The 922,746-nt window shown below is 71.0% G+C and carries 764 protein-coding genes, 2 tRNA genes, 3 rRNA genes, 15 pseudogenes and 1 riboswitch (2 of these 785 cut by a window edge); of the genes and pseudogenes, 326 read left to right on the top strand and 458 right to left on the bottom strand.

The genetic code is table 11. From position 1 onward, the window contains the following. Together OG788_RS36230 and OG788_RS36225 are read left to right on the top strand one after the other, a co-directional pair. A protein-coding gene (locus OG788_RS36230; RefSeq protein ID WP_406375251.1) for a hypothetical protein crosses the window boundary here: on the top strand, nt 1-304 show its 3' portion. The gene continues 830 nt to the left of window position 1, outside the view; 304 of the gene's 1,134 nt are visible here — the last part of the coding sequence; the start codon falls outside the window, past its left edge; it ends in the stop codon at nt 302-304. A gap of 4 nt (nt 305-308) precedes the next feature. Continuing rightward, nucleotides 309-2,363: a hypothetical protein gene (locus tag OG788_RS36225; protein ID WP_406375250.1), complete on the top strand. Its 2,055-nt coding sequence runs from the start codon at nt 309-311 to the stop codon at nt 2,361-2,363. 19 nt (nt 2,364-2,382) lie between these two features. Here the strand turns inward: OG788_RS36225 and OG788_RS36220 are convergent, their stop codons facing one another. The 4 genes from OG788_RS36220 to OG788_RS36205 all read right to left on the bottom strand — a co-directional run bounded on the left by OG788_RS36220 (nt 2,383) and on the right by OG788_RS36205 (nt 15,154). Next, entirely contained in the window at nt 2,383-7,209 is a 4,827-nt protein-coding gene (locus OG788_RS36220) for a hypothetical protein (protein ID WP_406375249.1), read from the bottom strand. 23 nt (nt 7,210-7,232) lie between these two features. Further along, nucleotides 7,233-9,068 (bottom strand): hypothetical protein, encoded by a 1,836-nt coding sequence (locus OG788_RS36215; RefSeq protein WP_406375248.1) that lies wholly within the window; start codon nt 9,066-9,068, stop codon nt 7,233-7,235. 40 nt (nt 9,069-9,108) lie between these two features. Continuing rightward, nucleotides 9,109-13,071: a hypothetical protein gene (locus OG788_RS36210; RefSeq protein ID WP_406375247.1), complete on the bottom strand. Its 3,963-nt coding sequence runs from the start codon at nt 13,069-13,071 to the stop codon at nt 9,109-9,111. 118 nt (nt 13,072-13,189) lie between these two features. Then, complete coding sequence (locus tag OG788_RS36205; RefSeq protein WP_406375246.1) at nt 13,190-15,154, bottom strand: CHAT domain-containing protein; 1,965 nt, start codon at nt 15,152-15,154, stop codon at nt 13,190-13,192. A gap of 138 nt (nt 15,155-15,292) precedes the next feature. On the opposite strand from OG788_RS36205, the gene OG788_RS36200 reads away from it, so the two are divergent. Continuing rightward, nucleotides 15,293-16,126 (top strand): hypothetical protein, encoded by an 834-nt coding sequence (locus OG788_RS36200; RefSeq protein ID WP_406375245.1) that lies wholly within the window; start codon nt 15,293-15,295, stop codon nt 16,124-16,126. Nucleotides 16,127-16,170: 44 nt separating this feature from the next. Here OG788_RS36200 and OG788_RS36195 read toward each other — a convergent pair whose 3' ends face one another. Beyond that, entirely contained in the window at nt 16,171-16,590 is a 420-nt protein-coding gene (locus OG788_RS36195) for a DUF3592 domain-containing protein (protein ID WP_406375244.1), read from the bottom strand. Nucleotides 16,591-17,326: 736 nt separating this feature from the next. Here OG788_RS36195 and OG788_RS36190 point away from each other — a divergent pair. The 4 genes from OG788_RS36190 to OG788_RS36175 all read left to right on the top strand — a co-directional run bounded on the left by OG788_RS36190 (nt 17,327) and on the right by OG788_RS36175 (nt 19,537). After that, nucleotides 17,327-18,181 (top strand): slipin family protein, encoded by an 855-nt coding sequence (locus tag OG788_RS36190; RefSeq protein ID WP_406375243.1) that lies wholly within the window; start codon nt 17,327-17,329, stop codon nt 18,179-18,181. Between the two features lie 132 nt (nt 18,182-18,313). Continuing rightward, the gene (locus OG788_RS36185; protein ID WP_406375242.1) at nt 18,314-18,622 is read left to right on the top strand and encodes a transposase; all 309 of its coding nucleotides are present in this window, start codon (nt 18,314-18,316) and stop codon (nt 18,620-18,622) included. Further along, a complete protein-coding gene (locus OG788_RS36180; protein ID WP_406375241.1) occupies nt 18,619-19,257 on the top strand; it encodes an IS3 family transposase in 639 nt (212 codons plus the stop codon). The genes OG788_RS36185 and OG788_RS36180 overlap by 4 nt, the downstream gene beginning before the upstream one ends. 7 nt (nt 19,258-19,264) lie before the next feature. Then, nucleotides 19,265-19,537: an IS3 family transposase gene (locus OG788_RS36175; RefSeq protein WP_406375240.1), complete on the top strand. Its 273-nt coding sequence runs from the start codon at nt 19,265-19,267 to the stop codon at nt 19,535-19,537. Between the two features lie 63 nt (nt 19,538-19,600). Here the strand turns inward: OG788_RS36175 and OG788_RS36170 are convergent, their stop codons facing one another. Next, a complete protein-coding gene (locus OG788_RS36170; RefSeq protein ID WP_406375239.1) occupies nt 19,601-20,422 on the bottom strand; it encodes a hemolysin III family protein in 822 nt (273 codons plus the stop codon). Between the two features lie 218 nt (nt 20,423-20,640). Here OG788_RS36170 and OG788_RS36165 point away from each other — a divergent pair, with 218 nt between their 5' ends. Next, nucleotides 20,641-21,201 carry a hypothetical protein gene (locus OG788_RS36165; RefSeq protein WP_406375238.1) on the top strand — a complete coding sequence of 187 codons (561 nt, stop codon included), beginning with the start codon at nt 20,641-20,643 and terminating at the stop codon, nt 21,199-21,201. 359 nt (nt 21,202-21,560) lie between these two features. On the opposite strand, the pseudogene OG788_RS36160 reads toward OG788_RS36165, so the two are convergent. After that, a pseudogene (locus tag OG788_RS36160) lies at nt 21,561-21,758 on the bottom strand (IS5/IS1182 family transposase); the annotation flags it as partial. A 44-nt stretch (nt 21,759-21,802) separates the two neighbouring features. Between OG788_RS36160 and OG788_RS36155 the strand changes: the two are divergent. Then, the gene (locus tag OG788_RS36155) at nt 21,803-22,159 is read left to right on the top strand and encodes a hypothetical protein (RefSeq protein ID WP_328446067.1); all 357 of its coding nucleotides are present in this window, start codon (nt 21,803-21,805) and stop codon (nt 22,157-22,159) included. A 107-nt stretch (nt 22,160-22,266) separates the two neighbouring features. Here OG788_RS36155 and OG788_RS36150 read toward each other — a convergent pair whose 3' ends face one another. From OG788_RS36150 to OG788_RS36130, 5 genes and pseudogenes are all read right to left on the bottom strand, one after another. Further along, entirely contained in the window at nt 22,267-22,575 is a 309-nt protein-coding gene (locus OG788_RS36150; RefSeq protein ID WP_406375237.1) for an SCO5918 family protein, read from the bottom strand. A gap of 50 nt (nt 22,576-22,625) precedes the next feature. Then, nucleotides 22,626-23,030, bottom strand: a complete 405-nt coding sequence (locus OG788_RS36145; RefSeq protein WP_406375236.1) for a CBS domain-containing protein — start codon at nt 23,028-23,030, stop codon at nt 22,626-22,628. 46 nt (nt 23,031-23,076) lie between these two features. Then, nucleotides 23,077-24,567, bottom strand: coding sequence for a DEAD/DEAH box helicase (locus tag OG788_RS36140; RefSeq protein ID WP_406375235.1), 1,491 nt, complete (start codon nt 24,565-24,567; stop codon nt 23,077-23,079). Nucleotides 24,568-24,908: 341 nt separating this feature from the next. Then, nucleotides 24,909-25,112 (bottom strand): cold-shock protein, encoded by a 204-nt coding sequence (locus OG788_RS36135; RefSeq protein WP_151471173.1) that lies wholly within the window; start codon nt 25,110-25,112, stop codon nt 24,909-24,911. Between the two features lie 672 nt (nt 25,113-25,784). Next, a pseudogene (locus OG788_RS36130) lies at nt 25,785-25,961 on the bottom strand (STAS domain-containing protein); the annotation flags it as partial. 136 nt (nt 25,962-26,097) lie between these two features. Between OG788_RS36130 and OG788_RS36125 the strand changes: the two are divergent. After that, nucleotides 26,098-26,541, top strand: coding sequence for an ATP-binding protein (locus OG788_RS36125; protein ID WP_406375234.1), 444 nt, complete (start codon nt 26,098-26,100; stop codon nt 26,539-26,541). A 305-nt stretch (nt 26,542-26,846) separates the two neighbouring features. On the opposite strand, the gene OG788_RS36120 is transcribed toward OG788_RS36125, so the two are convergent. After that, complete coding sequence (locus tag OG788_RS36120; protein WP_406375233.1) at nt 26,847-27,182, bottom strand: MerR family transcriptional regulator; 336 nt, start codon at nt 27,180-27,182, stop codon at nt 26,847-26,849. 892 nt (nt 27,183-28,074) lie between these two features. On the opposite strand from OG788_RS36120, the gene OG788_RS36115 reads away from it, so the two are divergent. From OG788_RS36115 to OG788_RS36105, 3 genes are all read left to right on the top strand, one after another. Next, nucleotides 28,075-28,338, top strand: coding sequence for an ATP-binding protein (locus OG788_RS36115; RefSeq protein ID WP_406375232.1), 264 nt, complete (start codon nt 28,075-28,077; stop codon nt 28,336-28,338). Further along, a complete protein-coding gene (locus OG788_RS36110; RefSeq protein ID WP_406375231.1) occupies nt 28,320-28,448 on the top strand; it encodes a hypothetical protein in 129 nt (42 codons plus the stop codon). The genes OG788_RS36115 and OG788_RS36110 overlap by 19 nt, the downstream gene beginning before the upstream one ends. Nucleotides 28,449-28,773: 325 nt before the next feature. Then, a complete protein-coding gene (locus OG788_RS36105) occupies nt 28,774-29,613 on the top strand; it encodes an RNA polymerase sigma factor SigF (RefSeq protein WP_406375230.1) in 840 nt (279 codons plus the stop codon). 179 nt (nt 29,614-29,792) lie between these two features. On the opposite strand, the gene OG788_RS36100 is transcribed toward OG788_RS36105, so the two are convergent. Continuing rightward, nucleotides 29,793-30,467, bottom strand: coding sequence for a hypothetical protein (locus OG788_RS36100; protein WP_406375229.1), 675 nt, complete (start codon nt 30,465-30,467; stop codon nt 29,793-29,795). 404 nt (nt 30,468-30,871) lie between these two features. Between OG788_RS36100 and OG788_RS36095 the strand changes: the two genes are divergently transcribed. From OG788_RS36095 to OG788_RS36085, 3 genes are read left to right on the top strand one after another with little or no spacing between them, the layout of a single operon-like run. Next, on the top strand, nt 30,872-31,936 hold the full coding sequence (locus OG788_RS36095) for a Rieske 2Fe-2S domain-containing protein (RefSeq protein WP_406375228.1): 1,065 nt from the start codon (nt 30,872-30,874) through the stop codon (nt 31,934-31,936). Then, nucleotides 31,933-32,229 (top strand): hypothetical protein, encoded by a 297-nt coding sequence (locus OG788_RS36090; RefSeq protein WP_406377042.1) that lies wholly within the window; start codon nt 31,933-31,935, stop codon nt 32,227-32,229. Before OG788_RS36095 ends, OG788_RS36090 begins: the two co-directional genes overlap by 4 nt. Further along, the gene (locus OG788_RS36085) at nt 32,226-33,161 is read left to right on the top strand and encodes a PDR/VanB family oxidoreductase (protein WP_406375227.1); all 936 of its coding nucleotides are present in this window, start codon (nt 32,226-32,228) and stop codon (nt 33,159-33,161) included. The genes OG788_RS36090 and OG788_RS36085 overlap by 4 nt, the downstream gene beginning before the upstream one ends. Here OG788_RS36085 and OG788_RS36080 read toward each other — a convergent pair. Then, nucleotides 33,112-33,927: an IclR family transcriptional regulator C-terminal domain-containing protein gene (locus OG788_RS36080; RefSeq protein ID WP_406375226.1), complete on the bottom strand. Its 816-nt coding sequence runs from the start codon at nt 33,925-33,927 to the stop codon at nt 33,112-33,114. The two genes, OG788_RS36085 and OG788_RS36080, sit on opposite strands and share 50 nt — an antisense overlap. Nucleotides 33,928-34,112: 185 nt before the next feature. On the opposite strand from OG788_RS36080, the gene OG788_RS36075 reads away from it, so the two are divergent. The 4 genes from OG788_RS36075 to OG788_RS36060 are packed head-to-tail and all read left to right on the top strand — an operon-like array spanning nt 34,113 to nt 37,538. Beyond that, entirely contained in the window at nt 34,113-35,084 is a 972-nt protein-coding gene (locus tag OG788_RS36075; RefSeq protein ID WP_406375225.1) for an ABC transporter substrate-binding protein, read from the top strand. Further along, on the top strand, nt 35,081-35,890 hold the full coding sequence (locus OG788_RS36070; protein ID WP_406375224.1) for an ABC transporter permease: 810 nt from the start codon (nt 35,081-35,083) through the stop codon (nt 35,888-35,890). Before OG788_RS36075 ends, OG788_RS36070 begins: the two co-directional genes overlap by 4 nt. 32 nt (nt 35,891-35,922) lie before the next feature. Next, entirely contained in the window at nt 35,923-36,705 is a 783-nt protein-coding gene (locus OG788_RS36065; protein ID WP_406376938.1) for an ABC transporter permease, read from the top strand. A 20-nt stretch (nt 36,706-36,725) separates the two neighbouring features. Further along, a complete protein-coding gene (locus OG788_RS36060; RefSeq protein WP_406375223.1) occupies nt 36,726-37,538 on the top strand; it encodes an ABC transporter ATP-binding protein in 813 nt (270 codons plus the stop codon). A 117-nt stretch (nt 37,539-37,655) separates the two neighbouring features. On the opposite strand, the gene OG788_RS36055 is transcribed toward OG788_RS36060, so the two are convergent. The 11 genes from OG788_RS36055 to OG788_RS36005 all read right to left on the bottom strand — a co-directional run bounded on the left by OG788_RS36055 (nt 37,656) and on the right by OG788_RS36005 (nt 49,557). Next, complete coding sequence (locus OG788_RS36055) at nt 37,656-39,257, bottom strand: glycoside hydrolase family 13 protein (RefSeq protein WP_406375222.1); 1,602 nt, start codon at nt 39,255-39,257, stop codon at nt 37,656-37,658. A 39-nt stretch (nt 39,258-39,296) separates the two neighbouring features. Further along, the gene (locus OG788_RS36050) at nt 39,297-40,172 is read right to left on the bottom strand and encodes a carbohydrate ABC transporter permease (RefSeq protein ID WP_356753956.1); all 876 of its coding nucleotides are present in this window, start codon (nt 40,170-40,172) and stop codon (nt 39,297-39,299) included. Then, nucleotides 40,169-41,140 carry a carbohydrate ABC transporter permease gene (locus tag OG788_RS36045; protein WP_406375221.1) on the bottom strand — a complete coding sequence of 324 codons (972 nt, stop codon included), beginning with the start codon at nt 41,138-41,140 and terminating at the stop codon, nt 40,169-40,171. Before OG788_RS36045 ends, OG788_RS36050 begins: the two co-directional genes overlap by 4 nt. Nucleotides 41,141-41,148: 8 nt before the next feature. Next, nucleotides 41,149-42,498: an extracellular solute-binding protein gene (locus OG788_RS36040; RefSeq protein WP_351546743.1), complete on the bottom strand. Its 1,350-nt coding sequence runs from the start codon at nt 42,496-42,498 to the stop codon at nt 41,149-41,151. A gap of 163 nt (nt 42,499-42,661) precedes the next feature. Then, complete coding sequence (locus OG788_RS36035; RefSeq protein ID WP_406375220.1) at nt 42,662-43,660, bottom strand: LacI family DNA-binding transcriptional regulator; 999 nt, start codon at nt 43,658-43,660, stop codon at nt 42,662-42,664. 77 nt (nt 43,661-43,737) lie between these two features. Next, nucleotides 43,738-44,427, bottom strand: coding sequence for a GntR family transcriptional regulator (locus OG788_RS36030; protein WP_351546805.1), 690 nt, complete (start codon nt 44,425-44,427; stop codon nt 43,738-43,740). A gap of 104 nt (nt 44,428-44,531) precedes the next feature. Continuing rightward, entirely contained in the window at nt 44,532-45,533 is a 1,002-nt protein-coding gene (locus OG788_RS36025) for a proline racemase family protein (protein WP_351546737.1), read from the bottom strand. Between the two features lie 51 nt (nt 45,534-45,584). Then, on the bottom strand, nt 45,585-46,484 hold the full coding sequence (locus tag OG788_RS36020; protein ID WP_406375219.1) for a dihydrodipicolinate synthase family protein: 900 nt from the start codon (nt 46,482-46,484) through the stop codon (nt 45,585-45,587). Between the two features lie 91 nt (nt 46,485-46,575). Further along, nucleotides 46,576-48,117, bottom strand: a complete 1,542-nt coding sequence (locus OG788_RS36015) for an FAD-dependent oxidoreductase (RefSeq protein WP_406375218.1) — start codon at nt 48,115-48,117, stop codon at nt 46,576-46,578. After that, complete coding sequence (locus OG788_RS36010; protein ID WP_351546729.1) at nt 48,110-48,409, bottom strand: (2Fe-2S)-binding protein; 300 nt, start codon at nt 48,407-48,409, stop codon at nt 48,110-48,112. The genes OG788_RS36015 and OG788_RS36010 overlap by 8 nt, the downstream gene beginning before the upstream one ends. Continuing rightward, nucleotides 48,406-49,557, bottom strand: a complete 1,152-nt coding sequence (locus tag OG788_RS36005; protein WP_406375217.1) for an NAD(P)/FAD-dependent oxidoreductase — start codon at nt 49,555-49,557, stop codon at nt 48,406-48,408. Before OG788_RS36005 ends, OG788_RS36010 begins: the two co-directional genes overlap by 4 nt. A 135-nt stretch (nt 49,558-49,692) precedes the next feature. Here OG788_RS36005 and OG788_RS36000 point away from each other — a divergent pair, with 135 nt between their 5' ends. Then, the gene (locus OG788_RS36000) at nt 49,693-51,102 is read left to right on the top strand and encodes an aminopeptidase P family protein (RefSeq protein ID WP_406375216.1); all 1,410 of its coding nucleotides are present in this window, start codon (nt 49,693-49,695) and stop codon (nt 51,100-51,102) included. 122 nt (nt 51,103-51,224) lie between these two features. On the opposite strand, the gene OG788_RS35995 is transcribed toward OG788_RS36000, so the two are convergent. From OG788_RS35995 to OG788_RS35980, 4 genes are read right to left on the bottom strand one after another with little or no spacing between them, the layout of a single operon-like run. Beyond that, a complete protein-coding gene (locus OG788_RS35995; protein WP_385700099.1) occupies nt 51,225-52,040 on the bottom strand; it encodes an ABC transporter permease in 816 nt (271 codons plus the stop codon). A 10-nt stretch (nt 52,041-52,050) separates the two neighbouring features. After that, a complete protein-coding gene (locus OG788_RS35990) occupies nt 52,051-52,941 on the bottom strand; it encodes an ABC transporter permease (protein ID WP_351546717.1) in 891 nt (296 codons plus the stop codon). Nucleotides 52,942-52,948: 7 nt separating this feature from the next. Further along, nucleotides 52,949-54,157, bottom strand: coding sequence for an ABC transporter substrate-binding protein (locus OG788_RS35985; RefSeq protein ID WP_406375215.1), 1,209 nt, complete (start codon nt 54,155-54,157; stop codon nt 52,949-52,951). A gap of 26 nt (nt 54,158-54,183) precedes the next feature. Next, nucleotides 54,184-55,221, bottom strand: a complete 1,038-nt coding sequence (locus OG788_RS35980) for an ABC transporter ATP-binding protein (protein WP_356753981.1) — start codon at nt 55,219-55,221, stop codon at nt 54,184-54,186. A 122-nt stretch (nt 55,222-55,343) separates the two neighbouring features. Here OG788_RS35980 and OG788_RS35975 point away from each other — a divergent pair, with 122 nt between their 5' ends. Both OG788_RS35975 and OG788_RS35970 read left to right on the top strand, forming a co-directional pair. Beyond that, on the top strand, nt 55,344-56,162 hold the full coding sequence (locus tag OG788_RS35975; RefSeq protein ID WP_351546708.1) for a GntR family transcriptional regulator: 819 nt from the start codon (nt 55,344-55,346) through the stop codon (nt 56,160-56,162). Next, nucleotides 56,119-56,898: a cache domain-containing protein gene (locus OG788_RS35970; RefSeq protein ID WP_406375214.1), complete on the top strand. Its 780-nt coding sequence runs from the start codon at nt 56,119-56,121 to the stop codon at nt 56,896-56,898. Before OG788_RS35975 ends, OG788_RS35970 begins: the two co-directional genes overlap by 44 nt. 25 nt (nt 56,899-56,923) lie before the next feature. On the opposite strand, the gene OG788_RS35965 is transcribed toward OG788_RS35970, so the two are convergent. After that, nucleotides 56,924-57,583, bottom strand: a complete 660-nt coding sequence (locus tag OG788_RS35965) for a hypothetical protein (protein WP_351546702.1) — start codon at nt 57,581-57,583, stop codon at nt 56,924-56,926. A 270-nt stretch (nt 57,584-57,853) separates the two neighbouring features. Between OG788_RS35965 and OG788_RS35960 the strand changes: the two genes are divergently transcribed. Genes OG788_RS35960 through OG788_RS35950 form a run of 3 tightly spaced genes read left to right on the top strand, consistent with a single transcriptional unit; the run spans nt 57,854 to nt 60,313 of the window. Next, nucleotides 57,854-58,510, top strand: coding sequence for a helix-turn-helix domain-containing protein (locus OG788_RS35960; RefSeq protein ID WP_406375213.1), 657 nt, complete (start codon nt 57,854-57,856; stop codon nt 58,508-58,510). Nucleotides 58,511-58,542: 32 nt separating this feature from the next. Beyond that, on the top strand, nt 58,543-59,073 hold the full coding sequence (locus OG788_RS35955; protein ID WP_351546802.1) for a toxin-antitoxin system, toxin component: 531 nt from the start codon (nt 58,543-58,545) through the stop codon (nt 59,071-59,073). 13 nt (nt 59,074-59,086) lie between these two features. Next, on the top strand, nt 59,087-60,313 hold the full coding sequence (locus OG788_RS35950; protein WP_406375212.1) for an MAB_1171c family putative transporter: 1,227 nt from the start codon (nt 59,087-59,089) through the stop codon (nt 60,311-60,313). 224 nt (nt 60,314-60,537) lie between these two features. Here the strand turns inward: OG788_RS35950 and OG788_RS35945 are convergent, their stop codons facing one another. Further along, a complete protein-coding gene (locus OG788_RS35945; protein ID WP_406376937.1) occupies nt 60,538-61,539 on the bottom strand; it encodes an alpha/beta fold hydrolase in 1,002 nt (333 codons plus the stop codon). Between the two features lie 295 nt (nt 61,540-61,834). On the opposite strand from OG788_RS35945, the gene OG788_RS35940 reads away from it, so the two are divergent. Continuing rightward, a complete protein-coding gene (locus OG788_RS35940; RefSeq protein WP_406375211.1) occupies nt 61,835-62,071 on the top strand; it encodes a hypothetical protein in 237 nt (78 codons plus the stop codon). A gap of 242 nt (nt 62,072-62,313) precedes the next feature. Here the strand turns inward: OG788_RS35940 and OG788_RS35935 are convergent, their stop codons facing one another. The 4 genes from OG788_RS35935 to OG788_RS35920 form a co-directional block, all read right to left on the bottom strand. After that, entirely contained in the window at nt 62,314-62,613 is a 300-nt protein-coding gene (locus OG788_RS35935) for a hypothetical protein (RefSeq protein WP_351546690.1), read from the bottom strand. Between the two features lie 267 nt (nt 62,614-62,880). Further along, a complete protein-coding gene (locus OG788_RS35930) occupies nt 62,881-63,630 on the bottom strand; it encodes a GNAT family N-acetyltransferase (protein WP_406376936.1) in 750 nt (249 codons plus the stop codon). Nucleotides 63,631-63,729: 99 nt separating this feature from the next. Further along, a complete protein-coding gene (locus OG788_RS35925) occupies nt 63,730-64,443 on the bottom strand; it encodes a 4'-phosphopantetheinyl transferase (protein WP_406375209.1) in 714 nt (237 codons plus the stop codon). Then, nucleotides 64,391-65,299, bottom strand: a complete 909-nt coding sequence (locus tag OG788_RS35920) for a metallophosphoesterase family protein (protein ID WP_406375208.1) — start codon at nt 65,297-65,299, stop codon at nt 64,391-64,393. The genes OG788_RS35925 and OG788_RS35920 overlap by 53 nt, the downstream gene beginning before the upstream one ends. A gap of 256 nt (nt 65,300-65,555) precedes the next feature. Between OG788_RS35920 and OG788_RS35915 the strand changes: the two genes are divergently transcribed. From OG788_RS35915 to OG788_RS35905, 3 genes are all read left to right on the top strand, one after another. Next, on the top strand, nt 65,556-66,761 hold the full coding sequence (locus tag OG788_RS35915; protein WP_406375207.1) for an ATP-grasp domain-containing protein: 1,206 nt from the start codon (nt 65,556-65,558) through the stop codon (nt 66,759-66,761). 146 nt (nt 66,762-66,907) lie between these two features. Beyond that, nucleotides 66,908-68,593 (top strand): carbohydrate binding domain-containing protein, encoded by a 1,686-nt coding sequence (locus tag OG788_RS35910; RefSeq protein WP_406375205.1) that lies wholly within the window; start codon nt 66,908-66,910, stop codon nt 68,591-68,593. Nucleotides 68,594-68,707: 114 nt separating this feature from the next. Beyond that, entirely contained in the window at nt 68,708-69,793 is a 1,086-nt protein-coding gene (locus OG788_RS35905; RefSeq protein WP_406375204.1) for a pyridoxal-phosphate dependent enzyme, read from the top strand. 48 nt (nt 69,794-69,841) lie between these two features. On the opposite strand, the gene OG788_RS35900 is transcribed toward OG788_RS35905, so the two are convergent. Next, nucleotides 69,842-71,179 (bottom strand): 6-phospho-beta-glucosidase, encoded by a 1,338-nt coding sequence (locus OG788_RS35900; protein ID WP_406375203.1) that lies wholly within the window; start codon nt 71,177-71,179, stop codon nt 69,842-69,844. A 481-nt stretch (nt 71,180-71,660) separates the two neighbouring features. Between OG788_RS35900 and OG788_RS35895 the strand changes: the two genes are divergently transcribed. Continuing rightward, nucleotides 71,661-73,328, top strand: coding sequence for a histidinol-phosphatase (locus OG788_RS35895; RefSeq protein WP_406375202.1), 1,668 nt, complete (start codon nt 71,661-71,663; stop codon nt 73,326-73,328). Continuing rightward, nucleotides 73,328-74,176, top strand: a complete 849-nt coding sequence (locus OG788_RS35890; protein ID WP_406375201.1) for a hypothetical protein — start codon at nt 73,328-73,330, stop codon at nt 74,174-74,176. Before OG788_RS35895 ends, OG788_RS35890 begins: the two co-directional genes overlap by 1 nt. Before the next feature lie 40 nt (nt 74,177-74,216). Here OG788_RS35890 and OG788_RS35885 read toward each other — a convergent pair whose 3' ends face one another. From OG788_RS35885 to OG788_RS35870, 4 genes are read right to left on the bottom strand one after another with little or no spacing between them, the layout of a single operon-like run. Continuing rightward, nucleotides 74,217-74,672 (bottom strand): MaoC family dehydratase, encoded by a 456-nt coding sequence (locus tag OG788_RS35885; RefSeq protein ID WP_406375200.1) that lies wholly within the window; start codon nt 74,670-74,672, stop codon nt 74,217-74,219. Then, nucleotides 74,669-76,183: an acyl-CoA synthetase gene (locus tag OG788_RS35880; protein WP_406375199.1), complete on the bottom strand. Its 1,515-nt coding sequence runs from the start codon at nt 76,181-76,183 to the stop codon at nt 74,669-74,671. The genes OG788_RS35885 and OG788_RS35880 overlap by 4 nt, the downstream gene beginning before the upstream one ends. Nucleotides 76,184-76,193: 10 nt before the next feature. After that, complete coding sequence (locus OG788_RS35875) at nt 76,194-77,066, bottom strand: amidohydrolase family protein (protein WP_406376935.1); 873 nt, start codon at nt 77,064-77,066, stop codon at nt 76,194-76,196. A gap of 11 nt (nt 77,067-77,077) precedes the next feature. Then, nucleotides 77,078-77,995, bottom strand: coding sequence for an SDR family oxidoreductase (locus tag OG788_RS35870; RefSeq protein WP_406375198.1), 918 nt, complete (start codon nt 77,993-77,995; stop codon nt 77,078-77,080). Nucleotides 77,996-78,295: 300 nt separating this feature from the next. Here OG788_RS35870 and OG788_RS35865 point away from each other — a divergent pair, with 300 nt between their 5' ends. The 5 genes from OG788_RS35865 (at nt 78,296) to OG788_RS35845 (ending at nt 83,912) form a co-directional block, all read left to right on the top strand. Continuing rightward, nucleotides 78,296-78,724, top strand: a complete 429-nt coding sequence (locus OG788_RS35865) for a MarR family winged helix-turn-helix transcriptional regulator (protein ID WP_406375197.1) — start codon at nt 78,296-78,298, stop codon at nt 78,722-78,724. Then, nucleotides 78,721-79,488, top strand: a complete 768-nt coding sequence (locus OG788_RS35860; RefSeq protein WP_406375196.1) for an IclR family transcriptional regulator — start codon at nt 78,721-78,723, stop codon at nt 79,486-79,488. The genes OG788_RS35865 and OG788_RS35860 overlap by 4 nt, the downstream gene beginning before the upstream one ends. 227 nt (nt 79,489-79,715) lie before the next feature. Next, nucleotides 79,716-80,990 (top strand): sensor histidine kinase, encoded by a 1,275-nt coding sequence (locus tag OG788_RS35855; RefSeq protein WP_406375195.1) that lies wholly within the window; start codon nt 79,716-79,718, stop codon nt 80,988-80,990. Further along, nucleotides 80,987-81,655 carry a response regulator transcription factor gene (locus OG788_RS35850; RefSeq protein ID WP_351546643.1) on the top strand — a complete coding sequence of 223 codons (669 nt, stop codon included), beginning with the start codon at nt 80,987-80,989 and terminating at the stop codon, nt 81,653-81,655. Before OG788_RS35855 ends, OG788_RS35850 begins: the two co-directional genes overlap by 4 nt. A 136-nt stretch (nt 81,656-81,791) precedes the next feature. Then, complete coding sequence (locus OG788_RS35845; protein WP_406375194.1) at nt 81,792-83,912, top strand: MMPL family transporter; 2,121 nt, start codon at nt 81,792-81,794, stop codon at nt 83,910-83,912. Nucleotides 83,913-84,044: 132 nt separating this feature from the next. Here the strand turns inward: OG788_RS35845 and OG788_RS35840 are convergent, their stop codons facing one another. Next, entirely contained in the window at nt 84,045-86,753 is a 2,709-nt protein-coding gene (locus OG788_RS35840; RefSeq protein ID WP_406375193.1) for an FAD/NAD(P)-binding protein, read from the bottom strand. 301 nt (nt 86,754-87,054) lie between these two features. Here OG788_RS35840 and OG788_RS35835 point away from each other — a divergent pair, with 301 nt between their 5' ends. The 3 genes from OG788_RS35835 to OG788_RS35825 all read left to right on the top strand — a co-directional run bounded on the left by OG788_RS35835 (nt 87,055) and on the right by OG788_RS35825 (nt 91,549). Continuing rightward, complete coding sequence (locus tag OG788_RS35835) at nt 87,055-88,350, top strand: Ig-like domain-containing protein (protein ID WP_406375192.1); 1,296 nt, start codon at nt 87,055-87,057, stop codon at nt 88,348-88,350. 244 nt (nt 88,351-88,594) lie between these two features. Next, a complete protein-coding gene (locus OG788_RS35830) occupies nt 88,595-90,001 on the top strand; it encodes a glycoside hydrolase family 16 protein (RefSeq protein ID WP_351546634.1) in 1,407 nt (468 codons plus the stop codon). Between the two features lie 15 nt (nt 90,002-90,016). After that, a complete protein-coding gene (locus tag OG788_RS35825; protein WP_406375191.1) occupies nt 90,017-91,549 on the top strand; it encodes a glycoside hydrolase family 64 protein in 1,533 nt (510 codons plus the stop codon). Nucleotides 91,550-91,600: 51 nt separating this feature from the next. On the opposite strand, the gene OG788_RS35820 is transcribed toward OG788_RS35825, so the two are convergent. Next, nucleotides 91,601-92,509 (bottom strand): helix-turn-helix domain-containing protein, encoded by a 909-nt coding sequence (locus OG788_RS35820; RefSeq protein WP_406375190.1) that lies wholly within the window; start codon nt 92,507-92,509, stop codon nt 91,601-91,603. A 145-nt stretch (nt 92,510-92,654) separates the two neighbouring features. On the opposite strand from OG788_RS35820, the gene tkt reads away from it, so the two are divergent. From tkt to OG788_RS35780, 8 genes are all read left to right on the top strand, one after another. After that, complete coding sequence (gene tkt / locus OG788_RS35815) at nt 92,655-94,730, top strand: transketolase (protein ID WP_406375189.1); 2,076 nt, start codon at nt 92,655-92,657, stop codon at nt 94,728-94,730. A gap of 19 nt (nt 94,731-94,749) precedes the next feature. Then, entirely contained in the window at nt 94,750-95,895 is a 1,146-nt protein-coding gene (tal, locus tag OG788_RS35810) for a transaldolase (RefSeq protein WP_406375188.1), read from the top strand. Further along, nucleotides 95,892-97,550, top strand: a complete 1,659-nt coding sequence (zwf, locus tag OG788_RS35805) for a glucose-6-phosphate dehydrogenase (protein ID WP_406375187.1) — start codon at nt 95,892-95,894, stop codon at nt 97,548-97,550. The genes tal and zwf overlap by 4 nt, the downstream gene beginning before the upstream one ends. Then, the gene (gene opcA / locus OG788_RS35800; protein WP_351546613.1) at nt 97,547-98,482 is read left to right on the top strand and encodes a glucose-6-phosphate dehydrogenase assembly protein OpcA; all 936 of its coding nucleotides are present in this window, start codon (nt 97,547-97,549) and stop codon (nt 98,480-98,482) included. Before zwf ends, opcA begins: the two co-directional genes overlap by 4 nt. Continuing rightward, the gene (gene pgi, locus OG788_RS35795; protein ID WP_406375186.1) at nt 98,475-100,124 is read left to right on the top strand and encodes a glucose-6-phosphate isomerase; all 1,650 of its coding nucleotides are present in this window, start codon (nt 98,475-98,477) and stop codon (nt 100,122-100,124) included. Before opcA ends, pgi begins: the two co-directional genes overlap by 8 nt. 6 nt (nt 100,125-100,130) lie before the next feature. Beyond that, a complete protein-coding gene (gene gnd / locus OG788_RS35790) occupies nt 100,131-101,009 on the top strand; it encodes a phosphogluconate dehydrogenase (NAD(+)-dependent, decarboxylating) (protein ID WP_351545563.1) in 879 nt (292 codons plus the stop codon). An 8-nt stretch (nt 101,010-101,017) separates the two neighbouring features. Further along, entirely contained in the window at nt 101,018-101,629 is a 612-nt protein-coding gene (locus OG788_RS35785) for a histidine phosphatase family protein (protein ID WP_406375185.1), read from the top strand. A gap of 83 nt (nt 101,630-101,712) precedes the next feature. Then, nucleotides 101,713-102,168, top strand: a complete 456-nt coding sequence (locus tag OG788_RS35780) for a TerB family tellurite resistance protein (protein WP_351545569.1) — start codon at nt 101,713-101,715, stop codon at nt 102,166-102,168. 178 nt (nt 102,169-102,346) lie between these two features. Here the strand turns inward: OG788_RS35780 and OG788_RS35775 are convergent, their stop codons facing one another. Then, nucleotides 102,347-104,242, bottom strand: a complete 1,896-nt coding sequence (locus tag OG788_RS35775; RefSeq protein ID WP_406375184.1) for a bifunctional sugar phosphate isomerase/epimerase/4-hydroxyphenylpyruvate dioxygenase family protein — start codon at nt 104,240-104,242, stop codon at nt 102,347-102,349. Between the two features lie 156 nt (nt 104,243-104,398). Next, nucleotides 104,399-105,274: a shikimate dehydrogenase gene (locus OG788_RS35770; protein ID WP_406375183.1), complete on the bottom strand. Its 876-nt coding sequence runs from the start codon at nt 105,272-105,274 to the stop codon at nt 104,399-104,401. Between the two features lie 199 nt (nt 105,275-105,473). On the opposite strand from OG788_RS35770, the gene OG788_RS35765 reads away from it, so the two are divergent. Both OG788_RS35765 and OG788_RS35760 read left to right on the top strand, forming a co-directional pair. Next, complete coding sequence (locus OG788_RS35765; RefSeq protein WP_266763944.1) at nt 105,474-106,139, top strand: TetR family transcriptional regulator; 666 nt, start codon at nt 105,474-105,476, stop codon at nt 106,137-106,139. A gap of 279 nt (nt 106,140-106,418) precedes the next feature. After that, nucleotides 106,419-107,714 carry an MFS transporter gene (locus tag OG788_RS35760; protein ID WP_406376934.1) on the top strand — a complete coding sequence of 432 codons (1,296 nt, stop codon included), beginning with the start codon at nt 106,419-106,421 and terminating at the stop codon, nt 107,712-107,714. Between the two features lie 215 nt (nt 107,715-107,929). Here OG788_RS35760 and OG788_RS35755 read toward each other — a convergent pair whose 3' ends face one another. Further along, the gene (locus OG788_RS35755; RefSeq protein WP_351545580.1) at nt 107,930-108,367 is read right to left on the bottom strand and encodes a PPOX class F420-dependent oxidoreductase; all 438 of its coding nucleotides are present in this window, start codon (nt 108,365-108,367) and stop codon (nt 107,930-107,932) included. Nucleotides 108,368-108,482: 115 nt separating this feature from the next. Between OG788_RS35755 and OG788_RS35750 the strand changes: the two genes are divergently transcribed. Genes OG788_RS35750 through OG788_RS35740 form a run of 3 tightly spaced genes read left to right on the top strand, consistent with a single transcriptional unit; the run spans nt 108,483 to nt 111,776 of the window. After that, nucleotides 108,483-109,064: a TetR/AcrR family transcriptional regulator gene (locus OG788_RS35750; RefSeq protein WP_406375182.1), complete on the top strand. Its 582-nt coding sequence runs from the start codon at nt 108,483-108,485 to the stop codon at nt 109,062-109,064. Continuing rightward, on the top strand, nt 109,061-110,518 hold the full coding sequence (locus OG788_RS35745; RefSeq protein ID WP_406375181.1) for an MFS transporter: 1,458 nt from the start codon (nt 109,061-109,063) through the stop codon (nt 110,516-110,518). The genes OG788_RS35750 and OG788_RS35745 overlap by 4 nt, the downstream gene beginning before the upstream one ends. Nucleotides 110,519-110,549: 31 nt before the next feature. Beyond that, a complete protein-coding gene (locus OG788_RS35740) occupies nt 110,550-111,776 on the top strand; it encodes a serine hydrolase domain-containing protein (RefSeq protein ID WP_406375180.1) in 1,227 nt (408 codons plus the stop codon). Between the two features lie 11 nt (nt 111,777-111,787). Here the strand turns inward: OG788_RS35740 and OG788_RS35735 are convergent, their stop codons facing one another. The 3 genes from OG788_RS35735 to ribA all read right to left on the bottom strand — a co-directional run bounded on the left by OG788_RS35735 (nt 111,788) and on the right by ribA (nt 114,838). Beyond that, nucleotides 111,788-113,023: an MFS transporter gene (locus OG788_RS35735; RefSeq protein WP_406375179.1), complete on the bottom strand. Its 1,236-nt coding sequence runs from the start codon at nt 113,021-113,023 to the stop codon at nt 111,788-111,790. A gap of 124 nt (nt 113,024-113,147) precedes the next feature. Continuing rightward, complete coding sequence (locus tag OG788_RS35730; protein WP_406375178.1) at nt 113,148-114,134, bottom strand: ornithine cyclodeaminase family protein; 987 nt, start codon at nt 114,132-114,134, stop codon at nt 113,148-113,150. Then, nucleotides 114,131-114,838 carry a GTP cyclohydrolase II gene (gene ribA, locus OG788_RS35725; protein ID WP_351545598.1) on the bottom strand — a complete coding sequence of 236 codons (708 nt, stop codon included), beginning with the start codon at nt 114,836-114,838 and terminating at the stop codon, nt 114,131-114,133. The genes OG788_RS35730 and ribA overlap by 4 nt, the downstream gene beginning before the upstream one ends. Before the next feature lie 40 nt (nt 114,839-114,878). Between ribA and OG788_RS35720 the strand changes: the two genes are divergently transcribed. After that, nucleotides 114,879-115,640, top strand: a complete 762-nt coding sequence (locus OG788_RS35720) for a creatininase family protein (protein ID WP_406375177.1) — start codon at nt 114,879-114,881, stop codon at nt 115,638-115,640. Between the two features lie 137 nt (nt 115,641-115,777). Here the strand turns inward: OG788_RS35720 and OG788_RS35715 are convergent. From OG788_RS35715 to OG788_RS35695, 5 genes and pseudogenes are all read right to left on the bottom strand, one after another. Continuing rightward, nucleotides 115,778-116,509: pseudogene (locus tag OG788_RS35715) on the bottom strand (lysylphosphatidylglycerol synthase transmembrane domain-containing protein); the annotation flags it as partial. A 347-nt stretch (nt 116,510-116,856) separates the two neighbouring features. Further along, a complete protein-coding gene (locus OG788_RS35710) occupies nt 116,857-117,795 on the bottom strand; it encodes a class I SAM-dependent methyltransferase (RefSeq protein WP_406375176.1) in 939 nt (312 codons plus the stop codon). After that, nucleotides 117,792-119,015 carry a glycosyltransferase family 4 protein gene (locus OG788_RS35705; RefSeq protein ID WP_406375174.1) on the bottom strand — a complete coding sequence of 408 codons (1,224 nt, stop codon included), beginning with the start codon at nt 119,013-119,015 and terminating at the stop codon, nt 117,792-117,794. The genes OG788_RS35710 and OG788_RS35705 overlap by 4 nt, the downstream gene beginning before the upstream one ends. After that, nucleotides 119,012-119,410, bottom strand: a complete 399-nt coding sequence (locus OG788_RS35700) for a 6-carboxytetrahydropterin synthase (RefSeq protein ID WP_266763935.1) — start codon at nt 119,408-119,410, stop codon at nt 119,012-119,014. The genes OG788_RS35705 and OG788_RS35700 overlap by 4 nt, the downstream gene beginning before the upstream one ends. Nucleotides 119,411-119,547: 137 nt before the next feature. Next, nucleotides 119,548-120,528, bottom strand: coding sequence for a zinc-binding alcohol dehydrogenase (locus tag OG788_RS35695; RefSeq protein WP_406375172.1), 981 nt, complete (start codon nt 120,526-120,528; stop codon nt 119,548-119,550). A 108-nt stretch (nt 120,529-120,636) separates the two neighbouring features. On the opposite strand from OG788_RS35695, the gene OG788_RS35690 reads away from it, so the two are divergent. Next, nucleotides 120,637-121,440: a CDP-alcohol phosphatidyltransferase family protein gene (locus OG788_RS35690; protein WP_406375171.1), complete on the top strand. Its 804-nt coding sequence runs from the start codon at nt 120,637-120,639 to the stop codon at nt 121,438-121,440. Nucleotides 121,441-121,493: 53 nt separating this feature from the next. Here OG788_RS35690 and OG788_RS35685 read toward each other — a convergent pair whose 3' ends face one another. Then, complete coding sequence (locus tag OG788_RS35685) at nt 121,494-125,210, bottom strand: choice-of-anchor D domain-containing protein (protein ID WP_406375170.1); 3,717 nt, start codon at nt 125,208-125,210, stop codon at nt 121,494-121,496. 347 nt (nt 125,211-125,557) lie between these two features. Here OG788_RS35685 and OG788_RS35680 point away from each other — a divergent pair, with 347 nt between their 5' ends. The 4 genes from OG788_RS35680 to OG788_RS35665 all read left to right on the top strand — a co-directional run bounded on the left by OG788_RS35680 (nt 125,558) and on the right by OG788_RS35665 (nt 129,117). Further along, entirely contained in the window at nt 125,558-126,439 is an 882-nt protein-coding gene (locus tag OG788_RS35680) for a DNA-3-methyladenine glycosylase family protein (RefSeq protein ID WP_406375169.1), read from the top strand. Between the two features lie 160 nt (nt 126,440-126,599). Next, nucleotides 126,600-127,739 carry an ABC transporter ATP-binding protein gene (locus OG788_RS35675; RefSeq protein WP_406375168.1) on the top strand — a complete coding sequence of 380 codons (1,140 nt, stop codon included), beginning with the start codon at nt 126,600-126,602 and terminating at the stop codon, nt 127,737-127,739. Beyond that, complete coding sequence (locus OG788_RS35670; protein ID WP_406375166.1) at nt 127,736-128,446, top strand: ABC transporter permease; 711 nt, start codon at nt 127,736-127,738, stop codon at nt 128,444-128,446. The genes OG788_RS35675 and OG788_RS35670 overlap by 4 nt, the downstream gene beginning before the upstream one ends. Further along, on the top strand, nt 128,443-129,117 hold the full coding sequence (locus OG788_RS35665; protein ID WP_406375165.1) for an ABC transporter permease: 675 nt from the start codon (nt 128,443-128,445) through the stop codon (nt 129,115-129,117). Before OG788_RS35670 ends, OG788_RS35665 begins: the two co-directional genes overlap by 4 nt. A 45-nt stretch (nt 129,118-129,162) precedes the next feature. On the opposite strand, the gene OG788_RS35660 is transcribed toward OG788_RS35665, so the two are convergent. Genes OG788_RS35660 through OG788_RS35645 form a run of 4 tightly spaced genes read right to left on the bottom strand, consistent with a single transcriptional unit; the run spans nt 129,163 to nt 133,144 of the window. Next, complete coding sequence (locus tag OG788_RS35660) at nt 129,163-129,774, bottom strand: GTP-binding protein (protein ID WP_406375164.1); 612 nt, start codon at nt 129,772-129,774, stop codon at nt 129,163-129,165. Continuing rightward, nucleotides 129,725-130,156 carry a DUF742 domain-containing protein gene (locus OG788_RS35655; protein WP_351545622.1) on the bottom strand — a complete coding sequence of 144 codons (432 nt, stop codon included), beginning with the start codon at nt 130,154-130,156 and terminating at the stop codon, nt 129,725-129,727. Before OG788_RS35655 ends, OG788_RS35660 begins: the two co-directional genes overlap by 50 nt. A gap of 58 nt (nt 130,157-130,214) precedes the next feature. Beyond that, the gene (locus OG788_RS35650; protein ID WP_351545754.1) at nt 130,215-130,688 is read right to left on the bottom strand and encodes a roadblock/LC7 domain-containing protein; all 474 of its coding nucleotides are present in this window, start codon (nt 130,686-130,688) and stop codon (nt 130,215-130,217) included. Between the two features lie 2 nt (nt 130,689-130,690). After that, nucleotides 130,691-133,144 (bottom strand): ATP-binding protein, encoded by a 2,454-nt coding sequence (locus OG788_RS35645; protein WP_406375162.1) that lies wholly within the window; start codon nt 133,142-133,144, stop codon nt 130,691-130,693. 454 nt (nt 133,145-133,598) lie between these two features. Here OG788_RS35645 and OG788_RS35640 point away from each other — a divergent pair, with 454 nt between their 5' ends. Together OG788_RS35640 and OG788_RS35635 are read left to right on the top strand one after the other, a co-directional pair. Continuing rightward, nucleotides 133,599-134,558, top strand: a complete 960-nt coding sequence (locus tag OG788_RS35640) for a glycine betaine ABC transporter substrate-binding protein (protein ID WP_406375161.1) — start codon at nt 133,599-133,601, stop codon at nt 134,556-134,558. A gap of 141 nt (nt 134,559-134,699) precedes the next feature. Then, nucleotides 134,700-136,376, top strand: coding sequence for an aromatic amino acid ammonia-lyase (locus OG788_RS35635; protein ID WP_406375160.1), 1,677 nt, complete (start codon nt 134,700-134,702; stop codon nt 136,374-136,376). A 70-nt stretch (nt 136,377-136,446) separates the two neighbouring features. Here OG788_RS35635 and OG788_RS35630 read toward each other — a convergent pair whose 3' ends face one another. Beyond that, a complete protein-coding gene (locus OG788_RS35630) occupies nt 136,447-137,934 on the bottom strand; it encodes an MFS transporter (RefSeq protein ID WP_406375159.1) in 1,488 nt (495 codons plus the stop codon). A gap of 311 nt (nt 137,935-138,245) precedes the next feature. Between OG788_RS35630 and OG788_RS35625 the strand changes: the two genes are divergently transcribed. After that, on the top strand, nt 138,246-138,824 hold the full coding sequence (locus OG788_RS35625; RefSeq protein ID WP_406375158.1) for a TetR/AcrR family transcriptional regulator: 579 nt from the start codon (nt 138,246-138,248) through the stop codon (nt 138,822-138,824). A 169-nt stretch (nt 138,825-138,993) separates the two neighbouring features. Next, the gene (locus OG788_RS35620) at nt 138,994-140,694 is read left to right on the top strand and encodes a protein kinase domain-containing protein (RefSeq protein WP_406375157.1); all 1,701 of its coding nucleotides are present in this window, start codon (nt 138,994-138,996) and stop codon (nt 140,692-140,694) included. A gap of 64 nt (nt 140,695-140,758) precedes the next feature. On the opposite strand, the gene OG788_RS35615 is transcribed toward OG788_RS35620, so the two are convergent. Continuing rightward, nucleotides 140,759-141,160 (bottom strand): hypothetical protein, encoded by a 402-nt coding sequence (locus OG788_RS35615; RefSeq protein WP_406375156.1) that lies wholly within the window; start codon nt 141,158-141,160, stop codon nt 140,759-140,761. A 143-nt stretch (nt 141,161-141,303) separates the two neighbouring features. Between OG788_RS35615 and OG788_RS35610 the strand changes: the two genes are divergently transcribed. Beyond that, entirely contained in the window at nt 141,304-141,747 is a 444-nt protein-coding gene (locus OG788_RS35610; protein ID WP_406375155.1) for a PAS domain-containing protein, read from the top strand. A gap of 131 nt (nt 141,748-141,878) precedes the next feature. Here OG788_RS35610 and frc (OG788_RS35605) read toward each other — a convergent pair whose 3' ends face one another. Further along, nucleotides 141,879-143,135, bottom strand: coding sequence for a formyl-CoA transferase (frc, locus tag OG788_RS35605; protein ID WP_406375154.1), 1,257 nt, complete (start codon nt 143,133-143,135; stop codon nt 141,879-141,881). Between the two features lie 65 nt (nt 143,136-143,200). After that, a complete protein-coding gene (gene oxc, locus OG788_RS35600) occupies nt 143,201-144,949 on the bottom strand; it encodes an oxalyl-CoA decarboxylase (RefSeq protein ID WP_406375153.1) in 1,749 nt (582 codons plus the stop codon). A 295-nt stretch (nt 144,950-145,244) separates the two neighbouring features. Between oxc and OG788_RS35595 the strand changes: the two genes are divergently transcribed. Next, entirely contained in the window at nt 145,245-146,834 is a 1,590-nt protein-coding gene (locus OG788_RS35595) for a FadD7 family fatty acid--CoA ligase (protein WP_406375152.1), read from the top strand. A gap of 29 nt (nt 146,835-146,863) precedes the next feature. Here the strand turns inward: OG788_RS35595 and OG788_RS35590 are convergent, their stop codons facing one another. The 5 genes from OG788_RS35590 to OG788_RS35570 form a co-directional block, all read right to left on the bottom strand. Then, nucleotides 146,864-147,796 carry a LysR family transcriptional regulator gene (locus OG788_RS35590; RefSeq protein WP_385695726.1) on the bottom strand — a complete coding sequence of 311 codons (933 nt, stop codon included), beginning with the start codon at nt 147,794-147,796 and terminating at the stop codon, nt 146,864-146,866. Nucleotides 147,797-147,918: 122 nt separating this feature from the next. Beyond that, nucleotides 147,919-148,131 carry a formate dehydrogenase subunit delta gene (locus OG788_RS35585; protein WP_406375151.1) on the bottom strand — a complete coding sequence of 71 codons (213 nt, stop codon included), beginning with the start codon at nt 148,129-148,131 and terminating at the stop codon, nt 147,919-147,921. A 1-nt stretch (nt 148,132) separates the two neighbouring features. Beyond that, nucleotides 148,133-150,979 (bottom strand): formate dehydrogenase subunit alpha, encoded by a 2,847-nt coding sequence (fdhF, locus tag OG788_RS35580; protein WP_406375150.1) that lies wholly within the window; start codon nt 150,977-150,979, stop codon nt 148,133-148,135. Beyond that, nucleotides 150,976-152,589: a formate dehydrogenase beta subunit gene (locus OG788_RS35575; protein ID WP_406375149.1), complete on the bottom strand. Its 1,614-nt coding sequence runs from the start codon at nt 152,587-152,589 to the stop codon at nt 150,976-150,978. Before OG788_RS35575 ends, fdhF begins: the two co-directional genes overlap by 4 nt. Continuing rightward, complete coding sequence (locus tag OG788_RS35570; RefSeq protein WP_351545673.1) at nt 152,586-153,065, bottom strand: NAD(P)H-dependent oxidoreductase subunit E; 480 nt, start codon at nt 153,063-153,065, stop codon at nt 152,586-152,588. Before OG788_RS35570 ends, OG788_RS35575 begins: the two co-directional genes overlap by 4 nt. A gap of 407 nt (nt 153,066-153,472) precedes the next feature. Between OG788_RS35570 and OG788_RS35565 the strand changes: the two genes are divergently transcribed. Next, nucleotides 153,473-154,162: a GntR family transcriptional regulator gene (locus OG788_RS35565; RefSeq protein ID WP_406375148.1), complete on the top strand. Its 690-nt coding sequence runs from the start codon at nt 153,473-153,475 to the stop codon at nt 154,160-154,162. Nucleotides 154,163-154,228: 66 nt separating this feature from the next. Here OG788_RS35565 and OG788_RS35560 read toward each other — a convergent pair whose 3' ends face one another. Next, nucleotides 154,229-155,089 (bottom strand): acyl-CoA dehydrogenase family protein, encoded by an 861-nt coding sequence (locus OG788_RS35560; RefSeq protein WP_406375147.1) that lies wholly within the window; start codon nt 155,087-155,089, stop codon nt 154,229-154,231. Nucleotides 155,090-155,311: 222 nt separating this feature from the next. Between OG788_RS35560 and OG788_RS35555 the strand changes: the two genes are divergently transcribed. Continuing rightward, entirely contained in the window at nt 155,312-156,004 is a 693-nt protein-coding gene (locus tag OG788_RS35555) for a GntR family transcriptional regulator (RefSeq protein ID WP_406375146.1), read from the top strand. A gap of 111 nt (nt 156,005-156,115) precedes the next feature. On the opposite strand, the gene OG788_RS35550 is transcribed toward OG788_RS35555, so the two are convergent. The 3 genes from OG788_RS35550 to OG788_RS35540 form a co-directional block, all read right to left on the bottom strand. Then, nucleotides 156,116-156,667: a beta-class carbonic anhydrase gene (locus tag OG788_RS35550; protein WP_406375145.1), complete on the bottom strand. Its 552-nt coding sequence runs from the start codon at nt 156,665-156,667 to the stop codon at nt 156,116-156,118. Between the two features lie 199 nt (nt 156,668-156,866). Beyond that, entirely contained in the window at nt 156,867-158,459 is a 1,593-nt protein-coding gene (locus OG788_RS35545) for a HupE/UreJ family protein (RefSeq protein ID WP_406375144.1), read from the bottom strand. Next, a complete protein-coding gene (locus OG788_RS35540) occupies nt 158,456-159,631 on the bottom strand; it encodes a DUF3500 domain-containing protein (RefSeq protein ID WP_406375143.1) in 1,176 nt (391 codons plus the stop codon). The genes OG788_RS35545 and OG788_RS35540 overlap by 4 nt, the downstream gene beginning before the upstream one ends. Nucleotides 159,632-160,885: 1,254 nt before the next feature. Here OG788_RS35540 and OG788_RS35535 point away from each other — a divergent pair. Continuing rightward, entirely contained in the window at nt 160,886-162,106 is a 1,221-nt protein-coding gene (locus OG788_RS35535) for an Ig-like domain-containing protein (protein WP_406375142.1), read from the top strand. Nucleotides 162,107-162,298: 192 nt separating this feature from the next. Here the strand turns inward: OG788_RS35535 and OG788_RS35530 are convergent. Further along, nucleotides 162,299-162,386 (bottom strand) — tRNA-Leu (locus OG788_RS35530). A gap of 142 nt (nt 162,387-162,528) precedes the next feature. On the opposite strand from OG788_RS35530, the gene OG788_RS35525 reads away from it, so the two are divergent. Beyond that, nucleotides 162,529-163,860 (top strand): DUF2254 domain-containing protein, encoded by a 1,332-nt coding sequence (locus OG788_RS35525; protein WP_406375141.1) that lies wholly within the window; start codon nt 162,529-162,531, stop codon nt 163,858-163,860. 192 nt (nt 163,861-164,052) lie between these two features. Here the strand turns inward: OG788_RS35525 and OG788_RS35520 are convergent, their stop codons facing one another. The 3 genes from OG788_RS35520 to sucC form a co-directional block, all read right to left on the bottom strand. Next, the gene (locus OG788_RS35520; protein ID WP_406375140.1) at nt 164,053-165,651 is read right to left on the bottom strand and encodes an aldehyde dehydrogenase family protein; all 1,599 of its coding nucleotides are present in this window, start codon (nt 165,649-165,651) and stop codon (nt 164,053-164,055) included. Between the two features lie 143 nt (nt 165,652-165,794). Beyond that, nucleotides 165,795-166,736, bottom strand: coding sequence for a succinate--CoA ligase subunit alpha (sucD, locus tag OG788_RS35515; protein WP_406375139.1), 942 nt, complete (start codon nt 166,734-166,736; stop codon nt 165,795-165,797). 11 nt (nt 166,737-166,747) lie between these two features. Continuing rightward, the gene (gene sucC / locus OG788_RS35510; RefSeq protein ID WP_406375138.1) at nt 166,748-167,878 is read right to left on the bottom strand and encodes an ADP-forming succinate--CoA ligase subunit beta; all 1,131 of its coding nucleotides are present in this window, start codon (nt 167,876-167,878) and stop codon (nt 166,748-166,750) included. Nucleotides 167,879-168,044: 166 nt separating this feature from the next. Here sucC and frc (OG788_RS35505) point away from each other — a divergent pair, with 166 nt between their 5' ends. From frc (OG788_RS35505) to OG788_RS35490, 4 genes are all read left to right on the top strand, one after another. Continuing rightward, nucleotides 168,045-169,277 carry a formyl-CoA transferase gene (gene frc, locus OG788_RS35505; RefSeq protein ID WP_351545714.1) on the top strand — a complete coding sequence of 411 codons (1,233 nt, stop codon included), beginning with the start codon at nt 168,045-168,047 and terminating at the stop codon, nt 169,275-169,277. Between the two features lies 1 nt (nt 169,278). Then, nucleotides 169,279-171,426 (top strand): acetate--CoA ligase family protein, encoded by a 2,148-nt coding sequence (locus OG788_RS35500; protein ID WP_406375137.1) that lies wholly within the window; start codon nt 169,279-169,281, stop codon nt 171,424-171,426. Nucleotides 171,427-171,549: 123 nt separating this feature from the next. Beyond that, nucleotides 171,550-172,938: an OFA family MFS transporter gene (locus OG788_RS35495; protein ID WP_351545717.1), complete on the top strand. Its 1,389-nt coding sequence runs from the start codon at nt 171,550-171,552 to the stop codon at nt 172,936-172,938. After that, a complete protein-coding gene (locus tag OG788_RS35490; protein WP_406375136.1) occupies nt 172,938-174,344 on the top strand; it encodes an OFA family MFS transporter in 1,407 nt (468 codons plus the stop codon). The genes OG788_RS35495 and OG788_RS35490 overlap by 1 nt, the downstream gene beginning before the upstream one ends. Nucleotides 174,345-174,475: 131 nt before the next feature. On the opposite strand, the gene OG788_RS35485 is transcribed toward OG788_RS35490, so the two are convergent. The 6 genes from OG788_RS35485 to OG788_RS35460 all read right to left on the bottom strand — a co-directional run bounded on the left by OG788_RS35485 (nt 174,476) and on the right by OG788_RS35460 (nt 181,810). Further along, nucleotides 174,476-175,486 (bottom strand): sugar phosphate isomerase/epimerase family protein, encoded by a 1,011-nt coding sequence (locus OG788_RS35485; protein WP_406375135.1) that lies wholly within the window; start codon nt 175,484-175,486, stop codon nt 174,476-174,478. Between the two features lie 11 nt (nt 175,487-175,497). Continuing rightward, complete coding sequence (locus OG788_RS35480) at nt 175,498-176,805, bottom strand: Gfo/Idh/MocA family protein (protein WP_406375134.1); 1,308 nt, start codon at nt 176,803-176,805, stop codon at nt 175,498-175,500. 81 nt (nt 176,806-176,886) lie between these two features. Further along, nucleotides 176,887-177,936 carry a substrate-binding domain-containing protein gene (locus tag OG788_RS35475; protein WP_351554583.1) on the bottom strand — a complete coding sequence of 350 codons (1,050 nt, stop codon included), beginning with the start codon at nt 177,934-177,936 and terminating at the stop codon, nt 176,887-176,889. Nucleotides 177,937-177,956: 20 nt separating this feature from the next. After that, nucleotides 177,957-178,976 carry an ABC transporter permease gene (locus tag OG788_RS35470; protein ID WP_351554580.1) on the bottom strand — a complete coding sequence of 340 codons (1,020 nt, stop codon included), beginning with the start codon at nt 178,974-178,976 and terminating at the stop codon, nt 177,957-177,959. Next, entirely contained in the window at nt 178,973-180,511 is a 1,539-nt protein-coding gene (locus tag OG788_RS35465) for a sugar ABC transporter ATP-binding protein (protein WP_406375133.1), read from the bottom strand. The genes OG788_RS35470 and OG788_RS35465 overlap by 4 nt, the downstream gene beginning before the upstream one ends. Nucleotides 180,512-180,628: 117 nt before the next feature. After that, nucleotides 180,629-181,810 carry an ROK family protein gene (locus OG788_RS35460; protein WP_406375132.1) on the bottom strand — a complete coding sequence of 394 codons (1,182 nt, stop codon included), beginning with the start codon at nt 181,808-181,810 and terminating at the stop codon, nt 180,629-180,631. Between the two features lie 240 nt (nt 181,811-182,050). On the opposite strand from OG788_RS35460, the gene OG788_RS35455 reads away from it, so the two are divergent. Continuing rightward, nucleotides 182,051-183,433 carry a low temperature requirement protein A gene (locus tag OG788_RS35455; RefSeq protein ID WP_406375131.1) on the top strand — a complete coding sequence of 461 codons (1,383 nt, stop codon included), beginning with the start codon at nt 182,051-182,053 and terminating at the stop codon, nt 183,431-183,433. Here the strand turns inward: OG788_RS35455 and OG788_RS35450 are convergent, their stop codons facing one another. From OG788_RS35450 to OG788_RS35440, 3 genes are all read right to left on the bottom strand, one after another. Beyond that, nucleotides 183,434-184,108 (bottom strand): GntR family transcriptional regulator, encoded by a 675-nt coding sequence (locus OG788_RS35450; protein WP_351554568.1) that lies wholly within the window; start codon nt 184,106-184,108, stop codon nt 183,434-183,436. Nucleotides 184,109-184,263: 155 nt separating this feature from the next. Continuing rightward, complete coding sequence (locus tag OG788_RS35445; protein ID WP_406375130.1) at nt 184,264-185,211, bottom strand: beta-ketoacyl-ACP synthase III; 948 nt, start codon at nt 185,209-185,211, stop codon at nt 184,264-184,266. Nucleotides 185,212-185,448: 237 nt separating this feature from the next. Continuing rightward, nucleotides 185,449-186,780 carry an OFA family MFS transporter gene (locus tag OG788_RS35440; RefSeq protein ID WP_356751133.1) on the bottom strand — a complete coding sequence of 444 codons (1,332 nt, stop codon included), beginning with the start codon at nt 186,778-186,780 and terminating at the stop codon, nt 185,449-185,451. Nucleotides 186,781-187,047: 267 nt separating this feature from the next. Between OG788_RS35440 and OG788_RS35435 the strand changes: the two genes are divergently transcribed. Both OG788_RS35435 and fdhD read left to right on the top strand, forming a co-directional pair. Next, on the top strand, nt 187,048-188,019 hold the full coding sequence (locus tag OG788_RS35435) for a 2-dehydropantoate 2-reductase (RefSeq protein WP_351554560.1): 972 nt from the start codon (nt 187,048-187,050) through the stop codon (nt 188,017-188,019). Nucleotides 188,020-188,190: 171 nt separating this feature from the next. Then, nucleotides 188,191-189,054, top strand: a complete 864-nt coding sequence (fdhD, locus tag OG788_RS35430; protein ID WP_406375129.1) for a formate dehydrogenase accessory sulfurtransferase FdhD — start codon at nt 188,191-188,193, stop codon at nt 189,052-189,054. A gap of 130 nt (nt 189,055-189,184) precedes the next feature. Here fdhD and OG788_RS35425 read toward each other — a convergent pair whose 3' ends face one another. Continuing rightward, complete coding sequence (locus OG788_RS35425) at nt 189,185-189,727, bottom strand: isochorismatase family protein (protein WP_406375128.1); 543 nt, start codon at nt 189,725-189,727, stop codon at nt 189,185-189,187. A gap of 463 nt (nt 189,728-190,190) precedes the next feature. On the opposite strand from OG788_RS35425, the gene OG788_RS35420 reads away from it, so the two are divergent. Together OG788_RS35420 and OG788_RS35415 are read left to right on the top strand one after the other, a co-directional pair. After that, nucleotides 190,191-192,086, top strand: a complete 1,896-nt coding sequence (locus OG788_RS35420; RefSeq protein WP_406375127.1) for an exo-alpha-sialidase — start codon at nt 190,191-190,193, stop codon at nt 192,084-192,086. A gap of 10 nt (nt 192,087-192,096) precedes the next feature. After that, on the top strand, nt 192,097-193,335 hold the full coding sequence (locus OG788_RS35415) for a DUF4185 domain-containing protein (protein WP_406375126.1): 1,239 nt from the start codon (nt 192,097-192,099) through the stop codon (nt 193,333-193,335). Here the strand turns inward: OG788_RS35415 and OG788_RS35410 are convergent. Next, nucleotides 193,268-194,398: a bile acid:sodium symporter family protein gene (locus OG788_RS35410; RefSeq protein WP_406376933.1), complete on the bottom strand. Its 1,131-nt coding sequence runs from the start codon at nt 194,396-194,398 to the stop codon at nt 193,268-193,270. The two genes, OG788_RS35415 and OG788_RS35410, sit on opposite strands and share 68 nt — an antisense overlap. A 164-nt stretch (nt 194,399-194,562) precedes the next feature. Here OG788_RS35410 and OG788_RS35405 point away from each other — a divergent pair, with 164 nt between their 5' ends. Further along, nucleotides 194,563-195,435: a LysR substrate-binding domain-containing protein gene (locus tag OG788_RS35405; protein WP_406375125.1), complete on the top strand. Its 873-nt coding sequence runs from the start codon at nt 194,563-194,565 to the stop codon at nt 195,433-195,435. 28 nt (nt 195,436-195,463) lie between these two features. Here the strand turns inward: OG788_RS35405 and OG788_RS35400 are convergent, their stop codons facing one another. Further along, nucleotides 195,464-196,441 carry an Lrp/AsnC family transcriptional regulator gene (locus OG788_RS35400; protein ID WP_406375124.1) on the bottom strand — a complete coding sequence of 326 codons (978 nt, stop codon included), beginning with the start codon at nt 196,439-196,441 and terminating at the stop codon, nt 195,464-195,466. Between the two features lie 136 nt (nt 196,442-196,577). Here OG788_RS35400 and OG788_RS35395 point away from each other — a divergent pair, with 136 nt between their 5' ends. The 4 genes from OG788_RS35395 to OG788_RS35380 all read left to right on the top strand — a co-directional run bounded on the left by OG788_RS35395 (nt 196,578) and on the right by OG788_RS35380 (nt 202,227). Beyond that, nucleotides 196,578-198,062 (top strand): MFS transporter, encoded by a 1,485-nt coding sequence (locus OG788_RS35395; protein WP_406375123.1) that lies wholly within the window; start codon nt 196,578-196,580, stop codon nt 198,060-198,062. Between the two features lie 399 nt (nt 198,063-198,461). Then, complete coding sequence (locus OG788_RS35390) at nt 198,462-200,288, top strand: AMP-dependent synthetase/ligase (protein WP_406375122.1); 1,827 nt, start codon at nt 198,462-198,464, stop codon at nt 200,286-200,288. Between the two features lie 273 nt (nt 200,289-200,561). Then, nucleotides 200,562-201,353, top strand: a complete 792-nt coding sequence (locus tag OG788_RS35385) for an aldo/keto reductase (RefSeq protein WP_406376932.1) — start codon at nt 200,562-200,564, stop codon at nt 201,351-201,353. A gap of 178 nt (nt 201,354-201,531) precedes the next feature. Further along, nucleotides 201,532-202,227 carry a glycoside hydrolase family 75 protein gene (locus OG788_RS35380; RefSeq protein WP_406375121.1) on the top strand — a complete coding sequence of 232 codons (696 nt, stop codon included), beginning with the start codon at nt 201,532-201,534 and terminating at the stop codon, nt 202,225-202,227. A gap of 48 nt (nt 202,228-202,275) precedes the next feature. Here the strand turns inward: OG788_RS35380 and OG788_RS35375 are convergent, their stop codons facing one another. Together OG788_RS35375 and OG788_RS35370 are read right to left on the bottom strand one after the other, a co-directional pair. Beyond that, a complete protein-coding gene (locus OG788_RS35375) occupies nt 202,276-202,977 on the bottom strand; it encodes an SDR family oxidoreductase (RefSeq protein WP_351544186.1) in 702 nt (233 codons plus the stop codon). 115 nt (nt 202,978-203,092) lie between these two features. Then, nucleotides 203,093-204,040 (bottom strand): class I SAM-dependent methyltransferase, encoded by a 948-nt coding sequence (locus tag OG788_RS35370; RefSeq protein ID WP_406375120.1) that lies wholly within the window; start codon nt 204,038-204,040, stop codon nt 203,093-203,095. 139 nt (nt 204,041-204,179) lie between these two features. On the opposite strand from OG788_RS35370, the gene OG788_RS35365 reads away from it, so the two are divergent. Next, the gene (locus OG788_RS35365; protein ID WP_406375119.1) at nt 204,180-204,950 is read left to right on the top strand and encodes a phytanoyl-CoA dioxygenase family protein; all 771 of its coding nucleotides are present in this window, start codon (nt 204,180-204,182) and stop codon (nt 204,948-204,950) included. A gap of 29 nt (nt 204,951-204,979) precedes the next feature. Here OG788_RS35365 and OG788_RS35360 read toward each other — a convergent pair whose 3' ends face one another. Then, nucleotides 204,980-206,689, bottom strand: coding sequence for a glycoside hydrolase family 6 protein (locus OG788_RS35360; RefSeq protein ID WP_406375118.1), 1,710 nt, complete (start codon nt 206,687-206,689; stop codon nt 204,980-204,982). An 11-nt stretch (nt 206,690-206,700) separates the two neighbouring features. After that, nucleotides 206,701-208,179, bottom strand: coding sequence for a cellulase family glycosylhydrolase (locus OG788_RS35355; RefSeq protein WP_406375117.1), 1,479 nt, complete (start codon nt 208,177-208,179; stop codon nt 206,701-206,703). Nucleotides 208,180-208,434: 255 nt separating this feature from the next. Here OG788_RS35355 and OG788_RS35350 point away from each other — a divergent pair, with 255 nt between their 5' ends. The 3 genes from OG788_RS35350 (at nt 208,435) to OG788_RS35340 (ending at nt 215,235) form a co-directional block, all read left to right on the top strand. After that, nucleotides 208,435-211,359, top strand: a complete 2,925-nt coding sequence (locus OG788_RS35350) for a glycoside hydrolase family 48 protein (protein ID WP_406375116.1) — start codon at nt 208,435-208,437, stop codon at nt 211,357-211,359. A gap of 215 nt (nt 211,360-211,574) precedes the next feature. After that, nucleotides 211,575-214,232 (top strand): cellulose binding domain-containing protein, encoded by a 2,658-nt coding sequence (locus OG788_RS35345; RefSeq protein ID WP_406375114.1) that lies wholly within the window; start codon nt 211,575-211,577, stop codon nt 214,230-214,232. A gap of 370 nt (nt 214,233-214,602) precedes the next feature. Continuing rightward, the gene (locus tag OG788_RS35340; RefSeq protein WP_406375112.1) at nt 214,603-215,235 is read left to right on the top strand and encodes a hypothetical protein; all 633 of its coding nucleotides are present in this window, start codon (nt 214,603-214,605) and stop codon (nt 215,233-215,235) included. Between the two features lie 110 nt (nt 215,236-215,345). Here the strand turns inward: OG788_RS35340 and OG788_RS35335 are convergent, their stop codons facing one another. The 3 genes from OG788_RS35335 to OG788_RS35325 all read right to left on the bottom strand — a co-directional run bounded on the left by OG788_RS35335 (nt 215,346) and on the right by OG788_RS35325 (nt 219,847). Next, the gene (locus OG788_RS35335; RefSeq protein ID WP_406375111.1) at nt 215,346-216,482 is read right to left on the bottom strand and encodes a pentapeptide repeat-containing protein; all 1,137 of its coding nucleotides are present in this window, start codon (nt 216,480-216,482) and stop codon (nt 215,346-215,348) included. Nucleotides 216,483-216,942: 460 nt separating this feature from the next. Then, nucleotides 216,943-218,766, bottom strand: coding sequence for a rhamnogalacturonan lyase (locus tag OG788_RS35330; protein WP_406376931.1), 1,824 nt, complete (start codon nt 218,764-218,766; stop codon nt 216,943-216,945). A gap of 136 nt (nt 218,767-218,902) precedes the next feature. Further along, on the bottom strand, nt 218,903-219,847 hold the full coding sequence (locus tag OG788_RS35325) for a helix-turn-helix transcriptional regulator (RefSeq protein WP_406375110.1): 945 nt from the start codon (nt 219,845-219,847) through the stop codon (nt 218,903-218,905). 132 nt (nt 219,848-219,979) lie between these two features. Here OG788_RS35325 and OG788_RS35320 point away from each other — a divergent pair, with 132 nt between their 5' ends. Continuing rightward, nucleotides 219,980-220,486: a hypothetical protein gene (locus tag OG788_RS35320; protein ID WP_406376930.1), complete on the top strand. Its 507-nt coding sequence runs from the start codon at nt 219,980-219,982 to the stop codon at nt 220,484-220,486. Then, nucleotides 220,483-220,974 carry a hypothetical protein gene (locus OG788_RS35315; protein WP_406375109.1) on the top strand — a complete coding sequence of 164 codons (492 nt, stop codon included), beginning with the start codon at nt 220,483-220,485 and terminating at the stop codon, nt 220,972-220,974. The genes OG788_RS35320 and OG788_RS35315 overlap by 4 nt, the downstream gene beginning before the upstream one ends. A gap of 134 nt (nt 220,975-221,108) precedes the next feature. On the opposite strand, the gene OG788_RS35310 is transcribed toward OG788_RS35315, so the two are convergent. Continuing rightward, the gene (locus tag OG788_RS35310) at nt 221,109-221,414 is read right to left on the bottom strand and encodes a 4a-hydroxytetrahydrobiopterin dehydratase (protein WP_351544215.1); all 306 of its coding nucleotides are present in this window, start codon (nt 221,412-221,414) and stop codon (nt 221,109-221,111) included. Between the two features lie 101 nt (nt 221,415-221,515). After that, complete coding sequence (locus tag OG788_RS35305) at nt 221,516-222,583, bottom strand: ADP-ribosylglycohydrolase family protein (protein WP_406375108.1); 1,068 nt, start codon at nt 222,581-222,583, stop codon at nt 221,516-221,518. A gap of 27 nt (nt 222,584-222,610) precedes the next feature. On the opposite strand from OG788_RS35305, the gene OG788_RS35300 reads away from it, so the two are divergent. The 3 genes from OG788_RS35300 (at nt 222,611) to OG788_RS35290 (ending at nt 225,367) form a co-directional block, all read left to right on the top strand. Continuing rightward, the gene (locus OG788_RS35300) at nt 222,611-223,447 is read left to right on the top strand and encodes a helix-turn-helix domain-containing protein (RefSeq protein WP_406375107.1); all 837 of its coding nucleotides are present in this window, start codon (nt 222,611-222,613) and stop codon (nt 223,445-223,447) included. A 168-nt stretch (nt 223,448-223,615) separates the two neighbouring features. Continuing rightward, nucleotides 223,616-224,479 carry a helix-turn-helix domain-containing protein gene (locus OG788_RS35295; protein WP_406375106.1) on the top strand — a complete coding sequence of 288 codons (864 nt, stop codon included), beginning with the start codon at nt 223,616-223,618 and terminating at the stop codon, nt 224,477-224,479. 78 nt (nt 224,480-224,557) lie between these two features. After that, nucleotides 224,558-225,367 carry an SAM-dependent methyltransferase gene (locus OG788_RS35290; RefSeq protein WP_406375105.1) on the top strand — a complete coding sequence of 270 codons (810 nt, stop codon included), beginning with the start codon at nt 224,558-224,560 and terminating at the stop codon, nt 225,365-225,367. Nucleotides 225,368-225,541: 174 nt separating this feature from the next. Here OG788_RS35290 and dnaK read toward each other — a convergent pair whose 3' ends face one another. The 6 genes from dnaK to OG788_RS35260 form a co-directional block, all read right to left on the bottom strand. Continuing rightward, nucleotides 225,542-227,416 (bottom strand): molecular chaperone DnaK, encoded by a 1,875-nt coding sequence (gene dnaK / locus OG788_RS35285; protein ID WP_406375104.1) that lies wholly within the window; start codon nt 227,414-227,416, stop codon nt 225,542-225,544. A gap of 164 nt (nt 227,417-227,580) precedes the next feature. Beyond that, nucleotides 227,581-228,006, bottom strand: a complete 426-nt coding sequence (locus OG788_RS35280; RefSeq protein WP_261705012.1) for an OsmC family protein — start codon at nt 228,004-228,006, stop codon at nt 227,581-227,583. Nucleotides 228,007-228,169: 163 nt separating this feature from the next. Next, the gene (locus OG788_RS35275) at nt 228,170-229,975 is read right to left on the bottom strand and encodes a DUF2201 family putative metallopeptidase (protein ID WP_406375103.1); all 1,806 of its coding nucleotides are present in this window, start codon (nt 229,973-229,975) and stop codon (nt 228,170-228,172) included. Between the two features lie 58 nt (nt 229,976-230,033). After that, nucleotides 230,034-231,095, bottom strand: a complete 1,062-nt coding sequence (locus OG788_RS35270) for a MoxR family ATPase (RefSeq protein WP_356751080.1) — start codon at nt 231,093-231,095, stop codon at nt 230,034-230,036. Between the two features lie 298 nt (nt 231,096-231,393). Next, complete coding sequence (locus OG788_RS35265; RefSeq protein WP_406375102.1) at nt 231,394-233,469, bottom strand: alkaline phosphatase family protein; 2,076 nt, start codon at nt 233,467-233,469, stop codon at nt 231,394-231,396. Nucleotides 233,470-233,611: 142 nt separating this feature from the next. After that, nucleotides 233,612-234,091 carry a hypothetical protein gene (locus tag OG788_RS35260; RefSeq protein ID WP_351544247.1) on the bottom strand — a complete coding sequence of 160 codons (480 nt, stop codon included), beginning with the start codon at nt 234,089-234,091 and terminating at the stop codon, nt 233,612-233,614. Between the two features lie 84 nt (nt 234,092-234,175). Here OG788_RS35260 and OG788_RS35255 point away from each other — a divergent pair, with 84 nt between their 5' ends. After that, nucleotides 234,176-234,949 (top strand): MBL fold metallo-hydrolase, encoded by a 774-nt coding sequence (locus OG788_RS35255; RefSeq protein ID WP_406375101.1) that lies wholly within the window; start codon nt 234,176-234,178, stop codon nt 234,947-234,949. A 23-nt stretch (nt 234,950-234,972) separates the two neighbouring features. After that, nucleotides 234,973-235,638, top strand: coding sequence for a DedA family protein (locus OG788_RS35250; protein ID WP_406375100.1), 666 nt, complete (start codon nt 234,973-234,975; stop codon nt 235,636-235,638). 173 nt (nt 235,639-235,811) lie between these two features. Here the strand turns inward: OG788_RS35250 and OG788_RS35245 are convergent, their stop codons facing one another. The 4 genes from OG788_RS35245 to OG788_RS35230 all read right to left on the bottom strand — a co-directional run bounded on the left by OG788_RS35245 (nt 235,812) and on the right by OG788_RS35230 (nt 240,642). After that, the gene (locus tag OG788_RS35245) at nt 235,812-236,882 is read right to left on the bottom strand and encodes an MBL fold metallo-hydrolase (RefSeq protein ID WP_406375099.1); all 1,071 of its coding nucleotides are present in this window, start codon (nt 236,880-236,882) and stop codon (nt 235,812-235,814) included. Continuing rightward, nucleotides 236,879-238,126 carry an aminotransferase class I/II-fold pyridoxal phosphate-dependent enzyme gene (locus tag OG788_RS35240; protein WP_356751069.1) on the bottom strand — a complete coding sequence of 416 codons (1,248 nt, stop codon included), beginning with the start codon at nt 238,124-238,126 and terminating at the stop codon, nt 236,879-236,881. Before OG788_RS35240 ends, OG788_RS35245 begins: the two co-directional genes overlap by 4 nt. 293 nt (nt 238,127-238,419) lie before the next feature. Next, nucleotides 238,420-239,484, bottom strand: coding sequence for a hypothetical protein (locus tag OG788_RS35235; RefSeq protein WP_406375098.1), 1,065 nt, complete (start codon nt 239,482-239,484; stop codon nt 238,420-238,422). A 441-nt stretch (nt 239,485-239,925) separates the two neighbouring features. After that, a complete protein-coding gene (locus tag OG788_RS35230; RefSeq protein ID WP_406375097.1) occupies nt 239,926-240,642 on the bottom strand; it encodes an ANTAR domain-containing response regulator in 717 nt (238 codons plus the stop codon). Nucleotides 240,643-240,801: 159 nt separating this feature from the next. Here OG788_RS35230 and OG788_RS35225 point away from each other — a divergent pair, with 159 nt between their 5' ends. Continuing rightward, a complete protein-coding gene (locus OG788_RS35225) occupies nt 240,802-241,971 on the top strand; it encodes a PAS domain-containing protein (protein WP_406375096.1) in 1,170 nt (389 codons plus the stop codon). Nucleotides 241,972-242,019: 48 nt separating this feature from the next. Here the strand turns inward: OG788_RS35225 and OG788_RS35220 are convergent, their stop codons facing one another. Beyond that, nucleotides 242,020-242,814, bottom strand: coding sequence for an RNA polymerase sigma factor SigF (locus OG788_RS35220; protein ID WP_406375095.1), 795 nt, complete (start codon nt 242,812-242,814; stop codon nt 242,020-242,022). 330 nt (nt 242,815-243,144) lie between these two features. On the opposite strand from OG788_RS35220, the gene OG788_RS35215 reads away from it, so the two are divergent. Beyond that, a complete protein-coding gene (locus OG788_RS35215) occupies nt 243,145-243,528 on the top strand; it encodes a DUF2795 domain-containing protein (protein ID WP_406375094.1) in 384 nt (127 codons plus the stop codon). Nucleotides 243,529-243,717: 189 nt separating this feature from the next. On the opposite strand, the gene OG788_RS35210 is transcribed toward OG788_RS35215, so the two are convergent. The 3 genes from OG788_RS35210 to OG788_RS35200 form a co-directional block, all read right to left on the bottom strand. Then, nucleotides 243,718-244,311, bottom strand: a complete 594-nt coding sequence (locus OG788_RS35210; RefSeq protein WP_351544274.1) for a TIGR03086 family metal-binding protein — start codon at nt 244,309-244,311, stop codon at nt 243,718-243,720. Then, nucleotides 244,308-244,550: a DUF6158 family protein gene (locus OG788_RS35205; protein ID WP_356751057.1), complete on the bottom strand. Its 243-nt coding sequence runs from the start codon at nt 244,548-244,550 to the stop codon at nt 244,308-244,310. The genes OG788_RS35210 and OG788_RS35205 overlap by 4 nt, the downstream gene beginning before the upstream one ends. A gap of 365 nt (nt 244,551-244,915) precedes the next feature. Next, nucleotides 244,916-246,535, bottom strand: a complete 1,620-nt coding sequence (locus tag OG788_RS35200; RefSeq protein WP_351544284.1) for an ATP-binding cassette domain-containing protein — start codon at nt 246,533-246,535, stop codon at nt 244,916-244,918. A 103-nt stretch (nt 246,536-246,638) separates the two neighbouring features. Between OG788_RS35200 and OG788_RS35195 the strand changes: the two genes are divergently transcribed. Beyond that, a complete protein-coding gene (locus OG788_RS35195; protein WP_406375093.1) occupies nt 246,639-248,138 on the top strand; it encodes a bifunctional phosphatase PAP2/diacylglycerol kinase family protein in 1,500 nt (499 codons plus the stop codon). A 223-nt stretch (nt 248,139-248,361) separates the two neighbouring features. Further along, on the top strand, nt 248,362-249,183 hold the full coding sequence (locus tag OG788_RS35190; protein ID WP_406375092.1) for a class I SAM-dependent methyltransferase: 822 nt from the start codon (nt 248,362-248,364) through the stop codon (nt 249,181-249,183). A 160-nt stretch (nt 249,184-249,343) separates the two neighbouring features. Here OG788_RS35190 and OG788_RS35185 read toward each other — a convergent pair whose 3' ends face one another. From OG788_RS35185 to OG788_RS35170, 4 genes are all read right to left on the bottom strand, one after another. After that, nucleotides 249,344-250,069: a GvpL/GvpF family gas vesicle protein gene (locus OG788_RS35185; RefSeq protein WP_406375091.1), complete on the bottom strand. Its 726-nt coding sequence runs from the start codon at nt 250,067-250,069 to the stop codon at nt 249,344-249,346. A gap of 321 nt (nt 250,070-250,390) precedes the next feature. Beyond that, nucleotides 250,391-252,238 (bottom strand): transketolase, encoded by a 1,848-nt coding sequence (locus OG788_RS35180; RefSeq protein WP_406375090.1) that lies wholly within the window; start codon nt 252,236-252,238, stop codon nt 250,391-250,393. Continuing rightward, complete coding sequence (locus tag OG788_RS35175) at nt 252,235-253,764, bottom strand: NAD(P)/FAD-dependent oxidoreductase (RefSeq protein WP_406375089.1); 1,530 nt, start codon at nt 253,762-253,764, stop codon at nt 252,235-252,237. Before OG788_RS35175 ends, OG788_RS35180 begins: the two co-directional genes overlap by 4 nt. A gap of 198 nt (nt 253,765-253,962) precedes the next feature. Next, complete coding sequence (locus OG788_RS35170; RefSeq protein ID WP_406376929.1) at nt 253,963-254,454, bottom strand: phage holin family protein; 492 nt, start codon at nt 254,452-254,454, stop codon at nt 253,963-253,965. Between the two features lie 201 nt (nt 254,455-254,655). On the opposite strand from OG788_RS35170, the gene OG788_RS35165 reads away from it, so the two are divergent. Continuing rightward, nucleotides 254,656-255,003, top strand: coding sequence for a VOC family protein (locus tag OG788_RS35165; protein WP_351544305.1), 348 nt, complete (start codon nt 254,656-254,658; stop codon nt 255,001-255,003). A gap of 85 nt (nt 255,004-255,088) precedes the next feature. Here the strand turns inward: OG788_RS35165 and OG788_RS35160 are convergent, their stop codons facing one another. The 12 genes from OG788_RS35160 to OG788_RS35105 all read right to left on the bottom strand — a co-directional run bounded on the left by OG788_RS35160 (nt 255,089) and on the right by OG788_RS35105 (nt 270,958). Then, nucleotides 255,089-257,065 (bottom strand): DUF5107 domain-containing protein, encoded by a 1,977-nt coding sequence (locus OG788_RS35160; protein WP_406375088.1) that lies wholly within the window; start codon nt 257,063-257,065, stop codon nt 255,089-255,091. 51 nt (nt 257,066-257,116) lie between these two features. Continuing rightward, nucleotides 257,117-258,013: an arginase family protein gene (locus OG788_RS35155; protein WP_351544310.1), complete on the bottom strand. Its 897-nt coding sequence runs from the start codon at nt 258,011-258,013 to the stop codon at nt 257,117-257,119. 104 nt (nt 258,014-258,117) lie between these two features. Further along, nucleotides 258,118-258,666, bottom strand: a complete 549-nt coding sequence (locus OG788_RS35150; protein ID WP_406375086.1) for a GNAT family N-acetyltransferase — start codon at nt 258,664-258,666, stop codon at nt 258,118-258,120. A 23-nt stretch (nt 258,667-258,689) separates the two neighbouring features. After that, the gene (locus tag OG788_RS35145) at nt 258,690-258,941 is read right to left on the bottom strand and encodes a DUF1049 domain-containing protein (RefSeq protein ID WP_351544316.1); all 252 of its coding nucleotides are present in this window, start codon (nt 258,939-258,941) and stop codon (nt 258,690-258,692) included. Nucleotides 258,942-259,132: 191 nt separating this feature from the next. Beyond that, on the bottom strand, nt 259,133-260,059 hold the full coding sequence (locus OG788_RS35140) for an LD-carboxypeptidase (RefSeq protein ID WP_406376928.1): 927 nt from the start codon (nt 260,057-260,059) through the stop codon (nt 259,133-259,135). 121 nt (nt 260,060-260,180) lie between these two features. Beyond that, a complete protein-coding gene (locus OG788_RS35135; protein WP_406375085.1) occupies nt 260,181-262,154 on the bottom strand; it encodes an LpqB family beta-propeller domain-containing protein in 1,974 nt (657 codons plus the stop codon). 10 nt (nt 262,155-262,164) lie between these two features. Further along, nucleotides 262,165-263,469, bottom strand: coding sequence for a M20/M25/M40 family metallo-hydrolase (locus OG788_RS35130; RefSeq protein ID WP_406375084.1), 1,305 nt, complete (start codon nt 263,467-263,469; stop codon nt 262,165-262,167). Continuing rightward, nucleotides 263,462-264,295, bottom strand: a complete 834-nt coding sequence (locus tag OG788_RS35125) for a M55 family metallopeptidase (RefSeq protein WP_406375083.1) — start codon at nt 264,293-264,295, stop codon at nt 263,462-263,464. The genes OG788_RS35130 and OG788_RS35125 overlap by 8 nt, the downstream gene beginning before the upstream one ends. A gap of 75 nt (nt 264,296-264,370) precedes the next feature. Then, nucleotides 264,371-265,096 carry a methyltransferase domain-containing protein gene (locus tag OG788_RS35120; protein ID WP_406375082.1) on the bottom strand — a complete coding sequence of 242 codons (726 nt, stop codon included), beginning with the start codon at nt 265,094-265,096 and terminating at the stop codon, nt 264,371-264,373. Nucleotides 265,097-265,268: 172 nt separating this feature from the next. Beyond that, nucleotides 265,269-267,722, bottom strand: a complete 2,454-nt coding sequence (locus tag OG788_RS35115; RefSeq protein ID WP_406375081.1) for a SpoIIE family protein phosphatase — start codon at nt 267,720-267,722, stop codon at nt 265,269-265,271. Between the two features lie 194 nt (nt 267,723-267,916). Beyond that, the gene (locus tag OG788_RS35110) at nt 267,917-270,307 is read right to left on the bottom strand and encodes an MFS transporter (protein WP_406375080.1); all 2,391 of its coding nucleotides are present in this window, start codon (nt 270,305-270,307) and stop codon (nt 267,917-267,919) included. A gap of 207 nt (nt 270,308-270,514) precedes the next feature. Further along, nucleotides 270,515-270,958, bottom strand: a complete 444-nt coding sequence (locus tag OG788_RS35105) for an SRPBCC family protein (protein WP_351544336.1) — start codon at nt 270,956-270,958, stop codon at nt 270,515-270,517. Nucleotides 270,959-271,141: 183 nt separating this feature from the next. On the opposite strand from OG788_RS35105, the gene OG788_RS35100 reads away from it, so the two are divergent. From OG788_RS35100 to OG788_RS35090, 3 genes are all read left to right on the top strand, one after another. Next, on the top strand, nt 271,142-272,191 hold the full coding sequence (locus OG788_RS35100) for an Rv2578c family radical SAM protein (RefSeq protein ID WP_406375079.1): 1,050 nt from the start codon (nt 271,142-271,144) through the stop codon (nt 272,189-272,191). A gap of 208 nt (nt 272,192-272,399) precedes the next feature. Continuing rightward, nucleotides 272,400-273,983, top strand: coding sequence for an alpha/beta hydrolase (locus OG788_RS35095; RefSeq protein WP_406375078.1), 1,584 nt, complete (start codon nt 272,400-272,402; stop codon nt 273,981-273,983). A 127-nt stretch (nt 273,984-274,110) separates the two neighbouring features. Further along, nucleotides 274,111-274,647 carry a GNAT family N-acetyltransferase gene (locus OG788_RS35090; RefSeq protein WP_351544344.1) on the top strand — a complete coding sequence of 179 codons (537 nt, stop codon included), beginning with the start codon at nt 274,111-274,113 and terminating at the stop codon, nt 274,645-274,647. Between the two features lie 214 nt (nt 274,648-274,861). Here OG788_RS35090 and OG788_RS35085 read toward each other — a convergent pair whose 3' ends face one another. Then, entirely contained in the window at nt 274,862-275,443 is a 582-nt protein-coding gene (locus OG788_RS35085; RefSeq protein WP_406375077.1) for an adenylosuccinate lyase, read from the bottom strand. A gap of 369 nt (nt 275,444-275,812) precedes the next feature. Between OG788_RS35085 and OG788_RS35080 the strand changes: the two genes are divergently transcribed. From OG788_RS35080 to pssA, 9 genes are all read left to right on the top strand, one after another. Beyond that, nucleotides 275,813-277,618: a 3-hydroxyacyl-CoA dehydrogenase family protein gene (locus tag OG788_RS35080; protein ID WP_406375076.1), complete on the top strand. Its 1,806-nt coding sequence runs from the start codon at nt 275,813-275,815 to the stop codon at nt 277,616-277,618. 136 nt (nt 277,619-277,754) lie between these two features. After that, nucleotides 277,755-278,567 carry a TetR family transcriptional regulator gene (locus OG788_RS35075; protein ID WP_351544353.1) on the top strand — a complete coding sequence of 271 codons (813 nt, stop codon included), beginning with the start codon at nt 277,755-277,757 and terminating at the stop codon, nt 278,565-278,567. Between the two features lie 453 nt (nt 278,568-279,020). Continuing rightward, nucleotides 279,021-280,358 carry a crotonyl-CoA carboxylase/reductase gene (ccrA, locus tag OG788_RS35070; RefSeq protein WP_351544356.1) on the top strand — a complete coding sequence of 446 codons (1,338 nt, stop codon included), beginning with the start codon at nt 279,021-279,023 and terminating at the stop codon, nt 280,356-280,358. Nucleotides 280,359-280,367: 9 nt separating this feature from the next. Continuing rightward, nucleotides 280,368-282,416 carry a protein meaA gene (locus OG788_RS35065; RefSeq protein ID WP_406375075.1) on the top strand — a complete coding sequence of 683 codons (2,049 nt, stop codon included), beginning with the start codon at nt 280,368-280,370 and terminating at the stop codon, nt 282,414-282,416. Further along, nucleotides 282,413-283,378 carry a CoA ester lyase gene (locus OG788_RS35060; protein WP_351544365.1) on the top strand — a complete coding sequence of 322 codons (966 nt, stop codon included), beginning with the start codon at nt 282,413-282,415 and terminating at the stop codon, nt 283,376-283,378. The genes OG788_RS35065 and OG788_RS35060 overlap by 4 nt, the downstream gene beginning before the upstream one ends. 5 nt (nt 283,379-283,383) lie before the next feature. After that, nucleotides 283,384-283,911: a MaoC family dehydratase gene (locus OG788_RS35055; RefSeq protein ID WP_010983353.1), complete on the top strand. Its 528-nt coding sequence runs from the start codon at nt 283,384-283,386 to the stop codon at nt 283,909-283,911. Between the two features lie 2 nt (nt 283,912-283,913). Beyond that, on the top strand, nt 283,914-285,119 hold the full coding sequence (locus tag OG788_RS35050) for an acyl-CoA dehydrogenase family protein (protein ID WP_351544368.1): 1,206 nt from the start codon (nt 283,914-283,916) through the stop codon (nt 285,117-285,119). A gap of 170 nt (nt 285,120-285,289) precedes the next feature. After that, nucleotides 285,290-285,937: a phosphatidylserine decarboxylase gene (locus OG788_RS35045; protein ID WP_266763816.1), complete on the top strand. Its 648-nt coding sequence runs from the start codon at nt 285,290-285,292 to the stop codon at nt 285,935-285,937. A gap of 22 nt (nt 285,938-285,959) precedes the next feature. Next, entirely contained in the window at nt 285,960-286,778 is an 819-nt protein-coding gene (gene pssA, locus OG788_RS35040) for a CDP-diacylglycerol--serine O-phosphatidyltransferase (RefSeq protein WP_351544414.1), read from the top strand. A 67-nt stretch (nt 286,779-286,845) separates the two neighbouring features. Here pssA and OG788_RS35035 read toward each other — a convergent pair whose 3' ends face one another. The 5 genes from OG788_RS35035 to OG788_RS35015 all read right to left on the bottom strand — a co-directional run bounded on the left by OG788_RS35035 (nt 286,846) and on the right by OG788_RS35015 (nt 291,795). Next, nucleotides 286,846-288,108 (bottom strand): ABC transporter substrate-binding protein, encoded by a 1,263-nt coding sequence (locus tag OG788_RS35035; RefSeq protein ID WP_406375074.1) that lies wholly within the window; start codon nt 288,106-288,108, stop codon nt 286,846-286,848. Continuing rightward, nucleotides 288,105-289,238: a branched-chain amino acid ABC transporter permease gene (locus OG788_RS35030; RefSeq protein WP_406375073.1), complete on the bottom strand. Its 1,134-nt coding sequence runs from the start codon at nt 289,236-289,238 to the stop codon at nt 288,105-288,107. Before OG788_RS35030 ends, OG788_RS35035 begins: the two co-directional genes overlap by 4 nt. Further along, the gene (locus tag OG788_RS35025) at nt 289,231-290,121 is read right to left on the bottom strand and encodes a branched-chain amino acid ABC transporter permease (RefSeq protein ID WP_351544379.1); all 891 of its coding nucleotides are present in this window, start codon (nt 290,119-290,121) and stop codon (nt 289,231-289,233) included. Before OG788_RS35025 ends, OG788_RS35030 begins: the two co-directional genes overlap by 8 nt. Continuing rightward, nucleotides 290,118-290,903 (bottom strand): ABC transporter ATP-binding protein, encoded by a 786-nt coding sequence (locus tag OG788_RS35020; RefSeq protein WP_351544420.1) that lies wholly within the window; start codon nt 290,901-290,903, stop codon nt 290,118-290,120. The genes OG788_RS35025 and OG788_RS35020 overlap by 4 nt, the downstream gene beginning before the upstream one ends. Before the next feature lie 85 nt (nt 290,904-290,988). Continuing rightward, the gene (locus OG788_RS35015; RefSeq protein ID WP_351544382.1) at nt 290,989-291,795 is read right to left on the bottom strand and encodes an ABC transporter ATP-binding protein; all 807 of its coding nucleotides are present in this window, start codon (nt 291,793-291,795) and stop codon (nt 290,989-290,991) included. Nucleotides 291,796-291,975: 180 nt separating this feature from the next. Here OG788_RS35015 and OG788_RS35010 point away from each other — a divergent pair, with 180 nt between their 5' ends. Further along, nucleotides 291,976-293,241 carry a PucR family transcriptional regulator gene (locus tag OG788_RS35010; protein ID WP_406375072.1) on the top strand — a complete coding sequence of 422 codons (1,266 nt, stop codon included), beginning with the start codon at nt 291,976-291,978 and terminating at the stop codon, nt 293,239-293,241. Between the two features lie 151 nt (nt 293,242-293,392). Here OG788_RS35010 and OG788_RS35005 read toward each other — a convergent pair whose 3' ends face one another. After that, nucleotides 293,393-294,544 (bottom strand): glycerate kinase, encoded by a 1,152-nt coding sequence (locus OG788_RS35005; RefSeq protein WP_351544387.1) that lies wholly within the window; start codon nt 294,542-294,544, stop codon nt 293,393-293,395. Between the two features lie 252 nt (nt 294,545-294,796). Here OG788_RS35005 and OG788_RS35000 point away from each other — a divergent pair, with 252 nt between their 5' ends. Both OG788_RS35000 and OG788_RS34995 read left to right on the top strand, forming a co-directional pair. Beyond that, nucleotides 294,797-295,882: an ADP-ribosylglycohydrolase family protein gene (locus tag OG788_RS35000; RefSeq protein ID WP_406375071.1), complete on the top strand. Its 1,086-nt coding sequence runs from the start codon at nt 294,797-294,799 to the stop codon at nt 295,880-295,882. A gap of 173 nt (nt 295,883-296,055) precedes the next feature. Beyond that, complete coding sequence (locus tag OG788_RS34995) at nt 296,056-296,547, top strand: NUDIX domain-containing protein (RefSeq protein WP_406375070.1); 492 nt, start codon at nt 296,056-296,058, stop codon at nt 296,545-296,547. A 181-nt stretch (nt 296,548-296,728) separates the two neighbouring features. Here the strand turns inward: OG788_RS34995 and OG788_RS34990 are convergent, their stop codons facing one another. Beyond that, a complete protein-coding gene (locus OG788_RS34990; RefSeq protein ID WP_406375069.1) occupies nt 296,729-297,010 on the bottom strand; it encodes an SHOCT domain-containing protein in 282 nt (93 codons plus the stop codon). 249 nt (nt 297,011-297,259) lie between these two features. Between OG788_RS34990 and OG788_RS34985 the strand changes: the two genes are divergently transcribed. Continuing rightward, on the top strand, nt 297,260-297,688 hold the full coding sequence (locus OG788_RS34985; protein ID WP_351544399.1) for a hypothetical protein: 429 nt from the start codon (nt 297,260-297,262) through the stop codon (nt 297,686-297,688). A gap of 345 nt (nt 297,689-298,033) precedes the next feature. Here the strand turns inward: OG788_RS34985 and OG788_RS34980 are convergent, their stop codons facing one another. Further along, nucleotides 298,034-298,453 carry a DUF6325 family protein gene (locus OG788_RS34980; RefSeq protein WP_406376927.1) on the bottom strand — a complete coding sequence of 140 codons (420 nt, stop codon included), beginning with the start codon at nt 298,451-298,453 and terminating at the stop codon, nt 298,034-298,036. Between the two features lie 247 nt (nt 298,454-298,700). Continuing rightward, nucleotides 298,701-299,345, bottom strand: coding sequence for a GAP family protein (locus OG788_RS34975; protein ID WP_351547351.1), 645 nt, complete (start codon nt 299,343-299,345; stop codon nt 298,701-298,703). A 474-nt stretch (nt 299,346-299,819) separates the two neighbouring features. On the opposite strand from OG788_RS34975, the gene OG788_RS34970 reads away from it, so the two are divergent. The 4 genes from OG788_RS34970 to OG788_RS34955 all read left to right on the top strand — a co-directional run bounded on the left by OG788_RS34970 (nt 299,820) and on the right by OG788_RS34955 (nt 305,123). Continuing rightward, the gene (locus OG788_RS34970; RefSeq protein WP_406375068.1) at nt 299,820-300,023 is read left to right on the top strand and encodes a hypothetical protein; all 204 of its coding nucleotides are present in this window, start codon (nt 299,820-299,822) and stop codon (nt 300,021-300,023) included. Between the two features lie 254 nt (nt 300,024-300,277). Beyond that, complete coding sequence (locus tag OG788_RS34965; RefSeq protein WP_406375067.1) at nt 300,278-301,876, top strand: GMC oxidoreductase; 1,599 nt, start codon at nt 300,278-300,280, stop codon at nt 301,874-301,876. Further along, nucleotides 301,873-303,291 (top strand): DUF2252 domain-containing protein, encoded by a 1,419-nt coding sequence (locus tag OG788_RS34960; protein ID WP_406375066.1) that lies wholly within the window; start codon nt 301,873-301,875, stop codon nt 303,289-303,291. The genes OG788_RS34965 and OG788_RS34960 overlap by 4 nt, the downstream gene beginning before the upstream one ends. A 14-nt stretch (nt 303,292-303,305) precedes the next feature. Further along, nucleotides 303,306-305,123 carry a glycoside hydrolase family 15 protein gene (locus OG788_RS34955; RefSeq protein ID WP_406375064.1) on the top strand — a complete coding sequence of 606 codons (1,818 nt, stop codon included), beginning with the start codon at nt 303,306-303,308 and terminating at the stop codon, nt 305,121-305,123. Here OG788_RS34955 and OG788_RS34950 read toward each other — a convergent pair. Then, entirely contained in the window at nt 305,074-305,388 is a 315-nt protein-coding gene (locus tag OG788_RS34950) for a chloride channel protein (protein ID WP_406376926.1), read from the bottom strand. The genes OG788_RS34955 and OG788_RS34950 overlap by 50 nt on opposite strands. Nucleotides 305,389-305,484: 96 nt before the next feature. After that, nucleotides 305,485-306,786, bottom strand: coding sequence for a hypothetical protein (locus OG788_RS34945; RefSeq protein ID WP_406375063.1), 1,302 nt, complete (start codon nt 306,784-306,786; stop codon nt 305,485-305,487). Nucleotides 306,787-306,983: 197 nt separating this feature from the next. On the opposite strand from OG788_RS34945, the gene OG788_RS34940 reads away from it, so the two are divergent. The 5 genes and pseudogenes from OG788_RS34940 (at nt 306,984) to OG788_RS34920 (ending at nt 310,857) form a co-directional block, all read left to right on the top strand. Beyond that, nucleotides 306,984-307,718, top strand: a complete 735-nt coding sequence (locus OG788_RS34940) for an SIR2 family NAD-dependent protein deacylase (protein ID WP_406375062.1) — start codon at nt 306,984-306,986, stop codon at nt 307,716-307,718. Between the two features lie 261 nt (nt 307,719-307,979). Then, on the top strand, nt 307,980-309,407 hold the full coding sequence (locus tag OG788_RS34935) for an alpha/beta hydrolase family protein (RefSeq protein WP_406375061.1): 1,428 nt from the start codon (nt 307,980-307,982) through the stop codon (nt 309,405-309,407). A 177-nt stretch (nt 309,408-309,584) separates the two neighbouring features. Further along, nucleotides 309,585-309,955: pseudogene (locus OG788_RS34930) on the top strand (Sir2 family NAD-dependent protein deacetylase); the annotation flags it as partial. A gap of 181 nt (nt 309,956-310,136) precedes the next feature. Beyond that, nucleotides 310,137-310,317 (top strand): annotated as a pseudogene (locus OG788_RS34925) (IS5/IS1182 family transposase); the annotation flags it as partial. A gap of 30 nt (nt 310,318-310,347) precedes the next feature. Beyond that, nucleotides 310,348-310,857 (top strand): hypothetical protein, encoded by a 510-nt coding sequence (locus OG788_RS34920; RefSeq protein ID WP_406375060.1) that lies wholly within the window; start codon nt 310,348-310,350, stop codon nt 310,855-310,857. Here OG788_RS34920 and OG788_RS34915 read toward each other — a convergent pair. From OG788_RS34915 to OG788_RS34880, 8 genes and pseudogenes are all read right to left on the bottom strand, one after another. Further along, complete coding sequence (locus OG788_RS34915; RefSeq protein WP_406375059.1) at nt 310,854-312,086, bottom strand: cytochrome P450; 1,233 nt, start codon at nt 312,084-312,086, stop codon at nt 310,854-310,856. The genes OG788_RS34920 and OG788_RS34915 overlap by 4 nt on opposite strands. 31 nt (nt 312,087-312,117) lie before the next feature. After that, a complete protein-coding gene (locus OG788_RS34910; RefSeq protein WP_406375058.1) occupies nt 312,118-313,509 on the bottom strand; it encodes an NAD(P)/FAD-dependent oxidoreductase in 1,392 nt (463 codons plus the stop codon). Beyond that, a complete protein-coding gene (locus OG788_RS34905; RefSeq protein ID WP_406375057.1) occupies nt 313,499-313,741 on the bottom strand; it encodes a ferredoxin in 243 nt (80 codons plus the stop codon). The genes OG788_RS34910 and OG788_RS34905 overlap by 11 nt, the downstream gene beginning before the upstream one ends. A 109-nt stretch (nt 313,742-313,850) precedes the next feature. Next, the gene (locus OG788_RS34900; RefSeq protein WP_406375056.1) at nt 313,851-314,489 is read right to left on the bottom strand and encodes a hypothetical protein; all 639 of its coding nucleotides are present in this window, start codon (nt 314,487-314,489) and stop codon (nt 313,851-313,853) included. Nucleotides 314,490-314,767: 278 nt separating this feature from the next. Next, the gene (locus tag OG788_RS34895; protein WP_406375055.1) at nt 314,768-315,250 is read right to left on the bottom strand and encodes a methylated-DNA--[protein]-cysteine S-methyltransferase; all 483 of its coding nucleotides are present in this window, start codon (nt 315,248-315,250) and stop codon (nt 314,768-314,770) included. 92 nt (nt 315,251-315,342) lie between these two features. Then, nucleotides 315,343-316,836 (bottom strand): annotated as a pseudogene (locus OG788_RS34890) (AlkA N-terminal domain-containing protein); the annotation flags it as partial. 239 nt (nt 316,837-317,075) lie between these two features. Continuing rightward, a complete protein-coding gene (locus OG788_RS34885; protein ID WP_406375054.1) occupies nt 317,076-318,005 on the bottom strand; it encodes a M48 family metalloprotease in 930 nt (309 codons plus the stop codon). Beyond that, entirely contained in the window at nt 318,002-318,397 is a 396-nt protein-coding gene (locus OG788_RS34880; RefSeq protein ID WP_406375053.1) for a BlaI/MecI/CopY family transcriptional regulator, read from the bottom strand. Before OG788_RS34880 ends, OG788_RS34885 begins: the two co-directional genes overlap by 4 nt. A 99-nt stretch (nt 318,398-318,496) precedes the next feature. On the opposite strand from OG788_RS34880, the gene OG788_RS34875 reads away from it, so the two are divergent. From OG788_RS34875 to OG788_RS34860, 4 genes are all read left to right on the top strand, one after another. Beyond that, nucleotides 318,497-319,186: a DedA family protein gene (locus tag OG788_RS34875; protein ID WP_406375052.1), complete on the top strand. Its 690-nt coding sequence runs from the start codon at nt 318,497-318,499 to the stop codon at nt 319,184-319,186. Continuing rightward, on the top strand, nt 319,183-319,806 hold the full coding sequence (locus OG788_RS34870; RefSeq protein ID WP_406375051.1) for a phosphatase PAP2 family protein: 624 nt from the start codon (nt 319,183-319,185) through the stop codon (nt 319,804-319,806). Before OG788_RS34875 ends, OG788_RS34870 begins: the two co-directional genes overlap by 4 nt. 9 nt (nt 319,807-319,815) lie before the next feature. Beyond that, nucleotides 319,816-320,478 carry a response regulator transcription factor gene (locus OG788_RS34865; RefSeq protein WP_406375050.1) on the top strand — a complete coding sequence of 221 codons (663 nt, stop codon included), beginning with the start codon at nt 319,816-319,818 and terminating at the stop codon, nt 320,476-320,478. A gap of 220 nt (nt 320,479-320,698) precedes the next feature. Next, nucleotides 320,699-322,063, top strand: a complete 1,365-nt coding sequence (locus OG788_RS34860; protein ID WP_406375049.1) for a sensor histidine kinase — start codon at nt 320,699-320,701, stop codon at nt 322,061-322,063. Between the two features lie 55 nt (nt 322,064-322,118). Here the strand turns inward: OG788_RS34860 and OG788_RS34855 are convergent, their stop codons facing one another. The 3 genes from OG788_RS34855 to OG788_RS34845 all read right to left on the bottom strand — a co-directional run bounded on the left by OG788_RS34855 (nt 322,119) and on the right by OG788_RS34845 (nt 325,638). Then, nucleotides 322,119-322,967: a hypothetical protein gene (locus tag OG788_RS34855; RefSeq protein ID WP_406375048.1), complete on the bottom strand. Its 849-nt coding sequence runs from the start codon at nt 322,965-322,967 to the stop codon at nt 322,119-322,121. A 68-nt stretch (nt 322,968-323,035) separates the two neighbouring features. Continuing rightward, the gene (locus OG788_RS34850) at nt 323,036-323,941 is read right to left on the bottom strand and encodes a lysylphosphatidylglycerol synthase domain-containing protein (protein ID WP_406375047.1); all 906 of its coding nucleotides are present in this window, start codon (nt 323,939-323,941) and stop codon (nt 323,036-323,038) included. Nucleotides 323,942-324,132: 191 nt separating this feature from the next. Further along, the gene (locus OG788_RS34845; RefSeq protein ID WP_406375046.1) at nt 324,133-325,638 is read right to left on the bottom strand and encodes a hypothetical protein; all 1,506 of its coding nucleotides are present in this window, start codon (nt 325,636-325,638) and stop codon (nt 324,133-324,135) included. 226 nt (nt 325,639-325,864) lie between these two features. Here OG788_RS34845 and OG788_RS34840 point away from each other — a divergent pair, with 226 nt between their 5' ends. From OG788_RS34840 to OG788_RS34830, 3 genes are read left to right on the top strand one after another with little or no spacing between them, the layout of a single operon-like run. Beyond that, nucleotides 325,865-326,248: a BlaI/MecI/CopY family transcriptional regulator gene (locus tag OG788_RS34840; RefSeq protein ID WP_351547276.1), complete on the top strand. Its 384-nt coding sequence runs from the start codon at nt 325,865-325,867 to the stop codon at nt 326,246-326,248. After that, a complete protein-coding gene (locus OG788_RS34835; RefSeq protein ID WP_406375045.1) occupies nt 326,245-327,144 on the top strand; it encodes a M48 family metalloprotease in 900 nt (299 codons plus the stop codon). Before OG788_RS34840 ends, OG788_RS34835 begins: the two co-directional genes overlap by 4 nt. A 47-nt stretch (nt 327,145-327,191) precedes the next feature. Continuing rightward, entirely contained in the window at nt 327,192-328,145 is a 954-nt protein-coding gene (locus tag OG788_RS34830) for an endonuclease/exonuclease/phosphatase family protein (protein ID WP_406375044.1), read from the top strand. Between the two features lie 34 nt (nt 328,146-328,179). Here the strand turns inward: OG788_RS34830 and OG788_RS34825 are convergent, their stop codons facing one another. The 7 genes and pseudogenes from OG788_RS34825 to OG788_RS34795 all read right to left on the bottom strand — a co-directional run bounded on the left by OG788_RS34825 (nt 328,180) and on the right by OG788_RS34795 (nt 335,895). Then, entirely contained in the window at nt 328,180-328,689 is a 510-nt protein-coding gene (locus OG788_RS34825) for an O-acetyl-ADP-ribose deacetylase (RefSeq protein WP_406375043.1), read from the bottom strand. Further along, complete coding sequence (locus OG788_RS34820) at nt 328,686-330,095, bottom strand: phytoene desaturase family protein (protein ID WP_406375042.1); 1,410 nt, start codon at nt 330,093-330,095, stop codon at nt 328,686-328,688. Before OG788_RS34820 ends, OG788_RS34825 begins: the two co-directional genes overlap by 4 nt. Nucleotides 330,096-330,261: 166 nt before the next feature. Next, on the bottom strand, nt 330,262-331,128 hold the full coding sequence (locus OG788_RS34815) for an inositol monophosphatase family protein (protein ID WP_351547261.1): 867 nt from the start codon (nt 331,126-331,128) through the stop codon (nt 330,262-330,264). 229 nt (nt 331,129-331,357) lie between these two features. Then, a complete protein-coding gene (locus OG788_RS34810; RefSeq protein WP_406375041.1) occupies nt 331,358-333,178 on the bottom strand; it encodes a gamma-glutamyltransferase family protein in 1,821 nt (606 codons plus the stop codon). A 93-nt stretch (nt 333,179-333,271) separates the two neighbouring features. Further along, nucleotides 333,272-333,673 (bottom strand): annotated as a pseudogene (locus OG788_RS34805) (DUF4232 domain-containing protein); the annotation flags it as partial. A gap of 407 nt (nt 333,674-334,080) precedes the next feature. Beyond that, nucleotides 334,081-334,750, bottom strand: a pseudogene (locus tag OG788_RS34800) (response regulator). 32 nt (nt 334,751-334,782) lie between these two features. Then, nucleotides 334,783-335,895, bottom strand: a complete 1,113-nt coding sequence (locus OG788_RS34795; RefSeq protein ID WP_406375040.1) for a sensor histidine kinase — start codon at nt 335,893-335,895, stop codon at nt 334,783-334,785. A gap of 225 nt (nt 335,896-336,120) precedes the next feature. Here OG788_RS34795 and OG788_RS34790 point away from each other — a divergent pair, with 225 nt between their 5' ends. Both OG788_RS34790 and OG788_RS34785 read left to right on the top strand, forming a co-directional pair. Beyond that, nucleotides 336,121-337,122, top strand: a complete 1,002-nt coding sequence (locus tag OG788_RS34790; RefSeq protein ID WP_406376925.1) for a carboxymuconolactone decarboxylase family protein — start codon at nt 336,121-336,123, stop codon at nt 337,120-337,122. Nucleotides 337,123-337,348: 226 nt separating this feature from the next. Further along, nucleotides 337,349-338,017, top strand: a complete 669-nt coding sequence (locus tag OG788_RS34785) for a hypothetical protein (RefSeq protein ID WP_351547242.1) — start codon at nt 337,349-337,351, stop codon at nt 338,015-338,017. Between the two features lie 19 nt (nt 338,018-338,036). On the opposite strand, the gene OG788_RS34780 is transcribed toward OG788_RS34785, so the two are convergent. The 10 genes from OG788_RS34780 to OG788_RS34735 form a co-directional block, all read right to left on the bottom strand. Beyond that, nucleotides 338,037-339,563 (bottom strand): NCS1 family nucleobase:cation symporter-1, encoded by a 1,527-nt coding sequence (locus OG788_RS34780; protein WP_406375039.1) that lies wholly within the window; start codon nt 339,561-339,563, stop codon nt 338,037-338,039. Nucleotides 339,564-339,684: 121 nt separating this feature from the next. Next, nucleotides 339,685-340,707: a TIGR03842 family LLM class F420-dependent oxidoreductase gene (locus OG788_RS34775; protein WP_351547236.1), complete on the bottom strand. Its 1,023-nt coding sequence runs from the start codon at nt 340,705-340,707 to the stop codon at nt 339,685-339,687. 19 nt (nt 340,708-340,726) lie between these two features. Further along, the gene (gene hydA, locus OG788_RS34770) at nt 340,727-342,127 is read right to left on the bottom strand and encodes a dihydropyrimidinase (RefSeq protein WP_356755996.1); all 1,401 of its coding nucleotides are present in this window, start codon (nt 342,125-342,127) and stop codon (nt 340,727-340,729) included. A 202-nt stretch (nt 342,128-342,329) separates the two neighbouring features. Continuing rightward, nucleotides 342,330-343,172 carry a nitrilase-related carbon-nitrogen hydrolase gene (locus OG788_RS34765; protein ID WP_356755994.1) on the bottom strand — a complete coding sequence of 281 codons (843 nt, stop codon included), beginning with the start codon at nt 343,170-343,172 and terminating at the stop codon, nt 342,330-342,332. Between the two features lie 169 nt (nt 343,173-343,341). Beyond that, the gene (locus OG788_RS34760) at nt 343,342-344,898 is read right to left on the bottom strand and encodes a PucR family transcriptional regulator (protein ID WP_406375038.1); all 1,557 of its coding nucleotides are present in this window, start codon (nt 344,896-344,898) and stop codon (nt 343,342-343,344) included. A gap of 155 nt (nt 344,899-345,053) precedes the next feature. Further along, nucleotides 345,054-346,337, bottom strand: a complete 1,284-nt coding sequence (locus OG788_RS34755) for an aspartate aminotransferase family protein (RefSeq protein WP_351547224.1) — start codon at nt 346,335-346,337, stop codon at nt 345,054-345,056. After that, the gene (locus OG788_RS34750; RefSeq protein ID WP_351547221.1) at nt 346,334-347,176 is read right to left on the bottom strand and encodes a nitrilase-related carbon-nitrogen hydrolase; all 843 of its coding nucleotides are present in this window, start codon (nt 347,174-347,176) and stop codon (nt 346,334-346,336) included. Before OG788_RS34750 ends, OG788_RS34755 begins: the two co-directional genes overlap by 4 nt. 296 nt (nt 347,177-347,472) lie before the next feature. Further along, entirely contained in the window at nt 347,473-349,377 is a 1,905-nt protein-coding gene (locus tag OG788_RS34745; protein WP_406375037.1) for a hypothetical protein, read from the bottom strand. A gap of 334 nt (nt 349,378-349,711) precedes the next feature. After that, a complete protein-coding gene (locus OG788_RS34740) occupies nt 349,712-350,647 on the bottom strand; it encodes an HAD hydrolase family protein (RefSeq protein ID WP_406375036.1) in 936 nt (311 codons plus the stop codon). Nucleotides 350,648-350,819: 172 nt separating this feature from the next. Then, on the bottom strand, nt 350,820-351,074 hold the full coding sequence (locus tag OG788_RS34735; protein ID WP_406375035.1) for a helix-turn-helix domain-containing protein: 255 nt from the start codon (nt 351,072-351,074) through the stop codon (nt 350,820-350,822). A gap of 32 nt (nt 351,075-351,106) precedes the next feature. Here OG788_RS34735 and map point away from each other — a divergent pair, with 32 nt between their 5' ends. Then, nucleotides 351,107-351,874, top strand: coding sequence for a type I methionyl aminopeptidase (gene map / locus OG788_RS34730; protein WP_351547209.1), 768 nt, complete (start codon nt 351,107-351,109; stop codon nt 351,872-351,874). A 62-nt stretch (nt 351,875-351,936) separates the two neighbouring features. Here map and ggt read toward each other — a convergent pair whose 3' ends face one another. Continuing rightward, entirely contained in the window at nt 351,937-353,748 is a 1,812-nt protein-coding gene (gene ggt / locus OG788_RS34725) for a gamma-glutamyltransferase (protein ID WP_406375033.1), read from the bottom strand. A gap of 103 nt (nt 353,749-353,851) precedes the next feature. Here ggt and OG788_RS34720 point away from each other — a divergent pair, with 103 nt between their 5' ends. Together OG788_RS34720 and OG788_RS34715 are read left to right on the top strand one after the other, a co-directional pair. Then, nucleotides 353,852-354,658, top strand: a complete 807-nt coding sequence (locus OG788_RS34720) for a hypothetical protein (RefSeq protein ID WP_406375032.1) — start codon at nt 353,852-353,854, stop codon at nt 354,656-354,658. 170 nt (nt 354,659-354,828) lie between these two features. Further along, entirely contained in the window at nt 354,829-356,403 is a 1,575-nt protein-coding gene (locus OG788_RS34715) for a CocE/NonD family hydrolase (protein WP_406375031.1), read from the top strand. Nucleotides 356,404-356,452: 49 nt separating this feature from the next. On the opposite strand, the pseudogene OG788_RS34710 reads toward OG788_RS34715, so the two are convergent. The 3 genes and pseudogenes from OG788_RS34710 to OG788_RS34700 all read right to left on the bottom strand — a co-directional run. Next, nucleotides 356,453-356,701, bottom strand: a pseudogene (locus OG788_RS34710) (amino acid ABC transporter permease); the annotation flags it as partial. A 351-nt stretch (nt 356,702-357,052) separates the two neighbouring features. After that, nucleotides 357,053-357,796, bottom strand: coding sequence for an amino acid ABC transporter ATP-binding protein (locus tag OG788_RS34705; RefSeq protein WP_406375030.1), 744 nt, complete (start codon nt 357,794-357,796; stop codon nt 357,053-357,055). Between the two features lie 159 nt (nt 357,797-357,955). Then, the gene (locus OG788_RS34700) at nt 357,956-358,396 is read right to left on the bottom strand and encodes a DUF6278 family protein (RefSeq protein WP_406375029.1); all 441 of its coding nucleotides are present in this window, start codon (nt 358,394-358,396) and stop codon (nt 357,956-357,958) included. A 343-nt stretch (nt 358,397-358,739) separates the two neighbouring features. On the opposite strand from OG788_RS34700, the gene OG788_RS34695 reads away from it, so the two are divergent. Beyond that, nucleotides 358,740-359,213: an SAM-dependent methyltransferase gene (locus tag OG788_RS34695; protein ID WP_356755972.1), complete on the top strand. Its 474-nt coding sequence runs from the start codon at nt 358,740-358,742 to the stop codon at nt 359,211-359,213. A gap of 110 nt (nt 359,214-359,323) precedes the next feature. Here the strand turns inward: OG788_RS34695 and OG788_RS34690 are convergent, their stop codons facing one another. The 11 genes from OG788_RS34690 to OG788_RS34640 all read right to left on the bottom strand — a co-directional run bounded on the left by OG788_RS34690 (nt 359,324) and on the right by OG788_RS34640 (nt 374,118). Beyond that, the gene (locus OG788_RS34690) at nt 359,324-360,103 is read right to left on the bottom strand and encodes an exodeoxyribonuclease III (RefSeq protein WP_406375028.1); all 780 of its coding nucleotides are present in this window, start codon (nt 360,101-360,103) and stop codon (nt 359,324-359,326) included. Between the two features lie 100 nt (nt 360,104-360,203). Next, nucleotides 360,204-360,839, bottom strand: coding sequence for an MBL fold metallo-hydrolase (locus OG788_RS34685; protein WP_351547189.1), 636 nt, complete (start codon nt 360,837-360,839; stop codon nt 360,204-360,206). A 58-nt stretch (nt 360,840-360,897) separates the two neighbouring features. Continuing rightward, a complete protein-coding gene (pcaC, locus tag OG788_RS34680) occupies nt 360,898-362,190 on the bottom strand; it encodes a 4-carboxymuconolactone decarboxylase (RefSeq protein ID WP_406375027.1) in 1,293 nt (430 codons plus the stop codon). Between the two features lie 195 nt (nt 362,191-362,385). Beyond that, on the bottom strand, nt 362,386-365,097 hold the full coding sequence (locus OG788_RS34675; protein ID WP_406375026.1) for an SWIM zinc finger family protein: 2,712 nt from the start codon (nt 365,095-365,097) through the stop codon (nt 362,386-362,388). Continuing rightward, a complete protein-coding gene (locus OG788_RS34670; RefSeq protein WP_406375025.1) occupies nt 365,094-368,072 on the bottom strand; it encodes a DEAD/DEAH box helicase in 2,979 nt (992 codons plus the stop codon). The genes OG788_RS34675 and OG788_RS34670 overlap by 4 nt, the downstream gene beginning before the upstream one ends. A gap of 237 nt (nt 368,073-368,309) precedes the next feature. Further along, entirely contained in the window at nt 368,310-368,891 is a 582-nt protein-coding gene (locus OG788_RS34665; RefSeq protein ID WP_351547176.1) for a sugar kinase, read from the bottom strand. Next, on the bottom strand, nt 368,888-370,072 hold the full coding sequence (locus OG788_RS34660; RefSeq protein ID WP_406375024.1) for an ROK family glucokinase: 1,185 nt from the start codon (nt 370,070-370,072) through the stop codon (nt 368,888-368,890). Before OG788_RS34660 ends, OG788_RS34665 begins: the two co-directional genes overlap by 4 nt. A 129-nt stretch (nt 370,073-370,201) precedes the next feature. Beyond that, entirely contained in the window at nt 370,202-371,008 is an 807-nt protein-coding gene (locus tag OG788_RS34655) for an ATP-binding cassette domain-containing protein (RefSeq protein ID WP_351547357.1), read from the bottom strand. 14 nt (nt 371,009-371,022) lie between these two features. After that, the gene (locus tag OG788_RS34650) at nt 371,023-372,078 is read right to left on the bottom strand and encodes an ABC transporter permease (protein WP_356755958.1); all 1,056 of its coding nucleotides are present in this window, start codon (nt 372,076-372,078) and stop codon (nt 371,023-371,025) included. Next, entirely contained in the window at nt 372,075-373,079 is a 1,005-nt protein-coding gene (locus OG788_RS34645) for a sugar ABC transporter substrate-binding protein (RefSeq protein WP_351547167.1), read from the bottom strand. The genes OG788_RS34650 and OG788_RS34645 overlap by 4 nt, the downstream gene beginning before the upstream one ends. Nucleotides 373,080-373,380: 301 nt before the next feature. After that, entirely contained in the window at nt 373,381-374,118 is a 738-nt protein-coding gene (locus OG788_RS34640; RefSeq protein WP_351547354.1) for a GntR family transcriptional regulator, read from the bottom strand. A gap of 128 nt (nt 374,119-374,246) precedes the next feature. Between OG788_RS34640 and OG788_RS34635 the strand changes: the two genes are divergently transcribed. Further along, on the top strand, nt 374,247-375,260 hold the full coding sequence (locus OG788_RS34635) for a Gfo/Idh/MocA family oxidoreductase (protein ID WP_266763756.1): 1,014 nt from the start codon (nt 374,247-374,249) through the stop codon (nt 375,258-375,260). 70 nt (nt 375,261-375,330) lie between these two features. On the opposite strand, the gene OG788_RS34630 is transcribed toward OG788_RS34635, so the two are convergent. From OG788_RS34630 to OG788_RS34615, 4 genes are all read right to left on the bottom strand, one after another. Next, a complete protein-coding gene (locus OG788_RS34630; protein WP_351547164.1) occupies nt 375,331-375,822 on the bottom strand; it encodes a hypothetical protein in 492 nt (163 codons plus the stop codon). Nucleotides 375,823-375,853: 31 nt separating this feature from the next. Further along, nucleotides 375,854-377,029, bottom strand: coding sequence for a cytochrome P450 (locus OG788_RS34625; RefSeq protein WP_406375023.1), 1,176 nt, complete (start codon nt 377,027-377,029; stop codon nt 375,854-375,856). A 43-nt stretch (nt 377,030-377,072) separates the two neighbouring features. After that, nucleotides 377,073-377,744, bottom strand: a complete 672-nt coding sequence (locus tag OG788_RS34620) for a response regulator transcription factor (protein WP_351547158.1) — start codon at nt 377,742-377,744, stop codon at nt 377,073-377,075. A gap of 333 nt (nt 377,745-378,077) precedes the next feature. Beyond that, nucleotides 378,078-379,352, bottom strand: a complete 1,275-nt coding sequence (locus tag OG788_RS34615) for a histidine kinase (protein ID WP_351536378.1) — start codon at nt 379,350-379,352, stop codon at nt 378,078-378,080. Nucleotides 379,353-379,531: 179 nt separating this feature from the next. On the opposite strand from OG788_RS34615, the gene OG788_RS34610 reads away from it, so the two are divergent. Next, the gene (locus OG788_RS34610; protein WP_406375022.1) at nt 379,532-379,738 is read left to right on the top strand and encodes a hypothetical protein; all 207 of its coding nucleotides are present in this window, start codon (nt 379,532-379,534) and stop codon (nt 379,736-379,738) included. A 39-nt stretch (nt 379,739-379,777) separates the two neighbouring features. Here the strand turns inward: OG788_RS34610 and OG788_RS34605 are convergent, their stop codons facing one another. The 3 genes from OG788_RS34605 to OG788_RS34595 form a co-directional block, all read right to left on the bottom strand. Next, a complete protein-coding gene (locus tag OG788_RS34605) occupies nt 379,778-380,170 on the bottom strand; it encodes a ribonuclease (protein ID WP_266763750.1) in 393 nt (130 codons plus the stop codon). A 224-nt stretch (nt 380,171-380,394) separates the two neighbouring features. After that, on the bottom strand, nt 380,395-381,003 hold the full coding sequence (locus tag OG788_RS34600) for a dihydrofolate reductase family protein (protein ID WP_406375021.1): 609 nt from the start codon (nt 381,001-381,003) through the stop codon (nt 380,395-380,397). Nucleotides 381,004-381,223: 220 nt separating this feature from the next. Further along, nucleotides 381,224-382,039, bottom strand: a complete 816-nt coding sequence (locus OG788_RS34595) for an AIM24 family protein (RefSeq protein WP_356755938.1) — start codon at nt 382,037-382,039, stop codon at nt 381,224-381,226. Between the two features lie 152 nt (nt 382,040-382,191). Between OG788_RS34595 and OG788_RS34590 the strand changes: the two genes are divergently transcribed. Continuing rightward, nucleotides 382,192-382,923: a 3-oxoacyl-ACP reductase family protein gene (locus OG788_RS34590; RefSeq protein ID WP_356755936.1), complete on the top strand. Its 732-nt coding sequence runs from the start codon at nt 382,192-382,194 to the stop codon at nt 382,921-382,923. A 192-nt stretch (nt 382,924-383,115) separates the two neighbouring features. On the opposite strand, the gene alc is transcribed toward OG788_RS34590, so the two are convergent. Both alc and allB read right to left on the bottom strand, forming a co-directional pair. Further along, a complete protein-coding gene (gene alc, locus OG788_RS34585; protein ID WP_406375020.1) occupies nt 383,116-384,246 on the bottom strand; it encodes an allantoicase in 1,131 nt (376 codons plus the stop codon). 161 nt (nt 384,247-384,407) lie between these two features. Further along, on the bottom strand, nt 384,408-385,748 hold the full coding sequence (allB, locus tag OG788_RS34580) for an allantoinase AllB (protein WP_406375019.1): 1,341 nt from the start codon (nt 385,746-385,748) through the stop codon (nt 384,408-384,410). A gap of 336 nt (nt 385,749-386,084) precedes the next feature. On the opposite strand from allB, the gene OG788_RS34575 reads away from it, so the two are divergent. Continuing rightward, entirely contained in the window at nt 386,085-386,888 is an 804-nt protein-coding gene (locus tag OG788_RS34575) for an IclR family transcriptional regulator (RefSeq protein ID WP_266763744.1), read from the top strand. A 49-nt stretch (nt 386,889-386,937) separates the two neighbouring features. Here OG788_RS34575 and OG788_RS34570 read toward each other — a convergent pair whose 3' ends face one another. Together OG788_RS34570 and OG788_RS34565 are read right to left on the bottom strand one after the other, a co-directional pair. Further along, nucleotides 386,938-387,624 carry an ABC transporter ATP-binding protein gene (locus OG788_RS34570; protein ID WP_406375018.1) on the bottom strand — a complete coding sequence of 229 codons (687 nt, stop codon included), beginning with the start codon at nt 387,622-387,624 and terminating at the stop codon, nt 386,938-386,940. Between the two features lie 133 nt (nt 387,625-387,757). Then, nucleotides 387,758-388,795, bottom strand: a complete 1,038-nt coding sequence (locus OG788_RS34565) for an ABC transporter permease (protein WP_406375017.1) — start codon at nt 388,793-388,795, stop codon at nt 387,758-387,760. Nucleotides 388,796-389,017: 222 nt separating this feature from the next. Here OG788_RS34565 and OG788_RS34560 point away from each other — a divergent pair, with 222 nt between their 5' ends. Together OG788_RS34560 and OG788_RS34555 are read left to right on the top strand one after the other, a co-directional pair. Beyond that, on the top strand, nt 389,018-390,268 hold the full coding sequence (locus OG788_RS34560; RefSeq protein WP_406375016.1) for a sensor histidine kinase: 1,251 nt from the start codon (nt 389,018-389,020) through the stop codon (nt 390,266-390,268). Beyond that, nucleotides 390,265-390,897 carry a response regulator gene (locus OG788_RS34555; protein ID WP_406375015.1) on the top strand — a complete coding sequence of 211 codons (633 nt, stop codon included), beginning with the start codon at nt 390,265-390,267 and terminating at the stop codon, nt 390,895-390,897. Before OG788_RS34560 ends, OG788_RS34555 begins: the two co-directional genes overlap by 4 nt. A gap of 121 nt (nt 390,898-391,018) precedes the next feature. Here OG788_RS34555 and OG788_RS34550 read toward each other — a convergent pair whose 3' ends face one another. Further along, nucleotides 391,019-391,315, bottom strand: coding sequence for a DUF5955 family protein (locus OG788_RS34550; protein WP_406375014.1), 297 nt, complete (start codon nt 391,313-391,315; stop codon nt 391,019-391,021). Between the two features lie 237 nt (nt 391,316-391,552). Between OG788_RS34550 and OG788_RS34545 the strand changes: the two genes are divergently transcribed. Continuing rightward, nucleotides 391,553-392,152, top strand: a complete 600-nt coding sequence (locus OG788_RS34545) for a nucleotidyltransferase family protein (protein ID WP_351536429.1) — start codon at nt 391,553-391,555, stop codon at nt 392,150-392,152. 247 nt (nt 392,153-392,399) lie between these two features. After that, nucleotides 392,400-394,034, top strand: coding sequence for a malate synthase A (gene aceB / locus OG788_RS34540; RefSeq protein ID WP_406375013.1), 1,635 nt, complete (start codon nt 392,400-392,402; stop codon nt 394,032-394,034). A 7-nt stretch (nt 394,035-394,041) separates the two neighbouring features. Here the strand turns inward: aceB and OG788_RS34535 are convergent, their stop codons facing one another. Genes OG788_RS34535 through OG788_RS34525 form a run of 3 tightly spaced genes read right to left on the bottom strand, consistent with a single transcriptional unit; the run spans nt 394,042 to nt 396,819 of the window. Beyond that, entirely contained in the window at nt 394,042-394,338 is a 297-nt protein-coding gene (locus OG788_RS34535; protein ID WP_351536435.1) for a SelT/SelW/SelH family protein, read from the bottom strand. Further along, nucleotides 394,335-395,249: a HipA family kinase gene (locus OG788_RS34530; RefSeq protein ID WP_406375012.1), complete on the bottom strand. Its 915-nt coding sequence runs from the start codon at nt 395,247-395,249 to the stop codon at nt 394,335-394,337. The genes OG788_RS34535 and OG788_RS34530 overlap by 4 nt, the downstream gene beginning before the upstream one ends. Nucleotides 395,250-395,289: 40 nt before the next feature. After that, nucleotides 395,290-396,819: an IucA/IucC family protein gene (locus OG788_RS34525; RefSeq protein WP_406375011.1), complete on the bottom strand. Its 1,530-nt coding sequence runs from the start codon at nt 396,817-396,819 to the stop codon at nt 395,290-395,292. A gap of 92 nt (nt 396,820-396,911) precedes the next feature. Between OG788_RS34525 and OG788_RS34520 the strand changes: the two genes are divergently transcribed. The 3 genes from OG788_RS34520 to OG788_RS34510 are packed head-to-tail and all read left to right on the top strand — an operon-like array spanning nt 396,912 to nt 400,585. Then, on the top strand, nt 396,912-398,426 hold the full coding sequence (locus OG788_RS34520) for an IucA/IucC family protein (RefSeq protein WP_406375010.1): 1,515 nt from the start codon (nt 396,912-396,914) through the stop codon (nt 398,424-398,426). A 54-nt stretch (nt 398,427-398,480) separates the two neighbouring features. Beyond that, nucleotides 398,481-399,743: a VWA domain-containing protein gene (locus OG788_RS34515; protein ID WP_406375009.1), complete on the top strand. Its 1,263-nt coding sequence runs from the start codon at nt 398,481-398,483 to the stop codon at nt 399,741-399,743. Then, nucleotides 399,743-400,585 carry a hypothetical protein gene (locus OG788_RS34510; protein ID WP_406375008.1) on the top strand — a complete coding sequence of 281 codons (843 nt, stop codon included), beginning with the start codon at nt 399,743-399,745 and terminating at the stop codon, nt 400,583-400,585. The genes OG788_RS34515 and OG788_RS34510 overlap by 1 nt, the downstream gene beginning before the upstream one ends. A 130-nt stretch (nt 400,586-400,715) precedes the next feature. Here the strand turns inward: OG788_RS34510 and OG788_RS34505 are convergent, their stop codons facing one another. Then, nucleotides 400,716-401,354 (bottom strand): winged helix-turn-helix transcriptional regulator, encoded by a 639-nt coding sequence (locus OG788_RS34505; RefSeq protein ID WP_406375007.1) that lies wholly within the window; start codon nt 401,352-401,354, stop codon nt 400,716-400,718. A gap of 84 nt (nt 401,355-401,438) precedes the next feature. Here OG788_RS34505 and OG788_RS34500 point away from each other — a divergent pair, with 84 nt between their 5' ends. From OG788_RS34500 to OG788_RS34485, 4 genes are all read left to right on the top strand, one after another. Beyond that, on the top strand, nt 401,439-402,647 hold the full coding sequence (locus OG788_RS34500; protein ID WP_406375006.1) for a pyridoxal phosphate-dependent aminotransferase: 1,209 nt from the start codon (nt 401,439-401,441) through the stop codon (nt 402,645-402,647). 110 nt (nt 402,648-402,757) lie between these two features. Next, nucleotides 402,758-403,408, top strand: coding sequence for a histidine phosphatase family protein (locus OG788_RS34495; RefSeq protein WP_356755905.1), 651 nt, complete (start codon nt 402,758-402,760; stop codon nt 403,406-403,408). Between the two features lie 54 nt (nt 403,409-403,462). Then, nucleotides 403,463-404,098, top strand: coding sequence for a hypothetical protein (locus OG788_RS34490; RefSeq protein ID WP_406375005.1), 636 nt, complete (start codon nt 403,463-403,465; stop codon nt 404,096-404,098). 266 nt (nt 404,099-404,364) lie between these two features. Continuing rightward, a complete protein-coding gene (locus tag OG788_RS34485) occupies nt 404,365-404,787 on the top strand; it encodes an acyl-CoA thioesterase (protein ID WP_351536462.1) in 423 nt (140 codons plus the stop codon). Nucleotides 404,788-404,821: 34 nt separating this feature from the next. Here the strand turns inward: OG788_RS34485 and OG788_RS34480 are convergent, their stop codons facing one another. Beyond that, nucleotides 404,822-405,223: a helix-turn-helix domain-containing protein gene (locus OG788_RS34480; RefSeq protein ID WP_351536464.1), complete on the bottom strand. Its 402-nt coding sequence runs from the start codon at nt 405,221-405,223 to the stop codon at nt 404,822-404,824. A gap of 211 nt (nt 405,224-405,434) precedes the next feature. On the opposite strand from OG788_RS34480, the gene OG788_RS34475 reads away from it, so the two are divergent. Beyond that, nucleotides 405,435-406,835, top strand: coding sequence for an MFS transporter (locus OG788_RS34475; RefSeq protein WP_406376924.1), 1,401 nt, complete (start codon nt 405,435-405,437; stop codon nt 406,833-406,835). Here the strand turns inward: OG788_RS34475 and OG788_RS34470 are convergent. Continuing rightward, a complete protein-coding gene (locus OG788_RS34470) occupies nt 406,775-407,413 on the bottom strand; it encodes a TMEM175 family protein (RefSeq protein WP_351536466.1) in 639 nt (212 codons plus the stop codon). The genes OG788_RS34475 and OG788_RS34470 overlap by 61 nt on opposite strands. A gap of 220 nt (nt 407,414-407,633) precedes the next feature. Here OG788_RS34470 and OG788_RS34465 point away from each other — a divergent pair, with 220 nt between their 5' ends. Further along, nucleotides 407,634-408,449, top strand: a complete 816-nt coding sequence (locus tag OG788_RS34465; protein WP_406375004.1) for a chitosanase — start codon at nt 407,634-407,636, stop codon at nt 408,447-408,449. Nucleotides 408,450-408,574: 125 nt separating this feature from the next. On the opposite strand, the gene OG788_RS34460 is transcribed toward OG788_RS34465, so the two are convergent. From OG788_RS34460 to OG788_RS34430, 7 genes are all read right to left on the bottom strand, one after another. Next, nucleotides 408,575-409,954 (bottom strand): nucleobase:cation symporter-2 family protein, encoded by a 1,380-nt coding sequence (locus tag OG788_RS34460; RefSeq protein ID WP_351536872.1) that lies wholly within the window; start codon nt 409,952-409,954, stop codon nt 408,575-408,577. Nucleotides 409,955-410,326: 372 nt separating this feature from the next. Continuing rightward, a complete protein-coding gene (locus tag OG788_RS34455) occupies nt 410,327-411,703 on the bottom strand; it encodes an 8-oxoguanine deaminase (protein ID WP_406375003.1) in 1,377 nt (458 codons plus the stop codon). A 182-nt stretch (nt 411,704-411,885) separates the two neighbouring features. Next, nucleotides 411,886-412,833 carry a factor-independent urate hydroxylase gene (gene pucL / locus OG788_RS34450; protein WP_351536479.1) on the bottom strand — a complete coding sequence of 316 codons (948 nt, stop codon included), beginning with the start codon at nt 412,831-412,833 and terminating at the stop codon, nt 411,886-411,888. A gap of 5 nt (nt 412,834-412,838) precedes the next feature. Next, nucleotides 412,839-413,240, bottom strand: coding sequence for a hydroxyisourate hydrolase (gene uraH / locus OG788_RS34445; protein WP_351536481.1), 402 nt, complete (start codon nt 413,238-413,240; stop codon nt 412,839-412,841). Beyond that, nucleotides 413,237-413,752: a 2-oxo-4-hydroxy-4-carboxy-5-ureidoimidazoline decarboxylase gene (gene uraD, locus OG788_RS34440; protein ID WP_406375001.1), complete on the bottom strand. Its 516-nt coding sequence runs from the start codon at nt 413,750-413,752 to the stop codon at nt 413,237-413,239. The genes uraH and uraD overlap by 4 nt, the downstream gene beginning before the upstream one ends. A gap of 174 nt (nt 413,753-413,926) precedes the next feature. After that, entirely contained in the window at nt 413,927-414,295 is a 369-nt protein-coding gene (locus OG788_RS34435; RefSeq protein ID WP_351536487.1) for a helix-turn-helix domain-containing protein, read from the bottom strand. Then, nucleotides 414,292-414,552: a hypothetical protein gene (locus OG788_RS34430; protein ID WP_266763717.1), complete on the bottom strand. Its 261-nt coding sequence runs from the start codon at nt 414,550-414,552 to the stop codon at nt 414,292-414,294. The genes OG788_RS34435 and OG788_RS34430 overlap by 4 nt, the downstream gene beginning before the upstream one ends. 223 nt (nt 414,553-414,775) lie before the next feature. On the opposite strand from OG788_RS34430, the gene OG788_RS34425 reads away from it, so the two are divergent. From OG788_RS34425 to OG788_RS34410, 4 genes are all read left to right on the top strand, one after another. Then, nucleotides 414,776-415,615, top strand: coding sequence for a TIM barrel protein (locus OG788_RS34425; protein ID WP_356758931.1), 840 nt, complete (start codon nt 414,776-414,778; stop codon nt 415,613-415,615). A 44-nt stretch (nt 415,616-415,659) separates the two neighbouring features. Next, nucleotides 415,660-416,556 (top strand): 2-hydroxy-3-oxopropionate reductase, encoded by an 897-nt coding sequence (locus tag OG788_RS34420; protein WP_406375000.1) that lies wholly within the window; start codon nt 415,660-415,662, stop codon nt 416,554-416,556. 341 nt (nt 416,557-416,897) lie between these two features. Then, nucleotides 416,898-418,355: a catalase gene (locus OG788_RS34415; protein WP_406374999.1), complete on the top strand. Its 1,458-nt coding sequence runs from the start codon at nt 416,898-416,900 to the stop codon at nt 418,353-418,355. A 443-nt stretch (nt 418,356-418,798) separates the two neighbouring features. Then, entirely contained in the window at nt 418,799-419,029 is a 231-nt protein-coding gene (locus OG788_RS34410) for a hypothetical protein (protein WP_351536499.1), read from the top strand. A 448-nt stretch (nt 419,030-419,477) separates the two neighbouring features. Here OG788_RS34410 and OG788_RS34405 read toward each other — a convergent pair whose 3' ends face one another. Then, nucleotides 419,478-420,386 carry an alpha/beta fold hydrolase gene (locus OG788_RS34405; protein WP_406374998.1) on the bottom strand — a complete coding sequence of 303 codons (909 nt, stop codon included), beginning with the start codon at nt 420,384-420,386 and terminating at the stop codon, nt 419,478-419,480. A gap of 98 nt (nt 420,387-420,484) precedes the next feature. Then, on the bottom strand, nt 420,485-422,269 hold the full coding sequence (gene gcl, locus OG788_RS34400) for a glyoxylate carboligase (RefSeq protein ID WP_406374997.1): 1,785 nt from the start codon (nt 422,267-422,269) through the stop codon (nt 420,485-420,487). Between the two features lie 455 nt (nt 422,270-422,724). On the opposite strand from gcl, the gene OG788_RS34395 reads away from it, so the two are divergent. Continuing rightward, complete coding sequence (locus tag OG788_RS34395; protein WP_406376923.1) at nt 422,725-423,564, top strand: hypothetical protein; 840 nt, start codon at nt 422,725-422,727, stop codon at nt 423,562-423,564. A 98-nt stretch (nt 423,565-423,662) separates the two neighbouring features. On the opposite strand, the gene OG788_RS34390 is transcribed toward OG788_RS34395, so the two are convergent. Together OG788_RS34390 and OG788_RS34385 are read right to left on the bottom strand one after the other, a co-directional pair. After that, nucleotides 423,663-425,270, bottom strand: a complete 1,608-nt coding sequence (locus OG788_RS34390) for an AMP-binding protein (protein WP_406374996.1) — start codon at nt 425,268-425,270, stop codon at nt 423,663-423,665. Then, on the bottom strand, nt 425,267-426,946 hold the full coding sequence (locus OG788_RS34385) for an AMP-binding protein (RefSeq protein WP_406374995.1): 1,680 nt from the start codon (nt 426,944-426,946) through the stop codon (nt 425,267-425,269). Before OG788_RS34385 ends, OG788_RS34390 begins: the two co-directional genes overlap by 4 nt. A 132-nt stretch (nt 426,947-427,078) precedes the next feature. On the opposite strand from OG788_RS34385, the gene OG788_RS34380 reads away from it, so the two are divergent. From OG788_RS34380 to OG788_RS34370, 3 genes are all read left to right on the top strand, one after another. Further along, the gene (locus OG788_RS34380) at nt 427,079-427,891 is read left to right on the top strand and encodes a response regulator transcription factor (RefSeq protein WP_406376922.1); all 813 of its coding nucleotides are present in this window, start codon (nt 427,079-427,081) and stop codon (nt 427,889-427,891) included. A gap of 151 nt (nt 427,892-428,042) precedes the next feature. Continuing rightward, complete coding sequence (locus tag OG788_RS34375; protein WP_406374994.1) at nt 428,043-430,880, top strand: AAA family ATPase; 2,838 nt, start codon at nt 428,043-428,045, stop codon at nt 430,878-430,880. A 605-nt stretch (nt 430,881-431,485) separates the two neighbouring features. Next, the gene (locus tag OG788_RS34370) at nt 431,486-432,277 is read left to right on the top strand and encodes a trypsin-like serine protease (protein ID WP_266763707.1); all 792 of its coding nucleotides are present in this window, start codon (nt 431,486-431,488) and stop codon (nt 432,275-432,277) included. Between the two features lie 181 nt (nt 432,278-432,458). Here OG788_RS34370 and OG788_RS34365 read toward each other — a convergent pair whose 3' ends face one another. Further along, entirely contained in the window at nt 432,459-433,565 is a 1,107-nt protein-coding gene (locus OG788_RS34365) for a winged helix DNA-binding domain-containing protein (RefSeq protein ID WP_406374993.1), read from the bottom strand. 261 nt (nt 433,566-433,826) lie between these two features. Here OG788_RS34365 and OG788_RS34360 point away from each other — a divergent pair, with 261 nt between their 5' ends. After that, complete coding sequence (locus tag OG788_RS34360) at nt 433,827-434,945, top strand: magnesium and cobalt transport protein CorA (protein WP_406376921.1); 1,119 nt, start codon at nt 433,827-433,829, stop codon at nt 434,943-434,945. Nucleotides 434,946-435,002: 57 nt separating this feature from the next. Here the strand turns inward: OG788_RS34360 and OG788_RS34355 are convergent, their stop codons facing one another. After that, nucleotides 435,003-437,315, bottom strand: coding sequence for an FdhF/YdeP family oxidoreductase (locus tag OG788_RS34355; RefSeq protein ID WP_406374992.1), 2,313 nt, complete (start codon nt 437,313-437,315; stop codon nt 435,003-435,005). A gap of 258 nt (nt 437,316-437,573) precedes the next feature. Between OG788_RS34355 and OG788_RS34350 the strand changes: the two genes are divergently transcribed. Continuing rightward, complete coding sequence (locus tag OG788_RS34350) at nt 437,574-438,056, top strand: GreA/GreB family elongation factor (protein WP_406374991.1); 483 nt, start codon at nt 437,574-437,576, stop codon at nt 438,054-438,056. A gap of 81 nt (nt 438,057-438,137) precedes the next feature. On the opposite strand, the gene OG788_RS34345 is transcribed toward OG788_RS34350, so the two are convergent. The 6 genes from OG788_RS34345 to OG788_RS34320 all read right to left on the bottom strand — a co-directional run bounded on the left by OG788_RS34345 (nt 438,138) and on the right by OG788_RS34320 (nt 444,563). After that, nucleotides 438,138-438,416: a hypothetical protein gene (locus OG788_RS34345; RefSeq protein ID WP_351536529.1), complete on the bottom strand. Its 279-nt coding sequence runs from the start codon at nt 438,414-438,416 to the stop codon at nt 438,138-438,140. Nucleotides 438,417-438,509: 93 nt separating this feature from the next. Continuing rightward, nucleotides 438,510-441,053: an ATP-dependent Clp protease ATP-binding subunit gene (locus OG788_RS34340; protein WP_406374990.1), complete on the bottom strand. Its 2,544-nt coding sequence runs from the start codon at nt 441,051-441,053 to the stop codon at nt 438,510-438,512. Nucleotides 441,054-441,287: 234 nt separating this feature from the next. Continuing rightward, the gene (locus OG788_RS34335) at nt 441,288-442,130 is read right to left on the bottom strand and encodes a family 1 encapsulin nanocompartment shell protein (protein ID WP_406374989.1); all 843 of its coding nucleotides are present in this window, start codon (nt 442,128-442,130) and stop codon (nt 441,288-441,290) included. A 2-nt stretch (nt 442,131-442,132) separates the two neighbouring features. After that, a complete protein-coding gene (locus OG788_RS34330; RefSeq protein ID WP_406374988.1) occupies nt 442,133-443,179 on the bottom strand; it encodes a Dyp-type peroxidase in 1,047 nt (348 codons plus the stop codon). Between the two features lie 119 nt (nt 443,180-443,298). Then, nucleotides 443,299-443,931, bottom strand: coding sequence for a DUF1345 domain-containing protein (locus OG788_RS34325; protein WP_406374987.1), 633 nt, complete (start codon nt 443,929-443,931; stop codon nt 443,299-443,301). A gap of 146 nt (nt 443,932-444,077) precedes the next feature. Beyond that, nucleotides 444,078-444,563 (bottom strand): PaaI family thioesterase, encoded by a 486-nt coding sequence (locus OG788_RS34320; RefSeq protein WP_406374986.1) that lies wholly within the window; start codon nt 444,561-444,563, stop codon nt 444,078-444,080. A 104-nt stretch (nt 444,564-444,667) separates the two neighbouring features. Here OG788_RS34320 and OG788_RS34315 point away from each other — a divergent pair, with 104 nt between their 5' ends. Continuing rightward, entirely contained in the window at nt 444,668-445,147 is a 480-nt protein-coding gene (locus tag OG788_RS34315; protein WP_351536545.1) for a helix-turn-helix domain-containing protein, read from the top strand. Between the two features lie 205 nt (nt 445,148-445,352). Continuing rightward, on the top strand, nt 445,353-446,726 hold the full coding sequence (locus OG788_RS34310; RefSeq protein ID WP_406374985.1) for a diacylglycerol/lipid kinase family protein: 1,374 nt from the start codon (nt 445,353-445,355) through the stop codon (nt 446,724-446,726). Between the two features lie 24 nt (nt 446,727-446,750). On the opposite strand, the gene OG788_RS34305 is transcribed toward OG788_RS34310, so the two are convergent. Both OG788_RS34305 and OG788_RS34300 read right to left on the bottom strand, forming a co-directional pair. Beyond that, a complete protein-coding gene (locus tag OG788_RS34305) occupies nt 446,751-448,256 on the bottom strand; it encodes an ATP-binding protein (RefSeq protein ID WP_406374984.1) in 1,506 nt (501 codons plus the stop codon). Next, the gene (locus tag OG788_RS34300) at nt 448,253-448,951 is read right to left on the bottom strand and encodes a response regulator transcription factor (protein ID WP_351536557.1); all 699 of its coding nucleotides are present in this window, start codon (nt 448,949-448,951) and stop codon (nt 448,253-448,255) included. The genes OG788_RS34305 and OG788_RS34300 overlap by 4 nt, the downstream gene beginning before the upstream one ends. A 151-nt stretch (nt 448,952-449,102) precedes the next feature. On the opposite strand from OG788_RS34300, the gene OG788_RS34295 reads away from it, so the two are divergent. The 5 genes from OG788_RS34295 (at nt 449,103) to OG788_RS34275 (ending at nt 454,752) form a co-directional block, all read left to right on the top strand. Beyond that, entirely contained in the window at nt 449,103-450,440 is a 1,338-nt protein-coding gene (locus OG788_RS34295) for a ferric reductase-like transmembrane domain-containing protein (RefSeq protein ID WP_406374982.1), read from the top strand. A gap of 10 nt (nt 450,441-450,450) precedes the next feature. Further along, entirely contained in the window at nt 450,451-450,900 is a 450-nt protein-coding gene (locus tag OG788_RS34290; protein ID WP_406374981.1) for an FMN-binding protein, read from the top strand. Then, nucleotides 450,901-451,623: an FAD:protein FMN transferase gene (locus OG788_RS34285; protein ID WP_406374980.1), complete on the top strand. Its 723-nt coding sequence runs from the start codon at nt 450,901-450,903 to the stop codon at nt 451,621-451,623. It begins immediately after the preceding gene. A 182-nt stretch (nt 451,624-451,805) separates the two neighbouring features. Next, nucleotides 451,806-453,287, top strand: a complete 1,482-nt coding sequence (locus OG788_RS34280; RefSeq protein ID WP_406374979.1) for a family 43 glycosylhydrolase — start codon at nt 451,806-451,808, stop codon at nt 453,285-453,287. Nucleotides 453,288-453,306: 19 nt separating this feature from the next. After that, nucleotides 453,307-454,752, top strand: coding sequence for a family 43 glycosylhydrolase (locus OG788_RS34275; RefSeq protein WP_406374978.1), 1,446 nt, complete (start codon nt 453,307-453,309; stop codon nt 454,750-454,752). Between the two features lie 106 nt (nt 454,753-454,858). Here the strand turns inward: OG788_RS34275 and OG788_RS34270 are convergent, their stop codons facing one another. Continuing rightward, complete coding sequence (locus OG788_RS34270; RefSeq protein WP_406374977.1) at nt 454,859-456,103, bottom strand: cytochrome P450; 1,245 nt, start codon at nt 456,101-456,103, stop codon at nt 454,859-454,861. 330 nt (nt 456,104-456,433) lie between these two features. On the opposite strand from OG788_RS34270, the gene OG788_RS34265 reads away from it, so the two are divergent. Continuing rightward, on the top strand, nt 456,434-456,910 hold the full coding sequence (locus OG788_RS34265) for an SRPBCC family protein (RefSeq protein WP_406374976.1): 477 nt from the start codon (nt 456,434-456,436) through the stop codon (nt 456,908-456,910). Between the two features lie 39 nt (nt 456,911-456,949). On the opposite strand, the gene OG788_RS34260 is transcribed toward OG788_RS34265, so the two are convergent. From OG788_RS34260 to OG788_RS34235, 6 genes are all read right to left on the bottom strand, one after another. Beyond that, the gene (locus tag OG788_RS34260) at nt 456,950-458,125 is read right to left on the bottom strand and encodes a glycoside hydrolase family 6 protein (RefSeq protein WP_406374975.1); all 1,176 of its coding nucleotides are present in this window, start codon (nt 458,123-458,125) and stop codon (nt 456,950-456,952) included. Between the two features lie 277 nt (nt 458,126-458,402). Next, the gene (locus tag OG788_RS34255) at nt 458,403-459,557 is read right to left on the bottom strand and encodes an XdhC family protein (RefSeq protein ID WP_406374974.1); all 1,155 of its coding nucleotides are present in this window, start codon (nt 459,555-459,557) and stop codon (nt 458,403-458,405) included. A 44-nt stretch (nt 459,558-459,601) separates the two neighbouring features. Then, nucleotides 459,602-461,059 carry an NCS2 family permease gene (locus OG788_RS34250; RefSeq protein ID WP_406374973.1) on the bottom strand — a complete coding sequence of 486 codons (1,458 nt, stop codon included), beginning with the start codon at nt 461,057-461,059 and terminating at the stop codon, nt 459,602-459,604. Between the two features lie 276 nt (nt 461,060-461,335). Further along, a complete protein-coding gene (locus OG788_RS34245; RefSeq protein ID WP_351536590.1) occupies nt 461,336-463,723 on the bottom strand; it encodes a molybdopterin cofactor-binding domain-containing protein in 2,388 nt (795 codons plus the stop codon). A 2-nt stretch (nt 463,724-463,725) separates the two neighbouring features. Next, nucleotides 463,726-464,328, bottom strand: a complete 603-nt coding sequence (locus OG788_RS34240) for a (2Fe-2S)-binding protein (protein ID WP_406374972.1) — start codon at nt 464,326-464,328, stop codon at nt 463,726-463,728. Then, nucleotides 464,328-465,218 carry an FAD binding domain-containing protein gene (locus OG788_RS34235; protein ID WP_406374971.1) on the bottom strand — a complete coding sequence of 297 codons (891 nt, stop codon included), beginning with the start codon at nt 465,216-465,218 and terminating at the stop codon, nt 464,328-464,330. The genes OG788_RS34240 and OG788_RS34235 overlap by 1 nt, the downstream gene beginning before the upstream one ends. A 432-nt stretch (nt 465,219-465,650) precedes the next feature. On the opposite strand from OG788_RS34235, the gene OG788_RS34230 reads away from it, so the two are divergent. After that, nucleotides 465,651-467,324, top strand: a complete 1,674-nt coding sequence (locus tag OG788_RS34230) for a PucR family transcriptional regulator (protein WP_406374969.1) — start codon at nt 465,651-465,653, stop codon at nt 467,322-467,324. Between the two features lie 135 nt (nt 467,325-467,459). After that, nucleotides 467,460-468,233, top strand: coding sequence for a hypothetical protein (locus tag OG788_RS34225; protein WP_351536604.1), 774 nt, complete (start codon nt 467,460-467,462; stop codon nt 468,231-468,233). 109 nt (nt 468,234-468,342) lie between these two features. Here OG788_RS34225 and OG788_RS34220 read toward each other — a convergent pair whose 3' ends face one another. Both OG788_RS34220 and OG788_RS34215 read right to left on the bottom strand, forming a co-directional pair. Continuing rightward, the gene (locus tag OG788_RS34220; RefSeq protein WP_406374968.1) at nt 468,343-469,074 is read right to left on the bottom strand and encodes an alpha/beta fold hydrolase; all 732 of its coding nucleotides are present in this window, start codon (nt 469,072-469,074) and stop codon (nt 468,343-468,345) included. 219 nt (nt 469,075-469,293) lie between these two features. Further along, nucleotides 469,294-470,346: a GntR family transcriptional regulator gene (locus tag OG788_RS34215; RefSeq protein ID WP_406374967.1), complete on the bottom strand. Its 1,053-nt coding sequence runs from the start codon at nt 470,344-470,346 to the stop codon at nt 469,294-469,296. 211 nt (nt 470,347-470,557) lie between these two features. Between OG788_RS34215 and OG788_RS34210 the strand changes: the two genes are divergently transcribed. Both OG788_RS34210 and OG788_RS34205 read left to right on the top strand, forming a co-directional pair. Beyond that, a complete protein-coding gene (locus OG788_RS34210; protein ID WP_406376920.1) occupies nt 470,558-471,394 on the top strand; it encodes a (2Fe-2S)-binding protein in 837 nt (278 codons plus the stop codon). A 311-nt stretch (nt 471,395-471,705) separates the two neighbouring features. Then, nucleotides 471,706-472,746, top strand: coding sequence for a DUF2637 domain-containing protein (locus OG788_RS34205; RefSeq protein ID WP_406374966.1), 1,041 nt, complete (start codon nt 471,706-471,708; stop codon nt 472,744-472,746). A gap of 91 nt (nt 472,747-472,837) precedes the next feature. On the opposite strand, the gene OG788_RS34200 is transcribed toward OG788_RS34205, so the two are convergent. Continuing rightward, nucleotides 472,838-473,290, bottom strand: a complete 453-nt coding sequence (locus OG788_RS34200) for an ATP-binding protein (RefSeq protein WP_351536614.1) — start codon at nt 473,288-473,290, stop codon at nt 472,838-472,840. Nucleotides 473,291-473,504: 214 nt separating this feature from the next. On the opposite strand from OG788_RS34200, the gene OG788_RS34195 reads away from it, so the two are divergent. Continuing rightward, entirely contained in the window at nt 473,505-476,564 is a 3,060-nt protein-coding gene (locus OG788_RS34195) for an alpha-mannosidase (RefSeq protein WP_406374965.1), read from the top strand. Nucleotides 476,565-476,618: 54 nt separating this feature from the next. Here the strand turns inward: OG788_RS34195 and OG788_RS34190 are convergent, their stop codons facing one another. Then, on the bottom strand, nt 476,619-477,122 hold the full coding sequence (locus tag OG788_RS34190) for a hypothetical protein (RefSeq protein WP_406374964.1): 504 nt from the start codon (nt 477,120-477,122) through the stop codon (nt 476,619-476,621). Between the two features lie 202 nt (nt 477,123-477,324). Here OG788_RS34190 and OG788_RS34185 point away from each other — a divergent pair, with 202 nt between their 5' ends. Beyond that, entirely contained in the window at nt 477,325-478,962 is a 1,638-nt protein-coding gene (locus tag OG788_RS34185) for a helix-turn-helix domain-containing protein (RefSeq protein WP_406374963.1), read from the top strand. 28 nt (nt 478,963-478,990) lie between these two features. On the opposite strand, the gene OG788_RS34180 is transcribed toward OG788_RS34185, so the two are convergent. The 3 genes from OG788_RS34180 to OG788_RS34170 form a co-directional block, all read right to left on the bottom strand. Next, complete coding sequence (locus OG788_RS34180) at nt 478,991-480,733, bottom strand: pyruvate dehydrogenase (protein WP_406374962.1); 1,743 nt, start codon at nt 480,731-480,733, stop codon at nt 478,991-478,993. 101 nt (nt 480,734-480,834) lie between these two features. Then, a complete protein-coding gene (locus tag OG788_RS34175; protein ID WP_406374961.1) occupies nt 480,835-482,712 on the bottom strand; it encodes a protein phosphatase 2C domain-containing protein in 1,878 nt (625 codons plus the stop codon). Nucleotides 482,713-482,906: 194 nt separating this feature from the next. Further along, nucleotides 482,907-483,215 (bottom strand): hypothetical protein, encoded by a 309-nt coding sequence (locus OG788_RS34170; RefSeq protein WP_406374960.1) that lies wholly within the window; start codon nt 483,213-483,215, stop codon nt 482,907-482,909. A gap of 260 nt (nt 483,216-483,475) precedes the next feature. Here OG788_RS34170 and OG788_RS34165 point away from each other — a divergent pair, with 260 nt between their 5' ends. Both OG788_RS34165 and OG788_RS34160 read left to right on the top strand, forming a co-directional pair. Beyond that, complete coding sequence (locus OG788_RS34165) at nt 483,476-484,456, top strand: helix-turn-helix transcriptional regulator (RefSeq protein ID WP_356749407.1); 981 nt, start codon at nt 483,476-483,478, stop codon at nt 484,454-484,456. A gap of 36 nt (nt 484,457-484,492) precedes the next feature. Next, the gene (locus OG788_RS34160) at nt 484,493-484,975 is read left to right on the top strand and encodes a DUF456 domain-containing protein (protein ID WP_406374959.1); all 483 of its coding nucleotides are present in this window, start codon (nt 484,493-484,495) and stop codon (nt 484,973-484,975) included. Here OG788_RS34160 and OG788_RS34155 read toward each other — a convergent pair. Further along, nucleotides 484,962-486,263 carry an SGNH/GDSL hydrolase family protein gene (locus tag OG788_RS34155; RefSeq protein WP_406374958.1) on the bottom strand — a complete coding sequence of 434 codons (1,302 nt, stop codon included), beginning with the start codon at nt 486,261-486,263 and terminating at the stop codon, nt 484,962-484,964. The genes OG788_RS34160 and OG788_RS34155 overlap by 14 nt on opposite strands. 166 nt (nt 486,264-486,429) lie before the next feature. Between OG788_RS34155 and OG788_RS34150 the strand changes: the two genes are divergently transcribed. Together OG788_RS34150 and OG788_RS34145 are read left to right on the top strand one after the other, a co-directional pair. Then, nucleotides 486,430-486,798, top strand: coding sequence for a PPOX class F420-dependent oxidoreductase (locus tag OG788_RS34150; protein ID WP_351536641.1), 369 nt, complete (start codon nt 486,430-486,432; stop codon nt 486,796-486,798). Nucleotides 486,799-486,905: 107 nt separating this feature from the next. Further along, nucleotides 486,906-487,646, top strand: coding sequence for a Type 1 glutamine amidotransferase-like domain-containing protein (locus tag OG788_RS34145; protein ID WP_406374957.1), 741 nt, complete (start codon nt 486,906-486,908; stop codon nt 487,644-487,646). A gap of 72 nt (nt 487,647-487,718) precedes the next feature. Here OG788_RS34145 and OG788_RS34140 read toward each other — a convergent pair whose 3' ends face one another. The 5 genes from OG788_RS34140 to OG788_RS34120 all read right to left on the bottom strand — a co-directional run bounded on the left by OG788_RS34140 (nt 487,719) and on the right by OG788_RS34120 (nt 495,225). After that, nucleotides 487,719-489,242: a DNA-3-methyladenine glycosylase 2 family protein gene (locus OG788_RS34140; protein ID WP_406376919.1), complete on the bottom strand. Its 1,524-nt coding sequence runs from the start codon at nt 489,240-489,242 to the stop codon at nt 487,719-487,721. A gap of 170 nt (nt 489,243-489,412) precedes the next feature. Beyond that, nucleotides 489,413-490,528 (bottom strand): ribosome small subunit-dependent GTPase A, encoded by a 1,116-nt coding sequence (gene rsgA / locus OG788_RS34135; RefSeq protein WP_351536646.1) that lies wholly within the window; start codon nt 490,526-490,528, stop codon nt 489,413-489,415. 698 nt (nt 490,529-491,226) lie between these two features. Further along, nucleotides 491,227-492,726 carry a cellulose binding domain-containing protein gene (locus tag OG788_RS34130; RefSeq protein ID WP_406374956.1) on the bottom strand — a complete coding sequence of 500 codons (1,500 nt, stop codon included), beginning with the start codon at nt 492,724-492,726 and terminating at the stop codon, nt 491,227-491,229. Nucleotides 492,727-493,168: 442 nt separating this feature from the next. Next, the gene (locus tag OG788_RS34125) at nt 493,169-494,491 is read right to left on the bottom strand and encodes a radical SAM protein (protein ID WP_406374955.1); all 1,323 of its coding nucleotides are present in this window, start codon (nt 494,489-494,491) and stop codon (nt 493,169-493,171) included. A 71-nt stretch (nt 494,492-494,562) separates the two neighbouring features. Next, nucleotides 494,563-495,225 (bottom strand): pyridoxamine 5'-phosphate oxidase family protein, encoded by a 663-nt coding sequence (locus tag OG788_RS34120; protein ID WP_356749393.1) that lies wholly within the window; start codon nt 495,223-495,225, stop codon nt 494,563-494,565. Nucleotides 495,226-495,552: 327 nt separating this feature from the next. Between OG788_RS34120 and OG788_RS34115 the strand changes: the two genes are divergently transcribed. Beyond that, nucleotides 495,553-496,437 (top strand): alpha/beta fold hydrolase, encoded by an 885-nt coding sequence (locus OG788_RS34115; RefSeq protein ID WP_406374954.1) that lies wholly within the window; start codon nt 495,553-495,555, stop codon nt 496,435-496,437. Nucleotides 496,438-496,458: 21 nt separating this feature from the next. Here OG788_RS34115 and OG788_RS34110 read toward each other — a convergent pair whose 3' ends face one another. After that, the gene (locus tag OG788_RS34110; RefSeq protein ID WP_406374953.1) at nt 496,459-497,466 is read right to left on the bottom strand and encodes a hydroxyacid dehydrogenase; all 1,008 of its coding nucleotides are present in this window, start codon (nt 497,464-497,466) and stop codon (nt 496,459-496,461) included. A 174-nt stretch (nt 497,467-497,640) separates the two neighbouring features. On the opposite strand from OG788_RS34110, the gene OG788_RS34105 reads away from it, so the two are divergent. The 7 genes from OG788_RS34105 (at nt 497,641) to OG788_RS34075 (ending at nt 507,821) form a co-directional block, all read left to right on the top strand. Further along, nucleotides 497,641-498,885 carry an FAD-binding protein gene (locus tag OG788_RS34105; RefSeq protein ID WP_406376917.1) on the top strand — a complete coding sequence of 415 codons (1,245 nt, stop codon included), beginning with the start codon at nt 497,641-497,643 and terminating at the stop codon, nt 498,883-498,885. Between the two features lie 190 nt (nt 498,886-499,075). Beyond that, complete coding sequence (locus OG788_RS34100; RefSeq protein ID WP_406374952.1) at nt 499,076-500,326, top strand: ROK family transcriptional regulator; 1,251 nt, start codon at nt 499,076-499,078, stop codon at nt 500,324-500,326. Nucleotides 500,327-500,565: 239 nt separating this feature from the next. Beyond that, nucleotides 500,566-501,828, top strand: a complete 1,263-nt coding sequence (locus OG788_RS34095) for a sugar ABC transporter substrate-binding protein (RefSeq protein ID WP_351536671.1) — start codon at nt 500,566-500,568, stop codon at nt 501,826-501,828. Nucleotides 501,829-501,848: 20 nt separating this feature from the next. Continuing rightward, on the top strand, nt 501,849-502,814 hold the full coding sequence (locus tag OG788_RS34090; RefSeq protein WP_351536674.1) for a sugar ABC transporter permease: 966 nt from the start codon (nt 501,849-501,851) through the stop codon (nt 502,812-502,814). An 8-nt stretch (nt 502,815-502,822) separates the two neighbouring features. Continuing rightward, nucleotides 502,823-503,701: a carbohydrate ABC transporter permease gene (locus OG788_RS34085; RefSeq protein ID WP_406376916.1), complete on the top strand. Its 879-nt coding sequence runs from the start codon at nt 502,823-502,825 to the stop codon at nt 503,699-503,701. Nucleotides 503,702-503,713: 12 nt separating this feature from the next. Further along, nucleotides 503,714-506,641, top strand: a complete 2,928-nt coding sequence (locus OG788_RS34080; RefSeq protein ID WP_406374951.1) for a glycoside hydrolase family 2 TIM barrel-domain containing protein — start codon at nt 503,714-503,716, stop codon at nt 506,639-506,641. Beyond that, nucleotides 506,634-507,821 (top strand): MFS transporter, encoded by a 1,188-nt coding sequence (locus tag OG788_RS34075; RefSeq protein WP_406374950.1) that lies wholly within the window; start codon nt 506,634-506,636, stop codon nt 507,819-507,821. The genes OG788_RS34080 and OG788_RS34075 overlap by 8 nt, the downstream gene beginning before the upstream one ends. 107 nt (nt 507,822-507,928) lie before the next feature. Here the strand turns inward: OG788_RS34075 and OG788_RS34070 are convergent, their stop codons facing one another. Both OG788_RS34070 and OG788_RS34065 read right to left on the bottom strand, forming a co-directional pair. Then, a complete protein-coding gene (locus tag OG788_RS34070) occupies nt 507,929-508,630 on the bottom strand; it encodes a hypothetical protein (RefSeq protein ID WP_406374949.1) in 702 nt (233 codons plus the stop codon). After that, nucleotides 508,627-510,336 (bottom strand): PHP domain-containing protein, encoded by a 1,710-nt coding sequence (locus OG788_RS34065; RefSeq protein WP_406374948.1) that lies wholly within the window; start codon nt 510,334-510,336, stop codon nt 508,627-508,629. The genes OG788_RS34070 and OG788_RS34065 overlap by 4 nt, the downstream gene beginning before the upstream one ends. Before the next feature lie 247 nt (nt 510,337-510,583). Between OG788_RS34065 and OG788_RS34060 the strand changes: the two are divergent. Next, nucleotides 510,584-511,165 (top strand): annotated as a pseudogene (locus tag OG788_RS34060) (TetR/AcrR family transcriptional regulator); the annotation flags it as partial. A 28-nt stretch (nt 511,166-511,193) separates the two neighbouring features. Here the strand turns inward: OG788_RS34060 and OG788_RS34055 are convergent. Beyond that, nucleotides 511,194-511,664, bottom strand: coding sequence for an Lrp/AsnC family transcriptional regulator (locus OG788_RS34055; protein ID WP_356749501.1), 471 nt, complete (start codon nt 511,662-511,664; stop codon nt 511,194-511,196). Nucleotides 511,665-511,745: 81 nt separating this feature from the next. Here OG788_RS34055 and OG788_RS34050 point away from each other — a divergent pair. Next, nucleotides 511,746-512,990, top strand: a pseudogene (locus OG788_RS34050) (APC family permease); the annotation flags it as partial. Between the two features lie 18 nt (nt 512,991-513,008). Here OG788_RS34050 and OG788_RS34045 read toward each other — a convergent pair. Next, nucleotides 513,009-513,788: an isocitrate lyase/phosphoenolpyruvate mutase family protein gene (locus OG788_RS34045; RefSeq protein ID WP_406374947.1), complete on the bottom strand. Its 780-nt coding sequence runs from the start codon at nt 513,786-513,788 to the stop codon at nt 513,009-513,011. Beyond that, complete coding sequence (locus OG788_RS34040) at nt 513,785-514,243, bottom strand: hypothetical protein (protein WP_406374946.1); 459 nt, start codon at nt 514,241-514,243, stop codon at nt 513,785-513,787. Before OG788_RS34040 ends, OG788_RS34045 begins: the two co-directional genes overlap by 4 nt. 147 nt (nt 514,244-514,390) lie before the next feature. Between OG788_RS34040 and OG788_RS34035 the strand changes: the two genes are divergently transcribed. The 3 genes from OG788_RS34035 to OG788_RS34025 all read left to right on the top strand — a co-directional run bounded on the left by OG788_RS34035 (nt 514,391) and on the right by OG788_RS34025 (nt 516,962). Beyond that, a complete protein-coding gene (locus OG788_RS34035; RefSeq protein ID WP_406374945.1) occupies nt 514,391-514,981 on the top strand; it encodes a hypothetical protein in 591 nt (196 codons plus the stop codon). A gap of 77 nt (nt 514,982-515,058) precedes the next feature. Further along, complete coding sequence (locus OG788_RS34030) at nt 515,059-515,610, top strand: SigE family RNA polymerase sigma factor (protein ID WP_351536703.1); 552 nt, start codon at nt 515,059-515,061, stop codon at nt 515,608-515,610. Beyond that, the gene (locus OG788_RS34025; RefSeq protein WP_406374944.1) at nt 515,607-516,962 is read left to right on the top strand and encodes a PQQ-binding-like beta-propeller repeat protein; all 1,356 of its coding nucleotides are present in this window, start codon (nt 515,607-515,609) and stop codon (nt 516,960-516,962) included. Before OG788_RS34030 ends, OG788_RS34025 begins: the two co-directional genes overlap by 4 nt. Nucleotides 516,963-517,026: 64 nt before the next feature. Here OG788_RS34025 and OG788_RS34020 read toward each other — a convergent pair whose 3' ends face one another. From OG788_RS34020 to OG788_RS33995, 6 genes are all read right to left on the bottom strand, one after another. Next, nucleotides 517,027-517,476 carry a hypothetical protein gene (locus OG788_RS34020; RefSeq protein WP_406374943.1) on the bottom strand — a complete coding sequence of 150 codons (450 nt, stop codon included), beginning with the start codon at nt 517,474-517,476 and terminating at the stop codon, nt 517,027-517,029. Nucleotides 517,477-517,528: 52 nt separating this feature from the next. Continuing rightward, nucleotides 517,529-518,800: a hypothetical protein gene (locus tag OG788_RS34015; protein WP_406376914.1), complete on the bottom strand. Its 1,272-nt coding sequence runs from the start codon at nt 518,798-518,800 to the stop codon at nt 517,529-517,531. A 155-nt stretch (nt 518,801-518,955) separates the two neighbouring features. Then, nucleotides 518,956-519,453: a hypothetical protein gene (locus tag OG788_RS34010; RefSeq protein ID WP_406374942.1), complete on the bottom strand. Its 498-nt coding sequence runs from the start codon at nt 519,451-519,453 to the stop codon at nt 518,956-518,958. A 46-nt stretch (nt 519,454-519,499) separates the two neighbouring features. Continuing rightward, nucleotides 519,500-520,234, bottom strand: a complete 735-nt coding sequence (locus OG788_RS34005) for a rhomboid family intramembrane serine protease (RefSeq protein WP_406374941.1) — start codon at nt 520,232-520,234, stop codon at nt 519,500-519,502. 81 nt (nt 520,235-520,315) lie between these two features. After that, entirely contained in the window at nt 520,316-522,130 is a 1,815-nt protein-coding gene (locus OG788_RS34000) for a DUF2264 domain-containing protein (RefSeq protein WP_406374940.1), read from the bottom strand. Nucleotides 522,131-522,229: 99 nt separating this feature from the next. Continuing rightward, complete coding sequence (locus tag OG788_RS33995) at nt 522,230-523,318, bottom strand: rhamnogalacturonan acetylesterase (RefSeq protein WP_406374939.1); 1,089 nt, start codon at nt 523,316-523,318, stop codon at nt 522,230-522,232. Nucleotides 523,319-523,568: 250 nt separating this feature from the next. On the opposite strand from OG788_RS33995, the gene OG788_RS33990 reads away from it, so the two are divergent. After that, complete coding sequence (locus OG788_RS33990; protein WP_406374938.1) at nt 523,569-525,245, top strand: rhamnogalacturonan lyase B N-terminal domain-containing protein; 1,677 nt, start codon at nt 523,569-523,571, stop codon at nt 525,243-525,245. A 24-nt stretch (nt 525,246-525,269) separates the two neighbouring features. Here OG788_RS33990 and OG788_RS33985 read toward each other — a convergent pair whose 3' ends face one another. After that, complete coding sequence (locus tag OG788_RS33985; RefSeq protein ID WP_406374937.1) at nt 525,270-526,730, bottom strand: RICIN domain-containing protein; 1,461 nt, start codon at nt 526,728-526,730, stop codon at nt 525,270-525,272. A gap of 85 nt (nt 526,731-526,815) precedes the next feature. After that, a complete protein-coding gene (locus tag OG788_RS33980; protein WP_351536732.1) occupies nt 526,816-527,769 on the bottom strand; it encodes a LysR substrate-binding domain-containing protein in 954 nt (317 codons plus the stop codon). Between the two features lie 106 nt (nt 527,770-527,875). Here OG788_RS33980 and OG788_RS33975 point away from each other — a divergent pair, with 106 nt between their 5' ends. Continuing rightward, the gene (locus tag OG788_RS33975) at nt 527,876-528,703 is read left to right on the top strand and encodes an oxidoreductase (protein ID WP_406374936.1); all 828 of its coding nucleotides are present in this window, start codon (nt 527,876-527,878) and stop codon (nt 528,701-528,703) included. 172 nt (nt 528,704-528,875) lie between these two features. On the opposite strand, the gene OG788_RS33970 is transcribed toward OG788_RS33975, so the two are convergent. Continuing rightward, nucleotides 528,876-529,658, bottom strand: a complete 783-nt coding sequence (locus OG788_RS33970) for a class I SAM-dependent methyltransferase (protein WP_406374935.1) — start codon at nt 529,656-529,658, stop codon at nt 528,876-528,878. A 401-nt stretch (nt 529,659-530,059) separates the two neighbouring features. Between OG788_RS33970 and mmuM the strand changes: the two genes are divergently transcribed. Continuing rightward, the gene (gene mmuM / locus OG788_RS33965; protein WP_406374934.1) at nt 530,060-530,986 is read left to right on the top strand and encodes a homocysteine S-methyltransferase; all 927 of its coding nucleotides are present in this window, start codon (nt 530,060-530,062) and stop codon (nt 530,984-530,986) included. Between the two features lie 36 nt (nt 530,987-531,022). On the opposite strand, the gene OG788_RS33960 is transcribed toward mmuM, so the two are convergent. Together OG788_RS33960 and OG788_RS33955 are read right to left on the bottom strand one after the other, a co-directional pair. After that, the gene (locus OG788_RS33960; protein WP_406374933.1) at nt 531,023-532,714 is read right to left on the bottom strand and encodes a carboxylesterase/lipase family protein; all 1,692 of its coding nucleotides are present in this window, start codon (nt 532,712-532,714) and stop codon (nt 531,023-531,025) included. A 100-nt stretch (nt 532,715-532,814) separates the two neighbouring features. Beyond that, nucleotides 532,815-533,516: a ThuA domain-containing protein gene (locus tag OG788_RS33955; RefSeq protein WP_406374932.1), complete on the bottom strand. Its 702-nt coding sequence runs from the start codon at nt 533,514-533,516 to the stop codon at nt 532,815-532,817. Nucleotides 533,517-533,597: 81 nt separating this feature from the next. Here OG788_RS33955 and OG788_RS33950 point away from each other — a divergent pair, with 81 nt between their 5' ends. Then, complete coding sequence (locus OG788_RS33950) at nt 533,598-534,008, top strand: VOC family protein (RefSeq protein ID WP_351536751.1); 411 nt, start codon at nt 533,598-533,600, stop codon at nt 534,006-534,008. A 9-nt stretch (nt 534,009-534,017) separates the two neighbouring features. Here the strand turns inward: OG788_RS33950 and OG788_RS33945 are convergent, their stop codons facing one another. Beyond that, on the bottom strand, nt 534,018-534,890 hold the full coding sequence (locus tag OG788_RS33945; RefSeq protein WP_406374931.1) for a helix-turn-helix domain-containing protein: 873 nt from the start codon (nt 534,888-534,890) through the stop codon (nt 534,018-534,020). A gap of 10 nt (nt 534,891-534,900) precedes the next feature. Further along, the gene (locus OG788_RS33940; protein WP_351536757.1) at nt 534,901-535,872 is read right to left on the bottom strand and encodes an AraC family transcriptional regulator; all 972 of its coding nucleotides are present in this window, start codon (nt 535,870-535,872) and stop codon (nt 534,901-534,903) included. Nucleotides 535,873-535,974: 102 nt separating this feature from the next. On the opposite strand from OG788_RS33940, the gene OG788_RS33935 reads away from it, so the two are divergent. Continuing rightward, a complete protein-coding gene (locus tag OG788_RS33935; protein ID WP_406374930.1) occupies nt 535,975-536,808 on the top strand; it encodes an NAD(P)H-binding protein in 834 nt (277 codons plus the stop codon). A gap of 18 nt (nt 536,809-536,826) precedes the next feature. Here the strand turns inward: OG788_RS33935 and OG788_RS33930 are convergent, their stop codons facing one another. Beyond that, nucleotides 536,827-537,996: a YihY/virulence factor BrkB family protein gene (locus tag OG788_RS33930; protein WP_356749341.1), complete on the bottom strand. Its 1,170-nt coding sequence runs from the start codon at nt 537,994-537,996 to the stop codon at nt 536,827-536,829. Between the two features lie 17 nt (nt 537,997-538,013). Between OG788_RS33930 and OG788_RS33925 the strand changes: the two genes are divergently transcribed. The 15 genes from OG788_RS33925 to OG788_RS33855 all read left to right on the top strand — a co-directional run bounded on the left by OG788_RS33925 (nt 538,014) and on the right by OG788_RS33855 (nt 553,058). Then, nucleotides 538,014-539,648, top strand: coding sequence for an acyl-CoA dehydrogenase family protein (locus OG788_RS33925; protein WP_406374929.1), 1,635 nt, complete (start codon nt 538,014-538,016; stop codon nt 539,646-539,648). 259 nt (nt 539,649-539,907) lie between these two features. Then, nucleotides 539,908-541,203 (top strand): GAF domain-containing protein, encoded by a 1,296-nt coding sequence (locus tag OG788_RS33920; protein WP_406374927.1) that lies wholly within the window; start codon nt 539,908-539,910, stop codon nt 541,201-541,203. Between the two features lie 158 nt (nt 541,204-541,361). Continuing rightward, nucleotides 541,362-542,708, top strand: a complete 1,347-nt coding sequence (locus OG788_RS33915; protein WP_406374926.1) for a hypothetical protein — start codon at nt 541,362-541,364, stop codon at nt 542,706-542,708. 64 nt (nt 542,709-542,772) lie between these two features. Beyond that, nucleotides 542,773-543,345 carry a GNAT family N-acetyltransferase gene (locus OG788_RS33910; protein WP_406374925.1) on the top strand — a complete coding sequence of 191 codons (573 nt, stop codon included), beginning with the start codon at nt 542,773-542,775 and terminating at the stop codon, nt 543,343-543,345. A gap of 164 nt (nt 543,346-543,509) precedes the next feature. Next, the gene (locus tag OG788_RS33905) at nt 543,510-543,593 is read left to right on the top strand and encodes a putative leader peptide (RefSeq protein WP_309486338.1); all 84 of its coding nucleotides are present in this window, start codon (nt 543,510-543,512) and stop codon (nt 543,591-543,593) included. 135 nt (nt 543,594-543,728) lie between these two features. Continuing rightward, nucleotides 543,729-545,423 (top strand): nitrite/sulfite reductase, encoded by a 1,695-nt coding sequence (locus OG788_RS33900; protein WP_406374924.1) that lies wholly within the window; start codon nt 543,729-543,731, stop codon nt 545,421-545,423. Beyond that, complete coding sequence (locus OG788_RS33895; RefSeq protein WP_351536777.1) at nt 545,420-545,599, top strand: hypothetical protein; 180 nt, start codon at nt 545,420-545,422, stop codon at nt 545,597-545,599. Before OG788_RS33900 ends, OG788_RS33895 begins: the two co-directional genes overlap by 4 nt. Beyond that, entirely contained in the window at nt 545,596-546,306 is a 711-nt protein-coding gene (locus tag OG788_RS33890; protein ID WP_406374923.1) for a phosphoadenylyl-sulfate reductase, read from the top strand. The genes OG788_RS33895 and OG788_RS33890 overlap by 4 nt, the downstream gene beginning before the upstream one ends. A 68-nt stretch (nt 546,307-546,374) precedes the next feature. Beyond that, nucleotides 546,375-546,911: an adenylyl-sulfate kinase gene (cysC, locus tag OG788_RS33885; protein WP_406374922.1), complete on the top strand. Its 537-nt coding sequence runs from the start codon at nt 546,375-546,377 to the stop codon at nt 546,909-546,911. Continuing rightward, nucleotides 546,908-547,846, top strand: a complete 939-nt coding sequence (gene cysD / locus OG788_RS33880) for a sulfate adenylyltransferase subunit CysD (protein ID WP_351536784.1) — start codon at nt 546,908-546,910, stop codon at nt 547,844-547,846. Before cysC ends, cysD begins: the two co-directional genes overlap by 4 nt. Nucleotides 547,847-547,848: 2 nt before the next feature. After that, complete coding sequence (locus OG788_RS33875) at nt 547,849-549,204, top strand: GTP-binding protein (RefSeq protein WP_356749331.1); 1,356 nt, start codon at nt 547,849-547,851, stop codon at nt 549,202-549,204. 276 nt (nt 549,205-549,480) lie between these two features. Beyond that, complete coding sequence (locus tag OG788_RS33870) at nt 549,481-550,590, top strand: aliphatic sulfonate ABC transporter substrate-binding protein (RefSeq protein ID WP_351536901.1); 1,110 nt, start codon at nt 549,481-549,483, stop codon at nt 550,588-550,590. Nucleotides 550,591-550,626: 36 nt separating this feature from the next. Beyond that, entirely contained in the window at nt 550,627-551,415 is a 789-nt protein-coding gene (locus OG788_RS33865) for an ABC transporter ATP-binding protein (RefSeq protein ID WP_351536788.1), read from the top strand. Next, complete coding sequence (locus OG788_RS33860; protein WP_351536789.1) at nt 551,402-552,304, top strand: ABC transporter permease; 903 nt, start codon at nt 551,402-551,404, stop codon at nt 552,302-552,304. Before OG788_RS33865 ends, OG788_RS33860 begins: the two co-directional genes overlap by 14 nt. Before the next feature lie 7 nt (nt 552,305-552,311). Continuing rightward, nucleotides 552,312-553,058 (top strand): sirohydrochlorin chelatase, encoded by a 747-nt coding sequence (locus OG788_RS33855; protein ID WP_351536792.1) that lies wholly within the window; start codon nt 552,312-552,314, stop codon nt 553,056-553,058. Between the two features lie 23 nt (nt 553,059-553,081). Here OG788_RS33855 and OG788_RS33850 read toward each other — a convergent pair whose 3' ends face one another. The 5 genes from OG788_RS33850 to OG788_RS33830 form a co-directional block, all read right to left on the bottom strand. Beyond that, nucleotides 553,082-553,699, bottom strand: coding sequence for a DsbA family protein (locus tag OG788_RS33850; RefSeq protein ID WP_356749325.1), 618 nt, complete (start codon nt 553,697-553,699; stop codon nt 553,082-553,084). Nucleotides 553,700-553,810: 111 nt separating this feature from the next. Then, the gene (locus tag OG788_RS33845; RefSeq protein ID WP_406374921.1) at nt 553,811-554,404 is read right to left on the bottom strand and encodes a TIGR03086 family metal-binding protein; all 594 of its coding nucleotides are present in this window, start codon (nt 554,402-554,404) and stop codon (nt 553,811-553,813) included. Nucleotides 554,405-554,414: 10 nt separating this feature from the next. Then, nucleotides 554,415-555,452, bottom strand: coding sequence for a ketopantoate reductase family protein (locus OG788_RS33840; RefSeq protein ID WP_406374920.1), 1,038 nt, complete (start codon nt 555,450-555,452; stop codon nt 554,415-554,417). Nucleotides 555,453-555,500: 48 nt separating this feature from the next. Further along, nucleotides 555,501-555,872, bottom strand: a complete 372-nt coding sequence (locus OG788_RS33835) for a nuclear transport factor 2 family protein (protein WP_351536802.1) — start codon at nt 555,870-555,872, stop codon at nt 555,501-555,503. After that, nucleotides 555,865-556,413 (bottom strand): DUF1697 domain-containing protein, encoded by a 549-nt coding sequence (locus OG788_RS33830; RefSeq protein WP_351536804.1) that lies wholly within the window; start codon nt 556,411-556,413, stop codon nt 555,865-555,867. The genes OG788_RS33835 and OG788_RS33830 overlap by 8 nt, the downstream gene beginning before the upstream one ends. Before the next feature lie 298 nt (nt 556,414-556,711). Between OG788_RS33830 and OG788_RS33825 the strand changes: the two genes are divergently transcribed. Then, a complete protein-coding gene (locus OG788_RS33825) occupies nt 556,712-558,994 on the top strand; it encodes an MMPL family transporter (RefSeq protein ID WP_351536807.1) in 2,283 nt (760 codons plus the stop codon). Nucleotides 558,995-559,110: 116 nt separating this feature from the next. Here OG788_RS33825 and mgt read toward each other — a convergent pair whose 3' ends face one another. Then, a complete protein-coding gene (gene mgt / locus OG788_RS33820) occupies nt 559,111-560,310 on the bottom strand; it encodes a macrolide-inactivating glycosyltransferase (protein ID WP_406374919.1) in 1,200 nt (399 codons plus the stop codon). 121 nt (nt 560,311-560,431) lie between these two features. Here mgt and OG788_RS33815 point away from each other — a divergent pair, with 121 nt between their 5' ends. After that, a complete protein-coding gene (locus OG788_RS33815; protein WP_351536812.1) occupies nt 560,432-561,220 on the top strand; it encodes an MBL fold metallo-hydrolase in 789 nt (262 codons plus the stop codon). An 82-nt stretch (nt 561,221-561,302) separates the two neighbouring features. On the opposite strand, the gene OG788_RS33810 is transcribed toward OG788_RS33815, so the two are convergent. After that, on the bottom strand, nt 561,303-562,277 hold the full coding sequence (locus OG788_RS33810; protein WP_406374918.1) for a CDP-alcohol phosphatidyltransferase family protein: 975 nt from the start codon (nt 562,275-562,277) through the stop codon (nt 561,303-561,305). A 512-nt stretch (nt 562,278-562,789) separates the two neighbouring features. Here OG788_RS33810 and OG788_RS33805 point away from each other — a divergent pair. Next, entirely contained in the window at nt 562,790-563,653 is an 864-nt protein-coding gene (locus OG788_RS33805; protein ID WP_406374917.1) for a phosphotransferase enzyme family protein, read from the top strand. Nucleotides 563,654-563,730: 77 nt separating this feature from the next. On the opposite strand, the gene OG788_RS33800 is transcribed toward OG788_RS33805, so the two are convergent. The 4 genes from OG788_RS33800 to OG788_RS33785 form a co-directional block, all read right to left on the bottom strand. Further along, on the bottom strand, nt 563,731-564,453 hold the full coding sequence (locus OG788_RS33800; protein ID WP_406374916.1) for a 3'-5' exonuclease: 723 nt from the start codon (nt 564,451-564,453) through the stop codon (nt 563,731-563,733). A gap of 105 nt (nt 564,454-564,558) precedes the next feature. Beyond that, nucleotides 564,559-565,797 carry an SAV2148 family HEPN domain-containing protein gene (locus OG788_RS33795; RefSeq protein ID WP_266763601.1) on the bottom strand — a complete coding sequence of 413 codons (1,239 nt, stop codon included), beginning with the start codon at nt 565,795-565,797 and terminating at the stop codon, nt 564,559-564,561. Nucleotides 565,798-565,916: 119 nt separating this feature from the next. Then, complete coding sequence (locus tag OG788_RS33790) at nt 565,917-567,233, bottom strand: copper amine oxidase (protein WP_406374915.1); 1,317 nt, start codon at nt 567,231-567,233, stop codon at nt 565,917-565,919. Between the two features lie 56 nt (nt 567,234-567,289). Further along, nucleotides 567,290-568,105: a Tat pathway signal sequence domain protein gene (locus OG788_RS33785; RefSeq protein ID WP_351536825.1), complete on the bottom strand. Its 816-nt coding sequence runs from the start codon at nt 568,103-568,105 to the stop codon at nt 567,290-567,292. Nucleotides 568,106-568,283: 178 nt separating this feature from the next. On the opposite strand from OG788_RS33785, the gene glgX reads away from it, so the two are divergent. Both glgX and treY read left to right on the top strand, forming a co-directional pair. Continuing rightward, entirely contained in the window at nt 568,284-570,392 is a 2,109-nt protein-coding gene (gene glgX / locus OG788_RS33780) for a glycogen debranching protein GlgX (protein ID WP_406374914.1), read from the top strand. Nucleotides 570,393-570,565: 173 nt separating this feature from the next. Next, a complete protein-coding gene (treY, locus tag OG788_RS33775; RefSeq protein WP_406374913.1) occupies nt 570,566-573,016 on the top strand; it encodes a malto-oligosyltrehalose synthase in 2,451 nt (816 codons plus the stop codon). Here the strand turns inward: treY and OG788_RS33770 are convergent. Continuing rightward, nucleotides 572,976-574,082: a cytochrome P450 gene (locus tag OG788_RS33770; RefSeq protein ID WP_406374912.1), complete on the bottom strand. Its 1,107-nt coding sequence runs from the start codon at nt 574,080-574,082 to the stop codon at nt 572,976-572,978. The genes treY and OG788_RS33770 overlap by 41 nt on opposite strands. 635 nt (nt 574,083-574,717) lie before the next feature. On the opposite strand from OG788_RS33770, the gene OG788_RS33765 reads away from it, so the two are divergent. After that, nucleotides 574,718-575,968: a M14 family zinc carboxypeptidase gene (locus OG788_RS33765; RefSeq protein ID WP_406374911.1), complete on the top strand. Its 1,251-nt coding sequence runs from the start codon at nt 574,718-574,720 to the stop codon at nt 575,966-575,968. 1 nt (nt 575,969) lies between these two features. Here OG788_RS33765 and OG788_RS33760 read toward each other — a convergent pair whose 3' ends face one another. From OG788_RS33760 to OG788_RS33750, 3 genes are all read right to left on the bottom strand, one after another. Continuing rightward, nucleotides 575,970-576,386, bottom strand: coding sequence for a subtilase-type protease inhibitor (locus OG788_RS33760; RefSeq protein WP_406374910.1), 417 nt, complete (start codon nt 576,384-576,386; stop codon nt 575,970-575,972). Further along, nucleotides 576,383-577,708, bottom strand: a complete 1,326-nt coding sequence (locus tag OG788_RS33755; protein WP_406374909.1) for a M14 family zinc carboxypeptidase — start codon at nt 577,706-577,708, stop codon at nt 576,383-576,385. The genes OG788_RS33760 and OG788_RS33755 overlap by 4 nt, the downstream gene beginning before the upstream one ends. 305 nt (nt 577,709-578,013) lie before the next feature. After that, nucleotides 578,014-578,565 carry an FHA domain-containing protein gene (locus OG788_RS33750; RefSeq protein ID WP_406374908.1) on the bottom strand — a complete coding sequence of 184 codons (552 nt, stop codon included), beginning with the start codon at nt 578,563-578,565 and terminating at the stop codon, nt 578,014-578,016. Between the two features lie 194 nt (nt 578,566-578,759). Here OG788_RS33750 and treZ point away from each other — a divergent pair, with 194 nt between their 5' ends. Then, a complete protein-coding gene (gene treZ / locus OG788_RS33745; protein WP_406374907.1) occupies nt 578,760-580,505 on the top strand; it encodes a malto-oligosyltrehalose trehalohydrolase in 1,746 nt (581 codons plus the stop codon). 39 nt (nt 580,506-580,544) lie between these two features. Here treZ and OG788_RS33740 read toward each other — a convergent pair whose 3' ends face one another. From OG788_RS33740 to OG788_RS33720, 5 genes are all read right to left on the bottom strand, one after another. Continuing rightward, nucleotides 580,545-581,483, bottom strand: coding sequence for an aminoglycoside phosphotransferase family protein (locus tag OG788_RS33740; RefSeq protein WP_406374906.1), 939 nt, complete (start codon nt 581,481-581,483; stop codon nt 580,545-580,547). Nucleotides 581,484-581,546: 63 nt separating this feature from the next. Further along, complete coding sequence (locus OG788_RS33735) at nt 581,547-582,671, bottom strand: aminopeptidase P family protein (protein ID WP_406374905.1); 1,125 nt, start codon at nt 582,669-582,671, stop codon at nt 581,547-581,549. A gap of 94 nt (nt 582,672-582,765) precedes the next feature. Further along, nucleotides 582,766-583,386, bottom strand: a complete 621-nt coding sequence (locus OG788_RS33730) for a LysE family translocator (protein ID WP_351536860.1) — start codon at nt 583,384-583,386, stop codon at nt 582,766-582,768. 246 nt (nt 583,387-583,632) lie between these two features. Further along, nucleotides 583,633-584,295, bottom strand: a complete 663-nt coding sequence (locus tag OG788_RS33725) for a PDZ domain-containing protein (protein WP_406374904.1) — start codon at nt 584,293-584,295, stop codon at nt 583,633-583,635. A 104-nt stretch (nt 584,296-584,399) separates the two neighbouring features. Next, the gene (locus OG788_RS33720) at nt 584,400-585,266 is read right to left on the bottom strand and encodes a LysR family transcriptional regulator (protein ID WP_406374903.1); all 867 of its coding nucleotides are present in this window, start codon (nt 585,264-585,266) and stop codon (nt 584,400-584,402) included. A 94-nt stretch (nt 585,267-585,360) separates the two neighbouring features. Between OG788_RS33720 and OG788_RS33715 the strand changes: the two genes are divergently transcribed. Continuing rightward, the gene (locus OG788_RS33715; protein ID WP_406374902.1) at nt 585,361-586,098 is read left to right on the top strand and encodes a glutamine amidotransferase-related protein; all 738 of its coding nucleotides are present in this window, start codon (nt 585,361-585,363) and stop codon (nt 586,096-586,098) included. Nucleotides 586,099-586,195: 97 nt separating this feature from the next. Here OG788_RS33715 and cyc2 read toward each other — a convergent pair whose 3' ends face one another. Further along, nucleotides 586,196-588,373, bottom strand: a complete 2,178-nt coding sequence (gene cyc2 / locus OG788_RS33710; RefSeq protein WP_406374901.1) for a germacradienol/geosmin synthase Cyc2 — start codon at nt 588,371-588,373, stop codon at nt 586,196-586,198. A gap of 235 nt (nt 588,374-588,608) precedes the next feature. Here cyc2 and OG788_RS33705 point away from each other — a divergent pair, with 235 nt between their 5' ends. Further along, complete coding sequence (locus OG788_RS33705; protein WP_406374900.1) at nt 588,609-589,880, top strand: cytochrome P450; 1,272 nt, start codon at nt 588,609-588,611, stop codon at nt 589,878-589,880. A gap of 65 nt (nt 589,881-589,945) precedes the next feature. Here the strand turns inward: OG788_RS33705 and OG788_RS33700 are convergent, their stop codons facing one another. Beyond that, nucleotides 589,946-590,848: a hypothetical protein gene (locus tag OG788_RS33700; RefSeq protein WP_406374899.1), complete on the bottom strand. Its 903-nt coding sequence runs from the start codon at nt 590,846-590,848 to the stop codon at nt 589,946-589,948. 239 nt (nt 590,849-591,087) lie between these two features. Beyond that, nucleotides 591,088-592,284: a damage-control phosphatase ARMT1 family protein gene (locus OG788_RS33695; RefSeq protein ID WP_406374897.1), complete on the bottom strand. Its 1,197-nt coding sequence runs from the start codon at nt 592,282-592,284 to the stop codon at nt 591,088-591,090. A 408-nt stretch (nt 592,285-592,692) separates the two neighbouring features. Between OG788_RS33695 and OG788_RS33690 the strand changes: the two genes are divergently transcribed. Further along, entirely contained in the window at nt 592,693-593,652 is a 960-nt protein-coding gene (locus OG788_RS33690; RefSeq protein ID WP_406374896.1) for a lytic polysaccharide monooxygenase, read from the top strand. 18 nt (nt 593,653-593,670) lie between these two features. On the opposite strand, the gene OG788_RS33685 is transcribed toward OG788_RS33690, so the two are convergent. Then, entirely contained in the window at nt 593,671-594,336 is a 666-nt protein-coding gene (locus tag OG788_RS33685; protein ID WP_351554255.1) for a Tat pathway signal sequence domain protein, read from the bottom strand. A 711-nt stretch (nt 594,337-595,047) separates the two neighbouring features. On the opposite strand from OG788_RS33685, the gene OG788_RS33680 reads away from it, so the two are divergent. From OG788_RS33680 to OG788_RS33670, 3 genes are all read left to right on the top strand, one after another. Then, the gene (locus OG788_RS33680; RefSeq protein WP_266763579.1) at nt 595,048-595,722 is read left to right on the top strand and encodes a DUF6230 family protein; all 675 of its coding nucleotides are present in this window, start codon (nt 595,048-595,050) and stop codon (nt 595,720-595,722) included. Next, on the top strand, nt 595,722-596,135 hold the full coding sequence (locus OG788_RS33675) for a DUF6114 domain-containing protein (protein WP_406374895.1): 414 nt from the start codon (nt 595,722-595,724) through the stop codon (nt 596,133-596,135). Before OG788_RS33680 ends, OG788_RS33675 begins: the two co-directional genes overlap by 1 nt. 167 nt (nt 596,136-596,302) lie before the next feature. After that, a complete protein-coding gene (locus OG788_RS33670) occupies nt 596,303-597,544 on the top strand; it encodes a cytochrome P450 (protein ID WP_351554261.1) in 1,242 nt (413 codons plus the stop codon). 13 nt (nt 597,545-597,557) lie between these two features. On the opposite strand, the gene OG788_RS33665 is transcribed toward OG788_RS33670, so the two are convergent. The 5 genes from OG788_RS33665 to OG788_RS33645 are packed head-to-tail and all read right to left on the bottom strand — an operon-like array spanning nt 597,558 to nt 601,746. Beyond that, entirely contained in the window at nt 597,558-598,901 is a 1,344-nt protein-coding gene (locus OG788_RS33665) for a cytochrome P450 (protein WP_406374894.1), read from the bottom strand. After that, on the bottom strand, nt 598,898-599,500 hold the full coding sequence (locus OG788_RS33660; RefSeq protein WP_351554267.1) for an ATP/GTP-binding protein: 603 nt from the start codon (nt 599,498-599,500) through the stop codon (nt 598,898-598,900). Before OG788_RS33660 ends, OG788_RS33665 begins: the two co-directional genes overlap by 4 nt. Further along, nucleotides 599,478-599,840: a DUF742 domain-containing protein gene (locus OG788_RS33655; protein WP_351554270.1), complete on the bottom strand. Its 363-nt coding sequence runs from the start codon at nt 599,838-599,840 to the stop codon at nt 599,478-599,480. Before OG788_RS33655 ends, OG788_RS33660 begins: the two co-directional genes overlap by 23 nt. Then, complete coding sequence (locus tag OG788_RS33650; protein WP_406374893.1) at nt 599,837-600,250, bottom strand: roadblock/LC7 domain-containing protein; 414 nt, start codon at nt 600,248-600,250, stop codon at nt 599,837-599,839. The genes OG788_RS33655 and OG788_RS33650 overlap by 4 nt, the downstream gene beginning before the upstream one ends. Further along, nucleotides 600,247-601,746, bottom strand: a complete 1,500-nt coding sequence (locus tag OG788_RS33645; RefSeq protein ID WP_406374891.1) for an ATP-binding protein — start codon at nt 601,744-601,746, stop codon at nt 600,247-600,249. Before OG788_RS33645 ends, OG788_RS33650 begins: the two co-directional genes overlap by 4 nt. Before the next feature lie 206 nt (nt 601,747-601,952). Between OG788_RS33645 and OG788_RS33640 the strand changes: the two genes are divergently transcribed. Then, a complete protein-coding gene (locus tag OG788_RS33640) occupies nt 601,953-602,918 on the top strand; it encodes a helix-turn-helix domain-containing protein (RefSeq protein WP_406374890.1) in 966 nt (321 codons plus the stop codon). Nucleotides 602,919-603,076: 158 nt separating this feature from the next. Then, nucleotides 603,077-603,946, top strand: coding sequence for a LysR family transcriptional regulator (locus tag OG788_RS33635; protein ID WP_406374889.1), 870 nt, complete (start codon nt 603,077-603,079; stop codon nt 603,944-603,946). A gap of 79 nt (nt 603,947-604,025) precedes the next feature. On the opposite strand, the gene OG788_RS33630 is transcribed toward OG788_RS33635, so the two are convergent. Further along, on the bottom strand, nt 604,026-605,432 hold the full coding sequence (locus OG788_RS33630; protein ID WP_406374888.1) for a YhgE/Pip domain-containing protein: 1,407 nt from the start codon (nt 605,430-605,432) through the stop codon (nt 604,026-604,028). Between the two features lie 317 nt (nt 605,433-605,749). Here OG788_RS33630 and OG788_RS33625 point away from each other — a divergent pair, with 317 nt between their 5' ends. Beyond that, nucleotides 605,750-606,190, top strand: a complete 441-nt coding sequence (locus OG788_RS33625; protein WP_406374887.1) for a hypothetical protein — start codon at nt 605,750-605,752, stop codon at nt 606,188-606,190. A gap of 96 nt (nt 606,191-606,286) precedes the next feature. Next, on the top strand, nt 606,287-606,943 hold the full coding sequence (locus OG788_RS33620; RefSeq protein WP_406374886.1) for a DUF305 domain-containing protein: 657 nt from the start codon (nt 606,287-606,289) through the stop codon (nt 606,941-606,943). Nucleotides 606,944-607,029: 86 nt separating this feature from the next. Here OG788_RS33620 and msrB read toward each other — a convergent pair whose 3' ends face one another. The 4 genes from msrB to OG788_RS33600 form a co-directional block, all read right to left on the bottom strand. Further along, nucleotides 607,030-607,437, bottom strand: a complete 408-nt coding sequence (gene msrB / locus OG788_RS33615; protein WP_351554282.1) for a peptide-methionine (R)-S-oxide reductase MsrB — start codon at nt 607,435-607,437, stop codon at nt 607,030-607,032. Between the two features lie 46 nt (nt 607,438-607,483). Continuing rightward, nucleotides 607,484-608,872 carry a UDP-N-acetylmuramate--L-alanine ligase gene (gene murC, locus OG788_RS33610; protein ID WP_406374885.1) on the bottom strand — a complete coding sequence of 463 codons (1,389 nt, stop codon included), beginning with the start codon at nt 608,870-608,872 and terminating at the stop codon, nt 607,484-607,486. A 306-nt stretch (nt 608,873-609,178) separates the two neighbouring features. Then, nucleotides 609,179-609,652, bottom strand: coding sequence for an indole-3-glycerol phosphate synthase (locus tag OG788_RS33605; protein ID WP_351554287.1), 474 nt, complete (start codon nt 609,650-609,652; stop codon nt 609,179-609,181). A 115-nt stretch (nt 609,653-609,767) separates the two neighbouring features. Next, nucleotides 609,768-610,577: a pyrimidine reductase family protein gene (locus OG788_RS33600; protein ID WP_406374884.1), complete on the bottom strand. Its 810-nt coding sequence runs from the start codon at nt 610,575-610,577 to the stop codon at nt 609,768-609,770. A 37-nt stretch (nt 610,578-610,614) separates the two neighbouring features. Between OG788_RS33600 and zapE the strand changes: the two genes are divergently transcribed. The 6 genes from zapE (at nt 610,615) to OG788_RS33570 (ending at nt 616,435) form a co-directional block, all read left to right on the top strand. Further along, nucleotides 610,615-611,721 carry a cell division protein ZapE gene (zapE, locus tag OG788_RS33595; protein WP_406374883.1) on the top strand — a complete coding sequence of 369 codons (1,107 nt, stop codon included), beginning with the start codon at nt 610,615-610,617 and terminating at the stop codon, nt 611,719-611,721. Between the two features lie 154 nt (nt 611,722-611,875). After that, complete coding sequence (locus OG788_RS33590; RefSeq protein ID WP_406374882.1) at nt 611,876-612,955, top strand: slipin family protein; 1,080 nt, start codon at nt 611,876-611,878, stop codon at nt 612,953-612,955. 180 nt (nt 612,956-613,135) lie between these two features. Continuing rightward, the gene (thrS, locus tag OG788_RS33585; protein WP_406374881.1) at nt 613,136-614,359 is read left to right on the top strand and encodes a threonine--tRNA ligase; all 1,224 of its coding nucleotides are present in this window, start codon (nt 613,136-613,138) and stop codon (nt 614,357-614,359) included. Between the two features lie 133 nt (nt 614,360-614,492). Further along, entirely contained in the window at nt 614,493-615,404 is a 912-nt protein-coding gene (locus OG788_RS33580; RefSeq protein ID WP_406374880.1) for a polysaccharide deacetylase family protein, read from the top strand. Nucleotides 615,405-615,413: 9 nt separating this feature from the next. Then, on the top strand, nt 615,414-615,620 hold the full coding sequence (locus OG788_RS33575) for a hypothetical protein (RefSeq protein ID WP_406374879.1): 207 nt from the start codon (nt 615,414-615,416) through the stop codon (nt 615,618-615,620). Between the two features lie 65 nt (nt 615,621-615,685). Then, entirely contained in the window at nt 615,686-616,435 is a 750-nt protein-coding gene (locus OG788_RS33570; RefSeq protein ID WP_406374877.1) for a peptidyl-tRNA hydrolase, read from the top strand. Between the two features lie 133 nt (nt 616,436-616,568). Here the strand turns inward: OG788_RS33570 and OG788_RS33565 are convergent, their stop codons facing one another. Next, nucleotides 616,569-617,063 carry a hypothetical protein gene (locus tag OG788_RS33565; protein ID WP_406365123.1) on the bottom strand — a complete coding sequence of 165 codons (495 nt, stop codon included), beginning with the start codon at nt 617,061-617,063 and terminating at the stop codon, nt 616,569-616,571. A 259-nt stretch (nt 617,064-617,322) separates the two neighbouring features. Here OG788_RS33565 and OG788_RS33560 point away from each other — a divergent pair, with 259 nt between their 5' ends. Together OG788_RS33560 and OG788_RS33555 are read left to right on the top strand one after the other, a co-directional pair. After that, nucleotides 617,323-617,553: a DUF397 domain-containing protein gene (locus OG788_RS33560; protein WP_351535873.1), complete on the top strand. Its 231-nt coding sequence runs from the start codon at nt 617,323-617,325 to the stop codon at nt 617,551-617,553. A gap of 128 nt (nt 617,554-617,681) precedes the next feature. Then, a complete protein-coding gene (locus OG788_RS33555) occupies nt 617,682-618,605 on the top strand; it encodes a helix-turn-helix domain-containing protein (RefSeq protein WP_406374876.1) in 924 nt (307 codons plus the stop codon). Nucleotides 618,606-618,632: 27 nt separating this feature from the next. Here the strand turns inward: OG788_RS33555 and OG788_RS33550 are convergent, their stop codons facing one another. Next, nucleotides 618,633-619,451, bottom strand: coding sequence for an SAM-dependent methyltransferase (locus OG788_RS33550; RefSeq protein ID WP_406374875.1), 819 nt, complete (start codon nt 619,449-619,451; stop codon nt 618,633-618,635). Nucleotides 619,452-619,578: 127 nt separating this feature from the next. Beyond that, the gene (locus OG788_RS33545) at nt 619,579-620,157 is read right to left on the bottom strand and encodes a TetR/AcrR family transcriptional regulator (protein ID WP_406374874.1); all 579 of its coding nucleotides are present in this window, start codon (nt 620,155-620,157) and stop codon (nt 619,579-619,581) included. Nucleotides 620,158-620,244: 87 nt separating this feature from the next. Between OG788_RS33545 and OG788_RS33540 the strand changes: the two genes are divergently transcribed. The 8 genes from OG788_RS33540 to OG788_RS33505 all read left to right on the top strand — a co-directional run bounded on the left by OG788_RS33540 (nt 620,245) and on the right by OG788_RS33505 (nt 628,406). Further along, nucleotides 620,245-620,616, top strand: a complete 372-nt coding sequence (locus OG788_RS33540; RefSeq protein WP_351535819.1) for a DUF4267 domain-containing protein — start codon at nt 620,245-620,247, stop codon at nt 620,614-620,616. A 69-nt stretch (nt 620,617-620,685) separates the two neighbouring features. Then, nucleotides 620,686-621,330 carry a TetR/AcrR family transcriptional regulator gene (locus OG788_RS33535; protein WP_406374873.1) on the top strand — a complete coding sequence of 215 codons (645 nt, stop codon included), beginning with the start codon at nt 620,686-620,688 and terminating at the stop codon, nt 621,328-621,330. A gap of 188 nt (nt 621,331-621,518) precedes the next feature. After that, the gene (locus OG788_RS33530) at nt 621,519-622,157 is read left to right on the top strand and encodes a TIGR03086 family metal-binding protein (protein WP_406374872.1); all 639 of its coding nucleotides are present in this window, start codon (nt 621,519-621,521) and stop codon (nt 622,155-622,157) included. Between the two features lie 159 nt (nt 622,158-622,316). Beyond that, nucleotides 622,317-623,105, top strand: a complete 789-nt coding sequence (locus OG788_RS33525; protein ID WP_406374871.1) for a DUF4142 domain-containing protein — start codon at nt 622,317-622,319, stop codon at nt 623,103-623,105. 153 nt (nt 623,106-623,258) lie between these two features. Continuing rightward, on the top strand, nt 623,259-624,587 hold the full coding sequence (locus tag OG788_RS33520; RefSeq protein WP_406374870.1) for a DUF692 domain-containing protein: 1,329 nt from the start codon (nt 623,259-623,261) through the stop codon (nt 624,585-624,587). A 302-nt stretch (nt 624,588-624,889) separates the two neighbouring features. Continuing rightward, a complete protein-coding gene (locus OG788_RS33515; protein WP_406374869.1) occupies nt 624,890-625,663 on the top strand; it encodes a DUF4142 domain-containing protein in 774 nt (257 codons plus the stop codon). 127 nt (nt 625,664-625,790) lie between these two features. Next, a complete protein-coding gene (locus tag OG788_RS33510) occupies nt 625,791-626,600 on the top strand; it encodes a TIGR04222 domain-containing membrane protein (protein WP_406374868.1) in 810 nt (269 codons plus the stop codon). Nucleotides 626,601-626,720: 120 nt separating this feature from the next. Further along, nucleotides 626,721-628,406 carry an alpha/beta hydrolase gene (locus tag OG788_RS33505; RefSeq protein WP_406374867.1) on the top strand — a complete coding sequence of 562 codons (1,686 nt, stop codon included), beginning with the start codon at nt 626,721-626,723 and terminating at the stop codon, nt 628,404-628,406. 64 nt (nt 628,407-628,470) lie between these two features. On the opposite strand, the gene hemQ is transcribed toward OG788_RS33505, so the two are convergent. Then, nucleotides 628,471-629,202, bottom strand: coding sequence for a hydrogen peroxide-dependent heme synthase (gene hemQ / locus OG788_RS33500; protein ID WP_351535801.1), 732 nt, complete (start codon nt 629,200-629,202; stop codon nt 628,471-628,473). Between the two features lie 4 nt (nt 629,203-629,206). Then, on the bottom strand, nt 629,207-630,697 hold the full coding sequence (gene hemG, locus OG788_RS33495; RefSeq protein WP_406374866.1) for a protoporphyrinogen oxidase: 1,491 nt from the start codon (nt 630,695-630,697) through the stop codon (nt 629,207-629,209). A gap of 285 nt (nt 630,698-630,982) precedes the next feature. Between hemG and OG788_RS33490 the strand changes: the two genes are divergently transcribed. Further along, complete coding sequence (locus OG788_RS33490) at nt 630,983-632,008, top strand: DUF4349 domain-containing protein (RefSeq protein ID WP_406374865.1); 1,026 nt, start codon at nt 630,983-630,985, stop codon at nt 632,006-632,008. Between the two features lie 27 nt (nt 632,009-632,035). Then, on the top strand, nt 632,036-633,445 hold the full coding sequence (locus OG788_RS33485) for an FAD-dependent oxidoreductase (protein ID WP_406374864.1): 1,410 nt from the start codon (nt 632,036-632,038) through the stop codon (nt 633,443-633,445). 81 nt (nt 633,446-633,526) lie between these two features. On the opposite strand, the gene OG788_RS33480 is transcribed toward OG788_RS33485, so the two are convergent. Further along, the gene (locus OG788_RS33480; protein WP_266763545.1) at nt 633,527-633,859 is read right to left on the bottom strand and encodes a hypothetical protein; all 333 of its coding nucleotides are present in this window, start codon (nt 633,857-633,859) and stop codon (nt 633,527-633,529) included. 200 nt (nt 633,860-634,059) lie between these two features. Between OG788_RS33480 and OG788_RS33475 the strand changes: the two genes are divergently transcribed. Next, nucleotides 634,060-634,878 (top strand): rhomboid family intramembrane serine protease, encoded by an 819-nt coding sequence (locus OG788_RS33475; RefSeq protein WP_406374863.1) that lies wholly within the window; start codon nt 634,060-634,062, stop codon nt 634,876-634,878. Between the two features lie 50 nt (nt 634,879-634,928). Here OG788_RS33475 and hemE read toward each other — a convergent pair whose 3' ends face one another. Continuing rightward, a complete protein-coding gene (hemE, locus tag OG788_RS33470; RefSeq protein ID WP_406374862.1) occupies nt 634,929-635,996 on the bottom strand; it encodes a uroporphyrinogen decarboxylase in 1,068 nt (355 codons plus the stop codon). A 184-nt stretch (nt 635,997-636,180) separates the two neighbouring features. Between hemE and OG788_RS33465 the strand changes: the two genes are divergently transcribed. The 5 genes from OG788_RS33465 (at nt 636,181) to OG788_RS33445 (ending at nt 643,099) form a co-directional block, all read left to right on the top strand. Further along, nucleotides 636,181-636,849 (top strand): DUF3000 domain-containing protein, encoded by a 669-nt coding sequence (locus tag OG788_RS33465; protein WP_351535776.1) that lies wholly within the window; start codon nt 636,181-636,183, stop codon nt 636,847-636,849. Between the two features lie 281 nt (nt 636,850-637,130). After that, on the top strand, nt 637,131-637,793 hold the full coding sequence (locus tag OG788_RS33460) for a response regulator transcription factor (RefSeq protein WP_019073943.1): 663 nt from the start codon (nt 637,131-637,133) through the stop codon (nt 637,791-637,793). 155 nt (nt 637,794-637,948) lie between these two features. Then, entirely contained in the window at nt 637,949-639,226 is a 1,278-nt protein-coding gene (locus tag OG788_RS33455) for a ribonuclease D (protein WP_406374861.1), read from the top strand. Nucleotides 639,227-639,749: 523 nt separating this feature from the next. Beyond that, nucleotides 639,750-640,976, top strand: coding sequence for an acetyl-CoA C-acyltransferase (locus OG788_RS33450; protein WP_326784967.1), 1,227 nt, complete (start codon nt 639,750-639,752; stop codon nt 640,974-640,976). Beyond that, the gene (locus tag OG788_RS33445; protein WP_406374860.1) at nt 640,973-643,099 is read left to right on the top strand and encodes a 3-hydroxyacyl-CoA dehydrogenase NAD-binding domain-containing protein; all 2,127 of its coding nucleotides are present in this window, start codon (nt 640,973-640,975) and stop codon (nt 643,097-643,099) included. The genes OG788_RS33450 and OG788_RS33445 overlap by 4 nt, the downstream gene beginning before the upstream one ends. A gap of 134 nt (nt 643,100-643,233) precedes the next feature. On the opposite strand, the gene OG788_RS33440 is transcribed toward OG788_RS33445, so the two are convergent. From OG788_RS33440 to OG788_RS33415, 6 genes are all read right to left on the bottom strand, one after another. Further along, nucleotides 643,234-644,250, bottom strand: a complete 1,017-nt coding sequence (locus tag OG788_RS33440; protein ID WP_406374859.1) for a hypothetical protein — start codon at nt 644,248-644,250, stop codon at nt 643,234-643,236. Nucleotides 644,251-644,311: 61 nt separating this feature from the next. Beyond that, nucleotides 644,312-645,370, bottom strand: a complete 1,059-nt coding sequence (locus OG788_RS33435; protein WP_406374858.1) for an NlpC/P60 family protein — start codon at nt 645,368-645,370, stop codon at nt 644,312-644,314. Nucleotides 645,371-645,407: 37 nt separating this feature from the next. Next, nucleotides 645,408-645,890, bottom strand: coding sequence for a poly-gamma-glutamate biosynthesis protein PgsC/CapC (locus OG788_RS33430; protein ID WP_266763537.1), 483 nt, complete (start codon nt 645,888-645,890; stop codon nt 645,408-645,410). Then, a complete protein-coding gene (gene pgsB, locus OG788_RS33425) occupies nt 645,887-647,911 on the bottom strand; it encodes a poly-gamma-glutamate synthase PgsB (RefSeq protein ID WP_406374857.1) in 2,025 nt (674 codons plus the stop codon). The genes OG788_RS33430 and pgsB overlap by 4 nt, the downstream gene beginning before the upstream one ends. 6 nt (nt 647,912-647,917) lie before the next feature. Continuing rightward, nucleotides 647,918-650,179, bottom strand: a complete 2,262-nt coding sequence (locus OG788_RS33420) for a cache and HAMP domain-containing protein (protein WP_406374856.1) — start codon at nt 650,177-650,179, stop codon at nt 647,918-647,920. 432 nt (nt 650,180-650,611) lie between these two features. Beyond that, a complete protein-coding gene (locus OG788_RS33415) occupies nt 650,612-651,838 on the bottom strand; it encodes a CapA family protein (protein ID WP_406374855.1) in 1,227 nt (408 codons plus the stop codon). Between the two features lie 65 nt (nt 651,839-651,903). Here OG788_RS33415 and OG788_RS33410 point away from each other — a divergent pair, with 65 nt between their 5' ends. Next, nucleotides 651,904-652,836: a hypothetical protein gene (locus tag OG788_RS33410; RefSeq protein ID WP_406374854.1), complete on the top strand. Its 933-nt coding sequence runs from the start codon at nt 651,904-651,906 to the stop codon at nt 652,834-652,836. A gap of 4 nt (nt 652,837-652,840) precedes the next feature. Further along, nucleotides 652,841-653,215 carry an NTP pyrophosphohydrolase gene (locus tag OG788_RS33405; RefSeq protein ID WP_406374853.1) on the top strand — a complete coding sequence of 125 codons (375 nt, stop codon included), beginning with the start codon at nt 652,841-652,843 and terminating at the stop codon, nt 653,213-653,215. Nucleotides 653,216-653,383: 168 nt separating this feature from the next. Here OG788_RS33405 and OG788_RS33400 read toward each other — a convergent pair whose 3' ends face one another. The 9 genes from OG788_RS33400 to ngcE all read right to left on the bottom strand — a co-directional run bounded on the left by OG788_RS33400 (nt 653,384) and on the right by ngcE (nt 665,507). After that, nucleotides 653,384-654,907 (bottom strand): amino acid permease, encoded by a 1,524-nt coding sequence (locus OG788_RS33400; RefSeq protein WP_406374852.1) that lies wholly within the window; start codon nt 654,905-654,907, stop codon nt 653,384-653,386. A 147-nt stretch (nt 654,908-655,054) separates the two neighbouring features. Further along, a complete protein-coding gene (gene dxs / locus OG788_RS33395) occupies nt 655,055-656,986 on the bottom strand; it encodes a 1-deoxy-D-xylulose-5-phosphate synthase (protein ID WP_356749188.1) in 1,932 nt (643 codons plus the stop codon). A gap of 194 nt (nt 656,987-657,180) precedes the next feature. Continuing rightward, complete coding sequence (locus OG788_RS33390) at nt 657,181-658,470, bottom strand: sugar ABC transporter permease (RefSeq protein WP_406374851.1); 1,290 nt, start codon at nt 658,468-658,470, stop codon at nt 657,181-657,183. Then, entirely contained in the window at nt 658,467-659,255 is a 789-nt protein-coding gene (locus OG788_RS33385) for an ATP-binding cassette domain-containing protein (protein WP_351535741.1), read from the bottom strand. The genes OG788_RS33390 and OG788_RS33385 overlap by 4 nt, the downstream gene beginning before the upstream one ends. A 179-nt stretch (nt 659,256-659,434) precedes the next feature. Further along, on the bottom strand, nt 659,435-660,535 hold the full coding sequence (locus OG788_RS33380; protein WP_351535870.1) for a substrate-binding domain-containing protein: 1,101 nt from the start codon (nt 660,533-660,535) through the stop codon (nt 659,435-659,437). A 132-nt stretch (nt 660,536-660,667) separates the two neighbouring features. Next, nucleotides 660,668-661,867 carry an ROK family transcriptional regulator gene (locus OG788_RS33375; protein ID WP_266763527.1) on the bottom strand — a complete coding sequence of 400 codons (1,200 nt, stop codon included), beginning with the start codon at nt 661,865-661,867 and terminating at the stop codon, nt 660,668-660,670. A gap of 243 nt (nt 661,868-662,110) precedes the next feature. Continuing rightward, nucleotides 662,111-663,049, bottom strand: coding sequence for a carbohydrate ABC transporter permease (locus tag OG788_RS33370; RefSeq protein ID WP_351535739.1), 939 nt, complete (start codon nt 663,047-663,049; stop codon nt 662,111-662,113). 15 nt (nt 663,050-663,064) lie between these two features. Next, nucleotides 663,065-663,997: a sugar ABC transporter permease gene (locus tag OG788_RS33365; protein WP_351535737.1), complete on the bottom strand. Its 933-nt coding sequence runs from the start codon at nt 663,995-663,997 to the stop codon at nt 663,065-663,067. A 58-nt stretch (nt 663,998-664,055) separates the two neighbouring features. Further along, complete coding sequence (gene ngcE / locus OG788_RS33360; protein ID WP_406374850.1) at nt 664,056-665,507, bottom strand: N-acetylglucosamine/diacetylchitobiose ABC transporter substrate-binding protein; 1,452 nt, start codon at nt 665,505-665,507, stop codon at nt 664,056-664,058. Nucleotides 665,508-665,994: 487 nt separating this feature from the next. Between ngcE and OG788_RS33355 the strand changes: the two genes are divergently transcribed. Continuing rightward, complete coding sequence (locus OG788_RS33355) at nt 665,995-669,819, top strand: GH92 family glycosyl hydrolase (protein WP_406374849.1); 3,825 nt, start codon at nt 665,995-665,997, stop codon at nt 669,817-669,819. A 128-nt stretch (nt 669,820-669,947) separates the two neighbouring features. Here the strand turns inward: OG788_RS33355 and OG788_RS33350 are convergent, their stop codons facing one another. The 5 genes from OG788_RS33350 to acnA all read right to left on the bottom strand — a co-directional run bounded on the left by OG788_RS33350 (nt 669,948) and on the right by acnA (nt 679,689). Further along, complete coding sequence (locus tag OG788_RS33350) at nt 669,948-673,226, bottom strand: GH92 family glycosyl hydrolase (RefSeq protein ID WP_406374848.1); 3,279 nt, start codon at nt 673,224-673,226, stop codon at nt 669,948-669,950. A gap of 375 nt (nt 673,227-673,601) precedes the next feature. After that, complete coding sequence (locus tag OG788_RS33345) at nt 673,602-674,687, bottom strand: lytic polysaccharide monooxygenase (protein WP_406374847.1); 1,086 nt, start codon at nt 674,685-674,687, stop codon at nt 673,602-673,604. A gap of 205 nt (nt 674,688-674,892) precedes the next feature. Beyond that, the gene (locus tag OG788_RS33340; protein WP_406374846.1) at nt 674,893-676,380 is read right to left on the bottom strand and encodes a sensor histidine kinase; all 1,488 of its coding nucleotides are present in this window, start codon (nt 676,378-676,380) and stop codon (nt 674,893-674,895) included. Nucleotides 676,381-676,565: 185 nt separating this feature from the next. Next, nucleotides 676,566-676,808 carry a hypothetical protein gene (locus OG788_RS33335; RefSeq protein ID WP_406374845.1) on the bottom strand — a complete coding sequence of 81 codons (243 nt, stop codon included), beginning with the start codon at nt 676,806-676,808 and terminating at the stop codon, nt 676,566-676,568. Nucleotides 676,809-676,974: 166 nt separating this feature from the next. Further along, nucleotides 676,975-679,689 (bottom strand): aconitate hydratase AcnA, encoded by a 2,715-nt coding sequence (gene acnA, locus OG788_RS33330; protein WP_406374844.1) that lies wholly within the window; start codon nt 679,687-679,689, stop codon nt 676,975-676,977. A 661-nt stretch (nt 679,690-680,350) separates the two neighbouring features. On the opposite strand from acnA, the gene OG788_RS33325 reads away from it, so the two are divergent. The 5 genes and pseudogenes from OG788_RS33325 to OG788_RS33305 form a co-directional block, all read left to right on the top strand. Further along, nucleotides 680,351-680,545: a DUF4236 domain-containing protein gene (locus OG788_RS33325; RefSeq protein WP_351535723.1), complete on the top strand. Its 195-nt coding sequence runs from the start codon at nt 680,351-680,353 to the stop codon at nt 680,543-680,545. A 229-nt stretch (nt 680,546-680,774) separates the two neighbouring features. Next, on the top strand, nt 680,775-682,304 hold the full coding sequence (locus tag OG788_RS33320) for a UDP-N-acetylglucosamine 1-carboxyvinyltransferase (RefSeq protein ID WP_266763517.1): 1,530 nt from the start codon (nt 680,775-680,777) through the stop codon (nt 682,302-682,304). A 505-nt stretch (nt 682,305-682,809) separates the two neighbouring features. Next, a pseudogene (locus OG788_RS33315) lies at nt 682,810-682,926 on the top strand (hypothetical protein); the annotation flags it as partial. A gap of 400 nt (nt 682,927-683,326) precedes the next feature. Further along, a complete protein-coding gene (locus tag OG788_RS33310; protein ID WP_406374843.1) occupies nt 683,327-683,626 on the top strand; it encodes a hypothetical protein in 300 nt (99 codons plus the stop codon). Nucleotides 683,627-683,632: 6 nt separating this feature from the next. Continuing rightward, a pseudogene (locus OG788_RS33305) lies at nt 683,633-684,961 on the top strand (NF041680 family putative transposase); the annotation flags it as partial. 1,287 nt (nt 684,962-686,248) lie between these two features. Here OG788_RS33305 and metG read toward each other — a convergent pair. From metG to OG788_RS33240, 13 genes are all read right to left on the bottom strand, one after another. Beyond that, entirely contained in the window at nt 686,249-687,865 is a 1,617-nt protein-coding gene (gene metG, locus OG788_RS33300; protein ID WP_406374842.1) for a methionine--tRNA ligase, read from the bottom strand. A 135-nt stretch (nt 687,866-688,000) separates the two neighbouring features. Next, nucleotides 688,001-689,272 carry an ATP-grasp domain-containing protein gene (locus OG788_RS33295; protein WP_406374841.1) on the bottom strand — a complete coding sequence of 424 codons (1,272 nt, stop codon included), beginning with the start codon at nt 689,270-689,272 and terminating at the stop codon, nt 688,001-688,003. A gap of 44 nt (nt 689,273-689,316) precedes the next feature. Continuing rightward, nucleotides 689,317-690,459 carry a GNAT family N-acetyltransferase gene (locus tag OG788_RS33290; RefSeq protein WP_406374840.1) on the bottom strand — a complete coding sequence of 381 codons (1,143 nt, stop codon included), beginning with the start codon at nt 690,457-690,459 and terminating at the stop codon, nt 689,317-689,319. Nucleotides 690,460-690,495: 36 nt separating this feature from the next. Then, nucleotides 690,496-691,200 carry a phytanoyl-CoA dioxygenase family protein gene (locus OG788_RS33285; protein WP_406374839.1) on the bottom strand — a complete coding sequence of 235 codons (705 nt, stop codon included), beginning with the start codon at nt 691,198-691,200 and terminating at the stop codon, nt 690,496-690,498. A 148-nt stretch (nt 691,201-691,348) separates the two neighbouring features. After that, entirely contained in the window at nt 691,349-692,152 is an 804-nt protein-coding gene (locus OG788_RS33280) for an ABC transporter permease (RefSeq protein ID WP_406374838.1), read from the bottom strand. A 13-nt stretch (nt 692,153-692,165) separates the two neighbouring features. Further along, nucleotides 692,166-692,951 (bottom strand): ABC transporter permease, encoded by a 786-nt coding sequence (locus OG788_RS33275; RefSeq protein ID WP_406374837.1) that lies wholly within the window; start codon nt 692,949-692,951, stop codon nt 692,166-692,168. 1 nt (nt 692,952) lies between these two features. Then, nucleotides 692,953-693,990 (bottom strand): ABC transporter ATP-binding protein, encoded by a 1,038-nt coding sequence (locus tag OG788_RS33270; protein WP_351121337.1) that lies wholly within the window; start codon nt 693,988-693,990, stop codon nt 692,953-692,955. 70 nt (nt 693,991-694,060) lie between these two features. Then, nucleotides 694,061-694,990: a phytanoyl-CoA dioxygenase family protein gene (locus OG788_RS33265; protein WP_351121339.1), complete on the bottom strand. Its 930-nt coding sequence runs from the start codon at nt 694,988-694,990 to the stop codon at nt 694,061-694,063. Nucleotides 694,991-695,016: 26 nt separating this feature from the next. Then, nucleotides 695,017-696,000, bottom strand: coding sequence for an aldo/keto reductase (locus OG788_RS33260; RefSeq protein WP_406374836.1), 984 nt, complete (start codon nt 695,998-696,000; stop codon nt 695,017-695,019). Continuing rightward, nucleotides 696,000-696,614, bottom strand: coding sequence for a hypothetical protein (locus OG788_RS33255; protein WP_384791151.1), 615 nt, complete (start codon nt 696,612-696,614; stop codon nt 696,000-696,002). The genes OG788_RS33260 and OG788_RS33255 overlap by 1 nt, the downstream gene beginning before the upstream one ends. Further along, on the bottom strand, nt 696,611-698,260 hold the full coding sequence (locus tag OG788_RS33250; protein WP_406374835.1) for a B12-binding domain-containing radical SAM protein: 1,650 nt from the start codon (nt 698,258-698,260) through the stop codon (nt 696,611-696,613). The genes OG788_RS33255 and OG788_RS33250 overlap by 4 nt, the downstream gene beginning before the upstream one ends. An 11-nt stretch (nt 698,261-698,271) precedes the next feature. Further along, complete coding sequence (locus OG788_RS33245) at nt 698,272-700,353, bottom strand: radical SAM protein (protein ID WP_406374834.1); 2,082 nt, start codon at nt 700,351-700,353, stop codon at nt 698,272-698,274. A gap of 268 nt (nt 700,354-700,621) precedes the next feature. Next, the gene (locus tag OG788_RS33240) at nt 700,622-700,816 is read right to left on the bottom strand and encodes a hypothetical protein (RefSeq protein WP_351121347.1); all 195 of its coding nucleotides are present in this window, start codon (nt 700,814-700,816) and stop codon (nt 700,622-700,624) included. A gap of 1,084 nt (nt 700,817-701,900) precedes the next feature. Between OG788_RS33240 and OG788_RS33235 the strand changes: the two are divergent. Continuing rightward, a pseudogene (locus OG788_RS33235) lies at nt 701,901-702,692 on the top strand (IS630 family transposase); the annotation flags it as partial. A 183-nt stretch (nt 702,693-702,875) separates the two neighbouring features. Here OG788_RS33235 and OG788_RS33230 read toward each other — a convergent pair. Continuing rightward, nucleotides 702,876-703,301, bottom strand: coding sequence for a DUF6299 family protein (locus OG788_RS33230; RefSeq protein ID WP_406374833.1), 426 nt, complete (start codon nt 703,299-703,301; stop codon nt 702,876-702,878). Nucleotides 703,302-703,552: 251 nt separating this feature from the next. Here OG788_RS33230 and OG788_RS33225 point away from each other — a divergent pair, with 251 nt between their 5' ends. After that, nucleotides 703,553-703,747, top strand: a complete 195-nt coding sequence (locus OG788_RS33225; protein WP_351535683.1) for a DUF5999 family protein — start codon at nt 703,553-703,555, stop codon at nt 703,745-703,747. Between the two features lie 19 nt (nt 703,748-703,766). Here OG788_RS33225 and OG788_RS33220 read toward each other — a convergent pair whose 3' ends face one another. Together OG788_RS33220 and OG788_RS33215 are read right to left on the bottom strand one after the other, a co-directional pair. Continuing rightward, nucleotides 703,767-704,165, bottom strand: coding sequence for a RidA family protein (locus OG788_RS33220; RefSeq protein ID WP_406374832.1), 399 nt, complete (start codon nt 704,163-704,165; stop codon nt 703,767-703,769). Nucleotides 704,166-704,232: 67 nt separating this feature from the next. Continuing rightward, nucleotides 704,233-705,378, bottom strand: a complete 1,146-nt coding sequence (locus OG788_RS33215) for an acyl-CoA dehydrogenase family protein (protein WP_406374831.1) — start codon at nt 705,376-705,378, stop codon at nt 704,233-704,235. Nucleotides 705,379-705,504: 126 nt separating this feature from the next. Here OG788_RS33215 and OG788_RS33210 point away from each other — a divergent pair, with 126 nt between their 5' ends. Next, entirely contained in the window at nt 705,505-707,199 is a 1,695-nt protein-coding gene (locus OG788_RS33210) for an AMP-binding protein (RefSeq protein WP_406374830.1), read from the top strand. 15 nt (nt 707,200-707,214) lie between these two features. Continuing rightward, nucleotides 707,215-708,066 (top strand): PaaX family transcriptional regulator C-terminal domain-containing protein, encoded by an 852-nt coding sequence (locus OG788_RS33205; RefSeq protein WP_406374829.1) that lies wholly within the window; start codon nt 707,215-707,217, stop codon nt 708,064-708,066. Between the two features lie 130 nt (nt 708,067-708,196). Here OG788_RS33205 and OG788_RS33200 read toward each other — a convergent pair whose 3' ends face one another. Both OG788_RS33200 and OG788_RS33195 read right to left on the bottom strand, forming a co-directional pair. After that, the gene (locus tag OG788_RS33200) at nt 708,197-710,464 is read right to left on the bottom strand and encodes a bifunctional salicylyl-CoA 5-hydroxylase/oxidoreductase (RefSeq protein ID WP_406376913.1); all 2,268 of its coding nucleotides are present in this window, start codon (nt 710,462-710,464) and stop codon (nt 708,197-708,199) included. A gap of 139 nt (nt 710,465-710,603) precedes the next feature. Beyond that, nucleotides 710,604-711,431: an enoyl-CoA hydratase family protein gene (locus tag OG788_RS33195; RefSeq protein WP_266763504.1), complete on the bottom strand. Its 828-nt coding sequence runs from the start codon at nt 711,429-711,431 to the stop codon at nt 710,604-710,606. A 425-nt stretch (nt 711,432-711,856) separates the two neighbouring features. Between OG788_RS33195 and OG788_RS33190 the strand changes: the two genes are divergently transcribed. Beyond that, the gene (locus OG788_RS33190; protein WP_351535668.1) at nt 711,857-712,312 is read left to right on the top strand and encodes an ATP-binding protein; all 456 of its coding nucleotides are present in this window, start codon (nt 711,857-711,859) and stop codon (nt 712,310-712,312) included. Here OG788_RS33190 and OG788_RS33185 read toward each other — a convergent pair. From OG788_RS33185 to OG788_RS33175, 3 genes are all read right to left on the bottom strand, one after another. Next, nucleotides 712,269-713,732, bottom strand: coding sequence for an amino acid permease (locus OG788_RS33185; protein WP_406374828.1), 1,464 nt, complete (start codon nt 713,730-713,732; stop codon nt 712,269-712,271). The genes OG788_RS33190 and OG788_RS33185 overlap by 44 nt on opposite strands. A gap of 141 nt (nt 713,733-713,873) precedes the next feature. Then, a complete protein-coding gene (gene argF / locus OG788_RS33180; RefSeq protein ID WP_406374827.1) occupies nt 713,874-714,881 on the bottom strand; it encodes an ornithine carbamoyltransferase in 1,008 nt (335 codons plus the stop codon). Between the two features lie 226 nt (nt 714,882-715,107). Continuing rightward, nucleotides 715,108-716,331 (bottom strand): arginine deiminase, encoded by a 1,224-nt coding sequence (locus tag OG788_RS33175; protein WP_406374826.1) that lies wholly within the window; start codon nt 716,329-716,331, stop codon nt 715,108-715,110. Nucleotides 716,332-716,493: 162 nt separating this feature from the next. On the opposite strand from OG788_RS33175, the gene OG788_RS33170 reads away from it, so the two are divergent. Both OG788_RS33170 and OG788_RS33165 read left to right on the top strand, forming a co-directional pair. Continuing rightward, nucleotides 716,494-717,573, top strand: a complete 1,080-nt coding sequence (locus OG788_RS33170; RefSeq protein ID WP_351535654.1) for an SPFH domain-containing protein — start codon at nt 716,494-716,496, stop codon at nt 717,571-717,573. Next, the gene (locus OG788_RS33165; protein WP_406374825.1) at nt 717,570-718,463 is read left to right on the top strand and encodes a hypothetical protein; all 894 of its coding nucleotides are present in this window, start codon (nt 717,570-717,572) and stop codon (nt 718,461-718,463) included. The genes OG788_RS33170 and OG788_RS33165 overlap by 4 nt, the downstream gene beginning before the upstream one ends. A gap of 626 nt (nt 718,464-719,089) precedes the next feature. Here OG788_RS33165 and OG788_RS33160 read toward each other — a convergent pair. From OG788_RS33160 to OG788_RS33150, 3 genes are all read right to left on the bottom strand, one after another. Further along, the gene (locus OG788_RS33160; protein ID WP_406374824.1) at nt 719,090-721,633 is read right to left on the bottom strand and encodes a polynucleotide kinase-phosphatase; all 2,544 of its coding nucleotides are present in this window, start codon (nt 721,631-721,633) and stop codon (nt 719,090-719,092) included. Further along, nucleotides 721,630-723,105, bottom strand: a complete 1,476-nt coding sequence (locus OG788_RS33155) for a 3' terminal RNA ribose 2'-O-methyltransferase Hen1 (RefSeq protein WP_406374823.1) — start codon at nt 723,103-723,105, stop codon at nt 721,630-721,632. Before OG788_RS33155 ends, OG788_RS33160 begins: the two co-directional genes overlap by 4 nt. Nucleotides 723,106-723,390: 285 nt before the next feature. Next, nucleotides 723,391-724,014 carry a TetR/AcrR family transcriptional regulator gene (locus OG788_RS33150; protein ID WP_406374822.1) on the bottom strand — a complete coding sequence of 208 codons (624 nt, stop codon included), beginning with the start codon at nt 724,012-724,014 and terminating at the stop codon, nt 723,391-723,393. Nucleotides 724,015-724,102: 88 nt separating this feature from the next. Between OG788_RS33150 and OG788_RS33145 the strand changes: the two genes are divergently transcribed. Together OG788_RS33145 and OG788_RS33140 are read left to right on the top strand one after the other, a co-directional pair. Then, nucleotides 724,103-724,807 (top strand): SDR family oxidoreductase, encoded by a 705-nt coding sequence (locus OG788_RS33145; RefSeq protein ID WP_351535640.1) that lies wholly within the window; start codon nt 724,103-724,105, stop codon nt 724,805-724,807. 134 nt (nt 724,808-724,941) lie between these two features. Continuing rightward, entirely contained in the window at nt 724,942-725,865 is a 924-nt protein-coding gene (locus OG788_RS33140) for an LLM class F420-dependent oxidoreductase (protein WP_356752256.1), read from the top strand. Nucleotides 725,866-726,054: 189 nt separating this feature from the next. Here OG788_RS33140 and OG788_RS33135 read toward each other — a convergent pair whose 3' ends face one another. The 4 genes from OG788_RS33135 to OG788_RS33120 all read right to left on the bottom strand — a co-directional run bounded on the left by OG788_RS33135 (nt 726,055) and on the right by OG788_RS33120 (nt 728,893). After that, nucleotides 726,055-726,534: a DUF6099 family protein gene (locus tag OG788_RS33135; protein ID WP_406374821.1), complete on the bottom strand. Its 480-nt coding sequence runs from the start codon at nt 726,532-726,534 to the stop codon at nt 726,055-726,057. A 193-nt stretch (nt 726,535-726,727) separates the two neighbouring features. Continuing rightward, nucleotides 726,728-727,060, bottom strand: coding sequence for a nucleotide pyrophosphohydrolase (locus OG788_RS33130; protein WP_406374820.1), 333 nt, complete (start codon nt 727,058-727,060; stop codon nt 726,728-726,730). After that, entirely contained in the window at nt 727,057-728,214 is a 1,158-nt protein-coding gene (locus OG788_RS33125) for an AAA family ATPase (RefSeq protein ID WP_406374819.1), read from the bottom strand. Before OG788_RS33125 ends, OG788_RS33130 begins: the two co-directional genes overlap by 4 nt. Before the next feature lie 289 nt (nt 728,215-728,503). Further along, nucleotides 728,504-728,893 carry a cell division protein SepF gene (locus OG788_RS33120; protein WP_266763489.1) on the bottom strand — a complete coding sequence of 130 codons (390 nt, stop codon included), beginning with the start codon at nt 728,891-728,893 and terminating at the stop codon, nt 728,504-728,506. A 176-nt stretch (nt 728,894-729,069) separates the two neighbouring features. Here OG788_RS33120 and OG788_RS33115 point away from each other — a divergent pair, with 176 nt between their 5' ends. From OG788_RS33115 to OG788_RS33105, 3 genes are all read left to right on the top strand, one after another. Further along, the gene (locus tag OG788_RS33115) at nt 729,070-729,489 is read left to right on the top strand and encodes a TOBE domain-containing protein (RefSeq protein ID WP_351535626.1); all 420 of its coding nucleotides are present in this window, start codon (nt 729,070-729,072) and stop codon (nt 729,487-729,489) included. Nucleotides 729,490-729,562: 73 nt separating this feature from the next. Then, the gene (locus OG788_RS33110; RefSeq protein ID WP_406374818.1) at nt 729,563-729,712 is read left to right on the top strand and encodes an acyl-CoA dehydrogenase family protein; all 150 of its coding nucleotides are present in this window, start codon (nt 729,563-729,565) and stop codon (nt 729,710-729,712) included. Next, nucleotides 729,712-730,521, top strand: a complete 810-nt coding sequence (locus tag OG788_RS33105; protein ID WP_406374817.1) for an SDR family NAD(P)-dependent oxidoreductase — start codon at nt 729,712-729,714, stop codon at nt 730,519-730,521. The genes OG788_RS33110 and OG788_RS33105 overlap by 1 nt, the downstream gene beginning before the upstream one ends. 320 nt (nt 730,522-730,841) lie before the next feature. Here OG788_RS33105 and OG788_RS33100 read toward each other — a convergent pair whose 3' ends face one another. The 3 genes from OG788_RS33100 to OG788_RS33090 form a co-directional block, all read right to left on the bottom strand. Beyond that, the gene (locus OG788_RS33100; RefSeq protein ID WP_406374816.1) at nt 730,842-732,101 is read right to left on the bottom strand and encodes a DUF2201 family putative metallopeptidase; all 1,260 of its coding nucleotides are present in this window, start codon (nt 732,099-732,101) and stop codon (nt 730,842-730,844) included. Next, on the bottom strand, nt 732,098-733,291 hold the full coding sequence (locus OG788_RS33095) for an AAA family ATPase (RefSeq protein WP_406376912.1): 1,194 nt from the start codon (nt 733,289-733,291) through the stop codon (nt 732,098-732,100). Before OG788_RS33095 ends, OG788_RS33100 begins: the two co-directional genes overlap by 4 nt. Nucleotides 733,292-733,506: 215 nt before the next feature. Continuing rightward, nucleotides 733,507-734,943, bottom strand: coding sequence for a hypothetical protein (locus tag OG788_RS33090; RefSeq protein ID WP_406374815.1), 1,437 nt, complete (start codon nt 734,941-734,943; stop codon nt 733,507-733,509). Nucleotides 734,944-735,458: 515 nt separating this feature from the next. Here OG788_RS33090 and OG788_RS33085 point away from each other — a divergent pair. Then, nucleotides 735,459-735,782 (top strand): annotated as a pseudogene (locus OG788_RS33085) (response regulator transcription factor); the annotation flags it as partial. Between the two features lie 32 nt (nt 735,783-735,814). Here the strand turns inward: OG788_RS33085 and OG788_RS33080 are convergent. From OG788_RS33080 to OG788_RS33050, 7 genes are all read right to left on the bottom strand, one after another. After that, nucleotides 735,815-737,152 carry a hypothetical protein gene (locus tag OG788_RS33080; protein ID WP_406374814.1) on the bottom strand — a complete coding sequence of 446 codons (1,338 nt, stop codon included), beginning with the start codon at nt 737,150-737,152 and terminating at the stop codon, nt 735,815-735,817. Next, entirely contained in the window at nt 737,149-737,271 is a 123-nt protein-coding gene (locus OG788_RS33075) for a hypothetical protein (protein ID WP_406374813.1), read from the bottom strand. The genes OG788_RS33080 and OG788_RS33075 overlap by 4 nt, the downstream gene beginning before the upstream one ends. Before the next feature lie 176 nt (nt 737,272-737,447). Continuing rightward, nucleotides 737,448-737,981, bottom strand: coding sequence for a hypothetical protein (locus OG788_RS33070; protein WP_406374812.1), 534 nt, complete (start codon nt 737,979-737,981; stop codon nt 737,448-737,450). Nucleotides 737,982-738,223: 242 nt separating this feature from the next. After that, nucleotides 738,224-739,351, bottom strand: coding sequence for an LLM class flavin-dependent oxidoreductase (locus OG788_RS33065; RefSeq protein WP_406374811.1), 1,128 nt, complete (start codon nt 739,349-739,351; stop codon nt 738,224-738,226). Further along, entirely contained in the window at nt 739,351-739,875 is a 525-nt protein-coding gene (locus tag OG788_RS33060) for an SRPBCC family protein (RefSeq protein ID WP_406374810.1), read from the bottom strand. Before OG788_RS33060 ends, OG788_RS33065 begins: the two co-directional genes overlap by 1 nt. A 341-nt stretch (nt 739,876-740,216) precedes the next feature. Next, a complete protein-coding gene (locus tag OG788_RS33055; protein WP_406374809.1) occupies nt 740,217-740,714 on the bottom strand; it encodes a winged helix-turn-helix transcriptional regulator in 498 nt (165 codons plus the stop codon). A gap of 144 nt (nt 740,715-740,858) precedes the next feature. After that, nucleotides 740,859-742,325, bottom strand: a complete 1,467-nt coding sequence (locus OG788_RS33050) for a WGR domain-containing protein (RefSeq protein WP_406374808.1) — start codon at nt 742,323-742,325, stop codon at nt 740,859-740,861. A 497-nt stretch (nt 742,326-742,822) separates the two neighbouring features. Here OG788_RS33050 and OG788_RS33045 point away from each other — a divergent pair, with 497 nt between their 5' ends. The 5 genes from OG788_RS33045 to OG788_RS33025 all read left to right on the top strand — a co-directional run bounded on the left by OG788_RS33045 (nt 742,823) and on the right by OG788_RS33025 (nt 747,304). Continuing rightward, nucleotides 742,823-743,503, top strand: a complete 681-nt coding sequence (locus OG788_RS33045) for an ABC transporter ATP-binding protein (protein WP_406376910.1) — start codon at nt 742,823-742,825, stop codon at nt 743,501-743,503. Beyond that, entirely contained in the window at nt 743,500-745,779 is a 2,280-nt protein-coding gene (locus OG788_RS33040; protein ID WP_406374807.1) for an ABC transporter permease, read from the top strand. The genes OG788_RS33045 and OG788_RS33040 overlap by 4 nt, the downstream gene beginning before the upstream one ends. A gap of 226 nt (nt 745,780-746,005) precedes the next feature. Further along, nucleotides 746,006-746,419 carry a hypothetical protein gene (locus tag OG788_RS33035; protein WP_406374806.1) on the top strand — a complete coding sequence of 138 codons (414 nt, stop codon included), beginning with the start codon at nt 746,006-746,008 and terminating at the stop codon, nt 746,417-746,419. A gap of 46 nt (nt 746,420-746,465) precedes the next feature. After that, nucleotides 746,466-746,720: a hypothetical protein gene (locus OG788_RS33030; protein ID WP_406374805.1), complete on the top strand. Its 255-nt coding sequence runs from the start codon at nt 746,466-746,468 to the stop codon at nt 746,718-746,720. Between the two features lie 164 nt (nt 746,721-746,884). Beyond that, the gene (locus OG788_RS33025) at nt 746,885-747,304 is read left to right on the top strand and encodes a contact-dependent growth inhibition system immunity protein (RefSeq protein WP_406374804.1); all 420 of its coding nucleotides are present in this window, start codon (nt 746,885-746,887) and stop codon (nt 747,302-747,304) included. Between the two features lie 402 nt (nt 747,305-747,706). On the opposite strand, the gene OG788_RS33020 is transcribed toward OG788_RS33025, so the two are convergent. Together OG788_RS33020 and OG788_RS33015 are read right to left on the bottom strand one after the other, a co-directional pair. Next, entirely contained in the window at nt 747,707-749,035 is a 1,329-nt protein-coding gene (locus tag OG788_RS33020) for a class I SAM-dependent RNA methyltransferase (RefSeq protein WP_351535588.1), read from the bottom strand. 85 nt (nt 749,036-749,120) lie between these two features. Beyond that, nucleotides 749,121-751,169 carry an APC family permease gene (locus tag OG788_RS33015; RefSeq protein ID WP_406374803.1) on the bottom strand — a complete coding sequence of 683 codons (2,049 nt, stop codon included), beginning with the start codon at nt 751,167-751,169 and terminating at the stop codon, nt 749,121-749,123. A gap of 424 nt (nt 751,170-751,593) precedes the next feature. On the opposite strand from OG788_RS33015, the gene OG788_RS33010 reads away from it, so the two are divergent. Together OG788_RS33010 and OG788_RS33005 are read left to right on the top strand one after the other, a co-directional pair. Then, entirely contained in the window at nt 751,594-752,265 is a 672-nt protein-coding gene (locus tag OG788_RS33010; protein WP_266763473.1) for a TrkA family potassium uptake protein, read from the top strand. Beyond that, nucleotides 752,265-752,942: a TrkA family potassium uptake protein gene (locus OG788_RS33005; protein WP_351535584.1), complete on the top strand. Its 678-nt coding sequence runs from the start codon at nt 752,265-752,267 to the stop codon at nt 752,940-752,942. The genes OG788_RS33010 and OG788_RS33005 overlap by 1 nt, the downstream gene beginning before the upstream one ends. Before the next feature lie 158 nt (nt 752,943-753,100). On the opposite strand, the gene OG788_RS33000 is transcribed toward OG788_RS33005, so the two are convergent. From OG788_RS33000 to OG788_RS32960, 9 genes are all read right to left on the bottom strand, one after another. Then, nucleotides 753,101-753,859: a DUF3159 domain-containing protein gene (locus tag OG788_RS33000; RefSeq protein ID WP_351535582.1), complete on the bottom strand. Its 759-nt coding sequence runs from the start codon at nt 753,857-753,859 to the stop codon at nt 753,101-753,103. 3 nt (nt 753,860-753,862) lie between these two features. Further along, a complete protein-coding gene (locus OG788_RS32995; protein WP_266763470.1) occupies nt 753,863-754,261 on the bottom strand; it encodes an OB-fold nucleic acid binding domain-containing protein in 399 nt (132 codons plus the stop codon). 211 nt (nt 754,262-754,472) lie between these two features. Then, nucleotides 754,473-755,156, bottom strand: coding sequence for a response regulator (locus tag OG788_RS32990; RefSeq protein ID WP_406374802.1), 684 nt, complete (start codon nt 755,154-755,156; stop codon nt 754,473-754,475). Continuing rightward, nucleotides 755,153-757,696, bottom strand: coding sequence for an ATP-binding protein (locus OG788_RS32985; protein WP_406374801.1), 2,544 nt, complete (start codon nt 757,694-757,696; stop codon nt 755,153-755,155). Before OG788_RS32985 ends, OG788_RS32990 begins: the two co-directional genes overlap by 4 nt. 185 nt (nt 757,697-757,881) lie before the next feature. Then, nucleotides 757,882-758,580 carry an ABC transporter ATP-binding protein gene (locus tag OG788_RS32980; protein WP_351535567.1) on the bottom strand — a complete coding sequence of 233 codons (699 nt, stop codon included), beginning with the start codon at nt 758,578-758,580 and terminating at the stop codon, nt 757,882-757,884. A gap of 100 nt (nt 758,581-758,680) precedes the next feature. Then, nucleotides 758,681-759,901, bottom strand: coding sequence for an alginate lyase family protein (locus OG788_RS32975; protein WP_406374800.1), 1,221 nt, complete (start codon nt 759,899-759,901; stop codon nt 758,681-758,683). 296 nt (nt 759,902-760,197) lie between these two features. Next, nucleotides 760,198-760,956 carry a DUF3710 domain-containing protein gene (locus OG788_RS32970; protein WP_266763465.1) on the bottom strand — a complete coding sequence of 253 codons (759 nt, stop codon included), beginning with the start codon at nt 760,954-760,956 and terminating at the stop codon, nt 760,198-760,200. 1 nt (nt 760,957) lies between these two features. Continuing rightward, complete coding sequence (dut, locus tag OG788_RS32965; protein ID WP_266763464.1) at nt 760,958-761,497, bottom strand: dUTP diphosphatase; 540 nt, start codon at nt 761,495-761,497, stop codon at nt 760,958-760,960. Further along, complete coding sequence (locus tag OG788_RS32960; RefSeq protein ID WP_266763463.1) at nt 761,494-762,078, bottom strand: PaaI family thioesterase; 585 nt, start codon at nt 762,076-762,078, stop codon at nt 761,494-761,496. The genes dut and OG788_RS32960 overlap by 4 nt, the downstream gene beginning before the upstream one ends. Nucleotides 762,079-762,136: 58 nt before the next feature. On the opposite strand from OG788_RS32960, the gene OG788_RS32955 reads away from it, so the two are divergent. Next, nucleotides 762,137-762,613: a DUF3093 domain-containing protein gene (locus OG788_RS32955; protein WP_406374799.1), complete on the top strand. Its 477-nt coding sequence runs from the start codon at nt 762,137-762,139 to the stop codon at nt 762,611-762,613. A 461-nt stretch (nt 762,614-763,074) separates the two neighbouring features. Here OG788_RS32955 and OG788_RS32950 read toward each other — a convergent pair whose 3' ends face one another. From OG788_RS32950 to OG788_RS32935, 4 genes are all read right to left on the bottom strand, one after another. Next, the gene (locus OG788_RS32950) at nt 763,075-763,986 is read right to left on the bottom strand and encodes a hypothetical protein (RefSeq protein ID WP_406374798.1); all 912 of its coding nucleotides are present in this window, start codon (nt 763,984-763,986) and stop codon (nt 763,075-763,077) included. Nucleotides 763,987-763,999: 13 nt separating this feature from the next. Next, a complete protein-coding gene (locus OG788_RS32945; protein ID WP_003997302.1) occupies nt 764,000-764,296 on the bottom strand; it encodes a DUF4193 domain-containing protein in 297 nt (98 codons plus the stop codon). A 394-nt stretch (nt 764,297-764,690) separates the two neighbouring features. After that, nucleotides 764,691-765,920 carry a HAMP domain-containing sensor histidine kinase gene (locus OG788_RS32940; RefSeq protein WP_356752208.1) on the bottom strand — a complete coding sequence of 410 codons (1,230 nt, stop codon included), beginning with the start codon at nt 765,918-765,920 and terminating at the stop codon, nt 764,691-764,693. Between the two features lie 7 nt (nt 765,921-765,927). Next, nucleotides 765,928-766,581, bottom strand: a complete 654-nt coding sequence (locus OG788_RS32935) for a response regulator transcription factor (RefSeq protein ID WP_266763459.1) — start codon at nt 766,579-766,581, stop codon at nt 765,928-765,930. A gap of 413 nt (nt 766,582-766,994) precedes the next feature. Between OG788_RS32935 and OG788_RS32930 the strand changes: the two genes are divergently transcribed. After that, complete coding sequence (locus OG788_RS32930) at nt 766,995-767,168, top strand: hypothetical protein (RefSeq protein WP_167459062.1); 174 nt, start codon at nt 766,995-766,997, stop codon at nt 767,166-767,168. 110 nt (nt 767,169-767,278) lie between these two features. Here OG788_RS32930 and OG788_RS32925 read toward each other — a convergent pair whose 3' ends face one another. Together OG788_RS32925 and OG788_RS32920 are read right to left on the bottom strand one after the other, a co-directional pair. Further along, nucleotides 767,279-768,094, bottom strand: coding sequence for an inositol monophosphatase family protein (locus OG788_RS32925; protein ID WP_406374797.1), 816 nt, complete (start codon nt 768,092-768,094; stop codon nt 767,279-767,281). 8 nt (nt 768,095-768,102) lie between these two features. Further along, the gene (locus OG788_RS32920) at nt 768,103-769,230 is read right to left on the bottom strand and encodes a ferrochelatase (protein ID WP_406374796.1); all 1,128 of its coding nucleotides are present in this window, start codon (nt 769,228-769,230) and stop codon (nt 768,103-768,105) included. Nucleotides 769,231-769,486: 256 nt separating this feature from the next. Between OG788_RS32920 and OG788_RS32915 the strand changes: the two genes are divergently transcribed. Together OG788_RS32915 and OG788_RS32910 are read left to right on the top strand one after the other, a co-directional pair. Next, entirely contained in the window at nt 769,487-770,725 is a 1,239-nt protein-coding gene (locus OG788_RS32915) for an MFS transporter (protein WP_406374795.1), read from the top strand. Beyond that, a complete protein-coding gene (locus OG788_RS32910; protein WP_351535542.1) occupies nt 770,685-772,004 on the top strand; it encodes a D-arabinono-1,4-lactone oxidase in 1,320 nt (439 codons plus the stop codon). Before OG788_RS32915 ends, OG788_RS32910 begins: the two co-directional genes overlap by 41 nt. Here the strand turns inward: OG788_RS32910 and OG788_RS32905 are convergent. Continuing rightward, entirely contained in the window at nt 771,928-772,722 is a 795-nt protein-coding gene (locus OG788_RS32905) for a hypothetical protein (RefSeq protein WP_406374794.1), read from the bottom strand. The genes OG788_RS32910 and OG788_RS32905 overlap by 77 nt on opposite strands. Nucleotides 772,723-773,161: 439 nt before the next feature. Here OG788_RS32905 and sepH point away from each other — a divergent pair, with 439 nt between their 5' ends. Next, entirely contained in the window at nt 773,162-774,244 is a 1,083-nt protein-coding gene (sepH, locus tag OG788_RS32900; RefSeq protein ID WP_406374793.1) for a septation protein SepH, read from the top strand. A gap of 112 nt (nt 774,245-774,356) precedes the next feature. Here the strand turns inward: sepH and OG788_RS32895 are convergent, their stop codons facing one another. Continuing rightward, on the bottom strand, nt 774,357-775,184 hold the full coding sequence (locus OG788_RS32895) for a sulfurtransferase (RefSeq protein ID WP_406374792.1): 828 nt from the start codon (nt 775,182-775,184) through the stop codon (nt 774,357-774,359). Between the two features lie 323 nt (nt 775,185-775,507). Between OG788_RS32895 and OG788_RS32890 the strand changes: the two genes are divergently transcribed. Then, complete coding sequence (locus OG788_RS32890) at nt 775,508-776,311, top strand: VOC family protein (protein WP_406374791.1); 804 nt, start codon at nt 775,508-775,510, stop codon at nt 776,309-776,311. 85 nt (nt 776,312-776,396) lie between these two features. On the opposite strand, the gene OG788_RS32885 is transcribed toward OG788_RS32890, so the two are convergent. The 4 genes from OG788_RS32885 to OG788_RS32870 all read right to left on the bottom strand — a co-directional run bounded on the left by OG788_RS32885 (nt 776,397) and on the right by OG788_RS32870 (nt 782,041). Continuing rightward, on the bottom strand, nt 776,397-777,041 hold the full coding sequence (locus tag OG788_RS32885) for a thymidine kinase (RefSeq protein WP_351535524.1): 645 nt from the start codon (nt 777,039-777,041) through the stop codon (nt 776,397-776,399). A 52-nt stretch (nt 777,042-777,093) separates the two neighbouring features. Then, nucleotides 777,094-778,281 carry an alkaline phosphatase family protein gene (locus OG788_RS32880; RefSeq protein ID WP_406374790.1) on the bottom strand — a complete coding sequence of 396 codons (1,188 nt, stop codon included), beginning with the start codon at nt 778,279-778,281 and terminating at the stop codon, nt 777,094-777,096. Next, entirely contained in the window at nt 778,281-778,868 is a 588-nt protein-coding gene (locus tag OG788_RS32875; RefSeq protein ID WP_266763448.1) for a DUF5998 family protein, read from the bottom strand. Before OG788_RS32875 ends, OG788_RS32880 begins: the two co-directional genes overlap by 1 nt. A gap of 344 nt (nt 778,869-779,212) precedes the next feature. After that, nucleotides 779,213-782,041, bottom strand: coding sequence for a GNAT family N-acetyltransferase (locus tag OG788_RS32870; protein ID WP_406374789.1), 2,829 nt, complete (start codon nt 782,039-782,041; stop codon nt 779,213-779,215). Nucleotides 782,042-782,214: 173 nt separating this feature from the next. Between OG788_RS32870 and OG788_RS32865 the strand changes: the two genes are divergently transcribed. Next, on the top strand, nt 782,215-782,496 hold the full coding sequence (locus OG788_RS32865) for an HPr family phosphocarrier protein (RefSeq protein ID WP_406374788.1): 282 nt from the start codon (nt 782,215-782,217) through the stop codon (nt 782,494-782,496). 226 nt (nt 782,497-782,722) lie between these two features. Here OG788_RS32865 and OG788_RS32860 read toward each other — a convergent pair whose 3' ends face one another. The 4 genes from OG788_RS32860 to OG788_RS32845 form a co-directional block, all read right to left on the bottom strand. Beyond that, nucleotides 782,723-783,418, bottom strand: a complete 696-nt coding sequence (locus OG788_RS32860; protein ID WP_406374787.1) for a GntR family transcriptional regulator — start codon at nt 783,416-783,418, stop codon at nt 782,723-782,725. Between the two features lie 197 nt (nt 783,419-783,615). Next, entirely contained in the window at nt 783,616-784,380 is a 765-nt protein-coding gene (locus OG788_RS32855; protein ID WP_351535512.1) for a M23 family metallopeptidase, read from the bottom strand. A gap of 12 nt (nt 784,381-784,392) precedes the next feature. Next, nucleotides 784,393-784,553, bottom strand: a riboswitch (cyclic di-AMP (ydaO/yuaA leader). A gap of 213 nt (nt 784,554-784,766) precedes the next feature. Beyond that, nucleotides 784,767-786,155 carry a M16 family metallopeptidase gene (locus tag OG788_RS32850; RefSeq protein WP_406374786.1) on the bottom strand — a complete coding sequence of 463 codons (1,389 nt, stop codon included), beginning with the start codon at nt 786,153-786,155 and terminating at the stop codon, nt 784,767-784,769. Further along, a complete protein-coding gene (locus OG788_RS32845) occupies nt 786,152-787,498 on the bottom strand; it encodes a pitrilysin family protein (protein ID WP_351535855.1) in 1,347 nt (448 codons plus the stop codon). The genes OG788_RS32850 and OG788_RS32845 overlap by 4 nt, the downstream gene beginning before the upstream one ends. A gap of 354 nt (nt 787,499-787,852) precedes the next feature. On the opposite strand from OG788_RS32845, the gene OG788_RS32840 reads away from it, so the two are divergent. After that, nucleotides 787,853-790,312, top strand: coding sequence for a DNA topoisomerase IV subunit A (locus OG788_RS32840; protein ID WP_356752185.1), 2,460 nt, complete (start codon nt 787,853-787,855; stop codon nt 790,310-790,312). Between the two features lie 6 nt (nt 790,313-790,318). Here OG788_RS32840 and OG788_RS32835 read toward each other — a convergent pair whose 3' ends face one another. Continuing rightward, the gene (locus OG788_RS32835) at nt 790,319-791,395 is read right to left on the bottom strand and encodes a CobW family GTP-binding protein (RefSeq protein WP_406374785.1); all 1,077 of its coding nucleotides are present in this window, start codon (nt 791,393-791,395) and stop codon (nt 790,319-790,321) included. A 338-nt stretch (nt 791,396-791,733) separates the two neighbouring features. Between OG788_RS32835 and OG788_RS32830 the strand changes: the two genes are divergently transcribed. From OG788_RS32830 to OG788_RS32820, 3 genes are all read left to right on the top strand, one after another. Next, nucleotides 791,734-792,270: a DUF6082 family protein gene (locus tag OG788_RS32830; RefSeq protein ID WP_406374784.1), complete on the top strand. Its 537-nt coding sequence runs from the start codon at nt 791,734-791,736 to the stop codon at nt 792,268-792,270. Nucleotides 792,271-792,580: 310 nt separating this feature from the next. Next, the gene (locus OG788_RS32825; protein WP_356752337.1) at nt 792,581-792,781 is read left to right on the top strand and encodes a hypothetical protein; all 201 of its coding nucleotides are present in this window, start codon (nt 792,581-792,583) and stop codon (nt 792,779-792,781) included. Nucleotides 792,782-792,945: 164 nt separating this feature from the next. Continuing rightward, nucleotides 792,946-793,185 carry a hypothetical protein gene (locus tag OG788_RS32820; protein WP_351535500.1) on the top strand — a complete coding sequence of 80 codons (240 nt, stop codon included), beginning with the start codon at nt 792,946-792,948 and terminating at the stop codon, nt 793,183-793,185. A 74-nt stretch (nt 793,186-793,259) separates the two neighbouring features. Here OG788_RS32820 and OG788_RS32815 read toward each other — a convergent pair whose 3' ends face one another. Next, entirely contained in the window at nt 793,260-794,426 is a 1,167-nt protein-coding gene (locus OG788_RS32815) for a citrate synthase/methylcitrate synthase (protein ID WP_406376909.1), read from the bottom strand. A gap of 97 nt (nt 794,427-794,523) precedes the next feature. On the opposite strand from OG788_RS32815, the gene OG788_RS32810 reads away from it, so the two are divergent. The 4 genes from OG788_RS32810 (at nt 794,524) to OG788_RS32795 (ending at nt 799,617) form a co-directional block, all read left to right on the top strand. After that, nucleotides 794,524-795,783 (top strand): citrate synthase, encoded by a 1,260-nt coding sequence (locus OG788_RS32810; RefSeq protein WP_406374783.1) that lies wholly within the window; start codon nt 794,524-794,526, stop codon nt 795,781-795,783. A 189-nt stretch (nt 795,784-795,972) separates the two neighbouring features. Beyond that, nucleotides 795,973-796,917 (top strand): sucrase ferredoxin, encoded by a 945-nt coding sequence (locus tag OG788_RS32805; RefSeq protein WP_406374782.1) that lies wholly within the window; start codon nt 795,973-795,975, stop codon nt 796,915-796,917. Nucleotides 796,918-797,116: 199 nt separating this feature from the next. Then, complete coding sequence (locus OG788_RS32800; protein ID WP_406374781.1) at nt 797,117-798,940, top strand: ATP-binding protein; 1,824 nt, start codon at nt 797,117-797,119, stop codon at nt 798,938-798,940. Then, complete coding sequence (locus tag OG788_RS32795; protein ID WP_406374780.1) at nt 798,937-799,617, top strand: response regulator; 681 nt, start codon at nt 798,937-798,939, stop codon at nt 799,615-799,617. The genes OG788_RS32800 and OG788_RS32795 overlap by 4 nt, the downstream gene beginning before the upstream one ends. Before the next feature lie 130 nt (nt 799,618-799,747). On the opposite strand, the gene OG788_RS32790 is transcribed toward OG788_RS32795, so the two are convergent. The 3 genes from OG788_RS32790 to OG788_RS32780 all read right to left on the bottom strand — a co-directional run bounded on the left by OG788_RS32790 (nt 799,748) and on the right by OG788_RS32780 (nt 802,694). After that, nucleotides 799,748-800,809, bottom strand: a complete 1,062-nt coding sequence (locus OG788_RS32790; protein WP_351535487.1) for an ABC transporter substrate-binding protein — start codon at nt 800,807-800,809, stop codon at nt 799,748-799,750. Between the two features lie 216 nt (nt 800,810-801,025). After that, entirely contained in the window at nt 801,026-801,889 is an 864-nt protein-coding gene (locus OG788_RS32785) for an ABC transporter permease (protein ID WP_406374779.1), read from the bottom strand. After that, on the bottom strand, nt 801,879-802,694 hold the full coding sequence (locus OG788_RS32780; protein ID WP_351535482.1) for an ABC transporter ATP-binding protein: 816 nt from the start codon (nt 802,692-802,694) through the stop codon (nt 801,879-801,881). Before OG788_RS32780 ends, OG788_RS32785 begins: the two co-directional genes overlap by 11 nt. Nucleotides 802,695-802,856: 162 nt before the next feature. On the opposite strand from OG788_RS32780, the gene OG788_RS32775 reads away from it, so the two are divergent. After that, complete coding sequence (locus tag OG788_RS32775; RefSeq protein WP_351535479.1) at nt 802,857-803,549, top strand: response regulator; 693 nt, start codon at nt 802,857-802,859, stop codon at nt 803,547-803,549. Nucleotides 803,550-803,799: 250 nt separating this feature from the next. Here OG788_RS32775 and OG788_RS32770 read toward each other — a convergent pair whose 3' ends face one another. The 6 genes from OG788_RS32770 to OG788_RS32745 form a co-directional block, all read right to left on the bottom strand. Continuing rightward, nucleotides 803,800-805,392, bottom strand: a complete 1,593-nt coding sequence (locus OG788_RS32770; RefSeq protein WP_406374778.1) for a cation acetate symporter — start codon at nt 805,390-805,392, stop codon at nt 803,800-803,802. Then, on the bottom strand, nt 805,389-805,877 hold the full coding sequence (locus tag OG788_RS32765) for a DUF485 domain-containing protein (RefSeq protein WP_351535474.1): 489 nt from the start codon (nt 805,875-805,877) through the stop codon (nt 805,389-805,391). Before OG788_RS32765 ends, OG788_RS32770 begins: the two co-directional genes overlap by 4 nt. Before the next feature lie 105 nt (nt 805,878-805,982). After that, on the bottom strand, nt 805,983-806,669 hold the full coding sequence (locus tag OG788_RS32760) for a response regulator transcription factor (protein ID WP_351535471.1): 687 nt from the start codon (nt 806,667-806,669) through the stop codon (nt 805,983-805,985). Continuing rightward, a complete protein-coding gene (locus tag OG788_RS32755; RefSeq protein ID WP_406374777.1) occupies nt 806,666-807,817 on the bottom strand; it encodes a sensor histidine kinase in 1,152 nt (383 codons plus the stop codon). The genes OG788_RS32760 and OG788_RS32755 overlap by 4 nt, the downstream gene beginning before the upstream one ends. Continuing rightward, a complete protein-coding gene (locus OG788_RS32750; RefSeq protein ID WP_406374776.1) occupies nt 807,814-808,359 on the bottom strand; it encodes a DUF1453 domain-containing protein in 546 nt (181 codons plus the stop codon). Before OG788_RS32750 ends, OG788_RS32755 begins: the two co-directional genes overlap by 4 nt. Nucleotides 808,360-808,848: 489 nt before the next feature. Then, complete coding sequence (locus tag OG788_RS32745) at nt 808,849-810,972, bottom strand: type IIA DNA topoisomerase subunit B (protein ID WP_406374775.1); 2,124 nt, start codon at nt 810,970-810,972, stop codon at nt 808,849-808,851. Nucleotides 810,973-811,413: 441 nt separating this feature from the next. Between OG788_RS32745 and OG788_RS32740 the strand changes: the two genes are divergently transcribed. Next, nucleotides 811,414-811,644, top strand: coding sequence for a hypothetical protein (locus OG788_RS32740; protein ID WP_266763423.1), 231 nt, complete (start codon nt 811,414-811,416; stop codon nt 811,642-811,644). A gap of 107 nt (nt 811,645-811,751) precedes the next feature. On the opposite strand, the gene OG788_RS32735 is transcribed toward OG788_RS32740, so the two are convergent. The 7 genes from OG788_RS32735 to OG788_RS32705 form a co-directional block, all read right to left on the bottom strand. Then, nucleotides 811,752-812,570 carry a serine protease gene (locus OG788_RS32735; protein WP_356755653.1) on the bottom strand — a complete coding sequence of 273 codons (819 nt, stop codon included), beginning with the start codon at nt 812,568-812,570 and terminating at the stop codon, nt 811,752-811,754. A 131-nt stretch (nt 812,571-812,701) separates the two neighbouring features. Then, nucleotides 812,702-814,234: an RNA polymerase sigma factor gene (locus OG788_RS32730; RefSeq protein WP_351535457.1), complete on the bottom strand. Its 1,533-nt coding sequence runs from the start codon at nt 814,232-814,234 to the stop codon at nt 812,702-812,704. A 408-nt stretch (nt 814,235-814,642) separates the two neighbouring features. Further along, nucleotides 814,643-815,530, bottom strand: coding sequence for a FadR/GntR family transcriptional regulator (locus tag OG788_RS32725; RefSeq protein ID WP_406374774.1), 888 nt, complete (start codon nt 815,528-815,530; stop codon nt 814,643-814,645). Between the two features lie 162 nt (nt 815,531-815,692). Then, the gene (locus tag OG788_RS32720) at nt 815,693-817,450 is read right to left on the bottom strand and encodes an ATP-binding cassette domain-containing protein (protein ID WP_406374773.1); all 1,758 of its coding nucleotides are present in this window, start codon (nt 817,448-817,450) and stop codon (nt 815,693-815,695) included. Nucleotides 817,451-817,574: 124 nt separating this feature from the next. Then, nucleotides 817,575-818,333: an NUDIX hydrolase gene (locus OG788_RS32715; RefSeq protein ID WP_351535450.1), complete on the bottom strand. Its 759-nt coding sequence runs from the start codon at nt 818,331-818,333 to the stop codon at nt 817,575-817,577. Nucleotides 818,334-818,461: 128 nt separating this feature from the next. Further along, complete coding sequence (locus tag OG788_RS32710) at nt 818,462-820,597, bottom strand: glycogen debranching N-terminal domain-containing protein (RefSeq protein ID WP_406374772.1); 2,136 nt, start codon at nt 820,595-820,597, stop codon at nt 818,462-818,464. Between the two features lie 614 nt (nt 820,598-821,211). Further along, a complete protein-coding gene (locus tag OG788_RS32705) occupies nt 821,212-822,540 on the bottom strand; it encodes a DUF4192 domain-containing protein (RefSeq protein WP_406374771.1) in 1,329 nt (442 codons plus the stop codon). Nucleotides 822,541-822,991: 451 nt separating this feature from the next. On the opposite strand from OG788_RS32705, the gene OG788_RS32700 reads away from it, so the two are divergent. Beyond that, nucleotides 822,992-825,190 carry a RecQ family ATP-dependent DNA helicase gene (locus OG788_RS32700; protein WP_406374770.1) on the top strand — a complete coding sequence of 733 codons (2,199 nt, stop codon included), beginning with the start codon at nt 822,992-822,994 and terminating at the stop codon, nt 825,188-825,190. A gap of 224 nt (nt 825,191-825,414) precedes the next feature. After that, complete coding sequence (locus tag OG788_RS32695) at nt 825,415-826,047, top strand: hypothetical protein (RefSeq protein ID WP_266763415.1); 633 nt, start codon at nt 825,415-825,417, stop codon at nt 826,045-826,047. 453 nt (nt 826,048-826,500) lie between these two features. Here OG788_RS32695 and OG788_RS32690 read toward each other — a convergent pair whose 3' ends face one another. The 3 genes from OG788_RS32690 to OG788_RS32680 form a co-directional block, all read right to left on the bottom strand. Beyond that, the gene (locus OG788_RS32690; protein WP_406374769.1) at nt 826,501-827,127 is read right to left on the bottom strand and encodes a hypothetical protein; all 627 of its coding nucleotides are present in this window, start codon (nt 827,125-827,127) and stop codon (nt 826,501-826,503) included. Between the two features lie 68 nt (nt 827,128-827,195). Continuing rightward, nucleotides 827,196-827,897, bottom strand: a complete 702-nt coding sequence (locus OG788_RS32685; protein ID WP_351535433.1) for a ribonuclease HII — start codon at nt 827,895-827,897, stop codon at nt 827,196-827,198. Nucleotides 827,898-827,978: 81 nt separating this feature from the next. Next, nucleotides 827,979-828,602 carry a TetR/AcrR family transcriptional regulator gene (locus OG788_RS32680; protein WP_406374768.1) on the bottom strand — a complete coding sequence of 208 codons (624 nt, stop codon included), beginning with the start codon at nt 828,600-828,602 and terminating at the stop codon, nt 827,979-827,981. A gap of 185 nt (nt 828,603-828,787) precedes the next feature. Here OG788_RS32680 and OG788_RS32675 point away from each other — a divergent pair, with 185 nt between their 5' ends. Then, nucleotides 828,788-830,335, top strand: coding sequence for an MFS transporter (locus tag OG788_RS32675; protein ID WP_351535428.1), 1,548 nt, complete (start codon nt 828,788-828,790; stop codon nt 830,333-830,335). 190 nt (nt 830,336-830,525) lie between these two features. Here OG788_RS32675 and OG788_RS32670 read toward each other — a convergent pair whose 3' ends face one another. The 4 genes from OG788_RS32670 to OG788_RS32655 all read right to left on the bottom strand — a co-directional run bounded on the left by OG788_RS32670 (nt 830,526) and on the right by OG788_RS32655 (nt 835,153). After that, the gene (locus OG788_RS32670) at nt 830,526-832,325 is read right to left on the bottom strand and encodes a DUF4153 domain-containing protein (protein ID WP_406376908.1); all 1,800 of its coding nucleotides are present in this window, start codon (nt 832,323-832,325) and stop codon (nt 830,526-830,528) included. A gap of 512 nt (nt 832,326-832,837) precedes the next feature. Next, nucleotides 832,838-833,767 (bottom strand): ADP-ribosylglycohydrolase family protein, encoded by a 930-nt coding sequence (locus tag OG788_RS32665; RefSeq protein WP_406374767.1) that lies wholly within the window; start codon nt 833,765-833,767, stop codon nt 832,838-832,840. Between the two features lie 12 nt (nt 833,768-833,779). Beyond that, nucleotides 833,780-834,439: a histidine phosphatase family protein gene (locus tag OG788_RS32660; protein ID WP_351535423.1), complete on the bottom strand. Its 660-nt coding sequence runs from the start codon at nt 834,437-834,439 to the stop codon at nt 833,780-833,782. 108 nt (nt 834,440-834,547) lie between these two features. Next, nucleotides 834,548-835,153 carry a YdbC family protein gene (locus tag OG788_RS32655; RefSeq protein ID WP_266763408.1) on the bottom strand — a complete coding sequence of 202 codons (606 nt, stop codon included), beginning with the start codon at nt 835,151-835,153 and terminating at the stop codon, nt 834,548-834,550. A gap of 154 nt (nt 835,154-835,307) precedes the next feature. Here OG788_RS32655 and OG788_RS32650 point away from each other — a divergent pair, with 154 nt between their 5' ends. Further along, nucleotides 835,308-835,841 (top strand): TerD family protein, encoded by a 534-nt coding sequence (locus OG788_RS32650; RefSeq protein ID WP_351535420.1) that lies wholly within the window; start codon nt 835,308-835,310, stop codon nt 835,839-835,841. A gap of 188 nt (nt 835,842-836,029) precedes the next feature. Here OG788_RS32650 and OG788_RS32645 read toward each other — a convergent pair whose 3' ends face one another. From OG788_RS32645 to nrdR, 3 genes are all read right to left on the bottom strand, one after another. Beyond that, nucleotides 836,030-836,716 (bottom strand): DUF6215 domain-containing protein, encoded by a 687-nt coding sequence (locus OG788_RS32645; protein WP_406374766.1) that lies wholly within the window; start codon nt 836,714-836,716, stop codon nt 836,030-836,032. 149 nt (nt 836,717-836,865) lie between these two features. Then, entirely contained in the window at nt 836,866-839,763 is a 2,898-nt protein-coding gene (locus tag OG788_RS32640; protein ID WP_406374765.1) for a vitamin B12-dependent ribonucleotide reductase, read from the bottom strand. Between the two features lie 162 nt (nt 839,764-839,925). Then, nucleotides 839,926-840,477 (bottom strand): transcriptional regulator NrdR, encoded by a 552-nt coding sequence (gene nrdR / locus OG788_RS32635; protein ID WP_356755629.1) that lies wholly within the window; start codon nt 840,475-840,477, stop codon nt 839,926-839,928. Nucleotides 840,478-840,993: 516 nt separating this feature from the next. Between nrdR and lexA the strand changes: the two genes are divergently transcribed. After that, a complete protein-coding gene (lexA, locus tag OG788_RS32630) occupies nt 840,994-841,770 on the top strand; it encodes a transcriptional repressor LexA (RefSeq protein WP_266763403.1) in 777 nt (258 codons plus the stop codon). A gap of 383 nt (nt 841,771-842,153) precedes the next feature. Here lexA and OG788_RS32625 read toward each other — a convergent pair whose 3' ends face one another. From OG788_RS32625 to OG788_RS32605, 5 genes are all read right to left on the bottom strand, one after another. Next, nucleotides 842,154-844,172: an ATP-dependent DNA helicase gene (locus OG788_RS32625; RefSeq protein WP_351556835.1), complete on the bottom strand. Its 2,019-nt coding sequence runs from the start codon at nt 844,170-844,172 to the stop codon at nt 842,154-842,156. Between the two features lie 88 nt (nt 844,173-844,260). Next, entirely contained in the window at nt 844,261-846,276 is a 2,016-nt protein-coding gene (locus OG788_RS32620) for an IucA/IucC family protein (RefSeq protein WP_406376906.1), read from the bottom strand. Nucleotides 846,277-846,396: 120 nt separating this feature from the next. Next, complete coding sequence (locus OG788_RS32615) at nt 846,397-847,188, bottom strand: GNAT family N-acetyltransferase (RefSeq protein WP_406374764.1); 792 nt, start codon at nt 847,186-847,188, stop codon at nt 846,397-846,399. 39 nt (nt 847,189-847,227) lie between these two features. Beyond that, the gene (locus OG788_RS32610) at nt 847,228-849,231 is read right to left on the bottom strand and encodes an IucA/IucC family protein (protein WP_406374763.1); all 2,004 of its coding nucleotides are present in this window, start codon (nt 849,229-849,231) and stop codon (nt 847,228-847,230) included. A gap of 271 nt (nt 849,232-849,502) precedes the next feature. Beyond that, entirely contained in the window at nt 849,503-850,960 is a 1,458-nt protein-coding gene (locus OG788_RS32605; protein ID WP_406374762.1) for a diaminobutyrate--2-oxoglutarate transaminase family protein, read from the bottom strand. Nucleotides 850,961-851,455: 495 nt separating this feature from the next. Here OG788_RS32605 and OG788_RS32600 point away from each other — a divergent pair, with 495 nt between their 5' ends. Together OG788_RS32600 and OG788_RS32595 are read left to right on the top strand one after the other, a co-directional pair. Continuing rightward, nucleotides 851,456-852,685 carry a trypsin-like serine peptidase gene (locus tag OG788_RS32600; protein WP_406374761.1) on the top strand — a complete coding sequence of 410 codons (1,230 nt, stop codon included), beginning with the start codon at nt 851,456-851,458 and terminating at the stop codon, nt 852,683-852,685. Between the two features lie 185 nt (nt 852,686-852,870). Continuing rightward, nucleotides 852,871-853,059, top strand: a complete 189-nt coding sequence (locus OG788_RS32595) for a hypothetical protein (RefSeq protein WP_406377041.1) — start codon at nt 852,871-852,873, stop codon at nt 853,057-853,059. A 217-nt stretch (nt 853,060-853,276) separates the two neighbouring features. Here OG788_RS32595 and hflX read toward each other — a convergent pair whose 3' ends face one another. The 6 genes from hflX to miaA form a co-directional block, all read right to left on the bottom strand. Next, complete coding sequence (hflX, locus tag OG788_RS32590) at nt 853,277-854,773, bottom strand: GTPase HflX (protein ID WP_406374760.1); 1,497 nt, start codon at nt 854,771-854,773, stop codon at nt 853,277-853,279. A gap of 299 nt (nt 854,774-855,072) precedes the next feature. Continuing rightward, on the bottom strand, nt 855,073-856,569 hold the full coding sequence (locus OG788_RS32585) for a M1 family metallopeptidase (protein WP_406374759.1): 1,497 nt from the start codon (nt 856,567-856,569) through the stop codon (nt 855,073-855,075). 122 nt (nt 856,570-856,691) lie between these two features. Further along, complete coding sequence (locus OG788_RS32580; protein ID WP_406374758.1) at nt 856,692-858,887, bottom strand: RelA/SpoT family protein; 2,196 nt, start codon at nt 858,885-858,887, stop codon at nt 856,692-856,694. Between the two features lie 293 nt (nt 858,888-859,180). Beyond that, a complete protein-coding gene (gene dapF / locus OG788_RS32575) occupies nt 859,181-860,050 on the bottom strand; it encodes a diaminopimelate epimerase (protein WP_406374757.1) in 870 nt (289 codons plus the stop codon). Nucleotides 860,051-860,177: 127 nt separating this feature from the next. Then, entirely contained in the window at nt 860,178-860,711 is a 534-nt protein-coding gene (locus OG788_RS32570) for a hypothetical protein (protein WP_406376905.1), read from the bottom strand. Nucleotides 860,712-860,818: 107 nt separating this feature from the next. Beyond that, nucleotides 860,819-861,757, bottom strand: a complete 939-nt coding sequence (gene miaA, locus OG788_RS32565; RefSeq protein WP_406374756.1) for a tRNA (adenosine(37)-N6)-dimethylallyltransferase MiaA — start codon at nt 861,755-861,757, stop codon at nt 860,819-860,821. 245 nt (nt 861,758-862,002) lie between these two features. Here miaA and OG788_RS32560 point away from each other — a divergent pair, with 245 nt between their 5' ends. From OG788_RS32560 to OG788_RS32550, 3 genes are all read left to right on the top strand, one after another. Then, on the top strand, nt 862,003-862,188 hold the full coding sequence (locus tag OG788_RS32560; protein WP_406374755.1) for a gliding motility protein: 186 nt from the start codon (nt 862,003-862,005) through the stop codon (nt 862,186-862,188). A gap of 24 nt (nt 862,189-862,212) precedes the next feature. Next, complete coding sequence (locus OG788_RS32555) at nt 862,213-862,476, top strand: antitoxin (protein ID WP_356755616.1); 264 nt, start codon at nt 862,213-862,215, stop codon at nt 862,474-862,476. Between the two features lie 138 nt (nt 862,477-862,614). Continuing rightward, nucleotides 862,615-862,815, top strand: a complete 201-nt coding sequence (locus OG788_RS32550; protein ID WP_406374754.1) for a hypothetical protein — start codon at nt 862,615-862,617, stop codon at nt 862,813-862,815. Here the strand turns inward: OG788_RS32550 and OG788_RS32545 are convergent. The 4 genes from OG788_RS32545 to OG788_RS32530 form a co-directional block, all read right to left on the bottom strand. Next, nucleotides 862,812-863,540, bottom strand: coding sequence for a class III extradiol dioxygenase subunit B-like domain-containing protein (locus OG788_RS32545; RefSeq protein ID WP_406374753.1), 729 nt, complete (start codon nt 863,538-863,540; stop codon nt 862,812-862,814). The genes OG788_RS32550 and OG788_RS32545 overlap by 4 nt on opposite strands. 182 nt (nt 863,541-863,722) lie before the next feature. Further along, nucleotides 863,723-865,249: a tRNA (N6-isopentenyl adenosine(37)-C2)-methylthiotransferase MiaB gene (gene miaB / locus OG788_RS32540; protein ID WP_406374752.1), complete on the bottom strand. Its 1,527-nt coding sequence runs from the start codon at nt 865,247-865,249 to the stop codon at nt 863,723-863,725. A gap of 114 nt (nt 865,250-865,363) precedes the next feature. Further along, nucleotides 865,364-866,242 (bottom strand): alpha/beta hydrolase, encoded by an 879-nt coding sequence (locus tag OG788_RS32535; RefSeq protein WP_406374751.1) that lies wholly within the window; start codon nt 866,240-866,242, stop codon nt 865,364-865,366. Nucleotides 866,243-866,476: 234 nt separating this feature from the next. Beyond that, on the bottom strand, nt 866,477-866,956 hold the full coding sequence (locus OG788_RS32530) for a MazG nucleotide pyrophosphohydrolase domain-containing protein (protein WP_406374750.1): 480 nt from the start codon (nt 866,954-866,956) through the stop codon (nt 866,477-866,479). A gap of 83 nt (nt 866,957-867,039) precedes the next feature. On the opposite strand from OG788_RS32530, the gene OG788_RS32525 reads away from it, so the two are divergent. Continuing rightward, nucleotides 867,040-868,038 (top strand): TAXI family TRAP transporter solute-binding subunit, encoded by a 999-nt coding sequence (locus tag OG788_RS32525; protein WP_406374749.1) that lies wholly within the window; start codon nt 867,040-867,042, stop codon nt 868,036-868,038. A gap of 99 nt (nt 868,039-868,137) precedes the next feature. Here OG788_RS32525 and OG788_RS32520 read toward each other — a convergent pair whose 3' ends face one another. Both OG788_RS32520 and OG788_RS32515 read right to left on the bottom strand, forming a co-directional pair. Further along, complete coding sequence (locus OG788_RS32520) at nt 868,138-869,544, bottom strand: ATP-binding protein (RefSeq protein WP_406374748.1); 1,407 nt, start codon at nt 869,542-869,544, stop codon at nt 868,138-868,140. Between the two features lie 9 nt (nt 869,545-869,553). After that, nucleotides 869,554-870,240, bottom strand: a complete 687-nt coding sequence (locus tag OG788_RS32515; RefSeq protein WP_266763384.1) for a response regulator transcription factor — start codon at nt 870,238-870,240, stop codon at nt 869,554-869,556. A gap of 285 nt (nt 870,241-870,525) precedes the next feature. Between OG788_RS32515 and OG788_RS32510 the strand changes: the two genes are divergently transcribed. The 8 genes from OG788_RS32510 (at nt 870,526) to OG788_RS32475 (ending at nt 877,073) form a co-directional block, all read left to right on the top strand. Then, the gene (locus OG788_RS32510; protein WP_351549758.1) at nt 870,526-871,302 is read left to right on the top strand and encodes an amino acid ABC transporter ATP-binding protein; all 777 of its coding nucleotides are present in this window, start codon (nt 870,526-870,528) and stop codon (nt 871,300-871,302) included. Nucleotides 871,303-871,407: 105 nt separating this feature from the next. Next, a complete protein-coding gene (locus tag OG788_RS32505) occupies nt 871,408-872,250 on the top strand; it encodes a glutamate ABC transporter substrate-binding protein (RefSeq protein WP_351549761.1) in 843 nt (280 codons plus the stop codon). A 152-nt stretch (nt 872,251-872,402) separates the two neighbouring features. Continuing rightward, nucleotides 872,403-873,071, top strand: coding sequence for an amino acid ABC transporter permease (locus OG788_RS32500; protein WP_351549764.1), 669 nt, complete (start codon nt 872,403-872,405; stop codon nt 873,069-873,071). Beyond that, on the top strand, nt 873,068-873,961 hold the full coding sequence (locus OG788_RS32495; protein WP_351549767.1) for an amino acid ABC transporter permease: 894 nt from the start codon (nt 873,068-873,070) through the stop codon (nt 873,959-873,961). The genes OG788_RS32500 and OG788_RS32495 overlap by 4 nt, the downstream gene beginning before the upstream one ends. A 187-nt stretch (nt 873,962-874,148) precedes the next feature. Further along, on the top strand, nt 874,149-875,831 hold the full coding sequence (locus OG788_RS32490; RefSeq protein WP_406374747.1) for an FAD-dependent monooxygenase: 1,683 nt from the start codon (nt 874,149-874,151) through the stop codon (nt 875,829-875,831). Nucleotides 875,832-875,958: 127 nt separating this feature from the next. Continuing rightward, nucleotides 875,959-876,045 (top strand): putative leader peptide, encoded by an 87-nt coding sequence (locus OG788_RS32485; RefSeq protein WP_318722129.1) that lies wholly within the window; start codon nt 875,959-875,961, stop codon nt 876,043-876,045. Nucleotides 876,046-876,144: 99 nt separating this feature from the next. After that, nucleotides 876,145-876,666 (top strand): cysteine dioxygenase, encoded by a 522-nt coding sequence (locus OG788_RS32480; protein WP_406374746.1) that lies wholly within the window; start codon nt 876,145-876,147, stop codon nt 876,664-876,666. Beyond that, nucleotides 876,663-877,073, top strand: a complete 411-nt coding sequence (locus OG788_RS32475) for a rhodanese-like domain-containing protein (RefSeq protein ID WP_406374745.1) — start codon at nt 876,663-876,665, stop codon at nt 877,071-877,073. Before OG788_RS32480 ends, OG788_RS32475 begins: the two co-directional genes overlap by 4 nt. A 71-nt stretch (nt 877,074-877,144) precedes the next feature. Here OG788_RS32475 and OG788_RS32470 read toward each other — a convergent pair whose 3' ends face one another. From OG788_RS32470 to recA, 4 genes are all read right to left on the bottom strand, one after another. Further along, a complete protein-coding gene (locus OG788_RS32470; protein WP_406374744.1) occupies nt 877,145-879,679 on the bottom strand; it encodes an ABC transporter permease in 2,535 nt (844 codons plus the stop codon). Beyond that, nucleotides 879,676-880,404, bottom strand: coding sequence for an ArsR/SmtB family transcription factor (locus OG788_RS32465; RefSeq protein ID WP_406374743.1), 729 nt, complete (start codon nt 880,402-880,404; stop codon nt 879,676-879,678). Before OG788_RS32465 ends, OG788_RS32470 begins: the two co-directional genes overlap by 4 nt. 249 nt (nt 880,405-880,653) lie before the next feature. Continuing rightward, on the bottom strand, nt 880,654-881,586 hold the full coding sequence (gene recX, locus OG788_RS32460; RefSeq protein ID WP_406374742.1) for a recombination regulator RecX: 933 nt from the start codon (nt 881,584-881,586) through the stop codon (nt 880,654-880,656). A 3-nt stretch (nt 881,587-881,589) separates the two neighbouring features. Further along, nucleotides 881,590-882,717, bottom strand: coding sequence for a recombinase RecA (gene recA, locus OG788_RS32455; RefSeq protein WP_351549786.1), 1,128 nt, complete (start codon nt 882,715-882,717; stop codon nt 881,590-881,592). Nucleotides 882,718-883,146: 429 nt separating this feature from the next. Here recA and OG788_RS32450 point away from each other — a divergent pair, with 429 nt between their 5' ends. Then, nucleotides 883,147-883,899 carry a hypothetical protein gene (locus OG788_RS32450; protein WP_406376904.1) on the top strand — a complete coding sequence of 251 codons (753 nt, stop codon included), beginning with the start codon at nt 883,147-883,149 and terminating at the stop codon, nt 883,897-883,899. Between the two features lie 3 nt (nt 883,900-883,902). Here OG788_RS32450 and OG788_RS32445 read toward each other — a convergent pair whose 3' ends face one another. Beyond that, nucleotides 883,903-885,114: an AI-2E family transporter gene (locus OG788_RS32445; protein ID WP_406374741.1), complete on the bottom strand. Its 1,212-nt coding sequence runs from the start codon at nt 885,112-885,114 to the stop codon at nt 883,903-883,905. A 60-nt stretch (nt 885,115-885,174) separates the two neighbouring features. Continuing rightward, a complete protein-coding gene (locus OG788_RS32440) occupies nt 885,175-885,369 on the bottom strand; it encodes a DUF3046 domain-containing protein (RefSeq protein WP_351549795.1) in 195 nt (64 codons plus the stop codon). A gap of 81 nt (nt 885,370-885,450) precedes the next feature. On the opposite strand from OG788_RS32440, the gene OG788_RS32435 reads away from it, so the two are divergent. Next, complete coding sequence (locus tag OG788_RS32435; RefSeq protein WP_406374740.1) at nt 885,451-886,395, top strand: hypothetical protein; 945 nt, start codon at nt 885,451-885,453, stop codon at nt 886,393-886,395. Between the two features lie 117 nt (nt 886,396-886,512). Here OG788_RS32435 and OG788_RS32430 read toward each other — a convergent pair whose 3' ends face one another. The 3 genes from OG788_RS32430 to OG788_RS32420 are packed head-to-tail and all read right to left on the bottom strand — an operon-like array spanning nt 886,513 to nt 888,502. Next, nucleotides 886,513-886,821 (bottom strand): AzlD domain-containing protein, encoded by a 309-nt coding sequence (locus tag OG788_RS32430; protein WP_266763369.1) that lies wholly within the window; start codon nt 886,819-886,821, stop codon nt 886,513-886,515. Continuing rightward, nucleotides 886,818-887,609 carry an AzlC family ABC transporter permease gene (locus tag OG788_RS32425; RefSeq protein WP_406376903.1) on the bottom strand — a complete coding sequence of 264 codons (792 nt, stop codon included), beginning with the start codon at nt 887,607-887,609 and terminating at the stop codon, nt 886,818-886,820. Before OG788_RS32425 ends, OG788_RS32430 begins: the two co-directional genes overlap by 4 nt. Beyond that, nucleotides 887,510-888,502: an AraC family transcriptional regulator gene (locus OG788_RS32420; protein WP_351549801.1), complete on the bottom strand. Its 993-nt coding sequence runs from the start codon at nt 888,500-888,502 to the stop codon at nt 887,510-887,512. Before OG788_RS32420 ends, OG788_RS32425 begins: the two co-directional genes overlap by 100 nt. 260 nt (nt 888,503-888,762) lie before the next feature. Here OG788_RS32420 and OG788_RS32415 point away from each other — a divergent pair, with 260 nt between their 5' ends. The 3 genes from OG788_RS32415 to OG788_RS32405 all read left to right on the top strand — a co-directional run bounded on the left by OG788_RS32415 (nt 888,763) and on the right by OG788_RS32405 (nt 895,585). Continuing rightward, on the top strand, nt 888,763-893,805 hold the full coding sequence (locus OG788_RS32415) for an ATP-dependent helicase (RefSeq protein ID WP_406374739.1): 5,043 nt from the start codon (nt 888,763-888,765) through the stop codon (nt 893,803-893,805). 61 nt (nt 893,806-893,866) lie between these two features. Continuing rightward, nucleotides 893,867-894,739 (top strand): Fpg/Nei family DNA glycosylase, encoded by an 873-nt coding sequence (locus OG788_RS32410; protein ID WP_406374738.1) that lies wholly within the window; start codon nt 893,867-893,869, stop codon nt 894,737-894,739. A gap of 84 nt (nt 894,740-894,823) precedes the next feature. Further along, nucleotides 894,824-895,585 carry an SDR family NAD(P)-dependent oxidoreductase gene (locus tag OG788_RS32405; RefSeq protein ID WP_406374737.1) on the top strand — a complete coding sequence of 254 codons (762 nt, stop codon included), beginning with the start codon at nt 894,824-894,826 and terminating at the stop codon, nt 895,583-895,585. 143 nt (nt 895,586-895,728) lie between these two features. Here the strand turns inward: OG788_RS32405 and OG788_RS32400 are convergent, their stop codons facing one another. The 10 genes from OG788_RS32400 to OG788_RS32355 all read right to left on the bottom strand — a co-directional run bounded on the left by OG788_RS32400 (nt 895,729) and on the right by OG788_RS32355 (nt 910,733). Next, nucleotides 895,729-895,998: a hypothetical protein gene (locus tag OG788_RS32400; RefSeq protein WP_351549813.1), complete on the bottom strand. Its 270-nt coding sequence runs from the start codon at nt 895,996-895,998 to the stop codon at nt 895,729-895,731. Between the two features lie 101 nt (nt 895,999-896,099). Further along, the gene (locus OG788_RS32395; protein ID WP_351549816.1) at nt 896,100-896,570 is read right to left on the bottom strand and encodes a DNA starvation/stationary phase protection protein; all 471 of its coding nucleotides are present in this window, start codon (nt 896,568-896,570) and stop codon (nt 896,100-896,102) included. A 232-nt stretch (nt 896,571-896,802) separates the two neighbouring features. Further along, nucleotides 896,803-897,180 (bottom strand): helix-turn-helix domain-containing protein, encoded by a 378-nt coding sequence (locus tag OG788_RS32390; RefSeq protein WP_037620346.1) that lies wholly within the window; start codon nt 897,178-897,180, stop codon nt 896,803-896,805. A 109-nt stretch (nt 897,181-897,289) separates the two neighbouring features. Next, a complete protein-coding gene (locus tag OG788_RS32385; protein ID WP_406374736.1) occupies nt 897,290-897,835 on the bottom strand; it encodes a CinA family protein in 546 nt (181 codons plus the stop codon). Next, entirely contained in the window at nt 897,832-898,554 is a 723-nt protein-coding gene (gene pgsA / locus OG788_RS32380) for a CDP-diacylglycerol--glycerol-3-phosphate 3-phosphatidyltransferase (RefSeq protein WP_406374735.1), read from the bottom strand. Before pgsA ends, OG788_RS32385 begins: the two co-directional genes overlap by 4 nt. Continuing rightward, nucleotides 898,551-900,032, bottom strand: coding sequence for a 30S ribosomal protein S12 methylthiotransferase RimO (gene rimO, locus OG788_RS32375; protein ID WP_351549824.1), 1,482 nt, complete (start codon nt 900,030-900,032; stop codon nt 898,551-898,553). The genes pgsA and rimO overlap by 4 nt, the downstream gene beginning before the upstream one ends. Before the next feature lie 91 nt (nt 900,033-900,123). Further along, nucleotides 900,124-900,981 carry a helix-turn-helix domain-containing protein gene (locus OG788_RS32370; protein ID WP_406374734.1) on the bottom strand — a complete coding sequence of 286 codons (858 nt, stop codon included), beginning with the start codon at nt 900,979-900,981 and terminating at the stop codon, nt 900,124-900,126. Nucleotides 900,982-901,316: 335 nt separating this feature from the next. Beyond that, complete coding sequence (locus OG788_RS32365; RefSeq protein WP_406374733.1) at nt 901,317-904,055, bottom strand: DNA translocase FtsK; 2,739 nt, start codon at nt 904,053-904,055, stop codon at nt 901,317-901,319. 174 nt (nt 904,056-904,229) lie between these two features. Then, nucleotides 904,230-904,913, bottom strand: coding sequence for a two-component system response regulator (locus tag OG788_RS32360; protein ID WP_266763357.1), 684 nt, complete (start codon nt 904,911-904,913; stop codon nt 904,230-904,232). Nucleotides 904,914-905,237: 324 nt separating this feature from the next. Beyond that, the gene (locus OG788_RS32355; RefSeq protein WP_406374732.1) at nt 905,238-910,733 is read right to left on the bottom strand and encodes a HAMP domain-containing protein; all 5,496 of its coding nucleotides are present in this window, start codon (nt 910,731-910,733) and stop codon (nt 905,238-905,240) included. Between the two features lie 388 nt (nt 910,734-911,121). On the opposite strand from OG788_RS32355, the gene OG788_RS32350 reads away from it, so the two are divergent. Beyond that, nucleotides 911,122-913,869 carry a SpoIIE family protein phosphatase gene (locus OG788_RS32350; protein WP_351549836.1) on the top strand — a complete coding sequence of 916 codons (2,748 nt, stop codon included), beginning with the start codon at nt 911,122-911,124 and terminating at the stop codon, nt 913,867-913,869. Between the two features lie 61 nt (nt 913,870-913,930). Here OG788_RS32350 and OG788_RS32345 read toward each other — a convergent pair. The 7 genes from OG788_RS32345 to dapA form a co-directional block, all read right to left on the bottom strand. Next, nucleotides 913,931-914,006, bottom strand: a tRNA-Thr gene (locus tag OG788_RS32345). Nucleotides 914,007-914,104: 98 nt separating this feature from the next. Continuing rightward, nucleotides 914,105-914,830: a DegT/DnrJ/EryC1/StrS family aminotransferase gene (locus OG788_RS32340; protein ID WP_351549839.1), complete on the bottom strand. Its 726-nt coding sequence runs from the start codon at nt 914,828-914,830 to the stop codon at nt 914,105-914,107. A gap of 50 nt (nt 914,831-914,880) precedes the next feature. Next, nucleotides 914,881-914,997 (bottom strand): 5S ribosomal RNA (rrf, locus tag OG788_RS32335). A gap of 86 nt (nt 914,998-915,083) precedes the next feature. After that, nucleotides 915,084-918,205, bottom strand: a 23S ribosomal RNA gene (locus tag OG788_RS32330). A gap of 317 nt (nt 918,206-918,522) precedes the next feature. Beyond that, nucleotides 918,523-920,048: ribosomal RNA gene (locus OG788_RS32325) — 16S ribosomal RNA — on the bottom strand. Together the 16S, 23S and 5S rRNA genes form the textbook arrangement of a ribosomal RNA operon. Nucleotides 920,049-920,646: 598 nt before the next feature. Then, entirely contained in the window at nt 920,647-922,332 is a 1,686-nt protein-coding gene (locus tag OG788_RS32320; RefSeq protein WP_406374731.1) for a ribonuclease J, read from the bottom strand. A gap of 136 nt (nt 922,333-922,468) precedes the next feature. Next, nucleotides 922,469-922,746 carry the final stretch of a 4-hydroxy-tetrahydrodipicolinate synthase gene (gene dapA, locus OG788_RS32315; protein ID WP_266763353.1) on the bottom strand. Its footprint extends 622 nt past the window's final position, so only the last 278 of its 900 coding nucleotides appear in the window; the start codon falls outside the window, past its right edge — the gene reads right to left on this strand; the stop codon is at nt 922,469-922,471.

Raw genomic sequence — 922,746 nt, 5'->3', positions numbered from 1 at the left:
CGATCCCGCGCTGGTCTTCCAGGAGAGTCAGGACGTGTACGCCTTCCTGGCACATCATCAGGCCACCCCGTGGCTGCGTCCGTTCATGGAGTGCCGACGCTGCACGCTGCACTTCGTGTCGGCCACCGGCATGTCGCCGGCTGTCATGGGACCGACGGGCGGCGGGTCCGGTTCCCCTGCCGCCCCCAGCGCCTTCGCCGGCGGCATCCGGCCCCGGCGCGTCCTTGGACCGCTGCTGTCCGTCTTCCAGATGTGGGGTCTGCTGGAGCCCTCAGGGCCCGCTCCCCGGCTCAGGGAGGTATGAGAAGGTGCTCGCCCCGAACGACGACGTCGACCAGGTCGTCTGTGCCTACGACCAGGACAACCCTTCGAACAACATGGGTTTCGGTCCCATCGCCACCTCCTCCTCGATGCAGCGGGCCGTCACCCTCTTCAACGACGCGGGCCCTCTTCTGCGACCGGCGGGTCCCCCCGCCGACTCGGTCGCCTACGAGCGGCTGCCGTCCGGGGAAGAACTCATCGTGCGGAGGGTCGTCGTGCTCGACAATCTGCAGCGCGACAACCTGTTCAGCCAGGCGCTGATCGCTCCGGCCGGGCAGTTCGGCGCCGAACTCGCCCTCGGCCTCGACCACGACGACTGGCCCCTGGGCAGCGAGGTCACCCGAGTCCGGCTGCACGAGCGGCTCGACCGCGTGGACGGCTTCTTCCTGGCACGCAGGGGGCAGCAGGGCGCCGACCGGCTCCGGGACATCGGGCGCTCCGCCGACCACTTGGGCATCCTGTGCGACGTGACAGCCTCTCTGCTGGCCGAGCCGTCCCGCAGAGTGTCCCTGACCACGACCCAGGTCGGGGCACACCCGCGAGCCGTGCTGCTCGGACTCGTCGACCTTCTCACTCCCTTGCTCCCCGACCCCTGGTTCTTCTCCACGCTGGAGTCCGCCGAGTCCCGCGCCTATCGCGTCATCGTCCTGCGGAACTGGCCGCACGAGGGCAGTCCCGACTACGGCAGGCTGCGGATGGGCGGACAGCTCGCGCCCACCCCCACAGTGCGGGAGGTGGCCGGCATGCTCGTCGGCCGCTACCAGAAGTACGGTCTGGAAGGGCTCGACCTCCTGAAGGGCCGGCAGGACTGGCACTCGATGCATCCGGACCAACGGATCCAGGCGCTCTGGAGCACGCTGACCGTGGCTTCCGGCATGACTCCGCACAAGGCGTTGCCACCAGGAACACCCCGTGGAACCACCGCGTCCGAGCCCGGCATGAGCGGGGGCGGCGAGGACGCCGGCCGGTCCACGGACGGGGGCGCGGAGGACCGTGCGGCGCTCACCGAGCCGGCCCGGGGGCGCAGCCTCGGTATGTCGGCATCGCTCGTCGGGCAACCGTCGGGCCTGGGCAGGGCGGCGGCGGGGCAGGAGGACGGTGCGCCGGAACAGACAGAGGACGGGGACGGCCCGCACCATCGAGCCGCGTCGCTGCGGACGTCCGGGGGGAGCGCCTCGTCGGCCGCCTCGCCCACCGACGGCGACAAGGCCGGGATGCCGGGCGGGCTCCGCAATCCCCCCGCGCCGACGACGCCTCCGCTGACCCGGGGGTTCACCCACCCGCCGGTGGCCAAGCAGTTGTCGGGCGCCGACCGCGAAGCCAGGATCCGCCGTGTGACCACTCTCGTCGAGCGGGTCTTCGGGGCACAGACGCTTCCGGAACTGCAGAGTCTGGTGGACGACATAGGCCGGCGCGCCGACGGATGGACCGACGAGGAGGCGGACGCGGCCGCCGTGACGGCGATCCATTGCCGGCTCGGACTGCCGAAGCAGCGAGGACGGACGGGCCGTAAGCGGTCGGCGGCGGGAAGACACCTCCCGTACTTCTTCGACCTTCTGGTCCGGCGGGCGCTGTCCCGGCAGCCCGCGGCCTTCGCCTGGGCCGCGTTTCTGCATCAGGAGGCAGCCGCCACGTTCAGCGAACCGCTCCGGTCGGTGGTGGAGCGGATGTACGCCGAGCAGGAGCAGGGTGAACTCGTCCTTCACCAGGTGTTCTTCGTCGCCCTGGGCAAAAGGGCGTTGCTCGACGGGCTGAGCAAGAAGTCGGCGACCGCCCGGCGGACACCCGGCCGGCTCCCGCTCCGGCCCGGTCGGCCACCGGCGGCCCATGGCAAGGGCGGGAACCACGTCTGGCCGCCGCGGGCACCGCGCCCCACCCGGGCCGACGGCCCGCCGGACGGGACATCGGGCAGAGCGGACATCCGCGCAGGGCTGACCGAGGACCTTCTGCGGCTCGGCAAGGCCCTCTTCGGCGTCCTTCTCCTGCTGTCGGCGGGGACCGCCCTGCTGGTGTGGCTGGTGCTGTCGCTCGGCTTGCTCTGACGGGGTCCGTCGGCACCCGTCAGAGCAGCCCGAGCCCGAACATCTCCTCCGCGGGGATGTGCGACAACAGCCGGATCCGGGGCACGGCCGAACCCTCCTGCCCCCGGTTCGTGGCGAACCGCTGGAGCCGCTCGGCGACCTGATGTGCCGTCCGGCCGAAGCCGATCGCCTGGCTCAGCGCGCCCCGCCGCCAGCTGCCGTCCGGATCGGCGGACACGGGTCCGTACACCAGCACCGTCGGAACGTATCCGAGCAGGTACAGCTGGAAGGCGAACAGGTCGCGCAGGTGTGGTTCCCCGCCCTCACCGATCTCCTGCGGCAGCGCGTCCAGCACGAGCAGCGGCGGTGCCTGCCGACGTCGATCACACAGCCGGCGCACGGCGCGGTCCACGTCCTCGGGCAGGATCGACCGCGCGCTGCCGGGCAGACGAAGCGCGGCGCCCTGGCCGTAGGGCCGCATCTCGCCGTGCAGAAGGACCACGTCGACGGCCTGTTGCCCGGCCACATCGGACTCGTCGGGAGCCAGCAGGAAGTCCTCGGTCGCCGGAAAGACGACCGGTCCGCCGGGCTCGCTCGCCGGGGACGGGGGACGAGACCGGCCGTGCCGTGAGGCGCCTCCCGGAAAGCCCTGGACATCGACCTCGACCTGTCTCACCGGGCGTTCCTCGGCAGCCTCCCGTACGGCTTGCCACAGTCGGGAGGGGACACCGCCGCCCGTCTCCCGTTCGAATTCGGCCCATGCCTTGCGCCAGGAATCGTCGGCCTTGCCGCTGGGCAACGGCGTTCCCTCGTAGCGGCCGAGCCGGTACAGGGCGAACTGAAGGTTGCGACGCCGTGCCTCCTCCCACAGCGGAGTGTTCAGCGACTCGGCCAGCAGCTCGGCCGGCATGCCGACTTCGGCTCCGTGCCGTGCGGCGATGAGATGCCAGGCGGTGGGTGGATTTCCCTCCGGGACGAACGGATCCAGCGGTCCGAGCAGCCCGGCCGCCTCCCGTGCGGACTTCAGCGCCTGACGTCGGGGCCGGCCATGAGTGCGGGCCAGCAGGTCGGCGGCGCGCAGCGGCAGCATCTGCTGGCTCGCGTGTGGCTCGGGCTCGGGGAAGACCGCCGCCAGATCGGCGGGCACCAGCCGGTGCAGACGCAGCCAGGCCGCGTGAACCTGCCCGTTGTCCCGGCCCAGTCGCTCGATGGCCGTACGCAGGGCGGCCTTGGCCGCGGGGCTCGGGCCGATCAGCCGGTAGCGCAGCTCGGCGCTCCACAGCGCCCGCAGCCCCGCCGCCCGGGTGTCCTCGTCACGCTCGGTGCGGTGCCGGGCCAGCAGCCGGTCGAAGGCGTCGATGCGGGCACGTTCGGTGAGCAGGGGCGCGTCCGCGACGGGACCGTACAGACGGACCTGGTCGGCGAGCAGCATCAGGCGGCGACCGGGTTCGGGTACCGATTCCAAAGCCCTGGTCAGGGCCGCGACGTGGTCGCGCGTCTCCTCCGGTGGTCCGCACACCAAGGCGTGCACGGCGTGGGCGACCCATTCCGCGGGCGTGGGCGGCGGTCCGTGGAGGCCGGTGTCCTCCCTGCGCCGGGTCAGCTGCTCGGCCCAGCCTCTCAACAGGGCCGCCGCGTCCTCCCTCGACCGTTGCCGGTGCAGCAGGACGCATTCGGCGGCGTTCATGGCCGTACCGGCCTCGCCCCGCGGGCTCTCCCGCAGCGGCGTCGCACGGGAGATCCACTGATGGGCCCGCCCGAGGTCGCCCGCCACGGCCAGGGCCGTCGACGCCCGGAAGGCCAGGACGGAGAGGCGCTCCTCATCGTCGGAGGCACGGCTCAAGGCCCGGTCCGCGCAGATCTCGGCCTGTTGGAGGTCGAGCGTCTGTGCGTGCGCGCGGGCCAGGACCATGAGCGTCTCGAAGGCCAGTTCCGGCGCGACCTGTCCCGACACCGCGGGCAGGGTGACCTCCTCCAGCAACTGCTGTGCGGCGCCGGCATCGCCCATCAGCAGGTGCGACCGGGCCTGCAGCAGGTCAGCGGTGAGCGAGCCCCGGCCGAAGCCCTCATGGTCCGGAAGGCCGCCCGAGACGGGCAGGCCCGACCGGAGTTCCGCGTCCGCCCCGGCCAGGGCCACCCAGTCCTCGGTGCGGTTCGCGACCGTGCCGTACCGCCGTCGCCAGGCCCGCACCAGATCGGGACGGTCCGCCCGTTGCCAGTCGCGCATCGCGTACCGGGCCACCAGCAGAGCCTGCGGGCCTCCGCGCAGGACCGCCGCGTCGAACATCTCGGTGAACACGCGATCGGCTTCGGCGTGGCCGAGGTGGGCGGGCGCCCGGGTACGGCTGATGCGGACCTCACAGCCGGCCAGCAGCAGCCCGGTGTCCGCCAGCCAGATTTCCCGCAGAGCGTCCGAGAAGGTCGCCCGCGCCGCGGTGTCGAGGACCTCCCGCAACAGCCCCTGCGCCTCCCGCACCGTGCCGAGGCCCCGGCGCGCGCCCTCATGGAGCCGGAGTGCGGCTTCGAGAATCCGCATGCGCAGCCTGTCCTCACGGACCGGTGGCCTGCCGGGGACCGTCATGGCGGCCCGGCGCCGAGCCAACGTCAGATAGCGATCGACCTCGTTCCATGTGGGCAGGGAACCGTAGAGCACGGCATGCAGTTGACCGTAGGCGCGTTCGAGCGCGATGTCGTACCACAGCTGCGGCGGCATCACCCGGGAGTCGGGTTCGCCGCGTCCCTCCGCCTCGGGGCCCGCGTTCTCGAAGTCGGCGCTGATCAGCCGATCGGCCAGGTCGATGACCGTGGTGAACGCGCCGCGCCGCCACGCCTCGGCGACCTGGGAGTACCAGGTCGCCGCCACCTCGTCGAGGAAGGCGTCGCGGTCGCCCGGCCGGTCGACGGCGGAATGCAGCTGGTGGTAGACCTGTTCGGCGATCCAGCCGGCGGCCTCGGCGGAACCCTGGGCTCGCCGGGCGAGTTCGTGACAGCTAGCGGCACCGTCTCGGTGGAACCTGTGCCAGACCTGCTCCTCGTCCAGGCGCATGCGCCGGCTCAGTGCTCGCCGTACGTTGACGTGGACGAGCAGGCGGCTCTCGTCGCCCTTGATCCAGGCGGACCGGCGGGCATGCTCGATGAGGCGCCCCCAGAGGATCCGCGGCTCCACGGGACCGTCGGCGCCGATGTTCGGGTCCTGGGACAGCAGGGGTACGAGTACCTTCTCGAAGTAGTCGAAGGTGGGGTGCCTGGCGACGGCGCAGTACTCGAGGGCACGGCTGACCCGGGTGTCTTCGATGTTGCTCAGTTCCCGCTCGACGACGAACAGGTAGAGGGAGTCGCCGCCCCCCGGCAGGTCGTCCGGCAGTTCGTCCGGCAGGTCGGCCAGCAGGGCAAGGACGAGCGGGGTGAAGGCGGGCGAGCCTTCGACGTCCTGGGCGCTCGTCTCGACTATGCGCTTGGCCCGTTCGGGAGCTGTGCCCCGCATCCTGAGGTAGGCGTGTGCCTCCTCGACGGTGAACGGTTTCAGTTCGACGGATCGCCACGGTACGTCGTCGAAGGCGGACCGGAACCCTGCCGTCGTGGTGATGTCCGAACGGCCGGACAGCACCACGCGCAGCGAGGGGACCGCCCTGACCAGCCTGCGGATCAGGCGAATCAGCCGCTCCAGCTCCTCGTCGGGCCGGGTCAGAACCTCGTCCATGGTGTCGAGGCAGAGCAGGACGGGGCCCTGTGCCAGCACATTGAGCGCGTCGGTGAACTGGGTGACGAGAGCTCCCGGAACGGACGCCGTCTCTCTCAGGTCACGCGGCGGCTCACCGGGCATGCCGAACTCGCGGTCGAGTCTGTGGAGATGATCGCGGTGTTCGTGCACGAACCGCGTCATCGGCCCCAGCCGTTCCGCTCCCGGCATCTGGATCCGGGCTCGCTCGACGAGGCGGTCGGCGACCCTCACCAGCAGCAGTTCCGGCCTGTCCAGCAGCAGTTCGGGGACGAGCGTCTGCGCGTCCACGACCGCGGAGAGCACGGGTGGGTTCTGCCTGCTGCCGTACTTGGCCACGAGCCAGGCCAGTTGGGTGCTCTTGCCCATGCCTCCGTGTGCGTGCATATGGATCACCAGGGGTGGTCCCGGCGGCAGGGCGGTCCCCTCCGGGAGGGGAGCGTCCGGGGCCGGAGCCCGGACCGCCGATTCCAGAATGCCCTCGACCTCCTGACGCGCGACGTAGTGCCGGGTCTGCTCCAGGAACTCGTACAGTCCCCTGCCCGACTCCAGTCGTCGTTCCGCCTCGTCACGGCGCCACGACAATCGGGGGTGCAGGAACTCCGGGGCGAAGGGACGGAGGTCGTCGGGGGCGATCGCCTCCGCGAGCCGGTGGCACACGCCCACGTCGGGAAGGTTCTCGAAGACCGGGTAGAGCTTGTCGAACTCCTCGCACGCCTCGTCGTGCCGACCGGCGATGACCAGGAGCCGCAGTCTCTGCGCCAGCGCCGTGCCTCCGTCGGCGTCGGCGAGCCGGCAGGCGAGCCGCGAGGCGAGCCGGGCCATGTCCCGCGGCGGCCCGCCGCGCCTGCCGGAGTTCTGCCCGTCCAGCCACCAGGCGGCCCACGCCCCTTTGCGCACCAGCTCGTTGACCTCGTACCAGCCTGCCTCGCCGGGGTACGCCTCCACGGCGCGGCCGAGCTCGCCGAACGTGAAGTCCAGTCCGTCGGCGGCGGCAGCGAACGTGTCGTGATCGATGCAGGTCAGCAGGCTGCAGTGCTTGAGGACGTGATAGCGCCGTGGGTTGCGGTCCCACGACACGTGGAAGTGCCGGAACGCCTCTTCGTACGCGGCCATCCCGCCCACGGCCCCTCGTGCTCCCTGTTCCATGTGTCCCTCGCCCCCTTTCCCTGTCAACCGAACCGGCTCACTGCCGCGGAGTACACGTCGTTCAGGAACTGCGGGCCGAAGTCGCCCTCGATCATCTCGAGTTGCTCCGTCATGAGCTGACGCCACTCGCCCGGATTGTGCCAGTCATACCCCATTCGTGTGCCGAGTTCGCGGAGAAGCGGGGCTCCACGGTCCTCCTTCCAGCGCTCCAGGAGAACCGTGCAGCGCCGGGCGACGAACGCGTTCAGCCAGTCGGCGGTCTCCGGTCGGGCCGGGTCTCTCGCCGTCACCACGACGCTGACGGCGCTCGCACTGTTGAGAACGACGTCGAAGAGGTCGCGCACCAGGAACGAGGCCCACCCCTGCTGTTTCTCGTCCTCGCCGAAGTGGTCGAGCGCCAGTGCGAGGTGGGTACCGGACGGTGCCAGTTTGACGAGGAGATCGATCGCTCCCCGCACCAGTTCGTCGCGCACCGTCTTCGTACGAGTGCGGTACTCCCCGCGCTCCTTGGCGAGGAGTCGCTCCAGTTCGGCGAGTTCCTCCGGCGCGTCCCAGTCGCCGTGACGCTCCAGTTGGGCCCGGACGCTTTCGACCAGCAAAGACACCGTCTCGGTCACCGCGCTGTCCGAACGGGGCGGTGCGGGGACCCGCAGCTGGGCGTTGCGGGTGCGCCGTCTGAAGTTCAGGTAGAGGGCGCGGCGATCGCTCCGCTCCTCCCAGACCCGCAGCGTGGACAGCATCAGGCATGTGGTCCCTATCGGGGTGTCGGCGTCCCGGCCGGACAGCACGACCACCTCCTTCACGTCGGCCCCGCCCTCGAGATGCTCCAGCGCCGAGAGCCGTTGGGGCACGCGGTCGGTGACCCGGTTCAGGCACGTGTACAGGTCCGGTGCGTCGGAACCACCCCCGCGCGGCACGGCCTTCCGGGTCGGCAGGACCAGTTCGGGACGGCAGTTGACGGTGACGAGGGCGGACACGCGTGCGTCGCTCCGGGTCATCGAGCCCACCGCGGTGTCGAGGCTCTCGCCGGCGATCATCGCCCCGTAGAGCTCGGTGAGCGGAGCACACAGGTCGGGGGCCGGCGTCGACCCGGCGGTCACGGACACCGCGGCCAGCGCCGGGTACGGGGCGTCGGCCTCGATGTACGGCTCGAGCAGTCGGTGTGCTTCGGCGGGCGACTCCTCGCTGGTGGACACGACGAGCCGTACGGAGGACAGGTTGAGCCTGCCCAGGTCGTGCGGGGCGCGCTGGAACAGGGACCGGGCGGCACCGCCCGCCAGATGCAGCACATGAGGCTTGGTCTTGCGCAGTGCCGCGATCAGTTTCTCGTCGTCGACTGGGGCAGGGAGCACTTCGACCTCCCACCGTCCGGCGTGGGGTCCGACCGCGGTGTGCACCGCGACATCCTCGTGCCAGGGCAGGTCGCCTTCCGACTGCGTTCGGACGTCGACCCCTACGACCAGTACCCGTACCGAGAGATCGCGGAACGGCAGCGGTTCCCCCGGCTGGAAGCCTCCGGCGCCCACGCCGGTACGTAACACGCTCACCGGATGCGCCTCACGCCGGGCCGCTTCCTCGCGCGCGAGACGCTCCCATTCGACGTCGCACAACTCCCTCCCCACCGGGCGCAGTATCCACAGTCCAGGCGCATCGGGCCCTTCCCCCATCTCCGCGGCCACCTTGCGGCGCAGTTCTTCCCACAGTTGCTCCGGCCCGGCCGGGTCCGACAATGCCGACCGGGTCGTGATCTCCCATTGGTCCGTGTCGATATCGGCCCCCCGAAAAGCAGTCGACTCGACGGTGTAAGCCACCGGGCGCACATCCCCGGAAGCGATCCTGAGGTGGACGACGTTCGTCATTCACCTACCCCCCATGTTTCGCGCGCTCCCTGAATGGAGCCTATGGATCTCCCAGGAGTCTCCGAAAGCCAGATGCCAACTCTTCTTCGTCATCGACCATTCTTAGAAGGAATTTCTTCGGATCCATTTCGATCGGTACGCTCTCGGGGGCGTCGGGGCGAAACGCCTCGCGGAGACGCTCGCACAAGGCGTCCACGCCGGAAGGCGCACCCGAATCGCCCCGCCATCGCCTGCGGTCCTCCTCCCGCCCGCGCAGCACGTGCGCTTCCGTGAGCTCGCCGAGCAGGGCCGCGTACATGTGGTGCGCCGTGGCCTCCTCTCTCAACCGGGGGACTTCGCACCTGAGCTGGTCGTCGCCCATCCGCTGATGGCAGGCTCCGACGTCCATGGGCGTGCCCTGGGCGTAGAACAGGCCCAGCGCCTTGAGTTCGTAGTCGCGGGCCGCCTTCATCGCCGCGTGCTCCGCCCGCTGGTCGCCGTCGGCCCTCGCGTGGCTCGCGTGAGCCCGTTGGATGCGCGCCCGCGCCGAGTCCGTCATCGCGAGCAGGACGATGTCGCCGCTGAGTTCGACCTCGCGCACATGGGCCACCAGGTCGTTGTCCAGCTTCGTCAGCTCGTTCCGATCGCCCTGCAGCAGCGGCTCCAGTTCCAGCAGGCAGCCTTCGACCATGTGCAGGTGCCGTTTCACGGTGCCCTCGCCGTCCGGACCGAAGCAGTGCTCCAGGCGGATGTGGTCGGCGCGTGCCTGGACCCGGTGGGCGCCTTCGGCGGTGCCGGACGACTCGGCGGCAAGGAGTAGGTGAGCGTCGCGCCGAATGGTGAGGAGCTTCTGCCGCAGGATCCCCCCGTCCGCCCAGTGGGTACCGACAGCGTCACGGAACCGCACATCGGCGAGCGCCTCCACGGCCGCCGGGACGCGGTCCAGAACTTCTTGCAACCGCCCCTCGTCGAGCAGGACACGCAGGAGTTCGACCTCGACGGCGCTGGCGACCAGGCCGATGCGAGCACCGGGGACGAGCCGCTCCAGATAGTCGCCACCGACCTTCTTCGCCGCGGCGAGCCGCCCGGTGTCCCGCAGCCCGCTGAGTATGACGACGCTCATGGCGACCGCGAGCGGGGAGCCGTCCACGTCGGGGTCGCCCTGGCCCGTGCACAGCAGGGCCGACAGACCGGGCTTCCGGCCGCCCCGCTCCAGGGTCTCGAACACCTCGTACAGGCGCTGGGCCATGGTGTAGAGCCCAGGGTCGGAGTCGTGACGGCGGATGCTCCGTGTGATGCGGCCGAGCCGCTGAACCATGTCGCTCAGTCCGCGGTCCCGCCGTGAACGGGTCATGAGGGCGGCGACCAGCAGCAGGTAGGTGGACCAGTCCCCCACCCGCTCCAGGTAGGGCAGCGCCGGAGGGATGAGCCGCAGCGCATCCGCGGTGCCGCCGTGCGTGCGGTGGCGCAGCGCTCGCTTCGCCAGGCCCGCCACGTGCCGGCAGGCGATCCGGTCCACTTCTCCTCGCAGTTCGTCGCCGTCCTCGACACCGGTCCCGAGGCACGGGTCGACGGCGAGGGCGACGGCGGGATGGATGCGTATGCGTACCTCGAAGCCACCCGGCCGTTGCGTACGCGTCACGAGAGCGTCCCGGGCAAGCGCCGTCACCAGCGCGTCGAGCTCCTCGGTCTCCCCGTGCAGGGAACCGGTCTCCTCGTCGCCGGTCCGCTGTTCGGGTGGCAGATCGCGCCGTCTGCGGCGCAGACCGGCCCAGACCACGGCCAGCAGGCCCGGCTCGGTGCCGTCGTCCAGGTGGAGCACAAGGTCCCTGGCGCGCAGCCGGGAGAGGACGAGGAGCAGAAGGTGCCTCGGGTCCTCGTCGGGGATGCACCAGATCGTCTCGCGCGCCCACTCCTCGATCTCGGTCCAGACCGAGGGCGGTTGCTCTCCTCCGCGCGTCTGCCACCCCTCGGTGTCCATGGCGGCGAGACGGCGCAGTCGTGCCCTCCCGTCCGGTTCGCCCGCCACTGTGTCGGCGAAGCTCAGCAGCTTGGGATGGCCCGCGGCCCGGGAGAGTACGTCGTGGATGAGTTTGCGGTCCTTCTCGTCGGACGTGTCGCGGGCCGCATCGGTGATGACGGGGCCGAGGCTGGTCAGACTCTGGGCGTAGAGGAAGGCCTCGGCGGGTGCCAGCAAGGGCATCGGCACGTCGAGGAGCCGGTCCTGGTCGAGCCGCAGTGGGCGGGGACTCGTGATGAGCAGCCGGAACCCGCGGGCGCTCGGAAGGGTCATGGCCCCGATCAAGCGGGCCCAGCGCTGGTCTCGCCAGGGACCGTCGTCCGTCCCCCGCGCGTTCTGCGGGGGCTTGCCGATCAGCTCGCCGACATCGGAGAGGACGACCAGCAGGTACTCGTTGGTGTTCCCCGTGATCCGCTGCTCCACCGCGCGACTCATGCGTTCGAACTCGGCCCGGTCGGCCATCACGGCGTCCAGCCGCTGCTCCAGGCGCGCGGTGTCCGCGTCCAGATACGGGCGCATCGCCGGAAGCTGGAGCAGTTCCCGGAGGAAGCGGCGCAGTACCTCGTCGGATGACTCGCCCTCGCGGGATCTGGGCGCATGGCGCAGGACGTCGCGGTAGCGGTGCTGGTACTGGCTGATCAGTTCATCGACGCAGGTGGCCTTCCCCACACCGGGCATGCCGTGGAGGACGACACCCGCGGGTCCGTCGCCCCCGAGGCGCGCCAGGACCCGGCTCGCCGACCACATGGGGTCGTGGTGCCCGATGAGGCTCGGCGCGGATTCGTAGCTCAAGGCATCCGCCCGCGGCGGCTCCGGAGGACTCACGGTCAGTCCACAGGCTTGCGCGCCGTAGAGGACGGGAGCCGCGATGTCGAGAGGGCTCAGCAGATCACGGCATGCGGCGATCGCCGCCGCCATGGCCCTCGGCAGATTCACGCCCCGGGCGAGGAGGTGGTCGTAGAGGCTCACCATGAGCGCCACCGCCGCCTGATCGGATATCCGGTGCCGAAAGGCGAGGACGGGACAGCCCAGTTCCACGGCCAGATCCACGGCCAGCCCGCCGTGAGGGGGGTCCGAGTCGGCGGGGTCGGGTTCCGGCTCGGCATGGGAGGGTATGCGGAACATCGCCAGCCGGTCGGCGAGCGAGGGGCTGCTGGCCGGTCGGGTGGTCATCACCACCAGCCGCAGCCGCCGGTGGTTGTCGCTGCGACGCAGCATGCCGCTCAGCTCGCGGGCCGTCATCGGGGTGCGCTCGTGCGCGCCGTCGACCACCGACCAGGTGCCGGGTGTTCCCCGGCCGGCCAGATGCAGGATCATCTCCCAGTCGGCCCCCAGCCGGTTGTCACCTCGCCGGGCGTTCCCGAGGTGCTCCCCGACCTGTTCCCGGGTGACGTGGTACGAGAGCGCGCGCTTGGTGATGTCCATCCCGCGGCCGTCGGCGGCCACGTTCTCGATGGTGCCGAGGACCTGGGACTGCTCGGCATGGAGATCGAGCGGTTCGCCGGTCGCGGTCCTGCCGAAGAATCCGACGAAGTGCAAGGGGCGCATCTCCACGGCGCGCGGCGGGGCCAACGGCCGGGATGAACCGGAGACGTCGTACACAAAGGTCACCAGCCGGTCCGCGAGGCTGCCCTCCTCGTCCGCGGCGAGGACGAGCGGGTAGCCGATCATCTCCCTCTCGGGCCCGTTCGGATCCAGCCGGAGCAGCACCGTCGCCGGACCGTCCCGCAGCCGGGCCCACAGCCCCTCGGTGAGGATCGTCCGCCGGAGCCATTCGCTCAGGTCGCGGCCTATCCTCTCCTCCCCCAGCTCGCCGAATCTGCCGTGCCGCATGAAGGCGTGCGGGTCGGTGAGGAACGGGCGGAATCTCCGCGAGCCGGTCGACCCCTCTTCTCGTGCGAGATCCACTTCGTACTCGGTCGAAGTGCCGGCCTTGTCGGTGAGTCGCCAGTGCCAGCTCGGCAGGCCTGTCTCGGCTCCGGCGAAGTCCCTGACTTCCAACAAGGCGTCATAGTGCGCCGCCACGTTCCCCGTCCCCCCAAGACCCCTCGCATATGCCAGTGGAGAGCAGAGTAGACCCGCGACTGCCCCTCATATGCGGAAGAGCGGGAAAGAGGTGACGTCAAATATTCCCTCCCGGAACAGCGGCTTCCTTCCTTCGAATAGGCCTGCGAATTCTCGGCGGGTGCTGACGTATCCACTCTTCGAGTTCCGCCGAAGTGCCCGCGCTGCGCTCGGCGTTCATGAGCTCACCCGGAATACCTCCGGCGCGGCTCAGTATCTGGTGCGCGGGCACACCGGCCGCCATGAGCCGCGGAAGTGAACACAGGATCTGTCGCATCTCGCCGTCGCTCAGCGCCTCCAGCTCGACGCGCAGCAGGCCGGGAGCACGCTTCGGCTGCGCCGTACGGGAGGTGAGCAGCAGCCGGGCCGGCCCTTCCGCGAGCGCGAGTTCGTCGATGAACCGCCCCCAGCCCGCGTCGCGCGCCAGAGCACGGTCGGCGGCGTCCACCACCAGCAGCAGGCGCAACCGGGCGAGCCGGGAGATCAGCTCAGACGAGGACAGGTCGCCCGGGATGCCGCGGAGTTGGGGAATCTCCACCCGCAACTGCTCGAGCAGGCCGTCGACCGGCGTGACGTGGGACGGCGCGGGAGCCCCGTAGCCGGGCGGCTTGGGGTGCCACAGGATGTGGTCGAAGGCCTCGCGGTGATCGTGGGCCAGTTGGACGGCGCACGTCGTCGCACCGAGGCCGGAGGGGCCGTACAGGACCGCGCCGGGCGTGCCGCTGCCGACGGCGAGCGCGGCGCTGGCCGCTGTCATCTTCTGGAGGTGCCCGACGAAGGAATCGGGTCGGGCAGGAAGGATTCCGGCGGCGTCCGCACGACGGCGGCTCCGCGCCATGGGACGCAGGAGGCGGTCGGGCAGGCGCAGGTCGGCGGCGGTTGCGCCGTGAAGCACCGGCGTGGCGGCGAAGGACAGCGGGGTGGCGCCGGCCCCGAACCGGGCGTCCCGAGCGGCATCGGTCAGGGCCGCGTGGAGCGCCAACGGCAGGGGGTGGCCGTACCGGAAGAGATGCGTGTACAAGCTGCCGGCGAGATGCAGGGCGAAGTCGTTGCGCACGGGGAAGCGCATCGCCACGACGGCGCACCCGAGCCGCTCGGCGATGGCCGAGGCCAGCGAGTCCGGCAGGAAGCGGACGGTGCGCCCCGCCTCTCCTCCTCTCTGCGAGGGCACGGCGCCGCCGTTCGTGCTCCTGCCCGCCGACCAGCACACGGCCAGGAACACCAGCCGGGTCCGTCCCCGTGCCCGGTCCAGGAGTGCGAGCAGATCCTCGGCGCCCAGTTGATCCTTCGTGCCGTCCGCCTTCTCCAGGCTGAGGAGACCGGGCAGACCGTGGGCGACCAGGTGGAGCACGTCCCATCCCTCGGGCTCGTCCAGCATCGCGCCAAGGGTCTCGCGGGTCACGCCGAACTGCCGTGTTCGCACGTCGAGCGCCAGGGCAGAGTCGGCTCCGCCGGCAGCCAGGTCACGCATCCGGCTGCGCAGGACGGCGCGGTGGGCACCGAGGTCCAGTGCGGCCGCGGTCCATGGCAGGCTGAACAGGGCCAGCATGCGCAAGTTGGGCGGGAGTTCGTGCGGGGCGGCAGCAGGCCGGACGGCGGTGGACGGCCGCCGGTCACGTACGAACATCACGCCATGGCCTGGCAGGGACTGCCCGTCCACCAAGGCCAGTTCCCAGGGAAGATGTTCGAAGTCGGCCATGTCCGGCGGGAGTTCAAGACGCACGACGATGGGCGCCAACTCCGTCAGCCGACGCGCCATCTCCCCCAGTCCGACGTCGCCGATCCACTCGCCCGCGGCTCGCACGACGTCTTCGACGGCGGCTTCGCCGTCACGCCGTCCGTGCGACTGCTCGACCATGCGCTGGATTTCGTACAGTCCGGTGAGGCCGGCGCGTTGCCGCGACGTCGTGAGCCGCACCTCTTCGAACACCACCGGTCCGCCGCCGGTCACCTCCAGGCTCCAATCCCACCAGTCGGGCAGTCCGTCCGTCGAACGACGCCGCCATTGGCCGATTGAGAGCACGGCTGATCGCATCATGCAGTGTTTTGCCCATCTCTCCCATGGTCCAGCACATTTTGCAGCCATCCATACGAAATGACCGCCGAAATGTCTACGCTACGGCACGAACCACGCGGTACGAGGGGCTGATGGGAGACTCACGTGGCCAAGGCACGACACAGGCAGTACATCCAGAAGGTGCGAGCCGACCTCGGCATGGAACCGGCATGGCCGCCGGCCTCCCACCGGCGACTCGGGGACGTAGGCGTGTTCCGCAAAGGGCAGTTCGAGCGGAAGGGAACCCTCAAGTCGCTGTACGGCATCGACTTCACGCCCCGACCGATCCCTCTGAACCGCGCTTCCTACCACAGCGATTCGAAGGGGAGCGTCCAGATCCAGCTGAACGCGGGCATCGGCGCGGACGCCGGGCTGCTGACCGCCGACGGTTCGGTACTCCTGAAGTTCGCCAGGGCCCGGTCGGTGCTCTTCCACGCGACGGGCTGTCGCACGGAGGAGATCGACGACATCGAGGCGATCGACAGCCGGATGCTGGCGCTGCGTCGAACCGGCGTGTGGCCGGACGACCAGGTCGTGATCACCGAGGTCACGCATGCCGCGTTCACGACGGTCCTCATGAGCAGGAGGCGCGGAGACCGTATCGCGCTCCAGGCCACCGCGGACCCCGGTGTCACCGGTCTGGACATACTGGCGGCCTCGGGCGGCCTGCAGTGGGCGGGCGGCTCCACAGCCGGCCTTCAGGTGCTGTCCGAAGGTGAACTCACCCCCCTGTACCGGGTCCGGGGAGTGATCCCTCACTGGTTCAAGGACGCCGAATCCGGATTCCTCGGCGAGGCGGACGACGAGGTCGAGAAGTGGTCCGTCGACGAGGTGAGCAGCGAGTCCTTCGAGACCGACGACGACGATGAGGACGACGACGAGGAAGAGGACGGCGAGGAAGAGGACGACGGCGGCGGAGAGGACTCCGACGACGACTGACCGGACTGCCCCGGGTCCGCCGAGGAAGTGACGCCCCAGAAGGGTTAGCTGCCGCCCGCGAACAGGGAGAGCACGCCGATCCCGGCACCGGCGATGACGAGGGCGGCGGTGAGGGCGAAGCCGAGGAACACCAGAAGGCATCCGAGTTCTCGCTGGGCTCTGCGGTCACCGGGCAGGGCGACCGTGGCCTTGTCCGGGCGCTCCGGCAGATAGGAGACGGTGAAGACGTCGCCGGGGACGGTGGTGTCCGGAGCGGTGTCCTCGAACCGGACCTGCCGGCCCTCGTGGGTGACGAACTCGAAGAGGTAGTAGCGCCGGAGGGAGGTGGGACGGCCGCCGCCGGAGCGCCGCACCGTCTCCATTCTTATGCACGTGCCCTCGGCGCGTATGCCGTGCCGCTGCGCCCGGGTCCGCCAGCGGACCTTTTTCACCGCCGACACCGCCATGGCGACCGGGGCGAGCACGAAGTTCCTTTGGTGCAGGTGTTGCGAAGGGTGCGGATGGTGCGTGTGACGTCGTGCGTGCGGCAGGCGTTCACCCCCTGACGTGCGGGGCCTTGTACGCCGAGACGGGCACCGGTCCCCTTGCCGAGCTGGACCTGCTCCCGCGACAACCGCCCCAGCCGCCTGCTCGCCTGGACCGCCGGATTCAAGCTGGAACGCGAGTACGTCCACTACACGGCCGGAAGTCCCGCGCGACACGACCGCCTCACCGCATAGCCACCGCACCACCGCACGGCCCCGAACACCCGCGCAGGAAAGAGATCCGAAGTGACCAGGACCCCCTCTTCACCCTGCCGATCCTCGACGGCGGCCGCGAGCTGACGATCCGAAGGCCGAGGGTGCGGAACGACTCCTTCACCATCCGCTGCTCGATCACACCGCCCCTGCCCGACGCCGACAGCACCGCACTCCCCGTTCTGCCCATTCCTGGCCGATCGGCCCTGCCCGGCCGGGCTTCCGGTCTTCCGGTCTTCCGGCCGACGGCGAGAAACGGAATTGGGGACCGGTTGGCCCCTGCCTGCGGCGCGGGCAGCGAGCCATGCTCGAAACACGGCACGAACCGCGGAGCCCAACGGGGCCGCCACTAGGGGCTTTTCAACCCTTCCGGCGCACGAGCCCGGTCCGGCTTACGCGTCCTTCGTGCTCCGGCTGGAGCGTGAAGGGCCATCGGTCTCGTGCCCTATCTGAGGAGCAGCACATGGGAGTACTCGTTTTCCTGATCGTCGTGGTGACCCTGCTGGTCGTCGTGGCGATCGCCATGGCCATCAAGGTCGTCAAGCAGTTCGAGAAGGGGGTGCTGTTCCGGTTCGGCCGACTGGTGGGCTCTCGCTCTCCCGGTCTGCGGTTCATCATTCCGTTGGTCGATGTCCTGCACCGGGTCTCGCTGCGGATCGTCACGATGCCCATCCAGTCGCAGGGGATCATCACGCGCGACAACGTCAGCGTCGACGTGTCGGCGGTGGCGTACTTCCGCGTCGTGGACGCCGTGAAGTCGGTCATCGCGATCGAGAACGTACACGCCGCGATCAACCAGATCGCACAGACCACGCTGCGCAAGGTCGTCGGACAGCACACCCTGGACGAGACACTGTCGGAGACCGACCGCATCAACCTGGACATCCGCGAGATCCTCGATGTCGCCACCGTCGAATGGGGCGTGGAGGTCACCCTGGTCGAGCTCAAGGACATCCAACTGCCCGACAGCATGAAGCGCGCGATGGCCCGTCAGGCCGAGGCCGAGCGGGAGAAGCGGGCGAAGATCATCAATGCCCAGGGCGAGTCCCTGGCCGCCGCGGCCCTCGGGGAGGCGTCGGACATCATGATGGACCACCCCCTGGCCCTCCAACTGCGCAATCTGCAGAGCCTGGTGGAGATCGGCGTCGACAAGAACACCACCGTCGTCTTCCCCGCCCCGCTGATGAGCACCATCGGCGAGCTCGGCTCCTTCCTCACCCGCGAGACCGCCGCCGCGAACGCCGCGACGCCGCCGCCCGCCGACCGCACCACGACCAGCCCGGACCCCGTTGTAAACGGGGCGACCAAGACCGTCTGATCAACCGCGTCACCATGGCGGTGGCCCGGGTGGGGCTACGCTGAGATCAGACGTCGTGCTCATTGAGGTTCCCCCGAGATGCGGAGGAAGTTGACAGCGGGTCAGATGGAACTCATGAGAGGACCTGTGACCATGGCTGCACCCCGGAAATACTCGCTCGAGTTGCGTGAGCGTGCGGTACGGATGTATCGCACCACCGAGCCGAAGCCGCACATCAAGAAGCTGGCCGTCGACCTCGGCGTACACCCCGAGGCCCTGCGCGGCTGGATCCGCCAGGCCGAGGCGGACGCCGGCGAACGCGAAGACCGTCTCACCACCGACGAACGCGCCGAGCTCGCGGCCCTGCGCAAGGAGAACGCCCAGCTCAAGCGGGCAAACGACGTCTTGCGGACGGGCTCGGCCTTTTTCGCGGCGCAACTCGACCCGACCCGGCCCAGGTGACGGCGCTCGTTGACGAGCATCCCCGCCTGGGAGTCGAGTACGTCCTGCGGGAACTGCAAATCCCCTCCTCCACCTACTACCGCTGGCGCACCGCGGAGAAGGAACCGTGCGAACGGCGACGCCGCGACGTCGAACTGGCCGAGCGGATCAAGGAGATCCACGCGGAGTCCGGCGGCAATTACGGCTCGCCGCGCGTGCACGCCGTCCTCAGACGCGAGGGCACACGCGTGGGCCGCAAGCGGGTCGAGCGCCTGATGCGCGAGGCCGACATCGCGGGGATCAGCCCGCGGCGGAAGGGCTTCACGCGCCGCGATCCCAAGGCCGGCCTCGCCCCGGACCTGGTCAACCGAGACTTCACCGCACCGGCGCCGAACCGGTTGTGGGTCACCGACCTCACGATGGTCTCCACCGGCCAGGGACCGCTGTGGCTCTCCGCGATCCGGGACGGATTCTCCAGCCGGGTGGTCGCGTGGGAGACCTCCGCCCGCCCGGACGCGGACCTGGTCCTGACCACGCTGGAGTACGCGCTCGCGTCCCTCGAGGTCGAGCCGGGCAAGCTCATTCACCACGCCGACCACGGCTGTCAGTACACGTCCATCAAGCTCACAACTCAGCTAATTGTGGGCGGGAGTTGAGGCGTCCGTGGGCTCCGTCGGGGACTCGTACGACAACGCCCTGGCGGAGAACCTCTGGATGCTCATCAAAACCGAGGGCCTCCGTGGCCGCACCTTCACCACGAGGGCCGAGGCGAATCTCGCGCTCTTCGAGTACATCGACGGCTTCTATAACTCCCGCCGCATCCAGGAACGGCTCGGCTTCCTCAGCCCGATCAAGTTCGAGGAGAAGTACTACGCCGAGCAGGCGACGGCCGAACCAACGAATCTGAACACCCGTCAACCCCTGCTGACCAGCTGATCAGTGGCTCCCGCATGACGGGGGAACCTCAGACCAGCGGCCCTGGCCAAGACGTTGTCGCGGTCAGTAGACGGCCAGGGAGATGGCGATGTAGTGCGCGGTGAAGGCCGCCACGGTCAGGGCGTGGAACACCTCGTGGAAGCCGAACCAGCGCGGTGAGGGATCGGGGCGCTGAAGGGCGTAGACGACCGCGCCCGCACTGTAAAGAAGACCGCCGGCCACGACCAGGGCGAGCACGGCCACTCCGCCGGTGTGCAGGAAGTCGGGCAGGTAGCGCACCGGTGCCCACCCCAGCGCCAGGTAGCACGGGGTGTACAGCCAGCGCGGAGCTCCCACCCACAAGACCCGGAAGGCGATGCCGACCAGTGCGCCCGCCCACACGATCCACAGCAGCACGGACCGCTGGCCCGGCGGGAGAAGGACCACCGCAAGGGGCGTGCAGGTGCCGGCGATGATCAGGAAGATGTTGGCGTGGTCGAGACGCCGCAGGACCGCCTCGCCGCGCGGCCCCCAGGTGCCACGGTGGTAGACGGCGCTCGTTGCGAACAGCAGCCAGGCGGTGACCGAGTACACGGCGCAGGCCACGGCTGCCTGCGGGGTGCGGGCCAGACAGATGAGCACGATGCCCGCGATCAGTGCGGCGGGGAGCATCCCGGCATGCAGCCAGCCCCGCAGCCTCGGCTTGATCGGTTCGGCCAGATCGGCCGCCCGCTCCACCAGAGCGGCGACCGAGTGCCCGCTCTCCCCACCTTGTGATCCGCAGGGCAGCCCGTCTTCATGGTGTTCTCCACGCGCTGCGGCGGCGTACGTGTATTCGGCTTCAGCGGCGTCGTGCGACACGGCTTCTCGTCCTCCCTCGGACTCCTGGGCATCACCGGCGATCATGCAGCCATGCTAAAAGACCTCGCCCAGACAGTTTTCTGCAAGGCCGGTCTCGAAACAGCCGGGCCCCGTCGCCGGAAATGGGTCACTTCGCCGCCGTGTGAACTCCGGCCCGTTGCCGCTGCCGCCCATGGGGCTCGAAGCGGAATAGATCAGCTGCTCATGGGAACGATCAGAGCTCCCGAGCGGGTATCTCCGCTCCCTGCGCGCAAGGATCGCCGATGCTGCCTGAGGTCCGCCCCCACCTGTCCGACCCCCTCGCCGACCAGTTGGAACACCAACTGGGTCTGGCTCCGCAACGGGAAGCCGGCGATCTCGATGTGCAGCGCGTCGCCGGCATCGCCGTCGTCGCGGCCGCCCACTCCGATGGGTATGCGGCCACCGGTCACCTCCTGGGGCTGCTGGCCGCGCTGCCTGCCCCCGCCAAGGCAGGAGAACGCTTCTGGTCGGAGCTGTGGAGGTCTTCTGGCACCGCGTACCTGCTGCCTGCCAACATCAAGGCTGCGGTGCTGCGTTCCCTGGCGGGAGAAGGAATCGTGCTGGCCCGACAGATCCTGTCGGCTGTCGATGAGATGACCCCGCCCCAGCGCGTCGCAGCCGGGGAGGTGATCGGTCAGGCCCTCGCCGAGTCCGACCATTTTCCCGACCTCAAGACACAGGTCATCGGAGAACTATGGCTCCGTGACCTCGAACTCACCGCCTGGCGCGTCCTGCACGCAGACCGCAGGTCCGACGATCCGACAGGACGCAAAGCATTCCTCGATGCCTGGAGCAGGGTCTGAACTTCAGCGCTTGCTTGTCGTGATGGGTGAACAGTTCCAACAGTGCCCGGACGGGCACGTGTGCGTCCGCAGGATGGCGGACGGTGCCGTCCAGACAGAGGAGGTAGCGCGTGCGCCGTCCGGCCCGCTCCCGGCGCAGGTAGCCGGCCTGTTCAAGATCGTGACGATGTTCTGGGCGGTCCGCCCTGTGACGTGGCAAGCCGCGGCGATCTAGCGAAGGCGGGCGGCAGAGGCGCGGGCGATGACGATCAGCACACGGTTGCGGTTGGTGAGGAAGCTCCACTTCCCGGTCTGTTCGTTCACCATCTGCTCCGTTCTTCGATGTCGCCCAGCTGTGAACACCGCAGGGAATTCGGTTTCATCACCATCACTGGCAGGCCGTGAGTGTCGACCACTCGACCGCGGTGGCGGCCGTCGATCCCTTTTTGCCAGGGTCGGAGCCGTGAGAGTCTTCCCACGGTCGAAGCCGCTTTGCCTGCCTGCGAGGCGCTGACCGTGGCCACCGCCCTGGCTCCTTTGCCCATCTGGCGGCGGATCCGTCCAGTCAGCACCTCCCGCGCACCGGGGGAACCTCAGGGTGGCCAGTAAATATAATCGGCCCATGTCGAAGCCTGACGAGCTGCTCGTTGACGTCGCCGCCCTGGTGGAGTCCGGGCAGAGCAACCAGATGTCCCTGACCGTGGTCACCGGTGGTGCAGTCATCACCGGCCGGCTTGCTCCCGAAGCAGTGTGGCGGCAGAGGGTGTCGGACGTGCTGACGGATTCCGCCCGCCTGGGAGAATTCTCAGCCGTCTTCGACACCCCCGCGAAGAACGGGCCGCCCACGCATCTGCACTTCCATGTCGCCCGGATCCTGCAGGGCACGGTGGGGATCCCGGAGACGGGCGGGATGTATCGCGTGGCGATCGCCGACGTCGGCGCCTGGACCGTGGGCGACTTCAGCTATTCCGACCACTGAGCAACCACTGCGACGGGAACCCGTTGCAAGCAGTGTGGGCCCGGCCGGCGCATGCAGGCCGGGCCCACACTGCTGTTCAGGTGTCGGCTTCGTGCCTGTTTCCCCGGTCAGACGGACACGGGAGTGCCGAGCATCGCGGCAGCGTGCTGGAGCGGGCTGAGGATGCGTACGGGTGCGGCCTCGGGGAGGGTACGGCAGGTGAAGCCGAGCTGCGTCATGGCCCGGAGGACTTCGCCGGCGCTGAAATCACGTCGGTCCTGGCGGGTGATGACCTGGCCGACCTGTTTGACGGGGTAGTGGCGGCGGCCGATGATCACGGATTCGCCGGTACCCAGTTCGGGCTTGATGCCCTTCATCGATTCCAGCACGCCGCTCTTGGTGAGCTCGAAGGGGAAGCGGGCGATGACACAGCGCATGTGACCTCACAGAGAGAAGCGGGAGAACGGTCCGGCCAGGGTGAGACGGTTCAGCGGGAGAGGGCGAGGACGCCCAGAGTGCTGCCTTGCCCATCAACCACCTGCAGGGCACCGAGCGGGCGGGAGCGCATCGCGTGCTCGGCTTCGGCCGTCGTGGCCACGGATGTAGTGAACGACCCGTGGTCGCCGAGGAGGTCGCGCAGGCGGACGCGGTCCGTGTAGGCGGAGCTGTCGCGGACGGCGGTGAGTTCGGTCCGGGTGACCAGGCCGGTCCACTGGCCGTCCTGGTCACAGACGACCAGCCGACCCGTGCGTGCGGCGGCCATGACCGACAGCGCCACCTCGACACTCATGTCGTCACAGACCTGCGGTCCGGCCGCGTCCATGACCTCAGCCACCGCCTTGTGTCCGGGGTTGGCGCTCGCCGGGCGGGGCTGCGTCTGAACCAGCGTCACAAGGTGCCTCCTGCAGAGATGGGTCAGCTTCCTGATCACGAAGGTTCTAGGCCGCCGTGCCGAAGACGGTCTGGCGTACGGGCGCGCGCCGGGTCGTCGAAGAGGGGCGGCGCCGGCCTCGCGAGGTGCTGCGCTTGGAGCGTTCGGCCACCGGTGCGGTGATGACGACCGGGATGCCGGACGGGGCCTGGGCGCCGGTGATCCGGTGCAGGGCCTCGTCGCCCGAGCGGATCTGGGTGGTCTGCGGCCGGATCCCGGCGTCCACCATGAGGCGGACCATGCCGCGGCGCTGGCTCGGTGTGACCAGGGTGACGACGCTGCCGGACTCGCCGGCTCGGGCCGTGCGTCCGCCGCGGTGGAGGTAGTCCTTGTGGTCGGTCGGCGGGTCGACGTTCACGACGAGGTCGAGGTTGTCGACGTGGATGCCGCGCGCCGCGACGTTGGTCGCTACCAGCACGCTGACGTGCCCCGTCTTGAACTGCGCCAGTGTGCGGGTGCGCTGCGGCTGTGACTTGCCGCCGTGCAGCGCGGCGGCCCGTACCCCGCTGTTGAGAAGGTCCTGGGTCAGCCGGTCGACGGCGTGCTTGGTGTCCAGGAACATGATCACGCGGCCTTCGCGGGCGGCGATCTCTGTCGTGGCGGCGTGCTTGTCGGCGCCGTGGACGTGCAGGACGTGGTGCTGCATCGTCGTGACCGCACCGGCCGAGGGGTCGACCGAATGCACAACGGGGTCGGTCAGGTAGCGGCGCACCAGCAGGTCGACATTGCGGTCCAGGGTGGCGGAGAACAGCATCCGCTGCCCCTCCGGACGCACCTGGTCGAGGTGCGCGGTGACCTGCGGCATGAACCCCATGTCGGCCATCTGGTCGGCCTCGTCCAGCACCGTGATGCCCACCTGGTTCAGCCGGCAGTCGCCGCGGTCGATGAGGTCCTTGAGCCGGCCCGGGGTCGCGACGACGACCTCGGCCCCGCCTCGCAGCGCGCCGGCCTGCCTGCCGATCGACATCCCGCCCACCACCGTGGCCAGCCGCAGCCTGACGGACCGGGCGTACGGAGTGAGCGCGTCGGTCACCTGCTGCGCCAGCTCACGCGTCGGTACGAGGATCAGCCCCAGCGGCTGGCGGGGCTCAGCACGCTGTCCGGCGGTACGGGCCAGCAGGGCGAGACCGAAGGCGAGGGTCTTGCCCGAGCCGGTGCGCCCGCGGCCCAGGACGTCACGGCCCGCCAGGGAATTCGGCAGCGTCGCGCCCTGGATCGGGAACGGCGCGGTCACACCCTGCCTGCCGAGTTCGGCCAGCAGCTGCTCGGGCATGGAGAGATCGGCGAAGCTCTCCACGGCAGGCAGCGCGGGGGTGATCGTCGTGGGGAGCGCGAATTCACCCTGCACGGGGGCGGGCCGGCGGCCATGACTAGCTGAACGAGCAGGGCCGCCGGAACGGCGCGGTGCCGGCGAGCCGAAGCGGCTGCCGCCCCTTCCTGCGTCGGCACTGCCGTTACGGGTGCGGGGTGAGTGGTCGTTCGTACGTGTGCGGTTCATGCGGAGCCTTCCTCGATACGGCACATATCAAGGAATTCCCGCAAGCGGTAAGCAGCACGGAATTACAAGTATGGACCGATGTCAAAGCAAATCCGGCCGACGGGAATCCGCGGCGGGCGTAAATGCTGAAATAGGTGACGCAGCAAGGACGTAAAGTCCCGGGCGCCGAGGTGCGGTGTGGCTCTTCAGGATGCGCCTGCATCCTGAAGGAGGAGCAGCGTGTGGTGAGACTGGGGATTTCTCCGAGCCGCCCCGCAGGTGAAACCACTGCGGGAAAATGCGTGTAGCTGGGGCCCGCACCCCGAGGGATGCGGGCCCCAGCTACACAGTGCGCGTCAGCGTCAGGCCGGAACGATGTTCTCGGCCGTCGGGCCCTTCTGGCCCTGCGCGATGTCGAAGGTCACCTTCTGGCCTTCGAGCAGCTCACGGAAGCCCTGGGCGGCGATGTTCGAGAAGTGGGCGAACACGTCAGCGCCGCCACCGTCCTGCTCGATGAAGCCGAAACCCTTGTCCGCGTTGAACCACTTCACGGTACCAGCAGCCATGTCATATCTCCTTTGGGGCAGTACACCGGCATCCGCACTGTGCGAACACCGTGTCGCCGCGATGATTACCCCGCCGGAAAATGACCGGAAATACAAAAGCGCTCTCCTCGACAGAAGCCGGGTGGGAGCACTTGAAGTTCGGGAACCACAACTGCAACTGAGATGGACAGTAGCACGCCGCAACGGCCCGCGTCGGTCAAGTAATTCCACTCCGCGCATTGCGGCAAAAACCCTCACTACACGGTCCAGTAAACTCTCACCTCACGAGCACAGATATTGACTCACTCGCAGTGCAACGTTCCAGAAAAGCGGAGTCGCCGGCCGCGACCAGGGTTGTCGGGGCGCTTTGGCGTGTGCGGCTGTCCGCAGGGTCGCATTGAACAGCGGCCAAAAGCAGCCACCACCATGAGGCGGACCTGCGTTGATCGCCGCGTCCGGAGCAGTGGTCGAGCGTTCGATCCGGTGAGGGGACGTCACCGGGGATCGTGTCGGGCAACCTGCGCCCTCCGGAAGTGCCGTGCGCTCAAAGGCTCGGCTTCACCCGGACATGGCAGCTGACAGCGGGCTGAAACTTTGGTGTTCGTTCGCCGTCTGCCCGACGGGCGCCGCATCCATGACGACCTGTGGGGAGAGTCCGGCCGCTGACCGGGAGCGGAGCGGCTTTGCCTGTCGTCAGGAGGGGAGGCCTTGACGGAGCGTGGGACAGCAGGGAATGACCGTGTCGAGACCAACGATTTCAACGACCCGCTGAACCGCTGCCCGGAAGGCCGCCAGCCGAATCCAGCCGCCGGCGGACGCTTCATCGCGTTGTGCGGCCAGGACGCTGACGGCGTTGGAGTCCATGAAGGCGAGCGCACTGCAGGACGCCGGAAGCGCTACACCTTATAAGGGTGCCACCCCCTTGCACCTGTGCTGCAGGTAACGTTCCAGGCGGGCGCACCAGCCCTGAAAGGGGTAGCGGGCGGGGAGAGGGAAGCGAGGACGGATGGACGAGACAAGAGGGGCCGAAGACGAAACGGCCTCGCTGTTGGAGACATCGTTCGCGCTGGACAGCGACGGCTCCCGCATAGCTCAAGCCCGTCATATGGCCGCGGCTTTCCTGACGAAGGTGAGAGACGACCACGGCATTCCGGTGGTGACCGCCACGGTCGAGATCGTCCAGCTGATCGTCAGCGAACTGGTGACCAACGCCCGAAAGTACGCGCCGGGACCGGCCCTCTTGTACCTGCGGGTCACCAGTGCCGTGGTGCGGGTTGAACTCTGGGACAGCAATCCCGCAGTGCCGGCTGCACAGGCGCTGGATCCGGAACGCATCGGCCAGCACGGCCTGGAGATCGTCAGGGCACTCGCCCAAACCGTCATCGTCGAGCAGATCCCCCTCGGCAAGCGCATCACCGCGGACATCGCCCTCATCCCGGCCACCGCATAGCCGGTCCCGTCTCGCCTGTTCGAGTAGCTCATGGCGCCGGTCGGCCGACGGCCGTGCGTCTCGCGTGACGTGGCCCCGTACCGTCCACATCGAGCACTCCCCCGCAGGCAGGACCCGGAAGCATGAAACCCGGGTATCGAAGCTGCCCGCCAGGGACGCACCGGGCCTGTCGGCCTCTACTGGAGTCGAGGCGGGCCCGGCGCTCATGGAACGCCGCAGGCTCGCTCTGCTGCGGGAAGCAGCCTCAACCACCACACCCGAACGGTGCAGGGAGACTGCGCCCCCGACCTAGCCCCTCACAGCCGCTACCGACCCGTCGGGTTCGACGATCCGGCGGCGCGGCGGTGTTCGGCGTTGATGCGCTGCGCTTCTTCCAGCTGGTCCTCGAGGATGACGATGCGGCAGGCGGCCTCGATGGGGGTGCCCTGGTCGACGAGTTCCCGGGCGCGGGCGGCGATGCGCAGCTGGTAGCGGGAGTAGCGGCGGTGTCCGCCCGCGGAGCGCAGCGGGGTGATGAGGCGGGCTTCGCCGATGGCGCGTAGGAAGCCCTGGGTGGTGCCGAGCAACGCTGCGGCCCGGCCCATGGTGTAGGCGGGGTAGTCGTCGTCATCGAGCCGGTCGAACGAGTCGTCTGCTGTCACTTGCACCTCTCCGAAAAACGCGTGGAGGGGCCCCGGCGCTATTCGCGCCAGGGCCCCGAAGGAACTGCTACACCATCTGCCGACTCTGATACTGCGCCGGCCTTCTGTTTCCGCACGCCCACCCGGGAGAGGGCGGGGAATGCGGGGATCGCGGTTGCTCGACCGGAGACCACCTCACTATCGATGTCCTGCGGTACCCGGGCTCTGCAATTCCGCCCGGGCGATCCTGATGGCGCTCGGCCCCTCCGTTCTTTCCCTCTGGGATCTACTAACTGCCAATACTGCTCTACCGCGTACTGCTGGTGATGCGACCTGCTCGGTGACCTGAGGAAGCGCCACTCTTCGGCAGCCAGCCCCGTCGCCCGTCCTGCGTCTGCTCTGGCTTAGAACCCCACTGCCGAACCTCCCAGTGCGCGCGCCAGCAGCCGACGCCTTCACCGAGGAACCACTTATTGACTTCACTGCTGAGTACCGCTAACTGCACCTACAGGTACTGCCACTGCATCAACTGCGGTCCTGCTCACGGCGGCCCCTGATCACTGCGGGCCGCCCGGTCCGGTCGTCAGCCCCGTCGCCGTCCTGCGACAACCCTGGCTTCGGAGCTCCACCACCGCACCGTCCTGCACATTTCCCACTACATGGACCGCTGCCTGGCAGTTCGTGTCTGCCAGGCCCTGCTGATCTCGGCTACGAGAGAAACCATAGCCAGACGATCTCCCAATGTCTACTTCGGTCAGCATAGATTTTTGCGTGTCTGGCGGAGAGTTAGTCGACCTCGAACAACGACTGCGGAAGGCCTCGGCCGGGTTGGTCGGCTGCACGCCAGGGCACAAGCGCAGCGCACACACCGGACATCGGACTCCACAGAGGCTTGGGGGAACTGATGGTCACGATGAGCGCAGGACGTCGACCCGACCGTTCTGTTGCATCCATCGCCGGCGTACGCGAGAGCGCCCGGGCCCTTCTCAAGGGTCTCGGCCCGATCGCGCAGGACGCCGCCGACACCATGGTCCTGATCGTCTCCGAACTCGTCACCAATGCCCTGCGCCACGGCGGCGGCGCCTACGGCCTGGACCTGGTCGCGCCCCGGACAGCATCGAGGTGGCCGTGCACGACCACTGCTCCCAGGCGCTCCGCATGCGCATCCCCGCCCTGAACAGCACCGGAGGCTTCGGCCGGCCCATGGTCAACCGCCTCGCCCACGCCACCGCCGCCACCCGCCACCCGTTGGGGAGCAAGACGGTGAGCGCCCTCCTGCCGCGGTAGTGACCCGGCGTAAGTGTCAGGCGGCACTCCTGGTCGTTGCTGGGGAAGGCGACCGCAGTGGCAAGTCCTACGTCGCGTTGCCCGTCGTGCCAGCACCAGGGGCTTCGCCGGGACGGCGTCTCGGCGGGGGCGGCCGACCCTACGTCGAAACCCCGCATGCCGAATGGGTTAACCTCGCTTCCGCTTTGACTCCTGAGGCCGGATGGCCGAGCAGCAGATCCACTGCGGAATTGCCTGGCATGCATGCCTCAACTGCGGGTACGCCGTCTCTGGCCGTTCGGGAGCAGGCGGCATATGAGGCTGGATCACGCAGGAGGGGACGAGCATGACAGTGACCGAGACGGCAGGGGCGCGGACCGTTGTGCTGCCGGAGATCAGTGACCCGTCGCAGGTCGCTCCGAAGGACGCCCGCGAGCTGTCGAGGCTGTTCTTCGACCAGCTCGCCGTACTGGAAGAGGGCACGCCCGAGTACCAGTACGCGCGCAACACCCTCATCGAAATGAACATCACCCTCGTCCAGTTCGCGGCCGCGCGCTTCCGCAGCCGCGGACAGGACGAGATGGAGGACATCGTCCAGGTCGGCACGATCGGACTGATCAAGGCCATCGACCGTTTCGAGCTGTCCCGCGAGGTCGAGTTCACCTCCTTCGCCGTCCCCTACATCGTCGGTGAGATCAAGCGCTTTTTCCGTGACACCACGTGGGCCGTCCACGTCCCGCGCCGGCTGCAGGAAGCACGCGTGGCGCTCGCCAAGGCCACCGAGGAGCTCCGCAGCCGGCTCGGCCGCATGCCCACCACACGGGAACTGTCCGAGCTGATGTCCCTGTCGGAGAGGGATGTCATCGAGGCCCGGAAGGCCGCGAACGCCTACAACTCGGCCTCCCTCGACGCCGCCATCACCTCCAGCGAAGACGGTGAAGCCGCCCTCGCCGACTTCATCGGCATCGACGACACCGCCCTCGAACTCGTCGAGGACTTCAACGCGCTCGCCCCTCTGATCTCCCAGCTCGACGAACGTGAACGCCGCATCATCCACATGCGCTTCGTCGACGAACTCACCCAGGCCCAGATCGGCGAACACCTCGGCGTCTCCCAGATGCATGTCTCCCGCCTCCTCAACCGCACCCTCGCCAAGCTCCGCGAAGGCATGCTCACCACCAACTGAGCAAAGCAGCCCACAACACACCGGCGTTGTTCACCTCCCCCATGCGGCGGAAAGGGGACAACGCCGGTACACGCCACGGCGCGTCGGTACGGACGCTCCCCCTGCTCGCGGTGCGGCACTTCGCCAGACAGGACTGCTGCGATCGGTGAGCCCGAATACTGGCTGCACCGGGCTCAGTCTCACAGCGCTGAGGCGTCCGCAGCAGGTAGCCGGAGCGCGGGCTGACCCACCAGTGATCGCTGCAGTCCGGCAAGTCCTCCAGCCGACGAGGACGACCATGCGACAGGCCGCCCCGCGGCTTCGCCCCTTGGCCAACCACCTCGCCCGCACCACCACCGTGACCCCGCTCTGGCGTCGGCAGAACCGTCAGCGACCTCCTCCCCCGGTCGTGCCCGGACTTCTTCCGAGGGCTGGACATGGCGCCGGCCGCCGGTCGGCCGGCGGCCGTGGACTTCGCCGCCACCGTGCAGTTCCTCGATGTCCTGCCGGCGTTTCTCGTTGCGGCAGCCGGGAATGTTGGTGCGCGCGAGTTCGTCGACCAGCGCAACCTTCGGGTGGCGCGCCAGTACGGCGTCGAGGTCCGTCTCGGTGAAGGTCGCCTCCCGGTAGCGCATGGTCTTGCGGGGCACGGTCTCGAGCCCCTGGGCCATCTGCCGGGTCAGCGGACGGCCGTAGTCCTCCACGAAGGCGATGACCACATCGGTGCCCCGCTCCGCGCGGCGCCGTCCCTCGCCGAGCATGTCGTACGTCTTGCCTACCCCGGGGGCTGCCCCGAGGTAGACCCGGAGAGTTCCGTGCGGCGCGTTCCGCTCCTTCCGGGCGCCAGCGGGTCCTCCTCCTTCCTCATAGTCCATCGGATCGCCCGGAAACGGCGGCCGCACAGGGTCGTGGCCATGGCGATCGCAAGGGTCAGGGAGGGGCACGAAAGCGGGGCGGGGCGTGCTGGACTGCGCGGAAACGCCCTGCGGCTGCTGGACGCACTTGTCTGACCCGGCATCAGATTCGCCACAGCACTCGGAAAACGGCCATACGTGCATAACTTATGAGCGAAAACGTGGCTCAAATAGCCACGGGAGATCGAGGTCGGCGCGGCGACCCAGTGGACGAGCATCCCCGACTCCACCGAGGAGGACACTCACGCACCACCCCGCTGACCTGGCATTACATCGGACAACTTCCGTGAGACGGAAGTCGTCTTGCGGCCCAGTGATGTCGGCCCGAACGATGCCATCACCATCAGAGACGGGAGCCAGCCCCCATGCCTCACACAACCGCCTTCGCCAGGAACCAGTGGTACGTCGTCGCCTATACCTACGAAGTCGGGCGCGCGTTGCTCGGACGGACGGTCCTCGGTGAACCGCTCGTCCTCTACCGGGCCGAGGAGGACGGGACGGCCGTCGCCCTGTCCGACCGCTGTGTGCACCGGCGCTTCCCGCTCTCGGAGAGCCGGCTCGACGGTGACCGGATCGTGTGCGGCTACCACGGGTTCACGTACGACACGACGGGCGCCTGCGTGTACGTGCCGGGGCAGAAACGGATCCCGCGCACCGCCCGTGTCGCCTCGTACCCGGTCGTCGAACAGGACCTGTTCGTCTGGGTCTGGATCGGCGACCCGGCTCTCGCCGACCCGGGGGCCGTCCCGCGCGCCCCGCACATGGACTCGCCGGACTGGACGACGGTCAGCGGCATGGAGCCCATCGACGCGGACTACGGACTGCTCGTCGACAATCTCCTCGACCTCTCGCACGAGACGTATCTGCACGGCGGCTACATCGGCACGCCCGAGGTCGCCGAGACGCCGATCGCCACCGAGGTCGACGAGGGCGCGGGGATCGTGCGCGTCTCGCGGCATATGGACGACGCCGAGTGCCCGCCGTTCTACGCCCGTTCGACCGGTATCGAGGGCCGCATCACGCGCTGGCAGGACATCGAGTACCACGCGCCCTGCCTCTATCTGCTGCACAGCAGGATCGCGCCGGCCGGTGTACTGCCGGAGGCGGACGGCAGCGACCCGCACGGATTCCACACCGAGATCACGTACGCGATCACGCCGTCCGGCGACGGCAAGGTCTACGACTTCTGGGCGGTCTCCCGCGACTTCGCCCGCTCGGACGACGAAGTCACCACCTTCCTGCGGGACTTCAACCACACGGTCGTGATGCAGGACGTCGACGCGCTCAACCTCCTCCAGAAGACCCTCGGCACCGAACGCGACGGCTACCAGGAGCTGAGCATCAACATCGACACCGGCGGCCTCGCCGCCCGCCGTATCCTCGCCCGGCTGGTCGAGGAGGGCGCAAAGCCCGTGGAGAGGGTCCTGTGACCGGCCCCACCGGCGAGATCTACCGCGTGGACTGGGTCCCGGGCACCGACGTGCTGCACGGAACCTGTCACTGCGGCGCCGAGCACACCGCCAAGGACCCGATCGCGATGTGGGAGTGGATGCTCGCCCACCCCGAGGGTCACGAAGCACCGGGGAAGGGCGTCGGACCACGGGCGAGCGACGGGGGACCGCGGGGCGGCGGACCCGGACCGCGGGGGAACCGGGGCGGATCGCAGGGAGACCGGGGCGGATCGCGCGAAGGCGGCCCCGCACCACGGAGGGGTGCCTCATGACCGCGCACGAAGCCGAACTCGTCGTCGGGCGGCGGGAGTCCGTCGCCGACGGCGTGCTCGCCCTGACCCTGCGCCATCCGCTCGGCGCGGAACTCCCGCCCTGGGAGCCGGGCGCCCACATCGACGTCGTCCTCGGTCCGGACCTGGAGAGGCAGTACTCCCTGTGCGGTGATCCGACGGACCGCCGGGCCTGGCGGATCGCGGTGCTGCGCGAGCCGGACGGACGAGGCGGATCGGCGCACGTCCACGGGCGGTTGGGAGAGGGGGACACGGTCCGCGTCCGTGGTCCGCGCAATCACTTCGCGCTGGCGCCCGCCCCGCGCTACCGGTTCGTCGCGGGCGGCATCGGCATCACCCCGATCCTGCCGATGCTCGCCGCGGCCGAGGCGGCGGGCGCCGAGTGGTCACTGCTCTACGGCGGGCGGACGCGCGGTTCCATGGCGTTCACCGAGGAGTTGGGGCGATACGGCGCCCGGGTCACCCTCGCTCCGCAGGACGAGACCGGACTGCTGGACCTCGCCCCCGTGCTCGACCGGGTCCCCGAGGGCACCCTCGTCTACTGCTGCGGCCCCGGCCCCCTGCTCGACGCGGTGGAGGAGCGGTGCCCGGCCGCGCTGCTGCACGTGGAGCGGTTCCGGCCGAGGCCCCAGGAGGCGGCCGGGGACACGGAGTTCGAGGTGGCTCTCGACCGGTCGGGGCACACCCTGACCGTCGCCCCCGGCGTCTCCGTCCTCGACACCGTGCGCGCCGCCGGTGTCGAGGTGCTCTTCTCCTGCACCGAGGGCACCTGCGGGACCTGCGAGACCGACGTGCTCGAGGGGACGCCGGACCACCGGGACTCGGTGCTCACGGACGAGGAGCGGGAGGCCGGCGAGACGATGCTCATCTGCGTGTCCCGCTGCCGTGGGAAGAGGCTCGTGCTGGACCTGTGACCGCGAGGTCCCCCTCGATCCGCGCGACCGTCGCCAGCAGGTGGGGAAGCAGGTCGCGGCGGACGGATCCGAGGCTGTTGCGGCTGGCGTGCACGGGGATGTTCGCGGCCGCCACCACGGTGCCGTCCCGGTCCCGCACCGGGGCGGCGACCGAGCGCAGGCCCTCCTCCAGCTCCTGGTCGACGATGGCGTATCCCTGCCGCCGCACCCGGCCGAGCTCCGCCTTCAGGAGGGCCCGCGAGACGATCGTGCGCTCCGTCAGGGACCGCAGATCGGCTCGCTCCAGCAGGGCGTCGATCTCCGCGTCGGCGAGGTGCGCGAGGATCACCCTGCCCACGGAGGTGACGTGGGCGGGGAAGCGGGTGCCGACGGTGATCGTCGCCGTCATGATGCGCCGGGTGGGGACCCGCGCAACGTACACGACGTCGTCGCCGTCGAGGACGCAGAGCGAGCTCGACTCCCCCACCTGTTCGGCGAGTTGCTTCAGGTGCGGCAGGGCGATCTCCGGGAGGGTGAAACCGGAGAGATAGGCGTAGCCGAGTTCCAGCACGCGCGGGGTGAGCCGGAAGACCCGGCCGTCCGTGCGGACGTACCCGAGATCGACCAGGGTCAGCAGGAAGCGGCGTGCCGCGGCGCGGGTCAGGCCGCAGCCGCGGGCGACCTCGCTGAGTGTCAGTTCCGGTCGGTCGGCGCCGAACACACGGATGACGGCGAGTCCGCGTTCGAAGGATCGGACGAAGTGGGGCGCTCGGGCTGCTGCAGGCATCGTCGCCTCCAGAGGGACACACGGAGCGCTCCCGCGGAGACCGAGAGCGCATTTCGGTTACTGTCAACAATATTGTTAGCCAAGGCCATTGACCCGGCACGGACAGGGTTCTACCTTCGCGCTGAGCACCATTGTGCGGTGTGCGCACAACCTGTCGGAACACTTTCGTCTGCACAGGAGGAGCCATGCGTCGTCTGCTCGCCGGTATCGCGGTCGGAGCCTTCCTGGTCGCCGCGTCGGCCTGCGGTTCGTCCGACGGCGGTGGCGCCTCGGACAAGAACTCTTCGTCCGGCGGTACCACCACCGTCAAGGTGGGGATCATCCCCATCGTCGATGTCGCCCCGGTCTATCTGGGCCAGAAGAAGGGCTTCTACAGCAAGCGCGGCCTGAAACTGTCGATGACGGCCGCGCAGGGCGGCGCGGCGATCGTTCCGGGTGTCGTCTCGAGCCAGTTCCAGTTCGGGTTCTCCAACATGACCTCGCTGATGATCGCCCAGTCCAACGGCGTTCCCGTGAAGGCCATCGCCAACGGCGTCGCGTCGACGGGTGTCGCCGGCAAGGACTTCGGCGCCATCACGGTCAAGAAGGGCAGCGCCATCAGCTCGGCGAAGGACCTGGAGGGGAAGAAGGTCGCCGTCAACACCGTGAAGAACATCAACGAGACGGCCGTGCGCGAGTCGGTGACCAAGGCGGGCGGCGACCCGTCCAAGGTGAAGTTCGTCGAGCTCGCCTTCGACCAGATGCCCGCGGCCCTCGACAGCGGCCAGATCGACGCCGCCATGGTGGTCGAGCCCGCGCTCGCGACGGTCAAGAGCCAGGGCGCCACCGAGATCGCCTCGTCCCTGGTCGACGTGGCCGAGGACCTCACGGTCGCCATGTACTTCACCTCGAACCAGTACGCGTCGCAGCACCCCGACGTGGTGAAGAAGTTCCAGGAGGCCACCGCGGAGTCGCTCGCCTACGCCGACGCCCACCCGGACGAGGTCAGGGACATCGTCACCACGTACACGAAGATCCCGGCGGCCGTGCTGGCCGAGGTGACCCTGCCCAAGTGGCCGGCCGAGCCGAACCGGACCTCGATCGAGGCGCTGGAGAAGCTGGGCGAAAAGGACGGCCTCTTCAAGACGGCGCCCGATCTGGACAAGCTGCTGCCGTGAAGCGGAAGCAAGCGCGTGGCAGTGGCTCCGCCGGGTGGGCCGTGAACGCCGCTCTGGGCACCGCCGGGCTCGCGGCCTTCCTCGCCCTCGGCGAGGTGGTGCCGCGGCTCGGCGTGGTCAAGGAGGAGTACTTCCCTCCGACGAGCCGGATCGCCCGGGCCTTCGGCGACGAGATGTCCGACGGCGCCTTCTGGACCGATCTCGGCGACACCCTCACCGGCTGGGCGCTGGGCCTGGCGATCGCGGTCGGTGCGGGCATCGTGGTGGGCGTGGTCGTCTCGGTGGTGCCGTATCTGCGCGAGGTGACCGCCTCGACGATCGAGTTCCTGCGTCCCATCCCCTCCGTGGCCCTGATCCCGCTCGCCGTCCTCCTCTACGGCACCGAGCTGCGGTCGGTGCTCCTGCTCGTCGTCTACGCGTCCTTCTGGCAGGTCCTCGTCCAGGTCATGTACGGCGTGCGGGACGTCGACCCGGTGGCGGAGGAGACGGCGCGCTCGTACGGTCTCGGCACCTGGGCCCGGGTCCGCCATGTGCTGTGGCCGACAGCCCTCCCGTACGTCATGACGGGCGTCCGGCTGGCCGCTTCGGTCGCGCTCATCCTCACCGTCACCGCCGAACTCGTCATCGGCGCACCGGGGTTGGGCGCCCGCATCGCGGTCGCCCAGACCTCGCAGGCCGTGCCGGAGATGTACGCGCTGATCGTGGTCACGGGCCTGCTCGGACTCCTGATCAACGTGGGCGCGCGGTCGGTGGAGCGGCACGCGCTGGCCTGGCACCAGTCGGTGCGCGGGGAGGTGGCGGTGTGACGGCCATCCCGCCCGAACCGACCAGGCCGAGCATGTGGGGAAGCCTCCCCCTGCGGGTGCTGTTCGTGGTCGCGCTCCCGGTGCTGCTGATCGCCGTCTGGTGGCTCGCGTCGGACGGCAGCACCGATGTCTACTGGCCGCCGCTGCGCACGATCCTCAGGACGTTCCCCGACGTCTGGACGCGCGACCGGCTCCGCGCCGACCTGGTGCCCAGCCTGCTGCGGCTGCTCGCCGGCTACGCGTCGGCGGCGGTCGTGGGTGTCGCGCTCGGCACCGTCATCGGCTCGTACCGGAGGGTGCGGGCCGTGTGCGAACCGGTCCTGGAGTTCCTGCGGGCGGTGCCGCCGCCGGTCCTCGTTCCGGTCATCATGCTGTTCGCGGGCATCGGGGACACGATGAAGATCGTCGTGATCGCGAGCGGCTGCGTCTGGCCGGTCCTGCTGAACACGGTCGAGGGAGTGCGCGCCGTCGACTCCGTGATGTCCGAGACGGCCCGCTCGTACGGCATCACCGGACCGGCCCGGATGCGCGCCGTCGTCCTGCCGTCGGCGAGCCCTCAGATCTTCGCGGGCCTGCGCCAGGCGCTGTCCATCGGGATCATCCTGATGGTCATCAGTGAGATGTTCGCGGCCAGCAACGGACTCGGCTTCACCATCGTGCAGTTCCAGCGCGGCTTCGCGATCCCCGACATGTGGACGGGAATCCTCGTCCTCGGCCTGCTCGGCTTCGTCCTCTCGGTCGTCTTCCAGCTGGTCGAGCGCCGGGTGCTCGGCTGGTACCACGGTCTTCGGGACTCCTCCCGGCGGTCCTCGTGACGCTCGCGAAAGGGCGGTCCATGCACGCGTCTTTGGTCGTATCCGGCCTGCGGAAGGTCTACGAGGGGTCAGGGCGCCGGGTGGAGGCGGTCCGGGACCTCACCTTCACGGTGGACGCGGGTGAACTCGTCTGTCTGGTCGGCCCGTCGGGCTGCGGCAAGACCACGCTGCTGAAGTGCATGGGCGGCCTGCTGGCTCCGACGTCGGGCGAGGTTCTGCTCGCGGGCCGGCGGGTGAGCGGCCCGCCGCCCGGCATGGCGTTCGTGTTCCAGGAGTACGGACGCAGCCTGTTTCCCTGGATGCGGGTCGGCGAGAACGTCGAACTGCCGCTGAAGCAGAAGAATCTGAGCAGGACGCGGCGGCGGGAGCTGGTCGCCGACGCGTTGGAGTCCGTCGGCCTGGCCGATGCCGCGGGGGCCTATCCGTGGCAGCTGTCCGGCGGGATGCAGCAGCGGGTCGCCATCGCGCGGGCCCTCGCGTACGAACCCGAGGTCCTGCTCATGGACGAGCCGTTCGCGGCCGTCGACGCGCAGACCCGCGCCGATCTGGAGGACCTGGTGCGCCGGCTGTGGCGGCAGCGCGGCATCACGATCCTGTTCGTGACCCATGACATCGACGAGGCCGTCTATCTGGGCGAGCGGGTGCTGATCCTCTCGGCCTCCCCCACCGTCGTGCAGGAGCAGCTGAAGGTCGATCTCCCCGAGGAGCGGGACCAGTTGCACACCCGGGTCGCCCCGCGCTTCGCCGAGCTGCGGACCCATGTGTACGAGCAGATCCAGGCGGCGAAGCGCGGGGAGGCGGTCACGAAGGCGGATACGCCTCCACCTCACTGAGCTGCCCGGCCGGCCGGCCGGTGTCGGCGGTGACGTTCGGTCGCAGCCGGCGCGGGCCCGTTCCGGCCGGCAGCGCGACAGTGACCGTGGTGCCGTGCGCTGCGTGGATCGGCGGCCTCAGGCGCGCAGCCACACCGCGGTGTCCGGCGGAAGGAAGCCGTCGGCGTCCAACGGGCCGCTGTTGAGCAGGAGTTCGGAGTGCTCCGGCAGTTCGACCGGCCCGTCGGCCAGATTGACGACGCAGCGCAGACCGTCCGTACGGGCGAAGGCGAGGACGCCCTCCGGTGCGGGCAGCCAGCTGAGGGGGCCGTCGCCGAAACCCGGTTCGGTTCGGCGGATGCGGAGCGCGGCACGGTAGAGGCTCAGCATCGAGGCGGGGTCCTCGGCCTGCCGGTCGGCGGCGTGGGCGGGCCAGCCGGCCGGTTGCGGCAGCCAGGGGTCGCCGCCGAATCCGGCGTAGGGCGCATCGGCCGCCCAGGGCAGCGGGACCCGGCAGCCGTCACGGCCCGGGTCCGTGCCGCCGGAGCGGAAGTGCATCGGGTCCTGGATGCTCTCGAGCGGCAACTCGACCTCGGGCAGGCCGAGTTCCTCCCCTTGGTAGACGTACACGGAGCCGGGCAGGGCGAGCGAGAGCAGTGCGGCGGCGCGGGCCCGGCGGGTGCCGAGAGCCAGATCGGTGGGCGTGCCGAAGGCCTTGGCGGTGAAGTCGAAGCCGGTGTCGGTGCGGCCGTAGCGGGTGACCGTACGGGTCACGTCGTGGTTGCACAGCACCCAGGTGGCGGGCGCGCCCACGGGTGCGTGCTCGGCGAGGGTCTCGTCGATCGAGGTACGCAGCCGCGCGGCGTCCCAAGGGCAGGACAGGAAGGAGAAGTTGAACGCGGTGTGCAGTTCGTCGGGGCGCAGATAGCGGGCGAAGCGCTCGGTGTCGGGGAGCCAGACCTCGCCGACGAAGACCCCGTCGTAGGCGTCGGCGACCGCTCGCCAGGAGCGGTAGATGTCGTGGAGTTCGTCGCGGTCGACGTACGGGTTCGGGTCGCGGCCCTCGACGAAGTCGGGCAGGTCCGGGTCCTTGGCGAGCAGCGCGGCCGAGTCGATGCGCACGCCCGCCACCCCCCGCTCGAACCAGAAGCGCAGGATCTCCTCGTGCTCCTGGCGGACGGCCGGGTGGGCCCAGTTGAGGTCGGGCTGCTCGGGGGTGAAGAGGTGGAGATACCAGTCGCCGTCGGGCAGCCGGGTCCACACCGGTTCGGCGGAGCCCGCGAACTGGGACGGCCAGTCGTTGGGCGGGAGTTCACCGTGTTCGCCGCGGCCGGGGCGGAAGTGGAAGAGCTCGCGCTCCGGTCCGCCCGCCAGGGCCGCCCGGAACCACGGGTGCTGGTCGGAGACATGGTTCGGGACGATGTCGACCAGGGTGCGGATGCCCAGTTCCCGGGCCTCGGCGATCAGTTTCTCCGCCTCGGCGAGTGTCCCGAAGGCCGGGTCGATGGCGCGGTAGTCGGCGACGTCGTAGCCGCCGTCGGCCAGAGGTGAGAGATACCAGGGGTTGAACCACAGGGCGTCCACGCCGAGTTCGGCGAGGTAGGGAAGTCTGGCGCGGACGCCCGCGAGGTCGCCTGTGCCGTCACCGTCGCCGTCCGCGAAGCTGCGGACGTACACCTGGTAGATGACGGCGGAACGCCACCACGCGGACTGATTTCGGGCAGGGCGGGGCTGTCCCACGGTGCGTTGCCTTTCGTTCGAGGAGGTCACGTACAGGCGTCAGCCCTTCGTGCTGCCCGCGCTGATCCCGGCGATGATGTGCCGCTGGAACACCAGGAACATCACGACCATGGGGATGCTGGCGATCACCATCGCGGCGATGAGCACGGTCAGTTGGATGTTCTGCGACAGCTGGACGAGCGCCACGCTGATGGGCTGCTTGTCGGTGTCGGAGAAGACCATCAGCGGCCAGAGGAAGTCCTGCCAGACGGCGACCAGGGCGAAGATCGACACTACTCCGAGGACGGGCCGGGACATCGGCAGCACGATCGACCACAGGGTGCGCAGTTTTCCGGCGCCGTCGATCTCGGCGGCCTCCAGGACGTCGCGCGGGATCTGGTCGAAGAAGCGTTTGAGGAGATAGAGGTTGAAGGCGTTGGCGACGGCCGGCAGCCAGATGCCCAGCGGGTCGTTGAGCAGGCTGGTGTGGATGAGGGGGAGGTCGGCGACCGTCAGGTACTTCGGGACGACCAGGGCCTGCGCCGGGACCATCAGGGTGGCGAGGATGCCGCCGAGGATCACCTTGCCGAAGGCCGGCTTGAGCTTGGACAGGGCGTACGCGGCGGCGGTGCAGAGGACGAGCTGGAGGAGCCATGCCCCCGCCGCCTGGACGATCGTGTTCCACAGGTGCGTGGGCAGGTCCATCAGGTCCCACGCGTCGGTGTAGCCGGACAGGTGCCACCGGTCGGGTACGAGGGTCGGCGGCGTGCGCGTCACCTCGTCCGGCGACTTCATGGCGCCGGTGACCATCCAGTAGACGGGGAACAGGAAGGCCAGCGCGAACAGCAGGACGACACCGCAGAAGACGGTCCAGTAGACGGCCTTGCCGCGGGGGCGGGCCAGGGTGAGCGGGGAGACCAGGGTGCGGGTGCTCATGTGTCGTCCCCTTCCGAGCGGGTCAGCCGCAGGTACAGGGCGGAGAAGGCGCTGAGCAGGACGAGCAGCATGACGCTCAGCGCGCAGGCCCCTCCGAAGTCGTTGTAGAGGAAGGCGTACTTGTAGATCAGGTAGAGCACCGTGACGGTCTTGTCCTCAGGGCCGCCGCCGGTGATCACGAACGGCTCCGTGAACACCTGCATGGTGGCGATGATCTGAAGGAGCATCAGCATGAGGATGATGAAGCGGGTCTGCGGGATCGTGACGTGCCGGATCCGCTGCAGGAGGCTCGCGCCGTCCAGTTCGGCCGCCTCGTACAGCTCGCCGGGGATGCTCTGGAGCGCGGCGAGGTAGATGAGGACGGTGCCGCCGAGGTTGGCCCAGGTGGCGACGATGACCAGCGAGACGAGGGCGGTGTCGGCGCCGTTGGACCAGTTCGAGGTCGGCAGGTGCAGGAAGCGCAGCGTCTCGTTGGCAAGGCCCGCTCCAGGATCGTAGAACCACTTCCACAGCAGGGCGCTGACCACCGGCGGGATCATCACCGGCACATAGACCACGACTCTGAAGAACGCCTTCGCGTGCCTCAGTTCATTGAGCACCAGCGCCATCACGAAGGGGACGGCGAAGCCGATGAGCAGGGCGAGGAGCGTGAAGGTGAGGGTGTTGCGCCAGGCGGCCGTGAACTCCGGGTCGTGGAAGACCCGGGTGAAGTTGGCGGTGCCGACCCACTCGCCGCCGCTGCCCGGCGTGTACTTCTGGAAGGCGATCACGACCGCACGGATCGCCGGGTACCAGGAGAACAGCGCGAAGCAGAGGAGGCCGCCGATCAGGAAGGCGTAGGCGCGGGACTGGTCGGCCAGGCGCCGGCGCCAGGGGGGCCCGGGCCGGCGTCCCGCCGGCCGCGGCGCCTCCGGCACGCCGACGGCGGCCGGAGGGAACGCCGCGGGGGGCTTCGATGCGGTCTTCATGAACGGTGTCAGCCTCGGGCCAGAATGGAGTCGATCTTGCCGGAGGCGTCCTTGAGGAGCTGGTCGATGTCGGCGTCCTTCTTGGTGAGGACCGCGGACACGGCGCCGTCGAGAACGGAGTAGATCTGCTGGGCCTGCGGGGGCTCGATCTTCATCTGCAGGCTCTGGTTGCCGTCGAGGAAGGCCTGGTAGTTCTCCACGGGCACGTTCGCGTTGGCCTTCTTGACCTCCTGGTCCTTGGTGTCCGCGGCACCGGTGAACAGGCGGGGCTCGGGCAGGCCGACCGGGGCGTCGTTCTGCTTGGCGCGGGCGTAGTCGCCGAGGAAGCCGTCGCCGGGTGTCAGGAACATGTGCTCCAGCCACTTCAGGCCGGCCTTGATCTGCTCCGGGGTGGCCTTCTTGTTGAACATGTAGCCGTCGCCGCCGATGAGCGTGCCCTTGCCGCCGGGCATGGGCGCGAGAGCGAGGTCCTTGTAGTTCCCGCCCTTCTCCTTGACGAGGATCGGGATGTTGTCGGGCGCGGAGAGGTACATGCCGAGCTTGCCGGAACCCATCATCTGCTGGACGTCGTTGATGACCAGCAGCTGCTTGGTGCCCATGGAGTTGTCGCTCCAGCGCATGTCCTTGAGGTTCTGCAGGACCGCCTTGCCCTCGGGACTGTCGATCGTGGACTTCTTGCCGTCCTCGCCGACGACGTTCCCGCCCTGCGAGTAGAGCTCGGCGGTGAAGTGCCAACCGCCTTGGTTCTGGGCGCTGTAGTCCGCGTAGCCGACGGTGCCCTTGCCGAGCGCGGCTATCTTCTTGGCGTCCGCGCGCAGCTCTTCCCAGGTGGCCGGGGGCTTGTCGGGGTCGAGGCCGGCCTTCTCGAAGAGCGCCTTGTTGTAGATGAGGCCCATCGAGTAGCCGGTTCGGGGGATGCCGTAGATCTTGCCGTCGACGGTGTAGATGTCGCGCAGTTGCTGCTGGATGGTGCTGTAGCTCTTGAGGTCCTTGACGTAACTCGTGATGTCGGCAGCCTGGTTGACGTCGACGACGTGCTTGGCGTCGGTGAAGTACGTGTAGAACACGTCCTCCATCTGGCCGCCGGCCAGCTTGGCGTCGAAGGTCTTGGGGTCCTGACACGGGAACGCGTCGTGGGCGACGACGTCGATGTCCGGGTTGGCCTTCTCGAACGCCTTGATGTCGGCGTCGAAGAACGAGCGGTCGACCTTGGCGCTCTTCGGCGGCTCGCAGTTGACCGTGATGCGGGTCTTTCCGTCGGCCGTGTCGTCGTCGCTCGAACCGCAGGCGGTGGCGGCGAGCGCGAGGGAGGACGCCATGAGCATGACGGCGGTACGGCGGAACCCGGTGCTTCTCATTGGTGGACCCCTTCGGGCAGGAGCGAGGAAGGCCCACGGCGGGCGTGCCGCCGTGTTCTGGCGCCGCACACTCAAGCACCGCCGACATCTGTCCGCAAGATGTCGCGCAGAATCTGTAATTATTTGACAGCAGAAGTGGTCTCTGCGGCGGGTGTTTGCGGCCTCAGTCGCGGGGCGCCTGCGCGGTCGACCCGCGCACCACCAACTCCGGTTCGAACAGGAGCTCTTCGGCGGTCACGCTGCTGCCGCCGATCTGTGCGTTCAGCAGCTCCACCGCGGCGCGGCCCATGGCCTCGATCGGCTGGCGGACCGTGGTCAGCGGGGGTTCGGTGCAGTTCATGAACGCCGAGTCGTCGTACCCGACGACGGAGATCTCGCCCGGGACGCTGAGCCCCTTGCGCCGTGCGGCCCGTACGGCGCCGAGCGCGAGCGGGTCGCTGGCGCAGATGATGCCCGTCACCCCGCGGTCGAGCAGCCGGGTGGCCGCGGCCTGACCGCCCTCCAGCGAGAACATCGCCCGGGCGACGTGCTCGTCGGGCAGGTGCGGCGCGAGGGCGCGGGCCGCCGCGAGCTTGCGGCCCGAGGGCATGTGGTCGCCGGGTCCGAGGACGAGCCCGATCCGCTCGTGACCGAGCGAGTCGAGATGGCGCCAGGCCTGCTCGACGGCCACGGCGTCGTCGCAGGAGACGCAGGGGAAGCCGAGGTGCTCGATGGCCGCGTTGACCAGCACCACCGGAATGTTGCGGTCCGCGAGCTGGCGGTAGTGGTCGTGCGGCGCGTCGGCCTGCGCGTACAGACCGCCGGCGAACACCACGCCGGAGACCTGCTGCTGGAGCAGCAGCTCCACGTAGTCGGCCTCGGAGACGCCGCCCTTGGTCTGGGTGCACAGCACCGGGGTGAGGCCGAGCTGCGCGAGCGCTCCGCCGATCACCTCGGCGAAGGCCGGGAAGATCGGGTTCTGCAGCTCGGGCAGGACTAGCCCGACGAGCCGGGCCCGTTCGCCGCGCAGCTGGGTCGGCCGCTCGTAGCCGAGGACGTCGAGGGCGGAGAGAACCGCCTGCCGGGTGGAGTCGGAGACTCCGGGCTTGCCGTTGAGCACCCGGCTGACCGTGGCCTCACTGACCCCGACCTTCTTCGCCACCTGAGCAAGTCGTCGCGTCATGAGCGCAAGAATAGCGCAAGAAATGCAAGCTGCTTGCGTAGAAGTACGCCCACTTCACCTTCGCGTCGGCGGCCCCGTCAGGGTGCGGCCCACAGACCGCGGACATGGCCCAGGTGGCGCGTCATCACCGCGCGTACGGCATGCTCGTCGCGGTCGAGCAGGGCGTCGAGGAGTTCCAGGTGCTCCTCGGCCGAGGCCTCCAGACGGCCCGCCTCGACCAGGGCGTTGAGCCCGTACAGGCGCGAGCGCTTGCGCAGGTCGCCGACGACCTCGACCAGATGGGCGTTTCCCGCGAGGGCGAGGAGGCCGAGGTGGAAGCGGATGTCCGCCTCCACGTAGGCGATGAGGTCACCGGCCGCCGCCGCGGTCACGATCTCCCGGGCGGCCGGACGCAGCGCCTCCAGCGAGACGGGGTCCGCCGTGGTGGCCAGCTGGACGACGGTGGGGATCTCGATCAGCGAACGGATGTGGGTGTATTCGTCGAGCTGCTTCTCGGAGACCGCCGTGACCCGGAACCCCTTGTTGGGCACCGTGTCGACCAGGCCCTCCTTGGCCAGGTCGAGCATGGCCTCGCGGACCGGTGTCGCGGAGACACCGAAGCGGGCCGCCAGCATGGGCGCCGAGTAGACCTCGCCGGCCCGCAGTTCGCCCGCGATCAGCGCGGCGCGCAGCGCGTCGGCCACGCGCTCGCGATAGCTGCTCTTCTTGCCGCCCAGGGTGGGCAGGTCGGGAGCGGCTGAGGGTGCGCTGCTGCGCTGGGCGGCCATCGGGGTCTCCTCGTACGGGCCGGTGCGTCGTCTCATCGCACCGGCCATGTGCCATATCACGTGTTACTCGAGCTACCAGTATCTACGCTCCGGAGCGGGGCCGCTCACAGGACGAATCCGGCCGGGAACGGGTCCGTGGGGTCGAGCAGATACTGAGCCGTCCCCGTGATCCACGCGCGCCCCGTGAAGCTGGGCAGCACGGCGGGCGTTCCGGCCACCTCGGTGGTGCCGAGCAGCCGGCCGGTGAACTGTGTCCCGATGAAGGACTCGTTCACGAACTCGGTGTGCAGCGGGAGTTCACCACGGGCGTGCAGCTGGGCCATGCGCGCGCTGGTCCCCGTACCGCAGGGCGAACGGTCGAACCAGCCGGGGTGGATCGCCATCGCGTGCCGCGAGAAGCGGGCCGTCGCCCCGGGGGCGTACAGGTGGACGTGGTGGCAGCCGCGGATGGACGGGTCCTCGGGGTGCACGGGCTCGCCCTCGGCGTTGACCGCGTCCATCAGCGCCAGTCCCGCCGCGAGGATCTCGTCCTTGCGGGAGCGGTCGAAGGGGAGGCCGAACTGTTCCAGCGGCAGGATCGCGTAGAAGTTCCCGCCGTAGGCCAGGTCGTACGTCACCGTGCGCCCGTCGGCGAGGGTGGCCTTGCGGTCGAGGCCGACGGCGAAGGACGGCACGTTCTTGAGCGTGACCGCCATGGCCGCGCCGTCCTCCACGGCGACCTCGGCGACGACGAGGCCCGCCGGGGTGTCGAGCCGGATCGTGGTGACGGGCTCGACGACCTCGACCATGCCGGTCTCCACCAGCACGGTCGCCACCCCGATCGTGCCGTGCCCGCACATCGGCAGATAGCCCGACACCTCGATGTAGATCACGCCGTAGTCGCAGTCCGGGCGGGTGGACGGCTGGAGGATGGCGCCGCTCATCGCCGCGTGGCCGCGCGGCTCGTTCATCAGGAGCTGTTTGATGTCGTCGCGGTGCTGACGGAAGTACAGCCGCCGCTCGTTCATGGTCGCGCCCGGGATCGTGCCGATCCCGCCGGTGATCACCCGGGTGGGCATGCCCTCGGTGTGCGAGTCGACGGCGTGCAGGACGAGTTTGCTGCGCATGGCACTCCTTAGTGGTGTCGGCGGGGGCCTGGAGGTCGGAGGTCGGTACGGTCAGGCGAGACCGGCGGCGACAGCCCGCTCCGTCGCCAGGCGCACGGCGGCCTCCTGCTCGGGCAGCAGCGGGACGCGTGGCGGCCGGACCGGACCGCCGTGGCGTCCCACGATGTCCATCGACAGCTTGATGGCCTGGACGAACTCGACCTGGGAGTCCCAGCGCAGCAGCGGGTGCAGCTGTCGGTAGAGCTTGCCCGCCGTGTCGAGGTCACCGGCGACCGCGGCGCGGTAGAGCTCGACGCTCGCCCGGGGCAGCGCGTTCGGGTAGCCGGCCACCCAGCCCTTGGCGCCGGCGAGGGCGAGCTCGAGCAGGACGTCGTCCGCGCCGATCAACAGGTCGAGTTCCGGAGCCAGTTCCGCGATGCGGTAGGCGCGGCGCACATCGCCTGAGAACTCCTTGACCCCCTGGATGGACCCGGCGGCGTGCAGCTCGGCGAGGAGTTCGGGCACGAGGTCGACCTTGGTGTCGATCGGGTTGTTGTACGCGACGACGGGGATGCCCGCCCGGGCGACCTCTTCGTAGTGGGCGAGCACGGAGCGCTCGTCCGCGCGGTAGGCGTTGGGCGGCAGCAGCATCACGGCGCCGCAGCCCGCGTCCCTGGCCTGCTCCGCCCAGCGGCGGGCCTCGGCCGAGCCGTACGCGGCGACGCCGGGCATCACCCGGGCCCCGCCGATCGCGGCGACGGCGGTCTCGACGACCTTGGCGCGCTCTTCGGGCGTGAGCACCTGGTACTCACCGAGCGAGCCGTTCGGTACGACGCCGTCGCAGCCGTTCTCGACGAGCCAGGCACAGTGCTCGGCGTACCGGTCGTGGTTCACGGAGAGGTCGTCGTTCAGCGGGAGCGCGGTGGCGACGAGGACGCCGCGCCAGGGTCGGCTGTCGGGGGTGACGGTCATGAGCTGCTCATCCCTCTCGATACGGTGTGACATTTTACTGAGGTCGACGTCGGGAGCGAGGTCGAGGCGGACGGGGCCGTCGCGGGTCGGCTCACTCCCGGGCAGGGGACGAGTCCCGGCCCGGGGTTCCGCCGTCGCCGTCCGTACCGGCACGGGCGAGCACGCCGAGCGGCACCGGGCGCGCCAACAGCCTTCGTGCGGGCGTCTGTTCGCAGCCGACGAGCCCGGCGACCGCGGGTTCGCACATCCGGCCCTGGCACCACCCCATCCCGGCGCGGGTGAGCAGCTTGACCGTCCGTACGTCGCCCGCGCCGAGGTCGGCGACGGCCTCGCGGACACGGCCGCCGCTGACCTCCTCGCAGCGGCACACCACGGTGTCGTCGGTGACCTGGTCCACCCAGTGCGCGGGCGGCGCGTACACGGTGTCGAGCGCGGCGAAGAAGGTGCGCATCCTCGTACGGGACTTGACCGCTCGGGCCACCGCACGCGGGTCGGGTGCGGCACCGGAGAGCCGGGCGGCGATCGACCGGCCCGCGATGTGCCCCTCGGCCAGGGAGAGCGCGGAGCCGCCGATGCCGGTGGTCTCGCCCGCGGCCCAGACGCCGGGCACGTCGGTGCGCTGCTCCTCGTCCACCTCGACCCTCAGCCCGTCGATGCGGCAGCCGAGCGCCTCGGCGAGATCGGTGTGCGGGATCATGCCGTGTCCGACGGCGAGCGTGTCGCAGGGGATGCGGCGCTCGGTTCCGGTCCTGACCCGCCCGTCGGGGCCGAGCGCGGCGACGGTGACGGCTTCGAGCCGCTCCTCACCATGCGCCTCGACGACGGTGTGCGACGAGACGAACGGCACGCGGTGGCGCACGAGTTGAACGGCGTAACGGGCTCCCTCGACGAGCTTGCCCGGCTGAGCCGCCAGCGCCCCGGCCCTGCGGACGAACGCTCTGGGACCGGCGGACTCCACGAGGGCCGCGATCTCCACTCCGGCGGCCGCCAGCCCGGTCGCCACGGGCAGCAGCAGCGGTCCGGTGCCCGCGACGACCGCGGTCCGCCCCGGCACGACGAGGCCGCCCTTGAGCATGGCCTGCGCGCCGCCCGCGGTCACGACACCGGGCAGGGTCCAGCCCGGGAACGGCAGCACCTTCTCGTATCCACCGGTGGCGAGGAGCACGGCGTCGGCGCGCACGGTGACGGAGCGTTCCTGGAGAGGGCCGAGGAGGGCGTGGACGGTGAATCCCGGTCGGGCGGCGGGGGCGGTGGTGTGCCCGTGCTCGGCGAAGGTGTCGTGGCCTGTGCCCTGGGGCCCGGCACCGGTGATCGTCGCCCCGGCACCAGTGGTCGTCGCCCCGGTTCGTTCGACGAGCCACACATGATGGTCCGTCATGTGCTCGATCGTGCCCGTTTCCAGGTGTGCCGCGAGCCCCTGTTCCAGCCGTTCCCAGGTACGCCACTGGTGGTGCAGCGCACGGGGCCGTCGAGCGCCGAGACCGCTCGCGGGCCGGCGGTAGAACTGCCCGCCCGCCGCCGCGGCCGAGTCGATCAGCGTCACATGGATGCCGCGTGCCGCCGCGGCGAGGGACGCGGCGAGGCCGGCCGGGCCCGCGCCGATCACCGCGAGGCGGTGGCGTCCGTCAGTCATCGTGGCCCGTGCCTTCCTGCGTGCGGATCGTGTCGCCCGGCTCCAGCGGGACCAGACAGGCCCGCTGATTGGGGCGGTCGTTGACGGTGACGAGGCAGTCGAAGCAGACCCCGATGCCGCAGAAGACGCCCCGGGGCCGGCCCGCGTCGCGGGTGGTGCGCCAGGAGGTGACGCCCGCGGCCCACAGTGCGGCGGCGACGGTCCGGCCGGGCAGCACCTCGATGTCCCGGCCGTCGAGGGTGACGGTGAACCCGGGGCCGGGTTCGGCCCGTACGAGGTCCAGGGGGTTCACGCGGCCTCCTCGGGGAAACGGTCGGGCCGGAACGGCTCGAGGTCGAGCTCGGGTGTCTTGCCGGCCAGGACCTGCGCGATGAGCTGTCCGGTGCCGGTGGACAGTCCGATGCCCGCTCCTTCGTGCCCGCAGGCGTGGAAGAGACCGGGCGCCCGGGGGTCGGGGCCGATCGCGGGCAGGTGGTCGGGCAGGTAGGGCCGGAAGCCGAGATAGGTCCGCAGGGCGCGCACCTCCGACAGGAAGGGAAAGAGCCGCGTGGCCCCCGCGGCGAGTTCGCGTACGACGGGCAGCGAGAACGACCGGTCGAAGCCGACCCGTTCCCGGCTCGCGCCGATCAGGATCGGGCCGGCCGCGGTCCCCTCCACCACCGGCGAGGTCTGGAGAGCGGCGGAGTCGCTGGCGACGTCGGCGACGTAGTCCGCGGCGTACACCTTGTGGCGCACCCGGCGCGGCAGGGGTTCGGTGACGAGGACGAAGCCTCGGCGGGGCAGCACGGGAAGGGTGACACCGGCGAGGGAGGCCACCGCCGCGCCCCACGTCCCGGCCGCGTTGACGACGGCCGGCGCGTGCAGATCACCCCGGTCGGTGCGCACGCCGGTGACCGAGCCGTCCCTCGCGCGCAGCACCTCGGTCACGGTGCGCCCGGTCAGCAGCCGCGCGCCCGAAGCCCGGAGAAGATGCGCGGCGGCCAGGGCGGGCATCACCTGGGTGTCCTGCGGATAGCGCACGCCACCCGCGAGTCCGGGCGCCAAGTACGGTTCCAGATCGTGGAGTTGATCGGCGGCGACAGGTTCGGCCAGGACGCCGGCCGTCCGCTGGCCCGCCGCGAAGGCCTCCAGCGCGGCCAGGCCCTCGGGCGTGGAGGCCACGACGACGCCGCCCTTGGCCTCGTACTCGATCGCCTCCGCACGTTCCTGCGCGAGGTCGGCCCACAGGCGCCCCGAGAGCAGCGCGAGATCGAGCTCGGGCCCGGGCCCCTTGTCGGAGACGAGCAGATTTCCCTCCCCCGCGCCGGTCGTGCCGCCGGACACCGGACCGCGGTCCACCACGGCGACGTCGAGGCCCGCGCGAGCCGCGTACAGGGCGCAGGCAGCACCCACCATTCCGGCTCCGACGACCACGACATCGCAGGTAAATGGCTTGCTCACATCAGTACTATGTCACATGCTTCTCTCGCACGGAACAGTCGACGCCCCGCGCGGACGCTCCACCCGGACGTCCCGTCGGGCGCGCCCCGGACGACACGACCTGCGCGACACGACCTACACGAGAAGGTGCCTGACGTGGCCAAGGGCCGAAAGAACGGTCTCTACCGAGGAATCTCCGACGAGCTGTCCGCCCTGATGCGCACGGGCTGGGCCGACACCGAGCAGCACGATCTGCGGCCGGACGAGCAGGCGGCCCACGCGGCCCGCCGCCGCGCCGCGCTCTCCGGCCTCTTCCCGGGCGAGCGGCTGGTCATCCCGTCCGGAGGGCTCAAGACCCGGTCGAACGACACCCATTACCCGTTCCGCCCGTACTCGGGCTACGTCCATCTGACAGGCGACCAGACACGCGACGGCGCTCTCGTGCTGGAGCCGCGCGCGGAGGGCGGTCACGACGCGCACTGCTATCAGCTCCCCCGAGACAGCCGGGACAGCGACGAGTTCTGGACAGGCATGACCGCGGAGCTGTGGATGGGCCGTCGCCGCTCCCTCGCCGAGTCGGAGCGGGTGCTCGGTCTTCCCTGCCGCGACATCCGCGCGATCTCCGAGGACCTGGCGGACTCGGGTGTCCCGACGCGCGTCGTCCGCGGCCACGCCCCCGCGATCGAGGCCGCGCTCGTCACCGATGAGGAGCGGGACGCCGAGCTGGAGGAGGCACTGTCCGGGCTGCGGCTGGTCAAGGACGCGTGGGAGATCGGCGAGCTGCGCCGGGCGGTGGACTCCACCGTGCGCGGATTCACCGATGTCGTCAGGGAGTTGTCGCAGGCGGTCGCCACCTCTGAGCGATGGATCGAGGGCACCTTCTTCCGCCGCGCCCGCGTCGAGGGCAACGACGTCGGCTACGGCTCGATCTGCGCGGCCGGCGAGCACGCCACGATCATGCACTGGGTGGAGAACGACGGACCGGTCCGCCCCGGCGAACTGCTGCTGCTCGACGCGGGCGTGGAGACCCGCACCCTCTACACCGCCGACGTGACCCGCACCCTCCCGATCAGCGGCGCGTTCAGTCCGCTCCAGCGCGAGGTCTACGACGCCGTGTACGAGGCGCAGGAGGCGGGCATGGCGGCGGTGAAGCCGGGTGCCCTGTACCGCGACTTCCATGACGCCGCCCAGTGGTCGATGACCGAGCGGCTGGTGGCGTGGGGCTTCATCGAGGGCCCGGTGGAGCGCGCCTTCGACCTCGGTCTCCAGCGCCGCTTCACCATGGCGGGTACCGGGCACATGCTCGGGCTCGACGTCCACGACTGCGCCCGGGCCCGCAACGAGGACTACGTCGGCGGCGTCCTGGAGCCGGGCATGGTCCTCACCGTGGAGCCGGGCCTCTACTTCCAGCCCGACGACCTGACCGTGCCCGAGGAGTGGCGCGGCATCGGCGTCCGGATCGAGGACGATCTCCTGGTCACGGCGGACGGCTATGAGAACCTCTCGGGCGCCCTCCCTCGCTCGGCGGACGAAGTCGAGGCGTGGATGCGGGAGTTCGCCGGATAGTCCGCACGCCGCCCGGGACCGCGCGCAACGGTCCCGGGGCAGGCCTCGATGGCCGCGGCAGTCCCGATCAGCGGCCGCGGGCCCGCTGACAGCGGCTCCCTGCCGCCCGCTCCCGCAGCCCCTCAGATCCTGCTCTCGGCCGCCGTGTCGGCGGACAGCCGCTGTGCCGCGTAGATCGGGATCACCGAGAGCAGGACGAGCACGGCGGCCACGACGTTCACGACCGGTGCCTGACGGGGCCTGGTCATGTTGTCGAAGATCCAGATCGGCAGGGTCTCGATGCCGGGCCCGGCCGTGAACGTCGTCACGACGATCTCGTCGAAGGACAGGGCGAAGGCGAGCAGTCCGCCGGCCAGCAGCGCCGAGCGCACCAGCGGGAAGGTGACGTCGGCGAAGGCGCGGAAGGTGTCGGCGCCCAGGTCCATCGCGGCTTCCTCGTAGGTGCCGGAGGTACGGCGCAGCCGGGCGACGACGTTGTTGAAGACGACGACGATGCAGAAGGTCGCGTGGCCGACGATCACGGTGAACATGCCGAGTCCGACGCCGAGCGGTTCGAGCACCGTGCTGAACGCCGAGTTGAGCGCGATGCCCGTGACGATCCCGGGCAGCGCGATCGGCAGGACGACCACGAAGGAGATGGCGTCACGGCCGAAGAAGCGGTGCCGGGCGACCGCGAAGGCGATCAGCGTGCCGAGGACCAGCGCGATCGCCGTGGCCCCGAGTCCCGCCTTGACCGAGACCCACAGGGCCGCGCGGGCACCCTCGTTGGCCCAGGCGACCGACCACCAGTGGAAGGTGAGCCCGGTCGGCGGCCAGCTCGCGCTGCGGTCCGGGTTGAAGGAGTTGACCAGGACGAGCGCGAGCGGCACATAGATGATCGCGAAGCCGAGCCCGGCGGCGACGCGCAGCGCGACGCGCGCGGAACGGGAGAGTTGCACAGCGGGCTCCTCAGAGACTGCTCAGGGCGCCCGTGCGGCGCATCGCGAGGAGGTACACCACGATGACCACGACGGGGACCGTGCCGAGTGCGGCGGCCATGGGCAGGTTCAGTTCGATGTTGGAGTAGACGACGTTGCCGATGAGCTGGGTCTTGCCGCCGACGATCTGCACGGTGATGTAGTCGCCGAGACTGAGCGAGAAGGTGAAGACCGAACCGGCGGCCACGGACGGCAGGACCATCGGCAGCACGACCGATCGGAAGGTGCGCCCCGCCCCGGCGCCCAAGTCCGCCGACGCGTCGAGCAGGTTGGCCGGCAGCTGCTCCAGCGCGGTGTGGATCGGCAGGATCATGTACGGCAGCCAGAGGTAGGTGAGCGCGATGATCGCCGCGACCAGTCCGTACCCGGGTCCGCTCAGTCCGAACGGCTTCAACATCCAGTCGGCGAGGCCGCCTTGGGAGAGGATCAGCCGCCAGGCGTACACCTTGACGAGGTAACTGGCCCACAGCGGGGTGAGGATGGCGACGACGAGCAGCGGGCGTCGGGCGGGCCTGGCGATGCGCGCGGTGTAGAAGGCGACCGGGAAGGCGATCACCGCGCACAGGACGGTGACCGCGAGGGCGACGCCGATGCTGCGCAGGATCACCTGCCGGTACACGGGCGTGGTGAACAGCTGGTGGAAGTTGTCGGTCGACCAGACCTTCACGACCTCGGAGGTGAAGGAGTTCGTCGTCCAGAAGGCCGAGACGAACAGCACGGCCAGGGAGCCGAGATAGAGGACCGCGAGCCAGAGCAGCGGTGCGGTCAGGAGCAGGGACAGCCGCAGCCGGGAGTGCCGGTGCAGGGTCCCGGCGAGCCGCCGGACGGGGGAGCGTCCGGCGGCCTGCGCGGTGGTGGTCATCGATCGGTCAGCCCTTGATCTCGGTCCAGGCCTGGACCCACTTCGCGTACGGGACGCACTTGACGTCGGTGCGGCCGTCGAGGCACTGCTCGATGGGCGTGTTCCAGAACGCGATGTTCTTCCAGTAGCTCTCGTCGGTCGCGTGGTAGGTGTCGCAGAAGGTCTTGTCGCTGGTCTCCCCGCACGCCTCGGCGTTGGCCGGCGCCTCACCGAAGTACTCGGCGACCTGGGCGTTCACCTTCGGCGAGATGATCCAGTCCAGCCACTTGTAGGCGCAGTTGGGATGCTTGGCCTTGGCGGAGACCATCCAGGTGTCGGACCAGCCGGTGGAACCCTCCTTGGGCACGAAGGCCTTCACCTTGGCTCCCTCGTCGGCCGTGAGGTTGGCGATGACCTGCCAGGTGGTACCGACGACGGAGTCCCCGCTCTTGAACGCGGAGATCTCCTTGAGGTAGTCGCTCCAGTACTCCCCCACGTTCGCGCTCTGCTTCTTCAGCAGCGCGACGGCCGCGTCGAACTGCTTCTGGTCGAGGGCGTACGGGTCCTTGATCTTCAACTCGGGCCTGGTCGCCTTCAGATACAGCGCCGCGTCGGCGATGTAGATCGGCGAGTCGTACGCGGTGACGTGGCCCTTGTTCGCCGAGGCGTCGTCGAAGACCGCCGACCAGGACGTGGGGGCGGGGGTGACCTTCTCGGTGTTGTACATCAGGAGGTTGGCGCCCCGGCCGTGCGGGATGCCGTACATCTGGCCGTCGACGGAGTTCCAGGCGCCCTTCTTCAGGCCGCTGAAGACGTCCTTGTAGTTCGGTACGAGGGCGGTGTTGACCGGGGCCGCGTCGCCCGAGGCGATGAGCCGGAGGGAGGCGTCTCCGGAGGCGGAGACCGCGTCGTACTGGCCGGTCTTCATCAGCTTGACCATCTCGTCGGAGCTTGCGGCCACCTTGGAGTTGACCTGGCAGCCGGTCTGCTTCTCGAAGTCGCCGACCCAGTCGACCGCGGGGTCGTTGGAACCGTCCTCGACATAGCCGGCCCAGGCGATCAGGTTGACCTGCCCCTCGGTCTTTCCGAGCTTCGACTGCGCCTTGAGGTCGGGCGGGTTGAGGCCGGTGGACGAGGAGGAGCCGGTGTCGGACGATCCGCAGGCGGTGGCCGCGAGGAGCACCGCGACGGCGGTGGCGGCCTTGAGGGTTGGGGTGAGGCGCACGGCGTACTCCATACGTGACGGGGGACTGAGCGTGGGAGTCAGCGGGGGTCGGGGACCTGGAAGGTGTGGCGGCGGTGCCACTGGAGCCGGACCCTGGTGCCGCGCAGGGCGGCGACGTCCTCGGAGGAGGTCTCCAGGTTCTGCTGGAGCGCGGTGAGCCGGCCGCCCGCGTCGAGGTCCACCAGGAAGCGGGTGGAGTCGCCCAGGTAGACGACCTCGGCGACGGTGCCGGTGGCACTGGAGTGCTCCGGCTCGTTCGCCTCGGCGGACTCCTTGAGGACCCGGATCTTCTCGGGCCGGATGCTGTACGTGCCCGGGGCGCCGACGACCTGTTGCGCCGACTGGCCCTCGAGCAGGTTGGACGTGCCGACGAAGCCCGCGACGAACGGGGTTGCGGGGCGTTCGTAGATCTCTGCCGGGGTGCCGACCTGTTCGATGCGGCCCTGGTGGAAGACGGCGATGCGGTCGCTCATCGTCAGGGCCTCCTCCTGGTCGTGGGTGACGAACACGAAGGTGATGCCGACCTCGCGCTGGATCGCCTTGAGTTCGACCTGCATCTGCTCGCGCAGCTTGAGGTCGAGGGCGCCGAGCGGCTCGTCGAGCAGCAGGACGCGGGGGCGGCCGACGAGGGCCCTGGCGAGGGCGACACGCTGGCGCTGGCCTCCCGAGAGCTGGGCCGGACGGCGCCGGCCGAAACCTTCGAGACGTACGTCGGCGAGTGCCTTGCGAGCCCTGACGAGCCGTTCGGCCTTCCGCACTCTGCGGACCTTGAGGCCGTAGGCGACGTTCTGTTCGACGGTCATGTGCGGGAACAGGGCGTAGTCCTGGAAGACCGTGTGCACGTCCCGTTCGAAGGGGGCGAGACCGGTGACCTCCTGGCCGGCCAGCTCGATCCGGCCCTCGGTCGGGCTCTCGAATCCGGCGATCATCCGCAGGACGGTCGTCTTGCCCGAGCCGGACGGGCCGAGCATCGAGAAGAACTCGCCGTCGGCTATCTCCAGATCGACTCCTGCCACGGCGGTCGTGTCACCGAACGCCTTTCGCAGGCCCTGGAGCCGGATCGCCTTTGCCTCCATGGGCGGGGAACCTTTCTGGTGCAGGTGTGCGTTGCAACACTGACCGGAAAGATATGAAGTCATAGTTCAAATCTCAAGACCCCTTTAGAGTAAAGGTTGAGTCAACGCACAAGGTGGTGACCGTGAAGCAACACAGGGGCGACGGCGTCCGCAGAGCCGTCTTCACTCCCGTGGACAACCGCGCTCGCGTCGAGACGGTCGTACACCGGATCGGCGACGCCATCGAGCTCGGGCTGCTCGCCGACGGCGAGCAGCTGCCCGGCGAGATGGAGCTGGCCGGACAGCTCGGCGTGTCCACGGTCACCCTGCGCGAGGCCCTCATGGCCCTGCGGCAGCAGGGCCTGGTCACCACGCGGCGAGGGCGCGGAGGCGGCAGCTTCGTGTCCCTGCCCGAAGTCCCGGGCGAGGACCGGCTGAAGGCCCGGCTGGCCGGCTGGAGCACCGAGGAACTGCGCGACCTGGGCGACCACTGGGCAGCCGTGTCCGGCGCCGCCGCCCGGCTCGCGGCGCAGCGGACGGAACCGGACGACCTCAAGGCGCTCCGCCGCACCCTGGACGACCTGGCGTCCGCCGAGGACGCCGCCGCCCGCAGCCGCGTCTACGGCCGCTTCCACGTCGAGCTCGCCGCGGCGGCGCAGTCCGCCCGGCTGACCCGTGAACAGGTCGTGCTCCAGACGGAGGTGGGGGCGCTGATGTGCCTCGTGCTCGGGGACGACGAATATCGTGAAGAAGTCGCAGACCGTCACCGCTCCGTAATCTCCGCCGTGCAAGATGGGGCCCACGATTCGGCCAGAGCGCTGGCCGAGCGGTGCGTACAGGACTCGACGGCGCGGCTCATCAACCTCCGCCTGGCGATGCCACGCGCCGTGTCCGGTCCCCGTCCGCTGGAGGGCACCCATGAGCAGGAGCCCAGGCCCGGCCGGCGCGACGGCGACGCTTGACGCCACCCCCGAGGCGGCCGTCGCCGCGCAGGTCCGCTCCACGCTCGAGGCCGTCTTCGAAGCGGTCGCCGAGACCCGCGCCGATACGACCGCTCTCCTCACCCGCGTCGCCGCGCAGGGCCGCCGCCCCGCGACGGTGGATCTGGCGGCACTGCGCCCGGGGCTGCATCGGCGGCTCATCCGGCAGGAGTTGGTGTCGGGCGCCGGCTTCGTGGCCGCGCCGGGCCTGCTCGGTGACGTACCGGCGTGGCTGGAGTGGTGGCAGCAGAGCTCCGACGGGGGCGTACGGCCCTTGCTGCTCGACCTCGATCCGGCGCACTCCGCGTACTCCGACTACACGCACTGGGACTGGTTCGCGCTCCCCCGCGACACCGGGCAGCGCGCGGTCGCCGGGCCCTATGTCGACTACCTCTGTTCCGACGAGTACAGCCTGACGCTGTCCGCGCCCGTCCACGTGGAGGGCCGGTTCATAGGGGTCGCCGCGGCCGACGTCTATCTGCGGCACTTCGAGGGCACGGTCGTCCCGCTCCTGCAACGGCTGCCCGGAGCGGCCTACTTGGTGAACGCGCGGGGACGGGTGGCCGCGTCCGCCGACCCGGGCCATCTGGCCGGATCCCTCACCAGGGGACCGGACTTCGCGTCCGTGCTGGCGGCGGCCCGGAGCACTCGCTTCGAGGGAATGCGGCTCGTCCCGTGCGACGGCGTGCCACTCGTCCTCGTGACACCGGCCGGCTGACTTCCACGGCGTACCGGCGCGGGGGTCACACCGCCCGCAGCTCCGCCGCGCCGTTGCGTGTCGTACGGGCCTTGCGCGGCGGACCCGCGACCGGCCGCACGGCCTCGCGCAGCACCAGGGTCATCCGCGTGTAGCCCATGTTCTGAAGGGTCTTGGGGGTGTCGTCGACGATCCGGCAGTCCGTGCGGCCCCAGCGCGGGTCGGGGTGCACCAGCGGGCGGACGGCCCCGTCGTGCTCGACGGCGCCGGGACCGACCGCGCGGATCCAGTGCGGCAGACCGTGCCGGTAGGCGGCATCCATGATCGGGTCCTGGGCGATGTCCCGGCGGATCGACTGGAGTCCGCGGTCCTGGGCGTGCCGCTCCACCGCCGCGGCGAAGTGCGCGAGCATCGGCAGGCACCAGCTCGACTCGTGCTCGCCGAGGATCGACCCCGCGTCCGGATGGAACAGCACGAACCGAAGGAAGTTGTCACCCGGCATGGCGGTCGGATGGGTACCGACGCCGTCGAAAAGTGTCTCGAATGCGGCGTTGGACAGAACGACGTCCCAGCGGTGGTCGAAGACGACGGAGGGGAAGGGGACGGCCTCCAGCAGCGTGGCGTAGTCCTGGAGGTACGCCTGAGCTTCGAGACTCTCGGGGACAGGTCGCGGCTGGGACCGCTGCCTTCCTGCCTGGTACGCCATCGGGAGGTCACCCCTCTTGCCTCTGCGGCCTTCACGCGGCGCCCCGATCCTGATGCCCCGGGCACAGGCGTGTCAACTATCGTGGCATTTGGCGCTTGTTGACGGCTGAATCTCGCCACAGTTGTGGCGAGACCTGGATGTGAGTTCGAGCGAGGGGCTACGCTCCGGATGGTCCCCGGTCTTGGTACCGGGATGGTTTTCCGACCTTCGTGTCCACATGGTTCCCGACCTTCGTGAGAGCCACCTGAGAGAGACGTAGGAGATCTGTCGGTGACGGATGGCTTCGAGGTTCCGGGCGCCACGGCGACGGTTCTGCTGCAGGCCGTCGTGGCCCGGGTCACCGCACTCGCCGACCGGCTCGGCGTGCTGCACGCCGAAGTCTTCGACGTCCAGCGGCTGTCGGCCGGGTCCGGCGTCCCCGAACACGTGGTGAAGGCCCTGCTCACCGGCCGCCGCGCCGGGGAGCCCGACCTGCAGGCAAGGTTCCTGCAACGCCTGGACCTGCTGCGCCGCACCCGGCTCAAGCCCAACGGGCGCCGCTACACCCAGCAGGAGATCGCGGACGGCGCCGGCATGTCGCGCCAGCAGGCGGGCGCCCTCATCAACGGCGACCGGCGCCCCACCATGGAGCACTGCGACGCCATCCAGCGCTTCTTCCGGGTACACGCCGGGTTCCTCACGGCCGAGGACTCCGAGGCGCTCGTGGGTGCCCTGCAGCGCTCGGAACAGGAACTCCTGCAACGGCTCGCCGACCGCGAACGCGCGGCGGCCACCGTCGCCGACGATCCCCTGGGGCGGCTGCTCCTCGACCACGGGGTCCGCGGAATCGCCTGGCGGGCCGCGCAGTTGCCCACCGACCAGCACCGGGACAAGGTCGCGGAGTGGCTGGACATGCTCCTGGAGAGCGTCAAGCGGCCAGAGTCGTGAGCCGGGGGAGATCAGTGGGCATCGGAAGGGAAATGCGCCGCCTGTGCGGCGAGTTGGTCTCGGAGCTCTCGCTCCCGGCGCCGGCGGCACCCGCCGACCTCTACACGGCGCTGTGCTGCGCGATGAGCAGACGCCGCGGCCGTCCCGTCCAGTTCCGTACGGCCGTGTTCCCGCCCGGCACCGCCAGCGGCCTGTGGCTCGACATGGCCGAGCAGGACCTCGTCGTCATCGAGGAACGCACGGCGCCCGACCACCAGTTGGTCATCCTCGGCCATGAGCTGTGGCACATGAAGGCCGGGCACTGCAGCCATCACGTCGGGGGCGCGGCCGTCGCGGCGCGCTTACTCAGCGACACCGCGGACCTTGACGCCACCGTCCTGAGAGTGGCCGCGCGCACCCGCTTCGACCTCGCGGACGAGAAGGAGGCCGAGAGCTTCGGTCTCCTCCTCGCCAGCAAGTGCCGTACCTGGCTGGCCGGTTCCTCGCTGCGCGGCCCGGTGCAACAGCACGGTCTGGCCGGGCGCATCGAGGCCTCCCTCGGCTGCCGCGGGCCACGGGGCTGACGGTCCCGGAACCATGGACGGATCCAGCTACTACATCCCGGCCGTCGCCATGGGCGCCGCCATCAGCTTCAAGGGCCCCGCCCTCCTGCGCGGCTGGCGCGACCCGCTGCTGCGTTCCGTGGGTGTGCTGCTCGCCCTCGCCGGCCTGGTGTTCCTCTTCGCGGCCCCGCCGACCATCGCCGCGGTCAACGACATCACGGGGATACCCAACGTCTCGGCCCCCCTGGTCTACTGCCTGCTCAGTGCCTACAGCGCCTCGTGTCTGGTGCTGATCATCAACTGGCGCGGCGGACCGCCCGAGGTCACCCGACGGCTCTCACGCCGCTGGATCCTCGGCTACACCGTCGTCGGCGTGGCGCTGATCGCGCTGTTCGCCCTCGGGGACGCCTCCGTCGAACGGCTGCGGGACCTCGACACCTACTACGCCAACACGCCCTTCATCCGCGAGATGATCGTGCTCTACCTCGTCTCGCTCACCACCGCGGGTGTCGCGATGAACGTCATGTGCTGGCGCTGGGCCGCCCAGGTGCGCGGCCGGCTGCGCGCCGGGCTGGTGATCATCGCGTTCGGTTCTCTCTGCAACATCCCCTACTCGGCGGCCAAGCTGACCGCCGTGGTGGCCCGCTGGAACGGCGGGAACCTCGACGACCTGAGCACCAACGCGGCGCCCGTGCTGGCCTCGGCGGGGGCCCAGATCACCGCCGTCGGGTTCTGCCTTCCGCTCGCCTGGCAGCGCATCGGGGACAGCTGGAACACCTGGTCGACCTATCGCACCCTCGGGCCGCTGTGGCGCGAACTGAGGCCGGTGTCCGTGCCGGAGGACCGCGCGGTGCGGATCTCCTGGTGGTCGCCCGCCGAACTCCAGGTCACCCAGCGGGAGTCCGACATCCACGACGGCATGCTGAGTCTCTACCCCTACTTCGACTCCACGGTGCGCTCCCGGGCCTACGGCGCCGCGGTCGCGGCGGGCTCCTCCCCCACCGAGGCGCACGCCGAGGCGGACGCCGCCATGGTGACGGTCGCCGTGCGGGCCAGGGCCGCCGATCCGGAGGGCCGGGTCATCAGCTCGGCGGAGGAGGCCTCCGCACCGCCGACGGCCGGATCGACGTTCGCGCACGCCGACGGCCCCCGGGACCTCGTGCGCATGTCCATCGCGCTGCGCCGGTCGCCCGTCGTCGCGGCGGCCCGGGGCCGGACGGCGGCCAAGTCGGCGAGCGACTCCCGCGAACGAACGGGATAGGCCGGCGATCAAGGGGCGGGCGGCCCCCGCGAGCGGGACAGCCCGGCGACCGGATCGGCAGGTGGCTCCCGCGAACGAACGGGATGACCGCTCCGGGCACACCGACGCGTCCGAAGGACCGCTGGTCTCGACGACGGAGTCACGGGTGGTGCCGGGTGCCCGCGCCCGGCACCCGACACGGCAGGCCGCCGGGCGGCGTTCACCCGGACGCCCTCAGAACCGCCTCAGGTCGCGCTGCGTTCGCTCGCCTCGCGCAGGTCCTTCTCCACCGCGCGGTTCTGGACGGTGTCCGGTTGCCCCGCCGCCGTACCCGGGCGTCCACTGCGCAGCAGCCCCCGCCAGCGCTCGCGGCTCCAGTCGGCCGCACTGGTATTGGTCGTGAACTCCTCGACCAGGGCGAGGAAGCGCGCGGGATCGCTGTGGAAGGGGAAGTGACCGGCCCCCTCGAAGATCTCCAGGCGGCTGCCCGGCATGGCCTCGTGCGCCCCGTGGGCGTGCCGCACCGGAACCACGCTGTCCCGGTCGCCCCAGAGCAGCATGGTGGGCATGCCCTCCGTGAGGTAGCAGCGGTCGAGCATGGTGACCGCCTGGCCGCGCCAGTCGACCACGGCCCGCAGGGTCCGGATGAACGCGCTACGGGAGGTCGCGTCGGGCAGCGCGTCCACGAGGTTGACCAACTCCGGCGCGTCCTGGGCGAGATCGGTGTCGAGCATGCGTATCAGACGCAGGAAGAGGGCCACTTGGAGGCGCATACCGGGCAGGCGCAGCGCGGAGAGCATCAGATGGGCACCCGGCAGCGACACGGCGCGCAGGACGGGATTGACCTCGCCCCCGACACCGCCCGCGCTGACCAGGATCAGCCGCTCGGTGCGCTCGGGGAACTGGTACGCGAACTGCATCGCCACTCCCCCGCCCAGCGAATGCCCCACCAGGGTGGCGGACTCGATGTCGAGCGTGGACAGCAGATCACGCACGCCGTTGGCGTAGGCGGCCACCGAGTAGTCGGCGCGCGGCTTGTCCGAGGCGCCGTGGCCGAGCAGGTCGGGCGCGATCACGGTGTGGGTGCGGGCGAGGTCGGGGATCAGCTCCGCCCAGGTCGCGGAGGAGTCGCCTATGCCGTGGATCAGGACGAGCGCCGGGCCCTCACCGGCCATCCGGTAGGCGCGCCGGTAGCCGTGCACGACGCGGTGGTGCAGCCGCAGTTCCCCGTCACCGACGGAACGCAGCCGCGGGGTGCGCCGCGGATGGCTGGACTGTAAGTCGACCACGGGCAGACCTCCCGTTCCCAGGCCGCCGCGAAGGCGGCTCCCGAGCCGCCGGAACGACGGCTCCGGGGCCGTCCGGTAGGCGGCCCCAGCTCTCGTCACCAGCGTAGGGCCCCTGTCCCACAAGGGATTTCCGTGATGTTTCGCCTCCGCTAAGCGGGCGAACCTCCCCGCACCGAAACCGGATTGTCAGTGGTGGACGGCAAGCTGGGGTCAGGACCAGTGTCACGACAAGCCAACCGGGGAGAGCCGTCCGATGCCGACCGCCGTACTGACCGAACACGAACGCGCCGCCGTGCAGGCCTACCTCCGCCTCCTCCAGACGGTACGAGCGGCTTTCGACGGCCCGCCGGACGGGTCCCGACCACCCATGGTGCCGCCCGCCGTACTCGCCGAGGCGGAGCGGGCCCTGGCGGCGGCCGGCCTGGCGGGCAACGAGGAGTCGTTCTTCGAACTGCTGCACTCGTGGTGCCCGGAACCGGGCTGGGTGTGAGACAAGGACGTCCGGGCCCCACCGCCGTGCGGCCGAGGCGGACGAGGCCGACGACCGGGACGCCTCCGTGATCGCGGACACCGCCTGCCGGGCGAGCGGGGGCGGGCGGGCGGACGGGCGGTGGGGACAGCGAAGCCCCCGGGGCGGAGTCACCGGGGGTCTTCGTCGCCGGCCGAGTGGGCGGGGTCGGGCGCGCAGCCGGACGCCTTGTGGCCGCGGGGCCGTGACGGCGTGCCGGGCCCCTACGCGGCACCCTTGACGTCGGGGGCGACGAAGCGCCGGTGGAGTGGGCTGAAACTCGTCTCGGGCTCGCCGGCCATGCCCGCCTTCTGGATCGCGGGGGCGAGCCGTTCGGCGAAGAAGGCCTCGAACGCCTGCTGGGATTCCCAGACGTCGATCACATGCAGGCCCTGGGCGTCGAACCAGGCCACGTGCATCTGGCCACCGGCCGCCGGGACCTGCTCCCAGTCGACCGCGTCCCGCACCGTGTCGTACTGCTCCGGCGTGACTCCCGCCCAGTGCATCGACATCACCATCGCCATGTCCAGCCCCTTACCGTTCGTAGTGGTGTACGCCGTCCTCGGACCAGCCAACATCCACCCGCTGCCGCGCACATCTCCACGGCGGCCAATGGTGTCCCTCCTGCCGGTGCCGGGCATCGGGATCGTTCCACCGCACGAGCGGTGCCGGACAGAGCGTGCGGAGGCACACCGGAGCCCGCGGAATGCTTCGTACGCTCGTCGCGCGGTGTGCCTCTCCGCGCCGGTTTCGTCGTCGCCGACGCCTGTTTTCCGGCGAAGCGGTCCTGATCAGGAGTCTCCCGGTGTCCAGATCCAGGGTGTGGCGGTGGTCGCGGCCCGGAAGCCGAGGCGTCGGAGGGTCGGGGCGCTGTCCTCGGACGCGTCGACGTGCAGATACTCGACTCCCCGGGCCACGGCGAGCCGGGCTCGGGCCGCGATCAGCGCCCGGTAGATTCCGCGGCCTCGCCAGGCGGGCACCGTCGTACCGCCCCGGAGTCCGGCGAAGACGGTTCCGGGACTGAGGACCAGCCACGCGGCGGAGACGACCTGGCCGTCCGCCTCGGCGACCAGGACGGCGATGTCGTCCGGTGCCGCCGCGATCTGCCCGTTCAGGAACCCGTGGAGCCGGCGCCAGTCCATGCCCCACACGCCGGACTCCATCACCGCGATCCGTCGGATGTCGGCGTCCTCGGCGACGCGGCGCAGCGTGACGCCTGCCGGGACCACCGGCTCTCCCGCCGTGTCGGCCGCGTGTCCGATCAGCACGGTCTCCGGCTTCCCCGGGACGAATCCCGCGGCTCGGAGGCGGTCCGTGAGGTCACCCGGCCTGTCATGGGCGCGGGTCTTCCACTCGACCGCCTCGCCCCGTGCGGCGAAGTAGTCGCGCTGCCGGACGATCAGCCGGTCCAGGCCGGCACCGCTCAGCCCGAGGTCGCGCGGGGCGATGACGAAACCGCGGAAGTGTCCGACCACGCGCAGGAGCGGTCCGTCCCTCTCGCATCCGACTCCGGCCGGGAGTGCCGGGAGCACTCCTCGCATCTGCGCGTCGTACGCGGCCAGCAGCGTGTCGATGTCCTCCGTCACGCCATCGAGGGTACGCAGCCGTCAACTCCGCTGCCCCGGTGGCCCGTTCAGGCGTCAGGCCCGGACCGCCGGGCGCGGCCGGGTGTGCGGGACGGTGACCGCCGTCGCGACCAGCCCCCGCTGGACGGTCCAGCGTCCGTCGAATGCCGGGACGGCCGTACCGTCCACCACGGGCCCCGGTACGAGCAGGCGGGCGTGGAAGGTTCCCGAGAGGTCGGGGGCGGCGGGCGTCGGGCCCACGGAGATGTCGATGTCCGCCTCGGAGAAGTCGAGCCACTTGCCGGTGAGCGGGAACCACGCCTTGTAGACCGACTCCTTGGCGCTGAACAGGAGCCGGTCCCAGTGGACGTCCGGTGTCCGGGCACCGAGGCGGTCCAGGCGGCCCGTCTCGCTGGGCAGCGCGACGGCGGCCAGGACGTCCTCCGGGAGCGCCAGGTGGGGTTCGGCGTCGATGCCGAGGGAGGCCAGATCGGTGGGACGGGCGAGCGCGGCGGCGGCGTAGCCTTCGCAGTGCGTCATGCTGCCGATGAGGCCCGCGGGCCACTGCGGGGCTCCGCGCTCGCCCGGCAGCACGGGCCCCGGGGCCACGCCCAGCTTCTCCATGGCGCGCCGGGCGCAGGCACGCACGGTGGCGAACTCGCGGCGCCGCTTCTCCACGGCGCGCGCCACGATCACCCGCTCCTCGGGGTACAGGGTCGCGACCGCGGTCTCGTCGTCACCGTGGCTCTCCACCGTGACGACCGACTCCGGGAGCAGCTCCTCCATCACCGGCTTTGACCTCCATCGGCAGAATGCGGCGCAGCGTTGCGGGCGGCCCCGGTCGCTTACGCCATTCTCGGGGATAGCCCACCGACACCTCTTCGAAGCGGACACCGTCGTGCCAGGTGGTCCGGGGGATGTGCAGATGGCCGTAGACCATGGCCTCGACGCGGAACCTGCGGTGCCAGTCGGCGGTCGCCCGGGTGCCGCACCACATGGCGAACTCGGGGTAGCGAAGGATGTCCGTCGGGTGACGGTCCAGCGGGTAGTGGTTGACCGGGACGGTCGGCAGGTCGTCGGGGATTTCGGCGAGTCTGCGTTCGGTCTCGGCGACCCGGGCCCGGCTCCAGGCCTCGCGGCTCGGGTAGGGGTCGGGGTGGAGCAGATGCTCGTCCGTGCAGACGACGCCGGTGCTGTGCGCATAGGCCAGCCCCTCGTCCTTGGTGGCGCAGCCCTGCGGCAGGAACGAGTAGTCGTAGAGCAGGAAGAGCGGCGCGACGACGACGGGACCGCCCGGTCCGTTCCAGACGGGGTAGGGGTCCTCCGGGGTCGTGACGCCCAACTCCCGGCACAGGGCGACCAGATGCTCGTACCGGGCGACACCGCGCAGTTGGACGGGGTCCTTGGGATGGGTCCACAGCTCGTGGTTGCCGGGCACCCAGACGACCTTGCGGAAGCGGCCGCTGAGCGTCTCCAGGGTCCACCTGATGTCTTCGACGATCTCGCCGATGTCGCCGGCCACCAGAAGCCAGTCGTCGTCCGACTCGGGGCGCATCTTCTCGACCAGCGCGCGGTTCTCGGCATAGCCGATGTGCAGATCACTGATGGCCAGCAGGTTCCCTTCGCCGCCGTCTGTCGGCCGCACGTGCCACCCCCGTAGAAAGCGAATGTCAACACAAGAACACACCCGCCCGGCGCCGGACAAGGAGGCCCTCCGGCCGGTGGATCGGCGAATCCGTAACATGCCTGTAGCAGCACGGGGGTCCCCCGCCCCCTATGATCGCCCCAACACCACCGCCCCGAATCCGCTTTGGCGTACGGCGGCGCTCGGTGCACCTCCCCTACCCCTGGCCGGGCCCGGCCTGCTCCGCCGTGCCCGCGAACCGTGAAAGGTGGCTTGCATGGGCTCTCGCGTACGCGTCTGGCTCAACCGCACGTACGCGGAGAACGTGTTCTTCATGGATCAGCTGCGAAGTAATCCGCAGCATCGCGCGGTCGAGATCCATGCCACCCACGGCGACGCCGACTCTCCCGTACTGGCCGCCGCCGACACCGCCGAGATGGAGCCGGAGGGCCTGTCACCGCGGGCCTATGTCGAGTACGCGCTCGACATGTGCGCCCGGCGTTCCGTGGACGTCTTCGTGCCGGTCCTGCACCAGGCGGCGATCGTCGCGCAGCGCGCCGAGTTCGCGGCACTCGGTACGGCTCTGCTGGCGCCGCCCTCGGAGGCGGTCGCGGTCTTCCACGACAAGGCGACCGCGTACCAGGCCGTCGAGGCCGTGGGTGTTCCGGTACCTCCCTGGTGGCGGGTGCGCACGGAGGAGGAGCTGGTCGCGGCGGTGGAGCTGCTGGAGGCCGCGGGTCAGCGGGCCTGCTTCAAGCCCGCGGCCGGAGCGGGCGGGGTGGGCTTCCGGGTGATCACCCGCACCCCCTTCTCCCTCATGCACCTCAACGGGTTCCCGAGCCCGTACGTGCCTCTGGACCTGGTCGTGGAGGCGCTGCGCGCGGCCGACGAGCCCGTCGACTGGCTGGTCATGCCGCACCTCGGACAGCCGGAGGTGTCGGTGGACTGCCTCACCGGGCCGGACGGCCGGGTCCGCATGGCGATCGGCCGCACCAAGAACGGGCGGCGCCGCGGATTCACCCTCGACCCTGCCTGGATCGAGCCCGCCACGCTGCTCGCGGAGGCGTTCGGGCTGCACTATCTGTCGAACATCCAGTTCCGGATGTACGGCGACGAGCCGGTGCTGATGGACGTGAACACCCGTCCGGCGGGCGGACTGCACCAGCTCTCCCAGTGCGGGGTCAACGCCCCTTGGTCCGCAGTGCAGTTGGCGTTGGGCGAGGAGACGGGCGAGGTGGTCCCGCCGTTCCTCGGGCAGGACTACACGGTGGTCTCCGGGCCGCGTCCGGTGCGTCCGGTGTCGCTGCCTTCGCAGCGGACCGAGCTGCCCGTGCCGACGCTGTCCGAGGTGTCCGTACCGACGCTCCCCGCGGTGCCCGCGCAGGCCACGGAGCCCGCGGCCGCCACCCCGGTGGACGCGACCGCCTCCGCCGCCTCGGCCCAGGCCACCACGCCCGCCTCGGCGGCCATCGCGCCCGCCTGACCCCCGGGCCGCTCTCGCCGCCCCCTCCACCTCTACCGGTCTGGACCAATTCCCGCTCAGCGTCTTGACAGCGGGATTGGTCCATACCAACTTGGTTGCGCACCTCTCTGCACTCCCGAACACCCCCATTTCCCCAGGGAGATCGCGTGCGCATCACACAGCTCAGACGTTCCAGACATCGGTTCCTCGCCCTCCTGGGCACGGCCGCGCTGGCCCTCGCCGGGGCGGTCGCCCTGCCGGGTACGGCCCAGGCGGCGAACATCCTGTCCAACCCCGGGTTCGAGACGGGCAGCCTGTCCCCCTGGTCCTGCTCCGGCAACCTGGGCTCGATCGTCTCCAGCCCCGTACACGGCGGCTCCAAAGCCCTTGCGGGGGCGGTGAGTTCGAGCGACAACGCGCAGTGCACCCAGACCGTCTCGGTCCAGCCGAACACGACGTACAGCCTCTCGGGCTGGGTCCGCGGCAGCTATGTCTACCTCGGCGTGGACGGCGGTGCCTCGACCTGGACGACGTCCCCGTCGGCGTACAGCCGGCTCAGCGTGTCCTTCACCACCGGTGCCTCGCAGACCAGCGCCAAGATCTATGTGCACGGCTGGTACGCGCAGGGCACCTACTACGCCGACGACGTCAGCCTGGACGGACCCGGCGGCGGTGGCTCCGACAGCCAGGCGCCGACCGCGCCCACCAATCTGACCTCCACCGGCAAGACCTCCTCCAGTGTGTCGCTGTCGTGGGGCGCGTCGAGCGACAACGTCGGCGTCACCGGGTACGACGTCTACGCCGGCTCCAACCAGGTGCTGAGCGTGTCGGGCACGAGTGCCACGGTCAGCGGGCTGTCCCCGAGCACCGCCTACTCGTTCACCGTCAAGGCGCGGGACGCGGCCGGGAACACCTCCGCGGCCTCCAACTCCGTGAGCGTCACCACGAGCGCGGGCGGCGGTGGCGGCACCGGCTTCAAGCAGGCCGCTCCCTACCTGTTCGAGGGCTGGGGCGACCCCCCGAACCCGACCACGGTGATGAACGCGACCGGGGTCAAGTGGTTCACGATGGCGTTCGTGCTCGACTCGGGCGGCTGCAACCCCGCCTGGGACGGCAGCCGGGCGCTGACCGGCGGCGTCGACCAGACGGCCATCAACCAGATCCGTTCCGCGGGCGGTGACATCGTCCCGTCGTTCGGTGGCTGGCAGGGCAGCAAGCTCGGCGCCAACTGCTCCTCGGCGAGCGCGCTCGCCGGCGCTCTGCAGAAGGTGATCGACGCCTACAGCCTCAAGGCGATCGACATGGACATCGAGAACACCGACGAGTTCGAGAACGAGGCCGTCCAGGCGAGGATCCTGACCGCGCTGAAGACCGTCAAGGCCAACAACCCCGGCCTGAAGACGATCGTCACCTTCGGCACCTCGACGACCGGCCCGACCTACTACGGCAACCGGCTCATCGAGCAGGCGCAGTCCCTGAACGCCAACATCGACGTCTTCACCATCATGCCGTTCGACTTCGGCGGCGGCTCCGACATGTACGGCAACACGGTCAACGCCACCGAGGGGCTGAAGGCCAAACTGAAGTCGACCTTCGGCTGGGACGACGCCACGGCCTACTCCCACATCGGCATCTCCGGCATGAACGGCCTGTCCGACCAGCAGGAGAACACCACCCCGGCGATCTGGACCCAGATCCGTGACTGGGCGAACGGCCACCACATCGCCCGGCTCGCCTACTGGGCGGTCAACCGCGACCGGCCCTGCCCCGGCGGCGGCGTGGTGAGCAACTGCTCCGGCATCAGCCAGAGCACCTGGCAGTTCACGTCGATCACGGCCGGCTTCACGGGCTGAGACGACGGCGGAACAGCGCGGCGGGCCGTCCACAGGGCGACCCGCCGTCACGCTCCCCGCACGATCCACCGCGCTACGCTCGCCGGACGACCGGCGTCAGCAGAAAGGCCCGCGGTGACCAGCACCCGCTCCGGAGCGACCATCCCGTCCCGCGCCCTTCTGGGCAGTTGGCCCACTCCCCTCGAACCGGCTCCGCGGCTGGCCCGTGCGCTCGGGCTCGGCCCGGACGACCTGTGGATCAAACGCGACGACCTCACGGGCCTGGGCGGCGGCGGCAACAAGATCCGCAAGCTGGAGTGGACCTGCGGCGCGGCGCTGGCGGACGGTGCCACCGTGCTGGTGACGACCGGCGCGCCGCAGAGCAACCACGCCCGTCTGACGGCGGCAGCGGCGGCCCGGCTGGGCCTGAAGGCCGTCCTCGTCCTCGCCGGCGGGCCCGCGGCGCCTGACGCCGGTGAGCCCGGCGCGGACCCTGCCGGGGCACGGCCACCGGGTTCACCCACGAAGGCCCCGCCCGCCTCCGGCAATCTCGCCCTCGACGGCCTCTTCGGGGCCCAGGTCGTCTGGGCGGGCGACCGCCAGTACCTCGACGCGCGGGCGGCGCGCACGGTCGAGGAGCTACGGGCGCGGGGAGAGGTGCCGGCCCTTGTGCCGTTCGGCGGGTCCAGCGCGCTCGGCGCCCGCGGCTACGCAGAGTGTGCCCGTGAACTCCTCGACCAGGCACCGGACTTGGAGAACGTGGTCGTCGCGCTGGGCTCGGGCGGGACGATGGCCGGGCTCGTCGCAGGGCTGGGCGCCGCGCGTGTCCTCGGCGTCCACGTCGGTGCCGTCGCCGATCCCGCCCGCATCGTCGCGGAGCTGTCCTCGGAGCTGTCCGGCACGCCCTGCGACCCGCGCTCGCTGCGCGTGCGCGGCGACCAGGTCGGAGCGGGCTACGCCACGCTCACCGAGCCGGTCATGAGTGCCCTGACCCTCGCCGCGCGTGCCGAGGGCATCGCCCTCGACCCGATCTACACCGGGCGCGCGATGGCCGGCCTGGTCGCGGCCGTCGAGGACGGCGACATCACCCCGGGACAGCGCACCGTCTTCCTGCACACCGGCGGGCTGCCCGGTTTCTTCGGCCACCCCGAGGCGGTCGCCCGCGCGGAGGCCGAACTGCTCGGCCCTCCGGACAGCCCCGTTCCCGCCCCGGCTCCGTGACCCCCTGAATCCCCGGACACGCAGGGCGGACGTCTCCTCGGCCGATGTCTACTCCAGGTACGCCAGTCCGGGGTGCACGGCCGTATAGCCCTCGACCAGGGCGCGCGCCACGTTCACGGAGTCGACGAGCGGGTGGAGCGCGAAGGCCTTCACCGCGGTCGTGCGGGACCCCGACTCGGCGGCGGAGAGCACCTCCCGCTCCACCGCCTTGACCGCGCACACCAGCCCGGCGGCGTGTCCGGACAGCGGGTCGACGGTGACGGGGTGCGCGCCGTTGGCGTCGACCAGGCAGGGCACCTCGATGACGGCCTCGCTGTCGAGGACGCTCAGCGTGCCGCGGTTGCGGACGTTGAGGATGAGGGTGGTGCGTTCGTCGCGGGCGATGGCCCGCATGAGGGCGAGCGCCACCTTCTCGTAGCCACCGGAGAGGTCGTCGGCGTCGCGTTCCCCGGCACCGGCGGCGTCCCGGTTCTCCGCCATGTACGTGGCCTCGCGCTCGGCGCGGGTGCGGTCCCAGGCGGTCAGGGCCGCGGCGTCCGGGCTCTTCATCTCGTCGTAGAACCGCGCCTGTTGGTCGCGCAGGAACGCGCCGCGCGTCTTGTCGGCCTGCTGGTAGGCGCGGACGGTCTCGCGGTTGAAGTAGTAGTAGTGCAGGTACTCGTTCGGGACGGCGCCCAGCGACCGGATCCACTCCGGGCCGAAGAGCTTGCCCTCCTCGAAGGAACCGAGCAGGCCGGGGTCGGCGAGCAGCCGCGGGAGTTCGTCGCGGCCCGCGACGCGCAGCCCCCGTACCCAGCCGAGGTGGTTGAGCCCGACGTAGTCGATCCACGCCTCGCGCGGGTCCGCGCCGAGGACTCTGGCGATCCGGCGCCCGAGGCCGACCGGCGAGTCGCAGATGCCGATCACACGGTCACCGAGGTGGCGGGACATCGCCTCGGTGACCAGGCCCGCCGGGTTCGTGAAATTGATGACCCAGGCGTCCGGCGCGAGCCGGGCCACCCGCCGCGCGATGTCCACGGCGACGGGCACGGTCCGCAGACCGTACGCGATGCCGCCTGCGCCGACCGTCTCCTGGCCGAGGACGCCCTGGTCGAGGGCGACGCGCTCGTCCGCCGCGCGACCCTCCAGGCCGCCGACGCGGATCGCGGAGAACACGAAGTCGGCGCCGCGCAGGGCCTCGTCGAGGTCAGTGGTGACGGTCACCTCCGGCGCTCCGGGGTCCCCCGCCGCCTGCTCGGCCAGGACGCGGGCCACGGCGGAGAGCCGTCCGGCGTCCAGGTCGTGCAGCACGACCTGAGTGACGCGGCCCTCGGCGCGGTCGCCGAGGAGCGCCCCGTACACGAGGGGGACCCGGAATCCGCCGCCGCCCAGAATGGTCAGCCTCACGCAAGTACCACCTTTGCAGTTCGTGCGGGGACGCGGGTCGCGCGGCGAAGGATCACGCCACGGCCACCGGGACGCCCGCGTCGTCCGGGGACCAGCGTGTCACCACGGCCACCGGCTCGTTCGTCACCACCACCACGAGTGTCGGTCCCGCACACCCTCGCCGCCGCTCTCCCTCCCCGCCACCCACGGGAGGGCAACCGCGAGCTCGCCGACCACCAGGCCGCCATCGAGCCGACCCCGGGGCTTCAGGGGGGTTTCATCCGGGGGTTCCGGGACCCCGCCATTCTCCGACGGGTGATCGACGGAGGATCGGCCGGGCACGACGGCGCAGTGCCGTTCGACAGCGGTGGCGCCGCGCCGTGCCACCGCCGGCACACGGCGACGACCGCTCGTCGGGTCGGGCCGTCACCACCCGCCGCGAGACGAACGCGCCTTCCTCGTCACGTCGTTCATGAGCCACTGACCCAGGGACCACACGACCATGACCGAGCAGCACCTGCCCGCCTGGGCCGATCCGTCCGTCTCCCCCGCCGAGCTGGATCCGCAGGGCGTGTCGCGGCGCGGGCTGCTGCGCGGCGCGGGCCTGTTCGGGGCGGCCTTCGCGGTCGGCTCGGTCGCCACGCCCGCGGCGGCTTCCGGCAGAGGACACGGCGGCAGCGACCCCCGCCTCGCGTATCTCGTGGGCGACCATCACGTCCACTCCGTCTACAGCCACGACGCGAAGTACACGTTCTCCCGACTCGCCCGGGCCGGAGCCGCGTACGGGCTCGACTGGATGGTCTTCAACGAGCACTCCAACTTCGGGCACGCCTCCTACGGCGCCCGGCTGGAGCACCAGGAGATCCTGAAGGCGCGCGCCGCGAACCCGCGCCAGCTGATCTTCCAGGGCCTGGAGTGGTACATCCCGGCCGCCGAGCACGCCACGGTCTTCGCCGCCCCGGGCCCGCACGAGGCGGACCTCCTCACCCGGTTCGAGCTCGCCTACGACGGCAAGCTGCTGGGGTACACGGCGGGTTCGCCGGCCGGTCCCGACACGGCCCGCAACGAGGCGCACGCGGTCCGGGCGATCCAGTGGCTGGCCGATCAGCGCCGGACCGGATACGTCGACGACGTGCTGGTCCTCGCCAACCACCCGTCGCGCCTGGGGATCGACTCCCCGCACGAGATGCGCAACTGGCGCGACGCGGCCCCCGAGATCATGATCGGCATGGAGGGGGCGCCCGGCGCGCAGGGCGGCGGCATCCCCGGCTGGGTGGGCTCGGGGCAACAGCGCGGCGAGTACGTCAACAAGCCGTCGGAGAACTCGTTCGCCGGCTATCCGGAGGACGCGTACGTCCTGTACGGCGGCTTCGACTGGATGACGGCGACGGTCGGCGGCATGTGGGACGCGATGCTCGCCGAGGGACGGCTGTTCACCGTCACCACCAACTCCGATGTGCATCGCGTCGTCTTCGACACCTGGAAGAACGGCGACTGGGCGCCCGGACGGAACTTCGACAACACCGGGCGCGTCCCCGACCCGGTGAACACCGGCACCCAGCAGCCGGGCGGCGACTTCTGGCCCGGTCAGTTCAGTCGTACCCATGTCGGCGTGACCCGCTACGGCTACCGCTCGGTGATGGCGGGCCTGCGCGCGGGCCGCGTCTGGCTGGACCACGGCCATCTGCTGGACGGACTCGAGGTCCGCCTGAAGCGGCACGACGACCACGGGGCAGGCGTCACCCTGGGCGGCCGGATCCGCGTCCGCAAGGGCGAGCGGCTCACCCTGTCGGTCACCGTGACGACGGCCTCACGACCCAACCCCCATGGAATCCTGCCGGAGTTGGCGCACGTCGATGTGATCCGGGGTGCCGTGCGGGGCCGGGCGGCCGACCGCGACGCCTGGAGGGCGCCCGACACCAAGGTCGTCCGGACCGAGGACGTGAGCGGCCGCGAGGGGACCTACACCCTGCGCGTCCCTCTGGTCGCCGGCGACGAGTCCTTCTACGTCCGGCTGCGCGGCAGCGACGGCAACAGGAACGGCGCCGGTCACCTCGGTGCGGCGATCGACCCGCACGGACCCGTTCCGCACGTGCCCGGAAACGGTGACCCGTGGGTCGACACATGGTTCTATTCCAACCCGGTGTTCGTCGATGTGGAAGGTCGTTGATGAAGCGTCAATTACTGTCTGTCGCCGGCGTGTTGGGCGCGTTCACGCTCGGTGCGAGCACGTCGGCCGCGGTGGCCGCCGAACCGGTGTGGACCGAGACCGGCACGTCCTACGTCGACACGCTGAGCGGCGGCCAGGGGCTCGCGAGCCGCGCGGACGGCTCGCTGCTGCACCGCGGGCTCGCCTCCATTCCCCTCGGCCTGCGCATCAAGGGCTGGAATCACGTGGGCGACCCGGACATCGCCCGGGGCTACGTGTTCGACGCCTACCAGGGGCCGGACACGGCGACCTCGAAGATGTTCGCGGTCACCACACCCGCCGGGAAGCGCTCCGAGTACGTCCACCCGTTGGACCCGGGCGAGAAGCTGAACAACTCCTTCGCGACCGTGTCGCCCGACGGACAGTGGCTGGTGTCGGGCGAGTGGGGCGACCAGAACCGGCTCCAGGTCTTCCCCGCCCCGCTGCTCAACCCGTCGGCACCGCCCGCCGGCGGCCCCCTGCCGCAGGCCGGGCAGATCACCCTCGACAGGCCCGTCCGCGACATCCAGGGCTGCGACTTCGTCGACGACACTAGGCTGCTCTGTGCCTCGGACGACAGCTCGCGCGCGCTGTTCCCCGAGGACCGGCCGCTGCTCCAGGTCGACCTGGAGCGGACGGTGGACGGCGGGCCGGTCACGGGACACGTCACCAGCCTCCTCGCCCTGCCGCAGCGCGGCCTGTGCACGGACGGGACGTACGAGGCGGAGGGCGTCGACTACGACACGGCGAGCGGGACACTGCGCGCCGAGGTGGTCCAGCCCGGCGTGTGCGCCGTCGCGACCTCGGTGTACGCCTACCGGCTGCGCTAGCCGGGCCGAGGGGTCCGTCCGGGCCGGGATCACCGGAGCATCAGATGTAGAACCGCGACAGACTCTGCAGGACGGCGGCGGGCTTCCCGCCGCCGTCGGTCTCCACCGTGCCGTCGACGGCGATCTGCACGCCGCCCGGCACGTCCTCGACGGAGGCGAGCCGCGCGACGAGCCTGATGCGCGAGCCGGCCTTCACGGGCGCGGGGAAACGCACCTTGTTCAGACCGTAGTTGACCTTGGTGGTCACGCCCTCCACCTCCAGCAGCTCGGTGAAGAGCGGAATGAACAGGGAGAGGGTCAGAAAGCCGTGGGCTATGGTCGCGCCGAACGGGCCGGCGGCTGCACGCTCCGGGTCGACGTGGATCCACTGATGGTCGCCGGTCGCGTCGGCGAAGGTGTCGATCCGTTCCTGGGTGACCTCGATCCACGCGCTGGTGCCCAGGTCACCGCCCGCGAGCTTCCGGAGTTCGTCGAGACCGTTCACGGTGATGGTCATGGGTTTCCTTGCCTGTCGCCGTAGCGCGTACGGACGCGCGATTTGAGGAGCTTTCCGGAGGCGGTGCGCGGCAGTTCGTCCGCGATGACCAGGGACCGGGGGATCTTGTACTTGGCGAGCCGGCCGGAGAGTGAGGCGATGACCTCGTCCGGGTCCAGTTCGACACCCTCGCGGGCCACGACGACCGCGCGGGGGACCTCGCCCCACCTGTCGTCGGCGACACCGATCACGGCGCACTCGACGATGCCCGGGTGAGCGAGGAGAAGGTCCTCGATCTCGGCGGGACAGATGTTCTCGCCGCCGGAGATGATCACGTCTTTGATGCGGTCCACGATGAAGACATAGCCGTCGTCGTCGACGCGGGCGGCGTCCCCGCTGCGGAACCAGCCGTCGGTGAGGACTGCGGCCGTCTCCTCGGGCAGACCCCAGTAGCCGGGCATGACGTGGGGTCCGCGGACGACGACCTCCCCCGTCTCTCCCGTGTCGGCCGGGGTGAAGTCCGGCCGGACCACCCGGACATCGCTGAAGAAGTGCGGCACGCCCGCCGAACCGGCCTTGGCGACCGCGTGCTCCGCGTCCAGGAAGAGGGTGCCGGGCGCGGCCTCGGTCATGCCGTACCCCTGGAGGAAGGTGAGTCCGCGTTCCTGGTAGGCGGCGATGAGCGAGGTCGGCACGGGCGAGCCGCCGCAGGTGAGGATGCGCAGGGAGGACAGGTCGGCGCCGGCCCAGCGGGGATGCCGGGCGATCCGGTCGAACATGGTGGGTACGCCGAACATGAAGGTGATCCGGTGCCGTTCGACGAGGTCGAAGGTGGCCGCCGGGTCGAAGGACTCGGTCAGCACGCAGGTGCCGCCCTTGAGGAGCACCGGCAGGGTCAGCATGTTGAGGCCCGCCGTGTGGAACAACGGGGCGGACACCAGGGCGCGTTCGTCGGCGATCAGGTCGTGGTCGACGAGGACGTTGACGGCGTTCCAGGTGAGGTTGCCGTGGGTGAGCATCGCGCCCTTGGGGCGGCCCGTGGTGCCCGAGGTGTACATGATGATGCAGGTGTCGTCGGCGGTGACGGGGAGGTCGATCGGCTCGTCGGGAGCGGCGGCGATCGACTCCTCGTAGGAACTGCCCACTTCGAGGGACGTACGGACACCGGCGGTGCCCGGCAGACCGGCGACGAGCCCGGTCGCGGAGGACGCGTGGACCAGGGTCCTGGCGCCCGCGTCTCGTAGCTGGTGGGCGATCTCGGGACCGGCGAGGCGCGGGTTGAGCGGCACGAAGACGGCACCGAGGAGACCTGCGGCGAACAACGTCTCCAGATACGAAGGGTGGTTGGGTCCCAGATAGGCGATCCGGTCCCCCCGCCGGGTGCCAAGGGCCCGTAGGGCGTGTGCCAGCTTCGTGGTGCGCGTGTGCAGTCCGGCGTAGTCGACGGTGGCGTCGCCGTGGACCAGGGCGGTGCGGTGCGGGGTCTTGCGGGCCCGGCGTGCGGGCCATGACCCCAGTCCCTCGTTGCGCATCGTGAGCCCCTTACGGTGTGAGCCCGAGGACACGGGCGGCGTTCTCCTTGAGGATCTTCGGCCTGACCTCGTCCTTGATCGGGAGCTTCTCGAAGTCGGCGAGCCAGCGGTCCGGGGTGAGGACGGGATAGTCGGAGCCGAAGAGGACCTTGTCCTGCAGCAAGGTGTTGGCGTACTGCACCAGTTGCGGCGGGAAGTACTTCGGCGACCACCCCGACAGATCGATGTGCACGCCCGGCTTGTGCGTGGCCACGGCGAGGGCCTCGTCCTGCCAGGGGAACGACGGATGCGCCAGGATGATCTTCAGGTGCGGGAAGTCGGCGGCGACGTCGTCGACGTGCAGCGGATTCGAGTACGTGAGCCGGATCCCGCCGCCGCCGGGCACCCCGGCGCCGATGCCGGTCTGCCCGGTGTGGAAGAGGGCGATGGTGCCGGTCTCCTCGATGACTTCGTAGAGGCCGTACGCCACGGAGCGGTCGTTCGGGAAGAAGCCCTGGATGCTGGGGTGGAACTTGAAGCCCTTCACCCCGTACTCCTCGACCAGCCGCCGCGCCTGCCGCACCCCGGCCTTCCCCCGGAAGGGGTCGATGGAGGCGAAGGGGATCAGCACGTCGGGGTTGGCGGCGGCCGCCTCGGCGACCTCCTCGTTCGGGACGGGTTCGGTGCCGGTGGCGGACTCGGCGTCCACCGTGAAGACCACGGCGGCCATCCTCCGCTCGCGGTAGTACGCCGCCGTCTCCTCCAGGGTCGGTTTCCGCTTGCCCTCGACCTTGAAGTAGGCGCTGGAGGCGTCGTGCAGGTCGTCGTCGAGCGAGGAGTGGCCCTTGGACGAGACCTCGGCGTGGGTGTGGACGTCGATCGCGACCAGCTCGTTCGGGTTCACCGGAGGAGTCATCACGCCTCCGGCAGCTTCGGCGCGGGAATCCCGACGGTCTGGGGTTCGGCACCGAGAGCGGCGGCCCAGACGTCGGCGAGCGTCTCCGGGGTCCAGCCGCCGTCCGCGTACGCCGCCTTGATCTCCTGCGGATGCGACCAGAGGGCCACCTTGTCGCCGCCGATGCCGATGGCCTGGCCGGTGATCCCGCGCGTCGCCGCGGAGGCGAGGAAGGGAACCAGGGCGGCGCAGTCCTCGGGGGTGCCGAAACCCTCGCCCTTGCGCAGGAAGTCAGGGAGCGGCGTGCCGTCGCGCAGGGCCTCGACGTAGGGGGCGAAGGCCGGGACCGTCTCGGTCATCGCGGTGGCCGCGACGGGCACGATCGCGTTGACGGTGACACCCGCACGGCCCAGCTCCATCGACCAGGTGCGCGCCATGGCCGCGATGCCCGCCTTCGCGGCGGCGTAGTTCGTCTGCCCGAAGTTGCCGCGCTGTCCGGCGGGCGAGCCGACCAGGATCAGGCTGCCGCCCTCGCCCTGTTCACGCATCCGCACGGCGGCGGCGCGAGCGCAGGTGAAGGTGCCCTTCAGATGGGTGGTGATCACCGCGTCGAAGTCGTCGTCGGTCATCTTCCACAGGACCTTGTCGCGCAGAATGCCCGCGTTGGCGACCAGGATGTCCAGGCGGCCGAACTCCCGCACGGCGCCGGCGACGAGCCGGTCGGCGGCTTCGGCGGTGCCGACCGCGACCACCTCCGCGACCGCCTGCCCGCCGGCCTCGGTGATGGACTTGACGGCCTGCTCGGCCACGTCCTCGTCGACGTCGTTGACGACCACGCGGGCACCGGCGGCCGCGAGGGCGCGGGCGTAGGCGAGGCCGAGGCCACGGCCGCTGCCGGTGACGACGGCGGCCTTGCCGGTGAGATCGATGCTGGGCACGAGGGGGTCCCTTCACGTGGTGCGGGTGCTCGCCCTGAACGCGAGTGCCCGCCGGGGCCGGCCGCGAGGCCGACAGGGGTGCGGCCGCGAGAGGGAAGCGGTGCGGTCACGAGATCGAAGTTAAGAGCAATAATTGTCGACGTCAATAGTTGTTGCCGTCCGGGCCATACGGCATGCTGGGTCCGTACGCCCGAACCGCCCCGCCCGGGGCCCGGCCCCAGGGAGCCCGTCATCGCAGGTCAGCGGAGCGCCGCAGAACATCCCCGAGGACCCGTCCGCATCGACGCCGAGGAGCCGTGGATGCGCGGCCTGCACGCGGACACCGGCTATCTGCTGTACCGGCTGGGCCTGCGCTCGGGGCAGTTGTTCAACGCGTTCCTCCAGGAGTCCGGCCTGCGGCTGCGCCACTACGCGCTGCTGCGGTTCCTCGCCACCTCGCGGGGCGCGCTGCAGCGGGAGCTGAGTTCGCGGCTCGGCTACGACCCGAGCGCGATCGTCGGGCTCGTCGACGACCTGGAGAAGCTCGGCTTCGCGGAGCGCAGGCCCTCCCCCGACGACCGCCGCAGCCGGATCGTCGTTCTCACCGAGGACGGCCGCGCCTTCCTGCGCGACACGGACGAGGCCGGCCTGCGCGTGACGAACGACCTGCTCCAGCCCCTGGACCCCGCCGAACGGGAGACCCTGCACACGCTGCTGCAACGCGTCGCGGACGCCGAACTGAACTCATGACCGCCCTGTCGGCTCCCGACCGCCTCCTCGCCGTGCTCGCCGCCTTCGACCACGAGCACACGGCGCTGTCCCTGACGGACATCAGCCGTCGGGCGGGCCTCACCCTCACCACCGCCCACCGGCTGGTGGCCGCGCTTGCCGAGTGGGGCGCGCTGGAGCGGGACGCCGACGGCCTTTACCACGTGGGCCTGCGCCTGTGGGAGATCGCCGCGCTCGCCCCGCGCGGCCTGGCGCTGCGGCAGATCGCCCTGCCGTATCTGGAGGACCTGTACGAAGCGACGCACGAGAACGTGCAGTTGGCGGTCCGCGACGGCGCCGAGGTCGTCTACATCGAGTGGATCTCCGGGCGTTCGTCGGTCGGCGTCCGTATCCAGGTGGGTGCCCGCTGGCCGCTGCACGCGACAGGGGTCGGGCTCGCGCTGCTCGCGCACGCGCAGCCCGCGTTCCAGGACGCCTACTGCGCCGGGCCGTTGGCCGCCTTCACGCCGTACACCATCACCGACCCGGCCCGGCTGCGGCGCGTTCTGGCCGAAGTCCGGCACACCGGTGCGGCGGTGAGCAGCCGTCAGGTGACCGACGACGCCCTGTCGGTGGCCGCGGCGGTCCGCGGCACGGACGGAACGGTCGTCGCGGCCGTGTCGGTCGTCGTGCCCCAGGCCGACGCGCAGGTACCGGCGTTGGTCCCGGCGGTACGTCTGGCGGCCCGTGGAATCTCACGCGCCCTCGGATGGCGGCCGACGGAACCGACGGAACCGCACGTCTGACACCGCACGTCTGACACCGCACGCCTGACGCGGACACGGACCCCGGCACCCGCACCCGCACCGGCACCGGCACCGGCACCGGCACCGGCACCGGCGTGAGGATCGGCACCGGGGCGGACACGGCCGGGTACCCGCCTTCGGGCGGGACGGGATATCCCTCTCGCCGGTGAGGCGTCCGCGGAACCGGATCGGGATACTGGGACGGCCCTTGTCCAAAGGAGCCGCGTATGCCCGCCCAGTCCTGGTCAGCGCCCGTCGCCTCGCGGTGGCGGACGGCCCTGTCACCCGCCGTGTCCCGATGGCGCCCGTTCGTCGCGCGGTTGCGGACGACGCATCCCTACGTCCTCGACACCGCGCTCGCCGCACTCGTGCTGTTCGCCGCCTCGCTCCAGTGGATGTTCCCCGACGAGGGCGACGACCGGCTGTCCTGGCAGGGGTTCCTGCTGGCGGTCGGGACGGCGGCGCCGCTGGTGTGGCGGCGGCGGGCACCCTTCCCGTCCGCGCTCGCGGTGTCGATCTGCACACCGGCCATGGCGCTGTACCACGCGCCGCCGCCGAACGTCGCCTACGGCGGACTGGTCGTCCTCTACACGGTGGCCACGCTCTGCCCGCCCGCCCGGCGCCGCTTCATGCTGGTGACCTGGCTGGTCGGCGCCTCGCTGACGATGACGACCAAGGAGCACGCGCAGCCCTTCGAGTACGCGTTCCACCTCACGAGCTTCCTCAGCGCGTACGCGCTCGGCGTCCTCACCCGCGTACAGCGCGCCTACACGGCGGAGTTGGAGGACCGGGCCCACCGGCTGGAGCGCGAGCGCGCCTCGGACACGGCGCGCGCGAAGACCCAGGAACGCGCCAGGATCGCCCGCGACATGCACGACATCCTGGCCCACGCGGTCAGTCTGATGGTGGTGCAGGCGGAGGCGGGACCCGTGGTCGTACGCAGCGATCCGGAACGGGCCGAGGCGGCTTTCGACGCGATCGCGACGAGCGGGCGCGACGCCATGACCCAACTGCGGCGCATTCTCGGGGTTCTCAAGGAGGACCCGGTGAACGGCGCGTCGGCCCGTTTGCCGCAGCCCGGCATCACCGCGCTCGGTGAACTCGCCGCGCAGGTCGCGGAGTCCACCGGACTACGGGTCGACCTGCGGACCACCGGCGAGCGGCGCCCCCTGCACCCGGACACCGAGGTGGCCGCGTACCGGGTGGTGCAGGAGGCCCTCACCAACACCGTGAAGCATGCGTACGCCGCATCGTCACGGATCGAACTCGACTGGAGGGATGACGCGTTGACGCTCACGGTGACCGACGACGGACGGGGGCCGGTGCGTCCCCCCGGCGGACGGGATCTCGGACCCTCGACCGGCGGACACGGACTGATAGGCATCCGCGAGCGGGCCGCCGCCTGCGGAGGCAGCGCGGACGCGGGCCGCGGCCCCGAGGGCGGCTTCCGGGTCACCGTGCGCCTCCCGTCCGCGGCCGACCGGCAGGCGGCCCTCGGATGAGCATCCGCGTGGTGGTCGCCGACGACCAGGAGCTGGTCCGCAGCGGTTTCAGCATGATCCTGGAGGCCCAGCAGGACATCGAGGTGGTGGCCGAGGCGGGTGACGGCGTCCAGGCGGTGGCCGCCGTGCGGGAGCACGCGCCCGATGTGCTGCTCCTCGACATCCGCATGCCGCGCATGGACGGCCTGGAGGCCGCGCGCGTGGTGTGCGCGGAGTCCGGCTGCAAGGTCGTCATGCTGACCACGTTCGATCTCGACGAGTACGTGTACGAGGCGCTGTACGCGGGGGCCAGCGGCTTTCTGCTCAAGGACGTCCGCCGCGACGACCTCGTCCACGCGGTGCGGGTGGTCGCGGCCGGCGACTCGCTGCTCGCGCCGACGGTGACGCGCCGGCTGGTCGCGGACATCGTGCGGCGCCGGCTGGCGGAGTCCGCCGTCGAGGTCCCGCCCCAGCGGCTGGACGTCCTCACGGCGCGCGAGGAGGAGACCCTGCGGCTGCTCGCCCGCGGGCTGTCCAACGCGGAGATCGCGAAGACCCTGTTCGTGAGCGAGCACACCGTCAAGACGCACGTCAGCAACATGCTGAGCAAGCTGGGGCTGCGGGACCGCGTGCAGGCCGTGATCTGCGCGTACGAGACGGGGCTGGTGACCCCTGGCTCCTCCTAGCGAGTGAACCGCCGGGGCGCCTCCCTCCTGCGAGGGATTCCCGGAAACCGCTCCCCCCGGCGATCCGGTGACCCCCGGTCCGGTACGACGCTGAGTGGCGTTGTCAGGAACCGCATCAACCGCCGGGAGGCGCACCGTGCTCGCCACGATCTCCCGGGCGGCGACCCGCCGCCCGATCACCGTGATGCTCGTCTGGCTGCTCATGCTGCTGATCGGCTTCGGCCTCGGCACGGGCGTCTTCGGCCGGCTCGTCGACTCGGTGCCCGATGTCCCGGGCACCGAGTCGGAACGCGCCGCCGCCCATCTCGACCGCGTCGATTCGAGCGGTGAGTCGATCACCGCCGTCATCGCGGGCACCTCCGTCTCGGACCCCGCGCTGCGGTCCCAGGTCGCGGGGGCGGTCGCGGACCTGCGTACGGTCTCGGGAATCGCCGAGGTGCCCGACCCGTACACCACCCGGGGCCTCACCTCCGAGGACGGCAGGGCGCTCGTCATCCCGGTGACGCTCAAGGGCGACATGAAGTTCCGGGACGAGAAGAAGGCCGTCGACACGGCGGCCGAACGCATCAAGCGGATCGACGCGCCCGACGTCCACGTCAGCGGTGGGCTGCTGCTCGGGCAGCAGATGAGCGGGCGCGCCCAGGAGGACGTGCAGCGGGCCGAGTTGATCTCCCTGCCGGTCGTGCTCGCCCTGCTCCTCGTCGTCTTCGGCGGGCTGCGGGCCGCGAGCCTGCCGCTGGTGATCGCGATCAGCGGAGTCGCCGGCGCGTTCCTGGCGCTGTTCGCCTTCAGCCAGTTCACCGACATCTCGGTGTACGCGATCCAGATCACCACCATGCTGGGACTCGGACTGGCCATCGACTACGCCCTGTTGATGGTGGTCCGCTTCCGGGAGGAGCGGCGCCACACCGACGAGGTCGTCGAGGCCGTGCACCGCACCGTGGCCGGAGCCGGACGGACCGTCCTGTTCTCCGGGCTCACCGTGGCCGTCAGCCTCACCGGGCTGCTGGTCTTCCCCAGCCCGTTCCTGCGCAGCATGGGTCTCGCGGTGGCCGCCGTGGTCGTCGTCGACATGCTCGCGGCGATCACCCTGCTGCCCGCCCTGCTGGCGCGCTTCGGGGCACGGATCGCACCGGCACGCGCGAGGACCGGGGCCGCCGCGGCCGGCCCGGACGCCGAGGGACGCGTCTTCGCCCGCCTCGCCCGGTTCGCCACCCGCCGTCCGGTCGTCGTCCTCGCCGCCCTCGTCCCGGCCCTGATCGTCCTCGCTCTGCCCGCCGTCGGCATGAGGATCAGCATCGGGGACGCCAAGCAGCTGCCCGCGAGCACCGAGGCGCGGCAGTTGTACGACACGCTGGGCGCCCACTTCCCGCCCGGCACCGGGGTGTCTCCGGTGTCCGTGGTGGTGGGTTCCGGCGCCGGCGAGGGCACGGTGGACCGCGTCCGCGCCCTCGCCGGCACGAGTGACGCGCGGGCCCTGCCGGACGGCAGCACGCTGGTGCACCTGCAGCCGACCGGGAGCGTCGACGGGAAGGCGGCGACCGATCTGGTCGAGCGGGTACGGCAGGTACGCGGCGACGAACCCGTCGAGGTGACCGGCGTGGCGGCCCGGCTGGTCGATTTCCGCGCGATGCTCGCCGACCGGGCGCCCTGGGCCGCGGTCACGGTCCTCGTCGGCATCTTCGTCCTGCTCTTCGCCTTCACCGGTTCGGTGCTGATCCCGCTGCGGACGATCGCGACGACGCTGCTCAGCCTCGGGGCCGCTCTCGGCGCGGTGGTCTGGGTCTTCCAGGACGGGCATCTGGCCGGAGCGCTGGGCGCCGAGGGCCTCGGTTCGCTCAGCCTGACCGCTCCGCCGCTGATCATCGCGATCGCCTTCGGACTCGCCATGGACTACGAGCTGTTCATCCTGGCCCGGATGCGTGAAACCTGGCTGCGGACCGGCGACCACCAGGAGGCCGTCGTCACCGGGCTGCGCCGTTCGGGCCGGGTCGTCAGCTGCGCGGCCCTGCTTCTCGCCATCGTCTTCGGCGCGTTCATGACCGGCGGCTTCTCGCCCATCCTGCAGATCGGCCTCGGCCTCACGCTCGCGGTCCTGATCGACGCGACCGTCGTCCGCATGCTCCTCGTACCGGCGACGATGGCGCTCCTGGGCAAGCGGGCCTGGTGGGCCCCGGGCGCGCTGCGCAGGGCGCACGACCGGCTCGGCGTGAGCGAGGAGGAGCCGGCGGACCGGCCCCAGCCGGTCGGCGTCTGACCTCGGTCCCCCGAGCGTCCGCGAGCGGTCCGGCATCCGCCTTCCCCGACGGCGGGTGCCGGACCGTTCCGGCGCGCGCACGGACGGCGGTGCCGCCGCACGACCGAGCGGCGCCCGGCCCGTCCGCCCCGCTCAGTTGGGCAGCTCGGCGAGCAGACGGCTGTCCCGGGGTGAGGGGCCGCGGTCGAGGCGGGTGTCCAGAAGACGGCGGGCCGCTTCACAACGGCCCGCCGCGACCAGGGCGTACAGCAGGGTCTCCTCGACGACCTCCCGTTGGGCCGCGCTGCCGCCGACCCGGCCGAGGACAGGGAGCAGGGCGTCCAGGCCCCGGGCGGCTTCGGAGAAGCGTTCCTCGACGAGCGCGGCGAAGGCCTCGCAGAGGGGGACGACGACCTCACGCTGCACGGGGTCGGCGCCGGCGGCGTGGTCGCGGAGCCGGCGCAGCGCCGCGAGATCGCCGACGGCGGTGAGGGCGACCGCGGCGTGCAGCGCGGTGAAGGCGGTCGCGGGCCGCTCCACGATCTCCCGGGCGACGTTGTCGAGGACGTCCGCCGCCGGTACCCGCCCCCGCCAGCTGTCGCTGAGCCGGGCCCGCCACAGGAGCGATCCCGAGTCGACCAGGGCACGTACGCCGGTCACCCGCCCCGGAGCGAGCTGGGCGAACCAGCGCCTGCGGACGGCGGCGGGATCGTCGAGGGCCAGTTCGTGCAGGGCGATGTGCCAGGAGAAGTGGGCCCGGTGGACGGCGCCCCGTCCGTGCCCCGACACCCAGGCGTCGAGCCAGTCGCGGCCGGTCTCGTGGGCCCCTGACTCGTAGTGGACGTGGGCGAGGGCGTGCACGGCGTGTCCGGAGGCCGGCTCGGCGGTCAGCGCCCGATGGGCCAGTGCGGCGGCCTCGTCGTAGCGGCCCTGGTCCTGGCGCAGGAAGGCGAGGAGCGAGGCCGGGAACCAGTGGCCGTCGTAGGCGGGCGCGGTCCGCTCGACCAGGGTCAACGCGTAGCCCGTGTCGAGGTCGTTGATGCCGGAGAAGGCGATGGTGGGCACGGCGGCGGCGAGCGCCAGCGCGTCGGCGGGGTGCGCGGCGAGGTGCCCGAGCAGGGCCCCCGCGCCTCTGTCCCGGGACGCACCGTGCACACGGCGGGTCACCACGTCGACGAAGGAGCGCTCGCGCTCGTCGGCCCGTTCCCGCGCGCAGCGCTGCGCGTCGGCCAGCGCCCTGGGCACGTCGACGTCGGCGCCGCACTCGTGGCCGAGCAGGGCGAGCGCGGCGTGGCCGAGCGCGAAGCCGGGGTCGAGGACGACGGCGCGCGCGAAGGCGTCCTCGGCACCTGCCCTGACCTTGAGGACCCGTTCGAGGCCGGTGCGATGGGCGGCGGCCGCCTCGGCGTGGGTGGACAGCGCGAGTCCGTGGGCGTCGACCGGCCGACGGCGCGCGGGGCGCCGCGGGGGTGCCTGGGGGGCGAGCAACTGCTCGGCCAGGTCGGCGGCTTGGACCCGGATCTCGGGGATGGCGGTCGTCTCCCACAGTTCGCCGCGGCGTGGAGCGCCGAGGGTGAACACCGGCAGCCCGGTCCCGCCCTCGGCGTCGAGGAGCCTGCCGTCTCGGGTCGCGACGCCCAGACCGAGGGGGCCCGGCACGGCGGCACCCGTGTCGAACAGCGAGCGCCACAGGGGGTCTTCGGGCCGAGGGCCGGGCCCCGTGCAGTCGATCACCCAACCGGCCCGGATGTCACGGCCGTCGGAGAGCGTGACCCGTACGGAGCCGTCGGGCCGTACGACGGCGTCGGCGATCCTGCCCGTGTGCACCCGCAGCCGCCGGGCCGTACGGGCCCGGGCGACCGACTCGGCCGTCACCGGCGCCATCCGGTGGCGGTGGGTGTTCCACAACGCGCCCTCGCGCTCCAGGAACAGGGCGCGTTCCTCGGGCGTGAGGCTGTGCCACAGGCGAGCGGTGTGCGGGCGCAGACTGTCGAGCGCGGGACGCCAGTCGCCGTGGGCGCGCACGGCGCGGCCGATGTGGCGGTAGACGGTCCGGCGCAGCGTGGACAGCGTCGGCGCGTCGAGCCCTTCGGGTGCGGCCATCTCGGCGGCCGGGCTCAGCGCGTGCGGCTGCGGCAGCAGGCCGGAGCGGGAGAGTGCGTGCACGGTGCGTCCCGGCCGGTCGAGGCTGAGCGCCAGGTCGACCGCGGTGAGCCCGGTGCCCACCAGCAGGACGTCGGCGTCCGCGCGTCCGCTCGCGCGGGCGGCCGGCTCGGCGAGGGGTCCGTCGAGGGCGCCGGGCGCCCAGGGGGACCCGATGAACCGCTCGGAGGTACGGAGTCCGGGCGGGACCCGGTCGCCGGTCGGGGCCGCCGGACCGGTGGCGAGGACCGCGCTGTGGGCCGACAGGCGCTCTCCGTCGGCGAGTCGAAGCTCCAGCCCCCCGCCCGGGGCGGGGATGCAGCCCTCCGCCCTGGTCCGCAGCCGGTGTACGGCGACGGTGCCGTGGGCGTGGACGATCGCCTGTGCCAGGGTGTCGGCGAGGTAGGCGCCGTAGCGGTAGCGGGTGGCGAAGTCGGTTCCCCTGACGGTGGGTTCGCCGTGCCGGCACAGCCAGCGGGTGAAGTGTCCTGTGTCGTCGGGGTAGCAACTCATGCCTCCGGCGGGCACGTTCAGCCGGTGTCGGGGATCGGGGGTGGCGTACGCGGTGCCGCGTCCGGCTTCGGGGGCCGGGTCGACCAGGACGAGCTCGAGAGGGGTGCGGCGCCGGGTCGCCGTCTCGCACAACTGCACGGCCGTGAGCGTGCCGGCCGCACCCGCTCCGACGATCGCCACGGTGTGCCGCTCACGGGCTGGATTCACGGATACCTCCGGCGGGTCTGCTGCGGAACCGGCAGGCGGAGCCCCTTCATCACTCCGGCGACCGGTGAGGTCGCAAAGGGCTCCCGGAAGGGGATCTCACGGAGAACTCAGGGGTCCGGTCGGCGCTTCATACTCTGGTCACAATCGAAGGCGGCCCGGCAACCGTGGAATTTGGCCGTCTCTCCGGCCGTCTTCACAGGAATCTCAGGTTTGAGCCGTCGGATTCAAAGAATCAACCCATGGAAGTCGCGCAGGATGCACCCGCAGCGGTGGTGAGCGAAGAACCGAGGAAAGGCGTTCCGTGGGCGTCCCTGAGATATCGAACCGGCCCGAGTCAGCACCGGACGCCCCGGGGCCCGCACGGCACCGGCCCGGGCGTCCTGCCTGGTCACGGCGGGGAATCCTCGCCGCCCTCGGCGCCGCGGTGCCGGCCCTCGCGCTGGCGGGGTGCGGCGACTCGGCGGACGCCACCGAGGGGACGGGAACGACGGCGACCGCCGGATCACCGGACGGAACCGGGGCAACGTCCCAGGTGAGGACGCCGGCCATCACCGTCAGCCCCGCCGACGGCACACGGAAGGCCGCATTCACCAGCCCGGTCGAGGTCTCGGTGACCGACGGCACCCTGTCGACGGTCGAGGTGTCCGGCAATGACGGTTCCACTCTGGCCGGATCCTTCAACGACGACCGCACCCGATGGACCTCCACCCGGAATCCGTACTCGGGCACCAAATACACGGTCAGCGCGAAAGCGGAGGGTGCCGCGGAGCACACCGCGGTCTTCGTCACGAAGTCCCCGGGCGAGACCTTCGTGGGCTATTTCACGCCCGAGGCGAATTCGACCTCCGGCGTCGGCATGCCCGTGTCGATCAACTTCACGAAGGCCGTGACGGACCGGGCGGCCGTCGAGAAGGCCATCACGGTGACGGCGGAGCCCGCGGTCGAGGTGGTCGGCCACTGGTTCGGGAACACACGGCTCGACTTCCGTCCGGCGCGGTACTGGGCGGCGGGCACGAAGATCACGCTGAGCCTGCGATTGAAGGACGTCGAGGGCACGGACGGCGTCTACGGCGTCCAGTCCAAGGACGTCACCTTCCGCATCGGTCGCCACCAGGTGAGCACGGTGGACCTCGCGAAGAAGACCATGACGGTCGAGCGGAGCGGCGCGACCCGAGCCACCTACCCGGTCAGCGGCGGCGACGCGGACCACACCACCTGGTCCGGGATCATGGTGATCAGCGAGCGGTTCGAGGCGACCCGGATGGAATCCTCGACGGTCGGACTCGGCGACGAGTACGACATCGCGGATGTGCCGCACGCCCAGCGCCTGACCACTTCCGGCACGTTCATCCACGGCAACTACTGGGCCACGGCCTCCATTTTCGGCGGCAGCAACACCAGCCATGGCTGCATCGGGCTGCACGACGTGAAGGGCGCCGACGACACCTCCGTGCCGGGCTCGAGGTTCTACGAGAGCTCGATGCTCGGTGACGTGGTGATCGTCGAGAACTCGGGCGAGCGGACCGTCGAGGCGTCGAACGGCCTCAACGGCTGGAACCTGTCGTGGGCGGACTGGAAGGCCGGCAGCGCTCTTTGACGGTCCACCCGAAGGGGCGGGCATCGGCGAACCGCGCCGGGCCCTCCCCTTCCGCATGCCCCCTTCTTTCACGGCGTGAACTCCCTTGAGCCGTAAGGACTTTCTCGGCTTCACCTCTTGACGGCCGGAGTGACAGAGAGCACATTGGCCGCGCAGCTGCTGTGAGAGCGCTCTCAAATGGCCATGGGAGCGCTCTCACGACCACCCGCGCACCCCACACTCCGTACCCGAAGAGGCACACCCCATGAGTGAAACTTCCGGCACACCCGTCAGACGCGGCCCACTGCGGCGCGTGCTCATCGCCGTGCTCAGCACACTGAGCCTGGCGGCGGTGGCCGCCACGGCGGCCACCCTCCCCGCGAACGCCTCCGCCCCCACACCCCCCTCCGGCTGGTCCCAGGTCTTCCTCGACGACTTCAACGGGTCCGCCGGAACCGGCGTCAACACCGCCAACTGGCAGTACACGACGGGCACGAGCTACCCGGGCGGTCCCGCGGGCTTCGGTACCGGCGAGATCGAGACGATGACGTCCAGCACCAACAACGTCGCGCTCGACGGCACCGGCAACCTCCGGATCACCCCCCGGCGCGACGCCGCCGGCAACTGGACCTCGGGCCGGATCGAGACGGTCCGCACCGACTTCCAGCCGCCCGCGGGCGGCAAGCTCCGCGTCGAGGCCCGCCTCCAGATGCCGAACGTGACCGGCGCGGCCGCCAAGGGTTACTGGCCCGCCTTCTGGATGCTGGGCGCGCCCTTCCGCGGCAACTACTGGAACTGGCCGGGCATCGGCGAACTGGACATCATGGAGAACGTCCAGGGGCTCAACACCGAGTGGGCCACCATGCACTGCGGCACCTCACCGGGCGGCCCCTGCAACGAGACCTCCGGCATCGGCGGCAACACCCCCTGCACCGGGGCCACTTGCCAGGCCGGGTTCCACACGTACGCCGTCGAGTGGGACAAGTCGACGAGCGTCGAGGAGATGCGCTTCTACCTCGACGGCGTCAACTTCCACACGGTCCGGGCGAACCAGGTGGACGCGGCCACCTGGACGAACGCCACCAACCACGGCTACTTCGTGATCCTGAACGTCGCGATGGGCGGTGGCTTCCCGGACGCCTTCGGCGGCGGCCCGGACAGCGGCACGGAGCCCGGCCACCCGCTCGTGGTCGACTACGTCCAGGTGCTCCAGTCGGGCAGCGGCGGCGGTGGCGGCACCACTCCGCCGCCCACCGGAAACCGTGACGCGTACAGCGCCATCCAGGCGGAGTCCTACGACGGCCAGGCGGGCGTCGGCACCGAGACCACGACCGACTCCGGCGGCGGCCAGAACATCAGCGCGCTCGCGAACGGCGACTACGCGCTCTACAAGGGCGTCAACTTCGGCTCCACGGCCGCCAAGCAGTTCTACGGCAGGGTCGCGAGCGGCGCGGCGGGCGGGGTCAGCGGCCTGGTCGAGGTGCGCCTCGACAGCCGAACGAGCACGCCGATCGGCAGCTTCGCGCTGGGCAACACCGGTGGCTGGCAGGCCTGGAAGACCGTGCCCGCGAACATCAGCTCCGTCACCGGAACGCACGACGTCTATCTGACCTTCACCAGCGGCCAGCCCGCGGACTTCGTGAACGTCAACTGGTTCGACTTCGGTCACTGACACTGGAGTTGACGGATGCTCACCCGATCCCCGGCCGGGCCGGCCGCATCACGCCCCGAGGTCAGGCGGAAAGCCGGCGCCGCCCTGGCCGCCCTCCTCACGGTGCTGATGCTCGGCCTGGCCGGGGCGGTACCCGCAAGGGCCGCCGCCGACTACACCCAGGGCGTCACTTCGACGGGCTCCGGCTCCGTCCAGATCTGGTTCACGCCCACCGTGCCCGCGTCACTGGTCGATGTGCACTACCTGTCGCCCGGCGCGGGACAGCAGGACTTCCGGATGACGAACACCTCGGGCACCTGGCGGCAGAGTGTCAGCGGCCTGCCGAGCGGCTTCACCCTGGAGTACTGGTTCACCTACGAGAAGAGCGGCCCGCTCCACGACACCCCGCACTTCACCCACACCGTGGGGAGCGGAGGGGGAGGCGGCGGGGGCGACGGGGGCGGCACCGGCAGCTTCCCGATCACCTTCCAGAACAACACCCGTGGGACGTACGCGAATTCACAGATCTACGTCACAGTGCTCGGTCAGGTGACGCCAGGCCAGTGGTCGTACATGAGGGCCGACGGAACCATGGCACACATCAACCACCTGGACGCGAGCGCGCCCGGACACCTGACCAAGAACGGCGTGAGCTACCCGAACATGTCGTTCACGCTGGACCGGGCGGGCGGTTCGGTGCCGTCCCCCACATCCATCCGCGGCGGCCGGATCTACGTCTCCCTCGGCTCCCCGCTGTACATCCCGGTCTCCGCGGACGACCAGGGCTGGGGCGGTCCCGACCTGCGCAACCCGAACGACCCCAACACCGACGTCCACTACGACTGGTACGAGTACACGTACGTCTTCGGACAGGTGGCCTTCGGCGGCAACACCACCCAGGTCGACCAGTTCGGCTTCCCGATGACCTCGCGGCTCACACAGGCGTCGAGCGGCTACGACACCACGCGGGGCATCACGCTGACCCGCGCCCAGGTCATGTCGCAGTACGCCGCCTCGGTGGGCGCGGCCTTCAGGCCGTTGCAGAACACCTACCGGATCGTCGCCCCGCGCTCCTCCGACCTCTTCCTCACGGGAGGCTCCCAGGCGAACCATCTCCAGCCCTCCATCGACCAGGCCTGGTCGTACTACGCCACCCACCCCTTCAGGCTGACCCGGCTCGGCGAGACCTTCACCGGCCAGGTCTCCGGGACCACGCTCACCTTCACCAAGAACGGAGCCGGTCCCTACACCCTGCGGAAACCGTCCTCCCCGGACGTCATGGCCTGCGCCGGAGCGCTGGCCTCGGGCAGCGACCCGGAGAAGCAGCTCGGCGCGGAGTTCTGCGCCGCGTTCAACCGGGGCGTCGCCCTGGACACCTCGGCCTGGTACACCCCGTCCGCCTACTACACCGGAGGCGCCAAGAACGACTACGCGGCCTTCCTGCACACCGTGGGTCTCGACGAGCGGGCCTACGCCTTCCCCTACGACGACATCAACGACCAGTCGTCGGTGCAGATCCTCGGCAACGCGAGCCCGCCGACCGGGCTGACGCTCGGCATCGGCTGGTGATCCGGCGCCGCACGGCCGGCTGAGAGGGGCGGACCTCATAGTCCGCCCCTCTCAGCGCAGTTCGGCCCGGAAGGCCACCGGGGTCGCCCCCGTGTGCTGGTGGAAGAACTTGGAGAAGTTGGCCGCGTCCGGGAAGCCGACGGCGACTCCGATGCGCCCGATCGGCATGTCGGTGTGGGCGAGGAGCCGCTTGGCCTCCAGGACGACCCGCTTGTCGATGAAGCCCTTGGGCGTCTCGCCCGTGGCCGCGCGCACCGCGCGGACCAGGGTGCGGCGCGAGTATCCGAGGCCGTCGGCGTAGGCGCTGACGCTGTGGTTGGTGGCGAAGTCCTTCTCGACCGCGTCCCGGAAGCGGGTGAAGGTGGTGTCGGTGTGCTCGCGGGCCGCCTCGGCGGAGCTCGCCGCGAGATGGGCGAGGCGCAGCAGGAACGCGGTGAGCGAGTGCCGCAGCACCGAGGTGTGCAGACTGAGCGGCAGCGTGGTGGTGTCGACGTACTCGCGCTCCAGCTGGGCGAGCGAGTGCTCCAGTGCCGTGAACCGGCCGGCGTCGGGGCGCAGCAGCGGGGGCAGGTCGTAGCGGTAGAGGCCGGTCGCCTCGACGGTCGCCCGGGGCAGGAACCCGGGCTGCATGGTCAGGACGGTGCCGCGGTAGCGGTCGGTGCTGGAGAAGCGGTGCACCTGACCGGGCCGGATCCACAGGATGTCGCCCGCGCGGGCCTCGTACTCGGCGAAATCGATCATGTGCCGGACGGGGCCCTCGTGGAAGAGCATCACGACGTGGAAGTCGATGCGGTGCACGCGTTCCAGCGGGGCGTCCGCGTGCCAGGTGCGCCCGGTCCCCATGGCGCCGACCTGCATGCCCACGCCGGACAGGCTCAGATCGGCCGGGAAGGGAAAGGTCCTGATCCCGTCCTGGCCGCCTTCGCTCCCGGTATCGCCTTGGGTGGTTCTGTCTGCCATGTCCTTCTCGCGTCGGCTCGCCACGACTCTGCGTGTCCCACTTTCACCGAAGGCTGACACACGGACACCTTCCCCGGCAAAAGTCTGACTTTTAGGTTTGAAGACGTTCCCCCGCGATCGTCGATTCAGTGAGGACTTCTTGAAGATGAGTACGCAGAGCTCCGACGGTGTCATCTGGACCGAGCTCGACCGCCGCGCCGTCGACACCGCCCGCATTCTGGCCGCTGACGCCGTGCAGAGGGTCGGCAACGGTCACCCCGGGACCGCGATGAGTCTGGCCCCGGCGGCGTACACCCTCTTTCAGAAGGTGATGCGTCACGACCCGGCCGACCCGGAGTGGACCGGCCGCGACCGCTTCGTCCTCTCCCCCGGTCACACCTCTCTGACCCTCTACACGCAGCTCTTCCTGTCGGGCTACGAACTCGGCCTCGACGATCTGAAGGCGTTCCGCACCCACGGGTCCAAGACGCCCGGCCACCCCGAGTACGGACACACCGCGGGCGTGGAGACGACGACCGGTCCGCTCGGGCAGGGTGTGGCCAACGCCGTCGGCATGGCGATGGCCGCCCGCTACGAGCGCGGCCTCTTCGATCCCGAGGCCCCCGAGGGCGAGTCGCCCTTCGACCACACCATCTGGGCGATCGTCTCCGACGGCGACCTGGAGGAGGGCATCTCCGCCGAGGCCTCCTCGCTCGCCGGCCACCAGAAGCTCGGCAACCTGGTCTTCGTCTACGACGACAACCACATCTCCATCGAGGGCGACACGGCGACGGCGTTCTCCGAGGACGTACTGAAGCGCTACGAGGCATACGGCTGGCACGTGCAGCGGATCGAACCCGCGCTCGGCGGCGACATCGACGTCCACGCGCTGCACACGGCGCTCGAGGCGGCGCGGGCCGAGACCGGGCGCCCCTCCATCATCGCGATGCGCACGATCATCGCCTGGCCCGCCCCGAACGCGCAGAACACCGAGGCCTCGCACGGCTCGGCGCTCGGCGCCGAGGAGATCGCCGCCACCAAGCGGATCCTGGGCTTCGACCCGGAGCGGACCTTCCAGGTCGACCCGGAGGTGCTGGCCCACGCCCGCCAGGCCCTCGACCGGGGCGCCGAGGCGCACGCCGCCTGGGACAAGCGGATCGGCGCCTGGCGCACCGCGCAGCCCGAGCGCGCCCAGCTCTTCGACCGGATCGTCGCCGGCCAGCTGCCCGAGAACTGGGAGGCCGCCCTGCCTGTGTTCGAGGAGGGCACGTCCGTCGCGACCCGCGCCGCCTCCGGCAAGGTCCTCCAGGCGCTCGGCGCCGTCCTCCCCGAGCTGTGGGGCGGTTCCGCCGACCTGGCCGGTTCGAACAACACCACCATCGACAAGACGTCCTCGTTCCTGCCGAAGGGCAACCCGCTGCCGGAGGCCGACCCGTACGGCCGCACCGTGCACTTCGGCATCCGCGAGCACTCGATGGCCGCCGAGATGAACGGCATCGCGCTGCACGGCAACACCCGTATCTACGGCGGCACCTTCCTGGTGTTCTCCGACTACATGCGCAACGCCGTCCGCCTTTCCGCGCTGATGCAGCTCCCGGTGACGTACGTCTGGACGCACGACTCGATCGGCCTCGGCGAGGACGGTCCCACCCACCAGCCGGTCGAGCACCTCGCCTCGCTGCGCGCCGTCCCCGGCCTGAACATCGTCCGCCCGGCCGACGCCAACGAGACCGCGATCGCCTGGGGCGAGATCCTCAAGCGGCACGCCACGAACCCGGCCCCGCACGGTCTGGCCCTCACCCGTCAGGGCGTGCCGACCTACCCGGCCAACGCCGACGCGGCGCGCGGCGGTTACGTCCTGCGGGACTCCTCCACCGGGACCCCGGACCTCATTCTCATCGCGACCGGCTCCGAGGTGCAGCTCGCCGTCGCGGCGCGCGAGCTGCTGGAGGCCGAGGGCGTGGGCACCCGGGTGGTGTCGATGCCGTCCGTCGAGTGGTTCGAGGAGCAGTCCCCGGAGTACCGGGAGAGCGTCCTGCCGCCGTCCGTGAAGGCCCGCGTGGCGGTCGAGGCCGGGATCGGTCTGACCTGGTACCGGTACGTCGGTGACGCGGGACGCATCGTCTCGCTGGAGCACTTCGGCGCCTCCGCCGACGCCGGAACCCTGTTCGCCGAGTTCGGCTTCACCGCCGAGAACGTCGCCGCCGCCGCGCGGGAATCCATCGCCGCCCTGCGCGGTTGATCCGTTCGCACGAAGGAAGATGATCACTGTGACCGAAGCAACCGCGACCGCGGTAACCCTGAAGCGCCTCTCCGACGAAGGCGTCTCCATCTGGCTGGACGACCTGTCCCGCAAGCGGATCGAGTCCGGCAACCTGGCGGAACTCATCGAGAACCGCCACGTGGTGGGCGTCACCACCAACCCGTCCATCTTCCAGGCCGCCATCGGCTCCGGCGAGGGGTACGAGGAGCAGCTGGCCGACCTCGCCGTGCGCGGGGTGACGGTCGACGAGGCCGTCCGCATGATGACGACCGCGGACGTGCGCGCCGCCGCCGACGTCCTGCGCCCGGTGTTCGAGACGACCGGCGGCCGGGACGGCCGGGTGTCCATCGAGGTCGACCCCCGGCTGGCGAACGACACGGCCGCCACGATCGCCGAGGCCAAGCAGCTGGCCTGGCTGGTCGACCGCCCGAACGTGATGATCAAGATCCCCGCGACGGAGGCGGGCCTCCCGGCGATCACCGAGGTCATCGGCCTCGGCATCAGCGTCAACGTCACGCTGATCTTCTCCCTGGAGCGCTACCGCGCGGTCATGGACGCCTACCTGGCGGGCCTGGAGCGGGCGCACGCCTCGGGCATCGACCTCGCCGGCATCCACTCCGTCGCCTCCTTCTTCGTCTCCCGGGTCGACAGCGAGATCGACAAGCGGCTCGCGAAGATCGGCACGGACGAGGCCCTCGCGCTCAAGGGCAGGGCGGCACTCGCCAACGCGCGGCTCGCCTACGAGGCGTACGAGGACGTGTTCAACGGTGCCCGCTGGACGGCGCTCGCCCCGTCCGGCGCGCACAAGCAGCGTCCGCTGTGGGCCTCCACGGGCGTCAAGGACCCCGCGTACAAGGACACCCTGTACGTCGACGAGCTGGTCGCGCCGGGCACGGTCAACACCATGCCGGAGGGAACGCTGAACGCCACCGCCGACCACGGCGACATCCACGGCGACGCGGTGACCGGCGGCTACCCCCAGGCGCGTGCCGATCTGGCCGCGGTCGAGGCGCTCGGGATCTCCTACGACGAGGTCGTCGGGCAGCTGGAGGACGAGGGCGTCTCGAAGTTCGAGGCGGCCTGGGAGGATCTTCTCGAAGCGGTGGCGACTTCGCTCCGCGGCAAGGGAGTTGAGGGGGAATGACCAAGGGTGAGGCGCTTTCCGACGGCACCCCGCAGGGTGCGCCCGCCGCCCCGCAGGGACCTGGTGACACGGCCGTGGAACCGGGCGGCCTGAGCCCCGAGGCCCTCGCCGAGGCGCTCGGCGTCCCGGCGGCCGACCCGGACAATCCGCTGCGCGACCCGCGCGACCGCCGGCTCCCCCGGATCGCGGGCCCCTCCGGTCTCGTGATCTTCGGTGTCACCGGCGACCTGTCCCGCAAGAAGCTGATGCCGGCCGTGTACGACCTCGCCAACCGGGGTCTGCTGCCGCCGGGCTTCTCGCTCCTCGGGTTCGCCCGCCGTGAGTGGGAGGACCAGGACTTCGCGCAGGTGGTGCACGACTCGGTGCGCGAGCACGCGCGGACGGAGTTCCGCGAGGAGGTCTGGCAGCAGCTCGCCGAGGGCATGCGGTTCATCCCCGGCGACTTCGACGACGACGCGGCGTTCAAGCAACTGCGCTCGGCCGTAGAGGAGTTGGACTCCTCCCGGGGCACCAGCGGCAACTACGCCTTCTATCTCTCCGTACCGCCGAAGTTCTTCCCGAAGGTGGTCCAGCAGCTCAAGAAGCACGGACTCGCGGACGCTCCGGAGGGTTCCTGGAGGCGCGCGGTCATCGAGAAGCCGTTCGGCCACGACCTGACGAGCGCGCGCGAGCTGAACCGGATCGTGCACGACGTGTTCGACCCGGACCAGGTGTTCCGTATCGACCACTACCTGGGCAAGGAGACCGTCCAGAACATCCTGGCGCTCCGCTTCGCCAACCAGATGTACGAGCCCGTCTGGAACCGGTCGTACGTCGACCACGTCCAGATCACCATGGCCGAGGACATCGGGATCGGCGGCCGGGCCGGCTACTACGACGGCATCGGCTCCGCCCGGGACGTGATCCAGAATCACCTCCTCCAGCTCATGGCGCTGACCGCCATGGAGGAGCCGGCCGCCTTCGACGCCGAGTCGCTGCTCGCCGAGAAGCTCAAGGTGCTCAAGGCCGTGAAGCTGCCGGAGAACCTGGGCGAGCACACCGTGCGCGGCCAGTACGCGGCGAGCTGGCAGGGCGGCGAGAGGGTGCGCGGCTACCTCCAGGAGGACGGCATCGACCCCGGGTCGACGACCGACACCTACGCGGCCGTCAAGCTCCAGGTGGACAACCGCCGTTGGGCGGGCGTCCCCTTCTATCTCAGGACCGGCAAGCGCCTGGGCAGGCGGGTGACGGAGATCGCGGTGGTCTTCCAGCGCGCTCCGCACTCCCCGTTCGACTCCACCGCCACCGAGGAGCTCGGCGCGAACGCGATCGTCATCCGCGTCCAGCCCGACGAGGGCATGACGGCGCGCTTCGGATCGAAGGTGCCGGGTACCTCGATGGAGATCCGGGACGTCACGATGGACTTCGCGTACGGCGAGTCGTTCACCGAGTCCAGCCCCGAGGCGTACGAACGACTGATCCTGGATGTCCTGCTCGGCGACGCCAATCTCTTCCCCCGTCACCAGGAGGTGGAAGAGTCCTGGAAGATCCTCGACCCGATCGAGGGGTACTGGGAGAAGCACGGCGCGCCCGCGCAGTACCCCTCGGGCAGTTGGGGCCCGAAGGAAGCCGACGAGATGCTCGCACGAGACGGACGGAGCTGGCGCAGGCCATGAAGATCGACCTGACCGACACCACGGCAAGCAAGATCAACAAGGCGCTCGTACGGGGGCGCCGGGCCATCGGCACCCCCGCCGTGGGCATGGTCCTGACGATGGTCATCGTCACCGACGAGGAGAACGCCTACGACGCGATCAAGGCGGCCGAGGAGGCCTCCCGCGAGCACCCCTCGCGCACGCTGGTCGTCATCAAGCGCGTCGCCCGCACCCCGCGCGACCGCACCAACTCGCGCCTGGACGCGGAGGTGCGCGTCGGCTCCGACGCCGGCACCGGCGAGACGGTCGTCCTGCGGACCTACGGCGAGGTCTCCGACCACGCCGACTCGGTGGTCCTGCCGCTGCTGCTGCCGGACGCCCCGGTCGTCGTCTGGTGGCCGGTGGACGCGCCCGACAACCCGGTCAAGGACCCGCTGGGTGCCCTCGCGCAGCGCCGGATCACCGACATGTACGCCGTCGAGACCCCGCTCCAGGCGCTCGACGCCCGCGCCGCCTCGTACGCGCCGGGCGACACCGACCTGGCGTGGACCCGGCTGACACCGTGGCGCTCGATGCTGGCGGCGGCCCTCGACCAGGCACGGGCGAAGGTGATCTCCGCGGCCGTCGAGAGCGAGGCGCAGAACCCGAGCGCCGAACTGCTGGCCCGCTGGCTGGAGGCCCGCCTCCAGGTCAAGACCGAGCGCGTCGTCACCGCGGGCCCCGTGGTGACCGCCGTCCGGCTCGGCACCGCGAACGGCGAGATCGTGATCGACCGCCCCGAAGGGCCGCTGGCCACGCTGTCCCTGCCCGGACAGCCCTCCCGCACCCTCGCGCTGAAGGTGCGCTCCACCTCCGAACTGATCGCCGAGGAACTGCGCCGCCTCGACGCGGACGAGATGTACGCCGTCGCCCTGCGGGGCGAGGCCACCAAGGAGACCCCCCGTCATGTCTGACTCCCCCAAGCCCACACGGCGCCCCGAGTGGGTGGCCCTGGAGGACCACCGCGCGACCGCGCTGCTCCACCCGCGGCTGCGCGAGCTGTTCGCCGCCGACCCCGCGCGCGCCGAGCGTTATGTCGTACAGGTCGGTGACCTGCGGATCGACTACTCCAAGCACCTGATCACCGACGAGACCCTCGCCCTGCTCCAGGAACTGGCCACCGCCACCGATGTGTTCGGGCTGCGGGACGCGATGTTCCGGGGCGAGAAGATCAATGTGACCGAGGACCGGGCGGTGCTGCACACGGCGCTGCGGGCGCCGCGGGACGCGGTGGTGGAGGTCGACGGGGAGAACGTCGTGCCGGGCGTGCACGCGGTGCTGGACAAGATGGCGGGTTTCGCCGGGCGGGTCCGTTCGGGTGAGTGGACCGGGCACACCGGCAGGCGCATCAAGAACGTGGTCAACATCGGTATCGGTGGTTCGGATCTGGGTCCGGCGATGGCGTACGAGGTGCTGCGTTCGTTCACCGACCGGGGTCTGACGCTGCGTTTCGTGTCGAACGTGGACGGCGCGGATCTGCATGAGGCGGTGCGGGACCTGGACCCGGCGGAGACGCTGTTCGTCATCGCGTCGAAGACGTTCACGACGATCGAGACGATCACGAACGCCACCTCGGCGCGTTCGTGGCTGCTGACCGGGCTGAAGGCCGGTCAGGAGGCGGTGGCGCGGCATTTCGTGGCGTTGTCGACGAATGCCGAGAAGGTCGCGGACTTCGGGATCGACACGGCCAACATGTTCGAGTTCTGGGACTGGGTCGGGGGCCGCTACTCCTACGACTCGGCGATCGGGCTCTCGCTGATGATCGCGATCGGTCCGGACCGGTTCCGGGAGATGCTCGACGGTTTCCACCTGGTCGACGAGCACTTCCGCACGGCTCCCGCCGAGGCCAACGTGCCGTTGCTGCTGGGCCTGCTGGGCATCTGGTACGGCAACTTCCACGACGCGCAGTCGCACGCCGTCCTGCCGTACTCGCACTACCTGTCGAAGTTCACCGCCTATCTCCAGCAGCTGGACATGGAGTCCAACGGCAAGTCCGTGGACCGTGACGGCAACCCGGTCGAGTGGCAGACCGGCCCGGTGGTGTGGGGCACGCCCGGCACCAACGGCCAGCACGCCTACTACCAGTTGATCCACCAGGGCACCAAGCTGATCCCCGCCGACTTCATCGGCTTCGCCAACCCCGTCGGCGAGCTCAGCGACGAACTCCAGGCGCAGCACGACCTGTTGATGGCGAACTTCTTCGCGCAGACCCAGGCGCTGGCCTTCGGCAAGACCCCGGACGAGGTGCGCGCCGAGGGTGTGCCCGAGGAACTGGTGCCGCACAAGACGTTCCAGGGCAACCACCCCACGACCACGATCCTCGCGCCCGAGCTGACCCCCTCGGTCCTCGGCCAGCTGATCGCCCTCTACGAGCACAAGGTGTTCGTCCAGGGCGCGATCTGGAACATCGACTCCTTCGACCAGTGGGGCGTCGAGCTCGGCAAGGTGCTCGCCAAGCGCGTCGAACCCGCCCTGACCGAGGGCGCGGACGTGCCCGGTCTCGACCCCTCCACCGCCGCCCTCGTGGCCGCTTACCGCACTCTCCGGAAGAAGTGAACTGACATGCAGCTCGGACTCATCGGCCTCGGCAAGATGGGCGGCAACATGCGCGAGCGGATACGCCGCGCGGGACACACCGTCATCGGCTACGACCGCAACCCGGACCTCGCCGACGTGCACAGCCTCACCGAACTCGTGGGCAGCCTCGAAGGCCCGCGCGTGGTCTGGGTGATGGTGCCGGCGGGCGCCCCCACCCAGACCGTCATCGACGAACTCGGCGACCTGCTGGAGCCCGGCGACACGGTCGTGGACGGCGGCAACTCCCGCTGGACCGACGACGAGAAGCACGCCGAGGAACTGGCGGCCAAGGGCATCGGCTTCGTCGACGCGGGCGTCTCGGGCGGTGTGTGGGGCCTGGAGAACGGCTACGCGCTGATGGTCGGCGGCGACGCCGAGAACATAGCCAAGGTGCGGCCGGTCTTCGACGCGCTCAAGCCGGAGGGCGACTTCGGCTTCGTGCACGCCGGCAAGGTGGGCGCGGGCCACTTCTCCAAGATGGTCCACAACGGCATCGAGTACGCCATGATGCAGGCCTACGCCGAGGGCTGGGAGCTCCTGGAGAAGGTCGACTCCGTCACCGACGTACGTGAGGTGTTCCGCTCCTGGCAGGAGGGCACCGTGATCCGCTCCTGGCTGCTCGACCTCGCGGTCAACGCCCTGGACGGCGACGAGCACCTGGACAAGCTGCGCGGCTACGCGGAGGACTCCGGCGAGGGCCGCTGGACCGTCGAGGCGGCCATCGACAACGCCGTTCCGCTGCCCGCCATCACGGCATCCCTCTTCGCGCGCTTCGCGTCCCGTCAGGACGACTCGCCGCAGATGAAGATGATCGCGGCGCTGCGCAACCAGTTCGGCGGCCACGCCGTCGAGTCGGCGAAGTAGGCCGGACCATGGGCGACCTCATCCTGGTCCGCCATGGAGAGACCGAGTGGACCCTGACGGGACAGCACACCAGCTGGACCGACCTTCCGCTCACCTCGCACGGCGAGGAACAGGCCACGTCCCTGGCCCCGTTCTTCGCCGGGCACTCCTTCGCCCAGGTCCTCACCAGTCCCCTCGGCCGCGCGGTACGGACCGCCGAGCTCGCGGGCCTGTCCGGCGGGCGGATCGATCCCGATCTGCACGAGTGGGACTACGGCGGCTACGAGGGGATCACCACCCGCGCCATCCACCGGGCCCGGCCCGACTGGGTGCTCTGGAACGACGGGGTGCCGCCCGGCCCGGACGGCCACCCCGGCGAATCACCGCGGGAAGTGGGGGTGCGCGCCGACCGGGTGCTCTCCCGGGTGGACGCCGCGCTCTGCAACCACCCCGGTGATGTGGTGCTGGTGGCGCACGCGCACTTCCTGCGCGTCCTCACGGCCCGCCGGCTGGGGCTGCCGCCCGAGTCGGGGCGGCTGTTCCAGCTCGCGACCGGGACCGTCAGCCGGCTCTCCACCGAGCACGGCGATCCGGTGATCGCCACGTGGAACGAACCGGGAACTTCCGTCGTGGCCCGCTAGTTTCTACGTTGCTGTAGAAACCGAAGAGGTATCCGGTCCGCCCGCTCGGGCGGACCGGTCCCTTGACTACGTATGGAGTTCTCATGGCCCTGTGGGACCGCATCAAGGAGTCCGCGTCGACGATGCAGACCCAGCTCGTGGCGAAGAAGAACGACCTGAAGAGCGGTGCCTTCCGCGACGCGAGCATGGCGATGTGCGCGCTCGTCGCCGCGGCGGACGGGTCGATCGACCCGTCCGAGCGGCAGCGTGTGGCCCAGCTCATCGCCACGAACGAGGTGCTGCAGAACTTCGACGCCATCGACCTCCAGCGCCGCTTCGACGACAACCTGAACAAGCTGACCGCCGACTTCGCCTTCGGCAAGGTCAGCGTCCTCCAGGAGATCGCCAAGGCGAAGAAGAAGCCCGCCGAGGCGCGCGCCGTCATCCAGATCGGCATCGTCATCGGCGGCGCCGACGGCGACTTCGACAAGACCGAGCAGGCCGTCGTGCGGGAGGCGTGCTTCACACTCGACCTGCCGCCGCACGAGTTCGACCTGTAGGACACCCTGTCCCCCGGCTGACCCGACCCCGGCCGCACCGTGTCTCCGACTCGCTCGACACCCCTGCCGGGGCGGGCGCGTCGCCACGGTGGCCGGGGTCCGGCGTGTCCGGACGCGCCAGGGGCCCCTGCCGGCACCGCCCGTGCGACCGGCGAGTCCGCTCCGAGGTTCCTGACCGTCAGCGCCCCGGTCGTCCAGCCGCGCGCTGCGCCGCGAGACGCACCGGGGCGTTCTGCGCTCCGTACCCCTGGTATCCGCCGTCGCGCTGGACGAGTTCGAAGAAGACGCGGCCGACGGTCTCGGTGTAGCAGTGCCGGAACTCCCCCTTCTGGTCACGGTCGTAGAGGATGCCGAGTTCGCGGTACGTCGCCAGTTCCTCGTCGCCGAGCTCGTACCGGGCGGCCAGGTCGTCGTAGTAGTTGGCGGGTATCGCCAGCAGCCGGCCGCCCGCCGCGCGGAAGCGCCGGGCCGCGTCGGTCACGTCGTCGGTGGCGAGGGCGATGTGCTGGGCGCGGGCGCCGTCGTCCGTCGGCGCGGGGCCGACACCGAGGGCGATCCGGACGCTTCCGTCGGCGTTGGTGACGGCACGGCTGCGATGGAGTCCGTACGGGTCGGCGACGTCGACGCTCTCCTGGCCGCTCAGCCCCAGCACGCTGTGGTGGAAGAGGGCGGCCTCGTCGAACTGGTGCCAGGGCTGGGTGAGCGCCAGGTGATCGATCCGGGTCACGGAGCCGGCGCCCGGCCCCGGTTCGGCGTGCCCGACCGGTCCGGTCCGTTCGACCTGCTCGAAGTCATCCGTCCAGCCGCAGAGTTCGGGGCCCCCGCGGGAATCTCCACGGGAGTCTCCCTGTTCGGACGGGACCGGGCTCCCGGACGCGGCGCAGAAGAAGAGTTCGGTGCCGTCGGGCGCGGCGACCGCGTCGAGGGGGGCGTCCTCGAGAGCGCGGCGGCGCGGCAGGACGGGGGCGAGGAGGGATTCGGCGCGCCGGGCCGCGGCAGCCGGGTCGGGTGACTCCAGGCCGATCGCGGCCAGCGCGGTACCGTCGCGCCGGGCGGCCGGTCCGGTGTTGACCAGGACACGGGCCTCCCCCTGCCGCCAGAGGTCCACGGGCTTGCTGCGGTGCCGGGCCGTACGGGTGAAGCCGAGGGCGCCGAGGACCTCGGCGACGGGGACGACGTCGGGCGTGACGAGTTCGGCGAAGGCGACGCCGGTCGGCACGACGGGGGCGGGCGGTGCCGCGAGCGCGGCCGTCTCCCGCAGGAGGGGCCGGGTCGCCTCCTGGAGGACGAGGAGGGAGCGGCGCGCGTCGACGGCCGTCGGCCCCGCCTCGGCCTGCCGGAAGACGTCGTTGAAGACTTCGAGGGAGAGGGGACCGCGGTAGCCGGCGCGCAGGACGTGCGCGAGCAGTCCGGAGAGGTCGAAGCCGCCCTGGCCGGGGAAGCAGCGGTAGTGACGGCTCCACTGGAGCACATCCATCGCCATCAGCGGGGCGTCGGCCAGTTGCAGGAAGAAGATCTTGTCCCCGGGGATGTCCTCGATCCCCTTGGGGTCCGATCCGCGCGCGAGGATGTGGAAGCTGTCCAGGCAAGTGCCGAGGGCGGGGTGACCGGCGGCCTCGACAATGCTCCAGGCGTGGCCGTACGTACTCACGTGCCGGCCCCAGGCCAGTGCCTCGTACGCCACCCGGACGCCGAAGTCCTCGGCGAGCACGGCCAGTCGGTGCAGTTGCTCCGCCGCGAGCGCGTCGTCGTCCACGGCGAGCGGCGAGACGCTGGAGCACACCAGCACGGTGCCGGCGCCGAGACGTCGCATGAGCTCGAACTTGTGGCGCGCCCGCCGCAGACCGCGGGCGAACTCCTCCTCGGCGACGGCCTCGATGTCACGCATCGGCTGGTAGAGGTCGATGCTCAGGCCGAGGTCGGCGGTGCGGGCCCCGATCTCCTCGGGGGTGAGGGGGCTCGCGAGCAGGTCGTTCTCGAAGATCTCCACACCGTCGAACCCGGCCCGGGCCGCGGCGGTGAGCTTCTCGGTCAGGGAACCGCTGAGGGACACGGTGGCGATGGACGTACGCATGGCGATGCTCCTTCGGTGTCGCTTCACTTCATGACCGGGCGGGGGGCGGGACGGGGCAGGGGCGCTGAGAGACGCGCGAACGGCCTCCCGCGGTCGGCACCCGTCCGGTCGCCGCGGGCTCGCCCACGCACACGGCCCTTCCCTCGCACCCGGGTCTCAGCTCCGGGCACCCGCGGCGCCGGCCAGCTCGGCGATGTCCACGAGCATCCGCGCCGCGTCGGGCTCCCGCCCGGTGAAGAGCCGGAAGGCGTCCGCGGCCTGGAAGACGGCCATGCCGCCCCCGTCGAGCGTGGCGCAGCCGGCCGCGCGGGCGGTGCGCAGCAGCTCGGTCTCCAGCGGCCGGTAGACCACTTCGGCCACCCACAGCGCGGGACGCAGCAGCTCGGCCGGGAACGGGAGTCCGGGGTGCGCGGCCATGCCGGTGGGCGTGGCGTGCACGATGCCGTCGGCGCGGGCGAGCAGGGACGCGAGGGTGTCCGGCGTCGCGGCGGCCGCCCGGCCGTCGCCGAAGTGGCGGTTCAGGGCGGCGGCGAGAGAGGCGGCCCGGTCGGGCATCGCGTCGACGAGGGTGATGTGTCCGGCGCCGAGCGTGAGCACCGCGTGGGCGACGGCCGCCCCCGCGCCGCCCGCGCCGAGCTGGACGACCCGCTCCAGGGAGACATCGGGCAGTCCGCGGGCGAAGGAGGCCGCGAAGCCGGTGACGTCCGTGTTGTGCCCGATCGCGCGGCCGTCCTCGAAGACGACGGTGTTGACGGCGCCGAGTGCCGCGGCCTGCGGGGCGAGTTCGTCGAGGTGCGCGATGACCAGCTGTTTGCAGGGGTGCGTGATGTTCAGTCCGTCGAAGCCGACGTCGCGTGCGGCGCGTACGAGATCGCCCACGGCCTCCGGTGGAACACCCAGGAGGTCGATGTCGATCAGCCGGTACAGGCAGCGCAGTCCCTGCCGGTCGGCCTCGCGCTCGTGCAGCGCCGGGCTGAGTGAGGGCCCGATTCCGGAGCCGATCAGGCCGACGAGATACGAGGTCTGGGACACGGCGGGCCTCCGGAGGCGTGGGATCGGCGGCAGGCCGGTGAGCGGCCGCTGACCGACTGACGGCTGATTAATGTACTAACTGGTTCGTTAGTCATATCAAGCCGTCGGCGCGAAGGGAAGGGACGGGCCCGGGCGACCTCGCCCCGGTGTGCCCTGCTTCTAGAATCGCGGAACCGACCGTCTCGCCCGAAGGAACCCGATGACCAGCGTCGAAGAACCGGCACGACCCGGCGGGCGCATCCGCGACGCCGCCCGCACCAGGGCCGAGATTCTCGACGTGGCGACCCAGGAGTTCTCCCGCGCCGGATTCGCGGGCGCCCGGGTGGACGAGATCGCCGCCCGCACCAGCACAACGAAGCGGATGATCTACTACTACTTCGGCGGCAAGGAGCAGCTCTTCACGGCGGTCCTGGAGCGCGCCTACTCGGTGATCCGGCAGGCCGAACAGGAGCTGGACGTCGAGCATCTGGACCCGGTCGCCGCCATCCGCCGGCTGGCCGAGCTGACCTTCGACCACCATGAGGCGCACCCCGACTTCATCCGCCTGGTGAGCATCGAGAACATCCACGAGGCCGAACACATCGCGGCCTCCGAGGAACTGGGCAGGATCGGCTCGCCCGCCCTCGACGTGATCGGCCGGATCCTGGCGACCGGCCGGAAGTCGGGCCTGTTCACGGCCGACGTCGACGCCGTGGACCTGCACGCGATGATCAGCGCCTTCTGCTTCTTCCGGGTCTCCAACCGCCATACGTTCGGCGCCCTGTTCGGCCGCGATCTGGTCGCGTCCGACCAGCGGGAGCACTACCGCGCGATGCTCGGCGACATGGTCATCGCCTACCTGACCGCGGACCGCGCGGCGGACTGAGCACGGGAAGATCGTTCGGCGCGACCTCTTGACACCCGGGAAACGTGGGCGCAACATCCGTAGCCATCCGCTACTAACTATCCAGTGGGTTAATTAGCCGCGGGGACTACAGTCGCCACCTGGACCCACTCCCGGCAGGGCAGACCCGTACGCCTCAGGTCCGGCATCCGTCCCCCGGCTTCGCCGCACTCCCGTCCCCGGAGTTCCCCGAAGGAGCACGCCGTGTCCGACACCGCCGTCCCGCTCGACGCGCCTCCAGGCCAGCCCAGGAAGGCCGCGATGGCCGCCTGGATCGGCAGCGCCCTGGAGTACTACGACTTCTTCATCTACGGCAGCGCCGCGGCCCTGATCTTCCCGAAGGTCTTCTTCGACGACTCCGACCCGGCCGACGCGACACTCCTGTCACTCGCCACCTTCGGTGTCGCCTACGCGGCCCGCCCCGTCGGCGCGCTCTTCCTGGGCCATTTCGGCGACCGGGTGGGCCGCAAGAAGATCATGGTCTTCACGCTGATCCTGATGGGTCTGTCGACGTTCCTGATCGGCTGTCTGCCGACGCGCGCGCAGGTCGGCGGCCTCGCCCCGGTCCTGCTGGTCCTCTGCCGCGTCCTCCAGGGCATCTCCGCGGCCGGTGAACAGGCCAGCGCCAGCTCGATGACGCTGGAACACGCGCCGCCGGACCGGCGCGGCTTCTTCACCAGCTTCACCCTCAGCGGCACCCAGGGCGGCCAGCTCCTCGCGACCCTGGTCTTCCTGCCGGTCGCCGCGCTGCCCGAGGACCAGTTGCTCTCCTGGGGCTGGCGGGTGCCCTTCTGGGCGAGCGTCGCCGTCGCCGTCGTCGGCTATGTCATCCGCCGCACGCTCCAGGAGACTCCGGCCTTCACCCGGCAGGCGGCCACCGAGGGCGTCGTCAAGCTGCCCCTCGCCGTGCTGTTCCGCGAGCACTGGGCGGACGTGCTGCGGGTCGTCGCGGGTGCGCTCATCGCCTCGGTCAGCACGATCTTCACGGTGTGGGCGCTGGCCTACGGCACCAGTGACGCGGTCGGCCTGTCCCGCACGCAGATGCTGTGGGTGGGCGCGCTGGCCAACCTGGTCGCCCTCGGCGCGATTCCCGCCTGGGCCACGCTGTCCGACCGCATCGGCCGCCGCCCGGTCTACCTGATCGGAGCCACCGGCAGCGCGGTCCTGATGTTCGCCTACCTGTGGGCCATCTCCACCGGCTCGTACCCCCTGGTGCTGCTCTTCGGCATCCTCGCCTTCGGAGTCGTCTACAGCGCCGCGAACGGCGTCTGGCCCTCGTTCTACGGCGAGATGTTCTCCACCCGCGTCCGGCTCTCCGGCATGGCGATCGGCACCCAGATCGGCTTCGCCGTGGCCGGGTTCGCCGTCACCTTCGCCGCGCAGATCGCCGGACCGGGCGGCGACGACTGGTCCTCGGTGGCCCTGTTCACCGCGGCCCTGTGCGTGCCGCCGGTCCTCGCCGCGCTCACCGCCCGGGAGACGCACACGGTGCCGACCGAGCGGCTCGGCGGGGACACGGCGGGCGACGCGGTGCGGCGCGACGCCGTGAGCGCCTGACCCGTCCGCGGACGCGGCCGTCCACGGCCCGCACCCTCCGGACAGCCCGCGCCCTCCGGACAGCCCGCGCCCCCGACGCGCAGAACCGCTCGGGGGCCCGGGCCCCGCCCCCGCTCCGCGCGGCACTCGGTGCGACACCGGGCGGGCCCCCGACGATCAGGGCACAGGCGCGTGCGGCCGCCGCGTCACGGCCTCGGCGCCCGGACGGTTGCGCCTCAGCGTCCGGGAATCCCGTACGCCCGCTCCACGCGCAGCCGTAGCACGAGCCGGTCGTCGCGGACCATCGCGGCGCGGTACTCGTCCCAGTCCGGGTGTTCACCGAGGACGTCCCGGTACACCCGGATGAGCTCCTCGACCGTCTCGTCGTGCGGGTCCTCGGCGACGGGCGTCAGTTCGGCCGTGCCCTCGACAACGGTGTACGCCCACCGGTCCGCGCTGGTCACGTGGTACGAGGCCCGCGGATCCCGGCGCAGATTGCGGGTCTTGGCGCGGTCGTCGGTGAGCGAGACGCGGATGATCCCCTCGTCGGGGTAGTAGAAGTGGCTGACGTTCGACAGCTGGGGCCGGCCGTCCTTCTTGAGGGTGACGAGCACCCCACCCTTGTGCTCGGACAGCAGTTTGAGCAGTGCGTCCTGGGTCGCTTCCTCAGTCATGTCTTGTTCAACGCTCCCGATCCGGCGTGTCATTCCACGCCGACGGCCTCCCGGGCCCCTCCCCTGCCCAGCACAATAGTAGACACTGTCTACTCACTCCTGGTAGACAGTGTCCATGAGTGATCGGGACACCACCGGGCTGAGGACGCGCCTGATCGACGTCGGCGTCGATCTCGTGGCGAAGGAGGGCGCGCAGGCGCTGACACTGCGGGAGATCGCCCGTCGGGCGGGGGTCTCGCACGGCGCCCCGCGCCGGTACTTCCCGACCCACCTGGAGCTGCTGTCCGCCATCGCGCAGCGCGGCTTCGGCGACCTCCAGGCGCGGGCGGCGGAGGCCGGCGGCGACAGCGGGGCCGATCCCCGTGCCCGGCTCACCGCCCTGGCGAAGGTCTATCTGGACTTCGCGCTGTCCCAGCGCGGCATGTACGAGCTGATGTTCCGTCACGATCTGCTGGAGAGCAACCGGTTGGGGCTCCGCGAGACCAGCCTGCCGATGTTCGGAGCGCTGGTGGACCTCGTCGGCCGGCTGCGCCCGGACGCCGAGGCCCGGATCGTCGCGGGTGCCCTGTGGGCGAACCTGCACGGCATCGCCCAACTGTGGGGCTGGGGCAGCCTGAAGCTCGCCACGGGCGCCGACGACTTCCTGCCGCTGCTGCACGCGGCGCTCGACGCGCACCTCGGACCGGAGGAACGGTGAACCTTCCCGACGCGCCGGTCGCCGAACGCCGTTCCGCCCCTGCGGCCGCGCACCGCCGGGTCACCCTCGCGAGCAGCGTCATCGGTGCCGTGATCGTGGCCCTCGACGGCACGGTCCTCACCATCGCGCAGCCCACGCTGCAACGCGATCTGGACGCCTCGTTCGCGCGGGTCCAGTGGACCAGCACCGGGTACCTCATCGCGGTGGCCGGCCTGCTGGTGTTCGCGGGACGTCTCGGGGACCGCTACGGCCATCAACGGGTCTTCGCCCTCGGCATCCTGGGCTTCGGGGCGGCTTCGGCGGGGATCGGCTTCGCGCCCGGGATCGGCTGGGTCATCGCGTTGCGGGTCGTGCAGGGCGTCTTCGGCGCGCTGCTGCAGCCGGCCACGCTCGGGATGCTGCGCGCCGCGTACCCGCCCGACCGGCTCGGCATGCCCATCGCGCTGCGGACGAGCGCCATCGGTCTCGCGGCTGCCGCCGGCCCGCTGCTCGGCGGCGCTCTGGTCAGTCACTTCGGATGGCGGTCCGTCTTCTTCCTGAACGTCCTGCCCGCACTGGTGATGGGCGCGCTCGCGCTCATCGTCCGGGCGCCGGCCGACGCGGAGAGCGGGGCCGACCGTCCGGCCGCGGCGGGTGGCCTCGATGTCCCGGGCGCCTGTCTGCTCACCGTGGCACTGGTCGCGCTGGTGCAGACGCTGGTCGCCGTACCCGACGCCGGATGGACGGCTGCGACCGTGGCCGGACTCGCCGTGGTGGCCGCCTCCGGCGCCGCGTTCGTACGTCGGGAGCGCCGCGCCGCGAGCCCTCTGGTGCCGTCCGACGTCCTCGGCTCGGCGACCATCGGCGCGGCGCTCGGCATTCTGGTGACCGCGTCCGCCGCCATGCTCGGCACCCTGTTCGTCGCCAGCTACCACCTTCAGGGGACCCTGGGGCTGAACCCGCTGCAGACCAGCCTCCGGGCCCTGCCGGGCGGTGTGACGATGGTGCTCGGCGCCCCCGTCGCCGCCGTGCTCCTGCGCAGGTTCGGCCCGCGGCGGACCACCGTGGCCGGAACGCTCGTCCTCACGCTGGGCGTCCTGCTCCTGGCCCGGCTCGGCGAGGCGTCGACGGCCGTAGCCATCGGACTGGGGTTCCTGCTGCTGGGCGCCGGTTTCGCCACCGTCATGGTGACCGCGACGGCGGTCGTCGTGCGGCACGCCTCCGCGGCGTCGGCCGGTGTGGCGGGCGGGCTGCAGCAGACGGCGATGAACATCGGGCCCACCCTGGGGATCGCGGTGGCGGCCACGCTGATGACGGTCGCACCGGGCACCGCCATCGGTCCCCCGCTGATCACGCTCGCGGCGTTCTCCGCGGCGGGGACACTGCTCGCCCTGCGGCTTCCGGGGCACAAGGAGACGGTGAGCGCCGACCGGGGAAGCCCGGACGACGGGTCACCAGCGCGTACGGGACGATAGAGGGTCACGAGCCGCAGCCCGGAGGAGAGCCATGGGACATCTGCGACAGGAAGTCGAGCCGGGATCGGTCGGCCTCGACGCCGAGGCGCTTGACCGGCTCGACCGGCACTTCGCCCGACTGGTCGACGACGGCCGGCTGCCCGGTTACCTGGTAGCCGTCTCCCGGCACGGCCGGGTCGCCCATCTCACCACCTACGGCAGACGCGACCGTGAGGCCGGACTCCCGGTGGAGAGCGACACGCTGTGGCGGATCTATTCGATGACCAAACCGGTCACCTCCGTCGCCGCGCTGATGCTCCTCGAAGAGGGCCGCCTCGGACTCGACGACCGCGTGGCCGACTTCCTACCGGCCTTCGCCGAGCCGCGCGTCCACGTCGGCGGCAAGGGGCCCGACACGACGACACGGCCGGCCGAACAGCCCATCCTCATCCGCCATTTGCTGACCCACACCGCGGGACTGACCTTCGGCTTCTACCACGCGCACCCCGTCGACCAGCTCTACCGGGACGCCGGTCTTGAGTCGTCGGTGGCCCCCGGCGCGGACCTGGCGGGGACCTGCGAGGTGTACGCCCGGCTGCCGCTCCAGTTCGAGCCCGGCACCCGGTGGAACTACTCGGTCGCCACCAATGTCCTCGGCCGGGTCATCGAGGTGGTGTCCGGCCAGGATCTCGACGTCTTCCTCCACGAGCGGATCTTCCGCCCGCTCGGAATGGCCGACGCCGGTTTCCACGTCACGGAGGAACAGGCGGGCAGACTGGCCGAGTTGTACGGCGAGGACGACAAGGGAGGGATCACCCCGATCGCCGGGCTCCCCCTGCGCGGCCGTCCCCGGTTCCTGTCCGGCAGCGGCGGGATGGTCGCCTCCGCCCACGACTACCACCGCTTCATGGAGATGCTCCGGCGCCGCGGCGAACTCGACGGCGCCCGGCTGCTGCGCCCCGACACCGTGGACCTGATGGCGACCAACCAACTGCCAGGCAACGCCGACCGCCGCTCCTTCGGCAGCCCCGTCCACCAGGAACCGGGCAACGCGGGCCTCGGTTTCGGCCTCGGCGTCTCCGTCGTGGTGGACCCGGCGCTCACCCGGGCCCCGTCGAGCGAGGGCGCGTTCGGCTGGAGCGGGGTGGCCACCACGACCTTCTGGGTCGACCCCCGGCGCGACCTGACCGTGCAGTTCCTGAGCCAGCTCCGCCCGACGGCCTCCCACTCGGTCTTCCCCGAGCTGAAGCGGCTGGTGCACGAGGCGGTACGGTCCTGATCGCCCCCCGCTCAACTCGACTTCTTCGGCGTCCGGTTGATCCGGTACACGTCCCGCACACACAGGTTGAGCACCGTGGCGGCGACGATCACACCGGCGCACACCAGGAGCACCTCACGGTCGGACCAGGCTCCGGCCGCGAGGGCGGCGAGCAGATAGCCGAGCGGAATCGCGAGGCGCTCCCCGACACTGTTGAACGAGCCCGCGCGGCCCAGCTCGGCGTCGGGTACGTGAAGCTGGAAGGCGGTCGTCCACGCGACGATCGCGACGTCCAGGCCGACTCCCGCGACCAGGGCGGCGAACAGGACGGCGGGCAGCGGCAGTCCGAGCCCCATCGCCGTCAGCGGCAGAAACAGCAGGGAGGCGGTGCAGACGGCGACGGCGAGCAGCCGGTACGGCTTCCACCACAGGCACACCAGCGCGCCCGCCAGCAGGCCGAGCGCGAACGCCCCCTGCACCAGGCCCCAGGATCTCGCGCCGGAGTACAGCGTCGCGGCGAGGACCGGTCCCAGCATCTGGAATCCGGCCAGCCAGGCGGCGACCACGACCATCCCGGCCACCGTGTAGGTCCACAGCCAGGTGCGGGAGCGGAATCCGGCCCATCCCGTCCGCAGATCGCTCAGGGCGCTGTGCGCGGTGACGGGGGCGTCCAGTCGCAGCCCGTGCAGCAGCAGGGCCGCGATCAGGAACGTGAGGGCGTCCCAGGTCAGCGCCCACCCCGGTCCGCAGAGCGCGACGACGAGACCGCCCACCACGGGCCCGAGCACCCGTACGGCGTTGCTCGGCAGTCTGACCAGCGCGTTGGCCCGCTGCAGGTGCTCCGCGGCCACCAGCTGGTTCACGACGCCCTGGCCGGCGGGCACGGTGAAGGCCACGGCGACTCCCGAGAGGAAGCCGCACGCGGCGATGGAGGCGGTCGAGGCCGCGCCGCTCAGCACGATGACGGCGAGCGCCCCTTGTGCCGCCGCCGCGACCAGGTTGCCCACCAGCAGGATCCGGCTGCGGGACATCCGGTCCGCGAGCACCCCGCCCACCAGCAGAAAGGCCACTGTGGGAACGGTGTTCACCGCCAGCACCAGGCCGAGCGATCCGGCTCCGCCGCCCTCTCCGATCACCGCGTAGGCGAGCGCGAGCGGCGCCATCGCCGATCCGGTCGCCGAGATCAGATTGGCCAGCACGAACCGCCGGAAGGCGGCGCTGCGCCAGGGTGCCGTCCGGGTACCGGGCACCTGCGCGGCCGTCTTCATGGTCCTCCCCCACCACCCGGAGGGGGACCTGTCAGGTCCTCTCGGACGACTCCAAGTGCGCGGCGATCATACGAGGTTGATCCCGGGGCGTCAGGACCGCCCGACCGGACCTCGCGCGCCGGGGTCAGGCGCGGAGCCCGGCCGCTCCGGCCGCGTGGATGACGGCCCACGCCGCGGCGGCGTCCTGGACGCCGAGCCCGACGCTGTTGTAGAAGACGATGTCCTCGGGTCCCGTGCGGGCCGGACGCCGGCCGGTGAGCACGTCGCCGAGCGCGATCAGGTCCTTCGGGGCGAGCCGCCGCTCCCGCAGCGCGTCCACCACCGGCCCGGCGTGCTCGGCCGCCGTCCCCGGGTCGTCGACGACCACCGCGGCGGCCCGCCGCAGGACCTCCGCGTCGACCTCGCTGCGGGTGGGCTCGAAGGATCCGACGCTGACGACCGTGCAGCCCGGGGCCAGCCAGGCGCCCCGGACGACCGGCGTGGCGCTGAGGGTGCAGGCGGCGACCATCGGCAGCCCCGCGACGGCCTCCTCGGCCGAGTCGACGGCCTTGACGGCGACACCGAGTTCGGCCGCGAGGCGCTGCGCCGCCCGGGCGCGCCGGCCGGGGTGCGGGCTCCACAGCCGTACGGACCGCAGCTCGCGCACCCGGGCGACGGCCCGCGCGTGGGCGAGGGCCTGGGTTCCGGATCCGAGCAGGCCGAGCTCCGCGCTGTCGGCGCCGGCCAGCACGTCGAAGGCGACGGCGCTCGCCGCGGCGGTGCGCAGGGTCGTCACCGCGGCGCCGTCCATGACGGCGACGAGCCGCCCGGTGACCGGGTCGAGCGCGTTGATCACCGCGTGGACGGACGGCAGCCCGGCCGCCGCGTTGCCGGGATTGACGCTGCCGATCTTGGCGACCGCCCCGGTGTCCGCGGACAGGCGGGCCACGTACGCGAACACGACGCTGTCGTCGAAACGGCTGGGGTGCATGATCTTGCCGGGCAGTTCCGCGGTGCCGTCACCGAGCGCGGTGAAGGCCGCGCGCTGCGAGGCGATCGCCGCGTCGGTGTCCAGCAGCCGTGTCACCTGCTCGCGCGAGAGGAACAGCGGGCCGGGGTCGTCCTGGGTCATTCCTCAGTGATAACCGTCTTCGCCGATTCGCAAAAGATCGCCTTGGTCCACTCCTCGCTGTCCAGGTGGGGCAGGTAGTGGTCGAGGCGCTCCCGCTTGGTCAGCAGGTAGCTGAGGTTGTCCTCGCACGGCGGTATCAGCAGCGGCACCTGCTCGGCGACCTTGATGCCGTGGCGCAGCAGCGACTCACGCTTGCGCGGGTTGTTCGACAGCAGCCGTACGGACCGTACGCCGAGGTCGTGCAGCATCTGCGCCGCCACCCGGTAGTCGCGGGCGTCCACCGGCAGCCCGAGGGCGACGTTCGCCTCGACGGTGTCGAGCCCCTCCGCCTGGAGCTTCATCGCCTTCAGCTTGGCGAGCAGTCCGATGCCCCGGCCCTCGTGACCCCGGAGGTAGACAAGGATGCCGCGGCCCTCGGCGACGATGGCGCGCAGCGAGTCGACGAGCTGGGGGCCGCACTCGCAGTGCTGCGATCCGAAGGAGTCGCCCGTGAGGCATTCGGAATGCAGCCGGGTGAGCACGTCCCCTTCCCGGAGAGTGTCCAAGTCGCCGTAGACGAGGACGACTTGTTCCTCGCCACGGTCGTGGTCGAGGTAGCCGACGGCATGGAAATCGCCGTACTCGGTGGGCAGTGGGGCAATCACGACTCGTTCGACACCTGTGAGGTGGGCATTCCCGCCGAGTACGCCAAAGTTATCTGTCATGATCTGGTTCCTAAGCAGAGTCGAAAGGGCCGTGAAAAACATGAGTAGTTCGGGAACGCGCGCGACGGTGTCCGGTGTGCTGCCGCTGGACACCACGGAGGACGTCCGCGAGCGGGGGGCCGGTGTCGCCCGTCAGGTCGCCGTCCTTCCCGTCGGCAGTCTCGAACAGCATGGCGCCTACCTGCCCCTGACCACCGACACCCTCGTGGCGTGCGCCATCGCGCGGGAGATCGCGGCCGCCTATCCGGTGCATCTGCTTCCTCCGGTGACGATCTCCTGCTCGCACGAGCACGCCGGCTGGCCGGGTACCGTCAGCATCTCCTCCGTCACCCTGTACGCGGTCGTCCGCGACATCGCCGCCTCGTTGCGCCGCTCCGGCGTCGACACCCTGGTGGTGGTCAACGGGCACGGCGGGAATTACGTGTTGGGCAATGTAGTCCAGGAATCCGCGGGCACCGGTACTCGTATGGCGCTTTTCCCGGCCGTGGAGGACTGGGAAGGCGCGTGTGAACGAGCCGGTGTGCAGACGTCGTTGCTCACCGATATGCACGCGGGAGAAATCGAGACGTCCATTCTCCTGCATGCCCACCCGGAATGCGTCAAAGACGGTTATGAGACCTCCGATTTCGTTGCCGACGACCGTCGGCATCTGCTCACCCTCGGCATGTCGGCCTACACCGAGTCCGGGGTCATCGGCCGTCCCTCGATGGCCCGCGCCGAGAAGGGGAAGGAGCTCCTCGCCGGGCTGGCCGAGGCGTTCGGAGCGTATTTCTCGCTGGTGGCGTCCGAGACGCTGCACTGATCAGGCCCTCCCGCGCTCTCACCGCTGGGGCGCCGGAGCGCGGCACCCCAGCGGACGACCAGGACGGCGGCGCCGGGCAGGCTCGCCGCGAAGCTGAGCACTCCGTAGATCACCGCGACGGTGAGGCCCATGCCCGCGCCGAGCCCGGCGGCGCCGAACGCCCAGGCGGTGACGCCCTCGCGGGGGCCCCAGCCGCCGATGTTCAGCGGCAGCCCCATGGCGAGCAGCGCGAGCAGCGCGAGCGGCATCAACTGGGCGACGGACGCGGTGGATCCGGCGACCCGGGCGGCGAGCACGAACATCGTCAGGTGACCGGCGAGCACCAGCACCGACGAGAGCGTCACGCCGGGCCAGCTGCCGCGGGCCAGCAGAGCGCCCCGCGCCTCGGTGAGCGCGCCGCGGACGGCGCCGTACCGGACGGCGCCCACGGGGGCCCGGCCCCTGCGCACGGCGCCCACGGTCACCACTCCGCACACCGAGACGATCGCGAGGATCAGCGCGGCCTCGCGGGACTCGGCGAGCACGGGTGACGGCTGGGTGAGCAGCACGACCGCGCCGACGGCCACCAGCACGGCCTGTCCCGCGGTGCGTTCGAGTACCACCGCGCGTACGCCCCGGCCGATGTCACCGGTGCTCTGCCCGTGCCGGACGGCCCGGTGCACATCGCCGAGGACTCCGCCGGGCAGCGCGGCGTTCAGGAACAGCGCGCGGTAGTAGTCCGCGACGGCCGCGCCCAGCGGGAGCCGGATGCGCAGCTCGCGCGCGACCAGGCACCAACGCCAGGCGCTGAACACCGTGGTGAGCAGTCCGATCCCGATCGCCGCCCACAGCGTCGTGCCGTCGATCCGCCGGAGGCCGTCCAGGAACACCCCCGTGCCGAGCCGCCAGAGCAGCACGCCGAGGATGAGGACGCCGGCGACGGTGCCGAGGTGAGTGCGGACGCGACGGTCACCGAGCCGGGCCCGCAGGCCCCGCGCTGTTCCGGCCGCCGCGGGGCTCCCGGCGTCCCCGGCCGGGCCGGACTCCGGCCGGGCGCCGTCGGCGGCGGACTCGTGCGAGGCATCCGCACCGGGCTCGGCGAGAGCCCGGTCCGGGCCCGCGGTCGCACCCGGCGCCGCGAGAGTCCGAGGCGGGCTCGTGTTCAGGGGCGGGCCGTCGAGGTCCGGGGGCGCGGCCGCCGGGGCGGAGGCCACGCCCACCGTCTCCAGGCCCGCGCTCACACCGCACCCCCGGTCGGGTGCGGCAGGGCCAGCACATCGCTGTGGTGGACGACGACGCGCACCTCGCCCGCGGCACACGCCGCCAGGCGGGAGTTCAGATAGGTCTCCGCCCGGGCCGCCAGGTCGGGGCGCTGTTCCACCGCCGCGCCGACCCAGCCGCGCAGCCACTCCGCGGTGAGGGCGGCCTCGTCGGGGCCGAGCCGCCAGGGGCTCGGATGCACCCGCACCGTCGCGCCGTGGCGGCCGAACGCCTCGCAGGCGGCGGTGATGGCCTCCGGGCCGAGCAGTTCGCCGCGCCGCTGGTGGGTGTTGAACGCCTCGGCGATCTCGGCGTCCATCGGGTCGGCCGGGGTGATTTCGACGCGTCCGACGACGGACAGCGTCAGCAGGGCCGGCACACCGGCGCCCGCACAGGCCGCCGCGAGCCGGTCGATCTCCTCGCCGGTGAGCACGTCGAGCAGCGCCGACGCGGTCACCAGGGAGGCGCCGGCCAGGGCGTCCGCGGTCAGCCGGCCGATGTCACCGCGCTGCGTGGTGACGCCGACGTGGCTGCCGTCGGCCGCCGCCTTGGGCGCTCCGACGGTGGCGAAGTGCAGCAGGTACGGGTCCCGGTCGTGCAGGACCCAGTGCTGGGCGCCGTCGAGCCGGGGCGCCAGCCAGCGCCCCATGGAGCCGGTGCCGCAGCCCAGGTCGTGGATGACCAGGTCGCCGCCGCGCACCGGCCGGTTGGCCAGCCGGATGCGCAGCGGGTCGAGCAGATCGGCCGCCCGCGCGGCGGCGTCGGCGGGTTCGCGCAGCTGGAGCCACTGGGGCGCGAAGCGCGGCACCTCGCCGGTGTCCGCATCCCCGACTCGCTGACCGGGCACGCCCGTCCTCACCTTCGCCTCGGGGATGCCGGAGTCCGGCCCGCTCGCGGGAGTCGTCGCGGTACTCACGCGGCCCTCCGGGGTTCGTGGGGCAGCCGGCCGAGCACACCGGCCAGGCTTCGCGCGGTGGTCGCCCAGCCGTCGAGCGCGGCGCGCCGTCCGCGGGCGGCGGCCTTCAGCCGCCGGCGTACGTCGGCCTCGCCGAACCAGCCGCGCAGTTCGGACGCGAGCGCCGCCGGGTCCTCCGGCGGTACGAGGATGCCGGGCACTCCGCCGTCGGGGGCGCGTCCGACCGCCTCGGGCAGACCGCCGACGTCCGTGGCGAGCACCGGGATGCCGCGTGCCAGGGCCTCGGTGACGGCCATGCCGTAGGTCTCCGCGTACGAGGTGAGGACCATGAGGTCGGCGGCGGCGTAGCTGGCGTCGAGTTCGGCGCCGGCCTGCGGTCCCGCGAGGTGCAGACGGTCACCGAGACCGTACTTCGCGATCAGGGCGCGCAGTTGGGCGACGTAGGCCGGGTCCTGGCCGAGTCCGCCGACGCAGACGCAGCTCCAGGGCAGGTCGGTGACGGTCGCGAGGGCCTCGATGAGGCGGTGCTGCCCCTTGCGGGGGGTCACGGCGGCGACGCACAGCAGCCGCGAGACACCGTCGGTGCCGGAGGCGAGCGGTGCGATGTCGGCACCGGGCGCGGCGACGTGGACACGGTCGGGGGCGAGGCCGTGGTGGGCGACGAGCCGGCGGACGGCCCAGTCGCTGGTGGCCACGACGGCCGACACGGCCCGCAGTGTCGTACGTTCCCGGGCGTCCAGGTCGGCGGCGACGGCGGGCTGGAGTCCGGTCTCGTCGCCGAGCGGCAGGTGCACGAGCACGACGAGTCGCAGCCGGTCGGCCTCGGGGACGACGATCTCGGGGACGCCGCAGGCGACGATCCCGTCGAGGAGGACGACCGTGTCGTCGGGCAGGTCGGCCAGGGTCCTGGCGAGTTCCGTACGGGCTGAGATCCCGGGGCGGGGCCATTCGCCGGGCACGGCGTGCCGGTGGACCTGCCAGCCGAAGCCGGGCAGGTCCAGGCAGAGCCGGCGGTCGTAGGCGTTGCCGCCGCTCGGGGCGGTCGCGTCGTCGACGCCGCCCGGCATCACGAAGTGCACGGAGCGCAGGGACATGGGGATGATCTCGGCGTTCTTGAGAGCCGTGTGCTGCACGGGCACGTAGTTCAGGGCGCCAGGGCCGACGGTCGCGGAGGTCTGGCCGGACCGTGCGGACGCCTGGTCGAGGCTCACGTCGGTCACAGGGCACGCTCGTAACTCGCCCAGGCGATGTGCGACTCGTGCAGGGTGACGGTGATGCCGGTGAGTCCGTGGGCACCTTCGCCGAGGGCTCCGGCGTGCACGCGGTCGGCGAGCCGGTCGGCGACGACCTTCGCCAGGAACTCGGTCGAGGTGTTGGTGTCCTTGAAGTCCGGCTCGCTGTCGAGATTGCGGTAGTTCAACTCGCTGACGACGGCGCCGAGCTCCTGCGTGGCCAGTCCGATGTCGACGACGATGTTGTCGTCGTCCAGCTCGGTGCGGCGGAAGGTGGCGTCCACCAGGAACGTCGCCCCGTGGAGGCGCTGCGCGGGTCCGAAGACCTCGCCACGGAAGCTGTGGGCGATCATCAGGTGATCGCGGACGGTGATGCTGAACAACGGACGACCCTCCAGGTGCGGTGCGTCTGATCCTCTGCCGGGATCACGTCGTGTAGTACGGCTGTCCGGTTCACCTTGTTCAGCCGCTTGTCGGCCTTTCTTCGGAGTCGCCTGAGGTCAGGCCGGTTCTCGACGGCTCAAACCTCTTCGTAGGCGACGCGGTGGCACAGGGCGGGTATCGATCCGGAGGCCAGTTTTCCCATCACGTCGGGTAGTTCTCCGAAGGCGCACTCACCGGTGATCAGGGCGTCGAAGGCCGGTTCGGCGAGGAGTTCCAGGGCGAGCGCGAGGCGGTCGGCGTAGGTCCGTCCGGCCCGGCCCGAGGGGGAAACGGAACCCACCTGGCTGCTGCGCAGGGTCAGGCGGCGGGAGTGGAAGGCCTCCCCGAGCGGCAGGCTGACGCGGCGGTCGCCGTACCAGCTCAGCTCGATGACGGTCCCCTCCGGGGCGAGCAGGTCGAGGGCACGGGTGAGTCCGGCCTCGGTGGCGCTGGCGTGCACGACGAGGTCGAGTTCACCGGCGGCGTCCTCGGGGAGCGCGAAGTCGATGCCGAGCGCCCGGGCGACGGCACCGCGTGCCGGGTCGGCGTCGACGAGCTGGACCCGTACGCCCGGGAAGCGGGCGAGCAGCGCGGCCACCGAGCAGCCGACCATGCCGCCGCCGACCACGGCGATCCGGTCGCCGATCAGCGGGGCGGCGTCCCACAGGGCGTTGACCGCCGTCTCGACGGTGCCGGCGAGAATGGCGCGGGAGGCGGGCACGGACTCGGGCACGACCGTCACGGCGCTTGCCGGGACGACGTACCGCGTCTGGTGCGGGTAGAGGCAGAAGACCGTGCGTCCGAGCAGATGCCCGGGTCCTTCCTCCACTCGGCCGACACTCAGATAGCCGTATTTCACGGGCGCGGGGAAATCCCCGTCCTGGAACGGCGCGCGCATCGAGGCGTGCTGGTTCTCCGGGACTCCCCCGCGAAAGACGAGGGTCTCGGTGCCTCTGCTCACTCCTGAGTAGAGCGTGCGTACGAGCACCTCCCCCTCGGCGGGCGCGGACAGGGCGACGTCCCGGATCTCACCGTGGCCCGGAGATGCGAGCCAGAAGGCTCGAGCTGTGAGTTCCATGAGCGTCCCCCTGAACGATGGAGCAGATCTTCACGTACGGACCAGTGACAAGTCGCGCACACGGTACGCGGCGTTGATCGAATCTGTCATACGGCCGGAGGATGTGCGGTGGCCCTGAACAACACGTACGGCGCGAGGCTTCCCCAGCAGGAGACCATGGTGGGAGCCGGTGTGCAGCTCCTGCTGCTCGCCCTGCTGGGCACGGCGATCGGGATGGGGCCCGCGGGCTGGCTGACCGGCCTCGCCTTCGGGATCGCCACCTGGGCGGTGCTCACCCGTGCCCTGCGGCGCACACAGCCCCGCTCCTTCGGACCCGCCAACCGTGTCACCCTCGGCCGCGCGATCCTGGTGGGCGGCGTCACCGCCCTGGTCGCGGACTCCTTCCAGAGCTCGCCGCCGGTGAGTCTGCTGGTCGGGCTGACGGCGGTGGCCCTGATCCTCGACGGCGTCGACGGCAAGGTCGCCCGGCGGACCGGCACGTCCTCCGCCCTGGGCGCGCGCTTCGACATGGAGGTGGACGCGTTCCTGATCCTCGTGCTGAGCGTGTACGTCGGGATGTCGCTCGGCCCGTGGGTGCTGCTGATCGGCACGATGCGGTACGCGTTCGTCGCGGCGGCCCGGGTGCTGCCGTGGCTGAACGCCGCGCTGCCGCCGAGCATGGCGCGCAAGACGGTGGCGGCCCTGCAGGGCGTGCTCCTGCTGGTCGCGGGCGCCGGGGTCCTGCCGTACGCGGTGACGCTGGGCGCCGTCCTGCTGGCCCTCGGGCTGCTGGTGTGGTCGTTCGGCCGCGACATCGCGTGGCTGTGGCGGCAGAGCCGTCGTGGACCGGTCGAGCCGGTCCGGGAGGACGAGCCCGAGGACGTGCGGCCGCGGGAGCTGGTCGGCGCGGCCGGGGCGCGTTCCGAGCGCTGATCACCTGCCCGCGCAGGTGGCACGTCGCAGGTCAGGGGTGTCCACGGGGATGTTCAGTAAGTGATCTTCACGCCGCGAACCGTGTGGTTGTCCGTAGTGCTGCCGGTGGCGGCGGAGAAGCCGACCAGGACGTTCTGCGGCAGGGCGACGGCCGTGTCGATGACCTGGGTGCCGTCCACGGCGACCAGGACGTGTCCGGCGGTCGTCACGGTCACGTCGACGACATGGGTGCCGGTCCGCAGGGCGGGCACGGCGGTCGAGGTGGCGGCATAGGTGAACGGCGAACCGGTTCCGCCGACGGCCACCCCGACGAAGTTGGCCGACGGGTCACCGGTGTTGCGATGGGTGTCCAGGGTGACGGCGATTCCCGGCAGACCCGCGTAGCCGAGGCCACCGCCCCCCGCGCCCAGTGCCGTCGGAGTCGCCTTGGCCGCGTCGAGCAGCAGCAGGGCGAGACCATCGGCGCCGTTGCCGCCGCCGATCGCGGCGGTGAAGGTCGCCTTGAGGCGGGCCGACGGTACGGCGGTGCCCTGGACGGCGGACCCCCTGGCGCTCTGTACGGCCTTGGTGAGTACCAGGTCGGTGCCGGAGAGCGCGGCGGACCCGTTGTAGGTCCAGCGGTTGGGTCCGGGTGGCGGCACCGCGTACGAGGTCGCGGTGATGACCGCGTCCCGCACGGAGTGGATGTCGGTCTTGCCGCCGTTGGCGCCGGTGAAAGCGAGCAGCGCCGTCGGCGGCAGCGAGTTGACCGTGGTGTTCAGCAGCCGGATGCCGTCCATCGAGACGGTCAGAGTCTTCCCTGAGACGGACACGGAGACGGTGTGCGGGCCCGAGCGGAGGTTCGGAACGCTGGTGGTGGTCGCCGCGTAGGTGAGGGCCCCGTTGCTCGTGGCGGCGGTGATGCCGACGAAGTTCGCGGACGGGTCACCGGTGTTGCGGTAGGTGTCGAAGGTGATGGCCACGCCGGGCTTGCCCGCCCAGCCCAGACCGCCGCCGTCGGTGCCCAGCGCGGTGGGGGTGGCCCCGGCCGGGTCCAGCAGGCCGAAGGTGAGGCCGTCGCCGCCGCTGCCACCACCGATGACCGTGGAGAACGCGGCCTTGAGACCATCGGTGACCACCGGGACCGGGAAGACGGCCGAGCCCACCTGGTGGGCCGCGGTCCGGGTGAGTTGCAGGTCGGCACCGGACAGTTGGGCGGAACCGTTGAGCTTCCAGCCGCCGTCCCCGGGTGCCGGGACGGTGACCCGGCCGGGCGCGGTTCCGGTACCGGTCAGCGACTCGTTCTGCGGTCCGCGTCCGTCGTCGGAGGTCAGCTGGTAGGTACCGGAAGCCGCGCCTACGGCGGTCGGGGAGAAGGTGACCGCCTGGTGGATCACGTCCTCCGGGCCGATGACCTGGCCTTCGCTGATCGGGTTCGTCACCTGGAACGGGGCCGCGGGCGGGGCCGCCTTGGTGACGGTGAGGGGAATGTTGCCGGTGTTGCTGATGTCGAAGGTCTTGGTGACCGATTTCCCGACCGCCACACTGCCGAAGCCGGTCGATGTCGGAGTGACGGTCAGACGCGCCTCGCCGACCACCGCGCTGCCGGTGAGCTGGACGGCGGCGGTGCCGTTCGTTCCGGTGACGGACAGCGTGCCGGAGTGTTCTCCCGCGGCCGTCGGGGCGTACCTCACCTGGACGGTGACGGACTGCTGGGGCTGGACGAGGGCGCCGTCGGCAGGCAGTCCCTCGACGCCGAAGGGCGCGTCCGGTGACGTGCTCGCCGAGACCGTCTCGGCCTCGGTGCCGGTGTTGGTGAAGCTCACGCCCAGGGTCTTGACGGTTCCGGTGGCCACCGTGCCGAATGCCAGCTCGGAGGGGAAGGCGGTGAGGCCGGGGCGGGTTCCGTAACCGGTCAGCCCGAGCCCCACCGCGCCGGTGTCCGTGGTGAGCGTCAGCACCGAACTGTCCGCTCCCGGCGACGTCGGCGAGAACGACACCGGAACCGTGTAGCTGTCGCCCGCGTGCAGGGAGACCGGCAGGCCGGTGGGAGCGGCGGAGAACTGGCCGCCCGGAGCCGCAGCGACCGCCGAGATCGTGACGTCCTCGGTGGCGGTCACCTTCGCGGTGCCCTGGCCGGTGCCGCCCACGGCGACCTTGCCGAAGTCCACCGGACCGCCGGTCAGCGCGCCGGTGGACGGTCGGCCGAAGCCGAGCACATGGCCGTCGCGGGTGCCGACGTAGACCCTCCCCCCGTCGGTGGCGGGGACCGAGAACTTCGACACGGTGCCGATCGGCGCCGAATAGCGCAGGTTCAGGGATCCCTTGACCGGCACGGCGTCGTACGCGCGCAGCTGACCGTTGGCCCCGTTGGAGCCGTCCGAGTAGACCGCCCAGACGAGGGCGGAGCCCGGAGTGGTGCCGGTGGAGGTCACCACGGGCGACCCCGAGGTGTAGCCGAAGGTGCCGGTACTGGTGCCGGTGTTGGTCAGGGTGGGCAGGCCCGCGCCGTTCGTGCCGTAGGCGAAGGCGCGCAACGGACCCTTGCTGCCGATCGTGTAGACGTAGCCGCCCTCACCGCCGTACGCGGCCGGGTGCCCCCAGACGCCCTCGTACGGGCCGAAGGTGCCGAGGACGCCGTCGGTTCGGCCGGGGCCCTGGGAGCGACCGCCCAGGTTGTCGCGGTCGAGGAGGAACAGGCGGCCGTCCTTGCCGATCTCCACCAGCAGATGGGGGTGCTGGGCGGTGCCGAAGGCGGGTCCGGGCAGCGCCGTCGGCCCACCGGAGCCGAGGTCCGTGTCATTGGTGTCGAGGGTCGGGGCATTGCTGGGGCTGAAGAAGTCCTGCGCGGACATGGTGCCGTCACTGTTGACCCCCAGGCGGACCACCGACTCGGCGAGCCGGCCAGGTGGCTGCGAACCCGGGCCGGGCGCCGGGGAGATGCCGTTCCCCGTGGACAGGAACATCCGGCCGGGGCCGTCGGAGACCAGACCGCCACCGCTCATCCAGACGCCCGCCATGCCGTTGGCGGAGGAGTCCTCGGTGGCCCACAGCGTGGTGGCCCGGCTCGTGGTGTTCACACCGAGGACGTAGCCGACGTACGGGCCGACGTCGCAGTGCGACGCGAAGGCCGCGTAGACCGATCCGCCCATCAGGAGCAGGCCGGGCCGCTGGGCGGCGGTGAAGGCGGTGAAGGGGTGGCTCGGGTCGTTGACCGGTGCCCCCTGCACCTTGACCGGCCAGCCGGCGCGCTCGGTGCCGGTCGTCGCGTCGAGTGCGTGGACGTACCAGTTGGGGTGCTGGGTGTCGGCTCCGTCGTTGATCTTCGCGGTGAGGTAGACGGTCTTGGTGGCCGGGTCGTACACGGGCGTCGAGGTGACACCGAAGTTGGGAACCAGGTCGCCGCAGCCGATCGCCGAGGCGGGCCAGGGCGCACCCAGGTCCTTCGTCCAGTTGATCGTGCCGGACGCCGAGTCGAGTCCGTACACCTTGGCGTTCTCGGTGGCCGCGACGACCGTCCTGCCCGCCACCAGGGGCTGCGCGTACACCTGGCCGTCCACGGCGGTGGAGAACTGCCGGCCGAAGTCGGAACTGGAGACCTCGGAGGGAGCGAGACCGGGCTCGTCGCGGTCCCAGCCGGTCCGCAGGTCGTCGACCGAGACCGTCGGCGCGTCGGTCCGGGCGCGGTCCGCCGCCGGGGCGGGCAACGTGCCTGCGGTGCCGAGCAGCAGACAACCCGTCAGCAGCGAGAGCAACCGGTTCGTGGTCCGCCGTGCGCGCGTGCTGAGCATGTCTCCACCTCGGTGCATGAGTGCGCGAGGGCGGAGACCGGCAGGTCCCGCCGGCGATCATGGTCGAGTAGGCGGCCCGATATTCATACGATCCCGGAGGGCCGGCCGGGCATGGTTCACCCCGATGGACCAAGGACGCCTCAGGGGACAGCGGCGGACCGGGTGACGCCGCGCGGGAGCGTCGCGGACGGGTGGGAACGCCCGCCGCCGGGCGCTTCCCGCAGCCCCGCGCACGCCGGTAGCCCGTAGGCGCGAAGCGGGCAGAATACCTGACGGAATCTGTCATGTATTGCCTCCACAGTGGTGCGTACGGACGCGGTGGACGTGTCCCGAGCGGGAGGTTGGACATGGCACGGCACACGGTCGCGTTCGAGGTGGCCGGTCCCTGGTCCCTGGAGAACAGCAGGGAGTTCTGGGAGGAGATGGCACCCGTGCCACCGGCCGGGGCGTCCGGCGCGGGAGCGTCGCTGCGTACGGTGTTCCACGCCGACGCCGACTGGCGGCGCGTCGCCGCGGAGGTGACACAGGACGGGCCCACCGCCCGGGTCCTGGTCACGGGGGACGGCGCTCTGGACGCCGCCGCGGAGCAGGTCCGCCGCTTCCTCTCCCTCGACGTCGACGCCCGCGGCTGGCCCGCGGTGGGCGACCGCGACTCCGTGATCGGCCGGATCCAGGCGCGCCGGCCGGGACTTCGCCCGTGCGGCTTCCATTCTCCGTACGAGGCCGCCTGCTGGGCGGTGCTGACCCAGCGCACCGGGAGGACGGCTGCCCGTGGCATGCGCGACGACCTCGTCGACCGCCACGGAGCCGGAGGCGCGTTCCCGGCGCCCGAGGCCCTGCTCCGGATGGACACCGAACTGCCCTGGCGCAAGACCGAATACCTGCACGCCGTCGCCCGGGCGGCCCTCGACGGACTGCTCGACGGCGCGCAACTGCGTTCCCTGGAACCGCAGGACGCCATGCGTCAGGTCCAACAGGTCAAGGGACTCGGCGCCTTCGCCGCCGAACTGGTCGTCGTCCGCGGCGCAGGTCACCCCGACGTCCTGCCGGCCCAGGAACGCAGACTCGCCGCGGAGATCACCGAACAGTACGGACCGGACCACGACCTGACCGCGATCTCCGGGAACTGGCGGCCGTACCGCACCTGGGCCGCGCTCCATCTGCGGGTCCTGCGCGGCGAACGCATGAGCGCCGAAGGGGCCCGCGGGACGCGGACACCCACGCGATGAAGCTCGCCAGCCCCAGCCGGAGCGCCCGCTGAAATCGGACGTCCGCACGACATTCACGACCTGTCATGACCGAGATCGAACATCAACTGGCTAGACTACGCACCCTCGTGCACGCGATCGCGCCACGCGCGAGCAAAGCCGTTCCGAAGGGTTTCGACGCTTGATAGCCATCGAAGATGTCAGCAAGCGATACGCCGACGGCACGGTGGCCGTCGATCGCCTGTCCCTGCAGATACCGAACCACTCCATCACCGTTCTCGTCGGACCTTCGGGCTGCGGCAAGACCACCACGCTCCGCATGATCAACCGCATGGTCGAGCCGAGCAGCGGCACGATCCGGGTCAACGGCGAGGACATCCGGAGCCGCCCTGTCAACGCCCTGCGCCGCTCCATGGGTTACGTCATCCAGAACGCCGGTCTCTTCCAGCACCGGACGATCCTCGACAACATCGCCACGGTGCCCCGGCTGCTCGGCTGGTCCAAACAGCGCGCCCGGGACCGCGCGGCTGAACTGATGGAACGGGTCGGCCTCGACCCGGGCATGGCCCGCCGCTATCCGTACCAGCTCTCCGGCGGTCAGCAGCAACGCGTCGGCGTGGCACGCGCGTTGGCGTCGGACCCGCCCGTCCTGCTCATGGACGAGCCGTTCTCCGCGGTCGACCCGGTCGTCCGCCGGGGCCTGCAGGAGGAGCTGCTGCGCATCCAGGGCGAACTGGGCAAGGCCATCGTCTTCGTCACCCACGACATGGACGAGGCGATCACCATCGGCGACCGCATCGCCGTCCTGCGCACCGGCGGCAAGCTCGCCCAGTTCGCGGCCCCCGACGAGATCCTGTCGTCGCCGGCAGACGCGTTCGTGGAGCAGTTCCTCGGCGCCGACCGGGGCATCCGCGGTCTGTCGTTCCTGTCCACCCGCGATCTCGAACTCGACCGCTCCCGGGTCTTCCCCGTCGGCTCCGACTGGCAGGAGATCGCCGGACGCGAGACGGGAGTCGCGCCGGTGCTGGTGACCGACGCGGGCGGCAAGCCCCTCGGCTGGGCCGATCCCGGCGTCTGGAGCGGTGACGTGGAGACGCTCGAACCGTACGGGCAGAGCTTCGAGGTGGGCCGCGACTCGCTGCGGGTCGCCCTGGACCGGGCCGTACTGTCGCCGACCGGGCAGGCGGTCGCCGTGGACGGCGGTGGGCAGGTGCTCGGGGTCGCCGGGCAGGAGACGGTCGCCGCGGCGATCCGCCTGGCCCGCCGGCGACGGACCGAGGACGCCCCGCAGGAGACGTCGGCGGCGAAGGCGCTGCGATGAACGGGTACTTCGACATACCGAGCGACCTCCAGCACAGCTATGGCGGCCTGATCGCCATCCATATGCAGGAGGCGCTGGTCCCGGTGCTGGTCGGTCTGCTGCTGGCGCTGCCGGTCGGCCTGCTGTGCGTCCACTACGACTGGCTCTACCCGCCGGTCCTGTGGACCTCCACGGTGCTCTACGCCATCCCGTCGATCGCCTTCTTCGTGGTGCTCATCGACTACACCGGGCTGACCCAGCTGACCGTGATGATCCCGCTGTGCCTGTACAGCCTGGTCGTGCTCGTACCGGCGGTCGTCGACGGCATCCGCTCGGTCCCCGAGGAGACGAACGCCGCCGCCTCGGCCATGGGCATCGGCCTCGCCCGCCGCTACTTCCAGGTCCAACTGCCCATCGCCGTACCGGCGATCATGGCCGGACTGCGGGTGGCCGTCGCCTCCAGCATCAGTCTGGTGAGCATCGGCGCACTGATCGGCAACCAAGGAGGGCTCGGCAACCTGCTGACCACCGCGCAGTTGTACGACCGTCCCCGTCTCGCCGTGACGTCGGTGGTCACCACCGCCGTCCTCGCGATCGTGATCGACGCCCTGCTGGTCCTGCTGCGGCGGGTCCTCACCCCCTGGGAACCGCCGTCCGCCCGCGCGGCGCGGCGCTCCGGGGCCACGACCGCGGACGTCGCCGCCCGCACCCCGGAGGGCGTGTCGTGAACGTACTCGACTTCATGCGGTCCTTCTTCAGCGACAGCGCCCACTGGCACGGATACGACGGCATCCCGCAACGCGTGTGGGAACACCTCCAGTACACCGCCGGAGCCCTGGCGATCGCCGCGGCCATCGGCCTGCCGGTCGGCCTGATCACCGGGCACACCGGGCGCGGCGGCAACACGCTGGCCTTCCTGTCCGCCGGCGCCCGCGCGCTGCCGACCTTCGGGCTCCTGGTCCTGATGTTCGTCTGGCTCGGACTCGGCATCGTGCCCGTGATGATCCCGCTCGTGGTGCTGGCGATCCCCCCGATCCTCATCACCACCTACGAGGCGATCCGCACCGTGGACCCCTCCCCCGTCGATGCCGCCCGGGGCATGGGCATGCCGCCGACCCGGATCCTGTTCCAGGTCGAGGTCCCGGCGGCGCTGCCGCTGATCCTCAGCGGACTGCGCTCGGCGACGGTCCAGATCGTCTCGACGGCGACGATCGCGGCCTATGTGTCCCTCGGCGGGGTCGGCCGGTACATCCTGGACGGCCTGTACCAGCACAACTACGAGAAGGTGGCGGGCGGGGCGGCTCTCACGGCCGTCCTCGCGCTGTTCGTCCTCGGCCTGTTCTGGGCCGTGGGCCGGGTGGCGGTCTCTCCCGGCGTGCGCCGGCGCCAGGCCGCGTAGGAGTGGTACCACCACGGCGGGGACGGCCTTCGGGCCGTCCCCGTCTCAGCGTTCGGCCGTGGCGAGGGCGTGTTCGAGGACCACGAGCAACGCGTCCCGCACGGACCCCCGGTCACGTGCGTCGAACACGGTCAGCGGCACGTGCTCGCCGACGTCGAGAGCCCACCGTACGTCGTCCAGATCGTGTTCGATCCTGCCGTCGAAGGCGTTGACGGCCACGGCGAACGGGATCTCGCGGTGCTCGAAGTAGTCGACGGCCGCGTAGCAGTCGTCGAGCCGCCGGGTGTCGACGATCACGAGGCCGCCGAGCGCGCCCTCGACGAGGTCGTCCCACATGAAGCCGAACCGTTCCTGGCCGGGGGTGCCGAACAGGTAGAGCTTCAGGGTCGGGTCGAGGGTCACGCAGCCGAAGTCCATGGCGACGGTCGTCGTCACCTTCTCCGGGGTGTGGCTGAGGTCGTCGACCCCGGCGGCGACCGAGGTGATGGACGCCTCGGTGGTCAGTGGCTCGATCTCCGAAATGGCGCCCACCGTGGTGGTCTTGCCCACGCCGAAGCCGCCCGCGATCACCATCTTCACGGGCAGCGGAGGCCGGGGCGTCTCGTCGTCAGCCCTCACGGACCGCGCCCCGGGAGTCGGGGATAGCTCGAAGACCATCGATAACCCTTCGCAGAACGGTGACATCGCGGTTGGAGTGGGCCTGCGGGGCGTACAGGGCCAGTTGACCGTCGGCGCGCAGATCGTCGGCGAGCACCCGGATCACATTCAAGTGCATCCGGAGTTTCGCCGCGATCTCCGCGAGCGACTGCGGCTCACGGCAGACCGTGAGGATGTCGCGGTGCTGGTCGAAGACGAACGCGTCCAGTGCCGCCAGCCCCACTCGCGTGGCCACCACCTGTGTCTCGATCGGGATCGGCGGTACGAGGCTGTCGCCCCCGGCGATCCGCCCCGCGGTCAGCAGGAACGGCCGGACGACCGAGGCGGGGCGCTCCACTCCCCACTCGGCGTCGTCACCGGCCAATGGCTCGCCGGACGTCATCACGTCCTCCCCCTTCACCTCGCGGGGCGTCACCGGTCATGTGCCGCCCCGACGGACGTCAACCGGTCGGTGCGATGCCCACGGTGTTCTTCAGCTCCATGACCAGTTGCGGACTCAGCACCGCACCGGCCCGGTTGGCGAACAGGGTCATCTCGTAGGCGATGTTGCCGAGCTTGGCCTCCTTCGAGGCCACCACTCCCAGTACCGCTCCGGCACCGAGGGCGGACACCAGGACGTGCCCTTCCTCCAGGTCGATGATGACCTTGTTGAGGCTGCCGAGGCCGTAGTTGCCGGAGGCGCCCATGGCGAGGCTGGTGATACCGGAGACGATCGCCGCGAGCCGTTCGGAGTCGGCCTGACCGCGCAGTTGGGAGACCGCGATGAGCAGTCCGTCGGAGGAGACACCGATCACGTCGACGACCCCGGCTGTCTCGGTGGCGAAACGATTGAGCAGCCAGTTGAAGTCGGCAGCGGCGGTCTTCACGTCCGTCGCGGGTTCCGCGGCTCGGGACTCCGGCTCGCCTGTCCACATGGTCACGTGCTCATGCCTTCCGGGGAAGAGGGTCTGGTGTTCTGGTTGTCGGGTACGGCCGGGCCGCCGTGCCTGCCGCCCGGCCGGACGGCCCCGGCCGGGGCGTCCTCGGCCGCGCTCTCACGCTCGGCCCGCAGGACGGCGGCCTCGAACTCGTCGAGCTCGTCGCGCGCCGCCTCGGCATCCGTGGGCGCCCAGGAGGGCGGCCGACGGTGGGTGATCGGTTCCTTGGGCCGCAGCAGCCGGCTCGACGCCGTGCCGGCCGACAGCGTCGCGCCGCGCACCCGGCGGCGCAGTGGACCGGCATCGCCGGGCCGCGCCGGGGCGGTGGGCCCCTGGCCCGGGTCGATCCCGGTGCCGGGCCGGGCGCCGCCGTGTGTCATGGCGCGCTCGGCGCCGGGGTCCGTCCTGGGTTCCGGGCGGCGGGCGTGGCCGGCGGACTCGGTGTCCTGGGCGCGGGCGGGCACCCTGCGGGGCAGGCCCGCGGGTCCGGGCGGCGACTCGACCCGCGCCGGGCGCGGCTCGCTCGGGCCGGAGCGCCGTGCGGGCGGCTGGATGTGCGGGGCCCGTGTCGCGGAGCGGCCGGGGTCGGCGAGCACGAGGTGGGACGTGGGCACCGCCACGGTGGCGGTGACACCGCCGCCCGGAGTGCGGGACAGGACGACCTCGATGCCCCAGCGCCGGGACAGGCCGCCGACCACGAACAGACCGAGGACCTCCGTCGGCGCCAGGTCCAGGCGCTCGCGCCGGATCAGCCGGGCGTTCTCCTGAGCCAGCCGCTCGGGGCTCATGCCGAGTCCGTGGTCGATGATCTCGACGAGCGCTCCGCCCCCTTGGTGCCGGGGCCGCAGGACCACTTCGACGCCGCTGGTCGCCGGGGAGAACATCACGGCGTTCTCCAGCAGTTCGGCGAGCATCAGCGTCAGGTCGCCGACGATGTCGGGGACGACGGTGACATCGCCCTCGGCGTGCGGGGTGACGCGCTGGTAGCCCTCGATCTGGCCGAGCGATGCGCGGACGATGTTGCTGAGCCGCATCGGTTCGGTGTTGAGGCCGGTCTCGCTGATCCCGGCGAGCAGCATGAGGCTGTCGGCGTTGCGCTGGAGCCGGACGGCGATGTGGTCGATGCGGTAGAGCCGGTCCAGCACCTCGGGGTCGGTCTCGCCGCGTTCCACGGAGTCGATCAGGGCGAGCTGACGTGCCGTGAGGTTGCTGACGCGGCGTCCGACGTTGCCGAACATCTCGGCGATGTTGCGCCGGCTGACGACCTGGCGTGCCAGCAGCGCGCTCGCGGTGACCTGAACCTTGTTGAAGGCTTCGGCCAGTTCGCCGATCTCGTCGCGCACCGGCACGGGCACGGCTTCCAGCCGCGGCGGACTCGCGTCGTCGGCGTCGTCGTCGGCGACGCGGGCGAGCTCGGTCTCGGCGGCGCCTGCCACGTGCTGGGCCGCCGCCGTGAGGGTGCGAACGGTCCGCACCACCGAGCGGCGGGTCAGCACGGAGAACAGCAGCCAGGCCGCGAAGGCGAGCAGGTTGCCGACGACCAGCCAGGCCACCCGCCACCAGGCACTGTTCGACGCGGACTGGGCGTCCGCGGCGATCTCGCCGATCAGTGACTGGACGATCTTCAGGCGGTTCTCGGCCTGCCGCTCGTAGGTGGGACCGGCGCGCAGCGCGTCGTCGAGCGCGGCGCGCAGCTGCGCCGCGTTCTCGGCGACCAGACCGCCGGGGTCGACCTGGAGCGCGGCCCAGTGCTGGGCGATGACGCTCTGGTACGGGCTGTGTTCGATCCCGGCGAGATCGGTGCCCTGTTCCTGGCTGGCGAACCGGGTGAACCGCTCGGCCTGGTAGGTGTACTGGTTGTAGTCGCCGACGGCGCCGGTGAACTCGATCAGCGCGTTGGAGTCGCGGGTGCGGGACGCGAAGACGCTGGTCTCGAAGGTGGCGTGGGCGGCGTCGGCTCGCAGCAGTGCGTCGAGAAGATTGCCCGCGGAGGAAGAGGACTCACCGCCGGACCGGCCGAGACCGAGGCCGTTGATGAGGCTCTCGATCACCGCCCCGTACGCCGGGTCGATGTTGTCGGCGGGGATCGGCCCCTCCTCGACGGTCTTGCGGAGGCTGTCCAGACCCTCGAGTTCCTTCAGGGCCTGGGCCTCGGCATCGGGCAGCCGGTCGCTGTAGGCCGCCCGGACCGCTGCGATGCGGGTGCCGACCTGCTCCTGCGCGTCCAGGTAGGCGGAGGTGTCGGGCGACCTCTCTCCCGAGCGGGCCGCCTCGTAGCGCAGGGAGACCAGGAGCGCCTGCCGGTGCTCGGTCTGCACGGCGTCGATGAGCTTGGTCACCTGCGCGCTGTCCCGCACGAGTTGGGCGGTGTCCGCGGCGGACCGGGCCCGGTCGATCTCCCCGTAGACGACATAGGAGAGCATCACGGATATGACCGCGAGCGGCACGATCACCAGAACATTGAGTTTCCGGCGAAAAGGCCAACGGTCCAGCAGAGATGGTGACCGGCCGGTCCGAAGAGCCGTGGACGGCTGCCCCGAGGCGGCTTTTCTGTGCGCGGGCACCCAACCTCCTTGACTTCATTCCCCGTTGGACGCCCATAGGCAGGCCTGCATGGATCAATGGTCACGAACAGCGCGATCGGGCCGACAAGTGGAAGGGGGCCCTCGACGCGGCCAACACTAGCGGCTGCCGCAAGAGTACGGCCGTGATCAACCGAGAAGTGACATGCGGAGGCGCCTGATTCGCTCGGATTTTGGTCACGTTGCGCCTACGGGCTGAAGCTGTACGGTCCCCATCAGTGATCTATTCGTGCCTTGACGGCAGTTGAGGCGGCTCGATTGGATCGTCAGGACCGTCACACCCGCGCCCACCGGCCACCGATGCCCCACCCATTGCCAAGTCTGGATGACCAACGTGACCATCGCCAGAAGTACTCGAACCTCCGCAACCTACGCCGTTTCCCTGCTGGTTGTGGCCGCGGCCGCACTGACGGGCTGTGGTTCCTCCGACGACTCCGGCAAGGACGACCCGCTCCAGGGTGAGCCCGCCAAGGGCGGCACCGTCGTTGTCGGTTCCAACAACTTCCCCGAGAGCATCCTGCTCGCCGACATCTACGGCGAGGCCCTCAAGTCCAAGGGCGTCAAGGTCAGTTACAAGCTGAACATCGGTAGTCGCGAAACCACGTACGGCCTGATCAAGAACGGCACGATCACGGTCCTTCCGGAGTACAACGGCGCGCTGCTCGCCTACCTGGACGCCAAGGCCACCCCGACCACCGTCGAGGAGACGAGCAAGGCCATATCGGCCAAACTCGACCCCAAGCTCTCCCTGTTGACTCCGTCCGAGGCCCAGGACAAGGACGCCATCGCCCTGAACGAGGCCACGGCCAAGAAGTACAGCCTCACGGACAAGTCGACCATCGCCGACCTCGCCGACGTGGCGAAGGACATGGTCATCGGCGGCTCCCCCGAGTTCCAGACGCGGCAGCAGGGCCTGAAGGGCCTGAAGTCGGTATACGGTCTCGAATTCAAGAACTTCAAGGCACTGGACGCGGGCGGCAAGATCACCGTGACAGCCCTCAAGGACAACAACATCCAGGCCGGAGATATCTTCTCGACCGACCCCACGATCAGCAAGAACAAGTTCGTCGTGCTGCAGGACCCGAAGAATCTTTTCGGATTCGAGAATGTAACTCCGCTGACGTACAAGAGCGATCTGCCGGCGGCCGGAGTTTCCGTCCTCAATGACGTCTCGGCGAAGCTCGACACCGAAACCCTCGTGAAGCTCAACAGCGAGGTACAGGTGGGCAGCAAGGACCCGCTGGACGTGGCGAAGGCATGGCTGTCCTCGGCGGGACTCAGCTGACGTCGGGACCGGCAGCCGGCTGACGGGTGCCCGCGGGCCGGGGAGAAGCTCCCCGGCCCGCCCTTCTGCCCTCTGTCTTCTGCACTCTGTCCTCTGTCCTCTGTCTTCTGTCGGCGTACGGCTGAGGAGTGAGCGTCCGTCATGCTCGAGCGCACGGCCGACGCGGCCACCGGCTCCGCGTCCGGCGAGATCACCGGCGGCACCGTGTCGCGCGGCGCGGCCCTTCACGGCCGGGGCCTCGATGCCGCCGCGGTGGCCCGGATCGCCGACGGAGCGACACCTCCTCCCCCGCATCCCGCGGCACTCGAGGCGATGGAACGCACCCGCCGGGCCGCGCGCCGGCTGGCGGCGGAGGGCGCCCGGGTCTACGGGCGCAGTACCGGTGTGGGCGCGCACCGGGGCCTGGCCGTCGAGGAACACGACGGCGCGGGCCATGATCTGCGACTGCTCCTCAGTCACGCGGGCGGCGTGGGCGAGCCCCTCCCCGCACGTCAGGTCCGCGCGATGATGGTGGTGCGCGCCAACCAACTCCTCGTCGGCGGATCGGGATTGGGTCCCGAGATCGCGGTCGCCGTCACGGAAGCCCTCCGCGCCGGAGTGCATCCCCGGGTCCCCGAGTACGGGTCCGTGGGCACCGGCGATCTGACGGCACTGGCCCAGCTGGGCCTTGCCCTCTTCGGCCACGGCACCTGGCTACGGGACCGGGTGGCCTCCGGGAACCGTCCCTCCGGGCGACCCGTCTCCGAGTTCACGCTCCCGCAGGGCCCGTTCGAGGAGAGCCCGTTCGCGGAGAGTCCGTTCGCGGAGAGCCCGTTCCTGACAAGTCTGGCCATTCAACGAGGGGACGCGCTGGCCCTGTTGAGCAGCAACGCCCTCACTCTCGGCCAGTCCGCGCTCGCCTGGCACGATCTCGGTGTCCCGCTCCGCGCCGCGCACGTGGTCGCCGCGCTCTCGCTGCACGCGGTGGGAGGCTCGCTCGAGGCGTACGCGCCCGAGGTCCACCGGGCCCATCCGCACCCGGCGATCGGGCGGGCCGCGGCCCAGGTCAGAGGCCTGCTCGGGGTGGCGGCCGGCGACGGAGCGGTCGTGCCGCAGCCGTCGGGCGGAGTGGCCGCACGGGTGCAGGACCCCTTCGGCTTCCGCTGCTTTCCGCAGGTCCACGGCCCCGCGACGGAGGCGTGGTCGGGCCTGGAGCGGGTGCTGTCGATCGATCTCAACTCCGCCACCGAGAACCCCCTCATCAGCTGGGACGAGACCACGGGCGCCCCCGTCGCACAGCATCACGGCGGGTTCTTCACCGCGCCACTCACCCTCGCGCTCGATCAGCTGGGCCTCGCCGTGCTCGGCACGGCCCGGCTCTCGGCGGCGCGGCTGTCCGCTCTCGGCCGCCCCGAACTGACCGGACTGCGGTCCTACTTGGCCGACACCTCCTCCGCCGGGTCGGGAATGATGATCCTGGAGTACAGCGCGGCGTCCGCCCTCGCCGAGATACAGGCGTGCGCCACCCCGGCCGCGCTCGGGCACGTGGTGCTGTCCCAGGGCATGGAGGAGGCGGCGACCTTCGCGACCCAGGCGGCTCGCAAGTCGCTGCGGCTGGCACAGGCGTACCGGCTGGTCGTGGCCTGCGAACTCGTCGCCGCCGTACGGGCGTTGCGTCTGCGCGGCACCCCGCCCACTCCGGGCACCCCGGCGGGGCGTGCCTACGTGCGCGCGGCGGCGGTTCTGGACCCGGACATGCGGGACCGTCCCCTCACGGACGATGTGACCGCCGCGTCGGCCCTGCTCGACGAGTTCGCCGAGATCGGCCCCGCCGGCTGAGAAGCTCTCGTCGGCGGGGCCGCCCCCGGGCCGCGGGGACGATGCCGGCCCCGTGGCCACGGAAGCCGGGTCAGCTCCGCGCGCCCGGAGCGACGGCCTCGCCTTCCGTCGCCGCACCGGCACCGGCACCGTCACCGGGGGTCCCGCTCACGGTCCGCCCCGAAGCCCGGGGTGTGCCGGAGAGACGTGCCGTGCGCCGGACGGGGACGAGGAGCGCGGCCAGTGCGGCGGCCAGGCAGAGCAGGGCGAGCAGGGTGAACCCGTGGGTGTACCCGGACTCGTACGGCAGGCCCGAGGACTGGAGCCGGCCGGTCACCAGCACGCTGGTCACCGCGGCGCCGATGGAACCCCCGATGGTGCGGATGTTGGCGTTCATCCCGGTGGCGGCGCCGGTCTGTTCGGCCGGGACGCTGCCGACGATGAGGTTGGCCATCGCGGCGAAGGCGAGTCCGATGCCGAGGCCGAAGACACCCGCCGCGAAAGCGATCTGCCACGGCCGGTCGTGCCAGAGAGCCAGGAATCCGCAGGCGACCGCGCCGAGCGCGGCACCGGCGACCAGCAGCCTCTTGGCGCCGAGGACGGGCTCGAGGCGACCGCTCAGCACGCCCGAGCAGAACATCGCGATCAGCATCGGCAGCATGAGCAGTCCGGCCGCGGTCACACTCGCGCCGAAGCCGTAACCGGCCGAGCTCGGAGTCTGGACGAACCCGGGGAGGAAGGACCAGATCGCGTACATGCCCGCGCCGAACAGCAGCGCGGCGGTGTTGGTGGTCCACACGGCGGGCAGCCGCATGATGCGCAGGTCGATGAGCGGGCTGCGGGAGCGGGCCTCGGAGCCCAGCCAGAGCGCGAAGAGCAGCACGGCCGTGACGAAGAGACCGATCACCTTGGCCGACCCCCAGCCCCAGTGGCTCGCCTGGCTGAGCGGCAGCAGCAGCGCCACGAGCCAGCCCGAGAGCAGCACGGCGCCGAGCCAATTCACGCGCCCCTGGGCCCGGTTGGGAGACTCGGGGACGTAACGCAGGGCGATCAGCGTGGTGGCCGCGACGACGGCGACGGGGATCCAGAACAGCCAGCGGTAGTCGAGGGCGGTCACGATCGGACCGGCCGCCACCATGCCGACTCCCCCGCCGGCGGCGATCACGGCGGACAGGTTGCTGATGCTGCCGCTCACCTGGGACGCGGCGAACTCGTCCCGGATGATGCCGAAGGACAGCGGGAACAGGGCTCCGCCGATGCCCTGCACGACCCGGGCGACGATCAGTACGCCGATGGTGGGCGCGAGCGCGGCGAGCAGACAGCCGGCCAGGACGGCCAGGAGAACGGCGACGAGGGTGCGTTTCTTGCCGATCAGGTCGCCGACCCGGCCGAGGATGGGCGTGAAGATCGACGCGGACAGCAGGTAGGCGGTCATCACCCAGGTCGCGGTGGACTGCGAGGTGTGCATCGCGTGCTGGACGGTCGGCAGGGCCGGTGCGATGAGCGATTGCAGCATGGCGAACACGCCGGCACCGGTCGCGAGGACCGCGAAGGTGAGGCGGGTGGACGTGCGGGGCATGAAGAGCCTCTCCGGACAGGATGCGGCCGAGGTACGGGCCACGGTCGTACGGGACGGGCAGGTTGCGGAGCGGTGTCGGGCACACCGACGACCGCGACGGCGGTCGCGGAATGGACGTGCGCGGGTGGGGCCGTGCGTGCGGTTCACCGCACGCTCCGCCGGGGATCGAGGACGGGGGCACGAGCGCGCCGGCTACGCGTGCGGCCGCACGCGTCCACGCCGAACGCACCCCGACTGGTAAAGTGGAGGTACCCCTCCACTGTAGCGGAGGCATACCTCCGTTTCAATCCGGATGCAGCCGGGAGGCAGCAGTGACGGCACAGCCGTTCCCCGTCAGCGAGATCGTCGCGTCCCGGCGGCCGCACCGGAAGGACGCGGCCCGGAACTACGACGCGCTGCTGGCGGCCGCCCGCGAGGCGTTCGCGGAGAGTGGCGCGGAGGCCTCCCTGGAGGACGTGGCCCGACGCGCCGGTGTCGGCATCGGCACGCTGTACCGGAACTTCCCGACCCGCCGCCATCTCTTCGAGAGCGTCTACGCGGGCGAGGTCGACGACCTGTGCCGGGTCGCCGAGGAGGTCGCAGACCTGGAGCCGTGGGTGGCGCTGACGTCATGGCTGCGCCGCTTCGTGGACTACACGGTCACCAAGCGGGCCATCCGCGAGGCCCTCAACGACGAGTCGGAGATCTTCCTGGCCTGCCGGGAATCGATGTACGCCGCCGGCGGCCCCCTCTTCGAGCGCGCGCAGAAGGCGGGCGAGGCGCGGGCCGACATGACCTTCGACGACCTGCTGCGCATGGTCGCCGGCATCACGGCGACGAACTTCCTGGACGACGCCCAGCGCGACCGCGTCCTGTCGGTGGCACTGGACGGGGTCCACGCACCCCGCTGACCAGGGGTCCGGCAAGAGGCGATGCCGGGGGTCGGCCACCCCCTTCCTTCCTCCCCGGCGACCGCATGACCGACGGACCCCACCGGCTCGCACGACTGGGCTAGAGTCGGCGCGATCCCCGGTCCGACGTTCTGCCGTGGGGGTTTGCGCGCTGGGGGATGACGGCACCATGCGGTACGAACACGTGGAACTCTCCGGATACGAGATCCAGGGGGTCCTGGGCCGAGGCGGCTTCGCCACGGTCTACCGGGCACGCCAGTTGGCGGTGGGCCGGGAAGTGGCGCTGAAGGTGGACGGCAGGGCGCTGGCCTCGGACCGTGACCGGCAGCGCTTCCTGCGCGAGGTCACGGCGGCGGGGCAGTTGTCCGGGCATCCGCACGTGGTCCCGGTCTACGACGCGGGCGTCCTCGGTGACGACCGCCCGTACATGGTCATGGAGTTGTGTCCCGGCGGCTCGCTCGGCGACCGCCTGCACCGCCATGGACCGCTCACCGTCAAGGAGGCCCGCGACATAGGGCTGGGCATCGCCGACGCGCTGGCCGCGGCGCATGACCTCGGGGTGCTGCACCGCGACATCAAGCCGGGCAACATCATGGTCAACCGGTACGGCGCCGCCGCCCTCACCGACTTCGGTCTGGCGGCCATCCCCAGGCCCGGCCGGGAACTGTCGGTGACACGCGAGGCGCTGACCCCGGCGTACGCGCCGCCCGAGGCCTTCCACCTGGCCGAACCCACGACGACCGGTGACGTGTACTCGCTCGCCGCGACGCTCTACGCCCTCCTGCGCGGCCGTCCGCCGCACCATCCCGAGGACGGCACCCAGCTCAGTCTCGCGGAACTCATCGTCCGGCACACCTGGCCCTACCCCGATCTGCCGGGAGTGCCCAGCGCCTTCAACGAGCTGCTCAGACATGCCCTGGCGACGGATCCGGGGTCCCGGACGCCGGACGCGGGGACGCTGCGGGACGCCCTGGCCACCGTCGACGTCGACAGCACCGATCGGGGCGCGTTCGGGCCGGCGCCCCGCATGGCCACCACCGTGCCCGCGCACCGGAACGCGCCGCCCGCGCCCGACACGCCGTACACGCCGCCCGGCACCGTTCCCCCGCCGCCCTCGGGCCCGGTGACTCCGGACGGTCGGCCCGGTGGCGCGGGCGGGGGCGCCGGGCCGCGCCCGGAGGGCGGCCGCGCGGACGACGAGCGCGGCGGACCCCCGTCCGCCGGCGGGGCGAGCACGGTCGCGGAGCCCGGGGACCGCAGGTCTTCGCGGTGGCGGCCCGGACTGATCGGCGTGCTGGCGGCCGTGGTCACGGTGAGCGTGTCCGTCACCCTGGTGATCCATGAGTACGGGTCTCCGGGCGGCCCCGGCTCCCGGTCCGCCGGGTCCCCGTCCGCGAAGGCCACGGGCAAGGGTTCGCCGGGCGGCGACGCGGCCTTCGGCGGCGTGCGGACCACCCGTCACGGCTGCGCCGCCGCGGACGTCGAGGGAGTGGGCGGCCGCTGCGTCACGACCGCCGAGTGCTGGAGCGGCATCACCGACATCTCGGGGTCGATCACCGTCAGCCGCGCCGACTGCCATGTCGAGCATGTCTGGGAGACCTTCGCCATCGCCCCCCTTCCCAAGGACGGGATGACGTACAACGCGAGGGATCTCGCCAAGCATCCCGACGTCCGGGCGCTGTGTTCCCAGCAGGTCATGCGGAAGTCCCTGACGTCCACCGGCCGCGCGGACGGCTCCCGCTGGGACGTGGACGTCCTGCCGCCGACCCCCGCGCAATGGGCCGAGGGGCTGCGGGTGTTCCGCTGCGTCGCCGCGGCGCTCACGGACGACGGCCTGACCACGAACAGCCACTTCGGGGTGACCGGGTGACGTGACGTCACGCGGTTTGCCCCTCCGGTGCCACCCGTCCGTCGCGTCGCCGCCCCGGTCGCATTCAGGTGATCGGCCGGGCGGACCCGGTGCGGCACAGCCACTGCCAGCGCCGCCGCTCGGTGACGCACGTGGCGGCGGCCAGCAGGGTGACCGGGCCCGCCGCCCAGCCGGGCCAGGCCAGCCACGAGCACACCACCGCCGCGACGAGTTGCAGCAGAACCAGGAGCACGGTCGCCCAACCCGGCACCGGAACAAGGACGTTGCTCTTGTCCCCCGGTATGGCGAACACGGTCGGCAGACCGATCAGCACCACGACCGAGAGCACGGCGAGCGGCCAGGAGTGGCCGGACAGGGCCCAGGGCGTGGCCACCCAGGCCACGAGTTCCGTCGCGAAGCGCAGAACGGACGCCGTGCGGTCGTCGGGTCTCCCCGAAGCGGTCTCTCCAACAGCGGTTTCGGTCACGGCGAGACGATCCCACGCACGGCACCCGATCACCAGGGGCCCGTGGAATCAGTTCCCCTCACCAACAGCCCCCGCACGCAAGGGATCTTCCTGTCCGGGATTCTGTATACTGTCGGCACCACTGGCCCCGGTTCGGAGGCGACATGGACAAGCTCGATCCCGAGGTGATCCTGGGCATGGCCGCCCAGGCACCCGACGGAGTGGTGATCGTCGACAGCGACAACCTGATCCGCTACTGGAACCGGGGCGCCGAGCGCATCTTCGGGTTCTCCGCGGCCGAGGCGGACGGCCGCAGCCTGGACGTCATCATCCCGGAGAAGCACCGCCGTCGGCAACGGCTTCCGCACGGCCATGGAGAAGGGTGCCACCAAGTACGGCGAGGCGGACCTCCTGACGGTTCCCGCGCTGGCGGCGGACGGCCGGACCCTGTCCATCGAGTTCAGCGTGGTGCTGCTGGCCGGGAGCGACGGCGCGTCGTACGTCGGGGCCGTCATCCGGGACGTCACGGCGCGGCGCGCCCGCGAGCGGGAGATGATGCTGCGGCGGTCCGAGACCGGCGCCGACCGCGCGAGCGTCTGAGCGCGTGACGTGTTGACCGCGTGACCGACGGATGCGGTGCCGCGAGACGGAGCACCGGACCCCATCGACGCCCGAGTGCCCCGCGAACGGTATCCGTTCGCGGGGCACTCGGGTGCGCGAGGCCGTCCGGGCGTCGACGTCAGGCGACGACCTTCCCCTCGTGCAGCCTGCGGATGGCGTCCGCGTCATAGCCGAGGTCCGCGAGCACCTCGTCGGTGTGCTCGCCGAGCAGCGGCGCGCCGGTGATCTCGGGCTTGAATCCGGAGAACTTGATCGGGCTGCCCACCGTCAGATAGGTGCCGCGCTCCTTCTGCTCGACCTCGACGATCGTGCCGCTCTTGCGCATGTCGGGGTCCTCGGCGAGCTCCTTCATGCTGAGCACCGGCGCGCACGGCACCTCGAAGGTGCGCAGGATGTCGACCGCCTCGTACTTGGTCTTGTCCGCCAGCCACTTCTCGATCTCGCCGAAGATGTCCATGATGTGCGGCTGACGGGCCAGGGCGGTGTCGTACTCGGGGTCTTCGGCCCACTCCGGCCGGCCGATGGCCTCGCAGGTGCGGACCCAGTTCTGCTCCTGGACCGTGAAGTAGATGTAGGCGTTGGGGTCGGTCTCCCAGCCCTTGCACTTCAGGATCCAGCCGGGCTGCCCGCCGCCGCCGGCGTTGCCCCCGCGCGGCACCGCGTCGCCGAACTCGCCGTTCGGGTACTGCGGGTACTCCTCCAGGTGGCCGACCCGCTCCAGGCGCTGCTGGTCGCGCAGCTTGACCCGGGTCAGGTTGAGCACGGCGTCCTGCATGGACACCGAGACCTTCTGGCCGAGCCCGGTCGCGTTGCGCTGGATGATCGCCGTCAGCAGGCCGATCATCAGGTGCATACCGCTGTTGCTGTCGCCGAGCGCGGAGCCGCTGATGGTGGGCGGTCCGTCCCAGAACCCGGTGGTCGACGCGGCGCCACCGGCGGCCTGGGCGACGTTCTCGTACACCTTGAGGTCGTTCCACTGGGAGTCGTCGTTGAAGCCCTTGACGGAACCGAAGATCAGCCGCGGGTTGAGCGCGTGGATGTGGTCCCAGCCGAGACCCATGCGGTCCATGGCGCCCGGCGCGAAGTTCTCCACCAGGAGGTCGGCCTCGCGGATCAGCCTCTCCATGACCTCCTTGCCCTCGGGGGACTTCGTGTTGATCGCCAGGGAGCGCTTGTTGCTGTTCAGCATGGTGAAGTAGAGGGCGTCGAGGTCGGGGATGTCCCGGAGTTGACGGCGTGTCACATCGCCTCCGCCGACGCGCTCGACCTTGATGACGTCGGCGCCGAACCAGGCGAGCAGCTGCGTGCACGCGGGACCGGCCTGGACGCCGGTGAAGTCGATCACCTTGATTCCGGCGAGCGGCTTTTCACTCATGGTGGATTCCTTCTCGTGAATGATCTCGGTGCGGAAGTCGGCCGTACGGGAGGGGAGTTCGGAGTTCAATTCCGGGCCGGCGTGATGTTGCCGCCGGTGATGCCCTTCGGGTTCAGGTGCGCGATGTGGCCGCTCTCGGTCCCCGCGGAGGGGTCGATCACGCAGTCGATGAGCGCCGGGCCGCCGGCGGCCAGCGCCTCGGTGAGGGCGACGGTGACCTCGGCGGGCGTGGTCGCGCGGTAGCCCTTGCCGCCGAACGCCTCGATCATCCGGTCGTGGCGGGCCGCGAGCATCAGGGTCGTCGGCGAGGGGGCGTCACCGAGGGGATTGACGTCGTCGCCGCGGTAGACACCGCCGTTGTTCATGATGACCGTGACCACGGGCAGGCCGTAGCGGCAGATCGTCTCCAGCTCCATGCCGCTGAACCCGAAGGCGCTGTCGCCCTCGACGGCCACGACCGGGGCGCCGCTCTCGACGGCGGCGGCGATCGCGTAGCCCATGCCGATCCCCATGACACCCCAGGTGCCGCTGTCCAGGCGGTGCCGCGGCACCTGCATGTCGATCACGTTGCGCGCGATGTCCAGCGCGTTCGCGCCCTCGTTGACGATGTACGTCTCCGGGCGCTCGTGCACGACGTCACGTACGGCCTTCAGAGCGCCCATGAACTGCATGGGGTGGGGGTCGGCCTTGAGCCGCTCCGCCATCCTCGCCACGTTCTGCGCCGAACGCGCGGCCAGTTCCTCGCGCCAGGCGGCGGGCGCCGCGATGCGGCCGGGCTTGGCCCGCTCGGCGATCGCGTCGAGCACCGACTCGATGTCTCCGACGAGCGGGGCCGCGATGGGCTGGTTGCTGTCCATCTCTCTGGCCTCGATGTCCACCTGGATGAACCGGGCGTCGGGGTTCCACTGCGGTGCCTCGCCGTGGTTCAGCAGCCAGTTGAGGCGGGCGCCGACGAGCATCACGACGTCGGCCTTCTTCAAGGCCAGCGAGCGGGCGGTGGCGGCCGACTGCGGGTGGTCGTCGGGCAGCAGGCCCTTCGCCATCGACATCGGTATGTAGGGGATGCCGGTGGACTCGACGAACTCGCGGACGCGGTCGTCGGCCTGTGCGTACGCGGCGCCCTTGCCGAGCACCACCAACGGCCTTTCGGCGCCCGCGAGAAGCTCGATGGCGCGGTCGACCGCCTCGGCCCCCGGCAGTTGGCGCGGCGCGGGGTCGACGAGGCGGCTCAGCGTCTTCGCGCCCGCCTCCGCGTCCATGATGGAGCCGAGCACCGCGGCGGGGATGTCGAGATACACACCGCCGGGGCGCCCGGAGACCGCCGTGCGCAGGGCGCGGGCGATGCCCCGGCCGATGTCCTCCACGCGGCTCACGCGGTAGGCGGCCTTGCAGAACGGCTGCGCGGCGGCGAGCTGGTCCATCTCCTCGTAGTCGCCCTGCTTGAGGTCGACCAGGTGCCGTTCGCTGGAGCCGGAGATCTGGACCATGGGGAAGCAGTTGGTGGTGGCGTTCGCGAGGGCGACCAGCCCGTTCAGGAAGCCCGGCGCGGACACGGTCAGGCAGATGCCGGGCTTCTTCGTGAGGTAGCCGGCCGCAGCCGCAGCGTGTCCCGCGTTGCTCTCGTGCCGGAAGCCGATGTAGCGGATGCCCCGCGCCTGCGCGAGGCGGGCCAGGTCGGTGATCGGAATGCCGACGACTCCGTAGATGGTGTCGACGTCGTTCATCCTCAGCGCGTCGACGACCAGGTGGTACCCGTCGGTGAGCTCGGTCGTGTCGGCGTTCGCCGCGGTCTCCAGTGTCGAGGGGGCGGTCATGGTCCGAGGTCCTCCTTGGGCAGATCCTGCCGGTGCGGCTGCTTCTCCCACCATCCAGAGCCCGCTCGTCCGCGTCCAAGACCCATCGGCGACCAGCCGATAAACAGCGTCTATCGACGGCAGGTCCAGGCCGCGCAACTCCCTTGATAGACAACTGCTATCGGGCGTTCACCAGTACGTATTGGACGTGCACAGGGCTCCGCCGCAGGCTCGCAGGGGACCGCTTCGCCGAAGCGGTGGACGGCCTTCTCGGGCGGTCGACGCTTCATCGGACCTGGCGTGAGGAGGTGCGGTCATGGCCCTTCCGGCCGCGGGACCGGTGCGCGACACAGACGGGCACCGTCCCCCCGAGATCACGGGACTCGCCGGTCTCCTCGACCGGCAGGTGCGTGAACGCCCGTACGCCCAGGCCCTGATCGTCACCGCCGACCGGGTGCATCTCTCGTACCGGGCCCTCGCCACGCTGGCCGACGACGTGGCCGCGCGGCTCGGCGCCACCGGGCTGCGCCGGGGTGCCGCGATCGGTCTGATCGGTGCCAACACCGTCGAGTTCGTGGTCGCGTTGCTGGGGGCGGCGCGGGCCGGTCTGGTGGTGGCGCCGCTGGACCCCGCGCTGCCGGGACCGGAGCTGTCCGCGCGGCTCGACGCGCTCGGCGCACCGGCGGTCCTGGTCGGCCGGCCCGCGGCCGACGCCCCGCCGGTGGTCCCCGTGGGGGTTCCCACCTGGCCCCTTCGCGTGGACGTCTCCCGGGCCGGAACGGCGGCGGTCGTCCTCGACACCGGCCCATCGGTGCGTCGAGTACGGGGAGCCGCAGAGGAATTGACACCGGGCGACGCCCTGGTCCTGTACACGGCCGGGACCACGGCCCGCGCCAGGATGGTCCCGCTGACGCACGCGAACGTCGCCGCGTCCGTACGGGGCATCTGCGCCGGCTACCGGCTCGGGCCCGAGGACGCGACGGTGGCGGTGATGCCGTTCTTCCACGGTCACGGGTTGTTCGCGGCGTTGCTGGCGTCCCTCGCCGGCGGGGGATGCGTGCTGCTGCCGGCGGGCGGGCGGTTCTCCGCGCGGACGTTCCGGGACGACATGCGGGCCGCGGGCGCCACCTGGTTCACCGCGGTCCCGACCGTGCACGAGATCCTGCTCGACCGCGCGGAGTTCGAGCACCCGGTCCCGCACGGGCCGCCCCTGCGTTTCGTGCGCAGTTGCAGCGCCCCGCTGAACCCGGCCACGCAGCGGGCCCTGGAGCGCGCGTTCGGCGCGCCGCTGCTCTCGGCGTACGGCACGACCGAGGCCACGCACCAGGCGACCAGTGAGCCGCTGCCCCAGCACGGCGTCCTCAAGCACGGGTCTGTCGGCCTGCCGACCGGGGTGGACGTGCGGGTGGCCGACCGGAACGGGCGGCCGTGCCCGGCCGGTGTCCAGGGCGAGGTGTGGCTGCGCGGGCCCACCGTCGCCCGCGGCTATCTCGCCGAACCGGAGCGGACGGCGCGCGGTTTCGCGGGCGGCTGGCTGCGCACCGGCGATCTGGGGTCCCTGGACGCGGACGGCTATCTCTCCCTCACGGGACGGATCGACAACATCATCAACCGGGGCGGCGAGAAGGTCTCCCCCGAGCGGGTCGAGGACATCCTCGCCGGATGTCCCGGGGTCGCCGAGGCGGCCGTGTTCGCCGTACCCGATCCGGTGTACGGGCAGCGCGTCGGCGCCGCCGTGGCCGTCCGCGCGGGCGAGACCATCGGGGCGGAGGAGATCCTGCGGTACTGCCGCGACCGGCTGGCCGCCTGCGAGGTGCCCGACCGGCTGGAGCTCGTCGCCGCGCTGCCGCACACCGCCAAGGGCGGTCTCGACCGGGTCGCGGTCGAGGCCCGGTACGTTCGCTGACCGCGGCGGCTCCCGCGTCGTCCGCCGGCTCAGCGCACGCGGTGCTCGCTCGGCAGCGGCTGCCCGAAGAAGTCGTCCAGCGCCAGGCCCGTGGCCGCGTTGACGAAGGCCCGGGCCGCGACGGAGCCGGGGGTGGCCGCGTGGATCGCCACCGAGACCTGGGCGCCCGCCTCCGGGTCGACCAGCGGCAGCGCGCGCGTCCGGCCGATCACCGGCATCGCGCGCAGCCAGGTGTGCGGAACGATGCTCGCCCAGTCGCCGCCGCCGACATGCGCGTAGAGCGCGGCGATGGAGTCCGTCTCCACCTGCGGTGTCACCACGAAGCCCTTGTCCGCGAAGACGCCGTCGATGATCTGGCGGATCCGCATGTCCGGGGTGAGCAGCGCGAGCGGCAGCTGTGCCGCGTCCGCCCACGTCATGGTGGTGGTCTGGGACATCAGCTGGTCGTCGGAGACCAGCAGCATGTACCTCTCCTGGTACAGGGGCACCACCTGAAGGCCTTCCTGATCCCCCGGATCGAAGTGGGCTATGGCCACGTCGAGCTCGAAGTCGCGGAGCTGGCGGTGGAGTTCCTTCGTCGACAGGCGCGAGCGGACCTGCACCTTGGCCAGTGGGTGCGCCGCGCAGAACGCGGCCACGGGCATCGCCAGCGTCGTCGAGGCCGTCGGGTCCGTCCCGAGCCGGAGCGTCCCGGTGATGCCCGACTGCACGGCCGCCACCTCTGCCTTGAAGGCGTCCTGCTCGGCGAGGATCCGCTTGGCCCACACGACGAGCCGCTCGCCTTCGGGTGTGAGGCCCTGGTAGTTGTGCCCGCGGTTGATGAGGGTGACGTTCAACTCCCGCTCCAGCTTGGCGATCGCCGCCGAGAGCGCGGGCTGCGAGACGTAGCAGGACTCCGCGGCCCGCGCGAAGTGCCGCTCCCTGGCCACCGCCACGAAGTACTCCAGCTGCCGGAACAGCATGAACGGCTCCTCTCTCGCTCGCGCCGCCCACCGGCACCGCGGACGGACCGGCCGGCTGCCCCGTGATCATCCAGAGCCTACCGAGCCGGCCGTGTCCCGCCTCCCTTCGTGCACGGCCTCGCTCAGCGCAGGAGCCGTACGGCCGCGATCACCAGCGGATGCAGCCCGTCGGCACCCGCATCGACGTGCGCGAGGAGCCGGGAGCGCATGCGGGGGTCCCAGAACCGGCCGATGTGACCCGCGATCGCCTCGGCGGCCGACTCCCCCGGCAGGTGCCCCAGGTTCACGGCGATGTCGTTCGCCATCCGGCGTTCCGGCGGCACGCTCGCCGTCATCTCAGTCCACCGCCGTGAGTACGTCGTCCCCGGCCCGCTCCGGCTCGTTGTCCCGGGCCCGTTCCGGCACCTCGCCGCCGTGTCCCAGCGGATGGACGAGTCCGACCTGTACGGCGGTCACCTTGTACTCGGGGCAGTTGGTCGCCCAGTCCGAGTTCTCGGTGGTCACCACGTTGGCGCCGGTCACGGGGTGGTGGAACGTGGTGTAGACGACGCCGGCCGGCATCCGGTCGGAGATCTCCGCCCGCAGCGTCGTCCGCCCGACCCGGCTGGCCAGTGTCACGAGCGCGCCGTCGGTGATGCCGCGGACCTCGGCGTCGTGCGGATGCAGCTCCAGGATGTCCTCGGGATGCCAGGCGACATTGCCGGTACGCCGGGTCTGCGCGCCCACGTTGTACTGGCTGAGGATGCGCCCGGTGGTGAGCACCAACGGGAAGCGCCGGGTGCTGCGTTCATTGGTCGGCACATACGCGGTGACGACGAACCTGCCCTTGCCGCGCACGAATTCGTCCACGTGCATCACCGGTGTCCCCTCGGGTGCCGAGGCGTTGCACGGCCACTGCACGCTGCCCAGCTTGTCGAGCACGTCGAAGGAGACGCCGGTGAACGTCGGGGTGACGGAGGCGATCTCCTCCATGATCCGGCTCGGATGGTCGTACGCCATCGGGTAGCCCATGGCGGTGGCGATCTCGCAGACGATCTGCCACTCGTGCTTGCCCGTCTTCGGCTTCATCACCGCGCGCACCCGGTTGATCCGGCGCTCGGCGTTGGTGAAGGTCCCGTCCTTCTCCAGGAACGACGCGCCGGGCAGGAAGACGTGGGCGAACTTGGCCGTCTCGTTGAGGAACAGGTCCTGCACGACGACGAGTTCCATCGCCTCGAGCGCGGCGGTGACGTGCTGGAGGTTGGGGTCGGACTGCGCGATGTCCTCGCCGTGCACGAACAGACCGCGGAAGGTGCCGTCGATCGCGGCGTCGAACATGTTGGGGATGCGCAGGCCGGGCTCGGCGAGGAGGGTGCCGCCCCACAGGTTCTCGAACACCTCGCGCACCGCGTCGTCGGAGACGTGCCGGTAGCCGGGCAGTTCGTGCGGGAAGGAACCCATGTCGCAGGAGCCCTGCACGTTGTTCTGCCCGCGCAGCGGGTTGACCCCGACGCCGTCGCGGCCGATGTTGCCGCACGCCATGGCGAGGTTGGCCATTCCCATGACCATCGTCGAGCCCTGGCTGTGCTCGGTGACGCCGAGGCCGTAGTAGATCGCGCCGTTCGGCGCGTTCGCGTACAGCCGGGCGGCGGCCCGCAGTTGATCGGCGGGGACACCGCTGATCTCCTCGGTGGCCTCCGGGCTGTTCTCGGGCAGGGCGACGAACCGGGCCCACTCGTCGAACCCTTCGCACCTGCGGTCCACGAAGGACCGGTCGGCCAGGCCCTCGGTGACGACCACGTGCGCCATGGCGTTGACGACGGCGACGTTGGTGCTGGGCCTGAGCTGGAGGTGGTGCGCGGCCTCGATGTGCGGCGAGCGCACCAGGTCGATGCGGCGCGGGTCGACGACGATCAGCTCCGCTCCCTCGCGCAGGCGTCGCTTCATGCGCGAGGCGAACACCGGGTGCCCGTCGGTGGGGTTGGCCCCGATCACCATGATGACGTCGGCCTCCGCGACGGAACGGAAGTCCTGGGTGCCGGCCGACTCGCCGAAGGTCTGCTTGAGTCCGTATCCCGTCGGGGAGTGGCAGACGCGGGCGCAGGTGTCCACGTTGTTGTTGCCGAACGCGGCGCGGACCATCTTCTGGACGACGTAGACCTCTTCGTTGGTGCACCGCGACGAGGAGATCGCGCCGATCGAACTCGGCCCGTACCGAGCCTGGATGTCCCGCATCCGCCGGGCGACCGTGCCGATCGCCTCGTCCCACTCGACCTCGCGCCAGGGATCGGTGATCCGGTCGCGGACCATGGGCCTGAGCATCCGGTCGGGGTGGGTGGCGTAGCCGAAGGCGAACCGGCCCTTCACACAGGAGTGGCCCTCGTTCGCGCCGCCGTCCTTGTACGGCACCATGCGGACGAGCTCGTCGCCGCGCAGCTCGGCCTTGAAGGAGCAGCCGACCCCGCAGTAGGCGCAGGTGGTGACCACCGAGCGGGTGGGCATGCCGAGTTCGACCACCGACTTCTCCTGGAGCGTGGAGGTCGGGCAGGCCTGGACGCAGGCCCCGCAGGAGACGCACTCGGAGTCCATGAACGTCTCGGCGGCGCCGGGCGAGACCTTGGAGTCGAAGCCGCGCCCCTCGATGGTCAGCGCGAACGTGCCCTGCACCTCGCCGCAGGCGCGCACGCAACGGGAGCAGGCGATGCACTTGGAGGGGTCGAAGTCGAAGTAGGGGTTCGACGTGTCCTTCTCGGCGGCGAGATGGTTCTCGCCCTCGTAGCCGTACCGCACCTGCCGCAGGCCCACCACGCCCGCCATGTCCTGCAGTTCGCAGTCGCCGTTGGCCGGGCAGGTCAGACAGTCGAGCGGGTGGTCGGAGATGTACAGCTCCATGACACCCTGGCGGAGCTTCTCCACCTTCGGCGTCTGGGTGCTCACCCTCATTCCGTCCGCCACCGGGGTGGTGCAGGAGGCCGGGGTGCCCCGCCTGCCGTCGATCTCCACCACGCACAGACGGCAGGAGCCGAACGGCTCCAGGCTGTCCGTGGCGCACAGTTTGGGGATGTCGATGCCGGCCTGCGCCGCGGCGCGCATCACGGACGTCCCCTCGGGGACGGTCACCGCCAGCCCGTCCACCTCGACCGACACCGTGGCGTCGCCGGGGCGTTCCGGGGTTCCGAAGTCGGGTTCCTTGAGCAGCGTCATGCCGTGCCCTCCGTCCTCGCGCCGCTGGGCTGTGGGGAGTCGGTCTCCCGGCCCTCTTCGCGGGCGAGGAAGTCGTCGGGAAAGTGGGTGAGGGCGCTCCGTACGGGCATCGGCGTGAGCCCGCCCATCGCGCACAGCGAACCGTCGGTCATCAGGTCGCACAGGTCTTCCAGCAGCGCCAGGTTCTCGTCCCGGTGCCGACCGGCCACGATCTTGTCGATCACCTCGACACCGCGCACCGAACCGACCCTGCACGGCGTGCACTTGCCGCAGGACTCCTCCGCGCAGAACTCCATCGCGAAGCGGGCCTGCGCGGCCATGTCGACGGTGTCGTCGAAGACCACGACACCGCCGTGGCCGACCATCGCGCCCGCCGCCGCGAAGGCCTCGTAGTCCATCGGCAGATCGAACATCGACGTCGGGAGGTAGGCGCCGAGCGGTCCGCCGACCTGGACCGTGCGCACCGGACGCCCGGAGAACGTGCCGCCGCCGTAGTCCTCGACGAGTTCGCGCAGCGTGACGCCGAACGCGGTCTCGACGATGCCGCCGCGCGCGATGTTGCCGCCGAGCTGGAAGACCTGGGTGCCGCGTGAGCGGTCGACGCCGAGTTCCTGGTAGGCCCGCGCGCCGGACGCCAGCACTACGGGGACCGTGGCGAGGGTCAGGACGTTGTTCACCACCGTCGGTCTGCCGAACAGGCCCTCGATCGCGGGGATCGGTGGTTTGGCGCGTACCGTGCCGCGCTTGCCCTCCAGGCTCTCCAGCATGGAGGTCTCCTCGCCGCAGATGTACGCGCCGGCGCCGACGCGGACGTGCAGGTCGAAGTCGAGCGCGGAGCCGAGGATGCCCTTGCCGAGCCAGCCCTGTTCGCGGGCGATGCCGATCGCGGCGCGCAGGGTGGCCACCGCGTCCGGGTACTCCGAGCGGACGTAGAGGTAGCCCTCGCTCGCGCCGACGGCGTGCGCGGCGATCGTCATGCCCTCGATGAGCATGAACGGGTCGCCCTCCATGACCATCCGGTCAGCGAAGGTGCCGCTGTCGCCCTCGTCGGCGTTGCAGCAGACGAACTTCAGCTCGTCCGCGCAGTCGAGCACGGTCTTCCATTTGATGCCGGCGGGAAATCCCGCGCCGCCCCGGCCGCGCAGTCCGGACGCGGTGACCTCGGCGACCACGTCGGCGGGCGGGCGCTCCAGCGCGGCGCGCAGCCCGGCGAGGCCGCCGTGCCTCAGGTAGTCGTCCGTGGACAGAGGGTCGGTGACCCCGACCCGGGCGAAGGTGACCCGGTTCTGGCGGGCCAGCCACGGCAGTTCGTCCACGACACCGAGCCGCAGCGGGTGGTCGGCGCCGTCGAGCATGCCCGCGGCGAGCAGGTCGTCGACGTCGGACGGGGTCACGGGGCCGTAGCCGACGCGGCCGTGCGGGGTGACCACCTCGACGAGGGGTTCCAGCCAGAGCATGCCGCGCGATCCGTTGCGTACGACATCGAGGGCGAAGTCGCCGCGGGCCGCGGCCTGTTGCAGGGCGTGGGCGACCTCGTCCGCGCCGACGGACCTGGCCGCCGAGTCGCGGGGGACGTAGACCGTCGCCACGGGGTGCGCTGTGTCGTTCACGAGGAGACCGTCCCGTCGAGGATCGAGCCCAGCCGAGCCGGGCCGACGCGTCCGTACAGCCGGCCGTTCACCTCGACCGCCGGGCCGAGCGCGCAGTTGCCGAGACAGAAGACCTGCTCGACGGTCACGGCACCGTCCGCGGTGGTCTCCCCCGGCGTCAGTCCGGCCTCGCGGGCGTAGGCCACAAGGCCTTCGGCGCCCAGGGCCTGGCAGGCCTCGGCCCGGCAGATGCGCACGGTGGTGCGTCCTGCGGGTTCGCGGCGGAAGTCGTGGTAGAAGGTCACCACTCCGTGGACGTCGGCGCGGGAGAGGTTGAACTCGTCGGCGAGCACCGGAATCGCCTCTTGCGGCACATGGCCCAACTCGGCCTGTACGGCGTGCAGTACGGGCAGCAGCGCGCCGCGCTGATCCCGATGACCGGCCGCCACCCTCCGGACCACGCTCTCGACCGTCACGTCACTCGCGCTGGTCGTCATGATCGCTCCGCCTTCCGTCACGCGGGTCCCCGGCGATGCTCGCGGGAGACTAGACATTACCCCATACAGGCTTCTGTATACAGAACTCAATCGGACTCAACCCCCTTCGCGAAGGCGGGAATTGGTCGGGCGGGCGGCCGAAGGAGCGAGCGCCCCGTACAGATCGTCGAGCACGGACGGACCCGGCTCCACCGACGCCACCGGCCGCCGCACACACCCGCCACCTGCTCGAAGACGGGCGGAGCACGGCTCGGGGGGCGCCCCCGGCCGACCTGGATCACTCCCGAAGCGGCCGCCATCCTGCATACCAAAACCTGTATGCTGACGCAGCCGTCGGCGACCTTCTCGGCGGCCACCACACGGCAGAGCCGTCGGCCCCGCGGGCCCGGTGGCAGAACGGGGCTCCCATGCGTGAGGCACTCACGGCCGCCGCGTCCCGGCGCGTCACCCGCCCGGCGCCACTGCGGCAGGCCGTGTACGACGCCCTGACCGAGCTGATCGTCAGCGGCTCCCTCAAGCCTGGACAGCACCTGGTCGAGGCGGAGCTCGCCGAGCACCTCGGAGTCAGCCGCCAGCCCGTACGCGAAGCCCTGCAACGGCTCCAGACCGACGGCTGGGTCGACCTGCGCCCGGCCCAGGGCGCCTTCGTCCACTCCCCCACCGAGAAGGAGGCGGCCCAACTCCTCGGTGTCCGCGCGGTCCTCGAGACCTACTCGGCCCAGCTCGCCGCCCAGCACGCCAAGCCCGCGGACGTCGAACGACTCTGGGAGTTGCACCAGGAGGGCGTCGACGCCCTCGCCGCGAACGATGTCGAGCGGCTGGTCGCGGCCAACACCGCCCTGCACGCCTTCATCACCGCCGTGGCCGACAACGCCGTACTGGCCGAGCTGATCGCGGGCGTCAGCCAGAAGGTCCGCTGGTACTACACGCCGATCGCCCGGCCCCGCGGCAAGGAGGCCTGGAACGAACACGCCCAGCTGATCAGGGCCATCGCCAAGGGCGACACGGACCGCGCGGGCGAGGTCATGCGCAAGCACACCGAGCGCACCACGGGCTTCTACGGCAAGCGGCTCGCCGCCGGGGCGAACCAGGACTGACCGGACGGGCGTTCGCGCGGGACTCATCACGCCGCCCGCCTGGTCACGCCGTCCGCCGGGCCGGCTTCACGTCGACGCGAGAGAGTCGACGGGACGGCGGCCGACGCCGAAGCCGAGGCCCTTCCCACCGAGCTCCTCGTCCCCGGGACCCTTCTCGGCGGGCCCCTTCCCACCGGAGCCGGCGACACCGAGGCCGAGGGCGTCGGCACCGCCGGCGGCCCGCAGTTCCAGCAGCCACGGCCGAACGGTCACCAGCAGGATGTCGAGCCCTCCGCCGTCCCGTCCGAGCATCGCGTCGGCGGGAAGCAGGACCGGATCGGCACACACCGTGGAGGTCGCGCTGCCGCTGGGCCCTCCCTCGCCGGGCCTGGCCGGGACGAACAGGTCCGGGGCCTGCGCCGGAACCACCCACAGGGTCAGGCCGTCGGGTCCGGTGAGCGGCCGGGAGGACCAGAGGTAGCTGTCGGCCTCGCCCGCCGCGGCCACCTGCCGCTTACGACCCCGGAGGGCGACGACGTCGGCGAAGCGGGTGGCGGCCGAGGCCGGCATCCCGTGCGGGAACTCCATCTCCTGGTCGCCGGGTCTCCCCTCGGAGAGGGCGAGGCCGGCGAGGTGCCGTCCGGCGGCGACCTCGCCGCGCACCCAGGAACCGCCGCAGGATTCGGCGGCGGCGACCGCTGTGAAGTGGGCCGCGAGCACGGCGGCGGTCGCCGGGCAGACGCGCGATGTCCGCGCCACCACGTCGGCGGCCTCCGGCAGCCCGAGCCCCCCGCCGCCGAACTCCGGGGAGACGGTGAGCCCGAGCAGTCCGGCACGGCCGAGTGCCGTGACGGCCGAGCGGGGGAACCTGCCCTCCAGCGCGGTCACTTCGGCTGCGGGCGCGACGACTTCGGCCAGGACTGCGGAGAGAGAACTGCGGTACGACACGGGGTGACCCCCTCCTCGGGAACAACCTCCGGGAATTGCATACAGTATGTTGTCTTCGTTCGTGATGCGCCAGAGGGACGCCGCATCGATTCCCGGAAGCGATGACGGCCCCATGGACTTCACCACGAGGGACACACGGACGCACGGGGTTATTGCATACTGAAGTCCGTATTCCGAGGCCCGTCACCGGGGCGTCGGCAGTCCGACGACGGGGAGGGTTCCATGCCCGACAGGCCCACCGTGGCAGCCGACGGCCCGATCGCCAGGCCGGCCCCACTGCGCCAAGCCGTGTACGACGCACTGACCGAGCTGATCATCAACGGCTCCCTCCCGCCCGGCCGGCACCTCGTCGAGGCGGACCTCGCCGTACGGCTCGGCGTCAGCCGCCAGCCCGTCCGGGAAGCCCTTCAGCGCCTCCACACCACCGGCTGGGTGGACCTGCGACCGTCCCAGGGCGCCTTCGTCCACTCCCCCACGCCGGACGAGTGTGCCCAACTCCTCGGTGTGCGTGCGGTTCTGGAGACCCACTCGGCCCACGGCGCGGCCCTGCACGCCACCGCCCACGACGTCGCCCGCCTGTGGGAGTTGCAGCAGACGGGGCTCACGGCCCTCGCGGCCGGCGACGCCCGGGCCATCGTCGAGGCCAACGCCGCGCTCCACGGGCACATCACCCAGCTGTCCCGGAACACCGTCCTCGCCGAACTCATCCCCCAGGTCGACCGACGGGTGCGGTGGTACTACATGCCCATCGCCAAACCCCGTGGCAGGGACGCGTGGAGCGAGCACGCGCGGATCATCGAGGCCATCGCCGACCGCGACGCGGAGCGGGCCGAGGAGCTCATGCGGCGGCACACCAGCAACACAACCGACTTCTACTGCAAGCAGATAGCCGCGATGGCCACCCGGCAGCGCTGACGCCCGGGCGGGACGGTGCCCGGGCGGGACGACGCCCTCTTGCCCGCGGACGCCCGCGGACGGCAAGAGGGCGGGCGCCTCAGGCTCGCGGGTCGCGGGTCGCGGGTCGCCTCAGGCCCGCGGGTGGATCTCCCGCAACAGCCCCGTCGTGACATCGAAGACGAAGCCTCGGACATCGTCGGTGTGCGGCAGGAACGGTGACGTGCGCACCCGCTGCATCGACTGCCGTACGTCCTGGTCGACGTCGCTGAAGGCCTCGACCGCCCAGGCGGGCCGCTGCCCGACCTCCATCTCCAGCTCGTGCCGGAAGTCCTCGGTGAGAGTCTGCAGGCCGCAGCCCGTGTGGTGGATGAGTATGACGCTGCGGGTGCCGAGTGCGCGTTGGCTGATCGTCAGGGAGCGGATCGTGTCGTCGGTGACGACACCGCCCGCGTTGCGGACGGTGTGACAGTCGCCCAAGTGGAGACCGAGCGCGGCGTGAAGGTCGATCCGGGCGTCCATGCAGGCCACGACGGCGACGCGCTGGACCGGGCGTGCGCCCATGCCCGGGTCCACGAACCCGGCGGCGTACGCGCGGTTGGCCGTCACCAGCCGGTCGATGACCGTCCCGCCGCCCGGAAGACGGTCGGCGGACGGGACGAGACGGGGTGCTGGAGTCGACATGCTGGGCTACCTCACTCCGGTCGATGGTGAAAGGACCACTCATCACGTCGCGAACACGGGCTCGCGAACACAGGCTCTCCGACGCGTGGTCGCGGCCACAGGAACCACCCCGGGGACACGAGCGCACGGGTGAGCATTCCCACGTGACGACCCCCAGGCGCGCATCGCGGAGCGGGACGCCTGGAGGTCCGGGGGAACATCACGGACGAGGTCGTACCCGCGATATGTATGTGATATGCAATCTCGACGTCAGGACGGGCCCGGTGTCCCCGGCCACCCCTCTGCGTCGAGGCGCTGTCGTGTCACTCCCTCGACCGCGCGCAGGCCTGTCCACCACCGGATCTCGAGTCGTCCGGCGTATGAAGGCGCGCTCGCGCGGCCTGGGTGAGATCGCCGGTCCGGGCGCGGCCTCGCCCTCCGCCCTCACCCCTGGCCGAAGGCGGACCCCACCCCCCGGTTCACCCGCCGAGCGCCGGCGGGCGGCCAGGGTCCAGCCGACCGCGGCGACCGCGGACAGCCCCAGGGCGGTCAGCATCAGCGTGGTGTGGGTTCCGGCGCCGTCGGCCGTCCGGGCGACCGGGTTGGGTGCGCCGAGCCGGTCGGCCAGCCAGCCGACGGCCGCGGCGCCGGTGAGCAGCGCGCCGCCCACGCGCAGCGCGGGCTGCACCCGGAGCCGCGCGATCACCAGCAGCGCGGGAAGGGCCAGACAGACCAGCAGGAGCTGGACCAGTTCGATGCCCAGATTGAAGCCGAGGAGGCTGAACACGAGCTGCCCGGTGGACAGATGCATCTCGGCGAGCACGAAGGAGAACGCCATGCCGTGGCCGAGGCCGAACACCCCCGCCACCACCGCCTCCCGGCCCGGGAAGAGCGGACGGATCGCATGGGCCGCGCCGACGAGAATGCTGACGGCGATGAACGCCTCGACCGGCCGGCCGGGGAGGTCCAGGCGCCCGAGGGCGGTGGCGGCCAGTGCGACGGAGTGGCCGACGGTGAAGGCGATCGTGATGCGGCCGATGCGCCCGAGCGCGGCGCGGGCGCCGACCAGTCCGTGCCAGCGTCTCCCGGTGGCCAACAGCGGTGCGGGCAGGAGCAGGATGAGCAGGAACAGCAGGTGGTCGGTGCCGGTGAGGATGTGGTCGCCGCCGAGTTCCAGCATGGCGAGGAAGCCGCGCCAGGTGCTGCCGGCGCCGAGGTCGACGGTCAAGGGCGGGACTTTCATGTGCCGGATGTCGAGACGGACGGTGCCGACCTGGGTGGCACCATCGCCGCCGACCCGACCGGCGGCCCAGTCCTGTCGTACCGTCACCAACGTCACGTGGGTGACGACCTGGTGGACGATCACGTCGTAGTCCAGGGTGAAGTGCCGCACGTCCCCGCCGGGCGGAGGCGTGAGCACAGCCTTGGCGACCAGCTCGCGGTAGGGGCCGGTGGAGGTCTGCTCGGTACGGCTGAGCCTCAGCGCGCCGATCTCGACCTGCCACGCCTCGCCCCGGAGCGTGGTCGGGCGGATGTGCCGGCCGAGGTAGGTGCGGACGGCCGCGGCCCTGGCGGGCAGGGCGGCCGGTTCGACGCTGTTCAGATCGATCCCGCTCGCCCGGGAGAAGTCGTCGACCGGCAGCTCCAGCCGTGCGGTGACCGATGCCTTGAACACGTCGAGCCGGACCACCGAGTGCGGCATCGGGTGCGCGGCGGCCGGCGACGCCCCGAGCAGGAGCGCCGCCGGTACCGCGATCGCGATCCCGGCCACCAGGCGAAGAGCTGTGGTCAGCCAGTTCCGCGGTCGGGTCATGAGAAGGTGAACTCGCTTCCGTAGTCACGGGTGTGGTCCCGGTACACGGTGTGATAATGGATCTGGTCCCGGAAGACGACGCCGCCTTGGCAGACGAACTCGATCCACACACCGGGCCCGTCGATGCGCACGTAGTCGCCCTGGCTGTCCAGTCCGGTGCCGCCGGAGTAGCCGACGTAGGTCTGGTTCAGCTCACGCTCGTACGTCTTCATGAGCCGCTTCGCGGTGGCGTCGTCCACGTTGGCGACCCAGGGGTGGATCGCCTTCAGGACCAGCTGCTTCTGCTGGGGCTTGAGCGAGCTGACCGGGATGCCCTCCTTGGTCTCCGGGAACTGACCGTCCTTGCCCGGACCGAGGAGCACGTCACTGAACGACGCGGACAGCTTGGCCTGGGTCAGTTGCTCCGCGTCCAGGCTGCCGGTCAGCGCGACCAGACCGTCTCGCTGGTCCGCCATGGGCGTGTACGTGGTGCCGTCGTCCGCGGTCCACGTGGTCGGCTCGACCCCGATGAAGAAGGGGCTGGCACCCGTCGGCTTGCCGTCCTTGTAGGTGAGGTTCACGGCGAGGTGGTGGCCGCCGAAGTGCAGCTGCCAAGTGCCGTCCGCCGAGGGGGTGCCCAGGAAGGCCATGAAGTAGACACCGCTGCCGTAGCCGAACGCGCCGCCACCGCCGCCGGGACCGCCGGACGGCGGGGTGCCCGTCGGCAGATCGGTGGCCGACGTGCTCGGGTCCGCGGTGGCGGACGGGTCGGTCGATGGCGTGCTGGACTCGCTGCTCGTGGGCGCCGGCGCGGACGCGGAGCCGGAGTTCTGGGCCGCGTCGAGCACGTCGTCGGCCTTGAGGATCTGCGTGATCTGGTCATACCCGGTGCCCTTGCCGGACCCCGTGGCCACCTTCAACACCTTCATGGCTGCGGCCAGTTGAGTGTCGGTCAGCGAACCGAGCCGGATCCCGGGCCGGCAGGACGAGCCGCACGGCAGGTTCGACCACGCCGTCGCGTTCTCCTCGGTGAGGTCCAGCAGCACCTCCGCCTGCTGGTCGGCGTCCAGTGTGTTCAGGAACGCGTTGGCGGCACTGACCACGGCCTTCGCGCCGGTCGCATGCTTGTCGACCGGCCGCTTGGCCACTGCGGCCGAGGTGCCGCTCAGCACGTCGGTCGAAGCATTTGCCACAGCAATACCGCCGCCGACCAGCACAATTGCCGCGACGGCACTTCCTATACCTCGCCGAATCCGTCGCGTACGCACTTGACGGGTTCTTTCTCTGCTCACGAACCACTCCTTTGAACCTGGAATGACGTCCCGGCCGTACGGGCGGCGCCCATCGACCGACTTCGAGATCACTGCGTCCGCACGAATGCCGGACAATTCACCACATCAGCGAGCCGCTCGTCAGCGGTCGCAGGCAGGGAGGAGACGCACGACAGGCATCCGGCCACCTCCGTGTGATTGTTGACAATGCTATCGACGATTTCACCGACATCTCAATGAACCGCCAGATGAACAGGCCATTCCTAAGTCGCGCATGAGAACGGCGTGAATTCACGGAATTTGCTTATGTATTTGACAGGCAGCTCTTATGGCACGAATAGGGTTTCCTGCTAGCGCGGACAATCAAGGGGTGGCAGGTCCGCGGCCCGCCGCCCGGCACACTCGCCCCCTCGCCGGGCAACGCGAGAGGGCGGCAACCGCCCTGCGGATGCCGTCCCCGTGCCACCGGCGGCTTCCTGTCGGCGCCGCGAACGACGTCTTCCAGTCGGTTCGCCGCAGCGAGGAGCCATTGGCCGCGCTCCAGCAGAATGCGGGCCAGCCCGGCATGGCCGGCCCACGGCGCCTTGGGCGGACCTGTACCACGTACTGCGGCAGCGGTTCCCTCTCCGCCACGGGCCCGCCAAGAACTTCACTCCACCCCTGCCCCTGGGCCGGACCCGGGATCCGCGGCGAGTCAGCGCCGACTGCGCCACCCGGCTCGACGCCATGACGGCGACAGCCCGGGAGCTCCTCCTGCTCTCGCACAGGGGTAACGGGCCGATGCAGCCACGGGCCACGATCGCCCTGCGCACGGGCGAGGTCCGCCGGCTGCCCGCACCCGGCCTCGAAGCGCCCGGCCCGGAGGACACGACATGGCCTCCCAGATCTCCGACAGGGTGAGGCCACGGATGGGCGGCCCGGTGGCGGGCCGGTCGCCGGTCACGCCCGACCTCTCGCCTCCCTGCCGCCGTACGTCCTGCACCGGTCGGGGAGAGCGGATCGATCACACGCCATCAAGCCGTCGGGCGGAGTCTCAGCGACGCGCACGTAACGAGTGAAACCCGCCACAATCCACCCACCAAAACGGACTAATGCGCAAAAATGCTTCTTTGGTGCTGATGACCCACCTGGCAGTCAGCCCCAGGGATTCAACGACCAGCGGCATGGGAGAAGCGTTTGATCACCGCACGCAAGCGACGCACCGGGCTGATGGCTACGGCCGGAGCACTCGCACTCACGGCGCTGGGCGGTACCAGCTATGCCGCCACCGACGACACCGGTGCTCACCCGGAAACGCAGGCAAAGGCGAATCAGGCGGACACCCAGGACGTTTCCGACGCCCGAATAAAGATCACGCCCGGCCAAGCCCACGGCATCGGAATCAACGACCCCGTGAACGTCACCGTCAGCGACGGCAGACTCACCAAGGTGACCATGACCGCCGTCGCGACCGGCACCGAGGTTCCGGGCACCCTGTCCGCTGACGGCATGTCCTGGAAGCCGAACGGCCCACTGAAGCAGGCCACCCGATATCAGGTCGCCGCGGAGGCCGAGGACGCGAAGGGCCGCCCCGCCACCGAGAACGCCGCGATCTCCACCGTCTCCCCGGCCAACGACTTCCTCGGGCACCTCTCCCCCGAGAACGGCTCGACCGTCGGCGTGGGCATGCCGGTGACCTTCAACTTCGACAAGGCGATCGGCGACAAGGCCGCCGTGAAGTCGAAGATCCAGGTCAGCTCCAGCAGCGGCGAGCAGATCGTCGGTCACTGGCTCAACAACAGCCGTCTGGACTTCCGCCCCGAGCACTACTGGAAGCCCGGCTCCACCGTCACCGTCAAGATGACCCTCGACGGCGTCCAGGAGACGGTCACGTTCAAGATCGGCCGGAGCCAGATCAGCACCGTCGACGCCAAGACGAAGCAGATGTCCGTCGTACGGGACGGCAAGACGATCAAGACCATCCCTGTCTCGTCCGGCAGCGCCGAGCACCCGACATACAACGGCCAGATGGTCATCTCCGAGAAGTACCGGCAGATCCACATGAATGGTGCGACCGTCGGCCTCACGGAGAAGAACGGCAAGCCCTCGTACGACATCAAGGCCGTACCGCACGCCATGCGCCTGACCGCCTCGGGCACGTTCATCCACGGCAACTACTGGGGCGGCGACTCGGTCTTCGGCAAGGTCAACACCAGCCACGGCTGCGTGGGCCTGAAGGACGTCAGGAACGCCGGCGACGGCAAGCAGCCCGCCGCGTGGTTCTTCGACAACTCGATGACCGGTGACGTCGTGATCGTCAAGAACTCCGCGGACAAGACCACGGTGGCCCCGGACAACGGCCTCGGCGACTGGAACATGCCGTGGAGCGAATGGGTCTCGGGCAGCGCATCGAACTGACTCCACGTCGCTCACGCACGCGAACCTGAATCCTCCCGTCAGGCGGCGGCCGGCACATCACCGGCCGCCGCCTGCGGCGCCAAGGACGCTCGGACGGCCCTCACCCCGGGGAGTCCTCGAGCCAGGAAAACGCAACAAGGACCACGACCGTCAGGTCGAGGTCCTCGTTCGTGTATCGCCACAAAGAGTGCGTGGTGTCCGAGGGGGGACTTGAACCCCCACGCCCGTTAAAGGGCACTAGCACCTCAAGCTAGCGCGTCTGCCATTCCGCCACCCGGACTAGGTGTCTGCCGCCCGGCCGGGGGTGTTCCCCGCGGCGACATGGACAACAATACCAAGGTTTCAGAGTGCCCTTCACCTGCATATCCGGGCCCTCGGAGCGGGTCCGCGGCACGAGGTGGGGGTGCACATAGAGTCTCACCATGGGTGACTGGATGGATACCGGGGGTTTGCGGGAGGGGCGGCGGCCGAGGGCGTTGTCGCCGTTGCGGGAGCATCTGCGGGACACGTTCTGGTTCGCGCCCACCGCGGCCATGGTGCTGGTCTTCGTGGTGTGGGCGGTGGCGTCCGAGCTCGACACCGCGATCGTCGAGGCACTGCAGAAGGCGCACGAGTACGGCACCCTCGATGATCTGCTGCGCCTGGCCGACGACGCGAAGACCGTGGTGACCGTGGTCAGCTCGGCCATGATGACCTTCATCGGCGTGGTCTTCAGCATCTCGCTCGTCGCCGTACAGATGGCGAGCGGGCAGTTCAGTCCGCGAGTGGTGCGGATCTTCGTGCGCAGCCGGATCACGAAGGCCACCTTCGCCGTCTTCCTCGCCACGTTCCTGCTGTCGCTCCTCGTGCTGACCTCGTACGAGGGGCAGGCCGAGGCCCGGCTGGTGACCTCGGTCCCCCTGGTGCAGTCGGTCCTGACGCTCCTGATGCTGGGGCTGAGTCTCCTGCTCTTCGTGATGTACGTGAACCAGACCCTGCGGCTCATGCGCATCAGCCATGTCATCGACCGCATCACCCGGGAGGCGTTCAAGGTCGTCGCGCGGATGCCCGTGGCCCGTTCGTCCGGCGAGGAGGAGGCGCTCGGGCCCGAGACCGCCCGGGTCGCCCATCACGGGCGGGCCGGCGTCCTGCGGGACGTGAACATCGCCCGGCTGGTGAAGGCGGCCCGGCAGCAGGGTGTCGTCCTGCGGCTGCTCCCGCGGATCGGGGACTTCGTCGTACCGGGCACGCCCCTGCTCGCCGTGCACGGGGGTCCCGCCCCCTCGGGCCGGTCCCTGAGCTACACCGTGTCCGTCGGTGTCGAGCGCACCTTCCACCAGGACTTCGCGTTCGGGCTGCGCCAGCTGTCCGACATCGGGCTGCGGGCGCTGTCGGCCGCCGTGAACGACCCGACCACGGCCGTGCAGGCGATCGACCGCATCGTGCAGTTCCTCTCCGCCGTCGCCGGCCGGCCCCTCGACGCGGCGCTCTATCGCGACCGGCGCGGGAACGTGCGGCTGGTGCAGCCCGTGCCCGGGTGGACCGAGCTGGTCGATCTCGGGTTCGCCGAGATCCGGGGGTGCGCGGTGGGCAGTCCGCAGGTCACCCGGCGCATCATCGCCGGGCTCGACGACCTGGCCCTGACCGCTCCCTCGGACCGCCGCGAGCCGCTGCTCCGGCACCGCGCCCTGCTCGTCGAGGCCGTGGAACTCACGGTGCCCGAGGCGTCGGACCGCGCCTTCGCCCTGCGCCCGGACCGGCAGGGCATCGGGTAGCCGGCCAGGGCTCACCGGCCGCCGGAGCAGGGGCGGCGCCCGATCACGGACGCCGCCCCTGTCTCACCTCACGAAGCCCACGGGACCGGCGGCACCGGCGGCACCGGCGGCACCGGCGGCACTCGCAACCGGCCCCCGCGGAACTCACGGACTCAAGAGCTCAAGGGCTCACGCACTCACGCACTCACGCGCTCACGGCATCAAGTGATACTCCGGGAAGTTCCCCGGCAGCCGCTCCCCCTCCGGCCCCTGGGTCACCGCGCGCACCAGGAGTTCCCCGCCCACGAACGCACCGCGCCACGACGCGCCGAAGCCGCCGAAGAGTTCGTCGCGGTCGCCCCGGGAGCGGGGCTTTCCGTGGCCGACCTTGAACGCGCGGATCTGCGGGGCGAGTCGGCTGTACGTCGCCTCGTCGTCCGTGGACAGCGTGGCGACCAGCGCGCCGTTCGACGCGTTCATCGCGGCGAGCAGCTCGGCCTCGGTGTCGACCAGGACGATGGTGTCGACCGGGCCGAAGGGCTCCGCGTGGTGGAGCGGTGAGGACGGGGGCGGGTTGAGGAGCGTGACGGGCTGGACGTACGCCGCCGTGTCCTGGCCGGGCAGGAAGCGCGTGTCGGAGAGCTTGCCGCGGTGCAGCGGGACGGCGCCCCTGTCGATGGCCTCGGCGACCTGGTCGTGGAGTTCCTTGGCCTTGGCCGCGTTGATGACCGGGCCGAAGTCGAGGGACGGGTACGGGTCGTCCGGGTGCTCGACGGCGAGCGGGTGGCCGGTCCGCAGGGTGCGGACGGCCGGGAGGTACGCGGCGAGGAAGTCGTCGAACAGGGCGCGTTGGACGACGAAGCGCGGGTAGGCCGTGCAGCGCTGTTTCCCGTAGTCGAAGAGCTTGGGGACGACGGCCGTCAGGGCGTCCCAGTCGGTGTGGTTCCAGATGCCCCAGGTGTTGAGCCCCTCCTGTTCGAGGACATGCCGCTTGCCGAGGTCGGCGACGGCGGTGGCCACCGCGGCGCCCGTGTCCCGGCCGCCGACGAAGGAGACGCAGCCGATCTCGGGCGCGCGCACGAGCGCCTCCGACAGCTCGCCCCCGCTGCCGCTGACCAGGGTGACGGGGATGCCCTCGCGCACGGCGAGCGCGCAGGCCAGGGTGAGGCAGGCGACGCCGCCGTCGGTCGGGGTCTTGGCGATGACCGCGTTGCCCGCGAGTGCCTGCACCAGCATCGCGTGGACGAGCACGCTCATCGGGTAGTTCCAGCTGGCGATGTTGGAGACGGGTCCGTCCAGCGGGGCCCGGCCTTCCACCATGGGCTCGATGCCGTCGACGTACCAGCGCACGCCGTCGATCGCCCGGTCCACGTCGGCCTGGGCGAGCCGCCAGGGCTTGCCGATCTCCCAGACCAGCAGGAGGGCGAGCAGTTCGCGGTGTTCGGTGAGCGCGTCGAGGGTCGCCGCCACGCGGGCCCGGCGTTCACCGAGGGGCACATGGCGCCAGGCCCGGTGCTGGTCCAGCGAGGCGCGGACGGCCTGCCGGGCGGTGGCGCCGTCGAGCCGTGGCGGTCCCGCGATGGGGCTGCCGTCGACGGGGCTGGTGGCGGGCAGTGCCCGGCCGTCCGCCTGCCAGCCGGAGTTCCAGAGGTTGAGGACCCGGTCGTCGCGGAACGCCTCGGGGGCGACGGCGAGGCACCGCCGCCAGGCGTCGGTCCAGGACGTACCCGCCTTGAGGACAAGAGGGGTGGGGTCGCGGGGGGCGGGGTGGTGAGGGGTGGGGTCCAGCGGGTTGGCGTCGAGGGTGGTCATGGGTGTCTCCGCTCTCGGTGCACAGTCGGGGGCGGGGGGCCCGGCTTCTGCCGAGCGGCAGGTCGTACGGGCCCGCGCGAACAGTTGTCGCGTACATATGGGGAACGTAGTGAGGTCGTACGCTTTCCGGCAGTCACCTCACATTAACTATGAGTGACATCACTCCGGGTCTCCGGCTCGGCCAGCCGGGCCAGGACCAGCCGGGCGGTCTCGGCCGGGGTGCCGCCCACGCTCACCCCGGCCGCCTCCAGGGCCGCCTTCTTGGCCTCGGCGGTGCCCGACGAGCCGGAGACGATGGCGCCGGCGTGGCCCATGGTCCGGCCCTCGGGGGCGGTGAATCCGGAGATGTAGCCGACGACCGGCTTGGTGATGTGGTCGCGGACGTATGCGGCCGCCCGCTCCTCGGCGTCGCCGCCGATCTCCCCGATGAGAACGATCAGCTCGGTGTCGGGGTCCTCCTGGAAGGCCGCGAGGCAGTCGATGTGGGTGGTGCCGACGACGGGGTCTCCGCCGATGCCCACGCAGGTCGAGAAGCCGATGCCCCTTAGTTCGTACATCAGTTGGTAGGTGAGGGTGCCGGACTTGGAGACGAGGCCGATGCGTCCCTGCCGGGTGATGTCGGCGGGGATGATGCCGGCGTTGGACTGTCCGGGGGAGATGAGGCCGGGGCAGTTGGGGCCGATGACGCGGGTGCCCCGGGCCGCGGCATGGGCGCGGAAGGCGACGGTGTCGTGGACGGGGATGCCCTCGGTGATGACGACGGCGAGACCGATCCCGGCGTCGGCGGCCTCCACCACGGCCGCCCGGGCGAAGGCGGGCGGGACGAAGACGACGCTCACGTCCGCGCCCGTCGCCTCGATCCCCTCGCGCACCGACCCGAAGACGGGGACGGCCCTGGGGGCGCTTCCCAGGCCCTCGGGGCTCTGGGGGACGTCGAAGTCGACGGTCCGGCCGGCCTTGCGCGGGTTGACGCCGCCGACGACGTTCGTACCGGCCGTGAGCATGCGCCGGGTGTGCCTCATGCCCTCGGCGCCGGTCATGCCCTGGACGAGGACCTTGGACTCCTTGGTGAGAAAGACGGCCATGTCCTGCTCCTTCAGCTGGTGTCGGCGAGGCGGGCGGCGAGGCGGGCGGCGGCGTCCATCGTGGTGGCCTGCCGCACCAGGGGGTGGGCGCGGTCGTCGAGGACGGCCCGGCCCCGTACGGCGTTGTTGCCGTCGAGCCGGACCACCAGCGGCTTGGTCGGCCGTACCGCGTCCAGGGCCCGCACGATGCCGTCGGCGACGGCGTCGCAGGCGGTGATGCCGCCGAAGACATTGACGAGGACGGACTTGACGTCCGGGTCGGAGAGGACGACGGACAGGCCGTCGGACATGACCCGCGCGGAGGCTCCGCCGCCGATGTCGAGGAAGTTGGCGGGGCGGGCGCCGCAGCCGGCTACCACGTCGAGGGTCGACATGACGAGGCCCGCGCCGTTGCCGATGACACCGACCTCGCCGTCCAGCTTCACGTAGTTGAGGCCCTTGGCCGCGGCCGCCGCCTCCAGGGGGTCGTCGTGCCGTTCGTCCTCCTCACCCCAACGCGTCTGCCGGAAGCGGGCGTTGTCGTCGAGCGTCACCTTGCCGTCGAGGGCCAGGAGTTGCCCCTGGGCGGTACGGGCGAGGGGGTTCACCTCGACCAGGAGGGCGTCCTCGCGCGTGAGCACCTGCCAGAGCCGCATCAGGATGTCGGCGGCCCGTGGCGGCAGCCCGGCAGCCCGTACGATCTCGTTCGCCTTCGCCGAGGTGACGCCCTCGGCCGGGTCCACGGGGATGCGCGCCACCGACTCCGGCCTGGTCGCGGCCACTTCCTCGATCTCCGTGCCGCCCTCGGCCGAGGCGATCGCGAGGAAGCCTCCGGAGGCGCGGTCGAGGACGTACGAGACGTAGAACTCGCTCTCGATGTCGACGGGTTGGGCCAGCATCACCGTACGGACCGGGTGGCCCTTGATGTCCGTGCCGAGGATCTGGCGTGCCGTCCGTTCGGCGGCGGCGGGGTCCTCGGCGAGCCTGACGCCGCCCGCCTTGCCGCGTCCGCCTGTCCTGACCTGCGCCTTGACGACGACGCGACCGCCGAGCCTGCGGGCGATCCCGCGTGCCTCGCGGGGCGAGTCCGTGACTTCGGCGCGCGGGACCGGGATGCCGTACTCCTCGAAGAGTTGCCGCGCCTGGTGCTCGTACAGGTCCATGATTCGGCTCCTGTCCTGAAAGTGGTGCACGACCCCTGGACATCACCCATCGGATGCGGGATAACAATCTTCATACAGTATTCGTCGACTGTATGCAATGTGCCGAACCTGGCCCACCGCCGGCGGCATCGGGGCGGCTCAAGGCAACGGACAAGTGAGGTGACCTGTGACGACCAAGGCTCTCGAAGGCATCCGCGTCCTGGACATGACGCACGTTCAGTCCGGTCCCTCGGCGACCCAGTTGATGGCATGGCTCGGCGCCGACGTGGTCAAACTCGAGGCACCGTCCGGTGACATCACCCGCGCCCAGCTGCGGGACATCCCGGACGCCGACTCCCTCTACTTCACCATGCTCAACAGCAACAAGCGCAGCATCACCCTCAACACCAAGACGGAGCGCGGCAAGCAGCTCCTGACCGAGCTGATCCGCCGCTCGGACGTCATGGTGGAGAACTTCGGCCCCGGCGCGATCGACCGCATGGGTTTCACCTGGGACCGCATCCGCGAGATCAACCCGCGGATCGTCTACGCCTCCATCAAGGGCTTCGGTGACGGTCCGTACACCAACTTCAAGGCGTACGAGGTGGTCGCGCAGGCCATGGGCGGCTCGATGGCCACCACCGGTTTCGAGGACGGGCCGCCGATGGCCACCGGCGCGCAGATCGGCGACTCCGGCACCGGCATCCACGCCGTGGCCGCCATCCTCGCCGCGCTCCTCCAGCGCACCCGCACCGGACGCGGCCAGCGCGTCAACGTCGCCATGCAGCACGCCGTCCTCAACCTCTGCCGGGTCAAACTGCGCGACCAGCAGCGCCTCGCGCACGGGCCGCTCGCCGAGTACCCCAACGAGGACTTCGGCGACGAGGTGCCCCGCTCCGGCAACGCCTCCGGCGGCGGCCAGCCCGGCTGGGCCGTCAAGTGCGCGCCCGGCGGCCCCAACGACTACGTCTACGTCATCGTCCAGCCCACCGGCTGGAAACCGCTCACCGGACTGATCGGCCGCCCCGAGCTCGCCGACGACCCCGAGTGGGCCACGCCGCAGGCCCGGCTCCCCAAGCTCGCCAAGATGTTCCAGCTCATCGAGGAATGGACCAGCACCTTGCCCAAATGGCAGGTGCTGGAGAAACTCAACGCCCAGAACATCCCCTGCGGGCCGATCCTGTCCACCAAGGAGATCATCGAGGACGCGTCGCTCGCCGCCAACGACATGGTCGTCGAGGTCCAGCACCCCGAACGCGGCTCCTATGTCACCGTCGGCAGCCCGCTCAAACTCTCCGACTCCCCCGTCGACATCACCGCCTCTCCGCTGCTGGGTGAGCACAACGAGGAGATCTACATCGGCGAACTCGGCCTCGGCGACGAGGAATTGCGGCTGCTCAGGTCGGGCGGGGTGATCTGAGGTGGCGGACCAGGACCGGGTGGCGAGGGTGCGGGCGGTCCTCGACGCCGTGCGAGGAGAGGGACGGACCGCGCTGACGGCGCCCGAGGGCAGGCTGCTCGCCGACGCCTACGGGATCGCCGTGCCCGGTGAGGAGATCGCCCGCGACCAGGACGAGGCGGCGGCCCACGCGGAACGCTTCGGCGGCCCGGTGGTGATGAAGATCGTCTCCCCCGACATCCTGCACAAGACCGATGCCGGCGGTGTGCTGGTCGGTGTCGAGGGTGCGGCGGACGTACGGGCCGCCTTCCACCGGATCGTCGAGAACGCGCGGGCGTACGACGTCCGCGCCCGGATCGACGGCGTGCAGATCCAGGAGCTGCTCCCCCGCGGGCAGGAGGTCATCGTCGGCGCGGTGACCGACCCCACGTTCGGCAAGGTGGTCGCCTTCGGGCTGGGCGGTGTGCTCGTCGAGGTCCTCAAGGACGTCACCTTCCGGCTCGCGCCGGTGAACGCCGACGAGGCGCTGTCGATGCTGGACTCGATCCGCGCGGCGGAGATCCTGCGCGGGGTGCGGGGCGCGCCGCCGGTGGACCGGCCGGCCGTCGCCGAGCAGATCCGGCGGGTCTCCGAACTCGTCACGGACTTCCCCGAGATCGCCGAGGTGGACCTCAACCCGGTGATCGCCACCCCCGAGGGCGCGGTCGCGGCCGACATCCGTGTGATCCTCGGCCCGAGCGCCCCGGCCGAGCGGCGCCGGTACACCCGGGCGGAGATCCTCACGTCCATGGACCGGCTGATGCGGCCCTCGTCCATCGCCGTGATCGGCGCCTCCGACGTTCCGGGCAAGATCGGCCACGCGGTACTGCGCAACCTCATCGACGGGGGCTTCGCGGGCGAGATCCATCCGGTGAACCCCCGGGCCGACGACATCCAGGGCCGCAAGGCCTACGCGAGTGTCGCGGACATACCCGGAGAGGTGGACGTCGCGGTCTTCGCGGTTCCCGCCCCCGCGGTGGCCAGGGTCCTGGAGGAAGTGGGACGCAAGAACATCCCCAACGCGGTCCTGATCCCCTCCGGGTTCGCGGAGACCGGCGAACAGGCGCTCCAGGACGAGATCGTGGCCATCGGCGAGCGGTACGGCGTCCGACTGCTGGGCCCGAACATCTACGGCTACTACTCGACCTGGCAGGACGTGTGCGCCACCTTCTGCACGCCCTACGACGTGAAGGGCGGTGTCGCGCTCACCTCGCAGTCCGGTGGCATCGGCATGGCCGTCCTGGGGTTCGCGCGCACCACGAAGACGGGTGTCTCGGCGATCGTCGGGCTCGGGAACAAGGCGGACCTGGACGAGGACGACCTGCTCACCTGGTTCGGCGAGGACCCGCACACGACGTGCATCGCGATGCACCTGGAGGACCTCAAGGACGGCCGCGCCTTCGTGGAGGCGGCCCGCGCCACGGTCCCGAGGAAGCCGGTCGTCGTCCTGAAGGCCGGCCGAACGGCCGCCGGCGCGCGGGCCGCGGGCTCGCACACCGGCGCGCTGGCGGGCGACGACGCCGTCTACGACGACATCCTGCGGCAGGCCGGTGTCATCAGGGCTCCCGGGCTGAACGACATGCTGGAGTACGCGCGCGCCCTGCCGGTGCTTCCCACCCCCCGGGGCGACAACGTCGTGATCATCACGGGCGCGGGCGGCAGCGGCGTGCTGCTGTCCGACGCGGTGACCGACAACGGCCTGTCCCTGATGGAGATCCCGCCGGACCTCGACGCGTCCTTCCGGAAGTTCATCCCGCCCTTCGGGGCCGCGGGCAACCCGGTGGACATCACGGGTGGCGAGCCGCCGTCGACGTACGAGGCGACGATCCGGCTCGGTCTTCATGACCCGCGCATCCACGCGCTCGTCCTCGGCTACTGGCACACCGTCGTGACCCCTCCCATGGTCTTCGCCGAGCTCACCGCGCGCGTGGTGGCCGAGTTCCGCGAACGCGGCATCGACAAGCCCGTGGTGGCGTCGCTCGCGGGCGACGTCGAGGTCGAGGAGGCCTGCCAGTACCTGTACGAGCGGGGGGTCGTGGCCTACCCGTACACGACCGAGAAGCCGGTGGCCGTACTCGGCGCGAAGTACCGCTGGGCGCGCGCGGCAGGACTGTTGGGGGGCCGTTCATGACATGAGTGTGCGCGGGGGCGGCCGACGGTGCGCGTCGGCCGCCCCCGGGACCCGCGGGCGCACGAAAGGCATTTGGCAGGGGGCGCTGACCAGATCTTTCGACGCAAGGGGTGCTAGAGCGACATGACAACCACCGACTACTCGACTCCCGTCCCCTATCAAGAGGTGACGGACCACAACGGCCGCGTGTACCGCATCGGCGAGTCCGATGTCGACATCATGGGCCGCAAACGCGCATGGATGGTCTTCCTGCCCTGGGCGGGCATGATGGGCATCAGCTCCGCCGAGTACGCGTTCACGTCGGCGGAGGACACGCTCCACGAGGCTCATCTGTGGAGCAGCGGACACATCTTCTGGCTGATGGGCGTCTGGGTGTTCTTCCAGGCGGCCGTGGCCTTCCCGGCCGGGCAACTGCGCGAGAGCGGCAGGCTCCCGGCCCGTACGGCGATGCTGCTGGGCGCGCTGGGCACCCTGCTCGGCTATGTGTCCCTGGCGTTCGCGCCGAACGTGGCGGTCGCCTATCTCGGCTTCGGCATGTGCAGCGGCATCGGCGCCGGTCTCGTCTACGCGACCAGCGTGAACATGGTCGGCAAGTGGTATCCGGAGCGCAAGGGCGGCAAGACGGGCTTCGTCAACGGCGGTTTCGCCTACGGGTCCGTGCCCTTCGTGTTCCTGTTCACCTCGTACATGGACCTGAGCAACTACCGGGGCGTCCTGGTGGGTGTCGGACTGCTCTGCTGTGCGGTCGTCGCCGTGTCCGGCTGGTTCTTCAAGGACCCGCCGAAGGGCTGGTGGCCGGCGAACGTGGATCCGCTGAAGGTGTCGGACGACCCGAAGGTCCGGCGGGCGCTGGAGAAGAACCCGCCGGCGGTGAAGCAGTACACCCCCAAGGAGGCCTCGCGTACCCCTGTTCTCTGGATGATGTGGTTCTGTCTGCTGTGCACGGCCGGGATCAACATCTTCGGCATCGCCTTCCAGGTCCCGTTCGGCAAGGACATGGGCTTCGCGGGCGGGATCGTGGCCACGGCCATGTCGCTGAAGGCCATCGTCAACGGCACCGGGCGCGGTGTCATCGGCTGGATCTCCGACCGGTTCGGACGGCGCCACACCCTGATCATCGTGTGTCTGGTGCTGGGCACGGCGCAGTTCGGCGTCCTGGTCTCCGGCCAGATGGGAAGCATGCCGTTCTTCCTGTTCTGCTCCATGGTCTCGGGCTTCGGCGGCGGCGCGATCTTCCCGCTGTTCGCGGCGATGACGGCCGACTACTTCGGTGAGAACAACAACGCCTCCAACTACGGGATGGTCTACAGCTCGAAGCTGATCTCGGGCCTCGTGGGCTCCGGCATGGGCGCGGTCGTCGTCGGCGCGTGGGACTACCAGGGCGCGTTCGTGCTCGCCGGGTCCATCGGTCTGGCGTCCGCCGTGCTGGCCCTGTTCCTCAAGGCACCGGGCCGGCCGCAGGCCCGGACCATCGTTCCCAATCCGCACCCGCTCGGCGAGGAGATGGCTTGATGACGGCGGAACCCATGGCGTCGAAGGGCGCGCCGGACGACCCCGACGCCTCGGGGCGCGCTTACCGGGAGGTCACGGACGCCCGGGGCCGTGTCTACCGGATCGGCGAGACCGACCGGGACATCCTGGGCCACTCGAGGAAGTTCATGGTGTACCTGCCCTGGGTCGCCATGATGGCCATCAGTGTCTTCGAGTACGCGTACGGCTCGGCCGAGGACACCCTGTCCCACGCTCACGGCTGGACGCAGAGCAACACCTTCTGGATCCTGAGCGTCTGGGTCTTCTTCCAGGCCGGCATCGCCTTCCCCGCCGGCTGGCTGCGGGAGAAGGGCATCCTGACGGCCCGCAGGGCCATGTATCTGGGCTCGGTCATGTGCGCGGCCGGCTTCCTCGCCCTCTCGCACCTGAGCAACGTCCTGCTGGCGATCCTCGGCTTCGGTGTCATCGGCGGCCTCGGGTCCGGCCTGGTGTACGCGACGTGCATCAACATGGTCGGGAAGTGGTTCCCCGAGCGTCGTGGCGCGAAGACGGGATTCGTCAACGGCGGGTTCGCGTACGGCTCCCTGCCGTTCATCTTCATCTTCAACTACGGCTTCGACACGGCCAACTACCACCGTGTGCTGGACCTCATCGGCTGCTACGTGATGATCGTCGTGCTGTCCTCGGCGTTCTTCTTCAAGGATCCGCCGAAGAACTGGTGGCCGGCGGACATCGACCCGCTGACCCACGGCGGTTCCGGGAAGGGGGCCGCGAGTCTCTCGAAGAACCCTCCCGCGGTGAAGCAGTACACGCCCAAGGAGGCCATCAGGACCGGCATGCTCCCCCTGATGTGGATCGCGCTCGTGATGACCGCGGGTGTGTCGATCTTCGGGATCTCGTTCCAGGTCGACTTCGCCAAGGAAGTGGGCTTCGGCCCGCTGGTGGCGGCGTCGTCGATGGGCGTGATGGCGGTCATCAACGGGGTCGGCCGGGGCGTGGTGGGCTGGTTGTCCGACACCTACGGCCGCAAACAGACGCTGGTGTTCGTCATCGTGGTCCTCGGCCTCGCGCAGTTCGGTGTCATCTGGGCCGGTGACGTCCACAGCGAGGCGCTCTTCCTGTTCTTCGCCTTCCTCTCCGGGTTCGGCGGCGGGGCCTTCTACCCGATGTTCGCGGCCCTGACTCCGGACTACTTCGGCGAGAACTACAACGCCACCAACTACGGGCTGGTGTACAGCGGAAAGCTGATCAGCGGTCTGTTCGGCGGCGGGCTCGGCTCGATGGTGGTCGCCGCCTGGGGCTACGACGGCGCCTACGCGCTGGCCGGCGGCGTCTCCATGGTGGCGGCCGTGATCGCCCTGCTGCTGCGGCAGCCGGGGCGCACCACGGACCGGACCTCGACACCGCAGCCGCAACCGGTCGGCTGAGCGCCCACGGGCCACCCCGCACGAGGGTGGCCCGTGCACGGCCCGCAGGGGGCTTCTCCTGGAACGCGTACGAGGGTGGCCCTCACCGCGAGTGTGCGGGGAGGGCCACCCTCGTACGTGCCGTGCGGCGGCTACGGGCCGTCGTTGCCGCCGAAGGCCGCGTCGAACGATGCCGACGCCGGCTCGAAGTCGTACGCCTTGAGGCGGGTCAGGGCCTCGGGCGCTCCCTGGAGCCGGTCCATGCCCGCGTCCTCCCACTCGACCGAGACGGGCCCCGCGTAGCCGATGGAGCGCAGCATGCGGAAGACGTCCTCCCAGGGGACGTCGCCGTGGCCCGCGGAGACGAAGTCCCAGCCGCGGCGGGGGTCGCCCCAGGGCAGGTGGGAGCCGAGCCGGCCGTTGCGGCCGTCGAGGCGCTTGCGCGCCTCCTTGCAGTCGACGTGGTAGATCCGGTCGCGGAAGTCGTAGAGGAAACCGACCGGGTCGAGGTCCTGCCAGACGAAGTGCGACGGGTCGAAGTTGAGGCCGAAGGCCGGGCGGTGGCCGACCGCCTCCAGGGCCTGGTGTGTCGTCCAGTAGTCGTAGGCGATCTCGCTCGGGTGGACCTCGTGCGCGAACCGGACGCCCTCGGCGTCGAAGACGTCCAGGATCGGGTTCCAGCGGGCGGCGAAGTCCTCGTAGCCGCGCTCGATCATGGATTCGGGGGCGGGCGGGAACATCGCGACGAGGTGCCAGATCGACGAGCCGGTGAACCCGATGACGGTGTCGACGCCGAAGGCCGCCGCCGCGCGCGCGGTGTCGGCGATCTCGTCGGCGGCCCGCTTGCGCACGCCCTCGGCCTCGCCGTGACCCCAGATACGGGCGGGCAGGATGGCCCGGTGGCGTTCGTCGATGATGGCGTCGCAGACGGCCTGGCCGACCAGATGGTTGGAGATGGCCCAGCACTTGAGGCCGTACTTGTCGAGCAGCGCGCGCCGGGAGTCGACGTACGACGGATCGTCGAGCGCCTTGTCGACCTCGAAGTGATCGCCCCAGCAGGCGAGTTCGAGTCCGTCATAGCCGAAGTCACGGGCCAGGCGGCAGACTTCTTCGAGGGGCAGATCGGCCCACTGGCCGGTGAAGAGAGTGAAGTTGCGCGGCATTTCAGGCCTCCTCAGACCGCTACGGGTGTGTACAGGGAGTTCTTCTCGGCGCTCTCCTCGACCGCCGCGAGGACGCGCTGCACCTGCAGGCCGTCGGCGAAGGACGGCGTGGGCGGGCGCCCGGCCGCGATGGCCTGGACGAGGTCGCGGGCCTGGTGCACGAAGGTGTGCTCGTAGCCGAGGCCGTGCCCCGGCGGCCACCAGGCGTCGAGGTAGGGGTGGTCGGGTTCGGTGACGAGGATGCGGCGGAAGCCCGCGTGGCTCGCGGGTTCGGTGTGGTCGTGGTAGGCGAGTTCGTTGAGTCGCTCCAGGTCGAAGGCCAACGAGCCGCGTTCGCCGTTGAGTTCGATGCGCAGGGAGTTCTTGCGTCCGGTGGCGAAGCGGGAGGCCTCGAAGGAGGCGAGCGCTCCGGAGGCGAACCGGGCGGTGAAGAGGGCGGCGTCGTCGACGGTGACGGCGCCCGAACGGGAGCCGGGAACGGCATCGGACCCCGATCCGGAGCCGGACCCCGGGCCGGAATCCTCGCCGGAGCCGGAAGGCGGAACGGGACCCGTGCCGGCCGCCGACGCGCCCGTCTGCGGCACGGCCGACAACCCGCTGGACGCCCTCATGGGCAGGGGCCGTCGGCGTACGAAGGTCTCGGTGAGGGCGGAGACCCCGCCGAGCGGTTCCCCCGCCAGATACTGCGCGAGGTCGACGATGTGGGCCCCGAGGTCGCCGAGGGCGCCGGAACCGGCCGTCTCCCTGCGGAGTCTCCAGGTGAGCGGGAACTCCGGGTCCACCAGCCAGTCCTGGAGGTACGTCACCCGGACGTGCCGCAGGGCTCCGAGGCGGCCCTCGGCGACCATGGTGCGGGCGAGCGCCGTGGCGGGGAGCCGGCGGTAGTTGAAGCCCACCATGGACATCTGGCCACGCCCGAGGGCCGAGGCGGCCGCCGCCGCCATGGCCTCCGCCTCGTCGACCGTGTTCGCCAGGGGCTTCTCGCACAGCACGTGCTTGCCTGCGGCCAGCGCGGCGACGGCGATCTCGGCGTGGCTGTCACCGGGTGTGCAGATGTCGACGAGGTCGACGTCGTCCCGGGCGATCAGCGCACGCCAGTCGGTCTCGGCAGCCCCCCAGCCGTGCCGGTCCGCCATCGCCCGCACCGCCTGTCCGTCCCGGCCGCAGACGGCGGCGAGGACCGGGCGGCGCGGCAGGTCGAAGACGCGGCCCACGGTGCGCCAGCCCTGTGAGTGGGCGGCGCCCATGAACGCGTAGCCGACCATGCCCACGCCCAATGGCGGCTTGGCGGCCTCGTCGCCCTGGTGCGGCTGTCCCATGCGGGTGTCCTCCTCGTCGTCGTGGCGCGGTGGGGGTGGGGCCCTGTCTCTCGGACAGGGCCCCCGTGGCGGCAGGGCGCATCACTTGAAGCCGGTGGCCATGTACTGCTTGACGTTGTCCTTGTCGACGACGGCCGAGAAGAGCGTGAGCGAGGCGGGGATCTCGAACTCGGCGAGCCCTCCGATGCCCTTGCCCTGCCCGAGGGTGCGGGCGAGGTCGATGGCGGACGCGGCCATGGTCGGCGGGTACAGGACGGTGGCCTTCAGGACGCTGTCGTCGGCGTCGATGGCCTGGAACGCGGAGAGCGCCCCGGCCCCGCCCACCATCAGGAAGTCGTCACGGCCGGCCTGCTCGATGGCCCGCAGCGCCCCCACGCCCTGGTCGTCGTCGTGATTCCACAGGGCGTCGAACTTCGGCTGTGCCTGAAGGAGCTGGGACATCTTCGCCTGGCCGGACTCGACGGTGAACTCGGCCGCCTGGCGGGCGACCTTCTTGATGTTCGGGTAGTTCTTGAGAGCCGCGTCGAAGCCCTCGGTGCGCTGCTTGGTGAGTTCCAGGTTGTCGAGCCCGGCGAGTTCGATGACCCGGGCGCCCGCCTTGCCCTTGAGCTTCTCTCCGATGTAGTGACCCGCGCTGAGGCCCATGCCGTAGTTGTCGCCGCCGATCCAGCAGCGGTACGCCTGGGGCGAGTTGAAGATCCGGTCGAGGTTGATGACGGGGATGCCCGCGCGCATGGCCTTGAGGCCGACCTGGGTGAGGGCCTTGCCGTCGGCCGGCAGCACGACCAGGACGTCGACCTTCTTGTTGATCAGTGTCTCGATCTGGCCGATCTGGGCGGCCGTGTCGTTCGAGCCTTCGGTGATCTCCAGGGACACGTCCGAGTACTTCTTGGCCCGGCTCCTGGCGTTGTCGTTGATGGCGTTGAGCCAGCCGTGGTCGGCCTGCGGTCCGGCGAAGCCGATGGTGACGTGCTTGCCGGGCTTGTCGTCGGCGGCCGGCTGGTCGTTCGCGGCCGGCTTGTCGTCCTTGGTGTCGTTGCTGGTACAGCCGACGAGGAGGGCGCCGGCCGAGACGGCGGCGGTCCCGAAGAGCAGTCCTCTGCGACTGGTCAGGCTCATGGGTTCTGGCATGGCGGTGGACCCTTCCCGTGTCAGGTCGTGCTTGCTGTGCGCCGCTGGACCAGGACCGCGGCGACGATGATCGCGCCCTTGGCGATCTGCTGGACGTCGCTCTGGAGGTTGTTCAGCGCGAAGATGTCGGTGATCGTCGTGAAGATCAGGACGCCGAGCACCGAACCGGTGATGGTGCCGCGGCCCCCGCTGAGCAGGGTGCCGCCGATGATCGCGGCCGCGATGGCGTCGAGTTCGTACAGGTTTCCGTTGGTGTTCGTGCCGGAGCCGGACAGGATGATCAGCAGGAAGGCGGCGATGCCGCAGCAGAGTCCGGAGAGCAGATAGAGATACAGCCGCTGACGTCGTACGTCGATGCCGGCGAGCCGTGCCGCCTCCGCGTTGCCGCCGACGGCGACCGTGCGCCGGCCGAAGGTGGTGCGGTTGAGGATCAGCCAGCCGAGGACGGTGACGACGGCGAAGACCAGGACCAGCGGCGGGACACCGAGGACGTAGGAGTCGCGTTCGCCGAGCTTGAGGATGCCGTCGACCGAGACGATCTGCGTTCTGCCTTCGGTGATCTGGAGGGCGAGGCCGCGGGCCGAGGCGAGCATGGCGAGTGTCGCGATGAAGGGGACCATCCCGCCGTACGCGACGAGCAGTCCGTTGACCAGGCCGCAGCCCAGCCCGACGAGCACCGCGGTGAAGAGGATGCCCGCGAAGCCGTAATCCTGGGTGGCGACCGTGGTGGCCCAGACCGAGGAGAGCGCGACGATCGCGCCGACCGACAGATCGATGCCGCCGGAGGTGATGACGAAGGTCATCCCGACGGTGACGACGCCGATCACCGAGGCCTGGGTGAGGACGAGTTGGAGGTTGCGGGTGTCCAGGAACTCGTCCGGCCTGGTGACACCGCCGATGACGATCAGGGCGGCGAGGACGCCGAGGAGCGACAGGGTGCGGACGTCGGCGCGGGCCACGACGGTGCGCCACACGGGGAGTTCACCCGTCGAGGGCACCTTGTCGGTGCCGTCCCGGGGCGGGGACACGTGCTGCGTCATGACGCCGGGCTCCCTTCACTGGCCACAGGGCTTCCTTCCATCACGAGGTCGAGTACGCGGTGTTCGTCGAGCTCCCGGGCGGGTGCCGTGTGCACGACGTGCCCTTCGCGGAGCACCAGGACGCGGTCGGCGAGCCCGAGCACCTCGGGCACTTCGCTGGAGACCAGCAGGACGGCGAGCCCTTCGTCGGCGAGCCGGCGGATCACCGCGTACAGCTCGGCGCGGGCTCCGACGTCGACGCCTCGGGTGGGCTCGTCGAGGAGCAGGACGCGGCAGCCGCGCAGCAGCCAGCGGGCCAGCACGGCCTTCTGCTGGTTCCCGCCGGACAGGGTCCTCACCGGCGCCGCGGGGTTGTCGGGGCGCAGGGAGAGCTCGCGGGTGGCCGCCCGTGCCGCGCCGCGTTCGGCCCGCCGGTCGATCCAGCCCCCGTGCGCGTAGCGGGACATGGAGGACACGGAGACATTGCGGGTGACCGACTCCAGCATCAGCAGGGCCTGTGCCTTGCGCTCCTCGGGGGCGAGTCCGACTCCGGCGCGCACGGCGGCGCGTACGCTGCCGGTGCGCAACGGCTTCCCGTTCACGCTGACCCGGCCGGTGGTCGGCCTGCGTGCCCCGTAGATCGTCTCCAGGATCTCGGAGCGGCCCGAGCCGACGAGTCCGGCCAGGCCGACGATTTCCCCGGGGCGCAGTTCGAGGTCGAGCGGCGCGAACTCTCCTTGCCGGGAGAGGCCTTGGACCGTGAGGACGGGGTCACCCGGTGGCCGCGCGCCGGGCCGGTCGGGGAAGACGTACTCGACGTTGCGTCCCGTCATCAGTGCCACGATCTCGCGGGTCGGTGTCGACCTGGCGGGCAGTCCCCCCGCCACCGCACGCCCGTCCTTGAGCACGGTGACCCGGTCGCCGATGCGGCGGATCTCCTCCAGACGGTGCGAGATGTGGACCACCGCGACACCGTCCGCGGTCAGGTCCCCGACGATGCGGAAGAGGTTGTCGACCTCGTCGGGGTCGAGGGCGGCCGACGGTTCGTCCATGACGATGAGCCGTACGTCGTGGGAGAGCGCCCGCGCCATGGAGACGATCTGCTGCTGGGCCGCGGACAGATCACCGACGAGCCGTGCCGGATCGATCTCGGGATGCCCGAGTCGCTTGAGCAGGGCGGCGGTTGCCGCCTTGGCGGCCTTGCCCCGTACGACGAATCCGGCGGTGGTGGGTTCATGGCCGAGGTGCACGTTCTCGGCGACCGACAGCCCCTCCACCAGGTCGAGTTCCTGGTAGATCGTGGCGATGCCCAGGCGCATGGCGGCGATCGGGGACTTGAGGGTGACGGGCTCGCCGCGCCAGTCGATGGTGCCGTCGTCAGGCTGGTGGGCGCCTGCCAGGACCTTGATGAGGGTGGATTTCCCGGCGCCGTTCTGGCCCAGCAGGCAGTGCACTTCGCCGGCCTGGACGTCGAGGTCGACGCCGTCGAGGGCCCGGACTCCGGGGAACGACTTGGTGATGCCGGACATGGTGAGCAGTGGTGGTTCTGGTGCCATGACGGTTCCCTCGGGCAGGCGTGCGGGCCGGTTGCCGGGCGGTGCGCGTACGGGGCGGGCGGTTTCGGGCACGGCGGAGCGGGACGCGGCGCCGGTGGTCCGATTCCTGGAGGTGACTTACGCGGGCGAGAACAGGTGGTCGCTGATCAGCCGGGCCCCGCCGATGACTCCGGCGGTCGGGCCCAACTCCCCGAGGACGATGGGCAGATTGCCGGTCGCGAGCGGAAGAGACTGGCGGTAGACCTGGGTGCGGATCGCGGCGAGAAGGGTGTGGCCGAGACCCGTCACCCCACCGCCGATCACCACCAGGCCGGGATTGAAGAAGGAGACGAGTGCGGCGATGACCTGGCCGGTGCGGTTGCCGCCCTCCCGGATCAGATCGAGCGCGGTGGCGTCGCCCGCCGCGGCGGCCGCGGCGACGTCGACGGCGCTCAGCCCGCCGTTCGTCTCCAGCCGCGAGGCGAGCTCGGCCGACAGTCCCTGCCGGGCGGCCTCCACGGCGTCGCGTGCGAGCGCGGCGCCGCTGAAGTGGGCCTCCAGGCAGCCCCGGTTGCCGCAGGCGCACGGCCGCCCGTCGGGCACGGCCTGGATGTGCCCGATGTCGCCGGCGCTGCCCGTCGCACCGCGATGGACCTCACCGCCGACGACGATGCCGCAGCCGATGCCGGTGCCGATCTTGACGCAGAGGAAGTCGCCCACGGAGCGTGCGACGCCCGCGTGCTGCTCCCCCATGGCCATCAGGTTCACGTCGTTGTCGACCATGACGGGGCAGCCGAGTTCCTGGCTGAGGGCCTCGCGGACCCGGAAGCCGTCCCAGCCGGGCATGATCGGCGGGGCGACCGGGACACCCTCGGGGAAACGGACGGGACCCGGAACGCCGATTCCGGCGCCGTCGAACCCCTCCGCGAACCCTGATGCCCTCAACTTCGCCGCCATGGCGAGCACCTGCTCGGAGACCGCGACCGGGCCCTCGCGTACGTCCATGGGCTGGTTGATGTGCCCGAGGATCTCCAGCTCCGCGTTGGTCACGGCCACGTCGACCGAGGTCGCGCCGATGTCGACGCCGAGGAAGCGCAGCGCCGGTGCGAGCCGGACGTTGTGCGAGCGGCGCCCGCCCCGGGAGGCGGCGAGGCCGTCGGCCACCACGAGCCCGGTCTCCAGCAGCCGGTCCACCTCGACGGCCAGTTTCGACCGCGAGAGGTCGATCTGATCGCCGAGCTGGGCACGGGAGTTGGGGCCACCGTCACGCAACAGCCGCAGCAGCCTGGCCTGATGAGCGTTCGCGGGTCGTGCCGTCATGCGTCTCACGAGCCCCTCCCCGCCTCGTTCGGCCGGCGTCCGTCAGGTTCCGGCCACCTTCACCGGCCCTGCTTTCGAGGGGAAAGTAGCAGCGGCTGCCGGGAGTTGGAAGAAGTCGCGCAGGAATTCGCACAGACTTTTCCCACTCGCAGGACAAAGGGAGATCGGCGGCCGGAGTCCCGGACTTTCGGCGGGGCGGCCGCATACGATCTCCGCATCGATCAGTCGCGGGGGGAACGCATGAGCAGAGCGGGGAATGAGGCGGGGCCCGCGTCGGTGGACGAACCGGCGCGGCCTGCGGCGCGGGAGGTGCCGAGTCCGTCCCCGTCCGGGGACGCGGCTGCGGCGGCGCGCCCGCTGTCGGCCGAGGCGGCGCACCCGCCAGGTCCCGAACCCGTGGACCCACGGGCGAAAGAGGCGGGGCGTCCGGAGTCGGAGGAGGCGGGGCGCCGGGTCAGCACCCTGGAGCTCTTCTTCGACCTGGTCTTCGTCTTCACCCTCACCCAGCTCACCGTGCTGCTCGCCTCCGATCTGTCGTTCGCGACGGCGGCGCGCGTCGCGCTGATCTTCGTCGTGCTGTTCTGGATGTACGGCGCGTACGCGTACCTCACCAACCAGGTGCCGCCCGACCGGCCTTCACGGCGGATCCTGCTGTTGCTGGGCATGGGCGCCTTCCTGGTGTGCGCGCTGGCCATCCCGCGCGCCTTCGACGACGGCGGCGTCGTCTTCGGCCTGGGCTTCCTGGCCGTCGTGCTCGTGCACAGCGCGCTGTACACCCGCGGCCACGGCCGTGACGTCGTCTGGTACGCGGTGCCGAACTCGCTGGCCGCGCTGGCGGTCACGGCGGCGGGGCTGTTCGACGGCCCCCGCGCCGACGGGCTGTGGCTGCTGGCGCTGGTGCTGCAGTTCGTCACACCGTTCTTCGCCGAGCACGGTCCACGGCGCCGGGGCGGGCGCGAAGCCGCCGCGCTGCGTTCCCAGTTGGGCGCGCTCGACCCGGCCCACTTCGTCGAACGGCACGGGCTGCTGCTCATCGTCGCGTTCGGTGAGTCCGTCATCGCGATCGGCATCGGGATCGGGAACCGGCCGCTCACCGCGGATCTGTTCGTGGGCGCCTTCCTCGCGCTCGCGCTGGCCGGTGCTCTGTGGTGGACCTACTTCGTGCGCGACGAGCACGGGGCGGAGGCCGCGTTCACGGCGACGTCGCCGGACCGGCGCTGGCGCCTGGCGATGAACGCGTACTACTACGCCTTTCTGCCCATGCTGCTCGGCATCGCCTATTGCGCGGCGGGAGTGAAGAAGACGCTCGGGCATCTCACCGAGCATCTGCACACCGGTCCGGCGCTGGCGCTCGCGGGCGGGGTCGCGCTGTTCCTCGCCGGGGACGTCGCGTTCCGTTCCGTGCTGCGACTGTGGCCGGTGATCTTCCGGGCCGTCGCGGTCCCCGTCGCGGCGGCCACCGCGCTGCTCGGCGTCCAGCTGTCGGCCGTCGCCGAACTTCTCGCACTGGTCGCGGTGTTGGTGGTGATGCTCGGCGCGGAGGCCCGCTGGTCACCGTGCCGCCCGGCCTCGCGACCGGGCGTGGACCCGAGCGCGGGCCCGGGGACGGTTTCCGTCGGCTGACTACTTCTCGCGCTCGTGGTACATCTGCCGCGTGTGCTCCGTGTGCGCCCGCATGACCGCGGTGGCGCGCTGTTCGTCGCGTTCCGCTATCGCGGCGATCAGTTCGCGGTGCTCGATCCAGGACTGCCGGCCGCGCTGCCGGGCCACCGGCGTGTAGTACCAGCGGACCCGGCGGTCGACCTGTGCGGCGAGTTCGGCGAGGACCGTGTTGCCGGCGAGCTCCATCACCTTGGCGTGCAGCCGCGCGTTCATCGCGACCGCGCCGTCCACGTCGTCGGCGGCGACCGCCCGCTCGCCCTCGGTGCACAGGTCCTCGAGCGCGGTGATGGCGGCGGTGCCCGCGTTGGCGGCGGCGAGCCGGGCGGCCTCGGCCTCCAGGAGCGTGCGGACCGTGAGGAGCTGGTCGGCCTCCTCCTCGGTCGGCTCGTGCACGAACGCGCCCTGGGCGGGCCGCAGATCGACCCATCCCTCGGTACTCAGCCGCTGAAGGGCCTCACGCACCGGCTGCCGGGACACTCCGAGATGGCCGGCGAGTTCGCTCTCGACGAGATGCTGGCCCGGCTGGAGGGCGCGGGTGGTGATGAGTTCCAGCAGCGCCTCGTAGACACGGTCGCGCAGCGGACCGGGCCGCTCGAGCTTGGGTACCGCTCCCTGAGGCAGGCCTGTCGACAACATCACGGTCCCTCCTGGGCAGCGCCGTCGCCGCGATAGGAAAGTCGATTATCAATTGTCTTTCGCCTACAGTCTACGGCGCACAAACGCCGACGGGCACGGGAGTTGGGCTTGTCACACCCGGGTGCGCGAGGGCCGGACGAGCAGCTCAGGCCGCCTCACGGACAGCGGACGACCTGCCCGGCGTAGGACAGGTTGCCGCCGAAGCCGAACAGCAGGACCGGGTCGCCCTTGGAGATCTCACCGCGCTCGACGAGCTTGGAGAAGGCCAGCGGGATGCTCGCGGCGGAGGTGTTCCCGGATTCGACGACATCCCGCGCGACGACGGCGTTGACCGCGCCGATCTTCAGGGCGAGGGGCTCGATGATGCGCAGGTTGGCCTGGTGCAGGACGACTCCGGCGAGGTCCTCGGGCGTGAGGCCGGCCCGCTCGCAGGCCTTGCGGGCGAGCGGCGGGAGCTGTGTGGTGGCCCAGCGGTAGACACTCTGCCCCTCCTGGGCGAACCGCGAGGGGGTGCCCTCGATGCGGACCGCGTGCCCCATCTCGGGCACCGAGCCCCACAGCACCGGCCCGATGCCGGGCTCCTCGCCCGGGGAGCAGGCCTCGACGACGGCGGCCCCCGCGCCGTCCCCGACGAGGACGCACGTGGTGCGGTCGGTCCAGTCCGCCACGTCCGACATCTTGTCCGCGCCGATGACCAGCGCCCGGGTCGCGGCACCGGCACGCACGGCGTGGTCGGCGGTGGCGAGGGCGTGGGTGAAGCCGGCGCAGACGACGTTGACGTCCATCGCGGCCGGCGAGGGGATGCCGAGGCGGGCGGAGACCCGGGCGGCCATGTTCGGGGAGCGGTCGACAGCGGTGGAGGTGGCGACGAGCACCAGGTCGATGTCGCCAGGCGCCAGACCGGCCGCGGCGAGCGCCTTGGCGGCGGCGTGCGCGGCGAGCTCGTCGACCGGTTCGTCGGGCCCGGCGATGTGGCGCGTCCGGATGCCCACCCGGCTCGTGATCCACTCGTCACTGGTGTCGACCAGGCCCGCCAGGTCCTCATTGGTGAGTACCTTGGCGGGCTGGTAATGGCCGACGGCGACGATCCGTGAGCCGTTCATGAGTGGTCCCCCTCGTGCTTGGTAGCGGGATCCACCAGTCTGATCAATGACTCACGGGTACGACGGCAGGTGATGCCACAGGATTGGGACGCCAGGCTTGTCGGCTTCTGTCAGACTCTCGGACGCCCGAACATCTACCCCGAGAACAGTTGTGTCGCCTTCTGGACGAGCTCGTAGAGGCCGTAGCACAGGGGTGCGCCCACCCACAGCCAGGCGAAGGCGATCAACGGCCGCCTGTCAGGCGGACTCGGGCTGCTGTCGTGCGACATCGGCGGCCTCCCTCGGTGCGGGGATGTGGTGGCGGGCGTGGACGGGCCGTACGAACTCGTTCGCGACGAAGCCGACGGCGAGCAGCCCGATCATGATCAGGAACGACAGTCCGTACAGGGAGGAGCCGTGTTTGCCGGCCGCCTCCTGGTGGTCCGCGATCCAGTTGACGATCAACGGGCCGAGGACACCGGCGGTGGACCACGCGGTGAGCAGCCGGCCGTGGATGGCACCCACCTGATAGGTGCCGAACAGGTCCTTCAGATAGGCCGGGATCGTGGCGAAGCCTCCGCCGTAGAAGGAGAGGATCACCAGCGCGGCGAGGATGAACAGCGGCTTGGAGGAGTCCCCGAACCAGGCGATGACCGCGTACATGAGCGCGCCGGCCCCGAGGTAGACGCGGTAGATGTTCTTGCGTCCGATCAGGTCCGAGGTCGAGGACCAGCCGATCCGGCCCGCCATGTTGGCCGCGGAGAGCAGGGCGACGAACCCGGCGGCGGCGGAGACGGAGACCGGTGTGGAGGAGTCCGCGAAGAAGTCCGTGATCATCGGGGCGGCCTTCTCCAGGATGCCGATACCCGCGGTCACGTTCATGCAGAGCACGATCCACAGACACCAGAACTGCGGAGTCCGTACGGCGCTGCGCGCGGAGACCTGGACCCCGTCGAGCGCGCTCGGCCCGGACACGGACGGCTTCTCACCTCGGGGCACACGCACCAGCAGCACCCCGAGCGTCATGAACACGGCATACGTCAGCCCGTGCACGAGGAAGGCGAGCGCGATCCCGGAGGAGTCGGAGCCGAAGGACTTCAGCATCTGGGCGGACCAGGGCGAGGCGATCAGGGCGCCGCCGCCGAAGCCCATGATCGCGATGCCGGTGGCCATGCCGGGCCGGTCCGGGAACCACTTGATCAGAGTGGAGACGGGTGAGATGTAACCGATGCCGAGGCCGGTCCCGCCGACGAAGCCGTAGCCGAAAACGATCAGCCAGTACTGCTCGGTGGCGGCGCCCAGCGCGGCGATGAGGAAGCCGGAGGAGAAGCAGACGAGGGCGACGGTCATCGCCCAGCGCGGGCCGTTGCGCTCGACGAGCGTGCCACCGAACGCGGCCGACAGACCGAGCATCACGATGCCGAGCTGGAAGGGCAGCGCGCTCTGGGTTCCGCTGAGACCGAGCGCGGATTCGAGCGGCGGCTTGAAGACGCTCCAGGCGTAGGCCTGGCCTATGGAGAGATGGACCGACAGAGCGGCCGGCGGGACGAGCCAGCGGCTCCAACCGGGCGGTGCGACAGGAGGGCTCATGATCCGGACGATAGGAAGCGGTTGCCCGGCTGTGAACCCACGCGACGCGAACGGGGCGGCTCTGTGCGACGAGCGGTCCCCCTGACGCGACGAACGGTCACCGGGTCCTGATTTCTCGCGCCGCGCACGGACTGCCCTGCACGGAGTGCCCCAAGACCCCTGGCGTCGTCAGGCCTCTTGCCCCCGCCCATTCCATCCTGTAGACAATATTTCGTCGACAGAGTTCGGAAGTTCCTCGGTACCCTCGACCGAACGGAGCGCCACACAGTGAGAGTCGCAGTTCTCGGCGCCGGTGCGATCGGCGCCTACGTCGGCGCCGCGCTGCACCGCGCCGGCGCCGACGTGCATCTCGTCGCCCGTGGACCGCATCTCGCGGCCATGAGGCAGCACGGCGTCCACGTCATCAGCCCGCGCGGGGACTTCACCGCGCGGGCCCACGCCACCGACGACCCGGCCGACATCGGTCCGGTCGACTACGTCTTCCTGGGCCTGAAGGCCAACTCGTACGCGGCGTGCGGGCCGCTCATCGAGCCACTGCTGCACGACACCACGGCGGTGATCGCCGCCCAGAACGGCATTCCCTGGTGGTACTTCCACCGGCACGGCGGCCCCTACGACGGCCACCGGGTGGAGAGCGTGGACCCGGCCGGCGCGGTCAGCGCGGTGCTGGCTCCCGAACGGGCCATCGGGTGCGTCGTGTACGCCGCCACCGAGCTGGAGGGACCGGGAGTCGTACGCCACCTCGAAGGCACCCGGTTCTCCATCGGCGAGCCCGACCGGTCCGTCTCGGCACGCTGCCGGGCGTTCGGCGACGCCATGCGGGACGGCGGGCTGAAGTGTCCGGTCGAGCCGGACCTGCGCAACGACATCTGGCTCAAGCTGCTCGGCAACATCTCCTTCAACCCGATCAGCGCACTGGCCCGGGCCACCATGCGGCAGATGTGCCTGCACGGCGGGACGCGCAAGGTCATCGAGATCATGATGACCGAGACACTGAGCGTCGCCGAGGCCCTCGGCTGCGAGGTGGGTGTGTCCATCGAGCGGCGCCTCGCGGGTGCCGAACGGGTCGGTGACCACCGCACCTCCACGCTCCAGGACCTGGAACGCGGCAAGCCCCTGGAACTCGACGTGCTGCTCGCTGCCGTCGTGGAGCTGGCGGAGATCACCGGGGTGCCGGTGCCGACGCTGCGGACCGTGCACGCCATCTCGGATCTGCTCGCACTGCGGACGGCCGCATGAGCGCGGAGCGGGCCGCCCGCCGAGGCTGGCACGCGGCCCGCTCCGTACGTGCAGGACAATGAGAACGCTGAGGTCACCTCCCCGCACGACGACGCGGTGACCCGCACGGCGACCGCCGTATGAAGGGCCGCTCCGGCCAGCCGCACGTACAGAAGCGGGACTGATCAGGACATGGGACGAGTCACGGAACGACGCAAGGTGATCCGCATCCGGGACGGGGCCGTGAGCACCCGCCCGGACACGCTCGTCGCCGAGGAACCGCTGGAGATCCGCCTCAACGGCAAGCCTCTGGCGATCACCATGCGCACCCCGGGCGACGACTTCGCGCTGGCCGCGGGCTTCCTGGTGAGCGAGGGGGTGCTGGGCCTGGCCGACGAGCTGCAGAACATCGTGTACTGCGCGGGGGCCACCGTGGACGGCTCCAATTCCTACAACGTCGTCGACGTGCGGACGGCACCCGGCGTCGTCATCCCCGACATCACGCTCGAACGCAATGTGTACACGACGTCCTCGTGCGGCCTGTGCGGCAAGGCGAGCCTCGACGCGGTCCGTACGACGGCCCGCTGGCCCGTCGACGACACGGAGGGCGGCACCACTCCCCCGGTGCGGCTGGAGCCCGAGCTGCTCTCGAGCCTCCCCGACCGGCTCCGTGCGGCCCAGCGGGTCTTCGACCGGACCGGGGGCCTGCACGCGGCGGCCCTGTTCACCGAGGAGGGCGAGCTGGTCGACGTGCGCGAGGACGTGGGCCGGCACAACGCGGTCGACAAACTGGTCGGCCGCGCCCTGCAGAACGGCACGCTCCCGCTCACCCGGACGGTCCTGCTGGTCTCCGGCCGGGCCTCCTTCGAGCTGGCGCAGAAGGCGGTGATGGCCGGCATCCCGGTGCTCGCGGCGGTCTCCGCCCCGTCGTCCCTGGCCGTCGACCTGGCCGTCGAGACCGGCCTGACCCTGGTCGGCTTCCTGCGCGGCGCCAACATGAACGTGTACGCGGGCGAGCACCGCGTCGCCCTGCGGGCCGCGGCCGCCCAGGGCTGACACCGGTTCCCCGCGACACGGCGGTGGGGCCCCGAACGGCGGGGAGCGCCCCCTGCGCCGGAGGGGCCCCGCCTCGGCCCAGGACCCCCGCCGCCTCGGCGAACGCGGGCACCTCACCGGCGCTCACGGCTCAGCCCGTCCGGAAGCGCACCTCGCCGGCCGTCACGACCGTGCCGAGGCGCGGGAAGTCCAGGCGGACGGAGGCCTCGTGCTCGGGGGCGGTGAACGCGGCCATCGCGTCCTCCACGAAGACGAGGTCGTAGCCGAGGTCACCGGCGGCGCGCGCGGTCGACTCGACTCCCAGGTTGGTGGCGATTCCACCGAACACCAGGGTGGAGACGCCGTGTTCGCGCAGCCGTTCGTCGAGACCGGTGCCCTGGAACCCGCCGATGGTCCGCTTCACGATCTCCAGATCACCCTCCGCGACGAGCCCGGCGACGAGCCCGCTGCCGGGCGGCTGCTCGGGGACTCCGGACCGCTCGACCCGGATGAGCACCACGAGGGCGCCCGCCTTCCGGAAGGAGGCCGCCAACTCCTCGGAGGTGGCGAGGACTTCGGTGCCCTTGTGGGGCGCCAGGGGCAGCGCCACGATGCGCTCCATCAGATCCACGAGCACCAGGGCGGTGCGGGTCGGATCCAGGACGAGGCGGGGTTCGGCTTCGGGTGCGGTCATGACGGAACGTTAGCCCGCATCAGCCGTCCGTACTGGAAATCCGGATCAACAAGCCCGTGAACTCCCCTGTCCGAGGGCAACGACTCGCCGCCCGTGGCGATCCCTCCATCCGAGTGAGCGGCCGCCGCCGGGCCGCGCCGGGTCCGCGGCCGTCCGCGGGTTCGGCCTGTCACTCGGGCTCCCCGCCGGACACACCGGAGCTCGGGAAATCTGGCGCGAACACGACCGGTACACGCTTCTTGTGGGGTGCCTGAGGGCCCAAGTAGCGTCTGCGGCGCGAACGTTGGACGTGGGATGTCCAGAGAATCCGGAATGCCCAACCGTACGAAGGGCAGGTCGCACCATGCCGTCACGCCTCCGCACCCGTCCGAGATCCGCCTTCGCGGCCCGGCCGGGCCCCGGCTCCCGCACCCTTCCGAGACCCGACTTCACGGCTCGCCGGGGGCCCGCACCCCGCACCTTCGTGAGACGGCCCTTCTCTGCCCGGCCGGGCCGCGGCCGCCGCGCCCGGCTCGCAGCCGCCCTGACCGCCGCTCTCAGCACCGCCGCGCTGCTCGCGCTCCCGGGCACGGCTCGCGCCGAACCGGCTCCCGCGACGGGCGAGTTCGAGCAGCAGGTCCTGTTCAAGGCCGCCCAGGATCCGGGCTACGCCTGCTTCCGCATCCCGTCCGTCGTACGGACGACCGAGGGAACGCTGCTGGCGTTCGCCGAGGGACGCGTCCTCAACTGCGGCGACGCGGCCGACATCGACATCGTGGTGAAGCGCTCGGCCGACGGCGGGCGCACCTGGAGCCCTCTGCGGGTCGTGAACGAGGGCGGCGGGGACACCCACGGCAACCCCACACCGATCGTGGACCGTGAGACCGGCCGGATCGTGCTGGCGGAGACGTACAACACGGGCCGTACGGACAGCGCGGGTTGCCCGGTCCCCTGCGACCGCACCCCGCATCTCCAGTACAGCGACGACGACGGTCTCACCTGGTCGCAGCCGCGCGATCTGAGCGCCGAGATCCTCCCCGCGAACTGGAACTCCTGGTACGCCACCGGCCCGGTGCACGGCATCCAGCTCACCCGCGGCCGGCACGCGGGACGACTCGTCTTCGCCGTCAACACCGAGACCTGGAACGGCAGTCGGGTCAGCGCCAACAACGCCGCGCTCATCACCAGCGACGACGGAGGCGACCACTGGGACATCGGTGCGACCGACTCCTGGCCGATCGCGGACGACGGCACCTTCCGGCAGAAGCCGTCCGAGATGACCCTCACCGAGCGCACCGACGGATCGGTCCTGGTCAGCGGTCGCGAGCAGGACGGCACCGACCTCGGGCACCGCACCCAGGCGGTCAGCCGGGACGGCGGCGACAGCTTCGTCTCCTCCTTCCGTGACGTCCCGGACCTCTACGCGCCCCAGGTGCAGGGCTCCACCCTGCGCGTCGGTGACCGGATCCTGTTGTCCTGCCCGGGCGACCCCGACCGCCGCAGGACCATGATGATCCGCTCCTCCTACGACGGAGGACGCACCTGGGACAGCGTGGACCGCGGCACGGTCGTGACCACCGACTGGTCCGGCTACTCCGATCTGGTGCGGATCGACGGCGACACCGTGGGCCTGATGTACGAGGGCGGTGCGGTCGACGCGCGCGACGAGATCCGCTTCGCCCGGTTCACCGAGGACTGGCTCCGGCCGCGCCGGGGCCCCGACCCGACGACGGCCGACCTCGCTCCGCTCACCCGGCGGGCGGCGGTCCTCGGCGGCCCGGCGCGGACGGCGGGCGTCCTTCGGGGTGCGCTGGAGTTCGACGGCGCCGACGACGCCGTACGACTGCCGTATCAGGACCGGCTCGCGCTCGGGACGAAGGACTTCACGGCGTCCCTGTGGTTCCGTTACACGGCCACCAGCGGTGAGCAGCCGCTGCTGTGGATGGGCGGGATCGGTACGACACAGCCGCAGGTGTGGCTGCGCGGGGAGCCCGCGTCCAACCGGATCACCGGTCTCATCACCACCAGGAACGGCGCCGCGGCCCCGACCACCGCGTCGGTGCGCACGACGGGCGCGTACAACGACGGCCAGTGGCACCATCTGGCGCTGCGCCGTGGCGGGGGACGGCTCACGCTGTTCGTCGACGGGACGACCGTCGGCGCGGCGGACGTGCCCGGATCGGTGAGCCGGAACTCGCCGTTCGGGGTGCACATCGGCCAACGGATGGACAGCCGCGCGTACTTCACCGGCGCGATCGACGATGTTCGGGTCCACGACCGGGCGTTGAGCGACGACGAGCTGTCGGCGCCGCCCTCGGAGCGGCTGACCCGGGACACTGTCCTGTGGCTCCCCATGGACCATGTGAGCGGGGACCACTAACGTCCCGTCCGTGCCCGACGACGCACGAGCGCGACGGCGGAACGGGACCGGGTTCGGCCTTCTGCTGGCCCTGGTCTCGGCGGCCGTGCTGCTCACCGCCCTTCCGGACCATGACCGGGAGGGCGGCGGCACGTGTTCGGCCCGCACCCTCACGTCCTGGAGCGCGGAGGCGGAGCTCACCCGCGAGTTCGCCCGGTACGGCGACGACGCCGGCCGCGCCGACGACTGGACCGGCGGCGACGGAACCCATTCGGTGCGGCTCCCGGACGGCCGGGTGCTGTGGCTGTTCTCGGACACCTATCTCGGCCAGGTGTACGCACCGCCGAACCCGGTGGGCGAGTCGTACGCCTGGCGCGACGCGAACGCGCCCCTGGTGCGCAACTCGGCGATCGTGATGTCCCGCGACGGCCGGCTGCGGACCACGCTGCCCGCGCCCGTCTTCCCCGATCCGGCGCCGCGGCAGTGGCGCTGGCCGGTCGCCGCCCGCGTCGAACCCCGCTCCCCGGGCTCGGGACGGCGGGTCGTCCGGGTTCTGCTGTGGACCCGGACGGCGGGGCAGGCGCCGTGGATCTACGGCGTGCCCACCGCCACCGAGGTCGCCACGCTCTCGCTGCCCGGACTGCGCCTCGAAGGCATCACCACGGTCCTGGACCAGCGTCCGGTGGCGGACGCCTCCCGGCGCGTGCTGTTCGGTACCGCGGCCGTCGACGCCGGCGCCTGGACGTACGTCTTCGGGAGCGACGACGGGCGGGCCGCCGCGCGCCCCGCCGGGCGGGCGTACGTGGCGCGGGTGCCGCGTGGCGCGCTCGGCGAGCCGGCGGCCTGGGAGTACTGGGACGGTTCGGCCTGGACGGTGCGCGGGCGTCCGGCGCCGGTGCTCGGGGACGGCCGGCGCACGGGCGTGGGCAGCGCGTTCACGGTGGCGCGGGACGGCGGCACCTACGTCCTGTTCACGATGGCGGCCGGCGCCGCGGGTCTGACCACGATCACCTCGTACTGGGCGTGCGCTCCGGCCGGGCCCTGGCACGGGCCCACCCGGAGCTTCAGCCCGTCGCTGCCCGACGGCGACGTGGCCGCGTACAACCCGCAGGCGCACCCGGAGCTGGGCGACGGCGAGCGGATCGTCCTCAGCTACGACGTCAACTGGCTCGACGCCACGGGCACGACGGCGCAGGCGAACCTCAGCCGGAACGTGTCCCTGTACCGACCGCGATTCGTGACGTTGCGGCTGGGGAGACCCGGCTCCTAGCGGACCCGGCGGTCCCGCCCGCTCCGGCCGGACCTCCTGTACCGGAGCTGCCGCCGGTGCCCGTCGTCCCGCCTGTCCCCGACAGTCGGTCAGGCCCGGCCGGGCCGGCCGGCCCGGTCGCCTCGGGGTCGCGGGCGCGGCGCTTGGCGATCACCGCGCACACCATGAGCTGCATCTGGTGGAAGAGCATCAGCGGGAGCACGGCGAGCGAGGCGTGCGCGCCGAACAGGACACCGGCCATGGGGAGTCCGGAGGCGAGCGACTTCTTGGACCCGGCGAACTGGATGGCGATGCGGTCCTCGCGGCCGAAGCGCAGGGCCTTCGCGCCGTACCAGGTCAGGAGGAGCATCACGCCGAGCAGCAGTGCCTCGACGACGAGGAGTCCAGCCAGCTGCACGGCGCTGACCCGGTGCCAGATGCCCTGCACCATGCCCTCGCTGAACGCGGTGTACACGACGAGCAGGATCGAGCCGCGGTCGACGTGACCGAGGACCTTCTTGTGGCGTGTGATGAAGGCGCCGATCCAGGGGCGCAGCAGTTGCCCGGCCACGAACGGCACCAGCAGTTGCAGCACGATCCTGACGAGCGCGTCGGGCGAGAACCCGCCGCCGCTGTTGCCGAGGAGGGCGGCCGCGAGCAGCGGGGTGACGACGATGCCGGCCAGCGACGAGAAGGAGCCCGCGCAGATCGCGGCGGGCACGTTGCCCCGGGCGATCGAGGTGAAGGCGATCGACGACTGGATGGTCGACGGGACGAGCGTGAGGAAGAGGAGGCCGGTGTAGAGGTCGTGCGTCAGCAGCACCGGCTCCAGGCCGCGGGCGGCGAGGCCGAGCAGCGGGAACACCACGAAGGTGCACACCAGCACCGTGCCGTGCAGCCGCCAGTGTTTGAGACCCTCCACCGCTTCACGGGTGGAAAGGCGCGCGCCGTACAGGAAGAAGAGGAAGGCGATCGCCGCCGTGGTGGCGCCGGAGGCGACATCCGCCGCCGTACCGCTCGCCGGGAAGAGGGCGGCGAGCCCCACGGTCCCGAGCAACAGCAGGATGTACGGGTCGATCGGCATCCAACTCGGCCACTGCAGGCGTTTCACGGTGCTCCACTGCTCGGTTCGGTGCGGCTGTTCGTCCTTGAGCGGGTCGTGCCCTCTCCATCGTCCTCTCCCGGGTCGCGATCGGGAATCCGTCATACCACTCTGACTGTCATCACGTTTCGCGATAGCGTGGCGCCATGTACGACCCTTCCCAGCTGCGGACATTCCTGGCGGTGGCCCAGACGCTGAGCTTCACTCAGGCGGCCCGGCGGCTGGGGGTGCGCCAGTCCACGGTCAGCCAGCATGTGCGGCGTCTGGAGGACGCGGCCGGGCGGCAGTTGTTCTCGCGCGACACGCACTCCGTCGAGCTCACCGAGGACGGCGAGGCGATGCTCGGGTTCGCGCGGCGGATCCTGGAGGTGCAGGAGCAGGCGGCGGCGTTCTTCGCCGGGACACGGCTGCGCGGGCGGCTGCGCTTCGGCGCGTCCGAGGACTTCGTGCTGACCCGGCTGCCGGAGATCCTGGAGGGCTTCCGCTCCGACCATCCCGATGTGGACCTGGAGCTGACGGTCGAACTGTCCGGCACCCTCCACGAACAGCTTGCCGCCGGTCATCTGGATCTGGTGCTGGCGAAGCGTCGGCCCGAGGACCCGCGCGGTGAACTCGTCTGGCACGACCGCCTGGTGTGGATCGGCGCCCAGCGGCTGCGGCTGGACCCGGACCGCCCGGTGCCGCTGATCGTCTACCCTCCCCCGGGCATCACGCGGGCGCTCGCCCTCGAAGCCCTGGAGCGCCAGGGCAGGCCGTGGCGCATCGCCTGCACCAGCGGCAGCCTCAACGGCCTGCTCGCGGCGGCCCGCGCGGGTCTCGGGGTGATGGCCCACTCACGGGGGCTCGTGCCGCCCGGTCTGGTCCGGGTACCGGAGCGGGCGGGGCTCCCGGAGCTCGGCGAGGTCGACTTCGTGCTGGTGCACGGCCGTCGGCGGCCGTCCGCGCAAGGGGCCGCGGACGCGCTCGCGGCGGCGATCCTGGCGGGCGGCGACCGGCTGCACCGGGGACGACGGGACTAGCGTCCGCCGAGGCCGGCACCCCGCGGCCTCAGCGGAGCTTCGCGTACGTGAGTTGCTTGACCCGGCGCATGAACGGCGTCGTCTCGACGTACTGGACGCCGTCGAGACGGCCGAGCGGGCCGCTCAGGTACGCGTAGAGACCGGCCGTGTCGGGGACGACCACGGTGACGACGATATTGGAGGGGCCCGCCGTCGCGGAGGCGAAGGCGATCTCGTCGTGGGTCGCCAGGGCCTGTCCGACGGAGTGCAGGGCGGCGGGGGCCGCGGTGATCCACAGACAGGCGGCGAGGCCGTAGCCGAGGTGCTCCGAGTGGTACTCGACGTCGACGTACACGGCTCCGGATGCCAGCAGTGCGGCGAGACGGCGCTTGACGGCGGACTCGGAACGCCCGGTCGCGCGCTGCAGCTCCGGGTAGGTGGCTCGGCCGTCGCGTTCGAGCGCGGCGACCAGTGGTTCGTCCTCGGGGTCGATCCTGGCCGGACCGCTCGCCTCGGACCGCTCGGGGCGCAGGGCGGCGATCTGGTCGCCGGTCAGCGCCGCGAACTTGCCGATCCAACCGTCGGGGCCGCCGAAGAAGCGGTGGATCAGCTGGTGGGCCCGGATCTCCATGATCTTCGGGGTGCGCGGAAGCTTGCCGAGCAGCAGGTCGTCGTGGTCGGCGGGGCTGCGCGGGCGGGTCATGCAGACCACCTCGGTGCCGCCCGAGGCGAGGCCGACCCAGGCGGTGTCGGGACGTTGGGCCAGGGCGTCCGCGATGGCGGTGGCACTGTCGGGCGCGCAGCGCAGCCGCAGCATCCAGTGGTCCTGACCGAGCCGCTGCGCGTCGCGGACCGCGACGACCCGGAGTCCGGCCTCGGCGCACAGCTTGCGGTAGCGCCGGGCGATCGTCTGGTCGGAGGCGCCCAGCACCTCGCCGATCCGGCTGAAGGAGGCCCGCCCGTTGATCTCCAGAGCGGCCAGCAGTCGCAGATCGAGCAGGTCGAGATCGTGGGATTCCAGTTCCATGAGGCCCACCCCTGTCGGATTCCGTCGATCCGGCACCCGAAACCATGGTGATCGACCGGTTCGGCCCCATCGTACGCAGACAGGTCGGGCGACACACATCCGACCGACGCGATCCGTGGCACAGGGAGATGAGGACATGCGTACATGGGGGCCGCTCACGGCGGTGTGCCTGGGGACGTTCATGTTGCTGCTGGACGTGACGATCGTCGTCGTCGCGCTGCCGGACATGGCGCGGGCGCTGCACACGTCCCTGAGCGATCTGCAGTGGGTGATCGACGGATACGCGCTCGCGCTGGCGGCGCTGCTGATGGGGGCGGGGGCCGCCGCCGACGTGCTGGGCCGGCGCCGCGTGCATGTGGCGGGCGTCGTGGTCTTCGCGGCGGCCTCGCTGTGGTGCGGGCTCGCGACCGGCCCGGGGATGCTGGTGGCTGCTCGGGCGGTGCAGGGCGTGGGCGCGGCGGCGATGCTCGCCACGACGCTGCCGCTGCTCGGCTCGGTCTACCAGGGGCGGCAGCGGTCGGCGGCGCTCGGGGTGTGGGGCGCGGTCAGCGGCGGCGCGGCGGCGGTCGGCCCGGTGCTGGGCGGGCTGCTGACCGAGGGGCCCGGCTGGCGGTGGATCTTCTTCGTGAACCTGCCGGTGAGCGTGGCTGCGGTGTGGCTGACGCTGAAGGTGGTGCCGGAGTCGCGGGGAGCGCGCGGGACGCGGATCGACTGGGCCGGCACGGTGACGTTCGCCTGCTTCGTCGGCGCGACGACGTACGCGGTGGTGCGGGCCGGCTCCGACGGCTGGACGTCGACGACGACCACCGGCTCGTTCGCCTTCGCGGCGCTGGCGCTCGCCGCCTTCGTGCTCGTCGAGCGGCGGGTGGCGCGTCCCCTCCTGGACCTGGCGCTGCTGCGCGAGCCCGCCTTCGTGGGCGTGATGCTGGGCGCGCTCGCCTTCAACGGAGCGGCGTTCGGCGTCATCCCGTACCTCTCGATCTGGATGCAGACGCTGCTGGACATGAGCCCCGTGCGCGGCGGGCTCACGCTGCTGCCGATGACGGGCGCCTCGGTGGTGGTCGCGATCCTCGCCGGGAAGCTGCTGCACGGGGTTCCGGCGCGGCTGACGATCGGCGGCGGGCTCCTGCTGATCGGCTCGGGGGGCTTCTGCCAGGCCGTCCTCGACGCGGGCGCGCACTGGACGGTGCTGGTGCCGGGGCTGGTGCTCGTCGGGATCGGTGTCGGGCTGGTCTCCCCGGCGCTGGCGGGCGCCGCGCTCGCCGCCGTACCCCCGGAGCGGGCGGGCATGGCGGGCGGCGCGGTCAACACGGTCCGGCAGCTCGGGTACGCGCTCGGGGTCGCCGTGTTCGGCACGGTCCTGACCTCACGCATGCAGGACACGGTGTCGCACGACGCCGCCCACACGCTGGCGAGCGGGGGCGCCGGGGCGCTGCGGGGCGCGGTCTCCGAGCACACACTGCGGGCCGCCTTCGCCTCCGGGCTCGACACGGCGTCGGTGGCGGCCGGCGTGACGGGGATGGTCGGCGGCGCACTCGTCCTGGCGCTCGTCCGGACACCGCGCGCCGCGGCGGCCGCGGCCCCGACACCGGCCGAGGCGGCGACGGCGCCTCGCGCATGACACGGGCAGGGCAGGGCCGGTCCCGGAACCACCGGGACCGGCCGCCCGGCCGCTCGGCCGCCCGGCCGCTCGGCTGCCGAGACGACACCGCGGCCGGGAGCTGGGAAGCTGGCTTCGGACGAGGCTCGCCCGACCCCGGAATCAGAGACTCCGAATCCATCGGAGGCGGGCTCTCACATGCCGACGCCGGGTCGTACAGATTCCGTGGAGATTACGGACCCGAACCCTACGGAACCTACGGAACCGTAAGGAATTCTGTCCGACCCTTCCCCTTGTGCGGGCATTTCCCCGGCTGACCAGTGGGGACGCCGCACCGCTCGACAGCTCGACCCCCCTCCCGTCCGGTCGAACGGTGGGGTAGCTTTCACGGCGCTGTGCGGAGCGCCACGAGGAGCGGTATTGCGCGAGTTCACCAACCCCCCGTTGGCGTCGGCGCCGCCGGTGGGCGGCCTGGCCGACGTCGTGTTCGAGCATGCCCAGGAAGACCCGCTCCACATCGCGCTCGGCCGCAAGGACGAGCAGGGACAGTGGCGCGACGTCACCTCGGCCGAGTTCCGGGACGAGGTCCTGGCGCTCGCCAAGGGCCTGCTCTCCCAGGGCATCCGCTTCGGCGACCGGGTCGCCATCATGTGCCCCACCCGCTACGAGTGGACCCTCTTCGACTTCGCCCTGTGGACGATCGGCGCCCAGGTCGTGCCCATCTACCCCACCTCCTCGGCCGAGCAGGTCTTCTGGATGCTGCACGACGCCCAGGTGTCGGCGGTCATGGTGGAGCACGAGGACCATGCGATGACCGTCGCCACCGTCGTCGACCGGCTGCCCCAGCTGCACAAGCTGTGGCAGCTCGACGTGGGCGCCGTGCACGAGCTGTACGAGGCGGGCGCGCACCTCGACGACGAGGTGGTCCACCGGCACCGCCGCGCGGTCACCCCCGAATCGACCGCGACGATCATCTACACCTCGGGCACCACCGGCCGCCCCAAGGGCTGCGTCATCTCGCACGCGAACTTCATGTTCGAGGCGGACACCGTCATCGAACGCTGGGAGCCCGTCTTCCACTCCAAGCGCGGTGACGAGGCGGCCACCCTGCTGTTCCTGCCGCTCGCCCATGTCTTCGGGCGGATGGTGCAGGTCGCCGCGTTCCGCGGGAAGGTCAAGTTCGGGCACCAGCCGCAGCTGAACGCGGCCGCGCTGCTGCCGGACCTGGCCGCCTTCCGGCCCACCTTCTTCCTGGCCGTGCCGTACATCTTCGAGAAGGTCTTCAACGCCGCCCGCCGCAAGGCCGAGAAGGAGGGCAGGTCCGGCCCCTTCGAGAAGGCGATCGACGTGGCCGTGCGCTACGCGGACGCGATCGAGGCCAAGGCCTGGGGCATCGGCCCCGGCCCCTCGGCGAGCCTGCGCATGCAGCACCAGGTCTTCGACAAGCTCGTCTACTCCAAGGTGCGGGCCGCGATGGGCGGCCGGGTCAGACACGCGATGTCGGGCGGCTCGGCGATGGACCGGCGGCTCGGGCTGTTCTTCGCCGGCGCGGGCGTCATCATCTACGAGGGGTACGGGCTCACCGAGTCGACCGCCGCCGCGACCGCCAACCCGCCGGAACTCACCCGGTTCGGCACCGTCGGGCAGGCGATCCCGGGCACCACGGTGCACATCGCGGACGACGGCGAGATCTGGCTGCACGGCGGCAATGTGTTCCAGGGCTACCTCAACAACGACAAGGCCACCGACGCCACCCTGCACGACGGCTGGCTCGCCACCGGCGACCTCGGGTCCCTGGACGAGGACGGCTACCTCACGATCACCGGGCGCAAGAAGGAGATCCTGGTGACCTCCGGCGGCAAGAGCGTCTCGCCGGGGGTGCTGGAGGAGCGGGTGCGTGACCATCCGCTGGTCGCGCAGTGCATCGTGGTCGGCAACGACCGGCCGTACATCGCCGCGCTCGTCACCCTCGACTCCGAGGCCGTCGAGCACTGGCTCCAGATGCGCGGCAAGCCACAGCTGTCCGCGGGCGATCTGGTGCGCGACCCCGATCTGGAGACCGAGGTGCGGCGCGCCGTGGTCGCCGCGAACACCCTGGTCTCGCAGGCGGAGTCGATCCGTACCTTCCGGATACTGGCCAACCAGTTCACCGAGGAGCACGGGCTCCTGACCCCGTCGCTGAAGCTGAAGCGCAAGGCGATCGAGAAGGCGTACTCGGCGGAGGTCGAGGCGCTCTACCAGGCGTAGTGCCGGACCCCGATTCCTCCGATGTCTCCTGAATGCCGGTTCCGGGCCGGAGGGGGACAGCGGGCTGCGCGGGGACACATCCACGGCTGGGTCGACCGTGCGGATGTGATTGATCGGACCCATTTCGGCCAATCTGCGATTCCTCTGACCGGAAGCACGGTCAGGAATGCATCACGGCCCGTGATCGTTGACGATACGAAGACCATCCGACGACTGAAGGATCGAGAGCTCGTGAGCAAGGTCCCCCCGACAATCCTGAACAACGGCGTCGAGATGCCGCAGCTGGGCTTCGGCGTCTGGCAGGTGCCGGACGACGAGGCGGAGCGAGCGGTCGCCACCGCGCTGGAGTCCGGGTACCGCAGCATCGACACCGCGGCGATCTACGGCAACGAAGAAGGCACCGGCAAGGCCATCAGCGCCTCCGGCATCGCCCGCGAGGAGCTCTTCGTCACCACCAAGCTCTGGAACAGCGACCAGGGGTACGACTCGGCGCTGCGCGCCTTCGACACCTCGCTGGAGAAGCTCGGCCTGGACTACGTCGACCTCTATCTGATCCACTGGCCGACGCCGTCCCGGGGCACGTACGTCGACACGTACAAGGCCTTCGAGAAGATCTACGCGGACGGCCGCGCCAAGGCCATCGGCACCTCGAACTTCCTCCCGGAGCACCTGGCGCAGCTGATCGACGCGACGTCCGTCATCCCGGCCGTCAACCAGATCGAGCTGCACCCGCACCTCCAGCAGCGCGCGGCCCGTGAGTACCACGCCGAGCAGGGCATCGCGACCGAGGCCTGGTCGCCGCTCGGCCAGGGCAAGGGCCTCCTGGAGGTCCCGGCGATCGTCGCCATCGCCCAGAAGCACGGCCGCACCCCGGCCCAGATCGTCCTGCGCTGGCACCTCCAGCTGGGCACCGTCGTGATCCCGAAGTCCGTGACCCCGTCGCGGATCAAGGAGAACATCGACGTCTTCGACTTCTCCCTCGACACCGAGGACATCGCGGCGATCTCGGCACTGAACGAGGACCGCCGGCTGGGCCCGGATCCGGCCACGTTCGACATCGGCTGACCGACAGCCGCCCGCACCACCCGCCGGCCCGGATGCGCTGACCGCATCCGGGCCGGCGGCCTTTTCGCGCACCTGGACCGGACCAACTCCGCGGAAAGTCTTGACGCGGTCATGCAAGCAGGGCCACCTTGTACGCCAACCCGGTAAGGAAAGTTTCCTAACAGAAGGGTCCCCCACAGTGCGCACTCGAACACTGACCCTGTCCGCGGCCGCCTGCGCGGCACTGCTCGCCACCGCCACGCTCGCGGCCGGCGCCTCGGCCACCGCCAACCCCCGCTCGGCACAGGAGGGTTCGGTCAGCGCGGCCGCTCTCCTCGCCAAGGTGACGTCCTGCTCGCAGATATCGAGCGGCAAGTACAGGACCGACGAGGAGACTTCGGCCACCGTCCCCGTCTGCGGCAAGAACGGCGCCGTGTTCTGGAAGGCCGACATGGACATCGACTGCGACGGCCAGGTCACCGCCAAGTGCAACGGCGACACCGACCCCTGGTTCCAGGACGACACCGCGTTCCACCAGTCCAACGGCAAGGCGCTGCGCGCCGACTCGCTGCCCTACGTCGTCGTGCCGAGCACCAGCAGCATCTGGAAGTACACGAGTTCGGGCATCAAGGGTGGCGGCGTGGTCGCCGTGATCTACAACGGCAAGGTCGAGTACGCGGTGGTCGGCGACACCGGACCGACGCAGATCATCGGCGAGGCGTCGTACGCCACGGCGAGCGCGCTCGGTATCGACCCCGACCCCGAGACGGGTGGGACCGACTCGGGCGTGACGTACATCCTGTTCAAGAACGCGCAGGTGTCCCCCATCGAGAGCCACAGCGCGGCCGTGTCGCTCGGGGACTCGCTGGCCAGGCAGTTCATCCAGAACAACTGAGGACCTGCCCGGCGGGGGGCGCGCGCGGCACCCCCCGCCGGGCACGGCTCAGACGGGCTGGCCGATCGGGCGCACGACCAGGGTGTTCACGTCGACGCCCGTCGGCTGCCCGACCGCCCAGACGATCGAGTCGGCGAGCTGCTCCGCCGTCAGCAGCTGCCCCGGCGGCAGGCTGCCGTAGCTGTCCCAGAACGGGGTCTCCACGCGGCCGGGCGAGATCAGGGTCACGCCCACGCCGTACTCGGTGACCTGGCGCCTGGTGTTCTCGGCGAGCCCGGTCACGGCCCACTTGGTCGCGCCGTAGATGTTGCCGGGTGTGTTCACATGCCCGGCGACACTGCCGATGAGCACGATGCGGCCACGGGTCTCCTTCAGCGCGTCGATGGACGCCCTGATGAGCAGCGCGGGCCCCAGCACATTGGTCAGCACCATCTCGGACCAGCCTGCGGGGTCGCCCTCGGCGACCGTGTCATGGGTGGCGAAACCGGCGTTGGCGACGACGGTGTCGAGCCGGCCGAACTCCTTGAGCGTCGCCTCGACCGCCGCCCGCACCTGGTCGTACTCGGCCGCGTGGCCGACGACCGTCAACAGCCCCTCGGGGTTGCCGAGTTCCTCGGCGAAACCACGCAGCCGCTCCGCACCGCGACCGGTGACAGCCACCCGCTGCCCGGCATCGAGCAGCCGACGGGCGACCGCGGCTCCGATACCGCTTCCGCCTCCGGTGATCAGCGCGACAGGAGAATCGGTCATGGTCTACCCCCAGGAGTGTCCGGCCGGCCGCGGGCCGACTGTACGGCGAACTCGGGGAGTTCATCACTTGGAGCACGCTCGATGTCAAGGCCGACCGTGCGTGCGCGGCACTCGGCTACTCCGGCTTCACGCCCACGTACACCGTCATCGCCGTCAGGACGAACACGTCCGTGCGGTGGTGCACGCCCGCCTTGTCGTCCGGGTCCAGGAGCCGGTCGAGGGTGGCGAGGTCCTCCGGGTCGAGTCCTTCCGCGAGGCCGTTCCGCCGGTGGGTGAGGGCGGTGACGACGAAGGCGCGGGCCTCGTCCGAGAGCGGGGCGGGAAGGTCGAGGAGGAACGTGCGGGTCGCCATGTGGCGCAGACCGACGGCGGTGAGCAGGGCGGGCCAGTCCTCCGTCTCCTCCACCGATCCGGGCAGCTCGGACCGCATCCGGGTGAACCACTCGTCGTGCACCGCGTCGATGCGGGCCTGGAGGCCGGGCCGGCCGATGCCGATGTCGCGCGGGAGGAACCGCGTGGGCAGGCCGCCCTCGAGAAGCGCGAGGGTGCCGCCGGGCGCCAGGCTCCGGACGAAGCCCTCGAGGGCGGCCCGCTGGTCGCCGACATGGTGCAGCGACCTGCTGGCCCACAGCAGGTCGGCGGGGTACTCCACGTCACCGATACCGTCGGAGAGTTCGGCCTCGACGGTGCTGAAGCGGTCGGCGAGGCCGAGCCGCTCGGCGCGGGCGCGGGCCTCCGCCAGCAGAGGCTCCGCACCGTCCACGGCGACGACCCGCGCACCGGGGAACTTCTCGGCGAGCAGGCAGGAGATGACGCCCGGACCGCTGCCCGCGTCCACGATCAGCTCCGGCTCGGGCCGCTGCTCCCGCAGCCAGTCGGCCGCCTCGACGTACGCCGGGGTGAACAGCTCCGCCTCCTGCACCAGCATGGGCAGCATCTGGGAGAAATCCATCTGGGTGTGATCGTGCCCGTGGCCCTGCGCGGGGCCGTGGCCGTGATCCTGCGCCGGGCCGTGGTGGTGTTCCCGGCCGGGGCGGGGGCCGCGGTCGTGGTCCTGTGCCATGGGACAAGCCTCTCTCTCGGAATGAGGACAGCGTGCTCCGCCACTCCCGGAAACGGCCAGCCGTGTTGCTCGAACGGCAAAAGAGGGACCGCCGGAAAACCGGATGCGCCCACCGGGGCCTGTCATCGAGCATGACCCCATGGACGACGTCATGGTGGAGCGTTTCCTCGAGGACGGCTTCGTGCGGATCGAGGGCGCCTTCCCGCCACGGGTCGCCGCGGACTGCGCCCGGCTGCTGTGGAAGGAGACGGGCTGCGCGCCGGACGACCCCGCCACCTGGACCGAGCCCGTGCGCTGGATCTCCGGCATGGCCCAGGGCCCCTTCGCCGCGGCCGTCAACTCGCCCGCCCTGCACGACGCGTTCGACCTGCTGCTCGGCGAGGGCCGCTGGGAACCGCGCTACTCGCTGGGCAGCTTCCCGCTGCGTTTCCCGCACGAGGAGGAGCCGGACGACGCGGGCTGGCACATCGAGGGAAGCTACCTGCCCGAGGGCGCGACCTGGTACCACACCAACCTCCGGTCCAAGGGGCGCGCGCTGCTGATGCTGTTCCTGTTCAGCGAGGTGGGTCCCGAGGACGCCCCGACGCGTATCCGGGTCGGCTCGCACCTGGACCTGCCGCCGCTCCTGGAGCCGTACGGGGAGGAGGGTGTCTCGGGCCTGGACCTCGCGCCGCGGCTGGTCGAGGCGTCGGCGCACCGGCCGGTCGCGTACGCCACCGGCCGCCCCGGCGACGTCTACCTGTGCCATCCCTTCCTGGTGCACGCGGCGCAGCCGCACCACGGGAGCCGGCCGCGGTTCATGGCGCAGCCGCCGCTGCTTCCGGCGGTCCCCTGTGAACTGGAGCGGGCCGACGGGGACTACTCGGCGGTGGAGTTCGCGATCCGCCAGGGGCTGGGGAAGGGGAACTGACCCCTGGCGGACCGCTCGCGGTCAGCCGGTCACAGCGCCGGGTACGCGTTCTTCATGAGCTCCTGGAACTGGGCGGAGAACCAGTGGCCGGAGAGCGGGGCGTTCGCCAGCGCGCCGGAGAGGCTGTTCCCGTTACGTGCGTTGCCCGTGTACGTGGGGTCGCACATCCGGTCGAAGCCCTTGCCCTCGTCGTTCGCGATGGCCGAGCTGGAGCCGTCGGACTCGCCCGGAGGCTTCATCCACACATAGGCGTCGATGCCGGTCGCCGGTGCCGACTGCGGACGCTCGCCGAGACCCGCGCCCGACTGGTTGCACCAGTTGCCCATGTGGATACGACGGTCGTAGCGCCCTCCGTCGACGTAGGTGTCCACGCTCGTCGTCGCGCCGGGACCGGTGGGCCGCGCCGTGCCGCCCCAGCCGTTCCTGGAGGTGTCGATCAGCATGCCGATACCGGAGTCGAAGCCGACCGAGACGAGCTGGTTGCGGAAGGCCTGGGCGTAGGACAACTCGTCGACGTAGCGGTTCCAGTCGACCCATTTGGACTGGCGCACGGAGGTGCCGTTCACCGAGTCGTTGATGGTGAAGTTGTTCTCCTTCAGGGCGCTGTAGTTCGCCGTGTTGGTGATGAACCCGTGCACGTCGCCGACCGTCGCGCCCTCACTGGTGGCGGCCTGCTTGAACAGGGTCGCCGAGGGGCCGAAGTTGTCGTCCCAGCCGAGCCAGCCGTGGTGACCGGCGTCGATGTAGTTGTAGACGTTGGGGATCGCGCCGAGCTTGGCCAGCGCGTAGCCGACGCCCTTCACGTAGTTGCCGTTGGCGAGCATGGTGTCGCACGCGGGTGTGGCGGTGGCGCGGCTGCCGGTGTTGGTGACGAGGTTCGGCAGCGAGTCGATCTCGATGGTCGTGACGATGCGCAGCGCCGCGTACTTGCTGTCGGAGAGGATCGCCGCGATCGGGTCGATGAACTGCGTCTTGTACTTGTCGATCTCCGTCGGGCCGAGTTCGCCGTTGGAGGCGAGGGCGGCGCAGTCGCGTCCGGGCAGGTCGTAGACGACGAGTTGGACGACCTCTTCGCCGCTGCCCTTCTGGGCGAGCGCCGCGTCGAGGTGGGCGCGCAGACCCATGCTGGTGGACGAGCCGTTGATCGCGGCGATCCGGTCGAGCCAGACGCCGGTGGGCTGGTTGGAGATCCGGCTGCCCCCGGTCTCGGCGGCGGCCTTCGCCGACCATTCCGGGTTCACGTAGACCTTGGCGCCGGCGTACGGGTTGTCGACCTTGCCGGAGGGGTCGGGGTCGGTGCCGCCTCCGCCGCCGCTGCCGTCGTCGACATTGCAGGTCACTCCGTCGAGTGTGAAGGCAGTAGGGAGGGCGTTGGTGCCGCTGTAGGAGGCGTTGAAGCCGAAGCTGGTCGAACTCCCGGTTCCCAGCGTGCCGTTGTACGACTCGTTGGCCGCGGTGACGGCCGTCCCGCTCTGGCTGATCTTCGCGTTCCAGCCGGAGGTGACCTTCTGGTTCCCGGCGTACGACCACTTGACCGCCCAGGAGGACTTGGCGGCGCCGTTGTTGGTGACCGTGACGGCGGCGGTGAAGCCGGTGTCCCACTGGTTCTGCACCTTGTAGTCGACGGTGCAGGGGACGGCGGCGACGGCGTCGACGTCCGCGGGGACCGCCGCGGCGGCTCCCGATCCCGCGGCGATCAGGGCGAGTGCCCCGAGAAGTGCTGTTCTTGCACGGCTCATGTGCGGGTTCCTTATCCGTTGAGGGCGCGCAGGTGGTCGCGCAGCCCGATGCCGTACGCGGTCGGTGTTCCGTCGTAGTTCGAGATCAGCGACGGACCGGAGGAACAGTCCCAGGTGTTCCAGGTCCAGCCGAGGTAGGAGAGGCCCCGGTCGTCGAACCACTTCATGACGGTGTCGACGAAGGAGTGGGAGCAGGTGTTCTCCCCGATCTCCCCTGCCACCAGGGGTACTTGGGCGGCGACGGGAGCGAGTGTCGAGTTCCAGCAGCTCTCGCTCGCACAGGTGTTGAAGTTGTAGACGTGGTACGCGGCGACGAGATTGCCGGTCGGATCACTGGGCCGGTACGTCAGCCACTGGCTCAGGTCGTTGGAGTACGCGAGCCCGCCGGCCAGGATCAGGTTCTTTGCGCCGGTGCCGCGTACCGCGTCGACCAGGTCCTGCATTCCGGCGACCTCGTAGGAGATGCCGGGGCAGGTGCCGCCGTCGCGCCAGCAGGTCCACGCCTGGGTGGTCGTGGAGGTCGCGCGGTCCGGGTAGGGCTCGTTGAACAGGTCGAACGCGACGGCCGGGTCGTCCTTGAAGGTGCTCGCGACCGAGGCCCAGAAGGACGGCGTGTACTGCGCGTCGGGCATCGGCTTCTGGCAGGTGGCGTGCACGTCGGAGCAGCCCGCCGAGTTGCCGGTGTACTGGCCGTAGGTCCAGTGCAGTTCGACGAGCGGGGTCATGCCGTTCGCCTCGACCTTGGCCACCAGGTCCTTGACCGCGGCGATGTAGTTGGCGCCGGCGTACTCCGGTTTGATGTTGGAAAGGCCCAGCCAGCACTCCTCGTTGAGCGGGATGCGGACCGTGTTGGCCTTCCAGTCGGCGATCGCCTTGACCGCGGCGGCGTCGACGGGACCGTCGAAGAAGCCGTAGCCCTGGACGCACATGAACTCGCCGCCGGAGCGGTTGACGCCGAGCATCCTGCGGGTGGCTCCCGCGGAGTCGACCAGCTTGTTGCCCGAGACGTGCAGTTTCGGCGCCTCACCGCCGGTCGGCGGCGGGTCGGTCGGGGTGGGCGTGGGCGTCGGGTCGACGTCCACATTGCAGGCGGTGCCGTTGAGCTTGAAGGCCGTCGGCACCGCGTTGCTCCCCGACCAGGAAGCGAGGAACCCGGCGCTGACGCTCGCGCCGGTGCCCAGCGAGCCGTTCCAGCTCTCGTTGGACGCGGTCACCGTCGTACCGGACTGGGACCACTTGGCGCTCCAGCCCTGGGTGACCTTCTGGCCGCCGGAGAAGTCGAAGCCGAGGCTCCAACTGCTCAGTGCGGCCATGTTGTTGGTGATTTTCACGGCGGCCTGGAAGCCGGTGTCCCACTGACCGGTGACCGAGTACTCCACCGTGCACGCGGGCGTGGCTCCGGAAGCCGTGACGACCGGCGCGATCGCGGTGCCCACCAGGGCGACCGCGGCGCCGATCACTAAAAGAGACAAACGCGGGGGGTGACGCATGAAGCGACTCCTTGCAGCTCTGGCGCGCCGTGATCGACGCGTCGACTGGTGGAACCGCTCCCACTGGTGCGGAAGAAGCTAGCGCCAAGTGCCGGGCTTGGACAGAGGAGTCGCACTGTTGATCAATCGAATCATTTCGACTCTTCAAGCACCTTGACCCCTCACACCCCCATCTCCAATATGGGAGCGCTCCCACTGGTTCAAGGCTTGTTGCTCCTCCCCCCATTCTCCGAGCCGCAAGGAGGAACCAGCACCATGCATCCCAGCCCACGATGGAGACGTCGTCGCAGCTCGCGGCGCCTGTGGACCGCCGTAGTGGCGGCCCTCGCCCTCCCGCTCACGACTCTGGCGACCGGTACGACTCCCGCACACGCGGCCACGGTTCAGTGCAGCGTCGACTACAAGACCAACGACTGGGGCTCCGGTTTCACCGCGGACCTGACGATCACCAACCGGGGCACGGACGCCATCAACGGCTGGACCCTGACGTACGACTACACCGGCAACCAGACCCTCACCAACGGCTGGAACGGGACCTGGTCCCAGTCCGGCAAGACGGTCACCGCGAAGAACGCGGCGTGGAACGGGACGATCGCCGCCGGAGCCGCCGTGACCGCCGGAGCGCAGTTCACCTACAGCAGCAGCAACACCGCCCCCACCTCCTACGCGGTCAACGGCACCACCTGCGCCGGCGCCCACCAGCCGCCGATCACCGTGCTGACCAGCCCCGCCGCGGGTGCCGTCTACACCCAGGGCGACGCGGTCCCGCTGGCCGCGACCGCGGCGGCGGCCGACGGGGCGACCATCGGCAAGGTCGAGTTCTACGACGACACGACCCTGCTCGGCACCGACACCAGCTCGCCGTACACCCTGTCGGCCTCCGGCCTGGCCGTGGGCAGTCACTCGCTCCTGGCGAAGGCGTACGACAGCCTGGGCGCGTCGGCGGATTCCACACCGGTCGGCATCACCGTCGCCTCGGGCCCCGCCGTGGTCGCGTCGCCCACCCAACTCGGCGTCCAGCAGGGCAAGTCGGGGACCTTCGGGGTGAAGCTCTCGACCCAGCCGAGCGCGAACGTGACGGTGGGTGTGAGCCGAACCGACGGCAACACCGGCCTGTCCGTCACCGGCGGTTCCAGCCTGACGTTCACCCCGTCCAACTGGAACACCGCCCAGACGGTGACCATCGGCGCCGATGCCTCGGGCACGGGATCCGCGACCTTCACGGCCTCGGCGACCGGGCACGCCAAGGCCACCGTCACCGTGACGGAACTGGCCGCCTCGAAGGCGTACGACGCGCGCTTCCTGGACCTCTACGGCAAGATCACCAACCCGGCGAACGGCTACTTCTCCCCCGAGGGCATCCCGTACCACTCGGTGGAGACGCTGATCGTCGAGGCCCCGGACCAGGGACACGAGACGACGTCGGAGGCGTACAGCTATCTGATCTGGCTCCAGGCGATGTACGGGAAGGTCACCGGCGACTGGTCGAAGTTCAACGCCGCGTGGACGACCATGGAGACGTACATGATCCCCACGCACGCCGACCAGCCGACGAACTCCTACTACAACGCCTCCAAGCCGGCCACCTACGCGCCCGAGCTGGACACTCCGAACGAGTACCCGGCCAAGCTCGACACCGGTGTCTCGGTCGGTCCGGACCCGATCGCCTCCGAGCTGAAGAGCGCGTACGGCACGGACGACGTGTACGGCATGCACTGGCTCCAGGACGTGGACAACACCTACGGCTACGGCAATGAGCCCGGCAAGTGCGAGGCGGGTCCGACCGCCACCGGCCCGTCGTACATCAACACCTTCCAGCGCGGTGTGCAGGAATCGGTGTGGGAGACCGTGCCGCAGCCGACCTGCGACGCATTCAAGTACGGCGGCAAGAACGGGTACTTGGACCTCTTCACCGGGGACTCCTCGTACGCGAAGCAGTGGAAGTACACGGACGCCCCGGACGCCGACGCGCGTGCGGTGCAGGCCGCGTACTGGGCCGACCTGTGGGCCAAGGCCCAGGGCAAGAGCGCTGACGTCTCGGCCACGGTCGGCAAGGCCGCGAAGATGGGCGACTATCTCCGCTACGCCATGTACGACAAGTACTTCAAGAAAATAGGCAGTTGCGTCGGTCCGTCGACGTGCCCGGCGGGTACCGGCAAGGACGCGTCGCACTATCTGCTGTCCTGGTACTACGCCTGGGGCGGCGCGACCGACACCTCGGCGGGCTGGGCCTGGCGCATCGGCTCCAGCCACACCCACGGCGGCTACCAGAACCCGCTGGCCGCCTACGCGCTCAGCACCAACGCCGACCTGAAGCCCAAGTCGGCCACGGGCGCCTCGGACTGGGCCACCTCGCTGACCCGCCAACTGGAGTTCTACCGCTGGCTCCAGTCGAACGAGGGCGCCATCGCCGGCGGCGCGACCAACAGCTGGGCCGGCCGCTACGCGACACCTCCGACCGGGACGCCGACCTTCTACGGCATGTACTACGACCAGCAGCCGGTCTACCACGACCCGCCGTCCAACCAGTGGTTCGGCTTCCAGGCGTGGTCCATGGAGCGCGTCGCCGAGTACTACCAGCAGACCGGGAACGCGAGCGCCAAGGCGGTCCTCGACAAGTGGGTCTCATGGGCGCTGTCCAAGACCACGATCAATCCGGACGGCACCTACCAGATCCCCTCCACACTCCAGTGGTCCGGTGCCCCGGACACCTGGAACGCGTCGAGTCCCGGCGCCAACAGCGGACTTCACGTCACCGTCGCCGACTACACGAACGACGTCGGGGTGGCCGCCGCGTACGCCAAGACCCTGTCGTACTACGCCGCCAAGTCCGGCAACACCCAGGCGAAGACGACGGCGAAGGCGCTTCTGGACGGCATGTGGAGCAACTACCAGGACGGTCTGGGCATAGCCGTCCCCGAGACCCGCGCCGACTACAACCGCTTCGACGACAGCGTGTACGTACCGAGCGGCTGGACCGGCACCATGCCGAACGGTGACGCGGTCAACTCCTCGTCGACGTTCGCCTCGTTGCGGTCCTTCTACAAGAACGACCCGGCCTGGTCGAAGATCGAGAGCTATCTGGCGGGCGGCGCCGCGCCCTCCTTCACCTATCACCGGTTCTGGGCGCAGGCGGACATCGCCCTCGCCATGGGCTCGTACGCGGAGCTTCTCGAATAGTCCCCGCTGTGGCTCCGGGTACGCGGCCCTGTCCCTGACGGCAGGGCCACCGGCCGGGCGGTCCTCACCCGCACTGAGGACCGCCCGGCCATCACGCTTTTCCCCTTCCCCTCGCTTTCCCCTCTCGCCCCTCCCCACCCCACCCCTCCCCACCCCACCCCTCCCCACCCCTCGCCTCCCCTCCTTCCCCCATCGCTCCCGGAGAGGACCCCACCGTGCGAAGAACCCGCATCCTCACGGCCGTGCTCGCCCTCGCCGCCGGACTACTGGCCGGCACCCCGCCCGCACTGGCCGCGAACTCACCCGAGGAGACAGCCACAGCTTTCGCGGCCGACACCTACACCTGGAAGAACGCCCGCGTCGACGGCGGCGGCTTCGTCCCCGGCATCGTCTTCAACCGCTCCGAGAAGAATCTCGCCTACGCCCGTACGGACATCGGCGGCGCCTACCGCTGGGTCCAGTCGACGAAGAGCTGGACCCCGCTGCTCGACTCGGTCGGCTGGAACGAGTGGGGCCACACCGGCGTCGTCAGCCTCGCCTCCGACTCCGTCGACCCGGACAAGGTGTACGCGGCGGTCGGCACCTACACCAACAGCTGGGACCCGACCGACGGGGCCGTCCTGCGCTCCGCCGACCGGGGCGCGAGCTGGCAGAAGGCCGACCTGCCCTTCAAGCTGGGCGGCAACATGCCCGGACGTGGCATGGGCGAGCGGCTGGCCGTCGACCCCAACAGGAACAGCGTGCTGTATCTCGGCGCGCCCAGCGGCAAGGGCCTGTGGCGGTCCACGGACTCCGGCGCGAGCTGGTCGCAGGTCACCGCCTTCCCCAACGTCGGCAACTACGTGCAGGACGCGACCGACACCAGCGGCTACGCCTCCGACAACCAGGGCATCGTCTGGGTCACCTTCGACGAGTCGACCGGCTCCGCGGGAAACACGACACAGACGATCTATGTGGGGGTCGCCGACCAGGACAACGCGGTCTACCGCTCGACGGACGGCGGTGCGACCTGGTCCCGGCTCGCGGGTCAGCCCACCGGCCATCTCGCCCACAAGGGCGTCCTCGACGCGGCGAACGGCTACCTGTATCTCGCCTACAGCGACAAGGGCGGCCCGTACGACGGCGGCAAGGGCCAGTTGTGGCGGTACGCGACCCGGACCGGTACCTGGACGGACATCAGCCCCGTCGCGGAGGCCGACACCTACTACGGCTTCAGCGGACTGACCATCGACCGGCAGCATCCCGGCACCGTGATGGCGACGGCGTACAGCTCCTGGTGGCCGGACACCCAGATCTTCCGGACCACGGACAGCGGCGGCACCTGGACGAAGGCGTGGGACTACACGTCGTACCCGAACCGCTCGAACCGCTACACGATGGACGTCTCGTCCGTGCCCTGGCTGACGTTCGGCGCGAACCCCTCACCCCCCGAGCAGACCCCCAAACTCGGCTGGATGACCGAGGGGCTGGAGATCGACCCGTTCGACTCGGCCCGGATGATGTACGGGACGGGCGCGACGGTCTACGGCACCGAGAACCTCACCGCCTGGGACAGCGGAGGCCAGTTCACCGTCAAGCCCATGGTCCAGGGCCTGGAGGAGACGGCCGTCAACGACCTCGCCTCTCCCCCGTCGGGTGCCCCGCTGCTCAGCGCGCTCGGTGACATCGGCGGCTTCCGGCACACGGATCTCACCAAGGTCCCGTCGATGATGTACACCTCGCCGAACCTCACCTCCACGACCAGCCTCGACTACGCGGAGACCAGCCCGAACACGGTGGTCCGGGTCGGCAACCTCGACTCCGGCCCGCACATCGGCTTCTCGACGGACAACGGCGCCAACTGGTTCGCGGGCAGCGACCCTTCGGGGGTCACCGGCGGCGGGACGGTCGCCGCGGCCTCGGACGGCAGCCGCTTCGTGTGGAGCCCGGCGGGCACCGGGGTGCAGTACACCACGGGGTTCGGTACGTCGTGGTCCGCGTCCAGCGGTATCCCCTCCGGCGCCGTCGTAGAGTCGGACCGGGTCGACCCGAAGACCTTCTACGGCTTCAAGTCGGGCAAGTTCTACGTCAGTTCGGACGGCGGTGCGACCTTCACGGCGTCCTCGGCCGGCAACCTGCCCAGCGGGGACAGCGTGCGCTTCAAGGCGCTGCCCGGCAGCAAGGGCGACGTGTGGCTCGCGGGCGGCGCGAGCGACGGCGCGTACGGCCTGTGGCACTCGACGGACGGCGGCGCGAGTTTCACCAAGCTGTCGAACGTCGAGCAGGCCGACACCGTCGGCTTCGGCAAGGCGGCGACCGGCGCCTCGTACCAGACGCTCTACACCAGCGCGAAGATCGGGGGCGTACGCGGGATCTTCCGCTCGACGGACAAGGGAGTGAGCTGGACGCGTATCAACGACGACGCCCACCAGTGGGGTTGGACGGGCGCGGCCATCACCGGGGACCCGCGGATCTACGGGCGGGTGTACGTCGCGACGAACGGGCGCGGGATCGTCTACGGCGACAGCTCGGACACCGGGGGCGGCGGCACGGATCCGACGCCCACACCGACGGGAGCCTGCACCGTGACGTACAGGATCACGAACCAGTGGTCGGGCGGCTTCCAGGCCGACGTGTCCCTCACCAACACCGGCTCCGCCGCCTGGACCGGCTGGACCCTGGGCTGGACCTTCCCGGACGGTCAGAAGATCACCCAGCTCTGGAACGCCGACCACACGCAGTCGGGAGCGGCGGTGACAGCGAGGAACGTCACCTGGAACGCCAACGTGGCGGCGGGTTCATCGGTGAGCTTCGGCTTCACGGGAAGCTGGACGGGGGCGAACACGAAGCCGACGTCGTTCAAGTCGGGAAGCGAGACCTGCACGGTGAGTTGACCTCGCCTTCGCTCGCCATCGGGGGTGCGTGTCCGGCAGGGGCGCACCCCGCGTTCCCTTCCTGCCGAACCGGGCGTGGGACGCACTCCGGCGGCTGACGAGGCCGTCCTCCACGTGAGCGGACATGCGTCGGGGAGTTGCAACCTCTGCATGGCCCAGCTGAACAGCGGACTGCTCGGCGGTTGGGACTAGACGACACCACCCTGTGCCCCGTCTCTCTCCGAGGACGGGGCACAGCCGCGTCACGGGTCGGGTCGGGTCGGGTCGGGTCGGGCACCATCGCACTGTCACGAAGGAGTCACTTCGTCCGCTTCCCCACCGCGTATGGTCTAGCGTATTCCGCCTGTACCAGGACCACTCGGGGGAATCTGTGCGTACCAGGATCATCAGCGCCATCCTGCTCACCGTCTCGGCGGGCAGCCTCGTAGCCTGCCAGCCGACCGACGGCACGAAGTCCAGCGGCACGGCGGTGCCGACGGTGGCGGGGTCGGCGGCGAACGACGACAAGCCCACCGCGGCGGAGCGGAAGAAGGTGCCCGCCTTCGTGGGCATGGGCCTGCAGTCCGCGCAGGACGCGGCGCAGGAACAGGGCTTCTACTCGCTGAGGTCGCACGACGCGCTCGGCAGGGGCCGCATGCAGGCCTTCGACCGCAACTGGAAGGTGTGCAGCCAGAACTACAAGGCAGGAAAGACGATCCCCGTCGACACGACGCTCGACTTCGGGTCCGTGAAGGTCGAAGAGACCTGCCCGGCGAAGGACGAGCAGGCGCCGTCCGCAGCCGGCGGAAGGATGCCGGACTTCAAGGGAAAGTCGGTGAAGGCGGCGCGGGCCGCTCTCGACGGCGCCACGTCGATCGACGTCAAGGACGCCGGCGGGCAGGACCGTTGGGTCCTGATCGAATCCAACTGGCAGGTGTGCGCGCAGACCCCGACGGCAGGTGCGGCAATGACCGGGCAGCCGGTGACCCTCACTGCGGTCAAGTTCGGTGAGTCCTGTCCGTAGAACGGCGGAACGCCCCTCGCCGCCTGCCGAAGCAGGAGCGGGGTGTCGTCACCGTCGGCCACTCATAGAGCTACCGGCCCGGAGATCAGCGCCGTCACTGCGTCGCCGTTCTACGGGACGCCTTCGCCTGCTGGTGGAGGCGGCTTCCTGCCGTTGTCTCGGATCATCTCGCATTCGGTGATGCGAGCCACGATGCGAGGGTCGGCCGCTATTGCTTCGGGGAGCCTTGTCGAGTGATAGATGCGTGCCTTGCAGACTTGTTCAGGCGTGAGGCCCGTGGCCGTGTCGAGACGTGTTTCACTGAGGTAGGCGTCGTCGAGCCTCGCTCCTGCCATGTGCGCTCTCCGCAGTCGCGCTCTCGTCAGGAGCGCTCCACTGAGGTCCGCCGAACGGAGGTTCACACCTTCCATGTTCGCGTCGCTCAGCCGGGCCCATTTCATGTAGGCGAGTGTCAGATCGGCTTCCTTGAGCTGAGTGTCATCGAGGACGGCACGACGCAGTTGCGCGTTCATCAGCTTCGCCTCGCGCAGGTTGGCCCCTCGCATGACCGCGCCTTGCAGTTGCGTGCCAGTCAGGTTGACTTCGGTCAGGTTGGTGTACGGCAGTTCGATACCGCGTAGGTCGGCTCGGTCCTGGCCAGTCGTCCAGTTTCGCCCCACCACGTTGAGGGCGGCGCGGACGTCTGCCGGAAGGGCAGTGACGTGTACCTCTCTGGGGTCGGATGTGGCAGGGATTCTCGGTTCGAAGGCTGCTTCGGAGTCGTCAGGAACCTTCGGTGTTTTGTCTCGCGCGAAGGCCGACAGGACTTCGGTTGCGGTCCCACGATCCCGCTCTGAGTCCTTCATGATGCGTTCGAGTGCGTAGATGCCTCCGAGCCGTTCGTGGAGCTTGTCGGAAGCCAGCAGCTTCACGGCCTCCACGTACCTGCCCGTCACCTGGTCCTCGCGGGTGAGATCTGCTTGTTCACGGTCCTTCCTGACGGTGTGCTGGTGGTTCTGGTGGGTGTACCGGAGGCCGAGTGCCGTGAGGATGCCGGCGACGATCGCGACGAGCACCGTTCGGAAGCCGGTGATGATGATTCCGGCACTGGAGACCAGGTTGCCCTTGGCATCTCTCAGGCGGCTGCCTTCAATCCACCAGGGCCCCCAGATGAGGGCGGCGAGGAAGGCTCCGGCGCCTACGATGCCGGCGGCCCAACCCCACCACGGCAGCCCGCGGTTGGCGGTAGCGTCGTTCTCCGTCGTCATGGCGGGATGATGTCCGTTCGCGACCTGCGGCATGCGGCGAGCAGCTGCTTTCAGAGGCAGAGTTGAGGTTCCGCGAAACCATCGCCGAACAGGGCTGTCCGGGTGCCACCGACAGCGTGACGAAACGGCATCGCGGCTGCTCACGGACCGGCCGGGTTGTCAGTGGCTCGGGTTACGGTGCGGTGGATGGGCCGGACGGAGATCGTGAGGGACTCGCGGCCATGGGGGGTGGGTCGCACAGGCCCCGGCATCCAGCTCGGGACTGGAGGTATCTTGCCGTGTCCCCACCCCCCACCTCCTCGCATCCTCAGGCCAAGAGGCAGGACATCCCGACGGAGGAGTCACCTCACCCGGATCTCCCCAAGTCCTCCCCAGCGCGTGCGAGGCACGAGTTCAGCGGCCGTCAGGACAGGTCGGGCGGCCGCCTCTCGATCTCGCCTCAGGCGATCGTGCTGGCAGCTCACGGCGTGTACACCGTCGGCCGAGGCGCCGTCGCCATGCCGTTGCCGATGAAGAAGCTCGGGTGCGGCGGCTGGTTGTAGGCCGTGTTCTGCCAGGACAGGGCCGTGCGGTACTGGGGGTCGTGGAGGAGGGTGGTGATCTTTGTGGTGGTCTCGTACGGGGTCGAGTAGATCCTCAGGGCCGTGTTGTTGGTCGTCGGCCAGACGACCTCCTCGCGCCAGTCGCCGAAGAGGTCTCCGGACAATGCCGGGGTCGCCTTGGTGCCATTGTCCGAGTGGACGCCCGTGCCGGTCAGCAGGCGGGTGTCGGACGACGTGCCGTACTTGTCGATGTGGGTGTCGTCGAGGAGTTCACGCACGGTGTCCCCGTCCCACCAGGACAGGAAGTTGACGCTGCCCGGCTTTCGGCTCGCCACCACGGTGCCCTTCGGGTCGCGGACGCCGTCGGCCTTGGAGGACCAGGACTCGGCCCCCGCGCTGCCGGCCCATACGTCCCCGGACACGCCCCGCCCGTTGTCACCGTTGGCGGCCGCCGACCACAGGACGGCACCGGTCTTCGCGTCCGCCATCCACGAGGACGGCTTGGTGGAGTCCTCGTCGACCTTGAACTCCTCCAGACCCGCCCGGGACGGGTCGAGATCGCCGACATGCATGGCGTCACCGTGGCCGTTCTTGGTGGTCCACAGTCCGGAGCCGTTGTCGTCCACGGCCATGGAGCCGTACACGATCTCGTCCTTGCCGTCGCCGTCGACGTCGGCCACGGACAGCTGATGGTTGCCCTGACCGTCGTACCCCTTGCCGCTGTTGGTCGAGGAGTTGGTGTCGAACGTCCAGCGCCGGGTGAACGCGCCGCCCCGCCAGTCCCAGGCCGCGAGGACGGTACGGGTGTAGTAGCCGCGCGCCATGATCAGGGACGGCCGGGCGCCGTCCAGATAGGCGGTTCCGGCGAGGAAGCGGTCGACACGGTTGCCGTAGGAGTCGCCCCAGGAGGAGACCGTGCCGCGCGCCGGGACGTAGTCGACGGTGCCCATCGCGGCTCCCGTCCGGCCGTTGAACATGGTCAGGTACTCGGGCCCGGACAGCACGTATCCGCTGGAGTTGCGGTAGTCGGCGGAGGAACTGCCGATGACCGTGCCCTGGCCGTCCGTCGTCCCGTCCGCCGTCTTCATGGCGACCTCGGCCTGTCCGTCGCCGTCGTAGTCGTACACCTGGAACTGGGTGTAATGGGCGCCCGAGCGGATGTTCCGGCCCAGGTCGACGCGCCACAGGCGGGTGCCGTCGAGTTTGACGCCGTCGACGATCGTGTTCCCGGTGTAGCCGGACTGGGAGTTGTCCTTGGCGTTGGTCGGCTGCCACTTGAGGACGAAGTCGAGCGCGCCGTCGCCGTCGAGATCGCCCACGGAGGCGTCATTGGCCTCGTAGGTGTACGCGACGCCGTCGGGGGTGGTGCCGCCGGCGGGCGGGGTGATGGGAACGTCCTTGTAGCCCGTACGGAACTGGATGGCGTGCACCGAGTCGCCCTGCTCCACACCGTTCACGATCGCGCGGACCGTGTAGTCGGCCTGCGCGGGCCCACCCGAGTGGAAATAGTTCGTCGAACCGCTGATCGGGGCGGAGTTGACCAACGTACCGGCACGGTAGACGTTGAACGAGATGTCGTTCGGGTCGGTGCCCAGCCAGCGCCAGCCGACCAGGTTGCCGCTGTCGGTGTGGACGCTGACGACGCCCCGGTCGAGGGCTTCGACCTGCCTCGCCGTGGCGGCCTGGGCCGATCCGGCGCCGAGGGCGGTGAGTCCGGCGGCGATGAGGGCGGCGGCCGCCATGGCCGAGCCGATCACGCGTCCGCGGTGCTGCCGTTGCGGGTGCTGCACGATGGATACCTCCTGAGAGGACGGACTGCTTCTGTCCCCTCAGTCGCCGCCGCCCGCACGGGAGTTGCCGCCATTCAGCAAGCGCTCTCTATGCGTATCTGCGAGCCAGCTCGGCGGCCGTGGCGGCGATACGGGCACGCAGTTCGGGCGGCTCCAGGACCTCGATCGCCGTCCCCATGCGCAGGAAGTCGTCGTGGGCCCGGTCCACGGATTCGACGGGAACGGTGGCCCGCGTCCAACCGTCCCCTTCCGTCACGCCGTTGACCGTCACCGCCTCACCCGCGGGACCGCTCAGCCGCGTTCCGGGCGCGACCCGCACGACCGCCTCCGCACGGCGGAGCCGCTCGTGGAAGTCCCGCTGGTAGGCGGTCCAGTACGCCGCCAGGTCGAAGCCTTCGGGGCGGGGGAACTCCTCTCCGGAGAGGGCGAGTTCGAGGATCTGGTCCACCCTGTACGTGCGCGGTCCCGGACCGGCGACGACATACCAGCGGCCCGCCTTCAGGACGAGGCCGTACGGCTCCAGGCGGCGCTCCACCTCGGTGGGTTCGCGCCAGCGGCGGTAGCGGACACGCAGGACGCGGCCGTTCCAGACGGCATCGGCGACGGCGGGGAGATACGGGGTCGCGTCGGCGTCCGCGTACCAGCCCGGCGCGTCCAGGTGGAAGCGTCCGCTGACCCGGTCGGCGTGCTCGCGCAGTTCGCGCGGCAGGGCGGCGCGCACCTTCAGCTGGGCCGCGGCGAGCACCGCGCCGAGACCCAGTTCGGCGGCGGGTCCGGGAACTCCGGCGAGGAAGAGGGCCTCGGCCTCCTCGGTGGTGAGGCCGGTGAGGCGGGTGCGGTAGCCGGCGAGCAGCCGGTAGCCGCCCGCGTGACCCGCGTCGCCGTACAGCGGGACGCCCGCCGCGCTCAGCGCCTCGACGTCCCGGTACACCGTCCGCACCGACACCTCCAGCTCCTCGGCGAGCTGGGCGGCGGTCAGTCTGCCGCGGGTCTGCAGCAGCAGGAGGATCGAGACGAGACGGCTGGACTTCACTGACACAGGATGTCAGTGAAGCGGGCCTAGCGTCCTGCCATGGCTTCAACGACCTCCACCACCTCCACGGCGTCGACCGGCTCCGGGACAGCCGGGGCCCCCGCGGCACCGGCGGCCTCCACGCCCCCGTCCATGGCTGCTGCGCCCTCCGCGGCCTCCGCGGCTTTCAAGGAGAAGTTTCTGACCGTTCCGCCGCCCATCGAGGTGGCGGGGCGCCGGATCAAGCGCTATCACGTCACCGCGGACCCGGCCGGGATCGAGCCCGAGGTCGAGCGGGCGGCCTACGCGATGCTGCCGCGGCTGCTCCCCGAGCCGGACGGCACCCCGCCCGCCACCTTCGTCGTCCTGCACCGGGGCGGTGACGACGGCGCCTACCTCAACGCGTACAGCTGGGTGTGGGACAACGTCCTGCACTTCCGGGGCGCCGCCGCGGGCCAGCCGGTGCTGGGCTGCCCCGACCGAAACCCGGCGCACTTCATCACCCCGGACCTCCCGTGGATCGGCTGCGTCTGGGAGCTGCCGCCGATCCTGCACGAGCGGGACGCCTGGGTACGACATCTGCTCGCCTCCGAAGTGCCGGACCTGGAGGCCTACCTCACCGACTCGCTGCCCGAAGGAACCACGGGAGACCGCACATGAGCGACGCCCAGGACGACGACGCCCTCCGCCGCGGCTTCGACTTCCTCCACGGTGACTGGGACGTCGTCAACCGTCGCCGTACCGACTTCCTCGACCCGGAGAGCGACTGGGAGGAGTTCCCTGCCGTGAGCCGCTGCTGGAACCTGTTCGGCGGGGCGGCGAACATCGACGAGATCGACGTGCCGGCCCAGGGATGGACAGGGCTGACACTGCGCCTCTTCGACGTGGAAACGGAACAGTGGTCGCTGAACTGGTCGTCCAGCCGCAGCGGGAAGCTGTTCCCGCCGGTCTTCGGCCGGTTCGGGCCGGACGGGCGCGGCGAGTTCCACGGCGACGACACCCATGCCGGCAAGGAGGTGCGGGTGCGGTTCGTGTGGTCGGGGATCTCCGAGACCACGGCGCGCTGGGAGCAGGCGTTCTCCCTGGACGGGGAGAACACCTGGCTGACCAACTGGACCATGGAGTTCACACGGAGGCGGGCCGTCTGACGGCCGTCAGGCCCCGCGCCGGGCCGGTGTCCAGGCCTCGTGGGGCGCCGCCCGCAGGGTGAACTCGGGTTCCCTGCCGCGGGACGCCCGGGTCCGGCGAGGTCGCCGAACAGGCCTCCCTGGAAGGGGGAGTTTCAGTGCGCCCCGTGCCCCGGTGCGAGTTCCTCCACCCTGCGGGCGAGATCGAAGTCGAGGGCGGTGACGGCGCCGCCGACGCTGTGCGTGTTCACGGTGAGGGAGATCGTGTTGTAGCCGAGGGTGAGGTCGGAGTGGTGGTCGAGCTCCTCCTGCACCTGGGCGATGTGCACGACCATCGCGGTCGCCGCGAAGTGCGAGCCGAGCCGGTAGGTACGGGCGAGCCGGTCACCTTCGAGCGACCACCCGGGCAGCTCCGCCAACCGCTCCTCGATCTCCTTCTGCGCCAGCGGTTCGACGGCCATGGACGTGATCCCTTCGTACGGCGGGTGAGCCCTTTGCCCAGCGTGCCACAGCCGTCCCCGGTCGGCAGGGCACGCGCGGCGCGGCTCACCGGGCCCAGCGATCATCGCCGTACGCACTCCGACGCGAAGTCGTCCGCCAGGATCGTGATTGTGGAACGCCCCTCGATCCGTTCCAGCCACTCCTGCGGGAGTCCGTGGTCGCCGTGCCGGGCGCCGAGGAGGTTGCCGCAGATCGCGCCGGTGGAGTCGCTGTCGCCGGAGTGGTTCACGGAGAGGAGCAGGGCGTCGGTCACCCGGGGAGCGGCGAGGGCGCAGTAGACCGCGATGGCCAGGGCCTCCTCTGCGATCCAGCCGGCGCCGAGGGACTCGACCTTCTCGGCGGCCGGCTCTCCTTCGGAGGCGAGGTCGAGGGCACGGTTCAGTGCGGCCGTGGTCTCCTCGTGCCCCGGATGGCGGGCGAGCAGCCGCAGCGTGCGCAGGACGGCGCCCTCCAGGGAGTCCCCGGAGACGAGGTGGGTGACGATCGCGGCGAGGGCGCCGGAGGCGTAGTACCCCGTGGGGTGGCCGTGGGTCGTCTGGGCGCAGCGGGCGGCGATGCCGAACACGGTCTCTGCCGGGGTGCGGGTGAGCCCGAAGGGCGCCGAGCGCATGACCGCGCCGCACCCCTTGGAGTCCGGGTTGACGGGTCCGGGCGGCCCGAGCTCGCTCGCCGGGTCGGGAAAGTGCTCCCGCTGGAGCCCGGAGAGGCAGGCGTTGCCGGGCGCCCGGCGGGCGTACAGCCAGCTCTGCGCGGCGAGTCCGCCGTGGACGTCCGGGCCGGGTCCGGGCTCGGTCTGGGTGTCCAGCCACCGTCCGTACGCCCATCGCACGAGCCGTGACCAGCCGCCCCCGATACCCTTGAGCCGTTCGCGGGCGTGCGCCTGCTGGACGCCCTCCACCGTGAACAGGGTCATCTGGGTGTCGTCGCTGATCCGGCCCACCACCCCGTCGGCGTCGGGGACCGGTCCCATCACCCCGCGCGGTCCGTGCGCGGCGCGGATCCGTTCCAGGGAGTCGAACTCGACGGGGTAGCCGAGGGCGTCCCCGAGCGCGCCGCCCAGCAGACAGCCGCGTACACGTGCCCGGTAGAGGGCCTCGGCCTCCCAGGACAGGTTCCACAGGTCGTTCACGTGCCACTCCTCGACTACGGTCCTCTTATGAGCATTGTCCCGTCCGGTCCCGCCGCCGCCTCAAGTGCCCCTGCCGGGAAAGGGTTCGGGCCGCTGCTGCGCGGCTGGCGGGAGCAGCGGCGGGTGAGTCAGCTGGAGCTGGCCCTGCGGGCGGGCTCCTCGGCCCGTCACATCAGCTTCGTCGAGACGGGCCGCTCCCGCCCCAGCGAGGAGATGGTGCTGCGGCTGGCCGAGCATCTCGACGTGCCGGTGCGGGAGCGCAACGCCCTGCTCCTCGCGGCCGGTTACGCCCCGCACTATCCGGAGACCCCGCTGGACGACCCCTCGATGGAGGCGCTGCGCGAGGGCATGGAGCGGCTGATCCAGGGTTACGAGCCCTGTCCGGCGCTGGTGGTCGACGCGACGTACGACGTCCTCGCCGCGAACCGTGGTGTCGCCATGCTGCTGGACGGTGTCCCGGACCGGCTCCTCGCGCCACCGTTGAACGCGATGCGGTTGACCCTCCATCCGGAGGGCCTTGCGCCGCGCATCCGCAATCTGCGCGCCTGGCGGGACCATCTGCTCGCCCAGATGGACCGGCAGATCGCGCTGCGCCGTTCGGAGCCGCTGCGCGCGCTGTACGAGGAGGTGGCGGCGTATCCGGTACCGGACCGGGACGCGGCCGAGGACGACGAGTCCGCCGGCCCCGTCCCCTACTTCGCGCTCCCGATGCGGATCGAGCACGACGGCCGTGTGCTGTCGTTCGTCTCGTCCATCTCGACGTTCAACACGCCGATGGACGTGACGGTCGCCGAGCTGGCCATCGAGACGTTCCTTCCGGCGGACCCGGCGACTGCCAAATACCTTCATGCACTGCACTCGTGAGGTCTCACCCCATGGCGTCCCGGTGACCCGGCAGCGGACACCTGGACGTCATTCCGGCGTTCCGAACCCCAAATCGCCCTGCACGTAAATGTGTTGAGGCCAACCCCTGAGGGTTCTCCACGAACATGGCACACTGCACGCATACTTCGGCCCGTGGGGAGGCGTGGCGTGAGTGAGCGGCGACCCGCGCCCACGGTCGGGCAGGTGGTTCTCGGGCGGCGGCTGCAGGAGCTGCGCGAGGCCGCGGGCCTGAAGCGGGAAGAGGCGGCCCGTGTCCTGCGCGTCGCCCCGGCGACCGTCCGGCGGATGGAGATGGCCGAGGTCGCCCTCAAGATCCCTTACGTGCAGGTGCTGTTGACGACCTACGGCGTGGCCGACGACGAGGCCGCCGTCTTCGTGTCGCTCGCCGAGGAGGCGAACCAGCCGGGCTGGTGGCAGCGGTACCACGACGTGCTGCCGGACTGGTTCAGCATGCACGTCAGCCTCGAGGGCGCCGCCGAGCTGATCCGCTCGTACGAGCCGCACTTCGTGCCCGGGCTGCTGCAGACCGAGGAGTACGCGCGGTGCGTGCTGGAGGCCGGGACGGTCGGGCAGACGGGCCCCGGGGCCATCGAGCGGCATGTCGCGCTGCGTATGAAGCGGCAGGGGCTGCTCACGCGCGCGAACCCTCCCCACCTTTGGGTGATCATGGACGAGACGGCGTTGCTGCGTCCGGTGAGCATCCGGGGTGAGGTCATGCGCGACCAGATGGACCGGCTCCTCGAATGGGTCGAGCTCGACCACGTCACGCTCCAGGTCGCACAGTTCGCGAACGGCCCGCACCCGGGGACGTACACGTCCTTCGCGCTGTTCCGCTTCGCCGAGCCGGAGCTGCCGGACATCGTCTACAGCGAGTACGTGACCGGAGCCCTCTACCTCGACGCGCGCGAGGAGGTGGCCCTGCACCTGGAGGTGCTCGACCACATGTCGGCCCACGCCGCCTCCGCCCAGCGCACCAAGGAGATCCTCCGGGAGTTCCGCGAGCGCTATTGAGCACGCCGCCGGGACCGGACGTCCCCGCGAAGACGATCGCCGCACCGGACACCCCGATCACGACCGAGGAGCAGACGCATGACCGGACCCGACGCCGCGCCCACCAGGATCGACACCAGCCGCCCCCATCCGGCCCGTGTCTACGACTGGTGGCTGGGCGGCAAGGACAACTACCCGGTGGACGAGGAGCTGGCCCGCAGGATCCTCGCCGCGGACCCGACCGCCGTGCGCGGGGCGCGCGCCAACCGCCGCTTCATGCACCGCGCGACGCGGGCCGCGGCGCAGGCCGGGGTCCGTCAGTTCCTGGACATCGGTACGGGCATCCCCACCCAGCCCAACCTGCACCAGGTGGCCCAGCAGGTCGCACCGGACGCCAGGATCGTGTACGCGGACAACGATCCGATCGTGCTGCGGCACGCGGAGGCACTGCTGCACGGCTCCGTCGAGGGCAGCACCGACTACGTGCACGCCGATGTCCGCGACCCCGGGACCATCCTGCGGCTGGCCGGAGAGTGCCTGGACCTCAGGCAGCCCGTCGCCCTGTCGCTGGTCGCGCTCACCCACTATCTGGACACCGACGGCGACGACGTCTACGGCCTGCTGGAGCGGTACGTCGACGCGCTCGTCCCCGGCAGCCACCTCGTGCTGTCGCAGGTCACCGCCGACATCAGCCCCGAGGGTGTCGAGAAGGCCGCCGAGCTGTTCCGGCGCAGCGGCACCCCGTTCTTCCCGCGCGGGCGGGAGGAGTTCTCCCGGTTCTTCGACGGTCTGGAGCTTCTCGACCCCGGGGTCGTCCCGGTCGTCGACTGGCGGCCCGAGGCGGAGGACCTCGCCGCCGCGAAGGAGGGCGTCGCGCCCTTGTACGCAGGTGTCGCCCGCAAGAGCTGACCGTTCCCGAGCGGCCCGAGTGGACCCCGGTGTCGCGCGGGGCCGACCGCCCCGTTCCGGGCCGGTCGGCCCCGCGGGCGGCCCGTTCGTCCGGGGGACGTGCACGCCGACCCGTGGCTCGGTGTGACCGGACCGGCGACCGGGCGGTGTCGGCGGCGGGGGTGACCCCTGCTCCTAGGGAGTGTCCTTCGTGTTCCGGTCGCGGTCCTCGTCCACGATCTCCGCGTCCACCACGCCCTCGTCCTGGTCCGGGGTGTGCTCGGTGGGCTGCTGGTCCTCCGGGGAGGTGTGCTGCTGGGCCCGGGCGTACATGGCCTGGCCCATCTGCTGGCTGACGGTGGCCAGCTTCTCGATGGCGCCGCGCAGGGCGGCGGTGTCGGTGGAGGAGTCCGCCAGGAGCTGCTTCAGTTCGTCGGCCGCCGCAGCGACCTCCGTCTTCGTGTCGGCGGGGACGCGCTCGTCGTTCTCCCTGACGAACTTCTCCGTCTGGTAGACGAGTTGCTCGCCATGGTTGCGGGTCTCCGCGGCCTCGCGGCGGCGCCGGTCCTCCTCGGCGTACTGCTCGGCCTCACGCATCATGCGGTCGATGTCGTTCTTGGGCAGCGCCGAGCCGCCGGTCACGGTCATCTTCTGCTCGCGCCCCGTGGCCAGATCCTTCGCCGAGACGTGCATGATCCCGTTGGCGTCGATGTCGAAGGCGACCTCGATCTGCGGGACCCCGCGCGGCGCGGGCGGCAGCCCCGTGAGGTCGAAGACGCCGAGCTTCTTGTTGTACGCGGCGATCTCGCGCTCGCCCTGGTAGACCTGGATGCCGACCGAGGGCTGGTTGTCGGCGGCCGTCGTGAAGATCTCCGAACGCCGCGTGGGGATCGTGGTGTTGCGGTCGATGAGCGTGGTCATGATGCCGCCCTTGGTCTCGATGCCGAGGGACAGCGGGGTGACGTCGAGGAGCAGTACGTCCTTCACGTCCCCCCGGATCACACCGGCCTGGAGTCCGGCACCGACGGCCACGACCTCGTCCGGGTTGACGCCCTTGTGCGGTTCCTTGCCGGTGAGTTCCTTCACCAGGTCGGTGACCGCGGGCATCCGGGTGGACCCGCCGACCAGGATGACGTGGTCGACGGCGGACAGCTTCACACCGGCGTCCTTGACGGCCTGGTGGAAGGGGGACTTGCAGCGGTCGAGCAAGTCTGCGGTCAGTTCCTGGAACTGAGCGCGGGTCAGTTTCTCGTCGAGGTGCAGCGGGCCTTCGGCGGTGGCGGTGATGTAGGGCAGGTTGACGTTGGTCTCGGTGGCAGAGGACAGCTCGACCTTGGCCTTCTCGGCACCCTCGCGCAGTCGTTGCAGCGCCATCTTGTCGTGGCCGAGGTCGATGCCGTGCGAGGCCTTGAAGCGCTGCGCGAGGTGCTCGACGATCCGCTGGTCCCAGTCGTCGCCGCCGAGCCGGGTGTCACCGTTGGTCGCCTTGACCTCGATGACGCCGTCGCCGATCTCCAGGAGCGAGACGTCGAAGGTGCCGCCGCCCAGGTCGAAGACGAGGACGGTCTGCTCCTCGCCGCGGTCGAGCCCGTACGCCAGGGCGGCGGCCGTCGGTTCGTTGATGATCCGCAGGACTTTCAGGCCCGCGATCTCGCCCGCCTCCTTGGTGGCCTGGCGCTGCGCGTCGTCGAAGTAGGCGGGCACGGTGATCACGGCGTCCGTGACGTCCTCGCCGAGATAGGCCTCGGCGTCCCGCTTCAGTTTCTGCAGTACCCGGGCGGACAGCTCCTGCGCGCGGTAGCGGGTGCCGTCGATGCTGCCCGTCTCCGGAAAACGCCAGGTCACATCGCCCATGTAGCGCTTCACGGACCGTGCGGTGCGCTCCACGTTCGTCACGGCCTGCCGCTTGGCGACCTCGCCGACCAGCACCTCGCCGTTCTTGGCGAAGGCCACCACCGAGGGCGTGGTGCGCGCCCCTTCGGCATTGGCGACCACCGTCGCCTCACCGCCCTCGAGGACGGCCACCACCGAGTTCGTCGTACCGAGATCGATTCCGACCGCACGTGCCATGTCCGTCCCCTTCCGCCAGGGCTCTGCCCGCCTCCAGCACAAGACGCGCGTTCCCGCTTGTCAATGGCGCGGGTGGCGGGGCGGGGGCGGACGCGCGGCCGGGTGGGGGCGGACGCGCCGATGCCGCGCCCCCTCAGGGAGGGCGCGGCATCGGCGTACGAACGTCAGGCGAGTTTCGCCGACAGGGTGATCGTCGTGCCGGTCAGGGCCTGGCTGACCGGGCAGTTCTTCTTGGCGTCCTCGGCCGCCGCGACGAAGCCGTCGTTGTCGAGGCCCGGCACCGTGCCCTCGACCGTGAGGTGGATGCCGGTGATGCCCTCGCCGGGCTGGAAGGTGACATCGGCGTTGGTGAGGAGCTTGGTGGGCGGGGTGCCGGCACCCGCGAGGGCGTGCGACAGCGCCATGGAGAAGCAGCTGGAGTGGGCGGCCGCGATCAGCTCCTCGGGGCTGGTCTTGCCGTTCGCGTCCTGGGCCCGCGACGCCCACGTCACCGGCTGCTGGCCGATGCCGGACGAGTCGAAGGTGACGACGCCGTTGCCCTCGAGCAGGTTGCCTTCCCACACAGTGTGTGCGGTGCGCGTGGTTGCCACGATGATTCCTTTCGGGTGTGGTCCCGTTGCCGGGGTCCGTGTCTCCCATCCGATCACACCTGGGCCCGGTGCACCCAACCCTCGCGCGGCGACCTGCCGGGCCGTGTCCGGGATTTCCCCGACGAGGCCCGGGAAAGGGCTTGCTGACGGACCGTCGCCGGGGTCATCGCACCCGGAAGACCGGTCCGCGCGCGGTGAACGGGAGCCGTGCGTCCTGCGGGATCAGATAGGCGTGCTCGCGCCGCACCCGCAGCACGTCGCAGTATCCGTCCGTGATCACGAGGACGGGCGCGCCCGGCGGGAAGTCGTCGGCGCGGTGCAGCAGGTCGATGCCCGGCTGCAGCACGGTGCCGCCGCGCCCGTGCACCCGGACCCGACCGGCTATCTCCGTGACCGGCAGAAAGCCCGCGTCGTGCGGCGCGGCGTCGCAGAAGACGACCCGGGCCGCGGGTACGTCCCTGGCCTCGGCGTAGGAGGCGATGGCACCCAGGGCCTTGCCGAGCAGGGTGCGGTCCATGGAGCCGGAGGTGTCGAGCACGACGCCGAAGGTGCAGCGGGCGATCTCCTCGGGCGGGAACCAGCGGCCGGCGCGCGGGATGTCGGGGGTGGCCGCCTGCCGGCGCGACGGACGCGCGTACGACCGCAGGGGCTCGGGCCGGGGTACGAACTCGTCGAACCAGCGGGCCAGTTGCGCGTCCCAGGGCAGCGGCGGGTGACTGAGCGCGCGGATCTCCTCGACCAGGCCGCCGGGCAGGAAGCCGCGCTCCTGCCGCTGGTGCAGATCGAGGCCCCGGGCCAGGCCGCGGCGGTAGAACTCGTCGAGGTCGACAGGGTCGCGCGACGAGCCGAGCGGCCCGCCCAGGATGTCGCCCGCTCCCTTGCCGCGCAGCGTCGCGAGGCGGCGCATCCGGCGCAGATCACCGGCGATCCGGTCGTACACCTCCTCGGCCGACAGGTCCTTCAGATCGGGGTCGTACAGCAGTCCGTCGGGCATGGTGCCGATCTGCATCTCGCACAGCCAGCCGTTGATCACATAGTCGGCGGCGACGTTGAAGAGGTACGGGTCCCGGGCGCCGCAGCGGTCGCCGTGGCGCAGGGCGGCGTGCAGCATCTCGTGGGCGAGGACGAACCGCCACTCCTCGTCGCTGAAGGCGCGCAGCGGGTTGATGTAGATCTCGGCCGCCTCCGTGTCGACGGCGGCGACGGAGATGTCGTGGGCGCGGGCCAGTTCGGCGTCGGCGACCAGGGTGATGCCGGCCGCGACGCCACCGAGCAGCGGGTAGGAGGAGACGAACCAGCTCAGCGCCCGCTCCCAGGGCTGGAGCAGGGTGGGACCGCCGCGCATGGACGCGCGCCGGCCGCCCGCCATGTCCATCGCGGTGGCCATGGTGCGGGTCAGGGCGTGCGCGAAGGCCACCTGCCAGTCGGGCGGGGTGCCGCCGTTCCAGGTCTTCCAGGGCACCAGCAGCTGGTCCGGGGCGCCGCCCGCCGTACCACAGTGCTCGTACAGGGGCGGGATGCCGTCACGGCGCCAACGCGCGGCGAGCCGCTCCTCGTCGCCGTCGGGATAGGCGTCCGGGAGGTTCTCCGGGGTCAGGCCCACCGGGAAGCCGAGCAGGAAGCGGTTCACCACCACGCAGCGTGCGGCGAGGTCGAAGGGGTCCGGCTGCTCGCGCTCTCCGACCGCGGCCGGGACATGGCCGAAGCCCAGGTGGATGACGGCGTGCGCCACGGCCCAGGCCCAGGTGGCGGGGTCCGCGCGGCGGGCGGGGTCCACGTGCAGCGTCCCGTCGGAGTCGACGGCCACCAGTCCGTTGCGGGGAGCCGCGCCGCAGTCCTCCTGCCGGCAGACGCTGAAGCCGATCGCGGCCAGCGCCCGGTTCGCCCGCACCAGCCGCATCCCCTCGGCGAACGCCTCGGCGGCGGGGTCGGGTCCGGCCTTGGCGTCGGCCTTGCGGGCGCGGCTCATCGCGCGGCCTCGGTGGCCGGGCGGACCGCCGCCTCCGGGGGGAGGCCCATGAGCACGGTCACCGGCGCGCCTCCACCAGGCGCGGCATGTCCCGGGCCGCCTCCACCAGGAACCACGCGGGCAGGACGGGGTTGCCGTCGGCGTCGGACGCGATGACGCTCTGCGCGACCTCGACGGAGATCTCGGCGAGCTGCACGAGGAGGGACTTGGCGCGGAACGCGGTCTGGCGGGCGTTCGCGGAGAGGTGCTCCTTGCTCGCGGGCAGCTCCTTGAGGAGCCGGCCGCGGAAGGACTCCGCGAGGTAGTAGAGGAGGTCGCGGTCCTCCATGCGGGAGGGCCAGCGGGCGTCGCCCTTGATGACGGCCTCGATGCCGAACCGGCTGCGCACGATCTTGACGTACCCGCAGAAGGCGACCGCGTGCGCGGGCGTCAGCGTGCCGTGGGCGATCACCTTCAGGGTGTCCTCGTCGACCGCGGGACCGAAGGAGCCGAGCGCGTCGGAGAGCATGTGCCAGGAGCGCGGCGTGGAGAACGGCTCCTCCGTCTTCGGCGGCTTGGACCACAGGTGGTCGGGGCGGTCGGTGAGGTGGTCCAGCACCCAGGGATGGATGCCGTTGGCGGCCGCCCAGGCGAGCCAGTCCTTCGGGGAGGCCTCCAGGTGGACGTGCGTGAGGCGGTTGACCAGCGCGGAGGCGATCGGGCGGGCCAGCGCGTTGTCCGTGGCACGGTTGCCCGCGCCGATCACGATGGAGCCCTTCGGCAGCTCGTAGTTGCCGATCCGGCGGTCCAGGATCAGCGAGTAGAAGGCCTTCTGCACATCGGGGGTCGCCGCGTTCAGCTCGTCCAGGAACAGGCAGTACGGCTCGTCCCGGGCGATCGCCTCCGGCGGGCAGAAGACGGACCGGCCGTCGCGGATCTGCGGCACGCCGATCAGGTCCTCCGGCGCCAGCTGCGTACCCAGCAGGCTCACGCACTCCAGCCCGAGCGATTCGGCGAACTCCCGGACGAGGGAGGACTTCCCGATGCCGGGAGCGCCCCAGAGGAAGACCGGCCGCACGGTGGCGAGACCGAGCAGCAGCTCCGGGATGCGGGCAGGGGTGACGGTGACGGCTGCCTGCACAGGCGAGCTCCTTGGGCGTGTTCGTGAGGGGGGCGCGCAGGGGCGCGGCGTCCGATGCGCACAGTGTGGGCTCGCGGGTCCGTTCACCGCAGCCCATTTTCCGGCGCACGCGGCTGCCGCCGTACCGCCGCGGCCTTCGCCTTCGCCTTCGCCTTCGCCTGGAACGACCCATGGGGCCCGCCCGGGTGGCACGCCGGACCCCTCATACTCCCTTCCGGGTACGCCGAGTTCCCCGATTCCCCCGCCGAGTCGTTGCGCGACCGTGCCCGGGCGGTGCGCTGATCGAGCCCGGTCCGGCTCAGGCGGCGCGCTCGTCCGGGACGGTCCCCAGCGGTATCTGGGGGCCGTCGCACTCGCTCAGCCAGCGCCGCAGCACGTCGTGCACCCGCTCCGCGCCGACGAGTTCGGTGTCCTCGCCGATGGGCGCGGACAGGGTCGCCGGGGAGAGCAGGAAGGGCCGCCCCTGGGCGCCGCCGAGCCCGCCGTGCGAGCCGATCTGCTCCTCGAAGGCGAGGACTTCGCCGTCGTCCGGGTCGTACCAGGAGTTGACCATGATGTCGGCCGTGTGCGGGAAGGTGTGCGTCCGCCGCACGGCGTCGGCGGCGCCGGGGCCGAAGTCGGCCAAGGGGCCCGGGTGTTCGTCGTCGAGACGGTCCACCGGCACCTCGGCGCCGTGCGCGCCGAGCACGAGACCGCCGTGCTCCTCGCTGCGGACCAGCAGGAAGCCGACGCCGGGGTGGTTGGCGAGCGTGGACAGCAGCGCGGGGTGGCGGCGGTCGATCTCCTCCCGGCTCATCCGGTGCGGCACGTCGGGGAAGGAGACGAGACCGAGGTTGCCGGAGGCCAGGACGATGGGCTCGGAGCGGCGCCCCGACGGCCGGCGCCGCTCCTCTCGCTCCTCGACGGGCCTGCGCAGCGCGGCTCGTACGGCGGTCCGCGCCTCGGCACCGCTGTGGGTGCGCTGTGCCTTGCGGGGCACGGGCAGGCCGCAGCCGGCCCGGACCAGATTGCCGAGGCTGAGGCCGTAGCGGGTCAGGAAGGTCTCGCCCGGGCTCTGGCCGTGGTCGGAGAGCACGACGATCCGGTACGGCCGCGGGGCGTGCTCGGCGACCTTCTCGATCAGCGCGAGCGACCGGTCGAGCCGCTCCAGGATCTTCTCGGCGTCCCGGCTCCGCGGCCCGGAGTGGTGGGCCACTTCGTCGTACGCCACCAGGTCCGCGTAGACCGCGTTGCGCCCGGCGAGCATGTCGCCGATCACCGCGGCGACCACGACGTCCCGCTCGACGACGGTCGCGAAGGCGCGGACGAAGGGGTAGAGCCCGCCCCGCTTGACGCGGGGCCGTCGCTGCTTGAGGCGGGCCGCGGTGGACTGGCCCATCTCCCTGAAGACCTCGGCGGTGAACGACATCGCCGTGCGGACGGCGTTGGCGGGATCGGAGAAGTACGCGAAGTAGCCGGCCCGCGAGCGGTTGTCCCGACCCCTCCTCGCGGCCACGGAGAGCACGAGGGCGAGCTCGTCGGCGCCGCCGCTGAAGAGGTTGCCGCGGCTCGCGCCGTCGACGGTGAGCAGTCCCCCGTCACCGGTGTGCCCGACGGCCCGGCGCTGGAGTTCGGCGGCGCTGGTCGGCCGGTTGCAGACCATGACCTCCTGGGTGTCCTTCTCGTACCACCGGAAGGCCGGGACGTCGTGGTTGCTGCCGTGCAGGATGCCCAGCTGGCTGGCGCCGGTCTGGCTGGACCAGTCCGTGCGCCACGCGATGAGCCGGTGGGTGGGACGGGTGCCGTCCAGCCATCGGGCCGCGGTCGGCATCAGCCCCTTGCCGATGGCCTCCCGCAGCACGTCGTGCCCGACGCCGTCGAGCTGGAGGAAGACGGCACCGGGGGTCGAGGGGCCGGGCCGCCCGTCGGCGCGCCTGCGGCGCCGGTCGGCGAGCCGGTAGAGCCGGCGCCGGTACGCGTCGTCGTCCCGTACCGCGAGAGCACCGCCGGTGGCCGAGGCGACGGCGGACATCACCGCGGCCACGACCACGGCGGTCTCGGGGGCGGCCTCGCCGTGCCCGGAGGGGCTGAGCCGCAGGGCGAGGAGCAGCAGCGAGCCGTTGAGGAAGAAGACGAGGAGGGCGAGCACGAAAGCGGGGACCAGCAGCAGCGCCCGGACGAGCAGGGGCCACACCAGCGACGACAGGAGGCCGAAGACGCCCGCGCCGGCCGCCGCGGTGACCGCGATCCGCGTCGCGCTGTCCCCGCTGTCCGACTGCAGCTGGAAATCGGGCAGCGCACCGGCGAGGACGAGCATCGTGACGGTGGACGCGGCCCACACCGTGATGCTCCGGCCCACCGCGCTGGCGACCCGTCGCCAACGTCCTCCGTCCACGCCCAGTCCACCTCACGTCCCGGCCCGCCCGGTCCGCGCGGCCTGCTCCCACCCTGTCACAACGGCCGGACAGGCCAGGATGTCCCCGGAAGTCCCAGGGAAGTCCGCCGGGAACCCCTCGAGGAGTCCGCGGGGCGAGAGGTCAACGGCCGTCGTATCCGGCCGTCGGCATCGACAGCCGACGGTGGACCCGGGCCTTCATCTGGGCGTCGTACGACGGTTCGGCACTGCCCACCGTCTCGACGCGCACCCCGCGGCGCACGCACTCCGCGGTGAACTCCTCGACCGAGGCGAGGGCGCGTTCCAGCACCCGGCGGCTGGGTGCGACGAACAGGTCCACGAGGCCGGCCTCGACGTCCGCCCACAGGCTGCGGTGGTCCGGGCGCAGACCGCGTACGAGGAGTTCCCGGGTGACGACATAGCCGCGCTCGGCGGCCCAGCGGGCACACATCGCGTGCTGGCTGCGGGAGTCGACGAGGAAGGGGTCCTCGTCGAGTTCCTCCAGGGGGGTCAGGCTCGCGATCGCCGTGACGCGGAGCGACGGGGGGCGCGACGCCTGGCCGCTCCGCTCGTGCGAGCGCTTGAGGGCGTGCGTGCCGGAGGCAGCGCGTGCGTCTCCCATGGCGTCCCCCTCACCTCCGGGTTTCGCCGCCGACCCTACTCCTGCCCGTAGGCTCGGGGGGAGTCGCGCGAAGGAGGCAAAGAGGTGCCGGTGGAGATCACCTGGTGGGGGCACGCCACCTGCACGCTGGAGGACTCCGGGACACGCGTGCTCACCGATCCGCTCTTCGCGCGCCGGCTCGCGCATCTGCGGCGCAGGCGCGGGGCGCCGCCCCCTCCCCCGGCGGCGGTCGCCGACGTGGCGCTCGTCTCCCATCTGCACGCCGACCATCTGCACCTGCCGTCGCTGGCGCGGCTGGCCCCGGGGACCCAGCTGCTCGTGCCGCGGGGCGCCGCGCGCTCGGTTCCCGGGCTGCGGCGGCTGGACCATCTGCGGCTCACCGAGGTCGTGCCCGGCGATCGCACCCAGGTCGGTGACCTGGTCGTACGCACGGTGTCGGCACGCCACGACGGGCGGCGGCTGCCGGTCGGACCGCACCGCTCCCCCGCCGTGGGATACGTGGTGGAAGGCGAGGCGCGGACGTACTTCGCCGGGGACACGGGGCTGTTCGCGTCGATGGCCGAGGAGGTCGGTGCGGTCGACGTGGCCCTGCTGCCGGTGGGCGGCTGGGGGCCGTATCTCGGGGAGGGCCATCTCGACGCGGGCCGTGCCGCCGAGGCGCTGGCCGCGTTGCTGCCGCGCAGCGCTGTGCCGGTGCACTACGGCACGTTCTGGCCCATCGGGATGGATGCCGTGCGCCCCCATGAATTCCATGCGCCGGGTGCGGAGTTCGTGCGCCTGGCCGCCGAGCGTGCTCCCCGGGTGACGGTGCACCTGCTGGAGCACGGCGAGAGCGTGCGTCCGGAGGCCGCTCGGTGATGGCCTGGCCCGCCACGGGAGCGGTGGCTCCCTCTCTCCTGTCGGCCAAGGGCACCGCCCCGGCGTTGTTCCTGTCCGCCACGGCCACGACCGTGCCGCCGGAGTCCACCCAGCAGGCGATCGGGTATCCGTCCCTGTTCCTGCTGGTGCTGATCGGCGCGCTCGTACCGGTGGTGCCGACGGGCGCACTGGTGAGTTCGGCGGCGGTGGTGGCCTTCCACCAGGCGGCGCCCCTCGGTCTGCTGATGGTGTTCCTGGTGTCCTCGGTGGCGGCGTTCATCGGCGACATGTCGCTCTACTGGCTCGGCCGGCGCGGCATGGGCTCGAAGAACGGATCGCGCTGGCTGGAGGCGATCCGGGTGCGCGCCCCCGAGGACCGGCTCGTCCGGGCCCAGGAGAAGCTCGCCGACCACGGCGTCGCCGTCCTCGTCCTGTCCCGTCTCGTGCCGGCGGGCCGCATCCCGGTGATGCTGGCCTGTCTGATGGCGAAGATGCCGCTGCGCACCTTCGCCCGCGGGGACGCTCCGGCATGTCTCGCGTGGGCGGCCACCTACCAGGTCATCGGCATCCTCGGCGGCTCCCTCTTCAGTGAGGCGTGGGAGGGCGTGGTGGCGGCGGTGGCGCTGACCCTCGCGATCAGCGCGGCGCCGAGCGTGTGGCGCAGGCTCCGCCGGACGACACCCTCGTAGGGACGCGGTCGCCTCGCCCCGGCTCAAGGGCGCGACGACTCCCCTTCAAGGGGACGGGACGACCGCTCCACGACGTGCGACCGCTCCACGAAGGGACGCGGCGACCGCTCCACGAAGGGACGCGGCGACCGCTCCGCGAAGAGACGGGATGCCCACGCCGCGAGGAGACGGGGTCACTCCAGTACCCGCGAACCCCCCACCGCCAGATCCCACAGATCCTCCCGTGCCAGGCCCGCCCGCTCCCAGGCGGCCCGCACCCGCCGCAGGGGCTCGAGGACCGGTTCCGCCGAGAGCACGAACGTGCCCCAGTGCATCGGCGCCATCCGCCGCGCGTTCAGGTCGACGGTCGCCTGCACCGCCTCTTCCGGGTCGCAGTGCACATCGCTCAGCCACCACCGGGGGTCGTACGCGCCGATCGGCAGGAGGGCGAGGTCGATCCCCGGGTGGCGCTGCCCGATGCGGGAGAACCAGTGGCCGTATCCGGTGTCGCCCGCGAAGTACACGCGCTGCCCCTCGGGCGCCGTCAGGACCCAGCCGCCCCACAGGGTGCGGCAGGTGTCGGTGAGGCTGCGCTTGGACCAGTGGTGTGCGGGGACGAAGTCGAAGCGGACGCCGTCCAGTTCGGCCGCCTCCCACCAGTCCAGCTCGGTGACGCGGGTGAACCGGCGCCGCCTGAACCAGCGTCCGAGTCCCGCGGGCACGAACAGCGGTGTGTCGCGCGGGAGTCGGCGCAGGGTCGGCGCGTCCAGATGGTCGTAGTGGTTGTGGCTGATGACGACCGCGTCGACACGCGGCAGCGTGCTCCAGGCCACGCCGACCGGGGTGATCCGGGCCGGGGTCCCGATGATCCTGCGGGACCAGACCGGGTCGGTGAGGACGGTGAGCCCGCCGATCCGGACCACCCAACTCGCGTGCCCCGCCCAGGAGACGGCGACGGCGCGGGCGTCCACGCGGGGCAGCGGCGCCGGCTCGAAGGGCAGCAGCGGGATGTCGGCGAGCCCCTCGACGCCGGGCCGCAGGGCACCCTCGCGGGCGAACCGCGCGAAGGCCCGCAGCCCCGGCAGCGGCGCCGTCAGCCGGTCCACGAAGGACCGGGGCCAGTTACGCCGCTCGCCGAGCGGGCGGGGCTCGGCGAGCGGAGGAGGAAGGACGGCGGGGTGCCCCTGTGCAGGGGCGGGCGGCGGCGCGGGATCGTCGGTGTCCTGTGCCGTCCTGCTCGTGGTCGACTCGGACTGCTGCGTCATCGAGGAGACTCCCATCGCTGAGCGTCGTCGCGGAGATCGTCGAAGGCCGACCCCAATCGGGTCAACGCACTGTGTACATGCGGCAGTTCCAGCGGCGTCGGGGAGGCGAGGGATTCCTCCCGCTCCTCGTCCGTGGAGCCGAGCAGCGGCCCGGTGCCGAGGCGGACGCGGAGCGCGGCGAGGTCGTCGCCGAACCGGTGTCCGCCCGGCGCGGGCATGCCGAGCCGGGCGGAGAGGAAGTCCTCCAGGTCCTGTGCGTCGCCGACGCCGTGCGCGCCGAGGGCGGTGCGGAGCGGGCCGAGGTCGACGTACAGGTGTCTGCCGACCTGCGGGGGCCGCGCGACGGCACCGGAACCGGTCACCGCGCGGTGGGCGGCTTCGGCCACGCGCGCGTGCAGGCGTACGGCGGCGGTGAGCCGTCCGGTGATCCCGGCGGGCTCGCCGAGCGCGTACGCGGCAGCCGCGGCGACCGGTTCGGCGACGCGCGCGCCGAGCACGGTGAGCACATCGAGGACACGGGAGCGCAGCAGGGCACCCGACTCGTTGCCGGGGAAGCGGGCGACGGCGGCCGGCCAGCCCTGCGGCAGGAAGGGGCCCGCGAGGTCCGTGATCACGGTGACGTCGTCGGGGAGCATCTCGGCGGGGCTGAGCAGCACGGTGTCGTGCGGCCGGTGCACGGTGTCGCGCCAGGTCTCGTCGCTGACGATGTGCAGGCCCTCGCCCGCCGCGGCCTCCACGGTCTCGTGCACCACCTCGGGCGGTGCGACGGTGGCGGTGGGGTCGTCGGCCACGGACAGCAGGAGCAGACGCGGGTCGCCGCCCTCCGCCCGGACTCTGCGGACGGTCTCCAGAAGGGCGTACGGATCGGGGACGCCGCCGCACTCCGCGGGGGTCGCCACATGGAACACGGATCTGCCCAGCAGGCGGGCCTGAGGCGCCCACCACGCGGCGCACGGACGGGGCACCAGGACGTCGCCGCCGAGCGCTCCGGTCAGGGCCAGCAGCAGCGCGGGGGCCCCGGGGGCGGCCACCACCCGGTCGGCCGCGGCGGACAGTCCGCGGCGGGTCCAGTAGCCGCGGGCGGCGTCGAGGAGCGCGGTTCCGCCGCCGAAGAGCTCGGCGTCCGAGCGATCCGCCGCGGCGGCCAGTACGGAGCGGAGTTCCGGCTGGACGGGCAGGCCCGGTTCGGGCAGCGGCGGCCCGTACCGGACCGGTCCGTGGCCTTCGTGGGCCGTCCGCCGCATACCTGCCTCCGCACCGTGCGTACTGCCGTGCCCTGTTCCGGAGCCTGCCTGTCCGTACGGTTCCGGGTGCTTCCGTCCCCTCGTACAACTCACCTCGCGCGGCTGACTCTCCCGCGCCGTCGCCCTCTCAGTGCCCAGAGGCATACCGTCCCACGAGTGCTCTCGTGAGCGCTCCGGAAGCTGCTCCGGAAGGTGCTCCGGAAGGTGCTCCGGAAGGTGCTCCGGGGATCGTGCCCGTCACGTCGTCATCCGTCGCGCCCTCGTCCGCATCGTCACGGTGTCGCCCCGCCGCTCTACCCGTGCCGTTGGCGGAGCCGGAGGACGGCCGCGCCCACGGCGCCGGCGATCAGTACACCGCCGGCGACCAGAGCCGGCACGGAGTCGGTGAAGACACCGCCCTCACCGGCCTCCACACCGCGCTGGACGGCGGGAGGATGCTCACCGGCACCGGCGTCGGTGCCGGGCCCGCTGTCGGTGCCGTGCGTCGCCATGGCGCCCCGGGCCACGGAGTACGAGGCGGTCCACTGTTTCCCGTGACCGCCCGGCGGCGCGGGACAGACGCCCTCCACGTCCCATCGCGACCCGCCCCCGGCATCCGGGGTGAGTTTGTCCGGGCCCACCGTGCCGGGACCGACCGACTCCGGGTCCACCGTCTCCGGCCCCACCGTGTCGGGGCCCACCGTGTCGGGGCCCACCGTGTCCGGGCCCACCGTGTCGGGCCCCACCTCATCCGGACCCACCTCATCCGGACCCACGGCATCCGGGCCCACGGCATCCGGGCCCACCGTCTCCGGCCCCACGGCATCGGGGGCCGTCGGGTCGGGGACCACCGGATCGGGAACCACCGGGTCTCCGGCCGAGGGAGCCGGTGCCTCGGCGTCGGGCGCCGCCGTGTCCGGGCTCCCGGGGGCCGGGCTCGCCGCTCCCCCGCGCACGGTGCCTGGATTCTTGGCGTCGGAGGAAGCCGCCGTGCCGGGGCCCGTGCCGTCAAAACCTTGCCCCGCGTCGGACCCCGTCCCCGCGGAGTCGCCGGCCGTGTCGGGAGCTTCGCCTGAAACGCCCGACGGGATGCGGGCCGTGCCGCGATAGGCGGCGGCGCCCGCGGCGCTCGTGTCGGTGCCCTCGACGCGATGCAGTTGGACCTTGCCGTTCTCGAAGCCCTGGGAACTGGCGTCGATGAAGTCGGGCGGGGTTCCCCCGATCGCGTCACAGGTGACCGTGATGGTGAGAGTGCCGCCGGGTTCGACGGAGCCCGGGCTGACCTCCGCGGCCGGATCCGCCGACGCTGCCGACGCGGCGGCGCCCAAGGCTGCGCCGGCCAGGGCGGTGGCGTACAGGACACGGGCGGTACGGCGCATGAGCGGGGCTCCTTCGGCGGGCTGCGGTCCGAGAGCCACGGCCGTCGCGTCCCTCGGGCCCATCAGAGCCCGCCGTCCCGCCGGGCGCGAACGGCCGGGCACCATTCGCGGGACAGACGGGTCCGAGCGGGTGACATCGCTGCGGGGCGGCGCCCGCTCCCCGTGCACGGCATCCGGCACCTCCCCCGGGACGCCGCCCACCGCCCAGCCCGTACGACAACGACCGCTCAGCCCGTACGGCAACCACCGCTCAGCCCGTACGGCAACCACCGCTCAGCCCGTACGGCAACCACCGCTCAGCCCGTACGACAACCACCGCCCGGCCCGTGCGACAACCACCGCTCACCAGGCACGACGACTACCGTCGCAGGGCACCTACGACAGCTGCCGCCGCCGGCCCCTGGATGCGGCGGCGCCTCTTCCCTCCCTCGCCCGCTCCCCTCATTCGGTCGGCGCGACCAACTCCCGCTCCAGTCCGTGTCCCCGCTTGTCCACGACGCCGGCGGCGACGTCGGACAGCTTGCGGTTGGTGCCCTGTGAGATCCGGCGCAGGACCGCGAAGGCCCGGTCCGCGTCGCACCCCAGGGCGTGCATCACCATGCCGCACGCCTGGTCGATGACGGGCCGGGAGCGCAGCGCGGCGCCCAGCTGGTCGAGTTCGGTCAGCGCGGCGCGGTAGGAGCGGTCGCGGACCAGGCAGGTCGCCGCATGGTCGCCGAGCGCGCGGGCGGCTCCGTGCGAGGCCCCTTCGAGGGCGCCGGGCCGGAAGCTGTAGAGGCTGAGCGTGACGGTCAGCCCGGCGCGGCGAAAGGGAATGGTCACGCTGGAGCGCACGCCCGCGTCGAGGGCCATGGCCCGGTAGCCGGGCCAGCGCTTCTCGGCCAGCAGGTCCGCCGAGTCGACGGGTTCCCCGCGTTCCAGAGCGGCCGGGATCGGCCCATCGCCGGAGCGCAGTTGCACCGAGACGAGTCCGGCGAGGTCGGGGTGGGTCACCGCGGCGGGCCGTTCGGTGCCGCCCTGGGACACCATGCTGCTCGCGCCGCAGCAGTCGGTGACGCAGCGCGTGGCCTGTTCGGCGAGTTCCGAGAGCCTTCTCCCGGGGAGGGCCGACTCGGGTGACTCCGTTCCCAGATGGCCCAGTCGATCGGTTTCCGGCATGGCTCACTCCTCCTCTCTCCTCGCCTTCCCACCCATCTGCACCGAAAACGAGCGCTCTCGCCCGGGCCGGAACGAAGTGCCCCCACCTGCGTCGGAGCAAGCCCTGCGGGTTGCACCCCCGCCACCCCCGGCACACCTCGGCCGGGTTACGTTCATCGCATGGCGCTGACGGACGAATTCGGTGAAGAACTCGCGGATTTCGTGCGCCGCGTCTCGGAGTTGAAGGCGGCGCGTTCCGTGCCCGCCCGGCAACTGCCGACGGTCCTCGAGGCGGCGATCTTCGAACTGGACCATGTGGCCGAGCAGTTGTGGCCCGCGTTCCAGCGGATGTCCGCGGCCGGTCCCTCCGGGATCGGCTCCGTGGACCGGCAGGAGCAGCAGCTCCTGAAGGCGCTCTTCCAGCGGGTGCCGGTGCCGGTCGTGCTGGTGGACCGCGAGACCGTGGTGCGCCGGATGAACTTCGCGGCGACCTCGTTCACCGGTCTCCGGGCCGGTTACGCCACCGGCCGGCCGCTGACCGGGTTCCTGGCGCACGCCGACCGGGCCGCGTTCCGCTCGCAGGCGGCGGCGGTGGCCCGCGGCGAGGGCGACCGCGGGCTCACCGTGCGTCTCCAGCAGGAGCCGTCGGTGCCCGTGCGGGCGACGCTCACCGCGCTGCGGCCCAGCGGGGAGCCACGGACCGCCGTACTGGTGGTGCTCCAGCCGGTGGACGAGGGAAGCCCGTCGGATGCCCCGGGGCACTCGGGGAACTCGGTGAACCCGGGGCGAGGTGCACCGGGGCGGGCGGTGCCGAGTCTCTCCGCGACCACCCGGCACGCGGAGCTGATGGACCTGGTGGACGCCATGACCACGGCGCTGCTCGGCCGTCCGGACGGGGACCGTTCAGCGGTGCTGGACCGGGTGGCAGGGGTGCTGCACGGGCGGTTCGCGGACTGGGTGGTGGCCGACGCCGGGGCCGGACCCGGGCGACTGTCCCGTACGGCCGTGCTCGGCCCGCCCGGATGCGGCGAGGAGGTGGCGGCCGTGGCCGCGCAGGATCCCGCCGCGTGCCCCCTCGTCGCCGAGGCGGTACGCGGCGGGTCCACGGCCCTACAGGTACGTCCGGACGACCCGGACGCCTTCGGGCACGACGCCTCGGGCGCCCCGGTCCTCGTCCGCGCCGACGTGACGTCCTTGCTGTGTGTGCCACTGCCCGGCGCGTCCGGTTCCGTACGCGGGGTGGTGACGCTGTTCAGGAGCGGCGGCCGGCTCTCCTTCTCGATGGCCGAGGCGCAGGCGATGGACTTGATGTCCCGTCACATCGCCCTGCGGCTCGCGTGGTCGGACTGACCCGGCGGGCGTCCGGGCGGCCACCCGGTCGGGCCGATCGGCCGTCCCTCAGGCCGCGTCGCGCATGATCTGGTCGCGCAGGCGGGTGCAGCAGCGGCTGATGAGGCGGGAGACGTGCATCTGGGAGATGCCCAGCTCGTCGGCGATCCGGCTCTGGGTCATGTCACTGAAGAACCGCATGTAGAGAATGGCGCGTTCCCGCTCGGGCAGTGCCTGGAGCCGGGGTTTGACGGCCTCGCGGTCGATGACGGTGTCGAGCGCCGGATCGGACGAACCGAGGGCGTCGCTGAGGGAGTATCCGTCGTCGCTGCCCGGCAGTTCGGCGTCCAGGGAGAGCGCGGTGAAGCTCTCCAGGGCCTCGAGGCCCGTGAGGACGTCCTCCTCGCTCATCCGGGCGTGCTCGGCGATCTCGGCGACGGTGGGCCGGCGGCCCGGGATGGTCTGCGAGAGGTCCTGGCTCGCGAACCGGACCCGGTTGCGCAGGTCCTGGACCCGGCGCGGCACGTGCAGGGTCCACATGTGGTCGCGGAAGTGGCGCTTGATCTCGCCGGTGATCGTCGGTACCGCGTAGCTCTCGAAGGCGTTGCCGAGCTCCGGGTCGTAGCGGTCGACGGCCTTGACCAGACCGAGCGCCGCGACCTGACGAAGATCCTCAGGGCTCTCGCCGCGGTTGCGGAACCGCCCCGCGAGCCGTTCGGCCATCGGCAGCCAGGACTCGACGATCTCCTCACGGAGCGCGTCGCGCTGCTGGCCCGGGGGGAGCGTGGCGAGCCTGCGGAATGCCTCCGCGGTGTCGGGGGCGTCGTCGTGCGGATGGTGCGTCGCGCTCGCTTGAGTTCGCATGGTGCGTCGCAACTCCCTTGATGGTGCCTTGTGATGGACAGTCATCGTGGGAGCGCACCCGAGCGCCGGACGGGTACACCCGTGGCGCGAGAGCCGCTCCCACGGACGTGCCTCCTGTCCGAAGCACTGCAACTGCGTCTGCCCCGCGCCATGCGGGACAAACACCACGCGATTCTCCCTGAAGCCGGGCCGCTCCTTCCTCCCGGGGCCGGGATCGGCCCCTCCCGAGCCGCGCTCTGCGCGACCCGGCTCCACCCGGCCGGCGAGCGGACGTGTCGGGCCCGGGCCGTCGGGTACGCGATCACCACCTCGAACCTCTGGAGGGAATTCATGCAGCGAGGCAGTGACCGGTTGAGTGTTCACCGGGACGAGGAGATGAAGCACGAACTGCGCGATTTCCTCAGGTCAGGGCACCCCACCCGGGCCGAGGAGTGGCAGGACCCGGAGCCGGCCGCCGACGACGATCCGGTGATCGCGGGAGGCCCGGTGGTGCCGGACGGACCTCAGAGCTCCTTGGCGACGCTGCGCCTGGAACTGGCGCGGTTCCTGGGCCGTACCTCGTTCCCCGCGGGACCTCGTGAGCTGATCGGTGTCCTGCGCGAGAAGAACGCCCCCGACGTCCTGACCGCGTCCCTGGAGCGGCTGCCGAGCACGGCGCGCTACGGCACGGCGCACGAACTGGCGGCAGCGGTCGTGGGAGCAGGGAGTCCCTAGAGGCACCGGGGCACCGGGGGCACCGGGGCGTGCGCGCGCAGCAGGACCGGAGGCACCGGTGACGTCACCGGCGCGGGCCGTCATCGAGGATGACGGCCCGCTCACGGAAGGTGCGCGGTCGGCCGCGCGCCCCGCGTCCGCGGACGGCCGGCAGGAGGGGGCTCGGCGCGCCGATCCGGGCGGCGGCCCTCAGGGGCGCCGCCCGACCAGGCAGAGCAGTTTCGTCTGGACGTCGGCGCCGGGCGGCGGTTCCTCCGGGGGCGCGAAGAGCCCGCTCTTCTCCAGCTCCGCCGCGTGCGGGGTGACCTCGCGGACCGCGAAGGTCAGCAGGTCGGCGGGGAGTTGTTCGTCGGCGCCGATGGCACGCGACAGGTCCCAGGTGTGGACGGCGAGGTCGGTGACCAGCTGCGCGCAGTAGTCGGCCGCCTGCATGTCGCCGAACGAGAGATGGACCGTGCGGTCGAGCGCGCCCGGCTCCCCGAACACGGCGCGTGAGGCGTCGGCCACGGCGTCCCAGGCGGCGGCCGGGTCGGGGCCGAGCAGGTCGCCCGCCAGCGCGCCGCCGACCGAGTCGACGGTGCCGCCGTCCCGGACCAGCGCGGGCACCCACGCCTGCTCGGAGACGAGATGACCGACCAGGTCGCGCACGCTCCAGGCGGTGCACGGTGTGGGGGCGTCCCACTGGTCGTCGCGGACGGCGTGGACGCGGCGGCCGAAGAGGTCCAGGGCCTCCGCCTGCCGGGTCAGGATCGGATTCGGCTCGGTCGGATGCGGGGCGGTCATGCCGGCGGCACCCCCGCGGGTCCGCGGTCCCGGGCCCCGTCGCGGGTACGGCCCGCCGAGACGGGCCGGCGCGGGTGACGGCGCAGATACTCGCCCTCCAGCTGGGCCATGCGCACGTTGTGGGTGTGCAGCGCGTCGTTCGAACCGTGCAGCAGCGTGTCGTGACGGGTGCGGTGGATGGCCTCCAGCTCTTTCATCAGCTGCTGGTCGTCCAGCCGGCCCGGGTCCACTCCGGTCATGGTGCTACCCCGCTCGTCGTGGCCCTCGGTGCGGTCCGGGCACCCGCCCGGGCAAGCCCTGCCCCGAGCGGCGTCCGTGGGAGCCATGGATCGAGACCTTCTCCCACCACTCTACGAACATCCGGGGTGCCGGGCCTCCCCGGGACGCCCGGGGTACGGGGAAGGCCCGGGGAGGGCCCGGGACGGGCGGGCCCTGCCTCGACGAAACGGGCGGGCCCGGCCTCACCAGGACGGACCCGGCCTCCGGCACCGCCCAGCGGCCTCCGGCCGAGGCCGGCGCTCCCGGCGCCGCACCCGGACTCCCGTGCGCTGCGTTCCCGGCGCCGCGCCAGGACTCGCTGGCACGGGCCATGGTTCCGCGCGGCCTACCGGGCCCGCTCCACCCGGCGCTCGTCCCACACCGGCTCCTGCGTCTCCCGGACGCGGCCGTCCGAGCCGAAGACCAGGTAGCGGTCGAAGGAGCGGGCGAACCAGCGGTCGTGGGTGACCGACAGGACCGTCCCCTCGTACGCCTCGAGGCCCTCCTGAAGTGCCTCGGCGGACTCCAGGTCGAGGTTGTCGGTCGGCTCGTCGAGCAGCAGGGCCGTGGAGCCCTCCAGCTCCAGGAGCAGGATCTGGAAACGCGCCTGCTGGCCGCCCGACAGCTTCTCGAAGCGCTGCTCGGCCTGGGCGGTCAGCTCGTAGCGGCGCAGCCGGGACATCGCCGCTCCGCGGTCCTGTGAGTGCTCGGTCCACAGGATGTCCAGGAGCGTGCGGCCCTCCAGCTCCGGGTGGGCGTGCGTCTGCGCGAAGTGGCCGGCCACCACGCGGGCGCCGAGCTTCCACTCGCCGGTGTGCGCGACGTCGCCGCCCGCGAGCAGCCGCAGGAAGTGCGACTTCCCCGAGCCGTTGGAGCCGAGGACGGCGACGCGCTCGCCGTAGAAGACCTCCAGGTCGAACGGTTTCATCAGACCGGTGAGCTCGAGTCCCTTGCAGGTCACGGCCCTCACCCCGGTCCGCCCGCCGTGCAGCCTCATCTTGATGTCCTGCTCGCGCGGCGGCTCCGGAGGCGGTCCGGCCTCCTCGAACTTGCGCAGCCGGGTCTGCGCCGCCGCGTAACGGGACGCCATCTCATGGCTGACGGCGGCCGCCTGACGGAGGTTCAGCACCAGCTTCTTGAGCTGCGCGTGCTTCTCGTCCCAGCGCCTGCGCAGCTCCTCGAAGCGCGCGAACCGCTCCCGCCTGGCCTCGTGATACGTCGCGAAACCGGCGCCGTGCACCCAGGCGTCCGCGCCGGCCGGGCCGGGCTCGACGCTGACGATCTTCTGGGCGGCGCGGGCGAGGAGTTCGCGGTCGTGGGAGACGAACAGGACGGTCTTGCGGGTCTCCTTGAGCCGCTCCTCCAGCCAGCGCTTGCCGGGCACGTCGAGGTAGTTGTCCGGCTCGTCGAGGAGCAGCACCTCGTCGGTGCCGCGCAGCAGCGCCTCCAGGACCAGGCGCTTCTGCTCACCCCCGGACAGGGTCCGGACCAGCCGCCATTGCGCCTTCTCGTAGGGGACGCCGAGGGCGGCCGTCGTGCACATGTCCCAGAGGGTCTCGGCCTCGTATCCACGGACCTCGGCCCAGTCGGACAGCGCCTGCGCGTAGCGGAGCTGTGACGCCTCGTCGTCCACGGTCATCATGGCGTGCTCGGCGGCGTCCACGGCCTTCGCCGCCTCGCGGATCCGGGGCGGGGCCACGGAGACGAGCAGCTCCCGCACGGTCGTCTCGTCGCGCACGGACCCCACGAACTGCCGCATCACGCCGAGCCCGCCGCCCACGTTGACGGTTCCTCCGTGGGGCTTGAGCTCCCCCGAGATCAGCCGCAGCAGCGTCGTCTTCCCGGCGCCGTTGGGCCCCACCAGGGCCACGACGGCCCCTTCCCCCACCCGAAACGACACATCGCCGAGCAGCGCCCTCCCGTCGGGAAGGTAGTACTCAAGGTGTGCGGCTTCGAGATGTCCCATGGGCAGGCATTCTCCGGGGAGCGGCGGTGAGGGGCAAACGCGTATCCGACCAGGGCCCGGCACGGGGGCGAGGAACCGGCGGATCCGGGGTAGACGGAGCCGCATGACCCCGACCCCAGACGTCGACCTCACCGCCCTCGTACCGGGCCGCCATGCCCTTCGGGACCGCCTCCTGGCACTGGACTGCCGGGTCTTCGAGGCGGTCGCGGCGCGGCACTGGCCGGGCGGCGACCCGGTGCTGCCACGGCTGAGCCGCAGCGCGAACCACGGTGTCCTGTGGTTCGCCACCGCCGCCGCCGTCGCGGCGAGCCGCACTCCGCGGGCCCGCCGGGCCGCCGCCCGGGGCGTCGCCTCGCTCGCCCTCGCCTCCGCCACCATCAACACACTCGGCAAGCGCTCGGTGCGCCGGACCCGCCCCGGACTGGACCCGGTGCCCGCCATCCGGCAGCTGAAGCGGCAGCCGATCACCACGTCGTTCCCGTCGGGCCACGCCGCCTCCGCCGCCGCCTTCGCGACGGGTGTGGCACTGGAGTCCCGCGGCTGGGGCGCCGCCGTAGCACCGCTCGCCGCGGCGGTCGCACTGTCCCGCGTCTACACCGGCGTCCACTTCCCGAGCGACGTCCTGGCCGGGGCGGCCCTCGGCGTCGGCGCCGCCTACGCCGTGCGGGGACTGGTGCCCACCCGGGACCAGGTGACTCCGGCCGGCCGGCCGCGCGTGGACGCGCCCGCGCTGCCCGAGGGCGAGGGCCTGGTCGTCGTGGCCAACACGGGCTCGGGCAGCGCGGAGCGGGTCGGCGCGCTGGCCTCCGCGCTGCCGCGCGCGGAGGTCGTGGAGTGCGAACCCTCCGGCATACGGGAGGAGCTGGAGAAGGCGGCGAGCCGCGCCCGGGTGCTGGGCGTGTGCGGCGGCGACGGCACGGTGAACACCGCGGCCGAGGTCGCGCTGCGCCACGGCGTCCCCCTCGCCGTCCTGCCGGGCGGCACCCTCAACCACTTCGCCCACGACCTCGGGGTCGAGGGCGAACGCGATCTGGTCCGCGCGCTCCAGGAGGGCGAGGCGGTCCAGGTGGACGTGGGCCGGTTCACGTCCGGCGACCAGGAGGGCATCTTCCTCAACACCTGCAGCCTGGGCATCTATCCGGAGCTCGTGCGTGAGCGGGAGAACTGGTCCAGGGTGATCGGCAGCTGGCCCGCCGGTGTGCTCGGCGCCCTGCGCGTGCTGCGCGCGGACCATCACCCACTGCGGGCAGAACTCGGCGGCCGCACGCACCCGTTGTGGCTGCTGTTCGCCGGCAACGGCACCTACCACCGGATGGGCCTGGCGCCCGCCCGCCGCTTCGACCTCGCGGACGGACGGCTGGACGTACGGGTCGTGCACGGCGGCCGCCATCCCGCGATGCGTCTGCTGGCCGCGGCCTTCGCGGGCCCGCTGACGCGCTCTCCCGCCCACGCGGCCGTGCGGGTGGGGCATCTGCACATCGACAGTGTCGCGCCGGGCACGCTTCTCGCCTACGACGGTGAAGTCACCGAGGTCAGCGGTGAGGTGACGCTGCGCAAGAGCCCCGAGGCGCTGACCGTCTACCGGCCGCTTCCCGCGCACTGAGGCCGGTCCCGCGCACGCACGCCGTTCCCGCGCGCACTCGGGCCACGAGCCGGTTCCGTGACCTCATCGGCGTGCCTCGGCTCGCGCAACACCCCACCCGGGACTGTCCACATGGCAAGATATGGGTCTCATTATTCGACATGCCCGCGTACGGTGATGCCATCGCCTCGCGGAGTCGGCAGACGCCCGAGCGAGGCCCCGTACGACGAGAAGGGGAACGGTCATGTCGAAGCCGCAGGAGACCGCCGTCTACACGCACGGCCACCACGAGTCGGTGCTGCGCTCACACACCTGGCGCACCGCCGCCAACTCGGCGGCCTACCTGCTCGACTCGCTGAAGCCGCACATGAAGATCCTCGACATCGGCTGCGGCCCCGGCACCATCACCGCCGACCTGGCGGAACGGGTGCCGGACGGCCAGGTCACCGGCGTCGACCACGCGCCCGGCATCCTGGACCGGGCCCGCCGGGTGGCGGCCGAACGCGGCCTGCGCAACGTCGACTTCGCGGTCGCCGACATCCACGCGCTGGAGTATCCGGACGACACGTTCTGCGTGGTCCACGCCCACCAGGTGCTCCAGCACGTGGGCGATCCGGTGCAGGCGCTGCGCGAGATGCACCGGGTCACGAAGCCCGGCGGCTTCATCGCGGTCCGCGAGTCGGACTACTCGGCCATGACCTGGTACCCGGCGGTACCGGGCATGGACGACTGGCTGGACCTCTACCTGAGGGTCGCCCGAGCCAACGGGGGCGAGCCCGACGCGGGCCGGCGTCTCAAGTCGTGGGCACTGGCCGCCGGCATCCGGGACATCGCGGCGACGTCGAGCACCTGGACCTTCGCCACCGAGAGCGAGCGGGAGTGGTGGAGCGGCCTGTGGGCGGACCGCACGGTGGCCTCGTCCTACGCGGAGCGCGCCACCGAAGGGGGGCACGCGACCACGGATCAACTGAGGGCGGTGTCGGACGCCTGGCGGCAGTGGGGGCGGCAGGCGGACGCCTGGTTCTCCGTGCTGCACGGAGAGATTCTCTGCCGGAAGGAAGCCTGACTCCACGGTGACCGGACACCCGAGCGCAACGGGGTTCACGTCCTGTGGCCGCTCGGATTCCTGGTGCGTGGCACGAGTGCTTCCGGCTCCAGGGCAGCGGCCGCCGGCACAGGTGGTGGGGCTTTCCTCGGCGACGGCAGGGATCAGGGTGGAGGGCCGGTCAGGGCGCCTTCCTCGCGAGGTCCGTGAGGCCTATGAAACCCGTGAGGCCCGTTGAACCCGTGAAGGAGTACGCCGCCCACGGTCCCGTGAGCACCACGCGCACCCCCGGTTCCTCGCGCACACTCGCGTTCACCCGCTCCACGAATTCCTCCGATGCCGCGCGCGGCACCAGATAGGCGGCATCGAACACATGGGTGTCCGTCGCGTGAGGAGAGGCCGGATTCGGCGGGGTGCGCACCAGGGATTCGTCGGCGCACCGGGAAAGGGTGCCGTGCAACCGGTGTGTGAATTCATCCGTGCGTTCCCGTGTCCCACCGGAAGGCCCGGCGGTCTTGGCGTACACCTTCACGCCCCATTCCACCCGCCCGTCGAGCCGGTCGAGGGTCCGCAGGAACTCCTCCTCGCGTTCCTCCATCATCACGCGTACACCGCTGTCGTCCCGGAGCACGGTGGCGAGCCGGAGCGGCAGCGGGCTGGTGACGGCGGTGAGCGAGTCGACGACGCCCTGGTGGGCGCGGGCCGTCGCCTCCAGCCACTCCACGTCCTCCAGCCGGCGGCGCAGCGGCTCCGCGGCGAATTCCCGCTCCGGGACCGAGCCGACCACGGCGATCAGGTCGCCGTGGCGCAGCAGCTTGGGCGGGACGCCCGCGACCCCGGCCAGTTCGGCCGACAGCGCCGCCGGGAAGGGGCGGCAGATCGCGTAGACGTAGCGCAGAGTGGTCATGAGGTCTCCTCCCGCGGGTCCACGCGGCTCCGGCCCCACGAGCCGGTCACGCAACTCCCGTTCCTGCTGGGCAAGCCGGGCATGTCGGGCGCCTGTCGAAGCGGCGGGGCCGCCGCCCGCCGGTCCACCGGGGAGCGGCGAGCGGCCCGCACCGCCGTCGGCCGGACGCGAGAGCCGGCCCCCGCCATCGTCGGCGAGGGGCGACGACCGGCCCGGACCGTCGGCGGCAAGGCGTGAACGCCGGCCCGCACCCCCATGGGCGGGATACGAGAGCCGGCCGGCACCGTCCGCTCACTGACCATGGTGCCCTCCGGTCTCCGGTCAGCGCACCACGGCCGTCTCCACCAGCAGCCGTGCCGCCGCCGCGATCGACTCGGCGTCGATGCCCGCGGCGTGCAGCTGCTCGGCCGGGCTCGCGGAGCCCGGCATCGTACGGACGGCGAGGCGCACCAGGCGGGGCACGGGGCGGCCGTCCGTGAAGGCGTCGAGCACAGCGTCCCCGAGACCGCCCTCCTCGCGGTGGTCCTCGACGGTGACCAGGCAGCCGGTCTCCTCGGCGGCCTCGCGCAGGGTCGCGCGGTCCACGGGCTTCACGGAGTAGAGGTCGATCACGCGGGCCTGGATGCCCTCGCGGTCGAGTGCCTCGGCGGCGGCCAGCGCCTCATGGACGGTGACGCCCGCGGCGACGAGCGTCAGCCGGTCCTCGGCGGAGGCGCGGAGCACCTTGCTGCCGCCGACGGGGAACTCCTCGGTGGCGCTGTAGATGACGGGGCTGTCACCGCGCGAGGTGCGCAGATAGCGGATGCCCTCCAGGTCCGCCATGGTGGCGACGAGTTTCGCGGTCTGGTGGGCGTCGCACGGGTACAGCACGGTCGAGCCGTACGTGGCCCGGAACATCGCCAGGTCCTCCAGACCCATCTGCGAGGGCCCGTCCTGGCCGATGGAGACGCCCGCGTGCGAGCCGACGAGGTTGATGCCGGAGCCGCTGATGGAGGCCATCCGGACGAAGTCGTGGGCGCGGGTGAGGAAGGCCGCGAACGTCGAGGCGTACGGCACCCAGCCCCGAGCGGCCATGCCGACGGCGGCGGCGACCAGTTGCTGCTCGGCGATGTAGCACTCGAAGAAGCGGTCGGGGTGTGCCTTGGCGAAGAACTCGGCGCGCGTCGAATCGCTGACCTCACCGTCCAGGGCGACGATGTCGCCGCGGGCGTCGCCGAGCGCGGCGAGGGCCTGCCCGTAGGCGTCCCGGGTGGCGATCTCGTCGCCGGTCTCGTACCGCGGCAGGTCGAGGTGTCCGGACCGCACGGCGTGCAACACTCGTGCGGCGGGGGGCTGATGGACCTCCACATGGTGGTCGCGCACACCGCCGAGCTCGGCGATCGCCTGAGCGGCGTCGGGCAGCGGTTTGCCGTGCAGCCCCTCGCGGTCCTGGACCGATGCCACGCCCTTGCCCTTCAGGGTGCGGGCGAGGATCGCGGTGGGCTGTCCGCCGGTGGTCTCCGCCTCGCCGAAGGCGCGGTCGATCGCGTCCACGTCGTGGCCGTCGATCTCGACCGTGTGCCAGCCGAACGCCCGGAACCGGCGCGCGTACGCGTCCAGGTCGTGCCCGTGCCGGGTCGGCCCGCGCTGTCCCAGGCGATTGACGTCGACGATCACGGCGAGGTTGTCGAGGTGCTCGTACCCGGCGTGCTCGGCGGCCTCCCACACGGAGCCCTCGGCGAGTTCGCTGTCACCGCACAGCACCCAGATCCGGTATCCGGTGCGGTCGAGCCGCTTGCCCGCCAGCGCGACGCCGACACCGACTGGCAGTCCCTGGCCGAGCGATCCGGTGGCGGTCTCGACCCAGGGCAGCCGGCGGGGTGTCGGATGCCCTTCGAGCCGGCTGCCCGCCTTGCGGAAGCTGAGCAGCTCGGCCTCGCTCACGGCGCCGGCCGCCTTGTACGCGGAGTAGAGCAGGGGCGAGGCATGCCCCTTGGAGAGGATGAGGCGGTCGTTGCCGGGGTGCTGGGGGCGTTCGAAGTCGTAGCGCAGATGCTTGGCCAGCAGGACCGCCATCAGGTCGGCCGCGGACATCGACGACGTCGGATGTCCGGAGCCGGCGGCGTCGGCGGCCCGCACGCTGTCGACGCGCAATTGCTGAGCCAGATCGATGAGTTGACGGGTGTTCATGATGCTCCTTCCGAACGGGTCGCGGCTCCTGGACGCCTCGGACGCCCACGGCCTCCGCCCGATGCGTCCCCGGTGCCCCCTGCGTCTTCTGTGTCTCCTGCGTCCCGTGCCTCCCCCGCGTCCGAAGCGCCGGGAACCGCGGATGCTCCAGGCACTCCAAGCGCTCCGGGTGCCGCAGAAGCTCCGGGTACGGCAGGCGCTCCGGGTGCCGCAGGCGCTCCGGCCACCCTCGCCAACTCGGGCGAGGCCGTGTCGAGCGGCACCGACCACGAGCGGACCAGGCCCAACTGCACGGCCTGGCGCGGCAGTACGGCGTCCAGAAGCCAGTCGGCCGCGACACGGACACGGTTGGCGGGCATGGCGGCCAGGTGGTAGCCGCGGGTGATTGCTGCGGCCGCCGGCCCCGCCAACGGGACGCCCAGGGGATTTGCCGCGGCCTTGACTCCCCCGAGATCGACGGTGAAGCCCAGGTCGCGGTGGCGGTAGGCGCGCCGTTCACCGATGCCGAGCGAGGCGGCGACGTTCCGGCCGGCGATCCTCCCCTGGCGCCAGGCGTGCTGCGCCGTCATCGGCGTGTAATGGCCGGGCTTCTCCAGATCCGGCACCGCCGCCGCGTCCCCGCAGGCGAACACCTCCGTATGGCTCGGCACCTGGAGATGCGGATCGACTAGTAGCCGCCCCCTCTCGAGGGGCCGCCCGAGTCCCTCGACCAGCGGATCGGGCCGCACTCCCACGCACCACACCAGCGTCCGGGTCTCGACGAACTCCCCGTCGCTGAGCCGCACGCCATCAGGGGTGGCCTCTTCGACCGACGTCCCGGTGCGGACGTCGACACCGCGCTGCCGCAGTACGCGATCGGCGGTGCGCGAGAGTCGCTCGTCCAGCTCGGGCAGCACGCGCGGGGCGACGTCGAGCAGCATCCAGCGCGGTGGCGCTCCCTCGCGCAGCGACTGCTTGCGCACCAGCGCGTCGGTGAACAGCTTTCCCTGGGCGGCGACTTCGGTCCCGGTGTACCCGGCTCCGACGACCACGAAAGTGCGGCGCGCGGCGCGGCTCTTCGGATCGTCCGACGCGGCGCCGAGCTCGATCTGCCGGGTCACGTGGTCCCGCAGATACAGCGCTTCGGGCAGCCCTCGGAAACCGTGCGCGTGCTCGGCGACACCGGGTACGGGCAACAGTTTGTTGACGCTGCCGACGGCGAGGACGAGACGGTCGTACGTGAGTGTGCCGCTGTCGCCCTCCGGGCCGGCGTAGCGCACGGTGCGCGCGTCGAGGTCGATCCCCTCGGGCTGCGCCTCGCCGAGCACGAGGCGTACGTGGGGCAGCGTGCCGGAGAGCGAGACGGTGACGCGGCGTGGCTCCAGGACACCCACGGCGACCTGGGGCAGCAGCGGCACATACAGGAAGTAGTCGGTCGGGTTCAGCAGAGTGATGTCGGCCTTGTGCCGGACCAGCCGCGACAGGACGCGGGCCGTCCGGTACCCGGCGAAGCCGGCGCCGACGATCAGAATGCGGGGTCGACTCACGGTGCTCCTCTGGCGGTGTCGCTCGTACGGGCTTTTCGCGTCCCCCTGACCGAGGGGCCCAAACACGGGCACCCCCGGCGTTTCGCAGCCTCACCGGGCTCCGGCGTGTGACACGGCTCGGCGCCGGTGCCTCGGGCCATGAGGCTGTCGACCTCATGGCCCGGCTCGGCACCGGCGCCGTTCATCGCGTGAGCGGGGTCATCGCGCCCGGCGGAGCCACACCTCCGGGTCGTCGGACAGACCCGTGCCCGTGCCCGTGCCGGGGGCCCCGGGTGCCCCGGACGGGATCGGCGGGTACAGCACGCCCATGCCGCCGGGCGGGGAGGCGGGCGGGCTGCCGCCGATGACCCGGCCGGGCGGGGTGAGCTCGTCCGCGTGTCCGGTCGTCGGCCTGGGCGCGGCCGGTCGGGCCAGGCCCCGCAACGCGTAAGCGGCGGCCCCGAGCACCGCCGCGACGATCAGGGCGGCCGCCCAGCCGGGCAGGGCGGACGCGAGCGCCAGACCGAGGGCGAGGACCAGGGCGGCGCCCGCGTACAGCGCGGCGGCGCCCGACGCGGCGTACAGGGCGGCGGTCCGGCTCTGTTTGCGTGTCTGTTCGCGCAGTTCGTCCCGGATGGTCTCGCGGGCCACCATGGTGAGCTCGTCGACGAGTTCCTTGTCCAGATGCTCCAGATGTTCCAGGTGCTCGATGCGCTTCATGGTCTGCGGGTACCCGGCCGATCCCCCGGTTAACGGAAGGCCTCGGTCCCGTCCCGTTCGGACCGACTGCCCCGTCCGTACCGCCCGTCAGCACCGCGCGACGGCTCCGCGTGCGGCGCGGCGCGGACCTGGGCGGCGACGATCGTCCGAAACGATCTCCTCCTCCGCCCGCCCCCAACTAGGCTCGTCCGTATGGAGATTCTGGGAGCCACGCTGCGCGTCTGCGTCGACGACCTGGAGACTGCGGTCCCCTTCTACGAACGGCTCGCGGGCGGCAGAGCCCTCCGCTTCGAGCGCGGCGGGGTGTCGGTCGCCGCGATCGGCTGCTTCCTGCTGATGAGCGGGCCGGAGTCCGAACTCGACGTGCTGCGCAGGGTCGCGGCGACCATCGCCGTCAAGGACGTCGAGGAGACCGGTCGGGTCCTCACCGACCTCGGTGCCCGCGTGGTCGCGGGGCCGGTGGAGACGCCCGGCGGCCGCAACCTGATCGCCGTGCACCCGGACGGGTCGGTGTACGAGTACGCGGACCGCCGCGTCTGAACCGCGCCGGGTTCGGGTGCTCCGCCGTGCGGCGGAGCACCCTGGCCCATGGCCCGGCGGACTCGGGCTGTGGACGGCGGTGGACTCAGGTGGCGGACGGCGGACGCATGCGGAAGTCGTAGCGCGCGGGCAGCGGCTCGTCGCTGAGCCGGGACCACAGACGCCCGATGGTCTCCGCGCCCTCCCGCAGGTCGGCGACCTCGAAGCCCGCGTCGAAGACCGCCCGCGCGTCCTCGCGACGGCCCTCGGCGAGCAGCAGTTCGGCCTCGACGAGGCGGAACCGGCCGCGCTCCCGGGTTGCCGGGCGCAGCCGTTCCCACACGGCACGCGCGTCCGTGGGCCGGCCGGCCGTCAGCAGCGCCTCGATGGCCTCGCGGCCGAGCGCGGCGGTCGCCGCGGTCCACCGTTCTCCGTCGTCGCGCCGCTCCCGGCACAGGTCGTCGAAGGCCTCGGCATACCGGTCGGCGGCGCGCTCGTGGTTGCCGGCCTCCTGGTCGGCGACGGCGAGGCAGCGCAGCAACGGCCAGAGGGACGGGGCGAGTTCGAGCGCGCGCTCCCAACTGCGCACGGCCTGGGCGAGATCACCGGCATGCCACTGGGCCACTCCGAGGTGGTACTCGGCGATCGGTACGGCCGGTGCCGTCTCCAGCATGTCGCGCCAGTGCGACGCCACCAGGGTCTCGCCGGGCGGTCCGACCCGCCGGGGCTCCGGGAACGCGCCGGACCGCAGCAGTTCGCGCCACGGTGCCTGGTCGTCGCCGAGCGTGCTCTCCTCGAAAGGCGTGCCGGGCAGCTTGTGGGCGGCTCGCAGCACTTCGAGCGCTCCCCAGCCGGATCCGACGGCGAGCACCTCGCCGGGATCCGTGTCGGCGTGCGGCAGCCATGCGGCGTACGCGGCGTCGACCGCGTCCCGGGACAGCGCGCCCTCCAGCCTGCCCTCGACGTCCGCCCGCGCGGCCTCCCAGTCCGCCCCGTGCGCCGACTCCGCGCTCACGGACAACGGCCCGTACGCCTCCAGCCAGGAGACCTCGCTCTCGGCCTCGAGCCGCACGTGTTCGAGCTGCGTGCGGGCGAGCCCGGCCTGTATCTCGCAGTACCCGCCGGTTCCCGGCTCGGTGAGCCACTCCTGCCAGCGCCGCCCTCCGGGTCCTGAGCCCCAGACGAACAGCTTGCGGCCGCGCAGGGCATCGGTCGACGTCTGGACCAGCCCCTCGCCCGTGTCGTCGATCGCGGCGATCCAGCGGCGCCGCCCGTCGGGCACCTCGTAGAAATAGTCGGCGGGGAACGTGCTGTTCAGCGGATACGTCCGGTCGATCCCGTCGTACGTCGGCACGGGCACCCGGCGCAGCCGTCGCTCGTAGCCGAAGTGCCACGCTTCCTGGGCCGGGGCGAGCACCCTGCGCTCCTCGGGGACCGCGATGTTGGACCACCAGTACAGCGGGGCGGGCTTCTCGTGGGGATTGCGGACGCGGACGCCGACGTACAGGAAGTCGGAGCCGTCCGGCAGCCACAGGTCGACCTGGAAGGGGAGGTCGCGCAGCCGTTCCCACTCCCACAGGCGCAGCATCTCGCCGCCGTCGGGGGCGGGAACGCGGGCGGCGTGGACGGGTGAGCACGACAGGGTGGTGTGCCCGGTGGCGCCGATGTTCCACTCGATGCCGCCGGAGAACCAGGCGCCGTTCAGGGCGAAGCAGGCCGGCTGGAGCACCGGGTTGCTGTAGAGGAGTTCCCTCGCGGTCGGTTTGTGGAAGAGGGAGACGATACGGCCGCCGAAGCCGGGCAGCACGGTGGCGCGCAGCCGGTCGTTCTCGATCACGATGGTGTCGAGTTCGCGGTCCGGGCGTTCCCGTTCGTAGCCGTCCCGGATGCGTTCCGGCAGCACGCTGCGCAGCGGCTCGTACCCGATCTGCCGCGCCATGTCGCGCGGCAGGCCGACGCGGTCGCGGTCGTCGATGGTGTGCATCTCGTCGAGGGTCCGCAGGGGCGGCAGCGGGTTGTTCGGGCCCAACTCCGCCGCCGGGAGGTTCAGTACGTCACGTCGGATCGTCGTCACGATGACCATGGAACATGGTCATCGGCCTGCTGACCAGGGTCTCCGCTCGTCGGAATCGGGTCAGGATTCCGCAAAGGCGGCGACGATCAGGTCCGCGAGGAGCGCGCCCGCGGTCCCGTCGGGGTCCAGGTCGGGGTCGTAGATGGTGACGTTGAGGCCGACGCAGTGCGGCGAGCGGACCAACGGGCCGAGCAGCGCGAGGAGTTCGTCGGGCAGCAGGCCGTCAGGGTCCGGGCTGTCCACGGCGGGCATCACGGCCGGATCGAGCGAGTCGGCGTCGAGGTGCACCCAGAAGCCGTCCAGGTGCGGGAGTTCGAGGGTGCCCAGGGTGGCCCGGGCGATGGCGTCCACGCCCCAGGTGCGCAGCTCGCCGACGGTCGTCGTGGGGATCTTCAGCGCGGCGAGCTCGTCGCGGTCGGTGTCGTAGTCACGGATGCCGAAGAGCCGGAGGTCCTCGTCCCGCAGATAGGGCTTGAGCCCTTCGATGTCGGACAGGTCGTCCTGGCCACGGCCGGTGGCGATCGCGAGTTCCTCGCCACCGGCCGCCCCGACGCGGTCGGAGTTCCCGGCGTGCCGGAAGTCGGCCGAACCGTCGATGGCGGCCAGCCCGAAACGACCGATGCGGCGCAGGGCGAGGGACGCGCCGAGCTGGATGGAGCAGTCGCCGCCGAGGACGACGGGGAGGTCACCGGCGCGGACATGGCGTTCGACGCGATCGGCGAGCGCACGGGTGTATGTGGCGATGGCCGCCGCGTTGAAGACGCCGTCGCCTTCCTGCCAGTCGCCCCGGTCGTAGCGCGGCGGCACGACCACTCCCCCCTCCAGCGCACCGAGCCTCTGCACGATCCGCTGCTCGCGGAGCGCGCCGGCCAGTTTGTAGCAGCCGGGGACGGTGCCGGGCGCGGGCGGGCGCAGGCCGAGGTTGGAGGGAGCGTCCAGCACGACGATGTTCCGCATGGACGCATCCTCACCCGGGCGGACCGCATCGGGGAAGGGCGCCGCGGGAAGCCCGGGGCCCTGGGGAGATGCCCTCATGGGAAGGGTGCTGACCCGCCCGGTCGTCAGCGGGGCGCGACCATCTCCGCGGTGATCGCCCAGCGCTCGTGGTCCCGCCAGGCGCCGTCGATGTGGATGAAGTCCGGCGAGAAGCCTTCGAGCCGGAAGCCGCAGCGGCGGGCGAGCGCGATCGACCCCGTGTTGCCGGGCTGCGCGTTGATCTCCAGTCGGTGCAGCCCCATCCGTCCGAAGGCGTACCGCACGACGAGGTCGAGTCCCTCGGCCATCAGCCCGCGTCCGGCGGCATGCGCGAAGGCGCCGTAGCCGAGGGCTCCGCACAGGAAGCCGCCCTCGACGATGTTGTTGATGTTGATGAAACCGGCGATTCCCCCGCCGTCCCGTTCACAGACGAGGAATCCCGCCTTGGTCGGGTCCTCGATGAGCCGCCCCGCGTAGACGGCGTAGGCGTCGACGCCGGCCGGCGGGAAGAGCCACGGCTGGTGCAGGCTCTTGCTCTCCCTGGCCCGTGCGGTGAACTCCGCACCGTCCTCCTGGGTGAAATGCCGTATGCCCACGCGAGGGCCTTCGGCGAGATAACCGGCGTTCTCAGGCATCCCGTCACCTTACGCGAGCGCCTTCAGCGCCTGCGCCTCATGGCGTACGCACCGCACAGCGCCCCGATCAGTCCGGTGGCGAGCAGCGCCATCCACAGCGGCATGGTCACCTCGGGGACGAGCAGCCGGATCTTGGTGCTCCGGGTGTTCTCGAAGACGAAGATCAGAGCAAGGACGGCCAGCAGGGCGACGGTGACCCTGACCGGCGTCAGCAGCCCTTCCCTGGGGCCCTTGCCACCGCTCGCACCGACGCTCTCGGAGGTCTTCGGACTCATGCGCCCAGCATGATCCGGAAGGCGCCGCCACGCGCGGCGGGAGCATCCTCCCGGGTGACTGCCCGCCGGAACTCCGGCGACGCGGACCGGCGGCCGGAGCGCGACCACGTCAGACCGTGCCCCGGCCGTGCCGCCAGGCCCGAGGGGGCCACGACCGAGGAGTCAGGCCGGCGCGGGCCACGACCGAGGCGTCAGGCCAGCGCGGGCTCGTCCAGCGTCAGGGTCCCCGCGTCCGCGTCGAGTTCGGCCCGGAGACCGAACGGCATCGTCAGCGCCCCCTCGGCGTGCCCGAACCCGAAGTGCTCGACGACCGGCACGCCGAGCCCGCCGAGCCGGTCGGCGAACACGGCGCGCAGCCCCTCGTACGGTCCGCAGTCCACCCACGAGCCGAGCGCCACCCCGGCCACCCCGTCGAGCCAGCCGGCGCGCAGCAGTTGCGTCAGGATCCGGTCCAGCCGGTAGGCCTCCTCGCCGATGTCCTCGATCAGGAGCAGTCCGCCCCGGGCGGACGCACGGGCGTGCGGTGTGCCGAGGTCCGCGGCCAGCAGACTCACGCAGCCGCCGAGGGTGACACCGCGGGCCTTCCCGGGCACCAGCGCGACGGCTTCGCCGGAGGCGATGGTCCGTACCGACTCGGGTTCGAGGAGAGTCGCCCGCAGATGTTCCTGGGCCCGGCTGTTCTTCAGGAAGTCGACGGCCGCGACCATCGGCCCGTGCAGGGTCGCGAGCCCCGCCCGCGTCGCGAACGCCTCGTGCAGTGCGGTGATGTCGCTGAACCCGAGGAAGACCTTGGGGCCGGCCGCCCGGATGGCGTCCCAGTCGAGCAGGTCGACCATGCGCTGCGCGCCGTACCCGCCGCGGGCGCACAGCACGGCGGCCACGTCCGGGTCGCACCACGCCGCCTGGAAGTCGGCGGCCCGGTCGGCGTCCGTCCCCGCCAGGTAGCCGAACTCGCCGTGCCGGTCCAGGACGTGGGGGGCCACGACCGGGTCGAGGTCCCAGCCGCGAAGAATGTCGAGGCCGGCCTCCAGCCGTTCTTCGGGGATGGGCCCGCTGGGCGCGACCACGGCGACCCTGGCCCCGGCGGTGAGCCGCGCGGGCCGGGTCAGGGGGGTGATCGGTGCGGTCGCTCGGGTCACTCGTGCTGCTCCATCTCCTGGTGGTACTTCCGGTCGTTCTCGTCGGGCGCCGGGGCTCGTGAAGGGCTCCGCCCGGTCCGGTTCCCGGCGGGCGGCGGTTTCATTTGGACAGCTCCAGCTTGGGAATCCCGGGCGGGTTCAGTCCGAAGACCTGGGCGTACAGGGAGAGTTCGGACTCCAGGGCCCGCACCATCGTCTCGGCGCGCCGGAAGCCGTGTCCCTCCCCCTCGAAGGCGATGTAGGCGTGCGGGACATGGCGGTCCTGCTCCTCCAGCACGGCCAGGAAGCGCTCGCACTGCACGGGCGGACAGACGGCGTCCTCGAGTCCCTGGAGCAGCAGGAAGGGCGCGGTGATTCCGTCGGCGTGCGTGGAGGGCGACCGCTCCAGATAACGCCCCGGCACCTCGGCGATCGGGCCGACCAGCGACTCCAGGTACTGCGACTCGAAGTCGTGGGTCTCGCCCGAGGCCCATTCGCTCAGGTCGAGGACGGGGTAGAGGATCGTGCCGCAGGCGTAGACGTCGGTGGTGGCCAGGGAGGCGGCGGTGGTCCAGCCACCCGCGCTGCCGCCGCGGATCGCGAGCCGGCGCCGGTCGGCGGTGCCCTCGTCGGCGAGCGCGAGCGCCACGGCCGCGCAGTCCTCGACGTCGACGACACCCCACTGTTCGCGCAGCCGGTTGCGGTACTCCCGTCCGTGGCCGCTCGATCCGCCGTAGTTGACCTCGGCGACACCGATGCCGCGCGAGGTGAAGTAGGCGATCTCCAGGTCGAGGACGAGGGGCGACCGGCCGGTCGGGCCGCCGTGCACCCGGACGACGTACGGCGGGAGTTCGTCGCCGCGCGCGACGTGGTCGGGGTGGTGCGGCGGGTAGATGTGCGCGTGGATCTCGCGTCCGTCGGGGCCGGTGAAGGCGCGGATCTGGGGCTCCGGGTAGTACGCGGGGTCGACCGGGTCGTCGTGCGCCGCGCCGATCACCCGGGCCCGCCCGGTGCTGGCGTCCAGCTCGACGACCTCGTGGGCACTGCGGGGGCTGGCTCCGACACCCACGACCCTGCTGCCGTGCACCGCGAGCGTCGGCCCGAACTCGGTCCAGGGGCCGGCCGTGTCGACGAGCTCGCCGGTCTCCGGGTCGAGTATCCCGAGCGCGGTGGCGCCCCGTCCGTGCACGACGGCGACCAGGCCGGTCTCCAGGGGCGCGAACCAGCGGTATCCGACCTTCCAGAGGGGGCCGCCGAACTCCTCCTCGCGCGGACAGACGGCGATCGCCTCGCCGTCCGTGCCGAGACGGTGGAGATTCCACCAGCCGGAGCGGTCGCTGACGTAGAGCAGGGTTCCGTCGGCCGCCCAGTCGGCCTGGACGACGGACTCCTCCGGGCCCCCCGCGACGGGCCGGGGGTCGGAGAGGGTGCCGTCGTCGGTGACGTCCGCGAGGATCACCTCGGTGCCGTCCCACGGCATCCGCGGGTGGTCCCAGGCGAGCCAGGCAGCCTGCCGGCCGTCGGGCGAGAGCCGGGGCCCGGTGACGAACCGGTGCCGCCCGTCGGACAGTTCCCGCACGGCGTCCCGGTCGTATGCCGCCGTGCCGTCCAGCGGCACCGCGACGACGGCCCGGCGCAGGTCGGTGGGTCCGTCCCCGGTGAACTCCTCCATGACGCACCACACTTCGCCCCGCTCCACCCGGATCTGCGGGTCCACCCAGCGCAGTCCGCCGCCCACCGCCGAGAGGGGGGTCAACGGGAGCGGTTCACGGCCGGGTTCGCAGTGGTAGAGGCGCTGGTCTGCGAAGTTCACGAACACGAACAGCGGGCCTTCGGGGCGCATGACTCCCGCCCAGGGGTGGCCGCCGTACTCGATGACACGACTGCGCACGTTCCAGGGGGCCGGGAGCAGCGGTTCCTCGGTGCCGTCCGCCTTCCGCCGGACCAGCGTGCGCCGTCCGCCTTCGGTCGGCCGCGGCTCGGTCCACCAGGCCTCGTCGCCGACGAAACCGACGAACTCGGGCTGTCCGTCGTGCGCGGCGGCGAGCGCCGCGTCGATCGGCGAGGGCCATGAACCGTATGACAAGGTCTGCATCTCGTCCCCCCTAGGCCGTGCGCAGGAAGCGGTCGAGAACGCGGACGCCGAAGTGGAGCGCCTCGACCGGTACGCGCTCGTCGACTCCGTGGAACAGTGCCTGGTAGTCGAAGCCCTCCGGGAGCTTCAGCGGGGCGAAGCCGTATCCGGTGATGCCGAGTCGGGAGAACTGCTTGGCGTCCGTGCCGCCCGACATGCAGTACGGGACCACATGACCCTCGGGCGCGAACTCCTCCACGGCCGCCCGCATCCGCGCGTACGTCGGCGAGTCCAGGGGTGCCTGGAGGGCCACCTCCTGGTGGTGGAACTCCCACTCCACGTCGGGCCCGGTGAGCCGGTCCATCGTCGCGCGGAACTCGTCCTCGCCGCCGGGCAGATAGCGGCCGTCCACGTACGCGACGGCTTCTCCCGGGATCACGTTGACCTTGTAACCGGCGCTCAGCATGGTCGGGTTGGCGCTGTTGCGAACCGTCGGCTCGACGAGCGCGGCGGCCGGGCCGAGCTTTCGCAGGAGGGCGTCCACGTCGTCCAGGCCGCCGTCCACGCCGTACAGGGCGGCGAGTTCGGTCAGGGCGGCCCGCACGGTCGGGGTGATGCGCAGCGGCCACTCGTGTGCGCCGATGCGGGTGATCGCGGCGGCGAGGCGGGTCACCGCGTTGCTCCGGTTCACCTTGGAGCCGTGGCCCGCCCGGCCCCGGGCGGTGAGCTTGAGCCAGCCGGTGCCGCGCTCTCCCGCGGCGATCGGATAGAGCTGCCGGCCGCTGCCGTCGTGGAAGGTGAACGCCCCCGACTCGCTGATGCCCTCGGTGCAGCCCTCGAAGAGTCCGGGGTGCTTGTCGGCGAGGAAGCCCGAGCCGTCCTCGGCGCTCGCCTCCTCGTCGGCGGTGAACGCGATCACCAGGTCCCGCCGGGGCCGCACCCCCTCGCGTGCCCAGGCCCGGACGACGGCGAGGATCATCGCGTCCATGTTCTTCATGTCGACCGCGCCCCGTCCCCAGACGACGCCGTCGCGGATCTCCCCGGAGAACGGGTGGACGCTCCAGTCCTCGGCCTGCGCCGGCACCACGTCCAGGTGACCGTGGACGAGCAGCGCGTCGGCGGACGGGTCGGTGCCCTCCAGGCGGGCGACGACGTTCGTCCGTCCCCTGGTGCGCTCCAGGAGTGTCGGTTCGAGGCCCGCCTCGGCCAGCCGCGCGGCGGCGTACTCGGCGGCCGGGCGCTCCTGGCAGTCTCCGCCGCCCCGGTTGGTGGTGTCGATCCGGATGAGCTCGGAGGTGAACCGAACGACCTCGTCGAGTGCCCGTGCGTCAGCCATACTGCTCCTCCACCGCGGCCGAGACGATCGTGGTGACCGCCTTGAAGGTCCGAATCCCCTCGTACATGGTGTCGCTGGTGTACGCGATCTTCCGCTCGCCGACGCGGCCGACACCCGGCACGACGGTGGCGGCCATCGCCAGGTGCTCGGCGTCGAACTCCAGAGCGATGGTGAACGGGCCGGCGACGACCGGTTCGTGCCGCACCGCGAGCGCCGCCGCCTCCTTGGCCGCGGCCCGGATGTCCACGGCGGTCCTGGCCGGTGTCCGGCACACGGCCGCGTACCGCGAGACATGGTCCTTCACGGCGACCTTCAGCGCCTCGGGCGCGTACCCGAGGGCGTCCTCGCACGCCACGTCGTCGCCGGTGACCAGCACGACCGGCACGCCGTACTCGGCGACGACGTGGGCGTTGAGCAGGCCCTCGCTGGCCCGCACGTCGTTGATCCACACCCCGGTGATGGAGTTCGCGAGGTAGGTGTGTGCCAGGACGCCCTCCATGCCCGCACCCGCGTGATAGCCGACGAACGCGATGCCGTCCACGTCGTCGTGCTGCACGCCCTCGACCATGGAGAGCGACTTGTGCCGCCCGGTGAGCATCTCCGCTCTCTCGTCGAGCCTCTCCAGCAACAGGTTCCGCATGGTCCAGTGGGCTTCGTTGATCAGCACCTCGTCGGCGCCGCCGTCGAGGAAGCCGAGCACCGCGGCGTTCACGTCCGAGGTGAACATCGCGCGGCACCGCTCCCACTGCGGAGTCCCCGGCAGCACGTCGGCCGGCCAGGTCACACCCGTGGCGCCTTCCATGTCGGCGCTGATGAGGATCTTCATGCCCGAAACCGTACGCGCTTCGGCCCGGGCCCGGCAGAGCCTGTGGACAACTCTCACCGGTCCAGACCACCGGTGTCACCCGGCGCGGCCCGCCACCAGCCATTTCGACGGAAGTTCGATACGTGTGCCGTCGGGCAGGTGCTCGGTCGTGACGAGCGGGAGATCGCCGCTCGCGAGGACCGTGAGGCCCGCCGCGCGCAGGTACTCGGGGACCGCCGCGTCCGCGACCTCGCCCGGGGCGATGCCGTGCCGGAACACCGGGACCAGCTTGGCGGGAGGGCCGTCCGGGCCCTGGGCCAGCTCCCGCAGGAGCGCGCCTGCGGCCTCGGCGAGTTCGACCAGGAAGACCCGGCCACGTTCCCCCGCCAGAGTGGCCAGACCGTCCGCCAGCGGCTGCCGGTCGTCCGGCTCGGCCTGGTGGAGCACACCCCGCATATAGACGTTGGCGTCGCCGAGCTCGGCGTGCAGCGCCTCGGCCTCGGTCTTGTCCGCCGCGTCGAGCAGCCGGTACCGGGCCCGGCCCGCCGGGTCGGCGCCCTGGGCGAGGTCGAGTGCGGCGGCGGCGAGGTCGGTGCCGACGACCCGCGGGAAACGGTCGGCGAGGAAGCGGGTCTGGGTGCCGTTGCCGCAGCCGAGGTCCACGAAGGGCAGGTCGCGGGCCGCCAAGTGCGGTTCGAGGAGGCCGAGATGAACCCCGACCGTGAGCGCGGGCTCGGCGTCCCAGAAGACCTCGCCCTGCTCTCCGGGGGCCTCGCGCCAGAAGCCCTCCCAGGCTCCCCTGTACCGACTGCTCACGCTCATGCCCGCTCCCGGGGTCGCGACCGCGCCCACCGGGACCTGGCGGGCCTGAACGGTCTATCGCGCCCGGCGCGCGGCGACAAGCCGACAGCGCGTTCCTTCACCGCGCATTCGAACCCCGTACGCCCTCGTACGCCGAGCCCGCCCCGGGCGGCGCAGACGTCACGCGAACGGATCAGCCTCGCGGGTGTGTCAGTTCGAACCACACGGTCTTGCCCGCGCCGGTCCGGCTGGCGCCCCACTCTCGGGACAGCGCGCTGACGAGCCGCAGACCACGTCCGAACTCGTCGCCGGGACCCACGCCGAGCAGTATCGGGAGCGTCTGGTCGTCGTCCTCCACCTCGCACAGCAGGGTGTCGCCGCGAACGAGCCGCAGCTCGATCCGGCGGCTGTGCGCGTGCCGTACGGCGTTGGTGACGAGCTCGCCGACCATCAGTTCGGCGTTGTCCGCGAGCCCGGTCAGGCCCCACGCACGCAACTGTTCACGGACCAGGCCGCGCGCCCGGCCGGCCTCGATCGGGTCGAGCGCGAGGCGCCATACGGCGACGTCCTCGGGTTCGATTCCGTTGAGCCGGGCCATCAGCAGCGCGACGTCGTCCTTGCGCCCGCCGCGGGTGTTGAGCGCGCGGATGATGGTGTCGCAGGCCTGGTCCATGGAGGCGGCCGGGTGGGCGGCGGATTCGCAGAGGGTGGCGAGGCCGACACCGATGTCCTCGCCGCGCACTTCGACGAGCCCGTCGGTGCACATCACGAGCCGGTCGCCGGACGCCACCGGCACTCGGACCGCCTCGAAGGGGACTCCGCCGACCCCGATGGGCGCGCCGGTCGGCAGTTCGAGCAGCTCGCTGCGGCCGTCCTCGGCGCGGACCAGGACCGGCGGGATGTGGCCCGCGTTGGCGATGTGCAGCTCGCCGGCGATCGGGTCGTAGACGGCGTACAGGCAGGTCGCGAGATAGTTGTCGCCCAGCCGCTGGGCGAGGTCGTCGAGGTTGCGCAGGAGCTGGGCGGGCGGCAGGTCGAGCGCGGCCATCGTCTGCACGGCGGTGCGCAACTGGCCCATCATCGCGGCGGAGTTGAGGCCGTGGCCCATGACGTCGCCGACGACCAGGGCGGTACGCGAGCCGGGCAGCTTCACCGAGTCGAACCAGTCGCCGCCGACCCGTCCGAGGAGCGTGCCCGGCAGATAGCGGGTGGCGATGTCGCAGCCGGCCATGCGGGGCGCGATGGTCGGCAGCATGCTGTCCTGGAGGGTCTCGGCGACGCTCTCCTGGTACGTGTACATGCGCGCGTTGTCCAGCACCAGACCGGCGCGGGCGGCCAGTTCGGCCCCGGTGACGCGGTCCATGTCGTTGAACTCGACGCGCTCCGGGTGCCGCAGCAGGATCATGAACCCGAGCACCACATTGCGGGCCTTCAGCGGCACGACCAGCATGGAGCGGCCGGTGATGAGCGGCCTGATGTCGCGCTTCTCGAACTGCGCGGCGATCATGTGCCCCATCTGCTCGCTGATGCGCGGCACGAGGACGGGCTCACCGGTGGTCATGCACTGGAAGAACGGTGTGTGCGCCGGGAAGGGCATGGCCTCGCCGACCGGCACGACGTCGTCCCAGCGGCCCGGCTCGTCCGTGTGCTCCAGGGCGACGCGGTGCCACATGGTGGTGGTGTCGGGCACGCCGTCGGGGAAGCCCTCCCCGGCGACGACCTGCTCGCGCAGGTAGGTGCCCGCCACATCCGTGAAGCGCGGGACGACGGCCCGGCTGACCTCCAGGATGGTCTGCGACAGGTCGAGGGAGGTTCCGATGCGCCCGCTGACCTCGTTCAGGAACTCCAGGCGCTCGCGCACCGCGACGTACTCGAGGTCCTCGACCTCGTCCGGGGCGCTCTGCGTCATGGGTACGCCGGAGGCCGCCGCCCGGGCCGCCCGCTCACGGCGCGCCTTGCGTTCGGCACGCCGGGGCACGCCCCAGTCCGGGGTGACGGGCACCCGGTCGTTCTGGCTGAACTCCAGGACGGGATAGCCCAGTTCCAGAACCTGCGCGACGATGCGGGCGCTCTCGCCGACGCTCATGCTGGGCAGGATCTCGGGGAGTCGGCGGGCCAGATCCTCGGCGCCGGGGAAGTCGGTGTGCAGCGCGAAGCCGGGCGCGATGCGCTCGAAGGAGATGTCGTCGCCCTCGCGGCGCAGGGCGGCGGCGTCGGCGGCGAGCACGAGCAGCCGCTCCCGGCCGGGGCCCACCAGCGGATAGGCCCACCACAGGACGTCGATCCGGTCGGGACCCGCGGCGGTGAGGCGGGCGCGTCCGGCGGCCGGGTAGGAGAGCCTCCCGTCGAGGGACGATTCCAGCCCGGGTCCGAGGCCGTCGTAGGCCGCGTAGCTCCCGAAGGGGGCCGCGTCCGCGTCCTCGGGAAGCGCGCCGGAGACGGGGAGCAGATCGGCGACGGGGTGTCCCAGCGCTTCCTCCTTGGGGGCGCCGAACAGGCGCCTCGCGCCGCTGCTCCAGTGCGAGACCAGCCCGTCACGGTCCACGACCACCACGGCCAGCGGGATGCGACCGGCGGCGGCGTGCTCCGCCGCGCCGCCCCCAGCTCCGCGGCTGGGAGCTGCGCCGACTTCGGTGCCACGGTCCATGGCCCAGGCCCTCTCTCCCCACGGCTCCGCAAGATCTGTGCCGCCTCCACTACCGTACGGCGGCGGCCTGTCGCGATGTGTGGCAATAGGGGAATTGACCTCCGCGGGGGCGGCTCCGGCGCGCGGCGCGCCCCTCGACGCCCGGTGGCTCCGGGCCGCCAGGGCCGCGCGCCCGGCTCGCGGCTGACCTGGTGTCAGTCCTCGTGCCCCAGCTGCAGGTCCCGTTCCGTCCGGCCGCCGCCCGCGACCTGGAGCACGGTGGCCACCGGCGGATAGCCCGCCGCGATGACGGTGTACTCGCCGGACGCCAGATCGACGAACCGGAACGTTCCGTCAGGGCCGGTGGTGAGGGTGTCCACGACATTGCCGGCGGCGTCCAGGAGTGTCACTCGCGCGTCCTCGACGGGCCGTCCGCCGCCCGCCCGGACGGTGCCGCGCAGCACGGCGCCACCGGCGAGTTCGACGTCCTGACGGGTCTCCCGGGCAGCCTGGACGGTCACCGGGAGCGCGGCCGGACGGAACGCGGGCGCACCGGCGGCGAGGGTGTACTCCCCGGCCACCAGTTCCGTGATGGCATAGCCGCCGTCGCGACCGCTGCGGGTGGTGGCCACCACTTCGCCGTGCACATTGGTGAGGGTGACGGCGGCCTCCCGCACCGGGGTGCCGTCCGCGGTCAGCACGCTGCCGGTGAGGCGCCCCGCGCCGCCCAGCACGACGTCGAGTTCCACCGGCCGTTCGCCGACGGTCACCGAGACGGCCTGCGGCTGGTGCCCGCCCGCCGCGGCGATCAGCACGTACGAGCCCGCGCCGGGCGTCGACAGCGCGTACCGGCCGTCCTCGGCACTGGCACCCCGCCCGATCTGCTGTCCGCCGACGTCGATGAGGGTGAGCGCGGCGCGCGCCACGACGGTGCCGTCGGGGTGCTGCACCGTGCCGCAGACGGGGATTCCGGCGGCGTACCCCGAACGGGCGGGCGGAATCCGGTCGTTCACCCGCGCGGTCTCCGGGGCGGCGGTGGGAGAGTTCTGGGACACCAGCGGTTTCTCCTTGAGGAAGAAGGCGATGAACAGGCCGAGGACGAGTACCGGCACGAGGTAGAGGAAGATCCGCGGCATGGCGTCCGCGTAGGCGCCGATGTACTGGTCACGCAGGGCGGCGGGCATCGCGTGGACGAGCTGCGGGGTGATGGACTCGGAGTCCGGGGTCGCGGCGCCCGCGCGCGCCGGGAGGCGGTCCGCCAGCGCGTCGGCCAGCCGGTCGGCGAAGAGCGTGCCGAAGACCGCGGCACCGACGCTGCCGCCGATCTGGCGGAAGTAATTGTTGGCGCTGGTCGCGGTACCGAGGTCGGCCGGAGGGACGGAGTTCTGCACGGCGAGCACCAGGACCGGCATCACCATGCCGATGCCCACGCCGAGGACCGCCATCCAGACGCTGTAGTGCAGCCGGGGGGTGCCGGCGTCGAGGTGGGACAGCAGCCACATGCCGAGGACCGCGAGGGCGCTGCCGATGACCGGGTACGGCTTGTAGCGGCCGGTACGGCTGATGAGCTGCCCGGAGACGATGGAGGCGCCGACGATGCCGCCCATCATGGGAAGCATCAGGAGCCCGGACTCCGTGGCGCCGGCGCCGTCGACCATCTGGAGGAAGGTCGGGAGGTAGCCGGCGGCTCCGAAGAGCGCGACTCCGACGACCAGGCCGACCAGCGCGGTGACGTTGAAGACGCCGTCCCTGAACAGCCGCAGGGGGATGAGGGGTTCGGCCGCGAAGCGCTCGGCGACGACGAAGAGCGCCGTCGCGGCGACGGCGCCCGCCGCGAGTCCCAGGACGACCCGCGAGCCCCAGGCGTACTCGGTGCCTCCCCAACTGGTCAGCAGGATCAGGCAGGTCGAGGCGGTGGCCAGGAGCAGCACTCCGAGGAGGTCGACCCGCCCTCTGACGGCGGGCTTCGGCAGTTTCAGTACGACGGTGACGACGGCCAGCGTGAGCAGGCCGAAGGGCACGTTGATGTAGAAGCACCACCGCCAGGAGAGGTGGTCCGCGAAGTAGCCGCCCAACAGGGGTCCCGCGACCGAGGCGAGACCGAACGCGGCACCGATCAGCCCCATGAACCGGCCGCGCTGCCGCGGCGTCACGATGTCCGCGATGATCGCCTGGACGCCGATCATGAGGCCGCCGGCCCCGACGCCCTGGACCGCGCGGAAGGCGATCAGCTGGTCCATGGTCCGCGCCCGTCCGGCGAGCGCGGACCCGACGACGAAGACGACGATGGCGAACTGGAAGACGCCCTTGCGTCCGAAGAGGTCGCCGCACTTGCCGTAGACCGGGAGTCCGACGGTGGAGGTGAGCAGATAGGCGGTGATCGCCCAGGACATCTTGTCGAGGCCGTGCAGCTCTCCGACGATCTTCGGGAGCGCGGTGGCCACGATCATCTGCTCGAGTGCGGCGAGGAGCAGGGCCGTCATGAGACCGCAGAACACCAACCGCACCTGACGCGGGGCCAGTCCGGCGGGTTCCGCGGCCACCCGAGCGGTCGCGGGCGGGGATACGACGGCCGGTTCGTCCTGCACCAGAGTGATCCCGCCCACGTACCGCTCCCCTCGTCGCGCCCACCGCACAATTCCCGCTAATCGCGACAACTGCGAGCAAGCACGACGAGTTACGGCGTCCTGTCGTGGGACAGGGAGATCCACTCGAATCGGTGAGAGCGCAACACGCCTTCAGGGACGGCCTCTTGGCGAACGGCTTCCGGGTCCGCCGCCCGGCCCGCGAGGGTCACCTCCCGGCTCGCGGGGCTACTTCTCGGTCTCCTTGGCGAGGTTGGCGAGCAGCGCGTCGTAGATGCGGCCGAGGCCCTTGGGCGCGAAGGTCCGCTCGAAGAAGCCGCCGATGCCGCCCGCGCCGTTCCAGACGCTGGTGACGACGACGCGGGACTTCCCCTCGCCGGCCGGGGTCACGCGCCACGTGGTGACCATGGAGGAGTTGCGGTCCTTCTCGACGAGCTCACCGTCGGTGGGCTCGCTCACCTCGAGCAGGCAGTCGCGGATGCGCTTGCTGGTGGCCTGGAGCTTCCAGTGGACGAGGGTGCCCTCGCCGTCGCCGCCCTCGCGCACCTCGTACTCGCTGAAGTGCTCGGGCAGCACCTTCGCGCGGGTGCCGTCGTAGTCGGCCAGGGCGTCGAACACCGCCTCCGCGTCCGCCGCGATGACCCGTTCCGTCGTGGCCTCGACCTGCGCCATGGCACTTCCTCCAGCACTTGGTTCCTCGGGGGTGTGCGGTCAGCCAACCACCCGGCGCCCCGGCCGCCCAAATCGGGGTGCCCGCCGGTACGGACGGCAGCGGCGGGGCGCCACGGGTAACCGGGTCGCACGATCAAGGGAACATGTGTTCTATTCTCTGTCCAGTGCTACCTAGGAGGCGCCATGCGCTGGGAGAACCTGACAGCGGTCCCCGCCGGGGACCCCGCCCGGGACGCCGCCCTGTTCGGAGCGGACGCGGTGACCACACGGACCTTCGACACTCCGGAGTTCCGCGGGATCACGTTCCACGAGATCCGGGCGCGGTCGATCGTGAACCGGGTGCCGGGGGCCTCCCGCATGCCGTTCGAGTGGACGGTCAATCCCTATCGGGGCTGCACACACGCGTGCGTCTACTGTTTCGCCCGCAAGACGCACAGCTATCTGGACCTCGACACGGGAATCGACTTCGACTCGCAGATCGTGGTGAAGGTCAACGCGCCGGAGCTGCTGCGCCGCCAGCTCGCCTCGCGCCGCTGGCACGGCGAGCACATCGCGATGGGCACCAACGTCGACTGCTACCAGCGCGCCGAGGGCCGGTACGCGCTCATGCCGGGCATCATCGCGGCCCTGCGCGACCACGCGAACCCCTTCTCGATCCTGACGAAGGGCACCCTGATCCTGCGCGACCTCGACCTCCTGAAGCAGGCGTCGGAGGTCACCGACGTCGGGATCTCGGTATCCGTGGGCTTCACCGACACGGAGCTGTGGCGCACCGTGGAGCCGGGCACACCGGCCCCCGAACGCCGCCTGGACGTCGTGCGGACGCTGACGGACCACGGGATCGGCTGCGGCGTCCTGATGGCCCCCGTGATCCCCTTCCTGGGCGACCACCCCGCCCAACTGCGCGCCACCGTACGAGCGGTCGCGGCCTCGGGGGCCACCTCGGTGACCCCGCTGGTCCTGCATCTGCGGCCCGGCGCCCGCGAGTGGTTCATGGCCTGGCTGGAGCACCACCACCCCCACCTCGTACCGCGCTACCGGCGGCTGTACGCGGAGGGCGCCTACGCCCCGAAGTGGTACCAGCGCCGGATCACCCGTCAGGTCCATGAGCTGGCACAGGAGTACGGCATCGGTCCCACGCGCACGGGAATGGCGCGCCGGATCACCACCCCCGAGCCCGCGGCGCCCACGGCGCCGCCGACGCCCGGACCGACTCAGCTGACATTGCTCTGACAGGCCGTCACGGAGGCTTGCAGCACACCCTTGCGATGCCCTCCGGCCCCTGATGCTCTCGAGAACGCTTCGAGCGGCATCCGAGCGCATCCCGCGATCCAATCGGGTCGAGTCTTGCCAGAACGCGTTCCTCCGGGGCCCCTCTCCGGGACGATACGGCGAAGGCCGTGGCGTGCACGGCTCAAAATCCTCCGTCCTGGGAGGCCTTGTGAAGAAACGCGCAGTTGCTCTGTGCGGAGCGGCCGCCGTGCTGGCCGGGATGATCACGTCGGTCCCCGCCGACGCGAGCGCCGGCTCCGCGACCGCACCGCGCACCACCCGGACCGCGAAGCTCAGCTGGAAGAAGTGCGGTACCACCAACTATCCGACGCTGCAATGCGCGTCCCTGAAGGTACCGCTGGACCACGCGAACCCCTACAGCGAGCGGATCAGCATCGCCCTGTCCCGCGTCCCGCACACCGCGAAGAAGTACCAGGGACCGCTGCTCGTGAACCCGGGCGGTCCCGGGGGCAGCGGGCTCACGCTGGCCGGATTCGTCGCCTCCTCCCTGCCCAAGGCCGTGGCGGCGCAGTACGACGTCATCGGCTTCGACCCGCGAGGCGTCGGAAAGAGCAAGCCCTCGCTGGACTGCAAGCCGGGGCATTTCAAGCCCGTCCGCCCGGACTCCGTGCCGAGCACCCGGGCCATCGAGAAGGCCAACCTCGCCCGCGCCAAGGCCTTCGCCAGGGCGTGCGGCACGAAGTACGCGGACCTGCTGCCGTATCTCGACACGGGGAGCGCGGTCCGGGACATGGACGCGATCCGCGTCGCCCTCGGCGCCAAGAAGATCAACTACTTCGGTTACTCGTACGGCACCTACCTGGGGGCCGTCTACGCCAAGTTCTTCCCGAACCGGGTCCGCCGGCTCGTCCTCGACTCCATCGTCGACCCCACCGGCGTCTGGTACGACGACAACATCAGCCAGGACTACGCCTTCAACGACCGTCACCTGGCGTTCCTGGCCTGGGTCGCCAAGAACGACGCCGCCTACAAGCTCGGCACCGATCCGGCCGAGGTCGAGGCCAAGTGGTACGCGATGCGCGCGGCGCTCGCCAAGAACCCCGCGCAGAAGACGGTGGGCGCCTCCGAACTGGAGGACACGTTCATCCCCGGCGGCTACTACAACGGCTACTGGCCCTACCTCGCCCAGGCGTTCGCGTCCTATGTGAACAGCAAGGACTCGGACCCGCTCGTCGAGGCGTACGGCAACTTCGCCGCCGTCGACGCCGCGGGCGACAACGGCTACAGCATCTACACGTCCGTGCAGTGCCGTGACGCGTCCTGGCCGCGCGACTGGCACCAGTGGCGCGAGGACAACTGGGCGGTGTACGACAAGGCGCCGTTCATGGCCTGGAACAACGCCTGGTACAACGCTCCGTGCGCGTTCTGGCCCACGGACTCGCTCCGGCCGGTGGACATCTCCAACCGCCACCTGCCGCCGACGCTCCTCTTCCAGGCGACCAACGACGCCGCCACCCCGTACGAGGGCGGTGTCACCGTCCATGAGCAGCTGCGCGGCTCCAGCCTGGTGGTCGAGCAGGGCGGAGGGAACCACGGCATCACGCTGAGCGGCAACGCCTGCCTGGACAAGCACCTGGCGACGTATCTGACCAACGGCAAGGTGCCGCACGGCGATGGCGAGGTCGACGCGGTGTGCAAGGCACTGCCCGACCCGAAGCCGCTGAGCACGAAGGCGGCGACCGGCTCCTCACGGGGTTCGGCACTGCACGGACTGCTCGGCTACCGGGGCTGAACCGCCCCCGGACCAGGCCCGTCGGGGGCGCTGTCGGACCCATGGCCCATCATGGACCCATGATGGAGCCGACACGCAGGTCCGCCCCCGACGGGGTCGCCCCCACCGCCCTCGCGGCGGTCGGCCCGTGAGCGGGCTCCGGGTCCGCGAGATGACCCTGGACGACTGTCCGCGCGTGGCCGAGATCCGTGTGCGCGGCTGGCAGAGCGCGTACAAGGGCCTGATACCCCAGTCGTACCTGGACCGGCTCAGCGTGACCGAGGACGCGGCCCGCCGCCGCCGGAACGTCGAACAGGGCGACGGAACCATCGTGAACCTGGTCGCGGAGCGGGACGGCGAGGTGGTCGGCTGGGCCTGCCACGGGCCGTACCGGGACGGCGAAGCCGACGCCCGGGACGTCGAGTTGTACGCGATCTACGTGCATCCGGACCTGTTCGGCCAGGGGGTCGGACGGGCCCTGCTGCGGGAGTCCGCGGCCCGTGGCGCGGCGGCCGGACACGCGCGCATGCTCCTGTGGGTCCTCGAGGAGAACACCACGGCCCGCCGTTTCTACGAGCGGTCCGGCTTCGGCCCCGACGGCGCGGAGGAGCCCTTCGAGGCGGACGGTGTCGCGGTGCCCGAGGTGCGTTACGCACGCCTGCTGACCGAGGCCGGGCTCGACTGACGGACCGCAGGGGGCGTGGGCCGGCACCGGCACCCGCCCACGGACACGAGCGGACGCACAGGCGGATACGCCTGCCCCCCCCAGGATGGCCGCGCTCCCCGAATCCCCCTATCCCCCCTCGCCCCCCGCGAGCAGGTCGCCGACGGCGTCCGACGCGGGCTGCGGCGCGCATGAGCGGGCCGCCCGGCGAATGGGCCGACTCGGGCGCCCGGTCTCACCGGACCTCTTCCTTGGGCAGCCGGGCCAGCGCGTGGACCGCTGCCTCCGCGAGCGCCGGATGGGCCAGCGCCTCGTTCAGAACCGTTCTCGCGCGGCCGTCCCCCAGGATGCCCAGGCCTTCCGCGCAGGCGAGGGCGACCTTGCGGTAGGGGTCGTGCGGGCGGAGCCTGCGTTCCAGGGTGGTGATCAACGCGGGTACGGCCTCCGGGGCGCGCAGTTCGACCAGGAGGCGTACGGGCTGGAGCGCGTAGGCGACCCGCAGTTCGTTCGTGGCGAGCGCCGCCGCGGCGCGGGCCGTGCGCGGGTCGCCGAGCCGGGCCAGGGCGTGGGCGGCGGACGCGCAGCGCTGCGGATCACGGTGATTCAGGAGCAGGACGAGCGTCTCGAAGGCCCGCCGGTCCCCGGCCGTGCCGAGCCGGAAGGCGACCAACTCCCGGGCCCAGAGCGGTTGTCCGGGCTCGGTCAGCGCGGCGGCCAGCGCGTCGGGGTCCTCGGTCGCCGCTAGCCGTTCGTACGCCGCCGAAGCCCCGGCCTCGGTCCGTAAACGCTCCGTGAGTGATCGCAACGCTTCGTCCATGGGCCGAGCTTAGGCAAGCCCGTGAGGTGCGGGGACGTACATCACAAAGTCAGGGACTGGCGCGCTCGTTACTGGCGGGTTAAGCTCAGACGAGCGAGTTACCCACTCGCATCCAACTCACGGTGGCCTGGTGACGCAGCCACCGCGAGAGCAGTCGGTTCGGTACCTCAGGTACCGCAGTACGACCATGGCTCCGGGACAGAGCCGGTCGGCTTCACCGCCCATGGGCGCCCGTTCGACGGCGCTCCGGGACGGCACCGGGCGTGTGCGCTCGTCAGCCCGGCAACACCCGCAACCTTCGCACTGTGTGCGCCTGTCGGCGTACCCGCGTGCGCTCCTCAGTCGTCACCCTCTTCCAGGAGTCCCGCGATGGCCACTCCCCTGTCCGACACCCCTCTGTCCCCGCTCAAGACCGTCGCCGTCGTCGGCCTCGGCACCATGGGCACCGGCATCGCCGAAGTCCTGGCCCGGGCCGGCCGCGATGTGATCGGCATCGACATCAGCGAAGCCGCGGCCGCCCAGGCCGTGGCCACCCTCGAAGCCTCCACCGCCCGCGCCGTGCGCCGCGAGCACCTCAGCGAGCAGGAGCGCACGGACGCCCTCGCCCGCTTCCGCACCTTCACCGACCTCGCGGCCGCCGCCGACGCCGACCTCGTCATCGAGGTGACGCCGGAGTCGTACGACATCAAGCAGCAGGTCTTCCGGGCTCTCGACACCATCGTGCGACCCCAGGCGATCCTCGCGACGGGCACCAACGCCCTGTCCGTGACGCGCCTCGCCGCCGACTCGGCCCACCCCGAGCGCGTGCTCGGCCTGCACTTCTTCAACCCGGCGCCCGCGATGAAGCTCGTCGAGGTCGTCTCCTCGGTGCTGACCGCGCCGGGGGCCGTCACCGCGGTCACCGACCTGGCGGTCGAACTCGGCAAGGAGCCCGTCGCGGTCGGCGACCGCCCCGGTTTCGTCGCCGACGGACTGCTCTTCGGCTACCTCAACCAGGCGGCCGCGATGTACGAGGCGAAGTACGCCTCCCGCGAGGACATCGACGCGGCGATGAAGCTCGGCTGCGGGCTGCCCATGGGCCCGCTCGCGCTGCTCGACCTGATCGGCGTGGACACCGCGCGGACGGTCCTGGAGGCGATGTACTCCGAGTCGCACGACCGGCTGCACGCCCCCGCGCCCATCCTCAAGCAGCTCAGCGAGGCGGGTCTGACGGGGCGCAAGTCCGGCCGCGGCTTCTACTCGTACGAGGTCCCGGGGAGCGACGCCGTCGTGCGGGACGCGCTGACGCCGCTGGAAGGCGCCGCCCTGGCGGCGGGCCGCACCGTCCGCTCGGTGGGTGTCGCGGGCTCCGGCACGATGGCGTCCGGTATCGCGGAGGTCTTCGCGAAGGCCGGGTACGAGGTCGTCCTCGCGGCCCGTACCGAGGAGAAGGCGCAGACCGCGAAGGCCCGTATCGGCAAGTCGCTCTCGCGCTCCGTCGACAAGGGCCGGATGACGGCCGAGGCGGCGGCGCGGACCCTGGAGCTGATCACGCCGACCGGCAGCTACGACGACTTCGCCGAGGTCGATCTGGCCCTGGAGGCGGTCGCCGAGGACCTGGAGATCAAGCAGCAGCTGTTCGGCACGTTCGACAAGGTCTGCAAGCCCGGCGCGATCCTCGCCACCACCACCTCCTCGCTGCCCGTCGTCGCCTGCGCCCGCGCCACCTCGCGCCCGCAGGACGTGATCGGCATGCACTTCTTCAACCCGGCCCCGGCGATGAAGCTCGTCGAGGTCGTGCGGACCGTGCTGACCGCGGACGACGTGCACGCCACCGTGCGCGAGGTCTGCACGAAGATCCGCAAGCACCCGGTGGACTGCGGTGACCGCGCCGGCTTCATCGTGAACGCGCTGCTGTTCCCGTACCTGAACAACGCGATCAAGATGGTGCAGGAGCACTACGCCTCGCTCGACGACATCGACGCGGCGATGAAGCTGGGCGGCGGCTACCCGATGGGCCCCTTCGAGCTGCTCGACGTGGTCGGGCTCGACGTCTCGCTGGCCATCGAGAAGGTCCTGCACCGCGAGTTCCGCGACCCGGGACTCGCTCCCGCGCCGCTCCTGGAGCACCTGGTGGCCGCGGGCTGCCTCGGCCGCAAGACGGGCCGCGGCTTCCGCGAATATGCCCGCCGCTGAGCCTCCGGGCGACTGGTTCGCAGCCGACGCCGACTGGGGCGGACTGCTCGACCCCGCCGGAAACCCCCCGCCCTTCCCGGGCGGGGGGATCCCCGGACATGCGCGCTCTCCTGCGCGCATGCAGTACGTTCGGGTCATGCCCCAGCCCGCCAAGTCCTCACGTACACCAGCCACGCCCGACGCGCCGGAGAGTGCCGCCGGCAGTCGCGCGGCGGCCCAACGGCTCAAGATGCGCCGGGAGCTGGCGGCCGCGGCCATGGAGCTTTTCGCGGCCAAGGGGTACGAGGCGACCACCGTCGACGAGATCGCGGCCCAGGCCGGGGTGGCCCGCCGCACGTTCTTCCGCCACTTCCGTTCCAAGGAAGAGGCGATCTTCCCGGATCACGACGACACCCTGATCCGGGCGGAGGCGGTGCTCAACGCGGCGCCCGCGCACGAGCATCCGCTCGACACCGTGTGCCGCGGAATCAAGGAAGTCATGAAGATGTACGCGGCCCAGCCGGAGATCTCCGTCTCGCGCTACAAGCTGACGCGCGAGGTGCCGACGCTGCGCGAGGCCGAGATCGCCTCGGTGGCCCGCTACGAGCGGCTCTTCACCCGCTACCTCCTCGGCCACTTCGACGAGCACGCGCACGACGACGACGCCAATGACGATCCGCTGCTCGCGGAGGTCGCCGCGTCGGCCGTGGTCACGGCCCACAACCACGTCCTGCGGCGATGGCTGCGGGCCGGCGGTCAGGGCGACGTGGAGACACAGCTGGACCACGCCTTCGCCATCGTCCGCAAGACGTTCGGCACGGGAATCGGCGCGGGACGGGAGACCGCGCCACGGCCGGCACAGGCCTCGTCCTTCGCCGAGGGGGACGTGCTGGTGACCGTGGCCCGTGTCGACGCGCCCCTGGACCAGGTGATGCGCACCATCGAGCAGGCGCTCAAGGAACGGTCGTAGCCACCCCGTCGCCCACGACGGACGATCCCCTCACCCACACCCTCGACAGCACCGCTCGTCCGCACCGGCCGGACGGGTTGATCCATCGCCGGACGGGCTCGATTTGAGCGCGTCCGGCGTTTTTGTACCCCGATCTGATCGATCATCGCTCACGTGTTACGTAAAGATTTCATCTGAGCGCAACTTCTGGCACTGCGTGCCTTGCCAGGTGACACGGCGTGCCATACGTTGAAGTTGTCCGGGCGGCCGGCGTGCAGAGACCTTTCGTACGCCGGCTGTCCCCGCAAGCACCATCGCCTGCGCGCCCGGACGCCTGCGTCACAGGCAACCTCCTGCGCCAACCACAGCGCTGCCACAGCACCACCTCCGCCGAACCGACGGCACACCCCTCAGCAGCAGCACCGACGTAACCCTCAGCGTCCCCCTCAGACGCGCATCGCCGGAGGCAACACCGTGAAGGAAATCCTGGACGCGATTCAGTCGCAGACGGCCACGTCCGCCGACTTCGCCGCACTTCCGCTCCCCGAGTCCTACCGCGCGATCACCGTGCACAAGGACGAGACGGAGATGTTCGCCGGGCTCAGCAGCCGCGACAAGGACCCCCGCAAGTCGATCCACCTGGACGACGTTCCGGTGCCGGAGCTCGGCCCGGGCGAGGCCCTGGTGGCCGTCATGGCCTCCTCCGTGAACTACAACTCGGTCTGGACGTCGATCTTCGAGCCGGTGTCGACCTTCGGCTTCCTGGAGCGCTACGGGCGGCTCAGCGAGCTCAGCAAGCGCCACGACCTGCCGTACCACATCATCGGCTCGGACCTCGCGGGCGTCGTCCTGCGCACCGGCCCGGGAGTGAACTCCTGGAAGCCCGGCGACGAGGTCGTCGCGCACTGTCTGTCCGTCGAGCTGGAGTCCTCCGACGGACACAACGACACGATGCTCGACCCCGAGCAGCGCATCTGGGGCTTCGAGACCAACTTCGGCGGCCTCGCCGAGATCGCGCTCGTCAAGTCCAACCAGCTGATGCCGAAGCCGGACCACCTGAGCTGGGAGGAGGCCGCCGCTCCCGGGCTGGTGAACTCCACCGCGTACCGGCAGCTGGTCTCCCGCAACGGCGCCGGCATGAAGCAGGGCGACAACGTGCTGATCTGGGGCGCGAGCGGCGGACTCGGCTCGTACGCCACACAGTTCGCGCTCGCCGGCGGCGCCAACCCGATCTGCGTCGTCTCCAGCGAGCAGAAGGCGGACATCTGCCGGAAGATGGGCGCCGAGGCGATCATCGACCGCAACGCCGAGGGCTACCAGTTCTGGAAGGACGAGCACAACCAGGACCCCAAGGAGTGGAAGCGCTTCGGCAAGCGCATCCGCGAGCTCACCGGCGGCGAGGACGTGGACATCGTCTTCGAGCACCCGGGCCGCGAGACCTTCGGCGCCTCGGTGTATGTCACCCGCAAGGGCGGCACCATCGTCACCTGCGCCTCGACCTCCGGCTACAACCACGAGTACGACAACCGCTACCTGTGGATGTCGCTGAAGCGGATCATCGGCTCGCACTTCGCGAACTACCGCGAGGCCTGGGAGGCCAACCGCCTCGTCGCCAAGGGCAAGATCCACCCCACGCTCTCCAAGGTCTACTCCCTGGAGGACACCGGGCAGGCCGCCTACGACGTGCACCGCAACCTCCACCAGGGCAAGGTCGGCGTGCTCGCGCTGGCACCCCAGGAGGGCCTCGGTGTGCGCGACGCGGAGAAGCGCGCCCAGCACATCGACGCCATCAACCGCTTCCGGAACGTCTGAGGTCCATCCATGACAGAGCGTCAGACCACAGAGGGGCGCAGGGAGAAGGACCGGCCGTGGCTCATGCGCACGTACGCCGGCCACTCCACGGCCGAGGCGTCCAACGAGTTGTACCGGCGCAACCTCGCCAAGGGGCAGACGGGTCTCTCCGTGGCCTTCGACCTGCCGACGCAGACCGGCTACGACCCCGACCACATCCTCGCCCGCGGCGAGGTCGGCCGGGTCGGCGTGCCGGTCTCGCACCTCGGTGACATGCGCCGGCTGTTCCAGGACATCCCCCTGGAGCAGATGAACACCTCGATGACCATCAACGCCACCGCCATGTGGATGCTGGCGCTCTATCAGGTCGTCGCCGAGGAGCAGGGTGCCGACATCACCAAGCTCCAGGGGACGACCCAGAACGACATCGTGAAGGAGTACCTCTCGCGCGGGACGCACGTCTTCCCGCCGGTGCCCTCCCTCCGTCTCACGACGGACATGATCACGTACACGGTCAACCACATCCCCAAGTGGAACCCGATCAACATCTGCAGCTACCACCTGCAGGAGGCGGGCGCCACGCCGGTCCAGGAGATCGCGTACGCGATGTCCACCGCGATCGCCGTCCTGGACGCGGTGTTCGCGTCCGGGCAGATCGCCGAGGACCGCAAGGGCGATGTCGTGGCCCGTATCTCCTTCTTCGTGAACGCGGGCGTCCGCTTCATCGAGGAGATGTGCAAGATGCGGGCCTTCGGGCGGATCTGGGACAAGATCACGCGCGAGCGGTACGGCATCGAGAACCCCAAGCAGCGGCGCTTCCGGTACGGCGTCCAGGTCAACTCCCTCGGTCTGACCGAGGCGCAGCCGGAGAACAACGTCCAGCGCATCGTGCTCGAGATGCTGGCCGTGACCCTCTCCAAGGACGCCCGCGCGCGTGCCGTCCAACTGCCCGCCTGGAACGAGGCGTTGGGCCTGCCGCGCCCGTGGGACCAGCAGTGGTCGCTGCGCATCCAGCAGGTGCTGGCGCACGAGAGCGACCTGCTGGAGTACGAGGACATCTTCGAGGGCTCGCACGTCGTCGAGGCCAAGGTGGCGGCCCTCGTCGAGGAGTCGCTGGCCGAGATCGACCGGATCGAGGAGATGGGCGGCGCGATGGCCGCCGTCGAGTCCGGCTATCTGAAGTCGCAGCTCGTCTCCTCGCACGCCGAACGCCGGGGCCGCATCGAGTCCGGCAAGGAGAAGATCGTCGGCGTCAACATCTACGAGTCGACCGAGCCCAACCCGCTCACGGCCGACCTGGACGCGGCGATCCAGACCGTCGACCCCGCGGTCGAGGCCCGGGTGATCTCCGCGCTCCAGAACTGGCGGGACACGCGCTACCAGCCGCCCTTCAACCACCCGCGCCCGTGCAAGGCGCTGGAGCGGCTGAAGGAGGCCGCGAAGGGCACCGCCAACCTCATGGAGGCCACCCTGGAGTGCGCCCGCGCCGGTGTCACGACCGGCGAGTGGGCCGGGGCCCTGCGTGAGGTGTTCGGCGAGTTCCGCGCCCCGACCGGCGTCTCGTCCGCGCCCGTCGCGGTCACCGCCGAGGAGGGCACCGGGCTCGCCCTGGTGCGCCGCAAGGTGGAGCTGACCGCGAAGGACATGAACGTCGGCAAGCTCCGCTTCCTGGTGGGCAAGCCGGGCCTGGACGGTCACTCCAACGGCGCCGAGCAGATCGCCGTGCGGGCCCGTGACGCCGGCTTCGAGGTGGTCTACCAGGGCATCCGGCTCACCCCGGAGCAGATCGTGGACGCGGCCGTGGCCGAGGACGTGCACGCCGTGGGCCTGTCCATCCTGTCCGGCTCGCACGCCCAGCTGGTGCCGGACGTCCTGGAGAAGCTGCGCACGGCCGGTGCGGGCGACATCCCGGTGATCGCGGGCGGGATCATCCCGAACGCCGACGCCGAACAGCTGCGGGCCGCAGGAGTGGCCGCGGTCTTCACCCCGAAGGACTTCGACATCACCGGAATCATCGGCCGTATCGTCGACGAGATCCGGAAAGCGAACAAGCTCGACCCCCTGGAGGTCCCCGCATGACCACGCCCGTCAACCGTCTGCGTCCGCGACGCTCCTGCCTCGCCGTGCCGGGCAGCAACCCCCGCTTCCTGGAGAAGGCCCAGGGGCTCCCCGCGGACCAGGTCTTCCTCGACCTGGAGGACGCGTGCGCGCCGCTGGCCAAGCCCGAGGCCCGGCACACCATCGTCAAGTTCCTCAACGAGGGTGACTGGACCGGCAAGACGCGGGTCGTGCGCGTCAACGACTGGACGACCGAGTGGACGTACCGCGATGTCGTCACGGTCGTCGAGGGCGCGGGGCAGAACCTCGACTGCATCATGCTGCCGAAGGTGCAGACGGCCGAGCAGGTCGTAGCCCTTGACCTGCTGCTGACGCAGATCGAGAAGACGATGGGCTTCGAGGTCGGCAAGATCGGCATCGAGGCGCAGATCGAGAACGCCCAGGGCCTGAACAACGTCAACGAGATCGCCACCGCCTCCCAGCGCGTGGAGACGATCATCTTCGGCCCGGCCGACTTCATGGCGTCGATCAACATGAAGTCGCTGGTCGTGGGCGAGCAGCCGCCCGGCTACCCGGCGGACGCCTACCACTACATCCTGATGAAGATCCTGATGGCCGCGCGCGCCAACAACCTCCAGGCGATCGACGGTCCCTACCTCCAGATCCGCAACATCGACGGCTACCGCGCGGTCGCCCAGCGCGCCGCGGCCCTCGGCTTCGACGGCAAGTGGGTGCTGCACCCGGGTCAGGTGGAGGCCTCCAACGAGATCTTCTCCCCCTCGCAGGAGGACTTCGACCACGCCGAGCTGATCCTGGACGCGTACGACTACTACACGTCCGAGGCGGGCGGCAAGAAGGGCTCCGCGATGCTCGGCGACGAGATGATCGACGAGGCCAGCCGCAAGATGGCGCTCGTCATCTCGGGCAAGGGCCGGGCCGCCGGCATGCAGCGCACGTCCAAGTTCGAAGCCCCGGAGGCCTGAGCACCATGCAGTTCGGACGCACCTACGAAGAGTTCGAGGTCGGGGCGGTCTACAAGCACTGGCCCGGGAAGACGGTCACGGAGTACGACGACCACCTCTTCTGTCTGCTGACCATGAACCACCACCCCCTCCACATGGACACCAACTATGCGGAGAAGACGACCGATTTCGGCAAGAACGTCGTCGTGGGGAACTACATCTACTCGCTGCTCCTCGGCATGTCCGTGCCGGACGTCTCGGGCAAGGCGATCGCCAACCTGGAGGTCGAGTCGCTGAAGCACGTGGCGCCGACCTTCCACGGCGACACGATCTACGGCGAGACCACGGTCCTCGACAAGACGCCCTCCCGGTCCAAGTCGGACCGCGGGATCGTCTACGTCGAGACCAAGGGCTACAAGCAGGACGGCACGCTGGTCTGCGTGTTCCGCCGCAAGGTGATGGTCCCCACCGAGACGTACATCAAGGAGCGCGGCGGCGAGCAGCCCGGCCGGCCCGAACTCACCGCACCCGCGGAAAAGAAGACGGAGAAGTAGTCATGGCGCGACTCGCCCAGACCGCCGGTCTGACCGACGTCCAGCAGGAGATCCTCTCCACCGTCCGCGACTTCGTGGACAAGGAGATCATCCCGGTCGCGACCGAGCTGGAGCACCGCGACGAGTACCCGCAAGAAATCGTCGACGGCCTCAAGGAGCTGGGCCTCTTCGGGCTGATGATCCCCGAGGAGTACGGCGGCCTGGGCGAGTCCCTCCTGACGTACGCGCTGTGCGTCGAGGAGATCGCCCGCGGCTGGATGTCGGTCTCCGGCATCATCAACACCCACTTCATCGTGGCGTACATGCTCAAGCAGCACGGCACGCAGGAGCAGAAGGACCACTTCCTGCCCCGCATGGCGCTGGGCGAGGTGCGTGGCGCGTTCTCGATGTCGGAGCCGGCGCTCGGCTCGGATGTGTCGGCGATCACGTCGAAGGCGGTGAAGGACGGCGACGAGTACGTCCTGAACGGCCAGAAGATGTGGCTGACGAACGGTGGATCATCGAATCTGGTGGCCGTTCTGGTCCGAAGTGACGAAGGACACCCCGAGGGCACGGCGCCCCACAAGTCGATGACGACCTTCCTGGTGGAGAAGGAGCCCGGCTTCGGAGAGGTCCGCCCCGGCCTCACCATTCCCGGGAAGATCGACAAGATGGGTTACAAGGGCGTCGACACGACCGAACTCATCATGGACGGACTGCGCATTCCGGCCAATCGGGTACTCGGCGGCACCACGGGCCGAGGGTTTTACCAAATGATGGACGGAGTCGAGGTCGGCCGCGTCAATGTCGCGGCTCGTGGCTGCGGTGTCGCTCAGCGTGCATTTGAGCTCGGCGTCTCCTATGCCCAGCAACGTCACACTTTCGGCAAGCCGATCGCCCAGCACCAGGCGATCCAGTTCAAGCTGGCCGAGATGGCTACCAAGGTCGAGGCCGCCCATGCAATGATGGTGAACGCAGCACGCAAAAAGGACTCCGGGGAACGAAACGACCTCGAAGCAGGGATGGCGAAGTACCTCGCCTCCGAATACTGCAAGGAGGTCGTCGAAGATGCGTTCCGGATCCACGGCGGCTACGGCTTCTCCAAGGAGTACGAGATCGAGCGCCTCTACCGTGAGGCGCCGATGCTGTTGATCGGCGAAGGTACCGCCGAGATCCAGAAAATGATCATCGGGCGCCGACTGCTCGAAGAGTATCGACTCCAGGGCTAGATGTCCGAGTTCGGGGTGTTTTCTTCGCGAAGAAGATCACACCCCGTCAACACTCTTCAGCCGTCGACTCCGCTTCCTGGCTTGCCCAGTTGCGGTCTGCGACCGGTACGATCGCGTGAAAGCCGCCGTCCCCCGTTCGAGCGCGGCATCATCCGCTACGAAGGTCATCCATGCCCCACAGCCAAACCTCTGCACCTCGCGGCCGGGTCCGCCTCGCGCGCGGAGCATCGCCGTGGCTTCTCCCGACCGTTGCCACCGCAGCACTCAGCCTGGCCCGTTCGCGCCGTTCCGGCGCGGCCAAGGCCGTGGCCGTACCCGCCACCGCGCTCGCGGCCGGGATGCTGTGGTTCTTCCGCGACCCCGAGCGTGAGATCGCCCAGGGCCGTGTCATCTCGCCCGCCGACGGTGTGGTGCAGAGCATCATGCCGTGGAAGGACGGACGCACCCGCGTCGCGATCTTCATGAGCCCGCTCAACGTCCACGTCAACCGCGCGCCCCTCTCCGGCACGGTGACGTCGGTCGAGCACATCCCGGGTGGGTTCGTTCCGGCGTTCAACAAGGAGAGCGAGAACAACGAACGCGTCGTCTGGCACTTCGACACCGAGCTCGGTGACATCGAGATGATCCAGATCGCCGGCGCGGTCGCCCGCCGCATCGTCCCTTACATCCCTCAGGGCACCAAGGTCGAGCAGGGCGACCGGATCGGTCTGATCCGCTTCGGCTCGCGTGTGGACATCTACCTTCCCGAGGGTGTCGAGGTCGACGTGGAGGTCGGTCAGAAGACCGTGGCTGGGGTGACTCGAATTGACCGTGATTGATCCCGAGACACAGGCAGGCTGGGTGCCGGAGGCCGACGAGGTGGACGACGACGAGGAGATGCCCCTCTCGCTCCGCCTCTCGATAGCGGACACGCTCACCCTCGGTAACGCCACGTGCGGCTTCATGGCGGTGTACTTCACCACCACCGGCATCCTGATCCCGCACCTCACGGGCAGCGACGAGTCGGGCATGGCCCGTCACTCCGCCGCGACGGCCGTCATCCTGATGCTCTGCGCCGCGGTCTTCGACCTGTTCGACGGCCTGGTGGCCCGCAAGCTGCGCTCCTCCCCCATGGGCGCCGAGCTGGACAACCTGTCCGACCTGATCAGCTTCGGCCTGGCACCGGCGTACTTCGTCCTGGTGTACGGCATGGTCGCGGACGACGCGTACCAGAAGGTGGCGGCGGTCGGAGCGATCGTGGTGCTGCTGGCCGTGGTGCTGAGGCTCGCGAGATTCTCCTGCGTCACGGTGAAGGACGGCACGTTCCAGGGCATGCCGAGCCCCTTCGGCGCGCTGACGGTGGTCTCCATCGTGCTGCTCGAGCTGCCGTTCGCCGCCACGCTCATGGCGATCATCGGCACCGCCTGGCTGATGGTGAGCCGGGTCGAGTACCCCAAGCCGCGGGGTCGCCTCGCGGTCGCGATGCTCTCCTGGATCGTGCTCTCGATGGGTCTCCTGGCGGCGTGGGCGTTCGACGCCCCGGGCGGCCAGCTGCTCCTCCAGACCGGCTGTGCGCTGCAGCTCGTCATGGGCGCGGTGATCCCGCTGTTCGCCACGGCCCGCCGGGTGAACAACTTCCGGGGCAACCGGCGTGAGGCACGAGCCGCACAGCTCCCGTAACACCCCGTACGCAGCGGAAGGGCCCCGAACCACAAGGTTCGGGGCCCTTCCTCGTGAGCGGGGGATGTCAGCCGCCGGGTGTGTACCCCTCGGCGACGGACGAGGCCTCGGCCTCACGGACGACCTTCATGCCGCCCACCGCGTCCTTGTCGGGCTGCAGAATGACGCTCTTCTTCGAGGACGCGGCCTTCGGGTCGGTGAAGTCCTGGGTGATGCCGAACCCCGGGTCGAACGCGTCGATGGTCAGCAGGGCCTTGTCGACGCCCTCGCGGGTGAGGTCCTTGGCCGCGCAGGCCTTCTTCAGCGCCTCGCCGAACGCCGACGCGGCCGTCCAGCCGGCCACCACGCCGTTGTCCAGGGAGTCCTTCGGATAGGCGGCCTTGTAGTCCGCGACCAGCTTCTTCGCCTCCGGGGTGTCCGCCCCGATCGGCAGCGAGGGCGAGGCCACGTAGTAGTTCGCCTCCAGGGCCGGGGCCGCCGCGGTGGCGAGGAGCTGCGGGGCGAACGCCGAGTTGTTGCCGATGATCGGCACATTGAACTTGCCGGCCGCCGCGACCCCGACGAGCGAGGCCGCCTGCCGCGGTCCCGCGCTGATCACGACGGCCTTCACCCCGGCCTTCTTCAGCGCGACGACCTGGCCGGTCATGTCGTTGTCCGTCGGCTTGATCTTCTGCTCGACGACCTTGAGGCCCGCCTGCTTCGCGATGTACCGGGAGCCCGTCAGGGCGTTCTCGCCGTAGTCCCCCTCGAAGTACACGTGGCCGATCTTGTCGCCCTTCTTGAGGCCCTTCTCCTTCATCAGGAAGTCGATCGCGTTGATCGTCTCGATGTCGTACGTGGAACCGATGACCCGGATGTAGGGGCTGCCCAGCAGGGTGGCCGACCAGGCCTGCGGCAGGACCAGACCCTTGTCCTGGCCGTCGATGCGCTTCTTGACGGCGGCGACGAAGGGGGAGCCGATGAACTGGGTGAAGCCCAGCACCTTCGGCGCCAGCTCCGTGTAGCCGGAGACGGCCTTCTGCGGGTCGTAGCCGTGGTCGCGGACCGTCAGCGCCAGCTTGTAGCCGCAGACGCCGCCGGCGGCGTTGGTCTGCTTCACATAGAGCTGCTGGGCCTGGGTGACGCTCTTGCCGAGCGTCGCGTAGACGCCCGTCATGTCGGTGAGCACCCCGAGCCCGATCGTCTTGCCCGAGATCCCTTCGCCGGTCTTCACCCCGCCGGCCGCCTGCTTGCCGTCACCGTCGTCCTTGGCCTTGGAGCTGCAGCCGGCCAGCACGAGCAGGGCTGCCAGCGCCCCCGCGGCCAGCCTCGCCGTGTGTGTCGTTCTCATCGTTCCTCCCCTGGAGTGGCCCCGGGACGGGGTTTGACGCGAAGCCGGGCGGCCACCCTGACCAGGCCGCCCGGAAGAAAGAGCACCACCGCCACGACGGCGGCGCCGTACAGGTACCGGGCCGCCTCGCCGGGCGCGATCCCGCCCGTGCCCGGGTCGGAGACCAGGGGCAGCGCGTCGCTGTAGCGGGTCAGCAGCTGCGGCAGCAGCGAGACGAAGACGGCCCCCACCACGGCCCCGGCGACCGAACCGAGCCCGCCGATGACGATCATGGCGAGGTATTCGAGCGACAGCGTGATCCCGAAGTAGTCGGGCACCGTGCGCTGGAAGACCAGAGCGAGCAGCACCCCCGCCAGGCCCGCGTACATCGAGGACAGGACGAAGACGGCCGCGCGGTAGCGGGCGACGGGTACGCCGATCACCCCGGCCGCGATCCGGTGGTCGCGGATCGCGTTCATGGCCCGGCCGGGTCGCCCGCGCAGCACCCCGCGGGCGAAGAGCCCGCAGCCCAGGAGCAGCACCAGACCCGCGTACCAGAGCTTCTCGGCCGAACCGAACGGCACCGCGGCCACGACGAGCTCGCGGTCGTCGAAGGTGAGACCGAAGAGGCTCAGCGGCGGTACGTCGCGGCCGTTGAAGCCACCCGTCACGTCCCGGGCGTTGAACAGGACGTGCTGCCCGATGAAGATCAGGGCGAGCGTGGCGATGCCGAGGTAGGCGCCGCGCAGTCGCCCCGCGATCGGGCTGAACACACCGCCGGCGATTCCGGAGAGGGCCACGGCGAGCACGGCCGCGAGCCAGGTGGGCAGTCCCAGACCGGTCAGTCCGTCGCCCCCGTCGGCCGCGAACACGCAGTAGCCGTACGCACCGACCGCGAGGAAGAACGCGTGCCCCATGGAGAGCTGCCCGGTCGCTCCGGTGAGGAGGTTGAGACCGATCGCGCCGATGGCCGCGGCCATCGCGAACAGACCGGCCTGGAGCCAGAAGCGGTCGAGATAGAACGGCAGCGCCAGCAGCAGGACGGCTCCGGCGGCCCACAGGGCGGTCCGCGTGCCGGGCAGCCGGACGGTGCGGCGACGAGCGGTCCTGGGCGCGCTGCTCGCCTCGTCGCGGGTGAGGACCTCAGACACGGGCGAGCTCCTTCGTACCGAACAGCCCGGCGGGCCGGATGAGCAGGATCGCGACCATGACCACGTAGGGCGCGAGATCGCCGAGGCCGCGCCCGAGGAAGGTGAGGTCGCTCTGGTAGCCGGTGGCCAGGGATTCGGTGACCCCGACGAGGAGACCGCCGACCAGCGCGCCGGTCGTCGAGTCCAGGCCGCCGAGGATCGCCGCGGGGAACGCCTTGAGCGCGGCCAGCGAGGTGGCGCGTTCCAGACCGGGTGTCGGGAAGACGGTCAGGAACAGCGCGGCGACGGCCGCGAGGCCGCCCGCCACCGCCCAGGCCCCGAGGGACACCCGGCCGAGCCGGACCCCCATCAGGGCCGCGGTCTCCGGGCTCTCCGCGGTGGCGCGCATCGCCACGCCCCAGGACGTGTAGCGGAAGGCCAGCAGGAAGGCCGTGATGAGCAGGGCCGCCGCGACGAACGCCGCGATCCGGGTGTGGGCGATGGAGACCGGCCCGACGGTGAGGACGGCGTTGCCCCAGGGGTCGCCCAGGGCCAGCACGTCGGTGCCGATACGGCGGGTCAGCTCGGTGGTGAGCAGGATGTCGACGCCGATGGTGACGATGGCGAGGACGCTCTGGTCGGAGCCCCGGTAGCGGCGCATCACCAGGAACTCCACGGCGGCCCCCACCAGCGCGGCGCCCGCGACACCGGCGAGCAGGGCGGGCCAGAAGCCGATGTCGTCGTGGAGGGTCGCGGTGACATAGCCGCCCGCGAGCAGCAGGGAGGCGTGCGCGAAGTTGACGACCTCGGTGGCCCGGAAGATGACGACGAAGCCCAGGGCGATGAGGGCGTAGACGGAACCCATCGACAGGCCGTTGAGCAGGAGTTCGACGAAGGTGCTCATGAAGCGTTCTCCTCTGGCTCGGCGCGCTCGCCCAGATAGGCACGCACCACCGCCGGATCGTTCTGTACGTCTCCGGGGGCGCCGTCGGCGATACGGCGCCCGAAGTCCAGTACGGTCACCGCGTCCGCGAGCCGCATGACCACCCCCATGTCGTGTTCCACCAGCACGATCGAGATGCCGAGGCTGTCGCGGACCCCGGCGACGACCGCGGCGGTACGGCGCCGTTCGTCCGCGGTCATGCCCGCGACGGGTTCGTCCAGGAGCAGGACCCGCGGCTCCATGCACAGGGCCCGGGCGAGCTCGGCGAGCTTCTGCTGCCCGTACGGGAGTGAACCGGCGGGACGGTCGAGCTGGCCCTCGATGCCCACGAACGCCGCGATCTCTCGGACGCGTTCGCGGTGCCGCCGGTCCTCGCGCGCCGCCGCGGGCAGCCGCAGACCCGCGGCGAGGAATCCGGCGCGGGTCAGCCGGTGACGGCCGAGCAGCAGACAGTCCTCGACGGTGGCGTGCGGCGGCAGGGCGAGGTTCTGGAAGATGCGCGCCACCCCGAGCCCGGCGATCCGGTGCGGCGGCAGGCCGGTGAGCTCCTGATCCCCGAGGCGGACGCTTCCGGCGGCGGGCCGGCAGACTCCGGACAGCACGTTGAAGCAGGTGGATTTTCCGGCACCGTTCGGGCCGATGAGGGCATGCACGGTGCCCGGTCGCACGGTGAAGCTCACCGCGTCGAGCGCGGTCAGTCCCGCGAACCGGACCGTCACGTCCCGGACGGCGAGCGGCGGAATGTCGGAGGCCACGGTCGTCCCGGTGGCCGCGGCGCTCTCGGCGGCGACGTGTGTCGCCGCGCTGTGGTGTTCTTCCACGGTGGGTTCACCCCTTCCATCGGGACAGGGACGGGAGGCCGTCGCGCGCGGGTGCCCCGTCGGCCGCGGCGTCCTCGTCGACCACGCCGAGATAGCGACGGCGCACCTCGTCGGAGGCGGCGAGCTCGGCCGCGGGACCGGACAGCGTCACCTCACCGACCTCCAGGACGTAGGCCCTGGAGGCGAGTCGCAGCGCGAGGGCCGCGTTCTGTTCGACGAGCAGGACGGAGGTGCCCTGTTCGTTGATCTCCCGCACGGTGTCGGCGATCCGCGCGGCCATCAGCGGGGCGAGCCCGAGTGACGGTTCGTCCAACAGCAGCACCTTGGGGGCGCCCATGAGAGCCCGGCCGACCGCGAGCATCTGCTGCTCACCGCCGGACAGCAGTCCCGCGCGCTGCTGGGCGCGGTCGGCGAGGACCGGGAACAGGTCGTGCACGCGCCGCAGCGCGCGGGCCCGGTCCACTCGGCCGCCGGTGCCGCCGAGTGCTCCGGCGCGCAGATTGTCCGCGACCGTCATCCGGCTGAACACCCGCCGCCCTTCCGGGACTTGGGACACCCCGGCGGCCACCACCCGGTCCGGCGCCAGCCGGTCCAGCGGTCGTCCGCCCAGCGTGACCGTGCCGCCGGTGACCGCTCCTCCGTGGAAGGAGAGGGTCCGGCACACCGCCCGCAGCAGCGTCGACTTGCCCGCGCCATTGCCGCCCAGGACCGTCACCACGGTTCCCTCGGGCACCTCCAACGACACGTGACGCAGTGCGCGTACGGGGCCGTATCCGACCGACAGTTCCCGCACGAGCAGAGCGGAACCGCCCATGGCATCTCCCTTGTCCTCGCTCGGTGTGGCGCTCACCTCAGCACCGGCGGACACCCCCGTCCACGGGGTACGGCCGAAACGCGGCGGGAGCCCAGCGGTGGCGCCCGCCCGTTGTGCACGCGCACAACACCGCGTGTCAGGGGCCTGTGCGACCCCGCGTCCCGGTGGCATCCTCCGGCCATGGGAGGGCGCAGACCGCGGACCGGTCATGACTGGAAGCTGCTCGCGGAGTCGTGTGTGGCTCTGCTGGACCGGCTGCCCGAGCTCGTCGACGAGCACGTCAGGCAGCTCACCGAGTACTCCGCCGTCTACGGACAGGTGCTGCCGTACGACCAGCAGTGGCGGGAGGCGGAGACCGCGATGCGGATCGGCATCCAGGCGATCTCCGCGCCGCGGGACTCACCACGCCGCGATCTGGAGCACGCCGAGGCGGCGGGCCGGCGGCGGGCCCAGCAGGGGCTGCCGCTCGAACTCCTCGTGCACGCCTACCGTGCCGCGGGCTATCTGGTGTGGGACGCGCTGATGGAGAGCGCGGCGAGCCGGGAGCCCGAGCGCCTCGCGGTGCTCATGCGGTGCGCCACGATGGTCTGGTCGGCCGTGGACGCGCAGGCCACGACCGCGTCGGAGTCCTACCTCGCCACGGAACGGGAGCTGCGGCGGCGCACGGACGAGCAGTTGCAGGCCCTGCTCGACGCTCTGCTGGAGGGCCAGGAGGCGCCGGGACTCGCGGCGCGTGCGGCCGCCGGGCTCGATCTGCCCGAGCACGGACCGTACGCGGTCGTGGTGCTGCGGACGGAGCGCCACGACGGACGGGACGGCTGCGTCCGGCCGATGCTGGGGGCGGGGCTGCGGTTCATCTGGCGGATGCGGGCCGACTGCGAGATCGGAGTGGTGGCGCTGGACGCCGAGCAGGGCCTGGACGCGGTGGCCCGGCTGCTCGACGGACGGCGCTCGGGTCCGGGCGGTATCAGCCCCGTGGTCTCGGGACTCGGCGAACTGGGCCGGGCCCGGCGGTGGGCCGAACTGGCGCTGCGCACCTGTCCGCCGGACGCGACCGATGTCGTACGCCTCGATCAGCGGATGCCGACGGCGCTCGTCGTGAGCCAGCCGGAGCTGGCGGACCGGCTGGTGTCGGACGTGTTCGGCGCGCTGCTGGAGCTCGAACCGGGCGACCGGGCCGTGCTGATCGAGACGCTGGACATGTGGCTGGCCTGCGAGGGCTCCGCGGGACGGGCCGCGGGACGCCTGTACTGCCACCGGAACACCGTCTTCAACCGCCTGCGCCGGCTGGAGCAGCTGACGTCCCGCTCACTGGCCCGCCCCCGCGACCTGATCGAGATGACCCTGGCCCTGGACGCCTACCGGCTGGCGGGCGCGAGGGCGGTCGCGGGGACGGGGGCGGGGCCGTCCCCGGGCCCGGTCGCGGGGACGGGGACGGGACGGTGAGACGGCGGAGTCACGCGTCTGGCGTCTCAGACACCAGGTGCCAGGCGCCCGGACGCCGGGCGACAGACGCGAGTCTCCGGTCGCCGGTCGCCAGAGCAGCACGGCGGACCGACCCTGGGGGCCGGAGGGGCGCCGAATCCCTTGGGCGGCCTCAGACCAGGAAGTCCCGGCCGATGTTCTCCGCCACCCGCTCCAGGATCGGCCCCGCGTCGGAGATGCACGTCGCGATGTCGGGCTCGACCTCGGTGAGCGGATACGCCCGCCGGATGCCGGCCCTCCCGAGCGCCTCCGGCGGGAGCGCGAGACGGCCGCAGACCGCGACGACCTCCTTGCCCTCGGCACGGGCGGCCGCCGCGACCCCCGCGGGCGCCTTTCCGTGCAGCGTCTGCTCGTCGAGGGACCCCTCACCGGTGATCACCAGCGTGGCGCGCTCCAGCGCGGCCGCGAAGCCGAGGACCTCGAGCATCACCTCGATGCCGGGCCGGAAGCGGGCGCCGAGCACCAGAGCCCCGTAGCCGATGCCGCCGGCGGCGCCCGCGCCGGGCGCCGAGGCGTACCCGGCCGCCTTCGGCCCGATCGCCTTCTCCAGGACGGTCGCGAAGTGGGCGAGTGCGCTGTCCAGCGTCGCCACGTCGTCGGGACCCGCCCCCTTCTGGGGGCCGTACACGGCGGGCGCGCCCTTGGGGCCTGTCAACGGGTTGTCCACATCGCTGGCGAGGACGAGGTCGACCGCGGAGAGCCGGTCGTCCAGGCCCGACAGATCGGCGGTCTCCACGTCACGCAGTGCCGCGCCGCCGGGAGCCACCGGCTCACCGTGCGCGTCTAGGAAACGCGCGCCGAGCGCGGACAGCATGCCCGCGCCGCCGTCCGTCGTCGCGCTGCCGCCCACGCCGAAGACGATGGTGCGCGCACCGGCGTCCAGTGCCGCGCGCAGGAGTTCCCCGGAGCCGTACGTCGAGGACGAGAGCGGGGCGAAGACGCCCTTGGGGAGCCGCTGCAACCCGCTCGCCTCGGCCATCTCCACGACCGCGGTGTCACCGCGCAGCGCGTACGCGGCGGTCACCTCGTCGCCCAGCGGTCCGGCGACGCGCACCTCGCGGCGCTCGAATCCGGCCGCGACCGCCGCGTCGACGGTGCCGTCACCGCCGTCGGCCACGGGCAGCGACTCGACCTCGACCCGCGGCGCGACCCGGCGCAGTCCGGCCGTCACCCGCTCCGCGACCTGCACGGCCGTCAGCGATCCCTTGAACTTGTCCGCGGCGATGAGCACACGCGGGGTCCGATTCACTGCAGCGTCCGCCACCTTGCATTCCCCTTGCTTCCGGGCCTTGCACACGTCAAGGCAGTCGCGCCGCTGCGACCTTAACCGGAGGAAGCCCCCGCCGCCATGCCCCGCCCAGCCCGCGGGACAGGTCGCGGGACGGGCCGCGGGGCAGGCCGTGGGGGCCCGCTGCCGACGCTCCCGGGCTCGACATCGGCGGCGTCGAGGGCGCCCGGAGCGCCCGCTTCCGTGCCACAGCGAGCATCTCCGCCCGGAATTGGGTAGACCGGAGCCATGACCCCTGTGGGCACAGACATCGCCGACCGCGTCCTCGGGGGCTGGCTGGGCCGGATCGCGGGCAACATGCTCGGCAAGCCGGTCGAGCAGGGCGACCACTGGACGCGGGACCGGATCGACCGTTATCTGCGGCAGGCCGCGGCCCTGCCCCTGACCGACTACCTCCCCGCACCCGCCGAGGACGGCGCGGGCGGCGAGTTCGAGCTGCGGCCCGAGTGGCGCGACTGCGTGCGCGGCCGCATCCACGGCAGCTGCCGTGACGACGACGTGGACTACGCGATCCTCGGGCTGGACCTCCTGGAGACGCACGGCTTCTCGTTCAGCACCGAACAGGTGGGGGACCTGTGGCTGCTGCGCCTGCCGTATCTCCAGACGTTCACCGCGGAGCGGGCCGCGTACCGCAACCTCGCCCAGGGGCTCAAGCCCCCGCTGACGGCGACGTACGAGAACCCGTACCAGGAGTGGATCGGCGCGCTGATCCGCGCCGACGTCTACGGCTGGACCTGCCCGGGGCTGCCGCGGCGCGCCGCCTCGCTGGCCCGCCGGGACGCCGTCCTCTCGCACACCGGCAACGGCGTGTACGGCGCGATGTGGGCGGCGGCGCTGATCTCCGCGGCCTTCACCGCCCCGTCCGTCCGGGACGCGCTGGACACGGCACTCACCGTGATCCCAGCCAGCAGCCGCCTGGCCCGCACCGTACGACGGGTGCTCACGCTTCACGAGACCCGGATGACCTGGGAGGACACGCTCACCACGGTGTCCGAGGAGACCGCCGGGATGGGCTGGATCCACACGGTCCCGAACGCGGCGGTCCTGACCGCCGGGCTCCTGTACGGCGACGGCGACTTCACGCGCACGATCACGCTGACCGTCCGGGGTGGCCTGGACACCGACTCCAACGGCGCGACCGCCGGCTCCGTGGCGGGCGTCCTGTGCGGGGCGGACGCGATTCCCGCGCAGTGGAAGGACCCGCTGGAAGACACCGTCCGCAGCGCGGTGTTCGGCTTCGACGGCGTACGGATCAGCGAGCTGGCATCGCGCACGGTCGCGTTGGCGGAAGTCGGAGCCGGAGCCCGGATCTAGCGCGCGGGGGGGGCGGTCCGTCCTGACCGAGGGCGCCGAAGTACCGTACGCCCGAAGGGTTTTGGAGTCGGCGCCCCGGCTCGCTCCCTTGGGTACTCGCGCGCGGCCGGGCAGCGAGTCCGGGGAACATCCGGCTCCGGGGAACGTCGGGACGCGCTCGATACCCTTCCCGGGTGACCACTTCGGACTTCGCCGCATACATCGCCGGTCTGCCCCGTGTCCTCGCCGGGGCCGCCGCTCTCTTCCGCGACACCGAGGGGCGGGTGCTGCTCGTCGAGCCGAACTACCGCGAGGGCTGGGCGCTGCCGGGCGGAACCGTGGAGTCGGACGCCGGGGAGAGCCCGCGGCAGGGCGCGCGCCGCGAGACGGCCGAGGAGATCGGCCTCGACGTGGAGCTCGGACGGCTGCTGGCCGTCGACTGGGTCCAGGGGCCGGGGCGCCCGCCGCTGGTGGCATATCTGTACGACGGCGGAGTGCTCGGTGAGCACGACCTCGAGGCGATCCGGCTGCAGGAGGAGGAGCTGCTGTCCTGGCGGCTGGTGCCGCGCGAGGAACTGGCCGCGTATCTGTCGGGCGCCCTGGGCCGTCGTGTCCTCGCCGGACTCGACGTCCTGGCGAAGGACTCGGGGACGGCGGAACTGGAGAACGGCCACCGGGTGGGCTGACCCCGCGACCGAGGGCTCACCTCTCCGCCGCCGGGCCCGCGTTCCCGTCTCCCGTTCTCGTCTCCCGTTCTCGTCTCCCGTTCTCGTCTCCCGTTCTCGTCTCCCGTTCTCGTCTCCCGTTCTCGTCTCCCGTTCTCGTTCCCGCTTCTCGTTCCGGTTCCCGTCGACGATCGTGCGCGGGTCAGCCGAGGATCCGGCGCTTCTGTTCCTCGAATTCGGCTTCGGTGAGGACGCCCTGGGCCTTGAGGTCCCCCAGCTGCTTGAGCTGGTCGATCTTGCTGGTCATGTCGTCCGTCGGCGCGGCGGGCGGGGGCGCGGCGGCGGGCGGCGGCTCCTGGTACTGCTGCTGGGATTCCTGCTGAGCCCATCGCCCCTGCTGACGACGTGACACACGATTCGAGACGGCGGTGGCCGTACCGGCCACCACGGCGGTGCGGGCGACCCCGCGGAGGAGACCTGGCACGGTGGTTTCCTTTCAGGCACGAGGCGGAGGGAATGCCCCTGAAGGGATTCGATCCCTCGCGGTCCGCCGAATTCTCGGCGCACCGGACAGGTCCATTGGAGCACCGTACGCATTCCCCCGCACATCGATCTCGTCTCCGGCCGGCGCGGTTTCCGACGATCTGCCGGTCCGTCATTCTCGTGGCAAGCTGAAATGTGGCCACCGACCGTCACCCGGTCGGTGGCGAGGTCTAGTCAGAAGGAGCTCGCAATGGCTACGACGGGTATGCACCGGCAGGGAACCGCCGGCAGTTCGGGCGCGTGGGTGTCCGGCTGGACCGCCTTCGCCGGCGTCATGATGATCTTCGGCGGTGCGATGGCGATATTCCAGGGCATCGCCGCCATCGCCGAGGACGACGTCTTCGTCACCACCCGCAACTACGCCTACAGCTTCGACCTCACGAGCTGGGGCTGGATCCACCTCACCCTCGGCGTCCTCGTCGTTCTCGCCGGCATCGCCGTGTTCCGCGGACTGCTGTGGGCCCGCATCGTCGGTATCACCCTGGCGGGCCTGGCCATGATCGCCAACTTCATGTGGCTCCCGTACTCCCCGGTGTGGGCCAGCATTCTGATCGCCATCGACGCCTTCGTGATCTGGGCGCTCTGCGTCGGGTCCGGCCGGGACGCCCGCACCGACTAGAACCTGACCGGTGGAAGCGACCGACCGCGCCTTCCCAGCGCACTCCGACCAGCAGCGGCCCCGCACCTCGGTGCGGGGCCGCTGTCGGTTCTGTCGGCTCCTCGTTCCGCTCCGACGCGCGACTCACCCCCGCTCCGACGCCCCGCGAGCCTCAGCCGGGGGCACGGCGGGCGCAGCGAGCGCAGAGGGGTGCGGCGGGCACGGCGGGCGCGACGGGCACGGCGAGCGCAGAAGGGCGCGGCGGGCGCGGCGGCGCCCCCGGACACCGCTGGTCGGCGGTGTCCGGGGGCGCGACCGAGGCCGGCCCGCTCCGCCGACGGCGGAGCGGGCCGGCCTCGGTGTCTTCTATCCGGCGTCCGTGTCGTCGAGCGCGGCCAGCACCGCCGGCACCGGGATGCGCCCGGAGGCGACCATCTGGGCGCCGCTGCGTCGCAGGGCGGTGGCGAAGGGCGCTGCCCACACGTTCTCGTAGACCAGGATTCCGGCCGAGTTGCCGGGCTTCAGGGCCCTGCCCGCCTCCTCGATGTCGTCCTCGCCGAGCAGACCGGAGGACGCGCCCTCGAAGACGGCAAGGTCGAGCGCGCCGTCGCCGTTGAGGTCGGCGATCTCCATGCCGACCACGGACCCGTCCTCGTCCTTTCTCACGAACAGAAGGTCGAGGATCCGAATGAGGCCGCGGTCCACCAGATCGACCAGAATCGGAAATCCCTCGCCCGTCATTCGGTTGCCGGGAAACTCGACGACCACATAGTCGATCGGTCCCATCTCGACGAATTCCTCTTCGCTCACGGCTTCACCCCTGCGTGGTCATGGTGATCCCCCTGCCCCCCATTCCATTGCAGTCCATTGCAGCATCGGACGGATGCCGCCGCACTTCGGTGCGAGGGTCTTTCGTACGCCCGACGGGTGCCGCGATTCGGGCGGTCGGAGCGGCGGCTCGGGGTTCGGGCGACTCGAGGCTCAGGCAAGGCGCGGCTCGGGGCCCGGACCCATCGGGGCCGGCTCAGACGGCTCACGCGGTCAGCTGGTAGATGCTCTTGCCCACCAGCCACAGCCCCAGGAACAGCACCAGCGAAACCAGCGCCTGCTCCTGATGCCCCTCCAGCCACGTACGCAGCTTCGCGAGCCGTACGTGGGCCGATCGCGGGGCGAACGTCGCGTAGAGCTCCATCGTCAGCAGGCTGGAACTGGCCAGCAGGCAATAGCCCATCAGCGCCGCGTACGACGCGGCATGCGCGAGGTCCGCGTCCACGACCGTGGCGGCTCCGGCCGCGACCATCCCCCACGGCTGGAGCAGCAGCGCCAGGCCGGCCGCGGACCAGGCGGAGATCCGCTCGATCCGCGACATGAAGCCGGACGACTTGCGCCGCTTGCCGATGTTGCGGCGGGTGCGCTCCGCGTAGCAGACCATTCCGACGCCGATGGCCAGTTTGGCCGCCAGGGCGGCCGTGGACGGCGCGGACTTCGGCGCCGGTGGCTGTCCGCCGGTCATGATCAGCACCGCGGCGATGATGCCGACGAAGGTGGCCAGCCAGGTGAGGATGAAGGCGAGGCCCTTCCAGACTCCGTTGCGTGCCGACAGCACCAGCACGAATCCGGTGACCGGCAGCGGGTCCAGGGCGATCACCAGACCGATGAGGACCAGGTCAAGGACCATCGCCGCCCCCGCGTGGTCTCGCGCGGCTCATCGCCGCGGCATCGCGCATGCCTTCATCGTCACCTCCCCCGCCCACGTCCACAAATCCACGGTTCCACCCGCCTCACCACCGCCCGCCGACACCCCCGTACGGCCCCGTGGCGCTCGCGCCGCGAGCCCGGCGGGCGCACCGGACCGCACCCTGGTGGCGCGGTCGCTCCCGACGGGGTGTGCGGCGAAGGCCCGACACGGGGAGCGGAATGCGCGCAGGTGAAGGACCCGGTCCGAACACCGGCGGCGGCCGGAGCCGTCGGCGCGCCCGGGCGACGGCACTGCGGGCGTCGGCACTGCGGACGTCGGCACTGCGGGCGCGGCTGCCGGGGCTGCGCGCCGGCGCCGGGGAACGGTTCCCGGTCGCTCTGCAGGGACCGCTGCGCACCGGATTCGGCCTGGGGCTCTGGCTCGGCCTCCCGCTGCTCCTGGTCACCCAGATCGGTGTCCGGTGGTGGACCCAGCACCTGGCTGCTGGCGAGCCGCGTGCCCTGGCTGCCCCTGCTGCCCCTGCTGCCCGGCTCGATCGTGACCGGGGTGGCCCTGACCGTGCTGTCGCTGGTCGCCAAGGTGTACGTGCCCAACGCGCTCAACCGCAGCCTGGAGCGCTACGGGTCGCTGGGCGCGGTCTTCACCGTGCTGTCCTGACTGATCGGCGTGTGCGTCGTCGTCTCCGCGGGCATCACCGCCGGTGCCGTCGTCGCACGGGAACCCGCCGTGGCCCGTCGCCTGGGCTCGCCCGACCGGCCCGACCGGCGCGCGAACCGGCCGTAGACCCCGGTCCGGGCTCTCCCGACCGACCCGACTCGCCGGACATATCGCCCGGAGCTACCTTGGTGACCGGGCCGGACGACCCCCTCGGCAGGCAGGCCCCGGATCACGATCCAAGGACGGTGGCCGGCATGACCGACACGCGTCACTACGACGTCATCGTTATCGGAACCGGCGCGGGCGGCGGGACCATCGCCCATCGGCTGGCACCCACCGGCAAACGGATTCTCCTCCTCGAACGCGGTGGCTATCTCCCGCGCGAACGCGACAACTGGGACTCGACAGCGGTCTTCGTCAAGGGCAAGTACCGCGCCCCGGAGTTCTGGTACGACCGGCACGGCGACCAGTTCCCGCCCGAGGTCAACTACTACGTGGGCGGCAACACCAAGTTCTACGGCGCCGCGCTCTTCCGGCTGCGTCCGGACGACTTCGGCGAGCTGCGCCACCACGACGGCGTCTCCCCCGCCTGGCCCCTCGGCTACCAGGACTTGGAGCCGTACTACACCCAGGCGGAACACCTCTACCTCGTGCACGGCCGCCACGGCGAGGACCCGACCGAGGGGCACACCAGCGCCCAGTACGCCTACCCGCCGGTCCAGCACGAGCCGCGCATCCAGCGGCTCAGCGACGACCTGGAGAAGCGGGGGCTGCACCCCTTCCACCTTCCGATCGGGGTGAACCTCACCCAGGACGACCGTGGCCGGGCCGTGCACTCCAGCGCCTGCATCCGCTGCGACCGTGTCGACGGCTTTCCCTGCCTGGTCGGGGCGAAGTCCGACGCGCAGGTGATCTGCGTCGACCCCGCCCTCGAACACCCCAACGTCGAGATGGTCACCCACGCGAACGTCCGGCGGCTCGACACCGACGCCACGGGCCGCAGTGTCACCTCCGTCGTCGCGACGGTGGGAGACGGTGACGGTTCGGCCGACGAAACGACCGTCGAGTTCAGCGCCGACATCGTGATCGTCGCCTGTGGTGCCGTCAACTCGGCTGCCCTGTTGCTGCGTTCGGCGAACGACCGGCATCCGCGCGGCCTGGCCAACAGCTCGGACGTCGTGGGCCGCCACTACATGCGGCACAACAACCTCGCCCTGATGGCCATTTCCGAGGAACCGAACGACACCAAGTTCCAGAAGACGCTGGCCCTGCACGACTGGTACCTCGGGTCCGACGACTGGGACTACCCCCTCGGCGGCATCCAGATGCTCGGCAAGTCCGACTCCGAGCAGATCCACGGCGAAGCGCCGCGCTGGGCGGGAGCCATCGCTCCCGACATGCCCTTCGAGGTACTCGCCCACCACGCCGTCGACTTCTGGCTGTGCGGAGAGGACCTGCCCCTCGCGGACAACCGCGTCACCCTGGACGGGGACGGCGCCGTCCATCTCGCCCTCGACGAGAAGAACAACATCGCCGGCCTCCAGCGTCTGCGGCACGAACTGCAGGGCATGCTCGGCCACTTGGGCCTGCGCGAGCACCATCTTCTGCCGCACAGCATCTATCTGCACAAGGGCATGCCCATCGGCGCGACGGCGCACCAGGCGGGAACGGTCCGCTTCGGTCACGACCCCGCCGATTCGGCTCTCGACATCAACTGCAAGGCCCACGACCTCGACAACCTGTACGTCGTCGACACGAGCTTCTTCCCGAGCATCGGAGCGGTGAACCCCTCGCTGACCGCCATCGCCAACGCACTCCGCGTCGGCGACCACATCGCGGAGCGCCTGCAGTGACCCCCAAGCACCCGGCCGACGGCCACCCCCCGCACCACACCCCGGCGGAACGGGCCGCGCTCGGCAAGGCGGCCCGGTCCGCCGTGCCCCGTTCCCGTCACGCCGACTTCGCCCCCTCGCCGAAGCGGACCGACCCGGTGGACGTCGTGGAGGGCCAGTCGGCGACCCGGGTGCCCGAGCTCGTCCCGATCCGCTACGGCAGGATGACCGAGTCGCCCTTCCGTTTCTACCGTGGGGCCGCCGCCATCATGGCCGGGGATCTCGCCGACACCCCCCGGTCCGGGATCAGGGCCCAACTGTGCGGCGATGCACACCTGTTGAACTTCCGGCTGCTGGCGTCACCCGAGCGCCGCATGATGTTCGACATCAACGACTTCGACGAGACGCTGCCCGGCCCCTGGGAGTGGGACGTCAAACGGCTGTCCACCAGCTTCGTCATCGCGGGCCGGGCGAACGGCTTCAGCACCAAGGAAAGGGCGGACATCGTCCGTTCGACCGTACGGTCCTACCGCGAGTGGATGAGACGCTTCGCCGGGCTGGGCAACCTCCCCGTGTGGTACACGCACTTCGACGACGCGTGGGTACGGACCCATATCGCCGGGGAGTTGAGCGCACGGGCCCGCGAGCGCTGGTCCAGGACCACGGCCAAGGCACGTACCCGGGACAGCCTCCAGGCCTTCGCCAAGCTCACCCACATCGTCGACGGCCAGGCCCGCATCGCCCCGGACCCGCCGCTGATCACGCCGCTCCAGGACCTGCTCCCCGATGTCGAACGCGGCGCGCTGGAGAAGCAGATCCGCCGGCTGATCGACCGCTACGCCCGGAGTCTGAACTCGGACCGGCGGTTCCTGCTGGAGCAGTACCGGATCGCCGACGTGGCCCGCAAGGTGGTCGGGGTGGGCAGCGTGGGCACACGCTGCTGGATCATCCTGCTGCTCGGCCGGGACGACGCGGATCCTCTGCTCCTTCAGGCCAAGGAGGCCGACGAGTCGGTGCTGGCGCCGTTCGCCGGCGCCAGCGAGTACCGGACGCAGGGCGAGCGCGTGGTCGCCGGCCAACGGCTCATGCAGGCCACCAGCGACATCTTCCTCGGCTGGGAGCGGGCCGACGGCATCGACGGCCGCCGACGGGACTTCTACGTGCGGCAGTTGCGGGACTGGAAGGGCATCGCCGAACCCGAGGCCATGGTGCCGTCCGGCATGCGGGCCTTCGGGGAACTGTGCGGTGCCACGCTGGCCCGCGCGCACGCGAGGTCCGGCGACCGGATCGCCATCGCCTCCTATCTGGGCGGGGGTGACGTCTTCGACCGGGCTCTCGTCCCGTTCGCCGAGGGCTACGCCGACCAGAACGAGAAGGACCACCAGGCACTCGTCGACGCCGTCCGCTCCGGCCGCGTCAAGGCCCGATCGGCCTGACAAGGAGACCAGCAATGGATCGCTATCCGCCCATCGCCGACCACGGACTCGTCGGGGACCTGCAGACCGCGGCCCTGGTGTCGTCCCAGGGCGTCGTCAACTGGTTCCCGGCACCACGCTTCGACTCCCCCAGTGTCTTCGCCTCGCTGCTGGACCACGACGGCGGCGGCTACTTCCGCCTCGCGCCCGATCACCCCGAGGGAACCTGGCGGCAGCTCTACTACCCGGACACGGCCGTCGTGGTGACCCGCTTCATGTCCCCGGACGGCGTGGGCGAGATCATCGATCACATGCCGGTCCTGACAGGCCCGGCCCCGACCGACCGGCACAGCCTGGTGCGCGTCGTGCGCTCGGTGCGCGGCACCGTGCACTTCGCTCTGGAGTGCCGGCCGCGGTTCGACTACGCGCGGGCGAGCCACGAACTCGACCTGACGCCCGGCACGGCGGCGTTCCGGTCCCCGGGAGCGACCGCCTACCTCCAGGGCAACATCCCGTTCGAACGCGACGGGAACGACGTCCGGGGCGGCATCACCCTCGACAACGGCGAGCAGGCGGCCGTGGTGTTCACGGTGTGCGGGCCGGACGGCGAGGCGCCTCCGCCGCCCACGATCGACGGGCTCACCGAGGGCCTCTGGAACAATGTCGACTTCTGGCAGAAGTGGGTGCGCACCTCGAACTACCGGGGCCGCTGGACGGAGATGGTGCACCGCTCCGCGATCACCCTCAAGCTCCTCACCTACGCCCCGACCGGCGCGCCGGTCGCCGCCCCCACCATGGGGCTGCCCGAGCAGGTCGGCGGTGAGCGCAACTGGGACTACCGGTACACGTGGGTGCGGGACGGCTCGCTGTCGGTGCGGGCGCTGCTCGACCTCGGCTTCGTGGAGGAGGCGACCCAGTTCACGCGGTGGCTCGGCGACCGCCTGCGGGAGCGCGAAGGACCGGACGACGAACCCCTCCAGATCATGTACCGGGTCGACGGCGACCCTCATCTGACGGAAGGGATCCTGGAGCACTTCGAGGGCTACCGCGGCTCGTACCCGGTACGCGCGGGCAACGCCGCCTCCGGCCAGTTGCAGCTCGACATCTACGGCGAGGCCCTCTACGCCCTGGCCGAGGGCCGCGCGGTGGGTGAACAGGCCGGCTACCACGGCTGGAAGGGCCTGGCCGGCATCCTCGACTGGCTCGCGGACAACTGGGACCGGCCCGACGAGGGCATCTGGGAGACCCGCGGCGGGCGCAAGGACTTCACCTACAGCCGGGTGATGTGCTGGGCCGCGTTCGACCGGGGCCTGAAACTGGCCGCCGAGTTCAGCAGACCGGCCGACACCGCCCGCTGGACGAAGGCCCGGGACGCGATCCTCGAACAGGTCATGGAGCGCGGCTGGAACGAGAAGCAGCAGGCGATCGTCCAGCACTACGACGGCGACGTGCTGGACGCCTCCCTGCTGCTGGCCCCCCGCGTCGGCTTCGTCTCCCCGCGCAGCCCCGGCTGGCTGAGCACCCTCGACGCGATGGAACGCGTCCTCGTCTCCGACAGCCTCGTCTACCGCTACGACCCCGAGGCCTCGCCGGACGGACTGCGCGGCTCCGAGGGGACGTTCAGCCTGTGCACGTTCCTGTACGTCGACGCGCTCGCCCGGGCGGGACGGCTCCCCCAGGCCCGCTACACCTTCGAGAAGATGCAGACGTACGCCAACCATGTCGGCCTGTTCGCCGAGGAGATCGGCCCCAGCGGGGAGCAACTGGGCAACTTCCCACAGGCCTTCACCCATCTCTCCCTCATCATGGCCGCGACGACGCTGGACGAGGCGCTCGACGGGCTCCGTCGCTGAACGGCGGGATGTCCGGACCCTGCGGCAGGTCCACGGTCACGAAGGACACCACGGCGGCGAGCACGACCACCGGGACGGTTCCCGAGTTGCCCACCAGCAGCACGACCGGGACGACACAGCTGACCGGCAGCCGGAGCGCGGCGGCGGACACGGCGGCCATGCCCGCCGCCATGGCCGGCACGACGCCGAACCCCGGGAGCGGCGTCAGCAGGGCTCCGATCGCGCCGCCGGGGAACAGCGCGGGAAAGACCGGACCGCCGCGCAGGCTGCCCGCCCACCGGTTGGCCGCGCCCCGACCGGACGCGACCGCCGAGGCCGCCCGGTACGCCCCTCCGCTCGCCCCTCCACCCCTATCTCCCGGTCAGACGTCGCCGCGCTGTGTCCAGGTGCCGCCTCTGCCCGCCTTCATCAGCGTGTTGACGATGTGGGACCGGGTGCGGCTGCCGCGGAGCAGTTTCTCCGCCGCCAGTCCGAACGCCAGCGCGGGTGCCGCGAGTCCTAGCGTCTCGCCGGCACCGAGTGCCAGCCCGGCACCGGCGAGACCGAGGCCGGCTTCGGCGGCGGCCCAGGCGAACCGCCGAGGCGCTCCCCCGGTGGTCGGCAGCTTCGTCCGGACTGTCCGCAGCAGCGCCGACAGGTCGTCGTCGGCCGCCGCGTCCGCGGCGCGCAGCGCGTTCTGGAAGTCATCGCGCCGACGGGTCACGGCGTCGTCCTGACAGATCTTGGCGATGTCCTGCCAGCTCAGTGTTCCGACCGCCGCCAGGTCGGACGAGGTCAGGGCGTGCCCCGCGGGCGACGTGGAGGCAGGGCTCACGGGCTCGAACAGCGCGTCCGTCGGACGCCCGAGGTACAGCCCGACGTCGGCCGCTTCGGGCAGGGACCGCGGGGATGCCCCGTCGGTGCCGAGCGTACGCTGCACCGCCGCGTTCCACGCCTGCGTCGCGGTGTTGCGGATCGCGGTCCTGTGCGGCGGGTCCGTCGCCTCGAGGTGGGCGATGAGCAGAGCTCTGCGGTGCCGGTCCGATTCGCCCAAGTGGTCGGCCAGGTAGGCGAGTGTGCGTTCCACCGGCGCGTAGTCGTGGCCCGGGAGTCCGGGCAGCTCCGCCACTTCCTCCAGCACGTCGCAGTACGAGCTGGGGCGCACCACGGCACTCGTACCCAACGGCACCCCGGCCTCGCGGGAGAAGTGGTGCAGCGTCCATGCCACGGCTTGGAGCCTCTGCCGGACCGCGCTGCCCTCCTCGTACCGCGTTCCCAGGGAGGTGCCTCGTGCGAACAGCGGACCCGGATTGGCGTCTCCACGCTCCAGGATCGCCTCCGACAGCCTGATCATGGGCTCCGCCGTCTCGAACGACGACGAGAGCCAGCCGGGCTCCAAGGCGCGGTGCAACCCCGTGGTGACCAGGGTGAACGGGTCGCTCCCGGGTGGGGCACCGGTGGTGCAGCGCAGGAACTCGGGGCAGCTGCGCGCGAAGGATCTGAAGTCGTCGGACTCGAACAGCGTCTGCACCACGGGGCTGTCGATGAGCTGGATGTCGCTCAGCACCACCGTGTGCCCCAACAGGGCCTGGATCTTCAGCATGACGCCCAGCGACTGGTCCTGTGGAACCCACTCGGACAACCGCAGGTGCTCACCGTCGAGCCAGTAGGCGTAGATCTCCATGACCCTCTTCCCCGCTGAATGAGCGTCTTCTCGTCGGAACGGAGGGCATCCCACCGCAGCCGTCCTCGCGGAGGCACGAACTCCGCGGGGCAGCAAGCCAGTTGCGGCCGACCGCGAGACGATCATGCCAGTGACGCCCGCTCCACGACCCCGAAATCCGCTCGCTCCGAACAGGCAGGACTCCTACTCTCGGGTCCATGAACAGGCCCCTCGTCGCCATCCTCAGTGGCGCAGGCATCTCGACCGACTCCGGAATCCCCGACTATCGCGGGCCCAACGGCCTGTGGCGGCGCGACCCCGAGGCCGAGAAGCTCGTCACGTACGAGTACTACATGGGCGATCCGGAGATCCGGCGCCGGGCCTGGCGGATGCGGGGTGAGAACGGTGCGCTCCAGGCACAGCCCAATGCCGCGCACCGGGCCGTGGCCGAGCTGGAGCGGGCCGGGGTCCCCGTGCGGGTCCTGACCCAGAACGTGGACGGGCTGCACCAGCTCGCCGGGATGCCCGCGCGCAAGGTCCTCGAACTGCACGGCACCGCAAGGGCGGTGGTGTGTACGGGGTGCCGTGCGAGGACTCCCATGGAGGACGCTCTCGCTCGGGTCGACGCCGGGGAGGACGACCCGGACTGTCCGACGTGCGGCGGGATCCTCAAGCCGGCCACCGTCATGTTCGGTGAACGGCTCGACCCGGTCGTCCTCGGCCAGGCCGCCGCCATCGCCAAGGCCTGCCAGATCTTCATCGCGGTCGGCAGCAGTCTGCAGGTCCAGCCGGCGGCGGGCCTCGCGGGTGTGGCCGCCGACCACGGGGCCCGGCTTGTCGTCGTCAACGCCGAGCCGACCCCGTACGACGAACTCGCCGACGAAGTCGTCCGCGAACCGATCGGCACCGCCCTGCCGGAGCTGCTGCGCCGGCTGCACGCGGCGAACCGATAGCCACGAATGCCTTGTCCGGCTGCAATGCGGCAAGGTCGGCCGGTCCGACTCATCGTCGGCCGGCCGCGCGCAGACGCTTGCCGCGCTTCCCCCAGCGCACGCTCGAACCCGGCGGGGTCCAGCCCGGGAGGCAGCGTGATGTCCAGCGCCGGCAGCGTCATCTGCACGGGAAGCCGTTCCGCCGCTCCCAGGGGTCCGTTCGAAGTACCGCCGGGAGCGGCGGGCCGGTCGGTGGCAAGGCCTGCTCCTACGTTCGATCTCATGACGAACGCGTACACAGACCATGCGCAGACGCTCACCCGACGGGGCGCGCTCGCCGGGCTCGCGGCAGGGGCGGGGACAGTCGCGCTGTCCGCGGCGTCAGCCGCCTCGGCGAGCTCGGCACCGGCGTTCGCGACGGAGCGTGACGCCCACCCTTCGGCCCCGGTTCCCGCACCCGACGCATCGCCGACGCCAGGTGCCATGCAGTTGTTCACGGACCCGGGGCTCAATTTCAACGCGCTGCTCGCGCTCGGGGGCGCCGGGTTCGGCGCGGCAGAGGTCGGTGAGGTGCTGACCGCCGTCAACGCCATCAACGCCGCCGGGGCGAGCGAGCAGACCTACACCGCGGAGTTCCGCCGCTGGGGCGACCGGCTGACGACCACCGCCTCGCCTCACGAGCAGACACACCGCGCTCACTCACTGCGCGCCGCCCAGTACTACGGTCAGGCGCTGTTCTTCGTGCTCGGCTCGGAGACCCCGGGTGACGAGAAGAAGCTCTATCTGGCGGGGCGCCGGTCCTGGGACACCTTCGCACGGCTGTGCACGCCGGCGGCGATCACCGACCAGGTCCCGTACCAGGGCAGGATCTCGATTCCTGTCTGGTTCTTCCGCCCCGACGATTCGGGAAGGCCCCGGCCGACCGTCATCCTCACGAACGGGAGCGACGGCCCGAACGTCGACATGTGGACCTACGGGGTCTCCGCCGCGCTCGGCCGCGGCTGGAACGCGCTCGTCTACGACGGCCCGGGCCAGGGCCAGTTGCTCTTCGTCGACCAACTCGTCTTCAGCCCACGCTGGGAGCAGGTGGTCTCGCCGCTCGTGGACTGGCTGGAGCGCCGCAGGGACGTCGACGCCCGTCGGATCGCGCTGACCGGCCTCTCCATGGGCGGTGACCTCGCACCACGCGCCGCGGCCTTCGAGCACCGGATCGCCGCTCTGGCCGCGCTGCCGGGCTGCCTCGCCCCGTGGCTGGGCTTCCCGGCGGAGCTTCGGGACATCGTGACGCCGGACAAGGCGGAGACCAACCGCATCTGGAACGAGGAGGTCGCCCCCGAACTGACGCCGTCCGAGCAGTTCGTCCTCAAGAAGCGGATCGAGCCCTTCTCGATCCCGGCGATGCTCGCCGCCCGGCAGGGCCGGCTCTTCACCGACTTCTGGACACCGGCCCAGCGGATCATGGCACTCGACATCACCCGGATCGTGGGCCGCATCAAGTGCCCCACACTGGTCCTCGACTACGACGACGAGGTCTTCTACCCGGGTCAGCCACGCGAGTTCTTCGAACTGCTGCGCACCCGCAAGGAGTTCCGCCTGATGCGGGCGGCCACCGGTGCCCAACTGCACTGCTCGCCGATGGCGCCGCAACAGCACTGCGAGGTGGTCTTCGACTGGCTGGAGGACACCCTGGGTCGGGGCGCCCGCGGTTAGCCGGCATCAGGTCAGGCCTCCCCGGTGCGACCGCTATGTATTGTCAGCGATCACATCGCGGGCAACGTGGGTGGCCTGACACCAACTGCCCGCTTCGGTCGGTCCACAGGGCGCTACCGCACATCGCGCTTCGCCGCACGGCGCAAGGCCGGTCCTGGGCCGGGGTTGCATCCACCCATGCCTTGCGACTCCGGAATCCCCGACTACCGCGGGCCCAACGGCCTGTGGCTGCGCGACCCCGAGGCCGAGAAGCTCGTGACGTACGAGCACTACATGGGTGATGCCGAGATCAGGCGCCGGGCGCGGCAGATGCGGCGCGAGAGTCAGGCGTCGCAGGCCGAGCCCAACGCCGCACACCGGGCCGTTGCCGAGTTGGAGAAGTCCGGGACCCCGGTGCGGGTGATCACGCAGAACGTGGACGGCTGCACCAGCTCGCCGGAATGCCCGCACGCAAGGTCCTCGAACTGCACTGGACCGCGCGGAGCTTCGTGTGCACCGGATGTCATGCGCGCGGGCCCATGGAGGGCGCCCTCGCCCAGGTCGACGCCACGGCGCCCGGCTCGTCATCGTCAACGCCGAGCCGACGCCGTCGTACGCAGCCCATCGGCACCGCCCTGCCGGAGCTGCTGGGCCGACCATGCGAGGACAGCGGTCAAGTGCAGCGACCTGAAGCATTGTTCGCGGGACTGCTCGCGGGCGGCGCGCTAAGGGCTGTCCCGTAACGGCTGGTCACGGGTGATCGTCGTGGTCGGCCAGCCCCTGCCAGGTATCCGCAACGACTGCAGAGCGTGGGAGGAGTCCGGGGCCAAGACCGCTGTCGGGAGGACCGTGACGATCGCCGGCGGCGGCTATCCGGGAACCGGACTCGTGATGCCGCAGCGACTCAAAGATCGTCTAAGAGGCGACACTCAAAGATCGACAGCGTGGAACGATAGCCACCATGTCCGGTCAAGTTTGGGTGTCACTCATATCGTTGGGCGGCGTCGCGCTCGGTGGCGCGTTGTCCTTCCTCGTCCAGTTCGCGACGCAGCGGTCGGCTGAGCGGACGGAGCAGCGGCGGCAGCAGACCGAGTCGTCGGAGGCCCGGCGTGCGGAGCGGCTTACGCTGCTGGAGCGGTTCGTCGAGGTGGGGGCCGAGGCGGAGCGCGCGGCCTTCAGTCGGCCGCACGAGTGGGACGACACGACCCCTTGGTTCCTCGCGACCCAAGACTCCATGAACAGACTCTGGGTCGCGGAACGGCTGATCCGTATCCAGTTTCCGCTGCCCGTGCACGACGCGGCACGCAAGTACTTCCTCGACCTCAACCGGACCGTGTGGGAAGGCTTGCCCGACGGTGAGAGCGTGCGCGACTACCTGGAGGACAACAGACTGACCTTTCTCGACGCGGCCCGAGCGGTCATGGGACAGCCCGCTGCGGGCCTCGAAGGTCATTTACGGGACAGCCCTTAGGCACGGATCCCGTCGCAGGCGAGGTGCAGTTGCCGAGGCCCGCGCAGCACGGCGTTCTTCCGGTACGGGGGCGGGTCCTCCAGCAGACGCGGGTTCTCCAGCCTCCGGGCCAGCTCCGACAGGGCGAACTGGGTCTCCAGCCGGGCGAGCGGTGCACCGAAGCAACTGTGGATGCCGCTGCCCAGTCCGAGGTGCTGGATGTCCGGGCGGTCCGGGTCGAAGCGGTCCGGGTTGTCGAAGCGCTGGGGGTCGCGGTTGCCCGACGCCAGGACCAGCCACAGGGTGGCACCTTTGGGGATGGTGACCCCGCGGACCTCGATGTCGGCGAGAGTGGCGCGCTGCGGCACCAGTTGCACCGGCGGCTCGAACCGCAGCAGCTCCTCGACGATGGGCACGGCCAGCCGCGGATCGGCACGCAGCCGCTGGAGGACGCCGGGATTGCGCAGCAGGGTCAGCATGCCGTTGGTGATCAGGTTGACCGTGGTCTCGTGTCCCGCGATGAGCAGCAACGCCGCGGTGCTGAGCAGTTCCATCGTGGTCATCGGGCCGTCCTCGCCCTTGGCCGTCGCCAGCTGGGAGAGCATGTCCTCGCCGGGATTCTTGCGGCGCTCCTCGATCAGGCCGGCCAGGTACATGCCGAGCTGCATCCGGGCGTCCTGCGCGCCCTTGCCGCGTTCGGGATCGGCGTCCGGGTCGGGATCCAGGTTGGCGGCGAGGGTGTCCGCCCAGCTGTGGAAGCGTGCCTCGTCCTCGCGCGGTACCCCGAGCAGCCGGCAGATCACCGTCACCGGGAAGGGATACGAGAACTGTTCCACCAGGTCGATCCGGTCCGGGTCGCCGATGCCGTCGATGAGGCCGGTGACGATGTCGTGGAGTTCTCCGCGCATCCCGTCGACCCGGTGGGGTGAGTGCGGCGGGCCGAAGGGGCGGTTCGTCATGCGGCGCAGCCGGTCGTGCTCCGGCGGGTCGAGCCGCAGGAAGCCCGGCGGCAGGGTGCTCTCCTCCGTGGGGGCCTCGGCCAGGGGGTCGGCGGCGTTCGAGGCCAGGTTGCGAGCGTCGGAGCTGATCCGGGGATCGTGCAGAAGGCTGCGGATCTCGTAGTACGTGCTGACCACGTACGGCCCGTCGGCCTCGTGGTGGACGGGGGTCTTCCGCAGCTCCTCGTAGATCGGGTACGGGTCGGCCCGGTTGGCGTAGTCCAGGATCTGGTGCAGCAGGGATTGCGTCATGGCGAGTCCTAGGGTCCTCGTGGCCGTGCGGTCAGTGCGCCGGGGTGAACGTCAGCCGGCGGTCGGCCGGCGAGTATCCGCTGAGGGTCACGGTGGGGCCGTGGGTGGGGACCGAGGGGTCGGGGAAGTCCGCGTCGAGCGGCCGCTGTCCGTCGGGGCGCCGGTCGACCGTGGTGAACGGCGGCGGGAACGGCGCGGTGGTCTCGATCAGCCCCTGGTAGAAGGGCAGCCACCGGCCGTGGTCGAAGGCGACCGCGCCGATGACACGCCCCTGGTACCCGTACACGCCGAGGAACCGGTGATCCGCCAACGAGCCCTGGGAGATGAGGATCTCCGTCCCCATCGAGGGGATCCCGACGGACTTGATGTTGACTCCGAACTGCGAGGACCAGAAGGCCGGAACCTCCATGTGGGGCAGGCGGTCCGTGCTCTCGCTGAGCATGTTGTGCGCCGCGATCCGGGCTTGTGAGACGGCGTTGCCCCAGTGCTCCAGGGAGAGGAACTGGTAGCCGAACAAGGGGTGCGGGCACCGGGCGACGTCGCCGGCCGCGTAGATGTCGTCGGTGACGATCCCGCGGATGTCGAAGGCGCGGCAGCCGGCGTCGCAGGCGATGCCCCTGGGACCCGCGCCGAGTCCGGACCCGGCGAGCCATTCGGTGTTGCGCAGGGCGCCGAGCGAGACGACCACCACATCGGCCTCCACGGAGGAGCCGTCGGACAGCTGGGCCGCGCGCACCCTTCCCGAGGCGTCGCCCTCCAGGGCGGTCACCATGACACCGGTCCGCAGGTCCACGCCGTGCTCGCGCTGCAGCTCGGCGGCGACCGCGCCGACCACCCCGCCGAGTGCGCCGACCAGGGGCGCGGCGCCGCGTTCGGTGACGGTCACGGGGAGGCCGCGCTCACGGCAGGCGGAGGCGATCTCCGAGCCGGTGAATCCGGCCCCGATGACCAGGACCCGCTTGGGGCCCGCCTCCAGCCGCCGCGCGAGCGCGGCACTGTCGTCCCGGCCGCGCAGCACGAAGACTCCGTCGAGGTCCGCCTCGGCCTCGTGCGGCCACGGCCGCGCCCGTACGCCGGTGGTGATCAGCAGCCGGTCGTACGGCACCTCGTCGCCGTCGGCCAGCCGCACCCGTCGGGCGGCCATGTCCAGGCCGGTGGCCGGGGTGCCGAGCCGCCAGGTCGCGTCGACGGTCCGGAGTCTGGGCAGTGCGGTACGGTCGGCGCTCGCCCGGCCCAGCAGCACCTGCTTGGACAGCGGGGGCCGGTCGTACGGTTCGCAGGGCTCGTCGCCGATCATGGTCAGCGAACCCGCGAAGCCCTTTTCCCGCAAGGTCTCGGCGGCCCGCAGGCCGGCCAGCGAGGCGCCGACGACGACGATGCGGCCATCGCGTTTGAGCCGGTCCAGGGATCCGTCACCGAGCATGGGACACACCCTCGGCCGGTACGTCCACGGCGTCGGGTTCCACCGCGTCGACGAGGACGGCCTGGACCGGGCAGGCCGCGGCGGCCCGGTCCAGCTTCTCGCGCAGCGCCTCGTCGGGCTCCGGTTCGTACAGCAGCGCCTCGTCGCCGTGCATGGTGAAGATCTCGGGAGCGAGGAACGCACACTGTGCGTACCCCTGACAGCGGTTCAGATCGACAGCAATCCTTACCACGGGATCGGTCCTCTCCAAAGGCCCGGTCAAGCCTCCTGCGACCACTCTCGGCGGCCGGGCGGGAGGCGGCGACGAGGAGCGGACCGTTCGAGTGAGCGGTGCGGCCGTATCAGGCCGGAGGGACGGGCGGTGCCGTGGAGGGGCGACGGCCCCACAGGATGTTCAGGCTGAGGAGCAGCGCCCAGCCCGGGAAGACCAGCTCGGACCAGGGCACGCCCGTTCCCGCCACGAACAGCGTCAGGCCCGCGAGATAGCCGACGACGACGAGCGGGCGCGGGAACACGCCGAGCCGGCGGCCGATGGTCGACGTCGTGATGATGAACACCGCCGCCATCCGCATGGCGTACGTGGTCAGCAGGGCGTAGGCGAAGTGGCTGCCGAAGGAAGGGGAAGAGCCCTGCGGGCCTTCGCCGAGCACGGTCCCGGCCGCCGCGGCGGCACCGAACAGCATGGCGACGAAGACCACGCCGCTGCCCAGGAACACGGTGGCGACGAACCGGTCCTCGGCCCGGCCGGCCTGCTCGCGGAGGGCGCCCATGAACCACAGGAACGCGATCCCGGCGAACGGCACCAGTTCCAGCGCCGTCCGAACGCCGCTCCGCTGTCCGGCGTCGAGGGTCACGCCGTCCCCGCCGCCGGGCAGAGCGATGCGCACCAGCACGATCGCAGCGGCCATCAGGACCGCGAACACCACCCCGGCCGCCCCGGCGGCCCGGGGTGTCGCGAGGCCCTTGTCCTTCCGCTCCATGCTCTCCCGCTTTCTGCCGGCTCTCCCTTCGTCCAGACACCAGTGATCGCGGGGCTCACGCCACCGGGGTCACCCGGGAGGAAGACCGCGATGGGCCATACAGGTCATCGGCGGCCGGTCGGATCCGGGCCGCCCCGGACGAAGGGGTGCCTGCGCCCGGCCGCTGTCACATCCGCCGGCCCTTGCGCCTCCGGAATCGCCGACTGCCGCGGCCCAACGTCCTGCGCAAGCCGGGCGACCAGGGGGTGTCCGGCGGCCCGGCGGGTGCGTGAGAGCGGTCAGAAGAGGGCCGATCCGCTCTCGAAGTCGAGGAGCCGCTTCTTGCGGTCCAGGCCGCCGCCGTATCCCGTGAGGCTGCCGTTCGCACCGACCACGCGGTGGCAGGGCACGATGATGCCGATCGGGTTCTTGCCGTTGGCGAGGCCGACCGCACGGGAGGCGCCCATGTTGCCCAGGGCCTGGGCGAGTTCGCCGTACGACCGGATCTCGCCGTAGGGGATCTGCCGCAGCTGGTCCCACACGCTGCGCTGGAACGGTGTTCCCGCCATCCGCAGTTCGAGACTGAACTCTTTCAACTCACCCTCGAAGTAGGCGTGCAGCTGCTCCGTCACCTCGTCGAAGAGCGTGTCGTCGCGCTCGCCGAAGCTCTCCTCCGACGGGCGGTGACGCTGACCGACCATATAGAGGCCGCACAGGACGCCGTCGTCGGCGACCAGAGTGAGAGGGCCGTAGGGGCTGTCGATGACCATGTGCTGTTTCACTGAGCGTCCTTGATGCGTGAAGTGCGTCGCGTACGTGGAGCGCGTGGTGCTGGGTTCGTGGCGTCCGAGGTGTGCGGGGTGCCGGCTGGTGCGGGGAGGAAGTTGATCGGGTGGCTGCCCGTAGCCCACAGATACTGCACCGCGTACGCCCGCCACGGGCGCCAGGCCGCGGCACGGGCCGTCAGGGCGGCCGGTGTGGACGGGAGCCCCAACTCCTGGGCGGCGCGCCGGATTCCGAGGTCGGTGGGGAGGAAGGCGTCCGGGTCGCCGAGGGCGCGCATCGCGATCACGTCGGCGGTCCAGGGGCCGAACCCGGGGAGCGCGAGGAGCCGGGACCGCGCCTCCTCCCAATCGTTCTCCACTCCCAGGCGAAGTGTTCCGTCGGCGAGTTGACCCACCAGCGTGGTGAAGGTGGCACGGCGGGTGCGGGGCATCGCGAGCGACTCGGGATCGAGTGCCGCGAGCGCCTCCGGGGAGGGGAAGAGATGGGTGAGGCCGCCGTGCGGGTCGGCCACCGGATCGCCGTGCGCGGTGACCAGACGGGCGGCGTGGGTACGCGCGGCGCCCGTGGAGACCTGCTGCCCCAGCACGGCCCGTACGGCGAACTCGGCCTCGTCGACGGTGCGCGGAACCCGGCGGCCGGGAGCCTTGTCGACCAGCGGCGCCAGCAGCGGATCCGTGCGCAACTGGTCGTCGACGGCCACCGGATCGGCGTCCAGGTCCAGCAGACGGCGGCAGCGGCTGATCGCGACGGCCAGGTCGCGCAGGTCGCTGAGGGTCAGGCGGCACGCGATGTGGTCCGGCATCGGCGTCAGGCCGGCGATCCCGTGCCCGTACGGCAGCCGGAGCGTCCGGCGGTACGCCCCTTCGCGCCACTCCTCCACTCCGGGTACGGCGGTCGCCGCGAGGTGTCCGAAAAGGTTGTCGGGGTTGAGCGGGGCCCGGAAGGGGAGCCGGAGGTTCAGTACGCCCGGCATCCCCGGGGTTCCCTCGGCGGCTTCGGCCCGGTTCCTGGGCAGCCGGGCGCGCAGCTCGCTCGGGGACAGCGCGAAGACCTCGCGGACGGTGTCGTTGAAGGTGCGGATGGAGGAGAAGCCGGCGGCGAAGGCGACCTCGGCCATGGGGAGCGGCGTCGTCTCGATGAGCAACCGGGCGGTCTGGGCCCGCTGGGCCCGGGCGAGTGCCAGCGGTCCCGCGCCCAGCTCGGCCAGGAGCTGCCGCTCGATCTGGCGGGTGCTGTAACCGAGCCGGACGGCCAGGCCGGGTACGCCGTCGCGGTCGACCACCCCGTCGCCGATCAGCCGCATGGCGCGGGCCACCAGGTCGGCGCGGTGGTTCCACTCGGGTGAGCCGGGGCTCGTGTCCGGGCGGCACCGCTTGCAGGCCCGGAATCCCGCCTGCTGGCAGGCGGCCGCGCTCGGGTAGAAGGTCATGTTCTGCGGTTTCGGCGGCACGACCGGGCAGCTGGGCCGGCAGTAGATCCTCGTCGTCGTCACGGCGGTGAAGAACCAGCCGTCGAAGCGCGCGTCCTTCGACTGGACGGCACGCACGCAGCGCTCCGTGTCCGTGTGCATCCCGTTCTGCATGCCTCAAGCATCGGGCACTCGGGAGGACCGGGCTGGCGAGAATCCGACATCTACCTCGCGCTGCCTGCGACCGGCCCGGGCCCCCTAAGGGCGATCCCGAACCCGCGACCGGCCCGGACCTCGCTCGCCCCGCGGTGCCTTCTCCCGGTCGGAACACTCCCGATCGGAACCGCGCCGGACCATGCATCCATGATCCCGATCCCGATCCCGATCCCGAACCCGGCCCAGAACCGAAGCGGTCAGCGGGGCTCCTCGCCCTGGGCGACCTCCACCTCGTGGTGGAAGGCGAGGACACCCGCCCCCGAGGCACCGGCCGAGACGGCGGCGCAGGCGGCGAGGACGAGGGCGATCCCGACGGCGGCGCGGGGGCGGTGCCGGGGAGCGGACAGAAGTGCCGCGACCCGCTGCGGGACGGGACCCGTGGTGGCCGCGGGGGCGAAGCCGGGGCGGTCGGAGCGGGCGTCCCCGACGGCCAGGGCCGCGCGGGCGATGGCCCGGGCGGTCAGCCTGCGGTCCCCCACGGCGACGGCGGCGGCCTCGTCGGCGGCGCGCTCCGCCGCGAGCACGACGGTCGCGCGGACCGCGCGCAGGCCGGGATGGCAGTGGGCCGCGAGTTCGGCGGCGACGAGGAAGCGGTGGTGCCCGCCGGCGTTGTGGGCCCGCTCGTGGGCGAAGAGGACCTCACGCTCGTCGGCTCCGAGGCTGCGCAGCATCGCGGTGGTGACGACGATGCGGTGCGGCCGGCCCGGTAGGGCGTAGGCGTCGGGGTGCGGCGATTCGATCACGCACAGGTCGCCCGCGGTGGGGCGGCGGTCGGCCTGGCTGCGCGCGGAGCGGAAGGCGCGCAGCTGGCGCAGGCCCGAGCGGACCACGGTCCAGGCGCCGACGGTGAGCGCGCCGGTCGCGGCGGCGGCCGCGGGCAGCACGACGAGGTCCGGGGCCGTCCGCAAGGGGTGGACGAGGTCGCCGAGGCCCGCGAGGAAGGGCAGCTTGAGCAGCCCGGTCAGGAGCAGCGCGCCCAGCGAGGCCACTGAGGCCCCGGCCAGCACCACCATCGCGAGGGTCACCGCCCACAGCGCGGTCGCCGGGGCGAGCCGCTCGAGGCAGCGGTGGGCCGGCGGCCCCACCACGAAGGGCACCAGCAGCGGGATCAGCAGCAGAAAGGTCATGCCTCACCCGATTCCGGATCCGTGTCGAGGCCCGGCTCCAGCAGGTCGCGCAGGAGCCGCTCGTCGTCGGGGTTCAGCTGGGCCACGAACCGGGCCAGCGCGGTCTCCCGGTCGTCGTCCCGGTCGAGCTCGCTGTGCATGCGCAGCGCGGTGAGGCCGTGCGGGTCCTGGACGGGGAAGTACGCGTAGCCCCGGCCCAGCCGCTCACGGCCGACGATGCCCTTCTCGTGCAGCCGGGACAGGATCGTCGTCACGGTCGTGCGGGCCAGACCGGAGTCCAGCGCGCGCTGTACATGCCCGGGTGTGAGCGGCCCACCGGCGGCCCAGAGAGCCGCCATCACGCCGGCCTCCAGCTCACCCGCCGGCCGGCGTTCGTCCTTGCCACTGCTCATGGGAACGATCCTCACCCTGCCATCGTCTACAGTTCAGTAGACCGTCTACAGAATTGTAGTCCGTCGGGCACGCGTGTCGACCGCGCCCGCCCATCCAGTATGAGAGGGCCCGAGACGATGGTCGCACCTTTGTTCGCAGCGTCACAGCTCGCCGTGAATCCTCTCAGCGCCCAGTCCCTGCTCGCCGCCTTCGGCGTCCTGGGGGTGGGGGTGGTGATGTTCGCGGAGACCGGCCTGCTGATCGGCTTCTTCCTGCCCGGGGACTCACTGCTGTTCACCGCGGGCCTGCTCTGCACCGGATCGGGGCATGACGGCCTGAGGCTGTCGCTCGCCCCCTTGTTGACCGCCGCCGCCGTCGGAGCGCTGGCGGGCGCGCAGACCGGCTTCCTGATCGGGCGGAAGGCGGGCGGCGCCATGCTCTCCCGCGGTTCCTCCCACCGGCTGCGGGCGGGCGCGCGCCGAGCCGAGGACCTGCTGAAGCGGTACGGCTACGCGAAGGCGATCGTGCTGGCCCGCTTCGTCCCCGTCGTGCGTACGGTGCTGAACCCGATGGCGGGCGCGCTGCACGTGCCCGTGCGGACCTTCACGCTGTGGCAGGTGGCCGGCGGCCTCGTCTGGAGCCTCGGCATCACCCTCGGCGGGTACGCGCTGGGTTCCTCGATCCCGAACGTCGACCGCTATCTGCTGCCGATCATCGCGGTCGTCGTCCTCGTGTCCCTGCTCCCGCTCGCCGCGGAGCTGTACCGCTCCCGCCGTCAGGGCGCGGCACGCGAGGAGGTCCAAGGATGATCCTCGCCTTCGACGGCTCCTCCATCGACGGCTCCGCCTATCGGTACGTGGCCGATCTCGCCCAGGACTCCCCGTCGTGGCTCGACAGCGTGGTGTCCGTCTGGTCGACGTACGGACTCGGGCTGTTCGCCGTGCTGACGGCGCTCGGCTGGTGGCGGGCGCGGCGCGAGAGCCCGCGCGCCGCGCTGGTCGCGCTCGCGGTGCCGGTCGTCGTGGTCGTGGCGTACGGGGTGGATCTCGGCCTGAAGCTGCTGGTGCGCGAGGACCGGCCCTGTCGGACCCTGCGGGTGACGACGCTGGAGGCGTGCCCGGCGCCGGGCGACTGGTCGTTCCCGAGCAATCACGCGGCGATCGCCGCCGCGGCCGCCGTCGCCCTGTTCTTCGTCTCCCGCCGCCTCGGCGGCGTCGCCGTCGTGGCGGCCTGCGCGATGGCCGCCTCCCGGGTCTGGGTGGGGGTGCACTATCCGCACGACGTCGCGGTCGGTGTGCTCATCGGCACGCTGGTCGCGATGCTCATGACGGCAGGACTGCGGGGGCTGCCCGAGGCCTCGGGGCAGCGGCCGGTCGCGTCGCGGCTCGGAGCCCTGCCGATCGCGCCCCGGCTCGCGAAAAGCGGGTGAGCGGGGAGCATGCGCCACCGGATCCTGGTCGTCGAGGACGACCACGCGTTGCGTGACGTGCTGCGGCGCGGGCTGTGGGACGAGGGCTTCGACACCGTGCCGGCCCAGGACGGCGCGACCGCGCTGAGGCTCGCCGGGGCCGACATCGACGCGGCCGTCCTCGACGTCGGTCTGCCCGACGCCGACGGCCGGGACGTGTGCCAGGCGATCCGCGCCAACGGTTTCCTCTCCCCCGTGCTCTTCCTGACGGCCCACCACCACCTCACCGACCGGCTGGCCGGCTTCTCGGCCGGGGGCGACGACTACCTGCCCAAGCCGTTCCATCTGACCGAACTGGCGGCCCGGCTGCGGGCGGCCCTCAAGCGGGCCGGACCGGGTCCGACCGCCGCGGCCGGCGACCTCGTGCTGGACCCGGTCGCGCACGGCCTGACCGTGCGGGGGCAGCGCGTCGGCCTGACGCCGACGGAGTTCCGCCTGCTGGCAGCGCTGATGGCGGCCTCCGGGGGAATCGTGCGCCGACGGGAGCTGATCAGGGCCGGCTGGCCGGAGGGAGCCCAGGTCAGTGACAACACGCTCGACCAGTATCTGACCCGGCTGCGCCGCAAGCTCCGGGACGGCGGCAGCGAACTGACCGTCACGACCGCGCGTGGCGTCGGACACCGCCTGTCATGAGGCCGAGCCCTTCTCGCACGCGGCCGACCACCGCGGCCGGTCTCGCGGCCGGTTTTACGTCCGGACATGCGACCGGTTTCACGGCCGGTGACGCGGCCGGTTTTGCGGCCGGTCTCGCGGCCGGTCTCGCGGCCGGTCTCACGTCCGGACGCGCGGCCGGTCTCACGGCCGGTCTCACGACCGGTCTCACGACCGGTTTCACGGCCGGTGGCGGGTGCCCATGAGGACGCTCGCCTCCCGGTGCCGGCCGCGCACCCTCCGGGGCCGGCTCTCGCTGGTCGCGCTGACCACCGCCGCCCTGCTGATGGTGATCCTCACGGTCGCGTTCAACACCGTCGCGCGACGGCACCTCCAGCGCCAGGCGGACGACGAGCTGCGGACACGCGCCACCGCCGTCGCCGCGACGGTCGACACCAGCGGCGCCCGGGCACGTGTCCTGGAGACCCCGGGCGAGGAACTGCTCGACACGAACGTGTGGATCTACACGGCCGGCCGGCTCCTGGAGAAGCCGCCCACGGCAACCGCCACCGGCCCGTTGACCCGTGCGGCCGGCGAACTCGCCGCACGGGGCGGAACGCATTGCGCCACCGCGAGTGCCCACGGCCCGGTCCGGCTGTGCGCGCGGCCGGTGCCGGGCGACACCGGCGCCGCGACCGTCGTCACCGCCCTGGACCTGTCCCCGTACCGCGGGTCGGCCGACACGCTGCTGCTGTCGTCGTTCGCCCTGGACGCCGTCATGCTCGCCTGCACGTACGTGCTGACCCGCCTGGCGGTGGGGCGCGCCCTGCGTCCCGTGCGGACCATGACCGACCACGCCACCCGGTGGAGCGCCACAGCCTCCGACGAACGCTTCGGGAACGCCGCCCGGCCCGCCGAACTCGCCGGGCTGGGCCGGTCGTTGGACGCGCTCCTGGATCGCATCCGGGCTTCGCTGCGCCATGAGCGGCAGCTCACCCAGGAGTTGTCGCACGAGCTGCGCAATCCGCTCGCCCGGATCATCGCCGAGCTGGACTGGTGGCAGGCCGGGCCCCGCTCCGCCGAGGAGACCCGGGCCACGCACGGGGCCGTCGCGGACGCCGCCCGGTCCATGCGCACGATCTGCGACACGCTGCTCGACGACGCCCGCGACAGCGCGTCCTCCGCGCCGGGCACCAGCGAGGTCGTGCCCGTACTGCGCAGGCTCGCCGGCCTTGCCGTCACCGTGCGGCCGGGGGTGGAGGTCGTGGTCACCGGCCCGGAGTCGGGACTGGTGGCCGGGGTGCCGGACGGCCTGCTGGAGCGCATCGTCAGCCCCCTGCTCGACAACGCGGTGCGGCACGGGTCCGCGCGGGTCGGGATACGGGCCGACGCGCGCCCCGGGTGCGTTCGCGTGGAGGTCACGGACGACGGACCCGGCGTACCCCCGTCGTTCGCGCCGCAGCTCTTCCAGCCGGGGCGCCGTGCCGACCCCGGGGACGGACACGGCGGAGCCGGCCTCGGCCTGTCGCTCGCGCGACGCCTGGCCCGCTCCGTCGGGGGCGAGGTGCGCCACGAGGCGGCGCGGGCCACGGGCGCGACGTTCGTGGTCGGCCTTCCCCCCGGATGAAGGAAGCGGGGGCCGGCCCGGTCGGCGGAAGGCCCGGCCCCTGGACCGTCGGTGGTCAGCCCGCCGGAGGGGTGAGCCGGTCGGCGTCCGCGATGTCCCGGCGGGTGACCGACAGATGGACGACCAGGCCGAGGATGACCGTGAGGAACAGCGCGCTGGTGACGACGGTGCCGAAGCCCAGGCCACCGTCGCCGGTGGGCTGCGAGAGGTAGTCGCCGATCGAAGCGCCCAGCGGTCGGGTCAGGATGTACGCGATCCAGAAGCTCGGCACGGCGTTCAGGCCGAGCGCGCGGTGCGCGACGGCGACCGCGGCGATGGCGAGGCCGAACAGCAGGCCCGAGACCCGGTACCCGAGAGCCATGCGCTCGGCGACCAGGTCACCGGCGGCGGTGCCGAGCGCGAAGGTGAACAGCACGGCCAGCCAGTAGTACGCCTCGCGGGAGACCGTGTCGACGCTGTGGATGGACAGGGTTCCCTCGCGGCGGTACCAGACGAGGAAGGTCACGGCGAGGGCGACGGCGAAGACGGCGGTGCTGGTCTCCAGCGGCACGCCCATGTTGTCGGTGAGGTTGTCGCTGATCAGTGTGCCCACGACGCTGATCAGCGCCACGGCGAGCCAGTACACGCCGGCCCGGTAGGCCGTCGTACGGAACTGGACCACCAGGACCCCGGCCAGCAGCACGCTCATCAGGAGCGACACTCCGGTCAGGCCCAGCCCCAGCTTCTCGTTCAGCAGGTCCGCGGCGGTCTCGCCGACCGTGGTGCAGAGCACCTTGATGATCCAGAAGTACGCGGTGACTTCGGGCACCTTGTTCCAGTGCGGGCGGTGTCCGGGGGCGGCCGTGGCGCCGGTGCGGCCGTGCGCCGCGGGGCTCGGGGAGGTCTGTGATGTCTTTGAGGTCATGGCCCGACGGTGTCAGCGGAATCTTGAACGCATCCTGACTGCCGTACGCCCCCGGGCGCGGCGCTCGTTCACAGCGCCCGGCGGCGGATCAGCACCCCCAGCACCACCAGCCCGGGAAGCAGGGGAAGCCACACGGTGAGCAGCCGGTAGCCGAGAACCGTCGACGCCGCCGCGCCGCCGGGCGCCCCGGCGAGAGTGAGGGCCAGGGCGAGGGCGGCGTCCAGCGAGCCGAGGCCGCCCGGGGTGGGCAGCAGGACCGCCGCACTGCTCGCGGCGAGGTAGGCGAGGGCCACCCGGGCCGGGGGAAGCGGCAGGTCGATGGCCTGGGTGACGGCGACGACCACGGCGGCGTGCAGTGCGGCGAAGGCGAGCGAGCCGCCCCACAACGCGGCTGCCCGCGCGGGGACTTCGTGGACGGCGCGGACGTCCAGCAGCACGCGGCGCAGTGCGCGCCGCAACGGTCCCGCCAGGAGAGCCGTGGCGACGGCGGCCACCACCGCGGCCACCGCCCAGACGGTCGCGGTCCGGGCGGTGAGCGGCACCTGGGGCAGACGCAAGGCCCCGGGACAGGCCAGGGCGAGCCCACCGATCAGACAGCCGCGCACCGCGGTCCCGGCGCAGGCCTTGACGGCGAGGGCGGTCGCGGAGCGGGTGACGGGCAGTCCGCACCGGGTCAGGAACCGCAGGTTCACGGCGCCCGCGCCGAGCCCCGCGGGCAGTACGTGGTTGGCGGCGGAGGCCGCGAACTGCACCGCCACCAGTCGGCCGGCGGGCAGCGGCCTCGTCACCGCGCCCTGTTGCGCGAGCGCCGAGCACGCCCAGGTCGCGACGGTGGCGGCGGTCGCCACCAGCAGCCAGCCACGGTCGGCGACGGCCAGCCGGCCGGCTCCCGCCTCGATCACCGGCCAGTGCCGACGGGCCAGAATCCCGGCGCACGCCAGAACGAGCAGCGAAATCCCCGCGTGCCAGGACACCCGCCCTCCCCGCACGCCCCCGGACAGCCGCCGCCCGGCGGCCACCCCCGTGCGGTCGGCCGGCGCGGGGGGCGACGCCCCGCCCGCGCCGGACACCGGCTCGGACGGCGGCAGCCCACGTCCGCGGGAGACGGGCTCGACCAGCGGCACACCTCCCCCGCGCGTCGGCGAAGACCTGTCCGGCGGGACGGTCACGGGGTGCCGCCCCCCGCTCCCGGGGCGACGTAGACGTTCAGGCGACCGGCGCGATGCGGTGCCCAGTCGCGGGCGTACCCCGGCGGCTTGACGCCCGGTCCGGTCAGGACGGCGACCGGCATGTGCCGGGCGTCCCGCGTGATGCTCGCCCGGGTGGCGTTGGCGTTGTGGCCGGCGGTCGCCACGGAGGCGCAGCCGGTGTAGTAGGCGATGGGCACGGCCTGACGGCCGGTCAGCCGGCAGGGCGGCCGCACCCCGAGCCGGTGCAGCTCCGTCGCCGTCGCCGCCCAGCCGCGGTGCTCGTCGGTGGTGCGCCGCACCGTGTCCTGGAGGACCGCGAACTGCACGGCCACATGACCGGCGAGACCGAGGGCCACCAGGGTCACGATCACCGGTCGCCAGGGCCGGCCGGGGACGGTGACCAGGTGGACGAGGGCGTCGGCGAAGGGGATCGCGAGCAGGGCGTAGAACGGGAGCAGGAAGCGCGGGGCGGCGTATCCGATCATGAAGAGGTACGGGGTCGAGGCCGTCGCGGCGCAGGCCAGGAGCAGCAGGGTGGCCCCGGAGCGACGGGCCTTGACGGCGATCACCAGGCCGAGGGCCGCGACCAGCGGCAGGACGAACCACCACGCCGTCACCCCGGGACTCGGCATCCCCCCTGTGCACGGCCGGCACAGCGCGCGTCCGCCGAGGCTGCGCAGTTGGTCGCCGATGGCGATGTTCCAGCCGAGGCCGCCCTGGATGCGCGATCCGTCCGCGAGCCGTTGCCCCAGTCCGCCGTAACCGACGTACGCCTCGACGATCCACTCGGCGGCCCCGGCGAGCAGACCCGCCACGAGCGCGAGCAGCGGCCGGGCCCGACGCCACCGGGGGACGGCCACGGCGGCGACGAGCAGCGGCAGGGTGACCCAGACCGCGTCGGTGGGCCGCATCCAGGCCATCAGCGCGGCACTCAGCCCGACCCCCAGCGGCGCCGCCCGGTCCCAGCGGTCCGCCTGGGCGCGCAGGAAGCACCCCACGCAGACCAGGGCGCCGACCGCGACCCAGTAGTTGGGCATGGCCTGCGGGCCGTAGAAGAGGGTGACCCACAGCGTCGCGAAGAAGGCGCCCGCCACGGCGAGGACCCGTACCGGGAAGAGTCCGCGCCAGACGCGCAGGGCCACGAACAGGCCGAGTCCGGACAGCAGGGCGAGGTAGACCCGCAGCAGGGTGGTGGACGACGACCAGGAGGCGATCGGTGCCACGAGCAGGGAGACGCCGCGGGCCCGCGGCGCGCTGAAGAACGCGGCCGGGGCATGCGGGGAGACCTGGCTGACGTACACCGTCTCGTCCCAGCCGAGGCCCATCGCGGGGTGCACGAGGACCAGTTGGGCCACGGTGAACGCGACCGCCACCAGGGCGAGCGGGCGCGGGTCACCGGCGTGCCGGGACACACGGGCCGCTCTGTCCGGCGGTCCGTGCCGGCGGGCGCCGATGAGCGGGACGTTCAGGGTCTTGACCATCGTCCACCCTCCATCCCTACACGCTGTAGGGTTTTTTCACCCTACAAGACGTAGGGTGAAGGCGGGAGCCAGGGATTCTCGGACAAATTACCGCGACTCAGGGCAAGTCGCCGCGCCGGTCGGGCATCCGAGGGAGCACCCGGGGCGGTGTGCGCGAACCTGAAGCAGGGGGTACGCCCGCATCCGCACCCTCCCCAACTCCCCTACGCGCTGTAAGGTGACGGGCATGGCTGGCACAGGTCCCCACGGAAGGGCGGAGCGGCGTAGCGCGGGCGAGCTGGAGAGCGAAGTCCTCGCCGCCCTGTGGGCCACCGACGACGCGCTGACACCCGCCGAGATCCAGGCCGAGATCGGCGGCGGACTCGCGTACAACACCGTGCACACCATCCTCAAGCGCCTGTACGACAAGGGCCTCGTGCTCCGTGACGTGGACGGCAGGCGCGGCGCCTACCGGCCCGCGAAGAACGCGGCCGAGCTGACCGCCGAGGCCATGCACCAGGTCCTCGACCGCGGGCCCGACCCGATCGCGACCCTTCAGCAGTTCGTCACCGGGCTCAGCCGCCAGGAGGAGGAAGCGCTGCGCGACCTCCTCGGAGGGACCGGTCCGTGAGGGTCGATGTCTACGTTCCGCTCGCTCTGGCACTGCTCCTCGCGGGAGTCGCCCCGCCGGTGGGCAGGCGGGTGTCGCCCGCCCTGGCGGCCCGCGCCCTCACGGCGGCCGCGGCGCTGACCGCGGCCGCTTCCACCTGGGCCCTGCTGCTGCTCTCGATGACGTTGATCGACCAGGCGCCCGCAGTGATCGCCGAGGCCGGCGAGGAGGGACGGTCGCTGCCGGAGCCCGTCCCGGAGGTCGTCGCCCTCTTGGCGGTGGCAGCCCTCGGCGTGATCGCCCACCGGCTCCTCCACGTCGTACGAGCACACACCTCCACCCGCCGGATGATGATCAGGCTGTGCGAAGGGCACCCGCCGGACAGTGAGCTGGTCGTCGCCGCCTCGCCGACCCCGCACGCGTTCGCCATCCCCGGCAAGCCGGGCCGGATCCTGGTCACGGCCGCGATGTTCGGTGCGCTGGAGCCGGCCGAGCGGCGCGTTCTGCTGGCCCACGAACGCGCTCATCTCACCCACCGGCACGCGGCCTTGTCGACGACCGTCGCCCTGGCCGCGGCGGCGAACCCCCTGCTCGTGCCGGTGCGCACCACCGTCACCTTCCTGCTGGAGCGCTGGGCCGACGAGGAGGCCGCGAGCACCGTCGGAGACCGGCGCACGACGGCCCGCGCCCTGGCCCGGGCCGCCCTCGTCTCCCAGCGCGCCCGCACGGGATGCGGCCTGCACTTCTCCGAGCACGCCGTCACCCGTCGGATCGCGGCCCTGCACACCGCTCCGCTGCCCGTCGTCCGGTCGGTCGGCGTGGCCGTCCTGGCGCTCGGAGCCCTGCCCGCGCTGGGCGCGGTCGACGCGACGGGCGATCTGCTGCGCCTGCTCGCCGAGACACTGCCCGGCCTGTAGGAGGGCCGGGCCACCGTTCACGGCTCTCGCTGGATACGGTCGCGCTCATGACACCTTCCGAGACGGCCCGCCACGACCTGTCGCACGCCGGGCGGCTTCGGTTCGCGACGTTCAACGTGCTGCACGGGCTGCCGATGGTGGCGGGGAGGCCCGCTTCCGTCCCGGCCGTGAACGGGCCCGAGGCGCCGCTCGTCCGGGCCGTCGCGTCGCTGGACGCCGATGTGCTGGCGCTTCAGGAACTGGACCGGCTGCAGGAACGGTCGGGCGGGGTGGATCAGGCGTCGGTCGCCGCCGCGGGGTCCGGTGCGCAGCACTGGCGTTACGCGTCCGCGTTCCACGGCGGTCAGGCGGCGGGCGGCGGCTGGGTCCCGGACCCGTCCGGGCCGAGGCTGCGGGTGTACGGGCCGGGCGGGGCCGACGCCGCCCGCGGTGTTCCCTCGCACGGCATCGCCCTGCTGTCCCGGCTGCCCGTACGGCACTGGAGAGCGCGGCGGCTGGCCCCGGCGCCTCTCCCCATGCCGTTGCGGACGCCCGGCCGCCGGGGACTCACCGTGGCCAGGGACCAGCCGCGCGCGGTGCTGGCCGCCGTACTGGAAGGGCCTCGCGGGCCGTTCACCGTGGTGGCGCTGCATCTGTCGTTCGTGCCGGGCTGGAACGTCCGCCAGCTGCTCACCGTCCGCGCCTGGATCGCCGACCTGCCCCGGCCGCAGGTACTCCTCGGCGACTTCAACCTGACCGGCGCGATCCCGCGAGCGGTCCTCAACTCGGCCGGGCCGACCGGTCGCACCGGGCCCCGGCGGAACGGGCGGGAGAATTCCCTCCCGGTGCCGCGCGGCTGGCGGGACCTGGCCCGCACGCCGACCTATCCGGCGCACCGTCCCCTCGTCCAGTTCGACCATGTGCTGGCCACCGGAATCGAGGCGGGGGCGGCCGGTGGGGCACACGCGCCGAGTACGGCGATCTCGGATCACCGGCCCCTGGTGGTCGAATTCTCCCCGTGACCGCAGCGCGCGGCCGGGTCCGGTGCCCGCCCTGTCAGCGCAGCCGGGCGGCGAACGCGTCGTACGCCCGTTCGTCGAAGAGCACGAACCGGACCTCCTCGACATCGGTCTTCGCGGCGCGGACCGTCTCGACCGCGATCCGGGCCGCGTCGTCCATCGGCCAGCCGTAGATGCCCGCGGAGACGGCGGGGAAGGCGACGGTACGGGCGCCGAGCTCGTCGGCGACGCGCAGCGACTCGCGATAGCAGGACGCCAGCAGCTCGGAGCGGTCCTCCGCCCCGGCGTAGCGAGGACCCACGGTGTGGATCACCCAGCGCGCGTCGAGTTCGCCGGCGGTCGTGGCGATCGCCCGGCCGGTGGGCAGCCCCTTGCCGTAGTGGCCGGCGCGCAGCTTGCGGCAGTCGGCGAGGATGGCCGGGCCGCCGCGGCGGTGGATGGCCCCGTCGACGCCTCCGCCGCCGAGCAGCGAGGAGTTCGCCGCGTTGACGATGGCGTCGGCGCTCTGCCGGGTGATGTCGCCCTGGACCAGCGTGATCGTGGTCATGACTGTCTCAGCCTCCTCCAGACGGCCTTCGCCGCGTTGTGTCCCGACATGCCGTGCACTCCCGGCCCGGGCGGAGTGGCCGAGGAGCACAGGAAGACGGCGGGGTGCGGAGTGCTGTACGGGAACAGGGACAGCTTGGGCCGGAACATGAGCTGGAGTCCGGACGCGGCGCCGCAGGCGATGTCGCCGCCCACGTAGTTGGCGTTGCGGGCCGCGAGCTCGGGCGGTCCGGCGGTCGCGCGGGCCAGCACACGGTCACGGAAGCCCGGCGCGAACCGCTCCAGCTGGCGCTCGATCGCGTCGGTGAGGTCTCCGGTCCAGCCGCTCGGGACATGGCCGTACGCCCAGAAGACGTGTTTGCCCTCGGGGGCGCGGGAGGGGTCCATGACGCTCGGCTGCACGGTGATCAGGAAGGGCGCGTCGGGTGCCCGGCCCTCGCGCGAGGCGGCGCGCAGCGCGCTCCCGATCTCCGCTCGGCTCGCCCCGACCTGTACCGTCCCGGCGGCCCGGGCCTCCTCGGCGGTCCAGGGCACGGGTCCGTCCAGCGCGTAGTCGATCTTGAAGACGCCCGCCCCGTAGCGGTAGCCCTCGTAGTAGCTCCCGAATCCCGCGATGCGGGCCAGCGCCGTGGGCGAGGTGTCGAAGACGTACGAGCGGGCGGGCGGCAGATCGTCCAGGCGCTTGACCTCGTAGTCGGTGTGGACGGTGCCGCCGAGGTCCTTGAGATACGCGGTGAGCGCGTCCGAGACGGACTGGGAGCCGCCGCGTGCGACCGGCCAGCCCCGGGCGTGCGCGGCCAGCGCGAAGACCAGGCCGACGGCACCCGTGGCGACACCCTCCAGCGGGGCGATGACGTGCGCCACCAGGCCCGCGAACAGCGTCTTGGCCCGCTCGTCGCGGAAGCGGCGCATCAGCCAGGTCGACGGCGGCAGTCCGGCCAGACCGAAGCGGGCGAGGGTGACGGGATCCCGGGGCAGCGCGGTCAGCGGCAGCGACATGAAGTCGTGCGCCAGGGTGTCCCACTTGGTCAGGAACGGCGCGACGAGCCTGCGGTACGCGCCCGCGTCGCGCGGCCCGAACGAGGCGGCCGTCTCGGCGACAGACCGCGAGAGCACCGCCGCCGAGCCGTCGAGGAACGGATGTGCCATGGGGAGCTCGGCGTGCAGCCACTCCAGGCCGTACCGCTCCAGGGGCATCGCCCGGAACGCGGGTGAGTTGATTCCGAGCGGATGCGCCGCCGAACACGGGTCGTGCCGGAAACCGGGCAGTGTCAGCTCTTCGGTGCGCGCTCCCCCGCCCACTGTGTCGCGTGCCTCGAACACGGCCACGGAGAAGCCCCGGCGGGCCAGCTCCACGGCAGCCGTCAGTCCGTTCGGCCCCGCACCCACCACGACGGTATCGAGCATCGAAGGCACCTTCGGACTCCTTTGTCAGCCGACGGCCACTGAGGATCAGGATATGCCGGAGGACTGACGGCCTTGACGGCGCGGGGCGTTGGACGGCGATGCCGCGGAACCGCGCGCAGTCCTCCGGACGGGAACCGGAACCCCCGCGTGGACCACGGAACTCCCCTCAGGCCCCGGCCGCCACCTGATCGGGCCGCGCCGCCAGCAGGGCGACCACCCGGCGGGCCGTGGCCTCGTCCCGGGCGGCCGTGAACGGCAGCGCGTTGCCTCCCGTGACACGGAAGGGCTCGCCCCGGAGCGTCAGATGGGCACCGCCCGCCTCCTCGACCAGCAGCAGGCCGGCCGCGTGATCCCAAGCCGCCTCCCAGCTGAACGCGGTGGCATCCAAGGCACCGCGGGCGACGGCCAGATATTCCAGGCCGGCCGAGCCGCATGCGCGCGGGGCGACGCCCTCGACGCGCAGGCCGAGGAGCTCACGCTTCTGCTCGTCCGTGGTGTAGTCCGGGTGGGAGGTCGCGATGTCGAGGTCACGGCCGGGCTCGGGCGAACCGGAACGCAGGGGCACGCCGTCGAGAACGGCGCCCCGGCCCCGTATCGCGGTGGCGAACTCGTCGCGTGCGGGCGCGTACGTCCACGAGGCGTGCACCACCCCGTCCAGTGCGAGCGCGACCAGTGTGCAGAACCCGGAGTCGCCGTGCACGAACTGCCGGGTGCCGTCGACGGGGTCGACGATCCAGACCGGCGCCGTCCCGCGGATCGCGTCGTAGGTCGCGGGGTCGGCGTGCACCGCCTCCTCGCCGACCACGACCGAGCCGGGCAGCAGCGCGGTGAGGGCCTCGGTGAGGTACTTCTCGGCCAGGCGGTCGGCGTCCGTCACCAGGTCGTGCGGGCCGGACTTCTGGTCGATCTCGTGCGCGGCGAGCTGCCGGAACCGGGGCATGATCTCGGCGGCGGCCGCCTTGCGGATGGCGTCCTCCACGTCGGACGCGCGGTGCGCGAGAAACTCGTCGATGGTTTCGATGTCTTCGATCATGGCTCCATGACAGCACGCGCCACTGACAATCCCCACCCCTCCGGGGTACCGCGGGTGGAATCACCATGAATTCCCGGGGCCGTCGATCACTGACGACGGCCCCGCTCACGAGCGGCGGGAACCCATCACGGGCCCGTTGAGGGGTCACAGACACCCGGGAAGGCTCACAGGCGCCGGGAAGGGAACGCGCGGACCGCCCGGCACCGTGCCGCCGATGCCGGGCGGCGCCTCACCGTCCGACCGCGTACCCCTGCATCCCGCGCGGATTGGCCCCCGCCGACAGCACGCCCGTCGCGGGATCCCGGGCGACCGCGCACAGCCGCCCCTCGGACCAGGCCCCGGCGACCGTGACGTCGTGGCCCCGGCGGCGCAGTTCCTCGACCACCCCCTCGTCCGTGCGGGACTCGACGGTGAGGCTGCCGGGACGCATGCCGCGCGGGTAGAAGGAGCTGGGGAAGCCGTCGTTGTGCCAGTTCGGGGCGTCGATCGCGCCCTGGAGGTCGAGTCCGCCGCGCACCCGCGCGCGCAGCGCCACGGACAGGAAGAAGTGCGTCTGCCACTGGTCCTGCTGGTCGCCGCCGGGGGTGCCGAAGGCCATGACCGGCACACCGTCGCGCAGCGCGATGGACGGCGTCAGCGTGGTGCGCGGGCGGCGGCCCGGGGTCAGGGAATTGGGCAGCCCCTCCTCCAGCCAGGCCATCTGGAGCCGGGTGCCGAGGGGGAAGCCGAGTTCCGGGACGACCGGGTTGGACTGGAGCCAGCCGCCGCTGGGGGTGGCGGCGACCATGTTGCCCCAGCGGTCGACGACGTCCAGGTGGCAGGTGTCGCCCCGGGTGCCGCCGTCGGCCGCCACCTCGGGCTCCGCGGTCGCCCGGGCCACGGTGGGTTCACCGGCGCCCGGCACGGCGAGCGCGTCGAAGCCGGGCTCCCCGGCGGCGACCAGGCGCGCGTGCCCGCTCATCCGCGGCTCGCGGCCGCCCGGACTGCCGGGGCGCAGCTCGTACGACGCCTTGTCCCCGACGAGCGCCCGCCGGGCCGCGTTGTAGGGCTCCGACAAAAGGTCGTCGAGCGGTACCTCCGCCGCGTCCCCGTACCAGGCCTCGCGGTCGGCCATGGCGAGCTTGCAGCCCTCGACGAGCAGGTGGACGTACTCGGCGGAACCGTAGCGGGGCAGTTCGGGCGGGAGCAGCGCCAGCTGCTGGAGGAGGACCGGGCCCTGGCTCCAGGGGCCCGCCTTGCACAGGGTCCAGCCCCGCCAGTCGTACGTCGCCGGCGCCTCGTAGGCCGCGGACCAGCCGGCCAGGTCGGCGGCCGTCAGGGTGCCGGCGTGGCGCTCCCCGCTGGTGTCCATGGTGGGCCGCCCGGCCTGCCGGACCAGGGCTTCGGCGATGAAGCCGGAGCGCCACACCTCCCGCGCCGCGTCGATCTCGGCCTCCCGGTCCCCCGCACCGGAGACCTCGCCGAGCAGCCGTCGCCAGGTCGCGGCGAGCGCCGGGTTGCGGAACAGCTCGCCGGGGCGCGGCGGCCTGCCGTCCGGCAGGTACACCCGGGCCGAGGAGGTCCACTCCGTCTCGAACAGCGCTCGTACGCTGTCCACGGTCGCGCCGACGCCCTCCACGGGCGCGTGGCCGTCCTCGGCGTACCCGATGGCGTACTTCAGGACGCCGGCGAGCGGCTTGGTGCCGTGGTCGCGCAGCAGCAGCATCCAGGCGTCGAACGCACCCGGCACGGCGGCGGCGAGCGGGCCCGTACCGGGTACGAGGTCGAGTCCGAGTCCTCTGTAGTGCGCGATCGTCGCTCCGGCGGGCGCGACGCCCTGTCCGCACAGCACCCGCACCTCACCGCCCGCGGGTGCCAGGAGGATCGGGACCTCGCCGGCGGGTCCGTTGAGGTGGGGTTCGACGACGTGCAGGACGAAAGCGGCCGCGACGGCGGCGTCGTAGGCGTTGCCGCCGTCCTCCAGGACGGCCATCGCGGACTGCGAGGCGAGCCAGTGTGTGGAGGACACCATGCCGAAGGTGCCCTGGAGGGTGGGTCGGGTCGTGAACATGCCTGCCACCTTCGCGGTACGGAGCGATCAACCTCGGCCCCGACTATGACACTTGCCCAGAGACCGGCCTCAGGGCGGGCCGCACGGGCGCGATCAGCTCACGGGCGTCCACGCCGTCGTGCCCAACGTGTTCTCCGGACCGATGTCGAGCGGGTCCGGGAGCGCCAGGGTGACGACGCCCTGTCCCTTCCGCGGCGCCACGCGCAGATACGTGCCGTCCTCGGCCGCCATCCGCCAGTAGAGCCCCGCCCGGGCGCTCTCGCCCGGCCGGAGCGTGAAGGGCGCGGGGCCGGGATCCTCGGGCGCCATGGGCACCTTGTCCGTCCCCGCCACTCCGCGCACGCCGGTGATCGGGGCACCCTCCGGGCCGAGGACGCCGACGACGTCCGGGTAGCCGTCCACCGCGTACGGCCGCTTGCCGCAGTTGGTGAGGACGAGTGTCATGGCGCGCAGCCCCATGGCCGCGTCGACGGGACCGGTGCCGAGGCGCAGCCCGGACCGTGGGCAGCCGCCGCCCTGCAGGTCCGGCACGAATCCCGACGGGGAGGGCACCGCCACGGACGCCGGGGGTTCGGGCGGCTCGATGCGGAGAGGCCCTGACGCGTCGGTCCCGACCGCGCTGGGAAGCGGCGCGGCCGTACGTTCCGGGTCGCGCTCACGGTCGAGCTCGGCGCCCAGCCCGCACCCGCTCGTGACGGTCATCATCAGGCAGGCGAGGACGACCGGGCGAACCCACCTGGGCCTCGCGCGCCGGGCGCCGGCCGAGCCGGGGCCGGCCCCTCGCGGACCACCGGCGACGTCACCGCCGCGCGGCGGACCCACGGCACCCGCCCCGGCGCCGGACTTCTTCGGGCGTGTCGCGATCATCGGCAGATCATGGCACGGGTGCCCGGCGGACGGCCTCACTCCGCCTGACCTCGTGCCGTCACCAGGCCCGACTCGTAGGCGAAGACGACCAGTTGGGCCCGGTCGCGGGCGGCTAGCTTGGTCATGGCGCGGCTGATGTGGGTCTTGGCCGTCAGGGGGCTGATGACCATGTGCGCGGCGATCTCCTCGTTGCTCAGACCACGCGCGGCGAGCGCGGTGACCTCGCGTTCGCGGCGTGTGAGGCGTTCGAGGCCCGGTGCCGTGGCCCCGGTCGGGAGGCCGGGCCACGAACTCCCCGATCAGGGTGCGGGTCACCGAGGGCGACAGCAGCGCCTCCCCGCGCGCGACGACCTCGATGGCCTGGAGCAGATCGGCGGGCTCGGTGTCCTTGAGCAGGAAGCCGCTCGCCCCGGCCCGCAGCGCCTCGAAGACGTACTCGTCCAGGCCGTAGTTGGTGAGGATGACGACGCGTACCCCGGACAGCGCCGGATCGGCGGCGATACGACGGGTCGCCTCGATGCCCGTCATCACGGGCATCTGCACGTCGACCAGGGCGACATCCGGCAGCTCGGCGCGGACCAGGGCCACCCCCTGTGCCCCGTCGGCCGCCTCGCCCACCACCTCGATGCCTTCCTCCGCGTCCAGCAGAGCGCGGAAACCTGCGCGCATGAGGGCCTGGTCGTCGACGAGGGCGACCCTGATCAGGCGGTCCGTCCCGGCGGGCGCGTCCAAGCCGCTCATCGGGCCTCCTCCGGTGGGCCCAGGGGCAGTTCGGCCCGGACCGAGAAGCCGCCCTCCGCGCGCGGGGCGGCACGCAGGGTGCCACCGAGGGCGGTGACGCGTTCGCGCATGCCGGTGAGGCCGATGCCCGGTGTGGGCGGCCGGGACGGCCGGGCGATGCCGTCGTCGTGCACGCCTATCGTCAACTCGTCCGGGCTGTAATCGAGTTCGACCGTGACCTTGGCGGGGCCCGCGTGCCGGGCCGCGTTCGTCAGGGCCTCCTGGACGATGCGGTACGCGGCGCGGTCCACGATCGCCGTGAGCGGGCGTTCCTCGCCGGTCACCCGGAGATCGACGGCGAGTCCCGCGGCACGGGCCCGCTCCACCAGCAGCGCCGGTGTGCCGGTCGGCTCGTCGGTGCGCAACACCTCCAGCGTGGCGCGCAGTTCACGCATCGCCTCACCGCCCGCCTCCTGGATGGCGAGCAGCGCGGGCGGCACGTCCTCGCCGCGCTTGCGCGCCAGATGGACGGCGACTCCCGCCTGGAGTTTGACGATCGAGATGCTGTGCGTGAGCGAGTCGTGCAACTCCCGTGCGATCCGTAGGCGTTCCTCGCCGGCGCGACGCAGCGCCGCCTCCTCGCGGGTGCGTTCGGCCTCCAGGGCGCGCTGTTCGGTCTGGCGCAGATAGGCCTGCCAGTTGCGGTCGGCGAGGCCCGTGACAAGGGCGCACAGGAACCAGCCGGCGAGCAGCAGCGTCCGCTCCACGACCTCCCGCGTCTGCGGTCCCGTCGTCACGAATCCGGCGAGGAACACGGCGCTCGCCAGGGCCGCGACACCCCGGTGGCCGGCTCTGGCGGCCGTGTGCACCGCGCTCAGGACGGGAAGGGCGGACAGGGTGCCGGGGTGGGCGTGCACGACATACCCCGTCGTGGCGGCGGTGGTGATCGCCAGGACGACGCGCGGGGCGCTGCGATAGGCCGCGAGGGCGAGCGAGCCGACGGTGATCAGGGTGCAGTCGAGGGCGGTCGCGCCGCCCGCGAACACGGCCGCGGTCAGCACGAGGGCGCCGACCACGGCCGCGAGGGCCGCGTCGGTCAGACGCCTGCGGACGACCTGGTCGGGCTGCATGTCCGGCACTCTATGCGGCTGTTGCGACAGCCGCGTCAGACCTGTGGATGGATGCCCGGCTACTCCCGCTGGAGTAGCCGGGGCCGGGCACGGGGCCGGCCGGGGCAGTCCGAATCGCCTTCGGCCGTACGACGCCCTCGACACCTCGTCCGGGCCAGGGTTGCCGACGGCGGCCGATCGTCGGCAGCCGCCCGGTCCCCTCAGGAGGAACCCATGGCCATGTCCCTGCCCACCCCGTTCCGGTACACCACCCCGCCCCCGCGGAAGTCCGTCACGGGCGTGACCGCCGACGTCTACGCCCAGCTCGCCTCGGACTTCGGCATGGAGCGCCCGTCCACCTTCGTCGTCCTGTCCTCCGCGCCCGAACTCCTCACCGCCACCTGGGCGTTGATGCGGGAGTCGCTGATCGCCGGCGAGGGCGACCGGACCGGGAAGGAACTCGCCGCGCTCGGGGTGTCGCTGGCCAACCGGTGCCCCTTCTGCGTGGACGCGCACACCATGCTGCTGCACGCCACCGGGGACCACTCCCTCGCCGAGGCGATCGCTCGCGGAGAGACACCCTCCGACGAGGGGCACGCGCGCGTGCTGGCCTGGGGCCGGGCGAGCCGGACCCCCGGGGCTCCGGAGCTGACGCCGTATCCGTTCCCCGCCCCGCACGCCCCCGCCTACATCGGTACCGCGCTCACGTTCCACTTCATCAACCGGATCGCGTCGGCGCTGCTGACCGAGAACCTCCTTCCGGGCAATGCGCAGCGGTTGCGGGCGGTACGGAGTCTGGGCGGGCGCTCACTGGCCAGGACGGTGCGCCGCCGGCCCGCGCCGGGGGCGGGTCTCACGCTGCTCGACGCACCGGGTCCGGGGCCCGACTGGGCGCGGGGCACCGCCGTCGGCCCCGCCTTCGCCGCCCTGCGCGACGCCGCCACCGCGGGCGGAGGGCTGCTCGACGCGGCGGACCGCTCCCTCGTACGAGAGACGCTCCAGGGATGGGACGGCTCGCACCCGTCGCTCGCGTGGGACGGCCTTCCGGACCGTTCGCGCCCCGGTGCGCGGCTGGCACTGCTGGCCGCCCTCGCCCCGTACCGCATCACGGACGAGGACGTGACAGCCTGGCGCAATCCCTCCCATTCCGACCGCGATCTGGTGCGACTGGTGGCCCATGGCGCGTTCGCGGCCGTCGACCGCGTCGAGCGGGCGCTCCCGGTCCGCGTCGCGAAGAGGTCGCCGTGAGCCGTCGTGACCGCAGCGAGGCCTGCGGCAGCGAGGAGCCGATCAACAAGCGCCAGGCAAAGCAGACATTTCACGCCAGCGTCGGTCAAGCATCGCCAAGGTGAGTCACTGTCACCACACGGGCACGGAGCGAGTTGGCCCTTCCGCACCACAGCGTCTCGTGTGACACTGGCGTCCCGTCCGCAGTGCGGACCATCTCCGCACCATCCCCCACGAGAAGTGCGCTTTGGGTTCTCTTCCTCTGCCGCTCGCGCTCGCCGCGCGCCTGCTACCGGTCGCTCTGCTCGCCTCCGCGGGCTGGGCCCTGGCGGCCGGCCCGTCCGCCGCGACCCCCTCCGCCGAGCACGAACCGACGCAAAAGAAGACAACCGACTCGGCATCGGCCCCGTCGACCTCCGCGGCCACCAAGACGTACACCGCGTCACCCGCCCCCTGTGACGGCGTAGCGGACGCGACGATCAAGTCGCTGGTTCCCGGGGCCAAGACGGCCGGCCAGGAGATCGCGTCGACCGACAAGGCCGTGCGCCGCACCTGCTCGTGGAACGCGCTGGAGGGCTTCGACTACCGCTGGCTCGACGTCTCGTACGAGATCAAGGCCTCGGACGCCGCGGCGGAGAAGGCCTACAAGGACCGCGTCGCGGACAAGAGCGGCGGCGGGGCGGTGCCCGGTCTCGGCGACTCCGCCTACTCCGTCGTCAATCTCAGCACCGAGGACAAGCAGCAGACCCGCGAAGGTGTGGTGATCGTCCAGGCGTCCAACGCCCTGGTGGTCATCACGTACAACGGCAGCGACTTCGAGACCAAGAAGGCGCCCGGCACCGCCGAGATCAACAAGGGTGCCATCAAGGCGGCCAAGGAGGCGACGGCGGCGCTGAAGGACGGCCAGAAGACCTGACCGTCCTCCGGTCCCGCCGTCAGACCGCGGCCCTGTCCTTCCCGCGGAGCAGCATCAGCACCAGGTACAGCGCCATCGACGTGCCGAGCCCGACCGCCCACCCGTAGTCGGCGAGCGACTCCAGCGCCGGGACGGGCCGACCGTCGATCAGCGGGTGGAAGTCAGCGCCGCCGACGGCCAGGACGCCGCCGGTGACGAACGCGACCACGGCCCGCCAGTTCCAGCCGCCGTCGTACCAGTAGCGGCCGCCCGTGCGGTACAGGTCGGCGAGGTCGAGCTTGGTGCGGCGCAGGATCCAGTAGTCGGCGATGAGGATGCCGGCGACCGTGCCGAGCAGACCGCCGACCAGTCCGAGCCAGGTGAAGATGTAGCCCTGCGGGTCGGAGTACAGCTTCCACGGGAAGATCAGCACACCGAGGACGCAGGTGGCGAGCGCGCCGGTACGGAAGTTGATCTTCCGGGGCGCGATGTTGGAGAAGTCGAAGGCCGGGGAGACCAGATTGGCCGCGATGTTCACGGACAGCGTCGCGATCAGCACGGTGACCAGCGCGAAGAGGATGCCGAAGACGTTGTCCGCCTTGGCGGCCAGCTGGACCGGGTCCCAGATGGCCTCGCCGTACACCGCCTGCGAACCCGAGGTGACCATGACGGACAGGAAGGCGAAGAGCGTCATGGTGGTGGGCAGGCCGAGCGCCTGACCCCAGGTCTGCGCCTTCTGGCTCTTGCCGTACCGGGTGAAGTCCGGGATGTTCAGCGACAGGGTGGACCAGAAGCCGATCATGCCCATCAGCGAGGGCCAGAACAGCTTCCAGAAGTCTCCGCCCCAGCCGAGCTTCGACGGCTGGTCGAGCAGCGGTCCGAAGCCCCCGGCCTTGCTGCTCATCCACCACAGCATCACGCCGGCGCCGACGAGAACGAAGGGCGCCGCCCAGTTCTCGAACCGGCGGATGGTCTCCATTCCCCGGTAGATGATGGCGACCTGGAGTGCCCAGAAGATCGCGAACGACAGCCACATGGTCCAGGCGTGGCCGCCGATCTGCGAGGCGTTCTTCCAGCTGTCGCCGAAGAGTTTGCCCGCGAGGAAGTAGATCGCCTCGCCGCCGATCCAGGTCTGGATGCCGAACCAGCCGCACGCCACCAACGCCCTGACGACAGCGGGGAGGTTGGCCCCGCGGACCCCGAAGGAGGCGCGGGCGAAGACCGGGAAGGGTATGCCGTACTTCGGCCCCGCGTGCCCGGTGAGCAGCATCGGGACCAGCACGATCAGGTTGGCGAGCGCGATGGTGAGGACGGCCTGCTTCCAGTCCATGCCGACGGCTATGAGACCCGAAGCCAGCGTCCAGGAAGCGGTGTTGTGGGCCATGCCGACCCAGAGGGCCGAGAAGTTGTACGTGGTCCAGGTGCGCTTCTCGACCGGAACCGGCAGCAGGTCTTCGTTGGCGTAGGGACCGCTCGGCGCGGGCGCGTCGGGCGCGATCTCCACCCGGCCGTCGGGCAGGGTGACTTGTCGGACGGGCGGGCTGTCCGGGGGGACGGTTTCTGTCATGAGCAGGCCAATCAATGAGGAGTGACGGGAAAGGCCGTGCGGGACAACTTGGGGGGTGCGCGGGGAGCGCCCTGGTCCCCTTCCCGGGACGGCGGGAAGGGGAGAACTGGGGGACCTTCGACTACTGGCCGTTGACACCCGGGATGACCTGCGTCCCGTACGCGTCGATGGTGGCCTCCTGCGCGTCGTGCATGTCGTACACCGCGAACTGGTCGACGCCCAGCTCACGCAGCGCGTTCAGCTTCTCGATGTGCCGCTCGGCCGTGCCGATCAGGCAGAACCGGTCGACGATCTCGTCGGGCACGAACGCGGTGTCGGGGTTGTCGGCGCGCCCGTGGTGCGAGTAGTCGTAGCCCTCACGGGACTTGATGTACTCGGTGAGTTCGTCGGGAACCGCGGCCGAGTGCTCGCCGTACTTGGAGACCAGGTCGGCGACGTGGTTGCCGACCATGCCGCCGAACCAGCGGCACTGCTCGCGCGCGTGGGCGAGCGCCTCGGGCGAGTCGTCCTCGGTGATGTACGCGGGAGCGGCCACGCAGATCTTCACCTCGGAGGGGTCACGCCCGGCCCCGGCCGCCGCGTCCTTGACAGCCTTGACCATGTACTCCGTCAGGTAGAGGTCGGCGAGCTGGAGGATGAAGCCGTCGGCCTCCTCGCCGGTCATCTTGAGGGCCTTCGGGCCGTACGCGGCCATCCAGACGGGCAGTTCGGCACCCGGCTTGACCCACGGGAACCTGATGACCGTGCCGCCGAGGTCGGCCTCGTCGCCCCGGCCGAGGGCGCGGATGACCTTCATCGCACCGCTTATGCGGGCGAGCGTGTTGGGCTTGCGCCCGGCGACGCGCATCGCCGAGTCGCCGCGTCCGATCCCGCACACCGTGCGGTTGCCGTACATGTCGTTGAGCGTCGCGAAGGTGGAGGCGGTGACCTCCCAGGTACGGGTGCCCGGGTTGGTGACCATCGGGCCGACCGTCAGCTTCTCGGTGTTGGCGAGAATCTGACTGTAGATCACAAAGGGTTCCTGCCAGAGCACGGCCGAGTCGAAGGTCCAGCCGTACGTGAAGCCGTTGGCCTCGGCCCGCTTCATCAGCTCGATGACGCGGGAGGCCGGGGGGTCTGTCTGCAGGACGAGTCCGAAGTCCATTGGCGCCACTCCTGGTCGCTCAGAGAAGGTACTGACAGGTGGAACGGGGGGTGTAGACGCCGTGGCCCGCGCGTCCGGTGAACTCCCGCTCGGTGATGACCGCTTCGCCGCGAGAGAGCACGGTCTCGACCCGTCCGGTGACGCGCTTGCCCTCGTACGCCGAGTAGTCGACGTTCATGTGGTGGGTCTCGACCGACATGATCTGCTCGGCGTGCGGGTCGTAGATGACGACGTCGGCGTCGGCACCCGGCGCGATGGTGCCCTTCTTCGGGTACAGGCCGAACATCCGGGCCGGCGTGGCACAGGCGATCTCGATCCAGCGGCGGCGGGAGATGTGACCGTCGACGACGGCCTGGTGCAGCAGGTCCATGCGGTTCTCGACGCCGGGGAGGCCGTTGGGGATCTTCGAGAAGTCACCGCGGCCGAGTTCCTTCTGGCCGACGAAGCAGAACGGGCAGTGGTCGGTCGACACGACCTGGAGGTCGTTGGTGCGCAGGCCACGCCACAGGGCCGCCTGGTGCTCCTTGGGCCGAAGGGGCGTACTGCACACGTACTTCGATCCCTCGAAGTCCGGTTCCGCGAGGTTGTCGGTCGACAGGAACAGGTACTGGGGGCAGGTCTCGCCGAAGACGTTCAGGCCCTCGTCACGGGCGCGGGCGATTTCGGCGACGGCCTCGGTCGCCGAGACGTGCACGACGTAGAGCGGGGCGCCCGCGACCTGGGCGAGCTTGATGGCGCGGTGGGTGGCCTCGGCCTCCAGGAGCGCCTTGCGCACCTCTCCGTGGTAGCGCGGGTCGGTCTCGCCGCGGGCCAGCGCCTGTTCGACGAGCACGTCGATCGCGATGCCGTTCTCGGCGTGCATCATGATCAGGCCGCCGTTCTCGGCGGAGCGCTGCATGGCGCGCAGGATCTGGCCGTCGTCGCTGTAGAAGACGCCCGGGTAGGCCATGAACTGCTTGAAGGAGGTGACACCCTCCTCGACCAGCAGGTCCATCTCCTTGAGCGTCTCCTGGTTGACGTCGGAGACGATCATGTGGAAGGCGTAGTCGATGGCGCAGTTGCCGTCGGCCTTGGCGTTCCAGGCGTCGAGGCCCTCACGCAGGGAATGGCCCACGCTCTGGACGGCGAAGTCGATGATGGTGGTGGTGCCGCCCCAGGCGGCGGCCCGGGTGCCGGTCTCGAAGGTGTCGGAGGCGAAGGTGCCGCCGAAGGGCAGCTCCATGTGGGTGTGGGCGTCGACGCCGCCCGGGATGACGTATTTGCCGGTGGCGTCGATGGTGCGCTCGGCCGTCCACGACTCGGCCGCGGGCGTTCCCGTCGCGGCGAGGGCGGCGATCCGGCCGTCCTCGATCAGGACGTCGGCGTGGATCTCGTCGGACGCGGTGATGACGAGACCACCACGGATGACGGTACGGCTCATGCTCCCTCTCCTTCCGGTCGTGCGTGCACTGAGGGGACTCCGAGGTTGTCAGGGGCTGGGGTCAACGCTGTTTCCTGGTGAGGAAGCCCGTGGGGCGGTTCGCGGGCGGCACCGTGCCGACCGCCGTGCCGCGGGTCCGGCCGGTTCCGGGCGCCGCCGTCCGGCGCCCGGGGCCGGTCCGGGCCCGCGGCACGAGCCGCCCCTACGGCGCGGTCAGCGGCCCGTAGGCCCCCGGGGCGCGGTCGCGGTAGAACTGCCACCGGTCGCGGACCTCGCGGAGCTTGGCCATGTCCAGGTCGCGGACGACGAGTTCCGTCTCCTTGTCGCTCGCCACCTCTCCGACGAACTGGGCTTCGGGGTCCACGAAGTACGAGGTCCCGTAGAAGTCGTTGTCGCCGTACTCCTCGACGCCCACCCGGTTGATCGCGCCCACGAAGTACTCGTTGGCGACCGCCGCGGCCGGCTGCTCCAGCTGCCAGAGGTAGCCGGACAGACCGCGTGAGGTGGCCGAGGGGTTGAAGACGATCTCGGCACCCGCGAGTCCGAGGGCACGCCAGCCTTCCGGGAAGTGCCGGTCGTAGCAGATGTAGACGCCGATCCGGCCGACGGCCGTGTCGAAGACGGGCCAGCCGGAGTTTCCGGGCCGGAAGTAGAACTTCTCCCAGAATCCCGGAACTTGGGGAATGTGGGTCTTGCGGTACTTGCCCAGGTAGGAACCGTCGGCGTCGATCACGGCGGCGGTGTTGTAGAGGACCCCGGGCTGTTCCTCCTCGTACATCGGCAGGACGAGGACGAGACCCAGTTCCTTCGCCAGCGCCTGGAAGCGCCGGACGATCGGGCCTTCGGGGATCTGCTCGGCGTACGCGTAGAACTCTTTGTCCTGGACCTGGCAGAAGTAGGGTCCGTAGAACAGCTCCTGGAAGCACAGGACCTGTGCGCCCTGCGCGGCCGCGTCGCGAGCCGCCTGCTCGTGGACCTGGATCATCGATTCCTTGTCGCCGGTCCATGCGGTCTGGAAGACGGCGGCGCGGATCACTCTGCTCATCGGGACCTCCGGTCGCTCGGTGTGCGAGGAGCCTAGAAACCCTGCGCCGGGTCTTTGAGTTGCACCGTGTCACGTCCGAAGTGCTCTGCCGTTCCACGGTGTCACCTCCGCGCTGTCCCGTGTTTCACCTGAGTCGTCGTGTGTTTCACCGTTGTTGCCCATCGGGTCTTCACCGTTGTTGTGCGTCGTGCGCGAGCAGGGCGATGTGGACGGAGGCGGCTTGCTCGAAGTCGTCGAGGTCGACGCCGAGGCGCGCCTGTATGGCCTCCAGGCGGCGGTAGAGAGCGGGCCGGCTGACGTGGTGGAGCTGGGCGGTGCGCGACTTGTTCCGGCCGGTGGCGAGGTAGGTCCGCAGGACGGGCAGCAGGTGCGGGTCCGCCTGCGCGCCGCAGAGCAGCCCGTCGAGTTCCCGTTCCGCGAAGGACTGGACGTGCGGGTCGTCCCGGAGCAGCCGGACGAGGCCGCGCAGATGGACGTCGCGCAGCCGCACCAGCGCCGGCCGGTCCTGGCCGGCGGGGGTGTCGGCGGCGGCCTCGGCGACGTGCAGGGCCTCGCGGAGTCCGGCGGGGACGTCGTCCCAGGCGGTACGGGGTCCGGCCGCGGCCACGGTGGCGGGGACTCCGGTCTCGTGTCGCAGCCGTACGGCGAAGTGCGCGGCCAGGGCCTCCGCGTCCTGGTCACGAGCGAGGCTGAGCAGCAGGGCGGTGGCTCCGTCGGACAGCTCGGCGACGAGCCCCGGGAGCCCCAGCAGCCTCAGTACGCGGTCGAGTTGGGCGGGGTCGCCGTCACGTACCACCAGGGGGACGAAGGTCCGGCGGTTCACGGGCAGGCCGGCGGCCCGCGCTCGGGGAAGGAGCTGGCGGGCCGGTACGACACCGCTCACCAGGTCGGTCAGCAGGCTCTGCCCGGACTCCTCCTCCCAGGTGTGGGCGGAGCCGCCGAGCATGCGGTGCAGGACCAGCGCCTCGGCGGCACGGTCGGCGAGCAGCCGCCCGGTTCCCGCGTCGCCCCGGTGGCCGCACAGCACGATGCGTCCCCATCTCTCGCCCCGTCCGCCCAGTTCGGCGCGGATCCAGCCGTCGCCCTCGCTGCCGCCCGCCTGCCGGGCGATGCGGTCCCAGTCGCGCAGGACGTCGTCCACGGCGGAGCGTTCGCCGGCGGTGGCGAGGACCCTGTGGGCGAGGTTGGTGACGACGACCGGGCAGGCGGCGTGCACGGCGATCTCGTCGAGCATGCTCTGGAGCGGGGCACCGGTGGTGATGAGTCCGGTGAGCGCGGTCCGTACGGTCTCGGAGAGGCTCACGGCGGCGAACTTGCTCCGCACCAGCCGGGACTGCACCTCCTCCGTCAACTCGGCGAAGGGGAAAGGCCGGTGGAGCACGACCATCGGCAGTCCGCAGCGTTCGGCGGCCCGGCGCATCACGTCCGGGGGTGCGGGGAAGGCCCGGCCGAGTCCGAGGACGACGGCCGCGGCCTCGGCCCGGTGCAGCGAGCGGATGTACTCGGCCTGGGCGTCGGGGTCACCCGCGAGCAACACCCCTGTGGTGAGGACCATTTCGCCGCCGCTGAGCATGACGCCCACGTCGGCCGCCTCGGCGACGTGCACCCAGCGGACGGACCGGTCGAGGTGGCCGGCGCCGGCCACCACCTCGGGCTCTCCGGCGAGCACCCGGTCCAGGGCGAGGACCTGGCGGACCGAAAGAGCGGGTTCCAAGGCGGTGGTCATGGCGGCGTTCCCCTTTTTCTGTGGCTCGGTTCGCCTCCGGAGCGCTGTGGCCGGTGCCGAGGACTCGACGCGTGCTCAGCCCTTCGGGTCTTCGCACGTCGGGGTCTTCGGCGCCGGGCGCCCCCATCGGCTCGCTCGCCCTTGCTCAGGATCTGCTACTGGGCGCGCCTCAGGGCGCGTTCGAGGATCGACGCCCCCTCCTCGGCCTCCGCGACAGTCAGGGAGAGCGGCGGTGCGATCCGCAGCACACTGGTGTTGTGAGCGCCGCCCTTGCCGATCAACAGGCCTTCCTCGCGGGCCGCTTCGAGCACGGCCGCGGCCGCTTCGGGGTTCGCCCGGTCGGTCCCGGGCTCGACCAGCTCGATGCCGATCATCAGTCCGCGCCCGCGCACCTCGCGCACCCCGTCGAACTGCGCGGCGACCGCGCGGAGCCGTTCGATGAGCAGGCCGCCGACGCGCCGGGCGTTGCCCTGGAGGTCGTGTTCGAGGAGGTAGGTGAGGTTCGCGAGCCCCGCCGCCATCGTGACCGGTGAACCGCCGAAGGTCGAGATGGAGTTGGAGTCGAGGCAGTTCATGATCTCGGCGCGCGCGACGACGCCGCCGACGGACATGCCGTTGCCGATGCCCTTGGCGAAGGTGAGCATGTCGGGCGGGCCGGAGGCGGCGTGCGCCTGCCAGCCCCAGAAGTGCTCGCCGGTGCGGCCCCAGCCCGTCTGCACCTCGTCGGCGATCCAGAGGATGCCGTGCTGCTGCAGGACCTCACGGAAGGCCGCGTACAGACCGTCGGGGGGTGCCGTGAAACCGCCGACGCCCTGGACGGGTTCGGCGATCAGCGCCGCGGGCGGGCGGACGTGTCCGAGCAGGTCCTTGAGGTCGTCGACACACGCGGCGATGAACTCGGCGTCGCCGAGGTCGGCGTACGGGCCACGCGTCCGGACGCCGCCGTGCACGTACAGCGTCTGGAGCGGTGACAGGGAGGTCGGTGACCAGCCCTTGTTGCCGGTGATCCCGACCGAGCTGAACGACCGGCCGTGGTAGCTGTTGCGCATCGCCAGGATCTGGTTGCTCCGCCGGTGGGCGGTGGCGAGCAGCAGGGCCGTGTCGTTGGCCTCGGTGCCGGACGTGGTGAAGAAGACGCGGGCGTCGGGGATGCCGGACAGCTGGGCGATGCGTTCGGCGAGGTCGATCATCGGCCGGTTGAGGTAGAGCGTCGAGGTGTGGATGATCCGGCCGGCCTGCTCGCTGACCGCTTTGGTCACCTCGGGCAGGGCGTGTGCGGTCATCGTGGTGAGGATGCCGCCGAAGAAGTCGAGGTACTTGTTGCCGTCGGCGTCCCACACGTGGCGGCCCTCGCCGTGGGTGATCTCGATCGGGTCCTCGTAATACAGGGCGAGCCAGTCGGGCAGGACGGCCTGGTGGCGGGCGTACAGGTCGGTCATGGCTGCACCAGCCCTTCGTAGGCGTCGGGGCGCCGGTCGCGGTAGAACGCCCACTGTTGGCGTACTTCCTCGATGAGGTCGAAGTCCAGGTCGCGGACGATGAGTTCCTCGGCCTTGTCGCTCGCCGTCTCGCCGACGAACTGTCCGCGCGGGTCGACGAAGTACGAGGTTCCGTAGAAGTCGTTGTCGCCGTACTCCTCCTGCCCGACCCGGTTGATCGCGGCGATGAAGTACTCGTTGGCGACGGCGGCCGCGGGCTGCTCCAGCTGCCAGAGATGGGCGGAGAGGCCGCGGGAGGTGGCGGAGGGGTTGTACACGAGCTGGGCGCCGTTCAGACCGAGCTGCCGCCAGCCTTCGGGGAAGTGGCGGTCGTAGCAGATGTAGACGCCGATCCGGCCGACGGCCGTGTCGAAGACGGGCCAGCCGAGGTTGCCGGGCTTGAAGTAGTACTTCTCCCAGAAGCCCTTCACCTGCGGGATGTGGTGCTTGCGGTACTTGCCGAGGTAGGTGCCGTCGGCGTCGATCACGGCCGCCGTGTTGAAGTAGAAGCCGGACTGCTCGACCTCGAACACGGGTACGACGATCACCATGCCGGTCTCGCGCGCGAGCTCCCGCATACGGGTGACGGTGGGCCCGTCGGGAACCGGTTCCGCCCAGCTGTAGTGCTCGGGCTCCTGGACCTGGCAGAAGTAGGGGGCGTTGAAGACTTCCTGGAAACCGATGACCTTGGCACCCTGCCGGGCCGCCTCGCGGGCGTGTTCCTCGTGCTTGGCGACCATGGATGCGGTGTCGCCTGTCCAGGTGGCCTGGACCAGGGCGGCGCGTACGACGTTGGCCATGAGCTGCTCCTTCGACGGGACGTCAGAGAGCCTCTACGCCCGTAGACAAAGGCTGTAGAGGCTCGAAAGTAAGCCCCCCGGACAGCCTTGCCAAGACCATCGTCGTTAACCCGCTGAGTCGATCACGTTTCTGACCCCCCCGGGTGAGTGACGTGGCCGGTGGCCCCGGACGGTGGGACCGATCGGAGGACGGGAACGTCTTCCGGCGTCGCCGTCCGGCGGGCCCGGCGGCCGGGTGACGGCGCGGCCCGCGGGGCCGGGCGGCCGGGTCGCGTGACCGCGCCCGGAACCGGCGGTCACGCGGTGAGGCCGGCGACGCGCAAGGCGTGGAGCAGGTCCCAGTGGCATTCGTCGGACACGCTCCGGGCCGCCTCCAGAAGGAGCGGCACAAGGCGATGGGGGTCCGCCTCGGCGCTGCGGGCGGCCTCCTCGGGGGCACGCACACGGACGTACGCGTCGAGGAGCGCGTCGAGCTCACGACGGCGGCCCTGGTGGACGAGGTCGAGTACGGCGGCGCCGATCTCGGGTGCGGGCCGGGAGACGCCCTGGCGCAGCATCTGCCGGCCGTCGGGGGTGCGGCCGGCGGCGGTGAGCGCGTCGGCCGCGGCGACCAGGCGGTCGGCGGGCAGCGAGGCCGCCTCCCACAGCAGGGTGGCCCAGTCCGCGTCGAGACCGGCGCGGTGCAGTTCGGCGGCGAGCAGGGGAAAGCGCGCGGCGGGCCAGTACGCCGCCTCGACGAGCAGGGCGTGCGCCTCGCCGCTGCGGCCTTCGCCGCGCAGTCGCGTGAGTGTCCCGACGGTGTCCGCGGTGAGCCGTCGCGCGTCCTCGTCCACCGGCTCCGTCCGCGTCCGCGGGCGCACGGGTTCCTCGGCGGCCCCCGCGAAGCGTGCGCCGCGCGGTGTGCGCCTGGTCGGCGCGGCCGGGGCGGGCAGCACCGGTGCCGTCTCCGGCAGGGCCGTGGGCGTCTCGTCCGGCTCCGCCATCCCCGCGAAGCGGGCGCTGCCCCGGGAGCGGCGCTTCGAGCGTTGCTTCGGCGCGGGAGGCGCGGGGCGCTCGGGGGCGGGCTGGGAGCGGTCGACGCGCTCAGGGGGCTCATGGACGTCTTCTGGGCGCGCGATCGGGTCGCTCACGCCCTGCTGGTGCCGTGGGACACGCGGCGCGCCCCCGCCCTCACCCGCGACTCCCCCGCCGTCCCGCCCGGAGTGCGGCCCGTCATGCTCGGCGCCCCCACCGTCCTGTCCGGCCCTCCCGTTCGCCCGCCCGGCGTACGGCCCTTCACCCTCGGCGCGCGGGGCGTACGCGCCGGGGCTCGGGGCCGTTCGTTCGACCGGGGCGTACGCGCCGGAGCGGGGCGGGGTCCACCCGTCCGGCGAGACGTGCCCGGCGGCCCGGATGTACGCCCCTTCGCCGCCCGGCGCGTGGTCCACCGGCGGAGACACGGGCCCCGCCTGCCCAGGGACCCTCGGGCGGGCGCCGGGACCTGGGTCCGGGGTCCGGCCGAGGGAGCTCGCGCCGGTGTCGTGCCCGCCCGTTTGCGCGCTCGGGTGGATGCCGGAGGCACCCGTCTCCGGGCCGCGCCGGGCGCCTCCCGTTCCGGACGGGTCCGCCCAGTTCTCCGGCTGCCCGGCCCACGCGCCGTCCACGGCGCCGGGGGCCGGAAAGCTCAGCGCGTCCTGCGCGAGGGTACGCAGGGCACGACGGTCGACGCTGTCGATGCGGTGACGGAGCTCGGTGCAGCGCGCGGTGGCGCGTTCGTGATCGTCCTGGGCCCAGGCGAGGTCCAGACGGATCGTCTCGGCCTGTTCCCGGGAGGCGGCCGAGTGGAGCAGCCCGCCCAGCTCGGCCTGGCGTTCGGCGGCGTAGCGCTGTTCGCGGAGCATGACGTCGAGGCGGTCGCCCAGGGCGTCCCGGCCGCCCGGACGGGCGTCGTACGCGGCCAGCGAGGCGTCGTGCAGGCCACGGGCCCGTTGGGTCTCCTGAGCGGCTGCGCGCTCCCCGAACTCCGCGCCGACATCCTGCAGGAGCGCCTCCACGACGTCCCAGGGCGGCACTTCCCAGCCCTGGAGGCAGGCTCGCATCCCGTCGGGATCGCGTTGCCAGAAGACGCCGCACCAGCCGCCGCTCTGGTCCAGTCGTTCCACCAGCCCGTTCAGGTACCTAGCGAACTCCAGTACCTGTCCCGGGAGTTGTTCTACAGCCATCACCCAACTCCCCGCCCGACGTGAGTGCTCCGCCCCGGTAGAAAACACCAACTGTGTTACGGGACGGCTACAGGGAGTTTTCGGAGCGGACGCAGAGCCCTCAGGGCGGGACCGCATCGGCGCACTCCCCGTCGGGCGCGCCGATGTCGAGCGACCCTACGCCCCTCCCCCGTCAGCTTGTTGAAAGCCGACCCATCGCAGCCCGCGCGCGAAGGCCGGCGCCGGGCGCGTGCGAGCGGCCGGCGCCCGCCGCGCGCCGACCGCTCGCTCGCGTGCCGGCCCGCGAGCCCGCGGTCCCCGGACTCCCCGGAGAGCGGCGGACCTTGGGACGGCCTCAGGTTCGGCACGCCTCCCCCGCGAGGGCCCGGGGCAGGACCAGGCGGATCAGGGCGGCGACGCCTTCGTCGTCGTTGCTGGGCAGCACGATGTCCGCGGCGCGCAGGGTGTCCTCGTGAGCGTTGGCGACGGCGGCGGCGAGCCCGGCCGCGCGCAGCATCGGGATGTCGTTCGGCATGTCACCGACGGCGGCGGTGTGTTCCAGCGGCAGTCCGCGCCGCTCGGCGAGCAGGCGCAGCGCCTCCCCCTTGTCGACACCGGGGGCCGACAGTTCGAGGAAGTCGCCGGTGGACCTGGTGATCACCGCGCGGTCACCGACGACCGTGGCGAGCAGGTCGGCCAGTTCGTCCACGAGCAGCATCGGGTGGGCGGCGAGAATCTTGGTCACGGGATCCCCGTCCACCGGTGCGGACGTGTCCTCCAGGGGCAGGTGCGACCAGGGGTTCGGCACCAGCCGCACGAAGGCGGCCTCCAGCCGGAGCCCGGACACGGAGTCGACGCCCACCGCGATCCCGGGCACCGCGTCCCGCACCGCGCGCAGGATCCCCGCCGCGTCGGCGGAGCCGAACCCCCGGCAGTCCAGCAGCCGCCCCGACGCGACGTCGACGGTCACGGCGCCGTTGCTGCACACCACGGGCCCGGTGAGCCCGTAGCGCCGCGCCAGGTCCAGGGTGTCCCGGACGGGCCGTCCGGTCACCCCCACCACGGCGACGCCGGCCCGTCCCGCCTCCGCGAGGGTGCTCAGGGTGCGCTCGCGGATGGCTCCGGACGAGTCGAGCAGGGTGCCGTCGAGGTCGGTGCAGACGAGCCGCACGACCGTGCGCACGCGGCGTCCGCGCCTGGCCTCGGGCTCCGGACCGATGGAGAGCCGCGCGGCGCCTAGAGGCGGTTCGTTCGAAGTCGCCACGCCTAAGCGGGCGTTGGTGTTCGACATGGCCGGAGGCTAATGACTACGCGTGTAGACAACAAGTGGTTATTCCGCGAATTCAACAATTCGGCAGCCACCCACGCCGGCCGACGACCGGCCTGGACAGCCGAGCGGGTCGGCTGGCAGGGGCATGACACACCGCTCCCCGTGCGGCGCCCGGACGGCGCACGGGGGCCGGTCAGACCACCGGGGCCAACGCGCACCGCACGACGAGGTCGTCCATCGAGAGCCCGAGGGACCGCGCCAGCGCCGCGACCGTGAAGAAGGCTGGCGTGGGCGCGCGCCCGGTCTCGATCTTGCGCAGGGTTTCCGCGGAGATTCCGGCCACCCCGGCGACATCCGCCATGCTGCGACCGCCGCGGGCCTCACGCAGCAATCGGCCGAGCCGCTCGCCTCGTTCACGCTCTTCGGGGGTCAGGGGGGTTCGCACCATGGGCCCATTCTAATACCGGTATAGTAATTGGCATGGTGGAACTGAAGACGGACTCATCGATCGACGAGATGCGCGCGGCCGGCCAGGTCGTGGGCAGGGCGCTCACGGCGGTGCGGGAGGCGGCCCACGTGGGCGTCTCCCTCCTGGAGCTCGACGAGGTGGCACACCAGGTCCTGCGCGAGGCGGGCGCGAGCTCCCCCTTCCTCGGCTATCGCCCCTCCTTCGCGCCCACGCCCTTCCCGGCGGTCATCTGCGCCTCCGTGAACGACGCGATCGTGCACGGCATCCCGACGGACCAGCGGCTGCGCGACGGCGACCTGGTCTCCATCGACTTCGGCGCCGAACTGGGCGGCTGGGTGGGCGACTCGGCGATCAGCTTCATCGTCGGTGAGCCGCGCGCCGCCGACGTGCGGCTCGTGGAGACCGCCGAGCGCGCCCTCGCCGCGGGTATCGAGGCTGCCGTCGTCGGGAACCGCGTCGGGGACATCGCGCACGCCGTCGGCACGGTGTGCCGCGCGGCGGGGTACGGGATCCCGGAGGGCTTCGGCGGGCACGGCGTGGGCCGCCGGATGCACGAGGACCCGCCCGTCCCCAACGAAGGCCGCCCGGGCCGCGGACTGCCCCTGCGGCACGGCATGGTCCTCGCCATCGAACCCATGCTCATCGGCGGCGGCACGGACGGCTATCACGCGGCCCCCGACGGCTGGACGCTGCGTACGGACGACGGCTCCCGAGCGGCCCACGCGGAGCACACGGTTGCCATCACGGACGCGGGCCCTCGCATCCTGACGGCGCGCTGACCTCTCGGGGAGTCGACCGCCGCGGGGCGAACGAGCGGTCCCGCCGCCCCGCGGCACGGCCGCTACGGCGTGGGCCGCACCACCATGGCCGAACCTCCGCCCCGCCGCACCTTCTCGGCGGCGGCCAGCCACTTGCCGTTCGCGAGGCGCTGGACGCCCGTCGCCGCGCCGATCTCCGGGTTCGGTTTGAAGGAGTGGCCGATGGCTTCGAGCCGCGCCCTCGACGGGCTGTCGTACAGGCCGGGTTCGAGTTCCGTCTGGGCGGCGTTGCGCTGACTGGCGCGTGGCGTGGCGATCGCGTCGACCAGCGGGAGGCCTCGGTCGACGAACTCGGTCAGTGTCTGCAGCACGGTGGTGACGATGGTCGCGCCGCCCGGTGAACCGAGCGCCACGACGGGCTTGTCGCTCCGGTCGAGCACGATGGTCGGCGAGATCGAGGAGCGCGGACGCTTGCCGGGGCCCGGCAGGTTCGGGTCGTGCACGGCCGGGTTGGCCGGCGCGAAGGAGAAGTCGGTCAGCTCGTTGTTCAGGATGAAACCCCGCCCCGGGACGGTGATCCCGCTGCCGCCGGTCTGCTCGATGGTCAGCGTGTAGGCGACGACGTTGCCCCACTTGTCGGCCACCGTCAGATGGGTCGTGTTCTCGCCCTCGTACGTCGTCGGGGCGGCCGTCCCCGCGGTGGCACAGGCGGCGGGACTGCTCGGGTCGCCCGGCGCGAGCGGGCTCGTCAGCACCGCGTCGTCCTTGATGAGGCAGGCTCGCCCGTCCGCGTACTTCTGCGAGAGCAGGCCCTTGGTGGGAACGTCCTCGAAGGCCGGGTCGCCCACCCAGCGGCCTCGGTCCGCGAACGCGATCCGGCTCGCCTCGATGTAGCGGTGCAGATACTGCGCCTCGCTCGCCTTCGAAAGGTCCGTCTTCTCCAGGATGTTGAGCGCTTCGCCGACGGTGGTGCCACCGGAGGAGGAGGGTGCGATCGAGTAGACCTTCAGACCGCGGTACGAGGTCTTGGTCGGCGCCTGGCGCTTCGCCTCGTACGCCGCGAGATCCTCCAGGGACAGCTTGCCGGGGCGGGCGTTGTAGCCGGACGCCGGGTCCACGGGCGGCTTGCCGACGGCACGGACGATCTCCCGGCCGAGGCTGCCGCCGTAGACCGTGTCCGTCCCCTTCCTGCCCAACTCTTCGTACGTGCGCGCCAGATCGGGGTTCTTGAAGGTCGATCCGACGACCGGCAGCGAGCCGCCGGGCAGGAAGAGCTTCGCGGTGTCGGGGAAGTTCTTGAAGCGGGCCTGGTTGGACTCGGTCTGCGAGCGGAAGGTCGCGTCGACCGTGAACCCGGCGCGGGCGATGCGCTCGGCGGGCTTCAGAACGCTGCTCAGGCGCTTGCTGCCCCACTCGTCCAGGGCCGTCTGCCAGGTGGCGGGCGTGCCCGGTGTGCCCACGCCCAGCCCGCTGGTGACGGCGTCCGCGAAGGCGAGCGGCTTGCCGTTCTCCAGGAACAGCCCGGCGTCGGCGCTCAGGGGCGCGGTCTCGCGCCCGTCGAGCGTGCGCACCGTACGGGACTTGGCGTCGTAGGAGACGAAGTAGCCGCCCCCGCCGATGCCGGACGAGTAGGGCTCGGTGACGCCGAGGGCCGCCGCCGTGGCGACGGCCGCGTCGACGGCGTTGCCGCCCTCCTTCAGGACCTCGATGCCGGCGGCGGAAGCGTCCGCGTCGACGCTCGCCACGGCGCCGCCGTAGCCGACCGCGACGGGCACCTTCGGGGCTGGCGACTTCGCGACCGCGGCCGGTGGCCCGGGCGGCGCCGCCGCACCGACCGACACCACCGCGGCCGAAACCGCCAAGACCGCCAGATTCCGCGCAAGAGGGCGACGCATCCGTACCTCCAGTCAACAGCCGTCTGCGCAGCGTAACTTCCCCGACATGCCCGCGTCAGGCCCCCTCGAACGCCGTTTCGTGAGCCCGCTAGCATGCGCGCCCATGAATGACGACGTGCGCAACATCGTCCTGGGCGTCCTGGCCGCCGGCCTCAGTGCCGCGCTCGGCTGGCTCACCCGTACCTATCTGTGGAAGCGCAAGCTCCGCCGCAAGCAGGCGTTCTTCGGACTGCCCGACAACTCCGAGTCGCTGCTGGTGGTGAACCGCGAGGCGGGCGGCCCCGAGCTCACGGTGATGCGCCATGACGTCTTCGCGCTTCTCGAACTGTCCGCACTGATCAAGGACTGCGGAGCACACGCGCAGGTCATCGCGCACGACGCGACGCAGCAGGGCTTCGGCGAGCGCACGGAGTTCTGTGTGGGCGGTCCTGCGTCGAACCGGCGTATGGCCGCGCATCTGCACTCCCTGCTGCCCGGCATACGCGTCAACGTCGATTCCGAGCCGGGGCCCGATCGGGGTGCCTTCCAGATCGGCAGCGAGCGCTTCCGCCTCGAAGGGGGCAAGGCCGAGTACGTGATCCTCGCCCGGCTGACCGCGGGGCAGACCCGTGACGTCAGACCGGTCTTCCTCTTCTGCGGCCAGCGCGCGATCACGAACCAGGCGGCGACCCGCTATCTGGCCCGCAACCACACACGCCTCGCACGCAAGCACGGCAGCAGCAGTTTCGTACTGCTCTTGAAGGTCGTGAACTCCCAGGCGTACGGCCCCGATGTCGTCGAGGTCGTCGCCGACGTCACCCGCGCCGCCCAGACCCCGCTCCCGACACCACCGCCCACGGCGCCGGACCCCGAAGAGGGCGAGACGTCCCCAGCGGCACCGGCCACGCCCCGGTCGCGTCGGCGTACATGACACCGACGCTTTCCGGCCGTCCGCGTGGACGCGGGTCGGCGAGACCCCGCACAATGAAATGAACACTTCAACAATCGTTACCCGCACGTAACTTACCGACGGGTTACTTCGGGTGGGCCACCGAGGTTACCGTCGGGTCACTTTGCACTGACCGAGTGAGGAGTGACCCGTTGGGACACGGTCGCAACGCCCTGCGCACATCTGCCGTCGGTGCCGTCTCCGCGACACTCATCGCCGCCGCGGGTCTGGGCCTGGCTCCCGCCGCCCAGGCCGCGGGCGGCACGAGCGGCATCCGCTTCGTCGACATCTCCGGAGACGGCGGCACGACCCTCAAGGGCAATGTCGTCACCCCCGCGGGAGCCGACGGCACCCGCGCCTACCCGCTCATCGTGCTGCCCACGAGCTGGGGCCTGCCCCAGGCCGAGTATCTGGTGCAAGCCCAGAATCTCGCGAACTCCGGCTATGTGGTGGTCAGTTACAACGTCCGCGGCTTCTGGCAGTCGGGCGGCGAGATCGAGGTCGCGAGCCCGCGCGACACGGCCGACGTGTCCAAGGTGATCGACTGGGCTCTCGCGAACACCCCCGCCGATCCGCGCAAGGTCGGCGTGGCGGGCGTGTCCTACGGCGCCGGAATCAGCCTGCTCGCCGCCGCGCACGACAAGCGCATCAAGGCCGTCGCGGCGCTGAGCGGCTGGGCGGACCTGACCGAGTCGATCTACTCCGGCCGCACCGAGCACGTACAGGCGGCCGCCCTGCTGGACGGCGTCGGACACATCACCGGCCGTCCCGCGGCCGAGACCCAGCAGGTGTTCAAGGACTTCTTCGCCTCGAACCTGTCGAAGGAGCAGGATCTGATCGACTGGGGGAAGAAACGTTCCCCCGGGACCTACGTCGACCAGATCAACAAGAACGGCGCCGCCGTCTTCATGGCCAACACCTGGGGCGACACGATCTTCTCGCCCAACCAGTACGCCAGGTTCTACGACGAGCTGACCGGACCCAAGCGGCTGGAGTTCCGCCCCGGCGACCACGCCACCGCCGAACTGACCGGCCTGTTCGGGCTCCCCAACGACGTGTGGACCGACACCGGCCGCTGGTTCGACCACTATCTGGCGGCCGAGGACAACGGGATCGACCGCGAACAGCCGGTCCAGCTCAAGTCCCGTTCCACAGGCGGCTACGAAGGCTATCCGGACTGGAAGTCGATCGGCGCGACCACGAGGAAGATCGCCCTCGGGGGCACCACCAGGATCCACACGAACGTCGACTCGGGCGCGGACGGCGGGGTCATCTTCCTGTCCAGCATCCTCGACCAGCTCACGCGGATCCCGCCGATCGCCTCGATCCCGCTGCTGCCGCGCTACTGGGCGGCGGTGTGGCAGTCGGAGAAGTACGCGAGCACCCAGCACATACGCGGCACCACCCGGTTGCACACGACGGTCACCGGTACCAAGGAGAGCGGCACCCTCGTCGCCTACCTCTACGACGTGGGCCCGCTCGGCCTCGGCAAGCTGGTCAGCAACGCGCCGTACACCTTCCACGGGCAGACGCCCGGAAAGCCGTTCGGTCTGGACCTGGAGTTGTTTTCCACGGCCTACGACGTCCCGGCAGGGCATCGTCTCGCCCTGGTGGTCGACACGGTCGACCCGCTCTACATCGAGCACAACCCGTCCGGCGCGCAGCTGACCTTCTCCTCGCCGGAGCACGACCCGTCCTACGTGTCGGTACCCCTGCGCGAACAGTGATCTCCGGCTGCCGCCGGCCGGGCCTGGCCCTGTGAGCTGCTGCTCCCCCCTACGGTGTCGGGGCTGTGGGGGGAACCCCACCCGGCAGCAGCGTCCCTGGTTCGGCCGGAGCCACCACGGCCTCGGTCTCGGGACTGCGCCGCTCCCACCGGGACGCCCGTGGGGCGGCCCAGGAGAACAACACGCACATCCCGATGCAGATCGGCGAGATCACCGTCACCACGGGGATGAACGGCAAATCGTAGTCGAGGTTCGCCGCGATCAGCTTCCCGATGGGAAGGAACTCCTCGTAGGTGGAGGGCGCGGACCGTTGCCACGCCGTCATCGCCAGGAGGATCGCCGCCAGTACGGGCTCCGACGGCAGGTTCCGAACGGTGAGGGTCGGCACTTCGCCACCGCGCGGGACGCGACGACCGTACGGCTGGGCCTCCTTGGCGCGGGCGATGGGGCGTGCGCGATGGCACGCCCGCTTCGGGGTGAGCGTCTTCAGGTGCTGAATCCCTTGCGTGACGGGGCAGTCGGGAACCCGTTCGGGGACGGGTCCCTGGGCGGACGGACGGTCCGGCGCGGCGCCCGCGGCGAGCCGTGCGGTCAGCGCGCGCGGGCGTGCGGACACACGTGTGGTACGGATCATGCGGAGCGCTCCCGCTCAGTGCTTGAGGATCTTGGAGAGGAAATCCTTGGCGCGGTCGCTGCGCGGGTTGACGAAGAACTCCTCCGGGGCGCGGTCCTCGATGATGCGGCCGTCCGACATGAAGACGACGCGGTTGGCGGCGGAGCGCGCGAAGCCCATCTCGTGCGTGACGACGACCATGGTCATTCCGTCGCGCGCGAGTTGCTGCATCACCTCCAGGACTTCGTTGATCATCTCGGGGTCGAGCGCCGAGGTCGGTTCGTCGAACAGCATCACCTTGGGGTCCATGGCGAGCGCGCGGGCGATGGCCACACGCTGCTGCTGTCCGCCGGAGAGCTGAGCCGGGTACTTCGGGGCCTGGGAGGCGAGGCCCACCCGGTCCAGGAGTTCCCGCGAGCGCTTGTCGGCGTCCTCCTTCTTGCGTCCGCGGACCTTCGTCTGGCCTAGCGAGACGTTCTGCAGGACCGTCTTGTGCGCGAAGAGGTTGAAGGACTGGAAGACCATCCCCACTTCGGCGCGGAGCCGCGCGAGGGACTTGCCCTCGTCCGGGAGCAGCTGCCCGTCGAGCTTGATCGTCCCCGACTCGATGGGCTCGAGCCGGTTGATCGCCCGGCACAGTGTCGATTTACCGGACCCGGACGGGCCGATGATCACGACCACCTCCCCCTTGCCGACGGTGAGGTTGATGTCCTGCAGAACATGCAGCTCCCCGAAGTACTTGTTCACGTCGTGCAGCTCGATCAACGGATCGACGGCCATCCCGGTCCTGCCCACTCTCGGCTGTGTCGGTCAGCGCAAACTATCGACGCGAATCGGTACTTAACGGGCGACACGCACGCAGGGCAATTAACCGTATTTGAGGCTGCATGACGAGCACATCACGACACTCCGACGGTCCCCCGGATGCCCCCCGGGCCTCTAGGCCTCCGCGGCCTCGGCGTAGATCTGGGACAGCTCGGGGACGCCCTGTACGGCCCAGTCGAGTCCGGCCTCGACGACCGGGATCTCGCGGCCCGAGGCCAGACGGACGACCGGGCTGCCTCCGGGCCAGACGTGCCAGGCGGCGCCCGGCACCGTGCGCACCACGACGGTGCCGAGATAGAGGCCGGCGTCGTTGCCGAGCCAGGGCAGCGCTTCGGGGTCGTCGCGCCACAGCGGCAGGAGCTGGTCGAGCGCCGCCAACGAGGCCGGGGTGTCGTCCAGTTCGAGGCCGACCGCCGCGGCGTGGGAGCGGAGCAGTTCGCATTCCGAGAGCAACTCGGCGACGCCCGCCGGATCGTCCTCGAAGGCGGCGCCGAGGGCCTGGTCGCGCCGTGCCGGGTGCCGCTTGCGCCACTTGTCCAAGAAGGGGATGTTCATGACCGGCCTCTCCGTGGGGTGCGATCGCCGAAGCTCCGCTTTCCCGGCATTTGACAAGAATGTATCTTGCGGCAGTTGATCACGGAATCAGGCGAATCGTGCCGCCCATCGGACCGCGATCCGGACCTCCCGCACGTCTTCCCCGGCCGGGCGAGGCGCACCCTTGCCGGGGGTGTTCATCGTCCTTAGGGTTCAACGCGGCATGATTTCAAGCGTGTTGACTTTCGCGCGTCGCCTGCCGTGCAGCGCGCCACGGAAAGGGAGTTGCCCGTACGGAACGCCGTGCGGTCGGTCGACGAGAGCGCCGGGGGCCGATCCGGCGGACGACGGCGGAGGGACGGACATGACCGGGGAAGCGATCACGGACCTGGTGGCGATCGCCCAGGTGCACAACGAGCGGCGCGAACTCGTCGACGACGACTGGGGCGAGGTGGCCTCCGTCATCCGGCTGGACTCCGGGCGGTTCACGGCCGACGCACTGCTCTCCCTCGACTCCTTCTCCCACCTCGAAGTCGTCTTCCACTTCCACCGCGTTCCGCCGGCCAAGGTGCAGGAGGGCGCCCGCCATCCGCGCAACAACCCGGAGTGGCCGCTGGTCGGCATCTTCGCCCAACGCGGCAAGAACCGCCCCAACCGCATCGGGGTGTCCCGCTGCCGGCTGGTCAAGACGGACGGTCTCGATCTGCACGTGGTCGGGCTGGACGCCGTCGACGGCACTCCGGTGCTCGACATCAAGCCGTATCTGCGGGAGTTCGGGCCGCGCGAGGCGGTGGTCCAGCCGGAGTGGGCGGACGAACTGATGCGCCGGTACTACTGAAAAATCCGGTCCGGTGAGCGATGGCTTCCCGTCGCGGGGATCTACGGCGTCCGGACATCGCCCGGCCGAGCCCTGCCGCGGACGCGGCCACGCCGCGGACGGGTCGGGGTCTAGACGTCCAGGTCCACGACGACCGGCGCGTGGTCCGAGGCGCCCTTGCCCTTGCGCTCCTCACGGTCGACGTAGGCGTCCTTGACCGCCGTCGAGAACGCTTCGTTGCCGTAGACGAGGTCGATGCGCATACCGCGGTTCTTCGGGAAGCAGAGCTGGCGGTAGTCCCAGTAGGTGTACGGGTGCGCGTACTTGAGGGGACGCGGCACCACGTCCGTCAGGCCCGTCTCGCGCAGGGCGGCCAGCGCGGCGCGCTCGGCCGGCGTGACATGGGTCAGGCCCTCGAACGCCGACACGTCGTAGACGTCGTCGTCCGTCGGAGCCACGTTGTAGTCGCCCATCACCGCGAAGGGCCGGCTGCCCGCCGCGTCGCCCGCGACCGCGGCACGCAGGGCCTCGAACCACTGGAGCTTGTACGCGTAGTGGGCGTGCTCCACCTCGCGGCCGTTCGGCACGTACACCGACCAGACGCGGACCGGGCCGCAGGTCGCGGAGACGGCCCGGGGCTCCTCCGCACCTTCGTACCCGGGGTCGCCGGGCAGGCCCTTGACCACGTCCTCCAGACCGACCCGCGAGATCACCGCCACGCCGTTCCACCGGCCCGTGGCGTGCACGGCGGACTCGTAGCCCAGCTCGCGCAGCTGTTCGACCGGGAACTGCTCGGCGGCGACCTTGGCCTCCTGGAGGCACAGCACGTCCGTGCCGCTGCTCTCCAGCCAGGCCAGCAGCCTCGGGAGACGGGCGGTGATCGAGTTCACGTTCCAGGTGGCGATGCGCATGCCTCACAACCTACCGGGCGGGTACGACAACGGGTCCGCCGGAGACACCCGGGCGCCGCGAGGACGGCGCGGGAGAACCGCGGGTTCGCACCCCGCCGGCTCAGACCTCCGCCGACGCCCCCGGCGTGAGCCGCAGGTGCTCGGAGCCGCCCAGCGCGCCGATCTGGCGGTCGTAGATCGGCCGGGCCAGGTCCGTGAGCAGGGCGTCGTGGATGTCGTACGCGCGTTGCGGCTTGACCTCGCGGACGTACTCGATGACCTCGGAGATCTTGTTCCACGGGGCCATCACCGGGAGCATCAGCGTCTCGACCGGCCGGTCGGGGACGGTGAGGGCGTCGCCGGGGTGGAAGACGCGGCCGCCGTCGACGAGATAGCCGACGTTGGTGATGCGGGGGATGTCCGGGTGGATCACGGCGTGCAGCTCGCCGTGCACCTGGACGTCGAAACCGGCGGCGGTGAACGTGTCGCCGTGGCCGACGGTGTGCACCCGGCCGGGGAAGGCGGGGGAGATCTTCTCCGCCACCGACCGCAGCGTCCAGATCTCGGCCGCCGGGTTCGCCTCCATGGCCGCCCTCAGGTGCTCCTCGTCGAAGTGGTCCGGGTGCTCGTGCGTGACCAGGAGGACGTCCGCGCCCAGGGCGGCGTCCGTCTCGCTGAAACCGCCGGGATCGATGACGAGCGTCCGCCCGTCCTTCTCGAGACGGACGCAGGCGTGCGACTTCTTCGTGAGCTTCATGGGACCATCCTGCCCCCGCACAGGTGCGGAGGCAGGACTCCCGCGGACCACCGCCCGCTCACTCCTCGGGAGTCGTCTCCTCCCGGATGACCTGCTGCGCCACCTTGAAGGCACTGTTCGCGGCCGGCACACCGCAGTAGACGGCCGTCTGGAGCAGCACTTCCTTGATCTCCACCGGGGTCAGACCGTTGCGCAGGGCGGCGCGGGTGTGGAAGGCGAGCTCGTCGAGGTGGCCGCCCGCGACCAGGGCGGTCAGCGTGACACAGCTGCGCGAGCGCCGGTCGAGCCCGGGCCGGTCCCAGATCTCGCCCCACGCGTACCGCGTGATGAACTCCTGGAAGTCCCCGGAGAACTCGTCCGCCGAGGCCAGCGCCCGGTCGACGTGCGCGTCTCCCAGCACCTCGCGCCGCACCTTGATCCCGGCGTCGTAGGGATCGGGCCGCCCCATGACCTCGGGCACGACGGCCGGGGCGATCTCGGCGAAGGGCCCGGGCTGCGGCGGAACGACCGCGAGGGACTGCGCCGGCGCGACCTGGACCGCCATCTGACCGGTGGACGCGTCGAACGCGGGCTGCCAGGCCGTGGAGAAGTGCCGTACGAGCAGATCCGTGACGGCCGCCGGTTGCTCCACGGGCACCAGGTGCGACGCGCCGGGCACGACCGCGAGGCGGGCGTCCGGTATCCCGGCGACCAGGGTCCGCGCCTCAGCGGGCCCGGTGACCTGGTCGTCGGAGCCGACCAGGACGAGCGTGGGCACGCCGACCATGCCCAGTTCGGCCCGCACGTCGAAGGCGGCGAGCGCCTCGCAGGCCGCGATGTAGCAGCCGGGGTCGGTGGTGCGCACCATCTGCACGGCCCACTCGGTGATCGCGGGCTGGGCCGCCGCGAAGCCGCTCGTGAACCAGCGTTCGGGCGAGGTACGGGCGATCGGGTCGAGCCCGTTCGAGCGCACGATCACCCCGCGCTGCCGGAACTCGTCGGCCGTGCCGAAGCGGGGCGAGGCGGCGATCAGCGCGAGGGAGGCGATCCGGTCCGGACAGCGCAGCGCCAGCTCGATCCCGAGGGCCCCGCTGAACGCGCAGCCCGCGTACCCGAAACGCCCGACACCGAGCTGGTCGAGCGTGGCAAGCAGCCGCCCGGCGAGTTCGGACACCGATCCGGCCGGATACGCGGGGGCCCCGCCGTGTCCCGGCAGGTCGAAGCGGAAGACCCGCCAGTTCTTGGCGAGCTCCGGGACCTGCCTGTCCCACATGTGCCAGGTGGTGCCGAGCGAGGGTCCGAGTATGAGGACGGGGGCGTCTTCCGGGCCGTCGATGCGGTACTGCAGGGCAGGGGTCTTCGTCTCACTCACCGCCCCACGCTAACTTCCGCCCCTGTCCGGGAGGAAATGGGGCCCATTCGTCCACGGCGCCCACACGCGTCCGCCACATGTGCCCAAGCCCTGGTCGGAGCACGTGTGGCGGGTCCGCCGGACCGACTCTGACCGGCTCGGACCGAGTTGGACCGAGTTGGACCGAGTTGGAGCGACCCGGGAATCCGGTCCGCGTCAGAACTCGCCCGGTGCGCCCAGGCCCGTCAGCGCGCCGACCGGGTCGAGGTCGGGGGTGCCGCGGGGCCACCAGTCGTCGTGGCCCGGCTCGGACTCGTAGGCGTACCACAGGCCGTTCCGGCCGAGGCGGAGCTGGGCGTCGCCGCGTGGGTGGGTGAGGTGGTTGCGCCAGGGACGGAAGGCCGGGAGGTCGGCGGCCAACAGGAGCGGCCGGGCCCGGTCGAACCGGCCGGCCGGAGGGTCCCAGGGTTCCTCGAGGACGCTGAGCGCCTCGAACCCGCCCTGCCGCCAGGCCGCGACGGCCCGCGCCAGGTCCGCCGGCGTACGGCCGGTCGCGGAGGCCAGCGAGGAGTAGAGGGCACGGGTGGCGGCGGTGAGACCCGAACCGGGGCGGGCCGCCGCGATACGCACCGCGTCCTGCCAGAGCGTCAGCTCCGCGACGGGATCGCGGCCCGAGGTGAGCAGCGCGTGCGCGCGGGCGGCCGCGTCCGTGGCCAACTGGTCCAGCGCGAACGGGTCCGGTCCGCCCGGCGCGCCCGGGTAGGTCGGCGGCTGCTCGGGGTGCGCGGGCGGTGGCAGCGGGGCGGGGAGAGGTGGCAGCACCCGCCGTGCGACGGCGTCGCGGGCGCGCACGCCGGGCGGCGGTGCCGGCTCCCGCTCCTGGGCGGCGCGGGCCGCACGGGCGGCGTTGCGCCGGGACAGCGCGTCCAGCAGCTCGCGTTCACCGCGGCCGCGCAACAGCAGCAGGACGAACGGGTCCTGGTCCAGCAGCCGCGCCAACTGATAGCAGAGCGCGGCCGCGTGCTTGCAGGGGTGGCCGAAGTCCGGGCAACTGCAGTGCGGTTCGAGTTCGCCGGGGCCGGGGAGCAGGTCGACGCCGCAGTCCGCGAGCGACCTGGGCATCTCCTTGTCGAGCAGGGCGGCGATGTGTCCGGGGCGCTCGGCGGCCGCGTCGAGAAAACGGTCCCAGTCGTCTTCGGCGAGCGTCCGCACACGCACCTGGACGCGGTACGGCCGCGGGCGGCTGCCGTGCACATACGCGAGCACCAGACCCGGGGTGACGGTGATGGCGTCGACGTGCCCCTGCCCGGCATACGTCCGCCCGCGCGCCAACCGCGCCGCGTCCAGCGCCCCTTCCTCCAACGCCCTGACCCATGCGTTGCCCCACCACGTCTCCGCGAACGCGTCGGCCTCCGGAACGCGCGCGGGAAAGCGCGGGAACGTACGGCGCAACTCACCGTCACGGCCGGGGGATGCCATGGAACGGGGAAGCCGTTCGGCGGGGACGGCGACCGGTCCGCCGGTGGCGTGGACCGGGGTGTGGGCGGCCTGGGTGTGGGCGGCCCGGGTGTCGGGAGCGGGGTGGGCCCGGCGCGGCTCGGGTGTTGCCTCGCGGGCGGTCTCGGACGGCGTGGGCCGAGCGGTGAGGGGCTCCGGGTGCGAGGCCTCACGGTGGAGGAGCCCGGGGTCAATGGATCCGGGACGGAGGGACCCGGGGGTGACGGGGTCGGTGGCGAAGGGCTCGGGGTCGAGAGATCGCGAGGTGAAGGAGTCGGTGGCCGCCCTTGTGTCGCTGTCGGCCGCGGGGTGCGCGGGTTCCCCGTGGCCCCGGTGACGCGTGGCCTCGCCGGTGGCGTCGGCGGGGTTTGCCGTCCCGGTGTCGGCTGGATGCGCCGGGTGTCCGGTGACTGCGGCCACGTCGGGGGGCAACTGGAAGGCACCCGCGAGCAGATCGCGCAGTTCCTGCGCCCGGGATTCCCGGTCCGTGTTCGCGGGGCCGACGGGACTCCGTCGCCCCCGGGAGCCGGTCGATGACGTCCTGGCGGACCGGCGCCGTGGGTCGGCTCCCTTGCTCGTGGCTTCTGTTGCTCCTCCCCTGTCGCTCTCCGTCCCCTCTGTCCGAACACGCCTCGCCTCGTCCCGCGCGGCGCGCAACGCCTCGCGGGCGATGTCACCAGGGCGTGCGCCTCCCACGGTCCCCGCGCCGGAGCGGTCGGCCGATGGGGGGTCCGTCACTTCCGCAGGCTCCATCGAGATCTCGGCGGAGCCGGCGAGGCGGGCAGGGCGCCGACCTGAACCGGCCTCGGCAGCACCGTCGGATGCGGGCAGCGGCACATCGCCCACGTCACGCACACCACGCGCGCGAGCACCGGCATCGGTCTCGGGGGCAGGGTCGGGGTCGGGGGCAGGGTCGGGGTCGGGGGCAGGGTCGGGGTCGGAATCTGCATCGGAGTCGGTGTCGGTGTCCGGACCCACCTCCGGGTACGCACCCGGACCCGCACTCCCGCCGCCCCGGACGCCGGTCCCGTCAGCCGCACCGGCACCGGCGGCCTTCGCCGCCGCGGTCGCGCGTCGCAGGGCCTCGCGGGCCGCGTCACTCGGCCTGACTCCCGGAGAGGACGCTTCCTCGGGCACCGTGGGCACCTCGGAGGAGGCCGGTGTCGAGGGCCGGGCGGAGGAGCTGGACGCCGTACCCGTCACCGCTTCCCGCGCGGCGCGCGCACCCGCGTGCCCGTCAGCCGCCGGAGTCTCCCGCGCGTCCCGTCCGTCCCTCCCCTCGCGCTCCTTCTCCCGGGCGGCACGCAGCGCCCGACGAGCCTCGTCGGCCGGCCGGTCCCCGGTCGCGGGACGTGGCCGGCCCGCGCCGTCGGCCCGCTCGCCGCTCCCGGCCTCCGAAGCGCGACGCTCCTCCCCCTCGGTGCCGCTCATGTCGGCCTCCGAAGCGATACGAGGTCCGACAGCTCGCGGTCGGTCAGTTCCGTCAGGGACGCCTCGCCGGAGCCGAGGATCGCGTCGGCGAGGGCTCGCTTGGCTTCGAGCATCTCGGCGATGCGGTCCTCCACCGTGCCCTCGGTGATGAGGCGGTGGACCTGGACGGGCTGGGTCTGGCCGATGCGGTACGCGCGGTCGGTGGCCTGCTCCTCGACCGCGGGGTTCCACCAGCGGTCGAAATGCACGACATGGCCCGCGCGGGTGAGGTTCAGGCCGGTGCCGGCGGCCTTGAGGGACAGCACGAGGACCGGGGTCGCCCCGCTCTGGAAGCGGTCCACCATGTGTTCGCGCTCGGCGACCGGTGTGCCGCCGTGCAGGAGCTCGACGGGGACGGCTCGGGCGGTCAGGTGTGCGGTGATGAGGCGGGCCATGCCCACGTACTGCGTGAAGACCAGTGCGGAGCCGTCCTCGGCGAGCAGGGTGTCCAACAGCTCGTCGAGCAGGGCCAGTTTGCCGGAGCGGGCGGAAGGGCCGTGCGCGGCGGCCTGCGCGTCCTCCTTCAGGAAGAGCGCCGGATGGTTGCAGATCTGTTTGAGGGAGGTGAGGAGCTTGAGGACCAGTCCCCTGCGGGCGATGCCGTCGGTGGTCTCGATCGCCAGCAGGGACTCGCGGACGACCGCTTCGTAGAGCGAGGCCTGTTCGCGGGTCAGCGGGACGGGGTGGTCCGTCTCCGTCTTGGGCGGGAGCTCGGGGACGATTCCGGGGTCGGACTTCTTGCGGCGGAGCAGGAACGGGCGGATCAGCCGGGCCAGTCGGGCCACGGCCTCGTCGTCCTCGCCGTTCTCCACGGCGCGCGCGTGCCGGGCGCGGAAGGACTTGAGGGGGCCGAGCAGCCCCGGGGTCGTCCAGTCCAGCAGGGCCCACAGTTCGGAGAGGTTGTTCTCCACGGGAGTGCCGGTGAGTGCGACGCGCGCGGGGGCCGGGATCGTCCGCAGGGCCTTCGCCGTCGCCGAGTAGGGGTTCTTGACGTGCTGTGCCTCGTCGGCGACGACCATGCCCCAGGGCTGGTCGGCGAGGTGGGGGGCGGCCGACCGCATCGTGCCGTACGTCGTGAGGACGAAGCCGCCGTCGAGATCTTCGAGGGTGCGGTCGGGGCCGTGGAAGCGGCGCACCGGGACACCGGGCGCGAAACGGGTGATCTCCCGCTGCCAGTTGCCGAGGAGCGAGGCGGGGCAGATCACCAGGGTCGGTTCGCTGCGGGACCGCCGCAGGTGGAGCGCGATGAGCGTGACGGTCTTGCCGAGTCCCATGTCGTCGGCGAGGCAGCCGCCGAGCCCGAGGGAGGTCATGAGGTCCAGCCAGGCGAGGCCACGGAGTTGGTAGTCCCGCAGGCGGGCATCCAGGCCGGGGGGTGGCTCGACCGGGGTCACGCCCGCCGTGAGGCGGTCGCGCAGCGCGGCCAGCGCGCCGACCGGCACCGCCTCGACGGTCTCTCCGTCGACCTCGGCGGTTCCGGTGAGCGCGACGGAGAGGGCGTCGACGGGGTCGAGCAGGCCCAGTTCGCGCTTGCGGGCCTTGCGGACGAGCGCCGGATCGACCAGGACCCACTGGTCGCGCAGCCGGACGACCGGCCGGTGGGACTCGGCCAGGGCGTCCATCTCGGCCTCGCTGAGCAGATCTCCGCCGAGAGCCAACTGCCAGCGGAACTGGAGGAGTTCCTCGCTCTCGAAGAATCCGGTCCCGTCGGTCGCCGACCCCGGCGCGGGACGAACCACCGCGGCGGCGCTCAGGTCGTGGGCCAGGTCCCGGGGCCAGTGCACGGCGACGCCGGCCGCGCCGAGGCGGGTCGCCGCGACTCCGAGCAGATCCGACAGCTCCTCCTCGGAGAGGGCGAGCACATCGGGCACGTCCTGTTCGGACAGGCGGTCCAGGGGTGCCCAGACCCGGGCGGCACGGCGGACGGCGAGTGCGGCGTCGACGCGCGCGCGGGGTCCGAAGACCTCGTCGGCGTCCCCGGCCCAGAGGGCGGCCGCGTCGACGACGAGGGTGGGGTCGGCGAGGCTGTGCACCTGCACGACGGCTGCGCCCGCGCGGCGAGCTCCCTCGCCGTCGTCGAAGAGCTGGTGGGCGGACAGGTCCAGGCGCAGCGAGATCCGTACGCCCGCGTCCATGCCGGCGGCGACCTCGGCGGCCCAGTCGTGTGCGCCGGCCAGCCGTTGTGGTTCGCGCGCGGCGAAGGGCCTGCCGGAGGTGTACGGCGCGGCCGGGGTGCGCGGGAGGGTGTCGGCGACCGCGTCCAGGAAGGAGCGCATCAGGGCTTCCGGCTCGGGCAGCCGGACCGGTCCCTTGCCGGGCAGCGGTACGGCGTGTCCTTCGTACGGGAGGGCCGCGGCGACCGACCTCAGGTGGGCGATGTCGTCCTGGTCCAGCGGGCCGGCGCGCCAGGAGTCGAAGCCGTCGGGAGTGAGCCCGGGCAGCAGTCGCCCGCGCGCGACGAGGCGCAGCGCGTGCAGCGCGGCGGCGCCCCAGCAGGCGGTGGCGGGATGCGCCGCGGGATTCCGGCGGGCCCCCGCGAGCAGCGGCAGGGCTTCGCCGACGGAGAGCGTCAGCGCGGGCACGGTGCCCCTGCGGACTCCCGAGCCGTGCGGCCGTACGACCGTCAGTTCGGTGTGTTCGCGCGCGGACGCTCCCGCGCGATGTGCGGCCGGCGAAGCGCCTTCGGGGTACTCCCCGGTCTCCCCGTGGTCCTCGGTGTGCAGCGGGTCGCCGTCCGGGTCCCAGAAGGCGATCCGTCCCTCGCGGGGCAGCGGCGCGGGCAGGAAAACGGCGGCGAGCCGCACGGAGGGCTGCTCGCCGGGAAGCGGCCGCGCGGTGAGCTCCCGCGCCGGGGGATGCGCCGCGGACGCGGAGCGTGCCGGGGGCGCCCCCGCGGAACGCACCCGCTCGGCCACCACGTCCAACCCGTCCCGCATACGCCCGGTCACCTCCCGCCCCTCGGTCGAATCAGTTGTCTTCGACTCTACGGGCGGGGTCTGACAATCGGCTCCCACGGCCGCGCCGCGCGGGCGCGGGGCCGTCCGGGGCGGGCCGGGGCCACGTGTGCCGCGGGCCGCGACCGGAGCGGGCAGGGCAAGGCGGGGCAGGGCAAGGCGGGGCAGGGCATGGCGGGGCAGGGCATGGCGGGGCAGGGCAGGGCAGGGGCGGCGCGGTTACGGGATCGTGCGCGAGACGACGTACACCATGGGGTGTCCGGGCTCGGAGCGGTTCACGACGATGTCCTGGGTGGGCGCGGGGTCCTTCTGCTTGTGGACGAGTCCCCACCAGGGACCGGGTCCCGTGAACTCCCAGCCGACGACCTTCTGGTCGCGGGCGCTGATGGTGACGTCGCCCTTCTCCAGGGCGTCACGGCTGGTGCCGACGTCCGCGAGGAACTTGTCGAGGCCCGCCTCGTTCGTGCCGAACTGGACGTACAGCCGGCTGGTCTTCCAGTTGTTCGTCTCGTAGTACGCGACGTCGGTGGACCTGCCCGGGATGGGCACCTGGTAGAGGCGGCGCTGGACGCGCGAGGGCCAGCCCGAGGTGAGGCCGGTCGCCGAGTACTTCTCCTCCTTGTCCTTGCCGCTGTTGCGGCTCTGGTTGGCGGAGATCACCAGGTAGCCGGCCGGTACGCCGATGAGCAGCACGATGATCAGCAGCGTCAGGGCGCGGCGGCGGACCTTGTGGCGCGGGTCCTCCGGCGGCCGCTGCGGCTCGTCCGGGGGCGACGCCTGGCGTGGCAGCGAGGCCGTCACAGCGACTCCCGGGTGGTGCGACGGGACTCGGCGTAGCGCTCGTACCGCTCGTAGCGCTCGACGCGGCGGCGCTTGGCGCGCCGGAAGCGGCGGGCGACCAGCCGCGCGAGGTCGGCGGCGCCGACCATGCCCGCCTCGGGGCCGAGCTGGGCCCGCGCGATCCGTGCCTCGGGGCGGTAGCCGCGGCCCGTGAGGTGCCGGCGGAAGGCCTCGCGCGCGGGGCCGATCAGCAGGTCGTCGGCCGCGCTGACACCGCCGCCGATGACGAAGCAGGAGGGGTCGAGGGCGGCTGCCAGGTTGGCGATGCCGACGCCGAGCCACTGACCGATGTCCTGGAGGAGTTCGACGCACATGGCGTCGCCCTCGCGGGCCAGCTCGGTGATCATCGGGCCGGTGATCTCCCCGATGTTGCCCTTGACGTGCTCGATGATCCCGTACGCCACCGGGGAGTCGGCGGCGGCGAGCTCGCGGGCCTCGCGGACCAGCGCGTTGCCGGAGCTGTACTGCTCCCAGCAGCCGCGGTTGCCGCACGGGCAGCGGTGGCCGCCGGGCACGACCTGCATATGGCCGAACTCGCCGGCGACACCGAACTTGCCGCGCTTGACCTGGCCGTCCTCCAGGATCGCGCCGCCGATGCCGGTACCGAGCGTGATCATCACGAGGTGGTCCTCGCCGCGCCCGGCGCCGAAGCGCCACTCGGCCCAGGCGGCGGCGTTGGCGTCGTTGTCGACCAGGACGGGCACGGCGAGCCGGCCCGCGAGGCGGTCGCGCAGCGGCTCGTTGCGCCAGGACAGGTGGGGGGCGAACAGGATCCGGTTGCGCTCCGCGTCGACCCAGCCGGCCGCACCGATGCCGACGGCGTGCACGTCGTGCCGGTCGGAGAGGTCCAGCACCAGTTCGACGATGGTGTCCTCGACGACCTTGGGGCTCTTGGACTTGTCCGGCGTCTCCGCGCGGACCTTCTCCAGGATGTTGCCGTCGGCGTCCACGACGCCCGCCATCACCTTCGTGCCGCCGATGTCGATGCCGACGGTGGGGACGCGGGGTGCCGTCAGATGGGAACGGCGCTCGCGTGTCCCCACGGTCCGCAGGACGGTGGCCCGCGCGGAGCCGATGGGGGTGCCCCCCGCTCGAGCGGAGCCGAGAGCTCGGGGGAGCGCGAGGTCGCGGTAGGTGCTCATCGCGCCGATTCTGCCCTACCCCGCGCCGGGGCCGCACCGTGGAAGCGCGGGGACGCGCGTGACCCGTGGGCCGCGCGTGGCCGGTCCCGGCCGGTCGCGGGAGCCGTACGGGTCACGGCACGGGCCTCCTCACACGGCGCGGTTCTCCAGTTCGTGCCGCAGGTCGTCGAGCTCACTTCCGCCCGCCATCTGGCGTGTCAGCTCGTCCAGCGTGATCCCGTCCCGGGTGTAGCTGCCCGACATGGTTCCGCGCTTCAGCAGGACGAAACGGTCGCCCACCAGGTACGCATGATGCGGATTGTGGGTGATGAACACGACACCCAGTCCGGCGTCCCGTGCGGCGGCCACATATTTGAGGACCACACCGGACTGCTTCACGCCGAGGGCGGCGGTGGGCTCGTCGAGGACCAGGACCTTGGCGCCGAAATGGACGGCACGGGCGATCGCCACGCACTGCCGCTCACCTCCGGAGAGGGTGCCGATCGGCTGGTCGACGTCACGGAGGTCGATGCCCATGCGCAGGAGTTCCGCGTGGGTCGTCCGCCGCATGAGGTCGACGTCCAGGTGCTTGAACGGGCCGAAACCCTTCCGCGGCTCGGAGCCGAGGAAGAAGTTGCGCCAGACCGGCATCAGCGGGACGACGGCGAGGTCCTGGTAGACGGTGGCGATGCCCCGGTCCAGGGCCTCCCGCGGGGAGGACAGCCGGGTCTCCTCGCCCTCGATGCGCAGCGTGCCCGCGTCGTGCTGGTGCCGGCCCGCGATGATCTTGATCAGGGTGGACTTGCCCGCGCCGTTGTCGCCGAGCACGCAGGTGATCTCCCCGGCGCGGACCTCCAGCGACACGCCTTCGAGGGCGCGGATGTTGCCGTAGTACTTGCTGACATCGTCCAGCTCGACGAGCGGCGTGCCGTTCGTGGCGGCGGGTTCCCCGGCCATGTTCGTGTCCGTCGTCACTTCGTCGCCTCCGCGCGCTTGCGGACCCAGTGGTTGAGCAGGGTCGCGAGGAGCAGCATCACTCCCAGGAAGAACTTGAACCAGTCCGGATTCCACTCGGCGAACACGATGCCCTTGCTGACCATGCCGAAGATCAGCGCGCCGACGGCCGCGCCGACCGCGGAGCCGTAGCCGCCGGTGATCAGACAGCCGCCGATGACGGCCGCGATGATGTAGATCAGCTCGTTGCCGACGCCCTCGCCGGACTGCACGACGTCGAACGAGAACAGCAGGTGCTGGCCGGAGATCCAGGCGCCGAAGGCGACGCCCATGTAGAGACCGATCTTGGTCCTGTCGACCGGGACACCGACCGCGCGGGCCGCCTCCTCGCCGCCGCCGACGGCGTAGATCCAGTTGCCGACGCGGGTGCGCAGCAGGATCCAGGTGGCCACGGCGACCAGGACGAGCCACCACAGGATGGTGATCTTGAAGTCGACGCCGCCGATGGTGATCGTCGAGGCGAAGACGTCCTTCGCGGAGGAGAAGCCCTCCATGTCGGAGATCGACTTGGTGGAGACCGTGCCACTGATGAGCTTGGTGAATCCGAGGTTCATGCCGGTCAGCATCAGGAAGGTGCCGAGCGTGATGATGAAGCTCGGCGGGTCGGTGCGGGTCAGCATCACGCCGTTGAAGACGCCGATCGCGAGTGTGACGAAGAGCGAGACGACCACGCCGACCCACACGTTCGCCGTCATCTGGTAGCTGAACATCGACGAGATCAGCGCGGAGCTGGTCACCATGACGCCCGCGGAGAGGTCGAACTCGCCGCCGATCATCAGCAGCGCGACCGGGACGGCCATGATGCCGATGACCGACGCCGCGTACAGGACGGTGCTGAGGCTCGCGGTCCGTACGAAGCTGTCGGCGAAGATCGAGAAGAAGAGGAAGACCGCGACCGCGCCGACCACGGAGCCGAGCTCGGGGCGGCTCATCAGCTTGCGCAGGGGCGAGGTCTTCAGGAGCCGCTCGTCGGTCTCGGGGCCGGGCGTCGGCGCGGGTGCCGTGGCGGTCATCGGGTCCCCCGGTCCGCGTACTGCTCCAGCTCGGAGGCCTGGTCCTTGGTGATGATCTGCGGTCCGGTGAGGACGGGCCGGCCCCCGCCGAGGACGTCCGCGTTGTACTTGTAGAGCCAGAGCAGGTCCACGGCCTCGTAGCCCTGGAGGTAGGGCTGCTGGTCGACGGCGAAGCCGAGGGTGCCGTCCTTGAGCCCGGCGGCCACCTTGGCGTTCAGGTCGAAGGTGTCGATCTCGGCCTTGCTGCCCGCGTCCGCCTTGGCCTTGACCGCGGTGTCCGCGAACGGCGCGCCGAGCGTGACGACCGAGTCGATGGACCCGTCGGCCTGGAGCTTGGCGCCGATGGACGACTGCACGTCGGGCATGCTGGTGCCCTGGACGTAGAGGTTCTGCACGGTGCCGTCGAACGCCTTCTTGACGCCGGCGCAGCGCTGCTCGTGGCCGACGTTGCCCTGCTCGTGCAGGACGCACAGGGCCTTCTTGCGGCCCCGCTTGTTCAGCTCCTCGCCGACCGCCTCACCGGCGATGGTCTCGTCCTGGCCGATGTGGGTGAGCGCGCCGAAGGCCTTCGACTCCTCGGAGCCGGAGTTCACCGTGATCACCGGGATGCCCGCCTCGCGGGCACGCGCGACCGCGGCCTTCATCGCGTCGGGCTTGGCCAGCGAGACGATGATGCCGTCGACCTTCTTGTCGACCGCGGCGTCCACGAGCTGTGCCTGCTGCTGCGCCTCGTCGTCGTGCGAGTACAGGAAGTTGATGTTGTCCTTGTCGGCGGCCTGCTGGGCGCCCTTCTGCACGATGTCCCAGAAGGTGTCGCCGTCGCCCGAGTGGGTGATCATCGCGAAGGTCCACCTGGGGGTGTCCACCGCGGCCCTGCCATGGGCCTCCGCCGCCTTGCGGGCGTCCTCGGCCCGCTTCCCGCCGGTGCTGCTGCATCCCGCGAGGGACACCGTCAGCGCTCCTGCCAGCGCGATGGTCACCCAGGTCCGAGTCCGTGCCACGAGGCCTTGCCCTTCTTGCCGTGCTCCTTGGTGTGCCGGGCCAAGCGGACCGGCCCGGGGGCCCCATCCACGGGCCCTTCGGGGCCGGTGTCGAACCGGCCCAAACGACCAAGTATCGATCACGGGGATCATCCACCCGACCAGCGGGTCCCGCGCGCGGTGCGCCTCAGGGGCGTGGCGGGGCCGCTCAGGTGGTGTCGACGGGGGCGCTCGGAGGCCTGCGCACGAGCCCGTCAGGATCCGGGGAACCACCCGCCGCGCCGGTCGCCGTACGCGGCAGGGCGCTCGCCGGGCGGGCGGGTCACGGCCGTACGAGGAGCTGGAACTCGAAGGAGTAGCGCGAGGCGCGGTAGATGTGGGAGCCGAACTCGACGGCGCGGCCGGTGTCGTCGAAGGTGGTGCGCTGCATGGTGAGGAGGGGAGCCCCGGCCGGTTCGCCGAGCCGTTCGCCCTCCTCCGCGCTGGCCGCGCGGGCACCCACGGACTGGCGGGCGCTGTGCAGGGTGATCCCGGCGCCGCGCATCAGCCGGTACAGGCCGGTGGTCTCCATCCGGCCGCTGTCGAGTTCCAGCAGGCCGGGGGGCAGGAAGTTGCAGAGGTACGCCATCGGCTCACCGTGCGCGAGACGGAGCCGCTCGACACGGTGGACCTCGCTGTCCTCGGCCACGCCGAGGGCGGCGGCGATCTCGGTGGACGCCGGTTCGACGGTGTTGACGACCACCTGGGTCGCTGGGCGCTGGCCCGCCGATTCCAGGTCGTCGTAGAGGCTGCTGAGTTCCAGGGGACGCTTGACCTGGCTGTGCACGACCTGGGTGCCGACGCCGCGGCGCCGTACGAGCAGGCCCTTGTCGACGAGGGACTGGATGGCCTGGCGGACCGTGGGGCGGGACAGGCCGAGCCGCGCGGCGAGCTCGATCTCGTTGCCGAGCAGGCTGCCCGGGGTCAGTGCTCCGTGCTCGATGGCGGCCTCGAGTTGCTGCGACAGCTGGAAGTACAGCGGGACCGGGCTGCTGCGGTCGACGCTGAGCTGGAGCGACACGGTCGGATCCACATCTGGTTTGGGCACGGCCCGAGCGTAGCTCCGGGAGATGTTGACGGGAAGTTGTGAAGTTCGATTGTCCGGACAAAGCATTGACAGCATGGCCGGTCGGCCCTCACTTTGTTCCCATGCGCATCGGACTCATCGGAGCGGGTCGTATCGGTACATTTCATGCGACCACTCTCAGCCGTCACCGTGAGGTCGGCGGCTCCCTCATCGTCACGGACGCGGACCCCGCACGGGCTCAGCGACTGGCGGACCGGCTGGGCGCGACAGCGGCGCCCAGCGTGAACGAGATCTTCACCTGGGGCGTGGACGCGGTGGTCATCACCGCCGCCACCTCGGCCCACGCCGAACTGATCGGTCGGGCAGCACGCTCCGGGCTCCCGGTCTTCTGCGAGAAGCCCATAGCGCTCGATCTGGCCGGCACGCTGGCCGCACTCGCCGAGGTAGATGCCGCCGGAACGGTTCTGCAGATGGGATTCCAGCGCCGCTTCGACGTGGGCTACACGGTCGCCCGCGAGGCGGTGCGGTCGGGCCGGCTCGGCCGGCTGCACACCGTACGGGCGATGACCTCCGACCAGTCGCCACCCCCGGCCGAATACCTCCCGCTCTCCGGAGGGCTCTACCGCGACTGCCTGATCCACGACTTCGACATGCTGCGCTGGGTCACCGGCCGCGAGGTCGTCCAGGTCTACGCGGCCGGCTCCGACGCCGGACCCGCGATGTTCCGTGAGGCGGGCGACATCGACACCGGCGCGGCCGTCCTCACCTTCGACGACGGCATGCTCGCGACGGCGACGGCCACCCGGGTGAACGGCGCGGGCTACGACGTGCGCATGGAACTCTCCGGCGAACTGGACCAGATCACGGTCGGACTCGACGACCGTACGCCGATCGCCTCGACCGAACCGGCCGGACCGCCGCCCGCGGACAAGCCGTGGACGGGCTTCCTGGAACGCTTCGGCCCCGCGTACGAGGCGGAGCTCGCCGCCTTCGTCGAGGTGGTCCGCGGCGAGCGCCCGAACCCCTGCGACGGCCGCGAGGCCCTGGAGGCCCTGCGCATCGCCGAGGCCTGCGAGCTGTCGCGCCGCGAGCGACGCGCGGTCTCACCGGCGGAGATCCCGGGCGGCCGGGACTGAGACGGGCGCACATCGCGCGCATACCCGACCCCGTCGGCCGGTTCACGAGCCCCGACGGCCGTGCGGTCGCTCAGCCGAGCAGCCGCACGGCCGGGCTCTCCCGGTCGACGCCGAGCAGCCGGTCGCAGTGCTTGCACGTCAGCCGGTACGGCCGCACCAGGTTGGTCTGGATGCTGCCGGTGCCCGACTCCTTCGCGTCCGGACAGTAATAGGCGAGGCCCAGCCGCACCCAGGGGTGACTGGTGGGCGCGGCGGCCTTGATGCCGTCGCGGGTGTCGGTGAAGGGAGCCCACCAGAAGTCGATCAGCGCCCGGACCGCCAGCCGCTCCGGGCCGCTCGTCGTGTCGAACCCCGCGAGCCTGGCGGCGGTGCGGTGACGGGTGAATCCGCTGCGGCTTCCCGAGCACAGCGCCTGCTCGGCCCCGCGGTCGAACACCGTCGTCCGCCCGGTCCGCTCACAGATGAAGCAGTCCAGGCTGAACTCCACCTGGGAACGCCAGTAGAGCCGGTGGGAGTCCTCCACGCCGGTCAGCTCCGCGGTGATCTCCGCCGTACGCAGCACGGTCGACGCTCCTCTCGCGGCACCGGGCCGCTCACCAGCGCACCGGCATGCGGCGCACGCCTCGCATCAGCATGCCGGGCAGCCATCCGCTCGGCGGTCCGTCGAGCGCCAGGTCCGGGCACCGCTCCAGCAGGGAGCGGAGCGCCACCCGGGCTTCGATCCGCGCCAGCGGCGCGCCCAGACAGTAATGGATGCCGTGCCCGAAGGCGAGATGTCCGCGGGCCTCGCGCCGGATGTCGAAGCGGTCGGGCGCCGGATACCGCACCCCGTCACGGTCCGCCGCGGTGAGACCGATCATCACCGCGTCACCGGAGGCGATCGCCGTGCCCCCGATGTCGAGCGGCTCCGCGGCATAGCGGAAGGTCGCGTTCTCCACCGGTCCCTCGTAGCGCAGCGTCTCCTCGATGGTGGCGTCGAGGAGGGTCATGTCGGCTCGCAGCGCGGCGAGTTGGTCCGGATGGCCGAGCAGGGCCCGGACCGCTCCGGCGATGAGGTTGACCGTCGTCTCGTGCCCGGCGATCAGGAGCACGAACGCCATGCCGCCCAACTCCCGCGACGAGAGACGGTCACCGTCCTCCGCGGTGGTACGGATGAGCCCGCCGAGCAGGTCGTCCGCGGGACCCGTGCGCCGCTTGAACTCGATCAACTCAGCGAGATAGGCGGCGAGTTCGACGAAGGCACTGTGCTCGCTCTCGGCGCTGGCGGGCGCGACCGCCTCCGTGGACAGCGCGCGGAAGGCGGCCCGGTCCGGCCCGGGCACCCCCAGCAGCTCGCAGATGACGGTCAGCGGGAGCGGATAGGCGAACGACTCGACGAGGTCGGCGCGGCCGCGCGGCACCATCGCGTCGAGCAGTTCGTCGGTGATCTCCTGGATCCGCGGGCGCAGTGCCGCGACCCGGCGGCCGGTGAACTCGCCCGCGACGAGCGTCCGCAGCCGGGTGTGCTGCGGCGGGTCGGCGACCAGCAGATGCTTGCCGATCAGCTCCTCGTCGAGGAACGTGACCCCGATCTTCTCCGCGTCCTTGGCCAGCCGCGGGTCGGCGAGCGCGGCCCGCGCCTCCTCGTACCCGACGACGAGCCAGGTCTCGTGCTGCGCGTCCGGCGACGGCAGGCGCACCCGGTGCACCGGGCCGAGCGCGCGCAACTCGGCGTAGACCGGGTGCGGGTTCTCGGTGAACCGCGCCCCGTACTCCCCCAGATCGATCACGACTCCCCCTCCCGTCACCCCGCTCAACGCGCGACGAAGCCGATCAGTGCCCGTCCTCCTCCAGCAGTCCGGCGTCGTACGTCAACAGGGCGATCTGCACACGGTTGTTGAGGTCGAGCTTGGCCAGGATCCGCGAGACGTGCGTCTTGACCGTGGCGACACTCATGAACAGTTCGGTGGCGATCTCCGCGTTCGAGCTCCCCCGTCCGACGGCCACGGCGACCTCGCGCTCCCGTTCGTTCAGTGCAGCCACCCGTGAACGCGCCCCGGACCTGCGGGTGTCGAGGGCGGAACCCGCGGCGTGTTCCATCAACTGGCGGGTGACGGTGGGCGACAGCACCGGATCTCCGGCCGCGACCCGGCGTACCGCCGCCAGGATCTCCGCGGGCGGTGTGTCCTTGAGAACGAAACCGGCCGCGCCCGCCCGCAGCGCCCGCAGCACCTGGTCGTCGGCGTGAAAGGTGGTCAGGACCACGACCTGGGGCGCCTCTTCGCGTCCGCGCAAGCGCTCGGTGGCCGTCAGTCCGTCGACGTTCGGCATCCTGATGTCCATCAGGACCACATCGGGCCGGGTGCGGTCGACGAGTGCCTCCACCTCGCCACCGTCCGCGGCCTCACCGACGATCTCGACGTCCTCGGCGCCGCCCATCATGAGGGACAGCCCCGCTCTCACCAGGGGGTCGTCATCGACGAGCAGCACACGAATCGCAGTCATGGCACCCACCTAACCAGCTCCCCAAGCAGTCCATGGCCCCCTCCGCCCCTACCCGACCCGTCCCCGGGGCTCAGCCCCGGACCCCGCTCCTCGAACGCCGGAGGAGCTGAAGCTTCGCCCCCACGCACCGCCGGCCGGTAACGCACGGGAGGGGCCGTGCCGGTACATCCCAAGGTCCGTCGCTTACGTCCGGATCGAGCAGCGGCTCCCTCATGCACTCACGTCCGATCCAGCGGCGACGGACCGGGATGTACCGGCACGGCCCCGACCCACCCACCGGACCCTCAACGGACCAGCACCGGACCCCCACCTGACGCCGGAGCGAGCGAGCCCTCACCCACCCCACGGCAACCAGGCCCGGACCCTAAACCCCCCGTCCCCCACCACCCCGTGCTCGAGCCGCCCTCCCGCGAGAGTCGCCCGCTCCGTCAATCCGATCAGCCCCTGCCCGGACCCCGGCACCTTCGGCACCTCACCCGGCGGCGCGGGATTGGCGACGGTCACGGTCAGCCCGTCCCCGGCAGCCCCCCGCACGGTCACCGTGACCTCCGCACCGGGCGCGTGCTTGCGGGCGTTGGTCAGCCCCTCCTGGGCGATGCGGTACGCGGTGCGGCCGACGGACGCGGGCACGGCGGCCGGGTCGGCGACACGGTTGTCGAGAGCGACCTTCGTGCCGGCGGAGCGCGACTCGGCGACCAGTCCGTCGAGCGCGGCGAGCGTCGGCTGCGGCCGCCCCGCGTCGTCGGAGTCCCCGGCCCGCAGCACCCCGATGATCTCGCGCAGATCCTGCAGTGCCTCGTGTGCGCTCTCCCGGATGACCCCCGCGGCCCGGGCGACCTCCTCCCGGGGCGCGTCGGGCCGGAACTCCAACGCCCCCGCGTGCACGCTCAGCAGCGTGAGCCGGTGCGCGAGCACGTCGTGCATCTCGCGCGCGATCGCCTCGCGGGCCAGCCGCTGCGCCTGCTCCGCGCGCAGCGCCGCCTCCGTCTCGGCCCGCCGCGCCCGGTCCCGCAGACTCAGCATGAGCTGCCGCTTGGACCGTACGAACATGCCCCAGCCGACCAACGCCGAGGTGAGCAGCGCGGTGACAGCGATGGCGGCGGGGTACGGCAGGTCCGGGTCGGGCCGCAGCCAGAAGAACGCCGGGAGCAGCGCGAGCTGGACGCCGGCGACGCAGGCCACGTAGCGGAAGGGCCGGTGCACGGCGAGGGTGAACAGGGCGACCAGGCCCGCACCGCCCGCCGTGTTCGAGACCAGCCCGACCGGGATCATGGCGACGGCGAGCCCCAGCGGCCACCGCCGCCGCAGCCAGACCGCCGCACAGGCGAGCGCGCCGATCCACTGGTCGGCGACGGCGAGGCCGTGCGGGGTGTTCGGGTCGTCGGTCAGGGTGTTCGCGGCCGCGAGACCGATGGCGACGGCGAGCAGGAAGAGGCCGAAGTCGACGACCCAGTCGCGCAGGGTGCGCCGCGGCCGCCCGGAGCGCCCCGCGCGCTCGGCGTCGGGGTCGAGTTCCGCGGCCACGGCCGACGGCAGCAGCCAACGTCGGCCCGGCAGGGTCGACGCGGGAACGTCACGGGGCGCGGGCGCCGGATTGTCACCACTCACGGTCGACAAATCTACGCAGCCGAACCCGCCGCCACCTCCCCGCGAGCACGGTCTCCGACCAAAGTCGGCCCACTTCAGACTTTCGCCGGGCCGAGAGCGCCACACCCTGCGACTTCCGTCGGACAGGCCTCGCCCCGCGGCCGATGTGCCTGGGGGGTCCGCGGGGCGAGGGTCGTCCCATGAAGCAGATTCTGGAGGTGCTCGGATTCGTCGCCCTCGTTCAGGGCGTCCTCGGTCTGGTCCAGGAGATCACCGGCCGGCTGCACGGGTGGGGACTCGTGCAGCGGCTCGGTCTCCTCGACGGTTACGAGATCTACGCGAGCGCCGCACTTCTCGTGCTGGCGTTCGCACTGTTCGCGGCGGCGGAGAGCCGGAAACCCGGCTGATCTCGGCCCGGACTGCCGGCGACCCCGCTCACCGGCCGATCAGCAACCGAAGTTGATCAGCTTGAACGTGACGTAGTGGTCCGAGGTGTAGTAGTCCTCCAGGGTCTTCTTGCCGGTCACGATGCGACGGGCGCCACGCGTCGAGGAGCCGGGCGTCTTGACCGTGTACTCGTGGTAGTACCCGGTGGACTGGGAGGGCAGAACACCCTCCCGGTTCTGGAAGACCGCCCCGTCCTGCGAGTACGGGAAGGGACCTCCCGAGTCGATCAGATCCAGGGTGTCGTACGCCTGGGACGGCAGCGCGCCGTAGCAGATGCTGCCGACGGCGGTCGCCGCCGCGTTGGCCGGAACCACGGCGGTGCCGCCGACGAGCAGGGCGGACATGAGGGCCACGAGGGCACCGATACGAGTGGTACGTGGGGGGAATCTCATGGACCTAGGATGACGCGCGTAGAGCATGACATGTCAATGTCAAGGAAACTGATTTCTCCCGCCAAGTCCGATGATTTATCCGGGAGTTAACCTGTCGCGCGGCCTCCTCACCCGGTCCCCACAAGCACCGGGACACCGCCCGCCAGGCCCGTCGCCCCAGGACGTTCACCAGCGAGCGCGACACCCTCCGAGCTCGACGCCCGCCAAGGTCTTCCCCGGCACGGCTAGTAGCTGCCGTACGTCGGCCGGCCTTCGCGCTCGTAGGTGTTGATGGCGACGCCGGCACCGGTCGTGGTGCCACCGGTGCGCCGGAACGCGGTGGGAAGGCCGCCCTCGGCGAAGAGGCGGCGGCCCGCGCCCAGCACGACGGGGAAGGTCATCAGGTGCAGGGTGTCGACCAGGTCGAGCGCGAAGAGCGACTGGGCGAGCGCGGCGCTGCCGTGGACCTGGAGCTCGCCCTCGGTGCGCTCCTTGAGGGCGGTGACCTCCTTGTCGAGCTCGCCGGTGATCACGGTCGTGTTCTCCCAGGCGGGCTGTGTGAGGGTCGAGGAGGGGACGTACTTGGGCAGGGAGTTCAGCTTGGACGCGATCGGGTCGGCCTGGTCGGTGATCTTCGGCCAGTAGCCCGCGAAGATCTCGTACGTACGCCTGCCCAGCAGAAAGGCGTCCACGCGGGAGAACCCGTCGGTGACGAAGCGTCCGAAGTCCTCGTCGCCGTAGGGAACGCTCCAGCCGCCGTGCTCGAAGCCGCCGCTCGGGTCCTCCTCGGGACCGCCCGGCGCCTGGTGGACTCCGTCGAGCGTGACGAAAGCGGTAACGGTGAGCTTGCCCATGACGGTGCCTGCTTCCTTCCGAAGGGGTCTGCTGTCATCAGGGCAGACCCCACCGGCGCCCGCAACTCATCGGTCTCGCCGCCCCGCAAGCCGTCGGTCCCGCGGCGGAGTCACCCGGCGTCCCTCCCCTCGGTCCCGCCCCGAGGCCGTCCCGCTCGCGACTCCACGGCCGTGCCTCGGATTCACCCGGTGGCCGCTCGATCGTCCGGCCCCGACCGGGTCACCCCGCGTTGGTCGAGAAGAGACCGCCCGTCGGGCCCTGTTTGTCGCCGCCCTGGGCCTTCCTCAGGGCATTGGCGAGGCTCTCGATGGTGAGGGACTGGAGGATCACTCGTCCGTTGCCCTCCAGGGTGGCGAGCGACAGGCCCTCGCCGCCGAAGACCGCGTTCATCATCCCCTGCCGGTTGAGGCCGCCGATGCGCTGGATGCCGTACTGAATGCCCTCCTCGAAGGCGACGACACAGCCCGTGTCGACCTCGATGCGGCCGCCGAAGTCGGCCGGGTTCAGGTCGATGAAGTTGCCCGCGCCCGCGATGATCACCGTGCCCTGCCCGGTGAACTTCTCCAGGACGAATCCCTCGCCGCCGCTGCGCCCGGTCCGGCCGCCCTGGAAGGCGATCCCGAACTGCACGCTCGACTCCGCCGCCACGAAGGCGTCCTTCTCGGCGAACCACGCGCGCGTGCCGTCGAGCTCCAGGGCGCGCATCTCACCGGGCAGCACTCCGGCGAAGCCGACGGTGCCCTCGCCGCCCGTCGACGTGAAGTACTGGAACGCCAGCGACTCGCCCGCGAGGGCGCGCTGGCCGGCCTGCATGGCGGTTCCCACGGCCTGGCGCAGCATGCCGCCCATGCCGCCACCACCCTGCTGCTGGCCACCTCCTCCGCTGCCCGACGGCCCGGAGAGCCGCGTCTCCATGGTCACGTTGGTCGTCTTGAACAGGAACTTTCCCGCTTCGCAGTACACGGTCTGGCCGAGGCCCAGATTGACCACCGCCATCTGCATGGCGGTGCCGACGATTTCTTGCTGAAGAGTCACACAAGAGGAACGCGGGAGGCGGAGCGAAGAGTTCCGCGCCGACGGGTGAGGCGGTGCTCCCGGGGGCGGGCGTCCGTGAATGCGGTGTCCGTTCGCCGCCAGCACCGGGCGCGCGCGGCCGCTGGGATGGACGCATGACTTCTCAAGGAACCATGAACGGCAAAGTGGCCCTCGTGACCGGTGGCAGCCGGGGCATCGGGGCCGCGACGGCGCTGCGTCTCGCCCGCGAGGGCGCGGACGTGGCCGTCACCTATGTGCGGGGCAAGGAGGCCGCGGAGGACGTCGTACGAGGCATCGAGGCGCTCGGACGCAGAGGGCTCGCCCTGCGCGCGGACTCCTCGGACGCGGTGGAGGCCGGTGGGGTGGCCGACCGGGTCGTCGCGGAGTTCGGGCGGCTCGACGTGCTCGTCAACAACGCGGGGGTGGGGGTCCTGGGGCCCTTGGACTCCCTGTCCCTGGCGGACGTCGACCGGGTGCTCGCCGTCAACGTCCGAGGGGTCTTCCTGGCCTCCCGGTCGGCCGCGCCGCACCTCGGGGACGGCGGGCGGATCATCACGATCGGCACCTGCATGACACAGCGGGTCCCCGGCCCCGGCGGGACGCTCTACGCGACGAGCAAGTCGGCGCTGATCGGCCTGACCAAGGCGCTGGCCCGGGAACTGGGCGACCGCGGGGTCACCGCCAACATCGTCCATCCCGGGCCGATCGACACGGACATGAACCCGGCGGACGGCCCGTACGCACCGGCTCAGGCCGCGATGACCGCCGTGGGCCGCTTCGGCGCCGCCGACGAGGTCGCGTCGATGGTCGCGTATCTGGCGGGGAGCGAGGCGGGGTACGTGACGGGGGCCGAGTTCGCGGTGGACGGAGGCCACGCGGCCTAGCGCGGCCGGGTCGTCATCGAGCGAGGGCTCGGCCACCTCGCACAGCGAGTTCGAGGCGGCCGGCCGTCCCGAGCCCGTGGCACCGGACGACCGGGTGTCCACGGCCGCCCGGAGCACGGCCTGTGGGACGCACCGGAATCGGGTCTGTCCCACAGGCCCACACCCGTTGATCCGGCGGCGGCGCCGGGAGGCTCAGCCGCCCAGCTCCTGGTGGCGTGCCGCCAGGCGTGACGCGCCCTCCTCCGTCAGGGAGCCGAACAGGCGCAGGCGGGAGATGCCGCCGTCCGGGAAGATGTCCACGCGCGCGTGGGTGCCGACGACGGGTGCGGCCAGGGTGAAGCGGTGGTTGGTGTCGGGCTGGAGGCGGGTGCGGGGCAGGACCTCGGTCCACTCCCCCTCGTCGCCGTTCTTCACCGAGACCGAGGCCCATCCGGCGCTGTTGCCCTTCAGGTACGCCGTGTCGATCTCGAGGGCGCGGATCTCGGACTGGGCGACGAGCCGGTAGCGGATCCAGTCGTTGCCGTTGTCGCGACGGCGGCGCGTCTCCCAGCCGTCGTCCATCTTGCGGGAGCGGCCCGGCTGGATGGTGTTGGTGGCGGGCGAGTAGAAGAGGTTGGAGGCGTCCTCCGCCTGTCCGCCGTTCTCCAGGGCGACCACGTCGAAGGTGCCGAGGGCGGACAGCCAGCGCGGGTCGGGCACGACCTCGCCGTACACACGCAGCCGTGCGATGCCCCCGTCGGGGTGCTGGTTGACGCGCAGGTGCGTGAAGCGCTGTTCGACGGAGACGGCGAATCCGTTGGCCGCGTGACCGCCGACCGCGGTGCGCGGCACGAGGGTCGTCCACTTCACGTCGTCGGCGAGGAGTTCCTCCGGAGAGGGCGAACCGGGCACCGACACGCCCTCGACCGAGACCGCCTGCGGGTAGTTGCCGCGGAAGTGGGCCGTGTCGACCACGATCCCCCGGATCACGCCGGGGGCGCCGAGGCGCACCAGGGCCCAGTCGTGGTCCTCGGCGGTCGGCCACGGGTGCTCGGCCGAGGCGCCACGGCGCCGCCGGGTCTCCCAGCCGTCCATGATCTTGCCCTTGTGGCCGAAGTGCTCGGGGTCGAACTCGGCGGCCCCGGGGACGAGGAGGTTCTCGCGCTGGGCGAAGAACTCGTCGTTGGCGGCGACGACGCCGGCGCCGAGCCGCCGGTCGGCGAGGTCGGCGTACCGGGTGAAGGGGAAGTCGGCGGTGCGGTAGTCCGCGTACGGGTCGCCGCCTCCGTAGGGGTTCGCGTCTCCGGTGAAGGTGGCCAGAACGGTTGGGCGCTGCGCCGTCACGATGATCGATCTGCCTTTCGGGGTCGGCCGTTGCGGGTGCGGATGCGGTGCGGGTGCCGGAGTGCGGTGCGGCGGTCGGTGAGTGGGTCGGTGAGGGGGGTCGGTGGGGGTGATGCGTGAGGGGGGTCGGTGGGGTGATGCGTGAGAGGGTCGGTGAGGGGTTACGGGTGGCGGGTGAGGAGGTGGCCGGCGGGCTCGGCGAACCGGCCCTCGGCGACGATGCGTTCGCCGCGCAGCCAGGTCGACTTCACGACGCCGCTGAGGGTCCTGCCCGCGTAGGCCGTCACCCGGTTGCGGTGCTGGAGCGCGGCGGGATCGACGGTGAAGGTCTCGTCGGGGGCGAGCACCGCGAAGTCGGCGTCGCGGCCCGCCGCGATCGCGCCCTTGCGGTCGCCGAGGCCAACCAGTTCGGCCGTGCGGGAGGACATCCAGCGGACCACGTCCTCCAGGCCGTGGCCGCGCTCCCGGGCCTCGGTCCAGACGGCGGACAGGCTCAGCTGAAGTCCCGAGATGCCGCCCCACGCGGTCGCGAAGTCGTCCGTCTTGAGGTCGGCGGTCGACGGCGAGTGGTCGGTGACCACGCAGTCGATCGTGCCGTCGGCCAGCGCCTGCCACAGCAGGTCCTGGTTGGCGGCCTCGCGGATGGGCGGGCAGCACTTGAACTCGCTGGCGCCGTCCGGGACTTCCTCGGCGGTCAGGGTGAGGTAGTGCGGGCAGGTCTCCACCGTGAGCCGGACGCCCTCGGCCTTGGCTGCGGCGATCAGCGGGAGCGCGTCGCTCGACGACAGATGCAGCACGTGCACGCGGGCGTCGAGCCGTTTGGCCTGCGCGATGAGATTCGCGACGGCCGTGTCCTCGGCGTCGCGGGGGCGCGAGGCGAGGAAGTCGGCATATCTCCGGCCGCCCTTCTGCGGGGCGGACGCCAGGTGGTGCGGGTCCTCGGCGTGCACGATCAGCAGGCCGCCGAAACCGGCGATCTCGGCGAGGGACCGGGCGAGCTGGTCCTGGTCCAGTTCGGGGAACTCGTCGACGCCGGAGGGTGACAGGAACGCCTTGAAGCCGAAGACTCCGGCATCGTGCAGGGGCCGCAGATCCTTGACGTTGCCGGGGAGCGCGCCGCCCCAGAAACCGACGTCGATGTGCGCCTTGGAGCGGGCGACATCCTGCTTCGTACGGAGGTTGCCGACCGTCGTCGTCGGCGGGAGGGAGTTGAGCGGCATGTCGATCAGGGTGGTGATGCCGCCGGCGGCCGCGGCGCGCGTCGCCGTCCAGAAGCCCTCCCACTCGGTGCGTCCCGGGTCGTTCACATGGACGTGGGTGTCGACGAGACCGGGCAGCAGGACGTCGTCGCCGAAGTCCTCGAACCGGGCCCCGGGCGGCACCTCGGCGTCGTGCGGGAGCACGGCCGTGATCTTCCCCTGGGCGACCGCGACCGAAGCGGCGCGCGTCCCTTCGGGAGTGATGACGCGCGTCGAGCGCAGCACCAGTTCGACGTCGGACACCCGGACCCCTCTCTCTGCCGCCGTTGAATCCCGTCGCCGCCGGTTTACTTCCACGTAACGAAATTCAACGTTCTGTTGAAGGAGTCTTCACTCCGGCCCTCGTGCCGTCAAGGGTTCACTCCTCCACTCTGCCCCCGACCCGCCTCGCCCTGGATGTTTCCACAGAGTGGAAGTATGATTCCGGAAAGCAGAATGTAGTTTTGCACAACCGGGGAGTCGACCGACTGCCGGGTAGGCTGCGTCTCTGCCCGCCCGCCACCCGCCACCGCCCCGCTCGAGACGCTTCGGGTCACCCTCTCGATCCGCTCGATTCTGCGCCCCGAAAGGACCGCCGCCGTGCCGCCGTCCAGCGCCAGCACCACCGACGCCAAATCGTCCGCTCCCAGTGGCGGTGTCCAGTCCCTCGAGCGCGCCTTCGATCTGCTGGAGCGCATGGCGGACGCCGGGGGCGAGGTCGGCCTGAGCGAGCTCTCCGCGAGCAGCGGGCTGCCGCTGCCCACCATTCACCGGCTGATGCGCACCCTGGTGGCCTGCGGATACGTACGCCAGCAGACCAACCGCAGGTACGCGCTCGGGCCCCGTCTGATCCGCCTCGGCGAGTCCGCCTCCCGGCTGCTCGGCACCTGGGCCCGCCCCTACCTGGCGCGCCTGGTCGAGGAGACCGGGGAGACCGCGAACATGGCACTGCTCGACGGGGACGAGATCGTCTACGTCGCGCAGGTCCCGTCCAAGCACTCCATGCGCATGTTCACCGAGGTGGGCCGCCGGGTGCTGCCGCACTCCACAGGCGTCGGCAAGGCGCTGCTGGCCCACACTCCTGACGCCGAGGTGCGCGCGCTGCTCTCGCGAACCGGGATGCCCGCCGCGACGGAGAAGACGATCACCACGCCCGACGGCTTCCTCGCCGCGCTCGAAGAGGTACGCCGGGCCGGCTACGCGGTCGACGACAACGAGCAGGAGATCGGCGTCCGCTGCCTGGCCGTCTCCGTGCCCGACTCCCCGACCGCCGCCGCGATCTCGATCTCCGGTCCGGCCGGCCGGGTCACCGAGGCCGCCACCGACAAGATCGTGCCGGTCCTCCAGCAGGTCGCGGCCGAGCTGTCGGAGGCCCTGGCCAGCTCGGGCCCCGGCGCCGCCTGACCGGGGCCACCGCCCCCGGCCGCCCTGCACGAAACGGTCCCGGCCCGGCTCAGTCGGACCCGGCCGCTCCGACGAGTTCCCCCAGGCGCCCGTCCGTCATCTCCCGCACCGCGTCCGCCTCGCCGAGGTGGGCGCGGTCGTGCGTCACGAGGACGGTCGCCGTGCCGCGTTCACGGGTGAGCCGGACCAGCAGGTCGAGTACGGCTGTGCCCCGTTCGTAGTCCAGGGCGCTGGTCGGTTCGTCGACCAGGAGCACGGACGGCTCGTTGACCAGCGCGCGGGCGATGTTCACCCGCTGGCGCTGACCGCCGGAGAGCTGGTGGGGACGCCGGTGAGCCAGGTCGCCGAGTCCGACCGCGGCAAGCAACTCCCGCGCCCGGTCGGCCACTTGGCGCTTCCCGTCCAGGTGGCCCATCACCTGGAGCTGCTCCAGCGCGGTCAGTGAGGGCAGCAGGTTCGGCTGCTGGAACACGATCCCGATGGCGCGCCGCCGCAGGACGGCCCGTTCGGCGGGGGTCAGCGCCCCGGTCTCCGTACCGCCGACGAGGACGCGGCCGCGGTCCGGGGTGACCAGGGTCGCCGCGACCGCGAGGAGGCTGGACTTGCCGGATCCCGAGGGGCCGACGACGGCCGTCATGGTTCCGGCCGGCACCAGGAGGCCGACGCCGGCCAGAGCGGTCAGGCGGCCGTCGCCGTCCGGGTAGGTGAGGGTGATGTCGTCGAGCGTCAGGCTCATGGGGAACTCTCTCGTGGGTCGTTCGGGCGCTTGCGAGCACGTTCGCCCGGCGCTTCCGCGTGCCGTCGTGGCGTGCCCTCCCGCGCCTTGGCCAGCGCTTGCGAGCCCGTCCGTGGGCCGCTCCCCCGGGTTGTCACCGGGCGCTTCCCAGCGCGGTCAGCGGGTCGACGGCGGTGATCCGCCGGACGGACAGGCCCGCGCCGAGCGCCCCGAGGACGATGATCACGGCGGCGGGCGCGAGCACGGTCGGCCCGTCCAGCACGAACGGCACATCGCCGCCCCGCACGAGTGCTCCGGCTCCGGCGGCGAGCCCGGTGCCGAGCAGCGTGCCGCCGGTGAGCATCAGCACCGCCTGGCCGAGCGCGTCCCGCAGCAGATACGGCGTGGAGGCGCCCAGCGCCTTCAGGACGGCGATGTCCGGCGACCGCTGGATCGTCCAGACCGTGAAGAACGCTCCTATGACGAGCGCCGAGATGACGAAGAGGAAGCCGCGCATGAGCTGGAGCGAGCCGTTCTCCGCCCGGTAGGAGCCGATGGCGGTGAGTGCGTCGTCCCTGGTGAGGGTCTTCGTGCCCGCGGCCCGGTCGGCCGCCGCCAGGTCGGCGCCGTCGGTCCGCAGGGCCACCACGGTCGCAGGACCGGAGAGGTCGGTCCACACCACGGGGGTGTGGCTGTACGCGGCATGGCCCTCGACGGCCGCGACCGTCAGCTCGGTGCCCCCGAGCGCCACCCGGTCCCCCGCCGCGACCTCGAGCTCGGCGGCGGCCTTCTCCGAGAGCACGACCCGGCCGGGGGCGACCCCGGCCGGGGCGATCCCGGAGTGCGGCCGTACGGCGAAGGAGGACACCGCGGCCGTGCGGTTCCCGGCGCCGGCGTTCAGGGTGCGGATGCCGATCGGCTCGGCCGAGGTGACGCCCGGGCTGTCGGCCCAGGTCCGCCACGCGTGGGCGGGAACCGTCGAGCCGGTGAACGACACCGACTGCCCCGCGGGCGGCGCGGCGAAGGCGAGGTGGTCGGCGGGCAGCCCGGTGACCGCCGAGGTGTTCTCCTCGGCGAGCCCGGCGGTCAGCCCGGACAGCAGCCCCACGAGCAGGGTGATCAGTACGACCACGGCCCCCATCAGGGTGAACCGCCCCTTGGCGAACCGTAGGTCCCTCCATGCGACGAACATGGCACCACCCTGCGGTCCGGACCCTGTCCGGGGCATCGCGCCACAGCATGGTTCACCCGCGTCGAAAGTGGGGGCCCGAGGCGCCGGGAGGCGGACCGGCCGGCGCCGGAGGAAGGATCGCCCACGGACGCGGGAGGGAGGCCGCGCGGGCAAAGGGGGCAGTCCGCTTTCAACCTTTCGGTTGACCGGGGCCCGCCCGGACCCGCCTACCCTGGAACGACCATGAATGTCCCCCGCCGCTCCCCCGTCGTCGCCGTCCTGCGCCTGTGCCTGTACGCCCTGCTCGCGGGGCTTCTGGTGCTGGCCGCCGTCCGTTCAGGGGACAGCGGGCATCCGCGAGCGGTGGTCCTGTCGGTCCTCGTGACCGGCGCGGTGCTCGCGGCGGGCGCCGTCGGCCCGGCGGTGCACCGCTCACGCCGTACGGCCGCGCTGTGGGTGGCCGCCCTGAGCGCGAGCTGGCTGGTACTGGTCACGCTCTCGCCGGACGGGCTGTGGGTGGCGTTCCCGCTCTACTTCCTGCAGCTGCACCTGTTGCCGGTGCGCTGGAGCCTGCCCGCCGTCGCCCTGACCGCCGGGGCCGCCATCGCGAGCTTCGTGGCGCACGGCGCGCCCCTGACGCCCGGCGCGTTCATCGGCCCGCTCCTCGGGGCGGCGGTCGCGGTCGCCACCGTCCTCGGGTACGAGGCGCTGTACCGGGAGAGCGAGCGCCGCCGCGAACTCATCGAGGAACTCATCGCCACCCGCGCCGAGCTGGCCGAGGCCGAGCGTACGGCGGGCACGCTCGCCGAGCGGGAGCGGCTCGCCCACGAGATCCACGACACGCTCGCCCAGGGCCTGTCCAGCATCCAGCTCCTGCTGCGGGCCGCCCAGCGTCTGCTGCCCGCGGGCTCCCCGGCGGCCCCGCACCTGGAGCAGGCCCGGGCGACCGCGCAGGACAACCTCGCCGAGGCCCGCCGCTTCGTCCGCGCCCTCACCCCTCCCGATCTGGAACACGGCTCGCTGGCCGCCGCCCTGGAGCGGCTGTGCCGTTCGGCCGCCGTGGACGCGCCGAAGGTCCGTTTCTCGGTGAGCGGTCCGCCCGCCGGGCTTCCGACCCCGTACGAGGTGGCCCTGCTGCGGATCGCCCAGTCGGCGCTCGGCAACACGCTGCGCCACGCGCACGCCGACCGCGTGGAGATCACGCTCAGCTTCATGGACACCTCGGTCGCCCTGGACGTGGTCGACGACGGTGCCGGCTTCGCCCCCGGCGACGTACCCCCGGACAGGGACCGTGCGGACGGGGGCTTCGGTCTCCCCGCGATGCGCTCGCGGGCGGAGTCGCTGGGCGGGACGTTCACCGTCGAGTCGGCGCCCGGACAGGGCACGGCGGTGGCGGTCACGCTGCCGCTGCCCGTCGCCGGGGTGCCGGCGGGGCCCGGGTCCGCCGGTCCCGGCCGGCTCCCGCTCCCGGACGCCGTGGGGAGCCGGCCATGACCGTCCGCCTGCTGCTCGCGGACGACCACCCCGTCGTCCGCGCGGGGCTGCGTGCCGTGCTGTCCGGCGAGCCGGACTTCGAGATCGTCGCGGAGGCGCCGACGGCGGAGGCCGCGGTGGAGCGCGCCGGGGCGGGCGATGTCGACGTCGTCCTCATGGACCTCCAGTTCGGCTCCGGGATGCACGGAGCGGAGGCCACGGCGGCCATCACGGCACGCCCCGGCGCACCCCGTGTCCTCGTCCTCACCACGTACGACACCGACGCGGACATCCTCGCCGCGGTCGAGGCGGGCGCCTCGGGCTATCTCCTCAAGGACGCCCCGCCCGAGGAGCTCTCCGCAGCCGTGCGCACCGCCGCGTCGGGTCACTCGGCGCTGGCCCCGACGGTCGCCGACCGCCTGATGGACCGCATGCGCACCCCCGCCGCCGCCCTCAGCCGTCGCGAACTGGAAGTCCTCGAACTGGTCAAGGACGGTCTCTCGAACCAGCAGATCAGCAAGAAGCTGTTCCTGAGCCAGGCGACCGTGAAGTCCCATCTGGTCCACATCTACGCGAAGTTGGGCGTGGACTCCCGTACCTCGGCGGTGGCTACGGCCACCGAGCGGGGTGTCATCCGCAGACACGGCTAGGGCGTGTCCGCCCGGGGGCGGGCCGGGAGCGCGGGTCCCGGACGGGCCCGACCTGAGCGCCCCCGGGGCGTGCGCGGGCCCGACAGGACCCGCGCCGGTGAGGGGCTGCGCTCGCCCTGAGTCACCGACGGGTTCGGTGCGGAGGTTCTCCGAAGAGTTCCACCGCGGTGCGCACGTCCGCGAGACGTGTCGCCAGGGCGCTGACCGAGCCGATCGCGCCCGCGACCAGGAGGAGGGAGCGGCGCAGCCGGGGGATCTCGGGCTCGCCCGCGGCGGCCATCGCGGCGAGCGCCGCGAGCTCGTCCTCGGCGATGCCGCGGTCGGGGAACTCGGCCGGATGCGTGGCGAGTTCACGGCGCAGCCGGGAGACGGCGGTCCGTAGTTCCGCCACCCTCGGGTCCTCGTCGCTGCCGGTCACTGGCCTCTGCCCCAAGCTCCGCAACACAGCTCTCCCCCTGGCACGCCGTTGTGCGTCGGTCCTTCTCGTGTCGGCCCCAGCTCCCCATGGCGGTGGTCGGGCGCCGGGGGACGCGGGCCAGTAAACGCCACCTGACGCGCCGGGCGCCACCGCGCGGACCGAATTTCAGCCCGGCGACATCGGGGTGACGGCCCGGGTCCCGGGGCGCGCTCCGGCCCGGTCGGGTATGCAGGGGACATGACGGAGAACACGGACGAGGTGGCCGGGCTGCTGCTGGCGGCCGGCGGCGGCCGGCGCCTCGGGGGCCGCCCCAAGGCACTCCTGCCGCACCGGGGACGGCCCCTCGTCGAGCACGCGGTCGCAGTGCTGCGCGCCGGCGGCTGCACGCGCGTCCATGTCGTCCTCGGCGCCCGGGCCGATGCCGTACGGGATCAGGCGTCGCTGGCCGGGTGCGTCCTCGTGGACAACCCGGAGTGGGAGGAGGGCATGGGCTCCTCGCTGCGTGCGGGGCTGGACTCGCTGGCGGACTCGGGGGCGCGGGCCGCGCTGGTGTCGCTGGTCGACCAGCCGGGGATCGGCCGGGAGGCGGTGGCCCGGGTGCTCGCCGCGTACACCTCCCCGCTGTCGCTCGCCGCGGCGGCGTACGACGGTGAACGCGGCCATCCGGTGCTCTTCGGGGCCGGTCACTGGGCCGGGATCGCGGCGACCGCCACCGGTGACCGGGGCGCGCGCGCCTACCTGAAGGCCCACCGGGACGCGGTCACCCTCGTCGAGTGCGGGGATGTGGCGCGGGCGTACGACATCGACACGGAGGCCGACCTGATCCACCTTGAGTGAACGGGGTGGCACCGAGCGCCACCTTCTGTCGACCCGGAGAATCTCGACATCAACAAACCATTGAACTTCCACCATGAGGAAACTAGTATCCACTGTTCAGAAGCGCCCCGCCGTGTCGAGGGCGCCCGGCGCCATCCCCGCGCCCCCATGGCACCGGGTGCCGGGCGCGGTGACGCCGCCCGTGGTTCGCTCGCATGGCCCGTATGTTGCTCGCCCGCACGTAGCTCGCTGAAGGAAGTGACAGCTCATGTCCGCACCAGCGCCGTCCCCGCTGGCCATCGTCGACGCCGAGCCCCTGCCCCGGCAGGAAGAGGTCCTCACCGACGCGGCCCTCGCCTTCGTGGCCGAGCTGCACCGGCTGTTCACGCCCCGGCGTGACGAGCTCCTCGCCCGCCGCGCGGAGCGCCGCGCCGAGATCGCCCGCACCTCCACGCTCGACTTCCTCCCGGAGACCGCCGCGATCCGCGCGGACGACTCCTGGAGGGTGGCCCCCGCTCCGGCCGCGCTGAACGACCGCCGGGTCGAGATCACCGGCCCCACCGACCGCAAGATGACGATCAACGCCCTCAACTCCGGCGCCCGGGTGTGGCTCGCGGACTTCGAGGACGCCTCGGCGCCCACCTGGGAGAACGTGGTCCTCGGTCAGCTCAACCTGATCGACGCGTACACCCGCAGCATCGACTTCACCGACCCGAGGTCCGGCAAGTCGTACGCCCTGAAGCCGAACGACGAGCTCGCGACGGTCGTGATGCGGCCGCGCGGCTGGCACCTGAACGAGCGCCACCTCGTCGCCGCCGACGGCACGCCCGTGCCCGGCGCTCTGGTCGACTTCGGCCTGTACTTCTTCCACAACGCGCAGCGGCTGCTCGACCTCGGCAAGGGCCCGTACTTCTACCTGCCGAAGACGGAGTCGCACCTCGAAGCCCGCCTGTGGAACGACGTGTTCGTCTTCGCGCAGGACTACGTCGGCATTCCGCGGGGCACGGTCCGCGCGACCGTCCTGATCGAGACGATCACGGCCGCGTACGAGATGGACGAGATCCTCTACGAACTCCGCGACCACGCGGCCGGGTTGAACGCGGGCCGCTGGGACTATCTCTTCTCGATCGTCAAGAACTTCCGTGACGGCGGGACCAAGTTCGTGCTGCCGGACCGCAACGCGGTGACGATGACGGCCCCGTTCATGCGCGCGTACACCGAACTCCTCGTCCGCACCTGCCACAAGCGCGGCGCGCACGCGATCGGCGGCATGGCCGCGTTCATCCCCTCGCGGCGCGACGAAGAGGTCAACAAGGTCGCCTTCGAGAAGGTCAAGGCCGACAAGGACCGTGAGGCCGGCGACGGCTTCGACGGTTCGTGGGTGGCCCACCCCGACCTCGTCCCGATCGCGATGGCCTCCTTCGACGCCGTTCTCGGCGCCCGTCCCAACCAGAAGGACCGGCTGCGCGAGGACGTGTCGGTCGCGGCCGGCGACCTCATCGCCATCGACTCGCTGGACGCCCGGCCGACGTACGACGGTCTGGTCAACGCCGTGCAGGTCGGCATCCGTTATATCGAGGCCTGGCTGCGGGGCCTCGGCGCGGTCGCCATCTTCAACCTCATGGAGGACGCCGCCACCGCCGAGATCTCGCGCTCGCAGATCTGGCAGTGGATCAACGCCGGTGTCGTCTTCGAGCACGACGGAAAGACCGTGGCCGCCACCCCCGAGCTGGCGCGCGAGGTCGCCGCGCGGGAACTCGCGAACATCCGCGCCGAGCTCGGCGAGGAGGCCTTCGCGGCCGGCACCTGGCAGCAGGCGCACGACCTGCTGCTGAAGGTCGCGCTGGACGAGGACTACGCGGACTTCCTGACGCTGCCCGCCTACGAGCAGCTGGCCGGCTGACCCGGCCTCAGTGCGCCGGCCCGTCCGCGGGCCTGTCCGAGTGGCCCAGGGACCTCTCCGGGGCCACTCGGTCGCGTACGAGGCGCTTGACCGCCGTGGGCTCGGGGAAGCCCTGCTCACGGCGGTCCCAGATCACCTCGTCGTTGACCCGGACGACGAAGACACCGCCGGTGCCGGGCTTCAGGGACAGCTCGTCGAGCTCCGCCTCGAAGGTGGTGAGCAGTTCCTGCGCCAGCCAGGCCGCGCGGGGCAGCCAGCGGCACTGGGTGCAGTACTCGATCTGGACCCGCTGGACGTCTGTCATCCGAGATGCACCGACCAATCCTGTTCCGCCGCCGGTTTGCCGTGCAGGTCCGGGACGCGTTTGAGCCAGTCCGGGCGGCCCCGCTGGGTCCGCTCCGCGCGGTCGGCGTCCTCGGCCGCGAGCTGTTCACGGCTCGGGAAGTCCGTGGGGAGCCAGGCAGCGGAGGACCGGACGCGGGCGAGGAGATAGCCGACGTACGCCTCGCGGACCGCGTCGGGGCTCTCGAAGCCGGGCTCGTCGGTCAGCCAGGCGTCGGGCACCTCGGCCAGGACCGCGCGCAGCAGTTCCTCGGTCACCCGGGGGGCGAGCTCGGCGTCGGCCGCTCGGGTGTCCGGTCGGTGGCCGCCGAGCGCGTGGCGCCGGAAGTCGTACGCCTTCTCCGGCGACGACGCGTCCCAGCGGTGGTGGAAGACGAGGGCGGCGCCGTGGTCGATCAGCCAGAGCCGCGGCGGCGCGATGCCGAAGGTGGGCCAGACCATCAGGTTCGAGCTGTGCACCGTGCGGTCCACATTGACCGTCAGGGCGTCCAGCCAGATCACCTTCCCGGCCTCCAGCGGGTCCACGGGGAAGGTCCGCGCGATCTCCGGGGTGAAGTCCTTCGCGCCCGGCAGGTAGTCCATGCCGAGGTTGAGCCCGGCACTGGCCCGGAGCAGGTCCTGGACCTCCTGGTGGGGCTCGTGCCCGCCGACGGCCGGATCGAAGTGGACGAGGACCAGCTCGGGGAACCGCAGCCCGAGGGCGCGGGCCAGCTCACCGACGATGATCTCGGCGACCAGTGCCTTGTGGCCCTGGGCGGCCCCCGTGAACTTCACGACGTAGGTCCCCAGGTCGTCGGCCTCGACGACTCCGGGCACGGAGCCGCCCGCCGTCAGCGGGGTCACGTATCGAACAGCGGTCACGTCGCGGAGCACACCTGACACTGTAAAGCAGCTGATCGCTCCGCCCCGGGCGTCAGGTGCGGGCGAGCGGGTTCGGCAGCGGCACGTACCGCGCGTCCGCGCCGTCCGCGCCCGTCCAGCGGAGCAGCAGATTGGTCTTGCCCGGAAGGGTGGGCGAGGCGAGCAGCGCGGCGACCTCGGGGAGCCCGAGGTCGTCGCCGTGCCGGTGGAGTTCCCGTCGTACGGCGGGCCAGGGGTCCGTGCCGGGGAACCGCTCGGCGAGGACGGCTGCCAGCTCGGCGATGTGGTTGACGACCAGGCAGTACACGAGCCGTTCCCAGCCGGCCGCGCGGGTCACCCCCGGCAGCAGTTTCACTCCCTCCGCGTCCCGGAACAGGGCCTGGACGGGCATGCCGGCGGCGTCCACGGCGACCAGGGTGTTCTGCAGATGGGCCTCGACGACGACTCCATGGCGTGCGAACGCCTCCAGCACCGGGGGCACCACCTGGCGGAGGTACGCGGCCCACCAGGCGGAGGGCTCGGCCGGCCGGTCGAGCGGGTTGCCGTCGAAGCCCTCCACGAGGGCGGCGGCGAGCAGCGGGGTCGTGCCGGGGACGAGATGGTCGCGCAGTCCGTCGCGGACCAGGACGGCGAGTTCCTCGAAGGCGAAGTCGGCGGTGCGGTAGCCGCGGTCGCTCAGCCAGGCCGCGGAGCCCCGCGGGGCGGAGAAGGCGGCGGCGGTCGCGGCGTCGATGGCGCGCATCTTCAGCAGGTCGTGCCTCCACAGCCGGCGGATGTCGTTGGTGATGCGCACATCGAGGCTGAACTTGACGAACAGGTCGTCCTCGGGGGCGTAGAGCGTGCGGATGGCGGCCGTCGGCCACAGCGGGCGGGCGGTGCGTCCGACGCGTACGAGCCGGCCGTCCGCGAAGGCGTCCCGGATCGCCGGAAGGGCGCCGGTCAGTTCGAGCTGCCAGGGGTGGGCGGGCAGCAGACGGTAGCCCGGCGGGGCCTCGCCCAGCGCGTCGAGCGCCGCCGTGTCGCCCTCCTCGACGACCGCGTCCTCGCGCACCGCGAGCAGCTCCAGCGGGAAGCGGGCGTAGGCCTCGGGGGCGTACGGCAGCCAGCCGGTGACCGGGCCGCCGCCGCGGGCCTTGGGCGCCGGGTGGTACGGGTGGCCCATGACCAGGGACTGCTCCGAGCGCAGGTACGGGTCCTCGGGCGGCGCCGTGCGGGCACGGGCGCGGAGGAGGGCCGCGACCACGTCCCGGCTGCCGGTCATCTCGGCGGGCAGCTCGGAGTCGGCCACTCCGGTGGACCGGCGCAGTTCCTCGGCCGCGAGTGCGACCAGTTCCGGGTGGGTGAGCCGGTGCCAGGCGCCCTCGGCGTACACCTCGGGCTCGACGGGGCGCCGTGTCCCCCGCACCCGCAGCATCCGGCCACCGGCGCGGAGCCGGTGGACGCCCGGATCCGGTGTGGGCTCCGCCAGTTCGCGAAGGAGACAATTGAGCAACGGCGCGGCGGCGTACGCGTCGGCGGCCTCGTCCATGTCACCCCCGTTGACGTGGGGGAACACGGTCGGCATGAAGTCCACGCGATCCATCCGGTCCATTCGATTCATACGGTGCGCTGGTGATCAGTATGTCTGCCGCGGCGGACGTACTCGACGCAGTCCCGTACCCAAGGAGCCCGCCTGTGCACCGTCCCTCCACGCCCGACACCGAGGCCGCGTTCGCCGAGGAACTGAGCGTCGTACGCCCCGGTCTGTCGGCGCCGTACGCGGAGGCCCTGCCCGGCGCCCGGGCTGCTGTACTGACCCGGCTGTGGCGCGCGCTGGCGTACGAGCCGCTGCCGTGGATCGCCCGTCGCGACACGGCCGGTGACGGCCTCACGCTCCGTCTGACGGACGGCCGCCGACTGCACGGACCGCACGCCGACCCGTACGCCACCTCCGCGTACGTGACCGAAGTGCGGCTCGCCGAGCGGACGTACGACCGTCCGGACCTGCTCGTCGACGCCCTCGGCGTACCGCACGGTTCCGCCTTCGCGGCCGAACTCGCGCACAGCGTCGCCTCGATGGCCCTGTCGCGGGCGGACCGGGAGGCGTGGTACGGCACTCCCGAAGCGAGCGAGGCGAGCTGGGTGTGGGAGCAGCGGATCGTGGACGGGCATCCGTATCACCCCAACTGCCGTGCGCGGCCGGGATTCTCGGTGGCCGAACAGCTCGCGTACGGGCCGGAGCACCGGCCGTCGGTGGAGTTGGGCATGGTGGCGGTGGACGGCTGTCTCGTCACGGGTGAGTGGCCGAAGTGGCTGCGGGACGGCGAGCGCGTACTGATCCCGGTGCATCCCTGGCAGACCGCTCATGTGCTGGACACCCCGGTCCAGGAGGGCTTCGCCGCCCACCCGTTGATGTCCCTGAGGACCCTCGCGGTGCCGGACGGACCGCATGTGAAGACCGCGCTGAGCGCCCGGCTGACCTCGTCGGTGCGGGACATCTCGGTGTACTCGGTGGAAACGGCGGAGACGGTCTCGGCGTTCATGGAGTCGATGACGGCGGGCCTGGACGTACCGCTGCACATCACTCGCACCCTCGGCGCGGCCACCGCAGGCTTCCCCGATCTCGCGGCGGTGGTGCGGGAGTCCCCGGACGACTACGCGGGCGCGGGCGAGAGGTGCGTTCCGGTGGCCGCGCTTCCACTGACCCCACTGCCCGAAAAGGCCTCCTGGCTGGCCGAGTTCACCCGCCTCGTCCTCACGGCGGGGCTGCGGCTGCTGGAGCTCGGGGTGGCCCTGGAGGCACACGGGCAGAACCTGCTCGTGGTCCTGGACCGCGCGGGCGACCCCGTCCGGCTCGTCTACCGCGACCTGGCCGACATCCGGGTGAGCCCCGCCCGGCTGGCGCGCCACGACATCCCGGTCCCACGGCTGTCCGGACGGATCGTCACGGACGACGAGACCGCCCTGCGCCGCAAGCTCTTCGGCTCCCTCGTCGGCGGCGCGCTGGGCGCGACGGCGGGCTCGACGGCCGCGCTGCGCGAGGCCCTTGAGACGGTCGCACCGGATCTCCCGCGCACCACGGACCTTCCCGCGCTCCTCGGCGAGCCGCTCCCCACCAAAGCCCTGACCTTGATGCGGCTGTCCCCCGGGACCCCCGGTGACCTGTGGACACGGCTCCCGCAGCCGCTCGCGGGACCCGGCTCGTCATGAGGCGGTGCACCTCTCGTTTTTACGCGCGGCACCTTTGATCAATAGGATCCGCCGATGATCACAAGACAACGGCTGGCGGCGGGCGTCTGCGCCCTGCTCGCCGCCCTGGCCGCCGGGATCGCCTTCCCGGCCGGAGCGGTCGCCGACGAAACCACGGCTACCGCTCCCAAGGTCGAACTCGTGCTGGACGTCAGCGGTTCGATGCGGGCCCGGGACATCGACGGCGAGTCGCGGATGTCCGCGGCCAAGCAGGCGTTCAACGAAGTGCTCGACGCGACGCCCGAGGAGGTGCAGCTCGGCATCCGCACCCTCGGCGCCAACTATCCGGGGGACGACCGCAAGACGGGCTGCAAGGACACGGCCCAGCTGTATCCGGTGGGGACGCTGGACCGCACCGAGGCCAAGACGGCCGTCGCGACCCTCAGTCCGACCGGCTGGACCCCGATAGGCCCCGCCCTGCTCAAGGCGGCCGACGACCTCGAAGGCGGTGAGGGCACCCGTCGCATCGTGCTCATCAGCGACGGCGAGGACACCTGTCAGCCGCTCGACCCGTGCGAGGTGGCCCGCGAGATCGCGGCCAAGGGCATCGACCTGACCATCGACACCCTCGGCCTGGTCCCCAACACCAAGATGCGCAAGCAGCTGAGCTGCATCGCCGAGGCCACGGGTGGCACGTACACCTCGATCGAGCACAAGGAGGAACTCAGCGACCGCGTCAACCAGTTGGTGGACCGCGCCGCCGATCCCGTGGTGAAGCCGGTGGCCGTCGAGGGCGCCGCCTCGTGCACCGACGCGCCGACTGTCAAGTCGGGCCTCTACACCGACCGCGAGGAGTTCGCGCAGCACCGCTGGTACCGCGTGGAGCTCGAGCCCGGCAAGGAACTGCGCGCCTCGGTGAGCATCGCGGCGGACCGCCAGGTCAATCCCGACTACGGGGTGATGCTGCGTGCCGTCACCACGCGCGGCCGGGAGATCGTGCGCGGCGAGGCGGCCGGGAACGGCCGCACCGACGTCGTCTCGACCGGTCTGCGCTATCCGAAGGCCGAGAACGACGAGGAGTACGGGGCCGCCGAGGTCGTGTGCATCCAGGTCGCCAACTCCTTCTCGGCGGCGGCGGGCGTGAAGACCAAGCCCGGACTGCCGCTGGAACTGACCGTCGACGTCGTCGACGGCCCCGACCAGGCGAGTGACGTGGCCTCCTTCGGCCTCGGGCGCGGCTGGTGGCTGCTCGGCGCCCTGGTGCTCACCGGCTTCCTCGCGGGTGTGCTGTGGGGCTGGATCTCTCGCTGGCGGTTCTCGGTCTGGAGGACCAACTGATGCGTATCCGACGTGTGCTGAGCACAGCCGTACTTCTCGCGGGGGCCGCCGCGGCGCCCGCGCTGCTCGGTGCGGCCGCTTCCCCGGCCGTCGCCGACTCCTCGCCGTCCGCGAGCCCTTCGGGTGACGACTCCGCGCCCACCGAGGCCGGTACGTCGTTCCGTACGGCGACCGAGATCGAGCAGGGTCTGCAGGCCACCGCCAGCGGCTCCACGGGTGACTACCTGTACTGGTCGTTCCCCGCGGACGCCGGGCAGCGGCCCACCGTGAAGGCGACGGTGAAGCTGCCCGAGGCGTCCAAGCGCGCCTCCGCCGAGACCTGGCAGATCGATGTGTACGACGGTCTGCGGCGCCGTCAGGCCTGCCAGTACGGGGCGCAGACCCGGACGGCGGCCACGGACGCGGCCTCCGTGACGCTGTCCTGCACCCTGCGCACGGTCCGCGCCTGGTCGGAGACCTGGGCCAACGACCCGCTGCCGGGCACCTATTACGTCCGGCTGACCGCCACCGGTCTCGGGGCGGCCGACCTGGGTCTGCCGGTGAGCACGGAAGTTCGGGTGGATTCCGAGGACATCGGTGGTTCGGCGGCGGTCGACGGCTCGCTCGCCGAGCCGTTGGTGCCGGGCATCGCCATCACCGCCGGGAAGTCCGACGAGGAGTCCGACTCCGCGACGGCGGCGCTGTCCTCGCTCGAACCTGACGACGGCTGGACCTCCGGCTGGTGGTCCGACCGCTGGGTGTGGACCGCGGCCGGCGGCGTCCTCGCGGCCCTCGCGGGCATCGGCGGATACGCGCTGACGCGGGGCACCGGACGGCCTTCCCGGGTTCCGCCGGGCGCCTGACCCGTACGGCGGCCGAGGCCCGCTGTGCTCCCAGTCGGGGGGCACCGCGGGCCTCTGCCGTTCCGTCTCCTCCAGCCCCGCGGTGCCGCCCGCCCGGGGGAACGGCGGGCCTCTGCCGTCCCGCCCGGTGTCAGACCTCGCGCAGGCCCTTGGCCAGGGGTCCGTCGCCCGTCACGTCGACGCTCCGCTCGCGCAGCGCGTCGAGCAGCGTCAGCGTCCCCCGGCTCATGTCCTCGCAGGTGCGCGTGTCCAGCGTCAGCCGGGCGTCCGGCTCCCGGGGTGCGTTCCCGTCCCCGTGGAGGGGCCCGTCCGCGGCACCCAGCCAGACATGGAACCGGCCCTCGTCCAGGTGGACTTCGACCAGCCCCTCCCCCAACCCGGCGGCGTCCAGCCCCCGCAGCAGCGGCAGCGCGAACCAGTGCGCCCGGACGGCGTCGGTGGGCCGCCGATCGCCCAGCTCGGACGCGCCCCATTCTCCGAGCGCCTGGAGCACGGGCAGCAACTCCCGCCCTCGAGAGGTGAGTTCGTAGACATAGGCCGCGCCGGGAGGCGGCAGGCGCCGTCGGGTGGTCAGACCGTCGCGTTCCATGTCCTTGAGCCGGGAGGCGAGGACGTCGGTGCTGACGCCCGGCAGATCGGCGTGCAGATCGGTGTAGCGGCGCGGTCCGCCGAGCAGTTCGCGGACGATCAGGAGGGTCCACCGGTCCCCGACCGCGTCGAGGGCACGGGCGGCGGAACAGTACTGGTCGTAGCTTCGGCGCGGTGACATGCGACGCAGTCTAGCTATCTTGTTGGACTTTCCAAGCTCCCACTTGGTAAAACCAAGCAACACCACAACCGGAGGGCGCAGCGCATGGAGTTCCGGCAGTCGAGCAAGCTCAGCGAGGTCTGTTACGAGATCCGCGGCCCGGTGATCGAGCACGCCGACGCACTGGAGGCGGCGGGCCACTGCGTCCTGCGCCTCAACACCGGCAACCCCGCCCTCTTCGGTTTCGAGGCGCCGGAGGAGATCCTCCAGGACATGATCCGGATGCTGCCCCGGGCGCACGGCTACACCGACTCCCGGGGCGTCCTGTCCGCCCGCCGGGCCGTCGCCCAGCGCTACCAGGACCGGGGCCTGGACGTCGGCGTGGACGACGTCTTCCTCGGCAACGGCGTCTCGGAGCTGGTCTCCATGGCGGTACAGGCCCTGGTCGAGGACGGTGACGAAGTCCTCATCCCCGCCCCGGACTTCCCGCTCTGGACGGCCGTCACCACCCTCGCCGGCGGCAAGGCGGTGCACTACCTGTGCGACGAGCAGTCCGACTGGTACCCGGATCTGGAGGACATGGCGGCGAAGATCACCGACCGGACCCGCGCCGTGGTCATCATCAACCCCAACAACCCGACGGGCGCGGTCTATCCGAAGGAGATCGTCGAGGGCATCCTCGATCTCGCCCGCCGGCACGGCCTGATGGTGTTCGCCGACGAGATCTACGACCAGATCCTGTACGACGACGCCGTGCACCACTCGGCCGCGGCCCTCGCTCCCGACCTGGTCGTCCTCACCTTCTGCGGCCTGTCGAAGACGTACCGGGTCGCCGGTTTCCGTTCCGGCTGGCTGGTCGTCACGGGACCCAAGCAGCACGCGCGCAACTATCTGGAGGGCCTGACGATGCTGGCCTCCATGCGGCTGTGCGCCAACGCTCCGGCGCAGTACGCCATCCAGGCGGCGCTCGGCGGCCGCCAGTCGATCCACGAGCTGACCGGGCCCGGCGGCCGGCTCCGCGAGCAGCGCGACCGCGCCTGGGAGAAGCTCAACGAGATCCCCGGCGTCTCGTGCGTGAAACCCAAGGGCGCGCTCTACGCGTTCCCCCGCATCGACCCCGCCGTGCACCCGATCCACGACGACGAGAAGTTCGTCCTCGACCTGCTGCTGCGCGAGAAGATCCAGGTCGTCCAGGGCACCGGCTTCAACTGGCCGCGTCCGGACCACTTCCGCATCCTCACCCTCCCGCACGCCGACGACCTGGACGCGGCGATCAGCCGGATCGGGCGGTTCCTGAGCGGGTACCGGCAGTAGGGAGCCGGGGGCGCCGGTGGGCCGACCGGACGAGCCGGGGCTGCGGTCACGGGCGGCCGGTGTCACCGTACGAGGGACAGCAGCTGACGCAGGGACGGAAGGGCGCGGCGATGGGTGACCTGCTCCTCGTACGGCACGGTGAGACCGAATGGTCGATGTCCGGGCGACACACCGGGTCGACCGATGTCCCGCTGACCGACAACGGCCGCGAGCAGGCGCGCCGGCTCGGTCCGCTGATCGCCCGGCACCACATCGCGGCGGCGTTCGTCAGCCCGATGCGCCGGGCGCGGGAGACGGCCCGGCTGGCCGGGGTCGGCGGCGCCCGCGTCGACGCCGACCTCTCCGAGTGGGACTACGGCGGGTACGAGGGCATCACGACCGTCGAGATCCATCGCGAGCGACCCGACTGGTTCCTGTTCACGGACGGGGTCACGGCCGGGCCGCCCGAGCACCCCGGGGAGAGCCCGGACGAGGTCGGGGCGCGCGCCGAGCGGATGCTGGCCAAGATCGACGCGGCGCTCTCCGAGTCGGAGGGCAGTGTGGTCGTCGTCTCGCACGGCCACTTCCTGCGGGTCCTGACCGCTCGGCGGCTGGGGCTGACGGCCCAGTCCGGCGCCCTCTTCCAGCTCGGCACCGGGACGATGAGCCGGCTGAGCACCGAGCACCGGCGGCATGTGGTGGCCGGATGGAATGTCAGACCCGACGCGTACTGTTCCCACGGACCGCTCTCCCCGGCGGAAGAGGGTGCGCAGGAGCCCTGACCCGCGGTGGAGGGAGAGCGCCGTGACACCGCCCGACGGCGGAGGGAGCGCGCCGTGACACGACCACCGACCGCGGCACAGCGCCGCGTCATCGATGCCGCCGACCCGGTGACCGGGCGGCTCAGGGGCACCGAGGCCCAGCTCGCCGCACTGGTGCTGCGGGGGCTCGCCTTCCGTCATCCGCGGCCCCCGCGCGACCATTTCCTGACGCCCGCGGGGCATCGGCTCCGTGAGTCGTCCGGGACGCCCGAGCCCGCCGACGCCGCCGGGCCGTCCGCTCCCGCGGCGTCCGGGGTGTTCGCGGCGCGTACCGGCGGCGAGGCGGGGGGCGAGACGGGCCCCGCGCGGCTCCGGGAGGTGCGCAGCGCCTGGCAGGGGCTCCTGGAACTGCGCCGGATGACCACTCCGGACGGCGCCACCGGCCGTCCGTGCGCCTGGGAACGCGCGCATCTGGTGCAGGCCGCCGCCCTCGCGCTGGAGGCGGCGGGACACCGGCCCGCCGGAGCGGTGGGCGGCGGTTACCGGGTGCGGGCGACACCGCAGCCGGAGGCCGTCGCCGTGCGCGAGCCGGACCCCGAGGCGCTGCGGGCCTGCGCGGCCACCCTGGAGAAGGCGGGCTGGCAGGCCGGCGAGCACACGGAGCCGCGCACGGGCGCCCGGTACGTTCTCGCCTCGCCCCGGCGGGCCTGAGGTGCGCAGGCCCGTCCCCGTCCGGGAACGCCTGGCAGCCGCGTCCGGCCGAGGCGCGCGGGGTCCGCGGGTGTGCGGCACAAGGGAGTTGGACGAGCCCCGCCCGTGCGGGGGAACCGCCGCGGCGTCCTGGCCGAAGCCTCCGGAGCCGCTGATGCGGTTACTGTCGTGGCGGCCGCCGTAACAGCCGAGGCAGCTGCCTCGTCGCAGCCACCGGAGTCGTCGCCGTCGTAGTCGCAGTCGCAGTCGCAGTCGAAAGGAAAGTCGTGGCCGAGGTGTTTTCCGTCCCCGTGACCGTTCGCGGGTACGAGACCGATGTGCAGGGGCATCTCAACCAGAGCGTGTATCTCCAGTACGCCGAGCACGCCCGCTGGTCGGTGCTCCAGGCGGCCGGGATCAGCCAGGCGGTGCTGGCGGCCCGGGGTCTGGGCCCGGTCGCTCTGGAGACGACCATCCGCTACCGGCGCGAGCTGCGGGCCGGCGACGAGGTCGAGGTGACGTGCGTCTTCCTCTGGGGCGAGGGCAAGAGTTTCCGTATCGAGCAGACCATCACGAAGACCGACGGCACGGTGGCCGCCGAGATCACGGCGGTCGGCGGGCTGATGGACCTCACGGAGCGCCGCCTGGTGTCCGGCCCGCGGGACGCCTTCAAGTCACTGGCCACGGACCCGGGCCCGCTGGGGCTCTGACCTCTCCGGGCCGCCGCGCCACGCCTCGCACGGCCTACGCGTCGAGCAACTCCGGCCGGTGCACCTCGTCGTAGGCCGCGCGGGACTCGGCGATCGTCACGCGGTGCCGCTCGGCCCAGTCCGTCAGGGAGAGCAGCGTCGCGTGCAACTCTCGCGCCACCGGAGTGAGTTCGTACTCGACCTTCGGCGGCACCGTGGGATGGACGGTGCGGGTGACGAGACCGTCGCGCTCGAGATTGCGCAGGGTGAGGGTCAGCATGCGACGGCTGATTCCCTCGATGCTGCGCTCCAGTTCGGTGAAACGGATCGGGCCGTGCGCGGCGGCCACGATGATCAGCACGCTCCATTTTCCGGCGACCCTGTCAAGAACCTCGCGGACCGGGCACGCCTGCGCGAGCACTGCCTGCGAGGTAACACCGGTGTTCCCCTGGGACATCGAAGTGCCTCCTTATGCCGGTCTCCATGGTCACTGACGATGTACCCCGTTACAAGTCGTGCACCAAGGAAGAACGTCCATGGAATCGACACCGTCCATGGAGGACACGGAGGTCACCGTCATGCTGTCCCGGACCGAGCCGGCGAGCTCGTCGACACCACGAACGTACTCCCGGTGGGCCTCGCTCGTCGTCCTGTGCGCGGGCACACTGATGACGATCCTGGACGGGAACATCGTCACCGTCGCCATGCCCGCCATCCAGCAGGATCTCGGCTTCTCCGCTCCCGGGCTCGCCTGGGTCGTCAACGCCTATCTGATTCCGTTCGGCGGACTGCTGCTGCTCGCGGGCAGGCTCGGTGATCTGGTGGGCCGCCGGCGGATGTTCACGGCCGGGCTCGCCGTGTTCACCGCGGCGTCCGTGCTGTGCGGAGTCGCCGACGGGCAGGGGGCACTGGTCGCGGCCCGCGCCCTCCAGGGCGCCGGTGGGGCGATGACCTCGGCCGTCGTCCTCGGCATGCTCGTGGCCCTCTTCCCCGAGCCCCGCGAACAGGGCCGCGCCATCGCGGTGTTCAGCGCGGTCGGCGCCGCGGGCGGGGCGCTCGGCACCTTCCTCGGCGGCGCGCTGACGCAGGCCCTCGACTGGCACTGGATCTTCCTGATCAACCTGCCGATCGGCGTGCTGGCCTGGGTCGCCGCGCTGCGCGTCCTCGCCCCGGACGAGGGAGCCGGCCTCGGCAGGGGCGCCGACCATCCCGGCGCGGCCCTGGTCACGGGTGCGCTGATGCTGACGGTGTACACGATCGTCGGCGCCGGGGAGCGGGGCCTCGGCGGCACTCTCGCGCTCGGCGTGCTCGCCGTCGCCCTCTTCGCCGGATTCACCGTGCGTCAGACCCGGGCCGCCCGCCCCCTGCTGCGGCTGCGACTGTTCCGCTCCCGGACGCTGACGAGCGCGAACGGTGTGCAGATCCTGATGATCGCCGGGATGTACGGCTTCCAGTACATCGGCGCGCTCTACCTCCAACGCGTCCTCGGCTACGGCGAGTTGCTCACCGGTACGGCGTTCCTGCCCGCGCCGATCGCCATCGGTGTGCTGATGCTGAGCCTGTCGGCGCGCACGATCGCCCGCTTCGGTCCGTACCGGGTCCTGCTCGCCGGACTCGCCCTCATCACAGCGGGCATGGCCCTGCTCAGCCGGGCCCCGGTCGACGGCTCGTACGCCACCGACGTGCTGCCCCCGCTGCTCCTGCTCTCCGCAGGATTCGCGGCCGCGATGCCCGCGGTGACGGGGCTCGCCATGTCCGGCGCGCGTCAGGAGGACGCGGGTCTGGCCTCCGGGCTCTTCAACACCACGCAGGTGGTGGGTGGTTCACTGGGTCTCGCCGTGCTGACGACGCTGGCGGCGAGCCGCACCGAGAGCCTGACCGGCGGGGGCGAGCACCTCGTCGCGGCGACGGCGGACGGCTACCGGCTGGCCTTCACGGTGGCCACCGCCGTCGCGGCCACGGCTCTGGCACTGGCCGCCGTCCTCCTGCGCCCCGGCAAGGGCGCCCCTCACCGGCCCTCTTCCACCGACTCGTCCGCGCCGGGCGCACGCATCGGCACCGGCACCTGATTGAACCCGTAGTAGATCGCGAGCAGTCCGTGCGCGGCCAGGGTCAGCGGCGCCGACACGAAGGACAGGGCGACCGCCGCCGGATAGGCGAGGGAGCCGAGGGCGAAGCGGACCCGGGTGCGCCGGGCGCCCTCCACGTCGACACGGCTGTCGAGCAGGTGCCCGGTGCGGGTGAGGTGCCACCACACGGCCTGGAACGCGAGGGCCATGGCGACCATGACCAAGCTGTAGACGGCGGCGGCGACATGGGACGGCCCGCCCTCGCGCAGGTACTCCGCGAGCATCGCCGTCGGCCAGGGAATGGCGGCCACCACCATCAGCAGGATCAGGTTCAGGAACATCAGGGTGCGGTCGACCCGGGCGACGTAGCTGAAGACCTGGTGGTGGTTGATCCACATGATGCCGATCACCAGAAAGCTGACGACATAGGCGGCGTAGGAGGGCCACTGCTCTCCCAGCGCGTGCCACAGACCGCCGTGTTCACCGACCTCGGGGACCTTGATCTCCAGGATCAGCAGCGTGATGGCGATGGCGAACACGCCGTCACTGAAGGCCTCCACACGACCCGACTCGTTCATGACCGACTCTCCCCGTTGTGACCGCGTCCGCACGTGGTCTCCGTGCGGACGTCCGTGCCGTCCGTGCCGTTCATGCGCTCAGACCGTAACCCGGCGCGGCTCGACATTCGGCCCCGATGCGTCAACTCGCCCTCGCCCGGCGGGTGTACGCCGCCCTCAATCTCTGGTAGGAAACTTTCCTAACAGTACGCGGCAGCATCACTCCCCCATCGGAGGTACCGTGCGCACCCCCCACATAGGCACATCGCGTCGCACCCTGCTCACCCTGATCGGAGCCTCATTGGTGGCCGGCCCCCTCATCGCCACCCAGACGGCGACCGCCGCCCTGGCCGGCCTGGACGACCCGGCGAAGAAGGAGATCGCCATGAAGCTGGTCTCCAGCGCGGAGAACTCCTCGCTGGACTGGAAGGCGCAGTACAAGTACATCGAGGACATCGGCGACGGGCGCGGCTACACCGCCGGGATCATCGGCTTCTGCTCGGGCACCCACGACATGCTCGACCTCGTCGAGCTGTACACCCGGCGCAAGCCCGGCAACGCCCTGGCCAGGTACCTGCCCGCGCTGCGCGAGGTCGACGGCAGCGACTCGCACGAGGGTCTGGACCCCGGCTTCCCCGCCGACTGGCGCCGGGCCGCGCAGGATTCGGCGTTCCAGCAGGCGCAGAACGACGAGCGCGACCGTGTCTACTTCAACCCCGCCGTGCGGCAGGGCAAGACCGACGGCATCGGAGTCCTCGGGCAGTTCACGTACTACGACGCCATCGTGATGCACGGCGACGGCGGCGACAGCACCAGCTTCGGCAGCATCCGGCGGCGCGCCCTGGCGCAGGCCAGGCCGCCGGCCCAGGGCGGTGACGAGGTGACGTATCTGAACGCCTTCCTCGACGCGCGCGTGTGGGCCATGAAGCAGGAGGAGGCCCATTCCGACACCAGTCGGGTCGACACCGCGCAGCGGGTCTTCCTGCGCAACCGCAACCTGAACCTCAACACACCGCTGGACTGGAAGGTCTACGGCGACAGCTTCCACATCGGCTGACGGGCGCGGCACGGGCGGAGGGCGCGGCACCCACTCGGTGCCGCGCCCTCCGTAGCCCTGTCAGCAATCCCCCTCACGTCGGGGGCCGTTGAACCCCGAAGGCAGTTCGGGGCGCGATGCCCGCCTCAGTGGGCCGGTACCGCCCTGAGGTCCTCGCCCGCCTCCATGGGGTGGGTCACCTCCCCCGCGTTCTCGCGTCCCCTGCCGAGGTGGTTGAAGACGAGGTTGAGGACGACGGCCGCGACGCAGCCCGTGGAGATCCCGGAGTCGAGGACGATCCGTACGGTCTGCGGGAACGCGTGGTAGAACTCCGGCGCGGTGATCGGGATGATGCCGACCGCGAGGGAAACGGCCACGATCAGCACGTTGTTGTCCTTCTCCAGGCCCGCCCTGACCAGGGTCTGGATACCGCTGGCCGCGACCGAGCCGAACAGGACGACACCCGCCCCACCGAGCACCGGACGCGGTACGACGGCGATCAGGGACGCGGCCATCGGGCACAGTCCCATCAGCACCAGGAAGCCGCCGCCGGTGGCGACGACGTACCGGCTGCGGATCCTCGTCATCGCGACGAGGCCGATGTTCTGGGCGAAGGCGCTGCACATGAAGCCGTTGAAGAGCGGGCTCAGCGCCGAGCCGAGGGTGTCCGCGCGCAGTCCGGCCGCGATGGTCCTCTCGTCGGCGGGACGCTCCACTATCTCGCCCAACGCCAGCATGTCCGCGGTCGATTCGGTCATCGAGACGACCATCACCACGCAGAGCGAGAGGATCGCGGCGAGCTGGAACTGCGGGGCGCCGAAGTGGAACGGCGTCGGGAAGCCGACCACGTCCGCGTCGGCCACCGGCCCGAAATCCGTCACGCCGAAGGGGATCGCCACGAGCGTGCCGATGACCAGGCCGAGCAGGACCGCGATCTGCTTGACGAAGCCGCGGGTGAAGCGGCGCAGCAGCAGGACGATGACGAGGGTCACCGCCGCGAGACCCAGATACGTCCGCGAACCGTAGTCGTCCGCGGCGGGGTTCGGGCCCTGCGCCCAGCCGAAGGCGACCGGCAGCAGCGACACTCCGATGAGCGTGATCACCGTGCCGGTGACGACGGGCGGGAAGAAGCGGACGGCCTTGCTGAAGAAGGGGGCCGCGATGAATCCGAGGACGCCGGCGACGATGACCGCGCCGAAGATGATCGGCAGGGCGTCGCTCTTGTCCTTGGCGGAGGCGACGACCGCCGTCATCGGTGCGACGCCGGCGAAGGTGACGCCGTTGACGAAGGGCAGCCGGGCTCCGATCTTCCAGAAGCCGAGGGTCTGCAGGAAGGTGGCGAGCCCCGCGGTGAACAGGCAGGCGCCGGTGAGGAAGGTGAGTTCGGTGGCGGAGAGACCGACGGCGGCGCCGACGATCAGGGGCGGGGCGACGACTCCGGCGTACATGGCGGCCACGTGCTGCAGGCCGCTGGTCGCCATCTTCAGGGCGGGCAGCTTCTCGTCGACCGGGTGTTTCGACCCGATGGCCGTTCCGGCTGGTCCAGTTGGTCCGGACGTTCCCGTTTCTCCGGTCGATCCGGTCGATCCAGTTCCTCCAGTTCCTCCAGTTGCTCCAGTTGCTCCAGTAGGTCGTGCATCGGTGCTGGGCTCGGGCTGGGCGGCCACGGCGGCTCCTCCGGTCGGGTACACGTCGCCGTCGACGTGGGTGTCAGGGAGGTGATGCGCGGTCGTGCGGGACCGGGACGATGACCGTCGGGCGGACTCGGTGTCCGCGCGGCGGAGACCGTTCCGGGGCGCGCACGTCCATGCACGCCCCGGCTACGGCCGCCGTGGACCCCGCTCGGGTCCACGGCTACCGGCCGAGGGCCGTCCCCCTCTGCCGGAGTTCTGCGGTGGTCAGGCCTGCGCGGCGATCCGCGCCAGGCGCTGTGCCTCCACCCGCGTGGAGCGGGCGATGGCGTCCTCGTCGACGTTGAGCAGGCGGCTGTCCTCGACGACCGGCTTTCCGTTGACGAGCGAGAGGGTGACCGGGGCGGCGGCGCCGAAGACCAGTGCCGTCACCGGGTCGGCGATCGAGGCGTGCGCCAGGGTGTCGAGCTTCCACAGCACCAGGTCGGCGAGCTTGCCCGCCTCCAGGGAGCCGATCTGGCCCGAGCGGCCGAGGACCTGGGCGCCTCCGTACGTGCCGAGACGCAGCGCCTGACGGGCGTTCAGGGCGGCCTCGCGGTGGGCCCCGAGCCGGTTGATGAGCAGGGCGTTGCGCAGCTCGGTGTGGAGTTCGCCGGACTCGTTCGACGCGGTGCCGTCGACGCCGAGGCCGACCGGGACGCCGGCGGCGAGCATGTCGGGGACCCGCGCGATACCGGCGGCGAGCCGGGCGTTGGAGGACGGGCAGTGGGCGACGCCCGTCCTCGTCCGGGCGAAGGCGGCGATGTCGGAGTCGTTCATGTGGACGCAGTGCGCCATCCACACGTCCTCGCCGAGCCAGCCGGTCGACTCGAAGTAGTCGGTCGGGCCCATGCCGAACAGTTCCTTGCAGAACTGCTCCTCCTCCACGGTCTCCGAGCCGTGCGTGTGCAGCCGTACGCCCTTGCGGCGGGCCAGCTCGGCGCCCTGCTTCATGAGTTCGGTGGAGACGGAGAAGGGCGAGCAGGGTGCCACTGCGACCTGCGTCATGGCGTCGAAGGAGGCGTCGTGGTGCTCGTCGACGGTCGCCTCGGTGGCGGCCAGCGCCCCTTCGAGGGTCTCGACGGCGAAGTCCGGCGGCAGTCCGCCGTCCTTTTCGCTGCGGTCCATGGAGCCGCGGGCGAGGGTGAATCGGACGCCGGTCTCGCGGGCGGCCCGGATGATGGCGCCGGACAGGTCGCCGGAGCCCTTGGGGAAGACGTAGTGGTGGTCCATGGCGGTGGTGACGCCGCCGCGGGCCATCATGGCGAGGGACCCCTGGGCGGCCGCGTAGGCCATCTGCTCGTCGATGCGCGCCCAGGTCGGGTACAGCGCGACGAGCCAGTCGAAGAGGTTGTGGTCCGTGGCGAGGCCGCGGGTGATCCACTGGTAGAAGTGGTGGTGGGTGTTCACCAGACCGGGCGTGGCCAGGTGCCCGGTGCCGTCGATGCGGCGGACCACGTTCTCCAGGTTCTCGGGGGCCTTTCCGGGGCCCACCGACTCGATCCTGTTGTCGGCGACGACGATGTGACCCGAGGCGTACTCGGTGTCGCCCGCGTCCACGGTCGCGATGGCGCAGTTCTCGATGACGATGCGCTGGACTGCCACGACGGTTCCTCGTTCTTCCCATTGGCGGACGGACCCGGGGGCCGAGCGGGGTGACGACCGGGTCCGTGGTGCTGTGGTTGCGCAGATGCCCCCGCTCTCCCCTGGGACGTGACGCCGGCGCACGCGTCGGGGGTACAGCGGCAGTACCGCGGGGGCGGTCCGTGCGGACCGCCGGTGCGGTACTACAGGTTGGTGAGGTCCACCGGGATGCGCGGCTCGCAGCCGTCGCGCAGGACGGTGCCCTCGATGAGCCCGTACGGGCGGTCGGCCGCGAAGTAGACCTCGTTGTCGTTCTCGAGGCCGAACGGTTTCAGGTCGACAAGGAAGTGGTGCTTGTTCGGGAGCGAGAAGCGGACCTCGTCGATCTCGCTGCGGTTGTTGATGATCCGCGCGCCCATCTGGTACAGGGTCTGCTGGAGCGAGAGGGAGTAGGTCTCGGCGAAGGCCTGGAGCATGTGCTTCCTGACCTGGTCGTAGGACTTCTCCCAGTTGGGCATCTTCTGCTCGTCGCCCGTCCAGTTGAAGCGCCAGCGGCCGGAGACCTGGGTGGCCAGGATGCGGTCGTACGCCTCCTGGAGCGTCGTGTACTTGTCCTTGACGTAGCCCCAGAACTCGGAGTTCGTCGAGTTCATCACGACCAGGTCCTTCAGGCCCGAGACGACCTCCCAGGTCTCACCGTCGTAGGTGATCTGGGTGACGCGGGTCTCCTGGCCCTTGCGGACGAAGGAGTGCTTGACCTCGTCCGCGCCGATGAACCGGGAGTTGGCGTCCGAGGCCTCGATCCGCTCCCAGGCGTACTCCTCGATCCTGATGCGTGCCCGCTTGATCGGCTCCTGGCTGGTCACGAAGTGCCGGGCCAGATGGATGCCGAACTGCTCGGCGGACTCGATGCCGTACTCCTTGGCGAAGGCGTACACCGTGTTCTTGGTGGTGTCCGTCGGCAGGACGTTCGCGTTGGAGCCCGAGAGGTGGACCTCCTGCATGTCGCCGCTCAGCGCGACGGACACGTTCAGGTCCTTGATGTGGTGCGTGTCGCCGTCGCGGGTGATCTTGACGACGCGGTTCTCGGCCTTGCCGTACTGGTTCTGTCCCAGCATCACAGGGTGAGCGCGGCGGGAATGGTCGGTCATGTCTGCTAGCTCCCTCGATAAACGGAGTAGCCGAACGGGTTGAGCAGCAGCGGTACGTGGTAGTGCTCGCCCGGCCTGACGGCGAAGGTGATCGTCACCTCGGGGAAGAACGTCTCGCTGTCCCGATTCGCGGGGGCGTCCTGCTGCGCATCGGCTTGCTGTGTCGCTGAATCCGACTCGAAGTACTGCTCGACCGCGAAGTCGAGCCGCACGTGGGTCGTGCCCTCCGGCAGCGCCGGAAGGTCCTTGCACCGGCCGTCCTTGTCGGTCGCGGAACCGCCGAGCGCCTGCCAGTGCGCGTCGCGCCCGGCGCGGGCGGCGAGCTGGACGGCGACGCCCTCGGCGGGGCGGCCGACGCTGGTGTCCAGGATGTGGGTGGACACGGAGGCGGTGGTGTCGGTGCTCATGCCTCTTCTTCCTGTACGAGATTGCCGAGCCGGATGCGGTTGATCTTCCCCAGTTCGACGCGGACGATCTCGCGCTCCCGCTCGGCCGAGTTGCCGATCCGCTCCTTGACCGCGTCGCGCATCTGCTCGCCGGTCCGGCCGGTGGCGCAGATGAGGAAGACGTGGCCGAACTTCTCCTGGTAGGCCAGGTTCAGTTCGAGCATCTCCTCCTTGAGTTCCTCGGAGGCGCCGGCCATGCCGCGCTGCTCCCGGGAGGAGGTCGGATCGCCGGGCTTCGGGCGCCCGATGGGCGGGTGCCCGGCCATCGCCTCGGCCAGGTCCGCGTCTGTCAGCTCGGCCATGGCGGCGTCGCTCGCGGCGAACAGGTCGTCGGCGGTGGCGCAGGGGCGGGCGGCGAGCAGCCGCTCGGCCCACGCCTCGGAGGCACAGGCCTCGTGCAGGACGGCGAAGGCCGCGCGCTCCTCCAGGGCGTTGAAGCGGGCGAGGCCGCCAGGTGTCGTACTCGACGTCACGGGAGCCTCCGTGGCCTTGTGCTGGACGGGCTGCGGATTAGCTAACGCCCTCGGAAACACCACGTCAACACTTTGTTGAAAACTTCGGGTTACAAAAACCGCCGCCCGATCGAGCCGGACGGCGGCGGGTGGCGACAAGCGGACCCCTGTCGCCCTGAGACGCGTTTTCGCTGGTCAGGCGTCCTTTTCGCGATTCAGATAGTTGTAGACGGTGAACCGGCTCACGCCGAGCGCGCTCGCCACGGTCTCCACACCGTGCCGCACGGAAAAGGCGCCACGCGCTTCCAGTATGCGCACGATCTCCTGTTTGGCCTTGCGGTCGAGCTCCGCGAGCGGCTTGCCCCGCTTGCGCTCCAGGGCGGCGAGGATGTGATCGAGCGAGTCGGCGAGCTGGGGCAGGCGCACGGCGACGACGTCCGCACCCTCCCAGGACAGCACGACGTCGTCGACTCCGGCCTGCTCGGGCGCCAGCATCTCGCCCCCCATGGCGTCGACCAGCGGCTTGACCGCCGCGACGAAGGGGTCGTCCCCGATTCCGGTCACTTATCACCCTCCCCAGCGGCGCCCACGACGTTCACCTGGAGGGAGACGCGGGTGGCACCCGCCTCCAGAGCCTTGCGCAGCAGATCGTCGACGGCGGTGAGCACGGCGTCCGCACCGCCTTCCGCGGTGTTGCCGAACGGGCCGACGTCCACGGCGTCCAGTTCGGCCGCCTCGATGACCTCTCGGGCGACCAGCGCGTGCCGGGGCGCCTCGTCGAGGTCGAAGGGCTCGGTCGTGAACTCCACTCTCAATCGCACGGGCTCAACCTACTGCGCGCCGCGGGCATCCCGGCAGCCCCCTCGGGCCCGCGTCGGCCACTCGGACGGCTTCGCCATCGGCCCCCCTTGACAAGCCCCGGCACCCGACGGCAATCTTCCATTAAGCAGAAATGAACTTCCGCAATACGGAATTACCTCGAACCGCCGGCCCGGCCGACAGCTCGCAGCTCGGCCGCCAGTACGGAAGGGAGCGCCGACCCCCATGGGATTCGCCGACCAGCGCTTCAACGTCAACCTGTCGATCCTCTTCACGGAACTCCCGCTCCTGGAGCGCCCCGCGGCCGCCGCCGCGGCGGGCTTCACCGCGGTCGAGCTGTGGTGGCCCTGGGTCGACTCCCCCACCCCCGAGCAGTCCGAACTCGACGCCCTGAAGAAGGCGATCGAGGACGCGGGCGTCCGGCTGACGGGGCTGAACTTCTACGCCGGCCGGCTCCCCGGCCCCGACCGGGGCGCCCTGTCGATCCCCGGCGAGGAGTCGGAGAGGTTCCGCGCCAACATCGACGTGGCCGCCGACTTCGCCGGGTCGCTGGGCTGCGGGGCGCTCAACGCCCTGTACGGCAACCGCGTCGAGGGCGTGGACCCCGCCGAGCAGGACGCCCTCGCACTGGAGAACCTGGTCCTCGCGGCCCGGGCCGCGGACCGCATCGGCGCGATCCTCCTCGTCGAGACCCTCAACCGGCCGGAGTCACCGCTCTACCCGCTGGTGACCGCCCCGGCCGGCGTCGGCATCGTCGACAAGGTCAACCGGGCGACCGGCCTCGGCAACGCCAGGTTCCTGATGGACCTGTACCACCTCTCCATGAACGGCGAGGACCTGCCGCAGGTGATCGCCGCCTACGCCGACCGGACCGGCCATGTGCAGATCGCCGACAATCCCGGCCGCGGCGCCCCGGGCACCGGCACCCTCCCGTTGGAGGAGCTCCTCGACCAGCTGGCCAAGGCCGGCTACGAGGGCTGGGTCGGCCTGGAGTACAAGCCGGGTGACCGGCCGAGCGCGGAGGCCTTCGACTGGCTGCCCGCCGCCGCACGGGCCGCCCGCTGAGCGGCACCCCGAACACGCAGCAGAGATCTCAGAGAGGCACCCTCATGAGCAACGGCAACCTCCCCAAGGTGGCCTGGATCGGTCTCGGCATCATGGGCTCGCCCATGTCGGAGAACCTGATCAAGGCCGGGTACGACGTCACCGGTTTCACGCTGGAACAGGACAAGCTGGAGCGCCTGGCCGCCGCGGGCGGCACCGCCGCCGCCTCGATCGCCGAGGCCGTGCGTGACGCCGACGTGGTGATCACGATGGTGCCCGCCTCCCCGCAGGTCGAGGCCATCGCGTACGGTCCCGACGGCATCCTCGACAACGCGCGGTCCGGCGCGCTGCTGGTCGACATGTCCTCGATCACCCCGCAGACCTCGGTCGACCTGGCGAAGGCGGCGAAGGGCAAGGGCATCCGCGTCCTCGACGCCCCCGTGTCCGGCGGCGAGGCCGGCGCGATCGAGGCCGTACTGTCGATCATGGTCGGCGGCGAGCAGACCGACTTCGACGAGGCGGAGCCGATCTTCGAGGCGCTCGGCAGGACCATCGTGCTGTGCGGTCCGCACGGCTCGGGCCAGACGGTGAAGGCGGCCAACCAGCTGATCGTCGCCGTGAACATCCAGGCGTGCGCCGAGGCCGTGGTCTTCCTGGAGAAGTCCGGCGTGGACCTCAAGGCCGCGCTCGACGTCCTCGGCGGCGGCCTCGCGGGCTCCACCGTGCTGGCCCGCAAGAAGGAGAACTTCCTGAACCGCAACTTCAAGCCCGGCTTCCGCATCGACCTGCACCACAAGGACATGGGCATCGTCACGGACGCCGCCCGCACCGTCGGTGCCGCGCTGCCGGTCGGTGCCGTGGTCGCCCAGCTCGTCGCCAGCCTGCGCGCCCAGGGCGACGGCGGCCTGGACCACTCCGCGCTGCTGCGCGCGGTCGAGCGCCTCTCCGGCGCCCAGAGCTGAACCACGGCCGGAAACCGGCCCGGAAACCGGCGGGAGAGCCGGCCGACGACCGGCCGGACCCTGCCCGGGCTCCCCGACTCCCGGGCTCCCCGACTTCCGGGCCCCCGACTTCCGGGCCCCCGACTTCCGGGCTCCCCGACTTCCGGGCCCCTGACTTCCGGGCCGCGGCGGCGCTGACACCTGTCCTGTCGCGCCCAGGCGCCGCCGCGGTCCGGATCTGCCTTCAACAAACTGTTGACGTTCAGTTCGCCCCGAACCTAGGCTCCACCAAGCGGTAGATGTCCACATAGCGGAAGAGGGTTTCCGCTGATCCCGCTGCCCTCTCGTACGGAAGGTCCACGATGTCGAAGCGCGTGCTCACGACCGAGTCCGGCGCCCCTGTCGCCGACAACCAGAACTCCGCCACCGCCGGCGTCGGTGGCCCGCTCCTCCTCCAGGACCAGCACCTCCTGGAGAAGCTCGCCCGGTTCAACCGCGAGCGCATCCCGGAGCGCGTGGTGCACGCCCGCGGCTCCGGTGCCTACGGCCACTTCGAGGTCACGGACGACGTCACCGGCTTCACGCACGCCGACTTCCTGGACACGGTCGGCAAGCGCACCGAGGTCTTCCTGCGCTTCTCGACCGTCGCCGACAACCTCGGCGGGGCGGACGCGGTGCGCGACCCCCGCGGCTTCGCGCTGAAGTTCTACACCGCCGAGGGCAACTACGACCTCGTCGGCAACAACACCCCGGTCTTCTTCATCAAGGACCCCATCAAGTTCCCCGACTTCATCCACTCCCAGAAGCGCGACCCGTTCACGGGCCGGCAGGAGCCGGACAACGTCTGGGACTTCTGGGCGCACGCACCCGAGGCCACGCACCAGGTGACCTGGCTGATGGGCGACCGGGGCATCCCGGCGTCGTACCGCCACATGAACGGCTACGGCTCGCACACCTATCAGTGGACGAACGCCGAGGGCGAGGCCTTCTTCGTCAAGTACCACTTCAAGACGAACCAGGGCGTCCGCAGCCTCTCCACCGAGCAGGCGCAGGAGCTCGCGGGCAAGGACCCCAACTCCCACCAGACGGACCTGCTCCAGGCCATCGAGCGGGGCGTGAACCCGTCCTGGACGCTGTACGCGCAGATCATGCCGGCGGCCGAGGCGGCGGACTACCGCTTCAACCCCTTCGACCTCACCAAGGTGTGGCCGCACAAGGACTACCCGCTCCGGCGCGTGGGCCGACTGGTCCTCGACCGCAACCCCGACAACGTCTTCGCCGAGGTCGAGCAGGCCGCCTTCTCCCCGAACAACTTCGTTCCGGGCATCGGCCCCTCCCCCGACAAGATGCTCCAGGGCCGCCTGTTCGCCTACGCGGACGCGCACCGCTACCGCCTGGGCGTCAACCACACGCAGCTCGCGGTGAACGCGCCGAGGGCCACCACCGCGGACAACTACGGCCGGGACGGCCTCATGGCGTCCAACACGCAGGGCCGCGCCGCGAAGAACTACGAGCCGAACTCCTACGACGGCCCGGCCGAGACCGGCCGCCCGCTCTCGGCCCCGCTCGCGGTCGCCGGGCACACCGGCACCCACGAGGCGCCGCAGCACACCAAGGACGACGACTTCTTCCAGGCCGGAGAGCTGTACCGGCTGATGTCGGCCGAGGAGCGGTCCCGGCTCGTCGCGAACATCGCGGGCGGCCTCGCCCAGGTCTCCCGCGACGACGTCATCGAGAAGAACCTCGCCCACTTCCACGCCGCGGACCCGGAGTACGGCAAGCGGGTGGAGGAGGCGGTCCACGCCCTGCGCGAGGACTGAGAACCCGACTCGCGTACCGCCCTTGACGGGAGGTCAGGACGGTACGCGCAGCCCGCGGTGGATCGAGCGGCCCGGATGAGGGGTGACCGCGCGACAGGCCCGCGGGCGAGGCGAGGACCGCGGCGGCATGCGAGCCAGTGCGGTGGTGAAGGTCCCGGGACCCGCTTCTCGACCTGAGGGAAGAGGCGTCACGGTTCCGTCGCATCCGCCGCGGTCCCAGCCACACCGGCCCACCAGGGCCCCGCCCACTCCGTCCGGCGGCGCGAACGTACTGTCGCGCCCAGCCTCGCGCCGTCGGACGGCAACAGCCCCTGCCCCACCGGCGGAGCGCCGGGTACGGACGGTCCCGTACCCGGCGCTCCGCCGTTCCGTGCGCGGCGGACCGGCCTCCGGGTGCGGATTCCGGCCGCGCGCAGCAGCCTGGGACCATGGAGGCTGACGGCATGGAATTTCCCAGGATCGTGGTGCACACACCGGCGCTGGACGGATCGCGGCGGGTCACCGAGGGCGACCGGGTGCTCGGCATCGCGTACCACCTCGACGACGTGGTCGAGATCCTGCGCCAGGCGGACGTCGACCTCGACGCGATCGAGGTCGAGGAGAGCGACATCATCGAGTGGCAGGGCGGCGGCCCCGACGACTGGCCCGGCCTCTCGGAGCACACGGGCGGTTGAGGCCGGGGGCCGCGGGCACGGCCCGCCGCCCGACACGTGCCGCGAGCCGCGAGCCGAAACGGGCGGCAAACGGACTCCGGACCTACGCAAGCGGGCGTAGAGGGCCTACGGAACCCTCAAATCAACCTCTGAACACGGCCCCGGGGGCTTCTCCTCCCGCCGAATGAGGCACATTCTCGGCACACGGGGCCCGCCGGCACGGGGGCGGCGGGTCCCGAACGGGGGAAGCACGGGGGCACGGGGGAAAGCACCATGAGCGGGAGCGCGGCGGTCGGGCCCAGGCCTCGGACCGTCGCGCTGCTGCGTGCGGGCCCCCACCGGGCCGCGAGGGTCACCGCGCTCGCCCCGCGTCCGCGGGATGCGGCGCCGGGCCGGGCCGGCCCAGGCGGTGCGGCGGGGCGCGAGCGGCCCCGGGCCGACGAAGGTGCCGGCGGTGGAGGCATCGGCTTCACCGTCGACGGGGCCGGCTGGGACTCCGGGGGCGGCTCGTACTGACCGCCCGCGGGTCCTTCAGGAACGGCAGGACGTGCCGCAGGAAGAGGCCCGGGCGTTCGTTGTACGGCTCGTGGGCCGTGGGCAGCAGAACACTCAACGTACCGGCCGGGAGCATGCGTTGGGCACGGCGGCCGTCGAGGAGAGCGGGGACGACCGGGTCACGGCTCCCCCACAGGAGCAGGATCGGCAGATCCAGGGCGGCGGGGTCGGCGATGCCGAACTCCGGGTCGGCGAGACCACGCCAGACGGCGCAGTGCACCGCCAGTCTCCGCTCGTCGTGGGGCAGTTGGCGGACGCGGGCGTACGTCTCCCGGGCGCTCGGCGTGCCGAGCCGCCCCAGATAGGCGCGGGCCAGCGGGACGACCAGCCGGCGGGCACGGGCGGGACGGCCCATCACCTCGCGGCAGAACCAGCGGGTGAACGCGGTGTGCCGGGTGAAGCCGGCCGGGTCGACCAGGACGAGCGCGGCGACCGACGCGGCGCGTGGACCCTCGGCGAGGCGGCAGGCGACATAGCCGCCGACGCTGTTGCCGAGCACGGCGACCTCCCGCACGCCCTGCTCCTCGGCGAGCGCGTCGATCACCCGCTCCGCGACCTCCACCAGCCCCTCGGGGGTGACCCGTCCGGGTTCGGGCGCGGTGGAGTCGCCGTATCCGGGCCAGTCCACGACGAACGTGCGGTACCGGTCGGCGAGGGCGGGCAGCACGGCGTCGAAGTCACGGCCGTCCCCGGGATTGGCGTGCAGAAGCAGCAGCGCGGGGGCGTCGGGCGGGACGGAGGCCCCCTCCGGCCGGGCGCCGGGATACGGGGGGTAGCAGCGTACGGCGATGTCGCCGAGGGGGGTGGGGACGGTCATCCGCATGGGGCGAGCATGCCGGACCCGCCCGCGCCTGGGAACAACGCGCGAGGGCGGCCCATCCCCCGGGGTGGGCCGCCCTCGTGTGCGAACGAGCGCGTTCGTCAGACCTTCAGCGTCCGGATCGCGGTGGGCGCGTGGCCCGGCTCGGTCGCGATCTCCTCGAACTCCATGACGTTCCCGATGTCGTTCGTCCTGCTCATGGCGATGTTGGTGACGCGCTCCAGGATCGCCTCGACGACGACCGGGACCCGGAACTCGGCGGCGAGCTTCTTGGCCTGCTCGAGGGCGGAGCCGAGTTCGCTCGGGTCGGTGACCCGGATCGCCTTGCAGCCGAGGCCCTCGACGACCTTGACGTGGTCGACGCCGTAGACGCCCAGCTCGGGGGAGTTGATGTTCTCGAACTCCAGGTTGACCTGGAAGTTGATGTCCAGGCCGATCTGCGCCTGCCGGATCAGGCCCAAGTAGGCGTTGTTCACCAGGACATGGACGTACGGGATCCTGTGCTGGGCACCGACGGCCAGTTCCTCGATCATGAACTGGAAGTCGTAGTCGCCGGAGAGGGCGACGACCTGCGCGTCCGGGTCGGCCTTGGCGACGCCGAGAGCGGCCGGGATCGTCCAGCCGAGCGGGCCCGCCTGGCCGCAGTTGATCCAGTGGCGCGGCCGGTAGACGTGCAGCATCTGGGCGCCGGCGATCTGCGAGAGGCCGATGGTGGAGACGTACCGGGTCTCCGGTCCGAAGGCCTTGTTCATCTCCTCGTAGACACGCTGCGGCTTGATCGGGATGTCGTCGAAGTGCGTACGGCGCTGGAGCGTGGCCCGCTTCTCCTGCGCGGAGGCGGCCCAGGCGGAGCGGTCGGGCAGCTTGCCGGCCGCCTTCAACTCCCGTGCCACCGCGACGAAGAGCTCCAGGGCGGCCTTCGCGTCGGAGGCGATGCCGTACTCCGGGGCGAAGATCTTGCCGATCTGGGTGGGGTCGATGTCGACGTGCACGAAGGTGCGGCCGGCCGTGTAGACGTCCAGCTTGCCGGTGTGGCGGTTGGCCCAGCGGTTGCCGATGCCGAGGACGAAGTCGGACTCCAGGAAGGTCGCGTTGCCGTAGCGGTGCGAGGTCTGCAGGCCCACCATGCCGGCGTTCAGCTCGTGGTCGTCGGGCAGGATGCCCCAGCCCATGAGCGTCGGGACGACCGGGGTGCCGGTCAACTCGGCGAACTCGACGAGGAGTTCGGCGGCGTCGGCGTTGATGACACCGCCGCCGGCCACGATCAGCGGGCGTTCGGAGGCGTTCAGCAGCCCGATCGCCTTCTCGATCTGGGCGCGGGTCGCGGCGGGCTTGTAGGCCTGGAGCGGCTCGTAGGTCTCGGGGTCGAACTCGATCTCGGTGAGCTGGACATCGATGGGCAGGTCGATGAGGACCGGCCCGGGACGCCCGGAGCGCATGAGGTGGAACGCCTGCTGGAACACGCCGGGAACCTGCGCGGCCTCCAGCACGGTGACGGCCATCTTCGTCACGGGCTTGGCGATCGACGCGATGTCGACGGCCTGGAAATCCTCTTTGTGGATCACCGCGGTCGGTGCCTGGCCGGTGATGCACAGGATCGGGATCGAGTCGCCGGTCGCGGAATAGAGGCCGGTGATCATGTCGGTTCCGGCGGGGCCCGACGTACCGATGCAGACACCGATGTTGCCCGGGTGCGTGCGGGTGTAGCCCTCCGCCATGTGCGAGGCACCCTCGACGTGCCGGGCGAGGGTGTGACTGATCCCGCCGGACGCCTTGAGCGCCGCGTAGAAGGGGTTGATCGCCGCACCCGGGACGCCGAACGCGTCGCTGACGCCCTCGCGCTTGAGGATCTCGACTGCCGCGCGGGCAGCGGTCATACGAGCCATGGAGTACTCCTGCTTCGGCTGTCGGACTCGTGCTCCCGTCGCGCCCCGCGGAGAGCTGAAATTCCGTATTGCGGAAACTAACTTCTACTATCTGGAAGCAATGTAGGCGTCGCGGCAAGGAGCGTCAAGGGCGGGCCCCGCGACGGATCCGCTCGGTGGACGTCACGCCGTTTCGCTGCCGGACGCCGCCCGGCAGGAGGACGATGGACGCGCTGACCCGACGTGACCTCCTGGAGTGGGCCATGGCCGAGAGCGTGCCGGTGCGGTGCCCGGCCTGCCGCCGCGAGCACCTGTACGCGGCCCCGTCCTATCCCTGTGTGTGCGGAGCGCCCGTGACGACCCCGCTCGACCGCCTCGCGGAGCCGACCCCCGTCACTCACCGCGCGTGGGACGAGGACTGGGCCGAGGTCCGCTGCGAGGCGTGCGGCCACGAGACCCAGTGGCCCCACCCGGAACTGGGCTGCCCGTGCGGAACGACGCTGCGGATTCCGGTACGAGGGGTGCGGGCCGTCCACCGGCCGGGCAGGGCGGAGACCACGCCGGGCGCCACCGAGGCCGACACCGCGCGACGCGACGCCACCGACGCATCGGCGCGGGGCGGCGACGGGGGCGACGGGGGCGACGGGGGCGACGGTAGGAACGATGCCGCGAGCAGCCGCCGGGACGGAGGCGGGGCCTGCCGTCCGGACGGAGGCGGGAACAGTCGCCCGGACGACGAGACCGGCCGCCCGGACGGCGGCGAGGACACCCCTCCGGACCGGGGCGAGTCCGACCGTCGGGGCGGCCCGCGTTCCGGAGCCGGCCACAAGGACCGCGACCGGCGCCGAGCCCCGGCCGCCGAGCAGGGCCGGGGTGCCGAAGTCGGTGCGTCGCGGAGTGCCGGGGGGCGTGGGCGTGACGTGTCCCCAGCCCGTCGACCGGCGTTCCAGCCGGTCACCATCCGCACGGCCCGCGACGCCGTCACCGCGGCCGCGCTGTATCTGCGCTGGCTGGGCTACCGCGACATCCGGCGCGCGGACCAGCGGCCCCCGTCCGGGATCGGGCTCGCCGCGCGCGGCATCCTGGCCCAGGTGGTCCCCACCGTGCGGCCGGTTTCACTGCGCGACGTGGAGTGCCTGTGGCTGACGGCCATGACGGAGTCGTCGGACTGCGTGTTCTTCTCCCTGGCGGGCTACGCCGACGACGCCCGCGCCCGCGCCGACACTCTCGGCGTCCCCCTGTTCGTCCTTGACCTCACAGGCACACCGCAGCCGGTGAACAGCCCGGCCGACGACCTCGTCGCCGTCGCGGGCTGACCACCGGACACAGGCACAGGCACGGACACGGACACGAGCCCGGACACGGACACAGGCACGGACCCGGTCACGAGCCCGGACACGGACAGCGAGCGCGTCTACTCCGCGTACGTCTCCCGCAGTTCGATCTTCCGCACCTTCCCCGACACCGTCATCGGGAAGGCCTCCAGGACGCGCAGCCGGCTGGGGATCTTGTAGTGGGCCAGCCGGCCCTCGCAGAAGGCGCGCAGCTCGTCGAGGGTGAGGGGGTCGGCCGGATCACGCGGGATGACGCAGGCGAGCACTTCCTCGCCGTAGCGCTCGTGGGGGATGCCGACCACCTGGACGTCGGCGATCTTCGGGTGGGCGTACAGGAACTCCTCGATCTCGCGCGGGTAGATGTTCTCCCCGCCGCGGATGATCATGTCCTTGATGCGGCCGACGATCTCCACATAGCCGTCCTCGCGCATCATCGCCAGGTCCCCGGTGTGCATCCAGCGCCCGGGGTCGACGGCCTCGGCGGTCTTCTCGGGTTCGTTCCAGTAGCCGAGCATGACGCTGTACCCGCGGGTGCACAGTTCTCCGGCGCTGCCGCGCGGGCGGGTCACGCCGTCCACCGGGTCGACGACCTTGACCTCCAGATGCGGCAGGACCCGGCCGACCGTGCCCGTACGGTGTTCCAGGTCGTCCTCGCGGCGCGTCTGGAGCGAGACGGGCGAGGTCTCCGTCATGCCGTAACAGATCGAGACCTCCTCCATGTGCATCTCGGCGACCACCCGCTTCATCACCTCGACCGGGCAGGGCGAGCCCGCCATGATGCCGGTGCGCAGGGTGGACAGGTCGTACGTCGCGAAGTCGGGGAGGTTCAGCTCCGCGATGAACATGGTGGGGACGCCGTAGAGCGAGGTGCACCGCTCCTGCTCCACGGCCTTCAGCGTCGCCGCCGGGTCGAACGACGGAGCGGGGATGACCATGCACGCGCCGTGCGAAGTGGCGGCCAGATTCCCCATGACCATGCCGAAACAGTGGTAGAACGGCACGGGGATGCAGACCCGGTCCTGCTCGGAGTAGGCGATCGACTCACCGACGAAATAACCGTTGTTGAGGATGTTGTGGTGGGAGAGCGTGGCCCCCTTCGGGAAGCCTGTCGTCCCCGAGGTGTACTGGATGTTGATGGGGTCGTCGCAGGACAGCTCGCTCCCGCGGGCGTGGAGATCCTCGTACAGGTCAGGGGTTCCACGCCTCAGCAGCGCGTCCCAGCTCGGGTCCCCGATGTAGACGGTCTCCCTCAACTGCGGGCACCTGCCGCGCACTTCCTCGACCATCGCCCGGTAGTCACTGGTCTTGTGACTGAGGGAGGCGAAGAGCAGCGAGATGCCGGCCTGATCGAGGACGTACGCGACCTCGTGGGTGCGGTAGGCCGGATTGATGTTCACCATGATCGCGCCGATGCGGGCGGTGGCGTACTGGACGAGCACCCACTCCGGGCAGTTGACCGCCCAGATGCCCACCCGGTCGCCCTTGGCGATGCCGGCGGCGAGCAGCGCGCACGCCAACTGGTCGACCTCGGCGCCGAATCGGGCGTAGGTCCAGCGCCGTCCGGAGGGCACGTCGACGAGCGCCTCGCGGTCCGGCCAGGCCCGCACAGCGCGGTCGAGATTGGCCCCGATGGTGTCGCCGAGCAGCGCCGTGCCGCTCGTCCCGTGCGCGTACGACAGCTCACTCACCGGAAGTCCTCCTCGCGGTACTCGGCGTCCGAGCCGGCGGCCGTGGCCTCGCGCAGCTCGATCCGGCGGATCTTGCCGGAGACGGTCTTGGGCAGCTCGCCGAACTCCAGGCGGCGGATGCGTTTGTACGGAGCGAGCACCGAACGGGCGTGCTCGAAGAGCAGCTTGGCGGTGTCGGGGCCCGGCTCGTACCCGGCCGCGAGGACGATGTACGCCTTCGGCACGGCGAGGCGCAGTTCGTCGGGGGCCGGGACCACGGCGGCCTCGGCGACCGCCTCGTGCTCCAGGAGCGCGCTCTCCAGCTCGAAGGGCGAGATCTTGTAGTCGGAGGCCTTGAACACGTCGTCGCTCCGGCCGACGTAGGTGATGTAGCCGTCGGCGTCGCGAGCGCCGATGTCACCGGTGCGGTAGTAGCCGCCCGCCATCGCCTCCGCCGTACGGTCGGGGTCGCCGTGGTAGCCGGTCATCAGGCCCACGGGGTGCGCGGACAGGTCGAGGGCGATCTCCCCCTCCACGGCTCCGGGCGCGCCCGACACCGGATCGAGCAGTTCGACGCGAAAGCCGGGACTGGGCCGGCCCATGGAGCCGGTCTTGAGCTGCTGGCCGGGGCTGTTGGACACCTGGACGGCGGTCTCCGTCTGCCCGAAGCCGTCCCGGATGGTGACGCCCCAGGAGCGCCGGACCTGCTCGATGACCTCGGGGTTCAGCGGCTCGCCCGCGGCGACGGCCTCGCGCGGCGGGGTGTCCAGCCGGCTCAGATCGGCCTGGATCAGCATGCGCCACACGGTGGGCGGGGCGCAGAAGGTGGTGACGCCGGCCCGGTCCATCTCCGCCATCAGGCGGCTCGCGTCGAAACGCGTGTAGTTGTACAGGAAGACGGTCGCCTCCGCGTTCCACGGCGCGAAGAGATTCGACCAGGCGTGTTTGGCCCAGCCGGGCGAGGAGATGTTCAGGTGCACGTCTCCGGGCTTGAGGCCGATCCAGTACATGGTGGCCAGGTGACCGATCGGGTACGAGACGTGGGTGTGCTCCACCAGTTTGGGGCGGGCGGTGGTGCCCGAGGTGAAGTAGAGCATCAGCGGATCGTCGGCGTGGGTGGGTCCGTCCGGCTCGAAGGCGGCATCGGCGGCGGCCGTCTCCTCGTACGCCTGCCAGCCGGGCCGGGTGCCGCCGACCGCGATGCGCGTGTAGCGGCCGGGCACCTCGTCGAACTTCGCGGTGTCCTCGGCCCGGACGACGACGTGCCGCACCTGGCCGCGCTCGACCCGGTCGGCCAGGTCGGCGGCGCCGAGCAGCGGGGTGGCCGGGATGACGACGGCGCGCAGTTTCATCGCGGCGAGTGCCGTCTCCCACAGCTCGACCTGGTTGCCGAGCATGACGAGGATGCGGTCCTCGGCGCGCACGCCCCGGTCGCGCAGCCAGTTGGCCACCCGGTCGGAGCGCTCGGCCATCGCGGCGAACGAGACCTCGACGCGATCGCCGTGCTCCTCGACGATGTGCAGGGCGGTGCGGTCGTTGTCCCGCGCGATGACGTCGAACCAGTCGAGCGCCCAGTTGAAGTGTTCCGGGCGGGGCCAGCTGAAGCCCTCGTAGGCCTTGATGTAGTCCGCGCGGTGGTCCAGCAGGAAGTCCCGCGCGGCGCGGAACTCGTCCGTCGCACCCGTCGTCGCCGTCATGTGTCCTCCTCGTTGCCGGACCGCCGCCTACCATCGTGTATTCCGTGATGCAGGTCTCACCACCCCCGAACGGGGGGTGCGCCGCGATGAAGGGGCGAGCAGGTGGCAGCAGACACAGCCGAGGCAGGGGAGATGCGGGGCGCGCTGGTGCGGTTGCGACGCGCGACGGGGCTGCCGGTCGCGTTCGGCGGCCTGGTCGACTCCGGCGGCCGGCTGGTGCGCATCAGCGAACTGAGCGGTACGGCGACGCCCGCGCTCAGCGCGCTGGCCGTCTCCTCCGGCAACGGCCTGGGCGGCAAGGCGGTGGCCCTCGCCCGGCCGTGCACGGTGAGCGACTACTCGGCATCGCGGCAGATCAGCCACGAGTACGACGTGGCGGTGGCGAGGGAGGGGCTCCGTTCCGTGCTCGCGGTTCCGGTCGTCGTACGGCGCCGGGTGCGTGGTGTGCTGTACGGCGCCCTGCGGACGGCCCAGCCCCTGGGCGACCGCACGCTGGGGGCGGCCGTCGCGGCGGCCCGTGACGTGGAGCAGGCGCTCGTCGTCCGGGACGAGGCCCGCGGTCTCCTCGCCCTCGCCCATGAGCCCGGCCCGGCGACGGGAGGCGCGGCGTGGGAGGAGGTGCGTGAGGCGCACGGGGCACTGCGGGCGCTGGCCCCACGGATCGCCGACCCCGCGCTGCGGGCCGAACTCCTCTCCGTGTGCGGCCGGTTGGCCGACGCGGCGGCACCCTCCACGGGGGCCGCGCACGAGGTCGGACTCGCTCCCCGTGAGGTGGACGTCCTCGCCTGTGTCGCCGCGGGCGCGACCAACGCGGCCGCGGCCGAGCGGCTCGGGCTCCGTCCGGAGACCGTGAAGGGGTATCTGCGCTCGGCGATGCGCAGGCTCGGCGCGCACACCCGTCTGGAGGCGGTCGTCGCCGCGCGCCGGGCCGGTCTGCTGCCGTAGCGGACCATCTCTCCTGGCGCTTCTCATTCAATCCGCCGGGCCTTGAAATGAGTTATGCGCGGCCGCTGTTATTTCCCTCACCACCCCGACTGTCCGAAATTCAAAGAGACATTGCCTAACATTGGCCCGGACACGACACACGAGGGGAGCGGTGACCGTGCGAGGGGACTTCAGGGAACCTGCGAGACCGCGCCCCGACCTGGTCATCGGCCGGGAGGAACTCTTCGCGGGGGCACGCGAGCAGCTCTCCGACGGCGGCAGTGTGCTCGTGCACGGGCCGGCGGGAATAGGAAAGTCGACCGTCCTGCGGGCGTTGGCCGCGGAATGCGCCGAATCGGCACGGACCGTCTTGCGCTGCTCGGCCACCGAGTCCGAATCCCATCTTCCCTTCCTCGCGCTGGCCGACCTCCTCGGTCTGGTCGTCGACGAGATCGCCGACCGGCTGCCCGCCCCGCAGCGCACCGCCCTGGAGTCGGCGCTCACCGGCCGCGGCGAATCCACCCTCCAGCGCGACGGTCTCGCGCTGCGTCTCGCGGTGCTGTCGGCGTTCCGTGCCCTGGCCGCCCAGGGGCCGGTGCTGATCGTCGCCGACGACCTGCAGTGGCTCGACCCGGCCAGCGCCGAACTGCTCGGCTTCGCCGCCCGCAGGCTCGGCGGAACGCCGGTCCGCATGCTGTGCGCCGTCCGCACGGACACCGAACCGGGCTCACGGGACCACGATCGCTATCTACGCGCGTCCCCGCCGGAGACCCTGGCCCTGCGGGTCGCCCCGCTGGCCCGCGCCCATGTGGCCGAACTCCTCGGACAACGCGGCTACACCGGCCTGCCCCGCTCCACCGTGCGCGACATCCACCGCACCAGCGGCGGCAACCCGCTCTTCGCCCTGGAGCTGGGCCGCGCCCTCGCCGAGTCCCCGACCCCGCCGAGCCCGGGCGAACCGCTGCCCGTGCCGACGTCCCTGCGCGCGCTCGTCCTCAGCCGCCTGGACATGCTGTCCGCCGAGGCCCGCCGCACCCTGCTGGTGGTGAGCGCGGGAGCCCGCCCGACCCTGGCCCTGCTGCACGCCGCGGGCCGGGAGAACGCCGAGGCCGTCACGGCGTCGGCCGCCGCCCTCGGACTCCTCGCCACCGAACGCGAGACGCCCGGCATCCGGTTCGCACACCCCCTCGTCTCGGCCGCCCTGTACGCGGAGGCCGACGCCCAGGAGCGGCGCGCCGCGCACGCCGCGCTGTCCCGCGCGGCCTCCGACCCCATCGAACGGGCCCGGCACCTCGCCCTCGCCACCACCGGCACGGACCCGGCGGTCGCCGCCCGGCTCGGCGAGGCCGCGGCCGCAGCCCGCGACCGCGGGGCGCCCTCCGTCGCCGTCGGTCTCGGGCTGCTCGCCGCCCGGCACACACCGGCCGACACCCTGCCGGGACCGGACGAACGGCGCCTGCAGGCGGCCGAGGACGCGCTGACGGCCGGGGAGACGGACCTCGCACGCGACATCGCGCGCCAGGTGCTGTCCCGGGCCACCGCCCCCGCCGACCGGGTCCGGGCCTGGATGGTCGTCGTCGACGCCGCCGGGCAGGCCATGGCCGAGATCGACGCCGTCTTCCCGCAGGCGCTCGCCGACGCGGGTGACGACCCCGGCCTGGTCGCCCTCGTCCGCTACCAACTCGCCTGGCGGGCCCTGCTCATGGACGGCGAGATGGCCAAGGCCCGTGAGGAGGCCGCCCGGGCGGCGCGGCTCGCGGCCCGTGCCGGGGACCGGCGCACCGAACTCCTCGCGCTGGGCTTCCAGGCGCAGATGGAGACCCTGATGGGGCATCCGGACGCGCCGTCGACCATCCAGCGGGCGCTGCGCGAGCCGCAGGACCCCCGCGTCGCCTGCGACCACAACGGCGCCGGAGCCGCCCGCTTCCGCTGGCTCATCATGAGCGACCGGCTCGCCGAGGCCCGTACGGCCATCACCGCACTGCTGCGCGAGGTGCAGCGGCGCGGCATGGTCGAGAGCGAACTGCACTTCCTGCGCGGCCTCGCCGAGACCGAGCTGCGCTCCGGTCACTGCGGCCGCGCCCTCGACCTGGCCCGGGAGAGCCTCAGGCTGGCCCGCGACACCGGCATCGGCGAGGCGGCCACCGCCATGTTCACCTCGCTCGCCGAGGCGGCGGGCGGTGACGTGGACCGGGCGCTCGCCCTCGCCCACGAGGCCGTGGACCGCGCCGAGGAGGACGGCGACCTGGTGTATCTCTCGCGCGCCCTGGGCGCCCTCGGGCACGCCCAGCTGGTCGCCGGGGACGCGTCGGCCGCGGTCCACTCCCTGCGCCGGGTCAGGGAGCTGGAGGAGGGACTCGGTGTCGTCGACCCCGCCCGCGGCCGCTGGCACGGGGACCTCGCCGAGGCACTGGTCAGGATCGGTGAGATCGTGGAGGCGCAGGACGTCATCGACGTGACCCGCCGGCGCGCTCTGCGGCTGGAACGCGAGAGCGTCCTCGCGGTGCTCGACCGCGCCGAGGCCCTGGTCCGCGCCGCGCGGGGGGAACAGGGGCCCGCCGAACGCCAGTTGGCGTCCGCGCAGGACCGCCTCGGCAAACTGGGCTACGGCCTGGAGGAGGCCCGCGCCGCGTACGCCCTCGCCGGTCTGCGTACCCTCCCCCACGCTCCCGGCTCCGCCCGCCCCGTCCCGGGACCCACCTCCTACGACGAGGCTGCCCGGTTGTTCCGCCGGTGCCGTGCGCTGCCCTGGCTCCGTCGGGTCGAGGCGGCGTCCACGCCCCCTCCGGCCGCGCCGCCCCTCGCCTCCGCCGCCCTCGACACCCTCGCCGCGACCGAGCGCCAGGTCGCCGCCCTGGTCATGGAGGGCGCCACCAACCGCGAGATCGCCGCGCGCCTGTTCATCAGCGTCAAGACGGTGGAGGCCACCCTCACCCGGGTGTACCGGAAGCTGGGGATACGCTCCCGGGTGGACATCGTGCGGCTCGCGGCGGAACGCAGGCCCGACTGAACGCAGTCCCGGCCGACGACCGCGAACGGTGGCCCGGTGAGACTCCGCGGCGGGGCGCAACGAAGCCGAGGGGACGCCAGGGCGGGGCGGCTCGGGTCCGGTTGGGCCACGGGGCGATGTCCGCGCCGGGCCGGCTGGGCTCCGGAGCAGGACGGCCGGAGTCGGAAAGCGTCCAGGGCGGCGCTTCGAACTCGGGCGGGCTCCGGCGCGGGCCGTTCGGAACCGGTCGGGCACCAGGACGCTGCCGCTCGGAACCAGGTGGGCACCGGGACGCTGCCGTTCAGAGCCCGTGAGGCTCCGGAGTAGGCCAGTCGGCCTCGGTGAGGGTCCGGGTCGGGGCCGCTCGCTTCGGCTGAATGGACGTCAGCGGGCGTGGCGCCCGGGCCGGGAGCAACCGGGCGGTGCCCGTGTCAAACACGGCTCGCCCCGGGCAAGGGTTTTCCCTCCCCCACGCCCACTAGGGGGTTCCCTCATTGGAGAGAGCGGTCTCACGCCCTAGCGTGTGGGAGTGCCGCTCGCTCGGGCACACGGCGCCCCACCCACAGGCGTCGTGCCTCACCCCCCACACCCGCGCGTCCCCCCACCGGCAACCTCCAAGGAGACCCATGTTCGGGCTCAACCGCGCCAAGAAGACCGCCGCTGTCTGTGCGGCGACCGCTGCCGCCGCCGCCACCGCCCTGCTCGGCGCCCCCTCCGCCGCAGCCGCGCCCCAGCCGATCGTCGGCGGTACGACGACCACGACGACCGCGTACCCGTTCATGATGCAGATCACCGACGCCTCGCAGAACCAGTTCTGCGGGGGCACCCTGGTCGCCGCCAACAAGGTCGTGACCGCGGCCCACTGCATGGTGGGCGAGACCACCAGCAGCGTCCGTGTCGTGGGCGGAAGAACGTACCTCAACGGCACGAACGGCACCGTCAGCAAGGTCAGCAAGATCTGGATCAACCCCGGCTACACGGACGCCACCAACGGCGACGACGTGGCCGTGCTGACCCTGTCGACGTCGATGTCGTACACGACGGCGAAGTACGTCTCCTCCTCGGACACCGGCGTGTACGCGACCGGCGCCACGGCCCGCATCATCGGCTGGGGCACCACCTCGGAGAACGGCAGCTCCTCCAACCAGCTGCGCACCGCGACCGTCCCGATCGTGTCCAACTCCAGCTGCGCGAGCTCGTACGGCTCCGACTTCGTGGCCACCGACATGGTCTGCGCCGGGTACACCTCCGGCGGCGTCGACACCTGCCAGGGTGACAGCGGTGGCCCGCTCCTCATCGGCGGGGTGCTGGCCGGCATCACGTCCTGGGGCGAGGGCTGCGCGGAAGCCGGCTACCCGGGTGTGTACACCCGCCTGACGACGTTCTCCAGCCTGGTGACCACGCAGGTCAACTCGTAGTCACCCATGATCTCCTGAGTACCCCTCAGGTAAATACCGGGGGGCGTTGCGGGCCTCCACGAGCGGCCCGCAACGCCCCTCATCCACTTCCCGGCCCCTCGCGCTTGCCGGCGGACGGCTTCCCCGCAGTGCCCCGTCCGTCCGCCGGCACCTCAGGTCGGACACCGTCGCACACGTGGCCTCAGGGCCGGGCGACCGTGCCGAACCTGACGTCGCATCCCTCCCCCTCGTGCATCACCGTGAGCATCCGCTCCCCCTCCGCCGTGACCTCGTCCCGCTGTGTCTTCGTGAGCCGGCCGAAGGGTTCGACGACGAGCGCGTCCTCCTCCAGCTTCCACAGGCCGGACAGGAATCCGTCGACCAGCAGGGTGCAGTAGGCCTGATTGCCCTGCCAGGTGCGCCCCTTGAGGTCGGCGGGGACGACCCGGGAGCGGTCGGCGTGGGACAGGAGCAGATTGTCGAACTCGGGCAGGAAGCGGGGCGGGGCCGGGGTGTCCGCGTCCGGGCGGGACGCGTCGGGGAGGTCGAAGAGCTCCGCTCCGTTCTCGTCGCGGAAGGTGACGAGCCGCGGCCGGAGCCGCTCGAAGACCTCACGGAGCCGGGTCAGACCGGCCCAGGTCTGCATGTCCTTGACCGAGCCGGGACCGAAGGCGGCCAGATAGCGCAGCACGGTCGCGTCCGGCGCCGGGACCGGCTCGGCGGGGCGGCCCAGCCAGTGCTCGGCGGTGGTGAGGGCGACCTGGCCGCTGCGGCCCCACAGACCGCGCGGGGTGACCTGGACGAGCGGCAGGGTGCAGCGGGCCGCGATGGAGAGGGCGAACGGGTCGGCGTCCGGCCACTCGGTGAGCAGCGCCTCGCGCAGTTGCTTCATGGTGCGGGGCTCGGCCTCCACCAGTTCACGGCTGATCGCGGTGAGGCGGTCCAGGTCGACGCCGGTGAGCCCCTTGCGGAACTGGTTCAGCTCACGATCGCGGGCGGCCTGCACCAGCGGACGCAGGGTGAGGGCGTCCTCGGCGGTGTGCGTGTGGATGGTGGAGCGCATGGTGACGATCCTGACGACCTGGCGCGCGTCCATGGCGGCCGACAGATCCTCGGGCCGGAACCCGTCCACCCGGGCGGCGAGGGCGTAGTACGGCGGCTTCACGTTCTGTGCCTGGAGGCCGAGGAGGTGCCCGACCGCGGCCGTCGCGGACAGCGGCGAGCGGCGCAGCAGGAGCTGACGGTCGAGGGTCGCGCGGTTGAGGGCGCGGGTGCCGAGCACGGGGGCCGTCGCGGTCGTCTTCGTCATACCCGGCACGCTAGCGCCGCTCGCGGACACCTTCTGTCCGCAACTCTCACCGCGATCCCGATGCCGCAGGACACCCGGGGATCGTTTGCCCCGTATATCCTGCTCCGTGATCACGCAGACGTACGTTCGACCCTGGAGGCAGCCGCGATGTCCGAGCGACGCGCCCACTCGGCCTCGAACAACCGGAAGGGCACAGGAGACACGGACAGCTCCGCCGAGGCAGGGGATTCCGGGGGGCCGAGGGGTGCGAAGGCCGGCCGGATGTCCGTCTGGCGGCGCGCCCTGACCCCGCCGTCGGCGCCGCCCGCGCAGCCGCCGGCACCGAAGGAGACTCCTCCCGCGCCCGAACCCGCCGAGGTCGCCAGCGTCGTCCAGGCCGCGCTGTACCGCGACGGGGTGCGGGTGTCGACGCCCGCGTCCCTGGCCGAGACGTTCCGTGAGCTGCGCGAACAGCCGTCAGGGATGGCCTGGATCGGTCTGGCCCGTCCGACGGAGGCCGAACTCCTGTCATTGGCAGCCGAGTTCGACCTACATCCGCTGTCCGTCGAGGACGCGATGGAGGCGCATCAGCGTCCGAAGCTGGAGCGCTACGGCGAGACGCTCTTCGTCGTCCTGAGCGCCGCCCGCTATCTGGACGCGGTCGAGGAGGTCGACTTCGGCGAGCTGCACGTGTTCGTGGGGCCCGACTTCGTGATCACGGTCCGGCACGGTGCGGCGCCGGACCTCTCGGCGGTGCGCCGCCGCATGGAGGACAGCCCGGAACTGCTGAGACTCGGCCCGGAGGCCGTGCTCTACGCGATCCTCGACTCCGTCGTCGACGGTTACGTCCCGGTGGTCTTCGGCGTCCAGAACGACATCGACGAGATCGAGACCGAGGTCTTCCGCGGCGACCCGGCGGTCTCCCGTCGTATCTACGAACTCTCCCGCGAGATGGTCGAGTTCCAGCGCGCCACCCGCCCGCTGGTCGGCATGCTGCACAGTCTCATGGCCGGCTTCGCCAAGTACGGCACGGACGAGGAACTCCAGCGCTACCTCCGCGACGTCGCCGACCACGTCACCCACACCAGCGAACGCGTCGACGGCTTCCGCCAGGCCCTCACCGACATCCTCACCGTCAACGCGACGCTGGTAACCCAGCAACAGAACGCCGAGATGCGCGCGTTGGCGGAGGCGGGCTTCGAACAGAACGAGGAGATCAAGAAGATCTCCTCGTGGGCCGCCATCCTGTTCGCCCCGACCCTCGTCGGCACGATCTACGGCATGAACTTCGCCCACATGCCGGAACTGACCTGGCGCTTCGGCTACCCGTTCGCCATCGGCCTGATGGGCGTGGTGTGCGTGAGCCTGTACTTCATCTTCAAGCGACGCCACTGGCTCTGAGCCGGCCCCGTGAGACCGTCCCCGGCCCCGGGACACCTGTCCCGGGAGCGCGGAGGCTCAACCCGCCGGCGCGATCGTGACCTTGACGTGTTTCATCAGGGGCTGGTCGCTCTGGAGGCTGTAGTCGCCGATCGCGCACAGCACGTTCATCTCCGGCATGTACCCGGCCGCGCAGCCGCGCGGGATGTCGTAGGGAATGGCCAGGTAGCCGTCCAGCGTGCGGTGGCTGCCGTCCTTGGCGGTGCTGACGATGTCGACCGGGGCGAACTCGGAGATACCGCGTTCCCGCATGTCGTCCTCGTTCATGAAGACGAGCGTGCGCAGGTTCTTGACGCCCCGGTAGCGGTCGTTGTCGGAGTAGATCGTCGTGTTCCACTGGTCGTGGGAGCGCATGGTGCCGAGCGCCAGCGTGCCGGGAGCGGGGACCACGTCGGGCAGGGGGGCCGTGGAGAACTCGGCGCGTCCCGTCGGAGTGAGGAAGACCAGTTCGCGGGCGGGCTGCTTGATGCGGAAGCCGAGCGGCAGCCGCACGCGGCGGTTGCAGTCCTCGAACCCGTCGAGGGCCCGCGCCATCGTGTCGCGGATGCGGTCGTAGTCCTCGATGTACCACTCCCACGGAGTCTCGCTGTCCGGAAGGGCGGCGCGGGCCATTCCGGCGATGATCGCGGGCTCGGACAGCAGATGCCTGGAGGCGGGGCGCTTCATGCCGACGGACAGGTGGACCATGCTCATCGAGTCCTCGACCGAGGTGCTCTGGACGCCGCCTCGCTGGTGGTCCTTCTCGGTCCGGCCCAGGCACGGCAGGATGAGCGCCCGGCGGCCGTGGACGAGGTGGCTGCGGTTGAGCTTGGTGCTCACCTGGACCGTGAGGTCGCAGTTGCGCAGCGCCGCGTAGGTGTACGGGGTGTCGGGCGCGGCGAGGGCGAAGTTGCCGCCCATGCCGACGAACACCTTCACGTCGCCGCGATGCATGGCGTGGATGGTGGCCACGGTGTCCATACCGTGCTCACGGGGCGGGTCGATCCTGCAGACCTCGGCGAGCCGGTCCAGGTACTCCTCGGCGGGCCGGTGGTCGATGCCGCACGTCCGGTTGCCCTGGACGTTGCTGTGGCCGCGCACCGGCGAGGGACCGGCGCCTTCCCGGCCCAGATTGCCGCGCAGCAGAAGGAGGTTGACGATCTCTCGCACGGTGTCGACACCGTGTTCGTGCTGGCTGACACCGAGACACCAGCTGATGATGGAGCGGTCGGCGTCGCGGTACACGCGGGCCGCCTTGAGGATGCCGTCCCGGTCGATCCCGGACTGGAGCTCGATCTCTTCCCAGGACGTGGCCTCGCACACCGCGCGGTACTCGTCGAAGTACGCCGTGTGGCGGTCGATGAACTCCTGGTCCACGGCCTTGGGGTCGGTCCCGGACTGCTCCAGGATCGCCTTGGCCATGCCGCGCAGGAGCGCCATGTCGCCGCCGATGCGGGGCTGGAGGTTCAGCGTGCTGGTCCGGGTGGACTTGAAGAGGGCCATGTCCGTGAAGTCGTGCGGAACGATGGTGCGGGTGGCGGCCGCCTCGACCAGCGGGTTGACGTGCACGATCTGGGCGCCGCGGTGGTAGGCCTCGGCCAGCGCGGTGAGCATCCTGGGCGCGTTGGAGGCGGCGTTGACGCCCATGATGAACAGGGCGTCGGTGGTCTCCCAGTCCTTGAGGTCGGCGGTCCCCTTGCCGGTGCCCAGGGACGCCTGGAGAGCGCGGCCACTGGCCTCGTGGCACATGTTCGAGCAGTCGGGCAGGTTGTTCGTGCCCAGTTCTCGGGCCATCAACTGGTAGAGGAACGTGGCCTCGTTGCCGAGGCGGCCGAAGGTGTAGAACGACGCCTCGTTCGGGTCGTCGAGTTCTCGCAGGGTGCGGCCGACCAGTTCGAACGCGTCGCGCCAGCTGATCGGCACATAGTGGTCCGACTCCGGGTCGTAGACCATCGGCTCGGTCAGCCGGCCCTGGTCCTCCAGGGCATAGTCGCTCCAGCCGAAGAGTTCGGTCACCGAGTGGGCGGCGAAGAAGTCAGGGCCGACCCGCTTGCCCGTCATCTCCCAGGTGACGTGCTTGATGCCGTTCTCGCAGATGTCCAGGTGCAGGCCCTTGGTGTCGTCGGGCCACGCGCATCCGGGGCAGTCGAAGCCCGTGTTCTCGTGGTTCATGCGCATGATCGCCCGCGGGCCGTCCACGAGGGCGCGTTCGCGCACCAGGAAGCGGCTCACGCTCTTGGCCGCACCCCAGCCGGCGGCGGGGTGATGGTACGGGTGGAACTCCGGTTCACCCTGGGGGTCGGGCCCCACACGGGGCTCCAGTCCATCCTGGCCGTCCTGGGATGCGTTCAAGAGTCTCACCGAGCCTAGGACTGGGGTCGTCGTCCGTGGTTCGCGGCGTGCTTGCGGCGGCTCTTCTTCTTCCGGCGTCTCTTCGAGGACATCGGACCTCCCTCACTCGCAGGACATCGGGAAGCGTCCTGAACTCCGGGGATCCACGATTCCATACATCACATATCGTCGCGATTCGACCCTGCGACGCATCGAAATGCATGGATATGCTGCCAATAGTTCTATGCGACTCCCCCTTCGGCACCCCTAGGAGCAGGCATGCCCAGCGAACCCGCGCCGATCAGCGAGGCTGCCCGGCACGCTCTCGAGCAGGAACTCGCCGACCTCCGCACCGAGCGTGGAACGGTCGCGGCGACCCTGCGGGACTCCGACGCGGAGGTCGGCGACAGCGCCGACGAAGCGGACGAGTTGCAGCGCGCCGACGATCTCCGGCGGCTCGACGACCGTATCTCCGACCTCACCACACGCCTCCGTCAGGCCGAGTCGGCCGGCCCGCCGCCCACCGACCTGGTCGGCGTGGGCAGCACGGTCGCCGTGCGGTTCTCGGACGGCACGGTGGAGACCGTTCAGATCGGCGAGACCGCCGCGGTGCTGGACCGGACGCTCGTCACGGCCGACAGCCCGCTCGGCAGCGCACTGCTCGGCCACCGGGCGGGAGACACCGTGAACTTCGAGGCACCCGACGGGCCCGCGAGCGCGGTGGTGGTCTCGCTGGGCGAGTCACCCGACCGCAGCGGCTGAACGCGGCGTCCGACCGGTCTCCGCCAGTTCGTAGCGGCCCACCAGTTCTCGTCAGTTCTCGTAGCGGCCCACTAGTTCTCGTCAGTTCTCGTAGCGGGAGGGCGGGAAGGGGTCCCGGGACCGGCGGGTGACGTTGCCCGTCGGAATCCGGCCGGCGCCCACCTCGAGATCGATCTCCTCGCGCTCTCTCCTGTACGCGGATTCGGGGTCCTCCGTCGGACCGGCCACCAGACCGGCTTCCCGCCGCTCGCGCTCCGTCCGCGCGTACAGCTCGTCGTCGTTCACCCGCAGGGGCATTCCCCTGTTGTGGGCGTGCTCCGGATCGCCTTCGACATCTCGGTTGGACTTGTGGTGCGTCATGCGCCGCCTCCTCAACTGACTACCCGGCGTTCACGCGCCCGGGTACGCCTTCGATGTCAGGAGTCCTCCGTCCCGTCCTTCGTCGTACGTTCCTTACCCGTTCGCCGTTTCGTAGGCGGCCTGCCCGCTGCCCGGCTCCGGCTCCGGGCCCTCGCCCGAGGCGTCCTTGCGCACGGTGCAGTGGACCGAGCCGTCCCGTGCGTCGGCGACGATCGTGTCGCCGGGTTCGGCCTCGCCACCGAGCAGCAGCTCCGCGATGCCGTTGTCGAGTTCCGTCTGGATCGTGCGCCGCAACGGGCGTGCGCCGAACTCCGGTTGGTGACCATGGGCGATCAACAGCTTCTTGGCCGCCTCCGTCACCTCGAGCTTCATGCCCTGCGCGTGCACCCGGCGTTCGCTCTGCCCGAGCAGATGACCGACGATCTCCGCCAGGTCGTCCTCGGTGAGGCTGTGGAAGATGATGATGTCGTCGATGCGGTTGAGGAACTCGGGCAGGAACCGGGTCCGCAGCTCGCCCATCAACGCGTCCTTGAGCTCCGACACGTCCCCCTTGTGGTCGAGGATGCGGTGCGCGCCGATGTTGGACGTCATGATCACGACGCAGTGCCGGAAGTCGACGGTGCGCCCCTGGCCGTCCGTGAGCCGCCCGTCGTCGAGGATCTGGAGCAGCGTGTTGAAGACATCGGGGTGCGCCTTCTCCACCTCGTCGAACAGGACCACGCTGTACGGCTGCCTGCGGACCTTCTCGGTGAGCTGGCCCGCTTCGTCGTAACCGACGTATCCCGGAGGCGCTCCGACGAGACGCGCGACCGTGTGCTTCTCCTGGAACTCGCTCATGTCGAAGCGGATCATGCGGTTCTCGTCGCCGAACAGCAGCTCCGCGAGCGTCTTGGCCAGCTCCGTCTTGCCCACGCCGGTGGGGCCGAGGAAGAGGAAGGAACCGACGGGGCGGCTCGGATCGCCCATGCCCGCCCTGTTGCGGCGTACCGCCTGCGAGACGGCGGTGACCGCCTCGTCCTGGCCGACGATACGGGCGTGCATCTCCTCCTCCAGCTTGAGGAGCTTCTCCTTCTCGCTGGCGGTGAGTTGGGACACCGGGATGCCGGTGCGCCGGGAGACGATGTCCGCGATGTCGCGGGCGGTCACGGACACGACACCGGCGCGCCGCTCCTCGATCCCCGCGAGCTCGCCCTCCGTCTCGGCGATCCGCCCCTTCAGCTCTCCCGCCCGCTCGAAGTCCTCGGCGGCGACGGCCTGATCGCGTTCACGGCGCAGCTTCGCGATGCGGTCCTCGCGTTCGGCGACCTCGGTCGAGCGGACGGCGCCGCGCAGCCGCACCCGGGCGCCCGCCTGGTCCATCACGTCGATCGCCTTGTCGGGCAGGAACCGGTCGCTGATGTAGCGGTCGGACAGTTCCGCCGCCGCGGCCAGGGCGCCGTCGGCGAAGCGGACCTGGTGGTGCGCCTCGTACGCGTCGCGCAGTCCCTCCAGGATCTGCACGGTCTCCTCGACCGTCGGCTCCGGAACCGTCACCGGCTGGAAGCGGCGTTCGAGGGCGGCATCCTTCTCGACGTACTTGCGGTACTCGTCGATGGTCGTCGCACCCACCACGTGCAGTTCTCCGCGGGCGAGAGCGGGTTTGAGCATGTTGCCCGCGTCCATCGAGCCCTCGCCCGTCGCACCCGCGCCGACGACCGTGTGCAGTTCGTCGATGAAGAGGATGATCTCTCCGTCCGACACCTGGACGTCCTCGATGACCTTCTTCAGCCGCTCCTCGAACTGCCCGCGGTACTGGGCACCCGCCACCAGGCCGGACAGATCGAGCGAGACGACGCGCTTGCCCTTCAGGGTGTCGGGAACATCGCCGGACACGATGCGCTGCGCGAGTCCCTCGACGATCGCGGTCTTCCCGACGCCCGGCTCTCCGATGAGGACGGGGTTGTTCTTGGACCGTCGCGAGAGGATCTCGATGGTCTGCTCGATCTGCTCGGCCCGTCCGACCACCGGGTCGAGCCGGCCGGCCTTCGCCTCTTCCGTCAGGTCCCGCCCGAACTCGTCCAGGGTCGTGGCGGGCTTGTCGGGCTCGGCGGGACGGCTGTCCGGGCGGGCCGCCCGCTCCGTGAGGCCCGCCAGCTTCTGGGCGTCCTGCCCCTCGGCGCGCAGCAGCTGGGCGGCACCGGTGTCGGCGTCGCCCAGCAGGGCGCCGAGGATGTGCTCGGGGCCGATGTAGGACACTCCGGACGCCTGGGAGCGGGCGAACGCGGTGGCGAGAGTGCGCTTGGCCGCCGGGGTGAGGCCCGGTTCCGAGGACGGTTCGCTGGTCTCCCGGGGAAGCACCTCGGCCAGCTGGGACGCGAGGGCGTCGGGATCGACGTCCGCCCGGGTCAGCAGAGAGCGCGACGGTTCCACTCGTGTGGCGGCCCAGAGGAGGTGCTCCGTGTCGAGATCGGACGAGCCGTCCTGCAGGGCACGCCGCGCGGCCAGGTTGAGGAGCTCCTGCGAGGACTCTGTCAGCAGTCGTCCGATGGGCACTCGCTGCACCGCCGGGGGTGATGACGCCGGCGACATCCCGAAGAAGCGGTTCAGCATCTCACCGAAGGGATCGGACGCGCCGAAACCGTAGGACGACATCGACATGGGCAGCTCCCGGTGCGGTGCGAGTCCTTCCACCATTTCGCGGCGCCTATTGCTCCGCAACCGGAGCGGGCATCCGCGACGCCGGGCCCGTGGCCTGCGGTATTTCCCGCGAAAAGGGGGAACTCGGCGCGGGGAAACCTATGTTGGCGGGCATCGGAAGACGGCCGCCGAAGCCGGGCCAGGCCCCGATTCCCCGTGGGCTGGAGCGGGGGCCGGGCCCCTCTCCCGGCGGGGTCAGGCCGTGCCCGTGCTCGCGTCGCTCCACGGGTCGAGAGCCACCACGGCCTCGTCCGTGTGGACCAGGAACGTCAGGGTCTGGCGGAAGTACAGGTCGATGCCGATGGAGTCGTGGGCCGTGTAGCCGATGGCGAGATCCTCACCGAGCCGCAGCTCGTAGTCGCCGCCCCGGGTGGTCAGCAGGAAGCCGCCTTCCATGGCGGGCGCCCAGATCAGCCGGCCGTCGAGCATCCGGCCGAGATGGGCGGCGACGGGGTAGCCGTGGTCGGAGGTCTCGCTGACCGCCGTGTACGCCTCCGCGCCCAGCAGCAGGGCGTACGGGCCCTGCACGCCTGCCAGACGGAGGGTGCTCAGCGCGTGGCTGACCGCGTCCGGGAAGTCGCGCGGCTCCGCGGGAAGACGGACCACGGGGTTGGAGGTGCGCGCGCGAAGACCGTCGATGCCGGCCGCCGCGTACCCGTTGAAGACGGTCTGGTCCTCGGCGAAGGCCATGGTGCGGGCGGCGTCCTTGACCGGTTGCCAGTCGGAGTCCTTGGCGCCCCGGTCGACGTCGTCGACGGCGGCACGGCTCACCCTGAACGGCACCGTCAGCTCGACCAGGGGCTGTACCCGGCGCAGCCGTGCGGCGACACCGGGTGACGGCCCGTCGATGCCGGACAGGTGGCCCGTCCCCACGGCCGCGAGCTCCGCGCCGTCCGGGCCCGAGACGTCCACGGCGCGCCGGCCGGCGAGGTTGCGCCGGAAGGTGCGGCGCGCCTCGTCCTCGATCTCGGCCCAGGCGGCGGGCGTGATGGGGGCGAGTTCGCGGTGCAGGTTGCCGGTGCCGTCGAGCGTGGTCATGTTCAGGCTCCTTTGAGGCTGCCGATCCCCAGCGAGCCGTCCGCCGCCGGCTCTCCGGAACCGGCGGGGAGGCCGGCGGCCGTCGCGTCGGAACCGGCGGGAAGGTCCGCCGCCCGCTCGCCCGGAGCGGCGGGGAGGTCGTCGAGGAAGTCGACGGTCGGCACGTGGAAGAGGCATCCGGTGATCGCGGTCGAGAAGTCGAGGATGCGGTCGTGCGGGGCCCGCCCGTCCCCGAGGAACATGTTCCGCAGCATCTGCTCGGTCACCTCGGGGGTGCGGGCGTAGCCGATGAAGAACGTCCCGAACTCGCCTTCTCCCAGGGTGCCGAACGGCATGTTCTCCCGGACGATCTTGCGTTCGTCGCCGTTCTCGTCGGTGACGGTGTTCAGCGCGACATGGGAGTCGGCCGGCTTGACGTCGTCGGGGAGTTCGACGTTGGCGAGCTTCGTGCGCCCGATGACCTTCTCCTGCTCGTCCGACGGCAGCGCGTTCCACGTCCGCAGGTCGTGCAGGTACTTCTGGATGATCACGTAACTGCCGCCCTCGAAGGCGGGGTCCTCGTCACCGACGATCACGGCTTCGGTGGCGGGCCGTCCCTCGGGGTTCTCGCTGCCGTCGACGAAACCGAGCAGGTCGCGCTCGTCGAAGTACTTGAACCCGTGGACCTCGTCGACCACCGTGACCGCGCCGTCCAGTCGTTCCACGATCAGCCGGGCCAGTTCGAAACAGAGGTCCATCCGGCGGGCCCGGAGGTGGAACAGGAGATCTCCCGGCGTGGACGGGGCGCGGTGGCGTTTGCCCGTCAACTCCACGAACGGGTGGAGCTCTTGGGGGCGAGGCCCGCTGAACAGCCCGTCCCAGGCCGCCGATCCGATGCCGACGACGCAGCCGAGCTCGTCGCCGGGTGCCCGGAAGGCGACGGAACGGCGCAGCCCCGAGACATCCTCCAGCAGGCCGCGGACCGTTTCCTCGTGCCCCGGCGTGACGGTGACCACGAGGAACACGGTGGCCCTGGCCGGTCGGGAGATCACAGCCTGTGGCTCGGCCAAGGGTCGGCCTCCTCATGAGACGTGGAGGTGTCCGTGGTGCGCGGACCGGTCGGTTCCTCCTCCCATCCTGCTTCGTCCCGGGGGAAACCGCACGGGAACCGGGCGCGCCACCGGTGCCCTCAGCCGCTCACGATTCCCACGACGACGTTGATGGCCGTGGCGAGAATGCTGGTGCCGAAGACGTACGACAGGAGTGAATGCCTCAGCACGATCGAGCGGATCGCCGAACTCGAGACGTCGGTGTCGGAGACCTGATAGGTCATTCCGAGGTTGTAGCTGAAGTAGAAGAAGTCACGGTAGGCGGGCGGGTCGTCCGCGTTGAAGTCGATGCCGCCGTCGGCCTCGTAGTACACGTAGGCATAGCGGGTGGCGTACATCAGATGCAGGGCGGACCAGGCCAGGAACACCCCGCACAGGGCGGTCACGGCCGCGGCGTGGCCGTTGTCGGACTGGCCGCGCACGAGCAGCAGCACGATGGCGAACAGCCCGCACAGGGCGACCGCGACCACCACGAGTTCGTCGGTCAGGGGCCGGAAGTCCTCGCGCCGCGTGTTGCTGCGGGTGGCCGCGGCGGTCATCGGCCACAGCACCAGCCAGCCGGCCAGGACGAAGAAGAGTTCGGTGGCGGCGATCCCGGCCAGCAGGCCCAGGATGACGTCGGTCGGCAGTGCGACGGCCACGCCCACCAGGGCGCCGAGGACGACCGCGCCCGTCAGGCGCGGCACGGCATCCAGGGGAAGGATCATCCTCATACACCGCCACGGTAGCCCCGTGGCCGCCGGTCGGCCCGGCGGAACCGGCCGCCCGGAGCAACGGCCTCCGCCCGGCCGGCCGGCGACGGCGGCGGACGGGCTCACCCTCGGGACGACGACGGACAGGCTCGCTCCGGGGCCGCTTCTCAGACGGGGAACAGCAGGCAGCTGCTGGTGGTGTGGGCGAGCAGCCGGTCGGCCGCGTCGAAGAGCTCGGCCTGGGCGAGGGCCGTACGGCGGCCGCTGTTGACGACGGTGCCGACCGCGCGCACCTTGCCGGTGTCCACGGTGATCGGCCGCAGGAACTTCACGGTCAGGTCGAGTGAGGTGTACCCGGTGCCCGGGGGCAGCACGGACTGCACGGCGCACCCCGCCGCGGAGTCGAGCAGGGTGGCGTAGACGCCGCCGTGGACGCTTCCGATGGGGTTGTAGTGCTCCTCCCCCGGGACCAGGGCGAAGACCACCCGTCCGTGCTCGACCTCCTCGAGGGTCATGCCGAGGGTCGCCGAGATCGGCGGTGCGGGCAGCCGTCCGGCCTGCATCTCACGGAGGAAGTCGAGGCCGCTGTACCGGCCGACCGCGGCGGCGGGGACGGCCGGGTCCTCCCAGTCGTACGTGCGAGACCTGCCCATGACGCTCCCCGTTCCCTCGACGTTCCCTCGATCTGACTTTGCTTTTCGAAGCTAGCCAGTCCGGGGTCTGGATGTCAATGTCACAGCCAGCCTACGATGGGCCCATGACGTGGCTCGACACAAGCACCGAGAACTGCACGGTCCAGCGGACGCTCGACCTGATCGGCGAGAAATGGTCGATGCTGGTCCTGCGCGACGCCATGAACGGCGTACGGCGCTTCGAGGACTTCCGGCGGCATGTCGGGCTCTCCGAGAGCGTGCTGGCGGACCGTCTGCGGAAGCTGGTCGCGGCCGGGATCCTGGAGACCGTTCCGTACAGCGAGCCGGGCAGCCGCACCCGGAACGAGTACCGGCTCACCCGCAAGGGCTGGGAGCTGTGGCCCGCCATGATCGCCCTCAAGCAGTGGGGCGACCGCTACACGGCGGACCCCGAAGGTCCGCCGCTCGAGGTCGTGCACGCCGACTGCGGCGAGGAGGTGCGGGCGACGGTCGTCTGCGGCGCCGGGCACGGCGCCCTGATCCCGCCGGAGGCGCGCACCCGCCCCGGCCCGTCGGCGAGGCGCGCCGACTCCCCGCCCGGCTGACGCCCGGCCGGAAACGGCAGGACACGGGACGGGTGACAGGCCGCCTCGTGGTGCCGGAGCCCGGCTCGTGGCAGCGTGGCTCCGTACGGCCGTCCCACCAGGTCGGACATGGACGTCCGTCGCACGGGCATCTGGTTCGCGTGACGGCACGGCGGCGCCTCGTACGGCGGCCGCGGCGCCGGAGGGACCGACCAGTGGAGGAACGATGAGCACGGAGACGGGGCCGCCGGCCGGCGAACGGTGGGCGGCGAGGGCCTCGCTGGCCGCGGCGGCGCTCGCCGTGGCGGTGCCGCTCGTCTTCGGAGGCGTACGCGGGTTCCTGCTCCTCCTCGCCGCGCTCGCGGGCATGGCCGTCGCGGCGGCGGCCCTGTGGTGGACGCTGACCCGGCGAGGTCCGGCGCGCTGGATCGCGGGGCTGCTGGCGGTCGCCGTCCCCATCGCCGTCATCGTGGTCCTCGCGGTCACCCTGCTGTGGACCCTGCTGCTCTCCCCCGTGCTGTGGATCCTCGCGGTGTGGAGCGGCCGCTACGCGCTGCGGAGTGCCCGCGGCCGTGTCCGGCCCATGAAGGAGCACCGCACCCCACCGCCACGGCGTCCCTTCGTCCTGATGAATCCCCGGTCCGGGGGCGGCAAGGTGGCGCGGTTCGGACTCGTGGAGAAGGCCGAGCGGCTCGGGGCGCGCGTCGTCCTCCTCGACCCGGAGCGCCATCAGGACGTCACCGAGCTGGCCCGGCAGGCGGTCGCGGACGGAGCGGACCTGCTGGGCGTCGCGGGCGGCGACGGGACGCAGGCGCTCGTCGCGGCCGTCGCCGCCGAACACGGCCTGCCGTTCCTCGTCGTCTCGGCCGGCACCCGCAACCACTTCGCCATGGACCTCGGCCTCGACCGCGACGACCCCTCCACCTGCCTCGACGCCTTGACGAACGGGGTCGAACTCCGGGTGGACCTCGGCTTCGCCGGGGAGCACCCCTTCGTCAACAACGCCTCGTTCGGCGCGTACGCGGCGGTCGTCCAGGATCCCGCCTACCGCGACGACAAGATCGGTACCATCCTGCAGCTCCTTCCGGACCTGCTGACCCGCCAGCGCGGACCGCAGCTGACCGCCCGGGCCGCCGGCACGACGCTCGAGGCTCCGCAGGCGCTGCTGGTGAGCAACAACCCCTACCGCACGAACGACCCGGCCGGTCTGGGCCGCCGCGAGCGGCTCGACTCGGGACTGCTCGGCATCCTCGGCGTCAAGGTGGACAGCGCCGTCGAGGCCGCCGCTCTCCTGCTTTCCCCGGACCCGCAGGGCCTCTCGGTCCTCACCGCGCGCGACGTGGTCGTCGGCGGCGACTGCGAGGAACTCGAGGTCGGCATCGACGGCGAGGCGATGATCCTGCCCACCCCGGTGCGCTGCCGTGTCGAGCCGGGCGTGCTCCGCGTCCGCGTGCCGAGGAAGCGGCCGGGCGTTCCCGCGGTCCAGCCCACCCTGGACTTTCGCCGGCTGCTCGCGCTGGCGATGCTCGTGGGCCGCACGGCCGGCGTACGACGCCCCGGCCACCGACCGAAGCCGGAGCCGCGAACCGACAAGCCCTGAGCGCCGCTTCGGCCGGCAGACCTGTCAGCCGTCCCCCGTGGGAAGAAGAGGACCGCGCTCGGCGCGCGGGAGACCGCGCGGAAGGCTGATGGCGAAGACCGTGCGGCCGGGACCGCTGGAGAGGTCGACGGTGCCGCCGTGGGCGAGGACCAGGGAACGGGCGACCGCGAGCCCCAGCCCGCTGCCGCCCCGGTCGCGGCTGCGCGCCTTGTCGACGCGGTAGAAGCGGTCGAAGACGCGTTCCTGCTCGGCGTCCGGGATACCCGCGCCGGAGTCGAGGACGAGGACGACCGCCGCGTCGGTGGAGACGGACAGTTCCACGCCCACCGCGGTGCCGGGCGGGGTATGCACCGCGGCGTTGGTGAGCAGGTTGTCCAGGACCTGACGGATGCGCAGCGGGTCCAGACGCAGCCGCACGGGTTCCGGGCCGACCGTCGCCGACAGGGTGTGGCCGGGGTGGCCGGCGCGGAAGGCGTCCACGGCGTCGCGGGTCAGCGCGGCGAGGTCGGCGTCCTCCAGGCGGAGCGGGGTCTCGACCTCGGCGGCGTCCAGACGGGCGAGCAGCAGCAGGTCGTCGAGGAGGACACCCATCCGGGCCGCCTCGGCGCGCAGCCGGGCCAGGTGCTTCTCGCGTTCCGCGGGCTCGTTGGCTGCGGCGTACTGGAAGAGGTCCGCGTAGCCGCGTACGGACATCAGCGGGGTGCGCAGTTCGTGCGAGGCGTCGGCGACGAACCGGCGCAGCCGCTGCTCGGCCTCGGTGCGCACGGCGAGCGAGTCGTCGATGTGTTCCAGCATGGTGTTGAACGCGGTGCGCAGTTCCTCGACCTCCGGGCCGCCCTTCCCGCCCCCGGCGCGCACCGGGAGCCGGGCGGAGCCGGTGAGGTTGTGCGAGGTGATGCCCCGGGCCGTGTGCGCCATGTCGCTGATGGGCCGCAGGCCGCGCCGCAGCACCGCCCGGCCGGCCACGACGAGCGCCAGCAGGGCGAGGGCGAACGCCACGACCTGGACGGTGATGAGCTGCCGCACGGTGCCCTGGAGGTCGGCCATGGGCGCGGCGGTGACCAGGACCACTCCGGGTTCGACCTCGCAGGCGCGCAGCTTGTAGGCGCCTTCTCCGTCGATCCGCGCGTCGCGCAGGCTGTGCGCGGAGCCCTCGGGCGGCAGGGCCTCGGCGGCGGCCGTGAGGGCGACGGTGTCCGCGGGCACGTCAGCGGGTTCACGGAGCACGGCCCGGCCGCCCCTGACGTCGTACACTGCGGTGAACCAGCCGTAGTAGGGCTGCTGCTGCACGGTGCCGTGGGATGCCGCGTCCTTGGACTGGGCGATCTGGACGAGCTTCATCTGCTGGCCGAGCTGGCGGTCGAGATAGTCCCTCATGTACGTCGTCAGCGCCGTGCCCACGACGGCGAACACGACGAGCGACAGCGCGCCCATCCCGAGGGCGAGCCGGGTGCCCAGGCGGGTCCGGCGATACGTCTCCCGGAAGCTGCGCGGACGGCCGGCCGGAGCGCGTGCCTCCCGGCTCCTCACGCGGCGACCTGCCGCACCACGTAGCCGACGCCGCGCACGGTGTGGATGAGCGCTGTCCCGCCGTCGTCGGTGCCGTCGAGTTTGCGGCGCAGCCGGCTGACGACGAGTTCGACGACGTTCGAGCGGCCGCCGAAGCCGTACTCCCAGACGTGGTCGAGGATCTGGGCCTTGGTGAGGACGGTGGGCGACTTGCGCATCAGGTAGCGCAGCACCTCGTACTCGGTGGGAGTGAGCGTGAGCAGCCGGCCGGAGCGCCGTACCTCGCGGGTGTCCTCGTCCATGGTCAGGTCGGCGACCGTGAGCACGGAACGCTGGAAGCCGGGTCCCGCGCTGCGGCGCAGCACGGTGCGCAGCCGGGCCATGAGCTCCTCCACGGCGAACGGCTTGACCAGGTAGTCGTCGCCGCCCCGGGTGAGGCCGGCGACCCGGTCGGCGACTCCGTCGCGGGCGGTGAGGAAGACGACGGGCACCATCGTGCCGGACTGCCTCAGCCGGTCGAGGACGGCGAATCCGTCCAGGCCGGGCAGCATCAGATCGAGCACCACGATGTCGGGGTGGAACGCGGCGGCCCGGCGCAGTGCCTCCTCCCCCGAGTTGGCCGTGACGGCCTCCCAGCCCTCGTAGCGGGCGACCGTCGCGACGAGATCGGCTATCGGAGGGTCGTCGTCCACGACCAGGAGGCGCACTTTTTCCACCCGCCCATAGTGCTGCACACGGTGGGCGGCGCCATAGCCGCGGCGGCCGGTGATCCACATCGATAAGCACTTGAAAGTCGGCCGACAGGAAAACGACAGCTCCCACCCGGCAGGCTCGACATCCCCACGACCGAACGAGGAGCTGCCCTCCGTGACCACTGTCGAACGCGTCCAGCCGCCCCCCACGGCGATACGCCCGAGGGTGGTGGCCCGCACCGGCCTGTACGCCCTGCTGGCGGCGAACGCCGTCGTGGTGGCGGTGTTCTTCGTCCGGGCCGGGTTCGCCTCGAACACACTGATCGTGCTGGGCCGGTTCACCGGCCTGTACGGCGCGCTGCTGATGGCCTTCCAGCTGGTGCTCGTCGCCCGGCTCCCCTGGCTCGACCACCGGATCGGCATGGACCGGCTGACGTCCTGGCACCGCTGGGTCGGCTTCGGCCTGCTGTGGACGCTGCTGTCGCACGTGGTGTTCATCGTCCTCGGCTATGCCGAGGGGACTCCGGCGGGCCCGGTGGACGAGCTGGTGGAGCTGGCCACGACGGTCGAGGGTGTGCTGCGCGCGCTCGTGGCCCTGGTGCTGATCATGGCGGTGGTCGCGGTGTCCGCCCGGTGGGCCCGGCGCCGCCTGGCCTACGAGACCTGGCACTTCATCCACCTCTACACCTATGTCGCGGTGGTGCTGGCGTTCACGCACCAGGTCGCGGCCGGCACGACCTTCACCGCGTCTCCCCTGGCCACGGCGTACTGGTGGACCCTGTGGGGCGGGGCGCTCGGCTCGGTGCTCGTCGGCCGGGTGGTGCTGCCGCTGTCGCGGAACCTGCGCCACCGGCTGCGGATCTCGGCCGTCGTACCGGAGTCCGACACCGTCGTGTCGATCTACGTCACCGGACGCGACCTCGGCCGGCTGCCCGCCCGGGCGGGCCAGTTCTTCCTGTGGCGGTTCCTCACCAAGGACCGCTGGTGGCAGGCCAATCCGTTCTCCCTGTCGGCCGCGCCGGACGGCACCCGGCTGCGCCTGACCGCGAAGACGGCGGGCGACGGCACGGCCGCCCTGCGGCATCTGAAGGTGGGCACACGGGTCTTCGCCGAGGGGCCCTACGGCGCCTTCACCACCCTGCACCGCACCCGTCCGGAGACGCTGCTCATCGCGGGCGGCGTCGGCGTCACCCCGATCCGGGCGCTTCTGGAGGACCTGCACGACCATGTGGTGCTCATCTACCGGGTGGCCGCCGACCGCGACGCCGTGCTCCTGGACGAGCTGCGCCGGCTCGCCGACGCCAAGGGGGCCGAGCTGCACGTGGTGACCGGCCCGGCGAGGCCGGACAGGCTGGCGCCGCGCGAGCTCGCCCGGCTGGTGCCGGACGTCGCCGACCGGGATGTCTTCGTGTGCGGGCCGCCCGGCATGACGAGCGCGGTGCTGCGCACCCTGGGCGATCTGGGTGTGCCCAGGGCGCAGATCCATTTCGAGCGTTTCAGCCTGGCGGGATGAGAGGGACACCGTGAAACGAGCACTGCCTGTCGTGGCCCTGTCGATCGCGGGGCTGATCCCGCTGTGGCGCTACGCACCGTCGCACAACACGTCTACCACCACGGAGGCCGCCGAGCCCGCCCCGAACTCACCGTCGTCGCGCTCCTCCTCCGCTCCTTCGTCGTCCTCGTCGTCCTCGTCGTCCTCGTCGGGCGCGGCCTCGCGGGTCGTCCGGGGCAGCACGGTCACCACCTCGAAGGGTGTCGTCCAGGTCGAGGTGACCTTCGAGGGCGACGCGATCGGTTCGGTGCGGATGCTCCAGCAGCCGGACCACCCGCAGACCACCGCGGCCGTGCCGAAGCTGATCCAGGAGACGCTCCAGGCGCAGAGTGCCGACATCGACACGGTCTCGGGCGCCACGGTCACCAGCGAGGGATACGTGACGTCGCTCCAGGCCGCCCTCGACGCGAAGGGTTCGTGAGTGCGCCGCGTCGAACACGTCATGGGCTTCCCGGTCTCGCTGCTCATCGGCGACGAGGACGCCGTCGAGGAGACCGCGGACCCGGTGTTCTCCTGGCTGCGTGAAGTCGACGCGCGGTTCAGCCCGTTCAAGCCGGGCAGCGAGGTGTCCCGGCTGGGCCGGGGCGAGCTGGAGCCGGCCCGGATCAGTCCGGATCTGGCCGAAGTCCTCGCTCTGTGCGAGGAGTTCCGCGTCGCGAGCGGCGGCGCGTTCGACGTGCGGCTGCCCGGTCGCGGCCTCGGCCCGTGCGCGGTCGTGAAGGGCTGGTCGGTGCAACGGGCCGCGCAGCTGCTGACAGCGGCCGGGGTGCGCGCGTTCTGCCTCAACGCGGGTGGTGACGTGATGACCGCCGGCGGTCCTTGGCGGGTGGGTGTAGGCCACCCGGAACGGGCCGACACCTTGTGCACGGTGCTGGAGATCGGCGACGGTGCGGTGGCGACGTCCGCGCGGTACGAGCGGGGCGACCACATCCTCGACGGACGCAGCGGCCGGCCGGCGACGGGCCTGCTCAGTGTCACGGTCGTGGCGCCGTCGCTGACCGAGGCGGACGCGACGGCCACGGCGGCCTTCGCGCTGGGCGCGGAGGGCGTCGAGTGGGCCGCCGCGCGCGAGGGCTGCGAGGTGTTCGCGGTCGACGCCGAGCACCGCGTCTTCCGTACGACGGGGCTTCCCGTGGCGAGTTGAGTGTGGCGGGCCGCGCGCCGTCGCCGACCGGGCGGCGGGACATACGCCGGCCCGGTGTGAGGGCCCCGCACCGAAACACGCCGGAAGCGTTGACGTGCCCCTGCCGGAAACTTATCTTCTGGTCGAACCTCCGCACAGCGTACGAGATTTCGAACATCTTGGGCCGTCAAAGGGGACTCACCGTGTTACGCACCCGCCACTGGTTCGCCCTGGGAGCAGCGCTGTTGGCGGTGCTCGCCTCCTTCCTCACCCAGCCCGCCGCCGCGGCCGTCGGCCGGCCGTACACGAACCCGGTCAAGTCCCAGAAGGGCGCGGATCCCTGGCTGGAGTACTACAACGGCAGCTACTACCTGGTGACGACGTCCTTCACCAACGAGCTGACGATGCGCAAGTCGCCGACGCTGGCCGGGCTCGCCACCGCCCCCAGTGTGCGGATCTGGTCCGACACCACCTCCGGCCGCAACGCCAACTTCTGGGCGCCGGAGATCCACTTCATCGACGGCAAGTGGTACCTGTACTACTCGGGAGCGCAGAGCGGCGCCGCCTGCTGCGACACCCAGCGCACCCATGTCCTGGAGAGCGCGGGCTCCGACCCGATGGGCCCGTACACCTACAAGAACACCCTCACCGGCTCCAACCTCGACCCCGGCGGCTGGCTGATCGACGCCAGTGTTCTCCGGTACGGCGGCAAGCTGTACCTGGTGGGCAGCGGCTCGGTCGGCGGCAGCAAGCAGAGCCTGGTCATCGCGCCGATGAGCAATCCGTACACGCTGAGCAGTTCGGCCTTCACCGTCATCTCCAGCCCCACACTGAGCTGGGAGACCTCCGGCGCCCCCGTCAACGAGGGGCCCGAGCCCCTGTACCACGGCGGCCGGACCTTCCTCACGTACTCCGCCAGCTACTGCCAGACCGCCGACTACAAACTGGGCCGGCTCGAACTGACCGGCACCGATCCGCTCAACCCCGCCTCCTGGACCAAGAAGCAGACCCCGGTCTTCCAGCGCAACGACGCCGCCGGTGTCTACGGCCCCGGCCACAACGGGTTCTTCACCTCGCCCGACGGCACCGAGAACTGGATCGTCTACCACGCCAACAGCTCCGCGAGCGGCGGCTGCGGCAACGGGCGTACGACCCGGGCGCAGAAGTTCACCTGGAACGCCGACGGCACGCCCGAGTTCGGCACACCGGTCGCCACCGGCACGACGCTGGCGGGCCCCTCCGGGGAGACGGCCACGACCCCGGCGGCGTACACCGTGGTGAACCGCAACAGCGGCAAGTGCCTCGACGTGGAGGGCTCGAACACCGCGGACGGCACGAATGTCTTCCAGTGGACCTGCACCGGCGGCGCCAACCAGAAGTGGCGTGTCGAGGACCAGGGCGACGACACCAGCCGCCTGGTGAACGCCGCCACCGGCAAGGTACTGGACACCGCCGACTGCTCCGCCGCCGACGGCGCCGATCTGCGCCAGTGGAGCTGGCTCAACAACAACTGTCAGCGGTTCAGGCTCATTTACACCGGAAGCGACTTCGTGCGGATCGTCAACGCGAACAGCGGCAAGGTCGCCGACGTGGCCGGCTGCGGTACCGGCGACGGCGTCGACGTGCGCCAGTGGACCTGGCTGAACAACACCTGCCAGCAGTGGCAGCTCAAGCCCACCGTCTGACACCGGGAGAGCAACGACCATGCGACGTCTCATCGCCCGCCTGCTGACCGCGGTCCTCGCCACGCTGGCCCTCCTGGCCACCGGCACACCCGCCCACGCGGCGGCCCCGGCCTCCCCCGCGGTGACCTTCACCAACCCGGTGGCCGAACAGCGGGCCGACCCCCACATCTTCAAACACACCGACGGTTACTACTACTTCACCGCGACGGTCCCCACGTACGACAAGATCGTGCTGCGCCGGGCCACCACACTGCAAGGGCTCGCCACCGCTCCGGAGACCACCGTCTGGACCAAGCACGCGAGCGGCGTGATGGGCGCGCACATCTGGGCACCGGAGATCCACTTCATCGACGGCAAGTGGTACGTCTACTTCGCGGCCGGGTCGACCAGCGACGTGTGGGCGATCCGGATGTACGTCCTGGAGAGCTCCGCCGCGAACCCGCTGACCGGCAGCTGGACGGAGAAGGGGCAGATCGCCACCCCGGTCTCCTCCTTCTCCCTCGACGCGACCACCTTCGTCGTGGGCGGGGTCCGCTATCTCGCCTGGGCACAGCGCAATCCGGCCGAGGACAACAACACCAGCCTGTTCATCGCCAGGCTGGCCAACCCCTGGACCATCAGCGGGACTCCGGTGGAGATCTCGCAGCCCACGCTGTCCTGGGAGACCGTCGGGTACAAGGTCAACGAGGGTCCCGCGGTGATCCAGCACGGCGGCAAGGTGTTCCTGACCTACTCGGCCAGTGCCACCGACGCCAACTACTGCCTGGGCATGCTGAGCGCGTCCTCCTCCGCCGATCTGCTCAACGCCGGTTCCTGGACGAAGGGTTCGCAGCCGGTGTTCCGGAGCAGTGCCGCGACCTCGCAGTACGGGCCCGGCCACAACTCGTTCACCGTCTCCGAGGACGGCAGGTCGGACGTCCTCGTGTACCACGACCGCAACTACAAGGACATCAGCGGCGATCCGCTCAACGACCCCAACCGCCGCACCCGGCTGCAGAAGATCTACTGGAACGCCGACGGCACCCCCGCCTTCGGCATCCCGGTCGCGGACGGCGTCTCACCGGTCCGCCTCTCCTCCTACAACTTCCCCGACCGGTACGTCCGTCACTGGGAGTTCCGCGCGAGGATCGAGGCGAACGTCGCCGTTCTCGCCGACTCGCAGTTCCGCGTCGTGACCGGCCTCGCGGGCACCGGCACCGTCTCGCTCGAGTCGGCGAACTACCCCGGCTACTACCTCCGTCACAAGAACTTCGAGCTGTGGGTCGAGAAGGACGACGGCACCGCCGCCTTCAGGAGCGACGCCGCCTTCTACCGGCGCTCCGGCCTCGCCGACACCGCCTCCGGCCTCTCCTTCGAGTCGTACAACTACCCGGGCCGGTACGTCCGTCACTACGACTACCTGCTCTATGTGCAACCCGCCGACACGACGGCGGCGAAGGCGGACGCGACGTTCTACACCGAGTAGACCGGACTTCAGGGGCAGCCGCCGGGCCGTCGTGGCGGTGCGCGGCTTCGCGCCGCCCGTCGCCCGGCATCGAGGTCGCGCGCGGGAGCCGGTCCCCGACGAACGATCAGCTCCAGCGCACGGGCAGTGTCCGGTAGCCGTGTCCGATGAACGACTCGGCGAGGCGCGCCGGCCCCCGCGACACGTCCGCGCTCAGGGTGGGGAAGCGCTCGAAGAGAGCCGGGAGGGCGATCGACGCCTCCAGCCGGGCCAGCGGAGCGCCGACGCAGTAGTGGACGCCGTGGCCGAACGCGAGGTGCTCCTTGTCGACGCGGGTGATGTCGAAGCGGGACGCGCTGTCGCCGTGGCGCAGCGGGTCACGGCCGGCTGCCGCGTAGGTCGCCAGGATCGCGTCACCGCGCGGGATCAGGGTGCCGTCGGGGAGCTTGATGTCCTCGATGGCATAGCGGAGCGGAAGGTTGGCGATCGAGGGGGCCCAGCGCAGGGTCTCCTCGATGACCTCGGTCCAGGGGATCTCACCGGACAGCACACGCGCGAGCTGGTCGGGGTGGGCGAGCAGGGCGTGGACCGCGTTGCCGATGAGGTTCACGGTCGTCTCGTGGCCCGCGCCGATGACGAGCAGGAGCGTGTCGATCAACTCCGCCTCGGTGAGCTGGGATCCCTCCTCGTCACGGGCCGCGATGAGCGCGGTCGTCATGTCGTCGCCCGGCCGCTCCCGCTTCGACTCGACGAGCTGGGCCAGCAGTTCGTGGACCTCCCGATAGGTGGCCATGGCCTGCTCGGGGCCGATGGTGGTGTCCATGTTCGCCTCGATGAGACGCGCGATGTCGGCGCGCCCGTCCTCCGGCAGGCCGAACAGTTCGCAGATCACCCGCATCGGGAGCGGGTGCGCGTAGGCGGACCGGAGGTCGGTCCGCTCGTCGGGGGCCTCGGCCATCCGGTCGAGGAGTTCGGCCGCGATCTCCTCGATTCGGGGCCCCAGCGCGTCGGTGCGCCGCTTCGTGAACGCGGGGGAGACGAGCTTGCGCAGCCTGCGGTGGTCGGCGCCGTAGGCGGTGAACATGTTGGTGACGCCGACCCAGAGACCGACCCAGCTCTCGCGGTACGCGCCGTCGATCCAGGCGGGCCAGTGCCGATTGGGGTCCTTGGACACCCGGTCGTCGGCGAGGAGCTGCCTGAGCGTCTCGTACCGGGTCGGGAACCAGGCCGGTATGCCGCTCGGGAGTTCGACGAGAGCGGCGGCGGGGGCGCCTCCCGGGTCCCTCGGGGTGCGGTGGAAGCCGCGTAACCGCTCGGCCTCCCCGTGGATGTCGGCACCGGCGGGGTCGATGACGAAGGGCTGCTCAAGCACGTGGGCTCCTGTCGCGGGTGGGTCACCAGTCGAGGTGCGGCGTCTCGCGCAATCGGTCCATCACGGTCCGCCGCATCGTAACCTGACCGCCTCCGAGGGCAGGGAACAGGGGGCGCACGCGACAACACCCGCACAGAGATGGAGAGTTGTTGCTCGTTCGACGGCAGGCCGGGGCCCGGGGCGGGGACGCCCGGCCCGGGTGCCAGGACCGTCGACACCCGCCGGTGTTCCGACGCGGGCGCCGTCCGTCCGAAGCCGACCGGGCGGTTCATCCGGTTGCGGAAGAGTTCACCTTCCGCTCGACGGCCTTCGGGCGCCTACGATCCTGCCGTGGTCCTCTTCGTCCTGGAACGCGCGTCCCGGCACTCCGTCGCCGAGAGCTGGCGGCGCCTGACCGACTGGCCCCGGCACGCGGACGTCGTCCCGCTGACCCGGGTCACCGTGCGCACGCCACCGCCGACCCGGGAGGGCACGGTCTTCGTCGCCCGGTCGGGGCTCGGGGCCCTCGCGTTCGATGACCCGATGGAGGTCGTCGCGTGGCGGCCGCCGGGCGACGGGAGCCCGGGAACATGCCGGCTGGTCAAGCGCGGCACGTTCGTCACGGGCTGGGCCGAGTTCGAGGTGCACCCGGCGGAGGGCGGCGGTTCACGGGCGGTCTGGCGGGAGGACCTGAGCGTGCGCGGACTGCCCGGGTTCGCCGACCGTCCGCTGAGGTGGTCGGCGCGGTGGATGTTCGGGCGGGCGATGGACGGGTTGCTCGGGCGGGGCGAGGACACCGGGCGGGAGCGACGGGCCCAGCAGGGGTGAACCGCCGGGCAGGGGTACTCCCGCCCCCGCCCGCCTCCGTCAATCCCCCGGCAGAATCGGCGGATTGGCGAACCGGACGAGTTCCCGTGCCTGTTCCGGGAACCATTCACCCGCGGCGGGGTCCACCGTGCCGCGCTCCGGGTCCTCGGGGCCCGGCGTTCCGCGCAGGCAGAGCCCGTCCGACTCGCCGGGTGTCTTGATCCACAGCCGGGCGTCCTGGAGCGGGTCGCCGGTGCGCAGAGTGGGGCGGGCGCCGAGACCGCGGTTCGGCGGGTTGCACCAGTCCTGCGGGTCGGTGTACGTGCCGGCGGGCGGGGTCCAGGGGCCCTGACCGTTGCGGCTGGAGTCGGTGACGAAGTGCTTCATGCGGGCCGGCGGCGTGTGCACCCGCGCGTCCAGCCAGGACTGCGCGTCCGCCCGCGGCCACCACTGGTTCGGGCACTCGGCGACGTCACCACCGCCGTCGGCGTAGGCCAGGCACGACGAGATCAGCTTGCCGTACCAGGAGTTGGCGTCGTCGGTGTTGTAGTTCGAGGCGTTGGTGTAGAAGCCGGAGGCCCGTGCCACTCCGCCCTTGATCAGGCGCGGCACGATGGAGCTGACGGTGTGCCAGCCCGGGTGCCCGGTGTCGAGATAGACCCGCGTCCCGGAGAGCGGCTCCAGCTTGTCGACCGCGTAGTTGACCTCGGCGTACCGCGCGGCGGTCTTCGTGCCCTGCGCGTCGTCCTGGCCACAGTCGGAAGGCAGCAGGGCGAGGGCGTCGGGTTCGAGGGTGACGATCGTGTCGCCGCGCCCGATCCCCCGCGCCACCGCGTCGATCCACGCCTTGTACTCCGCGGTGTCGGCGGCGCCGCCCGCCGAATAGTTGGAGCAGTCCCGGCCGGGGATGTTGTAGAGCGCCAGCACGGCGATCGCGTCGTGGTGGCCGGCGTCGCGCACCACCCCGCGGACCAGCCGCTCCACCTGGGCCGGTGTCTGGTCGCCGAACCACACGGCCTGCGGGGTGTTCACCATCGTCAGAAGACCGGCGGCGTCGCGGTACTGGCCGGCCCGGGCGAGGTCGACGGCCTGCCGGTACGCCGCCGGGTTGGGCTCCGGGACGTACAGCGACGGTCCGCGGTCCGTGGACTCGGCGGCGTGCGCCAGGGGTGCGGTGAAGAGGGCGGCCAGCACGACGGACAGAGCGGCCGGCCATGTCGAGGTACGTCGTCTCATACGGGTTCACTCCTGGTTCGCCACGGTCACGAGGGACTTGCGGGAGCGCTCCCACAGGAGATTCGCCGAGCGGCATGCCTGCGTCAATACAGGGCGCACAAGAAAGGCCCACCGCGGTCCGCGGCGAGCCTCGCCCCGGCCCTCGAACCTCCGAGCCGTCACGCCCCCGAGCGCTCAAGCCGTCAAAGCCCTCCGACCTCAGCCCTCGACCCTCGACCCTCAAGCGGCCGTCGCTCCGTCGCGGGCCCTCAAGCGACCGTCCCTCTGTCGCGGGCTCTCACGCCACCGACCCGATCCGTCGCGCCGGAACCGAGGACGCGTCGTGGTGGATCGGTGTGTGGGCTCCCGTGAGGGAAACCCCGCTCCCCCCGCGCCGGTTGGCCACGATCTCCGCGGCGATCGACAGGGCCGTCTCCTCGGGTGTGCGTGCTCCGAGGTCCAGGCCGATCGGGGACCTGAGGCGGGCCAGCTCGATCTCGGTCACGCCGACTTCGCGCAACCGTTCATTGCGGTCCAGGTGAGTACGCCGCGAGCCCATGGCGCCGACGTAGGCCACGGGGAGCCGCAGCGCGAGCCGGAGCAGCGGCACGTCGAACTTGGCGTCGTGGGTGAGGACGCACAGGACCGTGCGCGCGTCGACCTCCGTGCGCTCCAGGTAGCGGTGGGGCCAGTCCACGACGATCTCGTCCGCGTCGGGGAAGCGGGCCGCCGTCGCGAAGACCGGACGGGCGTCGCACACCGTGACCCGGTAGCCGAGGAACCTGCCCATGCGGACCAGGGCCGAGGCGAAGTCGATGGCGCCGAAGACGATCATGCGCGGGGGCGGGACCGACGACTCCACCAGGATCGTGAGCGGCGCTCCGCAACGAGAGCCCTGCTCTCCGATCTCCAGTGTGCCGGTGCGGCCGGCGTCCAGTTGGGCCGCCGCCTCGCCCACCACCGTACGGTCGAGTTCGGGGTGGGCGCCGAAGCCGCCCTCGTACGAGCCGTCGGCACGCACCACGAGGGCGTGGCCCATGAGTTCGGCGGGGCCGCTCACGACGCGGGCGAGCGCCGCGGCCTCCCCGCCCGCGGAGGCGGCCAGGGCGGTCGCGAGCACGGTCCGGCGCGCGGTGTCCCGCGCGCGGACCGGAGTGATCAGGATGTCGATGACGCCGCCGCAGGTCAGGCCGACCGCGAAGGCGTCGTCGTCGCTGTAGCCGAAGCGTTCGAGGACGGTCCCGCCGTCCTCCAGCGCCTGCACGCACAGTTCGTAGACCGCTCCCTCCACGCAACCGCCGGAGACCGAGCCGATCGCCGTGCCGTCGGAGTCGACGGCGAGGGCGGCGCCGGGCTGGCGGGGCGCGCTGCCGCCGACCGCCACCACGGTGGCCACGGCGAAGTCGCGGCCCTGCCCGACCCACCGGTGGAGCTCTTCGGCGATGTCCAGCATCTCTCGGTCTCCTTGACTGCGGTTGCGTGGAAGGAGGGCGGGCGTCAGTGGACGCCCATCCAGCTCTCGATCGGGTTGAGCGCGAAGTAGACGAAGAAGATCACCGTCAGGCCCCACATGAAGGCCCCGATCTCCCTGGCCTTGCCCTGGGCGATCCTGATGGCGACATAACTGATCACGCCGGCCGCCACGCCCGCGGTGATCGAGTAGGTGAACGGCATGATCACGACGGTCAGGAAGACCGGGACGGCGGTGGCCCGGTCGGCCCAGTCGACGTGGCGGGCGTTCGTCATCATCATCGCGCCGATGACCACCAGCGCCGCCGCCGCGACCTCGCCGGGGACGATGGCCGTGAGCGGGGTGAAGAAGAGGCAGGCCGCGAAGAACAGGCCCGTGACGACGGAGGAGAGTCCGGTGCGGGCACCCTCGCCGACACCGGTCGCCGACTCGACGAAGACCGTCTGGCCGGAGGCGCCGGCGACACCGCCGACCGCTCCGCCCGCGCCGTCGATGAACAGCGCCTTCGACAGGCCCGGCATCCGGCCCTGGGCGTCGGCCAGCTTGGCCTCGGTGCCGACGCCGATGATGGTGGCCATCGCGTCGAAGAACCCGGCGAGCACGAGCGTGAAGACGATCATGCCGACCGTCATGGCGCCGACCTGGCCCCAGCCGCCGAACTCGACCTTGCCGAAGAGCGAGAAGTCCGGCATCGAGACGGCGCTGCCGTGCAGTTCGGGAGCGCCACTGGCCCATTGCTTCGGATCGATGGCGCCGGCGGCGTTGAGGACGACGGAGACGACCGTTCCGGAGACGATGCCGATGAGGATCGCACCAGGGATGCCGCGCGCCTGGAGCATGAAGATCAGAAGCAGGGTGACGGCGAAGAGCAGGACCGGCCAGCCGGCGAGTTCACCGGCTGGACCGAGGGTGACCGGGGTCGCCTTGCCCTGGTGCACGAAGCCGGCCTTGACCAGGCCGATGAGCGCGATGAACAGGCCGATGCCCATGGTGATGGCGTGCTTGAGCGCCAGCGGGATCGCGTTCATGATCATCTCGCGCAGCCCGGTGACGACCAGGAGCATGATGACCGCGCCGTACATCACGCACATGCCCATGGCCTGCGGCCAGGTCATCTGCGGGGCGACCTGCGAGGAGAGCACGCCGGACACCGAGAGTCCGGCGGCGAGGGCGAGCGGCACCTTGCCGACGAAGCCCATGAGGAGTGTGGTGAAGGCCGCCGCGAACGCGGTCGCGGTGATCAGGGCCTTCTGGCCGAGCATGTCCCCCGCCGCGTCCTTGCCGGACAGGATGAGGGGGTTGAGCAGCAGGATGTACGCCATCGCCATGAAGGTGGTGACGCCGCCGCGCACCTCACGCGCGATCGAGCTTCCCCGCTGGGATATGTGAAAGTACCGGTCGAGCCAAGACCGTCCGGCCGGAACGCGGCTGCCCGCGCCCGCGTCCGCCGCGGCGGTCTTCGGCTCCAGTGACTGCTGGGTCATGTGGGCCTGCTCCCAAGGTTCAAAGGGACACCCGCTGCAGTCGTCCTGACGACTGGTGAACCGCGAACGCGGTTGCGGGATTTGGGAAGGTGCTTCGGCCGCACGACCCGGGGGACGGCCCGAGACGAACGAGAAGAACTCTGGTGCGGTACGTGCCTGTTGCTTGCTGCTCCCTGCTGGGTCCCCGGCATCCGCGAGCGGTGCGGTGGCCGGGTGTTCCGGGCGGCGCGTGACGTGTGACGTTCCCGGCGCCGCCCGGAGAGATGTGTCCGGTGCCTACGCGGTTCCCGTGAGGTGTTCGGGGCGTACCGGCGTCCGGTTGAGCTCCAGACCCGTCGCGTTCCGGATCGCCGCGAGGACGGCCGGGGTGGACGACAGGGTCGGGGCCTCGCCGACGCCACGGAGCCCGTACGGGGCGTGGTCGTCGGCGAGTTCGAGCACATCGACGGGGATGGTCGGTGTGTCGAGGATGGTGGGGATCAGGTAGTCCGTGAAGGAGGGGTTGCGCACCTTCGCGGTCTTCGGGTCGACGATGATCTCCTCCATGACCGCGACGCCCAGGCCCTGGGTGGTACCACCCTGGATCTGGCCGATGACGGACAGCGGGTTGAGCGCCTTGCCGACGTCCTGGGCGCAGGCCAGTTCGATGACCTTGACCAGGCCGAGTTCGGTGTCCACCTCGACGACGGCGCGGTGCGCGGCGAAGGAGTACTGGACGTGGCCGTCGCCCTGGCCGGTACGCAGGTCGAAGGCCTCGGTCGGACGGTGCCGCCATTCGGCCTCGATCTCGACGGCCTCTCCTTCGAGCACATCGGCGAGATCGGCGAGGACCTCGCCTCCGTCGGTGACGACCTTGCCGCCCTCCAGGAGGAGCTCGGCGGTGGCCCAAGCGGGGTGGTACGTACCGAACTTGCGGCGGCCGATCTCCAGGACCTTCTCGCGGACCAGCTCGCAGGAGTTCTTGACGGCGCCACCGGTGACGTACGTCTGACGCGAGGCGGACGTCGAACCGGCGCTGCCCACCCGGGTGTCGGCCGGCTGGATGGTCACCTGAGCGACGCCCAGTTCGGTACGGGCGATCTGCGCGTGGACGGTGACGCCGCCCTGGCCGACCTCCGCCATCGCGGTGTGCACGGTCGCCACCGGCTCGCCGCCGACGACCTCCATGCGGACCTTTGCGGTCGAGTAGTCGTCGAAGCCCTCGGAGAAGCCGACGTTCTTGATGCCGACGGCGTAGCCGATGCCACGGACGACGCCCTCGCCGTGCGTGGTGTTGGAGAGGCCGCCGGGCAGCTGCCGTACGTCCGCCGCCTCGCCGGCGGCGAGCCACTGCTGCTCGGGCGGCAGCGGCATCGCCTTGACACGGCGCAGGAGTTCGGCGACCGGGGCCGGCGAGTCGACGCGCTGCCCGGTGGGCAGCAGCGAGCCCTGCTCCATCGCGTTGAGCTGACGGAACGCGACCCGGTCCATGCCCACCCGGTCGGCGAGCCTGTCCATCTGGGCCTCGTACGCGAAGCACGCCTGGACCGCGCCGAAGCCGCGCATGGCGCCGCAGGGCGGGTTGTTGGTGTAGAGCGCGATCGCCTCGATGTCGACGTCCTCGACGACGTACGGGCCGACGCTGAGCGAGGAGGCGTTGCCGACGACCGCCGGGGAGGCCGACGCGTAGGCGCCGCCGTCCAGCACGATCCGCGCCCTCATGTGCGTGAGCTTGCCGTCCTTGGTCGCCCCGTGCTCGTAGTAGAGCTTGGCGGGGTGGCGGTGGACGTGTCCGAAGAAGGACTCGAAGCGGTTGTAGACGATCTTGACGGGCTTGCCGGTGCGGAGGGCCAGCAGGCAGGCGTGGATCTGCATCGACAGGTCCTCACGGCCGCCGAAGGCACCGCCGACTCCGGAGAGCGTCATCCGGACCTTGTCCTCGGGCAGGCCGAGCACCGGGGCGATCTGGCGCAGATCGGAGTGCAGCCACTGGGTGGCGATGTAGAGCTCGACGCCGCCGTCCTCGCAGGGCACGGCGAGGCCGGACTCGGGGCCGAGGAAGGCCTGGTCCTGCATGCCGAAGGTGTACTCGCCCTTGACGACGAAGTCGGCCTTCTTCGCGGCCTCTTCGACGTCGCCGCGGACGATCGGCTGGCGGTGCACGATGTTCGGGTGCGGGACGTGGCCGATGTGGTGGTCGTCACGGCCCTCGTGGACGAGGATCGCGTCGGGCGCGGTCGCCGACGCCTCGTCCGTGATGACCGGCAGCTCCCTGTACTCCACCTTGATCTTGGCGGCGGCGCGGCGCGCGGTCTCCGGGTGGTCGGCGGCGACGATGGCGACGGGCTCGCCGTGGTGGCGCACCTTGCCGTGCGCGAGGACCGGGGTGTCCTGGATCTCCAGGCCGTAGTTCTTCACGTCCGTGGGCAGGTCGTCGTAGGTCATGACGGCGTAGACGCCGGGCTGCGCCAGGGCTTCGGAGGTGTCGATGGACACGATCTCGGCGTGGGCGACCGTGGAGCGCAGGATCTGGCCCCACAGCATGTCCTCGTGCCACATGTCGGACGAGTAGGCGAACTCGCCGGTGACCTTGAGGGTGCCGTCCGGGCGGAGCGTGGACTCGCCGATGCCGCCCTTGGTCTTCGAGCCCTGGGTGATGTTCGTGGGCGTACCAGTCGTACCCATGGTCAGACCGCCTCAGACTGCCGTGCGGCCGCCAGACGGACCGCGTCCATGATCTTCTCGTAACCGGTGCAGCGGCACAGGTTGCCCGAGAGCGCCTCGCGGATGTCCGCGTCGGTCGGGTTCGGGGTGCGCTCCAGCATCTCGTCCGCGGCGACCAACAGGCCGGGCGTGCAGAAGCCGCACTGGACGGCGCCCGCGTCGATGAACGCCTGCTGGATCGGCGAGAGTTCGGTGCCCTCGCCGGTCTGCGAGTCGTGACCCTTGGCCGCCCAGCCCTTGGCCTCGTCGAGCGAAGTCCCCTGCTTCTCCGGGGTCCCGCAGGCACCGCCGGCACAACCTCCGTGCTCCGCGCGCTGCTTGGCGAAGTCGGCGAGCCCCTCGACGGTGACGACCTCGCGGCCCTCGACCTGCCCCGCGGCGACCAGACACGAACACACGGGCACGCCGTCCAGGCGGACGGTGCAGGAGCCGCACTCGCCCTGCTCACAGGCGTTCTTGGAACCGGGCAGGCCGAGACGCTCGCGCAGGACGTACAGGAGGCTCTCGCCCTCCCAGACGTCGTCGGCCTCCTGCTCGCGGCCGTTGACCATGAAATTGACACGCATTACGCGACTCCCTCCGTGCGGGCGGCGGTGCCGCGGTAGGACTCCCAGGTCCAGGTCAGCGTGCGGCGGGCCATGATGCCGACCGCGTGGCGGCGGTAGCTCGCCGTGCCCCGGACGTCGTCGATCGGGTTGCAGGCGCCGGAGCAAAGGTCCGCGAACTGCTTGGCGACCGACGGGGTGATGATCTTCCCGTTGTCCCAGAAGCCGCCCTCGTCGAGCGCCGCGTTCAGGAACTCCTCGGCGGCCTTGGCGCGGACCGGGGTCGGCGCGGCCGAGCCGATGCCCGTGCGGACCGTACGGGTCTCGGGGTGCAGGGCCAGACCGAAGGCGCACACCGCGATGACCATCGCGTTGCGGGTGCCGACCTTCGAGTACTGCTGCGGTCCGTCGGCCTTCCTGATGTGGACGGCGCGGATCAGCTCGTCCGGCGCGAGCGCGTTGCGCTTCACCCCGGTGTAGAAGGCGTCGATCGGGATCAGCCGGGTACCGCGGACGGACTCGGCCTCGACCTCGGCTCCGGCCGCGAGGAGGGCGGGGTGGGCGTCGCCCGCCGGGGAGGCGGTGCCTAGGTTGCCGCCGACGCCGCCTCGGTTGCGGATCTGCGGGGAGGCCACCGTGTGGGAGGCGAGGGCCAGCCCGGGGAGCTCACCGCGCAGGTTCTCCATGATCCGGGTGTACGGGACGGAGGCGCCCAGACGCACGCTCTCCTCGCCGACCTCCCACTCGCTCAGCTCGCCGATGCGGTTCAGATCGAGAAGGTACTCGGGCCGGCGGTGGTCGAAATTGATCTCGACCATCACATCGGTGCCACCCGCAATCGGCACAGCGGTGGGGTGCTCAGCCTTGGCGGCGAGCGCCTCCTCCCAGCTGGCGGGGCGAAGGAAGTCCATGAGTGGCTCTCTTCATTCGTATCGTGGTTCGCTCTGATCAAGCCAGATCGTGTGCGGGCGGCCCGGCTCGTTCATCAGGTGTTTACGCGGAGTGGGGCCAGTACACAGCGGTGTCCCGCACCAGGGTCAGTCACCGAAACCATGAAGGAGTTGGCTGGCCAGCGCGCGCATCTTGTAGATTCGTATGAACCGAGGTCATCAGCAACCTCTTCGTTTTCCTTTGGAAACAACAAGCACAGCCCTTTGGAAACAACAAGCACAGCCCCGGGAACGGCGAGCACAGCTCTCGAATGCCGAGGACACAGGCCCAAGGGGCCGGGACCACCGATTCTCGGAACCCACGGACCGGCTCCTCGGATCCCGGGGACCCGCCCGCGGGGCCTCACCACAGATCCATCGTAGATTTCGAGACAAAGAACGGCGGCGACGAGAATGCGGCTGCGCGCACTGCTGGACACCGACGCGCTGGGCCTGCGGCTGCTCGGCGGCGAGGACGAGCTCGACCGCACCGTACGCGGTGTGATGACCACCGACCTCAAGGACCCCAGCCGCTACCTCTCGGGCGGCGAGCTGGTGCTCACCGGCCTCGCCTGGCGGCACGACGCCGACGACTCGGAGCCCTTCGTCCGCATCCTCGCGGGAACCGGGGTCGCGGCCCTGGCCGCCGGTGAGGCGGAGCTCGGCGACATCCCCGACGACCTGATCATGGCCTGCGCCCGGCACCGGCTGCCCCTGTTCGCCGTGAACGAGTCGGTGGCCTTCGCCACGATCACCGAGCACGTCGTACGCCAGGTGTCGGGCGAGCGCGCCGGGGATCTGGCCGCCGTGGTCGACCGGCACCGGCGGATGATGACCTCGGGCCCGGCGGGCGGCGGCCCCGAGGTGGTCCTCGATCTGCTCGGTACCGACCTCGACCTTCGCGCCTGGGTCCTCTCCCCCGCCGGACGGCCCATCGCGGGCTCCAAGGTCACGGGCGCCGCGCTGCCCGCCGACACCTGCGCCAAGCTGGCCGCCGAGCACCTGGCGGCGGTCCGCACCGGGCGCCGGGGACCGCACCGGGTGGCGGTGGGCCCGGCGACCTACTCGCTCTTCCCGATCCGCTCGTCGGGGCGCGCCGCAGGCGCCTCCCGGGACGTGCGCGAGACGGTGCTCTCCGACTGGCTGCTCGCCGTCGAGGCGGACGCCGGGGACTGGCCCGAGGAGCGGCTCGATCTGCTCCAGGGCGTCACCCAGCTGATCGCGGTGGAGCGGGACCGGCGGGACGCGGCGCGCACGGTGCGGCGACGGCTCGCGCAGGAGGTGCTGGAGCTGGTCCAGGCGGGCGCGGCGCCCGCCGAGATAGCCGCCCGGCTGCGGGTCGCGGCACCGGTGCTGCTGCCCGGCCTGGGCGCGGCACCGCACTGGCAGGTCGTGGTGGCGCGCGTCGAGTGGGACGGCGGCGGGATCGAGGGCGGCCCGGTCGCCCAGGCGCTGCTCGAGGAGATCCTCGTGGACCCCCTGTCTCCGGGGCCGGAGCACTCCGACCGGATCGCCGTCGCGCACACGGGGGACGAGGCGGTCGCGCTCGTCCCCCTTCCGGCGGTCCCGGCCGATGACGACGCCCCCGAGCCGGGCCTGCTCGCCGACTCGCTTCTGGCGGCCGTACGGGACCCGCTGTCGGCCGGCCTCAACGACGACGGGCGGCTCACGCTCGGCGTCAGTGCCGCCGTGCACTCGGCCGAGGGGCTGCGTGGCGCCCTGGAGGAGGCCCGGCACGCCCGCCGGGTCGCCGCGGCACGCCCAGGGCGGGTCTGCGCGGCCGGACACCAGGAGCTGGCCTCGCACGTCCTGCTGCTGCCCTTCGTCCCGGACGACGTGCGCCGGGCCTTCACCGCCCGCCTCCTCGACCCGCTGCGCGAGTACGACCTCCGCCACCGCGCGGAGCTGATCCCGACCCTGGAGGCCTTCCTGGACTGCGACGGCTCCTGGACGCGCTGCGCGGCCCGTCTGCACCTCCATGTCAACACGCTGCGCTACCGCGTCGGCCGTATCGAGCAGTTGACGAGTCGTGATCTTTCACGCCTGGAGGACAAGTTGGACTTCTTCCTGGCACTGCGGATGAGCTGACCCCAGCGGCCCCACGTGAAGCGATCACAACCGACGACTTTGTGAAATCCTTCACCCACCCTCTTGGCCGGGCCCGGTGATCCGTGCTGAGATGCCACCACTCAACAGCTCAATGGTGTGCTCGGGGAGGGCAACGTGGCGCATACCGCCATGTCTGGTACCGGAACGACTGCAGGGGACGATCCACTCCAGACCGCGGTATGGCGGCTGCGCTCGCGCGCCTGCTGGGCCGACGCGGCGGCGCTGCTCCAGCCGCGCACGGCGGCGCCCGCGCTGCAGAGAGCGTCCCTGCTCGTCGAGCGCTGCCTCTACACCGAGCAGGGCTGGGCGGAGGCGGAGGACGCGCTGCGCACCGCGGAGGCCCTCGCGCAGAGCGATGACGAACGGGGCGCGGCGGCCTGTGAGCGGGGTCAACTCGCCTACGCCTCCACGCTGCTGAACGTGCGCGACCGGGCCGACGAGGCACGTGCGGCGCTCGGCCGGTCCGCGGCACTGCTCGCACCGGGCGCGCCCGGGCGGGCCCTGCTGGACTTCCGCCGGGGGCTGCTCGCCGAGAATCTCGCCCACTCACCGCAGTCCGCCCGCGCCGCGTACCGGCGGGCGCATGCCGGCGCGACCGCCCAGAACGATCCGCTGCTGCTCTCCTGCACCTGGCGGCACCTCGCCGGACTCTCCCTGCGCGAAGGGGAGTTGGCGGAGGCCAGGCACGGATTCGCGGAATCTCTCCGGATCCGGGAAGAGCTGGGCTACCTCGTCGGTACGGCACCGGCGTTGGCGTCCCTGGCCGACGCCGAGGTCGAGCCGGAGGCGTCGCGGCTGCGGGCGGAGGCGGGACGGCTGTTCCGGCTGCTCGGCGGCGTACCCACCTGGCTGGCCGACCAGTTGGCTCCGCCCGCGGCGACGGCCTGATCACGTACGGGCGGACGGACACTCCGCCCGTACGCACGGCTCCGGTATCGACGGGCCCCGGCACACACACGTGCGGGGGGTGCCGGGCCGGCCGGCCGCGGCGGCGCGCTCAGCCCACGACGGGAAGCCCGCGGGCGAACCGGCGGACGGCATCGGTGAAGGCGTCCGGGTCGTCGAAGTTCGCGAGGTGCCGTGCCCGCGGGATCAGTTCGACGCGGGCGTGCGGATGCGCGCGGGCGAAGTCCTCCTCCCCGGCGCGGAAGAGCGTGTCCTTCTCGCCGTTCAGGATGAGGACCGGAGCCCTCACATGGCGCATCGCACCCGCGTCGAAGCGTCCGAGCACGTCGCCCCAGGCCGCGGGCAGGGTGTGGAAGGCGTAGCCGGAACGGATGGTCGCCTCCACCACGTCCGGCGGGTAGAGCCGCCGCAGCAGCCGGTCGTTCCGCCGGGTCAGTCGATCCGCCGGGACACGAGGAACCAGCCCGGCGACCCACCGGTAGGGCAGTGCCCGCAGCCCACGGGTGGAGGCGCTCGCTCCCGCGAGGACCAGCCCGCGCAGTCGTTCCGGACGGCGCCGCGCGAACTCGAGTGAGGCGTATCCGCCGAGCGAGTGCCCGACGACCAGCGCCGGACCGTGGCCGAGCGAGTCCACCGCCGAAGCGATGATCTCCGTCGCGGCGCTCAGGCTCCAGGGCTGTGCCGAGCGCTCGCCGTGCCCGGGCAGGTCGACGGCGGCCACCGGGAACTCGTCCCGGAGTGCGGCGAGTTGGGTGCTCCACTGCCCCGCGCTGAAGCGCGTCCCGTGGACGAGGACGATGGGCACCGCGTCCGCCGCCGTCATCAGCACCCCCGGTTGGCACGGTCCTCGAGCCGACTCCATCGGCGGGGTCCGCCTCGAGATCAAGGGGAGTCTAGAGCCCCTGAACCCGCGTCGGCAGGTTGCGGGTGAGCGTCGCCGCATCGCTGCGGAGCCCTGCCGCACGGGGTTCCGGTTGATCCACCGAGCCTCATGGGCGGGACAGGAGAGCGGGCGGCGGGCGGGTGGTGCGGACCGGCCGCGTCAGGAAGCGCCGGCGAAGTGCTCGCGTACCAGGGACTGGACGACCGCCAGATCCTCGGCGATCAACGCCTCCAGCAGTGCGGTGTGTTCGGCCGCGTCGGCCACCAGGTCGGCACGGCCCCGGGAGACGGGGCCGCCGACCAGCGGCCACTGGGCGCGGCGGTGCAGGTCGTCGGCGATGCGCACCAGCTGCGCGTTGCCCGCGAGGGCCAGGACGGCGCGGTGGAAGGACCGGTCGGACTCCGCGTAGGTCGCGCGGCAGCCCGAGGACGCGGCCCGCACGGTGGCCTCGGCGAGCGGACGCAGCTCGGCCCAGCGGGCGGCGGGCACGGTGCGGGCGAGACGGAGCATCACCGGGACCTCGATCAGGCCCCGGATCTCGGCGAGTTCGGCCAGCTCCCGGGTGCCGCGCTCGATGACGCGGAAGCCCCGGTTGGGGACGACCTCGACGGCTCCTTCGAGCGCGAGCTGCTGCATCGCCTCCCGGACGGGCGTCGCGGACACCCCGAAACGCTCGCCGAGCGCGGGGGCCGAGTACACCTCGCCGGGCGCGAGTTCACCCGCGACGAGCGCGGTGCGCAGCGCGTCGAGGATCTGCCCGCGCACGGAGGCGCGCTGCACGACGGGCCGGGGCGCCTCGGGACGTACGGCGGGGCGGGCGTCCTCGGCACGTGCGGGGCGGACCTTCTCGGCCTGTACGGGATGGGCGTCGTCGCCGCGTGCCGGGCGGGCGTTCTCGCCGTGTGCCGGGCGGGCGTTGTCGGTGCGGACCGCTGAGCGGGTGTCGTCCGTTCGTACGGCGGCGCGGTCGTCCTCGGCGCGAGGGCGCGGGATCGGCACCTCGCTGTGCGTGTGCTCACCTCGGGCCGAGGCCATGGCGGGGCCGCCGCCCGGCCCGGCGTCCGGGCCGGCGCCGTCGCCCGCGGGAACGACCCTCGCCCGGCCCGCGTCAGCGGCTCCCGGCTGAGGCGGAACCCGATGGGCGCCCGTACGGATCTCCGGGCCCCACACCCCGACGGAGGGGTGCGCGCCGCGCGGACCGGCCTGCTCCACAGGGTCCTCCTCCGGCTCGGTGGTACTTCGGTTCCTGGCGTCGGTTGTTACTCGTCCGTCAAGCACGATAGGCGCACTCGGCCCTAGTTCAAACACCCGAAACTGAGGGTAAGGTAAGGCTTACCTGCTAACGATCGTGAAGCGATGGTTCCGCATGCCCGCTCCCGCCCCGACCGCCGACACCGCCACGGCCGCCCCGACCGGCCCCGGCATGCCGTCCGCCGCCGTGTCACCCGTGGCGGAGGCGTACGCGCGGCTGAGTGAGGTCTTCCCGGACCTGAGCGTCGGCGAGCTGGCGGCCGGAGAAGGGGCTCCGCGGGGCGCGGGCTGGGCCTCCGCCGCCGGACTCGCCGAGGGCGGGCCCGAGCTCGACGCGTTCCTCGCCTGGGACGAGGCCCAGGTGATCCGGGACTACGGACAGCGGGCCCGGCCCGATGTCGTGGCCGGCTTCGGACTGCACCGGTACGCCTGGCCGGCCTGTCTGCTGATCACCGTGCCGTGGTTCCTGCTGCGCCGCGTGCCCCGGCTGCCTGTGGAGCACGTCACATATCAGCGCGAGCTCGGCCGGATGTCCGTCCGGGTCACCACGTTCGCCTGCCTGCCGGACGACCCGGCCGCCGGCCTGCCGGGCGCCAGGGTCGTACCGGACGAGGAGGCCCTGCGGGCGGAGGTGCGGGCCGCGGTGGCCGAGCACCTGGAGCCGGTCCTCGGCGGATTCGGACCGCGTATGCGGCGGCGCGGCCGGGCACTGTGGGGCATGGCGACCGACGAGATAGTCGAGGGCCTCTGGTACGTCGCCGGTCTGTTCGGCGAGGAGCCGCGCGCGATGCGCGAGCTGGAGCTGCTGCTGCCCGGCTCGGACCGGCCGTACGTCGGCTCGCCGGCCTTCCGCGAGCTGACCGGTCCGGACGGGGAGCCGCTGCCCACCCGCGACCGGGTGAGCTGCTGCCTCTTCTACACACTGCGCCCCGCCGAGACCTGCGCCACCTGCCCGCGCACCTGCGACGCGGACCGGATCACCAAGTTGACGGCCGTCGAAGCGAGTTGAGCCGCCCCGGGCGAGGGCCGGCCAGGGCCGCCCCGGGATCACACCGGTCGGGCCCCCCCCGAGAGCTCTCGCGGATGACAGGCGATTCACAATTTCCTCACTTGTCGCGGGAACTTTCCGTGGAACCATTCGTATGGGTAGTCTTATTCGTACTCAACTCCCGTCCCTCGCGCGGTAGTTCGAGCAGAAAGTCGCCCTGCGTATCCCCTGGCACTCCCTTGGCGGCCTCTTGCCCCGAAACCCCCTGAGGGCCGACGTGATTGGGCCACTATGGCGGGCGTTACGCCCTATCCCAATGCAAGGGACCCCAGATGAGACTTACCGACATATCGCTGAACTGGCTGCTTCCGGGCGCCGTTCTGCTCCTGGGCCTGCTGGCGGCGGTGGCGGTGCTCGCGCGCGGCAAGCGGTCCGGGGACAGCACGAGCAGCGACGACTCGTGGGAGCGCACCGAGGAGCGCCGCAGGCGTAAGGAGGCCATCTACGGCACGGCCTCCTATGTTCTGTTGTTCTGCTGTGCCGCGGTCGCGGCGGCACTCTCCTTCCACGGCCTGGTCGGCTTCGGCGAGGAGAACCTCGGCCTCTCCGGCGGCTGGGAGTACCTCGTCCCGTTCGGCCTGGACGGCGCGGCCATGTTCTGTTCCGTTCTCGCGGTGCGCGAGGCCAGCCACGGTGACGCGGCACTCGGCTCCCGCATACTCGTGTGGACCTTCGCCGGTGCCGCCGCCTGGTTCAACTGGGTCCACGCGCCCCGGGGCATGGCCCACGCCGGCGCGCCGCAGTTCTTCGCGGGCATGTCCCTGTCGGCCGCGGTGCTGTTCGACCGGGCGCTGAAGCAGACCCGTCGTGCGGCGCTGCGTGAGCAGGGCCTGGTGCCGCGTCCGCTGCCGCAGATCCGTATGGTCCGCTGGCTGCGCGCGCCCCGCGAGACGTACAGCGCGTGGTCGCTGATGCTCCTGGAGAACGTCCGCTCCCTGGACGAGGCCGTGGACGAGGTGCGCGAGGACCGGCGCCAGAAGGAGCAGAACCGACTGCGCCGCCGGAACGAGCAGCGGGTCGAGCGAGCGCACCTCAAGGCGCTCAGCCGTGGTCACCGCGGCTTCGCCGGACGCGGTGGCGCCCGGGAACTGGAGACAGCGACCGTGGAGCGCGCGCCCTCCCCGGCCTCCGCGGAGCCTGCCATATCCACCGCGGAGCAGCTGCCCGTACTCTCGCGGCCCTCCCTCTCGCCCGTCCGCAAGAGCACTGAGCCGATCACCGTCGACCTCACCACGGAGGACGACACCATGGCCCTGCCGCGGCTCGACTCCCTGGAGCGCAAGCTCAAGGACCTCGAGCAGCAGTTCGGCTAGGCGCGGATCCGAGCCGGGCGACAGCCCGGACGGCCCGGCCGGAATCCCCGGCCGGGCCCGGACAGGACAGGACAACGGCGGCGCGGTGTTCCTACACCGCGTCGCCGTTCAGTTCGAACCACACCGCCTTGCCCACGCCGTGGGCCCGTACGCCCCACGCGTCCGCCAGGGACTGGACGAGGACGAGACCTCTGCCGTGCGTACCGTCGTCGGCGTTCGGTACGCACAGTCGGGGCCTGCGTGCCACGAAGTCCCGGACCTCCACGCGCAGTCCGCGCGGTCCGACGGTGGCCGTCAGGACGGCGTCGTCGTCGGTGTGGATCAGAGCGTTGGTGACGAGCTCGCTGGTCAGCAGCTCGGCCGTCGCGGACCCTTCCGGCTTCCCCCACTGCCGTAAGAGCTCCCTCAGCGCCTTGCGCGCCTCGGCCACCGCCCGTAGATCCGCCTTCCTCAGCCGGCGCCGGAGCTGCGCGCCGTCCGGCTGTTCCGTCGCCCCGTCGGACGCTTCCTCCACTGGATCCGTGGAGAAGGCCCCCCTGGTCATGGGACCACCTCCTGGTACCTGCCTCTTCATGACCCCCGCCTGCGTGCCGATGTCGGTCCCTCCTGCTCGAACACGTTCACGGGGATCCATGCCCCATCGGGAACGTGACAGTCATGTCGAATCGTCAACCGCCCCCCGTACGGTCACGGGTGCGCGACGCCCACGCGGGGAAGTGAAGGGTGGGACAGAGCCGTCCGAGCACCGAGGAGCCGCCGTGCACGACGACCGTTCGCTGGTGGAGGCACGCCTGGAGCGCGCGCTGGGGCAGTGCCTGCGCCCGGCGCAGTACGCGAAGCGGGTGCCGCTGGCGCTGTCCGTGTGGCATGTGCCCGGCGAGCCGGTGCCCGTCGACCAGGCGCTCCAGGCCTCCTACGAACCGTTCACGGCCGGCACGGTCTGGGGAAAGCCCTGGTCGACGAGTTGGTTCCGCATCGAGGGCCGGGTGCCCGAGGAGTGGGCGGACCGCCCGGTCGAGGTGGTGATCGACCCCGGGTTCACGGGGGACGGACCGGGTTTCCAGGCGGAGGGGCTGCTGTACGACGCCGCCGGCATCCCCCTCAAGGGCATCCACCCGCGCAACCGCCATCTCACCGTCGGGGCACCGGCGAGGGGAGGCGAGGCCGTGCATCTGCTGCTGGAGGCGGCGGCCAACCCCGCCGTCCTGCACGGCTTCGAGCCCACGCGTCTGGGAGACGTACTGACCGCGGGCGATCAGCCGATCTACCGATTCGCGGCTGCCGACCTCGCCGTACTCGACGAGGACGTGTGGCATCTGGTCCTCGACGTCGAGGTGCTCTCGGAGCTGATGTACGAGCTGGATCCGCAGCGGCCGCGGCGGCACGAGATCCTGCGCGCGCTGGAGAACATGCTCGACGCCCTCGATCTGCACGATGTCTCCGGCACGGCGGCGGCGGCACGGGCCGAGCTGGCGGAGGTCCTGTCGCGGCCCGCGTCGGCGAGCGCGCACCGCGTCTCGGGGACCGGGCACGCGCACATCGACTCGGCGTGGCTGTGGCCGCTGCGCGAGACGGTCCGCAAGGCGTCCCGGACCTTCGCCAACGTCACGGCGCTGGCCGCCGACTACCCGGAACTGGTCTTCGCCTGCTCGCAGGCCCAGCAGTACGCCTGGGTCGAGGAGCACCAGCCGCACATCTGGGAGCGCATCAAGAAAGCTGTGGAGGACGGTAATTGGGCGCCGGTGGGCTCGATGTGGGTGGAGTCCGACGCGAACATGCCGGGCGGTGAGGCGCTGGCCCGGCAGATCGTGCACGGCAAGCGGTTCTTCCGGGAGAAGCTGGGCGTCGAGACCGAGGAGATCTGGCTGCCGGACTCCTTCGGCTACACGGCCGCCTTCCCCCAACTGGCGAAGCTCGCCGGAGTCCGCTGGTTCCTCACCCAGAAGCTCAGCTGGAACCAGTCCAACAAGATGCCCCACCACACCTTCTGGTGGGAGGGCATCGACGGCACCCGGGTCTTCACCCACTTCCCGCCCGTCGACACCTACAACTCCCAGTTCCACGGCCGTGAACTCGCCCACGCGGAGCGCAACTTCGCGGAGAAGGGCCGGGCCACCCGTTCGCTCGTCCCCTTCGGCTGGGGCGACGGCGGGGGCGGCCCGACCCGCGAAATGCTGGAGAGGGCACGGCGGTTGCGGTCCCTGGAGGGCTCACCGCGCGTCGAGGTCGAGAAGCCGTCGGCGTTCTTCACCGCCGCCGAGGAGGAGTACGGGGTCCACGCACCGGTGTGGTCGGGAGAGCTGTATCTGGAGCTGCACCGGGCCACCTACACCACGCAGGCCAAGACCAAACAGGGCAACCGGCGCTCGGAACACGCGCTGCGCGAAGCCGAGTTGTGGTGTGCCACCGCCGCTGTGCGCGATCCGTCGTACACCTACCCCCACGACGCCCTCGACCGGCTCTGGAAGACGGTACTGCTGCACCAGTTCCACGACATCCTGCCCGGCTCCTCGATCGCCTGGGTGCACCGGGAGGCCCGGGAGACGTACGCGGGGGTGCTGACGGAGCTGGCGGAGATCACCGAGGAGGCGGTACGGGCTCTCGGGTCCGGCTCACCGGCGGTGCTGAACGCCTCACCCTACGAGCGGACCGAAGTGGTCGGGGACGGGCTGGTGACGGTGCCGGGGCTGGGCGGCGCCACCGTGCGGGCCGACGGCGGAGCAGAGGTTCGGGCCGACGGCGGAGCAGAGGTTCGGGCCGACGGCGAAGCAGGGGTTCGGGCCGAACAGGCCGACGGCATCATCGTGCTGGAGAACGACCGGCTCCGGGTGCGGATCGACCGCGACGGGCTGCTCACCTCCGTACGGGATCTCGCGCACGGCCGGGAGGTGCTGTGCGGTCCCGGCAATCTGCTCCAGCTCCACCCCGACCATCCCAACGCCTGGGACGCCTGGGACATCGACCGGCACTACCGGCGTACGCACACCGACCTGACGGCCGCGGAGTCGGTGGACCTGGTGGAGAGCGGGCCGCTGCGGGCGACCGTGCGGGTCACCCGGGTCTTCGGCTCCTCCCGGATCACCCAGGAGATCCGGCTGACGGCCGCGAGCCGGAGGCTGGACATCGTGACCGACGTCGACTGGCAGGAGTCGGAGAAGGTCCTCAAGGCCGCCTTCCCGCTCGACGTCCAGGCCGAACGGTCCGCCGCCGAGATCCAGTTCGGACACGTCCACCGTCCCACCCACACCAACACCGGCTGGGACGCGGCCCGTTTCGAGATCTGCGCCCACCGCTGGCTGCGGGTCGCGGAGGAGTCGTACGGCGTCGCGGTGGTCAACGACTCGACGTACGGCCATGACGTGACCCGTACCCCGCACGCCGGCGGCCTCGGCACCACCGTACGGCTGACCCTGCTGCGCGCCCCGCACAGCCCGGACCCGGAGACCGATCTCGGCACGCACCGGTTCACGTACGCGCTGCTACCGGGGGCGGGCGTGGGGGACGCCGTGGCGGAGGGGCTCGCGCTCAATCTGCCGCTGCGCCGGGCCCCGGTGCCGGCGCTCGAACCGCTGGTGAGCGTCGACGACCCGGCCGTCACCGTCGAGTCGGTCAAGCTCGCGGAGGACCGCAGCGGCGATGTGGTGGTGCGGCTGTACGAGTCCCGGGGCGGTCGGGCCCGCGCGAAGGTCGCCGCGAGCTTCCCCGTCGCCCGGGCCGAGGTGACCGATCTGCTGGAACGGCCGCTGTGCGAAGCCCCGTCGGAGATCGAGCTGCGGCCGTTCCAGATCCTCACCCTGCGGCTGCGGCCGGCCCGCTAGGAACGGAGGGCCGGGCCCGCTGTGCGCGTGCCCGGCCCCGGAGGACGGACGGGGTCACTTGCCGCCGACGCCCGGGGTGCCGATGTGGGTGATCTTGTGGTTGCGGTCCAGGTCGACGACGAGCTTGGTGGTCTCCGGCCGGCCCCAGGTCAGGGTGACGGCGACCTGGCCGGCGGTGCCGGTGTTCTTGACCGTCCACTTCAGCGGGACGTTCTGGGCGCGCAGGATGCCGTCCGCGTGGTTGCGGTCCTCCCACTTCGCCACCTCACGGAGGCAGTCGGCCCGGAGGTAGAACTTCCGGAGTTCGGTGGCGAGCTTGCCACCGTTGTCCGGGTCGCTCTCGGCGTCGATGTAGGCGCCGTAGAAGTCGGCGACCCGGGTCACGTCGTCCGACGACCTGCGGTCGACCGTCCGCTGCGCGGCTGCCCCCGTTGCCGTCCCTCCCGTGGTCGCCTGTGCCGACGCGGTGAGCCCGAGCGGCAGGGCCACGGCGGCGACGAGGCCGGCGATCAGAGCGGTGCGACGGACGTGCTTGCGGGCGGTCGTGTTGCTGTTCATCAGTGTGCTTCCCCGATGTCGATGGTTCGGAAGTGCGTCGCGGTGTGGTGGGCGGCCCCCTCGACCCCCGTGGCGTGGGGGCCGCTCCGGCGACGCCTTGAGCATCGGCGGCCCCACGGTGCGGGCACAACGGACGGCGCCTCATCCGCAACGGTGGAACCGTCCCAGGCCTTCCGACCTCTCCTTATAGGGAGTGCCTGGGATGCCGTCCTGGGACGCGAGGCAGGGGGAACCGGTGTCGTCCCAGGACGAGGTGGAGGAGTTCGCGGCGCTGCTGCGGCGTCTGAAGGCCCGCACGGACCGCAGTTACGCGGCACTCGCGCGCCGCCTGAACATGAACGCCTCGACGCTGCACCGGTACTGCGCGGGGGACGCCGTGCCGCTCGGCTTCGCACCCGTGGAACGGTTCGCCGCGTTGTGCGAGGCCAGTCCGGCCGAACGGACCGAGCTGCACCGGCGGTGGATCCTGGCAGTGGCGGCACGGCAACGGCCCCGGCCGGGAGCCGAGTCCGTACCGGAAGCCGCCGAAGCCCGCGCGGCGGGCCACGAGGGCCCCATGGCCGACGAGGCACCTGCGCTCGTGCCCGCGGCCACCGCCGACGCCGTATCCACGCCGGCCGCCGACACCGTGCCCACTCCTGCCGCCGACATCGCTTCCGCAACGCTCGCCGACACCGTTTCCACGACCGCCGTCGACACCGCTTCCACAACGCCCGCCGACACCGTTTCCACGACCGCCGTCGACACCGCTTCCACGCCGCTCGCCGACACCGCTTCCACGCCACCCGGCGACTTCGTGCCCGCGGCGCCCGTCGGCTCCGTGCCCGCGGCAGCGCCCGACCCCTCGCCCGGTTCCCGGGAGACCCCCTCGGAAAGCCTCCCCGGCTCCTCGCGCGAGCGGGCCGCGGCGTCGCGCCCCGCCTCGCGAAAGCCCTGGTACAGGCGCCGCGTCACGGTCACCGCGGCGGTCGTGATCGCGCTGATCGCCACCTTGGGCAGCCTGTCCGCCCTGCCCTCCGGGCACTCCTCGGCCACCGGCGACGACCAGGCGTCCGGCACGAGGACCACGAGGACGGCGGGCGCGCGGCACGGCTCCCCGACACCGTCCGCACCCCCGTCCACCGCGCGCGGCCGGTCGTCCGGCTCGCCCTCTCCCAAGGCACCCTCCACGGGCAACGGCTCACCGGGCCCGTCCACCGGCCCCTCTCCCACGGCCGCCTCCGCCGTCGTTCCCCTCACCTGGACCGTGAACTCCCATCGCTGGGCGGTCGGCTGCGCTCACAACTACATCCTCGACAAGGCACCCGGGCAGGTGCCGCCTCCACCGGCCCCGCAGGACGCCTCCCCGTGGGCGCGGACGCAGAACGGGGTGCACGGCGGCCAGACGCTCGTGGACATCACCGTGCAGGGGCAGACGGACGCGGCCGTCGTCCTGGAAGCGCTGCAGGTCCGGGTCGTCGGACGCTCGGCGCCACTGAAGGGCACCGCCTACTCCACGGGCGGAGGGTGCGGCGGCAGTATGGGCCCCGGCTCGTTCGCCGTCGATCTGGACATGGACCGGCCCCTCGCCCGCCCGGTCCCGAGTGATGACGACGGAACGGGTTCTCGGACCCTGCGCATGCCCTTCCGGGTGTCCGTGAAGGACCCCCAGGTGCTGATGGTCGACGCCCAGACCGAGGCCTGCGACTGCCGCTGGTATCTGGAGCTCGACTGGTCCTCACGGGGTCGCACCGGGACGGTCCGGATCGACGACCAAGGTGTCCCGTTCCGCACCAGCGGCATCAAGGGCCTGCCCCACTACTGGTACGGGGAGCACGGCTGGACCTTGCTCCCCGACTGAGTAACGTCCGCGGCACACCCGACCGGTGCTACGGGCGAGGCATGTTGCGCAGGTTGGAGCGGGCCATCTGCACCATCCGTCCGACGCCGCCGTCCAGCACCATCTTCGAGGCCGAGAGCGCGAAACCCGTCACCATGTCCGCGCTGATCTTCGGCGGGATGGAGAGCGCGTTCGGGTCGGTGACGACGTCGACCAGGGCCGGGCCCTTGTGGCGGAAGGCGTCCTTGAGGGCGCCGGCGAGCTGCTTGGGCTTCTCGACGCGGACGCCGTACGCGCCGCACGCACGGGCCACCGCCGCGAAGTCGGGGTTCTTGTTGGCGGTGCCGTAGGAGGGCAGCCCGGCGACGAGCATCTCCAGTTCGACCATGCCGAGCGACGAGTTGTTGAAGAGGACGACCTTCACCGGCAGGTCGTACTGCACGAGGGTGAGGAAGTCGCCCATCAGCATGGAGAATCCGCCGTCGCCGGACATCGACACGACCTGCCGCCTCCGGTCGGTGAACTGGGCGCCGATCGCCATCGGCAGCGCGTTCGCCATCGACCCGTGCGAGAACGAACCGATCACGCGGCGGCTGCCGTTGGGTGAGATGTAGCGGGCCGCCCAGACATTGCACATCCCGGTGTCCACCGTGAACACCGCGTCCTCGTCGGCCAGTTCGTCGAGCACCGAGGCGACGTACTCGGGATGGATCGGAACGTGCTTCTCGACCTTGCGCGTGTACGCCTTGACGACCCCCTCGAGGGCGTCCGCGTGTTTCTTCAGCATTTTGTCGAGAAAGCGCCTGTTCCCCTTGGGCCGCACACGCGGGATCAGACAGCGCAGGGTCTCCTTCACATCGCCCCACACCGCCAGGTCCAGCTTCGACCGGCGCCCCAGGCGCTCGGGCCGCACATCGACCTGGACGATCTTGACGTCGTCCGGGAGGAAGGCGTTGTACGGGAAGTCGGTGCCCAGCAGGATGAGGAGATCGCACTCATGGGTCGCCTCGTACGCCGCGCCGTAGCCGAGGAGCCCGCTCATGCCGACGTCGAACGGGTTGTCGTACTGGATCCACTCCTTGCCCCGCAGCGCGTGCCCGACCGGGGACTTGATCTTCTCGGCGAACTGCATGACCTCGGCGTGCGCGCCCGCCGTGCCGCTGCCGCAGAACAGGGTGACCTTCTCCGCCTCGTCGATCATCGCGACGAGCTTGTCGATCTCGATGTCGCCGGGCCGGACACTGGGCCGGGAGGTGACGAGGGCGGTCTCGATCGTCTTGTCCGGGGCGGGCTCGGCGGCGATGTCGCCGGGCAGCGAGACCACACTGACGCCGGACTGGCCCACCGCGTGCTGGATGGCGGTCTGGAGCAGCCGCGGCATCTGCTTCGGGCTGGAGATGAGTTCGCTGTAGTGACTGCACTCGCGGAAGAGCTGGTCGGGATGGGTCTCCTGGAAGTAGCCGAGGCCGATCTCGCTGGAGGGGATCTGCGAGGCGAGGGCCAGCACCGGGGCCATGGAGCGGTGCGCGTCGTACAGGCCGTTGATCAGGTGGAGGTTGCCCGGACCGCAGGAGCCGGCGCAGGCCGCGAGTTTCCCGGTGATCTGGGCCTCGGCTCCCGCGGCGAAGGCGGCGGTCTCCTCGTGGCGGACGTGGATCCAGTCGATGGCCGCGTTGCGCCGGATCGCGTCCACGACCGGGTTGAGGCTGTCGCCCACGACTCCGTACAGCCGTTTGACGCCCGCGCGGACGAGGATGTCGACGAACTGCTCGGCGACGTTCTGCTTGGCCATGGCGCACGCACCTCTTCGTGATCCTCGAAGCCCTCGGGCGTCTCGGGTCCCCCTCGTTCCCCGGCGTATCCCTCGGTTCCATGAATTCACAGGGTGCGCGGTCACGCCTCCCAGACGGCGGCGGCGGTCCGGTCGTCGGCGTACCCCTTGACCCGCACCAGGCTGTCCGCCAGGAAGGCGGCCAGGCCGGGCGGCTCCGCCGTCGACCACCGTGTCGTCAGGTACTCGGCCAGTTCGGGTTCGCCGCGCAACGGCTCCGCCAGGCCGTTCGTGCACAGCAGGAGCGTGTCACCCGGGCGGGCGACAGAGGCCCGGAACCGGAAGGGGGCGCGGGGCGGCCGGGGGGCGGGTTCGTACGGGCTCGGGGGTGTCGTGATGCCCAGGTCCATGGTGAGCCGGTCGCCCTCGGGAGTCTCGTGGGGCAGCGATCCGAAGCCGACCACGGCCTCCCCGGTGGTGTCGGCGACCCGCGGTTCGATGTCCTGCCACTCGCCGTCCCGCAGCCGGAACAGTCCGCCCGGGCCGACGCCGAAGAACACCCGCGTACGGCACTCCGGGTCGGCGGGCAGCAGCAGACAGCGCAGGCCGGCGGTGTACTCCTCGGGCTCGACGCCCTGCTCCGCGGCGCTGGCCCGCAGTTTGCCGAGGCTGCGGTCGGTGAGCCGGTGCAGGCCCGACTTCAGGTCGCCGCGCCGGGCGGCCCGGATGTCGTCGGACAGCCGCGCGTGGCTGCGCCCGACGGCCCGCGCGATCCACCGGCAGGCCTCCGCCGCGGCCCGGTGCGCGCCCGGCGTGGCCCGGGCGCCGGTCGCCATCGCGACCAGGACGAGCGCCTGCTCGCCCGCCCCGAACCGGGCGGTCAGCAGCGAGTCCCGGCGCGGTTCGCCCCGGTAGCGCGCGGAGTCCCCGCGCACGGACACGGCCCGCAGGGTGCTCGTCCCGTACCGCGCGCCGTCCAGCACGGTGTCCGCGACCAGGTCGTCGAGTTCGTCCGGGTCGGCGGGCGGGAGCGCGGTCGGTTCGGCGTCGTAGGTGGGCGGGCCGGAGCCGACGTGGTCGACGGAGGGCGGCTGCCCGACGACGGAGAGGGCGGTCTCCCGGGGCTCGCCGGGCGACCTGTCCTCGGGGTCCGCGTCGGGGGGCGGTGGCCGGAAGCCGCCGGTGGTGCTGGGCAGGTCGGGGGGCGCGGTCGGGGGGACGGCGGGAGCCGACACGGGTTTCGGCGGTACGTCCGAGGGTGCCCTCGACGCGGGCGCCGGGGGTGCGGGCGGCCCCGGGGAGGGATCGCTGCGCGTGTCCCGGGACGCCTCCGGGCCGGGCTCGTGCGCGGTGAAGCCCGGCGGTTTCGGGCCGGGCGGGAAGGGTGCGGGGCCGGCCGGGTCGGGGGTGCGGTCAGGGGGCGCCTGCTCCCGGGGAGCGGGCTGCCGGGTGGGCCCGCCCCGGTCGGCGGGGCCCATGTCGGAGCCGGAGCCGGGGGGCGGTACCGGGCCCCGCTCCCATCGGCCGGGCCGTGACGCCGTCTCGTCGCGCGGGGTCGCGCCTGGCCAGGGCACGGATGCCGGGGTGCCACCGGGCCGCCCCGATGCGGCGGGAGGCTGCCTCGGCAGGAACGGCGGCTGCTTCCCCGTCTCGGGGGAGGACGGCTCCGGCACGGCGGCAGGCCGTCGCGGGTGCGGCGGACCGTCGAGCCCGCCCGCGTCGGGCCGCGGGACGGCCGCGCGTCCCGGCAGGGGACCCGGCCCCGGCGCGGACCTCGGACTCCGACTCGGCGCGGACCTCGGATCCGGAGCCGGCCTCGGGTCCGACCCGGATGCCGGACCCGGCTCGGGCCCTCCGCCCACCGTCCCCGCCGCCGACGCGAACCGGTCGTCCAGGGAATCGGCCACGGGCGCGGGCCCCGTGTCCTCGGTGGAGTCGTCGTACAACTGGCCCCACCAGTCGTCCTCGTGACCGGTGGGCTTCTCCCCCTGCTGGCTCATGCCCGTAATTGTCCACCGCGACCGCCGGTTGAAAACGGTGCATCCGGAAAAACCGGCCAAGGTGCGGGCCGTCGAACGGCGCGTCGAGTGAATCGCCGAACAGGAATCCGTACAAGAAACGTGTGCACACATGACCGCCGGGCGGTCCCACCCCCCACGGGAGAACCGCCCGGCGGCGCCTTGGTGACCGGGGCCTAGCGCACGTCGTGGGCCCGGGTCACGGTCTGGACGACCGAATTGCCGTTGGCGTCGGTCAGTTCGGCCCTGAGAGCGACCCGCTCGCCGCCGGCTCCGGCGTGATCGACGGTCGCGGTCCACCGCCCGTCACGCCGGGACATGCCGGCCGGTTTCCGGGTCTGCCCGTCGTCGTAGGAGTGCCCCCTGCCCGTCAGCGGTCGCGGCTGCTGCGCCGCCGCCGTGGGTACGGCTGTCGTGACGGCGAGGACGGCGAGGACGGCGGCGGTGGCCGCCCCCATGGCCGTACGCGAGATCCCTCTCCTCAACGTCCCACTCCCCGAAGTCGGTCCGTCCGTGTCCGCGAGCCGGTACGGCCGCGGTCCGCAGAAGCCGGTACGGTCCGCGTTCGCGCAGGCCAGGCCCAAGCAGGGCATTACGGACGGTGGTTGATGCTGCGGTGGCGTGAGCTTGTCAGAGGGGCGGGGGGTGCGGCGATGATGTGCCGAGGCGGGTTTGCGCCGTGGCCGCTTTCCGCCACGGCGATGCCGACTGGTGGGAACGCATCCTTGGGAGGGGACATCGCCGCATGCTGGGAGCGATAGGTCTGGACGAGACCCACGAGTCGGCGTACCGGGCACTGGTGTCCGTGGGCGCCGCCGACGTGCCCGATCTCGCGCGTCGGCTCGCGCTCGGCGAGTACGACACGGAGCGCGCGCTGCGCCGGCTGGAGCGGCACGGTCTGGCCGCCCAGTCCTCGGCGCGGCCCGGCCGCTGGGTGGCCGCGCCGCCGGGGGTCGCCCTCGGGGCGCTGCTCACCCAGCAGCGGCACGAGCTGGAGAAGGCGGAGCTGGCGGCCGCGCTGCTGGCCGAGGAGTACCGGGCCTCCGCCGCCGAGCCGGCCGTGCACGACCTGGTCGAGGTGGTGATCGGCGCGGCGGCGGTCTCCCAGCGCTTCCTCCAGCTCCAGCTGGGCGCGACCGAGGAGGTGTGCGCGCTGGTCACCGGGAACCCGGTGGTGGTCTCCGGCACGGACAACGACGCCGAGGCCCAGGCCGCGGACCGGGGTGTCGCCTACCGCGTGGTCGTCGAGCGGTCCGTCCTCGACCTGCCCAACGGCATCACCGAGCTGTCCGCCGCGCTCGGCCGGGACGAGCAGGTGCGGGTCGTGGACGAGGTGCCGACCAAGCTGGTGATCGCCGACCGGGCACTCGCGATGGTGCCGCTCACCTCGCACACGGCGGAGCCGGCCGCGCTGGTCGTGCACGCGAGCGGGCTCCTGGAGCTGCTGTCGGGGCTGTTCCAGTCGGTCTGGCGTGACGCCCTGCCGCTGCGGCTGGGCAGCCGGGGCGTGCTGGAGGAGGAACCGGACGGCCCGGACGCCGCCGACCTGGAGATCCTCTCCCTCCTCCTCGCGGGGCTGACCGACGCGAGCGTCGCCAAACAGCTCGACCTGGGCCTCCGGACGGTGCAGCGCCGGGTCAAGCGGCTGATGGAGCTGACGGGCGTGACGACCCGGCTGCAGCTGGGCTGGCACGCGTACGAGCGCGGCTGGGTGGCGCGGGACTGACCTGCGGTTTCCCGTCCGCTCCGGCACCCTGGGCAGATGGGAGCGTGGGAACTCCTGCTGGTCGGTGTGGTGATTCTGCTCGGCCTGGCAGGAGTACTGGTGCCCGGACTGCCGGGCTCGTGGCTCGTCTGGGCCGCGGTCCTGTGGTGGGCGCTGAGCGACCCGCAGGCCCTGTCCTGGGCCGTCCTCGTCGGTGCGACCGCGGTCCTGCTGCTGGCCCAGGCCATCCGCTGGATGCTGCCGCCGCGACGGCTGCGCGAGAGCGGCGCCACCCCCCGAATGGCGGTGTACGCCGGTACCGGGGCGGCCCTCGGCTTCTTCCTCGTGCCGGTGATCGGCGCCGTGCCCGGCTTCATCGGCGGGATCTACCTCGGCGAGCGGCTGCGCCTCGGCGGACACGGGGAGGCCAAGGCCTCGGTGCGGACCGCGATGCGCGCGGGCGGCTGGAGCGTGCTCACGGAACTCCTCGCCTGCCTGTTGATCATGGGCGCGTGGCTGGGCGCGGTCATCTGGGGCTGATCCGACGCGGGGGGCGCGGCGTGGGCCGGCGGGCGGCCCGCGGCGGGAGGAGGGCGTTCAGGTCGATCGTGTCGGCCAGTGCCCGCATGCCGGAGTCGTTGAAGTGCAGATGGTCGCCGGGGTCGTAGGCGGGGAGGATCCGGCTCGGACGGGCGGGGTCGCGGACGGTGGCGTCGAAGTCCGCGACCCCGTCGAAGATCCGGTGGGCGCGGATGGCGGCGTTGACCGCCTGCCGCACGGCTTCCCGGGCCGGGGTGTACGCGCCGTGACCTCCGTACGGGGTGATGGTGGCGCCGATGACCCGGATGCCGCTGGAGTGCGCGCGGCGTACGAGTTGCCGGTAGGCGTTCTCCAGGGCGCGGGGGTCCGTCTGCGCCGGTGTCCCCTTGATGTCGTTGATGCCCTCCAGCACGATCAGCGCCCGGACGCCCGCGCGGGAGAGGACGTCGGCGTCCAGGCGGGCCAGTGCGCTCGGGCCCCGGCCGTCGAGCAGGAGGCGGTTCCCGGCGATTCCCGCGTTCAGGACGCCGGCCCTGCGCTCGGCGGGAAGGCCGCGCAGCCGGGCGGCGAGCCGGTCGGGCCAGCGGCGGTCGGCGCTGAACGAGGAGCCGGTGCCGTCGGTGATGGAGTCGCCGAGCGTGACCACGCTGCCCGCGGCCGGGGGGCCGAGCACGTCGACGCCGGTCACGTAGTACCAGTTGCCGATGGTGGTGGTGTAGGCGGCGCCGCTCTCCTCGGCGGTCCGATCGCCCTGCGGAGCGATGAAGTTGGCCTGGAGCGCGGAGCGGTGGTAGGTCGCCGGGCCCGAGTCGGCCGGGGTGTGCACCGAGACCAGGAGGTTGGCGTCGGCGGGGACCGACAGGACGACGGGGTCGCTGACCACGTCCCGGCCGGAGGGGACGGTGACCGACCTGGCGCCGGCGAAGGTGACCGGGCGCACGGAGCCCGCGACGGCCCGGGGACTCGCCGGCTCGCCCGGCCGCTGCAACGCCAGCGTCACGGAACCGAGTTGGAGCGCTCTCGTGCCGAGCCGGTTGGACAGCCGGACGCGAGCGGCCCGGCCGCCGACACTGGTGTGCACGACGTTGCGGATGGAGGCGCCGGGCAACGCGGGCGCGGTGCCGGAGGCGGCGGCCTCCCAGGTGCCCGTCCAGGTCCGGACCGGTTTCGGGGCGGTCCTGACCTGGACGGGCACGGATCTCGCCTCGGCGATCACGCTCGGCGAGGCGAGCAGCAAAGTCGTCACGAGAGTGACGAGGCGGCGCCGGAACGTGACGGGGCGAGTCATGGGGCCATCGCTTCCCCGAGCACGGGCTTCCGCAACCACCGTCACACCATCGGGCGCCATGCCCCCTCCCGACGCACCGTCACGGCTCCGGGCGCGATGCACTCCTCCCGTGGTCCTAGGTCCGGAACCCGATGCGTCGCGGGCGGGCGCGTGTTTGGGTGCTGTCATGACCGAATTCAGCGAGGCCGAGCGCGCGTATCTGAGGTCGCAGCGACTGGGGCGGCTGGCCACCGTCGACCCCCTCGGGCAGCCCCAGGCCAACCCCGTCGGCTTCTTCCCCCAGGAGGACGGGACGATCCTGATCGGCGGCTACGCGATGGGGACCACGAAGAAGTGGCGCAACCTCCGGAAGAACCCGAAGGTCGCCCTGGTCGTCGACGACATCGTCAGCCTCGAGCCGTGGAAGGTCAGAGGCATCGACATCCGCGGGGAGGCGGAACTGCTCACCGGCGCGCACGACTTGGGACCGCACTTCAGTGAGGAACTGATCCGCATCCACCCGAGGAGAATCCACAGTTGGGGCCTCGACGCCTGAGCGGCCCCACGGATCGGGCCGGTTGGCGGGCCGATCACCCGATACGAGCCGGCAGCCGGGCCGTTGAAGATCGCGCGGCGAGCCGGTCTTGGGTAGGGTCGCGACCCATGACCGCCTCGGAACCCACCATCCTCGCCACCTCGGGTGGTCACCGCGTCGGAGACCGCACACGGGTGACGTTCGACGCCCTGGTCCACCACGCGGTGGAGCTGGCCGGCGTCCAGGGGCGGCGGCCCCGCGTCATGTACGTCGGGACGGCGATCGGCGACGCCGAGCACTTCGCCACGCGCATGAGCGAGGCGGCCCGGGTGGCGGGATTCGATCTCACGCCCCTTCACCTCTTCCCGATGCCGAACCTCGAGGACATCGAGGGAACGGTGCTCGCGCAGGACGTCGTGTGGGTGATGGGCGGCTCGGCGGCCAACCTGCTCGCCGTGTGGCGGGTCCACGGGCTCGACACGGTCTTCCGCCGGGCATGGGAGGCCGGGGTCGTGCTGAGCGGGGTGAGCGCCGGGTCGCTCTGCTGGTTCCGGGGCGGCACGACGGACTCCTTCGGGCCCGAACTGCGGCCGCTCACCGACGGCCTCGGCTATCTGCCGTTCGGCAACGGCGTCCACTACGACAGCGACCCGGGCCGCCGTCCTCTCGTGCACCGCCTGGTGGCCGACGGCACCCTGCCCGTCACCCACTGCACCGACGACGGCGTGGGCCTGGTCTACCGCGGCACGGAACTCGTCGAGGCCGTCACGGAGATACCCGGCAAGGGCGCGTACGTCGTCCGTCGCGAGGGGGACTCGGCGGTGGAGGAGCGGATCGAGCCCCGGCTGCTGCCGTCGCCACGGGACTGACCGGCTCCGGCCGCGGTCCGGGGAGACGTGCCGGGCACCCGGTGAACGCGCCGCCCGGCTCGGACCGTTCGCCTACGACTCCCGCGCAGCCCGCAGGTGCCGGACGGCGTACGAGCGCCACGGGCGCCAGTCGTCCGGGATGTCCGCTCCGGGCGGTGCCACGTCGGGGTCGCCGAGGGCCCGGGTGCGGATGACGGCGGCGACGCCCTCGTCCATGCCGGGCAGCGCGAGCAGTGCCTCCTGGGCCTCGTCGCGGTCGGCGCCCGGGTCGAGACGCAGGGCGCCGTCGGCGAGGGCGGCGGTCAGGGCGCCGAGGGCGCCCTCCGGCTCCGCCTGGGCGAGCACGGCGGCCTCGGGAAAGAGGTGCGTGAGCGTGTCGCAGGGGGCGTCCAGCGCCTTCCCGTACCGCTGAACCAGTCGCTCGGCCTCCGCCTCTCCCACCAGCGCGCGCACCGCCAGCTCGTCCGGATCGGCGGTGCCGGGCGACCTGAGGCCGGGCCGCGCCGCGACCAGGGGACCCAGCCGCGCGTCGGCTCCCAGTCGCTCGTCGACGGCGTACGGATCCGCGTCGAGGTCGAACAGCCGCCGCAGCCGCTGTACGGCGGTGGTGAGATCCCGGAGATCGGTGAGGTGCAGCCGGGCGTCGAGCCAGCCACCGGGGTGCGCGGCACCGGTCGGGGCCTCCCCTCCCACGGAGGGGTCCGGTGTTCCTGCGGCAGGGCTGGTCCCGCCGGAACCGGGGCCCTGGTGACTCGCCCCGCCGGAACCGGGGCCCTGGTGACTCGCCCCGCCGGAACCGGGGCGGCTGGGGCCCGTGCCCGGCCGTTCGTCGACGGCCACGATTCCCGTGCCGTACGGCAGCCGCAGAGTGCGCCGGTACGTGCGGCGGCCACGGCTGCCGTCGACCGCCTCGACACCCCGGACGACCTCCGCGGCCAGCAGGTCGAAGACGGCGGCGGTCTGGTAGGGCCCCCGGTGGGCGAGCCGGAGCGGAACACCCGCGGTGGGGGTGGCCGCGCGCCGGGCGGCGGGGCCGGTGCGCGGCGCGGCGGCCCGCACCTCGCTCGGCGTCGACGCGTAGACCGCGCGGATCGTGTCGTTGAACTGGCGCACGCTGGCGAACCCCGCCGCGAACGCGATCTGCGTGATGGGGAGTTCGGTGGTCTGGAGCAGTATCCGCGCGGTGTGTGCCCGCTGGGCCCTGGCCAGCGCGACCGGACCCGCGCCGACCTCCGCCGTGAGCTGCCGCTGGACCTGGCGGGCGCTGTACCCGAGACGCGTGGCGAGCCCTCCGACGCCCTCGCGGTCCACGACGCCGTCACCGATCAGGCGCATCGCCCGGCCGACGACATCGGCCCGTACGTTCCAGGCGGCGGAACCGGGCACGGCGTCCGGGCGGCATCTGCGGCAGGCCCGGAAGCCCGAACCCTGCGCGGCGGCCGCCGTCGCGAAGAACCGCACGTTCTGCCGCTTCGGCGTCACCGCGGGGCAGCTGGGCCTGCAGTAGATCCCCGTCGTCCGCACGGCGAAGAAGAACTCCCCGTCGAACCGGGCGTCCCGGCTCCGCACGGCCTCGTACCTGGTGTCCTCGTCGATCACCCTTCCAGTGTGGCCCGCCGCGCACCACGGGGCTGGCGGAAATCGGACACGGCACTGCGTCCCGGGCCGGCCGGGTGGCGGGAGGGACGAGCCGGTGCTGGAGCGGAGCCGGGCGGTCGAGGGTGGGGGTACGGGGCACCCGTGCCCCGTACCCCGCCCTCTCTCGGTCACCAGCGCCCGCGCTTGGCCTCCATCGCGGCGCGCCCTTCGGCTCCCTTGCGCTTCCAGTCCCGGCGGATCTCGGCGCGCACGCGGGCGTCCGTCTTGGCGACGATCCGCTGGTTCTCGCGGAGCAGCTTGCGGTAGCTGTCGAGCCGCCGCTCCGGCAGATCGCCGGAGTCGACGGCCGCCAGAACCGCGCACCCGGGCTCGGCGACATGGGCGCAGTCCTGGAAGCGGCAGTCGGCAGCGAACTCCTCGATCTCGGAGAACACCTGCCCGACGCCGCTCTCGGCGTCCCAGAGACCGACCCCGCGCAGCCCCGGGGTGTCGATGAGGACACCGCCGCCCGGCAGCGCGAGAAGGTTGCGGGTCGTCGTGGTGTGCCGCCCCTTGCCGTCCATGTCGCGGGTGGCCTGAACGTCCATGACGTCCTCGCCCAGCAGCGCGTTGGCCAGGGTCGACTTGCCCGCTCCGGACTGCCCGAGCAGGACCGCCGTGCCTCCGGCGAGCACCGCTTCGAGGATGTCGAGCCCCGCCCCGGTCGAGGAGCTGACGGCGAACACGGGAACCCCCGGCGCGGTGGTCTCCACGTCCTCGACGAGGTGCGCGAGGGTCGCCGCCTCCGGCACCAGGTCGGCCTTGGTCAGGACGACCACGGGCTGCGCGCCGGACTCCCAGGCCAGCGCGAGGAAGCGTTCGACGCGGCCGAGGTCGAGTTCCACGGCGAGCGACACGGCGACGACCGCGTGGTCGACGTTGGCCGCGAGGATCTGCCCCTCGGACCGCTTGGAGGAGGTGGAGCGTACGAAGGCCGTACGTCGTGGCAGATACGCCCGTACGTAGCGCGGGTTGCCGGACGGTTCGACGGCGACCCAGTCGCCGGTGCACACGACCCGCATCGGATCGTGCGGTGTCACGAAGGCGGTGTCGGCGCGGATGACCCCGTCGGCGGTGACCACGTCGCACTGGCCGCGGTCGACCCGGATCACCCGTCCGGCGACGAGCCCTTCGGAGTCGTAGGGAGCGAACTCGTCCGCCCAGGCGTCGTCCCAGCCGTAAGGAGCGAGCGGGGAAAGACCCAGGGAAACGGAAGGAGTCGAGAAGGTGGAGCTGGAAGTCAAGGGAGACCCTTCACAAGGGCGGCCCCGGCGACGCGCACTGCGGCGCGAAGGAAGAGGAAGGTCAGCCGGCGGCCACGGAGGTGGACTTGATGAACTTCTGGATGCGGGCAGCGCCCTTCACAGAGACAGCCATCGGTCACACCTCCTGGAACTCACTCAGCCGACAACGGCGACCAGCGGTCGCCTCGCAACGAGACAACCCTAGCCGTAGGTGTCGGTGGGAGGCCACTTCTTTTCCGTCGAGGAGCCCCGGAGCGGAGCGGCCGTTCCCACCATGCCCATGGACTGCCGGATGCCGGACCCCTGGGCGGGCGGCGGCGAACGCGGCGCGCTCGTGGAGTCCGTCCACTCCGGCGTTCACAGGCGAAACGCGGCAGGGCGCCGACGGGCGGACCGCGAGCACCAGATGTCTCGCAGGGCCGCTCTTCGGCTCTGCCGGTCGGCCGCGGCGTACCGTCGCCGACCGGCGGAGGCGTCGCCGCCCGAGGGCCCCGGGTCAGTCCTCGACGAACCGAACCGTCACGCTCCGCCGCTGCCCGGAGCCACTGACGTAGCCGACCCGGTCCCCCACTTCCCTCCGCATGAGGGCCTCGCCCATCGCGGAGTTCGGGCTCAGCGCCGGCCCGCGTGCCCGATGTGAACCGCGTCGGGGCCCGTCGGGTCCTCGACCGGATCGAGGGGATCGACGGGCCGAGGCGTCAGTGAGCGGTCGTGCAGCGGTCGCCGTTGAGGGTGAAGGCGCCGGGGACCGTGTTTCCGTCCTGCCAGGTGCCGTTGAAACCGACGGCGAAGGAACCGCCCGCGGCGACGGACTTGTTGTAGTCGGCGGCGGTCGCGGTCACCCGGGAGCCGTGCTGGGCGTACGTGCCGTCCCACATCTGCGACACCTGCTGGCCGTCGTCGAACGTCCAGGCGATCTGCCAGGAGTCGAGGGCTTCGTCGGAGGTGACGGTGACGGTGGCCTGGAAGCCGTCCGGCCACTCGCTGACGATGTCGTAGGCCACCTCGCAGGACGCGGCGCTCTTCGTGGAGTCCGCGGGCTTGGAGGAATCCGGGGTCTTGGCGGCGGCGCGGGCCGAGGACGAGGACGTGCCCTGGGGCTCGGGATCGGATTTCGAGCCCGTCTCGGCGCTCGGGGCTCCGGGCTCGGGCGAGACGAGCGAGCCCGCGCCGCGGTTGGTCGCCGACGGGGACACCACACCCGGGTCGGCCACCGGCTGACGGTCGGCCGAGCCGCCGCGCGCGGCGGCGCCGCCGTCGTTCCCGGCGCCGAAGGGCATCAGGGAGACGGTGAGCGCGAGGCCGGAGACGATGACGGCGGCGACCAGCAGTCCGGTGCGGCCGATCCGGGGCGCGTCGGCCCTGGCCTCGGCGATACCGGTGTCCACGGCCGCGTCCGTGCGCCCGCCGGCCAGCCCGGCTTCGGCGGCGCGGCGCCTGCGTTCCAGATAGGCGAGGCCGCCCCAGCCGATCACCCCGCCCGCGAGCGCGGCGGGCAGCCCGCCGCCGTGCAGCCGCAGACAGCCGGCCGCCTCCGCGCACTCCACACAGTGGGCGAGGTGCTGCGAGAGGTCCTCGGGCGTCTCGGCACCCGGTGACCGGGTGACCGCGTCGAGAAGCCGGGCGTAGCTGCGGCAGTTGGTGTCCATCGGGGTGTCGAGGTGGTTGCGATGGCACCGGTCCCTGAACAGCGCCCGCACCTGGCCGAGTTCCTCGGCGGCCGCCACGGGGTCGAGCCCCAGTCGCCGGGCCACCGCGGGCAGGGGGAGCGCCTCCACCTCGACCAGCCACAGCAGGGCCGCGTCGGCTTCCTGAAGATCCCTCAGGCCGCGCAGCGCGATCGGGCGGTGCAGGGGAGGTCCGGTGTAGCGGGCGGCCTTCTCGGAGTTGAGCCACAGCCTGAGGTCGGGGTCCAGACGGTGGCCCTGACCATGCGCCTCCCAGGCGGCCGCGGTGGTACGGACCGAGTTCAGCAGCAAGGGGATCCGGGGCAGCCGGGGGGTTCTGCGGCCGGTGTTCTTCGAGCGGACCCCGACCGCGCGCGCCTCATGGATGCCATGGGTGAACGCCTCGGTGGCCAGCTGACTGGCCGCCGCGGAACCCGATGTGCACAGATCGGCGTACGACAGGACCGCGTCCCAGCATTCCGAGAACAGCGCGGCCTCGGCGGCATCCTGGGGGGTCGGCAGGTCTGGCATGGGGGGCTCCTGCATCCACTGCTTCCATGTGCAACGTCACACAACGCCCAACTCGCCTTGTTTCACTGGGGAGTTGGAGACCGTCTCAACAACGGGCCAGAGCCTTTCACGGTTTCGACACAACTGACAAGCGGCGTATGCACATCGAGTGGTCGCGCGATCACGCGGCGACCGTCCGGCTTCCGGCGCCCCGAGTGTCGTACGGACCGCGGGCCGCGGGGGATCGATCGCTTCAACTTTCACAAGACCCACCACTCCCCCGCCGGTGCGGATCCGACGTGGTGCGGAACAGGCACAGTGCGACGCGACGCACGGCACAGCGGCGCACTGAACAGCGGCGCATGACACAGCGACGCTTGGCACAACTGCGCATGGCACAGCTGCGCACGGCCCGGACGTACGGAGGACGTCCGGGCCGTGCGGGTGCGCTGCGGGGCGCGGGTCACACCTGGGTGGCCGGCTCCTGCGCGGGAAGGCTGTCCATGAAGGAGCTGACGGAGAAGACCGCGCGGCCGGGACCGGGTTCTCCGTATCCGGGCGGCGACTTGAGACCGAAGTCGTCCATCGTGGCGCGGTAGGCCTCGAGCAGGCGGATGTGGTACTCCAGCGGCGCACCCTGCGGGTTGGCCTTGCCGAGCGGCGTCGTCGGCTCCGGGCACCAGGTGGTGAAGCGGGGCGTGATGCCGTGCGACATGAAGAAGCGCAGCCCCTCGGTCGTCGACGCGATCGCCTCGTCGACGGTGGTGAAGCCGAACGGCTCGGCCATCTCCACGCCCGCGACGAAGTTGGGGATCACATTGCGCGCCCCGAAGATCTCGGCGGAGTCGAGGATGCGCTTGTGCCACTCGTCCCTGCCGACGTAACGCTCCTTGCCGGGGCAGTACAGCTCGAAGAGACGGCGGTCCCACACCTCGTAGTTGGGGTGGTAGATCTGCACGCCGTAGTCCTTGAACCGCTGCACGTCGTCGCGCGGGAGGGCCTGCGCCACCACCTTGCCGATCCACCGCCCGGGGAACCGCTCCTCGATGGCCTTGGCGTAGTGCCCGTAGAAGTCGGCCTCGTCGCGCCCGGCGACCGTCTTGGTGATCGCGCCACCGGTGAGGGTGTAGGCCGTCGACGCCTTCGCGGTGTCGTAACGGTCGATGATCTCCAGCGCCTCGAGGACCTCCTCGACGTCCTTCACACCGGTGTACGGACGGCCGGCGGCCTTGTGCTGGCGCCAGTTGTGGTTGATGTCGCAGTACTGGCACTCCTCCTTGGCGCCGAAGTACTGGCACACGCGGAAGACCGTGAGGTAGATGAGGTACCCCCACTGGATCGTCGGGGCCACCTCCATCACGGACTTCCCGCTCGAGAGGGTGTGCCGGTAGTACTCCGGCATCGGAGGCACTCCGACATCGGAGATCCGCTTCCCGTCGAGGTACAGCCCGAGGACGCCGTCCTCGTCGGCGGCGACGCGGTACGGCGAGGCGGGATTGACGCGCACGGACACGACGGTGCGCCGCAGGTCGTACGGGCCGCCGGTGAGGATGATCTCCTCGGGCGGGCGCCGGAGCGCTGCCTCGCCCAGCTCGGGCAGGGTGCCGTGGTCGAAGGAGAAGATGAAGTACGACTTCGGTTTGACCTCACCGCTCTCGTTGTCGCTGAGGGCGGAGGCGTCGAAGGCCATGCCCCCGCGGAGCAGGTCCTCCTTGAAGACGGCTTCCCGCGGCACGTGCGGGAACCGCTCCATCAGATCCTCGACCAGCGCGGTGCGGCTGCCCATCCCGTTCTCCTCGCTCCCGACCTGCTTCGTCTGTCGTGTTCGACTCCTCACGGTATGCCCCCGCCCGGACATCAGCCGTGCCGGGTCCCCTCGCGCCGCGCGATGTGCGCAGGAGCGGGCTGTCCGGACGGCAGCAGCGGGTCCGGCTCGGGCGCGCCCCAGACCGAGGCCAGCGGCAGCGTTCCGGCCCACAGACCGAGAGCGGCGTCGGGTCCGTCCCCGTCGTCCGGGGCTCCGGTGCGGATCTTCACCGAGGCCTCTTCGAGGGAGAGCGCGAGCAGGGTGGTCGCGGCCAGTTCCTTGCGGCTGGGCCGGCGGGCGTAGTCCCACTGTCCGGGCGTGGCGTGCTCGGTGAGCCGCCGCAGCGCCTCGGTCTTCTCCTCGGGATCGGTGACCCTCCGGGGCACCCCGTGGATCATCGCGCTCCGGTAGTTCACCCCGTGCTCGAACACGGACCGTGCCAGTACGAGCCCGTCGACGTGCGTCACGGTCACACACACCGGGGTGTCGCCGGCCAGGCTCCTGCTGGCCACGGAGCCGTGGACGTACAGATCGTGCTCGCCCCGGCCGTACACCGTCGGCACCACGATCGGCCGTCCCTCGACGATCACCCCGAGATGGCAGACGAAGCCCGCGTCGAGGATGGCGTCGAGATCGGCGCGATCGAGACTGCCCTGCTCGCGCAGCCGGCGGTGGCGGGTGAGGTCGGTGTCGGGGAGGGGTCCGTGGGCCATGGTCGCGAGAATACCGATATCGCAGAGGGATGAGCCATGGATGGACCGAATCAACACACCAGGGGTGCCATGGCAACGGAATCCGCATCGGGTGCACCACGCGGGTCGCTCGGAGGACGCCATGTCGAGCTCCCCGATGACACGGGCGCGGCCCTGGGGGACAGCGAGCGCCCCGCTGCCCCCGAGCCCCCCGCCCCGCCGGTCCGCCGTCCGCGCCGGCCCGCCGGTCCGCCGGTCCGCGCCGAGAGTCGGCTCCCCCCGGGCCACGCACCCGATCCCCGGAGAACTCGTTTGCTCCGTCCGGGCGCCGCTGCGAGAGTCGTGGCCATGTCTGTCTTCACCGCGTACGACGGGACCGAGCTGAGCTTCGACGCCTGCGGGGAGGGCTCGCCCGTGGTGTGTCTGCCGGGCGGACCGATGCAGGACTGCGTGTATCTCGGGAATCTGGGCGGCCTGTCCGAGCACCGGCGGCTGATCATGATGGACCCGCGCGGCACCGGCGGCTCCGCGACCCCCGAGGACCTCTCCTCGTACCGCTGCGACCGGCTGGTCGACGACGTGGAGGCCCTGCGCGAGCACCTCGGGCTCGACCGGATGGACCTGCTCGCGCACTCCGGCGGGACGAATCTGGCGATCCTCTACGCGCAGCGCCATCCGGACCGCGTGGCGCGGCTCGCGCTGATCACGCCGAGCGTCTACGCCGTCGGGATCGAGATCGCCCCGGAGGTCAGGACGGCGACGGCCCGGCTGCGGCACGACGAGCCGTGGTTCCCGGAGGCGTTCGCGGCGCTGGAGGCGATCGTCGGTGGCAACGGGGACGCGGACGCGTTCCGGGCCATCGCCCCTTTCTGGTACGGGCGTTGGGACGAGGCCGCGCGGGCGCACCGGGCCGCGGAGGACGCGCACAAGAACCACGAGGCCGCGGCCCGTCACCTCGACGGCGCGTTCGCCCCGGACGAGACCCGGGCGGCGCTGGGCCGTCTGGCGTGCTCGGTGCTGGTGCTCGCCGGGGAGGTCGATCTGAACTCCCCGCCTCCCGCGATGGCCGCACTCGCCGACCTGTTCCCGCACGCCGAGCTGGTCGTCCAGCCCGGGGCCGGGCACTTCCCGTGGCTCGACGACGCGGACCGGTTCGTGGCGACGACGGCGGCGTTCCTCGGGCGTCCGGCCTTCCGGGAGCCTCTCGCCGGCGAGCTTCGCCCGACCGTGTGAGGCGCGCTCCGAACACCCGGGTCAGGCGGCCCGCGCCAGTCCCTCCAGGTCGATCCGGTACGCCGGCTCCCGTCCCGACAGCAGGCGTTCGATCTCGTCCAGCACGGTCTGGCCGAGCCGGGCGACCTCATTGCCCTGGGAACCGGCCAGATGGGGTGTGACGAAGGCGTTCGGGAGGTCGTACAGCGGGGAGTCGGCGGGGAGCGGCTCGGGGTCCGTGACGTCGAGGACGGCGCTGATCCGCCCGGCGCGCAGCTCCTCGACGAGGGCGTCGTGGTCGACCAGGGCGCCGCGTGCCGTGTTGACGAGTACCGATCCGGCGGGCATCAGGGCGAGTTCGCGCCGGCCGATCAGATGCCGGGTCTCGGATGTCTGCGGGGCATGGACGGTGACGATGTCGCTTCCGCCGAGCAGGGCGTCGAGCGGCAGCAGGGGGACGCCGAGGGCGGCGGCCCCGGCTTCGTCGACGTAGGGGTCGGCGAGGCTCACCCTCAGGTCGAAGGGCCGCAGCAGTTCGATGAGGCGCCTGCCGATGCGGGAGGCGCCCACGATGCCGACGCGGCGGCCGAAGTTGCCGATGCCGGGCAGGACGTCGCCGTAGGGGAAGCTCCGCTCGGCGCGCAGACGGTCCCGGTGGGCGAAGACGTCCTTGCCGGCGAGCAGGATCATGGCGAGCGTGTACTCGGCGACGGGCAGCGCGTTCGCGGCGGCGGCCGACGACACGACGATCCCGCGCTCCCACACCTCCGGCGCGGCGAAGCCCTTCACGGAACCGGCGGCGTGCAGCACGGCACGCAGTTCCGGGGCCGCGTCGAGCGTGTCGGCGTCGAGCGTCGGGCATCCCCAGCCGGTGATCAGGATCTCGGTGGCGGCGAGGCGGGCGCGTACCCGTGGATCGGTGAAGTCACGTGCCACCAGGGAGAGATCGATGTCCACCAGCTCGCTCAGCCGGGCGAGTGCGTCCGGAGGGAAGATCCGCGTCACGTTCTCGGCGGTCATGGCGAACATCGCCACAGGACGCTCGGGCAAGAGGTGGCCTTCCGGTTCGGCGACGCCAACGACAGCAACCGCTCTCTACGGTAGGTCGCGGCACGTGAGAGGGTCAACGGACAGGTCTGCCACCTGGGCGGACCGGCAGGGTACGTTCCACGAGTGGTCACAGCACGGGCCACGGACGGCGACTTCCCGGGAGGGACGACAGGGATGACCCTGACCAACTGGGCCGGCAACATCACGTACGCGGCGAAGGAGCTGCACCGGCCCTCCTCGCTCGCCGCGCTCCGGACGTTGGTCGCGGACAGTTCCCGCGTACGGGTGCTGGGCAGCGGGCACTCGTTCAACGAGATCGCCGAACCGGGCCCGGAAGGCGTCCTGCTGTCGCTGACCGCGCTGCCGCCCGCGGTGGACATCGACACGACGGCCCGTACGGTACGGGTCTCGGGCGGCGTCCGGTACGCCGAACTCGCCCGCCGGGTGCACGAGCACGGGTTCGCGCTGCACAACATGGCCTCGCTTCCGCACATCTCCGTGGCGGGCTCGGTCGCCACGGGCACCCACGGGTCCGGCGTCACCAACGGGTCGCTCGCCGCCGCCGTGCGCGAGGTCGAGCTGATCACCGCGGACGGTTCGTCCCTGACGATCGGCCGGGGAGACGAACGCTTCGACGGCGCCGTGACGTCGCTGGGCGCGCTCGGGGTGGTCACGGCGCTCACCCTCGACCTGGAACCCGACTTCGAGGTGAGCCAGCACGTGTTCACCGAACTCCCCCTGGAGGGACTGGACTTCGAGGCGGTCGCGGCGTCGGCGTACAGCGTGAGCCTGTTCACGGACTGGGGCCGCCCCGGCTTCCGGCAGGTGTGGGTCAAGCGGCGCACCGACCGGCCGGTGACCGACTTCCCGTGGGCGGCTCCCGCGGCCGAGGCCATGCACCCGGTGCCGGGGATGCCCGCGCGCAACTGCACCGAACAGCTCGGCGTCCCGGGCCCCTGGCACGAGCGGCTGCCGCATTTCCGGGCCGAGTTCACCCCGAGCAGCGGAGCGGAGCTGCAGTCCGAGTATCTGCTGGCGCGCTCGGACGCCCTGGCCGCGCTGCACGCCCTGGACGCGATCCGTGGGACGATCGCGCCGCTGCTGCAGATCTGCGAGGTGCGGACCGTGGCCGCCGACCGACAGTGGCTGAGTCCGGCGTACGGACGGGACACCGTGGCGCTGCACTTCACCTGGGTGGAGGACACGGCGGCCGTCCTGCCGGTGGTGCGGCGGGTCGAGGAGGCGCTGGAGCCGTTCGAGCCGCGGCCGCACTGGGGCAAGGTGTTCACCGTGCCGCCCGCCGCGTTGCGCGGCCGCTCGCCGCGGCTGGCCGACTTCAGGGCGCTGGCCGGCGAACTCGACCCGGCGGGGACGTTCACCAACGCCTTCGTGGGGGACTTTCTCCACCCCCTTTCCTAACCCCTTGTCGAAAGTCCCTCCCAGGCCATAGCCTTGCGCCGCGCCGGGGCCGACGGGTCCCGCCATGGCACGGAGGGACCGAGGGCAGCGATCGGTGCCGTGCCGCCCCGGGGCGCGCCCCGGACCCCGGCCGGAAGATCTGGTCGGCCGACGTGCCCGGTACCCGGTGCGCGGAAGCGAGGGGAGCCTCATGAAGCGCGGCACATCACGCGACATCCGCACCGCGAACCGTTACGAGGTGCTGCGCCAGATCATCGCCGAATCACCCACTTCGCGGCAGGAGTTGGCGACGGAGACCGGGCTCAGTCTGGCCACGGTCGCCACGCTCGTCGGTGAGCTGCTCGATCTGCGGATGCTGACCGAGGTCGGGTTCGAGGACTCCGCGGGCGGCCGCCCGCGGGGGCTGGTGGCGGTCAACGCGACAGGGGGCGCCCTGATCGGCGTCGACATCGCGGAGACCTACGTCCGCGTCGAGCTGTTCGACCTCGCCCTGAACGTGCTCGCCCGCGCCGACGAGGACATGCGCCCCGGCGAGAGCCGTCCGGAGCAGGTCGTCGGGCATGTCGCGGCCGCCGTCGGCTCGGTGGTCGCGCAGGCCGGGGTGGAAGGCGCGCGCGTCCTCGGCGTGGGCGTCAGCGTCCCCGGGCAGGTCGACCGCGACACCGGAGTGGCGGAGTACGCGCCCAACTGGGACTGGCACGACGTGCCGTTGCTCGATCTGCTCGCGGAGCACATCGCCTACCCCCTCTACCTCGACAACCCCCTGCGCGCCTGCGCCGTCGCCGAGCTGTGGTTCGGCGCGGCCCGGGGACGCGGTGACGCCGTCGTGGTCAACCTGGGCACCGGCGTGGGCGCCGGCCTGGCGCTCGGCGGCGGACTGCACCGCGGTGTCAGCAACAGCGCCGGCGAGTGGGGCCACACCACCCTCGTCCTGGACGGCCGGCTGTGCCACTGCGGCAACCACGGCTGTGTGGAGACCTACGTGGGCGCTCCCGGAATCATGCTGAATCTACGGGAGTCGAGCCCCGGCAGCACCCTGCTGCACCCGGAGGACCAGACGGCCACCATCGACGCGCTCGCGGCGGGCGTCGCCACCGGGGACCCGGTGGCCCTCAAGGTCGTGCGCGACACCGCGCGTTACCTCGGCGCCGGGATCTCCGACCTGGTGAACCTGCTCAACCCCGAAGTGGTCGTGCTGAGCAGCTGGGTCGCGGCCACGCTGGGGGAACCGCTGCTGCGCGAGGTGCGCGAGGCCGTCGCCCGGCACGCGCTGCGGCGCCCCTTCGCGGCCACCGAGATCGTCCTGTCCCCCATTCCGACCGACCCGGTCTGCCTCGGCGCCGCGACGTTCGCCCTCGAGGGAGCGCTCCAGTCGGTCGGCCAGCGGCCGGCCGCCAAACGGGCCGCCCCCGCACGGAGTCGTACGGCACCGTCCGCGTGACGACGGACTCGGCACCGTCGGCGCGGTCCGCTCCAAGGGGCGCCGCGTCGAGGTGAGTTGAGGCATCGCGGTCCGTCCCGAAGGTGGACCGCGACTCCGGCACGTCCGGTATCCCGAACCCCCGACAACGCTTCGCACCGACTTCGTCCAACCCCTTGCCGAAGCCTTAGCAGAAGGTTAACGTCCCGCACCGCACCGCGAATTCGAGCCGCAGCCGCACTCAGGACAAGGACGTCAACATGTCGGCAATGAGCAGCAACTGGGACCGTCGATCCGTATTGAGGGCCGCCGCCGGCCTCGCCGCCCTCGGGCCACTGGCCGCGTGCGGCAGCAACAACGGGCGTTCCGGGGGCGGGAGTTCGGGCAAGGAACTGGTCCAGTACTTCCACGCCTACGGGGAGGCGGGCACCGAGCAGGCCATCAAGAAGTACGCGAAGGCCTACGACAAGGCCCAGGTGACCACGCAGTGGATCACCGGCAGCGACTTCGAGAGCAAGCTGTTCGCCTCGCTGCTCACCAAGAACGCGCCCGACCTGTTCGAGTTCCACCCGCAGATCCAGCTCGTCAAGAGCGGTCAGGTGGCGGACCTCAGCGACATCATCGAACCGGTCAAGGACGACTTCAACCCGGCCGACATCGCCTCGCACACGGTCGACGGGAAGACGTACGGCGTCCGGATGATCGACGACCCGCAGTTCTTCTTCTACCGGCCCTCGCTGCTGGAGAAGGCCGGCGTCGACGTTCCGACCACCCTCGACGAACTCATCGAGGCCGCGGCGAAGTTGACCACCGGCAAGGTCAAGGGCCTGTTCATCGGCAACGACCTGCACGCGGTGATCAACCCGATGATCTGGTCGGCGGGCGCCGACACCCTCGACGACAAGAACCAGATCGCCTACCACACCGAGGGCGTCAAGGAGGGCCTGAAGAAGATGCGCAAGCTCTTCACCAGCGGCCATCTGCTCCTGGACGCCCCGGCCGACTACTGGGACCCGTCGGCGCTCAACCAGGGCCTGTGCGCCATCCAGTTCTGCGGCATGTGGGCGATGCCCCAGATGCAGAAGACGCTCGGCGACGACATCGGGGTCTTCGCCTTCCCGAAGGTCACCGACGACGGCAAGCCCTCCGTCTACAACGGCGGCTGGTCGATGTTCGTCAACGCCAAGGGCAAGAACGTCGACCTGGCCAAGGAGTACGTCAAGTGGCTCTGGATCGAGCAGAAGAAGTACCAGGAGGACTGGTCGCTGTCGTACGGCTTCCACATACCGCCGCGCTCCTCGCTCGCCGCGTCCGCCACCAAGCTCAAGTCGGGTCTGCCCGCCGAGGGCGTCAAGCTCTTCGGCGAGTACGGGCACTTCGACAACATCGGCTGGACCCAGTCCATGATCACCGCCCTTGAGGACGTCTTCGCCAACTCCGTCCGCAAGGACGGGGACCCGGAGGCCGCGCTCGACAAGGCCGACGTGACCGTCAACCGCGAGCTCAAGAAGCTCTTCGGATAGACCGACGGACGGGCTGCGACATGTCGATCACCACTCCACGCGGAGTCTCGCGCCCCGCCCCGGCCAAGGCCACGACGGCCCGGCCGCGGCGGGGGCTGCGGGGCGGCAGCACCCTCAACTTCTGGCTCTTCACCGGCCCCTTCCTCCTCGGCCTGCTGGTCTTCGTGTACGTGCCGATCGGCTGGAGCCTGTGGCTGAGCTTCTTCGAGGCACGCTTCACGGTCACCCCGGACAAGTTCGTCGGCTTCGACAACTACCGGCAGATGCTGGAGAACGGCAACTTCACCGGGGCACTGGTCACCTTCACCGTGTTCGCCGCGTTCATCGTGCCCCTGACCTGGGCGCTCTCGCTCGGCCTCGCGCTGCTGGTGAACCGGCTGCGGTTCATGCGGGCGTTCTACCGGTCGGTGTTCTTCCTGCCGACCGCGTGCAGCTATGTCGCCGCCTCGCTGATCTGGAAGATGTCCATCTTCAGCGGGGTCCGCTTCGGTCTGATGAACACCGTCCTCGGCTGGTTCGGGATCGAGAACATCGCCTGGCTGGCCAACCCAGATCCGCCCTGGTACTGGCTGGTCATCGTGACCGCCCGGCTGTGGCTCCAGGCCGGCTTCTACATGATCCTCTTCCTGGCCGCCCTGCAGAACATCCCGCCGGAGCTGTACGAGGCCGCAGCGATCGACGGTGCCCGGCCCGGCTGGCAGACCTTCCGCCACATCACCCTGCCGCAGCTGCGCGCCACCTCGACGGCCGTGATCCTGCTGCTCCTGGTCGCCGCCTACCAGGCCTTCGACGAGTTCTTCAACCTGCTGTCGAAGACCACATGGGGCCGCCCGCCGCTCGTCGAGCTGTACTACACGGCGCTCGGCCAGGCCCAGGACTACGGCGCGGGCAGCGCGGGCGCGGTCATCCTCACCCTGCTGATCTGCATGGTGACGCTGCTCCAGGGCAAGTTCATGGGATTCGGACGCGGGGAGGAAGCCGAGTGACCGCCGTCATGGAAGGCCGGAAGGCCCACGCCGCGCCGCCGAGGAAGCGCGGAGGGAACCGGCGTGGCGTCCTCGGCAGCACCGGCTTGTACATCGCCACAGGGGTCGCCGGCCTGCTGTTCCTCGTCCCCTTCTACCTGCTGGTCCGCAACGCTCTGTCGACCGACGCCGAAATCACCGGCGAGAACTGGCAGTTCTTCCCCACCGATCTCAAGTGGGGCAACATCGGGGAGCTGTTCGACGACCCCACCGTGCCCTTCGCCCGCTCCCTGTGGAACTCCGCCGTGGTCGGTGTGCTGCACACCATCGGCACCCTGCTGGTCTGCTCGCTCGCCGGCTACGGCCTCGCCCGGATCCCGTACAAGCACGCCAACAAGGTCTTCTACGGAGTGCTGGTGACCCTGATGGTCCCCTCCGCCGTCACCTTCGTCCCGAGCTTCGTGCTGGTCTCCTCGCTCGGATGGGTGGACAGTCTTCGCGGTCTCATCATCCCGGGGCTTTTCAGCGGTTTCACGTGCTTCCTCTTCCGGCAGTACTTCTTGGGGTTCCCGAAGGAGCTGGAGGAGGCGGCGCGCATGGACGGGCTCGGCTACTGGGGCGCGTACTGGCGCATCGTCGTGCCCAACTCGCTGAACTTCTTCGCCGCGATCGCGACCATCACCTTCATCAGCGGCTGGAACGCCTTCCTGTGGCCGCTGGTCATCGGCCAGAACCCCGAGGCGTGGACGGTCCAGGTCGCCCTCTCCTCGTACATGACGAACCAGACCGTCAACTTCCATCTGATCTTCATGGCCACGGCCATTTCCATCCTGCCCCTGGTGTTCGTGTTCCTCTTCCTCCAGCGCTGGCTGGTCCAGGGCATCGCGCAGACCGGCATCAAGGGCTGACCTAGGAGACGCATGTCTTTCCGCACCTCCCCCGGAACACCGGCCTCTCCCCCGTCCGCCACCGACTACGTCGAGGACGTCTCCCCCGGCAGCGGCGCCCTGCCGCCGCGCGCCTGGTACCCGGCCTCGGACGCCAGGTCCTTGTCACTGAACGGCAGTTGGAGCTTCCGGCTCTCGCCCACCGCCGACGCCGAGGACGACTCCTTCGCGGCCGAGGGGTACGAGGCCGGGGACTGGGCCGAGGTCCGGGTCCCCGGCCACTGGGTGCTGCAGGGCCATGGCGCACCGATCTACACCAACCACCTCTACCCGTTCCCGGTCGACCCGCCGCGCGTGCCGACCGAGAACCCGACCGGTGACCATCTGCGCCCCTTCGACCTGCCGTCGGACTGGCCGGCGGACGGCGGCACGGTCCTGCGCTTCGACGGCGTCGAGTCCTGTGCCCGGGTCTGGCTGAACGGCACGGACCTCGGCGAGTTCAAGGGCTCCCGGCTGCCGCACGAGTTCGCCGTGGGCCATCTGCTGCGGCCGGGCGGCAATGTGCTCGCGGTCCGGGTGCACCAGTGGTCGGCGGGCTCCTATCTGGAGGACCAGGACCAGTGGTGGCTGCCGGGCATCTTCCGTGACGTCACCCTGCTGCACCGCCCGGCGGGCAGCGCGCTCGACTTCTTCGTGCACGCCTCCTACGACCACCGCGAAGGCCTGGGGACCCTGCGCGTCGACTCCGACGTCGACGGGCGGGTCCTCGTGCCCGCCCTGGACATCGATGTCGAGACCGGCACGGACCTCACGGTGCCGGTGCTGCCGTGGACGGCCGAGACGCCGCGGCTGTACGACGGTGAACTGGTCACGGAGGGCGAGCGCGTCCCGCTGCGCATCGGCTTCCGTACCGTCACGCTCGAGGACGGCCTGATCAAGGTCAACGGCAGAGCGGTCCTCTTCAAGGGCGTCAACCGGCACGAATGGCATCCGGAGAAGGGCCGCGCCCTCGATCCGGAGACCATGCTCGCCGACGTGCTGCTCATGAAACGGCACAACATCAACGCCGTGCGCACGTCTCACTATCCGCCGCACCCCGCGTTCCTCGACCTGTGCGACGAGTACGGCCTGTGGGTCATCGACGAATGCGACCTGGAGACCCACGGTTTCACCGAACAGGCCTGGCGCGACAACCCCGTCGACGACGCCCGCTGGACACCCGCGCTGCTCGACCGGGCGGCGCGCATGGTCGAACGCGACAAGAACCACCCGTCCGTCGTCCTCTGGTCCCTGGGCAACGAGGCCGGTACCGGGCGCGGTCTCACCACCATGGCCGAGTGGATCCGGGGCCGCGACGGCTCACGCCTCATCCACTACGAGGGCGACATCGACTGCCGTGACACGGACGTCTATTCGCGCATGTACGCGCCTCACGCCGAGGTCGAGCGGATCGGCCGGCGCCTGGACGGCGGTGGCCGACGGCGGCGCGAACTCCCCTTCATCCTCTGCGAATACGGACACGCCATGGGCAACGGCCCCGGCGGCATCGCGGACTACCAGGCCCTCTTCACCTCGTACGACCGCGTCCAGGGCGGTTTCGTCTGGGAGTGGATCGACCACGGCATCCAGGACGAGCGGTACGGGTTCGCGTACGGCGGTGACTTCGGCGAGGAGCTGCACGACGGGAACTTCGTCTGCGACGGGCTCCTCTTCCCCGACCGGACACCCTCCCCCGGGCTCGTCGAGTACAAGAAGGTGATCGAGCCCGTCCGCATCGACGGCGGGGTCTCTTCCGCCGCGTCCGAAGAGGGCCGGACGCTGGGCTCGGACGGCACCGTGCGCGTCACCAACGGGTACGACTTCGCGGATCTCTCCGCCCTCGCCTTCGAGTGGTCGTACCAAGTGGACGGCGAGACCGTCGAGTCGGGCCTGCTCCCGGTGCCCGCGCTGGCAGCCGGCGAGTCGGCCGACGTCAAGCTGCCGACGCCGCCCGCGGACCCGCGGGGCGCCGAGGCCTGGTGGACGGTCCGTGCGGTGCTGGCCGAGGAGACGGCGTGGGGGCCGCGCGGCCATGTCGTCGCCTGGACCCAACTGGCCGTCTCGGAGCCGGTGTTGCCACGCCTGACGTCAAACGCCGCTCCGGTGCCGGGCGGGCGGGTGATCACCCTCGGGCCGGGCACCTTCGACGCCCGCACCGGTGCGCTGCTGACGATCGGCGGGATCGAGGTCACCGGCCCGCGGCTGGACGTGTGGCGCGCCCCGACCGACAACGACAACGGTGCGAGCTGGCAGCCGGACGCCCGCTACGGGACGCTCTGGCGCACGCTGGGCCTGCACCGGATGCGGCACCGGCTGGACGGGGTGGAGCCGGGCGACGACGCCCTGACCGTACGCACCCGGGTGGCGCCCGCGGCCTGGGAGGTGGGCCTGCGCACGGTGTACCGGTGGACCTCCGACGGCACGCGGCTGCGGCTGACCGTGTCGGTGGCCCCGGAGGGCGAGTGGACGCTGCCGTTGCCCCGGCTCGGCGTCCGGCTCGGGCTCACGGGCTCCGCGGACCGGGTGACATGGTTCGGCGGCGGCCCCGGAGAAGGCTATCCGGACACCAAGTCGGCTTCCCTGATCGGCCGTTGGGAGTCGGCGGTCGACGAGATGCAGACGCCGTACGTGCGCCCGCAGGAGAACGGCGCCCGGGCCGACGTCCGCTGGGCGCGGATCGGGGGCCTGCGGATCGAGGGCGACCCCTCCTTCTGGTTCACCGCGCGCCGCTGGACCACCGAGCAGCTGGACGCGGCGGACCATCTGCCGGATCTGCGGCCGGGTGACACCGTCTGGGTCAACCTCGACCACGGCCAGCAGGGCATCGGTTCGCAGTCGTGCGGCCCCGGCGCGCTTCCCCCCTACCAACTGCGGGCCGAGCCGGCGGAGTTCTCGTTCGTCTTCTCGGAGATCCATGACTGACACCGTCATACCGACCGCGGCCGGACGGCTCTTCAGCCGTCCGGCCGCGGTCGCGTCCTGCGTCGCGTTCGTCCTCATCGGCATGATCCAGGCGCTCTACGGTCCCGCCGTGCCGGGCCTGCGCGCGGAGTTCGGCCTCACTCCGCCGGCGGCCGGACTCGGCCTGAGCCTTCATTTCACCGGTGGGGTCGCGGGTGTCCTCGCCTTCAACGCCGTTCACGCCCGGATCAGCAATCGCCTTCTGCTGAGCGCCAGTTACGGACTGATGGCGGCGGGTGCCGCCGGGTTCGCACTCGCCCCGGACTGGCCGCTCGCCCTCACCGCAGCCTTCCTCGGAGGTCTCGGCTTCGGCGGTGTCGACTACGGCCTCAACCAGTTGTTCGCCGTCGGCTTCGGCGACCGTTCGACGGCGATGCTGAACGTGCTGAACGCGCACTTCGGCATCGGCGCCGTACTCGGGCCCGCGTTGATCGCGTGGGTGGGGCCGGACGACTACCCGTACGCGTTCGGGGTGTGCGCGGTGCTCGCGGGCGTGCTGGTCCTGTGCACGGGCGGGGTCCGCGGCGGGGCGGCACAGAGCGCCGCTCCCGGCGACCGGGCGGCGCCGCCCTCCGGAGGCGGGGCGCTCTCCCGTGTCCTGATCGGCTTCCTCGTGCTCTACATCCTGAACGTCGCCGTCGAGGCGGGCGTCGGCGGCTGGGAGCCGACACATCTGGAGACCGTCGGCTACAGCGCGACCGTCGCCGCGTCCGCCACCTCGGTGTACTGGCTGATGATGACGGCGGGCCGTTTCCTCGTCGTCCCGGTCGCCCTGCGGTACGCGCCCGAGCGCATCCTCGCTGTCTGCGCGGCCGGCATGACGGCGTGCCTGCTGCTGGCGCTGATGCCGGCGGCGGCCCCGGTGGCGTACGCCGGTGTGGGCCTGTTCATCGCGCCGGTGTTCCCGACCGGGCTGACCTGGCTCAACAGCGCGCTTCCGCAGGCGGGGAGAGCCGGGGCCTGGGTGATCGCGGCGTCGATGATCGGCGGCGTCGCCGCTCCCCCGCTGCTCGGCGTGGGTATCGAGGCGTCGGGCATTCGCGCGGTGCCGTGGCTGCTGACGCTGCTGTCGACGGCCTCGCTGGTGGCCACCGTCCAGCTGATCCGGCTGACCCGGAGGCCCTCGCCCCGAGTGCCGTGAGCCACGCTCGCCGGGCCCGCCGGCGGCCCCGGGGGACCTCCGGCGGTCGCACGGCCGGGTGACCGCGCGACCGGCCTGCCGTCCCGCCTCCGCGCCGCCCCTGGGGCTCAGTGGCCCGCGCAGCAGGGTGTCGGGTCCGGCACCTCGAAGGGGACCAGTGTTCCGCCCGCGGCGGGCATCGCCGCGAGGATCAGGCGACCGTCGCGCCACTCCGGACGCACGTGGTCGCGCGTGACCAACTGCCGTTCCGCGGGGACGCCTTCGGGCGCGCCGAGTACGGCGATCCGGTCCACCCGTGAGACTTCCAGCAGCCGCGCGACGGTCACGGTGCCGGTCAGTGCCTCGGCCCCCGGGTACAGGACGGCGCGGCCGGCCGTGCGCGCCGTGTGCTCCGCGGCGGCGTGGGCGGCGCCGGCCGCGAGGTCGGCGGGCCCGTGCCGCTCCCCGTCGAAGGCCACGCCCAGCACCACACCGGCACCGACGTCGGGACCGGCTCCCGGCGGGCCGCCCTCACCCGTCCACACGCCCACGCCCAGGGCCACACCGGCACCGGCACCGGCACCGGCATCCAGGTCGGTTCCGGAATCGGTCCCTGTGAGCCGCTGCCAGGCCGCGCGGGCCGCACGCTCCGACGGCAGGGCGAAGGACAGCGCCGTGTGCGGCCGCCGTCCGTCCCGTACATGGTGCGTGCAACCCAACACGTCGTCGTGCAGGTCGAGTTCGACAGCCAGCGCACGCAGCAGGTGGTCGGCCTCCCGCAGGGCTCCCGTGTGTCCGGTGTCGACTCCGACGACGTACCACCCGGTCACGACGGGAGGACCCACACCGGGTTGGAGTAGAACCACAGGTCCTTCCACGGGTCCGCGTCGCCGACGACGTCCACCGCCGGACCGGCCGGGTCGACCGCCGCGCCCATCAGGCCGACGGCGGAACGGTTGCCGTCGGTGCCCCGCAGACGGACGTACACGGGGCGGTCGACGGCGCCGAGGTCGTAGGTGAGCCGGACCGTGCCGGCCGACTTGTTCACCTCGTAGGACCGGGTGACCCGAGCGGTGGGAGCCGTGATCGTGTCCCGGTCCGCGACCGGGCCCGTCACGTCGCCCTGGATGACGTCGACGCGCGCCACCTTCGGCAGGAAACCGGCCCAGTTGGGGGCACCGGCCAGTCCCAGGTCGACGGTGAGCGTGACCCGGGTGCCCTTGCGCACGCGCAGCGCGCCGCCGAGGGTGGCCCAGCGTCCGCCGCCCGCGACCCGCGCGTCGAGACCGCTGACGATCTGCCCGTGGTCGACCCACACCCGGCCGGCGCGGATGCCGTCCATCACGGCGGCGTACGAGAATCCGTCGGCGCCGACGTGCGTACGGCTGTACTGACCGGGCCAGTAGTCGCCCTGGGTGAGGTCGATCCTGCCGCCGTAGACCGGGTCGGTGTGCCTGCCGTTGGCGGTGAAGTCGCTGTCCGGTCCGCCGCGTACGGCGGTGTCCGTGTAGACCTGGTGGGAGTCGGAGTTGGCGGTGATCCACCAGGGCTTGCCCTCGGCGAGCAGGCTGTCCCACAGTCCGCCGACGGTGGCGGTCATCCAGTCGAAGCCGCCCCAGGTGCGGTAGCTCTCCAGCGGGTACCCGGCGAAGGAGGCGGCGCTCGGGCTGTTGTCGTAGATGCCACGGGCCCGGCCCATGCCGAGCGGTGCGGCCAGACCCGCGGCCTGGTGGCCCGGCGCGCCTTCGAAACCGACGGCGATCTGACGGCCGGGGGCGGTGGCGTCGCGCCAGCCGCGGATCTCGTGCGGCGAGTCCACACCGCGCCGCGCCGGGTGGTTGGCGAGCATCAGGGCGTCCTTCACCGTGCGCCGTTCCACCTGCCGCGCGAGGAAGTCGAGGCCCGCGATCGCCAGCGCCTCGTTGGCGGGCGTCGAGTCGGAGGCGCCCTTCACGCTGCCGTCGTAGTCGGTCTCGAACTGTTTGAGGACCGCGACCTCGTTCCGGCCCGGGTGGACGAAGACCGTGCCGTGCTCGGCGGCCGGGATGTTCCACTCGAGGCCCTGGAAGACGAGCGTGTCCTCGTAGGCGTCCCGGGCCTCCCGGATGTCCGGGTTGACCTTCTCCACACCGATCCTGGCGTGCGTCTCACTGCCGTGGTCGGTGATGACCATCCAGTCCAGGCCGTGTGCGGCACCCTGCCGGACCTGGTCGCCGACGCGGTACTTGCCGTCGCTGCTGTACTGGGTGTGGATGTGGTGGTCGCCGGCCAGCCACAGGAAGCCGTTTCTTCTCCGGCCTCCCGCGGAGGCGTGCGCGGGGGTGGCCGCCCCCTGCGCGAGGACGCCTCCGGCGGCGAGGCCCGCGCCGAGCAGCCCCGCGCGGCGCAGCAGCGAACGGCGCGACCGCTGCTCGGGTGTGAGCGCCTCGTCGGGCACGGAGGTGTCGAAGGCGGCGGGCAGCGGGGCGCCCGTGTCCTCGTGGCCGTGATGGTGGTGATGGTGATGCCCGTGCTCGTGTCCGTGCGTGTGCCCCATGACCGTCTCCCGAGTCCCGCCCCGCCCCTGCGGACGCGTCATGAGGAGATTCGGCTCGGAGCATGAACGGCATGCGGCGTGCTCGTGATCACGGGGCGACCTGGACCGGTCAACTACCTTTACCAGTAGGCCTGTTGACTGGCGGGGTGTCCGTTGCGTCAGGCTTCCGTGGAGTTCGGTCCAGGTCGGGACTAGGGTTCCGCCTAGGTTCTCCAGGAAACACTCTGTGGCGCAAAGGTGGTTCTCCATGGCTCGTGCCGGGCTCACGACCGAGCGGGTCGTGCGGGCCGGGGCCGATCTCGCGGACGAGATCGGCTTCGAGAACGTCACCGTGTCGGCACTGGCCCGGCAGTTCGGGGTGAAGGACGCGAGCATGTACGCGCACGTCAAGAACGTGCGGGAGCTGCGCCAGCGCATCGCGCTGCTCGCGTCCGGCGAGATGATCGACCGGATCGCCGCCGCCGTGGCCGGACGGGCCGGCAAGGACGCGCTCGTCGCCTTCGCCGACGCCTATCGCGCGTACGCGCTGGAGCGGCCCGGACGCTACCGGGCCACCCACACTCAGCTCGACCCCGCCCTCGTCGCCGGGACGACGGCCCACCTCCGCACCGCCGAGGTGACGGCCGACGTCACCTACGGCATGCTCCGCGGCTACGGGCTGTCCGAGCCCGATCTGACCGACGCCGTACGCCTGTTGCGCAGCACGTTCCACGGCTACTGCAACCTCGAGGCCATCGGCGGATTCGGAGCCCCCCGGGACGTGGAGAGGTCATGGCGCCACGCGCTGGACGCCCTGCACGTGGCCCTGGAGAACTGGCCCCGCGCCGAGGACGAGGACCTCGGCCGACCCGTGCCCCTCACTCGGTGCCGGTGGGTCTCAGCGGGCTCGTCACCGGATTGCTCAGATGCTGATAGATCACCGAGCTGCGGAAGTTGACGATCTCACGCCGCTTGCTGAAGCGGTCCAGCAGGAAGGAATGCAGCTGGTCGACGTCCGGGACGGCGACATGGACGAGGAAGTCCTCGCTGCCCGCGACGACGAAGACCGACAGGACCTCGGGGAGACCGGCCGCGTACTGCTTGAAACCCTCGATGACCTCCCGGCTCAGCGGCCGTACCTGCACGGACAGCAGGGCCTGGACAGGACGGTTGAGGGCGCGCAGGTCGACGGCCGCGTGGTAGCCGGTGATCACGCCGCGATTGCGCAGGGCCCGTACGCGCTCCAGACAGGTCGACGGGGCGATGCCGAGCTTGCGGGCCAGTTCCCGGTTGGTCTGCCGCGCATCGCGCTGAAGGTGTTCCACGATCGCCGAATCAAGTTCATCCATGACCGCCACTCTTCCCATTCCACCGAATTGAATTCGGCAGATCGTCCGACCATCACACTGGCTGTCTACGTTCGGCACAGGATGCCGAACAGCGACCGGGGAGCCGTGCCGATGAACGTACGAACGCGACGGGGGCCGGCGCGCACGCCGACGCGACGGGGTCCGACGGCCGTGCGGACAGGGCTGGGGCTGCGGACCGGGACGGCCCTGTGCATGGGGGCCGTCCTGGGCCCCGGGGTGCTGGCGCTGCCGTCCTCGGCCGCGGCGGCGGCCGGGCCCGCGTCGCTGCTCGCCTGGGCCGTCCTGATCGCGCTGAGTCTGCCGGTCGCCCTCGTGTTCGCGGCGCTGGGCGCCCGCCACCCGGACGGGGGCGGCGTCTCGGCATTCGTCCGCCGGGCCTTCGGGGAGCGGGCCGCCGCCCCTGTCGGCTGGTGGTTCTACTGGGCCGTCCCGCTCGGCGTACCCGCCGCGGCACTCATCGGCGGCGCGTACGTGGCCGCCGCGACGGGCCGGGGCGGCGCCACCGCGACAGGGGTGGCGGCCCTCGTCCTGGCGGCCGCGGCCGGGGCGAACCTGGCCGGCCTGCGGGCATCGGGGCGCGCGCAGCTCCTCATGGCGGGGCTGCTCACCCTGCTCCTGATCGTGACGGTCGCGGTGAGTTCGGCTCATCTGCGGGCCGCGCACTTCACACCCTTCCTCCCGCACGGCTGGTCCTCGGTCGGCAGCGCGGCGGGCGTCCTCTTCTTCGCCTTCGCCGGTTGGGAGGCGATCAGCCACCTGTCCGGCGAGTTCACGGCACCGCGGCGCGATCTGCCGCGCGTGACCCTGCTCGCCTGGGCCGTGGTCTCCTGCCTCTACCTGGGGCTCGCGGTGGTCACGACCGGCGTGCTCGGTGCCCGGGCCGGGACGACATCCACCCCGCTCACCCTCGTCCTGGAGCACGGGATCGGCCCGTACGCCCATGGCGTCGCCGCCGGTGCGGCCGTGCTGCTGACCTTCGGCGCCGTCAACGCGTATCTGGCGGGCGGGGCACGGCTGGGTGCGGCGCTCGCGCGGTCCGGGTCGCTCCCCGTTCCGGCGGGCCTCGGCGCCAGGGGAAGCCTGGCCCTTCTCGCCGTTCCCTGCGCGGCCGTCCTGCTGATCGCCGCACGGGGCGTGATCGGCCTGGAGGTGCTGCTCAGGGCCACTTCGGCGTGTCTGGCCGCGGTGACGCTGGCCGGAATGGCGGCTGCCGTCGTGCTGCTCCCCCGGCGCGGCGCCCTGCGCCGCGCCGCGGTCGCCGGGTGCGCGCTGGTCGCGGTGGTCGTCGCGTGCTGCGGGGTCTACCTGGTGGTTCCGGTGGTGCTAGGCGTCGCCGCGCTGTGCGCTGAGCGCCTGCACCTCCGCGTAGTCCGGGGCGCCGCCCCGCGGGGTTCGTCCGGCCCGGATGTCCAGGGCGGTGTCCAGGGCCGCGCCCAGGGCGCGCCTGTAGAGCAGGGAGCCGAGGCTGACCCGGCGTACGCCGAGGTCGCCGAGCTGGGGGAACGTCGGGCCGAGGGGTGAGTAGAGGATGTTGAGCGGCACGTCGAACGTCGTCACCAGATCGGCGATGCGGCGCGGGTCGCTCAGCCCGGGCACGAACACGCCGTCCGCTCCCGCCTGTACATAGGCGTCGAGGCGGCGGCAGGTCTCGGCGTGACCGCCGTCGCCGAGCCAGTACGTGTCGGTCCGCGCGTTCACGAAGAGTCCGGGCACCGCGGCCTTCACGGCCGCGATCTTCGCCGCGTGCGGGCCCACGGGCCCGAGGCCGTCCTCGATGTTGATGCCCGCCGCCCCGGCGTCGGCCAGCTCGCGTGCCAGCCCGGCGACCTCGTCCGGGTCCTGGCCGAACCCGTCCTCGGCGTCCACCGACAGCAGGAAACCCCCTCCGCCCAGTTGCCGGGCGAGCCGGATGGTCGGTTCGCGGGTGGCCGCCGCGCCGTCGGGCAGCCCGGCGGCAGCGGCGACGCCGAGGCTCGTCGTCCCGACTGCCGCGAAGCCCTGCCGGGCGAGAGCCAGCGCGGAGGCGTGGTCCCAGGCGTTGGGCAGGAGCAGCGGGGCGCCGGCGAGATGAAGCGCGGCGAACGGAGTGGCGAGAGGCATCATGACGCCTTCCCCACGGCATCGGCGTAGTAGGTGGATCCCCTTAGATGCAGGGCGAGTTCACGGAACGACCAGCCCTCCCCCGGCGACCGGTCGAGCTGGTCGTCGGTCAGTGCACCGAGCCGGTTCGCCCAGATCCGGGCGAGCCGGGTCAGTCGGCTGCGGGCCTCGTCCAGATCGTCCTGGGTGAACGGGGCGAGATCCGCCTCCGTCGTGGTCGCCGAGGCGTGCCAGTGGTCGGGCAATGGCTCCTCGCCCACGAGGCGTGCCTCCAACTCGGCCAGGTGGTCGACGAGATGGTCGGCGACCCGGCGGATCGCCTTGTGCGGGGTGTACACCCGATCGTCGGCACGGACCGGCCGGCCGTCCCACGCGGTCCAGGTCGCCGCCAGGTCCAGCACATGACCGACCATGGCGGTGACGGCCTCGGCCGGGTCTTCTCTCTGCGTATCGGTCATGCGGGAACGCTAGCGGCGGAACAGTTCGGCGCCGGCCGAACCGTGCCCGGTCCCGTGGGTCTTCTCCGGCGAGCTCGAGTCCGGGGGCGTACGAAGGGACCGGCTCCCCGACCGGTGAGCCGATCGGGCGGCCTACGATCACCTCTCATGGCCACAGTGATCTTGACAGTCGGGCTGGCGTTCATCGGCTACCTGGCGACCTGTCTCAACGGACTGCGCCTCACCCAGAGGCAGGCCCGCCTGACGCGGGTCAACCTCCAGCTGAGCGAGATCTACGGTCCGCTGTTCGCGCTGATGGAAGCCAACAGCCGTGTCTACGACACCTTCTCCGAGACGTACGCCCGGCCCGACGGCCGCGATCCCTTCCACCACGAGATGCCTCCCACCGAGCAGGAGCTCACCCGGTGGCGCACCTGGGCCGGCACCGTCTTCATCCCCAACATCCGGGCGATGCGCGACGTGGTGGTCACCAAGGCCGATCTCCTGATCGAGGAGGAGATGCCCCCCGTCCTGCTCCAGCTCCGCGCGCATGTCGCCGGCTACGAGATCACCGCCGCGCAGTGGGCCGAGGGCGATCACGAAGAGCACCTGTCCCTCATACCTTTCCCCGGCCGGGAGTTGAGGGAGTACACCCGCGACCGCTTCACCCGGCTGAAGGGTGAGCAGACGAGGCTGCTGGGGCGCCGACGCGGGAGCTCGGACCGCCGACACCGGGGCAGAGGCGCCGACTTGGTGTGATCCGACAATCTCGCGCGACGAGGGATAGCCGCGGGCCGCCCATCGCGTCGTGATGGTTGCCGAGAAGGGGAGGGTCGATGAAGGCGTCGAGTCACGACGAGTTCCGGGAGTTCGTAGCGATGCGCTCCACCGCGCTGCTACGGCTCGCGGTGCTGCTCACCGGCGGGGACCGGCATGCCGCGGAGGACCTGCTGCAGATCGCGCTGATGAAGGCCTACGGGCGCTGGGCGCAGATCGAGCAGCCCGAGGCGTACATCCGCCAGGTCATGTACCGCCAGCAGGTCAACCGCTGGCGGCTCCGCAGACACAGTGCCGAGACGACAGTGCCCGTACTGCCCGAGTCCGGCGGGGAGGCCGACACCGCGTCGGACTCCGCGCTGCGGATCGCGCTGTGGGCGGCACTGGGCCGTCTGACGAAGCGGCAGAGAGCCGTGGTCGTCCTGCGCTATTTCGAGGACCTGCCGGAGGCCGAGGTCGCGGCGCTGCTGAGGTGCCCGGTCGGCACGGTGCGCAGTACGGCGCACCGGTCGCTCGCGAAGCTCCGGGCGCTCGTGCCGGAGCTCGGGCCCGAAGGGCACGTGGAACAGATGCGGCCGCTCAGCTACACGTCGAAGGGGAGCCAGGGATGACGACGGAGCAGGTGGAGAAGAAGGTCAGGGAGACACTGCGCGCGGTCGCCCTGGACCGGGTCCGGGCGCCCGGGGACCTGGTCGAGAAGGTGGTGCGGCGACGCAGCCGGCGCCGTTTCTCGCAGGCAGCGGGGGCGGCCGTGGCCGTTGCCGCGATCACCGTCGGGGCGGCGGTCGGGTTCGGGGGCGGCGGTGCGGCCGACTCGGACCGGCCCGTGCGGCCGGCGGCGTCGCCGGAGGGCTGGAAGCCGTGGCAGAGCGACGCCCCGGGCGCCGGCGAGCGGGGCTGCCTGGTGGACGGCTCCGCGCTCTACTGCAGCGGGTCCAAGTACGACGCCGCGAAGCTCGACGCCAACACCGGCGAACGGCTGTGGACCGTCAAGGTCAATCGCGAAGGCGACGGGATCGACCGCCCGGTCGCCGTGCGCGACGGCGTGCTCTACGGCTACCGCAATCACACCGCGAAGAACCAGCCGGACGGGGACTACGCGGGCGGTACCGATCTGATGGCGGTGGACGCCGACACCGGCCGTCTGCTGTGGAAGGTCCAGATGCCGCAGGACGACCGCACCGACCAGGCCGCCATGCTCATCGACGGCGCGGTGCTGGCCAACACCCCGTCGCTGCGCACGATGTCGGCCCTCGATCCGCTGACCGGCAAGGAGAAGTGGCGCCACACCTGGGACAAAGGCATCGTGTGCCAGCGGGCGGTGCTGGGCGGTGTGCCCTATCTCGTGTGCCTGCGGGACACCGAGAAGCCCGACCACACCGACGTCTTCCGTCTCGATCCCGCCACCGGACACGCCACGAAGGTCATGACGCTTCCCGGCGGGCAGCAGCTCTTCGGGCCCTCGGACCCGCAGGGAACCCGGTTGGTCCTGGGCGGAAGGCGGAATGCCGCGGGAGACGTCCGGCTGACCAGCATCAGCAGCACCGGGGAGCAGACCTCGCACACCTACCGGATCAAGGGGGAGCCGGCCAACGGGGATGTCGTCGGTGATCGTCTCATCACCGTGTCCTGGAAGGGCAAGGCCTCGGTCCACTCGCTGACCACGGGAAAGACCCTGTGGACCGCCCCGGTGGGCGTCACGATGCCCGACAAGGACAGGTTGACGGGCATCGCGTCTCCCGCGGTGTCGGCGGGGCAGGGCGTCGTGTACTTCTTCAGTCCGACCGGAGATCTGTCCGGCCTCGATCTACGCACGGGTGAGCGGGTCTGGCGCGGTCACGTCGACCTGGGCAAGGGGACGCGCGACCGCGGGATGACGCCGCAAGTCCTGCTGTACGAGGATGCGCTGGTCGTCCGGAACGGGAGCAGGATCGTCTCTCTCCTGCCACGGATCGGGAACTGACCGAAGGGTCATGGGCCGGGCGGCACCCCGTCCGGCCCATGACCCACGTCGTGCATCGGTCGCGCTAACGCCAGATCGTCTGGACCGAGTCGAACTGGACCCAGGTGATCGGGTTGCCGCTGGTGGCGCCGTAGATGGTCACGGAGCCGGCGGTGCTCACCTCGAAACGGCAGGCGTTGATGCCCTGGCTGTTGTTCCGGGGGCTCGTGGCGCGGACGTACCAGGTGGGCGGCGTCATGGCCGCCGGCAGCGTGGCGATCTTGGTGTCCGCGGCGAGGTTGCAGGTGATCGCGCCGCGGGCCTGGAGGAACGTGGTACCGAGGATGGTGACGGTGCGGACCTGCGGGGTCGCCCCGGGCTGCGGGGTGATACCGGTCTCCAGCTCCAGATTGGTCCACGCGGTGGCGTCGACGGCGGCGGCGGCCGCAGGGGTGGCGGTGGCGACGGTGCCGACGGCGACGGCGGCCGGCAGGCCGAGAGCGGCACCGAGGATGCTACGGCGGCTGTGGGACATGGTCGTTGGTCTCCTTGACGAGGCCGTGTGTGGAAGGGCGGAGGGGGCGGGTTCAGCGCCAGACGGCGCTGAAGCTGTCGAGCTGGGCCCAGGTGATGACGTTGGTGGAGTTCCCGCCGAACAGGCGCAGTTGGCGGTCGGTGCCGGCCTCCACGCGGGCGACGCAGTAGCCGCCGACGTTGTTGCGCGGGACGCTGCAGCGGGTCTCCATGCTCGGGGAGAGCGTGTCGGGCAGGGTGCCGATGACCGCGTCGGCGTCGAAGCTGCCCTTGATCCCGCCGCTGAGCTGGAGCGTCGTCACGCCGCTGACACTGATGAGGCGCCCCTTGGGAGCGTTCTGGTCGACAGTGACACCGGAGACGAGAGGGATCGTCTGCCAGTCGGTGAGCACCTTGACGCCGTCGACCTCGGGGGTCCCGGAGAACGACGAGATGGTGCAGGTGCGCGCCCCGCCTGCGTCGCCGGCGAAACCGAAGTGGAGGTAGGCGACACCGCCCGCCACCTCGACGGCCATGCCTTCGGGCTCGCGCCATTCGAGACCCGGAGCCGCGGTGACGGGCTGCCGGTCCAGGACATTCCCGGTGGCCCACTCGACAGCGGTGATGCAGGTGTTTCCGGGCGGAGCGACCTTGTCGTAGCTCTCTCCGTCGAGCAGGTAGAGAACGCCGCTGTGGGACGCGTACGCCTGGAAGGTGCCCATGACGCCCGTGGGCTCCGCCAGCCGCTGGCGAGCCTGGAATACGCCGGCCGCCGCCTGGGCCAAGTCGTACCGCTCGTAGTACCTCACGCCGTCGACGGCGAACCGGATGACGAGTTCGTTGGTGCTGCGGTCGATGGCGGGGGTCACGGAGGTGGCGCCCGCCTGGGGGGTGTACGGCGTGCTGTGCAGGGAGGATCCGTAGTCCAGGACCGTCCCGCTCTGGAACGTGAAGTCGGTGACGGTGGTGCCGATACCGTCCACCTTGTTGTTGACCAGGGTTTCCTTGGATTTCGTCTCGGTCCACAGCCGGATGACGCCGCCACGGTTCTCGACACCGAGACTCACGCCGTGGCCGAACCCCCGCAGGTACATGTGACCGGTGATCGTGCCCGACCGGTTGAGGCGCGTCACGCACATGTCTCCGTGAATGCGCCGGTCGTCGCCGGAGACCGGCCCGGACTCACCGCTGAGGGTCAGACCGCCCTCCGCCACCTGGAGCACGAAGATGTCGCCGGACACCGGTTCGATGCCGAACGACTGCATCACGGTGCCGTTCTTCAGCGGGCGACGGTGGAGCAGCCTGCCCACCGGTCCCGCGATGTCAATCTGTCCTGCAAGGGTCACGCTCAACGACGCTGCTCCTTCTCGCACGTTCCTGTGCTGTCATGCTCAGGGCGGCGCAAGTGTCGCATGAGCTGCGCCGATTCAAGACTGCGCTGGTCAGAGGCGGTTGGGTTCCATGAGGGCGCCTTCTCGGGTCATGGCGCTCGGATGCCGCCTCACCTCGCCGCCCTGCCACCCGCGCTCCCGCCGATGGCCAGGTCCGAACGTGCCGCCCTGTGCAGCGCGTTGAGTGCCTCTATGAGCGCGGCGCTCAGTTCCCGGCGGTCGGCGGGAGAGCGGTCGGACGGGTCCCGAGCACACACCAGGATGGCCCAGAGACGCTCATTGACCGTCATCGCCGCCCGCGAAGCCGCTTCGTCCCCCAGCAGCACCAGGCCTTCGAACAGGATGGAACGCCGGGCCTCCGCGGCGTCCATCGCCGACAGCGCCTCGGAATCGTCCTCGCCACGCTCGCGTGCTTCGACGGCCTGCCGGGCGGCCCGATTCGCTTCCTTCACGCAGGAGACGTACTCGATGTAGGTGTCGAGCTTGCGTTCGTCCCACCGCGTGGCCATGCTCTGCCGGAACTTGACGCGCTCCGCCATGCCGGTGGCGAGGAACGACGTGACCGCACCCAGCAGGACTCCGACCAACGTGATGATCTGACTTGCCATGCGGATCAAGTTAGCGGTCACCCGAGACGGGGAGATCGGAGATCGGCTACAGCAGGCCGAGGTCGCCGAGTTCCTTGTGCAGGTCCGCGCGTGGGTTGTCGGTGCCCGGCCGCGGGGCGGGGCGCGTGGTGGTGTCCAGGGCGCCGGGAGAGGGTGCGGCCGAAGGCACCCGTGCGCGGCGGTCCCGGAAGAGCCAGGCCCCGAGCAGGCCGCCGATCAGCCCCCCGAGGTGTCCGAGCCAGCTCACCCCCGGCGTCCCGGGTACGGCGACGGTGAGCAGGTAGGCGAAGGAGGCCGCCATGACGACACCGATCAGCGTGTCGATCAGATGCCGGTCGAAGATCCCGCGGACCACGACATAGCCGAAGTACCCGAAGACCAGACCGCTGGCGCCCACCGTCTCCACGCTGCCGCGCTCGAAGAACCACACCACGAGCCCGCTGGTCACCGCCACGAGCAGACTCAGCCCGAGGAAGCGGACCACACCTCGGTAGGCGGCGAGGAAACCGAAGACGAAGAGCGGTCCGGAGTTGCTCTCGATGTGTTCCCAACTCCAGTGCAGGAAGGGCGCGCTGAGGACGTCGGGCAAGGTGGCGAGGTCGCCGGACACGAGCCCGTAGTCCCGCGAGAGCGCGTAGTGGTCGGCGTAATTGGCCAGTTGCACCAGCCAGACGATCGCGAGGAACCCGAACATCACGAAGAACGCCTTCCGCGCCTCCGCGATCATCCGCTCGGCATCGACCGGGCCCCCGCCGGTCCGGTCCTGGTCCGACCCACCCATGGCACGCCCCCTCCCGCGGCGGAACCGCTTCCGCTCACCCCGAACTCTAGGCAATCCCGGCCCCGACGACCGCCCCGGCCGTCACCTCCCGGGATCCGCGATCCGAGCCGGGCCCTTCCTCGCGCGCTCCTGCCTCACGACCACCGTCGGCCCCGGGGACGCGCCCTCCCCGTCGGCGGAACCCTGGAAGCGGAAGCCGTCCGCGTCCCCGGGCGCCCAGGTGACCGTCACGTCGAAGGCGCCCGGCCCCCCTTCGTCGACCGCCGCCACCCGCACGGAGACCAGCTCCGTGAGCGGGACGGGCTCCGGCTCGGCGGTGAGACGGACAAGGGCGACGAAGAGGGAGGCGTCGTCCCCGGTGACGCCTTCCCCCGCTCCCGACAGGCCGTGCACGGGCACCACTTCGGAACGTACGCCGTCCCGCGCGGCCCAGCCCGTGACCCGTACCGAAGTCCCGGGCGCCGCGCCCGACACCAGATGGGCCCGCACCTCCACGGCACCACGGGCGACCACGAGAGAGGCGGCCCGGATGCCCTCCGCCACGGTGTGCCGGGACGCCGCCCAGCCCTCTCCGACCCCCAGCGGCTCGATCCCCGTACGGCTCGCGTCGGCACCGACGATCACGCTGTTGTCGTACGACGGCGAAGGTTCCGTCACCGTCGAGTAGGCGAGCCGCGTGTAGTACGGGTCGTAGCGGACGTCCTCGCTGCCATGATTGTGAAGGCGCACCAGACCGTCCGAACGCGTCGACTGGAGAAGCCAGTTGGGTGGTCCGACCGGGGTCACGGCGTCGGCGCGTTCCGCCGGGCCCGGCTCCTCGGTGGCCGTCCAGACCTCGTGGTCCGGAGGCAGCAGCAGACCGACGAAGGCCTTGCCGGCCCAGTAGGGCGAGGCGGGGCCGGAATACTGCTGCAGGAACGCCTCGTCGGGGCCTCGCCAGCCGAGGGTGAGCAGGCCCTTGTCGTCCACCGCGCCCCGGTCGAGGAAGTAACGCAGGGCACCCGACGCGAGGCGGCGGGTCTCGCCCGGGGTCAGGGGTGTACGGCCGGTGAGCGCGCCGAGCCAGAGGGGGGCGGTGGTCGCGAAACGGTAGGTGAGCGAGCGGCCTTGGAGCATCGGCGCGCCGTCGCCGCCGAACAGGCGGGCGTAGTCGCCGAGATGGGCCTCCAGGCGGCCGGCGTACAGATCGAGGAGCCTGGTGTCGTCCGCCAGCCACGCGTGCAGCACCGGGTAGAGGTGCATCGCCCAGCCGTTGTAGTAGTCGAACTTGCGCCCGTGGCCGTCGGTGTACCAGCCGTCGCCGAGGTACCACTGCTCGATACGCTCCAGGCCGCGGTCGATCGCGGCGCGGGACGCCTCGGGCTCGTACCCGATCTCCTGGAGGAAGCCGCCGACCGTCACCGGGAACAACTCCCAGTTGCAGGGCCAGGGTTCGGCCGTCAGCGCGTCGCCGAGCCACTCGGCGGCACGCTGCCGCACGCCGTCGTCCAGGCGGTCCCACAGCAGCGGCCGGGTCAGCCGCAGCGCGAGCGCGATCGACGCGGCCTCGACGAGCGGCTGACTGCGGTCCTCGACTCGGGGCCAGACGCCCGCGGTTCCGGCGGCGAGCCCCTGCGCGTAGCGCTCGAGGACCTTCTCGTCGCGGCGGAAGGCGGCCGGCAGCAGGGTACGGGCGTATCCCTCCAGGCCGTCGGAGAGCCTGCCGGACGCGCTCGTGTGCGTTCCGGGGAGGTGGTAGAGGGCTCCGTCGTCGCTGGCGTACGGCGCGACCGCGGCGAGCAGGGAATCGGCGACCGCCTCCCAATGGGCGCGCGTGCAGCCGGAGTACGGGCTCAGGGCGCGGTCCTCGGAGGGCTCGGAGGGCGGCTGGGACGGCTGAGAGGGCTGGAAGGGCATCAAATGGGCTTCCTGTCCTGGCTGTTGTCGGCACCACGTCCCGGACGGCCGGGGTGGGTACCTGGGGCGCCCCGGTTCCGGTCGGGACGCCCCAGGGCTTCATCCCACCCGCACCAGAGCCTTCGGCACCAGATGCAGGGCGAGGAGTTCGTCGCGGACCAGGGCCGCGTACACCGTGGCGCCGTGCACCGAGGTGTGGGTGTTGTCCCGCTTCTCGTTGTAGAGGTAGATCGCCTTGGAGCCCTCGACGCCGAGTGATTCGACGAGGGCCTTGGTCTTCGCCGTGAGGTCGATGAGCGGCACGTCCTCGGCGGCGGCGACCGAGCGGATGACGGCCGGATGGTCCACGCCGAGGCCGTTCACCAGCAGCGCGGTGCCGTTGTCCAGGGTGCCGTCCGCGTTGAACCAGCGACGGACGACCGGCGTGACGAGGACGGGCTCGCCGCCCCGGGCGCGGACACCCGCGACGAGTGTCTCGAGGTTCGTCCGGTACGTCGTCTCGTCGGTCGTCTTGTCGTTGTGGGCGAGCTGGATGAGCACCAGGTCGTGCTCGCGGATGAGCGGCTGGACGGTCGGGAAGAGCGCCGGAGTGGCGAGGTAGGTGACCGTACTCTCGCCGGAGTCGGCGTAGTTGGCGACGGAGAGGCCCTGGCGGAGGTATTGGGGCAGCTGCTGCCCCCAGCCGGAGTACGGGTCGCCGGGCTGGTCGCAGACCGTCGAGTCGCCGACCAGGAAGATCTGACGGGTATGCGCGCGAGCGTCCGCCGGCCGAGCGGAGCGGGGTCCCCGCGGAGCGGCCGGGGTCACCCGGATGTCGGTCAGCGCGGGCGCCGAACCTCCGACGACGAGGTCCAGACCCGGGGTGCCCTCGGGGCCGGTCGGTTCGCCCTCGGGGGTACGGACGTTCACGGTGAAGCTGCGCACCACGGGCCGGCCCGCCTCGGTGGCGGTCTCGGGGAGCAGCGAGCGGCGGGTCTCGCCGCTGATCGACGTACTGGCCGCGGCATCACCGCCCAGCAGCACCGTCACGTCGTACGTGCCCGGCGGGACGTCGAAGTGACAGGCGGCCGCCGTGCAGTTCTCCCTGCCCAGGACGGGCCGCCCCGCTCGGGCCTGGGCCGGGGTGGCCGACAGCGCGCCCGCGGCGGCCACCGCCAGCAGCGGCACGGCGATGGTGAGACGTCTCATGTGCGGCTCCTCCGAAGGGACGACGGGACGACGGGACGCCAGGGACGCCGGGACGCCAGGGACGCCGGGGAGACAGCTACAGCGACAGGGCCCGGCGGCAGGACCGTATCGCCATCGGCAAGCGCTTTCTAGTCCACGGTCGAATTTCATACGACTGCCAACTTCCACGAATCGAAAGCCCTTTCGCGAAGGTGATTCGACTGTCACCCTGCGAAACACCCGCACCCCCACCTCCCGAAGGAGGCACCCCATGTCCGGATCCCCGAACCGACCGGTCCGACGCCGCGCCTTCGTGCTCGGCGGCGCTGCCGCCGCCGGCACCGCGGCCTTCGCCGGGCCACTCGCGACCGCCGCGTCCGCCGCGTCCTTCGGCTGGAGCGACGACGGCTCGAACTACGTCGTCGACACCGGCGCGAACCTCGTCTTCAAGGTGAGCAAGAGCAACGGTGACCTGACCTCGCTGGTCTACCGAGGCACCGAGTACCAGGGTTACGGCGGCAAGAACTCGCATGTCGAGTCCGGCCTCGGCGCCTCCACCGTGACGATCACGCAGTCCGGTACGACGATCCTGGTCTCGGTCGCCTACGGCACGCTCAAGCACTACTACGCGGCCCGCAGCGGCGAGAACAACATCTACCTGTGGACCGGCAAGGCCGACACCTCCGTCAGCGCCACCCGCTACATCGTGCGCGTCAAGGCGGGCCTGTTCCTCAACGACGAGCCCGATTCCTACACCTACGCGCCCACCGTCATCGAGTCCGCGGACGTGTTCGCGAAGCCGGACGGCCAGACCCGCTCCAAGCACTACGCGAAGCGCCGTGTCATCGACTACGCGGCGATCGGCTGGACCACCGGCAGCGTCGGTCTGTACATCGTCCGCTCCCACCACGAGAAGGCGTCCGGCGGCCCGTTCTACCGCTCCCTGCTGCGCCACCAGAGCGCGGACGGCGGAGGCCTGTACGAGATCCTGTACTACGGCGAGAACCAGACCGAGGCCGAACGCTTCGGCCTCCAGGGCCCGTACGTCATCGCCTTCACCGACGGCGGCACACCCTCCTCGTCGCTGTATCCGGGCACCCTGACCACCACGTGGGCGGACTCGCTCGGCATCTCCGGTCATGTCCCGGCGAGCGGCCGGGGCAGGGTCGCGGGCGTCGGCATCTCGGGACGCGACTCCGCGTACGCGTACACCGTCGGGCTGGCCAACCCGGCCGCCCAGTACTGGGGTCCGGCGCGGGCGTCGGACGGCTGGTTCTCGATCGGGGGCGTCCTGCCGGGGACGTACACCCTCACCGTGTTCAAGGGTGAACTCGCCGTCCACACCACCTCGGTGACGGTCACGGCCGGTGCCACGACCACCTTGAACACCATCGCGGTGGCGTCCTCGAACGACCCGGCCAACGCGAGCGCCATCTGGCGGATCGGCACCTGGGACGGTACGCCCGCCGGGTTCAAGAACGCGGACCTGATGACGTACGCGCATCCGTCCGACGTCCGGGCGGCCGCGTGGACCGGCAACGTGGTCATCGGCGGCGGCAGCGAGACCGCGTCCTTCCCGGCGTACATCTGGAAGGACGTCAACAGCGGCCTGCTGGTCTACTTCAAGCTGACGGCCGCGCAGGCCGCCGCCGCGCACACCCTGCGGATCGGGGTGACCACCGCGTACGCCAACGGCCGGCCGCAGGTCACCGTGAACAGCTGGGTGTCGTCGATCCCCTCACCGCCCACCCAGCCGAGCACCCGTTCCCTGACGGTCGGTTCGTACCGCGGCAACAACCACACGTTCACGTACAGCGTCCCGGCCAGTGCCTGGCTCACCGACACCAGCCAGTACAACGTGCTGAGGATCGACGTGGTGAGTGGTTCGGGGACGACGTCGTATCTCAGCGCCGGCACGTCGATCGACGCGCTGGACCTGCTGGTGTGAGGCCGGTGTCGGTGATGCCGGAACTCATGTGCCGCGTGTCCACTGCTGGTTGGTGCCCGCGTTGCAGGTGTACGTGATGAGGGCCGCGGAGTTGGCGGTGGACGCGCCGGACACGTCCAGGCACTCGCCGGACGCCCTTGCCTTCAGGAGCACATAGCTGCCGGAGGCCGTCACCGACCACTGCTGCGTGGTGGCGCCGGTGCAGTTCTCCTGCGTGACGCCGGTGGCTCCCTCGGTCAGGCACAGGGAGCTGCCCCGGCCCATCAGCTCGTAGTAGCCGCCGCCCAGCGACTTGAACCAGAACTTCTGGTTCCCCCCGCCGTTGCAGGTGTACTGGGCGAGCGCGACGCCCTGCCACAGCGACTGGTCGGGCACGTCGGCGCACTTGGCCGAATGACGGGCCGTCAGGGTCTCGTAGGCGGCGCTCGTTCCGGCGACGGTCCCGGCGGTCGTGTCGACGGTGATCTCCAGGGACCAGGACAGGGACATCGTGGTCGTCGTCGGGAAGGCGACCGGCAGCCAGACGTACCGGGAGTCGTTGACGGTGCCGCCGAAGGAGTTGCCCCAGCGGTCGCCCATATAGAGGTACGAGGTGCCCGAAGTCCCCTGCACGGGAAGGACGTACGCGGTCTGCGAGCCGTACGCGGTGGAGTCTCCGACGTCCGTCATCGCGGTCCAGGGGCCGGCGAGCGAGGTCGCGGTGGCGTACTGCTGCTGGTTGGCGCTCCAGCCTGTGGCGGCCGACGTCAGCATGAAGTAGACGCCGCCCCGCTTGAACAGCGCGGGCGCCTCGCGGTGTCCGCCGTGCCAGGGGTCGGCCACCAGTGCCGCGATGCCGGTGTAGTCGGCGGTGAGCCGGTAGATCTGGAGGTCGTAGTTCTCGCGGGCGGCGGAGACCATGTAGCCGGTGCCGTCGGTGTCGACGAAGGTCGTGATGTCGCGGGACATGTACTGGCCGAGCGGCTGGAAGCTGCCCTGGTACGTATAGGCGCCGTCCACCGTGTCCGACACGGCGACGGCGGCACGCGCCTCGCCGTAGTCGACGCCGTTCTCCTTGTGCATCCACATGACGAACTTGCCGGTGGACGCGTTGTACATGACCTTGGGCCGCTCGATATAGGCCGTGCCCAGCTCGGCGGCGCTCGACCGGGTGAGGACGTGGTTGCGGAACTCCCAGTTCTTCAGGTCGGTGGAGCGGTAGGCGTCGACGTACTGGAAGGTGTTGTCGGCGTTGCGGTTCTCGCCGAACCAGTAGTAGTAGCCGCCCACTTTGACGACCCCGCCGCCGTGCGCGTGCACCGCGGCGCCCGAAGTGTCCGTGAACCGGGTGCCGTTGGTGATGGTCTGGGCCGCCGCCCGGGCGGGTCCGGCGGCGAGGAGTCCCCCGGCGACGGCCAGACAGAGGGCGACGAGGACGGCGTACGCACGTCTCGGCGCGTGACGCTTCGTGCGGCTCGTCCGAAGGGGACTGATGGTGCGGCTCATGCGGTGACCGTCCGTCCGGTATGCCGAACAATATCTGCGATTACGAACGTTGCCGCCGAAAAAGTAAGCGCGTGCTACGACGAGGTCAACGGTGCGGACGGGATCGGTCCTGCCGAGTGGGGCCCGTGGGCCGGACGGGCCGGTGCCTCGAGGCGAGGCGGCTCGCTTCGGCGTAGGCCCGGACCAGGGGGCGCCGGTCGTCCGCGCGCCAGGCGAGCGCCAGTCTGCTCGGCGCGATGCCGCGCACCGGACGGGTCACGACACCGCCCCGGGTGAGCAGCGGAGCGTTTCCGGCGGCGAGCAGGCAGACGCCCCGGCCGTCCACCAGGGCCTCGTACGTCTCGTCGGCGTTCGCGGCCTCGGCGCCGATCCGCGGCGGGCGCCCCGCGCGGTCGTCGAGGGCGAGCCAGTAGGCGCGCAGTACTCCGGCGGACTCGGGGATGGCGATGAACGGCTCGTCGAGCAGGTCCGCGAAGTCGATCTCCTCGCGGTCCGCCAGGACATGCGTGTCGGGCAGCGCGACATGGCGAGGTTCCTCCGCCACCACCACCCAGGCGTAGCGCTCCTCGTCCGGCACCGGAAGCCAGACGAACGCGACGTCCACCGAGCCGTCCGCGAGTCCGGCGCTGGAGTCCGCCCAGCTCACCTGCCGCAGTTCGATTCTGGCCGCCGGACACGCCTCGCCGAACCGGGACCTGATGGCGGGCAAGAGGCCGCCGCGCCCCGGGCTCGTGCTCATACCGACGACCAGGGTCGCCAGTTGCTCGGCCTTGGCGCGCTCCACGGCCTCGGCCGCGCCGGCCCACTCGGCGAGAACCCGGCGCGCGTGGGGCAGCAGGGCGGTGCCCACGGCGGTCAACCGGACGCCCTGGTGGTCCCGTTCGAACAGCTCGGCACCCAACTGCCTTTCCAGCATGCGGATCTGCTTGCTGAGTGCGGGCTGGGAGACGAAGAGGCGCTCGGCGGCGCGTGTGAAGTGCAGGTCCTCCGCGACGGCGACGAAGTAGCGCAGGTCCCGCCCGTGAACGTCCATGGCCATAACCATGGGTTATCACGAAGGGTCTTGGACGGGCGACCGGGCGCGGGGCCAGGCTCGACTCATCGGAAGCAGGACGAGGGACGAAGAGACGACCAGGGAGTCGGACATGAGCAAGGTGTGGCTGGTCACGGGCGCGGGCAGCGGTTTCGGCAGGGCGTTCACCGAGGCGGCCGTCGGACAGGGGGATGTCGTGGTGGCCACGGCCCGCAGGCCCGAGGCGCTGGCCGGTCTGGTGGCGGCTCACCCCGATCAGGTCGAGGCGCTCGCCCTCGACGTGACGGACGCGGCGGGCATCGACTCCGTCGTGGCCGATGTCGTCGAGCGGCACGGGCGGATCGACGTGCTGGTCAACAACGCGGGCCGCACACATGTCGGCGCCGCCGAGGAGACAACGGACGCGGAGCTGCGGTCCCTTTTCGAGCTGCATTTCTTCGGGCCCGCCGCACTGGTGCGGGCCGTGCTGCCGCACATGCGGGAGCGACGCTCGGGGGCGATCGTCCAGATGAGCAGCATGGGCGGGCAGATGACGTACCCGGGATTCTCCGCGTACTGCGCCACGAAGTTCGCCCTGGAGGGCTTCTCCGACGCGCTGGCGGACGAGGTGGGGCCGCTCGGCATCAAGGTGCTGATCGTGGAGCCGGGAGCGTTCCGTACGCACCTGATGGGCGCGGCCGGCGCGAGCGCGGAGATCGCCGACTACGCGGACACTGTCGGCCCGACCCGGCAGGCCGTGGCAGCCGGTGACGGTGACCAGCCCGGCGACCCCGCGAAGGGCGTGGCCGCGGTGCTGGCCGCTCTCGCCGACGACCGCACTCCGCTGCGGCTGCCGCTCGGCGGCGACGGGGTGGACGCCGTCCTCGGTCACCTGGACGCGCAGCGCGCGGAGATCACGGCCTGGGAGAAGACCGCGCGGGACACGGCGTTCGACGTGTGAGACGCCGGTGACGGTCCGGGCCGCCGGTCGCGGTGCGCCGGCGGGCCCTCCAGGCGGATCGTGGCCGTCGGAGGCGGGAGTGCGGCGCTCCGGGGCGGGAGTGCGGCCCTCCGGGCGGGCGGAGGGGCCCTCCGCCCGGCGGGACATGGGCTCTCCGGCCAGGGAGTGCGGCCTACGGAGTCACGCGTCGGGCCGTGATCAGCTCGTGCATATAGCGCTTGGTGACGCTGCCTCCGTGCCGGCTCTCGATCAGCTCGGCGATGCAGTCGAGGAGGCCGCGGAGCGCGGGCGCGGGCAGGGCCCGGTGGTTGGAGTAGGTGCGCAGGACGTCGAGATAGGCCTCGGTCGTATAGGTGATCTCCTGGGGGAAGCACCGGATCCCGACCGGCCCGAGCCGGTCGGAGGCGTCGAGTTCGGTGGTGTCGGAGGTCACCGTGGTCTCGTCGGACAGCCGCAGGTCGGACGGTGTGTCGGGGTCCCAGCGTTCGTAGCAGCGCTGGGCCCGCGCGAAGAAGTCCGCGGAACCACCGGCCACGTGGTGGGTGGTGACCAGGGCGAGCGTGCCGCCCGGAGCGAGGGCGGCGGTCATCCTGGGGACGCGGACCGCGGGGTCGATCCAGTGGAAGGCGGTGGCGCAGACCGCCAGCTCGACGCGGTGGCCGGGCGGAAGGCTCCACCCCTCGAAGGCGCCGACCTCGACGCGGGCGTCCGGGAACGGCAGCAGATTGCGCCGGGTCACCGCCGCCAGCGACGGACCCAGCTCGACCGCGGTGATCCGCAGTCCCGCCCGGGCCAGGGGCACGGTCAGCTGTCCCGTTCCCGGGCCCACCTCCAGGACATGCCCGGCCGGGGAGAGCCCCGCGCCGGTGATCAGGGCCTCGACGAGGGCGGGCGGGTAGCCGGGGCGGGCGCGGTCGTAGAGCTCGGCGTCCTCGTCGAACACGTCACGCAGCATCCCCCAAGGCTAGGGCGTGCCGCACGCCGCCACGGGGTCCCGACCGGATCGCCCCTGCGTACCTGGCGCCGTGCCCGGCACCCGGCCGTGTCGGCCGTGCGGGCCCTGGCACCCCCGGGTGGACGGGCCTCGGTACCCCCCGGTGGACGGCTTCGCCACCCCGGTGGACGGCCTCGGCACCCGAGCCCCGGGTGGACCGGCCTCGGCACCCCCCGGTGGACGGCCTCGCCACCCCGGTGGACGGCCTCGGCACCCGAGCCCCGGGTGGACCGGCCTCGGCACCCCCCGGTGGACGGCCTCGCCACCCCGGTGGACGGACCCGTCCGTCTCACCCACCGGGACGGCCGCTCAGCGGGTGGACCGGCCCCGGCGCGGCAGCCCTCATCGACTAGCGTCGAGCCATGACCAGCGACTCCGCCCTCGCCCTCGCCGACGCGCTCTCCTCCGGTCCGGTGGTGCTCGACGGAGGGATGTCCAACCAGCTCGAATCGGCCGGGCACGACCTGAGTGACGCGCTGTGGTCGGCGCGGCTGCTCGCGGAGCGGCCCGAGGCGATCGTCGAAGCGCATCTCGCCTACTACGAGGCGGGCGCGGACGTGGCGATCACGTCCAGTTACCAGGCGACGTTCGAGGGCTTCGCCCGGCGCGGCATCCCGCACGACCGGGCGGCCGAACTGCTCGGCCTGAGCGTCGGGCTGGCGCGCGAGGCCGCCCTGCGCGCGCACGCGAAGGGCGTCGCGCGGCCGCTGTGGGTCGCCGCGTCGGTGGGCCCGTACGGGGCGATGCTCGCGGACGGCTCGGAGTACCGGGGACGGTACGGGCTGAGCGTCGCGGAACTGGAGCGGTTCCACCGGCCGCGCCTGGAGGTGCTGGCCGCCGCCGCGCCCGACGCGCTGGCCCTGGAGACGGTCCCGGACACGGACGAGGCGCGGGCGCTGCTGCGGGGGGTGCGCGGACTCGGCGTACCGGCGTGGCTGTCGTACAGCGTGGCCGGTGACCGTACGCGGGCCGGCCAGCCCCTGGAGGAGGCTTTCGCTCTGGCCGCCGAGGCGGACGAGGTCATCGCGGTCGGGGTCAACTGCTGCGTCCCCGAGGACGTCGACGCGGCGGTCGCCACCGCCGCGCGCGTGACGGGAAAGCCGGTCGTGGTCTATCCGAACAGCGGCGAGGTCTGGGACGCCCGGGCCCGCGCCTGGACCGGCAGCTCCACGTTCACGGCCGCGCAGGTCGGCGGCTGGGAGCGGGCGGGGGCCCGGCTGATCGGCGGATGCTGCCGGGTGGGCCCGGAGGCGATCGCGGGGATCACGGCGGCCTTGCGGGCCGCGTAGGCCCCGCGTCTCCCCCGGCTCCGGCCCGCCGTCAGGTCATGTCCGGCCGGCGCCGCCGGAGCGGCGGAAGCGGCGTACGGCCGACAGCGGGGTCGCGATGCGTGCGGACGCGTCGACGGCGGCGGGTGACGCGGGCGTGTCCTCCACGGAGCCGACCGGCCGGACCGCGGGGGCGGCGGGTCCGGCCGCGGCCCGGGCCGATTCGTCCTCCCACAGGGCGAGCTCGCGGTCGCGCGGGCCCAGCACGGTGTGCGGGTCGCCTTCGCCGAAGATCCGGACGGGGTGCGCTGTGTCCCAGGCGGACCATCCCGGGTCCCCGTCGACCGCGAACCGCACCCACGCACCGTGCATGGCGTCGGCCAGCTCCCGCGGGGCGCCCTCGCCCGCGAGCTTCGCCGACGCCGGTACGGCGGCGGTGTCGAAGACGAAGCCCAGTTCCAGGGCGTGACAGGCGCGGAGGCCGGGGACGTTGGACGGCCAGGCGAACTCGTAGACATGGGCGCGGGCCCGGTGCTCGCCGGGGACGTCCGCGTCGAGGGACGCGGTGGGCCGGCCGCTCCGCGCGTCGGCGAGGCGGTGCAGCGGGACCCGCAGGAGGTGGTCGGTGATCATCTGGCCGACGAGATCGGCGGTGCCCGCTTCCGGGTGGAGGGCTCGGTAGCCGCGGGGCACCTCGTGGCCGCAGTGGCAGCGGGCCATCGCGCCGGCAAGGGCGACCGGACCCAGCCGGTCGACGCGTTCCAGGAGCCCGCCCGGTACGAGCCACAGCCGGTACTCGTCACGGGTCCAGCCGAGCAGGAGGCCGACGTCCGGGGCGGCACCCTCGACGAGGGCCTCCAGCGGGTCGCGCGGTACGAGGTCGCCGTCGACGACGATGCCGAACGCGGGACCGCCGAGCACCGGGCTGCTGAGCCTGCCCACGTCGGCCTGGGTGCGCAGGAGCAGGTCGCGGTCGACGGCGGCGAACGCCTCCGCCGTCGCGGGGATCTTCAGCCGGGTGGCCATCCGGCGCACCATCCGGCGCACCTTGTCCCGGTCGCTCGCCTCGGGCGGCCCGCTCTGCAGGACCGCCCGGCGGAACAGGCCCTGGGCTCGCGGGCTCGCGAGCAGCGCGCCGATGCTGATGGCTCCGGCGGACTCGCCGAAGACGGTCACCCGGTCGGGGTCGCCGCCGAACCGGGCGACGGACTCCCGCACCCACTCCAGCGCGGCGAGCTGGTCGCGCAGCCCGGGGTTGGCGGGCGCGTCCGGGAAGAGGCCGTAACCCTCCACGCCCAGGCGGTAGTTGAAGGACACGAACACCACACCGTCGCGCGCGAAGGCGCACCCGTCGTACACGGGCACGGCCGAGGAGCCGCGGGTGAGGGCTCCGCCGTGGATCCACACCATGACGGGGAGCCGGGCGCCGGGGTCCGGCGCCGGGGTCCACACATTCAGATTGAGGCAGTCGTCACCGGGCACGACGGGGTCGGAGAGGAGCCGGGCGAACGCTTCGGAGTACGGCGGCTTCGGCGGCGTCGGTCCGAACGCGCCGGCGTCCCGCACCCCGTCCCAGGGCTCGGGGGGCTCGGGCGGGCGGAAGCGGCGGGCGCCGAAGGGCGGGGCGGCGTACGGGATGCCCCGGAAGACCGCGATCCCGTTCTCGTACCGGCCGCGCACGGCTCCGTACGGGGTGGCGACCACCGGGTCCTTCGTCTCCGCCAACGGATCCACCGCGTCCACCGCCATCCGGGACCAGCTCCTCATCGTCGCGAGTCGTAAGGATCAGAGCACCACATCGCTTCCCGGTATTCCTGCGGAGGTCCCCATTCGGCCGATATGGCCGCGGCTACGGCCGTGCGGCGGTGCGCGGCGCGACCGGGTCCGAGCCGGCCGAGGCCCCCCGCGCCGCCCAGAGGATGCCGCCGAGCAGATGCCGGCGGAAGTCCGGGTCCTCGTACGCCCACGAGGTGTGTCCGAGCGCGGTGTAGAAGACCCGGCCACTGCCCTCCTCCCGGCACCACACCAGGGGGTGGTCGTCGCCCATTCCCCCTCCCTCGTAGGAGGTTTCGTCGGCCGAGGCCAGCACACGCGCCGAACCGCGCGGACTGGAGCGGAAGTCGTACCACTCGTCCGTGAACTCCCAGTCGGACGGCAGGTGCCGGGTGGCGGGATGTCCGTGGTCCTCGACGAGGACACGGCCCGGCTGGAGGTCCGGGTGCCGGTCGAAGCGGGCGCCGAGCAGTTCGCCGTAACGGGGCCACTCGTACTCGGTGCAGGCCGCGGCGTGCACCCCGACGAAGCCGCCGCCGCCCTCGACGTACGCCGCGAGCCTGTCGCGGCCCGGCGGCGTCAGCACCTCACCGCTCGTGGAGAGGAAGACGACCGCCGCGTAGGGGTCCAGCGGCGCCTCGAAGACCGCGGGGTCCTCGGTGGCGTCCGCCGCGAAACCGTGCGCGTCACCGAGAGCGCGCACGGCGGCGACGGCCGCCGGGATGGAGTCGTGCCGGTAGCCGGTGGTTCGGGTGTACACGAGAACGCGGAAGACCATGACGGAACCCTAGGGGCGACCGCCGCGGTGGTGTCCGTTTCGTTCAAGACCGGTCGCCCGCGGCCCGCCTACGGTGACCGTATGACTCCACGATTCGATGTGATCGGGCTGGCCGTCTCCGACATGGCCGCCTCCCTCGCCTTCTACGGCCGTCTCGGGCTCGTCTTCCCCGAAGGTGCGGAGAACGAGCCGCACGTCGAGGCCGAGCTGCCCGGCGGGCTGCGCCTCGCGCTGGACACGGAGGAGACCATCCGGTCGTTCCACGCCGGGTGGCGGCCTCCGAGCGGCGGCGGCAGGGCGTCGCTCGCCTTCCTCTGCGACAGCCCCGCCGAGGTCGACTCCGTGTACGAGGAGCTCGTCGGCGCGGGTCACCACGGCGAGCTCAAGCCGTGGGACGCCTTCTGGGGCATGCGGTACGCCGTCGTGCACGACCCGGACGGCAACGGCGTCGACCTGTTCGCCCGCCTGCCCGGGGAGCCGGCGGCACAGTAGTCCGGCTCGCTACCGGTGAGCGACCAGTTCACCGAGCGTCGCTCCGGCCAACTCCCTTACGTCTCGTGCCAGATGGGCCTGGTCCGCGAACCCGGCGCGCAGCGCGGTCTCGGCGAAGGGCACGCCGGCACGGGCGAGGGCGAGCGCCCGTTGCAGTCGCAGGACCCGGGCCAGGGTCTTGGGTCCGTAGCCGAAGGCGGCGAGTGAGCGGCGGTGCAACTGCCGTGCGCCCAGGCCCAGTCCGTCGGCCGTCTCGGCGACGGGGCACCCCGCGTCCAGGGCGGCCACCACCTCCCGGAGCAGCGGATCGGGGGGCTCGGCCTCGGCCGCCCGGAGCAGCGCGACCTCTTCGAGCGCTTCCACGGGGTCGGCGGCCGCGTCGATCCGCGCGGCGAGGCGGCGTACCTCGGAGGCGGGCCACAGGTCGGTCAACTCCACACGCCGATCCCGGAGTTCGTTCGCCGGCACGCCCAAATAGGCGGGTGCCGTGCCGGGGAAGAAGCGGACTCCCGCCCAGCCGCCGGGCACTCCGTCCGGAATGTAGGGCCGGGTGTCGGGACCGGCGACGAGCAGCCGCCCCTCGGTCCACAGCAGATCCATGCAGCCGTCGGGAAGCACGGGAGCCAGGGCGGTCCCGGACCCGTCCTCGGCTCCGCGCCGGTCCTCGGCCTCGGCTCCGCGCCCGGCCCCGTGCTCGGCTCCGCGCCCGGCCCCGTGCTCGGCTCCGGAGGCGAGCGCGGACACCGCTGCCGCCACCCGCGGGGACGCCGTCTCCGTCCGGCGCGCGGGTGCCGCCGCGGCCCCGCTCCTCGGTGCGGTACCGGCCAGGACGCGGGTCCAGACCACCGCGCCCGGCAACCGTGACGCCCGTTCCGCGTACATGCACGCCAGGCTACGCCGGGCGGGCCCGGTGCTCCTGCGGGCTGACGCCGTAGACCCGCTTGAAGGCGCTGGACAGCGCGAAGGCGCTGCCGTAGCCGACGTGGCGGGCGATCGTCTCCAGGGTGTCGTCGCTCTCGCGGAGCCGGTCGGCGGCGAGGGCGAGGCGCCATCCGGTCAGATACGTCATCGGGGGTTCCCCGACGAGTTCGCCGAAACGCCTGGCCAGGGCGGCGCGCGAGACCCCGGCCTTGGCGGCGAGCCCGGCGATCGTCCAGGGGTGGGCCGGATCGTCCTGGAGGAGCCGGAGCACGCGGCCCACGACCGGGTCGGCGAGGGCCTGGTACCACGCGGGCGCCGCGGCCTCGGGGCGGGAGAACCAGGCCCGCAGGGCGGTGATCATCAACAGGTCGAGGAGCCGGTCGAGGACGACCTCCTGGCCGGGCTCGTCGCGCACCATCTCCTCGGCGAGGATCGGTGTCAGCGGGCACTCCCACACGTCGGAGGGGAGCGCGAGCAGCGGCGGCAGGGCGTCGAGCAGCCGGCCGTTGACCTCGCCCCGCATCATGTACGTCCCGATCAGCAGCACCGTGGAGCCGTCGAGCCGGTCGCCCCAGCTGCGGACTCCGAGGTCCCAGTGGCCCTTGAGCGAGCGCCCGTCCGGGTAGGTGCACTCGCCGCCCGGCAGGATCACGGCCTGCGGCGGGGTGCCGGGGTCGTCGGCGCAGAGGTACGCGTCGGGGCCGCGCGCGATGGCGACGTCACCGGCCCGCAGCCGCAGCCGCTCGCCCTGGTCGGGTACCACCCAGGCGTCGCCGCGGACCACCAGCATGATCGTCAGGGGGGCGCGGTCCTCGATGCGTACGGACCACGGCGGGTCGAAACACGCGCGGATCATGAAGGCGCCACGCGCGCGTGGACCCTCCAGCAGGCCTGCGAGAGGGTCCCCCCGCGTGAGCGTGTTCGAGCGTGGCGGAGCGTCCATGGCGCCAGCGTAGACGGCGGCCCGAACGGCCGTGGACGTCCGCTTATGGGAATGAGCCGTTCACCGATGGTTCCTTGCCCTGGGCGGCAGTTGACTGGGCGCATGACAGACAACACGCGGAACATGACGGTGCTGGTGACAGGGGCGACGGGGCGGACCGGGAGCCGGGTCGCGCAGGCCGCGCGGGCGGCGGGTCTGACGGTCCGGGCGGGATCGCGCGGAGAGGGCTTCGACTGGGAGGACGCCTCGACGTGGGCCGGGGCGCTGCGCGGCGCCGACGCCGCGTACCTGGTGTATCCCACGGACGTCGGCTCGCCGGCCGCCACGGAGGCGGTCGGGGCCCTGGCCCGGGAGGCGGTGGGGCTCGGCGTACGGCGGCTGGTGCTGCTGTCGTCACGGGGCGAGGACCGGGCCCGGCCGACCGAGGAGGCCCTCAGGACGTCCGGCGCGGACTGGACGATCGTACGAGCCTCGTGGTTCACGCAGAATTTCAGCGAGGGTCCGCTGGTCGAGGGGCTGCGCCATGGGGAGCTGGTCTTCCCGGCCGGTGAGGTGCGGGAGCCGTTCATCGACGTCCGGGACATCGCGGACGTCGTGGTGGCCGCGCTGACCGGGGGCGACCGGTACACCGGTCGGGAGCTCGCGATCACGGGACCCCGGCTGCTGTCCTTCCGGGAGGCCGTCGCGGAGATCTCGCGGGCCACGGGCGAGGAGCTCGCCTACACCCCGGTGACGGCACGGCAGTACGGCGACACGCTGGCCGGGTTCGGGGTGCCGGCCGAGGAGGTCGAGTTCCTCGTCGAGCTCTTCGAGAGCCTGCTCGACGGCCGTAACGCCCATCTCTCGGACGGCGTCGGGGAGATCCTCGGGCGGGCGCCGCGGGACTTCACGGACTTCGCGCGGGAGGCCGCGGCTGCCGGGGTGTGGAAGGCCTGACGGGGGATGGCCCCGGGCTCAGTCCCGCGGAGGGCGCTCCTCGCCGTTCTTCGGGGCACGGTGGGTGTGGTGGGTGTTCTTGGCGTGGGTGCGCAGGCGGGACGTCACGTCCTCCGGGGGCAGGAAGCGCGACCAGCGTTCCGGGAACTCGGAGGGCATGTCGGGGTCGTCGGGATCGGCGTCGTAGGAGCGGTGCGCTGCGGCGCGGGCCACGAACTCGGCGGCCTGGACCTCGCGCAGCCGCTCGTTGGCGGCACGGGCCGCGGCGGTGGCGGCGGCCGGCCAGACCCGGTCGATGGCGGCGTTGACGGCCGCGCCGACCAGGACGGCGAAGGCGGAGACACCGATCCACAGCAGGACGGCGACGGGGGCGGCGAGCGAGCCGTAGATGGTGGGACCCTCGACGGTGTTGGTCAGGTAGATGCGGAGCAGGAAGCTGCCGAGCACCCACATGGCGAGGGCGACCAGGGCGCCCGGCACGTCCTCGACCCAGGGGGAACGGACGGGCACTGACACGTGGTAGAGCGTCGTCAGGAAGACGACCGACAGCACGATGACGACCGGCCAGTACAAAACCTGGACGACGGTCGTCGACCACGGCACGACGTTCACCACGGCGTCCGGGCCCGCCACCATCAGCGGCAGCGCGACCGAGCCGATCAGCAGCGCCACGATGAACAGCAGGAACGACATCACCCGGGTCTTCACGATGCCCCGGGTGCCGTCGAGGCCGTACATCACGGTGATGGTGTCGATGAAGACGTTCACCGCGCGCGAGCCCGACCACAGGGCGAACAGAAAGCCGAGGGAGATGATGTCGGGCCGGCCGCCCTTCATCACGTCGTGCAGGATCGGCTCGGCGATCTGGTGCACGCCCTTCTGGGTCAGCACCGTGCGGGATGCCTCCAGGATGTTGGACTCCAGACTGGCGATCGTGTCGGCGCCGGTCCAGTCGTCCACGTATCCGAGGAGCCCGATCATGCTCAGCAGCAGCGGCGGCACGGACAGGAGCGTGAAGAAGGCGGCCTCGGCCGCCAGTCCCAGGATCCGGTACTCCATGCACGAGTTGACGGTGTCCTTGATCAGCAGCCAGGCGGTCCTGCGCTTGGAAACGTTCCGGTAGAGCGCACGAGCGCGGTGGAAGCGGCCCGAGCGAGGCCGTTCAGGTGTTTCTTTTGCCTGGTGCACGTCCTTACGGTAGCGGTATGGCAGCCAGCACCCACACCGTGACCAACCAGGTCCCGCCCCTGGTCGGATATGACGTATTCGCCGCCGACCGGGCCCTCGTCGAGGCGGTCGACCGACATCTCGATCCGGAACTTCTCGAGGAGGCGCGCGAGGAGCTCTCGGCGCTCGGCAGGACCTCCGGTTCCGCCCAGGTGCAGGAGTGGGGTGCGCTGGCCAACGAGAATCCGCCCAAGCTGCGCACCCACGACCGCTACGGCAACCGGATCGACGAGGTCGACTTCCACCCGTCCTGGCACCGCCTCCTCGGCAAGGGTGTGTCGGCGGGACTGACCTCGGCCTGGAGCCGCCCCGGCGGACACCTCCGGCGCGCCGCGGGCTTCGTGATCTGGACCCAGGCCGAGGCGGGCAACGGCTGCCCGCTGTCGATGACCCACGCGGCGGTGCCCGCTCTGCGCACCGACCCGGCGCTCGCCGCCGAGTGGGAGCCGCGGCTGACGTCCACGATCTACGACCAGGAACTGCGGCCCGCCGCTCAGAAGGCCGGCGTGCTCTTCGGTATGGGCATGACCGAGAAGCAGGGCGGCAGCGACGTACGCGCCAACACGACCGAGGCCCGGCCGCTCGCCGAGGACGGTACGTACGCGCTGACCGGGCACAAGTGGTTCTGCTCGGCGCCGATGTCGGACGGTTTCCTCGTGCTGGCGCAGGCCCCGGGCGGACTGACGTGCTTCCTGGTCCCGCGCGTCCTGGAGGACGGCACCCGTAACGTCTTCCGTATCCAGCGCCTCAAGGACAAACTCGGCAACCGGTCCAACGCGTCGAGCGAGGTCGAGTTCGACGGGACCTGGGCGCGCCGGGTGGGCGACGAGGGGCGCGGGGTGCGGACCATCATCGAGATGGTCGCGGCGACCCGGCTGGACTGTGTGCTCGGTTCGGCCTCGCTGATGCGCCAGGCGGTCGCGCAGGCGATCCACCACTCCACCTACCGCGAGGCGTTCGGCGGCCGGCTCCTCGACAAGCCGCTGATGCGCAACGTGCTCGCCGATCTGGCGCTGGAGTCGGAGGCGGCGACCACGCTGGCGATGCGGCTGGCCGCGGCGTACGACGACGGGAGCGAGCAGGAGCGGGCGTTCCTGCGGCTCGCGGTGCCGGCCGCCAAGTACTGGGTGACCAAGCGGTGTACGCCGGTCGCGGTGGAGGCGCTGGAGTGTCTGGGCGGCAACGGCTACGTCGAGGAGTCGGGCATGCCGAGGCTGTTGCGGGAGTCGCCGCTCAACTCCATCTGGGAGGGCGCGGGCAATGTGCAGGCGCTGGACGTCCTGCGCGCGCTGCAGCGGGAGCCCGGGGCCCTGGACGCGTATCTGCGGGAGGTGGGCCGGGCCCGCGGCGCCGACCACCGACTGGACGGGGCCATCAAGAACCTGCTGACCGAACTCGCCGACCTGGACGGCATCGAGGCCCGTGCCCGCCGCCTGGTCGAGCGGATCGCGCTGGTGCTCCAGGGTTCGCTGCTCGTCCGGTACGCGCCCCCGGAGGTCGCCGACGCGTTCTGCGCCTCGCGCCTGGGCGGTGACTGGGGCGCGGCGTTCGGCACGCTGCCGCACAGTCTGGATCTGGCCACGGTCGTGGAGCGGGCCCGGCCGGTGTCCTGAGGAAGGCGCTGAAGCGGGGGTGGTGCTGCGCCGACACGGCACCACCCCCGCCTCGGGCCCCGTGCAGGAGCTCGGACGCCGCACGGGCGGCGTCGCTGTCAGTTTCAAGGAACCTTGTGACCGTTGGCGAGAGTTGCAGACCGTTGCATTCCTTTGTGCACCTTGTGCGAAGGCCCGGCGAACCCGTCCGAGAGCAGGCACGATGTGGGACGACGGCGGCGTCGCGGCTCGTACGCGGTCCTGGTTCCGGGAGTGCCCTGTGAAGACGACATCGTTCAACCCCGCCCGTTTCGCACCGCTGGACGCGCCCGAAACAGCCGGGCACCTCCAGGAGACCTGGGCCGCGTCGGTCAAGGGGGAACGTGGCCCGATCGCCCCGCGTCCGGTGATCGGCCGGTCATGGCAGCGGGTGAAGCGATTCGGAGTCGATCCCGAACAGGGAACGGACAGTGTGCTGTTGCAGACGGCCGAACTCGAACATCGGCGGACCTCCACCGCGCTCGCCGACGTGATGCCGACCCTCCGCGGCGGACTCGGAGCGGTCGCCGACGCCTCCCTGCAGATCATGGTGGTCACCGACCCCGAGGGCCGGGTGCTCTGGCGCGAGGGCAACCCGGGCGTGCTGCGCCGGGCCGACACCATCTGCCTGGAGGAAGGCGCCGCCTGGAGCGAGGACACCACCGGCACCAACGCCATCGGCACGGCCCTGTCCGCGGGCACCGCCGTCCAGGTGCACTCCGCCGAGCACTTCGTGCGCACCCTGCACGACTGGACGTGCGCCGCCGCGCCCGTGCACGACCCGCGCGACGGGCGGCTGCTCGGGATCATCGACGTGAGCGGCCCGGACAGCACATTTCATCCGGCCACGCTCGCCCTGGTGGACTCGGTGTCCAGGCTGGCCGAAAGCGAACTGCGCGGCAGACATCTGACGGCCATCGAACGGCTGCGTGCCGTGGCCGCTCCCCTGCTGTGCCGGCTGGACGGCCCGGCGCTCGTGGTGGACACCCACGGCTGGCTCGCCGCCGTCACCGGAATGCCGCCCGTCGACCGGGTCCCGTTGCCCGACCCCTTCGGCGCGGGCCCGGCCTGGCTGCCCTCCCTCGGGATGTGCGTCGCCGAACCGATGCCCGGCGGCTGGCTGCTGCGTGTCACCCCCGCCGACGACGACGGGAGCGCCGGCCGAGTGGTCCTCGACCTCGGCGATCCACGGCGGCCGCACGTCACCGTCTCGGGCACGGCGGGCAGTTGGGCCCAGGACCTGAGCCCGCGCCACGCGGAACTGCTCTACGTCCTCGCCGTGCACCGGCAGGGGCGCAGCGCGGCCCAGCTCGCGGTCGAGCTCTTCGGCGATCCGACCCGCACGGTCACGGTCCGCGCCGAACTGTCCCGCGTGCGCCGCCGGCTCATCGGGCTCCTCGACCACCGTCCGTACCGCTTCCGCGAGGAGGTGGAGGTCGAGGTGCTGCTGCCGGACGACCCCCGGGACCTGCTGCCGCGCTCGACGGCACCGGCGGTGCTCGGAGCGCGGGCGGCGGGCGAGCCGGCGCCGTCCTGAGGGCGGGGAGGGGTGAAGGAGCGTATTTCGTGAGCGTCTTCCGCCGTCTTTGTCCTGGCCGGGGGGTCTCTGCCGTAGCATCCCCTCACAGGCCACCCCACCCGTCTCTCCGTCAACGCCCTCGGCGGGGGAGGCAGTTGGCCTATTCGGGAGGACGCATGAAGCAGCGCGGCAGGCACCGTCGTCGCAGAAGGGGACAGGCGCTGCGCGCCACCCTGGCCGGAACCGCGCTCGCGCTCACCGCGGCCGCCACCCTGATCAGCACCTCGCAGGCCACCGGCAGCAACAGTCCGGGCGGACTCACCGCGCTCCGGTCCAGCTCCGCGGCACAGCAGCTGCGCCTCCACGAGAACCTCACCTCCCGGGACACGCTCGACACGCTCAGCGGGAACATGGGCGGCAACGTGGGCGTCGACGGGGTCCTCGACGACACCGACCACGCGATGCGGAACACCGCCGACTGCACCGCCGGTGAGCGGGCCGCGCTGCCCGTCGAGCCCACTGCCACCCGCGCGTACTGCTGGGACGACGCCGACGCGCGGACCGGACAGTGGCAGCCGCGTTCCGTGACCACGTCCGGTGACGCCGACGGCAGCGGCCGGTGGGGCACCCGCCCGGTGATCCTGGCCGGGTGGACGCACCGCGACGGGCAGGCGGCCGCGCCGACCCGCGACGAGGGCCTGGCCAGGATCGCCTTCGTCGACGCGACCGACCCGGACGCCCTCACCTACCGCTGGGTCCTGCTGGTCGCCCCGCGCTCCGGCGGAAAGGACTTCGCGGCGGTCCACTCGGGCCTCGGCGGCATGTCCTGGTACCAGGACAAGCTGATCGTCACGGCGGCGCACGGCGAGGGCCTTCTCGTCTTCGACCTGCACCGGCTGCTGCGGGCCGACGTGGACAGCGGCGCCGTGGGCCGGGTGGGCGACGGCTACTCCGCCGCCGGCTACCGGTACGTGCTCCCCGCCATCGGCTCGTACGACCCGGAGGGCGGCGCCTGTACGCGCGGCCGGGACCGCGCGGTCCCCTGCTTCGGCTCGCTCTCCCTGGACCGTACGACCGCCCCGGACAGTCTCGTCGCGACGGAGGCCGCGGGCGGCCGTTCGGAGCGCACCCGTGTGTGGCGGTACGCGTTCAGCACCGCCGCGTACCGCACGGGACTGCTCGCCGACGCCCAGGGCCACGTGGACGCGGTGGAGGCCTACTCGACCAAGGGCACCGGAGTGTCCGGTGTCCTCTCGCACCGGGCCGCGGGGCACGAGACCCGGTGGTACGCCGTGCGGCCGTCCGAAAGCCGCGCCCGGCACGGCTCCCTGTGGCGGCAGACCGGACACGGCGCCGAGGCCGCCACGTGCACCGCGGACCAGTCGCACGCCTGCTGGGGCCTGGGCACCGGATCGCTCTCCTACTGGCAGCGGACCGGCGAACTGTGGACACTCACCGGCACCACGGCCCAGCGGGTGCTCTACGCGGTGCCGCTGTCGTCGGTCGACGGCTCGCTGGACTGAGGGTGGCGTTCGGCCTCCGGACCCCTTTTGGAGGGGCACGCGCCCCCATGGTTCCCTGGCGCTCATGAGCAACGTCATTGTGACCACCTGGTCCCTTGAGCAGACGGCCCCGACCGACCTGCTCCCCGCGGGCGCGCCCGGCGGGGACCTGCGGATCGTCCGCGCCGAGGTCCCCTCGCCCGAGTTCAGCCGCTTCCTGTACGCGTCGGTCGGCGGGGACATCCGCTGGACGGACCGGCTCGCGTGGACGTACGCGCAGTGGCGGGAGGCGCTCGACAGGCCGGGCGTGGAGACCTGGGTCGCCTACGACCGGGGGACGCCCGCGGGCTATGTCGAGCTCGACCCTCAGGACGACGGGGCCGTCGAGGTCGTCTACTTCGGTCTCGTCCCCGCGTTCCGCGGGCGCCGCATCGGCGGCCACCTCCTCTCGTACGGCGTCGCGCGCGCCTGGGACCTGGCGGGACGCTGGCCGGGGCGGGCCGAGACGAAGCGCGTCTGGCTGCACACGTGCAGCAAGGACGGGGAGCACGCGATGGACAACTATCTGCGGCGCGGCTTCAAGCTCTTCGACACCAAGGTCGAGGAGGAGCCGGAGGTGGCCACACCTGGGCCGTGGCCGGGGGCCGGCACCGTCTGACCGGCTCCGAGCCGCGGCGACCGCGTCCGCTCGCCCCTCCCCGCGGCACCGCGGGAGGCCCGCTCATGTGATCGACAACACCCTTGTCTCGCGATTCGGGACAAGGGTGTCCACATAATGGATGACGGTGGACTGCCCGGAGATCCCCGTGACACGCTTCCGTCATGTCTGGAACTGGAATTGCCTTGGTGAGTCGGCGGCACGTCGACCTCGGCCGCATGTCCAGCGCCATCTGTCCGGCGAGCTGACCAGCCCAGCAGCGCCGACTCTCCCCCTTTTTGCGATTCTTGCGCAGTGCTGCGCCCATTCTTCCGTATGCACCCGTATGCGCAGGTCAGAGCCGCAGTCAGACCTGTCCCGCAGTCTCGAAGGACGTATCAACCATGGCCGCCACCCCTGAGAATCCTGCCGCCGCGCCCCGCCGCAAGGTGAGCCGTCACCGCGGCGAGGGTCAGTGGGCCGTAGGTCACTTCACCCCGCTCAACGGCAACGAGCAGTTCAAGAAGGACGACGACGGTCTCAACGTGCGGACACGCATTGAGACGGTCTACTCCAAGCGGGGCTTCGACTCGATCGACCCCAACGACCTGCGCGGACGGATGCGCTGGTGGGGCCTCTACACCCAGCGCAAGCCCGGGATCGACGGCGGCAAGACCGCGATCCTGGAGCCGGAGGAGCTGGACGACAAGTACTTCATGCTGCGCGTCCGCATCGACGGCGGCCGGCTCACCACGCAGCAGCTGCGCGTCATCGGCGAGATCTCGCAGGAGTTCGCCCGCGGCACCGCCGACCTCACCGACCGGCAGAACGTCCAGTACCACTGGATCCGCATCGAGGACGTCCCGGAGATCTGGGACCGCCTTGAGGCCGTGGGTCTGTCCACGACCGAGGCCTGCGGTGACACCCCCCGCGTCATCCTCGGCTCGCCCGTCGCCGGCATCGCCGAGGACGAGATCATCGACGGCACCCCGGCCATCGAGGAGATCCACCGCCGGGTCATCGGCAACAAGGACTTCTCGAACCTGCCCCGCAAGTTCAAGACGGCGATCTCCGGTTCGCCGCTGCTCGACGTGGCGCACGAGATCAACGACGTCGCCTTCGTCGGCGTGAACCACCCGGAACACGGCCCCGGCTTCGACCTGTGGGTCGGCGGCGGCCTCTCCACCAACCCGAAGATCGGCCAGCGTCTCGGCGCCTGGGTCCCCCTCGACGAGGTCGCGGACGTCCACATCGGCGTCCTCTCGATCTTCCGCGACTACGGCTACCGGCGGCTGCGCACCCGCGCCCGTCTGAAGTTCCTGGTCGCCGACTGGGGCGTGGAGAAGTTCCGCCAGGTCCTGGAGGACGAGTACCTGAAGCGCAAGCTGGTCGACGGCCCCGCCCCCGACCAGCCCGTCGCCCGCTGGCGCGACCACGTCGGCGTGCACCGGCAGCAGGACGGCCGGTACTACGTCGGCTTCGCCCCGCGCGTCGGCCGCGTCGACGGCGCCACCCTGACGAAGATCGCCGAGCTGGCCGAGGCGCACGGCTCGGGCCGGCTGCGCACCACCGTCGAGCAGAAGATGATCGTGCTCGACGTGGAGGAGGCGCAGATCGACTCGCTCGTCGACGGCCTGGAGGCTCTCGACCTGACCGCCCGCCCCTCCACCTTCCGGCGCGGCACGATGGCCTGCACCGGCATCGAGTACTGCAAGCTCGCGATCGTCGAGACCAAGGCTCGGGGTGCTTCCCTGATCGACGAACTCGAGCGCCGCATCCCCGAGTTCGAAGAGCCCATCACCATCAACATCAACGGCTGCCCGAACGCCTGCGCCCGCATCCAGGTCGCGGACATCGGTCTCAAGGGCCAGTTGGTCCTGGACGAGCGGGGCGAGCAGGTCGAGGGCTACCAGGTGCACCTGGGCGGCGCGCTCGGCCTGGAGGCCGGGTTCGGCCGCAAGGTCCGCGGCCTGAAGGTCACTTCGGACGAGCTGCCCGACTACATCGAGCGTGTCCTGAAGCGTTTCCAGGCGGAGCGCGAGGACGACGAGCGCTTCGCCGCCTGGGCCGCGCGTGCCTCCGAGGAGGCGCTGTCGTGAGCGAGCGTGCCGCGCCGTTCTACTGCCCCTACTGCGGGGACGAGGATCTGCGACCCAGCGAGGAGGGCCACGGCGCGTGGGAATGCGCGGCGTGCAACCGAGCCTTCCAGCTGAAGTTCCTCGGGCTGCTGTCCCGGGGCCTTCGGCAGGAAGAGCGTGGAGGGGCGGAGATATGACGACGATTCAGGAAGAGCGTACGAGCGAGGACTTGAGGAGCCTGGCCGAGCAGGCCGGGCGTGACCTGGAGGACGCCTCCGCCCTGGAGATCCTCCGATGGGCCGTGGACACCTTCGGCGGGAAGTTCTGCGTCACCTCCTCCATGGAGGACGCCGTCGTCGCCCATCTCGCCTCCCGCGCCCGGTCCGGTGTGGACGTGGTGTTCCTCGACACCGGCTACCACTTCCCGGAGACCATCGGCACCCGTGACGCGGTCGAGGCTGTGATGGACGTCAACGTGATCACCCTGACCCCGCGTCAGAGCGTTGCCGAGCAGGACGCCGAGCACGGGCCGAAGCTGCACGACCGTGACCCCGACCTGTGCTGCGCCCTGCGCAAGGTCAAGCCCCTCGAGGAGGGCCTGACCGCGTACGACGCCTGGGCGACCGGCCTGCGCCGCGACGAGTCCCCGACCCGGGCGAACACCCCGGTGGTCGGCTGGGACGAGAAGCGGCAGAAGGTCAAGATCTCGCCCATCGCCCGCTGGACGCAGGACGACGTCGACGCGTACGTCGCCGAGCACGGGGTCCTCACCAACCCGCTGCTGATGGACGGTTACGCCTCCGTCGGCTGCGCGCCCTGCACCCGCCGGGTGCTGGAGGGCGAGGACGCGCGCGCCGGCCGCTGGGCGGGCCGCTCGAAGACCGAGTGCGGGCTGCACGGATGACGCCGACGACGACGGCAACCACGACGACCGCGCCCGCCGCGGACCCCACGATCTCTCAGGAGCAGCAAGTGACGACCGGAGCCACCGTCTGGCTCACGGGTCTGCCGAGTGCCGGCAAGACCACCATCGCGTACGAGCTGGCCGGCCGGCTGCGCGAGGAGGGCCACCGTGTCGAGGTGCTCGACGGCGACGAGATCCGCGAGTTCCTCTCCTCGGGGCTCGGCTTCTCGCGCGCCGACCGCGACACGAACGTGCGACGGATCGGCTTCCTCGCCGAACTGCTCTCGCGCAACGGCGTCAAGGCGGTCGTCCCGGTGATCGCGCCCTACGCGGACAGCCGCGAGGCCGTGCGGGGGCGCCACCAGGCCGGGGGCACCCCCTACCTGGAGGTGCACGTGGCGACCCCGGTGGAGGTCTGCTCCGTACGCGATGTGAAGGGGCTGTACGCCAAGCAGGCCGCGGGCGAGATCTCGGGGCTGACCGGCGTCGACGACCCGTACGAGGCGCCCGAGTCGCCCGATCTGCGGATCGAGTCGCACACCCAGACCGTGCAGGAGTCCGCTGCCGCGCTGCACGCGCTGCTCACCGAGAGGGGTCTCGCATGACGACCGTCGCCAGTGTCTCCGAGGAGACGGAGAGCAGCCCGTACGCGCTGTCGCACCTGGACGCGCTGGAGTCCGAGGCCGTGCACATCTTCCGTGAGGTCGCGGGCGAGTTCGAACGGCCGGTGATCCTCTTCTCCGGCGGCAAGGACTCCATCGTCATGCTGCACCTGGCGCTGAAGGCGTTCGCGCCCGCCGCGATCCCCTTCACGCTGCTGCACGTCGACACCGGACACAACTTCCCCGAGGTCCTCGGCTACCGCGACCGGACCGTGGAGGAGCACGGTCTGCGTCTGCACGTCGCCTCGGTACAGGACTACATCGACCGCGGCGTGCTGCGCGAGCGCCCGGACGGCATCCGCAACCCGCTCCAGACCCTCCCGCTCACCGAGAAGATCCAGTCCGAGCGGTTCGACGCGGTCTTCGGCGGCGGACGCCGCGACGAGGAGAAGGCCCGTGCCAAGGAGCGGGTGTTCTCGCTGCGGGACGAGTTCTCGCAGTGGGACCCGCGCCGCCAGCGCCCCGAGCTCTGGCAGCTCTACAACGGCCGCCACGCGCCCGGCGAGCACGTCCGCGTGTTCCCGCTCTCCAACTGGACCGAGCTGGACGTCTGGCAGTACATCGCCCGGGAGGGCATCGAACTCCCCGACATCTACTTCGCCCACGAGCGCGAGGTCTTCCGGCGGGGCGGCATGTGGCTGACCGCCGGCGAGTGGGGCGGGCCCCGCGCGAGCGAGACTGTAGAGAAACGACAGGTGCGCTACCGGACAGTGGGCGACATGTCCTGCACCGGTGCGGTCGACTCCGACGCGACCACCCTGGACGCCGTCATCGCCGAGATCGCCGCCTCCCGCCTGACCGAGCGCGGCGCCACCCGCGCCGACGACAAGGTGTCCGAGGCCGCGATGGAAGACCGCAAGCGCGAGGGGTACTTCTAGACATGACCAGCACCACCGAACCCACCCAGCCACTGTCGGTCGAGCAGTTGTCGGCGACGACCCTGCTGCGTTTCGCGACCGCGGGCTCCGTCGACGACGGCAAGTCCACGCTCGTCGGGCGACTGCTGCACGACTCCAAGTCGATCCTCACGGACCAGCTGGAGGCCGTCGAACGCGCCTCGGCGAACCGCGGGCAGGACGCCCCGGACCTCGCGCTGCTCACCGACGGTCTGCGCGCCGAGCGCGAGCAGGGCATCACCATCGACGTCGCCTACCGCTACTTCGCCACCGCGCGCCGTCGGTTCATCCTCGCCGACACCCCGGGGCATGTGCAGTACACCCGCAACATGGTCACCGGCGCCTCCACCGCCGACCTGGCCGTCGTGCTCGTGGACGCCCGCAACGGCGTGATCGAGCAGACCCGCCGGCACGCGGCCGTCGCCGCGCTGCTGCGTGTCCCGCACGTCGTCCTCGCCGTGAACAAGATGGACCTCGTCGAGTACAAGGAGTCCGTCTTCGCGGCGATCGCCGAGGAGTTCACGGCGTACGCCTCCGAGCTGGGCGTCCCCGAGATCACCGCGATCCCGATCTCGGCGCTCGCCGGCGACAACGTGGTGGACGCCTCCGCGAACATGGACTGGTACGGCGGCCCGACCGTCCTGGAACACCTGGAGACCGTGCCGGTCAGCCACGACCTGGCGCACTGCCACGCGCGGCTGCCCGTGCAGTACGTGATCCGCCCGCAGACCGCCGAGCACCCGGACTACCGGGGGTACGCCGGTCAGATCGCGGCCGGTTCCTTCCGCGTCGGCGAGAGCGTCACCGTCCTGCCGTCCGGGCGCACCTCGAAGGTCGCCGCGATCGACCTGCTGGGCAAGCCGGTCGACATCGCGTGGACCCCGCAGTCGGTGACCCTCCTGCTGGAGGACGACATCGACATCTCGCGCGGCGATCTGCTCGTGCCGAGCAAGGACGCGCCCCCGACCACGCAGGACGTCGAGGCGACCGTCTGCCATGTGGCGGACGAGCCGCTCACCGTCGGCCACCGGGTGCTGCTCAAGCACGGCACCCGCACGGTCAAGGCGATCGTCAAGGACATCCCGTCCCGGCTGACCCTGGACGACCTCTCGCTGCACCCGCACCCGGGCCGGCTGGTCGCCAACGACATCGGCCGCGTCAAGATCCGCACCGCCGAGCCGCTCCCGCTCGACGCGTACGCCGACTCCCGGCGCACCGGCGCGTTCATCCTGATCGACCCGGCCGACGGCACCACGCTGACCGCGGGCATGGTCGGCGAGTCCTTCGCCGCGCCGCAGCCGGTCAAGGACGAGTCCGACGACGACGGTTGGGACTTCTGACATGAACCCCATCGACATCTACTCCACGTTCGCGAAGGAGGGCGGCCGCGTCGGCAGCGGCGCCCTCGGCAGCGGGCAGGGCGGAGTCGCGCGATGTGCGCGATGACGTACGCGCACTGCCTGCGCGCCCCGTCCCCCCACCCTCCCCCAAGTTCTCGGCTTCGCTCGAACAGGGCGGTACCCCCACCCCGGATGAGACGAAGACCTGCCGACCTTCCCGGCCACGACTGAAACGTGACCGCCGGGCCAACGAGAGGAACACCTCCCGTGCCTGCCATCCGCTCCAACCGCTCCGCTCTGGTGCGCCGCGGCATCGCTGCCGCCACCGCTCTCCCCCTCCTCGCCCTCGCCGCCTGCAGCTACGGCTCCGACGCGAAGGACGACACCAAGGCGAAGGTCGCCGCCGGTTCGAAGAAGATCGACGGTCTCGACTCCGTGAAGATCGGCTACTTCGGCAACCTCACGCACGCCACCGCGCTGGTCGGCAACCAGAAGGGCTTCTTCCAGAAGGAGCTCGGCGCCACCGAGGCGAAGTACCAGATCTTCAACGCCGGCCCGTCCGAGATCGAGGCGCTCAACTCGGGCTCCATCGACATCGGCTGGATCGGCCCCTCGCCGTCGATCAACGGCTTCACCAAGTCCGAGGGCAAGAGCCTGCGCATCATCGGCGGTTCGGCCTCGGGCGGCGTCAAGCTCGTGGTGAACCCCAAGAAGGTCAAGTCCCTGAAGGACGTCAAGGGCAAGAAGATCGCGACGCCGCAGCTCGGCAACACGCAGGACGTCGCGTTCCTCAACTGGGCCGCGGAACAGGGCTGGAAGGTCGACGCGCAGAGCGGCAAGGGTGATGTGTCGGTCGTCCGCACCGACAACAAGATCACTCCGGACGCCTACAAGTCCGGCTCCATCGACGGCGCCTGGGTGCCGGAGCCGACCGCGTCCAAGCTGGTCGCCGAGGGCGGCAAGGTGCTGCTCGACGAGTCGGACCTGTGGCCCGACAAGAAGTTCGTGATCACGAACATCATCGTGTCGCAGAAGTTCCTCAAGGAGCACCCGAAGGTCGTCGAGGCGGTCCTGAAGGGCTCGGTCGAGACCAACAAGTGGATCAACGCCAACCCGGACGACGCGAAGGCCTCGGCGAACAAGCAGCTGGAGGCCGACTCGGGCAAGGCGCTGCCGGCCGAGGTCCTCGACCCGGCCTGGAAGTCCATCCAGATCACCAACGACCCGCTGGCCTCGACGCTGAACTCCGAGGCGGACCACGCGGTGAAGGCCGGTCTCCTGGAGAAGCCGAACCTGACCGGCATCTATGACCTCACGCTCCTGAACAAGGTCCTCGCGGCCGCGGGCGAGAGCACGGTCGACGACGCCGGTCTCGGCGTCAAGTAAGCCCGGATCCAACCGAGTTCCCAGGAGGTGACGACCATGGCAACGACGCTCGCCAAGGCCGCCGACGGCGCCGACACGACGGAGTACGCCGCCCGCATCGAGCACGTCTCGAAGTCCTTCGCCGGACCGGCGGGGCCCCAGCTCGTCCTCGACGACATCACTCTCGATGTCGCGCCGGGTGAGTTCGTCACCCTCCTGGGGGCCTCGGGGTGTGGCAAGTCCACGCTGCTGAACCTGGTGGCGGGGCTCGACAAGCCCTCCGCCGGAGGCATAACGACCAACGGGCGACCGGCTCTGATGTTCCAGGAGCACGCCCTCTTCCCGTGGCTGACCGCGGGCAAGAACATCGAACTCGCCCTGAAGCTCAGGGGAGTTCCGAAGGCCGAGCGCCAGGACCGGGCCGAGGAACTGCTCGAACTCGTCCGCCTGAAGGGCGCGTACGGCAAGCGGGTGCACGAACTGTCCGGCGGTATGCGCCAGCGCGTGGCGCTGGCCCGGGCGCTCGCGCAGGACAGCCAGATCCTGCTGATGGACGAGCCGTTCGCGGCGCTGGACGCGATCACCCGGGACGTGCTGCACGACGAGCTGACCCGGATCTGGCGCGAGACGGGTCTGTCCGTCCTCTTCGTCACGCACAACGTCCGCGAGGCGGTGCGCCTCGCGCAGCGCGTGGTCCTGCTGTCCTCGCGCCCGGGACGCATCGCCCGCGAGTGGACGGTGGACATTCCGCAGCCGCGCCGCATCGAGGACGCCCCCGTGGCGGAACTGTCCATCGAGATCACCGAAGAACTGCGTGGGGAGATCCGCCGCCATGGCCAGCACTGAGACGAAGGCCGACGCCGCGGTCAAGGACAACGACGGCCTGGGCGGTCTGGAGGCGGGCCTCGACGCGCTCGAGTCCTCCGTCGCGGGCCGCAAGTCCTTCGGCACGACGTTCCGGCAGAAGGTGCTCCCGCCGCTCGTCGCGTTCGCGATCGTCCTGGTGGCCTGGCAGGCACTGATCACGTTCAAGATCGTCGATGACCCGACCAAGCTGCCCTCGCCGTCCGACGTCTGGGCCGAGGTCCAGGACGCCTGGCTCCAGGGCACGCTGCTCGACTACATCTGGACCAGCGTCTCGCGGGGTCTGCTGGGCTTCCTGTTCGCCCTGGTGATCGGGACCCCGCTGGGCCTGGTGGTGGCACGGGTGAAGTTCGTGCGCGCCGCGATCGGCCCGATCCTGTCGGGTCTGCAGTCCCTGCCGTCGGTGGCGTGGGTGCCGCCGGCCGTGATCTGGCTGGGCCTGAACAACTCGATGATGTACGCGGTGATCCTGCTCGGCGCCGTCCCGTCGATCGCCAATGGGCTGGTGTCGGGCGTGGACCAGGTGCCGCCGCTGTTCCTGCGGGCGGGCCGCACGATGGGTGCGACGGGCCTGCGGGGGACCTGGCACATCGTGATGCCGGCCGCGCTGCCCGGCTACCTGGCCGGTCTGAAGCAGGGCTGGGCGTTCTCGTGGCGCTCCCTGATGGCCGCGGAGATCATCGCCTCCTCCCCCGACCTCGGTGTGGGCCTGGGCCAGTTGCTGGAGAACGGCCGCAACGCCAGCTCCATGTCGATGGTCTTCCTCGCCATCTTCCTCATCCTGTTCGTCGGTATCGCCATCGACCTGCTCATCTTCAGCCCGGTGGAGCGGTGGGTGCTGCGCAACCGTGGACTCCTGGTGAAGGGCTGACCCCGTCATGAGCAGGCCGGAGCGCCCCGTCCTCGTCGTCATCGCCCACGGCAGCCGCGACCCGCGGCACGCCGCGACGGTGCATGCCCTGGTACGACGGGTGCGCGCCCAGCGCCCCGGCCTGCGCGTGGAGACCGGCTTCCTCGACTTCAACATCCCTTCCGTGCAGGGAGTGCTGAACTCCCTGGCGGCCGAGGGCGTTCGCGACGTGGTGGCCCTGCCGCTGCTGCTGACCCGGGCCTTCCACGCCAAGTCGGATATCCCGGCGGTGCTGCGGGAGGCACCGTCGCGCCTGCGCGTGCGGCAGGCGGAGGTGCTCGGCCCGTCCCCGCTGCTGACGGCCGCGCTCGAACGTCGTCTGTACGAGGCCGGGCTGACGCCCGCCGACAAGTCCTCGACCGGGGTCGTGCTGGCCTCGGCGGGGTCCACCGACCCGGAGGCGATCGCAGTGATCGCAGAAATCGCGCGGGAGTGGCGGCACACCGGTTGGTGCGCCGTGCGGCCTGCGTTCGCCTCCGCATCCCTTCCCCGCACCGAGGACGCCGTCCGCGAACTCCGCGCCCTCGGCTGCGAGCGCGTCGCCGTCGCCCCGTACGTCCTGGCTCCCGGCTTCCTGCCGGACCGGATCGCCCGGGGTGCCGCCGGGGCCGACGTCCTCGCCGATGTCCTCGGTCCCGCGCCGGAGGTCGCGCGGGTCCTGCTGGACCGCTACGACGAGGCCCGGATGCCGTCCTTGCAGGCGATCGGCGCCTGACCCCCGGCTGCCGCCAGGGCGGATCAGTCGAAGTCGAGACCGCCCGTGCGGGTCCTCTTGAGCTCGAAGAAGTCGGGGTGGGCGGCGAGGACACGGAAGCTGTCGAACAGTTCGGCGGCCTTCTCACCGCGCGGCACGGCCCGGAGCACCGGCCCGAACCACACCGTTCCGTCGACATGAAGGGTGGGAGTCCCCACATAGGCGCCGGAGTCCCGCTCGGTGCCGGCGTCATGGCTGCGGCGCACCGCCTCGTCGTACGAGGGGTCGTGGGCCGCGTCGGCCAGTTCGGCCGGGAGTCCGAGCTCGGCGAGCGACTCGGCGACCACGGCGTCGAAGTCCTTCACTCCGCGCTGATGGATGCGGGTGCCGAGAGCGGTGTAGAGATCGCGCAGCACCTTCTCGCCGTGCCGCTCGGCCGCGGCCACCGCGACCCGTACCGGACCGATGGACTTGTCCACCAACTCCCGGTACCAGTCGGGCAGTTCATTGCCGAGGTTGTGCAGGTACAGGCTCATCGCGTGGAAGCGGAGGTCGAGCGGACGCTTCCGCTCGACCTCCAGAATCCAGCGTGAGGTGATCCAGGCGAAGGGGCAGGCGGGGTCGAACCAGAAGTCGACGCGGGTGGGCGAGGTGGTCGTCATGCCGTCGAGGCTAGTCACGCATTGGCACAGGGTCTCGGCCCAATCGCCTGCCGATTTCATGGCCCAATCGCTCGCCGAACCGGCGTCTCCGCCCGCGCCGGACCAGGCTTCCTACACCGTGGACCAGCGCGGATCGCGGCCGCTGTGGGCGAGGGCGCGCTCGAACACGGGCGCGTCGTCGGGCACGTCCACCGGGTCGGCGAAGCCGTCGTAGCGGCGGTAGAGCTCGGCATGGGTGTCGACCACGTCCAGGACGAACCGCGCCGCGCCGTCCGAGACACGGAACGGCTGGCCGGTGGCCGCGGCGACGTCCCAGCCGTGCACCGCCATCTCCTTGACGACCATCGAGGCGATGTCCGCGGCGGGCATCTTCGCCACGCCGATGTCGACCTCGCCGTCCCACACGGCGGGGTCGTCCCAGGCGGCGACCGCGCGGTCGAGCTGCTCGGCGTAGGCCTCGGCCCAGCCGGGTTCGGCCGTGAAGTCGCGCGCGGTCAGCTCGTCGGGGAGCTGCCTGCGCAGGGCCCGGTGCTCCAGTCCGTGCGCGGTGTAGAGGACCCAGTGGTTGACCAGGGTGCGGACGTCCCAGTCCGCGCAGTGCGAGGACTGGGGCAGCTGCGCCGCCGTGACACCGCGGGCCACGCGGGCGGCCTCGGCGGCGCATTCGACCATGTGCGGATACACGTTCTTGTACGGATCGTTCATGGGTTCCACGCTAGGGACGCGGCGCCCGCTCCTCTTGAACAAACGCGACAGCCTCGTCGGCCAGCCGGACGAGCTCGGTCACCGGCATCGACCCCGCCGCCCGGCGTTCGCGCGCGAAGGTGTTGGCCAGCCGCTGGAGCAGGTCGTTGAGCGGGGTCGGTACACCGTGCAGCCGGCCCAGGAGCGCGATCTCGCCGTTCAGATAGTCGGCCTCGATGGTGCCGGTGCCGCGGTGCAGGGACTGCCAGGAGGAGCCCGCGCCGCGGTCGGAGCCGTCGAAGGGCTTGAAGGTGATCTTGCCGGCGCGTACCCGGCTCTGCTCCTCCTCACCGGCGTACGCGATACCGGCCGCGTCGAGCACCGCCGCGCCCTCCGCCCGTACCCGCCCGAAGAGCGCCAGGCCCTCCTCGCTGGTGAGGACCCCGCTGACCGCCTCGATCGCGTTGGCGAGATTGCCCAGGAGCTTGGCGTACTGCCAGCGCGCCACGTCCGGCACGACCGGCGCCTCGAAGCGGGCCGTCTCCAGGTCCGCGGCGATCCGGCGGACCGTGTCGTCGGTGCCCTGCGGAACCCGGCCGAGGTGCAGGATGCCGGTGAGCGGGGAGCCGGCCGCCGCGACGACGCCGGGTTCGACGAAGGTGGCGGGCAGCCAGACGCAGACCCCGTACACCCGGCGGAAGCGGCGCAGCGCCAGACGCCGGCTCTCGACGCCGTTCTGCGCGCAGACCACCGGCAGCCGCTCGGCGGCCGTGCCGCCGCCCGCGACCGGACGCGGTCCCCAGTCCCGCAGGGCCGCCTCGCAGTCCTGGGTCTTCACGGTGAGGACGAGTACGTCGTCAGCGCGCAGTTCCCCGAGCGCGTCCGGTCCGTCGACCGCGGGGAGCCGGTGGGTGCGCGGGCCCTCGGGGGTCACGAACCGCAGCCCGCCGGCACGCAGCGCCGCGAGATGCGCGCCCCGGGCCACGAGGACGACCTCGTGCCCCGCCTCGGCGAGCCGGCCCCCCACGGCTCCGCCGACCGCCCCGGCCCCGATGATGACATAGCGCATACGACGAGCCTCGCACAGAAGGGTGTAGCGGGCAGCGGGTTCGGAGGGTCACCCTTCGACGGAGCCGAACGGGGTGCCCTGGTGGAAGTACAGGAGCCATTCGTCCCCGGTCAGCCGCCACAGTGAACTCCGGTGCGCCCGGCGCCCGTTGTTGTCGGTGTCGAACGTCAGATGGACCAGGTCGGCGGCCAGCTGGACACCCCTCATGCGTGAGGTCGTACTGCGGCTCCCGGTCTCCGTCTCCGCGGCCAGCGAGGCGACGATCGAGGCGCGGTCCCAGATGCGTCCGGACAGGCCGAACTCGTAGAACTCGGGGTGCAGCAGCGCGCCGACGAGTTCGGGCGAGCGGCGGACCGCCGGGTCGAGCAGGCGCAGTTCGCCCTCGATGGCGGCCTCGACGGCGGCATTGCGCTCAGGCACCGGTCAGTTCCTCCAGTTTGACGACGGTGTTCCAGTTCCGTGTGGTGGCGAGGACGCCCTTGAGCAGCCTGGGCTTCGCCAGGGCCTCGGCCAGCTTGGAGCGGCCGAGACCGTCGGGTGCGTACAGGTAGAGGACGCGGTCCCCCAGGCGGAACTCCTCGGGGAGGAAGGCCGCGGGCTCGACGGAGGCGAAGCGCCCGGCGTCGACGGGGTCCGAGAAGTACGTGATGTGCAGCTGCTTGGCCTCCAGTTCGGCGGCCGGGAACGGGCACGCCTCCCGGACGGCCCGCAGATAGCCGTGATCACGGACGAGCACACCGACACCGAAGCCGAAGTGCTTCTCGATGGCGCCGGAGAGTTCCTCGGCGAGGGAGTCCTCGTCGCCGTGACCGCTGCTGAACACCGCGTTCCCGCTCTGGAGATACGTGCGGACGTCGCCGTACCCGAGTCCTTCCATCAGGGTGCGCAGCTCGGCCATCGGCACCTTCTTCGCACCGCCCACATTGATGCCGCGCAACAGCGCCGCGTACGTCGTCGTCATCCGCACACCATAAAACGGCCGTCGTGCCCCGCGGGGGTGGGCACGACGGCCGGGGTGCCACGGGGCCGCGCGACGGCCTCCGGGACGTGGCCGTCCCTGAGCGGCGTCCCCGAGAAGGGCCATTACGTGTAAGGGGCCTACGTCCTCCCCAGTGCGGAGACCCCGGGGTCCGCGGGGAGGAGCCGGAGCGCCGAGGGTTCACCGGGCAGTACGAGGAGACGGGCTTGTCCGCGCCATACCTTCAATACGAAAGGTGGCGGCAGGGGGTTGTCACCGTGCACAAGGGGGCTGGCCCGTCATGGGGAACGGAGACACACGGGTGCGGGGCATCGCCGCGCGAGCAGGCGGCTGGAGCGCCCGCCACCGATGGGCGGCCGTCGGAATCTGGGTGCTGTTCGTCGTCCTGGCGATGGGCCTCGGCTCCGCTGCGGGCCGCGTCGACGTCAAGGAGAGCGACCAGCTCAAGGGCGAGACGCACACCGCGGCCAAGATCATCGAGGACGCCGACATCAAGGAGCCGGCCAGCGAGACGGTCCTGATCCAGGCGAAGGACGCGGGCACCAAGGCCACGGACGCCGAGTTCCGGAGCGCGGTCGCCGCGGTCGTCGAGGCGGTAGACGCCACCGGCAAGGTCTCGGACGTGACATCGCCGTACGACACGAAGACGATCTCGAAGGACGGCCGCAGCGCGCTCGTGCAGTTCGACATGCGCGGCGACTCCGAGACGGCGGGCGAGCGCGTCGAGCCCGTGCTGAACGCCGTCAAGGGCGTACAGAAGGACCACGCCGGGCTGCGGATCGAGGAGATCGGCGGCGCCAGCATGATGAAGCAGTACGACGACGCCTTCGGCGACGACTTCCAGAAGGCCGAACTCTCCGCCGTCCCCGTGGCGCTCGGCATCCTGCTGATCGCGTTCGGCGCGCTGGTGGCGGCGCTGCTCCCGGTGGCGCTCGCGGTCACCGCCATCATGGCGACGATGGGTCTGATGGGCGTCGTCAGCCACCTGATGCCGATGAGCGACACAGCCAACTCCGTGATGCTGCTGGTGGGTCTGGCCGTCGGTGTCGACTACTGCCTGTTCTATCTCCGGCGTGAGCGCGAGGAGCGCGAGGCGGGCCGTGACGCCGCCACCGCGCTGCGGATCGCCGCCGCGACCAGTGGCCGCGCCATCATCGTCTCCGGTGTCACCGTGTGCGTGGCGATGGCGGGCATGCTCTTCACCGGACTCGCCGAGTTCGAGGCGATGGGCCTGGCCTCGCTGATGGTCGTCGCCGTCGCCATGGTCGGCTCGGTCACCGTGCTGCCCGCGCTGCTCTCCCTGCTCGGCGAGCGGGTCGAGAAGGGCCGCCTCCCCTTCCTGCACCGGGCCAAGCGGCGCGGCGCGAACGGCGGACGGAGCAACCGTCGTCCGGCCGACCAGGGCAGCCGGTTCTGGAGTGCCGTCCTGCGCGTCGTGCTCGCCCGGCCCGCGATCTCCCTGGTCGTCGCGACGGGCGCGCTGCTCGCCATCGCCGCTCCGGCACTCGGCATGAAGACCCAACAGCTCACCCTGGACAAGGAGTTCGGCGACTCGCTGTCGATCGTGGGCACGTACAACCGGGTCAACGACGCCTTCCCCGGCGGCTCCGAGCCGGCCGAGGTCGTCGTGAAGGCGCGGGACATCGGCGCCGCCGATGTGAAGGCGGCGCTCGCCGACTTCCGTGCGGCGGCGATCAGTTCGGGCGCCTCGCGCGGTCCGGTCGACATCAAGGTGCACGCGGAGCACAACGTCGCCTTCGTCTACGTCCCGCTGGTCGGCGGTTCCGATCAGGACAAGGCGGAGAAGAGCCTGGAGCTGCTGCGCGACACGGTGCGCCCGGAGACACTCGGCAAGGTCGACGGCGTGGAGGCTCCGATCACCGGGCAGGTCGCGGGATCGCACGACTTCAACGACCAGTTGGTCGGCTCGGTGACCCCGGTCTTCGCCTTCGTGGTCGTCTTCGCCTTCCTCCTGATGCTGCTCTCCTTCCGCTCGCTGACGATCGCGATCACCTCGATCGTCCTCAACCTCCTCTCCGTGGCGGCCGCCTACGGCATCCTGGTCGCGGTCTTCCAGCACGGCTGGGGTGCGTCCCTGGTGGGCGCGGAAGGCGTCGGCGCCATCGTCACCTGGCTGCCGCTGTTCCTCTTCGTGATCCTCTTCGGACTCTCGATGGACTACCACGTGTTCGTGGTCTCCCGGATCCGTGAGGCACGGCTGCGGGGCCGCAGCACCAAGGACGCGATCCGGCACGGCGTGGTCACCACGGCCGGTGTCGTCACCAGCGCCGCCGTCATCATGGTCGCCGTCTTCGCGATCTTCGGAACGCTGTCCATGCAGTCCATGAAGCAGATGGGTGTGGGCCTGGCGGCTGCGGTGCTCATCGACGCGACGATCATCCGGGGTGTACTGCTCCCCGCGGTGATGGCGCTGCTCGGCGAGCACAACTGGTACCTGCCGAAGTGGCTGAACCGGATGCCCGACCTCACGCACGACGAGTCGTCCGAAGCCGTCGCGGCCCCGGTGCCGGTGACGATCGAGGGCGAGCGGGCCGGGGTGTAGCCGGCCACCGGAACCACCGGCCGGAGCGACACCTCGTCCTCCGGGCCTGTCGGTCCCTCAGGGCCCGTCGGCCCCCTCCCTTCGGGGACGGGGCCGACGGGCCCTTCGCACGGGGTTCACGTCCGCGCGCGCAGTTCCGCCTCGATGAGGTCGGCGGCCCGCCGGGTGCCTCCCTCCTCGGTCATCCGCTCGCGGATCTCCCGCAGCCGGCGCGCGACTTCGGGATCGTCGGCCACCGCGAGGACGGCCTCGCGCAGGGCGGCGGCGGTGGCCTCCTCCATGGGGAGATGGCGGGCGACGCCGAGCGTCTGGAGCATGTCGGCGTTGCCGAACTGGTCCACCGCCTGCGGTACGGCCACCATCGGCGTGCCGGTGGCCAGTCCCTCCTGGCTGCCTCCCGCGCCCGCGTGGGTGATGAACGCGTCGGCCTGCCGCAGGACCGCGAGCTGCGGCACCCATGAGTGCACCTCCACGTTGCCGGGCAGCTCGCCCAGCTCCGCCGGGTCGACGAACTTTCCGATCTGCAGCACGACATGCCAGTCCGGCAGGTCTTCGAAGGCCTCGGCGCACGCGCGGTAGAAGGCGGGCTGCTTGGTGAAGCTGGAACCCAGTGACACGAGCAGCACCCGCCCGGCACCGGCGGGCCGCTGCCACTCCCCCTGCGCGCCACGGTCGCCCTGACAGGCCCCTACGAAGGTGTAGCGCCGCTCGTCGACGCGGTCGGCGTTCGGCTGAAGGGCCCGCGGGATGAGGACGAGGCAGCGGTCGGGGCGGCCCATGAAGTCCTCGACGCTCAGGTCCATGCCGTTCTCGGCGATCCAGCCGGCGAAGGTCTCGTAGAACGCCTGGCCGCGCGGGGTCCGCTTGAGCGGCTCGAACAGCGGCTTGCCGACCTCCTCCTCGTAACCCTCCCAGGCCACCAGGTTCGGTGAGAGCTGCACGATCGGGACACCCCAGCGATGGGCGAGCACCCGGGCGGGATAGGCGGTGATGTCGTACAGCACCAGATCCGGCTCGTCCCCCGCGTAGGCCGCCGCGAGCTGCGGCTCGGCCTGCAGGGCGTCCGCCAGGAACGGCTCGATGTTGTCGATCAGCTCGGTCCCCCACGCGTCCGGATCGTCGTCGGTGGGCAGCGTCGAGTCCCACGGTTTCGGTTCGGCGCCGGTCTCGGCGATCCGGTCGGCGAACGCGGGTGGAATCGCGTACGTGACACGGTGGCCGCGGGCGACGAGTTCCCTGATCACTTCGATGCTCGGGTTCACATGGCCGTGGGCGGCGATGGAGAACATGGCGATATGGGCGGGTCGAGTGGTCATGCGCTCCAGCCTAAGCGAGACGATACGTCTCGTCCAACCAATACACGTCTGCGGTCGCGGCCCACCTGCGGATCGGGTACTACGGAGAGCGGGGCCCACCGCGACGAAGGGACGGCTCACCGTGCAGACGCGTCTCGACGAGATCGCCGACGGCATCTACCGGATCTCGACCCACGTTCCCGAGATCGCCCCGCCGGCGGGTTTCACCTTCAACCAGTTCCTGGTGGCGGCGGAGGAACCCCTGCTCTTCCACACCGGGATGCGCGCCCTGTTCCCGTCGGTCTCCGAGGCCATCGCGCGCGTGATGCCGGTGGACCGGCTGCGCTGGATCACGTTCGGGCATGTCGAGGCCGACGAGTGCGGCGCGGTGAACGAGTTCCTGGCCGAGGCCCAGCACGCCGAGGTCGCGCACAACACCCTGGGCTGTCTGGTCACGCTGAACGACCTGGTGTCCCGGCCGCCGCGGCCGATGGGCGAGGGCGAGCGTCTGGACATCGGCGGCCACGAGGTGCGCCGGGTCGTGCGGAACATCAACACCCCGCACGTACCCCACAATTGGGAGGCCCGGCTGCTCTTCGAGGAGCACACCCGCACCCTCTTCTGCGGTGACCTGTTCACCCACCTCGGGAACGGGCCCGCCGTCACCGCCGACGGTATCGTCGAACTCTGCCTGGAGGCGGAGGAGTTGTTCCGCCAGATCTCGTGCCTGACCGCGATGACGGCCACGCTGCGCTCGCTCGCGGAGCTGCGGCCCGCCACACTCGCCGTGATGCACGGCTCCTCGTTCAACGGTGACTGCCCCCGCGCGCTGAACGACCTCGCGGACGCCCTCGACTCCCGCTTCGGCCCCGAGGCCGCGTTCGTGTCCCGGCCGAGCGTGCTGGCGGGTCCGCATCCCGGGCCGGCGTGACCCACGCCCGCAAACGGCGAACCTCACCCGTGGCCGGGGGCGTGCGCCCCGGCCACCGTGCTGTCCGCCGGGAGAAAAGGGCTCAGGCGGCCTTGGTCACCGCGTCGCGCTCGAACGAGTTGATCGTGCGCGTGAAATCCCGGGTGGACAGCAGAAGCTTGTAGATGATGGCGAGTTCGAAGACGAGAAGCAGCGCTCCGGAGACGACGGTCGCCTCCACGACGGAGTCGAGAAGCGGACCGATGATGAAGGCGCCCATCTGGAATTCGATTCCGCTCACCAGGTGGGGGCGAATCCGGTGCCGCAACAGGAGAGAGCGCACCCGCAGATAGGTCGGAAAGCGGTGGCGGAACTCCCGCTGCAGATCGATGACCTGGGGCGAGGGAACGGTCGTGGCGCCCTCCGCGGCCTCCGCCCCGGCGGCCGCCTCGGCCTTGCCCATGTCCTGCTCGATGTCGGCCTCGGGGTTGTCGCGCAGCAGGTCCTCCATGAAGGCCAGCTCGGCCTGGTTCTCGGCGCGGCGCGCCTCCCGCAGCCGCGACTTGATCTGCTTCCGCATGGAGTGACGAATCTTGAAGATCTCCAGGGAGTTGATGTACCTCAGGGTGTCGAGCCCCACGACGGCGAGGGCCAGCCAGATGTACAGCGTCTCCCCACTGCGCTGATACTGGCCGGCCATCAGCGCCACCGCGCAGACGGCGACTCGGATGCGGTCGAAGACGAAGTCCAGCCAGGCGCCGAACACCGAGCCCTGACCGGTGAGCCGGGCGAGCTTGCCGTCCATGCAGTCGAAGATGAAGCTGACGTGGTAGACCACCGCACCCGCGACGAGCCAGCGCCAGTCGCCGAGCGCGAAGCAGGCCGCCGAGACCAGGCCCAGCAGGAACGCGCCCCAGGTGATCTGGTTCGGCGTGATCCTCGTCCGCATGGCGAGCTGCCTGACCAAGGGGGTGGCGACCGGGTCGACGAGCAGCACGGTCCACCACGCGTCGCGCTTCTTCTCCGTGATGCGCCGCACCTCGGCGAGGTCCGGAATGTCTCGACGTATGAGTCGCATGGGTCAACTTCCTGATGTTCGAACGGAATTAACCTCACGCTAGGAATCCCCTTACCCAAGGCACAAGATCCGCTCCGTGCAACCTTTCCGAGGGGGTAACGGTCCCATCAGTACCCGAGTCGATGGGACTTTCCGGCAGGCCCCGCGTTACCCGAGCGTTATGCAATGACCCGACCGTTATTCAACGTGCGCCAGGACTTCACCGTCCGAGCGCAACCATGACGGAAGGGCGTCGCCGCACTCGTGGACGGTGACATTCCGGTGGCCCCTGCAGCGCTTGTGGCCCTCGCCCGCGCAATTCCGCTTCGCCGAGATTTTTTTCCCTCAGGTGCCGTTCCCATGGCGGCCTCCGCGACCGGGGCCCGTTGCCCACCGCGTGACACCCGGCGGCTCAGGACGCCACGCACCGGGTCCGACCTGTGGGAATGGGACACTGGCCGACGGATGGCGTGACCCCACGCCGTCGTACGCGAGGGCAGCGCGGGCGGCGCGCGCGGACACGGAGGCGAGCGATGGACGAGGCACGGGCGCGGGACGTACTGGCGGCGGCGAAGGTGCTGCCGGGGCCGGCGCGGGACGCGTCGCTCCTCGCCCTCGGGGAGAACGCGGTGTTCGCCGCCGGCGATCTGGTCGTCAAGGTCGGGCGGGACGCCGAACTCCTCGACCGCGCGCGCCGGGAGCTGGACATCGCCGCGTGGCTGGCCGGGTCGGGCGTCCCCGCCGTGCGGGCCGCCGAGCCGGAGCCGCTGCTGGTCGAAGGGCACCCCGTGACGGTGTGGCACCGGCTGCCCGACCCCGTCCGCCCCGCCGAGCCGCGCGACCTGGCCGAGCTCCTTCGGGTGGTGCACGCGCTGCCCTCCCCCTCCTTCACCCTGCCGCCCCGTGAACTCCTCGGCGGTGTGGAGCGCTGGCTGCGTCTGGCGGGCGACGCGATCGACCCCGCGGACGCGGCGTATCTGCGGGAACGGCGCGACGGGTTCGCCACGGCAGCCGTCGCGCTCGCCCCGCATCTGCCGCCGGGCCCGATCCATGGTGACGCGCTGCCCCGCAACGTCCACGTCGGCCCGGACGGACCGGTCCTGGTCGACCTGGAGACCTTCTCCGCCGATCTGCGCGAACACGACCTGGTGGTCATGGCCCTCTCCCGTGACCGTTACGGGCTTCCCGCCGAGGCGTACGACTCCTTCACCGCGGCGTACGGCTGGGACGTCCGCGCGTGGGAGGGCTGCTCGGTCCTCCGGGGCGCCCGTGAGACGGCCAGCTGCGCCTGGGTCGCCCAGCACGCGCCGACCAGTGCCAAGGCGCTGGCGGAGTTCGAACGCAGGGTGGCGTCCCTGCGGGACGGCGACGAGACGGTGCGCTGGTACCCGTTCTGACCGGACACCCGGCCGACCGCACGATCGACGGGAGTCGTCCTTCACGCTCCGGCGGCGGGGCGCGGGAGGCGGTCGGGTCAGACTCTGTCGTCCGCCAGGTCCCGCAGCGGCCAGGTCCCGTCCACCACCGCGTCCGCGTCGCCCTTGCGGCGCAGGAAGCTCTGGAAGTCGGCCGCCCATTCCGCATACCAGTCGATCTGGCGTCGGTGCAGCTCGGCGGGGCCGAGGGCCGCGACCTTGGGGTGGCGGCCGGCTATCGCGCAGGCGAGCCGGGCCGCGGCGAGCGCGTCGGCCGAGGCGTCGTGGGCGGAGTCCAGGACCACCCCGTACTCGGTGCAGACCGCTTCGAGGTTGCGCTTGCCCCGGCGGTAGCGGTCCACCGAGCGGTCGATCGTGTACGGGTCTATGACAGGGGCCGGGTCGATGCCGCCGAGCCGCTCGCGCAGCGACGGCAGTCCGTACCGCCGCAGTTCGGCGGAGAGCAGCGTGAGGTCGAAGGCCGCGTTGTACGCGACGACCGGGACGCCGGTCCGCCAGTAGGTGACGAGGACGCCCGCCATCGCGTCGGCGACCTCGTCGGCGGGCCGGCCCTCGGCGGCCGCCCGCTCATTGGTGATCCCGTGCACCGCCACGGCGTCGACCGGGATCTCCACGCCCGGATCGGCCAGCCACTCGCGGTGCCCTCCCGGCTCTCCGTCCTTGACCTCGATCACGGCACCCGTCACGATGCGCGCCTCGCGCGGATCGGTCCCGGTCGTCTCCAGGTCGAAGCCGATCAGCAGCTCCCGGTGCCAGCCCATGGGCGGCCCCCCTTCTTCGTGGTGCTTTCCCCCAGTGGTCTCCACGATCCCATGAGCCACTGACAATCCGAGGACCGCGTTCCGCTCGGCCGGGGGAGAGCCTTTTCAGGACACAGGCCGCGAATCGGCCCAGGCCACCTCGAACTCCTCGCGATAGGTGGGGAAAAGCCCCTCTTCGTTGCTTTCGTCCGGTTTGACGAGCCGGCTTCCGCCGCGCAGCACCAGGACCGGCGCCTCCATACCGCGTGTCCGGCGCAGATACGACTGCACGACCGCGATGCCGTCCGAGCCGTCCCCGTCCACGAGGTAGGCGGTGAAGCGGGGCGTCTCGTCGTAGACCTGGATCTCGAAGGCGTCCGGGTCGCGCAGCCTGGACCGGACCCGTCGCATGTGCAGGATGTTCATCTCGACAGCTCGGCTCAACTCGCCGCGCTTGATGCCGAGTTCACGCTCCCGCCGTTTGACGGCGCTGGACGCGGGGTTCAGGAACAGCAGCCGCGTCCGGCAGCCGGACTCGGCGAGGCGGACCAGCCGGCGCCCGGAGAAGTTCTGCACCAGCAGGTTCAGGCCGATGCCGATCGCGTCGAGCCGCCGGGCTCCGCCGAAGAGATCCTCGGCGGGGAACTGGCGCAGCAGCCGCACCCGGTCGGAGTGCACTCCGACGACGTCCGCGTACCGGTCGCCCACGAGGTCCTCGACGGCGTCCACGGGCAGCCGCCGCGCGGAGGGCACGTCGCTCCCGGCGCCGAGGATCTCCAGGAGCTTCGCCGCGGCCCGCTCGGCCTGGCCCAGCACGGCCTCGGACAGGGCACGGTTGCGCGACACGACGTTCCGGGTCACTTCCAGCTCGTCCAGGGCCAGTTCGACGTCCCTGCGCTCGTCGAAGTAGGGCTCGAAGCACGGCCAGTGCTGCACCATCAGCTCGCGCAGCTGGGGCAACGTGAGGAAACTGAGCACGTTGTCGTCGGCCGGGTCGAGCAAGTACCCCTTGCGACGGCTGACTTCGCGGACGGCGACCGCCCGCTGCACCCACTCCTGCCCGGCGGGACCCGCGGCGGCGACCACCCAGTCGTCGCCATGGACGGGTTCGTAGATGGGACGGAGAACAGCGGCCACGACCGCGCGCAGCCGCTGTTCGACCAGGTTCAGCCAGATGTAGGCGCGCCCGGCTCGCTGGGCGCGCGTACGCACCTCGCGCCAGGCGTCGGCGCCCCAGTCCAGTTCCGGTCCAATGGATCCCATTTCCATCGGCCGCGCCAGGGACACCGCGCCGGGTGGGACATCTGTGGAGTTCCCCTCGTGACCCTCGTCACCAGGAGGCAACTCCAGCCCTCCCGAGCCCACCCGCGCACCGCCTTCCGCTCCCCCGAGCACTCCCCAGGGGCCAGGCCCCAATCAACGATCAAGGAAGGGTACTCCGGGAGCGGCGAGCGGTGCAGCCCGATGCACAGGTCGTTTCCCAACTACCTTGGTTCTACATGCCCGTTCTGGTCCGCCAGCTCCGGCGGAGTGAGCGGATTCATAGCGGTGACATCGCGCGGGGCGATGGAGAAGCCCTGCCAGTGGACCGGCATGGGCTGCTGGTCCTCGTCACGGGCGATGTGGTGGAAACCCACGTTGACCCAGGCGATGGGGTGCGTGAGCGTCTGACCGCCGACCCACTTGTCGACGGATTTGCCGTGTCCGGCACCGCAGTTGCGCAGGTTGTCGCTGGCGAACTGCTCGCACTTGTTGTACTCGGTGAAGTAGACGTCGTGCTTGGTGAAGGCACGGCCGAGGTACTTGGTGGTCGCGCCCGGGACGAACTCGTAACTGCGGGCGTGATTGTCCTTGTTCTTGCCGGAGTTGCTGACCACGCGCCACCAGCGCATGTTCTTGGCGTCACCCGCGAGTTCCTTGGTGACCTTGGTGACCTTGGTCTTGTTGCTCGGCGCCTCGGCACCGCTCGCGGGCGGGCTGACCGTGGAGTCGTACTGCTCCACCTTGGCCTTGGAGGAGCCGTCCAGGCCGAAGTTGAGCCGCCAGAAGACGTTGTGGCTGTGGCTGGTGGCGTAGTCCTTGGCACCCTTGCCCAGCGGCCAGCCGCGGCCGTCACCCGCGTCGTAGTCACCGGGCGAGAGGCTGCCGGTGGCGCCGACGTTCATGTTGACGGTGCCGTCGTCCTGGAAGCGCCACTCGGTGATGTACTCGTACCAGCCGACCTGGTTGACGGTGTACACGAGCAGGTCCTTGCCCTGCTTCTGGAAGACCTTGTTCCCCGTGTCGGCCTCCATCCGGTAGGCGTGACCGCGTGTACGGGTGGTGGTGCACAGGCCCTTGACGTTCGCGTGCTGCGGGTCCCAGGCGTCCGGGACCTTGACCGTCTTGATGGCGCCGCCGGGGCATTCGGCGGGGACCATGTCGACCAGGCCCTGGCCGAAGCCGGCGCCCGTCAGGTCGCTGTACTCGACCGAGCCGTCGTCGTAGGGGACGTCGATCTGGGCGAGCTTGGCGCTGCTGAGGACCTTGATCGGTGCGGCCTCGCCGGGCGGCTGGTACGAGATGTCCTCCAGGACGAGCCCGGCCTCGCTCTCGTAGTGCCAGCACATCCGCCAGGTGGTGCCGGTGGCGAGCTTCTGTTCGATCCGGTAGTCCGCGCTGCAGTCGGCGGCCGGGGCGGGCGCGGCCTTCGGCTGGGCGACGGCCGGTCCTGCGGCCGTCGTCGCGCCGGCGGCCAGGGCGAGCACCGAGAGGCCCGCCGCCGTCCGGCTGCGGGCACGGCTGTTTCTGTTGACGCGCATGAAGAAGTGACTCCTTGCGGAAAGCAGTGAAGGTGGGAAGGAGAGAAGGGCGGCGCTCAGCCGAGCTTGCCGACCTTGCGGGCGCTCAGGTCGATCACCAGGTCACGGCTGTCGATCCAGGGCCCGTTCTTGACCTTCGGGAAGAGCCGTACGCAGCGGTGCTCGCCGCAGGCGTCGAGGACGCCGGGCTGGGCGCCGGGCGTCGCGCGGTAGACCATGCTGTTGAGCATCAGCTGGCCGGGCGAGGCGAGTTCCTTGCCGGTCGCGTCCTTGAAGTCGGCCTTGAGGCCGGCGCCGAGCGGGTCGGCGATCAGCAGCTCGGCGGCCTCGGTCATCTCGTCGCGGCTGATCGGCGGCTGCACGTCGTGCTGGGTGCCCGTCTTCTCGACCTTCCCGGTGTCGAGGTTGACGGTCTTGGTGACGAGCGTGTCGTCCTTGTAGTCGTAGAACGTGACGTCGGCGCGGCGCGGCGCGTTCGGGTCGTCCAGTTCGGCCGTCTCGGGTTCGGCGAGGTCGACGCCGATCCGCTGCGGTCCTCGCTCGCCCTCGACGTTCTCGGTGGCGTTGAACAGCTGCCGGTTCACCGCGATCCGCTCGACGCGCTTCATCTCGTCGTCGGTCAGCGGGTCACGGCCCTTGCCCTTCTCGCCCTGGGCCGGAGCCCGCTCGACGACGCCGGGCCGCACCGCTCCGCCCTGCTCCCGCAGCGCCGCCCGCTCCTGCGCGGTCGTGCCGGCTGCCGGGCCCCCGTCCCGCTCGTCGGCCCCCGCCGACCCCGGAAGGGTGATACCGACCATCACGGCCGTCCCGGCCACCGCGATGGCCGCACCCGCCACCACCTTGCCCAGATGGCGGTGCACTATCTTGCGCACATTTCCCCCACTCCCCCCACGTTGTTCAGGAGTCGCTCGAGTCCCACTGGTTCGGCATACGAGGTATGCCTGGTCACGGGGTAAGAGGGATGTAAGTCATAGGAGGTTCCATCACTTTCGGGGAGACTCGGCTCGGACTCGCCCCCAGGGGCACGGCACTACTGGAAGAGTCATATCCATGCAGGTCTGGCCTGGAGAGGCATATCCACTCGGTGCCACGTACGACGGTGCCGGCACCAATTTCGCGGTCTTCTCGGAGGCCGCCGACCGTATTGAGCTGTGTCTGCTGCACGACGACGGCTCGGAGACGGCCGTGGAACTGCGCGAGACCGACGCGTTCGTCCGGCACGCCTACCTGCCCGGCGTCATGCCCGGGCAGCGGTACGGCTTCCGGGTGCACGGGCGCTACGCACCGGAGCGCGGACGGCGCGCCAACTCCGCGAAGCTGCTCCTCGACCCGTACGCGCGTGCGATCGCCGGTTCCGTGACCTGGGGCGAGGAGGTGTACGGCTATCCGTTCGGGTCACCCGACAAGCGCAACGACCTCGACTCGGCGCCGCACACGATGTCGTCGGTCGTGGTCAACCCGTACTTCGACTGGGGCGACGACCGACGCCCCCGGACGGAGTACCACCACACCGTTCTCTACGAGGCCCACGTCAAGGGCCTGACGATGCTGCATCCGGCGCTCCCCGACGAGCTGCGCGGCACGTACGCGGCGCTCGCCCACCCGGCGATCATCGAACACCTGACGGAACTGGGCGTCACCGCACTGGAACTGATGCCCGTACACCAGTTCGTGAACGACCACCGTCTGGTCGACATGGGTCTCAACAACTACTGGGGCTACAACACCATCGGCTTCTTCGCCCCGCACAACGCGTACGCCTCCTGGGGCGACCGCGGTCAGCAGGTCCTGGAGTTCAAGTCGGCCGTCCGGGCGCTGCACGAGGCCGGCATCGAGGTCATCCTCGACGTGGTCTACAACCACACGGCCGAAGGCAACCACCTGGGGCCGACCCTCTCCTTCCGGGGCCTCGACAACGCCTCGTACTACCGTCTGGCGGACGACCCCCGCTACTACATGGACACCACGGGCACCGGCAACTCCCTCCTCATGCGCTCCCCGCACGTGCTCCAGCTGATCATGGACTCGCTGCGCTACTGGGTCACCGAGATGCACGTGGACGGCTTCCGCTTCGACCTCGCGGCCACCCTGGCCCGGCAGTTCCACGAGGTGGACCGGCTGTCGTCGTTCTTCGACCTCGTCCAGCAGGACCCGGTGGTCTCCCAGGTGAAGCTGATCGCCGAGCCCTGGGACGTCGGCGAGGGCGGCTACCAGGTGGGCAACTTCCCGCCCCTGTGGACCGAGTGGAACGGCAAGTACCGCGACACCGTGCGGGACATGTGGCGCGGTGAGCCGCGCACGCTGGCCGAGTTCGCGTCCCGGCTGACCGGCTCGTCCGACCTGTACCAGGACGACGGTCGCCGTCCGCTCGCCTCCATCAACTTCGTGACCTGCCACGACGGCTTCACGCTGCACGACCTCGTGTCCTACAACAACAAGCACAACCAGGCCAACGGCGAGGACAACCGCGACGGCGAGAGTCACAACCGTTCCTGGAACTGCGGCGCCGAAGGCGAGACGGACGACGAGACGGTGCTGGCGCTGCGGGGCCGGCAGCAGCGCAATTTCATCGCCACGCTGATGCTCTCCCAGGGCGTGCCCATGCTCAGCCACGGCGACGAGTTCGCCCGCTCCCAGGGCGGCAACAACAACGCGTACTGCCAGGACAGCGAGCTGGCCTGGGTGCCGTGGCCGGAGGACGGCTCGGAGCTCCTGGACTTCACCCGCGCGATGGTGTGGCTGCGCAGGGACCATCCCGTCTTCCGGCGGCGGCGGTTCTTCCACGGGCGGCCCGTCCAGGGCACCCACGACGAGCTCTCCGACATCGCGTGGTTCACCCCGGAGGGCCAGGAGATGACCCAGCGCGACTGGGGTTCCGCGCAGGCCCGGGCGCTGTCCGTCTTCCTGAACGGCAACGCGATCTCCGAGCCGGGCCCCCGCGGGGAGCGCATCGCCGACGACTCCTTCCTGCTGATGTTCAACGCCTCTCCGAAGTCCCTGGACTTCGTCGTACCGGTCGACCACGGCCGCCAGTGGCAGGTCGTCGTCGACACGTCCCGGCCGGAGGGAGTCGCCCCGGGTACGGGCGCGAAGGTCGAGGCCGGGGACCGGCTGACCCTGGTCGACCGGAGCATGACGGTGCTCCAGCGGCCCGCCTAGGCGACCGCTGTCCGATGGCACGCGCGCGTGGGCTCCCGTCGTGGGGCGCACGCGCGCGGGGCACGGGTCTCCGCGGCCGCGCCGTCCGTCGCGGGGCCGGGCCGGGCCGCCGTGCGGGCCCATATGCGTACGGCGATGACAGGAAATCCGGCCGGGCGGGTACGTAGGTTCCCATGACACCTGAGCGTCCCGAACCGGCGATCGCTGACCCGGTCGTCCCCGGCCCGGTTGTTCCCGCCGTACCGACAGCCACGTACCGGCTGCAGCTCCAGCCGGAGTTCCCCTTCCGGCGTGCCGAGGCGGCCGTGCCGTATCTGGCCTCGCTCGGCGTCTCCCATCTGCATCTCTCCCCCGTCCTGGAGGCCGTGCCCGGCTCCACGCACGGCTACGACGTGGTGGACCACGCGCGCGTACGGGCCGAACTGGGCGGTGAGGAGGGGCTGCGCTCCCTGGCGCGCACCGCGCGGGAGCACGGGCTGGGCCTCGTCGTGGACATCGTGCCGAACCACATGGCGATGGCCCCGCGCCACAACCACGCCCTGTGGGAGGTGCTGCGCGAGGGCCCCGAGTCGCCGTACGCGCGCTGGTTCGACATCGACTGGGACGCCCAGGGCGGCCGGATCCTGCTGCCGGTGCTCGGGGACCGTCTCGGCGCCGAGATCGGCCATCTGAAGGTCGACGGCGACATACTGCGCTACTACGACCACGTGTTCCCGCTGCGCGAAGGCACCGCGAAGCTGCCGCTGCCCCAGCTCCTCGACGCCCAGTGGTACCGCCCGGCATGGTGGCGGATGGCCCGCACGGATCTCAACTACCGGCGCTTCTTCAGCATCTCGGAGCTCATCGGCGTGCGGGTCGAGGACCCGGAGGTGTTCGCGGCGACCCACGCGAAGATCCTGGAACTCCTCGAGGACGGCGTCATCGAGGGACTGCGCATCGACCACCCGGACGGTCTGGCGGACCCGGACACCTATCTGCGCCGGCTGCACGAGGCGACCGGAGGCCGCTGGACGGTGGTCGAGAAGATCCTCGCGGACGGTGAGCCGCTCCCGCCCGCGTGGCCCGTGGCGGGCACCACCGGCTACGACGCGCTGCGGCACGTCGACGGCCTCTTCACCGACGAAGCGGGCGCGAGCCAGCTCCTCGGCCGCTACCGGCGGTTCGCGGTCCCGCAGGCCGACCGGGGCGGGCACTGGGAGAGCACCGTGCGCCGGGCGGCGTACAAGGTGGTCACCCACGAACTGGCCACCGAGGTGGAGCGCCTCACGCGCGTGGTGAGCGCGCTGTGCGCCGCGTCCCCCGATCCGGCCCTGCGCGACCACGCCCCCTGGGCCCTGGGCGCCGCGCTGCGGGAGCTCCTGGTCCGGCTGGAGGTGTACCGGCCCTATCCGTCCACGGACGCGTCCCTGGTGGTGACCGAGCGGGCCGCCGACGAGGCCAGGGCGGCGTTCAGGGTGCCCGAGGAGGCCCATGCCGTGGACGTCGTACGGGACCTTGTGCTCGGGCGGGGCGGTGACGGGCCCGAGGCTGCCGAGTTCCGGGCCCGGTTCGCGCAGACCTCGTCGGCGCTGCGGGCCAAGTCCGTTGAGGACACGGCGTTCTACCGCTATGTGCCGCTGCTGTCCGCGAACGAGGTGGGCGGCGACCCGGGCAGCCCCGCGGTGTCCCCGGAGGACTTCCACGCCTACTGCGCGCGCGTGCAGCGTGACTGGCCCGCCACGGGAACCGTCCTGTCGACCCACGACACGAAGCGCAGCGCCGACGTGCGCGCCGCCGTCTCGGTCCTCACCCAGTGCCCGGAGCGCTGGTCGGACCTCCTCGCCGAGGTGACCCAGGACGGGGCGGGGATGCCCGACCCGCAGGTGGCCTGGGCCGCCTGGCAGACGGTCTTCGGCCTCGGCCCCGCCGAAGGCGACGGTGACGGTGCGGCGTACGAAGAGCGGGTCCGGGACGCGGTGTTGAAGCACATCAGGGAGGCCGGAACGCACACCGCCTGGACCGAGCGGGATCCCGCGTACGAGGACGCGGTGGCGGCGTTCGTCACCGAGGGGCCGTGCGGGGCCCCAGGCCGGCGCGTGGCCGCTCTCCGGGCCTCCCTGGCCCCGCACGTGCGGGCGAACGTCCTCGGGGCCGCTCTGGTCCATCTGACGATGCCCGGGGTGCCGGACGTGTACCAGGGCACCGAGGACGAGTACCGGGCCCTGGTGGACCCGGACAACCGGGGGGCGTTCGCGCCGCGGGACCTGTCCGCGGAGAAGGTGGCGCTCACGGCCGCCGCGCTGCGGCTGCGCGCCCGGCGGCCCGGCGTCTTCGGCGACGCGGCGACGTACGCGCCGCTGCCGGCCGGGGGCCCGGGAGCCGCGCACTGCGCGGCGTTCCTGCGGTCGGGAGAGGTGATCACGGCCGTCACCCGGCTGTCGCTGCGGCTGGCGGAGGCGGGCGGCTGGCGCGACACCCGCCTCGCGCTCCCCGGGGGACGGTGGGCCGACGTGCTCTCCCCGGACTCGCCCGGGCGGGAGTTCACGGGGCACGCGCGCGTGGCGGACCTCTTCGGGAGGTCGCCCGTGGTGCTGCTGGAGCGCGTCAGCGCAGACGCACCGGCAGGGTCCGCGGGGATCGGCTGATCAGACCCTCGGCGGGAGGCCTGGGCCCCGCCGCCCTGCGGACGTCCGGCAGGACGGTCAGCAGGGCGCGCAGAGCGTGCTCCGCGGTCAGCCGGGCCAGCGGGGCCCCCAGGCAGGAGTGCGCTCCCGCGCCGTACGCGAGCTCACCCGGGTCGGCGCGGAAGGCGTCGTAGCGGTCCGGGTCCGCGAACCGTGCCGGGTCGCGGCCCGCGGCACCCAGCAGACACGCCACGGTGGCGCCCTCACGGATCGGGCCGATCGGTGCGAGGGCCCGGCGCGGCACGATCTGCAGCGGCGGATCGCGGCGCAGCGACTCGGCCCAGGCGCCGCCCACCAGCTCGGGGCGGGTCCGGATCAGGTCCAACTGGCCGGGATGGTCGAGGAGGTTGGCGAGGAACGAGGCGAGCGCGCGTGCGGTCGTCTCGCCGGCCGCGCCCAGCACCGCCCCGGCCAGGCCCGTCACGTCCTCGTCCGGCAGGGGACGCCCGCCGGCCCGGGCCGCGCACAGCGCGGACAGCAGATCGTCTCCGGGGTGGGCACGGCGGCGGGCGACGTGGGGGCGCAGGTAGGCGTCGAGTCCGGGGTGGTGCCCGCCGAGGTGGTCGAGTCCCGTACGGCACCAGGCGTGCACGCGCGCGGTGTCCTCGTAGGGCAGCCCGAGCGCGGCGACGGCGGCCGCGGCGGGCAGCCACTGGCAGAACTCGGCGACGAGATCGGCCTCCCGCCGGGACGCGAGGCGGCGGGCGAGGACGTACGCGGTGCGCTCGACGCCCGATTCCAGGGCCGCCAGCGCGCGGCCCCGGAGCGCCGGGGACAGCAGGGCCCGGTGCCCGCCGGGCGCGCCGTCCCCCCGGCGGGCCAGTGCGGGACCGGGCGGGGGCGCGACGAGCCGCGGGTCCGCGAGTGCGGCGCGCACATCGGCGTACCTGCTGATCAGCCAGGCGCCGAACGGCTCGTCGTACACGAGGGGGAAGTCTCCGCGCAGGGTGCGGTAGAGCGGCTGGGGGTCGCGCTCGGTGCCGGGATCGAGCAGGCTCGGCAGGACGGTCGCACGCGCGGACGGCACGCTCGGGGGCAGGTACGGCGCCCCGGACGAGGGGCACGGGGGCGCGAACGGGGTCACCGGCGAGAGAGACAGGGCCGTGATCGGGGCCGGCGGCGGGCTCGTGACGGGCGAGAGCGGCGCGCTCGTGAAGTCCGGCGGCGGACCCGCGAGGGACGGGGGAGGCGGGCCCGGCACGGACGGGGGCGGGGGCGGGCTCTTGACCGGTGGTCCCGCGGGTATCGCCGTCGGGCCGCCTTCGCCGGGAAGGCCATGAGGACACAGCACCGCGGGCCACCACCTCGGGTCTGCGCGCCGGACCCGCGCGCGGTTGTTCCGAGTCGACCACCGCCTGCCCTGGACCGCAGTTCCCGTACACCCGTACGGGTGAATCGTGTACGTGACACCGGCTCGCCCGCGCGTGGCGCACGCGTACGCCGGCCGGCCCTCCCGGGCTCCCGCTCCCGGGCCGCTCCCCCGGTTCTCCGCAGGCCGGGGGGTACGGTCCGCACCGGCCCCGGGCAGCTCGCGCATCCGCGGCGGCCCGTTGCCAGGGGAAATGCCACCCGGGGCTCCGCGGAGCCGCCCTGCCGCGTTCTTGACAGTTCCCCGAGACCGTGGAGTACTGCCAAAAGCGACGCAGGGCGGACAAGTCGGGGGTGAGTCACCTGCCGGAGCTGCGCTATCCCAGTGTGACCGAAATCGTCTCGTCCGCCTGGGCGTTGGCGGCCCACCGGCCCGACCTGTGCGTCCTGAGGCAAGTGGGCACCTCCCGCGCGGGCAGGCCTCTCCACCTGCTGTCCGTCGGCCACGCCCGGCGTGCGGTCCTCGTCGTGGCCGGGGCCCACGCGAACGAACCGACGGGCGGCTCGACGCTGCTGTCGCTGGCCGAACGTGTGCTGCGCCGACGGGAGTTGCGAAGAGACACCTCCTGGCACTTCCTGCTCTGCGCGGATCCCGACGGGGCAAGCCTGCATGTGACGCCCGCGCCGCGCACCCTGCTCGACTACCACCTGGGCTTCTTCCGTCCCGCCGGACCCGAGCAGCCGGAGTGGTCGCCCTCCGTCCTGCCGCCCGACCGGCTGCCGCCGGAGACCCGCGCGCTGACCCGGGTCATCGACGAGCTGCGGCCCTATCTCCAGGTGACGCTGCACGGGACCGATCTGGGCGGCAGCTGGGTGCAGTTGACCAAGGACATCCCGGGGCTCGCGGAGCCGTTCGCCAAGTCCGCGGCGGAGCTGCGCATCCCGGTCGAGACGGCCGCGTCGGACGCCGCGGGCTGGCCCGCTTCCGGTCCCGGGGTCCATGTGATGCCGGCGCCCGGCTCGGACGCGGCGTACCCGAGCATGCCGGACGACGCCCGGCACAGCACCTGGTACCACGCCCACCGGTACGGCGGTCTGACGGCCGTCGTGGAGGTGCCGATGTGGGCCAGTGACCTGGTGGACGATCCGGCGCCCCACCCCGCCCCCGCGGCGGCGCTGCGGCGCCTGGCGCACCGGCTGCTGACCGACGCGTTCCAGGTGGAGGCGGTGCTCGGGCGGGCCCTGCCGCGGCTGCGGGGACCCGACGGGCCCCTTCTGCGGGCGGCGAAGTGGGCGCTGGAACTGGTGCCGGGCCTCGCCGCGGACTGGTCGCATGCGCCCCCTCCGGACACGACGATGGCGTACGTGGGCAGTGTCGACGCGTTCGGCCGGCGGATTCCGCTGCGGGCCGCGTCCATGCTGCTGCGCGTCCTCCAGGAGTCCGACGACCGCGAGGCACCCCATCTCGAACAGCTGGTGGCCGGCTGGAGCGACGCCTTCGCCGAGCGCTTCCGGGCGCGCTGGGTGCCGCTGGAGAACCAGGTCGAGCACCAGGCCCGTACGGTGATGGCGGCCGCCCGTCACGCGCGCGACACCGCCGCCTGACTCAGCTCGGCAGGTCGAACACCGCACCCGTCTCGGCTCCCATGGCGCACGAGTTCGAGAAGGTGCGCGTGTAGTCGACCCGGCGGCCGTCCCACGCGCCGTACGCCGACACGGTCACCGGCGCGTAGATCATCGGGCACACGGCGCCGGAGCGGGGCGGGATGCGACCGATGTCGCCCCCGGCGGCGCGGAGTTGCTCACAGGCCTCGGCCGCGCGGCCGTGGCCCTGGGGCGGGTCGCAGAGCAGCAGGACGCCGCGGGTGTCACCGGAGCGGGCGTCGCCCCGGGTGACGCCGAGGCTGAGCCAGTTGCCGGACCGTTCCTCGTGAGGCGCGGCCTGGGCCGGGGGCGCGCCCGCCATGAGGAGCAGGAACGGGACGAGCAGGCCGACGCGGAGCGCCGGGAGGGTCTTCGTCATTCCTGGTGCATCGGCACCGCGGCCTGCGCGCCCCAGTCCGGCTCACCCGAACGGGAACGCGCACCCGCTCGGCGCCCCGCGAGGTCGAACGCGGCGAGCACCACGCGCGCCTGGTACTCGACCTGGCGTGCGACCGGTATCCAGCGGGCCCCGCAACCGTCGCGGTAGTCGGCGCACCACGCGTCGATCAGCCGGTCGAGTTCGGGCAGCGCGTCGCACGGGTCGTGCCCGGAGGCGGTGACCAGCTGGTGCAGCAGCCCGGCCGTGCGCAGGGCGACCCGGCGTCCGGCGAGGCGCAGGGCGGTGAGCCGGGCGGTGTCGAGCGGCGGCAGGGAGCGCGCGCCGGCGTCCCGCACGTCGGGATCCCAGGAGTCGGCGAGTCCGGGGCCGACCAGTAAATAGTCGTCCACGGGCGCGAGGAGACACGTCATGTCCGGCGAGGTTCCGAGGCCGGGCCGCACGCGGGCCAGGATGCCCTCCAGGAGCCGCGTGTCGTGCCGCAGCACGCGGCTCACGGAGCGGAGCACCGCGTCGGGATCGGCGGGGCGTGCCGGGTCCTCGACGGCGCCGACACCCCACATGGGTGCCTCGACGATCGCCGTCACCGTGCCGTGCGGCTGCGGATGGAACCAGGTGGAGTCGACGGCGGCCTCCGTGATGGCGGCGGCCAGGTCTCCCCTGCGCGGCGGCGGGACGCGGTAGACGGCGGGGCCGAGCGCCGGCCAGTACAGGGTGTCGTAGGGCCCGAGTTCGCGCGGAATGCCGAGCCGGGCCGCGCTGTGCGCGACGCGCTGGGCCAGACCGGGCAGGTCGCGGGTCAGCTCGACGAACGCGCCGCCGACGTCGACTCCGTGCAGCGAGCACTGGAGGAACGGCCGCAGCTCGTCCTGGAGGCCGAGCAGGGCGCGGGTCTCCGGCAGGACGGCGCAGTCCGCGCCCTCGGGCAGCCATTCCGGCTGTTCCAGGAAGCCGGGCCGGAAGAAGTGCCGGAAGTAGTGGCCGAGGGTGTACGGGCCGCGGAGCCAGGCCTCGTTGCGGCGCGAGCCGTCCGGGTCGAGGCAGAGCAGCAGGTTCCAGGTGGCGTCCGCGCCCTCGGTGAGCCGGGGGTCGGCGAGCGCCCGTTCGGCCAGCCGCAGGACCGTGGCACCGCCCACGGGTTCGTTGGCGTGCGGTCCGGCGACGACGAGGGCCTGACGGCTGCCGTGTCCGACGGACAGGAGCCACAGCGGCGTGCCGGCCCGGGAGGTGCCCACGCGGCGCAGCCGGGCGGCATCGGGGTGCCGGGCGACGAGCGCGGCGGCGCGGACGCCGAGTTCGTCCACGGTCGGGTAGCGCCGGAGTGGCGGCAGGGCACACCTCCACTCGTACGGTGCCGTCGGTTCACCTGATGTGCATGGTGTACACACAGTCAGTCACGGCTCTTGAGGTACGTCAACACCGCGGGAGGCGGGGGATGTTGCGGAGATCCGCGGGTGGACACCGGTCCGGTGGACGAGGAGCCGGAACGCGTGGACTCCCCGGCGGACACCGCGCCCCAGGACCCGCGCGCTGCCGGGCAGCGCGCCCGGCCGGACGGCGCCCGCCGCGACACCACGACTCGGCCGGGCGCCCTCCCGGACGCCGCGGCTCAGTCCGAGGCGAGGCGGAACAGCATCCGGCCGAAGCCGATCTGGTCGCCGTTCTGCACGACGGACGCGCCGATGACGCGGCGGCCGTTGACGGTCGTGCCGTTGGTCGAACCGAGGTCGCGCAGCACCCACACGCCGCTCTGCCGGCTCAGCTCGGCGTGCACCCGGGACACCGTCTCGTGGTTGAGGCGCAGCCCGCTCGCCGGGTCGCGGCCGATGCGCAGCGGGTAGGGGCTGCCGGGGTTGGGCAGCTGCAGCTTGGGCAGGCGCTCGGCCCGCCAGGCCCTGCGCAGCCGCACGGTGAAGCCGGAGACGGCCTCCACGCTGCCGAACACCAGCTTCGACCAGCGGCGCTCGGTGGGCAGGTCGGCGGTGAGCACGGCGAGTTCGTCGGACCGGCGGGCGGCCAGGGCCAGCTCCATGCGGCGGATGAACGTGTCGTGCGAGAGGCGGCCGAGGGCGACGCCGTCGCGGAGGGACTTGAGCGCCCGGTCGCGCTCCGCGTCGGACAGCCGCGCGGGGTACGTGTGGAACTCGAAGGACGACGTCACGATGGTGATTGTCGGGCAGTAACGACGGGGTGTCCAGAAGAGCCCGAAACGACGCGAGGGGCCGCGTGGAGCCGTTCGCGCGGCCAAAGGGCGACGAACACGCGGCAAAAGGGTGGATCCGAAAGCGAATTGATCTCCGGTGAAGCACCATGGTCGGGCCGATGTCACAGCGAGCCGACAAGGGGGAACCGTCTGTGCGATTCGAAGTGTGGGCACCGCAGGCCGACCTGATGACGCTCCATTGCGCGGGTGTCACCAGCGCGCTGGACCGCGATCCCGAGCGGGCCGGATGGTGGACGGGCGACGCGGACGCCCAGGACGGGACCCGGTACGGGTTCTCGGTGGACGACGGCCCCGTGCTGCCCGATCCCCGCTCGCTCCGGCAGCCGGACGGCCCCGACGGACTGAGCGCGGTGGTCGACCAGGGGCGGTACCCGTGGCGCGCCGAGTGGACGGGGCGGGCGCTGCCGGGCGCGGTCCTCTACGAACTGCACGTGGGTACGTACACGCCCGAGGGCACGCTGGACGCGGCGGCCGAGCGGCTCGGGCATCTGGCGGAACTGGGCGTCACACACGTCGAGTTGATGCCGCTGTGCCCGTTCCCCGGCCGGCACGGCTGGGGCTACGAGGGTGTCTCCCTGTGGGCCGTGCACGAGCCGTACGGCGGCCCCGAGGCGCTGAAGCGCTTTGTCGACCGGGCGCACGAACTCGGCCTGGGAGTCGTCCTCGACGTCGTGCACAACCACCTCGGCCCCTCCGGCAACCATCTCCCCGCGTTCGGGCCCTACTTCACTGACACCCATCAGACCCCCTGGGGCTCCGCCGTGAACCTGGACGCGCCCGGCTCGGACGAGGTGCGCGCGTACCTCGTCGGCAGCGCGCTCGCCTGGCTGCGCGACTACCGGATCGACGGACTGCGCCTGGACGCGGTGCACGCGCTGCGGGACACCCGTGCGCTGCACTTCCTGGAGGAGCTGTCGACGGCCGTGGACGCGCTCGCCGGCGACCTGGGGCGGCCGCTCTTCCTGATCGCGGAATCGGATCTGAACGACCCGCGGCTCATCACCTCCCGCGAGGAGGGCGGTCTCGGGCTGCACGCCCAGTGGAACGACGACTTCCACCACGCGCTGCACACCACGCTCACCGGTGAGACCCAGGGCTACTACGCGGACTTCGGCCGCGCCCCGCTCGCGGCACTGGGCAAGACGCTGACGTCGGGCTTCTTCCACAACGGCACGTACTCCAGTTTCCGCGGACGGCATCACGGCCGCCCGTTCGACCGTGCGCGCGTCTCGGCGCAGCGGCTGCTCGGCTACGCGCAGACCCACGACCAGATCGGCAACCGCGCCCAGGGGGACCGGCTCTCGGCCTCCCTCTCCCCGGGGCTGCTGGCCTGCGCGGCGGCACTGACGCTGACCGCGCCGTTCACCCCGATGCTCTTCATGGGGGAGGAGTGGGCCGCGGGCACCCCGTGGCAGTTCTTCACCGACCACACCGATCCCGAGCTCGCGGAGGCCGTACGGCGGGGCAGGCGGCGGGAGTTCGCGGCGCACGGCTGGGCCGAGGAGGACGTCCCGGACCCGCAGGACCCGGCGACCCGGGACCGCTCCTGTCTCGACTGGTCGGAGCCCGAGGCGCCCGCGCACGCGCGCGTGCTGGCCTGGTACCGCGAGCTGATCGCCCTGCGGCACGGTCAGGCCGACCTCTCGGACCCCGATCTCGCGGCGGTGAGGGTCGCCCACGATCCGGGCGCCCGCTGGCTCGCCGTCCGGCGCGGGGACGTCCGGGTCGCCGTGAACCTGTCCAAGGACCCCGCGGCGATCCCCCTCGGTATCCGCCGCGCCCGGATCCTCGCGTCCTGGGACCCGGTCGAAGCACCGGGAGCGGACGGGCTCCTGAACGTGCCGGGCGAGTCGTGCGTGGTGCTGACGCAGGCCTGAGGCGCCCGGTGGAGAGGTTCTGGAGGCGCCGCACGCGCCCTACGGCACGTCGTCCGGTCCGTCCCGCAGATCCGTGACCCGCTCCAGCAGGATCGACTCCCAGGCGCGCCTCAGCCGGGCCTCCAGGAGCGGGAAGGGGCTGTCGTCGCGGCCGCGGTGGCGGTCGGCGAGCCGGATGACGGTGTCGCAGCGGGCGAGCCACAGGCCGCGCAGGCAGGGGCGGGCGCCGTATCCGGCGAGCGTGGCGGCGCGCACGGCCGCGGGGGCGCCGACTGCCGTGGCGAGCCCGGCGATGTCCTCGGCCGGATCGCCGAGGACCGTGTCGGTCCAGTCGAGGACGCCGCGCACCCGTCCGTCGGGGCTGACCACGAGGTGTTCGCCCAGGAGGTTGTGGTGGACGAGGACAGCGGCGCCGGTCTGCGCGCCGAGCTGGACGGCGGCGGGCGCGGCGAGCTGGGCGAACCGCGCGGGGTCGAACTCCTCGGCGGGGAGCCGCTCGGCGGCGCGTAGCGCGTCGGCCCGCAGGGTCTCCAGGGAGCGCGGCGGGGTGCGCGGCACACCGAGCGTCTCGGCCTGGCGTACGGGGACCTCGCGCAGCCCGGTCAGCAGCCCCGCCAGGTCGGCCTCGCCGAGGGCCGAGACGTCCTGTTGCTCGCCGGAGACGCCGGGCAGCAAGGTGTCGAGGGTGTAGCTCAGTCCGCTCGCCCACTCGCCCCGCGCGACACTCACCGGGACGGCGACCCCGATGAGCGGCCGGATCAGGTCGCGCAGCCGCAGCTCACGGCGTTGACGCAGAGAGGCGTCGCGGTCCCGGGTGAGTCGCAGCACATGGCGTCGGCCCACCCACCAGGTGGAGTGCCCGCCCCCCTCGGCGACGGGCCGCACCTCCGGTCCCGGGCCCGGCGCGGTGTCGTCGGCCAGCAGCGAGAGGACCAGTCGGCGGACTGTTTCCGTGGTCGGTGTCGGTGTCTGGGTCATGGTCGCGCCCTTGTCGTCCGGGGGCGGGGGCGAAGCGGTTGCCGCGCGGTCGGCGGTCGCACGTCAGTCGACGATCACCAGCTCGCGGGATGTGGTGTTGAGGCGGCGTCCGCCGTCGTCGGTCACCGTGACGATGTCCTCGATCCGGACCCCGAACCGGCCGGGCAGATAGATGCCCGGCTCCACGGAGAAGCACATGCCGGGGACCAGGGGCTGTTCCTCGCCCTCGACCATGTAGGGCGGTTCGTGGGTGGTGACGCCGATGCCGTGCCCGGTGCGGTGGATGAAGTATTCGCCGTACCCGGCGTCCTTGATGACGGCGCGCGCCGCGCGGTCGATGTCCTGGCAGGCGGCACCGGGCCGCACGGCACGGAAGCCGGCCTCCTGGGCCTCGCGCACGATGTCGTGCACCGTGCGTTCCTCGTCGTCCGGCTCTCCGACGTGGACCGTGCGGGAGGTGTCGGAGCCGTAGCCCTCCTTGAGGCCGCCGAAGTCCAGGACCACCATGTCGCCGCGCTCGATGACCCGCTCGTCGGCCTCGTGGTGCGGGTTGGCTCCGTTGGGGCCCGAGGCGACGATGGTGAAGTCGACCTGGGAGTGCCCGAACCGGCGCAGCAGATCGGCGAGGTCACCGGAGACCTCCGACTCCCTGCGGCCCGCGAAGGAGACCTTCCGGATCTCCTCGAACGCCGCGTCCGCGGCCGCTCCTGCGGCCGCGAGCCGGTCCAGTTCCGCCTGGTCCTTGACGGCTCTGAGCATCGGCAGGGCCTCGGTCAGCGCGGTGTACCGGCTGTCGGGGAGCCGCTTCTGCAGGCCGAGCAGATGCAGGGCCCAGCCGTTGTCGCTGATGCCGAAGCGGCCGGCGCGCTCCAGGAGGGGCGCGGCCGCCTCGTAGGGGTCCGTGCCGTCGGTCCAGTCGTGGAGGGTCAGCGCGGGCGCGCCGGCCGACTTGGCCGCGTCGGGCGCCTCCAGGGTGGGCACGACGAGTGCCGGGTCGTGTCCCGCCCGCAGTACCAGCAGGGTGAGCCGCTCGGTCTCGACCGGGCGGTACCCGGTCAGCCACACCAGGTCGGGCCCCGGCGCGACCAGCACGCCGTCGAGACCGGCGTCGGCCGCGGCGTCGGCGGCGCGCCGCATACGGGCCTCGTAGTCGCCGGCGGTGAAGGGCGCGGGTGCGGCGGTGGTCATCCATACCTCCGTGTGTCCGGAGTTCCCCAGGGGGCTACGGCAGCATCCTGCCCCTCCGGTGGGGTGCGCGCGAGCCGGTTGTGCCTGTCGCCGGTCAGCTCTCCAGGGCGAGGCGGGCTCCCAGGAGCAGCAGGACGCCTCCGGAGACCTGCTCCAGGCGCCGGCGTACGCCCGTCCGGGACAGGACGGCCTTCATCCGGCCGACGAACCACACGTACAGGCCGTAGTAGCCCACCTCGTACACCGCCCAGAGCGCGGCGAGGCCGAGCATGGCGGGCAGATGCGGGGCGCCCTCGGGCACGAACTGCGGCAGGAAGGACATCGCGAAGACGGCCGCCTTCGGGTTGGCGAGGTTGAGCAGCAGCCCGCCCCGGTAGGACGCCCAGCCGCTCTTCTCCGGGCCCTCCCAGCCGCCGTCTACGGCCCCCTTGGTACGGCGCGCCTGCCACAGCGTCTGGACGCCGAAGCCGACGAGCACGACGGCACCGACGATCCGCATGACGTCGTACGCCATCTCGGAGGCGGCCAGCAGCGCGGTGAGGCCGAGGGCGGCGACGGCACCCCACACGAAGACACCCGTCTCGTTGCCGAGCACGGTCAGGAAGCCGGACCGCCGGCTGCGCAGCGACTGTTTGATGATCAGCACGGTGCTCGGGCCGGGCGAGGCGGCGATCAGCGTGCAGGCGCCGAGGAAGGCGAGGAGGGTGCTCAGCATGCGGCCATCCTGGCGGCCCGCGTCCCCCGTGGCCAGCCTCTTTTCCCCGAGCGCCCGGCAGGTCCGAGAGCCTCCCCGGGCATCCGCCGGCGCTCGGAGCCGTTTCCCGGCGTCCTGCCGCTCCGGGGCTCGCGCCCGCTCACCGCCGGGCGAGGCCCCCGGAGCCCGCGAACGACGGTCCGGCCGGCCGCGGGGACACCCGGCGTGCGGCGGGACACCGGACCCGCACCGCCCGGACCGCCCGTCTCAGGTCACGATGCCCGGGAGCGCGGACAGCTGCCGCCGGGTGCCGTTCGCGTGGCGTACGTCGAGGGTGACCTCCTTGCCCGGCTGAGCGTCCGCCACCACGCGGGCGAGGCCGGCGGCCGAGGAGACCTCGGTCCCGCCGACGGCGACCAGGACATCGCCGCGCACCAGGCCCGCGGTGTAGCCGGGGCCGGGGATGTGCACCCCGACGACCAGCGCGCCTCCGCCCTCGGGGACGTCGACGGCCTCGATCCCGAGGGCCGCCCGGCCGGTCCCCTCCCCGGACCGCCCCGACGGGATCGGGCTGCCGCTGCCGGACTCGGTGGTGGAGCCACCGGGCCTCGGCACCCCGGAGACGCCCGGGGTCTGCCCTGTCTGCCCGGCCGCACCGGCCTGCTTCCGGAGGTCCGCCAGTCTGCTCATGCCGATCACCGTCGCGCCGACCGTGCCGAGCCCCACGCCGGACAGCACCAGCACCGACCCGACGAACAGGCTGAACAGCAGGGTCATCAGCCGCCTGCCGCGGCGCCGCGCCGCGTGCGGACGGCGGGTCTCGCCGGGCGGACGGCCACCACCACCACCGCCATCGCCACCGCCACCGCCACCGCCACCGCCCGGGTCCTGACCGGGCATCGGCTTGGGACGCAACGCGGTCTGTTCCATGGGTCGCCTCCGGCAGATGTTCTGGCAGATGTCCTACGGACCGCCCCCGGCCCTTGCTCTACCCCGGCCTCCGGCGCGCGACGATTCCCTAACGAGTGAGACTGTCATCCCCGTTCGAGAAGTCTGTCCGCCATGGCCGCCGCCGCTCCGCGCGGCGATCCGCCGTGCACCAGCTCCGTACGGTGCACGACCCGGGGCGCGACGAGGAGCACGGCGGCTCCCCCGGGCACACCGGTGGCCACGGTGCGCGGCAGCAGCGCGAGGCCGTGGCCCGCGACGGCCAGGGCGGTGAGGGTCCGGAGGTCGGTGCCGTCGTAGCGCAGTGCCGGGCGGAATCCGCCGCCGCCGTTCGCGGCGCGCAGCTGGTCCAGCGGCAGGCCGGAGCCTGGGGCGTCCAGCCAGCGGGCGTCCACCAGGTCGCCGAGACGCAGGCCCGCGCGCCCGGCGAGCGGATGGGACGCGGGCAGCAGCACGCAGACCGGTTCCTCGCTGACGCCGTGCGTGGTCAGCGGGGCCACGTCGGGCAGCCGGAGGGGGTCGCTCGGCGCGGCGAGTCCGTCGACGAGGCCCAGGTCGGCCGTGCCGGTGGCGACCGCCGCGGGAACCTCGTCGCGGGCGAGCACGCGCAGGGTCACGCCCGCCGTGGGAAGGGCCGCGACCGTACGCGGCCCGAGGGCGGTCGGTGTCACCGCGAGCGTCAGCCCGTGCTCGGGCGCGGCCGCCATCCGCGCCACATCGGCGCGGGCCGCCTCCAGGCGCAGCAGCAGCGGTTCCGCGTGTTCGAGGAGCCGCTCGCCCGCCGTGGTGGGCGCGACGGGCCGCCGGGTCAGCAGGGGCACGCCGAGGTCCTGCTCCAGGGCGGCGATCTGCTGGGAGACCGCGGACTGGGTGTAGCCGAGCTCGCGCGCGGCCTCCGAGAAGGACGCGAGCCGCGCCACGGTGACATACGTACGCAGGAGATGCGGGTCCATGCGCTCAGGATCGCGCAGCCCATCAGCAACGCTTATCGAGGGTGCAGTAATCATCGTTGGACGTGAACGGGATGCCGCCCACAGGATGAACGGCATGACCACGAACACCGTGCCCACGGCCCGGGTCGCCCTGGTCGGCGACCGCTCCCCCAACGTCGTCTCGCACACCCGTGTCCCGCTCCTGCTCGACGCCCTCGCCCGGCGCGACCGGATCGTGCTGGACGCCTACTGGATTCCGTCCGAGGACGCGCGGGACCCGGAGGCGGTACGCGGTTTCGACGCGGTGTGGGTGCTCCCGGGCAGCCCCTACCGCAGCGAGGCCGGTGTGCTCACGGCGATCCGTACGGCGCGTGAGGGCGGTATCCCCTTCCTCGGCACCTGCGGCGGCTTCCAGCACGCCCTGCTGGAGTACGCCCGTGGCGTCTGCGGTCTCACCGGCGCCGCGCACGCCGAGAACGACCCCGACGCCGACGACCTCCTGATCGAACCGCTCGCCTGCTCGCTCGTCGGCCACGAGGCCACCGTCACCGTCGAGCCGGGTTCGCTCGCCCAGGCGGTGATCGGCTCCGAGCGGACGGTCGAGCGCTACCACTGCGCCTACGGGCCCTCGCGGCACCTCGACACACTGCGCGCGCACGGACTGCGGTTCAGCGGGCACGACGAGGACGGCCACGTCCGGATCGCCGAACTCCCGGACCATCCCTTCTTCCTGGCCACCCTGTTCCAGCCGGAGCTGGCGGGGGACGGCTCGCGCCCGCACCCGGTCCTGCGCGCGCTGGCACGAGCCGCGGTGGCCCACGCCGGCCTCACACCCGCGGGCGGGCCCGCCTGAGCGCCCGCACCGTCCGGTCGCCGACGGGCGCGAGGCGGACCCCGACCTCGCGGAGGAGGTCCGCGAGGTCACCGAGGCCGCCGGCCGCCGGAGCCCGTCAGAGCGAGGCGGGCTCCGCGCGCCAGGCGAACGGCAGCGCGGGCGCCTGGTCCGGCACGAATCCATGGGCGCGCCGCGCCAGGTCCGCCGCGCCGTAACGGCGGCAGTCCTGGTGCCACTTCAGGATTCCGGCCAGCCAGTTCTGCAGCTCCACGACATAGCCCTGCATGATCCCGCGCACCTCCTCCGACAGCTTGAAGTCCTCGTACAGGATGGGTAGTTCATGGGCGGCGACATGCTGGAACTGCTCCATGCGCTGGGTCATCAGGTCATGGACGACGCGGAGCGCGGTCGGGTAGTCGCAGCCGAAGAAGTTCTGCACGACGAGGATGCCGTTGTGGACCTCCCCCTCGTACTCGATCTCCTTCTGGTACGAGAAGACGTCGTTCAGGAGCATCGCGTAGTCCATGGCCGCGTTCTCCAGCGACCGGACGGGGCCGCTGCGGTAGACCTCCGGCGGGACCGCGGGTCCGTGGCCGAGGCGGCACAGGCCCATGGTGAGCTCGGAACCGAAGGTGGCCCGGCGCATCTCCAGATAGTCGACCGGGTCCGGGATGCGGTTCTGGATCTGGTTGGACAGCTCCCACAGCCAGCTCTCCGTCATCACGTCCACCGCCGCGCGCAGGGTGGCCCGCGCGTCCGGGGTCATCTCCGCGGTGGTGCGCCGCCACAGGTCGATCAGACCGCGTTCCATGCCGTTGACCGGGACGGGGGGCTCCTCGCCGTGGACGGGCATGCACGCCGAGAGGCGCGCGGTGGTCAGCCTGGCGGCGGCCAGATCGCGGCGGTTGCCGAAGAGCAGCGGGTAGTAGTCGTCGCCGTAGGTGCCCCAGGCCAGCCACCGCGAGCTGAGGTCGAGCGCCTCGGGGGTCGCGTCGGGGTGGATGCCCGCCGCGCAGAGCGGCAGGTCGTAGGCGATGAGTTTGTCCTCGTCCCAGACGCCCTCCTGGAGCATGCCCGTGCTGTGCATCCAGGTGACGAGGCGGTCCCGGGCACCCGCGAGGTGCGGGCTGAGCGTGACCTCGAACGGCATGTGGAAGTCGGGGAGCAGGGAGGGTCCGACCTTCTGGAACGGGACGTGGGTGTACGCGCGCAGCCGCTCCGCGCCGGCCGCGGAGAGCAGCGCCCCGATGTCCGCGGCGGACGTCCCGAACCCGCCCGTGCCGAGGGGGCGCGCCTCCTCGACGGCGCCCTCGTTCATGTAGCGGCTGGAGCGCATGTGCCATTCGTGGCCGCCGGACTGCCAGTCCTGGAGGCCCTGTGTGTACGCGGCCACGGCGCCGATCTCCTGAGGGGTGAGCCCCTTCTCCACGGCCAGCGCGGGCACTTCGGTGAGCGCCGTGTGCTCGAACTGGTGGAGCCGTGAGGTGAGGATGTCGTTGACCGTCTCGGCGGCCTGCTGTGTGGTGCAGCCGAAGAACGTCTCCAGGACGAGGACGCCGTTGCTGAGTTCGCCCTCGTCCTCGACCTCCCGCTGGTAGGAGAAGAGGTCGTTGCGCAGGTGGACACCGTCGGAGAACGTCTCCATCAGGACGCGCAGCGGCCTCGCCCCGGCGACGGACGCGGGCACTTCGGCGGTCGCGTACTCGACGAGCCCCGCCGACCACGGGGCGCCGCCCACCTTGCGGCGCATCTCGATGTACTCGACGGGGTTGGAGATCCGCCCTTCGTTGATGTTGGACAGCTCCCACATCGACTCGTTGAGCAGATGCTCGGTGGAGACGGCGAACCGCCTGCGCCACTGGGTCGACATCGAGGGCACGGTGCGCGCCCACAGGTCGGCGAGCCCGGCCTCGACGGGGTTCTCCGGCTCGGGTACGGGAGTCGACAGGTCGAGCGGCATGAAGAGGGGCAGCCGGTCCAGGTAGGCCTTGCCGCCGGCGCGGTCCTGGGTGCGTTTGAAAGTCTCCAGGAAGTGGTCGTCGAAGAAGAACACCCACACGTACCAGTCGGTGATGAGCGAGAGGGCAGGTCCGTCGCAGTCGGGGTGGGTGTACGCGCACAACAGGCCGTAGTCGTGTGCGTCGAGGTCGGACTGCTCCCAGATGCCCGAGCCTTCCAGCATGCCCATTCCGCGGGCCCACTCGACCGAGTGGGCCCGCGCCTCGTCCAGATGCGGGTTCAGCCGGGCGGTGTACGGCATGTAGAAGTGCGGGAGTTCGAACGGCTGCGTCATGGCCGGGCCCTACCCATGGCTCCGAGCGGACATCCGCAGGCCAGGACATGATCACACCATCGCGTGAATCGGTACGAAAGCCGCGCATGGCGGCGTCCGCGTCCGGGCGGGATCCGGGGGCAGCGCCTCGGCCCGCGCCCGCGGCACCGCCACGGTTCCGGCCCGGGCGGGCACAGGGCCCGGCCCCCGCCCCCTTGCCGACGCGGTGTCCGCCCGCCACCGTGGCCGTATGTTCATGAGCGCAGCACCACGGCCGGACGTGCCTCCCGTTCCGGACGTCTTCGACCCGCGACGGTACGCCGACGGGGTGCCCCACGCCGCCTACCGCGTTCTGCGCGATCACCACCCGGTGGCCTGGCAGGAGGAACCCGAGGTACTGGGCTGGCCGGCCGGTCCCGGGTTCTGGGCGGTGACCCGGCACGCGGACGTGGCCCGGGTGCTCAAGGACTCCTCGACGTACTCCTCGTATCTCGGCGCGACCCAGATCCGGGATCCCGACCCCGCGGATCTGCCGTTCATCCGGCGCATGATGCTCAATCAGGACCCTCCGGAACAGGGCCGGTTGAGACGTCTGGTGAGCCGGGCGTTCACCCCGCGCCGCATCGAGCACTTCGCGTCGGTGGCGCGCGAGCGGGCCCGCACGCTGCTGGGGCGGGCGGTGCGGGAGGCCCGGTCCGGCGACGGCACCAGCGACCTCGTCTCCGCGGTCACCGACGACTACGCCCTGCTCAACCTCGCGGACCTGCTCGGCGTACCCGAGCGCGACCGGGGGCTGCTGCTGCACTGGACGCGGCGGGTCATCGGCTACCAGGACCCCGACGAGGCGGGCCCCGCGGTCCTCGGCCCGACGGGGAAGCCGGTCGACCCGCGCTCCCCGGCGATGCTGCGGGACATGTTCGCCTACGCGCGGGAACTGGCCGAGTTCAAGCGGCGTCGTCCCGCCGACGACGTGCTGACCACCCTCGCCGCCGACGCCGAACTCGCCCCGGAAGAACTGGAGATGTTCTTCTTCCTGCTCACGATCGCGGGCAACGACACCGTGCGCGGCGCGGCCCCCGGGGGCCTGCTGACACTGGCGGAGCATCCGGAGGCGTACGAGGGTCTGCGCTCGGGCCGCCATCGACCCGGCACGGCTGTGGAGGAGTTGCTGCGTGTGCACCCTCCGGTGCTCACCTTCCGCCGGACGGCGGCCGTGGACACGGAGCTGGCCGGCCGGCGGCTGCGCGCGGGCGACAAGGTGGTCGTCTTCCACGCCTCGGCCAACCACGACGAACGCGTCTTCGCCGACGCCCACCGGCTCGACCTGTCCCGGGCCCCGAACCCCCATGTCTCCTTCGGAGACGGCCCGCACGTATGCCTGGGCTCCCACTTCGCCCGGCTCCAACTGCGGGTGCTGTACGAGGAGACCGTGCGGGCCATGCCCTCGCTGCAGACCGCGGGGCCGCCCGGACGTCTCGTCTCCAACTTCGTCAACGGCATCAAGTCCCTCCCTCTTCGGGTGACTTGAGCACTGGAGCGGCGCACTGGTTCACCGGCCCGGTCCTGCCGTGCGCCGCCCGCCTCGTCGTCCGGTCAGCCGGAGCGGAGGTTCTCCAGTGTCGAGCGGGTGTCGGTCTTCACCCACCGTGAGACATCGCCGACCTCGGGCGGGGTGGTCGTCTCGTAGGACGACGTGTAGACGCTCCAGCTCATCTGGTAGGTCATCCAGCCGTCGCGCACCGCGAGGATCACCGCCCGGCTGCCGCTGGTTCCCGAGCCGGAGGTGGTGTCCTCGGTGACGAGATAGGCCTCGTCACCGAAACCGGACACCTTCTCCACCTCGTAGTCGTCGTAACGCTGGTTGTACTCCGACCACACGGCGGTGAACTCGGCGGAGGGATCGGTCGTCTTGTGGAGATCCACCTGCACGGAGAGATACGCGTCGGAGTAGGAGGAACTGGACGACTTCTTCAGGGAGATGCTGCAGTAGCTCTCGTCGATGGCCTTGTGCTTCAGCGCGCTGTGCGTGGGCGCGCTGTCCTCCTCGGCGTACTCGGTCCGCAGGGCGCTGTAGTCGACCGCGGAGCAGAGGTTGGCCTTGGCCCGGTATCCCGCCAGATCCGGGTCGTCGCCGAGTGGGCGGAGAAGGAAGACCCCGCCGGCCCACAGCGCGGAGGCGGCCACCGCGCCGACCGCCGCCCACAGCACCGCGCGTCCCGCGGTGCCCCTGCCGCCGGGCGGCGGGGAAAAGCCCGGCGGTTGCCCGTAGGCGTACTGCTGGGCCGGGGGGTAGACGGGAGGCGGGCCGTAGCTGTTCGCCGTACCCGGGCCCGGGTACGGATTGCCCGGCACGGGTTCGGGTCTGGGCATGGGCAGCGCCGACGGCTGGTGGTGCGCCTGCGACTGGTTCGCGGGGGCGGGCGGAGCCGTGGAGCCGGGTGGGGGCGACGTCTGTGCCTGGGGCTGCGCCGGGACGTCCTCGGGCCGATCCTGCATCCTGTGCTCCTTCTCCGAAGTCGTCGGGCGTGCGATCAGACGTCCGGGCCGGACGGTGGAGCCGGGGTACCACCACACGTGATTGACTCAACACGTCGATTCTAAAGGGCAGTTCGGCAGAAGTGACCTTGCCGCATCGACCGTTGCACAGTCGTTGATCTCACCGGGAACGGCCAGGTCCGGGCATCGCTCCAGCACTTCGGGACCCCGCGCGAGGTCCGGACCGGGGGGTGTCGCCGCTAGCGTCTGGCCTGGATCAGCGCGTGGGTGCCGCTGGTGCGCCAGCGGTGGTCCTCGGCGGCGTCGAGGGCGGCCTCGACGGAGGAGGCGAGTCCGACGACGACATCGGACTTGAGGGTGCGCAACGCCGCCACCGGGCCGGGGAAAGAGGCGGTGGCGACGGCGAAAGGCGTGGTCGCGGGGTAGAGGCGGTCACCGATGAGACGGCGGTAGTTCAGGTCACCCTTCAGCAGCGTCACGTCGGCCGCGGCGAACTCCCGCCGGAGGTCTTCGGGCATGTCCGCGTAGGGCAGCGGGGCACAGGCGAAGGGGTGGGTGCGGACGGTGAGGCGGCCCTCGGACAGGGCGCCCCAGAGGCGGCTCCCGGCCTCGCCCGCCGCCCCCTTCGCTCCGGTGAGGCGGCGCAGGGCGTCGATCACGTCCGCGGTCGTGGCGTCGGAGACGTAGTACGGGTACGGCTTCACCTGAAGGACGGTCCGCTCGACCCGGCCGTGGCGGAGCAGGTGGTCGATGAGGAGCAGGTCGGGGACGAGTTCCCGGCCCGCGTTGTCCGCGACCAGGCAGAGGGTGCCGCCCGTGAAGAACGACCGCAGCACCTCTCCGTCGTTCGCCACGAGCTGGGAGTCGGCCGCCGTCCCGCCCTCCGCGCCGGCCAGCCGGAACCCGAGATCAGCTCGGTTGCCCCACAGGGAGCCGTGCAGCAGCGCCTCCTCCTGCTCCTCCGCCGGCCGTCGCGCGAGGTCGTCCAGCGCGGCGAGTTCCTCGTCGGCCTCCGGGGTGTCCAGTTCGGCGAGCTTGAAGGGGCGGAAGGGGTCGATGCCCTGCCACGGTCCGGGGGTGAAGTAGCCGACGGCTTCGAGGAGCCGGCGGTAGAAGTAGCTCTCGGACCAGAGAAAGGGAACGTCGAACCAGGACCGGCCGTAGTGCTCCCGGCCGCCCCAGGCATCCCATTGCCCGCGGTCCGCGGCCGTCGCCGCGAGCGGTTCCACCACCCCCTCGGCGCAGCTCCTGAGCAGGGCGTCGAGCGCGTGGCGCTGCTCGGGGCCGTACGGGAAGGCGTCCGCCACCTTGCGGATGAGCGCCGGATGCCTCTCGGCCAGCACGCTCCAGGGGAACGAGCCCCGCACCGAGCTGACGACCACCGGCGCGTCGTCGGCATCGGCGGCGGGGCGGGCGGACGCGGCGGGCTCAGGCATGCCGCTCACCGTACCGGCTGGGCAGAAGGGGCCGTCCGACGCGCGTGCGCGCCGGGCGGCCCCTCCCCCCGTAGAGCCCAGCGGTCGGCCTGGTCGGTCGGCTTCGAGCTGTCGACCGCGCGGTGTGCTGCGTGGCCGTGTCCTGGACACGGGGCTCGCAGCTGCCGTGGGCGGTCGCGCTGAACGATAGGCAAGGGGCGGGTGGGAGGGATAGCGGGAAAACCCTCGATCGGGCCGCGAATCGGCTCCCGTCCGCCCCGGTTCGCCGAGATGACCCCGTTTCACACGGATCGCGGATCTGAACGCACGGCGCCGTGGCCCCGTATTGCACGGTGCCCCGTGCGAGGAGTGCGTCCCGGCCGCGCGCGGTGGCACGCCGCTTCGCCGACGCACCGAGGAGACCTCCGGATGTCCGCCTACCGCACCGCAACCGCGGCCGCTGTCGCCCTGGCGGCGCCGCTGCTCCTCGCGACGTGGGCCGCCGGGCCCGCCTCGGCGCACGGCGCGCCGACGTCTCCGGTCAGCCGGGTGGCCGCGTGCTCGCCGGAGGGCGGCGGTCTGATCCGGACGGCGGCCTGCCGGGCGGCGATCGCCGCGAACGGCGCGCCCTTCACCGCGTGGGACAACCTGCGGGTGGCCGGCGTCAACGGCCGGGACCGCTCGGTGATCCCGGACGGGAAGCTGTGCAGCGGCGGTCTGCCCGCCTACAAGGGCCTCGACCTGGCCCGTGCCGACTTTCCGTCGACGCGTCTGACGCCCGGCGCGGCCTTCACCCTCAAGTACAGTTCGACGATCCCGCACACGGGGACCTTCAAGCTCTTTCTGACCAAGCCGGGTTACAGCCCGACGCGTCCTCTGAAGTGGTCCGACCTGCCGGAGAAGCCGTTCGCCACGGCCACCGACCCGGCGCTGGTCGACGGTGCCTACCGCATCGCAGCGAAGCTGCCGTCCGACCGCACCGGCCGCCAGATGCTGTTCACGATCTGGCAGAACTCCAGCACGTCGGACACCTACTACTCCTGCTCGGACGTGGTGTTCTCCGGCGGGAGCACGGCGTCGAAGCCGGCGGGGAGCACGTCGTCCTCGAAGAGCACCGGAAGCACGTCCGGTGGCAAGAGCACCAAGGACACCTCCGGGTCGACCAAGTTGGCGACCTCGCCGCCCAGCCGCACGCCGGCGTCACCGGCCGCCGACTCGCCCTCCCCTGCGGTCGGTTCATCCGCCGGGGAGACGGACACCGATGATCTGTCTCCCGCCGCCGACAGCACATCGGGCGGCGGACCCGCCCTCCCCCTGGTCGCGGGGGGAGCGGCGACCGCGCTGCTCCTCACCGCCGGAATCGCCGTCACCCTGCGACGTCGGCGGTGAACACGGGCCCGGTGAGCGTCAGTTGACGTAGACCACCGGGCTGTCCGGCTGGCTGGTGTCGGTGACGGGGGCGTACTTCGCGGTGAAGTAGCCGCTGCTGAAGCACAGGGACGAGCCGGAGAACTTGGTGAACTGCTGGTTGGCGAAGGTGATGCTGTTGTCGGTGTTGCTCGCCGTGCCGGACAGGCTCGGCGCCCGGTAGACGCAGTTCAGGGTGCCCAGCAGGGTGCGCAGCTTGACCGTGGTCTGGATGGTGGACCCTTCGGCCGGGGTGACGGTGACGGATCCGTCGGAGCCCACCGCGGTGCTGTACGGCAGGTTGTCGACCGTGATGCCGGTGACGCCGAGGACGCCGACGACGTTGCTGCTGCACGAGCTGCTGTCGAAGGTGTGCCCGGTGAGCGACTCGGTGGCCGTTCCGGGGGCCGCCGGGTTGTCGGTGGCGGTCGCGGTGAACGTCGACGCGGAACACGAGACACCGCTCGTGCCGGTGCTGCTGGAGTAGAGCGTGGCCGTGGTGCCGCTCGCGAGCGAGGCCTTGAGCACGTCTCCGACGGCGACGGGGGTTCCTCCGGCGCTGCCGGTGGTGAGCACGGGGACGTCGTCCGCGGAGGCGGGGACGACCGCGGACGCCGACAGGGCCGCGACGACGCCGACGAGGGCGAGCAGGGATCGAGTACGCATGGGGGGTGCCTCTTCTCCGATGGGGGTGTGGGGTGCCTGACCGCGCCGGGGCACGGGGGTGCGGGTCGAGAAGGTGGCGCGGGTGTGCGGGGTGGAACGGCCGCGCGGGGCCGGCGGGTTCGATGATCCGGCGCGGGGTGCGGGGGTGGCGCGAGAAAGGACCGCTGCCGGTCCCTGACGCCTTCTCCGTGCGCCAGGGACCGGCAGCGACAGCCGGGCGACCGGTACGGCCCGGAGGGGAAGGCGACCGTGCCGGTGCCGCGGGAACGGGGAGTGGCCGAGGGTGCGCGCCGTTTCGGCGTACGCGCCTGGGCCGCTCCGGAACACGCCATGACCGCCCCGTGCAGAACGGGGTCCGGGAGGTGACGGGCGCGTCGGCCGACGGATCCGGCGCCACGGATCCGGGGAAACAAGGGAGAGTTGTAGACCTGATGGATGGTCAACGTCAAGGCGTGGCAAGGAAGTTGAAGGTCAAGGCACCCCTGTCGTCGACGCGTGTTCACAGGTGGGGCACAACGGGCACGGTTTTCCCACAGGTCCCTTGACCCTGCATGTAACCCCCGGTAACTTCCTCGACGGCTACTGCTGCGTAACGAGAAAGCCCTTGCAACCGCCGGGAGGCGCGAGGAGGCGTGCGCCGCAGCCGCTGTCCGCGCCAGGACAACGCGCCACTGGAGCCCGACCCGCATCGAATGTGCCCAGGGAGCAGACATGGCCTCGTCCCCGGACGCCACGGCGTCCACCGGTTCCACGCCCGAGACCCCGGAAAGCGGTTCAGCCGCCGACGGACAGAACAGACGCGGACGGGTCCGTCTGCGCCGCGCCGCCGTGATGGCACTGCCCGCCACCGCGGTCGCCGCCGGGTTGATGATCCTCACCGCCCAGGGCGCCCTCGGCGTCCAGTTCGCCATCTCCGGCATGCCGTTCACGGTCACCGCCACCGAGCTGAACGGCACCGGCTTCGAGCAGTTCGGCGGCCTCGACAACATGGCGGAGGACAGTCCGAACGCCGGCGACACGGGCGGCCAGGTCCTCATCGTCACCTCGGCGATCAAGAACGCGACCCTCACCAAGCTGTGCCAGAGCGTCGACCTGGGCGGCACGAACCTGCTCATCACGGCGGGCAGCGGGGCGGACAAGGTGCAGGCGAGCCACCTCACCACCGACTCCACGGAACTGTCCGGCGACGCCTCCTTCGACAACATCGAGATCGGCAACGACGCCAGCACCCTCGACAAGGCCGGTGTCCAGGGCCCCAAGGGCGTCTTCAGCCAGCAGGCCGACACCGTGCGCATCGCGAACCTGCGCCAGACCAACTACGCGACCACGGCGGCGGTGTTCAAGCTTCCCGGCCTCAAGCTCCGTTTCAGCGAGCAGGGTTGCTGATGAGCTCAGAAGTCCGAACGGACAGCGCCCGGAGCCCGAGGGCCGGTTTCCGGCAGTGGCGTGCGCACCGCCCCTTCTGGGGCGGTCTGCTGCTCGCCCTGGCGGGAGCGGAGATCCTCCTCACCGAGAAGGCGTCGCTGAAGGTCGTCATGCACATCGGGATGCAGGGCCTGGCGGGCTATCTGCTCCCCACCATGATGCTGCTGTGCGGCCTGCTGATCCTCTTCAACCCGGCCCAGCGCCTGTTCTACTCCCTGCTGGGCATCCTCCTGTCCCTGGGCACCTGGCTCACCTCCAACCTCGGAGGCTTCTTCATCGGTCTGCTCCTCGGAGCCGTCGGCAGCTGCCTCACGTTCGGCTGGCTGCCTGACCAGAAGCCGCGCCGGCGGCTGCTGCGTCGCGGACACGCCTGAGCCGGGCGCACGCAACGGACCCGGAGCCGTGGGCAACTTGCCTGTACGCGCAAAGAAGTTGACACCGTACGCATCCGACGCCAGGTGGGTCTCGATGGGAACCCGTGTGCTCGCGTAGCGTGACGCGGCGTATGCCGAATTGGGGTTCGACTGCCGGGAGGCTCCTGATGGGTAATCCAAGTCCCTTAGTGATCGACGCGACCGGACGCGACATCCACGAAGAGGCCGCCCGGATACGCGAGAGCGGACCGCTGGCCCGGGTGGAGCTTCCCGGCGGCGTGGAGGCCTGGGCGGTGAGCGGTCCCGAGCTGCTGAAACGGCTGCTCACCGATCCCCGGGTGTCCAAGGACGCACGGCAGCACTGGCCGCTGCTCGCGAGCGGCGCGATCACCCCGGAGTGGCCCCTGTTCACCTGGGTGGCCGTGCAGAACATGTTCACCGCGTACGGAGGCGAACACAAACGCCTGCGCACACTGGTCTCCAAGGCGTTCACTGCCCGCCGGACGGCCGCGCTCCAGCCGCGTATCGAGGAGATCACCCGGCGGCTGCTGGACCGCGTGGAGGAGGCCGGGCGCGGCTTCCAGGTCGTCGACCTGCGCGAGGAACTCTGCTATCCGCTGCCGATCCAGGTGATCAGCGATCTGTTCGGGCTGCCCGAGGAGCGGGGCCCCGAGCTGCGGCACCTGGTCGACCGCATCTTCGACACCTCCGCCGACCCGGGCGAGATGACGGCCGCCTACGAGCGGATGTACGTGGTCCTGGCCGAACTCGTCGCCGCCAAGCGGGAGTCGCCCGGCGACGATCTGACCTCGGGGCTCATCGCGGCCCGCGAGGAGGACGGCACCCGGCTCAGCGAGCAGGAGCTGCTGGACACACTCGTCCTGATGGTCAGCGCCGGCCACGAGACGACGGTCAACCTCATCGACAACGCCGTGCACGCCCTGCTCACCCGGCCCGAGCAGCTCGAACTCGTCCGGGAGGGCCGCGCGACCTGGGACGACGTGGTCGAGGAGACCCTGCGCGCGGACGCGCCGGTCGCGAACCTGCCGCTGCGGTACGCCGTGGAGGACATCGTCCTCTCCGAGCTCGGCGGCCCCGACGGAACCGTGATCGCCAAGGGCGAGGCGATCCTCGCGGCCTACGCCGCCGCCGGCCGCGATCCGGAACGCCATGGGAAGGACGCCGACCGGTTCGACGTCACCCGCGCCGACAAGGAGCACCTCGCCTTCGGCCACGGTGTCCACCACTGCCTGGGGGCGCCGCTGGGCCGGCTGGAGGCCCGGATCGCGCTCCCGGCTCTCTTCGACCGGTTCCCGGGCCTGCGACTCGCGGTCCCGGAAGAGGAGTTGCGGCCGGTGGACTCCTTCATCTCCAACGGCCACCGCTCCCTTCCCGTCCGCATTTCCTAGAAGCCGGGCCGGTTCATTCGCCGCGCCACCAGGCCGACAGTCGCGCCCAGCCGCTCCTCGGGCGGTCGGGCGCGGGGGTCGGAGGAGGCTCGGGGGCGGACGCCGGGAAGGCCGCGGCCGGCCTCCGGAGCTCGTCCTCGGGCCGTGCGGCCACCGGGACGGGCGGGAAGCTCACCGGCAGGGCGGCGAGCGCGCGGTGGAAGGGGCCGGGACGCCACTCCAGCTTCTCGACGGGAACCGCCAGTTCGATGTCGGGGATCCGGTCGAGCAGCTTCTCGACCCCGACGGCGGCGATCAGCCGCGCCGGGCCCTGCGCCGGGCAGTTGTGCGGGCCCGCGCTCCATGCCAAGTGTGCGCGGCTGCCCGTGCGCTGACCGCTCGTCAGGGAGGGATCCGTGTTGGCCGCGGCGAGACTCACCACCAGCGGATCGCCCGCGCGCAACGGTGTGCCCTCGTACACGACGTCGTGCCTCGGGTAGTGCACGGCGTAGTTGGCGATCGGCGGATCGGTCCACAGCACCTCGTCGAGGGCGTCCTCCACCGGCAGAGTGCCGCCGGACAGGTCACCCGCGAAGCGGTCGTCGGACAGCAGCAGGCGCAGGCTGTTGGCGATCAGGTTCTGCTGCGGTTCGGTGCCCGCGCCCATCAGCACGACGAGGGTGTGGACCATCTCCTCGTCGGTGAGCGCGGCCGGGTGCTCCATCAGCCAGGACGTCATGTCCGCCCCGGGCCGCCGCCGCTTCAGCGCCACGAGGTCGAGCAGGGTGGTGGTGAGCAGTTCGTTCGCCTTCTCGGCGTCCACCCCGTCGAAGATCCCGGACATCCCCTCGACCAGCCGGACTCCGTGGCCCGCGGGGCAGCCGAACAGATGGTTGAAGACGAGCAGCGGCAGGACCTGGGCGTATGCGCCGAGCAGATCCGCCGTGCCGAGCGGCGCGAACCGGTCGATGAGGGTGTCGGCGCTGCGCTCGACATAGCCGCGCAGGGTGCTGGGCTCGACGCGGGCGAGGCTGTCGGTGATGGCGCCGCGCAGCCGTCGGTGCTCCTCGCCGTCGGTGAACAGGGCGTTGGGCCGGTACATCATCATCGGGACGACCGGACTGTCCATCGGCACGGTGCCGTCGGCCAGGTCCCTCCAGCGGCGCGGGTCCTTGGCGAAGGTCTCCGGACTGCGCAGGACGTGCAGGGCGGCGTCGTACCCGACGACGAGGGTGGCCCGGACGCCGGGCGCGAGTTCGACGGGCCCGGTCGGTCCGGCCTCCCGCAGCCGCCGGTAGACCGCGGCGGGATCGGCCGCGAACTCCGGCCCGTACAGGGACTGGTGGGCCGGGCAGCCGGGGGGCGGTACGGCGGTCACGCGTGCTCCAGTTCGCCGGTGCGGTTCAGTAGGTATTCGACGAGGGTGATCAGTGCCTCGGTGGAGGACACCGGATCGCGGGCGTCGCAGCGTACGAGCGGGGTGGAGGGCAGCAGGTCGAGGGCCTCGCGCACCTCGTCGAGCCCGTGTCCCGGCCCGTCGCCGAAGTCGTTCAGGGCGACGGCGTACGGGAGCCCCAACTCCTCCAGTACGCCCATGACATCGAAGGACTGGTCCAGGCGCCGGGTGTCGGCGAGGACGAGCGCGCCGAGTGCGCCGCGCGTCATGTCCTGCCAGAGCTCGGTGAAACGCTGCTGCCCCGGAGTGCCGAACAGATAGAGCACCAGCGTGTCGTTGAGGGTGAGGCGGCCGAAGTCGAGGGCGACCGTGGTGGTGGTCTTGTCCCGCGTACCGGCCAAGTCGTCGACGAGCGCGCCGGCCTGGCTCATGACCTCCTCGGTGCGCAGGGGCCGTATCTCGGACAGCGCGCCGACGAAGGTGGTCTTGCCGACCGCGAAGTGGCCCACCACCAGCAGCTTGACGGCGGTCCGCACGCCCTCGGGCAGATACATGGTCTCAGAGGCGGGAGCGGAGCCCATCGAGCACCTCCTGGAGGATGCGGGTGTCGGACGGCCCGGCGGAGGGGATCGGCGCGCGGGTGACGAGGTGACCGCTGTCCATCAGGTCGGCGATCAGGACCTTGGTGACGCTGACCGGCAGCTCCAGATGGCCCGCCACCTCGGCCACCGACAGCGCCCCGGGCCGGCACAGCTCCATCAGCCGCCGCTTCTCGGGGCTCAGCCCGGTGAGCGGCGGGCCTGCCGCGGCGATCAGGAGCGTGACGAGGTCGAGGGTGTTGCGCGACGGGTGCGAGCGGCCGTCGGTGACGACGTACGCCCGCACCAGCCGCTCCCCGGGACGGCGCCTGGGCGGCGTCATGCCGGACTGCCGGTGTCCTGCCGGGCCGGGCTGGTCAGCTCCTTGCCGAGCCGGTCGACCAGCTTGTGCATGCGGTAGGTGACGGCCTCCATGTCGACCTCCTCGGTCGTGGACACCGCGAGATGGGCACCCTCGCCCGCGGCGACGAGGAAGACGTATCCGTGCGCGAACTCGATCAGGGTCTGGCGCCACGGTGTGTTCGCGCTGCCGCAGAACTCGGCCGTGCTGCGGCTGATCGACTGCACGCCGGACAGACCCGCGGCCAGCCGTTCGGCGTCGTCCCGGCCGATGTCGGCGGAGTGGGCGCGGAGCATGCCGTCGGCGGACAGCAGGATCGCGTGCCGCGCTTCCGGCACCTTCAGGACCTCGTCGAGCATCCACCCCAGCTCGTTGGTCTTGGGCGTGGTCATCCCTGTGTGTTCCCTTCGTTCTCATGGGGGGTGTCGTACGACGTCACGGGGACGTCCGTCGGCATGGCGGGGGCGTCCGTCGACACCCCGGGGTCATCCGCCGGCGTCGCGGGCGCGTCCGTCGGCGCGAGGGCGTCCGGCTCTCCGGGGATGCCGGGCGTGTCGGGAGCGTCGGGTGTTCCGGTGGTGTCCCGCGCCGCGCGGCCGAAGCGCGTGCCGCGCGCGAACGCGCCCATGCGCCGGGCGTTCTCCTCGGCCGACCGTGCGCTGACGTCCTCGGCGGGCACGGCAGCGGGCTGTTCGGCGGGGGCCGCCTGCTGCGGGCCACGGCGCCGCCGCTTCGGCAGGCCGCCGGCCGTCGTCGTCTCGACGGGCTCGGCCACCCGGAGCGTGGGACGCTCGGGCGCCCCGGGACCGGCGGGCCGCCCGGCCGCCGGAGAGGGCCCGGCCTCCGAGAGCTCGGCCTGCGGAGCCTCGGGGACCGCGGCCACGTGGGTGAGCAGCGCCGACGGAAGGAACACCACGGCGCGGACACCGCCGTACGGGGACCGTGTGTCCACCGAGACGCTGAACCCGTACCGTGCGGCGAGTACGCCGATGACGGCGAACCCGAACTGCGGCGGATCGTCGAGCCGGGTCACGTCCACCGCGTCGCGGCCGGTCAGCAGCGCGGCTGCCTGCTCGGTCGCCCGGCCGTCCATGCCGACGCCGGCGTCGTCGATGACCACGCACGCGCCGTTGTGCACGGACTGGACGGTGACCTCGACCGTGGTGTTGGGCTGGGAGTGGCGTGCCGCGTTGTCCAGGAGCTCGGCGACGGCGAGGACCACCGGTTCGACCGCGCGGCTCTCGACGGCGATGTCGGCCTGTCCGTTCACGCGGACGCGGCGGTAGTCCCGGACCCGGGAGGTCGCGCCGCGCACCACCTCGATCAGCGCGGAAGTGCTGCGCTGCCGTCCGGGCCAGGAGCCGCACAGGACGGCGATCGCCTGGGCGCGGCGGCCGAACTGGGCGTTGGTGTGGTCGATCTCGAGCAGGTCGCGCAGGACGTCGGGGTGGTCGTGCCGGTCCTGCATCTCCGCGATGGACACCTGTTGCTCGTTGGCGAGGGCCTGGATCGAGCGCATCGACGCCTTGAGCGCGGCCTTCGCGGACTGGTCGGCCCGCGCCTGCGCGTGGTCCACCGCCTCCGAGAAGCGTTCGAGGACGCTGTCGAGATGCTTCGCGAAGTCCGTGTCGGCCAGCCGCGCGTCGAGCAGGCCGCCGGCGGGGGCACCGGTGGGGGCGTGCTGGTGCGGGGCGGCCTCCAGCGCGGGGAGGCGGACCGCGACCATGCGGCGCAGCTCCTCGTCGCGGGCCCGCAGGTCGTCCGCGAGCGCGGCGGTCCGTCGGCGCTGCCGCGTGGTGATCCCGCGCTGGCGCAGCAGCAGCACGGTGACGGCGAGCAGGCCGGCGGCCAGGCACCAGGACGCGGCCTCCGGTATCCGTTCGGTCATGGTCCTCAAGTCCTCGTATGCAGAGACGCGTTGCTGGGGCGGAAGCGGGAAATGTGAGGGGTGGGGCGCGAGTGGGCGCGGCGCACGACGGTAGCCGCGCGGCGGTGCCGGCGCTTGCCCCGGCGCGCAAGGAAGTTGCCGTCATGCGCACCGGCTGTGTGCACTAGGCTGACACCGTGTAACTGCCCTCAGTCGCACGGGAGTTGATGGTGTCGTTGCCCGCGGGAAGCTACCTGGTGGAGACCCGGTCGACGGGTGCGGTGGAGCCCCGGGAGCGGGCCGACTTCTGGAGCGAGCACATCGGGTCGTACCAGTCCCGGATGGGCTACCGGTTCGGCCGCACCGACAACTTCCGCGGCGAGACGGTCCGTCAGCGCACCGAGACCTATCAGCTGGTCAGGTTCCGCTCGGACGAGATCGAGTACAGCAGGAGCGCCCGTCAGGTCCGCGAGGACCCCGACGGGGACTACCGATTACTGCTTCCGCTGACCGGGGAGATCGTCCTGCGCCAGGACGGCCAGGAGGCACGGCTGACCCCGGGGACGGGCACGCTCGTCTCCTTCGGATCGCCCTTCGAGTGCCTCCAGGACGCCTCCACCCAGGCGTTCGTCCTCACGATCCCGGCCCGGGAGGTGGACGGCCCGCTGAACCGCAAGTCACCGCTGGCCACCGGCCTCGACCTGACGAGGGGGCTCGGCCGCGTCGTCGGGTCGATGCTCGGCGGTCTGTACGCCGAGCGCCACGATCTCTCCGACTCCCAGTTCGACGCCGTGTCCGACCGCGTGGTCGAGCTGCTGTGCATGCTCGCCACCGGCGACGACCGTCCCGACGGAGCCCGCCATCTGACCGGCGTGGAGACGGTGGTCCGCCGCCACGTCCGCGAGCACGCCGCCGACCCCGGCCTCACCGGTACGTCCATGGCCCGCGCCCTCGGCTGGTCGCTGCGCCAGATCCAGCTGGCACTCCAGCACGCGGGCACCACCCCGCGCGACCTGATCCGCGAGGAGCGCCTGCGCCTGGTCCGCGAACGCCTCCGGTGCGGCGACTGCGAACACCTGACCATCACCGATCTGGCCTACGCCTCGGGGTTCTCCTCGGCGAGCGCCCTGAGCACCGCGTTCCGGCAGCGCTTCGGGGTGAGCCCCCGGGAGATGCGCAACGGCACCCGTTGAGCCAGGTCTCCGGTCCCCGTCCTCCCCCATCCACGCGTCGGCACCCGTCAGGTCCTCGTCGGGGACCTCGTCGGGACCCGCGCGGACGATCACGGCCTGGGAGAATCGACGAAGGGCGGGATCTCGGTCGGAGACAGGCTGCGGTTTCGGGAGTGGAGATGGATCTGCGACAGCTGGAGGTCGTGGTGGCGGTGGCCGAGGAGAGCGGTTTCACCGCGGCGGCCCAGCGGCTTCACGTCGTGCAGTCCGCCGTGTCGAGCACGGTCCTCGCACTGGAAAGGGAACTGGGCACCCCCCTGTTCGACCGCACCACGCACCGGGTGTTCCTGACCCCGGCGGGCGAGGTCTTCGTCCCGGCGGCGCGCGCCGCGCTGCGGGCCGCGGAACGGGCACGGGCGAGCGTCGGCCTGGTCCGGGGACAGCTGCGGGGCACGATCACGATCGGTACGACGCAGGGTGTCTGGGCCGGCCTCCACCGGCCGCTGGCCGCTCTGCGCGCCGAGCACCCGGGCGTGCTGGTGCGGTTGCGCCAGACGGCCGTGACCGACATCCGTCAGGCGCTGCGCGAGGGCACCGTCGACCTGGCCGTGGTCGCGCTGGACCGTCGGCCGCAGCGCGGTCTGGTGACCCGGCTGCTGTCCCACGAGGAGATGGTGCTGGCGTCCGCTCCGGGCCGGACGCTCACCGGAACCGGGCCGGACGGCACGATCACGCTCGCCGAGACCGCCCGGCTGCCGCTGGTGGACTTCACACCGGGCCGGGCGATCCGCCTCTGCGTCGACCGGGCCTTCGAGGCCGCCGCCGTGGAACGGGAGACGGCCTTCGAGGTCGACGACATCGTCGCCGCGGCCGAACTCGTCCGCGGTGACCTGGGCGTCTGCGTGATGCCGTCCTCGATCGCCGCGCAGTTCCCCGACCTCGGCACCCACACCTTCGCCCGGCACGCACCTCACTGGAAGATCATGCTGGTCCACCCCCGTGGCGACACCCCGCCGGCGGTGGCCGCACTGCTGCGGCACATGCCCTGAGAGCGGCCGCGCCAGGCGTTCCCGAGGGCCGATCGGCCGGCGGTCGGTCCGGTGGGGACGGATGCCCGCGGGGTGCCGGTCAGGCGGATCGGACGGGATGCCGGGCGGGCTGCGGGGTCAGACGGTCCAGGCCCTTGCGGTCGTAGTAGCGGGTCATCGCAAAGCCGAAGAGGAGGGCGAGCCCGGCACCGATGCCGATCATGAGCCAGGCGCGGTCGAGGCCGGCGTCGGCGCGCGCGTCGAAGAAGAGGATGGCGCGCACGCCGTCGCTGAGCTGGCGCATGGGCTCGAAGACGGACAGGAAGCGGTAGAACCCGGGGACCGCCTGGAGCGGGACCGTGGCGCCCGAGGACGGCAGGCCCAGCACGATGAACACGAACATGGACACCAGCTGCCCGATCCCGCCGAACGCCGCGTTGATCGCCTGGACGCCCAGTCCGACGGCGAGGCTCGCGCAGTAGGAGTAGATCCACAGCAGCGGCAGATGGGTGGCGTCCATGCCGAGGATCGCGACGGTGGCCAGCATGACCAGGGAGACCGTGAGCACGGTGATCCCCGCGGTCATGGCCATCTTCAGGAGCAGGGTCTGGGTGCGGTTGATCGGCACGGTGGGACGGCGGGTGTGCCAGGGACCGATCTCGCTGTCGGCATAGCCGAGGGCGGTGTCGACTCCGGTGCTGATGAGGTTGGCGCCGAGGAACCCGGCCAGGACCAGAAGCAGGGTGTAGTAGAACGCGCTCAGCCCGAGACCACTGTGCTCGCCGATGGGGTGCCCGACCCGGGTGACGACCTGGACGGGGCCGGCGAGGAGCAGCCGGGTGGTGGGGTCCGCCTTCGCGGTCGCGGGCGACGTCGTCAGTTCCTTGCCGATGGCCGTGGACGCCCGCTGGGCCGCCGCCGTGGTGATCCGGCTCGCGAGGGACGAACCGAGGCTGCCCATGCCGGGGTTGGTCAGCACCGTCATGGTGGGCCGGACCGTGGCGTTCGCTGTGGTCAGCGCGGCGAGGGAGTCGGTGAAGTCCCGGGAGACGACCAGGGCGCCGTAGATCTTGCCCGAGGAGAGTTCGTCCTGGGCCTGCGCGGGAGTGAGCCTGCGCCAGTCGGCGGTGCCGGAGGTGTCGTCGGCGACGACTGCCGCGGTGACCTGGCTGCCCACGTTCTGGCGCTGGCCCGGAAGCGGCTTGCCCGTGTCCGCGTTGACCAGGCCGATCGGCAGGTCGTGCAGATGCTGGTTCGGGTTGACGATGCCGCCCATGTAGAGCAGCGACAGCAGCAGCGCGAGCAGCCCTGTCAGCACGGTGGGCACCAGCCACAGCTTCGGCCGGCGCAGGAGTGCCACGGCACGCGCCTGGGCGGGGGCACCGGCGTAGTCACCCCGGTCGGCGTCCGTGTCACCACGGTCACCGTTGCCCGGGCCGGCACCGCTGCCGGCGCCCGTGGCGTCCTCGTCGCCGTCGTCCGCGGGGTGATTGCTGTCGGCGTCCATGGTTCTCCGTAGGTTCCGGGGCGGCGCGGGAGCGGCGTGGGCGCGCGGGCCCCGGCCGGGGAGTCCGGGCCGCACATCAGGCCAGGATCGGTGGTGCGCGGGTGTCACGGACGACGACTCGCCGTACCGCCGACGGCGGCGCACGGCTTCACACCGAGGTTCGGGCTCATGGGCGTACGGCCCTTTCGTGAAGGGTCGTCAACTCCGGTCGCCACGGCCGCACCCCTCCCGCACGCCGGTCGCGGCGTTCGGTACCGTCGGACGGGAACGGACCGGAGCGATCACGGACGGACGGAGCGGACAGGGTGCGGGTGCGGGTGAGCCGATGCGAACGAGTGGCGGGGGCCTTCGGGCACGTGCTGCTGGTCGTGGTGCTCGCGCTGGGCGTGTTCGTGATGCACACCCTGGGCCACCCCGAAGGATCGTCCGGGCACGGTACGGACACGGCGTCGCACACGGCCCGGGTGACGTCCTCCGCCCATGACCCGATGGGAGCTCCCGCGTCGCGGGAGCTCGGCCACGCCGAGGACTGCGGGCACCCGGCGTGCCCGCACGAGCCCGCCATGGCGATGGACATGATGTCGCTCTGCATGGCGGTGCTGCTCGGTGTGTGGGTGCTCGCCTCGCTCCTGAGGACGGCGCTCGCGCGCCGCCCCGGCCGGTCGGGGGACCTCCTCGCCGACGCCCCGTTCTCCCCGCGGCCCGGCCCTCCGCCACGCGGCCCCGATCCGCTCCGGTTGTCGGTCCTGCGGCAGTAGGCCGGACGCCTTCGCGGGCGCGCTCCACGCGCGGTCCCGCGACGACGCGCACGCCGAAACAGCCGTAGAACGACCGACACACGAGGTGGATCGACCATGACCGCTTTCCGGCGGACCGCCCTGACGCATGCTCCGCACCACTCGCCCGGCCACCCGGCGCCCACCCGCCGTACGCCCGCCCGCCACCGTGGGACGGCGCTCGCAGTCGTGGCCGTGGGGGCCCTGTTGCTCGCCGCCTGCGGCAGCGACGGCGACGACGCGGGCATGAACCACACCGGCGGCACGAGCTCGGCGAAGGCGACCTCCGGGGCAGCCGGGTCCGGTGGCTTCAACGACGCGGACGTCATGTTCGCGCAGGCGATGATCCCGCACCACCGGCAGGCCCTGGAGATGGCCGAACTGGCCGACGGCCGCGCCTCCGACGCCGAGATCAAGGACCTGGCCGGCGCGATCGAGAAGGCCCAGGATCCCGAGATCACCACTATGACGGGCTGGCTGAAGTCCTGGGGCAGGCCCACCACCGCCGGCTCCATGGCCGGGATGGACATGACGGAGCTCAAAGCCATGAAGGGCCGGGAGTTCGACACGATGTTCGCCCGGATGATGATCGACCATCACAACGGCGCGATCACCATGGCGAAGACCGAGCGGAGCGACGGGAAGAACACCGGCACGAAGAAGCTGGCCGACGACATCGTCACCGGCCAGTCCGCCGAGGTGAGGCGACTGCGGAGCATCCTCGACCGCCTGTGACCCACGGCCCCGGCACCCGTACGGGCCCCCGGTTCGCCCCGGGGGCCCGTACGGGCCTCATCTCGCCTTCGGACTCGACCCTCGGCTCAGCCCTCGTCGGGCGTCAGCCGCAGCGAGATGCTGTTGATGCAGTACCGCTGGTCCGTCGGCGTCGCATAACCCTCACCATCGAACACGTGACCGAGGTGCGATCCGCAGCGGGCGCAGCGCACCTCCGTCCGCACCATGCCGTGCGACCGGTCCTGGATCAGCTCGACGGCGTCGGTGTCCTTCGGGTCGTAGAAGGACGGCCAGCCGCAGTGCGACTCGAACTTCTCCGTGGAGGTGAAGAGTTCGGCGCCACAGGCGCGACAGGAGTAGACGCCCGTCGTCTTGGTGTCGGTGTACTCACCGGTGAAGGCGGGCTCCGTGCCCGCCTTGCGCAGCACCGTGTACTCGGCCGGGGTCAGCTCCGCGCGCCACTGCTCGTCCGGCTTTTCGATGTCGTACGACATGAAGCTCAACCCCTCACGTTCAAAAAAGGCTCACCAGGAGCCACGGCTACTCGGACAGCCGGGCGAGGATCTCCGGTCCGAGATCCGTCACGTCGCCCGCGCCCATGGTGAGAACGAGATCACCGGGCTTCGTCATTCCCGCGACGACGGACGGCACCTCGGCCTTGTCGTGGACCGGCGTCACCTCCGCGCCCGCCGCCCGTGCGGCCTTCAGGATCAGCTCGCTGGTGACGCCCGGGATCGGGTCCTCGCGGGCCGGGTAGATGTCCAGGACGACCGAGTCGTCGGCCAGCGACAGGGCCTCGCCCATCTCCTTGCCCAGCTCCTGGGTACGGGAGAACAGGTGCGGCTGGAAGACCACGAGGATGCGGCCCGAGGCCCCGGCCCGCATCGCCTCCAGGTCGGCCGTCATCTCGGTCGGGTGGTGCGCGTAGGAGTCGATGACCTGGACGCCGGCCGCCTCGCCCTTGAGCTGGAGGCGGCGCTTCACGCCGGTGTAGGAGGCGAGCGCGGGGGCCAGCTCGGCGGCCGGGATGCCCAGGGCGACACCCGCGGCCAGTGCCGCCACCGCGTTGTGGGCGTAGTGGCGGCCGGGGACGGAGACCGCGAAGGTCAGCTCGGCGCCGTCCAGCAGGACCGTCACCTCGCTCTTCAGGCCGTGCGGGACCACGGAGAGCACCCGGACGTCCGCGTCGGCGGCGTCGCCGTACGTCACCACGCGCACGTCACGGCCCGCGACCCGGCGGGTCAGCTCACGGGCGCCCTCGTGGTCCGCCGAGATCACCAGCGTGCCGCCCTCGGTGACGCGGCCCACGAACGTCTCGAAGGACTCGTAGATCTCTTCCATGGACGCGTAGTTGGCGTGATGGTCGAGCTCGACGTTGAGGATGATCGCGACCTCGGGCGCGTACTTGTGGAAGCTGCGGTCCGACTCGTCGGCCTCGGCGACGAAGATCTCGCCCTCGCCGTGCAGGGCGTTCGAACCGGGGGCGTCGAGGTCGCCGCCGATGGCGTACGACGGGGAGAGGCCGAGCGACGACAGGGACACGGCCAGCATCGACGTGGTGGTCGTCTTGCCGTGGGTGCCGGCGACCGCGATCGGGCGCAGGCCGTCCATCAGACGGGCGAGGGCGTCCGATCGGTGGACCACCGGGATGCCGAGCTCGGCCGCGCGGGCGAGCTCCGGGTTGTCCGCGCGGATCGCGGAGGAGACCACGACGCAGGTGGCGTCGGTCGCGAGATGGTCGGCCGCGTGCCCGATGTGCACCGTGGCACCCTGGGCGCGCAAGGCCTCGGCGGTGGCGGAGTCCTTCGCGTCACTGCCCGCGACCCGGGCTCCGCGCTGCGCGAGGATCTTCGCGATGCCCGACATCCCGGCGCCGCCGATGCCGATGAAGTGCGGTCGGTCCATCGCGGTAGGAAGGCCGGGTGCCATGCGTGTATCTCCCCAAGATCCGGTACGAAGGTGGGCGCGCTCTCCCGAAGGGAACGCGCACCCAGCCTATGGGGTGCGGCGGACGGGACCTCACAAGGGACACCGGCGAACGCGTCCCGCACCCGGGGACGGGCGCGAAGCCGGGCGCCGTACGCCCGGCGGGAAGCGGGAAGCGGGGCCGTCGCCCGCTCCCCGGCCACCGGGACCGGTCACCGGCGGCACGCGCCCGAACGCGGAACCCCCAAAGGTGTGCTCCAGGGATTCAGGGGTGCGCGGACTCGCGCGCCCCGGGACGGACGAGCCGTCTCAGGCCTTGCTGTGCGAGAACAGTTTCAGCACCGGCACGCCGACCTTGTGGCGGGCCCGGGAGGCCCAGTCACGGTGGAAGAACTCCTCCACGTAGTGGGGGTCGGTCAGCACGATGACCTCGTCGGCCTCGATCTCGTCGACCAGGCCCTTCAGCGCGTCGAGGGGGTGCTCCTCGATGAGCCGACCCTCGGCCGCGCTGCCGGACGCGCGCAGGGCCACCAGCGACACCTCCAGCGCCCGCTCGCCCTGACTGGCGGCCTCGTCGCCCTCCGGAGTCTCGCCCTCACGGGTCGCCTCGTCGATCTCGCCGAGCGCGACGTCGTCGATGGCCCGCAGCAGCCGGTCCGCCTGGTCGCCCCGGGGCTGGAGCAGCACGTGGAAGGCGACCGCCTCGTCACCGTGCAAGGTGGTGACGAACTCCACGTCGGCGGACGTCAGGGCCTTCTCGATCATCAATACGCTTGTGAACACGACAGGCGCCCTTCTCGTCCGTGGGCCGTCCCGGCCCCTGCGGAAACCATCCTGCCCCGTGACGGCACGGGTACTGCGCGATTTGGTGTGCCCGGCGGAAGATAAGCGGAACGGACTATTCCGTCGACCTGTCAGGCCGACGGTATCGGCTGTAGAGGAACCCGGCCTCTTCCAGCAAAGACGCCAGTTCGAACCGGCGCGGAACCGGGATCGGAGGTCCTCCGGCGATCCGCTGGGCGTCTCCCGCGGTGAGCATCGGGGCCAGCGTCAGACACAGCTCGTCCAGGACACCGGCCGCGATCCACTGGCCCAGCAGACGGGGCCCGCCCTCGGTCAGCAGCCTGGTGTGCCCGAGGTCGCCCAGGGCCCGTACGGCGCGGGCGGGATCGACGCCCATGCCGTCCCCGGCGATCACCACCTGCGCGCCCGACCGCTCGGCCTGCGCGATCCGGTCCGGGGTGGCCGCGGCACCCGTCAGCACCAGCGTGGGTACCAGGGGCGAGGTGAAGAGCGGCAGCGAGAAGTCCAGGTCGAGGCTCGCCGTGACCACCGCGATCGCGGGCGCGGGGCCCTGCCCGGCGGCCTTGCGGAGCGCCGCGAAGGCCTCACGCGCGCGTGCCGGACGGTACTGCTCCTGCCGTACCGTTTCCGCCCCGACGACCACGACGTCCGCGAGAGCCCTGAGGACCCCGAAGATCCGCATGTCGGTGGCGCTCGAGATGGGCTGCGAGCGCCCGTCGTGCTGGGCGGCGCCGTCCAGCGTGGACACCATGTTGGCCCGCAGCCAGGGCTCGCGGACCTCGGGGTAGGCGTACGCCTCGGCGAGCTCCCCGAGCTCCCACTCGCGCTCCGTCACATCCGTCCCGGGGGCCCCGACGGAGGCCTGGGCTGCTGTTTCGTAGGTCACAGGGAACAGGCGTCGCATGACGTGCAGTGTGGCACGGCGCATAGAGTGGGGAACCGTGTCGTCCACCACCACCGCCTCCGGGATCGACCCGATAGCCGAAGCGGCCCCCTCGTCCCTGTGCGCCCGCGAGCCGCACGTCCCCGCCGACCGGCTCGTCGCCGAGATGGTGCCGCCACCGCGTTTCGACTCGGTCCGCTTCGCCACGTACATCCCGGACCCGAACCAGCCCAGCCAGATCGAGGCCGTTGGCATCCTCGAACGCTTCGCCGGCGGGCTGGGCGGGGCCCACGCCATCGGCGCCCCCAAGCGGAGGCTCTTCGGCTTCGGCAAGGCCCCGAAGGCTCCGGCCGGCCCCCGTGGCGTCTACCTGGACGGCGGCTACGGCGTCGGCAAGACCCACCTCCTCGCCTCCCTGTGGCACGCGACCCCGGCGGAGCCCTCGCTCAAGGCGTTCGGCACCTTCGTGGAGCTGACGAACCTGGTCGGCGCGCTCGGCTTCCAGAAGACCGTGCAGACCCTCTCCGAGCACCGCCTCCTGTGCATCGACGAATTCGAACTGGACGACCCGGGCGACACCGTCCTCGTCTCCACGCTGCTCGGCAAGCTGGTCGACGCGGGCGTCGCGCTCGCGGCCACCTCGAACACGCTTCCGGGCAAGCTCGGCGAGGGCCGGTTCGCGTCCGCCGACTTCCTGCGGGAGATCCAGGGCCTCTCCGCCCACTTCCGCCCGCTGCGCATCGACGGCGAGGACTACCGCCACCGCGGGCTGCCCGAGGCCCCCTCCCCGTTCTCCGACGAGCAGGTGACCAAGGCGGCGTACGCCACGGAGGGCGCGTCCCTGGACGACTTCCCGCACCTGCTCGACCATCTCGCCCGCGTCCACCCCAGCCGGTACGGCGCCCTGACCGACGGGATCAGGGCGGTCTGCCTCACGGACGTGCAGCCCGTCCCGGACCAGTCGACGGCCCTGCGGCTCGTCGTGCTCGCGGACCGGCTCTACGACCGTGAGGTGCCGGTCCTCGCCTCGGGAATGCCCTTCGACCGCCTGTTCAGCGAGGAGATGCTGAACGGCGGCTACCGCAAGAAGTACTTCCGCGCGATCTCCCGGCTGACCGCCCTCGCCCGCGACGCGAAGGGGCTCGTGGAAGGCCCGGGAGCCTAGATCTCGCTCCAGTCCCTTCCCTCCCCTCGAAGTGCGGGACCGCGCCAACGGCCCGCGCTCTTCGGGACGCTGTTCCTGGTGCCCGTATTCGGACGCTTCCCGCGACGTAAAGTGGAGATGTCGCGCAAATCGGGCGACTCGGAAGGGGGTCGTCATGGTCCAGGAACTCATCGTGGCGATCACGGCGGCCTTTTCCGCCTCAGTGATCTACGTCGCGGCCGGCGCCCGGGTCGTCAAGCAGTACGAACGCGGGGTCGTCTTCCGCCTCGGGCGGCTCGCGGGAGAGGTCCGCTCCCCCGGCTTCACCATGGTCGTGCCCTTCGTGGACCGGCTGCGCAAGGTCAACATGCAGATCGTGACGCTGCCCATCCCGGCCCAGGAGGGCATCACCCGGGACAACGTCACGGTCCGCGTCGACGCGGTCGTCTACTTCCGGGTGGTGGACGCGCCGAACGCGATCATCCAGGTCGAGGACTACCGCTTCGCGGTCTCGCAGATGGCGCAGACCTCCCTCCGCTCGATCATCGGCAAGAGCGACCTGGACGATCTGCTGTCCAACCGCGAGAAGCTCAACCAGGGCCTGGAGTTGATGATCGACAGCCCGGCGATCGGCTGGGGTGTGCAGATCGACCGGGTCGAGATCAAGGACGTGTCGCTGCCGGAGACGATGAAGCGGTCCATGGCCCGGCAGGCCGAGGCCGACCGTGAGCGGCGCGCCCGCATCATCAACGCGGACGCGGAGTTGCAGGCGTCCAAGAAGCTGGCGCAGGCCGCCGAGGTGATGTCGGAACAGCCGGCCGCGCTCCAACTGCGGCTGCTCCAGACGGTGGTGGCCGTCGCGGCCGAGAAGAACTCCACGCTCGTCCTGCCCTTCCCGGTGGAGCTGCTGCGCTTCCTGGAACGGGCCCAGTCGGGACAGCCTCCGGTGGTGACGGCGCCGCAGCGGCAGCCGAGGACGCCGCCCGTGGTGGAACGGCAGCCGGCGGTCGAGCCCGTCGAGCCTCCTGCCGCGCCGGACCGGATCAACGGAGTACCGGAGGCTCTCGGCCTTCCGGAGGCGTTCGCGGACACGGAAGGGTTCAAGATCCCGGATGCGTTCGGACTCCTGCATGAGCCCGGACTGCCGGGGGATCCCGGGGAAGCGGACGAGCCTCGGGGTCCGGAGGATTCCAGGAAACCGGACGGACCCGGGAAGGCGGCGCAGCCCGCGGAGCCGGAGGAGCCCACGGGATAAATCCCGTGCCCGCCCCGGGGGCCGCTGCTAGCGTGAGGGCCATGAAGCGTGCCGCACTGAACACGACGACGCCGGAGAGTGTCCCGGCGCGCTGACCGCTGACGTGAGTCGAAGCCCCGGGGCGAGTGCCCCGGGGCTTCGCCGTGTGGTCGCTCGCCCTCCGCATGCGAGGAGACCACCATGAACGACCACCGCCGGCTCGGCCGTGAGCTCGACCTGTTCGACACCGACCCCCTGATGGGCGCCGGGCTGCCGTACTGGCTGCCGGACGGCGCCGCCGTGCGGTACGCCCTGGAGGAGTACGTCCGCGACGCCGAGCGGCGGGCCGGCTATCGGCACGTGTACTCCCCGGTGTTGGGCAAGCGGGAGCTGTACGAGATCTCGGGGCACTGGTCGCACTACGGCGACGACATGTTCCCGCCGATGGAACTCGGCGGCGAGCAGATGCTGTTGCGGCCGAGCCTGTGCCCCCACCACGCGCTCATCTACCGCTCCCGCCCGCACAGCTACCGTGAGCTTCCCTTCCGCATGGCCGAGTTGGGCGGCATGTACCGTTCCGAGCTGTCCGGCGTCCTGGGCGGCCTGACCCGCGTCCGCGCCATCCAGCTCAACGACGCGCACATCTTCTGCACCCCGGACCAGGTCGCCGAAGAGGCTTCCGCCGCCCTCGGGCTGATCCGTGGGGCGTACGACGCGATGGGCATCGACGCGGCCCGCTACCGGCTGTCGCTGCCGGGCCCCGGCGGGAAGTACGTCGCCGATCCCGAGCTGTGGCGCAGATCCGCCGCGCTGCTGCGCGAGGTCCTCGACGGTTCCGGTGTGGCGTACGAGGCCGTCGAGGGCGAGGCCGCGTTCTACGGACCCAAGATCGACGTCCAGATCACCGACCCGGCGGGGCGCGAGTCCACCCTGTCCACCGTTCAGATCGACTTCCACCAGCCGGAGCGCTTCGATCTGCACTACATCGGGGCCGACGGGGGGAAGCACCGGCCTGTCATGGTGCACCGCAGCGTGATCGGCAGTCTGGAACGGGCTGTCGCCCACCTCATCGAGGCGCACGGCGGTGCCTTCCCCGCCTGGCTCGCCCCCACCCAGCTGGTGGTCCTGCCCGTCTCCGACGCCGAGACCGACCGGGCCCTCGAGCTGGTACGCCGCTGCCGCGACCGGGGTCTGCGGGCCGAGCTCGCCGCCCCGGACCAGGGCAGTCTGGGCGCCCGGGTGCGCGCCGCCCGCCTGGTCCCGTACCAGGCGGTGATCGGCCCCCGGGAAGCGGAGGCCGGCCTGATCGCCCTGCGTCTGCGCGACGGGCGCCGCCTCGACCCCCGGCCCGCGGACGAGGTCCTGCACCTCATCGGGCAGCCGATCGCGTCCCGCAGCGCCGATCTGCTCGACCGGGCCGCCTGAGCGCGTACCGGACACCCGCTCGCGCGGAGCGCGGCCCCGGACAGAGCCCCAGGTGGGTGACTTCGGCGCCGCGCACGGGCGGCACACCTCCACCATGACCGAATAGTCACATTTACCCGCATATCTTCACACGATGATCCTCTCTGTACGGAGCATCGCCGTGACCTGCGCCCTCGGAGCACTCGGCGCCGCACTCAGCGCTTGCGGCAGCCCGGCGACCCTGTCCCCCGCTCGCGGGGCGCACAAGGCGTCCGCCACCTCGGCCGCGACCACGCGGCCGCCCACCCTCGCGCCCGGGCCGGCCGGGCTGACACCCGTCTTCGAGAACGGACCGCGTACCCGGGACAAGACCGTCGCCCTCACGTTCGACGCGGACATGACCGCGGATCAGGGGGCCCGGGCCGCGGCCGGTGAGCACTTCGACAATCCCCGGCTGATCGCGACGCTCCGGGAGTTCAAGGTGCCCGCGACCGTCTTCATGACGGGCCGGTGGGCCGACGAGTATCCGCGGGAGGCCAGGGACATCGGACAGGACCCGCTGTTCGAGATCGCCAACCACTCGTACAGCCACTACGCCTTCACGAAGGACTGCTACGGGCTGCCGACCGTGCCCGAGGACGGGATGCGCGCGGACGTGGAACGGGCGTACGCCGCCTTCAGGAAGACGGGGGTGCGGGACGCGATGCCGTACTTCCGCTTCCCCGGCGGGTGTTACGACCAGCGGTCGCTGCGGAGGCTCAGCGCGGCCGGGGTCACCGCCGTGCAGTGGGACGTGGTCGGCGGGGACGCGTTCGCGACGGACGCGGACGCCGTGGCGCGACAGGTCCTCGACGGGGTGCGGTCCGGGTCCGTCGTCGTCATGCACTGCACGCGCAGCGCGGCTCCGGCGACCGAGCGGGCGCTCCGGACGATCGTTCCCGAGCTGCGCCACAGGGGCTTCCGGTTCGTGAAGGTGTCCGAGCTGATCGGTGCCGCGGGCGGACGGCACGGAGCGTCCGGGCCGCTCACGTCCTCCCCGCACTCCCCGGCCGGCCACCGCTCGTAAGCTGGAGCCATGAGCGACGAGCACTGCGCGAGCGACGCGGCGCGGCCGGACCCTGGGTCCCTCCACGCCCTCGACTCGACGGGGGAAGCCGGGCCGCCGTACGCCGAGTGCGTGCTGTGCCGTGAGCCCACCGAGTACCCGGAGTCGCACAGGGGGATCACGCTGTGCCCCGTCTGCGAGTGGCAGGAGGCCCAGCGCACCGCGTGCTCCGGCTGACCGGGGAGGGCGGCCGCGAGAACCGTCCGTTCTGAACGGATCTTCCGCCTGGCAGACTGGTGGACGTGACCAGCGACCCGACCTCCTCCGACGACAGCCCGTTCCGTTCCGAACCCACCGTGCGCGACAAGGCGGTGCAGTTCGTGCTGCCGCTGGTCGTGCACATCGAGAAGGCCGCTCCCCCGGCGCGCACCGACGCGCTGGAGACCTCGGCCCGGGCCGTGCTGACGATCCTGAGCGACGAGCGGTCGCTCGGGGACGGCGAGTGGGCGCAGGCGATGCGGGACTGGCAGGACGCACGGATCCGCAAGGTCGTGCGGCGGGCGCGCGGAGCGGAGTGGCGGCGGGCCGAGGCGCTGCCCGGCATCACGGTGACCGGGAGGTCCGCCGAGGTGCGTGTCTTCCCGCCGGTGCCGCTGGACGGCTGGCCCAAGGACCTGGCGCGGCTCCAGGTGTCCGGTACGGATCTCGACGATCCGGAGCCCCCGGCACCGGCCGATCCGACGGCGCCGGTGCTGTGGCTCAACCCTGAGCTGGACATGTCGGCCGGCAAGACGATGGCGCAGACGGGCCACGGCGCCCAACTGGCCTGGTGGGAGCTGTCGGAGAAGGAGCGGACCGCCTGGCGTGAGGCGGGGTTCGCCCTGTCCGTACGCACTGCGGATCCGGCCCGCTGGCGTGAACTCACCGCCTCCGGGATTCCGTTGGTCCGCGACGCGGGATTCACGGAGATCGCGCCCGGGCTGACGGTCGCCGTCGAGGGGCACGACCGCGTCGGCACCCTGCCCGAACGGGCCCAGCACTCGGCCGGCTGACACCGAGGCGCTCTCATCGCCCCCCAGGCAGGCGCGGGGTGAGGCGGCGGGTGAGGCAATACGGCTGAAAAGGTTCGGGTGAGGCGGCAGCTCTGCGCGTGCGCACCGCCGCCCGGCCCTCGGGTCCGGAGCGTCAGTCGGCCAGCGTGGAGGCGAGTTCCGTGGTGGCCCGGACGAGTTCGGTGTCGGGCTCGGCGAGCAGGTGCTGGAGCGTGCCGCGGTGGGCGCGTACGGCTTGCCGGGCTTCGCGTTCCCAGCCCACCCAGTTCTCGCGGCGGTTGAGGAGTTTGGGGTAGGCGGCGGCCGTCCGCTCCCACTGCCGGGCGTCCGCGATGTCCTTCAGCAGCTGGATGATCTGCACGCGGCAGGTGACCTGGGGCAGTTCGGCGAGCTCCCACAGGAAGGGGACCGTGGCGGCTGTCGCCTGTTCCACGACGAATCCGAACTGGCAGATTCGTTCCCGCAGGTCCTGGAGCGCGGCCCTGGCCGTGGCCGCGTCACCCCGCGCAACGCTGTTGAGCAGGAACGGGATGTCGTGCGCCGATCCCTTGGAGTCCTTGATCTCGTCCCACGACACGTGTTCCAGATTCCTGAGTGGTGTTGCCATTTCCGCTCCCTCCGAAGGCATCGGACAGTGTCAGGTGTGCGGGCGGGCCGACAGCCCCCGCCCGGACGATCACGCCCCCGAGGGAGCTCCCTGATGTGACGTCAGCACGACCCGCTGGTAACGACGTTGACGCCGCCGCTAGTATCCACCCCGACAGCGCCTTCGTGCAATTGCACGAGAAATTGCACGAAGACAGGGAGGCATGGGCCACGTGATCCGGCCACGGCCGCAACGGACGGTCGGAGCACGCGTGGTGGAACGTCAGCAAGGAGAGTGCGTGGTGCCATCAGTGCCGAACGGAGTGCGGGCGAGCTCGCTGGGTGCCTACTGGATCAAGAGCAGGCACAGCAACGCCGAGGGCAACTGCGTCGAAGTGGCCGATCTGGGCGACGGAGGTATCGCGGTGCGCAACTCCCGCGACCCCGACGGTCCGGCCCTCGTCTACACCCCGGCCGAGTTGGCCGCCTTCCTGGCCGGTGCGAAGGAAGGGGAGTTCGACCATCTGCTGTGAGACGGTCCTCCGATCTCCGAACTCCGTTGAAGCGGAAGGATAGTTGTCCACTTCTGTCTCCCCATGCGGCAGAGTCCGGCGCAGTGCGATAATTTTGGCTGTCTTCTGCCGGTCGACTGGGAGTCAGGATGTCCGTCGAGTCACCCCGCGTCTCCCGCCTCGAACCGTATCTGAGGCGGGCGGAGCCCGCCCCCACTCTGCTGAAGATGCTGGTCGGCGTGCAGCTGGCCGGTGCCCGCGAGGACGCGGGTCTCTCCCAGGAACAGGCGGCGCGGTCCCTCGGGTTCAGCGCGGCCAAGCTGTCGCGCATCGAGGCTGGCAAGGGGCGCCGGCCTCCCACCGAGGGCGATGTCCGCGCACTGCTCGAGCAGTACGGGACCGATGACTACGAGGTGTCGGTCCTGCTGAGACTCCTCGAGCGCGCCGGTGAGCCGGGGTGGTGGCAGCGCTACGACAAGCGGTTGATGCCCGAGTGGTTCGACCGGCTGGTCGGACTCCAGGAGGCCGCCACCACCATCCGTACGTTCGAGATCCAGTACGTTCCGGGCCTGCTCCAGACTCCCGAGTACACCCGGGCGGTCGTGGAGCGCGGGCTGCCGACGGCGCCGGCCGCCGAGGTGCAGCGCCGGGTGGAGCTGCGGATGCGCCGAAGGGAGCTGCTGGACCGGGCGGACGCCCCTCAGCTGTGGGCCGTCGTCGACGAGTCCGTACTGCTCCGCGTCCTGGGCAGCCGCGAGGTGATGCGCGCGCAGCTGGAGCACCTCATCGAGATGGCTCAACGCCCCCATGTCGTCGTGCAGTTCGTACCGCTGGACGTCACGAACGCCTCGGCGCCGGCCATCCCCGTCACCTATCTGCGTTTCGGCGGCGTCGAACTGCCCGACATCGTCTACCTGGAGCACATCAGGAGTGCCAACTTCCTGGAGGACCGCGACGAGACGGAGGAGTACCGGGTGGTACTGGACCGGCTCGCCGACGAGGCCCTCAGTCCCCGCGCGTCCCTGGCGCTGCTGCGCGACACGGTGGAACAGCGCTACAGCCCGTCACACTGACGGGCCGCACCGCCGCTTGCCGCCGTACTAGCGGATGCGGCCGACTCCGCCGAACTCGATCCACTCCTGGGTGAGTTGACGTGCCACCACCTCGGTGTCCGGCCGCCAGGTGGACACCTCGACGAGTCCGGGCTCGAGGATGTCCATCCCGTCGAAGTACTCCGCCACGTCCTTCTCCTGGCGCACCCGGCCCCAGTGGCCCTGCGTCGCGGTGTCCATGAAGTCGGTGACGAACTTGCGGACCTCGGGGTCCTCGCTGACCAGCTGGCACATCACCATGAAGCTGCCGGGAGCCAGCCGTTCGCTGACGCGGCCGATCACGGAGAGCGGCCCGTCGGTCTCACTGTCCGGGATGCAGTGGAACACCGAGTTGAACAGCACGGCCACCGGCTGCGAGAGGTCGATCAGCCGCTGGGTGTCGGGGTGGGAGAAGATCTCCTCGGTGTCCCGCAGGTCGGCGTGGATGACGGCCGTGCGCTCGTTCTGCTCGAGCAGGGCCCGGCCGTGCACCAGCACCATCGGGTCACTGTCGACGTAGACCACCCGGGACGTCTCGTCGACACCCTGGGCGACCTGGTGCACGTTGTTCTGGGTGGGCAGGCCGGATCCGTGGTCCAGGAACTGCCTGATTCCGTATCCGTCCGCCAGCGTCCTGACCACCCGCTGGAGGAACCGCCGGTTGTTCAACGCCAGGGCGCGAGTGCTCGGGACGACCTTGTCCAGCTCTTCGCAGGCCGCCCGGTCGGCGGCGTAGTTGTCCTTGCCGCCCAGGTAGTGGTCGTACATGCGTGCGGCCGTGGGCACGGTGGCATCGATCGACGTGGACAGTTGCTGGTCAGGCTGCATCGTTCCCCCAGATCCGTGCCGCGCCAACTGGACTGGCCCGACCGACAATACATATTAGAGAAACGGAAGTTGGGGTTACCAGCCCCCGAACGAAGGACACGGGAAAGGCCCTCCCGCCGGCCGCCGTTCAGCGGGCCGGCGCGAAGTGACGGATCAGCAGGGAAAGCCGCCGGTCGTGGCCCGCTCGGGGCAGTCGCCCGCTGCGCATCAGCGTCACGAGGCCGTGCAGTCCGCCCCAGAAGGTCTCGGTGAGGATGCCCGGGTCGTCGTCCCCGGCGAGCGGCAGGATGGCCTCGCGCAGTTCCCCGAAGGCGTCCCGCAGCGCGGGCGGCGCCTCAGGGGTCGCGAACGGCAGGTCGACGAGGTGCGTGAACATCGCGTCGTACAGTGCGGGCCGGCGCTCGCCGAAGTCCGTGTAGGCCGCGCCCACGGCGGCCAGCGCCTCGCCGGGGTCGGCCGGCGCCGTGCGCGCGGCCCGCAACTCCCGCGCCAGCTCGTCGAAACCCCGCACCGCGACCGCCGCCATGATGGCGCCCTTGCCCTTGAAGTGGCTGTAGAGCACCGGCTGGCTGTACTCGATCTCGGCGGCCAGCCGGCGCGTGGTCACCGCGTCCCAGCCCTCGTTCTCGGCCAGTTCGCGGGCGGCCGTCACGATCAGCCGCTCGCGCTCCGCTCGTTCGCGCTCTCGGCGCGTCTGGATCGACATGACTGTGATTCTAGCACTGCTAGCGTTCATGTCGACGCTATGCTAGCTTCGCTCCAGTCCCTAGCGCTGCTAGCAAGGAGATCCGACATGCTCACTCCCACGGCCTACGGCCTGGCCATCGCACTCGACCTCCTCGTCCTGTTCATCGGCGTGCGGTTCCTGGTGCAGCCACGGCCGGCCGCCACCGGTTACGGCGTCCCGGCCGAGCCGGACGGCGACGCCGCCTACCTGGAGATCAAGGGACTGCGGGACGCGGTCTCCGGCGTCATGGGCCTGGCCCTGCTGGCCTTCGCCGGTGCCACCGCCGGGGCCTGGTTCATGCTGACCGTGGCCCTGGTGCCGCTCGGCGACACCCTGATAGTGCTGCGCCACGGTGGTACGAAGGCCGTCGCCTTCGGTATCCACTTCGCCACCGCCGTGCTCGTCCTGGTGAGCGCCGGCCTGCTCTTCGCCGTCTGACGCGGCCCGGCGGCCCCCTCCGGCCGTCGGGCTACGCTTGACCCACGGACGCGAGGGCGGGAGGGCGGGATGGCCGGGTCCCGGCTGGACGGCAGGGTCGAACGCGGCAACCGTACGCGGCAGTCGGTCCTCCGCCGCACGGTCGACATCGCCTCGGTCGAAGGGCTCGAGGCGCTGTCCGTCGGACGCCTCGCCACCGAGCTCGGACTCAGCAAGAGCGGCGTCTTCGCCCTCTTCGGCTCCAAGCAGGAGCTGCAACTGGCCACCGTCCGCGAGGCCTCACGCATCCACGTCGAGCGGGTGAACCGGCCCGCCGCCGAGACCCCGGCCGGCATCACCCGCGTCCGGCGGCTCTGCGAACTCTGGCTGGAGTACTCGCGGAGCAGGGTCTTCCCCGGCGGCTGCTTCTTCTACCAGGCCGTCGCCGAGTTCGACGCCCGGCCCGGCCCCGTCCACGACGCGGTGGCCCGGGCTCAGCGGGCCTGGGCGGACCACATCGAGCTCACCGTCACCGAGGCCCGCGACCTCGGCGAACTCCGGTCCGGCACGGATGCCGCCCAACTCGCCTTCGAGCTGCTCGCGTTGATGGAGACCGCCAACGCTGTCTCCGTCCTGCACGACGAGACCACCGCGTATCGCAGGGCCCGCGTCGCGATCACCTCACGACTCCGGGCGGCGGCGGCCGACCCGTCCCAGGTACCCGAACTCTCCTGATCCGCAAGGGAACCGGCACGACGCCACTCCGGCACTCCGGCACTCCGGCACTCCGGCACTCCGGCAAAACAAGTAGCACGACCGTTCGCTCAGTTTTATGCTCGGGGCGACCGGCCCCCGGCCCCGACGTTCCGCGGCGGCCGCGGTCGCGCGGCACCTCGACAGCGGACAGCCAGGAGGACGTCACCATGACCACCACCGAAGCGGACATCGTCGGGCTCGACCGGATCGCCGTACAGGAGTCGCTCAGGGTCGTCACCTCGGCCCGGCCGCAGGACTGGGACCGGGACACACCGTGTGCCGGGTGGACGCTGCGCCGACTGGTGGCGCACATGACCGCGCAGCACCAGGGGTTCGCGGCGGCGGCGCGCGGCGCGGGTGCCGAGGCCGCGCACTGGCGCGAACCTGCGGCGCGTCCGGGCGACCCGGGGCGGACATACCGGGCGGCGGTGACGACGGTGCTGGCGGCGTTCGCCGAACCGGGCGTCACGGAAAGGGAGTTCGACCTGCCGGAACTCGCGGGCTCCTTCCCCGGCCGGATCGCCGTCGGCTTCCACTTCATCGACTACGTGGTGCACGCGTGGGACGTGGCCGCGTCGCTCGGCATCGGCCTCGAACTGCCCGGCTCCGTCCTGGAAGCGGCGTCGGCCGTCGCCCGCCGCGTCCCGGCCGACCCCGCGCTCAGGGGACCGGGCTTCGCCTTCGCGCCCGCACTGGACGTGCCCCCCGGGTCGGATCCCATGGTCGAGGCGCTGCGACTGCTGGGCCGCGACCCGGACGCGTGGCCGTCGGCACACCGGCGACAGCGGCCCGGCGCCCCGGCTTGAGGCTCCGGCCGCACGGCCCACCCTGTTCCGTGACCTCCGGCCGGTGGCACGGATTCCTCCGTCGCGAGGTTTGAACAGCACAGCCATCCCGCACGTACCACCAAGCACTGGCCAAATATTGGTTTCCAACGACCAGTTGGTTTGCCCCGGGAGGCACCTTTGCGGCGTATCAACGGCAGCGCCCTCGTCATCGCGGCGCTCGTCGCCACCCTCGGAGCGCTCGCGTTTCCCGTGTGGTCGTACGCCGACCGCTCGGGCACGGGCCAGGCCAACCTCGCCGCGGGGACGGTGAACACCCCATGGGGACCGCTGTCCGCCTCCGACCGCGATCTGATCGTCCGGGTGCGGCTGGCCGGCCTGTGGGAACTGCCCGCCGGGCAGCAGGCCATGGAGCGGGCGCCCACCAAGGCGATCAAGGAGGCGGGCGACCACCTGATCGTCGGGCACACGGACCTCGACAAGAGGGTGCGGATCGTCGCGGCCCAGCTCAACGTCGAGCTGCCGAACCAGCCGAACGAGCAGCAGCAGGGCTGGCTGCAGGAGCTGAGCGCGGCGACGGGCAAGGAGTACGAGAGGAAGTTCGCGAATCTGCTGCGCGCCGCGCACGGCAAGATCTTCCCGGCCATCGGCGGCGTCCGCAACGCCACGCGCAATTCGCTGGTGCGGCAGCTGGCCAGCGACACCAGCGTGACCGTGCTCGACCACATCACCGTGCTGGAGAAGACGGGAGAGGTCGACTTCGACGCCATCGCCAACGACACGGCCGCGGCGTCGACCGCCAGCCCCACCGGTCCCCCGCCGCCGACCATCGGCTCGCCGGTGGCCTCCGCCCCGCCGGTCCAGCCGGGCAACGGTGTCGATGTCTCGTCGAGCCCGTCGGCACAGCCGCCCGGCACGGTGAACACCGCCCGGCCGGAGCCGTCGGACCCGGACAAGGTGCTCCAGTAGCCGGCGCGGAAGCTCAAATGTTGCTCTGAACGTCCGCTCCGGTGGGTTCGGCGCCGGCTCCCGGGGCCATGACTCCGTCACGCCGGAACTCGGGCCGTCGTGAGGGGACGACACGCAAGAAGGCCCGGTCGAGGTCGTGACGGAGGAGGGGACATGCGACAGCCGATGCGGCTGGGTACGGGAATCGGGTGGCGGCCGGAGATCGCCGAGGCCGTGGAGCGCATGCCCGGCATCGACTGGGTCGAGGCCGTGGCGGAGAACGTGTGCCCCGGCCATGTCCCCGAGTCGCTGCTGCGGCTGCGCGAGCGAGGTGTCACGGTGGTGCCGCACGGAGTCTCCCTGGGACTCGGCGGCGCCGACCGTCCCGACGAGTCCCGGCTCACCGCGCTCGCCGAACGCGCCGAGGTGCTGGGGTCGCCGCTCGTCACGGAGCACATCGCCTTCGTACGGGCGGGCGGCCCGCTCACCGCCTCACCGCTCCTGGAGGCCGGGCACCTGCTGCCGGTTCCGCGCACCCGGGACGCGCTGGACGTCCTGTGCGAGAACATCCGCGTCGCCCAGGCCGCGCTGCCCGTGCCCCTCGCGGTGGAGAACATCGCCGCACTGATCTCCTGGCCCGGCGAGGAGATGACCGAGGGACAGTTCCTCTACGACCTGGTCGACCGCACCGGCGTCCGTCTGCTCATCGACGTGGCCAACCTGCACACGAACCACGTCAACCGCGGCGAGGACCCCGCCAAGGCCCTCGGTGAGCTCCCGGTCGAGGCCATCGCCTACGTCCACGTCGCCGGCGGCTTCGAACGCGACGGCGTCTGGCACGACAGCCACGCCCATCCCGTTCCCCGGCCCGTTCTCGACATCCTCGCCGACCTCGCGTCCCGGGTGACTCCGCCCGGGGTCCTCCTGGAACGGGACGAGAACTTCCCCGAACCGGCCGAACTGGAGCGCGAGCTGACGGCGATCCGGGGGACGCTGGAGAAGGCGGGACCCCTGCCCGGAGGGGCCGAGCGGGCCGAGGCCGTACGGGTGAGCGGATCGGGCGGCGCGGATTCCGGCCCCGACGTCGAGGACGCCACCCGTCAGCGGCTGGCGCTGTCGCAGGCCGCGCTGCTGTCCTCGCTCGTGGCGGGGACCCCCGTGCCCGAGGGGTTCGACCGCGTCCGGCTCGGGGTGCAGGCGCGCGCACTCGCCGCCAAGCGGGCGGACGTCGTGGCGAAGGTGGCCCCGGAGCTGCCGGAGATCCTCGCGGACGGCTACCGGCCGGCGTTCCTCGCGTACGCGCAGGGACATCCGATGACCGACGGGTACCGGCGCGACGCCCTGGACTTCGCCGGGCATCTGCTGCTGACGGGGCTCCCGGAGGGCGCGGAGACGCGGCGGCTGCGCGACTGGTGGCTGGAGCGATCGGGTCCGGCCCCGCTCTCGCGGCGGCCCGGGGCCCGGCTGGTCCGCGCCACCCGAAGGGCGCTGCTGCGCCGCTGACCCCGTGTTCCGGCCGGGCCCCGCGCTCGCGCCGGTCACGGCGCGCCGCCTTGACTACACCACCGCGGCGCGCCGCATCCGCAGAGTGTGCCCGGAGTAACACCGCTCTCTGTGAAGGTGCTGTGCGGGTCCGTTTCCTGTGATTTCAGGGCGTTCTGACGTACGCCCGAACTACCGCAACCGGCGCCTTCCACCCTCCGCTCGATCCAAACCTCCTGTACGGCAGTTGGCGTAGCGCCCGCAGTAATATGCCAACCCGCACCCAAGGCGCATTAGCGTGCGGTGCCGCAACAGGAGGCACCATGCGATCCATCAACCGCACCGGATTGGTCAGTGGAACAGGGCTCATCATCACCGCCCTCCTGGCGACCCTGGTCGCGCTGGCCTTTCCGATCTGGTCGTACGCGGACCGCGCCGGCACCGGCCTGGACACCCTGAACGCGCAGACCGTGCCGACCCGGTTCGGTCCGCTGTCGGCCCTGGACCGGGAGTTCGTCACCAAGGTCCGGCTGGCCGGTCTCTGGGAGCTGCCCGCGGGCCAGCAGGCGCAGGAGCGCGGCACCACGCAGGCCGTACGGACGGCCGGTGAACACCTCATCGAGGGGCACACGTTCCTGGACTCCCGTGTCCGCAGTGTCGCCGCCCGGCTCGGCCTGGAGCTGCCCAACCAGCCCAATCCGCAGCAACAGGAGTGGCTGACCACGCTGAGCGCGGCGCACGGCACGGAGTACGACCGGGACTTCGCGAACATCCTGCGCAAGGCGCACGGCAAGGTCTTCTCCGTGGTCGCCCAGGTCCGCGCGAACACCCGAAACTCGCTCGTACGCGATCTCGCCGACGACGCGAACACCACCGTGCTCGACCACATCAAGGTCCTGGAAGCGACCGGATACGTGGACTTCGACGCGCTGGCGGAGGACGCGGCGACCGCGAGCCCGCCGCCGCTCACCGTCTCCCCCGCTCCGCCCGGCCCGACGCAGTCCCCGCAATCGCCGGTCCCGGTGACCCCGTCCCCGGGCTATCCGCTCCCGCCGGCCGCCGCCCGCCCCAACCCGACGTCGACGTCGACGTCCTAGGGCCTGTCCGCAAGATCCCGGTCATCCTGTTCCGGCCGGAAAACGGAACGTCACATACCCACAACGCTCCGTCCCACATAGTGAATAAAGCATGGCGCCCGCCCGGCCCTTCGCATAGAAAAACGCCATGTTCTGGGTCCTTCTCCTGCTCCTGGCCTGGGCCGCGGCCGGCATCTCCTGCACCCGGCTGTGCCTGGCCGCCGTCCGTGCCGCGTCCGTCGACGCCGACGCGGCACGCGGGCACGACCTCACGTTGTACGAGGCGGCGTTCCTCTCCGGCGGCCCGGCCCGGGTCGCCGATCTGACCCTGGTGTCGATGGCCCGGCAGCGTCGGCTGCTGCTCGCGCACACGGGCTGGGCGACCGTGGTGGACCCGCGCGGGCGCGACGACATGGAGCGCTCGGTCATCGGAGCCATCGGCCCTGAGGGCCAGTCCCGGATAGCGCCGGTGCGGGCGACCGCGGCCGACGCGGACTCGGTACGCCGTCTCGCGGACCGCCTGGTCGCGGCGGGCCTGGCCGTTCCCGACGGCGCCCGCACCACCGTCGCGGAGGCGGTCCGCCAGGTCCGGGCCGCCGCGGCCGCGGTCCTCGCGCTGGCCGTCGCGGCCCTGCTGCTGCCGGCCCAGAGTACCGGGAACGAGGTGCCGGTGGCGGTCTGGTTCGCGCTCCCGCTCCTTCTGACGGTGAGCTGTCTCGCCATCGCCCGGATCGAGGTGCACCCCTACACGCGCTGGGCCTCCCCGGCCGGCCAGCGACTGCTCGGCACGCTCGCCCGGCACTCCGACGCATCCGGCGACGACCGTACGTACCTCACCTCCGTCGCGGTACGCGGCGTTCGCGCCATCGGTGAACCGGGGGTGCGGGCGGCGCTGACGCACCGGGACCGCGACGCCGGACTCGGCGGCTGGCTGCAGGGGGCTCGCGAAGGGGGCTGACGGGCGCTCACGGGGGCGCATCGGGGTCATTGGCGCCGACACCGGCGGCCGGTGCTTTACTTCGCCAACTGTCGAACGAAACATCCTTTTTGTCGCTGCCGTGCGCTGAAGGGATTCGCGATGAGAGCTGCCGTCCTCCACGGAACCGCAGGGTCCTTGCTCCTGACCGGTCTCGTCGCCGCTCCGGCGGGTGGCGCCCCGGCCTGGCCCGCCCCTGCCGGCTCCGCCGAGGCGCGCGGTACCGCCGTCGCCGCCGAGCGCGCCGCGGCCGCGGGCGTCCGCTTCGGCACGTGCGCCAAGGAAGAGCGCCTGCCGGGCAACCTCCAGTGCGGCACCGTGACGGTGCCCCTCGACTACGCCCTCCCCGACGGCAAACGGATCAAACTGACCGTCAGCCGCGTCAAGGCCACCGGCAAGGACCCGCACAACGCGAAGCACAAGGTGCCGCGCCAGGGCGCCCTCGTCTACAACCCCGGCGGTCCCGGGGCCTCCGGCATGTACTTCCCGCTGATCGGCTTCCTCCCCGAATGGAAGCCGATCGGAGCGGCGTACGACCTGGTCGGCTACGCCCCGCGCGGAGTGGACCGCTCCGCGCCGCTGTCCTGCCGGGACCCGAGGCGCCTGCTGAAGGCACCCCTGGAGTCCCCGACGTTCCCCTCCGAGGCGTACAAGAAGGAACGGATCGCGGAGGCGAAGGCGTACGCCCGCGGCTGTGCCCAGCGTTCGGGCCCCGGCCTGCGCCACTACACCTCGCTCAACAACGCCCGCGACCTGGACGTGCTGCGCGCCGCGCTCGGCGAGCGGAAGCTGACCTTCATGGGTGCCTCGTACGGGACGTACTTCGGCTCCCTGTACGCGACGCTGTTCCCCTCGCACGTACGCCGGATGGTCTTCGACTCGGCGGTGAACCCCGACCCCGAGCAGATCTGGTACCGGAACAACCTCGACCAGTCGGCCGCGTTCGAGGTCCGCTGGGCGGACTTCCGCGCCTGGATGGCCCGGCACGACAAGGTGTACGGGCTCGGCCGGACGCCCGAGGAAGTGCTGCGTTCCTACGAGAAGGCGCGGGCGCAGCTCGCCGCCAAGCCCGCGGGCGGCAAGGTGGGGCCTGCGCAGTTGCAGGGCGCGTTCCTGCAGGCCGGGTACTTCGACGACTACTGGCCGCAGCGCGCGCTGGCGCTGTCCGCCTATCTGAAGGGTGACCCGAAGCCGCTGGTCCAGGTGGCGGGACCGCATCCGGAGGCGGCCGCCGAACAGGAGAACGGCAGCGCGGTCTACCACGCCGTGGAGTGCAACGACGCGTCCTGGCCCACCGACTGGCGCGTCTGGGACCGCGACAACACGCGTCTCGCCCAGGTCGCGCCGTTCGAGACCTGGGACAACGTGTGGCTGAACCTGCCGTGCGCGTACTGGTCCGGGCCGCGGCAGAAGCCGCTCGACGTGCGGACACTGCCCGGGGAGCTGCCGCCGACACTGATCCTGGCCGCCGAGCGGGACGCGGCGACGCCGTACGAGGGCGCCAAGGAGTTGCAGCGGCGGCTGTGGGGCTCGGTGCTGGTGACCGAGAACGGCGCCGGCACGCATGGCATCGGCGGCGGCCCCAACAAGTGCGTCAACGGCTATCTGAACGCCTACCTGCTGGAGGGCAGGCTGCCCGAGCGGAGCGCGGCGTGCGCGCCGCACGCGGAGCCGAAGCCGCAGGCACCGGACAGCCGTGCGCGGGGCACCGAGCGCGCGAAGGGTGCGGCGGCGTCGAAGGCCTCCGCGCGCGTCGCGACGGCGAAGACCGTCCGGCAGGCGCCCTGACAGCGGCCACGAACACGGAAAGGCGGGCGTCCTCCCGAGGGCGCCCGCCTTCTCGTGGTGCGGATCAGGCGAGGCCCGCGACCAGTTCGGCGACGTCCTTGCGACGGCCGGTGTAGAACGGGACCTCTTCGCGGACGTGCATCCGGGCCTCGGAGGCGCGCAGGTGGCGCATGAGGTCGACGATGCGGTGGAGCTCGTCGGCCTCGAACGCGAGGATCCACTCGTAGTCGCCGAGCGAGAACGAGGCGACCGTGTTCGCGCGCACGTCGGGGTAGCCGCGGGCCATCTTTCCGTGGTCGGCCAGCATGCGGCGACGGTCCTCGTCGGCCAGCAGGTACCAGTCGTAGGAGCGTACGAACGGGTAGACGCTGACGTAGTCGCGCGGCGTCTCGTCGGCGAGGAACGCCGGGATGTGCGAGCGGTTGAACTCGGCGGGCCGGTGCAGCGCCATGTTCGACCAGACCGGCTCCAGGGCGCGGCCCAGCCGGGTGCGCCGGAAGAGGTTGTACGCCTCCTGGAGCTGGTCGCTGGTCTCGGCGTGCCACCAGATCATGACGTCGGCGTCGGCGCGCAGCCCCGACACGTCGTAGGTGCCGCGGACGGTGACGTCCTTCGCGGCGAGCTGGTCGAACAGCTCCTGGACCTCGTCGGCGTAACCGGCGCGGTCCTCGGGCAGCACGTCCTTCAGCCGGAAGACGGACCACAGGGTGTAGCGAATGGTCTCGTTGAGGTCCTTGGCCAGCTTGCCCTTGTTCGGGACCCTGCCGGACTCGGTGGTGGGGGCGTCGTCACTCATGCGGCTATTCTCCCGCGCCGCCGTGCAGGCTCTGCACCGGGGCGGCGCGCAGCGCGTCCAGGGCGCCGTCGTCGCCGCCGAGCCGGTCGACGGCGGCGTACGCGGACGCGATGCAGGCGGGGATGCCGACCCCGTCGTACGCCGCGCCGCACACCGCGAGGCCCGGCAGTCTGCCGACGTGCTCGCGGACGCGGGCCACGCGCGCGTGGTGACCGACGGGGTACTGGGGCAGTCCGTCGTCCCAGCGCGTCACCCGGGTCGCCACCGGATCGGCGTCGATCCCGATCGCCTCCCGCAGGTCGTGCCGGGACACCTGGACGAGGTCGGCGTCCGCCCGGCCGAGCACCTCCGTCTCGCCGTACCGCCCGACGGAGGTGCGCAGGACCAGCAGGCCGGGGTCCTGGCCGGCGATCCAGCCCCACTTGCGGGAGGCGAAGGTGGACGCCTTGATGGTGTGCCCGTCGACCGGCGGGACCAGGAAGCCGCTTCCCTCGGGGAGGGTGATGTCCTCGCTGCGGTAGGCGAGGGTCACCAGGGCCATCGACGCGTACTCCACGGCGGCCAGCTCGGCCGCGGCGGCGGGGGCCTCGGCCCGCAGCAGCCCGGCGGCGGCCGGGGCGGGCAGCGCCAGGACGACCGCGTCGGCGTGCAGGACACGGCCTCCGGCGACGACGCGCCAGCCGGCGCGCGGCCTCTCACCGGTGGCGGGCTCCGCCGACACGGTCCTGCGCAGCTCGGTCACCGGCGTCCCGGTGAGGATCTCTCCTCCGCGTGCCGTCACGGACTCGGCGACGGCGAGCGGCAGTTGACCCACTCCGCCGTCGATGCCCATGAACACCGGGCCGGTCTGGCCGGCGGCGGCCGCCTTGGCCTGGATCTCGCGGACGGCCTCGGTGAGGGAGGTGTGCGTGCGGGCGGCGGCGTAGAGCTGGGGGACGGCGAGGCGCAGGGAGAGGCGGTAGGCGTCACCCGCGTACACGCCGCCGAGGAGCGGTTCGACGAGGCGGTCGACGACCTCGCGGCCGAGGCGTGCCGCAACGTACTCGCCCACGGCGATGTCCTCGCCGACCTCCGTGCGGGGCAGGTCGGCGTCCCGCTCGATGCGGCGCAGGCCCTGTTCGGAGAGGACGCCGGCGAGGGCGGAGGCGCTGCCGGGGACGCCCATGACGTGGCCCTTGGGCATGGGGCGCAGGACGCCGCGGTTCCACAGGGAGGCCGTCGCGGTGGCGGGCGGCTGGAGGCGGTCGCCGAGTCCGGCCTCGCGAGCGAGGTCCACGGCCTCCGGGCGGCGCGCCAGCATCGACTCGGCGCCGAGGTCCACGCGCGTGCCCGCGATCTCGCCGGGCAGCAGCTTGCCGCCGAGGCGGTCCGACGCCTCCAGGACGGTGACGCGGGCGCCCCGCCCCAGCAGGCGGTGGGCGGCGGCCAGTCCCGCGATCCCCCCGCCGACGACCACGACATGTCCCGAACCCGTAGGAGTGTCCTCTTCGCGCATGACTCCACCTTCTCAAACCCCGCCGGCACCTCCGGCGGGGAGCCCGGTGTCCCGAGCGAGTCCGGACCGTGACCGCATCGGGACCGCATCCGTCCAACGTCCTGTGCCGGTCCGGCGTCGAAGAACTGTCAGTCGTCACCACCCTGGGGGGTAGCCCGCATGCTCACACGCAGATCCGGACGTCCGGCACGACCCGTGCCGCCTGTCTCGTCCGTCGCACCCGCCTCACCCGGCTCACCCGCCTCATCAGGACGCACCGCCCGCCCGGCCCGGGTCCTGGCGGGGATGTTCCTCGTCACCGCGCTCGCGCTGACGGGATGCGGCGCCGCCGATGATTCGGGCGGCAGCAGCAGCGACAAGGGGTACGCGCAGGACGCCGGAGACGCGAAGGCCGGCCCCGCGGAGAGGGCGGACTCGGGTGCGGCCGGCAGCGACAGCTCGGGCGGACGCAAGGCCGCCCCGACCAAGGTGACGGTGAACCGCATCATCCGCACCGCTTCCCTGACCGTCGAGGTCAAGGAGGTGGCCAAGGCCCTGGACGACGCCCGGACCACGGCCGAGAACGCCGGCGGCTACGTCGGCAACGAGACCACCACCCGTGACGGCAGGGGCCACGAGCGCACCCGCGTCGTCCTGCGGGTGCCCACCGAGCGGTACGACCAGGTGCTCGCCGACCTGGAGGGCGCCGGCAAGGTCGTCGAGCGGACGGCCAAGGCGCAGGACGTCACCGATCAGGTCGTGGACGTGGAGAGCCGCGTCAAGTCGCAGCGCGCCAGCGTGGCCCGGGTCCGCGAACTGATGGACAAGGCGACCAAACTGAGTGATGTCGTCGCCCTGGAAGGGGAGTTGAGCAGCCGGCAGGCCGACCTGGAATCGCTGCTCGCCCAGCAGGCGTCGCTGAAGGACCGCACGAGCCTGGCCACGATCACCCTCTCGCTGTCCGAGACCCCGGTGAAGAAGGCCGAGAAGAAGGACGAGGACCCGGGCTTCCTGGACGCGCTCCAGGGCAGCTGGGACGTGCTGGTCACCATGGTGCGCTGGCTGGCCCTGGCGATCGGGGCGCTGCTCCCCTTCGCCGCGGTGCTGGCGCTGATCGTCCTGGTGTGGATGCGTGTCGTGCGTCCCCGGCTGCCCCGTCGCCCGGCCCGGGCGGCGGCTTCGGGTCCGGCCCCGAGTACCGCCGCGGGTGCGTGGGCGGTCCCGGTTCCGGCTTCCCGCCCGGCCCCCGGTCCGGATTCGGCGGGCGAGGCCGCGCCGAAGGCCGCCCCGCCCGCGCGCCGCGAAGCCGAGGAAGGCGGCGAGGAGGACTGAAGTACCGGGCCCCCGTAGCGTGTTCGTATGAGTGTGAACGGTACGAGCGGTAGTGGTGGGGCCCGGGAACGACTGGTCGTGATCGGCGGTGACGCGGCGGGCATGTCCGCCGCGTCACAGGCGCGCCGGCTGCGCGGTCCGGACGGGCTGGAGATCGTGGCGTTCGAGCGGGGCCATTTCACGTCCTACTCGGCGTGCGGCATCCCGTACTGGGTGGGCGGCGACGTCTCCGATCGCGACCGGCTGATCGCGCGGACGCCCGAGGAACACCGCAAGCGCGCCATCGACCTGCGGATGCGCACGGAGGTCACGGAGATCGACGTCGCGGGCGCCCGGGTGCGCTCCCGGGACCTCGAGACCGGGGCCGAGGAGTGGACGTCGTACGACAAGCTCGTGATCGCGACCGGCGCGCGTCCGATCCGTCCCGACCTGCCGGGAGCCGGCGCGCCGGGCGTGCACGGGGTGCAGACCCTGGACGACGGACAGGCCCTGCTCGACTCGCTGGCGGCGGCCGGGGGCCGCCGCGCCGTGGTCGTCGGCGCGGGCTACATCGGCGTGGAGATGGCCGAGGCGCTCATCAATCGCGGGTACGAGGTGACGGTGGTCAACCGCGGCAAGGAGCCCATGTCCACGCTCGACCCGGACATGGGCCGCCTGGTGCACACCGCCATGGAGGGCCTCGGGATCACCATGGTCGACGACGCCGAGGTCACCGCGTTCCTCACCGGCGCCGAAGGGCGGGTCAGCGCGGTCGTCACCAAGGACGTCACGTACCCGGCGGACGTGGTGGTGCTGGGCATCGGTGTACGCCCCGAGACGTCGCTCGCCCGGGCTGCGGGGCTGCCGCTCGGCGAGCACGGCGGGCTGCTCACCGACCTGGCGATGCGGGTGCGCGGGCACGAGGACATCTGGGCGGGCGGTGACTGCGTCGAGGTGCTCGACCTGGTCTCGGGCCGCGAGCGGCACATCGCGCTGGGCACCCACGCGAACAAGCACGGGCAGGTGATCGGCTCCAACGTGGCCGGCGGATACGCCACGTTCCCCGGTGTCGTCGGCACGGCGGTGAGCAAGGTCTGCGATCTGGAGATCGCCCGCACCGGGCTGCGCGAGAAGGACGCTCACCGCGCGGGCCTGCGGTTCGAGACCGTCACCATCGAGTCGACGAGCCGCGCGGGCTACTACCCGGACGCCGCCCTCATGACGGTGAAGATGCTCGCGGAGCGCCGCACGGGGCGGCTGCTCGGCGTGCAGATCGTCGGCCGGGAGGGCGCGGCGAAGCGCGTGGACATCGCGGCCGTGGCGCTGACCGCGGGCATGACGGTGGAACAGATGACGATGCTGGATCTCGGCTACGCGCCGCCCTTCTCGCCGGTCTGGGACCCCGTCCTGGTGGCGGCCCGCAAAGCGGTGGCGAAGGTGCGGCACGGCGACCGGTGACGGGCGCGCGAGGATACGCGGGCTGCCGTTCCGGGCGGGTACGGCGCCCGGTCGACGGCCCGCGACGGCCGACGCGCCCGGTTACGCGGACTCGTGCCCTGCCGTCCCGTTGATCCGGTCTATCGCCTGCCGGGCCTGCTCCGCGGGCGGCCGGGCCGGCAGCGACGAGACCGAGGCCGGCGGGGCGACCGCGGGCGGTGTCTGGGCCGGCTTCGCGTGCGCCGCCGACCGGGAGGACCGCAGCCGGTGGCTGACGGCCTCGTCCAGGGTCACGGGCCGCTGCATCCGCGCCGCGAGACGTCCCGCCTCCTGGCCGAGCGCGGCGACGTCCTCCCAGGGGAGGTGCAGCACCAGGGCGATTTCCGCCTCGCCGTCGGGCAGGGCATGCATCGGAGGAGTAACTCGGTCGCTCATCGCCTGTGTCCTCACGTCTTCACGTCGTCGCGTCGAACCCGCGTCGCGTCTTCGTCACGGCGCGGGCGGTTGAGGAGACATACGGCTGCGGGGGCACATGTGTTCAGTGGGAGACCGCACCGGCCGCCGGGCCGGCCGGGCACCGCTCCGGGCCCGCCGGAGCGCGGATTCGCCGGGCACATCGGGGGCAGTACTTCCTCGTGGTCATACCCGTCCATGACGTGAACCCGGTGCGGCGCACGCCCTATGTGACGTACGCGCTGATCGCCGCCAATGTCCTCGTGTTCCTCTACACCCCCGGTCTGGCCGGATCGGTGGCGGGGGACAGCGCGCTCTCGCAGCTGTGTCATCTGCACGCGTTCCTGGACCACTACGCCGCCGTGCCGCAGGAACTGATCCACCATCACATGCCGCGCCTGGTGCCGACCGGTGACGTCGGTGCCGGGCCGCACGGCTCGGGCTGTGTGGTGGGCCCGCCGGACTACGACAAGTCGCCGCCGCTGTCGGTGGTCACGGCGATGTTCCTGCACGGGAGCTGGCTGCACCTGCTGGGCAACATGCTCTTCCTGCTGATCTTCGGCAACAACATCGAGGACCGGCTCGGACATGTGCGGTTCACGCTGTTCTACGTCGCGTGCGGTTTCGCGGCGGCGTACGGCTTCGCGCTGGTGAACGCGGACTCGGGCGACCCGCTGATCGGTGCCTCGGGGGCGATCGCCGGGGTCCTCGGCGCCTATCTGGTGCTGTATCCGAGGGCCAGGGTCTGGGTTCTCGTCCCGTTCCTGGTGTTCCTGCCGCTCCGGCTGCCCGCGTGGCTCGTGCTGGGCTTCTGGTTCGTGCTCCAGGCGGCGTACTCGTCCGGCGCCGCCGTGCCCGCCGCGGGCACCGTGGCCTACGCGGCGCATGTCGTCGGCTTCCTCGCCGGCATGTTCCTGGCCTGGCCGCTGCGCCCCGGCACCCCGCCACCGCCCGAGCCGCGCCGCCTGCTGTGGGGCAGACGGGCACGGCACGGCTGGTGAACCGGGGACCCGCTCGCGGAATGATCCGCGGAACGGTCCGCGGACGGGCTCTAGCGAGCCGTCTGCGTGTGCACGTACTCCACGAGGTGGGTCAGCGCGTCCGGGTTCATGCTGGGCAGGACGCCGTGGCCGAGGTTGAAGACATGGCCCTCCAGACCGGCGGCGGCGTCGAGCACCTCACGGGTCTTGGCCTCGACGGCCTCGGTGGGGGCGAACAGGACCGCGGGGTCGAGGTTGCCCTGGAGCGCCTTGCCGGGACCGACCCGGCGGGCGGCCTCGTCGAGCGGGACGCGCCAGTCCACGCCGACCACGTCGGCGCCCGCCTCGCCCATGAGGCCGAGCAGCTCGCCGGTGCCGACGCCGAAGTGGATGCGCGGCACTCCGTACGAGGCGACGGCGTCGAAGACCTTGGCGGACGCGGGCATCACCGAGCGGCGGTAGTCCGCGGGGGCCAGGGCGCCGACCCAGGAGTCGAAGAGCTGGACGGCGCTCGCGCCCGCCTCGATCTGCACCTTGAGGAAGGCGGAGGTGATCTCGGCGAGACGGTCGAGCAGGTCGGCCCACAGCTGCGGGTCGCCGTACATGAGCGCCTTGGTGTGCTCGTGGTTCTTGGACGGACCGCCCTCCACGAGGTAACTCGCGAGGGTGAACGGCGCGCCCGCGAAACCGATGAGGGGGGTCTCGCCGAGCTCGGCCGTCAGAAGCTGGATCGCCTCGGTGACGTACCAGACGTCCTCGGGGGTCAGATCGCGCAGCTGTGCCAGGTCGGCGCGGGTGCGGATCGGGTTCTGGACGACGGGGCCGACGCCCGGCTTGATGTCCAGGTCGACGCCGATGGCCTTCAGCGGGACGACGATGTCGCTGAAGTAGATCGCCGCGTCCACGCCGTGCCGGCGGACCGGCTGGAGCGTGATCTCGGCGACCAGGTCGGGCCGCATGCAGGACTCCAGCATGGGGATGCCCTCGCGCACCTTGAGGTACTCGGGCAGTGAGCGGCCGGCCTGCCGCATGAACCACACGGGCGTGTGCGGCACGGGCTCGCGCCTGCACGCCTTGAGGAAGGCGGACTCGTACGTGGCTGTCGGCTGCTGCCCGGCGGGGCTGTGGTTGGCGCTCACGACGGAAAGTCTCCCACGGCTCACGGACGTCACCGTCCCGGGCTCCGGGCCACCGGCCGCCCCCGCTCCGGCGCCCGGAGCACCCGCCCGGACGACCGCGTCCACGTGGCGTGATCCGGACAGGGGTCCCACGCACGGGTGTCTCTCCCTGCGCGCGGGCTCCGTTCCCTTTAATCTTCCCCGCATGGCTGCGGCTCAGGGACGACTGTCGGACGGCGCTGGCGGAATGGACGACGCGAAGGAGGAGGACAGGAATGCGGCGGAGACGGCCCCGTTGCCCTTCCGGGCGGCCGTCGACGGCCTGAGGGCCGCCCGGCTGCGGCCGGACATCGAGATCGACCCGACGCGACCACCGCAACGCCTGGCTCCGTACTCGTACGCGCTGGAGGCCGCGGTCGTCGCCGACGACGAGGATCTGGCCGACGGGCGCCTCGTCCTGCTGCACGACCCGGCCGGACACGACGCCTGGCAGGGCTCCTTCCGTCTGGTGACCCTCGTCCGCGCGGAACTGGAGCCGGAGATGGCCGCCGACCCGCTGCTCCCCGAGGTCTGCTGGTCGTGGCTGACCGGCGCACTCCAGGCCCGCGGTCTGTCGTACGGCGAGGCGAGCGGCACCGTCACGCGCGCGAGCTCGCACTACTTCGGCGGGCTCGCGGAGCGCCCGGCCGCCTCGCAGATCGAGATCCGTGCGTCGTGGACACCCCGGGAGGGCCTCGGCGGCGTTCCGGACACGGCCGCGCACCTCGCGGGCTGGTGCGACCTGCTGTGCCAGATCGCCGGGCTGCCGCCGGTGCCTCCGGGGGACGCCTCGGTGGTCACCCTCCCGCAGCGCCGGGGACCACAGTCCCGCTGACCCCCGAGAGGGCGCGCGCCGACGCGCGCGCCCTTTCCGTTTTCTTACCGGGCCTTTTGTCGATACGACCACTTTCGGCCGCGTATCGACGGGGAACGACTCGGTTCGATCTTCGGATGATCGATCGCGTGTCCGAATTGCGCGGATTGTTACTCACCACATCGTGATCATTCTCTAAAGGTCAATGGGTTTGATGCCGAAGACGTCTGTGACCTTGAAAGCACGGTTCGTCCTGGCTCGCCCCCCAGAGCCGGTCCCCGTCCCGCACCCCAGGAGGCCTGGTGTCCGTTCTCCTCGAGCAGCCCGCAAGCCTGGTCGCCTACCGCCCGAACAAGCCGACCGCCATGGTGGTCGTGGCCGACCCCCGGGTCCGCTCCACCGTCACCCGCCATCTGTGGGCGCTCGGAGTGCGCGACGTCATCGAGGCGTCGTCCGTCGCGGAGGCCCGTCCCCGAATCGGCAACCCGCGCGACATCTGTGTCGCCGATGTCCACCTGCCGGATGGTTCCGGCCTCACCCTCCTTTCCGAAACCCGAGCCGCCGGCTGGCCCAACGGCCTCGCCCTCTCCGCCGCCGACGACATCGGCGCCGTGCGCAACGCCCTCGCGGGCGGCGTCAAGGGCTACGTCGTCACCGGCACCCGTACGAACGTCGGGCTCCCCACCCGGCCCGGCGCCGCGCCCATCGGCTCGGCCGCCGCCCGTATGCACCGCCGCCCCCCGGGTGCCCCGAGCCACCCGGGCGGCTACCGCGAACTGTCCGGACGTGAGGTCGAGGTCCTGCGCCTGGTCGCGGAGGGCCAGTCGAACAAGGCCATCGGCGTCTCCATGGGCCTGTCCGCGCTGACCGTCAAGAGCCACCTGGCCCGCATCGCCCGCAAGCTCGGCACGGGCGACCGCGCCGGAATGGTCGCGGTGGCCCTGCGGACCGGAATCATCCACTGACCCCTGCCCGACACCGCCCCCTCCTCCCCCGCCCCGGCATCCCCCTCGCGCGTGAACCGGATCTTTCACTTGCCTGACTGGTTTGCGACCCTCAGACGCCCGTCGACGGAACGTTCCGTCGACGGGCGTCGTCCATACACAGATACCCTTGACAGGTGACCGACGCCCAAGAGACCGCAGCAGACAGCTCACTGCGAACCACCGGAGGCGGCCCTCCGGACGACGTCGAATCGGCGCCGATCCCTTTGCTCGAGCCCCGAGAAGGCATTCCGCCCGTGATCGCCGACGACGCCTCGCTCGCCGAGATGATCGCCGCCTTCGCCGCCGGATCCGGCCCGGTGGCCGTCGACGCCGAACGCGCGTCCGGGTACCGATACGGCCAGCGCGCCTATCTCGTGCAGCTGCGCCGCGAGGGCGCCGGCAGCGCGCTGATCGACCCCGTCGCCTGTCCCGACCTGTCGGGTCTGGGCGAGGCGATCTCCGGGGCCGAGTGGGTGCTGCACGCCGCCACCCAGGACCTGCCCTGTCTCCGCGAGATAGGCATGATCCCCACCAGCATCTTCGACACCGAGCTGGCCGGGCGCCTGGCCGGGTTCCCCCGGGTGGGCCTCGGCGCGATGGTCGAGAGCGTCCTCGGCTTCGTCCTGGAGAAGGGACACTCCGCCGTCGACTGGTCGACCCGCCCGCTGCCCGAGCCCTGGCTGCGCTACGCCGCGCTCGACGTGGAACTCCTCGTCGACCTGCGCGACGCCCTGGAGAAGGAACTCGACCGGCAGGGCAAGCTGGAATGGGCCCGGCAGGAGTTCGACGCGATCGCGCAGGCCGAGCCCGCGCCGCCGCGCAAGGACCCCTGGCGCCGTACGTCCGGGATGCACAAGGTGCGCCGCCGCCGTCAGATGGCCGTCGTCCGGGAGCTGTGGGAGACCCGGGACCGGGTCGCTCAGCGCCGGGACATCTCGCCGGGCAAGGTGCTCGGGGACGCCGCGATCGTCGAGGCGGCACTGGCCGTGCCCGCCAACCTGCACGCCCTGGCCGCCCTGAACGGCTTCGGGCACCGCATGGGCCGCCGCCAGCTGGAGCAGTGGCAGGCCGCGGTCGAACGGGCGAAGGAGTTGCCGGACGCCGAGCTGCCGCAGCCGGGACAGCCGGTGACCGGGCCTCCCCCGCCGCGGGCCTGGGCCGACAAGGACCCGGCCGCCGCGGCCCGGCTCTCCGCCGCGCGGGCCGCCGTATCGGCGCTGGCCGAGCAGCTGAACATGCCGCAGGAGAACCTGATCACCCCGGACACCGTGCGGCGCGTGTGCTGGGAGCCGCCCGCGGCACCGGACACCGAGTCCGTGGGCGCCGCGCTCACCGGCTACGGGGCCCGGCCCTGGCAGGTCGAACTGGTCACGCCGGTGCTGGTGACCGCGCTGTCCCTGAAGGCCGCCTAGAAGCCGAGGGAAGGCCGCCCGGAACCGAGGCCCTACGACGCGAGGGGCGGGCCGGAGCACGCGGACCGTCGGTCCGGGGCGTCTCCCCCGCCGCCCCGCCGGCCGCGCATTCCACGCTTTCCGCCCTCTCCGCGCGCCACGTGTGCTCCGAACGGGTTCTGGAAGCGGAATCGGGACGTCGACCGGACGGCGAGATCACGCCAAGATCCTGGGCCGCCCGACCGCGCCGCCCGGTTCCCCGGCCTCCCCGTCCTCCCGGAACGCCGTCGCGGCAGGTGGGGCCGCCGTACGCGGACCGTCCGCCACCCCCGCCCGCGGGGCCGGCCCGGAGCGGCGCGCCGGTGCCGGGCGCCCGCGCGTGATGGGCTTGGCCGGGAACACGCAGCCCTTCCGGATGTGACCTTCGCCGCTCCCGGCCACGGGACTGGGCAGGTTGGTTACTCGTAAGTAGCATGGGTGCTGAGCGCGCGCTCAGGCGTGTGTCCGCGCAGCAGTGCCATCCCGCATCTGGAGGAGAGCCATCGTGCCTCGTACCGTCAGGGACGTCGTCTTCGTAGACGGCGTCCGCACCCCGTTCGGCAAGGCGGGCCCGAAGGGCATCTACCACGAGACCCGTGCCGACGACCTCGTCGTGAAGGCCATCCGGGAGCTGCTGCGCCGCAACCCCGGTCTTGACCCCAAGAAGATCGACGAGGTCGCCATCGCCGCGACCACGCAGATCGGTGACCAGGGTCTGACCCTGGGCCGCACGGCCGGCATCCTCGCCGGGCTCCCCCAGTCGGTCCCCGGCTACTCCATCGACCGCATGTGCGCGGGCGCGCTGACCGCCGTCACCGCCACCGCGGGCTCCATCGGCTTCGGCGCGTACGACGTCGTCATCGCCGGCGGTGTCGAGCACATGGGCCGTCACCCCATGGGCGAGGGCGTGGACCCGAACCCGCGGTTCGTCAGCGAGAAGCTGGTCGACGAGTCCGCCCTGTTCATGGGCATGACCGCCGAGAACCTGCACGACCGCTACCCGACCATCACCAAGCAGCGCGCCGACGAGTACGCCGTGCGCTCGCAGGAGAAGGCCGCCAAGGCGTACGCCAACGGCAAGATCCAGCAGGACCTGGTGCCGATCTCGGTGCGCAACACCAACGCGGAGATCGGTGAGACGGGCTGGGGCCTGGTCACCGCCGACGAGCCGATGCGTCCGGGCACCACGCTGGAGAACCTGTCCGGCCTGAAGACCCCGTTCCGCGTCCACGGCCGTGTCACCGCCGGTAACGCCGCCGGTCTGAACGACGGTGCGACCGCGTCGATCCTCGCCTCCGAGGACTTCGCCCGCGAGAACGGCCTGCCGGTCAAGATGCGCCTGGTCTCGTACGCCTTCGCGGGCGTCGAGCCGGAGGTCATGGGCTACGGCCCGATCCCGGCCACCGAGAAGGCCCTCGCCCAGGCCGGTCTGTCGATCGAGGACATCAACCTCTTCGAGATCAACGAGGCATTCGCCGTCCAGGTGCTCGCCTTCCTCGAGCACTACGGCATCGCCGACGACGACGCGCGCGTCAACCAGTACGGCGGCGCGATCGCCTACGGCCACCCCCTCGCCTCCTCCGGCGTCCGTCTGATGACGCAGCTGGCCCGCCAGTTCGAGGAGCAGCCGGAGGTCCGTTACGGCCTCACCACCATGTGCGTCGGCTTCGGCATGGGCGCCACGGTGATCTGGGAGAACCCGCACCACAAGGACGCCGGAGGCGACAAGTGACCACCGCTGAACTCCTGAAGGGCGCAGCCGAGCTGTTCCCCGACGAGGTCGTGACGTCCGCGAACGTACGCCACCTCGACCTGCCGTTCGGTGCCGGGCGCTTCGCGCTCATCACCCTCGACAACGGCTTCGACCACACCAAGCCGACCACCTTCGGTCCTCAGTCGCTGGCGAACCTGAACACCGCCATCGACCAGGTCGAGAAGGAGGCCGCGGCCGGCGAGATCGTCGGTATCGGTGTCACCGGCAAGCCGTTCATCTTCGCGGTCGGCGCCGACCTCAAGGGTGTCGAGCTGCTGAAGAAGCACGAGGACGCGCTCGCCATCGGCAAGGGCGGCCACGAGGTCTTCAAGCGCCTGTCGGGCCTCGCGGTCCCGACCTTCGCCTACTACAACGGCGCGGCGATGGGCGGTGGCGTCGAGGTCGGTCTGCACTGCTCGTACCGGACCGTCTCCGCGGCCCTGCCGGCGTTCTCGCTGCCCGAGGTCTTCCTCGGTCTGGTCCCCGGCTGGGGCGGCTGCACGATCCTGCCGAACCTGATCGGTGCGGACAAGGCCGTCTCGGTGATCATCGAGAACTCGCTCAACCAGAACAAGCAGCTCAAGGGCGGGCAGGTCTACGACCTCGGCATCGCCGACGCGCTGTTCGAGGGCGCGGACTTCCTGGAGCAGTCGCTGCTGTGGACGGCCTCCGTCCTCAAGGGCGACATCGCCGTCGAGCGCCCGGAGATCGACCGCGGCGAGGCCTGGGACCAGGCCGTCGCGCGCGGCCGGTTCATCGCCGACAGCAAGGTGCACGGGGCCGCCCCGGCCGCCTACCGCGCGCTGGACATCATCGCCGCGGCCAAGGACGGCGACCTGCAGAAGGGCTACGACGCCGAGGACGTGGCGCTCGCCGACCTGATCATGGGTGGCGAACTGCGCTCCGGCATCTACGCCTTCAACCTGGTCCAGAAGCGCGGCAAGCGTCCGGCGGGTGCGCCGGACAAGTCGCTCGCGCGTCCGGTCACCAAGGTGGGCGTCGTCGGCGCGGGCCTGATGGCCTCGCAGCTCGCCCTGCTCTTCCTGCGCCGCCTCGAGGTGCCGGTCGTCCTGACCGACATCGACCAGGAGCGCGTCGACAAGGGTGTGGGCTACGTCCACGCCGAGATCGACAAGCTGCTGCTCAAGGGCCGCGTCAACCGGGACAAGGCGAACCGCCTGAAGGCCCTGGTCTCCGGTGTGCTGGACAAGGCGGAGGGCTTCTCCGACGCCGACTTCGTCATCGAGGCCGTCTTCGAGGAGATCGGCGTCAAGCAGCAGGTGTTCGCGGAGGTCGAGGCGGTCGCCCCGGCGCACGCGATCTTTGCCACCAACACCTCCTCGCTGTCGGTCACCGAGATGGCGTCGAAGCTGAAGAACCCCGAGCGGGTCGTGGGCTTCCACTTCTTCAACCCGGTCGCGATCCTCCCGCTCCTGGAGATCGTGCGCGGCGAGCAGACGGACGACGCCTCGCTGGCCACGGCGTTCGCCGTCGCCAAGAAGCTGAAGAAGACCGCGGTTCTCACCAAGGACGCCCCGGCGTTCGTCGTGAACCGCATCCTGACCCGCTTCATGGGCGAGATCCAGAACGTCATCGACGAGGGCACGTCCGTCGAGGTCGCCGAGAAGGCCATCGAGCCGCTCGGCCTCCCGATGTCCCCGCTGGTCCTGCTGGAGCTGGTCGGTCCCGCGATCGGTCTGCACGTCTCGGAGACCCTCAACCGGGCCTTCCCGGACCGCTTCACGGTCTCCCCGAACCTCGCGGCCGTCGTCAAGGCGGGCAAGCGCGGCTTCTACGTCTACGACTCCGGCAAGCCGGAGCTGGACCCCGAGGTCGCCGCGCTCCTCAAGCAGGGCGACGTCGTCCTGACCGAGGAGCAGGTGCGGGACCGGGTCCTCGACGCGGTGGCCCAGGAGATCGGGCTCATGCTCGACGAGGGCGTCGTCGCCGAGGCCCAGGACATCGACCTCTGCCTGATCACCGGCGCCGGCTGGCCCTTCCACCTGGGCGGCATCACGCCGTACCTGGACCGTGAGGGTGTCTCCGAGCGAGTGACCGGGAAGCGGTTCCTGGAGCCCGGCGTGGCTTCGGTTCCCGCGTAACGGCCGTACGGCATACGTGAAGAGGGCCTCCGCTTCGGCGGGGGCCCTCTTTCGTCGGTGTCGGGACGGTGGATGCTGACGGAGTGCCGAGCGTGCCGGGCCCGGGCCGGGTGACCTGGCCAGGGCCTACGGCGTCAGACCGCCCGCCATGCCGCAAGGGCGATCCCCGGCTCGTCCTTGCGGCGGGTGACCCGGAGTTCACCGGTTCCCGGGGAGAGCGTCGCGGCGACCACACGGCCCTCCTCGTCCTCCGTCAGCGACACCAGGGCGTCGGCGGGGAGTTCCGGCCCCGACTCCGTCCACCAGGCGCCCGCGGACTCGTCCTCGGTCGGGTAGGCGGCGAAGGCCACCCGTCCGCTCGCCGAGCGCTGGGCGAGCAACGTGCAGTCGTGGCCGTCCAGTTCGCAGCGGACGACACAGACGGAACCCGGGCCGGCCGAGGCCAGGAGGGCCACGGGCTTGGTGCCGGGACGCCAGGCGCACACATCGCCCGATTCGTCGGTGAAGAAGAGCGTCGTGGAGCCGACGGAGGTCGCGAGAGCGCGCAGGGTGTCCGGGCGGACCGGTGCCTCCAGCGCCTCGTCCAGGGCGGGTACCGAGCCCGCCTCCTCCTGGCGCCAGTGCAGCACGCCGCCCGGAACGGCCGCGTACAGCTCGACTCGGCCGGACATCCCCGTCACGGCCGCCAAGTCCCCTTGGACGTCATGCCCCTTGAGGTCGCGCCAGGGCCCCCAGCCGCCCTTCTGCTTCTGGCCGACCATGCTGACTCCGCCGCTCTTGTTGCGCACGAAGACATGGGCGCGCCCCTCCGCGTCGACCGCGACGGCGGGGTTGCCGGTCCGGCCCCCGGTGCGGTCGGGGTGACCGATCGGGTTCCAGTCGAGGGCGGAGAGGTCCGGCCGGAAGTGGGTCGAGTGGACGAGGCCCGACTCGTCGCGGACGGTCGGACGCCAGGAGACCAGATGGGTGTAGAGGTCGGGTCCTTGACCCAGGGCCATGACGGGGTGCAGGCGTTGGGCGCCGCCCACGGTACGCGGAGGGTCCCATGGGCCACCGGGTCCGCGCTCCGCCCGGCAGCGGACGGTGGCCTCCGACAGCAGGTACGCGCTGAGCCTGCCGTCGCGGCCACGTATGAGCCAGTCGACGTTCACCGGTTCACCTTAATCGGGGACGGGCCGCTCGCCGAGGCCCGCCCCCGCACCGGTCAACCGCTCACAGGCGCTTGGCGCTGCGCAGCAGCCCGGCGTAGAAGCCGTTGCCGTCGATCCGGGAGGCACCGCCCTTGTCGCCCATGGTCGGTCCGTTGACCTCCTTGCGACTGGAGATGAAGACGCGGTGGCCGTCGGTATCCACGCCCAGGTACAGGGCGACGTGGTCCAGGTGGTTGCCGGTGCGGTGGTCCATCTTGAAGAAGAGGAGGTCACCGGGCTGGACCACGTCGATGTTCTTGGGGCGCGTGTACCAGGGGGACGGCCCGGAGAGCTTCAGGATGTCGACGCCGATCTTCGACCGGGCCATGCCGTCGGCGCTGCGCGGCAGTCCGTCGCCGGAGAGGTTCGTCGCCATCAGCGGGTAGCGGGCCCGGTAGCCCCAGATCATGCGCATGAACCCGGAGCAGTCCAGGGCGCGGTAACGCTCCTTGCGCGCCACCATCGAGGTGCCGTCGCGGAAGGTGTAGTTGATGCCCAGGTAGTCGTAGAAGTCGTTCTGTTCGAGGCGGTCGACGCCGTCCTCCTTGAAGGGGCCGAAGACCGCGTCGCCCGCGTACGGGACGCCCTCGTCGTCCTTCTTCACCGGTGCGCCGTCGACGTACTGGAAGGCGATCGCGAAGATGTCGTCGGCCTCGCTGCCGTAGAACTCCTTGAACCAGTCCTTGAACCACTTCTCCTTCTCGGCACCCTTGCGCCAGGCCTCCGGCATCAGACGCACCCAGTCCTGTGTCACCACGCGGGACTGGGTGTTGGCCGGCTCGGTGAGGGTGCGGGAGGGGCCCCGGAGGGTCGCGGTGCGGGCGCCGTCCGTGAAGGTGGCGAGGATGTCGCCGTTCTCGCCGCGCAGCACGGAGCGGGTCGGGTTGTTCAGTCGCTCCCAGGTCTGCTTGCCGGTGGCCTTGCCCGAGTTCTCCAGGGCCGGCTTGTCGGTGACGGCCTGCACGGCCGGGACCTTCGCCTCCTCGTCCTTGCGGAGTTCGAAGGTGAAGTAGGCGCTGCCCGCGAGCAGCGCGAGGACCGTGGCCGCGTGGAGGACGGGACGGCCTTTGCGCTTCGGCATGGTGACGGCTCCAGAGGTTCCGAAGTAAGAGGCGGGCTCAGGCGGACGGCATGGCGCCGAGAAGGATTCCGGCGGTCAGCACGACATAGGTGGCGAGCGTGACCGAGCCGGTCGACAACAGCGTGGCCCCCTTGGGCTGGCGCACCAGCTGGTAGCCGACGAGCCCGGGGACGATGAAGCCCAGGGTCTGGTTGGCGTACAGCAGCGGGAACTCCATCTGGAGCACGATGATCACGGACGCCTGGATCAGTACGCCGGTCAGCACGACGGCCGCGAACAGCCGCTTGCCGTAGAGGATCACGAAGCGCTGGAGCAGCAGGGTGGTGACGTACGTCAGGACGGTCACGCCGAGGACGAGCGCGGCGCGCTGCAGGTCCTCGATGAGGGTGAGCGCCAGCCAGCCAGGGGTGATCATGCCGCCGGGCGAGAGGTTGGTGGTGAGGTAGCAGATCAGCGAGAACATCAGGCCCAGGCCGATGCCGATCGCGGCGATCTCGGGGGTGAGGACGGAGGGGATCAACGGGGCTCTCCTGGGCTGCGCCACTGCTGGGGGTCGTCGTCGGGGTGTGTGGGAGGTACGCGGGGTTCGAACAGGCCGCGGGACCCGGGCTGTTCGCCGGACCCGGGCGGCTGGGGCCGCGTGTCGGCGGGCCCCTGCGACCCGTCCGGCCAGAGCTCACGGGCCTGTTCGGGCCGGTAGACCTGCTCCGGCTGGTGGCTCCGGTGCGGATACTCCGGCTGCGGCTGCTGGTGCGGGTGCTCCGACCGGTGCGGCTGCTCCGGTTGGTGCTGCTGTGTCTGCTGCGGGTGTTCGGGGCGCGCCCGCCGTGACCGGCCCTCCGGCGCGGACGCGCCGAGCGGGTCCGTCTGCGGGTGCGCCGCCTGCGGCCGGCCCTGCTGCGGGTGCCCCTGCTGAGGCTGACCCTGCGGCTCGAGCGTCGCCGGCGGGTGACCCTGCTGGACGTGTCCGGCCTGCGGCCGGCCCTGCGGAGGCCGGCCGTGCTGGTCGTGCGTCGCCTGCGGATGACCCTGCTGGTGATGCCCGGCCTGCGGCCGGCCCTGCTGGGGACGGCCCCGGCGCGGAAGGCCCTGCTGTTCGGGCGTCGCCTGCGGGTGACCCTGCTGGGGGTACGGGTTGTCCGCGGTGCGCTGTGCGGGGACGTGGGTCTGGGGCGCGTAACGCGTCTCGTACGCCTCCGAGTACCGCTGGTAGGGGTCGATACGCGGCGCGTACAGCTGCACGGTCTCGACGTGCTCGCGCACGGGCGTCGGCACACGCGGCTCGTCGGCCGTGTCGCCGGGACGGCCGGCGTGCTCGGCGTCACCGGCGGCGTTCTCGTCCGCGTTCTCGTCCACGCTGTCGTCCGCGGGGAGTTCGGCGAGGTGCTCCAGCAGGTGCTCGCCCTGGCCGTGGATGTTGCCGATGGCCACCAGCGAGCTGTCCGCGCCGAGCTCGCCCAGCAGCTGCCGCATGAACTCCTCGGGGTCGCGGCGGTCGCCGCCGAGGTCGACCGCGCGGGAGCGGTACTCCGCGGGCATCGCGTCGATGGCGCTCTTGGCCGGGTGGCCGATCACGAAGACCTTCTCGGGGTCCAGCTCGGGGATGATCTCGCCCATCTGACCGTTGCGCTCGACGCGGTCGGGGCGGCAGTTGATGACCACGTTGAGCGGGCGGTGGATGGCGCCGAGATCGAGCAGCTGGTTGATGTTCATCAGCGTCGACTCGGGGTCGTTGGCCGCGAAGACGTTGGCGAAGCGGACCTTCTTGCCGTCCTCGGTGACGTACCGCTCGACGGAGAGGACACCGGGGTCCGGCGGCGCGTCGTACATGCCTTGGAGGGCCGTCTCCCGCTCCACGCCGAGGAGTTCGGCGACGGTGAGCGCGATCGCCACGTTCTCCTTGAAGGTGAACCAGCTGAACCCGCGCAGCTCCTCGTCCGAGACCGTTTCCGGGTCGGCGTAGATCAGCTTGCAGTCGCGGGAGTCGGCCTCCTCCTGGAGGATCGCGAAGCGCTCCTGCTCGGCGGTGACACAGATACCGCCCTCCGGCATGGACCGGGAGAGCGAGCGGGCCACGTCGTCGAGGGTGGGGCCCATCTCGGCGAGGTGGTCCTCACGGACGTTGCACAGGACGCCGATCGTGGAGCGGATCAGCTTGGACTGGTTGATCTCCTGGAGGGCCGGCATGACGGCCATGCACTCGATGACCAGGGCGTCCGGGTTGTACGCCGCCGCGCGCCGGACGATGCCGATCTGCTCGACGACGTTGGCGATGCCGAACTTGCGGTAGACCGGCTCCTCGGTGGCGTCGGGGTGGATGAACCGGGCCGCCGTACCGGTGGTCTTGGCGACCGTGGTCAGCCCTCCGCCGCGCAGCGCGCCCGCGCAGAGCCGGGTGATGGACGACTTGCCGCGGATGCCGTTGACCAGCACCCGGGTGGGAATGTTGTCCAGGTTGGTGAAGTGCCGCCGCTGTTCGACGATGCCCGCCACCAGCAGGATCGCGCAGCACACCACCAGGACGGTGAAGAGGAAGAGCACGGCTGATCAGTTCCTTACGTGCTGCTGGGGCGCGGTGCCGGGTGCGCTCCGGCGCGGGGACGGCTGTTGTCTGCGCTGTTCCTGGAGCTGCTGGCGGACGAGTTCCAGGGAGCGGGTGACCGCGCCGACCTCGTCGTGGTTGCGCGGGAACAGGACGGTCTTGCGGTCGCCGCCGGCCAGCGCCTCGGCCTGGCCGGCCAGGGCGCGCAGCGGCCGGGCCACCACGATGTGCATCCAGCCGAGGCAGGCGGCCGCCGCGGCGGCACCCAGCAGTCCGGCGAGCACCGTGCGGTGCTGCACGTCGTACTCGGGGATGGCGAGCCGGTCCGCGGGCTGCCAGCTGACGACGGTCCAGCCGAGCTGCTTGGCGGGGCCGCCTCCCACGAAGGGGGCCGCGGCGGCGATCTGCACGCCGTCCTCGCGGTAGAGGACACCGGCGGCGTGCGCGGACTTGCCGACCTTCTGCCCGGCCGCGAAGACCAGGTCCTTCAGGCGCTGGTTGGGCAGCGACTGGAAGGCGAGGTAGCCGGTGTTTCCCGCGATGACCTTGCCCTGGTCGTCGACGAGGCGTACGACCCCGAGGCCCGGGCGCTTGAGCACCGAGTTGAGGAAGTCGAGCCGGAACTCACCGACCAGCGCGGACCCGTCGCGGCCGGGGATCTCCGCGGTGCCGACCACGAGCGGCTTCTTGCCTCCCTGGCCGAGCAGCTGGATGGGGTCGGCGGTGGCGGGCTTGGGCCGCGCCTCTCGGGGCTTGTCGCCGACCTGGGCGACCACGTCGCCGGAGGCGTCGACGACGTAGAGCGACTGGTAGCGCAGGTGCTGGTTGAGCGTGCGGTCCAGCACCTTGGTCATGTCGTCCGGGGTGGTGCGGTCGCCGATCAGCGTGGCCACGGACTGGAGGTCGGCCTCGCCCTCGTTGAGCGCGCGGCGCACCCGGTCGGTGAGCGTGTCGGTGCGTTCGCGCTGGTCGTTCACGAGCTGCTGCGGTACGACGACGGTGCCGTCGGCCCGGTTCAGGATGAGCAGCAGCGGGGCCGACCAGGCGAGCAGCAGGACCGCGCAGACGGCGAGCAGTCCGCGGGTTCCGATGCGGCGCGGGCCGCGCGGGCGGGGCGCGGCCTCGCTCCGCTCCGCGCCTTCGCCGAGCAGCTGGCCGCGCAGCCCTTCCAGGGCCGTGCCGATCCGGCGGGCCTCGCCGTAGCCGGGGACGCTCACCGGGCGTGCCAGGTCGCCGCGGGTGAGGCGGCGCGACTCCAGGAAGAGCCGGATGAGCGGCCGCTGCACCGTACCGAGCAGCACGGCGACGGCGATGCCGCCGATGACCAGGAGGGCGCCGCCGGCGAGCAGCCCGAAGACGGGGGAGGTGGAACGGGTGGGGTCCTCGGCGACCTTCACCATGGCGACCACGGTGAGGCCGAGGGCGGTCGCGGTGGTGGTCTCGCCGGGCTGCGGCGCGGAGAGCGTGGCGTAGCCGGCGACGGACCGGTCGCTGAGGAACGTGCCGCCGAGCAGGCTGCCGCTCACGCCCAGGTAGCCGCCGGAGCCGGGCTCCTTGGTGCTGAGCGGGTGCTCCCCGGCCTTGCTCGCCGCCGTCTTCGCGAAGGACTTGAGCTGCTTGTTGGACGCGGCGACCTCTTCGCGCTGGAGGTCGGTGAGGACCTGCTCGGGCTCGGGGATGCCGTCGCTGCTGAGGATCGCCCCGGAGCGGTCCACGACCGCGATGGAGCGGAACTGGCCGAGGCTGATGCCGGGGAACTTGAGGCTGTTGGAGGCGACGAGAAGCAGCTGCGGCTTGCCCGGCCAGGACAGCAGCGCGAAGGACAGCAGCCGGACCTCGCCGTTCTCCAGGCGCACCATGCGGGGCGCGAGCCCGCCCTCGTCGCTGAGCGTGGACCGGTCGAGGGAGGTCAGCGGGACGGTCTCGCCGCGGGTCGCGACGAGCTTGCCCGACCGGATCTCGATGACCGCCGTGCCCATCCACTTCTGGTACGTGTTGCCCAGTTTGTCGAGCACGGTGTCGCCGGAGACCGGCGCGCCCGCGCTGAACAGGGCGGCGGAGCGGTCGAGGTCGGTCACCGACTCGTCGATGGAGGCCCGCAGGGCGATCGCGCCGTCCTCCGCGAAGTGCTGCTGGGACGTCTGGACGGCCTTGGGCAGGCTGGTGTCACCGGCCGGACCGAGCACGAGCGCCGTGACGGCCGCGAGCGAGAGGAGGAGGGCCGACAGGACCGCTATGGGCGGTCGTATGCCGCCAAGCAGCGACATATCAGCTCTGCGGCGAGCACGGTGCTGCCGCGCCGGGGGCGATGGCGCCAACGGACAGGTCCTCTCAAGCGGTTGTACGGGCAGGCGTGTGCGGAAGCGGCCTGCTTGCGGGTGCGGGTGCGGGCGTGACACAGGGGCACAGAAGGGAAAATTGAGTCTCTGCGCGTGTCAGACCGGCGAAGGCGTCAGGAAGTTGCACAGATTAAAAGTGATCTGAGCAACAACAACGTTTCGGATGGGCATGTTCGGGCAGGACCGATCGATTCCGGTTCGGCCGGTGTCCGTCACCGCTCCGGCGGCGCGGGCTGCGTACCCGCGCCCGGCCGGCCGGCGGCGCCGGCACGGGCGGACCCGGACGTCGGCTCACGGCCCGCGACAAGGGCAGTGCCCGGCCCGGGGCGGGCCGGGCACGGATCCTCGCGCCGGTCGGCCTCAGCCCGGCAGCTCCGTGAGGGGCTTGAGGCCGTCCTTCGCCGCTCCGCGGTTGAGCATGGTGCCCTCGGTCCGCTCGAAGGCCAGCCGGAGACGGGACCGCTCCTGGTCGCTCAGATCGTCGCGCTTGAGCTCCGCCGCGACGTCCACCAGCCGGTAGTTCTTGACGTCACCCTTCGCCGGCTCGGCCGGGGTGCCGTCCTCGGTCGCCTCGGGGTCCGGCGGAATCTCCACGAGGGTCGGCTCGTAGCGGGCCTCGACGTCCCACTTGCCGCCGTGCTCGGTGAAGGTGAACCAGCCGATCACGCCCTCCTCGGTGAGTCCCGTCGGCACGTCGTGGCGCGCGACCTGGTTGCCGAGGCCGTACACGATCCAGGTGCCGTCGACCTTCTCCATCGGCTGCACGACATGCGCGTGGTGCCCGATGACCAGGTCGATACCGGTCTCCCGGGCCAGCTGCCGGGCGAACTTGAGCTGCGGGGTCGACGGATTGGGGTGGTGCTCACGGCCCCAGTGGATGGAGAGGATCACGACCTCGGCGCCGGCCGAGCGGGCCCGCTTCTCGGCCGTCCTGATCCGGCCCAGGTCGTTCTGGTTGACCAGCCACGGCTTGTCCTTGGGCAGCTCGTGGGCGTTGAAGCCGAAGGCGAAGGAGATCTGCGCGACCTTCACACCCTTGACGTCCATGATCAACGGGGTGAGCGCGTCCTTCTCGGTGCGGAAGGAGCCCGTGTGCTTGAGGCCCGCGGAGTCCAGGGTGTCGAGGGTGCGCTTCACACCGGCGTAGCCGTGGTCGATCGAGTGGTTGGAGGCGGTCGAGCAGGTGTCGTAACCGATGTCCTTGATGGTCCCGGCTATCTGCGGCGGTATGAGGAAGTTGGGGTAGCTCTCGAAGGGGCCCTTCGGCTTGCCCATCACCGGCTCCATGTGACAGATCCCCAGGTCCGCCTTGCTGATCACCGGCTTGATCCCGGCCATGAGCGGACCGAAGTCCAGACCGTCGACCCCCCGGCCGGTCTCCTTGGCATCAGCCGTCGCCTGCTCGATGAGCTGAGGATGGATCAGAATGTCGCCGGCCGCGGCTACGGTGAACGAACGTCCGCCCCCCTTCGACGTGGAGTCGGAGTCCCCGTCCCCTCCGACGAGGCCGCACCCCGACAGTGCGGCGACGAGGGTGAGCGGGGCCAGGAGGGTGGGCAAGGTGCGGCGGTTACGACGTCTGGTCACCGAGATATCTTGATACAACCATGAGGGCAAACCGCTCCAGAACGATAACGATCGCAACACTTCTCTTGCTCATCACCGCTCTCGCCTGTTGGGGAACGGTGGTCCTGCGCGACACCCGCGACACCGGCGGGGAGTCGGCCTCCGGCCGCCCCGGGGACGGCCCGCCGTCCGTCGACCTGGCCCGCTCCGTCGCGGCGTACACCGACCGGTTCGCACCCGACGGCACCTTCCGGCCCCCCTCCCGCGCCGAGCGGCAGACGGTCGCCGACGGAGTGGGACTCCTCCTCGACCACCACCGAGAGCAGGCCGAACAGCGGCTCGCGGAGGTCGACTTCGCCGTGCGCACCCTGGTCGACAGCGCCACCGGCCGACAATTCGCAGAGGTGTACGACCATGTCGACCAGGGGCCCTCGCCGCGCGGCTGGGGCCGCGTCTTCATCGGCCTGGACCACCCCGTCCGCTGGTCGGTTCAGGTGCCCCATCCGGTCGCGGACCAGCACACGGAACTGCTGGGCGTACGCGTTCTGAGAGCCTCGCCAGGCGGCCTCCTGGTCGTTGCCGGAGCACATCGCAAATCCGGCGAGGGGGATGCCGCGGACGTGGCGCACCGCCGCGACACGGTCTTCCACGCGGTCTGCTCCGAACTCGTCCGGCGCCGTGTCGCCGGCATCCAGCTGCACGGCTTCGCCCAGGAGTCCGCCCCGCGCTACGACGTGATCGCCTCGGCGGGTGCCGGAACGGCGGGCCGCCCCGCCGGCCGCCGGCTCGCCGACGCGCTCGGCGCCAAGGACTTCGCCGTGTGCCGGGCCTGGGTCCGCTCCTGCCCGCTCGCCGGCCGGGACAACGTGCAGGGGCGCTGGGCCGCCGAGAAGAGGGTTCCGTTCCTCCATGTGGAGTTCGCCCCGGGGCCGCGCTCGGACGCCCGGAAGGCTGCCCGGGTGGCCGAGGCCGTGTCCGTCGTCACACGCCGCTGGGCCGAGGATGTTCCGGCAGAGTGAGGGCATGACGACTCTGCTCATCGTGGACGGCGCCAACGTGGTGGGGTCCGTGCCGGACGGCTGGTGGCGCGACCGCCGCGGCGCCGCCGAGCGGCTCAGGGACCGGCTGGCGGACTTCGCCGAGCGGGGCCTGCCCGGCCACCCGGGCCCCCTGGAGATCGTCCTGGTGGTGGAGGGCGCGGCGCGCGGGGTGGCTTCCGTCCCCGGGGTCCGTGTCGACGAGGCGCCGGGCAGCGGCGACGACCGCATGGTGGAGCTGGTGGCCGAGGCCGCCGGCCGCACCCGTCTGGTCGTCACGGCCGACCGCGAACTGCGGCGCCGGGTCGGCGAACTGGGCGCGGAGGTCACCGGGCCGCGCACGGTACGCCCCCGCCCCTGACCCCGCCGGTCGGCGCGCACCGCACCGCTCCACGGCCCCTCGTACCCGGCGGCCCCGCGAGGACTTCGTCCGGGCCTGTGCGGACCTCGACCGGGCCCGGGAACGCCGAAGGGCCCCGCCGTCACCGTCGGAGCGGGACGTACGGGGCCCGAGGGCAGAGCGGACCGGCTAGCGGCCGGGGCCACCGGGCGGGCCCTCCGCCTCGCCCAGCGTCGTCTCCTCGTGCCGGCCCAGGCGGCTGTGGGAGCGCCCGTACAGGAAGTACACGACGACGCCGATCACCATCCAGATCGCGAACCGCAGCCAGGTCTCCGCGGGCAGGTTCAGCATCAGCCACAGCGTCGCGAGGACCGACAGGATCGGCACCCACGGCACCCACGGGGTGCGGAAGGAGCGGGGCAGGTCGGGGCGGGTGTGGCGGAGCACGACGACGCCGACGGCGACCACGATGAAGGCGAAGAGCGTGCCGATGTTGACCAGTTCGGCCAGCTCGCTGAGGCTGGTGAAGCCCGCGAGGATCGCGATGATCACACCGAGCAGGATGGTCGGCCGGTGCGGGGTGCGGAACCTCGGGTGCACGCGGGAGAAGAAGCGCGGCAGCAGTCCGTCGCGGCTCATCGCGAAGAACACACGGGTCTGGCCGAGCAGCAGGATCATGCAGACCGTGGTCAGCCCGACGGCGGCGCCGAAGCTGATGACGCCCGCGTACCAGGGGTGCCCCGTGGCCTTGAACGCGTCGGCGAGCGGGGCGTCGATGGACAGCTGGCTGTAGTGCTGCATGCCCGTGACCACGATCGACACGAGGACGTAGAGCGTGGTGCAGATGATCAGCGAGCCGAGGATGCCGCGCGGCATGTCGCGCTGCGGGTTCTTCGTCTCCTCGGCGGCCGTGGCGACCACGTCGAAGCCGATGAAGGCGAAGAACACGACGGACGCCGCGGTGAAGATGCCCATCACGCCGAAGTTGGTCGGCGCCCAGCCGAACATCAGCTGGATCAGCGGCGACTTGATGCCACTGCCCGCCTCCACGGCCTGCGCCTTGGGGATGAACGGCGAGTAGTTCTTGCCCTCGATGAAGAAGGCGCCCGCGATGATCACGATCAGGACGACCGTGACCTTGATCGCGACGACCAGCGTGGTGATCCGGGCGGAGAGCTTCACGCCGATGACGAGGATGGCGGTGAGCACCAGCACCAGCGCGGCGGCGAGGATGTCGAAACCGAACCCGTCCGCCCCCTCGCGCCCGCTGAGCGCCTCCGGCATGTGCCAGCCCGCGTTGTCCATCAGCGAGCGCACATAGCCCGACCAGCCGACGGCCACCACCGCCGTGCCGAGCGCGAACTCCAGGACCAGGTCCCAGCCGATGATCCAGGCGGGCAGCTCGCCGAGGGACGCGTAGGAGAACGTGTACGCGGACCCCGCGACCGGGACCGTGGAGGCGAACTCCGCGTAGCACAGGGCCGCCAGCGCGCAGGCGACGCCCGCGGCGACGAAGGCCAGCGAGACCCCCGGCCCCGCGTTCTCCTTGGCCACTTTGCCGGTGAGGACGAAGATGCCGGTGCCGATGATGACACCGACTCCGAACACGGTGAGGTCCAGAGCGGACAGCGTCTTTTTGAGCGCGTGCTCCGGCTCCTCAGTATCCAAGATCGATTGTTCGACCTTCTTCGTTCTGAAGAGGGTGTTGCTCACGGACGTACCTCCCACGCTTGTCGTCCTCGACATGATCGAGAGGGCAGGTAGCACGTATCCCCCGACGCGGCCCGGTTCACGCAAATGGGCCGGTTTCACCACCCGTACAGGGTGCTGAAACCGGCCCTTCGGCCCAGCCGCGGTACGTCAGTCGCGCGCGGGCTCCACCGCGTCCACGGCCTGCACGGCGGTGCGCTCGTAGCGGCCGTCGAGCTTGGCCACCAGTCCCGTCACCTGCCGGGCGATGTCCGGCGCGGTCAGGCCGATCTCCGCCATGACCTCGGCGCGCGAGGCGTGGTCGAGGAAGCGCGGCGGGATGCCGAAGTCGCGCAGCGGTACGTCGACGCCCGCGTCGCGCAGGGCCTGCGCGACCGCCGACCCGACACCGCCGACCCGGGAGTTGTCCTCGACGGTGACGACCACGCGGTGCTGCTCGGCGAGCGGGGCCATGGCCTCGTCGACCGGCTTGACCCAGCGCGGGTCGACGACGGTGGTGGAGATGCCCTGCCGGTCGAGGAGAGCGGCGATCTCCAGGCACATCGGGGCGAGCGCGCCGACGGAGACCAGCAGCACGTCGGGCGCGTCGGTGCCGGGCGCCCGCAGGACGTCCATCCCGCCGATCCGGCCCACGGCGGGGACGGCCGGGCCGACCGCGCCCTTGGAGAAGCGCACCACGGTGGGCGCGTCCTTCACGTCGACGGCCTCGCGCAGCTGGGCACGGACCTGGTCGGCGTCGCGCGGCGCCGCGAGCCTGAGGCCCGGGACGACCTGGAGGATGGACATGTCCCACATGCCGTTGTGCGAGGCGCCGTCGGTGCCGGTGACGCCCGCGCGGTCCAGGACGAAGGTGACGCCGCACTTGTGCAGGGCCACGTCCATCAGGACCTGGTCGAAGGCGCGGTTGAGGAAGGTCGCGTAGACGGCGAACACGGGGTGCAGTCCGCCGGTGGCGAGGCCCGCCGCGGAGACCGCGGCGTGCTGCTCGGCGATACCGACGTCGTACACCCGTTTGGGGAAGGCCTTGGCGAACCGGTCGAGGCCGACCGGCTGGAGCATCGCGGCGGTGATCGCGACGATGTCCTCGCGCTCCTTGCCGAGCTCGACCATCTCCTCGCCGAAGACGGAGGTCCAGTCGGCGCCGGAGGAGGCGATCGGCAGGCCCGTGTCCGGGTGGATCTTGCCGACGGCGTGGAAGCGGTCCGCCTCGTCCTGGAGGGCGGGCTGGTAGCCGCGGCCCTTCTCGGTGAGGCAGTGCACGATGACCGGGCCGCCGAAGCGCTTGGCGCGGGCGAGAGCCGACTCGAGGGCCTCGATGTCGTGGCCGTCGATCGGGCCGACGTACTTCAGGCCGAGGTCCTCGAACATGCCCTGCGGGGCGATGAAGTCCTTCAGGCCCTTCTTCGCGCCGTGCAGGGTCTCGTAGAGAGGCTTGCCCACGACCGGGGTTCGCTCCAGGAGGTCCTTGCCGCGGGCCAGGAAGCGCTCGTAGCCGTCGGTGGTGCGCAGGGTCGCCAGATGGTTCGCGAGGCCGCCGATGGTCGGCGCGTACGAACGCTCGTTGTCGTTGACGACGATGATCAGCGGGCGGTCCTTGGCGTCGGCGATGTTGTTCAGCGCCTCCCAGGCCATGCCGCCGGTGAGCGCGCCGTCACCGATGACGGCGACCACGTGGTCGTTCCTGCCGAGGACCTCGTTCGCCTTCGACAGGCCGTCGGCCCAGCCGAGGACCGTGGAGGCGTGCGAGTTCTCGATGATGTCGTGCTCGGACTCGGCCTGCGAGGGGTAGCCGGACAGGCCGCCCTTCATCTTCAGCCGGGAGAAGTCCTGGCGGCCGGTGAGCAGCTTGTGGACGTAGGACTGGTGGCCCGTGTCCCACAGCACCCTGTCCTTGGGCGACTCGAAGACGCGGTGCAGGGCGATGGTCAGTTCCACGACACCGAGGTTGGGGCCGAGGTGGCCGCCGGTCTTGGAGACCGCGTCGACGAGGAAGGTCCTGATCTCGCCGGCCAGCTGGTCCAGCTGCTCCAGGCTGAGCCGGTCCAGATCGCGCGGTCCCCTGATGCGGGTCAGCAGCGGCACCCGTGCCTCCTTGCAGTAGAGCTGTTGCCGGGCTTGGTCGAGTCTAATGTTCCGCCTTTGCGGGCGCGGTCCGGCCCCGGCGTTGTACGCCACACGATCGGCGCAACCGGACGGGAACACGCGTTCGCGTCCGGACATGACTGTGCCCGGCGCCGCCATTGGCGCCGGGCACAGTGCCTGTGAGGGTGAGGACCCTACGCGCGACCCGCCGTCTTCTGGGTCTTGCGGGTGACGGCGTCGATGACGACCGTGGCGAGAAGCACACCACCGGTGATCATGTACTGGACCGGCGAGGCGATGCCCTGCAGGGCCAGGCCGTACTGGATCGAGACGATCACCAGAACACCCAGGAGGGCGTTCCAGGTGCGGCCACGGCCACCGAAGAGGCTGGTGCCACCGATGACGGCCGCCGCGATGGCGTTCATCAGGAGGTCACCGGCGCCCGCGCCCTGGTTGGCGGAGGCGATCTTCGAGGCGATGAACAGACCGCCGAGCGCGGCGAAGGTGCCGGAGATCGCGAAGACCGAGATCCGGATCATCTCGACGTTGATACCGGCACGACGGGAGGCCTCGACGCTGCCACCGAGCGCGAAGATCTTCCGGCCGAACGAGGTACGGCGCAGGATGAAGTCCGTGACCAGCAGGACCGCGAGGAAGATCACCACGGCGAGCGGCAGACCCTTGTACTGGTTGTACATGATCCCCACCGCGAAGGTGAGGATGCCCAGCAGCACCGTGCGCGCGATGGTCTCGCTCAGCGGGCGGGACGGCACACCGGCCGCCTCGCGGCGCTTGTTGCCGAGGTAGGAGCTGGCGAAGAACCCGGCGGTCACGACGATCGCGAGCACGTAGGCGGCGGCCACATCGGTGAAGTAGTAGCTGGTCAGCTTGGCGACGACGCCCTCGCTGTCCAGGTTGATGGTGCCGTTGCTGCCGAGGATCTGGAGCATCAAGCCGTTCCAGAACAGCAGACCCGCCAGGGTGACGGCGAAGGCCGGCACACCGATGCGCGCGAAGACGAAGCCCTGGATCGCACCGGCGACCGTGCCGGTGAGGATGGCCAGGACGAACGCCAGCCACTCGTTCATGCCGTGCGTGACGCTGAGCACGGCGAACGTGGCGCCGGCCAGACCGGAGAGCGAACCGACCGACAGGTCGATCTCACCGAGCAGCAGCACGAAGACGATGCCGACCGCGATCATGCCCGTGCCGACCATGGCGACGGAGATGTCGGAGAGGTTGCCGGCGGTGAGGAAGTTCTCGTTCAGGCTCGCGAAGATCGCCCAGATGACGATCAGGCCGATGACGACCGGGATGGAACCCAGGTCGCCGGACTTCAGCTTGCGCTTGAACTCGCTGACGTAACCGGCGAAGCCCTGCTCGCGGACGAGCAGGCGCGGGTCGACGGCGGTGACCGCGTGGGCGGCCGCCTCGGGGTTCTCCACTACGTGGTCCCCGGTCTCAGAAGTCTTGTCGATGCTCACTTCTGAGCCTCCCCGCTGCGCGCCGCACGACGGGTCACGGCGTTCTCCGTGGCGCCCGTGATGGCGGAAATGATCTCTTCCTGGGAGGTCGACTTGACCTCGAAGATGCCGTTGTTGCGTCCGAGACGCAGCACGGCGACCTTGTCGGCCACGGCCTTGACGTCAGCCATGTTGTGGCTGATGAGGATCACGGCGTGGCCCCGCTCGCGCAGACGCTCGACCAGGTCGAGGACCTGGGCGGTCTGCTCGACGCCGAGTGCCGCGGTGGGCTCGTCGAGGATGACGAGCTTGGGCTCACCGAGCATCGAACGGGCGATCGCCACGGTCTGGCGCTGACCGCCGGAGAGCGAGGCGATCGGGATGCGGACGCTGGGGATGCGGATCGACAGCGTGTCCAGCAGTTCGCGGGAGCGGCGCTCCATCTCGACCTCGTCCAGGACACCGCGCTTCTTCAGCTCGCGGCCCAGGTAGAGGTTCCCGACGACATCGATGTTGTCGCAGAGCGCGAGGTCCTGGTAGACCGTCGCGATGCCCAGGTTCTGGGCGTCGTGCGGGCGGTTGATCTGGACGGACTTGCCGTCCCACTCGATGACGCCCTCATCGATGGGGTGCACGCCGGCAATCGTCTTGACCAGCGTGGACTTTCCGGCGCCGTTGTCGCCCACCAGGGCGACCACTTCACCGGCGTGGACCTCAAGCTCTACATCGGTGAGCGCCTGGACGGCACCGAATCGCTTGGAGACCCCGCGCAACGCCAGAACAGGCGTAGCGGACACGTGAACCATCTCCTTCGCCGCCTGACCCGGCGGGAGGTTGTGCAGAAGTTTGCGGTGGGGTTCCGTCCGGCGCCCCGCTTAGCTTGCGGGGCTGTTGGATGCGGGGCGCCGGAGGAGTTTCGTTCACGCGAGTCACGTACGGGAATTCAGTATCGAATTCCCGTACGCGTTTGGCTACTCGCGGTTGTTTACTGCAGGCCGGCCTTCTTGCAGGCGGCGGCGTACGCCGGGGTGCAGATGTCGTTGACCGTGTACAGGCCGTCCTTGACGACAGTGTCCTTGATGTTGTCCTTCGTCAGCGAGGTGACGGGGACCAGCAGGGACGGGATCTGCTTGTCGGTCGGGCTGTCGACCTTGTCCTTGGCGACGGTGTCGAGCGACTTGCCCTGGGCGAGCGCGACGGCCAGCTCCGCGGCCGCGTCGGCCTCCGGGGCGTAGGGCTTGTAGACGCTCATGAACTGCTCACCCGCGAGGATGCGCTGCACACCGGCGAGCTCGGCGTCCTGGCCCGTGACGGGTACCTTGAGGCCGGCGGCCTTCAGCGCGGTGATGATACCGCCGGCCATGCCGTCGTTCGCGGAGTAGACACCGATGATGTTCTTCTTGCCGAGAGCCGAGATCGCCGCCTCCATGTTGGCGTTGGCGTTCTCCGGCTTCCACTCCTTGGTGTCGTACTCCTTGCCGACGTTCACCTTGCCGTCGAGCACCTCGTGGGCGCCGGCCTTGAACTGAGCGGCGTTCGGGTCGGTGACCGAACCGTTCATCATGACGATCTTGCCGTCCTTGGCCTTGGAGCCGAGGGCGGTGAGGAGCGCCTCACCCTGCGTCTTGCCGACAGTCTTGTTGTCGAACGAGGTGTAGGCCGAGATCGGGCCCTGCGCGAGGCGGTCGTAGGCCACGACCGGGATGCCGGCGTCCTTGGCCTTCTGGACCGAGCTCTTGATGGCGGCCGCGTCCACAGCGTCGACGATCAGCACGTCCACCTTGTTGGTGATCATGGTGTCGACCTGCTGGTTCTGCGTGCTCGCGTCCTGCTTGGCGTTGGCGTAGACGACCTTGCCCTTGCCGTTCGTGAGCTCGCTGATCTTCTTCTCGATCAGCGGCTTGTCGAACTTCTCGTAGCGGGCCGTCTGGTTCTCCGGAAGGAGCAGACCGACCTTGATCGCGTCGCCCTTCTTGGCGGAGCTGGCGGAGCTGTCGCTGTCGCCACCCGACTCCTTGGCGCTGCCACAAGCGGCGAGAGAAACGGCCATCGCACCAGCGGCAACGGCAACGGCGGCACGACGCATCTGCGTGTTCACTTTGAAACCTCCCTGACGAGGCCGCGTCGTTGCGGCCGAGGTGGTTTGGAGTCAACTCGGCCACCCGTGCGACGTCAAGAAGTAAATACTTAACGAGATGGCAACGGTGCCATGCGTTCTCTAAGTGAAGGCAGGGGTAGCGGCCGAGAGTGAACCGTCCAAAAGGGTCGAATCACCCATCTCGCTGAGCGCGAGAGCGAGCGCTCCGAGCACCTCCGCACGGCCCCCAAGTGCCCCTGGCAACACCGAGAGTTGACGTGCGGCGCTGGGGATCGCGTAGCGGCCGACAGACTCCCTGATGGGCCCGAGAACGAGCTCTCCGGCCTCGGCGAGATCGCCGCCGAGGACCACCCGGCTCGGGTTCAGCAAATTGCAGAGATTGGCGACTCCACTGCCGATATGTCGGCCGACGTCGGCGATCACCCGACGGCAGCCCGGATCTCCGTCCCGCGCCAGCCTGACCACGCCCTCCATGGTCAGATCGGTGCCGTGACTGGACTGGAGGAGCGGCAGCACATAACGCGCCGCCGCGAAGGTCTCCAGGCAGCCGCGATTGCCGCAACGGCAGACGGGGCCGGATTCATCAAGTGTAATATGCCCGATTTCTCCCGCTGTGCCACCCGGGCCGCGGTAGATCTTGCCCTCTATCACCAGGCCCGCGCCGACACCGCTGGCGACCTTGATGTAAGCCAGGTCCCGGACCCCGCGCCCGCTGCCCCAGACCATCTCGCCGAGCGCGCCGAGATTCGCGTCGTTGTCCACGTAGACAGGCACGCCGAGCCGCCCCCGCAGCTCCTCGGCGGGCCTGGCGCCGGTCCAGCCCGGCAGGATCGAGGTGGACCCCAGAGTCCCCGATTCCACGTCGATGGGCCCCGGCACGCCGAGGCCCACACCCGCGATCTTGGAACGGTCCACACCGGTTGCTGCGATCAGGCGACCGACCAGCTCCTCGGCCCGGTCGAAGCCCTGCGCGGCGGAGGCGTCCACGTCCAGCGGCTCGGACTCCTCCGCCAGCACCTGATGGGCCAGATTTCCGACCGCGACGCGCAAATGCGTGTGCCCGAAGTCGACACCGATGACGATGCCGGCGTCCCCGCTCAAGGACACGCTGCGCGCCCTGCGGCCGCCGGCCGAAGTGGGTGTGACCTCGACCGTCCCGCCGTCCTTGAGTTCACGGACGATATTGGAAACGGTCGCGGCCGACAGGCCCGTCGTCCTCGCGATCTCCGCCTGCGTGAGCGAGCCGGCTAGGCGCACCGCTCGCACGACGCGCTCCAGATTGGCTCGGTGCAGCGAAGACTGCGACCCCGGAGTCTCCATCGACTCATCCACTCCTGCCCTCAGCCGGGCGGCCCCGATGCCGCCCGTGTGATCTGGGTCACGTCAACGGGACCCCGGTCACTTACAAGTTGTGAACTCCAAGCTCCGCTGAACGGGTTACCGCCGTCAAGTCCTTGACGAAAATCGGGTCCGCCCATTCATGTTCGATTTTCGCCATGCCCCGGACACACGTACGCCACCCCCGGGGACGGAGGTGGCGTAGGTGACGGAAAAGGTGGAGCGCTACTTGAGGGTCGCCGAGGTGAGACCCGCCTGGACCTGCCGCTGGAAGGACAGGTAGACGATCAGCATGGGGATCATCGCGATCGTCACGCCGGCGAACAGGACGGGAAGATCGGTGGCGTACCCCTGCTGTTGCTGGAGCTGGATGAGGCCCTGGGTCAGAACGTAGCGTTCCGGATCCGTACTGTTCTGCGGCTGCATCAGCACCGAGGGCAGGATGTACTGGTTCCACTGGCCCAGCACGTTGAAGATGCCGACGCTGAGCAGTCCGGGCTTGGCCATCGGGAGCATGACCTGGAAGAACGCCCGGGTGTGCGAGGCCCCGTCGAGCACCGCCGCCTCGAAGACCGCCGTGGGCAGCGTCCGGAAGAACGCGTGCATGAAGAACACGGTGAACGGCAGCGAGTAGGCGACGTACACCAGGATCAGGCCTTGGTACGTGTTCAGCATGTCCAGGCGCTTGACCATGAAGAACAGCGGTACCAGGGCGAGGAAGACGGGGAACATGGCCCCGCCGACGAAGAAGTAGTAGATGACCCGGTTGCCCGGGAACTCGTAGCGGGCCAGTACGTACGCCGCCATCGAGCCGAGGAGCATGGTCAGCGGGACGGAGACCACCAGCACGATCAGGGTGTTGGCGAAGTAGTCGCCGATGCCCTTGTTCCAGGCCCGGCTGAACACGTCGAGCTGCCAGTTCGAGGGCCAGCCGAGGGCCGAACCGCCGATCTGCGCGTCGGTCTTGAAGGAACTCAGGACCAGCCACAGCAGCGGCAGGATGATCAGGACGGCCCACAGGGCCAGGAACCCGTGCGAGAAGACGTTGAGGGCCATGCCCTCGGTGCGCTTGTCGCCCGGCCGCGGCGGGGCCTTCCTGACGGTTCGCTGCGGGGGTACTCCGGCGCCGTCGACCTTCGTCGGCTCCGTGATGGGTGCGCTCATAGTCGTGTCTCCCGCTCAGAACTCGATGCGCTCGCGGCGGGTGGCGCGCAGCGTGACCACGGACAGGATCAGGGTGAGAAGGAGCATGACGACGCCCATGGCACAGGCGTAGCCGCTCTTTCCGAAGTAGAGGAAGTTGCGCATCATGACGTTCGCCATGACCTCGCTGTGGTGGTCGGGCCCGCCGCCGTAGCCGGTGCCCTGGGTCGTGGTCGAGACGAGCACGAACATGTCCATCGCGATGATGCCGAGATAGACCCAGGCGGTCTGCACCGTGTCCCACAGCAGGGGCAGGGTGACCCGGAAGAAGGTGTGGGTGCGGCTCGCGCCGTCCAGCAGCGCGGCCTCGTAGATGTCCCGCGGGATGGACTGCATGGCGGCGGAGAACAGCACCAGATAGAAGCCGACGCCGTGCCAGACGACGACCGCCATCAGGCACCAGAGCACCAGGTTGGGCTCGTTCATCCACTCGATGGGACTGTTCGCGTCCACGAGACCCAGCTTGATCAGCAGGCCGTTGAGCAGGCCGCCGCTGTCACTGCGGTAGAGGGCCCCGAAGAGCACCGCGACGATCGCGAGCGACAGCACCTGCGGGAAGAAGTACACGATCTTGTAGAAGCGCGAGCCGGCGACGCCCTGCACGCCACCGGCGCCGCCCCGCCCGCCCGCGTTCACCATGAAGGCGAAGAAGAGGGCGAGCAGGATGGTGATCACCGGGATGAACACCAGGAACAGGATGTTGTGCCAGATCGCTTGGAGGAATACGTCGTCCTGGAACAACGCCTTGTAATTGTCCAGGCCGACGAAACCGAACGTCTGCGACTGGCCCCTCCAGTCGGTGAAGGAGTAGCCGATGGTCTGTATGTAAGGCCAGATCACGAAGATCAGATACAGCGCCAAAGGTGCGAGGAGAAACCCCGCGACGAACCGGTACTGCCCTTTTCGCATGGCATCCTGCCCCTGGTGTTCCGGGTGTGCGTGACCCTGGTGTTCCGGGTTTACGTGATCAGTCGCGGTGGTTCTTCTTGGACTCCGGGTCCTTGGCCGCCTTGTCGACCGCGGCCTGGGCCCGCTTCAGCCATTCCTTCGGCTGAATACGCTTGGACATCAGCTCGTTGGACGCGGTCTCGATGGCCGTACCCATCTCGCTGTACCAGTTGGGGTACAGGTAGTTGAACGTATTGTCGCCCGCGGCCTTCGACGCGTCGACGGTGGACTGCGTACCGGGACGCAGTTCCACGCCGTCGGACACACCGTCCTTGAGGATGGTGAGCGAGTTGGCCTTCTGCGCGAAGAGCGTCGACCACTCCTTGGAGAGCATGGAGCGCATGAACTCCTTGGCCTCGGGCAGGTTCGCGGCCTTCGCCGGGATGATGAACGGCTCGCCCGAGCCGGCCCGGATCGCCTCGAACGGCAGCTTGCTGTCGGGCAGGAGAGGCATCGGCATGAACTTCATGTCGAAGTCGGCCGGGGTCTGCTTGAGCTGCTCGTTCTCCAGCCAGGAGCCACAGGTGATGAAGGCGGCCTTGTACTGGTTCCACCGGGTCTGCGACTCGGTGTGGGTGAGGCCGTTGGTGCCGGGCATCAAGTAGCCCTTTTCCACGATCTCGTAGATCGCCTCGACGGCCGCCTGGGCGGCGTCGGACCCGACGAACGCCTTGGGGTCGAGGTTGTCGATCGCCTTCATGGCGTCCAGACCGCCCTTCTTGGCGATCAGGTCCATGATGGCGACGTTGATGTAGTACGGGTACTTGCCCTGGTGGGCGAGACCGCCGATGCCCTGCGACTTGGCGTCCTTGCAGATGGCGAGGAAGTCGTCCCAGGTCTTCGGAACCTCCCAGCCCTTCTCCTTGAAGAGCTTGCCGGAGTACCACAGGCCCCACACCGTGTAGATGTAGTTCAGCGAGACGACCTTGCCGCCCTGCAGGCCCGGGTCGAGCGTGCCCGGGATCAGGGTGTCGCGGACCTTCTTGCTCGGGTCGTCGATGGACGGCGCGTCCAGGACCGCGGCCAGGTCGAGGAGTTGGCCGCTCTTGTAGAGCACGTCCAGCTTGATCTGCTGGGCGCCCGAGTCGTCGACGATGTCCGGCGGGTTGCCGCCGTTGAAGCGCGGCTGGAGCTTGCCGGTGATCTCCTGCGTGCCGGTGTGGGCGCTCTTGCTGCCCCACTTCTTGTCGAAGGCCGCTTCCCACGCCTTGGCGTACTCGTCGCCGTAGCCGCCCTTGAAGACGACGACGTCGAGCTTGCCGCCGCCCTTCTTCACGCCGAAGGGGTTGTCCTTGCTGGTCTTGCCGGTGCCCTTGTCGCCCGAATTGTCGTCGTCGCCCCCGCCGCTCGCACACGCGGACAGGAAGCTCATCGTCGGGACGGTGATCAGACCGAGTGCGGCCGACCTCTTGATGAGGTCACGGCGGCCGACACCCTCGGGGCTGCTGTTCTCGGCGGAAGTGGATCCCATGCTCAAGTCCTCGCCTTCTCCAGGACTCAGGCGGTGAACCGGATCCTCCCCGGCACCGCGGTTAGGTCAAGCTGGGGTCGTGCGTGGGGGATTCAGTGGGACGAATCGGCGGTAGGTGTATCGACCACGGTCCGCCGGCCCTCGAAATTCCCCCCTGGGTCCTGCCTGTCCAGCGCCAGTCGATCGACTGGCCGGACGCGACAGGTATAGTCCACTTCCCGCCAAGGGAGCAAGATCGAATGCAGGTTTGCCCGTCGGTCTTTTCCGAGTTGAGACCTCCCGGAAATATGGGGCAGCTCCGGACCACCCCGGCGAAGATCCATAGAGGGCCAACCTCCCGCAATGAACGCAATGCACGGTTCGTCACACGGTATTCACCCCGGATGCCACACCCAACACCCTTGACAGCACTGACAACTTGGCTCCCAAATGGTCCTTGCGCATCGAATTTGACAACGTTGTCCAGGTGCAGGGAGGGTGCTCGCGCATGCAGCACAGAGCTCGGTACAGACAGAGTTCCACGAGTCGGACCGGATGGCTTTCCCCTACGGCACTGGGGGTGGCAGCGCTTTCCCTGATGGTGGCATCGCAGGGCGCGGCGGTCGCCCTGCCCGCTCAAGCGGCGGTCGCCGACCGGGATTTCAGTTCCTCGTTCGAATCGGGCGATCCGGCTCCGGACTGGCTCAACACGGTGGATACCGCTCCTGACGGGACGAAAAGGTCCTCAGGTGTCGACGGCGGCTACAGCACCGGTATCCCCGGCAATGTCACCGACCATGTCACCGACGTGCGGGCCAGCGGCGAGAACACGGGCGCGGGCGAGGTCAAGGAGAACCTCGTCGACGGCGAGTCGAGCAGCAAGTGGCTGACCTTCGAGCCCACCGGCTGGGCGGAGTTCGACCTGGACGCGCCGGTCAAGGTGGTCACGTACGCGCTCACATCCGCAAACGACCACGACGAGCGCGACCCCGCGGACTGGAGCCTCCAGGGGTCCACCGACGGCAAGGACTGGAAGACCCTCGACACCCGCTCCGGCGCGTCCTTCGGCGAGCGGTTCCAGACGAAGTCGTACGACATCGAGAGCCCCGTCGAGTACCAGCATTTCCGTCTTGAAGTCACCAAGAACAACGGCGGCGACATCCTGCAGCTCGCCGATGTCCAGTTCTCGACGGGCCCGAGCGACGACCCGACGCCCAAGGACATGCTCTCGCTCGTGGACCGGGGGCCGAGCGGCTCGCCGACCGCGAAGGCGGGCGCGGGCTTCACGGGCAAGCGGGCCCTGCGCTACGCCGGCACCCACAAGGGCGACGGCCGGGCGTACTCGTACAACAAGGTCTTCGACGTGAACGTCGCCGTCGGGCGCGACACCGAACTGTCGTACCGGATCTTCCCCTCGATGGCGGACGGCGACCGGGACTACGACGCGACGAACGTGTCCGTGGACCTGGTCTTCACCGACGGCAGCTCGCTCAGCGAGCTGAACGCCACGGACCAGCACGGATTCGCGCTGACACCACAGGGCCAGGGCGCTTCCAAGGTGCTGTACGTCAACCAGTGGAACAACGTGTCCTCGCGGATCGGGTCCGTCGCGGCCGGGAAGACCGTCGACCGGATCGTCGTCGCCTACGACTCGCCGAAGGGCCCGGCGAAGTTCCGCGGCTGGCTGGACGACGTCTCGCTGAAGACCGCCGCCCCGCGAAAGCCCGAGGCGCATCTGTCCGACTACGCGTTGACCACCCGGGGCACCAACTCCAGCGGCGGCTTCTCGCGCGGCAACAACTTCCCGGCGACCGCCGTCCCGCACGGCTTCAACTTCTGGACGCCGGTGACCAACGCGGGCTCGCTGAGCTGGCTGTACGACTACGCCCGCGCCAACAACGCGGACAACCTGCCCACCATCGAGGCGTTCAGCGCGAGTCATGAGCCGAGCCCCTGGATGGGTGACCGGCAGACCTTCCAGGTGATGCCGTCGGCGGCCTCCGGCACCCCGGAGACCGGCCGGGCGGCCCGCGAGCTGGCCTTCCGGCACGAGAACGAGACCGCGCGGCCGTACTACTACGGCGTGACCTTCGAGAACGGTCTCAAGGCGGAGATGGCACCGACCGATCACGCCGCCGCCCTGCGCTTCACCTACCCCGGTGACGACGCGAACGTGATCTTCGACAACGTCACCGAGCAGGCGGGGCTGACACTCGACCGCTCGGCGGGCGTGGTGACCGGCTACTCGGACGTGAAGTCCGGCCTGTCGACCGGCGCCACGCGGCTCTTCGTCTATGGGGTCTTCGACGCCCCCGTGGCCGAGGGCAGCTCCAGCGGCGTCAAGGGCTACCTGAAGTTCAAGCCCGGCTCCGACCACTCCGTCACCCTGCGCCTGGCCACCTCGCTCATCAGCCTCGACCAGGCCAAGGACAACCTGCGCCAGGAGATCCCGGACGGCACGTCGTTCGGGGCGGTCAAGGCCGGGGCCCAGAAGCAGTGGGACCGGCTGCTCGGCAAGGTCGAGGTGCAGGGCGCGACGCCGGACCAGCTCACGACGCTGTACTCCAGCATGTACCGGCTGTACCTGTACCCCAACTCCGGTTTCGAGAAGGTGGGTTCGAAGGACCAGTACGCCTCGCCGTTCGTCCCGATGCCGGGTCCGGACACCCCGACCCACACCGGCGCGAAGATCGTCGACGGCAAGGTGTACGTCAACAACGGTTTCTGGGACACCTACCGGACGACCTGGCCGGCGTACTCCTTCCTGACGCCCGGTCAGGCGGGAGAGATGGTCGACGGGTTCGTGCAGCAGTACAAGGACGGCGGCTGGACCTCGCGCTGGTCCTCGCCCGGGTACGCGGACCTGATGACCGGCACCTCCTCGGACGTGGCGTTCGCGGACGCGTACGTCAAGGGCGTCGGCTTCGACGCGGAGTCGGCGTACGACGCGGCGCTGAAGAACGCGACGGTCGTCCCGCCGACCTCCGGTGTCGGCCGCAAGGGCATGGCCACCTCCCCCTTCCTGGGCTACACGAGCACCGCCACCGGCGAGGGCCTGTCGTGGGCCATGGAGGGCTACGTCAACGACTACGGCATCGCCGAGATGGGCCGGGCGCTCTACAAGAAGACGGGCAAGAAGCACTACAAGGAGGAATCGGACTACTTCCTCAACCGCGCCCAGGACTACGTGAACCTCTTCGACTCCAAGGCCGGCTTCTTCCAGGGCCGGGACGCGAAGGGCGACTGGCGGGTCGACTCCGCGAAGTACGACCCGCGCGTGTGGGGCTACGACTACACGGAGACCAACGGCTGGGGCTACGCCTTCACCGCGCCGCAGGACTCGCGGGGGCTGGCGAACCTCTACGGCGGCCGGAGCGGGCTCGCGGAGAAGCTCGACACGTACTTCGCCACGCCCGAGACCGCCTCGCCCGACTTCGTGGGCTCGTACGGCGGGGTCATCCACGAGATGACGGAGGCCCGGGACGTACGAATGGGCATGTACGGGCACTCCAACCAGGTGGCCCACCACGTGAACTACATGTACGACGCGGCCGGGCAGCCCTGGAAGACCCAGAAGAACGTCCGCGAGGTCCTCTCCCGGCTCTACACCGGCAGCGAGATCGGGCAGGGCTACCACGGTGACGAGGACAACGGCGAGCAGTCGGCCTGGTACCTCTTCTCGTCGCTCGGCTTCTACCCGCTGGTGATGGGAAGCGGCGAATACGCCATCGGTTCACCGCTGTTCACCAAGGCGACGGTCCACCTGGAGAACGGCCGGGACCTGGTGATCAAGGCCCCGCGGAACAGCGCGAAGAACGTGTACGTGCAGCGTGTGCGGTTCAACGGCAAGCAGTGGAAGTCGACTTCGCTGCCGCACTCGCTGATCTCCCGCGGCGGGGTGCTGGAGTTCGACATGGGTGCCAAGCCGTCCTCGTGGGGCACCGGAAAGAACGCGGCGCCGGTGTCGGTCACCGAGGACGACAAGGTGCCGTCACCGCGCTCGGACACCCTGAAGGGAGACGGCGCGCTGTTCGACAACACCTCGGCGACGGACACCGCGGTCACCTCGGTGGACCTGCCGGTCGGCGCCGCAACCGAGGGAGTCCAGTACACGCTGACGTCCTCGGACCACGCGAAAGCCCCGGCCGGCTGGACCCTCCAGGGTTCCTCGGACGGGACGACGTGGAAGGACCTCGACAAGCGCTCCGGCGAATCCTTCCGCTGGGACAGGCAGACCCGGGCGTTCACGGTCGCGGACCCCGGCTCGTACGCCCACTACCGCCTCGTGCTCGACGGCGAGTCGACCCTCGCGGAGGTGGAACTGCTGGCCTGACACACGGGCGAAGGGAAAGGGGCGGGCCCGGAGGAGACTCCGGGCCCGCCCCGCGTTCATGGACGGATCAGCTCACCGACTCGTCGGCTCACCGGCTCACCGGCTCACCGGCTCACCGGCTCACCGGCTCACCGGCTCACCGCGAGGGTGAAGACATGCAGGTCCGCGTTGTCCGGGAGTTTGACGCTCTTGATGCTCTTCCCCGCCGGTGCCTGGAAGGGCTGGGTGGCGAAGACGTAGGTGGCCACCGGGTCCTTGTCGGCGCCGGCGACATTGCGGTACGCCGCCTTGGCGATGGTCTTGTTGCCGTACTGGACGGTGCCGCCCCCGCCGCCGACGGTCCAGTCGGTGAAAGACAGATCGACGGAGTCGGTGCCGCCGTCGGTGTACGTGACGGTCGCCCTGGTCTGCTGGTTGCCGTTCACGGCGCTGCCGATGAAGGACAACCGGCCGACGGGGTCGGCCAGTTCGATGGTCTGCGCGGTCGCCGAGGCGTTGTCGGGGCGGCCGGACGGCGAGTTCGGCCAGGTGTAGGTGAGCCCGTCCACCGTGCCCTGGGTGCCCGGGGTCAGGCCCACGTCGGCGAGGGCCTGACGGGAGTAGCTCCAGCCGCCGCCGTCGTAGTCGGCCTCGTCGTGGTCACCGCTGTCGTCGGAGACACCGGTGTTGTTGTAGGCCGCGAGGAGGGACCCCGGGGCCGCGACCGTCAGGGCCACCGGCTGGGCGTACGACGTGTCGGCCGAGGTCACCTTGACCTTGACGTCGTAGAAGCCCTGCTCGGCGTCGTCGGCGGCGGTCAGGGTGATCCGCTGGGCTCCGTCGGTCACCGTGCCCTCGGCCGGCGTCGCCGTCACGCCGTCGGGCACGTCCACATGGAAGCGGACCTCGGGGCCGGCGCCGCCGCCGAGGGCCAGGGCGCGGATGTCGAGCGCGGTGTTCCCGCCGGGCGCGAGCGTCGCCGCGGTCGGGCCCACACCGATCTGGTACGGCTGCTCGCCCGTGCGGAAGGAGGGCGGCGCGGCCGACTCGGCACTGCCCCAGTTCTTGTCGGGCGTGCCGGACAGCGTGTAGTCGAGCGTGCCGCCGTCGCGGACGAAGGAGGCCGGGACCCACGGCCGTTCGCTCGTACGGCCGTCGACGCGCAGTGACTGGACGTACGGGGCGTCCGCGGCCGCGCCCCGGGCCCGGATCTCGATGTCGTCGCCGCCCGGACGCTCGATCTCGATCCTGGGGAACAGCGGCGAGGACAGGGTGAGTTCGCCGCGGGAGGGCACCTGGGGGTACATGCCGAGCGCGGAGAAGACGTACCAGGAGGACATCTCGCCGAGGTCGTCGTTGCCGGGGATGCCGCCCGGCTCCGTCGACCACAGCCTGCTCATCGCCGCACGGACGGTCTCCTGTGCCTTGTAGGGCGCGCCCGCGTAGTCGTACAGGTAGGGCACGTTGACGGACGGCTCGTTGTCCAGCTCGGACTTGTCGCCGCCGCTGCCGGTGAACGCCCAGCTGCCGTCCGCGTTGTGGAAGAACGTGTCGAGGCGGTCGAGTGCCTTGGCGCGCCCTCCCATGGCGGCGAAGAGGCCCGCCGGGTCGTGCTGCACCATCCAGGTGTACTGGGCCGCTGTGCCCTCCACGAAGCCGTTGCCGGTCGCCGGGGTGAACCCCGTGACCCAGCTCCCGTCCGCCTTGCGGTTGGCGATGTAACCGCCACCGGGGTCGGCCGCGATGTTGAAGGTGTTCTGCCACCACTGGGAACGTTGGGCGAAGTCGGCGGCCGTCTTCTTCTCCCCCGCGGCCGAAGCCAGTTGGGAGATCGCGAAGTCCGCCCCGGACATCTCCAGGGTCTCGGCGGCGCCGCCCCAGGCGTTGGACACGGACGGCATGTAGTGGTGTTCGAGGTACTTGTCGAGCGAGGGCCGCTGGCCGACCGAGAGCACGGGCTTGCCCGCCGAGGAGAGGTCCCCCTCGGTCGGCACGGTGGCCGCCTTGACCAGGGAGGCGAGCGCGCCGCGCAGGTCGAAGTCCGTGCCGCCGAAGGCGCGGATGCCGGCGAGGGCGGCCGGTGACGGGTCGCCGTTCATGACGTGCGTGCCGCTCGCGCCGTGCAGCCAGCGGTCCCAGACTCCCCCGTTCTGCCGGGCGAGTTCGAGCAGCGACTGCGCGATGTCGGAGCCGGTGTCCGGTTCGAGCAGCGTCAACAGCTGGACCTGGGAGCGGTAGACGTCCCAGCCGGAGAAGGTGCCGTACTGCGCCGCGTGGCCCCGGCCCACCGTGTGCACCTTGTCGTCCGGGCCGCGGTATCTGCGGTCGGCGTCGCTGATGACGTTCGGGTGCAGGAGGGCGTGGTAGAGCGCGGTGTAGAAGGTGGTGCGGTCGGTGTCCGCGCCGCCGCCCACACCGATCGCGCCGAGCTTCTCGCGCCAGGCACGGTGGGCGGCGCGCCGCACCGAGTCGAAGGAACGGGACGGCGGGTTCTCGGCCGCGAGGTTGGCGGCGGCACCGGCCTGACCGACGTACGAGATGCCGACCTTGACGTTCACCGGGTCGGTGCCGGGCTCGAACTCCACATAGCCGCCCGCCCCCTTGCCCGCGACGGGTCGGCCGCCCTGCCCGAAGCCTCCGGTGCCGCCGCTCGCCTCGGTGGCGCCCGGGCTCAGCTTGTCGTCCTGCCAGGTGCCGGTGGTCTTGAAGTCGCGGTCGAAGCGGGCGGTGAAGTAGAGCGTGTAATAGGAGCGTCGGCCCTCGGGGTCGAGGTAGCCGCAGAAGTTCCCGGAGGTGACCGAGCCGGAAACGGTGCGTGTCTTGGGGTCGATCCGCACCGTCGAGTCGGTCGAGCCGACCTCGGAGTTGGCCGTGCGGATCAGCAGCGAGGCGGGCTTGTCGGCCGGGAAGGTGAAGCGGCCCGAGCCGGTGCGCGCGGTCGCGGTGAGGTCGGCCGTGACGCCGGAGGCGAGTCCGACCTTGTAGTGGCCGGGCTCGGCCTGCTCGTCGGAGTGCGCGAAGCCGGCCGCGTAGACGGCGTCCTTGGTGTCGCTCGCCGGGGAGGAGGTGACCTCGCCCGCGTACGGGAAGAACGGGATGTCGCCGCTGCCGCCCGCGCATCCCGTTCCGGACATGTGGGTGAGGCTGAAGCCCCGGATGCGCGTGGCGTCGTACTGGTAGCCGCCGGGCGCGGCCGTGCGGGTGGCGTCCCCGCGGGTGTTCTCCGGGCTCCAGGAGAGCATGCCGAAGGGCGTGACGGCGCCCGGGAAGACATTGCCGCCGTTCCTGGTGCCGATGAGCGGGTCGACGTACGCGGTGGGGTCCTGGACGAGTTCCGGTGGACCTGACGGGGGTGCGGCGAGCGCCGGAGTGGCGCCGGCGACCGTCAGGGCGACGGCCAGCAGGACGGATGACGGACGGAAACGCATGACGCGGCCCCTCCTCCTTCGGACGGGTCGCGCACCACAGGTCGCACAAGCCGCAGGGACAGTAACGTGCGCCACGGGTACCACGGAAGACCGCCTGCGCCGCCGGGACGCGCCCGGCGCGCACCCCGATGGCGCCACCGAAGGCGCGCTCGGCGCGCGCCTCATGGCGCGGGCTGCGCCGGTCGGCTGTCAACTGGCTTGACATCGTTGTCCGTTGAGGCGATAGAGTCGTGTGCAGACCGTTCGACAACGTTGTCGCACACCGCGGTCGCCACAAGCCGCACCATCCCGGGCAGGGCCTCCCCCGACCCGTCCGGGCTCGCGGACCGGGCGGGTCCGAACCCACCCACCCGGTCCGCCCCGAGCCTTGCTCGTTCAACCGACCCGACAGGGAATGGCCGTCGACGGATCGTCGCCCGAGCCCGAGACGACGTACCCGAACGTCGCACCGCCCCCCGGACTCAGCGAGCCGTTCCAGTCGGCGTTGTGCACCATCACGTCCTGGCCGCTGTAGGTCGCGTTGCCGTTCCACAGGCTGGCGACCGACTGACCGCCGGGGAGCGTCCAGTCGACCATCCAGCCGAGCATCGGGACGTCTCCGGTGTTGGTGACGGTCACCTCGGCCTGGTATCCGCCGGACCAGCTGTTGGTGGTGCGCCGGGTCGCGGAGCACGCACCGGGCGGGGGTTCGGTCGGGTTGCCGGGGTCGTGGATTCCCGTGACCTCGCCGTTGCCGCCGTCGAAGACGACGTCGGAGCAGGAGTAGAAGGTCTCCGCGCTGTCCGAGCGCTGCCAGACCATGTAGACGATGTGTCGGCCGGTCTTGCCCGCCGGCAGCCTGCCGCTCCAGGAGTAGTTGGCCTCGACCGTGCCCGGGGTGCCGTTGAGCGCCGGGTGGTCGACGGCGAGGAACGGCTGGTCCTCCATGGCGTCCCAGGTGAGCGCGCGGGTCGGGTCGAAGCCGTCCTTGGTGATGTAGACGTAGAACCAACCGGGGTGCGCGGCCCAGGCGTTGTACGCGAAATCGACGGTCGCGCCCGAGGTGAGATGGGTCAACGGCCAGTCGGAGCGCGGCAGATCGAAGCCGGTGAAGTTGGGGTTGCCGCCACTGCACAGCTGTCCGTCCGGGACGAAGCCGCGGGTGCGCCCCGCACCGTCCGAGCGCAGCACCGAGAACCAGTTGTAGAACGGCGTGGTCCCGCTGACCTGTTGTGCCGCCTTGCAGGCGGGGTTCACGGGTTTGATCTCGCCGGTGTCGGTCAGCCCGTCCTGCCGGCACAGGAACGTGCGGCTGCCGGGCTTCATGGGCGTGCCGTGCGCCTCCGCCCGCCCGCCGGTCATGACGATCAGGGCGAGAGCCGGAAGCGCGGCCAGCAGGGCGAGGAGGACGAGGAAGGTGGACGGGCGGCGGGCGGGGAGCCGTAATCGGGAGAGCGGTCGTCGCATTCGTGTTAAGTACATGACAATCTGCTCCTTCGTGGGACCGTGCGGGATCCGGGGTGAGGTGGGAGCGGCTCCCGGGGGCGGGTTCCGGTCCGCCCGATGGGAGCGCTCCCACCTCACTCGGAAATTAGCGCGCGCGGGAACCCCTGTAAACGCCTGGCGCATCCCGCACACCCGTGGGTCGCGCTCCGGTCCCCCGGACGGGCCCACGAGCCGGTCGCGCTCACCTCCGGGGGAAGACGGCCGCTTCCCCTCCGGCTCGGGGCGCCGGTGTGCGCTCCCCTGCGGCCGGAACGGCCGGGAGGGCGGGCTCCGCGGCCGGGAGGGCGGGCTCCGCGGCCGGGAGCTCGACGGTGAACTCCGTACGGCCCGGGACGCTCTCGGCGTGGATCCGGCCGTGGTGGGCCGTCGTGATCGCTGCGACGACGGCCAGGCCGAGACCCGAACCGCCGTGCCCGGGAGAGACGCGGGAGCGGGAGGAGTCGGCCCGGGTGAAGCGTTCGAAGACTCTCGGCAGCAGGGAGGGCGGGATGCCGGGGCCGTCGTCGCGGACCCGGATCGTGCGGGACGTGCCGGTGGCCTCCACCGTGGCGACGACCGTCGTACCGGCCGGCGTGTGCGCGCGGGCGTTGGCCAGCAGGTTGGCCACCACCTGGCGGAGCCGGGCCTCGTCGCCGACGACCAGTGCCGGGGAGTCCAGGAGCAGGGCCAGCTGCCAGACGTGCTCCTCCCCCGCGGCCCGCGCGTCCCACACCGCCTCGGCGACCAGCGCCGCCAGGTCCACCTCCGCCGACTGCAACGGCCGCCCCTCGTCCAGCCGGGCGAGCAGCAGCAGCCCCTCGACAAGGCTCGTCATCCGCGCCGACTCGGCGGACACCCGCCGCCAGGCCAGGGCCGGTTCGAGCTGCCCGGTGCCCCGGTTCATCAGCTCCGCGTATCCGGCGATGGACGCCAGCGGCGTACGGAGTTCATGGCTCGCGTCGGCGAGGAAGCGGCGCATGCGTTCCTCGCCGCGGCGCATCTCCTCCTCCACGCTCCGGCGTTCCGCGAGGGAGGTCTCGACGTGGTCGATCATGCGGTTGAGCGCGGCGCCGACCTGGCCGGCCTCGCTGCCGGGGTCGGCGTCCCGTTCGGGTACCCGGGTCAGGCCGGTGACCCCGCCGTGCCCCAGGGGCGAGCGGGAGACCTCGAAGGCGGTGGCGGCGACCTGTCCGAGCGGACGCAGCTGACGCCGGATGACGACCGCGCAGACGCAGCCCGCGACGGTCAGGCCGGCGGCCGCGACCACCCCCTCGACCACGACCAGGCCACGGATCATGTCCTGTACGTCGTCCATCGGGAGCCCGGTGAGCACGGGCCGTCCGCCGCCGTCGAGCGCGGTGACACGGTAGGTGCCGAGCCCGGGAACCGTGCGGGTGTACAGCGAACCGTTCGCCTCGATGCCGCCGAGAGCCGAGCGCTGGGCGGCGCCGAGGTCGCGCAGCCCGCCGGACCTGCTCACCACCTTGGCCGCGATGACGGCCCCGTCGTCGTCGAGGCGGGCGGCGATCGTGCCGATGGGCCGGCCCCGCTCGTCGAGGAAGGAGAGGTCCGTCTCGACGCCCGGCCCGATGGAGACGCCGCCCTGGCTGCGCTCGGCGGCGTCGCCGACCCGCTGGTCCAGGTTGCCGAGCAGCCAGGCGCGTTGCGCGAGGACCGTGGTGAACGCCATGGTCACGCACACCGCGACGAGTACCAGGCAGATGAGGACGAGGAGGCGGCCCCCCAGGGACCGCGTGCGCCGGAGCGGCGGGCGCGGGGAGCACGTCCGCGGAGAGCGCGTCCGCCGGGACCGGGTGAAGCAGGATCGCCCGCACGGTCGAGTCCATCGTGGGCGGCGCGCACGGGGCGGGGTGCTCATCTCCCGCCCTCCGGCGGCCTGGTGGCGGACCGGAAGCCCCTCACCGTGCGCATCGTCGGTGCCCGTCCCTTGCCGAGCCGCGTCGCGGGCAGGGCGCTCCGCCCGCCCGCCGCCGGGCAGGGCCGGCCGTCCGCCTCCGTCACGGCGGCGGACAGCGGTTCGATGAGCACCGGCCCGTCGTCCGCGGTCGGCACACGGACCCGGACACGGCCGACAAGGACCCCAGAAGCGCCAGACATGGGGCAAGCCTGTCCCGGCCCGCTGGGGGAATCCTGTGTTCCACCTGAGCACCGCCGATGTCCTGAAACCGACTTCGGGGGCGGACGGCGAAGGGCCGCACCCCCGTCACCGGGGATGCGGCCCTGAACAGCCGAGAGCTGCCTTACAACTGCCTTACCGGACCGCTCAGTTGCGGATCAGGTTGCGCAGCACGTACTGCATGATGCCGCCGTTGCGGTAGTAGTCCGCCTCGCCGGGGGTGTCGATGCGGACGACCGCGTCGAACTCGACGCCGGTGTCGGTGGTGACCTTCACCGTGCGCGGCGTGGTGCCGTTGTTGAGCTCCTCGACACCGGTGAAGGAGAAGGTCTCCTCGCCGGTCAGACCGAGGGACTCGGCCGTGGCGCCCTCCGGGAACTGGAGCGGCAGAACGCCCATGCCGATGAGGTTCGAGCGGTGGATGCGCTCGTACGACTCGGCGATGACGGCCTTGACGCCGAGGAGCGCGGTGCCCTTGGCGGCCCAGTCGCGGGACGAGCCGGAGCCGTACTCCTTGCCCGCCAGGATGACCAGCGGGATGCCCTGCTCGATGTAGTTGCGCGAGGCGTCGTAGATGAAGGAGACGGGGGCGCCTTCCTTCGTGAAGTCGCGGGTGTAGCCGCCCTCCGTGCCCGGCGCGATCTGGTTGCGCAGGCGGATGTTGGCGAACGTGCCGCGGATCATGACCTCGTGGTTGCCGCGGCGCGAGCCGTAGCTGTTGAAGTCACGACGCTCGACACCGTGCTCCGTGAGGTACTTGCCTCCGGGGGTGTCGGCCTTGATCGCACCGGCCGGGGAGATGTGGTCGGTGGTGACCGAGTCGCCGAGCTTGGCGAGGACGCGCGCGCCGGCGATGTCCGAGACCGGGGTGGTCTCCATCGTCATGCCCTCGAAGTAAGGGGGCTTCCGGACGTACGTCGACTGCGGGTCCCACTCGAAGGTGTTGCCCTCGGGGATCGGCAGCGCCTGCCACTGGGCGTCGCCCGCGAAGACGTCCTGGTAGGACTTGTTGAACATGTCCTCGCCGATGGCGTTCGCCACGACATCGTTGACCTCGGCCTCGGACGGCCAGATGTCGGTCAGGTAGACCGGCTTGCCCTCGGTGTCGGTGCCGAGCGCGTCGCGGGTGATGTCCACCTTCATGGAGCCCGCGAGGGCGTAGGCGACGACCAGCGGCGGGGAGGCCAGGTAGTTCATCTTGACGTCGGGGTTGATACGGCCCTCGAAGTTCCGGTTGCCGGAGAGGACCGAGGTGACCGCGAGGTCGTGGTCGTTGACGGCCTTGGAGACCTCGTCCGGCAGCGGGCCGGAGTTGCCGATGCAGGTGGTGCAGCCGTAACCGACCAGGTTGAAGCCGACCTTGTCGAGGTAGGGGGTGAGCCCCGCCTTGTCGAAGTAGTCGGTGACGACCTTGGAGCCCGGGGCGAGGGTGGTCTTGACCCACGGCTTGCGGGTCAGGCCCTTCTCCACGGCCTTCTTCGCGACGAGCGCGGCGGCGACCATGACGTACGGGTTCGAGGTGTTGGTGCAGGAGGTGATGGCCGCGACCGTCACCGCACCGTGGTCGATCTCGTAGGTCGAGCCGTCGGGGGCCGTGACCGTGACCGGGTTGGTCGGCACGCCGTTGGCGGCGGCCGGGGAGTCGGAGGCCGGGAAGGACTCCTTGCCCGCCTCGTCGTCGTCGGCGACGTAGTTGCGCACGTCGCTCTTGAACTGCTCGGCGGCGTTCGCGAGGACGATGCGGTCCTGCGGGCGCTTCGGGCCGGCGATCGAGGGGACGACCGTGGAGAGGTCGAGCTCCAGCTTCTCGGAGAAGTCGGGCTCGGCGGCCGGGTCGAGCCAGAGGCCCTGCTCCTTGGCGTACGCCTCGACGAGCGCGAGCTGCTGCTCGGAGCGGCCGGTGAGCTTGAGGTACTTGATGGTCTCGCCGTCGATCGGGAAGATCGCGGCGGTGGAACCGAACTCCGGCGACATGTTGCCGATGGTGGCGCGGTTGGCCAGCGACGTGGCGGCCACACCCTCGCCGTAGAACTCGACGAACTTGCCGACGACGCCGTGCTTGCGCAGCATCTCGGTGATCGTGAGCACCAGGTCGGTGGCGGTCGTGCCGGGGGTGAGCTCACCGGTCAGCTTGAAGCCGACGACGCGCGGGATGAGCATGGAGACCGGCTGCCCGAGCATCGCGGCCTCGGCCTCGATGCCGCCGACGCCCCAGCCGAGCACGCCCAGGCCGTTGACCATGGTGGTGTGCGAGTCCGTACCGACCAGAGTGTCGGGGTAGGCCTGCCCGTTGCGGACCATGACGGTGCGCGCCAGGTGCTCGATGTTCACCTGGTGGACGATGCCGGTGCCCGGCGGGACGACCTTGAAGTCGTCGAACGCGGTCTGGCCCCAGCGCAGGAACTGGTAGCGCTCCTTGTTGCGGCCGTACTCCAGCTCGACGTTCTGGCCGAAGGCTTCCTTCGTGCCGAACTTGTCGGCGATGACGGAGTGGTCGATGACCAGCTCGGCCGGGGAGAGCGGGTTGACCTTCGCCGGGTCGCCGCCGAGCTCCTTGACGGCCTCACGCATGGTGGCGAGGTCGACGACACAGGGCACGCCGGTGAAGTCCTGCATGATCACGCGGGCGGGCGTGAACTGGATCTCCTGGCTGGGCTGGGCCTGGGAGTCCCAGTTGCCGATGGACCGGATGTGGTCGGCGGTGATGTTCGCGCCGTCCTCGGTCCGGAGCAGGTTCTCCAGCAGCACCTTCAGGCTGTACGGAAGGCGAGCCGAGCCTTCCACCTTGTCCAGCCGGAAGATCTCGTACGACTCGTCGCCCACCTGCAGCGTGCTGCGGGCGTCGAAGCTGTTCGCCGACACGACAGTCTCCTTCATTGATGTGCGCGTTCCCACCGCATCCTGCCGCCACGACGTCATGGCCGATCCGCTAAGGTAAGGCTAAGTTAGGTAGCCCTTACCGTCGGACGGGCGACGCAGTGCGACTGCGGTACGCCTCGGCAGATATCTCGATGTCGAGATAACTCTAATGCATGGGGGCGGGCAGGTCATGTCCGGGCGCCCTCATGTCCGGCCGGAGTCGCTTGTCCGGTGACGAGGAGAAGGCCCGCATCGCCCGGCATCACCCGGTCGGGCCATCCGGGACGAGCACCACTTCCGGCACGGGCGCCACGCGCCGAGCCGCAGCACCACCCGACCACGGCGTCCGGCCCGGGCACGCCCCCGCTCCGGCGACGCCCCACCTGGACGAGTCCCCCGGCTCCCCACGAAGCCCGACCGGGCGAGACCCCTCCACGAACCCCCTCCTGAACATGCGCGCCGTGCGCGCCGCGCAGCGAGGCCTCCCCGCGTCCCGGAGTCCAGGCGCCCCAGGGACGGAATCCGCCACCCGGGAGACGGGGCCAACCAGGCTTCGCCAGGGGGAAATTGACGCCCCGAAGCCGAGGACAGGCACATCGGGGCTCTTTCGGGGTACCCGGTGTCCGCCGGGAACGTCTCGGCGGACACGACAGAGGGGGCACCCGTGCCGCTCACCTTCCGCAAGAGCTTCCGCATCCTTCCGGGACTGCGACTCAACATCAACCGCAAGTCATGGTCCATCACCTCCGGCGGAAAGAACGGGCCGAAGCGCACGCACAGCAGCACCGGACGCAGGACGACGTCGATGGATCTGCCGGGCCCGTTCGGCTGGCGCAAGACGACCCGCAAGTCAAAGTGACCCAATAGCGACAAATAGCATCAGCGCCGACGAACCGTCACGGAAGCGCCGCTTCACGGCACTCATCGGCGGGGACGTCGACCGCGGCACCCCTGGAACCGCCGCGACTGTCGCCGCCGCGCCGGGCCGCGGGGCCCGAACTCCCCGCCGGCCGGGCCCTGCTGGACCCGACCACCCGGAAGGCCGCGCTCCATTTCTTTTTATCTCACATCCGATATACGGTCGCGCCATGGCAGACGACTACCTCGTACGTATCGGCAAGCTCATTCGTGACGCCCGGCAACACCGGGGCTGGACACAGTCGCAGCTTGCCGAGGCGCTCGGCACCAGTCAGAGCGCCGTCAATCGCATCGAGCGCGGCAACCAGAACATCAGCCTTGAGATGATCGCCCGAATCGGTGAGGCGCTGGACAGCGAGATCGTCTCGCTCGGTTACGCGGGTCCGATGCATCTGCGCGTCGTCGGCGGGCGTCGTCTGTCCGGCTCGATCGACGTCAAGACCAGTAAGAACGCCTGTGTCGCGCTGCTGTGCGCCACGCTCCTGAACAAGGGGCGGACGGTGCTGCGCCGGGTGGCCCGCATCGAAGAGGTGTACCGCCTGCTGGAGGTACTCGGGTCGATCGGTGTCCGCACCCGGTGGATCAACGACGGGGTCGACCTCGAGATCGTGCCGCCGAGCGAGCTGGACATGGAGGCCATCGACGCCGAGGCCGCCATTCGCACCCGGTCCATCATCATGTTCCTCGGCCCGCTGCTGCACCGCCTGGACGCCTTCAAGCTGCCGTACGCGGGCGGTTGCGACCTGGGCACCCGGACCATCGAGCCGCACATGATCGCGCTTCGCCGGTTCGGCCTCGACATCGCCGCGACCGAGGGGCTCTACCACGCCCAGGTCGACCGGTCCGTCACGCCCGGACGGCCGATCGTGCTGACCGAGCGCGGGGACACGGTCACCGAGAACGCGCTGCTCGCCGCCGCCCGCCACGACGGCGTCACCGTCATCCGCAACGCGTCCTCCAACTACATGGTCCAGGACCTGTGCTTCTTCCTGGAGGCCCTGGGCGTCCGGGTGGAGGGCATCGGCACCACGACGCTCACCGTGCACGGCGTGCCGAACATCGACGTCGACGTGGACTACTCGCCCTCCGAGGACCCGGTCGAGGCGATGAGCCTGCTCGCCGCCGCCGTGGTCACCGAGTCCGAGCTGACGGTGTGCCGGGTGCCGATCGAGTTCCTGGAGATCGAGCTCGCGGTCCTGGAGGAGATGGGCCTCGACCACGACCGTACGCCGGAGTACTTCGCGGACAACGGCCGCACGCGACTGATCGACCTGACCGTACGGCCCTCCAAGCTGGAGGCGCCCATCGACAAGATCCACCCGATGCCGTTCCCCGGCCTGAACATCGACAACGTCCCGTTCTTCGCGGCCATCGCGGCCTCCGCGCAGGGCAAGACGCTGATCCACGACTGGGTCTACGACAACCGGGCGATCTACCTCACGGACCTCAACCGCCTCGGCGGCCGGCTCCAGCTCCTCGACCCGCACCGCGTCCTCGTCGAGGGCCCGACCCGCTGGCGCGCCGCCGAGATGATGTGCCCGCCCGCGCTGCGCCCCGCCGTGGTCGTCCTGCTCGCGATGATGGCGGCCGACGGCACCTCGGTACTGCGGAACGTCTACGTCATCAACCGCGGCTACGAGGACCTCGCCGAGCGTCTGAACTCGATCGGCGCACAGATCGAGATCTTCCGGGACATCTGATCGGCGGAGTGTCGTGCCCCTAGGAGATGAGGGGCACAACACTCCTAAATGCCTGCTGACCTGCTGTTACACACTTGCGGGATCCTCCATTGATCATCGCTGTTTTTCATCACCTTGTGCAACGCGCGTGCAAGATGATCTTAAATTGGTGACGACGCATCAGAGATATCTGAGTATCCGTCAGTCTTCACGGAGAGTGCTCGCCAAAGGGGCCTCGCAATGTCCGCACCGACGGTGCCACTGGCGTTCCTGAGATCCGGAGTTCAGTCCTCGCCGCGCACGCGCATCAATCGCACTACACCGCTACGGCCAGTTCCAGCCCGGACCTCCACGCGCACCGGCGCTCCTTCGATCATCCGGCTGACCCCCACGTCCGGGTCGGCGACCTGCTGACCGAGGCGCCCGCCGACAGCATCCGCGACGCCCCTGCCCGGGAGCGCGACGAGACGAGCAGTGAAACGCGTGCTGCCGTCGTCGGGCCTGCCAACGGAATGGGAGAGCGGACGCGTACGTCGAGGCCAGCAAGGTCATCAAGACCATGAAGGACACCTGCGCGGACATGTCCGTCAAGTACAAGGAGACGGCCCGGGGCGGGCTCGCGGTGTACATCATCGAGTGTTGAGGTAACAGGCTCTGACCAGCGCGTTTGTGTCTTTCAGCGCTGTCAGGGCCTTCCCTGCTTACGCGGGGGAAAGTCCCTGGAACGTCCCTGGGACAGGCTTGAAAGTCCCCGAAAAGTCCCCGAAAAGTCCCCGGGATGTCCCCCGAGGCACTTCGCTGATTGCGGTTGGGCACGGCCCGACTTCAGGACCGACCCGGCGATCTTGAGGCCGCCTGGGTACGAGTGCAGTGGGTACACGCCAGGTAGCGAGACCTACGCATTACGAGACAGAGCCTCCGTATCCCCGGGCACCGATCTGCATGTGGCTCGCTCCTGCTCCGCTGGCCCCGGAAGCAGCAGATGTCCTGTCAGACCCCATCGGTACGCTCCCCCTGAAGTGCAGCGAGCATGAGGGGAAGCAGTGGTCGGGGACCCGTATTCGGAGATGCGCCAGCGGTACTGGGAGCGGGGAATCGCGCTCCCCGAGGATTGCAAGACCCCGGAGAAGTGGGAGGCGGTCTACCGGACTTACGGTACGAAGTCCGAGATCGTCGACCAGCTACCACCCGTGGGCCGGTGGAGCTTTGAGACCTTCACCGCGTATCTGCTGTACCGCGAGGTACGCGGCGAGATCCGGAAAGGCGGAGGCCCAGGCGATGCGGCGGTGGACCTGATCTACGACGAACTATGGGAGGAGGACGGTCAGGAGAATCGCCATTGAATCGCGGTGCAGTGCAAACACACCACGGTCGGGAGGAACGTGGGGGTGCCGACGCCCTACGAGGTCAACGGCACGGCCTTCGAAGAGCACGGCGCAGATTCCGCCTACGTTGTCACGAACGGTGGCTTCACGCAGCCAGCCATCGACTTCGCCAGCAGGCACACCCGCATCAAGCTCATCGGCCGCAACAGGTTGCGCCAAGCCTTCATTGGCGGGGCGACGTTCCAGACGGTGCTGGCCGGGCTGCCGCTGCCGCGTTTCGAGGGCGGGCGCCTGGTCCTGGCGGTCGACGTGTCGCCATGGCTCCGCTCGGATGCGCCATGTTCAGCAGAGCGGCTGTTTTGCCACGTCTACGGCCGCGCGAAGACAGCATCGCAGTTCATTCCGGGCTGGCCCTACTCCTTCGTGGCCGTGCTGGAGCCGGGTGCCACCTCTTGGACCGCGATCTTGGACACGGTTCGGCTCGGCCCGGCGGACGATGCGACCGCGGTCACCGCCGCCCAGCTCCGAGGAGTCGTTGAACGGCTCGTCGCCGCAGGCCAGTGGCAAGCCGGGGACCCGGCCATCGTGATCGTCAGCGAGGCCGACTACGACGTCACCCGTCTGGCCTGGGTCCTGCGCGACCTGCCGGTCGAGATGGTCGGCAGGGTCCGCTCCGACCGCGTCATGCGCCTGCCGAAGCCGCCGAGGATGCACGGCGTCAACGGCCGGCCGCCCAAGCACGGCCCGGAATTCCGCTTCACCAAGCCGGAGACCTGGCCCGAGCCCGCGATCACTGACACCAGCAACTACGGCAAGGCCGAAACCCACGCGTGGGACCGGGTGCACCCCAGGCTCACCCACCGCTCCTCCTGGCTCGACCACGACGGCGAACTGCCCCTGGTCGAGGGCACGTTGATCCGGCTGAAGGTCCAGCACCTGTCGAAGGACCGGGATGCCCCGCCGGTGTGGTTATGGTCCTCCAAAACCAGCGCCACCCCTGACGACGTGGACCGTTTCTGGCAGGCATTTCTCCGCCGCTTCGACCTGGAGCACACCTTCCGCTTCGCGAAACAGACCCTGGGCTGGACCACCCCGAAACTCCGCACTCCCGACGCCGCGGACCGCTGGACCTGGATCCTGATCGTCGCCCACACTCAGCTCCGACTTGCGCGGCCCCTCGCTGCAGACCTCCGCCGGCCCTGGGAGAAACCCGCCAACTCCGACCGGCTCACCCCGGCCCGGGTCCGCCGAGGGTTTCGGAACATCCGCGTTCACCTCGCCTGCCCGACCCGTGTTCCCAAACCCCGAGTCAAATGCCTTGGGGAGAGACAGAGATGCGTCGCATCAAGCTTCTGGGAGCAGCGGTGGCCGTCGCAGGGGTGCTCGGCGTCAGCGGGGCGAGCCTGCTCAGCGTCTCCGCACCGATGCCCCCGCGATCGATCGAGGCGGACTCGGGATGGCAGACCGTCGGCCCCTCGGCTTCCGCGAACAGCGACTCGGGATGGCAGTAGGAAGCCGGATCCGAGCCGACTTCGAGGGTCTGCCATGACAGCGTCATCCACACAGTACGACTCCGACTACCTGCTCAGGCTCCGCGACAAGCTGCAGATGGCCCCGGTCGAGACCGTAGCGCTGCAGGAGCTCACGATCGCCGGGTCACCGCGCAGCACCATCGAAAGCCCTGACTACACGCGCACACTCGCCGAGTTCGACGGGCCTTTGCCACCCATCCTCGTGCACCACGACTCGATGACGGTGATTGATGGAATCCACCGTCTTCTAGCCGCACAGATGCGGGGGCGGACGCACATTGACGTTCGCTACTTCGAAGGCAGTGCAGAAGACAGCCAGTTGCTGGCCGTGGCCCTGAACGTCGCCCACGGTCTGCCGCTTTCACTCGAAGAGCGTACGACGGCAGCCTTGCGCATTCTCACGCGTCATCCGGACTGGTCCGACAGGTCAGTCGCATCAATAGCCGGCCTGTCACCGAAGAAGGCCGCGGACATCCGTCGCGACCTCTTCAGCGACGCGATGGGAGGCAAACGAGTGGGTCGTGACGGTCGCACGCGCCCGCTGGACGCCTCACAGGGACGCATGCTGGCAGCCGAGTTCCTCATGCAGAACCCAACGAGCTCACTGCGGCAGATAGCAAAGGAAGTCGGAATCTCCCCCACCACCGTCGCCGACGTGCGAGACCGTCTGGCGCGCGGAGAGAGCCCGACCTTGCACGAAGGTCTCCCCCTGCGGCGCCCGTCCGAGCAGCGGCGCCCAGCGCGCCGGCCGGCGGCGTCTCCTTCCCCGTCAGGCAGCGTTCCTGTCGCCGAACTCGGGACCGTTCTGGAGATGCTGCGACGAGATCCTTCCCTGCGTCTGAACGATGTCGGACGGTCCATGCTCCGCCTGCTCGATGCCAGCGCCGCATTTGCCAGGAACAGGGAGAGCATCGCTGCCAGCTTGCCCCCGCATTGCATGACTGCCATGGCAAAACTTGCGCAAGGCTACTCGCGTAGCTGGCAACTCCTGGCAGAGGAGCTACGCGACCTCAGCGGTGGCGTGTAAACGGGGCATGCAGTACCTGCACACGGGGTGTCTTCGTACGCGGGTGTCCGCCGTTGAACGACGGCGGACACCCAACCGGTCTCACGCCTTTGCCGGCTCCTCCAGGCGGGGGAAGAGGACCGCGCCCTTCGTGACCGTGGAGCCGGCGGGCAGCCTGCCCCAAGTTCCAGTCTCCTGGACTGTCTGATCGGCGAGGGCACCCAGGGACGTCTCGGCCCCCAGGGAATCCCAGAGCTTCTCGGAGGTGTCCGGCATGATCGGGTGCAGGAGCACCGCGACCGCCCGGAGCGACTCCGCAGCGGTGTACAGGATCGTCGCCAGGCGTGCCTGACCCTCCTTGGAGGTGTCCTTGGCGACTTTCCACGGCTCCTGCTCCGTGATGTAGCCGTTGACCTGCTTGATGAAGTCGAAGATCGTCAGGATGCCGCCCTGGAAGTCCAGCTCCTCGCCGATCCTCCGGTCGGCCTCGGCGACCGTCGTGGCCAGACCGTTCTGAACCGCCTTCTCGGCCTCGCCCGCCGTCGATGCTTCCGGCAGGGAGCCTTCGAAGTACTTGCCGACCATGGCAGCCACGCGGGACGCAAGATTGCCGTAGTCGTTCGCGAGCTCGCTCGTGTAGCGGGCCGTGAAGTCCTCCCAGGAGAAGGAGCCATCCTGGCCGAAGGCGATGGCGCGCAGGAAGTACCAGCGGTACGCGTCGACGCCGAAGTGTGAGGTCAGATCCTGGGGCTTGATGCCCGTCAAGTTCGATTTGCTCATCTTCTCGCCGCCGACCATCAACCAGCCGTTCGCGGCGATCCTGCCGGGCAGCGGCAAACCGTTGGCCATCAGCATCGCAGGCCAGATGATTGCGTGGAAGCGGAGGATGTCCTTGCCGACCAGGTGGACGTCAGCCGGGAACGTCGACTCGAACTTCTCCGGGTTCTCGTTGTAGCCGACCGCCGTGGCGTAGTTGAGCAGCGCGTCGACCCAGACGTAGATGACGTGCTTGTCGTCCCAGGGAATCGGGATGCCCCAGTCGAAGGTCGACCGGGAGATCGACAGGTCCTGCAGGCCCTGGCGGACGAAGTTCACCACCTCGTTGCGCGCGGACTCGGGCTGGATGAAGCCGGGATTGGCCTCGTAGTGGGCGAGCAGCTTGTCCCCGTACTCGCTCAGCTTGAAGAAGTAGTTCTCCTCCTTGAGGATCTCCACCGGCTTCTTGTGGATCGGGCAGACCTTCTGCCCCTCGTACTCGCCCTGGCCGTCGATCAGGTCACCGGGAAGCTTGTACTCCTCGCAACCCACGCAGTACGGGCCTTCGTAGCCGCCCTGGTAGATCTCCCCCTTGTCGTAGAGATCCTGGACGAACTCCTGGACTCGGTCCGTGTGCCGCTTCTGCGTCGTGCGGATGAAGTCGTCGTTCGCGATCTCGAGGTGCTCCCAGAGCGGCTTCCAAGCCCCCTCCACGAGCCTGTCGCACCATTCCTGCGGGGAGACCCCGTTCGCGTTCGCGGTGCGCATGATCTTCTGACCGTGCTCGTCCGTGCCAGTGAGATACCACACCTGCTCGCCGCGCTGACGGTGCCAGCGGGCCAGCACGTCACCTGCGACGGTTGTATAGGCGTGACCCAGGTGAGGAGCGTCGTTGACGTAATAAATGGGGGTCGTGACGTAGAACGCCTTCGCCCCGGCAGGCTCGGATCCATTGGACTTCATGACGGACAAGCCTAGTCGTACCGTTCCTCCCCCACTCCGCCGAACAGCCTTGCGGCGCCGTACTGTTGGACACGAACGAGAAGCGCCCGCGAGGCGCGCGACGAAATCTCCTCCCCCGTAGTCCGACCTCGCGTCTCACACTGTTTTCACAGGCACGGTCTTGATGACCATGCGATCCGTCGCTGCCTGTACGGCGTCCACTGCCTCGCCGGTAGTGGCCGCGGCCGCTGAGGCGAAGGCCACGCGGTTGAAGGAGTTGCGCAGCTCGCGCACCTCATCCCCCTGCGCGGCGAAGATGAACGCTTCCATCACACCGTCGACCGCACGGGCCTCCTCGACACCGGCGACTTCCTCGATGACACCCGCGTCCACGGCGACGAACTGAACCGCAGTGCGCAAACGGGGCTGGTTCGGCAGCGGAACCGAGACCGGAGCACCTCGCATCACGTCGAGGAAGGCGGCGATCATGTCCGTCTCGTACGCGTGGTTGATCAACGGCATGATCATGTCGCCCGCCAGCCGACCCGCGGCCTCCACGAGGTGGGGGACACCGTCCGACACGATCCACTCTGCGTGGATGAACCCCGTGCGGAAACCCAGCGCGTCGACCAGCCGTTGAGTGTCGAGAAGGAGCCGGGCGCAGGTGTCGCCGGGAATGTCCGCGGGGACGGTATGCCCGGATTCCACAGGATACGGGCCGGGAAAGAGCTGCTTCCCCGTAACATTGCCGAACAGGCACTCCCCGTCGCTCACCAACAGCTCCACGCTGAACTCGGTTCCGCTGACGAAAGTCTCCATCAGCATGCGTGACGGAGTCGGCCGATCGGGCAGGAAGTCACTGCCGTCCGAATGGTCCTGGACCTGCTCCCATGCGGCGGGTATTTCGGACTCGGAGGTCAGAACGTAGGTGCCTATGGATGCCTGGAGGTTGGCGGGCTTGAGGATGGCCGGCAGACCGTGTTCCGTGACGAAGCTCCGCACCTCGTCGAGGGTGCGAACCTCCCATGACACCGGGTTGGCAACGCCGGCCGCCGCCGACACCCTTCGGAGTGCGCTCTTGTCCCGAAGGACAAGCGCCGCTCCCAGCCCCGCTCCCGGCAATCCGTAGCGTTCGGCGAGCCGGGCAGCGAACGGCACGGCGTACTCCAGCGCCGGTACCACCGCCACGGCACGCAGGTCGCCGAACTCCGCGAGGAACGCATCCGCGCTCCCGGGGCGCTGGTGCTCCCACTCAATCAGCTGCCAGGTGCAGTCGAGGGAGGCGAGCTGGTCGCGTACCTTGCGCTTGCGGACAACGTCGGGTTCCTCGATGAAGATGATGAGCTCGTCCGGGTCCATCCGACCGAGGAAGCGGGTCCAGTCGCCGGAGAACCCGACGAAGACGACAGTGCGCCGTGTAGTGGGCATGGAGTTCTTCACCTTCTGCAGGGGGTGGAATGGACGGCCCGGCCTCAGCAAGCGGCCGTTGAGATGATCCGGTCCAGGGCGGCTCTGCCGGTCCGGTCGGCGATGCCGGCCAGTTCGGAGACGATCTGTCCAGCGCCGGGATGTGTCACCCGTACGTATGTCGTGCGTGGTTCGACAACGCAGCCTCGGTACAACTTGGCCTCGTACGTGCCCGGGCCGAGCACCAGTTCCCGGAATCCCGCCGCCTGCGCGACCTCGATGAGCTCGTAGTAGTTCAGATTGAAGTAGGCGAAGTACTTGTCCGCGTACTCCGAGAATCCGGACATCTTGGGGTGCAGCTGGCCTCCGAACGCATAGCTGAGGCTGAATGCCTCGACACGCTGTCCGCGTTCTGCGACCAGGAACACCGCCCAGTCCCCGAAGAACCGGGCATTGCGCCGAATCAGCTCGACCAGCTGATCGGCGTTCATGTCATGGCCGTAGCGACGCAACTGCCGGGCGTGCAGCGCCGCATGCTCCGATGAGAACTCCCCGATGTCGGCTCGTCTCACCGCCATGTCGCTCTCGGCGAACGTGCGCCGCTCCCGGCGCACGTTCGTCCGGCGCTTTCTGGGAAGCCGGGTGAGGCAGTCGTCGAACGAGTCTCCTTGTACGGGCAGCACTGACTGGGCCAGCGAAGTGACGCCGACGTAGCCTCGCCCCTCAAGCGTCTCGCGCAGCCGGCAGGCGGATGCTGGGACATGCATGACGGCACTCGTCGGACAGCCCCAGCGCTCCGCTGTCCTCTCCAGTTCATCGATCAGGGACGAGACGACCGGTGCAGTGTCTGAGGCGACGATCCCAGGCGCATAGGCGCCGGGAAGGATCGCCGCAGCCGTGGGCGCCAGGTCGGCCAGAAGGGGTCGTACAGCGCCAAGGAGCGTCGATACCCGTTGCCGGTCGACGGAATCGGCGGGAGGTTCGGTGCCGAGGAAGGCAAGCGGGTCGTTTGCCGGGAACCCGCCGCGTTCCAGACGCCGCACTGCCAACGCACCGTCGGTGTCGGAGGTGACGGCGTAGTGCAGGCCGCTGGTGTCCGTCGGTTCATTGCATTCCAACCACTGTGGCGTACAGAACAATGAGGCCGCCCGCTGCGTGGCAGCCGACCACAGGGGTGACAGATCGGCGATCGAGGAGGAGGTACGCATCGTCTCGTCACCCGGCCCTCTTGTGAACCCTACGGATCACGGCCAGTACCCCCGGTAGGAGCTGCCGCGGACGACCCGGCGCCGTCGGCCCTCGGCTAGAGGGCCGGCCCGATGGATGGTGTCGGTGTCGAAGACGAGCAGCGAACCGGCGGGCGCCTGGAAGGTGAGGGCACGGGAAAGGAGGAAGGACTTGTACTGTCCGTAGAGCGTGTGGAAGAGCTCCTCGGAGTGCTGGTCGAAGACGTCGATCCGGATCTTCCTGAAGTCGTCGAACGTCAACCACTCGCTCTCCCGGAGGCGACTGGTCGCCGAAGTAGTGCCGGGGATCGCCTGGAAGGGACCGTTGTCGCGATCCACGTCATCCAGGTACACCAAGAATTTGAGCGCGCCGATCTCGTCGAAGTGGTACCACGTGATCTCCTTGTCCGGCTTGAAATCGTCCGTCAGGATGAGGTGCCGGTTGAGAGTGCACGGCAGGCCCAGATAAGAGGACGCCACGGAGGCCATCCACTCCTGGGTGAATATCTCGTGGGTCCGGGGTAGGGCCTGCTTGAGTTCGTCCCCGTGGTTGTACTTGAGGTGCAGCCCGGTGCGGCTCTGGCCGTAGCGCTGGGATATGTCCTTGCCCTCGGGTGTCAGGGTCTCCAGCTCTGTACCCTTGGCGGCGGCGAAGGCGCCCTCGAATTCGTCCTGGAGGTCACTCAGCTCATCCCCGGCCAGCCAGCCCGGCACCACGGCCACGCCGAATTCCTTGACCCTTTTCGTGACCTCTTGGACAAGGTCTTGACTCTCGCAATCCACCGTCAGGGCGGAAATACCGACACGCCCAGAAGTCAGGTCACCGATAATCATGGGATCACCTTATTTCTTCTTTCTTTTCCAGGGATTTCTACATCGTGTCCAGCGTGGCGCGAGCACGGCTCTCGCGTTCGAAGTAGCGCAGTAGCAATACCGCGATCAGAAGATGGCCGAGCGCGACCGCGCACTCCGCAGCGACCTCCCGCAGGCCCTCGGCCTTCCCCAAGCCTGTGTCGGTGACGAAGGCGCGTGCCGCGGCGGCCGCGTGCGTGAGAGGAAGCACATCGCCCACGATGACCATCCAGGCCGGCAGGACATCGCGAGGAATGTTGGCGCCCGTGACCAACAAGAGCACCGCAGCAGCGACGTTCGACACAATGAACACGTCTCGGAAGCGAAGCCCGAGGGCCCCCAGGACCAGGCCGAATGCCGAGCCCGACAGGGCGGCGGACGTCAATGCGAGCAAGAGGCCGGCAACGGCGCCCAGCGGGATACTCAGTCCCAGCAGCAGCGCTCCGCCGGTGAGTACGAAGACGGTGACGAACAGACCGTTGGCGGCGTAGGGCAGGGCACGCCCGATCCAGAGGAGTACTCGGCTGCGCGGGCTCAGCAGCACGACTCCCAGAGTTCCGTAGCGTCGCTCGTTCGCCACCGCCATGGTGCCTCCGAGGACACAGGCGTTGGAGACAGCGAGTACAGCGTTGCCCAGAAGGTAGAAAGTGTCGTCGGCCACTCCCAGCTGGCGCCCCAGGTAGACGAAGAAGAGCAGCTGCAGCAGCGGACCGGCCAGCAGTGTGCCGACGAACATCGACGGCGTCGCGCCTACGAACAACGCCCGGTAGGAGATGGCCCCGCCGATTACCAGCAGACGGACGGAATTAATGAACGCACGCAACGTGAGAGCTCCTTCAGCTGAGTGCCAGCGTGGCGGCCTGACGCGCCCGCCGCTCGACCACGCCGAGCACAGCGACGGCCACCGCGGTGTACAGCACCCCGAGTCCGAGACCAGCGGTGAGCGGACCGAGCACATCTCCCCCTGACGTCGCGGCCCTCAACGCCCTGGCTCCCCAAGTGGTCGGAAGGATCATCGAAATCGGAGCCGTCCACCCCGGAAGCACGCTCATGGGGGTCAGAACCCCCGATAGCAGCCAGACCGGCGCCTCAAGGGCGTTCGTCAACGCGTGCGCGTGGCGGAGCAGCACGAAGGTGCTTGCCAGCAGAAGTCCCATCATGCCCATCGACAACACGCATCCCGGCAGTGCCACAAGGAGCAGAACGGGATGGGCGAAATCCAGCGGAACCGAAAACAGCAGCACCCCCCACAGCACTGTCGCCGCCATGGCATAAGTACCGATGATCGCGGTTGCCACGGTGACCGGCAGAAGGATCAAGGCCAGGGGCGTGGGTGCGGTCACAAGCATTTCCAGGGTGCCCAACCAGCGCTGATTCTGCACTGCGGCGCCGGACCCGAAGAGTACCGAGGTCCAGATGCCCATCAGTCCTGCTCCCACAGCGGCTTCCAGGAGACGCTCGGGGTGGCCACTGGCCCGGAAGAGGTAGGTGGCGAGGGTGGCGTAGACGATCGGCAACAGGACGGCGAAGGCCACTTCGAGCGCCGAGCGCGACATGTAGGTGACGTGTGTCCGTACCCCGACAGCGAGCAAGCGGGGTATCCGTCGTGCCGGGACGCTCACGTCAACTCCCGTGTCCTGCTTGGCGGCCGCTCGGCACGGCCACGCGCTCCTCCGTCGTGCCGGCGGAGTCCGCGACGCCCTCCACGATGGCCACGTACGCGTCCTCGAGGCTCGGTTCCCGGTCAGTGACGCGGCCGATCCGAAGTCCGTCGAGCGCCGCCAGCACGGCGCCGTGCTGATCGGTGCCCTGACGGCTCTGCACCACGATGGTCTGGGCCGTGCCGCGATCCTCCACCTGTACCGCCCGTACGCCGGGCAATCGGCGGATCCTCGTCACGTGGTTCTCGCCCGCACCGTACGCCTCGACTTCCAGTATGTTCCGGTCCGTCACTCCCGCCTTGAGTTCCGCCGGCGTGCCGACCGCTTGGATGGTGCCTGCGGCAATCACTGCCATCCGGTCGCAGAGTTCGTCGGCCTCGGCCATGTAATGCGTCGTCAGCAACACAGTGGTCCCGCTTTCCTTGAGCGCCAGAATGGTGCGCCGCAGATCCCGCGCGGCAACCGGGTCCACGCCGATGGAGGGCTCGTCCAGAAACAGAACATCGGGCCGGTGAAGCAGGCCCCGGGCGATGTGAAGGCGTTGGCGCATCCCTCGCGAGAACCCTTCGACACGCTCGTTCTCTCGACCGGTGAGTCCGACGACTTCCAGGAGCTCGGCGATACGGCTGCGTTGTTCACGCGGATCAACATGGTAGATCTCGGCGAAGTAGCGCAGGTTGTCCAGGGCGGACAGTCGGTCGTAAAGACCTCTGTCACCGCCGAATACATAGCCGATCCTGCGTCGTACCGCGACAGGATCCCGGGTGACATCGTATCCGAGTACACGAGCCGTTCCGGAAGTGGGCAGAAGCAGGGTGTTGAGCATTTTGATCGTGGTCGTCTTGCCAGCACCGTTTGGACCGAGCAACCCGAAAAGCTCGCCGTTCGCAACCTCCAGGGAGACTCCTCGAACGGCATCGACGGAATGTCGACGGGGCCGCAGTAGACCATTCCTGGAAATGTAAGTCCGACATAGGTCAACTGCTTCGATTGCAGGCATGCTTGAAGCTTAGAGAAGGCGTCCTATCCAATCAAGGGAGACCGTGTCCAGACGCATGACCTCGTGGCTCTCAGGCGTTCAACGCGGCATGCCATGGGCTGATGTCCAGTCCCGGGTATCGACGGCTCAAACCCTCAATGACGTCCTCGTCGTAGGCTTCATGGCCGGGCGGCGGGAAACCGAAGAGTTCGAGCTCAGGCGGTGTGGAGCCAGCGACAAAGCGCTGCCAGGACGGCACCATGGCGATGCGTTGGAAACTCTGCAGCCCGAGCCAGTCGGTACCAGCCACCTTGTAGGAGAGGTTCATCCAGATCCGTTCACCCTCGGGCTCTGTCATATTCACCGCTCGATGCCAGATATCCGGCGCATAGACGAGGAGGCTGCCCGCTCGGCCGGGAAAGGAGACCTCCGCCTTGTACAGCTCCGGATGAGTACCTCGCCACACGCGATAGGGCACGGGGGGCATTTCCCGGGTGAGGCCCCTCGGTACGAGACGTGTTGGCGCACACCCCTCCGTCACATCCGTCAAGTACAGGAACATCTCGACTTGTCGAGGGCGAGACTTCTTCTTGGGCACCAGCAACGTATGCGAAGAGTAGTCGAGATGATGGGGTTGTTCGTAATCCGTCGCACCTGTGTATTTCGCCCACAACTGGGCTTGGTAGAGGCGCAGGTCGCGAGAACCGAGCAGAGTGGCGGCGACTTCCGTTATCCGAGGATGGACGGTCAGCCGGTTGAGTGTCTGCCCGGCCCAAGGGAAGTCGATCTGTCCCGCGAACTGCTCCGGATTTTGCGTGAATAGTTTGCGACGCCCTTGAGATTCATGCGGCGCTCTTGACGGGGTGCGCGGGCGGGACTCCTTCCGTGTTGCCGCATACTCGGCACCCGAAGGGTATATACCACCCAACTCTGCCAGAACATCTACCAGTTCTTCTTTCCCCAAGAGCTCGGGAATCAGGAAGAACCCGTCCTTCTCCCAACTCCGCTGGTACGCATGCAATGGATGACGCTCCTTGTCGATCTGGATCAGCTCTCCGAACCGGCGCTGCCATTCGGCGCACCCGTCGCCCAGGTACGAAGGCGTTCCGCCAGGTCTGGTTTCGAGACCAGGTCCAAGGCATGAAGTGCCGCCTCCAACTGAGCGGCGTTCTTAGGACCGATGACGATGCGCGTGACGGACGGAACGCTGAGACAGAACGCGATCGCCCAGGCCGCCGGCGCAGTCGTCCTCGCTGTGGGCGGGGACCCCGGCTCCCGCACCGAGTGCACGGCGCGCGCGAAGCCGCGCGCGGCGGCCCGCATGACAGCCTGGGTTTCGGCCGGGAGGTGGGATCTCCAGTCCGTTCCTGGTATCGGCACGAAGTCGGGGTGAGCCAGGAAGCCATAGGCCAGCGGCTGCATCGCCCACACCTCCCAGCCCCGCGCGTCCAGGCGTCCGGCCGCCGGGCAGGCGACGCGGTGGTTCACCGCGTTGAGTTCGATCTGGGCGATCCGTGCGCCGGGCGGATGGCAGCGCTCCGCGAACTCGGCCAGGGCCTCCGGGAAATGGCTGGCCACCCCCACCGTGGCAGCAGGGAACCGGTTCTCCAGCGAGCGGAGCGTCTCAGCCAGGGAACCGTCGCTGAAGGAGCGGATGTCGGGGTCCTTCACCAGGATGTAGCCCGGACATCCCGCGAACGCCGCACCGTACTCGATCTCGGCGACCAGCCCCGGAAGGCTCAGGTCGCTCACCGGCCCCCGCCCGGTGAGTGGCCGACCGGGTTTGGCGACGTTGCGCCACCACCGCCCACGGGTGCGCTGCCACTGGCCCACCCTCCGCAGACCCTCGCCGGCGCCGTAGCCCGGGGCCGTGTCGATGATCCTCAGGCCCGCTTCCCACGCCCGGTCCATCGTCTCGTAGGCCACGTCGTCGGCGACTTCACCATAGGAACGGTCGATGGGGAGACGTCCCCGGCCCGAGAGGCCCCAGGTGCCGAGGACGAGGCTGTCGGACGCCGTCCGCGCAGGCATCAGGCCGGCACCGTCGGCTCGGCGGCGAGCGCGCCCAGAAGGTCATCGCGCAACTGGGTCAGCGTCCGGACGGACAGCGGCAGCCCAGTCACCTTCGCGGGTACCGCAGGCGGGAGATGCGCGTTGATCGTCACCGTGCCGTCGGAGGGGAACATCACGAAGTGGTAGTCCCGCCATTCGATCCCGTAACCCGATCCCTCTCTCAGCACTTCCCTTGAGGTGCAGGTGAGCCGGGGTGTGTCCTGGGATCCGGCGTTGTCGAACCGTAGATGGTGGTACGAGCCCTTGATGATGCGTGTGGCGAAGGAGCGCCGGTGGTAGTGCGGGCTGAGAGTGCCGCCGCGCCAGAGTCTGTCGAACCGCTCCCGGCTGAACAGGTTGATCCGGACGAGCCCCACGCCGTCGCGTTCGGCCACGGTCAGAACGCGGGGATCGACGTCCGGCGTCTCACCGTCGTGCCGGGCCAGACGGACCAGATCCTCGACGCCGAGAGACGCCGTGTGCTCGGCTGTCGCGGCACGCCAGTCGATGTCCGCCCCCAGGGCCGCCTCCATCTGCGGCAGCAGCGGCCTGCCTGCGTCGACGCGGTCGAGGAGAGTTGCGATCGCGTTCATACCGTCGCCTTCTGGTGCCGTTCCTGACCCATCGTGATGAGGTCGTTCTGCGTGTAGTAGCGGACCGACCCCTCAGCCTTGGCCACGCCGGCGAGCAGCAGCGCCCTGGCCAGCGTCATCCGGGACTGGACCTCGTCCAGTCTGCGGTTGGTATCCGCGATGGCCTCCGCCGCCGTCGGCGCGTCGGCCCCGGACAGGTCCTCGACGGCCTGCTCGACGACGCGGACGAACGTCTCGTTGCACAGCTCTTCGAAGCGGTCGATCGACCGCTTCACTTCGGGCCTGCGGCCCGGCACCGTGCGGCGCCACTCATAGGTGACTGATGACTGCAGTCCGGCGATGACCTCCATGAACGGTGCGAAGCGAGCTGCCGTCAGCTCGGTGACTCGCTTGGCGATGGCCGTCCGGGGATCCAGGTACTCGGACGACAGTGTGGCTCCGTGGTCGCGCAGCGCGCCGTCGTGTTCGATGACCCGGTTGAGCGGTGTCCCGAAGTGCGGATCGACGGCACTGTTCACGGTGACCGGTTTCAGTTCGTCGATGCTCCGGAGGAAGTCCAGGTTCGCTCCCACCTCGGTCAGGGTGGTCCGGTGGTTGAACATCATGAAACCCGGCTGGAATGACAGTCCGAGCGATTTGATGACGCGTACCGCTTCAAGGTTCTGGCGTACTGATTGGCCCTTGCCGTACAGGCGCAGCGTCTCGTCGTCGCCTGTCTCCAGACCGACGAAGACGTGCTTGAGACCGCCGCGGGCCAGTGCGGTCAGTACCCGTTCGTCCACATTCTCGGCTCGGCAGGACATGGCGAAGCCGACAGGCAGCTTCAGCTCCTCCAGTTCTTGTCCGATCATGAGGGCACGTTCGTGTCCGGCTTCTGTACCGCCGAAGAACTCGTCGTCGACGACCAGGAGTTCGATCAGCCCGAAGCGTTCGTGGAGGGCGGCGATCTCCGCCACTGTGTGTGCGACCGACCGCGCCAGCCATCCTCCGTTGGCCAGCGGCCGGTCGCGTTCGAGGCCGTAGAAACGCGGAATGCTGCAGAAAGTGCAGCGCGCGTAGCAGCCCCTGCTGGCGGAGACACAGACGAGCCCGTCGAGGTCGATGATCTCCTGCGTGAGGTCGCGAGCCGGCGGTGCGAGAGTATCGAGGTTGTGTACCCGCGGCGCGGGCTTCCACCGGACGCCGTCGTCCCACCGGGCGTACACACCAGGAACCGTACGGGGGTCGTCGCCGTTCCGGACCGCCTGCGCGTAACCGACGATGGGCCCCTCTCCCTCACCCGCCACCACTGCGTCGACGGCGGGGTTGGCGTCCAGGACGCGGCGCGGGATGAAGGACGCGGCGTGCCCACCGACGACGATGTGGCCCCCGTATCCGGCTTCGCGCAGCATCAGACACACGCGCGCGGTCCGCTCGGGGAAATGGTTGAGGATGACCGTGAAGCCGACGACGTCTGGCTGCTCGTCCAGAATGCGGCGCACGGTCTCCTCCTCGCTCCAGTCGTAGAGCATGCCGTCGAGCATCGTGACGTCGACGCCGTGGTGTCGCAGCGCACCCGCGCAGTAGGCGATACCCAGACACTCAACCGGCTTGCTGAACTTGTGCAGGACGTCGACCGGCGGCCTCACGAGAACGGTCTTGCCCATGGAGGCCCCCATCAGAAGACGAACTGGGTCGTGTGGCCGAGCAGGCGCACCGGGATATTCCACGCGCGTTCGAGGTCGCCCCAGTGCCTGCCGACGAGATCCCGGCCGTGTGCGTTGAATCCGGTAGCGGGCACGAGAATGAGGTCAGGTGTACGCCCCGTTTTCTCCTGGTGCCGGACGAGTGCCGCATGGATGTCACCCACCGTGCACATGTCCATGACCCTGATGTTGCCTCCGAGATAGTCGTTGGTGGCGACGACGAAGTCGATGCAGTCGGCATGGTCGGCGACAGAGCGCTCGATGAAGGCCCGAGCGGCGGGGAGCATGAGCGATGAGGTCACGAGCCAGCTGTACCGCGACCCGACATCCTCGATCTGCTGGGCGATCCCGCGAGCGTCGCCGCTGCTGATCGAGGGAGCCGTCACCACGCCGTGCGGCACGAGGTACTTTCCGATGTAGGGACCCGTGTAGGGATACGTCGGCGGAAGCTCGGTGTCCAGCGTCAGGTCCAGTGACTGGCCGGCCCGCCGAATACGCAGCTTGACCAACCCTTTGACCAGCATCAGGGAGCTCACCACCTCCGACCTGGTCGTGGGGCGCAGGTAGCCGACGCCGACGATGACATCTCCGGGCCGCAGCCCACATGCGGCTGCGGGCGAGCCGGGGATGGTGCCGATGACGCGGGCCGCCAGCGGGTCGTCGTAGAAGAAGTTCTCCTCGTAGGCGCTGGGAATCGCGATGATCGGCACGTGGGTCTTCTCCCGCATGGACTGTGCCCATTCGATGACGCTGCCCCAAAGGATGTCCGTATCGAAATCCATTGGGGAAGGGTGGTCGCGGGTGAAGCCCGGCTCGTTGACCCGGATGAAATTGGGGTCGAGCTCCGAGACGGTCTCGATCGTCCGGGTCAGGTCCTCCAACGGAAAATCGGGCGTCGCGACCAAGCTCACGCCGAAGGGGATCTCATGCTTGCGCAGTTCTTGCAGACAATGCAGCGCCGTCCAGGTGCGGTTGGGCCGCTCCTTCATCACCTCCTGTCGCAATGGCTCGTCGACCGTGTTTGTCGACACCACGAAGTGGACCGGCTTGACCTCCGCCAACTGCTCCACGATGCGTGGCGTCAGCGGATTTCCGTTCGTGGTGAAAAAGAAGGGACGATCCGTCGTCTCCCGAAGGGTCTTCATCACCTCAGGCAGCCGAGGGTCGACGAGGAACTCGTTCAGTTCCCACTGGGCGGAGAACAGGGCCCGACGTTCCTGCGGCCTGTAGTAGGCGATACGCGTGTCGAGTTCGTCGCGGGCGATGCTCTTCTTCGCCCGTGCGATGGCCAGCGTGTCCGGATTGCCGAAGAGGTAGCAGAAGGAACACGCCACGTTGCATACGCGGGCCAGGTGCTCGTAGACCTCTGACGGATGTCCATGGGACGGCACGACCCAGTCCCCGGTGCGGCGCAGGCGGAAGCCCTCCGGCTCCGTGTGCTCGCCGTTCTTGGAGATACGCAGCAGCGGCGCGAGAAGCGACCAATGTCTGGCCAGGATCGGAATGGTGGGCTCGGTCTGTGACACGGAGAAGAGCGGCTGCCTCCTGATGGCCGCCTTGGCGTTCTCGGTACGCTCAGCCAGCGGGTGAGGCTGTGCCAGGGGCCGCACCCTGAGGGGGAAATAGCCAGATCCGGTCAATAGCGCCGACGGGTTGACGAATTCACCGTCCACCAGGAGATCGACCTCGTCCAGGACGATCTCCAGAAGCGAGACAAGATAACTGCGCTGACCGTCCTTTTCCTCCGCCGGCGGCAAGGGGTACGAAAAGGCGAAGTCGCCGGAGAGATCCGGGGCGTGGTCCCAGGATCCGCCAGTGGCACCGTCGACAGTGACCCACTCGGCCGCGAAGAGAGGCACCTTGGCATTCTCGGGGATGGTCAGGTCCAGCAGTGCCGTCAACGATTCGCCGATCAGATCCTCGGGCACGCGATGCAGCCCGGTAAGGGGCACGCTCTCCCCGAGTCCGTAGGCAGGCGCAGAATGCGGGTCGCGGCACCGCAAGCGGTAGGCGGACGGTTGCAGCGTCTCGCCCCGGCTGTCCTGGAGTGTCACGCCGCTCAATGTGAATCCGAGAACGGATCCGATGTACCGGTGAAAGGCTTCTCGGACCCTCGGCAGCCCAACCGCCGGTTCGGTTTTCAAGAGTGACATGAGCGTCAGTTCTCCTCTTCAGCGCAGATCCATCGGGGCTTGAGACGGGCCTGTGCCCGTACCGCACAGTCTGATGCGGGTGCCCTTGAGGCCGCCTTCGCGGAGACACGAAACGTGCCTCCGCGAAGGCCAGGTGCATCACAGTCCACAGACGGACCTAGATGCCCCTTCAGACCATGTTGAGCGTCGAGATGTCCGCAGAGAGTGACCGCGTAAGGGCCTCGGCCCGCTCAAGCAGGTCTTCCCGAGTCCAGCCCTGAGCGGCAATGAGTTCCTCGGCCTTGGCCTCGTCGCTCAGCGCCTCCATGAGGTCCTCGACCGATATGTCGAGTTTCTCTTCAAGGACCGCAACGGTGGGAGACATAGCCCCTCCATTCGTTCGGTGAATATTTACCTTGCGCAAGAACACTGACACGGTTCCATGAATGCAGGCAAGGGTGTCCAGGCCGGTCACAGGACAGCCTAAATCTGAGTCCACGTAAGGATATTCAGCCGTAAATAGCGCGTCGGTGATATCTGCTGAATATACCGAGAAAATGAAATTTACAGCACGGATGCCATGTTTTCTCGCGGTCCGAGAGGAGGGGTGAATGAAATGGCCGCGCAATCGTATTGCACGCGAAGGTCACCCCACCTCGGCAGGCGAGGTTAGACCCTGGCACCCGGAACTGGATCTCCTCCGGCACGAAATCCAGAAGCACTCTCCGGAAGCGTTCACGAAAAGTGATGAAGTGGCGGCTCAGAAACGAAAGATCAATGCTGAACAATGGTCCCGGCAAGCGCTTCGGACTGTAGTCGCACCCCACCGCGCCCAACAATGCGCCGACACGCCGGATACACCAGGCTCCACAGTGACCGACCACTGTCCGAGAGGCTCATGCCGTCCTCCGCCGCCTGTCCAACTGCGCACCGTGAGCGGTTGGACGGCAGTTCGCGTGCCCTCTGTCCGGACCATCGACCACGACTTCAAATCCAAGCCCGCAGCCGAGCGTTGACGCATGTGCGCGGTACCTGCACTTCGGTTCTGCGGAACGCACCCTAACAAGGCCGACACAATAAGCCGAGTTGTCGGTGGGCGATCAGGCAGCAGGCGGCTCGATGCGCGCCCCCTGGTCCGGGCTCGGACCAGCGCCGGGATGTTTGTTTCGTCCCACATGAAGTCGTGCACCACGGCGTGGCAGGTGCCGTTGCGGCCTCGGGACGCGGCAGCCTTGGCAGGGCTGGCCCGATTGCCTCACTCGTGGACACTCGCGGACGAACGGCCTGGCGTCGCGCGCGAATTGGCCTATGTCTTCGGCGACGCTCAGTGTGCCGAGCGTGATGCGGTATTCAGCGTCGGTTGAGTCCCGGAGCGCGCAGTCAGGCCCTGGGGGCGTTTCTCTCGTGCTACTGTCCTGCGCCAGAGATTCCTCGTTAATTCGTCTATGAGTGCTTCTGCGGATGTTCCGGTGCCACGTCGCGGTCCGAAGTTGGAACCGTTGTTGTTGTCTCCTGATGAGCGTGTGGTGTTGGAGCGTTGGGCCCGCAGGGCGTCATCTGCGCAGGCAGTGGCCTTGCGCGCCCGCATCGTGTTGGCATGTGACGGTGTTGATAGGCCACCGATTGTCGTGGTGGCGCGGGAATTGGGCATCGCGGCGGACACGGTCCGCAAGTGGCGTCGCCGGTTTCTGGCCGCCCGGCTGGACGGGCTGGTGGACGAACCGAGGCCGGGCCGGCCGCCCACCATCAGTGTTGATCAGGTGGAGGCGGTGGTGGTCAGCACGCTGGAGGAGATTCCGAAGAACGCCACTCACTGGTCTCGTGCGTCCATGGCCGACCGCAGTGGCCTGTCGAAGTCGACCGTGGGCCGGATCTGGCGCAGGTTCCAGCTCAAGCCGCACCTGAGCGACACGTTCAAGTTGTCGACGGACCCGCTGTTCGTGGAGAAGGTCTACGACGTGGTGGGGCTGTATTTCAACCCGCCCGAAGGTGCGGTGGTGTTGTCGGTGGACGAGAAGTCCCAGATCCAGGCCCTGGATCGCTCGCAGCCGGTGCTGCCGATGATGCCCGGCATGCCCGAGCGCCGGACCCATGACTATGTGCGCAACGGTCTGACCACCTTGTTCGCCGCGTTCGATGTCGCCACCGGCGAGGTGATCAGCGCACTGCACCGCAGGCACCGGGCGGCGGAGTTCAAGAAATTCCTGGTCAGGATCGACAACGAGGTGCCGGACCATCTCCAGATCCATCTGATCCGGGACATCTGAGCCCCGCTCACCGGAGTGCCGTCGCACCCCTCCCGGCCCGCTGGACCGCGGGCCGGGTGCGGCTGCGGCTGCGGCGGCACGCGTGCGTCGGGGGTGGCCCCGGTGTCGTCCGGGCTCCGCCCCCGCGTCGTACGTGCTCGCGCGTCGTACGTGCTCGGCTCTGGGAGACGTACCCGCTCAGCTCACCGCGACGGTGATGTCCCGCTCCGTGCTCGCGTGGAACGTGGGGAGCGGGAGGCCGCTGCCGCTCAGTTCCATGACCGTGGCCTCGACGTGGGCCGCGCCCTGGGCGAGGGTGCCCGGCGCGCGCTTCTCCGAGTTGGTCCAGCGGTGCTCCGCGCCGTCGCAGACCGCCGAGGAGCCACCGATGGCATGGCGGACCCGGGGATCGCCCTGGGACACCGAGGAGGACACGAACACGGGCCCCGCGGCACCCGTGCAGCGGTAGGTACCGGAGAGGGTGACGGTGCCGTCGGTGGCCACCGTGCCGGTGGGGTCGACGGTCACCTCGTCGAACGAGGCGGTGCGGGCGACGGCGGACGGGGCGAGAAGCAGGAGCAACGCGGCACCTGCGGCCGCGCCGATGGCCTGGCGGACGAACATGGGATACCTCCTGGAGCGGGGCCTGGAAAGGGCGCTCAACAGGTACCGGTCCGAGGCCCCGCGGGCCGTGATCATCACCCCTTTGGTGGCGAGTTGGCCCCGTCCGTCTTGGGGACGTCCGAGAGTTGTCCTCGTGTTGTCACGCTTCACGACCGGCTGTTCCGATGAGTTCGCCGCGAGCGCATGGTCTATTCATGCGAGGGCGACGACAACGCCGCCGACACTCTTCGCATCCGACGTGGAGGTGCGCCATGTGTTCACACCAGTCTTCGAGCCCGTCCGCGGACACCGCAGCCCCGCACATCGTCTCGGCCCACCCCGAGCAGGGCTGGAACCTCCTGTGCAACGGGGCGATCGTCTTCGACGACAGCGGCGAACTGCTCCCCGACGGCAGCGTGATCGCTCCGCACCGGGTGTTCGCCGAACAGCTGGCCGTCGCGGCCTGATCTCCGCTTCCCCGCGGGCCTACGCCAGCACGGCGAAGCCGTCGAGTTCGACCAGGGCCCGCTCGTCCCACAGGCGGGCGGCGCCGATGACAGCCATCGCGGGGTAGTCGCGGCCCGCCAACCGGCGCCAGATGCGCCCGAGTTCGGGAGCGTGGACGCGGTAGTCGGCGACGTCCGTGGCGTAGACCGTGACCCGGGCGAGGTCGGCGGGAGCGCCGCCCGCCGCGCGCAGCGCGGTCAGCAGATTGGCCAGCGCCCGCTCGAACTGCAGGGGCAAGGTCTCCCCCACCACCTTCCCGTCCACGTCGAGCGCGGTCTGTCCGGCCAGGAAGACGACACGGGAGCCGATGGCGACGACGGCGTGGGAGAAGCCGGTCGGCGGGGAGAGCTCGGGCGGGTTGACGCGTTCGGCGGTCATGCGGACCCCGTTTCCTGTGGCCGTTCAGCGGTCGCGCAGACCCCGTGGTCCCTTGCCTGTCCGGCGGTCATGCGGACCCCGTTTCCTGTGTCTGCTCGGCCATCCGGTACAACTCCTTCGCGATGACCGCCCGTTGGACCTCGCTGGCCCCCTCGTAGATGCGCGGCGCGCGCACCTCGCGGTAGAGGTGTTCGAGGAGATGGCCGCGGCGCAGTGCGCGGGCGCCGTGCAGCTGGACGGCCGCGTCGACGACGTACTGGGCCGTCTCGGTCGCGAGCAGCTTCGCCATCGCCGCCCGCCGCGGCACGTCCGCGGCCCCCTCGTCGTACGCCGCCGCGGCCGCGTAGACCATCAGGCGGGCCGCCTCGGTGCGCAGGGCCATCTCGGCGACCTGGTGGGCCACGGTCTGCAGGTCCTTCAGCGGACCGCCGAACGCCTCGCGCCGGGCCGTGTGGGTGAGGGTCGCGTCCAGCGCGGCCTGTGCCATGCCGACGGCGAAGGCGCCCACGCTCGGCCGGAAGAGGTTGAGGGTGCGCATGGCGACCCGGAACCCGTGGTCGGGTTCGCCGAGGACGTCGTCCGCCGTGACGGGTACGGCGTCGAAGGCGAGGGCGCCGATGGGGTGCGGGGAGAGCATGTCGAGCGGGGTGCCGGTGAGGCCGGAGCGGTCGGCGGGGACGAGGAAGGCGGTGACGCCGCGGGCTCCGGCGTCGGGCGCGGTGCGCGCGAAGACGGTGTAGACGTCGGCCTCGGGGGCGTTGGAGATCCAGCACTTCTCGCCGGTGAGCCGCCACCCGCCGGTGCCGTCCGCGTCCGCCCGGAGTGCCAGCGCGGCCGCGTCCGAGCCGGCGCCGGGCTCGCTCAGCGCGAAGGCCGCCACGGTGGTGCCGTCCGCGACCCGGGGCAGCCAGTGCTCGCGCTGGACCGCGCTGCCGTACGCGTGGACCGGATGGGCGCCGAGCCCCTGGAGGGCCAGTGCCGTCTCGGCCTCGGTGCAGACCTGGGCCAGGGACTCGCGCATCAGGCAGAGATCCAGGGCGCCGGAGGTGAACAGGCGGGAGAGCAGGCCGAGTCGGCCGAGCTCGGCGACCAGCGGGCGGTTGACGTGCCCCGCCTCGCCCTTGTCGGCCAGTGGGCGCAGTCGCTCCGCGGCCAGTGTGCGCAGCTCGGCACACCAGGCGGTCTGCCCCGGATCGAGCGAGAATGCGGTCATTGCCCGTCCCCTCTCCCCATCGGACGCCACCCACGTTATCGCGGACCGTTGACTGTCGTCACCAACACGATACGCTCCTTGTGCGAGCCCACCACGACGCCCACCAAGGCAAGGGGGCGAACCGCCATGGACACTGTGGATCCCGTGGATCCCGCAGACACCTCGGTGCCGGCACTCTCGGCCCACGTCGACACCTTCGCGCGCGACCACCTCCCGCCCCCCGAGCAGTGGCCCGAACTCCGTTTCGACCTGCCCGGGGTGCGCTACCCCGTTCGGCTGAACTGCGCCGCCGAACTCCTCGCGGACACCGACCCCGGACGTCCGGTGTTCCGTACGCCGTCCGGCGACCCGTGGACGTACGGACAGCTGCGTGCCCGTGTCGACCGCATCGCCCATGTGCTGACCGGCGAGCTGGGCGTCGTCCCGGGCAACCGGGTGCTGCTGCGCGGCCCCACCACTCCGTGGCTGGCCGCCTGCTGGCTGGCTGTGCTGAAGGCGGGCGCCGTCGCCGTCACGGTGCTCGCGCAGCAGCGGTCGCACGAGCTGAGCACGATGTGCTCGATCGCGCGGGTGACGCACGCCCTGTGCGACATCCGCTCGGTCGACGACCTGGTCAAGGCGGAGATCCCCGGACTGCGGGTCACGACGTACGGCGGTGACGCCTCCGACGATCTGCTGCTGCGGATCACCGGCGCGCCGGACGAACCCTTCGACGCGGTGGACACGGCAGCCGACGACGTGGCGCTGATCGCGTTCACCTCGGGCACCACCGGACGGCCCAAGGGCTGTATGCACTTCCACCGCGATGTGCTGGCGATAGCGGACACCTTCTCGGAGCATGTGCTGCGGCCGCAGGAGGACGATGTCTTCGCGGGCAGCCCTCCCCTGGGTTTCACCTTCGGGCTCGGCGGTCTCGTCGTCTTCCCCCTGCGCGCCGGCGCCTGCTCCCTGCTGCTCGAACAGGCGGGCCCCAAACAGCTGTTGCCCGCCATCGCCGAGCACCGCGTCTCCGTGCTGTTCACGGCGCCGACCGCCTACCGGGCGATGCTGGCGGAGCTCGACGACCACGACACCGGGTCGCTGCGGCGCTGTGTGTCCGCGGGCGAGAACCTGCCCACGGCGACCTGGCGGGACTGGCACGGGCGCACCGGGCTGCGCATCATCAACGGCATCGGCGCCACCGAGCTGCTGCACATCTTCATCTCCGCCGCCGACGGGCAGATCCGCCCCGGCACGACGGGCCTCCCGGTTCCGGGGTGGCACGCGCGCGTGGTCGACGCCGAGGGGACGCCGGTGCCGGACGGCGAACCCGGGCTGCTCGCCGTGCGCGGCCCGGTCGGCTGCCGGTATCTCGCCGACCCGCGGCAGCGCGAGTACGTGCGCGGCGGCTGGAACATCACCGGCGACACCTACGTACGCGACCCCGACGGCTACTTCAGCTATGTGGCCCGGGCCGACGACATGATCATCTCGGCGGGCTACAACATCGCGGGCCCCGAGGTCGAGGAGGCGCTGCTGCGGCACCCGGACGTGGTCGAGACGGCGGTCGTCGGGCGGTCCGACGAGGCACGCGGGCAGGTCGTGGTGGCCTACGCGGTGCTCAAGGAGGGCGCCCGCCGGGACGCCGAGGCGCTGCGCGCCTTCCTCAAGTCCGAGCTGGCGCCGTACAAATGCCCCCGCGAGATCGTCTTCCTGGACGCGCTGCCGCGCACCGCCACGGGGAAACTCCAGCGGTTCCGGCTGCGCGAGGAGGCGGGTGCTGACGCGCTGTCACCTCCCGCGTCCGAGGGTGACGTGTCCGCCGGCGGCGGTCCCAAGTGATCTTCGCGCACTAGAGTGATCGACGTGTCAGAGCAGCACGCCCCCCGGTCCCTCATCGTCACCTTCTACGGCGCGTACGGCCGTTTCATGCCCGGCCCGGTGCCGGTCGCCGAGTTGATCCGGCTCCTCGCCGCGGTCGGCGTGGACGCGCCCTCGGTGCGGTCGTCGGTGTCCCGGCTCAAGCGCCGCGGGCTCCTGGAGCCGGCGCGCACCGCGGCGGGCTCGGCCGGATACGCGCTGTCGCCGGACGCACGGCAACTGCTCGACGACGGCGACCGCAGGGTGTACGCGTCGGCGCCTCCCGAGGACGACGGCTGGGTGCTCGCCGTCTTCTCCGTACCGGAGTCGGAGCGGCAGAAGCGGCACATCCTGCGCTCGCGGCTCGCCGGTCTCGGCTTCGGCACGGCCGCCCCCGGGGTGTGGCTCGCCCCGGCCCGGCTGTACGAGGAGACCCGCCACACCCTGGAGCGGCTGCGGCTCGATCGCTACGTGGAGCTGTTCCGCGGCGAGCACCTGGGGTTCGCCGCGACGGCCGACGCGGTGGCGCGCTGGTGGGACCTGGCGGCCATCGCCAAGGAGCACGAGGCGTTCCTCGGCCGGCACGCGCGCGTGCTGCACACGTGGGAGGGCCGCGCGGACACCCCGCCCGAGGAGGCCTACCGCGACTATCTGCTCGCCCTCGACTCCTGGCGCCATCTCCCGTACACCGACCCCGGGCTGCCCGCCGCGCTGCTCCCCGCGGACTGGCCGGGGGCCCGCTCGGCCACCGTCTTCCGGGCCCTGCACGAGCGGCTGCGGGACGCGGGAGCGGAGTTCGCCGGGGTGGTCCCGTGGTCCGGGAACCCGCCGGGTGACCCGGCCGTGTGACCTCGGCCCCGCCGACCGCCGCCGAGCGAACTTCAGGCTCCTCCGTCCCTCCTCTCAGCCGAACGCCCGTCAGGCGGCGGCCGGCCCGAAGGCCTGACCGGGATGGACGCTTCCCGGCGCCGGTCCGCGCTCACGTCCCCAAGGTGAGGCGGGGCCTGGGGGCGTCGGTACGTCCGGTCTGGGGGCGTCGGCTGCCCGCGCGGTAGGGCATCGGCCACCCGACACCCGGACCCTCGTATCCCTGTTCGGCCGCCGCGTGCAGCGTCCAGTGCGGGTCGTAGAGGTGCGGACGGGCGAGCGCGCACAGGTCCGTCCGCCCGGCCAGGATCAGGGAGTTGACGTCGTCCCAGGAGGAGATCGCGCCGACGGCGATCACCGGGAGCCCGGTCTCGTGGCGGATCCGGTCGGCGTACGGCGTCTGGTACGAGCGGCCGTACTCGGGGTGCTCGTCCGCCACCACCTGGCCGGTCGACACGTCCACCGCGTCGGCGCCGTGCGCCGCGAAGGCCCGCGCGATCACCACCGCGTCGTCCCCGGTGGTGCCGCCCTCGGCCCAGTCGGTGGCGGAGATACGCACGGTCATCGGGCGCTCCGGCGGCCACACGGCCCGCACCGCGTCGAACACTTCGAGCGGGAAACGCAGCCGCTTCTCCAGGGATCCGCCGTACGCGTCGGTGCGCAGGTTGGTCAGCGGCGAGAGGAAGCCGGAGAGCAAATAGCCGTGGGCGCAGTGCAGTTCGAGGAGGTCGAAGCCGGAACGGGCGGCACGGCAGGCCGCCGCGGTGAACTGCTCGCGCAGATCGGTGAGCTGGGCGCGCGACAGCTGTCGGGGTGTCTGGCTGTCCGGCTTGTACGGGAGGGGGGAGGCGGCCACGAGCGGCCAGTTGCCGTCCGTCAGGGGCTCGTCGATGCCCTCCCACATCAGCCGTGTCGAGCCCTTGCGGCCGGCGTGGCCGAGTTGGAGGCCGATCGCGGTGCCCGGTGCCTGCCGGTGCGTGAAGTCGACTATCCGCCGCCAGGATTCGGCCTGTCGGGCGGTGTAGATGCCCGCGCAGCCCGGTGTGATGCGGCCCTCCTCGCTGACGCACACCATCTCGGTCATCACCAGTCCGGCGCCGCCGAGAGCCCGCGCGCCCAGGTGGACGAGATGGAAGTCGCCGGGGACGCCGTCCACGGCCGAGTACATGTCCATCGGAGAGACGACGACGCGGTTGCGCAGGGTCAGGCCGCGCAGCCGGAACGGGGTGAACATCGGCGGGGTGCCGGGAGGGCAGCGGAACTCCCGCTCGACCGCGGACACGAAGTGCGGATCGCGCAGCCGCAGGTTGTCATGAGTGACGCGGCGGCTGCGGGTGAGGAGGTTGAAGGCGAACTGCCGGGTGGGCTGGCCGAGATAGCGGTCGAGGTTCTCGAACCATTCCAGGCTGGCGCGGGCCGCCCGCTGGGTGGAGGCGACGACGGGCCGCCGCTCCTCCTCGTAGGCCGCGAGCGCCTCCGCCGGGGACGGCCGCTCCTCCAGGCAGGCGGCCAGCGCGAGCGCGTCCTCGACGGCGAGCTTGGTGCCCGAACCGATGGAGAAGTGGGCGGTGTGGGCCGCGTCGCCGAGCAGGACCAGATTGCCGTGCGACCAGCGGCCGTTGACGATCGTCCTGAATCGCGTCCACGCCGATCTGTTGGCGCGCAGCGGGCGTCCGCCGAGCGCGTCCGCGAAGATCTTGCCGCACCGCTCGACGGACTCCCGCTCGTCGAGGTCCGCGAACCCCGCGGCCCGCCAGACCTCTTCGCGCATCTCGATGATGACGGTGGAGGCGTCGGCCGCGTACGGGTAGCCGTGCAGCTGCATCACGCCGTGCTCGGTCTCGGCGATCTCGAAGCGGAAGGCGTCGAAGGCGAAGTCGGCGGCGAGCCAGATGTAGCGGCAGCGGTGTTCCTCCGCGGAGGGCCGGAAGACCTCCGGGTACGCGGCGCGGGTCAGGCTGTGCACGCCGTCGGCGGCGACGACGAGGTCGTACTCCGCCATCAGGCCCTCCACGGGCGGGGCCTCGGTCGCGAAGCGCAGGTCGACGCCCAGCGAGCGGCAGCGTTCGTGGAGGATCTCCAGGAGCCGGCGCCGCCCGAGCGCGGCGAAGCCGTGGCCGCCGGAGGTGTGGCGCACCCCGCGGTGCACGATGTCGATGTCGTCCCAGCGGACGAACTCGGCCTGGAGCGCCGCGTACACGACCGGGTCGGCGTGTTCGATGCCGCCGAGGGTCTCGTCGGACAGGACGACGCCGAAGCCGAAGGTGTCGTCGGGGGCGTTGCGTTCCCAGACGGTGATCTCGCGGGCCGGGTCGAGGCGTTTGAGCAGCGCCGCGGCATAGAGTCCGCCGGGCCCGCCGCCGATCACGGCGACGCGCATCGCTCCACCGCCCGAGCGCCCGGCCCCCGCGCGTCCGGCTGTCGTACGCCCTTCACGCTCAGCCCCCGCACGGCCGTCGTTCCCGGCCCCGGGACGGTCTTCGCGGCCCTCGCCGCCGGTGTCCACGCGCATCCCGTGCTCACCTCCCCCGCCACTTCGGGGCCCGCTTCTCCGTGAAGGCCGCATGGAACTCCGCGTAGTCCTCGCCGTTCATCAGCAGGGCCTGGGTCGCGGCGTCCAGCTCGACGGAGGCGGCGAGCGGCATGTCCAGTTCGGCGGTGAGCAGCGCCTTGGTCTGGGCGTACGCCAGGGCCGGACCCTCGGCGAGGCGGCGGGCCAGCGCCCGCGCGCCCTCGTCGGCGTGCCCCTCGTCGGTGAGTTCGCTGATCAGGCCGATGCGCTCGGCCTCGGGCGCCCGCACCGGTTCGCCGAGCATCAGCAGTCGCGTCGCGTGGCCGAGCCCGACCACCCGGGGCAGCAGATAGGCCGCGCCCATGTCGCCGCCGGACAGCCCGACGCGGGTGAAGAGGAAGGCGAAGCGTGCGCTCGGGTCGGCCACCCGGAAGTCGGCGGCCAGCGCCAGCACGGCCCCGGCGCCCGCCGCCACCCCGTGCACCGCCGCGATCACCGGGAACGGGCATTCGCGTACGGCCCGGACGACCTGCCCGGTCATCCGGTTGAAGTCGAGGAGCTGGGCGGTGTCCATGGCCAGGGTCGCGCCGATGATCTCGTCGACGTCGCCGCCGGAACAGAATCCGCGGCCCTCGCCGGCGAGCACCAGGGCACGGACGGACCGCTCGCGGGACAGCTCGGCCAGCAGGTCGCGCAGGTCGGCGTAGGCACCGAAGGTGAGCGCGTTGAGTTTCTCGGGGCGGGCCAGGGTGACCGTGGCGACGCCGTCGGTGAGCTCGTACCTCAGATGCTGCCAGTCGGAGGTGCGGGTGGCGGAGCCGGTGAAGGGACTCATGACGTGCGGCCTCCTCGGGCGGGGGCGACGCTCTCTGGCTGTTCAACGAAGTTATCACTCATCCGTGACTGTCGTCACGGCCACGCGATACGACGACTTCGCGAAGTGACGCACCGGTCATGAACTGTTACGTGACGTGGCGGTCGCAGGGTGTGACCGGGAGCCGGGAGGCGCGAGGTGACGGTCGCGCGGTGACCTTGGTCCGTCACCGCGTCACGGATCTTCGATAGGCGTGTAACGGCGGGAGCACACGAGGGAGGCGGGCCGTTCGCCTGGGTACACAGCCCCGTATCGGACCGAACATCCCGAAAGGAGACGGCGGAACCCGGGGACACACCGTCAGATGTCCCGAAGAAAGCCCACCGAGCGCGTTTGCCCGGTGTCGCCGTACCATTCCTAAGGTTGAAAGCAGGACCGCCTGCTCCATGAACGGACCCGCCTTGCACGACACCCCAGTACCAGCCTCCTGGCGCATCGCGCTGCCGCACACCGTGGCGGCCGTGCCCGTCGCCCGCGCCCTGGTCCGCACGGCACTCGCCGAGCGGGAACACGCGGCCGACAGCGACACCGCCGAGCTGCTCACCGCGGAGCTGGTCGCCAACGCCGTCGAGCACACCGCGGGCGACGGGCCCATAGAGCTGGTCGTGGAGCTGATGCCGACCGGCTGCCGGGTCGAGGTGCACGACCCCGACCCGGTTCCGCCCGTCGACCTCACGCTCCCGCACCCGCCCGGCGAGCCGGACCCCTGGCAGGAGCACGGACGCGGTCTGCTGCTGCTGCGCGCCCTCAGCTCGTCCTGCGGACACCGCCCCACCGACTCAGGCAAGGCGGTCTGGTTCAGACTGCCTGTGGTTCCCGCTCAGCGGCGTCCGGTGCTGTAGCGGCGTCGGCTCCGGCGCGGGCGGCGGTCCCGGCCAGCCGGGAATTGCGGCGCCCGTAGAGGACGTACACGAGGAATCCGGCCGCGAGGAAGGCGGCGAACTGGACCCAGGTGGTCCAGCCGGTCTCGTACATCAGATAAAGGCAGAAGCCCACGCCGAGCAGTGGTACCACGGGGTAGAGCGGCACCCGGAAGGTGCGGGCGAGGTCCGGCTCGCGGCGGCGCAGTGCGATCACCGCGACATTGACGGCGGCCATCACGGCGAGCGTGCCGATGGTGCAGAGGTTGACCACGGCGTCCAGGGACGCGAAGGCCGCGGGGAGCGCGAAGACGATCGCGACGATCAGCGTGCCGGCGACCGGTGTGGAGGTCCTCGGCGAGACCTTCTCGAAGACGCGCGGGACCAGGCCGTCGCGGGACATCGACATCAGGATGCGGGTCTGGCCGTACATCACGGCGAGAACGACCGAGGCGATGGCGACGACCGCACCGAAGGCGATCACTCCGCCGCCGACGGTCGATCCGGTGACCTCGTTGACGACATAGGACAGCGCGGCCGGCCTGCCGCCCACCTTGTCGCCGCCGATGGCGCCGATCGCCGCCAGGGCGACGGCGCAGTACAGCACGGTGACCAGGCCGATGCAGACCAGGATGGCGACGGGAATGTCCCGGCGGGGGTTCTTGGCCTCCTCGCCGGCCGTGGTGATCGCGTCGAAGCCGATGTAGGAGAAGAACGCGGCCGTGGTGCCGGCGCCGATGCCGCCGAGTCCGGCCGGGGAGAACGGCGTGAGGTTGCCGTCCTTGAAGGCACTGAACCCGATCGCGCAGAACAGCACGAGGACGACGAGCTTGAGCACGGCCATCGCGGCGGTCGCCCGGGCGCTCTCGCGCACCCCGCGCACCAGCAGGACCGCGGCCAGCGCGATCACGATCACGGCGGGAAGATTGACGATTCCGCCGTCGGAGGGGCCGGCGGAGAGCGCGGCGGGCAACTGCGTACCGGTGAGGCTCGTGAGCAGTTCGTTGACGTACTGGCTCCAGCCGACGGCCACGGCCGACACCGAGACGCCGTACTCCAGGAGCAGGCACCAGCCGACCAGGAAGGCCGTGCCCTCGCCGAGTCCGGCATAGGCGAAGGAGTACGAGGATCCCGAGACCGGGATGGCGCCGCCGAGCTCCGCGAACGCGAAGGCCGTGAACACACAGGTGATCGCGGCGAGGACGAAGGAGACGACCACGGCGGGTCCGGCCTGGGCGACCGAGTCGGAGAGTCCGACGAAGATCCCGGTGCCGACGATGGCGCCGACGCCGAAGCAGATGAGCTGGAAGAGCCCCATCGTGCGCTTGAGCCCGTTGCCTTCGAGGTCGGCACCGGATTCGGCGATCAGTTGAGCGGGGGACTTGAAGCGAGGAGCGGGCATGCGGGGTGGTGCTCGTTTCTGGTGGTGCGGGTGCGACCGTAGGGGTGCCCCCCGCTCGAGCGTGGTCGAGAGTTCGGGGGAGAGTCGCGCGGCGGTCCCGGAAGGGATGGCTCCGGGCCGCCGGACATCGTACGGAGAAAATCAGGCCAGCGTGGCGACCAGGATCGCCTTGATCGTGTGCAGCCGGTTCTCGGCCTGGTCGAAGACGACGGAGTGCGCCGACTCGAAGACCTCGTCGGTGACCTCCAGCGAGTCGAGACCGTAGGTCGCGTGGATCTCACGGGCGACCTTGGTCCCGAGGTCGTGGAAGGCCGGGAGGCAGTGCAGGAACTTGACGTCCGGGTTGCCGGTGGCGCGCAGCACGTCCATGGTCACGGCATACGGGGAGAGGGCACCGATGCGCTCGGCCCACACCTCCTTGGGCTCCCCCATGGAGACCCAGACGTCGGTGGCCACGAAGTCGGCGCCCCGCACACCGTCGGCGATGTGCTCGGTGAGCGTGATGCGGCCGCCGTTCTTCTCGGCGAGTTCGCGGGCCTGCGCGACGACCTCGTCGGCGGGCCAGTAGGCCTGCGGGGCGACTATCCGGACGTCCATGCCGAGCAGCGCGCCCGTGACCAGGTAGGAATTGCCCATGTTGAAACGGGCGTCCCCCAGGTAGGCGAAGGTGATCTCACCGATCGGCCTGTCGCAGTGCTCGGTCATGGTGAGGACGTCGGCCAGCATCTGGGTGGGGTGCCAGTCGTCGGTGAGGCCGTTGTAGACCGGCACTCCGGCATAGGCGGCCAGCTCCTCCACCGAGGCCTGGCTGTCGCCGCGGTACTCGATGGCATCGAACATGCGGCCGAGTACGCGCGCGGTGTCCTTCACGGACTCCTTGTGGCCGATCTGCGAGCCGGACGGGTCCAGATACGTCGTCGAGGCACCCTGGTCCGCGGCCGCGACCTCGAAGGCGCAGCGCGTGCGCGTCGAGGTCTTCTCGAAGATCAGCGCGATGTTCCTGCCCCGCAGGTGCCGCGTCTCCGTCCCGGACCTCTTGGCGGCCTTGAGCCCTGCGGCCAGCTCGACCAGACCGAGGAATTCCTCTCCCGTGAAGTCCAGCTCCTTGAGGAAGTGGCGGCCGGCGAGGGCGGTCGGGACTGTCGCCATGGGGGCGCTCCAGGGATGACGGGGACGAGGACGGGGACGGACGTCTGGAATTCTATACGACACTTGGCATTTATATGCGGTCTCCCGTTCGACTCTACGCGGGGCCCTTCCGCGCGGCCCTATACGCAGCCCATACGGCCCCGACGGCCCGTACGGCACCCCGGGGCCCCCGGCGGACTCCGGTGCCCCACGGGGAGTCCGGCGCGGAGGCCCCACACTCGGGGCCCTACACGGGATCCCGTTCGACCGGACAGCTCATGCAGCGCGGACCCCCTCTTCCCCGCCCCAGCTCGCTGCCCGGGATCTCGATCACCTCGATGCCCTGCTTGCGCAGATGGGTATTGGTGGTGGCGTTCCGCTCGTAGGCGATGACGACGCCCGGCTCGACGGCGAGGACGTTGCACCCGTCGTCCCACTGCTCCCGCTCGGCCGCGTGCACGTCCTGGGTGGCGGTCAGGACGCGGATCTCGCCCAGGCCGAGCGCCGCGGCGATGGCACGGTGCATGTGCTCCGGGGGGTGGTCGGTGACCTTCAGCTCCTTCTCCCCCACACCCGGTTCGATGGTGTACGAGCGGAGCATGCCGAGCCCGGCGTACTGCGTGAAGATGTCGCCGTCGACCATCGTCATCACGGTGTCGAGATGCATGAGCGCCCGCCGCTTGGGCATGTCGAGCGCCACGATGGTGGTCGCCGAGCCCGCCGCGAACAGCTTGTGCGCGAGCATCTCGACCGCCTGGGGCGTCGTGCGCTCGCTCATGCCGATGAGCACCGCGCCGTTGCCGATGACGAGGACGTCGCCGCCCTCGATGGTGGACGGGTAGTCCGCCTGGCCCTCCGACCAGAGGTTGAAGTCCTCCTTGTGGAAGAGGGGGTGGTGCCGGTAGATCGCCTCGAAGTGCACGGTCTCGCGCTGCCGGGCCGGCCAGCGCATGGCGTTGATGGAGACCCCGTCGTAGATCCAGGCGGAGGTGTCACGGGTGAAGAGGTGATTGGGCAGCGGCCGCAGGAGGAAGTCGTCGAGGTCCATGACATGGAAGCGCACGGACGTGGGCTCCGCGTGCGCGTCCAGGAACTCGCGCTTGGTCATGCCGCCGACGAGCGCGGACGCCAGCTCCGGAGCGGGCAGGGCCTCGAAGGCGGCCCGGAGATGGTCGGTGGCGAGCGGCCCGTACTCCTTCTCGTGGAAGACCCGGTCCAGGACGAGCGACCGGGCCGCCGGGATCGCCAGCGCCTCGGCGAGCAGGTCACCGAAAAGGTGGACGGTGACCCCGCGGTCGCGCAGCACGTCGGCGAACCCGTCGTGCTCCGCGCGCGCCCGGCGCACCCACAGCACGTCGTCGAAGAGCAGGGCGTCCTTGTTGCTGGGGGTGAGCCTTTTGAGCTCGAGATCAGGCCGGTGCAGGATGACGCGGCGCAGCCGCCCGGCCTCGGAGTCGACATGGAATCCCATGTCTCCATCCTGACCATCCGGACGCATGTTCACCCGTGGATCGCCCGAGCCGCACCGCATTGATTTCGTCCTCTTGACGATAAGCGGACCCACCCATTATCGTCTCACTGACGACAAAGAAGACGAGGAACCGCCGGGCCCGCCCGGTGCGAGGGGGACTTCATGGCCGACATCACGCGACGCCTCGGCTGGCGCCATCTGCGCGGGGCGCCCACCGCCCACGTGAGGCACCACCGGTCGGGACGCCTCGTCCACGACGGCCCCGGGCTCAGCTTCTGGTACCGCTCACTGACCGCCGCACTCTCCGAAGTCCCGGTCGACGACCGCGAGTTGGCGATGACTTTCCACGCCCGTACGTCCGACTTCCAGGACGTCGCGGTGCAGGCGACCGTCACCTACCGCGTCAGCGACCCCGCGGTCGCGGCCACCCGCCTCGACTTCTCCATCGACCCCGACACGGGCGCCTGGCGCGGCACCCCGCTCGAACAGCTGGGGTCGCTGCTCACCGAGACGGCCCAGCAGCACGCGCTCGACGTGCTGGCCCGTACGTCACTGGCATCGGCCCTGGTCGACGGCGTCGCGGCGGTACGGGAGCGGATCGCGGGCGGCCTCGCCGCCGAACCGCGGCTGCCCGCGACCGGTATCGAGGTGGTCGCCGTGCGGGTCGTCGCCCTGCGCCCGGAGCCCGAGGTGGAACGGGCGCTGCGCACCCCCGCCCGCGAGCAGATCCAGCAGGACGCGGACAAGGCGACGTACGAACGCCGGGCGGTCGCCGTCGAGCGGGAGCGGGCCATCGCCGAGAACGAACTCGCCAGTCAGATCGAACTCGCCCGGCGAGAGGAACAGTTGGTCGACCAGCGCGGTACGAACGCGCGTCGCGAGGCCGAGGAGCTCGCGGCGGCGGACGCGGTGCGCGCCGAGGCGGAGGCGGCCCGCACGGTCAGGCTGGCCGAGGCGGAGGCCACCCGGTCGCTGCGGCTCGCCGAGGCGGAGGCCACCCGGAAGGTGCGGCTCGCCGGGGCCGAGGCGCAGGCGGAGCGCGAGGTCGGTGCGGCGCGGGCCGAGGCGCAGGCGGCCTGGCTGCGGGTCCACGGCGACGCGGACGTCGCCACGCTGCACGCCCTGACCGGCACCCGGATCGCGGAGAACCTGCCGCGGATCGAAAGCGTCACGGTGTCGCCGGACGTCCTTACCGGGCTGCTCGCCAAGCTGGGCAACGGGGCCGCCGGGGACCCGGCGTGAGCCTCGCGCCCCGGGTCGTCCTCGTCCATCGGACCACCGAGTACGAGGAGTTGGTGGCCCGGCACGGCACGCACGGGCAGGCGGCGTTCTTCCTGTCCTCCCGCGGCCGGGACATCGCGGAGGTGGCCGAACGGCACCGGCGGGCCCGCGAGGCCCTCGCCGAGGTGGTGTCGGCCATTCCGCTGACCTGGCGTCAGGCACGCCTGGAGCGGGCCGACCTGGACCGCTTCCTGTTCGCGCCGGAGGACGTGGTGGTCGTGGTCGGGCAGGACGGGCTGGTCGCGAACGTCGCCAAGTACCTGACGGGCCAGCCGGTGGTGGGGATCGACGCGGACCCCGGGCGCAATCCGGGTGTGCTGGTGCGGCACCGGCCCGGGGACGCGGGCGCGCTGCTCGCGTCGGCGCACGGGGGCGCCGCCGATGAGCTGACCATGGTCGAGGCGGTCGCGGACGACACCCAGCGGCTGGTCGCTCTCAACGAGATCTACCTGGGGGCCGCGGGCCATCAGACGGCCCGCTATCGGCTGGGGCTCGACGAGTACGGGGGTGCCGTCGAGCCCCAGGCGTCCTCCGGGGTGCTGGTGGGGACCGGGACCGGGGCCAGCGGCTGGCTCCGGTCGGTGTGGCAGGAGCGGGGCGGAGGGCTGCCGCTGCCGGGGCCCACGGACGAACGCCTGCTCTGGTTCGTCCGCGAGGCCTGGCCTTCTCCGGCCACCGGCACCTCGCTGGTGGCCGGTGAGCTCACCGCGTCCGGGCGGCTGTCCCTCACCGTGGAGTCGGACCGGCTCATCGCGTTCGGGGACGGGATGGAGGGGGACGCCGTGGAGTTGATGTGGGGGCAGACCGTACGGGTGGGGGTGGCCGGGGTGCGACTCCGGCTGGTGGGCTGAGGGGCCTGGCGGCCCCCAGCCCAGACGTCGCCGGACCCCGCCGGGCCCCGACGCCCCGGACCGGGCGTCGCCGTCCCCGGCCGGTTCCACTGACCCCGGCGGGACCGTCGCCGATCCCTGGCCGGATCGCTGCCGGACCCTGCCGGGGCCTGCCGGGGCCTGCCGGGGTCTGCCGGGGTCTGCCGGGGCCGTTCGGCTGCGGGCCGGTGGGGGTTGATCGCGCCGTTCCCCGGCATCCCGGCCGGCCCCCGCCTGACAGAGCACCCGAGCCAGGCACACACCCAAGGATCTCCCGTTCCCTGCGGACCGGCGGGGGCTGAGCGCGCAGTTCCCCGCGCCCCTGACCGGCATCCCGGCCGGCCCAGGCCTGACAGAGACCCCGAGCCAGGCACACACCCAAGGGTCTCCCGTTCCCCGCGGACCGGCGGGGGCTGAGCGCGCCGTTCCCCGCGCCCCTCACCGGCATCCCGGCCGGCCCAGGCCTGACAGAGACCCCGAGCCAGGCACACACCCAAGGGTCTCCCGTTCCCCGCGGACCGGCGGGGGCTGAGCGCGCCGTTCCCCGCGCCCCTGGCGGGGCGCTCCGGCTCGCCCCGGATCCCCGCGCCCCTGGCGGGGGCTACCCGCTACAGGCGGGGGTCGACCGGTTCGGATTCCAGGGAGAGGATGCCGAACACCGCCTCGTGGACGCGCCACAGGGGCTCGCCCTCGGCCAGGCGGTCCAGGGCCTCGAGGCCCAGGGCGTACTCCCGGACGGCCAGGGACCGCTTGTGGTTGAGGAAGCGGCCGCGCAGGCGGGCGAGGTTCTCCGGGCGGGTGTACTCCGGGCCGTAGATGATCCTCAGGTACTCGCGCCCCCGGCACTTGATGCCGGGCTGCACCAGGCGCCCCTGACCGGTGCGCACCACGGCTCCGACCGGCTTCACGACCATGCCCTCGCCGCCGCGGCCGGTCATCTCCAGCCACCAGTCGACACCGGCCCGCACCGACTCCGGGTCACCCGTGTCGACGAAGAGCCGCCGGGTGGTGTGCAGCAGCCCGGTACCGTCGTGCTCCACGAGCCGGTCGATCAGGGCGAGTTGCTCGTCGTGCGGCAGCGCGGCGAGGCTCCGGCCCTGGACGGCCAGGATCTGGAACGGCGCGAGGCGGACACCGTCGAGGCCGTCCGTCGTCCAGCAGTAGCGCCGGTAGGCGTCCGTGAACGCCCCGGCGTCCGCGGCACGTTCACGCTGGCGCGTCAGCAGGTCCGCCACGTCGACTCCGCGTGCGGCCGCCCCTTCGAGCGCGGTCAGCACTCCCGGGAACACCGCCCCGGACGCGGCGCCGACAGCGGCGTACTGACTGCGCAGCAGCCCGGACGCCTTCAGCGACCACGGCATCAACTCGGCGTCGAGCAGCACCCAGTCGGTGTCGAGCTCCTCCCACAGCCCGGCGGCGGTCATGGACTCCCGCAGCCGCCCGAGGATCTCCTCGGTGACGGCGCCGTCGTCGAAGAAGGGGCGGCCGGTCCGCGTGTACAGCGACCCGGTGGGGCCGTCGACGCCGAACCGCTCGCGCGCCGCGCCCGCGTCACGGCAGACCAGGGCCACCGCCCGCGACCCCATGTGCTTCTCCTCGCACACGACCCGGGCCACCCCGTCGTCCCGGTACTGGGCGAAGGCCTCGGCGGGGTGCTCCAGATAGCCCTCGACGTGCGAGGTCGCGGTCGGCGCCATGGTCGGCGGGAGGTACGGGAGCAGCCGGGGGTCCACCGCGAAGCGGCTCATGACCTCCAGGGCCGCCGCCGCGTTCTCCTCGCGGACGGCCACCCGGCCGGCGTGCCGGGTCTCGACGACCCTGCGGCCGTGCACGTCCGCGAGGTCCAGCGGACGGCCCTCGTGACCGCCCGGCGCCTCGGTGGCCAGCGGCTTGGCCGGCTCGTACCAGACCCGCTCGGCCGGTACGTCGACGAGCTCGCGCTCCGGCCAGCGCAGCGCGGTGAGCTTGCCGCCGAAGACGGCACCGGTGTCCAGGCAGATGGTGTTGTTGAGCCAGGTCGCCGTGGGGACCGGGGTGTGTCCGTACACCACCGCCGCGCGGCCCCGGTAGTCCTCCGCCCACGGGTAGCGCACGGGCAGCCCGAACTCGTCGGTCTCCCCCGTCGTGTCCCCGTACAGCGCGTGCGAGCGCACCCGGCCCGAGGTGCGGCCGTGGTACTTCTCGGGCAGGCCGGCGTGACAGACGACGAGCCGCCCGCCGTCGAGGACGTAGTGGCTGACCAGCCCGTCGACGAACTCCCGGACCGTGGCGCGGAATTCGTCGCTCTCGCGGTCCAGCTGCTCGATGGTCTCGGCGAGTCCGTGGCTGTGCTGGACCTTGCGGCCCTTGAGGTAGCGGCCGAGCTTGTTCTCGTGGTTGCCGGGCACGCACAGGGCGTCGCCCGAGCCGACCATGGACATCACGCGGCGCAGCACGCCGGGCGAGTCCGGGCCGCGGTCGACGAGGTCGCCGACGAAGACGGCCGTACGGCCCTCGGGGTGCGCACCGTCGACATAGCCGAGCTTGCCGAGCAGGGCCTCCAGCTCCGAGGCGCAGCCGTGGATGTCGCCGACGATGTCGAACGGGCCGGTGAGGTGGGTCAGGTCGTTGAACCGCTTCTCGGTCACCACCGACGCGTGCTCGATGTCCTCCACGCCGCGCAGGACATGGACCTTGCGGAAACCCTCGCGCTCCAACTGGCGCAGCGAACGCCGCAGTTCGCGGATGTGGCGCTGGATGACGCGGCGCGGCATGTCGGCGCGGTCGGTGCGCGCCGCGTTGCGCCGGGCACAGATCTCCTCGGGCACGTCGAGCACGACGGCGATGGGCAGCACGTCGTACTTCTTGGCGAGTTCGATCAGCTGACGGCGGCTGTCCTGCTGGACACTGGTCGCGTCGACGACGGTCCGGCGGCCGGCCGCGAGCCGCTTGCCCGCGATGTAGTGCAGCACGTCGAAGGCGTCACCGCTGGCGCTCTGGTCGTTCTCGTCGTCGGCGACCAGGCCCCGGCAGAAGTCGCTGGAGATGATCTCCGTCGGCTTGAAGTGCCGTCGGGCGAAGGTCGACTTGCCGGAACCCGACGCACCGATCAGCACCACGAGGGAGAGGTCGGTGACGGGCAGTACGCGCCCCTGGTAGGTCTCGTCGCTCATGCGGCCTTCTCCTCCTTCGTGGTCGTGTCGGCCGTGGCCAGGGTGAAGACGGCCATCTGGGTCGGCGGGCCGACCTCGGGGTCGTCGAGGCCGACGGGGGTGAACTCCACGTCGTAGCCGTGCCGTCCGGCCACCTCGCCGGCCCACGAACGGAACTCCTCTCGGGTCCATTCGAAGCGGTGGTCGCCGTGCCGGGAGTGTCCGGCCGGCAGGGTCTCCCAGCGGACGTTGAACTCGACGTTCGGGGTCGTCACGAGGACGGTCCGCGGGCGCGCGGAGCCGAACACCGCGTATTCCAGGGCGGGCAGCCGGGGCAGGTCGAGGTGCTCGATGACCTCGCTGAGCACGGCGGCGTCGTATCCCTTGAGCCGGCGGTCGGTGTAGGCGAGCGAGCCCTGGAAGAGCTGGACGCGCGCGGCCTGCCGCTCGCCCATGCGGTCCAGCTTGAGCCGGCGCGAGGCGATGGTGAGCGCGCGTATCGACACATCGACACCGACGATCTCGGTGAACCGGGTGTCCTTGAGCAGCGCCTGCACCAACTGGCCCTGTCCGCAGCCGAGATCGAGCACCCGGCTCGCGCCGGACGCGTGCAGCGCGGTGAGGATCGCGTCCCGGCGCAGCACGGCGAGCGGCACCGGCTTCTCCTCGGTGTCGTTCTCCTCGTCGACCGCGTTGTCGATCTCCTCGACCTCGGTGTCGTCGGTCTCGGCGAGCCGGACGAGTTCGAGCCGCTCCATGGCCTCCCGCGTCAGCGACCAGCGCCGGGAGAGATAGCGGCTGGTGATCAGCTTGTGTTCGGGGTGGTCGGGCAGCCAGCCCTCGCCGGCCCGCAGCAGCTTGTCGACCTCGTCGGAGGACACCCAGTAGTGCTTGGCGTCGTCGAGGACCGGGAGCAGCACATAGAGGTGGCGCAGGGCCTCGGCGAGCGTCAGCCCCTCCGACGCCAGTTCCAGGCGTACGTAACGGGAGTCGCCCCACTCCGGGAACCGCTCGTCCAGCGGCACGGCCTCGACCGTCACCGTCCAGCCCAGCGGTTCGAAGAGCCCGCGGACGAGGTCGGCACCGCCCCGGGCGGGCAGCGCGGGCACCTCGATGCGCAGAGGTCTGGCCTCGGCCGGCAGGTCGGGCCTCGCGGCGCACTGGCCCTTCATCGCGCTGGAGAAGACGCCGCTCAGCGCCACGGCGAGCAGTGAGGAGGCGGCGTACGGGCGGTCGTTGACGTACTGCGCGAGCGCCGCGTCGGGGGCGCCGCCGCGACCCTTGCCCTTGCCCCGCCGGACCAGCGCCACCGCGTCGACCTCGAGCAGCAGCGCGGCCGTGCACCGCTCGACGGTCGCCTCGGGGTACAGCACATGCGCCGTGCCGTACGAGGTCGAGAACGTCTGCGCCTTGTCGGGATGCTTGTGCAGCAGGAAGCCGAGATCGGTCGCGGGGCGCTCTGGGGTACCGGTGGTACTGATCGTCAGGAACACAGTGGGTCTGCCTCGAAACGTCTGCTGAGCTGCGGGAACCCACCGGGGCGGCCGACGTGTGCACCGGGGTGCACCGCGTCGGCGCCGATGGGCCACAGCGGTGGGTGAGCGGGCCTCGGCCGTTGCCGCTCCCGGCGCTCTCTCCCGGCACGCGCGGCCGTGGCCGCGCCGCGCCGCGGTCGACCGCAGGGGCGACGCCCGTCCTCGGCGCGCCCCCACAACGTACAGCGAACGCCCCAGGTGGACCCGGGGTTTTTCGGCGCCTCGGAGGGCGGGCGGCCGGGGTCAGCCGGAAGTCCGGGACCCCTGGTGCGGGGCGTCGCCGTGCCCGTTCAGGCCCGCGCTGTCGAGCAGGGTGGCGGCGGTCGCGACGGCGAGGCCGTCCAGGCCCACGCCCTGCATGACGGCACGGACGCTCGATCCGTCGAAGGCGACGGTCAGTTGACGGGCGAGCAGCGCGGGATCCGCGGCTCCACCACGCTCCGCCTCCGCCCGGAAGAACGCGGTCAGCGCGTCCTTGCAGCGGCGTGCCACCAGGCTCGCGGGGTGATCCGGCGCCTTCAGCTCCGCGGTCACGGCGACGAAGGGGCAGCCGCGGAAGTCCGGGCGGGCGGCGAGCTCCTCGAGGCGCTCGAAGACGTGCAGGACACGCGCACGCGGCGGCCGGTCGTCCTCGGCGGGGAGCAGGAACGCCTGGTAGGCGGGCGCGCTGCGTTCCAGGCTCGCCGCCAGGACCTCGTCCTTGCTGTCGAAGAGCTGGTACATCGAGCGCTTGGACACCCCGGCCACCCGGCACAGCGCCTCGACGCCGACACCGACGCCCTCGCGGTAGAAGAGCCCGGCCGCGGCGTCGAGCAGCCGGTCACGGGTCGAGGCGCCGGCGGTCGCGGTCGATGTCGCCTGTGTCATGGGCCCAGCTTACGTTCTCCGATTGCGCGATGGAAACCGATCGGTTTACAGTTGCTGGAAACCGATCGGTTTCCAAGAGGAGAAGCTCATGACCAGCATCGAAGGTTCAGTGGCGCTCGTGACGGGCGGCAGCCGGGGCATCGGCAAGTCCCTCGTGGAGGCCCTCTACGAACGCGGCGCCCGGAAGGTCTACGCGACGGCCCGCGACCCGCGGACCGTCTCCCACCCCGACGCGGTGCCGCTGGCACTGGAGGTCACTGACCCGGCATCGGTCGCGGCCGCCGCCGCGCAGGCCCAGGACGTCACACTCCTGATCAACAACGCGGGCGCCACGGCCTCCACGTCCTTCCTCGACTCCCCCGTCGAGGACGTACGGCGTGAGTTCGACATCAACTTCTTCGGACCACTGCTCACCACCCGGGCCTTCGTCCCGGCCCTGGAGCGCAACGGCGACGGGCACATCCTGACCGTCCACTCGGTGCTGTCATGGGTGACGGTGCCCGGGACCGACGGTTACAGCGCCGCGAAGGCCGCCCTGTGGTCCCAGAGCAACGCCCTGCGCCTGGAGCTCCAGCCGCGCGGCATCAAGGTCACGGGGCTGCACGTCGGCTACGTCGACACCGATCTGACCGCGGGCCTGGACGTGTCCAAGATCTCCGCGCACAGCGTCGCCGAGCAGGCCCTCGACGGCATCGAGACGGACGCCCACGAGGTCCTCGCGGACGCGATCACCCGCCAGGTCAAGGCCGGCCTCTCCGGCGAACTGAGCGCGCTCTATCCCCAGCTCGCCTGACGGAGGCAGGCCGCCGCGGACCCAAGGGCTGTCCCACCCCTGCGGGCTCCGCCGGCCATGCCGCTTCCCGATCGGGAACGGCGTGACAGCGGTTCGGCACGGGGCGCCTGTTGTGACCGGTGCATGATGGATACATGGATCTTCGAGTCTTCACAGAACCGCAGCAAGGCGCGACCTACGAGACGCTGCTCCGCGTCGCCAAGGCCGCCGAAGACCTCCACTACGGAGCCTTCTTCCGTTCTGATCACTATGTGCACATGGGATCCGTCGACGGACTCCCCGGTCCCACCGACGCCTGGATCACCCTGGCCGGCATCGCCCGTGAGACGAAACGTATCCGCCTGGGCACCCTGATGACTGCCGGAACCTTTCGCCTCCCCGGGGTCCTCGCCATTCAGGTCGCACAGGTCGACCAGATGTCGGGCGGCCGGGTGGAACTCGGCCTGGGTGCCGGCTGGTACGAGGCCGAGCACACGGCGTACGGCATTCCGTTCCCCAAGGAGAAGTTCGGCCGGCTGGAGGAGCAGCTGGCCGTCGTCACCGGGCTGTGGGCGACGCCGGTCGGCGAGCGGTTCACTTTCGACGGGACGTACTACCAGCTCAAGGACTCACCCGCGCTGCCCAAGCCCGCGCAGTCGAAGGTGCCGGTCCTGATCGGCGGCCACGGGGCCAGGCGGACCCCGGCGCTCGCGGCGCGCTACGCCGACGAGTTCAATATCCCGTTCGCCTCCGTCGCGGACACGGAGCAGCAGTTCGGCCGGGTGCGCGCGGCCTTGCGGCAGGCCGGGCGCAAGACCGACGAACTCGTCTACTCCAACGCCCTGGTGGCCTGCGTCGGGCGGACCGACAGCGAGGTGAGGCGACGGGCGGACGCCATCGGGCGCGATGTCGACGAGCTGAAGGCGAACGGGCTCGCGGGGTCCCCCGCGGAGGTCGTCGAACGGATCGCCCGGTACCAGGCGGTGGGTTCCCAGCGGATGTATCTCCAGATGCTCGACCTCGACGACCTGGACCAACTGGACCTGATCGCCTCCGAGGTGACACCCCAGCTCGACTGAACGGTCGGGCCTCGCGGGTGGTTCGGTCGGCCGGTCGGCCGGGCTTGCTGCGACGGACGCGGTCGGTTCGGCCGCGGAGGCGATCAGCTCGCCTGCCACGGCGGAGACCGGTCGGTTCGCCTGGCGCGGCGGAGGTCGGTCGGGCGGTGGTGACGGTCGGTGTGGATTCGGCAGTAGGGGCCCGCTTTCCTACCCCGCGGCCGAATCCCTTTCCACCACCCGCTTCTCGTCCCGCACCGCGAGACGCCTCAGCATCTCCAGGACGCGGTCACGGGACTCGTCCGCCGCGTCGATCGCCTCCATGCACTGCCAGTACGTCCCCTCGTCGTCGGCGGCGCAGGCTACGCCGACCAGGGCTATGCCGACCTCGCCCAGAAGGCCGCCGAGGCAGAGCAGGCACTCGCGCGCGTCGCCCAACTCGGTGAGCTGGGCGGCGCGTAACGCGTCGAGCCCGAGGGCGGGACTGCCGAGCACTCCGCAGCCGCGGCCCGCCAGCTCGGTCAGACCGAGAGCCTCGCCGCGGAGTTCGGGAGGTCCGGACACGGCCAGGCGGCTGCCGATCGCCTGAGCCAGGGAATGCGCCTGCCACGCTTCCGCCATCACCTCCGGGGCGTCACCGCTCTCCGCCAGGGCGCGTCTGCTCGCCACGATGAGCCGCACCGCTTCCATGCGCTGCCCCCGTCTGTCCGACGCGCTCTCGCACGTCCGCCCGAACTCCCTTGTTCACTACCCAGAGTGAAGTCCCTTGAGACGAAAAGCCAGAGGAAGCCCGAAATCTGTGGACACAGAATTGCATCGGGATACCTCGACGACTCCGGAGAGTGACGCATTCCTCTTTTCGGGCTCGGTGACGGTCGCGACGTCAGGGGCTCTCCGGTGCCGGGAACCTCCGCTCGTTACGGTCGATCTTCGCGTCGAGGGCGGCGAGCGGGTCGATGCCCAGCACCTCACAGAACTGGAGCAGATACGCGAGGACGTCCGCGACCTCGTCGGTGACCCGGTGCGCGGTGTCCCTGTCGTCCATGACGCGGGCCGACTCGTCCGGCGTCAACCACTGGAAGATCTCGACGAGTTCGGAGGCCTCCACGCTCAGCGCGGCGACAAGGTTCTTGGGGGTGTGGTACGGCTGCCAGTTCCGCGCGGCCGCGAACTCGGCCAGTCTGCGCTGCAGCGTCGCTACGTCCAGTTCACTCACGGTGTCAGGTCTACCACCGTGACCCCGGCCGCCCCGTGCGCGTGAGCCCCGTCGCTCACCGTGCCCACCAGCCGGATGTGTCCCCGCTCGCACATCCGCGCCGCCAGCCGCACCAGTTCCCCGGTCTGCCGGGCGTCCAGCCCGCGGTCGAAGCCGTCGGCCAGGACCGTCAGCGACTGGTACGCGGCCGGAACCTCTCCCGCCGGATCGACCTCCAGGACCCCGGGCCCGGTGAGCAGCACCAGGGCCAGCGCGAGATACCGCAGCTCGCCGTCCCCGAGCAGCCCGAGCGGCGTCCGCAAGCCGTCACCGCGGTCGAGGAGTCCGCGGACCGTGCCGTCACCGAGCAGCTCGGCCACCACGTCGGTGACCGTACCCGCGCAGCCGGCGCGCACCGCCGCGACCAGGTGGGCGTAACGCCGGCCGCATTCCGACCGGGTGCGCCACAGCACGTCGGCGAGGTTGCCGCAGTCTCGCAGAAGCCGCCCGTAGCCGAGCGCTACGGGCGGTCGCATGGCGTCCGGGCTCGGGTCGCAGGCGTAGACGGAGCGCAGAGCGAGCACCATCTGCTCGGCGGCGGCGAGGACTTGGCACTCGCCGGGGGTGCGGCCCGCGACCCGCAGGGGCAGCAGCGCGGTGCCGAGGCGGTCGTCGGGCAGCGGGACCCTGGTCACCACGGCGGAACCCCCGGTGTGCCAGGCCGCCTGGACGGACGGGCGGCCCGGGTCGCGCAGCGCCGTCTCCAGCAGGGTCCGCCCGCCCGCCGACAACCGCTCGCCCACGACGCGCAGTTCGGGTTCGGCCTGCACGGCGACATCGAGCCGGACCGGGCCTTCGGGTCCGTCCACCGTGCAGCCGATGCGGAAGCCCCGACGGCGCTCGGCGTCCGGCCGGGACCGCTCGGGCACGCAGCCGACCGGGTCCGGGAACACCTCCCGGAGCTCGGCACCGGCCCCGAGCCGCGCCAGCGCCTCGTAGGCCCGCAGGGCGGCCGTCTTGCCGCTGCCGCTGGGGCCGGTGACGAGGGTGAGCGGTCCGAGGGGGAACCGCACGCGGCGATGGGTGGCGAAGGCGGCGAGCCGCAGCTCGGTGACGCCCGGACGCTCGGGGCGCGCCTCCGCCGCCGTAGGGGCTTCCGGCGAGGACAGGGTCATATGCGGACGGTAGGCCTCCACCAGGAGACGAACCGTTACACCCGGGGGACCTTCCTACGATCGAGGGACGGGACCACCCGATCCCCCGGCCGGGAACTCCGCCGGGCGGCTGACGCGGGCCCCCTCTTCGCGGGTGCGTCTCCCGGACCCCCGGGCGCGAGAGCCCACTGGCCGGCCCGCCGCGCGGACCTTCCCCCGTTGCCGCGGGATCCCCACCCCGGCCCCCGCCCCAGGGAGAACGTTCACCCTCCCCCGCCCCCGCGCCCCGGAGTCAGCGGCAGAGGCAGAGTCAGAGTCCGGGGACTCCCACCCCCTCCATCAGCCCCCTGACCTCGGTCCCCGGCGGCGTCAGCAGGAACACGTTCCGGTCGACCCGGTGCATGCCGCTCGCGAGGCCGAAGACCACTCCCGTACTGAAGTCCAGGACCCTCTTGGCGACGTCGGTCTCCGCGCCGGTCAGGTCGAGGAGGACCGGGATGCCGGACATCAGTGTCTCGGCGACATCGCGGGCGTCCGCGAACACATTGACCCGCAGGACCACGAAGCGGCGCCGCGTCTCGGTCTCGGCCTCGGGCATCGACCGGTGACGGACCGCCGAGGGCCAGGCGTCCCGGCCGCGCAACGGAACGACCTGGGCGAGCCCTTCCCACTGTTCATCGGTGACGTCGTGGCTGTTCATCGGTCCACCCCGTCCTGGCTCGCACTCGTTGTCTGCACCGGGCAATTCTTACGCATGGTCACCCGTTCGGCCCAACAGCGACACGGTCCGCGACGCGGACGGAGGGACGGCGTGTGCGGCAAGCTACGCGTAACCGTCCATATCCATCACACCGCACAGCAATCGAGGCCTCCCCCATGAGCCTGAGCATCCGCAATCAACTCCCCGGCACCGTCACGTCCGTCACCCCGGGTGAGGTGATGGCGACGGTGAAGGTCCGGCTCGACGCCGGACAGGAGATCACCGCGGCCGTCACCCGGGAGGCGGTGAACGAGCTCGGTCTGACGTCCGGCTCCACCGTGCGGGCCCTGGTCAAGGCGACCGAGGTGTCCCTGGCGACCGCACCGGTCACCGGCGTCAGCATCCGCAACCAGCTGCCGGGCACGGTCACCGACGTCGCCTCCGGCGGCGCCATGGCCCGCGTCAAGGTCCAGATCGCGGGCGGCGAGCTGACATCCGCGATCACCAACGACGCCGTCACGGAACTGCGCCTCTCGGCCGGCTCCGAGGTCGTCGCGCTCATCAAGTCCACCGAGGTGTCGCTGTCCAACGCCTGACGGTCCGGAAGGGCCTGACACGCCGGACGGGCGGAGGGCTGCGAGCGCGCTCTGCCGTGAGGAACGACGGGCGGTGGATCGGTGCCCGCACCTGTTCGGCGGGTACGCGTACATGCTGGAATGGCCCATCGTCCGGCCGTACGCGGACGCGCGCATCACCCGGATCCACGCCGGGACCAGCGAGGTCATGAAGGTCATCATCGCCGAACCCCTGGGACTGTGATGTCGGAGACGTCGGACTTCTCGCAACGAGCGGATTTCTCGCATCGGAAGGGCGTCGCGTTCGTCGCGGGCGGAACCGGCGGTATCGGCGCGGCGATCGTGCGGATGCTCGCCCGGCGGGGCAGCGACGTGGCGTTCACGTACCGCTCCAACCGGGCGGCCGCCGACGCACTCGCCGGGGAGATCGCGGCGAAGTCCCCGGAGCAGGACCGTCATGTCAGGGCTCTGCGGCTCGACCTGGGCGAGGAGCGGGCCGTCGCCGCCGCCGTGTCCGAGGCGGCCGCGGCGTTCGGCGGCCTGCACACCCTCGTCTACGCGGCCGGTCCGCATGTGCCGATGGTGCATCTGAGCACGGTCACGCCGAGCCGGTACCGCGCCCAACTCGACGCGGACGCGGGGGGTTTCTTCAATCTGGTGCATCCGGCGCTGCCCCTGCTGCGGGAGAGCCGGGGCAGCGTTGTCGCCGTCACCACCGTGGCCACCCGCCGGTTCCCCGTCCGCGACGGGCTCTCCTCGGGCACCAAGGGGGCGGTCGAGGCCGTCGCCCGTGCCCTGGCCGCCGAGGAGGGGCGCTACGGGGTCCGGGTGAACTGCGTCGGGCCCGGCATGCTGACCGACGGCATCGCCGCCCGCCTGATCAGCTCCGGCGAACTCGACGACACGGCACTGGAGATCACCCGCCGCAACATCCCCCTGCGCCGCTTCGGTACCGCGGGGGACATCGCCGAGGCCGTCGCGTTCCTGGCCTCGGACCGCGCGGGCTTCATCACGGGACAGGCGCTGGGGGTGGACGGGGGGTACAGCGTGTAGCTCTCCCCGGCCGGCCTGCCGTATCGGTCCAGATCCCCCAACCCGCCGTACCAGCAGACCTGTTCAGCCGTCGGACGAGCCGAGCTCGCCCCACCCCCGCACCTACCGGACCCCGACCGGCCGTACCGACCGGACCCCGACCCGCCGTGCCGACGGGGCCCGGGCCGCCCTACTGGGGGACCCGGGCCGCCCTACTGACCGGGCATGTCCGGCCGTCGTACGACCAGGGGTTGCCCAGCGCCCCGCCATCGGGCCCGGCCGGCCCGCCGTTCGGCCGGATGGCCCCCGCCAGCGCCTGCGCCCCCGCCCGCCCGAGGGCTTCACCGAGTCGCCGGAACCGAACCGATCTCGACCACGCGGGCCCAAGCGGGCGGCCGGTCCGGCACGTAGTCGGGGTCGTCCTCGTCCCATGAGTCGTCCGGCCCCTGGCGGGAGAAGAGACCCACGACCGTCCGGCACGGGGGGCGCGATTCCGGCCAGGGGGTCTGCCCGTCGGTGAGGACCACGACGACATCGGGGCGTGGCTGTGCCCGCAGCGCCGCGGCGAATCCCGAGCGCAGGTCCGTACCGCCGCCGCCGATCAGCGGAATGCCCTCGGCGCGGCAGAGCGGGTGCGCGATCCCGGCCGCCGCGTCGCACGACACCACGGTGATCAGGTCCCGCCGGCCGCCCACGGCACGGGAGATGGCGGAGACCTCGAGGAGGGCGCTGCCCAGTTCCGCGTCGCTGACCGACCCGGAGGTGTCGATGACCACCGAGACCCGGGGCGGTCTGCGGCGCAGGCTCGGCAGGACGACGCCGGGCACACCCGCCGCGCGCCGCGACGGCCGGCCGTAGGTGTAGTCCTCGCCCACACCGGGCCCCGAGGTCGCGGAGCGGACCGCCGCCCCCAGCAACTCCCGCCACGGCTGCGGCGGATGCAAGGCCTCCTCCGCCCATCGCTGCCATCCCTCCGGGCTGTTCCCGGGGCGGGCCTTGATGCCCTGCGCGACCCGGAACCGGACCGCGTCGCGTTCCTGCGCGCTGAGGCCGTGCGCGCCGTCCGGCCCGAGGTCCCACTGCCGTTCGCGTCCGTCGGCGCCGCTGCCGCAGTCCAGCCAGGCGAGGTCCTGCGTACGCGGCCCGAGCCGGAACTGGCGGAGATAGTCCTCCATGAGCTTCCCCGACGGCAGGTGCAGGAACTCCGGCGTGACGGCGCCCTCGGGCCGGACGAGCCCTTCCCCGAACGCGTCGTCGTTGATCTCGCAGTCCGCGGCGACGTTCATCCGCAACCGCTCCCCCGGGCCGGTGAGTCCGCGCTCTCGGGCGACCCGTTCGCTGCGGCCGTGGTGGTCGCGCAGCAGGTGCGACACCTCGTGCACCCAGACTCCGGCCAGGTCCTCGACGGGCGTCCGGTCCACGAACCCCGGCGAGACGTAGCACCGCCAGTGCCGGTCGACGGCCATCGTCGGCACCCACCGCGACTCGACGGTGTGCAGGGCGAACAGCGCAGTCGCCAGATAGGGCCGGACCCGCGCGGCGTGCAGGCGGGCGGCGAAGAGTTTTTCGAGGTCCAGAGCCCCCGGTGCGCCCGCCGTCATCGTCCCGCCCTCGTGGCGACCGCGGAGCGGGCCGCCGCGTCGTCCGCGCGCCGGGACAGGGTCACCGCTCCGGCCAGCCGCTCGATCGACGCCGGGACGTCCCAGTCCTCCTGCCGCAGGGTCGCGAGGGTGGTCGCGGGGACGACCACCAGGTCCGGGGCACCGGTGTCCAGCGCCCGGACCAGCAGCGCCCAGGCCGCGTCCCAGCGCGCCTTCTCCGGACGCTTGCGGACCGCGGCCACCACGCCGTCGAGGACGGCCTGGCGCAGATCCCCCCGCTCGGGCAGGACGGCGCTCGCCGGGTCGGCGAGCAGTGTCTCGGGGTCGGGCAGGTCCATCCGGTCCAGGCTCGCCAGCAGCTCCAGCCCCGGACCGTCCCCCACAGCGCCTCTGACCAGCAGGGAGAGCACTTCCCGGGAGGAGCCGGAGGCGGTCGCGAAGGCGATCAGGCTCAGGGTCATGTCCCAGCTCCGGGGTGAGGGCCAGGCACCGCCCCGGCGGGTCTCACCGCTGGGCAGTCGGTGGACGAGTCCGGGGCGGGCGTCGAGGAGCCCGCACACCGCGCGGCGGGCGAAGTCCACGGCCCCCGGCAGTTTCCGCGGGTCGAGCCGTGGCAGCGTCGCGCGCGGCCAGGTGCCGCCGAGCCCGCGCACGACGACCTCGTGGTCGTGGACCCACTGGAGATGGACGAACCGGTTGGCAAGCGGAGGGCTCAGTTCCCAGCCGTCGGCCGCGGAGGAGCGGGGGTTCGCGGCGGCCACGATCCTTACGCCGGGCGGCAGTTGCAGGGTTCCGATCCGACGTTCGAGGACGAGACGGAGCAGCGCCGCCTGAACCGCCGGAGGCGCGGTGGACAGTTCGTCCAGGAACAGCAGTCCCCGGCCGGCGCGTACGAGTCGCACCGCCCAGTCCGGCGGGGCCATGGGAACGCCCTGTTCGGCGGGATCGTCGCCGAGGATGGGCAGCCCCGAGAAGTCGGACGGCTCGTGGACGCTGGCGATCACCGTGGTGAGCGGCAGGTCCAGGGTCTCGGCGAGCTGGGTCAGGGCCGCGGTCTTGCCGATCCCCGGCTCACCCCACAGGAGTACGGGCAGGTCGGCGGCGACGGCGAGGGTCAGGGCCTCCAGTTGGCTGTCGGGACGCGGTTCGGTGCCGGTGTCGCGCAGCAGGGTCAACAGGGCGTCCGCGATGTCGAGTTGAGTGGCCCGGGCCGGGTCGGCGAAGGCCTCGGCTTCCGCTTCGGTTTCTGCTTCGGTTCCCGCTTCGGTTTGCACTTCGGTTTCGGCTTCTGATTCGGCAAAAGGGGTGCGTGTGGGCATGGTTGATCACCTTTGGGTTCGTGGTGGGCCGCGTGGGCGCAGGGGTGCGGGACCGCCGGGGCGGTCAACTGTCTTTCAGCGGGCGGTCAGCGGCCGGTCGTACGACGTGGACGGGAGCGGTGGTTCCGGGAACGGTCGGGCCCCGGGAGGACGCGGCCCTGTGCGGGACCGGCCAGGCCCGCCCTGAACAGTCCGTAGGTGAGGCGTCGCAGCGCGGCCGCCCGGAGTTCGTCCTGCAGGGCGCCGCTGCGCAGCACCGCGTCGGGGCCCAGCAGCCCTTCGACGACGGCCAGCGCACCGGTGGTGTCTCCGTGGTGCAGTCGTTCACGGACTCCGGAGAGGCAGTGCGGCTGCCGGTGCGCCTCGTCGATGGCCCGGAGGCAGGGAAGCGGCGTGCCGGTCAGGGCGACCAGCAGCTCCTCCCGGCGGATTTCGGCCGGGTCGTGGTCCAGTGGCGCCAGTACGCCGTCGACGAGGCCGATCCGGTGCCGGGCTCCCCGGCATTCCACCAGGCGTGGCTGTCCCGCCGGGTCCGCGCCCCCGGTGGACACGGCCGGGGTGTGTTCCGGGACCAGCGCCGAGGCGACCAGCGGATGCAGTCGCCCGGCCTCGGTCGCGCCGGCCCGGATCAGCGCCAGGTCGGGCAACACCCAGGTCGCGGCGTCGGGCAGCACCGGCAGGGCGGAGACGTCACCGCCGTCGGGTGCCCGGACGATCCGCGGGGTGGGCGGCTCGGCTCCCGCCGGATCGCCCACCAGGTCCAGGAGCAGCCGCTGCCGGGACCCGATCCGCACGGTGACGGTGCCGGTGCCGGTCGTCCGCCCCTCGGCGCGGAGCACGATAGCCGCCTCGGCCGCCCACCGGTCGACGGCACAGCCGAGGCCCTGGGGCACCGGCTCGAGGGGGTCCGGGGTCACCGAACGGGCGTCGCCCGGCGGCCGGTCGGCGCCGGAGCGGACCCGCAGTTCGCCGGTCCTGCGCGCGTCCCACAGGTGGCGGTGCAGGTCGAGGCGGAACCGCCGGCTGGGACGGGGGTGCGGATGGCGGCGGGCGTGCGCGTCCAGGGCGGACCCGCGTCCGTCGGCGTCCGGACCGTGGGAGCCGTCCCACAGGGCGAGGCTGATCCGCTGGCCGCCGTCCGCCCAGGCGGGCGGAGTGCGGACCACGAGGTGCACCGGGTGCACGCCGTCGCGCCCGGCACGGTGGTACCGGGCCAGCGTGATGGTCAGGCCAGGGCGCAGCAGTCCGTCGGGAGCGACTCTCGGCATGTGCCAGCGCAGCAGGTCGGGAGCCAAATGGCGTAGGTCGGCACGGACTTGGGCCACGAGATCGCGACCGTGGGTGCGGGCCAGGGAACGCAGATCCAGGTCGATGTCGAAGCCTGCGGCGGTGCACGCCCCCGCCCAGTCGCCGCGATGGCGGCGGGCGGTCGCAGTCTCGATCATGGTGGGCGGCACGGCGAAGTCACGCACGCGCGGCCAGAAGGAGAGGAGGGAATCCTCGTACGCGGTCGAAGTGAGCATCAGCACTCACCTTGCGCGGACGGGTCCCCCATTCTGTTCACGGAGGGAGTCATCATCGCGGGGAGCATAACCCGCCGTTCGCGATCTGTCAGGTGTCCCCCGGTCGCGGCACGGTCAACTCCCTTGCACGGCCGGGGCGTCGGGGCGGGGAAGTGCGGCCGCGTCACGACGGTCACGCCGAACCGCTTCGGCCAGGGGCCGGTCTCGGCTGGAATGACGGACCCGGCCATCGCCAGTGTTCCCTGCTCCGCGTACTACTCCCGGCTGCGCGTACTACGTTCCCTGCTCCACGTACTGCGTTCTCAGCTCCACGTACTGCGTTCTCAGTAGTCCGGATTGTCGGCAGGCGCACGACGACATGGCACCCGCACGCCCGCGAGCCTTGGGGAAGCCTCCGGAGGCGACGGTACGGATGCCGTCGAGGAGCGCGTCGGCGGCGACGTCCTTGCCGAGGAAGCCGCTCGCTCCGGCGCGCAGGGCCCGCGCGACGTACTCGTCGATCTCGAACGTGGTGAGAAGCCCTGCTCTCCCCGGCCGCCACGCGTGCCCTCATCGGCCGGTTCCTCAGCACCCCGGCTCCGGGCGACCCACTCGCACCGCCCGAATCGCTCGACACACTCACCGCCCGGGAACGCGAGGTGATGGCGCTGGCCGCCGAGGGCCGGTCCAATGCCGAGATCGCCGAACAGGTGGTCGTCAGCCCTCTGACCGTACGCACCGATGTGCACCGCGCGATGACCAAGCTCGCCGCCCGCGACCGAGCCCAACTCGTCGTCATCGCCTACCAGTCGGGCCTGGTACGCCCGATCCCTCCGCCGTCGGACCGATCGGGCTCATGACCACCGGTCAGACCTGACGCACGACCGGTCGGTCAGGCCGGGCTGTCGGCCGTCGGTCCCGCCGCCGGTCCGTCGAGCGTGCCGGTCAGGTGCGGGGTGCCGTCGTCGTCGAGGAACTCGACCACGGCCAGGGCCAGCAGGGCCAGCACGGCGATCCAGATGGTGACGGCGGCCGTGGGGTAGTTCCAGACCAGCAGGATGGCGGCGGCGACCGCGACCACGGTCCAGTTCAGCCACATCTTGACCCGGTGCACCCACGCTCCGACCGCTCCCAGCTCGACCCCCGTCGCGCCGCGCACGGCGCCGATGCCGCCGGTCCAGGCCGCCAGGACCCGCGAGGCCGCCCGGCCACTGCCGGTCAGCCAGGCCGCCAGCGCCACGATGACACCGAGGGTGATCACCACGCGTACCGACGTCCGCAGATACCGCACCAGCGTGTCGAAGACCGCCCCCGCGGCGGGCTGGGAGACCTCGGACGGCAGGCCGTCGAGATAGAGCGCCCGGAAGACCCAGAGCGCGATGCCGAGAAGGGCGGCCCCGGCTGCCACGGCGAGCGCCGCCGTGACGAGGGCACGGCGCCTGCGTACGGCGAGCAGCACACCGCCCGCCGCCAGCAGGAGGGTCAGCACCGGCAGCCAGAAACCGACGATCTGGAGCAGCCGGTAGAACTTCTTGGCCTTGCCGATGGATTCGGAGGACAGCACCGTGAAGTCGGTGTGCACCTGGGGGATCTTCGCGGCGATGCCGAGGCCTCGGTCGACGAGCGACTGCTTGACCTGGTCGATGACAGGAGCGAGGTCGATGACGACGGCGTCGTTGGTGAGCTTCACCGCTCCGCCGCCGCTTCCGGTCAGCGCCTTGTCGACGGCGGAGTGGGCTCTCCTGTTGAGCTCGGTCCACAGCGTGGCGAACGCGTCGCTGCTGACGAACCGCTCCGCCACGCTGTGCACGAAGTCGGTGAGGCCACTGGTGATCGGACCGCTCAACGGGCCGATTGCCTTGGTCAGCTCGGGCCGGTCGGCGGGGGCGACCGATTCGAGCAGCGTCTTGACGTCGACATGCTGCATCACCGCTTTGGTCGCCCGGTCGGCGACGGCGTTCTGGACGTCCGGGTCGGAGGCGAGCGGCTTCATGGTGGCCACATAGCGGTCGGTGTCCCCGACCAGATCGCTCGTCCAGGCGGCCACGGCGCTCAGCGGGGTGAGCAGAGCCGCGAGAAGGATCAGCACCACCGCGAAGAACGACCGCACGCGGTGGTGCTCGACCATCGGTCGCCGTCGTTCCAGTTCGGCGACCCGGGCCCGCAGGTCGGCGATCTCCCGCGCGTCACCGCCGCTCACGCCACCGCCGCTCACCTCACCGGAGCTCACGACGCCTCCGGAGCGCTGCTCGTGTCCGCGCCGCCGCGGGCCGGAAGGGCCACCGGGCTGCGGTCCTGTTGCGCGGACCGCTGACCGGCCCGCGTCGTCCGGTCGATCACGTCATCCATGGCGCGTCTCGTTCCGATCGGTCCAGTGCGTGGGGTGCGACGGCATACGGCGGCCCTCTTCTCGGCGCCCACTTCTCGAAGACGCCGCCCACTTCTCGGCGACGCTCGCTCGGCGCCCTCACCTCGGCGGCGCTCGCTCGGCGTCCACATCCCGGCGACGGGACGGAAGAGGTGAGTCAGCGCGGCTGCCGGGCGTCGGGCCGGTACGAGGCCAGTGCCCAGATCACGAAGACGTCGATGGCGATCATGATGACCGACCAGATAGGCGCGTACGGCAGGAACATGAACTGGAAGAGCATGCTCAGCGAGGCCAGCAGGATGCCGGTGACACGGGCCCACCCGGCGTCCTTGAGAATCCCCCAGCCGACGACGGCCGAGATCACGCCGATGATCAGCAGGATCCAGCCCCAGCCGGTGAGGTTGATGCGGTAGACGTAGTCGTTCACGCGCGCGTAGACATCATCCTTGGCCAGCGCGGATATGCCCTGGAGGATGCTGAGGCCGCCGTTCACCAGCAGGAGGACACCCGCGAAGGTGACACCGCCGGACGCCCAGCTGCTGTTGCCGGCCGGCGGCGGGCCGAGCCCTCCCGCGGCGGGCGCGGCTCCGGACCACTGGTCTCCCCACAGCGGCATGTCGCCGCCGCTCGGCTGGGCTCCCGTGCCACCGCCGGGAGGAGGGTTCGGAGGCTGCGAAGAGTCCTGGCTCATGCTCGACCACCTCTATGTACTGTCGGCCGCTGGCCGTCCCCGTGCGGGAAGCACCGGGGAGTTCGAGCCTCCGCCCGCCGCGCCCTCCCCCGCCACGGGGGTTCCGCCGATCGGGTGACGGCCGACTTCCGCCCGATCGGCCGCCCCATGCCGCAAGCAACCGAAGGACGACCTGCCCGGGTCCAGGGCCAGGGCCCGGCCTCGCACCGACGGCCCCGTCGGCACCGTCGGCACCACAGTCCTCAGGGACGCCCGGTCGGCTCCCCCGCGACGCCGGTCGCCGAAGCCGGATCCGCCGCGGTGACCGGCTCCTCAGCGATGACGGGCTTCAGATCGTTCACGAGATCCAGCGCGCGCCCCAGCGTCGTGAGCCGTTCGTCGAGGGTCTCGCCCGCCGGGTAGAACCGGACCGTGTCGACACCGGCGGCGCGCCAGACACGGAGCCGTTCGCGGACCATGTCCTCCGTGCCGATCAAAGTGGTGCCGAGGACCATCTCGTCGGTCACGAGTCCCGCGGCGCCGTCCCGGTCGCCGGCCTGCCAGCGTTCATGAACCGCGGCGGCGATCTCAGCCCAACCCTGCCTGCTGTAGGCGGCGTTGTAGAAGTTGGTGGTGGCGGAGCCCATCCCACCGAGACTGAAGGCGAGTTCCTTCTTGCGGCCCGCGACCATGGCGCGCAGCGCGTCCTCGTCCTCGGCGAAGGCCACTTCGGCGCCCTGGCAGATGTCGAGGTCGGCCCGGGTTCGGCCCGCCGCCGCGAGGCCCTCGTCCAGGTGGTCGAAGTACGCCTCCTTGGCCCCCTCGGGCACGAAGCTGGTGCCCAGCCAGCCGTCCGCGACCTCTCCCGTCAGCCGGAGCATCTTCGGCGAGAGCGTGGCGAGGTAGACGGGCAGGTCGTGCTCGGCGCGCATGGACATCCGCATGGGCCGCGCTCCTCCACCCGGCAGCGGAATCGTGAACTCTTTCCCCTCGTACGAGAGTTTCTCCCCCGCGACCGCCTGCCGGACGATCTCCACGGTCTCCCGCATCCGGGACAGTGGGCGCGCGAACGGCACTCCGTGCAGTCCCTCGATCACCTGGGGGCCGGACGGACCGAGGCCGAGGAGGAAGCGCCCGCCGGAGATGTTGGAGAGCGTGATCGCGGCACGCGCGATGGCCGCCGGGGTGCGGGTCCCGAGCTGGATGATCCCGGAGCCGAGCAGTATCCGCTCGGTCCGCGCCGCCAAGTAGCCCAGCGGGGAAGGGGCTTCGGAGCCCCAGGCCTCCGCCACCCAGCAGATGTCCATCCCGAGCTTCTCCGCCTCGACCACGAAGTCGACGGTCTCCCGCCAGTCGCCCGTCGACGCCTCGATCGTCGTGGAGGTACGCATCACGCACCCGCCCCTTCCGCGCTCTCCGCCAGCTTCCTGATCGCCGCGACGGTGTCCGTCATGCTCCGCTCGAACTCCCGCAGCCGCACGAACACGATCTTCTGCTCCTTCTCCGGCATCCGGTCGATCGCGAAGGAGAGCCCGGAACGGCCCGGCCCCATCCGCATCCACTGGGTCAGCTCGGTACCGCCGTCCGTCTTCTCCAGGCCGAACCGCCAGACAGCACTGGGCTGTTCGGGGTCCGCCACCGCCCAGGCGAATGCCCGGCACGGCTCGCACTCCACCACGTACGAGGTGGTCTCCCACTCCCCCAGCGACTCGTGCCTGCTGCGGCCCACGAATCGGGCACCGACCGCCGGTCCCGTCGCTCCGTCCAGCCACTCGACGGACTGGAGCTCCGCGCTCAGTCCCGGCATCAGATGAATGTCGGACACCAGCTCCCACACGCGCCTCGGCGAAGCGTCGATCCGCGTCCGCACATCGACGGTCGGCTGGTCCGCGTAGCGCGCACCCGTCCACTCCATGAGTCTCCGGCCTTCCTCTGGTCTCCCGGGGAATGCGCCCGAAATGGGCCTCTGACCTTGAGAGTTGCGTAGATAGACTCACCTGTCAAGGAAAACCGCCGCCGGCGCACGGGCCGACAGCGGAAGGTGCACCCGGCCTGGGGCCAGGGACCGCGGCCTGGTCTGAGGCCGAGACCTGGACCGGGCCTCAGGCTGCGGACCCGGAGCGGGCCTGAGCCTGCGGACCTGGGCTGGGGCTGGGGCTGGGCCGCCTGAGGTTGGGAACCCGGCCACGGTCTGGGAGCTGGGGCAAGGAGTCGATCACCATGGCGGCGCCAAGCAGCCGCTGCCGGCTGGATCGCTCAGGTGGTGAAACGGCTCCGGATGTCCGGGCGCGCGGCGAGGTGCGGCGGGTAACCGGGGCCGAGCCGCGGACGCGTGTCCTCGGACGTCATCGGCTCGCCGCAGTCGGCGCACACCACAGCCGCGTCGCTCTCGCGCCCGCAGCGGTCGTGATGGAAGACGACCGGCGGCCCCTGCTCACCACTGAGCCAGCGGTTGCCCCAGCTGTTCATCGCGGCCAGGACCCCGAAGAAGTCGCGGCCCATCTCCGTGAGCACGTAGTCGTACCGCACCGGCTCCGTCTGATAGGCCCGCTTCTCCATGAGCCCCTCGTCGACCAGCCGGCGGAGCCGGTCGGTCAGCGTGTTGCGCGCGATGCCCAGCTCCTGCTGGAACGCGTCGAACCGCTTGATCCCGTAGAACGCCTCCCTCAGCACCAACGGCGTCCACCAGTCGCCGAGCAGATCCATCGTGCGCGCGATGGAACAGGGCCAGTTCGCAAAAGAAGTCCGCCTCACTCGCCCAGCATACGAGGGTCTCAGAAAAAGACCCAGCAGCTCGCGGCGCGGTGGGTCGCCCCGAGAAGCACAGTGGCACACCGGGCGACCGGGCCACCGTCCACCGCACGACCGCACCGCACACCGTTCCCGCCGCTTCACCCGTCACACCAGACGCTTGATCTCCCCGCGCACTCGGTAGAAGCCACCCTGTGAGGAGTGCAGCGCATCCACCACATAGCGGACTCCGGGCTGACGTATCGCGCGCGGGAACTGGACGTTCCAGCTCGGCTCATAGCCGTCGGAGACCACATGAACCCGCACGCGCCCTCCTTCCTGGATGCACTCGACAACCACCCCGTCCCCGGCCGCGGGAACGGCGCTGACCGTGGCGACGGAGGCCGCTGCGGTCAGCGGGGCGTACGTCGGCAGGGCGGCCGCCAGCTTCACGTCCGCGGCGACCGGAACGCTGCCCGACTGGGCGGCGTCGATCGCGGCCTCGGTCGCGTCGATGCAGGCGAGCGAGCCGTCCGTGGAGACGATGTACAGCCGCTCGTCGTGGTACTGCATCGACAGCGCCGAGCCGCCACCGGTGCCGAGCTTCCACAGCCGAGTGCCGTCGGCCGTGAAGCAGTAGACGGAGGACGAGGAGTCGCCCGCGAAGACGTACCGGCCACCGGGCGAGGTGGCGCACGAGTACACGGCCGCGTCGCACTGGTAGGTGGCTTCGATCCGCCCGGTGGACTTGTCGAGCCGCTGGACCACGCGCCGTCCCGTCCCCGCGTAGACCGCGTCCTCCTCCTGCCACCCGAAGAGCACGTTGCCACTGGTGGCGGTGTGCCAGAGCTGGCTCGTGCCGTCCGCCGCGTAGGCCGTCACACCGCGGCTGTGCCCGTGATAGACGGCATGGTCGTCGGCGCGCACCATCCACGCGTTGTCGCCGGACGAGTTGCGCGACCACTGGAGTTCGTCCTCATGGTCGATGACCGTCAGTCCGCCGCTGCGGTCGGCCACGTTCAGTACGCCCGCGTGGATGTCCAGCCAGAAGATGTCCACGTCGGCCGCTATCTCGTAGGCCGCGAACGGCACCTTCGAGGAGAGGTCGTACACGCGGCCGTCGTCGCAGCCCGCATAGATCCAGAAGTCGTCCGCCACCAGGCACTTCACCCCGTCGGGCAGCGAATAGTGGGCCAGCACCTCGCCGGAGTGGCTCAGGCTGTAGACGTTGCCGTGCTGGTTGCCGACCCAGCACCGGTCCTCGTCCACATGGATGCCGAACGCCGAGGCTCCGGTACGGAACCGCCACAGCACCGGGGCCGTCGCCCGCGCCGTGGACGGGGCCGACGTCACCTGGCGGCGCGTCACAGGGCGTGCCGCGCGCTGCCCTTGGACGGCGGGCGCGTACCCCTTGCGCACCTTCTCGGCTATCTTCTTCGCCGCCGCGGCCTTCGCCTTCTCGGCCGTCGCGAAGGTGGAGATCTGGCGCTGTCCGTCCACACCGATGCGCCCGTACCGCACGGCGACGGTCAGTTGCTCGACGGTCACCTCGTAGAACTTGTGCGCACCGCCGCTCTCCTGAGACAGCTCCAGATACGTCGTGATCCCCGCCTGTCGTGCCTGCGCAGCGGACACAGCACACCCCTCCCCAAAGGCCCCGGTCAGCCGACACGGCCGATCTCCAGTGATTCCAAAGTAGCGGTCACCACTGACAACGAGCCGGGCCGGAGGACCGCCCGCTGAGGCACCGCCAGGGCACCGGCACGGCCCCGAGCCGGCGCGGGTCTCAGCGACCGGTGCGGAAGAACCGCGCTTGCAGACCTTGTGCGCGCGGCTCTCGGCTCACCGCTCAGCAACCGTCACGCTCACGCAAGGAAGAGGCAAAGGTGTCACAAAAGGGCGCCCGCTGAGAGGTCGGAGACGGCGCAAGATCCAACACACCGTCACCTTCCCGTCATGTGGCCGATGTTAGTTTTCATGCCGCCCTGAACCGACCAGCAGGGCCACACAACAGAACACGAACGGGAAGAAAGTGTGCGCAGGTCAGGCACTGCCAGAGGCAAGCACCAGCACGCTGCCAAATTCCGGGCCCAGGCTGACCCCCTGGGCCCGGGCGCTTCTTTGGGGGATCCATCAGTACGTCAGAAGTCCTTTCCGCCAGAGGTGTCGACCTTTCCTACGGCGAACACCCGGCTGTCAGCGACGCCCACCTCTCGGTCTCCCGGGGGGAGGTCGCGGCCATCACCGGACAGAGCGGTTCGGGCAAGTCCTCGCTGCTGTACTGCCTCGCGGGAGTGCTGCCTCCCGCGCGCGGACAGGTGCGGTTCGAAGGGCAGTCACTCGGTGATCTCACCGACGACGAGATCAGCACGCTGCGCCGTGAACGCTTCGGTTTCGTCTTCCAGTACGGCGAACTGCTCCCCGAGCTGACCATCGAGGAGAACACCGCCCTGCCACTGCGCCTGGCCGGGCAGCGCAAGCGGCCCGCGCTCGCGGCTGCCGGCGAGGTCCTCACCCGGCTGGGGCTCGGCGAACTGCGCGAGCGCCGCCCGTCCCAGGTGTCGGGCGGCCAGAGCCAACGCGTCGCCGTCGCACGGGCCCTGGTCCACCGCCCGGACGTCGTGTTCGCCGACGAGCCGACCGGGTCCCTGGACACCGCCAACGCATCCGCCGTACTGCGGGAGTTCCTCGGCCTGGCGCGCTCCCAGGGCACGGCGGTCATCCTGGTCACCCATGACCCCGCCGTCGCCGCGCAGGCCGACAGTCACTACACGATGTCCGACGGGTTCCTCACCCCCGGGAGGGCCGCGTGAGGGAGTTCCGGCTCGGTCTGCGCCTGCTCTTCGGGTCCGGCCGCGGCAACCGCACAGGTTTCTTCCTCATGGCGGTCGGCGGGTCCCTCGGGGTCTGCTGCCTCGCCCTCGTCCTCACCATCCCGCAGATCCTCGACGCACACGACGGCCGGGCCGCCGCACGACAGCCGCAGACCTCTTCCGCACGGCCCGCCGGTGCCACCCTGCTGCTCCAGCGCACCGACCCGTACGGTTCGAAGGCGTTCACCCGGGTGTTCATCGCCAAGGGGGTCGAGAACACCGACACGGCCCCGCCCGGGCTGAAGGAACTCCCGGACCCTGGCGAGGTGTTCCTCTCCCCCCGCGTACACGACCTGCTGCGTGACCAGCCCGCGGTCAAGGGACTCCTGCCAGGTCACGAGAAGGGTCTGATCGGCGCGACAGGTCTCGCCCACCCCGACGAGCTGTTCGCCTACATCGGGACCACACGCCACGAGATCGCCGACGAGGGCCGCGCCCTGAAGGGCTGGGGATACAGCTACGCGCCCTTCCCCGCCGTCGAACCCTCGACCCTGGCCTACATCCGCTTCGCCCTGGGATCACTGGTCCTGCTCCCCCTCGGCATCTTCCTCTCCGTCTGTGCCCGGCTCTCCGCCGCCAGCCGGAACCGCCGCCTCGCCTCCCTGCGTCTGCTGGGCCTGAGCACCAAGGGCACCCAGCGCGTCAACGCCGCCGAAACCGTCGTCGCGGCCCTGCTCGGCGCGGTTCTCGGCCTGGGCGAGTACTGGGTCCTCAACCAGGTGATGGCCCGGACCGGACTGCCCAGTCTGAGGTGGTACCCGGCCGATGGCGCTCTGTCCGCGACGACCATCGGCGTCTGTCTGATCGGCTGCCCGCTCTTCGCCTGGTTCGTCGGCCGGGCGAGCGCACGCGACGCCGCGGCCAGCCCACTGGCGGTACGCCGCACCGCCGCTCCCAAGCGCCCCGCCAAGTGGGGCGGCCTGCTCCTGGTGACCGGCCTCGGCATCGTCGTCGGCTACTGCGCCACCGGCTTCACCGAACACCCCGCCAACAGCCTCGGCCGGAACGCGCTCCTGATGCCGGCAGGCATTCTGCTGACGGGCCTGGGGTTGATACTGACGCTGCCTCTGATCTCCTACGCCCTCGCCCGCCGGCTGGCCCGAACCACCCAGTCCCTCACCCTGAACCTGGCGATGCGCCGCAACGAGGTCGAGCCTGGCAGCACCATGCGGGTCGTCACCGGCCTCGTGCTGCTCGTCTTCTCCGCCTCGCTCGCTCAAGGCGTCCTGATCCAGCTGGAGCAGGTCACCCGGCCGTCCGCTCCCGTGCAGGACTACGCCATCCCCCTGTCATCGCTCACCGCGCGACAACAGCACGAAATGGCCTCCCTGCCGGGGGTACGCGCACACGCCGTGACGATGGACTCCTGGACCGAACCCGATGGTTCCGCCGGCCAGCCCTCGGTCAGCGCCGTCGTCGCCACCTGCGGCCAGCTGACCAAGCTGGTACGCCACTCCGAGGGCTGCGTGGACGGCAAGGTGATGCGGCTCAGTGACCCGAACGCGGGCACCGGTCAGGGCGCGCGCCCTGGTGACATCCTCCCCTTCCGCGTACCGGAGGGCGGTCGTGGCAGGACCCTGAACATCAGACTTCCGCACGACACCGTCGCCTACAGCGCGTACGACCCGTCGGCGGTCCGCTCGGCGGACGTGCTCATCCCGCCGTCGGCACTGCCCGCCACGGCCCGCCCCGAAGGGGCGCGGTACGTCCTCACCAGCAGCTCCGACCACGACGAGGTCCGCAAGGTCCTCGACGGTATCGCCGCGGTCGCCCCGACCATCGAGGTCGAACCCGTCGGCGTGAACATCGAAGGCCTCCAGCAGATCGCCGCCCTCGAGACCTTGCTCGCCGTCGGCATGATCATGGGTCTGGTCATAGGGACCGCGGCCTTCGTCGTCTCGGCGACCGACCGGGCGGTGGAGCGGCGACCACAGGTCACCGCCGTCACGCTGATCGGAGCCCGGGCCCGGACGATGCGAGCCGTGCAGTGCGTGCAGGTCGTGCTCCCCCTGAGCATCGGGCTCGCGCTGGCGCTCGTGACGGGCAAGGTCGCCGAGTCCTGCTATCTGATCACCGGGGGCAGCGAGATCTACTGGGACTTCGCCGGCACCCCGGTGCTCGCGCTCGCGGCAGCCGGCGTGGCGGCCGTGTCCGCCCTCGGCACTCTCCCGCTCGTAGGACGGCGCATCGACCCGGAACTGATCCGCCGCGACTGATCACGTGCGCTCGGCCGCCCGCTGTGCACCGGCTCGGATTGCTCCGCATCGAGCGAGCCGAGCCGACGCTCCCGGGAACAGCGGGAAGTGCGCCCCGGACCAGCCTCTTCACCGGCAGAGCCGCGGGTCAGGCGTCCTTCTTCACCGGCAGGTCGCGGGTCAGACGTCCTTCTTCACCGGCTCCAGAATCGCCACGCACTCCACGTGGTGCGTCATCGGAAAGGTGTTGCCGCGAACGAGTCACAGAAAAGGGCGGCGCCTCCGCCGTGGTCGCCTCACCTCCTGGACTGACCGCAACGGCACCACGTACTGGTACGCCTACGACGAGTCCGGCCGGGTCGTGGCCACCGGCTGCACGGGCGAAGCCCTGGCCTACGCCCTCACTTACGAGGACGCGACGCGCACCACCCGGGTGACGGACCCTCTCGGCCATGTCACCAGCCAGGAGTGGGACCAGGACCTGCGTCTGACCGCGCTCGTCGATCCGCTCGGGCACACCACCCGCTATCAGTACGACGAGCGGGGACGGGTGGTGTCGGTGACCCGCCCCGACGGACTGGGCACGACCGCCACGTACAACGAACTCGGGCTGCCGGCGACGGTCACGGGCGAGGACGGCGCCCAGTGGCGCAGAGAGTAACGACGAGCGCGGCAGCCTCACCCATGTCGCGGCCCCTGACGGAGTCGTGACCCGCTACGACTACAACGCATCCCAGGTCACCAACGCCCAAGGCCTGAACTGGAAGTACACCCACGACAAGGCCGGACGCCCGTTCTCGGAGACCGACTTCGACGATCGCACGATCGGCTACCGGCACGACGCGGCAGGACGACTCGTCTCCCGCACCAACTCCCTCGGTCTGACGACGCACTTCGCCCTCGACGAACTCGGGCAGATCGTGCGCCGGACGACCGGGGCTGCGTCGAGCTCGAACGGCTGAACCGCTTCCTGAAGTCCATCGGTCACGGGTGACGGCGGCTGCGGATGACGCCGATCCGTACCCTGATCAGTGCGGTCGCGCAAAGGCACAGACGCACCATCCACAGACACACTCCAGAAGGAACGCCTCCGCGCCGCAGCGGCGGAGCACGAGAGGACCCGACGATGCCGAAAGACTTCGACCGCGGCAGCTCCCTTGAGGAGCTGGAGGGCCTGCGCTGGCCGGTTCCTCCTGCCGACACGACCCCCATGGTCCGGAACGTGTACGAGCTGCGGCGTCGGCCGGCCGCAACTCTGGAGCCGCACGAACTGGCCCGGCTGATCGGGCAGGACGAGGGGCTGCCCTGGCTGCTGCCCCTGGCCGTGGAGATTCTGCGGGACACCGCGCCTAAGCAAGCCGAGGGCGGCTGGTTCGACGATGACCTCCTGTACGCGGTCATCACCAGAAAGCCAGAGGTCTGGGCCGCCGCCCCGGAGCTGGCTCACGAACTCAAGGAAACCGTCGCCGTCCTGACCGACGTCTCGCGCTACGTCCGTCAGGACATCGACGCGTTCCTCTCGGCGCTACCCGGGGACGATGCCTGACAGTGAGGCACTACCAACCTGGTGGAGCAGCGCGCAGCGGACCTTGTGGACAGGCTGGACCGCCTGGCGAGTGATCGTCTCACCGTGGCGGACCATCGCCCCCTTCTGCAGGGACTTCGATGCGCGCCGTTCCTTCTGACTCAAGGATCGGGGAGGAAGTGGCTCACCGAACAGGACCGGACGGATCAACGGCTCACACCCTCACGACGAAGGACTCGCCGATGCCGAAAACACACCTGGATCAGGATCCCTCGCTACGACCGCTCACCCGCCGACCGTCTGAAGACCTGCTTCAGCGGCGGGCTGCATCACCGGGCCGGTGAGTGGGCCGACGCCGACGAACGGCTCCCCATACCGCCCGTAACGCCCACACCGCATAGCCCACACCCCCGAACCTGCGGGTCAGGCGTCCTTCTTCACCGGCTCCAGAATCGCCACGCACTCCACGTGGTGCGTCATCGGGAAAAGGTCGAACGCCCGCAGCGTCCGCACCTTGTATCCCCCGTCGCGGAAGTAGGCGATGTCCCGGGCCAGGGCCGCCGGGTCGCAGGCCACGTAGGCGATCTTTCGCGCGCCCAGCGCCGACAGGTGTTCGACCGTCTTCTTGCCGGCGCCCGCGCGGGGCGGGTCCAGGACGATGAGGTCGACCTCGGAGATGCCGGTGCGCGGGAGGACCGCCTCGACCTTGCCCTGTTCGATGCGGACGCGGTCGAACGCGGCGAGGTTGTGCCGGGCGTCCTCCACCGCGCGCTTGCCGGACTCGATGCCGAGGACCGCGCCCTGGTCGCCGATCCTGTCCGCGAGGGCGCCCGCGAAGAGGCCGACGCCGCAGTACAGGTCGAGCGCCATGTCGCCCTTGCGCGGCAGCAGACCCTGCATGACCGCCTTGACGAGGGTGTCGGCGGCCATCGGGTGGACCTGCCAGAAGCCGCCGCTGCCGACCCGGTAGGTGCGGCCGTCGGCGCGCTCGCGCACGAACGCGCGGCCGTGGACGCGGTGGATGCCGCCGTCCTGTTCGGCGACCCGCATCACGGAGACCGGCTTGTCGAGCTCGACGAGCGGGAGGCGGGCGCCGGGGCGGGGCTCGAGGATGACCATGCGGTCCTGGGAGCCCGTCGCGGCGATCGCCTCGACGGCGGCCATGCCGGACCAGTCGCGCTCCTCGATGCCGAGTTCGGTGATGCCCTCGGCGGCGATCATGCAGCGCTCGACCGGCTCGACCTCGTGCGAGCGGTGGCGGCGCAGACCGGCGTTGCCGTCCGGGTCGACCGCGTACTGCACGCGCGTGCGCCAGGCCGGGACCTCGCCCGCGGGCAGCTTGTCGCCCTCGGCCGGCATCACCGTGCCGTCCCAGCCCGCCTCCTCGGGCGTGAGGCCCGCGAGGCGCTGCAACTGCTCGGCGATGACCTCGCCCTTGAGACGGCGCTGCGCGCCGGGCTTGGCGTGCTGCCAGTCGCAGCCGCCGCAGCGGCCGGGGCCCGCGTAGGGGCAGGGCGCCTCGACGCGGTCCTTGGACGCGTCGATGACCCGCACGGCGTCGGCGCGCAGGAACCGCGCCCCTTCCTCGCCCTCGGTCACCCGGGCGACGACGCGCTCACCGGGCAACGTGTGCCGGACGAAGAGGACCTGGCCCTCGTCCGTCCGGGCGATGCAGTGCCCGCCGTGCGCCACGGGGCCGATCTCGACCTCGTACTCGTCCCCCACCAGCGACTTCTTCGGTTCTGCCTGCATGGTGGGGTGACTCCAGATGAGAAGGGGGAAACGGCTGGACAACAGCCCACCAGTCTACGTGCTTCCGGAGGGCTTCCCGCGCCCGTCAATTCTTGGAGGTGGGCTCCTTCGGCCGCTCGTGGGCCGGTCCGCGGCGCACCGCACCCGGCGCGTTCCAGTCCTGCCGCTTGCGGGCACGCAGCTTCGCGGCCTCGGAGGACTCCAGCTGGTAGGGCACGGAGGTCACCATGACGCCGGGCGTGAACAGCAGCCGGCCCTTGAGGCGCAGGGCGCTCTGGTTGTGCAGCAGGTGCTCGTACCAGTGGCCGACCACGTACTCGGGGATGATCACGGACACCGCGTCGCGCGGCGACTCCTTGCGCAGGCCCTTCACATACTCGATGACCGGCCGGGTGATCTCGCGGTAGGGCGAGTCGAGGACCTTCAGCGGTACGTCGATGCCGCGCCGTTCCCATTCGTCGCGCAGGGTCTTGGTCTCGGCCGGGTCGACGTTGACGCTGAGCGCTTCGAGGGTGTCGGAGCGCAGCAGCTTGGCGTAGGCGAGGGCGCGCAGCGCCGGGCGGTGGATCTTGGAGACCAGCACGACGGAGTGGACGCGGGAGGGGCGGACACTGTCGTCGGACGGTCCCTCGGGGGCGGCGAGCTCCTCGGAGACGCGGTCGTAGTGCTTACGGATCGCGGTCATCGTCGCGTAGAAGATCACCATGCCGAGCAGGGCGACCCAGGCGCCGTGCGTGAACTTGGTGACGAGGACGACGACCAGGACCAGCCCGGTGAAGAAGGCGCCGAAGGCGTTGATCGCCCGGGAGCGGACCATGTGGCGCCGCTTGGCCTGGTCGGTCTCGCCGGCCAGGTGGCGGTTCCAGTGGCGGACCATGCCGATCTGGCTGAGCGTGAAGGAGACGAAGACGCCGACGATGTAGAGCTGGATCAGGCGCGTCGAGTCGGCCCCGTAGATGATGACGAGCATGCTCGCGGCGCCGGCCAGGAGCACGATGCCGTTCGAGAAGGCCAGGCGGTCGCCGCGGGTGTGCAGCTGGCGCGGCAGGTAGCGGTCCTGGGCGAGGATCGAACCGAGCAGCGGGAAGCCGTTGTACGCGGTGTTCGCGGCCAGGAACAGGACGAGCGCGGTGGCGGCGGCCAGCACGATGAACAGGAAGCTGTCCTTGCCGAACACGGCCTCGGCGACCTGGGAGATCACCGGGTTCTGGACGTAGTCGGCACCGACCGCCACGCCGTTGTGGATCAGGTCCGTGGCGGGGTTCTCCGCCATGCGCACCTTGGTGGTCATGGCCAGGGCGATGATGCCGCAGAACATGGTGACGGCGAGCAGGCCCATCATCGCGAGCGTGGTCGCGGCGTTCTTGGACTTCGGCTTGCGGAAGGCGGGGACCCCGTTGGAGATCGCCTCGACGCCGGTGAGCGCCGCACAGCCGGACGAGAAGGCGCGCAGCAGCAGGAAGACGAGGGCGAAGCCCGCGAGCCCCTGGTGCTCGGCCTTGATGTGGTAGTCGGCGGTGGGCGCCAGCATGGTGTCGCCGAGCACGAGTCCGCGGAAGGCGCCCCACGCGATCATGATGAAGACGCCCGACACGAAGACGTACGTCGGGATCGCGAAGAAGTTTCCGGACTCCTTGACCCCGCGCAGGTTCATCAGCGTGAGCAGCACGATGACCCCGACGGCGCAGGCGACCTTGTGCTCCACCACGAAGGGAACCGCCGAGCCGAGGTTCTCGATGCCGGAGGCGATGGAGACGGCGACGGTGAGGACGTAGTCGACGAGCAGCGCGCTCGCGACGGTGAGGCCGGCCCGCGGACCGAGATTGGTGTTGGCCACCTCGTAGTCGCCGCCACCACTCGGGTACGCGTGCACGTTCTGGCGGTAGGACGCGACCACCGTGAACATCAGCACGACGACCGCGAGCGCGATCCAGGGGCTGAAGTGGTAGGCCGACACACCCGCGATGGAAAGGACCAGCAGAACTTCTCCGGGCGCGTACGCCACGGAGGAGAGCGGGTCGGATGCGAAGACGGGGAGGGCGATGCGCTTCGGCAGGAGCGTTTCGCCCAGCCGGTCACTGCGCAGTGCGCGCCCGATCAGGATCCGCTTGGGCACGTCGGTCAGTTTGGACACAACAGGGAATCGTAGGGGTTCGAACTGGCAATCGCCCACCCGCCGTCCCGCTTAGGGCCGTCATCTGCTCTCCGGGTGAAAACGGGGTGGGCTCCGGTTGCGGATTCCGTCGTCCCGGAGGTCCACGTGTCTATATGACAAAACCCCCGCCCCCGACCGCCCTGGAGGACCCATGCACCTGTCCGCGGAGCTCATCGGCGCCACCGTCGGACTTGTCGGCCTCGGAATCCTGACGCTCGCCAGTGTTCGCAGCATCACACGGCGTTGAACCCTCCGTTCACCGCCGCTCCCCGGACGTGCCAGGAAAAACCGCAGGCGAACGTGCACAGGGGTGCCCCTGGGTGACCGCGCGTGTGTAGCTTGGGCGGCGGTCTGAGACCCTGTTTAGCCTGAGCCGTAACCATTCATATGCGGAAGGACGGTCGTGCACATCGTCATCATGGGCTGCGGAAGAGTGGGTTCCGCTCTAGCCCAGAACTTGGAGCAACAGGGGCACACGGTCGCTGTGATCGACCAGGACCCCACCGCCTTCCGTCGGCTGGGCTCCGGGTTCGGCGGCCGTCGTGTCACCGGAGTCGGCTTCGACCAGGACACCCTGCGCGAGGCGGGCATCGAGGAGGCGGGCGCGTTCGCGGCGGTCTCCAGCGGTGACAACTCGAACATCATCGCCGCCCGGGTGGCCCGCGAGATGTTCGGCGTCGAGAACGTCGCGGCGCGCATCTACGACCCGCGCCGCGCCGAGGTCTACCAGCGCCTGGGTATTCCGACCGTCGCCACCGTCCGCTGGACGGCCGACCAGATGCTCCGCCGACTGCTGCCTTCGGGCTCCGAGCCGCTGTGGCGCGACCCCACGGGCGGTGTACAGCTCGCCGAGGTGCACGCCTCCGCCACCTGGGTCGGCCACAAGATCAGCCGCCTCCAGGAGGAGACGGGCGTACGCGTCGCCTTCCTCACCCGGCTGGGTGAGGCGGTTCTGCCCACCTCGCAGACGGTGCTGCAGGAGGGCGACCTGGTGCACGTGATGATGCGCACCGACGAGGTGGACAAGGTCGAGGCGTCGTTCGCCAAGGGACCTGAAGAGGAGGCCGGTCACTGATGAGGGTCGCCATTGCCGGTGCCGGTGCCGTGGGCCGCTCGATCGCGGGCGAACTGCTGGAGAACGGCCACGAGATCCTGCTGATCGACAAGGCGCCGACCGCCATCTCGGTCGAGCGCGTCCCGCAGGCGGAGTGGCTGCTCGCCGACGCCTGCGAGATCACCTCCCTGGACGAGGCCGCGCTCCAGCGCTGCAACGTGGTCATCGCGGCCACGGGAGACGACAAGGTCAACCTCGTCGTCTCCCTGCTCGCGAAGACCGAGTACGGGGTCCCGCGGGTCGTCGCCCGCGTCAACAACCCCAAGAACGAGTGGCTGTTCAACGAGTCCTGGGGCGTTGACGTCGCCGTCTCCACCCCGCGTCTGATGTCGGCCCTCGTCGAGGAGGCCGTCAGCGTCGGCGACCTGGTTCGGCTGCTCCGCTTCAGCCACGGCGACGCCAACCTCGTCGAGCTGACCCTGCCGCCGGAGTCCGCCCTGGCCGGCACGACCGTCGGCGACGTCGAGTGGCCGGAGGACACCTCGCTGGTGACGATCATCCGCGGCACCCGCGTGCTCACGCCCTCCCGGGAGGATTCCCTGGAGGCCGGCGACGAACTCCTCTTCGTGGCCGCCCAGGCCCGTGAGGAGCAGCTGGAGGACCTGCTGTCGGTGCGCCGCGACGACGCGACGAGCTAGCCGGCCCCTTCGTCGTACGCGGGTCACGGCGTCGTACGAGGTTCACGGCGTTGTACGCCGGTCACGGCGCCCTGCGTGGGAAGCGGCTGGTCCGCGGGCCGGTGACGTCGGGCGCGGAGCTGAGCCGGCGCCCTTTCGTACCGGACGGCCGAGGACCTCTACGCCTCGCGGCGGTGCCGGGCCGGGGCCGGGGTCTCGCCGCGCTCCTTCGCGAGGACGGCCTTGCGCTCCTTCTCCGCCTGCTCCTCGGCCTCCATCTCCGCGAACACGTCGATGGGCGGCGGCGCCTTGGCCAGGAAGACCCAGGTGAGCCAGACGGCGAGCAGGAAGGGCGGGATCTTGAGGGCGATCAGCACCCAGCCGAACTGGGTGGTGTCGGCCCACCAGTACAGCGGGAAGAGCACCGCGCACTTGGCGAGCAGGATCAGACCCCAGGCCCAACTGGCCTTGGAGTACGCCTTCTTCCGGCCGGGGTTGCGGGTGCGCCAGGAGAGGTTCTCCTTGAAGACCGGGCCGAGGATCAGGCCGATCAGCGGGACACCCACAAGGGTCGTGACGATGTAGGCGACGGCGAGGCCGAGCGTGTAGAGCATGCCCGGCAGATAGAAGTCCTTCGCGTTGCCCGTCATCATCGCGAAGACCACACCGAAGGCGACGCCGAAGACACCGCTGAAGGCGTGCTTCACGGTGTCGCGCCGGACCAGGCGGACCGCGACGAGCAGCAGGGAGACGGCGAGGGCGGCGATCGCCGACCAGTGCAGATCCTTGTTGATCGTGAAGATGGTGACGAAGAGCAGGCCGGGCATCACGGTCTCGACCATGCCGCGCACGCCGCCGAAGGCCTCGAAGAGTGCGGCCTCGGTCACCGCCCTGGAATCCTGCTGGGCGTCTTCGGTCGGCTTGTCGAGCGACGTCACCGGCTACTCCCGTCCGAGCGGTCTGAGTTCGTATTTCGGATTGAACAACACCCTACGGCCCCGGCTCATCGAGATACGGCCCGATGCGATCAGCTTGCGCCCGGGCTCGATGCCGATGATGGAGCGGCGGCCGAGCCAGACCACGTCCAGGGCGGCCGAGCCGTCGAACAGCTCGGCCTCCAGAGCCGGGACACCGGCCCGCGGCCGCAGAGTGACCGTGCGCAAGGTACCAGTAACCGTGACGATCTGTCGGTCGTGGCAGTCACCGATACGGGTACAGCCCGCGGTGTCGGTGTCCTCCCGCAGCTCCTCGGACTCCAGGTCCTCCTGGGACGAGGAGAGCCGGTCCATCATGCGCCGGAACCGGCCCGCCGGCTTTTCGGAACGAGGAACAGCACTCATACCGAAAGCGTACCGGGGGGCCCTGACACCTACGTACCCGCGGCACCCCTACCCGAACCGGGGGACGACTCCCCCGCGATCCGGCACTCGCACCACCCCTCGAACCGGGGGCACGCGCCGTCACCATGGCCCCTCCTCACACATCACCCGGACCACTCCCCACGCGTCACCCGGACCGCGCGGGCGGCGCGCCCCGGACGGATGACGCGCGTCACCTCTCGAACCGGTAGCCCATCCCCGGCTCGGTGATGAAGTGCTTGGGGTGCGAGGGGTCCGCCTCCAGCTTGCGGCGCAGCTGGGCCATGTAGACCCGCAGGTAGTTCGTCTCCGTCCCGTACGACGGCCCCCACACCTCCTGGAGCAGCTGCTTCTGGCTGACCAGGCGGCCCGTGTTGCGGACCAGGACCTCCACCAGATGCCACTCCGTGGGGGTGAGGCGGACGTCCCGCCCGTCCCGTTGCACCTTCTTCGCCGCCAGGTCGACGGTGAACCCCGCGGTCTCCACGATCACGTCGTCCTCGCCGGCCCCGGTGGGTTCCGCGCGGCGGACGGCGGCGCGCAGCCGTGCGAGCAGTTCGTCCATGCCGAAGGGCTTGGTGACGTAGTCGTCGGCGCCCGCGTCGAGCGCCTCGACCTTCTCGTCGGAGGAGTGCCGGGCGGACAGCACCAGGATCGGCACCCGGGTCCAGCCCCGCAGCCCCTTGATCACCTCGACGCCGTCCATGTCGGGCAGGCCGAGGTCGAGCACGACGACGTCGGGGTGGCGGGCGGCGGCGAGCTGGAGCGCGGTGGCCCCGTCGGGGGCCGCGTCCACCTCGTACTTGCGTGCCTTCAGGTTGATCACGAGGGCTCGGGTGATCTGCGGCTCGTCGTCGACCACGAGGACCCGGGTCATGAGGCCTGCCTTTCTGCGACTGCTATGCGGGCGGCCGGGTCGGACCGGCGGTCCACCGCCCGCACCGTGAGCACCATGGTGAGTCCGCCGCCGGGGGTGTCCTCGGCGTTGAGGGTGCCGCCCATCGCCTCGGCGAAGCCGCGGGCGACCGCGAGGCCGAGGCCCACGCCGGTGCCGCGCGGGGCGTCCCCGTAGCGCTGGAAGGGCGCGAATATACGGTCCTTGGCGTCGTCCGGCACGCCGGGACCGCGGTCCACGACGCGTACCTCCACGCGGTCGGCGATGGCGCTCGCGGCGACCAGGACGCGTTCGTCGAGGGGGCTGTACTTGACGGCGTTCTCGACGAGGTTGGCGACGGCGCGCTCCAGAAGCCCGGCGTCGACGGCGACCATCGGCAGGCTTTCCGGGATCTCCAGGTCCACGCTGTCCTCGGGGACGCCCCCGAGGGCCATCGGGACGACCTCGTCGAGGTCGATCTCGCGGATCAGCGGGGTGACGGTGCCCGTCTGGAGCCGAGACATGTCCAGCAGGTTGCCCACCAGGTGGTCGAGGCGGTCGGCGCCGTCCTCGATGCCTTCGAGGAGTTCGGCCCGGTCCTCCTCGGACCAGGCCACGTCGTCGGAGCGCAGGGACGACACCGACGCCTTGATCCCGGCGAGCGGGGTGCGCAGGTCGTGGCTGACGGCTGCGAGAAGGGCGGTGCGGATGCGGTTGCCCTCGGCCAGTTCCTTGGCCTGGTCGGCCTCGTGCTGGAGGCGCTGCCGGTCCAGGACCACCGCGGCCTGCGCCGCGAACGCGGCCAGCACCCTGCGGTCGGAGGCGGGCAGCACCCGTCCGGACAGGGCGAGCGCCATGTGGTCGCCGACCGGCATGTCGACGTCGGCGGCGTCGGGGCGGAGCGAGGGCGCCGGTCCGACACTGCCCGCGCACGTCCACGGGTCGACATCGCTCACGCGTTCCAGGAGCGCGACCGACTCCATCCCGAAGGTCTCGCGGACGCGCTCCAGCAAGGCCTCCAGGCTGGTCTCGCCGCGCAGCACGCTGCCCGCCAGGAAGGAGAGGATCTCCGATTCGGCCCGCAGCCGCGCCGCTTGGTGGGTGCGGCGGGCCGCGAGGTCCACCACCGACGCCACGGAGACGGCGACACCCACGAAGATCACGATGGCGACGATGTTCTTCGGATCGGCGATCGTCAGCCGGTGCAGGGGCGGTGTGTAGAAGTAGTTCAGCAGCAGGGAGCCGAAGGCCGCCGAGGCGAGGGCCGGCAGAAGACCGCCGAGCAGGGCAGCCGCGACGGTCACCGCCAGGAACAGCAGCATGTCGTTGGCGAGGCCGAGATCGATGGTGTTCAGCAGCAGCGCCAGCACCACCGGGCCGCCCATGCCGACGAGCCAGCCCCAGATGATCCGGGAACGCCCGAGCCGTGCCCCGCGCGCCACCGGCAGACCGCGCCCCTTGGCGACCTCTTCGTGGGTGACGATGTGGACGTCCAGGTCGGGGCCGGATTCCCGGGCGACCGTGGCGCCGACACCCGGCCCGAAGATGTACTGCCAGGTCTTGCGGCGGGAGGAGCCGAGCACGATCTGGGTGGCGTTGACGCCGCGTGCGAAGTCCAGGAGGGAGGCGGGTATGTCGTCCCCGACCACATGGTGGAACGTGCCGCCGAGGTCCTCGGCCAGGGTCCGCTGGACGGCCAGTTCCTTCGGGGAGGCGGAGGTGAGCCCGTCGCTGCGGGCGATGTAGACGGCCATGACCTCGCCGCCCGCGCCCTTCTCGGCGAGCCGCGCGGCCCGCCGGATCAGCGTCCGCCCCTCCGGACCGCCGGTCAGCCCGACGACGATCCGCTCCCGGGAGCCCCAGATCTTGGAGACGCGGTGCTCGCTGCGGTACTCGGTCAGGTATTCGTCGACCCGGTCGGCGACCCACAGCAGGGCGAGCTCGCGCAGGGCCGTGAGATTGCCCGGCCGGAAGTAGTTGGACAGGGCCGCGTCGACCTTGTCGGACTTGTAGATGTTGCCGTGGGCCATCCGGCGGCGCAGCGCGGGCGGCGACATGTCGACCAGCTCGATCTGGTCCGCCCGTCGCACCACCTCGTCCGGCACGGTCTCGCGCTGCCGTACGCCCGTTATCGACTCGACGACATCACCGAGTGACTCCAGGTGCTGGATGTTGACGGTGGAGACGACATCGATGCCGGCGGAGAGCAGTTCCTCCACGTCCTGCCAGCGCTTGTCGTTGCGGGAGCCGGGCACGTTGGTGTGCGCCAGTTCGTCCACCAGGGCGACGGCAGGGGCGCGCTGCAGCACGGCGTCGACGTCCATCTCGGTGAAGAGGCCGCCCCGGTACTCCAGCTCCCTGCGGGGCACCTGCTCCAGACCGTGCAGCATCACCTCGGTGCGCGGCCGGTGATGGTGCTCGACGAACGCCACCACGCAGTCCGTCCCGCGTTCGACGCGACGGTGCGCCTCGGAGAGCATCGCGTACGTCTTGCCGACGCCGGGTGCCGCACCGAGGTAGATCCGAAGCTTGCCGCGTCCCATGAGCCCTATTGTCTTCCTGTCACCACTGTGTACGCAGCGTCGACCTTACGGCCAGGAATCCCGGCGAAACGGACGAGAAGGCGCTCGGGGGACGTCTTTGACGCAACCCTGATGCCCGCCACGGCCTCACGCGACGTCGCACGGCCCCGCGCCACCTCGCACGGGCCCCGCGGCGCCCCGCGGCCTCAGTGTTCGACGATCTCCCCGTCGCTCAGCTCCAGCACGCGGTCGGCCAGGTCGAGCAGGGTCGCGTCGTGCGTGGCGACCAGCGCCGTCACCTGCTCGCTGCGGACGACGGCGCGCAGCAGCTCCATCACGGCGTGACCGGTCTCCGCGTCCAGCTGGCCGGTGGGCTCGTCGGCTATGAGCAGGGCCGGGTTGTTGGCGAGGGCGCGGGCTATGGCCACCCGCTGCTGCTGACCGCCGGACAACTCCCCGGGCCGCTGCGCCGCGTGGTCGGCGAGGCCGACGAGCGAGAGCAGCAGCTCGACGCGCTCCTCGCGCTCGCGTGCTTCGGCCCGGCGCAGCCGCAGCGGCACCCCGACGTTCTCCGCGGCGGTCAGGATGGGGATGAGACCGAAGGACTGGAAGACGAAGCCGATGCGGTCGCGGCGCAGGCCCAGCAGACCGTTCTCGTCGAGGGCCGAGAGGTCGAGGCCGTCGACGAGAACGCGTCCCTCGTCCGGTTCGTCGAGCCCGCCGACGAGATTGAGCAGCGTGGTCTTGCCCGATCCGGAGCGCCCCTTGAGGGCGACGAGTTCTCCGCGCGGAACGTCGAAGGAGACTCCGCGCAGCGCGTGCACGGCGGCGGCTCCGGTGCCGTACGAACGATGGACGTTCTCGACGCGCACCATGGTGTCGGTGCCGGTGACGACCTGGCTCATGTTCTGTTCCCTCCCCGTGATCCCCCGTGGACCGGGCGTCAGTATCGCGACCGGACGCCCGGTCCCTCAATGGTTCATCGGACGGGACCCCTGTTTCGGTTCACGCGGGATTGTCGCCGTGCGTCAGCGTCTCCCACGCCACGAACAGGTTGTTGCTGCCCGCCGGGCGGTTCTGCAGGGTGAGCGTCTGGGTGTTGGTCATCGCGATGCCCAGACGATTGTGCAGGGCGTTGTGGCCGACCTCGGTGACCGGTCCGAGCCCGAGGTTCAGCGAGCCGCCGCACAGCCAGCTCGGCGCCGCCGTGCCCAGCTGGTACTTCGACTGGAAGCCGAGCGCCTGGCGCAGCCGTTCGCCGACATCGGTGCCGTACAGGTCCTGCCCCTGGATACGGCTGGTCTCGGCGATGTGCGAGATGGCCGAGATGCCGTATCCGGTGTGGGTGAAGTCGCGGCAGGTCTCCTGGGTGAGCCCGGTGACGAAGGTGGACTGTCCCTGCCAGTAGCTGACGATCTTCGCGGTGGTGTCGAGGTTCTGGCTCGGCACGGTCTTCGGCACGGACCCGTCGGTGGAGAGGTAGACGTACGCCGCCGTACGCGTCCGGAACTTCGCCATGGCCTTGTCGTACGACGTCTTGTCCTCCAGGAAGACGGAGATCCCGACCGCGGCCTCCATCATCGACAGTTCCCAGTTCCCGTTGGAATTGGAGCCGTTGATGATCTCGGGGAGGTACACGTCGCGCAGCATGGTCGCGAAGCGGCCGGAGTTCGCCCACGTGCCGGTGTACGTGTACTTGATGATCTCGGCGGCCTTGGGCCAGGAGGAGCCCGCCCAGCCGGTCTGCAGGGGCGCGTTGCTGTTGGTGTGGTCCTTGATCACCGCCGACCAGGCGTCCATCAGCTCGATCGACTTCTTCGCGTACCGCTCGTCGCGCGTGACGTACCAGGCGAGGGCGTCGGTGTACGCGGCTATCGCGTCCTCGCGCTCGTCCGTGCAGCCGTAGTTGGGGTTGGAGTACGAGCCGCACTCGACGGTCGCGCGGGGTGTGGGGGTGCGCGTGAGCGAGGCGTACTTGCTCGCCAGCATCTGGTCGTAGGCACCCTTCCAGGGCTGGGCGCCGGCCAGGACCTTGGTGCGGGCGAAATCCAACTGGCCCTTGGAGACCGTGACTCCGGGGTGGACGAAAGTGGCGGGCGCCGCGTCGGCCGGGTGCGCGCCGGGCCAGGACAGGAGGGTGCCCACGAGCGCGGCGGTCGCGGCGGCGACGGTGACGAGGAGGGCCGGGCGCCGTCTGCGGCGATGCCGAGTGGGGGTGTCGGACATGCAGAGCCATCCGTTCTTGTATGTGAACTACGCATGGGATGCTGAACACGTGCGCTGGCGGGTGACCATAGGTATGGACCAGGTTTCCGTCAAGGCCTGAAGAAAGACCCGCTGCTCAACTGCCGTTCACGTACAAGAACCCGGCTACGACGGGCCGCCCCGGCGAACCAGTCCGTCGGAGAACGCGTACCGGCGCGCAGGGAAAAGAAGGCGGCGAACACAGGAAAGGGCCGCACCCCTGGGGGTGCGGCCCTCCTGATGTCCGACCAGCCGATGTCCGACCGGTCGATGTCCGATCAGCGGACTTCGGTGATCTCCGGTCCGCGCTGCAGCTGTCCCATGCCGCCGGAGAAGCGGGAGCCACCCTGCTCTTCCTGCTGAACACCCTCGGGGACCATCTGCGCGTCGTTCGGCAGCTTCAGGACGATCGGGTCGCGGGGGGCCATCGGGCCCTCACCGCGGACGACGACCGTGTCCCGGAAGATCTGCTCCAGCAGACCCGCGGCCTGCGGCTGCACCGCGCCCTGCCCGGAGATCACTCCGCGCAGGAACCAGCGGGGGCCGTCCACGCCGACGAACCGCACGACCTGGAAACCGCCTGTGCCGTCCGGCAGCTGTACCGGAACCTGCGCCCGCAGCTCCCAGCCCAGCGGGCCCTCGACCTCGTCGATGACACCGCCCTGCTGGGTGATCCCGGAGGCGATCTCCTCGCGCACCTCGCCCCAGATGCCCTCGCGCTTGGGAGCGGCGAAGGCCTGGAGCTGCACGGCGCTGTCGTTGAGGACGACGGTCGCCGCGACGATCGCGTCGCCCGCGACCTCGACCCGCAGCTCCATGCCGTCGACTCCGGGCACGAAAAGACCGCCCAGGTCCACGCGGCCCTCGGCGGGGTCACGGACCTCAGTGCTGTCCCAGGGCCCATCGGGGCGCGGCTCGGGTTCGAGCCTCACGCGCTCGCGCTCCTCGTCCGCCTCAGTGTCGACGCCGTCGACGACCTGCTCGGCCTCGCCCGCCGCGTCCTCGGCGGCACTGCCCTTCTTGCGACGTCCGAACACGTCACTGTCCTTCCCGGTCGGATACGACCGAAGCGTATCGATTCCCACCCGTTGTGCTGTCCACGGCGGCATGACCGCCGGTGGACCCGAAGCCCCCTGCGGCCCGCGCCGAGTCGGGAAGCTCCGCGACCTCATGGAAGCGAACCTTCTCGACTTGCTGGACGACCAGTTGAGCAATCCGGTCGAAGCGCTCGAACCGCACCGACTCGTGCGGGTCGAGATTCACCACGATCACCTTGATCTCCCCACGGTACCCGGCATCAACCGTCCCCGGGGCATTCACCAGAGCGACGCCGCAGCGGGCGGCGAGGCCGGAACGCGGGTGCACGAAGGCCGCGTACCCCTCGGGCAGCGCGATGGACACTCCCGTCGGCAGCACGGCCCGTTCACCGGGCTTCAGCTCGCGACTCTCGGTGGTGCGCAGATCGGCTCCCGCGTCACCGGGGTGCGCGTACTCGGGAAGGGGGACGTCCGGGTCGACGCGCCTGATCAGCACGTCGACGTCTTGACGGGGCTCACGGGCCCCGGGATTGCGGGTCACGGGTTCACCTCGAAGGCACGCGCTCGCCGGATCTGGTCCGGGTCGCTCATGGCGGCCCGGATCTCCTCCGGGCGGCCGTTGTCGATGAAGTGGTCGACCTTCACCTCGACGAAGAGGGCGTCGGCGTGGACGGCGACGGGCCCGTCGGGGCCGCCGATCCGCCCGGTGGCGGTGCAGAAGATCTTCCGGCCGGCCACCGCGGTGACCTCGGCCTCCAGATACAGCACGGTGCCGACGGGCACGGGGCGGCGGAAGTCGGTCTCCAGGCGTCCCGTCACGGCGATCGTCCGCAGCAGCCAGTTCAGGGAGCCGAGGGTCTCGTCGAGCGCGGTGGCGAGGACGCCGCCGTGCGCGAGACCGGGGGCGCCCTGATGGACGGGCCGCACGGTGAACTCCGCCGTGATCCGGACGCCCTCGCCCGCTCGGGCCTCCAGATGGAGTCCGTGGGGCTGCCCCCCACCGCACCCGAAGCACTGTTCGTAGTGTGCTCCGAGGAGCTCTCCGGGGGCGGGCGCGTCGGGGTGCCGCACCGGCGCGACGGCGTCGGCGGGAGGCGTCAGAGCTGCGGAAGTACCACTCACAGCCGCTGACCTTACCCGCGAGTCCACCAAGTCTTCGCACCGTGCCAAGCTTGGCTTCATGCAGCTCTCCGCCTCCCCGTACGAAGAACGCCTCACCGCACCCCGGTCGTGGTGGGTGATCAGCTTCCTGGTCGGGCTCGCGATGGCCCTGGTCTTCCTCCCGTTCGGCACGCTGCCGACGCTGGGGGCGCTGGTCGGCGGCACCGCGGTCGCGGCGGTCGCGGCGAGCGCCTACGGATCGATCCGCATCCGCGTGGTCGGTGACTCGCTGATCGCGGGCGACGCCCGGATCCCGGTCGCGGCCCTCGGTGACGCGGAGATCCTGGACCAGGAGGAGGCGCGCGCCTGGCGCACGCACAAGGCTGACACCCGTGCGTTCATGCTGCTGCGCTCGTACATTCCCACGGCGCTGCGGGTCCAGGTCACGGATCCGGCGGACCCGACGCCCTACCTGTATCTGTCGACGCGGGAGCCGGAGCGCCTGGTGGCCGCCCTGGAGGCGGTACGGGCTTCGGCCCGGCCCGCGGACAGCTAGGGACTGTCGCCCGGATCGGGCCGTAGGGCGCGGAGCGCGCCTTGCCGGCATGGGTGGGCAGGGCACGTCGCCGCGCGTCGGTCGTCGCGCCACCCGAGCACGGCCATCCTCTGCTCACCCGAGCGCGGCTATCCCCTGCTCACCCGAGCGCGACCTCCTGGCGCAACCTCCCGGCCGGGCGCCGCGGCGGGGCGCCGCGCCTGCGGGGGGCCTGCCGGGGGGCGCCGTCACCGCCGCTCGTGTCCCGCCGAACCACGCGACAGCCGGGCTCGCGCCGGAGAGGCGGCGTGCGGTGACCGTCCAGGGCCGGCCGGACTCCGGCTCCTTCGCCGTCCTGCGGTGCGGGACCCGGGCACGACCAAGGCAGCGGTCCGCCGAGTGCGGACAGCCGAGTGCGGACAGCCGAGTGCGGACAGCCGAGTGCGGACAGCCGGTGGCGGGCGCCGACCGCGCGGGCGGCCTCAGCGCCCCAGGTCTCCGGGAATCTCCCCGATCCGCAGCGGATCCGTCGGCGTCTCCAGGGGCGGCAGTTCCGGGAGCGCGTCCCACGGCACCTGCATCTTGCGCAGGTCCTTGCGGATGTGCCCCGCCACGCGTTTGGTGTCGCGGCGGTTCATCACCGCCCCGACCGCCGCGCCGACCATGAACGGGATCAGGTTGGGCAGGTCCCGAATCGTTCTCTTCATGATCTGCTGGCGCAGCTCGCGCTTCATCTGGCCGCCCAGCGCGGCGTTGATCGTCACGGGCTTGGCCACGTCGATGCCGCGCTCGCCCGACCAGGAGTGCAGATACGCGGTACTGCGCTGCTTGAGGTTGCCCGGCGGCCGCAGGCCGTAGACCTCGTGGAGTTCGGCGACCAGCTTGAGCTCGATCGCGGCGACGGCGGTGATCTCGGCCGCCAGCTCCGTGGGCATGGCGGGCGGCACCGGCAGCATCGCGGCGGCGCCGATCCCGGCGCCGACGGTGGACGTCGCGGCGGCGGCGCCCGCGACGAGTTTGTCCGCGAGTTGTTCGGGGCCGAGGCCAGGGAACTGCTTGCGGAGAGTGGCGAGGTCCCGGACGGGAACCCGCGGGGCGATGTCGATGATGCGGTCGACGACGTACGCCAGGCCCGACCTGACCCGCACGCCGCTCGTGTGGACGCCTTTCGTGACCCCCGCCCGGACAACCGCCGCGCGACGCCTGGGGGCGGGCGCGGGCGTGTCCGTGGAGGCCGTCAGGCCGTCTGTGGCGCCCGCTCGGTCGAGCGAGGCTGATCCCTGTTCGGAAGAGCCCCGCTCGTCGTCACGCACGCCTTCAGGGCCCTCGTAGGGCCCTTCGTCCGCCGCCCCGGAGGGTCGGCGGCGCTTCCAAGGAAAGGCCGAGCCTGTCACGGCCGACCCTGCCTCAGTCGCAGTCGCGGCAGATCGGCTGACCGTTCTTCTCGCGGGCCAGCTGGCTGCGGTGGTGCACCAGGAAGCAGCTCATGCAAGTGAACTCGTCCTGCTGCTTGGGCAGCACCCGGACGGCCAGCTCCTCGTTCGAGAGGTCCGCGCCGGGCAGCTCCAGGCCTTCTGCGGCCTCGAACTCGTCTACATCGACGGACGACGTCGACTTGTCGTTCCGGCGAGCCTTCAGTTCTTCAAGGCTGTCCGAGTCGACGTCGTCGTCGGTCTTGCGTGGGGTGTCGTAATCCGTTGCCATTGTCGCTCTCCCCCTCTGGGTGTCTTCGGTGTCTCCAGCGCACGTAACGCGTGAGAGGCCGGACTTGTGCCCGACCCGAGGCGGAGATTTTGCCTCACATCAAGGTCTGTTACTCAATCGACACCCAACCGGACTCATCAAGAGTGATCGGCTTGGATGGCGATGCGGACCGTACACGGTCCTGTGGCCGCACTTCAAAGGCGTCCCACCGTGTACTTCCCGTGATCAAGACCCCCGAAAACCCGGATTTTCCCGGCTTTCCGACAGCTTGCATGATCACGGAGAGTGGATGGGCCCAATATCGCCCTTGTGATCGATCACACACGGGTCACTCGAGAGGGTGACCAGAAAATTCCGCGCAAAGCGAACATCCTCGCGTGTCCGCGACATGGTCTCAGATGGGAAGGGTGACGCGCATCACGAGCCCACCCCCTTCTCGGGGCTGAGCGACGATGTGACCCCCGTGAGCGCGGGCCACCGACCGGGCGATCGACAGGCCGAGACCCACGCCCTTGTCGCTGCCCGTGCGCTCCGTACGCAGCCGCCGGAAGGGCTCGAAAAGATTGTCGACCTCGTACGCGGGAACCATCGGTCCCGTGTTCGACACCTCCAGGACCGCCCGGCCGTGCTGCACCTCGGTCGTGACCTCGACCCAGCCGTCCTTCGGCACGTTGTACCGGACGGCGTTCTGGACGAGGTTCAGCGCGATCCGCTCCAGGAGGACGCCGTTGCCCTGGACGACCACCGGAGCCCGCTGCCCGCGGATCTTCACGCCCTTGGCCTCCGCCTCGGCGTGCACCTGGTCGATGGCCTGCGAGGCGACCTCGGCGAGGTCCACGGGTTTGCGCTCGACGATCTGGTTGTCGCTGCGGGCGAGCAGCAGCAGCCCCTCGACGAGCTGCTCACTGCGCTCGTTCGTGGCGAGCAGCGTCTTGCCCAGCTGTTGCATCTCCGTCGGCACCCCCGGTCCCGAGAGGTGCACCTCCAGGAGGGTGCGATTGATCGCGAGCGGCGTCCGCAGTTCGTGCGAGGCGTTCCCGACGAACCGCTGCTGGGCGGTGAAGGCCCGCTGCAACCGCTCCAGCATGTCGTCGAAGGTGTCCGCGAGCTCCTTCAGCTCGTCGTCCGGGCCGTCCAGCTCGATCCGCCGGGACAGGTCGGAGCCGGCCACCGCGCGCGCGGTGCGGGTGATGTGGCCGAGCGGCGAGAGCACGCGTCCGGCCATCGCGAAGCCGAACGCGAAGGCGATGATCGCGAGACCGAGCAGGGCCAGCAGCGAGCGGCTGAGCAGGTCGTCCAAGGCGTGCTGGCGCTGCTGGTTCACGCAGTCGTAGAGCGCCTTGTTGATCTCGTCCGACGAGGAACGCGACGGGAGGTTGCAGGTGCTGCTGCCGACCTGCCCCGAGACGATCTTGAAGGGGAGCTCGCTGCCCACGTTCAGCGCCTGTGCCGCGAGCAGGTAGATGATCGACAGCAGCAGGATGCCGGCGATCAGGAACATGCCGCCGTAGAGCAGCGTGAGACGTATGCGGATGGTCGGGCGCAGCCACGGGAACGGGGGCTCGGGCTGCGGGTCCCAGGTGGGCTTCGGAGGCGCCGTGGGCGGCGCGGGGGTGGTGGCCACGACGGGATCAGATCCTGTAGCCGGAGCCGGGCACGGTGACGATCACAGCGGGCTCGCCGAGTTTGCGGCGCAGCGTCATGACGGTCACGCGCACGACATTGGTGAACGGGTCCGTGTTCTCGTCCCAGGCCTTCTCCAGGAGCTGCTCCGCGGAGACGACGGCGCCCTCGCTGCGGAGCAGCACCTCCAGGACGGCGAACTCCTTGGGGGCGAGCTGGACCTCCTTGCCGTCGCGGAAGACCTCGCGGCGGTTGGGGTCGAGCTTGATCCCCGCACGCTCCAGGACCGGCGGCAGCGGCACACTCGTACGACGCCCGAGGGCACGCACGCGTGCGGTCAGCTCGCTGAAGGCGAACGGCTTGGGGAGGTAGTCGTCGGCGCCGATCTCCAGGCCCTCGACACGGTCGCTGACGTCGCCGGAAGCGGTCAGCATCAGCACGCGCGTGGGCAGGCCGAGTTCGACGATCTTGCGGCAGACGTCGTCGCCGTGCACGAGCGGGAGGTCGCGGTCGAGGACGACCACGTCATAGTCGTTGACCCCGATGCGCTCCAGCGCGGCGGCGCCGTCGTACACGACGTCGACGGCCATGGCCTCCCGGCGCAGTCCGGTGGCCACCGCATCGGCGAGCAGTTGCTCGTCCTCGACGACGAGTACGCGCACGTCGCTAGTCCTTCCTCTGTCCACCGGCGGGGCACGCTTCAGGGCACCACGCGGGCAGGTCTGTCACGGATGAGAGCTCCATCCTGCCCTTTTCGGCCATAAACCGGCTGTAAGACGGGGGAGGCGCCCGGTAAGCCCGTGCAGGGGACCGGGAATGCCAGATTTTCTCGCCGGGTTGAGGTTTCCACGGAAGAGAGCGGGGGGAGGACGGCTTTACACCCCGCGATCACGCTCTGCATGTGGCAAGCCACCTTGTGGTACGTCCAACCGCTTCCGCAGAGCGGGCGTGGGTGTCCGGCACCGTCGCCGCCCAGCCTGGGCAGCGCTGGGCACCCGACAGAGACGTGATCGCCCCTTCCGATCGGCACACCCCCGTGCCACCCGACCCACGACCCAGGACGAGGGGGCGCAGCATGGACGCATTCACCGCAGGACTTCTGCAGCGCATAAGGGCGACCGAGTCCGACCTGACGCGGGCTCGCGAAACAGGCGACGACTTCCTCGCGGAGGTCGAGCAGGCCGAGCTGGACGACCTGCACCGCCTCGCCGCCGAGCACGGTGTGGAGGTCGGCGCGACGCGCGTCTGATCAGTACGTACGAGAGCGGGGCCCCGGTATCGATCCAGTACCGGGGCCCCGCTCCGTTTCCGTCCTCTTCCGTCCTCCGCCGGCCGCTGCTCGCCTTCCGCCGGCAGCCGTCAGTCGTGCCAGGCCCCGAAGTCCTCCAGGAGCCGCTGGAGGGGCTCGAAGACGCCCGGGGAGGCCGCCACCACGAGTTCGCCTGTGGGGCGCTCTCCGGGGCGTCCACCGGTCACCGCGCCCGCTTCCCGGGCGATCAGGTCCCCCGCCGCGAGGTCCCAGGGGTGCAGGCCCCGCTCGTAGTAGCCGTCGAGGCGGCCGGCCGCGACGTCGCACAGGTCGACCGCGGCCGAGCCGGAGCGCCGGATGTCACGCACCAGCGGGATCAGCCGCTGGGCCACGTCCGCCTGATGGGTCTTGACCTCGGTCACGTAGTTGAAACCGGTCGAGACGAGTGCCTGGTCGAGCGACGGCGACGGACGGCAGGCCAGCCGGCGTTCGCCGACCCAGGCGCCGGTGGCCCGGGCACCCCGGCCGCGCACCGCGTGGTACGTCTCACCGCGCATCGGTGCCGCCACGACGCCCACGACGGTCTCGCCGTCCTGCTCGGCCGCGATGGACACCGCCCAGGTCGGCAGCCCGTACAGGTAGTTGACCGTTCCGTCGAGCGGGTCGACGATCCAGCGGATGCCACTGGTGCCCTCGCTGGCGGAGCCTTCCTCGCCGAGGAAACCGTCGCGGGGGCGGTGCTCCGCGATCAGCGTGGTGATCAGCTTCTCGGCGGCGATGTCCATCTCGGTGACGACGTCGATCGGGCTGGACTTGGTCGCGGCGACCGCGAGGTCCGCCGGACGGCCGTCGCGCAGCAGCACGCCCGCGCGGCGGGCGGCCTCGTGTGCGAGCTGGAGCAGTTCGGTGTGCAGAGGCTCGGTCACGGGGCTCCTCATGCGTAGGGGCTGTCGGCGCCCGCGGCGGCGGGCTTGGGCGTACGGGCCGGACAGCAGCCCACCGGGCACAGGTCATGACTCGCGCCCAGCGCGCCCAGGGCACACGGTGTCACCCGTCGGCCGCTCTCGGCCGCGGCGCGCTCCAGCACCAGGTCACGGACTGCCGCGGCGAAGCGGGGGTCGGAGCCCACCGTGGCCGAACGGCGCACCGGCAGACCCAGCTCCGCCGCCTTAGCGGTCGCCTCGGTGTCGAGGTCGTACAGGACCTCCATGTGGTCCGAGACGAATCCGATCGGCACCATCACCGCCGCCGCCACCCCGGTCCCGTGCAGCTCCTCCAGGTGGTCGCAGATGTCCGGCTCGAGCCACGGAATGTGCGGGGCCCCGGACCGCGACTGGTAGACGAGCTTCCACGGGTGGGCGGTCCCCGTCTCCTCCCGCACCGCCTCCGCGATCAGCCGGGCCACGTCCAGATGCTGCCGGACGTACGCGCCGCCGTCCCCGTGGCCCTCGACCGGGCCGGAGGTGTCCGCCGCGGCGACCGGGATCGAGTGCGTGGTGAACGTCAGATGCGCGTCGGCACGGACCTCCTCGGGCAGCTCCGCCAGCGACCGCAGAACACCCTCGGTCATCGGCTCCACGAACCCGGGATGGTTGAAGTAGTGCCGCAGCTTGTCGATCCTCGGCGGCTCCAGCCCCTCCCCCTCCAGCACGGCCAGTGCCCCGGCCAGGTCCTCGCGGTACTGCCGGCAGCCCGAGTACGAGGCGTACGCGCTGGTGGCCAGCACGAGGATCCGGCGCCGCCCGTCGGCGACCATCTCGCGCAGCGCGTCGGTCAGGTACGGCGCCCAGTTCCGGTTGCCCCAGTAGACGGGCAGATCCAGTCCGTGCTCCGCGAAGTCCTTGCGCAGCGCGTCGAGCAGGGCGCGGTTCTGGTCGTTGATGGGGCTGATCCCGTCGAACAGGAAGTAGTGCTGCCCCACCTCCTTGAGCCGTTCCTTGGGGATACCCCTGCCCCGCGTCACGTTCTCCAGGAACGGGACCACTTCGTCCCGGCCTTCGGGACCGCCGAACGAGAGCAGGAGCAGGGCGTCGTAGGGGGTGGCATCGAGCGCTTCTGGCATGCGTCCGATCCTGCCACCCGCCAGTGACATGCGAGAAACGGCGGGGCGGCGAAGGGAGGCGGCGACGGTGGGGACGCACGGCCGGGGGTGTCGGGACATGCCTTCGGGTGGGTGCGAGGGCGTGCGGAGGGGGGCACGGAGGCGTGCGTTTAGGGTCACCTAACCCGTAAGCTGTATCGGCCAGCTTCACGCCTTACCGAAGTTCGGGCCGCCCGTGGTGACCGGGCGGGGCCGAGCCGAGCCGACGGAGACCCCCGTGCCCAGCCCGTACCGCGCCCTCTTCGCCGCCCCAGGCTCCAAGGGCTTCTCCGCCGCGGGCCTGCTCGGCAGGATGCCGCTGTCCATGATGGGCATCGGCGTGGTCACGATGATCTCCCAGCTGACCGGGCGGTACGGCCTCGCGGGCGCCTTGTCGGCGACCATCGCGCTGGCGGCCGCGGCGATGGGTCCGCAGGTCTCGCGGATGGTGGACCGGCACGGACAGCGGCGGGTCCTGCGCCCGGTGACGCTCTTCGCGCTCACGGCGGCCGCCGGACTGCTGGTCGCCGCGCACTTCGAGTGGCCGGACTGGGTGCTGTTCGTGTGCGCGGCCGGTATCGGCTGCGTCCCGAGCGTCGGCGCGATGGTCCGGGCCCGCTGGGCGGCTCTCTACGGTGGCACCCCGCAGCTGCACACCGCGTACTCCCTGGAGTCCGTGGTGGACGAGATCTGCTTCATCTTCGGGCCGATCATCTCCATCGGCCTGTCCACGGTGTGGTTCCCGGAGGCCGGACCGCTGCTCGCCGCCTGCTTCCTGGCGGCCGGGGTCTTCTGGCTGACCTCCCAGCGCGCCACCGAGCCCGAGCCGCATCCGCGCGGGCAGCACGCCGGAGGTTCGGCGCTCCGCTCGGCCGGACTCCAGGTCCTGGTGGCCACGTTCGTCGCGACCGGGACGATCTTCGGAGCCGTCGACGTGGTCACCGTGGCCTTCGCCGAGGAGCAGGGCCACAAGGGCGCGGCGAGCGTCGTCCTGGCCCTCTACGCGGCGGGCTCCTGTCTCGCGGGAGCCGTCTTCGGACTGCTGCACTTCAAGGGGGCGCCCGAACGCAGGTGGCTGCTGGGCATATGCGCGATGGCCGTGAGTATGATCCCCCTCCTACTGGTCGGAAACCTGCCGTTCCTGGCCGTGGCGCTGTTCGTAGCGGGCCTCTCCATCGCTCCCACGATGATCACGACGATGTCCCTCATCGAACAGCACGTACCTCGCGCGAAACTGACCGAAGGCATGACCTGGGTGAGCACCGGACTCGCGGTCGGAGTCGCGCTCGGCTCCTCCGTGGCCGGCTGGGTGATCGACTCCGCCGGCGCCGAGGCCGGGTACGGGGTTCCGGCGGTGTCCGGAGCCGTCGCGGTCGCGGTCGGTTTCCTCGGGTATCGCCGGCTCAGCAGGCCGGTTCCGCAGCGGGGAGGGTCTCATGAGCACCACAGCGAGCGGGAAGAGCGGCACGTGGCGTAACTGGGCGGGGAATGTCACTGCCCGTCCCGTACGGGAGGTCACCCCTGCCTCGGTCGACGAACTCTCCGCCGCCGTGCGGAAGGCGGCCGAGGACGGCCTGACGGTGAAGGCCGTCGGGACCGGGCACTCCTTCACGGCGGCCGCCGCGACCGACGGCGTATTGATCCGCCCTCAACTGTTGACCGGCATCCGCAAGATCGACCGTACGGCCATGACGGTCACGGTCGAGGCGGGCACCCCGCTCAAGAGACTCAACATGGCGCTCGCGCGTGAGGGCCTGTCGCTCACGAACATGGGCGACATCATGGAGCAGACCGTTTCGGGGGCGACCAGCACCGGAACGCACGGCACCGGACGCGACTCGGCCTCGATCGCCGCGCAGATCAAGGGCCTCGAACTGGTGACGGCGGACGGCTCGGTGCTGTCCTGTTCCGAGCACGAGAACCCGGAGGTCTTCGCGGCGGCCCGAATAGGGATCGGCGCCCTGGGGATCGTCACCGCGATCACCTTCTCCGTGGAGCCCGTCTTCCTGCTCACGGCCCGCGAGGAGCCGATGACCTTCGACAGGGTCACCGCCGACTTCGAGGAACTCTTCACCGAGAACGAGCACTTCGAGTTCTACTGGTTCCCGCACACGGGCAACTGCAACACCAAGCGCAACAACCGCAGCGCGGGCCCCGAGAAGCCGGTGGGGCCGATCCGCGGCTGGATCGAGGACGAGTTCCTCTCCAACGGCGTCTTCCAGGTGGCCAATCTGCTCGGCCGAGCCGTACCCGCCGCCGTCCCGTCGATCGCGAGACTGTCCAGCCGCGCGCTGTCCGCGCGCACCTACACCGACATTCCGTACGAGGTCTTCACCTCTCCGCGCCGCGTGCGTTTCGTGGAGATGGAGTACGCCGTGCCGCGCGAGGCCCTCGTCGAGACGCTGCGCGAGCTGAAGTCGATGGTCGACCGCTCGTCCCTGCGGGTCAGCTTCCCCGTGGAGGTCCGGACCGCGCCCGCCGACGACATCACCCTGTCCACGGCGTCCGGGCGGGAGAGCGCGTACATCGCCGTTCACATGTTCAAAGGGACCCCCTATCAGGCGTACTTCACCGCGGCCGAGCGGATCTTCACCGCGCACGAGGGGCGGCCGCACTGGGGCAAGGTGCACACGCGCGACGCCGAGTACTTCACCAAGGTCTATCCGCGCTTCGGCGAGTTCACGGCGCTGAGGGATCGGCTCGATCCGGATCGGCGCTTTGCGAATGACTACTTGCGGAGGGTTCTGGGGTCGTAGCGGTCGCGCTGGGTGCGGGAGTCGGGGCGCCGGCCCCGGCATCCGGTTCCGAGGACGCGCCGTCACCGGGCGTCGGCTCCGCCGTCGCGTCCCCGCGGCTTCCGCTCCCGCCGTCCAGGTCCCCCGAGCCGCCGCTGCCGGCGGACGGGGACGACTGCTCAGGGCCGGCCGGGGCCGTGGAAGGCGACGACCCGGTCGAGGGTCCCGTGCCGCGCTCCGGGCTTCCCGAGCCGGCGGTGTGCCCCTTGAAGGCGTCGCCGACCGTCGTGCTCGTGGCGTCGCCGCTGAAGCTGCGCCCCGAGACCATTTCGAACGTCGTGATTCCGGCCATCGTGACGCCGAAGACGAGGGCGGTCGCGACCAGCGGCCGCTTCCAGCTCCTGACCCGTGCGCGGTAGACGGTCCCCTCGGTGAACTCGCCTGGGGTACCGGGCATCTGGCGGGGCTTCGGTTTCGGCTGAACCGTCACGTCACGTATCTGTTCGCCGGTGCGCCTGAAGAAGTGCTGGAAGAGTGTTCCTCCGCAGGTGGCGATGGCGCTGACCAGTCCCGCGCCCAGGATCGTCCCGTAGACGCCGAAGTACGAGGCGAGTTTCGCGGCGACCACCGCGGCCACCGCGCTGCCGGCCACTTGAGGGACGCTCAGGTCCACCCGCTTCTTCCTCGGCTCCACGTCGGCACCCGGCTCCTCGCCGCCGACTTCAGGCTTCTCACGCATTCCCGGACCTTGTCTGCCTTTCCCGTACTTGATCGACCGATCGCACGAGAAGGGGACGTACAGGCGAAACGATTAGTTCCGTTTCTGCCGATTACGTGAAGTGCGCCACGTTCCATGATCCCCGGAACGGGGCCGAGAACGGCCAACTAGCACCCCCCGCTCGAAGTTGGGCGGCGTGCCGATCCACGCATGTGGCCCGAATGGAGTACTGTTGCGAGCCCTGGGTCCGGACTCCCGCCAGGGTGTCCGGGGCCTTGCAGGACCGCCGGGAGGGGGCTCGTTGCACAGGGTGATGGAGTTCGTCACTTAGCGTTGCGAACAGGTAACCGTGCCATAACGGCGACCCCGGGCCCGTGCCCGACACGCCGGGCAACTCGGCAAGGTTGTGGCAGGCTGCACCCGGGCAGGCCACACTCGACTAGCGGAAGCAGCGACGCACGTGACGTCGGCAGGCACCACCCGGGAGGTCCCCATGCCCGAACTGCGTGTCGTGGCCGTCTCTAACGACGGCACACGGCTGGTGCTGAAGGCTGCGGACAGTACGGAGTACACGCTTCCGATTGACGAGCGTCTGCGCGCCGCCGTACGCGGCGACCGTCCCCGCCTCGGCCAGATCGAGATCGAGGTGGAGAGCCATCTCCGCCCCCGAGACATCCAGGCGCGTATACGTGCCGGCGCTTCCGCGGAGGAAGTCGCACAGCTCGCCGGAATCCCCGTCGATCGCGTACGTCGCTTCGAGGGACCCGTGCTGGCCGAGCGCGCCTTCATGGCCGAGCGCGCCAGGAAGACTCCCGTCCGCCGCCCCGGAGAGAACGCCGGACCCCAGCTCGGCGAGGCCGTCCAGGAGCGGCTGCTGATCCGGGGCGCCGAGAAGGACACCGTCCAGTGGGACTCGTGGCGCCGCGACGACGGCACCTGGGAAGTCCTGCTGGTCTACCGGGTCGCGGGTGAACCGCACGCCGCGAGCTGGACCTACGACCCGCCCCGGCGGCTCGTCCAGGCCGTCGACGACGAGGCGCGCTCACTGATCGGGGAGTCCGAGGACCTCGCGGCACCCGAGCCGAGCTTCCCGTTCGTGCCGCGGATCGCCAGGCTGCCCCGCGACCGTCCGCTGGACCGCGCCCTGGACCGGCAGATGGAGCGGCCGAGCCTTCCCCCGCCACCCCCGGAACCGGCCGAGGAGGCCGAGGACCGGGACTCGCTGACCAGTCTCCTGGAGGCTGTGCCCAGCTTCCGGGGCGACATGGTCGTCCCCGAGCGGCCCGCCACCACCGAGCGGCCCGCCGAGGAGCCCGTCGACGAGCCCGAGGCGGAGGAGCCCCCGGCTCCCGCCGCCTCGGCCGGTGCCGGTTCCGCGTACGCGGACGTGCTGATGCCTCGCTCGGTCGGCAGCCATCGCGACCGGCTGGTCGGCGCGACCGACCGTCAGGCCGAGGCGGATGGCGTCCGCCCGGGCCGCAGAGCGGCGGTCCCGAGCTGGGACGAGATCGTCTTCGGCACACGACGGAAGAAGCAGGACTAGTCAGGTGTACGAGGAAGGGGCCCGCGCCGATCCGGTGCGGGCCCCTTCCTCTTACACCCGGCGGCGGGGCAGCCGGGCGCGCCCGGCGCGGCGGACCCGGAGCCCCGGGCCGTCACTGCGGGTCGGGGCCCACCGCGACGGGGCGGTCGCCGTCCTGGGACCACTCCGACCACGAACCCGCGTACAAAGCCGCGGGAATGCCCGCCACGGCGAGGGCCAGCACCTCATGGGCCCCCGAGACACCGGAGCCGCAGTAGACGCCGACCTCGGACGCGGGGGTCACGCCGAGGGACCTGAAGCGGTCGCCGAGTTCGGCCGGCGGCAGGAACCGTCCGTCCTCGGTGACGTTCTCGGCGGTCGGCGCGGAGACGGCGCCCGGGATGTGCCCACCGACCGGATCGATCGGCTCGACCTCGCCCCGGTACCGCTCACCCGCGCGGGCATCGAGCAGCAGCCCGGTACGGGCGAGTGCGGCGGCCCCGTCCGCGTCGAGCAACGGCCGGGCGCCGGGCGCCGGTACGAACGTTCCGGGCGCCGGCGAGGGGACCTCCGAGGACACCGGACCGCTCCAGGCGGCGAACCCGCCGTCAAGCACGCGTACCGACGGATGACCCGAATAGCCGAGTAGCCACCAGGCACGCGCGGCGGCCCAGCCCTGCCCTCCGTCGTACACGACCACGTCACGGTTCTCGGACACTCCCGCGGCCCGCATCGCCGCGCCGAAGACCTCGGCGCCGGGAAGCGGATGGCGTCCCGCCGCACCGGCCGGACCAGCGAGTTCGGAATCCAGATCGACGAAGACGGCACCCGGGATGTGCGCGTTCTCGTACTCGGAGCGCAGGTTGGGGCCGCCCAACTGCCAGCGGATGTCGAGGAGCACCGGCGGGTTCGGGCCCGCCAGGTCGCTCGCGAGCTCGGGTGCGGTGATGATGGCGTTCATGGCCACCATCCTTGCGCACGGGGTGGCCGCGTCGTCCATGTCCGGCTACTCTGCTCCGCCGGACAGGTCCGATCACCAGGCGTATGGGATCGGGCACATGCTGTACAACCGATGGACACCACGCGGCAATCACTCCGAAACGGATGAGAAACGGCATATCGCGCATCCTCCCGCCGCGGGCCGCCGAACGGCGGCGCGGCCGGGACGCGCGGCGCGACCGGTGGTGCGAACATCGGCACGGGGCGTGCACGCACGCGACTGAGTACGCGTGTTCGCAGGCGGAAGGTGACCGGCCACCGCGAGGGGCCGAGAAGAGAGTGACGATGACCGAGGCACGGGAATCGGCCGGCCCGAACGGCACCACGCACGCTCGGCACATGCCCGGCACGCCCTGTTGGGTGAGCCTGATGGTGCATGAGATGGCCGCGACCCAGGACTTCTACGGAGCGCTGTTCGGCTGGGAGTTCCAGCCTGGCCCACAGCAGCTCGGCCCGTACGCGCGTGCGCTGCTCGACGGCCACGAGGTGGCCGGGATCGGCCAGTTGCCGCCCGACCGGCACCTGCCCATCGCCTGGACGCCGTACTTCGCGTCGGCGGACGTGGACCAGACCGCCGAGACGGTACGGCTCAGCGGCGGAACCGTGGGCGTGGGACCGCTCGACGCGGCCGAGGCCGGCCGTCTGGCGATCGCCTCCGACACGTCGGGCGCCGTCTTCGGCATCTGGCAGGTGGTGGCCCACCCCGGCACGGAGATCACCGGTGTGCCGGGCACCCCGGTGTGGAACGAGCTCGTGACGCGCGACACCCAGAGTGTCGTCAAGTTCTACCAGGGGGTCTTCGGCTACGAACTGGAGCCGACCGTCTCGCCCGACTTCGACTACGTGACCCTGCACATCGACGGCCGCCCGGTGGCGGGTGTGCACGGGGTCGGGAACACCTTGCCCCGCGACCGCGGTCCGCACTGGCTGACGTACTTCGAGGCCGCCGACGTGGACGAGGCCGTCCGCCGCGTCACGGAACTCGGCGGGCACCTCGTCGAACCGGCTCACGACTCCCCGTACGGCCGTGTGGCGACCGTGGCGGATCCGGAGGGCGCGACGTTCTCCCTGATCCATGCCGTCACGTGACGCGGTGAGCCGGCGTACCCGATGGGCCGGCCCCGGGCCGGGCGCCAAGGCGTCGGGGCCGGGCGTCGGACCGGGGAAAGGTGCCTCAGGCCGAGGCGATCGGCAGGACGTCGGGTGACAGGGCGCTCGCGTGGGCCGTGGCGGCCGTCATACGGCGACGGTGGTGCCTGCGGCACAGGACCTCGTAGCCGACGTCGGGCTGGTTGACGTCGCCGACGACGACCTGGGCGCCTTCGACGACCATCTCGCCGCCCACGGTGCGGGCGTTGTGCGTGGCGCGGGCGCCGCACCAGCACAGGGCCTCCACCTGGAGGACCTCGACCCGGTCCGCCAGTTCGACGAGGCGTTGGGAGCCCGGGAAGAGCTTGGAGCGGAAGTCGGTGGTGATCCCGAAGGCGAAGACGTCGACTCCCAGGTCGTCCACCACGCGGGCCAGCTGGTCGATCTGCCGGGGGGCCAGGAACTGGGCCTCGTCCGCGATCACATAGTCCGCCCGGCCACCCTGGGAGAGATGGTCGACCAGGTAGGCGTACAGGTCCTGGTCGTCCGCCACCTCGACCGCGTCGGTGACCAGGCCGAGACGCGAGGAGAGTTTGCCCTCGCCCGCGCGGTCGTCGCGCGTGAAGATCATGCCCTGCAGACCCCGCGCCGAGCGGTTGTGCTCGATCTGGAGAGCCAGCGTGGACTTCCCGCAGTCCATCGTTCCGGAGAAGAACACCAGCTCGGGCATGGGGAGTTGAGCACCTTTCGGCAACGGAGGCAGGGAGAAGGACGGAAGGGCGTCAGGAGCGTACTTGGAGGAGCGGCACCAGTTGCTCGACGGGGGTCATCGAACCGTGGTTGCCGACCATCGCCGACTCCTTCGGCTCCCGCTCGGACGCGATGATCAGGACGTCGTCCCGGGCGGCCGCGATGACGTCACCCAGCCGGCCGTACACCCGCTCGTCGACCTGCGGGCCGAACCAGCCCGCCTCGATCGCCTCGTCTCGGGAGGCGATCCAGAACTGCTCGCCGAGGACCTCGCGCCAGCAGGTCAGCACGTCGGCCTCGGCGCCCGGGACCGCGTACACATGGCGGGCGCGGCCCTCGCCGCCCAGCAGGGCGACCCCGGCGCGCAGCTCCCAGTCCTCGTCGAAGTCGATGCGGTGCTGTTCGTCGAACGGGATGTCGATCATGCCGTGGTCGGCGGTGACGTACAGCGAGGTGCGCGGCGGCAGCTGCTCCGCGAGGCGCTGGACCAGGCGGTCGACGTACATCAGCTGGCCGCGCCAGGGGTCCGAGTCGACACCGAAGCGGTGGCCCTTGCCATCCACCTCCGCGTAGTACGTGTAGACCAAGGAGCGGTCCCCGGCGGCCAGTTGCTCGGCCGCGAAGTCCATGCGCTCCTCGCCGGTCAGCCGGCCGTGGAACGTCCCGCCGCTGAGCGCGATCTTCGTCAGCGGTGTGTTCTGGAAGGTGGGCGAGGAGACCTGGGCGGTGTGCACACCCGCCGCGTCCGCCAGCTGGAAGATCGTGGGGTAGGGCTGCCAGGCGCGCGGATCGGTCCACGGGTTCCAGCGGAGCTGGTTCATCAGGTCGCCGGTGGCGGGGTTGCGCGCGGTGTAGCCGGGCAGGCCGTGCGCGCCCGGGGGCAGGCCGGTGCCGACGGAGGCGAGGGAGGTCGCGGTGGTGGCCGGGTAGCCCGCGGTGATCGGGCGGCCTGTACCGCCCCGCGAGGACGCCAGGAGCGACGTCATGAAGGGTGCCTCGTCCGGGTGGGCCCTGAGCTGCTCCCAGCCCAGCCCGTCGATCAGGAACACGCAGTTCCGGTCGGCTGCGGCCAGCTCCGGTATGGCGGCTCTCGCGCCGGGCACGGACATGCCCGCGGCGAGCGTGGGCAGCAGATCGGCCAGCGAGCCGGCGCCGTACTCGGGGACGGGCGCGGAGCTGATGGCGAGCGGTTCCGGGTGGTCCCAGGTGGGCAGGGCCATCAGCGGGTCGTGTCCGCGGTCGCTTCGGAGAGGGACTGCGCGAAGGCCAGGGCCTGGCGGACGGTCTCCGGGCCGTCCCCGGCCTCGCTGACGCGCAGGCTCAGGTCGTCGGCCGTCGAGTTGCCCGTGTAGCCGTGATCGGCTTCGCAGTTGGGGTCACCGCAGGCGGCCGGCTCCAGGTCGATGCGGGAGACGGCGCCCCAGCCGATGGTCAGGACCACCTCGCGGGGCAGGGTGCCCGGCGTGTACGACTCGGGGTTCGCGACGACGCGGCTGACGACCACCGACGAGATCCGGCCGAGCTTGACCGACTCCGTGGAGGTCGTGGCGTACGGCGTCGGGGACGTGGTGTCCGCGTTCTGCTCGTCGGTGTGGCTGACGATGAAGCGGTTGCCGGTGAGGACGAGCACGGTGACGTGCCGACGCACCTCGTTCGCGTCGAACGTCGTCTCCTGGTGGACCAGGTACGACCGGATGGTCTCGCCGCCGATCGCGGCCTCCACCGCCTCGGCCACGAGGGCCGGGTAGTAGCCGCTGCGCTCGATCGCCGCTCGCAGCCCCTGGGTCGTCGTACTGGTCTTGGCCATGTCGTCCATCCTACGGGGGCCCACTGACTGCGAGGCACCGCTCGCGGCGGTCTGTCGTGGACGGAACAGATCGAATCGGGGACGGCGACCGGGAGGACCTGCGTACGGCGACGGCGGCGACGCGGCCGGGACCGGAGAGCCGGACGGCCGGCGGACGCCCGGGGCGGAACCCGGGACGCGGGCGGACGTCCGGGGCGAGGACTCCCGGGCGGCACCGCTCGGGCGACGACAGGTGTGCCGGGCCGGACCGGGCCGGGCCGCCAGCGCATGCCTCCCGGGAGGCAGTCCCCCTCGGACGGCACGGACGCCCCGGACAGCTCAGAAGCTCAGACCACTCAGACCACTCAGACGACCGGCAGTGTCCGGGGGCCGAGGTCGTCCCGGAGCGGGGCGCGGGCCAGTCGTACCGTGGCGCCCAGCACGCTCAGACCGGTCGGGGCGACCACGACCGGCTCCAGCGAGACCGCGACGACCTCGGGGTGGTCGTCGACCAGCCGGGACACCCGCAGCATGAGCTCTTCGAGGGCCGCCGTGTCGACCGGCGCGGAGCCCCGCCAGCCGAACAGGAGCGGTGCCGTCCGGATCGACCGGACCAGTGAGGTCGCGTCCCGGTCGGTGACCGGAATCAGCCGGTGCGCCGTGTCCCCGAGCAGTTCGGAGGCGGCTCCGGCGAGCCCGAAGGAGAGCACCGCCCCGGCCGCGGGGTCGATCACCGCGCGGACGACCGTGTCGACGCCGCGCGGCGCCATCCCCTGCACGACCGGGCGCAGCACCGTCGGCGGCCCGAACAGCTCGGTCAACTCCGTGTACGCCCGGCGCAGTTGCTCCTCGTCCGCCAGGTCCAGCCGTACGCCGCCCAGGTCGGCGCGGTGCCGCAGGTGCGGGGCGGTGGTCTTGAGGGCCACGGGGTAACCGATGGAGCGCGCGGCCGCCACGGCCTCGTCCGGTGTGGGGGCGGGCAGGGAACGGTGTACGTCGATGCCGTACCGCCCGAGCAGCGCTCCCGTCTCCTCGCCGCCGAGCGTCAGCCCCTCCCCGCGCGCGAGGAGGTCGTCGATCAGTCGCGCCGCTCCCTTTTCGTCGATGTCCTCGTACTCGGGCACCTTGCCGGGCTCGCCGGCGTCCAGGCGCCACTGGGCGTACTTGACGGCTTCGGCGAGGGCACGGACGGCACGCTCGGCGGCGGGGTAGGCGGGGATGAGCCGGGAGTCCGACGCGGCAACGGCGCTCACCGTGGCGGGTGAGAGGTCGGCGGGGTGGAACCGGGCGCCGGGCGCCGCGCCGGGTCCCGTCTCGGCGGCCTGCGGAGCGGTGCTCGCGGCGGCGGAAAGGGCCTCGGCGAGCCCGCCCAGCTCGACGTGCACCACGAGAACGGGTTTCGCCGGAGCCGCCGCCGCGGAGGACCGGAGTGCCTCGGCGAGCGCCGCGTCGGCGGCCGAGGTCTCCCCCACCGCCGGTATGGCCGTCACGACCACGGAGTCGCAGCCGTCGTCGGCGAGGGCCTCCGCCAGGGCCCGGTGGAAGTCCTCCGCCGAGGCCGCCGTGGTCAGGTCCCGCGGCGGCAGGGGCCTGAGCCCTTCGGCGAGACACGCGTCGTACGTCAGAAGCCCCAGCGACTCGGAGTTCCCGAGGATCGCCACCCGGGGTCCCCTGGGGAGCGGCTGGCGCGCCAGCAGGAGGCCCGCGTCGACGAGTTCGGTGATCGTGTCCACCCGGATCACTCCGGCCTGGCGCAGCAGCGCGGACACGGTGGTGTGCGGCAGCCGGGTGGCCCGTACGGCGTGCCCCTGGGGAGCGGCCCCGCCGTGCCGCGCCCCCTGGACCACGACCAGCGGCTTCGCGGCCGCCGTCCGCCGCGCGAGGCGGGTGAACTTGCGCGGGTTGCCGATGGATTCGAGGTACATCAGGGCGACGTCGGTGTCCGGGTCGTCGTACCAGTACTGAAGGACGTCGTTGCCCGACACGTCCGCCCGGTTCCCGGAGGAGATGAAGGTCGACACGCCGGTCACGCCCGTGACGCCGCCGCCGCGCCGGTGCAGCCGGGACAGCAGGGCGATACCGATGGCACCGGACTGCGCGAACAGGCCGATCCGGCCCGGGCGGGGCATCTGGGGGGCGAGCGAGGCGTTCAGCCGCACCTCGGGGGAGGTGTTGATGACTCCGAAAGCATTGGGCCCGATGATGCGCATCCCGTACGTGCGCGCGTGACGCACGAGTTCGCGCTGGCGCTCGCGTCCTTCGGGGCCGCTCTCGGCGTACCCGGCGGAGACCACCACGAGTCCCTGCACCCCGTGTTCGCCGCATTCCGTGACGACCTCGGGGACGTACTCGGCGGGCACGGCGACGACTGCGAGGTCGACGGGCTCGGCGATGTCCCGGATGGAGCGGTGGGCCGGGACTCCGTCGAGTTCCTTCTCCTGGAGGGCCGTGTTCACGGCGTACAGGCGCCCGGTGAACCCGGCTGCGCGCAGGTTGTCGAGGACGCTGCGGCCGACACCACCGGGTGTCCGCCCGGCTCCGACGACGGCGACCGAGCCGGGGGCGAGCAGCCGCTTCACGGACCGGGCCTCGGCGCGCTGCTCCCGCGCGCGCTGCACGGCGAGCGACCGGTCGGTGGGTTCGAGGTCGAACTCCAGGCGTACGACGCCGTCCTCGAAGCTGCGCTTCTGGGTGTACCCGGCGTCCGTGAACACCTTGATCATCTTGTTGTTGGCGGGCAGCACCTCGGCGGCGAAGCGGCGGATGTCGCGCTCGCGGGCCACGGCCGCGATGTGTTCGAGCAGGGCCGAGGCGACGCCGCGGCCCTGATGGGCGTCCTGCACGAGGAAGGCGACCTCGGCCTCGTCGGCGGGCGAGGACGCGGGCCGGCCGTCGGCGTCGATCCGGTCGAAGCGCACGGTGGCGATGAACTCGCCGCCCACCGTGGCCGCGAGACCCACCCGGTCCACGAAGTCGTGGTGGGTGAACCGGTGGACGTCCTTGGCGGACAGGCGCGGATACGGCGCGAAGAAGCGGTAGTACTTCGACTCGTCGGACACCTGCTCGTAGAAGCTGACCAGGCGCTCGGCGTCGTCCACCGTGATGGGCCTGATGCGCGCGGTGCCGCCGTCACGCAGCACCACGTCGGCCTCCCAGTGAGCGGGGTACTCGTGCCGGTCCGACGAGGTCTGCATGGGCCCCAGAGTACGGCTCGCGTACGACAACGGCGCGAGGCAGTCTGAGGAGACGGACGCCGGAGCGAGCCGCGGTCCGCCGTCGCCGCGGACGGACCAGGGACCGTCCGGGCACGCTTCACGATATGGGACACTGGTCTAGACAACCCGGAACACCCGAAGGGCAGCATCACATGGCTGAGCGCCGCGTCAACGTCGGCTGGAACGAGGGCCTCCACGCCCGCCCCGCCTCCATCTTCGTCCGGGCCACCACGGCCTCCGGCATCCCCGTGACGATCGCCAAGGCCGACGGCAACCCCGTCAACGCGGCCTCCATGCTCGCGGTCCTCGGCCTGGGAGCCCAGGGCGGCGAGGAGATCGTCCTCGCGTCGGACGCCGAGGGCGCGGACGCCGCTCTCGACCGCCTGGCGAGGCTCGTCGCCGAGGGGCTCGACGAGCTCCCCGAGACCGTCTGAGCCCACAAGGCACCCAGGACACGTACGGCCGAGCCGCGCCACCCCTCATCTCCGGGTGGCGCGGCTCGGCCGTTTTCCGTACCTCGTTCAGGAATTCTCCGGTGGCACGAGCGACCCGCGCCGTGCGGCCACGAGAATAGCGCGCGCCTGAATTCCTGGCACGCGAACAAAAGGGCATCAGAAATAGGCCCCTGCCGAATATCCCTCTTTGTATACGGCGCCCGTGTTAATGACGCGGGCCCGTCATGTTTACGGGATGTTGCGAAGTTCTCACACGCTCTGGCCGATCTCCGCCCCCAGGAAAGCGGAGCCGGTGCGCGGACGTCGCACGTTCGGCGTGCAGGGCCGTGATCGCGCGAGCCCGCTCACTGTCGCCGCGGGCGACCGCGTCCACGATGCCGCCGTGCTCCGCCCAGGACTCCGCGGGGTTGGCCGGCGCCTCCACCGAGTACATCCAGGCGATCTTGTGTCGCAGCTGGGCGAGCGTGGAGGTCAGCGCCGGGCTGCCGGACGCCTGTGCGAGCGTCTCGTGGAACCAGCCGCCCAGGGAGCGCAGATCCTCGCTGTGGCCCCTCCTGGAACGCTCCTGCCCCAGCCTGACCAGGCCCCGGAGCACCTTGAGGTGGGCCTCCGTGCGCCGCTGGGCGGCCCGCGCGGCACCCAGCGGCTCCAGCAGCATGCGCATCTCCAGGAGGTCCGCCGCCTCCTGCTCGGTGGGTTCCGCGACGCACGCGCCCGCGTGCCGGCGGGTGACCACGAAGCCCTCGGCCTCCAGCGTGCGCAGAGCCTCGCGCACGGGGACGCGCGAGACGCCGTAGCGCCGCGCGAGCAGTTCCTCGGTCAGCCGGCCGCCACGCTCGTAGACACCCGCGACAATGTCGTCACGGATCGCCGTGCATACCGAGTGCGCCGGAATACGCATGACCGGACCTCCGCTTTAATCCCCGCGAAACGCCATCGATTGACGCTTGTTCAGTGACTCTATTGCAGGAAGCCGGAATTTCCGATGGCAGGCCTGAATCCATGGATATTTTTTGGACAGACGGCCTCCGGAAACGATGATGCCCCGGCTCGGTGAGCCGGGGCATCGAAAGCGGTGGAGAAGCGGCGAAGCGGTCGTCAGACGTTGACGCCGTGCGAACGCAGGTACGCGACCGGGTCCATGTCCGAGCCGTACTCGGCGGTCGTGCGGGCCTCGAAGTGAAGGTGCGGTCCGGTGGTGTTGCCGGTGTCCCCGGAGAGAGCGATCTGCTGCCCCGGAGTGACCGTCTGGCCGACGGACACGCCGATGGACGAGAGGTGGCCGTACATGGTGTACGTGCCGTCGTGCATCTTGATCACGACTTGATTGCCGTAGGCGCCACCCCAGCCGGCCGTGACGACCGTGCCGGAGCCGACGGCGTGGACCGAGGTGCCGGACGCGGCGTGGAAGTCGACGCCGGTGTGGCTGCCGGAGGACCAGAGGCTGCTGCTGGCCTGGTAGCCGGTGGAGACGTACGAACCGGTGATCGGCATGACGAAGGTGTTCAGGCGCTTGCGCTCGGCCGCGCGGGCGGCGCGCTCCTTGTCCTCGCGAGCCTTCGCGGCCTGCTCGGCGGCGTGCTTGCGGGCGGTCTGCTCGGCCAGCTTCCGCGCGGCGGCCTCGTCCGCGGCGCGCTGCTGCGCGAAGGCCTGGGCGTCGATCTGGTCGGCGACCGAGTCGCCGATGGTGATGGCCTGGGTCAGCCCGGTCTGCTCGACGGAGGATTCCGCGGCGAAGGCGGGGGCGGCCAGGGTTCCGATGACACCGGTGGTGGTCAGTGCCGCGACGCCGACGGCGCTCGTGGTCGTGCTGTGCACCCGGTTCGGACGACGATGCTTCCCGGTGCCACAGGTGAACGCCATGTAGGGGCTGGTCCTTTCCTTCCCTCTCGCCTACCGGGTTAGCTGACGGGTTCGGAGCAGGAAGGTCTCCTACGGACCCCCTCAGGGAGGGCGTCCGATTCACCCCAGGGACTACGTGTGGGTCCCCGGCTCCCCATGGCTCGCGCCACGCGGGGACTCGGCGATGACTGTCCGGTGCCGCGGGCGCGGCGCACTGCCTGACGAACAGTCGGACAGACGCTAAACGGGGTGTCGTTCGAACAACAAACAGATCACGGTTTTTGTAGCGCATCCCACAGGGCAGAAGGGCAACCTCCATACCAATACGGACATCTCGGGGACGGCGTCCGGGTAAAAGAGGGCCCTGGTGACTCTTCAGTCACCAGGGCCCCCTCGTCGCGCGGGCTCTACTCGGCGGCCACCACGCTGACTTCACCGATTCCGAGAGCCTTGACGGGCTCCTCGATCTGCGCCGCGTCGCCGACCAGGACAGTCACCAGACGGTCCGTCGGGAACGCGCTCACGGCGGCCGCGGTGGCCTCCACGGTGCCGGTGGCGGCCAGTTGCTGATAGAGCGTCGACTGGTAGTCGTCCGGCAGGTACTGCTCGACCTGGTCGGCGAGCGTGCTCGCGACAGCCCCCGCCGTCTCGAACTTGAGGGGCGCCACGCCCACCAGGTTCTGCACGGCGATGTCCCGCTCGGCGTCGGTCAGCCCCTCGGCCGCGAGGGTGCGCAGCACCTTCCACAGGTCGTCGAGCGCCGGACCGGTGTTCGGGGTGTCCACGGAGCCGCTGATGGCGAGCATCGCGACGCCCGTGCCGTCCGGCGCGGCGCGCAGGACCTGACCGAACGCCCGCACACCGTAGGTGTAGCCCTTCTCCTCGCGCAGGACTCGGTCGAGGCGCGAGGTGAGGGTGCCGCCGAGGCAGTACGTGCCGAGCACCTGGGCGGGCCACACGCGGTCGTGCCGGTCGGCGCCGACACGGCCGATGAGCAACTGCGTCTGGACGGCGCCCGGGCGGTCGACGATGATCACGCGGCCGGTGTCGTCGGCGTTCACCGGCGGCACGGGACGCGGCTCGGCGGACGAACCGGTCCAGGAGCCGAGCGTGTCGCCCAGCAGTTCGTCGAGGTCGACGCCGGTCAGGTCGCCGACCACGACGGCGGTGGCCGTCGCGGGGCGCACGTGCTTCTCGTAGAAGGCGCGTACGGCCGCCGAGTCGATCTTCTGGACGGTCTCCTCGGTGCCCTGGCGCGGGCGCGACATGCGCGCGCTCGCCGGGAACAGCTCCTTGGAGAGCTCCTTGGCCGCACGACGGGCCGGGTTGGCCGTCTCGTGCGGGATCTCGTCGAGCCGGTTGCGCACCAGCCGCTCGACCTCGCTGTCCGCGAACGCCGGTGCCCGCAGGGCGTCACTGAGCAGGCCGAGCGCCTTGGCCAGGCGCGAGACGGGCACTTCGAGGGACAGGCGTACGCCGGGGTGGTCGGCGTGCGCGTCGAGCGTGGCGCCGCAGCGCTCGAGCTCGGCGGCGAAGTCCTCGGCCGAGTGCTTGTCGGTGCCCTCGGAGAACGCACGCGCCATGATCGTGGCGATGCCGTCCAGGCCCGTGGGCTCGGCCTCCAGCGGCGCGGCGAGGATCACCTCGACGGCGACGACCTGCTGGCCGGGGCGATGGCAGCGCAGCACGGTCAGGCCGTTGTCCAGGGTGCCGCGCTCGGGGGCGGGAAAGGCCCACGGCTTGGGGCTGCCGGCCTGGGGCTGCGGATGGAAGTCCATGGTGGCGAGCTCGGTCACTTCGCCGCCTCCTCGTCGGTCTCGTCAGCGGCGTCGGTCGGTTCGGGTGCGGTCGGCTCGTAGACGAGCACCGCGCGGTTGTCGGGGCGCAGGCGGGCCTTGGCGACCTCCTGGACCTCCTCCGCGGTGACGTCGAGAACGCGCTGCACGGCGGTCAGGGCGAGCTGCGGGTCGCCGAACAGGACGGCGTACCGGCACAGTTCGTCGGCGCGGCCCGCGACGGTGCCGAGCCGGTCCAGCCACTCGCGCTCCAACTGGGCCTGCGCGCGCTCCATTTCCTCGGCCGTGGGGCCCTCCGCGGCGAACCGGGCGAGCTCCTCGTCGACGGCGGCCTCGATGACCGGGACCTCGACGTCGCCGGACGTCTTCACGTCCAGCCAGCCCAGGGAGGGCGCTCCGGCGAGGCGCAGCAGGCCGAAGCCGGCCGCGACGGCGGTGCGGTCACGGCGTACGAGCCGGTTGTAGAGGCGGGAGGACTCGCCGCCGCCGAGAACGGTGAGCGCGAGGTCGGCCGCGTCGGCCGCGCGCGTGCCGTCCTCCGGGAGCCGGTAGGCGGCCATCAGGGCGCGTGCCGGGACCTCTTCCTCGACGACCTCGCGCAGCTGCTCGCCGATGGTGTCGGGCAGCGAGCCGTCACGCGGGGCGGCCTTGCCGTCGTGTCCGGGGATGGAACCGAAGTACTTCTCGACCCAGGCGAGCGTCTGCTCCGGGTCGATGTCCCCGACGACCGACAGCACCGCGTTGTTGGGCGCGTAGTACGTGCGGAAGAACGCGCGGGCGTCCTCCAGGGTGGCCGCGTCCAGGTCCGCCATCGACCCGATCGGGGTGTGGTGGTACGGGTGGCCCTCGGGGTACGAGAGCGCGGTGAGCTTCTCGAACGCGGTGCCGTACGGGACGTTGTCGTAGCGCTGCCGGCGCTCGTTCTTCACGACGTCGCGCTGGTTCTCCATGGACTCGTCGTCCAGGGCCGCGAGCAGCGAACCCATGCGGTCGGCCTCCAGCCAGAGGGCGAGCTCCAGCTGGTGGGTGGGCATGGTCTCGAAGTAGTTGGTGCGTTCGAAGCTCGTCGTGCCGTTGAGCGAGCCGCCGGCGCCCTGCACGAGTTCGAAGTGACCGTTGCCGTGGACCTGCTTGGAGCCCTGGAACATCAGGTGCTCGAAGAGGTGGGCGAGTCCGGTCCGGCCCTTGACCTCGTGGCGCGAGCCGACGTCGTACCAGAGGCACACCGCCGCGACCGGGGTCAGATGGTCCTCGGAGAGCACCACGCGCAGGCCGTTGGCCAGGCGGTGCTCGGTCGCTGTCAGGCCGCCGGAGCCTGCCTCAGCTGTGGCCGTGTGACCCATGGGCATGTACGTCCCTTCGATCGCGGAACTGCGTCATTCCTGTCGGTCCTGCCACTGTATGCAAGCGCGCGGACGGCTGGCGAAGTTCCCGCACCTCGTACGCCGAGAGCGAGACTTACGCGTGTCCCTGACACACCCCGAAGAACCCTCCGAGAACCACCGCGAAGGGGCCCGGAAGCCGCCGCGTACCGGGTCCGGGGGCCGCTCGGGAGCCGTCTCGGCGGCGCCCGGGGAGCGCGCCGCGGGGGCGCTACGGACGGGTCGCGGTCCGGGTTGTCAGTGGGGCGGTCCACAATGGTGCGCGTCAGAACCCGTTCATGCCCCGGCAGAGACTGTGAAGGAGCCGCAGCAGCGATGGCCCGCCGCAGCACGAAGACCCCGCCGCCCGACGACTCGTACGAGGAGAAGATCCTCGACATCGACGTCGTGGACGAGATGCAGGGCTCCTTCCTCGAATACGCGTACTCGGTCATCTACTCGCGAGCCCTGCCGGACGCCCGAGACGGCCTCAAGCCGGTGCACCGCCGCATCGTGTACCAGATGAACGAGATGGGCCTGCGCCCCGACCGCGGCTACGTGAAGTGCGCCCGCGTCGTCGGCGAGGTCATGGGTAAGCTCCACCCGCACGGCGACGCGTCCATCTACGACGCGCTGGTGCGTCTGGCGCAGCCCTTCTCCATGCGTCTGCCCCTGGTCGACGGCCACGGCAACTTCGGATCGCTCGGCAACGACGACCCGCCGGCCGCGATGCGGTACACCGAGGCCCGGATGGCCGACGCCACGTCGCTCATGACCGAGTCCATCGACGAGGACACCGTCGACTTCACGCCCAACTACGACGGCCAGGAGCGGGAGCCGGTGGCCCTGCCCGCCGCCTTCCCGAATCTGCTGGTCAACGGCTCGTCGGGCATCGCTGTCGGCATGGCGACCAACATGCCGCCGCACAACCTCGGCGAGGTCATCGCCGCCGCCCGTCACCTCATCCGGTACCCGGGCGCCGACCTCGAGACGCTGATGAAGCACGTCCCGGGCCCCGACCTGCCCACCGGCGGCCGGATCGTCGGCCTCTCCGGGATCAGGGACGCGTACGAGACGGGCCGCGGCACCTTCAAGATCCGCGCCACGGTGTCGGTGGAGGACGTCACGGCGCGCCGCAAGGGCCTCGTCGTCACCGAACTGCCCTTCACCGTCGGCCCGGAGAAGGTGATCGCCAAGATCAAGGACCTGGTCGGCGCGAAGAAGCTCCAGGGCATCGCCGACGTCAAGGACCTCACCGACCGCGCGCACGGACTGCGCCTGGTCATCGAGATCAAGAACGGCTTCGTGCCGGAGGCGGTCCTCGAACAGCTCTACAAGCTGACGCCGATGGAGGAGTCCTTCGGCATCAACAACGTGGCCCTGGTGGACGGCCAGCCGCTCACCCTGGGCCTCAAGGAGCTGCTGGAGGTCTACCTCGACCACCGCTTCGACGTCGTGCGCCGCCGCAGCGAGTTCCGCCGCACCAAGAAGCGCGACCGGCTGCACCTGGTCGAGGGTCTCCTCGTCGCCCTCCTGGACATCGACGAGGTCATCCGTCTCATCCGCTCCAGTGACAACTCGGCGCAGGCCAAGGAACGCCTGATCGAGCACTTCTCGCTCTCCGAGATCCAGACGCAGTACATCCTGGACACGCCGCTGCGCCGCCTCACCCGGTTCGACCGCATCGAGCTGGAGTCGGAGCGCGACCGGCTCAACGGCGAGATCGACGAGCTGACCGGCATCCTGGACTCGGACGCGGAGCTGCGCAAGCTGGTCTCCGGCGAACTGGCCGCGGTGGCCAAGAAGTTCGGCACCGACCGGCGCACGGTGCTCCTGGAGTCCGCCGGCAGCCCCGCCGCGACGGTCTCGCTCCAGGTCGCCGACGACCCGTGCCGCGTGCTGCTGTCCTCGACGGGCCTGCTGGCGCGTACGGCGACCGGTGATCCCTTCGGGGAGGACCCGGACGCCAAGCGCACCAAGCACGATGTGATCGTCTCCGCGGTGCCCGCGACGGCACGCGGCGAGATCGGCGCCGTCACCTCGCTGGGCCGCCTCCTCCGCCTGAACGTGATCGACCTCCCGCGGCTGCCCGAGACGGCGTCGGCGCCCAACCTCTCCGGCGGCGCTCCGGTCTCGGAGTTCCTGTCCTCCCTGGAGCCGGACGAGACGGTGATCTGTCTGGCGACGCTCGACGAGACGTCGCCGGGTCTGGCCATCGGCACGGAGCAGGGTGTCGTCAAGCGTGTGGTGCCCGACTACCCCTCGAACAAGGAGGAGTTGGAGGTCATCACCCTCAAGGACGGCGACCGGATCGTCGGCGCGGTCGAGCTGCGCACCGGCGAGGAGGACCTGGTCTTCATCACGGACGACGCCCAGTTGCTGCGCTACCAGGCTTCGCAGGTCCGCCCGCAGGGCCGTGCCGCGGGAGGCATGGCCGGCATCAAGCTGACCGACGGCGCGAAGGTGATCTCCTTCACGGCCGTCGACCCGGCGGTCGACGCGGTGGTGTTCACGGTGGCGGGTTCGCGCGGGACGCTGGACGACTCCGTCCAGACCACGGCCAAGCTGACTCCCTTCGACCAGTACCCGCGCAAGGGCCGCGCCACGGGCGGTGTCCGCTGCCAGCGGTTCCTGAAGGGCGAGGACTGCCTGTCGCTGGCCTGGGCCGGTCCGACGCCGGGGCGCGCGGCGCAGAAGACCGGCATGCCCGTCGACCTGCCGGAGATCGACCCGCGCCGGGACGGCTCGGGCATCTCGCTGGGCAAGCCGGTGTCGGTGGTGGCGGGCCCGGTGTAGTCCGGGTCAGCCCTCCGGGCTCGGCTCCTGTACGTAGCGGAGGACGCCCCACATGCTGTGTTCATCGGCGTGCGGGGCGTCCTCTTTGCACGCCTCGAGCTCTTTGGCCAGCGCCACCGCGTCGATTCCGGAGCCGATGAGGACGAGCTGGGTGAGCCGCCCGTCCGCACCGGTCCAGGGCTCCGGATAGAAGCGCAGGAACCGTCCGACGGCGTGCACCGCGTACCGGTTGCGGGCGTCCTGGACGCCGAAGTCGACGTACCCCTTGATCCGGTAGAGCCCTTCGGGCCTGCTGTCGAGGAAGGCCATCAACCGCCGTGGCCCCAGGGGTACTTCGGAGGTGAAGGAGAGGGATTCGTAGGCGGAGTGCAGATGACCGGAGTGCCCGCGCTCCCCGTGGCCGCCGCTCGCGCCCGGGCCGTCCTCCTCGTGATCGTGGAGATCGTCGAAGGACAGCTGTCCGACACGTTCCTCGCTCGGCCTGCAGTCGAAGAGGAACTCCGGGTCGACGCGGCCGTAGGTGGCGGGGACGACCGCGGCGCGGTCGGCGAGCTCCCGGACGACGCGCAGCACACCTTCGCCGTCGCGGGCCCGGTCGATCTTGTTGACGACGACGAGGTCGGCCAGGGCGAGGTGCCGGTCGATCTCGGGGTGCTTCTCGCGTGTGCCGGCGAACTCGGCGGCGTCGACGACCTCGACGAGCCCTCCGTAGACGATGCCCGGATGCTCGCTCGCGAGGACCATGCGCACGAGTTCCTGGGGCTCGGCGAGCCCGCTCGCCTCGATGACGATGACGTCGATACGGGCAGAAGGTTGAGCGAGCCGATCCAGATATTGATCAAGCTCGCCGACATCGACCGCACAGCACAGACACCCGTTGCCGAGCGACACGGTGGAGTCACCGAGCGCTCCGGCCACCGCCATCGCGTCGATCTCGATCGCGCCGAAGTCGTTGACGACGGCTCCGATACGGCTGCCGCCGCTGCGGTGCAGGAGATGGTTGAGCAGCGTGGTCTTGCCGGAGCCCAGGAAGCCGGCGAGAACGATGACCGGGACCTGCCGGGAACTCGACTGACTCACCATGCGCCCTCTCTGAACCTGTGCGCGCACCGGCTCACGGGACCGGCGCTCACGCGGTGAATGAATGCCGACCAAGCATACGAGTGGGGGGAAACGCCCCGAAGTGAACGATTGTTAGCGGCGCTCGCGGGGCACACGTTGGACATGGCGCCGGTGAACGCGACCCACACATCCCTCCGTGCGCCTCCTCTCCGCCTCCCTGCCGATCAGAGCCGCTCGGCAACACTGGGGGGCGGCAAGCGCGCCGCCAACCGCTCGCCGGTCCGCTCCCTGTCGCCCCACCGACGACCGGCGGACGGTCGCCTGATTCGGGGGTTGACATGGCCACACGGAAGTTGAAAGTGCGTGGGTTGAGCTCCGCCGCCGCGGCGGCGGTCGGCCTGCTGACAGGGGCCGCCACCACCCTGGTCGCGCAGCGAACGACGCTCGACGCGTTGCACGCGCGGATCGAGCAGCTCGAACAGGCCGCTCAGACCCAGCGGCAGGCCAATCTCGCCCACCAACAGCGGCTTCACTGGGAGCTGCTGAGCAAAGCCATGGACGATCCCGAACTGGCCGAGGTGCTGGACGTGTACGAGGGGACCGTCTCCGCGAGGAAACAGCGCCAGTTCCTCTTCACCAACGCCTTGTACACCAACGCGCTCTGCTACTACCGCATGGGCAACATGACCCGCGAGGAATTCTTCGGCTTCGCCCGCGGATGGCTCCAGCACCCGATCTTCCGCGAGTACTGGTACGCAACACGCCCTCATCGAGCAAGTCTCATCAGTACATCCGAAGAAGCCAAAATCGGACTTATGGTCGAAGACCTCCTCGCGCAGCTGGAGGAAACAGACACGGAGGAGTGGTGGGTCGTGGGTGAGCCGCCGAGCGAGTAGCGCCCTTCGCTCGCCACACTCCGGCGCAAATGCGTTCACCCGCGCCACCCTGACGGGCGGATCACACCTTCGGGCGATAACGAACACATAACCCGCGCGTTTTTTAGATGCCAACAGGGTTGAGTACTGCGCTATTACGTTTGGGTCGATCCCCACCGAACCGTCGCTCCACGCCGCCCGGTCCGAGGTCGCCGCCCCACAGGGCAGCATCGTGCCGCGCAGCAACAGCGCGCAGGCCAGCCCACCTCGAGATCAAAGGGAATCAAGAACAGTGAGCCACATCATCCGTCGGATTGGCACTCCTCCGAGCATGCGAGGAAGTACGTCCGGTGCCAATTGCCCAGACATTTTCGAACTGTCCGACGGCAGGTTCGCTGTGATCGGAACAGATGTCACCGAGACTCTCGACGCCGATCTTCCCCCTGACGCATCCCGGGCAGACTACGAAAGAATCGTTGTAGTGTCCCGCGAAACCCTTATTCACGCGAAGGCAGATATTCCCGACGTATAGGTGACCGAAGGCCGTACTCTCACGCGAGTACGGCACATCATCACATCGCTGTACGTGCGCTTTGCCCTCGGTAGCCCCGGTTTGCCCGCCCGACCCTGTCCGGTGGGCAACCACGGGACGACCCACACCATGACCTCACGGTCACCGCACGAAAGGCCGAGACAATGACGACTGTCGTCCGTCGGATCGGTGCCTCTCCCCGTGCACGAGGCAGCGCGACCGGCCAGTCCTGTCCCGACATCTTCGAGCTCAGCGACGGCAACTTCGCCGTCATCGGGCGCGAGGCCACCGAGGAGCTCGAGCCAGAGCTCCCACCCGACGCCGCACGAGCCGACGACGAGCGCATCGTGGTCATCACGCGCGAGACGCTCGTCCAGGCCAGGAGAGACATCCCCCGCGCGTAGCGGCAGGGTTTCGGAGCACCTGACGTCACACCCGGGCTCGGCACCACCTTGGTGCCGAGCCCGTTCTTGCCCGTTCAGCCGAGCGCGGGCACCGCCACCGGCGGAACAGGTCCCACATACCGGGCCGCCGGGCGGATGATCTTCGAGTCCTCCGCCTGTTCCAGGATGTTGGCGCTCCAGCCGACCACCCGGGCGGCGGCGAACGTGGGCGTGAACATCTCGCGGGGCAGCCCGCAGAGTTCCATGACCACGCCGGCGTAGAACTCGACATTGGTGTGCAACTCGCGGCCCGGCTTGAGTTCGGCCAGGATCGCCTCCACCCGTCGTTCCACGTCGACGGCGAAGTCGACGAGCGGCCCGCCGAACCCCTGGGCTATGCCGCGGAGCATGCGCGAACGCGGATCCTCCGTGCGGTACACGGGGTGTCCGAAGCCCATGATGCGATCGCCGGCGAGGACGCGTTCGCGAATCCAGGGGTCGATACGGTCGGGGGTCCCGATCGCGTCGAGCGTGTCCAGGGCACGACTGGGAGCACCGCCGTGGAGAGGGCCGGAGAGGGCCCCGACCGCACCCACGAGGCAGGCCGCCACATCCGCGCCGGTCGACGCGATCACCCGCGCAGTGAACGTTGATGCATTGAATCCGTGGTCAATGGTTGAGATGAGATATTGCTCAACGGCACGAGCACGGGCAGCGTCCGGCTCGGAACCCGTCAACATGTACAGGTAGTTGGCGGCGTACCCCAGGTCCTCGCGCGGCTCCACCGGTTCCATCCCCTGCCCGAGCCGGTACAGCGCGGTGAGCAGCGTCGGCACGGCGGCCGTCGCCGCGAGGCCGTCGTCGCGACGCCGCTCGGCGTCGATGTCGTACACCGGACGGAACCCCAGCGAGGCTCCGAGCAGCGACAACGCGGTGCGCAGCCCGGCGAGCGGTCCCGACAGCCCGGCCGCCGCCGCGATCGCGGGCAGAGCGGCGCGCACCTCGTGCGGCAGTCCGCGCAGACCCGCCGTCCGCGCGACGAAGGCGGCACGGCGAGTCTCGTCGGGCAGCTCACCGTGGGCCAGCAGATGCCAGACGTCCTCGAAGCCGCGGCGCTGCGCGAGGTCGACGGCCGAGTACTGGCGGTAGTGGTAGAAGCCCTCCAGCCCTCTGACGTCACCCAGTTCGGTGTCGGTGACGACGACGCCCGCGAGTCCTCGCGGTACATCGACAGAGGTGGACGCGGCCCGGTTGATCGGCATGTTTCCTCCCTGGACTTGATTCGACTGTCCATGCTTGACTGTGTAGCTGTCAATATTGATCCAATCAATACAATGATCCACAGATACGGTGGCGCTCATGAGGGATCGAGAGGCGGCAACGCCAGCGCACGAGGGTCGACGGCTCAGCACCAAGGAGACCGCCGAACTGCTCGGTGTGAAGCCTGAGACCGTGTACGCCTATGTGAGCCGCGGTCAGCTCAGCAGCCGGCGGGAACCGGGAGGGCGCGGGAGCACGTTCGACACCAAGGAGGTGGAGGCGCTCGCGCGGCGCAACAGGCGTGAGGGCGGCGGCAGTTCGAGCGGCAGTGGCGAGCTGTCCGTCCGTACCCGCATCACCCTGATCGACAAGGACCGGTACTACTTCCGGGGCGTCGACGCGACGGAACTGGCCGCACGGTACTCCTACGAAGAGATCGCCGAATGGCTGTGGACCGGCGAGCTCCGCCCCGGTGTCACGTTCACGGCCCCGGAGGCGTCCGTGGCCGTCGCCCGGCGCAGCGTCGACGCGCTGCCCGAGCACAGCGGCCCGACCGACCGGCTGCGCGTCGCGGCGATCGCCGCCGCGGCGGCCGACCCCCTGCGCTTCGACCTCTCCGAGGGCGCCGTGCTCGGCACCGGGCGCACCCTGATCCCCACCCTCGTCGCCGCGCTTCCTCCCGTACGCCACGACCACCGTGACGAGGGCCCGCTGGCTCATCGCCTGTGGGCCCGGCTCACCGGGCGCCCGGCCGACGACGCGTCACTGCGCGTGCTGGACACGGCACTCGGGCTGCTCGTGGACCACGACCTGGCCGCTTCGACGCTGGCGGTCCGGGTCGCGGCGTCGGCCCGCGCCCACGCGTACGCGGCCGTGTCGGCGGGCCTCGGCGTCCTCGAAGGACCCCTGCACGGAGCCGCCAGCGGGCTCGCGCACCGCCTGCTGCTCGACGTACTGGACCAGGGCACCGCCGCTCCCGTGGTCGCCGACGAGCTGCGCGCCGGACGCCGTGTTCCCGGACTCGGCCATCGGCTCTACCCCGGCGAAGATCCACGCGCGCGTGCCCTGTTCGCTCTCCTGGAGGAGGTGCCCGGTGCCGCGCCCGCTCTGGCGGCGGCCCGGGACGTGGTGACGACCACGGCCCGTCACGCGCCCCTGCACGCCAATGTCGACCTCGCCCTGGCCGTCTTCACCGTCTCCTCCGGCATGCCGGCCTCCGCGGGAGAGACGATCTTCGCTGTCGCCCGGACCGCGGGCTGGATCGCCCACACCCTGGAGGAGTACGGGGAGCGCCCCCTGCGGATGCGACCGAGCGGGCACTACGTGGGCGAGCGTCCGCCGCAGCCGCTCCCCCGCTAGACGCCGTACGCAGACAGCGCGCGGGGCGGCCCTGGGCAGGGCGCCCAGCGCGCTCACCCCGCGCGCACTCCCCCACGCCCTGCAATGCCCCGCTTCCCCCGCTCCGCCGCGCGCCCGGACCACCCCTGAGGCGCCCCCGGGTACACGGCGGGAAGTCGCCCTGGGCGAAGTCAGGTTAGGCTCACCTCTGTGAGTACGTGCACGACCGCGTCGCGGCACCTCGACGAGCCCCTCGCGGGGACCGCGGCCACCGCGAGGACATGGCTGCTGATCGAGCAGCCCGGACCCTGGGGTGCCCAGGCGCTCACTTCGAGCCACCTGGATCCCACGGTCGGCCGTGCCCTCGAAGCGGCCGCCCAGGGCACCGGGGTGCGGATCGCGCTCATCCGCCGTCCCGGACGCCACGCCGACTGCGGTACGCCCGCCGAGAGACATGTGTACGCGGCCCACACCACTCCGGGAAACGTATGGCTGCACTCCGCCATGACACGTGATCCCGAGCAGGTGCTCGACCTCGACTTCACCGCACTCGGCGCGGGTGATCCACGCTCCTTCGACGAGGTTCTCCAGGGGCGGCCCCACAGGAACGATCCGCTCGCCCTCGTCTGCACCAACGGCAAGCGCGACCGCTGCTGCGCCCTGCTCGGACGCCCCTTGGCGGCGGAACTGGCCGCCTCCGGCGTGAACGGCGCCTGGGAGGTCACCCATCTGGGCGGTCATCGCTTCTCGCCCACGGTGCTCGTCCTGCCTTACGGGTACGCGTACGGCCGCGCCGAGGCCCACGCCGTCAAGGAGACCCTCCAAGGTGTCCGGGAGGGCCGTGTCGTCACCGAGGGCTGCCGCGGGAACTCCGCCTGGGAACGCCCCGGCCAGGCGGCCGAGCTGGCCGTACGGACGGCTTCGGGGGAGCACGCCGCCGGCGTCCTGACGGTGGTGCGCACGGACGGCACCGCTCCACGATGGGAGGTGACCGTCGCCCATGCCGACGGCCGTCTGTGGCGTGTCATCGTCGCGCGGGGGGCCTCGCTGCCGCCCCGCCCGGAGAGCTGTGGCTCGGCACTGGGTTCACCCGCTCGGATGGACGTGGTGGCCGTACGCCAGCTGGAGAAGACGGCTGCCCCTGTGGCCTGCTGAGGACCCGGGTCCCCCCGTCGATCCCGAGCCGGACCGTCACCGGTTCCCTCCGCCCGATCGGCGACGCCCTGGCTCCCCCGCGGCCGGTCCGGCGAGCGCCCGACCGCGTCACCCATCGATCAGGAGATCCACCCCTGACCAGGAGATCCACGCCACAGTCCCTTCGGGGGAGCGCGCACGCCCCCGTACCGTCTTGGGCATGAGCCCCACTCCGCCCGCACGACGACTGCGCCTCGGTATGCCGCGGCGGGTCTTCTCGCAGGTGCTGCTGATGCAGATCGCGATCGCGGCGGGAGTCGCCGTGCTCGCCACCGGCCTGTTCCTGGCACCGCTGAGCGCGCAGCTGGACGACCAGGCCATGCGGCGTGCCCTCGCGATCGCGCAGACCACGGCGGCGCAGCCGCAGATCGCCGTGGACCTCCGTTGGACCCTCCCCTCCACGACCGGCCCCGTGCAGGTCGAGGCCGAGCGGATACGGAAGGCGAGCGGGGCCGACTATGTCGTCGTGATGGACATGCGGGGCATCCGCTGGTCTCACAGGGACCCCGCGGCGATCGGCAAACCGGTCTCGACGAGCCCTAGCCTGGCTCTGGCCGGCAAGGACGTCATGGAGATCGACACCGGAACGCTGGGCCGCTCCGCACGGGGCAAGGTGCCGCTGCGGGACGCCGACCACAGAATCATCGGCGCGGTCTCGGTGGGCATCGAGTACGACAGCGTCCGGGCACGGTTGATCGACGCGATCCCCGGGCTGTTCGCGTACGCGGGCGGGGCCATGGCCGTCGGCGCGCTGGCCGCCTACCTGATCTCCCGCAGGGTCCAGCGGCAGACCCGTGACCTGGCCTTCTCCGATATCTCGGCCCTGCTGGAGGAGCGGGAGGCGATGCTGCACGGCATCCGTGAGGGCGTGGTCGCCCTGGACCGCGGCGGTCGCGTACGCCTTCTGAACGACGAGGCGCAGCGGCTGCTGGGGGTCGGCTCCGAGGCCATCGGACAGCCGCTCGACGACGCGCTGGGTCCCGGCCGGACGACCGATGTGCTGGCCGGACGCGTCACCGGCACGGACCTGCTCACCGTCCGCGGCCAGCGCGTCCTGGTCGCCAACCGGATGCCCACCGAGGACGGTGGCGCCGTCGCCACATTGCGTGACCGGACCGAACTGGAGCAGCTCGGCCGGGAGCTCGATTCCACGCGGGGCCTGATCGACGCCTTGCGCGCGCAGGACCATGAGCACGCCAATCGCATGCACACGCTGCTGGGGCTTCTCGAACTGGAGATGTACGACGACGCCGTGGAGTTCGTCGGAGAGGTGGTCGGCGACCACAGGGTCACCGCGGAGCAGGTCACCGAGAAGATCCACGATCCGCTGCTCGCCGCCCTGCTGGTCGGCAAGGCGACCGTGGCGGCCGAACGTGGCGTGGCGCTGTGGATCTCGGACGGGACGCTGCTGCCCGATCGGTTGATCGACCCTCGAGGCCTCGTCACGGTCGTCGGGAACCTCGTCGACAACGCCCTGGACGCCGTCGCGGGCACGCCCCACGCGCGCGTGGAGGTCGAATTGCGCACCGAGGGACGTACCGCCGTGCTGCGGGTACGGGACACCGGGCCCGGCATCCCACAGGAACGGCGGGAGCTGATCTTCACGGACGGCTGGAGCACCAAGAAGCCCCCGGCACACGGCAAGCGCGGAATCGGCCTCTCCCTGGTGCGGCGGCTCGCCGAGCGGCAGGGCGGGAGCGCCGAGGTGGCCGACGCGGACGGCGGAGGGGCGGAGTTCACGGTCGTCCTGCCGGAGGCGCTGACGGAGCCGGCGCTCGCGCAGGAGGACGGGGGCGTGGCGCGGAACGGGCTCGCGTCGGTGGACGGGCTCTTCACCATCCCTGGTCAGGAACCAGGAGTCGTACGACGGCTCCCGTCTCGGCAGACTCCCGATGCCGGCCCCGCCGCCACCGGAGACACCAGGAACGCCGGAGACGCCAGGAACGCAGAGGACGCCAGGAACGTCGAGGAGGAGTCGCGATGATCGAGGTCCTGGTCGTGGACGACGACGCACGGGTCGCTCGCGTCAACGCCGCCTATGTCGAGAAGGTGCCGGGCTTCCACACCGCGGGCGAGGCGCACAGCGCCGCCGAGGCGCTGCGCCTGATGGAGGCCCTGCCGCACCTGGATCTGGTCCTCATGGACCATTACCTGCCGGACGAGACGGGTCTCGCGGTCGTCCAGGAGATGCGCCGACGAGGCCACCAGACCGACGTGATCATGGTGACCGCGGCCCGTGACGTCTCGACCGTACAGGCTGCGCTGCGGCAGGGCGCGCTCCAGTACCTGGTCAAGCCGTTCGCGTTCGCCGGGCTGCGCGCCAAGCTGGAGGCGTACGCGGATCTTCGACGCACCCTCGACGGCGGCGGGGAGGCCGAACAGTCCGAGGTGGACCGGATCTTCGGGGCCCTCTCGGCACGCGCCGAGCCCCATCTGCCGAAGGGCCACTCCCCGCCGACCGCCGATCTCGTCAGGCGCGCCCTGCTCGGCGCCGAGGGCCCGCTGTCGGCCCAGGAGATCGCGGAGGAGACCGGCCTGAGCCGGCAGACCGCGCAGCGCTATCTGAAGCTCCTGGAGCGCACCGGGAGGGCCAGGCTGACCCTCAAATACGGCGACGCGGGCCGCCCGGAGCATCGCTACGTCTGGGCGACCCTCGCCTGAGGACAGTCCGGCCGGGCGGGGCGACGGTCGCACCGGTCGCACGTACGACTGCCGGGGGAGGACAGTCGTACGCGCGACGGAGCAGTCGTACACACGCCGGGAGAGCTCAGCGCATGGTCGCTGGGCGGGGTCAGCCGGCGGCCTTCTTGACGAACTCCGTGGTGTACGTCTTGCTCAGGTCGACATCGGCGTTCTTGATGTTGGGGTTGAACGCCTTGAGGACCCTCTCGACGGTCTCGGGACCGTTCTCCGGCATCACGCCGTCGTCGGTGAACATCGGCAGCGTGCTCTTGATCGCCCCGGCGTACAGCGTCTTGTTGCCCTGGGAGTAGTCGGCGGGCATCTTGGCGGCGATGTCGGAGGCGCTGTGGGTGGACATCCACTGAAGGGTCTTCACGAAGGCGTTCGCCAGCTTCTGGACCGTCTCCTTGTGACCGTTGACCCAGTCCGTCTGCATGTAGAGGCTGGACGAGGGGTACGGCCCGCCGAGCGCCTCCTGCGAGCCCTCGGGTGTCCGCATGTCGATGAGCACCTTGCCGAGCTTCTTCTCCATGACCGTGGCGACGGTGGGATCCGTCGTCATGCCGCCGTCGATGGCGCCCTTCTGGAGGGCCGAGATGAAGGTCGGTCCGGCACCGACGGCGACCGGCGTGAACTCGCTGACCCGCACGCCGTTCTTGACCGCGAGGTACTTCGTGAGGAAGTCGGTCGACGAGCCGAGGCCGGTGACGCCGAGTTTCCTGCCCTTGAAGTCCTTCGGTGAAGTGATGTCGCCCGCCCGCTTGTTCGAGACGATCTCGACCTCACCCGGGGCGTGCGAGAACTGCACGACGGACTCGACGGCCTTGCCCTTGGTCTGCAGGTCGAGCGTGTGGTCGTAGAAGCCGACGGCGCCCTGCACCTGTCCCGACACAAGGGCCGTCTCGGCCTGGACACCCGCGGGCTCACTGAGGAGTTCGACATCCAGGCCCTCGTCCTGGAAGTAGCCGAGCCGCTGCGTGAGCATCGCCGGCAGGTAGATGACCTTGTCCAGGCCGCCGACCATGATCTTGACGTGCTCCCCCTTGCCACCGCCCCCGCCACTGCCGGAGTCGGCCGTAGTGCTCGCCGCGTCATTGGCACAGGCGGTGAGCGAGGTGAGAGCGAGCAGACCGGCGGCTGCCAGCGCGGAGTATCTGGCGGTCTTGCGCATGGTGGTTCACGTCCTTGTGAGTGGAGGAAGGAGCAAATGCGTTCGCACGGCTGGGCCGTGAGCGCACGGGAGCGGGTAAGCGGGTTCGTGCGTGCGTACGACGGAGTCACGACTGCGTACGGGCGGGTCCGTGCCTGCGTGCTCGCGGGTTCCTGCCTGCGTGCTCGCGGCTTCAGGCCTGCGTACGGAGGGATTCGTGTCTGCGCACGGGAGGGATCAGCGGTCGGACTCCGACGGCTTCCAGCGGAAGATGCGGCGTTCGGCGAAGGTCAGCAGTCCTTCGGCGAGCAGGGCGACGACGGCAAGGATGACCATCGCGGCGTACACACCGGCCGCGTTGAAGGTGCCCTGCGACTGCGCGACGAGCAGGCCGATGCCCTTGGTGGCGCCGATGTACTCGCCGACGATCGCGCCGATGAGCGCGAAGCCGAAGCTGACATGGAGGCTGGTGAAGATCCACGAGGTGGCGGACGGGATCACGACCTGAAGGGTCACCCGGCGATCGCTCGCGCCGAGGATCCGGGCGTTGGCCACCAGGTTGCGGTCGACCTCCCTGGCGCCCTGGAAGGCGTTGAAGAACACCGGGAAGAAGACGAGCACCACGGCGGAGGCGACCTTGGAGGCAGGGCCGAGCCCGAACCAGATCACGAAGATGGGAGCAAGGACGATCCTTGGTATGGAGTTGAGCACCTTGATGTATGGACCAAGGACGTCGGCGAGCAAGGCGATCCGGCCCAGCGCGATACCGAAGATCACACCGGCGACCACACCGATGACCCAGCCGAGCAGCGCCTCGTGAAGCGTGTACCAGATCTGCTCGCCCAGAGAGCCGAGCGCGGTCCCGTGCATCACCCAGGTGTGGATCTGATCCCAGATCTTCGAGGGCATCGAGAAGTTGAACGGGTCGATGACCTTGGCCCGCGAGAGCACCTCCCACAGACCGAGCACGGCGACCAGGAGCAGCACCCGGGCTGCGCCCACCACGATCTTGCGCTTGCGGGCGGCACGGGCGCGGGAGTGCGCGCGGCCCGGGGTCTTGGCCGTGTCGACGACCGCGGTGTCGAGAACCTCAGGCGACATGAGCGGCACCCCTCTCGCGGGTGATGCGGACCTCTTCGCCGAGGGATTCCCAGATCTCGCGGTAGATCTCGATGAACCGCGGCTCCAGGCGTACCGATTCGACCTTGCGAGGGCGCGGCAGATCGATGTCGAAGACCTGCTTCACGGTGGCGGGGCCCGCGGTCATCACGACGACCCTGTCGGCGAGCGCGATGGACTCCTCCAGGTCGTGGGTGACGAAGACGACCGAAGCGCCCGTGCCTTCCCACAGTTCGAGCAGTTCGTCGGACATCAGCGCCCGTGTCTGCACGTCGAGCGCCGAGAAGGGCTCGTCCATCAGCAGGATCTCGGGGTCGTTGACGAAGGTCGCGGCGAGGGCGACGCGCTTGCGCTGGCCGCCGGAGAGCTGGTGCGGATAGCGGTCCTCGAAGGCCGTGAGCCCGACCCGGGCGAGCCATTCCCGGGCCCGAAGCTTCGCCTCCGCCTTGGGTACGCCGCGGAAGCGGGGCCCGGCCATCACATTGGACAGGACCGTACGCCAGGGGAAGGTGGCGTCCTGCTGGAAGACGAAGCCGACCTTGTCGCCGACGCCGGCGACCGGCTCCCCGGAGACGAGGACCTCGCCCTCGGTGGGCTCCTCAAGACCGCTGACCAGGGTCAGCGTGGTGGACTTCCCGCAACCGGTGGGTCCGACGACGGCCACGAACTCACCCCGGCCGATGGTCAGGTCAAGCTCCCTGACAGCCGTGTGCAAACCCCCCGACGGGGTCTTGAAGATCTTGCTCGCGCCCCGCAGCTCGATGGCGGGACTGGTGTCTGTGCTCATGGCCCGGGACCGTAGATGTGGCGCGGGCCACAGCATCAGTCTTCTGGGCGCAAGGCATTCTTCTGCTCGCAAGAGTCTGTTGTGCTCGTTTTGCTCGCGCTACAACAGCGGAGCCGAAACACGGGCGCAACGTTCGCCCAGGCCTTGAGGGAAAGAGGCCCGATGATTGACGTCCTGGTCGTGGACGACGACTTCCGCGTCGCCGAGATCAACGCGAGGTACGTGGGGAAGGTTCCCGGATTCCGGGTGGCCGCCCGCGCGCACAGTGCCGCCCAGGCGCTGGCCGCCGTCGAACGAGCGCCCGTCGACCTGGTGCTGCTCGACCACTATCTGCCGGACCGGACCGGCCTCGAACTCGTCCACAGGATGCGCGAACACGGTCACGGCACCGACGTCATCATGATCACCGCGGCCAGTGATGTGGCCACCGTGCAGGCCGCGATGCGCCTGGGTGCCCTGCACTATCTGGTCAAGCCGTTCACCTTCACGGCCCTGCGCACCCGCCTCGACTCCTACGCCGCGCTGCGCCGCACCGTCGACCGCGTCGGCGGCCGCGGTGCGGCGGGCCAGGAACAGGTCGACCGGATCTTCGGCGCCCTGCGCACCGGGCCGGCACCGTCCTCCCCCGGCCTGCCCAGCGGCCACTCGGAGCCGACGACGGACCTGATCTGCGATGTCCTGCACCACGCGAATCAGCCGCTGTCGGCCCACGAGGTGGCCGCCGAGACCGGCCTCAGCCGATCCACCGCCCAGCGCTATCTACGCCACCTGGAACAGGCGGGACGATTGCGCCTGTCCCTCAAGTACGGCGACACGGGACGCCCGGAACACCGCTACGCGTGGGTGGCCCCTTGAACCCGTACCCCTGACGCGCCCGTGAACCGCTCGTACGTCCATGGATCGCACGTCCATGGCTCGTAAGCCGAATGCTCGCGCGCACCTGTCCCGTACGTCCGTGGCGTGCGCGTCCGCTGCGTTGCACGCCGACACGGGCCCGTGCGAGGCCCGTGTCCTGGACGGCGGCTACGGCGGCTACGGCGGCTACGGCGCAGGTGACCACCCCTGCAACGGTCCAGGGTGGCCGCCCACGCCGCTCAGGACGCCCTCAGACGGCCCCGGCGCCCGTGAGCGCGCGGACCTCGATCTCGGCGTGCTTGGCCTCGTCCGGCGGCTCCGCCGAGGTCACGGTGCCGAGCCAGCCCGCGAGGAAGCCCAGGGGAATCGAGACAAGGCCCGGGTTCTGGAGCGGGAAGAACTGGAAGTCCACGCCCGGGAACAGCGACTCCGGGCTCCCCGACACCACCGGTGACAGCAGCACGAGCAACAGTGCCGGACCCAGGCCGCCGTATACGGCCCATACGGCACCCCGCGTCGTGAAAGACCTCCAGAACAGGGAGTACAGCAGCACCGGCAGGTTCGCGGACGCGGCGACCGCGAAGGCGAGGCCCACCAGGAAGGCCACGTTGAGATCACGGGCGAGGAGGCCCAGGGCGATGGCGATCACGCCGATACCGACCGACGCGGTACGCGCCACGGCGACCTCGCTGTGCGGCTTCGCGTGGCGGCGACGCATCGAGGCGTACAGGTCATGGGCCACGGCGGCCGAGGACGCGAGGGTGATCCCGGCGACGACCGCGAGAATGGTGGCGAAGGCGATGGCGGCGACGATCGCGAACAGGACTGTTCCCCCTGTCGAATTGACACCGCCGCCCAGGTCGAGGGCGAGCAACGGAACCGCCGTGTTCCCCGCGGCGTTCGATCCGCGCACCGCCTCCGGACCGACGATGGCGGCCGCGCCGAAGCCCAGCACGATCGTCATCAGGTAGAAGCCGCCGATGAGCCCGATCGACCACACCACCGAGCGCCGAGCGGCGCGCGCCGTCGGCACCGTGTAGAAGCGCGACAGGATGTGCGGCAGTCCCGCGGTACCGAGCACCAGCGCGAGCCCGAGGCTCATGAAGTCGAAGCGCGAGGTCCAGTCACCGCCGTACCTCAACCCCGGTGCGAGGAACGCCTTGCCGTGACCGCTGCGCCCCGCAGCCGAACGCAGCAGTTCGTTGACGTCCCCGTGGAACCGCATCAGGACCATCACGGTGAGCACGACGGCCCCGCTCAGCAGTAGAACGGCCTTGACGATCTGGATCCAGGTGGTCGCCCGCATCCCTCCCATCGACACGTAGATCACCATGAGCGCGCCGACACCGATCACCGTCCAGTTTCGGGCCGCCTCGCTCGTGCCTCCCAGCAGCAGCGAGACCAGGCTGCCCGCACCCACCATCTGTGCCACCAGATAGAGAACGGACACCATCACCGAAGAAGTTCCGGCCGCGATCCGCACCGGACGCTCGTCCATTCGAGCCGCGACGACGTCGGCGAGCGTGAACCGGCCGCAGTTGCGCACCAGTTCGGCGACCAGGAACAGAACGACCAGCCAGGCCACCAGAAATCCCACGACGTACAGCAACCCGTCGTAGCCGTACAGCGAGATGAGTCCCGTCACACCGAGGAAGGAAGCGGCCGACATGTAGTCCCCGGAAATGGCAAAACCATTCTCCATCGGGGAGAACAACCGCCCGCCGACATAAAACTCCTCCGCCGAACCATGCCGGTTGCGACTCACCCACGTCGTGATCGCCAGCGTCACCGCGACAAACGCGCTGAACAGCAGCAGCGCCAGCGTCTGATGGTTGCCGCTCACCGCTCACCACCCCTGGCGTTCCGCGTCAGCTCCTGGGTGTCCCAGCGCAGATCCAGTGCGGCCCGGTCTCTGCGCAGCCGAGCGTGCCGTGCGTACGCCCACGTGAGCAGGAACGTCGTGAGGAACTGCCCGAGCCCCGCGAGCAGAGCCACGTTCACCACACCGACGACGGGCCGCGCCATGAACCCCGGCGCTGTCGTCGCGGTCACCACATATCCCACGTACCAGGTGAAGAAGACGGCGATGGCCGGAATCACGAACCTGCGGTACCGGCCGCGCACTTCCTGGAAGGCGGCACTGCGCTGCACCTCCAGATAGACGTCGGCCGCCCCGCCCGTCCGTCCGTCGTGCCCCGAGCGGGCGGCCGGCACGGCGGGAGCGAGCGCGCCCGTGCCGTCCAACTCGCCCCAGCCGGAAGCGAGCGCGTCGTACCAGGGGTCGTCGAACCGGACCTCCCCATTGCCGCCGCCGTCGTGCTTGTCCACCGAACTCTCCTTGTCCGCGACCCGTTTCGGCCGCGTGCCCAAGGATGGGCAGATCGGGAAGATCCCGGACTCTTCTCTCCGCGCTCTTCACCCCATCAGGTGACGTCATCCCGCCGGCGGCCGTACGAGACCCTTCCCATAGGCGTAACGAACCGCTTGAGCACGGTCCTTGAGGCCGGTCTTGGCGAAGAGATTGTTGATGTGGGTCTTCACGGTGGCCGTGGACACATGCAGCCTGCGGGCGATCTCCTGATTGCTGAGACCCTCGGCGATCAGCAGGAGCACCTCGGTCTCGCGCGAGGTGAGGCCGTCCGGCGCCTCCGCCGGCGGGCCGGGCTCGGGTCCGGGTTCCGACAGCCGCTCCAGCAGCCGCCGCTGGATGCTCGGCGAGAGCCCCGCGTCCCCGGAAAGCACGCTTTCCACGGCCCGCACGATCTCGTCGCCTCCCGCGTCCTTGGTCAGATATCCGCGGGCCCCGGCTCGGAGCGCGGGAAACAAGGACTCGTCGTCCGCGAACGTCGTGAGCACGACGACCTGCGTCCCGGGGTACTCGGCACGGATGCGCCGCGTCGCCTCGACCCCGTCGCAGCGGGGCATGCGCAGGTCCATCAGCACGACGTCCGGAGCAAGCTCGGCCACCCGCTCCACCGCCTCGTCCCCGTCACCGGCCGCTCCGACGACCTCGATCCCCGGCAGCAGTCCCAGCAACATCACGATGCCCTCGCGCACGACCGTCTGATCGTCCGCGACCACAACCCGCGCCGGCTTCCTGCCTTCCTCCCGCTCGGTCATACCGGCACCTTCAACGTCACCACGAACCCCTCCTCGCCCGGCCCGGCATCCAGCGAGCCGCCCAGCAGCTCTGCACGCTCCCGCATGCCCAGCAGACCGTACCCGGCGCCCGACCCGCTGAGTTCGCCCGGCCTTCCCCCCGAGTCCCGTACGTCCAGCGTCACTTCGTGCCGGCCGTAGTCCAGCCGGATGTGGACCATGGCGCCCGGAGCGTGCTTGCGCACGTTCGTCAGCGCCTCCTGCGCCACTCTGCGCACCGCCTGGGAGGCCTCCGCCGGAAGCAACTGACGTTCACCCGTCACGGTGACATCGGCGCCGTCGGCGGCGGTCACGAGTTCGCCGAGGAAGTCCTCCAGCGGAGACATCTCGCCCCGGAGCGCGGAGAGAGCCTGCCGGGTCTCCGCGAGCCCGTCACGGGCCATTCCCCGTGCCGCCACGACCCGTTCGAGGATCGTCTCCCGGTCCGCTCCGCTCTCGATGAGCAGCCTCGCCGCCTCCAGATGCACGAGCTGCGCCGAGAGACTGTGCGCCAGCACGTCATGGATCTCCCGCGCGATCCTCGCGCGTTCCGCGAGCGCCGCCGACTCCGTCTCGGCCGCCCGGGCCGCGCGCTCCTGCGTCAGCAGCCGCTGCGCGCTCCCCCGCGCCTCCGCGTCGAGACGCAGCACATACCCCGCGAGAGCCAGCCCCACGGTGGTGGCCGCCGTGGTCAGCCATACATCGTCGTTGACCGCCGCGTACGCGCTCAGTGCCACCGCGGTGGCGGGCAGCGCCGCCGCGAGCGGCAGCCGTTCGATGGCGCTGACGGCGCACCCGCACCACAGGACGAGCGCCGGAATCCGGAAACCCACCCCCTGCCCCACCGCCGCGGTCGTCAGCAGCAGGGCGAGCAGCCCCAGAGACGGCAGCAGGCGATGCTCCAGCGTGGTGCGCCAGAACCCCCAGGCGAGGAACCCGCACACCACGATTCCCGCGGCTCCTCCGGCGAGGGCCCAACCGTGCAGCTCCGTGTTCGTGAGCGTCGTAGCGACGATCACGACGAGGGCGATGGCGCGCGACACCCGGGTGAGCAGGCGGCGGGCCTTGTGCACGCCCACTCGGGAGAGGGCCTCCCGGGAGGGCCAGCGCGTCCAGGCGGTGTCCGTCACACGCGCTCCTTCCGCCAGGCCCACGCCACGCCGTCACCGTACGCCGGACCCCGCTCGTACGCCGGACCCCGCTCGTGCGCTGCCGGCCGCAGGGACCGCGCCCTCCACGCCACCAGCCCGGAACGGACCAGCAGGGTGGCCGCCAGGCCGAGCAACAGGGCGGAGGAGTCCTGGTGCACACCGAGCAGGACACCGATGCCGAACAGACCGAGGCGCAGACAGATGCCCGCGACCCAAATGACACCTGCGACCTTGGTGCTCCGGCTCCACACGGCGCCGTCCGGCTCCGTCCATATCCGGGTCGTCCACCCCCAGCCGGCTCCGACGGCGAGACCTATCAGCAGCTCGGTGCCCAGCAGGAGGGACGCCTCGACCTCGTGGTGGGGGTCGATCACCCCGGGGCCACGCAGTGCCATGAAGGCGAGAACGACGGGCACGATCCACCAGCGCCTGTCCGTGTCGATCCGGCGCGCACTGAACTGGCGCGCGATCACCAGAACGGCAACGGCGCAGATCACCACGGTATTGATGAGCCCGGACATGCACGGCCTCCGTCAGCGGGGAGCGGGTGTCCGCAGCGAGCGCTGCCGACACCAACGACGCTACGGAAATCGCGCCCTCAGCAGATCGGAGCCCGGGTGGATCGTGGGTGGATCTCCCACTCCCCCACCCCTCCACCCAGGGGTGGAGCCTCCCGCCCAAGCACCAGCACCGGCCCGGGCCGCCACCCCCAAGCGCCTGTCGCCCCTTCCGCCCCTACCCCCTGGGGCTCCGGCCCCGAACCTCGCTCCTCAAACACCGGAGGGGCTGAACCACACGCACGGCAGGTGCCGCACCCGAACACCCCCACTCACCCGCAGTGGACAGCGCACGGAAGGGGCCGTGCCGGTACATCCCTGATGTCCGTCGCTTACGCCCGGATCGAGCAGCGGCTCGCGTCAGAACTCACGTCTGATCCAGCGGCGACGGGCAGGGATGTACCGGCACGGCCCCGACCCACATAGAACCGGCGCCGCGAAAACCCCGGAGGGCTATGCGTCGATCCGCGACCGGTCCAGCGTCGCAGCCGAGCTCGAGATGAACTCCTTGCGCGGAGCCACATCGTTCCCCATCAGCAGATCGAACACCTGCTCGGATGCGTCCAGGTCGGAGATGTTGATCCGGCGCAGCGTCCGGAACCGGGGATCCATCGTCGTCTCGGCCAGCTGATCGGCATCCATCTCGCCGAGGCCCTTGTAACGCTGGATCGAGTCCTTGTAGCGCACACCCTTGCGCTGCAGCTCCAGCACCGTCTCCCGCAGCTCACGGTCCGAGTACGTGTACACGTACTTGTCCTGCCCCTTCTTGGGCTGACTCAGCTCGATCCGGTGCAGCGGCGGAACCGCCGCGAACACCCGCCCGGCCTCGACCATGGGCCGCATGTAGCGCTGGAACAGCGTCAGCAGCAGAATCCGGATGTGCGCGCCGTCCACATCGGCGTCGACGAGAAGAATGATCTTCCCGTAACGCGCCGCGTCGATGTCGAAGGTCCGCCCGGAACCCGCCCCTATGACCTGGATGATCGCACCGCACTCGGCGTTCTTCAGCATGTCCGTCACGGACGCCTTCTGAACGTTGAGGATCTTGCCGCGAATCGGCAGGAGCGCCTGGAACTCGGAGTTCCGGGCCAGCTTCGCCGTACCCAGCGCGGAGTCTCCCTCGACGATGAACAGCTCGCTGCGCTCCACGTCGTCGCTGCGGCAGTCGGCGAGCTTGGCGGGCAGCGAGGAGGACTCCAGGGCCGTCTTCCGGCGCTGCGCGTCCTTGTGCTGACGGGCGGCGATCCTCGTACGAGCGGCGGCGACGGCCTTCTCCATGACGACGCGCGCCTGCGCGGCGGCGTCCCGCTTCGTGGTGGTCAGGAACGCCTTGAGCTCCTTGGTCACCACGTTCGTCACGATGCGGCGGGCAGCCGAGGTACCGAGGACCTCCTTGGTCTGCCCCTCGAACTGCGGCTCGGCGAGACGCACCGTGACGACGGCCGTGAGGCCCTCCAGCGCGTCGTCCTTGACGATGTCGTCCTCGGCGACCCGCAGCAGCTTCTTGACGCGCAGGACCTCGTTCATCGTCTTGGCGACGGCCTGCTCGAAGCCGGCGACATGGGTACCGCCCTTGGGCGTGGCGATGATGTTCACGAACGACTTCAGGTTCGTGTCGTAACCGGTGCCCCAGCGCAGCGCGACATCGACGCCGAGCTCACGGGTGACCTCGGTCGGAGTCATCTGCCCGTGCTCGTCCAGGACCGGGACGGTCTCCTTGAAGGTCCCCTGCCCGGAGAACCGGAGGACGTCGCAGACCGGCTTGTCGGCGGCCAGGTACTCGCAGAACTCGCTGATTCCGCCATCGAAGCGGAACGACTCCTCGCCCTTGCTGCCACCCTCGCCCAGCCCGAATTCGTCACGGACGACGATGGTCAGGCCCGGCACCAGGAAGGCCGTCTGGCGGGCACGCTGGTGGAGGTGCTCCAGGGAGAGCTTGGCGTCCTTGAGGAAGATCTGGCGGTCGGCCCAGTAGCGCACGCGCGTGCCGGTGCGGGTCTTCGGGATCCGCTTGAGCTTGCGCAGCCCGCTCGCCGCGTCGAAGGCGGCATCGGGGCCGTCGGCCCTGAAGGCTCCCGGCGTGCCTCGGCGGAAGCTCACGGCGTGGGTGTTCCCACTGCGGTCCACCTCGACGTCCAGACGGGCGGAGAGCGCGTTCACCACGGATGCGCCCACCCCGTGCAGACCACCGGAGGCCGCGTACGAGCCGCCGCCGAACTTTCCGCCGGCGTGCAGCTTGGTCATGACGACCTCGATGCCGGAGAGGCCGGTCTTGGGCTCCACGTCGACGGGGATGCCACGGCCGTTGTCCCGCACCTCGACGGAGCCGTCGTCGTGCAGGGTCACGTCGATGTGGTCGCAGTAGCCCCCGAGGGCCTCGTCCACGGAGTTGTCGATGATCTCCCAGAGGCAGTGCATCAGGCCACGGCTGTCGGTCGACCCGATGTACATGCCCGGGCGCTTGCGCACTGCCTCGAGCCCCTCAAGGACGAGCAGGTGCCGCGCGGTGTAGTTGGAACCGTCCCGGTCTGCTCCGGTCAGCAGCGCTGTGGACGGCACGGACGTCTCGGCGGTCACGCGGTTCGCTCCTCGCTGAATTTCAGGGGGGACCCTTTTGGGCAAGGGCCCGGCTTCGGTCGCCGCTCAGAGGGTACCGAGGCCTGGTAGAGCCGTTGTAACGCCACCCTCGCACTAAACCAACACTAGTCCAGGATCGCATGGGTGTTCGATCCCTCGATGGAGTGAAGTACATATCACGTTCCCTTCCAGGCATGAACCATTTAGGCTCCGGGCACGTCCTCATCAACAACCGGCAATCCAGCCGGGAGGACCGACACCCGACAGACAGCGCGAACCCGTACAGACACGAAGACACGCAATACGGCTCATTCGCCGCCAACCGGCAGCAGCAACCGGCTCGAAAGAAAATTTCGAGGAAAAGCCGCGAGCGGGAACGTTTTCGGCCTGGTTGGATGTTGACCCTGGTACGACAGCTCGTCGAGCTAGAGAAGAGGCGACGTGACTACTGTTCTGACCCCCGCGAGCCCGCTGACGGCCGCTGACCGCTGCGACCGTTGCGGCGCCCAGGCATATCTGCGCGTCGTCCTCCTGAGCGGCGGAGAACTGCTCTTCTGCGCCCACCACGGTCGCAAGTTCGAGCCGGAACTCAAGAAGATCGCCGCTGAGATACAGGACGAGACGGAGCGGCTGACGTCCGTTCCGGAAAGCGTCAACGACGAAGAACACTGACCTTCGCATCAACGACGAGCGGGTGCCGGCGACAGGCCGGTGAGTGGGCGGTCACACCCTGGGCACAGGGAGTGACCGCCACACTCGTACCGCATCGCCGGAAGCGGTCAGCGGCGCGCACCCAGCGCCTGGACGGCTTCCGAGACCCGCGTGTAGACACCCGGGCTGTCGGCGCGTCCACAGCCGCTCCCCCACGACACCAGGCCGATGAGGCGCCCCTGGGCGACCAGCGGCCCGCCGCTGTCCCCCTGACAGGCGTCACGGCCGCCCGTCGGCTCCCCGGCGCACACCATGGACTCCGCGTCGTACGTCCCGCTCGCACTGCCGGGATAGGCCCGCTCGCACGAGGCGTCGGGCAGCACGTGAACGTCCGCGGCCCGCAGGCTGCGCGCGTAGTCGCCGCCACCCGTCATGTCGCCCCAGCCGTAGACCACGGCGGCGGTCCCCGGCTCGTACGCCGGGTCCTCGGAGGGCGCCATACGGATCACGGACGCGGCGGGCAGCGGCTCGGCGAGCGTCAGAACACCGAAATCCCCGGCGTTCGTATCGCTGTCGTAGTGCGGATTGACCCAGACGTCGCTGACAGGGATCTCCTTGCCGTCACTGGACAGGAGGTCCCCGCGCCCGGAGATGACCTTCAGGTCGCGTGCCTGGCGCGGCGGCGCTCCCAGCACATCGTCACCCAGGCAGTGGGCCGCGGTCAGGACCGTGGTCGGACCGACAACCACTCCTCCGCAGAACTGGCCCCCTCGTGTACCCCCGAACCGGTCACGGCTGGACAGTGCCACCGTCCACGGACTCTCGGAGATCTCGACCGGGTGACTTCCGATGACAACGCTGTCGGCGGCCGCCGGTACGGAGTTCGTCAGCGGTATCAACGCTGCGGCGGCCGCGAGGGCCAGCACCGGGACGTAGGGACGGCGCATGCGCGCTCCTCACTCTGGGACGGTCGTGGAAACCCAGAGTGATCCAGTGAGTGCGGACGCGCATTCCGCGCATACGTCGAGGGCCCGACCCCCACCGGGAGTCGGGCCCTCGAATGATGTGCGGCCGAGGCCTAGTCGAGGTAGTCGCGCAGCACCTGGGAGCGCGACGGGTGACGCAGCTTCGACATGGTCTTGGACTCGATCTGGCGGATCCGCTCTCGGGTCACGCCGTAGACCTTGCCGATCTCGTCGAGGGTCTTCGGCTGACCGTCGGTGAGGCCGAAGCGCATCGAGACGACGCCCGCCTCGCGCTCGGACAGGGTGTCGAGAACGGAGTGCAGCTGCTCCTGGAGGAGCGTGAAGCTGACCGCGTCGGCCGGGACGACGGCCTCGGAGTCCTCGATGAGGTCACCGAACTCGCTGTCACCGTCCTCGCCCAGCGGGGTGTGCAGCGAAATGGGCTCACGGCCGTACTTCTGGACCTCGATGACCTTCTCAGGGGTCATGTCGAGCTCCTTGGCCAGCTCCTCCGGGGTGGGCTCACGGCCCAGGTCCTGGAGCATCTGACGCTGCACGCGCGCGAGCTTGTTGATGACCTCGACCATGTGCACCGGGATACGGATGGTGCGGGCCTGGTCGGCCATGGCGCGCGTGATCGCCTGACGAATCCACCAGGTGGCGTACGTCGAGAACTTGTAGCCCTTGGTGTAGTCGAACTTCTCGACCGCGCGGATCAGACCGAGGTTGCCCTCCTGGATGAGGTCCAGGAAGAGCATGCCGCGACCGGTGTAGCGCTTGGCCAGGGAGACCACCAGACGGAGGTTGGCCTCCAGGAGGTGGTTCTTGGCGCGCCGGCCGTCCTCGGCGATGATCTCCAGCTCGCGCTTGAGCTTGGGAGCGAGCTTGTCGGCGTTGGCCAGCTTGTCCTCGGCGAACAGACCGGCCTCGATGCGCTTGGCGAGCTCGACCTCCTGCTCGGCGTTGAGCAGCGGGACCTTGCCGATCTGCTTGAGGTAGTCCTTGACCGGGTCGGCGGTGGCACCGGCGGCGGCGACCTGCTGCGCGGGCGCGTCGTCCTCGTCCTCGTCGGACAGGACGAAGCCCTGGGCGCCGTCCTCGGTGGGCTCCTCGCCGCCGGCCTTGGCCGGGGTCTCCTCGGTCGCCTCGTCGTCGACGAGCTCGGCGTCGTCCTTCTTGGCGCTCGTCTTCTTGGCCGCCGTCTTCTTGGCGACCGTCTTCTTGGCGACGGCCTTCTTGGCGACCGTCTTCTTGGCGGCGGCCTTGCCGGCGGACGCGTCCTCAGCCGAATCGTCGGCGAGGGCAGCCGGAGCCGCGGTGGCGGTGGCCTTCTTCGCGGTCACCGTCTTGGCCGCCACGGTCTTGGTGGCGGTGCGCTTGGCCGGACTCTTCGCTGCGACGCTCTTTCGGGTGCGCTTGGGCTCCGCGGCACTGACCATCAGCGTCACACCCTCTTCCTCGAGGATCTGGTTGAGGCTGCGCAGTACGTTCTTCCACTGAGTGGCCGGAATCTGGTCAGCTTCGAAGGCCCGACGCACGTCATCGCCGGCGATCTGCCCCTCAGCCTTTCCCCGCTCGATGAGCGCCATGACAGAGACGGACTCGGCGATCTCGGGCGGGAGCGTACGGGATGTGCTGGCCGACACGAACAACCTCTCGGAACGTAGGAAAACGGCTTCCGGCCCCGTCCGTTACGGACAGGTACCGACGACCGCCGACTGGGGATGGGCCGACGGCGCGGGCGGGGGCCGGGAAGATTCACAGCGCCGGACACGGCGTCTGTATTCCCTCCTCGGCTATCACCTCTTAGGTCATCGCGCTGCCCCGAAGAGCGTTACGCCCAATCTGCGTGGCCCGAGTCACACCCCGTAAGTGTTCAAAAGACGACAGATCCTGTCAGACCAGGTCAGGTCATGATCCGCCACCCCGTCGCACCGTCGGGACCCCGCCGAATCCACGAAGGATTCGATGGGGTCCCGACGTGCGACGGTTCGCCGGCCTGGCGATGCCACGGACGCGCACACACTCCGGACCGCGTCACCCTCGGTGCGCGATCAGTGCTCGCGCGGCGCGGGCACGACACGCTCCACCTCGGGGTGGACGGTGAGCAGCTGCCGCATGGCCGTCTCGGCCGCGGCACCGTCGGCAGCCGCGAGGGCGTCGACGATGCGGGCGTGGTGTCCCAGCGAGGCTTCGTTCGGCCGGTCACAGCCGGTGACCGGGCTGCCGGAAACCTGGAGGGCCGCCGAGACGATCCCGGAGAGGTGCTCCAGCATCCGGTTGCCCGCGAGCTGGATCAGCAGGGAGTGGAACTCGGCGTCGGCCCGCGAGAACGTGAGGGCGTCGCCCTGAGCCATGGCGTGGCCCATGATCTCGACCATGTCGCCGAGCCGCTGCTGGATCTCCTCACGCCCGTGTCCGGCCGCGAGGCGAGCGGCGAGCGGCTCGATGGTCCACCGGAGCTCGCCCAGCTCACGCCGCTGGTCGTCCCGCTGCGGCCCGAAGGCCCGCCACTCGATGATGTCCGGGTCGAGAAGGTTCCAGTCACTGACGGGACGCACGCGTGTGCCGACGTTCGGGCGGGCGCTGACCAGCCCCTTGGCCTCCAGGACGCGGAGCGACTCACGGACGACGGTCCGGGAGACCTCGAACCGCTGGCCGATCTCCTCGGGGACGAGCGGACGGTCCGCGCCGAGGTCTCCGGAGACGATCATCTGGCCGAGCTGCTGGACGAGTTGGCCGTGCAGTCCGCGTCCGCGGCTGCCCGCGGCGCGTCGGCCGACGCGGCCGAGCTCCGGCTCGGCGCTCTCCCACACAGGGGCGCCCACGCGGTCGACGCCGGGGGCGTCGGCATAGGGGTAACGGTCGAGTTCGCCCGGTCCGGCCAGGCCGGAGTCTGAGGAACGGGCGGCGGTCATCATGGTCTGCGCAAGGGTACTCACGGGTCTTTTGTCGGCGCCGACTCCAACTCCCTTGAGGTCTTTGGTGAAAAGCACACGAAAGGGTGATCGCTCACCCCGTCGCAATTGACGCCTTATCGGAAAGAAATGGGCGTTCTTCGGGGAGTTGTGCGCACAGGAGGAACGGAAGGGTGCGGACAGTCGTCATCGGACCCGGCTCCGCAGGGTCGTGAGCAGATATGTGCAGAGCAGAGCGGCCAGCGACAACATCAGCGCTCCGCCCACGGGTTGGGCGAGCACCCGCACACCCGCCGCCAGGTAGCGCTCCCCACCGAACGGCCACTGCATGAGGACCAGTTCCCGAAGCCGCTCCGGGAACCCGGCCGCCGTCCGCACAGACGGCCCCTGCAAGACCTTTTGTACGAGGGGTACGACGACGATCGGCACGGCGAGCACCGCCGCGAGCCCGGCGGCGGTGGACCGGAAGATGCCCGCCGCCAGCACGCCCGCCCACGCACAGCCCACCACGAGGCCGAGCCAACTCGCGCTCAGCGAAAGCCAGTCCGACGGAACTCCGGTGAGCTCCCGTCCGTAGACGAGGTAGAGCACTTCGAGGTCGCATCCCACCGTGAGGAACGCCAGCATCAGCGCGGTGCCCGAGGCGACGAGGAGCTTGGCGGTCAGCAGTCCCAGGCGGCGCGGGACGGTGCCGCGGTCCGTGGCCAGGGCGGGGTGGCGGAACTCCTCGCCGAAGGCGACGGCACCCAGCAGCCCGGCGCCGAGCGCGGCGGGCGGCAGGGGGAGTTCCCGCGGCCACGCCGCCAGCAGGCGCGGCTGGGGTGTGTGACCGATTCTGGCCAGAAGGACGGCCAGGAGGGCCGAGGTGACGAGAACGGCGGCCGCCGTGAGGTAGCCGGTGCCGACACCGGCCGCTCTGCGCAGTTCGTACCGCAGAGGACGCAGCGGGCTCGGGGCCTGGCGTACGGAGATGGGCGGCGGGAGGGGGGAGAGGTGGTTCGCGTCCGCCGTCTCGGAGGGGGGCTCCTCGGTCCGGTGCTCGCCCTCTTCGGCGGTGGGGGTCGGCGCGGGCCCCATATCGCCCGTCTCGTCGGCGAGTTGGTGTACGAGGATGCCGTGCCGGAAGGCGATCTCACCGATGTCGGCGCAGGTGCTGCCGTACACCGAGAGCCGGTTGCCCTCCTCGCGCACGACTTCGACGGAGCGCTGCGCCGTGCGGGCCTCCTTGGTCAGCAGGGAGCCGAGCCGGGCGGCGTGCGGGCTGCGGACGGCGACCCGCGGCCGGAGCCGGGTGCGGGCGAAGTCCGCCGCCTCCTGGTCGGCGACAAGGCGGCCCTGCTCCAGCGTGACGACCCGGTCGGCGGTTCGCGCGGCCTCCTTGGGATCGTCCGTGGCGAACAGCACCGTGCCGCCCTGTGTCGCGTGTGCGCGCAGAATCCCGTGCAGCCAGCGGCGTTCTCTGGCGCACAGGCCGTCCGCCGGATCGTCGAGCACGAGGGTGTGCGGGTCGGACAGGAGCACGCAGGCCAGTCCGAGTCGACGGTCCATGCCGCGGGAGAGTGTGCCCAGGCGCTCGTCGCGGAGGCTGACGAGCCCGACCACCTCGAGCACTTCGTCGGCGCGACGCACGGGCACGCCGGCGGCGGCGCACAGCATGCGGAGTTGACCGCGGACCGTGCGCGCGGGATGGCCCGGCACCTCGCCCATGAGCACGCCGACCTCGCGTGAGGGATGGGCGATCCGGTGCAGCGGCCGACCACGGAAGTAGGTGACCCCGCGGCCCTGTTGGAGTTCGAGCATGAGCTTCAGCGCCGTCGTCTTGCCCGCGCCCGGGGCTCCGAGGAGCGCTGTGACGTGGCCAGCGCGCGCCTCGAAGGACACGTCGTCGACGGCGGGCGGACGCGCCTTGCGGGTGTTGCTGGTCAATCCGATGGCCTGGATCACTCGAAGCAAGATAGCGCGACATTTCCGAAATTCCGGGCACCTTGCGGCTCGCCTCGGGCGGGCCTCACGACTCTCGCGACCATGCGGAGGCTCCCGGGGCCCAGAAGCGTGTTCGCCGCCCTCGTCAGACCTCGGGGCGCAGCATCGGCGGGTTGAGCAGTGTGGCGCCGCCCGCGCGGAACAACTGGGCCGGGCGGCCGCCCTGGCGCGTGGTCGTGCCTCCTGTGGGCACCAGGAAGCCCGGTGTGCCCGTCACCTTGCGGTGGAAGTTGCGCGGGTCGAGCGCCACGCCCCAGACCGCTTCATAGACACGGCGCAGCTCGCCCACCGTGAACTCGGTCGGGCAGAAGGCGGTCGCCAGGGACGAGTACTCGATCTTGGATCGGGCGCGCTCCACGCCGTCCGAGAGGATCTGGGCGTGGTCGAAGGCGAGGGGCGCCGCCTGCTCCCCGTCCCGGCCGTACCCGCCCTGTTGCAGCAGCTCCTCGACCGGCGCCCAGCGCGCACTGTTCGCGTCGCCGCCCGCCCTGGGCGCGGGCAGGTCGGGGGCCAGCGCGAGATGCGCGACGCTGACCACCCGCATCCGGGGGTCACGCTTGGGGTCGCCGTAGGTCGCGAGCTGCTCGAGGTGCGCGCCGTTGTCCTGTACGGGCACGGAGGGGTCGTGGGCCCGCAGGCCCGTCTCCTCTGCCAGCTCACGTGCCGCGGCCTGGGCGAGATCCTCGTCGGTCCGTACGAAGCCGCCGGGCAGCGCCCATCGCCCCTGGAACGGCTGCTCGCCCCGCCGTACCGCCAACGCGCAGAGGGCATGACGGCGTACGGTCAGCACGACCAGGTCCACGGTCACGGCGAAGGGCGGAAAGGCTGACGGGTCGTAGGGCATGCCGCGATCATAGTCGTCTGCCTGACGATAAACACCTCCTTCGGCGGCTCCGTCCATGGTTGATCGACTCGCGTCCGGTACGGCACTCCACGACCGGGGACGCCCGCTCCGAGACGCGTCCCACGACGTCACATCCCCAACTGCAGTCCGCCGTCCGCCTCCTCGACCATCGCGACACCGAGTCTGCTGACGCGTACGGAGAAGGGCGCGCCCGAGATCCGCAGGCCCGTGAGAGCGATCTCGCCCAGTGGCGCATCGCGGAACGGGCGCAGGGTCACGGTCCGTGCGGGCACATCGGGGCGGATCCCGGCCAGTGAGCTGAGCAGCAGCACGCCGGCCGCCGCGGAGATGGCCGCTGGCCTCGAGGCCGCCGGATGGGGAAGCGGGGCGCTCCCCTGTGTGCGCTGCTCGCCCGCGTACATCTCGGGCAGTCGGTTGCCGAACGACTCGGCCGCCGCCAGCACGCCCCGCAGCAGCGAGGCGGCCTCCTTCTCATAGCCCGCGGCGGCGAGCCCCGTGACGGCGACGGCCGTCTCATGAACGCGCACGGCCCCGCTGCGATGGCCGAACGGGTTGTACGCCGCCTCCTTCGCTCCCAGGCTGCGCAATCCCCAGCCCGAGTCCATCGCCGGGCCGCCGAGCAGCCGCGCGAGCTGTTCGGTCCGCACCTTGTCGAGCAGACCGGGGGCCAGTTGTCCGGAGCCCAGCAGACCTGTGTCGAGGAGATGGGAGGCACTCGAACCGAGCTGGGGCACGAGGCGCCCGTCCGCGGTGCGGGCGGCGGCCGGTCTGCCACCGCCCCGGTCCTCGAGCCAGAAGTCGTCGCGGAACGCCGTCCGCAACGCCTGGGCCCACTCGCGCAGCCCCGTGCCACCGGTCCGGCCGTGCGCGTCGAGCAGATCGGCGCCGAGCAGCGCCGCACGGTGTGCGTGTGCCTGCGTCTCGCAGCGAAACGGTCCGCCCGGCTGCGGGTCGGGCAGATACGTGCCGTCGCCGGCCGTGGTCCGCAGCCAGTCCAGACACCGCTCGGCCGCGGGCATCAGTTCCTCGACCTCCTGCTCGGCCAGCCCCCAGAGCCGGGCCTCCGCGAGGAGCACGGGGAAGAGCAGCGTCGCCTCGGTGGCCGTGCAACTCGGCGGAAGGTGCGGCCCACCGTCCCGGAGCGGTCCCGGGATCAGTCCGGAGCGCGGTCCCGGACCGGCGAGTTGGGTGCGGGCGAGGGTCCGCAGAGTGCCCGCGGCGAGCCGTGTACCGAGCGGCAACGTCATCCGGGCCGCGGCCAGGGCCTCGGCCGGCGCCAGCCCGCAGCGCCATGGGGCTCCGGCCGCCAGGTGGGTGTCGGCGGGATGCCGGGAGTCGCGGAGCAGCAGGGCCCCGAGGTCCTCGACGCAGGTGCGCAGGAGTGCTTCGACTCCCGGCACGTCGCTCACTGCCCGGGCCTGGGCGAACGGGCTCGCGGCGCCGCGACCCACCGCCCTGATCGGCCCTTGGCCGTCCGGCCGGACGCGCAGTTCCACGCTGAGGGTGCCGCCCGGCGGCAGCTCGAGTTCCCAGCGCAGCAGTCCGGCCGAGGCCAGGGCGTCGTTGGGCGGCGGGTCGGCGGTCACGGTCGCGTGCCCTGTGGCACTGGACCAGCGCAGGCCGGAGGCGTGGACGCTGGCCGGCAGCTCGGGCCCGGCTCGGCCCGAGGCGACCGCGCCCAGTTCCGCGAGATCCGTCCCGAGGGCGACCTCGACGGGCAGACGCAGTGTTCGAGGGGCCGAGCTCCGCAGGGTGATCCGCTCGACGCCGTCCGCATGGCGTGTTCTTTCGACGACCACGTCCGGATCCGGGCCGACATCGCGGGAGGCCCGCACGGTGCCCACGAAGCGGGCTCGGTCGGCCGCGAGCATGCGGGCCTGCATGGCGAGCGGTTCCCGGCCGGCGACCCGCACCTGGCAGCGGGACAGCACGCGTCGACCCGCGCGGTAGAAACCCTCCAGCCCGCGGCCGTTCAGTTGTCCCTCCTCCGTGGAGATCACCAGTCCTGGGAGAGCGACACAGATCAGGGAGGTGTGGGCGGGCGGCAGTTCCGCCGTTGGTCCCGGGACGGGAAGGGACGTCTGGGCAACGCCGGGGCCGCGCCCCGCCGGGACGAAGGGCGTGCCGGTGTCCCAGCCCGTTCGTGGGGGCTCCGGGGCGCCCCTCTGTCTGACGGGCTGGGCGGGTTCGCGCCCGGGCGGACGGCCGCCGTCGGGGGCCGAGGACGGATGGGGCATGGGCATGGGTGGCTTCCTCCGCGCTCGGTGCGCCTGGAGCGCGTTCGGCTTCGGGTCGGGACTCCGCGGGGCAGGGTCCGGGGGTGTTACGACGGCGCAAACCCGGCCACGGAATCCGCCACTCAGGTGAACGGGGTAGCCCTGCCCGGGGTCACGCCTTGCCCCGGGAAGCCGACCGAATGGCGGTGGGGCGGCCGAGGGCCTGACAGCCACCCCTCGAGCGGACGCCGGCCGCACCGAGGGTGATGCCGTCGCCGGAAGGGGGCCCGCAGGCAGGGGCTGGACCGGGACGCCGCTTTCCCCCGGGACGACATGCGTCACGTCCAACCTCGGCCGAGCGAGCAGGCCGGTTTCCATTCCGGCCGCGGGCCCAGTGGGACGGCCTGCCTCCACCCCGGCCTCGGCCCAGTGGCGGCTGGCCTGCCTCGACCCCGGCCTCGGTCCACTGAGCAGACCTGCCCCCTCTCCGGCCTCAGCCCGGTGGGCGGGCACAGCTCCACCCCAGCCTCGGCCCGCCTGCCCTTGCTGTGCCCCAGCCACTCACCCGTCCTCCCCCCCGCACCACGCCACCCCCTCTCGCCCCGCGCCGCACCCGACCGCCCGCCCGCCCCCTCCGGCGCTCACCCCTGTCCGTCGCCGACCTGCGAGGCGTCGTGGGCGGGGCGGCGTCCCTGGGCGCTCACGGACCCGGGGCCGCGTCGGCCCGGGCGGCTTCCGCCGTTCGCGTTCGGCCGGGTCCGGCGGCGACGCCGAGCGGCCGGCGTCGAGGGACGGGTGTCCGGCGCGAGGGATGCGCACGTCGGGTCTCCCGCTCCGAGCGGAGCGCCGGAATCGGTCGACCGCTCCGCCTGCGTCGAGCCACGGCCCGTACGCTCCGCGCGCAGGCAACGCCGAACGGATTCCGGATCCAGGCCTTCATTGCACGCCTGGTGGAGCAGACGGGCGAACAGATAGTCGGGGTCGGCACCGAGCGCCATGGCGAGCGCTTCTCGTGCCTCCAGCTCGTCGCCCATGGACCAGGCGACCCATCCCGCGAGGGTGAGGGGCGCCGCGGCATGCTCGCGGTAGGGGCCGACACAGCGGCGGGCCAGTGCTCGCCAGAGCCGCAGCGCCGGGCCTGCCTCCTCACCCTCCATCCACTGCGCGGCACGGTCACGGGTCGTGCGGTCCTGGAGGCCGAGGATCAGAGTGGCGGCCTCGTCGTTCTCCAGGAGTCCGTCGTCGCGGAGGTCCGCCGGACGTGTTCCGGACACGGGGGGAGCGTCGGCCAGCCGGTCCCTGATCCGCCGGGCCAGTGCGAGGGCCTCCTCGGCCACCTCCGCGCGGCTGTCGTCCTCCAGGATCCTCGGTACGAGGGCCATGCTGGCCGTGTCGAGCGCCACCTCTTGGCCCAGCGCGTCGCCGGTCTCCCAGGGAACGAGCCTGGCCGTCAGGTCTTTCAGGGATCCGCGCACCTGCAGGCCCGCGTACGTCGCGGCGGCGGCGAGGACGGACGTGCCGGGCAGCCCCATCGGTGTGCCTTCGGCCGGGCAGCACCCCTGACCCGGGCAGGTGTACGACCAGAAGCGGCCGTCCGAGATGCAGAGAGCCTCGATCACCGGAACGTCGAGGCGCCCGCAGGCCGTCCGCAGCAGCTGCGCGAGCGGGCGCAGGCGTTCCATGACCTCCCGCCCCGATTCACCCTTTCCGGGTTCCTGGCAGAGGTACGCGACCATGCTCTCGGGGCGGGCGCCTCGCCGCTCGCTGCCCTTCACCAGACCCTGCGCGAGCTGGTCCGAGACGGACGGCCAGTCCTCCGCGTGGGCGGGGATGCCGAGGCGGGCCCGGCCCCCGAACCGCCCCCGGCGCTCCCGGTCGTGCAGGGCGACCAGCACGATGCTGTCCTCAGGCCGGTACCCGAGGAGATAGGGCAGTGCGTCGGCCAGCTCTGCCGGGGTACGCAGAGTCACCTGGTGTTCCGCGCCTGCGACGCCCCCGTGCCGGGCATCGCCGGCCAGACTCGCGCCACCCCCGTGGTGCCGGCCGCCAGGGACGGCACCGCCAGGGACCCGCGGCTCGGCCTGACGGCCCCGCCGGTCCCCGCGCTCGGGTCCGGATCGGCGGCCCGTGCCGCTCCACCCGTCGCCGGTGTGGCCGCCGGCCCCGCTCCGGCCGCCGTGATCGCCCTCGCCACCGGATCGATCGCGCCCGCGGTTCCCGTCGCGTCCGCCGACCGCGCCGATGTTCTCTTCGCCGGACCTGCCGGCCGCTTCGTCGTGATTCGTCATGCGGTGACCATCCCGCGGATCACGAAATTCCGGTTCGGCCTGTGGATAACCATCACCATGATCACGCCAGAACTTGTCCACAGCTCGACGGGCTCGTTCGCGCTTTGTCCGACCCATCGGGTTGCATGGAGCCATGACCAACGAAGACCCGCGACCCGCAGCCACCGACAACGCACACGACGCAGCCCGCGAAGACCTGCGGGCCGCGGCCGATGCCGTCCTGGCCCGCCTCGTCGGGGCGGGCGAGGCCCGGCTGCGCGAGGACCAGTGGCGCGCCATCGAGGCGCTGGTGGCCGACAAGCGCCGGGCGCTGGTCGTCCAGCGCACCGGCTGGGGCAAGTCCGCGGTGTACTTCGTCGCGACGGCGCTGTTGCGCCAGCGGGGCGCCGGGCCCACGGTGATCGTCTCCCCGCTTCTCGCGCTGATGCGCAACCAGGTGGAGGCGGCGGCCCGCGCCGGAATCCGCGCGCGGACGATCAACTCGTCCAACACGGAGGAGTGGGAGACGATCCAGGCCGAAGTGGCGGCGAGCGAGGTCGATGTTCTCCTGGTGAGTCCGGAGCGGCTGAACAATCCCGACTTCCGCGACCAGGTGCTGCCCAAGCTGGCCGCGGCCACCGGCCTCCTGGTGGTCGACGAGGCGCACTGCATCTCCGACTGGGGACACGACTTCCGGCCGGACTACCGACGCCTGCGCACCATGCTCGCCGACCTCCCGCCCGGCGTCCCGGTGCTGGCCACCACCGCGACGGCCAACGCGCGTGTGACGGCCGACGTCGCCGAACAGCTGGGCACCGGAGCCAGCACCGACGCCCTGGTCCTGCGCGGGCCGCTGGACCGGGAGAGCCTGAGCCTCGGCGTGCTGCGCCTGCCGGACGCCGCGCACCGGATGGCCTGGCTCGCCGAGCATCTGAACGACCTCCCGGGCTCCGGCATCATCTACACGCTCACCGTGGCCGCGGCCGAGGAGGTCACCGCGTTCCTGCGGCAGAGCGGATACACCGTGGCGTCGTACACCGGGAAGACCGAGAACGCGGACCGCCAGCAGGCCGAGGAGGACCTGCTCGCCAATCGCGTCAAGGCACTGATCGCCACGTCGGCACTGGGCATGGGCTTCGACAAGCCCGACCTGGGATTCGTGGTGCACCTGGGCTCCCCCTCCTCCCCCATCGCCTACTACCAGCAGGTGGGACGCGCGGGACGCGGTGTGGAACACGCGGAGGTGCTGCTCCTGCCGGGCAAGGAGGACCAGGCGATCTGGGAGTACTTCGCCTCGATCGCCTTCCCTCCGGAGGAGCAGGTGCGGCGCACCCTGGACGTGCTGGCACGGGCCGAGCGGCCGCTCTCGCTGCCCGCGCTCGAACCACTCGTGGAGCTGCGCAGGTCCCGCCTGGAGACCATGCTCAAGGTGCTCGACGTGGATGGAGCCGTGCACCGGGTCAAGGGCGGCTGGATCTCCACGGGCTCGCCCTGGACGTACGACACCGAGCGCTACGCCTGGGTGGCCAAGCAGCGGGCGACGGAGCAGCAGGCGATGCGGGACTACGTCTCGACGACCGGCTGTCGTATGGAGTTCCTGCGGCGGCAGCTGGACGACGAGGGAGCCGTACGGTGCGGGCGCTGCGACAACTGCGCGGGCGGCCGTTTCCAGGCGGCGGTGTCCTCCGCCGCGCTGGACGCGGCGAACGGCGAGCTGGACCGGGCGGGCGTCGATGTCGAGCCCCGGAAGATGTGGCCGACCGGGCTGCCGGCGGTCGGCGTCGACCTGAAGGGACGTATCCCGGTCGGCGAACAGGCCGCTCCGGGGCGGGCCCTGGGACGGCTCTCGGACATCGGATGGGGCAACCGGCTGCGGCCGATGCTCGCCCCGCAGGCACCGGACGGGCCCATTCCGGACGATGTCGCCAAGGCCGTGGTCGGCGTCCTCGCCGACTGGGCGAAGGGGCCGGGCGGCTGGGCCTCCGGACAGCCCGACGCGCAGCCGCGCCCGGTCGGCGTGGTGACCGTGGCCTCGCGCTCGCGGCCTCAGCTGATCCAGTCGCTCGGCGCGCGGATCGCGGAGATCGGCCGGCTGCCGCTGCTGGGATCCGTGGAGTATGTCGGCGAGGTCTCACAGATCTCCCGGAGCAACAGCGCCCAGCGGCTGAAGGCTCTGGACGGCTCGTTGTCCGTGCCTCCGCGCCTGGCCGACGCCCTGGCAGCGGCAGGTGGTCCGATTCTGCTGGTGGACGACGCCACGGAGACGGGCTGGACGCTGGCGGTGGCCTCGCGGATGCTCCGCAGAGCGGGTGCTCAGGCGGTGTTGCCGCTGGTCCTCGCCGTACAAGCGTGAATCGCGTGTCGCGATTCGGAACACTGGGCAGGTATATAGGACGCTAATCGCCCGAAAACGGTCCGTGGCCCCAATTGCTCGTTGCCGCAACCCAGTTCGACAGGAAGAATTGAGCTCCGCTCCCCGCACGGTTCGCCCGTGGTCCGGTAGGGCTCTGCTGCGGCGTGCCATTCCCCCAAGTCCGACCCCGCCCGCTGTATGGGCACGTAGCCGAAGGGAGGACCGTGACCTTCGGATTCGCTCCGTCCTCGGCGGCATCCATGTCGACGTCTCCCGACCTGTCCGCCGCTTCCGCCAACCCACTGGCCCGCATGCTCGAACCCGCCGAATGGGCCTCGGCCGGAATTCCGCTTCTGCGCGATCCCCGTGAGGTCGTCAGCGGACTGCACGCTCGGCACCGGCCCAGACCGTCCACCGCGATCGTGGCCGTGCTCGATCCGGAGGAACGGCTCATGGCGAGCGCGTCCTTCACCCGGCGTTCCGCACCGGCCGACGGCTGGATGTTCCGCAACTCGCTGCTCGCGCAGCTGCGCCGGGTCATCCCGCACGACCTGCGGCGGCGTTCCCCCGTGCGTACGGCCGTGCTGCTGTACTGCCGGGACGGCGACGCGCGTTGGACGGAGGAGGACGGGGCGTGGATGTGGGGACTGCGGGATGCCTGCACGCTCCATGGACTGCGGTGCGGGGCGTACATCACCCTGACGCGTGACGGCTGGCAGGTTCTCGGCGAGGGCCGCGGCGGACGCCGCCCCAACTCCGACTCGACACCGGAGTTCTTCGCGGGCGAGGTGCTGCCGCCCCTGCCCCGCACCGGAGGCGCCGCGTCGGAGATCATGCGCCGGGCGGCCGCCCGCTGAGACGCGGCCGAGTCTCAGGGGACACCGGCCCGCCCCCGGGGGAAGGCGGGCCGCACACGTCCGACGAGCCCGATCCGAGGGCGTGACGCTCCCTCGCGCGAACGCCACGGAAGCGCGGCGTGGATGTCGGGCGCACGCAAGCCCTCGATCACGCGACGGAGCCCGCCGAGCAACCGGAACACACGCCGACTGGCGTACACATGCCACACGCCACGGTGAACAGGGAACGCGATCGATCGCCATCCCGGTGGCACCGCACCCGGAGCGGGGAACCCCGCAGACAGGCGCCGGAATCCGCACCGGGCCCCTCGCGCCACACGGGCAGCGAAGGACGGAACGCCCCGCGCGTGTGGACGCGTTGCGGGTACGCGAAAGCGCTCGCCGTGCAGGTGCCGCCGCGGCGGCACCCTCAGCGTCCCGCCGAACGCGTTCCGGACCAGGTCCGGAACGCGCTCAGACGCCCGCGCCCAGAACCGAGTTGATCTGCTGCGGGTCGCCGCAGACGATCAGCAGGGCACCGGCCCGGCCGAGGGCGAGGGGCAGGGCGGTGACGAGCACTTCGCCGGAGCCGCCGTTGACCGCGACCACGACCACGGGGCGGGACACGGCCCGGCCTGCGGCGGAGGCGTCGGCGTAGAAGACGTCGTCGCCGGCGTCGTGCTGCGCCCAGTACGCGGCCTCACCGAAGGAGAGTTCGTGCGCGGCCCACGGGTGCGGATCGCCGGTGGTGATCACCAGCACCTCACCGGGGGCTCGGCCCGACTCCAGCAACAGGTCGACGGCTTCTTCAGCGGCGTCCAGCGCACCCTCGGCCGAGGCCGGGACGAGCTGGATCTGCGGGGTGACGGCAGCGGGTGCGGCCGCCTTGGCGGACGGTCCCGGCGTGGCCACTACCGGCTCACGCGGGGTGCGTTGGGCCGGCATCGGCCGGACAGGACCCGGACGGCCGGGACGCGGCGGAGCCGCGGGACGGGGACCGGGTACAGGGCGGGGGGTCGGCGCGGTGCGGCCACTGGCCGGAGTGACGCGGGGACCCTGGGCACTCTCGTGAATCTGAGGCTCCTCGGGAATGAGAGGCATGAGCTGATATCTATCAAACGCCGGTGCGGCTCGCGTCGGCGGGTGGCACATGAGTGCGAACGGAATTGTCAGAAATCGAAGCCGAGCTGGCCCTCGATCTCCGGAACGTTTCCGTCCGCCCAGCTGCGGACCTTCTTGAGGTGCCGCCACTGGGGCAGCGCATCAAGATACGCCCACGACAACCGGTGGTACGGGGTGGGGCCCCGCTCCTCCAGCGCGGCTTTGTGGACCGGCGACGGGTACCCGGCGTTGGCCGCAAAACCGAAGTCTGCATGGTCGACACCCAGTTCGGCCATCATTTTGTCGCGCTGAACCTTGGCGATCACCGAGGCCGCCGCGACGGCGATGCAGGACTGGTCGCCCTTGATCACCGTGCGGACCTGCCAGGGAGCTCCGAGATAGTCGTGCTTCCCGTCGAGGATGACCGCGTCGGGGCGGACCGGCAAGGCCTCCAGGGCGCGTCCGGCCGCGAGGCGCAGGGCGGCCGTCATCCCCAGCTGGTCGATCTCCTCCGGGGAGGCGTGCCCGAGGGCGTACGACGTCACCCATTTCTCCAACACCACGGCGAGCGCGGTCCGGCGCTTGACGGTCAGGAGCTTGGAGTCGGTGAGGCCTTCGGGCGGTCGGCGCAGTCCGGTGACGGCGGCGCAGACGGTGACGGGACCGGCCCAGGCACCGCGCCCCACCTCGTCGACACCGGCAATGACCTTCGCTCCGGTCGTGGCGCGGAGGGAGCGCTCGACAGTGTGGGTGGGTGGTTCGTACGGCATGGCGCCCTCAGACTACGCCGCCCGGAGCCCCGCGCGACACCCAGGTTCCCCGGGCGGCCGGGGAGCCCGCGCCGGAGCCGGTCAGGCACCCCTCCCGCGCAGCAGCGGCACCATCAGCTGGTCGATCATCTCCTGGAGGTCCTGGTCGCTCCATTCGCTCGCGCACACCTTGGAGCGGTACATCATCATCGCCGGGACGGCGTCGAAGACGTACGAGTTCGCGGCATCGGGATGCACCTCACCACGGTCGATACCTCGATGAATGACCTCACGCAGCAGCCCCATGGTGGGTTCGACGACCCCGCCGAGGATCACCTGGTTGAAACGCTCCGCCTGGTTCACATCGCATTCGTGAAGCACCGAGCGAAGCGCGAGCCCTGTCTGCGAGAACATCGCCGCGCGTACTCGTCGGCACAGTTCCAGCAGGTCCTCCCGGACGCCGCCGAGGTCGGGAGCCTCCGCCTGGTTCGGCAGCCCGGCCTGGAGCGCGTCCGCGACCAGATCCTCCTTGGACGGCCAGCGGCGGTAGACCGCGGCCTTGCCGGTCTGGGCACGCGCGGCCACACCTTCCATGGTGAGGCCGTTCCAGCCGACCGTGCCGAGCTGATCCAGCGCGGCTTCCAGGATCGCGCGCTCGAGCACGGCACCGCGCCGGCGCGAGGAGGCCGCCTGAGCGGGGGCGGCCGTCCAACGCGAAGTAACCATCAGAGTGTCTCCGTCGTACAGGGGAGCGAAATTCGGGGAGTTCGAGCTGTCGTGGGGAGGAGCGATCGAGTTGACGTCCGCGGGCAGCAACTTGAGTGAACGCTTGCGTTCACTGTCGGGGACTCACTACCGTTGACGCGACAGTGAACGCGAGCGTTCACTAACGCACTTGTGGGGGAAGCATAGTGACAACCTCTCAGTTGATTAAGGACACCAAGCCGGGTGCGGCCCGCCGGGAGGGGCATCCCGGCATCGCGCTCACCGTCATCGCGGCCTGCCAACTCATGGTGGTACTCGACGCGACGATTGTGAATATCGCACTCCCGCACATTCAAGACGCCCTCGCCTTCAGTACGACCGACCTGACATGGGTGATCAGCTCATACACCCTCACCTTCGGTGGCCTGCTGCTCCTCGGTGCGCGGGCCGGTGACATCCTGGGTCGGCGCCGGGTCTTCATGGCCGGCATCCTGCTGTTCACCTTCGCCTCGCTGCTCGGCGGACTCGCCCAGGAACCCTGGCAGTTGCTGGCGGCGCGCGCCCTGCAGGGGGTCGGTGGCGCCATCGCGTCACCGACGTCGCTGGCCCTGATCACCACCACGTTCCCCGAGGGCCCGGAGAGGAACCGGGCGTTCGCGGTCTTCGCGACGGTCTCCGCGGGTGGTGGCGCCATCGGTCTGCTCGCCGGCGGCATGCTCACGGAGTGGCTCGACTGGCGGTGGGTCCTCTTCGTCAACGTACCCATCGGCATCCTGATCGCCGTCCTCGCGCCGCTGTACATCAACGAGTCCGAACGCCACCCAGGACGTTTCGACGTCGCGGGCGCGCTCACCTCGACGGCCGGCATGGCGTCGCTGGTGTACGGGTTCATCCGCGCCGCCGAGGCGGGCTGGCGGGACAGCCTCACGATCGGGTCGTTCGTCGCGGCCGTCGCCCTGCTGCTGGCCTTCGCAGCCATCGAGACGCGGGCAGCCGAGCCCATCACCCCGCTGAGGATGTTCGCCGACCGCAACCGCTCGGGCACGTACGTGATCATGCTGAGCCTCGCGGCCGCGATGTTCGGCATGTTCTTCTACATCGTGCTCTTCGTGCAGAACGTCCTGGGGTACAGCCCGATCTCGGCCGGTGTGGCCTTCCTGCCGGTGACGGTCGCGATCGCGGTCGGAGCGGGTCTTTCGCAGCGGTTCCTGCCGGTGCTGGGTCCCAAGCCGTTCATGATCACCGGATCCACACTCGTCGCCCTCGGGCTCGGCTGGCTGACCTTCATCAGCCCCGACAGCTCGTACGCCGGCGGAGTCCTCGGTCCGATGCTGCTGTTCGGCTTCGGCATGGGCCTGAACTTCGTGACGCTGACGGTGACCGCGGTCTCCGGTGTCGCCCAGCACGAGGCGGGCGCGGCATCCGGCCTGCTCAACGTCACACAGCAGGTCGGCGGTTCCCTCGGGCTCGCCATCCTCACCACGGTCTTCGGTTCCGCCGGTCGCGACGAGGCGGAGAAGCAGATGCCGAAGTTCCTGGCGGACGGCTCGGCCGAGCAGAAGGCGGAGTTCGCCAAGACCCACCAGCTGCCTGCTCCTTGGGGCCACGAAGTGCTCGCTCAAGGCATCTCGACCGCTTTCGTACCGGCGGTGGCGATGGCCCTGCTCGCGCTGATCACCGCGGCACTGGTGATCAGGGTCCGCAAGAGCGACCTGGACGCCCTGGCCGGCACGGCGGGACCCGCCGCGGGCTGAGGCCGGAGCCGCGGACGGCCGCGCCGTGGTCGGGGAGACCGACGGCGAACACGGTCCGGCCGTCCACGGCAAGAAGCCGAGGGCGGGCACCCCTGTCGAAGCAGGGGCACCCGCGTCGGACGGGGTGCACGGCGATGCGCGCGCACGCACCCGACCCAACGTCCAAGGGCCCAGGCCGACGGGAGGCGTCTCAGCGGTACATGAGGTCGCGCGCCAGGTCGCTGCACGTACTCCAGTCGGCGGACGCGGCCGGCGGGCGGTCGCGGAGGATGTCCCTCGCTCGGGCCGCGCCCCAACTGGTCGCGTACCAGGGTGTGTCGTCCTTGCCCAGGTCATCGGCGATCGAACCCAGGGCGCAGGAGCGCATCGGCTCCTCGAGCTTGTCGAGGGCGGGCACGGCATCGGCCGACAGGTCCCGCGCGTACTCGAGGTCGAATTTGCCCGTGTCCTCGTACCGCTGGACATTGCGCTCGGCGATCAGACCGTCCGGCGACATCAGCCCGAACGCGAGCACGCCGGCCGCCGCACTGGCGGCGACGACGCGGGGCAGCCAGCGAGCGCCCCACACCCCGGCCGCCATGATCAGCGCGATGACCAGACCCAGCCACAGCTCCCCGGCCACCACCGACAACCGCAGCCGGGTCAGCCCGTAGGCCTCCACATACATGTCCATACGTCGCACAGCGGATGCCACGACAACGAGCGCCAGGCCGCAGAGAGTTCCCAGCACACCCCGCACCAGCTTCTTGTCGCTCGCGTCGTCCCGCGGCGCCCAGCGCAGCGCGAACACCACGACGAGCAGGGTCAGCAGCGTGACGAGCAGCAGCTGCCAGAAGCCCTGCCGCGCGTATTCGGCGTACGTCTGACCGGTCTTGTCCAGTACGGCGTCGTATCCGCCGAAGAGGACCGCGAGCTGGACGGCGTTGAAGGCCGCGAAGAGCACGACGAGCACGATCAGCGGCAGGGCCCACTCGACGCGGTTGCGAGGACGCCCGGCGGGCACCACGACCCGGTCCCACTGCGTCGGCGCGGCTGCCGTGTGGGCCGCGGCCAGCGCCCCGACCAGGCCGACCACCAGGAGCACGAAATGCAAGGGGCCACCGGAGACGGAGGTGTCCGGCACCAGGTCGCCGAGCAGATTCGCGAAAGCCGCGTCGGCCCCGGCGAACAGCGCCCCGAAGACCAGCAGCAGGACCGCGGTCACCACGAGCGCGCGCAGCCCGACACCCACGCTGCGACGGGCACCGCCGAATCGTTCCCGCAGCCCACGCCAGCCCCAGGCGGGGCCGGTGACCACGGAGTTGAACACGCCGATGGGGCCCAGCAGGACCGCGGGCCAGGTGCGTCCGCCGTGCAGCGCGAGCGACCCGAGCGCGATCGCGGTCACGACAGCGAGGAACGACGGCCAGTCCGCGTCCCGCAGAGCGGGCACGCTCAGCAGACCGATGCCGCCGACGCCCCAGACGAGGGTCCACGCGCGCGTGCGGCGCCCCGCGGCCCGGCCCGCGAAGTACGCGGCGAGCGAGGCGGGTATCGCGACGAGCAGAAGGTTGATCGCCAGACCGTCGTCCAGGAGCAGCATGCTCAGTACTCCGGTCGCGAGCACGGCCCACAGCGTGGGCGTACGCACCGGGGCGGGCGGCGTGACCTGAAGATCGGCCGCCCAAGAGCCGTGGGCGGGCGGCAGGGGCGCCCAGTCGGTGCTCGCGCCGCCCACTCGAGCGGCCTGCGCCGGGGGCCTCACCTCCCCGTCGGCCCTTCGGGCGCCGGGCGCCCGGGGCGTCACGTCCGCGTCGGCCGCTCGGGGGGCCCGCTCCTCGGGCTCCTCGTCCCCGCCGACCTCTCGGGTGACCAGGCCCGCGGGCTCGGGCTCCTCGGCGACGTCCTCGCCGGTCTCCCCGGCGGCACGGCCCACGAGCTCGCCCTCGTCCGCGCGCTCTGCCGTGTCCCCGGGCTCCTCCCCGGCGCCCGGTCCGGCCGTCTTCCCCATGGGGCCGGGCTCGGGGCCGGGCCGCCCCGTCGATCCCGGTCCGGTCGGATCCGTGGAATCCTCCGGCGCCGCTCCCTCCGGAAGCCTCTGCTCGGCCTCCGGAACCTCCTTGCTCGCCTCCGGGCTCTTCGGCTTCGCCGGCGCCCCGTCTCTCGGCTCGGGCGTGGACGGTATGTCGGGCACGGGATCCCCTCCCAGCCGGCCTCCGGGCAGCCCGCAGCGCGCCGTCGAGGCGGGGAGGCTGCCGACCGGTATCTCGTCGGCACACGCCCGCGATGATCAACGGGCGGCGTGGCGCACAGGGTACCCACGGGCAACGGGGCTCACGGTGGGGCAGCGGGGCTGTAGCAAGCCTGTGACACAGCATGGCGCCCGGCCCTGCCGAGGCGGCCGACGTGACGCCTTCCGATGCCTCCCGAGGGACGCCCGCGGCACCGCCCGTGCACCTCAGCCCGCCGGGCCACAGCTCAATGGCCCGGGGAGCCCTCCGTTTGGCACGTACGTCGTACGGCCTACGCGTCGCCGGCCGAACGCCCGTAGGCGGGTCCCGGCACCCATTCCGGCAGCGCCTCCGTGGCATCCAGCCACGCCGCGGGCGGCGTTCCGGCCTTCCCCGAGGCGACCACGCCGCCCACGATGGAGCAGGTCGTGTCCACGTCGCCGCCGACCTGGGCGGTGGTCCAGAAGCCTTCTTCGTAGTCGCCCAGGGCGCGGGCGGCCGACCAGAGGGCGAAGGGAACCGTGTCGTGGGCCGACGTACGCCGTCCGCAGCCCAGTACGGCTGCGACGGTCGCTGCGTCCCCGTAGTCGAGCATGTCCCGGGCGCGCCGCAATCCGGCGCCCACGGCGCTGCGCGGCACGAGCGCGATCACGCCGTCGAGCAGGGCCTCGGCGCTCGGCGGGCCCGCCGGGTCGGCGGCCAGCGCGGCGGCCGCGGCGACGGCCATGGCCCCGACCACGGCCTCACGGTGCTGGTGCGTGGGATAGGCGGAGATCTCCGCCTGGTGGGTCGCCTGCTCCGGGTCGTCGGCGTACCAGGCCCCGAGGGGGGCGATCCGCATCGCCGCGCCGTTGCCCCAGGAGCCCTGTCCCTTGAAGAGGGCGGATGCCAGCTCGCGCCAGTCGCCGCCCTCCCGGATCTGCCGCAGCAGCCGGCTGACCGCGGGGCCGTAGCCCCGGTCGAAGTCGTGGTGGCCGGCGAAGGAACGGGCCAGTTCGTCCTGGTCGATGCGGTGGCGTGCGGCCAGGACCGCGACCACCGAGCAGGCCATCTCGGTGTCGTCGGTCCACTGCCAGGGGCGCGGCGGCAGCTCTCGGCGCTTCAGCAGCGGGTAGTTCGCGGGCACGAAGAACTGCGAGCCCAGCGCGTCCCCCACCGCGAGTCCGCGCAGGCTGGCCAGGGCGCGGTCGAGGCGCCCGTCGGGAGAGGAGTCAGCGATCATCGCCCTGCCACTCTATCCGGTGACCCCGTACGGTTCCGGATCACGCCATTGCTCGAAGGGACGATCAAGGGTGTATCTGCCGTCCTCCCCCAGAACGAGCATCCGCACCTCGCCGTTCCCCGGGTTCGAGAGCGATTCGAACTCGGCGACCGTCCAGTGGAACCAGCGCATGCAGAACAACCGCATGGCCAGGCCGTGGGTCACCAGGAGCACGTTCGGCGGATGGTCGGGGGCCTCGAAGCTCCGGTACAGGCTCTCCAGGAAGCCGCCGACCCGGTCGTACACGTCGGCACCGGACTCACCCTGCGCGAACCGGTAGAAGAAGTGCCCGTACGCGTCGCGATAGGCCTTCTGGAGACGTACGTCGTCACGGTCCTGCCAGTTGCCCCAGTCCTGCTCCCGCAGTCGCGGCTCCTCGCGCACCCGGACCTGCCCGGGGTCGAGGTGAAACGCTCGGAACGTCTCGTGGGTGCGACGGTACGGGGAGACGTAAACGCTTACGCGCTCCCGGCCGAAGACGTCGCGCAGCCGTTTGCCGGTGTCCTCCGCCTGTTGCCACCCCGTCTCGGTGAGCGCCAGAGCGTGGTCGGGCTCGCGTTCGTACACGGTGTCATCGGCATTGCCCACCGACTCGCCGTGCCGGACAAGGACGATGCGCCGTGGTCGTGCCATGCCAAGACCCTAGATCGTATCGGCGCGGATCGAGCAGTCGTACCGGCCCTATACGGCGCATGTCACACCGTTCCTGCACATCAGGGCCGACTCGGTGCCCGCCTGCCGTCAGACGATCCAGCCGGGTTCCAGCTGCACGATGTCCCCCGCCAGGGCGGCTATGTCGGCCTCGATCTGGGCGCGCAGCGCCAGCCTCTCCACCCGTTCGGCGCGGTACTTGCCGTGCTCGGCGGCCGACTTCCACATGGACAGGACCAGGAACTCGCTGCCGGGCGCCTCGCCGAACAGGCCCCGTACCATGCCGGGCGAACCCGCCATCGCGGGGTTCCAGACCTTCTCCTGCATCAGGGCGAAGTGCTCGGCGCGGTCCTCGTGGACACGGCAGTGCGCGACCCGCACCACGTCGGCGTCCGTGAAGCGCGGCTCGAAGCCGGTCTTCACATCGAAGCGGTAGTCGAACAGTTTGACCTGGGAGTCCTTGAACGTGCCCGACTGCGCGGCGGCGAGCCGGTCATGGGACCGGGCCATGAAGGAGTCGTAGAAGGCACGGCTCTCCCAGAAGGCGAAGATGTGCGCGACGCCGGACCGCCCCACACTCCATCCTCCGCCCTGTCCCCGGAATCCCGGCTCCCCCAGAAGCCCCGCCCACTTTCGCTGCCCCCGTTCGAAACCGCGGCGATCGACCACGGTGCAGCGAATCCACTTGACCAGCACCGCGCCATCGTAAGGCCACGGAACGTGGCGCCGGTCACTCTCCGGCGCAGTGGATCCGCGCGAGCCCCCCGGCGCGCGTGGCACGATGGACAACCGGCCATGCTCTCAGGGCAGTTGGGCCGGTGATTGCTGAAGAACGGGGAGGGAAAATCCGGTGAACGGTCTCAACAAGGGCATCCGCAAGGCCGAGTTGGCAGTGAAGTGGGATCCGAGTCCCGTAGGTGAGCCCGCGACCGACCTCGACATCATCGCGGCGACCTATCTGGCGTCCGCACCCCAGGGGAACCCGGACTACGTGGTGTATTTCGGCAGCCGCTCGCCGGACGGCACCATCTATCTGAACCGCGACAGCAAGGACGGCAAGGGCTTCGGCTGGGACGAGGTCATGACCCTCGAGCTCGACCGCCTGGACAGCCGCTACGGGCGCGTGGTGGTCGGCGTGCTCATCCAGCAGCGCACCGGACCGAAGACGTTCGTCGGCGTCCTCAATCCCGGCTTCCGCCTGCGCGAGGGCTACACCGTCCTGACCGAGGGCGACTTCGGCGATGTCCTGGGCGCGACGGCCGCGACCATCGGGGAGTTCGTACGCGACCACTCCGGGGAGTGGACGTTCCATCCCGGCATCCACGGCTACGACACGGACCCGGCGACCTTCGCCAGGGTCATGGGCAGCCCGCAGGAGGCGTGAAGCGCGCTCCCCCGGAGCCCGTGTCGCGCACCCCGCCCGACCACCGTCGCGCAGGGCCCCCGCATGACCGCCTCCGCGAAACAGGCCCCCGTGGAACCGCCTTTTCGAAACAGCGCTCTCCGTAGGACCGCGAAAAGGCTCTCCGTAGCAGCGCGAAAAGACCGAAGGGCGGCACGGCCAGCGGCTTCTCAGCCGTTGGTCCAGCCCGGGAGCGTCGGCAGCACGGCCTCGGCGACCCGGAGGAGGGCCGCGTCGTCCGGCGTCACGTCGTCCTGCCGCCAGATGACGACCTCGAAGGCACCACCGCCGTCCTTCGCGTCCTTGGCGACCACCAGGCGGCGGGCCGTGCCGCCGGGACCGGCGTCCGCCTTGCCGGAACCGAGGGTGAGGGCGACGGTCCGGTCCGAGTAGAGGACCGCCGGGTGGCCCAGGATCGTCCTCGGCTCCGCGGACGCGCCCAGCAGATCGACCCACTGGGCTACGGAGAGCCGGTCGTAGGAGGCCGAGAGCTTCACGGAGTAGGACGTGAGCGTGACGTTCGCTTCGGGACTGGCGATCCTGGTGTCACCGGCCACAGTGAAGTAGCCCCCGCTTCCGGAGGCGGTCTCCGCGTGTTCGTCCGGCGTCCCGAGCAGGGCCGGCAGGTCCTTGCGGTTCAGTGCTTCGCAGAGTTGCTCTCCGGAGACGTATTTCGCCGGCAGCCTGCTGTCCTCCTTCGAGCAGATGGCCGGTCCGCTGGCAGCACCGCTGTTCTGTGGGAGGACCTGCGCCAGGAGCCAGATGCTCGCGGCCACCAACGCGACCATCAGCACCGCGGAGACGGCCTGGGACCCTGCGCCGGCGCCGTTCTTCGAACCGGCCGCACCGTCGGTCATGTCCCCCACTCTCCCCATCGCGCCCCATGCGCGCGGAGGGAGACTAACCGGTGATCGTTTCGCGGGGAACTCGAACGCCAAGGGCGGTGCGGTCGAATGTCGACCACACCGCCCTGACCGGCTACGTCACGCCCGACAGGCGCTCGGTGTCAGCTGCAACCGCTGGTCGAACCGCAACCCTCGCAGATGTAGCAGGAACCGGCCCGCTGCATCTTCGTGCCGCAGGAGAAGCACAGCGGGGCATCGGCCTGGATGCCCAGCTGCATCTCCACCAGCTCGGCGCTGGTGTGGACCTGCCGCGGGGCGGGCTCGGCCGGCACGGCCTCGACCTTGGGGGCCGCGACGGCCTTCAGCTCCTGCGCGCGGGGCGCGGACTGGGCCAGACCCTCGACGTCGACCTCGTCGTCGGAGGGCTCGTAGGAGCCCGTCTCCAGGTGGCGCTGGCGCTCCTCGGCGGAGTGGATGCCGAGCGCGGAGCGCGTCTCGAAGGGCAGGAAGTCCAGCGCCAGGCGGCGGAAGATGTAGTCGACGATCGACTGCGCCATCCGCACGTCCGGGTCGTCCGTCATGCCGGCCGGCTCGAAGCGCATGTTGGTGAACTTCGAGACGTACGTCTCCAGGGGGACGCCGTACTGCAGACCGACCGAGACGGCGATCGAGAAGGCGTCCATCATGCCCGCGAGGGTGGAACCCTGCTTCGACATCTTCAGGAAGACCTCGCCGAGACCGTCGTCCGGGTAGGAGTTGGCGGTCATGTAGCCCTCGGCGCCGCCCACCGTGAAGGAGGTGGTGATGCCGGGACGGCCCTTGGGGAGACGCTTGCGGACCGGACGGTACTCGACGACCTTCTCGACCGCGGTACGGATGGTGTCCTCGGCCTTCGCCGTGACCTCGACCTTTTCCTTCTCCTTGGTCTTCGCGGAGAGGGGCTGGCCGACCTTGCAGTTGTCGCGGTAGATCGCGAGCGCCTTGACGCCCATCTTCCACGCCTCGAAGTAGACCTCTTCGACGTCCTCGACGGTCGCCGTCTCCGGCAGGTTGACCGTCTTGGAGAGCGCGCCGGAGATCCACGGCTGGATCGCGGCCATCATGCGGACGTGGCCCATCGCGGAGATGGAGCGCTCGCCCATGGCGCAGTCGAAGACCTCGTAGTGCTCGTGCTTGAGGCCCGGGGCGTCGACGACATTGCCGTTCTCGGCGATGTGGGCGACGACCGCCTCGATCTGCTCCTCCTGGTAACCCAGGCGGCGCAGAGCCTGCGGCACGGTGCCGTTGACGATCTGCATCGAGCCGCCGCCGACCAGCTTCTTGAACTTGACCAGCGCGAGGTCGGGCTCAAGGCCGGTGGTGTCGCAGGACATCGCGAGACCGATGGTGCCGGTCGGGGCGATGACGGACGCCTGCGCGTTGCGGAAGCCGTTCTTCTCGCCGAGGCGGACCACGTCCTGCCAGGCCTCCGTGGCGGCGGCCCAGATGGGGGTGTCCAGGTCGTCCACGCGGACGGCCGTGGTGTTGGCGTCGGCGTGCTGCTTCATGACGCGCTGGTGGGGCTGCGCGTTACGGGCGTAGCCGTCGTACGGGCCGACGACCGCGGCGAGCTCGGCGGAACGCTTGTACGACGTACCCGTCATCAGGGAGGTGATGGCGCCGGCGAGCGCGCGGCCGCCGTCGGAGTCGTACGCGTGACCGGTCGCCATCAGCAGGGCGCCGAGGTTGGCGTAGCCGATGCCCAGCTGGCGGAAGGCGCGGGTGTTCTCGCCGATCTTCTCCGTCGGGAAGTCGGCGAAGCAGATGGAGATGTCCATCGCGGTGATGACCAGCTCGACGACCTTGGCGAAGCGCTCGATCTCGAAGGACTGGCGGCCCTTGCCGTCGTCCTTGAGGAACTTCATCAGGTTCAGCGAGGCGAGGTTGCAGGACGTGTTGTCCAGGTGCATGTACTCGCTGCACGGGTTCGAGCCGTTGATACGGCCGGACTCCGGGCACGTGTGCCAGTGGTTGATCGTGTCGTCGTACTGGATGCCCGGGTCGGCGCAGGCCCACGCGGCCTCGGCCATCTTGCGGAAGAGCGACTTGGCGTCGACCTCCTCGATGACCTCGCCGGTCATGCGCGAGGTGAGGCCGAACTTGCCGCCTTCCTCGACCGCCTTCATGAACGTGTCGTTCACACGGACCGAGTTGTTGGCGTTCTGGTACTGGACGGACGTGATGTCGTCGCCGCCCAGGTCCATGTCGAAGCCCGCGTCACGGAGGGCGCGGATCTTCTCCTCCTCCTTGACCTTGGTCTCGATGAAGTCCTCGATGTCGGGGTGGTCGACGTCGAGGATGACCATCTTGGCCGCACGGCGGGTGGCGCCGCCCGACTTGATCGTTCCTGCGGAGGCGTCGGCACCGCGCATGAAGGAGACGGGACCCGAGGCGTTGCCGCCCGAGGAGAGGAGCTCCTTGGAGGAGCGGATGCGGGAGAGGTTCAGGCCGGCACCGGAGCCGCCCTTGAAGATCATGCCCTCTTCCTTGTACCAGTCGAGGATCGACTCCATGGAGTCGTCGACGGCCAGGATGAAGCAGGCGGAGACCTGCTGGGGCTGCGGCGTCCCGACGTTGAACCAGACAGGGCTGTTGAAGCTGAAGATCTGGTGCAGGAGGGCGTACGCCAGCTCGTGCTCGAAGATCTCGGCGTCGGCGGGCGAGGAGAAGTACTTGAAGTCCTCGCCGGCCTTCCGGTACGTCTTCACGATGCGGTCGATGAGCTGCTTGAGGCTCACCTCGCGCTGCGGGGTGCCGACCGCACCGCGGAAGTACTTGCTGGTGACGATGTTGACCGCGTTCACCGACCAGAAGCCGGGGAACTCGACGCCACGCTGCTCGAAGTTGACCGAGCCGTCGCGCCAGTTGGTCATGACGACGTCACGGCGCTCCCACTCCACCTCGTCGTACGGATGCACGCCGGGGGTGGTGTGGATGCGCTCGATGCGCAGTCCCTTGCTGGCCTTGGCTCCGCTCTTTGCGCGGGAACCCCGTGCCGGACCGCTCGCCGTCTCTGTCATTGCCGCCTCCCTGTAACAGGCTAAAACGCGCTGAAGTGCCGCGAACTTCCCGTGGCACGGTCTGTGTCTGATGCTGCGTGTGGCGCTGACGCGGCCTTGCGCAGCAAGTCTGTGGTCGCCGCCGTGGGCGGGGCCGGACGCCCTGGAGGGGCCGGCCCGCTGTCAGTCGGCGGCGGTGGCGGGCACGGGAACCTCCGCGGTCCCCGCGGGCCCGTGATCGTTCTCCTGGCGCACCACGTCCGGGTCGTCGTCGTCCGCGGCGGGGCGCTGATTCACCTGCCTGAGCTCCGCGATGGCGGCTTCGAAGTCGTCGAGCGAGTCGAAGGCCCGGTACACGGACGCGAACCTCATGTAGGCCACGAGGTCGAGTTCCTGCAAGGGTCCGAGTATGGCCAGCCCCACGTCATGGGTGGTCAGTTCGGCGCTTCCGGTGGCTCGCACGGCCTCTTCGACCCGCTGGCCGAGCTGGGCGAGCGCGTCCTCGGTGACCGGCCGCCCCTGGCAGGCCTTGCGCACGCCGTTGATGACCTTGATCCGGCTGAAGGGCTCGGTCACGCCGGAGCGCTTCACCACCATCAGCGAGCACGTCTCCACGGTCGTGAAACGACGGGAGCAGTCGGGGCACTGGCGGCGCCTGCGGATCGACGTGCCGTCGTCGGTCGTACGACTGTCGACGACGCGGCTGTCGGGGTGCCTGCAGAAGGGACAGTGCATGGCTCCAACCCTCCTTCACAGCACGACTCAGAGGCCTCTCGGGACCTCCCAGGCCCCTCGAAGCAGCCTCAAGCATAGGCGATACCCGGGGGTCCGAAGACCGAGGGACCACAACTTCTGGGATGCCGCCGCAATCCAACCACTAGATGTGGGGCTTGGCTCGTGAATTCGCCCACGACCCGCGTGTCGTGCACGTAAGGGCACGTGCCGCACAGGCATACCCATCCCGGACACGCGGGGATAGCGTGGGCGACGCACGGAAGGGGGCCGGTTCCCGGCTGGTCGGCCATCGAATGGCAGACTGGACGGCGGCCCAGGTCGGTCGGCACGGCTGCCGCCTCGGCGGTGAAGGGTACAGCAATAAGCCCCTTTGTCCGCGAGGCGCGTTGCCAGCCATACACCCAGACACATGATCGCGACAGGCAATCCACGTTTTTTCACTCGAACGTGTGTTTGGCGCAACCTTTCGAAAGCAACTACCGTTGTCCAGCAGGGAGACCATCGAGAGGGGCCGACGTGACCACCACCGCAGACAGCGCCACCATCACTGCCCAGGAGCGCTCCCAGGGCCGACTCGAGCCGGTGCATGCGATGAACGAAGCCGCGAATCATGAGGGGCCCAAGCGCTCCCTGCCTGGCCGACCTCCAGGCATCCGGGCCGACAGCTCGGGACTCACGGACCGGCAGCGCCGGGTGATCGAGGTGATCCGGGACTCCGTGCAGCGGCGCGGCTACCCGCCGTCGATGCGGGAGATCGGTCAGGCCGTCGGCCTTTCCAGCACCTCCTCGGTCGCGCATCAGCTCATGGCACTGGAGCGCAAGGGCTTCCTGCGCCGAGACCCGCACCGCCCGCGTGCGTACGAGGTGCGGGGTTCCGACCAGTCGTCGGTGCAGCCCACGGACACGGCGGGCAAGCCGGCCGCGTCCTATGTGCCGCTCGTCGGCCGTATCGCCGCCGGTGGCCCGATCCTCGCCGAGGAATCGGTCGAGGACGTTTTCCCTCTCCCCCGCCAGCTGGTCGGCGACGGAGAGCTGTTCGTCCTGAAGGTCGTCGGTGACTCGATGATCGAGGCGGCCATCTGTGACGGGGACTGGGTGACGGTCCGCCGCCAGCCGGTCGCCGAGAACGGCGACATCGTCGCCGCGATGCTCGACGGCGAAGCCACGGTGAAGCGCTTCAAGCGCGAGGACGGACACGTGTGGCTGCTGCCGCACAACTCCGCGTACCAGCCGATCCCCGGTGACGAGGCGACCATCCTCGGCAAGGTAGTGGCTGTACTGCGTCGGGTGTGACACCGCGACGGGCGGACCCCCGCCCCCGCCCCTGACCGGGCCCCGGAACCAACTGCGCCGGTTCCGGGGTCCTGTGCGTTCTCTGGCCGGGGGCCTTGAACGGACTCCACTGGTCCTTCGGCTGTGGGGTCCCAGGGTTCCATACGCCTCATAGGCAGCCCGGGCCAGGGGGTTCCACGCGGCTCCTGGACACGCGGTCCAATGCTCCCCGTGGCTCATGGCCACGCGGTCCAGGGCTCCGCGCGGCTCCTGGACACGCGGGTCCAAGGCTCCACACGGCTCCTGGACACGCGGTCGAAAGCTCCCCGTGGCTCGTGGCCACGGGGCTCGGGCTCCGTGCGACTCGTGTACCAGGTCCAGGGGGCCATGGGCCGGCCAGGGCGCTACGCGTCCTCCGCCTCACTCGCGGGCTCGTCGGCCTGCCCTGCCGTCTCCTCGACCGCCCTCGCCTTCTCGTCGATCGCGGCGAGGGATCGACGGACCTGATTGCGGTCCGTGGTGTACCAGAAGTCGGGCAGCGAGGCCTTCAGATAGCTGCCGTAGCGAGCCGTGGCCAGACGCTGGTCCAGCACGGCGACCACGCCCCGGTCCCCGGAAGCCCGGACGAGGCGGCCGGCGCCCTGGGCCATGAGGAGCGCGGCGTGGGTGGCGGCGACGGCCATGAAGCCATTGCCCCCGTTGTCCTCGACCGCCTTCTGGCGGGCGCTCATGAGCGGGTCGTCGGGGCGGGGGAAGGGGATCTTGTCCATGACGACCAGCTGACAGCTGGTACCCGGCACGTCCACGCCCTGCCAGAGCGAGAGCGTGCCGAAGAGGCAGGTCTTCGGGTCGGCCGCGAAGTTCTTGATCAGCTCGCCGAGCGTCTCCTCGCCCTGGAGCAGGATCGGGTACTCGGGGATGCGGGTCCGCAGCTCCTCGGCCGCGAGCTGAGCCGCGCGCATCGAGGAGAACAGGCCGAGCGTACGACCACCGGCGGCCTGGATCAGCTCGGTGAGCTCGTCCAGCATGTCGCCGCGGTCGGCGTCCCGGGCGGGGCGCGACAGATGCTTGGCGACGTACAGGATGCCCTGCTTGGGGTAGTCGAAGGGCGAGCCGACGTCGACGCCCTTCCACTGGGGAAGGTCCTCTCCTTCCGTCCCCTCCGGGGCGAGCCCCATCGACGCTCCCACGCCGTTGAAGTCACCGCCGAGCTTGAGGGTCGCGGACGTCAGGACGACGGAGCGGTCGGCGAACAGCTTCTCCCTGAGGAGCCCGGACACGTTCATCGGAGCGACCCGGAGCGAGGCTCCGAAGCGGTCGTGCCGCTCGTACCAGACGACGTCCCATTCGGAGCCGTTGGCGATGCGCTCCGCCACGGCGTGCACGGCCTCCACGGACGCCAGCGCCTGTTTGCGCACCGCGTCCTCGTCCTGGACGGACTTGTCGCGGGTGGAGCCGATGGCCGTGATCACCGTGCGGGCGGCGTCGCGCAGGGCCATCAGCGCGTACCCCAGATCCTCGGGGATCTCCTCCAGGCGTCCGGGCAGAGCCAGCTCCATCAGACGCTCGAAGCCCTCGGCGGCGGTCTGGAGCTGGTCGGCGGCCTTCTCGTTGGCGAGCTTCGCGGCGCGGCGCACGGCGCGGTTGACCTGTCCGGGCGTGAGCTCGCCGGTGGCGACGCCGGTGACCCTGGAGACCAGCTCGTGGGCCTCGTCGACGATCAGCACCTCGTGCTGCGGAAGGACCGGCGCGCCCTCGATGGCGTCGATCGCGAGCAGCGCGTGATTGGTGACGACGACCTCCGCGAGCTTGGCTCGCTCGCGGGCCATCTCGGCGAAACACTCCGCTCCGTAGGCGCACTTGGTGGCGCCGAGGCACTCCCGGGACGACACCGACACCTGGCCCCAGGCCCGGTCGGAGACACCCGGTGTGAGGTCGTCCCGGTCACCGGTCTCGGTCTCGTCCGACCAGTCGCGCAGCCGAACCAGGTCCTGGCCCAGCTTACTGGTGGGCGCGGCCGCCTCGAACTGGTCGAAGAGGCCCTCCTCCTCGTCCTGCGGCACGCCCTCGTGCAGGCGGTGCAGGCACAGGTAGTTCGACCGGCCCTTCAGCATCGCGAACTCTGGGCGGCGGCGCAGCAGGGGGTGCAGCGCGTCGACGGTGCGTGGCAGGTCCCGCTCCACGAGCTGCCGCTGGAGCGCCAGGGTGGCGGTCGCGACGACCACCCGCTCCCCGTGCGCGAGCGCGGGCACCAGGTAGCCGAGCGACTTTCCGGTACCGGTGCCCGCCTGCACCAGCAGGTGGGAACTGTCGTCGATGGCACCGGCGACCGCTTCGGCCATGGTCACCTGGCCAGGGCGCTCCGTACCGCCGACGGCAGTGACGGCAGCATGCAGGAGTTCGGGGAGTGAGGGCTTTGTCATAGCGCTGCCAGCCTACGGGGCGCCACTGACAACCGAGCGATCAAGGCCGGAACCGAAGGCGTGATCAAGCCGCGTGCGGGCCGGGTCATCACGGCTGGTGAAGTGGGTTCGGGACGGTGCCGTGGACGGCGGCGTGCGGGCGCACCGGGCGATCGCGGTAACCGTCCAGGTGCAGCCGGTTGCGGTTCAGGCACAGCCGCTCGATACGCGGGGTGAGCAGGTCGAACATCTCGTGACGGTCCTTGAGCTCGGGGAAACGTGTCTGGTGGCGGATGATCTCCCCTCGTACGAGGGACCAGAATTCATCCTCAGGAACACCAAGGTGCTCCTCGCAGAGCGGCGCGAGATAGCGGAACACTCCTACGAACAGCGCGGAGTGGATGAACTGGATCAAGAAAGCCGGCGGCTCGGTCAGCAGCACCCGCCGCACCTCGTCCGGCATGGAGGCGTGCTCGGGCAGTGGTTCCGCACTCACGTTGATGTCGTCGACGAAGTCCTTCACCGCGAGCCGCACGGGGACGTCGTGGTCGTCGAAGACGACGATCGCGTTCTCGCCATGGGGACTGAAGACCGTGCCGTACTGATAGAGGAAGTGCAGCAGCGGTGGCAGGAGCACGGCGAAGAGACGGCGCAGCCAGGCCGTCGGGGCGAGTCCGGAGCGGGCCACCAGCTGGGCGGTGAAGGAGCGGCCCGCCAGGTCGGTGTGCAGAAGGGCTGCCAGGGTGCGGGCGCGTTCACCGGGTGCCAGGTGGCGGGAGACCGGCTCGCGCCAGATCGCACCGAGCAGTTCCCTGTACTGATAGGGCACCTCGGGGAGCGCGTCGTACACCGGATGTCCCACGGTCACGGAGGCGACCTCGCCGAGCAGGATCACCCCGCAGGTGTCCCGCAGGAAGGGATCGGCCTCGCGCAGGGAGTGCATCCAGGTGGTGACGGCGGGCGCGGCGAGCGTTCGCTGGGTCGGAAGCCCGCGCCACACCAGGGTGTTGAGGACGGACAGCGGCAGTTTCACGGTGTGCCGTTCCGGACGCGACACGTTGACGAACGTGCGGACGGACTGCTGGGCCAGGCGTAGATCGCCGTCCGAGTGCAGCGGCACGATCGCGTCCGTGGCGATGTGAGGAGCGAAGAGGGGCAGGACGACGTCGTCCCACTGCCAGGGGTGCACGGGCAGATAGAGGTACGACTCCGGGGCGAGCCCGCGCGCGCGGAGCACCCCGTCGAAGGACTCCCGTGTGGCGGTGGCCAGTTCGCGCTCGTACAGGCGGTCCGCCGTGTCGAGACCGCCGACACCGCGGTAGGTGGCGAGCCCGGTGTGTACCGCGATCCACGGAAGGGGTGTCGCCCTGCGGGCCTCCGGTGCCCAGTGCCCGGCGTCCCGCGCGGAGAAGCCGAGGCGGCCCTTGTTGAGGACGATCCACGGGTGGCCGGTCTGGTGGCCCTCCAGTTCCGCGTATCCCAGGTCGGCCAGCTCGGCGGCGGTGAGGGCTTCGTGGTCGAGGCGTGCATCCGCGGCGAGCGTCGTACTCAGCTCACGGATGCCGTGCCCGAGCGTCGCCCCGTCGAGCCCCAGCGTGCCGCGGGCGCGCGTGAGGAAGCCGACGGGGTCGCTGAAAGGCCGGCGCTCCGCGTCCCCGTCCCTGAGGGCGAGGGAGTCGGGGTCCACCCGCCAACTGCCGTACGCGGTACGGCGGGCGCGGAAGGACACAGTGCCGCCCGCGTCGAGTCGGAGTGTGTACGGGGCACTGGGGGTGCCGGGGGGAGCCGCGCGCGGGGCGGAGGGCGGGGCGGAGAACGCGGCCGAGGTCGGGTGCGGTGGCGAGGCTTGGGGTGCCGCCGGGGCCGAGGTCGAGGTCGGAGATGAGGCCGAGATCGGGGCCGGGGGCGGGACCGGGACCGACGCCGAGGACCACGCGGAGGGCTGGTCCGAGGCCGACGCGGAGGGCTGGTCCGAGGCCGAAGCCGAAGCCGGAGTCGAGGCCGGCTCCGGCTCCGGCTCCGGCTCCGGCTCCGGCTCCGGCTCGATGATCCCCTCGTACGCGAACTCGCCGATCATCTTCGCGAGCAGGCGACGGCCGGCCTGCTCCCAGCGGTCCGCGCGCAGCTCGGGTGGGTCGTAGAGGGCGGGCGTCTCTCCGGCGGCCGGGGTGGCGGATGGAATCGACACGGGAACTCCTCGACAGGGAACCGAATCGGGACGAGCGGTGTACCAAGAGTGACGGCTCTACGACAGATCGCGCAGGGCCCGGTCTCGGACCATGAGGGCTGCGCGCTTGTCGGGCAGATCGACCTCGGCGGAGAACCGGAAGCCGGCGCTGAGGAATGCGGACACGGAGGGGGTGTTGCGAAGATCGGGTTCCGCGACGACACGAGCGCACGAGGGGCGCTTCTCGAGTACGTGGTCGGCGACGGCTCGGAGCAGGGTGGAGCCGAGCCCGTGCCCGCGGTTGACGACATCACCGATGAGGAGGTGGATTCCGGTGTCGTGCGGTCGGGCGGGGTAGTGGCGTGCCAGGGGATCAAGATCCGCGCGGTAGATCTCCCAGTAGCTCATCGGGGTGCCGTCCAGCGTCCCGAGGCATGGAACGCTGCGTCCGTCACCGTCGATCTGCCGGCGCAGATGCTCCTCGACGACGGACTCGGATCCCGCCAGCTCCCAGAATGCCGCGACGGCGGGGTCGTTCATCCAGCGCGTGATGAGCGGGAGATCGCGCTCGGTGCGCGCGGGGACGAGATGAAAGACGCCCGCGGGTGTCGCGATCGGCCCCCAACCGCCGACACGGTCGAGAAGGTCGTCCCCGACGGTCCCCTCCCGAGCCTCGTTGCCCCCGCCGTCCCCGGCGAACAGAGCGATCAGCTCATCGGGGAGGCGCAGGTCGAGCGTGTCCTCGCTGTCCGTGCCGGCGCCGCGGTCCGCACCGGGGTCCGTGAGGGATACGGGACCGGGGGCGGCTCCGGGGACGGGTCGGGTGGCGCGGGCGGTGCCGGCGTCGGTGCTCGCGTCGGTGGGAAGCACGACGACGCTCCTCTCAGAAGGCGGGGTGGGGCATGTTCCTCAGGAATGAAGGGGGTTGGAGATGGTGACGTAGACGGACTGGGTGTCGACCGGACCGACGAGTTCGTCGAGGCCGTGCAGCCGGGTCAGCAGGTTGGCCTTGCAGCGCAGGACGGGTGAGTCGAGCAGGAGGGCGGGCAGAGGCGACCGCAGCCGGGACGGGCCGGTGACGACGTCGGTGAGGAAGCGCCGGAACGCGGCGAGCAACAGCCTCTCGTCGGCGAGCTGTTGGGAGCCGAACGCACCGATGAGGCCGAGCACGTTGTTGATGCCGAGGTAGTAGGCGAAGCGTTCGTCGGTGACCTCGTCGGAGACGAAGGTGTCGCTGTGCGTCCCGATGCCGGGCAGCCGGGCGTCGAGTTCCGCGCGCCGGGACTCGCGGAAGTAGTAGCCCTGGTTGTCCCGGTAGCGGCCGCCCGTGGGCCAGCCTTCCGCGTCCAGCAGGAGAAGGGTGTTCTGCTGGTGCGCCTCCAGCGCGATGCCCGCCTCGCTGTCCAGCCAGAGCACGGGGCGTACGACGGCTTCGAGGTAGCGCAGGAACCACTCGGTGGCGACGGCGCCGCGCGGGCGGCCGGTGCGGCCGGCGAGGCGTGTGACGACCTCGCTGAGCCGGGACCGCATGCGGGGGCCGCGCCCTGCCGGGTCGGGCGTGCCGAGTCGGGCGTGCGGGCGTGGTGAGACCAGTCCCGCGACGCAGCCGATGTCGTCCGTCGGGCCGAACGGGTTGTGGCGGATCATCACGTCGAGCCCGGGAAGCGGGTTGCCGTCCGGGCCGTCGACGGCGAGCCAGGCCGGGTCGCGGACGATGTCGAAGCCGGGGTGGACGGCCTGCCACTGCTTGAACAGGCCGCCGCGCAGCAGGCGGTGGACCTCCACGCCCCGGTGGAGTTCCTTGCGGAGGTTCTCACGACGGGAGTTGGTGATGCGCAGGCCCAGCGAGAGCTTCAGCATCGCGGGGGCGCCGGTGCGGTAGACGGTGCGGACGGAGGAGGTGGGGTGCCACGCCGTACCCCGCGGCCCGAGGGCCTGGAGCAGCCCGGCGTCCAGGAGGGCCGCGATGTCGGGGCGGTGCTGGATCTCGCGCATCTGCCAGGGGTGCAGCGGCAGTGCAGCGGCGTAGCCGTCGGGAAGCGTCAGGTCGGTACCGGCCAGCCGCCTCGTCAATTGCTCCGCCGATACGGGGCGGCCGCGCTCCGTCCACGCCGAGTCGGCCGCGAGCACCGAGGGGGCGACCGCCATCCAGTGCAGGGGGAAGGAGCCGCGCAACTCGGGTGAGTAGAACCGTCCTTCGGTGTCGGAGAGGCCGTCGCGTCCCTTGGGTGTCGGGTGCAGCGGGTGGCCGAGGAGGAGTGCCTGCTCCGCGGCGAGGAACAGCTCGGGTGTGTCGTCGGGGTGTTCCCTGCGGTCCCTGATGAACACGGCGGTGCGGCGCACCGAGTCGGCGACGCGGCCGACGAGGTCGGCGCCCGCACCGGCCGGGTCGTCCGAGTGCCCGGCTTCGCGGTGGCACGGCGCGGCTCCCGCCCGCTCGGCGGTGGGCGCCTGGAGGGTCGTGCCCGCGGTCGGCGCTCCGGCGGCCGTCTGCCGTGCGAAGAGGGCCGCGACCGTCACCGCGTCGGCGGCCGGTGCCTCGTCGGGAGCGTCGGCGAGGCGGGGAAGGCCGAAGCGGTGCCAGCCGGAAGCGGACCAGTGCCGGACGGGGACGAGCAGGGCGGCGCCGCTGGCCGGCAGCGCGATGCGAAGGGTGCCGTCGTCGGGGGCGGAGAGGTTGTTCTCCCGTACCCAGCAGCGCAGCAGGTTCTCGACCGCCGCGGCCTGCGCCGCCGTCCGGGTGTCGGGGTGATCCAACAGGTCGACGCCGGGCTCGTGCGGGCGCTCGGGCGCCCGGTCACCCTCCTTCTGCCGGGGAACCGACTCCGCTCCGGACAGGTGCGGGGTCGAGGTGCCGCGGGCCGCTCGCTCATACGCGGGGGGAGGGCTGTCGGGGGCGGGGGTGGCGTTCACGAGAGTTCCTTGAAGGTCGTTCGGGCTCGTGCGGCGACGAACCTGGGCGGTACTGGGTCGCGTCGGGGTCTTAACGTTCCTGGTCGGTTGTTGTGGGGGGAATTGACGGGGTACCGGTGAGGACCGCGGGTGGGGTACTGGTAGGGACGGCAGCCAGCTGGGGCTGTGATCCATCGCCGACGAGCGTTCGCCAGGCCGTGCCCGCTGCCGACCAGGGGGTCCAGCACGGTCCGCCCTAGGTCGTACGGCCGATGGCGTGCCGTTCAGACCGTCACCGCGAACCGTCGGTGGCCCGTGTCCCGTCCCTGCCGAGTCGTCGGTCTCCCTGTGCCACCGCCTTCACCGCGTCCGCGAGCCGGTCGAGCACGGCGGACGTCTGTTCGTCGCTGATCGTCAGGGGAGGAAGGAGACGCACGACGCTCGAACGACGGCCTCCGAGTTCGACGATGAGGCCTCGGCGCAGGCACTCTCGCTGGACGGCCGCGGCGAGTTCGGGGGCGGCGGGGCGCGGGCCGTCAGGGGCGGGACTCGGTGGGCCTTCGGGGTCCACGAGTTCGAGGCCGATCATGAGGCCGCGGCCGCGTACGTCGCCGATGCAGGGGAACTCCGCCGCGAGGCCCCGGAGTTGGTTCAGCATGTGAGCCCCGACGGTGGCGGCGCGTTCGGCGAGGCCGTTCTCTCGGACGTGGGCGAGGGTGGCCGTGCCGGCGGCCATGGCCAGTTGGTTGCCTCGGAACGTGCCGGCGTGGGCGCCGGGTTGCCAGACGTCGAGGTCCTCGCGGTAGACGACGACGGCCAGCGGCAGGCTGCCGCCGATGGCCTTGGACAGGACCATCACGTCCGGGGTGACCCCGCTGTGTTCCACCGCCCAGAAGGTGCCGGTCCGGCCCACTCCCGTCTGGACCTCGTCCACGATCAGCGGGACGGACCGGGCCTCCGTGATCTCGCGCATCCGCCGCATCCAGGCGTCCGGTGCCGGGATCACCCCGCCCTCGCCCTGGACGGATTCGAGGATCATCCCTGCGGGGAGCGGTACGCCCGACTTGGGATCGTCGAGGAGGGATTCCGTCCAGCGCGCGGAGAGTTCGGCACCGCGGTCGCCGCCGACGCCGAACGGGCAGCGGTAGTCCTGCGGATAGGGGAGGCGCGCGACGCGTGCGTGGGTCGCGCCGCCGGAGGCCTCGAGCGCGCCGGCGGTCATCCCGTGGTAGGCGCCGGTGAAGGCGAGCATGCCGGTGCGGCCGGTGGCCGCGCGCACCAGTTTGAACGCGGCCTCCACGGCGTCCGTCCCGGCCGGTCCGCAGAACTGGACCCGGGCGCGCTCGGCGAAGCGCGGGGGGAGGGTGCGGAAGAGTTCCGTGGTGAAGGCGTCCTTGACCGGTGTCGCGAGGTCCAGGACCTGCAGCGGCGCCCCTGAGTCGAGGACCTTCCTGATCGCCTCCAGGACGACGGGATGGTTGTGTCCGAGGGCCAGGGTCCCGGCGCCGGAGAGGCAGTCGAGGTAGCGGCGGCCGTCGGCGCCCTCGATCGTCAGCCCGCGTGCCCGCACGGGGACGATCGGCAGGGCACGCGCGTAGGTCCGTGCCGCCGATTCGCGCGCCGACTGGCGCCGCAGGATCCCCTCGTGCGCCGCGCGCGCTCCCTCGCTCGCTGCGGCATCACCGTCCCGCGCCCCCTGGGATTCCCCGGGCGCCTCCACCGGCACCACCGCTGAATCGGTCACGGCCACGACTTCAGGTCCTCCCGCTGTCCAGAGGCGAGTTGGCAAGAGGTTCCGAACGCAGGCGTCAGGCCCCCCGTACGTACCAACGACGCTGCTCGCGTTGGGAAGCGGGTGAATTCGAAGTTCCTTGCCATGCCGAAACCGCTGCCGCCCCGGCCCGATCTCCGGGGCCCTCCCCTTTCTCCACGGGCTCGGACAGTGATCGCCGCGTTGGGCGAACGCCTGCTCGAACGGCCGCTCCCGGCCAGGAGTTCTCGAGGTCGTTGCGCTCCAGGGATCCGGACCCCCGGACACCGGGGGCGTGCCATGTCCCGCGCCGCCGGGGAGACGTTCCCAGGAGGTTGGCCGACCGGCCCCCCCCGTAGCTGAACCGTTGCCGTTCCGTCGGACGTCCCCCACAGCGACCGCATAGTCTTTGGTGCCGTTCGGTCCTACCGAACGAACCGCTCGGCACCCGCCTACGCACCACCTAGTTCCCATACGCTCAGGGGGAGTTACACCATGCGATCCATACGCCCGCCCTTCGCCGCTCGTCGAGGCAGGAGCGCGCGCCGCAGAACGTCCCCCGTGCTGGCCGCCGTCGGCCTCACCGTGGCCCTGACACTGACCGCCACCGCCTGCGGCTCGGGCGACGACACAGCGAGCGGTCAGGCGAGCGCCTCCGCGTCCCAGGGCGGCGACGGAAAGATCCAGATCCCGGACGACATCAAGAACAAGCTCAAAGAGCACGGCATCGATGTCGACAAGTGGAGGGACGGCGACTGGAAGAACTGGGACAAGGACGACTGGCTGCGCGAGGCCGACGACTTCATCAACCCGATCATCAAGGACCTCTGGGACCCGGACCGGATGCGCGGCGCCGACGACCCCGACAAGAACAAGGGCGTCGACGACGCCGACCTCACCGGTGACCAGGGCGTCACCGACCCGGAGCCGGCCCCGGTGACGGCGCAGGCCGTGAAGACGGCGTACCACGCCAGCGTGCCCGAGGCGGGCAAGGTGTTCTTCGACTCCCCCGAGGGCACGATGGTCTGCTCGGCGACGGTGGTCGAGGACCCGGCGCACCCGGGCAAGTCGAACCTGGTGTGGACCGCGGGCCACTGCGTGCACGCCGGCAAGAAGGGCGGCTGGTTCCGCAACATCGCCTTCGTGCCCTCGTACAACGACTCCGGCAAGACGGCGGCGCAGATGGAGAACGCCCCGCGGCAGGAGGTCGCTCCCTACGGCGTCTGGTGGAGCGACTGGGCGCAGACCTCGGACCAGTGGATCGAGCAGGGCGGCACCACGGGCGGCCAGGGCGCCTCGTACGATTTCGCCGTGCTGCACGTGACGCCGGAGAAGGGCAGCGACGGCAAGTCGCTGGAGGAGACGGTGGGTTCGGCGCTGCCGGTGAACTTCAACGCTCCGGCCGTGCCCAAGGTCTCGAGCATCACGGCGACCGGCTATCCGGCCGCGGCGCCGTTCGACGGCCAGAAGCTGTACCAGTGCACCGACCGGCCGGGACGGCTGTCGATCGCGCAGGCCGACCCGACGATGTACCGCATCGGCTGCACCATGACCGGCGGTTCCTCGGGCGGCGGCTGGGTGGCCGCGGGCTCGGACGGCAAGCCGGCGCTGGTGTCCAACACCTCGATCGGCCCGGTCAAGTTCGGCTGGCTGGCGGGTCCGCGGCTGGGCGATGTGGCCAAGGGCGTGTACGACTCGGTGAGCGGGAAGTTCGCCGGGCAGTGACGCCGACGACGTAACAAGGTTCGGACGGACGGCGGTGGGACGGTGCGCGCGATGCGTCACCGGTCCACCGCCGTTCGTTCTTGGCCGGGCGGGCGGAGCGGGGTGCCGCGTCCGGGCGGAACCCCACAGAGCCGCTCCACGCCCGGCAAGCACGGACACTGAGCTTCAACGGGGGTCACACCACCATGCGTTCCTCAAGACGGTGGGGCCGTTCGTCCGGCGGCGGCTGGTTCCGGGTCGTCGACGGCAGGACCGAACTCGTCTCGAACACCTCGATCGGCCCGGCCGGCAGCACCTGGCTCGCGGGACCACGGCTGGCCAAGGGTGCCCAGGCGCTCTACGAGCGGATGAACGAGGAGTACGACGGCCGGTAGGCACCCGCACCTCACGGACGGCGCCCACCTCACCGACGGCGCGCCCGCGTCACAGGCGCCGTCCATGGAGACGCTCCCCCGGACACGGGCGCACGCCCAAAGCGAAGGCCCATGGCGAAGGCCCGCCCCCTCGACAGGGGACGGGCCTTCGGACATCCGGCACGGATGAAGTCGCCGGGCGGATTTTCCCGCCGGAGCAGTCGCCGGGCGGACGCTCCTATCGGAGCGCGGGCGCCGCGACGTACGGTGCGAGATCCGCCGCCAGTTCCTCGTGGACCCGCAGCTTGAGCAGCGTGCCCTCCGCGGTGTGCTCCTCGGAGATCACCTCGCCCTCGGTGTGGGCGCGGGCGACCAGCTGGCCGTGCGTGTACGGGACGAGCGCCTCGATCTCGACCTTGGGGCGCGGCAGCTCGTTGTCGATCAGTGCGAGCAGTTCGTCCATGCCCTGGCCGGTACGGGCCGAGACCGCGATGGAACGCTTCTCGTTCCGCATCAGCCGCTGGAGCACCAGCGGGTCCGCCGCGTCCGCCTTGTTGATCACGACGATCTCGGGCACCTTGGTCGCGCCGACGTCACGGATGACCTCGCGCACCGCCGCCAGCTGCTCCTCCGGAGCCGGGTGCGAACCGTCCACCACGTGCAGGATCAGGTCGGAGTCGCCGACCTCCTCCATCGTGGAGCGGAACGCCTCGACCAGGTGGTGCGGCAGGTGGCGTACAAAACCGACCGTGTCGACCAGCGTGTACAGCCGCCCGCTCGGAGTCTCGGCCCGGCGCACGGTCGGGTCGAGGGTCGCGAACAGGGCGTTCTCGACGAGGACGCCCGCGCCCGTGAGGCGGTTGAGCAGGGACGACTTGCCGGCGTTGGTGTAACCGGCGATGGCGACCGAGGGCACCTTGTTGCGGCGGCGCTCCTGGCGCTTGATCTCGCGGCCCGTCTTCATGTCCGCGATCTCCCGGCGCATCTTCGCCATCTTCTCGCGGATACGGCGCCGGTCCGTCTCGATCTTGGTCTCACCGGGACCACGGGTGGCGAGACCGCCGCCCTTGCCGCCGCCCATCTGACGGGACAGCGACTGACCCCAGCCGCGCAGCCTGGGCAGCATGTACTGCATCTGCGCGAGCGCGACCTGCGCCTTGCCCTCTCGGGACTTGGCGTGCTGGGCGAAGATGTCGAGGATCAGGGCCGTACGGTCGATGACCTTGACCTTGACGACGTCCTCGAGGTGGATCAGCTGGCCGGGGCTCAGCTCACCGTCACAGATCACGGTGTCGGCACCGGTCTCGATCACGATGTCCCGGAGCTCCATGGCCTTGCCGGAACCGATGTACGTGGCCGCGTCGGGCTTGTCGCGGCGCTGGACGACGCCGTCGAGCACGAGCGCTCCCGCGGTCTCCGCGAGGGCGGCCAGCTCGGCCAGCGAGTTGTCCGCGTCCTGAATGGTTCCCGAGGTCCAGACACCAACGAGGACGACGCGCTCCAGGCGGAGCTGTCGGTACTCGACCTCGGTGACGTCCTCGAGCTCGGTGGAGAGGCCCGCCACGCGGCGCAGTGCCGCGCGCTCGGAGCGGTCGAACTGCTCGCCGTCCCGGTCTCCGTCGATCTCGTGGCTCCAGGCGACGTCCTCTTCCATCAGGGCATCGGCCCGAAGACCTTCGGGGTAGTTCTGCGCGGGATTCTGCGCGTCCTGGGAAGGGGAAGAAGAGGAGGTCATTGGATCCTTACGTAGCTGGGAGAACATCGGGCCGACGAATGCCGTCCGCCATAGAGAACAACGCCCGAGGTCACCGGGAGATTCCCGGTTCCGGCCGGGCCAACCCTCCGAAGGGGGCCGCGCCGCCGGCTCGAAGATGGTCGCACGGTACGGCCCGTCTCGTCACGTTACTTATCGGGCCCGCCGCGCACCCGCAGGCCTCGCGCTCCCGGAGTGGCCGCGCACCCGCGGGCACCGCGCTCCAGGGGTGCCGGTGCGATCCGGGTCCCCTCGATGCACGCGCCCGCGGGCCCGCCGCCTCACGCGTGCTTGCGCGCCTTGGGGGCGTCGCTCTTCCAGTCCGGGTGTCCCGGCATCGGCGGTGTCTTCCCGGCATAGAGCCACGCCTTGAAGAACCCGCTCAGATCGCGTGCGGCGACGGCGGAGGCGAGGTCCACGAAGTCGGCCGTCGAGGCCACGCCGTCGCGGTTGACGCTCACCCAGGTCCGCTCCAGGCGTTCGAAGGCCGGGCGCCCGATCTCCTGCCGCAGCGCGTACAGGGCCAGGGCCGCGCCGTCGTACACGTTCGGCCGGAAGATGCTGATCTTGTGGCCGGGCTTGGGTCCCTTGGGCGCCGCGGGCGGTCCGCCGGCGGCGCGCCAGGAGTCGGACAGGCGGTAGGCGGCCTTCATCCGGGCCACCATCGGCTTGTTCGCCCTCTCCTCGGCGTACAGGGCCTCGTACCAGGTGGCGTGCCCTTCGTTGAGCCACAGGTCGGACCAGGTGCGGGGGCTGACGCTGTCGCCGAACCACTGGTGGGACAGCTCGTGCACCATGATCGACTCGACGTACCACTTCGGGTAGGCGGGCTCGGTGAAGAGGTCCTTCTCGAAGAGCGAGAGCGTCTGCGTCTCCAGCTCGAAGCCGGTCTGCGCCTGGGCCATCAGCAACCCGTACGTCTCGAAGGGGTAGCGCCCGACCTTGCCCTCCATCCAGGCGATCTGGTCGGGGGTCTTCCAGAGCCACGGTTCGAGCGCCGCACGGTCGGCGGCGGGGACGACATCGCGTACGGGCAGGCCGTGCGGCCCCGCGCGGTGCAGCACGCTGGAGCGGCCGATGGACACCTGCGTCAGCTCGGTGGCCATGGGGTGCTCGGTGCGATACGTCCAGGTCGTGGACCCGCGGGCCCGGTGGGTGCCCTCGGGCAGACCGTTGGCCACGGCCGTGTACCCCTCGGGCGCCGTGACGTGGATGGTGAACATCGCCTTGTCGGAGGGGTGGTCGTTGCACGGGAAGACCAGATGTGCGGCATCGGCCTGGTTGGCCATCGCGAGCCCGTCCTTGGTCCGCACCCAGCCGCCGTCCTGGTCCTTCGCACTGACCGGATCGCTGGTGTGACGCACGGTGATACGCAGCGGGCTCCCGGCGGACAGCGGTTCGGCGGGCGTCACGACCAGGTCGTCACCGGCACTCACGAAATCGGCGGACACCCCGTTGACCTCGACCGACCGCACCGTTCCGTGCGCGAAGTCGAGATTGACGCGGTCGAGCGAAGCGGTGGTCAGGGCGTCGATCGTGGTGACGGCCTTGAGCGGCTTGTCGTTGGTACCGGGGTAGGTGAAGTCGAGGTCGTACGACTCGACGTCGTAGCCGGGGTTGCCGAGGGTGGGGAAGAGCCGGTCACCCACTCCCAGGGGCAAGGCCGGGTCCGGGGCGCTCGCGGCGATCAGACAGACGGAGACGGCCGAGGCGAGCAGGGCCGACGTGACACGGCGGCTCCTCGGGCGTACGGGCGTGGGGGTGGGGTTGAGCGGCATGGACCACCGCTACCAGCGCGCGCGGGTCCCGCGGTGGCGACTCGCGCCCGGCCCACCCGAACGGGTCCGCAAGGAGGCTCATCGGGGCCGGCGGCCGACGCGGGGCGCCCGGCACCCGGTGTCTACTGCGCCGCCGCCGCCGGATGCTGGGCCCGGCTCACGTCGTACACGCCGGGCACATTGCGCATCGCGCGCATCAGGGCCTGGAGGCGCGCCGCGTCCGGGAGTTGGAGCGTGTAGGTGTGGCGTACCCGCTGCTGGCTGGGCGGTTCGACGGTCGCCGAGACGACGGCGACCCCCTCCGCCGCGATGGCTTCGGTGAGGTCGGCGAGCAGATGCGGGCGTCCGAAGGATTCGGCGACCAGGGTGACGCGGCACTCGGAGGTGTCCCCCCAGCGCACACCGACCTCCGCGCGTCCCGCGCTCTTCATACGCGCGGCTCCGGCGCACTCCACGCGGTGCACGGTGACCACTCCCCCGCGGACGGCGAAGCCGGTCACCTCGTCGGGCGGTACGGGCGTACAGCAGCCGGCCATGCGTACGGACGCGCCGGGCGGGTCGGCGACGGCGCTCGCGGGGCGGGCGACCTGCGCCTCGGTGGGGCGGGCCGGGGCCTCGATCGGCGGCCTGGGGCTCGTGGCGGAGGTCCCGGACGTCTCCTCGTCGCCGGGTGCGGGATGCGTGGCCATCCAGCGCTGGATGGCGATCCGCGCAGCGGCCGTGTGCGCGTGCTCCAGCCACTCCCTGGACGGCTCGGAGGCGGGGTCCTGGCCCATGAGGAGCTGAACGGTGTCGCCGTCCTTCAGGACCGTACTGAGCGTCGCCAGACGGCCGTTGACGCGGGCTCCGATGCAGGCGTGCGCGTCCTCGCCGTACTGCGCGTAGGCCGCGTCGACGCAACTGGCGCCCTCCGGAAGGCCCAGCGAGCCTCCGTCGGCGCGGAACACGGTGATCTCGCGGTCCTGGGCGAGGTCTTCGCGGAGTGTCGACCAGAACGTGTCCGGGTCCGGGGCGCCCTGTTGCCAGTCGAGCAGCCGGGAGAGCCAGCCGGGACGGGTGGGGTCGGCACGCTCGCCGTCGAAGGGGCGGTCCCCGCCGCCGTCCGGCTGTTCCTCCGACGGCGATGCGTAGGGATTGCCGAGCGCGATGACTCCGGCCTCGGCCACCTTGTGCATCTGGTGCGTGCGGATGAGGACTTCGGCGACCTGGCCGTCGCCGCGGGTCACGGCCGTGTGCAGCGACTGGTACAGGTTGAACTTGGGGACGGCGATGAAGTCCTTGAACTCCGAGACCACCGGGGTGAGACAGGTGTGCAGTTCGCCGAGGACGCCGTAGCAGTCGGCGTCCTCGTTCACGAGCACCAGGAGGCGTCCGAAGTCGGCGCCGCGCATCGGGCCGCGCTTGCGCGACACGCGGTGCACGGAGACGAAGTGCCGTGGCCTTATGAGGACTTCGGCCTGGATGCCGGCGTCGCGCAGGACCACGCGCACCTCCTCCGCGATCTCCGCGAGAGGGTCGTCGCCGCGGCCGGCGTTCTCGGCGATGAGCTCCCGCGTGTGCTCGTACTCCTCGGGGTGCAGGATCGCGAAGACGAGGTCTTCCAGCTCGGTCTTGAGCGCCTGCACACCGAGGCGCTCGGCGAGCGGGATCAGCACGTCCCGGGTCACTTTGGCGATCCGCGCCTGTTTCTCGGGTCGCATGACCCCGAGGGTCCGCATGTTGTGCAGCCGGTCCGCGAGTTTGATCGACATCACCCGGACGTCGTTGCCCGTCGCGACCAGCATCTTCCGGAACGTCTCCGGTTCGGCGGCGGCGCCGTAGTCGACCTTCTCCAACTTGGTGACGCCGTCGACGAGATAGCAGACCTCGTCGCCGAATTCCTCCCGCACCTGATCCAGTGTCACTTCCGTGTCCTCGACGGTGTCGTGGAGCAGGGAGGCGGTCAACGTCGTGGTCTCGGCGCCCAGTTCGGCGAGGATCAGCGTCACGGCGAGGGGGTGCGTGATGTACGGCTCGCCGCTCTTGCGCATCTGGCCGCGGTGCGAGGACTCCGCGAGCACGTACGCCCGGCGCAGGGGCTCGAGTTTGGCGTCGGGGTGGTGGGCGCGGTGCGCCTCGGCCACATGCCCGATGGCGTCCGGCAGCCGGTCACGGGTCGCGGGCCCGAGCAGTGCGGCCCGCCCCAGGCGGCGCAGGTCGATCCGGGGACGCGCCTTCCTGCGGTGCGCCGGGGTCACCCCCGGCTCCAGCGAGGGCGAGCGCTCGGGGGCGGGCATTGCAGGGCCTGGCGTCGCGGGATTCGTCGCCTCCGCACTCATGGGCACCTCCGGCTGCGTAAGACCGGCGGACGGGTGCCCCATGGCGTACTCGGCTCAGGGGATCGTGTCGGTCCCCCGTCCGTGCCGGTGCTTGATGCTACCGAGCCCACCACGCCCGGTTGACCGCCTCTCGCCGAGCGTGAAACGGATCACCCATTCGAGCGAAGGTTTTGGGGTTTACGGTTTCGAACTTTCGGAAGGGACGGCACGGACGTACGGCGTCGCACCAATGACGTCGCACCGATAGGTCGCACCAATAGGGGACGGGGCGCGCCCGTCCCCGGCCGCGCGGCTCAGCGTCGCGCGGCTTCCAGCCACTCGGCGTCGATCTCGCCCTCGGCGAGGATCACCGCGGGGCCCGTCATCTCGATCTCGCCGTCCGCGCGCTCGGTGATCACCAGACGTCCGCCGGGCACGTCGACGGTGTACGTCGCCGGGGTGCCGGTCACGGCGGGGTCGGCGTTGTCGCGGCGGGCCGCGGCGACGGCCACGGCGCACGCGCCCGTCCCGCAGGAGCGGGTCTCTCCGGAACCGCGCTCGTGGACCCGCAGGGCGACATGGCCCGGCCCCCGGTCGACCACGAACTCGACATTGACCCCGTCCGGGTACGCGGACTCGGGGGTGAACGGCGGAGGCGTGTACAGATCGCCGGCGTGCGCGAGGTCGTCCACGAAGGCGACGGCGTGCGGGTTGCCCATGTTCACGTTGCGGGCGGGCCAGCTGCGCTCGCCGACGCTCACCGTCACTTCTCCCCCGGGGAGGAGTGCCTTGCCCATGCCGACGGTGACGTCTCCGTTCTTGGCGACGTGCACGGTCTTCACACCCCCGCGCGTGGCGACGGCCGCATCTCCTTCGACCACATACCCGGCGCGCTGGAGGTAGCGGGCGAACACACGCACTCCGTTGCCGCACATCTCGGCGACCGAGCCGTCGCCGTTGCGGTAGTCCATGAACCACTCCGCCTCGGCCGCCATGTGCTGGGCCTCGGGGTGCGCGGCGGACCGTACGACGTGCAGCAGACCGTCGCCACCGATGCCCGCGCGGCGGTCGCACAGCGCGGCGACAGCGGCCGGGGGCAGGTCGATGACGTTCTCCGGGTCCGGGACGATCACGAAGTCGTTCTCGGTCCCGTGACCCTTGAGGAAGGCGATCCGCGTGCTCATCCCTCGATCGTACGGGGTCGGCACGACAGTCCGGGCGGCGCGGGGCGGGGGTCGGTACGACACGCACGTCCACGTCGGGCGGGTGCCCGGGATCGGGCCCGCGACCCGGCGGACCGGGCCCGCGGAGTCAGCGCAGCCGGGCCACGCGCCACACGGCGAGCACCGCCACCGCGGCGACGACCACGACGTACGCGATCACCACACGCCAGTCCGGGCGGCGGCCGGAGCCGCGCGGCGGGAAGCCGGGCAGGGAGTAACCGACCCGGCGGGCGGCCATCATGCCCCAGCCGGCGGCGCACGAGCAGATCAGCAGCCCGAGCATGGCGACCACGGCACCGCCGTCACCGAACTCGAAGGCCAGGGGGAAGGCGAACATCAGTGAGCCGGTCGCGGCCAGCGCCACGATGGGCGCGAGCTGCCAGATGCGCAGTCGGCGCTGCGGGCGCAGCTCGACCTCGACCTCCGGGGACATCTCGCCGGGACCGGGGCCGTCGGCGATCACCCCGTCGGGGGTCTCCTCGGGGCCGTCGGAGCTCAGGCGCTCTCCGTCCAGCTCCGGCTCGACGCCGGGATCGGCGTCCGGATCGATGCTCAGTCGGACTCCGTCCGGATCAGCACCGTACTCAGTGCCTCGTGCAGTGTCGCGAGGGCCGGCCTCCATCGCCACGCGCCCTCCCAACTCGGACTTCACTGGTCGATCGAAGCTCGATGATGGCACGGCGCCGGAGGCCCGGATGACGGCCGGAGCGTCCCGATGCAATGACGTGATCAGGCTGTGACCGGTCGTTCAACCAACGCCAGTGCGAGCTCCGGGAGTTCTGTGAGATCCGCCGCAGCCCCACTGAGCCAATGCACCCGCGGGTCGCGCCGGAACCACGAATCCTGACGGCGCGCGAAGCGCTTGGTGGCGCGAACGGTCTCGGCGCGGGCCTCGGCATCGGTGCACTCCCCGGCGAGCGCCGCGAGGACCTGCTGGTATCCGAGGGCACGTGACGCCGTGCGCCCCGCGCGCAGGCCGTGCGCCTCCAGGGTGCGCACTTCGTCCACGAGCCCGGCCTCCCACATCCGGTCCACGCGGCGTGCGATGCGCTCGTCGAGCTCGGGGCGCGCCACATCGACACCGATCTGGAGGGTGTCGTACACGGAGTCGTGGCCGGGCAGATTGGCGGTGAAGGGCTTGCCGGTGATCTCGATCACCTCGAGGGCCCGGACGATACGGCGGCCGTTGCTGGGCAGGATCGCGTGGGCGGCCTCGGGGTCGGCCATCGCGAGCCGCGCGTGCAGCGCTCCGGAGCCGCGCAGGGTGAGCTCCTCCTCCAGGCGGGCCCGCACCTCGGGGTCGGTGCCGGGGAACTCCAGGTTGTCGACGGCCCCTCGGACGTACAGCCCGGAGCCGCCCACCAGGATCGGCCAGCGCCCCTCGGCGAGCAGCGCGTCGATGCGGGCGCGGGCGAGCCGCTGGTACTCGGCGACGCTGGCGGTGACCGTCACGTCCCAGATGTCCAGGAGGTGGTGCGGGACGCCGCCGCGCTCGTCGGGCGTCAGCTTGGCGGTGCCGATGTCCATCCCTCGGTACAACTGCATCGAGTCGGCGTTGACGACCTCGCCTCCGAGACGCCTGGCGAGGAAAACGCCCAGATCGGACTTTCCTGCGGCGGTCGGTCCGACGACGGCGATGACCCGGGGGGCGGGGGGTGTGCTACTCACGGTCCCAGTCTCGCAAACCCCCGGCCCTCTCCTCCAACGAGCTACGTGACGCCGTGGGTCCGGGTTCGTTGCCTGATGCGAGGTTCCAGCCGCCGGTTCCGTGAACCGGTGACCCGGGCGACGCAATGGGACGCACCGGGCGACACGGGATTTCGCCCTCACGAGTAACGTATGGAGTGGATATGGGCGTTTTTGCACGACTTCTCCGGAGGTCAAAGGCTACGGAGGAGGCGTCACCCGCCGAGGTGGAGACCGCCGCACAGCCGGACGGCACCGAGGCGGAGCCGGCGGCAGAGGGTTCGTCCGAGAACGAGGGCGAGGCGACGGCGGGGACCGCCGGGACCGACACCGCGGAGGACGTCGACATCCCCAAGCAGCAGACCGCCGAACGGGCCGCCGACAACGAGGCCGGCGAGGGCGCCCGCACATAACTGTCCCGCGAGGGAAGGCGAACCATGGGTCTGATGGACAATCTGAAAGCCAAGCTGGAGCCCGCCAAGGACAAGGTCTCCGGGCTCGCGCAGCAGCACGGGCACAAGGTCACCCACGGCCTCGACAAGGCCGCGAAGGTGGTCGACGAGAAGACCAAGCACAAGTACAGCGGCAAGATCCAGACGGGCACGGGCAAGGCCAAGGACGCCATGGACCGCCTCGCGCACAAGGACGGTGGCGGGACCACGCCCCCACCCGACATGCCGACGCCGCCTCGGACATCCTGAACGACCCACAGATCGGCGGACGGCCGCGAAGCCCTCGGGCTTCCGGCCGTCCGCCGTGTCCGGCCCCGTGCGGGCACGGCGGACGCGACCGACAGCGGACTAGGACGGCGCAAGCGACGCGGGCACGGCGGACGGCGCATGCGACGCGAGCACGGCGGACGGCGTCAGCAACGCGCGCACGCCGGAAGCCTGAGCGACGGGAGCCGCGGGACAACGCCGGGCACGGCGGCGGGCGCGAGCGACGGCAGCTGCGACGCCGCCGGGCGGCGCGTTCGTGCCGCGGCCGTCCTCTCGCTCGTACGGCTCAACGCGCCACGGCTTTCCCGGCGCGACCTCTAGGACCAGGCCGCAACCAGGTACCCCACTCCGTACGGGGCGTCGTCGTAGAGCAGGGCGCCGCCGAGCCCCGCGCCCTCGGCCGCGCCGGCGAGGACCTGCCAGGGGGCGCGCCCCGCGGCCTTCAGCTCGTGGGCCAGAGCGGTGTCCAGTGTCTTGAGGGCCGCCACGTCCGCGGTTCCGAGCGCACGCGCGACCTCCGCGTCGAAGCCCGCCGCGCGCTCGTCGAGATAGCCCGGCGCCTTGACCGTCCTGCACGCGCTGGCGTCACCCATCACCAGCAGCGCCACCCGCACAGCCCGCCCGGCGATGTGCTCCCCCGCCTGGATACATCGCTCGGCCTCCAGAGGTTCCCCCACTCCGAGCCCCTCCACCGGGGCGTCGGACCAGCCGGTGCGCTCCAGCAGCCAGGCGGCGACGGCGAGGGAGGGCGGCAGTCCGCGGTCCGAGGCGTCGGGGCCCGCGGCGGCCGCGGCCGGGCGACCGAGACGCAGGTCGAGATCGACCCCGAAGCCGTTGAAGGAGCCGCGGGTGCCCTCCGGATGCGGGCCGCGACCGCTCTGTTCGGCGGGGCCGACGACCACCAGCAGGTCGGGGCGTGACGCGGCGAGCACGCCCAGCGCGTCCGTGCAGGCCGCGCGGGCGGCGTCCAGCTCGGGTGCCGCGCCGGCGGCGACGTCGGGGACGAGCAGCGGAGGGCAGGGGCAGACTGCGGCGGCTACAAGCATGATCCGCAGCGTAACGGTGCCGACCGACGATCCGCCCCGGCCCCACTCAGGTTCCGCCGGCGCCCGTCGGCCTGCCGTCCCGGCCGGCGTCGGCCTGCTGCCCAAGCCCGTGTCGGCCTGCTGTCCCGGCCAGCGTCGGCTTGCTGTCCCGGCCGGCGTCGCCCCCTCAGTCGGCCGGTCGGTCAGTCGCAGCCGCAGCCGCTGCCCGCGGCGACCGGGAGCGGCTCGGGGGCGCCGATCCTCGGCAGGCCGAGCATGACGCCCGCCGGCTTGGCGGCCTCGGCGGCGTTGCGCTTCTCCCAGGCGTCCCCCGCGCGCGTGCGGCGCACGTCCAGGACGGCGCCCTCGGCGAGCAGGTGGTGCGGGGCGGCGTAGGTGATCTCGACGGTGACCACGTCGCCGGGGCGGACCTCTTCGTCGGGCTTGGTGAAGTGGACCAGCCGGTTGTCGGGGGCGCGGCCGGACAGCCGGTGGGTGGCGCCGTCCTTACGGCCCTCCCCCTCGGCGACCATCAGCTCCAGGGTGCGGCCGACCTGCTTCTTGTTCTCGCCCCAGGAGATCTCCTCCTGGAGGGCGACGAGACGCTCGTAGCGCGCCTGGACGACCTCCTTGGGGATCTGCCCCTCCATGGTGGCCGCCGGAGTGCCGGGGCGCTTGGAGTACTGGAAGGTGAAGGCCGCCGAGAAGCGGGCCTCGCGGACCGCGTGCAGGGTCTGCTCGAAGTCCTCCTCCGTCTCACCGGGGAAGCCCACGATGATGTCGGTGGTGATCGCCGCGTCCGGGATGGCGGCCCGGACCTTCTCGATGATCCCCAGGAAGCGGTCCTGGCGGTACGAGCGGCGCATCGCCTTCAGCACGGTGTCCGATCCGGACTGCATCGGCATGTGCAGCTGCGGCATCACGTTCGGGGTCTCGGCCATGGCGGCGATCACGTCGTCGGTGAAGTCGCGCGGGTGCGGCGAGGTGAAGCGGACCCGCTCCAGGCCCTCGATCTGCCCGCAGGCGCGCAGCAGCTTGCTGAAGGCCTCACGGTCGCCGATGTCGCTGCCGTACGCGTTGACGTTCTGGCCGAGCAGGGTGATCTCCGAGACGCCCTCGCCGACCAGGGCCTCGATCTCGGCCAGGATGTCGCCGGTCCGGCGGTCCCTCTCCTTGCCGCGCAGCGCCGGGACGATGCAGAAGGTGCAGGTGTTGTTGCAGCCGACGGAGATCGACACCCAGGCCGCGTACGCGCTCTCGCGGCGGGTCGGCAGGGTGGAGGGGAAGGCCTCCAGGGACTCGGCGATCTCGACCTGCGCCTCTTCCTGGACGCGGGCGCGCTCCAGGAGGACCGGCAGCTTGCCGATGTTGTGCGTGCCGAAGACGACGTCCACCCAGGGCGCCCGCTTCACGATGGTGTCGCGGTCCTTCTGGGCGAGGCAGCCGCCGACGGCGATCTGCATGCCCGGACGCTTCGTCTTCATCGGGGCGAGGCGGCCGAGGTTGCCGTAGAGCTTGTTGTCGGCGTTCTCCCGTACGGCGCAGGTGTTGAAGACGACGACGTCCGCGTCGCCGTCCGAGCCCGCGGGCGCCTTCACATAACCGGCGTCCTCGAGGAGCCCGGAGAGCCGTTCGGAGTCATGGACGTTCATCTGACACCCGTAGGTGCGCACTTCATACGTCTTCGATTCCTGAACGTCCACTGCCTGACTCCGGTCGCCGCTGCTCATGTGACAAGGGTAGGCGGTGCCTGGAGTACGTCCGGACGCCGGAGCCGCGGCCCGTGCGCTGCCCGGAGATCCACGGACCGCCCGGACCGCTCCTGACCTGCCGCGGAGTCATGATCACTCGATCAGCGCGACGAGCCGCTCCGCGACCGTCTTCGCGGCGGCTCCCAGCAGGATCGTGTAGTGGTTGGTGCCCGCGATCAGCTCGGCGGGCAGGCCCGGGGACCTGCCGGTCCAGTGCTGGACCTCGGCCGCCCGCAGCATCGGCGGCTCCTGCCCGAGCAGCCCGAGCGGCGCGTGCAGCAGCCGAGCCGGGACGGACAGCCGCGTGAGGTCGGCGGCGAACAGGTCGGCGGAGGCCAGCAGATCCCGCCCGTCGTGCCGTACGGCCTCCTCGCGCGCCTTGGAACGCCGGGCGCCCCGGGGCCCCGTGAGGTCGTAGCGCACGTACGTCTCGATGTCCGCGTTCCAGTCGGGGCCGAGCGCCGGATGCGCGCGGAAGAAGTCGACGTAGTCCTGGTCGGTCGCGAAGGTCCGGCCGAGGCGGGCCAGCGCGGGGCCGAGGGTGACGTCCAGGACGGCGTCGAGGTCGGCGCCGGGCGGCACGGGGAGGGGCAGGCCGCCGTCGACGAGCAGCAGCCGGTCGAACAGCTCCGGCCGTCGCGCCGCCGCGCGCAGCGCGATGTACGCGCCCATCGAGTGCCCGGTCAGGGCGACGGGCCGGCCCGCGCCCAGGTCCTCCGCGAGGCGGCACAGGTCCGTGGCGTGCCGGTCGAGGCCGTAATCGCCGGGGGTGCCGGCGCTGCCGCCGCGCCCCCTCAGGTCGGGCGCGAACAGGGTCCATTCGTCGGGGAGTCGACGGGCCATGGCACCGAAGGCCATCCCGGACGCGGTGATGCCGTGCGCCGCGAGGGCTGTCCGCGGCCCCCGCCCGAACCGCAGGACACGGAGCGTTCCGCCCTCGACGGGCAGATCGAGTTCGGCCGGCTCGTTCATGCGCTCTCCTGGTCGTCGCTGGTGGACACCCCGAGGTGCCGACGGCCCTGCGGTTCCTGGTGGCCAGCCCGAAGGGGCGAAGGGGCGAAGGGGCGAAGGGGCGCAAGCTAGCAAGCCGGTCGGCGGTACCGGAAGGGTGCGGGTCGGCCGACCGGCAGAGGCGGCCAACAGGGGCGGCCGGCCTGGAGGCGGGAGAGCGGCAGCCGCCGCTCCCCCGGGTGCCGCGGACACGCGCTAGGCGTCCGGGGCGCTCCACCCCTGCCGCCGCAGGACCTCCGACACATCCGGGGCCCTGTAGTGCTCGCCCTTGAGGACCTTGCCGTCGGCCCTGCGGGCGATATGGCCGTCGGGGCCCAGCTTCGTCATGTTGGAGCGGTGGATCTCGGCGATCACCGCGTCGAGGTCGATCCCGTGGACGAGAGCCGTTCCGTACGCCACGTACACGACGTCGGCGAGCTCGTGCGCCAGCCGGTCGAGCGGGCCGCCGACCGCGACCTCGGCGACCTCGGCCGCCTCCTCGGCCAGCAGTTCGCCGCGGTGCGCGGCGAGCTTCGGGGAGACCTCGGCCGGGGTGTCGCGGACCTCGAGGCCGAAGGCGAGATGGAACGCACGGACCAGGGAGGCGGGCGAAGGGGCGGCGCCGGACTCGGCGGCGGCCGGGGAAGGCAGCGGAGTGGCGGAAGGCGCGACCTGTGACGGGGAAGACGGCTGCATCCGACGAGCCTATCGATCCGCCGGAACCCCCTTGTGAGTCCCGCCCTGGTCAGGACCGCCCCCGGACTGGCAGGATCGCGCGCATGTTCCAGGCACTCCCCCGTATCGGCCGGCGCCGCGCGCTGTTCGGCTCGGCGACCGCTCTCACGGTCGTCGGCCTGCTGCTGTGGTGGCTGCTGCCGCTGAGCGAGGAGGCCCCGAGCGGGACGATCACCTTCAGCACGGGCACCCGGACCGGGGTCTACCAGATGTACGGCAAGCTCCTCCAGAGCGCCATCGCCAAGGACCTGCCGAACCTGGACGTCCAGCTGAAGAAGAGCGACGGATCGCAGCAGAACGTCCGGCGCGTGGCCACGGGCGAGGCCGACTTCACCATCGCGGCGGCCGACGCCGTGGAGACGTACATCCTCCAGAACAAGCCGGGATCGGGCCGGCTGCGCGGTTGCTCACGGCTCTACGACGACTATGTGCACCTGGTGGTCCCGCGCTCGTCGTCCGTGCGGTCCGTGGCGGACCTGAAGGGCCGGAGGGTCGCCCTCGGACCGAGCGGTTCCGGGGTGCGGCTGATCGCGAACCATGTGCTCGAGGCGGCGGGGCTGGACCCCGACACGGACATCGAGCCCCTCGACGACGGCATCGCGACCATGCCCGGCCTGCTCAAGGAACACAAGATCGACGCCTTCTTCTGGTCGGGCGGCCTGCCGACGAGCGCCGTGGTGGACCTCGCCAAGGCCGACGACATCAGGCTGGTGCCGATCGGCGGCGACCTCGTCAAGAAACTGCACGAGCAGGGCGGCGCCTCCCGCTATTACCGGTCCGCCCAGATGCCCGCCGACGCCTACCCCGAGGCGCAGCGCGGCTCCCCCGTGCAGACCCTGGCCGTGGCCAACTACCTGATCACCCGTGAGGACGCGGACGCGAAGCTCACCGAGGAGCTCACCCGCACGGTGATCACGAGCCGCGACCGGATCGGCGGTGTGGTGCACGCGGCCCAGCTGGTGGACCTGCGCACGGCGATCTACACGGACCCGCTGCCCCTGCACGACGGCGCAAGCCGCTACTACCGGTCGATCAAGCCCTGACCCGCGGCGCCGTGACCCCGGCGCCGCCTCCTGCCGCATCCGTGGAGCCGCCCGGTTCCGGCACGGGCCGTCCCGCGGAGCGGCGCCCCGCACGGTCCCTCAGGCCGCAGGACCCGACCTGGGCACCGTCACCGTCACCCGCAGGCCGTGCGGCTCGTGGTGGTCGTACGCGATGGAGCCGCCGCCCGCGGCGAGCAGGGCCCGCGAGATGGAGAGGCCGAGGCCCGAGCCCTTGACGTTCTGGTGGACCGCGCTGCGCCAGAAGCGGTCGCCGATGCGGGCCAGGTCCTCGTCGCCGAGGCCGGGGCCGCCGTCGGTGACCACGATGGTCGAGGACTCGCCGTTCGACGCGACGGTCACCTCGACGCTCTCCCCCTCGGGTGTGAACTTGACCGCGTTGTCGATCACCGCGTCCAGGGCGCTGGACAGGGTGACGGGGTCGGCCCACGCGGTGGTGGGCGGGCAGGTCCCCGCCAGTCGTACGCCCCTGCTCTCGGCGACCGGCTCCCAGGACGCCACGCGCTCGGCGGCCAGCTCGCCGATGTCGGTGAGCCGCACATCGGCTTCGGCGTGCTCGGCGAGCGCCAGGTCGAGCAGATCGTCGAGCACCTGGGTGAGGCGCTTGCCCTCGGTGCGGACCGAGGCGATCTCCTGGTTGTCCTCGGGGAGTTCGAGAGCGAGGAGCTCGATGCGCAGAAGCAGCGCCGAGAGCGGGTTGCGCAGCTGGTGCGAGGCGTCGGCGACGAAGGCGCGCTGCTGCTCCAGCACGTCCTCGACGTTGTCCGCCATCTCGTTGAAAGACCGGGCCAGGCGCTGGAGTTCGGGCGGTCCGCCGGCGGGCGCGACCCGGGACTTCAGCCGGCCGGTCGCGATGTCGTGGGTGGTGGCGTCGAGGACGCGCACGGGCCTGAGCACCCAGCCGGTGAGGCGCAGCGCGGCACCGAGCGCGAGGAGCATCGCGGCGATCTCGCCCGCGCCGATGATCAGCCAGCCGTGCAGGGTCTTGGAGCGCATCTGCCCGGTGGGCGAGTCGGTGACGACGACGGCGACGACGTCACCGTCCCTGATGACCGGGGACGCGACGACGAGCCGGTGGCGCTGCCAGGGCCAGACCTGCTCCGGGTCGTGGCTGCGGCGGCTGACGAGCGCCTCGTTGAAGGCGTCGCGGGCCACTCCCGTCCCGGGCACACGCCAGGTTTCCGGGGCGTTGGCCATGGGCGTGCGGTTGCGGTAGAAGACGCCGGCCCGGATGCCGTACACCTCGAAGTAGCGGGTGAGTTCGGTCCGCAGGGTTTCGCCGCGTTCGTCCGGGAAGCCCCCCTGGGAACCGCCGGAGGCGTCGGTGACGTACTGGGCGAGGGCCGCGAAGCGCGCGGTGTCGTCGATGCGGTCGACGACCACGCGCTGCTGCTGGGCCGCCGCGACACTCACCGCGAGCGGGATGCCGAGCGCGAGCAGGACGGCTGCCATCAGGACGATGAGCAGCGGAAGGAGACGTGTGCGCACCCGTGCCCGCTACGAAGCCGGGGCGACGAGCCGGTACCCGACGCCGCGTACGGTCTCGATCAGCGCCGGCATGCGCAGTTTGGAGCGCAGCGACGCGACGTGCACCTCCAGGGTGCGCCCGGTTCCTTCCCAGCTGGTGCGCCACACCTCGCTGATGATCTGCTCCCGGCGGAACACCACTCCGGGGCGCTGGGCGAGCAGGGCGAGCAGGTCGAACTCCTTGCGGGTCAGCTGGACCGTCGAACCGTCCACGGTGACCTGGCGGTTGGGGAGTTCGATGTGTACGGAGCCGAGGCGCAGCAGGGTCTCGCCGGGGGCCGCCGCGTCGTCGTGGACGCTGCGCCGGCTGACGGCGTGGATCCGGGCGAGCAGTTCCCCGGTGTCGTAGGGCTTCACCACGTAGTCGTCGGCGCCGAGGTTGAGGCCGTGGATGCGGGACCGTACGTCCGCGCGCGCGGTGACCATGATCACCGGGGTGGCGGTCCGCTTGCGGATCTTGCCGCAGACCTCGTAACCGTCCTGGTCGGGCAGTCCCAGGTCGAGCAGGACGACACCGAAGCCGTCGCTCTCCGGGACCAGCGCCTGCAGGGCCTCCTCGCCGCTGCGGGCGTGCGTGACGTCGAAACCGTGCCGTGCCAGCACCGCGGACAGGGCAGCGGCGACGTGATTGTCGTCCTCGACGAGGAGCAGTCTCATTCCGGCCCCCTCCGGTTCCTAGGTCGTACGATGTCTGCGTGTAGAACGCGGTGCACGCTCGCGTGCACCAAGGAAGTCACGCCGATGGACAAGGACGGCGTCAAGAGGCTTCGGGTTGCGCGGAGCTTCCGTTACCCAGCCGGTACGCGCATTTGTACGGTCCGCTACGACACGTGTCCGATTGCTGCCGGATCGTGATGCTCAAGTTCCCCTCAGATGTAATGACGCTGGTCGTACGGCGTTACTACTGTCCTCCGAAACCGACGAGGACGGAGCCCGAAAGCGATGACCGACGTATCGGTGGTCAAGGACGCCATGCCCGCGACCGACGAACTGGTTGTCCTGAAGAGCGTCAACAAGCACTTCGGCGCGTTGCACGTGCTCCAGGACATCGACCTGACGATCACCCGTGGTGAGGTCGTCGTGGTCATCGGGCCCTCCGGGTCCGGAAAGTCCACGCTGTGCCGCACCATCAACCGCCTGGAGACGATCGATTCGGGTGACATCTCGATCGACGGCAAGCCGCTGCCCCAGGAGGGCAAGGGGCTGGCCCGGCTCCGGGCCGATGTGGGCATGGTCTTCCAGTCCTTCAACCTCTTCGCGCACAAGACCGTGCTCGAGAACGTGATGCTGGGGCAGATCAAGGTCCGCAAGACCGACAAGAAGGCGGCGGAGGAGAAGGCCCGCGCGCTGCTCGACCGCGTCGGTGTCGGCACGCAGGCCGACAAGTACCCCGCACAGCTGTCGGGCGGCCAGCAGCAGCGCGTCGCGATCGCGCGGGCGCTGGCGATGGACCCCAAGGTCATGCTCTTCGACGAGCCGACCTCCGCGCTGGACCCCGAGATGATCAACGAGGTCCTCGAAGTCATGCAGCAGCTGGCCCGGGACGGCATGACCATGATCGTCGTCACCCACGAGATGGGGTTCGCTCGTTCGGCTGCCAACCGCGTCGTCTTCATGGCCGACGGCCGCATCGTCGAAGAGGCTGTGCCGGACCAGTTCTTCAGCAACCCGCGCAGCGACCGTGCCAAGGACTTCCTCTCGAAGATCCTGCACCACTGACGTCCCCGCGCGTGGGGATCCCTGACGACCCCGCGCGTGGGGGACTCCTCACGTCACCCGCCCGTCGACGGCCCATAGTTCTTCATCACTCAAAGGATGTTCCTCATGAAGCTCCGCAAGGCAGCCGCCGCCTCGGCAGCCGTACTCGCTCTCGCCGCGACCGCCACCGCGTGCGGTTCGGACGACAAGAACGACAGCGGGTCCTCGTCCTCCGGCGGCGGCAAGATCAAGGTCGGCATCAAGTACGACCAGCCCGGTCTCGGCCTCAAGCAGCCCGACGGTTCCTTCGCCGGTTTCGACGTGGACGTCGCGACCTACGTGGCCAAGCAGCTCGGTTACAAGCCCGACCAGATCGAGTTCGTCGAGACGAAGAGCGCCGACCGTGAGAACGCGCTCGCCCGCGGCGACGTGAAGTTCATCGCGGCCACCTACTCGATCACCGACGAGCGCAAGCAGAAGGTCGACTTCGCCGGCCCGTACCTCCTGGCCCACCAGGACCTGCTCGTCAAGGCCGACTCGAACATCTCCAAGGGCACGGACCTCAACGGCAAGAAGCTCTGCTCCGTGACCGGCTCGACCTCGGCGCAGAACATCAAGGACACCATCGCCCCGAAGGCGAACCTGCGTCAGTACAGCGGCTACTCGGAGTGCATCGCGGGCCTGCAGAGCGGCGCCGTGGACGCGGTGACCACCGACGACTCGATCCTCGCGGGCTTCGCCGCGCAGGACAAGTACAAGGGTCAGTTCAAGCTCGCCGGGCTCAAGCTCAGCAACGAGAACTACGGCGTCGGCATCAAGAAGGGCGACACCGAGCTGGAGAAGAAGATCAACGCCGCGCTGACGAAGATGGTGGCCGACGGCGCCTGGAAGACGGCGGTCGAGAAGAACTTCGGCCCGGCGCAGTACAAGTACGAGCCCGCCCCGAAGGTCGGCGTGATCGTCTCGTAGTCCGGAGATCACCAGCCAACGCAGGGACCCCCGGGCAACGCAGGAACCCGGGGGTCCACGCGGGGTTCCGCAGGTGTGCCGCCGCCCGACGCGATCACGGCGGCGGCACACCGCGTCCGCCAGTACGCCACCACCCGGAAGCGCGGGAGATCGTGTTCGACTTTCTTCAAGGTTATGACGTCCTAGGGGCGTTCTGGACGACGGTGAAACTCACCGTCTTCTCCGCCCTCGGCTCCCTGGTCCTGGGCACCCTGCTGGCCGCGATGCGGGTCAGCCCGGTCCCGCTCATGCGCGGCTTCGGCACCGCCTACGTGAACATCGTCCGGAACATCCCGCTGACCGTCATCATCGTCTTCAGCTCGCTCGGTCTCGCGGACATCTTCGGTGTCACGCTGGGCGCGCCCGACAACTTCGATCTCCAGGGTTTCCGGCTCGCGGTCCTCAGTCTCATCGGCTATCACGCGGCCTTCGTCTGCGAGGCGCTGCGCTCCGGCATCAACACCGTGCCGGTCGGGCAGGCCGAGGCGGCCCGCGCGATCGGACTGAGCTTCAGCCAGACCCTCCGGCTCGTCGTGCTGCCGCAGGCGTTCCGTTCCGTCATCGTCCCGCTGGCGAACGTGCTGATCGCGCTGACCAAGAACACGACCGTGGCCGCCGCCATCGGCGTGGCCGAGGCCGCCAGCCTGATGAAGACGATGATCGAGAACGAGGCCCAGACGGTCCTCATCGCCGCGTTCTTCGCCTTCGGGTTCGTGGTCCTGACCCTCCCCACCGGCCTCATTCTCGGCTGGCTGGGCAAGCGACTGGCGGTGAAGCGATGACCTCCGTCCTCTACGACGCTCCCGGTCCCCGGGCCAAGCGCCGCAATCTGCTCCTCTCGGTGGTCTTCTTCGTCCTGCTCGCCCTGTTCCTGTGGTGGATCTGGACGGCGATGGACGACAAGGGCCAGCTGAAGTGGGACCTGTGGGAGCCGTTCACCACGGCGGACGCCTGGAGCACGTATCTGTGGCCGGGTCTTCTCGGCACGCTGAAGGCGGCCGCGCTCAGCGTGGTGATCGCCCTGCCGCTGGGCGCCTTCTTCGGCATCGCGCGCATGTCCGACCACCGCTGGGTGCGTGTTCCGGCGGGTGCCGTGGTCGAGTTCTTCCGGTCGATCCCGGTCCTGCTGCTCATGCTGTTCGCGAACGAGCTCTACGCCAAGTCCGGGAACATCCCCAGCGAGGACCGTCCGTTCTACGCGGTCGTCACCGGTCTGGTGCTCTACAACGCCGCGGTCCTCGCCGAGGTCGTACGGGCCGGCATCCTCGCGCTTCCCAAGGGGCAGACGGAGGCCGCGTACGCGATCGGTCTGCGCAAGGGCCAGACGATGACCAGCATCCTGCTGCCGCAGTCGGTCACCGTGATGCTCCCGGCGATCGTCGGCCAGCTCGTCGTCATCGTGAAGGACACCGCGCTGGGCGGCGTGATGATCGGATACTCGGAACTCCTCACCGCGCGGAGCACGCTCGCCGCCAACTACGCCAACGTCATCCCGAGCTTCATCGTGGTCGCCGTCATCTTCATCGTGGTGAACTTCGCGATCACCAGCTTCGCCTCCTGGCTGGAAGGCAGGCTGCGGCGCGGCAAGAAGACGACCGGCGCGGTGCTCTCTCCGAACGACGCGTCGATCGCCGGTACCGCGGCGACGGGCGCGGGCGGGGGCGGCATCTGACGCATCGTCCGAAGAACGGCCGATCGTTTTGACCGACGGGGGGCAGTGGCATGATCGCCACTGCCCCCCGTCACTTGACGCAAGCAGCGGCAATGGGTTGCATACGTTCTGTGATCGTGCACCCCGCTCCACCTGCCTGTTCCCGTACGTCCCTCAGGACACAGCTCCGGGCAGGGGGCACCGCGTCGTGGACCCGGTGATCATCGTCGGAGCAGGGCCCGTGGGGCTCACGCTCGCCCTTGCGCTGGCCCGCCAGGAGGTCCCCTCCGTGGTCCTCGACGAGGGGCCGGGCAAGGACGAACAGCGGCTCGCGCGGACCGTGGTGCTGCGCGAGGACACCGTGGCGCTCGTCGAACGGCTGACGGGACTGCCCCTCGACGACGCCGGCTTCCGTTGGGCCGGATGGCGGTCGATGCGGCGCAAGCAGGTGATGCGCGAGATCGCTTTCGGCGCGGAGAGTTCCTGGAGCGTGGAGCGCTCGAGGAGCACCGCCGACTCCCGGAGCGCGGGAATCCCGGCCGACGGCGAGGAGTTCACCGCCCCGCTGCACATCGCCCAGCACGCGCTGACCGGCGCCCTGCGCGAGGCCATCATCCACGAGCGGCTCATCAAGGTCGCCGTGCACAGCCGCCTCGACTCCGTCGAGCAGGAGACATCGGGGGTCACGGCGCACACCCGGGGACCCAAGGGCACCTGGTGGCGCGGCAGTTACCTGGTCGGCTGCGACGGACCGCGCTCGACCGTGCGCAAGCTCCAGGACATCCGCTTCCCCGGGCGTACCGCCGTCGAGCGGCACGCCGTGGCGGCCCTGCGTACGGAACTTCCCTGGCCAGGTGAGGCGTTGCTGCACCGGACGCCGCCATGGCGGACGTCCGGCCCCTCGGTCGACGAGGTGACCGCTCGTCCCCTCGCCGAGGACGTGTGGCGCCTGGACTGGCTGCTGCCCCCGGGCAAGGACCTGGTCACGCCCGACCTGCTGGTGGCCCGGGTCCGGGAGACCCTCGGCGGCTGGAGCGGGGGCACCACACCCGCGTACGAACTGCTCGACACCGGCGTCCACACCGTCCACCACCGTCTGGCCCGCCGTTGGCGCGTCGGCCGGGTCTTCCTCGCCGGGGACGCGGCCCATCTGCTCGGCGCTCTCGGCACCCAGGGCCTGGACGAAGGGCTGCGGGACGCCGACAACCTCGCCTGGAAACTGGCGCTCGCCTGGCATCACGGCCCGCACAAGGCGCTCCTCGACAGCTATCAGGCGGAGCGGCGCGCCGTGGTCGCCGCCCGGCTGCGCGCCGCCGATCAGGCACTGCCTCTGCTGCGGGGCGGTGGCGGCCTGCGCGCCTACGTCCCCGGGTCGGCCCGTGGTCACGACGCGTTGCTCACGGACGGCCACCTGGGTCGCGGACCACTGGGCGCGCCGGGGGCGTACCCCGACTCACCTCTGGCACCCCCGCACGCCGAGTCGCACGCCCCCGTCGGCACCGAGCCCGGCGCACCGGTCGTCGATGTGCGGGTGACCGCTGAGGACGGCTCGTTCGTACCGCTGCGGGAGCGGCTCGGGCGCGGTGTCCTGCTCGTCGTGCTGATCGCTCCGGGTACGGGGGTGTGGGAGCGCAAGCACTGGGTGACGGCCGGCATCATGCCCCGGCTCGCCGCCGCCGTGACCGCGTTGCCGCACCCCGCCGAACTGCTCGTCGCGGAGAGCTACCCGGGTGCGGCCGCGCACACCGTTCTCCTGGTCCGCCCCGACGGACACCTGGTCACCGCGCTCGCCGGAGTCCGCCCGGCCGACCTGTACGAGGCGGCCGAGGCGGCCCTCGGCGGACCGGCGGAGACCGCGGCCGAGGCGACGGCGACCGCGGGCAGCAGTTGAACACTGAGTAAGCAGTTGAACGATCAGTAGCCGTCCGAGCTGGGGGTTTCCCAGCTCCTCGGACCTCCATCGTCCACATAGTGACGGTGAGTTGACCGGTCTGCGCCACCATGGTGTACTCCGGATCGTGACCGACACCTGTGTGCGCCTGTGGCGGAGGGTCCATATGGACCTCGTCCGCTATGCGGGCTGCGTGTGTCGTCCGTCCTTCTGACTTCGCATCCTTTCTCCCCGCGCGCCGCTCTCGTGCCACCGCGCGCCCCTCTCGCGAACCCTCAGGACGGTCCGAGTGTCTGTGTCACCCTCTGTCTCCATGTCTGCCCCTGTCACCGCCTCCCCCCGTACCCCCACGCAGGCCGACCTGCTCGCCTTCGTACGCCGTACGGCGGCCGACACCGCGTTGATCGCCTCGCTCCCCCTCGACCCCGAGGGCCGCACCTGGGTGCGGCTCGAAGGCCCCGGCGGCAGTGAGGCCTGGCTCATCGGCTGGCCGCCCGGGACCGGAACCGGCTGGCACGACCACGCCGAATCGGTGGGCGCCTTCCTCACGGCGTCGGGCGAACTCAAGGAGAACTCACTCGCCGCCCGGCTGCCCGCCGCCGGCTGGAAGACCCTTGAACTCACCGAAGAGATCGACCGGCAGCGGAGGCTGCCCGCGGGTACCGGCCGCGCCTTCGGCCGCCATCACGTGCACGAGGTGCTCAACGAGTCCACCGAGGAGCACGCGATCTCGGTCCACGCCTACTACCCGCCACTCCCGCAGATCCGCCGCTACAGCCGTACGGGCCTGCTCCTGCGTCTGGAGCACGTCGAACGTCCGGAGGACTGGCAGTGAGCACCCGGCAGCCCGTGGGCATCGACGCCTTGCTGGAGCAGGTCCGCGCGGGCCTGGACCGGGTGGAGGCCGAGGAGGCGTTCGAGGCGGTGCGGGCCGGCGAAGCGCTTCTGGTCGACACCCGGTATGCCGCCCTGCGCGAGCGCGACGGCCTCATCCCCGGCGCCCTCGTGGTGGAGCGCAACGAACTGGAGTGGCGGCTCGACCCCACGGGCAGCCACCGCGCCCCGGAGGCCACGAGCCATGACCTGCGGGTCGTGCTGTTCTGCAACGAGGGATACGCGTCGAGCCTCGCCGCCGAGTCCCTGCGCCGGCTGGGGCTGCACCGGGCCACCGATATGGTCGGCGGCTTCCAGGCGTGGAAGAGTGCCGGACTTCCGGTGACGGCGGCCGACGCGGAGGACTGACCGCCGGTCGAGCACGGCCGGGCGCCCCTTGAGGTAAGGGGCGCCCACTCTTGCGTGCTGCCCCTCACCTGTCACTCCTGGGCGGTGGCCACCGTGACGGGCCGCGTCCTCAGGGCCGCACGGCCGGGCAGGGCTGTCGCGACCAGGACGAGCAGTCCGGCGAGCCCGACGACCGTCCCGTGGACGAGTGGGGTGAGCACGGGGGCGGCGCCGCCCGTCATGCCGACGCTGAACGCGGTCAGGACGGCGAGGGCGATACCGCTGCCGAGCGTCGTCGCGAGCAGCAGCACCGACAGCGCCTCGGTCCGCAGCATGCGCAGCACCTGGCGGCGGGTCGCTCCGGCGAGGCGGAGCATCGCGAACTCGCGGACCCGCTCGGAGACGGACATGGCGAGCGTGTTGACGACGGCGATGGCGGTGAAGGCGAGAACCAGGCCCATGGCGAGGAGGTTCACCTCGGCGTTCGCCTGCCGACGCTCGGCCTGGATCGATTCCGTCCGGACCGGAGCGAGAACACGCACGGCCGGGAACTCACGGAGCGTAGTCGCGAGTTGTGTCTGTGTGCGGGCCGTGCCGACCAGGACGGAGGTGGCGAGTGGGTTGTCGACATGGCGGGCGACCAGGTCGTGGGCGAGGGTGAGGTCGCCGAAGCCCAGGCCCCTGGCGTAGACGGCGGCGACCGTGAGGCGGGCGGGCACGCCGTCACCCAGGGTGAGACTCAGCGCGCTTCCGGGCTTCAAGTGGAGCCGGTCCGCGGCGAGTTCACTGACGGCGACGGTGCTCTTCCCAAGGTTCTTCAGGGAGCCCGCGGTGACGTCCGGGTCCCAGGTGCGGGACAGCCCGGCCGGAGTGACGCCCTGGGCCGCGTATTTGTCCAGGCCCACGCGGACGGTCGTCCGGACGACCTCGGTGACCACGTCGTGCCGCGTACGCAGCAGACGGGCGGCTTCGGACGGGACTCCGGGTCCCTGGGCGGCGAGCACCCAGTCGGCGCGGATGCCGTCGCGCGCCTGGGCACGGGCCGCGTTCCCGAGGGTCGGCTGAACGAAGAGAACCGTGCAGGTCATGCCGATGAGGAGGGTGAGGGGAGTGACGACGGAAGCCATGCGGGCCGCGTTTCCGCGGAGGTTGGCGCGGGCGAGCCGTCCCCCGGGTCCGGACAGCCGCAGCGGGCCCGCGAGCAGGGCCGCGGTGGCCCGGACCAGCAGCGGTCCGAGCAGTGCGACGGCACCGGCGAGGACCACGACGGCCAGGAAGGTCACGGGAGTCGAGGCGGGTTCGGTGCGCAGCACGCTGAGCACGGCGACGAGGACGGCTCCCCCGGCGAGCAGCGCGAGACCGGCGAGGACTCGTCCCCAGGCCGGGCGGGCGCGCTCGACCCGGGCTTCGGCCAGTGCCTCGGCCGGGCGAATGCGAGCGACGCGACGGCACGAGATACGCGCGGCGGCCCAGGCGCCGAGCAGGGTGGCGGCGACGGCGGCGAACAGAGGGAAGACGCTGACCGTGTGCTGAAGCGTGGCAGGGACGGCACCGATGGCGACGAACCGGCTGTGCAGCCAACCCCCCAGCGGCAGTCCCGCGAGTGCGCCGATGACGCCGGCGGCGGCGCCCACGATCAAGGCCTCCCGGCCCAGGAGTGTGCGGATCTGTCCGGAGGTGGCCGCGATGGCGCGCAGCAGGGCGAGTTCGCGATGGCGCTGGCGGACCGAGAGCGCGAAGGTGCCGACCACCACCAGGACGGCCACGAGCAGCGAGGTGCCGCCCATCGCGCCGCCCATGCTGACCAGTTCGATCCTGGCGGCGGCCGCGTCCAGGAACTCGACCGGTCCACGGTCGTCGCCCGTGCTGACCTGTGCGGTGGTTCCGTTCAGCGCCCCGGCCACGGCCTGCCCGACATCGGTGATGTCCGTGCCGCTGTCGGGCAGCACCCCGAAGGCGGTGACCTGCCCGGGGTGCGCGGCCAGCCGCGTGGCCTCGGCGGTGGAGAAGAAGAGTGAGGTCTGGTGGCGCACATCGGTGGCGGGCGCGGCGATCCCGCTGATCCGGTAGGTGCGCGGTGCCTGTGTCGACTGGACGGTGAGCCGGTCGCCGGGCCGCAGACGGGCGCGCTCGGCGAAGCGACGGTCGAGGACAAGGTCGGTGTCGGCCTCGGGCGCGGTACCGGTGACGATCCTGTACGGGGTCAGCGCGGCGGACGCCCACGCGTGACCGTAGGCGGGCCGGTCCTTCTCGACGGTCGCGGCGGAGGTCAACGGCTGCGCCAGGAAGGTCAGTTCGGGGACGACCCGGTCCACGCCGGGCACGCGGCGCAGGCGGGCGGCGAGGTCGTCCGCGAGCCATGCCCGTTCCGCGATCGGTTTCGCCTTGTGCTTGACCTTGGTCTTGCCCTTCTTGTGCTTGACGGTCGTCCGGTGGACGTTCTGGTCGGCGGAGACCACGACCGGCGCCGCGGCATAGCGCTCGGTGCGGATCGTGCCGCGCAGGCCGGTCTCCAGGAGGGTGCCGCAGGCGGTGATGAGGGCGGCCGCGCACATCAGGGCGACAAAGGCGCCGAGGAAGCCGCCCTTGCGGGCCCGGACGGTCTTCAGGGCGTAGCGCAGCATCATGTCGGGTCGCTCTCTCTTCTGTTGTGGGGCTCTCTGTCGTGGAGTTCTCTTCTGTCGTGGGGCTCTCTGCCGCGGGGCGCCGACTCGCTCACAGGTGCGGCGTCGGGGGCCGGGAGGGCCAGGAACCGGGTGAGTACGGTGCGTGCTCCGGGCGGGGTGTCGGTGTCCGGGCGCTTGTAGCGGTTGAGGAGCGCGATGTACTCCTCGAAGAACGCGCGGAGTTCGGGGAGCGTGAGCCGGACACTGCCGCGCGAGTAGGGGAAGGCGTCGGCCCAGGGGTCCTCGCCCGCGCCGGCCCGCAGCTGCGCCTGCTCGAAGAGTTCGAGGTCGGCGGCGTACGCGTGATGGTTCAACTCGTCCATGACGAGACGCATCTCGGGGCTCTGCCGGCTGCGCGGCGGGAAGCGCCGGTCACCGGGAACCGCCCGCCACCAGCGCTCCCGGCCGTGCCCCTCCGCCGCGGCCTGTTCCTCGACGAACCCATGGCGTGCGAGTTCGCGCAGGTGGTAGCTGGTGGCTCCGGTGTTGAGTCCGAGCTCACGGGCGAGGGTCGCCGAGGTGGCCGGGCCGTGCAGGGTGAGGTGCTGCAGGATGCGCTGCCGACGGGGCTGGGCGAGGACCTTGAGCGCGGCGAGGTCGGAGAGTTCGGTGGGAGCGGAGAGTTCGGTGGGAGCGTGCGGCCCCTTCGGTGGTGCTGTCTCCCGCGCCCGGGGTTCCTGTGCCATGCGTACACAGTCGTCTGTGCACAGATGTCTGTGCACTGCGGTGACCAGGCGTCTTCGACCGGGGGTTAACCCCACCTCGGCCAAGGGGAGTTGACGTCAGGACATGCCTCCGGGCATGCGTGCGGGCCCTGAACGCGATCGGCGCCCCCGCGCGTCCACCGTGTTCAGGGCCCGTGATCGGACACCACTGCCCCGGCACCCCGGGTCGCCCCGGTGCCTCGAACCGCCCTCATGCGGAAGCCCGTGGGGTCAGAACCCCTCGTCCCCGAGCCCTTCCGTGTCCTCGCCCTCTTCTTCCAGCGCCTGGCGGACCACGCGCAGGGCCATGCCCTGGGAGTAGCCCTTGCGGGCGAGCATGCCCGCGAGGCGCCTCAGCCGCTTGTCGCGGTCGAGTCCACGTGTGGAGCGCAGCTTGCGGGCGACCAGCTCACGGGCGGTCGCCTCCTCCTGATCGGAGTCCAGCTGTCCTACGGCCTCGTCGATCAGCGTCGGCTCCACACCTTTGGTCCGCAGCTCCTGAGCGAGTGCCCGCCTGGCCAGCCCGCGGCCGTGGTGCCGGGACTCCACCCAGGCGTCCGCGAAGGCGCCGTCGTTGATCAGCCCGACCTCCTCGAACCGTGACAGCACCGCGTCCGCCACCTCGTCCGGGATCTCGCGCTTGCGCAACGCGTCCGCGAGCTGCTTCCGTGTGCGCGGGGTCCCGGTGAGCAGGCGCAGACAGATCGCTCGCGCCCGCTCAGCCGGGTCCCCCGGGGACTCCCCCTTCTCGGCCCTCGACGAGGAGGAGGTGCCTCCGTCCTGCGGGTCGCCGGACGGCTCACCGAAACCGCCCCGCCTCCGACGCCCTCGTCCACCACGCGGTCCGCCCTCACCGCGTCCACCACGCCGGGAGGCCGCGCCCGGCGAACCGCGACCGCCCGGCAGACCGTCACCCCGCCGCGCGTCACCGCCCGTCGAACCGCCGCCGTCCGGATCACCGTCGTCCGGATCGACGGCGTAGAAGCCGTCCGCGCCATGGAGCCCGTCACCGGCGCCGTACGACGCGCCGCCGTACCCCCCGACGCCGTCGTACGAGCTGTCACCGTCTCCGGCCGGGCCGCTGTCTCCCCCGCCGTACCCCTGCCCCGGCCCCTCGGAGGCGGGGGGGTAGGCGTACTCGGCCCAGTCGGTTCGTCGTGTCATGGACTAGCTCTTGGCCGCCGCGGCCCTGGACTTGGTGGCCTTGGCAGCCGGAGCGGGCACCGTCTTCGCGGCGTCGTCCGGGGCAGCCGAGACCGCAGCGTCCGCGCCCGGCACGGCGGTGGGCTCCTCGGTCTTCTTCACACCGACGCCCAGCTTCTCCAGGATCTTCTTCTCGATCTCGTTGGCGAGGTCGGGGTTGTCCTTCAGGAAGTTGCGCGCGTTCTCCTTGCCCTGGCCGAGCTGGTCGCCCTCGTACGTGTACCAGGCACCGGCCTTGCGGACGAAGCCGTGCTCCACGCCCATGTCGATCAGGCCGCCCTCGCGGCTGATGCCGTGCCCGTACAGGATGTCGAACTCGGCCTGCTTGAACGGCGGCGCGACCTTGTTCTTGACGACCTTGACGCGCGTACGGTTGCCGACCGCGTCGGTGCCGTCCTTCAGCGTCTCGATGCGGCGGATGTCGAGTCGCACCGAGGCGTAGAACTTCAGCGCCCGGCCACCCGTCGTGGTCTCCGGCGAGCCGAACATCACGCCGATCTTCTCGCGGAGCTGGTTGATGAAGATCGCGGTGGTCTTCGACTGGTTGAGCGCGCTGGTGATCTTCCGCAGGGCCTGGCTCATCAGACGGGCCTGCAGACCCACGTGCGAGTCGCCCATCTCGCCCTCGATCTCCGCGCGCGGCACCAGGGCGGCGACGGAGTCGATGACGATGAGGTCGAGCGCGCCGGAGCGGACCAGCATGTCCACGATCTCCAGGGCCTGCTCGCCGTTGTCCGGCTGCGACAGGATCAGGTTGTCGATGTCGACGCCGAGCTTCTTCGCGTACTCGGGGTCGAGGGCGTGCTCGGCGTCCACGAAGGCCACCTGGCCGCCGGCCTTCTGCGCGTTCGCCACCGCGTGCAGGGTCAGGGTCGTCTTACCGGAGGACTCCGGGCCGTAGACCTCGACCACGCGGCCGCGCGGGAGCCCGCCGACGCCGAGGGCGACGTCGAGCGCGGTCGACCCGGTGGGGATGACCTCGATGGGCTCATTCGGCCGCTCGCCCAGGCGCATCACGGCGCCCTTGCCGAACTGCCGTTCAATCTGCGCGAGCGCGGCGTCGAGCGCCTTCTCGCGGTCGGTTCCTGCCATGGGTTCCACCCGGTTTGCTTGAGTCGATCGCTTCACGTCAAAGACGCTAACGCCTGCCACTGACAATGCGCCCCGACGCCCGTCCGGCCTGTGGATAACTCGGGCACATCTCCGTCGAAACCATGCCGAAATACCTGTCGAGACCTCCGCCGGAACTTCCATAAGAATGGATGTTCGATTTTCGTGTCAAGCGCACCACGCGGCACCTCCGAGACTACGTTCACACTCCGACAACGCCCCGAATGTCCCGCCGGACCGGGCCGCGCACCTGTCTCGGCGGACGTCCCGGCGCCCGTCCCGGCCGCGGGCTACTCTCCCGGGCGTACCGCCGGTTCCTCCGGCCGTACGACGACGGCGCCCCGCCCGCCCGGCACGCTGTGGGTCATGCGAACGACGAGGACCAGGCCTCCGACGACGGCCCGCCCCCTGATGCGGCCCGAGCCCTCGCTCCGGCCGGCCGAGTGGCTCTGCTGCGCGACGGGCGCCCTGCTCGTCCTCTCGGGATGCCTGCATCTGCTGGTCTTCGCCGTCGACGGCGGCCCCTGGGACGGTCCCGTCTCCTGGCGCAAGCCCGTCACCTTCGGGCTTTCCTTCGGGCTGACGCTGATCGCGATCACGTGGGTCACGTTGTACGTGCGCGTCGGGGCGAGGCTGCGCACCGCTCTGCTCGTCGTGTTCGCCGCGGACTGTGTGGTGGAGGTCGGCGGCATCACCCTCCAGGCGTGGCGCCGGGTGCCCTCGCACCTCGACATGGAGACCGGCTTCGACACGGCGGTGTCCATGATGCTCGCGGTGGGCGGCGGGGTTCTGGTCGTGCTGCTGACCGTGTTCGCCGTGGCCTCCTTCCGGAGCCGGCCCGCGGGCCCTGTGGGCATGCCGCTCGCCGTGCGCTCCGGGTTCGCGATCCTGCTCGTCGCGCTGGCCTCGGGCGCCGCGATGATCGCGCGCGGGGTCGTCCTCACCCGGACCGGCCACCAGGAGGCCGCGTACCACTCGACGGCTCCGCTCAAGCCGCTGCACGGAGTGAGCCTGCACGCCGTTCTGGTGCTGCCCGCGCTGGCCTGGCTGCTGTCGCGCACCGGCTGGAGCGACAGGGCCGCACAGCGGGTCATGTACGGGGCCGTCGGCTGCTACGCGACGGCCGTCGTCGCCGCCGGTGTCCTGGCGGTCCTCACCTGGTGAACGTCACCGGCCGAACAGCCGCCGCACGCCGGCGACGAATCCGGCCGAGCTGCGCGTGCGGTGCCCGTGCACCCGCGGGTCGTCCGTGACGTCGTACCGCTTCACATACGCCCCCAGGAACGCCTGCAGGGTGGCGACGGCGGGGATGGCGATCAGGGCGCCGACGGCGCCGAGGAGCGCGGTGCCCGCGATGACGGACCCGAAGGCGACCGCGGGGTGGATGTCCACCGTCTTGGAGGTCAGCTTGGGCTGCAGCACGTAGTTCTCGAACTGCTGGTAGACCACGACGAAGATGAGCACCCACAGCGCGTACCAGGGGTCGATCGTGAACGCGATCAGCATCGGCAGGGCACCCGCCAGATAGGTGCCGATGGTCGGGATGAACTGGGAGACCACGCCCACCCACACGCCCAGCACGGGCGCGTAGGGCACGCCCAGCGCCTCCAGCAGGATGTAGTGCGCGATGCCCGAGATCAGCGCCATCAGACCGCGTGAGTACAGATAGCCGCCGGTCTTGTCGACGGCGATCTCCCAGGCGCGCAGCACCTCGGCCTGCCGGACCGGCGGCAGCACCGAGCACAGCGCGCGCCGCAGCCGCGGTCCGTCGGCGGCGAAGTAGAACGAGAACAGCGAGATCGTCAGCAGCTGGAAGAGTCCGCCCAGGACCTGCCCGGACACGTCCAGGACGCCGGTGGCGCTGTTCTGGACGTACTTCCGCAGCCAGTCGGAGTGCAGCAGGCTGTCCTGGATGTCGACCCGTCGCAGGTCGGTGTGAAAGTGCGTGTTGATCCAGTTGATGACCGAGTCGAGGTAGTCCGGGAAACCCTCGACCATCTTGATGATCTGGCCCGCGAGCATCGAGCCGAGCAGGGTGACGAACCCGGCGATCACGATCAGCGAGCCGAGGAAGACGAGGAAGGCGGCCAGTCCCCTGCGGACGCCCCGTGAGGCCATCCAGCTGACCGCGGGTTCTATCGCGAGCGCCAGGAAGAACGAGATCAGGATATTGATCAGCAGGCCGGTGAGCTGGTGGAACGCCCAACTGCCCAGCTGGAACACGGCGATGAGCGCGAGGGCGAGCACCATGGCGCGCGGCAGCCAGCGCGGCATGCGCGCGGCCTGCCCGGCGGCGCCCCCGCCCGGCGGGTCGGGGGGCGTGGTGCCGAGCGGTGATGTCTGCTGGTCTACCTGCGTGTTCTCGTCAGTCGGGGCCACGGAGCAAGTCTGGCCCACGCCACCGACAATGGATCCACGTGCCCCGGGTCTTCGGTCCCGTCAGCGGTTTTCGCTCGGAACGTTCATGGTCGCGCACACCACACGCCACACGTCCTTGGCCTCCCAGCCCGCGTTCAGCGCCTCGTGGACCGTACGCCCGCCGAGTTCCGTCATCACATGATCGCGCGCGAAGGTCTCCGCGTACCCCGCGCCGAAGTGATCCGCCATTCGCTGCCAGAAAACCGTCAACCGCATGACACCAGTATCCCGCCCCTGAGAGTGGGCCCTGGCCGGGGACCGCCTGCCGAGACCGCTTTCCGCCCTACGGTCTGACGCATGGCCGAAACAGGAGCATCCCCACTCCCCCAGACGCCCCCGTCGCCCTCCCCGGTCGCGCGCGCCGAGGACTTCGTCTGGCTCACCGCGCGCGTGCTGGAGCAACGCCGCTTCGCGTACCACTTCCTCGACGGCGACGCCGACGCGGTGGAGACCGCGCTGGCCGCCTACCGCAACGACGACGAAGGGTACGGACACGCGCTCGAACCCGATCTGCGCGGCCCTGTCAGCCAGCCGCTGCACACCGGGCACGCGCTGCGCGTACTCGACTCGATCGGACGCTGCGGCGGCCAGCGCGTGGAGCGTGTGTGCCGCTATCTGACCTCCGTGTCGACGGCGGACGGCGCGCTGCCCGCGATCCATCCCAGCCAGCGCGGCTATCCGACGGCTCCCTTCGTGCCGGTCGTCGACGATCCGCCGAGCGAACTCCTCGCCACCGGCCCGGTGGTGGGTCTGCTCCACCGCAACGAGGTGTGGCACGCCTGGCTCTTCCGGGCCACCGACTTCTGCTGGCAGGCGGTCGAGTCCCTGGAGAAGTCCCATCCGTACGAGATCGAGGCGGCGGTCGCCTTCCTGGACTCCGCGGCGGACCGCCCGCGCGCGGAGGCGAGCGCCGACCGGCTGGGCCGCCTCGTCCGTGAGCACCGGCTCGCCGCGCTGGACCCCGGGCGCCTGGAGGCGTACCCGGTCGCGCCCGGGTACGCGCCGGGTGAGCACCACTTCCCGCACGACTACGCGCGGACTCCGGGATCGCTCGCGCGCGCGTGGTTCACCGACGACGAGATGGCGCGCTCGCTCGACCACCTCGCGGACGAGCAGCAGGAGGACGGCGGGTGGCCGATCCGATGGCGCCAGTGGGCACCGGGCACCGCCCTGGAGTGCCGCCCCATGGTGACGATCGAGGCACTGCGCACGCTCCGGGCGTACGGCCGGCCCATCGACTGAGGCCACGGCGGGCCGGGGTGCCGAGCGGGGGCGCCCGGGTGCCGGGCCCTGGAGGTCGGGTGCCGGGCACCGCCGATCCGGGTGCCGAGCGGGGGCGCCCGGGTGTCCGGCCAGATGTCAGCCTGTCATCGCGCGGACGCCGGCCGTCACCACCACGGCCGCGGCGACCACCAGCAGGAACGGGGCGCGCAGGATCAGCGCGACAGCGGCCGCCGCGAGCCCAGCGGCCTTCGCGTCGACGACGAGGACGCGCCCGTCGGCGAAGGTCTGCTGGGCCGTGAGGGCGGCCAGGAGGGCGACGGGCAGCAGAGCGGCGAGGCGCTGCACGAGCGGCCGCTCCAGTACGCCGGCGGGGATCAGCAGACCGATGAGTTTGACGGCGTAGCAGCCGACGGCGGTGACGCCGATGGCGATCCAGATGTTCAACGGTCTTCCCCTGATACGTCGTTCGGTGCCCCGGCCGGTGTCTTCCCGGGTGAGCCGGGCGGTACCTCGTGCGGCCCGCCGGTGGGCGCGTCGGCGGTGGTGGGCGCACCGCGGCGGCCCGTCACGTAGAGAACGGCGGGGGCGGCCAGGGCGGCCACCAGCACGGGGACTCCGGCAGGCAGCACGGGCAGCAGACCCAGCCCCAGAAGGACGGCGATTCCCGCGACGGCACGTTCTGTGGTGCTCTTCAGCATCGGCGCGAGCAGCGCCAGGAACACGGCGGGCCCGGCGGCGTCCAGGCCCCAGGCGTCGGTGTCGCCGATGGCCTCGGCCCCCGCCGCGCCGAGCAGCGTGGTGAGGTTCCACAGCAGGTACAGGGACAGGCCGGTGACGGTGAAGCCGAGGCGGACGCTGCGGCGGGTGGGCTGGGCGAGCGCGACGGCCGTCGTCTCGTCGATCACCCACTGCGCGGCGAACGGACGCACCGCGCGCGGGAGGGCGAGGAGCTGTGACAGACGCAGACCGTAAAAGGCGTTGCGGACCCCGAGGAAGAACGCGCCCGCTGCGGCGGTGAGCGGGTTGCCCCCGGCCGCGAGGGCCCCCACGAGCGCGAACTGCGACGCCCCGGTGAACACCAGGAGGCTGAGCGCACAGGTCTGCAGCAGGGAGAGCCCGCTGCCGGCGGAGGTCACCCCGAAGGCGAAACCGGACAGTCCGACGGCGACCCCGACTCCAAGGGCGTCGCGGATGACGGCGGCGTCGGGTTTTCCGCCTTCTTCACTGCGTATGTCTGCGAGAGCTGTCTGTTCTGCCACGCACCGGACGGTACGAGGAGACCGCCCGCAACGTCTTGTACGTTCTTGCGCTCGCGCTGGTAGGCGCCCGGGGGGACGCCCACGATCCGGGTGAAATGCCGGTTGAGGTGCGGCTGGTCGGTGAAGCCGACGGCGACGGCCGCCTCGGCGGGAGCGGAACCGGCGTCCAGGAGGTGTCGTGCCCGGCGCACGCGCGCGTCGGTCAGCCAGGTGTGGGGCGGCATCCCATAGGCGTCCCGGAACGCGCGCAGCAACGCGAACGAGCTGGTGCCGAGGTCGGCTGCCAGCCGTTCCAGGGTCGGCGGCTCGGCCATCCGTTCCTCCAGCACGCCACGCGCGCGTGCGGCGAGCCGGCCGCCGGCGGTGCGCACGGCCCGCTGCGGCAGCGGACCTCCGTTCAGGCGCAGCAGCCGGGTCACCGCGACGCGCAGCAGGGTGTCGGCGGCCAGCGCGTTGCCTTCCTCGGCGGCCCGGAGCACCTGGTGGACCAGGCCCGCGGCGTAGGGATCGTCGAGTACCGGACGGGTGAATCCGGGGGTGCCGCGAAGGGTGGTCGTCTCGGCGGCGATCTCGGCCACCATGTCCGGCGAGGGGTACACCGCGCCGTACCTCCAGCCCTCGGGAACGCCCGCGCGCCCGGTGTGCGGGGTGTCGGGGTTGACGAGTGCCAGGGAACCCGGGCCGGCGTACTGATCGGCGCCGCCGTGGTGGAAGACCTCGACGCCCTCGGTGATGGCGGCGATCACGAAGTTCTCGTGGGTGTGCCGCACGAAGATCTTCTCGACGTAGCGGGCGCGCAGCAGATCGACGCCGGGCAGCTCCGCGTACTGCCAGTGCCGTGCCCGCTCCTGCCCCGAACCTGCCACCTCCTCATTCTCCGCCACCGCGCCAGGACCCACCGCCGAAGCGCCCGCCCCTCCCCGCCCCGAGCCCGACACACCTCGCCCCGCCCCCGACTCTCCCCGTCCCGCCTCACCTCACCTCGCCCCCTCCCGCCTCGCCCCACCTCGCCCCCTCCCGCCTCACCTCACCTCGCCCCGCCCCGCCCCGCCTCGCCCCGCCTCGCCCCGCCGAGGTGTTCTCGCAGGTCAGAGCGATTGTCAGTGGCCGGGTGCAGGATGGACGCATGGTCAGCTCCGCGCACCGAGCTCTCGACGGCTTCTCCCCCGCGACCCGCGGCTGGTTCACGGGGGCCTTTTCCGCGCCCACCGCGGCCCAGGCCGGGGCGTGGGCGGCCATCGGTGCGGGCTCGGACGTGCTGGTCGTCGCCCCCACCGGTTCCGGCAAGACCCTGGCCGCGTTCCTCGCCGCGCTCGACCAGCTGGCCTCGACGCCGCCGCCCGCGGACCCGAGGAAGCGCTGCCGGGTTCTGTACGTGTCACCGCTCAAGGCGCTCGCGGTCGACGTGGAGCGGAATCTGCGCAGCCCGCTGACCGGCATCCGGCAGGAGTCCGTGCGGCTCGGCCTCCCGGAGCCGGAGGTGAAGGTGGGGATCCGCTCCGGCGACACCCCGCCCGCCGAGCGCCGGGCGCTGGCCACCCGCCCGCCGGACATCCTGATCACGACCCCCGAGTCGCTGTTCCTGATGCTGACATCGGCCACACGCGACGCGCTGACGGGCATCGAGACGGTGATCCTGGACGAGGTGCACGCGGTCGCCGGCACCAAGCGCGGGGCCCACCTCGCGCTCACTCTGGAGCGCCTCGACGAGCTGTTGCCGAAGCCCGCCCGGCGTATCGGCCTCTCGGCGACGGTGCGTCCCGTGGACGAGGTGGCGCGCTATCTCTCGCCCCAGCGCAAGGTGGAGATCGTCCAGCCACCGTCCGGCAAGGAGTTCGACCTCTCCGTGGTCGTCCCGGTGGAGGACCTGGGCGAGCTGGGCGGATCCCCGGCCGCCGACGGCAAGGAGGGCGCGGAGAAGCCCTCCATCTGGCCGCACGTCGAGGAGCGGATCACCGACCTCGTCCAGTCCCACCGCTCGACCATCGTGTTCGCCAACTCGCGTCGCCTGGCGGAGCGTCTGTGCAACCGGCTCAACGAGATCGCGTACGAGAGGGCGACCGGCGAGCCTCTCGACGAGGCGCATGCCCCGGCCCAGTTGATGGGTGGCTCGGGCGCGGCTCAGGGGGCGCCGCCCGTTATCGCCCGGGCCCACCACGGCTCGGTCTCCAAGGAGCAGCGGGCCCAGGTCGAGGAGGACCTGAAGGCCGGCCGTCTCCCCGCCGTGGTCGCCACCTCCAGCCTCGAGCTGGGCATCGACATGGGCGCGGTCGATCTCGTCATCCAGGTCGAGTCCCCGCCGTCCGTGGCGTCGGGGCTCCAGCGCGTGGGGCGCGCGGGTCACCAGGTCGGCGCGGTCTCCACCGGCGTCGTCTTCCCGAAGTACCGGGGCGACCTGGTGCAGGCGGCCGTGGTCACCGAGCGCATGCGCACGGGCTCCATCGAGTCCCTCCGGATCCCCGCCAATCCTCTCGACGTGCTGGCCCAGCAGCTCGTCGCCATGACCGCGCTCGACACCTGGCAGGTCGACGACCTGCTCACCACGGTCCGCCGGGCGGCCCCCTTCGCGGCCCTCCCGGAGTCGGCGTTCACGGCCGTGCTCGACATGCTCGCGGGCCGCTATCCGTCCGACGCCTTCGCGGAACTCAGGCCCCGCGTGGTGTGGGACCGCGTCGCGGGTACGGTGACCGGCCGCCCCGGCGCCCAGCGTCTCGCCGTCACCTCCGGGGGCACCATTCCCGACCGCGGGCTCTTCGGGGTCTTCCTGGCGGGGGCCGATCCCAAGAAGGGCGGCGGCCGGGTCGGTGAGCTCGACGAGGAGATGGTCTACGAGTCCCGCGTGGGTGACGTCTTCACGCTCGGCACCAGCTCCTGGCGCATCGAGGACATCACCCGGGACCGGGTCCTCGTCTCCCCGGCGCCCGGTGTCCCCGGCAGGCTGCCCTTCTGGAAGGGCGACCAGCTCGGACGTCCGCTCGAACTGGGGCGCGCGGTGGGCGCCTTCCTCCGCGAGGTCGGCTCGCTCCCCAAGGACGACGCCCGCCTCCGCCTGCTCGCCGCGGGCCTCGACGCCTGGGCCGCCGAGAACGTCCTGGCGTACCTCGCCGAACAGCGCGAGGCCTGCGGTCACATCCCGGACGACCGCACGATCGTCGTCGAACGCTTCCGCGACGAGCTGGGCGACTGGCGGGTCGTCGTGCACTCCCCCTTCGGTGCCCAGGTCCACGCCCCCTGGGCTCTCGCCCTGGGTGCCAAGCTCTCCGAGCGGTACGGCATGGACGCCCAGGTCATGCACGCCGACGACGGCATCGTGCTGCGGCTGCCCGACGCCGACCTGATGGGGCTGGACCTGCTCGACCAGGCGCCCACGAAGGCGGGCACGGAGTGGGACGCGGAGCAGGCACCGATCGGCGCGGCGGACGTCGCCTTCGACAAGGGCGAGGTCCATCAGATCGTCACGGACCAGGTCGGCGGCTCGGCTCTCTTCGCCGCCCGCTTCCGTGAGTGCGCCGCCCGCGCCCTGCTCCTCCCGCGCCGCAACCCCGGCAAGCGCACTCCCCTGTGGCAGCAGCGGCAGCGCGCCGCTCAACTGCTCCAGGTGGCCAGCGAATTCGGTTCGTTCCCGATCGTCCTGGAGGCGGTGCGCGAATGCCTCCAGGACGTCTTCGACGTCCCGGGCCTCACCGAGCTCATGGGCGACATCGAGTCCCGCAAGGTGCGGCTCGTCGAGGTCACCACACCCGAGCCCTCCCCCTTCGCCCGCTCCCTGCTCTTCGGATACGTCGCCCAGTTCCTGTACGAGGGCGACTCGCCCCTCGCCGAGCGGCGGGCCGCGGCGCTGTCGCTGGACTCACGTCTGCTGGCCGAGCTCCTGGGCCAGGCCGAGCTGCGCGAGCTCCTCGACGCCGACGTCCTGACCGAGCTGGAGCGCGAACTCCAGTGGCTCACCGAAGACCGCCGTATCAAGGACGTGGAGGGTGTCGCCGACCTCCTGCGTCTGCTGGGACCTCTCACCGACGCCGAGTTGGCCGAGCGGGGCGCGAGGCCGCAGTGGGCCCAGGAGCTGGCCGGCGCCCGCCGCGCCATCAAGGTCCGGATCGCCGGGGCCGACCACTGGGCCGCCATCGAGGACGCCGGCCGGCTGCGCGACGCGCTCGGCACGGCGCTTCCCGTCGGTGTCCCGGAAGCCTTCACCGAACCGGTCAAGGATCCGCTCGGCGATCTCCTCGCCCGGTTCGCCCGCACCCACGGACCGTTCACCTCCACGACGGCCGCCGCCCGTTTCGGCCTCGGCACGGCCGTCACCGACGGCGCACTGCACCGGCTCGCCGCGAACGGCCGTGTCGTCCAAGGGGAGTTCCATCCGGCGGGCATCGGCCAGGAGTGGTGCGACGCGACGGTGCTGCGCAGGCTGCGCCGCCGTTCGCTCGCGGCGCTGCGTCATGAACTCGAGCCGGTGCCACCCGCCGCGCTCGCCCAGTTCCTGCCGCAGTGGCAACACGTGGGCAGTGGTCACGGGCTGCGCGGCGTCGACGGACTGGTGCGCGCCGTCGAGCAGTTGCAGGGCGCGTCCGTGCCGGCGTCGGCGTTGGAGAAGCTCGTCCTGCCCTCCCGGGTCGCCGGTTACACGCCCGCGCTGCTCGACGAGCTCACGGCCGCCGGGGAGGTGATCTGGGCCGGAGCGGGTTCGCTGCCGGGCAAGGACGGCTGGGTCTCGTTGTATCTGGCGGACGCCGCCCCCCTGCTCCTTCCCGCCGCGCACCCCCTGGAGCCGACCGCGCTTCACCAGTCGGTCCTCGACACGCTCTCCGGGGGCTACGGCCTCTTCTTCCGCCAGATCGCCGACCAGGTCCGCGCCACGACTCATCCCGACGCCACCGATCCGCAACTCGCGGACGCGATCTGGGACCTGGCCTGGTCCGGGCGCCTCACGAACGACACGCTCGCACCGATGCGCTCGCTCCTGGGTTCGGGCCGCACCGCGGGGTCCACGGCGCACCGTGCCAAGCGCGCGGTGCCTCGCGGGCGCTACGGCTCTCTCACGGGAGGCGCGCGCCCCCAGTCGCGTACCGGCCCTCCCACGGTGGCGGGCCGCTGGTCCCTGTTGCCCGAGCGGGAGCCCGACCCCACCGTGCGTGCCCACGCCCTGGCCCGCACCCTGCTCGACCGGCACGGCGTGGTGACCCGGGGTGCCGTGGCCGCGGAGGGCGTCGAGGGCGGCTTCTCGGCGGTGTACCGCATCCTGTCGGCCTTCGAGGACAGCGGCCAGGCGCGGCGCGGGTATGTGGTCGAGGGTCTCGGTGCCGCCCAGTTCGCGATGGACGGCGCGGTGGACCGCCTCCGTGCCGCGGCGAACGCCCGGGACCGGGGCGACGCCCTGCCCGACCCGGCCCTCATGGACAACTCCCCCGGCGCTCACGGTTTCCCTGACGACCGCGGCTCGACGAGCGGACGGGGTTTCGCCCTCGGCCCCGCGGACCTCCCCGGGTTCCCTGACCTCTCGGCGTTCCCGGGCGCCGAGGATTTCCGGAATCCCTCCGGTACGCCCGGTCCCGATGGACACGAAGCGGGCATCGGCGACCCCGACTTCGGCGACGGCGACGGCGACGGCGACGGCCACACCTTCTCCGCCGACTCCGCCTTCCCGGCCGGCTCCCGCTACCCCGACGCCCCCCACCGCCAGAACACCCCGCCCCACCGCAACGGCTCGCCGTACCCGACGAACGGCTCCGGCTATCCCGGCAACCCGGGTTTCCCGGGCGCCCGTTCCCGTACGGCCTCCCCGGCCGTCGTACTGGCCGCCGCCGACCCCGCGAACGCCTACGGAGCGGCCCTCTCCTGGCCCGAGCCCCCGACCGAGGCGGGCCACAAGCCGGGCCGCAAGGCAGGTTCCCTGGTCGTCCTGGTGGACGGCGAGCTGGTTCTCTACATGGAACGCGGCGGCAAGACCCTGCTCGCCTGGCCCACGGACCCGGACAGGTCGGTCTCGGAGGACCCGCGCCTGCGTGCCGCGGCGGAAGCCCTGGCCGCTGCCGCCCGCGCGGGTTCGCTCGGCACGGTCACCGTCGAGCGCGTCAACGGCGCCTCGGCCCTCACCTCGCCCCTCGGCACCCTCCTGGAGGGAGCGGGGTTCATCGCCACACCACGCGGACTACGCCTGCGCGCGTGAGAACCGGTCCCCGGCCGAAGCGTCCACCCCGAGCTCCACCCACGCGTGCCACCCTGGAGTCATGCCCGAAGGAGACACTGTCTGGCAGGCCGCGAGGCGGCTGCACGTCGCCCTCGCGGGCCAGGTGCTGACCCGTTCCGACCTGCGGGTGCCCCAGCACGCCACGGCGGACCTCACCGGTCGCGCCGTCCTGGACGTCACCCCGCGCGGCAAGCACCTCCTCACCCGGATCGAGGGCGGTCTGACCCTGCACTCGCATCTGCGGATGGACGGTTCGTGGAAGGTGTACGAGACCGGCCGGCGCTGGAGCGGCGGTCCGGCACACCAGATCCGGGTCATCCTCGGCACGACGGACCGCACGGCGGTCGGGTACCGGCTGCCCGTACTGGAGCTGCTCCGCACCACCGACGAGGCCCGAGCGGTCGGTCACCTCGGCCCCGACCTCCTGGGTCCGGACTGGGACCCGGGCACGGCCCTGGCGAACCTCCTTCGCGATCCCGACCGCCCCCTCGGCGAGGCCCTCCTCGACCAGCGGAATCTCGCCGGCATCGGCAACGTCTACAAGAGCGAGCTGTGCTTCCTGCTCGGCGTCACCCCGTGGCTCCCCGTCGGCGCCCTGCCCACCGATCTCGCCGTCCAGCTGCCGGTGCTCGCCAAGAAGTTGCTGGAGTTCAACCGCGACCGTCCGGCCCGCGTCACCACGGGGCGCCGCGAGCAGAACCTCTTCGTGTACGGCCGCGCCTCTCGCCCCTGTCTGCGCTGCGGGACGCGGATCCGCTCGGCGAACCAGGGCGACGGTTCCCGCGAACGCCCCACGTACTGGTGCCCTCGATGCCAGACGGGCCCCGCCCCGCCACCCGGCGGCCACCACACCACCCCGGAGTACCGACCCACCGGCTACGAGTCCCCGACGCCGGACCAACGGCACCGCTAGAGACAGGCATCGGGCTCACGCGACGGCGCATCAAGTCCGTACAGATAATTGACGGCCCGTCAGAAACCCTCGTACCGTCACCTCATGGCCCTCCCCGCGTACGACCTGACCGGGCGCACGGCATTCGTCACCGGCGCGGCCGGCGGCATCGGCCGCGCCTCCGCGCTCCTGCTCGCGGAGGCGGGCGCCACCCTTCACTGCGCGGACATCGACGAGCAGGGGCTGCACGAGACGGCGACGCTGATCAAGGGCCAGGGCGGCACCGCCCGTACCCACCCGCTCGACGTCACCGACCGCGCCCAGATCCAGCAGGCCGTGGCGTCGTGCGGACGTGTCGACGTCATGGCGGCGATCGCCGGGATCATGCACAGCAGCCCGGTCCTGGAAACCCTGGACGAGGATCTCGACCGGGTGCTGAGCGTCAACTTCAAGGGCGTGCTGTACCCCTGCCAGGAGGCGGCGCGCTCCATGATCGCGAACAGCGCCCGGGGCAGCATCATCACGATGGCCTCGGGCGCGATCGACAGCGGCGGCCCCGGCCTGCTCTGCTACAGCGCGGCCAAGGCCGCCGTCGTCCAGCTGACGAAGACGCTGGCGACCGAGGTCGGCCCGCACGGTATTCGCGTCAACGCCGTGGCGCCCGGCTGGATCCGAACCCCCATGACCGATCGTCACGGCGAGAAGCAGGCACACACGGAGGCGTTCATGGCACGCCTCTCACCGCTGGGCCGTGTCGGCGAACCCGAGGACATCGCGCACGCCGTGCTGCACCTCGCCTCGGACGCCTCGGCGTTCACCACGGGCCAGATCCTGCGCCCCAACGGCGGCGTCGCCATGCCCTGGTAGCCGGCCTCCCGCCGTCCCGTACACCGGCCTCGCCCACGAGAACCCCCGCCCGCACGCCCCCGACCGCCGGCTCACCCCAGCGCTCACACCGATGCGCCCACGATCGCCCCTCCCCCACGGAACCCACCGCGCCCCACCGGCCCCTAGCCCACCCCCGAAGCACGTCCCCCACCGCTCCCGCGTCGACGCCGGACCTCCCCCCAGTAGGCCCGCCAACGGTCCGACCCCACGGCGCCTACCGCCCGGGACTTCGGGACACAGTGCACCGGCAGCAGGCTGAGCCCCCATCCGCCCGCCGCGACCGCCCCTTCGAGCACCCCGGCATCGGGCGCCAGCGCGAGCCGGAGCACGCTGCACCACCACAGCGCGCCGAGCACCAGGGCAGCCCCCCGGCGCACTATTCGCCCTGGCATGGCACCCTCCTCCGGCCCGGTGACGGGCCGCCGACATCAAGCGCGAGCAGGGCACACCGACGGCGCACGGAAGGGGCCGGGGCGGAACGGCTCCCCGGCCGTCACCCGTTCTCCGCCTGGAACATCCAGTGATGCTTCTCGAGGTCGGCCGTGATCCCGATGAAGATGTCCTGGCTCACCGGATCGGGGTCACCGGTGGCGGCCACCCGCTCCCGCATCCGTGTGATCACCGCGCCCAGCGCCTCCACGAGTGCCCGCACGGCGTCGCCGTCCTTGATCCAGCCCTCGGGCGTCGCTCCGATACCGCTGCTCGACGCCACCGTCGCGGCCCGCCCGTCCGGCGGCACGCCCAGGGTCGAGGCCCGCTCCGCCACGGTGTCGGAGTGCAGTCGCGCCGTGTCCACGACCTCGTCGAGCTGGAGGTGGACGGAACGGAAGCGGGGCCCCACCACGTTCCAGTGGACCTGCTTCGCCACGAGCGAGAGGTCCACGAGGTCGACCAGGGCGCCCTGCAGCGCCTCGGCGACGGTCTTCAGGTCCGCGTCGGACAGGGAGCTCTTCACGACGTACATCCACATCCTCCGATTCACCGCGGCAACGCCCGGCCGGCTTCGCCGCACCTCCACCATGGAGGCCACGCCGGATACCGGCAAATGGACCCATAAGGGAAAAGGGAACCGTCGGCGACCGGCAGGGCCCCGTGCAACGCGAAAGCCCCGGCCGGACCCCTCCAGGTCTCCCTGGAGAGCCCCGGCCGGGGCTTTCGATACGCGTGCTCAGCCCATGGAAGCGAGCTGGTGGGCGTCAGGCGGCGACGACGTCGACCGCCTCGGCAGGCGCCTTGATCGTGACCCGTTCCGGTGGCACACCGGTCACCGATACGGAATTGAGCATCGGGCGACGAACCGGTGCGGGCACCGGTTCGGTGGCCGCAGCCGACTGTGCCAGCTCGGCGAGGGCGAGCTCGTCGCTCACTTCCCGCATGAGCTCGGACATCCGTACGTCCAGCGCGTCGCAGATCGCGGAGAGCAGCTCGGAGGATGCCTCCTTCTGCCCCCGCTCCACCTCGGAGAGATAGCCGAGTGAAACTCGGGCGGACGAGGAGACTTCGCGCAGAGTACGGCCCTGGCGCTGGCGCTGCCGACGCAGCACGTCACCCAGCAGGCGACGGAGCAGAATCATCGGTGGCTCCCTCCTCGGACCGCGTAGCCGCATCCTTCACGCCCCACCGTACCGCCTTGCGCCGCGGCCGTGCGGGGAGCGATGTCGTGTTCACTCAGGGCTGCAAACATCAAAACCCCCCGTTCTGTTCCGTATCCTGTGCCCGCTCATTCCCGGTCTGTTCGCCCGCGAGCTCCTGGAGGAGCAGCGCGAGTACGCTGCGTACACTCTCCATACGGATTTCCGCCCGGTCGCCGTTCAACCGCAGCGGCGCCACTTTCCCGCCACGAGCGGTCAGGAAATTTGACCCGGGGGGCCCTTCGACGGCCACGTAGACCGTGCCGACCGGCTGTCCGTCCTGGGGGTCCGGACCGGCGACGCCGGTGGTCGAGATCCCCCAGTCCGCGCCCAGCGCCTTGCGCACTCCGGTCGCCATCTCCGCCGCGACCTGCGGATCCACCGCACCGCGCTCGGCCAGGAGAGTGGCGTCGACGCCCAGCAGTTCGTTCTTCAGTTCGGTGGCGTACGCGGTCACCGACCCCCGGAAGACCTTCGAGGCACCCGGCACCGCGGTGATCTCCGCCGCCACCAGACCACCGGTGAGCGACTCGGCGACAGCGAGCGTCTCGCCCCTCACCGTGAGTAGTCGCACCACTTCAGTGGCCGCGGAACTCACCGCTCGGCCTCCGCGGCGGCCGCCCGCCGCTCGGCGATTCCTCGCCTGCGCAGCACAATGGCCTGTCTCACATAGTCGAGCCCGGTGACCACGGTCAGGATGACCGCGACGGCCATCACCCAGAACCTCAGAGTGGCCAGGGCCCCCGTCAGCGCCAGGATGTACATGCCGACGGCCGTGCCCTGGGCCAGCGTCTTGAGCTTGCCGCCGCGGCTCGCCGGGATGACCCCGTAGCGGATCACGATGAAGCGGAGCAGGGTGACGCCGAGCTCCCGTCCGAGGATCACGAAGGTGACCCACCAGGGCAGATCGCCGAGGGCGGACAGACAGATCAGCGCCGCGCCCATGATCGCCTTGTCGGCGATGGGGTCGGCGATCTTCCCGAAGTCGGTGACGAGGTTGTACGTGCGTGCCAGGTGACCGTCGAAGATGTCGGTGATCATGGCGACGGCGAAGGCCGCCCACGCCCAGGCGCGCATGGCGGGGTCGTATCCGCCGTCGGCCAGCATCAGCGCCACGAAGCCCGGCACGAGGACGAGCCGGATCATGGTCAGGATGTTGGCGATGTTCCAGAGGCTGGCCTGGTTGACGGCCGCGGCGCCCAGCTTCCCGCCCCGGGCCGGCTTCGCGTCCCCCGGAGCACCGGATGCGCCGGGAGCGCCCGTCGCACCTTTGGCGCCGGGGGAGCCGCCTGCCGCGGATGCCGGGACTCCGGTCATCTGGCCGCCTCCTCAGTACACGCGAGCGAGCCGAGGAGCAGCGGCTCGGCCACCAGGTCGACACCTTCCGTACCGACCACCTTGGCCTCGACGATACGGCCGACGGTCAGACCCTCGCCGCTCGTGAACAGCACCTGGCCGTCCGTCTCCGGTGCCTGGTGCGCGGCGCGGCCGTACGCCCCGTCCTCGTCGTCGCCGAGGGACTCCACCAGCACGTGCACGGTCTCGCCCACACGCTCCTCGGCGCGCTGGGCGACCAGTTCCTCGGCGAGCCGGGAGACGCGAGCGAGGCGCTCGGCGACGACGTCCTCGTCCAGCTTGTTCTCGTAGGTCGCCGCTTCGGTGCCGTCCTCGTCGGAGTACCCGAAGACACCGATCGCGTCGAGGCGGGCGCCCGTGAGGAAGCGCTCCAGCTCCGCGAGGTCGGCCTCGCTCTCACCGGGGAAGCCCACGATGAAGTTGGAGCGCACACCGGCCTGCGGGGCCTTGGAGCGGATGGTGTCGAGCAGTTCCAGGAACCGGTCGGTGTCGCCGAAGCGGCGCATCGAGCGGAGCACGTCGGGCGCGGAGTGCTGGAAGGACAGGTCGAAGTAGGGCGCGATGTTCGGCGTCGACGTCAGGACGTCGATGAGTCCCGGGCGCATCTCGGCGGGCTGCAGGTAGCTGACGCGCACGCGCTCGATGCCGTCGATCTCGGCCAGCTCGGGCAGCATCGTCTCGAGGAGACGGATGTCACCCAGGTCCTTGCCGTACGAGGTGTTGTTCTCCGAGACGAGCATCACTTCCTTGACGCCCTGCTCGGCGAGCCAGCGGGCCTCGTTCAGGACGTCGCTGGGGCGGCGCGAGATGAACGAGCCGCGGAAGGAGGGGATGGCACAGAAGGAGCAGCGGCGGTCGCAGCCGGAGGCCAGCTTCACGGAGGCGACCGGTGATCCGTCCAGGCGGCGGCGCAGGGGCGCGCGGGGGCCGGAGACCGGGGCGACGCCTTCGGGGAGGTCCGAGGGGGCGCCGTGGCCGGGAAGGGCCACTTCCTCGCCGGCGCTCTGCCGCTCGGCCGGGCTGATCGGCAGCAGCTTGCGCCGGTCCCGCGGGGTGTGGGAGGCGTGGATGCCGCCGTTCAGGATGGTCTGGAGGCGGTCGGAGATGTCGGCGTAGTCGTCGAAGCCGAGCACGCCGTCGGCCTCGGGAAGCGCTTCGGCGAGTTCCTTGCCGTACCGCTCGGCCATGCAGCCCACTGCCACGACGGCCTGGGTTCTGCCGTGTCCCTTGAGATCATTGGCTTCGAGGAGGGCGTCGACGGAGTCCTTCTTGGCTGCTTCGACGAAGCCACAGGTGTTGACGACGGCTACGTCCGCTTCCTCGGCGTCCTCCACGAGTTGCCAGCCGTCCGCCTCCAAGCGGCCTGCGAGCTCCTCCGAGTCCACCTCGTTACGGGCGCAGCCAAGAGTGACAAGTGCGACGGTACGGCGTTCAGGCATGGGCTCAAGACTACTTTGTCTCACCGACAGCCCACGTCGACGGGGTTGGCCGATCTTGGCCAACCCCGTACCGGCTTGTTCCTTCGGACCCCTAGCCGACCTGCGGGTCGCCCTTCGTGTACGTCAGACGCTCGACGGCGCCCGGCTGGAAGTCGTCGTCGATCTTCTTGCCGTTGACGTACAGCTGGATGGCGCCGGCGTCCCCCAGGATGAGGTTGATCTTGGAGCTGTCCTGGAAGGTCTTGGACTCGCCCTGCTTCAGGAGTCCGTCGAAGAGCATCCGCCCGTTGTGGTCCTTGGCGGAGATCCAGCTGCGTCCGTCCGCTGCGCTGACCTGGACGGTCACCTTGTCCTGCGGGGCGGCCGCGATGGCGCTGTCGGAGGGCTCGGGCTTCGGGTCGGCGGGCTTGCTGGCGGCCGTGCTGGGCGAGGCGGACTTCTTGGTGGTCGGCGTGGACCCCTCGGCGACCTGAGTCTTCGAGCCGTCGTCGCTGTCGCCGCCCTTGACCGCGGTGAACCCGACGAAGCCGATCACCGCGACGATCGCGGCGACCATGGCGGCCGTCCAGTTCGGTCCGCGCCGCTCGGGACGGATGCGCTCCGCCTCGAAGAGCGGGGCGGCGGGCGTCGGCGCGGGACGTCCGCCGTGGTCGGCGTCGTACTGCGTGAGCAGCGGGGCCGGATCGAGCCGGACGGCGCGGGCCACGGTCCGGATGTGCCCGCGGGCGTAGACGTCGCCACCACACGGGGCGAAGTCGTCCTGTTCGATGGCATGAATGATGGTGATACGGACGCGGGTGGCGTTGCTGACGTCGTCGACGGTCAGACCGGCCTCGATGCGTGCCTGCTGGAGGGCACGGCCGATCGAGAGCCGCTCGGCCGTACGGTCGTCTTCGAACGGACGCTCGTCTTCGGGTGAGTTGCCGTCAGGGGAGTTGACGATGGACACGGGGGCGCCTTTCGAGCGTGTAGCCACCTGTGCTGGAAGTTCAGTCTAGGGGGGGTACGAAAGGGTGGGGCAACCGGGCGGTAGGACTTTGTACGCCATCAGAATGGCCGGTCATCCTGATGCCGGGACATGTTGGCGTCCCGTCGCTCAACTTGACGTGCGGCGAAGAGAAACGGTTGCCCGCCGACTCCTTACGGGTGAGTCACGTTCCCATATCAGCCTGGGGCGGAACATGACGTTCCGCCATCCGCCGGCGAGCCGCCCACTCCCTGAGCGACCCGCCACATGCTCACCGCGCCCTGAACGGCCTCTCCCGTCGCCCTCCGCCGAAATCTCTACGCTTCTGCTTCCCCGCGAATCACGGCCAACACTCCATCCAGCTCATCGGCCTTCACGAGCACGTCACGAGCCTTCGAACCCTCACTGGGCCCGACGATCCCGCGCGACTCCATGAGGTCCATCAGCCGGCCGGCCTTTGCGAAGCCGACGCGCAGCTTGCGCTGGAGCATCGAGGTGGACCCGAACTGCGAGGTGACGACGAGTTCGGCGGCCGCGCACAGCAGATCGAGGTCGTCGCCGATGTCCTCGTCGATCTCCTTCTTCTGCTTGGTGCCCACGGTGACGTCGTCCCGGAAGACGGGCGCCATCTGATCCTTGCAGTGCTGCACGATCACCGCGACCTCGTCCTCGGTGACGAAGGCACCCTGCATACGCGTGGGCTTGTTGGCCCCCATCGGCAGGAAGAGTCCGTCGCCCTTGCCGATCAGCTTCTCGGCGCCGGGCTGGTCGAGGATGACGCGCGAGTCCGCGAGGGACGAGGTGGCGAAGGCGAGCCGGGAGGGCACGTTGGCCTTGATCAGACCGGTGACGACGTCCACGGACGGCCGCTGCGTGGCGAGCACCAGGTGGATGCCGGCCGCGCGCGCGAGCTGGGTGATGCGCACGATCGCGTCCTCGACGTCGCGCGGCGCGACCATCATCAGGTCGGCGAGCTCGTCGACGATCACCAGGAGGTACGGGTACGGGCTCAGCTCGCGCTCACTGCCCTCGGGCAGCTTGACCTTGCCGTTCCTGATGGCCTCGTTGAAGTCGTCGATGTGCCGGAACCCGAACGCCGCGAGGTCGTCGTAGCGCAGGTCCATCTCCCGTACGACCCACTGCAGTGCCTCGGCGGCCCGCTTCGGGTTGGTGATGATCGGCGTGATCAGGTGCGGGATGCCCTCGTACGCGGTCAGCTCGACGCGCTTGGGGTCGACGAGGACCATCCGCACGTCCTCGGGGGTCGCCCGGACCATGACGGAGGTGATCAGGCAGTTGATGCACGACGACTTGCCGGAACCGGTGGCTCCGGCGACGAGGACGTGCGGCATCTTCGCCAGGTTGGCCATCACATAGCCGCCCTCGACGTCCTTGCCGAGCGCGACCAGCATCGGATGGTCGTCCTCCGCCGCGTCCGCGAGCCGCAGCACGTCACCGAGGTTGACCATCTCGCGGTCGGTGTTGGGGATCTCGATGCCGACCGCGGACTTGCCGGGGATCGGGCTGATGATCCGCACGTCGGGGCTGGCGACCGCGTACGCGATGTTCTTCGTGAGCGCCGTGATCCGCTCGACCTTCACGGCGGGGCCGAGCTCGACCTCGTAGCGGGTGACCGTCGGTCCGCGCGTGAAGCCGGTGACGGCGGCGTCGACCTTGAACTCCCTGAAGACGTTCTGGAGGGAGGCCACCACCGCGTCGTTGGCGGCGCTGCGCGTCTTGCCCGGGCCGCCCCGCTCCAGGAGATCGAGCGAGGGCAACGAGTAGGTGATGTCCCCGGAGAGCTGGAGCTGCTCCGCGCGCGGGGGCAGCTCGCGCGGGGCGTCGGGCGCGGACTTGGTCAGGTCGGGCACGACGGACTCGACCGCCGGCGCCTCCTGCTTGGGCCGCTTGGCACCCGGTACGGCCTTGGGGCGGGCGGCCGGTACCGGCGTCGTCTCCTCGTACCCGTCACGCTCGACGCTGACGCCCTGCGTCAGATCGGCGACCAGGGGCGAGGGGGGCATGCCGTGCAGCACGGCACCGTCCAGGGCGGCGGCGGCCGCCGCGGCGACGTCCACGGCGTCCATCGGCCGGTTCATGTCGGGCTGCTGCGCGCCGGGGCGCCTGGGGCGGCTCCGGCGCCGGGTGAGCGCCTCCTGCTCGGCGCTGTCGGGGTCGTACGCCTCGGGGGCGCGCGGGCGCCTGCGGGAGCTCGCCGGAAGCCCGTCGCGCCACTGCTCGTCGTAGCGCTCCTCGTCCTCGACGAACGCGTCCTCGTCGAAGTCGGCCTGGACGATGCCGAGCTTCTGGCCGAGCAGCCGCAGCCGCTGCGGAATCGCGTTGACCGGGGTCGCCGTGACGACGAGCAGCCCGAAGATCGTGAGCAGTACGAGGAGCGGTACCGCGAGGACGTCGCCCATCGTGTACGTCAGCGGGGTGGACGCACCCCAGCCGATGAGCCCGCCGGCATCCCTTATCGCCTGCATGCCGTCGCTGCGCGCGGGCGCCCCGCACGCGATGTGCACCTGCCCGAGCACGCCGATCACGAGCGCGGACAGGCCGATCACGATGCGGCCGTTCGCATCGGGCTGCTCGGGGTGCCGGATGAGCCGGGCCGCGATGACGCCGAGGAGTATCGGGACGAGAAGGTCGAGACGGCCGAAGGCACCGGTGACCAGTATCTCGACGAGGTCGCCGACGGGGCCGCGCAGATTGGACCAGGTACCCGCCGCGACGATCAGCCCGAGGCCGAGCAGCAGGAGCGCGAGTCCGTCCTTGCGGTGCGCCGGGTCGAGCCCCTTGGCGCCCCGCCCTATGCCGCGGAAGGTGGCTCCGACGGCATGAGCGAGTCCCAGCCACAGGGCGCGTACGAGTCTGTACACGCCCGCGGTCGGGTTGGGCGCCGGCGCGGGAGCGGGCTTCTTCGCCGCGGCCCTCTTGGCAGGCGCCTTCTTGGCGGCTGCCTTTTTCGCGGGGGCCTTCTTCGCCGGAGCCTTCGTCGGAGCGGCCGCCTTCTTCGCGGGCGGCTTCTTGGCTGCGGACTGACGTGAGGCCATGTGTGTGAGGTTACCGGTGGAGACGACAGCGGACACGTGTGCCTTCCCCCAAGTTCTCGACTTCGCTCGAACAGGGGGGATCCCGAGCTTCACTCGTTCGTGTCGCCCTTGCCAGGGACCGGAACTGACGCTTCCTCATGCCGTTGCACGGCACCGGACGCGTCCGCGGGGGCGTCAGCTCTGCGACGGCACCGAGGGTGCCCCGCTCCCCGTGCCCGGCTCCAGTGCGTCAAGCGCCCTGCGCAGTCCGGTGAGTTTGCGTTCGAGATGGGCCGCGGTCGCCACCGCCGCCGCGTCGGCGGAGTCGTCGTCGAGCTGCTTGGACAGCGCCTCCGCCTGCTCCTCGACGGCCGCGAGCCGCGCCGAGAGTTCGGCGAGGAGTCCGGCGGGCTCCTTGGCGTCGCCGAGCGCCGCCTTGCCGCCACCCTCCAGCTGGAGCCTCAGCAGGGCCGCCTGCTCCCGGAGTTGGCAGTTCTTCATGTAGAGCTCGACGAAGACGGAGACCTTCGCGCGCAGCACCCACGGGTCGAACGGCTTGGAGATGTAGTCCACCGCGCCGGCCGCGTAACCCCGGAAGGTGTGATGCGGGCCGTGGTTGATCGCGGTGAGGAAGATGATCGGGATGTCCCGGGTCCGCTCCCGCCGCTTGATGTGCGCGGCCGTTTCGAAGCCGTCCATGCCCGGCATCTGGACATCCAGCAGAATGACCGCGAAGTCGTCCGTGAGCAGCGCCTTGAGCGCTTCCTCCCCGGACGATGCCCGCACCAGTGTCTGATCGAGCGCCGAGAGAATCGCCTCCAGCGCCAGCAGATTCTCCGGCCGGTCATCGACCAGGAGGATCTTGGCCTTCTGCACCATGGCCCGCCCTCCTCGCCCCGGCATGGGGCCTCCCCTGTCCGCAGGACTTGGGGAAGCACCGGGCGCCGCCCCAGGGGACGACTCCCTTGCGCCGCCCGTCCTTGTGCCGGTCATGGTAGCTGCACCCCGCCTGTCGCCACACCCTGTCACCGCGATGTCACTGTGCACGTAGCAGAAACGCGGCGGGAGACCAGAAGGTTCCCCGTATCCCGCGCTTCTACACGGCTTCGGGCACAGTCGGTTATCCGACGCCGGACCGCCCTGCCGCACGGTGTCCCCGTGTCCGGCACCGCGCGACGGCCCGTGTCACCACTTCCGAGTGTGTCACCCCTCACGCATCCACTGCGCCATCACGGAGAGCAGGTGATCGGGATCGACCGGCTTGGTCACATAGTCGGAGGCGCCCGACTCGATCGCCTTCTCCCGGTCGCCCTTCATGGCCTTCGCCGTGAGCGCGATGATCGGCAGCCCCGCGAACTGCGGCATCCGCCGGATCGCCGTGGTCGTGGCATAGCCGTCCATCTCGGGCATCATGATGTCCATCAGAACGACCGTCACATCGTCGTGCTGCTCCAGGACTTCGATGCCCTCGCGGCCGTTCTCGGCGTACAGCACCGACAGTCCGTGCTGCTCGAGGACGCTGGTCAGCGCGAAGACATTGCGGATGTCGTCATCGACGATCAGCACCTTCTCGCCCTCGAACCGGATGCCCTGGCGCTGCTGCGGTCCCGCGTCCTGCTGACCCGCGGCCGCCCACGGCTCCTGAGCCACGCCCGCGGCATCGTCCGGCTGCCCGGGGACGGCGCCGCGCTGCTCGGCCGTGGGCAGCGCCCTGCGGCGCCTCCTGAAGAGCGCGGCGGGACCGTTCTGCGTCTCCTGGTACGACTTCACCTCGGCCGGCATCCCCATGTCCTGCAGCTCCGCCTCGGAGGCCAGCAACTCCCCCGCCTCCAGCGCCGGAGCGAGCTGCCCGTAGCCCTGCGGCGGCAGTTCGCTGGGGTGCAGCGGCAAATACAGCGTGAAGGTGGAGCCGCGGCCCGGCTCGCTCTGCGCGTGGATCTCGCCGCCCAGCAGCCGGGCGATCTCCCGCGAGATGGAGAGGCCCAGACCCGTACCGCCGTACTTGCGACTCGTCGTACCGTCGGCCTGCTTGAACGCCTCGAAGATCACCCGCATCTTGCTGGCGGCGATCCCGATACCGGTGTCGGTCACGGAGAACGCGATCAGATCGGCGTCCGCGTCCCGCAGCGACCCCGACTCCAGAAGCTGCTCACGGATGGCCACCGGCACATCCGCCCCGGCGGGCCGGATCACCAGCTCGACCGCTCCGGAGTCGGTGAACTTCACCGCGTTGGAGAGCAGGTTGCGCAGCACCTGGAGCAGGCGCTGTTCGTCGGTGTGCAGCGTGGCGGGCAGTTCCGGCGAGACCCGTACGGAGAAGTCGAGCCCCTTCTCCGCGGTCAGCGGGCGGAACGTCGCCTCCACGTAGTCGACGAGCTGGACGAGCGCGATACGGGTCGGCGACACGTCCATCTTGCCCGCCTCGACCTTCGACAGGTCGAGGATGTCGTTGATCAGCTGGAGCAGGTCGGAACCCGCGCCGTGGATCGTCTCGGCGAACTCGACCTGCTTCGGCGTGAGATTCGTGTCCGCGTTGTCGGCGAGCAGCTTGGCCAGGATCAGCAGGGAGTTGAGCGGTGTCCGCAGCTCGTGCGACATGTTCGCCAGGAACTCGCTCTTGTAGCGCATGGAGACCGCGAGCTGTTCGGCGCGCTCCTCCAGGACCTGCCGCGCCTCCTCGATCTCGGTGTTCTTGACCTCGATGTCGCGGTTCTGCTGGGCCAGCAGCTCGGCCTTCTCCTCCAGTTCCGCGTTCGAGTCCTGGAGCGCCTTCTGCCGATTCTCCAACTCCGCCGAACGCTCCCGCAGTTGCTCGGTGAGCTCCTGCGACTGCCGGAGCAGCACCTCCGTCTTGGTGTTGACGGAGATGGTGTTGACGCTCGTCGCGATCATCTCGGCGATCTGGTTCAGGAAGTCCCGCTGGATCTGCGTGAACGGCGTGAAGGACGCCAGCTCGATGACGCCGAGCACGGTCCCCTCGAAGAGCACCGGAAGCACGATGACCTGCGCCGGAGGCGCCTCGCCGAGACCGGAGGAGATCTTCAGGTAGCCACTCGGCGCGTTCTCCACGAGGATCGTGCGCTTCTCCTGGGCCGCTGTCCCGATCAGTGCCTCACCCGGGCGGAACGACGTCGGCATGGAGCCCATCGAGTAGCCGTAGGACCCGAGCATGCGCAGCTCGTACGCCTCCTCGTCCTCGGTGCCCGCGTCCTTGCCGTCGACCAGAGGCATCGAGAGGAAGAACGCGCCGTGCTGGGCCGAGACGACCGGCGTCAGCTCGCTCATGATCAGCGAGGCCACGTCGTCGAGATCGCGGCGGCCCTGCATCAGGGCGGAGATCCGGGCCAGGTTGCCCTTCAGCCAGTCCTGCTCCTTGTTGGCGATGGTGGTGTCGCGCAGGTTGGCGATCATCTTGTTGATGTAGTCCTGAAGTTCCTGGATCTCGCCGGAGGCGTCCACGTCGATCTTCAGGTTCAGGTCGCCGCGGGTCACCGCGGTCGCCACGCGCGCGATGGCCCGCACCTGCCGGGTCAGGTTCCCGGCCATCTCGTTCACCGACTCGGTGAGGTCGCGCCAGGTGCCGTCGACGTCGCGTACGCGCGCCTGACCTCCCAGCTGCCCCTCCGTGCCCACCTCGCGGGCCACTCGGGTGACCTCCTCGGCGAACGACGAGAGCTGGTCGACCATCGTGTTGATGGTCGTCTTGAGTTCCAGGATCTCGCCGCGCGCGTCGATGTCGATCTTCTTGGTCAGGTCGCCCTTGGCGATGGCCGTGGTGACCATCGCGATGTTGCGCACCTGACCGGTCAGGTTGGACGCCATCCCGTTCACCGACTCGGTGAGGTCCTTCCACGTGCCGGCGACTCCCGGGACGTGTGCCTGACCGCCGAGGATGCCGTCCGTACCCACCTCGCGGGCCACCTTGGTGACCTGCTCGGCGAACGAACTCAGCGTCTTCACCATGGTGTTGAAGGTGTCGGCGAGCTGCGCGACCTCGCCGCGCGCCTCGATCGTCACCGTCCGGGTCAGGTCACCGTTGGCGACCGCCGCCGCCACCTGCGAGATGTTCCGCACCTGCATGGTCAGGTTGTAGGCCATCAGGTTGACGTTGTCGCTCAGGTCCTTCCAGATGCCCGTGACCCCGGGCACCCGCGCCTGACCGCCCAACTGGCCCTCGGTGCCCACCTCGCGGGCCACCCGGGTCACCTGCTCGGCGAACGACGACAGCTGGTCGACCATCGTGTTGACGGTGGTGACCAGTTCGAGGATCTCGCCCTTGGCGTCGACGGTGATCTTCTTGGACAGGTCTCCCATGGCGACCGCGGTCGTGACCTCGGCGATGTTGCGCACCTGAATGGTCAGGTTGTTGGCCATGAAGTTCACGGACTGGGTGAGGTCCTTCCAGGTGCCGGAGACACCCTGCACCTCGGCCTGACCGCCGAGGCGGCCCTCCGTACCCACCTCACGGGCCACCCGGGTCACCTGCTCGGCGAAGTTCGAGAGCTGGTCGACCATCGTGTTGAGGGTGTTCTTCAGCTCCAGGATCTCGCCGCGCGCGTCCACGTCGATCTTCTGCGACAGGTCACCCCGGGCCACCGCGGTCGCGACCTGCGCGATGTTGCGCACCTGCGCGGTGAGGTTGCCGGCCATGCCGTTCACCGAGTCGGTCAGGTCGCGCCACACACCGGCGACGCCGGGCACCTGCGCCTGACCGCCGAGGCGGCCCTCCGTACCCACCTCGCGGGCCACCCGCGTCACCTGGTCGGCGAACGCGGAGAGCTGGTCGACCATCGTGTTGATGGTGTTCTTCAGCTCCAGGATCTCGCCGCGCGCGTCCACGTCGATCTTCTGCGACAGGTCACCCCGAGCCACCGCCGTGGTGACCTGAGCGATCTGCCGTACCTGCGAAGTCAGGTTCCCCGCCATGAAGTTGACGGAGTCGGTGAGTTCCTTCCAGGTGCCGGACACACCGTCCACACGGGCCTGACCGCCGAGGCGGCCCTCCGTACCCACGTCACGGGCCATCCGGGTCACCTGGTCGGCGAAGCTCGACAGCTGGTCCACCATCGTGTTGACGGTGTTCTTCAGCTGGAGCATCTCGCCGGACACGTCGACGGTGACCTTCTGCGACAGATCGCCGTTGGCGACCGCCGTGGTCACCTGGGCGATGTTGCGCACCTGGCCCGTCAGGTTCTGGAACGCCGTGTTGACGGAGTCCGTGAGGTCCTTCCAGGTACCCGCCACCCCCGGAACCTGCGCCTGGCCGCCCAGTTCACCCTCGACGCCGACCTCGCGCGCCACCCGCGTGACCTCGACACCGAACGACGACAGCTGGTCGACCATCGTGTTGACAGTGTTCTTCAGCTCCAGCATCTCGCCCGCGACCTCGACGCTGACCTTCTGCGACAGATCACCGTTGGCCACCGCCGTCGTCACCGCGGCGATGTCACGCACCTGGGTCGTGAGGTTCCTGAAGACCGTGTTGACCGAGTCCGTCAGGTCCTTCCACGTTCCCGCCGCTCCCGGCACGTTCGCCTGACCACCGAGCCGGCCCTCGCCACCGACCTCGTTGGCGACACGGGTGACCTCGTCGGCGAACGTCCGCAGCGTCTCGGTCATCTGGTTGATCGTCTCGGCGAGCTGCGCGACCTCGCCGCGCGCCGACACGGTCACCTTCTGCGAGAGGTCACCACTCGCGACCGCCGTGGTCACCTGCGCGATCCCACGCACCTGGGCCGTGAGGTTGCCGGCCATGAGGTTCACCGAATCGGTGAGGTCCTTCCACACGCCGTCCACACCGGGCACCTGCGCCTGGCCGCCCAGCTCGCCCTCGGTACCCACCTCACGGGCGACGCGCGTCACCTCGGAGGAGAAGGAGGACAGCTGGTCGACCATCGTGTTGACGGTGTTCTTCAGCTCCAGCATCTCGCCGGCCACGTGAACCGTGACCTTCCGCGACAGGTCACCCTTGGCGACGGCCGTCGTCACGAGAGCGATGTCACGCACCTGGGCGGTGAGCCGGTACGCCATCGTGTTGACCGAGTCCGTGAGGTCCTTCCACGAACCGGACATACCGCGCACCCGGGCCTGCCCGCCCAGCTTGCCCTCGGTACCCACCTCGCTGGCCACCCGCGTGACCTCGTCGGTGAAGGTCGACAACTGGTCGACCAGATTGTTGACGGTCCGCCCGACCTTCAGGAACTCACCGCGCAGCGGATGACCGTTGCCGTCCGCGGCCTGCGCGCGCAGATCCATCCGCGGCGACAGATCGCCCTCCGCGACAGCGGACAGTACCCGGCCGACCTCGGAGACGGGTCGTACGAGATCGTCGACCAGCGCGTTGGAAGCGTCGATCGCGGCCGCCCAGGACCCCTCGCAGGTACCCGTCTCCAGCCGCTCCGTGAGCTTTCCGTCACGACCCACCACGCGCCGCACCCGCGACAGCTCACCCGTCAGATGCAGATTCCGGTCGGCGACCTCGTTGAAGACCGCCGAGATCTCGGACATCACGCCATCACCGGAAACGGTGAGCCGCTTGCGGAAGTTGCCGTCCCGCATGGACACCAGGGCCGCCAGCAACCGGTTCAGGGCCGCCGTGTCCACCTCGGTGGTGCCATTGCGCGGTGTGCGCCCGCTCTTCAGGGACTGTCCGCCTTTCGCGCGCGTCCTACTGCCCCGCGTCGCTGCGCCAGACTCCACTGTGTCCCTCCCGCAAGGGTCGACCAATACTGCTCGGCGTACTCGGGTACTTCTGCTCGGTGTGCAGAGGAGGCACTCGACCTGCCCGGACCTTCTCCTGGAGCCTGCCCAGTGTTTCACCCCGGCTGAACCAGGCCATAACAGTTCGGCAGCTTCGCACATCGTCCGCACACCATCGGGACGGCGGCCCGGCCCTGGCCGGACGCGACCACATACACCTGTCCGAACAAGAACACCGAACTCTTCAGGACGGAAACACCGGTGACCGGCATCCGCAGGGGCGGCGAAGGTAAGTAACCTTGCATGCGGCTGTCCAGCCGTGCCGGTCCCGTCCGGCCTGGGCGGTGGCACGAGTACGAGCGGGCAGGCATCGGAGGGGCACCGCACCATGACCACCGGACTGCATCCTGGGGGAACGCCTCAGGATCCCCGGCCGACAGGGAACCACGCTCTGCCCACGCAGGAGCGGGTCGGCCACGGAACCCCGCATGCCGACAGCCGGACGAGGAGTTCTGTGATCACCGCGCGCGCGGCCGCCAGTTTCGAGCCCGTGGGGCGGTCCGTCGCGACCGCTCGCTCGTTCGTCCGGGACACTCTCCAGGGCTGGGGCTTCGCCGACATCGTCGACGACGCCGTCGTCCTGACGAGCGAACTGGTCACCAATGCCGTCGTGCACGCGGGCACCTCCGCCGACGTTCTGTGTCTGCGCAGCGACGACGGCGTACGCATCGAGGTGGCGGATCACTACCCGGAACGCGAGATCCCACTCCAGGGGACGGCCATCAACATGGGCAGCCCCGACCGCGAGGGCGGCCGCGGCCTCCAGCTCTGCGCGGCCCTGGCCGGGCGCTGGGGTGTCGAGTACACACCCACCCACAAGCAGGTCTGGTTCCAGCTCGAACTCCCCGAGCGAGCGGTCGGCACCCGCGCCGCCGGCCCCGCGCTCCCCGCCCACCTGCTCCCGCTGGCCGACGGCCGCGTGCGCGTGGCGGTCGTCCAGATCGACCGCACCGGCTCCATCAACGCCTGGAACGAAGACGCCGAGGAACTCTTCGGCTACGCGGCCGAGCAGGTCACCGGCAAGCCGCTCACCGACTTCGCGGCCTGGCCGCACACCCCCGGCACCAGCACCGGCATCGTCGAGGCCCTCCAACTCTCCCGCTGGGAAGGCAGCTACGGCATCCGCTGCGCCGACGGCCGCGTAACGCCCGTGTACGCCTCGCACCTGCGGGTCCGCGACACCGGTGGCGAACCCTCCACGGTCTGCCTCCTGGTACGCGACCACGAACGCGCCGTCCTGCAGACCCCGTTGCGCCTGCCCGCCTCCGACTCGGGCGGCAACGCCGAGGGCCAGGCCACGGACCCGTTCGAGGTCTTCATCGGTTCGCCGGCCCCGGACGACCTCGACGGCCTGCTCCAGCGCACGGTGGAGCGCGCCCGCGACATGCTCGACGGCGACTCCGCCTTCCTGCTCCTGGCGACCGACGACGAAACGGAGTTGGAGGTGCGCGCCTCCACGGGCCTGCCCTCCGCGCGCCAGCGCTTCGCCCGCGTCCCCGTCGAAGCGGGCCCCGGACGCTACGGCTCGGCCAGGATGCCCGCCGTCCACGAGGACCTGACGGTCGTCCCCGGCGCCGTACCGCTCCTCGGCGGTACCGGCATGCGCTCGGTCGTCACGGTCCCGCTGAAGGTGGAGGGACGCCTCACCGGCTCCCTCGGCGTCGCGGCCGAGTCGCCCGGCCGCTACTCGAACGAGGAGGCCCTGCGCCTCCAGTTCGCCGCCGACCGCATCGCCCTGGCCGTGGAATCGGCCCGCCTGGGCGAGCTGGAACGCCTGCGCCGCGGCTCGCTGTCCTTCCTCGTCGAGGCCTCCGACCTGCTCGCCGGCACCCTGGACCGCGACCAGACGCTCGCCCTCATGGCCCAGATGACGGTTCCGACCCTGGCCACCTGGTGCGCCGTCTACACGATCGCCGACCAGGCCTCCGAGCCGTACCTCTCGTACGTCCTGCACGAGGACGAGGAACGCATCGACGGCCTCAAGGCGTTGCTCTCGAAGATCGCCCCGCCTGACCCGGTGCCGACCCCGGGCGCCCGCGTCTGGTCGGCACCCGCCGCGGCGGCCCACGAGGCGGCCCTGAGGACCTCCATGCGCAGCCTGGGCCGCGGCGAGCAGGCCTCGATGACCTCCGGCATCGGTACGACGCTGGCGACGGCCGCGGCGGTCGGCGGCGAGACCGTCGTCCTCCCCCTGGTGGCCCGCAACCGCGTGATCGGCATGCTGACCCTCGGCAAGCCGTCGGACGAGCACTTCCGCCAGGAGATCCTGGAGCTGGCCGAGGACCTCTCCCGGCGAGCGGCCCTCGCCCTGGACAACGCCCGTCTGTACTCGGAGCGCACGGCTATCAGCCAGTCGCTCCAGCGCAGCCTCCTGCCCCCCGAACTCCCCCAGATCGAGGGCGTCGAGGTCGAGGTCATCTACCGAGCGGCAGGCGAGGGCAACGAGGTCGGCGGCGACTTCTACGACCTCTTCCCGATCCGTGACGGCGCGTACGGCTTCGCCATCGGCGACGTCTGCGGTACGGGCCCGGAGGCGGCGGCGGTCACCGGCCTGGCCCGGCACGCACTCCGCCTGCTGGCCCGCGAGGGCTACGGCGGCCCCGCGGTCCTGGAGCGGCTGAACTCCGCGATCCTCGACGAGGGCGCCCGCAGCCGCTTCCTGACCCTCCTCTACGGCGAGTTGTGGCCGCAGGAGGACGGCAGCGCCCTCCTGAAGGTCGTCTGCGCCGGCCACCCGCTGCCGCTGCGCCTGCGCCAGGACGGCACGGTCGAACCCGCGGCCGAGCCGCAGCCGCTCCTCGGTGTCATGGAGGACCTCGAACTGTACGAGCAGACGGTCACGCTGGATCCGGGGGACGTCCTGCTCTGCGTCACGGACGGCGTCACGGAACGCCGTGAGGGCACCCGCATGCTCGGTGACGACGGCCTCGCGGACGTCCTCACCACGTGTACGGGTCTGACGGCCGGCGCCGTCGCCGCGCGCATCATGCGCGCGGTGGAACGCTTCGCCTCCGACGCCCCGTCGGACGACATGGCGATCCTGGCGATGCGTGTTCCCGGCCTCCAGACGGACTGAGGTCCCGTCGGCCCCGGACATGCGAAAGGCCCCCGCCCACAAGGGCGGAGGCCTTTTCTGCTGGAGCCCCCCAACGGAATCGAACCGTTGACCTTCTCCTTACCATGGAGACGCTCTGCCGACTGAGCTAGGGGGGCCTGTCACCTTTGAGGTTTCCCTCGCGGCAACGAAATAGATCATACCCCGAACCGAACCGTGCTCCCAACCAGTCCGGCCACCGACCGATTCGGCCGGATCAGAAGGCCGGCTGCAGCAATCCGCCGAGCGCGTTGCACGCGGAGACGATCCGCTGCATCTCCCGCTTCGTCAACGTCCCGTCCACAGGCAGCGCAAGAGTCTCGTCCGCGGCCCGCTCGGTCTCGGGAAGGTGTACGTCCCGTCGGAACCCGGGCATGCGGTGGACCGGCGTCTTCACCGGCACCCGGCACTCAACTCCCCTGGCCCGCACGGCACGTGCGAACGCGTCCCGGTCCGGCCGTCCATTGCCCGGCACCCGCACGACGTACTGCTGGTAGGTGTGGCCGTCACCGCTGTCCGGTGTCCGTACGCCGCTCAGCCGTCCGTCGAGGTAGGCGGCCCGCTGCCTGCGCTGCGCGACCTCGTCGTACGGCTCTTCGGACTCACCCTGTTCCAGCACCAGCAGCCCGTGCCGCTGTCCGATCTCCCGCAGCCGCACCATGTCGGCCGTCCGTCCGAAGCGGTGCACGACAACGACCGCCGCGGACCGGGGTGTTACGGCGGCCTCGATCGCCCGAGGGTCGAGGCAGTACGTCAACGGGTCTATGTCGGCGAAGACGACCGTGGCGCCGGCCAGGGTCACGGCTTCGGCGACCTCCACGTTCCCGAAGGCCGGCACGATGACCTCGTCACCGGCTCCGACGCCCGCGGCCCTGAGCATTGCAGCAGTACTCATGCTGTGGATATTTGTCGCGCAACGTGAACTGCAAGTGACGCAAAACAAAAAAGAGCTGGTCCCTGAACCGAAGTTCAGGGACCAGCTCTCCAATATTTGTTCGGCGGCGTCCTACTCTCCCACAGGGTCCCCCCTGCAGTACCATCGGCGCTGTGAGGCTTAGCTTCCGGGTTCGGAATGTAACCGGGCGTTTCCCTCACGCTATGACCACCGAAACACTATGAAACTGTCAACCGGAGCCGTGGCATAGCTACGACGGTTGTTCGTGGTTTCAGAACCAACACAGTGGACGCGAGCAACTGAGGACAAGCCCTCGGCCTATTAGTACCAGTCACCTCCAGCGGTTGCCCGCCTTCCAGATCTGGCCTATCAACCCAGTCGTCTACTGGGAGCCTTAACCCCTCAAGGGGGTGGGAATACTCATCTCGAAGCAGGCTTCCCGCTTAGATGCTTTCAGCGGTTATCCCTCCCGAACGTAGCCAACCAGCCATGCCCTTGGCAGGACAACTGGCACACCAGAGGTTCGTCCGTCCCGGTCCTCTCGTACTAGGGACAGCCCTTCTCAATATTCCTACGCGCACAGCGGATAGGGACCGAACTGTCTCACGACGTTCTAAACCCAGCTCGCGTACCGCTTTAATGGGCGAACAGCCCAACCCTTGGGACCGACTCCAGCCCCAGGATGCGACGAGCCGACATCGAGGTGCCAAACCATCCCGTCGATATGGACTCTTGGGGAAGATCAGCCTGTTATCCCCGGGGTACCTTTTATCCGTTGAGCGACGGCGCTTCCACAAGCCACCGCCGGATCACTAGTCCCGACTTTCGTCCCTGCTCGACCCGTCGGTCTCACAGTCAAGCTCCCTTGTGCACTTACACTCAACACCTGATTACCAACCAGGCTGAGGGAACCTTTGGGCGCCTCCGTTACTCTTTAGGAGGCAACCGCCCCAGTTAAACTACCCATCAGACACTGTCCCTGATCCGGATCACGGACCCAGGTTAGACATCCAGCACGACCAGAGTGGTATTTCAACGGCGACTCCACACGGGCTGGCGCCCGCACTTCACAGTCTCCCACCTATCCTACACAAGCCGAACCGAACACCAATATCAAACTGTAGTAAAGGTCCCGGGGTCTTTCCGTCCTGCTGCGCGAAACGAGCATCTTTACTCGTAGTGCAATTTCACCGGGCCTATGGTTGAGACAGTCGAGAAGTCGTTACGCCATTCGTGCAGGTCGGAACTTACCCGACAAGGAATTTCGCTACCTTAGGATGGTTATAGTTACCACCGCCGTTTACTGGCGCTTAAGTTCTCAGCTTCGCCACCCCGAAGAGTGACTAACCGGTCCCCTTAACGTTCCAGCACCGGGCAGGCGTCAGTCCGTATACATCGCCTTACGGCTTCGCACGGACCTGTGTTTTTAGTAAACAGTCGCTTCTCGCTGGTCTCTGCGGCCACCCCCAGCTCACCGAGTAAATCGGATCACCAGTGATGGCCCCCTTCTCCCGAAGTTACGGGGGCATTTTGCCGAGTTCCTTAACCATAGTTCACCCGAACGCCTCGGTATTCTCTACCTGACCACCTGAGTCGGTTTAGGGTACGGGCCGCCATGAAACTCGCTAGAGGCTTTTCTCGACAGCATAGGATCATCCACTTCACCACAATCGGCTCGGCATCAGGTCTCAGCCTTGATGTGTGACGGATTTGCCTATCACACGGCCTACACCCTTACCCCGGGACAACCACCGCCCGGGATGGACTACCTTCCTGCGTCACCCCATCACTCACCTACTGCAGGTCTGGTCCGTCGGCTCCACCACTCCCCTTTGCCCGAAGGCTCCGGGGCGGCTTCACGGACTTAGCATCGCCTGGTTCAATGTTTGACGCTTCACAGCGGGTACCGGAATATCAACCGGTTATCCATCGACTACGCCTGTCGGCCTCGCCTTAGGTCCCGACTTACCCTGGGCAGATCAGCTTGACCCAGGAACCCTTAGTCAATCGGCGCACACGTTTCTCACGTGTGTATCGCTACTCATGCCTGCATTCTCACTCGTGAACCGTCCACCACTGCCTTCCGGCGCGGCTTCACCCGGCACACGACGCTCCCCTACCCATCACAGCGGGCGTTGGCCCTATTGCTGCAATGACACGACTTCGGCGGTACGCTTGAGCCCCGCTACATTGTCGGCGCGGAATCACTAGACCAGTGAGCTATTACGCACTCTTTCAAGGGTGGCTGCTTCTAAGCCAACCTCCTGGTTGTCTGTGCGACTCCACATCCTTTCCCACTTAGCGTACGCTTAGGGGCCTTAGTCGATGCTCTGGGCTGTTTCCCTCTCGACCATGGAGCTTATCCCCCACAGTCTCACTGCCGCGCTCTCACTTACCGGCATTCGGAGTTTGGCTAAGGTCAGTAACCCGGTAGGGCCCATCGCCTATCCAGTGCTCTACCTCCGGCAAGAAACACACGACGCTGCACCTAAATGCATTTCGGGGAGAACCAGCTATCACGGAGTTTGATTGGCCTTTCACCCCTAACCACAGGTCATCCCCCAGGTTTTCAACCCTGGTGGGTTCGGTCCTCCACGACCTCTTACAGCCGCTTCAACCTGCCCATGGCTAGATCACTCCGCTTCGGGTCTTGAGCGCGCTACTGAATCGCCCTATTCGGACTCGCTTTCGCTACGGCTTCCCCACACGGGTTAACCTCGCAACGCACCGCAAACTCGCAGGCTCATTCTTCAAAAGGCACGCAGTCACGACGCATTGAGTAAACTCAATGCGCGACGCTCCCACGGCTTGTAGGCACACGGTTTCAGGTACTATTTCACTCCGCTCCCGCGGTACTTTTCACCATTCCCTCACGGTACTATCCGCTATCGGTCACCAGGGAATATTTAGGCTTAGCGGGTGGTCCCGCCAGATTCACACGGGATTTCTCGGGCCCCGTGCTACTTGGGTGTCTCTCAAACGAGCCGTTGATGTTTCGACTACGGGGGTCTTACCCTCTACGCCGGACCTTTCGCATGTCCTTCGCCTACATCAACGGTTTCTGACTCGCCTCACAGCCGGCAGACTGTGAAAGAGAGATCCCACAACCCCTTGCATGCAACCCCTGCCGGGTCTCACACATACAAGGTTTGGCCTCATCCGGTTTCGCTCGCCACTACTCCCGGAATCACGGTTGTTTTCTCTTCCTGCGGGTACTGAGATGTTTCACTTCCCCGCGTTCCCTCCACACTGCCTATGTGTTCAGCAGTGGGTGACAGCCCATGACGACTGCCGGGTTTCCCCATTCGGAAACCCCCGGATCAAAGCCTGGTTGACGGCTCCCCGGGGACTATCGTGGCCTCCCACGTCCTTCATCGGTTCCTGGTGCCAAGGCATCCACCGTGCGCCCTTAAAAACTTGGCCACAGATGCTCGCGTCCACTGTGCAGTTCTCAAACAACGACCAACCACCCATCACCCCGAACCAGTAGTTCGAGTGCACTGGGGCCGGCACTGAAGGCAGCCAACATTCGGCCGTACCTTCAGACACCCAACAGCGTGCCCGACACCCTCGCCACTCATGATCAGCTTTCCACGCTCCGAAGAACAGTACTTGCAGCCCGAGATGACTGAGAGTGCCGAATAATCAACGTTCCACCCATGAGCAACCAGCACCGGACATTCGCCGGTGTTCTGGCCTCTGACCTCACCCCGGAGGGATCGGTAAGAAGTGCTCCTTAGAAAGGAGGTGATCCAGCCGCACCTTCCGGTACGGCTACCTTGTTACGACTTCGTCCCAATCGCCAGTCCCACCTTCGACAGCTCCCTCCCACAAGGGGTTGGGCCACCGGCTTCGGGTGTTACCGACTTTCGTGACGTGACGGGCGGTGTGTACAAGGCCCGGGAACGTATTCACCGCAGCAATGCTGATCTGCGATTACTAGCAACTCCGACTTCATGGGGTCGAGTTGCAGACCCCAATCCGAACTGAGACAGGCTTTTTGAGATTCGCTCCGCCTCGCGGCTTCGCAGCTCTTTGTACCTGCCATTGTAGCACGTGTGCAGCCCAAGACATAAGGGGCATGATGACTTGACGTCGTCCCCACCTTCCTCCGAGTTGACCCCGGCAGTCTCCTGTGAGTCCCCATCACCCCGAAGGGCATGCTGGCAACACAGAACAAGGGTTGCGCTCGTTGCGGGACTTAACCCAACATCTCACGACACGAGCTGACGACAGCCATGCACCACCTGTACACCGACCACAAGGGGGGCACTATCTCTAATGCTTTCCGGTGTATGTCAAGCCTTGGTAAGGTTCTTCGCGTTGCGTCGAATTAAGCCACATGCTCCGCTGCTTGTGCGGGCCCCCGTCAATTCCTTTGAGTTTTAGCCTTGCGGCCGTACTCCCCAGGCGGGGAACTTAATGCGTTAGCTGCGGCACCGACGACGTGGAATGTCGCCAACACCTAGTTCCCACCGTTTACGGCGTGGACTACCAGGGTATCTAATCCTGTTCGCTCCCCACGCTTTCGCTCCTCAGCGTCAGTAATGGCCCAGAGATCCGCCTTCGCCACCGGTGTTCCTCCTGATATCTGCGCATTTCACCGCTACACCAGGAATTCCGATCTCCCCTACCACACTCTAGCCTGCCCGTATCGACTGCAGACCCGGGGTTAAGCCCCGGGCTTTCACAACCGACGTGACAAGCCGCCTACGAGCTCTTTACGCCCAATAATTCCGGACAACGCTTGCGCCCTACGTATTACCGCGGCTGCTGGCACGTAGTTAGCCGGCGCTTCTTCTGCAGGTACCGTCACTTTCGCTTCTTCCCTGCTGAAAGAGGTTTACAACCCGAAGGCCGTCATCCCTCACGCGGCGTCGCTGCATCAGGCTTTCGCCCATTGTGCAATATTCCCCACTGCTGCCTCCCGTAGGAGTCTGGGCCGTGTCTCAGTCCCAGTGTGGCCGGTCGCCCTCTCAGGCCGGCTACCCGTCGTCGCCTTGGTGAGCCACTACCTCACCAACAAGCTGATAGGCCGCGGGCTCATCCTTCACCGCCGGAGCTTTTAACCCCCGCCCATGCAGGCAGGAGTGTTATCCGGTATTAGACCCCGTTTCCAGGGCTTGTCCCAGAGTGAAGGGCAGATTGCCCACGTGTTACTCACCCGTTCGCCACTAATCCACCCCGAAGGGCTTCATCGTTCGACTTGCATGTGTTAAGCACGCCGCCAGCGTTCGTCCTGAGCCAGGATCAAACTCTCCGTGAATGTTTACCGGTAATCCGGTGAAACATCATGAGAGCGGAACAACCGGTCGGAATAGGACCGGCGTTCACAGCGTCCTCGCTGATGCGCCTGCCCCCAAGGGGACAGGACTTTTTCAAAGGAACCTCGTCCCGACCGATCGGCCGGAGACGGGGTATCAACATATCTGGCGTTGATTTTTGGCACGCTGTTGAGTTCTCAAGGAACGGACGCTTCCTTTGTACTCACCCTCTCGGGCTTTCCTCCGGGCGCTTCCCTTCGGTCTTGCGTTTCCGACTCTATCAGACCGTTTCCGTATCCGATTTCCTCGGTGCTTTCCAGGTTCCCGTTTTCGCGTTTCCCTTTCCGGCGAGTCCGACTCTATCAGAACCTTTCGGGCCTGATTTCCTCGGTTGCCTTCCAGGTAATCCGCTTTCGCGTTTCCCTTTCCAGCGGCTCCGACTTTATCAGAATGTCTGAGTCGGAATTCCCGCCCCCGTCGGGGACTGGTTCCGGCGCACGAAGGTGCCGGGTTCCCGTTCAGGCGGAGACGTAAACGTACTGGAGCGGGGCTCCCCGATGCAAATCGAGGCGCCCCGCTCCTGGTTGGCGCTTGTCGGGGTCAGACCTCGACGACGACCGGGAGGATCATCGGGCGCCGTCGGTAGTTGTCGGAGACCCACTTGCCCAGCGTGCGGCGGATGAGTTGCTGCAGCTGGTGGGGCTCGACCACGCCGTCCTGAGCGGACCGCTCCAGGACCTCCGTGACCTTCGGGATGACATCGGCGAAGGCGGAATCATCGATGCCGGAGCCGCGTGCCTGCACGTGCGGGCCGCCCGTCAGCTTGCCCGTGCTGGAGTCCATCACCACGAAGACCGAGATGATGCCCTCGTCGCCGAGGATCTTGCGGTCCTTGAGCGCGGGCTCACCGACGTCACCGACCGAGAGGCCGTCGACGTACACGTACCCCGCCTGGACCTTGCCGGAGATCTTCGCCTTGCCCTCGATCAGGTCGACGACGACGCCGTCCTCGGCGATCACGATGCGGTCGTGCGGGACGCCGGTCAGGGCTCCGAGCTCGGCGTTGGCCCTCAGGTGGCGCCATTCGCCGTGAACCGGCATCAGGTTGCGCGGCTTGCAGATGTTGTAGAAGTACAGCAGCTCGCCCGCGGAGGCGTGTCCGGAGACGTGCACCTTGGCGTTGCCCTTGTGGACGACGTTCGCGCCCCAGCGGGTCAGGCCGTTGATGACGCGGTAGACCGCGTTCTCGTTGCCCGGGATCAGGGACGACGCCAGGATCACCGTGTCGCCCTGGACGATCCGGATCTGGTGGTCGCGGTTCGCCATCCGGGAGAGGGCGGCCATCGGCTCGCCCTGGGAGCCCGTACAGACGAGGACGATCTCGTGATCCGGGAGGTCGTCGAGCGTCTTGACGTCGACCACCAGGCCCGGCGGGACCTTCAGATAGCCGAGGTCTCGTGCGATGCCCATGTTGCGGACCATCGAGCGACCGACGAAGGCGACCCTGCGGCCGTACTCGTGGGCGGTGTCGAGGATCTGCTGGATGCGGTGGACGTGGCTGGCGAAGCTCGCCACGATGATCCGCTTGCTGGCGCCGGCGAAGACCTGGCGCAGCACGTTCGAGATGTCGCGCTCGGGCGGGACGAAACCCGGGACCTCCGCGTTCGTGGAGTCCGAGAGAAGGAGGTCGATGCCTTCTTCGCTCAGGCGCGCGAACGCGTGCAGGTCCGTGAGGCGGCCGTCCAGCGGGAGCTGGTCCATCTTGAAGTCGCCGGTGTGGACGACCATGCCCGCGGGGGTGCGGATGGCGACCGCGAGGGCGTCCGGGATGGAGTGGTTGACCGCGACGAACTCGCAGTCGAAGGGGCCGATGCGCTCACGGTGGCCTTCGGCCACCTCGAGCGTGTAGGGCCGGATGCGGTGCTCCTGGAGCTTCGCCTCGATGAGGGCGAGGGTCAGCTTGGAGCCGATCAGCGGGATGTCCGGCTTCTCGCGCAGGAGGTACGGGACGCCGCCGATGTGGTCCTCGTGGCCGTGCGTGAGCACGATGCCCTCGATGTCGTCGAGGCGATCCCTGATGGACGTGAAGTCCGGCAGGATCAGGTCGATTCCGGGCTGCTCCTCCTCGGGGAAGAGCACTCCGCAGTCGACGATCAGCAGGCGGCCGCCGTACTCGAAGACCGTCATGTTCCGGCCGATCTCGCCGAGGCCGCCGAGCGGGGTGACCCGGAGGCCGCCCTTCGGGAGGACCGGCGGTGCGCCGAGTTCAGGATGCGGATGACTCAAAAGACTCTCCTCACCACGCGCGCCACGTACCTGGCAAGGCACGTGGCGCGCGTGACGTTCGTGCAGTAGCAGTTGTCTGTGTGGGGTGCAGGCCGACGGCCTGCGGGTCTTGCGTATTCAGTTGTGAAGTCTGTGGTTAGAGCTCTACCCCGCCGGCACCAAGATCGATCTTGAGCTGCGTGGTCTCCTCGGGGGACAGTTCGACCATCGGGGCGCGCAGCGGACCGGCGGGCAGGCCCTGGAGGGCGAGCGCGGCCTTGGTCGTCATGACGCCCTGGGTGCGGAACATGCCGGTGAAGACGGGCAACAGCTTCTGGTGGATCTCGGTGGCCTTCTGGACGTCGCCCGAGATGTACGCGTCGAGCATCGCGCGCAGTTCCGGGGTGACGACGTGGCCCACGACGGAGACGAAGC

This window comes from Streptomyces sp. NBC_00647, from assembly GCF_045207245.1.
Taxonomy (GTDB): Bacteria; Actinomycetota; Actinomycetes; order Streptomycetales; family Streptomycetaceae; genus Streptomyces.
This window is presented reverse-complemented; position numbering and strand designations above follow the sequence as displayed.

Excerpts from the sequence above, each read along its gene's own strand:
- cyc2 (WP_406374901.1), bottom strand. The coding sequence starts at position 588,373 with ATGACGCAGCCGTTCGAACTCCCGCACTTCTACATGCCGTACACCGCC.
- OG788_RS32780 (WP_351535482.1), bottom strand. The coding sequence starts at position 802,694 with ATGAGCACAGACACCAGTCCCGCCATCGAGCTGCGGGGCGCGAGCAAG.
- OG788_RS33910 (WP_406374925.1), top strand. The coding sequence starts at position 542,773 with ATGAGCAACGTCATTGTGACCACCTGGTCCCTTGAGCAGACGGCCCCG.
- OG788_RS33890 (WP_406374923.1), top strand. The coding sequence starts at position 545,596 with ATGACGACGATTCAGGAAGAGCGTACGAGCGAGGACTTGAGGAGCCTG.
- OG788_RS35855 (WP_406375195.1), top strand. The coding sequence starts at position 79,716 with ATGCCCGCCCAGTCCTGGTCAGCGCCCGTCGCCTCGCGGTGGCGGACG.
- OG788_RS34705 (WP_406375030.1), bottom strand. The coding sequence starts at position 357,796 with ATGGCCGTCGATCCGTTGATCGAGCTGCACGACGTGAACAAGTACTTC.
- OG788_RS32525 (WP_406374749.1), top strand. The coding sequence starts at position 867,040 with ATGTTCCAGGCACTCCCCCGTATCGGCCGGCGCCGCGCGCTGTTCGGC.
- OG788_RS34415 (WP_406374999.1), top strand. The coding sequence starts at position 416,898 with ATGTCGAAGCGCGTGCTCACGACCGAGTCCGGCGCCCCTGTCGCCGAC.
- OG788_RS33375 (WP_266763527.1), bottom strand. The coding sequence starts at position 661,867 with ATGGAGACTCCGGGGTCGCAGTCTTCGCTGCACCGAGCCAATCTGGAG.
- OG788_RS32595 (WP_406377041.1), top strand. The coding sequence starts at position 852,871 with ATGCGTTCCTCAAGACGGTGGGGCCGTTCGTCCGGCGGCGGCTGGTTC.
- OG788_RS32955 (WP_406374799.1), top strand. The coding sequence starts at position 762,137 with ATGCAGCTCTCCGCCTCCCCGTACGAAGAACGCCTCACCGCACCCCGG.
- OG788_RS35195 (WP_406375093.1), top strand. The coding sequence starts at position 246,639 with ATGACCCCGACCCCAGACGTCGACCTCACCGCCCTCGTACCGGGCCGC.
- OG788_RS33950 (WP_351536751.1), top strand. The coding sequence starts at position 533,598 with ATGACTCCACGATTCGATGTGATCGGGCTGGCCGTCTCCGACATGGCC.
- OG788_RS33945 (WP_406374931.1), bottom strand. The coding sequence starts at position 534,890 with ATGTACGCGGAACGGGCGTCACGGTTGCCGGGCGCGGTGGTCTGGACC.
- OG788_RS34125 (WP_406374955.1), bottom strand. The coding sequence starts at position 494,491 with ATGGGCAGCCGCACCGCGCTGGTCGAGGATCTGATGGAGCGGTTCCCG.
- OG788_RS33020 (WP_351535588.1), bottom strand. The coding sequence starts at position 749,035 with ATGCAGGCAGAACCGAAGAAGTCGCTGGTGGGGGACGAGTACGAGGTC.
- OG788_RS33355 (WP_406374849.1), top strand. The coding sequence starts at position 665,995 with ATGCAGCACAGAGCTCGGTACAGACAGAGTTCCACGAGTCGGACCGGA.
- OG788_RS35930 (WP_406376936.1), bottom strand. The coding sequence starts at position 63,630 with ATGCGAGGAGTGCTCCCGGCACTCCCGGCCGGAGTCGGATGCGAGAGG.
- OG788_RS34320 (WP_406374986.1), bottom strand. The coding sequence starts at position 444,563 with ATGGGCAGGTCTCGCACGTACGACTGGGAGGACCCGGCCGTCCCCGCC.
- OG788_RS35940 (WP_406375211.1), top strand. The coding sequence starts at position 61,835 with ATGCCGACCGCCGTACTGACCGAACACGAACGCGCCGCCGTGCAGGCC.
- OG788_RS33845 (WP_406374921.1), bottom strand. The coding sequence starts at position 554,404 with ATGAACGATCCGTACAAGAACGTGTATCCGCACATGGTCGAATGCGCC.
- OG788_RS35890 (WP_406375201.1), top strand. The coding sequence starts at position 73,328 with ATGAAGCGTCAATTACTGTCTGTCGCCGGCGTGTTGGGCGCGTTCACG.
- OG788_RS35830 (WP_351546634.1), top strand. The coding sequence starts at position 88,595 with ATGAGTGAAACTTCCGGCACACCCGTCAGACGCGGCCCACTGCGGCGC.
- OG788_RS32600 (WP_406374761.1), top strand. The coding sequence starts at position 851,456 with ATGCGATCCATACGCCCGCCCTTCGCCGCTCGTCGAGGCAGGAGCGCG.
- OG788_RS36170 (WP_406375239.1), bottom strand. The coding sequence starts at position 20,422 with ATGATCGCCGGTGATGCCCAGGAGTCCGAGGGAGGACGAGAAGCCGTG.
- OG788_RS36095 (WP_406375228.1), top strand. The coding sequence starts at position 30,872 with ATGCCTCACACAACCGCCTTCGCCAGGAACCAGTGGTACGTCGTCGCC.
- OG788_RS33700 (WP_406374899.1), bottom strand. The coding sequence starts at position 590,848 with ATGCAGGATCGGCCCGAGGACGTCCCGGCGCAGCCCCAGGCACAGACG.
- OG788_RS33485 (WP_406374864.1), top strand. The coding sequence starts at position 632,036 with ATGAGTGTGAACGGTACGAGCGGTAGTGGTGGGGCCCGGGAACGACTG.
- OG788_RS35120 (WP_406375082.1), bottom strand. The coding sequence starts at position 265,096 with ATGAGCGTGAGCAGTCGGTACAGGGGAGCCTGGGAGGGCTTCTGGCGC.
- OG788_RS33875 (WP_356749331.1), top strand. The coding sequence starts at position 547,849 with ATGACCAGCACCACCGAACCCACCCAGCCACTGTCGGTCGAGCAGTTG.
- OG788_RS32690 (WP_406374769.1), bottom strand. The coding sequence starts at position 827,127 with ATGCCTCTCATTCCCGAGGAGCCTCAGATTCACGAGAGTGCCCAGGGT.
- OG788_RS35780 (WP_351545569.1), top strand. The coding sequence starts at position 101,713 with ATGGCCCTGTGGGACCGCATCAAGGAGTCCGCGTCGACGATGCAGACC.
- hemQ (WP_351535801.1), bottom strand. The coding sequence starts at position 629,202 with ATGAGTGACGACGCCCCCACCACCGAGTCCGGCAGGGTCCCGAACAAG.
- OG788_RS35565 (WP_406375148.1), top strand. The coding sequence starts at position 153,473 with ATGCGTGAGGCACTCACGGCCGCCGCGTCCCGGCGCGTCACCCGCCCG.
- OG788_RS35185 (WP_406375091.1), bottom strand. The coding sequence starts at position 250,069 with ATGACCACTCTGCGCTACGTCTACGCGATCTGCCGCCCCTTCCCGGCG.
- OG788_RS35660 (WP_406375164.1), bottom strand. The coding sequence starts at position 129,774 with ATGGTCTTCGAGCTATCCCCGACTCCCGGGGCGCGGTCCGTGAGGGCT.
- OG788_RS35330 (WP_406376931.1), bottom strand. The coding sequence starts at position 218,766 with ATGGCGGCCGCCGCCCTCATCGCCGCCGGACTCACCGCCCTCGGCGCC.
- OG788_RS33435 (WP_406374858.1), bottom strand. The coding sequence starts at position 645,370 with ATGCCGAAGCGCAAAGGCCGTCCCGTCCTCCACGCGGCCACGGTCCTC.
- OG788_RS35035 (WP_406375074.1), bottom strand. The coding sequence starts at position 288,108 with ATGAGAACGACACACACGGCGAGGCTGGCCGCGGGGGCGCTGGCAGCC.
- pgi (WP_406375186.1), top strand. The coding sequence starts at position 98,475 with ATGTCTGACTCCCCCAAGCCCACACGGCGCCCCGAGTGGGTGGCCCTG.
- OG788_RS33100 (WP_406374816.1), bottom strand. The coding sequence starts at position 732,101 with ATGACGGCGGGCGCACCGGGGGCTCTGGACCTCGAAAAACTCTTCGCC.
- OG788_RS34845 (WP_406375046.1), bottom strand. The coding sequence starts at position 325,638 with ATGGTCAAGACCCTGAACGTCCCGCTCATCGGCGCCCGCCGGCACGGA.
- OG788_RS33925 (WP_406374929.1), top strand. The coding sequence starts at position 538,014 with ATGGCAGCCAGCACCCACACCGTGACCAACCAGGTCCCGCCCCTGGTC.
- OG788_RS34685 (WP_351547189.1), bottom strand. The coding sequence starts at position 360,839 with ATGAAGCTCACGAAGAAGTCGCACGCCTGCGTCCGTCTCGAGAAGGAC.
- OG788_RS35740 (WP_406375180.1), top strand. The coding sequence starts at position 110,550 with ATGGGACATCTGCGACAGGAAGTCGAGCCGGGATCGGTCGGCCTCGAC.
- OG788_RS32510 (WP_351549758.1), top strand. The coding sequence starts at position 870,526 with ATGACCGACGTATCGGTGGTCAAGGACGCCATGCCCGCGACCGACGAA.
- OG788_RS33545 (WP_406374874.1), bottom strand. The coding sequence starts at position 620,157 with ATGTCGATCCAGACGCGCCGAGAGCGCGAACGAGCGGAGCGCGAGCGG.
- OG788_RS33510 (WP_406374868.1), top strand. The coding sequence starts at position 625,791 with ATGTTCTGGGTCCTTCTCCTGCTCCTGGCCTGGGCCGCGGCCGGCATC.
- OG788_RS36185 (WP_406375242.1), top strand. The coding sequence starts at position 18,314 with ATGGCTGCACCCCGGAAATACTCGCTCGAGTTGCGTGAGCGTGCGGTA.
- OG788_RS34695 (WP_356755972.1), top strand. The coding sequence starts at position 358,740 with ATGACCGGGGAAGCGATCACGGACCTGGTGGCGATCGCCCAGGTGCAC.
- OG788_RS36115 (WP_406375232.1), top strand. The coding sequence starts at position 28,075 with ATGAGCGCAGGACGTCGACCCGACCGTTCTGTTGCATCCATCGCCGGC.
- OG788_RS34245 (WP_351536590.1), bottom strand. The coding sequence starts at position 463,723 with ATGGGTACGACTGGTACGCCCACGAACATCACCCAGGGCTCGAAGACC.
- OG788_RS34965 (WP_406375067.1), top strand. The coding sequence starts at position 300,278 with ATGACCGACACGCGTCACTACGACGTCATCGTTATCGGAACCGGCGCG.
- OG788_RS32350 (WP_351549836.1), top strand. The coding sequence starts at position 911,122 with ATGACCACCGGACTGCATCCTGGGGGAACGCCTCAGGATCCCCGGCCG.
- OG788_RS33660 (WP_351554267.1), bottom strand. The coding sequence starts at position 599,500 with ATGGGCTCCGCTCCCGCCTCTGAGACCATGTATCTGCCCGAGGGCGTG.
- OG788_RS32410 (WP_406374738.1), top strand. The coding sequence starts at position 893,867 with ATGCCCGAAGGAGACACTGTCTGGCAGGCCGCGAGGCGGCTGCACGTC.
- OG788_RS33115 (WP_351535626.1), top strand. The coding sequence starts at position 729,070 with ATGAGCCTGAGCATCCGCAATCAACTCCCCGGCACCGTCACGTCCGTC.
- OG788_RS33555 (WP_406374876.1), top strand. The coding sequence starts at position 617,682 with ATGTCCGTCGAGTCACCCCGCGTCTCCCGCCTCGAACCGTATCTGAGG.
- OG788_RS35125 (WP_406375083.1), bottom strand. The coding sequence starts at position 264,295 with ATGAAGATCCTCATCAGCGCCGACATGGAAGGCGCCACGGGTGTGACC.
- OG788_RS34275 (WP_406374978.1), top strand. The coding sequence starts at position 453,307 with ATGCGACGTCTCATCGCCCGCCTGCTGACCGCGGTCCTCGCCACGCTG.
- OG788_RS36190 (WP_406375243.1), top strand. The coding sequence starts at position 17,327 with ATGGGAGTACTCGTTTTCCTGATCGTCGTGGTGACCCTGCTGGTCGTC.
- OG788_RS33090 (WP_406374815.1), bottom strand. The coding sequence starts at position 734,943 with ATGCTCACTTCGACCGCGTACGAGGATTCCCTCCTCTCCTTCTGGCCG.
- OG788_RS34560 (WP_406375016.1), top strand. The coding sequence starts at position 389,018 with ATGAATGTCCCCCGCCGCTCCCCCGTCGTCGCCGTCCTGCGCCTGTGC.
- recA (WP_351549786.1), bottom strand. The coding sequence starts at position 882,717 with ATGGCAGGAACCGACCGCGAGAAGGCGCTCGACGCCGCGCTCGCGCAG.
- OG788_RS35360 (WP_406375118.1), bottom strand. The coding sequence starts at position 206,689 with ATGAGCCGTGCAAGAACAGCACTTCTCGGGGCACTCGCCCTGATCGCC.
- OG788_RS34115 (WP_406374954.1), top strand. The coding sequence starts at position 495,553 with ATGTCTGTCTTCACCGCGTACGACGGGACCGAGCTGAGCTTCGACGCC.
- OG788_RS34600 (WP_406375021.1), bottom strand. The coding sequence starts at position 381,003 with ATGGGCAAGCTCACCGTTACCGCTTTCGTCACGCTCGACGGAGTCCAC.
- OG788_RS35375 (WP_351544186.1), bottom strand. The coding sequence starts at position 202,977 with ATGACCGATTCTCCTGTCGCGCTGATCACCGGAGGCGGAAGCGGTATC.
- OG788_RS34700 (WP_406375029.1), bottom strand. The coding sequence starts at position 358,396 with ATGAACATCCCCTTCTTGGACAAGTGGCGCAAGCGGCACCCGGCACGG.
- OG788_RS34910 (WP_406375058.1), bottom strand. The coding sequence starts at position 313,509 with ATGCTCGGTGACGGATCCCTGGACCGGCTCAAACGCGATGGCCGCATC.
- OG788_RS34035 (WP_406374945.1), top strand. The coding sequence starts at position 514,391 with ATGGCCACAGTGATCTTGACAGTCGGGCTGGCGTTCATCGGCTACCTG.
- OG788_RS33565 (WP_406365123.1), bottom strand. The coding sequence starts at position 617,063 with ATGCCTTCGGAGGGAGCGGAAATGGCAACACCACTCAGGAATCTGGAA.
- OG788_RS34175 (WP_406374961.1), bottom strand. The coding sequence starts at position 482,712 with ATGAGCCAGCAGGGGGAGAAGCCCACCGGTCACGAGGACGACTGGTGG.
- OG788_RS35475 (WP_351554583.1), bottom strand. The coding sequence starts at position 177,936 with ATGCCAGAACCCATGAGCCTGACCAGTCGCAGAGGACTGCTCTTCGGG.
- OG788_RS35045 (WP_266763816.1), top strand. The coding sequence starts at position 285,290 with ATGCCCCACAGCCAAACCTCTGCACCTCGCGGCCGGGTCCGCCTCGCG.
- OG788_RS33855 (WP_351536792.1), top strand. The coding sequence starts at position 552,312 with ATGAGCAGGCCGGAGCGCCCCGTCCTCGTCGTCATCGCCCACGGCAGC.
- OG788_RS33420 (WP_406374856.1), bottom strand. The coding sequence starts at position 650,179 with ATGTCGCTGCTTGGCGGCATACGACCGCCCATAGCGGTCCTGTCGGCC.
- OG788_RS34235 (WP_406374971.1), bottom strand. The coding sequence starts at position 465,218 with ATGGACTTCCTTCGCCCCGCCAGCTGGGAGGAGGCGCTCGCCGCCAAG.
- OG788_RS34260 (WP_406374975.1), bottom strand. The coding sequence starts at position 458,125 with ATGAGACGACGTACCTCGACATGGCCGGCCGCTCTGTCCGTCGTGCTG.
- OG788_RS32585 (WP_406374759.1), bottom strand. The coding sequence starts at position 856,569 with ATGCCGCTCAACCCCACCCCCACGCCCGTACGCCCGAGGAGCCGCCGT.
- OG788_RS34590 (WP_356755936.1), top strand. The coding sequence starts at position 382,192 with ATGAACGGCAAAGTGGCCCTCGTGACCGGTGGCAGCCGGGGCATCGGG.
- OG788_RS32735 (WP_356755653.1), bottom strand. The coding sequence starts at position 812,570 with ATGCGCCGTCCCTACGTCCCGGTGCTGGCCCTCGCGGCCGCCGCAGCG.
- frc (WP_406375154.1), bottom strand. The coding sequence starts at position 143,135 with ATGAGTGAAAAGCCGCTCGCCGGAATCAAGGTGATCGACTTCACCGGC.
- dnaK (WP_406375104.1), bottom strand. The coding sequence starts at position 227,416 with ATGGCACGTGCGGTCGGAATCGATCTCGGTACGACGAACTCGGTGGTG.
- OG788_RS35395 (WP_406375123.1), top strand. The coding sequence starts at position 196,578 with ATGCGTACATGGGGGCCGCTCACGGCGGTGTGCCTGGGGACGTTCATG.
- OG788_RS34250 (WP_406374973.1), bottom strand. The coding sequence starts at position 461,059 with ATGACCCAGCAGTCACTGGAGCCGAAGACCGCCGCGGCGGACGCGGGC.
- OG788_RS35080 (WP_406375076.1), top strand. The coding sequence starts at position 275,813 with ATGGCCACTCCCCTGTCCGACACCCCTCTGTCCCCGCTCAAGACCGTC.
- OG788_RS32710 (WP_406374772.1), bottom strand. The coding sequence starts at position 820,597 with ATGCCCATGCCCCATCCGTCCTCGGCCCCCGACGGCGGCCGTCCGCCC.
- OG788_RS32640 (WP_406374765.1), bottom strand. The coding sequence starts at position 839,763 with ATGACAGAGACGGCGAGCGGTCCGGCACGGGGTTCCCGCGCAAAGAGC.
- OG788_RS33505 (WP_406374867.1), top strand. The coding sequence starts at position 626,721 with ATGAGAGCTGCCGTCCTCCACGGAACCGCAGGGTCCTTGCTCCTGACC.
- OG788_RS33190 (WP_351535668.1), top strand. The coding sequence starts at position 711,857 with ATGAACGGACCCGCCTTGCACGACACCCCAGTACCAGCCTCCTGGCGC.
- OG788_RS33850 (WP_356749325.1), bottom strand. The coding sequence starts at position 553,699 with ATGACGACCACCTCGCCCACCCGCGTCGACTTCTGGTTCGACCCCGCC.
- OG788_RS35465 (WP_406375133.1), bottom strand. The coding sequence starts at position 180,511 with ATGGCACCAGAACCACCACTGCTCACCATGTCCGGCATCACCAAGTCG.
- OG788_RS34690 (WP_406375028.1), bottom strand. The coding sequence starts at position 360,103 with ATGCGCATCGCCACCTGGAACGTGAACTCGATCACCGCCCGTCTCCCG.
- OG788_RS34335 (WP_406374989.1), bottom strand. The coding sequence starts at position 442,130 with ATGACCACGCTCGACGGCACCGGCAACCTGCACCGCGAACTCGCCCCC.
- OG788_RS35455 (WP_406375131.1), top strand. The coding sequence starts at position 182,051 with ATGAGCAGAGCGGGGAATGAGGCGGGGCCCGCGTCGGTGGACGAACCG.
- OG788_RS35735 (WP_406375179.1), bottom strand. The coding sequence starts at position 113,023 with ATGAAGACGGCCGCGCAGGTGCCCGGTACCCGGACGGCACCCTGGCGC.
- OG788_RS36015 (WP_406375218.1), bottom strand. The coding sequence starts at position 48,117 with ATGACTGACGGACGCCACCGCCTCGCGGTGATCGGCGCGGGCCCGGCC.
- OG788_RS33150 (WP_406374822.1), bottom strand. The coding sequence starts at position 724,014 with ATGACACAGGCGACATCGACCGCGACCGCCGGCGCCTCGACCCGTGAC.
- OG788_RS35385 (WP_406376932.1), top strand. The coding sequence starts at position 200,562 with ATGCCGCAGCTGGGCTTCGGCGTCTGGCAGGTGCCGGACGACGAGGCG.
- OG788_RS36065 (WP_406376938.1), top strand. The coding sequence starts at position 35,923 with ATGTGGGGAAGCCTCCCCCTGCGGGTGCTGTTCGTGGTCGCGCTCCCG.
- OG788_RS34840 (WP_351547276.1), top strand. The coding sequence starts at position 325,865 with ATGGCTGGCACAGGTCCCCACGGAAGGGCGGAGCGGCGTAGCGCGGGC.
- OG788_RS33760 (WP_406374910.1), bottom strand. The coding sequence starts at position 576,386 with ATGACGAAGACCCTCCCGGCGCTCCGCGTCGGCCTGCTCGTCCCGTTC.
- OG788_RS32775 (WP_351535479.1), top strand. The coding sequence starts at position 802,857 with ATGATTGACGTCCTGGTCGTGGACGACGACTTCCGCGTCGCCGAGATC.
- OG788_RS35460 (WP_406375132.1), bottom strand. The coding sequence starts at position 181,810 with ATGACGGCACGACCCGCGAACGCTCATCAGGCCAGGCTGCTGCGGCTG.
- OG788_RS36045 (WP_406375221.1), bottom strand. The coding sequence starts at position 41,140 with ATGAAGACCGCATCGAAGCCCCCCGCGGCGTTCCCTCCGGCCGCCGTC.
- OG788_RS35950 (WP_406375212.1), top strand. The coding sequence starts at position 59,087 with ATGGACGGATCCAGCTACTACATCCCGGCCGTCGCCATGGGCGCCGCC.
- OG788_RS34475 (WP_406376924.1), top strand. The coding sequence starts at position 405,435 with ATGACGATCCTGGACGGGAACATCGTCACCGTCGCCATGCCCGCCATC.
- sucD (WP_406375139.1), bottom strand. The coding sequence starts at position 166,736 with ATGGCCGTCTTTCTCACCAAGGAGTCCAAGGTCCTCGTCCAGGGCATG.
- fdhD (WP_406375129.1), top strand. The coding sequence starts at position 188,191 with ATGGGACGAGTCACGGAACGACGCAAGGTGATCCGCATCCGGGACGGG.
- OG788_RS34885 (WP_406375054.1), bottom strand. The coding sequence starts at position 318,005 with ATGACCTTTCTGCTGCTGATCCCGCTGCTGGTGCCCTTCGTGGTGGGG.
- OG788_RS34410 (WP_351536499.1), top strand. The coding sequence starts at position 418,799 with ATGGAATTTCCCAGGATCGTGGTGCACACACCGGCGCTGGACGGATCG.
- mgt (WP_406374919.1), bottom strand. The coding sequence starts at position 560,310 with ATGACCACTCGACCCGCCCATATCGCCATGTTCTCCATCGCCGCCCAC.
- OG788_RS34815 (WP_351547261.1), bottom strand. The coding sequence starts at position 331,128 with ATGATCGAAGACATCGAAACCATCGACGAGTTTCTCGCGCACCGCGCG.
- OG788_RS32975 (WP_406374800.1), bottom strand. The coding sequence starts at position 759,901 with ATGTCCGACACCCCCACTCGGCATCGCCGCAGACGGCGCCCGGCCCTC.
- OG788_RS33680 (WP_266763579.1), top strand. The coding sequence starts at position 595,048 with ATGGCCTCGTCCCCGGACGCCACGGCGTCCACCGGTTCCACGCCCGAG.
- ggt (WP_406375033.1), bottom strand. The coding sequence starts at position 353,748 with ATGCGTCGCCCTCTTGCGCGGAATCTGGCGGTCTTGGCGGTTTCGGCC.
- OG788_RS34080 (WP_406374951.1), top strand. The coding sequence starts at position 503,714 with ATGTCTTTCCGCACCTCCCCCGGAACACCGGCCTCTCCCCCGTCCGCC.
- nrdR (WP_356755629.1), bottom strand. The coding sequence starts at position 840,477 with ATGCACTGTCCCTTCTGCAGGCACCCCGACAGCCGCGTCGTCGACAGT.
- OG788_RS32365 (WP_406374733.1), bottom strand. The coding sequence starts at position 904,055 with ATGGCCTCACGTCAGTCCGCAGCCAAGAAGCCGCCCGCGAAGAAGGCG.
- OG788_RS33220 (WP_406374832.1), bottom strand. The coding sequence starts at position 704,165 with ATGACCGCCGAACGCGTCAACCCGCCCGAGCTCTCCCCGCCGACCGGC.
- OG788_RS33935 (WP_406374930.1), top strand. The coding sequence starts at position 535,975 with ATGACAGACAACACGCGGAACATGACGGTGCTGGTGACAGGGGCGACG.
- OG788_RS33735 (WP_406374905.1), bottom strand. The coding sequence starts at position 582,671 with ATGACCACCGCCGCACCCGCGCCCTTCACCGCCGGCGACTACGAGGCC.
- OG788_RS35775 (WP_406375184.1), bottom strand. The coding sequence starts at position 104,242 with ATGCGTACGTCCATCGCCACCGTGTCCCTCAGCGGTTCCCTGACCGAG.
- OG788_RS34150 (WP_351536641.1), top strand. The coding sequence starts at position 486,430 with ATGACCGAATTCAGCGAGGCCGAGCGCGCGTATCTGAGGTCGCAGCGA.
- gcl (WP_406374997.1), bottom strand. The coding sequence starts at position 422,269 with ATGGCTCGTATGACCGCTGCCCGCGCGGCAGTCGAGATCCTCAAGCGC.
- OG788_RS35205 (WP_356751057.1), bottom strand. The coding sequence starts at position 244,550 with ATGACCGGAGTGGACCCGGGCCGGCTGGACGACCAGCAGCTGATGAAA.
- OG788_RS36110 (WP_406375231.1), top strand. The coding sequence starts at position 28,320 with ATGCGCATCCCCGCCCTGAACAGCACCGGAGGCTTCGGCCGGCCCATG.
- OG788_RS35550 (WP_406375145.1), bottom strand. The coding sequence starts at position 156,667 with ATGTCGACTCCAGCACCCCGTCTCGTCCCGTCCGCCGACCGTCTTCCG.
- treY (WP_406374913.1), top strand. The coding sequence starts at position 570,566 with ATGACACCTGAGCGTCCCGAACCGGCGATCGCTGACCCGGTCGTCCCC.
- OG788_RS35105 (WP_351544336.1), bottom strand. The coding sequence starts at position 270,958 with ATGGCGCAGGTCGAGGCCACGACGGAACGGGTCATCGCGGCGGACGCG.
- OG788_RS35180 (WP_406375090.1), bottom strand. The coding sequence starts at position 252,238 with ATGAACACCCGTCAACTCATCGATCTGGCTCAGCAATTGCGCGTCGAC.
- OG788_RS35650 (WP_351545754.1), bottom strand. The coding sequence starts at position 130,688 with ATGTGGACAGGCGAGCCGGAGTCCCGAGCCGCGGAACCCGCGACGGAC.
- aceB (WP_406375013.1), top strand. The coding sequence starts at position 392,400 with ATGTCCGCACCAGCGCCGTCCCCGCTGGCCATCGTCGACGCCGAGCCC.
- OG788_RS33240 (WP_351121347.1), bottom strand. The coding sequence starts at position 700,816 with ATGTCTCCCACCGTTGCGGTCCTTGAAGAGAAACTCGACATATCGGTC.
- OG788_RS32435 (WP_406374740.1), top strand. The coding sequence starts at position 885,451 with ATGGCCGAAACAGGAGCATCCCCACTCCCCCAGACGCCCCCGTCGCCC.
- OG788_RS32840 (WP_356752185.1), top strand. The coding sequence starts at position 787,853 with ATGGCCCGCCGCAGCACGAAGACCCCGCCGCCCGACGACTCGTACGAG.
- OG788_RS34855 (WP_406375048.1), bottom strand. The coding sequence starts at position 322,967 with ATGACCTCAAAGACATCACAGACCTCCCCGAGCCCCGCGGCGCACGGC.
- OG788_RS34650 (WP_356755958.1), bottom strand. The coding sequence starts at position 372,078 with ATGACCGCCACGGCACCCGCGCCGACGCCCGGCCCCGAGACCGACGAG.
- OG788_RS33540 (WP_351535819.1), top strand. The coding sequence starts at position 620,245 with ATGCTCACTCCCACGGCCTACGGCCTGGCCATCGCACTCGACCTCCTC.
- OG788_RS34825 (WP_406375043.1), bottom strand. The coding sequence starts at position 328,689 with ATGACCACGATCACGCTGGTCCAGGGCGACATCACCCGGCAGAGCGCC.
- OG788_RS32530 (WP_406374750.1), bottom strand. The coding sequence starts at position 866,956 with ATGCAGCCGTCTTCCCCGTCACAGGTCGCGCCTTCCGCCACTCCGCTG.
- OG788_RS32825 (WP_356752337.1), top strand. The coding sequence starts at position 792,581 with ATGCGAGGAAGTACGTCCGGTGCCAATTGCCCAGACATTTTCGAACTG.
- OG788_RS32855 (WP_351535512.1), bottom strand. The coding sequence starts at position 784,380 with ATGGCGTTCACCTGTGGCACCGGGAAGCATCGTCGTCCGAACCGGGTG.
- ribA (WP_351545598.1), bottom strand. The coding sequence starts at position 114,838 with ATGACAGATAACTTTGGCGTACTCGGCGGGAATGCCCACCTCACAGGT.
- OG788_RS34160 (WP_406374959.1), top strand. The coding sequence starts at position 484,493 with ATGGGAGCGTGGGAACTCCTGCTGGTCGGTGTGGTGATTCTGCTCGGC.
- OG788_RS33185 (WP_406374828.1), bottom strand. The coding sequence starts at position 713,732 with ATGCCCGCTCCTCGCTTCAAGTCCCCCGCTCAACTGATCGCCGAATCC.
- OG788_RS32580 (WP_406374758.1), bottom strand. The coding sequence starts at position 858,887 with ATGAGTGCGGAGGCGACGAATCCCGCGACGCCAGGCCCTGCAATGCCC.
- OG788_RS35335 (WP_406375111.1), bottom strand. The coding sequence starts at position 216,482 with ATGACGACGGAGAACGACGCTACCGCCAACCGCGGGCTGCCGTGGTGG.
- OG788_RS35320 (WP_406376930.1), top strand. The coding sequence starts at position 219,980 with ATGGCTGCTGCGCCCTCCGCGGCCTCCGCGGCTTTCAAGGAGAAGTTT.
- OG788_RS32945 (WP_003997302.1), bottom strand. The coding sequence starts at position 764,296 with ATGGCAACGGATTACGACACCCCACGCAAGACCGACGACGACGTCGAC.
- hflX (WP_406374760.1), bottom strand. The coding sequence starts at position 854,773 with ATGACCTCCTCTTCTTCCCCTTCCCAGGACGCGCAGAATCCCGCGCAG.
- OG788_RS33960 (WP_406374933.1), bottom strand. The coding sequence starts at position 532,714 with ATGGCGGTGGACGCGGTGGATCCGTTGGCGGAGACGAAGGACCCGGTG.
- OG788_RS33690 (WP_406374896.1), top strand. The coding sequence starts at position 592,693 with ATGTCCGCCTACCGCACCGCAACCGCGGCCGCTGTCGCCCTGGCGGCG.
- OG788_RS32405 (WP_406374737.1), top strand. The coding sequence starts at position 894,824 with ATGGCCCTCCCCGCGTACGACCTGACCGGGCGCACGGCATTCGTCACC.
- OG788_RS34200 (WP_351536614.1), bottom strand. The coding sequence starts at position 473,290 with ATGACCAGGGGGGCCTTCTCCACGGATCCAGTGGAGGAAGCGTCCGAC.
- OG788_RS35485 (WP_406375135.1), bottom strand. The coding sequence starts at position 175,486 with ATGCCGCGCAACTTCACTCTCTTCACCGGCCAGTGGGCCGATCTGCCC.
- OG788_RS36100 (WP_406375229.1), bottom strand. The coding sequence starts at position 30,467 with ATGGACTATGAGGAAGGAGGAGGACCCGCTGGCGCCCGGAAGGAGCGG.
- OG788_RS32980 (WP_351535567.1), bottom strand. The coding sequence starts at position 758,580 with ATGAGCCAGGTCGTCACCGGCACCGACACCATGGTGCGCGTCGAGAAC.
- OG788_RS33260 (WP_406374836.1), bottom strand. The coding sequence starts at position 696,000 with ATGCCTGCGCGGACGGCGTCCGACAGCCTCGTCCTCGGCACCTGGGGC.
- OG788_RS34915 (WP_406375059.1), bottom strand. The coding sequence starts at position 312,086 with ATGACGCAATCCCTGCTGCACCAGATCCTGGACTACGCCAACCGGGCC.
- OG788_RS32985 (WP_406374801.1), bottom strand. The coding sequence starts at position 757,696 with ATGGGACGCGGCAAGCTTCGGATCTACCTCGGTGCGGCACCCGGCGTC.
- sucC (WP_406375138.1), bottom strand. The coding sequence starts at position 167,878 with ATGGACCTGTACGAGCACCAGGCGCGGCAACTCTTCGAGGAGTACGGC.
- dapF (WP_406374757.1), bottom strand. The coding sequence starts at position 860,050 with ATGAGCACGCGGATCGCCTTCCTCAAGGGTCACGGGACCGAGAACGAC.
- OG788_RS34085 (WP_406376916.1), top strand. The coding sequence starts at position 502,823 with ATGGAAGGCCGGAAGGCCCACGCCGCGCCGCCGAGGAAGCGCGGAGGG.
- OG788_RS34405 (WP_406374998.1), bottom strand. The coding sequence starts at position 420,386 with ATGCGGATGACCGTCCCCACCCCCCTCGGCGACATCGCCGTACGCTGC.
- OG788_RS35025 (WP_351544379.1), bottom strand. The coding sequence starts at position 290,121 with ATGAGCACCTTCGTCGAACTCCTGCTCAACGGCCTGTCGATGGGTTCC.
- OG788_RS33340 (WP_406374846.1), bottom strand. The coding sequence starts at position 676,380 with ATGGCGTTCACCACGGTCCTCGCGCAACGCGCCTGGCTGCTCGGCAAC.
- OG788_RS34005 (WP_406374941.1), bottom strand. The coding sequence starts at position 520,234 with ATGGGTGGGTCGGACCAGGACCGGACCGGCGGGGGCCCGGTCGATGCC.
- OG788_RS35755 (WP_351545580.1), bottom strand. The coding sequence starts at position 108,367 with ATGACTGAGGAAGCGACCCAGGACGCACTGCTCAAACTGCTGTCCGAG.
- OG788_RS35190 (WP_406375092.1), top strand. The coding sequence starts at position 248,362 with ATGTCGAAGCCGCAGGAGACCGCCGTCTACACGCACGGCCACCACGAG.
- OG788_RS33730 (WP_351536860.1), bottom strand. The coding sequence starts at position 583,386 with ATGCTGAGCACCCTCCTCGCCTTCCTCGGCGCCTGCACGCTGATCGCC.
- thrS (WP_406374881.1), top strand. The coding sequence starts at position 613,136 with ATGAACGACCACCGCCGGCTCGGCCGTGAGCTCGACCTGTTCGACACC.
- OG788_RS34100 (WP_406374952.1), top strand. The coding sequence starts at position 499,076 with ATGAAGCGCGGCACATCACGCGACATCCGCACCGCGAACCGTTACGAG.
- OG788_RS34010 (WP_406374942.1), bottom strand. The coding sequence starts at position 519,453 with ATGGCAAGTCAGATCATCACGTTGGTCGGAGTCCTGCTGGGTGCGGTC.
- OG788_RS33840 (WP_406374920.1), bottom strand. The coding sequence starts at position 555,452 with ATGCGCTATGTCATCATCGGGGCCGGGGCGGTCGGCGGAGCCGTGGGG.
- OG788_RS36080 (WP_406375226.1), bottom strand. The coding sequence starts at position 33,927 with ATGCCTGCAGCAGCCCGAGCGCCCCACTTCGTCCGATCCTTCGAACGC.
- OG788_RS33290 (WP_406374840.1), bottom strand. The coding sequence starts at position 690,459 with ATGCGTACCTCCTCCTCGATCGCCGATCTGTCACCCCTGTGGTCGGCT.
- OG788_RS34055 (WP_356749501.1), bottom strand. The coding sequence starts at position 511,664 with ATGGATGAACTTGATTCGGCGATCGTGGAACACCTTCAGCGCGATGCG.
- OG788_RS35685 (WP_406375170.1), bottom strand. The coding sequence starts at position 125,210 with ATGCTCAGCACGCGCGCACGGCGGACCACGAACCGGTTGCTCTCGCTG.
- OG788_RS35365 (WP_406375119.1), top strand. The coding sequence starts at position 204,180 with ATGGACGACGTCATGGTGGAGCGTTTCCTCGAGGACGGCTTCGTGCGG.
- OG788_RS35955 (WP_351546802.1), top strand. The coding sequence starts at position 58,543 with ATGCGCCGCCTGTGCGGCGAGTTGGTCTCGGAGCTCTCGCTCCCGGCG.
- OG788_RS33630 (WP_406374888.1), bottom strand. The coding sequence starts at position 605,432 with ATGGACGCCGACAGCAATCACCCCGCGGACGACGGCGACGAGGACGCC.
- OG788_RS34310 (WP_406374985.1), top strand. The coding sequence starts at position 445,353 with ATGAGCACGGAGACGGGGCCGCCGGCCGGCGAACGGTGGGCGGCGAGG.
- OG788_RS33225 (WP_351535683.1), top strand. The coding sequence starts at position 703,553 with ATGTGTTCACACCAGTCTTCGAGCCCGTCCGCGGACACCGCAGCCCCG.
- OG788_RS35225 (WP_406375096.1), top strand. The coding sequence starts at position 240,802 with ATGGCGCTGACGGACGAATTCGGTGAAGAACTCGCGGATTTCGTGCGC.
- OG788_RS32480 (WP_406374746.1), top strand. The coding sequence starts at position 876,145 with ATGTCTGCCCCTGTCACCGCCTCCCCCCGTACCCCCACGCAGGCCGAC.
- OG788_RS34025 (WP_406374944.1), top strand. The coding sequence starts at position 515,607 with ATGACGACGGAGCAGGTGGAGAAGAAGGTCAGGGAGACACTGCGCGCG.
- OG788_RS35490 (WP_406375136.1), top strand. The coding sequence starts at position 172,938 with ATGACGGCGGAACCCATGGCGTCGAAGGGCGCGCCGGACGACCCCGAC.
- recX (WP_406374742.1), bottom strand. The coding sequence starts at position 881,586 with ATGACACGACGAACCGACTGGGCCGAGTACGCCTACCCCCCCGCCTCC.
- OG788_RS34945 (WP_406375063.1), bottom strand. The coding sequence starts at position 306,786 with ATGGAGATCTACGCCTACTGGCTCGACGGTGAGCACCTGCGGTTGTCC.
- OG788_RS33580 (WP_406374880.1), top strand. The coding sequence starts at position 614,493 with ATGATCCTCTCTGTACGGAGCATCGCCGTGACCTGCGCCCTCGGAGCA.
- OG788_RS33645 (WP_406374891.1), bottom strand. The coding sequence starts at position 601,746 with ATGACCGAACGGATACCGGAGGCCGCGTCCTGGTGCCTGGCCGCCGGC.
- OG788_RS33955 (WP_406374932.1), bottom strand. The coding sequence starts at position 533,516 with ATGGTCTTCCGCGTTCTCGTGTACACCCGAACCACCGGCTACCGGCAC.
- OG788_RS35240 (WP_356751069.1), bottom strand. The coding sequence starts at position 238,126 with ATGCGGCGGACGGCCCACGAAGGCCACGGACCGGTCCGGTACGGGCCG.
- OG788_RS33335 (WP_406374845.1), bottom strand. The coding sequence starts at position 676,808 with ATGTCTGGCGCTTCTGGGGTCCTTGTCGGCCGTGTCCGGGTCCGTGTG.
- OG788_RS35275 (WP_406375103.1), bottom strand. The coding sequence starts at position 229,975 with ATGAGCCGCGCCCGCAAGGCCGACGCCAAGGCCGGACCCGACCCCGCC.
- OG788_RS35820 (WP_406375190.1), bottom strand. The coding sequence starts at position 92,509 with ATGGCAGACAGAACCACCCAAGGCGATACCGGGAGCGAAGGCGGCCAG.
- OG788_RS33480 (WP_266763545.1), bottom strand. The coding sequence starts at position 633,859 with ATGAGCGACCGAGTTACTCCTCCGATGCATGCCCTGCCCGACGGCGAG.
- OG788_RS35100 (WP_406375079.1), top strand. The coding sequence starts at position 271,142 with ATGCGCTGGGAGAACCTGACAGCGGTCCCCGCCGGGGACCCCGCCCGG.
- fdhF (WP_406375150.1), bottom strand. The coding sequence starts at position 150,979 with ATGACGCTGCTCAAGGAACCCGACTTCGGAACCCCGGAACGCCCCGGC.
- OG788_RS33725 (WP_406374904.1), bottom strand. The coding sequence starts at position 584,295 with ATGGAACAGACCGCGTTGCGTCCCAAGCCGATGCCCGGTCAGGACCCG.
- msrB (WP_351554282.1), bottom strand. The coding sequence starts at position 607,437 with ATGTCGTACGACATCGAAAAGCCGGACGAGCAGTGGCGCGCGGAGCTG.
- OG788_RS34860 (WP_406375049.1), top strand. The coding sequence starts at position 320,699 with ATGAGGACGCTCGCCTCCCGGTGCCGGCCGCGCACCCTCCGGGGCCGG.
- OG788_RS34810 (WP_406375041.1), bottom strand. The coding sequence starts at position 333,178 with ATGTTCACGACCCGACCCACCCTCCAGGGCACCTTCGGCATGGTGTCC.
- OG788_RS34040 (WP_406374946.1), bottom strand. The coding sequence starts at position 514,243 with ATGACCGATACGCAGAGAGAAGACCCGGCCGAGGCCGTCACCGCCATG.
- OG788_RS35895 (WP_406375202.1), top strand. The coding sequence starts at position 71,661 with ATGACCGAGCAGCACCTGCCCGCCTGGGCCGATCCGTCCGTCTCCCCC.
- OG788_RS32515 (WP_266763384.1), bottom strand. The coding sequence starts at position 870,240 with ATGAGACTGCTCCTCGTCGAGGACGACAATCACGTCGCCGCTGCCCTG.
- OG788_RS32450 (WP_406376904.1), top strand. The coding sequence starts at position 883,147 with ATGCGGCCCGAGCCCTCGCTCCGGCCGGCCGAGTGGCTCTGCTGCGCG.
- OG788_RS32700 (WP_406374770.1), top strand. The coding sequence starts at position 822,992 with ATGACCAACGAAGACCCGCGACCCGCAGCCACCGACAACGCACACGAC.
- OG788_RS35215 (WP_406375094.1), top strand. The coding sequence starts at position 243,145 with ATGCAGCGAGGCAGTGACCGGTTGAGTGTTCACCGGGACGAGGAGATG.
- OG788_RS36060 (WP_406375223.1), top strand. The coding sequence starts at position 36,726 with ATGCACGCGTCTTTGGTCGTATCCGGCCTGCGGAAGGTCTACGAGGGG.
- OG788_RS35410 (WP_406376933.1), bottom strand. The coding sequence starts at position 194,398 with ATGCCGATCGACCCGTACATCCTGCTGTTGCTCGGGACCGTGGGGCTC.
- OG788_RS33550 (WP_406374875.1), bottom strand. The coding sequence starts at position 619,451 with ATGCAGCCTGACCAGCAACTGTCCACGTCGATCGATGCCACCGTGCCC.
- OG788_RS34065 (WP_406374948.1), bottom strand. The coding sequence starts at position 510,336 with ATGGGGCACACGCACGGACACGAGCACGGGCATCACCATCACCACCAT.
- OG788_RS34935 (WP_406375061.1), top strand. The coding sequence starts at position 307,980 with ATGACGAACGCGTACACAGACCATGCGCAGACGCTCACCCGACGGGGC.
- OG788_RS34030 (WP_351536703.1), top strand. The coding sequence starts at position 515,059 with ATGAAGGCGTCGAGTCACGACGAGTTCCGGGAGTTCGTAGCGATGCGC.
- OG788_RS34720 (WP_406375032.1), top strand. The coding sequence starts at position 353,852 with ATGAATGACGACGTGCGCAACATCGTCCTGGGCGTCCTGGCCGCCGGC.
- OG788_RS35150 (WP_406375086.1), bottom strand. The coding sequence starts at position 258,666 with ATGCCTGAGAACGCCGGTTATCTCGCCGAAGGCCCTCGCGTGGGCATA.
- OG788_RS32570 (WP_406376905.1), bottom strand. The coding sequence starts at position 860,711 with ATGGAGGCCGGCCCTCGCGACACTGCACGAGGCACTGAGTACGGTGCT.
- OG788_RS34620 (WP_351547158.1), bottom strand. The coding sequence starts at position 377,744 with ATGACTGCGATTCGTGTGCTGCTCGTCGATGACGACCCCCTGGTGAGA.
- OG788_RS35145 (WP_351544316.1), bottom strand. The coding sequence starts at position 258,941 with ATGAGTCCGAAGACCTCCGAGAGCGTCGGTGCGAGCGGTGGCAAGGGC.
- OG788_RS34545 (WP_351536429.1), top strand. The coding sequence starts at position 391,553 with ATGACGGAGAACACGGACGAGGTGGCCGGGCTGCTGCTGGCGGCCGGC.
- OG788_RS35155 (WP_351544310.1), bottom strand. The coding sequence starts at position 258,013 with ATGCGGAACATCGTCGTGCTGGACGCTCCCTCCAACCTCGGCCTGCGC.
- OG788_RS32750 (WP_406374776.1), bottom strand. The coding sequence starts at position 808,359 with ATGTCCGGGCTCATCAATACCGTGGTGATCTGCGCCGTTGCCGTTCTG.
- OG788_RS34000 (WP_406374940.1), bottom strand. The coding sequence starts at position 522,130 with ATGCCCTTCCAGCCCTCTCAGCCGTCCCAGCCGCCCTCCGAGCCCTCC.
- OG788_RS33860 (WP_351536789.1), top strand. The coding sequence starts at position 551,402 with ATGGCCAGCACTGAGACGAAGGCCGACGCCGCGGTCAAGGACAACGAC.
- OG788_RS35865 (WP_406375197.1), top strand. The coding sequence starts at position 78,296 with ATGCGCGGCCTGCACGCGGACACCGGCTATCTGCTGTACCGGCTGGGC.
- OG788_RS32470 (WP_406374744.1), bottom strand. The coding sequence starts at position 879,679 with ATGATGCTGCGCTACGCCCTGAAGACCGTCCGGGCCCGCAAGGGCGGC.
- OG788_RS35680 (WP_406375169.1), top strand. The coding sequence starts at position 125,558 with ATGGCACGGCACACGGTCGCGTTCGAGGTGGCCGGTCCCTGGTCCCTG.
- OG788_RS33975 (WP_406374936.1), top strand. The coding sequence starts at position 527,876 with ATGAGCAAGGTGTGGCTGGTCACGGGCGCGGGCAGCGGTTTCGGCAGG.
- OG788_RS36085 (WP_406375227.1), top strand. The coding sequence starts at position 32,226 with ATGACCGCGCACGAAGCCGAACTCGTCGTCGGGCGGCGGGAGTCCGTC.
- OG788_RS32535 (WP_406374751.1), bottom strand. The coding sequence starts at position 866,242 with ATGAACGAGCCGGCCGAACTCGATCTGCCCGTCGAGGGCGGAACGCTC.
- OG788_RS33695 (WP_406374897.1), bottom strand. The coding sequence starts at position 592,284 with ATGCCTGAGCCCGCCGCGTCCGCCCGCCCCGCCGCCGATGCCGACGAC.
- OG788_RS34750 (WP_351547221.1), bottom strand. The coding sequence starts at position 347,176 with ATGGCCAACGTCGTACGCGCCGCCCTGGTCCAGGCCACCTGGACAGGC.
- pucL (WP_351536479.1), bottom strand. The coding sequence starts at position 412,833 with ATGACCGACCATTCCCGCCGCGCTCACCCTGTGATGCTGGGACAGAAC.
- OG788_RS32680 (WP_406374768.1), bottom strand. The coding sequence starts at position 828,602 with ATGGTTACTTCGCGTTGGACGGCCGCCCCCGCTCAGGCGGCCTCCTCG.
- OG788_RS35630 (WP_406375159.1), bottom strand. The coding sequence starts at position 137,934 with ATGCCCCGCACGTCCACCCGCCTCACCTTCGCGGTCCTCGCGACCGGT.
- OG788_RS34425 (WP_356758931.1), top strand. The coding sequence starts at position 414,776 with ATGGGATTCGCCGACCAGCGCTTCAACGTCAACCTGTCGATCCTCTTC.
- OG788_RS35130 (WP_406375084.1), bottom strand. The coding sequence starts at position 263,469 with ATGGCTGACGCACGGGCACTCGACGAGGTCGTTCGGTTCACCTCCGAG.
- OG788_RS33215 (WP_406374831.1), bottom strand. The coding sequence starts at position 705,378 with ATGACCGCATTCTCGCTCGATCCGGGGCAGACCGCCTGGTGTGCCGAG.
- OG788_RS32505 (WP_351549761.1), top strand. The coding sequence starts at position 871,408 with ATGAAGCTCCGCAAGGCAGCCGCCGCCTCGGCAGCCGTACTCGCTCTC.
- OG788_RS34780 (WP_406375039.1), bottom strand. The coding sequence starts at position 339,563 with ATGACAGAAACCGTCCCCCCGGACAGCCCGCCCGTCCGACAAGTCACC.
- OG788_RS32875 (WP_266763448.1), bottom strand. The coding sequence starts at position 778,868 with ATGGCCAAGACCAGTACGACGACCCAGGGGCTGCGAGCGGCGATCGAG.
- OG788_RS33520 (WP_406374870.1), top strand. The coding sequence starts at position 623,259 with ATGCGACAGCCGATGCGGCTGGGTACGGGAATCGGGTGGCGGCCGGAG.
- OG788_RS36125 (WP_406375234.1), top strand. The coding sequence starts at position 26,098 with ATGGACGAGACAAGAGGGGCCGAAGACGAAACGGCCTCGCTGTTGGAG.
- OG788_RS34870 (WP_406375051.1), top strand. The coding sequence starts at position 319,183 with ATGATCCTCGCCTTCGACGGCTCCTCCATCGACGGCTCCGCCTATCGG.
- OG788_RS35640 (WP_406375161.1), top strand. The coding sequence starts at position 133,599 with ATGACCAACGTGACCATCGCCAGAAGTACTCGAACCTCCGCAACCTAC.
- OG788_RS32885 (WP_351535524.1), bottom strand. The coding sequence starts at position 777,041 with ATGCCCGAGCTGGTGTTCTTCTCCGGAACGATGGACTGCGGGAAGTCC.
- OG788_RS32665 (WP_406374767.1), bottom strand. The coding sequence starts at position 833,767 with ATGATCGCTGACTCCTCTCCCGACGGGCGCCTCGACCGCGCCCTGGCC.
- rimO (WP_351549824.1), bottom strand. The coding sequence starts at position 900,032 with ATGCCTGAACGCCGTACCGTCGCACTTGTCACTCTTGGCTGCGCCCGT.
- OG788_RS35300 (WP_406375107.1), top strand. The coding sequence starts at position 222,611 with ATGAGCATTGTCCCGTCCGGTCCCGCCGCCGCCTCAAGTGCCCCTGCC.
- oxc (WP_406375153.1), bottom strand. The coding sequence starts at position 144,949 with ATGACCGCCCCCTCGACACTGGAGACCGCGGCGAACGCCGACACGACC.
- OG788_RS32545 (WP_406374753.1), bottom strand. The coding sequence starts at position 863,540 with ATGCTTGTAGCCGCCGCAGTCTGCCCCTGCCCTCCGCTGCTCGTCCCC.
- OG788_RS36215 (WP_406375248.1), bottom strand. The coding sequence starts at position 9,068 with ATGACGAACGTCGTCCACCTCAGGATCGCTTCCGGGGATGTGCGCCCG.
- OG788_RS35970 (WP_406375214.1), top strand. The coding sequence starts at position 56,119 with ATGAGCAGGAGCCCAGGCCCGGCCGGCGCGACGGCGACGCTTGACGCC.
- OG788_RS35825 (WP_406375191.1), top strand. The coding sequence starts at position 90,017 with ATGCTCACCCGATCCCCGGCCGGGCCGGCCGCATCACGCCCCGAGGTC.
- miaB (WP_406374752.1), bottom strand. The coding sequence starts at position 865,249 with ATGAGCAGCGGCGACCGGAGTCAGGCAGTGGACGTTCAGGAATCGAAG.
- OG788_RS33515 (WP_406374869.1), top strand. The coding sequence starts at position 624,890 with ATGCGATCCATCAACCGCACCGGATTGGTCAGTGGAACAGGGCTCATC.
- OG788_RS35060 (WP_351544365.1), top strand. The coding sequence starts at position 282,413 with ATGACCACGCCCGTCAACCGTCTGCGTCCGCGACGCTCCTGCCTCGCC.
- OG788_RS35405 (WP_406375125.1), top strand. The coding sequence starts at position 194,563 with ATGTACGACCCTTCCCAGCTGCGGACATTCCTGGCGGTGGCCCAGACG.
- OG788_RS34045 (WP_406374947.1), bottom strand. The coding sequence starts at position 513,788 with ATGATGCCTCTCGCCACTCCGTTCGCCGCGCTTCATCTCGCCGGCGCC.
- OG788_RS35220 (WP_406375095.1), bottom strand. The coding sequence starts at position 242,814 with ATGCGAACTCAAGCGAGCGCGACGCACCATCCGCACGACGACGCCCCC.
- OG788_RS34190 (WP_406374964.1), bottom strand. The coding sequence starts at position 477,122 with ATGAACAGCAACACGACCGCCCGCAAGCACGTCCGTCGCACCGCTCTG.
- OG788_RS33405 (WP_406374853.1), top strand. The coding sequence starts at position 652,841 with ATGACGACTCTGCTCATCGTGGACGGCGCCAACGTGGTGGGGTCCGTG.
- OG788_RS32465 (WP_406374743.1), bottom strand. The coding sequence starts at position 880,404 with ATGGCACAGGAACCCCGGGCGCGGGAGACAGCACCACCGAAGGGGCCG.
- OG788_RS34980 (WP_406376927.1), bottom strand. The coding sequence starts at position 298,453 with ATGGGACCGATCGACTATGTGGTCGTCGAGTTTCCCGGCAACCGAATG.
- OG788_RS36020 (WP_406375219.1), bottom strand. The coding sequence starts at position 46,484 with ATGACCGTCACCCCCGACAGCCGACCCTGGCGCGGCGTCCTCGTCGCC.
- OG788_RS36040 (WP_351546743.1), bottom strand. The coding sequence starts at position 42,498 with ATGAGAAGCACCGGGTTCCGCCGTACCGCCGTCATGCTCATGGCGTCC.
- OG788_RS33255 (WP_384791151.1), bottom strand. The coding sequence starts at position 696,614 with ATGAACGCGATCGCAACTCTCCTCGACCGCGTCGACGCAGGCAGGCCG.
- OG788_RS36165 (WP_406375238.1), top strand. The coding sequence starts at position 20,641 with ATGCTGCCTGAGGTCCGCCCCCACCTGTCCGACCCCCTCGCCGACCAG.
- OG788_RS32890 (WP_406374791.1), top strand. The coding sequence starts at position 775,508 with ATGACCGAGGCACGGGAATCGGCCGGCCCGAACGGCACCACGCACGCT.
- OG788_RS35400 (WP_406375124.1), bottom strand. The coding sequence starts at position 196,441 with ATGGAACTGGAATCCCACGATCTCGACCTGCTCGATCTGCGACTGCTG.
- OG788_RS33065 (WP_406374811.1), bottom strand. The coding sequence starts at position 739,351 with ATGCGTACCTCCACGACGATCGAGGCGTCGACGGGCGACTGGCGGGAG.
- OG788_RS35885 (WP_406375200.1), bottom strand. The coding sequence starts at position 74,672 with ATGACCATCACCGTGAACGGTCTCGACGAACTCCGGAAGCTCGCGGGC.
- OG788_RS35440 (WP_356751133.1), bottom strand. The coding sequence starts at position 186,780 with ATGAGCCCTCCTGTCGCACCGCCCGGTTGGAGCCGCTGGCTCGTCCCG.
- OG788_RS34985 (WP_351544399.1), top strand. The coding sequence starts at position 297,260 with ATGGCTACGACGGGTATGCACCGGCAGGGAACCGCCGGCAGTTCGGGC.
- OG788_RS35620 (WP_406375157.1), top strand. The coding sequence starts at position 138,994 with ATGCGGTACGAACACGTGGAACTCTCCGGATACGAGATCCAGGGGGTC.
- OG788_RS32785 (WP_406374779.1), bottom strand. The coding sequence starts at position 801,889 with ATGTCGCCTGAGGTTCTCGACACCGCGGTCGTCGACACGGCCAAGACC.
- OG788_RS35545 (WP_406375144.1), bottom strand. The coding sequence starts at position 158,459 with ATGACCCGACCGCGGAACTGGCTGACCACAGCTCTTCGCCTGGTGGCC.
- OG788_RS32870 (WP_406374789.1), bottom strand. The coding sequence starts at position 782,041 with ATGCAGACCTCGTCGGACCGGCACGAGTACCCCGCTCACTGGGAGGCC.
- OG788_RS35445 (WP_406375130.1), bottom strand. The coding sequence starts at position 185,211 with ATGAACGGCTCACGGATCGTCGCCGTCGGCCATTACCAGCCCGCCAAG.
- OG788_RS36220 (WP_406375249.1), bottom strand. The coding sequence starts at position 7,209 with ATGGAACAGGGAGCACGAGGGGCCGTGGGCGGGATGGCCGCGTACGAA.
- argF (WP_406374827.1), bottom strand. The coding sequence starts at position 714,881 with ATGGCGACAGTCCCGACCGCCCTCGCCGGCCGCCACTTCCTCAAGGAG.
- OG788_RS34920 (WP_406375060.1), top strand. The coding sequence starts at position 310,348 with ATGTCCGGTCAAGTTTGGGTGTCACTCATATCGTTGGGCGGCGTCGCG.
- OG788_RS32795 (WP_406374780.1), top strand. The coding sequence starts at position 798,937 with ATGATCGAGGTCCTGGTCGTGGACGACGACGCACGGGTCGCTCGCGTC.
- OG788_RS33170 (WP_351535654.1), top strand. The coding sequence starts at position 716,494 with ATGGCCGACATCACGCGACGCCTCGGCTGGCGCCATCTGCGCGGGGCG.
- OG788_RS34675 (WP_406375026.1), bottom strand. The coding sequence starts at position 365,097 with ATGAGCGGCACCGAGGGGGAGGAGCGTCGCGCTTCGGAGGCCGGGAGC.
- OG788_RS33590 (WP_406374882.1), top strand. The coding sequence starts at position 611,876 with ATGGTCCAGGAACTCATCGTGGCGATCACGGCGGCCTTTTCCGCCTCA.
- OG788_RS35670 (WP_406375166.1), top strand. The coding sequence starts at position 127,736 with ATGAACGGGTACTTCGACATACCGAGCGACCTCCAGCACAGCTATGGC.
- OG788_RS34820 (WP_406375042.1), bottom strand. The coding sequence starts at position 330,095 with ATGCTCGATACCGTCGTGGTGGGTGCGGGGCCGAACGGACTGACGGCT.
- OG788_RS33345 (WP_406374847.1), bottom strand. The coding sequence starts at position 674,687 with ATGTACTTAACACGAATGCGACGACCGCTCTCCCGATTACGGCTCCCC.
- hydA (WP_356755996.1), bottom strand. The coding sequence starts at position 342,127 with ATGAGCCGTACCGTCATCCGTGGTGGTCTCGTCATCACCGCGTCCGAC.
- OG788_RS33720 (WP_406374903.1), bottom strand. The coding sequence starts at position 585,266 with ATGGACCCGCATCTCCTGCGTACGTATGTCACCGTGGCGCGGCTCGCG.
- OG788_RS33025 (WP_406374804.1), top strand. The coding sequence starts at position 746,885 with ATGCCGAAAGACTTCGACCGCGGCAGCTCCCTTGAGGAGCTGGAGGGC.
- OG788_RS34240 (WP_406374972.1), bottom strand. The coding sequence starts at position 464,328 with ATGCGTGTCAATTTCATGGTCAACGGCCGCGAGCAGGAGGCCGACGAC.
- OG788_RS33230 (WP_406374833.1), bottom strand. The coding sequence starts at position 703,301 with ATGTTCGTCCGCCAGGCCATCGGCGCGGCCGCAGGTGCCGCGTTGCTC.
- OG788_RS32685 (WP_351535433.1), bottom strand. The coding sequence starts at position 827,897 with ATGCCGTACGAACCACCCACCCACACTGTCGAGCGCTCCCTCCGCGCC.
- OG788_RS32800 (WP_406374781.1), top strand. The coding sequence starts at position 797,117 with ATGAGCCCCACTCCGCCCGCACGACGACTGCGCCTCGGTATGCCGCGG.
- OG788_RS34535 (WP_351536435.1), bottom strand. The coding sequence starts at position 394,338 with ATGACAGACGTCCAGCGGGTCCAGATCGAGTACTGCACCCAGTGCCGC.
- OG788_RS33650 (WP_406374893.1), bottom strand. The coding sequence starts at position 600,250 with ATGACCACGCCCAAGACCAACGAGCTGGGGTGGATGCTCGACGAGGTC.
- OG788_RS33790 (WP_406374915.1), bottom strand. The coding sequence starts at position 567,233 with ATGCGCGTCAACAGAAACAGCCGTGCCCGCAGCCGGACGGCGGCGGGC.
- OG788_RS34020 (WP_406374943.1), bottom strand. The coding sequence starts at position 517,476 with ATGTCCCACAGCCGCCGTAGCATCCTCGGTGCCGCTCTCGGCCTGCCG.
- OG788_RS35610 (WP_406375155.1), top strand. The coding sequence starts at position 141,304 with ATGGACAAGCTCGATCCCGAGGTGATCCTGGGCATGGCCGCCCAGGCA.
- OG788_RS34325 (WP_406374987.1), bottom strand. The coding sequence starts at position 443,931 with ATGAGGATGATCCTTCCCCTGGATGCCGTGCCGCGCCTGACGGGCGCG.
- OG788_RS35495 (WP_351545717.1), top strand. The coding sequence starts at position 171,550 with ATGACAACCACCGACTACTCGACTCCCGTCCCCTATCAAGAGGTGACG.
- OG788_RS35260 (WP_351544247.1), bottom strand. The coding sequence starts at position 234,091 with ATGGGAGACGCACGCGCTGCCTCCGGCACGCACGCCCTCAAGCGCTCG.
- OG788_RS34605 (WP_266763750.1), bottom strand. The coding sequence starts at position 380,170 with ATGAGATTCCCCCCACGTACCACTCGTATCGGTGCCCTCGTGGCCCTC.
- OG788_RS34880 (WP_406375053.1), bottom strand. The coding sequence starts at position 318,397 with ATGAGCAGTGGCAAGGACGAACGCCGGCCGGCGGGTGAGCTGGAGGCC.
- OG788_RS33635 (WP_406374889.1), top strand. The coding sequence starts at position 603,077 with ATGGATCTGCGACAGCTGGAGGTCGTGGTGGCGGTGGCCGAGGAGAGC.
- OG788_RS34755 (WP_351547224.1), bottom strand. The coding sequence starts at position 346,337 with ATGACCGACCTGTACGCCCGCCACCAGGCCGTCCTGCCCGACTGGCTC.
- OG788_RS33905 (WP_309486338.1), top strand. The coding sequence starts at position 543,510 with ATGTCTGGAACTGGAATTGCCTTGGTGAGTCGGCGGCACGTCGACCTC.
- OG788_RS34760 (WP_406375038.1), bottom strand. The coding sequence starts at position 344,898 with ATGACCACCGCCTTGGAACCCGCTCTTTCGGTCCGCCAGGTCCTCGCC.
- OG788_RS34565 (WP_406375017.1), bottom strand. The coding sequence starts at position 388,795 with ATGTTCGTCGCATGGAGGGACCTACGGTTCGCCAAGGGGCGGTTCACC.
- OG788_RS33705 (WP_406374900.1), top strand. The coding sequence starts at position 588,609 with ATGAGCGCAGCACCACGGCCGGACGTGCCTCCCGTTCCGGACGTCTTC.
- OG788_RS32670 (WP_406376908.1), bottom strand. The coding sequence starts at position 832,325 with ATGGGGAAGACGGCCGGACCGGGCGCCGGGGAGGAGCCCGGGGACACG.
- OG788_RS33940 (WP_351536757.1), bottom strand. The coding sequence starts at position 535,872 with ATGGACGCTCCGCCACGCTCGAACACGCTCACGCGGGGGGACCCTCTC.
- OG788_RS33810 (WP_406374918.1), bottom strand. The coding sequence starts at position 562,277 with ATGCGACTCATACGTCGAGACATTCCGGACCTCGCCGAGGTGCGGCGC.
- OG788_RS34165 (WP_356749407.1), top strand. The coding sequence starts at position 483,476 with ATGCTGGGAGCGATAGGTCTGGACGAGACCCACGAGTCGGCGTACCGG.
- OG788_RS35760 (WP_406376934.1), top strand. The coding sequence starts at position 106,419 with ATGGCCGCCTGGATCGGCAGCGCCCTGGAGTACTACGACTTCTTCATC.
- OG788_RS33825 (WP_351536807.1), top strand. The coding sequence starts at position 556,712 with ATGGGGAACGGAGACACACGGGTGCGGGGCATCGCCGCGCGAGCAGGC.
- OG788_RS35655 (WP_351545622.1), bottom strand. The coding sequence starts at position 130,156 with ATGACGTCCGGCGAGCCATTGGCCGGTGACGACGCCGAGTGGGGAGTG.
- OG788_RS33250 (WP_406374835.1), bottom strand. The coding sequence starts at position 698,260 with ATGGGCAAGACCGTTCTCGTGAGGCCGCCGGTCGACGTCCTGCACAAG.
- OG788_RS33990 (WP_406374938.1), top strand. The coding sequence starts at position 523,569 with ATGTCCGGATCCCCGAACCGACCGGTCCGACGCCGCGCCTTCGTGCTC.
- OG788_RS33575 (WP_406374879.1), top strand. The coding sequence starts at position 615,414 with ATGAGCGACGAGCACTGCGCGAGCGACGCGGCGCGGCCGGACCCTGGG.
- OG788_RS35245 (WP_406375099.1), bottom strand. The coding sequence starts at position 236,882 with ATGACGCAGCAGTCCGAGTCGACCACGAGCAGGACGGCACAGGACACC.
- OG788_RS34740 (WP_406375036.1), bottom strand. The coding sequence starts at position 350,647 with ATGTCGAACACCAACGCCCGCTTAGGCGTGGCGACTTCGAACGAACCG.
- OG788_RS35450 (WP_351554568.1), bottom strand. The coding sequence starts at position 184,108 with ATGTTGTCGACAGGCCTGCCTCAGGGAGCGGTACCCAAGCTCGAGCGG.
- OG788_RS32415 (WP_406374739.1), top strand. The coding sequence starts at position 888,763 with ATGGTCAGCTCCGCGCACCGAGCTCTCGACGGCTTCTCCCCCGCGACC.
- OG788_RS34635 (WP_266763756.1), top strand. The coding sequence starts at position 374,247 with ATGCGCATCGGACTCATCGGAGCGGGTCGTATCGGTACATTTCATGCG.
- OG788_RS32895 (WP_406374792.1), bottom strand. The coding sequence starts at position 775,184 with ATGAACGCCATCATCACCGCACCCGAGCTCGCGAGCGACCTGGCGGGC.
- OG788_RS33715 (WP_406374902.1), top strand. The coding sequence starts at position 585,361 with ATGACCACGAACACCGTGCCCACGGCCCGGGTCGCCCTGGTCGGCGAC.
- OG788_RS33465 (WP_351535776.1), top strand. The coding sequence starts at position 636,181 with ATGGCTGCGGCTCAGGGACGACTGTCGGACGGCGCTGGCGGAATGGAC.
- OG788_RS33200 (WP_406376913.1), bottom strand. The coding sequence starts at position 710,464 with ATGCGCGTCGCCGTGATCGGCGGCGGGCCCGGCGGACTCTATGCCGCG.
- OG788_RS33740 (WP_406374906.1), bottom strand. The coding sequence starts at position 581,483 with ATGACCCAGACACCGACACCGACCACGGAAACAGTCCGCCGACTGGTC.
- OG788_RS32660 (WP_351535423.1), bottom strand. The coding sequence starts at position 834,439 with ATGGCACGACCACGGCGCATCGTCCTTGTCCGGCACGGCGAGTCGGTG.
- OG788_RS36140 (WP_406375235.1), bottom strand. The coding sequence starts at position 24,567 with ATGAACCGCACACGTACGAACGACCACTCACCCCGCACCCGTAACGGC.
- OG788_RS34120 (WP_356749393.1), bottom strand. The coding sequence starts at position 495,225 with ATGGCCCACGGACCCCTCCCCGACACCGACCTCACCCGCCACCGCCGG.
- OG788_RS34555 (WP_406375015.1), top strand. The coding sequence starts at position 390,265 with ATGACCGTCCGCCTGCTGCTCGCGGACGACCACCCCGTCGTCCGCGCG.
- OG788_RS33145 (WP_351535640.1), top strand. The coding sequence starts at position 724,103 with ATGACCAGCATCGAAGGTTCAGTGGCGCTCGTGACGGGCGGCAGCCGG.
- OG788_RS34570 (WP_406375018.1), bottom strand. The coding sequence starts at position 387,624 with ATGAGCCTGACGCTCGACGACATCACCCTCACCTACCCGGACGGCGAC.
- OG788_RS32865 (WP_406374788.1), top strand. The coding sequence starts at position 782,215 with ATGGCTGAGCGCCGCGTCAACGTCGGCTGGAACGAGGGCCTCCACGCC.
- OG788_RS34345 (WP_351536529.1), bottom strand. The coding sequence starts at position 438,416 with ATGACGCACCACAAGTCCAACCGAGATGTCGAAGGCGATCCGGAGCAC.
- OG788_RS34145 (WP_406374957.1), top strand. The coding sequence starts at position 486,906 with ATGACCGCCTCGGAACCCACCATCCTCGCCACCTCGGGTGGTCACCGC.
- OG788_RS34975 (WP_351547351.1), bottom strand. The coding sequence starts at position 299,345 with ATGGTCCTTGACCTGGTCCTCATCGGTCTGGTGATCGCCCTGGACCCG.
- OG788_RS33365 (WP_351535737.1), bottom strand. The coding sequence starts at position 663,997 with ATGCGAAAAGGGCAGTACCGGTTCGTCGCGGGGTTTCTCCTCGCACCT.
- OG788_RS32715 (WP_351535450.1), bottom strand. The coding sequence starts at position 818,333 with ATGCCCTACGACCCGTCAGCCTTTCCGCCCTTCGCCGTGACCGTGGAC.
- OG788_RS33530 (WP_406374872.1), top strand. The coding sequence starts at position 621,519 with ATGACCACCACCGAAGCGGACATCGTCGGGCTCGACCGGATCGCCGTA.
- OG788_RS34090 (WP_351536674.1), top strand. The coding sequence starts at position 501,849 with ATGTCGATCACCACTCCACGCGGAGTCTCGCGCCCCGCCCCGGCCAAG.
- OG788_RS33600 (WP_406374884.1), bottom strand. The coding sequence starts at position 610,577 with ATGCGACGCCTGTTCCCTGTGACCTACGAAACAGCAGCCCAGGCCTCC.
- map (WP_351547209.1), top strand. The coding sequence starts at position 351,107 with ATGGTGGAACTGAAGACGGACTCATCGATCGACGAGATGCGCGCGGCC.
- OG788_RS34775 (WP_351547236.1), bottom strand. The coding sequence starts at position 340,707 with ATGGACTTCGGACTCGTCCTGCAGACAGACCCCCCGGCCTCCCGCGTC.
- OG788_RS33490 (WP_406374865.1), top strand. The coding sequence starts at position 630,983 with ATGTTCCTCGTCACCGCGCTCGCGCTGACGGGATGCGGCGCCGCCGAT.
- OG788_RS34655 (WP_351547357.1), bottom strand. The coding sequence starts at position 371,008 with ATGGCCGGGGAACCCGCCGCCACGAACGGCACGCCGCTCGTCGAGCTG.
- OG788_RS34105 (WP_406376917.1), top strand. The coding sequence starts at position 497,641 with ATGACCCTGACCAACTGGGCCGGCAACATCACGTACGCGGCGAAGGAG.
- hemG (WP_406374866.1), bottom strand. The coding sequence starts at position 630,697 with ATGCGCGAAGAGGACACTCCTACGGGTTCGGGACATGTCGTGGTCGTC.
- OG788_RS32395 (WP_351549816.1), bottom strand. The coding sequence starts at position 896,570 with ATGTACGTCGTGAAGAGCTCCCTGTCCGACGCGGACCTGAAGACCGTC.
- ngcE (WP_406374850.1), bottom strand. The coding sequence starts at position 665,507 with ATGGGATCCACTTCCGCCGAGAACAGCAGCCCCGAGGGTGTCGGCCGC.
- OG788_RS35055 (WP_010983353.1), top strand. The coding sequence starts at position 283,384 with ATGCAGTTCGGACGCACCTACGAAGAGTTCGAGGTCGGGGCGGTCTAC.
- OG788_RS34955 (WP_406375064.1), top strand. The coding sequence starts at position 303,306 with ATGGATCGCTATCCGCCCATCGCCGACCACGGACTCGTCGGGGACCTG.
- OG788_RS35085 (WP_406375077.1), bottom strand. The coding sequence starts at position 275,443 with ATGGACGAAGCGTTGCGATCACTCACGGAGCGTTTACGGACCGAGGCC.
- OG788_RS32920 (WP_406374796.1), bottom strand. The coding sequence starts at position 769,230 with ATGCCAGAAGCGCTCGATGCCACCCCCTACGACGCCCTGCTCCTGCTC.
- OG788_RS35520 (WP_406375140.1), bottom strand. The coding sequence starts at position 165,651 with ATGACCACCCTCGACGCCAACCCGCTGGACCCCACCCCTCACCACCCC.
- cysD (WP_351536784.1), top strand. The coding sequence starts at position 546,908 with ATGACGACCGTCGCCAGTGTCTCCGAGGAGACGGAGAGCAGCCCGTAC.
- OG788_RS32760 (WP_351535471.1), bottom strand. The coding sequence starts at position 806,669 with ATGACCGAGCGGGAGGAAGGCAGGAAGCCGGCGCGGGTTGTGGTCGCG.
- OG788_RS35570 (WP_351545673.1), bottom strand. The coding sequence starts at position 153,065 with ATGACGACCAGCGCGAGTGACGTGACGGTCGAGAGCGTGGTCCGGAGG.
- OG788_RS33210 (WP_406374830.1), top strand. The coding sequence starts at position 705,505 with ATGGACACTGTGGATCCCGTGGATCCCGCAGACACCTCGGTGCCGGCA.
- OG788_RS34385 (WP_406374995.1), bottom strand. The coding sequence starts at position 426,946 with ATGACGGCGACGACGGGTGCGACGGACGAGTTCCGCGCCGCGCGGGAC.
- OG788_RS32990 (WP_406374802.1), bottom strand. The coding sequence starts at position 755,156 with ATGACCCGGGTCCTCGTGGTCGACGACGAGCCGCAGATCACCCGAGCC.
- OG788_RS36035 (WP_406375220.1), bottom strand. The coding sequence starts at position 43,660 with ATGACGCGACGACTTGCTCAGGTGGCGAAGAAGGTCGGGGTCAGTGAG.
- OG788_RS35965 (WP_351546702.1), bottom strand. The coding sequence starts at position 57,583 with ATGGCGTACCAGGCAGGAAGGCAGCGGTCCCAGCCGCGACCTGTCCCC.
- OG788_RS33350 (WP_406374848.1), bottom strand. The coding sequence starts at position 673,226 with ATGCGTTTCCGTCCGTCATCCGTCCTGCTGGCCGTCGCCCTGACGGTC.
- tkt (WP_406375189.1), top strand. The coding sequence starts at position 92,655 with ATGAGTACGCAGAGCTCCGACGGTGTCATCTGGACCGAGCTCGACCGC.
- OG788_RS33620 (WP_406374886.1), top strand. The coding sequence starts at position 606,287 with ATGACCGCTTTCCGGCGGACCGCCCTGACGCATGCTCCGCACCACTCG.
- OG788_RS34230 (WP_406374969.1), top strand. The coding sequence starts at position 465,651 with ATGCGGCTGCGCGCACTGCTGGACACCGACGCGCTGGGCCTGCGGCTG.
- OG788_RS33380 (WP_351535870.1), bottom strand. The coding sequence starts at position 660,535 with ATGCGTCGTGCCGCCGTTGCCGTTGCCGCTGGTGCGATGGCCGTTTCT.
- OG788_RS34480 (WP_351536464.1), bottom strand. The coding sequence starts at position 405,223 with ATGTCCCAGGGGAACACCGGTGTTACCTCGCAGGCAGTGCTCGCGCAG.
- OG788_RS33160 (WP_406374824.1), bottom strand. The coding sequence starts at position 721,633 with ATGAGCGACGAGACCTACCAGGGGCGCGTACTGCCCGTCACCGACCTC.
- OG788_RS32550 (WP_406374754.1), top strand. The coding sequence starts at position 862,615 with ATGCGACGCGAGCACGGCGGACGGCGTCAGCAACGCGCGCACGCCGGA.
- OG788_RS33670 (WP_351554261.1), top strand. The coding sequence starts at position 596,303 with ATGGGTAATCCAAGTCCCTTAGTGATCGACGCGACCGGACGCGACATC.
- OG788_RS35750 (WP_406375182.1), top strand. The coding sequence starts at position 108,483 with ATGAGTGATCGGGACACCACCGGGCTGAGGACGCGCCTGATCGACGTC.
- OG788_RS33675 (WP_406374895.1), top strand. The coding sequence starts at position 595,722 with ATGAGCTCAGAAGTCCGAACGGACAGCGCCCGGAGCCCGAGGGCCGGT.
- OG788_RS35115 (WP_406375081.1), bottom strand. The coding sequence starts at position 267,722 with ATGGACCGTGGCACCGAAGTCGGCGCAGCTCCCAGCCGCGGAGCTGGG.
- glgX (WP_406374914.1), top strand. The coding sequence starts at position 568,284 with ATGCAGGTCTGGCCTGGAGAGGCATATCCACTCGGTGCCACGTACGAC.
- OG788_RS35000 (WP_406375071.1), top strand. The coding sequence starts at position 294,797 with ATGACCCCTGTGGGCACAGACATCGCCGACCGCGTCCTCGGGGGCTGG.
- OG788_RS34255 (WP_406374974.1), bottom strand. The coding sequence starts at position 459,557 with ATGCTGGACATCGCCGAAGAGCTCCACCGGTGGGTCGGGCAGGGCCGC.
- OG788_RS34220 (WP_406374968.1), bottom strand. The coding sequence starts at position 469,074 with ATGACGGCGGCGGACGCGGTGCCCATCGTCCTCGTCCACGGGACGCGC.
- OG788_RS35230 (WP_406375097.1), bottom strand. The coding sequence starts at position 240,642 with ATGCCGGAAACCGATCGACTGGGCCATCTGGGAACGGAGTCACCCGAG.
- OG788_RS35015 (WP_351544382.1), bottom strand. The coding sequence starts at position 291,795 with ATGGGCGGTTCCGCTCTGCTCGTGCGGGAACTGTCGGTCGGATACGGC.
- OG788_RS33685 (WP_351554255.1), bottom strand. The coding sequence starts at position 594,336 with ATGCGTACTCGATCCCTGCTCGCCCTCGTCGGCGTCGTCGCGGCCCTG.
- OG788_RS33125 (WP_406374819.1), bottom strand. The coding sequence starts at position 728,214 with ATGACCCTGTCCTCGCCGGAAGCCCCTACGGCGGCGGAGGCGCGCCCC.
- OG788_RS34830 (WP_406375044.1), top strand. The coding sequence starts at position 327,192 with ATGACACCTTCCGAGACGGCCCGCCACGACCTGTCGCACGCCGGGCGG.
- OG788_RS35915 (WP_406375207.1), top strand. The coding sequence starts at position 65,556 with ATGGGCTCTCGCGTACGCGTCTGGCTCAACCGCACGTACGCGGAGAAC.
- OG788_RS33535 (WP_406374873.1), top strand. The coding sequence starts at position 620,686 with ATGGCCGGGTCCCGGCTGGACGGCAGGGTCGAACGCGGCAACCGTACG.
- OG788_RS33970 (WP_406374935.1), bottom strand. The coding sequence starts at position 529,658 with ATGCTGCGTGACGTGTTCGACGAGGACGCCGAGCTCTACGACCGCGCC.
- OG788_RS35525 (WP_406375141.1), top strand. The coding sequence starts at position 162,529 with ATGGGTGACTGGATGGATACCGGGGGTTTGCGGGAGGGGCGGCGGCCG.
- OG788_RS33195 (WP_266763504.1), bottom strand. The coding sequence starts at position 711,431 with ATGAGTCCCTTCACCGGCTCCGCCACCCGCACCTCCGACTGGCAGCAT.
- OG788_RS32810 (WP_406374783.1), top strand. The coding sequence starts at position 794,524 with ATGAGGGATCGAGAGGCGGCAACGCCAGCGCACGAGGGTCGACGGCTC.
- OG788_RS35370 (WP_406375120.1), bottom strand. The coding sequence starts at position 204,040 with ATGGCACAGGACCACGACCGCGGCCCCCGCCCCGGCCGGGAACACCAC.
- OG788_RS33900 (WP_406374924.1), top strand. The coding sequence starts at position 543,729 with ATGGCCGCCACCCCTGAGAATCCTGCCGCCGCGCCCCGCCGCAAGGTG.
- OG788_RS32880 (WP_406374790.1), bottom strand. The coding sequence starts at position 778,281 with ATGGCCCTGCCCACCTGGGACCACCCGGAACCGCTCGCCATCAGCTCC.
- OG788_RS34315 (WP_351536545.1), top strand. The coding sequence starts at position 444,668 with ATGACGTGGCTCGACACAAGCACCGAGAACTGCACGGTCCAGCGGACG.
- OG788_RS34380 (WP_406376922.1), top strand. The coding sequence starts at position 427,079 with ATGCGGGGCGCGCTGGTGCGGTTGCGACGCGCGACGGGGCTGCCGGTC.
- OG788_RS35985 (WP_406375215.1), bottom strand. The coding sequence starts at position 54,157 with ATGGAGTACGCCGTGCGCCTCACCCCAACCCTCAAGGCCGCCACCGCC.
- OG788_RS35310 (WP_351544215.1), bottom strand. The coding sequence starts at position 221,414 with ATGGCCGTCGAACCGCTGGCGCAGAAGGAGATCGAGGAGCGGTTGGCG.
- opcA (WP_351546613.1), top strand. The coding sequence starts at position 97,547 with ATGAAGATCGACCTGACCGACACCACGGCAAGCAAGATCAACAAGGCG.
- OG788_RS33385 (WP_351535741.1), bottom strand. The coding sequence starts at position 659,255 with ATGGTTCACGTGTCCGCTACGCCTGTTCTGGCGTTGCGCGGGGTCTCC.
- OG788_RS33995 (WP_406374939.1), bottom strand. The coding sequence starts at position 523,318 with ATGAGACGTCTCACCATCGCCGTGCCGCTGCTGGCGGTGGCCGCCGCG.
- OG788_RS32820 (WP_351535500.1), top strand. The coding sequence starts at position 792,946 with ATGACGACTGTCGTCCGTCGGATCGGTGCCTCTCCCCGTGCACGAGGC.
- OG788_RS35765 (WP_266763944.1), top strand. The coding sequence starts at position 105,474 with ATGACCAGCGTCGAAGAACCGGCACGACCCGGCGGGCGCATCCGCGAC.
- OG788_RS33105 (WP_406374817.1), top strand. The coding sequence starts at position 729,712 with ATGTCGGAGACGTCGGACTTCTCGCAACGAGCGGATTTCTCGCATCGG.
- mmuM (WP_406374934.1), top strand. The coding sequence starts at position 530,060 with ATGACCAGCGACTCCGCCCTCGCCCTCGCCGACGCGCTCTCCTCCGGT.
- OG788_RS34350 (WP_406374991.1), top strand. The coding sequence starts at position 437,574 with ATGCCCAGCGAACCCGCGCCGATCAGCGAGGCTGCCCGGCACGCTCTC.
- OG788_RS34660 (WP_406375024.1), bottom strand. The coding sequence starts at position 370,072 with ATGAGCACCTACCGCGACCTCGCGCTCCCCCGAGCTCTCGGCTCCGCT.
- OG788_RS32815 (WP_406376909.1), bottom strand. The coding sequence starts at position 794,426 with ATGCCGATCAACCGGGCCGCGTCCACCTCTGTCGATGTACCGCGAGGA.
- OG788_RS35135 (WP_406375085.1), bottom strand. The coding sequence starts at position 262,154 with ATGCAGACCTTGTCATACGGTTCATGGCCCTCGCCGATCGACGCGGCG.
- OG788_RS32625 (WP_351556835.1), bottom strand. The coding sequence starts at position 844,172 with ATGACAAAGCCCTCACTCCCCGAACTCCTGCATGCTGCCGTCACTGCC.
- OG788_RS35355 (WP_406375117.1), bottom strand. The coding sequence starts at position 208,179 with ATGCGTCACCCCCCGCGTTTGTCTCTTTTAGTGATCGGCGCCGCGGTC.
- OG788_RS32790 (WP_351535487.1), bottom strand. The coding sequence starts at position 800,809 with ATGCGCAAGACCGCCAGATACTCCGCGCTGGCAGCCGCCGGTCTGCTC.
- OG788_RS32845 (WP_351535855.1), bottom strand. The coding sequence starts at position 787,498 with ATGGGTCACACGGCCACAGCTGAGGCAGGCTCCGGCGGCCTGACAGCG.
- OG788_RS34340 (WP_406374990.1), bottom strand. The coding sequence starts at position 441,053 with ATGTCGATGTCGTCCTACGGTTTCGGCGCGTCCGATCCCTTCGGTGAG.
- OG788_RS34370 (WP_266763707.1), top strand. The coding sequence starts at position 431,486 with ATGTTCGGGCTCAACCGCGCCAAGAAGACCGCCGCTGTCTGTGCGGCG.
- zwf (WP_406375187.1), top strand. The coding sequence starts at position 95,892 with ATGACCAAGGGTGAGGCGCTTTCCGACGGCACCCCGCAGGGTGCGCCC.
- OG788_RS35165 (WP_351544305.1), top strand. The coding sequence starts at position 254,656 with ATGGAGATTCTGGGAGCCACGCTGCGCGTCTGCGTCGACGACCTGGAG.
- OG788_RS34670 (WP_406375025.1), bottom strand. The coding sequence starts at position 368,072 with ATGCGGGACGGGTTGGACGTGGTGGCCGAGCGGGTGCGTTCCGCGGGG.
- OG788_RS33805 (WP_406374917.1), top strand. The coding sequence starts at position 562,790 with ATGGACGAGGCACGGGCGCGGGACGTACTGGCGGCGGCGAAGGTGCTG.
- OG788_RS34865 (WP_406375050.1), top strand. The coding sequence starts at position 319,816 with ATGCGCCACCGGATCCTGGTCGTCGAGGACGACCACGCGTTGCGTGAC.
- OG788_RS34365 (WP_406374993.1), bottom strand. The coding sequence starts at position 433,565 with ATGACGAAGACGACCGCGACGGCCCCCGTGCTCGGCACCCGCGCCCTC.
- OG788_RS34515 (WP_406375009.1), top strand. The coding sequence starts at position 398,481 with ATGATCACAAGACAACGGCTGGCGGCGGGCGTCTGCGCCCTGCTCGCC.
- tal (WP_406375188.1), top strand. The coding sequence starts at position 94,750 with ATGATCACTGTGACCGAAGCAACCGCGACCGCGGTAACCCTGAAGCGC.
- OG788_RS36105 (WP_406375230.1), top strand. The coding sequence starts at position 28,774 with ATGACAGTGACCGAGACGGCAGGGGCGCGGACCGTTGTGCTGCCGGAG.
- OG788_RS35480 (WP_406375134.1), bottom strand. The coding sequence starts at position 176,805 with ATGGGACAGCCGCACCAGGGCGACGAGGCCGCCAAGCCGCCATTGGGC.
- OG788_RS32555 (WP_356755616.1), top strand. The coding sequence starts at position 862,213 with ATGGGTCTGATGGACAATCTGAAAGCCAAGCTGGAGCCCGCCAAGGAC.
- OG788_RS34745 (WP_406375037.1), bottom strand. The coding sequence starts at position 349,377 with ATGGCTGTAGAACAACTCCCGGGACAGGTACTGGAGTTCGCTAGGTAC.
- OG788_RS35350 (WP_406375116.1), top strand. The coding sequence starts at position 208,435 with ATGCATCCCAGCCCACGATGGAGACGTCGTCGCAGCTCGCGGCGCCTG.
- OG788_RS33915 (WP_406374926.1), top strand. The coding sequence starts at position 541,362 with ATGAAGCAGCGCGGCAGGCACCGTCGTCGCAGAAGGGGACAGGCGCTG.
- OG788_RS34525 (WP_406375011.1), bottom strand. The coding sequence starts at position 396,819 with ATGGATCGCGTGGACTTCATGCCGACCGTGTTCCCCCACGTCAACGGG.
- OG788_RS33140 (WP_356752256.1), top strand. The coding sequence starts at position 724,942 with ATGGATCTTCGAGTCTTCACAGAACCGCAGCAAGGCGCGACCTACGAG.
- OG788_RS35315 (WP_406375109.1), top strand. The coding sequence starts at position 220,483 with ATGAGCGACGCCCAGGACGACGACGCCCTCCGCCGCGGCTTCGACTTC.
- OG788_RS33320 (WP_266763517.1), top strand. The coding sequence starts at position 680,775 with ATGGCAGACGACTACCTCGTACGTATCGGCAAGCTCATTCGTGACGCC.
- OG788_RS32905 (WP_406374794.1), bottom strand. The coding sequence starts at position 772,722 with ATGCGTGAGAAGCCTGAAGTCGGCGGCGAGGAGCCGGGTGCCGACGTG.
- OG788_RS35720 (WP_406375177.1), top strand. The coding sequence starts at position 114,879 with ATGAGTAGTTCGGGAACGCGCGCGACGGTGTCCGGTGTGCTGCCGCTG.
- OG788_RS33295 (WP_406374841.1), bottom strand. The coding sequence starts at position 689,272 with ATGCCCACTACACGGCGCACTGTCGTCTTCGTCGGGTTCTCCGGCGAC.
- OG788_RS35880 (WP_406375199.1), bottom strand. The coding sequence starts at position 76,183 with ATGCGCAACGAGGGACTGGGGTCATGGCCCGCACGCCGGGCCCGCAAG.
- OG788_RS32930 (WP_167459062.1), top strand. The coding sequence starts at position 766,995 with ATGGACGCATTCACCGCAGGACTTCTGCAGCGCATAAGGGCGACCGAG.
- OG788_RS35980 (WP_356753981.1), bottom strand. The coding sequence starts at position 55,221 with ATGGAGGCAAAGGCGATCCGGCTCCAGGGCCTGCGAAAGGCGTTCGGT.
- OG788_RS32645 (WP_406374766.1), bottom strand. The coding sequence starts at position 836,716 with ATGACCGACGGTGCGGCCGGTTCGAAGAACGGCGCCGGCGCAGGGTCC.
- OG788_RS34505 (WP_406375007.1), bottom strand. The coding sequence starts at position 401,354 with ATGTCACCGCGCCGAAGCTACGACCAGTACTGTTCCGCCGCCCGTGCC.
- OG788_RS35785 (WP_406375185.1), top strand. The coding sequence starts at position 101,018 with ATGGGCGACCTCATCCTGGTCCGCCATGGAGAGACCGAGTGGACCCTG.
- OG788_RS34210 (WP_406376920.1), top strand. The coding sequence starts at position 470,558 with ATGCCGTCCGCCGCCGTGTCACCCGTGGCGGAGGCGTACGCGCGGCTG.
- OG788_RS34130 (WP_406374956.1), bottom strand. The coding sequence starts at position 492,726 with ATGCCAGACCTGCCGACCCCCCAGGATGCCGCCGAGGCCGCGCTGTTC.
- OG788_RS34735 (WP_406375035.1), bottom strand. The coding sequence starts at position 351,074 with ATGGTGCGAACCCCCCTGACCCCCGAAGAGCGTGAACGAGGCGAGCGG.
- OG788_RS34360 (WP_406376921.1), top strand. The coding sequence starts at position 433,827 with ATGTCCGTCTGGCGGCGCGCCCTGACCCCGCCGTCGGCGCCGCCCGCG.
- OG788_RS32390 (WP_037620346.1), bottom strand. The coding sequence starts at position 897,180 with ATGATTCTGCTCCGTCGCCTGCTGGGTGACGTGCTGCGTCGGCAGCGC.
- OG788_RS35590 (WP_385695726.1), bottom strand. The coding sequence starts at position 147,796 with ATGCTGTTCCGGCAGCTGGAGTACTTCGTGGCGGTGGCCAGGGAGCGG.
- OG788_RS36050 (WP_356753956.1), bottom strand. The coding sequence starts at position 40,172 with ATGAGCACCCGCACCCTGGTCTCCCCGCTCACCCTGGCCCGCCCCCGC.
- OG788_RS32360 (WP_266763357.1), bottom strand. The coding sequence starts at position 904,913 with ATGGTGCAGAAGGCCAAGATCCTCCTGGTCGATGACCGGCCGGAGAAT.
- OG788_RS34510 (WP_406375008.1), top strand. The coding sequence starts at position 399,743 with ATGCGTATCCGACGTGTGCTGAGCACAGCCGTACTTCTCGCGGGGGCC.
- pgsA (WP_406374735.1), bottom strand. The coding sequence starts at position 898,554 with ATGACCGGAGTCCCGGCATCCGCGGCAGGCGGCTCCCCCGGCGCCAAA.
- OG788_RS35935 (WP_351546690.1), bottom strand. The coding sequence starts at position 62,613 with ATGGCGATGGTGATGTCGATGCACTGGGCGGGAGTCACGCCGGAGCAG.
- OG788_RS34795 (WP_406375040.1), bottom strand. The coding sequence starts at position 335,895 with ATGCAGCCCGACCAGGTCGTCCGCAGGCGTCTGACCGACGCGGCCCTC.
- OG788_RS35585 (WP_406375151.1), bottom strand. The coding sequence starts at position 148,131 with ATGACGGCGAGCGTGCCGCCGGAACGCCGGATGGCGAACGACATCGCC.
- OG788_RS33830 (WP_351536804.1), bottom strand. The coding sequence starts at position 556,413 with ATGACGACGACGTACGCGGCGCTGTTGCGCGGCATCAATGTGGGCGGT.
- OG788_RS33865 (WP_351536788.1), top strand. The coding sequence starts at position 550,627 with ATGGCAACGACGCTCGCCAAGGCCGCCGACGGCGCCGACACGACGGAG.
- OG788_RS35200 (WP_351544284.1), bottom strand. The coding sequence starts at position 246,535 with ATGGGACATCTCGAAGCCGCACACCTTGAGTACTACCTTCCCGACGGG.
- OG788_RS35065 (WP_406375075.1), top strand. The coding sequence starts at position 280,368 with ATGACAGAGCGTCAGACCACAGAGGGGCGCAGGGAGAAGGACCGGCCG.
- OG788_RS32440 (WP_351549795.1), bottom strand. The coding sequence starts at position 885,369 with ATGCGGTTGACGGTTTTCTGGCAGCGAATGGCGGATCACTTCGGCGCG.
- OG788_RS35730 (WP_406375178.1), bottom strand. The coding sequence starts at position 114,134 with ATGACCCAGGACGACCCCGGCCCGCTGTTCCTCTCGCGCGAGCAGGTG.
- OG788_RS34075 (WP_406374950.1), top strand. The coding sequence starts at position 506,634 with ATGACTGACACCGTCATACCGACCGCGGCCGGACGGCTCTTCAGCCGT.
- OG788_RS33370 (WP_351535739.1), bottom strand. The coding sequence starts at position 663,049 with ATGAGCGCACCCATCACGGAGCCGACGAAGGTCGACGGCGCCGGAGTA.
- OG788_RS36150 (WP_406375237.1), bottom strand. The coding sequence starts at position 22,575 with ATGCGCTGTGTCATCGCCCGCTTCCCCTTCGAGCTCACCAAGAGCGGC.
- OG788_RS33655 (WP_351554270.1), bottom strand. The coding sequence starts at position 599,840 with ATGACGCCGCCCAGGCGCCGTCCCGGGGAGCGGCTGGTGCGGGCGTAC.
- OG788_RS34495 (WP_356755905.1), top strand. The coding sequence starts at position 402,758 with ATGGGTGACCTGCTCCTCGTACGGCACGGTGAGACCGAATGGTCGATG.
- OG788_RS33070 (WP_406374812.1), bottom strand. The coding sequence starts at position 737,981 with ATGAGCCAGGACTCTTCGCAGCCTCCGAACCCTCCTCCCGGCGGTGGC.
- metG (WP_406374842.1), bottom strand. The coding sequence starts at position 687,865 with ATGAAGTCCAATGGATCCGAGCCTGCCGGGGCGAAGGCGTTCTACGTC.
- OG788_RS32995 (WP_266763470.1), bottom strand. The coding sequence starts at position 754,261 with ATGAGTGCTGTTCCTCGTTCCGAAAAGCCGGCGGGCCGGTTCCGGCGC.
- OG788_RS34185 (WP_406374963.1), top strand. The coding sequence starts at position 477,325 with ATGCCGTCCTGGGACGCGAGGCAGGGGGAACCGGTGTCGTCCCAGGAC.
- OG788_RS35050 (WP_351544368.1), top strand. The coding sequence starts at position 283,914 with ATGGCGCGACTCGCCCAGACCGCCGGTCTGACCGACGTCCAGCAGGAG.
- murC (WP_406374885.1), bottom strand. The coding sequence starts at position 608,872 with ATGGCACCCGGCCTTCCTACCGCGATGGACCGACCGCACTTCATCGGC.
- OG788_RS33640 (WP_406374890.1), top strand. The coding sequence starts at position 601,953 with ATGGTGTCGTTGCCCGCGGGAAGCTACCTGGTGGAGACCCGGTCGACG.
- OG788_RS34180 (WP_406374962.1), bottom strand. The coding sequence starts at position 480,733 with ATGGCCAAGCAGAACGTCGCCGAGCAGTTCGTCGACATCCTCGTCCGC.
- OG788_RS35470 (WP_351554580.1), bottom strand. The coding sequence starts at position 178,976 with ATGACGCAGCACGTGTCCCCGCCCCGGGACGGCACCGACAAGGTGCCC.
- OG788_RS34940 (WP_406375062.1), top strand. The coding sequence starts at position 306,984 with ATGAACAGGCCCCTCGTCGCCATCCTCAGTGGCGCAGGCATCTCGACC.
- OG788_RS36155 (WP_328446067.1), top strand. The coding sequence starts at position 21,803 with ATGTCGAAGCCTGACGAGCTGCTCGTTGACGTCGCCGCCCTGGTGGAG.
- OG788_RS32495 (WP_351549767.1), top strand. The coding sequence starts at position 873,068 with ATGACCTCCGTCCTCTACGACGCTCCCGGTCCCCGGGCCAAGCGCCGC.
- OG788_RS34155 (WP_406374958.1), bottom strand. The coding sequence starts at position 486,263 with ATGACTCGCCCCGTCACGTTCCGGCGCCGCCTCGTCACTCTCGTGACG.
- OG788_RS36025 (WP_351546737.1), bottom strand. The coding sequence starts at position 45,533 with ATGCGCAGCAAACTCGTCCTGCACGCCGTCGACTCGCACACCGAGGGC.
- OG788_RS34095 (WP_351536671.1), top strand. The coding sequence starts at position 500,566 with ATGTCGGCAATGAGCAGCAACTGGGACCGTCGATCCGTATTGAGGGCC.
- OG788_RS35160 (WP_406375088.1), bottom strand. The coding sequence starts at position 257,065 with ATGGTCATCGTGACGACGATCCGACGTGACGTACTGAACCTCCCGGCG.
- OG788_RS34205 (WP_406374966.1), top strand. The coding sequence starts at position 471,706 with ATGAGACTTACCGACATATCGCTGAACTGGCTGCTTCCGGGCGCCGTT.
- OG788_RS36135 (WP_151471173.1), bottom strand. The coding sequence starts at position 25,112 with ATGGCTGCTGGTACCGTGAAGTGGTTCAACGCGGACAAGGGTTTCGGC.
- OG788_RS33175 (WP_406374826.1), bottom strand. The coding sequence starts at position 716,331 with ATGGGATTCCATGTCGACTCCGAGGCCGGGCGGCTGCGCCGCGTCATC.
- OG788_RS35850 (WP_351546643.1), top strand. The coding sequence starts at position 80,987 with ATGAGCATCCGCGTGGTGGTCGCCGACGACCAGGAGCTGGTCCGCAGC.
- OG788_RS33120 (WP_266763489.1), bottom strand. The coding sequence starts at position 728,893 with ATGAACAGCCACGACGTCACCGATGAACAGTGGGAAGGGCTCGCCCAG.
- OG788_RS34875 (WP_406375052.1), top strand. The coding sequence starts at position 318,497 with ATGAGAGGGCCCGAGACGATGGTCGCACCTTTGTTCGCAGCGTCACAG.
- OG788_RS34610 (WP_406375022.1), top strand. The coding sequence starts at position 379,532 with ATGAAGCAGATTCTGGAGGTGCTCGGATTCGTCGCCCTCGTTCAGGGC.
- OG788_RS33060 (WP_406374810.1), bottom strand. The coding sequence starts at position 739,875 with ATGGAGTGGACGGGTGCGCGCTACGCGGACCAGCCGACCGTCGATGTG.
- OG788_RS32910 (WP_351535542.1), top strand. The coding sequence starts at position 770,685 with ATGAGCACCACAGCGAGCGGGAAGAGCGGCACGTGGCGTAACTGGGCG.
- OG788_RS36075 (WP_406375225.1), top strand. The coding sequence starts at position 34,113 with ATGCGTCGTCTGCTCGCCGGTATCGCGGTCGGAGCCTTCCTGGTCGCC.
- OG788_RS35990 (WP_351546717.1), bottom strand. The coding sequence starts at position 52,941 with ATGACCACCACCGCGCAGGCCGCCGGACGCTCCCCCGTCCGGCGGCTC.
- OG788_RS35290 (WP_406375105.1), top strand. The coding sequence starts at position 224,558 with ATGACCGGACCCGACGCCGCGCCCACCAGGATCGACACCAGCCGCCCC.
- OG788_RS33075 (WP_406374813.1), bottom strand. The coding sequence starts at position 737,271 with ATGGATGACGTGATCGACCGGACGACGCGGGCCGGTCAGCGGTCCGCG.
- OG788_RS35695 (WP_406375172.1), bottom strand. The coding sequence starts at position 120,528 with ATGGAACTCACAGCTCGAGCCTTCTGGCTCGCATCTCCGGGCCACGGT.
- OG788_RS35425 (WP_406375128.1), bottom strand. The coding sequence starts at position 189,727 with ATGACCGCACCCGAAGCCGAACCCCGCCTCGTCCTGGATCCGACCCGC.
- OG788_RS35210 (WP_351544274.1), bottom strand. The coding sequence starts at position 244,311 with ATGACCGCCCCGCATCCGACCGAGCCGAATCCGATCCTGACCCGGCAG.
- OG788_RS35555 (WP_406375146.1), top strand. The coding sequence starts at position 155,312 with ATGCCCGACAGGCCCACCGTGGCAGCCGACGGCCCGATCGCCAGGCCG.
- OG788_RS34900 (WP_406375056.1), bottom strand. The coding sequence starts at position 314,489 with ATGGAGCGGAAGGACAAGGGCCTCGCGACACCCCGGGCCGCCGGGGCG.
- OG788_RS34470 (WP_351536466.1), bottom strand. The coding sequence starts at position 407,413 with ATGAACGAGTCGGGTCGTGTGGAGGCCTTCAGTGACGGCGTGTTCGCC.
- OG788_RS33980 (WP_351536732.1), bottom strand. The coding sequence starts at position 527,769 with ATGGCCATGGACGTTCACGGGCGGGACCTGCGCTACTTCGTCGCCGTC.
- OG788_RS34765 (WP_356755994.1), bottom strand. The coding sequence starts at position 343,172 with ATGAGCAGAGTGATCCGCGCCGCCGTCTTCCAGACCGCATGGACCGGC.
- OG788_RS35075 (WP_351544353.1), top strand. The coding sequence starts at position 277,755 with ATGCCCCAGCCCGCCAAGTCCTCACGTACACCAGCCACGCCCGACGCG.
- OG788_RS35010 (WP_406375072.1), top strand. The coding sequence starts at position 291,976 with ATGGGAGGGCGCAGACCGCGGACCGGTCATGACTGGAAGCTGCTCGCG.
- OG788_RS35595 (WP_406375152.1), top strand. The coding sequence starts at position 145,245 with ATGGCCCTTCCGGCCGCGGGACCGGTGCGCGACACAGACGGGCACCGT.
- OG788_RS35235 (WP_406375098.1), bottom strand. The coding sequence starts at position 239,484 with ATGCGCCGTACCGCCCGTGTCCTGTACGCCACCGCCCTGGCCGGCGCA.
- OG788_RS35860 (WP_406375196.1), top strand. The coding sequence starts at position 78,721 with ATGACCGCCCTGTCGGCTCCCGACCGCCTCCTCGCCGTGCTCGCCGCC.
- OG788_RS33005 (WP_351535584.1), top strand. The coding sequence starts at position 752,265 with ATGAGGGTCGCCATTGCCGGTGCCGGTGCCGTGGGCCGCTCGATCGCG.
- gnd (WP_351545563.1), top strand. The coding sequence starts at position 100,131 with ATGCAGCTCGGACTCATCGGCCTCGGCAAGATGGGCGGCAACATGCGC.
- OG788_RS32860 (WP_406374787.1), bottom strand. The coding sequence starts at position 783,418 with ATGCGTATTCCGGCGCACTCGGTATGCACGGCGATCCGTGACGACATT.
- OG788_RS35635 (WP_406375160.1), top strand. The coding sequence starts at position 134,700 with ATGCTCGAGCGCACGGCCGACGCGGCCACCGGCTCCGCGTCCGGCGAG.
- OG788_RS36030 (WP_351546805.1), bottom strand. The coding sequence starts at position 44,427 with ATGGCCGCCCAGCGCAGCAGCGCACCCTCAGCCGCTCCCGACCTGCCC.
- OG788_RS32400 (WP_351549813.1), bottom strand. The coding sequence starts at position 895,998 with ATGCCAGGGCGAATAGTGCGCCGGGGGGCTGCCCTGGTGCTCGGCGCG.
- OG788_RS33985 (WP_406374937.1), bottom strand. The coding sequence starts at position 526,730 with ATGAGCCGCACCATCAGTCCCCTTCGGACGAGCCGCACGAAGCGTCAC.
- OG788_RS34420 (WP_406375000.1), top strand. The coding sequence starts at position 415,660 with ATGAGCAACGGCAACCTCCCCAAGGTGGCCTGGATCGGTCTCGGCATC.
- OG788_RS33800 (WP_406374916.1), bottom strand. The coding sequence starts at position 564,453 with ATGGGCTGGCACCGGGAGCTGCTGATCGGCTTCGACCTGGAGACGACC.
- OG788_RS32835 (WP_406374785.1), bottom strand. The coding sequence starts at position 791,395 with ATGGTGAGTCAGTCGAGTTCCCGGCAGGTCCCGGTCATCGTTCTCGCC.
- OG788_RS33135 (WP_406374821.1), bottom strand. The coding sequence starts at position 726,534 with ATGGAAGCGGTGCGGCTCATCGTGGCGAGCAGACGCGCCCTGGCGGAG.
- uraH (WP_351536481.1), bottom strand. The coding sequence starts at position 413,240 with ATGAGCACCGACACCACCGCCTCCGTGTCCACCCACATCCTGGACACC.
- OG788_RS34500 (WP_406375006.1), top strand. The coding sequence starts at position 401,439 with ATGGAGTTCCGGCAGTCGAGCAAGCTCAGCGAGGTCTGTTACGAGATC.
- OG788_RS33270 (WP_351121337.1), bottom strand. The coding sequence starts at position 693,990 with ATGCCTGCAATCGAAGCAGTTGACCTATGTCGGACTTACATTTCCAGG.